Here is a 922,746-nt window from a genome sequence, read left to right on the forward strand (position 1 = left end):
GTCCTTGTGTTATTGTATCTATTCGGCATCAGGAACAAATATTGCTTGTGCAGAGCAAGCAAACAAAGCGCGAAAACAATAAAATGTATTCAGCTATAGCAGGGTTTATTGAACCTGGCGAGACGGCAGAGCAGGCAGTAGAAAGAGAAGTATTGGAAGAGGTTGGTTTAAAAATTAATAATATTCGCTATATTAAAAGCCAATCATGGCCCTTTCCACATAATTTAATGCTAGGCTTTACCGCAGACTTTGCAAGTGGTGATATTGTTTTAGACAATAATGAGCTAATAGATGCGGCTTGGTTTAGTTTAGATCAATTACCCGAGTTGCCAGGCGAGTATGCTATAGCAAGTCAATTGATTGCCGAGACGATAAAACAGTGTAAAGCGCCGCTTTAAAAACAAAAAAGCCTTACAAATGTAAGGCCGAATATTTAGTGCGATGGTCTCATGTTAATGAGCTTCTAGTTTTTATTTCTAGCGCAGGCACTTTATAACAAATTGTATGAATTTAAGTCAATTAAAATTTTAAATAAAAGTTAACAGCACGTTAATGTAGAGTGAAAGAGTAATAAACATGGCAGAATTAAAAAACAGACGTTATTTGGACGCGTTGTTAAGAAAACCAGTTGACCGTACCCCAGTATGGATGATGCGCCAAGCGGGACGCTATCTTCCTGAATATCGTGCCACACGCGCCCAAGCTGGTGATTTTATGGCGTTGTGTAAAAACACTGAGCTTGCCACAGAAGTTACTATGCAACCCTTGCGTCGTTACCCTTTAGATGCAGCTATTTTATTCTCAGATATTCTTACTATCCCAGATGCAATGGGACTCGGTTTGTACTTTGAAACGGGTGAAGGGCCTAAGTTCAAAAATCCGGTTCGCGATTTAATGGATGTGTCAGCACTTAAAGTGCCCGATCCGAATAAAGATTTAAAATATGTGATGGACGCAGTTTCTTCAATTCGCCGAGAATTGAAGGGAGAGGTGCCTTTAATCGGCTTTTCCGGTAGTCCTTGGACATTGGCTACTTATATGGTTGAGGGAGGCAGCAGTAAGACATTTAGTAAAATTAAGCGCATGGCTTACGAAGAGCCAGAAGCATTACATTTACTGCTAACTAAACTTGCTGAGTCTGTGACTGAATACTTAAATGCGCAAATTGATGCCGGAGCGCAAGCCGTACAAATTTTTGATACTTGGGGTGGGGTGTTAACTCATCATGATTACCGCGAGTACTCGTTAGATTATATGGCAAAAATTGTTGATGGATTAAACCGCAATAATAATGGTGAAAAAGTGCCTGTTGTATTATTTACCAAAAATGGCGGTCTTTGGTTGGAAGATATTGCGGCGACGGGCTGTGATGGTGTTGGCTTGGATTGGACGATTAATATCGGTGATGCGCGCAAACGTGTTGGTGATAAAGTCGCCTTGCAAGGTAATATGGATCCGGCTGTATTGTATGCTTCGCCTGATCGAATTCGCCAAGAGGTTTCTATGATTTTAGATAGCTATGGTGAAGGCACTGGTCATGTCTTTAATCTTGGCCATGGTATCACTCCAGAGGTTAACCCTGACAATGCCGGTGCGTTTATTAATGCGGTGGTTGAGTTGTCGAAAACCTATCACAAATAACTTACCTACGCACCTTGCCTGACACACCAGTAAAGGTGCGCTAGCCGTGCTTATTGTTTACACGGATGAAGATGTAAGCACTTTGGTTTCGTCAATAACAGGAAACCCGCCTTAAAGTCATAAAGATCGTTTGCGAGTATAGTCAAAGCGATCAGGTTTTAGGGGAAGCCGTCAGGCTTCGAGACCCCATGAGCATATGCTCTATTATGTGATTGGGGCTGCCTAAATGGATTTAGGTAGTAGGACGACGCAGGAGCCAAAGTCGAGAGTAAGCGCTGACAATGAACCATAAGACCTGAGCGAGAAGACTATATTTGCTTGCAAACTTTTCTGTCCAAAAGAGTATCAAAAGTAGGGTCTTGGAGTTTTGTCTCTAAGAATACTCTGACTGTATATCACTATCCTTTTTAGAGTATTTCACTCGAATTTAGCACTAGGCAAAAGTAGCCGAATATGGTTTTGTAATGCTGGCAGTAACTCTTGTGAAAACCATGGATTTTTTGAAAGCCATATATTATTTCGCGGTGATGGGTGAGGCAGCGGCCAAATGGCAGGCATCTGCTGTTGATGAGTTTGCCAGCCCTTAGCATTTTCAGTGACGTTGATAGAGCGCTGTAGATAGGCTGATTGGGCGTGTTGGCCCAGTAAAACCATGGCTTGAATATGAGGTAAGTAGGCAATGAGTTGTTGATGCCATGTGGCATAGCAGCGCTTATCTGGTGCTTTATCTCCGTTTTTGGTTTTGCCTGGATAACAAAACCCCATGGGTAAAATTGCAACTTGTTCACTGTAAAATTGTTGTTCTGTCAGCCCTAGCCAAGATCGTAATCGTTCGCCGCTTTTGTCTGCGAAGGGCTTATCCATATTGTGTGCCTGTCGTCCAGGTGCATGGCCAATGATTAGTAATTTTGCTTGAGTTGATAACTGTATTATAGGCTTGGGCGCTAAAGGTAAGCTTGATTGGCAAATTTGACATTGTGCAACTTGTTTGAGTAGTTGTTCAAAGCGTGAATTGTCTTGTACATCGCTTGGTTGCTCAATCGTGGTGGTCATTTTTTCAGGTTAATTGAATTTATAAAAAAGGGAAAGCTTAGCTTTCCCTTCGTTAAACTTAACTTACCAATTTAAGTATAGTCAAAGCGATCAGGTTTTAGGGGCGGCTTCTAGTTCCAGACGAAACCTAAGTACTTACATCCATGTAAGCAAAGCCGTCAAGCTTCGAGACCCCATGAGCATATGCTCTATTATGTGATTGGGGCGAGCGAGTAAGCGCTGACAATGAACCATAAGACCTGAGTGAGAATACTATACTAAATTAAACGGTTTAAACCATTTAAAGCGGCCACCCGATACGCTTCAGCCATGGTTGGGTAGTTAAACGTTGTATTCACAAAGTATTCGATATTATTGCCACCGTTCTTTTGCTGCATAATAGCTTGGCCGATATGGACAATTTCAGAAGCATTTTGCCCAAAGCAGTGAATACCTAAAATCTCTTTTGTTTCTGTATGGAATAATAATTTCAAGCCACCGACTTCAGATTGAGCAATTTGAGCTCGAGCTAGGTGTTTAAACTGGGCTTTACCGACTTCGTAAGGTACTTTAGCTGCGGTTAGTTGTTCTTCGGTTTTGCCGACTGAACTAATTTCAGGAATAGTGTAGATACCGGTAGGAATATCTTCAATTAACGCAGAGTCAGCATCACCATTTAAGATTGCATTAGCTGTGATGCGCCCTTGGTCAAATGCGGCACTGGCCAAGCTTGGATAACCAATGACATCACCAACCGCATAGACATTTTCAATTTTAGTTTGGTAGTTGGAATTAACACTTACTTGTCCGCGCCGATCCGCTTTTAAGCCAATAGACTCAAGGTTGAGTTTATCTGTATTACCTGTACGACCATTAGCCCATAAAATACAGTCAGCTTTTATCTTTTTACCTGATTGCGTGTGTAAGATCACGCAGTCATCTTGAGCTTCTACTGATTTAAATTCTTCACCGTGGCGAATAGTGGTTTTACCGCTATTGAGGTGGTAACTCAGAGCATCGGAAAATTCATTATCTAAGAATTCCAATAGGCGGCCACGGGTATTGATTAAATCAACTTTAACACCTAAACCTTTAAAGATAGAGGCATATTCACAACCAATAACCCCAGCGCCGTAAATAATAATAGAGCGAGGTGAGTGGTTAAGCGACAAAATCTTATCACTGTCATACACACGCGGGTGAGAAAAGTCGACTTCAGGTGGATGATAAGGACGAGAACCCGTTGCAATAACAATGGTTTGCGCAGTGATTGTTTCGACTGCCCCGTCTTCACCGGCAATCGCCACAGTATGTTGGTCAATAAATGAACCTTCACCATGGATCAACGTGACATTGTTACGGTTGTAAAATGTTGTGCGTAAATTGATTTGCTTGCGAATAACACCACTGGCATGTTTAAGAATGTCAGGAAATGTAGGTTGTAACGTTTGCGCCGCTTGGCTAAATAAAGGTGTATTTTTAAATTCGATAAAACGCAAAACCGAGTAACGCAGCGCTTTCGATGGAATAGTTCCCCAGTGAGTACAACCGCCGCCGACGGAGCTATGCCGTTCGATAATGGCGACTTTTTTGTCTTGTTTAGCTAAGTTCATTGCGGCACCTTCACCGCCAGGGCCGGTACCGATAATAATGGTATCGTAATCGTAGCTTTCTGTGGCCTTTTCTTGTTTAGGCTCTTTCTTTGCTTTGGGTTCTGTCACGTGTGTGTACCTATTCTTGGTAGTCAAATATTCAGTGAAATCGAAAGGGATCTCACGTTGAGCTGTGTGGCTGATCTATTTCCTCGATCAGTCTTATTACACTGCAATTTAATGGTTTTTAATGACTAATGCATGTTTTCAGATGAATATTAGTAGAATTCTGAGCATTCATTAAAAATATATAGTCAAAGCGTTCAGCTTTTTGGGGCGTGTAAGCACTGACAATGAACCATAAAGCCTGAGCGAGAAGACTATAGCAATCAAACAGTTAGAACAATTAATACACAATACTATAGGGCAACACGTGATAAATGCCAATGCTTAGATGATATTCGAGCTAGAAGAGGGGAAAATAAGGCGTATTGATGTAATACGCCTGAATAAAAAACTTAACTATAGGCCAAAGCTAGATTATTAAACGTTTTCTTTTGAATAAGAAAGCGTTGTTTCAAGTCGTGCATTTCAGCTTGTAAATCTTTGATCTGGTTAAACAATTCACTGTGTTCAACCGTTCGGGTTATTTTTTTGCGCTTTATATCTAAATAGCGTTTACGCGTTTTATAAAAGGCGTTCATGCGCTTAGTGAGAAGATCGTATTCGGCTTCTACTTTAGCTAACATCTCTGCTTTATGAGGCAGCTTAATTAATTTAGCGCGGATTTTTTCCATTTTGTATTTGGCTTTGGCGGCTTCTATACGTTCTTCGGGCGCTTCGCGTAGTCCCCAAGTTAATCCGCATAAACTCGCGGTTTTAATAAACCATTTACTCGGATCAAAGTCATACCAGCGAATACCATTGCGGTAATCATACTCAAACGTATGATGGAAATTGTGATAGCCCTCACCATAAGTCAAAAACGCCAATACAGGATTATCTCGCGCTGTATGTTCTTCAGAGAACGTTTGCTTGCCCCAAATATGGGCTAAGGAGTTAATAAAAAAGGTAAAGTGATGGCTAAGCACCAATCTTAAAACGCCAGCAGACAATAACATGCCGTAAATATCATCGTTCAACCATCCTAGTAGAATGGGAATACCAAAATTTAAACTTAAGGTTAACCATAAATAGTTTTTGTGTTGCCACATGACAATTTTGTCTTTTTGCAAGTCTTTGCAGTTAGCATAATTACGATAAGATTGGCCTTGATACTCTCGCAACATCCAACCGATATGGGAAAACCAAAATCCTCGTTTGGCTGAATAAGGGTCTTTGTCATTGTTGTCGACAAATCTGTGATGGTTTCTGTGATCCGATGCCCAATGCAAAATACTGTTTTGCAAGGCAAAAGCGCCACCCAAGGCTAATACAAATTTAATGATAGGATGAGCTTGATAGGTTTTATGGGCCCAAAGTCTGTGATAGCCGACAGTAATAGACATGCCGCAATAACCTAAACACAGAATGGTGGCGATAATTTCTACACTATCAAATCCTTGAGTCAGTGCATGGTATGGAACTAAAAATAAAGCAATTAAACCCGTAATTGAAAAAATTAAGACGTTTAACCACAAAATGGGGGCTTGTTGTTGAGACATGTGCGAGTGAAACTAGTTAACTAAGCTTACAAGTGTACGCTAAAAATGAAAAATCGTCGACTTAGCAACCCAGTTTAGTACAAAAAAATAATTCACGTTAATTGCTTGCGCTTATGTTAGACTTTTTTGCCTATCCACAAGAGGTTGTCTATGTCAGGAATTCGCGCTCAGCAAAAGGCTAAAACGCGTCAAGCTATTATTCAAGCCGCTTTTAGCCAATTGACGGCTGAAAGAAGTTTCTCGAACTTGAGTTTACGAGAAGTTGCGCGTGAAGCCGGCATTGCTCCGACGTCTTTTTATCGTCACTTTGAAGATTTAAATGATTTAGGTCTTACCTTGGTTGACGAAGCCGGTCTTTTATTGCGTCAACTGATGCGTCAAGCACGTAAACGCATTGAAGATGGTGGCTCTGTTATTCAAACCTCGATTGATACCTTTATGGAATTTCTTGATACTAACGAAAATGAGTTTCGTATTTTATTACAGGAAAAATCGGGTACCACTTCATCTTTTCGAACTGCTGTTGCGCGTGAGATCCAACATTTCATCGCCGAACTTAGTGAATATATTGAAGACAAAACTCTGTGTAATCATGAGTTTGCTTATTTACAAGCTGAGTCCATGGTTAAATTGGTTTTTGCTGGGGGCGCAGAGGCGATTGACATGAAAAATAAAAAGCGCGAGGAATTAGCCAAGCGCCTTGTTATTCAATTACGTGTTATTGCTAAAGGTGCTGCTGCGTATGCTAAGCAGGCACGCTCTGTCTTAACTGTTTAGGCTTTTCGCTGTAACCAAACGCCTGATTCAATGTGATGGGTGTAGGGAAATTGATCAAATAGCGCGAATTGCTTAACTGTATGGGTTTGGCTAATCGCTTGTAAGTTATCTTTCAATGTTTCCGGATTACATGAAATATAAATAATGTTGTCAAATTTTTGCACTAACTCGACAGTTTTGTTATCTAATCCAGCCCGAGGCGGATCCACTAAGATAGTGCTAAAATTATAGTTTGCCAGATCAATGTCTTTAAGTGACTTAACACTTTTATTTTCGAAATAAGCCGCTGAAAAATCTTCGGCTGACGCTTGACCAATAGTGACATTATTTATGCCGTTAGCTTGGATATTAACATTAGCGGCTTTTACCGATGTACGGGCTATTTCAGTCGCTACAACATGATCAAAACAATCCGCTAGCGCTAAACTAAAGTTTCCATTGCCACAATAAAGTTCTAATAAATCGCCACAAAGCTGCTGACTAATTTGTCGACTCCAATTAAGCATATCAGTGTTGATCGCACCATTAGGTTGCGTAAAGGTATTTTCTATTTGCTTGTAGCTTAGGGTTTTATCACCGATTGCGAGTTTTTCAGTGACATAGTCTTGGTCTACCAACACTTTTTGTTTGCGGGCTCGGCCAATTAAATTAATTTTGTAGTCTTGCGTAAGACGCTGCTTTAACGCTTTGGCTTCAACTAACCACGTATCATCCAACGGTTTGTGGTAAATCAAGCTGACTAAGGCTTCACCAGATAAGGTCGTTAAAAAATCGACTTGATATAAACGACGGCGTAACACTTCATTCGGTAAAATTTCTTCACGAATACGTGTCATTAACGATTGAATTAAGGCCGATCCTGGAATGTAATGATCGACACGAAATTTTTCTTTATTGGCCGGATCAAACATGATGTAGTAACTATCATCGTCTTGATGCCACATACGAAATTCAGCACGTAAGCGGTATTGTTCAATTGGCGATGGAAACACTTCGGCTTTGGGTAGGTGTAAACCATCGAATAATAGCTCTGTAGTTTTGACTTTTTCGGTTAATAAGGTTGCGTATTGATTGGTATCAATTTGGTCGACCCGCATGATTTCTACCCTAGGCTAGTGGAAAAGAGCCGCGTATTTTATATTGGTTAAGGCTGGTGTCTAGGTAATTCGCATGATAGCGCGGGTTTATATTGGTTTTGCGCGGCGATTTAAATAAGATAAAACGCCTTTTAGCCTAAATATTATGCAAAAATGGTCGATAATTAATATGAAGCATTAATTTAACCTTTGGGGTAGTTATGAATATCGGAACCGTAAACGATGTTGCAAAGCAGCAACAGGTTCCGCAGGGTGTCGAAAAGAACGCGGAACATAAGGACAATGCACCTACTAAACAAGTAGAAACTCAGGCTGTTGAAACTCATTTGAGCCAAGTGTCTATCAAGCAGCGCAGTATTAAAATTCTGTCGCAATCTATGTTTAGTCATATGCAAAAAATGGATGAGTTGCGTGCACAGTCCCTACCAAAAGCCCAAGACGAAATATCTCATTTGCGTGATCTTAAAGATATTGACATGCAAAAAGAGATTAAAGAAGCCAAACCTTTATTCGACTTTGAAGAGGTGGCTAAAAACGTACTGAACTTTGTTGGTGGTGCTTTAACAGGTGCCGCTCGTGGCGGAGCTCAATCTGAGCAACTTATGGAAATGTTAGGTCAAGCTCGAACTGGGGTAGCGCGAGGTATTGAAGATGCGCGTAAAATCCTTGGCGGTGCCATTATGCCCGGAGACGAGATAGACCAAGGTATTGATAAAGCGGATGGCTTGATTAACTTTGGTTTTGACCGATTTGAAGAGGAAATTTTAAATCCGCAACGCGAGTTACCGGTTTTTTCTTATGAATCAGCGGCGCTTGAACAACGAGTCGCCGTTGAAACTGAGCACAGTGGCGAGTTTGAAATTAAAACAAAAGATGGCGACACGGTTAGTATTAGTTTTGCCAGCTTAAAAGCATTTGAAGAGCAATATCGTCAGTCGCAAGAACAGGTAAGTGATGAAGACGGCAACTATTTTTATCGCCAAGGTGAAGAGCGTAATCGAGCTTCATTTGCACTAAATGAGTTTGCGTTTAACGTTGAAGGCGATTTGGACGAAGGCGAATTAAAAGCCATTGGTGATTTAATGCAAAATGTATCTAAATTAGCTGATGAGTTTTTTGACGGTGATGTTGAAGCCGCTTATCAACAGGCAATGGACTTAGGTTTTGATGATGGTGAAATTGCAAGCTATGCATTAGATTTAACCGCTCGCCAAACTATTGCAGTGCAGCAGGCTTATCAGCAGGTTGCTTCTTATGCCGAGCGAAAAGATGATGAAAAAATGGCGATGCCAGAGTCAGTTAAAAATCCATTGAAGGAATACGCGGCTAATCTATTAGATATGATCACCCGTGCGGATGAGGGTTTGGAGTCTGAAGAAGATTTACAGACCACCATTAAACAGGTTTTAGGGCAGCAATATCAGTACAGTAGTAGTGAATTATTTGCCGCGCTGGAACGGTTTAATCATTTTAATCAGATGCTGTTAGATGGGCGCAAAGTCGAAGAGGTTGTGCAAGAGGAAACACCGCAATCGAATAAGCCTTTGGTGAGCACATCAGATGATGCTTAGATGATTCACTTTTTGCCCAATAAAGCCGAGTTTACCGCTCGGCTTTTTGTTTTATACTGATTTTATTCTCGGCCTTATATAGAAAAGTTCATTAACGTTTTTAGGTCAATGAGTTGGTATTTTTCACCTAAGCTTAGGAATATACCCTCGTCATTCTCGCGCATGCGGAGAGCCAGTGACTTTTGTTGGATAAACATAGTCTGGTTTAAGCAAAAGTCACTCGGTTCTTGTCTATATTCGTGTATGCACCAAAAGTAGGGGCTTGTAAGCCAAGTCGCGAGTAAGTGCAGACAATGAACCTAAAAACTTGAGCGAGAAGACTATAAATGGAAAACAGCTTAGACTGGCAAATTAAAACCTATTCGCAATTAACTAAAGATGAGCTTTATCAAATTTTACACTTACGTCAGCGAGTGTTTATGTTGGAGCAGGCTAGCTTATACCTAGATTTGGATAATAAGGATCAACAATCCGTTCATCTGTTTGCTTGTGAGCATGCAAAGCATGGCGTTGTGGCTTACTTAAGGTTAGTGATCCCAACAATAGAGCATAAAGAACAACCAGTATATTTTGCTCGGTTTGCATTAGAAGAAAAGTATCGTAGCCAAGGGATAGGTAAAACACTGTTTGAAAAGGGGCTAAAATATGCTGCGGAGCAATGGCCAAATCAGTCACTTGCTTTAAGTGCCCAATTAGGATTACAAAACTATTATTCCAAGTATGGTTTTGTTGTGGTATCAACACCTTATGATGATGGCGGTGTTATGCATATTGATATGGTCAAACCAGCCAAGGTTGACGGTCATGCTTAATCCCTTGTCGCTCATATAACATGCGAATAAGCTTAAGGTTATGCAGGAAGCAGGCAAGTTACGTTATCCCAAATGTTTTTTTCGTTTTCTAATCAATTTGGGAATGCTATTTGGGAGCACTATTTAAACGAATTAGCAAATCGACGATTTCAGCTTTTGCGGCTGAAGTTAAGGTTTCGTCATTCATGGTCATTTCGAGCATACTTTGATACTCATCCAATTCGTTAGTCGCTAAATGATTTGAGCGTGAGTCGTCAATTAGCCCCATGCTTTTTAATTCATCTTGTAATGTCATGATATATCTCCTACCACTACCCTAGATAACTGCGATTGCCGACCTTGGCTTTTCAAAACTAAGTATACGTATAGTTTCAGGTTTGAGTTCACAGTTGCAATACTTATGTGATTAAAATGTGAACAAGTACTCATTTGTCGACCGGATGAGCATATGATTATTTTGGTTTGCACGGTGCAATATTCGAATACAAAAAAGCCCCTGAACGGGGCTTTTAAGAAAACGTGGTGGACTGTTGGCTTAAATTGCCCAGCTAATATTATTTGATAGTTGGTGGCTGAATGATTGTATATTTTCATTCTTTTCACCAATGACTATCATATCGGCTTCTTTAAAGCGGTGAGCAGTGCCACTAAACCTATCATCGGAAAAGTCATGCCAGCCACTTAGCTCATTGCTTTTGGGAAGAACAAAAACAGTTACTTGTCCGTGTTCACCTTGCATAACAAGATGTAGTGATTTCAAGCCATTTAAGTTGCAGTAATTGGCATACGAAACATGTGAAATTGCATTGTTTAGCTTGCCACCAAAGCTAGCGAGCTTAGCGTTGAGTTGCTCAAGAGAGACATTCTCGTCTACCGCAGATGAATAACTCAATTCGTGGTGCAAATGTTCTAATGCATATAATCCAACTTCGCTGGTATTAACAGGTTGATAAATCCAAGCGCTCACGCCAAGTGCCGCCGCAAAAGCGACAGAAGCCGCAATCGATAAAGACCAGCGCTGTTTGTGCCTTTCTTGTTGCTTATAAGACTCGATAGATTGCTTAAGAATTAAACGTTGCTCTAACCCGTCCGGTACTGATACATGCATAGCCTTGCTGATTTTGTCGTCCAAATTTAGCATGTCTTGCTGCAGTTGTTGCTTTGCCGGATCGGCATCTATCGATTGTTGTAAATCTTCATCAATCGCTTTGGGGTCGGCAATGACTTGACGACGAAACTCTAAATCATCCATTATCCTAACCTCACTTTTGCTGGTTGATTATCTAATGCTTCTTTCAATTTGTTTCTAGCTCTGAATAAGCGAGTCATCACGGTATTTTTGTTTAAGCCAAGGATCTCTGCTATTTCTTCACCACTGCAGCCTTGCACGACTTGCAATACTAGCGGTTCACGATATTCAGGCTCTAATGCAGCAATTTGGCGTTGTAACCAATAGCTTTCTGTATTGTCTTCATTGGACGCACTGGCATTGTCAACAATACTATGTTCTTCGTACTCACCCATATCAAATTGCTTGCGTTCAAAGCGCCGCGCATTTTCGCGCCGTAGTATGGTAATTAGCCATGACTTTGCTGCTTTTTCATCTTGCAAGCTATCTAACGATTTCCATGCGCGTAGAAATGTTTCTTGTACTACATCTTCGGCAACAGCGGCATCGTTAGTTAACCAATACGCATAGCGGTATAAGTCTTTATGGTAAGCACCAACTAAGGCTTCATATCGTGTTTGCTTTGAGCTCATAGGTTCAGAACTGGCCTTTAGGTTAATTACACCGAACTGACGTTTTAATGAAAACATGGCTAAGCCTTAAGTCTTTGTTAGTTGCACGTCAGCTCACTTAAATTAGAAGACCTGACATAAATTAGAAATATTTCAAAAAAATAATGCGATTAGTCGTGTTTGACTAAATCGTAAAATAATTACCTTGCTAGCGTTCATTTATTTTGATGATATATATTGATAAATTTAGGGCATTGTTATTGCAAATGGTTATTGAAATAAAACAATTTTGACGCCAGCATTGTATAGCTAGACGCCGATTAACGGTAAATAGAACGATATCTTAGTGAATGATTGTGACGAAATGAAATGACAAACAGGCAAGACAATCCCTACTATTCTTGGCTGTCTGGAGCTTTATTTTTGCAGTTGGCTTGTTTTTCTAACCAATAAACCGTGTTTCCTGCCATAACCACAGTGCCTGAGACGACCAGCTCTGCCGACGTTATGCCTGCCACGGCTAATAGTTTTATGGCACAAGCTTGGCCTACGCATTCGCCAAGTTGCTCTATTTTTTCAATATCTTTTTTGAGTTCATATTTTTTTGACGTGACGCCGCAATCTTCATCATAGTAGTGAACCTTTTCGGGGTAGATTACGCAAGCACTGAGCAGGCTTGTGAGTATGGCAATTAGCGTGGATTGCAGTATCTTCATTGATCTTATTCCATTATTTGTTATGTAGGCGCTGTTGTTGAACATACAGTGTGGCGCAATATAAGGTTTTTATCGAGTCCGAGTTGATTGAATTCGGACTCGCTTCTCATTTTTGCTTCATTCCTTCCACTTAAGCTTTGTTACAGAGCACCGACAAACACAGGGGTGATTAAAGATTGTTGATGCTGACTATTGCTTAACAAGCCTGTTGTTGGGTTTCTAATTAACACGCTAAGGCTATTACTGTTTTGATTGGCAACAACAATAAAATGACCATCTGGGCTGATCGTGAAATCACGCGGCTCTTCCCCTCCAGTTGAGATATTTTGAATGCGTCGCAAATAGCCATTTTTTCTAATGCTAAAAACCGCAAGGGTATTGGCTCCGCGATTGGAGGCATATAGATATTGTCCATCGCTAGATATTTTTATCGCCGCCGCTTTACTAAATTTAGTAAAATTCGCGTTTAATGTACTGCGTTTTTGTAAGTAACTTAGTTTTCCTGTTTCGGGCTGACGCTGTAAAACAGTGACCGAATTTGATAATTCGTTTAGTACATAAACCTGATGGGTTTGGGGATGAAAAGTCATGTGTCTAGGACCATCGCCCGGCGACGCTTTATACGCTATTCCTTTATCGATAAATTCTCCTTGCGCTAATTGGTAGTGGTAAATGGCATCGCCACCTAAGTCGGCGCTGTATATATCTTTGCCATCAGGTGACCAAGCTATCCAGTGTAAATGCGAGCTTTTTTGTCTTGCACTTGGGCCTTTGCCTTGATGTTTAATGGTTTTTAACAACTTGGGTTTATTGGTAGAAATGTCAAAAAATTGCACATCGCCAGATACGTAATTAGCTGTCGCTAGATATTTTTCGTTAGGACTTAAACTGATGTAGCAGGGTGCGAACGCAATTTTTTGCAAGCTGTATGTTTTGACAAAACTCAAGTCCTGCGGTTGTTTTTGATATTGGGTTATACCGCCATCTTTTGTTTCGACTACCGCGAATAGGCGGTTTTTGTTTTTATTCCAAGCTAGGTATGACGGGTTGATTGCGGCTGCCACGTTAGTCGGAGTCGATAATTCGCCTGTGGTGGCATTTAATTTAATTGACCATATGCCTTCATTCAGATTTTTATTATAAGTCCCCACTAAAAACTCGTGATAGACAGTAGGGGCAATCTTTACTGGTTGGCGGGTAGGCGACTGGCACGCGACAAGTAGCGAGCCGAGAACAACGAAAATAGAAACGCGAATAAAACAGTGTAAATAGGATTTAGCTTGATAGGTTAATCGGGCTAATTGTGTTCGTGCTGGAGTTTGTGTGTGTGCTTGTGTAATCATGGCTGGCACTTTTCCCTAATGTTATTTTTGTGTGTTATTGCAAGATAGCATAAAACCGAGACTTGTTGTTGAGAGTTCATTTGTCGTTAATAGCTCAAAATATTGAAACTTGAAATTCACTATTTTGGTATTAGGCATAAAAATTATTGCCAAAAAATATCATCTCACTATGCTTGAACCTCTTTTTTTCAAATCATTAATTTTTTATGTGTCGCTTTTTTACTTATTCAGGCCCCGCCATATTAATGCAAGACTTGTTGGTTGATGCCTGCAACTCATTGGTTCAACAAAGTAAAAGTGCTAAGAAAACCCATTTACCCGTCAATGGTGATGGATTTGGTTTAGGTTGGTATCCATTGCATAATGATCCTGAGCCCGGCACATTTGTTAGCGTTGAACCTGCATGGCGTAATAAAAATTTACGCCAATTAGCGAGTAAAATTAAAGCTAAACATTTTTTTGCTCATGTGCGAGATGCATCCGGCGGCTTAGCGGTTAATTTGCAAAATTGCCATCCATTTCAGTACAAGAATTTACTTTGGATGCACAATGGTTGGTTAGATGGTTTTGAATTGATAAAACGCAAGTTGATTGCCGAATTAGATGACCCCGCCTATCAGCTTATCGAAGGCTCGACGGATTCTGAGCACGCTTTTGCCTTGTTTATGCAGCAAGTTAAAATGGCAAGCAATATTAGCCGCTCCACAATGGTTGAAGCATTATTGGCTACAATGCAACGTATTATGCAATTGCGTAAACAAGCCAATATCAACAATAATGCTTTTATGAATTTTGCCGTGACTAATGGTGTGGACACCATTGCCACGCGCTTTTCGTCAGACGAGCAAGTTCAACCGTCGTCATTATTTTATGCGCAAGGAAAATTGGTTCGTTGCCGAGCAGGTGAGTTATGCTTAATTCAACCAGAATCGCCTGAAGAAAACAGCATTATCATCGCGTCTGAGCCTTTGACTAAAGATCGGCCAAGTTGGATTAAAGTCGAGCGCAACCATATGGTGATAGCTCGCGGCAATGAATCGGTAGAAATGTTGCCAATCCCTTTGCCTTTTCAAAAGAGTTTGTGACGATTAAGTGACAGGAGAGTCATCTTCATGAAAATTGCAGCAACAACAGTTGAAGAATACATTGCCCAAGTGCCGCCAGAACGCCAAGCAGCCTTTCAGCAATTAAGGCAAGTGATATTAAGCAATATACCGCATGGCTTTGTAGAACAAATAAATTATGGCATGCTGGGCTATGTTGTGCCTCATACACTGTATCCTGCCGGATATCATTGTGATCCCAAACTACCGTTGCCGTTTACCAATATAGCCAATCAAAAAAACTTTATTGGCTTTTATCACATGGGACTGTATGCCAAACCCGAGTTGCATGCTTGGTTTGTCGAGCAGTATGCAAAATATTCTGATGTAAAGTTGGATATGGGAAAAAGCTGCGTTCGTTTTAAAAAAGTTGAAAAAATTCCATTTACTCTGATTGCTGACTTAATGCAAAAAATGACAGTGGATGAATGGATCCAATTATACGAAAACCGCAATAAAGGTTAATGAAAACAAGGAACTATAATGGCTGGAACTAGCTTACTCACTTTACTGGATAAAATAGCTGTAGCATTGGACGATGTTGCAGTGATGACCAAAGTCGCGGCCAAGAAAACGGCAGGCGTTTTGGGGGACGATTTAGCACTCAATGCTCAGCAAGTGCAGGGAGTGAAAGCAGAGCGGGAGCTACCCGTTGTTTGGGCTGTTTTTAAAGGTTCGGCAATCAATAAAGTGATTTTAGTGCCAGCGGCCTTGCTAATTAGTGCGTTTATCCCTTGGCTAATTATGCCACTTTTGATGTTAGGTGGTTTGTATTTATGCTTTGAAGGCGTAGAAAAAGTGGCGCATTCATTATTCACCAGCAAAGCAGATAAAGAGGCTGAACATAGCAAAGATTTAGCCGCTCTTTGCGATCATTCAGTCGATATGGCGCAATACGAAAAAGATAAGATTAAAGGCGCCATTAAAACCGATTTTATTTTGTCTGCTGAAATTATTGTTATCGCTTTAGGAACAGTATCGGACAAAGGTATTGTCGACCAAGCTAGCGTGGTTACGGCAATTGCCACCTTAATGACAATTGGGGTTTATGGGTTAGTGGCGCTTATTGTTAAATTGGATGATATGGGCGTACATCTAGTTAATCAACAAACAGGCTTAGTCAATTTTAAACACCTTGTTGGTAAAGCTTTGTTGGCATTTGCCCCGAAATTGATGAAATTCTTAGCAGTAGTCGGCACCGCAGCAATGTTTTTAGTGGGTGGCGGCATTATTGTTCATGGTTTGGATTTTTTGCATCACATATTACACGATATGAGTCAGGCTCTTGCCGCAATACCTTACCTTATTTGGTTTGTTGAGCCGCTATTTAATGCGTTAGTGGGTATAGTTGGTGGGGCGATTGTCCTAGCTATTGTTAAGTTTGGCACAAGGTTTTTTACTAAGTAGAGACGCCTTTCATAATTAATATAGTCAAAGTGATCAGGTTTTAGGGGAAGCCGTCAAGCTTCGAATCCCCATGAGCATATGCTCTATTATGTGATTGGGGTGAGTAAGCGCTGACAATGAACCATAAAGCCTGAGCGAGAAGACTATAAAAGGAGCTTATATACTTAAGTTCCAAGCGCAGGTATAATCATAGGAAAATTGCCCCAAAGCTTTTACACAGGGCTTTTTACTCATGTATGAAGACGCTTTTGGCTTGAATAAATAATGTCGGGCGGCTAATTATTAATTTCTGTAATAAACGAATTAACGCTAGCATTAACCCCTTGAGTCACGTCGCGGGTCATCATATTTAGCCTATTCATTTCACTGGCAACCACTTTAAAGCCTGCGCCCATTTCACCTGCGCGTGCTGCTTCTACCGATGCATTAAACGATAATATTTTGATCGATAAATTAATTTTTTCGACTTCTTCTAGCTTCTCTTCAATGTCTGCCGCGAGTTCTTTAATTTTATGTAGTTTATGCGCGGCGATTTTGCTGAGTCTATCTTCAAAAAATGCCACTATTTGATTGAGTGCCAGTAATAAGGTTGAAGAGACAAATTTTAAAAAGTCGAGCAATTGATGCTTGTTGATAGCTTTTTTATAACGAACGGCTGTGCTTAGTTGATGAAGTTGGGTAACAAAGCTTTTGATAATATTGTCTATCGACTGATCTTGAATTTGCGTACTGTCTTTGAATTTCAAGTAGGCATTATTCATCGATTCGTCTTGGGCAACCGTGTCGGCCACTAATTTATAATCTTGTTCAAACTTTCTAACGGTAATGGTTAATTCATCTGCAAACCAATCGTCGGTTGGTAAGTCTTGATTGATAATAGTGATAAACATAGCGGCGCGGTGCGATAGCATTCTTAATCGTCCGCTATGATTAATGAGTAAGCTGATATCGCTTTCTTTTAACATTGGTATTTTGGCTCCGCTTTATTCCCCAATTTGGCTTAATCAAACTAAGCAATATTTACACCATGCTGTTAATGCTTGATAACTTACTATAGTCAAAGCGATCAGGTTTTAGGGGCAGGTTTCTGGTTCCAGACGAAACCTAAGTACCTACATCCATGTAGGCAAAGCCGTCAAGCTTCGAGTCCCCATGAGCATATGCTCTACTATGTGATTGGGGCGAGTAAGCGCTGACAATGAACCATAAGACCTGAGCGAGAAGACTATATTACGCAATTATCGTGGGCGAGCTACTTTCTACATCGACACCGCATTTTAAGATACATAGTTAACATATTCGCTTGCAGGTCATGCTTTTCTGTTTGTGATTCAAGCGAATAAAGAACAAGTCAAGCGGATGGTTTTTTGCTGTGTTTTGGTGCAGCTTGTCGTTTGCGGGTAAAATAGTGCAGCATTTTAAGATACATAGTTAACATATTCGCTTGCAGGTCATGCTTTTCTGTTTGTGATTCAAGCGAATAAAGAACAAGTCAAGCGGATGGTTTTTTGCTGTGTTTTGGTGCAGCTTGTCGTTTGCGGGTAAAATAGTGCAGCATGTTAAGATGCTGGGAATATTGTTTCGGCTTGTAAAACGCTATAGGCGCAGCATGATTTAATTCATACCGCGCATAATTGATATGTTAGGTTAAGGTGTCTGTGTTGAGTTTTATTTGAATAGCATAGGTTTCAGCTAACTGCAGGCCATTGTGGTAGGCATCTGGATAACGTACTTCCACTTGCTCCAGCTTTTTTGCGGCTGGTGTAAAGCCATGCTGCGATGCCAAATATAACCACGCGATAGCTGATTCAATATTTTGCTCTAAACCTTCACCAATAAAGTAGGCTCTACCTAACGCGCCCATAGCTTTTTCTTGCCCTTGCAGAGCCGCTTTTTCAAAGTATTGCGCCGCTTGAGTTAAGTCGCCTTGTTCACGTAAGTTGTAAGCTTGCTTAACCCATTGCTGGATATCTTGCTGAGTAGTTGGTTTTTTGCTGTTAGGCTCAAGGTCAACTTGATTTTCTTTTGCTGTGGGCTCGTTTGTTTGTGGGCTTGTGTGAGTACTGGTATGTTCGTTTGTCGTCTCGATTGTGTTGTCTGGTTGCGGCTCTGATGCAGTCTCACTAGAATTGATTGATGTCGAATCACTGACTTTATCTGATTGTGCTGATGGTTCGCTTGCCGACTGTTGTACTGTTTCTTGTCGCACTTTTTGTTGTTCTGCTGGAATAGACTGCTGTTGCTTGGGCAAGGTATCTGGCGTTTGTTGTGTTTCTTGAGTGTCTATTGGTCTAGTTGAGCGCGTATTTTCTTCAGTTGTTGTGCTTACTGTGTCAGGCGTTGATGATTGGGTTAGTGATTTTGTTTCCGGCGTAATATCTTTTTCTTCGCTAGGTGCTTCTTTGTCTCTTAGAGCTAGTACCACACTATCGTAACGATTATTCAATTGAGCAATGGTGGATTGCTGTGCGATAACTTGCTGTTGATAAAACTCAGTGTCACGTTCCAGTTTACTAATATGTTTATTTAACGCGTCAACTTGTTCACTTTGCGCTTGTTTTAAATCGGCAATATGACGGTTGTGATTGCGCTCTAAGTCGACAAGGCGTTGAGTATATTGGCTTTCAATATCTTGCTTGTGTTCGTCTTTTACTTGTTCAACTCGGTTGAACATGGTTTGCATACTTATTTCATATGCTCGACGTAGTTCATCGAACCAACGAAAAACGGCTCCTGGGATTTTTTCTTTTTCTACCGGATTTGATGAACTCGGAAATAAATTCACCAATTGTTTCTTATCAAGATAAAGAATGTCATCTTCGGAATGGGTGCGAATTGCTTCAGCATTATGCTTATATTTGTTGATGGTATCTAAAATAATGGCTTCTGAGGCGCCGGTGATCTCAGTCGCTTGTTCTAGGCTTATCCAATCTGGAGTTGGTGCTGCAATATCACTTTCCATTTTGCGTTGAGCTCTTTATTAAAATTAGCTGAGTGATGCGCGGAATATATAGTCTTCTCGCTCAGGTCTTATGGTTCATTGTCAGCGCTTACTCTCGACTTTGGCTCCTGCGTCGTCCTACTACCTAAATCCCTTTAGGCAGCTCCAATCACATAGTAGAGCATATGCTCATGGGGTCTCGAAGCTTGACGGCTTTGCCTACATGGATGTAGGTACTTAGGTTTCGTCTGGAACCAGAAACCTGCCCCTAAAACCTGATCGCTTTGACTATAGCAAATAAATTCAGTGAAAAGTAGCGCGTAAAGTTGGCTATAACTAGGATTGCTAACCAACTTATGCGATTTGGGTGATTAGGCTAACCTTTACATTACAAGAATGCTTCGGGTTCAAGTAGTAAACTATTCTTGCCACTCGTTGTAATTAACCCTGTGATCATTTTTTTCACTCGTGGATCAATCGCGCCTACATGCACTTCAAGGTCGTTTAGTACGCGTATTTCATCGTCTTCAACATGTAAAGAATCTTCAACATTATCAATGACAAAACCTAATGAAGGTTTACGGCCATCTATAGTAGTAAACACAGTAACAGGTTTGTAAGAACCATTAACTTGTTCACGTGCGGTTTCAAATAATCGACGCAGTGTTGCTAAAGTGGTAGTCCTTTCTGTGTGCAAAATCTTTAACGCTTGGTCTTTATCGCCGTCTTTATTTAACGACAGTAGATCGTTTGCCAGTGCATGTATACGTTTATGAGGCTCATCAAATTTTTTCAACACTTCTTGTAAGTCTTGATTGGTTGTTTTAAAGCTGTCGTACCATTTACCAAATTCACATTGATGAGGATCTGTCGCTTTGGTGAAGGGGCTATCATTTTTGATTGCGGCTTCTAAACTATTTAGCCATTCAATATGGTCATTTTCTCGAGCATGCAGCAAGTCGTTTAGCTCTTGGTTTAAATTTTGTGTCGACTTTTTATTCATCGCTATCCCTAAATCATAAATAGGAGTAGGGACGCCCATAAAGTCCTTGATTCCTAAAAACGAAGCATCTTCAGAAGGCACGCTCGTTTGGTCATTATCGAACTTTTCTGTAAGCAATATATTTAAAATGTTAAACGCGACAATACGATTGCCGACACGAAAATTGACAACTTCCATATGATTTCTTTAGCTTTTTATTAGAACCGATTATGCGTACTATAACTCTAGTAAAAGAATGGTAAAACACAATTTCTCATTTGTGTGAATAATAAAAAGGGATAGATTATGCGTTTGCTGTCTCCACTATGTTACGGCCCATTTGCGGCTATCTTGCTGTTTGTCGTTAGCTCGGCACTTGGCGTTAACTACCAAGTGAATATTACACTGGCTATTACTTTGCTTGTTGCGATTTGGTGGGTAACCGAGGCTTTGCCTATTCCTATAACGTCGCTAATCCCTTTTGCCTTATTCCCTTTATTTGGTGTGTTAAGCCATAAGCAAGCTGCAAGTGCCTTAGGTAGCCATGTTATTTTACTTTTGATGGGCGCTTTTATGTTATCCAAAGCGGTTGAAAAAAGTGGGGTTCATAAAAGGTTAGCTCTCACCTTAGTTAACAAACTCGGGGCTCAGAACCCTAAACGTATTGTGTTGGGTTTTATGCTTGCCGCCGCATTTTTGAGCATGTGGATCAGTAATACAGCAACAACCTTGATGCTACTACCGATAGCACTTGCAGTGGTGTCAAGTTCTGCCGATAAACGCTTTGCTGCAATTTTGTTACTGGCGATTGCCTATGCAGCGAATATTGGTGGAATGGGAACGCCGATTGGCACACCTCCTAATGTCATTTTTATGGGGGTGTACGAGCAACAAGTTGGGCAAACCATAAGTTTTTTAGATTGGATGATGATAGGTGTTCCTATTGTTGTATTGGCTATTCCGTGTGCGGCCTTGTGGTTAACCCGAGGGTTAACATTAAATGAGCCAATCCATTTACCAAAAGTTGGATTGTGGACCTTAGCGGAAAAGCGGGTGTTATTTGTTTTTGGATTAACGGCTTTCGCTTGGATATTTCGTCAAGCACCGTATGGCGGTTGGACAGGGTTACTTGATACTAAGCTGATTGGTGATAGTACGATTGCATTAGCCGCGGTTGTGGTTTTTATGTTGGTACCTAATGGCGAAACGCAAATTGATAAAAAAGGCAATCAGGTACAAGGGCGATTATTAGACTGGCAAACAGCCGCTAATATTCCTTGGGGCATGCTATTACTATTCGCTGGTGGTATTTGCATTGCAAAGGCATTTCAAGCTAGTGGTTTAAGTCAAATACTCGGTGATTATCTGTCTATGTTATCAACTTGGCCATTATTAGTCATGATAGGCTTAGTAGCATTGGCAGTGGTATTTTTAACTGAAGTCACCAGTAATACTGCAACTACCACTTTGTTAATGCCTGTGCTTGCTGTAGCTGGGGTGTCCGCGGGGATAGATCCGGTTTATCTTATGTTGCCGGCTGCGTTGGCGGCGAGTTGTGCTTTTATGTTGCCTGTGGCGACAGCGCCAAATGCTATCGTTTATAGTGCAGATAAATTCACAATTAAAACCATGGCTAGGGAAGGTTTCATTATTAATTTAATCATGACGTTAATTATTTCTTTTGTTTGTTTTACCTTGCTATAAATCGCAGATCGGCATAGACTTACTTTCGTTAATAAATTGTAACAAAATTGTTTTTGAATTATTGCGCAAATGCAGATAAAAACGGTGTGATTTTGAGATATATCTCACAAGCAAATTTTTTCTGCGTGTCTATACTTCAGAAACGTGCCACTTGGAAGGAAAAAATTATTATGCCTGGTTTGTTTAGTTTATTTGTATTATCGGTCGGTATTGTCGCAGCAACTGTTGTAATCAGTTATGTTTCTTCTGTGGTTCGACCAAGATTAAATCGTAACGCAAGTTTACAAGACGAATAAGCAGTAAAAATTTAGCACCACCACACCTCTACTTAGGATCCCTCTTTTGATAAGCAATACACCCACGGGTGTATTGCGTCTAAATTTTATATCTAAGGGGTTTTGAGTGCGACTGACAAAACATTAGTGAACTCAGAGCGTCGCTGGACTTGAGGTGAATTTGCAGAACCGAGTCTCTTAGGCAATGTCCCGTGTTTAGCTGCATCAATGATGCAGCTTTTTTTTGTCTTTGCTACACTTCAATCACCTCTATTTATCAAACTTATTTATGAAACAAACCTTAAGTTTTGAGCAAACTCGTGTACTGGGTGTCTTTTTAGAAAAAGAAGTGACCACGCCAGACCAATATCCACTATCAATTAATGGCATTACTACGGCTTGTAATCAAAAATCTAATCGTGAGCCTGTTGTTAGTTACTCAGAAGTTGAAGTACAAAACATTGTTGATGAATTAGTACAACTTCGTTTGTTGGCTGAAGCCTCAGATTCATCAGGGCGAGTGGCTAAGTATCGTCATCGTTTTGCTGGATCAGATTTTTCAGCTTATCCGTTTGATAAGGCTAAAGTGGCCATTATCTGTGTTTTATTTTTGCGGGGCCCGCAAACTCCTGGAGAATTAAGAACTCGAGCACAACGATTATACCCGTTTGCTGATGTCGGTCAGGTCGAAAGCATCTTAGAGCAGTTAGCTAATGAAGATGAACCCTTTATTGTCAAATTACCGCGAGAAGCGGGTAAACGGGAATCACGCTACGCGCATTTATTCAGCGGCGAGGTGAATTCGGCGGCTTCAGTCAGTGATGTTACTCCAGCGAGTAGCGGGTCTTCTAACGAGGAGCATGAGTTGAGGATCAGCCAATTAGAGCAAGAAGTAACTGAATTAAAAGCGCAATTAGCTGAGATAAAATCGGCTTTAGACTTGTAAAACCAGAACCGGATGTAGCGTATTGTTTAAGCTATAAATTTAGCTTGCTTCTGGTTGCCCTTGTGCCAAGTCATCAGTTGGTGGAGCAACAAAAACTTTTTTATAGGTATTAATGACGCCATCTTTCGTTAAAGGGGTCGTCATAATACCTTTTATCCCTTCTACTTTTGCACAACGCATAATGGCATCTTTGTTACGTGGTTTGGCCAGCATAATAAAGTTAAGTTCATGATCTTGCCCGCAGGTGCGATTAATTGATGACACTAAACTGACACCGTCGCTGTCCGGCAATTCCACGTTTATAATAACTAAATCAAAGTGTTCTTTTTCTATTCGTCCCATTGCCGAGCGGCCATTGGTGATAACAGTGACTTGCTGGGCCGATGCTTTAGCAATATTGCGGATTAACTGATGATTAGTGGGATCGTCATCAACCAACAATACTTTTTTATTTTTATATAAGGTTTGACTGGCAATCGCAGCGCGGCGTTTATCTTCAGGATCAGGCGGGATCTCAATCACATTATCGCCAAATTGATTTAATTCAGTAGAACCCCGTTGCCCTTGCTCATTGGCTAATCCTTGTTTTTGCTGTTGTGCTGTCTCTGTTGCCTGTGGTTTATTGTTTTCTGCCGCTTGCTGATTGGTTACTTGACTAGCGGGCGTTGGTTGGGCCGTTGTGGTTTTAGCACTTGTGGGAGGGTTATCAATTTCTGGCTGTGGGGCTGCATAGTCTTTATCGTTTAGGGCTTCTAAAGCCAATGACAGTAGGCGCAAAAGTTTGAGCTCTAAGGTTAATAATCGAGGTCTTAAATCGGCTGATTTAAAATGAGAAAACACTCTAATTAGTTTTTGAATATCTAGCGTTTGACTGATATTAGCCGTGTTACCTTGTTTAATATTGTTGATTGCAGTGACAACATCCTTATCTAATTTGTTTACCATATTCTCAAAGGTAGCCATGACCTCCTTTTTCTTACGCATGCCTGTATTAATACAGGATTGCAGTTGTTCATCAAAATTGCCTTCGTTTAATATGGGCTTTTCATCAAAGGTATGACCCAGCTCATTGAAAATATGCAAGATGATACTGAACAGTCGCTGAATATTGATTTTAGGTGTGACGACTAAATAGTTGTCGACTAAGCCTGCGGTATAGAGTTCAAATGCGTCATTTTCATCAGCCTTGTCGACTAGGAGAATAGCTTTTTGGTTAGTGATAAGTTTTTTTGGTGCTTGATTTAATAGCTCACCGTACGTAATGAGGGCGTCACTCATCGACGTGCAATGCAATAAAACAACCCGAGTTTTGCCTTGCATAAAGAGGTTTAAAAATGCTTTAACCGCATTAACACAAACGGCTTGTGGAAACTTTGTTTGTACATGTTGAAAAAAGCCGTCCTTTGCTTGCTCAACGTCTGTGTACAATATAATCTCGGGTATCGCAGACATAGCAAACCTTTAAAATAGGGATTCTTTAATTGTAGAAAAAAGCCTGAAATTTGCGAATCTTCAATCGTAAAACACCCAGTAATAGAGCTAAAGTCATGTGTTTTTAATTGGTGTTCGATATTTCTAAGCTTTACACTTTATTGAAATAAGCTAAGGCTATGTTTTAACAATTTTTTAATTTAATTTCAAAAATAATGTAATAGGTTTGTATATGCAGGTTCAGGTTGTTGACTATCAAGCAGCAGATGCGCCACAACAATTTACTCAATCTCTTCGTGAAACTGGGTTTGGTGTACTGATTAATCATCCCATTAGCCAAGCTCGAGTCGCTGCAATTTATGCTAATTGGCAAGCTTTTTTTAATTCCAACACTAAACAGCAATATAGCTATAACCCTAGTACCTATGACGGATTTTTTTCAACTGCGCATGCCGAAGCGGCAAAAGGCAGTAAAATTGCTGATTTAAAGGAGTACTATCATGTGTATCCTTGGGGGCGAATTCCGCCAGAATTAAAAGACGAAATTTTAGAATACTATCGTTCTACCTCGGCGCTGGCGGCCGAACTATTGGCTTGGGTTGAAGAATATAGTCCTGCAGAGGTTAAAGCGAATTACTCGGAACCATTACCAAATATGATTAAAGATACCCCTAATACACTGCTGCGTGTTTTGCATTATCCGCCGTTAACTAGCGAGCAGTTTGCTGGTATGAAAGATAACGCTATTCGTGCCGCCGCGCATGAGGATATTAATTTGCTGACCATTTTGCCTGCTGCCAATGAGCCTGGTCTGCAAGTTAAAGATAGACAAGGCAATTGGTTAGATGTACCAAACGACTTTGGCAGTTTAATCATTAATATTGGTGATATGTTGCAAGAAGCGTCTAATGGCTATTATCCGTCTACCAGTCATAGAGTGGTCAATCCGCAAGGGGCTGATATGAGTAAATCCCGCATATCTTTACCTTTATTTTTACACCCACGTAGTGAAGTGAAGTTGTCCGAGCGATATACGCAGGCGAGCTACTTGCAAGAGCGCCTTGCTGAATTAGAAGATAAAGAAGATTAAACGTGAAGCTGGTTAAACAAATTGTTATTTCTCTGCTCATTGTCGGTTTGATATTTGCTGGCGCATTATTAGTTAACTTTTTAATGGAAGATGGCGCGTTTTTATTTAAGGCAAGCCCAGGTAGTCAATCGCCATTAAGCAGTCCCTTTACTTGGATTTTTGTCATTGTTGGTGTGCTTTGGGGCGTGGTGGCTAAATGGCGCAAAAAACGTTACGAGAAGAATTTTGAAGCCTCATTAAAGCAATCCATTAAACAGGCTCAGCAGCATAAAAAAGACGCATTGAATAAATCCAACTCGCTTTAATTCAGAGTCATTGGGGAATTTGCAACGATGCAAGGGGCGTTAGCTAGATAAAAAACCTTTGCTCCTCTGCATCCCCGCTCTCTCTATATATATGAATATAATAGACGCCTACATCGCTATCGCTTGCACGATATAACGTTGTTCGGTATTGCGCTGGTTGGATTGAAATGGATAGCAAGTAATTAAAGTTAGTCGCATATCCTGTTCAATTTGAAACCAAGAAATATCACTCTGATGCACCACGTCAATATGGGTAATTTTATAATCAAACTCGACACCATTGGCACTTTGTAACGACAGCTGGTCGCCAATTTGACTGGTTTGTAGTTGACTAAAATGGCTGTCGTTGTGGGCGGCGATCACCGTATTGCCAAATTGATTCGGGGTTGCACTATCTTGTTTCCAGCCTGGGCCAAATGCCATGGTGCGGCCATTCATGCCAGATAATACTATCCAACTGTCTTGGGTCCTATGATTGATTAACTTGGCAACAGGGTATGTATCAGCCCACGACCAAGGCTTATGTTCGGCGCCGTCATCCAAGGTTTGCTGCCAAGATTGATGCAATAGCATTTGCGCCACTTGCGCTTTACCAAAAAGGTAAGCCGCTTCACCACCAATAAATAAGCCGACAATGAGTCCTAGGTAAATCAACCATTTTAGTATTTTAGTTAGCATGGTTTTGTCCTTGAGGTTGTTTATCGCAGGCTAATTTCGCTTTTAATTTGTGCCTTAGCCAAAGTAGTAATGAACAAAAAACTAATATTAAAAAAGCTAAATTGAGTGAGGCTTGCAAGCCTAAAGCGGTTTGCGGTAAGCGTTGGCCACTTGGCAAACTATTCGCAATACGTTTTTCGCTAGCGGGAATAGAATTGGGTCGGCTGACTTGCTGCTCGACAGCGACAAAACTGGTAAATGGCGTAACGAGTCGATAGTTAAGTCCTAAATTGGTGATCTGGTGCTTAAGTTGTTCTCGATCACCGCCTAGCATCATTTGTTGATTTAGGTTGGCGACCTGTTTTTTTGCCCATACGCTAGCCAGAGCAGGGATAGGCAGTTTTGTGGTTTGCGCGCTTGCCGTGGCTAAATGACCTGTCGATTGATTTATCAAATCGGGTAAATACTGTTGCCAATCCGTTTGTTGGTATCGCCCTGATAGTGTGGCGTCATGGGGTTGCACTCCATTTTTTTCAGAGGCTCTAATGTCAATGAAGCTGTTGTCCGCAACGCTGCTATCAATAACATAGTTAAGAACAACAGGCTGGCCGCGATAAACATCCGGTATCGGGTTAGGGGTAACGTCGATAGAAGCTTGGCTTTGTGCCAGAGTAAACTCCAGATCAGTTAATACAGGGCTGCGTAGTTTAGTAAATAATTTAGTCAATTCCGTTGGTAGATGTTTACTGCTAGCAATAAAGTGGTAACTGCCACGGCCTAGTTCTGCGGCTTGTTTCATGAAGTAACGATTGGGTGCGCTCCCTAAGCCCACGGTAAAAAGTCGTTTATTGCCAATTTTATGTTCTATGCTTTGAAACAGTTCAGCTTCGTTGCCGACAGAGCCGTCGGTTAAAAATACAATTTGCGCTAATAATTCTGAGTCTGCTTGCTCATGAACTAAAGGTAAACGAGAGCTGGGCGGGGTTAATGCTAAATCGAGCGCATCGGCAATATTGGTGCCGCCTTCGGCTTTTAAGCTCGCCACATGGCGCCAAGCTTGTTGTTTATTCTTACTGTTAGCCAGTACCGGCTGATGAAATAATTGAGCCGCCATAGAATTAAACATGATCACTTGGAATTTATCTTGTGCGGTTAATGAGGTTAGGGCTTGTTTAAATGCGAGTTTCGCTTGGTTTAGTGAGTCGCCCGCCATAGAGCCAGATGTATCGAGTACAAACGTCAGTTCTCTGGGTTGTAGGGTTTCATCTGACGGATCGCTAGTAACGTCTGGCATTATCATCAATAAGCCATACAGTTTATTGTCATAATGTTGATTGAAGTTAAGCACTGTGGGTAAATCTTGATTTTCGTAGCGCCAAACCAGCGTAAAGTCTTTATCGGGTTGGTGATCATCTAACCGTAACTGATATTCGCCGTGCGCGCGCTCTGTCATCATTACTGAATGATTTAAACTGCGAAAGCGACTTAAACGTGCACCGGCATTTAAATTAACTCGCAAGTCGATCTTTTGTTCGGCTGGCGCTTGTAGGGTAAACGCCATATGCGGTAGAGGTGAATTGTCAGTGTTAGATGCGGTTTCAGATTCTGTTTCAGGATCTATTATGTGCTGCTGAAAAGTGGGTTGTTGGTGCTCGTCATTTGGCATATAGCGCGGTGTAATTGTCATGGGAAAGGTTAATGAAAATTCACCGCTATCGAACTTTACTGACTCAAAATACACCAGCTCAACTTCAATTGTTTCGTGCGGGGCAATATTGGCGAGTTTAGTCGTAAACAAATTGGGGCGGTGTTGGCTCAATAAAGCGGCTTTTTTGCCATCGCGTTTGGCTTGTTCAAAGGTGCGTTTGGCTGCCGTTTTGGTTTTTATTTCCCCTACTATGACGCGTTCGCCAATCGTTATTTGTAAATGACTTACTGCAGCGTCCGTCGGCAGTGGAAATACGTACACAGCATGCTGCCAATCGTCACTGGCGTTAGTAAAACGCTGCTTTAATTGTGTCGTGGATACAACACCTTGGATAGTCATGTTGACTTGAGTTTGCACGGTTGGCGCTTGCCAATACAAAGGCGGTTGAGCAGGTTGTTGTGAGTTTGTGTTAGCCACTTTGGCTTCAAACAGTAATTGACTGCTTTTGACTTGGTCTAGTGAAAGCCATGCTTGGTTGGTTTTCGGGTTAACGCGTTGGCTATTTACGGTTTCGTCAGCCCAAGCCAGACCAATAATGGTTGCGCCGAGTAACCAAATACTAATGATGATAAGGGTTTTAAGTGCTCGCATATTTGTAATCCCTATTTTGTATCCCACTATAGTAGTGGTCGTTCACCCTGAGCCGACTATGTGAGTGGAGATCAGTTAGCGCAGTATGCTCAGTGTGAACGGTATTGCTCTAGCTACATCGCTTTGACATTTAGGTAGCGACGAGTGAGGCTGAAAATAGCCGAGGCCGATGCAACCCTGCATCTTGTAGCATCGTGCTATGAAAGGCGACATCCTTGTCTGCGCACTCACTAATCGTTTGCTGCTGTCACTAAGCTTTTCGGCTGCAATTTGATTTCGACACGGCGGTCAAAAAAGTCATTTTGGTACGTTTGTTTTTCAAATAAAGGTGACGATTCGCCATAAGCTTGGGTTGAGATATTGGCTTGATTAACGCCGAGTTCTACCAATAGCTGTTTGACCGCAGCAACTCGTTTTTTCGATAAATCTAAATTCACTGCAGCATCTCCCGTGCGGTCGGCATAGCCTGACAGCTTGACTTGTAAATCTGGATTTTGCTTAACTAAGCTGGCTATTTGGCCAATTGGTTTAGCATAGATAGCCTGTACATCGTTTGAACCGCTGGTAAATTGTAAATCTAGCTTTAAGTCTTCAATGACTTCGGCTGCGGCTAAGGTTTGTGATACTTGACGTAATTGATGATGCAAATCTTGGTTTTGATTGTTTAACGATTGTACATTGCGGTGTAGCTGCTGGTTTTTGGCGTGCGAACTTGACAGTGCTAATTTAGAATCGGATAGGTTTTGCTCTAAACCTTGTTTTTCTATGGCGTTACTTTCGAGTGTGCCGATTAACGTGCCAAATACACCACCGAGAATGCCACCCAGTGGGCCGCCAACAATAGCGCCAACCGTGGCACCGCCGCCAAAACCAATCAATTGATTCTTTTCCATTATCTGTTGATTGCTTTGGTTTTCATTGGCGCTGGCAGTGAAAACAGGGGCTGTGCTTAATGCTAAGATTAGGCTAGAAGTCATAAGTGCTTTTTTCATTGTTCGTTCCTCAAATCATCTTGGTTTAGTTAAACGAGGCAATTCGATTTAGTTGCTGTGCCTCGCTGACGGAATTAATTAAACAACGTCGACATGGCGATTTTCAGGATGAAAAAAGGCAATGCTGGGGGCAATTATGGCGAAAAAATGGCAATGTGCCTTGGGGGCTATTTTTGCGCAATTAATTCGGTATAGTGCAGGCAGTTGAAACAAAAAAATAAGGTTATCGCGACATGAGTCAAAGGATCGCCATAGTTGAAGATGAACAAGCCATCAGAGAAAACTATGCTGAAATGCTAACCAAGCAAGGTTACCAAGTGCAAACATATAGCAATCGTAAACAAGCGATGGCGGCATTTGCTGAGCGCCTACCTGATCTGGCTATTATTGATATAGGCTTAGAAGATGAAATCGATGGTGGCTTTATTTTATGCCAAGCCTTACGCCAAATGTCGGGGTCATTGCCTATTATTTTTTTAACCGCTCGCGACAATGATTTTGATACTGTTAGTGGCTTGCGCATGGGCGCAGATGATTATTTAACTAAAGACATTAGCATGCCACATATGATTGCCCGCATTGCCGCCTTATTCCGACGCATTGAAGCGGTAAGTGAACCCAAAGAGCAAGATGAAATAATACAGTGTGGGCCATTACAAATGGCCTTAGACCGTATGACAACCAGTTGGAACGGCCAACTCATCGATTTAACCGTAACCGAATTTTGGATGATTTATTCATTAGCCAAATCACCGGGTCATGTGAAAAATCGCCAGCAATTAATGCAAGACGCCAAAGTGTATGTCGATGACAGTACCATTACCTCGCACGTAAAGCGTATTCGTAAAAAATTCATGGCAGTGGATGGGGCGTTTGATTGTATTGATACTGTGTACGGTATGGGATATCGATGGAAAGCTTAATCTACTTCGTGGCAAGAAATTATGCTGCATTGTCTGCGCCTCGCGCCATCCTCACCCAGTGTAGGCGAGCCTTTAGGCTTGCAACCGGAAAAATTAATCAAGGTTTTAAGGCTAAAGCCTCTTCTACAAGAATAAACACATCAATGTGTCGCTCTTCAATGGTAAAACAACAATGAAACCCTCTCGCTTGCGCTTCGGCCTACGTTTTAAATTACTCTTGATGTCGGGATTTTTGTTTGCCATTCCTATGTTGGGTTACGAATATGTGTGGGAAATGGAAAAATACTTGCGCATTGGTCAAGAGAAAACCCTAATGGGTACAGTACGTGCCGTAGCAACCGCCTTGCATGAAAGGCCTACGTTATTTGATAGCCAAGCGAGTTATCTGCCTAGTGTGCAACAAGGCCGAGACCTGTATGCTTATCCGATTAATAATCCTATTCGGCTCGATGGGCAATTAAACGATTGGCAAGATAAGCAAAGGGCACTGGAATACAGCGACGACTATATTATTGAAGGAAAGGGACACTATAATCCCGATTCATTGCGCTTTAAGCATATGGTCGGCAAGTATAAAAACTATCTGTATAGCTATTTTGAAGTGATAGATGAAGAAGTTATCTATCGGCCCAAAAATACGTTGAAAGTTGATGTGAATGATTTGCTGCAATTGGCGTTTGTTACCCAAAGCGGAGAATTTAAACGCTACTTAATAGCGACATCCAAAGAAGGCTGGCTAACCCCGTTTGAACTTAAAACAGATGTTGATTCTAATGTGCCATTGCAGCCAGAGCCACGAATTCAAGGTGCTTGGCGGCAAACAGCACAGGGCTACAATATTGAGTTACGTATTCCGTTAGATTTTCTTGGCAGCCAATTGAGCTTTGCCATTACCGACTTTGATAAACATGCCGCGCATCAACAAAAAGTCACCTTGGGCACGGCTGATTTTAAAAATCCTGATAAATTGGGCACGATATTAGTGCCATCCCCAGAAATAGCTAAAATCGTCAAAGGCCTAGGTCATACACAATCGAGAATTTGGGTGGTTGATCAGCATAGCCGCGTATTGGCACAATCGGGCGATATTAAGTATTCGGCCGGTTTGTGGGGACAATTTTCCACTCAAGCAAAATCCGAATCATGGTTTTCACCTGTTCAAGATTGGTTAAGCTCTATTTATTATCAAATTCTCACTAAGCCACCGACAGATTTTACTGATGTACTCTACGATGAGGCGCAATTACAAGGATCGCATATCCACAAAGCATTGAAAGGAGAAGCTGCCACAACATGGCGATTAACTACTGATAGAAAGGCGTTAATTTTATCAGCTGCCCATCCGATCATTTCAGATGGCGCAGTGATGGGCGCCGTGATAGCCGAAGAAACGACTAATGGTATTCGTACTTTGCGAAATCAGGCATTAGAAAAGTTATTTAATGTTATTTTGGCTGTGATGGTATTAGGTACGCTTGCCTTGTTTTTATTCGCGTCGCGGATTTCATTTCGCATCCGCGCATTACGCAATCAAACCGAAACGGCGATTGACGAACAGGGTAAAATTTTACACCCCATTGCGCCAACCAAGGCCAGCGATGAAATTGGCGATCTGCAACGCTCATTTGCCGATATGGTCGAAAGGCTAGGGCAATACACTCAATATTTACAAGGTATGTCGAGTAGGTTGTCACACGAATTACGTACACCTGTTGCCGTGGTGCGATCTTCATTAGAATCATTAAGTATGGATTCTGAACAAGCAGCCAATAGTGTGTATATGCAGCGAGCACAGGAAGGCGTAAGTCGGTTATCTACTATTTTAACTATGATGAGCGAAGCGACACGCTTAGAACAGACCATTGCTAACAATGACAAAGTCAGTTATCCAATACTGGAGGTGGTTAATGGTTGTGTTCAGGGTTATCAATTAATGCACCCCAAGCAAAAGTTTGAAATGATAATTAATGTTGCAGAACAAACCTTGGTTAATGGCGTACCTGAACTTTTTGCTCAATTGTTAGATAAGCTCGTGGCTAATGCTATGGAGTTTGCACAAGTCGATTCTGCTATCGTGATAACCGCTCAACAAGAAAACGAAAACGTGCTTGTTATCGTGGCGAACCAAGGCCCCTTGTTGCCGGCGGCTATGCAACACAGGTTATTCGATTCCATGGTATCGGTCAGAAGCGATGAAAAGCAAGAGCAGCCTCATTTGGGCTTAGGCTTATATATTGCTCGATTAATTGCAGAATTTCATAATGGGTCTATTGTTATTAACAACAATGAGCTAGCGAATGGAGTCGATGCTATCGTGACTATTCCTCTCGCCAATTCAGCACAAAACTAGGTAAATATTCACCAAGCGTTGGCTGAATACGTATGCAGTTAACTATTTGTTAACATGGCCTTGTTGCGCTTATGCCTAGCCGTTATTATTTAAATTCACTCTGGTGAAAAATAGGCCATTCAACAAGTCGGTAAGGCTGTTGTTGTAAGTTACTAAAGAGGTAAATGGAATGAAGGTAATATCTAAGCTGTCCATAGCAATATTGACTGTGATGTTAAGCCTGTCTTGTAATGCTAAAACCCCTATCATTTATCTCAATGTTGACGAACCAAAAGATAAGTATCATACCGACTTACTTAAATTCTTATTTAAAGACTCTACTAAATATGAATTAGTACCTAATAGTGGCCCGTTAACGGAATCACGCCAACATGCCGAGTTGAATAGCGGTGAGCTGACAGTGGCTGCTTTTGCCGCTGGTGTGGATATTGAACAGCGCTTGTTGCCGATCCGTATTCCTATATTAAAGGGGCTATTAGGCCATCGAATTTTTATTATTCGAGATGGAGAACAGCATCGATTTTCAGGTATTGGTTCTTTCAGTGATTTAACCCGTTTTAAGGCCGGTCAGGGCAAATTTTGGTCAGATACTAAGATATTATTAAGTGCCGGCATTCCGACCGTCGCCACCAATAAATACAATAATTTATTTTATATGCTCGAAGGTGGGCGCTTTGATTATTTCCCGCGGGCTGTGCATGAGCCTTTTTCTGAAATATCGTCGCGCCGCGAATTAAATTTAGCGGTTGAGCCAGATATCATGTTGGTTTATCCGTTGCCATTGTATTTATTTGTGGGGCAGCAGAACACTGAATTGGCGCAAGACATACACACATTGCTTGAAACTGCGATTGCAGACGGTAGTTTTGATGAGTTCTTTTTTTCTTATCCTCTAATTGTGGAATTACTGAAAAAAGCTAACTTGAAAAATAGAAAAGTGTTTCGAGTTGACAATCCACACTTACCGGCGGAAACACCGTTGCAACGTAAAGAGTTTTGGCTTGATATTAATAAAATTACCATTTAATTCGCTCACCCTTTAGTCAAAGTGATCAGGTTTTAGGGGAAGCTGTCGAGCTTCGAGACCCCATGAGCATATGCTCGATTATGTGATTGGGGCGAGTAAGCAATGACAATGAACCATAAGACCTGAGCGAGAAGACTAAGAAGCTTTTAGGGCCTACGTTACCAATACAAACGCTTGGTTTTAGCAAACATAATGCTTATTTCAGGCGTTCTTTCTAACTGCAACAGTTCTAAAATTTTATCCTGCGCTTGACGATAGGCTTCATCAAACTTTTTGCCTTTTAACATGATCTCGGTGCGTTTTTGTCCTTGATCTGGCGTCGTTACTTGAATAGATAAACATTCATAACTGGCTCGATTAGGACGATTACGTGTTAAACGTTTTAACCCTCGGACACTGCCATCTTCTTTAAATATGCGATTAATAGGCAAAGACTGGCGCAGATGACGGAATTTACGTTTTTCACGTAATTCTTGTTCATAAGCCCGAGCGGCCGCTTCGTCTTCTAATTTGAAATAGGTTTGAATACCCAGCACTTTATCTTGCACTCGGATACGTTGTGGGTTTTGTTTATTAGGGTGATACATTAATGTCATGGATACGAAACCTAGGCTGCGATTTTATCGTTGATTCATCATTTACTTGTTATTCCCTAACAGCAGCATTTAAAACACTTATCTATTTTCATTACTCAGTATTGAAGCCGCGCTAACCATCTATATCAGTAAAGAATGATAAGCCTTTCTTCTGTATGGGAGGCTTGGCTTACAAACATGGCAAGCATTAAGATTTCGATGGAAAGTCACTGAATAAATACCAACTCTTTAAAAAATCCTAAAAGAGCTTGTTTAATATTATAACGCTAAATGAAATAGGCAAAATAAATTTTACTTATTTTGCCTATTTATTGGTTGGATTAGTTTAAAACTGCTCTCATTTGGCTGAAATAGCCCCTAGATTTAAGGATTTAAACTAGCTAATTTGTATTTCGGTTGGCTAACATGCCAGTTTTGTTGGCGCAGTTTATTTAATATTTTACTCAGTTGCTTGGCATCCCATGCAGTAGGCGTTTTCGCAAACTGGCAGGCGTGCATTTGTTCTAAAGCTATTCTCAGTTCCTTATTATCAAATGCCGTGATTGCTTGATGTAAGGTTTTGATACCGTCACGTTTGAGTGATGCTGCTGCCCAAACTGGCAATAAAACTTGTATTTGCTGGCGCTCTGACGCTTTTAACGCTTTGCTTAAACGCCCCCAAGCCAGTTTTTCTGAGTTGCCTTCCATATTACTCGCACTGGTTTTTTTCGGCCCACGTTGTTGCCATATCATGCCCAATATGACCAATGTTGTGAGTAGCCATAGGCCAGCAAATAAGCTAGTTAAGTAGCCCCATGCCCAAGGATTGTCTTGATATTCAATCTGCGTGGCTGGTTGGCTGCTATTAGTGTCTTGATTAATCACGCTAGGTAAGGTGGTGGGGGCCGCCGTGGTTTGCGTCACTTGCGCAGCTTTAACCGTAATAGTGCGAGCCGCTAATTTGGCTGTTTCTATTTTTTCGGTTTTGGTATTCCACCATTGCACGCTAACTTCAGGCAACGTCACTTGGCCTGGTTTATTAGGAATAACCGCCATGCTTTCAATGCGCTGGGCGATAATATCATTGCCTCGCACGCCAGTGTGAGTCTCAGCTTGGTCAGGGTACACTTTCACATCATTACCGTGATTCATTTGCAATTCTGGTAGTAATTCAGCGGTGACGCCAAGCGCGGTTAATGTAATTGTGCGAGTAATAGGTTCACCTACGACAAAGCCTGTTTGTGGTGTCACTTCGTCAAATAGTTGAACCATTTCTGATGGTAGCCAATGCCCTTGATAAGTGGTTGGGATAGGTTTCACCACTAAATCGATATCATCACCCAGTTGAGTTACACGTTGCGTTTGATTGCGGGCAAAAAATGAATTACGGCGGCTTTGTCCCACGACAATATCACCACTAAAAATAGGCGAGGTTAGCGTAAAGTCGCCACTGCGTTGCGGAGTTACCGCGTACTCGCGTTCAATAACTCGGTAGCGTCGGCCATTACGTAGTTGCTCGGTTTCTTTGTCTTGGCCTATTTGTTCGACAATTGCCCCTTCTAACTCAGGCTGGGTTAAGCTACCTCGCTCCAAATTGACGGCATAAAGTAAACGAACCTTGTAATGCACTTGTTGATGTAACCAAACCGTTTTATCTGAAACTGAAGTTTCTACTATGATGTCTTGGCTTTGGCCATCGGATTTTGTTTCGACGACTTGCAGTTGAATTGGCTTAGAAAATCCGCCTGCTACTTCAATCGCAGGTATGGTTAACGTACCTAAACGCTTTGCTAATAATTGAATGGTAAAGCGAGTAATGCGCGTTGTCGTGCCATTAATTGTGCGCGTTTCGGTACTGGTGTTGTTGCCAAGTATGCGAAAGTCTTGATTGAGTGGTGCTAAATTGAGTGCATTAGCACTGACATGTTCATTGACTGCGACCGTTAGCGTGACCGCCTCTTTTTGCATTATGGGGTTGCGATCGACTGATGCAATCACAGTTGGCGCAGCATAACTACTAGCGCTAATTAGGCTAAAAATACAGAGTAAGCTAGTGGTGAATTGCGAATAAAATCGGCTTACCATGATTGATTGGCTCCTGTCGGTGGTTGAAAGCGTTTACGCTGTCTGGCTTCAAGTTGCATTTTACGACGTAATAAAAACGCAGGGTCATCTTCAACCTTGTTTAATAACTTTTGAATAACTTGTTGTTGCTCTTGGTTGGCGCGTTCTTCTTCAGTTAATTCACGCGCTTGAGCTTGTTGCTCAGCATTTTGTTCTTCAGCACTTTCTTCTTGTGCTTGTTGAGCTTGCTGTTCTTCAGATTGTTCTTCTTCGCTTTCTTCGCCAGCGGACTGTTGAGCCTGTTGCTCTTGCTCGCTTTGCTCGGCGCTGTCTTCATTGGATTGGCTGTCTTGCTGTTCGCCTTGCTGTTGATCGTTTTGTGCCTGCTGGTTTTGGCTTTGCTGACCGTCTTGTTGTTCCGAGTTTTGTTGCTGATCCTGCTGGCCGTTTTGCTGACCTTCTTGTTGATCAGAATTTTGCTGATCTTGCTCGCCATTTTGCTCTTGGTTTTCGCCGTTTTGCTGTTGTTGCTTTTGCTGCTGTTTAAGCTGTTCGGCTAACGCTTTGTTATCTTTGGCTTGCTGAAAATCAGGACGTTGTTGCAAGGCTTCGTCATAAGCCTGAATGGCTTCGTCTAACTTACCTAAATTTGCTAGCGCATTGCCTTTGTTGTACAAGGAATCCGGATCCTTGTAATCGGCCAAGGTTTGAGCTGCGGCTTCGTAATTACCTTGTTTAAACTGGCTTGCGGCTTGCCATTTTGCATCTTCAAACAATTGTGCGGCACTTGAGTAGTCTTGGTTGGCAAACGCTTGCTGGCCTTGTTGGTCACGGGTTTGCCAAAGGTCATTCCACCAACTGGTTTCGACGGTGGCTGGAGGTTGATTGCCTTCACTGTCTTCATTCCTTTCTCCACCCGTTTCTTCATTGGGTATTGCCGCGGGTGCAGTGGTTGGTGTTTGATTAGCCATGACCTCGCTAGCAGGCTGCAAAATCAGTAGGACAGGGATAAGACTATAAATTACGCCACGCCGAAATGCATACGCAGCAAAAGGTAAAATAAATAATACTAACCAAGGTCCCATTTCTTGCCATTGATCGCCAACTTCTTGCTGGTCTTCATCTAATTTTACGTCTTCAACGCCACTGAGCAACTTGACTAAGGTTTGAATATCACTGTCGTCGGCTGTCATATCCATGTAGTAGCCACCCGACAAGCTACTGATTTTTTGTAGTAAGCGTGCGTCTAATTTAGGGATGACAATCGCCCCAGTATGATCTTTTAGTAAGTCGCCGTTGGCCATTTTTATGGGAGCGCCGTTGGCAGTGCCTATGCCTAAGGTTAATAAACGATAGGGGTTTTGTTGCACAAACTCGCCGAGCTCAGACATATCACTTGTGCGAATGCCGTCGGTAATCCAAACAATATCGCCTTTGGCGTAACCGGCATCTTGTAATAACTTAACCGCGTGCTCTAAGCCGACAATGGGCGTGCTACCTTGCACTGGCATGATCTCCGGACTTAAGCTTGGTATTAAAGTCAGTAGGTTATTGTTATCTGGTGTTAATGGACTGATGGTAAATGCATCTCCTGCATACACGACTAAACCTAAATCACCTTCTGTAATTTGGTCTATGAGTTCCATTACTTTAAAGCGAGCTCGGCTAAGGCGGTCGGGCTTAATGTCGGTTGAGCGCATTGACATTGACATGTCTAATAAAACAATTTTGCCTGCTTGAGCTTGAAATACGGGTTGCGGTAGGCGTTGCCATGTTGGACCTGCTAAGGCAATGGTCACAATTATCCAGACAAAAGCAATTAACCAACGTGGGATCGCCTGCTGACTGGCCTTTTTATCTAAGACGTGGCGCAGTAAGTGATTCGGAATAACCCCTTGCCAGCCTGAGCGTGCAATACTGACTCGTTTAAGTTGCCAAGCCAATACCATTAATGGGATCAAGGTTAGCAACCACCATGGACGAATAAAATGAAATTCAGCCATTATTGCACTCCTTTATCTATTACCGAACTAGCAGGATTGTTAGTTGATGCTTTAGCATTAGGCTTTTGCCAAGGCCAGCTAAGCGTTGTGCTGATGGCACTTAAAACCGGCAGTAAACTTAGTAGCAATGCTAGCCCTAACGGCCAATAGAATAACGCGGTGAGTGGGCGCATTTGTACTTCTTCGGCGGCAATAGGCTCCAACTCGTCTAGCACTTCGTATATTTTTTCTAGCTGGCCAGTACTTTTCGCTCGAAAATATTGGCCACCGGTTTCTTTAGCCAATTGTTGTAATAAACCTTCATCTAAATCGGCATCGGCGCGTTGCGTGCCAAAACCAAAAAAGCCGCGTGATAGCACCTGGTCAGATGCGACACCTATGGTGTAAATTTTGATCCCTTCTGCTTTGGCTAATTCTAACGCTTCTGCGGGTTCTAAATTACCCGCGGTATTTTGACCATCAGTAAGTAAAACCAGAATACGGTTAGATTCATCTTGCAACTTAAAGCGCTTGGCAGCCAAACCTATGGCATCGCCAATTGCTGTTTTTTCACCCACTAGGCCTAGAATCGATTCCTTGAGTAGTTGTTGAACCGTGTTTAAGTCACGCGTGAGTGGCGTTTGCAAATAAGCGGTATCGGCAAACAAAATAAGCCCTAGGCGATCTCCCGAGCGCCGCGTAATAAAGTCCTGCATGACATGCTTGGTCATGGTCAGGCGATCAACTTGACGACCTTTGATTGTCATATCTTCTGCTTGCATGGAGCCAGACAAGTCAACGGCCAACATAATGTCGCGCCCTTCAGTAGGTAAACTGACAGGTTCGCCCAAATATTGTGGCCGCGCCGCGGCTAATACTAATAATAACCAGATAAAACTGGGCAAAATCAAACGCGTCACTTTACCTTGATTTGGCTCTGCCGCCGCTTGTTTATGCATATGCCAAATAGGTGCTCTTAATACCGCAGCTTGGGCGCTTTGTTTACGGGGTAACAAGCGATATAACAGAGGTAACGGCAAAAGTAGTAAAGCCCAAAGCCAAGCAAATTCAAACATGAGCTGGCTCCTGTGCTAATTTTGGGGCTGGTTCAAGTTGCTGTAATTGCTTATTGGACGCCGGTAGTGCTTGGCTTAGCCAAAAGTTGGCTGCTTGTTTAAATTGATTTAGCTGAGCCGCAGAAACGTCTTTGGCGATTGGCGTATATAGCTGGTCAATCATAAGTTTAAGCTTAGGTTTTAGCTCGTTTCGGTGTTGTTGTTTAACTTGGTTCAACAAAAAATTTAGCCAAACGTCACCGTTTAACGGCGCAATATGCTGGCGTGGAAAATAGCTTAAGCAAGCTTGCTTAAGTAAGGTATTTATCTCGGCTATAGAGCTAGCTTTAGTTATGGCTTGTTTGGCTTGCCTGACCGCGGTCGCCTTTTTATAAGCTTGTACGGCAAAGTAAATTGCGACAACAACTAAAACTAAGCCTAAAATCCCTAGTATCCACCAGCCCACAGCCGGAAATTGGCTAATTTGTGTTGGCTCAATACTGTGTTTGAATGCCGCCATAACATCTGGAACGCTATTTGGCATTTGTCCTGCTTGTGGCATAGCTTGTGGCATAGCTTGTGGTATCGATTGAGGCAGAGCTTGCGGAATGGCTTGGGATGCGCCAGCCGATTGTGCATTCGCTAAATCTTGTGCTTGTTGTAAGTTTTCTGGCAAAGGCTCAGGAAAAGCGTGTAAAGGCAAACTGTCTTGAGCGGTATTGGCTGCTGAGTTAGCGACAAGTGTATTAGCGAGCATGTTTTAATTGCTCCTCTAATGTTTGGCCGGCACTGATATCGATAATTTGACAACGGCACTGTTTTAGTTTTTTGCTTTGTTCCGTTAAATAAAATGCCGCTTCTTGGCGATATTCTCGGCTTAAGCTGTCATCGCCTAAGGTTAATAATCCGGATTTGTCACCATCCTTCACTTGCAATGATTGGCGCAGTTGTACCTGTGGCAAAGCAACTTCCAATGGGTCAAGAATACGAAATGCGCGTAGCTCACAATGACGGGCTAATTGACTTAAATGTTGGAGAGCTTGATCATCAAGTAAAGCAAAATCACTGACTAGATTAACTAGTGAGCCAGGTTTAGCCAAGCGACGTAAACGAGCGCAGGCTTCGGCAAACGAGGTTGCAGAGTCACTAATTTGTCGGTTGTCAGTGTTTTGACTTAGCGATTCTAAGGCGTGTAAATATTGTAAAACACCTTGTTGGCGCGAGCGGGGCTTAAGCTCTTGGTGTTGCACACCGTTAAATACCACGCCACCCACGCGATCGCCTCGTTTTTTGCCATTCCAAGCGAGTAGAGCGGCAACATGGCTAGCTTGAACGGATTTGTATAATAGCTGACTACCAAACTGCATCGTTTGGCTTAAGTCGGTTAAAATAAAGATCGGCCGTTCTTTTTCTTCACGGAATAACTTGGTGTAAGTTTCGCCGGTGCGCGCGGTTACGCGCCAGTCGATCATTCGCGGATCGTCACCGGTTTGATAATGGCGAACCTCGTCAAACTCCATGCCACGGCCTTTAGACTTAGCTAAATAGTTACCGGCTAATTTTGCTTGATTGGCAATACGAGGTGTTAAATCGAGTAAACTGGTTTTGCCACGATAGTACAGCAGTTCATGAATACCACTTTGTACGCCATTGGACTTAATTTGCTCCAACCAATAGATTGGATCTAGGTGTTCAGCCGTTGACAACATAACTCTTTCTTTGCGACTCAATATCAAGATTAACCTAGGGTTAAGGCACTGCGACCTGAGATAAAATTTTATCTAGTACGGCATTGGCTGTGATCCCATCGGCTTCTGCTTCATAAGTCAGTAACAGTCGGTGGCGCAATACGTTGTGAAATACCGCTTGAATATCTTGCGGCGTCACAAAGTCACGTTCAGATAACCAAGCTTTTGCGCGGGCACAACGGTCTAAGCTGATCGTGGCGCGCGGACTGGCTCCAAAGCCGATCCACTTGGCTAGCTGTTCATCGTATAACTCAGGTTGGCGCGTCGCAATGATCAGGTTAACCAAATAATCTTCTAACTCAGGTGCCATATGAATAGACAGCACTTGTTCACGCGCTTGAAATATGGTGTCTTGGGTTAAGTCTGCCGGTGGCTCTACCACCTCGTGCAAGGCTTCATTGCGGGTTAATTGCAATATGGCTTTTTCTGTTTCTGCGCCAGGGTATACCACATCCAAATGCATTAAAAAGCGGTCGAGCTGTGCTTCAGGTAACGGATAGGTTCCTTCTTGCTCTAACGGGTTTTGTGTGGCCATGACTAAGAATAAATCCGGCAGTGGGTACGTTGTACGGCCAACGGTGATCTGCTTTTCTGCCATGGCTTCTAATAGTGCTGATTGCACTTTCGCCGGTGCGCGGTTGATTTCATCCGCTAAAATTAAATTATGAAATAACGGCCCTTGTTGAAAAACAAATGTACCGTCTTCTGGTCGATAAATATCCGTACCGGTTAAATCAGCAGGTAGTAAGTCTGGGGTAAATTGCACACGGTGAAAATCGCCTTCAATACCGTTAGCTAACGCATTAATGGCGCGTGTTTTGGCTAATCCCGGTGGGCCTTCTACCAATAAATGACCATTGGCGAGTAGGGCGATTAAGATATTTTCGGTTAACTCAGGTTGACCAATAACTTGCGAATCTAAGTACTGTTTTAATTGATGAAATTTTGCGACCGACATAATGCTTTCATTGCTTAGTTATTTTGCTGCCATGTTTTATAAGGACAAACTTGGTGTTTTCAAGGTTTGTTGATGCGATGTAACGCTAAATGCCCAAATAAGAGGCGGTTCAAGTTGAAAAGTTCCGTAAAGATTGGCTTTTTCTTAATAATTTACTTCGAAAGACTTTTATCTAACTATATGAACAAATTGACGAAAAATTCACTTTGTTCTGGTTTATTTCTGCTATTTTTAAACAAGCGTTTAAAAAAGCTTTGTTTTCCTTTCTAACGCACTTTAGAATAACAAAAACTTAACAGGTCAGACCACTTGGAGTTAGTATGAGCCAGAGCCCAGTCAAAACGACGGACGGCCAACGCATTGCGGTTGTCTCAGGGTTGCGTACCCCATTTGCTAAACAAGCTACGTATTTTCACGGCGTATCGGCCTTAGATATGGCTAAGCTTGTGGTAAACGAACTTTTGTTGAAAAACGAACTTGACCCGCAAGAAATAGAGCAAGTCGTCTATGGTCAAGTTGTGCAAATGCCAGCAGCACCTAATATCGCACGAGAGATAGTACTAGGGACAGGTATGGCGGTGACTACTGATGCCTATAGTGTAAGTCGAGCCTGTGCCACTAGCTTTCAAAGTACAGCCAATATTTGTGAATCGATTATGGCGGGTAATATTAGTACAGGTATTGCTGGTGGGGCTGATTCATCCTCTGTTTTACCGATTGGCGTGTCGAAAAAGTTAGCGCGGGCCTTAGTCGATTTATCTAAGGCTAGAACCTTGGGCCAGCGCTTATCTATTATCAAACGTTTGGGTTTAAAAGATTTACTGCCTGTTCCCCCTGCTGTGGCTGAATACTCAACCGGATTGAGTATGGGGCAAACCGCAGAGCAAATGGCTAAAACCCATCAAATATCGCGAGCCGATCAAGATGCGTTGGCGCATCGTTCTCATGATTTGGCGGCCAAAGCGTGGAGTGATGGCAAAATGGCTGATGAAGTGATGGTAGCCCATGCCGTGCCATACAAATCCTATTTGGATGTTGATAATAATATTCGCTTTAATTCGAGCTTGGATTCTTACGCTAAATTACGCCCAGTATTTGATCGTAAGCATGGTTCAGTGACCGCGGCTAATGCGACGCCATTAACTGATGGCGCTTCGGCTATTTTGTTAATGCGTGAAGACAAAGCCAAAGCCTTAGGCTATCAACCCATAGGTTATATTCGCGCTTTCGCGTTTACTGCCATTGATGTTTGGCAGGATATGCTAATGGGGCCGAGTTACGCGACGCCGAAAGTGCTAGCTAAAGCGGGTATGCAACTGAGGGATTTAGATTTAATTGAAATGCATGAAGCATTTGCGGCGCAAGCCTTAGCCAACATGAAAATGTTTGCGAGTAAAAAGTTTGCCCAAGAGCAATTGGGACTGAGTGCGGCAATTGGTGAAATCGATATGGAAAAGTTTAATGTTAATGGTGGTTCGATTGCCTATGGTCATCCCTTCGCCGCTACCGGTACGCGTTTGATCACGCAAACTTTAAATGAGCTTAATCGTCGCGGTGGTGGTGTAGGCTTAACAACAGCGTGTGCGGCCGGTGGTTTGGGTGCAGCCATGATAGTGGAAACAGAATAGGGCCTAGGGGAATGACAATGACGACTGCAGAATTCGAACATTTTTCGTTTGTGATCCGTGAGGACAATATTGCCTTGGTAACACTGGATGTGCCGGGCGAAAGTATGAATGTACTTAATCATCAAACCATAGAAGAGCTAGAGAAATTGTTGGATGTACTGGCGACAACTAGCAATTTACGTGGTGTGATTGTGCAAAGTGGCAAGCCAGATTCATTTATCGCAGGAGCGGATGTTAAGATGCTGGATGCTTGTGTTAATGCGGCGGAAGCAACAGCATTAGCTGAGCGTGGTCAGGCGGTATTTGATCGGGTTGAAGGTTTTGCTGTGCCATTTGTTGTGGCCATTCATGGTGTGTGTTTAGGAGGTGGATTGGAGTTTGCATTAGCCTGCCATTATCGGGTAATAACGGACAATGACAAAACACAGTTAGGTTTGCCAGAAGTGAAAATTGGTTTACTGCCAGGCAGTGGCGGCACCCAGCGCTTACCGCGTTTGGTCGGCATTCAAACTGGGTTGGATATGATGTTAACCGGTAAGCAACTGCGAGCCAAACAAGCGTTGAAGACAGGCTTAGTGGATGACATGGTGCCGCAAAGCATTTTGCTTGATGTTGCGAGCAAGCTAATTACGCAAGGCAAGCCGACTAAAGCGCGAAAACGCAGTTTGCTGAATAAATTATTAGAAGATAATTCCTTTGGCCGTGGCATTGTGTTTGACCAAGCGCTAAAACAAGTTGAGAAGAAAACTCATGGTCATTACCCAGCGCCAGGCAAAATTATTCAAGCGGTGCGCTCGGGTATTGAACAAAAGAGCATGGCATTGGGCTTACGTACTGAAGCGAAATTGTTTGGTGAGTTAAAAGAAACCCCACAAAGCTATCAATTACGTAACTTATTTTTTGCGACAGTTGAGCAGAAGAAAGATTCAGGTGTCAGTGTTGAGCCGAGCGCCATCAATAAAGCGGCGATCCTGGGTGGAGGGTTAATGGGTGGTGGTATTGCCTATGTCACTGTAGATAAAGCCAACATTCCAGCCAGAATTAAAGACATTAACCATCAAGGGATCAGCAACGCTTTTCGTTATAGTTATGATCTGTGGCAACAAAAAGTCAAACGGCGCTTTTTGCCGCAAGCTAAGCTTGAAAAAAACATGTTGATGCTTTCAGGCACCACAGAATATAAGTCGTTTTACGATACAGATATCGTCGTTGAAGCTGTGTTTGAAGATCTCGACTTAAAGCAAAACATGGTGGCAGAAATTGAAAAAGCTTGCCCTGAGCATACCATTTTTGCAACTAATACTTCGTCGCTACCCATAGGTCAAATTGCGGCTAAAGCCGAGCGGCCAGAAAATGTCATTGGTCTGCACTACTTTTCGCCAGTTGACAAAATGCCTTTAGTGGAAGTGATCACTCATGACAAAACCAGTGAACAAACAATCGCGACTACATTGGCTTTTGCGCGGCAGCAAGGTAAAACCCCAATTGTGGTTAAAGACGGTGCTGGTTTTTATGTAAACCGCATTTTAGCGCTATACATGAACGAAGCTGCGAATATATTGCTTGAAGGTGAGCCTATCGATGTTATCGACAATGCCTTAGTTAAATTTGGCTTTCCTGTTGGTCCGATCAAATTACTCGATGAAGTGGGGATTGATGTTGGCTCAAAAATAGGCCCTATTTTAACTAAAGAATTAGGACAACGATTTGATCCGCCGAAAGCCTTTGCTGCGGTACTAGCCGATGAGCGCAAAGGCAAAAAGAATCAGCGGGGTTTTTACCAATACCAGTTAAACCACTTTCAAAAATTAACCCGAGTTAAACCAGGTAAGTTTGTTGATCCTGAGGTTTATCATGTTTTGGGAGTGACTCCGGCGCAAAGTTTAAACAATGAAGAAGTGGTCGAGCGTTGTATGGTGCAAATGCTCAATGAAGCCGCACGTTGTTTAGAAGAAGGAATTATTCGCATTGCTCGCGATGGTGATATTGGCGCGATATTTGGTATTGGCTTTCCGCCTTATCTCGGCGGGCCATTCCGTTACATAGATAGCTTAGGCGCGGATCATCTTGTTTCGCGTTTAGCTCATTATCAAACGCGATTTGGCGAGCGCTTCGCGCCTTGTGATTTGCTGAATAAGATGGCAGAAGAAGGTAGTCAGTTTTATACCTAATATTTGAAGTTTGGTCGCTTTGGTCGCTATATAGGTAGTGATACTGCGCGTAATACTTTTTAGGTATTGCGCAGTATGCTGGTTTAGCGATCGAACAGGTTAAAAGTTATAACCGCGTGTTCTGTTTTGTTTTAAGTTGATGGGCTTGAGTCCAAAAGTCTCTTGATAGTTTATTGACGGCATTGGTTTCTGCATTAACTAGCATGGCAAAGCCGATACCTAACTCAGGTGAATAACCAATATCGGCGCGAAAGCCTTGTACCCAACCAGAGTGATACACGACTTTGTAATCGGCTAATTGGTAGATACGCCAGCCATAACCGTATGACGCATTTTTTAAATGTTTACGCCATAAGCGGCGACGCATATCCTTTTTAGTTTGAATTCTTGGTATGGCTGTTTCATTGATCACTGCTGGTGAAATGACCTCGGGATTGTGGCCTAAATTGGCCGCTAGCCATTTGGCTAAATCTAAAATACTGGCGTTAACGCCTGCCGCTGGGGCAACTTTGTAATAACTCGGTTTAACCTTTACCCCTTTCCATAAATAGTTGTACGTTTTTTGCCCTTTTTTATTTTTGTGGCCAGTGGCGATACGCTTGTGCAGAATATGGGGTTGTGCGGTATAGCGAGCTTGTTGAAAGGCCGTGTAACCTATGGATGCATCGCGCATTTTTAATGGTTCAAAAATCCGCTGAGTTAATAGATCGGCAAAACTTATCTCAATCTGTTGCTCAATTGCCGGTTCTATAAATGAATAGGCTATGTTTTGATAACCATAACATTGTGCTGGTGGGCACAAAGGTTTGAGTTTTTTAAATTGGCTAATAATTTTATCTAAATGCCAATTTTCATTGAGTAGATTATCGTAAGCATTGGGTAATAAGCCACTTGAGTGACTTAGCACATGCTTGAGTTGAATTTTATCGGCCGCCCCTTTGTTGGCGAGTGCAAACTGCGGTACAAAACGGGTGACAGGGGCATTTAAATCAATTTTGTTTTCTTGCGCCAACATAGTGGCTAAGGTTCCGGCAAAGGTTTTTGATACCGAAGCTAAGCGAAATACGGTAGACGCGGTAACACGTTGCGATTTAGCTAAATCGACATAGCCATAGGTTTCTAGGGCTGTGATTTTATTGTTATCTAAAATAACGTAAGTGCCACCGGGAATGTTATGTTTTTTAAGTTCTTGGTGAAAGGTTTGCTGAAAAGTCTGGTTAAAATCCGGCTGGTTTTGCGCGGTCGCTAACTGGGCAATCAAAGATAAAAAGATTAGCGTTAATCCGCGGATAGTCATACTTGCTGGATCTCAAAATAATAATGGTTGATTATGTTACCGAGTCCGCTTTGTAAATGGTAGGTGAGATACTCATCGCTTGGCAAAAAAGTTTATTGTTTGGCTTTCGAATCGTTTTTTAAATCATTTATTTAGCAAGCTTGAGCTAGCATAACCAGCCCTGTATATTGCTAGCGTTAATAAATCTAAATATTTTAAAATTTAAGTCGCTTATCATGCCTATATTTTTGCCTAAATGGCTTCTTCGTGTTGTTTGTGTTGTTGGATGTTACTTGCCGATAATGACACTTGCTGATGATTTATCCATTGCGACTATTTTACAAGAAATCGAAAAGCTTGAATCGAAAAGTGATCCTAAATGCTATGCTACCGCATCGCGCTTAGAAGATTTTATGTTTGGTACGCCTTTGTCCGATGAGGCGCGGTTTAGTAAGAATGATCTACAAAAACAATTAGCGAAATTAATTTGGCAAAAAGCGGCGCAAATTAATCAGCAAGGGTTAGTACAAACTCAGCATATTCAGCAAGCGATAGCATCGAGTTTACAATACCAAAAAAATCAAGCGGGGCATTGGCAACTAACTTTTGCTAGTCAGCAAGCGCTAACTTTACATGAAACGGATGTTCGACAGTACGACAGTATTGCTTATGCACTAAGAGCGATCCTTGCTGTACAACAGGAGCAGTTAATTAGCAGTGCCGCGCCATTACCTATGCTTGCGCCTGACGCGGTAAATTACCTTAAGCAGATCGTTAATTTATATACGTTGGCAGTACTTAAAGTTAGTGATAATCAAGCGCGGTTAAATAATCAATACCAAGTTAATGCCGCAAATTTAAAAGCAAATTGGTTTGGCTTAAATAAACCTATGTTTGCTCAATTGGCAACGGCGAGCTCTGCCGCAAAGGCCAGTGCTGATTTAAATACGAACGCAAATCCAACCCCCAACCCAATAGTGTCAACACAGCCAACAGATTTGCGATTGTTTAAGCAAATTATTCAGCAAAAAGTGAATGCCTACAAAGCTTACAACAACATTAGTAATCAGTTGTTTTTTCGTAATTTGCAAGTGTATTTTGCGCGGGTGAGTTGGCCTGCCGATGCCGAAGAGGGCAAGCAATTTCGCTCAACCTTTACAGAGATCCTCATTGCTTTTGCTGGCGATCTGTTTAAACAGTCGCAGGCAATAGCATTACAAGACAAGCATGTAGTAATAGAAGAAAGTGATGTTAATGCCGCAGCGCAAGCGTTTATGCCACATGAGGTTAACGAATACGAAGACGTCATCTTTTTTCCACGCTTAGCCGAGCAAAAAATCACCATAGAGTCTTACGACATGGATGCGTTTCGCGATAGTGGCATCCATTGGCGGTATTTTGAATTTGCCATTAATGAACCTAACTTTAAGCCATTACTTGAACCCAACCCATTTGCGGCTGAGTTATTGGCTGAGAATGTCGCGCAATTTGGCGTATTGTTATTGCGAGTGGCTGGCCTAAATGCCATAGCTAATGATCGTGACCGCCTGCGTTTGGCGGATTTAAAAGTGGCGGTGGCGCAGATAAATCAAAAAATTAATGCCCATCAGCAGGCGCTCCCGATCGATCAACAGCAATTAGCGATTCACTCGTCAGATCAAGCCAGTGAATATAAAGATGTCTTGTTTAGCGACGTTAGCCATGAGTTAGGTATAAAGATGGAACACCGCAGCTCAGACTGGCTTAATCGGTTGCTGCGCAGCTACTTACCGAAAGGAGATGGCGTTGGCACAATTACCGTGCCACCGGCTTTTGGTGGTGCCGGTGTCGCGGCGGGCGATATTAATAATGATGGTCTGCAAGATGTACTGGTATTAAGTGGTGCTGGCAATCGCTTGTATGTTAATAGTCAGCAAGGTTTTAAAGATATAAGCCAAAGCTCTGGGTTGGCCAATTGGCGCCGAGCGGATAATAACCCAGGTGAACCGAGACAACCTTTGATAGCCGATATCGATAACGACGGTTGGCAAGATATAGTGATCACCTATGTTAATGATACACATCGTGTGTACCGTAATTTGGGCAATAATCGTTTCGAAGATAAAACCGAGGTTAGTCAACTTGGTGGCCAAGCTTTAGTGGGTGGCCCAGCAACCGTATTTGATTATGACAACGATGGCTTACTGGATATATACATAACCTATTTTGGTAATTATTTACGTGGTGAATTGCCCACCCTAAAACGCCGTAATACCAATGGTTTGCCGAATAAATTATTTAAAAATATGGGTGGGTTTCGCTTTAAAGATGTCACAGCTAATTCTGGGTTAGACAACCGAGGCTGGGGACAAGCGGTAACGCATACTGATCTCAATCAGGACGGTTGGCAAGATCTTATCGTTGGTAATGATTTTGGAATTAACTCTTACTATATTAATCAAGGTAATGGGCAATTTATTGATGTTGCTAGTCAATTGGGCACAGATAAACCGTCTTATACCATGAACATAGGCTTAACCGATTTAAACGGCGATTTTCAGCCAGATATTTATATTTCTAATATCGTTACCATGAACAAAGACGAAAAATACGTGTTACCGAATGAAGATACGCGTATGAAGTTTAACCCAGAAAAACTGGCTAATATGCGTGTAGTCGAAGCGAATGATTTATTTATCTCGGCCAAAGGTAAGGATAATTTGCCGCGATACAGCTTAAGTGAGCTAGTTGGGCGTGGATATTCTTCTACGGGTTGGTCTTGGGATGCCGATTTTTTTGATTTTGATAACGACGCCGATGACGATTTATACGTGCTTAATGGCATGAATGAATTTAACCTTTATAGCAGTAAAAACCCGTATTACACAGATCCTTTAAGTAATAAACAAAAAGATATTGTTATGCCAGTTTCGTTTAAAGAGCGTAATGTATTTTTTATTAATCAAGGTGGTCGATTAGTTAATGCTTCTAAACAAAGTGGCACTGACTTGCTAAGTAATTCGCGCAGTGCTGTGTATTTTGATTATGACTTGGATGGCGATTTAGATATTTTAGTTAATAACTATCATGAGGCCAGCGTGTTACTGCGTAACAATAGCCAAAATCTAAATAACAATTGGTTAAAAGTGAAATTGCTGGGCTCGCCGCAAGATAAAGTCAATTTAGACGCTATAGGCGCGCGAATTGAATTGATCACCGACAATAACGACAAAATTTGGCGCGAGGTGCATGGCTCAATAGGCTATATGTCGGTTCACCCTAAAACTCAGCATTTTGGATTGGGCAAAGCCAAACAAGCGTCACTGCGGATCATCTGGCCAAATGGCCAAGTACAAACACAACAACATATCAAGGCCAACCAAATAGTGACAATTAAGTATGCGCCTAAAAATTAAGTACTACGTAGCCCATGCTGCTAGTACTGTTTCAATAAAGAAATGATCAGTTGAAAGCACCGAGGTCGTAAGAAAAACCTTCTTAATGTAGGTCGAAATTTATTTCGACAATAGCAGCAGAGCTGCTTCAGGCTTGGTTTCTAGGCGCGATATTGCCTAATATCAACAGCCATTGTTGAGGCACCAAAAGTAGGCGCTTTAAGCGAGCCTCAACCAATAAGTGAGATTGCAACTAATCAAAATTAAATTAAAAAGGTATTAGGTAAATTGTTACTGATTATGATTAGAGTGGGTTGTGCAACAAACACTGCGCTCAGAACAAGGGCGTTTCTTGTAAGGGCTGCAAGAGTAAAGACAGCAAAGCGCCTACTGTGTTTAATTGGCTTGGTTTTCAGTTTTGCGCCCTCTTTAATAGCAAATGAGTTTATAGCACCGCCTAATGTCGAAAATGAAATTACAGCAGATACGTTTCAAGCTTGGCAGTCGTTGGCCGAACAAAAACGCTCGGATTTAGTTTTAGCCGCTAATCAACAACCGACTTACTTAAATCGTCTTATTCAACAAAACGCAGCGTATTTACTGCGCCACGCCACTAACCCAATAAATTGGTATGCATGGGGCCCTGAGCCTCTGCAATATGCTAAACAAAGCAATAAGCTGATCTTTTTGTCTATTGGTTATTCAACTTGCCATTGGTGCCATGTCATGGAGCAAGAAAGTTTTAGCAATATAAAAATTGGTCGATTGCTGGCTCATGGTTATGTGGCAATAAAGGTTGATAGAGAACTATCGCCCGTGGTTGATAGTTATTATAAAGATTTGTTGGCGGCGTTAACTGGGCAAGCAGGGTGGCCAATCAATGCTATTTTAACGCCAGACGGCCAACCTCTATTTGTTAGCGCATATCTTGATTTTCAGCAATTGAGTCAACTGTTGCGTAATACGCGGCAAGCATGGCAACAAAACCGTCAAATCATGCAAACTCGCGCTGAGCAAATGTTGTTATTAGCCAACAAAAAACCAGTGGCGCAAGCAAGTGATTGGCAACCCAGCTTAATTAACTCGGCCATTGCTGAGTTAAAACCTCGATTGGATGATAAATACGGTGGTTTGCAAGGTCAGCAGAAATTTCCTACCGAGGCTGCATTATTATTTCAACTTAAGTATTTGCAGATTGAACCAGACCAAGAGCTAGCCGATAAGGTTCAGACGCAACTGGATAATATGTTAGGGTTTGGCTTGTACGATGCGATTGATGGTGGCTTTCATCGTTACAGTACGGATGCTAAATGGCATGTGCCGCACTATGAAAAAATGGCGTATAACCAAGGGTTGATGCTACAAGTTTACAGTTTAGCGTACCGTGTTTTTGGTAAACCAGAATATCTGGCACTTGTTGATGATTTAGTTGGCTTTATTGACAGTGACTTTTACCTAGAGGGGAGTGGGTTTGCCAGTGCAATTGACGCTGTGTACCAGTCAGTTGAAGGGGGCTATTATTTGTGGGAACGCTCAACTTTGGAAACACTTAAGCGGCAATCTCCAGAAACCGCAGAAGAGTTGTTTGATGTGATCCCGGTTGGGCAGAAATTTCAGTTGTACTTTAAATCGCCCTTTACAGCACAAAACCAAGTATTGCGCACAACGCTTAAACACAAGCGCAAAGCGCAGATCCAAGCCAATCAAAAAAAGCCTTTTATTGATACTAAAATCGTAGTCGCTTGGAACGGCTATATTATTCAAGGTTTAATTGATGCCTACCGGATAACGGGCAACCCGCGAGCGCTTGCCATGGCGACTAACGCAGCGCAATCAATAGCGCGTAATCAATTTTCTGCAGCACAGCAAATATTGAGTCGTAGTGAAATGCTAACGGCAAAAACTAGCTTACAAAACCTAGCAACGCCAGCCACATTAATTGATTATGCAGCACTAGCTAACGCCTACTTGAGTTTGTATGAATTAGCCCCACAACAGAACAAACACAGTATGCAGTTAGCTGAGCAATTAGCGCAAATTTTGGTTAGATTTTTTGCTGATCAAACAGGGCTTTATAACACTGCGGATCAACGTTTTAGCTCGGCAATTTTGGCGAGTTCTGTAAGCCATTTAACTGATGGTGAAACGTTTAATGGCAATGCCGAACTGCTAATATTATTACACCGCTTGGTGCAAATACAGGGCAGTGGTTCGCGTTGGTTGAATGGTTATGAGCAATTAAAAAATAGTTTACAAGGCCACTTCTCACAAGCTAAGGGGTATGCATTTGGTTTAGCTTACGCTTTGTTAGTCGACTTACATAAAGCAACGCCAATTAAGTATTTTGCCAATGGTCACGGCCAAGCCCAAACCCTAATAGATCATCAATTGGCGCACAGGCCTGAACATCAGCAAGCCAATTGTGCTGGAGCCACAGTAGGAGAAGTTCATTTACGTGTTAAGTTAGCACCAGGTTGGCATATCAACTCAAACCAACCACAACATGCACATTTAAAAGCAACGCAAGTTAGCTTGTTGCCCACCACAGTTCAAACAGTTAAGCAGGCAAAAACAAAGTTACAAGTGACTTACCCTAAGCCAGTTTTAGTCCAAACTGAATTTGAAGAGTTACCCTTATCTTTGTTTGAAGGTGAGTTTACCTTGGCTATCAAACGAGACTCGCTAATCCATACCCAGACTCAGACCCAGAAACTGAGTTTTGAAGTGCAAGCTTGTAATGATCAGGTTTGCTTATTTCCTGAACAGCTGGTTTTTCCAGTCAATCCTTTACCTGTTTGTAAGCAACACTAAGTCTAAGTTACAAAAAATGGCTGAGTATTTGTTAGTCAAATGCTATTAAGTTAACGATTTTTGGTTGGGCTGAAGAGGCAGCCCAACATAATCACTAGAGGTACTGTATAGATACATTTGGTATCTAAAAAGGTTTTGCGCAGAATGAAAATGTAAATCTTAGATAGAATTGACTCTGAAACAGGCATAATTGAAACAAAAAACCATGGACCACCACAAAAGCCGCCAAAAAGGAAAATAAGTAATGGAATCAACCGAGCGATTAAATCTCTTTCTTATTGAGTGTGGATTAGATAAATATGTCAAAAATGATTCAGATTTGGATATTAAGCTTTTTCATGATTTAGATTTCTATGGAGATGTTGCAGAAAGCTGTATTGAATTACTTAGAGATAAATATGGCGTTGACACGTCATATTTCATTTTTGAGGATTATTTTCCAGATGAGTTTCCTGGTAATACTCAGTTTCAAAAGGTTTTAGTTAGCTTAATTCCGTTTTTGCGAAAGAAACATGTAGATAAATCACGGTATAAACCTTTTACTTTCAATAAAATTAAATGTGCAATTGCTTCTGGCCGTTTAACTTAGCTGTAATGCAACACGGTAAGTTTAAAATAAGCCAATGTGGTTCTATCACATTGGCTATTTATTTAGCGATAAGGTTTGAAGTTTGTGCTGTAGTTAGTTGCCATGTTTATTACTGTTGCTTGATTAACATTAAACTTGAAAGGTACGTCAGTTGGCGTACAATTATATTGAAAGGATTCAAATGGGTTTTAAAGACGCAAGACAACAATTGCTTGAATGCTTGGCTGAGGGAAATATATCCCACCAAGCGAGAAACAATATTGATGTCAAAAATCTATTGGAAACAGGACAAATATCGGTAGATATGGTGACAGATATTGTAAAAAGGGCTCGCGGCCATAATTATGAATGTAGTCCTCACCACACAATTAAATCGATTGATGTACACATTATCAAAACTATAGTCAAAGCGATCAGGTTTTAGGGGAAGCCGTCAAGCTTCGAGTCCCCATGAGCATATGCTCTACTATGTGATTGGGGCGAGTAAGCGCTGACAATGAACCATAAGACCTGAGCGAGAAGACTATACATACCAAGGTGAAAATTGGTATGTCAAAAGTACTACATAGAGCCAAATAGTATTTTTATTAGTGTGCATAATTAGGGTGTAGCTATGAAAATTTTTAAAGTCGGCGATTCACAAAAAGCAATCTGTGAGTCTTGCCAATCGATTGAAAATACGACCTTTCAATTAAGGGATGTGCCTTTTAGTGATGAAAGCGGTACAGTTAAAAATGTATTAGTGGGTGTTTGCGATAAATGTGATGAAGTTGTAATAATTCCCCAACAATCAGCTCCAATGATTAATAAGCAGTTGTGCGCACTTAGAAAGCCGATTGAATCTAAGGTACCTGCACATTTTATTGATATGCTAAACAATGCATGTGCGGAGTTGGGCGCTAAACCTGATTTTTCAAATGCGCTCATTAAATATTACGTCCACATGCTGTCTAATGAAGCTATGCCGGCAGATAAATTAAAAACATATTTGAAAAGCAACCTTGCAGCTGGAAAAAGTGATAAACGAATTTCTTTAAAGAGTTCAATTCTACGAGATGAGATAACAACTTTAAGGAGTAAAGCTCATATTAAAAGTACGAGTGGCGTTATCAAAGCGGTTGTATTAAAAATTCATGATGATATTCAAGTGCATCCTCAACCTAACCTGATTAATCAACTAAAAGGTGTTGTTGCTGCAGTTTCTTAATTTTTAGCACAAAATAGGGCTTTTTCGCCCCCATTGTCTTTTCTACTTTAAATAACTTCCTCCATGTTCTGCGAAGGCTATGTTCCAGTGACTTTAGTTGAGTAAACAACAGGTTTAAACAAAAAGTCACTGGCCGCTTGTTGGTTTATTTGCTTATCGCTTGAGAAGTGGCGTAAAAGCGTAGAAACGCGCCACGGCGAAGGCACGCGAGTAACAATAGCCACATTCCCCAAGCCATCGTTCCCCCACCAGAACCCGTAGCGCTTTCTACTTGAGGCTCGGCAACCACGACGTGCAGAGTCGAACTAGCTTGTCCTCCTCGGCCATCGTTTATGGTATAAGTAATAACTGCATTACCTACAAACGATGTTGTCGGGGTAAAGGTGATTGTGTCTTGCCCTAAGCTAACCGAGCCTTGATCACTGGTGGCATCCACTAAGTTCAAACTGTCGTTGTCGCTATCTGAATCGTTTGCCAGAACATTGATCGTTACTGCAGTATCATGTGCCGTTAGTCCTGAATCAATATTGGCGATTGGTTGACTGTTAATGTCTAAACTGATGGCGGCGTTATTATTCGATTTATCTTCGTCGACTTGTTCCAACGACAGTGCAAAGCTGATGTCTTGACTGGACGGAGATTTTGCCGTTAGTGAGTAAGGTAACTGAATGTCATTACCAACTTCTAAACGCGCCAAACTACACTTAATTTGATTAGCCTCAAGTTGATTACAGGCTGGGTTAGCAAAATCGATTTCCACTGCTGTGGCGTCGTAATTAACCAGTATATTGATTTGGGTCGCAACTTGAGGTCCCGCATTACTAATAGTTAATATTTGCGCCTGCACTTGTTCATTTTGCTGCATGAGTAGCTCAGCATTAGTTAGTGCTAGGCTCATATTGGCGACCCGTATAAAGTTACCGTTAATCGATTTATACAGGTTTAACTTTTTACTGTCTGAGTTATAGGCCACAACGTCATTTATGTTGTCGCCGTCAATATCGGCAGGTACCACTAGGTTACTCGATTCGACAATCACTTCTTCCGATAGACTAAAGCTATTGCCACCACCAGCCGCGGTAGATTTGTATATTTGATAAACCCCGTTTTTATTGCCAACCAATAAGTCGACATTACCGTCGTTATCTAAGTCACTCACTTCAACAGAATGTGAGCTTGACGTGCCAAACGAATCGACAATGGCTAAGGCTTGCTGGTCTTTCTTGTAGGAAATGATATTGACCGCGGATGGCTGTTCAGAAGGCTTAGTTTTGTTTGACTCTGTATTGTTGACGACAACTAAATCTTGCGTGCCATCATTGTCGATATCGGCTATTTCGAGATCGGTTAGGTTCTGTACCGCGATTTCAGAAATTGTTAAGGCACTAATATCCAAAATAGACGTTTGAACATGTGAGGCTGCCTGCACAGCTGGGCGGGCGGCATTATTGTTATCAGCGCTATCCACACTATCCACAAGCAGGGCGCCTAAACCTTGTATAACTTGTAAACGTTCAGCCATGCCTATGGTGAGATCAGCTACGCCGTCGCCATTAATGTCGCCAAAGGCAATAGAGACGATAGAGGCCGCATTCCAGTTAAGCACATCTGGGATCTCGCTAAACAAGCCGTTACTGTTGGTAAAGAAATTAATTTGTCCTGAGGTGAAAGTAATCAAATCAATGAAGCTGTCACCATTGTAATCTAAGGCGAGCGCCCCTGCGGCATTACCTAACGGGGTGCCACTGGCTAGACTAAATGTATTGTCGCCGTTGTTAATATACAAAGCGGAATCTTGCCCCGAGCTATTAATCGCCACTACGTCATTTAACAAGTCACTATTAAAGTCTTTGGCAAACACTTTTATTGTATGACCTGTGTTATCTATTTCAGCCAAAATACTATTGTCGGCTTCACTTGAAGGGACAATTTTAATGGTTTCGCCGCTTATCGTACCCGCGACAATTTCATTGTTAGCGCTAGTGGATATGAGCTCAGCAACGGCGATGCTGGTGGCATCGGCAATCTCAAAGCTTGTATCTGCTGTCTCAACGACTAAAGCACTGACACTGATATCGGTTGTCACTCGGTTGAGTTCATCGTTACTGTCAGTGTCTGTGATAATGGCAACGGCATAAATATCGCCAACGGCTTGTGGTGTTAAACCAAGATTGAAGCTGCTAGTTTGTTGGTCATCTAGCGACAACGCACAAATTAGGCTAGAGCCGTTTTGAGAACAGTTATTAGGCACAGTGTCGATATTAATGTCACCCGTTAGTTGCACACTAAGTTCACCGTTGTTCAGTGGAGTAGAGGTTTGCAGTGCGGCATTAATACTTAGGCTTAAGGCTTGTTGCTCTGTTGCTGCGGTTTCACTCCAACTGGCACTTAATGCTACCGAGGCTAATGTGCGCTCAATAATGGTTAAATTGAGATCTTGAGTGACATTAAATTCACCATCTGAAACCGTGAGTGTGACATCAACATTACCTGCTTCATCAAAAGGTACGGTGCCGCTTAATACATTATTACTACTTAAGCTTAACCAGCTAGGAGCCGAGGTGAGTGATATAGCAACTTGGTTATCAGCATCAAATGCAGAAACTGCATAGCTTAGGCTTTCGCCTTGGGTATAAATTAAATTAGTAAGCTGGCTAGTAAAACTAGGTTGGTCGTTAACCGCAGTTAAATTCAAGGTGACAGTGACCGTTTGGCTATTGCTAGTGCCATCATTGGCAACATAAGTGAAACGGTCAGTTGTCACTTCTGAGCCATTATGGTTATAGCTAAAGCTGCCGTCGGCGTTCAGGGTAAAGCTGCTGGCAAAACTTGGTTGGCTAATTAGAACGGCAGTTAAGCTGTCACCATTATCTATATCGGCATCATTGATTAGCACACCAAAACCGGCACTAACATTTAAATTGCCGCCTTCGGCCAGTTGGAAGCTATCCGCTTGGGCTGTTGGCGCATCATTGGTATTGCTAACAATAACGTTCAGTGTTTGACTGGCGCTGGCACCGGCTAAATCGGTAACAAAAACCGTTAAGCTTAAACTACCGACATCATCGTTAGTGGGTGTACCACTAAAACTTAAGGTTGCACTATCAAAGCTTAACCAGCTTGGTAAAGTGCTTGTTGTGACAGCCAGAATATCATTGGCATCAATATCAGAATAGGCACTTGACGCAATTTGGTAGCTTATTTCACTGTCTTCATTCACCGTGGCATCAGCAAAACTGGCAGTAAATTGCGGGGCATCATTAACATTGACGACTTGTAAATTGAAAGCGGTTAAATCGCTAGATTGTTCACCGTCAGAAACGCTGATAGTGATGGCGTTATAAGTTGCAACATCGGCATTACTTGGCGTACCACTTAATGTACCTGTGCTTGAGTCAAAAGCTAGCCAACTGGGTTGATTGGTTATGGTAAAAGTTAACTGAGTGCTGTCGATATCCGTGGCGCTTGGGCTAAAGCTAAAAGCACTATCTTGGTTAACTTGGCTGTTACTTGGTGAGCCTGAAATAACTGGCGCATCATTAATGGCGTTAACATTTATCGACACAGTGGCGTTGCTACTCGCGACAAGCCCTTGCTCATCACTCACTGTGTATTGCAAGCTATCTGAACCATTAAAATCAGCTGATGGAGTATAGGTTATGGTACCGTCAGCGTTGACTGTGGCACTACCGTTTGCTGGGGCAGTAACGATACTGACAGAGGTAACATCTAATGTACTGTCAATATCACTGTCGTTATTTAGCACGTTGATGACGATGTTGCTATCTTCATCCAAGCTAATACCGCTGTCATCGTTAACCTGTGGTTGGTCGTTGACAGCGTTAATGATAATGCTAACGGTTGCGGCAGACTCTACTGCTAACCCTTGGTTATCAACCACAGAGTAGGTAAAGCTGTCGTTGCCTGTTACATCACTGTTGGCGGTGTATAGGATCGTACCATCGCTATTAACTGTGACCGTACCTAAACTAGGCTGACTGCTAATAGTCACTTGCGTTTCATCAAGGGTACCGTCGATATCCGTATCGTTGGCTAATACGTCTATGGTGACAAAGCTATCTTCATCAAGGCTGATAGGACCGTCATTGTTTGCTAGCGGCGCATCGTTAACGGCTAATACGGTTAAACTGACGTTTGCCGCGTTAGATACCAAGCCTTCAATATCCGCTACTGTGTAAGTGAACAGATCACTACCGTTATAGTTTGCACTTGGCGTGTATTCAATCTGACCTTGGCTGGTTACGTTGACACTACCTTGGGTTGGTTGTTCAACAATGGTCACGCTGTTGGTGTCTAGCGTACTATCTATATCAATGTCATTACCCAATACATTAATAATGTAAACCGTATCTTCTGTTACGTCGGCCACTTGGTTGTCAACGGCAATCGGTGCATCGTTAACCGCTGCTATTGTAATATCGACAGTGGCTTCGTTTGATGTAGCAGACTCGCTGTCGGTCACAGTATAAGTGAAACTGTCACTGCCGTTGACATTGTCGTTAGGCGTATAGGTGATTGTGCCTTCGGTATCAATAGTGGCCGAGCCTTGACTAGGCGGATTAACAATTGTGATTTGTGAGCTAGCAAAGCTTGTATCTTCAATGTCTGCATCATTGCTAAGTACATCAATAACAACGGCTGTATCTTCTAAGGTATTAGCGCTGTCGTTTGTCGCGACTGGTGTGTCGTTAGTGCTGGTCACCGAAATAGTTAAGGTAGCTGTGTTGGATTTGGCGTTAGCACTATCACTGACTTGGTAAACGATAGTATCGCTACCAGCAAAATGCTCGGCTGGGCTGTAAACCAGTTGACCATCAACGACTTCGGCAGAGCCATTTGTTGGCTGTACGACAATAGCTAAAGCACCACTTGGTTTGCCATCTTCTATATCAGTATCGTCGGCTACCACATCAACTGTGATCGGCGTATCTTCGGCTGTTGATGCCGTATCATTATTGGCTACAGGCGCGTCATTGATAGCTGCAATGGTGATACTGACAGTGGCAGCGTTTGACAGGCTACCTTGTTGATCAGCAAAGGTATAAGTGAAGCTATCTGCCCCATTTTCATTACTATTTGGCGTATAGGTGATCACACCAGTGGCTGTGTTAATACTGGTGCTGCCTTTAGTTGGCGCTTGGCTAATGGCGACACTCGACGCTTGAATAAAGCCTTCGCTATCCAGATCATTGGCTAATACATCAATTAGAATGGCATTGTCTTCGTCTGTATTAACACTGTCGTCGCTTGCGATGGGCGCACTGTTAGCTGTTGTAAAGTTAAGCTCATTGGTTGTGAGACCAGCGTAATGATTACCGGCATTATCGGTTAATACTCCGTCCGCGATGATCAAGCCATATTCAACATTAGGTAATAGTGTCGCGCTAAAGGTTAGGGCGACTTGGCTGTCTGTGATCTGGATGGCGCTAGAGCTTAATGTCTCAACTGTAGTGCTGTCGTTCACTTGTATTAGTGTAATATCCCCCGTACCCAGTAACATATTTTCTGAGAAGGTAAGGGTGGCGCTTAGGCCATTGATATTAACTTGGCTACTACCGTTTTGCGGTGAGCTAGAGGTTAAACTTGGTGCCAGTGTATCTAAGTTGAGTACTAATTCACTTGCCGTGTTATTGTTACCGGCAGTATCAGTAAACGTATTGGCTGCAATACTAATGGTGGCCGGTGTATGGCTATTAATATTGGGCGTTAAACTGGCGGTGTATTGGCTTTCACTACCAGTAAAGTCACTTAGGGTGGCACCTGTTACGACTATATCATCACTAGTAAAGCTGTCGCTGGCTTCACTTAAGCTAAAGGTCAACGTGGCCACGTCTCCCGTGGCTAATTCAGTATCGTTGCTTGTGATCGTGATGCTAGGCGCTTGAGTATCAACTGTGATACTGAGCTCATCAGACGCTTCATTTAAGTTACCAGCTGCATCGCTAAACAAACTAGCGGCAACTAACACTGTAGCTGCAGTTGTACTGTCGGCGTCTGGTGTTAGGGTAGCCGTGTAGTGAGTACCAGAGCCAGTAAAGTCAGATAAGCTCGCGGCAACCACACTAATATCGTCTACGGTAAAGTCTGTGCTGATTTCACTTAAAGTGAAAGTGATCGTTGCAGTGTCACCAGTGATCAATGTGCTTGCACTGCTGGCAATTGTTAAGGTCGGCGCACTCGTATCGACACCAAGGTTTAGTTGGCTAGCTGCGGTATTGTTGTTACCAGCGGCATCGGTAAAGGTGTTGGCTGCTACATCAATGGTTGCATCTGTGGTGGCAGAGGCGCTTGGAGTAAAGTTAGCTGTGTAACTCGTACCTGAGCCGCTAAAGTCACTTAATACGCCACCCGCTACACTTATGTCATCAACCGTAAAGTTAGTGCTTACTTCGCTTAACGTAAAGGTGACAATGCCGACTTCGCCTGCATTTAAGCTCGAGTCATTAATACTTAGAGTGATACTGGGAACCTGTGTATCGACATCAATACTGAGTGGCTCTGCGGCACTATTACTATTACCGAAACTATCCACAAATACACTGGCTGCAATATTGACAGTCGCTGAAGTGGTGCTGTCATTATTAGGTGTTAATTCAACAGTATAGCTACTGCCGGAGCCACTAAAGTTGGCTAACGTTCCACCGCTAACGGTTAAGTCATCTAGGGTAAAGTCACTACTGCTTTCACTAAGTGAAATACTTAAGCTGGCAATTTCACCTGCAATTAACGAGTTATTGTTGCTGCTAATATTAACCGTAGGGGCAAGGGTATCAATGGCTATGCTTAATGATTCAGCCGCCGTATTGCTATTACCTGCATTGTCAGTAAATACACTAGCCGCGATGTTAATTGAGGCTGTACTGGTACTTGCTTCACTTGGCGTTAAGGTGGCGGTGTAACTAACACCTGAACCACTAAAGTGACTTAGTGCAGCCCCAGTTACGCTGACATCATCCAGAGTAAAGTCACTACTAGTTTCACTAAGGGTGAAAGTAATGCTGGCTGTTTCGCCAATCGATAGCGATGTGTCGTTACTTGCCAAGCTAATGGTTGGCGCTTGGGTATCAATACTGATATTAAAAGTGGCTGATGCACTGTTGTTATTGCCTGCAGCGTCTGTAAATACGCTGGCTGCGACCGTTAAGGATAGATCGGTATTGCTATCGCTAGCCGGTGTATATGTTGCGGTATAGCTACTACCAGAGCCCGAGAAGTTAGCCAGTAAGCCGCTGTTAACAGTGATATCGTCAGCCGTAAAGTCACTACTATCTTCACTTAAGGTAAAGCTTAAGGTGGCTGTTTCATTGATCTTAAGCGCATTTTTGTCACTGCTAATGAAAATGCTAGGCGTAGTGGTATCTACGCTTAGGCTTAAGTCATTCGATGCCGTGTTGGCATTGCCGGCTGCATCGGTAAACAAGCTGGCGGCAACCGTAATTTGGCTATTGTCAGTACTATCGCTATTCGGCGTTAAATTAGCCGAGTAGCTTGTACCCGATCCCGTAAAGTCTGAGATAAGCGCATTAGTCACTGTTACGTCGTCAACGGTGAAATCAGTAGCTGATTCGCTTAAAGTAAAGGTTATGACAGCAACATCCCCTACTTTTAGCGCACTGTCATTACTGCTTATCGTTATGCTAGGTGCTTGGGTGTCAATGCCTAAGCTAAGTGCTGTAGCAGCTTCGTTGTCATTACCTGCAGTGTCGGTGAACACATTGGCCGCAATATTGATTGATGCTGAAACCGTTGAGTCGTCAGTGGGGGTAAATTCTGCTGAATAGTTAGTACCGCTGCCACTAAAGCCAGACAGCGTACCTCCGGTAACATTAATATCGTCTGCACTAAAGTCACTACTGTTTTCGCTTAAGGTAAAGCTGATTGTTGCCATTTCACCGGCTTTAAGCGCACTGTTGCTAGTCGAGATAGCGGCATTGGGTTTAACCGTATCGACATTTAAACTTAACGGATCAGCTGCGCTATTGTTGTTACCAGCGCTATCAGTATAGGTGCTGGCGGCAACGCTGATAGTGGCATTTGCTGTACTGGCATCATCAGGGGTAAAGTTGGCAGTGTATTCACTGCCAGAGCCACTAAAGTCACTTAAGCTACCACCACTAACAGTGACATCGATATTATTAAAGTCACTAGCAGCTTCGCTTAATGTAAAGGTAATTAATGCCACGTCGCCAACTTTTAAGTCGTTGTCATTAGAACTGATAACCAATGTTGGCGTGGTCGTGTCGACAGCTAGGGTTAACTCAGTTGCTGCCGTGTTGTTATTACCCGCACTATCAGTAAAGCGACTGGCGGCGACATTGATGGTCGCGTTAGTTGTGCTGGCATCGCTTGGTGTAAAGCTGGCTGAATAACTGACACCCGTACCGCTAAAGTCAGACAAGGTGCCTCCTGTCACGCTAATATCGCTGGCAGTAAAATCATTACTGGATTCGCTAAGGGTAAAGGTAAGGGTGGCTACGTCGCCAATTTTAAGCGCATTGTCATTACTGGCGATGGTAATTGAAGGCAAAGTCGTATCGATAGTGATACTAAGCGGATCGGCTGCGGTGTTGTTATTACCTGCGGCATCGGCAAAAACACTGGCCGCTACATTTATGCTTGCCGTCTCTATACTGTCACTAGTTGGAGTAAAACTTGCTGTATAGCTTACACCTGAACCACTAAAGTTGCTTAAACTACCGCCAGTAACAGTAATATCTGAACTTGAAAAACCAGACGTTGATTCACTGAGGGTAAAGGTAAGGGTTGCAATGTCACCTTGTTGTAATGCGGAATCATTGGTCGCTATGCTGACAGTCGGTGCAAGGGTGTCGACACTTAGTACGACTTGGTTTGCAGCACTGTTGTTGTTGCCCGCACTGTCGGTGAAAGTATTGGCAGCTACGTCAATTGTTGCATTCGCTGAGTAATCAGTATTCGGTGTAAAAGTCGCACTGTAGCTGGTGTTAGAGCCACTAAAATCACTAATGCTACCACCAACTACACTAATATCTTCAATGGCAAAGGTCGTACTGGCTTCACTAAGGGTGAAGGTTAAGCTGGCGGTTTCGGCCATTTTAAGACTCGATACTGAGCTGGCAATACTGATAGTTGGAATTGAAGTATTAACCGAAACGGTTAGTTGTGAGGTGCTAGTGTTGCTGTTGCCTGCTAAGTCAACATAGGTATTCGCTGCAATGTCTATTGATGCCGTCGCTATGGTTGTGGCTGCTGGGTTAAAGGTGGCTGAATAACTGGTGCCAGAACCACTAAAGTTACTTAGCGTGCCACCTGAAACTTGAATGTCGCTTTCGCTAAAACCAGTAACGGATTCACTGATGGTAAAGGTCAGTTGTGCAACTTCGCCAAGTTTTAACGCTGCGGCATCGGCGCTAATTGCAATGCTTGGGGCAACAGTGTCGACACTTAAACTTAATTGCGAAGCCGCGCTGTTATTATTGCCGGCACTGTCTGTAAAGCTGGATGCGGCTACGTTAATAGTGGCGTCGGTAGTACTTGCGCTATTAGGAGTTAAGCTAGCGGTATAGCTTGTTCCTGAGCCGCTGAAATCGCTTAATGACCCACCAACGACTGTAATGTCATCGCTAGAAAAATCGCTACTGGTTTCACTTAGAGTAAAAGTTAAAGTGGCGACATCGCCAATACTTAAGGCAGAGTCATTACTGCTGATTGCGATTGTGGGTAGCAAGGTATCGACAGTCAGGCTTAACTCATTAGCACCTGTATTACCGTTGCCAGCGCTATCAGTGAAAACGCTAGCGGCAACATTAACGGTTGCGCTGGTGTTACTTGAAGTATTAGGGGTAAAGCTCGCACTATAACTAGTACCAGAGCCGGCAAAGCCTGAAAGACTACCGCCTGTTACGACAATATCTGAACTGACAAAATTCGAGCTTGCTTCACTTAAGGTAAAGGTCAGTGTTGCGGTTTCGCCAGCGATCAGGGCAGAATCATTGCTGGTAATTGAGATTGATGGCGCGAGTGTATCAATGGTTAAATCTAACTGGCTTGCTGCGCTATTAGGGTTGCCCGCACTGTCGGTAAAGGTACTGGCCGCAATATTTACCGTCGCTGCATCTGTGCTTGATGTATTTGGGGTGAAAGTGGCTGTGTAATTTGAACCTGAACCACTAAAGCTGGATAGCACCCCGCCCGTTACCACAATATCGTCACTAGCAAAAGTCGCGCTAGATTCACTTAGCGTGAATGACAACGTGGCAACGTCTCCCGATTTTAAAGCAAGATCATCACTGGTAATGCTAATAGTCGGGGTTGTGGTATCGACACTGAGCTGCACTTGGCTGGCTGCGCTGTTACTGTTACCTGCACTGTCGGTAAAAACACTAGCCGCGACATCTATATTGGCAGTGGTCGTACTATCGGTATTAGGTGTAAAACTGGCGGTATAGCTAGTGCCGCTGCCACTAAAGTTAGTTAGTGAGCCCCCACTTACTGTAATATCACTCGCGGTAAAGTTTGTCGCACTTTCACTGAGGGTGAATGAGAGTGTCGCCACATCACCAATTTTCAGTGCAGAATCATCAGTGCTGATGGCAATTGTCGGTATTAAGGTATCGACAGTCAGGCTGAGTTGTGTTGCGGCAGTGTTGGCGTTACCGGCGTTATCAGTAAAGGTGCTAGCTGCCACATTGAACGTCGCGTTACTTGTGCTAGATGTGCTAGGGGTAAAGGTCGCTGTGTAAACGCTGCCAGAGCCTGTAAATCCGGATAAATTACCACCAGTCACGACAATATCATTCTCGGCAAAGTCTGAACTCGATTCACTTAGCGTAAAGGTAATAGTTGGTGTATCACCGGCTTGTAAAGCACTATCGTCACTCGTGATCGCTATGCTAGGTAACGCGGTATCAACGGTTAAGCTAAGTTCTGTGGCGGCCGTATTGGCGTTGCCGGCACTATCGGTAAAGCTACTGGCTGCGACATTGAATGTTGCGTTGCTGGTACTTGATGTATTGGGCGTAAAGGTTGCGGTATAGGTTGTGCCTGACCCCGCAAAGTTAGTTAATGCCCCGCCAACCACAGTAACGTCGCTTAACGTAAAGTCACTGCTACTTTCACTTAGGGTAAAGGTAATGGTAGGCGTATCACCAGATTGTAGAGCGGAATCAGAACTACTAATGGCAATACTTGGAATAACAGTATCAACTGTTAGGTTAAGCTCGGTGGCAGCGGTATTCGCGTTACCCGCACTATCGGTAAAGGTACTGGCAGCCACATTTATTGTTGCACTGTTAGTACTCGACGTTGTTGGGGTGAAACTAGCACTGTAACTTGTACCTGAGCCGCTAAAGTCACTTAACGAGCCACCTGTCACGTCTATATCATCAACCGTGAAATTAGAGGCTGATTCACTCAGGGTAAAGGTTAATGTAGCTACATCACCAGCGACTAAGGACGAGTCATTACTGATGATAGAAATAGTTGGTGTTGTAGTATCAACCGATAAGCTTAATTGGCTAGCTGCTGTATTATTGTTACCAGCACTATCGGTAAATGTACTTGCGGCTACGTCTATGGTGGCGTTGGTTGTACTTGATGAGCTTGGTGTAAAGCTGGCGGTATAAGTGGTGCCAGAACCACTGAAAGCCGACAAACTGCCACCCGTAACACTAATATCTGAGCTAGTAAAGTTGCTACTGGATTCGCTTAGGGTAAAGGTTAACGTGGCAACGTCACCTACTTTTAAAGCATTGTCATTTGAACTAATTGAAATTGATGGCACAAGGGTATCAACCGTTAAACTGAGCTCAGTTGCGGCAGTATTGGCATTGCCTGCGCTATCGGTAAAGGTGCTGGCGGCGACATTAAAGGTCGCACTCGATGTACTTGATTCACTTGGCGTAAAGGTAGCTGAGTAATTGGTACCCGAGCCAGTAAAGTCAGATAGTGCGCCACCACTGACGACAATATCACTGGCTGCAAAATTAGTGCTGGCTTCGCTTAATGTAAAGCTAATGGTTGGTGTATCACCGGCCTGTAGGGCATTGTCATTACTGGCGATGGTGATAGTGGGTAATACAGTATCTACAGTCAAACTTAATTCGGTGGCTACGCTATTACCATTGCCCGCGCTGTCGGTAAAATTATTAGCCGCAATATTGAAAGTCGCTGTTGTGGTGCTAGAGCTTGTTGGGGTAAAGGTAGCTGAATAGTTAGCGCCAGAGCCACTAAAGTTAGAGAGAACACCGCCGACGACAGTCACATCATTAACGGTAAAGTCCGCACTGCTTTCACTGAGAACAAAACTAATTGTTGGGGTATCACCAGCTTGTAGTGCATTGTCATTACTGCTAATAGTGACGCTCGGTAAAATAGTATCGACAGTTAAACTTAATTCAGTTGCCGCTGTGTTAGCGTTGCCAGCACTGTCATTAAATGTGTTGGCTGCGACATTAAAGGTAGCATTGTTGGCGCTGTTGGTTGTCGGAGTGAAAGTTGCTGTATAGGTGCTACCTGAGCCGCTAAACCCTGACAGCGCACCGCCGGTTACCACAATATCACTGGCTGCAAAGTCAGCACTGGTTTCACTTAAGGTAAAGGTAATAGTTGGCGTATCACCAGCTTGTAAGGCATTGTCATTGCTTGAGATTGTGATACTCGGTAATACGGTATCAACCGTTAAACTGAGTTCAGTTGCGGCAGTATTGGCATTACCTGCGCTATCAGTAAAGGTGCTGGCGGCAACATTAAAGGTCGCACTCGATGTACTTGATTCACTTGGCGTAAAGGTGGCTGAGTAACTGGTACCCGAGCCAGTAAAGTCAGATAGTGCGCCACCACTGACGACAATATCACTAGCCGCAAAATTAGTGCTGGCTTCGCTTAATGTAAAGCTAATGGTTGGCGTATCACCGGCCTGTAGGGCATTGTCATTACTGGCTATGGTGATAGTGGGTAATACAGTATCAACAGTCAAACTTAACTCAGTGGCTAAGCTATTACCATTGCCCGCACTGTCGGTAAAGTTATTAGCCGCAATATTGAAAGTCGCTGTTGTGGTGCTAGAGCTTGTTGGGGTAAAGGTAGCTGAATAGTTAGTACCCGAGCCGCTAAAGTTGGATAGTGCACCGCCGCCGACAGTCACATCATTAACGGTAAAGTCCGTACTGCTTTCACTGAGAACAAAACTAATTGTTGGGGTATCACCGGCTTGTAGTGCATTGTCATTACTGCTAATAGTGACGCTCGGTAAAATAGTATCGACAGTTAAACTTAACTCAGTCGCCGCTGTGTTAGCGTTACCGGCACTGTCAGCAAATGTGTTGGCTGCGACATTAAAGGTAGCATTGCTGGCGCTGTTGGTTGTCGGAGTGAAAGATGCAGTATAGGTGCTACCTGAACCGCTAAACCCTGACAGCGCACCGCCGGTTACTACAATATCACTGGCTGCAAAATCAGTACTGGTTTCACTTAAGGTAAAGGTAATAGTTGGCGTATCACCAGCTTGTAAGGCGTTGTCATTGCTTGAGATTGTGATACTCGGTAATACGGTATCAACCGTTAAACTGAGTTCAGTTGCGGCAGTATTGGCATTGCCTGCACTATCGGTAAAGGTGCTGGCGGCGACATTAAAGGTCGCACTCGCTGTACTTGATTCACTTGGCGTAAAGGTGGCTGAGTAACTGGTACCCGAGCCAGTAAAGCCAGATAGGACGCCACCACTGACGACAATATCACTAGCCGCAAAATTAGTGCTGGCTTCGCTTAATGTAAAGCTAATGGTTGGCGAATCACCGGCCTGTAGAGCGTTATCGTCGCTTGAGATCGTGATACTAGGCAAGGCGGTATCGACACTGAGTGACAATTGAGTGGAGGCGTTATTATTGTTGCCAACGCTATCTGTAAACGTGTCGGCGGCAATATCAACTGTCGCTGCTGTAGTTGAATTACTGGTAGGGATCAAAGTCGCTACATAGGTTGTACCTGAGCCAACAAAATTCTGTAAGCTACCGCCTGTTACTGTGACATCGTCAACGCTAAAAGTGGAGCTGGTTTCGTTTAGGCTAAATATTAAGGTGGCTGTTTCACCGAGTTTTAAAGACGATGTATCGGCTGATATTGTTGCGGTTGGTTTTAAGGTGTCTACGCTTAAAACCAGTTGTGTTGCGGCGCTATTGCCGTTACCTGCGGCGTCAGTAAACGTATCGGCGGCAATATCGAGCGTACCATTTGCCGTGCTAGAGGATGTGGGTGTAAAGGTTGCCGTATAGCTAGTACCAGAGCCAGTAAAGTTGCTTAAGCTACCTCCCGTGACAGAAATATCAGAGCTAGAAAAATCAGAGCTGCTTTCACTGAGGGTAAAGGTAATCGGCGCTGTTTCCCCTGCTTTTAAAGAAGATGCTGTGCTGCTGATAGTGACTGTTGGAATAACCGTTTCGACCGTTAACTGTAGCTGAACAGCTGCGGAGTTATTATTGCCTGATGCATCGACAAATTGGTTGGCTGCTACATCAATTGTTGCATTTGTCGTGCTGGCTGCTGTAGGGGTAAAGCTTGCTGTGTAGCTTGTACCAGAGCCAGAAAACCCTGATAACACCCCACCTGTTACTGTGACATCATCCGCGGTAAAATCGCTGGAAGATTCACTCAAAGTAAAAGTGATCGTGGCGACATCTTCTGCTTTAAGTGCGTTGTCGTTACTTGTGATAGTGATTGTTGGCGCACTTGTATCAACAGTCAACGACAGTTCCGTGGCAATAGTATTGTTATTGCCAGCAGCATCGGTGAAAGTATCAGCCGCGACATTTACAGTGGCGTTTGTGGTACTTGACGAAGTTGGGGTCAAGCTTGCGGTATAGGTTGTACCTGAACCACTAAAGTTACTCAGTGAGCCGCCTGTCACGACAACATCAGAACTGGCAAAGTCTGTGCTTGTTTCGCTTAATGTAAAGGTAAGGGTAGCAACATCACCTACTTTTAATGCATTGTCATTACTGGAAATACTGATAGTTGGCTTAATGGTATCAACAGCCAAGGTTAATTGATTTGCGGCGGTATTTGCATTGCCGACACTGTCATTAAAAACATTAGCTGCCACATTTATGGTAGCTGAGGTTGTACTATCTGTGGTTGGCGTAAAACTAGCAGTATAACTTGTATCTGATCCGCTAAAGTTGGATAGAGATCCGCCTGTTACGCTTACATCATCTTCGGTAAATTGGCTGGTTGTTTCTGATAAGGTAAAAGTTAGGGTAGCAACATCTGCCACTTTCAAGGCTGAATCGTTACTACTGATCGTGATAGTCGGTTGAACCGTATCGACAGTCACGGTTTGTGATGCACTTGACGCACTCGCAGCTTCAGTACTGGCATTACTTCTAGCTGAACCAGCACCGATAGTGATCCCTATAGTACCTTCTCCTGACAGATTGCTAAGCGTAACGGTACGCGATGTCGTACCACTACCTGAAACAGCAATATCTGCTGTTACTCCTGAACCATTAAGTGTGATATGGCTGCTCGCTAGCGTGATTTCATCAGCATCAGCGTAAGTGATAGTGTATTCAATACTGCCACTGGTCACAGGGCCAGTTGGATTTGGGGCAGAAATGGCGCTAATACTGGGAGGTGACGCTACGGTGGCATCGTAATCAATAGATAATTGCGTAGCGGCAGTATTTTTTAATGAATTATCAACCGCGTCATCAACTGCATTGGCGGCTAAATCGACAGTGACTGTGCCTGTTGCACTGGGCGTTATATCAGCGGTATAAACTTGGCCTGAGCCCGATAAATTACTGGCGCTACCATTCGAAACGGTTAAGTCGCTGACATCAAAGTTGGTGACATCGCGACTAAAACTAATGGTGATAGGAATAGGAGTGGTTTTGGTCGTGCCTTCCACTGAGGTTGATAAATTCACGGTTAACGACTCTACTGTTAAAAATGCAGCAGAAGCATCGTTACTAGTATTGGCACTATTAACTGTGGCTGATAGAGCTGAAGTGGTGCTCGTATAAACGCCATCTGCAGCACCAACTGGCACAGCTAAAACAACATCAAATGTACAATTGGCCCCAGGTTGTAATTCGCCACCTGAGAATGCCAAGTTAGTGGGGCCACTTATTACGGAGCTACTACCGCAAGGGGTTGAAGGCAACGAACTGGCACTTAAGCCGCTTAGTACGGAGTTAACGTCATGTGAAAATTGAATGGCGGTGGCGGCTGGTGAGTTTGCGTTGTTTGCTATTGTGTACCTCAGCGTTGTTGTGCCGCTGGCGATCCCAGTTGATAAATACTGATGCGAAAAGGTTAAGCCCGAAATAAGTAAGGTATCACTTGCGGTAGCTGAGCTGATCGAGGTACTGGATATGGTCGCGCTTAATGTTGATGTCGTGGCCGTAATTGTACCAGGCGTCGCAGTGCTAGGTACTTGCAGTGTAACGCTAAAACTACAAGAACCGCCGGCTGATAGTGTACCGCCAGTAAAGGTTAATGTAGATGTACCACTCAAGCTTGAGCCACTACCGCAGACATCACTTTGACTGGCAGACGTTGCAACCAATCCGCTAAGTGCACTATCTAAATCTAACGTAAAGCCTAATCCAGTCGCATCAGCACTGGCATTCTCATTGTAGTTGATAGTGAATTCGGCTGTTACATTGGCGTTGGGGTTGGCTGAACTTTCTGTGATACCGAAAGTGAGGTTAGGGGCGGCAATAACAGTTAGGGTGTCTGAAGCTGCGGAACCATACACAGTACTACCTGAATTTGTCGCTGAGATAGTACTCGTTGAGAAATCATAACTGCCTGGTTGAGCATCACTTGGGATCGTTAAAATAAAGTCAAAGGTACAGTTTGCGCCTGCTGCCAATGTTGCATTAGATACGTTTAGAAATAGCCCTTCGTTTGAATCGGTAGTATTGGTGAAAGTAGAACCGCTACCGCAGCTATTTGCTGAAGGTAGCGTTTTTGCCGTTATATTACTTATATCACTGTTGATTTGTTGCGTAGTGGTTATTGCTGTTATTGTATTTGCAGTATCAGTATTGGTGATCGTATAACGTAAAGTGACGTCTCCCCCGCCAAGAACTGGATCATCAACAAACTGGGCGGTAATCAATGGCGCTTTTTTGATGATTAAATTATTGCTAACGGACGTTTTAGTGGTGGCGCTGCCAAGAGTAAGGTTAATCGTACTTGTATTATTAGTGTAAGTGCCTGCGGCTGCGTTACTAGGCACAAGTAATGTGAGGCTAAATGTACAAGAGTCTCCACTTGCAAGACTCGCATTTGAAACGGTAACAGCCGATGAACCGCTTATGGTAGAGCTACCACCACAAAATCCAGAGCTCGGTAATGCAGTAGCAGTAAGGCCACTGAGTGTAGCATTTAAATCGGTTGTAAATGTAATATCGGTCGCATCATTATCCCGATCGCTATTGGTAATCGTATATTGAAGAGTAATGGACTCACCTGGCGATGCTAATTCAGGAAACTCCATTTGCATAAAGTCCGTTTCAACCGTTAGGCTGGCAGAAGCTGCACCGCTTGTTCCTGCGGAGGAGGATAATGAGCCTGTTTCTGTAGTGTACACTCCTTGTGCTGATGCAGTTACGTCATAGGATAATGTACAAGAGCTACCAGCATTGATTTCCGCATCGTTGACAGTTAATGAGGTACTACTTAGCGTGGCACTGCCTAATACAAAAGTTGAGATCATTCTTAATGGACAGTTATGGGTGAAATTGTTGACGGTCGCTATACTTAGGCCCGAGCCATTGTCTAGTGTGTGGCTTAAATCAACAAAGGTAACGTTTGAACCATTAAGGCTGTTATCGATTGTATAGGTAATTGTGCTAATTCCACCGACCGCAATTGTTGTTGGTGAAAATGCAATACTAATACTTGGTAAAGTACTACTTACCGTTAATGTCGCATTGGCGGTACCGGCACTGCCTTCACTTGTGCTTAATGCTCCTGTTGTATTGACATGAGAGCCAACTGTACTTGTAGTCACATCAAGCGTAAGGGTACAGCTTGAGCCAGTACCAATTCTATAATCGGAAAATGTAATTGAATTACTACCAGCGGCGGCGGTGAATTGGCCGTTTATACAGTCAGTTGAGCTATTAGCTGGGTTAGCTATGGTCATGCCTGTAGGAAGTGTATTGGTAAAGCCTACTTCACTCACGCCTACATTATTTGCAGAGTTATCTATTGTGTAGGTGACAGTACTTATACCACCTGGAGCAATGGTCGTTGGCGAAAATGAAGTCGAGAAAGTTGGCGTTCCAGCTAATGCTGAACCACAAAACAATATTGCAAAAACACTAACGAATAAGCGAAAGATCACGACGGCTAAGCGATTAGCCTTGCTAGTATTAACAAGGCGGCTAATTAATTTTTGTGTCATAACTGTAATATCCTAAATATTACAAATAAATTGTTGTTATTTTCGAGCGTGGTTTTGATTAGGTAAAAGTATAATAAATCTAAACATCATCAATAACAGAACCCATAACGATAAAGATCCACCACTGCTGCTCTTGCTGGGTTTGGCTGAAATATCGACTGTGGCTTGTGCATTTGCAGTTAAACCATGCGGATCTTCAATAGTGTAGTTGACGATGATTTTTCCTAAATAATCAGGCGCTAAAGAGAGGTTAATTTGATTATTACTACTAACAGTTACAGTACCAATATCACTGCTAGCGGTAGATATTTTTAAAGCGTCACTGTCCTGATCAGTATCATTACTTAATACATCAAGACTGACATTGTTTTTAGCGACAAAACTAAATGTATCATTTGCGGCAATGGGCGCATGATTAAGGGTTAATGTTGTCGAAAGCTGATTATTCTGCGGTGCAGTGTCTTGGCCGTTGGCAAAAATAGATGAGGTCAGTACAGTTTCGGAAACAAGCATATTGCTTAACGTTAAATTAACACTGGCACTTTGCCCAACCGCTATTTTACCCAGCGTACAACTCGCATTACCTGTCGTTGTTTTTTGGCAGTTAATGTTATTACTAATATCAACACCTTGCGGTAAAGAAAAGACCAACTTGGCGTTCATTGCTGGACTGTCACCATTATTTAGGGCGGTCAATACTAACTGTTGAGCTGCTCCCGTATTTGGCAATACGAGATTGTTTTGAGAGCTGCTCAAGGCAATATCTATTTGGCTTAGTGGCTGACTAAACAAACCTTGGCCTTGGGTGGTGTATAAATCCAGTTGGTTATTAACTACGTCATAACTGACTAAATCGGCCATGGCGTCGGCATTAGTATCGGCTAACGCATAGATTTTACTGGATTGTTGTAATAGCTCAGGGGTTTGGGTGAAGCTAAATTGACCGTTATTGGCAATTGCTTCATCGGCAACAAACGTTTGCACGGTTCCTGAAACGGTTAGTGCGGTAATATCAAGACCATATTGGTTGTCGATTTGTTCAGCAAACACCCCAGCTAGCTTATCTTTACCTATGCTAACGGCTCGTTCAAATTGGTTGCTATCCGATACATATTGATAAATATCTAATGCGTGTTCGGATGGCGCTAAATGGGGATATTTATTGGCAACAAGAATTTCATGAGTGCCGTTGTTGTCTAAATCGACAAGATTAACCAGTTCAGCATTGGCATTTAGCGTAAAGGTTAAAGCGGAACTTGCAGTTTTGACTTGGTTTTGAATAATTTGCGAAGGTAGATCCAACAATACTTCTACTTGGGTTGGCGTTGCGACAACCAAGTCAACAACCTGATCACCATTGACATCGGCAATATCAAAATAATGAATTTGCATGTCTTGATTCAATTGCCAAACATCAACATAACTTTGCTGTTGTTGAGCGTATACCTTGATACCATCTTGGTTAAGAAGCACGATATCTAACAGGTCATCTTGATTTGTATCAATGACTTTCGCTTGTATGGCATTGGGTAAATGGCTGTGGAACGCAAATGTGCCATCACCATTATTAAGGTACAGTGCAGACAATGCAAATTGCTTGTTGACCACTAAAATGTCGAGCAAAGCGTCTTGATTAACATCAATTGTTGCCGTTTGCACTGTATCTCCAGTATCGTTAATTGTCGCCAACAAGGATTGCTGCTCTAACGAAACTATTTTAATGTTCTCTCCAGCGGACGATGCCAAAATGGTTTCCAATCCTGGCGAATTGGGCAGCACATCGATATTTAATATATGCGAAAGATTAACTGAAGTGTTGAACTGGGTGGTGGCCGTTTCTATTAATTTTTCGGTAATGCTTACGCTTTTATAAATAGGGGAACTATCACTTACTGTGGAACCATCACCATGGTGATTAGCAGAAATAGCGACTTGGATCTGACCTGTTTTTGTTGGTAACAAGGTGACGCCACTGTCTATTTCTTGTCCAGAGGTTATTGCACAACTCACTTGATTGGCCGCAGTGTTTAAACAGTTTTTTCCACTGCTGATAAAATCAAATTCACCGTCAAACGTTAAGGTGAGTGTTTTAATTGGGTAATTTGTGTTTATTGATTGAATGGTTAAGGCAATAGGTTGGTTAACAAATCCAATATTTTCAAGCCAGTTTATTGATATAAATTCAGCTAACGGATCCGGGCTAGTTACATTTAACACCACAGATTCAACAATAGTCGCGTTGCCGTCAAACAAACTAATAGGAACTGTTATTTCCCCAACTGCAGTAGCTGGCACTTGTCCAGTTAGGGCATTATCCTTGATAGTTAGCCAAGCAAACTCACTGGCTAAGCTCATGCTAATTGCATCTTGCTCAGGATCTATCACAGTTATGGGTTGGTTAATGGTACTACCTGCAATTATGTCAATCCGTGTCACCATGTTTAGACGAGGCGGGTCATTAACGGCATCAACTTGTAAATCAACAGTGGCAATATTAGATACCTTGCCTTGCTGATCACTCACTGTATAGCTAAATGAATCATTGCCTGAAAATTGACTGCTGGGGGCATACCAAACATGTCCAGTTTTGCTATCAACTTGAACAACACCTTGGTTAGGCGAACCTACAATAGTGACTTGCTGCTGATCAAGATAATCCTCAGCATCAGAGTCGTTGGCTAATACATTTAATAATAGCGCCTGATCTTCTAGTAGCTGGAATTGGTCGTTGGCTGAAACCGGTGCGATATTCTCGGTTGTAAACGAGATATTATCGGGTAATTGACTGACCAAGTTACCCGCTAAATCAGTAATAGCTTGCTCGTTAAAGGTGATTTTATATTGACCACTAGGTATTAATTTATCGGCCAGTGTAGCTTGAATTTGTTGGTTATTGACTTCAATATTAGCAAGCGCTAAAACTTGCTGTTGATTGTCACTAACCACTAAAGCATCGGCTAATTCATTATTGAGTTTGACAGCTTCATCAAATTGTAACGTGATTAAAGAATCAAGTGCTGAAAATGTTTGTTCATTTTGCGCGGGTTGGCTGGTAGCAAATTTAGGGGCAGTACCGTCATATTGGCGGGTAATTTCAAATTGATTACTGTCACTACTTGCGCTACTAACATTAACTGCCGAAATCACAACTTGGCCATCTGTTAACGGGGTGACCATAGCTGAATATTGTGTGCCATCGCCGTTTAATTGACTTATTTCACCGTTGGTAATGATGAGCTGATCGGTTGAGAAGTTATCATCAGCGACAGCTAGGCTTATGTCTATGCTAAAACTGGAATTGATTAAATCAGGTGCATTACTGGCAAGCGTGACCAATTGAATGTTACCTGTTGTAGTGTTTAAATTATCAAGTGATAAATTAATACTGGTGCCAGACGTATTGGTCAATGAGCCGTCGTTTTCAAGCAAAGCTAAATATTTAATATCTTGCGTGGTGTTTAAAGCGGATTGTAATTCGTATTCAAATACTAAATCAGTTGTGCCAGTACCACTTACATAGCTTGCGTTAACAATTTGCCCATTAATTTCTATTTGCAAACTGGGTGAGTTAGTTACATTGACGTAACCAGAAAACCTTGCTGTGAATTGCACTTTGTCACCGGCTTGTAAGTTTTCTTTTTGCTCTGTGTTTATTCTGATAATTTCAGGGGCATCAGACACACCAACTTGAATAGGGCGGTTAGCAGCATATAAACCAGAATAGGTAAAGTTAGCATTAGTGATGGGTAATACGTAAGAGCCACCCTTATGATCCAAAGTTGAATTCAGTGTGCCAATAATAACGGCATCATTGACATGTAATTGTTTAACGACTAATTCGGCAAGGTTAGCGTCTTGGGATGTTACCGGATAGGTAAAAACCAGTTCGCCACTATTGTTTGCTAAACCGTTTAATGTTTTTTCACTGCCAGCAATATCAACAACCAGTTGAGGCGTTCCAGATTGTACGCTTATGCTTGTAACACCGCCCCAACGCAATTTAAAATCAAGCGTGTCGCCGGGTAAATAAACTTGGGGAGCCGGTAACTCAGCAACATTACTGTGTTGAATGACAACATCGTTAAACTGTAAGGGCTCGCTTAATATGGGCTTAACAGGTAATTCGTCATTATTGCTAAAGAGCAAGCCATCAAAGCCAATAATACTGATACCGTTGCTGTCGAAGTTAGTAAAACTTGGGGTATAGCGGAAATTAATGGTTCGACCGTCATGATTCACATATTGCGCATAGGCATTGCCAGAATCTAGCGCTAAGACCAACATAGGTACGCCATTATCAGGCAGCACAAGGTGACTAATATCAGATGAAAAGCTAACAGCTATGTCTAGCGTATCTTGGCTATTATAAACACCTGCATTTAAGCCGCTAACGTCGCTTACTGTCGGTGGAGTCGCGGCCAAACCAAAAGTTAATATTAATGATAGGCCTGCCAATAACTTAGGTAAACCTAGCGCCTTAGCGAGTTTAATTTGGCTTGTAACTAGATAACGGTTCATGACGCATCAATCCTTATCTAGCTATTTAGATTTAAGTTCGCTAATAAATTGCTTAATTTCTGCTAACTCTGCTCTTAACTCAGCAATTTCTTGGTCTTTTTGCTTAAGTTTTGAGTTGAGTGCTTGTATGGAAGCAAAGGCGACACCTGAAGCATCTACGACTGCTATTCTGTCTGACTTATCACCATTTAACCCAAAAGCGGCATGAAAATCTTCCGCGTAAGGCCCTATATGTTGAATATAGTCACTGTCTTTTTTGTATGTCCAACGTGATAGATACAGGTTACTTACTTTCTCTAGCACATCAAACACGTCCACCGATGCAATTTCATCTTTTAGCGCTTTACTTGAGAGTACATCGCCCAAACAGCCATACTGACCACAAACGTCATCGGCAGATGTTATTTTACCTGAGGCGTCGATAGTGCCGGTTACGTTTACGTTACCCCCCGTTGTTAAGCCACCGGTTACAGCAACGGTGGAAGCTGACAACGAAGTAAAACCAGTTAATGTTGCATTTAAACTACCGTTAACCGTTAAATCGTTGGTTACAGTTAACGCGCCAGAGGTGACAACACTACTGCTAGATAGAGTTGAGAAACCGTCAATGTTAACCGAAGCATTTAATGTCCCGCTTACGGTTAAATCATTGGCAATGGTGACATTACCGCTACTATTAACGAGAAGGTAACTATTTGTACCTGCGGCGTCTTTAATTTCAAATGGCCCTGCAGGAGAGCTAGTACTGATACCTACATTGCCAGAGTTATCGACGATGAATTCGCTATTTCCTGAGCCATCTTGTACTTCAAATATACCATCAGGCGTATCAGTTGTGCCCATATTGATCCCGACTTTACCGTCGGTCGTAGCTAATAACCGAGATACCCCCCCGGTAGTTTGGACATCGAATAAGCCGCGCGGAAGGTAACTGTTATCAATATTTACCCCTAAGTAACCTAATGGCGAAACCAAAATTGCATGATTATTAATATCCGATGGGTGAGCAATATCAAGTAAACCATCTGGGCTTGTTGTTTCAAAGCCAATATCACCATCAGCCGCAACATAAATTGAAGCATTAGGAGCACCAGCTCTAATTCTTAATGGCAGTAAACCATTATTGGTGACATCACGGATGAAGAAATTTGTTTCGTTACCTGATACATCCCAAGCTTGTGCGGTAAATCCATTACTTTGGTCTTGCTCTAAACGCACAGTTGGCGAGTTACCTGTAAGCATATGTAAATTGACTTGTGGCGTATCGGTATTAATTCCAACTCGTCCAAGTGTGCTTATAACTAATCCATTATTTAATGCACCGTCTTGAATAATAAATGGGCTGGTACCACCATCAATATTTTGAATATAAAATTGGTTTTTCCCACCATTGGCCGATTCGTTTGCTGTTATTTCCCAATCACGAGTAGGGAACCCCGAAGAAGCACTGGTGTCTGTAAATCTAATACGAAGATTGTTTTCCTTTAAACGTATCGTATCAAAATTAAAATTTTCGCCTAATGAACAATCAACCCCCACACATTGGCTACCTTTTACAACTAAATCATCATTAATCTGTTGATCGGCTAACACAATATTTGATGTAAGCAAGAAAGCGACGCCACTCGCTTTCAGTAATTTGTTTGATTTCAATTGCATCTTATCTCGCCTTCTCTGCAAGTTTAGCGTCAAGAACTAAACCGTCTTTTACGAGGAATGTTCCACTTTTCTCGACAACTAGCGCCGTCATTGCTTGTCGAGTATCAGCATCTCTGCCGTTATTTAATTGATCGGCAGATAGTTTTGAAAAGTCGATTGGCTTTTGCACCACAACTTGATAAGTGTAATAGCCATCTTTAAAAGGGGTGCTAGCAGAAAAACTGCCAGTTTTACTTTTTATAAGCGTATTATTGTTATCACCACGTAACAGCACATGGTCGACAAATTGCGGAAGATTACTTATTTGAATGTGATTGCTGCCTCCTGTTATCTCAATAGCGAAGACAGAACAGCTAAAGCAAAGCATGCAGATGAAAGCATACTTAGCAAATTTGATTATTGTGGTCATGGCGACGATTCCATTTTCCAGCGGAATATAGGTTTAGACTATTGAGTATAGTCGATAATTTAGGCGACATTTAGATTAAGGTTAAATGACGAGTAGTTCAATTTTTTTTTGCTTATTTTTCAATTTGTTATCCTGTTGTTGACTTTTAAAAAAGTGTTTATTTGAAAAATGTAATAAGAATTTATAGTCAAAGCGATCAGGTTTTAGGGGAAGCCGTCAAGCTTCGAATCCCCATGAGCATATGCTTTATTATGTGATTGGGGTTGCCTAAAGGGACTTAGGTAGTAGGACGACGCAGGAGCCAAAGTCGAGAGTAAGCGCTGACAATGAACCATAAGACCTGAGCGAGAAGACTATAAAAGTCGTTTTCCCCAATTTTTTCTTATTGATAGGCATTACATTGCGTAAATTATTTAATCACTTTTGCCTATTTTAATGTGCGCTAATTTAACACTTAAGCCTGAAGAGAAATCTCATCGTCGATTTTTGCGTGACCTGTATTGTACCTCCAGAGATTATGAGATGCTTCACGTCTCTATGAGTACCAAAGAAAAGCAGGTATTTTTACGTCAGCAATTTGCATTACAACAAAAGTATTTTAATAAAACTTACCCTGCTGCAAGCCGCAATATAATTTGTTTTGATGGTCGAGCAATTGGGCGGCTTTATACCGACTTTAACTCAGTAAGCAAGCAGTTACATTTGTTTGACATTACGCTGCAAAGAGAGTGGCGTAATAGAGGGATTGGCAGTTACTTTATTCAGCAATTAAAACAACAAGCCACCAAGTTGGAAGCAGACATAACACTTTATGTTCATATGACTAATCCTGCACATCATTATTATCTAAAACATGGGTTTGCGTGTGTAAGGAGTGAACAACAACACTATTTAATGCAATGGCAACAACCTCAATAAGTCTCCCCAGTAAATTAAGCGTTTTCACCGTGTTGCGTTTTTATACTTGGTTTAAATTACATTTCAATCACAAACGTAATTAATACATCAATACGCCAGTGTAGATGTAATCAGGAATACGGGATTGCTATGTCGCAAAATGCAGCTAATTTAGAACCAAAACCAGCAGTGGTTTTAGATAGAGATGAAGATTTATTAGCTGGTTCATTGCGTGCGGGCATGTTAAATCAATTGCTGAGAGAGCAGTTGACACCAACCAAACAAAAAAATGCTTCAGGCTCAATGGTCCAGTCTGATACATCGACTCAATTAGCGACGTTAAGCTCAACTGCCCTAGATGCCGTTGACGAAATTCTCAATTGTACCCAGCTTGACCGAACAGTATTACATGACAAACTTAGCCAGTTATTTCATCAGCAGAAAGCGATATACCACGAGATTGATTTAGCGCCAGCCTTGCGTAAACACCAGTATATTGCTGAAAGTGGTTTAATACTGTCGCCTGATAATTGCATCACTACCCAACTTGATGACCTCAGAGTCCGCGCTTACATTAGAGCTATTGATCAGGCCATTAAGTCTTTAGCTAAAAAACAACAGGAAGCTATTCATTTAGTTTACCCTGCCTGTGGTCCTTTTGCGCCACTAGTATTGCCTTTATTAAGTTATTACCTTCAACGGGAAATGTATACACCACAACAGTTAAGTGTCACCTTAATTGATGTGCAACCTGGGGCAGTACAAACGCTCGAAACAGTTGCCGTTAAGTTTGGCGTTAATAAATTTATCAAACAAATTTTATGTATTGACGCGTTAACGTATCAACCGAAAAACGAAAAAGTTGACATTGTTGTGCTTGAGGCGATGCAGCACGGCTTTAGTCGAGAAGGTCAATTTACTATTGCTAAGCACTTTGCAGGTTTACTGCAGCCTAGCGGCATATTATTGCCAGAAGAGGTTATTATTAACGCCGCGCTTAATGACCCCAACCGTGAATACATTGCGCAATGGCAAGATGCTGAACAAGTATCGAATGATAAGCGAGACTCGAAAATTATCGCCGAGCGTATAGCTTTGGGAGAGGTCGCTCGAATCAATCGCCATACATTATCTCATTGCGAGCTGGTAGATATTGACCAATTCAATACGCTAATAAAATTTGGCAAAGTGACGATTCCAGAACTGGCTGGCGATAGTTCAGAACGGGTACTGCTGATGTGTTCTGAGGTTAGAGTATTTGATCAGGAATGGATAAGAGAATATGACTCAGGGATCACCCATCCTCTTCCTGATCAACAAGTCTGTGTTAATTTTACTCCAAATGACTCAAGGCCAGGTGATTTACTAGTCAAAAGTGGTGAAACCTTGCAATTTTTTTATCGAATGAATGGTTTACCAGGGTTTATGGCTACACATGTGGTTAAGGAATAGCAGTGAGCCGTATACCGATTAAGGTCGCTTTATTTGTTGCTCAGCCAACAGTTGCATTGCCAAGTCTTAATTTATTAACACAAAAAGGCCAGTTGGCGGGTGTGGTATTGCCTAGTCAAAACGACCCTGTGTTAAACCAGTTTGCGCATAGCTTAATTCAACAACAGATCCCGTATGCAAAATTACAATTTGGCCAAGAACACTATGTAGTCGATCAGCTTAACCAGTGGCAGTGCGATGCCATTGTGGCTATGGGTTTTAGTGGCGATGTACCTGAGGTACTGCAACAGGCGACCGAATTTGGATATTTTAATTTATTGCTAACCGATCCTAGATATTACGCAGGAATGGTGCCGCTATATTGGCAACTGCGACAGGGAGAAACGAAAGGGCAGGCGACCATTCAACATGTTACCTGCAAAGATGAATTTTCCATTGTCGCCCAGCAAGATTACGACTTAGCACCATTGGATACCTATTCGCGAGTGGAGAACAAAGCATCAAATGCAGCGGCTAAGTGCCTTGATTATTTTCTTCAACAAAGCGTTAGCGCAGGGAAGCTAGCGACTAATTTTGTATCTTTGAGTACGGAGCAAAAATTCCCAGCCCCTGATGAGCAAATGCTAAGAGTTAATTTTGCCAAAATGAAGGGTAAACGAGTGGTTGACATGGCTAGAGCCGGAAATCCAGTTTTTAATGGCTGCGTCATACAGCTTGGACAAACACCATTGAGTTTGTTGCAGGCAACACTGGTTGATTTACCCACTTATGGTGTCCGCCCCGGTACGATTTGTTATAGCGGTGGGGCTAATGGGTTAATTGTCGCCGTGTTAGATGGCGCGTTGCGGCTCGATGTTATTGCTAATTCAGATGGCATATTTAGCGCAGCTGCTTTTGTCGAACGGTTTCAAATCCATGCAGGTATGACGTTTACGTAAATGCCTGTTAACAGCAACTACAGCGGCATGAGCCGTTATATCTAAGGGAGATACCTTTATGGCAGAACCTTTTATTGGTCAGGTTGAGCTTTATGGCTTTACCTTTGCGCCGGAAAATTGGGCGCCGTGTAAAGGACAGTTATTGCAAATATCCGCCAATCAAGCTTTGTTTTCGTTACTCGGTAATGCCTATGGCGGGGATGGTCGCACAACTTACGGCTTGCCTGATTTACGTGGAACGTTAAATGTTAGTCAAGGTTTAAATCCCGTGAGCACTTTTGATTGGAACATGGGAGACCGCCATGGCGCTGAAACTCACACCTTGTCAGATAGCGAAATGCCTGAGCATTCCCACCTTGCAACATATTCAGGCGGAATAGGTGATTGGCAAGGACATATAAAAGCGACGACGGAAGCGGGAAATTCAGCAATACCAACCACGGGTTGCACACTCGCAACAGCCAATCCGCCTGGCGGAGGGCCTGATAAAGCAGAACAAATTTACTACAGTGGCACTCCTGCAAGTAATACTTTAGTTGAGCTAGGGGGATCAGAAACCTTCTCAGCCATGGTAAATGGGAATGTAACAGTTGGGAATAATGGTTCAAACCAAGCTTTTTCGCTTTTACAAAGCGCTTTGGTAATGAACTTTAGCATTGCACAAAAAGGCTTATATCCTTCACGGAACTAACAGCTGATTTAGACGTTATCGTAAACAATAAAATTAAATAGAGGATTTTAACAATGGCAGATCCATTTATTGGACAAGTGACCCTAATGGGTTTTAATTTTAATCCCAGAGGTTGGTTTAAGTGTAATGGCGCGTTATTGTCAATTAGCCAACATTCTACGTTGTTTTCATTACTTGGTACTAATTATGGCGGAGATGGGCGAGTAACATTTGCGTTACCTGATTTACGTGGGCGTGTCCCTATGTCGTACGGGCGTCACCCTGGCAGCCTTTATGATTGGCGAATTGGACAAGTCGCTGGTGCAGAAAGACATACCATGACAGTGTTAGAAATGGCCACGCATAGCCATGATGCTACATTCTCAGGAGTGAGCACAGGAGTGAGTTTTGCCATGACAGCAACAACGGATGATGGAGACAATGCTAGTCCTAGTGACGGTGCTTATTTAGCGACTACTTTACCACCAGCAGGGGGGCCTGATAAGCCAGAGCAAATTTATAACTCCAATCCTTCATCCGGTTCACTCGTACAACTGGGTGGCGTGTCAGTCTCTGGTAAACCTAGTGGTTCAGTAACGATTAACGCAAATGGAGCGGGTCAGCCATTTAGTTTGATGCAGCCGACATTAGCACTTAATCATTGTATAGCCAATGTCGGAGTTTATCCGCCGCGGAGCTAATTCGACTGCGTTTTTTGGGGGGAGGGTTACAGATACAAATAGTTACAAGGGATAATGCTTAAACTTGGTTATTGCAGTTCCCTGTAACTATCCCGTGTTTTTTCCCCAATATATTATTTCAATCGCTTTAAAAATGTGACTACTGGGATGGAGCGGGTTGTTACAGCAGCTCAATTCCCTTTTGGAACAGATAATGGTTTTAAACAAAAAATTGAAATATGTGATGACTTAATATTTATTGTGTTTTGAAATATCAAGTTTCGCTTAATAAGTGATTTGACACATAATGATATAAATTGGGGGTTTCCTAAGGTCTTAATGATTAAAAATTATATAAAAAGAGGAGGTTCAGCATTTACTTAAGGTGATTGTACGCTAAGCTATTACACTGATATTAATAGAAAATATTTAGCATAAACCAATAGCTAAGGAACAAAGTTATTGGTTAAGGAATTACATGCTTAGTCGTCAATTTCATTTTATATCCGGATTACCTCGTTCCGGCTCTACTTTATTGGCTGCCATTTTACGCCAAAATCCTCGCATGCATGCCAGCATATCTAGTCCTGTTTTACCGATTATCCATTCTTGTTTAGAACAAGTCGGTGCTGGTGGGGAGTTTTATACTTTTTTTGACCAACCTAAGCGGCAGCATTTATGCCAATCTATTTTTAACTCTTATTACGTTGACCAAGAAGACAAATCAATTGTTTTTGATACTAATCGCCTTTGGACAGCTCGTTTGCATCAGCTAGTTGAATTGTTTGATGATTTCAAAGTGATTTGCTGTGTACGAAACCCTGCTTGGGTTGCCGATAGTTTTGAAGTTATTTATCGCAAAAACCCCTTTGATTACAGTCGAATGTACACACCACAGACTCGGCAAACGGTTTACAGTCGTTGTGAAGCCATTATGGCTGGCGCGGGTGCATTTGGCTCGGCTTGGTCTGCTTTAAAAGAAGCTTTTTACGGTGAATTCTCGGAAAAATTGTTGTTAGTCGACTATGATTTAATGACTCAGCATCCAGCTAAATCACTTGAGTTAATTTATCAGTTTTTAGGTGTCGATTTATACACCCATGACTTTAATAACGTTGAGTATGAAGAAGGTGAATTTGATTCACAACTTGGCGTTAAGGGCTTACATACGGTGGCAAGCAAAGTGGAATTTAAACCGCGACGCAGTGTGTTGCCTCCCGATTTATTTAAAAAATACAGTGATATGGCTTTTTGGTTAGATCCAGCTGGCAGCGCCGCTAGCATACTAGCACCAAAAAATAATTAGCCGATTAAGCCAAATATCAACCAGCAGAATAATAGATTTTTACCTAAGGGTAATAATAGGACGAGAAAATGAAAAAGTATGTTTTCAATAGTGTGGTTTCAGCCATGTTACCACTGGGGCTAGCACAGGGACATATTCACACTGAAAGTTATTTAAATGGAATAGACAACAATCGCTTACCTGATAACGGCGAAGATGTTGTTGAAACAGTTGATCTTTCTACATCGATTAGCTTGATGACGGATAATCATATTGCGGATAAGTACCCTTCCGACATTTCATTTTCTCCAACTATTACTCACCATGCAGATAATGTAATCAGTAATGCCGATATTAGTTCAGAAGCATCGCTGGCTAATACCGCTACTGACTACCAGTTAGTTGATCGAACTCTAGAGTTAAAACAAGCACAAATTGTTACAGAGCTGGTTGTTATTGATGAAGCAGTCCCTGATAAGCATTTATTTTATAAGCAATTAAAACCCAATGTTGATGTTATTGAAATTAGCAGCAATGAGAGTGGTTTAAGGCAGTTAGTTGCTAAACTTCAAGGCTATCAAAACATCAAAGCCCTGCATTTAGTGTCTCATGCTGAATCAGGTTTAATTAAGTTAGGTTCTGACAATATAACGGAAGAATTGCTTAAAAATGAGTTAGCCACTCTTTCTCGTTTAGACAAGGTTATGCTGGATGGTGCGGATGTATTAATTTATGGCTGTAACCTTGCTTCAAACTCAGATGGTATTGAGTTAATTAATTTGATATCGCAAAGGATGAATGTTGATGTCGCAGCATCTTCTAACTTTACAGGTAATAAAGATCGAGGTGGGGACTGGGATCTTGAGATAACAAAAGGTGATATTGAAGCTAAACCTTTGTTTGATTCAGTCGCCATGGCAGATTTTGATGATGTTTTGGCCTATAACGGCACGCTTGCATTAGGCAATATGCCAACTGGTTATGGTGCGACTAAAAGCTATACTATTCCCACAACGAGCTACACGATTAGCATTTCTACGGACACTTCAGGTAGCAAAGATTTATACAATTATGCTGCTGGATATGTTTATGTAGGAACTGCCGATAGCAGTAACACTAAGTCTTATATTCAATTTACGAATGGCGAAACATTCAATTTAACGTCTCTTTATGTTTATTTGGGCTTCGGTGCACCTTCTCAAACGATTAACTTTTCTTCAAATAAAAACGGGAGTGTTAGCTCTACCTCTCTTTCGGCACAAGGCGGTACTACAGTTAACTTTTCTGGTTCTAACTGGGAAGGTATTTCAACGCTAACAATAGAGAGTTCAACTGGGACGCTGCACTGGACTAAGTTAGATAATATTGTACTAGCTAGCCTTTCAGCTTCTAATTCAGCCCCCACGCTTTCTACTAACACCGGCGTTACACTTAGCGAAGGTACCTCTTTAACCATTGATTCTGCCAAATTAGACGCTTCTGATGACTCTGACTCCGGAACTGGCATTACCTATACTCTAACAACAGCACCAACTAATGGTGCCTTATGGATAGATGCGAATACTGATGGAAAAATAGCCACCAGCAATGAATTAAGAACAACAGCTGTCTTAACATCAACATGGACAGAAGATGATATCACCAATAATCGACTAAAATATTGGCATTATGGAACGGATACCACCAGCGATAGTTTTGTCGTTAATATCTCTGATAGTCAGAGTGAAGTATTATCTAACCAAACAGTGTCAATTTCTGTCACTGCGGTTAGCGACAGTACGGTTAATTTAGCGCAAGGTGACGTAGTTCCGACTAAATTAGATAAAGACAATAATTTATTTGAATTTGTGAATTTAGTGGATTTACCGGCGAACACAGTTTTAAAATTCACTGATAAAGGCTGGGCTACGAGTAATAAATTTGTAACCAACTATGTATCTGAAGGATTTGTCACTTGGACTGTACCGAGTAATATATCTGCTGGGCAGCTATTTAGGTTAACATTATCAGGCTTGGGGTCTGTTAGTTTAACCCATGTATCTAATAGTAACACAGACTTAAGTTCGCAAATTAGCTATACGCCATATAACGGAACAGCTGCAGCTATGATGTCCATAGCTGGTGAACAGATGTTTATTTTCCAAGGCAGTGAAGATAACCCGTTCTTTATTTTTGGTATTAATTCTTCAAATGAAGCATCAGCTTTATCCGGTGATGGTTGGACAACCAATAGTGTATCAGACACCATTATTACAACTTCGACCAAGCCAGGCGGTACGGGAAGTCAAAACAGCCTTGCAGCCGATGGTGAAGTGGCGTTTACTAGTAGTACCCCAAGCACAAGCTCGGGTGAAAAAGATATCCGAGCTTATACCGGCCCTACGACAGCTACCGATAAAGCAACGTGGTTAACTCGTATTAACGATGTTGAAAATAATTGGGGCGGTGACGATTCATCTTTAGCTAGCTCTATTACAGATAGCATCACTATTTCTTCTGGTCCAACAGTATCAACCAGCAACCTCAGTTTATCAGGCGCATCCGGTACTGGAGGGGCCTTTAAAATTGGCGATACTGTTACTGCAACTTGGGACAATACAGGCAGTGGCGATAATAACTCTAATATCACAGCAGTTGCGGTTGATTTTAGTGATTTTGGCGGTGGTTCTTCTGTCGCGGCATCCAACTCAAGTGAAACTTGGACAGCAACATATACCCTAGTATCAGGCAGTGTTGATTCAACTACGGCTAACGTAGTGGTTACCGCAAGTGATAGTAACGGCGATGGTTCAGTGACTAGCACCATTAATGCCACAGCAGATAACGTTGCGCCGACAGTAACAGATGGCAAGATCAGTATTGCTGGCGCTAGTGGTACAGGGGGCGCGTTTAAAACTGGTGATACCTTAACAGTAACTTGGGATGATACCTCAGGTAGCGGTGATAACAATACCGATACTATATCGTCTGTAACAGGTGATTTAAGTGCCTTTGGTGGTGGTGCTGCTGTCTCGTTTACTAATAGCGCAGATACTTGGACTGCGACTTTAGCCATATCGGCTGGCAGTATTGATTCAACTAATTTGAATCCTTCTATCACAGTAACAGATAATGCTGGCAATACGACAACCACATCTGACTCAACTAACGCCACTTTAGATAATATTGCGCCGACATTGACGGATGACAATATTTCGGTATCAGACACAACTCTGAAAAACGGTGATGTCGTTACTGTTACTTGGAACAATGCGTCTGGCGGTGATGCCAATAGCGATTCAATATCTAGCGTAGTTGCCAATATATCGGCACTCGGTGGTAGTGCATCATTGGCATTGTCTGAGTCGGGCGATGTTTGGGCAGGTGATTACACAGTTTCATCTGGTTCAACCGAGGGCTCAAATCTTAATGTTACGTTAACCGCTACTGATAATGCCGGAAATACCACAACTCAAGCAGATAGCAGTAATATTAAGTTGGATCGTACGGCGCCGTCTATTTCTGGGTTAACGGTTTCATCTGATGATACGGTTGATAATAGCGATACGATCACAGCGGTTGCTTATTCGGGTTCAACTTCAGGTGTTGAAGATGGCCAAGTGGTAACTGTTGTAGTTGGTGGGGTCACCGTGAGTCCTACTGTTTCTAGTGACTCGTTTAGCGGCACAATTAATTTATCTGGTGTGAGTAACGATAATTCTGTCGCTGTTACGGCAGATGTTACAGACCAAGTGGGTAACGCCGCGACTCAGTTGTCGAAAACCATAGTTAAAAATACAAATGCTGCGCCAACAGCTTCTTCTGTAACCTTCACAGGCATGTTAAAAGAAGGGGAAACGTTAACAGGTTCTTATACTTATAACGATACTGACAGTGACGCTGAAACGACATCTACGTTTAAATGGTATCGCTCTGATGATAGTAGCGGTACAAACAAAGCAGCAATCAGTGGAGCAACTAGCTCTACATATATTTTGGTTTCTGCTGATGTAGGCAAGTATATTAGTTTTGAAGTGACGCCAGTTAATGCTGTATCTTCCGGTTCAGCAACAGAAAGTAGTATTAACAGTACTGCTGTTGCGACAGCGGTGACCTTGGCGCAAAGTGATTTAATGATCACTAAGTTAAACACCACCACGGGTAATAAATCATTTGATTTTGTTAATTTAGTAGAAATACCTTCTGGTACAGTCATTAAGTTCACCGATAAAGGTTGGCAAACAGCAGATGCATTCACAACTAATGCCTCTGGTGATGGTGTTATTACTTGGACAACGACAAGTACTATTGCAGCGGGTCATTTATTTAGAATGACATTCAGTGGTTCTAGTGCAGTATCTTTTATTCAAGTCTCCAATAGTAATACAGATATTTCTAGTCAAGTTAGTGTTTCGGGTCTATCACTTGCAGCTACGGGAACTATGCTTTCAGGCCGCGAGCAAATTTTTATTTACCAAGGGGCTGATTCAGATCCTTTCTTTATTTTTGGTATTCATACTCAAGGCGTATCAGATATTGTAACGGCAACCGGCGACGAGCAAGGTTGGAGTTCGGCGTCAGTGGCAGCAACTTCAACGTTTGCATCTACACGGCCTGATGGAACAAACAGTCAAAATGGTTTAACTAATGGCAGTAGTGCGGTTACGTTTATTTCGGATCCTAGTGAAGTCAGGGCTTACACAGGGACTGTTGAAGGGGCGGTTAAAGCGGATTGGATTACTCGAATTGCCAACCGAGATAACTGGTCAAGCAATGCTTCTGCAGTCAGTGAGTCTGTAACCGCTAGTATTTCATTCGACCCAGATACCGCGCCAACCCTAACAGGTATGCCAACTAGCTTTAATGCCGATGAAGACACACTTACTACGCTAACCTTGTCCAATGTGGCGGTAACTGACTCTGAAAACGATACTATAACTCTAGTTTTAGCTGCTGATTCGGGAACATTAAGTGCAACCACGGACACAGTTGTTGTAGCGGGTAGTGGCAGTTCGACTATTTCATTTACCGGTTCAACAAGTGAAATAGCAACTTATTTTGACACAACAAGTCGTTTAACATTCCAAACAGCTAGCAATGCCGAGTCTGATGTCACTTTAGTGGCAACCCCCTATGGCAAAGCAGCAGGTACCGCGACTTCAGCAACAATTACAGTATCAGGGCAAAACGATGCGCCAACGGTATCTTCAGTTCCAACTACGTTAACTATTAATGAAGATACAACCGCCAATATTGATTTATCAGATGCGACGATTGCCGATGTGGACAGCGGCGACACGGTTACTTTGTTATTGAGCGCCAGTGCGGGAACGTTACTGACACCGGCATCAGACAGTAATATTGCAGCATCGCTTAGCTCAAATACGGTGACCTTATCGGGTACACCAGCTAACCTAAATACCTATTTAGATACAGCATCAAACTTAAAATATACGCCAGTTAGCAATGTTAATGGTGCAGCGCAAGCCACTTTAACCTTATCGGGCAATGATAGCTCATCGGCGAGTTTACTTTCGACCACTAGTATCACCATAGACATTACTGCGCAAAATGACGCGCCAGGCTTGGCTGTTAATAACGGTGTCACCTTAAATGAAGGGGCAACTGTTACCTTAAGCGCATCACACTTGTCGGCCACTGATATTGACGATAGTGAAGTGGTGTATACGCTTTCTTCTGTACCGTCCAATGGTACGTTATATTTGAATTCATCAGCGCTGGCCAATTCTGGCACCTTTACTCAAGCTAATATCAATGCCGGCTCGGTGAGTTATGTGCACAGTGGCAGTGAAACGACTTCTGATTCGTTTGTTTTTGTAAATGAAGATGGTAACGAAGACGCTTCAACTCCAAGCAGTGAATCTTTCTCGATTACCATTTCGGCAGTTAATGATGCGCCTGTCGTCGCAACCAATAGTGGTGCTACTGTTAGTGAAGCTGATACAGTGACAATAGCAGCGTCGGCGTTATCGGCCACGGATAATGACGATGCTGAAGTAACTTATACCGTCACCTCAATACCTAGCAATGGTACGTTATTTGTTAGTGGAAGCTCAGTCAGTGCAAATGGTACGTTTACTCAGTCCAATATAGGTAGTGGAGTCATTACTTATGTACACGATGGTAGTGAAACCACGTCAGATTCGTTTGTTTTTGTTAATGAAGATGGCAATGAAGATAGCTCAACTCCAGCTAATCAAACCTTTAGTCTAACAATTACGCCTGTTAATGACGCACCAGCCGTATCGGTGAATGATGGTTTAACTTTAAATGAAGGTGCTACGGCGACAATTTCAGCTACAGATTTATCTGTAACCGATGTTGATGATAGTGAGGTGACTTATACGCTTTCTAGTGTACCAACAAACGGTACTTTATTCCTTAGCTCATCCGCTTTAGCCAATGCCGGTACCTTTACTCAAGCTAATATAGCGGCTAACGCGCTAACTTATGTGCATGATGGTAGCGAGACAACAGCCGATACTTTTGTTTTTACCAATGAAGATGGTAATGAAGATAGTTCTACGCCTGTTGCGCAAACCTTTAGTATTACTGTTACGGCACAAAATGACGCACCTGTTATTGATCTTGCGGGTGCGGGTGGCGGTGCGGCGACTGATCGTACACTAACCTTTACCGAAGGCGATGATACGATCACCTTAGTATCATCTGCCAATGTAACAGATAACGATACCGGTGAGCAGATCACGGGTATTACGGTGGCGTTAACCAATGATCAGGATGGCACTGCTGAAGGCTTGAATGTCACCGGTGCGGCGCAAAATGCGTTAACGGGTATAACCGGTCAGTCAGATATTACAGGGCAAGATACTATTACTATCAATGGTGCTACCGCTAGTACCAGTGAAGTTGCCACTTTCTTACGTTCTATTTCTTATCAAAACTCATCGACTAGTCCAAATACGACCCAGCGTGTGATTAATGTTACGGTTAACGATGGTGATACGACAGCAACTAGCACAATCAGTTTATCGGTTGCTGGCTTAACGGCAGCGACAGCGACCAGTGCGGTATTTAATACCTCAAACGGTACAGGATTATCGCCGGCGATTACGTTTGGTAGTGAGAATGAAACGCTAACCGTTAGTAATGCAACCCATTTTGCTGGCTCTAGCCTACTAGGTGGCGGTGGTACCGATACTGTCGTCGTGACTGCTACTGGCGATGTTAATATTGGTGGCGCGACCACCATATCGTTAGATTCAGCATCGTTAATTATTAATAGCGGTGCCGATACTACAGTTACCTTAACGAATACCGATGGCTTAGATGATTTTAGTCAATATGTTGGCCAAGCGAGCCATCAAGATGTACTGAAATATTCATCAATTTCGGGTGCTGACTTTACCAACATTACATTTAGCAACTGGGATGCCATCCAAAATGATTTAGCAACAGCGTCAAGTGGCCAAACGGTAACTACCACGCTATCGGCAAGTAATTTATCCAGTGTTGCCAGTATTTTAGGTGATGCCTCTACTGATGTTATTAGTATTGATGCAGCAGATTTAGATCTGACCAATAACACCTTTAGTTCGATTGATGTTTTCAAAAATACCAGCTCGTCTGAAACCACGCTTACGGTCAATAGCAGCAACTTATCAGGAATAACGGAATTTGATTTAAGTGATGCGTCAACTGCTACATTGCAAAGTAGTTCTGCGCTTAATGTATCCAGTACAACCTTAACTGGGGTTGATGTTCTTAAAACGTCGAGCACAGCAGGCATTAGTTTGGTTGTCACGCCAGCGCAATTCAATAGTTTGTCGAGTGTAATCGGTGGTAGTGGTACAGATACCTTAGTTATTAGTGGAGCTGGCACGTTAACCGCAACGCCAACTTTATCTTCGATTGAAGTGCTGCGCTTTTCTGACAGTACTTCGGGTGCTCAAACACTGACATTGTCAGCGGTTACTGCTAATGGCTTGTCACTTGAAGCGACAACCTCAGATGTATTCTCAATAACGGCTGCTACTGGCAGTCAAACAATTAATGCTCATAGCAATGGTGGTTCGATTGATGTTGGAGCAGGTAACGATACGGTTACGCTTAGCTCAGGCACAGAAACAGTCACCTTAGGTGATGGCAGTGATATTTTGGTTGGTACATCAACTAACCTCAATGGTGCGACCATTGCTGATCTGGAAGTTGGCGATCAGATCATTCTAAAAGGCAGTGTGATCAGTAATTCAAATGTGAGCTTTAGTAGTGCTAACACCTTCTTAATCGACACTGATGCGACTGATTTTACCTCGTCAGAAGTGAGCCTAGCACTGGCTAATTCAGCGGGAAGTACGTTAACGGCAAGTGTTTCGAATGACGGTACAGATTCGACAATTTCTATTGCGTTGGCAAATCAAGCGCCGACGATCACAAGTGCCCCAACAACACTGACTGTAACTGAAGATATTGCTTCCAATATTGACTTTACGACGGTGACTTTTGCTGATGGCGATGCAAGTGACACTTTAACGTTGTCTTTGTCTACCTCGAGTAAAGGTACATTAAGTGCGTCCAACACAGTCTCTGGTATAGCCGTTACTAATAGCCCTAGCGCTAACGTAACCTTGGTTGGCACGCCAAGTAATCTAAATACCTATTTTGATACGGCCAGTCATGTTACTTATACCAGTAGTTTAAATGATAATGCGGGTACCAACTTAATTGTGACACCGCATGATGGTACGGAGGCTGGAACCGCGCAAACTATTAGCTTAGCGGTACAAGCTGTTAATGATACACCTACGATCACTTCAACGCCTTCTACTTCTGTTAATGAAGACGCAGCTTATAATTACACTATCAGTGCGACGGATGTTGAATCCAGTACGCTGGTATATGGGCAAGCTAGCATACCAAGTTGGTTAACCTTTAATAGCAGTACGCAAGTTTTAAGCGGCACGCCAAGCAATAGTGAAGTTGGTAACCATACGGTATCTCTGCAAGTGTCAGATGGTACAACCACTATTGGTGAGCAGTTCACGATTACCGTTGCAAATACTAATGATGCACCTGTTATAGGTTCAAGTGCTGTGACCTCGGCAACCGAAGATAGCGTTTATAACTATACATTGAGCGCTAGTGATGATGATAGCAATGATACCTTAACTTACAGCACGTCAGGGACAGTGCCGACTTGGTTAAGTTTCAATGGCTCATCAAAAGTCTTAAGTGGTACACCGAGTAATGACGATGTTGGTAACCATACCGTTTCGTTAGTGGTTAGCGACGGTACGACAACGACTGGTCAGCACTTTACTATAACGGTTGCTAATACCAATGATGCCCCAGAGATAAACTCGACAGCTATAACATCTGCAACTGAAGACAGTGCTTATTCTTATACTTTATCAGCCAGTGATGTTGATAGCGGTGATAGCCTAACTTATTCTGCAGTGACTAAGCCGGACTGGTTATCTATTAATGCTTCATCTGGAGTATTAAGCGGCACGCCAGATAATGATGATGTGGGTACGCATAGCGTGACCTTATCCGTGACTGACGGCACCACAACCGATACGCAAAGCTTTACCATTACGGTTGCCAATACCAATGATGCACCAGAAATAAACTCGACAGCTATAACATCTGCAACCGAAGACAGTGCTTATTCTTATACCTTATCAGCCAGTGATGTAGATAGTGGTGATAGCTTAACCTATTCAGCTGTGACTAAGCCGGATTGGTTATCAATTAATGCTTCCTCTGGGGTATTAAGTGGCACACCAGATAATGATGATGTCGGTACGCATGGCGTAACCTTATCAGTAAGTGACGGTACCACAACTGATACGCAAAGCTTTACCATTACAGTGGCTAATACCAACGATGCACCAGAAATAAACTCAACGGCGATTACCTCAGCGACCGAAGACAGTGCTTATGCGTATACCTTATCGGCCAGCGATGTTGATAGCGGCGATACCTTAACTTACGCTGTTGCGTCGAAACCGACTTGGTTAAGCTTTGATGCTGGCACTGGTGTATTAAGTGGCACACCAGAAAACGAACACGTGGGTAACCATACGGTATCACTACAAGTGACTGATGGTACAACCACGATAGGTGAGCAATTTACTATTGCTGTGGCTAATACCAACGACGCACCAGTGATTGGTTCCACGGCGAATAGCTCGGCGACCGAAGACAGCGCTTATTCTTATACCTTATCAGCCAGTGATGTTGATACAGGTGATAGCCTAACTTATTCGGCTGTAACTAAACCGGACTGGTTATCCATTAATGCTTCATCTGGAGTATTAAGCGGCACGCCAGATAACGATGATGTTGGTACGCATGGCGTAACCTTATCCGTGACTGACGGCACCACAACTGATACGCAAAGCTTTACCATTACAGTTGCTAATACCAACGACGCACCAGAAATAAACTCGACAGCTATAACATCTGCAACCGAAGACAGTGCTTATTCTTATACCTTATCAGCCAGTGATGTAGATAGTGGTGATAGCTTAACCTATTCAGCTGTGACTAAGCCGGATTGGTTATCAATTAATGCTTCCTCTGGGGTATTAAGTGGCACACCAGATAATGATGATGTGGGTACGCATGGCGTAACCTTATCAGTGAGTGACGGTACTACAACCGATACGCAAAGCTTTAGCATAACGGTAGCCAATACCAACGATGCACCAGTGATTGGCTCAATGGCTATTACCTCAGCGACCGAAGACAGTGCTTATGCCTATACCTTATCAGCCAGCGACGTTGATAGCGGCGATACCTTAACGTACGCCGTTGCGTCGAAACCAACTTGGTTAAGCTTTGATGCTGGAACGGGTGTACTCAGTGGTACACCAGAGAACGAACACGTGGGTAACCATACGGTATCACTACAAGTGACCGACGGCACAACCACGATAGGCGAGCAATTTACCATAGCTGTGGCTAATACCAACGATGCGCCAGTGATTGGCTCAACCGCCATTACCTCTGCGACCGAAGATAGCCCTTATGCGTATACGTTATCAGCTAGTGATGTTGATGTCGGTGATACCTTAACGTACGCTGTTGCGTCGAAACCAACTTGGTTAAGTTTTGATGCAGGAACCGGTGTACTCAGTGGCACACCAGAAAACGAACACGTGGGTAACCATACGGTATCACTACAAGTGACTGATGGCTCAACCACGATAGGCGAGCAATTTACCATTGCTGTAGCCAATACCAACGACGCGCCAGTGATTGGCTCAACCGCCATTACCTCAGCGACCGAAGACAGTGCTTATGCCTATACCTTATCAGCCAGTGATGTTGATACCGGTGATAGCCTAACCTTATCAGCGCCAACCAAACCAGACTGGTTAAGCTTTGATAGTGCCAACGGTGCGTTAACCGGTACACCAGATAATGATGATGTGGGTACGCATGCTGTTGTGTTACGCGCGACAGATGGCACCACGAATACAGAGCAAAGCTTCACCATTACGGTTAGCAATACTAACGACGCGCCGGTTATTCAAAGCACAAGTATCACATCAGCGACCGAAGACAGTGGCTATAGCTACACCTTATCGGCCACCGATGTTGATAGTGGCGATACCTTAACCTTATCCGCGCCGACTACACCTGATTGGTTAACTTTTGATGCCAATAGTGGTGTGTTAAGTGGTACACCAGCTAACGCTAACGTTGGTACGCATGCGGTAGTATTGCGTGCAGCAGACGGCACCACCAATACAGACCAAAGCTTCACCATCACGGTAAGCAATGTTAACGATGCGCCGGTTAATGCGACAGTCGCCCATGTCTCTATTTCAGAAGACACCACGCATACCTATGATAGCAATGCGGTCAGTGTTAATGACGTTGATGGCGAGAACTTAACGGTACAACTCGCAACTAGCGGCGGTACGTTAGCCCTAAGTCAAACAACAGACTTAACTGGTACGACAGAGGCAGGTGCGACCTTAAGCTTTAGCGGTACTCAAGCGAATATTAATGCTGCGCTTAACAATCTAACCTTCTATGCGGGCGATGATGCGAATGGTACTTACACCATCACGCAAACAGTCAATGATGCACTAACCAGTGATGTCGATACCTTTGAAGTTACGGTTAACAATGTCAACGACGCGCCAGTGAATACTGTGCCAAGCCAAGTGACGGTATCAGAAGACACGAACTACACCTTTACGGGTAGCGAAGTCTTTAGTGTTAGTGATGCGGATAGCAGCGACACCTTAACCGTGACCTTAGTCAGCTCAAGTGGTCAGTTAAGCCTAAGTGGCACAACCTCGTTAAGCTTTACCGAAGGCGACGGCAGCGCAGACAGCAGCATGACGTTCAGCGGTAGTCAGTCGGACATCAATACCGCGCTTACGAACTTGGTGTACAGCCCAGTCACGAATGACGATAGTTCAGCCACCATCACGATGAGTGTGACGGACGGTACCACAGAAGTTGATAGCGATACGGTCACCGCCGATATTAGTGCAGCGAATGATGCACCGGTTATTACGGTGGCAACAGCGGCAACTAATGAAGATGTTGCTGCTACTTTAAGTGTTAGCAATATTAGTGTTACCGATATTGATAGTGCCAGCTTAACCGTGAGCTTAACCAGTAGCAATGGTGCAATGAACCTTGCTGATAGCAGCTCAGTGACCTTAACCACAGGTGATGGTACAACTGATACGTCGGTTGTTATGCATGGCTCGATCGCGAGTATTAATAGTGCGCTAGCGGGTATGACATTTATACCTAGTGGCAACTTCAATGGCACTGGCCTAGTGACTGTTGTCGCGGTTGATGAAAGCTTAACGCAAACCGATACCGTAACCATCAATGTGGCAGCGGTGAACGACGCGCCAGTTATCGATTCCACGGCGAACCCTTCTGCGACAGAGGATAGTGCTTATGCCTATACCTTATCAGCCAGTGATGTTGATACCGATGATAGCCTAACTTATTCGGCTGTAACTAAACCGGACTGGTTATCAATTAATGCTTCCTCTGGGGTATTAAGTGGCACACCAGATAATGATGATGTGGGCACGCATGGCGTGACCTTATCCGTGACTGACGGTACCACAACCGATACGCAAAGCTTTACCATTACAGTGGCTAATACCAACGATGCACCTATCATTGGCTCAACGGCCATTACCTCAGCGACAGAGGATAGTGCTTATGCCTATACCTTATCAGCCAGTGATGTAGATAGTGGTGATAGCTTAACTTATTCAGCTGTAACTAAGCCGGATTGGTTATCAATTAATGCTTCCTCTGGGGTATTAAGCGGAACGCCAGATAATGATGATGTGGGTACGCATGGCGTAACCTTATCAGTGAGTGACGGTACTACAACCGATACGCAAAGCTTTAGCATAACGGTAGCCAATACCAACGATGCACCAGTGATTGGCTCAACGGCTATTACCTCAGCGACCGAAGACAGTGCTTATGCCTATACCTTATCAGCCAGCGACGTTGATAGCGGCGATACCTTAACGTACGCCGTTGCGTCGAAACCAACTTGGTTAAGCTTTGATGCTGGAACGGGTGTACTCAGTGGTACACCAGAAAACGAACACGTGGGTAACCATACGGTATCACTACAAGTGACTGATGGCACAACCACGATAGGCGAGCAATTTACTATTGCTGTGGCTAATACCAACGACGCGCCAGTGATTGGCTCAAGCGCCATTACCTCTGCGACCGAAGATAGCCCTTATGCGTATACGTTATCAGCAAGTGATGTTGATGTAGGTGATACCTTAACGTACGCTGTTGCGTCGAAACCAACGTGGTTAAACTTTGATGCCGGAACCGGTGTTTTAAGTGGTACACCAGAAAACGAACACGTGGGTAACCATACGGTATCACTGCAAGTGACTGATGGCTCAACCACGATAGGCGAGCAATTTACCATTGCAGTGGCCAATACCAACGACGCGCCAGTGATTGGTTCAACGGCGAATACCTCAGCGACCGAAGACAGTGCTTATGCGTATACCTTATCAGCCAGTGATGTTGATAGCGGTGATAGCTTAACCTTATCAGCGCCAACCAAACCAGACTGGTTAAGCTTTGATAGTGCCAGCGGTGCATTAACCGGTACACCAGATAATGATGATGTGGGTACGCATGCTGTTGTGTTACGCGCGACAGATGGCACCACGAATACAGAGCAAAGCTTCACCATTACGGTTAGCAATACCAACGATGCGCCGGTTATTCAAAGCACAAGTATCACGTCAGCGACCGAAGACAGTGGCTATAGCTACACCTTATCGGCCACAGATGTTGATAGTGGCGATACCTTAACCTTATCCGCACCAACCAAGCCAGACTGGTTAACCTTTGATGCCAATAGTGGCGTGCTAAGTGGTACACCAGCTAACGCTAACGTTGGTACGCATGCGGTTGTATTGCGCGCAGCAGACGGTACGACCAATACAGACCAAAGCTTCACCATCACGGTAAGCAATGTTAACGATGCGCCGGTTAATGCGACAGTCGCCCATGTTTCTATCTCAGAAGACACCACGCATACCTATGATAGCAATGCGGTCAGTGTTAATGACGTTGATGGCGAGAACTTAACGGTACAACTTGCAACTAGCGGCGGCACGTTAGCCCTAAGTCAAACAACAGACTTAACTGGTACGACAGAGGCAGGTGCGACCTTAAGCTTTAGCGGTACTCAAGCGAATATTAATGCTGCGCTTAACAATCTCACCTTCTATGCGGGCGATGATGCAAATGGTACTTACACCATCACGCAAACAGTCAATGATGCACTAACCAGTGATGTCGATACCTTCGAAGTCACGGTTAACAATGTCAATGATGCGCCAGTGAATAGCGTACCAAGCCAAGTAACGGTATCAGAAGATACGAACTACACCTTTACGGGTAGCGAAGCCTTTAGTGTTAGTGATGCGGATAGCAGCGACACCTTAACCGTGACCTTAGTCAGCTCAAGTGGTCAGTTAAGCTTAAGTGGCACAACCTCGTTAAGCTTCACCGAAGGCGATGGTAGTGCAGACAGCAGCATGACGTTTAGCGGTAGTCAGTCGGACATCAATACCGCGCTTACGAACTTGGTGTACAGCCCAGTCACGAATGACGATAGTTCAGCCACCATCACGATGAGTGTGACGGACGGTACCACAGAAGTTGATAGCGATACGGTCACCGCCGATATTAGTGCAACGAATGATGCACCGGTTATTACTGTAGCAACAGCGGCAACTAATGAAGATACTGCCGTGAGCTTGACCAGTGCGCAACTGAGCATTACAGATATCGACTCTTCGTCGTTGACCGTGAGTTTAAATGCTAGCAATGGTTTATTGGCCTTAGCGTCGACAACGGATGTGAATATCAGTTTAGGTAATGGCAGTACAGATCAGACGCTGGTGTTTAATGGCGCAATAGCAGATGTGCAAGCCGCACTGAATGGTGCTGTGTTTACGCCGAACGCTAACTTTAATGGCGATGCCAATATTGTTGTTCAAGTTTCCGATGGTGAACTGACTGACACCGAAACACTCACGGTGAGTGTCGCAGCAGTGAATGATGCGCCAACAGACATAGCGCTAAGTAGCTCAAGTATTAAGCATAGTGATGGCGCTAATGCGACCATAGGTACCTTGTCAACCACAGATATAGACGCGTTTGACACACATACTTACAGTATGTGTAACACGGTTGGCTTTAGTATTAGTGGTGATAAGCTGGTTATTGCCGACCCAACGTCGTTTGCCCAAGGCACGACGGAAGTTTGTGTACAAACCACAGATCAACTGGGTGGTAATATTCAAGAAACCTTAACCATAAGCGTGACTGATGATGTTGCGCCGGATCCAGTGAGTGCGGAATCGGCTATCCAATTTAGTTGGAATACACTCAACATTAATACCGATACCTTCTTGGTTGATTACCAAGTAACCGTATCTGAGGCGGCAATAGGCACGACTTATAATCATACTATAACGTCTTCTGGAACGGCTCAGGTGAGTGCGGCGGCAGAGGCTGGTTCGGTAAGTCAGATCACGGGCTCGGGTACCATCACGTCAACCAGTCAAACCATTTCTGGCATTGATGTTTCAGGTCTTGCCGATGGTACTTTAACCTTGGCCGTAACCTTAACGGATGCAGCGGGTAATGTGAGTGCGACAAGTACCGCGACACTACAAAAAGACACTGTCGCGCCAACAGTGACACTGTCGTCTAACCAATCACAACCAGTCGGCGGTGCATTTGATATCACCCTACAATTTAGTGAAGACGTTTCAGGCTTGAGTTTAGCCGATATTCAAGTCACTAATGGTAGTGCATCTAACTTGCAAGGCAGTGGTTCAACCTATACAGCGACAATCACGCCAAATAGCAATGCGACTGTCAATATTGATGTTGCGGCTGGTGCGGTTCAAGATAGTTTAGGTAATGACAGTATAGCGGCGACACAATTAACGGTTGTTGTCGATGGCACTGCGCCAACCATTAGCAGCTTAAGCCCATTAGATAATGCAACCGGCGTCGCGTTAGATACTCATTTAATCATGACGTTTGATGAAGATGTTCAAGCATTAACCAGTGGTAACAATACCATTACGGTCACGCGAACCGATACTAACGAGGTGTTTGCTAGCATTACAGCCGATAGCAGCTTAGTTAGTGTTAATGGCGCGCAGGTAACGATTGACCTTGGTAGTGCGACCCTACGTGCCGGTACTGCATATCATGTTGAAATTGGCGACAACGCATTTAGTGATCGCTTTAATAATGGATTTGCCGGTATTTCTGGTTCATCTACCTTTAACTTTACGACAGCAAACCAAGCACCAGTGAGTGCGGATGATACGGCAAGCTTAGATGAAGACGGTAGTGTGGCCATTGCTGTACTCGCGAATGACTCAGACACAGATAGTGAATTGAACCCAGCGAGCGTGATGGTGAAACAAGCGCCAGCTAACGGCTCTACCTCAATCAACACGGCGACTGGTGTTATTACTTACACGCCAAGTGCTAACTTCAACGGCGTTGATGTTTTCACTTATCAAGTGAATGACGTACAAGGTGATAGTTCAACTGAAGCGACGGTTTCTATTACGGTTAATGCGGTTAATGATGTGCCTGTGGCGGTTAATGATGTCGTTGCCACGGCCGAAGACACAGCAACAACCTTGACCTTAACCAGTAATGATACCGATATTGAAGATGGCGTACCTACTGGCGATGTAGTGATTGTGACCCAAGGCAGTCATGGCGGTACCGCGAAAGTCTTAGAAAACGGCAGTGTTGAATTTACACCTGCTAGTAACTTTAATGGCACAGATGCCTTTACTTACCAAGTTAAAGACAGTGAGGGTGCCAGCTCGAATATAGCGACCGTCAGCGTTGCCGTATCGAGTGTTAATGATCAACCTATCGCCACCGATGACCAAGCAACCACTAATGAAGATACCTCAGTCACTATTGATGTATTAGCCAATGACTCAGATACAGAAGACACTAGCTTCAACATGAGTCAAATCAATATTGTTAGTCAAGGTAGCTTAGGTACGGCCACGTTGGGTGAAAACAGCATTGTTTACACGCCTAATGCCAACGCCAATGGCGTTGACACCTTTACTTATGCAGTGAAAGACAGCGAAGACCTGACGTCAGGTACAGCTACCGTCACAGTAAGTATAACGGCAGTTAATGACGCACCGGTTGCCGTTGCTGATACTGCGGTATTATTGGAAGATGCATCGCTTGAGATCAATGTCTTAGGTAATGATACGGATGTTGATACAGGTGATAGTTTTGATACCCAATCGGTCAAGGTGGTGACAGCGCCTGAGTCAGGTACAACTAGCATCAATGCAACGACAGGCTTAGTCACCTATACACCAAATGCTAACTTTAATGGTGCGGATAGCTTTGTTTATACCGTAGCTGATGCTTCGGGTGCTGTGTCTAATCAACAAACGGTAAGTATTACTGTATCAGCGGTTAATGATATTCCGGTTGCTAACCCAGATCAGGTCAATACGTTAGAAGATACCGAGGTGACAATTTCACCGTTGACCAATGATACTGATGTTGATGGCTCATTGGATGAAACCTCAGTAGCGATCACCACAGTGGCGACGAAAGGCACGACAGTCATCAATAGTGACGGCACTATTATTTACACGCCAAATGCTAACGAAAATGGCCTAGATACCTTTGGTTATACCGTGATGGATAACGAAGGTGGTGTGAGTGAAGAAGCATTAATTACCGTGTCTATTGAAGCCGTTAATGATGCGCCAACCATTAATGCTAATTTGTCTAATCAAAATACAGATGAAGATGCTGTTTACACTTATACGCTAGATACCAGTGTCTTTACTGAGATTGACAGTGGTGACACCTTAACTTACAGCATTACAGGGCTACCAACTTGGTTAAGCTTTGATGCCAATACCTTGATATTGTCAGGCACGCCAACGAATGATGACGTGGGTGAGGTAAGCTTAACGGTAACCGCGACAGACAGCGAGTTAGCGAAAGTCAGTCAAGTGTTTGTATTAACGGTGAATAATGTCAATGATTCACCAGAGTTAGTTGGCGATATCCTTGATACCGCGACTAATGAAGATGCGGCATTTAACTTAGTACTCGACACCAGTGTGTTTAACGATATTGATACGGGTGATGCTTTAACTTATACCGTTAGCGGTTTACCAGGTTGGATGAGCTTTAATGCTGAAACCTTAACTTTATCTGGCACGCCAACTAACGATGATGTTGCCGTGGTTAACTTAACGGTTACTGCTACGGATAGCCAAGGCCAGTTTATCTCAGATAGCTTTGCACTCAATGTGACTAACACCAATGATGCGCCAGTGGTGAATAACGACGTATATAGCGTAAATGAAGGTGATTTATTGAGTTTAGGCGCTAGCCAAGGGGTGCTAAGTAACGACTTTGATGTCGACGCGGGCGACGTGCTACAAGTGAGCTTGGTATCTAATCCGAAATTCGCTAATAGCTTTACCTTGAATAGCGACGGCAGCTTTAGTTATACGCACAATAGTACGGAAAACTTTAAAGACAGCTTTAGTTACCGAGTGACGGATGGCATGGTAACCAGTGATGTGGTTACGGTGACGCTCAATATAGCGCCAGTTAACGATGCGCCTGAGTTCTTGACGACGCCGCAATTAACTACGGTTGCGCAAGGGGAAACCTTTAGTTACCAAGTGATCACCAATGACCCTGATGATTCGCAAACATTAGTGATTAGCCAAGCTCCTAGTTGGTTAAGCTTAAGCGAAAATAATGTGCTAAGCGGCACAGTGCCATTTGATCAAGAAGTGGGCGTACAAAACATCGTATTAACTACGGCTGATGACGAATTTGAAGTCAAACAGTCGTTCGATTTATCGATTAGTGAACGCGATGTAGCATTACTCAGTATAACTGGAGTATGGAGCAAGAAAGTTGTCACCGCGGGTGAAACCGTACAGCTTACCCTAACGGCTAAACATGTGTCAGGACCAGCTGTGGCTGGAGCCACATTAGTCAATGTGTTTGCTGGCAATGCGACATTTAGCAGTACTAATACCTTATGTAGCTTTACAAGCAATACCCGAGCTGAGTGTTTAGCTGATATTGCAGTGGGTGGCTCGGTCAATTACGTATTTGATGTCGTGACTAATGCAGCTGGTGATATTGCATCGGTCGCACAGGTTAATGATACGGCGGCTGATGGTAGTCGTTTAGCGCGTAAAGTATTTGATATTAGTGTGTCAGAGGTTATTGCTGAGCAACCTAACGACTTGTTTAATTTGTCAAACGCTACCGCTATTGCCGCAGCTGATGTCAACCTTGATACCGCCGGGGTTGAAATGGTTGCAGGTACTACCGCAGGTGATAACGTCAAGATTATTCGCATTCTTGAGACGGGTGTCGTTAACGGCGAAGTAGTTGACACGATTGACAACACTGGCCGCGCGAGCAAGATATTGATTAACGATATGGATCAGGATGGCTTTAAAGACGTCTTAGTTGTCAATAAAACAGGCCAAGCATCTACCTTGTACACCAATTTATCGGGTAGTGGTTTTGAAGCCTCACAAGGTAGCCAAACATTTGGTTTAGGTATTGGTGCACAAGTGATCGATTACAACCAAGATACATTCAAAGATATTGTTATCTTTAGTAGCTCGCAAATGCGCTTCTATGCGAGTAACGCTGGTACATTCTCGGATGAAGTCTTACTGATCCAGTCACGTTTATCTGAGATCCGCTCCGTTGTATTGGGTGATATTGATGGTGATGGTACTACTGATTTAACCGTTGGTTTACCAACTCGCTTAGCTATTGTGCGTAACTTCTTAACAACCCTAGCGACGAGTGCAAGACCGGCTGCTGGTCAAGTGTCTGCTGCCGCTGAGTTAAGTTTTGAAGATTTGATTACCGACGAGCTACCTATGGAGAACGTCACTCAACTGGCCGCCGCCGATTTAGATGGTGATGGTAAAGAAGAGATTGTCGTCACCAATAGCTTTGATGAAAGCAATACGGATGATACTGACAATGTTGATGGCGCGGCCATTAACGTTGTGAGTTTAGATTCGAGTACTAATCAAGTCAAAGTAGCAGCTAGTTTTGGTGCTGCATCTTCTCACTCAGTACAAGTGACGGACACAAACAATGATGGTTCGCCTGATTTACTAGTTGGTAACGACAATGGTGTTTATCAAATCTATCAAGGTACGGGTAAAGTTGAAGAGTTTAACTTAGCCAATACGGTTATTGTTGAAGCAACCACCTTAGTGGTACCAGTAGATGTCAATGAAGATGGACTTGCCGACGTGGTCGCTTATGAAGACACTGAAGAAGAAGTGCGCTTGTATCTATCGAAAGATGATGGGCAAATTGGCACCAGAGCAGAGCTTGCTGTCAATCTTGATCGCGTTGGTGATAGCACGTTATATCCGGGTAGTACGGTCGAGTTTAGTACAACAGTGAGTAACACTGGCCCTGATGTTGCGCGTCAATCACGATTAATTTTTGTAGGTATGACAGTCGATCAAATCGAAATTGATGGTGCGACTTGCGTACAGGTGAACAATGACGTGGTTTGTGATTTGAATAATATTGCCAGCCAAGACTCAGTTACCTTAACGGGTCGTTATCAGGTTAATCAAACCGGTAGCCGTCAAGTTAGTGTTGAAGTATCGACCATAGATACCGAAACCCAAGCTAGCAACAACCAAGCGAGTTTAAGTGTCACGATAGACGAAGTACCTAGCGTCACGGTGACAGCTAAGAGTGGCAGTGGTTCTATTGGCTTTGGTGCGTTTGGCCTATTTGGTCTAGTTGCATGGCGACGTGCGCGTAGCAAGGTACAAAGCTGGTTTAAAAAATAATTAATTGATAAGGATAACTTTGATGGGCAAATCCAAAATATTAGCCAAGCTTGCGGTTGCAAGTTTGGCTGTCTTTAGTATGTCTAGCCAAGCGAGTTTTTGGGTGGCGGGCGACTTTGCTAAAGTCAAAGGTAACAGCTTTGACAGCACGCAAGCGGCGTTAGCGCAAGTTAATAGTGGTTTAATGATAACTCAGTATGATGAAGATCGCCGTGCGTGGTCAATTGTCGCGGGTCATCAATTATCAGAAGCGTTCTCGGTAGATTTAGGTTACATGGATATGGGCGATGTAGAGTTAACGGCAGTTGGGGCAAGCATTACCCCTAATCAGAGCGCTGCCATTATTGCCGCGGAACACCCAATCACAGCACAAGGTTTGTTTGTTGCGGGTTCGTTTTATCATGAATACAGCGAGTTAACCCAATTGCAAATGCAGTTTGGCCTGTGGTTTTGGGATAGCGAATATGACGTTTATGTTAATAATCAACGCCTCGCAACATTAAAAAGTGATGGGCAAGATGTTTTTGTGAAACTCAGTATTGAGCACAAGATTGTCGACGACCTAGCCGTCACTGCCGGCGTAAGGATGTTACAAGACGATACCATTGCCAAACCCAGTTTAGTTTTTGGGGCTAAGTATCGTTTTTGATCGCAAGGGCTCTTTGCGCATTCTGATTAAAGGCTACAATTGTTTGTAGCCTTTTTTTGTTTGCCCAGCGAAGCTGGCAAACCCGCTAGGTTGAAAGAAACCTAGATCACCCCGACTGAGGGGAAGATAATCCGAATCGCAAGGGCGTTATTGGCCAACGATAAGGTCTGAAGGAAGCGATAGGAAGTTAACAGTACGCAATGAAAATGAACCTGTTTCGGCAGTTTAGGTGGGTAAGTTTGCAAAATAGCACGAAGCCCGATACTCAGTCAGACCTAAACTGTGTTTGAGGGTGGCATTGTTAACAGGGCGTCAGTGCAGTAACTGGGGAAGCCTGGCATCTACTCCACTTATGTGTGGAAACATCAGTTCAAGAAGTGATTCGAGAATGATGTTGGTGTGAGGTGGCAGATGAACCCGTAGTAGTGATAAAGCCTCGGCCGATGAAAGCCAGTAATGGTGTGGAGGACAAAACCAAGGCGACCATTAGCGAAGAGTCTAATGGCATTTGTCAGTATCAAAAGTACGACAAATGGCGAAGGGGGGAAGTATTCTTTAAAGGTATCGAAAGCACAATTTTTTTTTTTTGCAGAGGTTCATAAGCACCCTGACGAGGGTGGACACCGCAGACTGGAACACTAGGAATAGCGTATCTGGACTGACGGGTTGAATGTGGAGTAATGGTTAACCGCTCAGGCAGATTGCCGATAGGCTAGCACCCCTGAAGTTAACATGAAGCGTCAGCTCTGCAAGAAACAAAGTGACATTAGATACCGCAAGTCATAAGGCAATAGATGAAGGTATATTACAGTCTGTATAGTCGTATACTCAACGCAGATGCGTTATACAGCGCTTTCAAAAAAGTGAATAAAAGCAAAGGCGCGGCCGGAATAGATAGGCAGAGCCTGAGTGATTATGCATCTGATTTGGATAATAACCTGAATACGTTGCTAATCGAACTGCAAACGAAAACCTACCAGCCACTACCAGTCAAACGGGTAGAAATCCCGAAAGACGATGGAGGGATCAGGCTGTTAGGTATCCCCGCAGTGAGAGACCGTATAGTCCAGCAAGCATTAAAACACGTGCTTCAACCGATTTTCGACCCTGAATTTCATCCATCGAGTTATGGATACAGGCCGAAAAGAAGTTGCCATGATGCTATCAGCAAAGCGACGCTCTTTATCAGAGAGTACCGTCGTCAATGGGTAGTGGATATGGATTTGTCTAAATGCTTTGACCGACTCAATCATGAGTTGATATTAGCAGGCGTTAAACGCAGAGTGACAGATGGCAGTATTTTAAGGTTGATAAAGCAATTTCTAGACAGTGGCGTGATGATTGGTGACTTCTGGGAAGCGAGTGAAGAAGGCAGCCCGCAAGGCGGAGTGATAAGCCCGTTACTGGCGAACATCTACCTAGACGCATTTGACCAAGAAATGAAACGGCGAGGTCACAGGATAGTGAGATATGCCGATGATATTTTGATTTTATGCAATAGTCAGGCAGGGGCGAAGAACGCCTTACTCAAAGCGACCTTGATACTAGAAAAGGAACTGAAATTGACCGTTAATAGAACGAAAACGCACATTGCGCACAGTGGTGATGGTGTTAAGTTTTTAGGTGTTGAAATCGGTAGCCAATATACACGGATACAAGATAAGAAACTCAAACGGTTCAAAAGCAAAGTCAAAGAGATCACCAAACGTAATCAAGGACGGAATATTGAGAGTGTGATTAAGGAATTAAATCCAGTGGTGAGAGGCTTTGTAAACTATTTCAGAATTGCGAACTGCAAAAGGGAATTTGATAAGCTAGCAGGATGGATAAGAAGAAGGTTAAGAGCGATCCAATTGAAACAATGGAAACGGCCAGCGAAGTTACACAGGCGACTTAAGCAATTGAAGTATAAACCGCCATTTAAGTTCATCAAGATGAACTCGTGGCGCAATTCAGCGAGCCCATTGTCGAGCTTTGCGATGCCGAATAGTTGGTTCACAGAACTTGGCTTATTTAATCCTTCGGAAGTTAAAACGGGATGGCTTGTCTTAACCGACAAGATATGAAGAATACATGAGCCGTATACGAGGCCCGTACGTACGGTTCTGTGAGAGGGCTGAGGTGTAAACCTCACCCTACTCGATGTAGGTGAGCATTTATGCTTGCAGAGCCTGAATATGTTATTTTTGCCACTTATATAGTCAAAGCGATCAGGTTTTAGGGGCAGGTTTCTAGTTCCAGACGAAACCTAAGTACCTACATCCATGTAGGCAAAGCCGTCAAGCTTCGAGACCCCATGAGCATATGCTCTACTATGTGATTGGGGCGAGTAAGCGCTGACAATGAACCATAAGACCTGAGCGAGAAGACTATAGGTGGTTAGCCACCCGAGGTGTTAGATGTTTACGCGTTTGGCTAAATCTTGAGCCAATTGTTGCACAACTGATGTCCAATCTGCTATTTGCGGCTGACGATACAATCGCATTGATTGATACCAAAATGTCTTGTGACCTTGGGTTTGCCATCTTGGATCTGGCAGATAGCTTAATAATGTCCAGCATGGCTTGCCTAAAGCCCCCGTTAAATGGGCAACACTGGTATCCACAGCAATGACCAAGTCTAGTTGGTTGATCAACGCCGTCGTGGTGTGCATGTGTTTTAGCTCATTGGAAAAATCTTGCAGGTTACTGTTAAGATTGTCGTGGGTTTGTTGCAGGCTACAAAATGCAATATTGTCTAAATTTAAAATCGGGTCAAGCTGCTCTAAATCAATACTACGCTCGGCATCACGTTCATGGGCCGAGTTTCCTTGCCAAACTAATCCTACTTTTAATTGATTACCATGCTGAGTTAGCCAGTGGTTAATTGAGTCGGGCAATTTAGCTTTACTGGTTAAATAAGGCTTATCAAAGGCTTCATAGCGCCATAATTCGCCGAACTTGTAAGGCAGGCTATATAACGCACAGTGCAAGTCACTGTTACCGGGTACAAATGCAAATTCATTTTGTGCAATAAGTGTTAAGCGCTGGTTTAACTCATGGCTTAAGCTTGATCTAACTATTTCGTGTAAGGTTTGATCAATACAGAGGTTGATATGAGCAAAATGTGAAAATAACTGAGATAAGTAACGCAAGCACATGATTTGGTCGCCTAGGCCTTGCTCGCCATACACAAACAAGCAGGGAGCTTGTATGGCTGATTGTTGCCCTGTTATCTCTTGTCCTGTTCTATTTTGTCCAAAGAGCCCTTGCCACTCAGGCAATACTAAAGCCAACTTTAATTTAGCTATGTTTGGTGTGACTGGCCGTGATTCAAATAAGCGCCAACCACGTTCAAATTGACCTTGTTGTAAATAAAGTTGCGACAATGAAAACTGATACCATGTGTGGTTAGGATCTTGCGTTATCCCTTTTAACAGTTCGCTTTCTGCTTTGGCAAACTCATGTTGGCACATATAAATATAGGCTTTTTGTAAAACCATTTGTTGATGGTAGCCAATACTTTTTTCCGCCAATTTGATTAGCTCAAGCGCAAATTCACTTTTGCCTAATTTTAATGCACACGTGGTTAGGGTTAATAACCAAGCTAAATTGGTTGGCGCTAATGCAAAAGCTTGTGCCAACCAACTAAATGCCAAAGGTAAGTTTTTGGCTTTTTCTGCGAGTACACCTTGATAGTAGACATTATTGGCTTGCGGAATGGTATTTTGTGTTAAGGCTTTAGCTAAGGTTAAAGCTTGATTGATGTGTCCGGTGCCGACTAGCGCTTGTACCTGTTGATATTGCATTTCAGCACTGAGTGGTGGCGCAACTTCGGCGCGGGCATTTATACGGCGTAATGCAATGTCGTTATATTGGTTATCTAATAAACTTCGGATTTCTGTTTCACAAGCCAAGCTGTTAGGCAGTAATGAGGTGAGATCAAGGTGTAACTGCTCAATTGCGCCTTGCCATTGGTTGAGTTGTGGCTGCCTGTATAAGGTAACACTTGGGTACCATATGCTTTGTTTACGATCGAGTAACCAACGCCAATCAGGCACATAGCTGAGTAATATCCAAACCGGTTTGCCCATTGCAGCCGCTAAATGCGCTACGCCAGTGTCGACTGAAATCACTAAATCCATGTGTTCAATGATAGCGGCGGTATCGGTAAAGTCTTGTATTTGCTCTGAAAAGTCGATAATACGCGGGCTTAATTCCTTATGATTGACGGGATCGATTTGTAGCGAGTAAAACTGAATATCTTCAATGGCAACAATAGGTAACAAGTCGTTTAATGCAATGCTGCGGATCAAATCGCGCTTATTATCCGGGTTGCCAGACCAAGCAATCGCCACTTTAAATTTATGAGTGGCGCATCGTGGTTGCCACAACTTCACTTTTTCGCTTGGTGCTGTTAAGTAGGTAGAACATGATTGCGTGATGCTAGTTTCATCTAGCTGCCAAATACGGCCTAATTCCATCAAGCTAAGTAAATAATCTGCGCGCTCAATATTACGACTGATAACGGTTAAATTAGGTAAGTCTTGTGCATAATGCTGGATTAAGGATGCAATTAACGGGTTAACTTGGAAAATAACCTGCTTGGCTTGGGCACATAACTTAGGTAAAAAGCGTAAAAATTGAATGGTGTCGCCGTGACCTTGTTCGTAAATGATGGCTAAGGTTTTATCGGTTAACGCTTGGCCATTCCATTCAGGAATGCCTTTTTTCAGCGCACGCTGGTATTGCACTATGTTGCTTAAACGTAGACTGTATTTTTGCCAGCCTAGTTGAAATTCACCTAATGTGAGGTGAACTAAACTGGATGAAAAATCTGGGGTGATTTCATCGCCTTGAGATTGACTGGCTTGTAAATAAGCTTGCTTGGCTTGGTGGTATTGCCCTTGTTCTAAGTAAGCAAAACCTAAACTTCCGTAGCCGCGCAAACCTAAATCATGCCCTAAATGCCGCATGCGATCTAAACAATAATGCCCAGCGGCAAATTCAAATTGACTATTAAATGCAATAGCCGCGTTTATTAATAAATCTTTTTCTTTGTTGTTTAGCGCCAATGCATTGCGATAAAAGGGGAGGGCGTCTTTGGCCTTGCCTAATCTGTGTATACAAAGAGCTTGGGTTAACCACGCTTGCCACCAACTGGGTTGAATATCGGTAATTTGTTTAACATAGCGGGCTAAGTCTTCAATTTTATGCGCATTTTCTTGTTGCTTTGCTTGGCTATTTAACCCTGCAAAAGCGAGTTCCAATATCTTATTTAATTGGCGACTTTGCCACAGGTTTTCTAACACTGGGTCGTGACTGAGTTCGCGAGGTTGGTGCAGGTTTGGCTGTGGCACAACGCCCGATAAATCAGCTTGTAATTGCTTTAATGTTTCGTCTTCTGGGTTGAGCTTTAATCCGTCGAATATGACTTTTAGCGCGTCTTGATGTTGATTACATTCCTTCAGTACGGCGACAAGCTTGATTCTGGCTTCAACATAAGTTGGATCTTGATTTATCGCAGCACAAAACTTATCGACCGCTGGTTGGATTTGTTTGTTTTGATACAGCGCAGTACCGTAGCTGGATAATATATGCGGGTCGTTCGGTTGTAGTTTAATGGCAGCATCAAAGCTTTGCACAGCAAGGTGGTACTCTTTTAATGCAAAGTAACAAGTCGCTAATGCTTTATGATAATTCGGCTCGGCTTGCATCGCTTGAGACAAGGGTTTTAAGCCATCTAATGCTACATTAAACTGGCCTTGCATTAACGCTTGTTCTGCCTGTGCGAATTGAGAATTTGGGTTCACAGCGCTAATTCCTATTATTTTGTATTAATTGGGTTAATGCGAGTTTGATATCTTGGATCACATCAGACCATTGATAAATGGTGTGTTGGCGAAACAGCCTTGTATTGGGATACCAATAACTTTTATCTGTGTTTAACAGCCAGCGCCAATCTGGATCGGCGGATAACATTAACCAGCAAGGTACATTGAGTGCCCCTGCTAAATGGGCAACCGACGTGTCGACGGTTATTAATAAATCAAGTTGTTGTAATATTGCACTCGTATCGGCAAAATTTTCGATCTGATCATCTAAGCGCTTAATGGCAAATTGACAGTCATCAATTTGCTTAAGACCCTCTCCCATTTGCAAGCTGTACCAAGCTATTTTTTTACCTTCGCTATTTTCACCTTTGCCATTTTCTATTTCACAAAGTTCACTTAACGCTTGTAGCTCAATACTGCGGTATTGATCTTTTAAATGCTCAGGGTTGCCTGCCCAAACTAAGCCGACTTTTAATAAGTCGGATTGGGGAATGCGCTGCTGCCATTTTTGTTGATAGGTATTCGCTACATGTAGGTATGGTACTTGCTGATGCAATCCGTCACTTTGCATAGATAATGCAATTTGCAATGCCATTAACGGGCAGTGAGCGTCCATTGTGCCAGTGAATGTCATGCCGGCAATTAATTCAACGTTGGTTGGTAGTTGAGCTAGGTCGTGCTCAAGTAAACAATGGAGCTTGTCTTTGATCAGTAGCTTTAACTTGTTTACTCGTTGCGCGGCAGGCCATATATAGCGTAAAAATTGGATCGTATCGCCTAACCCTTGCTCGTCATACACGAGCAAGGTATCTACCTTTTGGCCTTGCCACACTGGGTATTGGCGATAAATATGGTCTTTTGAATACTTGTCCGTTTGCCATCGCACGTTAAAATTTTGCCAGCCTTGGGTAAATTGCCCCATCAATAGCTGTTGCATACCTAATCGCACGGTATTTTGTTGTTTGTTTGGCGCCAGTTTTTGTGCGTGCTGCCAAACCTGTAAAGCTTGCTGATGTTGGCCAATTTGTTTGTAACTGCTGCCTAGCTCGCTTAATGCATCTGCATTATTGGGATCACTCGCTAGCACTTTATTAAACATGGCAATGGCTTCATGCTGCCTATGTGTACGGTGAAAACATTGACCCGTTAAAATATACAAATTGTTGTTATTACTTTGTAAGGGTAGAGCCGTTAAGTAGTGCTCTAAGGCTTGGTCAAATTGTTGTTGGTTTTGGTATAGCTGACCAATGCGCATATGGGCGTCGAGATCAAAAGGGCTTATTGCTAGTAACTTTTGCAAGTTAGATAGGGCGTAATCTATCTGCTCTTGTTTGGTGGCAATAATGGCTAACGCGCGCAAGGCTTCTATGTCTTGGCCGTTGTTTTGTAAGCGATTAACGGCCGTAATGGAAACCTCAGACAGTTGATTTTGCTTTATACCGTCGAACAGATATTGATTGTCCAACCATTGTTTGTCTTGCAACCAATGGCTGAATTCGACATTTAATTGATTGAGGGTAGGTTGCCAGTTTTGTAATTGTTGTTCTCGAAACAAGCGCACACTTGGATACCAAATTGTTGAGCGGCTTGTCATGAGCCAGCGCCAATCGGGTACATAATTAACCAGTAGCCAAGTTGGTATATTCAGCGCACCGGCCATATGTGCGACAGAGGTATCAATGCTGATCACTAAATCTAGCTGACTGATCAAGGCTGCGGTGTCTGAAAAATCATTCAGGTGAGATGAATAGTCGAGTATTTCGCCATGCTGGAATTGAGAAATTTGTTTTAGCGGTTCACCCATTTGCAAACTAATAAATTGCACATTTTGCTGGGTAAATAGCGGGGCAAATTGCGCTAGCGATAAGCTGCGTTCTTTATCTCGGGCGTGGCTCGGGTTACCTCCCCAAACGAGGCCAACTTTTTTACCTTCAATGTTTGATAGTTGCTGCTGCCAGAACTCTACTTTGCTTGCTATTGGTGTTAAATAAGGCGTGTGCTGAGGGATATTGCTTAAGTTGGCATTAAATAACCCTGGCAAGTCCATTAAGGTGCAAAAATAATCGGCTGTACTAACAGGATCATCTGTGCTGATCACTTGGCTATTATTTGCTAGCCCTTTAAGTTGTTTTATTTGCTCAACCAGAGGCTGTTGGACTTTTAGTGTTAGTTTTTTCGCTTGTTGGGCTAAATACGGAATGTAGCGTACAAAGTTAATGGTATCGCCTAGGCCTTGTTCGTGGATCACGATCAAGTGTTTATCAGCCAAGTTTTGCCCTGTCCAACGGGTTGTATTGTCTGGTTTGTGCTTTAAATTAAGCGCGTTGGCTCTGTGCTGGTATTCTTGCCAGCCTAATTCAAACTGGCCATCGAGTAACAAAACAATGCCATATGAGAAGCGCACTTTAGCCTCGTTCGGCATTTGCTGTGCAGCGAGTTTGTAGTGGTGTAAGGCGTCTTTAAGACGGCCAGTACCTGTGTAAACTATGCCTAAGTTTTCGTGTAACTTGGCGCTTTTACAGCCTAAGCTTTGCGATTTTTCTAATGCTGTTATTGCTTGGTCGTGACGATTAAGTTGGCGCAGCACCATACCCATATTTAAATAAAGTTGGTCGTTTTGCGGGTTATGTGGCAAAGCCGCATAATACCACTCTGCACTTTGCTCATATTGTTTACTTAAATGTAACGCAAAAGCGTAGCCATAGGTGGACAAGTTTAAATGTGGGTAATGGCGTGCAAAAAAAGCAAACAGTTTGATTAATTCGGGTAAAGCTTGTTCACTACCACTAATTGCGCTTTGCAAGGTTTTAAAGGCGAGCAAAATGGCAGCAGACGGATTGGATTGGATCCACTCATTAGCCAATTTAATGAGCTGTAACAGAATGTTGTCATCCAGTGCGGATGGAAACTGCAAGGTATCAATAGCCGATTGGATCGCCAGTTCTTTCTTTAATAAAGCTTGGCTGGTAGGTATGGCCGCTTTTGCTAGCAATAAGTTAGATAAAGCTAAGCCAAATTGCTGCTTTTGATAATGTAGCTCAATTAATTTGTTCCAACTGAATTCATCGCCTTTACCAAAGCCTATGGCTTTATGCAGAGCGGCAAGTGCCGCATCTGGCTGCTTTTGGTTGATTTGCATTACTGCCAAGTTACGCCATGCTTCACCATCGTCAGGAACCAGTTGTATGTAGGTTTGTAAATCTTTGATGGCGGCGTTAGCTTTGCCCAAACCATATTTGGCAAAGCTTAACCCTTTGAGCATGAGCTTGGGTTGAGCACCTAGTTTCTCAGCTTGGTCATAGTGCTGTATGGCACTATCAAATTGCTTATTTTGAATGGCTTGTTCGGCTAACTGAATACTGTTTTGTGGCACTTTGGCTCCATGCTCTTGTTATTCGATTGAGCTATTTGCCAAAGTATATAAGAAGAGTTGCTTGTGAGTCTAATTCACCACGGGAAAGTTAAGGGATAGCTAAGGGGGAGTTAAGGAAATAGTTAGGATAGCAGAGGTTAAATTGGCTAATTAATATACCGACTTTTGTGGGCTAGCATTTATGCTTGCAGAGCCAGCGGGACGTTTGGTTTGAACTCCCGCCTGTGCGCTTAATCATTGGTTGGACATTGGTTATTATGAGTAATCAGGGATTATTTAGCCAGTTGTGCTGCTTGTATATAATCATGGTAGGCAGGAATAGCGACCGCGGCCAACATACCCAAAAATACTACGGGTAAGATTAAACCTAATATCCAGTTTATTGCCGTGTTAGGTGGTGCCGGTAACCCTCGATTATTTTGCCCTTTGCTACCTGGCCTAAATAACATGAATAATGTGAGGACTAAATTTACCAAGGGGATAAAGGTTAATAATATACACCAACCTGACCAATCAAAGTCGTGTAAACGTTTAACCCCTGCGGCTATCAAAATGTAAAATATGCATATAAAAGCAATAACCGACGCAAAACCCAGAAAGGTCTCGTTGATTTGTAAGCCAGCTAAGATACCAATGGGAATAAACGGCACAACATAGCCAAATAGCATGTGCGATAAGTAACGTAATCGGCCAATTCGCCCTGTAAAAGAAAAAGGATTGACTTTGCAATAGCCGATTTCTTCTTTAACTAAATCGACTTCAGTGGCTTGAAAAAGGTTTTCTGTGTTGTCGGTCGTGTTTTCCATACTTTGCTCCTATTAAATGTGGTTTATCTCCTTAATTCCTATGGTTGAAATTAGCATATGAATCATACGAGTGTAAATTATTAAAGCGGTTGTGTTTAACTAGATATATTCTAACTGGGTTAGCTTTTATCTTGTCGAATACAGTGTTTTAATGGCTCTCTCATTACTTAATTTGCATAACGTTATGGATATTCGGCAAATCAATTGGCAGCAAACTATCCCTAATCGTCACCAAGTATTATGGCCTAATGAAAAGCCAGAGTTTTGTTTTGTCGATGGCGATGAAACAGCATTGCATTTTGGGGCTTTTGATCAGCAAACCTTGGTGTGTGTCGCCTCAATCTATGTTAATCAAGAATACGTTAATCAAAAATATGTAAATGGAAATGCGGCTCGCTTAAGAAAGTTTGCAACGTTAGCGCAATACCAAGGAATGGGGGTAGGCAGTAGAATGCTTAAATTTTTAATTGAACAAGTGAAGGCGTTAAATACCGATTATTTTTGGTTTGATGCCAGAGAGTCTGCTTTAGGTTTTTACCAAAAGTTTGGTTTTGTTGCCGAAGGTGAACGCTTTTATAAAAAGGATGTCGCTTACTTTAAAATGCAAATGCGCTATTAGCCGCTTTTTGAATAGTTTGCAGACTTGCAAGCATAAATACACACCAACAATACAAAGTCTATTTACAGCCAAAATAGACGTTCGCAATTTTGAAAAATAAACCGTTAATGAAAGTTATTGTAAATATTGGTTTGGCTTTAATGGCCTTCGCGGGTAACTCTGTATTATGTCGTTTAGCGCTTGGTGAGCAAGCCATTGATGCTGCAGGGTTTACGGTTATACGTTTGTTATCTGGCATTGTTGTATTGATGGTGATTATTAAGTTAACTCAACCTGCTGCGTTTAACTTAAAGCGAAGTATAACTAAGGTAAACGCTTCGTTGACAGGTTTAAAAGCCGTAAAACAACATTGGTTAGCGCCGCTGGCATTGTTTATTTATGCAGTCACCTTTTCTTTTGCTTACATCACACTCGAAACTGCGACAGGTGCGCTTGTTTTGTTTGGTATGGTGCAATTAACCATGATTATTGCCAGTTTAATGACTGGTAAACGCTTGCAGAAGCTTGAGTGGCTCGGGGTCATGATTGCTTTTATTGGTCTTATTTACCTGATGTTACCCGAGCTGACAACACCATCACTACTTGGTTTTGTGCTAATGGCTATTTCAGGTGTCGCTTGGGGCGTGTATACGTTAGCAGGTAAGGGCAGTCAAAAGCCAATACAAGACACCTGTACTAACTTTATGCAAACCTTGCCTTTTGTTTTATTGCTAATCTTGTTTGCTTACCCCTTTTTCAATTTATCTGCTCAAGGCGTGTTATTAGCTGTGTTATCTGGCGGTATCGCTTCGGGAGTGGGTTACAGTATTTGGTATAGTGCAGTTCGTTATATTACCTCTTTGCAAGCTGCCGTTTTGCAATTGTTAGTGCCCATTATTGCTGCTTTAGGTGGTGTGGTGTTTGTCAGCGAGCCGATAACCTTACGTATGCTGGTAGCGGCCGGGCTAATTTTAGGTGGCATAATGTTGGTTAGCTATGCAAGCGCTAGCGATAGTTATAGAACACAATGATAGCCTTCCAATTGAAATCTCTATAAAATGCTCGCATTTAAACTGTTGTTTTTAAATGTGGAAATGATAAATGGAAGTCAACATGCGCAGAGCGATTCTTACTTTACTACTCTTTATATCTAATCAATTATTCGCAAGTGATAACTACACGCCAAACGAGGTGCTTTTACAAAGAGCAGCGATTGGCGACACCAAAGCACAATTATTAATTGGCGTGAATTACTACAAAGGAAATGGCGTAGAAAAAGACCCAATCGAAGCAAGTGCGTGGCTTTATCTAGCATTTTTGAACAGTGACAAAAATGAAGATTATCAAGCAATATTTGCGCAGCAAGCGTCAAGTCTAACCGATGAGCAATTAAACCAAGTCGAAGCACGATTAAAAAAACTAGTTAAAACCTACAGTAAACGCAATACATCTAAAATATTTAGCCCTGTTTTAATTTCTGACATTGATTGTAAAGATAGATTACCGCCTAAGCCAAAGAAACGCCAAGCACCCAAATATCCCATGCCGGCTTTAAAACAAGGTGTTATTGGCAGCACCCAATTGGAATTCTCTGTCTCTAAATACGGTAATGTACGTGATATCGAAGTCGTAAAATATACAGACAAAGCCTTTGTTAAACCTTCATTAATTGCGCTTGAACGTTGGCAATATATTTCCAACGAGGAACACTATACGGATGTATCAGTCCATCTAAACTACAACATTCAAGGCAAGTCGAGTATTAATCCAAAAGCGTTTAAAAAGCAGCTAGAAAAAGCGTTAAGCGACAACACAGATGCTAGAGCCCAGTATTTAGCTAAAGACTGGCTTAACATTGTGCAAAGCCATTTAAGTAATGAACAACGTAAAGACGTCGCGAAATGGTACAAGCAAGAACGTGAAATTAAACACTCTCCGTTTCAGTGGCAAGAACAAAATTTTTGGTTAATGAAAGCTGCTCAAAATGGTCTTGCACAAGCTCAGTTTGAGTTAGGCATAAATATGCAGCGTGGGCGTGGTTGCAAAGTCGATAAAACCGCAGCAGAGCAGTGGTTACAGGCGGCCGCCAACCAAAATTATTTACCAGCTAAGGCGTTAGCGGGTCTTAATTTGCTTAAAAAAGGTGATTTTGAAAGCCAAAAAGCGGCAATTGAATTATTAAAGTCTGCGAGTGAAAGTAAATCCATTTATCGACCAAGATTGGAGTTAGCTTGGGTTTTATCGACAACAGAACATCAGTTGTTGCGCGATCCTGAATTTGCACTCGATATATTGGACGACAATCCTAGATTGTATCGAGACACAGTAAGGATTTTAGAAACACAGGCCGCAGCTTATGCAGCGGAAGGAGACTTTGATGAAGCAGAGGATTTGCAAGAAGAGGCAATTGAAGAAGCTGAGGAGTTAGGCTGGCAAATTAACCCTGAAATGGCAGCTCGTTTAGCTAAATATAAAAATAAGCAGTTAATCACTGGTGACTATTACTTATAAGTGAGTGATTTCCACCTTGTCGTTGAGCTCGTTTTCATTCATAAGCTAAGTAGAAAAGCGTGCAAGATTAAATTTAAAGACCGGTTTCAAGGGCCGAATTTATTTCGGCTAACAGAAGGTTTGTCGATGTAAAATCGACCCTATAATTTAGTAAGGGGTTATAAATTATACCGATCAAAATTTTTGAGTTAAGGTACTAGTTGCTGAGCAAGGCTAAGCAGTTGTCCCCTAGTTTTTCTAATTATTCGGCAATGTTTTTAATAACATATGGTTCGAGAGGAGCTTTCGCCCCTCTGGCTTTTAGTTGATTAAGTGGTTAGCGCGCTGAAGCAGGTAAATCAGGGTTAGCGGCCTCAGCAAAGGTGTAGGTTTTGCCGCTGCTATTGTAAACGGCATCGCGATATAACATGACTCTGTCGATAGCGTGGCCTTGTGAGCGACCGGAAATCATAATTTGGTAAACCCCAGGGTTGGTGACTTCTAAGTATTTTGCATAGGTATCACCACCGTTAGACAGGGTTGCGTAGTTCCAGTCCCACGTTGGTTGGTTATTTCTGAATACTTTGAAGAAGTTAACCACATTACCTTCACGATGACCGGTTTGTACGCATTTATTTTCCGCAATGGCTGAAGCCGGGCAGATCACTTTAGTTTTGTTGTTGTCCTTAATGCCTTGACCGTAAAATTTGTGGTCTAAGCTTGATTGAATGGATAACCAAGAGTCGTTACCTTCGCTGCCAAGATAGCCGTGCGTGATTAAACTACGCCATAAAAAACGATAGACACCAGGGGTGGTTATATTAACGTCGACTGTGACTAGTCGATCCGCTTGGGTTGTGTTGGTATTCCAGCCGCCGTCGTGTTGTAAATAATGATCGCCTGTGGCAAAGCGGCCATGGTATATCTTCCATTTACTGTTACTCGGTAAGTTAGCTGCTTCCATTTCAACTATAACGAGCCCGTCAGTTTCTTGGAAAGGTTTGTTTAACGAAGCTTGTTGCGAGGTCGCACAACCAAGGTTATCTACACTATTTATGTCGGATGTTGAGGTATTAGCGCACAAGTCTTTACCGTCGTTTACGCCGTCGTTATCGCTGTCAATGTCGGATAATGCACAGCCTTTGCTATCAACATTTAACTCGCTTGCTGGGAATGTCGGCATCAAGTTTTTAGTGTTGGGACATGTGTCAATTGCGTTAAGCACACCGTCATAATCATCATCTTGTTCCTCTGGTGCACAGCCTGTGGTGGATGACACATTGGCAATCAAACTATTGTCAGTAAATACGCATTGGTCAACAGGATTTAATACACTATCGCCATCTTCGTCACCGTTAGTTGCTAGTAATTGCATGACTTGAATGGCAGATAGGGTTGGGCCGCCAACTGCGGATTCGACTGTAACATTAAGCACTCCATCGCTAACCGCAAACTCGTCAGTCATTGGCGTGTAGGCTGTACGCAGGCCATGATCACCAGCCAAATCAATATTTGACAATACTTTTTGATTTTCGACTAACACATCGAGTAAACGTTTACCTTGGCCATTGAGTTGCCAATTTAACTCGGCAAAATACAGTTTTACTACATAGTTGCCATTAGCTACGGGGATTGCGTAGCGTACCGCATTGGCTGTGCCGTCAGCTTTAGGGTAAAGAAAGCGATGATGGCGGAATAAATCATCATCTTCGGTATTTAAAATATCATGTTGGTCGGTTTCTTTGTTACCCGTTACGACTACACCAGATCGCTCAATTTTGGTCCAGCCTTGGGCATATTTGTCGCGTTGAAAGAAGGTGCCGTCTTTGGTGATAAATTCGCGATTGCCAACATTAATGGCAGCGACGGTATGGTAGTAGTTACCATTGTCACAACCATTGGCGTCGACACTTGGCACATTACTGGGGGTGGCAGGGCAGGTATCGAAAGCGTTCATGACCCCGTCTTGATCTGTGTCGGTAATTTCATCGCTATGACAACCTTGTGCGTTAACTGCATCTTTTAATGATGCCGGTGTTGAAGGGCATTGGTCTAGTGCATTTTTTATTGTGTCGTTGTCATCGTCTAATAATTCGTTAGCGTGACAGCCTTGGTTGTCAACAGCCCCTTTAAATTCGCTCGGAGTATTGGGGCAAACATCGCTGATGTTATAAACCTTGTCATCATCCGTGTCGGTAATTTCGTCCGTGTGGCAACCATGGGTATTAACATTATCTTTATGTGTGCTTGGCGTTGCTAGGCATTGATCAAGCGCGTTAACTATTTGATCGCTATCGTCGTCAGCTAACTCGTCTGCGTGACAGCCTTGGTTATTCACGACACCTTTTAAACTTTCTGGCGTGTTAGGGCATTGATCGGCAACATTAAATACGCTATCGCTGTCTGAATCGGTAATTTCATCAATGTGGCAACCTTGAGCATTGATTTGACTAATTAACTCTGTAGGTGTGTTTGGGCAACTATCACTGGCATCAAGGATAGTGTCATTATCTGCGTCAGGCTGTTTGGCTGCGGTATCTTCGCTGCCACTTCCTCCTCCACAGGCTGCTAGTGCTAACGTTATGCTGAGTAAAAGCGGGCGGATGGCAAGGTGTTTTAGGTAAACCGGACTGGGTGAGCAGGCTGGTTGGCTTTTAGTGGTTGTTTTATCCATGTTTTTCATTTCTTTATTGTTGGTTGTTAACAAAATTGAATTTAGTGCAATATAGCAATCAGTTGGTAACAAAAAAACAACATAAGATTTAACATTTTAGCTGGCGAGTGAATTGGCTTGTGTGTAATTGATGAGTGATAAACAGGGTTTTATAAAGATCAGCTTGTGATTTGGTTTAAACAATAAATTAATGTATACGTTAATTTATTCCTTGGTGGGAAAGGGCTGTCATCGTTTTTTTGTTTATTTGAATGAATTATCTCATCCTAAATTTCAACTATCGCTTGTTAACCGTCAAACGTTTATTTTTGCATTTTGTGATATTTATGATTGTAAGTGTTAATTGGTATTAAATAGTTTTTATAGTTATATAAAGGTTGACGTTGTTAGCTGAACTTGAGTGTGATCTGAATGAAAAATGTACTCAAAGTGATAAATATATGGACTTTAGGGCGGGCTGTTGCCTTACAAGCCAATCTGTTGGTGCCTACACGGGGCTGGGACTTAGAATTTGTCGGGAATAAAATTCTGTAGCCTTTTTCTTTTGGATAGAAAGGTTTGCAGGCTCTGCAAGCATAAATGCTCGCCTACAAAAACTCGATACTTTAAACGGCTTTTGTTGGATTTTTTCACTCAATTTATCGTTTGATTATTGCTTGTCAGCTGCCTTTCTATTGCTTGATTATTGAATGCTAAGGGGTTGTTTTGTAACCAATAACTTGTTGCACTTATCTTTAGGTTTGATAGATTTGTGTTACTAAAAGGAAACAAAGGATACGGAAATGTCAATGCAATATTCACTACAACAATACACTTTGCAACTCTCTCATACCGCTATCAATTATTATCAAAGCTCAGGTTCAGGGCAAACCATTGTATTTGTGCATGGTAATTCGAAATCCGCTTTACAGTTTTCTCAGCAATTACAGGGTGAATTTGCAGAGCAATATCGGGTTATAGCATTAGATTTACCCGGACATGGCTTGTCAGGCAGGCTCGACTCTAGCGCTTACACGATCCCCAGTTTATCTAACCTTTTGGTTGAATTTAGCCAAGCATTACAATTACAAGAGGCTATTTTTGTTGGTTGGAGTTTAGGCGGCAATGTGGTGATGCACAGCATTGAGCGGTTGCCGCAAGCCAAAGGGTTTGTGATAGTTGGGGCTGTGCCCTTTGATAAACCGATGAACATGGCTTGTTTGCTTGAAGCGCCATTTTTAAGTGCGTATTTTGAAGTTGATTTTCCAACTGAAGAAATAGAAAAACTACTCGCGGCTAATAAAGTTTCGGCGGAAAGCGATAAACAGGCGATCCATCAGGCGATAAAACAAAGCGATGCTCAAGTGCGAAGTACTCTGGCAGCGAGTATTTTTCATGAGCCTGACTACCGGCATGAGTTAGCTATTGTTAAACAAATGCAAGCGCCATTAACTTTTATATTTGGCATGGAAGATAACGTATTTTCAATTCCTTTTATGCGTGAACTCGTCAACGAAACCTTAACTCATACTCAGCTTAAGTTAATTCCGCAAGCGGTGCATTTTCCGCATATTTCGCATGCTAGTGCGTTTAATCAGTGCTTAGCTGAAATTGTCGAGCAGTATGTTGGCAGGTAGCGGTTAATAAGATACAGCCATTTATAGTCAAAGCGATCGGGTTTTAGGGGCAGGTTTCTAGTTCCAGACGAAACCTAAGTACCTACATCCATGTAGGCAAAGCTGTCAAGCTTCGAGACCCCATGAGCATATGCTCTACTATGTGATTGGGGCGAGAAGCGCAGACAATGAACCATAAAATCTGAGCGAGAAGACTATATCTATGTCAGAGCTTAAGGAATATTGTTGGTTATGGATAAACTATTAACCCATCAATCGGCATTAATTGAACTGATTTATCAATTTGTTAATGACGATAATGCACCACAACAGTTTTTAAATTATTTAGTCGATGAGCTTGGGTTTCATGGCGGTAATATCGCCATTCAAAATACCCGCTCTTTGGCTGTATCTGAAAAACTCACTGCTGGTATTAGTGCCGATCCTACGTATCAAAGTGAACACCTACGTCGCAATATTAATTCAGTTGATATCTGGGCTAAACAATTGTTGCAAAACCCTAACCAAGGGCAGTTTTTGGCGGACCATCAAATGGTCGACAGAGCTGTGTTTGATACCTCTGAAGTGAAAGCCTTTCTTGACCCGTTTGAGGTTGGAGCTGCTATTGGCGCTCATTGGCAAATGCATGGTGATGAGGTATTTCGCTTAAGCTTACTTAATCATGTTTCGTTAGGTTTGATCAGTCAGCAGCAACAGGCTTTGCTTAATAGTTTATCGCCACATTTAACGCGTGCCCTAAAGTTTAGAATGCAGTTTGAATTTAATGAGCTTAAATCTCACGTATTCCAACAGCTTGAATCGCATAACCAAAGTGTTGCGATTGTGTCGGTTGCAGGTCAGGTGTTGGCGTTTAATACTTGCTTTGATAGCCATGCAACTCAACAAAAAATCTTGGTGGTAAAAAATGATAAATTACAGTTTAAAAATCCGGCTGCACAACAGGTATTTAGTCGTTATTTGCAACAGTTGCATTTCGACACTATTGCTACCACGCCTGACTGTTCATTAACCCTTGCCAGTGGCGATAACGACGCCAATTATTTAGCCACTTTTACGCCTATTCTGTTACAAAATACCTTTAGCTTTTTAGGCTTACAGCAGGTGTTGGTGTTTAAAATGGCACCGGAGTACATACGGCTAACGGATAAAAGGCCACGTTTGATGTCGCAAACGGGGTTGTCGCCTGTGGAATTGGAAACTGGGCTTATGTTAGCTCAGGGTAATTGTATTAAACAAATAGCGCGTTCTTGTAATAAATCGGAGCATACGGTGCGCACCCAAGTTAAAAAAATACAAAGAAAATTAGGTGTGTCGAGTCAAGCTGAAATTGTCGCACACTTATTTAAATTGTAAGATCGCAATTCTTATTTCCTCCTCATTTTTTTTGTAAATTAGCCAACACGTTCGCTGCTAAAGTTAACTGGCTGAATAATTGTGTCTCACTTTACGTTCGCTAGGTTCTAATTTTACAGTTACATAAAGCATGGATACTAGATGAAGATTTTTAATAACAAGCATAAATCAGCGCCAGAAGTGCAGGACCCTCATCTACTCAGTGGTTTACAAATGAGAGAGATGGAAATGGAAGACCGCATTAACACAATACGCTTATCTATATTATCGTTTTTAGTCATTTTTGAATTGTTACTGGGTGTTTCTAGCTTAGGGTTAGAGCCAATCGTTTTTATTTATGACTTTGGTACCTTTGCCATTGCTTTAACTTGGTTTTATATAGTGCGTTATTGGGCAAACCTACCCACTTATCAACCTTGGTTAAAATATGCGACTGTACTGGGTGATTTTAGTTTAATTGTGTTGATTGCCTTGGAAATAGAATATTTAGCCGAAGTTGGCAATATTTTGCGCAGTATGGAAATAGATCAATTCGAATTAATGGTGGCGAGTTTATTGGTTTTGTTTAATGTACTTAGCGCGTTTCGCCAAGGGCGCACCGTTATTTATTTCTCGACCCTGTGTGCTGTTGCTGCGGCCACTATTATTCTTGAACACTCGCATACGGATAGAACAATTGAGTTACATGAACAAACGATTTTGTTGATGTCTGGTGCGCTAGCGTTGGCTATTTCTAATTATCAAGTTAATACCTATCAAAAGCTCAGTAAACGCGAGCGCTTGATGCGCTACCTATCAAATAATGTTGTCGATGCGGTTGACCAAGGTACAGTCGAAATGAAACCCGGTGGGCGCCGCCAATATGTTACTGTGTTAATGTCGGATATTCGCAGTTTTACCAAGTTATGCGAATCGCATCCTGTAGAGCAAGTGACAGAGGTGTTAAATCGCTATTTTTCCATGATGACGCAAGTGGTATTTCAACATGGTGGCATGGTTGATAAATACATTGGCGATGCAGTAATGGCGGTATTTGGTGCCCCTAATGCGGGTGAAAATGATGCACGCGCCGCCGTGCAAGCATCTCAGCAGATGTTACTTGAACTACAAAAGCTCAATCAGAGTTTAGCGGCTGATAATTTACCGCAAATTGAAATAGGTATAGGGATCCATTCTGGCGAAGTTATTGCGGGTAATGTTGGCAGTGAGCATAGGTTGGACTATACCGTGATCGGTGATACGGTGAATGTCGCAGCTCGAGTCGAGTCTTTGACTAAAGCCTATTCACAACCCGTTATTGTCAGTGAGTCGGTTGTGAATGACGCTAATTTACCGAATTGTTTTGTCTCGTTGGGTGATGCGCAGTTAAAAGGTCGGGAACAATCTATTGCTATTTATGGTCTTAGTTAGCAATTATTAAAATTGAATGTTTGCAAAATTAAGGAATCAGCATTTTATGAAGCCCCATATCGCAATTGTTTTATTTTCAACTTTATTTGTTTTTGCCCTGAACGCTCATGAATTGACTGTGCCGCATGTGAGTGTGACAGGCACTGCGACCACATATGAAGAGCCTGATTTAATTCACTGGTCTATTTCAGTTAAAAACGAAGGGCCAAGTTTACCTAATGTCAGTCAAACGCATAGCCAAGTTGTAGCCAATACCTTACGCTTGTTAAAAAGCCAACGGCTAAAGAAAAAGTCGTTACAAACTACGAATATGCGTTTTGATGAAAAGTATGAATATCGTGAACGCGAGCGTAAAAAAGTTGGCTACATTGCTCAAACCCGTATTCAGTTTACATTGAAAAATATCGACGCTTATCAACAAATTTGGACTGAGTTAGCCAAAATAGACGGTGTGAGTGTTGAGCAAGTGACTTACGATATTGAAAATAGAATTGCCTTGCGTGATAAAACCCGAGTATTGGCGATTAAAGCTGCTAAACGCAAAGCCAGTGCGTTAGCAAAAGCGTTAGACTCAGATATTGCGAAACCCATTTTAATTGAAGATATTAGCTATGATCCTAGACCTGCTAAGGCTTCTTCTGCCAACGCGGTGCGCATGCTTGAGTCTCATGGCGGCGGTGGTGATAGTGCTATTGCTTTGGGGCAAATTCAAGTCACAATGCAGGTTAATGTTAAATTTCAATTAGTTGATTAAGGCGTACGTACACAGCATATCAAATAGCAAAATATTGGCGAGCATATATGCCAATGCCATTAAGTTAACGACATTGGCATAAATGCCTGCAAAACCTGCTAGTCTTTCCACCTCAAGCCGGCTGATATTATTACTATAAAAACTGAAACAGGTTAAACAGACATGGTCTACACTGAATAATATCGCGCATAGGTCATTATGTATTGGGTAATGTATCTATGGGATATTTGAAGCAACGGGAGTAGACCATGGAACCGCTTGATATTAGCAAAGTTAGTTTATTACCATCCCACCAAAATGATAGTTCAGTCTCTAGCTTGCTTGATTTTTATGAAGTGATGGATCTAGATATTGTATTATCGACCCATCAAAATTGGCCGCAAATCAGGCAGTTACCGCCTTTGTTTATCCACGATCGCCCCGATTTTTTTGACGACAGTCAATTGCCGAATGAACTATGGTTGTCAGACGAGGTAGAAGCTGAACGATTAAAATATTCCAATAAATTTTCTATTTTACCCGCGTTACGCGAATATCGTTTATTGTTGTTTTCTATCGCCGATCCCAGTCAACCTTTAGCATTTGGTTCAATGGATATTAGCATTCAGCATACGTGGCAACTAGAGGGCCGCACAGAGCGCCCTTGGGAATTGGGGATACAGCTAGAGTTTTTACATAATTATGTGGTGCCAGCGTATCGTGATCTTGGACTCGATTTATTGCTTGGTTATGCCATGGGCGATATTTTTTGGCGGCAAATTAATCATGTTTTGGGTCAGTTGACGGATAGTGACTATATGTTAAGGCCAATTATCATTGACCATGAGCGCAAAGCGGGTGGTAGTATGATAGTGGACACAGTAGAACGCGAAATGCGCATGATGTCGAAACTACATAAAGAAAAAGAGTTGGATTTTCGCCTAGAAAATACCTTGGTTAGTTTTCCTGATATAGCTTGTTAACTTTGCTGACTGGCAATTTTGGCTTGTAAATCTGCTTGGACTATTTCAAGCGCTTTTAATGCTTCTTGCACGTCTACATCGTTTTGTTCTAATTGCATGATTAAATCAATGGCTAAGCGCACATGAAAAGGTGCGCTGGCTATTTGTTGTTCGATTGTTTCACTCACTAATAATCTTTGCCTTTGTTTTCGTTTAAAAAGCGCAATGCACTTTTTAAGGCTTGGTCTACATTCATTTCCATTTGTAAGCGCTCGGCTTGCGGTAAATAAAATGCCATATCCACTTCATAACGAATGTATTTAGGTGGTAATTGATTAAGGATCAAACAACAGAGATCAGCAATGAAATCGGTGTCTTTGTTGTCTGCTAACCCTTCTTTTGTCAATTTATCGACAACTAACTTTTCGTAGTAATTGTGAATATCGTCATGTAACTTCATAACAACCCTTTTCATGGTTAGTGCTTGTAGCAAATGTAGCGCGAAAATAGACTTTTTTCCAAGCTTTGATTTTATTAAATTTTATCGAGCGCTTGATTAAAGTCAGCTAATAAATCGTCCAAATCTTCGATGCCAATTGATAATCGGATCATATTTTCACTGATCCCCATTTCAGCGCGCCGAGCTGCACCCATCTCATAATAAATCGTCGGCGCAACAGGGATGGCTAACGTTCTATTATCACCTAAATGCGTTGAGCATAACACAAGGTTTAACTCATTGATAAAGGTGATAGGATCGGCATCTGCTAATAGATCAATACTCATTAAACCACCAAAGTACTTAAACTGTTCGGCGGCTAGTTGGTGTTGGGGATGTTGCGGGATCCCTGGGTAGTACACTTTTGCAACTTTAGGGTGACGTTGAAAATGGGCTGCAAGGTGCAGGGCATTGGCACAAATGCGATCTAAGCGTAAAGCTAAGGTTTCAGCTCCGACAGACAATAAATGACAAGCATCAGAGCTGATACTGGCTCCCATATCCCGTAGGCCTTTTTTCTTAATTTGGGTAATAGCCCATAGTTTAGGATCAGCCTTTTTGTAGCTATCGGCAATATTGGGATACGTTGTCCAATTAAAATGGCCAGTATCTGTTACCCAACCACCCAATGCATTGCCGTGGCCGCCAAAATATTTGGTTAGCGAACCTGTGATCAAATCAACACCGTAGCGGCTCGCATCCAGTAAGTAGCTTGGGGTCATGGTTGTATCTAACACAAATACAATATTATGCTGCTGGCAAAGTTGGCCAAGCCCTTGTAAATCAGCAACTTGAGTCACTGGGTTGGCGATGGTTTCGCTAAACAGTAATCGGCTGTTGGACTTTACTTGTTCGGCAACGGCTTGTTTATCAGTTACATCAACAAAGCTAACCTCAATGCCAAAATGGGTCAGTTGTTGGAAAAAGCTATTGGTGTTACCAAACAAATAATGGCTGACTAAAATATGGTCACCCGCTTTGAGTAAGGTTAACATGATGGCACTAATAGCCGCCATGCCAGTTGAGAAAGCGACACTTGCTTGACCGTTTTCTAGTTCGCAAATCATATTTTGTAAGGCGTTCATGCTGGGAGTCGAAGAACGAGCATAGGCATGACTAGGGTTACGTCCCTGAAAAACGTCAATTAAGTCTTGAGCATTGTCGTATTCAAATAATACAGACTTATGCAAAGGCTGATGCACGGCTCCCGCTTCTAAGTTGTTGTGGCGGTCGGCGTGTACGACTCGAGTGGTAAAGCCCTTGGCTTTGGTTTCTCCCTGCGCTTTCATTCAATTCTCTTCTGTGACAAACTCCAAACACTTTGAGTATAGTGTGATTTCCAAAAATTTATGTCAAATCAAATAGCTAAAGTCACGTGGAAAGGTGACAGACAATTTTCAGGTAAAACCGCAACGGGTTATGATGTTTTGATGGATGGCGGTTCGGCTGTCGACGGTCATCGTATTGCGCCAGGCCCAATGGAATTGATATTGCAAGGGTTAGCGGGTTGTTCGTCAGTTGATGTAGTGACAATTCTGCAAAAGAAAAAGCTGGATTTGAAAGCCTGTGAGGTTGAGATCCAAGCGACGCGTTCGCAACAGATCCCTGCTGTTTTTGCTCAGATCAATTTACATTTTATTATCTCAGGGCAGGGCATATCAGGCAAAGCAGTCAATCAAGCGGTCAGTTTGTCGGTTGATAAATATTGCTCGGTGGCCAAAATGTTATCGGACGGCGGAGTGGTTGTCAGCCATAGCTTTGAGATTAAGCCAACTTGCTAAGTTTGCCTGCCTATATGTTTGTATAGGGTAACTATTCAGCGTAATTAATCTACCGACTTTTATTGAAAATAGCTGTTTAGGAATATCAAGTTTTTTGTGAGCGAGCATTTATGCTTGCAGAGCCTGCAAACCTGACTGACTAAAAGAGCAAGGCTACAATATAACCTAATTCACCTACAACAAGGCTAATGGTGTTGCAAATATAAATGGTTAGAAGTCCGTAGTTTGAGATGCTGGATAGTAACTGTAAAGGTATATTTACATACACTGTCGGTCGTTAAATTTTCTATATATGCCAAATTGAACCACACTTAAATGATGGTTTATTAATTTAAACCTCAATGTAGCAATATTTAAGTGGCAAAGTTAGTGCGGCAAAAATAGCGTGGCAAAAGGCAAGTATACCGCCAAGCCAGTGGATAGACTTGGTAATATCGATTGGACCCATTCAGAGCAAGATCGCTGGCAACGATTAGTTACCCAGCAGTTAGCCGTGCTACCAGGGCGTGCTTGTAGGGAATATTTGCATGGGTTAGAAACCTTGGCGATCCATGCTGATGCGATCCCTTGTATACCTCAATTGAATCAAGTGTTAACCGAGGCTACGGGATGGGCGGTTAAGCCTGTACCGGCCCTTATTGATTTTGACCAATTTTTTTATTTACTCAGTCAACGACAATTTCCGGTTGCAACATTTATTCGTAGTGAGGCTGATTTTAATTTTTTGCAAGAGCCCGATATATTTCATGAGGTTTTTGGCCATTGCCCTTTATTAACCCATCCTGCTTTTGCAAATTTCACTCATGCTTATGGACAATTAGGTTATCAGGCTAATCATGCACAGCGGATCTATTTAGCTCGTTTATACTGGTTTACCGTTGAATTCGGTATTATTCATTCTTCTCTTGGGCGGCGAATTTATGGTGGGGGTATTCTTTCCTCAGTGCAAGAAACGCTCTACGCCCTCGATAGCCCATTACCAGAGCATGTGCCTTTTAACCTAGATTCAGTTCTACGCACACCGTACCGTATTGACCACTTACAACCTAAATACTTTGAAATTAATGAGTTAGATGAATTATTTTGCATTACTAAATTGGATTTACTGGCTAAAATTAAACAAGCGCAGCGAAAAGGTTTAATTAAACAACATTAGAGGTTGGGTTATGTCTGCAATCATCCAAGAATTATGTAAAAGCCAATGCGAGCCCTGTCGGGTTGGCGCTCCTGTTTTGCCTAAAGCAGAGCAATTGCAATTGCTTGAGGGGCTTGATGGCTGGCAAGTGATAGAGGTTGATGGTATTGAACAAGTGACCAAGTTTTTTGATTTTAAAAATTATATTCAAGCCATGGAGTTTACTAATCATATTGCCGAGTTAGCCGAAAAACACGGTCACCATCCTGCAATATTAACCGAGTGGGGTAAGGTTACTGTGACTTGGTGGACACATAAAATTAAAGGCTTACATAAGAATGATTTTATTATGGCCGCCCATACTCAAGAGATATATCACCAACGTATTGAAGAAGCGTTGGCTAATATTTAACTAGCACCTTTTCAATAAAGAAAAGATTTGTTGAATCTTTTGTAGGTCGAGGCTCGCCTCGCCAAAGGCTGCAAATATTAGGCAATATTGCGCTTAGAAACTAAGCCTTTAGCAGCTCTGCTGCTATCGTCGAAATAAATTTCGACCTACATGAATTTGATTTTATCGATACCTAGGAGCTTTATACGTGTTGCGACATCCGCTTAGTTTTAATCTGAGCAAATTAATTAATCTTATTGTGTTGTCTTGGTGTAGCTTTAATCTGTGTAGTCAAACAATAGCCAGCGACAACTCAGACAAAGTTGCTTTACCGCAATCTAGCCAATCGGCTCATTTATTGTTTCAACAGTTTGAAGAGCAAGTATTTCAAATACAATTAATCGAAAACAGTAGTAATAAAAAATCGTCAATCGGCTCTGGTTTTGCTATTGGTGCCGAACAAATAGTGACAAACTACCATGTTGTATCAAGCTTTATTCATCACCCTGAGTTGTATCGCATTCAGCTGTTAGACTCGCAACAACGGCTTATCGCGGCGACATTGTATGACTTTGATGTGGTTAATGATTTAGCGGTATTAACAATTAAAGATAATTTAGCGTTAACTGGCTTAGCCTTGGCGAAAAATGCACCGCAGCAAGGCGATGCCATTTATTCGATAGGTAATCCACATGATTACGGCATGATAGTTGTACCCGGTACTTATAATGGTATTACCGCTAATAGCTTTTATCAGCGCATCCATTTTACAGGCTCGATTAACCCTGGTATGAGCGGCGGACCCGTGCTGAATGAAGCGGGTGAGGTTATTGGGGTTAATGTCGCAACAGCGGGCAATCAATTAGGCTTTTTAGTGCCTTTAATGCGACTTAATAGCTTATTGAGTAAACCACAACCCGCTGCTTTAGCTAATGCAGAGCAGTATCAAAAGTATATTGAATTGCAACTGGTTGCCAATCAGCAAAAACTGGTAGACGCTTTAATTGAACATCAGTGGCCCAAAGCCAATTTAGGTGCTGCTTATGTTTTTTCTGAAGTCGCACCCTTTGTACCTTGTTGGGGAGGCTCTAACGCCGATAAAGAAAAAGATATGTATCGATATAGCGATATTAATTGTCGGAACAAAGAGCAAATCTACGTTAGCCGAGAGCTACGCACAGGTGCAGTTGAGGTGCAATTTAGTTGGATAGAACGGCATAAGTTAGACAGTTGGCAGTTTTCTACTTTATTGAGTAAGTCTTTCGATATGGCCGGTCCGGGTAATCGAGCTGGCGAGAAAGATGTAACGAATTACAGTTGCAGTCAGGACTTTGTTAACTTACCTATGCAAAAAACACCTGCACAAACCGCCTTGTGTGTACGTAATTATAAAAAGTATCCAAGCTTATTTGACGTGCTGTATATGGCGGTGTCTAGCCAAAACGACCAGCATGCGTTACTCAGTCATTTTACCTTGTCCGGCGTTAATAAAGATAATGCTAATCGCTTTACCCGTAAATTCATGGAGTTAATTGAATGGCAATAATCGTTCAACTGTTGGCTCGCAACGGTAAAGTCGCGTCGCAAATTAAGTTAGAAAAAAATGTAGTACAACTAGGGCGAGGTTTTGACAACGACGTCATTATTGATGATCCGCATGTTTGTGCTGAACATGCGCAAATACAAGTATCAGAAGATGGGATATTAAGTATATCGGACCTTGGCTCGATTAATCGGGTATATGATAAACAAAAGCAACCTGTTGGTTTGTATAAAACCTTTAATAGTGGCGCGATTTTTTATCTGGGTAAGCAAAAAATTCAAGTATTTGATTCTGCTCACCCTGTTGCAGAAACCGTTGCTATGACGTGGTACGAGAATGTCGCGGATTGGTTTTCAACCAAACGTACGGTTTTTCTATTGTACCTTGTCACCTTGTTGCTAACGGGGTTCAGCCAGTACTTTACAACTACAGTCGAGTTTGAAGCTAAGCAACTCGTCGAGCCATTAATTGTCACCAGTTTGGCCATGTTAGCTTGGCCTATATTTTGGAGTGTAATAGCCCTATTTTATCGGCATGAAGCGCGCTTTTGGGCTCATTTATCGACATTTTTATCCATTATGTTGATAGGCGAATTAGCCAGTATGTTGGCGCGAGTGGTCGGTTTTAATGCCGGTGGGGCCAGTGGCTATCAACTTGAATTATTGTTTGGCTTTATTTTAAGTGTTGTGGCTATTCGCTTTAGCTTGTATTTATTTAACCAAAAGTCAGGCTTTCGACCTATTTTTACTAGTGCCACATTAACTGTAGCTCTTTACGGGACCATGCTGGGTGCTTGGCATGCCAAGCAGCCGGATTTTAGTCAATACCCAGATTATGCGGCCAACGTTCTGCCATCCTTGTTTTTGTTTGATTCAGGTAAACCGATTGATGATTATTTAGCCGGCAGCCAAACTATTTTTGACATGGCCCAAACGGAAGCGAAAAAAGATCTCAAGTAGCTTTAACACTACTGACAATACGCTGTCAGTAGTGGGTTAATACACTTCTCCTTGTTGAGTGTCTTGATACTCAATTCAATGCAAATTAATACTCAAAACAATTTGAGTAATTGACAAAATAAGGAGAAGCAAAATGACAACCACAGTAATAGAATTAGTGACTTATAACCTCAAAGCGGGGATCAGCGCTGAGCAACTAAAAGCAGTTCACCCACAGGTAAATGATTTTTTAATGGCGCAAGACGGTTTTATGTATCGTTCATTGTCTAATGACAAAAGTGGTTTGTTATATGACATTGTTTATTGGCGAGACATGGCAAGTGCTAAAAAAGCTAGCGAAGCATTTATGGCTTCTACAGCAGGGCAGGCGTTATGTCAGTTGACGGATATGGATTCAGTGACGATGCGCCATATGCCAGTGAGCACTGAAGCTATGATATGTTCGTCTTCATCGGAATCATCAGAGCCTGCTCTCATTTAGTGAGACCTGCTCTCATTTAGTGAGAATTGTTAAAGTTATAGTCAAAGCGATCAGGTTTTAGGGGAAGCCGTCAAAGCTACCGCGTCCTGCTCTCGCCCCTTACCTGCATCCATGCAGGCAAGCTTCGAGACCCCATGAGCATATGCTCTATTATGTGATTGGGGCGAGTAAGCGCTGACAATGAACCATAAGTCCTGAGCGAGAAGACTATACAAAGAATAAAGCGAGGTGAAAGCCTCGCCTAGGTTTAATATAAATGCGAAAAGCGGAACGGTTATTTCAAATATTAACAATATTGCGAGGGCGGCGAACCGTTATTACTGCGCAGCAATTGGCAGATATATTGGAAGTGTCAGAGCGCACGATTTATCGTGATATTCAAGCGATGTCGTTATCTGGTATACCCATAGAATCTGAGGCGGGTATTGGTTATCGTCTTAAGCCTGATTTCACTGTTCCGCCCTTAATGTTCACAGAAGAAGAAATTGAAGCTTTGTTATTAGGCACGCGTATGGTTGAAAATTTAAGTCACAAAGCCATGGCGCAAGCAGCCAGTTCGGCCTTGTCTAAAATCCATGCGGTACTGCCGGACAAGTTACATCGCCAATCGGTGCAGCAACCCGAATGGCTGCTAGTGTTTAATACCCAAGCTGACGCTACCGCTAAAGCTAATCAAACCCTATCGAGTGCAATAAAATCGCAGCAAATATTGCATATGTCTTATACCGATGAACAAGGCCGTCAAACCGAGCGTGATATTTGGCCTTTGGGGTTAATATATTGGGGTAAAACGTGGACTGTTGTGGCTTGGTGCACTAAGCGTGACGATTATCGAATGTTTCGTTTAGACCGGATCCGCCAACTACAGCCATCCGGCAAAACTTTTCAATTGAATGCTGATATTAGTTTGCAGCAGTATATAGCCATAGAAACAGCCAAACATTGTTAACTTGAAAAATGTATTTTGCGTATGTTTCTTGCGATTCAGCAGGCATAGCATATGTAAGTTTCAGACGATAATGTCTAATTGAACGATATAATTGGGCACCAGCAAAACCGGAATAGGTTAATGGAAATAACTTTGATTCGTGAGTCATTTTATTACGTTAAACGCAAGCTACTTGCGTTTTTGTTGCCAGCAAGCTAGTTTGGTGGCAAACACTAAATCAGAGCCAGTGAGTGGCCGAACATGTCTGTATTTTCGTTATTTGTCCGCAAACTAGTCCATCATTTTTCCCGAGTCAGTTGGAAAAGCTTAACTTTAATTGCAGGGTTGCATTACGGTATAGGTTATTTGATCTGTGATTGGACAGCACAAGACCACATTGTTGATACTTGGTATCACTATTTTCATTTTTGGATAGTCACCATTAGTACCGTAGGTTATGGCGACTTTTATGCTCAAGGTGGCTGGAATACCATATTCGTTGATATTTGGTTTATTGGTTTTGGCTTGGGCTTATTTGGTTCACTATTGGGTAAAACCGCCGAATTTATTTTTCAATTAATTAATAGGCATGTACAAGGTATGAAAAATTTCAGTTCTTTGACTGACCACATTATTATTTTTTCTAATAGTCGGCTTGACGCGCAACGCATTATTGAGTTGTTGCTAGCAGATGCTAATCGGGTCAACCGCACGATTTTATTTTGTACTACCCAATCTGACATTCCGCATCCGATGCCTGAACATGAATCGGTTGAATTTGCCCGTTTAACGGATTTTAAAGCAGAAGATGAAATGGTACGCATTAATTTGTATGGCGCTAAGCGTGTGATCATTTCAACGGATTCAGATGATGAAAATTTAGCTTTAACTGTACACGTGACCGGATTAGTCAATGAATCTTGCCATATTGCGACGCACTTTGACGATGAGAATAACATTGAGTCGTTAGAGCGTTTAAAACTGCCGGTTGAGTGTTCTACCAGCAATCGAGTTGAGCAATTGGTACGCGCGTCTCAAGATCACGGAACAACAGCCATTATTAACCAACTGTTAAATACTAAAGTCGGTATGACATTATTTGTCGCGCGGGTTGATAATATTGATACCACTTTTGGTGAACTAAAGTCCCGCATCTATCAAACGTATGGTGCTGATGTTATTGGGATTGCGTTGGATGAATTAGGTAAGTCACTCGAAATTTTACCTACGGGTGATACTCAGCTAAGCGGCACTGTTTTTATCCATTATTTATACAATCAAAGATTGCAAGCAAGCTACTTTAGCTAGTGGAACTTTGGTCTTGGCTGGCTTTAGCTGGCGTGTGTTTATTAGGGGCTATATCACCTGGTCCCAGCTTGCTATTGGTTTGTCAGCAAACCTTAGATAACTCGCGCTATCATGGTATTGCCGCCGCTTGGGGCCACGCAACAGGGATAGCTATTTGGGCGTTAGCGAGTGTATTTGGCCTAAGTGCGTTATTGGCCAATTTCCCTTTTTTGTTTAAATTTATTCAACTGTTAGGGGCCATTTTTCTATTTTGGTTAGCTTATGCTTGTTTCTGCCAACGCCAATCACAGACAAGTTCTGTGCTGCAGAGTGACTCTGGCAAACAACAAACCTACATTCGGCCTAATTCGCAACTTAATACCCACCAAAGCCCGCAAACAAGTACCGTAATAAGTTCTCAAACCACCACACAAAGCTCGCTTTTTCAGGCATTGCGTAATGGGTTTTTCATGGCGTTCCTTAACCCTAAATCGGCGGTGTTTTTTACGGCATTATTTTCACAGTTTGTGGCAATAGATAGCTTGAATTGGCTAACAGCGTTTATACTTGTTGCCACCCCTTGGCTGATTGATGGTTTTTGGTTTACTCAGGTTGTATTTACCATAAATAAACTGCGGCAGTGGCTAACGAACAACACAATTAGCGCTAAGCTTAATTATTTAATGGCAAGCTTGTATTGTTTGATTGCTTTTTCCGTTTTACTCACTTGGTAAAAACGATAGGCTAATTATTACGGCTTTGTGATGACAAAATTGCTGCGAAATTATGCATTTTGCTGTATTCTACGCACCGAAAATTTTGAAGCTAATTTGTCGAAGGAATAATAGCATGTTTGAATCATTAGAGATTCTTCCTCCTGATCCACTTCTAGGTATCGCAGCAGCTTGTCGTCAAGATCCTAACCCAAACAAGGTTGACCTTGGCGTTGGTGTTTACAAAACTGAAGATGGTAAAACCCCGATCTTAAAAGCGGTACAGAAAGCGATTGATAATCTAACGGCGAGTGAAGACTCTAAAGTTTATATCGCACCTCAAGGTAATGCAGATTTTCTTTCAGGCATGACTAACTTACTTTTAGGTGAGCAAGGTAATACTGATCGTTTCGTTTCAATTCAAGCTCCAGGCGGTACTGGCTCATTGCGTATCGGTTCAGAGCTAATTGCAAAATCAAACCCTAACGCAACAGTTTGGGCAAGTGATCCGACTTGGGCTAACCATGTGCCATTAATGAAGTCTGCTGGCCTAAATTTAAAAAATTACCCATATTACGATACAGCAAACAGTAAACTTAAAGCCGACGAAATGCTTGAGACTTTCTCTAAGCTAGGTAAAGACGATATTGTCTTACTACATGGCTGTTGTCATAACCCAACAGGTGAAGATTTAACACCTGAGTTATGGACCCAAGTAGCTGATTTAGCGGTTGAACGTGGATTTACGCCTTTTGTTGATATTGCCTATCAAGGTTTTGGTAAAAACTTAGAAGAAGATGTTGCCGGTGTACGTGAAGTTTTCGCTAAAGTACCTGAGATGATTATTGCCTCTTCTTGTTCTAAAAACTTTGGTTTATATCGTGAACGTACAGGCATGATCAGCTTTTTATCTGAAAATGCAGAGAAAACAGAAGCTTGTCGAACTAATGCATTAAGTATTGCTCGCGGTATTTATTCAATGCCACCATCTTATGGTGCGGCGTTAGTTGGTCTAATTTTAAAAGATGCCGAATTAACTAAGTTATGGCACGAAGAGCTTGAAGAAATGTGTTCTCGCATGAATGGCCTACGTACATTGCTAGTTAATAAGTTGAATGAGCGTGGTGTTGAGAAAGACTTCAGCTTTATTGAACGTCAAAACGGTATGTTCTCTTTCTTAGGCATTAATAAAGAGCAAATTGATCGCCTACGTAACGAAGATGCAATCTACATGGCGGGTAGCAGCCGAATCAATATTGCAGGTATTTCGAATACTAATGTTGATTATATCGCGGATGCAGTAGCAAAAGTATTATAGTCTTCTCGCTCAAGTCTTATGGTTCATTGTCAGCGCTTACTCACCCCAATCACATAGTAGAGCATATGCTCATGGGGTTTCGAAGCTTGACAGCTTCCCCTAAAACTTGATCGCTTTGACTATATAAGCTTTCATTGTCTTATATTAACTCATAAAAAAAGCGCCAATAGGCGCTTTTTTTGTGTCTGTTTTAAACTCAAGCGGCTTGTACCACTTGAGTTTATTACTTTATCTTAGCTCTGGACTATTACTTAATTACAGCAACAACGCGACGGTTTTTAGCGCGACCTGCTGCAACCATGTTGTCAGCGATAGGTTGCTTTTCACCGTAGCCTTTGGCCACAATTTTAGCTGCATTCACTTTGAAGTTTTTCTCGATATAGTCAACAACCGCTTGTGCACGTTTTTCTGACAATTTTTGGTTGTAAGCAGCTGAACCAATTGAATCAGTGTGACCTTGAATTTCGACATCAGCGTCTGGGTAACGCTTCATGTATTTAGCAACACTAGCTAGTTCATCATGGTATTTGCTGTCAATTGCTAAGCTGTTGTTAGCAAACTGAATGTTTAAGTTAACGTTAATGACTTCTTCTAGTTGTACACGACAACCCATGCTGTCAACTTTGGCGCCGCGCGGTGTGTTTACACAGCGGTCTTTGCTGTTAACAACACCATCGTTATCGCTGTCTAATTCACAACCACGGCTATCAACGCTTATGTTAGCGGCAGTGTTAGGACACATATCTTTCGCATCGATAATGCCGTCGTTATCACCGTCTTTAACCATAGGCGCAACTTCAGTTTTTGCTTTTGGCGCAATTGCACGCTTAGGCTCTGGTGCTTTTTCAGCTTTCTTTTTAGCAACAGGTTTGCTTGATGCTTTTGATTGTCCGCCAAACGAATACTTTAAGCCAATGCCTGGAACAAAGTCCATTTCACCGTCGTCAAAGCTGTATAGCGCATCAACAAAAACGCGTACAGCTAGGTTGTTATCTAGGTATTTATCGTAACCAATACCTGCGCGTAGCGCTTCTTCACTACCTGCAGGCCAGCCACCAAAGTTGTATTTGGCTAAACCTACGCGGGCGTTAATACCGTCGTTTAACGCGCCTTTATAGCTGTGAATGGCCAACAATGAAGCAATATCAAATTCGGTTGAACCTTTAGCATGCGGTACGTCTGCTTCTGAATAAATGTAGTTTAGCTCGGCAGCCCATTTTTCAGTAAATTGAAAGCCGACTGCGCCCCAAGGTGTGATGGGATCTTCCATGTTACGGTCGCCATCAAAAATAACGCCAGCACCACCACCAGAGACATAAACTTTTTCGGTAATAGCATGACCATCTGCAAACGCGTAATTTGCTAAAATGGCTGAAGAAATAAGCGCAGTTGAAAGTAATTTTTTCATTAGATGTTCCTGTAATTTCGTTATTAAATCCGCTTTTAACACTCAGGGACAGGCGATTGGATTATTAGACGCCAAAATCCCTATTACAGCTTGGTTAATTTTTTATGTGGATCCGAGTTATCGGTAAGTATTTGCCGATCCAGCTGGCAAATACTTATGCTTATAAGTTTATCAGAGCTTATGTTAAACCCTTAATACATCAAGCTTTTTTGCTTAGAATGAATTAAACAATGCTTATTCACTTTGTTTAAGTTCTTGCGTATTTTGGATTAGTTTATTGAGCTCACTAATAATATGTCGGCCAATAGGCATGCTTGAGGTAGCCGCCGGTGATGGTGCGTTACAAACATGTAAAGTGCGCTGTGTATTTTTAAATAGAAAGTCGTGAATAAGTTGACCATCTTGGCTAACGGCTTGCGCGCGGATGCCAGTTGGATAAGGCAATAAGTCATCTTTGTTAATGGACGGGCAATATTTTTTCACTTGTTTTAGATATAACACTTTAAACCAAGTATTCATTAGCTCACTATAAGCGCTGCGATAGTAACGGCCTAGCACTTTCCAGAAGCCTTTAAAGCCAATAATTTGTTTGGTATCTTGCCAACTAAAGTTGAATTTTTTGTAACCTTCACGCTTCCAGCCTAATACTGCATTTGGCCCGACTGTCACGGTTCCGTCTATCATCCTTGTTAAGTGGATGCCAAGAAAAGGCAAATCTGGATCCGGCACTGGGTATATCAAGTGTTTTACAACTTGATTGTGTTTATTGTCGAGTCGATAGTATTCACCTCTAAAGGGAACGATTTGGAAATCTAATTCTAGTCCTGCCATTTGTGCTAATCGATCCGCCATTACACCAGCACAACAAATTAAATAGCGTGTTTTAAATCGTCCTTGACTGGTAAACACTTCTACGCAATCGCTAAGTTCATTGATGTTTTGTACTTTGCAATCTAGCCAATATTCGCCGCCCCATTCAACAAAATCTTCCATCATGGCTTGCGTGACTAATGTGTAATCCACAATAGCCGTGTCAGTGATTAGTAGAGCCGCTAAACCTGTAATATTGGGCTCTCGGACCGCTAATTCTTCTGACTCTAGCCATTGGTAGGCTAATTGATTTTTTTGACAACGCTCAGCCAAGGCTTTTAAACGGACTAGTTCTAATGAATTAGTGGCAACAATCAGCTTTCCGCATTGATTAAAAGGAATATCGTGCTGATGACAAAATTGCTTGATGTCTGCCGAGCCTTGTTTACAAAATTGCGCCTTCAAGCTGCCGGGCTGGTAATAAACACCAGCATGGATCACGCCGCTGTTGCGGCCCGTTTGATGTTTTGCTAAGGCGGGTTCTTTTTCTAGCAAAAGTATTTTTAGTTTTGGCTGCTGTTGTTTTAATTGTAATGCGGTGGCTGCGCCTACTATTCCGCCACCTACAATGATAACGTCAGCGTCAAATAAATGGTTGTCTGGCATACAGTTTAACTCGTTATCCCTACGGTGTTTTTCTCTTCTCGTTGAGGTTTTGACTACAGGTTTTACGTTCCAAATGAAACCGATGGTATTGTATCTTGAGCGTGCTAATCAGTTAACTCTACAAGTATGTCAAAATAGTGACAATGTAAATGGCTTAGCTTGTCGCAATAACTATTTTGAACAAAACCATTTTTATTAAAACAATACTGAACAAAATAGTGGAATCAAAAGGTTAAAATCTAAGCGAGAAGACCATTGTAATTAGTACTGGTTTTCAAACCATGATTCAAGGATTAATTTTGCTGATAAAGCATCCACTTTATCTTTTTGTAAATTACGGTAGCCTCCTTGATCAAAAAGTTGCGCTTTAGCGTCCACGGTTGTTAAGCGTTCATCCCAAGTGTCGACAGGAAAGCCAAAACGGCCATGTAAACGATTCGCAAATTTTTTCGCTCTATGAGTGAGCTCTTGCTCGGTGCCATCCATGTTTAATGGTAACCCCACTAATAATAGGTCTGGTCGCCACTCATTAATTATTTTGCCTAGCTCTTGCCAATCAGGAATGCCGTCGCGTGCTTTTATACTTTGTAATGGATTAGCCGTACCCGTAATTTCTTGGCCTGTGGCGATCCCGATACTTTTTACGCCAAAGTCGAACGCCATGATCAGACGTTGGCCTTGTTTGTCATTGGACATGTGAAAATGAAAAATAGTCTATTTAAGTGAATTATACGCTTAGGCGTGGCCTACGTCGCTAGATATTTGCCATGGATTGAAGCCTAACTTTTCGGTGGCGGCTTCCCAACGTTTGTGAATGGGTTGTTTAAAAATGATGTCGCTGTCAGCTTCTATCGTTAACCATGAGTTTTCTTGTAGTTCTTTTTCTAACTGGCCAGCTGACCAGCCAGCGTAACCGAGCGTAATGAGATAATCTTGTGGGCCTAAATCAGCGCCTATCGCTTGTAAAATATCTTTTGAGGTGGTTAGACTTAATTCTTTCGATATATTGATTGAGCTTGCCCATTCATTTTCAGCTTCGCTTCTATGCAAAACAAAGCCGCGCTCAGTACCTACTGGTCCACCGGCATAGACAGGGGTGTCGGTTAAATTATCAGCACTAACATCAATTTTTATTTGTTTGAGCAGTGAATCGAGTTTGATATCAACAGGTTGGTTAATGACTAATCCCATTGCGCCTTCATCATTATGCTCACAAATATAGGTAACCGTTTTAGAAAAATACGGATCTTTCATGGTGGGCATGGCGATAATAAAATGGTTCTCGAGGTTCTGCATAAGCAAAATTAGATATTAGTTGTGTAATGATTATAGGCTTGATTTTCTCAGAACAAAAACCTTTATTTGTTAATTAGCCGCTGTTATTCGCTACTTGTCGAGAGGGTAACCTGAGGTAAGTTTTCGACACTGGTTTGCCGGCTAATCTCAAAAAATGATTGAATATAGCCTTTTGACTTATCGCGGCGTTTTATCGCAGCAAACAACTCACTTTGCACACCGTCTTTACCTAACGACGCCGTTGCGATCAAATTTTGACTTTCGTATTCGTGCACAGCCCAATTGGGCAATACTGCCACGCCCATGTCAGCGGTGACCATTTGCAATATCATTAACGTTTGGTCGACTTTTTTAACTGATTTAGGTTGAGTGTTAACAGGATTAAGAAAGTGCTTAAACACATCTAATCTATTGTTGGCTACAGGGTAAACCAGCAAGTTTTCGCTTTGTAAATCTTTAGGCTCAATATAGTTGCGCTTCGCTAATTTATGGTTCGGAGACGTGACAAGTAGCATTTCAAAGTTAAACAAAGGTTCAAAATGCAGTAAGTCAGACGGATATTTATCAGCCGTAATGACCAGATCCAATTGCCCTTCTTCCAAACCTGGTAGTGCATCAAACATAAAGTCATTATTGAATTCAATATCGACTAACGGCCAGCGTTGTTTAAATTGGCTGATGGCTGGCATGAGCCATTGAAAACAACTGTGGCATTCAATAGCTAAACGCAAGCGGCCTTTATTGCCTTGTTTCAATTCATGTAGCTTTTGTTCAGTATTACTGAGGGCCGGTAGTACTTGGTCGGCTAATTCTAACAAAACTTGGCCTTCTGCAGTTAACTGAACAGGGTTGGTTTTGCGAATAAACAGTGGGTTACCTATGCGTCCTTCAATATCTTTGAGTTGATGTGACAAAGCAGAAGACGACGTATTAAGCCAGTCGGCAGCTTTTGCCAAGGTACCCAATTGGGCAATGGCTTTGATCGTTTTTAAATGGCGAATTTCCAGCATAACGATGACATTGTGATAGATAACAGCTAAACAAGTAGCGTGAATTATACGGTAAGCAGTAAAATTTGCTAGGATCGGTCGATAAAACGCTTAAGAGGAATTCGAATGTTAAAAGCTGGCATATATCGTCATTATAAAGGCAATCTTTATCAAGTTATTGATGTTGCACGTCATAGCGAAACTGAAGAATATTTAGTGGTTTATCGCCCAGAATATGGAGATCGTGATTTGTGGGTTAGACCGTTAGATATGTTCACCGAGTCTGTGACTAAAGATGGCGTCACTCAAGATCGGTTTACTTACGTTGCCGCCTCTATGGCAGATTTATAGTCTTCTCGCTCAGGTCTTATGGTTCATTGTCAGCGCTTACTCTCGACTTTGCTTGCATGGATGTAAGTACTTAGGTTTCGTCTGGAACGAGAAACCTGCCCCTAAAACCTGATCGCTTTTACTATTTATAACCAAGGTGTTAACTCATGGAATAATATTTGCTTAAGCTAATCAAAGACATTTTTTTGACAGCTATCTAAAAGTGAATTGTCCATGAGTTGTTTACGACTGTTTATTATTGATTTTCGCCGGTTGGCCATTGTTGGTTGGGTCGCCATACTCAGTGCCTGTGGTGGATCACTAAGTGGTGAAGGTACAACAGATGAAGAAAATACAGCGCTGCGTGTTATTGTTGGTAACGATTTAACGGTAGCTGAGCTATCTGAAATTACTATTACCAGCTTTGTAAACGGCGATAATGAACCTTACACCTATCTGTGGCAAGTTCAGCCCGCGCAATATGCAGATACCATTAGTCGCGATGATGCCGCTGAATTAACCTTTACCGCTCCTGATGTGACGGTGACAGAGTCGGTGACATTATTTTTGGCCGTTACTGATGCTGTGGGTAATGTAGCCACCGCGTCAAAAAAAATTACGGTTGAACCGATTAGCTCACCGCCTATTGTTGCTTTGACACAAGCGCAAACGGGGCAAAAAAAATTCAGTGTTGAATCCGGTATCGGCTTTAGTTTGTCGGCAAACTGGATAGATGCCGAGGACCAAACTGCGGTTAGCGTAGCACGTTTGCGTTTAGAGCAAATTTCAGGTTCACCGATTGATAATGTCCCAGCAGGTGGGATAAGACGCGACTTTATCGCCTCTAATTTAACGCCAACTGTCACTGAGCTTATCGCTAACAATGAATTTATTAATCTTAGTACGCAAACCGTAACCTTAAGGTTTACTTTGGAGGTTACCGACACCAGTACTATTACTGTGACTGATCAAGTCGAGGTCGATATATTACCTGCGGTTGTTTCTTTACCTAACGTGAGTGCGGGTAGCGATATTGTGACTTATGAAGGCCAAACCGTTACCTTAAATGGTACGGCTAACACCAGTAACTTACAGTGGCGTCAAGCGGCTGGCACGGTGCCAGTGGCTATAATTAATAATACCTCACCGGTGGCGCGTTTTACCGCCCCCGCCGTTTCTGAAGATACACAATTTCAATTTACGTTACGCGCAACAAACAGTAATGGTTTTCGCGATGATACTGTTGGTGTGTTAGTTAGACCCATTTCTACCTTCGACGGTTTCAACGATACTGGGATTAACACCTGTGCCAGTGCTACCAGTAATTTAACACCGTTACCATCACCGCCGGCAACGCCTTCTTGTGCCTCGCTTTCTTATCCTGGGCAAGATGCTGAAGTTGGGCGAGATCCAACGAGCCTGAGTCAGTCTATTGCCAAGCGTGGTAGTGGCGAACTCGGCTTTGATTTCACCAAGTTAGATGCAAATGGTGATGAGATTAATAACGGTACACATACCTGTATACGAGATAACGTGACTGAACTGATCTGGGAAGTGAAAACCACAACGGGTTATCGCAGTTACAATAGTACGTTTAGTTGGCGTAATACGGATACGGCAACCAGTGGTAACAGTGAGGGATTAGCCAATGGTGGCAGTTGTACCACTGAGGTTGGTGTATTAACCAGTTGTGATACGGAAGCTTATGTAACCGCGATTAATACCGTCGGCTTATGCGGTGCGAATGATTGGCGATTACCAACAATGCAAGAACTGACATCTATTTTTAACTTTGGTCGATTAGGCGATCGTTTCGCACGCGATGTTGATGGTAGTGAACTGTGGCCAGAACATGCATCGGATAGCGTATTGTATTGGACAAGTCAGCCTAGTGCATTTGGTATTGGTACGACAGACACAGCCCCTAATGCATGGATGATAGACAGTGTGACAGGTAACGATTTTGCGCGTCTTAAATCAACTCCAGGGCGTATTATTTTAGTTAGAGGAGCGCCAGAAAGTGCAGAGTAAATCTATATTGAGCTTAATGTTAGCGACATTAGTGTTTGGCCAAACTGTACAGGCGGCCCAAGTTTGTTTATCGGGTGCAACGCCTAGTACACCGACAGAGCAATTCAATGTCGACACAACAACTGGGATTGCCACTGATCAAAAAACCGGTTTAAGTTGGTTTGTTTGTTCTGCCGGTTTAACTTGGAACGCGACAACTGGAGCTTGCGAAGGCACGGCGAATACATATAGCTGGCAAGATGCCTTAACCTATGCAGATACATTTGAATACGCCAATTTCACGGATTGGCGTTTACCCAATATTAAAGAATTAATGTCGATAATTGAGCGCCAATGCTCGACACCCGCCATTAATATTACCGTGTTTACTGACAATTTAACGGAGCGCTATTGGAGTAGTTCACCTGTTATAGCAAGCGACGGTAATGGCGGTGTGGTTGGCGATACGGTTTGGGCCGTATCATTTGAAGAGGGTAGTAATAACACGCCTTTAAAAACCAGTAATTCGTTAGTGCGTTTAGTACGTAAAGTTCAATAGTGTGGCTGTAAAAGTCAATAAATTGATATTTCACTAAGCTCTTGAAATTATTGAGCTTAGTGATTTTTTCTTACCAACTTAGCTTTTATTAATGGAATAAAAGGCTTTATCACCATATTTTTCTTTTGTTTGACTTAATTTTTAAGCACAAATAAATGTCATTTTGTTCAGATTATTAACTAGTTTTGCCAGTCAAGCTCAATTAAGCTAGCCTTTTACCGTTCACCTTTTATTTGGCTCGTGTTTGTGAGAGATTTTCAACAAGCTCAGTGCGTCACTATGCAACCTGAGTTGGCAGAAGAGTATGCTGTTGCGTTCTGCATCAATGATATTAGCTACGCCGTTATGATGGCGTCGCCGCATGATTTGGAAGATTTTGCCTTTGGTTTTCTGTTTGCAGAAAAGCTAATTTCAAACCCTAATCAAGTTCATGATATCAAGGTAAGCTTAATGCCAAATGAGGCAATGGCTGAAATTAATGTGACGTTGGCTAATCGTTGTTTAGAGAATCTACGCGCTAAGAAACGTAACCTCGCCGGAGCCAGCGGCTGCGGTATTTGTGGTGTAGAAGCGTTGCAGCAAGCCTTACCTGCTGTTGACGTGGTTGCAAAGCAAGAGGTTATTTCATTGGCGGCCATTGCCAACTTACGCCAACAGTGCCAGCAATGGCAGGGATTGGCAAAAAATACGGGGGCGCTGCACGGCGCTTTTTTACTTGATTTGTCCGGTAAAATAATCGAGTCGCGCGAAGATATTGGTCGGCATAATGCCCTAGATAAACTGATTGGTGCCTGTTTACGTAACCTTAATTTTCAAGCAGATCATGTTGCCATTTTGCTTACCAGCCGCTGTGGTGTCGAACTGGTTTATAAAGTTGCCAATTTGGGCGTGGCTAATCTTGTCAGTTTGTCAGCCCCCAGCCAGCTTGCGTTGAATATTGCGCATCAAGCTAATCTCAATTTAATTCACTTAACTAAACTTGATGGCCCTCGCGTGCTGAATCAAGCCTATTCTGATACGAGGACATTGTCATGAGTAAGCAACCTGAAAAAGCTGGCGGTTTAGCGTCGTTACAATCGACGGTTAAGCATGTGTGGAAAAGTCAGCAAGCCAAAACCAATATTAAGAATTTGATGCGTGCCAATCAAGCACATGGCTTTGATTGCCCCGGTTGTGCTTGGGGTGATCAAAAGGAAGGGTTAATTCAATTTTGTGAAAATGGCGCAAAAGCGATTGCTTGGGAGTCGACCAATAAAAAAGTCGATGCTGCTTTTTTCCAACAACACACTGTCACGCAATTACTCAAGCAAAGTGATTATTGGTTAGAGTACCAAGGGCGGCTAACTCAACCTGTGCGTTACAACGCAGAGACAGATAAATATCAAGCCATTGAGTGGCAGCAAGCTTTTGATTTAATTGCTGATAAATTGCAATCTTTGGCTTCGCCAGATGAAGCTGAATTTTATACATCGGGTCGTGCGAGTAACGAAGTGTCTTTTGTGTATCAGTTATTGGGGCGTTTGTACGGTACCAATAATTTTCCCGATTGTTCTAACATGTGTCATGAAGCCAGTGGTGTTGCGTTAAATCAAGCAATAGGTGTGGGTAAAGGCACTGTCGTGTTGGATGATTTTGATCAAGCTGACGCCATTTTTGTATTTGGGCAAAACCCAGGTTCCAACCATCCGCGTATGATGAACGCCTTGCGTCGTGCTGCACGAAAGGGCTGTAAAATTGTATCCTTTAATAATTTAAAAGAAGTGGCGCTTAAGCGTTTTGCCAGCCCGCAAAGTCCAGTTGAGTTGTTAACGCCAGCGGCGACTGAAATTAGCCATTTGTATTTTAGCCCCAAACTGGGCGGAGACATGGCAGCGATAAGGGGCATGGTAAAAACCTTGTTGGCATGGCAAGCAGAAGCTGAAAAAACAGCGCAAGCTGATGTGATAGATAAAGCGTTTATTGAACAACACACAGTGGATTTTACCGCCTATTGCCAGCAAGTTGAATCAACCTCGTGGCAACAAATTGAGCAACAGTCCGGCTTAAGTCGAGCGGATATTGAAGCGGCTACCCAAGTTTTTAGCCGAGCAGATAAGGTTATTTGTACTTGGGCGATGGGGATCACTCAGCATAAACATTCAGTGGCAACGATACGCGAAATCGTAAACTTGCAGTTAATGACGGGTAATATTGGTAAGGCAGGTGCTGGTTTATGCCCAGTGCGCGGCCATAGTAATGTTCAGGGTAATCGCACCATGGGCATAAACGATAAACCAAAGCAGGCATTTTTGGATGCGATGCAGGCTTATTTTAATGTACCTATGCCGCAAGAACCTGGTCATAATGTTTATCACGCTTTAAATGCTTTCTTACAGAAAAAAAGCAAGGTGCTAATCTGCCTTGGTGGTAATTTAGCGGCGGCTGCGCCAGATACAGAACAAACCTATCAAGCGATGCGCAATACTGAGTTGAATGTGCAAATCAGCACAAAACTTAATCGCAGCCATTTAATGGTAGGTCAAGACGCCTTGATATTACCCTGTTTGGGCCGAACCGAGATTGATCGTCAAGCAAGTGGTGAACAAGCTATCACAGTCGAAGATACCTTTAGTATGGTTCATGCGTCACAGGGCAAAGTGGAACCGCTTGATCCACAATTAAAGTCAGAAGTGGCTATTATTTGTGGTATTGCACAAGCGACACTGGGTAATGAATTAATTAATTGGCCAAGTTTAGTTGACGACTATAGTTTGATCCGCGACATGGTTGCTCAGGTGATCCCAGGCTTTACAGGCTTCAATGATAAAATTTTGCAACCTGGTGGCTTTTATTTGGGGAACAGTGCGGCGGATTTGCATTGGCTAAATAGCGCGGGTAAAGCGGAATTTAGTCAAGATGTGCTGCCCACTTGCATTATTAATGATGCGGTACATAGCATGGTTGAAGGTAAAAAACAGCCGATATTAACCTTACAAACCTTACGATCGCATGACCAGTATAATACGACGATTTACGGTATGGATGATAGATACCGTGGTATTGCCGGTGAGCGTAAGATTTTGTTTATTAATGAACAAGACGCTAAACGGCAAAAACTACAGCAGGGTGATAAGGTGCAAATCACATCCATTTGGCCAGATAATCAAAGTCGTAAAGTCGATGGTTTCAAGATTGAAATTTATGACATCCCCGAAGGCAATTTAGCGGCTTACTACCCTGAAACAAACCCTTTGGTGCCTTTAGATAGCGTGGGTGATGGCTCTTACACGCCAACTTCAAAATCTGTACCTGTGATAATAGAAAAATCGATGCAAGCCGAGTCTATAATTTAAACCCTAGGTTAGTGGCTGTTCGTCACTAGCCAAATTCATCTCATTTATTCTGACGTTAATCTTGTCATATTGTTTTTTGTGGTCGATATCCATTAACCTGAGCTTAGTTAATGTTTTAGGCTAACAACGTGGCGTATGAAGGCTTGGTGTCATTTTATTGGTGTTTTATTTTTAGGTTTGCTATCGGGTTCGGCCAGTGCCATTGATGAATGCAAAATCGACGTTGAGCTGGGCTTGGTTATCAATCAGCGCCATATTCGGGTGCTAGATAATCATAGAACCCTTGTACAATATAATCATCCTAGTCAGATTATTGTGAAAGGGCAGGTCATTGAATTAACACCTGAACAGCAAAGTTTAGTTAAAGACTACATTACAACTGTGCAGTCTCAGGTGCCAGACTATATTGATCTCATTGTTGAAGGTTCTCATATCGCTGCGCGTTGGCTAAACGAACTGGCTGCCAGTTTACATGGTGAAAATAGTGAAAATCACAATCGAGTGCGTGGCCAAGTGGAGCACGTGGTTTTTCAAATTATGGAAAAATTTAACCATAAAGATGAAAATTTCTATTTAGGACCGCAGAGCCTTTACACGTTAGAACAAACGATTAATCAACAATTTTCAGAGCAAATGCGCATTACTTTGACAGATCACCTGAATATGTTGGTCAGTGCAGTTATCGATGATACTGATGATTTTAAAGCGAATATGCAGCGTTTTGGCGTAGAGTTAAGTAATTTGTCGCAAGATGTTGTCAAAGAATTAGAGCAAAAATCCGGTAATCTCGACAAAAAGTCCCAAGAGTTTTGCCAGCAAGTGGTTAATATCGACTTACTTGAGACTCAATTGCAGCATCAAATCCCAGAGTTGGCCGAAATTAATGTGTTTAACATCAGATAAGTATAGTCAAAGCGATCAGGTTTTAGGGGCAGCCATCAAAGCTACCGCGTCCTGCTCACGCCCCTTACCTGCATCCATGCAGGCAAGCTTCGAAACCCCATGAGCATATGCTCTATTATGTGATTGGGGTTGCCTAAAGGGATTTAGGTAGTAGGACGACGCAGGAGCCACAGGTTTCCTGTTCCCGACGAAACCTAAGTACTTACATCCATGTAAGCAAAGTCGAGAGTAAGCGCAGACAATAAACCATAAGGCCTGAGCGAGAAGACTATAGCTTGACTACTCTGACATAGCGACAGCTTGAGCTTGTTGTATTTTGTAAAGCCAAGCTTTTAAATCTAATGGTTTGCTTAATAAGTAGCCTTGATAAATATCGCAGCCACGCTCAGCTAAGTAAGACTGTTGCCATTTATTTTCGATTCCTTCTGCGACCGTTTGTACCCCTAATGATTTTGCCATTTGCAAGATAGTATTAACGATGGGCACTTGTGCTGAGTTGTCATTGATGGCTTCAACAAAAAAACGGTCAATTTTTAACTCGTGGATCGGCAATGCCTGTAAGTAACTCAAACTTGAGTAACCTGTGCCAAAATCGTCTATTGAAAAGCGAAATCCGTATTTAGAGAGCAACAACATGCGTTGCTTAACTAAATCAATGTCTGTAACTAGAGTCGTTTCGGTAATTTCTAGCATGAGTTCCTGTGGCGATATTTCCCAAAGTTGACTTTGGTGCAGTAACTCTTGGCAAAACTTGGGTTGAATAAGCTGTTTAGCGCTTAGGTTAACGGCAATAACCGTATGTATACCTTGATGATTCAATTCATTAAGCAGTTGGCAAACACTATTTAATACCCAGCGTCCTATTTGAATAATATCGCCATTATCTTCAGCGATTGGAATAAATTCTGCTGGGGAAACCGATCCAAAAGTGGTCGAGCGCCAGCGAATTAACGCCTCAGACGCAACTATGTTACCCGCAGTATTATATTGTGGCTGCAGCTGTAAATAGAACTCATTTTTATTAAGTGCCAATTGTAAGCTGCTAGCTATGAGCGAACGTCGTTCAAATTCGGCGTATTGCTTGTTATCGATTATTGAGTGGGTATTACCCCCTTTGCTTTTTGCTTGGCTTTTCGCAAACTCTAAAAGTTGGATAAAACGCTCACAATTTAAACTGTTGGCAAAAGTAAAAGCGGAACCTATGCTAATGGTTAGGTGATGTATGTGTTCAGCTATTGCCATTTCATCAGATACAGACTGCAAAATGGCTTGGCTTAATTTGGCTATAGTTAACAATTCGTTTTCAATGCCATCGGATAATGGTGTTTGATGCAGCAAGAAAAAACTATCAGCTGTATTGCGGTATAGTTTAAACGTTTTTGGCAGTAGGGCATTGATACGTTGCGCAATCATATTGAGCGCATAATTACCGGTTGTTTTGCCGTAAGTGAGATTAATTTGTCCGAATCTATCAATATCCAATAAACTAGCATAGATCTGGGATTGAGTTAGGCTGGCTTTATTGAGTAAATCTTGCAAGTCTCGTTCAAATGATATGCGGTTTGGTAAGTCGGTTAGTCCATCAAAGTAGGCGAGTTGGTAAATTTTATCTTGGGCTTCTTTTCGTTCAGAAATATCCTTGATGATCCCGATAAATACGCGTTGGTTGTTTTGGATCACTTCCGACAATGAGAGCTCCATTGGAAACTCATTACCATTTGCTCTAATGGCAGGCAATTCGCGACCCACACCGATAATTTTAGCTTTACCCGTATTTAAGTAGCTGGTGACATACTTTTGATGCATATTGGCATAGGGCTGTGGCATTAACACAGAAACATTTTTGCCGACCAACTCAACTTCCTTACTAAGAAATATTTTTTCTACTGAGCGATTCGCTGACAATATAGTACCGTGATCGTTTACGGTAATGACAGCATCGTTTAAGTTATTGATAATAGTGGCTAAATAAGCTGAAGTATCTTGTTCGTGACTAATTAATGCTTTTTCTCGAGTTATGTCTTCAAAAGCGCCATAAATATGTGTCACGACTCCTTGGTGTTTACGTACTTTACCTGTTGTTCTTATCCATTTTTTTCGACCTTGTGCATCAATAAACCTAAGTTCTTCGTCATAAGGAATATGCTGCTCAATTGCTTGCTGAAAGCACTGACCTATGATGAGACCCGCATCGTTAGGGTAATGTTGAATACCGATGTCAGCCGTGATAGGACTACCAATTTCTAAGCCATAAATTCGGTATGTTTCATCTGTCCATATCATGGATTGATCGGCTAAGTTGTATTCCCAACCACCAACTGAAGCGAGTTGCTCAATTTCATTTAGTAGCTCATTTTGATGGAGTAGATCCATCTGATTTTTTTGATTGTTATGGGTAATGTACGCGTTGGCAAGGGCGAAAATTTGATTGCATAGTAGGCTAAACTTAAATGACGACCAATCGTCGAATCGCGTATCAGCCCCTAAAATTAACAATCCTGTAATGCATTGGGCGTCGGACATGGGAAAGATAAGTAGGTCAGTCCATCGCCCATCGCTTGTCATCATTTGTTCAAAGGCTATACGCTTCTCTCTTGGTAAGTGTGAGAAAAATATAGGTTGACCCTTATTTAACATTGCCATGATATTTTCGTATATTAGCTGGTCATTTATTTTGCTGCCAAGACAATTTTCAACATCGGCAGCCGATACGCGGCAATGAAAAGTTTGTTCCTTATTATCGGTAGACCATAGGCTTGAACAAGGTAGCGCAAAGTCGCTGTTTAGCTTGTTTAAGGCCTGTTGGAAAGTTGATTCCAGTTGTTCTTGTTGATCACAAACGCGTTGTTGCAGACGGCATAAGTCCGTTAAATAGCCAATTTTGTTCATACGAGACGACTAAACTACGATGAAGTGGCAGAATTGTGAACAAAAGTGCTGAGCTAGGCTAGTCAAGTGCAAAGCAAAATTGAATTAGCTTGATCTAACTCAATTAAATTAGCATTTCGAGCAGTTCGTTTAGGTATCTGTGACCAAGGGGGGTGACTTGCCAGTGTTGATTGTGGCTGTCTATAAAGCCTTTGCTTGTGGCTTGGTTGATAAATTCACTAACATCGTCAATTACTAGACCCGTATACGCACTAAATTCATCATGTGGGATGGCTTCCATTAAACGACAGCGATTAATGAAGTAATTAAACGCGAGGTCGTCTTGACTAATTTCGTTGCTTTCGAATAAATAGTCTTTGGCAAGATCCATATATCCAGTCGGGTGCTTTACTTTCTCTGTTCTAATAATCCGCTTTTCATTGGCTAGGGTTATTTTGCCATGTGCACCACAGCCAATGCCTAAGTAATCGCCAAACCGCCAATAATTTAAATTGTGCTGACATTGATGACCTGGTTTGGCATAAGCACTGATCTCATATTGTTGGTAACCATTTGTGGTAAGTAATTGATGCCCCTGTTCTTGTATTGCCCACAACGCATCGTCTTCAGGCAATATCGGCGGTTTTGAGCCAAATAAAGTATTGGGTTCTATGGTTAATTGATACCAACTTAAATGAGGTGGAGATTGGTCAAGGGCGGTATTTAGATCGTATAGTGCGTCCTGTAACGACTGGTCGGGTAGGCCGTGCATTAAATCTAAATTAAAACTATTTATCGGTAATTGCTGGGCTAAGTTAGCGGCATTAATGGCTTCGTTGGCATTATGTATGCGGCCAAGCTTTTGCAGTTTTTCTGCTTGTAAGGATTGCACCCCGATTGAAAAACGATTGATCCCAGCTTGGATAAAGCTGGCTAATTTTTCGGTTTCAACCGTGCCAGGGTTGGCTTCTAAGGTTATTTCACAGTTATCTTTTAGTTCGACGAGTGATTGAACCCCAGACAAAATTTGCTGGATCCCTTTAGCTGAAAACAGGCTAGGCGTACCGCCACCAAAAAAGATCGAGTGGATTTTTCGACCTTGAACATAGTGTAAATCTTGTTTTAAGTCATCTAACAAACAAGCAATATAGGTTGACTCGGGAATAGTATTGCCAACGGTTTGTGATGAGTTTTTGTGAGTTGCATGTGAGTTAAAGTCACAATACGGACACTTCTGTACACACCAAGGTATATGAATATAAAGACTTAAGGGCGGTAGCGTTAACGCCATGGTTATACCTGAGATTGTAGTTTATCTAATAGTTGCGTGAGCGCTTGTCCGCGGTGACTGATCTTATTTTTTTCAGCTTTGCTCAAATCTGCCGAAGTACAATGATGGCTATCTAACCAAAATAAAGGATCGTAACCAAAACCATTGCTACCTGAACGTTGTTCGGTAATACGCCCCTGCCATGAACCTTGACAAATTATCGGGGTCGGATCGTCTTTATGACGCATGAATACTAACACGCACTGAAATCTTGCCGTGCGTTGCTCTGGCTGTACACCTTGTAATTCAGCGAGTAATTTTTGGTTATTTTTTTCATCAGTGGCATTGTCACCACTATAACGCGCTGAATAAATACCAGGCGCGCCTTTTAAATAATCAACTTCAATACCAGAATCGTCTGCAATTGCGGGTAAACCGGTAGCTGCTGCGGCGTGTCTTGCTTTAATAATGGCATTTTCGACAAATGTGGTACCCGTTTCGGCTACTGATGACACATTAAATTCACTTTGGGCGACGACATCAATCGATAAAGGTTCAAGCATGGCGCTTAACTCTTTTACTTTGCCTTGGTTACCGGTTGCGAGTACGATTTTTTGCATTGAAATATCCTAGTAAAGTTTTTGCCAGTTTTTGTGTTGATTGGCATCTTTAGTGAGTACGACGACTTCGCATTTCGCTACGTAATCTTGTAATGCTAATTTGTATTTAGGGGCGAAAAGTAACCATAAATTACCTAAACCAAAAACCGAGCTGGCTAAACGGATTAAGGCTTGTTTTTTACTAATGTCATGACCGGATTCATTTTGAATTCTTAGACGCCATGCTTTCATTCCTACGGTTTGTCCACCTTGGCTCCAAAACCAAATATAAAAATAACAAACACAGCTTAATACATATATTTGAAACAGAATGTGGATTACAGTATGAGCTTGTAGCCAAGCCGCTAAATCTTGATGGCCTGTGGTGGTGAATAGTCCTAGGGTTTGCGCTAGCCCTAAAAAAAACATGCCTATGGCTGCGGCGGCTAAAGCTAGGGCACAGACAACAAGAGAATCGTAAATAATAGCGGCGATGCGCCTTATAAGCCCTGCGCGGGCAAAGCCATTTTTAGAGATGATATCGGGCATAGAAAAGCGTCACAAAATAATGTCGCGCTATGCTAGCAAATATTAGCGTTGGATCAACTTGAAGCATCTATCAATTTTTGTTCTCTTATATCACTTAACATATAGTTGAATGATTAAATCAAACTGGACGGTCTAATTTTAGTCAAAGCGATCGAGTTTTAGGGGAAGCCGTCAAGCTTCGAGGCCCCATGAGCATATGCTCTATTATGTGATTGGGGTGAGTAAGCGCCGACAATGAACCATAAAACTTGAGCGAGAAGACTATAGACTGTTGGAAAGTTTAGGAAGTAATAATGGGAATATTTTCGTTTGGCATTGGTATGGCAAATCGGTTTTCGTTTTCGGTTAAGTTTCTTTTAATTGGTGCCGTATTTACCGGTTTGATGTTATACGCGGGTGGACAAATATATTTTTCTACGGCCAATGATATTGGCAAATTGAATAGAGAATTAATGGCTAATGACTTACTTAAACAGTTAAGGCCTATGTTGTATGCACCTGAGCGCTCGACCATTGCCAGCTGGCGACGTTTTGAGCAAAAAATGGCTGAGGCCGATGTCACTGTGTCGAATAAAACACGCACTAATTTAAATCAGGTGCTGGGTGACGACGATAGCAATATCTCAACACGCTTTAACGGTTTAAATACCTTGCATCGAGAAATTTTAGCCAGTTCAGGCTTAAAATCCGATGCTGATCATGCCGCGCACTTTTTTATTGAAATCGCCTATTTACAGCATCCCAAGCTGGCGTATTTAATGGAAGTTTTGCAAGAGAATACGAAACAAGTTGTTAGCCGCGGTTCGTTTACGCCAGATTCGTTTTTGGCTTTAACAGATTCACAAAATCAAGTTTTACAGCTGTTACATGAAGTCGAGCTTGATGTGCAAATTCTAACTCAAGAACGTCCTGAAACTGCCAAATTATTAAGTCGAGCAACCGAACTGGTTGAGCAATTTGCGACTATGGTTAAGGCGCGTATTCTTGACCCTGATACCATAGCTATCAATATTAGTCAGTTGCAATCGCATATAACGCAAGTTGATGATGCAATGCAGAAAATTTTAGCGATCAGTACTGAAAGCCTCGAAACATCTTTAACTGAGCGTTTAGCCGCAAAACAAAGTACGCAGGTGATTATACTGGCGCTATTTACTAGTTTTGGTGGATTTACTCTTTATATTTTGCTGTGCATTGGTAAATCTATTCGCGTCAATGCCGATTTAGTCAGCCGTTATACCAATGCCGTTGCGGGTGGTGATTTAAGTCAGTCATTGTCGATCCCTTCTAACGATTCATTAGGTGAGATTGGCAATTATTTAAATGCAACCGTAAATGAATTGCATAGCAAAATTCAGCAGATTGACCTAGCTAACCAACATATTCAAACCGCAACTAATACGGTTGGGCAGAGTGTGCGCCATTCGTTTATGCAAGTGGAAGAGCAGCAAACACAAACTGAGCTAGTCGCAGCAGCCACCGAACAGATGGCGTCTACTGTATCTGAAGTGGCCAATAATGCCGAAACGGCGGCTCTTGCAACTAAAAGTGCAAATGATGCGGCGCATAAAGGGCGTGACTTTGTTTTTGCGACGATAGACAAAATTGATACGTTAGCCAATGACATAAACCTTGCTAGTGAAGCGATTAATCATTTGCAGCAAGAAGTATTAAAGATTTCAAGTGTGTTAGAGGTCATTACCACTATTGCTGATCAAACGAATTTGTTGGCATTGAATGCAGCAATAGAAGCGGCTCGCGCTGGCGAACATGGTCGTGGTTTTGCGGTTGTCGCGGAAGAGGTGCGTTCACTGGCGCAAAAAACCCAAACGTCGACGGAGGAAATTAGCAAGATGATCAGTACTTTGCAGCAGGGAGCTAAAACCTCAGTTGATGTAATGGACAATAGCCAAATTAGTGCTAAACAATCTGTTGATATGATCACTCAGGCAGGCGAGATGTTAGATAACATTCAAAAGGCCATTGAAGAAATCAATGAACAAAATGCCCAAGTCGCCACCGCGACTGAAGAGCAAAGCATGGTCGCTAAAGAGATCAGTAATAATACTGAAAACTTAAAAGTTGCCACTAAGCAAATCACTGACTGTATTGAGCAAATTGTTGAATCCAATAGTGGATTAGAATCTGATGCCCATTCACTTAGTAATTTGGTGTCAGCGTTTAAATTAAGAAGCTAATAGCTGAGATAAAGCGAAATTGCACTGAACTTTTTGTTATCTATAGTCAAAGCGATCGGGTCTTAGGGGAAGCCGTCAAGCTTCGAGACCCCATGAGCATATGCTCTACTATGTGATTGGGGCGAGTAAGCGCTGACAATGAACCATAAGACCTGAGCGAGAAGACTATAATTATCTAAAACGTTAACTCTATCAATAAGGTAAGCAAATATTAGCGGAATTATTCGTGAAAGTTTGCTTACCTTGACTAATCAGCAAATACTAGATGGTAATCATTGCAACTATGGGTCGGCAGACTCTGAGTTTAAGGCTTAGGTTTTTCTGAAACGGTTAACCTAAACTTAAATTCCGCTGGCCATGATTACATAATTAAACAAGCGAGAGATTAATGAATATAGCGCAACTCACTCAACATACATTGGATAACATAGGCAAATTGGTATTGGGTAAAGAGTCGCAAATTCGCTTGGCTTTGTGTTGTTTATTTGCTCGCGGCCATTTGTTAATTGAAGATTTACCCGGAATGGGTAAAACCACTTTGTCCCATGCTTTAGCCCAAGTGATGGGGCTATCTTATCGTCGAGTGCAGTTTACATCAGATTTACTACCGGCTGATATTGTGGGGGTGTCAATTTTTAAACCAGAAACCCAGTTGTTCGAGTTTCATCAAGGGCCTATTTTTTCGCAAATTTTATTAGCGGATGAAATTAATCGCGCTAGCCCGAAAACGCAAAGTGCGCTGTTAGAGGCAATGGAAGAACGGCAGGTCACCGTTGACGGTAAAACCTCCAAGTTGCCTGAACCATTTTTTGTTATTGCTACGCAAAACCCTTTGCATCAGTCGGGCACCTTTCCCTTACCTGAAAGTCAGCTTGATCGCTTTTTGGTTAGGATCACCTTAGGTTATCCAGAGCAAGAAGCAGAGATGGCCATGCTGATGAATAATAAACCTGTCGCTTTGGAGTCGTTACCCGTTTGTATTTCACCCGAGCAGTTATTGGCTATTCAGCAACAAGTTCATCAAGTGACGGTGACTGAATCGTTAGTTGAGTATTTACTTAAATTAGTTAAAGAAAGTCGGGAAAATAGTGAATTTGCGATGGGGTTATCGCCACGGGCATCGAAAGCGTTATTACTAACTGCGAAAGCTTGGGCGTTAATGGCGGGGCGAGATTATGTAACAGCAGATGATTTACAAGCCATTTTACCCGCTGTGGCTGAACATAGATTAAATCAACAATCTATGGCTATGGAATCGGGGTTATCGCAGCGCCTTTTGAGTTTAGTTGAGCCACTTTAATATAGGTGGCGCAAAATGTTTAAAATCCAAGCTAAACCGCGTTTTTTAAGTCGATTCTTGAATAAGCGTTTACCTGCTAAACGTAGGCATGAGCTTAATTATAACACCCTTTTTATATTGCCAAGCCGAGCGGGCGTGGCTGTCATTTTAGTGGCTTTTGCTATTTATGTGATGGGCACCAATTATGCTAATAATCTGGTTTTATTATTGGCTTATATTGTTACTGCTCTATTGATATCCGCCATTTTTTATAGCTTTTTTAATTTGAGTCGCTTGCAAATTCAAATTGAAGCGAGTCAGCCAATTTATTTAGGACAAAAACTGCAGCAACACTTTCGCGTGACTAATCAAAGAGCCGCCTATGCGGTTGAGTTTCTCTACGCAAAGCAACAGCTTGAATTTGATTTACCTGAGCCCGGATCGCACACCGTGAGTTTTGATTATATGCCAGAGCAACGCGGTTGGTTTGAACCAGACCGATTGCGTATATCGAGTCAGGCACCATTTATGCTGTATACGGTTTGGAGTTTGCCACAATTTGCTATTCGGCAATTAGTCTATCCCAAACCACTGGCTTGTCCAGAATGGTTAGCGGGTACTGGCCAAGATGACAGTGACGAGGGTGAAGCAAATCAAAAAAGTCATGATGTGAATGATTTTTATGGCTTGCGAGAATATGTAGCAACCGACCCACTTAAGCATGTGGCGTGGAAGCATTTAGCAAAGGGGAAAGGTTGGTTAACTAAACAGTTTTCAGGACAGGAATCTGAGCTGAAATGGTTTAGCTATCGGTTAATCTATTCGCATTGTGCTAGCCAAAATACGCAATTAACGGGTAATGAATTGCATGAGATGACGTTATCTAAGCTAACTTGGTTAGTACAACAGGCTCATTTAGGCCAAGCCGTTTTTGGCTTGCAATTGCCTAATCAATCATTTCCTCCTGATCAAGGTGAGCAGCATTTAGAGCGTTGCTTAAAAGCCTTAGCATTATCTGAAGTAGGCTTGTGATGACAGTTGTTGTTCGTAATACGCAAACCAATTTAAGTCGGGCGCAATTATACAAAATGCTGGGCTTTATGTTTGTTTCACAAAGTATTTTGTTGACCTACCAAGCTGTACAGCATGTTAATTGGGTGATCTTTTTTTACATACTATGTGCTATTTGGCGCTTTACCGAAATTCAAAAACTCGTGCCGCCGATCACGAAAACCTTAAAAAGCAGTTGCTTTGTGGTGGGGATTATTTTGGTTGGCGCTACTGCTATTGAACATACTATTTTAACAGCCTTGTTTGTTATGTTATGTGTGGCAATTTCCTTAAAGTTATTAGAGTTTAATACCAGTCGCGATCTGTTTGGTATCTTGGTTATTCAGTTATTTTTAACTGCCAGTACAGTGCTGTTCTTTTTCGATTTGCATCATGTTTTGTTACTGACTTTATCTTTATTCCTCATTCTTGCTTGTTTAGTTCAATTTAAGTTACCTAATTTAGCATTAGCCGATAGTTTAAAACGCAGCGGTCAATTGGCTTTGTTTAGTTTACCTATGGCGTTATTTTTATTTTTTATGATGCCTCAGTTACCGCCATTGTGGAAAATGGCCAAACCTAAAGCGGCACCAACAGGTTTAAGTGAGGATGTTAAGCCGGGTGATATTGCTGATTTGGCTGGCAGTAATAAATTAGCATTTAGGGTTGAGTTTCAAAGTACAGCGCCTAAAAATGATCAGCTCTATTGGCGCACTATAGTGCATGAAGAATTTGATGGTGAATCGTGGAAAATGTCACCGGTTATGCGTCGCTGGTTAAAACAGCCGAAACACCGTCGATATCGAACGCCTGTTGATGTATATCAGTTTAATAATACGAACTGGCAATACAATGTTATTTTAGAGGCGTCATATCAACCTTGGATGCCCGCTCTGAGTTTAGCTAGTAGTCAAGACAGTCAGGTTGCGCTATCACCTAACTTAACTTTAGTGAATGAGCAAATATTCAGTAAAGCGACTCAATATAAGGTGGTGTCCTATCAGCAATTGTTGTCTGAGCCTCAGTTAAATTATGCACGTTGGCAAAACTTACAATTACCAGCTCAGGGCAATGAGCGTACCCGTGAATGGGCTCGTCAAGAAAGACAAAAATTTGCTAATGATCTTGATTTTATTAGCCATATTTTAAATCTATTTAACCAGCAAAACTTTAGATACACGTTAAAACCGCCACGTTATGGTGTCGATGGTATCGATAAATTTTTATTTGATGGTAGAGCAGGCTTTTGTGCGCACTATGCCAGTGCCTTTAGCTTTATTATGCGCTCAGTAGGCATACCTGCGCGTGTGGTGTCTGGCTATCAAGGTGGTGAATGGAATCCTAAAGGACAATATTATAGTTTGTACCAGTATGATGCTCATGCATGGAGTGAAGTGTATTTAGGCGACTTAGGCTGGAAGCGTTTTGACCCGACTGCATTTGTTGCGCCTGAGCGAGTTGAACTTAATTTACAGCAAGCCATGCGCGGCCAGGATAGTTTTTTGGCCGATAGTCAGTTTGCGTTGGTAAAATATAAAGACTTACCTTTGGTTAATGATATGCGCCATTGGTTGGCAAATGTTGATTATCAATGGACACGTTGGATAATCAACTACAATCGCAAGAAGCAAGAAAACTTGTTCAAATTATTATTTGGGCAACAGCAAAATTGGCATTTTTACTTAAAGCTGGTGTTGTTTTTATTGGCGGGCGTGGCTGTGTTTGTTTTTCTGATTGTATATATTCAGCGTATAAAACGTTCGCCGAGTCAATCGATAAAATATTATCAATTAGCCTTGAGTCGGTTGGCAAAGTATCAGATCCACAAGCAGCCCGGTGATACGCCTCAGCGTTTAACACCGCAAGTTGCATTAGTTGCTCCTCAATTGCTACCTCATTGGCAATTAATCTGTCAGTTATTGGACGACATTCAGTACAGAAGTTTGACTCCCAAACAATATAAACAGAAATTGAAGCAACTAAAGAAATGTATAGCTTTAATTAAATAATCTAGTCTTCTCGCTCAGGTTTTATGGTTCATTGTCGGCACTTACTCGCCCCAATCACATAATAGAGCATATGCTCATGGGGTCTCGAAGTTTGACGGCTTTGCTTACATGGATGTAAGTACTTAGCGTGAGCAGGATGCGGAAGCTGCCCCTAAACCCTGATCGCTTTGACTAAAGATGTAAGAATTATAGGAAAGTGCCTTAGTTGTGACGGATATAAACTTTAACTGGCTTAAGCTAACATAGCTTATCCCGCGAGATAGTAACTTAATCTTGCGTGTTAAGAGTGTTTGCTTTATGTTAATGGTTTTTTAACGTTAATCGTAAAATCCTCAAAGCTAACAAATTAAAATTAATTTTATGACTATACCTGTACTTATTTGTGATGACTCAGCGTTGGCGCGTAAGCAAGTCAAAAAAAGTTTACCTGACGGCTGGGACATCGACGTTAATATGGTTTCTAATGGCAGGGAAGCAATTGATTATTTACGCCAAAACCAAGTCGGCGTTTTGTTTCTTGATTTGACTATGCCAGAGATCGATGGTGTAGGTGTATTGGAAACCAACAAGGCTGAAAAATTAGTCGACTTCGTTATTGTCGTGTCGGCCGATATTCAACCCGATATGAAAAAGCGTGTTGAAGAGTTGGGCGCTTTAGCGTTTATTAATAAACCAGTTAATACTGCTAAGCTTAATGATATTCTGAAAACTTACGGGTTGTTGTAAATGGATATAGCTTTAACTGAAGACCAGCGCGATTGTTTACAAGAGCTTATTAATGTTGCAATGGGGCAGGCTAGTGATAAGTTGGCGCGCTATTTGGAAACCTTTGTTCATTTAGACGTGCCCTATATTGAGCTTGTCAGTTCGCAAGGGCTACCAATTGTGTTTGCTGAAAAGTATGCTGGCGGTAACGTTTCTGTCGTTAGCCAAGGGTTTTATGGCAACGAAGGGATCCGCGGTGAATCTTTGCTTATATACAGCTTGGACAACGCCAAAGAAGTCGCTAGTTTGTTAGGTTACGAACCAGAAGAAGCCAGCGAAAACGAGCAATTAGCCGATATTAGTTCAATATTAACTACGACATTCTTAAATGGTCTCGCTGAGCAAATTGAAAATCAAATGTCCTATAGTGCGCCACGTTTGGTTTCTTCCATTAATAAATCCCTTGATACGCATTTAGAACAGTTATCGTTTAATTGGGAATTAGCATTAAAGGTAGATATTAGTTACCAAGTGACCGACTTTTCATTTAATTGTGACATGGTGCTGCTGATCCCTGGTGAGGCCATTCAAAATATACAAGCTGTGCTTGACCGTATACTAGAAGATTACTAATTGGGTAGGTTAAATCATTGAATATCACTGATCTTAAGTCATTTGTATTTGAGCATATTAATTCTGGGGTCATTGTGGTTGATCCCGAGTATAAAGTGATATTGATTAATAACTTTTTCAAAATTCACGCCTCATTATCCCGTCGCGAAGCTTGCGGAACTAATTTATTCGATTTGTTTAACGAACTACCGGTCAATTGGTTGAAACGCAAGTTACAGAGTGTTTTTTTGCTTAACACGCCTGCGTTTAGTTCGTGGGAGCAGCGCCAATATCTTTTCAAGATGTCTCATACTCGGCCTATTACGACCGAAAATGAATTTATGGCACAAGATGTGACCATGCTGCCTATCGTTAATGACCAAGGGCAAGTATGTAAAGTTTGTATTATTATTGAAGATGTAACGGACGTTTGTTACTACCAACAGCAACTTAGTAATGCCATGGCTAAGTTAGAAAAATCAAATCAAACAGACGGCTTGACTCAAGTCGCTAATCGGCGCTTTTGGGAAGAGCGCTGTGTGGTGGAGTTCGATACCGCTCGTCGCCATCAACAACCCTTGTCTATGATCTTGTTTGACCTCGATAAATTTAAAACGATTAATGATACTTATGGTCATCGTGGTGGGGATTTGGTTTTAGTTGAAGTGGCGCAAAAAGTGAAAAGCCTGTTACGTAGCGCTGATGTATTAGGGCGCTATGGTGGTGAAGAGTTTGGTATTATTTGCCCGCATACCGATGGCGAAGGGGCTTATGATTTAGCTGAACGGATCCGCAAGGAAATTCAAATGCACAAAATAGTATTTGAAAAGCAAACCATCTTTGCCAGTATAAGTATTGGGGTGATTGAGATCCAAGATCACTATAAATCTTATGAAGATATGATAGGCCGAGCTGATATGGCTTTATATCAATCTAAGCGCGAAGGACGTAACCGAGTTACTTTATATAAAGCATAGGTATAAGTTTCTGTAAAAAATCAGTTGACACTGATCGCCCTATCCGGAAAATGTGCCCCCTATGAAAATCATGACCAGTGTTATTACAACCATTATTATTACGATCACCACGCGATAGGGGTGGTCACGGTTGCGCTTGTCTGAATAAACTAAATTACAAGAGCCCGTGACTTGCAAAGGTCACGGGCTTTTTTTTGTCTCAGAAGATAGGAAAGGAATTGATGCAAGTATTAAAATTCGGCGGCTCATCGTTAGCCAATGCTGATAAATATCAGGCCGTAAAAAACATTGTATTGGCTCAACACGCTTCCCAACCGGCTGCTGTTGTTTTATCAGCGCCTCAAGGTGTAACAAATAATTTAGTCGCTATTGTTAAAGCTGCGATTGCGGGTGACAACACGAGTGCGCTTTACACCCAACTTGAGACAACCTTCACCTCGATTGCTCAGGATTTAGCTGCGCAGTATGCTAATTACAACAAAGCTCATTTAGAGTCGGTTATCGCCGAAAAGCTCGCTTTTTTGAAAGCGCGTATTGAAGGTATTAGCCTGCTTGGCCAATGTCCAGATGCCATCAATGCGCAAATTATATGCTTGGGTGAATTTGTTAGTGTTGAACTATTCGCTGAGCTTTGTAAAGCCAATGGCACGAACGCTATTGTCATTAATCCAGTTGAGCTTATTTTAGCTCACGGAGCGCCATTAAATTCATTAGCGGATATTGAGGTAAGCAGGGCAACATTTGCTAAGCAATCTTTTCCAGAAAATACCGTATTAGTTATGCCGGGCTTTTGTGCGGGTAACGAAAACGGTGAACTAGTGACATTAGGCCGCAATGGTTCTGATTATTCTGCGGCTATTTTAGCGGCATGCTTGAATGCTTCTGTTTGTGAAATTTGGACCGATGTGGATGGTGTATACAATGCAGACCCACGTCGAGTATACGAAGCGCAATTATTAGAACAGTTGTCTTATCAAGAAGCGATGGAGCTCTCATACTTTGGTGCAAGTGTCTTGCATCCGAAAACGATTGGCCCAATTGCTCAATATTCGATCCCTTGTCGTATTAAAAATACGCTTAACCCAAGTGCTCCAGGTACACTAATTACGGATGAAAGCATAGATACAGAGCATGTTGTTAAAGGTATTTCCACTTTAGATAACATCACTATGATAAATGTCGCTGGCCCTGGAATGAAAGGGATGGTGGGCATGGCAAGTCGTATTTTTGATGCTATTTCACGAGCGCATGTTTCTGTTTTAATGATTACCCAATCTAGCAGTGAGTACAGCATTAGCTTTTGTATTTATACGGAAGATGAGGACAAAGCTCGTTCCATACTAAATGATGAATTTGAGCTTGAATTAACCAACAAATTGTTAGAACCCATTGAGTTTAGAAGCGATTTGTCTGTTATTTCTATTGTTGGTGATGGCATGCGCCAAACCAAAGGTATAGCAGCGCGATTCTTTAGTTCATTAAGTCAAACCAATGTTAATATCGTCGCGATAGCTCAGGGTTCGTCAGAACGCTCTATTTCTGCGGTTATTGAAGGCTCTAAGAGTCAGGACGCGATAAAAGTGATACATCAAAACTTCTTTAGTAATTTACATGTGGTCGATGCGTTTATTATCGGTTGCGGTACTGTGGGTAAAGCGCTCATCAGTCAAATAGAAAAGCAACAAAGCTTTTTACAAGAACGAAATATTAGCTTGCAAGTATATGGCTTGGCTAATAGCCGCCAGTTAGCGTTGGCAGAAAATGGTATTAAATTAAATGAATGGCAAGCTGCACTTGAAGACGCTAAGCAAGCTTTTTCATTGGAACGTTTAAAAACGTTTGTCGAAGAAAATCATTTAATTAACCCTGTCATTATTGACTGTACCAGCAACGAAACAATTGCCGATATGTATGTTGATTTTCTGCAAGCTGGTTTTCATGTTGTTACCCCAAATAAAAAAGCCAATACCAGTACAATGGCTTACTATCATGAGTTACGAGAAGCGGCTAAAGAAAATAAACGTCGCTTTTTATACGAGACCAATGTAGGGGCTGGCTTACCTGTTATTGATACATTGCAAAACTTATTGCATGCGGGTGATGAATTAACGGGTTTCCAAGGTATTCTTTCCGGCTCTTTATCTTATATCTTTGGTAAATTGGACGAAGGTATGAGCTTGGCTGATGCAACAACGATTGCTCGTGACAACGGTTTTACCGAACCTGATCCTCGTGATGATTTAAGTGGTATGGATGTCGCGCGTAAATTGTTAATTATGGCGCGTGAAGCCGGTATGGACATGGAGTTGGATGATATTGACGTTGAGTCAGTATTACCAGCCTCATTTAACGCCGAAGGTTCAATTGATGAGTTCATGGCAAACTTACCGAATGCCAATGCGTATTATGAAAAATTAGCCAGTGATGCTAAAGCCGAAGGTAAAGTGCTGCGCTATGTTGGCTTAATTGAAAATGGTAAGTGTAAGTGTAGCATCGAAGCCGTTGGTGCTGACCACCCGTTATTTGCTATTAAAGATGGTGAAAATGCCTTAGCGTTACAAAGTGTATATTATAACCCTATCCCATTGGTGATCCGTGGTTATGGTGCAGGTGCAGATGTGACAGCAGCAGGTTGTTTTACCGACTTAATGCGTACAGTCAGTTGGAAGCGTGAGGTTTAACATGGCGGTAACAGCTTATGCGCCAGCGTCAACTGGTAATGTGAGTTTAGGTTTTGATATTTTAGGCCTAGCTTTGAAACCAACAAATGGCGCTTTGTTGGGTGATCGTGTCACAATTTTTGCCACAGCAGATGAGTTTGAATTAAGTTTAGCGGGTCGCTTTGCTAATAAGTTACCATCTGATGCCAAGCAAAATATCGTTTATGACTGCTTTGTTGGCTTTCAAGCTGAGTTGGCTGCTCAGGGTAAAGCGATCCCTGCGGTTAACATGCAACTTGAAAAAAACTTGCCTATAGGCAGTGGTTTAGGTTCTAGCGCGTCATCGATTGTTGCCGCACTTGCCGCATTAAACGCCTTTTTTGAGTATCCATTAGACAAAGAAACCTTGTTACGTTTAATGGGGAAATTAGAAGGGCAAATCTCAGGCAGTATTCATTATGATAATGTCGCTCCTTGTTATTTAGGCGGCTTACAACTAATGGTAGAAAGCGAAGACAAGGTCAGTATTACATTACCTTGTTTTGATGACTGGTATTGGACTATTTGTTATTCGGGAGCCAGTGTTTCTACGGCCGCCGCGCGCGATATTTTACCAAAAGAATACTCAACTAAAACGACAATTGATTTTGGCCGCCAGCTTGCGGTATTTACTCATGCTTTGTACGCTGGCGACAAACCTCTCGCAGCGTCTATGATTAAAGATGTATTGGCTGAACCTTATCGTAAGTCTTTATTAGCGGGATTTGATGATGCTCGGGCTTATGCCGAGTCGCAAGGTGCCTTAGCTTTTGGTATTTCGGGCTCTGGCCCAACAGTATTCGCTGTTTCAGAAAGTGCAGAAGCAGCAGAGAACATTCGTGCATGGCTGCAAGACAATTATTGTCAAAATGAATTCGGTTTTAGCCATGTTTGTAAAATTGATAATGATGGTACAGCCATCACAGAGGACAAATAAGTGGAATTGTTTAACTTAAAAGATCCTTCAGAAGTTGTAAGTTTTAGCCAAGCGGTTCAGCAAGGTTTAGGTAAAAATCAAGGCTTATTCTTTCCGAAAAATATTCCAACCATTGACGATATTGATAGCTTTCTTGCAAAGCCATTTAATCAACGTAGTGCAGAGTTATTGGGTCAGTTTATCGGTGATGAAGTTGATGCAGCGACTTTACAAAAAATGGTGGATAACGCCTTTCAATTTCCTGCTCCGGTAAGCCAAGTTTCAGACAATGTTTATTCATTAGAGCTTTATCATGGTCCAACTTTAGCGTTTAAAGACTTTGGCGCGCGTTTTATGGCACAGTGTTTAGCGCAATTTAGTGATAAAGAAAAAATTACTATTTTAACAGCGACATCGGGCGATACTGGTGCAGCTGTTGCTCATGCGTTTTATGGTTTAAAAGGTATTGATGTTGTTATTCTTTATCCTAAAGGCATGATCAGTTCGCTACAGGAAAAGCTTTTCTGTACTTTAGGTGAAAACATCCACACTGTTGAAGTCGACGGTGATTTTGATAGCTGCCAGCAGCTTGTTAAAGACTCATTCGATTCCACTGAGATCCGTGATGGTTTGCACTTAAACTCAGCTAACTCTATCAATATTAGTCGTTTATTAGCGCAGGTTTGCTATTACTTTGAAGCGATAGCGCAGTTACCAAAAGAAGAACGCGCTAAAGCAGTTATTTCTGTACCGAGCGGAAACTTTGGTAATTTAACGGCTGCAGTGATTGCTAAAGCCATGGGACTACCTATTAAGCGTTTTATTGCCGCGACTAATGTTAATGATACCGTGCCGCGTTACCTTAAAACAGGTGAATGGTCGCCTAACAAAACTATTGCCACTTTATCGAATGCAATGGATGTTAGCGCGCCAAATAACTGGCCGCGTATTGAAGCTATGGTTGAGTATGGTTATACAGATAAAGCGCTTATCACTGGCGACAGTGTTGACGAAGAATACACGCAAATAGCCGTTAAACAGCTAAACGAACTAGGTTACGTTAGCGAACCTCACGCTGGTGTTGCCTACAAAGCACTTAAGCGTTCATTAGCTGATGATGAAGTGGGGATATTCTTAGGAACTGCTCATCCAGCTAAGTTTAAAGAATCAGTTGAAAATATTTTAGGTACGCCTGTGGCTTTACCTAAAGAATTAGCAGAAGTGGCGAATAAAACCATTTTATCTGATGAGTTACCGGCTGACTTTGAAGCGCTTAAAGCTTACATGATCAAAAAGCTTGGTTAATTGTCTAACTACGAAGTTTAGTTAACCATAACGCTTATATGAGTAACAAAGCCCTGCCTTGCAGGGCTTTGTTGTATATGCGGTAATACTTTTAACGGAAACATTGAAATCGGACAGCCTTTAAATCGGAAAATGATGATGACAACTTGGACTGAATTGATTAACAAAGAAGAACAAAAGGATTATTTCAAACAAGTAATGGCATTTGTTCAAGCGGAGCGTGAGGCTGACAAAACCATTTATCCACCACAAGATCAGGTTTTTTCCGCTTTTAACTCAACCGAATTTGATGATGTACAGGTCGTTATTTTGGGACAGGATCCGTATCATGGTCCAGGACAAGCGCATGGATTATGTTTTTCTGTGTTGCCTGACATTAAGGTTCCGCCGAGCTTGGTCAATATTTACAAAGAGCTGGCGAGTGACATAGACGGCTTTACTATTCCACAGCAGGGTTATTTACAATCATGGGCTGAGCAGGGAGTGTTGTTGTTAAATACGGTATTAACAGTCGAGCAAGGTAAAGCCCACTCTCATGCCAAGTGTGGTTGGGAAACGTTTACCGATGCAATGATTGCAGCGTTGAATGAGTCCAAGCAAGGCTTAGTGTTTTTACTTTGGGGGGCTCACGCTCAAAAGAAAGGGCGTTTTATTGATCGCACTAAACATCATGTGTTGGAGTCAGTTCATCCATCTCCTTTGTCGGCTCACAGAGGTTTTTTCGGGTGTCGTCATTTTTCGAAAACCAATCAGTTATTACAAAAAATGGCTAAAACACCGATTAATTGGCAAGTCTAGCACAAGTCACTCGAGTGAAATTAGCAAGTATTGCGTATAGTCAATACTTGCTAATTACCTTGTTCAACATGCATTGTACAAGCAAAAACGGCTCCCAAAAGGAGCCGTTTTTAATTAAATTGCAATGCTGTCAAAGTCGACTTCATCTAAGAAATCCAATTCTTTTAACTCGCGACGTAGACGATGTTTATCTTTAAGCATCTCTATTTCACGCCATTTTCGCTTTTGGGCTGGGCGGCCTCGTGAAGCTTTTTCTATGTTAGCCATTTCAGTATTGTTGCTTTCCATGATTGCTCCTTATTTTATGGGCATTGCTTTAGTATCTTTAGTTCGCAGTAAATCAAAATCATGTTAATAAATTGTGACGTTTATATAACAGTCAAATGAAATGCGAGTATTTATTATCTGCGCCATTGCTTGCCTGAAAGCAGGCTTATCTTTCGTCATTGAAAGAAAATAAAACCTCATTACTGTTAAATGTTAAAGGATATGTAATGAGTTAATCAGTAAGCTTTGTATTATGTCATTTCTCAGAGCGCATTTTTATCAAGCTTGATATTGCCGTTCTTGTATAAATTTAAGGTCGACACGTCAAGGCTCTGAATCGTTAACACTTGTTACTAAACCCAAACTTAGTTTATTTAGGGTTCCAATTTCAAGTGTTTTTTACCCAAAAGTTGTTAGTTTTTTGCTCGTCGATGTGACAGCAGAGGATAACTTCACGAAATATTGCATTCGTAATAGTAAATATTAATACATAAACTGCAAACAATTGCTGGTATAAGGGTGCTTACACGATTGTTTTTAAAGAGTTTAATCATGAATACTTTGTTTAGTCAGTGGTACGCAAATACTCGAATCATTACTGCTGTTGTAATGAGTGTTGTGGTTTTGTCTGCTTGTATGTCGACTTCAGAGCCGATAATGGCCTCAAAAGTCGCGAGTTGGCAGACAGTAAAAACACAAGGTAAGTTGCAAAACCGTCATGAAGCTGGGCTAGTTGCCTTGGGCGATAAGCTGTATTTACTCGGTGGCCGCGGCAAGAAAAACGTTAATGTATATGACGTTAACAGTAATACTTGGTCGATAAAATCAAAAATGCCAATGCAAATGCATCATTTTCAGCCAGTGGTTTTTAATGAGAAAATATACATTTTAGGGGCGATGACAGGTGGCTATCCACGAGAAGACGCAGTGCCTAATGTATGGATATATGATCCGAGTTTAGATTCGTGGCAAAAGAGTCACGCCATTCCAGAAAATCGTCGTCGTGGCGGGGCTGGAGTGAGTGTTTACAAAAATAAAATTTATCTGACATCAGGCATTACGGATGGTCACTACACAGGATCAGTCACTTGGTTTGATGAATATGATCCGGTTACAGGTCAATGGCGAGTGCTAAAGGATGCATTAAAACCACGCGATCATTTTCAAACCGCAGTGATTGGCAATAAACTTTATGCAGCAGGTGGTCGTACGACATCGGCTAAAACCAAACAAGTTTTTAATTTGGTTGTTAAGCAAGTTGACGTATATGATTTTGAAACTGAAACTTGGTCAGCATTGAATTTAGATTTACCCACAGGACGGGCAGGGCATTCAGTCTTTGCGCTTGACCATAGGTTAATTGTTGTTGGCGGCGAATCTAACCAGCGAATAGCCCACGCTGATGTGGAGGTATACAATACGTTAGTCGGTCAATGGTACACAGGGGCCTCACTAGAACGAGGACGACATGGCACCGGTATTGGCCAAATCGCTGATCAGCTTTGGACAGTGAGCGGTTCAGGTAATCGCGGAGGTCGTCCAGAATTACCCAGTACAGAATCAATTAAAGTATCAGATATATAACTAATTGATTTTAATCTAACTTTGAAAAATGGGTGCTGAGGCACCCATTTTTATTTGGTTAAATAGTGAACTCTTTACTAAACTGATCTTGATGTCAGCACGATAGGTAAGTGAGGTAAGCTATGGATATGACGTCTTGTGTCAATATGGACCCTAATATTTTACTTGGGATCGTTAACGATAAATTACGCCACGAATGTGGAAATTTGCAAAGCTTAGCGGCTTTGATGGATGTAGATGAAGATCGCTTAGAGGATAAATTAGCAGGGATTGGTTTTCATTATGATGTAGGGCAAAATCAATTTAGTCCAGATTTAGAGTAAATATAGTCTTCTCGCTCAGGTCTTATGGTTCATTGTCAGCGCTTACTCGCCCCAATCACATAGTAGAGCATATGCTCATGGGGTTTCGAAGCTTGCCTACATGGATGTAGGTAAGGAGCGAGAGCACGGATGCGGTAGCTTTGACGGCTTCCCCTAAAACCTGATCGCTTTGAGTAAATAAAATATTTACGCTAGCTTTTTAGTACACAGGCCGACATCCGTCGGTCTGTTTTTTTGTTTATATGCTTAATGGCACGGCAATCAAATAAATCTCATAATTCAAAATCATCAGTGTGAAGTTGCAAATTAACTAAAGTTAATAGAATCGCTGGAAGAAGATGATAAGATCTGGGCAATGAATTTAAATTCTCAGATTCTATGTTTGATAAAAATGATTTAGTCCGCTTGGCTCAGGTACAAATGCCATTTGGTAAATACAGTGGTCGCGTACTAATTGATTTACCCGAGGAATACTTATTGTGGTTTCAGAATAAAGGCTTTCCGCAAGGCCAGTTAGGTCAATTGATGGCGCTAGCACTGGCAATTAAAATGGAAGGGCTACAAGGACTGGTTAAGCCGCTAAAGTCAAACTAACTCGCTATTTCAACTATTTTCCCGTCAGTGATATAGGCTCGGCTTACGCGGGTTGTTAACGTACAGGTCAATTCATAAGGAATGGTATCAGCATAGGCTGCAACCTTTTCTATGGCCACATGCTGCCCCCATAATTCAACCATATCGCCATTTTGGTCTTGCGCATTATTGCCTAAGTCTACTGTGATCATATCCATTGATACTCGACCGACCAAGGGCACTATTCTGCCGTTGACCCACACAGGTGTACCTGATTTTGCATGACGAGGATAACCGTCACCATAGCCTATCGCGACAACACCTATGGTTGTGTCTTGCTTGGCTTGCCATGTTGCGCCATAACCTATGGTCGTGCCCTGTTTAATGGGTTTTACTGCGATTAAATGAGATTTTAATGTCATTGCTACTTGAAAGCCATTTTGGCTAATACGGCATCCTTCTATTGGACTCATACCGTACAAAATCAAGCCTGGTCTAACCCAGTCTAAATGACTCGTAGGGCGGCTAAGGATCGCTGCAGAGTTAGCGAGTGAGGCTTGCAAGGAATAGGTATTTATTAATGACTGCAAGCCATTTTGCTGTAGAGTATTCATTGTTGCCTGTTTTTCATCAGCACAGGCAAAATGTGACATCAGTCTTATTTCTTTTACATTAGGGTTGCTGGATAACGCAGTCATATAACGCGAACAGGCTTCAGGGCTGATCCCCAACCGAGTCATACCGGTATCAATTTTTAGCCAAACTGTAATGGCTTTTGGCAATTTTACTTGGCTTAACGCGTTGAGTTGTTCCTCACAATGGATAACGGTTTCAATATTATGCTTGGCTATATATGGTAATTCATTGGCTTTAAAAAAGCCTTCTAGCAGTAGAATGGTCTGCTCGACACCTGCGTCGCGTAATGCGACAGCTTCACTAAAACGGGCTACGCCTAAAGAGTCGGCATGAGTTAATGCACTAGCCACAGCTAACGCACCATGGCCATAACCATTGGCTTTAATGACGGCGATAACCTTGGATTGTGGGGCTAATTTTTTGACCAGTGCAAGGTTGTGGCTAATGGCATCTAGGTTAATTTCGGCGGTTACGCCAGTTAAGGTCATCAATATACTAAACCAGCCTAATAATCGTCGCTGTAATCGCCAGGATTGGCTAAGTTATCAAAACGTGAATATTGCCCTTGGAAGGCTAAACGAGCTGTGCCCAGCGGACCATTACGTTGCTTACCTATAATAATTTCACCTATACCTTTGAACTCTGAGTTTTCGTTGTAAACCTCATCACGGTAGATAAACATAATAAGGTCAGCATCTTGCTCGATTGAACCTGATTCACGCAAATCTGAGTTAACAGGGCGTTTGTCAGCCCTTTGTTCCAAGCCACGGTTAAGCTGTGATAGGGCAATCACGGGTACGTTAAGTTCTTTGGCTAAGGCTTTTAACGAGCGGGATATTTCGGCGATCTCTAGGGTACGGTTATCGGCTAATGCGGGCACTGTCATTAGCTGTAGGTAATCGACCATGATCATGCTGATCCCGCCATGATCCCGCGCCACTCGGCGAGCCCGCGAGCGAACTTCTGTTGGGGTTAAGCCTGAAGAATCGTCAATGAAAATGTTTTGTCTTTGATTTAACAAGCTAACGGTCGAAGAGATGCGCGCCCAATCTTCATCTTCCAATGTTCCGGTTCGAACACTGGTCTGGTTTACTCGGCTTAAAGACGCTAAGGTTCGCATCATGATTTGTTCTGACGGCATTTCGAGACTAAAGACTAAAACCGGTTTGTCTTGGGCGAGCGCGGCGTTTTCAACCAAGTTCATGGCAAATGTGGTTTTACCCATTGAAGGGCGAGCAGCAACAATAATTAAATCGGAAGGTTGGAAACCTGCGGTTAATTTGTCGAGTTCGGTAAATCCACTGGTGACACCAGTAACCCCATCTTTACCTAGGGTCATGGCTTCTTCAATCCGTTTAATGGTTTTTTCTAATACTGTGCCCATATTTTGTGGGCCTTCAGTACTATTAGTCCGTTGCTCGGCTATTTTAAAAACTTTAGATTCAGCAAAGTCTAATAATTCGTTGCTGTCGCGGCCTTGCGGATCGTAACCGGCTTCAGCAATTTCGTTAGCAACACCAATGAGCTCACGCACCACGGCACGTTCACGCACAATATCGGCATAAGCGGTAATGTTGGCTGCACTTGGCGTGTTGTCAGCGATTTCAGCTAAATAAGCAAAACCGCCTATATCTTCTAATACTTTTTCTTGCTCAAGTGATTCGGATAATGTGATTAAATCTATGGGTTTGCCAGCTTCAACCAGTGCTGCCATACGTTCAAAGACTAAGCGGTTTGAACGATTGAAAAAATCTTGAGCAACAACCCGCTCAGCGACTTGATCCCATGTATCGTTATCTAACAGTAAGCCACCGATGACCGATTGCTCAGCTTCAAGTGAATGAGGTGCTGCTTTTATATCTTCAATTGAAGTTGGCTTTTTCTTTTTGTTGTTTGTCCAGTTATCAGCCATGAGATCCGGTAAAATTATATCTAGTGGGAATGGTAGCTATTATGACGTTTTTGCTTAAATGAGGAAATGACTAAATGTAAAAAGGTCAGCAATAGCTGACCTTTTCCTGTTGTTTGCTTGATTTTTAATCTAATCACTATTGCGCATTTGGGTTAATGTTTTAGCGACTAAAGTAAAATTCTTTTTACTTTTTTCAGATTTTAAAATCTGCTTAAGTTCCGTTTTAACTTGTTGTTTGGCGTGTTGCTGAGTAGCCAATGCTTTAATGGCATTGCCACGTGTGCGTTCACTTTTACTTACTTTTGCCATTTCTGCTACACGGCTAATATCTCGCTCATTTAGTTCAAAGCGCTGTAATGCCCCCAGTACGGCTTGTTGCGGGCGGTTATCGCCCTCGCTATGAAGCATATTCGATAGGGTATCGTAAGCTTGCTTGTTGCCCATTTGTCCAAGAGCAAATGCTGCATTGGCTCGTACACGCTCTGAGTCGTCGTTTGCATATTTGGCAATGGTAGGGGTTAAATCCTGATTAGTTGTATTACCCAAGCTAGCAATTAATGAAGCTCGCTCGTTAATATTACTATTACCCGCCAAGCGGTTGGTTAATGCGGTAGTCACTTGTTGTGCTGCTGCGTTGTTTGGTCTACGTTGTAAAACCGCACCCAATGACATGATAGCCGAACCGCGTAATGATTCACTGCCTTGGAAGTGATCACTTTCCAGCATTTCTATCAAATTATCAGCGACACTGGCTGTAAGTGCTTTGGTGCCTGCTGCGATAGCGCGCATGGCTCTAAATCGCTGAGTTTCCGATAGTTCAGGCTCTTGCATTAAATTAATTAATAGCTTGTGACTGTTTTCACTATCTAATAAACCTATGGCATTAAACAAGCGCATTGCGTCTTTATCGTTAAACTCGTTTGCCAGCAACATAACGCCGAGCTCGTCAATTACCGCGTCATATTTTTCTAACCACTGACCCAGATCAGAAGCGCGTAAGTCGGTTATTTTGATATTTTTTATATCTTGTCTTAACGCTTTACGTAAGGCTGCTAGTTCTTCTTTGGTTAGCGGCTTTTCAGCTTTTGTTGGTGCTTGCCACAAACTAATGTCAGTCGGTAATAGCCAAAGCGGGCTATCAACTTTTTGTGCGGTTTGGATAACACTGTAAGTTTGCAAGGTTTCCATAGTGAAACCCTGACCTTCACTCGCCGTGGTGAGTTTTTGATTGCCTCGCGTTGAATCTAACCAGCAGTCAGATAACGTAAAACGTTGCTCTGCACGCTCAATATCAATTGAATTAAGCGTGCCTATGGTCATTTCAACTTGGTCTAAGTTGTTGTATTGGGTTTTATGCTTAATTAATTGCTTATCTTTAAAGCTATAGATAGCTTGATATTCGCCTATAGTATCAATTTCTTTCTGTTTAGGTTTTTCTTGCCATTCGGTTGAATATTGTAGGTAGTAGGCCAGTCCTTTTAGTTTATCCTGCTGGCTTTTTTCTAATTTAACAGGAAAACGAAAATCAATGAGTTGCCCGTTAAAGTTACGCAAAACCGCAAACGGGATTTGGTAACTGGGATCATCAGCGATTACTTCTCCATTAGCGGTTTGCTGAATATTATTGAAATGTATTCCCCACCATAAGCCTTGCAAGTCATTATTTAATGGTTTTAATGATAAATTACCGTTTAATTTGTGACGAGTAATTTGTTGGCCATTAAAATCAAACGTTGTTTGGGTGTTTATTTTTACCACATAGCTTTGTTGACATTGAGCGTTGACTGAACTTTGTTCAGCCAATGCCTTTGTGGGTAAGATTAATGCAGTTGTGCAAAGGAGAATGGCGTTTGCCATTCTCATATTAGTCAAAGTAATCATCTTACTGACAAGGTGCCTTCTTTAGAGTAGATAGTCCACGACTTTTTAAACACACTTGGCGTTTGGTAGAACCATAAATAATAGGTGTTTTTGTTTGTGCCGCATGGATACGGAATAAACCATTTCTTACACCATTTTACGCTACGAACTTCAGCATATAAACCGAACTTGCCGCTAATAACATCTAAGTCGTCGGTTAACTCAAATGCATAGACAATATGTGGATTGAGTTGGCCATCGGCCAGCAAGCCGAGCTCAGCAGATGAATCAAAAGCTAATACATTATCAATAATGGTTAACTCTATGGTAACGCCTGCTGCCACTAATAGTAAGTCGACCCCGCCTTTGGCAAAACCACCGAATTGAGTCGATAAAATATCACCGTTGGCGTAAATTTGACTTTGTTTATAACCAATGGTTAAAGATGCACCTACACTGCCATCAACACCGGCTGATATTGAGATTGGCACAGGACCAACATTAAAGCTGGCTCTAACTAAGATACGCTCTTCCTCCCAAGATTTTTCGAAGGTTTTTTCAAACTGAGAAACCCATTTTGAATCCTCAAATACGACTGTATTGAAGATAATCATTTCTGAGTCATAGCCTGTGTTAACACCGGCTAAATAGGCTTGTGCGTCGTAGCTGATACCAAAAATAGTGTTGTGAGCATTAAAGATCCACATGTCGATAGAACCGCCAGCTTCTAATGCTGCCGACTTATCTAGTAAATCTGCGGTTAACTCACCACCCAGCTCAACGCCGACTTTAAATTTGCTAGCGTCACCGTAAGATTTATCGTAAGAGCCATCAACTGACAATTTGTTACCGGTATTGGTAAAACCAGCCGCTTGTACTTCCCCTGAGGCTGCGACTTCTGCAGCTTGGCGTTCAAAGAAGTATAACGGAACGGTAATTTCTACTTGGTTATTGCTATCGTCGTGTTCAGCACCAATTAACGTGGTATCGGTTAAGGTTAAACGAACTGATAATTCATTGATTTCAGCTTCTGGATCATAGTTATCATATAAGGTTTGAAGCTGGGCGTCGGTCAGGGCAATATCAAAGCCGAAAAAGTGTTCATCGCCATTGTGTTCAAAGTTGATGTGCATCTCGTTTTGATAACTCGGAGCGGCATGAGAATCATTATGATCGGAATCCCAAAGCTGGACACTTTGATAACCGCCATTAATTAAAACTTCGGCTGTTAATGCTGCGGTTGCTGCTTCAGAACCATGATAAATGGCATCAATATGACCAATGATATCAGCATGGTGCTCGCCAGTACCTTCATGATATTCAGGGCTATCTAACACCACCAAGCCACCGTCAATATAACTTTTGGCAAAAATAAATTCATGCTCAGGCGACGCTTCAACTGTAATTTTAACCGCTGGGAATTCACCGTCTCTGTGATGTTCTAAGTCAGTATTAGGGTGGTTGTCGTCTTCATTGGCTTCCGCGACTTCGTCGTCTGGGTCGACTACGGCCACAACCCAATATTCGCCATAATGCTCAACAGCTGGAATTTCCATGCGTAATGACTCGACAAAATCACCATTTTCAACCGCTTCATGAGTCGTTGAGGCTAAAAAGTGCGTTTCATCAATTTCTGAATCGTTGGCACTGTCGGCATGTACTAAATAGAAATCTATTGTCACATTGGGTTGATTTAGCTCTTGAACATGCAGTTGGTAATCTAAATGCAGCACATCGTCCATTTGATAGGCGTTAAGTGTGTTGGCATCAATTGCTGAAATTGTTAAGTTGGGGCCCACAACTTCGTGCGAGGGTGAATCTTCAATAAGATCACAAGCACTAAGCGATAAGGCCATCGTGGCTGCTAACAGCGACTTTTTGAGTAGATTGGAATATAACATTTTGCCTTCCTGAAGCGTGTTGTTTTTTAATTCGGCACATTATGTATATTGCAAATATGGAAACAATAAGGAGGCATTGAGTTATTTTTAAGATTGTGACGGAGTTCCGCGCCATAGAAGTAAAATGCGAGTTTGTCCACATGCCATACGTATGCAGTCTAATAAATTATGTTAGGAAATTTGGTCATTTAGCTATAATGCATATAAACTTATTTACAAAAGTTTAACCCTAAATTTATTAGCATGGCTTGACTGATTCTCTGCTAATAAGGCAATTATAATTACAAAGGCTCTATAACTTTACATGAATAAATTGAAAGCAACCTCGTTTGATATTGCATACCGAGCTGGCGTGTCGCAGTCGACGGTGTCACGTGCCTTACGTAATTCCCCTCAGGTTAACGAAGAAACCCGCAAACGCATCCAAGCCATTGCCAAAGAACTCAACTATAAAGTGGATAAAAACGCCAGTAATTTACGTACACGCCATAGCGGTACAATTGCATTGCTGTTGTTTGAAGAGCTAGATGATACTGAATCTCACATTAATCCATTTTACTTGTCTATGCTGGGCAGTATTACGCGCACTTGCTCAAAAGAAGGCTACGACTTATTGGTTTCTTTTCAGCAATTTAGTGATGATTGGAGTGCAGATTATGCTGACACCAATAAAGCGGATGGGTTGATTTTATTGGGTTATGGCGATTACCTTGATTATGAAGGTAAATTAAATGAGCTAGTTGAACAAGGCACAAAATTTGTACGTTGGGGGGCTGTCGTTGAAGGCGAGCCTTGGTTATCAATTGGGTGTGATAATAAAAATGGCGGATATTTGATTACACGTCATTTATTGTCATTAGGGCGTCGCACGATTGCTTTTATTGGTGGTGCTGATAATCATAGTCCTGAGTTATATGAACGTTATAAAGGCTACTGTAAAGCGATTGAAGAAGCCGGTTATTATGTTGATTTGGGACTGCAATTTGATGCGGTCACAACTGAAATCGATGGCGCAAAAGCCTTGGAAAGGTTGTTAGCTTCTGAGAAAAAATTTGATGCTATTGTTTGTGCAAGCGATTTAATCGCGATCGGGGTGATCGGTGCCCTGCAAGAAAAAGGATTTCAGGTTCCTGAAGATATTGCTGTTGTTGGCTTCGATGATTTAACGGTTGCCCGTTATTCAAAGCCAGCATTAACCACTGTCCAGCAAAATACCAATCTTGCCGGACAGATGTTAGTTTATAATTTATTAAAACAGATTGATGAAGCGGAAGTTGAGACCCGTCATATACCTGCCAAATTGATAGTTCGAGAGTCTTGTGGCTCTAAATTGTAATGTGCTGTCGTTTTTGCCCAGCTTTTGTTTGGCCTAGAAAGCCAACCCTAAATCTCAAATAGTAGCCGATCTGTAATTTTAGTTCGGCCCTTATCTTTATTTCATATAACTAGTCTATCGAACTAGTATTAATTAGTTATATAGTTTTGCTAGTCTTAAATGCATTCTATTGACATATTATGTCTAGGAAATCAATGTATTAGGAAAAGGCATGAGTGACGATATTACTAAGTTCTTAAAAAGTGAAAGTGCTGGTGGCATACTTTTAATGGCAGCAGCGGTATTAGCAATGGTGGCTGCCAATTCACCCTTGTCAACGTTATATGCATCATTTATTGAATTACCTGTAGTTATTCAATTTGGCAACTTCATTATTGATAAACCTCTTTTATTATGGATAAACGATGGTCTTATGGCTGTCTTCTTCTTTTTGGTTGGACTTGAATTAAAAAGAGAAGTGCTAGAGGGCGAATTATCAGAAATTAGCCATGTTGTGTTGCCTGCTGTCGGTGCGATTGGCGGTATGGCTATACCGAGTTTAATTTATTTTTATTTTAATCACGATGATCCAACCGCGGTAAATGGTTGGGCTATTCCAGCAGCAACGGATATTGCGTTCGCTTTAGGTATATTAATGCTGTTAGGTAAACGTGTACCGTTGGCATTAAAAGTGTTTCTTGTTTCTTTGGCTATTTTTGATGATATAGGTGCAATTGTCATTATTGCCTTGTTTTATACATCGAAAATATCAGTGACGGCATTAATTATTGCCGCAGTTTGTATCGGGGTATTGTTTGTTATTAACCGGGGTAAAACCGGCAATTTAACCCCGTTTATTCTGGTTGGTGTGGTTATGTGGGTAGCTGTGTTAAAGAGTGGGGTTCATGCAACGTTAGCCGGAGTTATTTTAGCTATGTTCATTCCGATGCGCGACCCAAGGAATCCAAACCGCTCACCGTTACATGAATTAGAGCATGACCTTCATTCAGTTGTCGCGGTTGTTGTTTTACCTTTATTTGCGTTTGTTAATTCAGGTATTCCGTTAGGCGGTGTGGGGATCGCCCAGTTGTTGCATGATGTGCCCGTGGGTATTGCACTAGGTCTTATTGTCGGTAAGCAAGTTGGTATATTTGGCTTTTGTTGGGCAATGATAAAATTGGGATGGGCTGAATTACCGAAAAACGTCAATCTACCTATGTTGTATGGCGCGTCTTTACTCTGTGGTGTTGGCTTCACTATGAGTATGTTTATTGGCTCGTTAGCTTTTGAAGATACTGGCGAAAACCTAATTTTTGATGAGCGCTTAGGAATTATTGCTGGCTCTCTAGTTTCGGGTGTTTTAGGATACTTGGTATTGAATGCAGTACTGCCAAAGCTTAAAACTAACCCAACACATGCAACTAATCCTAGCCAATCGTAATTACTCTTCTTGGTCCATGCGTGCCTGGCTTGCTGTTCGCAAGTCGGGCCTTACATTTACCGAAACCTTGCTTGACCTTTCTGACTATCCACAGTTTAAACAAGATATTCAATCTTATTCGCCAACAGGCCTTGTACCTTGCTTGATACTTAAGGGTATACCTATTCATGATTCACTCGCTATTGTTGAAACAATAGCTGAAATGCAGCCAAATTTATGGCCGAGTGATCCCTTGATACGGGCTAAAGCACGGGCGGTGAGTGCCGAAATGCACTCTGGTTTTGTCAATATTCGCCGTGAAATGCCAATGAATATTCGCGCCAACAAGACAATTTTGCTTTCTAATCAGTGCTTAAAGGAAATAGAACGCATTTTTACTTTATGGCAGCAATGCTTGCTGCAAAAAAGTAGTGATCAGCCTTGGTTATTTGGTCGGTTCAGCATAGCTGACGCTATGTATGCTCCTATTGTGACCCGCTTTTTAACCTATGGTATCAGTGCGCAAAATAGTCAACGTCAGGTTATTGATGAATATATGCGTATTGTGATGAATGACGTCGATGTAAAATACTGGTGCGAGCAAGCGAGATTAGAGGTTGCGACTATGGCAATTGCCGATGATATTGGCCAACAGCAGGTAGGTGAATAATAATGGGTTTAGATTTATTAGATGTTATTAGCTTAGCCGTATTTATGTTTGTTTGGTATGGCTACACTATTTTTGCCCGTGGCCGAGCTAAACGAACGACTTGTTTATCGAGTGTCCTTATTATTTATCGAATAGATTGGATGCGCCATTTATTAGAGCGTGACAATCGTATTTTAGATGCGGCGTTAATGGGTAATATTGAAAAGAACATTAACTTTTTTGCTTCAACTACATTACTGATTATTGCCGGTGCATTAACGGCGATGGCATCTGCCGATACATTGCAACAAATGACCCAAACTGTCGATTGGGTGGATAGACAAACGGAAGCCGAGATCCAATTCAAATTATTATTTATTTGTGCAATTTTGGTTTTTACCTTTTTTAAATTTACTTGGGCCTTACGCCAATATGGCTTTGCCGGCGTGATGATAGGAGCTGCGCCAAACCACAATGATCCTAATGCAACTATCCAAATGAAGCGAGCCTTTGCGAGAAATGCGGGTAAAATTATTGATCAGGCAATGCACAATTTTAATAACGGGCTGCGCGCCTATTATTTTGCTCTGGCTGCTTTAGGTTGGTTTATTAATCCTTTTGTTTTTATCGGTTTAGGCTTAGCTGTTGTGTATGTGTTGTATCGGCGTGAGTTTTATTCGCGAACATTAAAAATGCTTGAAGAAGGCTTAGTGATGAGCTCTTATTATTTAAGTATTCAACAAGAAAAACAAAAAGAAGAAGAAAAGCGTCAACATCCTACGGCGTAACCAATAGGTAAGTAGTCATTATGCGGGTGAATACGCATTGTCGATAAATTAATAATGAGAAACTAAAAATAAAGAACGGAATGATCAGGTTTTGCTGTTCGTTGTGTTTATCGGGGCAATTTCAAGCGTGCTGTGCTTAGTGTCAAGAATATGACCTAGATAGGTGTAAGAATACGTTAAGCCGTATTCTTACGATAAACTTATTGTGTCACTTTGCCTTGGGCGAGCTCAAAGTATTTTCTGACACTCACGGTTTGGTCGTTAATTAAACGCTGGTAACAAATACCGGCAAACGCAAATGTTTTACCATTAAAACTTAAGTAGGTAGAAGGGGCATCGGGGTTTGAATCGTCGTAAATCCATTGTCCACCAATATATTTAATAAACACTTCACCTAAATAGGCACCAAACATATTACAGACGGTAAAAATAATTTTGTCTTTTTCTGATTCGTTATTGAGTAGCGGTAAACAGTTAAGAATAAGCTCATCAATTATTGCGATACTTTCAATGGTTTCGTCTAATTTTACTTGGAATTCATCATTAGCAAATTTAATAGCATCTTGCGCGCTATCGGCCATTAATTGTGCAATTTCGACTTGTTTCATATTGCGCCTTTGTTAATCGTTATAATTGTTACCCTAATATCGGCAGTTTAGGCAATTTAATCAAGCGATTAGCCTAATTTATTTTGTAGCAATAATAACAGCCCGTTGTGGAGCCGGATAACCTTCAATAGTCTTAGTGGGATCGGCTGGGTCTAAAAAGTCAACTAGCGACTCATTTTCCATCCACTCAGTTTTACGTTGTTCATCTAAACTGGTAACACATTTATCAACGACTTTGACATTGCTAAAACCGACTCGATGCAACCAATGAACGAGTGCGTCACAGCTTGGAATAAACCAAACGTTGCGCATTTTGGCGTATCTTTCACCCGGCACTAATACTTGATTTTGATCGCCGTCAATGACGATGGTTTCTAGTACTAATTCACCACCGTTGCGTAATTGGTCTTTTAGTTGTGCTAAAAAGTCCAGTGGTGATCGTCGGTGGTATAAAACCCCCATTGAAAATACCGTATCAAAAGCTTCTGATTTGGGTAGTTGCTCAATGCCTAATGGCAGTAAATGAATATCGGGACTTGGGTTATATTTATGAATGGCTTGAAATTGCGCCAAAAATAGTTGAGAGGGGTCGGCACCGACGACTATATCAGCTCCTTCACCTAACATGCGCCACATATGGTAACCATTGCCGCAACCCACGTCTAAAATAGTGCGGTCTTTTAGCTCACTAATATGAGGTAGCAAACGATCCCATTTCCAATCGCTGCGCCACTCTGTGTTTAAGTCGACACCTAATAATTCGTATGGCCCTTTACGCCAAGGCATAAAGTTTTTTAACAGGGCGATTAAGCGTTTTTGTTGTCCTTGGTTTATATCATCTGCACTACCAAAAGCGACTTTATCTTTTAGTTCGAGCACGCTTGGCTGGGCATCAGGTAAATTTTTTAAAGTTTTTTGCCATTGATGAAATTCACCATGCAAGGCATCTTTGTACCAAGCATCTAATAGAGCAGGTAAGGAGTGAATAAGCCCCTGTAACTTTGAGTTCAATATACGTTGGTAAAAGGCGTTAAACATAAAAAACCTAGTGAAATTATTTTATAGCAACCATGGAGGCAAAATTAAAGCATTGGTACCACTGTTGGTAGTGGTTGAATCCGGCATTTTTAAAACGTTGATAGTGTGCCGATAAATCATCGATCCGCATGACATTTTCTATGGCGGCGCGTTTTTGGCTAATTTCTAACTCGCTATAGCCGTGGGCGCGTTTAAAATCCAAATGTAATTCGTCAATGAGATCGTGACAGGGTTGGTCAACAAATTTGAGCTTCTCAGACAAAACCAAAAGACCACCAGGCTTTAAGCCTTGATAAATACGGTTGATTAGTTGTTGCCTGTCTGCTGGTTGCAGAAACTGCAAGGTAAAGTTAAGAATAACAATACTGGCGTTGTTAATGTCGATATTTAATATATCGTCACATAAGACTTGGGTAGGGAACGGGCTTTTGTAACCTTGTAAGTGTAAGCGGCATTTTTCAACCATATCGGCTGATTTATCAACCGCGATTATCTCAACATTGTTGGCTTTTATGGTGCGCCGCATCGCTAGAGTTGCCGTGCCTAAAGAACAACCTAAATCATATACATTGGAGTTATCTTGACAATGCACCTGAGCTAAATGGCCAATGGTTGAAATAATGGTTTGATAACCGGGAACGGAGCGTAAAATCATGTCTGAAAATACGTCGACCACGGCTTTATCAAAAACAAAATCTCTAACTTGTTCAAGCGGTTGCGAGTAAATATTGTCAGGTTGGCTCATGTTGATGAATACTCGTGACTAAAGGGGGCTAATTAGAGTGTTTCATTAAACGTTCTTTTTGACGCGACCAGTCTTTATCTTTTATGTCCGAACGTTTGTCATGGCTTTGTTTACCTTTTGCTAGGTAAATTTCTACTTTAACCCAGCATTTTTTCCAATACATGGCTGTTGCCACAATTGAATAGCCTTGACGATCACGAGCACCGATTAAACGGTCTATTTCTCGACGGTTTAACAGGAGTTTTCGGGTACGATCAGGATCCGCCACCACATGGGTTGAAGCGCTGTTCAGAGGCTGAATTTTCGCACCCAATAAATAGGCTTCATTGTTTTGAATAATGACATAAGCATCCGATAAATTAACCCTACCATCACGAATGCTCTTTACTTCCCAACCTTGCAGCTCGATACCGGCTTCGGTTTTGTCTTCTAAAAAGTACTCATGCTTAGCCTTGCGGTTTAAAGCAATCGTATTGGAATTGTTGGTTTTTTTAGCGTTCTTTTTAGCCATTTATCTACTTGTATTATTTAATAATTTATCTTGAGTTGCACTGGTTGTCAGTAGGTCAGCTATTATACGCATTGCGTACATTGGCGCTATCATAAAAACGAAATATAGCGTTAAATTCTGCATTATAGCTGCCGAATCCTTAACATCAGACACTATTGTGGTAGCATTTGCCGGTTTTCACTATCCGGAGCTTAAATTTTCATGGCCACTCTTCATCGCAGCGCATTAGTTATGCACAGTGCCAAAACTATGTATGATCTTGTCAATGACGTTGCCGCCTATCCGCAATTTTTACCCAACTGTGCAGATGCTAAGGTAGAAGAGCAATCAGAACGATATATGACAGGCGCTATTAAAATTGCTAAAGGTGGAATGAGTAAGTGGTTTACCACGCGTAATCATTTATGCGCGGCAAATAAAATTGAAATGAGTTTAGTTGACGGCCCATTTAAAAAATTGTCTGGGGTATGGCATTTTGAAGCGCTGGATGAGCACGCGTGTAAAGTGAGCTTAGATTTAGATTTTGAATTTTCTAATCAGTTGGTTGCATTAGCTTTTGGCAAGGTGTTTAGTCATGTGGCCAACAATATGGTTAAAGCTTTTGTCGATCGCGCCAATAGTTTACAAGCGAGCTAATGAATATGTCACAAATCACCATAGAAGTTACGTTTGCACTACCTCACAAACAAACATTATTGGCTATTTCCGTTAACGATGGCGAGACTATTGAAAATTGTATTTTGCAATCTGGGATTTTACGTGAATACCCCGAAATAGATTTAAGCGTTAACAAAGTGGGTATTTGGAGTCGCAATAAAAAGTTAAGTGATACTGTGCGCGAAGGCGATAGAATTGAAATTTATCGCCCCCTGATTGCTGATCCTAAAGAAGTTAGACGTCGCCGCGCTGAAAAAGCAAAACAAGAAGGCCGAGCTGATAAAGTGACAGGTGGGCGAGTTAACCCTTTGCGTGCTAAAGAAACGGATTGATTCTAGCTAAGCAGTATTATTAGTTCGCTTGATAGATTGTGAAACGATGAGTTTCGCTTCACAATCCTAATGTCATTGTACAAGTAAAGTTTAATTTCCCTATATCGTATCAATACACTTTAGTCACTTCGTTAAGTCAGCAACGAGCTAATTTTGCTACTGCATTGATATTCAAATGAGCTAAGTCTTGTTTAATCGCATTCTCATAATGTTTATGGATAAGTGATGTGATTGGTAAGTTTTTATCATTTGCCTGTAAAAAATACGCTAAGTCCTTTTCGACTAATTCAATCGGAAAAGCGGGGGCATAGTTGTCTGCTTGTATCGCTTTAGTTGCCCCAGCTAAGGCCGCACTACAGACCGGTAATTCCGTTAATGTATTAAGCATTTTATCTATATCGGTGTTCTGAATTTTCAGCCAGTGGATGAGTTCGGCCATCAGAGCAATTTGGCTACTAAATAGGGTATTAACTAGTAGCTTTACCGTCGCTCCGGCCGAAATATTACCCATTTGGAAAATTTTGCTAGCCATTAAAGACAATATAGGACTTATTCTTTCAAACGTGGCTGAATTAGATCCAACAAAATAAATCAGCTGTCCCGCCTCTGCTTGCGGCCTTGAGCCTGCTACGGGCGCATCTGCAAAAGCAACCCCATGCGCTTGGCAGTGTTGTGCAAGGGTATTAGTCCATTCTATGGATAATGTTGAGCTTTCAATGGCGACAGTTTGCTGATTAATGGTTGATAATGCGCCATTATTTTCATCAAGCCAGACTTGCCGAGAAGCTTGGTCGTCGCGAACCATACTAATAACGTAATCCTGTCCAATTGCTGCCTGAGCAGGCGTTTTTGCAATGATAGCTCCTTTATCCTTTAAGCGATCAGCCATACTTAAATCTCGGTTCCAAACGGTTACCTGATGTCCTGCGTTAATTAAATGCAACACCATGCGACTGCCCATTGCGCCCATTCCTAAAAATGCGATATTTGCCATGATACTTACCTTTTATTGATAGTGAATAATGTCGCAAAACAGTATGACTGTGGATTAATTTGCATTAAACTCGCTATTAGTCATGTTTGTGATGTAAAAAGTGCATTAATGGATGTTCAACAATTACACATCTTTGTCGAAGTGGTAAATGCTGGTAGCTTTGCAAAAGCCGCGCGGATATTAGATCGCGATCCATCATTGATTTCGCGTTCAATTGCCAGTTTAGAAGCACATTTGGGTGTAAGGCTGTTTCAGCGTTCGACACGCGTCTTGTCGCTTACTGATAGTGGTGCCCGTTATTTGGCAAGAATCAAACCGATACTTGACGCATTGTCGGAAGCTGAAGATGAACTGAGAGTGGAATCTGGCAAGGTATCAGGGCGGGTAACGTTAACGGCTTCTGTAGCATTTGGCCAAATGTGTCTTTTGCCATTAATGGCAGAGTTGATGGCGACTTTTCCTTTAATTGATTTGGATCTTAAACTGACGGACAGCAATTTAGATTTATTGGAAGAAAATATCGACTTGGCGATCCGTTTAACACCTGCTTTTGAATCGGATTTGATCGGTTACAAGTTATTTAACACGCATTACAAGGTGGTGGCTAGTCCTGAGTATTTGAACAATCACTCAAGTATTCAATCCCCAGACGATTTAGAGCACCATAAGTGCTTAGTATTTAGCATGGCTCAGTATCGAACCGCTTGGATGTTTATAAATAACGACGGGCAGCAAACGAAAATTAATATTAACAGTCAACTGGCGCTTTCGAGTGCTTTGGCTTTAAAAGAATGTACTAAACAAGGTTTAGGTGTTTGTTTGTTGGCCGATTGGCTGATTAAGGACGAAATTAAGCAAGGTAATTTAGTTGATGTATTACCTGAGTACAAAGTAACCGCAACAGATTTTCACACGGCGGCATGGCTGCTTTATCCATCACGGCACTACGTTCCGAATAGAGTTAGGGCGGTCATTGAATTTTTAAAAAATAAGTTAGCCGATAATAATTTTATCTAGCATTTGAACAGTAGAATCAAAGCTAGTTGGGCTAACAAAGTTTTGCTTGGTGCTAATCTCAATCGGCAAAATTTCTAACCAACGTTTGCAAACCCAGTTGGGGTTATCAAAATGGGTTTCACTATACAGTCGCTGTAGTTGAGGATGGCTAATAAACACGGCCTGCAGTTTGTCGGCAAGCGCTAAGGTTTGTGCATTGTGTGCTTGCCTGCGCCAGTGGTTAAGTGAAGCTATTGCTGCCATGCGTAAACCGTCATCCTCCATATAAACATTGTCTATTTTTACTAGTTTTTCCGCGAAAATAGTGATGTATAGCAGACCATCTTTTTTTTGTTCAAAATCAGTGATCGTGACTTTTGCACCCCACTTGGGTACGTTGAAAGGGCGGTCTTTTTTATGTAAACACAAAACAAACCCTTCACCTGAAACCGCTTGTTTGACCATGCGTATGTAGCGTTGTTCAAATATACGCAATTGGCTAATACCGCCTGGTAACAAGAATATATTCAGCGGAAAAAGCGCCAGCACAGGTTGACTAGTATTGGTTGAAGCTGTATCGGTTGCACCTGTGTTAGTTGTGCTAAGTGGTGAAGTTGCGTTAGTTGCGTTCAATTTATTGTTACATTGGGTTGTTTGTCTTAGTTTGTTTTACGTGTTTTTAATTGGCGATGATCACTTTTTAAGTGATAAATTCTTTGATGCTTTGGGTTAAACCTATATGCAAATTAGCTTGAAAATTAGGCTGGATAATTACCAAATAGAACATATGAAAGGAGTAGTCGTTGGTAAACATTAAAGGCCAATTTAGCTAGGCGCTAAGCTGGCTCTTGTGTGTTTTGTTAATAGCGCTAGATTATTTCAGCTTCTTGGTCAACGCCGTGTCTAATATTGACTTCGGCTAATACCATTTCTTTTAATTCGAGTAGATCGTCGTCATCTAAATCAGCAATATGGATATTGCCAAATATGCGCCTTTTCGCTAAGTCGTCTTCCGCGCAGTAGGTATGTGCAATGCCGCGCCCTGGCAGGGTTATCGGGAGTCCTTTTGAGCGGTCATTTAAAATAACGTCGCCGTCACAGAACATACATTTCATTTAATTACTCCAAATTTTTGTGTGCTACCGCTTAAACTTAAGCTCAACTTTATAAAATTCGCTAGTTTTTCGTGTAAAAGCCCAGCAATTTTTATGACTATATTTATGGTGTTACGCCTATTTTAAGCGGCAATCAGCTGACGTTTGCGTGGTTTTTGGTTTTTTTAGTTTGGCTATGTGTAAAGTGACTTCGCCAACTGGGAACGACCAAAAAAACATTTTTGTGCGGTTGATCAGGTTGTATTCATCCACTAAATACAACCAGTCATCTAACTTAAGTTTGACTTGGCCATTATCTGTTTGTGCCTTTAATGTGTATTGCCAATTCAAGGTATTACCTTGAACTTGCCCTTTAGCCGTGCCGATGACATCTCCTGCGGTGCCTGTTAATTTGTCACCTTGTTTAGTTAAGCGCCAGCAGCGCTTTTCAACCTTACCATCAGCAAAGTAAAATGTTTCGTCTAATACACCTTGGTTATCTTGCCAATCGCCAATAATCGTCGCAGTAAAGCGTCTAGTAACCTTGTTTCGGTGATCTTGCACTATGCCTGATGCAAATATAGTCTTCTCGCTCAGGTCTTATGGTTCATTGTCAGCGCTTACTCGCCCCAATCACATAGTAAAGCATATGCTCATGGGGCTCGAAGCTTGACGGCTTCCCCTAAAACCTGATCGCTTTGACTATCGTTCACCTTGGAAAAAACGTTCTAATTGTAATTGAGGCTTGTGGTTGACGTATTCTTCTAAATTAGCAGTACAAGATGTTAAACAAGTCATGGCGCCGAGAGTAAACAAGGCTTTAGTTTTAGATTTAATCATGATCCAATCCTAACAATTGATCTCGTTGTTGTGGGTATTGGCTGTTGGCACCAAGCCAAATGTTGATAAAAGCTTGGCAACCTTGACTATCACTAAACAAGGCATAGTAAGCCTTGTTAAAATAGAAATGACCAAGACCATTTTGGTCGATAAAAAAGCTAATTTGATCACCTTGTTTTACATTTGGCCAACTGTTGTCTAGCTCTACAATCCATTTACTTATCTTGTTTTTATCAAAACTTTGTTTTTGCCATTGATTAGCAGTTTCATCCAGTAGATCTTGTTTTTCAATGTCGCGTTGATATTGCAGGGTTAGGTATAAATTTCTATGTAAACCATTGGGTTCATTATTAGGCTGAGCGTCGGCATATAAATAGGCCTTGTATACTTTAAACCACAGCACTTTTAATTGAGCTTCGCCGACCAATCTATAATTTTGCGGTAATTCTGGTTTAGTTGAATTTGCCAGCGTATTTGTCGCTAAACCTAAGCAAAATATAGCTAGTAGTATTGGGTGAATATAAGCCTTTAACATTTTCTATCTTCCAGAGTTGTCATCGTCGTTTGAGTTTGATTGTCGTTGAGCCAGACAAATGCGGGCATTATTAGTGCCCAAAGTAATGCGATTATTAGGCTTGCTAGGCTAGTAGGTATACCAAAAGTAACAGCCTCTAGTTTTACCGCAGAATAGTAAGATAATGTGCCTCCCAGTGCGCCAAGCGCGACACAGAGTTTGTATTGGCCTGATAAAAATTTGAGTCCAGAACTTAGTGTTGTAACAAATCCGAACCACAGCACGAATAGCCAAATTGGTGGCATGGTTGATGTGTTAGCGGGAAAGTGTTTAGCCTCGGTTGGAAAAACAAATACACCTAAAACACTTAAAAGCCAGTCTAAGCAAAAGCCAAATGCGGCAAACAGTAAATACAAGCGCAATGAAGACATTGTTAAATTAAGCCAGTAACAATGTAGCGCAATTAACCCAATAACAACCCCCAGTAGTGTGTTAGCAAAAAGAACGCATAGCCCCCAAACGAGTTTAAATCCCAGTAAGCTCAGTAAAACCATCTGCCAAGTTACATCATTTCTGATCATGTCTTTCGCCTATATCCTTCGCTATATTTTAGCGCTAATGGATTTTTAACTGTTGTACGGCTGGGCTAATTTATTTGATCACAATGCATTTAGCCTGCATTTGGTTTTACTAGGTTATAGTCAAAGCGATCAGGTTTTAGGGGCAGGTTTCTAGTTCCAGACGAAACCTAAGTACTTACATCCATGTAAGCAAAGCCGTCAAAGCTACCGCATCCGTGCTCGCGCTCCTTACCTACATCCCTGTCTCTTGATCACAAGTTTCAGAAGCGCTTTTTTCGGTCAATGGAGGTGAAGTTTTACCACCTAGGCTTAGGAAAATACCCTCGTCATCCTCGCGCATGCGGGGATCCAGCGACTTTTGTTGGATAAACATAGTAAGGTTAAAGCAAAAGACACTGGGTTCCTGCCTTCGCAGGAAAGACGATACTTTTTTAAGTACTGAGTACTACCGCCTAGTAAAGTTTTTCTATCTACTTTTGGTCAATTTGTACTAATTAATATTTGTGTAGAAGAGACAGACCTACATCCATGTAGGCAAGCTTCGAGACCCCATGAGCATATGCTCTACTATGTGATTGGGGCTGCCGCTCTTAATGGAAGAAAGTGGATTTAGGTATTAGGACGACGCAGGAACCACAGTTTTCCTGTTCCAGACGAAACCTAAGTACCTACATCCGTGTAGCCAAAGTCGAGAGTAAGCGCTGACAATGAACCATAAAACCTGAGCGAGAAGACTATACATAGCAATACTTAGTGCATTAGGGTTAAGTACGAGTTTAGTCATAGTGGCTAATACAGCCGCGTGATATTGAGAATCCAAGTGTTGAAAGTGACTGGATGAGGTGTGTAGATAACGATCTTTTTGTTATTCCGGTGAAGATTACGTAGGCAATAAATCCGCTAAAATTAGTGGTTATACAGAAAAACAGCGAAAACCGTTTCTGTTGAAGTTAACGCTAATTAGGTGTTAAGCGCGCATATTTAAGGCATGGGTAAAATTGCTGCCATTGGTTAATGGAACAACGGAATCCGCAATAGGTGGTTTAAGTCGTAGGCAATAAGTGACAGTAAGAAAGAGGTTTAAACTTAAAGTGATTTGTGTGCCCATCTATGAGTATTTTCGACGGTTAAGTTGGATAACCTAGCATACATTGCTTAGATAAATTATTGATTTTCAATCACGTAGGGCTAGCCCTTTTACTTTTTGTTTATTTTTTATGTTGATTTTTTAGGTCAATTAACAACCAATTTATGATCTAAATCGTAATTTTTTTGACTATTACGATTTTTTTACAGATTAAACCTTGTGTTTTTAGCCAGATGACCCAAGCTCTATTATGTGCTTAGATTAATTTTATTATTTTTAGGCGCATAGTAAGTATTTCTAAACAAATAAGCTAAAACAACTGAAAAGGAATAGCTATGAGAATAGAACTTTCTGGCCATCACGTCGATGTTACCGACAATATTAAACAGCATGTTGATGAAAAATTTTCCAAGTTAGCCAGCCATTTTCCTTCTTTGTTATCAATTGATGTCATCATTACTCAAGAGCACGGTGAATATGTGGTTGAAGCCGTTACCAACTACGAAAGTGTACGTATTGCGGCGTCAGGTCATGATGCAGTCATGTATCCTGCAATCAATAAAGCTTGTAAAAAATTAGATGCTGCACTTAAGCATCGTAAAGGCCATTTGAAAGGGGACTTACATAAAAAACCAGAAGTGACTACACCTGAAATTGCCCATGAAATTATTCAAGGCATGGAGCTAAGGTAGTAAGCTAGACTTAAATTTATCTCTCTTCGGTTAGGCATTAAGTGCCTAACCTAATCGCTAATAGAGTAGTCGGCGCTTAAGCGTTGACTACATCAAAACCCCAGCACATCATTTCTACAGTTAAATACAAAGTATAGCCAAAGCGATCGGGTTTTAGTGCAGGAAAGGCGGTACTTTTTTAACCATTAATTACTACCTATTAATCCGTAATTTTATTCGACTTTTGGTTAGCTTGTGATAATTAATATTTGTGTAGAAGAGACAGACCTACATCCGTGTAGCCAAAGTTGAGAGTAAGCGCAGACAATGAACCATAAAATCCGAGCGAAAAGACTATATAGTCAAAGCGATCAGGTTTTAGGGGAAGCCGTCAAGCTTCGAGACCCCATGAGCATATGCCCTACTATGTGATTGGGGTGAGTAAGCGCTGACAATGAACCATAAGGCCTGAGCGAGAAGACTATACTAACTCGTTAATAATCGTTCCGACAACATTACCTACGTTATCAGGTAAGGCATCAGTGGCTTGTTGATTTTTAGCAAAGGTTTGTAAGCCGACCAACTCATTGGTGAGTGAATCCCCACCGTCTAACGAATTTAAGAATTTACTGGTTAATCCGATCTGTTGACTGGCAGTATTGGCTAATAAGTCTTGCGTGGTTAAGGCTTTATTTTCTTGCTCTTTGTTTAACGCAGTACTGAGTAAGTCACGATTTTGACCGCCACTATTACCAAAAGTGGAGCTAATAATCGCACTGTTTATACTGTTTTGTACACTACCGATAGCCATGGGGCGTTACTCAAAGTTTACCTACTACACAACTAGTTTAGCTAAAAAAATGTTTAAATTCTAATCAAAAATGGTGATTAACTCTCAAGTTTAAACAATTATACAGTACAGCTTGATATCCCTCTTTACAGGATAGGCGATAGATCGGCTTAGAAGTTGGTAGGATAGTTAAGTTAGGAGAGTTAAGTTAGGCTAGTTAGGGCTGAGAAGTCGGTCAACTATAGTCAAAGCGATCAGGTTTTAGGGGAAGCCGTCAAGCTTCGAGACCCCATGAGCATATGCTCTATTATGTGATTGGGGCGAGTAAGCGCTGACAATGAACCATAAGACCTGAGCGAGAAGACTATATTGGCTGTCTTGTTATTTGTTCTTTAAATATGCAACTGCTTGAATAAACCCACAAGCTAGGCATTTGTTACCTAGCTTGTGTTGATTCTAAAATTTGCGTTAGTAACGCTTATTTAGCAATAGATGCTAAGTACTCCTGCACTTGTGATTGTAATACTTCGGTTGATTCTTGCAGTAAACAGTCGAGGTTACGATCACCTGATTTCACTTTGCCTTTTGATTGCACAAAGTTTACCGCCGCTTTTTCTAACAACTCACCTAGAACAATAGGCTGTTCAAATCTAACGCTTGGGTTAGCTTTACAATATTGGCTATAGGCATAAAGTGTTTCAATAATGGCGGCTTTAAAGTAAATCGGGTGGAAGTGTTGGATCAACTTATCGAGTAAAGAGGCAAAACTTTCTTCACGCGATGTCATGGAGCTACGAATTAATTCGCAATCTAATACTTCTTCTGCATCTACATGCTCTGCAAAAATGAGTTTATTGGTGTTGTCTAAGCTTTGGTAAATATCGCTAAGAAACTCATCATCAAAGCGCGTAATAAGGCCACGTGCTGAGCGCCACTCTAACCAGTCAGTATCTAACGCATGTAATCCTTTTTGCGTGCTATGTTGGGCAATACTGGCCGCTACATCTAAATTGTACTCTTGGTATTGAATTTCAAGTGTCGCTTGTACTTTACTCATTAACTCAAATGGCGCAAGTGAACCTAATACTTGATAGGTCATGTCGCTGCATTCTGCATGATTGGCGCATACGGCTAATAAATTGTGTAAATCAATAGAACGTAAACCATTAAACAGGCTGGTATTGGTTCGAATGGTATAGCCTAAAATGACCAACAATTCTTGCACTAAGCTTCGCTCTAGTGGTGATTGCGTAACCTTATCAATAGCCGTAATTAATTCGTCAAGGTCGATGTTGGCATGGTCAAAAGTGATATGCTGATTAGCACCAATTGTGATCGCAATGTGTCGTGCACACAACAAGGATAGATCTTCTGATATATCACGATGAGCATAGTTCAATACAGAGAAACACTGCCGAGCCGTTAACCAGTTTTGTTGATATTCAGCCTCACTATAAATACCTTCAACCAACTGTTGGAACGTAATACCCGTACCCATTTGTTGTTCCATGGTAAATTCGCTTAGCCAAGCATCCAGCTGTTGTGCACTGGCTTGATCTGTATCTAGTTTATTTAATGCCGTGGCGATATCCTTGTTTAATAGACTTAAATCAAAGCTGTAATGCTGAGTTTGTTCACAAGGTTCAGAGCTGGCTATTGGAGTGACTTGACGGTTGTTAACCCATAAATGATTAACACGTGACGCACGGAAAGCCAGTGCAGCCGAAGCGTAACCAACGTTGCTGGCGGTACTGCGTAATTGTAAGTCTTTTAATGTACTGAATAATACATTAGCGTCTTTGGCGTCACACATGGCTTGGTCAACCATATAAGTGAATACAGCCGCTTCTTCATTTATCCAATGGCGAGCAATATGGTTTAGCTCGCTGGTTAAATTAGCACTGGCCAATTGAGCATCAAATAACTGGTAGTCTTTAGCTTCGTGTTGCAAGCTAGACAAGCATAAATACTCTTGTTTATTTATGTTGTAGGTTTGCGCGGTTGCTAGCCCTTGGAAGCGGCGCTTGGGGCGACCTGTCAGGTTTAACGAACTATTTTTACCCACAATTTGATAAGTGTCGACCAAGCTAGCGGCAGACATGACTTTTAACGGATGGATATCGTCAATTGATTCTGCGACAACACCATTAGCCGCCAGCTCTTTTTTCACTTTATCGTTTTCAGCCAGAACCACTAAGGCAATTTGTGTTTTATTTTTAGCGGTTGAGCGGTTACGCAATTGCAATGGGTCTAAATCGTCTTTTTCGATTAAACCTGTATCAAGCATTAAGCCGGTATAATATAGGCTTTGTGCCCAAACAAGAGGTAGATTTTCGTTCGGAATACGTTGTTGCGAACCCGGTTTTTTGCGTTCAGCTTCAATTTTATCTTCAGGCACAATATAAAGCTCGGGTAACAATCCTTTACCGTCGATATGTACCATAACGGATTCCAACTTATCACGATAAGCTTGAGCTTGTTGTTTATCATCTTCAAATAAAGATTGAATGTATAAATAGGTATAAAATAGTGGCCATTCACATTCAATACTTTCAAAGTTAGCTAACTCTGAATGCTCATAATGAATACGGCTGTGATCTTCATTTGCCGCTTGGTGGCCATCCCATAAAAAGCGTTTACAACCGTATTCGCCGCCCAGTTCAGTTAAAATTTTATTGCGGGTTTTTTGTACTAAGGCTTCATCACCCACTGCAAATGCCGGATAACCAATAATACTTAAAATTGCACTATCGACTTCTTTAGAAAGTGATTCACGAGGCAATAAACGCGCTAGCGTATTTCGTGCACGCGAGACAGCATCTGGGATTGTGTGTACCACTGCACGCGGAGAGCCATTAGGGCCAAATAGGTTAAAACCATCTAATGCTTGCAGTGCCGCTTTCGCCATACCGACTGAGCTGGCATTTATTTCAGTTTTACCATTATTGATTTTGTTGCCGCGCTCCCAAATGCCATAATCTGGAATACGATAGGCAAAGGCGATGTAGTAGATAAGGTTTTGCACAAAATCGACTTCATCTAAGGTGTTGATAATGCGTAATCCTGACGCCGTCATTTGCGCTATCATTAATAAAAAGATAGACGTCGCATCAATTTGTAAATGTCCCCATTCTGCGTCACCTACGACAGGTAAACCCGTATGTGTGTCGTATTTGGCATGCAAGCAGTCCATTGAGTCCAAGGTATGTTTGAATGTTTCTACCTTGTCGGCTTGACGCATCATTGACTGTAACAGGCCTCGCATGAGTTTAATGGTGGCTTGTTCTAGCTGGTCTTTGCGCTCGGTTTCGCCATGGCGTTTATATGCCATGCTTAAACCCCAAACACTCAATATCGAATAAACATTGTCGCGCACCCATGCATCGGTATAATCGCCGTGTGTGGTGATGGCGGTACTGGCCGGCAGTAACCCGGTAACAGGGTTTTGGCGGTTCAAGATGATTTGTTTAATATCTTTGTATAAGGTATTGAGTAATTCAGTATTTTTCATATGTTTTGTCTTGGGTTGCTGCGGGGGGTAGAAGCAATAGTCACTGATACTGCTGGCACTAGCGTCTTTTTTTGCCAATTTATTCATTGAGTATACCCAACAATAAATAGCTTGTTTGTTAAATCTTTGTTTTTATTACAATTTGATTAGTTGGTGCTTTTAGCTATAACTATTTTTCATGATTAATTTTAGTATTTTACGCCATGTCTGACAATTCACATTCGTTTGCAGCGCTTAAATCAAGGCGTTTATTAACGGCGACAAAGCCGTTTAATGCTAGAGGTAAATTACAAACTCGTTGCGAAAGTTGTTCATTAGCAACTTATTTATGCGCGTGTCAGTGGCGACTGCGTTTACCACTAGACTTTGATTTTGTCGTGTTATTGCATCGTAACGAAATTTTAAAGCCGACTAATACTGGGCGCCTGATTTCCGATCTTTTTTATGACAATACAGTTTGTTTTGAATGGTCGCGCACTGAACCTGATCCGCAGTTACTACAGCTGTTGCAGGATCCAACTCGACATGTGATGATTTTATATCCAGAAGAGCAAAACAATGACCGTACTGTTTTTACTGATTTAACTTTGGTCAGGCAGCAATATAGCGATAAGCGTTTAACCATTGTTGTATTAGATGGCACATGGAAACAAGCACGAAGAATGATGACATTAAGCCATTGGTTAAAATGTGTACCTGTGCTTAGTTTGCAATTAAATCAGTTAGGGCAATATGGTTTACGTAAACCGTTAATTGAAGGGCAACTGGCAACGGCTGAAGCTGCGGCTTGTGTAGCTTGTGAAGCGGGTCAAGTCGAGCAGGGACAAGCTTTGAGTGATATGTTTGCGGTATTTACGCAACATTATTTAGCGGCACGCGCCTGTAAACAGCCTGAAATTGGAGAACCACACCACAGATTAGGGGTGATGAAACAGCTTATTGCGCAAACTAAGCGTTAAGCGGCTATCATTTTATTTGTTTCGAAGATAGGCTAAATCAGGTTCTACGATTCAGTACTTTATTAAGTAATTTTGAATCGTTTTAGGTATGCAATAAATATAAATAAATAGATAACGATAAGAGCTAGCATATTAGATGAGTTTACCCCGAGTCGTTGGCGAACTGCTTGAACAGTTAACCCCCAAATTAGGTCACCCCAAGTTTAATCTACTGCTAAAGCAAGTGTCGCAAGAGCTCAGTGATTCAGACCGTTTCTTGTTGAAAATGGAGCTGAGTCGCCTTGCTAAACCTTGCTTGCGGCCCATCGATTTACGGGACAAAAGCCCTGAACCTTGTCAATTGGTATCCATCGCTAAGGTAAATCACTACTTACCATCTAGCGCAGCAGAACAGCTCAAAGCATTAATTCAATCTTATCAAGGCGTTTATAATTTTGCTGCGTACGAAAGCATCATGCGCCAATTCAAACTAAAACCCCAAACCGTATTTGAAAGCAAAGCGCAACAAACAGAAGTAGAACAAACGCTAGCTTTACCTATTATATTTGGTCGGCGTATTACTCGACGTGACGAGCGTATGCATTATGTTACTGACTTAGGGTTTCATACTCGAGCAGGGGCATTTAAAGCCAAAACGCGAGATATTTCTGCAAGTGGTTTGCAAATAAAATTACCCAAAACGGCCATTTTAGAAACTAATGGTTTAATAGAAGTGAACTTTTTGGAGTTTGCTAAACAATATCAGCGTGATTTCGCGTTTAAGTTAACTTATAAAGTTTGTTGGCAACGCCAAGAAAAAGGCGAAAACTTTGCAGGACTAGCGGTTGATAACGAAAAACAAAATCCAGCGCTAATTGAATTTTTAACTAAGTTTGTCAAAGGTTATCGCCGTAAATATCGATTGGATGCATGTAATACGTTAGATGCTGCTCGCAATAAATTGTTTGAGCAGTTTTATTTTTATGGCAGTCAAGCTTTACCCATGTTGCTTAATGTGCAAGGCATGCAAGTGGAGGTTAACTATTTATGTGCGCAAAAAGCTAATCAAGCTATAAGGCAATATTGGTTGAATGAGCAAAGGCACTCGCAACTGAGTGAAGTATTAACGGCTGAGCGCTTATTACAAGCTACGGATAACGTTGGCCAAGTTAAGACTTTGTATTTATATAGCTTTACTCATGACCAAAACCAGCAACACCACTTTTTTACCTCTACACCTGAAGAGTTAGCTGAAGCCAAGATGACCGATCTGTTTTATCACTTCGGCGCAACAAAACCCAGTTGGCGAGTCTTCAAATTACAATTCGCTGAATTGGAACATGCTAAAGCTTGGAACCCCGTAGCTATTCCAGAAGAAGCTGGGCGAGAAATACAAAAGCGCAATCGGCCATTAAGCACAACATTACAGAATAAGTTATTTGAGTCGAATTACTATGCGTTGTTGATTGACGTAACTAACGAGCTGGCTAAACCCAGCTATCATGCACGACCTTTTGATAAAAGTTTACTCAATCAACTTAATCAATTTCATGTAAAGCGTGAAATAGACAACCCAGCGCAAGAAGTTGAATTTTCTTTGTTAGGGCAGCGTAAGGAGCCAAGGTACAACTACAGAACTGTGGTTGAAGTAGATACAGGACAGCAGTTTATTAGTGGTTTAACTAAAAATATCTCGGCCAATGGATTACAAATTGAGTTTGAAGAAAGCGCCAAGCTAGATGCGGGTCAAGTCATTTATCTGGATTTTCCTGAGCTGCAATTAACCACCTGTGACTATAAATTAACTCATCTTCCTTATATTGTGGTGGCTACCAATAAAGCGAAAACCGTGTTTAATTTTAAAGCGAAACCGGGTAAGCATCAGGGCCGTAAATTTTTCACTAAGCTTAGTCAGCGTAAAGAAGCTCTCAATCAAGGTAATGATAAACGCATTATCGGTTTGGAAGATGCTCTGCATAATTTATTTATCTATAGTACTTCGCAGTGTTGTGCTTACATTAGTCAAGTCGACGACGATAGCCAATGCTTTTTAGCTTGTGCGCCGGTAGCGACTCGATTGAACGCATTAATTGACCGTTGCCGAGAACTTAATTCGCAATTAATTGAGTTAGCATTACTCGATAAGTTCGCCAGTTTTTATCCTGCGGATGAGCAAACTGATTTTGCAGAGATGGTCATTGCTGTTAATGCTAATAAAATTGAGTTTTTAGGTTGGTTGTCTGAAATGACAAGTGAAAGTGATCGTAAAAATGCGCTAACTGATTGGTTGAAAGACAAGGTCATTTGGGTGCTGAGAGTTGACGTGGCTATAGCGTGCCCAGCCGATTTTCGACATATTGAATTAGAAAACAGTTACCTCAGTACTTATCAGCCTGCAGCGCAAAAAATGCTTGAGAAATTAGCAAAAGGGGTACGTTTAACATTACAAGTTACTGACATTTCTCAAGAGGTGTGTTTGCGATACAACAAGCCGTTAGAGCAATTTAAAAGTTTAATTGAAAAGCAAAATAATATTGTGTTTGATGTATTAAATTAGTAATTGGAGGGCTATTTGGTGCTTGGCTAAATAGCTCACCATTCAAGGGTTTATTTGCCAAAGTGGAGGTTAGTTAGTTTGACGTTTTTGCATTTGTTGGTTGATTAACTTAACGGGAAAGCCAAAGCGGCTCATGACTTCTTGGCTAATATCAATTAAGTCGACAACACCTGCGACACTCCACAATTCTTCCTCTAAAACTTTAGCTTTATGAATGGCATATTGGCTAACATAAGCCAGTTCTTTTGCTATAAAGTCTGTGTCAGGCCGACCCGTGCGAGACGTGTAAATCCTCAGCGCGAAAAACAGTACATTGGGTTGTAATGATTTTTGCACAAATATTTTTTGCGCGGCTTCGTTTCTAAAATCATCAACCAACTGAACTTCAAATTTATCACTTAAGCTAGGTGCATCTTTACGGTATTTAATATAAACATCTTGCTGAATAGGACGTGAATGGCGTTGCATTTTACGCAAGGTGGCAACAAACAAAGTGTTAAGGTAATTATTACACAGCAGTGGATACAGGTTGTAGGTATCGCCACTGTCTTCATCATTAAGAATATCTAACAAAGGATTGGGTACATTGGCAAAGCCTAAAGTATCAACCGTGTGTTTAATACCATTTTTATGAATATAAATGGCCGTATTTAATGTGCGCTGCGCAATAATATTACGTAATGCTTCAGCTAATCCTGGAAGCCCAGCTCCCGCTTGTGCTGCGGCTTTTAGCTTGGCTCGGTTTTTTTCAATTAGTTCGTTCATAAAGGATTTACCTTGATGAACAATACCGCGTTCTTCATAAACGCGTAAGTTAACAATGGTTTTTTCTTTATTAAAGCTAACGACTTCGTAAGGTAGGCCTTTGAGCTTATAGCGACTGGTGATTTTTTGTAAGTCAGGCATTGTTAGCTCAAGAATTTCTTCCTTACTGACTTCTATCGGATTTTCAAACTCTAACTGCATTCCTTTCGTTGAGAAGTCACGGGTGACCGCGGCTTGCGAGAATTGATTACCGGTTGCTTCAATTGTCGTGCGATAAATAAACCGAGTTTCTGATCTAAGATTGACGAATTTAATCATCAGTTCTTCAATATGCGGTGGTGGCGAATTTTTATGATGGGCAAATACTTTTAGTTGCGCCACCTTTGCCATGTCAAACTCTATTTTATTGTATGTTTCGCGCGCAATTTCACTACTAATGTCGGTGATAAATGCGACGTGTTGAATGGGTTCTAAGTACTGCATAACACGCGCTGAAGGAGGCTTATTTAGTTTTTGGGCCTCGCGGCTTGCTGAGTCAGGTAAGGTTAGTGGTAAATTGGCTAATTCTTTATGGCAGTCGATTAAGGCTATTTTATATATGAACCAAACACTTTTGGCAGACCCAAAACCAAGAAAAACATTACGTAACTCGGGTTTTAAATTGAGCTCTTCATCAGTTGCTGAATAAAAGTAAACGCGACCTTTAGCTACATGGGTAAAGCCGTAAATAATGGTTTCTTTGACGCGGCCTGGTTTACGCATGAGTGCCGCCATACGTTTAGGTCCAAATAAATAACCTAACCGTGGTTTGTTGTTTTCGTCTATCCATTGGCGGATTATACCGCGGTTGTTGTCATTAGTGAGTGTCGCGACGGGCTCTAATGCGCCATCTTCACGTGGTTTTAAAAATACTGGTAATGAAGTGACTCGCGGTAAATAAAATTGCTCGTATCCTTTAGTGACTACGGCTTCAATGGTGTTATCTAAGTTGAGTTTGTAGCGCCGTTTATTACCATTTATAAAGCGATTCAAAAATGCGTCAAAGGTTGGGGTGTCAATATTGTTAGTGCGTTTACAGCGTGCATATAGATTCCCGCCTTTGTTATCCAAACCAACGACTTCATATTCAACTGGTTTTTTTAACCCGAGTTCGTATTCTTCTTCTAGGCCTTTATATTCAATGCCAATGGTCTGACCGGGCATGACTTTGTAACTACTGGGTAGTTTAATTTTACAGCCACTAACGGATAAATCAGTGGTGGATGCGGCAATTTTTCCCGCCAGTGGGATCTCGACATTGATTGGCATGGCGTAAATCATACGCTCTTCTAGTCTGAATCCGCGCTCGCCAAACATAACAGGTTTAGCTTGATACTTAGTGAGTTCAGACGAATCAATATTTGATTCAGGAGCTGAAGATTTTAGGCGTTCTTTATTTTGCCTGTGGTGCATCACACGATAATTGTTATCGGCATTCATGATGTCTTCGTAAGTACCTTGTGCATAACTGCCGTAGGTTTTTAAACCTCGATTAAATATGCGAATGGCGACATCATCTAAGTAGTGTGTTGTACCACCATGCGTGAAATCACGCACGTTACCATCAACATGGCCTCTTAAATCGATGCGGCGACTACAAGGTGCGGCTAATCGATTAAGCTCCATTTTGATCAAGAATTTCTTGGGTTTAGGAATATTACCTGCAATGGTATCCATCATCTGGTCAAAGTCGGGCTGACCATAAATAGGCTTAAGTTTATCAATTACATCTTTGTATTCAGCAATTGCAGGATCTGGCTTCATAAAGTGTTCAGATAATTATACTACAGTTAGTTAAGGCTAAAATTTACGCAAGTCTTTGTTGGAAAACACAATTAATCAACAAAGTGACGATAACAATTAATTAAATCTAAAGACTAAATTATAATCCTCTATCAAAGAGTTATCGTGTTTTTTGGCAAAAAATTTAGCTAAATTTATGTTTTAGCTGTGACAAAACCACAAGTCAGTCAAAAAATTGACTAAAAACACTGTTTTTGGTTAAAAAACAAGCTGGTTTGCGGTTGTACAACCTGCTATCACGTTAAATGCGATAACATTTTAGTTAATATCAAGTATTAGTATCAAATATTAGGCCAACATGGCTAAGACGGATTAATTTAATATGGCAAAAGCGAAAACAGCTTGGGTTTGCTCTGAGTGTGGCGCGGAGTTTGCGAAGTGGCAAGGTCAGTGTTCAGATTGTAAAGCGTGGAACTCGGTTACTGAGTTTAAAATTGCAGCCAGTAGTAAAGCCTCTTCTGCGCGATTAGGTGGCTATGCCGGCGCTACAGAGGCAAAAATTGAAACCTTAGAGTCGATTGAATTAACCGAGCTGCCTCGATTTAGTACAGGGCTAGTTGAGTTTGACCGTGTACTAGGCGGCGGAATAGTACCGGGGTCGGCAGTATTAATAGGCGGTTCGCCAGGTGCGGGTAAAAGTACCTTGTTATTGCAGACCATGGTTCGCCTTGCTGAAACCATGAGCACACTTTACGTTACTGGGGAAGAGTCACTACAGCAAGTTGCCATGCGAGCGGATCGTTTGGGTTTAGCCAAGGATAAGTTAAAACTGCTGTCTGAAACCAATGTCGAAACCATTTGCCATATGGCGCAGCAAGTTACACCACAAATTATGGTTATCGACTCGATTCAGGTTATGCACATGCCTGAGATATCATCGGCACCCGGCAGTGTGTCGCAGGTGAGGGAGTCTGCTGCGTTTTTAACCCGTTACGCTAAGCAAAATAATGTCGCTATTTTTATGGTTGGCCATGTCACTAAAGATGGCACCTTAGCCGGACCCAAAGTACTAGAGCATTGTATTGATTGTTCTATTATGTTGGATGGCTCAGCCGATAGTCGTTATCGCACTTTGCGCGGCAACAAAAACCGTTTTGGCGCAGTGAATGAGCTTGGTGTGTTTGCGATGACGGAAAAAGGTTTACGCGAGGTAAAAAATCCAAGCGCTATCTTTTTATCGCAAGCGGATAACCCTTCACCTGGTAGTATTGTTATGGTGATTTGGGAAGGGACTCGACCATTAATGGTGGAGGTGCAAGCGTTAGCTGACACTTCACAACTGGCTAATCCTCGTCGTGTGACCGTGGGTCTTGAACAAAACCGCTTAGCCATGTTACTGGCTGTAGTACACAGACATTGTGGCGTACAAATGGGGGATCAAGACGTGTTTATTAATGTGGTTGGCGGGGTGAAAATTACCGAAACTTCGGCTGATTTAGCGTTATTGCTCGCTTTGTACTCAAGCTTTCGTAACAACACTTTGCCACAAGATCTTGTCTCTTTTGGCGAAGTTGGCTTATCTGGCGAAATTCGTCCTGTCCCCAATGGTATTGAACGTTTAAAAGAAGCAGCTAAGCATGGGTTTAAAAAGGCGATAGTCCCTAAAAATAATATTCCCAAAGGCGGCATTGAGGGTATGGAGTTAATTGCTGTTTCAACTTTAAATGAAGCGTTAGAAGCTATTTAAGTCGTTAAAATTTTAGCTTTGCTACTAAGCTTGGAGCAGCCGGAACTGCTGTTTTATCTTTCACTGAACGGTATTCTGACACAGCACTTATGTTTATTAAGTGCGTGCATTTTAAGCGATTTCCACCATTTTGGTGCGTTGCATTATTTTGGTTGTCTATGTGGATCCACCTTGGTGCAATTGTTCTGTTTATAGTTGATAACCACAGAGATACCTTGAGCTAGACACTTTCTGGTTTGTTGGTTGTTAATTAAGCAAAAATAACGAGTTGACTAGAATTGGTAAACACATGACTTTAAATGTTTGTGGTTTTTACCGACCATTTCACTGAAGTTAGCGTATTTTGTACATTGTTCGCTAAAATATAAAATCGGCAAGAATGTTGCAGTGACTAAAGTTCAATAAATTTATTTGCATGTTTTTGGGGAGGAACTATGCATTTAAAAAGTCACTCTATGCAGTTGTCTGCAAAGGAGCGCCGTTGGCTACCTTGGTTTGGCAAAAACGGTAAGCTTGCACTGGGTTGGTCATGTTTTGTTAACCGCTCTATGTATCCGGCAGTTGAACAAACGTTTGAAGGTATAGCCGCTACGCGGGTAAAGCTTTTACAGAATTGGACCGACAATCAATGGCAACATTTAATTTCTGCGGTTAATAATATTAACTTGCAAGATCTCAATGCTTGTACAGGGTTATTGCAAGAAAAGCTCAAAACCGCAGCAGATTTTTCTGAATTATTCATTCTTGATCCGCAAGGTAAAGTGCTGACATCGACTTATACAAAACGCATTAATCGACGTCATCACGAACAAAAAGCGATAGACCAAGCATTAAACGGTCAGTTTTTACATGGCCCTTATATTGATCCTGATACCTTAACTATTGGCCGCTCAAGTTCTAAGTTTCACGACGAAGTCACATTGATGTTTTATCAACCTATCGTGATTGGTAACGAGACTTTGGGGTTACTGTGCGGCAGGGTACCTAATGATGTATTGGGTGATTTAATCCAACGAGAAGCTGGCCATGTTTATCGCGAATCAGGTGATAATTATTTGTTTATGGTCAATTCGCAGTTTGACCCGAGTATCAAACCGGGAATTGCTTTGTCGCGTTCGCGCTTTGAAGATAATACCTTTAGCCACGGGGAAAATTTAAAAGAAGGTATTCATACCGATTACGGCGTGGTTAAAGTCGCGAAACATACTGAGTTTGAGGTGCGTTTTACTGATCCCGCGACAGGTGAGTTACACCCAGGGGTACGAGAAACTATTCAAAACGGTCAAAATGTATTTGTTACCTATCCCGCATATTCTGATTATCGGCATATACCGGTTATAGGTAAAGGCGTGACTTTTAAGTTGCATGGCTCTTTAGATACTTGGGGCATGATGTGCGAAGGTGATTTGGAAGAAGTTTACCGTCGTCGTTCGATTAACTTTGGCTTACTCAAAACCTATTTTGCCATGACAGCGTGTGTAGTTGGCTTGAATATTGGTTTAAATCAGTTTACTGATTTGTCTATGCTGACCAGCAATGTTTTAACTGGGCTAGGTGTACTTGCCAGTGGGCTTTGCTTTTCGATTTTTAGTACTAATAAACTGTCAAACCGTTTAAATGATATGACTTCGGTGATACGCACCATTGCCGAAGGTGAAGGGAATCTTACTCAAAGGTTAGAGCAGTCACGCATCAAGCAAGATGAAACGGGTGACATGAGTCGTTGGATCAACAGTTTTATCGATAATTTAGACAGTGTCGTCGGGCAAGTCATTAATGCATCGGATGATGTGCGTAAAACCAATGACACCATGCTGCATAAAAACGCAGAGGCATTTTCTAGCTCGAATCAAGTGCATGAATCTATGCTACATATGCAGAGCCTGATCCAGAAGCAACGGGAAGTCATATTAGAGGCATCACATACCGCACAAAACATGAAGCAATCTATGGCTAATGTGGTAGAAAAAGCCAAATCTGATTATGAAGACGCCAGAGCAGGAACCCAAGCTATTCGTGATATCGTTGATAATACGGCTTCAAGTGTACAGTCTATTGATTCCAGAATGGGAGAGATTGGCAATATAATTGACGTCATCACTGAAATTACCAATCAAACTAATTTACTTGCGTTAAATGCAGCGATAGAAGCGGCACGTGCCGGTGAACATGGTCGTGGTTTTTCTGTGGTGGCTGATGAGGTGCGAGGTTTAGCGGGTAGAACAGCAGATGCCGCAAAAGATATTCAAACTATGATCCAAGGCTTGCAACAAGAAACCTTGCAAGCGGTAAGTTTTATGGAGTCGGGCGTTAAAGACGTTGATCAAAGTTTAAAATTGACTGAAGCCGCTTCAGGAGAAAATAGTGAGTTACACGCAATAGTTGAAAAAATGTTTGAGACTATTAGCGTAATAGAGCAAAATAGCGCACGTAATGGCGAAACAGCTCAGAGGGTAACACAAGTGACAGAAGCCATGGCGACGTCAATTCAACAATTAACCTCTAGCTCAGAACAAGTTAACACGACAGCTAACCGTCTACAGCAGTTGATGGGGACCTTTCAAGTCAGTGCTCGCTAACAATTACGCTAATTATTTTTTTACTATATGGTTAACAAAATAATTAGCACAAAGAATTCAGTATTCAGTCAAGAACGCTTACCAACGGCGGCCTAGCAAGTACCGAATGAATATTGATGTTGCGGCATGTATTCCTACGCATGCGGCCGACAAGTAGCTCCAGACTCTGGGGGGAGAAACGGGCTACTTGTCATTTACCATCCTTCATTTCATTACGCATTATTTCATCTCGCAATTTATCCATTACTCGCAATTATAGCGATTGGTTTGCCATTAGAGCGATTCAACCTGAAAAACAACAAGCGATAAACCCCTAATAATATTATAATTGTAATATTAAGTGGTTTACTGGTTGTGAGGGATGTATGCGCCGAGATGAAAATATCCTAACTATTTATGAATTAATCCATACCATCCGTCAGAAAGTGTGTCATGTCACGACGGAACAATCGGTCGAGTTAGTGCAGAAAAAAATAGCTTATTTTGTGCAGTCAAACTTTGCTATTGCAGTGCATGGTTGTGGTGCTAAGCGCCCGCAATACCAAGCAGCTATGAATGTTTGGATACCTGATGCAGCTCAATTAAAAGCCTTTGCCCAAAGTGGTGATATTAGTTTTCAGCACCTGAACAGCTTAGCAAATTATTTTGAGGTGCAGTTTGACCTAACTGATTTTAACCCTGCGCGGTTATTTCGACCTGATTTACCCGCCACTGTGGCCAATGTCGTGGTTGCCAAACAGCATGTTGATAATTTACACATGCTACCCAACCATTATATTTTGCGTTTAGATAATACGCTGCGCTTGTTTGTTAACCAGTATATTGCAAAGCATGGCATGGATGAATTGGTAAAAGAACTTGAGTTGTTTATTCGTTGCCATTATCAATGTGTTGTCGCCAATGTTGAAAGTATCGAGGAGCTGGATGATACGTTGGCTGAAATGACCTTGCAGTCGCTAACTGAGCAGCAATTGAATGATTTTTTAACAGGCAAAGTATTAAGTTATTTTCATGTAAACAACTTGGCTCGTTTTTTTGAGCAGCCTTTTGTTTTTCGTAATATTGAACCCGGTGCTTTGTTCGCACAACAGTATATACCGAGTACGGATCAATTTGAGGCTGAGTCAAATATTGTGCAAATTGAGACTCGTATGCAAAATTGTTCTGATCTCATTTAAATGAGAGTCTTATTTAAATTTCATCGTGCTCAATAGTAAAACTAACCTGAATAGCCGTTGCGCTGGGCAGTGTTTGATTGATATTGAGTATACCTCCGACATAGATATTAATGATCCCATCACTGCCGGTAATTATCTCTTCCGCTATGTCGGCTTGACCAGTAATACTGGTTCCGTAATCATTTTGTAGAATAAACTTCTGTTCAAAGCTCACAGTGTAGACATCATCATCAGCCCGATGTAATCGAATTCTCACTCGGGTATTGGCAGCGGCACTGACTTGATAATGACCACGCTGGGTTGCGCCCAAACATAAGCTAGTGCCAATAACAATATTGCCATTTGTTGGATCCATTTCACAACTGCCAGTCCGAGTCACCACTTGGCCAAATGATAAACTATTGACTTGGGTAACCGTTGCTGCATAACTTTTATAGGGTATTGCAGTAATGACTGCGATTAGACAATAGACAAGGTATTTAGCCTGCCGTTTAATTATCCCCAGTTTAACGAAGGCGTTTAACATAAGCACCTCGTTGTTTGAGTGATGGCTGGGCGTTTAGCAGGGTATTTAAATAAGCTCGCGCTTGCGGTTGTGTAGCAAATTGACCCACGAATATTCGACACCAGCTATTTTGTTGGAGCGTAAATAGTGCAACCTTGGGCTTAAACAAACCGCTATTTTTGAAGCGTGTTAGTGTTTGTTGGCAAATAGTGTTGTCAGTGTAGGCAGCCAGTTGAATACTGTAGTTGGCTTTTTGGGGCTTGTGCTGGGTTGGTTTTTGCTCGCTGCTATTTGGATCTGATGTAGAAGCCGTTAATTGAATAATGTATTGATTGGGTGCGGCCTGTTTAGCGGCTGTTAGCGATGGATATTCACCGCTTACCAGCCGACAGTACCCTTGATGTTGCACACGTTTTAGGCCGTTGACGGTTTGCTTTAGTGTGGCAAATTTTTCATCACACAACGAGTTACTTTTATAAGCGGCATGTTGAATGGCGTATACCGATTTTACTTTGTTGGGTTCTTGGTTAGGATGGCTGTTGGGTTCAGTTAAAGGTGTAACACTAGCTAAAGCGCTTGGTTGTATATTTGTCGCCTTGGTTTTAGATGCCTGCTTAAGGGTATTATCGGCTATAGCGCGACTTGCACTTTTAGGTAAAGCTGCTGGCTGGGTGCTAGTTAGCGATGGTGTTTGAATTGTTTCACTTTTACTTGGACTTGGGCCAGGACTAATACTAGGATTTTGTTGATTGATTCGTTTGCGAATAATAAAACTATTGGGTTCAATTAAATCCTGTTTGCCGTTAATGGTTAGGGCGAAATATTCCGGAAAGGCAAACAAATTACGCTTATTTAAAAATTCAGGGTTAATGCGAATGGTGTATTGTCCCGGCCAAATTTTTTCAAACAGGTAACTATTGTCAAACTCACTATTCACCGTTTGTATAACTTGTTGATCGCGGCGTAGTTCCACAGGGATAAATTGTGGCTGAAAATCTTCATCAGGCAAATCAAATTGAATATCGCCTAATATTTCAATTGCGTAATTAAAGGGTAAATCTAACGCTATGATACCACCTGGGTGGCCATATACTTTAAAGTCAGTAAATATTGGTCGTAAGTGCTGTGCGGCTGTGTCTAGCGTATCAACGTAAACACTGGCTGGCTGATAGGCGCTAATACCCGATAAATAACTGGCGCCATTTTGTTGTGATACTGTTTCTTGCCAGTGTTTTTTGGGACCAAAACGCACACCTTGTAATGGTTGATCAAAACCGTCATAAATTGCATTTTGGTTGTGATCAATAAAATTAAATACATCTAACGTAGTTGAGGCGGGCGAATAGCCGTAACTCATGTTTAGGTTATTTTGGTGGTAGTCCCAGTCTAAATTAAAGGTTAAACCTAAGCCAATTTGCCAGTTATGGTTATTGTCGGCTGCTGCGCTAAAAGTTAGGGCATAAGCATTTTGGCGCCAGCTTAAAAAGTTATTAATGCTGTAAACATCATTGGGTAAAAAACGCAGGTTGGTTTGGTTATTTAATCCCGCGGTTGGCCGCCAATTAATGTTTAAATTGGCCGATTGTAATTTGTCTTGCTCTTCATTTTCTAAATCAAATAATGCTGATGCGCGTAGGTTCAGAGATTTGTTAATACGACTGGATATAGCGAATTCATCGGTTAATGTGGTTTGCTCATCAATTCGGCTGTAATTGAGGGTGTTGGTAAAGTTAAATTTATGCAAGCGCCATGAAAGACGATTACCAAGCCGGTCTTGATGGCTTTTATTTGTTATTTGTGTAGTGGGATCGGTCACCTTAGTCGTCGTGCGGCCGCCATTGAACTGATAGCTTAATTTATCAACGCGACCACTTAAACTAGCAAAGTAACGCGTATCGTTACTGGTATCATTGCTGGCATGTAAGTTTTGGTATTGTTTATTTTGGCTAGCCGTCAATTGATAGCGTAAGCTACTTGAACCTATCCGGCCATATAAATCAACTTCGGTTTTCGTTCCTGAGTTATCTTGCTGCCAATAGTTAATGTCGAGCAAAGCATTGGGTAATTGCTGAGTGACAGATAATATATATTCAGCGTTGGCCGCATCTACTGCTGAGTTATCTTGTTGATAAGCTGAAAAGCCTAATGTGGTATCAGCACTGATGCCAACCTCAGTTTGAATATAAGCGCCAAGCTGGCTGTCTTTATCACTTGAGAAAATACTCGTATCGTTAAATAAACTGTGTTGGGTATCGATTAGCCCGCCTGAATAGTTAAATTCGCCGGGTTTGAGTTGGTTATTGCCAATATTGATCTCGCGGGTGATGGTTTGTTCTTCGCCAAACTCGCCATATAAAACAATTTCAAAGCGGTTAATACCGTAAGTCGTTTCGACATTATTAAAGATAATACGCCCATCAACATTGGCGGTTCCTGTTTGAATAAGGTAACCGTTATTATAAAGTTCAGCTTGCCAATTGGCTGGCGCGTATTCCTCAATGGTAATTTTACCGTAGTAGTTGTTGTATTTATTGTCCTTACTGGTAAAGCTCAAGCCAACACCACTATAACCTGTACCTGCTCGCGTATTGGCTACCGACACATCGCCAAACTGGTATTGGCTTAGGCCAGCAAAAAGTGGGGTGGTTGGGCTAGATTTGTGGCGAGAAAAGGTAGCGCGGGTTTTTAACTCACCGCCTTTTTCATGATTTAGATTGATATTGGCTGAATGAAATAAAATATCGTTAAAGGTTTGTATATTTAAGCCGTAATCTGTTGTGCTGTTATTGTCACGATTAATATCTAATCGTACTGCGCCTTTTGGCGGTGTAAATAAACGATAGGTATCGTGAATAATTAAACTGGTTTGCGCGGTTTTGTTGTCTAGGTCAAGTTCAGTCAGTTTTTTATTGCCACGGGCAATGCGCTTTTGCAGCGGGAAAGGCTGTTCCCGTGCTAAGGTTATTTTCAACTGGCTAAAGTTAACTTTAGCTTGCGCACCATAAATGCTTGCCAGTTGTTGGCTGTCTAACCATAAATCGTCTTCATCTATATAATAATAGCCACTGAGTTGTTGTAAGGTTAACTGGACCTGACGATCTTGTACTTTACCTGCAATACTTTGGCTTGTGGCATCGAAATGCAAGTTAATTTCTAATGCTTGGCTTAAGCGATTAACCGGCAGTAAAAAAGCTGATTGATACGAGTAAACATCCGTACTTTCAAACAGTTGTAATCCGTCCTGCAGGATAATATCAAACAGTTCAAATTCCGGCTCTTTAGCGAGTGTTGCCCTTGTTGTTGCTGTCGTCGCTGTTTTTGTCGAGAAGGGCTGCGAAAGAGTATTAGCGTTGGCTGTAAACGTCGTTAATGACGTGAATATTAATGTAAGCGTTAGCGGCAAACCGAGGTTAGGCTTGAGTAAACGAAACAGTTGATAGCACAGCGCAAAACTAAGGTTGCTGCCATGTGGTTTGAATATCACCAAACTTTTCATGCTCATTAAATATCAATTTCAGCTTACCTTGTGGCGTGTTGTTTAATGCGATTTTTAACGGCCTGGCTTTGGTTTGTTGATAAACCGAAAAACCTTTAACAAACCCTAATAAATTGTCCGCTTGGTCTTTAACATCAATTCTGCCGTAGAGTGAACGCTGGCCGTGGCGGGCTAATTCAAATTGCACTGAGTAGTGTTGGTCCAAGTGGCTAATTTTGACATTTTCAAAGGTAGCATTAGCGGCTAATTGGCCTTTGCGCACCACAATTGGAATGTTAAATACAAAATTAGGCGATAAGTTCATGCCTTTTTTGACTTTTTGCTGTTGCTTACAGTTTAAGCTTAAGTAAGACACCCATTCACCATCGCGTTGGCTGCGCAATTTGCGAGCAATCACTTTGATCCTTTGCGTTTGTTCAGCGCCAATGAGCACACTGCGAGGTGAGGCTCTTAAAAATGATTTAGCAGAGCTTTTTGGTTGTTGACTTGGGGTTTTAACTAACGACAGTTGGCCGACTTCATTGACATTAAAATCAATGATGGATGTAGTGCATTGTGCCGCGGATTTTCCTTGATTATAAAACTGATAGTCATATTTCGGTTGGCGATCAGTTAGCAAGATCCTATGTTCGGTTAAATGCATTTTAGGTTGCGCCAGCGACATTGTTGGATTAGTCAATACACCGACTAATCCAAACAATATCAAACTGAATAGAGAGCGAACGATAGCCATACTAATAGGTTGCAGTAATGGTAAATTGCTCTGTATATGACGTATTTGGGGTCAAGGTCGTTGAACCTATGGTAATAGTTCCGCCAATGACTAAGTTTAAATTACCCGACGTTGAATCTAATGTGATCGCGGTTGGTGAATCCTGTGGAATCGACGATGCAGTTGAATAAGTCGCAGTATCATCGACTGCGATAACGGTAGGTGAAAAGTCGAAATCTGTACCATCAACCGAGGCAATGGTTAGGTTAATACTTTGCCCAGGCTCACCTGTAACCACATAGATACCAGAAAAATTATTAGATGTTCCTGTCGATACGGATAAGCAACCGGCACCTGAAATACCATCTGTAACATCAGCATCGGCAACCGCACCAGTGTCTGTGCCTGTGGCTAATGTTGGGGTTACGGTACAGGTAGAGTCGGCGGTACCAAATACATTTTGCCCAAAAGACAGTGAACTGACTTGGCTAATACTAATATCTTGCAGGGTGACAAAACCCACATCAAAGTCGATTGCGGCAGCAAAAGCCATGCTGCCATGAGCAAGTGCAGCTGTAATAGCAGCTGAACTTAAGACGGAACGCATTTTCATAGGAACTCCCTATAACAGTTTGTTTTTATAGCTCGTTTTAGCAACTTGGCTAAAACAGGAGCGGGTAAATATATAAATAGGTTTGTACCGTCAAAAAAACGGCAAAACGGTCTATCAAGATGGCAATAATCAATAAACATGCCAAAACGTCGGTGTGGCTTTAATGTGTTGATTTTTATGGGTTTTATTCTTAAGTGTTCTATTGTGGTTGGTTAATCAGCCGCAAAAGTTGACCTCAAGCGGCAAAAGCCGGATAAGGTTTGCCACATTATTTAATGTCAGTTCTGTTTAGTTGATATGTTATTGATTTATATTAATTTTGTTGTTTACTTTTATTGCTAGAGTTTTATAACGGGTTAAGTTGATAAAGGTAATTCAGTGTTTTCTAATTAACCTTTCATTTTTATACTAAACTGTAGTTATTTAGCCTATGTCTGTAACGATTTGGGTAGTCGAAAGGTCGTCCTATTTCCAAAATACTGTGCTGAGTTTATGAATATAAACACGCGCTTGCGATGCCGGAATTGGGTGATGTAGTAAGACTCAGAATTGTTCCATTAAAATAAAATTTGTCCAGCTGTACCGGATACTAATGCTTTAGTCTAATTGCTCGCTCCAGTCTAACAGGCTAAGCACAATAACCATAAAGGGTGACTTCAATGTCGGTATGCAAAGTTTTAGCCGTCTGCGTGGTATGCAGTTTTAGTTTTATAAGTCTAGCATCTAATCAACCATCGCTATATTTCTTGTATGAAAAAGCACTGGATAGCTCGCCAAAATTTCAAGTTTCAAAAATGGAAGAAGCGATAGCCAAATCGGCTCAAGCAGTAACAGACGCTGGTTATTATCCCACAGTGAGTGTTCAAGCGAAAATAGGGCGACAGTATCAGAATGTTATCCGCTCCGAAACGACAGTGTATCCCATTGAAGAAAATGATTATCGGGCGAATAATACGTCACTTAACGTCAATCAAGTGATATACGACGGCGCATTATTTGCTGAATCAAAAGTGGCTGAACTTGACGTAACCAGTGCGCAGTTACAATTGAAGGCGGAACAGCAAGCGCTCGCATACGAAATCGCTGAGGCATATGTTGAATTGCTCAAGTCTTACGATAATTTAGCGTATGTTGGCGCGTTGCAATTGGCGTCAGAAGCTGAACTTAAAAAAGCGGCAAAGCAGCGTGAACGAGGAATAAATAATAGAGTTGAGTTTACTGAAGTTAAAGCGCGCTATGCTGAAACTCAAGCGCAAGTCGCAGACGCAGAGCAGCAAAAAAGAGACGCTGAAGATACCATAGTCATGCTTACTGGCGTAGTAGCTAACGGTATTCAGCCAATTAGCGGGCAATTTAACTATGCCTCCGTTTTACAGGCCGACTTGACCACTTACATTCAAAGCGCATTACAAAGTAACCCTGCAATTCGTAAAGCAATTGTTGATAGGCAAAGTGCAGAGCAAAGTATCGATACTGAATCCGGTCGATACGAACCCAATGTTACCTTTCAAATACAAGCTAATCGTGATGATTCAGGTGGTTCATTGTTTGGCGGAGCCACAAAAATAGACACGGTTTCTGCGTCAGTATTACTTAATGTTCCCATATACTCAGGTGGGGCGGGTAGCGCAAGTATTATGCGAGCAAGCCAAGAATTACAACGCAGTAGCTTTGAATTAGAACAAAAAAAACGCGAAGTGATGCGCGATGTGCGCCGCGCTTATTCGCGGATCCAAACTCAACAGTCGCGCATAGAATCGATGAGTTTATCTGTTGAAGCCTATGCGACAGCATTACAAGCTAAACAAACCGGTAGCCGCTCTGGTGTATTTACCCAAGTCGATGTACTCAATGCCAAGAAAGACCTAAGTTTTGCACAAAAGGATCTTGCTGAAGCTAAATATGACTTAATTCTTAGTTTTTTTGAATTGAAAAAAGCATTGGGAGAATTAAGTGCGGAAGATCTAATACGTATTAATACCTAACCCAGATGTAGCGCTAAGTATAAAAGTGAGAAGGGTAAGTTATAGGTATATCGTCATATAATTGGTAGGTAGATCATGGGCAGTGTAAAGTCGAAACAAAAGTTAGCCAAGCGTCGCAATAGTTTAGTATTTGAACAGGTTGAACCTAGAATATTATTGTCGGGTTATATTGGTGGTGCAGCTGAGCTCGGCAAAGCCGCTATAGATGAAACAGTTATTGTCCAAGAATGGATCGACAACGAGGTGAGTCCCCCATCGACCTCGGCAGACGATGATTTTAACAGTGGTGAGCCTGAACACCCTACAGAGGCTGAAACAAACCAATCAAATAGCTCAAATAGCGAACAAACTCCAACATCAGATCTCACTCACTCGCAAACCCAGCAACTTACGGCCGAATTAAGCTCAGAACAATTACTCGCTTTACAAAATGCCCACGCTCAAGCGCAAGCCAGCTTGCAAGTAGTCGTGGTTGACGCCAGTGTGAATGATAAGCACCAATTAATAGCTGATATTCACTCAGAACAGACCTATATCAGTATTAAGCAAGATGCGCATAACAACTTAAACATTCAGCGCATAAGCCTAGTATCAGACAAAGAGCAGCATCAAACTGAAACACAAGAGTCGTTAAACGTTAGCGAGTTGCATAGCTACTTAGACAGTTTAGGTCATCACACGCCTTCAATTGTTGTTGAACTGCATGAGCATGATGACGGGATCATGCAACTCAATACTGTACTTGAACAAATTGAACAACCGATAGCAGCACTACATGTGTTATCTCATGCGAGCCAAGGCCAACTGCGTTTGGGTAATACAACCTATTCCAGCACTAATTTAGTTAATAACGCGGCGAACAAAAAGCAACTGGCAAAACTGGGTGAGCAGCTAAGTGCAAATGGCGATATCTTATTTTATGGCTGTGATTTAGCTCAAGGACCAAATGGAAAACAACTGTTAAACCTTATCGCGTCTCTTACCGCCGCAGATGTTGCTGCTTCCAATGACACCACGGGGGGCAATGGATTGGGGAATTGGAAGTTAGAAGTGAGTCAGGGCGACATAGATGTCGCTAGCTTACAGGCTAAGCAATACGCCTATTCATTGGCTGATCAAACTTTCAGTGTACTAGAAGCTAGCGTTGAAGAGGCATCAAGTAGCCAAATTGTGGGTACAGTTACGACAACGCTAACTGGCGAGGGATTAAGCTTTGAGGTGGTATCGAACCAAGATAATGATTCGGCTATGTTTATCATGGATGCTAGCAGTGGCGAGTTAAGCTTTAGTTTTGGTGCAGATTTTGAGTCGCCATTAGATACCGATCAAAACAACGTATATAGCTTGCAGGTTAAGGCAAGCAACATGGCTGGTGGAGAGGAGCTTATCAATGTAGACGTGACTGTAACCAATGATGCTAGTGAGGATAGTAGCGGAGACTCTAGTGAGGTTGACGATACGGTTGCGGATAATTCAGTCACGATTGAGGTGCAAGAAAACCAAACGACAGTGACGACTATTGAGCCGCCACAAAACTCTAATTTAACCGGAAATTTAACTTATTCTTTGCCTAATGCTGATACGGATATAGATGATTCAGTATTGTTTGATATTGATGCCACTACAGGGGTATTAGTGTTTAAACAGGCGGCAGATTTTGAAACGCCAAATTCGAAAAGTAACACTAATACCTACACTTTTGATTTAGACATTACGGATGAAAATAACAACTTAGAAATTATTCAAGTTACGGTCAACGTGACCAATGTTGGCGAACTAGATTTAGATAAAATTCTCAATGCACTATTAAGTGGTATTGATCAAGTAAGTGGCTCGGATGGACAAGCTCAGGCCACTTATAGCGCTTTGTCTGAAACAGTACCTTTGCTAACCGAAGGTTTGGATGCGTTATTCGATAATAAGCTTTCTGAGTTATATGATTCAGTAAAACAAGCCGTCGATGATGTAAAAGCCGATATTGAAGGGTTAGGCAATGATATAGCCCAGTTAGAAGATGAACTCAATAAAGCGCTGCGCAATGAATTTGCCAAAGTGCTTATCGATGGCGAGCAACTGATTGCGACGGTAGATGAAGATAATAATCCAATAAACTTTATCGATTTTACCTCTATTACCGATGGTTACGATGTTGCGATTGATTTTGGTGCAGCGATAGTTCGAGATAATCTAGGGGCGGATCTGCAAGATTTAGTTACTGAGCTAGGCGATGCCGCTAACTGGGGATTAAATCAACTCACTAGTGTTTTAGAAAATTTAAGTTTACAAGCGTTGCTTAGTTTCGATTTGGATTTAGATTTTAACATAGACACAACTGATCTTACCGCGCCTAGCGCAACGTTGAAAGCAGGCTCTGGTGCAAAATTAGAAGCCGAATTAAAGAATACTAAGGATGTTGATTTACTCAGCATAGATCTTTTCTCCGACCTTCTCGATATTGATGTTGATATCGTCAAAGATGATATTTTGCTAACGGCCTCGGCGTTTGTCGGTTTAGCTGAAGACGGCGACGATGTGCTGGTAAATGAGCTGGATAGTGATGATATCAATTTTGATAAATCGTTATCTGGAACCGCTGGCATTACTCTGAGCGATCCGCATGATTTGACCAACACTATCGATATAGATTTCACAGCAAACCTTAACGAAGACAATGCTATAGAATGGGCTATTGGCGTAACAAATGCTGACAGCTTTGTTTATAACAAAGTATTTAATGCCATTCTCAGTGGCTTAGAAGGTATGTTTGATGGCATGAATGATCTGATTGTTGACGAGATCGGGTCACTAGACATTCCATTTATTGACGATGTTATTGAAGAACACGCAGCTAATGTTATTGAATCGCTTAAAGAAACCTTTATCGGGGTTAAAGGAGTCGATGGCATATATACCAGCGGCTTAGGTAAAGACATTCAAAATGCTGTGGCCAATAACATCACCCCAGAAGATTTGATGAAAGAGGGCGTTTTTGCCATCTTGGGTGACAAACTGCAGATCAAAAAAACCAATGACAGCGGCGAAGTAGAGTACAGTGACAGTGGGTTAGTGGAAACGATTAAAGCCACTTCTGCCGATGATGTGCCACTCACTTTTGGATTTATCGAGCAAGATAATGGCTTAGAAGACGACAAAGATAACGCTTCTAAAGTATTTGGTTTTAGCTTTGATTTTGTCTTTCGTGAAAGCATATTAGATGCAGAAACCTTTGAGATTGATTTTGGTGCTGGTTTAGGTGACGTACTGGCGTTAGACGCCACTTTACCGTTTGAAGTTAATTTAGACTTTGTTGCCGGATTGGGCTTTGGTTTTAATACTAAAGACGGTATTTATTTGGACGTGTCAGGCGTAACTCAAGCGCAGGATGACGGTATTCTTCAAGGTGGTGAAGACATTGTCTTGCTATTAGACGCCCATGTACAAAATGAAGCTGAGATAAACGTTACATTGGGACCGTTACACGGTTCGATCGATGACATAGACGATGATGAAAAACATCCGGCTCAACTTGATGTATTGCTAGCCTTTGATTTAGAAGATGAAGGGCAGGACGGAACATGGATCGCAACGGGTAAAGATAAAGAAACCTTAACCCCAGCCGGCAAATTAATATTAGCATTAGCCGCTGATTTTATGGCTGAAGTCGATGCCGGTGGTTATTTAGGCGTTCAGACAGAAGTTCACGCGAGTATGCAAGCGGGAGTGAGTTGGAAGCAAGGCGAAGGAGCCCAAAACGAATACGAATCGCCTGTTATTGAACTCAAAAATGTAGGCTTAGACCTTGGTAAATTAGGCACTGATGTACTTAAACCATTAGCAGATATTCTCGATACCATCCTTGGCCCTATTGAGCCTATTGTGGACGTATTAGGTGAAGAAATTGATTTTTTACCTGAGCAAATGAACAATCTAGCCAAGTTCTTAGATTTAATGATTTTCTTAAGAACAGGCAAGCAAACTCATGCTATTCAGAATTTCGTTGAAGCCTACAACGAAATGACAGACATCATCGAAAAAATCGAGCAAATAGATGGCGACGGTATTATTCCTTTAGGGGATTACACTATAGGTGGTGACGACGATGACAGCGAAGCCCGACCAGCCACAGGCAGTACCGTTGCATTAGCCGAAAAGAGTAAACCTAAACTATCGACTAAAAGTAAGTTATTTGAATTTAACTTGCCTATTTTAGACGGTATTGAGCCTGTCATCGCATTACTGCAAGGTAAAGTTGTCGATATTGTCACCTTTGGTATACCCGATCTCGATCCCGAAGGTGAAGAGCCTTTGACATTTGAAGCGGGTACTAAGATCCCAGTTATTCAGCCTATATTGTTTGCTGAACTGAAAGCATTAGGTGAGTTTCAAGCAAGGTTAATGTTCGGCTTAGATACGCGTGGTTTACATAATCTAACCGAAGCTGATGGCTTTCCAGCCCCTGAAGACTTCCTAAATGCGTTGAAAGATGGCTTTTACATGAGCGACAACGTTTATTTAAACGATGAATTGTTGGCAAATGGTGCGACTTACCGGATTGGTGACCCAGGTATAGATGACAGAGATGAATTAGATGTCGGAATCAAAATAAGTGCTGGCGCTGCGCTTGATATAGGAGGATTAGTTAGAGTTGGGGTTTCAGGCGGAATTAAAACGGAATTTTCCGCTAATTTGAATGATCCTGCTGAGCCTGGAAATGAACTGAGCGACTTACAGTACGACGGTAAACTACATGTCGATGAAATTATAAACATTGTGTCAGATCATGGGCCGCTATGTTTAATGGATTTAGATTTAATCGTATCAGTCGCGCTTGATGCTTACATTTGGGTGGGTATTGATTTGGGCTTTTTTGAGGCTACCTTATTTGAAAAGTCGATCAATTTTTTAACGGCTGAATTACTGCACGTCAGCCATCATTGTGAAGTTAATAATCAACCCGAGCAAGTGGCTAACCTCAGTGGTAATACGCTGCAACTAAAATACATTGATGCAGGACAAGTGCTTAACTACGGAGCTCCGGGTAAGGTAGTTAAAGATAAAGATGGTAACCCAGTTAAAGATGATGATGGCAATGTTGTGTTGTCTGGGATCGACTATTCAGTGCGCACCGAAACAGGTACGACTCATGACGGTATCACAGGGGATTGGATATCAGTTTCTGGCAAAGGGTTTATTCAACATTTTAAAGCAGAAGATGTGCATAAAATTGAATGGGTTGGTACAACCGGAGCGGAAAAAGTTTTAGTTGATATCGACCCTGAGGTGGCCACCAATCTAACCGAAATTCATATTGACGGTAAGGGTGGTGGTGACCGGCTTGATGTAAACACCAGCCAAATTAACGGAACCTTAAACAAAATAAATATAACTTCAGGAGACGGGGCGGACACTATTTATGTGCGCACTGATCAACGTCATGCCGATTCCAGCAACTTAGATGTGACTATTGTTTCTGGGCAAAATGTCGTGTCGACACTGAATGACGATGACAGAATTGTTGTGTCAGCTTTAACTCAATCTCTTTCAATTAGCAGCGGTTATGGCAATGACTCTATTTACTTCCCGCAAGGTGCCACAGTAAACGCGGGTTTAGGTAATGATATTGTTTATTTAAATGCCGGCGTTAGTAGTATTGATATGGGGGACGGTCATGACGTTGTTCATATTAATCACGGTGCCGAAACCTCTAAGTTATATACTGGTGCGGGCGACGACAGAATATTTATCGATGATTTGTTAGGTACTCATAGTGATATAGATACCGGTGCGGGTGACGACAATATTAATCTACGCACTGAGCAACTCAAAACAGACTCTTCATATATTCATCAGTTAGTCATGGGTGAGGGTGATGGTGATCACCTTTATTTTGATGGGCGTAACGATGTTGAACCAACTTCTCATCATATTTCGTTAGGTATGGAGGGAGGTGTATTAAAGCTTGGGACAGAAGCCCAAGATGGCGTACCTAAGCACTTTTTAGACCTAGCCGCTGGTAGCGGCGTGGATATCTTGGATATTCAAACAGGGCAAGGAGAAGATTCGGTTTTTATTGGCAATTTAGTTAATTCTAAATCTGTACTAGGGGCTATTTCGATTGATTTAAGTAGCTTCGTTCAATTTGATGGTCACGAAGTTAAAGTTGGTAATGACAAAGATTTGGATGGCGACGGCGATAAAATCACCATTCATAGCGCAGATAATAATGACAATTTAACCCTATCGACCAAAGATCAAATTATTAAAACGTCTTACCTTAACAATACGGTTGGCCATGAAAATGTCATTAAAGTGACAGGTGGAATATCAAAAGCGCTTAATCTTGAAAAAGGTGAAAAGCTAGAAGTGACCGCGAGTATTACCTATGCGGGTGTCATATATCAAAAGCATTACAAAAGTGATAAAGACGGGACAGACGTTGAATTGACAATTAATGATGATCTGACTTGGCAAGTAGATTTAGATGCAGATGATAGCTTGTTTGATGCGACAGCTAAAATTGATGGCGAAGAGGTTAGCCTAGCTTCTGTTTTGGTTAAGAAACGTCAAGAAGCTAGCGATAAAAAGCAAACTTTCACGGAGCCGCATAGTTGGACAGTTGATATTCTTGCTAAGCATTCATTAATAGATGATACCGGTACCATTGATGGTTTAAATGAAATTGCCATGCAAGGAAGTGCCAATTTTTCAAGCAGCTACAACGGCCAGTTGTTTAGAGGGGTAGCTCCAACTTTAGCCAATACCGATAGGCTGCATGTGACGATAGGTGATCATGTATACAAAGAATATGAATCACAATTAAGTGAAACATTTGGTTATTGGAGTTTAACATTAGATCAACCGTTAGCCGCCGGTATCTATGATATGCGCGTGAGTAAAGTCGATTCGAATGGTAACAATGAAGAAGTACTCGAAAAGCGTATTTTAGAGGTTGATGACCAAGGCCATATCCTAATTACTACGTCGAAAAAATTAGAAATAACCGTTCAAACTTTAGATATCGACAATCATGCCAATGCGAATATTGCGCATTTGGAAATACATCACTTCGAGCAAGATAAACTACATATTAATACCGCTGGTGGTGACGATACACTTGATCTTTCTGGTATTACTCATGAATTGTTTACCGAGATTGTTGCACATACCGGTGAGGGTAATGATACGGTCAAAGGATCGATATTTGATGAGACGTTTGACCTTGGTAACGGCAACAATATTTTACACGGTGGATTAGGCAACGAGATCGTCACAGCTGGAGTGGGTGACAATACCATTTACGGTGAACAAGGCAACGACATTATAACCGTCGTTGGTGGTAATAACACAATTTTTGGTGGTTTAGGTGATGATATCATCACAACTGGTGCAGGTGCCGATACGATAGAAGGTAACGAAGGAGACGATACCTTAAATGCGGGTAATGGTAATAATACGGTATATGGTAATGACGGCCATGACACCATTACTTCTAGTGACGGTGATGATAAATTGTATGGTGGCGCAGGTAACGACACTATCACTACTGGCGCAGGAACTGATGTTATAAAAGGACAAGACGGTAACGATACGATAACTTCAGGAGCCGGAAACGATGACATTGAAGGGGGGATCGGCAATGATACGATACGTGCAGGAGCGGGTAATGATACGATAAAAGGTGGCTCTGGTGCTGATAGCTTATATGGCGAAGCTGGGGACGATACTTTGATTTCAGGCTTAGGACTTGATCACGTAGACGGTGGCGCTGACTTTGATCAAATTATAGTCCCTCGTGAATTATTAGCGGTTGCTTATCAGTTGTCGGATAGCCATTTTAAAATGACCTACGATACCGATGCAGACGATAATAATGTCGTTGATGGTAACGATCCATTTGAGGAAGACACCCTAGCTAACCTTGAATATGTTGAGTTATTTGGTAGTGAAAAAGCCGATCGCTTTACGTTAGCGGGCTGGTCATGGAGTGCTTTGCTTGATGGCTTTAATGGTGATGATACATACTCTATTCAAACTCATCCAACGCTAGAAGCCAATACCCTAGTTAATGTGCGTGATACAGGCACAGGCGGTGATGACCAGGATGAGCTGATCATTTTGGGTAACAAACGGGCTGATAACTTTGTGTTTGATATCCAAACGAAAGCTCAACTACAAACTATTACCGATGCGCGGGTTGGCAGCGAATTATTTGCGGATATGCCAGCAACAGACAACAGTGGTAATACTATTCAATATGGTGTGGTTGAATCCTTCGCTCAGCATGATTTTCAAATTAACAAACCAGATATCGACAATGCTGATAATCATTCATTAGATGCTGCACAGCAAGATGGCCAGTTTTCAGGGCATAGACAAACCGTGGTATATGGCCGCGAAGCCAATAATAGTTATGGGGCAGAGACCATTTCTGTACATGGTTTAGCGGGTTCAGATTTCTTCGTCGCTAATGACAATACCAAAAAATTAGAAGTGCACGGCGATATAGGTGACGACATATTTATTCTGGGTGTTATTACAAAGACCAAAGATATTAAAGATGATCCTATTTATGGTGACACCACAATTGTTGAAAGTATCAGCAATGGCTTATCGGTCGAATCTGAGTTCTTTGGCGGGTTTGGCGATGACTACTTTGAAGTAAACCATACGTTAACTACCACACACTTATTTGGTGAAGGCGGCAATGATTTATTTTATGTGCCTACCTTACTGCATGAAGTAAATGGCAAAGTAGCCGTAAAACATGAAGGTGATGATGCACCTAATATCAATATTGACCTATCTGAGTCGACTCAATCCGATAAATCTCAGGAAGAAAACACAGGCTCTGAGGGGGGGGCTGATACGGTTATCGCGCCGATCAAAAATGGCCGAGTCAACATTGACGGTGGGTCAGGGTTAGATGCCCTAGCTATTGGTGGCACACCAGGTGATGATGAATTCAATATAGTGTCTGAGACAATTACCCATGCGAGTGGTAAAACAGAACAAGTGCTACGTGTATATGGTGGAAGTACACCATTAGACAATGTCGTTAATGTCGAACGCTTGGTATTAGTGACAGGAGATGGCGATGATATTATTAATGTGCATGGTACGCCAGAGGGCACATGGTTTGAAATATATACGGGTACAGGCAACGATGTCGTTAATATTGGTGGTGAAGCGCGCGATATTGATATTAGTGTATTACAAGGCACGGAACATAAATCAGCTATTGCTCATGCATTGGGTTTATCAATTGAACTCAACTTACAAACCTTCAACGAAATTAACCGAGTTAAAAAACGCTTACCTAAGTCTACTATTGCCGATGTCAAAGGGTTGTTAATTCTACGCGATGGTGGTGGTGATGACACGATTAATGTCGCTGGAACAGAACATGCGGGTGAAATCGCCCATAAAGAGCTAACCACAGTTCCTTACGTTGAACATGCCTTTTTTGATTTACCCGATCTGGAAACCCCTAATGCACCGGATAAGTTTATTCATGCATTTATGCTCAATGTAAATGATGAATTGGCCAAAGGTGCGGCATTTTCTGCTGATACAATTTATTTTGCCATGCTGCATTATTGGTATTCATCGGCAGAGTTTCGTGAGTATGTTGATAAAGCAGAGCTTTCCGACGAACAAAAGCAAACTTTATTGCGTGATCATTATATTAGTAAAAATGGTCAATTTCGTCATGGCTATCTACCTAAGCAAAGTTTGGACAGCTTGCAAACCCTGAGAAAAAACTACGAGCCACATTTTAGTCAAGCCGAGCTTGAAAGCTACATAGCACAGGCGAGTGATCCGGGTGATGCGTATCTTGCTATCTACGGCAATGATATTGATAGAGCCAAAGAAGCGCTACTGATTGAGGCATTATCGTTTAATCTGCCAGATGAGGTTATGCGAAATTGGACTTTTCCTGTCGATGATTTTCAACAACATGTACAGCAGCAATATAGTTTAGCTTTGCTATCAGAAAATACTTCGCCTCAACAGGTATTATCTCGTTATTCAGCAATCGATGGTTATTACATTAGCGATTTTGATCCAAGAGTAGATATTCGTAGTGGTAAGTCCTTTTCTATTGATTCAGAAAATGGCTTACATGGTTTGTCTAAGCCTGAACAGCAAATGCTGTACCTCATGTTAAAACAAGTATCGCCTAAGCAAAGTTTTGAATGGCTACAACAATTTGAAAGTGTTTTCACCAACGAAGAGCAGAACACTTATTACCAAGAGATCCTTGCAAACTACAGTATTTGGGCTGAGGAAGGCTCGGCAGCAGCTGAATATCGTAACGAAGTGATACAGTCTTTATTATTAAAAGAAGTTTTAATTCCTGGCTCTATAGCATCTATCCCAGCGGGTGAAAAAATTGAATTAACCTTAAATGATAGCCATCGCATATTAGGGGTGGTGAGTGACAATAATACGGTTTTACAAAACATGATAGACACTATGTATGTCAAAACCACGATGCCGACAGATTCAAGCGCAGGCTATCATGTTTATGTTAATCAAAGTGCCACTGCAGATACCTTGGGTGATCATTATTATTACTTACATGAAATTTATGATTTGGTTGATGGGCGCTCGCAATTAACTCAATACGTGTTGTACGAATTTAATAATGGTACAACCAATAAGGTTTCGACCTTAGATAAAGACCAAATCAATATTAGTCAATATCGACCGGCTGAAGGATTCAGCAAAGCGTCTTTATCTGGCGTGAGTTTATTCCCAGCAGATGCTGAATTTTACATCAAGAAACAAAACCTGCGCAGTGATCCAACGGGCATCACCACGTTAACGACTCTGCATGGTCAAACGGTACAGCTAGAGAATCAATCGTTCGCTGATCATTTAGTTGTTTATGATAAGCCCGCGCCAATTGATCCCAATAGTAATAGCACCTTGTCTAACGCACAGAAAGTGCGGGTTGCCGAAATGATAGGTGAAGTGACGATTAAAATAGACCCAACTCATTTTGTTCAAGTGAATGGTTATCAGTCTTTCATTAAGCATGAAATTAATTCTTCAACTTACATTGGCGAATGGTTATACACACTTGATCATGCACCTATTAATGCAGAGGGTGCCGCGACTACCAGAGGTTTTGATGTTTTCTCTGGCTTTGGTAATGAGCTAGAAAATAATATTCGCTTTAGTGGATTTGACGATGTGGTGATTAACCTCACTGACAAAGCCGATAATATTTCAGTTGTTGGTGAGCTTGAATTGGCAAATATTCACATTAATGCGTTTGGTGGTGATAATACGATAGATGCTTCCAAGCTAACCAATACTGATACTCAATTAACGATTAAAGCGTTAAATGGCAATGACACAATAACCGGTAGTAATGCCGATGATGTTATTGAGGTGTCAGGCGGTGTTAATAATATTAATACGTTGCAAGGTGCAGACCAAATTTCTTTGGGTGACAGTCATAATACGCTGACTGCGAAGGATGGTAATGACATTATTACCGGAGCCAACGGCAACAACAATATTACGCTTGGAGATGGTCAACACACAATTACCTTAGGTAATGGTAATAATACGATTGTTGTTGGTAACGGAAATAACACAATAACAACAGGCAACGGAGCCGATACTATTACGCTTGGTCAAGGCAATAACACGCTTAACCTTGGACACGGTAATAATACCTTGACCGCGCAGGACGGTAGCTTAACGGTTGAATCGGGTAATGGTAATGACACCTTCAATTTGGCTAATGGCGATAAAAACATAACCATTAGCGGTGGTGACAATACCATTCAATCGGGTAATGGGATTCATGTAATTAACACTGGGGCAGGCAAAGACTCTATATCGACTGGCAATGGTGTTGATACTATAAGATCGGGTGCTGGTGACGATACTATTAATACTGGTGATGGCAATGATGTTATTTATGGTGAAGCGGGTAACGATATTATTTTAGCTGGATCGGGCAATGATACTGTTGATGGTGGTGATGGCTTTGATTCGATTTCTGGTGGTTTAGGGAATGACAATTTATATGGCGGTGCCGATAGCGAATATCCAAACTTTAATGAGCCAGTTTATCAAAATATATTCTCTGTTATTGATGTTTTAAACGCCGGCAAGGTTGGTTTAAATGTGATTGATGGCGGTGCTGGTTATGACATTATTATGGGTGGTGAAGGGGTAGATGTATTATTGGGTGGTTCTGGCGATGATGAAATATATAGTCAGTGGCAAAGTGCTAAGCAAGGCGTATTTTTAAGTAAAACAGACCCTCAAGGTTTCAATCCAAATCAAACTGGTTTCATACGAAAAGCTAATGATTTACGCCACGGTTTGGGGTTAATCCGTACACACTTTACTGATTTTGTCGCTGGTGAAGAAGGTGATGATTCCATAATATTAAATCGCCAGGCCATCGTCTTTGGTGACGATTATCAATATAGCTTTGGCGCTTCGTCGCAAGGTAATAATTTTACCGATGTTAAATGGCAAACAGGCAGTCATGCCGGTAGTGACACCATAGATTTAACCAGTGTTCAGTCGATATCACCAGGCGGCGCACAAGGTCAAAGTATTGCGGCTACATTAAATACGTCAAGCATTATATTTGGTGGCGAAGGTAACGACCTGATTAAATCTAGCCAATTTAATAATGCGATCAATAGTGATTCTGGCGTGCTTAATATCGCCGTGCAAGAAGGTTATTTTAGAAATATAAGTGGTAGTGAAAGGGGGGAAAACTCATTCCATGGTTCAAACTTTTCAGCTAATCGTTTATATGTGCACGAGTTTCATTCACTTCAAACCGATGGCGGTAAAGATACCATTGAGTTATATGGCGATAAAACCAACCTGATTATCGCAGGTGGTCAAGATGACAGCATTTTGTTTGAGAAGGAATCAATGGACGCTTTGACTGTTTACGGTGACGAGTATTCTGTCAGGTCATTCGATGAAACGCATAACTATCCTTTCAAGATAGAATTTTCTTTTACCTCTGATTCTGGTGTGCCGTTGGATCAATCAAACAACAATACCGTGAGGTTGATGGCTGATAGAGTACAACAATATAACTTTACCGGATTTAAAAATGCAGGTTTTAATACTGAAGTTCAAGTTGAGCAACAACGCTTACTGGAATTAGAGCAGCAAAAACAGCAACAGGAACAGCAGCAAAAAGAACAGCAACAGCGCCTTGAAAAGCTTAAAAAGGAACAAGAGCAAGCTAAGAAAAGCCAATTTGCCAATACAACTGCCGAAGAACGCTTGAAAACCTTAGAGCAATCAGGCTATCGCGATAATTCAGGTTTTGAACGTGACGAAAGTGGTCATTTTTCAAATGCTGAAAAGTTAAAACAAAGCGCGTATTCCGGTGATTTTTCAGATAGTGTCAGTCAGTTTACCGCTTCAGATTATGAAAATACAGATGGCTCAGTTAAAGACGGTTTAACCGAGCAGGAGAGTCAGGATTATTTTGATTCTTCCGTTGGAGTAACCAATGAACTGACGTTACTTGAAGCAAAAGCATTATACGATCCGGCTAATACTTCGGGGTTAACGCAAAAAGACGCAATAAAAGTATTGACGGGGGAACTGTCTGAAGCTGAAGTACAAACTAAAAAAGCTCAGCAAACCAAACGTTTATCTTATGTAAGTTCATTAAATGAGGTGTTTAATGTTTTAGATGATGGTTCTGGCATGAATGGTAAAGGTTTCTTGATCAACACAGGTGACATGAATGATAAAGTGTCGTTACCTGATGGTACTACTCGCAGTGGGGTGTTGCCGATAACAACGGCAGGCTCATTTATAGAGATGCTCTCAGGTAGTTTTGAAGAAAGCCTAAAATATCCTCAACTTGATTTGCAGGCGGTTTTTAAAGAGTTTGCGAGCCAAATAAAAGGTAAAAGTACGCTGAATTTACAGGATATTCAAAACCTTGAAGCTAAAATAAAAGCCGCTACTTTACCTTATGAACTTGGTGTTGACCCTAATACATCCCCAGAAAAATTGCAGCAGCTAAAACAGCAAAAAGAACAGCGAGAAATGGATGAAGGTACGCGTATGATGGAGCGGGAAGCAGCAAAAGCACGAGGTAATAGTTCGCTAATGGTTGATGAAATTATACTTGATAAATCAGCCTTGGCTTTCGCCGCATTAGGTTTAATACCCTTACAGCAGCAAAAACGCAAAGTGCAAACCGATGAAACGTCTGCGTTAATTGAGCCTGAACTAAAATGGAGTAAGGGTCGTTTGATCCATTAGCATAGGCCGGTTTGAGAAGGAAATGACAATTTAAAGTTATTGTATAGTCAAAGCGATCGGGTTTTAGGGGCAGCTTCCGCATCCTTGCTCACGCTCCTTACCTACATCCGTGTAGGCAAGCTTTGAGACCCCATGAGCATATGCTCTATTATGTGATTGGGGCCGCCTAAATGGATTTAGGTGTTAGGACGACGCAGGAGCCAAAGTCGAGAGTAAGCGCTGACAATGAACCATAAAACCTGAGCGAGAAGACTATATCATCAGTTTAGAATTAACTTAATTAGTTATGCTGGCGTATCGCGCTAGCATCAGCTATAGCTTTTATATACTCATAATAAGAATGCAACATAAATGAATAACACCACTACAGATGGTGCAGAGCTTTGGCAACATTTCCCCGCTTCTGGCACAGCTAATTTCTATATAGATTTTCTTAAAACACAAGTGATGTTAATTGGTCGCCAGAAAGTAATAAAAGCCGCTTTGCTGAGTTATACAGATGATAACCAGAAGCAACTGCTTGCCCGTTATCCGTCGCTAAATACAGAACTAGATTGCTTTTCAAATATACTTCAGCGAATTGAGCAAGAGAAATGCGGCTTGGTTATCCCTATTAAAGCCGAGTTAGCAACTGAAGCTGAGCAACCGGTTAGCAAAATCAATGTTATTGCTGGTTTTCCATTGATTATAGATAACCAAATTCAGACTATTGTTTGTTTGGCGCTCTATATTCAGCATCAAACTGAATTGAATGCCATTATGGGGCACTTAGAATGGGGGAGCGGCTTTTTAGCTTTTTACTTGCAGCAGGAAAAAAACAAGCGAGTTTGCCAGCAAAACTTACAAATCACTTCGGCTCACAATATTCTTGCTAACGTAATCGCTAAATTGGATTTTGAATCGGCAGGGCAAGCTTTTTGTAGTGATCTCGCAACGCAGTTTCATTGTGATCGTGTGTCTTTAGGATTAGCCAAAAATCAAAAAGTTGAATTGGTTTGTTTGTCCAATAGCATTGATTTTAGCAAAAAGCTGGCGTTAACCACGCAAATACAAGATGCCATGTTAGAGTCTGTTGAACAAAACTGCTTACTGGCGGTGCCCGACGAAAGTCTTGATAACCAGGGTAAACCTTCTGACGACAAACAGCATACCAAAGCACATTATTTGATAAATCATGCAACACGCAAACTGTCGCAGATGCAAGGTAATAGTGCGGTGCTGTCGATTCCTTTGTATAACCAAGGGCAAGATGAGTTTGCTTTTGCTGCGGTTATTTTAGAACGCGCGGGTAATATGCCATTTTCCGCGCAGGAACAAAGTTGGATACAAGCCATATGTGTTCTATTGTCACAAGTGTTGTTTGATAAGCATAATGCAGAACAGCCCATCATTAAACAATTACAAAACAGGGGATTGACGCACTGGCAAAAACTAGTTGGCAGGGGCTATCCAAATAGAAAGTTGGCCGTGGCTGCACTCGCCAGTGTCTCTTTGCTATTCAGTCTTTGGCACAGTGAATATTGGTTAGCTGCTGACGCTCAAACTTATAGTTTGCAACAATTTACAATAAGCGCGCCTTACGATGGTTATATCGAAAATAGCCAGGCTAAGGCGGGAGATAGGGTTAAACAACATCAAATTTTAGCGAGCTTGGATAAAAAAGATTTAGGCTTAGAAAAAATTAAATGGCAATCCCAATTAAGTAAATTACGTGGAGAGCTAAATCAAGCTCAAGGTGAATTTGATCGCGCTAAAATAAATATACTGCAAGCGCAATTGGCACAAGCGCAGGCTGAGTTGGACTTGGTAAACAGTCAATTACAACGTGCGGATTTAGCGGCGCCATTTGCTGGCACATTAATCCAAGGTGATTTGTCTCAAAGGTTGGGCGATGCAGTACGCAGGGGCGAATCGTTATTTACATTGGCGGCTACCGGTGAATACCGGCTGCATATTCAGGTACCGGAAAGTCGTGTTTTAGATACGCAAGTGGGCCAAAACGGTCGGTTAATTCTTAAGTCACTTCCCAATACGCAATTACAGTTTACGGTTAGCCGTATTACGCCAGTAGCACAAGCAGGGGAAGGTAAAAGTACTTATTTGCTTGAAGGTCAGTTTAATAACGTAGATCAAGAGTTCATGCAACGTTTACGCCCAGGGATGCAAGGCGTAGCTAAAATTTACATTGATGAACGGTTGCAATTAAGTATTTGGTCTCGTGATGTTATCGAGTGGTTTCAACTGCAATTATGGCGTTTTTGGGGCTAGATATTCATTGTCATGATGACTGCAATTTTTAGTGAAAATTGGTATCGCGTACGGGACTTAAAACCTAAACTTCGTCAGCATGCTCAAATTTATCGCCATGAATATCGCCAGCAAGTTTGGTATTTATTACAAGATGAAACAACTGGCCAATTTCATCGATTTACGCCTCAAGCGTGGCGTGTTATTGGTTTATTAAATGGTAAACTGAGTGTAGAGCAAATTTGGCTACAGGTTAGTGAACAATTAGGCGATGATATGCCGTCGCAAGATGAAGTGATAGAATTGTTAGCTAAATTGCACCGTGCCAATGTTTTACATGCGGGCGATTGCCCAGATTTAGCATTACTCACCCAACAGCAAACAAAAAAACAGCTGCAAAAACGCTTCAAGCAATGGAACTCACCATTCAGTATTAAAGTCCCCTTGTTAAACCCTCATTCTTTTATATCGCGAACAGCTTGGCTGGCTCGGGGGGTGTTTAATCCGATTTGCGGGCTAACTATATTGTTGCTGTGGTTATTCTCTGCCTTGGGTTTGGCGGAGCAAAGCCAAGTTTTAACTGAAAATTTGGCCGACAAATTGTTGCAACCCAGTGGCATTTTAATGATGCTTTTAGTTTATCCTTTCATAAAGCTAATCCATGAGTTTGCTCATGGTTATGCGGTAAAACGCTTTGGTGGAAGTGTTAATGAAATGGGGATCCTGTTTTTAGTGTTGTTTCCTGTACCTTATATTGACGCCAGTAGTTCTATTAGTTTTTCCAATAAGTATCATCGCATGTTGGTTGCCGCATCCGGCATCATTGCTGAACTCACATTAGCCGCATTGGCTGGGATTGTTTGGTTGACTGTTGAACCGAGCCATACCCGCTCTGTTGCCTATTTTGTCATGATGACAGCAGGCTTATCTTCATTGCTATTTAATGGTAATCCATTACTCAAATTTGATGCTTATTATGTGTTGTCTGATTGGTTAGAACTACCTAATTTGGCGCAGCGGGCAAATAAGTATGTCGGATATATATTTAAGCGCTATGGCTTGTGGTTAAAACACGAGCAAGATCCTGAAGCCCTGCAGTCCGGTAAGCTTTGGTTATTTTGTTATGGAATAGCGGCTTTTGTTTATCGAATGCTGATATTTGTCGCTATTGCCTTATTTGTTGCGCAAGAATACCTTTTTGCGGGTGTTGTTTTGCTAGTATGGTCCACCACAACGACAATGTTTATTCCTTTATTTCGTACGTTAATTAATATGGCAAAAACACATTCAGCACCTCATTTACGTGGTAAAGCGTTGCGAGCCAGTGCACTTTTTTTAAGTAGCTTGATTTTGTTATTGTTTGTGGTGCCTATGCCTATGACCACAACGATCCAAGGCGTTACATGGGTACCTGAAAAAAATCGAATCGTGAGCCACAGTGCGGGGTTAGTAACGGACATAATTGAACCAAGTCAGAAAAACGTAACCCAGCATCAAGCACTAATGTTTTTGCAGTCAGAGCAATTAAGTAAAGATATTCAAGTGACATCGGCACAAATAGCCGAGTTAGAAGCTAGATTAGTCGATGTTGCTAGAGATTCAGTGCAATTGCAAATTGTGCAGTCTGAATTAGCAGGCTTACAAAAAGTATTAGCAAGGCAATTGCAGCGGCAACAAGACTTGGTTGTAAAAGCTTCGCAATCTGGCCAACTTGTCTGGCTGCCAGAGCAAAGTTTGCTGGGAGCTTATGTACAGCGTGGTCAACTATTAGGTTATATACTGCCTAGTCATTTTGATACGCTTAAGGCGAGTGTCAGTGAGGATGATATTGATTTAATTAAACTTAATGAATACCTCGATGTGCGATTTAGTTCAAATATGGCTAATAACCACAGGGCTAAAATCACAGTGGTAACCCCCCAAGCGCATCAAACGTTACTAAGTCCGGTATTGGCTGGACAAAGTGGTGGAGAAATTGAACTTTTACCTGATAAAAAATCCTCATCAGAACATGACACATCGGGCTTACCTCAGACGCAAAAAATGCAAAGCCTCGACCATTTTTTTACTATCTCACTTACATTAGAGCAACCTGTACCAGCGACGATAGATGAGCGTGTTTATGTAAAAATAACTCATCCTGCTGAGCCCATCATTTATCGCTGGTATCGAGATATTCGTCGCTTATTACTTCGGCGGTTTGATCTGTAATGGGCTTTGTATTTCCTAGACGGCATGCCCAAGGTCGGGTATATCGTTCTGAAAATAAATCAGTCGAACCGTCATGGCTGGATTCACTCTATCTAAAGATAAAATATAAACGTAATTATCAAGCAGAGAACTCAGCTTTCCATCAGTTTGCGAATGAAGTATTGCAGCAGGATGAGCGATTATCAAAGTTAACTAATGACGCTTTGCAGCAACGGATTGTCGATATTAAAAAACGAGTCGCTCATGGGTTGTCGATGCCGGTAGTAATAGATGTTTTTGCTCTCATTCGCGAATCGGCTCGTCGTACTTTAGGTATGGCTCACTACCCCGCTCAGTTACAGGGTGGGTTCGCCATTTTGACTGGGCATGTAGCAGAAATGGCGACCGGTGAAGGGAAAACACTTGTCGCGACATTACCCGCAATAACGGCGGCACTAGCCGGAATAAAAGTTCATGTAATTAGTGTAAATGATTATTTAACCGAACGAGACGCGAGCGAAATGATGTCTTTGTATCACTCTTTTGGTTTGACTGTGGGTATTGTTATTGCGGGGCAGAATAAAGCCAAACGCCAATTGGCTTATCAAACGGATATTGTTTATTGCACTAATACTGAGTTAACGTTTGATTATCTTAAAGACCGTATTTTATTAGCCCAACAAACCCACGCGATAAAACGCGCTGCGGCAGTTTTAAACTTACAAGATGTGTCGCAGCAGCTTTTGTTAGATGGTTTACATTTTGCCATTGTTGATGAAGCAGACAGTGTTCTGGTTGATGAAGCTCGAACACCGTTAATCATTTCAGGCAAAAGCGAAGTGAATCAAGCCGAGTTAGCGGCTTGGCAATTAGCTTTGCAAGTGGCGAAAACAATGCAGATAAGTGAACATTTTGTTGTGCATACGGCTGCAAAACAAGTTGAGTTAACCGCGGCTGGTTCAATGTTTCTCAATGAGTATGTGGATCAATTTCAAGGCATATGGGCGGGACGATTACGCAGAGAAGCTTTAGTGCAACAAGCCTTGGTTGCATTGCATTTGTTTACTTGTAACAAAGATTACATTGTCATTAAGGGTAAGGTGCAAATTGTCGATGAACATACTGGGCGGGTCATGCCGGACCGCAGTTGGAGTCAAGGTATTCAGCAACTGATTGAATTGAAAGAACAATGCGAAGTAACACCTCCTAACGTTACTTTAGCTAAAATTAATTATCCGGCATTTTTTACGCGGTTTCATTATTGGGGGGGCATGTCAGGTACGGTTAAAGAAGTAGCCAGTGAATTTGGTAATACTTATCAAAAAACAGTTGTTGGCATCCCGAAAAACAAACCCGATTTACGTCAGTATCATGGGCAGCATTTATTTTGTGATTTAACCAGTAAATACTTGGCGATTGCGGCGTTAAGTAAACGCTTAAGCCAAGCGGGGCAGCCCGTTTTAATTGGCACTTCTTCGGTTGAAAATTCGGAAAAAATAGCCGATTACTTATCAAGTCAAGGCGTCGAATATCAGCTTTTGAATGCAAAACAAGATGCACAAGAGGCTTATATTATTAGTCAAGCTGGACAGGCTGGTAAGGTGACTATAGCCACGAGCATGGCTGGGCGAGGAACGGATATTAAGTTAAACAACCTGAGTCGCCAAGCGGGTGGTTTATTTGTCATTGTGACAGAGTTACAAGAAGCCTCGCGTATTGATAGGCAATTAATTGGTCGATGTGCTCGCCAAGGTGATCCGGGAGCGTACAGTTATTTTATCTCTTTAGAAGATGATTTGTTAACTCAATATATGCCAAGTTGGAAGCGTTGGTTATTAACTAAATGGTTAAAACTTGAAAAGTGGCAAACTAGCCGATTTTTATTTTGGTTAATCAGACAAACACAAGTTGAAATTGAACAACAACATTTTAATACACGGCGTAAATTACAAAAAAATAGTCGTCAACAACAAGAATTATTAACTTTTGCAGGTGAAGAATAATGACAATACGCCGAGCTAAATCCTATATTTTGTTTTTTCTATTTATGACTTGGCAAGTGAATGCCAATGTCAGTTGTGTACTTAACCCAAGTAAAGACATAAAAGTGGCAAGTGCGGTGCCAGGTGTTATCGCTGAGCATCATGTTGAACGTGGTGATAAAGTACAAAAAGGTCAAAAGTTGAGTAGCTTACTGGCAAAAATACAACAGGCGCAACTTGATTTAGCAACAGCAAAAGTCGATTTTTTACAACGTAAAGTTCAGCGTAATCAAGAGCTATTGGACGCAGAATTAATTTCGCAAGAAGAAGCGGATGAATTATTAACTGATTTGCGTATTGCTCAGTTAGAAGCAAAAGCCGCAGAAGTTGATTTAAACATGACTGACATAGTTAGCCCAATATCAGGCTATATAGTAGAGCGTCTTATTGAAAAGGGGGAATTGGTCGATAACAAACCCGTTTTTAGATTGGTGGCCACGGATCCTTTGTATGCAGAGGTGATATTAAAACAAAGTTTGTTTGGCGAGTTCAAGCTGGCACAACAAGTAGACTTGCAGCTTGGGATCCCATTGGCAAGCAAAGTTAGCGCGAGTATTGTGGCAATTGACCCTATTATTGATCCTCGTAGCGAAACGTTTGGTTTACGCTTGCAAGTTGCTAATCCCAATAGTCTTATTCCTGCAGGACAAAAATGCCAAATGATTTATTAGGGTGTGTACACCAAAGATTAATCAACCTACACATACGGAACTGAAAGTACATATTCGGCAATGGCTTTATCCGAGGTGGTGTCAGTTATTTTTACCACGACTTCGAGTTGTAAATTCACCAACTCTATGTGGCCGCTGAGCTGAAAACGGTTATTGTTTGCCGAGTCTCTTGCTGTCATCTGCAAAAACTCGCCGCTTTTACGCACTTGCTCTACTAATAAGCCGTGTAATTTATCACGTATACCTTGGATTTCTCGGCTTGGGCCTTGATAGCTCAAGTTTAAAATACGCAGGTGCCGCATGACTTGTGGTGAGCTGCGTGATTGTAATTCGTAGTATATACGTTCGGCGAAAAACGGCAGTTGAAATTGAATTTTACTGGCCACTAGCGAAGGCGTTTGTGGATTATATTGTGATGGAAGCGGGTTGATAATAGAGGGTGATTCTACGACGACGACCTGCCTTTCATCGACGGGAACAGCCACATTAGCGGGGGTGTTTAGCGGGATAGATTGATTAGTTGAGTTGGCTTTAGGATAGCCGTAGCCGCGATAGGCAAACTCGCTGGCAACGTGTTGGTGATAATCCATAGATGAACACGCGCTAATAATTAGCACGACAACAGAGGTGAGATATCTGTATTTCATCAAGGGTTATAACTCAGTAAAAAGTTTGATCAAACAACAAGGCTGTTCCGCATTATAGCCTTGCCAATAGGCTTGCAACGGGACGCTGTGCAATTAATTAATAGCAATTAGCATAAGCAATTAGTAAGCCAAGTAATAACCCTATAAAGATTCAGGTTTAAAAACTTGATATTGATAAGGTTACCCCCATTTTGAGTAGATTGCGCTAATCCATTACTTTCTATAACTTGAGCCATTTTATGACTAAAGCGTTGGCAATCAGCAATTTAACAAAAACCTATAAAGGCGGCACCGAAGCGCTTAAAGGCATTAATCTTACGGTAGAGCAGGGCGACTTTTTTGCTTTACTAGGACCAAATGGCGCCGGAAAATCTACGACTATTGGCATTATTAGTTCTTTAGTGAATAAGTCTTCAGGTAAGGTTGATGTGTTCGGCTATTGTTTGGACGATGAGTTAAATAAAGCTAAACAGCAAATTGGCCTAGTACCACAAGAATTTAACTTTAATCAGTTTGAAACAGTACAGCAAATTGTGGTTAATCAAGCTGGCTATTATGGTGTGCCGCGCGGTGAAGCGATAAAGCGCTCTGAAAAATACCTTAAGCAAATTGGTTTGTGGGAAAAGAAAGACGAACGTGCTCGTGCTTTGTCTGGCGGTATGAAGCGGCGCTTAATGATAGCGCGAGCATTAATGCATGAACCTAAGCTATTGATCCTTGATGAGCCAACAGCCGGCGTCGACATCGAGATACGTCGTTCTATGTGGGAGTTTTTAAAGGAAATTAATCAGCAAGGTATTACGATCATTTTGACTACGCATTATTTAGAAGAAGCTGAAATGTTATGCCGCAATATCGCTATTATTAATGGCGGGCGTATTGTTGAAAATACCTCAATGAAAGCGTTGTTGAGTCAATTAAATACGGAAACTTTTATTCTCGACTTAGATCAGGATTTATCAACTATCGATTTAGCAGGTTATCAAACACGCTTAACTGATAGTCATACGTTAGAAGTGGATGTAGAAAAAAGTGCTGGTCTCAATGCGGTATTTCAATTGCTGACTGAACAAGGTGTTCAAGTGTTAAGTATGCGTAATAAGGCCAATCGTTTAGAAGAGTTATTTGTTTCTATGGTTGAGAAACCACTAGTTAAAACACAGTCGAATGATACAAAGAATAGTAAGGACAAAACATAATGCTGGGTAATTACGGCGTTGCATTTAACGCGTTAGTGGTAAAAGAATGCACACGATTTTTAAGAATATGGGTACAAACTTTAGTGCCGCCAGCTATCACCATGACATTATATTTTGTCATTTTCGGCCAGCTTATTGGTTCGCGAGTTGGTGAATTAGAAGGATTCGCTTACGTTGAATTTATTATGCCTGGTTTAGTCATGCTAGCTATCATTAATAATTCATATTCAAACGTCGCTTCATCCTTTTTTAGCGCTAAGTTTCAGCGCAATGTAGAAGAGCTACTCGTCGCGCCTGTCCCTAATGTTGTCATTATTCTTGGTTTTATAGCAGGCGGTATGCTACGCGCCATGCTGGTTGGCCTTATTGTGTCAATTGTGGCTTTGAGCTTTGTTGATCTGCAAATACATAATTACTTTATCGTGGTAGTGACCGCTATTTTAACCGCAATGTTATTCGCCCTTGGCGGCTTATTAAACGCGATTTTTGCTAAAACGTTTGACGATATTAGTATTATTCCTACGTTTATCCTCGCGCCGTTAACCTATTTAGGCGGTGTATTTTATTCACTGAGTATGTTGCCTGAAATAGGTCAGCAAGTGAGTCAATTTAATCCTATCTTATATATGGTTAATGCGTTTCGTTATGGCTTTATTGGCTACTCTGATGTGTCGTTAACCATTGCGTTTAGTGTGTTAGTGGGAAGTGTCATTGTATTATTTAGCCTTGCTTATTACCTGTTAGGTAAAGGCTTTGGTATTCGTTCCTAATTTTAAGATGAGAGAGTTCTATGCAAGCTAACTCGCGCAGTATTGAGTCTAATCAAGCGGGAATACACGATAGTTTAGAAAAGGTGGTTAACAAACACCTCACGCATGAATTTAAAAAGCCCATTGCAGACCATACACGGCAAGTATTTGAGTTGATTGATCAGCAAATTAAAGCGGATCCCAAGCCTTTAATTTTTGATGCTTGCTGTGGTGTGGGTGATAGCTCGCGTTATTTAGCCAAGCAATATCCAGACCACTGGGTAGTGGGGATAGACAAATCGGCCGACCGTTTGAACCGTGAGCGCACAGAGCCGGATGCCAGTAATTTAATTTTAGCGCGAGCAGATTTAAATGACTTTTATCGTTTAGCTGTGGCGGCTAACTGGCAACCTGAGTTGCATAAAATTTTGTATCCAAACCCTTGGCCTAAATCAGCTCATTTGCAGCGTCGTTGGCATGGCTCGGCGGCATTCCCGAGTATTGTGGCGTTGGGTGGACAATTAGAAATGCGTAGCAACTGGCCTATTTATCTCGAGGAGTTTGCCAAAGCTTTGGAAATAGCAGGGCATAAAGCGATCGTAAAACAAATTCAACCTGAGCCTTTTATCACGCCATTCGAGAAAAAATATGTGCTAAGTGGTCAAGCTATTTACCAGTTACAAGCCCAGCTTTAAGCCGCTTGAATAAAACGGTTCGTTTTCACTGTTTTCTTCAATATTTGCTAACTTAAAAACGCATTTTGTTTGACCACTTTTAGGGTGGATTTTATTCCCGACAAATCCTAAGTACCTGCTATCCTGCAGGTACAATATGTAAGCGCTGACAACGAACCATAAAAACTTGAGCGAGAAGATTATATTAGTCTTGGGTCGTCTCGCTATATGCATAGCCAGCATGACTATTCTTTATTTGGTAAAATGTTGCTTGTACATAGTCGTCACTGTCACTCGAGTTGTTTTGATTATAAACTCCAGCTTTAAAATACATATATTGACCACCTAAATCATAGCCACTGTTTGACATGTCGTAATAGCTAATGATGTCATCTTTATTTGGGCGAGAAATTGTCACCTTTAATTCATTACCTATCACTTTTATTTGATAGCTGAACTTTTCGTTTAACGCAATCCCGTCGCTAGGGTTAGACGTACTATTAGCACGACTGCCTATCATTTCAACGTATACATCGTCTTTACCAATTGGCTCATGTGCATAGTAAATTGCGCCTTTATCGTTATTGGGTAATTTGCGATAGTAAAGGCGAATGGGCTCGTCGTCGTTAGCATGAATTTGACCAATAATCACTCGACCTATTTGATAGGTTTCACCCGTTGTGGTGACATGATTAACCGCCAGTGTTGCGTTTAATTCACCATCAACACCACCCGCACTGGCTTGTTCACCACTTGATGCCGATGAAAACACCCAATTGTTTAAATTGACACCTTGAGTTTTAATTGAGCGATTACCGCGACGTAACATTTCTCTTAATTCAACTCGAACATATTTGGTATTGGTTGATGTTTTATAACCTTGACTTGGGCTTTTAAAAACTAGGCCGCCGTCAACAGACGCATAAAAATAGGCTGAATTGCTATAGCCATTAACAAGCTCAGTTTCACTAATGGAATCTGATTTGCCATTGCCGTCTTCGTCTGTAGGAATACTTAAATACCAATCATTTAACTCGATCCCTAATTCGTTGGGCTTTTTAGATAAATCAGGGCTGGGGTCGGATAAATTGGCCGAATCAGGCTCAGTTGGGGTTACTGGCTCTGTTGGCGTTTGCTCTTTGTCTTGTTCTGTGTCTTGCTCCGTACCTTGGTTAAGTAATGGATTATTACCATTTTTATTGCTTGAGCTGCCACAGGCGCTAAGGGTAAAAACGAAGATAAGTGTTAATAACCTAATGGTTACAAATGTGATATTTTTTAATTTCATGGTCTTTACCCTTAGAAAAAAGAACGGAGAAAGAAGAAAAGCTTGTGTTTAGTGTTGCCACTCTTGCGTAAGTAATTGTGCTGTCCCGTTGGCTAATTTAACCTCGTATTTAGCTTCTTTCCCTTGAGTGTCGACCGTATAAAATTCGTAAATAATCACCCCATCACCTTGGTCACTTTCAATAATACGCTTGGGCGCAATAGTTGGATGGGCCGCTTTTAAGCGAGTTAATACTTGAGCTGGACATTGTTCGATAGACAAATCACGTTGAATTTCAACGATCTGCCATTGCTCACCAACTTGCAGTAAGTCAAATTCGATTTCGTTGCCTTTTGCATCAAGGCCTTCGATATCGATATAGGTTTTGCCATGTTTAAATTCTTTTTCAGCTTGCTTGGCAGTAAAGCCAGGATGAGATTTTGCAATGCTGCTGAGTATGCTGGCGGGAATTTCAGCTAAGGTCAGATCAACTTTTTTATTCAGGGTTGAGCCAATGGTATTGTCGCCAGCGATAGATGAACTCATATAAAGTAAAGACAGAGTGCAAACTAATGTTTTTGATAACAGTTTAACTTTTAACATGATTGGTTATACCAGATTGGTGTGTAAATAATAATTTATAGATTATGTTTTTACCAAAGTGTTATGTCAATAATAAGTTTTATAGGGTGTATTAAAATATTGGTATGACAATAATGCTCGATATTGTTGTTTAATACACTTTATTTAATAAATTAGACGCAAAGTTTATGACCTGTCGAGCTTGTGACCATTAACACTATATTTAGAAAGGCACGCAAGATTAAAGGCGTGAATTATTCCAAGGGACGAGTTTATTTCGGCTAGCATAAGGCTTGTCGGTGTATAATAGACCTTATCAATCTAGCAAATGGTTATAAATTCAACTGTGCAAAACTGTTAAGTTAAGGTGCTAGATTGCAATAACAACCTTTTTCTTGACTGGCTATTGTGGTCAATTGGTGCGGTTGTTTTGTCGTGATAAAAGGTTCAGCGAGGCCATTATCAGGTGAGCAATTATAGCCAGAAGAGTAGGGGCCAAAATAGATTAATTGCTTTTCGTCATTAATAACTGCAATAGCTGGAACAGAAGGAATGAGTTGCCACAATTTAGCGTTAACTTTGTTTTTTGTTAAATTGATTTCAATATTGGTATAACCATGAAGCTCGGAAAGTTGCCTGACCGATTGGATATGGGGTTGGCTTAAAGTATAGCAAAAACAATTGTCTGTACTGAAGTGTAATACGGTGCCGGCTGTACCAATAACGTCAGTTTTATACTCTGCAACTATCTTTGCTAATATTTTGTTAAGCTCGTTACCTTGTGTCGATGCTTGAGTCAGTTTAAGTAATTTATTCTCTGGATCAAACTCAGACAACTGGTTTTTCGCTTGAAATTGAAGTGCTAGCAACATGGCAACTAGCCAAACAGCAAGTAGTAATTGCAATTTATATTTGGCTAGTTTGGCAAGCATGACTTTAAGAGTGTTTTATAAAGTAAACTTTGCAAGCTCAGCATTTAACGCTTGAATATTGGCTCGAAGAGATTCAATTTCACGCTGCGCTGAACCGACTTCAGATACTTGATCATTTGATGATTGCTGTAGTTCTTGCGTAGATGTAGCAATACTGTTTGCAACCGACGTTTGTTGTTCGGCAGCTGTCGCAACCGACGCAATATTATCGCTAACTATAGTGATCCCGCTAACTACTGTATCCATTACGTCACAAGCTTGATTAGATGAAGTAACAGCATCGTTAACAACACTTAAGCAATTATGCATTTTGCTCACCGAGGAACCGGCTTCGTTAATTAACTCGTTAGTGACAACTGTAATTTCTTCTGCGCTTTCTCTGGTTTTAGTTGCCAACTGACGAACTTCATCAGCCACTACCGCAAACCCTCTTCCGTGTTCACCCGCTCGAGCAGATTCTATAGCCGCGTTGAGTGCTAACAAATTTGTTTGTTCAGACACTGACTTAATAGCCATCATCACTTCACCAATGTAATTACACTTATCTGATAAAGTATCGATAGAGCTTGCTGCACCAGATATTTCATCCTTCAAATACGCCACATGTTTGCTAGATTGCTCGATAATCTCTTTAGCATCGTTGGTTGCTTTGTGAGATTCAGTCGCATGTTGACTTGCTTCACTAGCGCGATGAGCAACATCATTAATAGTCACAGTCATTTGCTCTGTAGCGGTTGCGATCAGATGGGTTTGCTGATCACTATTGCGTGTCGTATCTTGAATATTGTTAGAAATAGTTGAAACGTGGTTGGCTAATTGCGATACGTTATGACTAACGGTTTTCGCTTCTTTGAGCAAATGTTTAAATGAAGTAATAAGACGATTGAACTGCTCTAGTTTAGGATTTGTTGTGTCTAAATTTATAGTTAAATTAAACTGGTCAGGTTTATCGAGTATTTGATGAATGGCATTAGTTAATTTAAATGAAGCTTGGGCTTCATTAAAACTGTTTTTGGCGACAAACATTAAAACACCCGCTTCAGCCACTGCAAATAAAGCATGAATAACCAATGTTGAAAAAGACAAGTGACTTGCCTCAAATACATACACACCGGCATCGTTACTTTGCAAAATAAAAAACAGTACATGATGCACCGCAACAACTAAAACACTGCCTAATATGACTTGCCAGTCACGGTAAAAACTTAAAAAGGCGATGACGACAAATATTTCGAAATGGATCTCCGTTAAACCAAAAGTTTGTTGAATATGCAAGGCTGTTAACAGCTGCACACCAATACCAACAGTAAAATGGGTTAAGCGACTATTGGGCGCTTGTAATATTAGGATAATGGGGAAAATAAACATAGGTATACCGATAGTCAGCGCTGCGCTCCACGTATCGGTAAAAAAGGCGATCACAAAAGTAAGAATGAGCTGTGTTGTTAAAACACCAATAAAAACACGGTTGGCGGTTTGCACCCAAGGATATTGCATAAGTCACTCGATAATACAAAGTTGTTTAAATTATACCATATCGGGTCAATTTCCTTTTGGATTATTCAGTATAATTTTAGTGGATAAATGAAATTTAGCGTTATTGTTTTACGAGTTTCTGATAGGAAAAGTTCAACGAAATAGTCATTTAGTTTTAGCCTGATCGTTTAATTGCGCGAGTCGGACTTTAACTTGCTGTTGTTCAGTCTCCGTTAAAAGACCGTAAAATCTAGGGTAAGGCCAGCCATAGCCCCAGCGAAAGGTTGTGGGTAAAAAAGGTGTTCCGCCAACTCGTACACCCGCCAGCATAATGAATGCCACGCCTTGCTCACCTATATTTTCGACGCAAGATTGTAGCGCGTAGTCGGCGTCTTTACGTTGCTGATAGCTACCACCTTGCCAGTAGGCCATGTCATGTGCTGTACAGCATGTTAACCAAAGTTGATTTTGCTTGAGCGTACCATCGGGAAAAGCACTACAGCCGTCAGTGGTAAAGGGCTTGAGTTCCAATTCAGATTCATTCGCAACACTTAATGGACTGATAAAAACCAGAAAAAGCAAGCTGGCGAGGATCGCACGATAGTGATAAACGGTGTTTTTATTCATAACAGAATTGTAACGGTTAATATCATGATCTGATAGTCGAAGCCGATATTTACCTTGAAAGGTGACTAGATTTCATTAATATGCATGTCGTTAAGTTTTTGAAATTTATACCTTTACTTGCGTCCCCTTAGTTCAGCTGGATAGAACAAGGACCTCCTAAGTCTTAGACACAGGTTCGAATCCTGTAGGGGACGCCATTTCCATTCTTGCTCTCGGATGTTTTGATTAAACTAGTTTATTGTGGCCAAGGTGTATTCAGTATTGATTGATAGGAGTTATCGGTGCTATTTAAAATAAATAACGAAAACGGATTAAAAAAGTTAAAAGCAGTTAAATCGGAAAATATACCAGAGCTAGATCTGGAAAAATTATTACTTTCCAATCAAGAGCAAGGTAATGAAATTAATGGATATATTTCTCCTTTGTTAAACGAAGGTATTTTTGGTGAAGAGTTAATTTTATTAAAAAACCAAATTAAAGTTGCCAATGCGAAAAGGGCAGATTTACTCGCGCTAGATAGAAATGGCAATGGCGTGATCATTGAGTTAAAAAAAGAGTTAAGTGGTTTAGGGGTTGATACACAAGCTTTGCAATACCTAGCATCTATTGCCCGCTTTAAAGGCGATAAATTTATAAATAATAAAAAATTGATCAACCCGCAATTTTCAGATGATATTCAGTCATATATTGATTCTGCTGAAATTTCCGTCGACCAAATAAATACAAAAAGCCGAGTCATATTGGTTGCTCATAAGTTTGATCGTACATTGTTTTCTATGGGGGAATGGTTGTCCGAAAAAGGTGTCGCCTTTAAGTGCATTCAATATGCTGTATTTCAAGATAGTAATAATCAACCTTACATTGATTTTTCAGTTGTGTTTGACCGCTCAAGTGAATCAACTTTCCCGCTAGAATTTAGTGCACTTAATCGAGAACCAAAATATCATTGGTACAATATAGGCACTACAGTTCCTACAAAGTGGCGCTTTTTAAAAGAAAATTCGTTTGTGTCTGCGGGTTTTGATGGGCAAGAGGGTGATAAAGGGACTCAACTATTAGAAAGTTTTGTTAAAGACGATATCTTAATTGCTTACGTTAATGGTTTTGGCGCAGTTGGTGTGGCTAAAGTCGCTAAAGCTGATGCAGGTGGTTATCAACTATTGAAAGGCCCAAAAGAGGGAGATCCCATTTCAGAAGACCATTGGCATCGGCTAGAGGTAAAGTGGCTTTATGTCGCTGATGATAATTTTAGTAATTCTGTAAAGCCTGCTGAATTTAAGCAAGAGTTTGACTTACATCATCCCTATACAACGAGTTGTTCCATAGCGGACGATAAAGCAAAAAAGTTAATTCAATTGTTACAATTAAGATTAGAGCGCGTTTAACTTTTTGGTTTAAAGATGAATAAACAAGCGATAATTAAGCAACTGAACTTACTACTTAATCAAGAGCTTGAAGCGGCGCAATTGGCTGCTGACAATGCGCATAAAGCAGCAATTGATGATGAGTCGGTAGCCGAAACTCAATATGATACGTTGGCGATTGAAGCGGCATATTTAGCTGAAGGGCAAAGTCGTCGCGTTGATGAATTAAAAGCAAATTTACAAAGCTTGCAAACCCTATCTATTAGTGACTTTGATGATGATACCGCGATTGGCTTGTCGGCTTTGTTTAAGTTAGAGGGGCAGGAGTCTTGGTATTATTTATTGCCAGTAGGCGGGGGTAACAAGCTGAGTTACCAACAGCAGTCAATATTGGTTGTCACGCCTCACTCGCCAATAGGTCAAGCTGTGATGGGGCAATATGTTTATGATGAAGTCAGTATATTGGTCGCGGGTAAGTCACAAACTTTAGAAATTGCTCAGGTTTGTTAGTTTGTATTTTATGCCTGTGAGCTTGCAAAACCTAACCCTGTAGACGAGCATTTATGCTTGTGAACCTGCAAGCCAAGCCTACAAACCCAAAAGAGCAAGACTAAAGTCTCGCCTACAAAAAAACACCCTTGTAGATGAGCATTTATGCTTGTGAGCTTGCAAGCAAAACATCAAAAGCAAGACTACAGAATTTTGTTCCCGACAAATTCTAAGTTCCAGCATCCTTGCAGGCACCAAAAGTAGGGGCTTGGAAGCCAAGTCTCGCCTACAAAAAACAACCCTTGTAGACGAGCATTTATGCTTGTAAAGCCTGTAAGCCAAGCCCCGTATACAGATTCCTTATATCTCTATAAAAGGCTTTTTTGTAAGTAGTATTCGCATGCCAGTATAGCGCAATAACATCGCCACTTAATTGTTTTGAGTTTAAGCCGCAGCTAGTGCTTTACCACTGAGTTTGGCTTTAATTGATTCCATCACTGTGTAGTTGACGGGCACTAATACCAAGGTAATAAAGGTGGCGAATAAAATGCCAAAACCTAAGGATACCGCCATGGGTATTAAAAACTGCGCTTGAGTTTGCTTTTCAAATAGCAAAGGCATTAGACCAATAAAGGTTGTTAAGCTGGTTAGCATAACGGGTCTAAAACGGGCTGCGCCTGCGGTGAGTACTGCGTCTAACAAAGCAATACCTTTTTCACGTTGCTTGTTAATAAAATCAACCAATACTAATGAGTCGTTCACGACAACGCCAACTAAGGCCATCATGCCCAAAACACTCATTATGGTTAAATCCATCGCCATGATCCAGTGACCGACAACCGCGCCTAAAATGCCAAACGGAATAATACTCATCACGACAAGAGGTTGCAGGTAAGATTTAAATGGAATAGCGAGTAAACAGTAAATCACAAAAAACACGATCAACAATCCCCAGCCAATAGAAGCAAATGACTCTCGTTGTTCTTTGGCTTCACCTTCTAACGAATGCGAAATCCCAGGGTATTGGGCAACGAGATCGTCCAAGTAGGCTTTTAAGTCGGCTTGTAAAACCGTCATATTGGTTTCGTCTTTGACTATATCGGCCGTAACGCGAACGGTTCGGTATCTGTCGATACGTTGAATGGTCGACGGACTCTGACCCGGTGTAAAAGTAACAAGGTGCGCGAGTGGAATAGCACCATTACTGGTGTTGATTAATAATGATTGCAGATCAGCTAAAGATTGCCGCTCTTCCAAGGGTAATCTAACCATAACTCTAACATCGTCTCTGCCTCGTTGAATACGTTGCACTTGCGAGCCAAAATAAGCACTGCGAATTTGCCGAGACACTTCGTTGCGGGTTAAGCCTAAGGTTTTGGCCAACTCAGTTAGCTCTATTTGCAACTCTTGCTTACCATTGGACAATGTATCGGCAATATCGTAAACCGTTGGGTAGGTGGCTAATCGCACCTTTACCTTGTCTGCCACAGATTGTAGGGTTTCAAGTGAATTGCCCACTAATTGCACATCGATAGGATCTGACGAGCGACCTATTTCTGCGCGGAACGAGACAGATTCAGCACCAGGAATATCGCCTATCATGCGTCGCCATTCGCTTAATAACCGGCGTGAGTCAATGTCAAAACTTCTTGATTCAGGCGGTTGGATCTCAAAATACACAGCACCTGTATTGGATGCTCGTCCGGTGCGCGCCAAAATATTCAAAACTAAACTGTCACCTTCGTCGTTGGTGTACTTTTCTTTTAATTGATAGGCTGCCTTAGCAATTTTTTCGATCTGTTTGTCAGTGACTTCAAACGGTGTGCCAGCTGGCATGGTTAAATTCATGCGTACGGTTTCACTGGGCACTCGTGGGAAAAACACAAACTTTGTCCAACCACTGGAGATCATTGCGAATATGATAATAAACGCGGCAATAAACAGAGACAAAGTAGTCGTTCTATTGTTGATGGCTTTACGTAGAATAGGTTGATAGTACTTTAAAATGGCGCGTTCAAAGCCATCAGCAAAGCGTTGCTGAAAGCGAGTAAAGCCGCTGACGGGTTTACTTTCATCGCGTAATTTGATGTATTTTAAATGCGCAGGCAACACAAATTTGGACTCAATCAGTGAAAACAACAATACCGGAATGACAATAACAGGGAGCTGGGCAAATAAAGCACCACGCATACCTTCAATAAAAGCTAAAGGCATAAATGCGGCAACGGTAGTGAGAATACCAAAGGTAACAGGCACCGCTACTTCTTGAGTTCCGATTATAGCGGCATGTTCGCTCGATTCGGCTTTGCGCATATGGGTATAAACATTTTCTCCGGTGACGATAGCATCGTCTACGACTATGCCGAGTACTAAAATAAAGCCAAACAAACTAATAATATTCAAGCTAATACCAAAAATCGGCATGGCAATAAAGGCGCCCATAAACGAAACCGGAATACCAATAAATACCCAAAAGGCGATCGATGGGCGTAAGAATAGCGTGAGCAGCGCCATAACCAATATGCCACCTTGAATGGCGTTATTAGTTAATGTGGCTAAGCGGTTTTTGACGATTTGTGAATCGTCGTCCCAATACGATAATTCAAAGCCATGGGGTAGGGAGGCTTGGCGTTGTTCAATATAGCCTTTTACCTGATCAGCTACGTCAATTGCGCTTTGATCACCAATACGGTAAACGTCAATAAATGCCGCACGTTTGCCATTAAAACGGGTACGAATTGGCGTTTCTTCAAAGCCATCGTTTATATTGGCAATATCACCTAAGGTAATAATTGAACCATCGGGATTGGTTTTTACAACGATTTTGGCAAACTCATCTTTGCGATAGGCTTGTCCTGTTGAGCGCAGTAAAATATCTCCGCCGTTTGTTCGTAAGTTACCGGCAGAAATATCTAACGAGCTGTTGCTAATAATGTTTGATATGCGGCTGAGGCTTAAATCAAATTGGCGTAGTTTGTCTTTTGATATTTCAATCGCGATTTCATAGTTGCGTACGCCAGCTAATTCTAATTGCGTTACACCGGGTAAACGCAGTAAATCATCGCGCACGGTTTCAGCAAATTCACGAATTTCTTTTTCACTATAGGGCGCGGCTATGGTTACGTTAATCACTTCACGCTTGCGTTGGGCTAACGCTACGACGGGCTTTTCAGCGTCTGCCGGAAAAGTATTAATAGCGTCGACTCGTGATTTTATATCGGCTAATAACTCACGAGCGTCATAACCTGAATCAGCCTCAATGGTCACATTGGCAGAACCTTCTGATGAACGACTTGATATTTTTTCGATCCCTTCAAGATCCTGCACTGCTTCTTCAATGCGAATTGCCACGCCTTTTTCTACATCTTCAGGTGTTGCGCCGCGTAAGCTGACATTCACCGTAATACGATCGGTTTCGAAAGACGGAAAAATTTCGAGCGGTATTTTCATGTTGAGAGAATAAAAACCTGCAATCAGTAAGCTGATCATCAACAAGTTTGCTGCAACATGATTGCGTGTAAACCAAGCTATCATTCGCCATTACCTCGTGCTTGCATTTTTGCTCTACGCTCTGCCATGACAGCTTCTACTGTTTTGCCTTGCTCGTCGGCTTTGGCTTGTATTCTAGCTTGAATATGTGGTGGCAAATCAGCAAAGCTTCTATTGGCTTGAGGTTTGCTGGGCTCTGCTCCCTTGTTTGTTTTGACTGGCGAGGTTTGTTTAGGTGTTTCTGTTTTTTTACGCTCGCCGGCGATGGCAACACGCGTGCCTGAGCTAACTTGGCCTAAACTGGTGGTAACTAATTGCTCGCCCACCGCTAGACCTTTACTGATCACAGCGTCCTGTTGGTTTTGCCAACGTATTTGAACATCTTTTCGTTTGAGTAAACCATTCTCAACAACAAACACGTAACTGCCTTGGTATATGGCTTGATTAGGAATAACAATAACATCATTTAGCGTTTTGGCTTGAATAGCCGCGTTAACATATTGGCCAATTTTGATAGCAGGCAAGTCACTCGGTGCCGCATAAGGATTATTAATTTGCCCAACCACATAAAGTTGTTGTGATTGACTATCAATGGCACCTTCGGTTCGCACTAATTGACCAGACCATTGTACGTTTTGGTTTGTGTCGTAACTGGCTGAGGTAAATGTAACAGGCACACTCGAATGAGTAGTGGCCTGATCGGTAGGCGACTGCTGGCCGCGATATTGCTCAGGTAAGTCGATTAAACTGAGTTCTTGATTTTTAAGCGGCAAGCGAACTTCAACATAGTCGGTCGCAAATATAGTGGCTAACTGTGCGTTGTTGTTGACTACTTGACCTAAGTCGACCTTTTTATCGAGTATGCGTCCTGCGTAAGGGGCAATAATTTGGGTTCTCTCTAAAGCTAGTTCAGCTTTTTCGAGTTGCGCTTGCGCGGATAAAACCTTAGATTCGGCGGCAGCCAATTGGGGTTTGCGTAATACTAAATCACTTGGCGTGTCACCATTACCCAAGCGTTGCCAGTCTAGCGCGGCTTGTTCTGCTTTTGCTTGCTCTTCTAATAACTTTTGTTGCGCGTCAAGCAAACTGGCTTGTGCAATTTTAACTCCCGCGACATAGTCTCTTGCATCAACTTTAACGAGTACTTCACCTTTATCAAAAAATGCGCCAGGGTGGAAATTGCGACTAATATAGGTAATTTGACCTGAAACTTGGGCAACCAAAGCACTTTGCGTACGCGGGGCCACTCGGCCATAACTTTGCAGCGTAACGGTATAATTTTGTGCTTGTATCGTTTTTGTTTCGACCTTAATTTGTGGCGCGCTTGATGCGGGTCGGCGCTTTGTTTCCGGTGGATTCTTGACCAAGCTGACGGCCAATAATACGGCAACAATTAATACAATAATTGGTAGCAAGTATTTATTTAATGACGACGACATAGTTAACTCTCGGTTCCTGTAGCTGATAAAGTATCAGGGTTAATCATTTGCGGTTTGACTGTAATATTAAGTGCTTGGCGATAATCGCCACCTAAACTGAGAAAAACCTGATTCATATTTTCAATTAATTGATATTGCAGTTGAATAGCCGAGCTTTGCGCATCAAACTCCCGACGCTGCGAGTCTAATACTGTGGTAAAACTAACTAAGCCTTTTTGGTACTGTTCAAACGACAATGTAGCTGCTCGCTCGGCATTATCACGAGCCGCCAAGGTATTTTTGAGTCGAGTTTGCAAGGTTTCTGCTTGGGTTAAGCTGTTTTCAATTTGATTAAAAGTTGCGAGCAAATCACTTAAATATTGTTGCTCAGCTTGCTGTACCGCTAACCTTGCTTTTACCGCTTGAGATTTTAATCTACCGGCGTCAAACAAAGGTTGGGTGATCCTTGCCAGAAAACTCCAGCCGGTATTGGCACTGATAAAAGAATGATCTAAATTGGCGCGTAACGACAAAGATGGAAATCGATTTTTATGAGTGACAGCCAAATTCGCGTCAGCGGCTAATAAATTATGCCAACTGGCTTTTAAATTGGGGTTAGATTTAACCATATCACTAGGCAAGGGTAGAGTTGGTAAACCAGAAACCTTAGGCAGGGGGGCAATAGGTGCATTCCATTCACCGCTTGGGTATAGGCCCTGTAAAAGTTGTAACTGACGCACGTTAGATTGCTTGGTTTGCTGTTGGCTAGCCAAACGTGAACGTTCGGAGTGTAACTCGTTGCGCGCTAAGTATACGTCTAGCGCACTATTAATGCCGCGTTGATAGCCAAACTCAATCGTTTGTAAATTTTGCTCAGCATTGGCCACACGTTTTTTATACAGTGCAAGTAATGCATCCGCTTCGCTGACTTTGAACCAAGCATTGATCACCTGACTAGCCAGACTATCTATTGCCTGTTGTAAGTTGTTTTGCTTAGCGAGTAAACTCAAATTAGCTTGACGCTCGGCATCGCTCAATCTTTGCCAAATATCAATTTCGTAATTTGCCGTTATCCCCAAACTAGAGCTTTTTTGCTGGTTTGTTTTACCGCGTTGCTCCGAGAATGTAGCGTCCAAAGATGGCCAAATGGCGGCGTTGGCTACAACTAAATCTTGTTTGGCACTTTCAACGGTTAACGCTTGCTTATTAATAGCTGGGTTATGCTGCAACGCGCGTTGTATCTGTTGCAAAAGTGGTTCGTCAACTATATCGGCCAACAATAACGATTTTTGTTGAGGTTGTGAGGTATTAACTAAGCTCTGCCAGTTTGCTTGCGCTAACCTGACTTGCGAATCTGGTGCAATTAATGGCGTTTGGCTGCAGGCCGTTAACGCGCTTGCGGTTAATACCGCAACCAAAGAAGATGTTCTTAAATTCATAAGTCAAAAGTAAAGTAAGGTTGTTAATCTTGTCTCTGTTACTAAAGTTGCATTACCGAAATTGAAAAATATAGCGACAACTAAATTATTGATTTATAACTGATATAAAAGCTAAGTGTTACTTTGGATCAGTATTAAAGCAAATTTAGATAGTTCAAACCTGATTCCGTTGCCCTTTTTACGTAATCTTTACATTGACTATGTGCAAGGTTCGTTATTTTGTTAAGCTAGGGTAAAACACCAACAATATAAAAACATGTATATCACACTCGATTTCGATAAATTAGTTGAGACGATACAACAGTTACATCAACGCATAGATGAACGGTTTCCGTGTTCAAGGTTAAAGACGATAGCCAAAGAACTGAATGAAATGGCCGACAAAAGCAGCGCCGATATTGAATGGATCAATCGCCCTAATATTTGGTTAAGGTTAGGGGCTGCGCTGGTTGTTTTAATGGGTGTCTCGTTTATGGTGTATAGTTGGATGCAATTAGATGCCGCTAAAACGAATACATTAAACCAAGTTACGTTTGTACAAATAAGCGAATCTGTATTCAATAACGTGATTTTAGGCGGTGCGGCTATTTTCTTTTTATTTTCGATAGAAAATCGAATTAAACGCTCACGATTAATTAGCTCACTGCATCACTTGCGAGAGATCGCCCATGTAATCGACATGCTTCAACTCACTAAAGACCCATACTATGCATCAGGACAAGGTACATCTACTGAGTCTTCACCTGAGCGCACCATGACCGTTTTTGAATTGCAACGCTATCTTGATTACTGCTCCGAAATGCTTTCATTAGTGGGTAAATTAGCCGCTTTGTATGTTAAGCATTTCCCAGATCCTTCAGTGACCCAAGCGGTAAATGAAGTTGAAGTATTGTGTACCAATTTAAGTCGCAAAATTTGGCAAAAAATTATCATAGCCAACAGCCTTGAACAAAAAGCCCTCGCAGCCGCCGAAGTCGATAATTGCGACACCCCATAAAACATCAAGTGCGGGAGTGTTCATACTCTCCCGTACTGCCCGCAAACCAATCCTACAAATGTAACTCCAAAGAGCAAGACAACAAACCAATCCCCTTGTAGGCGAGCTTTTAAGCTTGCAGAGCCTGCAAACCAATCCCTTGTAGATGAGCATAAATGCTTGTAGAACCTGCAAACCAAGCCTGCAAACCTAACCCAAAAGAGCAAGACTGCAAGATTTTGTTCCCGACAAATCTTAAGTACCTGCATCCATGCAGGCAAAGTCTCGCCTACCAGACGAGCATTTATGCTTGTCGAGCTTGTTTAAAAGCAGGGAAACACTACCCATAGGTCATTTACTTACATGGCCAGCATTCAACAAAACACGCAAAACTTATTGCCACTTACAATCAAACGTTGCAGATATAGCGCTGGAAACGGTATAAATAACCATTAACCAGCAAGGAATAAGGCAAAAACATGGATGATTTATCACCCTCTGATCTCAAAACTATTTTGCACTCAAAACGCGCTAATATCTTTTACCTAGAATACTGTCGCGTAATGCAAAAAGACGGTCGAGTATTGTACTTAACCGAAGCCTTCTCTAATAAAAGGCAAGAGAACCTGTATTACAATATTCCCATTGCCAACACCACAGTGATCTTATTGGGTAATGGCACCTCAATTACCCAAGCTGCCATGCGCATGTTAAGCCAAGCCGGTGTGTTGGTAGGGTTTTGTGGTGGCGGTGGTACCCCCTTATACATGGCGAACAATGTAGAACACGCTATTGAATGGATGACACCCCAAAGTGAATACCGGCCAACAGAATACTTACAAGGCTGGTTAAGTTTTTGGTTTGATGAAGATAAAAGGCTTAACGCAGGTAAACAAATACAAACCGCCCGTATCGAATTTTTACAACGCGTATGGCAAAAAGACAAAGACTTAAAGCAAAATGGCTTTAATGTTAACGACAATACCATACAAAACGCCTTAGCCACCTTTACCCAACGCAACAGTCAAGCCAGCAAAAAAAGTGAATTATTACTGACCGAAGCACAATTGACCAAAGCGCTTTATAAATTTGCAGCCAACAATACTAAGCACGACAATTTTACCCGTCAGCATCAAGGTTCCACTAAAAAACATACCGATAAAGCCAACGACTTTTTAAACCACGGCAACTATTTAGCCTATGGTTTAGCTGCTTGTACCTTGTGGGTACTGGGTATACCACACGGTTTTGCCGTTATGCATGGTAAAACCAGAAGAGGCGCCTTAGTGTTTGATATTGCCGATTTAATAAAAGACGCCCTCGTGCTGCCTTGGGCATTTATCTGTGCGATGGAAAACGCGACAGAACAAGAGTTCAGACAACAAATACTACAAGCCTTTACCGACCACAAAGCGCTCGACTACATGTTTGATACCGTTAAACAAATTGCGTTGGAACAGCATGATGACTAATTACCGCAACATTGTAAGTCGTGGCTTTAGCCAGATGATTAAACAAAAGGAGCCCCAATCATGATGGTGACTTTTGTTTCGCAATGCCAAAAAAACGCACTAAAGAAAACCCGTCGAGTATTAGACGCCTTCGCTAACCGCATTGGCGACAATACATGGCAAACTGTGATCACCGAAGACGGCCTAATTACAGTGAAAAAAATGCTGCGCCAAACCGCCACCAAAAGCACCGCAGTAAGCTGCCACTGGATACGATCGCGCAGTCGCAGTCAGTTATTGTGGGTGGTGGGTAATAGAAGAAAATTTAATAGTGAGGGACATGTGGCGGTGAATTATACCGAAAGTGATATTGAGCCGTTTATGGATAATGAAAAATGGCAGAATTTAACGTTAATGAAAAATGCGGTTGCCATTGCTGCGCTTTTTCATGATTTTGGTAAGGCGAGTATTTTATTTCAGCAAAAATTAAAAGGAGAAGGGAAAAATAAGTATGAACCTGTCAGGCATGAATGGGTGTCGTTAAGAGTTTTTCAGGCATTCGTCGGTGACAAATCTGATGAGCAGTGGTTAATGGCTTTAACGGAAATAGATAAAAATCACCATGATAATATTTATCAAGATGGAATTAGAGGTGGCAGGAATAATCCACTAGTTAACCTGCCTCCGTTTGCTCAGCTAGTTGGCTGGTTAGTACTTAGTCATCATAAACTACCGTTTGTACCTAGCTGGAAGCAAACCTTAACTCAAGAAACTTCACCAGCCGTTCTGCATAAAAATGGTGTCAGTCCACTAAACAGTTGGTTTGCCGAAGAGCTGCAAGTTTTCTGGAATTCTTATAATTTTAAAGACGAAGATAGTAGTAACTTTTTACAAGATAACTGGACATTTCACAGTGAAGGCTTGCCGTATAAAAGCACCAAGTGGCGACTAATAGCAATTAAAGCCGCTGATCTAACACTAAAAACAATTAAGCAAAACACAGCTAAAAATCTTCTGCATGATGAATTGTTTACCAGCCACCTTACACGAATGGCATTAATGCTTGCAGATCATCATTACTCAGCACAAAAAGAGCCTACTCTAGAATGGCAAAGCCCTAATTATCAAGTTTATGCAAATACTGATAGCGATACTGGAGAGCGTAAACAACAGCTTGACGAGCATTTAATTGGTGTGGCCAAACACGCGGTAGATATTGTAAGTGCTTTGCCACAACTGAAAAGTAGTTTGCAAACATTAGAAGACAATGCTTTTTTAAAAAGCACCAAAGTAGATGGCAAATACGCTTGGCAGGTAGCAGCGCAAAAGGTGGCGTTAGACCTAGGTGAATCTACTAAAAAGCAAGGCTTCTTTGGTATCAATATGGCATCGACAGGCAAAGGCAAAACTCTCGCCAATGCCAAAATAATGTATGCGTTGGCCAATAAAGAACAAGATTGTCGATTCACTGTTGCATTAGGATTAAGAACGCTAACGCTGCAAACTGGTAGAGAGTATAGAACTCAGTTAGATTTATCAGCAGAGCAATTAGCCATTGCCGTAGGTGGTTCGGCATCAAAAGCCTTGTTTGAAAACGAACAAAGTAAAAGGGCACCAGAAGATAGTTTTGGAACAGGTAGCGAATCCGCTGAAGAGCATTTAGATCCAGATTTATTTGTGGATTATGATTTGTCAGGCATAGAGCACAGTTTACACGCTTGGACAAAAACCAATCCGCGAATTGAGAAACTACTACAAGCGCCAGTATTGGTTTGCACAATTGATCATTTAATCCCCGCGACAGATGGTACCAAGGGCGGTAAGCAAATCGGTCCAATGTTAAGGTTGCTCACTTCCGATCTTGTCATTGATGAACCTGATGATTTTGGCTTGGAAGATTTACCTGCGTTATGTCGGTTGGTATATTGGGCTGGCATGTTAGGTAGCAGAGTTTTGCTTTCTACAGCAACGATGCCGCCAGATTTAGCTTTTGCAGCGTTTCAAGCATACCAAGCTGGTTGGACAGAATATGCCAAAGTGAATATTACGAATTGGAACCAAACAATTAACTGTGCTTGGTTTGATGAGCGTGAAAAAGGCGGTGCTTATCAAACGCTGATTAAAGACTTTGCTAATTTTAAAGTGCAACATGAGAAATTTGTAGAAACGCGCGTTAAGTATTTAATTTCTGCTACACCGAAACATAAAGCTGACATTCTTGATAACCTCACATCCACAAGCGATATTTATGTCAATTTTGCTCAAACAATTATGCAGGGTGCTCTTGCCTTACATCATAACAACACGGTTGTGGTAGGCAATAATCAGGTTTCTATTGGCTTAGTACGTATGGCCAATATCAATCCAATGGTTGCCGTAGCTAAAGCGTTGTTAACTTTACCAGTACCTGAAAATACGCACATACATTTATGCGTGTACCATAGTCGTTACCCATTAGCTATGCGCTCTTACTTGGAAAACAAGCTAGATAAAATACTTAATCGTAAAAACGACTGGCCACCTAGAGAGCTAGAAAGTCTAATCGAAAAAACGGCTGCTAAAAATCAGATTTTTATTGTTTTGGCCTCACCAGTCGCGGAAGTTGGCCGTGATCACGACTACGATTGGGCAATCATTGAACCTAGTTCTATGCGTTCAATTATTCAGATTGCTGGTCGGGTATTACGACACCGAGACCATGTTCCAGAACATGAGAATATCTTACTGATTAACCAAAATATTAAGCAGCTAAAAGGTAATGAGCGGTGCTTTAATCAGCCGGGTTTTGAGGTAGAAAACTTAAAGCTAAAACTAAATGAACACACGTTACGGAAAGTGCTCGTTGAGCCCCAGTATCAGCCTATTAATGCGTCTGAAAGAGTGATTAAAAGTAAACTGTCGTCATCAGGTAACTTAGTCGCTCTAGAGCACGAAGCGCTAAGTAGAAAAGTTAACGAAAAAAGCCTTACAGCTTTCTGGTGGAAAGAGCAGGCTCACTGGTGTGGAGTGTTGCAAAATTTACAGCCGTTTAGAAAATCGGAAAAAGACGAAGCTGTATATATGCTATACAAAAATAGTGAGTTGGTTTGGCAATGGAAGAATGAATCGGCTTATCCAGCGAAAATGGGGGCGCTATCAGGAGCTGGCATTTCTCTAAAAGAAGAGCAGGGCTTTACCCCAACTGAAGGGATCAGTTTTTGGTTTGATTTAAACCCATTAAATATATACGCAGAGCTAGCCGCTGATTTTGATATTAGCGAAGAAGACGCATCGCTGCGGTTTGGTGAGTTGCGGTTGGTTAGCTACAAAAAAAATGACATAAACGAATACAAATATTTTTCAAATTTAGGAATTTACCAAGAGGTGAAGTGATGGATGATGTAATGAATGAAGACAGGTGGGAAGATATTGTTTCAAGTTTTCTTAGAAGTAAGCACAGTAACGAATTAAAAAGCTACTTGGATAAATTATTTAAAGATCTTAAAAAGTCCTATGAGAAATTAGGTTTTTTCAAAAATGACCAAATAAAATATATTTTTGATGCTAGAAAAAATAAGCCTTTAGATGATCAAAGCCAGTATGATTTTATAGTTGCTCAGCTTCGAGCCCTTAATGAATTTAACGATAAACCTCAGCACGTTGATATTTTAAGCTTGCTGGAGGATGTTTTTATCAATTTTAAAGAGTTAAATGAAAAATATGACGTAAACAGATGGTTGTCTAAATCCTCTGGTGATGCAAAAAATATTTCATTCGGAACGCACGTTCCTAAACTGACTCACTCAGCTATTAAGACAAAACCCATCGTAAGCAAAAACAATAAAAATAAGGCTGGGTTAATCACAACCTCTCGCGTACCTTTTATTAAATATGACTCCGTTGCAAGTAATGCATATAGTCAAATCAGGGAATTTTTCAGTTTAGAACTAAGTGGTGTAAGTCTTTATGAGATTTTTTCAAACGAAGAAAATTCTGTGCTGAGGAGTTTTGCATGTGATGAATGTCAGTTAAAGGAGTGGAACTCTGGATTCTTACAAGCCTTGGAGGTTAAGGATTTGGTGATTGATCCATTGCTGAAGCAAGTGTATTTTCCAATCTCTAAAGCAGAAAATAGTTACCACTTACTTTCACAGGTGGAATCTTCGTCATTATCTATCGAAATATTTTGTTTTATCGAAAAGAAGCGCGAGGAATTGGCAAGCTTGACACTAGGAACAAGGAGTGGCTTTCCTAAGGTTGCACAATTATTTGTTACTTCAGGTAAAAATATTTTGAGTCATGGTAACGTGTCGCAGTTAAATGCGATTAGGAAAGGAGCTAAGTATCTTTTTTCTTGTCAGCCACCGGTTTGGCACTCTCAGCTAAAACCACCGATTTACACTGGTAGTTTTTTCTATGAATTATCAAGAAATTATGAAGTAAAAGAAAATATTCAATATTTGTCAGATTTTTTAACTCGCTTTGAAAATTTGCAGCTTAGCATTAAAGACCCTAAGCGCATGCGCTGGTTAGTTCAATGGGTTGAAAATCTAGTGGATGAAGTGTTGGTATACGTAAAAACTATACAAGCTTTACCTTCTGGTTGGTCTGCTATTGAAGGCGTTAAGTTAAAAACGGCTCACCAAGTGTTGTTAGATTGTTATCGCCAAGACGAACAATTTTTAGAGATGAAAAATAGTAGTGATTGGCAGGCGGTTGTTATTCAAGACTTCGCAAATTGGTTAAATAACAGGTTAACAAAAGTTAATGAGCAATTTACACCACAAGATTCACACACCAAGCTTTGGAGGACGATTTTCAAAGATAACTTTAGCGAAGGTTTTGATATAGAAGGATTAACTCAGGAGGAGATCACAGTATGAGCCAATACATCTTAATTGAAAGAATAAAGGTTCAAAACGCTAATGCAGCTTCGGGTTTCACTTGGGGCTTTCCAGCAATCACCCATTTTTTAGGTTTTAGCCATAACTTAAATAGAAATCTTAAGTCCAATGGCGAATTTAGCTATTTAGCTTTGGAGGGTTGTGTTGTGGTAGCGCATGAACAGCATGTTCATGCATATAAAGACTTTGGTGTTACTCGGTTTACTCAGTATAAAACTTCTCACCAGCGAGAGGTTAAATTTGAAAAAGATGGGACTTTAAAGGGCGCTTCAATTATAGAAGAAGCCAAAATGAATATGACCGTTTCTCTATTGATACCTGTTAGTGGTTATTTAGGTGGCGCGCAAGACGAGCTAATCCAATTTATTAAAAATTCTTGCCAAATACAGCGTTTAGCTGGTGGAACTATTTTGTCTGTAGCAAATGTTGATATTGTTGATTTGGCAAAAGAGGACCACCTTAGAAGTGTTAGAAGAAAGTTATTGCCTGGCTTTGTATTGCAAGATAGAGCTAACTATTTGGAAGAACACTTTTTAAAGCTAAAAGAGCAAAACCCAAAAGTAGGATTGCTGGATGCTTGGTTTGATTTTATTGCATTAAAGCAGGTAGCTAGACCTGAATGTGATTTATTAGATAAGCATTTGGCTAAGCAAGCAGATAAATCAGATTCATTTTATACAATAAACGACATCTGGCTTGAGCATAAAAGCCAACCGTATGATCAAAAAAACATACCCTGTGAACTAGTTAATTACTTTGCTGATCAGCAAGAGAACATTGACCCCAAAGTGTTAACTCAATGGCAAAGTTACTTATTACCAAATGAAAAAACACCAGCTAATTGGGAATACGTTAAAAAGCCACAAACGGGTTATTTGGTGCCCATAATGACAGGTTATAAAGCTATTACCAAAGTTTATCCAGCGGGTGAAATTGATGGTGCTAGAGATGCTGAAACAGACTTATGTTTTGTCGAATCCGTTCATTCTGTTGGTGAATGGCAGAGTGTCCACCGTTTAAAAAGTCACGATCACTGGCAAGCCAGTGTTTGGAATTATGCACCGTATGAACAAGATTGGTATTTGTGCCAGCAAGAACGAGGCACTGATAAACAAATAGCACAAACCGAATCAACAACTGATGAAATTTATTATTAATCTATAAGGGAAATATTTATGGCTATTCAATTACCAAGCATGTTAGCTTTCGAACGTAAACTTGAAACTTCTGACGCACTAATGTTTTCAGGTGTATGGGAAAATATTGCAACTGCTGAAAAATGGCAGGAAATCCCTATTACCAAAAGACAAAATCGCTCTACCCAAAGTGCCGAAGGCACAAGTGATGCTGACAAAATTAAACCCAACCCTGTTTCATCGGATAGTGACGATGCCAACCTTCCGTTAAAACACGACACGCTAAAAGTAAGCTTTAGTATGCGAGTTATTGGCAGTCTTGGAAATCCATTTGGCTGTAACTCTCCCGATTTTAGTAAAGCAATTAAAACCAAAACCGCAGATTTTAAACAGGGCGAGGGTGTTAATGATTTAGCTTATCGCTATGCTTATAACATCGCCAATGGACGTTTTCTATGGCGTAACCGTGTTGGTGCTGAGGAAATAAGCATTGTTGTTAAGGCAGGAGACCATACCTTAAATTTTAGTGCTTATGACTTTTCGTTAACTGAATTTGAAAAAGGCAACGACAATTCGTTTTTGCAGCAGTTAACAGCAATAATTGCAGAGGGTTTAAAAGGCGACGAGAAAAGCTTTGTACTAATTGAAGTTGACGCGTTTGTAAAACTTGGCTATCAGCAACACGTGTTCCCATCACAAGAAATGAATATGGGTGAAAAGGGCAAAGTTTTATTTAAACTTGATGGCTGTGCGGCTATCCATAACGTAAAAATAGGCAACGCTATCCGCACTATTGATACTTGGTATAACCGTTATGCCGAACAAAAACAGCCTATAGCAATTGAACCTTTCGGTGCGGTTACTCAAATTGGTGACGCTTTCCGTAAAAATAAAAAAGAAGGCGATTTGTATTCATTGATGGTTGATTGGGTAAATGATATTGACTTAACTCCTGAACAGCAGATGTTTGTTACTGCAAATTTAATTCGCGGTGGCGTGTTTAGTAAGTCTTCTAAGTAAAAAATCTGGAGTGTCTATGAACTACTATCTCGACATTCAGCTAGCGCTACCAGATGCTGAAGCTAACTTCGGCTTTATCTGGCAAAAACTTTTTCAACAGGTGCATTTTGCACTTGTTGAACATGGTTACGAGTCTGAGCGCAAACTAAAACATGGTGATACTAAAGTTTTACGAAATTCTAAAATAGCGGTGTCATTTCCTGAATATCAAAACCACCCATATCCATTAGGTTCAAAATTACGTTTGTTTGCACAAACCGAGGCTGAATTGCAAAAGTTGGCGATTGATAAATGGCTGAATCGTTTATTGGATTATGTGTCTATAGGGAAAATCCAAACTGTAACTGACGAAACGCAATTTGTTGCTTTTAAACAAAAGCGAATTAAGGGAGTTAAACGTCTAGAATATTCATTAAATAAAAAAGCTAAACATATAGCTGAAAAATTTAATGTGGATTTTGATCAATGCTTAAAGGAGCTGAAAGAAAAATATGTTTTTGAACAGACTAAATTGCCATTTATTCAACTGGAAAGCCAAACCAGCAAACAACGAGGCGACCGTGGACTTTTTCAAATATTTATAGAGAAGGCAGATCAAACAGCAGCTACGAATTTGATGTATGACTGTTATGGTTTGGTTCTTAATTAAATCAATTTTACGTATGTTTTGATCATAGTGATAACTTGAAGAACCAAATTAAAACTTAATTTGGTTCTTTTTTTGGTTGAGCCATAATAGCGAATACCTTGATGTAGGAGCTAATAACATGTCTTTATCTGCACACATAAAACCCATAAGTTATTTAAAAGCTAATGCTGCAAAAATTGCAGAAGAATTAAAGCAAGAGGGCGAGGCTTACATTATTACCCAAAATGGCGAAGCGGCTATGGTTGTTCAGTCTGTTGCCGAGTATGAAAAAACACAAGAAACGTTAGCCTTGCTAAAAATGGTGGCACAAAGTGAGCGTAGCGTTGAGCAAGAAAAAACGCATGACGCAAAAACAGCGCTTAAAAGTATTCGTGCTCGATTAAATTGCCATGAGTAAGTAAAGGCGGTTTGATGAAAACCTATTCTGTACATTTTTCAGACGATGCCTTTAAAGATCTTGAAACTATATACCAACATTATTTATTAACTGCGGATAACACCATTGCTAACCAGTTATTGGATCAACTTGAACAAGCGATTAATTCGTTAAACCTTGACCCCAAGCGAACAAAATTTAATGCCGATTTGTTGCGGGCTGGAATTCAGTTACATGAACTTTTAAGCCAGCATTTTCGAATAATCTACCGAGTTAATGAAACGCAATACAAAGTGTTTATTCTTGTCATTTTGCATCCAAAACAAAGTATCAGTAAAGCATTGTTTCAACGCACGTTACATTAATAGAAAGACCAAAAAAATAGCTCTTTAAAAATTACTTATAAATTCAATAGCTTATTACATAGTTAAAAATTTGGGTAAAAATAGCCAAAATTGATTAACCCTATGTTGTAACTTATTTTTTTGCTAAATTTGCATTGTTCACTGCCGCACAGGCAGCTTAGAAATGTCGCAGCAAAATCCCCAATTTTGTCTTGAAGTTCACTGCCGCACAGGCAGCTTAGAAAATGATTTAACGAGTGATTGCTTTTTAACACCTGTTCACTGCCGCACAGGCAGCTTAGAAATTAACTCGCTAACGCGACAACATTGTCGCCGTGTTCACTGCCGCACAGGCAGCTTAGAAAAAGGCGAGCGTTATGCTGTGACGGGCTTTTTAGTTCACTGCCGCACAGGCAGCTTAGAAAACTGGCGCGGCCTTTGAGCGCCATGCTTTTGCGTTCACTGCCGCACAGGCAGCTTAGAAAATAATGGCGATGTAATGACAAATATTCTAAAAGTTCACTGCCGCACAGGCAGCTTAGAAATGAATGCAATTGTAAATTGCTAGAGGGGCTATGTTCACTGCCGCACAGGCAGCTTAGAAAATTGCTAATGCGACTCCCGTCGTGATTAAGGCGTTCACTGCCGCACAGGCAGCTTAGAAACGCCAACTCTGGCAGTACAGCCGATACCTCTGGTTCACTGCCGCACAGGCAGCTTAGATACCCATTTGAAAAAGCAGATACTGTTTCTTCTAATAATTTGGAATTTGACTGTTATGGCTTGATTATTTGTTCGATACTATTTAGTAAATAGTTGTATGACGTAGGTCATACAACTATAATTTGTTTAAAAGTTAAACATAGTGGTTTTTAACATGGCAAGAATTAATGCAAGGTTAGATGACGAATACATGGCTAAGTTGGAAAGGTTAAAAAGCCAAATGCACACATCGACTACAGAAGTTTTAAAATTGGCAATTGACGATTTATATGAAACGCAACTCAATCAGAAACAAGCAAAATTACAAGCATTGCTTAATAGTGACTTTGTTGGGTGTGGTGAAGCCGAGGCTGACTTGTCGAGTCATTATAAATCTTACTTAAATTCAGACCTTTCCAAAAAACATGATAATCGCTGATAGCAGTTATTGGCTGGCTTTGGCCAACACCAGAGATCAGTACCATCAAATCGTGCTAGCCAAAACCGTATCGTTGAACGATACCTTAATTACCACTTGGCCAGTGTTAACTGAAACATGCCATTTATTACTTTCACGAATGGGTGTTCATGCGCAAGTTAAATTTATTCAGCAAGTAGAGCAATTTGCCGATTTATTTGTGCTAGAGCCGAAACATTTAATACGATGCTCTCAGTTGATGGAACAATATCAAAACTTACCTATGGATTTAACCGATGCCTCTTTGGTGGTATTAGCGGAAAATTTAGGGGAGGGGAAAATATTGTCGACAGACAGACGAGACTTCAACGCATATAGGTGGAATAACCAGCATCCATTTCAAAATGTGTTGTTTGACTAACAGGTTAAAAAGCACTCAAACTCCGCACGATAAAAAATGAAAGTAAAACAGGAATTATGAGAACAGTGTAAGTACTAATGATCACAATCGTTTTAAGTCTAATTGTATAACCGATACAGCAAAGTTTAAAAATAGGTAATTACTCAGTGTAATGAAATTTATAAGTGATCGATCGTTAAATATCTTTGAATAAGGTACTTACACTACTGACTTTTGTGGAAAATAACCGTTTTAAAGTATCAAGTTCTTGTGGGTGAGCATTTACGCTTGCAGAGCCTGCAAACTTTCTGTCAAAACGAGTAATACTACAAGATTGCGTTTCAGACAAATTTTAAGTAGCAGCTATCTATGCAGGCACCAAAAGTAGGGGATCAGAAGCCAAGTCTCTCCTACAAAAGGCGTATTATATTGTTTCTTATATGGTTGGAAACTCGCTGTTTGCAATGCTATATAGTTACAAAAATAGTAACTACTCGGCGTGTTTATAAATAGAATTGAATTTCTTCCGCTGGTATAAAAAATTACTGTCATACCTGAGTATTCAGGTATCCAGCGCCTTTATTAAAGTAAACGGAGCTCACGTTTACTAAACAAAGTCACTAGAGTACCGCATTCGCGGCAAAGACGAGGTAATTAGCAATACTAAGGCGCGTAAAACAAATTACGCTGAGTAGATACCAAAAATAGTAGCTAAACCATTAAATACTAAAATAACCCAAGTTTTTTGCTCTTTAATAAATTGATTAAAATCAAATGGTTATGTTCTAGCTGAAAATTTAGGTAAAAAAGCCTAAATGTGACTAATGCGTTGACGCTATTCGTTTTTTTGTTAAATTCGCCCTGTTCACTGCCGTACAGGCAGCTTAGAAAGTCTGTTTGGGTATGAGTGTTTATCAGTCCATGTTCACTGCCGTACAGGCAGCTTAGAAATATGCTGAATTCAGCACACTTGAACCCAATAAGTTCACTGCCGTACAGGCAGCTTAGAAATGCAAAGTGCTTTTGATGCCGGTAGCGAAACCGTTCACTGCCGTACAGGCAGCTTAGAAACAATGTTAAATCACTGGGTGACGAATGGATTCGTTCACTGCCGTACAGGCAGCTTAGAAAGCCCTAGCGGCAACAACCCTAGCCATACTCACGTTCACTGCCGTACAGGCAGCTTAGAAAGTTTATCGTCAAAACGCATTCGCTTGAGGAATGTTCACTGCCGTACAGGCAGCTTAGAAATCATGGATAGATTAGCGCGGGTTTTGTTGAAAGTTCACTGCCGTACAGGCAGCTTAGAAACAAATGGCACCACTGGCGTGGTCGGTACATACGTTCACTGCCGTACAGGCAGCTTAGGTGACGAGGAACCGAAACGAAGTTTCGCAGTCCGAGGAAGTGAGGTCATGGATGACCGATGTAATATAGCTTCATGGATGAATCCCATAAAAGAACAGTGTTGAGTAAAATAGGGCATGTTTACCGTAAATGGATTGTCGAGATAAATCTCGACCTGTAAGTAAGTTCACTGCCGCACAGGCAGCTTAGAAACTCAGCCGTTGTTATAATCAATTTATTGTTGAGTTCACTGCCGCACAGGCAGCTTAGAAAAGTAAGTGTGTGCGAGTCATCGAAAAGCGAGAGTTCACTGCCGCACAGGTAGCTTAGAAACTATACTTAAGGCTAAGCGCGGATTTTGGAGAGTTCACTGCCGCACAGGCAGCTTAGAAAAGGAGTATCCCCAAGAAATACGGTAGTTTCTAGTTCACTGCCGTACAGGCAGCTTAGAAATTAATATCACCCGCCAACGCACTACCTAAAAAGTTCACTGCCGCACAGGCAGCTTAGAAAATCTCAACAATCGCTCCCGCTGTATCACCCACGTTCACTGCCGCACAGGCAGCTTAGAAATTTTTGGCGTTTTGCTCTGATTTGGCTGGTTGGTTCACTGCCGCACAGGCAGAAAATTGTTCCCGACATTTTCTGCATTCTCTAACATCCATGTTGATCGCAGCTTAGGTAACGAGGAACCGAAACGAAGTTTAGGTCGTTCTATGTCATCCTTGTCATCACGACATTGGTATGTCCATATACTGCACTGTCCGAGGAAGTGAGGTCATGGCAAGTTGCGTGTTCCCGACGCAACTTAAGTACTGGCATCCATGCCAGCAAAGACCGATGTAATATAGCTTCATGGATGAATCCCATAAAAGAACAGTATTGAGAAAAATAGGGCATGTTTACCTTAGATGGATTGTCGAGATAAATCTCGACCTACACTGTAAGTAAGTTCACTGCCGCACAGGCAGAACATTGTTGCCGATATTTACGATAGTTAATGCAAGCATGGAATAGGGCTGTCAAACTTACAAGGTTTCTGGCATTTTTTGTGTTGCGGCTTGTTGTTTTTGCGTTTCTTTTATCAACTTTTTAGTGGCTAAATGGCGCCATAGTTTTTCTAAAGGTCCAGCGCTATAGTGTTGTAAATACCAGTTAGCAACCAAGATTTGTACAGCTGTGTATAGGCTGCAAACCAGCATAAATTCAACCTGGCCAAAGGTTTTATTCCACTCTGGCATTAGCCACCTAAACAATATCACCATGGTGATGGATTGCAGTATGTATAAACTAAACGCGAGTCGGCCAACGGATTTTAGTGGTGATAAAAAGGCGAGTAATTTTGAGTGCGGTGATTGTATAGCTAGCCAATGCCAAATGAGTAATGCCATGCAAAGCCCAGAAACACTGCCTAATACGTAGGCAGAAATTTGTTGGCTGCTGGGTACAAGCAGTAAAATGAGTATGTCTATGCTCGACATACCAAGGGTAATAACCAGCAATTGTTTTACTCTTATCTTGTCAAAGCCTTTGCTTAGTAACCCTTGCTTATATAAACCGGCGGCAATCAGCATAATACCGGCAATGTAGCACAAGCTGAGTAGGGGAAAGGTTATAAAATAGATCAGTGCTAGTGTGACTTGTTCAATGAATTGGTTGAGATAGCCACTGGTCCACAATGCGTAGTTGTCTAAAAATTGAGGTGATTGGCGGCTGTAGCTTTGTGTGAATTCGGCGTTTAATAGTACGTCGGCAGCCATTATGAATAAGCTAATCGCGAATAATTGAATGCCCAATTTTATTACTTGCTCGGCGGGACGATTTAAGCGTTTGATAACAAACCAGCCGCCTAGAGCGTAAAACATAAGAATGTCGCCTGGCCAAATGAATGTGCAATGGATAAAGCCGAATAGTAGTAACCAGTTTAGGCGTGATTTTAAAATCGCTTGCACTTGTTTTTCTGTTAAGCCTTGTTTAATTAGTCGGCTGTATTGCAGGTACAAGCCCACGCCAAATAGCAAACAAAAAAGACTTCTGAATCGGCCATCCATTAGCAACGCTTTAAATGCAATGATGATCTGGTCGCTAGTTAAAACAGGATCAAAGTGAACATATCCTAATTCAAATATCCCCATTGCCGTGATATTCATAAATAAAATACCTAAGACTGCAATGCCTCGCAGTATATCGAGATGGGCTATGCGAGCTGGGTGAGTAACGTCCATGTGATTGTCCTTGTGCAATGATAAAAACCGCATATTAACCATTAAATAAGATTGATTAAACGTAAATGTGCTAAAGCGACGGATTGGGTCGATTGTTAAGTGTATTGAATGAAGTTCATTATGAGCCTGTACTTGCACTATTTTTTAGCAATATATTTAACTAATAGTCACTCATCTGATCACGCATTATATTGGTGAATAAGTGATTTTTCCCTGTCTTGTTGCATTTAACCCCTTGTTTTATCGCAATATGTGTCAAAAATGAATATTTTATAAATATGTTAATAAAATGTTTGTTTTTGTTGGTTTTTTTTATCTATACTCGAACCACAACAAATGAAATGGCGTTTGTTGGTTCGAGATAACTTTCAATAAAATTGTACTGCCAATACAAAAAGAAGGAATGTTAGATGGATAGAAAAATGACTGTAGAACAAGTGTTAGATATTATTGTTGTTAATCGCCCTTGCGTGGAAATTCAGCAAGATATGATCGATGAAATTAAACGCCTGTTAGATCAAGGAATAACAGAGGAACAAGCCTGTAACATTGTATTGGGTAAAGATTTTCAAAATTTATATTTGCATTAATTGTGTAATTATTTAACCCGTTAAGTAGCGGGTGGCTGGGTTTGTTTTGCAGGTTCGCAAGCATAAATGCTTGCCTACGGGGGCTGGGTTTGCAGGCTTTGCAAGCATAAATGCTCGCCTACGAGAGGGCTTGTAAGCGTAAAATGGCTGAGCAAGGTCGACAGGTTAGTCGACCTTGGCAAAATAGTAATTTAACCCGCTTGTTGATAAGGGAAGTTGTTCGCCCATTCTAGTGCCGCGGTGTAGTGCTCGTGCACATCGTCCATTTCAATATCTAATTCATCTTCGACTAGATCTAGCATATCGTCCCATTGCCCTTGCTCATAATATTCAACTAAACGAACGTACTCGGCTAGGCGGCCTTCACGTTTGACTAAGGCTATTTTTATCTCATGCAAAATGGGTAATTTTCGCATAATGTCGATCAATTGCTGGTCGAGGATGGCGTCTACCAACGAAAATAAGCCTGTTAAAAATGCTTTAGGTGGGTTGACTTGGTCGCCCATTAATTCACTTATACCTTGACAAAAACGGGCTCTAACAATGCTTAATGCCAGTAATTGCTGGGGTTTATCTTGGCTTAAATTTGCCATCGCCACTAGGGCAATAAATTTTTTAACCTCATTTTGCCCGAGATAATTTAATGCATGGCGAATAGAGCCAACCGGTTGAGTGTTGCTAAACACTGGGCTGTTAACAAAGCGCAGTAGCTTGTACGACAAAGAAACATCGTGTTGCATTATTTCATTTATGCGCGCTAGATTTAATTCGGCTTTGGAGGACTCTGCAATTAGGTCAACTAAATTGGCTTTAGAAGACGGTAGTGATTTGGTTTGAATGACTTCGGGTTTGGCGAAGTAATACCCCTGAAAAAACTTAAAGCCTAAAGATTTTAACGCCTCAAATTGTTCGTAAGATTCGACCCGAGTAGCAATGTAGCTAAATAATCTATTTTGCAGTTGTGGCATCAGTGCCGGTAGTTGCTTAATCGGGGTTTCAGCAATATTAATTTTGACTAAACGTACTACGTCTAATAAAGGTTCGGCGGCTTCTTGAAAACTGTAGTCATCTAACGCAATGATAAACCCTTGTTCTTGCAGTGAACGTAAAGACTCTCTGAGCTCGTAAGTGACCGGTAAATTGGCTGACACTTCGATCACCACCTGATGGGAAGGCAGCCAAGATGGGAAATTGTCGCCTAGCGAGTCTTGGTTAAAATTAATATGGGCAATTTTACCGTTAGTGAAGGCTTCGAAATCCTGTTCTAAACCACTTTGTTCAACTAATCGGTGCGTGGCCTGCTGCGCATTGGCAACAGGAAAAGTATTGTTGTAACCACTGCGAAATAAAAGCTCGTAAGCTCTTACTTGATGGTCGCCGTCTAGTATGGGTTGTCGCGCAATATATCCGTACATAGTTAAAATGTGATACTTTTTGTTATTTCTTTAAAGTGATTGTCGTTTTGCAACACAACGACTGAGTTGTCGTTATTGCTATGTGCCATAGGGCTTGAACTGAGTACCAGTCTAGCGCAGTTTGCTTGGCAAATCAGGCTGTGGGTCACAAATTCGACCAGTTGTTGTAATTCTATTTTTTCAACTTGTTCTGCTATGGCTTGTTTACGATTAAATTCGTGATCTTTAAGGCCTATTGCCAACCAAAATCGCTGGGCTGTAATGCGCAGGCTAGAATCTTTTTCTAGCAATTGCTGCGATAAATTGGTTTTTAAACTAGCAAAATGTTGCGTTTCCATACTATTTAATTGTTCGGGCAATGTCGCAAAAAAATCGTCTATTGCCTGACAAATTGCTTGTGGTTCGGTTGTGTTCGATTGCACATAGGCAATAAATCCAGGTTGTTGGTTGATGGGCATATAGCCTGTTCCTAACATGTAACCCAGTTGCTTTTCTGTGCGTAGTTGATGAAAAAACGCCGGAGAAATAATGTGATTAGCCAGTGTCAGCAATGCCGCTGAAAAATTGCTGGCATCGGCTGCTTGGTAATAAAGTATTAGGCTATGGTCTGGATGATCATCCTCACATGTGAGTTCACATTGTTGTTGTGGCAATAAGTGGACATTGCGCGGCACTTCAGCTATTGCGTGCTTGTTAGCTAAAATGAAGTCATTCAGCAAAGCATGTATTTTATGAGCGCTGCTCATTTGCACATCACCGTATATAAAGGCTTCACAGTGAACAGAGTCAAACAGGGTTTGAGCAAAGTGACTAAAGTCTTGTTGTGTTATTGGGTCAATGGCTTGCGCCATGTCGACCGACATATATTGGTTGTTTTGCAGTAGGGCATTTAATCGGCTGAACAGTTTAGATACGGGTTTTCCTTTATTGCTATTACGCCAGCTTTGTTGCAACTGCCGTTTGACCTCGTTAAAGCGTTTAACTGAAAATGAGTTGATTTGTAGGGCCGATAATATATCGCCCAGCAATGCTTGTTGTTTGTCGGCAAAACCCGATATGTGTAGCGTAAGCCCAGCTTGATGTGGATAGATGTGATAGCTCATGCCAGCCGCCGCAGCGTGATATAAATCGGTATCGATTTTATCTAACAATACTTCAATGTATAAGCGGGTCATCGCGACATTGTAAATACTGCCTTGGGCTTGTTGCATATCTAGCGATACGTAAATATGGCTTTTCGGGGTAGCAAAGCGCTCATCCTGTTTGTACCATAGCTTTAAGCCGGTTTCGTCAACTAGCTTTATTGGGTTGATGCTGGCAAAGTCGTGTTCAACCTCTAGCGGCTCTGTGCGTTCAGGAACGTAGGGGTTAGGTGAGGGCATTTGGAAGTTACAATCTGGCAATTGTTGGTAATCGGCTTGTTGCCAAACTTCGACTAGTTCACTGTCAAAGGCCCTGTGTTGATAGGGGGCGTTGTACCATTGACTAATTTGGGCCTGCTCAAGGGTTTGATCAGACAATTGAATCAGTCGCATATTGGTTGGCGTGAGCTTTTGCCAATGCTCGGTAAGCCAATCGGTATCTAGCCCTTGCATTAAATAATCGCTAACCAATAAGTCTTCAATAGCGACGTAATGCATTTTTTGCGCTATTGCGCTTACAGCATCTAATAGCTTAGTTTGTTCTTGATAATTAAAAGCAAGTGCCGCCAATTGCTGTTTTTCATGGTAAATATAGTTAGCTACGGGTTGGCTTTGAGCAAACTTAATATAAGCAAACACAACATAGCAGATCTGTTCAATATTATGTTTACCCAATTGGGTTAACTGAATGCTGATATTAAAATCTTTAAAGTTAGAAGCATCGACACCACTACCTGCCGATAACCCATTGACAAGACCTTGTTCTCGTAAATAGGCAAATAAACTGCCTTTGTCCTCTCGACCTAAAATGTATCCAAGATAGGAGATACTTTTGTCTCGGTATCTATGTTGGATGGGTTCGAAGGCAAAGGATAAAATAATTTGGTTTGCTTCGCGTAACGTTTGTACCTGAATACCACATTGCTGATGTTCAGCTTGGTAGATAGGTGAACTTATAGGTGGTTTGGTTTCGCCACTGGTTTTGATCTTGTCAAAATAGCGTTGCGCTAATTCGGCTAACTCATCCAGCGATTGCTTACCCGCGAGCACGAGTTTCATGCGGTTAGCGAGGTAATTTTTATCGAAAAATTGTTGTAGCTGTTGGCGTAAGCTGATTTCTGGCCGGTCAACTAAAGTTTGTAAATTACCCACTGAAAACCGGCTGAATGGATGCTCGGGGTTACTGGTTTCTTTATGAACTTCGTATAATCGCCGTAAATCGTCTTTTCGTTTTAGTTCAAATTCTGATTCGATCGCGTTGCGTTCTTTATTGATATATTCGGGGTTGAATAACGGACAGATAAAAAATTGACTAAAGCGTTCAAGCGCACCGGCAAAAGCATCGCTGTTAATGTCTAGGTAAAAGTTTGTGTGTTCACTGCCTGTCCACGCATTGTGATGGCCACCGTGTTGGCTAATATAGTTTTGGTAAGCATCTGCTTCTGGAAAGGACTCTGTGCCTAAAAATAGCATGTGCTCAATAAAGTGAGCTAAACCCAAACAGTTTTTGGGGTCATCAAAATGGCCGGCATTTACCACCATGGAAGCAGCTGATTTATGACTTTGCTTGTCATGGATCAGAACCACATCCAGGTGGTTTTGCAGTCGAATATGACGGTATTGACGCGTGTCATTTGGACTTTTTGTGATCAAGGTGGTTGTTCCTTTTTGGTTTATTAATTGTAAAGATAACACAGCTTTAAATTAATGCTTACATCCTTAATGCCTACCTCGTTAAGCTTGTCTCGTTTTTAAGTTGAATATGGGTCATATTGTAAACTAATTTATTTTATTGGCTTTGTATCTGAGGGGATATGAAAATAACCTGTAGCCCTTGTGTATACTGTGTGTTGCTTTTCGCGATATCTGTTTATTATTTGCGATTTTAACTAGGAATTTTGTTCAACCTGCTTTATGTTTAATCAACATTGATTTGGGTTAAACAACAATAGTATGCAGTTAGTTATTGTTCGACATGGTGAAGCCGAACCATTTTGCCAAGATGATTCTAGTCGCCAGCTTACCGTTCGTGGCATTCACGAAGCCAGTTGCACTGGCAAGTGGTTAAACACCTTTGGCGCTAATTTTGATGTTGCCTTGGTCAGCCCATTTATCCGTGCGCAGCAAACTTGGCAGCAAATGCAATCCTCTAATATTACGGCGAAACAGGTGCATACCTTAGCAGATATCACCCCAGAGTCTGATCCAGAGCTGGCCGAATCGGTTATTCGCGCTTATGCTGATGGTGCTGAAAAAGTGCTGGTGGTTTCTCACTTACCCTTGGTGAGTTATTTAGTTGAGCGTTTTACTCAATCATTTGGCCCCATTTTCGCGACGGGTGCTGGAGCCGTTATTATCCTGCAAGATTGGCAAGGTGTTGGTGAAATGTCTGATTTTAAAGCGCCATTTGAAATGGCATGTTAACCACCAGCTATTAAACCAATAGCGGTGGTTGGTCTGTTTTAGTCTTCACCTTCTTCAAACGCTAAAATATCCCCTGGTTGGCAATCTAATACCTGACAAATTTTGTTTAGTGTTTCAAAGCGGATCGCTTTAGCACGGCCACTTTTTAAAACGGACAAGTTTTGCGGTGTAATATCAATTAATTTTGCTAACTCGTTGGAACGCATTTTTCGTTTGGCCAACATGACATCTAAATTGACTATGATTGGCATAGTTAACCTCTAACTCTTATACCGTAAGTTTGTTGTCTTCATGTAACGTGGTACCTATTTCTAGTATCCAAACAAACATCCAAAGCAACCCGAGTATGACTAAATGCGTTGGTAAGCTAATTCTTATATTTAGGTCATTAAGTAATACGGTACTGGCAAGCAAACTGGTGATATAGCTCACTACTAAAAAGCTTAAATAAAGCTGAGCTATTTTTCTGGCAAGTTTCACAGCGGCTTGGCAAAACACTTGTTGTTGGTTAAACAGCCTTAACAAACTGATACAACTCCATGCTCCTGGCAAAATAAACGCAGCTACAAAGCACAATACTGAGAATATCGCTATTTTATCAGCCCATGTGGCTAAGCCGGCTTGCAAGTCGTCATGACTAAAATTGATATTAAGCTCACCTAGGTGTTTGTCGGTCAGTAAACTAAATTCACTGCTATTGACTGTGGGGCTAGTGAATAAGCTGATACTTAAACCGACTAAGATAACCACCACACTCACTAGTACCATGTACATAATAGGGATCAATAACCGACTGACTTTTTCAATCTTTGCGTATTCTACTTTACCTATAGGTTCCATTAAGTGATCTCTAGTTTTGATTTATGTTGTGTTTACTATAATTATCTTTTTATTTTAGTCAATAATAATTTATCGTTTTTCGATAATTAATTGTCGTTAAAGATTTTTAAAGCGCTGAAACGATATGTTTAATTTGTTGTAATTATTCAGCGTAATGAAACTGATAAGCCATAGGCCATTTCATATCTTCACAGATGGTCCTTTTGTGGGCGAGCATTTATGCTTGCAGAGCCTGCAAACCTTTCAGTCCGAAAGAGTAATACTACAGATTTTACTAAATAATCATCGAAGGTGGTTAAAGCGGACAAGCACATATAGGACAAAACAATTGTATTTTTGCGCTATATTTTTTAGTAAATGACAATCAAACGATATTTTCTGACAAGCATTCATCACAGCTTTGGCTAAACTTAACTATAATGCTACTTGTTGTTGAAATATAAAAAACATTAACTATAGGTGAATCTTATGCGCTTGGGTGTTATAACAAAGTTGCGTAGTTATTTATGCGTGTTGCTGATTTCCAGCTTCTCTATTGTCTGTGGTCAGGCTATTGCAAAAGACATATCTGACTTTAATTTTGATTGGCGTTTTCAGTTGTATGAGAATATTTATGACACCAAGCAGCAAGCTGCGTATCAGCATAATTATGACGATTCAAATTGGTCTGTTGTGCAAGTACCACATGATTGGGCAGTACCATTACCTTATACCGATGAAAAAGGCGCGGCGAGTTCTGGTTTTAAAGCTGGCGGTGTAGGCTGGTATCGTAAGTCGTTTGTATTGGGTAAAGAAAACCAAAATAAGGTTGTGTGGTTAGAGTTTGACGGTATTTACAATAATTCAGATGTTTGGATTAACGGTCATCATGTGGCTGAAAGACCTTACGGTTATTCGAGTTTTTCGGCAGAGTTAACTCCATATTTGTTATTTGACGGCCAACCTAATGTAGTGTCTGTTCGCGTTAATCGTACGAGTTATGCCGATTCTCGTTGGTATACAGGCTCGGGTATTTATCGAAATGTGCGCTTAGTTAAAGCAGATAAAATTTATATTCCGCAGTGGGGTATTCAAGTTTCAACACCCAATATTTACGATGACTTGGCTAAGGTTAAAGTTCAAACAACAATTAACGCACAAGCGCATCAAGGACAGGAAGCTAAGTTACACATTGAAATTTTTGATGAACAAAATCAACGAGTCGCACAACAAACAGCTTATGTTGATTTAGCGCATCAAACCAATGTTGTTACTGAAGTTGAAGTGCGTGATCCGCAGTTATGGGCGCTTGAATCACCGACTTTGTACCACGCTAAAGTGTCGATTTACAAAAATGATGGATTCTTTTCGTCGTATAAATTAATCGGTGACGACAAAACAAGATTCGGTATTCGCACAATTAAGTTCGATGCGAACAAAGGCTTTTTGCTAAATGGTAAGCAAACTAAAATTAAAGGTGTTAACTTACATCATGATGCGGGCGCTGTTGGTGTGGCAGTGACTAAAGAGATGTGGCGCTATCGTTTAAATAAATTAAAAAGCGTGGGGGTTAATGCCATTCGTATGTCGCACAATCCACATTCTCCTGAACTAATGGAGCTGTGTGACGAAATGGGCTTTTTAGTGAATGCTGAAATTTTTGACGACTGGGACAGAACCAAGAAAAAGAGCAAAATTCGTTTAGGAGATAATGCGGTTTCTGGCGATGCGGGTCGCTCATACGATGAGTATTTTAAGCAATGGGCCGAGCGTGACGCTAAAGATGCTGTACGTCGTGATTTTAACCATCCGTCAGTGATTATGTGGAGTATAGGTAATGAAATTGAGTGGACTTATCCATACTATCCTAAGTCAGCTACGCATGCCGAAGATGGTACTGATTATTATACTGAAGCACCAGATTACACGCCTGAGCGAATTCGCAAAAACTTAAAGAAACACAACCCAGATAGCATAGATAACTTACCTATCGTTTCTAATATGCTGCGTGGCTTTGTTAAAGAAATTGATACAACCCGCCCAGTCACTGCAGGTTTAGTGCAACCCTCGGTTGGATTCACCTCGGGTTACACTGATACATTAGATGTTGTTGGCTTTAATTATCGCGCGCCTGAATATGAAGTAGCCCATAAGACTAACCCAGATGCCATTATTTACGGCTCTGAAAACTGGGGTGCATGGCGCGAATGGCGCGATGTAAAAGACAAAGACTATGTGGCAGGTATCTTTATTTGGACAGGTTTTGCTTATAAAGGTGAATCGGGTCCGTTACCTAAGATGGGGTTAGAGATTTCGTTGTTTGACTTCTTAGGCAATAAAACCCCACGAGGTCATTTCTTTGAAACCATCTGGCGTAGCGAGCCTAAAATTTATTTAGGTACGACGGCCGCAAGCCAATCAGAGTTTAGTTATTCAGAAACTGACGGTTGGACATTTACAGCGCGTAAGTATCCTAAAGGTGTGTGGGCGCCGATCCGTAATTGGGAATGGTACGATATTGAAGAAAAATGGAAGTACGCTGATGGCGAGTCAATTGTTGTTCAAAGCTATACCAATACTGAAGAAGCCGAACTGTTTTTAAATGGCCAATCGCTAGGTCGAAAGTCATTAAAGGCGTTTGATGAAGATCGTGTGATCAAGTGGCTAGTGCCTTATCAAGCCGGTGAGCTTAAGGTGGTAGGTTACAATCAAGGTAAAGCGGTAACTGAAGATATGATTAATACGCATGGTCAATTGGCGTCAATCGATTTAGTCGCAGACAAACCTGAAATGCAGGCTGATAGCTACGATGCAATTCAATTACATGTAACTTTGTTGGATGCAAAAGGCAATCGACTATTTGATGATGAGCAAAAGGTTGAGTTTGAGGTAACAGGTTCTTTTGGTCAGACATTTGTTGATAATGGTTCTGAGTTCAATGTGGGTGATGTACTTGCCGATTCAGTGACAAGCCATAAAGGTCGTGCGGGAATATTGATCCAAAGTAGCACGCAAGCGGGTGATATTCGTGTTGTGGCTAAGGTTGGAACGGTGAAATCTCAACCTTTAATTCTTAAAGTTAAATAGTTTGTTAATTACAGAGATATAGTCTTCTCGCTTAGGTCTTATGGTTCATTGTCAGCGCTAACTCTCGACTTTGGCTCCTGCGTCGTTCTAACACCTAAATCCATTTAGGCGGCCCCAATCACATAGTAGAGCATATGCTCATGGGGTCTCGAAGCTTGACGGCTTTGCCTATATGGATGTAGGTACTTAGGTTTCGTCTGGAACTAGAAACCTGCCCCTAAAACCCGATCGCTTTGACTATAGCATCAGTTGTTACCAGTAGTATTCAAGCATAAAAAAGCCCGCTTCAAGCGGGCTTTTTAGTTAATTTTTATCAACCATACGAATTAGCGTAATGGCTTTATCTGCCTTGAAGCTTTTCTTCAATGCAGTCAAATAGTTTTCCTGTAATATCAACATCATATGCCTTGCTGATCTCTTGAACACAGGTGGGGCTGGTGACATTAATTTCAGTTAATTTATCGCCTATCACATCTAAACCAACAAAGATTAAGCCTTTTTCCTTCAATGTTGGGCCCACTTGCTCCGCGATCCAGCGGTCTGAATCAGACAATGGGCGAGCTTCACCTCTGCCGCCAGCCGCTAAATTACCTCGGGTTTCACCTTTCGCTGGAATACGCGCTAGGCAATAATCTATGGGCTCGCCGTTGATCATTAATATTCGTTTATCGCCATCTTTGATTTCAGGGATGAAAGTTTGCGCCATTGCGTAGCGTGTACCATGCTCGGTTAACGTTTCTAAAATGACACCGACGTTTGCATCGTCTGGTTTTAACCTAAAAATAGAAGCGCCGCCCATGCCATCCAGCGGTTTTAAAATGACATCTTGATGTTGATTGTAAAATTCACGAATACGTTTAGCATCACGGGATACCAAGGTGGTTGGACAACACTCAGGAAACCATGCGGTATAAAGCTTTTCGTTAGCATCACGTAAGCTTTGCGGTTTGTTGACGATCAATGTTCCTTCGCGCTCTGCCTGCTCAAGCATGTAGGTGGCGTAAATATATTCGGTATCAAAAGGCGGATCTTTACGCATCAAAATTACGTCTAGCTCGGCTAGCGGCCAGTCATATTGCTCACCAAATGTGTACCAATTATCTGGATTGTTGTTAACGGTTAAAGCGGTGACGTTACCGTATGCGCGGCCTGTTTCTATGTAGAGATCCTGCATTTCTAGGTAATAAATCTCATAGCCGCGTTGTTGGGCTTCAAGCAACATGGCGAAGCTGGTGTCTTTTTTGATATTGATGTCGGATATGGGATCCATTACGATGCCAAGCTTAATTGCCATGATAGCTCCTGTAATTTTCAACCTGAATGGGTTGCGAAAGATAGTCTTCCCGCTCTGATTTTATGGTTCATTGTCAGCGCTTACTCTCGACTTTGGCTCCTGCGTCGTTCTAACACCTAAATCCATTTAGGCGGCCCCAATCACATAATAAAGCATATGCTCATGGGGTCTCGAAGCTTGACGGCTTCCCCTAAAACCCGATCGCTTTGACTAAAAATGGGTTGTTTAGGCAAATGGGGCTGAAATTTGAAACCTCAACCCCGAATATTTAATAAGTGTTTATAATCACGAAAAAAAGAAATTAAAACCTGCATCCAGTTGCATGAGTTTCTCTTGCTCTAAGTCGGCTTCAAGAAGCTTTTCTTGGGCCAAAAAGCCCTCAGGAAATTGAATGGTGATGGATTCATCTTCCACGGTTACACTAAAATCAGGCACTAAATTATCGCGACGGCGTAAATTAATGACTAGGGCGATACGCAATATTCGTATTGCACGAACCACTTTAGATACTTTATACAAGGTAAAGCTAGGTAGCTCTTCTAATCGCAGCTTTTTACGCTGAAATCGTAATAAACTGGCAATCAATAGCTGTTCTTCTTGAACGAATCCAGGTAATGACGAATGGCTAGCAATATAAGCCGAATGCTTGTGAAAGCCAGTTGAGTTGATATGCAGGCCAATTTCGTGAATTTGACACGCCCAAACTAATATTTGTCGGAATTTACGCGATAAGTTCCATTCAGAGTTTGATTGCTGAACGATTTCAAGTGCAGTGCGCTGCACTCGGTTAGCTTGATTCGCGTCTATGTAGTAGCGTGTCATCAAACTTTCGATGGTGCGTTCACGAATATCATGGTGTTTTAATCGTTCTTCCATTTCGTATAACACTCCTTCTCGTAGCGCTGCGTCAGAATAGGTCAGCGATTTGATGTTGAGTACTTCGAATGCGGCAATTAACACAGCCAGCCCACCAGGTAATACGGGGCTACGATGTTCTGAAACACCCGCTATATTGATGTCGTTAACATGTCCAAAGCTAAGCAGCATTTGCTTGAGCTTTTCGAGGTGTGTGGCTTTAATTTCACTTTGACTCCAACCGGCTCGTACAATAACTTCTCGGATGGCTTTAATCGTTCCTGATGTGCCAAAACAAGCTTGCCAGCCCATATTTTTGTATTGTTCGATAATTTCTTCTAGTTCTTGCTCGGCTTGAATGATGGCTTTTTGGAAGGCTAACTCTGTAATTTTACCATTTTTGAAAAACGTCTGGGTGTAGCTAACACAACCCATTGAGCGAGAGCTTAACGCGATAGGCGCAAATTGTTGGCCAATAATAAATTCAGTACTACCACCACCAATATCAATAACTAATCTATTACCTTGTTCACTGACGGTATGCGCCACACCTTGGTAGATAAGACGGGCTTCTTCTTGGCCGCTTATCACTTCTATAGGGTAAGGAAATACTTGCTTAGCTCGTTGTAAAAATAATTTCGCGTTTATGGCCGAACGTAAAGTGTAGGTAGCGACAACTCTCACGTTTTCTTGTGGGATCCCCTCAAGTGCTTGTGCCATTTGCGTGAGGGTTTCTAGCCCACGCACCATAGCATCTTCAGAAAGGGACTTATCTCGGGCTAAGCCATCAGCTAATCTGACACGTTGTTTGACTTTATGTAAGGTTTGCAACGTGCCGTCAACTATTCGAGCGACAATTAGGTGGAAACTATTTGAACCAATATCTAACGCAGCGTACACAGTGCCGGGTTCGGGAATCGTTTGATTTTGTTTTTGTTCCACCTCTACCTCCGTAATTTGTTCAATTGGGTAAGGTAGGAAACCTAACCACTATCACTTAACTAACTCACTTTCTTCTGTTGCTTTTAAGTAGTTGTATATGGCAACTTGTGAGCGTATTTTTTTGCGATTACCACGCTTAACATACTGATTTTTTTGCTCAGCGTCTATGACACGTGCTTTGGTTGTATCATTAAATTGTAATGCAATGATGTCTTTTATGCGTTTTTTTAATTCTTCATCATAAATAGGGCACGCGACTTCGACTCTATGGTCAATATTGCGGGTCATCCAGTCAGCTGACGAGATATATACTTTCTCGTTGCCACCATTATGGAAAATCATCACACGCGGATGTTCTAAAAAGCGATCGACAATACTGATGATTTCGATATTTTCACTCAAGCCTTTCGCACCAGGAACTAGTTCACACATACCACGAATGATCATGCGAATTTTCACCCCAGCTTGACTCGCTTCGTATAGTTTGAGAATTAATGGCTTATCAACTAGGTTATTAACCTTCACCGTAATGGCCGCTTGTTTTCCCGCACGCGCATTAACGATTTCATTGTCGATTAAATTGGTTAGCGGAATACGGGAATAGATGGGTGATACCATTAAATGCTGATAGTCATGATGCTTGTACATATTTTCGATAAAATCGAAAACATTCGCTGCTTCATCGCATATCTCTTTATGGCAAGTGAATAAACTAAAGTCGGTATAAATACGCGCCGTTTTTTCATGGAAGTTACCTGTGCCTAAGTGGGCATAACGTATTAAGCCGGTCTCTTCCATACGGTTTATCAAGCAAAGCTTGGAATGCACTTTTAGTGTTGGGTTGGTAAACACAACGCGTATTCCGGCTTCTGTCATGATTTTAGCCCATTCAATGTTGTTAGATTCATCAAATCGGGCTTTAAGTTCAACGATAACTGTGACTTTTTTGCCGTTTTTCACTGCATCCATAAGTGAGCTAATTATGTTGGAATTTTTTGCTACACGATAAATATTTAGCTTGATACTTTGCACCAGTGGATCAAACGCCGCTTGCCTTACCAGTTCAGTAAAGTGATCGAATGTATGAAAAGGGTAATAGAGCAAAATATCTTTGGCTTTCATGGCATCAAACACGGTTTTGTGATTGACAAACGAACTGCTCTTAAACGGTGGCAATGGCTTGTTTTCTAAATATTCACGCCCAACATTGGGAAAACCGATAAAGTCTTTAAAATTACGGCAGCGGCCGCCAGGTAATAGGTTGTCATCGCTTTCGGAAATATTCATTTTGGCTTTAAGCATTTGCAAAATGTCGTCATCCATTTCACGGTTATAAACAACACGGGTGGGTTTTGCGTCGACGCGTTGCTTTAAACCTTCAGACATTTGCTCAACGACACTTAAATCTATTTCGTCACTTAAACCAAACTCAGCATCGCGGGTAATTTTAAATGAATAAACATCCAGTGATTTAAACTTAAAGAAACCATCGAAAATAGAATCTAAGCAGTCGATGATGATGTCATCCAATAATATTATTTTTTTCTCTTTCTTGGTTTTTTCCGGCGGCAATAATATGAAGCGAGGTAGTGCATCGGTTGGCACATCTAGCAACGCATACTGGGTACCGTGTTTTTGCCTTATTGCCACGGCTAAGTAAGTTGTATAGTCACTTAAATGCGCCATTAAGTCGGTTGTTTCATTAATAATAATCGGCGTAATATGGCGTAAAACATTATTTTTAAAATATTGTTTTAACCATTGGCGGTGAAAGTGACTTAGCTCTTTGGGTTCGACTAGATATATTTTGTGGCGAGCTAATTCTTTGCTGACCTCTTTAAATATTTTTTCAAAGTCAGCTTGTAACTTGAGAACTTTTTTATGAATGCGTTTTAATAAGCTATCGCTATGATCGGCTTCATTTTGTGCTTTGTTGATCAATATTTGGCGTTTTACATCGGCTACGCGAACGCGGAAAAACTCGTCCTGATTGTTAGAGAATATACCTAAGAATCTTACTCGCTCAATGACTGGAACGTTTTTGTCGGCGGCTTCTTGTAATACGCGCTCGTTGAAGGATAGCCAGCTTAGTTCTTTTTCGTTAAATAATTGGTCTGATTTAACCATTGTCATATTTTTAAGGGAGTTAGTCAGTTATTTTAGCGCCTTTAATACAGTATGCTTGTTGCAAACGTATTACGTTAACTAATTTATGGTTCAAAATGGAACATTTATGTTGTTCCTTTTTCATTAGACTTAAAGTGAGTTTATATCCACGATCAAGTCATCCGCCAGTTGTTCCAATGATTCTTTGACTTGATCTAGGTCGTCGCTGGACAGTTTAACTTCCACTTCAGCGTGAAATAGTTCACCACCCCAGTTAGGTGCTGGGCTGGTTTTGGAGTTAAGGCGTACAACATTAGCCCCTAGTTTAGCGATCGCACTGGAGACTTCTTTTACTATTCCAGGTCTGTCATTGCCTGTAATCGCGATAACGTGACAAGCTTGTTGGGCCTCGTTATTTGGGCTTGATTCAACTATGTCTAGGGTGTAACCCGATTGGCGTAATGCGAGCAACGCTTTGCTGAGTGCTTCTGTCGCTTCTGGGCTGATTTTGATCTCGACTATACCGGCAAATTGCCCTGCTAACTGACAAAAATTACTTGCCTGCCAACTACCTTTGTATTCGCTAACTAAATTGGAAATATTTTCTATAATGCCGGGTTTGTCTTGAGTAATTAAAGACATCACTAACGTATTCATGAAGATTCCTTGAAACAAAAATTTAATATAGCAACAAGCATAATTAGAATTAATACTATACTGAGTGTAACAGGGTTGAACACTCTGAAAATTAAAAGCGCTTGGCAACTTTAAATTTAGAAAAATATGAGTAAAAACACAAACATAGTTTGAAGATAAATAATATACGTTAATTTTTACTGGGTGATAACCGAGTTAACAAATGTATTTATGAGAACTGGCCTGAAATTACGCGCTTGTCATAATAATGAAATAAAAATTTATGTTAAAATTCATGTGTTTGTCATTTTTAAAAAGTGAATCTGGTGGTTTTAAGCATGTTGGCTTTATCAAATATTTCTATACGTCATCGTTTACTCGGTAATGTCGTTATTATTATCGCGGCGTTGGCCATTTTACTTTTTCTATCGTTAAGTGAGTTGGTTGAATTCAAAGCGTTGTCGAATGTAAAAGCACAAGTGGAAGCGTTAAATTCAGGTGTACTACAATTACGCCGTAATGAAAAAGACTTCCTGGCTCGCAAAGATTTAAAATATGTTGAAACCTTTGCCGCTAATGTCAAAAGCCTTAAACAACAGATTGATGAGATTGTACAGGTTTTTAGTAGCCTAGATATCAATACCGATCAATTGAGTGAATTTCAAAAAACTATTGATAGCTATCAACTAAAGTTTACTGAAATCAGTCGACTGCAACAATCGATTGGTTTGCATCCCAAAGATGGTTTGTATGGGTCTTTACGTCAAGCCGTACATGGCGTCGAGGATGTTTTAAAAGCGCATGAAAATTACCAATTATTGGCGTTTATGTTGCAATTGCGCCGCGCAGAAAAAGACTTTATGTTGCGCTATGATAAAAAATATTTAGGGAAATTTGATAGCGGAATCGACAATTTTTATAACGCTTTAGATGCTAATTTTGTTGGTCAAGATTATGTGCCTGAATTAAAACGTTTATTAAATAAATACAAATCAGAGTTTAAGTTATTAGTCGAAAAGCAAGAGCAGATTGGGCTTGATCCTAAATCAGGTGCGTTGGGGGATTTGCGCGCAACCATTCACAAAACTGATGAAACGCTCGCATCTTTGATGAAGCAGTCAGAACAAGCCATTAATGATGTGCAAGACACGTTAATCTTACAAAATATTATGGTGTTTATTGTCATTGCTATTTTTTCGATAACCGCAACCTTATTTATTGCTAACTCGATTGTTAAACCGTTAATGCGATTTTCGCAATTATTTTCAGAGATCCGTCGCGACAATGATTTGACCCGAAGTGTTGAATATAAGGCTAATGACGAATTATCTCAGGTAGCTAGAGATTTCAATTCGTTAATGGGGGATTTTAGAGATGCGGTTAGCAACATTCATGAAACCACTGGCGTTTTAGATATTGCAATGAACGAGTTGTGGAAAAACACCGAAAGTACCACCGTAGGTATGCAAACCCAACAACAAGAGAGTGAAATGGTGGCTACTGCGGCTACTGAAATGCAAGCAACGGTAGAGCAAATTGCCCGTAATACTGAATCTGCTGCGAGTAAAGCAGACCGAACCAGCCAGAGTGCTAATGAAGGACACGAACAAGTTAAATTAACGGTTGAAGCCATTCAAAATTTATCTAGCCAACTCGATAAAGCGTCGCATGTAGTGGGTGATCTAGAACAAGATAGTTCGACCATAGGTCAGGTTTTAGAAGTTATTCGTAGTATTGCCGAGCAAACGAATTTGCTAGCACTTAATGCTGCAATCGAGGCTGCAAGGGCTGGTGAGCAAGGTCGAGGATTTGCGGTCGTTGCAGATGAGGTTCGTAACTTGGCTATGCGCACCCAAGAATCAACACGTGAAATTGAAACCATAATAACGACATTACAATCCCGCACGTCGGATATCGTACAAATTATGTCTATTTGTCAAAGCGATGGACAAAAGAGCGCAGAGCAAGCCGAGCATGCTGGTCAGTTATTAATTGAGATTAATGACAATGTGATGGCTATTGTAGAAATGAATACGTCAATAGCGGCAGCTATAGAAGAGCAAAGTAAAGTAGCTTCAGAAGTGAATAAAAATGTAGTGAATATTCGAGACATCGCTATCGATGTTAAAGGTAAAGCTGAACAAAACTCACAGACAAGTGTCGAAATATCTCAACAGGTAACGTCCTTACATAAAACAGTTGAGATATTTAAAATTTAACTAGTTGCAACTCGGGAAGTCGTTTGTCGAAATGATGAGGCTGAAATACCAGTCAGCCTCAATAAAAATCACTTAATTAAGAATATTTCTTTGGTAGTTAGGGTAGTTTAGCTTAAGCACTTTTTGTGCATTCTGTTTTAATGGCTCTAACCCCAGCTCTTCGTAACTTATCACCATAATATCTAGCGCTTTTGCGACTTGATTAGTCTCACCAAACGTTTCTACTACACGTTTCGCGCGATTAGCCGCCGCCGCGTATGCTTGACGAGCAATATAATATTCAGCAGCAGCAATTTCTGTTTTAGCCATAAAGTCTTTTAAATAAACCATACGTTGGCGGGCATCAGCCGCATACTTACTGTCAGGATGATCGTTGACTATAGTTGAAAAGTCACTAAAAGCTTCGCCGATGGTTTTTACGTCGCGGTCGTAGCGCTCAATACCAAAGGCTTCTTGGAATGCATTTTTTGCCAATTGAATATTGACCAGTCCACGTAAGTAATGCACGTAATCAATATTTTGATGATTAGGGTTCATTCGTAAAAAACGATCGATTGATGCCAGTGCTTGCGCCGATTTTGACATCTTGTAGTTAACGTAAATCAGATCCAGTTGAACTTGATGCGAATGAGGGCCAAATGGGAATTGCGAGTCTAACGCATTTAAAATTTCTGATGCAGGAAAATAAGCGCCACCTTCTAAAAAGGTCTTGGCTTTTTCATATTCAGCTTGTAAAGACGATTTTTCTTCAATAATTATTTCATCTGGAGAGCTAGAGCAAGCAACAAGGCTAGCACTACAAGCTAACGCTAATAGGGCTTTGGAAGCGGATAATTTTAAATTTTTAGAGAAAAGCAACATAAACCTATATCTAGCATAATTAATATATTGATAAAACTGCGCGGCATTCTAGCACGCCAATTTGCTCCGGTATAGCAGACAGAATAAGCTAATCTGCTAGACTTATTTCAGCAGAGTAGACTGTTTAATCAGAAAAAAGTTTGCAACTCGCTCACAATTATTGTGCTAAATGTCGCATATCGGCTTGCAAGCCGTTACAATGCGCGGCTTTTTGTACCTCGCGTGTTTATTTTAAGGTTAATTAATGAACGAATTTGAAAAAGTCTCGCTCTCTGAGCAATTATCCCCAACAGCCGTTGGCAAGCGCTTAGATCAAGCTATTGCCGAGCTTTTTCCTGAGTATTCTCGTTCTCGATTGAAAGAATGGATCTTAGCCGGTGCTGTGCAAGTCGATGGCCATGTTGTCACTAAAGCACGTGAAAAAGTGCTTGGCACCGAATTAATTGAAATAAACGCCGAGTTGCCGATAGAGGTCGAAGACCAAGCGGAAGCTATTGATTTAGATATTGTATATGAAGACGACGATATCCTTGTTATTAATAAGCCTGCAGGTTTGGTTGTGCATCCAGGTGCGGGCAATCGTCAAGGAACATTACTTAATGCGTTATTGCATCATTGTTCTGAGTTAGAGCATGTACCGCGCGCAGGTATAGTTCACCGTTTAGATAAAGACACAACTGGGTTGATGGTTGTTGCTAAAAATTTACCTGCACAAACTTCCTTAGTCGCTCAGTTGCAGGACAAAACTGTGACTCGCGAATATGAAGCAGTGATTAACGGTACGCTTGCTGCCGGTGGTAAAGTCGATGCCCCAATTGGTCGCCATGCGACTAAACGAACATTAATGGCAGTTGTCCAAATGGGGGGCAAAGATGCCGTTACACACTACCGCGTTGCTGAGCGTTTTCGAGCGCATACACGAGTTAGAGTGCGTTTAGAAACAGGCCGAACTCACCAAATTAGAGTACATATGGCAAGCTTGAAATACCCTTTAGTTGGTGATTTTGCCTATGGTGGTAAGGTAAGGCCACCAAAAGGAGCCAGTGAGTTGTTAATTGATACTTTACGTGGTTTTACCCGCCAAGCCTTACATGCCGCTGTATTGGAATTAGAACATCCACGGACCTATGAGTGGATGCAGTTTAAAGCGGATGTACCAGAGGATATGATTAATTTATCGGCTGTATTACGAGCGGATGTAAAAGAGCATGGTTTAGATGAATACTAATGGTATTAACGGATAAACCTTGGTTTAAACCAAACTTTCCCGAATTTGACGGTTTGCATTGTTTATCAACAATGCGAGCGTCTATTACGAATTCAGATCCCATCGGCCATAGTCTCCCGCCATACAATCAATTTAATTTAGGCTTACATGTTCATGATGATCCTGTGGCTGTTATTCAAAATCGATCAGAATTACCTTGTCCAACAAGGATTGCTTGGTTAAAGCAAACTCACAGTGACAGGGTTGTCAATAGTCAGCAAGTATTTGATGTTGGCTTGCCAATTGATGCTGATGCCTGTTGGACACAGCAAATTGGCCATGTATGTGCGGTAATGACCGCAGACTGTTTACCCGTTTTATTATTTGATACAAACCAGCGTAAAGTTGCTGCTGTTCATTGTGGTTGGCGTGGCCTTCAACAACGTATTATTAGTCGTACAATTAAAGTGATGAATGCGGATCCATTAGATATTTTTGTTTGGCTCGGCCCAGCAATTGGAGCTCAAGTATTCGAAGTGGGTGAAGATGTTTTAGCTGCATTTGCGCAAGTCGATAAAAATTATCAACAATGTTTTACCGCTGCCAATAACAAATTCCTATTAAACATCTATTCATTGGCTAAAGTGGAACTTGAGCAGTTAGGGATCTCAAATATCTATTTTGATGACGTTTGTACCTATTCTAACCCTGAAGCTTTTTACTCTTATCGACGCGATGGTGCGACCGGAAGAATGGCAAGTTTAATCTGGTTGGAACGATAATCTTATTTTATTCATACAGCTAAAGGTTTGATAAACCTTTATAAAAATGAAATTCCTACTTTATTCCTCCTTGAAAACCCAGTGACCGCACCCAATTATATTTGCATAGAGAGATGGGAGTGGTTCCCGTTATCGGTGTTTATCAGGTGGCTTTATGCGATTAGACAAACTTACCAGTAATTTCCAGTTGGCTATTTCAGATGCTCAGTCATTAGCTCTTGGGCGTGATCACCAATTCATTGAGCCTACACATTTAATGCATGCCTTGCTTAATCAAGACGGCGGCAGTATTCGCTCTTTATTACAAGCGGCTGATGTTAATGTCAATGGCTTGCGCTCTCAACTAGCTGAAGCGCTTGACCGTATTCCTAAAGTTGAAGGGATTGGTGGTGACGTTACTTTATCTAATAGCTTGATTAGTTTACTTAACCTTTGCGATAAAATTTCTCAGAAAAGAGATGATAAATACATTTCGAGCGAGATTTTTATTCTAGCTGCAGTTGAGGATAAATCACCACTAGGTGACATTTTGCGTCGTTCAGGTGGCACTAAAACAAATATTGAAAAAGCCATAGAAAAAGTTCGTGGTGGTCAAAATGTGGATGATCCTAATGCAGAAGAAAAACGTCAAGCACTCGAAAAGTACACAATTGACTTAACCGAGAGAGCTGAGCAGGGCAAACTTGATCCGGTTATCGGCCGTGATGATGAAATCCGCCGCACCATTCAAGTCTTGCAACGCCGAACTAAAAACAATCCGGTATTAATTGGTGAACCAGGTGTCGGTAAAACCGCTATTGTTGAAGGTTTAGCGCAACGTATTATTAATGGCGAAGTGCCTGAAGGATTAAAAAATAAGCGTGTGCTTTCTCTTGATTTAGGCGCCTTAGTTGCAGGTGCTAAGTATCGTGGTGAATTTGAGGAACGCCTAAAAGCGGTATTAAATGAGCTTTCTAAAGAAGAAGGCCAAGTCGTTTTATTTATCGACGAACTGCATACCATGGTTGGCGCAGGTAAAACCGACGGTGCAATGGACGCAGGCAATATGCTAAAACCAGCACTAGCTCGAGGTGAACTTCACTGCGTTGGTGCTACTACTTTAGACGAATATCGGCAGTATATTGAAAAAGACGCTGCCTTAGAGCGGCGTTTCCAAAAAGTATTGGTTGATCAACCCAATGTTGAAGATACGATTGCTATTTTACGTGGTTTAAAAGAACGATATGAGCTGCATCATTCTGTTGAGATCACGGATCCTGCTATCGTAGCAGCGGCTTCGCTTTCTCATCGCTATATATCAGACCGTCAATTACCCGATAAAGCCATAGATCTGATTGATGAAGCTGCGTCTAGTATTCGGATCCAAATTGATTCAAAACCAGAAGATTTGGAAAAATTGGAAAGGCGTATCATTCAGCTCAAGTTGGAGCAGCAAGCCCTAGAGAAAGAGCGAGACGATGCCAGTAAAAAACGTTTAGAGGCACTGCGTACCGAATTAAATAAATGTGATGCGAAATTCAATGTACTGGAAGAAATTTGGCATTCAGAAAAAGCGGCGCTAGCAGGTACACAAAATATTAAAGCCGAATTAGAACAAGCAAGAATGGACTTGGAAATAGCCAGACGAGCGGGTGATTTAAGCCGTATGTCAGAGTTGCAGTATGGTCGTATTCCGGCATTAGAGCGTCAATTAGATTTGGCGGTGCAAGCTGAAATGCAAGATATGAGTTTGTTAAAGCACCGTGTAACTGACAATGAAATAGCGGAAGTTTTGTCTCGTTGGACTGGGATACCTGTAACCAAGATGCTAGAAGGTGAAAAGGAAAAACTACTCAAGCTTGAACAAATGCTGCACAAAAAAGTAGTGGGTCAAGATGAAGCGGTTAGCGCCGTCGCCAATGCTATTCGACGTTCTCGTGCGGGACTAGGCGACCCCAATCGACCCATTGGATCATTTTTATTTCTTGGTCCTACGGGAGTCGGTAAGACAGAATTGTGTAAAGCATTGGCCAATTTCATGTTTGACTCTGACAGCGCAATGGTGCGTATCGATATGTCGGAATTTATGGAAAAACATGCAGTTGCTCGACTTGTTGGCGCACCTCCTGGATATGTCGGTTACGAAGAGGGGGGTTATTTAACAGAGGCTGTCAGGCGCAAACCTTATTCAGTTATTTTACTGGATGAAGTTGAAAAGGCCCATCCAGATGTATTCAATATCTTATTACAGTTGCTAGATGATGGTCGTCTAACCGATGGGCAAGGCAGAACGGTTGATTTTAAAAATACGGTTATCATTATGACCTCTAACTTAGGTTCTGATGTCATACAGGAAAAATTTACTAGTGGACATCAAGAAGATATACAAACTGCAGTTATGCAAGTCGTTAGTCAATATTTTCGCCCTGAGTTTTTAAATAGAATTGATGATACTGTTGTATTTCATCCATTAGGTGGCGATCATATTAAGTCGATTGCTAAAATCCAGTTATTGAGCTTGCAAAAGCGCTTAGCGGAAAAAGAATTTAAACTTAATGTGACAGATCAGGCTTTAACTTACATAGCGAATGCCGGATTTGATCCCGTATTTGGTGCTCGACCACTTAAGCGAGCGATACAGCAGGAGTTAGAAAATAAACTTGCCCAAGCTTTATTGAGTGGTAAGTTAAAACCAGCATCAACCATTGTTGTGGACATTGAAAACCAACAATTGGTGTTTAAAACTAAATAAAGGAGCTTTAATGCTCCTTTAATTTTTTGAATACAAAAGTTTATCATTAGTTAATATTCGAGTAGACTTTTGCTTAATAATATAGGGCAACGCCCATTTCCTTTCTTTTATCTCGGAATATCAATATCTATGTCAAATAAGCGCCGTGGGGTTTATTTACTCCCCAATGTATTAACGACAGGTGGACTATTTTCAGGTTTCTATGCCGTTATTGCGTCCATGAATCATCAATTTGAAAGTGCGGCAGTAGCAATATTTATTGCTATGATTTTTGATGCGCTTGATGGTCGAGTTGCGCGTATTACCAATACCCAAAGTGCTTTTGGAGCTGAATACGATAGTATGGCAGATATGATTTCATTCGGCATTGCTCCTGCTATCGTTGCATACAATTGGGCTTTGGTTGATCTTGGAAAAGCAGGATGGTTAGCTGCGTTTGTATATACAGCTGGTGCCGCATTAAGGCTTGCTCGATTTAATACTACTGTGGGTACAGCAGACACTCGATTTTTCCAAGGGTTAGCTAGTCCGGCTGCAGCGGCGATTGTCGCGGGAATGGTTTGGGTTGGTAGTGAATATGAAATTAAGGGTAGTGATTACTCAATTATCGCAGCAATCATTACAGTTGCTTCAGGGTTACTCATGGTGAGTAACTTTAAATATTCCTCTTTTAAAGAAGTTGACTGGAAAGCGAAAGTTCCATTTATCGTTATATTAGTCATGGTTTTAGCTTTTATTGTTGTTGCAACAGAACCGGCGTTAGTCTTATTTATTATCTTTTCACTTTATGCCCTGTCGGGACCTATCCTAACTTATCGTTCGGAGAAAAGTATTAACTTGCATCACTTAGTAGGTGAGGCGCATGAAAATGATCATCCTGAAGATACCAAAGATTGTGAAGCGCCACACGATAAGTCAGGCGATAAGCATAAAAAGGTTGACGAGGATTGCGTTTAAATTGACAAAATCATCAATCTGGTTGTTTTTAAGACAATAATCACTCAATAAATAAGCCCTGCAATGTCAGGGCTTATTTTTATCATAAAAACTTCATTTTTTAGTTGACCGAATCTAATTCCTCCCTATAATGCGCCACCACAAACGAGGCGGCCTCAACAAGAGTTGAAACCAAATCGACAAGGTTAAAATTAATTTTAAATGTTTTAAAAATTAAGGTTGACTTTGAAAAATAAGGGCGTATTATTCGCGTCCCGCTTTGAGAGGAATGCTTCACAAAGCAGTCGAAACAAATCGGTTTATTCCCAAAAGTTTCGGCAAGTTCTTTAACAATTTGGTAGCTTACTTATCTGTGTGGGCACTCGTAAATATTCAGGTATAAAAAATTACTTGATGAAGAATGAGTGACTTATACAGTCTTAAAACTTGCTTCAACGACTTTGGTTGTTGAGTAAAAAATCAGAATTCATTGAGACCCAGATTTACTTTTTTGAAGAGTTTGATCATGGCTCAGATTGAACGCTGGCGGCAGGCCTAACACATGCAAGTCGAGCGGTAACATTTCTAGCTTGCTAGAAGATGACGAGCGGCGGACGGGTGAGTAATGCTTGGGGATGTGCCTTAAGGTGGAGGATAACCATTGGAAACGATGGCTAATACTGCATAGTATCTTCGGATTAAAGGGGGCTTTTAGCTCTCGCCTTAAGATCAACCCAAGTGGGATTAGCTTGTTGGTGAGGTAATGGCTCACCAAGGCGACGATCCCTAGCTGGTCTGAGAGGATGATCAGCCACACTGGAACTGAGACACGGTCCAGACTCCTACGGGAGGCAGCAGTGGGGAATATTGCACAATGGGGGAAACCCTGATGCAGCCATGCCGCGTGTGTGAAGAAGGCCTTAGGGTTGTAAAGCACTTTCAGTTGTGAGGAAAGTTGTACGGTTAATACCCGTATGATGTGACGTTAGCAACAGAAGAAGCACCGGCTAACTCCGTGCCAGCAGCCGCGGTAATACGGAGGGTGCGAGCGTTAATCGGAATTACTGGGCGTAAAGCGAGCGTAGGCGGCTAGATAAGTTGGATGTGAAAAACCGGGGCTTAACCTCGGCCGTGCATTCAAAACTGTCTGGCTAGAGTCCTGTAGAGGGGGGTAGAATTTCAGGTGTAGCGGTGAAATGCGTAGAGATCTGAAGGAATACCAGTGGCGAAGGCGGCCCCCTGGACAGTGACTGACGCTGAGGTTCGAAAGCGTGGGTAGCGAACAGGATTAGATACCCTGGTAGTCCACGCCGTAAACGATGTCTACTAGCTGTTTGTGTTCTTGAAACGTGAGTGGCGCAGCTAACGCACTAAGTAGACCGCCTGGGGAGTACGGTCGCAAGATTAAAACTCAAATGAATTGACGGGGGCCCGCACAAGCGGTGGAGCATGTGGTTTAATTCGATGCAACGCGAAGAACCTTACCATCCCTTGACATCCACAGAATTATTCAGAGATGAATTTGTGCCTTCGGGAACTGTGAGACAGGTGCTGCATGGCTGTCGTCAGCTCGTGTTGTGAAATGTTGGGTTAAGTCCCGCAACGAGCGCAACCCTTATCCTTAGTTGCCAGCGATTCGGTCGGGAACTCTAAGGAGACTGCCGGTGACAAACCGGAGGAAGGTGGGGACGACGTCAAGTCATCATGGCCCTTACGGGATGGGCTACACACGTGCTACAATGGACGGTACAGAGGGCGGCGAGCCAGCGATGGTTAGCGAATCCCTTAAAGCCGTTCGTAGTCCGGATTGGGGTCTGCAACTCGACCCCATGAAGTCGGAATCGCTAGTAATCGCAGATCAGAATGCTGCGGTGAATACGTTCCCGGGCCTTGTACACACCGCCCGTCACACCATGGGAGTGGGCTGCACCAGAAGTGGATAGCTTAATAATGGGCGTTCACCACGGTGTGGTTCATGACTGGGGTGAAGTCGTAACAAGGTAGCCCTAGGGGAACCTGGGGCTGGATCACCTCCTTACCTAAGACTTGAAATTTACTGAGTGTTCACACAGATAAGCAGTTACCAGAGTGGTTAGAGACCAAATCATTGACTCATCTAAATTGAGTTAATCAGTTTGGTTTCTCATCGAATTTCGTTCCTGACGAATTCGATATACCTACATCCTTGTAGGCAACCAAATGTTCTTTAACAATTAGGCAAAAGTAATAAGTTCATCCATATAGTGAATTTAGTATTCAAAATTTAATAGGCGCGTGAAAGTGTCATTTTGATTGATACGCCCAAAACACTGTACTTGAGAACACAGCAATCGCCATTTAGGCAAAGCCGTCGAGGAATGAAGAGACGATTTTATGCTTTTATAAATGAGTCCTATGAATGACGAAGACAATGCAGCATAAATGGTGAGTGCGAAGTTCAAAGGCTACTTTGGGTTGTATGGTTAAGTGACTAAGCGTACACGGTGGATGCCTTGGCAGTTAGAGGCGATGAAGGACGTGTTAATCTGCGATAAGCCTGGACGAGTTGATAAAACGCGTTGAGTCCAGGATTTCCGAATGGGGCAACCCACTCTTAGGAGTATCTTGCACTGAATACATAGGTGTAAGAGGCGAACCCGGAGAACTGAAACATCTAAGTACCCGGAGGAAAAGAAATCAATTGAGATACCCTTAGTAGCGGCGAGCGAACGGGGTTCAGCCGAGATATTACACTTCAGCAGAACATTCTGGAAAGTTTGACCATAGTAGGTGATAGTCCTGTATGCGAAAAAGTGTAATGTCCATATTAAGTAGGTCGGGACACGTGATATCTTGACTGAAGATGGGGGGACCATCCTCCAAGGCTAAATACTCCTAACTGACCGATAGTGAACCAGTACCGTGAGGGAAAGGCGAAAAGAACCCCTGTGAGGGGAGTGAAATAGAACCTGAAACCGTGTACGTACAAGCAGTGGGAGCAACTTCGTGTTGTGACTGCGTACCTTTTGTATAATGGGTCAGCGACTTATATTCAGTAGCAAGGTTAACCGTTTAGGGGAGCCGTAGCGAAAGCGAGTGTTAACTGCGCGTTGAGTTGCTGGGTATAGACCCGAAACCCGGCGATCTACCCATGGGCAGGTTGAAGGTTGAGTAACATCAACTGGAGGACCGAACCCACTAACGTTGAAAAGTTAGGGGATGACCTGTGGGTCGGAGTGAAAGGCTAATCAAGCCGGGAGATAGCTGGTTCTCCCCGAAATCTATTTAGGTAGAGCCTCGGACGAATACCATTGGGGGTAGAGCACTGTTAAGGCTAGGGGGTCATCCCGACTTACCAACCCTTTGCAAACTCCGAATACCAATGAGTACTATCCGGGAGACACACGACGGGTGCTAACGTCCGCCGTGAAGAGGGCAACAACCCAGACCGCCAGCTAAGGTCCCAAAGTCATAGTTAAGTGGGAAACGATGTGGAAAGGCATAGACAGCCAGGAGGTTGGCTTAGAAGCAGCCACCCTTTAAAGAAAGCGTAATAGCTCACTGGTCGAGTCGGTCTGCGCGGAAGATGTAACGGGGCTAAACTATGCACCGAAGCTGCGGCTACATGCTTTGCATGTGGGGTAGGGGAGCGTTCTGTAAGCTGTTGAAGGTGAGTTGTAAAGCTTGCTGGAGGTATCAGAAGTGCGAATGCTGACATGAGTAACGATAATGGGGGTGAAAAACCTCCACGCCGAAAGACCAAGGTTTCCTATCCCATGCTAATCAGGGTAGGGTAAGCCGGCCCCTAAGGCGAGGCCGAATGGCGTAGTCGATGGGAAACGGGTTAATATTCCCGTGCTTGAATATATTGCGATGTGGGGACGGAGAAGGCTAATTCATCGTGGCGTTGGTAGTCCACGTGAAAGTATGTAGGCTGGAAAACTAGGCAAATCCGGTTTTCTAAGGCTGAGATACGAGACGAGACTCTACGGAGTTGAAGTGAATGATGCCATGCTTCCAGGAAAATCCGCTAAGCTTCAGATATATTCGAACCGTACTCCAAACCGACACAGGTGGTCAGGTAGAGAATACTAAGGCGCTTGAGAGAACTCGGGTGAAGGAACTAGGCAAAATAGTACCGTAACTTCGGGAGAAGGTACGCTGTTGTTTGTTAAGCCTTTACGGTGTAAGCGAACGACAGTCGCAGTGACCAGGTGGCTGGAACTGTTTATTAAAAACACAGCACTGTGCAAAATCGCAAGATGACGTATACGGTGTGACACCTGCCCGGTGCCGGAAGGTTAATTGATGGGGTTATCTTCGGAGAAGCTCTTGATCGAAGCCCCGGTAAACGGCGGCCGTAACTATAACGGTCCTAAGGTAGCGAAATTCCTTGTCGGGTAAGTTCCGACCTGCACGAATGGTGTAATCATGGCCACGCTGTCTCCACCCGAGACTCAGTGAAATTGAAATCGCAGTGAAGATGCTGTGTACCCGCGGCTAGACGGAAAGACCCCGTGAACCTTTACTACAGCTTGGCAGTGAACATTGAGCCTACATGTGTAGGATAGGTGGGAGGCTTTGAAGCAGTGTCGCCAGATATTGTGGAGCCATCCTTGAAATACCACCCTTGTATGTTTGATGTTCTAACCTCGTTCCCTGAATCGGGAATAGGGACACTGCCTGGTGGGTAGTTTGACTGGGGCGGTCTCCTCCCAAATAGTAACGGAGGAGCACGAAGGTTGACTAAGTACGGTCGGACATCGTACGGTTAGTGCAATGGCAGAAGTCAGCTTAACTGCGAGACAGACACGTCGAGCAGGTGCGAAAGCAGGTCATAGTGATCCGGTGGTTCTGAATGGAAGGGCCATCGCTCAACGGATAAAAGGTACTCCGGGGATAACAGGCTGATACCGCCCAAGAGTTCATATCGACGGCGGTGTTTGGCACCTCGATGTCGGCTCATCACATCCTGGGGCTGAAGTCGGTCCCAAGGGTATGGCTGTTCGCCATTTAAAGTGGTACGCGAGCTGGGTTTAGAACGTCGTGAGACAGTTCGGTCCCTATCTGCCGTGGGCGTTTGAGAATTGAGAGGGGCTGCTCCTAGTACGAGAGGACCGGAGTGGACGAACCTCTGGTGTTCCGGTTGTATTGCCAAGTGCACTGCCGGGTAGCTATGTTCGGAATCGATAACCGCTGAAAGCATCTAAGCGGGAAGCGAGCCTCGAGATGAGTTCTCACTGGACTTTAAGTCCCTAAAGGGTTGTTGGAGACTACAACGTTGATAGGCAGGGTGTGTAAGAGTTGTGAGGCTTTGAGCTAACCTGTACTAATTGCCCGTGAGGCTTAACCATACAACGCCGAAGTGGCTTTGGCAGTAATTGTTCCAGACAATTACATTGCACTTCCTCCATCCATGGAGGTCGTGTGAGAAATGACACTAAAGACCCTATTAAGAAATACTAAACAAACTATAAAGAACGAACTTATTACAAGCCTAATTGATTATCTAATCAAACAAGATTAGATAAGTAACAGTTTATGCCTGACGGCGATAGCATTGCGGAACCACCTGATTCCATCTCGAACTCAGAAGTGAAACGCAATTGCGGCGATGGTAGTGTGGGAGGTCCCATGTGAGAGTAGCACACTGTCAGGCTCTTATTCCAAAAGAAGCCCTTAGCGAAAGCTAAGGGCTTTTTGCGTTTTAGCCAATCAAAACTAGTAGGCGAGCATTTATGCTTGCAAGCGTTGGTAAAAACGCTTAGTTTCTAAAGCAAATCCTCGTTAAAGTGTTTCACAAGCGTCTCTAACACCTCGAACATAGCCAAGTCTTCCACAAATTCCTTTTTGATTTCCAAGGTTTGGATGGTCATTGATAGCGCCATATTTAGATGGATAAGTTGCCGACCAGAAGCACGGATAAAATATCTTTTGATGCGGTTCGTCGTTTTAAAGATACATCACTATTGATTTTAAGGAAGGTATTAAACCGCTAGATATAAAAAAGCCCAGCGGTAGCTGGGCTTTGAATGCTGTCAAAATGCAGCAAATTGACTTGGGCTAGTTTATTTGTTTAAGACTAACGCCCAGTCAGATTGTTCTGATTTAGGAGGTTGTTGTAAGTTTATAAGCTTACCGCCTGCGATAGAAACTAATGCACTGGACTCGTGGATTTGACCTGATTTGGGGTTAAACCATCTTGCTTTGTATTCACCGCTTATAGACAGGTTGCCCAAACTTTCATTTTCGATATTATCTGTATAAATGATAGCCGAAGATTTATCTCGGTTGGTTAAACAGTAAATTCCTTCTTGATTAACACAGCGGGTAGTTAAATCGAAAATATTGTTATCGGTAAAAAACTGTTTCGCGATGAAAGTTTGATCCCATAAAAGGTCACGAGAGCGCCAGTCTTCAGCATTTAAATCATTGTGAGCATATTTATAGCCAAAATACCATTCGACACCTGCAGAATTAAGCATAAAGCTAGGCCACATCACTTGTTGGCGCATAATATCGTGATTTGGATCTTCACTGTCAGGTAAAGCACCTGTGTGCCACAAGCCTATTTCATCCATCGTAATGGCTAATGGGTGGCCAGCTTCTTTTGCTTTCTCTTGCCAACGAGTTATGTGTTTAGTCACTGTTTTAGGTTGGTCGACTTGTAAAGATAAGCCGTCAAAGTCTTTAAAACCCATAAACTTAGGTAAGGTTTCTTCTTTATGTTTCCAACTGGCATGTGTATGAATAAACACAGGCTGCTGATAGGGATCGATGTTTTTAATGTAGCTAGCCATTGCCATGGCTTGCTCAGGTGTTTGTCCTTCTGGTGAAAAGTGTACGGGGCCATTTTCTTCCCCGACATTCCAGATAATACCGGCATGATGAGCAAAGCGCGCTATCATTTCATTGAGGTATAGCTTGCGTTTTGGACCGGTATCTCCTTTATCTAATAACAGCTCGTTTTCGGTTTCTTGCAGTATAAAATGCATGATCATGTTTTTATCTTCCATGTGCTGAAAGACTTGTTCCCACTGAGCCAGTTTACTGACATCAAATCTATCAAGTGTATTATGGTCTACGTATGGCCATACATCTTTTCCATCACCACCTATATTCATGGTGACAAAATAAATAGCGTTCATACCTTTATTTGCTAGGTAATTGACGGCACCAATTAAATTTTTGCCTTTACCTTGTTGCCAGCTAGGATCGCCTTGCTGCCAATCTTGGGCATGTTCATTGTATTTGTGTAAATTTTTGGTGGAAGCCTTACCAATATCTTTAGTGTCGGCTGCTACGCGGTAAGTACCATCGAAGTCGACATAACCAAGAAGATTTTCAGGGCTATTGGCACCCACTTTAAGAATGCCTTTATTTAGGTTTTTATAATAAAAATAACCGTTCTTTACGGTTAGGATATCGTGTTCAATGTCATTGTTTGCTGCAACATGAATTTTCCCCTGCTGCCCGTCAAATTCAGTTGGCTGTCCTTCATTTAAGTTTTGGCTAAGCGCAATGTTGCTGCCAGTATCAAAGTGAACTTTATATTGCCATTCTCCAGCGAATTGCGGTCTGAATTTAATGTGCCATTGGTTACCTTGCGTCGCTGAGGATTCTTGCGCTGTGCCGTCAGCTGCGTAATAACCGCGAATTTGGTAGGTGTTGTTACCTTGAGTGATTTCCGCGACAACACGGTAATCAGTGAAGGGATTTAGTTTGGCTTGCTCGCTTGTTTCAGGGCCGTCAACTTTAATCGTAATAGCTTGGTGCTGAGTAGCATTAATGGTGTGAGTTTTTTCGCTGCAGCCCAACAGAGCTAACACTGACAGGCATGAAACGATAGTCGCCCGCTGAATGTTATTGTTAAACATAGAATAACCTTATTTATTTTAAGTATTTATGAGTGTTGTTTTGGTGTTTTAAATATATTCATTGGTTTTATTGCAGCTTTACTAAGCAGGCAATTGTTTTATTTGTTTTGCGGTTGATTAAAACTAAAAACCCCGTGGCAAGCCGACGGGGTTTTCTATTACGTTAAACTGTATTTAATCTTAAATTTTGTATTTATTGTGTGCGCGGAAACCAAACAGGCAGATCACAACAAAACAGATAAGCGGTAATATAAAAGATGTCTGAACCGCTGGAATGCCGCTTAATATTTCTCCACCATCAATCATAGACCCCTGCAGCGGTGGCATAAGCGCACCACCGACAATGGCCATAACTAAGCCAGCAGAGGCTAAACTAGCATCGTCTCCCATGCCTTTTAGTGCAATGCCGTAAATAGTGGGGAACATTAAAGACATACAGGCAGACGTTGCAATTAAGCAATATAATCCAGTGTAGCCACCGATGAAGATAGTACCTAATGAAAGTAATATGCCACCAGCCGCTAAAACCATGAGTAAATGGCCTGGACGGATATAACTCAACAAGAAAGTACAAATAAAGCGGGAAGCTAAAAAGATAGACATAGCTACCATATTATAGCTTTGCGCTTCAGCTGCGGTTAAACCGACTGATGTCATGCCGTAATGAATGATGAAAGTCCAACACATTATTTGTGCACCAACATAAAATGCTTGGGCGACAACACCTTCAAGATAACAACGATTTTGTAATAATCGTGCGAAAGTTTCTTTAAGCTCTTTTGCTGTTAAAGGATGATCATGGCTGATAGTTTTAGGTAATTTACTAAATAAAAACACAAAAAAGAGTAACGCGACAATCACAGCTATAGCGACATATGGTCCGCGAACGGTAATTAAGTCAGCCGCTTGCATGGCTTGATGCTCTACTGGATTTGAAACCGCATAATCAGCTAATGCTTGAGTTAATTTACCATCAACTTCAGAAGGTAACATGGTGGCATATTCTGGGTTTGCGGCTTTTTCTTGCGCTCTAAATTCTTCTACCTGTAATTGACTTAAAATAAATGTCGAAGCGATCATCATACCCGTTAATGATCCAATAGGGTTGAAAGCTTGTGCTAAGTTTAGGCGTTGAGTCGAGGTATCAGGGTGGCCCATGGATAAAACATATGGATTTGCAGTGGTCTCTAATAAAGCCAGCCCACAGGTTAATATCCACAATGCAGCTAAGAAGAAGGTAAATTCCATATAAATACTGGCAGGGATAAATAGTGACGCCCCTAACGCATATAAGAATAAGCCAAGTAAAATTCCTGATTTATACGAAAATCGGCGTATAAAAATAGCGGCTGGGATCGCCATCACACCATAGCCTAAATAAAAAGCAAACTGCACTAAACTACTTTGGGCATTTGAGATCAGGAATATATCTTTAAACGCTTTAACTAGTGGGTTTGTTACGTCATTGGCAAAACCCCATAGAGGAAATAAAGAAGCAACCAATAAGAATGGCACTATGTATTGTGCTTCTAAAATTTTAGGCTTTTGGGTTGTTGTTGATTGCTCATTCACAACGGTATCTGTGTCATTGACTGCGGTACTCATACTAACTCGCTCCGAATATTGTTCGCGCACATTGTGAACCAAAATTAGTATAAACGAAAAAATCTATATAATTTGGTTGTTAATTTGTTAACAAAATAAGCAGGTACTATATTTTAAAAGAGGTTGATATGCAATTAACTATTTTGATATTTGAATCTAAAAATTTAAACTTGCTATTATTATCCAGCCTGAGACTTGAATGCTAGCACGTAATAAATACACTATTTGTATGGATGTCAGTCTAACGTTAGCTAAAGCTTGATTGGCCTCTGCTCAAGTATCACGCTGTACATTTCGGCATTTAAAGTGCCCCCTGTAAACTAATTAATACATTTTCTTCTACGGTTTCTTTGCTATTAGCCTAACGCTAAATGGCTTCTAATCGTGCTAGGCTCATTTTTGTCAATTATTCCTGCCAATCCGATTCGAATTTTTTATTTGGATGTGTAATGGAACCGTGCGGTGCTTTACGTGATTTCTTCTATGGTATTAATATAGTCAAAGCGATCAGGTTTTAGGGGCAGGTTTCTAGTTCCAGACGAAACCTAAGTACCTACATCCATGTAGGCAAAGCCGTCAAGCTTAGAATCCCCATGAGCATATGCTCTATTATGTGATTGGGGTGAGTAAGCGCTGACAATGAACCATAAGGCCTGAGCGAGAAGACTATAAGTGAGGAATCATTATGAAACACTTGCCTACTCAAGTATTGCTAAGCGCTAAACAGCTGTTCGATGCTCTGTGGTGTGATTATATTCAAGTTTACCCTATGGCAAAGTGCATTCGTTATGGGATCGCAAAGGCAGCTGGCCTCAAGCCTAGTCAGTTAATTAATGACCATATTGCGCTGCGAACTTTCAACGTAGATCCTATAGGAATTGATCATTTAGAACAGCATTTTTTAAATTTGGGCTATGAGCAAGCCGGAGAGTATCATTTTGCACAGAAACAACTGTATGCAAGACATTATGTACCGTGCAAAGACGTTTTAGGTGATAACAATAATAGTCATGATGTTTTACCTAAGGTGTTTCTTTCAGAGTTAAAGGTAGGCGCTTTTTCGAGTGATTTTCAGCGTATCGTTAATCATTTGGTAGATTGTATTGATAAGGTTAACGTCACCGATCCTTCATTTTTATATTCAGGCCGCCCTTGGCCGATTTCGATTAAGCAATATAAAACATTGTTGAACGAAAGTGATTATGCGGCTTGGTTAGCTATTTGGGGATATAGAGCGAATCATTTCACTATTCGCGTTAATGAATTGCCTAATTTACAAAATTTAAACCAGGTTAATCAAGTTGTAGAATCATTGGGGTATGCATTAAACCTTGTCGGCGGCGCAATAAAAGGTGATCCTAGTGTAGGTCTTGAACAGTCTTCGACCCTAGCTGGAGAAGTTGTAATAGAACTGGCAGATGGCTCAATTAAAGTACCAAGCTGTTTTTATGAATTTGCGTTACGCCACAAAATAAATGGCAAGTTGTATGAAGGGTTTGTCACTCAATCAGCCGATCGTATTTTTCAAAGTACTGATTTGCAAAAATAACAAGCGTCAGTACGAATCTAACGCTTGTTAACTTGTTATTTGCGAAAGGTTATTTAACTCGCATGCCGGGTTGAGCGCCATCTTCTGGGTTCAAGATCCATAAATCTTCACCGCCTGGCCCCGCAGCTAAAACCATGCCTTCTGACATGCCAAAACGCATTTTACGAGGCTTTAAGTTAGCTACCATTACCGTTAATTTACCTTCTAACTGCTCTGGAGAATAAGCTGACTTAATACCGGCAAATACTTGGCGAGTTTCGCCACCAATATCTAATTGAAGCTTAAGGAGTTTATCTGCGCCTTCAACATGCTCAGCTTTAGCAATTTTAGCGATGCGTAAATCGACTTTAGCAAAGTCAGGGTATTCAATTTCTTCGCTAATTGGATCTTTACTTAATTCGGTTTCTGGTGCCGCAGCGGCTTGTTGAGCTGCTAAGTCTTCTTTGGAGGCTTCTACCATGGCTTCAATTTTCTTAGGTTCAATGCGTTGCATAAGAGGTTTGAATTTTTCAATAGCGTGACCTTGAAGTAATACCGCGTGGTCGCTCCATTGCAATTCAATGTTTAAAAATGATTCTACTTTTGCGGTTAGGGCTGGTAATACAGGCTTTAAGTAAACCGCTAATATTTTAAATAGGTTGATACCGAGAGAACATACTTGATGTGCGCGTTCTTTGGTTTCTTCCGCTTTTGCTAGCACCCAAGGTTCTTCATCCGCGATAAATACATTGGCTTTATCTGCAAGAGCCATAATTTCGCGGATCGCTTTACCGTACTCTCGTGTTTCATACAGTTCTGCAATTTTATCACCAGCAGCGACAAATTCATCAGCTAGCGCTTGATCAATAATGCTATCAGACAATTTACCGTCGAACTGTTTGCTAATAAAACCAGCGCATCGGCTGGCGATGTTGACAAATTTACCGACTAAATCAGAGTTAACTCGTTGGCTAAAGTCTTCTAAGTTTAAGTCTAAATCATCAACGCGACTTGTTAGTTTGGCAGCAAAATAATAGCGCAAATATTCAGGTTGCAAATGGTCTAAATAAGTACGAGCTTTAACGAATGTCCCTTTCGATTTAGACATTTTAGTGCCGTTGACCGTCAAGAAGCCGTGGGCGTTAATAGCCGTTGGCTTGCGGAATCCAGCACCTTCTAACATTGCAGGCCAGAATAAGCTATGGAAATAGATAATATCTTTACCGATAAAGTGGTAAACCTCGGCATCAGAATCTTTTGCCCAATAGGTATCAAAGTCCAAGCCTTTTTTGTCGCACATATTTTTAAAGCTACCCATATAGCCAATCGGTGCGTCTAACCATACGTAAAAATATTTATTTTCTGTGCCAGGAATTTGAAAGCCGAAATAGGGCGCATCACGACTAATATCCCAAGCTTGCAAACCCTCTTCAAACCATTCTTGTAGCTTATTAGCCATTTGCTCTTGTAATGCACCTGAGCGTAACCAAGTTTGCAGCATGTCGGAAAAATGAGGTAGCTGAAAGAAAAAATGCTCACTTTCTTTTAGAATAGGTGTCGCACCAGAAACACTGGATTGTGGGGTGATTAATTCAGTCGGGCTATAGGTTGCGCCGCAAGCATCACAGCTATCACCATATTGGTCGACTGCTTTACATTTAGGGCAGGTGCCTTTAACAAAACGATCCGGTAAAAACATCTCTTTTTCGGGATCAAATAATTGTTCAATGACTTTGCTCTTAATATGGCCAGCGTCATTTAAGCGGTTGTATATTAATTCCGCTAATGTTTTGTTTTCGTCAGAATGAGTTGAATGGTAATTGTCGAACTCAATTAAAAAGTCAGCAAAATCGGCCATGTGCTCTTTTTGCACTTGGTCGACCATTTCTTCTGGGGTAATCCCCATTTGCTGTGCTTTAAGCATAATTGGTGTGCCATGAGCGTCATCGGCACAGACATAGTAGGCCTCATGACCTCGCAGACGTTGAAAACGAACCCAGATATCAGTCTGGATATGCTCTAGCAAGTGGCCTAAATGAAGGGAACCGTTTGCATAGGGCAGAGCACTGGTTGCAAGAATTTTACGCTTGTTCGACATAGTAGATTTTTCTGATTCGGATTTAACTTTAATTGGCTGCGCATACTACTGAAATTAACGCGTAATTTCATTATTTGTCGGCTTAATTTCAACAAATCAGCAAAAACCACCGAATTTAAGTATAATGCCGCGGATTTCTTGAATGGAGTGCTGAAAAAATAGCCAGCCTAATGTTTCTATGACAAAAGTAATGACTGATAAATTAGCCGAGTACTTTAACACCTTAGATGTGCCTTTTTCGCCAAGTGAATTTGACTTTTCGCAGCCGGTTGTAGCGTCTCGCATTCCACTTCGCCAATGTTTAGGTGATGACTGGCAATGGTTGCCAGGTTCTAGTTTAAACTCTCCAGTCAAAACTGAGCTGGCATCGATCAAGCATATTATTGCTATTGCGTCAGGTAAGGGTGGTGTAGGTAAGTCGACCACTACTGTGAATGTGGCGCGAGCGTTAGCCGCTATGGGCGCTAAAGTTGGGGTTCTGGATGCTGATATTTATGGACCTTCCGTACCTTTGATGCTTAATCGTTCGGGGCAACAGCCCGCTACTCATGACGGTAAAATTATGCAACCTATTGAATCAGTTGAAGGTATAAAAGCCAATTCAATTGGTTTTTTAGTGGCTGATACGGATGCCGCTGTTTGGCGTGGTCCTATGGCAAGTAAAGCTTTCATGCAGCTGTTTAATGAAACGCAGTGGGGCGAGCTTGATTATTTGTTGATCGATTTACCGCCAGGCACTGGCGATATTCAATTAACGTTGGCGCAAAATATTCCGTTAAGCGGTGCGGTGATTGTTTCCACTCCCCAAGACATTGCGTTAATTGATGCACAAAAAGCCCATAAAATGTTCGACAAAGTCAATATTGACAGTTTGGGTTTGATTGAAAATATGAGTATTTTTGTATGTGGGGAGTGCGGGCATGAATCAGCACTATTTGGCCATGAGGGCGCTAAACAGTATGCTCAAGCATCGTCAATACCCTACCTAGGGGCATTGCCTCTATCTGTTGATATTCGTCAGTATATGGATGATAGCGAAGAACAGTCGCTTACTCAGAAAAATTTTAGTCATTTTTATGAAGCTGTCGCGCTGAGACTAGCGATACAATTGTCTGGCAAAGCCAAGCAGAATTATGATAAACAGCAACTGCAAATACCTATTCAGCAGTTACAGTAGAATGAACCCAATTTGGTTCACGTTTTAGAGGATCCGTTATGCGCTTATGTGATAGCGACATAGTTAAGTATATACAAGAAGGTAAAATCGCAGTATCACCAGCTCCGACTGAAGAAATGATTAGCGGTTTAACGGTTGATTTACGCTTAGGTAATAAGTTTAGAGTATTTCAAGATCACGCTGCACCCTATATAGATTTAAGCGGGCCTAAAGAAAATGTGACTAAAGCGTTAGAATCAGTCATGTCTGATGAAATTGTTATCCAAGATCAAGAGGCGTTTTTCTTACACCCTGGAGAACTGGCTTTGGGTGTGACGTTTGAATCAGTCACCTTGCCCGACAATATTGTTGGTTGGTTAGACGGCCGCTCATCACTCGCTCGCTTAGGCTTGATGGTACATGTTACAGCCCACCGCATTGATCCGGGTTGGTCAGGTAATATAGTGTTAGAGTTTTATAATTCAGGCAAGTTACCGTTAGCATTGCGTCCTGAAATGAAAATAGGCGCATTAAGTTTTGAGTTATTGTCTGGCTCAGCTGCAAAACCTTACAACAAGCGGCAAGACGCTAAATATAAAGGACAGCAGGGAGCGGTTGCCAGTCGTATCAACCAAGATGAACAATCCAAATAGCCGTCTGACATAAAGCAAAGCCTAGCTGTTATATAGTAAAATTGTATGGCAAGCTAGGCGTTAACTGACGGCTAAACTAGCAAATACACGTTCCATGGTTTGTCTGAGCTTTAACTCATCATGACGATAGAAAATATCTTGTTGCCGTAATTCCCCCTTTATTACCATATCATCACTTAAGTTATCGACAGGCGAATGGTTGTCAACTAACACTTTGCTAATACGGACTTTGGGGAATTGTCGCTGTAACCATTCAAGTTTGGCTGCTAAGTTCATTTTACCCGCAGGGCCAATTTCCTTGCCCAAATTGTCAATATAGATAATTTTTGCGTTGGTCGCGGCTAATGCTTGATAAAGGTCGTTAACTAGTAATGGTGGGATAACGCTAGTAAAAAAGCTACCCGGGCCGAGTAAAATGTAATCTGCATTGTAAATCGCACGAATAGCGCGTGGCGGCGCTGTGATATTTTGCGTTAAGTTTAAGCAATCGGGAACTGGAATATCTTCGGCATCAATGCTGGTCTCCCCAACCACAACACGGCCTTCGCAGGTGGTTGCGCTTAAATGCGCAGGTTGTTCCGACATTGGATAAAGCCGACTTTCTACCTTTAGCATACGTCTAGCCAGTTCAATCACTTCAACCGGCGAGTACCTGAGTTGTTGTAACGCGAAAAACAACAGATTACCTAGGCTGTGCCCAGACAGTTCATCATCTTCGAAACGATATTCAAGTAATTGTGCGCCAAAATGATTTTTACCTGCTAAATGACTTAAGCAGTTTCTCAGATCACCCCAAGCAATGGTGTCTTTGGCTTTTCTTAAACGTCCCGTTGAGCCGCCATTGTCTGTTGTTGTTACTATGCCTGTTAAACGATGACCGTAGTCAGAAAAAGTATTAAGTACTTTTCCTAAACCGTGTCCACCGCCTATAGCCACTATATTGAACTCTCTCGTTAGCATTAAGGGCTCGATTTCAATTGGTTGTCTAAATTTCACTACTACACCTTACTTAGTCAGTATAAGGCGAGAAAACAAAACTGTCTCGCGCTTAACCGTAACTAAATGTAATTTGTTATCGGTCATAAACCAAAACCCTGAATATTTAGCTGTGATAATGAGTACTTGTTAACGGAACGTAAAATTATGATGGCAAAACTGGCCTATTGTTTTAATATAAGTTAGGCTTTACTGGTCTGATGTGTTAATTAAAACACGTAAAATCAATGTGTTGTTCGGTTAAAACTAAAGACTACTGCTAACCTTACAGCTTGGAACCCAATTTTAGATTTCCATTTGTGCTAACTAAAATCAAAACCATTACACGCAATGGGGAGAAGTCATGAAAAAACTGCTGCTGAGTACCTCAATATTATCTGTATTGGCGCTCACTGGGTGTGGAGACGACACAAGTTTGTCTTCTATCGTTGACGATCACAAAGACAACAAGGTGATTGCTGCAACGCGGGTCTCTTTTGACCCATCAAATGGGGTTTTATCAGTACCCAACGACTTACTTTTTTCAACGCCGCCTAACGATTTAACTAAGAAAGACGGAACGTTAAATATCCCCGTGGCGGATGAGGCTGACCTTTCCGATCCTACGGTGGCGCTTAACACCTTAGATGGCTGGTCTGTTCAACAACCTTTTACAATTGATTTTGTATTACCTGCTGGCGTTGACTCTTTGGATGCTAATTCGGTTGCACAACCTGGCGCCATTCGCATTTTTGAAGTTGTCATGGGGGCGAGCTTAGTTGACAGTGATTGCGCCAGTGTCCAAGCTGGACTTGCCTGTAAGATGGTTGGTGAATTAAGTGCGCCAGTTAATTTTGTGACTACCCTAGCCGACAAAGATACAGTGGCTATTGTACCGGTAACACCGTTCAAGCCAGGCTCAAGTTATTTAGTCGTCGTGACAAATGCGTTAATGGATTCATTGGGACGAGATGTCGAGCCATCTTCAACCTATATTACGGTTAGACAAAATATTCAAACACATCCATTGGGTTCAGCTTCGCAGCTGGCATTACAAGGGTTAGTTAATTCGTTTGAAAGTGTGTTGGCCGGCGCAGGTATTGATTTAGATACAGTGATCCATACATCAGCGATGACCATTCAATCAGCCGGTAGCAGTATATCCGCGTTAAAAGCGGGATATGCAAAGTTATTAAGTGAGAATTCAGCAAATTTACCTATGCTAACCCATGTTGCGAATTCAACCTTGACTATTCGTGATATGTTTGTTGCAGCAGGTGCTATTGATGCGGCAACGCCACAATGCGCAACTATTGCACCAACTTTGGCTGCGGTAGCGGGTACAGAACAATTTGCGACTGTATTAGCGCAAATGCAATCTTTGATTGGCATTTGTGCAGGGGAAGTGCATTTTGGTTCTATTTCTTTACCTTACTATTTGTCTGCGCCAAGTAGCGAAGAGCCTACTGCTCCATTGAATAAGCCTTGGAAAGCCATGTGCGATAGCGGCGCCATTTTAGCGAGTGCTACGCAAGAGCAGTTAGCTTCCGCTACCCCTGGGCCTAATCACGATGCATGTCAGGCGCTCAATTTGGCTGATTTAGGTTTAGATGTGGAACGCAACTTAACCAAATACAATCCTGTGCCGATGGCGACGGGCCTACAAAATATTAAAGTACAAATGACTTTGCCTAATCTTTCGTTAATGCAGGCGATTGATCCGACATTTGCTCAACCTGATTCAGGTTGGCCGGTGGTTATTTTAACTCACGGATTATCGCGGCAAAAAGAAGACATGCTAGCCTTGGCTTCTACTTTATCAACGCAAGGTTTTGCCACTATTGCTATTGATCAGCCACTGCATGGCGAGCGCGGCTTTGATATTAACGGCAGTCCAGATAGCAAAGAAATTGTTGCATCGGGTGATAACCCACTTGCTTTTGCTAACTTGCAAAATCTACAAGTAATGCGTGACAACATTCGTCAAAGTGTTATTGACTTATTAGGATTACGCGTAGGGTTAACCAGAGCTGCAAGTAGCGACTTTGATGGTCATCAACTCGATCCAACTAAAGTGTATTTTGCTGGGATCTCTCTAGGTGCGATGTGGGGGCTAGATTTTGTTACGCTTGCCAATACGCCGCTTAACCCAGCTTTAGATCCTGCCTTTAAAGTTAATGCAAGTGTGTTGGCGAGTCCAGGAGGCGGTACGGCTAACTTTATGTTGGAATCAATATTTTTTGGCCCTTATATAAAAAGTAATTTAATTCTTAGTTTTATTGAGCCGTTTTTACCGACATTAGCCACCACAATCGGTGACGATGTTGCCTATGCACAAGCAAAAGCCAGCTTTGTCACTCAAGCGGGTTTAACGGGGGACGATTTATTAACGTTTGAAGCAGCAGAGCAGTTTGTGTTGTATTTATTAGCGCAGGGTGTCGATTTAACTAAGCTAAACGGTGAGGTTTATCGTACGCATTATGCCAATTTTAAAAGTAACCTAATGCAGAATAAACCAACGCTGTCGGCGGTGTTGGACGCAACATTTAATAGTTTTGCTTTTGCTGTACAAACCATGATAGATGCCGGTGATCCAAACAGTTATGCTAGTCAGTTAGCCGCGACAGGAACGCCGATCCTTATTACCGAAATATTCGGAGATGGTACGGCAAGTACGTGGGATGATGTTATTCCACCTACGACTTCAACGCCTTTATCTGGCACAGAGCAGTTTATACGCTTGTTAAACTTGCCTGTTCTCGACAGCAATGCTGGTGATGGTACGGCAAATGTTTCAGGTTTTGTGCGTTTTAATAAAGGTACTCATGGCTCATTATTATCAGCCGGTGATACACCAGAAGTCACCGCAGAAATGCATAGCCAAGTGGTATCTTTCTTTAAATCAGACGGTAAATTAATTAAGGTTAATTCAGGTGGTGGTGCTATTGTGCCAGCAAACTAACTACCTATTATCTAGTTAGGCTTAATGGAGTGCCTTAATGAATAGGTAGCTAAAAAATTTCATTATTGAAAGCCGCAATTTTCTATAAAATTGCGGCTTTTTTGTTTAAAAAAAGGCGAGATTAATTTTTTTAGATTTGTGTGAAATTTAATTGGACGAAATCAAAATCTAAGAGCAAAATACGCGAAATTTTGCTAGTGGCGGAAATGCTGCTTTTTACATTTTTAGTTGATGGTAATTGTCATGCCAAATAACAATAACGAACCTTGGACAACCCAACAAGCCGACAAAATATACGGCGTTAAAGCTTGGGGTAATGGTTACTTTGATATTGATCTCCAAGGAGATGTTGTCGTTAATAATCCATTAAATGAAACATCGAATCCTGTTTCGTTAATGAAAATTATCGAAGGTTTGAAAGATCGTGAATTACATATGCCAGTATTGTTGCGTATTGAAAATATTCTCGATCAGAGTATTAGCGAGCTAAATGAAACCTTTAATGCCGCAATAAATAAAATTGGTTATGGCAATGAGTATCGAGGGGTATACCCGATAAAAGTCAATCAACAAGCACAAATTGTTGAAGAAATTGCTCATTTTGGCGCGCGTTATAATCATGGCTTTGAGGTAGGTAGTAAAGCAGAGATGATTGCTGCGCTATCGACCATCGAGGGAACCGATAGCTTAATTATTTGTAACGGTTATAAAGACCAAGAATTTATTGAACTCGGTTTAGAGGCAGTTAAGTTAGGCCATAAATGTTTCTTTGTTATAGAAACCCTAACTGAGCTGCCTATTATTGTTGAGCGCAGTAAAGTATTGAATATACGGCCTCATATTGGTGTGCGGGTAAAAATGACCTCACAGGTTGGTGGTCATTGGAGTGCAACCAGTGGTGATCGCAGTGTGTTTGGTTTATCGGCTCGACAATTGATCCAAGCGGTTGATTATCTTAAAGAGCATGACATGCTCGACTGTTTGGAACTTCTGCATTGTCATCTAGGGTCACAGATCCCAAATATTCGCGATATTCGCGGTGGTGTGGTGGAAGCTTGCCAATATTATTCAGACTTGTGTCAAGAAGGCGCGGCTTTGTCTTATATTGACTTGGGGGGCGGTCTTGCTGTTGATTATACAGGTGGTCAATCAAGTACTGGGCAAAGTCGTAACTATTCACTCGCAGAGTATTGTGAAGATATTGTCGATACGATTAAGCATACGCTGGATGCCAAAGGACTAGCGCACCCAACCATTGTTACTGAGTCTGGCCGGGCAACAGTCGCTTACACATCCGTGTTGTTATTTAATATTTTAGATGTTGTTCATTTTGAATCTGAGCAGATACCTGAGTCGCAGGAAGATGAACATCAATTACTGAAAAGCATGCGGGAGATATTGACTTATCTTAAGCCGCAAAGAGTACAAGAGTGTTTTAACGACGCCTTGTTTTATCGTGATGAAGCGCGTGAATTGTTTAAACGTGGGCAAATTGATTTACGTGTAAGATCCGTGGTTGAAACTTTCTATTATGGGATCCTTCATCAAATTAAAGATACGTTAAATAAAATGGATCGTATCCCTGATGAGTTGGAAGGTTTAGCTGATTCATTAGCGGATATTTACTATGGCAACTTTAGTTTGTTTCAATCGTTACCGGATAGTTGGGCAATTGATCAATTATTTCCGATTATGCCGATCCATCGTTTAAATGAAGAGCCAACTAGGCGCGGCATGCTGGCTGATATTACTTGTGATTGTGACGGAAAAATAGAGCGCTTTGTGGTTGATCAACATGTAGAAAAAACTCTACCGTTACATGAAATGTTACCAGAGCAAGAATATTATTTAGGGGTATTTTTAGTTGGCGCTTACCAAGAAACGTTAGGTGATCTGCATAACTTGTTTGGTGACACCAATGTGGTAAGTGTACGATTGAATCAAGATTCAAGTTTTGATTTTGTCAAAGAGGTTCACGGCGACACGATAGAAGATGTATTAAGTTATGTTGAATATCACCCGCGTGAAATGAAAGTTAAATTCCGTAATAAAGTGGAAGCCGCTGTGAAAGAAGGGCGCATTAGTGCTAAAGAGCGCCAGCATATGATTAAAACGTTTAATGCGAGTATGCAAGGCTACACCTATTACGAAAAAGAAGAACATCAAGGCCAAGATGACTTGGCAGTTTAACAATAGTAGAGAAAAATAATGAGTAAAGTATTAATCATTGGTGCTGGTGGCGTTGGTCAGGTTGTTGCCCACAAGTGCGCTCAAGTGGCAGAGATTTTTTCTGATATTACTTTGGCCAGTCGTACTGAATCTAAATGTAAAGCGATTGCTGAGCAAGTTAAGCAAGCCACGGGTCGAGATATAGCGACAGCCCAAGTTGATGCGGATAACGTACCTGAGTTAGTTGCGTTGCTGAAACAGTTAAAACCTGAATTAGTTATTAATGTCGCCTTGCCTTATCAAGATTTGACAATTATGGATGCTTGTTTAGAAGCGGGTGTCCATTATATGGATACGGCCAACTATGAACCACTTGATACGGCTAAATTTGAATATAAATGGCAATGGGCTTATCAAGAAAAGTTTGAGAAAGCCGGTTTAACAGCATTATTGGGTTCGGGTTTTGATCCGGGCGCGACCAATATGTTTACCGCTTATATTGCTAAACACTATTTTGATGAGATCCATACATTAGATATTATTGACGTCAATGGCGGTGATCACGGCTATCCATTTGCAACCAACTTTAACCCAGAAATCAACATTCGCGAGGTAACAGCTGAGTGTCGTCACTGGGAAAATGGTGAGTTTGTCACGACTCCGGCTATGTCAACTAAGCAAAGTTTCACTTGCCCAGATGAGGTTGGTACTTACAACATATACCGTATGTATCACGAAGAATTGGAATCATTAACCAAACATTATCCAACGCTAAAACGCGCGCAATTTTGGATGAGCTTTGGTGACAGTTACCTTAAGCATTTGGAAGTGTTAGGTAATGTTGGCATGACAGGTATTGAACCTGTGGAATTTCAAGGTCAACAAATTGTGCCTATCCAATTTTTAAAAGCCTTACTGCCAGACCCTTCGACCTTAGGGCCGCGTACGGTTGGTAAAACCTGCATTGGCTGTGTCGTGACAGGTATTAAGGATGGCAAGGAGAAAACGGTTTACGTATATAACGTTAAAGACCATCAAGATTGTTATCAAGAAGTGCAATCTCAGGCGATTTCTTATACGACAGGTGTTCCTTGTATGATTGGCGCTAAAATGATTTTAGAAGGCCAATGGCAAAAGCCAGGTGTATGGAATATGGAACAATTAGATCCTGATACCTTTATGGAAAACATGAACCAACATGGTTTACCTTGGCAAGTGATTGAAGAGCCTAACTTCGATTTGATTTAACACTGAACCAATCTTAATTGGTATGCAATGTAAAAAGCCATTGTTATGAACAATGGCTTTATTTTTAAGTAGTATAGTCAAAGCGATCAGGTTTTAGGGGAAGCTGTCAAGCGGCGAGGCCCCATGAGCATATGCTTTATTATGTGATTGGGGCGAGTAAGCGCTGACAATGAACCATAAGACCTGAGCGAGAAGACTATAAAATAATTAAGCGTTTTGCCAACCACCTAATGCCTTCCATTTATTAACCATGTAACAAAATAACTCGGCAGTTTTATTGGTGTCGTAAATAGCGGCGTGAGCTTCACTTTGATCAAAGTGAATCCCCGCTTTTTGACAAGCCTTAACCAGTACCGTTTGACCTAAGGTTAATCCCGCCATACTGGTCGTATCAAAAGAAACAAATGGGTGAAAAGGTGTGCGTTTTATTTTAGTGCGCTCAATGGCCGCATTGAGAAAAGACATATCAAACGCGGCGTTGTGTGCCACCATAATCGAGCGTTGGCAATGATAATCTTTCTGTTTTTTTCTTACCGCTTTAAATATTTCTTTTAATGCTTCGTCTTCACTGACAGCCCCTCGTAACGGGTTAAAAGGGTCAATACCATTAAACTCTAGTGCCGATTTTTCTAGGTTAGCGCCTTCAAAGGGATCGATATGAAAGTGCAAAGTTTCACCTAAGTACATTTCACCGTTTTCGTCCATTTCTGTTAAACAGGCGGCAATTTCTAATAAGGCGTCGGTCTTTGCATTAAAGCCTGCTGTTTCAACGTCGATAACAACGGGATAATAGCCGCGAAATCGTTGCTTTAGTAATTCGTGAGTCATACTTTATTTGGACGACAAGCGCCCTTAAATCGAGTTTAGGAACTATCTTTTTATTATGTCAGAAAAATGGCTGATTTTCGGCGCGTATTTTGCAATATTTTTGAAAAAGGTGATTTGATGTCAGTGCTAAGCAGAGATTGGTCAGGCTTTTGGCAATAAATTTGCTTAATTCAGACTCTGTTGTACCTTGAGAAATTGATAATAGACGCAGTTAAGTTAAACAAACTTGCGTCTTTGCCTAATTGGTGATGAATGGCGATGAAAAATTTTATAAGCAATTTACTGTTATGTTTTGGCATAACAACCTTGTTTATTGGGCAAGTGGCAGCCGAAGTTAGGCAATATCATGCCAAGCTCGAAAAGTCGGCGTGGCAATTAAGTCAAAAGTCTAAATTGCAATGTACGCTGGCACATAAAATACCGCGTTATGGTGATGCTTTGTTTACGACTTACGCTAATCGTGAACTTAATTTAGCGTTTGAACTCGATATGTTGCGTTTACCCCATCACTATGGTGTGGCTTCGGTACAATCGGTTGCGCCCGAATGGCGCCCAGGTGTGGCGACTAAGTCGATAGCCGATATGAAAATTTTAAAGCAATTTAATGGTGAAGTGCCGCAACAAGCCGCTTGGACTATGCTCACGGAATTAGAGAAAGGTATGTTACCAACGGTATATTATGCAGATTGGGCAAACCCATACGATAAAGTGGCGGTTAGCCTTAATTCAATTAATTTTCATAGCGCATATGATCAGTTTTTAAATTGTGTGGATAATTTATTACCTTATAGTTTTGATGATATTTCATTCACCATCTTAAATTATAAAAAGAATTCGTCAGATTTAACAACGCGTTCCAAACAGCGATTAGGCATGATAGGTGAATACTTAAAAGCCGATGCTGAAATGGAACTGGTGCTTGTTACCGGATTTACGGATAGCTTTGGTGGTCGTTATTTAAACGAAAAGCTATCTAAAAAACGGGCTGAAAAAGTGAAAAGCTTTTTTGTAGAAAATGGCGTCGAGGCCGAGCGTGTAACCACCACAGGTATGGGCGAAAAACGCCATATCGATTCGAATAAAACAATTCTCGGGCGTGAGCGTAACCGACGAGTGGTGATCCAATTAAATAAAGAAGCGACCTAGTGCTGGAATGGTTGTGAAATTAAAGCAAAGATGGCTTAACAAAATACATACTCAATAAAAAATAAGCTATACACAGATTTATTGGAGAGACGAGTGAGAAGCTCTAAACGCAAGTTTAGAGCTTCTTTTTTATGGTTTGCTGTTGTTTTGTTCTTATTCAAAAGCTGCTAGAATATGCGCCCTCAATTTTCCCAGTTCGATACGGTTTTAAATGTCTGAAAACAGTTCAAAAAAAGTCATTGTTGGAATGTCTGGCGGTGTAGATTCGTCAGTGTCAGCTTACTTATTACTGCAACAAGGCTATCAAGTTGAAGGCTTGTTTATGAAAAACTGGGAAGAAGACGATACCGATGAATACTGCGCGGCAGCTGAAGATTTAAAAGATGCACAAGCTGTTGCTGATAAATTAGGTATAGAACTGCATACCATCAACTTTGCTGCAGAATACTGGGATAATGTATTCGAATATTTCTTAGCGGAATACAAAGCTGGACGTACACCTAACCCTGACATTATGTGTAATAAGGAAATCAAGTTTAAGGCTTTCCTTGAATTTGCCGCAGAAGCGTTAGGTGCTGATTATATTGCGACAGGGCACTATGTGCGCCGTGGTCAAAATGGTGACGAATTTCAATTATTGCGTGGCTTAGATAGCAATAAAGATCAAAGTTACTTCCTCTATGCTGTTGGCTCTGAACAGATCGGTCAAACTTTGTTTCCTGTAGGCGAATTAGAAAAGCCTGAAGTTCGTCGTATCGCCGAAGAGCAAGACTTAATTACCGCCAATAAAAAAGACTCTACGGGTATTTGTTTTATTGGAGAGCGTAAATTTACCGACTTTTTACAAAAGTACCTGCCTGCACAACCTGGCAATATTGAAACAGATGAAGGTGAAGTTATTGGTAAACATCAAGGTTTGATGTACCACACCTTGGGACAGCGTAAAGGGCTAGGCATAGGTGGACTAGCCGATAAAGGCGAAGATCCTTGGTATACAGTCGATAAAGATTTAGAGCGCAATGTGTTAGTTGTCGCACAAGGTAGCAAGCACCCAAGATTGTTTTCAAAAGGCTTAACTGCATCTCAATTAAATTGGGTTGACGGTAAAGGCCCACAGCAAGAATTAAAATGTGCGGTTAAAACTCGATATCGCCAACCAGACATTGCTTGTACCTTGACAAGAATGAGTGACGACGAGATCAAAGTTATGTTTGATGAGCCAGTTTCGGCAGTAACTCCTGGCCAGTCGGCAGTCTTTTACATTGATGATGTTTGCCTTGGCGGTGGCATTATTGATGAGCTGATCCGTTAAGCGAGGCTTATCATGTCAGATGTGACTTACGAACAAACACTCGCTTTAGCCGGCATTTGCCAAGCAGGCAGTTTAATTCAACAGTTGGCTCGCACAGGTCGAGTCGATATGGATAAAGTAGCGGAAACTTTTACTTGGGTACTGAATACTAATCCGGCTTCGACAGAAGATGTATTCGGTAGTGAAAAAGCAGTAGAGCAAGGCTTTACTATCATTCACGATCAGCTGGGTCATAAAAGCCATAAAAAAGACGCAGAGCTAACACGTTACGTATTAAGTTTATTGTCGTTAGAACGCAAATTAGCGAAGAATAAATTAGCATTACAACGCTTGGCCAAAGGTATTGATAACGCCGAGCGCCAGCTTACACATTACGAAATAACCGACGAGCAAATTATTACCAGTTTGGCTGGTTTGTATAGTGATGTGATCAGCCCATTAGGGCCTAAAATCCAAATTATTGGTAACCCCCATTTACTGCAACAAAAGTCTGTACAAAATAAAATCCGCGCTATTTTATTAGCCGGAATGCGTGCAGCTGTGTTGTGGCGTCAGTTGGGGGGTAAGCGACGTAATATTGTGTTTCGTCGTAATAAATGGGTGAGCTTTTCAGCGCAAGCCCTGCACAAATTTAATCAAATTAATTAACCCGTTAGGAGTTCCGAATGGAATTATCAGCATTAACTGCGATTTCACCGGTCGATGGTCGTTACGGAAGTAAGGCCGCCGAGTTACGATCTATTTTTAGTGAGTTTGGCTTAATCAAATACCGCGTCACTGTTGAAGTTCGCTGGTTACAGAAATTAGCACAGGCTGAAGGTATTGCTGAAGTTCCTGCTTTTTCTGCTGAAGCCAATGCTATTTTAGATGGTATTGTTGCTAACTTTTCAGAAGCGGACGCACAGCGTGTTAAAGACATTGAGCGCACCACTAACCACGATGTAAAAGCGGTTGAGTATTTCTTAAAAGAGAAAGTCGCTGACAATGCTGAGTTAAACGCGGTTAACGAGTTTATTCACTTTGCTTGTACGTCAGAAGATATCAACAACACTTCACACGGTTTAATGCTAACAGAAGCGCGTGACCAAGTGATTTTACCCTACATTGATAAGCTTTTAGCTGAGCTTAAGCGTATGGCTAAAGATTATCGAGATGTAGCCATGATGGCGCGTACCCACGGTCAGCCGGCTTCTCCTACCACTATGGGTAAAGAGATGGCTAACGTTTATATGCGTCTCAAGCGTCAACGTGAGCAAATCGCCAACGTTGAAATTTTAGCTAAGATCAACGGTGCTGTGGGTAACTACAATGCCCATTTATCAGCCTACCCAGAGTTTGATTGGCATAAGTTTAGCGAAGAATTCGTCACTGAGAGCTTAGGTTTAACTTGGAACGCCTATACAACTCAGATTGAACCACATGATTATATTGCTGAGTTATTCGACGCTATTGCGCGTGCCAATACGATCTTGATTGATTTTGATCGTGATATTTGGGGCTATATTGCGATGGGTCACTTTAAGCAAAAAACGGTGGCTGGCGAAATTGGTTCTTCAACTATGCCACATAAAGTTAACCCGATTGATTTCGAAAACTCGGAAGGTAACTTAGGTATTGCTAACGCTATCTTTGGTCACTTAGCACAAAAATTACCAATCTCTCGTTGGCAACGTGATTTAACAGACTCAACAGTTTTACGTAACTTAGGTGTTGGTGCGGGTTACTCAATTATTGCTTATCAAGCCAGCCTGAAAGGTATCAGCAAGTTGCAAGTTAACGAGCAAAGCTTGTTAGATGAGTTAGATGCAAACTGGGAATTATTAGCTGAACCAATTCAAACAGTTATGCGTCGTTACGGTATTGAAAAGCCATACGAAAAGCTAAAAGAATTAACACGTGGTAAGCGTGTTAATAAAGAAATTATGGCTGACTTTATCGACGGTCTTGAATTACCAGAAGCTGAAAAAGTTCGCTTAAAAGAGTTGTCTCCAGCGACTTATATTGGTCAAGCCCAACAGTTTGTTGATTTACTAGACTAGTTTTGTAGGCGAGCCTTGCCTACAGGACGTAGGTACTTAGGACATGTCTGGAACAAAGTCCTGTGGCTTGCGTTGCATTTACCTGCAATCAAATTCTAAAAAAGGCGCTTTAGGCGCCTTTTTTGTTTCTGGTCTGAAATAGCCGAACAATATTTTTCCAAGCATCAACAAAAGGCACCCAGTATAAATGAACAAAACTGGTGTTGAGGTTAGGGTGGTTAATGCCAAATCGCAGTCGCCGCTGTTTTTGCTTTGTGGCATAAATGGCGGTGCCAAATAGCCTATCCCAGATGGTTAAAGCTGTGCCTAAATTGCAATCATAATGTTCTCGCGCTCGGCTGTGATGTAGCTGATGCTGTGCTGGGCTAATAAACCACTTTTCCATTTTGCCCCAGCTCCACCAAATGTGCGAGTGGCGTAAATTAGAGCCCATAATATTAAAAGCAAATATAAATAAATTAGCACCGAGAATATCGATCATTTGTAGTTTTGGGCCAAATAAATAAAAACAGATCCCGACGGCTATACCCTGTGCCAGCGCCATACGCATGGCGTACAACATATTTTCAATAGGGTGACTGCGATAAACCGTAAACGGTGTCATGCGTGTCGCGCTATGATGTACTTGATGAAACGCCCATAAAACAGGCACTTTATGCAGTAGCCAATGTAAGAAAAAGCGTGAAAAATCATCTAACAAAAATAGTAGAGTTGTAAATATAAAAAAGACTTGTTCTTGCGGAACCGTGAGTGAAAATACGGGAAGTATACCACTCAGCGCTTTAGATACACATAATGCTATGGGGACCATGGAAAACAAAAGTGGAACAATGAGTAAGCTACGGATCAGTTTGTTGAGCAGCCAGAGCAAGTAATCTTGACGAGAGGTTTTATTTAACCACACTCGAAAATTAAAAATATGGGCTAATAGGCTTTTATTGGCTGTTGGAGTGTGTTCTAGCGTCGACTTTGCTGTTAAAGCTAAAATACTGACTGCAAGCAGAGTAGCGGAAACTAAATAACCCCAAAATAAGCGTTTATTCGGATCATTAACATAATCAAGCAAGTCGTTTAGATTGCTTTGTAGAAAATCTAAAACGACTTGCATGCGCTAAACCTTCTCGCCTCTTTCTCGCTTAGTTAAAAACGAAATTTGTAGCCAATTAGCGCTTGGCGAGGTTTAGTTGGTCGAGCGCCATCTGGGCGGCGGCTGGTGACATGACTTTCGTCAGTAATGTTGTCGACTTTGGTGTAAACACTGTGACGATCGTTTAAGTTATACGTGGCTGAAAAATCAGCAACGGTATTGGCTTTAATAACAGAGCCTGCCAGTGGCACACTGTTATTTTCGACATTGCCATTTTCGTCTAAGCCATCACTTGCCGTTTCGCGCATTTCACCCGTATGCTTAACCAGCAGGTTTACTTGCCAGTTATCACCGGTTAAACCTAATGATGCCGTTAATTGGTTTTCAGGCATATACGGTACGGGATCGCCAGCTTCTATGTTACCCCATTGTGGAAAATCTGAATCAAATGACTCTTTAAATTCAGATTGAGAATAGGTGTATGAAATTGACCAAGGCATTTCTAAATTACCAAGATCAACTGAATGTTTAATATTGGCTTCTAAACCATATACATCAACATTACCACCGTTAAAGTCAGTATCAAGTGGACATTTGCTGGAAGCATTGGCAAATGAGCAGCTTTCTTTTAAGTTTTCGTAGTCGTTGAAAAACGCGACTAGCTCTGCATTGATAGCGGGTGTTGCTGCGCGAAAACCAAACTCATAACTGACACTGGTTTCAGCATCGACATCAGCATCGTTTTGTTTTGGGCTGCTTGGCACAAAACCACGATGGACACCGGCAAACACACCGTAATTGTCATCCAGTTTATAAAACGCGCTGATGCTTGGAATAAAAATAGAAAAGTCTTTTTCTTGCCAGTTTTCTTCTTGCCCTACGCGACGGTCTTGATAACGACTACTGAGGTTTTCACTACGTAAACCGGCTGTAATGGTTAGGTTATCAATTGTGATGCTGTCTTGAATGTATAATGAAATGGCATCAGTTTCTTCTTTATCGACAGTCGTAAAGCTTGGGTCAGTTGGGTTGACCAGTTGTCCACTTTGCATGGCGTAATTTTGCGTAAAGTGGTCGCGTTCAATGTAATCATTATGAAAGCGAACACCAGCATCAAAATGATGATTTAAGCCGAATAACTCACTTGTCCAACCAATATCAGTCTGAATACCTTGTGATATGTAACTACGATCATTGGTACCAACAACTAAGGTACCGTCTTGAGCTCCGGTTAAAAGCGCATAATGGTCTTGAAAGTTAGGATCGTCAGGACGTTGCAGAACATCTAATATACTTTTGCCATCGGTAAAGCCTGAAAACTTGCGCCACGCGCGATGAAATTTATGGCGGTAGGCACGTGTTGTGACATCGACTTCATCTAATTGAATAAAATGAGTGAGTTGTAGTGTATCGTGTTCCCAATCCATTTTTCCTGCTTGACTCGCTGCATAACGTCGATAGGGGTTGGCTGCAAAGTCAGTATCGGTTAAACCTAAATAGGTTTCGTCAGACGTTTCGTCGGCTGTCGAGAATTTAAACTCAATAAAGTGATTCCCCTTGCCGTCACTCAGGTCGTATTTAACCTTGGCCATCAAGTCGGATTTATCGAAACCGGTATCGGCATTGGAGTTATCTATTTGTTTAAAACCGTCGGCTTGCGTCCATAAACCTTCGACAACATAGCCCCATTTACCCGCAGTTTCGCCATGAAAAACATGGCCTTTTTTGTAACCGTCTGAAGCTAGAGCCAAATCAATGCCCATGTCAAATTCTTCAGGGATTTGCCGAGTCACCAAGTTGATGGCGCCACCTACAGTATTCGGACCATAAGCAATAACAGAAGGGCCTTTAAATACTTCAACTGCCGTCATGCGATTAACCATAGGGAAGTAATAAGCAGCAGGCGCAGAATAGGGAGCCGGACCAATTAAGACCCCGTCTTCCATAATATTAATCTTTTTACTACGATCAGACGTTGAGCCACGAAAGCCAATATTAGGGCGTAAACCATAGCCATCTTCTTCACGAATATTCACGCCAGGCACAGTTGCTAGTACTCGATTAATGTCGTCAAATTCAAATTTTTCGAGCTCTAGCTCATCTAATAAACTGGTTGCACCGCCTTGAGTGCGTAACTTATCGCCGTTACCTAATATTTTAATTCTTTCTAAGTAGGCGTTATTAGTCTTGTCATCTTCGGCTATCGTAACAAATGAACTACCGGCTAATGCTAGTAAAATGGCAGATGAAATAAGGTTTAACTTAGTCATTAATCGTTATCTCCGGCAGATGTGCTAGGTAACTCAAGAGCAAGTGTGGTAATAAACAAAGTTTTTAAGTCGTCTGTGACTTTCTTTATGTCGGCATGTAAGGCTTCAAGATCACTTTGGTCGGCATTTAATTGCGCTTTTAAACTACTTTGCATATTGGCCACTCTGTTTTGTGCCGCCTGAATATTGGTAAGTATGTTTTGTGCCGTTTCAGTTTCGCCTTCTTCAATCAGAAAATGATGGAAGCCTAATGGACTAGCGCTGCCAAAGTGATCACCCATATATAACTGATAAAAAGCTTGTAAGTTAGCAGAGATATTTTGTAATGAGGTTTCTGAATAGGGTGATTCAACATTTGTTGGGGTACCAAAATAGCCTAACGGTTCGCCAAGCTTTTTATCTTTAACAAATGAGTCTAAATAGAAAAGCGCGTCGCTTATTACATTGACTGCTTGATGTACCGAGGTAAAGTCACTTCCTGGTTGCCCAGCATTTTTTAATTGGCTTGCATAGCCGTTATCGCCTTGCCAAATATTGGCGAACGTTTGCTGGCTAACTTTTATATCGTCAACAAGAGTTTGGGCATATTTACAGCGAGCTAGTGTGCGGGAAGCGTCTGTTCTACTATTCCAGTTGGCGACTGCGCCAGAATTTGATGAACAGGAATGGTCTAAATCGCTGTTAAACAAAGTGTATTCTAAAGCAGGAATACCGCGGCGTGATACAGATCGCTTAGAAATATCATAGGGAGTCGTATTTATCATACCTGCGTCATTAAATACAGTGTCTTGATCGACACCACAAGTACTCACTGAAGGCCAAGAATAGAATAAATTACGTAATGCTTGGGTATCTTGGCTTAGTGGCGTTAACTGATACATTTCAATTTTTTGCCACTCTGTCGCCGTGCTGCGCCACGCTGCTTGCGCCAAATTAAGCTCGTTTGTAACAGTGTCTGCTTGTAATGCTTGGCAATATTGGTCTACTGCGCTTTCCAACGGTGCTAATGAGGCTGCAAAAGCATTGTGTTGAGGGACTATAATTCTGTCGACTAAATGACTGACTAATGCTTTTTCATCAAACTGAGTTGTATTGTCGGTTTTATTACAGTTCGGAAATCCGTCACCACATTGGCTGGAGCTTGACTCGCCGCAACCTGAGAGGGTACCAATTAAAAGTGCACAGGCAAGGGCAGTATATTGAAGACGCATGAGAAATTATCCAAGATTGATAATAATTTTTATTTAAATTTGCTGATGAATTATATATGTTCCCGTTATAAGAATCGAGAATCTAGCACCTTAATTCACCTATTTATTTCAGTCCTTTATCTTATTCGACCCAAAACAAAAAGGGCTAAGTAAATACTTAACCCTTTGTCGTTTGTGACTTTATTTTTTAAAGTGGATTACCACTCAGCAACGTTAGTTGCATTAAAGCTATATGCGTTTCCTAAAATAGTACGAGCACTTTCAAGGTCAGCAATATAATCGTCGATTTTGGTTGTATCCAATACTGGCGCATCTTGCATTTTGCTTAATACATCTTCAAAGTCTGCGTCACTGACTGGTGATAAGCGGTTAAATTGTAACCCTAGTGCAAAACCTTTCATTTCTGACCAGTGCTTGGCTAAATCGGCAAACTCATCAGCAGTGTAACCACCGGCTTTAATGGTTTTTAAGTCAGCAATAGTATAGTTAATGTAGTGAATAACAGATGCTGAAATTGATTTTTCCCAAGCAAGCAAAGCGGCTTCGGCTTGTATTTTCATGGCTGCAACGGTTTCAGCATCAGCTTGCGGAGCGTCATCAGATGATGGATTTTTTGCCGCTTCATTAGCCAATGCGCGTAATGTTAAGAAGGCATCAAAAGCATCTTTAGTTAAGTCAGTCGCCACAGTTGCGCCATTATCACGCTTACCAGCATTCACTGAGTTACCCCAGTTGTATTCGCTATTTAAGTCGATTTTTCCGTCAGTATTCGTGTCAAAGTAGTGTGAACGAGCGTTAGCACTTTCATCTTTGCCGGCTAACTCTAAATCTGAATATTCCGCGTAGTCACGAGCAGCACCAAAGTAGCCAAAACCTTCATCAATTTGGTGTTCTAGTGCGGTGTAAGATTTACCGTCTACTTGTTGGTTAGCACTAAGTAAACCTTTACCAGCAGTATCACTGTCTAAGTAATCATCAGCACCTTGCGAGAAGGCTACAGCGCCAAGTAAGAACTTTTGAATTAATTGTTTAAGATCTAAGCCTGTACTTGTTACATACGTGTATTTAAGAGCGTTGCCTTCAGGATCTTGACGATTTAACGAGTTACCATTGATATCAACAACTTCTGCCGCTAATAAGTCAAAGAAGTGATCGACTAAGTCTGTTGGCGTATTGATACCCATCCAACCTTTAAAGTTGCCCGCTGTTTCCCAGTCTTTATGTTGACCCGTTGCATCTTTACCGGCGATTTTACCAATTAAGTTTTTACCGTCAGAAATATCACGAACTGTAGTTTGCTCAGTACCTGGCGTTGTAGTTAAAGTAAGTGCTTTATCACTTGCTGTATCATCACCATCGCGAAAGTATTCGTTAAGGGCTGCAACCACTTCGTCATTGCTTGTATAGTTACCTGCATCTAAGCTGCCAACAAAGTTGGTTAATTCTTGAATTAATGCATGGCGAGCAATTTGTCCTGTATAAGACACTGATGAACCAGTCGTTAATTGGCTTTCAAATGTATAAGTTGCAGGAACTTGTAGTTTTGGCTCTTGATTTGCGCCGTTGTCATCTGAATCTGAACCACCACAGGCGCTCAAACTTACTGCTAAAATTGATGAAACAAGTACCGTTAGTGAATTTTTCTTAAATGATTTCGCGATTGCCATTTGTATTCCTAATTAAAGTGATAATGGTTATCAATTGTGTTTTAAGTGGCAAGTATAGTATCAAATGACATTTAATCAATTTTTGGCGAAACAAAAATTGAACTGATTTATTATAGAAAATACAAAATGGTTATAAAAAGATAGTAGATTGTAATAACCATACAAAATAATGGTTTATAACTTTTTTGTTACATTTGTGACTTAAGTTAGGCTAGTGTTTTCGTTTGTGTATCACTTAATATCAGGCATTTATTTAGTGTAATTGGAGTCGCGCTTCTTGGGGTAATTTTCCCGTTCAGTACTCGCTCTTTAGCTGAGTTCGAAACGTCATGAGCATATGCTTAATATACTTAGTGCGCTCATACCTAGGTTAAAGTAATGGAGTGCAACGAGAATTATAATTATGAAAAGTCGATCAAAAAGTGGTATCTAACATTTTTAAACCGATCGAAAGCCTATAAACTGTGCAGACCTAAGTTATTATCATTACCAGCTATAGTGAAAACTCAGTTACATCCTAATAGTCGTTTTAATTCTGATTATCATTTTGCCACGCTTACGCAGATCGAGCCTGAATTGGCGAATTTTATTTTTGAAAAACATAATAAACAAACATTGGATTTTGCCGATCCGCTTGCGGTAAAGCTACTTAATAAAGCGTTGTTAAAAGCCCACTATCAAATTGAATTTTGGGATATTCCTGAGCATTATCTTTGTCCAGCTATTCCTGGGCGAGCGGATTATATTCACTATATTGCTGATCTGCTAAATGGAGCTAGCCAAGATCGTCAGATTAAGGGCTTGGATATAGGAACCGGAGCGAGCTGCGTTTATCCAATTATTGGGGTTGGCGAATATAATTGGCAATTTGTCGGGACGGATATTGATCCGATTTCAGTAAAAACCGCGCAAATGATAGTTAAGTCTAATCCGCCAATAGGTAAAAAAATCGAGGTTAGACAGCAAAAGCAAGCAGATCATATCTTTACTGGCGTGATTAAAAAAGGTGAGCAATTTGCTTTTAGTATGTGTAACCCGCCATTTCATAAATCCTTGGCTGAGGCATTTAAAGGCAATCAACGTAAAATTAAAAATTTGACAGGTAAAACGCCGGCCAAATCTCAGTTTAACTTCGGTGGTCAGCAAGCTGAATTATGGTGTAAAGGTGGCGAAATTGCGTTTGTCAGTCAAATGATTACTGAAAGCCAAGCTTACGCAGAGAATATTCAATGGTTTACCTGTTTAATTTCTAAAAAAGAAAATATCAAACCCTTACAAAAGCGCTTGCAGCAGGTTAAGGCAAAACAGGTACGCGTTATTGATATGGCGCAGGGCAATAAAGTGAGTCGCATCCTTGCATGGTGTTATACCTGACAATTAATGCAATCAAGTTAAGTATTGAGTTTAATTGGACAAACATAGCCTTCCGGCTTTAATGCCAGTACGTCACAGTTGATGGCATCTAACATATGTTCTGCGGTATTACCTATAATCGCAGCTGATAGTCCTGTACGGCCAATTGTCCCCAGAACAACAAGTTCGGCATCCATCTCGGTCGATAACTTGGGCACCACTTCTTCAGCTAATCCTTCTTCTACTACACAATGCTCTGGTTTAACTTGATATTGGTCAGCGTAGGTTTGCATAGCATCAAGATGGTGTTGTCGTATCGATTCGATATAACTCGATGGATCAAACTCAGGGATTTCAACCGCTAAGCTGACAGGCGTACCAGGGTAGCAATTGACGAGTATGGCATCTGAATGCAAAACGCGAGCGGCCGATTTGGCTTGTTCTATAATTTTTTTATTGAGTGACCTGTGTTCAGCTTCATCGCTACTAACATTGACCGCCGCTATTATTTTACTGTTTTCAGGCCAAGCATGTTCTTTAACTAACAACAGTGGGACTGGACATTTACGTAACAAGTGCCAGTCAGTAGGAGTGAAAATGACTGATTTTAGTACATCATGTTCGTGAGTCGCTTTAATAACCAGATCATAATTATCTTTTAAAACCGTCTCTAATATGGCTTGATAAGGTCGGTTATGCCACAACACTCTTGCATGTAGTTGGCTTGCTTGATCCGCTTTTTTATCTAAAATACCTTCTAGCCAATTACTGCGGTCATCGATAACAGCGCTTTGCATTAATTGGCGCTCTTCGCTAGACAACATAGTCGTCATTTCATATGAAAAGTCGAATATGGTCATTATGGCCGTGACACTTGCCCCTGTTTTGGAGGCCAACTCTATCGCTCGATTTAATGCTTTCTGTTCTGTTTGAGTTGGGTCAATGACGGCTAAAATTCGATTAAATTTTTCCATGGTAGGGATCCCGCTTTGTGAGTGCTTAACAATAATTTTAGTTCAATATTGGCAAAACAGCGGGAATTTAGTTGATACAGAGCAAACAGGCGTTTTGGTTAATCAACGTTAAGATATTGGTGGTCAGCGAAGGCTAAAAACAAAAAGCCAGGTCAAACCTGGCTTTTTATCAATTCAATTTGTTTTGCAAAATTAGCAGAGTATGTTGTTACGGCTGCCTGATAATTCATCTAAGCCTTTATGGTCGACAATACTGATAAATTTTCCGTTAACGCTAATTAAATTTTCTTTTTGATAGCGGCTGAGTAAGCGGCTGATAGTTTCGACAGTTAAACCTAAGAAGTTACCAATATCAGCGCGGGTCATGGTTAACCGGAATTCGTTTGGTGAAAATCCGCGTTGCTCAAATCGATAGGATAAGCTACTGATAAACGCTGCCAATTTTTGCTCGGCGGTTTTGCGGTTTAATAATAACACCAGCTCTTGATCTGAGGTGATTTCATTACTCATTAATTTCATCACTTGCTGGCGCAGTTGCGGCATATTAGCTGATAAGTTATCAAGTGTGTCAAACGGGATCTCACACACTAATGAGGTTTCTAATGAGACAGCAAAACTAGGGTGAATTTTATTATGGATGGCATCAAAGCCAATAATATCACCGGGTAAATGAAAGGCGGTTATTTGTTCATCACCTTGGCTCGAAATAGTATAAGATTTAAACGAGCCAGAACGCACGGCATACAAAGATTTGAATGGTTTACCGGCTTCAAATAGTTTTTCCGCTTTTTGGAATGGGCGCTTGCGATGAATGATTTCATCAAGCTTATCCATATCTGTTTTATTTAAAGACACGGGTAAACAAAGAGAGCTGATACTGCAGTTATTACAACTAACTGCACATGAAAATCCTGAATTTTCCATTGAGATAACCTTAGCGACCTTATTAATCGTACAGTCTACGACAATATCCTAAAGTTGCAATACCCCTACGAATATTGTGTATATTCCATAAGCGCATAAAGATAGTCCAGCCACTAACTTTACCTGATTATGTTTTAATAATTGCACAACCTGCTGAGACATAAAGGAGGTTGTTAGCATTGAAGGTAATGTACCAATTCCAAAGCAAAGCATGATTAATGCGCCTTGGTAAAGGCTAGTGCTGCTCATGGCCCATGCGACAGTTGAGTAGACTAATCCACAAGGCAGCCAACCCCAAAGCGCACCGGCCACAAAGCGTTGGCTAATGGATTTTTGCTTTAAGGTTTTAGCTGCATGGGGTTGAATTAGTTGCCAAAGCGGCGTGAATAGTTTTTCAAAGTAGTTAATGAGTAAACTAAGGCGAGCAACGTATAAGCCCATTAATATAATTAAGCTACCTGCTAGCACTTTGACCACAATTAGAGCGGGCTTAATCTCACTTAGCAAGGTTTGGCTAGCCAAACCTACCAATGCGCCAATTAACGTATAGGTGGTTATTCTGCCTAAATGATAAGCGGCGATGGCAACACAATTTTTATCATGGCCAATAGCTGCGCTGATCCCGCCACACATGGCAAGGCAATGTGATGATGCCAAAAAACCAATGGTAAATGCGCTGATGAGTTCAGTTAGCATACTGCTTATGACAAATCACTTTCTTGCTTGGACGATTTTTGGTGATCCGTTGGTGTTTGTTCTTTAACCGAGCCATCGACTACATCATTGGCGGTTGCGGGCTTATTTGGCTTATTTTCATCATCAAAAAGAATGTTATAGGCTTGTCTGTCTAGGTCATCAAATTGTTCGGATTTAACCGCCCAAAAAAACACACCTATAGCAATTAATACAATAACAATAGCAAGGGGGATGAGTACGTAAACTACGTTCATAATTTTAAAAGCCGAGTCGAGTTGATAACAACCAGTAGTGAACTTAATGACATACCAAATACTGCAACGTAAGGTGATAGTATGTTCATACAAGCTAATGGCAATACTAGCGAATTATAGCCTAATGCCCAGCATAAGTTTTGCTTGATAATAGTGTTAAGCTTGTTTGATACCGTAAATATCCAGTTAATTTTGTTAAGCTGGTGACTCATTAAAATAATATCTGATTTTTGTTTACTTAGATCGGTGGCGTTGGCCACTGCAATGCTGATGTCGGCAGCAGATAGCACCAAAGCGTCATTTATACCGTCGCCAACCATACCCACTAATTTGTTTTGTTGCTGAATTTGATGTAATTGACTCACTTTGTCTATTGGTTTTAATTCAGCAAAATAGTCACATTGTAGGTGATTGGCCGCAGATGCCACTGACGTTTTTGTATCACCACTTAAAATTAACTTTTGGCAAGGTAGATCTTTGGCCATGGATAATGCGTCTTCTCGCAGTGGATCAGCCAAATAGATAGCCGCAATGAGTTGCTCGTTAACACTGACCAATAATCTTGCATCACACCAAGGGTGATTGTTATCGAGTGAGAAGTAATCTTTAGATCCCACTTTAATTAAGTTACCCGAAACAATACCTGATAAGCCAAGTCCATTGTCGACATTGATTTCGGTCGCAATCTGCTGAAATTCGATATGTTTAAATGCGCTAGCGATAGGGTGAGACGAATGGCTTTCAATTGCGGCTACCCATTGTAATATTTGTTGCTCACTAAATTGTTCAGCGAGTTGTGTATTAGTGATGACTTTTTCAATTGAAAGTTTACCTTGAGTTAACGTACCGGTTTTATCAAAGGCTAACACGTCGAGTTTTTTTATGGCTTCAAGCGCCTCCGTTCGGTTAATAAGAACGCCTTTACGTTTTAATGCAGTTGCAGCCGCTGTCATGGCGGTTGGCATGGCAAGGGACAAGGCACAAGGGCAGGTTGCCACTAGCACTGCAATCATGGGCCAAAAGCCATTTTCACCTAATACGTAGTGCCAAACGACAAAAGTTGCAGCGGAGATAATCAGTACGCCGCTAACAAAGTAGCGCGATAACTTGTCGGCCATATTGACAAAGCTAGAGCCAGAACTGAGTTCACTATCTGCATTGGCCATTTGTGCTATTGTCGTCGCATTGCCGGATGCCTGCACTTGTATTTCGATGGTTTGAGCGGTAACGATACTGCCAGCTAATAACAAATCACCTTGTTTTTTAGCGACGGGTTCGCTTTCACCGGTTAATATTGACTCGTCACAATGACATTGCGAGCTAACTAGTTGTCCATCAGCTGGGACAGTTAATCCTTCTTTGACGCGAATAATTTGTCCTGCTGATAATTGACGTGCTGAGGTTTCAACAAATGAGCCGTCTTGTTGTTTTAATTCTGCCGCTAATGGCATGAGCTTTAACATATTTGCGGTGACCGTTGCCGCTTTTGATTTGACGTTATGCTCAAGGTAGCGTCCGAGTAACAGCAATAGAGTAAACATAGATACAGATTCAAAATAGACTTCGCCTGTTTCTTGAACCGTTGCCCAAGTGGAAGCTAAAAACGTTCCCATAATTGCCAAGGTGACTGGCACATCCATGTTAACTGTTTTGTTTAGCAGGGCTCTTATAGCAGAGTGCATAATAGGGTAGGCGCTATAAGTCACAATAGGAATGGTAAGCAATAAACTTATCCAGCGAAAAAACCTTTCGTACTCAATTTCTATGACACCTGAATACAAGGCAAACGCCAACATCATGGTTTGCATGGTAAATAAACCTGCCACCGCGACGCGTTTTAAAAAGCCGCTGTTTACCTTTTTAAAGCGTTGCTCTTGCTCACTCAATTTAAATGGGTAAGGGGAGTAGCCAATTTGGTTAATAGCGAAAAATATTTCACTGAGTTTGATTGCTGTGGCTTGCCAACTAATTCTGGCGCGTTGCGATGAGGCATTCACTTTAATTTGTTTAATGCCTTCAAGGTTAGATAATCGAGTTTCGATTAACCAAGCACAAGCTGCGCAATGCATACCTTCAATTGCAAGGTCAGCCGATAGGTATTCACTGTCTTGAATGACAAATTCATTTTGAATACTGATTTCATCATAAACTTGATATGAGGTGACATCTTGCTGTTCTATTTTAGGATTTCGATCGTCACGGAATTGATAATACTGTTGCATGCCGCCATGCAAAATCGTTTCTGCCACCGCTTTACAGCCATAACAACAGACAGGTTGTGGCTGCTCATCAACCATGACGGTTAGATCAACATTATTTGGGATGTCTTCAGAACAGTGAAAGCAAGATTGTTTCATCGAGGGATTAAAATTTGTTCGCCTTTAAGTGGTACTGTGATCCTGTGTTGGATTTTCCAGCTCTTATCATGAGGTTCTACAGTGACTTGCCAGTTTCCATCACTCAACTGACTGGCGTCGGCTTGGAATAACCCGTTGGCGCGCTGTGTTGCCATTACCTGAAAATCACGTTTAGATAAGGTCGAATGATAAAAACTAATACTCAGCGCAGCTAACTCTGGTGCCTGCGCATTTTTATTAACATCCAGCAAAATTTTCCCTTGCTCGACTCGCATAATGGCACTTAAACCATATGACTTCGCTAGCTTGATACGACCTAATTCTTGGTTTATGGCTTTACCTTTTTTGTAGTAATCATCTACCACCATTTCGACATTGTGCGTATTAAAGGTCGAGATCATATAGACGGCGGCAGTCACACTTGTGAAGGGCAGAATAATTAAAAACCAAGTCCAAGGTTCTTTATACCAAGGGCGTTTTGGTTCCTGTTGATTAGAAGGTATTGCGCTCATAAGTTGTGTAAATTCGAAATTTTGTTGATTATAGTCTTCTCACTCAGGTCTTATGGTTCATTGTCTGCGCTTACTCTCGACTTTGGCTCCTGCGTCGTCCTACTACCTAAATCCCTTGAGGTAACCCCAATCACATAATAGAGCATATGCTCATGGGGATTCGAAGCTTGACAGCTTCCCCTAAAACCAGATCGCTTTGACTATATATCAGTGTTCTGCTAAAAAAAAGCCCCGCTCAATGCAGGGCTCTTAACAATTAAAATTCGCTATTAGTTAGTTTCAGATAGGCTGTAAACATAAGCAGAAATGATGTGAACTTTGTCTTCACCTAAAATGTCTTTCCACGCAGGCATGACACCATTACGACCGTGGCGTAATGTTTCTTGAATAGCGCGTTCTGAACCACCGTATAACCAAACATTATCGGTTAAGTTAGGTGCACCCATAGGTAAGCCCAATGCTAAGCTACCAATACCATTTGCACCATGACAAGCGCCACAAACAGCAAATTTAGCTTTACCTGAAGCAACATTACCTTCTTTTGCTTCGCGGCCACTTAAACTAAGTACATAAGCGGTAACATCTTTTATACCTTGGTCGCCAAGAGACGCTTCCCAACCTGGCATTGCCGCTTTACGGCCGTGCAAAATTGTTTCTTTAATTTTTGCAAAAGAACCGCCGTATAACCAGTCTTGGTCTGTTAAGTCAGGGAAACCTTCACCACCACGCGCGTTAGAACCATGGCACTGTGAACAGTTTTGTAAATATAGACGCTGGCCAATCTCTAATGCTTTTTTGTCTTTCACCAGTTGAGCCACTGACATATCAGCATACGCTTGGAAAATTGGACCAAATCTCGCATCGGCTTTTTCCACTTCAATGTCGTATTGAACACGAATACCAGCCGCTTTAGCTTGTTCCGTTGCCGCTTTTGATTCGGCAATTGAACGTATATCTTGGTTTGAACTTCTCCAGCCACCAAAGAAACCTTCAAAATTTCCCCAGCCTGGATATAAGGCTAAATAGATGATTGCCCAAATACCAGTTGCCCAGTACATGTTTCGCCACCATTTAGGAAGAGGGTTGTTCAACTCTTTAATACCGTCGAACTCGTGTCCCATCTCTTCGCCTTCTTCAACGCCCGTATAGTTCTTTTGATTAAGGTATAGGGTGTAGAAAACGAATACTAAACAAATTAGGGTTATGATGATAACCCAAGCACTCCAAAACGTACTCATGTCATTTCCTCAATTCTTTATCACTGTTTTGTTCGTCGTGCGCTGAAGGTTTTTTGTCATCTTCGTCAAAAATAGAATTCGCAGCGTCGTCGAACTTAGACTTACTTGATTTACTGTATGCCCACCAAATGATGCCAGCGAAAACCAGCATCATAATTATGGTATACACACCTCTGTAGGTTCCGTAGTCCATGTTATTTAAGTGCAGTACCTAGAGTTTGTAAGTAAGCGATTAAGGCTTCCATTTCGGTTTTACCTTTTACCGCATCTTTAGCTCCAGCGATGTCTTCGTCGGTATAAGGAACGCCATAGCTTTTGAATACTTCTAGCTTTTTCGCGGTCCACTTACCGTCTAATTTGTTCTCCATTAACCAAGGAAAGCCCGGCATGTTTGACTCAGGTACAACCGCGCGAGGGTTGATTAAGTGTACGCGATGCCAATCATCTGAGTAGCGACCACCAACACGAGCTAAGTCAGGCCCTGTACGTTTTGAACCCCATAAGAAAGGATGTTCCCATACAGATTCACCAGCAACAGAGTAGTGACCATAACGTTCAGTTTCAGCACGGAATGGACGGATCATTTGGCTATGACAGTTGTTACAACCTTCACGGATGTAGATGTCGCGACCTTCCATTTGTAATGCTGTGTAAGGCTTTAAGCCATCAACTGGTTCTGTTGTTTGTTTTTGGAAAATTAGAGGGGTAATTTCTACAAGTGCCCCAAAGCTAATAACGATGATGGTAAATATCGCCATTAAGCCAATGTTTTTTTCTAAAATTTCGTGTTTATTCACGCCTTTGCTCATTATCAAATCCTCCTTATGCTGGCTGTGCGGCTAAATTATTAGTCGCATCCGCTCGTTTGTCAGACTTGATGGTTTTGACTACGTTATAAAGCATGGTCAACATACCTGTTACAACGAAACAACCACCGATCCAGCGAAGAATGTTGTATGGCATTTTCTTCTCTACAATTTCAACAAAGCTATACATTAACGTACCGTCTTCGTTAACCATGCGCCACATCATGCCTTCCATAACGCCTGATATCCACATAGCAACAATGTAAAGTACTACACCAATAGTGGCTAACCAGAAATGAGTATTGATTAACTTGGTGCTATACATTTGTTCTTTACCGAACACTTTAGGAATTAAGTGATAAAGCGAACCGATAGATACCATAGCAACCCAGCCTAGTGCACCCGAGTGAACGTGACCCACAGTCCAATCAGTATAGTGTGATAATGCGTTAACAGACTTGATAGCCATCATTGGGCCTTCAAAAGTCGACATGCCGTAGAATGAAAGCGATACAATTAAGAAACGTAAAATAGGATCAGTACGAAGTTTGTGCCATGCACCTGATAAGGTCATGATGCCGTTGATCATACCGCCCCAAGAAGGAACAAATAAGATAACTGACATTACCATACCTAAAGACTGAGTCCAGTCAGGTAACGCAGTATAATGTAAGTGGTGAGGACCAGCCCAAATGTATAATGAAACCAGTGCCCAGAAGTGAACAACTGATAAACGATATGAATAAACTGGACGCTCAGCTTGCTTAGGTACGAAGTAATACATCATGCCTAAGAAACCCGCAGTTAAGAAGAAGCCAACGGCATTATGCCCATACCACCATTGCATCATTGCATCGACAGCACCAGAATAAATTGAATATGACTTCATCATGTTAACTGGAATGGCCATACTGTTACCTATGTGCAATACGGCAACAGTTAGAATGAAACCACCATAAAACCAGTTAGCAACGTAAATGTGAGATGTTTTACGTTTGACTATAGTACCGAAAAACACGATTGCATAAGCAATCCATACCACAGCAATTAAAATATCGATCGGCCATTCAAGCTCTGCATACTCTTTTGACGTTGTATAGCCTAATGGCAACGTAATAGCCGCTGCTAAAATAATGACCTGCCAACCCCAAAAAGTGAACCATGCCAATCGGTCGCTGAATAAACCAGTTTGACAGGTACGCTGTACGACATAATATGACGTAGCAAATAGGGCACAACCACCAAATGCAAAAATAACCGCATTTGTGTGTAATGGACGGATCCGCGAGAAAGTAAGATACGGCGAATCAAAATTGAGTTCAGGCCATACTAATTGCGCAGCAATAAGTACGCCTACTGACATGCCAACTATGCCCCATACAACGGCCATAACAGCAAAATATTTTACAACATCAAAGTTGTATTTAGGTGATGTAGAACTTGTTGAGCTCATTATTGTCTCTTCCAATCGATAAACTTATGCAGTCTATTTGTGTAATCTCGAACTAGGCTATCGACTCACATTCATTGTGGCTATTATTGACAGCTATTCATGATTTCATGTGAAGGGCGACTTGGCTAAATAATCGGCAGTTTGACGGATTATTAAGCAAAACAACCTGCACAGGTGTAAAACCGGCGCAATGATACGGTTTTTAGGGCTAAAAATACAGCCGGGTTTAAAAAAAACATGATTTAAGTCAAACTAGTTAGGCTCAAATTTAAAGGGAATCAACTTGTTAAAAATTCATTACAAAATTGGCGCGTTATTTATCCTTGTGCTGTTGTTTTGTGCACTGTATTGGTCACTGTCAATTCAAGAGCAAGACATAAAACCGATTGCAGAGTGCGATTTATCTAAACAAGCATGCCACATAACTTTGCACGAAAAGTCATTAAATATTCATTTTTCTGCATTACCAATCGTATTGGAGGAGCTTAACGAGCTTGTTATAAGCAGTGATGAGGAACATTTGCAGATCCTTGATGGGCGAATTGAAGGTATATCGATGAATATGGGGCATATACCTTTGCAATTTAAGCCTACTCGATTTAACCAAACTACCAATCAATGGCGGGCTAATGTTGTGCTGGGCGCATGTACTGATCCTTTAATGACTTGGTTATTAACCGTTAATGTCCAGCTCAATGGCTTACCCTATACAATACCTCTGATATTTAATACTGAGTTGTCAAATTTATAGTCTTCTCGCTCAGGCCTTATGGTTCATTGTCAGCGCTTACTCTCGACTGTTTCGTCTGGTACTAGAAACCTGCCCCTAAAACCTGATCGCTTTGACGATATAGTCTTTAGTTGATGTTGGGCTTAGCTAAGTTGGGAGGTGAAAGGTTCGTGCTGCCTTAAATTTTTTATCAATATAAAGATGGCAACAATAAGTACTCGAATTTACACTGTCACGAGCGCTTTGGCACTATGATCGTGTTTATTTAAATGTAAGATATCAGGCGTCAGGTTAAGTGACGGTATGTGGCTTTTCAGTATGTACAAGCCAGCTTTAAACCTTGAACGCCATATTTATCATTTACGACATTTGATCATCACTGACCTGTAATTCCAATTGATTATTGATTTCATCTAAATGGAAGTTAACATGAATGGCGTTACAGCAGGCTGGACAATCTTCGTAATATTCTTGGTCACCATTACTGGCGTCGACTAATAGATGGATATGATGGCCACAATGTGGACATGATATTGAACGGTCTGCAATTCCCATTTTTCCTCCTAAGCTAGAGCGTGCCGTCCTAAGCTTCTGCCTCCATCTACTGCCAGTATTTGCCCCGTTACATATGGCGCTTGTTGCGCTAAAAAATATATAGTTGAAGCGATATCTTCTGGCGACCCCATTCGCTCAAGCGCAATTTCGTTGATAACTTGATCTTTAGCGTCTTGGGTAAGGGTTTGCTCGGGCCATAGAATCGCCCCTGGTGAAACCGCATTTACCCGTATGTCTGGCGCAAGTTCTTTAGCGAGTGATTTAGTCATCATCACCAAAGCTGCTTTTGCCATACAATATATAGTATGGTGCCTTAATGGGTTTTCTGCATGTATATCGGTTAAATTTATTATACAACCTTGGCTTTTTTTTAATGCTGGCGCTAAAGCATTGGATAAAAACAACGGTGCTTGGGCGTTACTACTAAATAAATCCTGCCAATGATGGGGTGATATTGCATCTCCTACTGGTGTCGGATAGAAGCTGGATGCATTATTCACCAAAACATCCAGTCGGCCAAATCGCTGATTAGCTTGCTCAGCTAATTGATGAATATCTTCAAATTGATTGAGGTCGGCTTGAATAACGTCAACTGAATTATCGCGTTGCTTGTTAAGTGATTGCTTTAAAACTTCGGCTTCGTCAATGGAATGGCGGCAATGGATTAGGCAGTTAAACCCTTGTTGATGAAAAGTCTTAATAATTTGCGCGCCAACCCGCTTAGCGCTTCCGGTCACTAGTACTACTTTTTCTGTCATTATTAAATATTAATTAATAAGCAATTATTTGTTGAGTTAGGTGTTTGGCTTGAGCTAGGTAACTGTCACCAAATAAATTGCAATGATTGAGAATATGATAAAGATTATATAGTTGTTTACGTTCCGTATAACCATTTTCTTTTGGCGTTATCGCGTAATAGGCCTGATAGAACTCTGGAGGTAAACAGCCAAACAGCTCAGTCATCGCTAGTTCGGCTTCGTAGTCTGCATAATAGCAAGCTGGATCAAATATAACGGGGACGCCATTCGAGAATGCGTGGTTGCCACGCCATAAATCGCCATGAATAAGAGATGCCATTGGCGTACGCGTTGCCAACAATCGCTTGGTAATATCGACAAATTCATTGATATCTAACCATTGAATGCCTTTTTCTTGTAATAATTCCAACTGAAAACCTATGCGTTGTTCTGCAAAAAAATGATGCCACTTTTTATGCCATGCGTTAGGTTGGCTAGTTAAACCAATATAGTTATCTTCATCCCAACCGAACATTTCCTGGCTGGGATATAGGTGCAAGCCCGCTAAACGCTCCCCCATGTGTTGCCAACCGCCATCAAGATCATCTTGCAAAGGCAGGTATTCAAGTAACAAGAAAGCACAGTTTTTGCTGTGATCACAGGCAATAAACTCGGGGACTTTAATGGTTTGGCTTTTACTGATGCGTTGCAATGAGTTTGCTTCGGTTAAAAATAATTCAATTTTGTCCGCATCGTTAATTTTGACAAATAGGGTTTTATCGGAGGTTTCGATTTTATAGGCTTGATGAATATCGCCACCTGTTAAAGGAGTCTTAGATAAAATTTTCACCCCTGAGCCTAGGGCACTTGCTATGCTGTTTTCTATTGCGTTCCACATGATCCCATGCCTTATATAACGGGACAGTTCCGTAACATTAATTATGGCGTCTATTGCCAAGTGCGCAAGCTTGCATCCCTTGCTTTTTAGCGTATAGTTAGCGCCGCTTTGCTTAAGCATATACCTCGGCAGAGCCTATAATTGGCGCAAAACAGCCAAATGTATTAACGAAACCTCAATTAATTATGTCATTTCGGTTTAATCAGTGAGCGTTTCATCAAATTTTCATAAAAATACAAGTGACACATTGGTAGGTGTCACCACTGTTAATAGGATAAAAAAATGCCTGTAATTACACTTCCTGACGGTAGTCAACGTACTTTCGACAACCCTGTTTCTCCTTATGATGTTGCGGCTGATATTGGCCCAGGTTTAGCCAAAGCGACCATTGCTGGTCGTGTTAATGGTGAACGAGTCGACGCATGTGATCTTATTACTGAAGATGCTTCTCTTGAGTTGATTACCGCTAAAGATGAAGATGGACTCGAAATTATTCGTCACTCTTGTGCCCACTTAATTGGTCATGCTGTTAAGCAATTATGGCCTGATGCGAAAATGGCTATTGGTCCTACGATCGACAATGGCTTTTATTACGACATTGATATGGAGCACACCTTAAGTCAGGAAGATCTGGAAAAACTTGAAAAGCGTATGCTTGAGCTAGCTAAAACTAGCTACCAAGTTGTCAAGAAAAAAGTGTCTTGGCAAGAAGCGCGTGATGTATTTGAATCACGCGGTGAAAGCTACAAAATAGAAATTCTTGATGAAAATATCGCTCGTGATGACAAACCCGGTTTATATCATCACGAAGAATATATTGATATGTGTCGTGGTCCACACGTACCAAACATGAAATTTTGTCAGCACTTTAAAATTATGAAAGTGGCAGGCGCTTATTGGCGTGGTAATGCTGATAACAAAATGTTGCAGCGTATTTACGGCACAGCTTGGGCTGATAAAAAACAATTAAAAGCTTATTTAAAACGCTTAGAAGAAGCAGAAAAGCGTGATCACCGTAAATTGGGTAAAGCGCTTGATTTATTCCACTGGCAAGAAGAGGCGCCAGGTATGGTGTTCTGGCACAACGACGGCTGGACAATTTACACTGAACTTGAAAAGTACGTACGCCAAAAGCTCGCTGAGTATGATTACGACGAAGTCCGTGGTCCATTAATGATGGATCGCACCTTGTGGGAAAAATCAGGTCACTGGGATAAATACGCAGAAAATATGTTTACGACGCAATCAGAGAATCGTGAATATGCGGTTAAACCAATGAACTGCCCAGGACATGTGCAAATATTTAACCAAGGCTTAAAATCCTATCGTGACTTACCTTTACGTATGGCAGAATTTGGCTGTTGTCACCGTAACGAGCCCTCTGGTGCGTTACATGGTTTGATGCGTGTTAGGGGCTTTACTCAAGATGATGCTCATATTTTCTGTACGGAAGAGCAAATCCAAGAGGAAGTGACCCAATGTATTCAAATGGTATTCGATTGTTACAAAACGTTTGGCTTTGAAGACATTAGTATCAAGCTATCAACGCGTCCTGAAAAGCGAGTAGGCTCTGATGAAATTTGGGATAAAGCGGAAAAAGCCTTAGAAGATGCATTAAAAGTTAATGAGTTGGCTTTTGATTTTCAACCAGGAGAAGGTGCGTTTTACGGGCCTAAAATTGAATTCACCTTACACGACTGTTTAGGCCGTGCATGGCAGTGTGGCACAATCCAAGTTGATTTTTCAATGCCTGGTCGGTTAGGGGCAACTTACGTTGCTGAAGACAATGATCGCAAAACGCCAGTTATGATCCATCGAGCTATTTTAGGCTCGCTAGAGCGCTTTATTGGTATTTTGATTGAAGAATACGCGGGTATCTTACCAACTTGGTTATCACCAAAACAGGCTGTTGTACTCAATATTACCGATAAACAAGCCGATTTTGCGCAAGAAGTTGTAAATAAATTGAAAAATAATGGAATTAGAGCCTTCGCTGACTTGCGAAATGAAAAGATCGGCTTTAAAATCCGCGAGCATACTTTAAAGCGTGTTCCGTATATGCTAGTTATCGGTGATAAAGAGGTCGAATCAGGCCAAGTCGCGGTAAGAACACGCAAAGGTGACGATTTAGGTACACTTCCTGTTGATGACATTATCAACAAATTAAGCGAAGAAGTAGCTAAGCGTAGTATTTAAAACTCTGGAGGAATCGACCATAAAAGGCGGCAGAAATAAAGCGAGTCAAGATAAGTCTCGTATCAATGAAGAAATTACAGGCACTGAAGTTCGTTTAACTGATCAGAATGGTGAGCAGTGCGGTATTGTTAGTCTACGTGACGCATTAGCGAAAGCTGAAGCTGCAAAATTGGATCTAGTTGAAATTAGTCCGAATGCTGCGCCTCCTGTATGCCGAATTATGGACTATGGAAAGTTCCTCTACGAGAAAAGTAAAGCTGCTAAAGAGCAGAAGAAAAAGCAAAAGCAGATCCAGGTTAAAGAAGTTAAATTCCGACCTGGAACTGATATAGGCGACTATCAGGTAAAACTGCGCAACCTGATTCGCTTTTTAGAAGGTGGCGATAAAGCTAAAGTCACAATCCGCTTCCGCGGTCGTGAAATGGCTCACCAAGATATTGCTATTGACTTACTAAATCGTATTAAAACCGATTTAGAAGAATATGGCTCGGTTGAATCTTTCCCTAGGAGAGTTGAAGGCCGTCAAATGATCATGGTTATTGCCCCACTTAAGAAGTAGTACAGGTCCTAAAGTAATAATAACGCAGAGTCATGTAAATGGCTCTGCGTTTTTGTTCACCTTGCTGCTAAATGTAAACTTGACAATGCGGAGTCATGCAAATGTCTAAAATGAAAACTCACAGAGGTGCTGCAAAGCGCTTCAAAAAAACCGGTAACGGCGGTTTTAAGTGCAAACAGTCTCACTTACGTCATATCTTGACGAAGAAGAGCTCTAAGCGTAAGCGTCATTTACGTGCTAAAACACAAGTTCACCAGAACGATGTTCCATTAATCGTTCGCATGATGCCATACGCGTAATAAAGGAGACTGAGAATGCCTAGAGTAAAACGTGGTGTAGTTGCTCGCGCAGCACACAAAAAAGTATTAAAGCAAGCTAAAGGTTATTACGGTGCGCGTAGTCGTGTTTATCGTGTTGCTTTTCAAGCAGTAACTAAAGCTGGTCAATATGCTTACCGTGACCGTCGTCAGCGTAAACGTCAATTCCGTCAATTATGGATTGCTCGTATCAACGCTGCAGCTCGTCAAAACGGTTTATCTTACAGCCGTTTCATCAATGGCTTGAAAAAAGCTTCTGTTGAAATCGATCGTAAGATCCTTGCAGATATTGCTGTTTTCGATAAAGCGACTTTCACTGCATTAGTAGAGAAAGCTAAATCAGCACTATAAGCTGAATTAGAATTTATCGAAACAAAAACCGCCAAGCGTAAGCAAGGCGGTTTTTTTATGCCTGAAATAAATTAAGTTAATAAGTTAAGAGATAATTAGGCAAAAAAAAGCCCAAGCACAGTATGGGAAGGAAGAGTTTGCTTGGGCTTGCAAGATTTTTTGAATGAAACCACCTGACTTGGGGAGAGTGATCTCAACTGCTTGCCTAATCTTAGACAAAATTATGACTTGTTAGTCAGAGCTAGGTTCAAGTTTGTACAAAATTAATTCAAATTGACTTCATTTTCGGTAATTTTAATAAAACCTCTTTTTAATCAATAATCTATATTAGCAATCAATTCATAGCCTATTTAATTTAGCCATTTTGTTGTCGAAAATAGCCTTGTTTGTAAATTTTAATTTACATTTTATTGATTTTTCATCGGGAGTTTTTCAAAAAATCGCCTAAATTCAGATAAAAATGAGTTAAGTTTAAATAAAAATAGGTGAATATTAAATTCAAACGCTTGTTTGACTTTTACATGTTTTAAACATAAATTTAAAACATGTGTTTGAATTTGAGGTTGGGCCGTGAGTCGTCATGCTACTAAAGAACGAATTTTAGCAGCTGCTGAGCAGTTATTTGCAGAGCAAGGGTTCGACAATACATCATTACGAGAAATCACCAATAAAGCTGAAGTGAACTTAGCTGCTGTTAATTATCACTTTGGATCTAAAAAAACCTTGATCCAAGCGGTATTGGATCAATATTTCAGTCAGTTTGTACCCAAAGTCTGCCAAAGTTTAACCGCATTAATGCAGGCATCGCGTCAGGTGTCTGTTGATTGTTTATTTCACGCTTTCATTGAACCCTTATTAAGCCTGAATAATCTGAAAAAAAATGGTACTGAACGATTTATGTCGCTGGTTGGTCACGGTTATAGCGAGTCTCAAGGTCATTTAAGACGTTTTTTTCATGAAAACTACGGTCAGTTATTACCTATTTTAATTGAGTCAGTGCAAACCGCTTTGCCGTCTGTAAGCAAGCCAACCATATTTTGGCGTTTGCATTACACGCTGGGGTCAGTGGTTTTTACTATGACGTCTAAGTCTGCTTTGGCTGAAATTGCCGAGGTCGATTTTCAACAGCAAGTTTCAACTGAACAATTGATAAAACAACTCATCCCTTTTTTAGCGGCGGGTATGTCCGCTCCTGACAGCCAATCTAACTTACAGGTGAATGTATGATAATTTTGCTATTAACTTTTGCTGTCATCGCGACAGTGCTTTTGGTTGCTGATGTACGTCGCCAACTGATTACTCGACCTATTTTTTCGGTTTTTAAAAAAATATTACCTCCTTTATCGACAACAGAGCGTGAAGCGATGGAAGCAGGGGATATATGGTGGGACGGCGAATTATTTCGCGGTAAGCCAGATTGGCAAAAATTGCATGCTTATCAAGATGCCACTCTAAGTGCTGACGAGCAACAATTCATGGACACCCAACTCGAAACCTTAATGGCGATGTTGGATGATTACAAAATTTGCCATGAAACAAAAAATTTACCTGAGCCAGTTTGGGATTATTTAAAATCTAACGGCTTTTTTGCCATGATCATCCCCAAACAATATGGTGGACTTGAGTTTTCTTCAGCGGCTAACTCACACGTAGTTACCCGCATTGCTACCCGCAGTTTAAGTGCAGCAGTTACGGTAATGGTACCTAACTCGCTTGGTCCTGGCGAGTTACTTATGCATTATGGTACACAGGAGCAAAAAGATTTTTGGCTACCTAATTTATCAAATGGTAAAGACATTCCTTGCTTTGCATTAACAGGACCTGAAGCTGGATCAGATGCAGGTGCTATTCCCGATAAAGGGATAGTATGTAAAGGCGAATATGAAGGCAAGGAAGTGCTAGGTATAAGCCTGACTTGGAACAAGCGTTATATCACCTTGGCTCCTGTCGCGACTGTTTTGGGATTAGCATTTAAATTACAAGATCCTGATGGTTTACTGGGTGATAAAGAAGATATAGGCATTACTTGTGCCTTGATCCCAACTAGTCACCCCGGTGTGAATATTGGTGATCGCCATAACCCAATGGGTTTGGCATTTATGAATGGCACAACCAGTGGTGAGAATGTATTTATTCCCTTAGAGTGGATTATTGGCGGGGCTGACTACGCAGGTAAAGGTTGGCGCATGTTGGTTGAATGTTTGTCGGCGGGGCGTGGTATCTCGTTGCCGGCTTTAGCAACTGCCATTGGCCATGTCAGTGTACGCATGACCAGCGCATACAGTTATGTGCGTAAACAATTCGGTTTATCAATTGGCCGATTTGAAGGGGTACAAGAGTCGTTAGCAAGAATAGGGGGACTGGCGTATACGTTAGAAGCGGCACGTAAATTTACGATTAGCTCACTTGATATGGGGTATAGCCCGTCTGTAGTTACCGCTATTTCTAAATACCATATGACAGAAATGGGTCGTCAAGTGATCAATGACGCCATGGATATTCACTCAGGTAAAGCGATCCAAATGGGGCCAAATAATTATTTGGCTAACTTATATGCAGGCGTACCGATTGCCATTACGGTTGAAGGCGCCAATATTTTAACCCGTAATTTGATGATATTTGGTCAAGGTGCAACGCGTTGTCATCCGTATGTTTTTAAAGAAATGGAAGCAGCTGCTAACCCAGATCAAGCTGCTGGACTACTTGATTTTGATAGCTTGCTAGTTAAGCACGTTAAGTTTGCGGTGGGCAATTTTGCGGGCTGTTTAGGTTATGGCCTCACTGGCGGACGCTTTATTGATTCGCCAGTTGCCGGCGAAACCGCTAATTATTACAAACAGCTGACGCGTTTAAGCCGAGCATTGGCCTTGTGTACCGATATATCTTTGTTGGTACTGGGGGGCGCTTTAAAACGCAAAGAAATGATTTCCGCACGTTTGGGTGATGTTTTAAGTCAGTTATATTTGGCCTCTGCCGTACTAAAACGCTATGAAACCGATGGGCGTCAATTGACAGACTTACCTTACGTGCATTATTCGGTGCAGTTAGCTTTGCATAAAGCGGGTGTTGCATTTGAAGGTTATTTCCAAAACTTTAGACCGCGTTGGTTAACTAATATACTGCATCGAGTGATATTCCCACTAGGTAATCCATATAAAATGCCTAACGACAGACTTGCGCGTAGCTTGTGCAAAAATATGCTTAAACCAGGCGAGAGTCGGGATAGAGTGTCGTATCTTTGCTATTTAGGTACATCAGAAGACGATGCTACTGGTGTTGTGGAAGCAGCATTTCATGCCATGGTGGAGTGCCGAGAAATAGAAGTTAAGTTAACTTCTGCACAAAAATCAGGTGTCATACCGCGTCGTATTCCGTTAGATGAAGCTATAATGATAGCGTTAGACAAAGGTGTGTTATCTGAGCATGAAGCTAAGCAAATTACTCACGCAGATGAACTGCGCAAAAAAGCGATTGCGGTGGATAGTTTTAAGTTTGAAGAATTAGGCCATGGTGCACAGCACAATGAAGAAAAGGCGAGTGCAGCTTAGGTTGCCCTAGGTGCGTGTTTTTTGTCAAACCTGCTTGTTGCCAAATCTTATAGTATAGTCAAAGCGATCGGGTTTTAGGGGAAGCCGTCAAGCTTCGAGACCCCATGAGCATATGCTCTATTATGTGATTGGGGCGAGTAAGCGCAGACAATGAACCATAAAATCTGAGCGAGAAGACTATAAGAAGCCAATCGTATTCGATTGGCTTTTTATTTGTACAAATTAACTCGTAAAGGGAGCTTAATTTTTCGGGCAAGCCAAGCAGACGGCATATAAACCACGAGGATCATTGAGTTGCGCAATTGCGTTATATTCACCGACTAATTTTTCTGCCATTGCCAGTAACTTATTGTCGTTATGCAAATTAATCTTGGCATCACCTAGGAATGCTTGAGCATTGCCTAATAATTGTTTAATGAACACCTCTTGTGGGCTTAGCTCTTTTTCTACCAACCAGGTTTCATAGTTATCTAATTTGGCGAGCTCGGCTGCCGCCTCAATAGCTTGTTCAAAATCTCCCAGCTTATCAACTAAGCCGAGTTCTTTTGCTTGTAAACCCGTCCAAACGCGACCTTGAGCGACTTGGTCTACTTGCTCTAAGGACATTTCACGACTATTTGCTACTAAGCTTATAAATTGCTGATAAGACTTTTCAACACTCATCTGAATTACGTTAGCTAAACGTTTATCAAGAGGTTTAGCTACACTCATACCAGCCATTTCGGTACTACCTACGCCATCAGCGTGAATACCTAAGTAATCTAAGGTATTTTCGAAGGTCATAAATAAGCCAAAAACGCCGATTGAGCCTGTTATGGTTGTGGGAGCAGCCCAAATTTGATCAGCATTACTGGCTATCCAATAACCACCAGAGGCCGCCATAGAACTCATCGATGCTACAACTGGTTTGCCAGCTTGTTTTAGTAGTTCAATTTCTTTGCGGATCACTTCGCTGGCAAACGCACTGCCGCCAGGGCTGTCTATACGCAATACGACCGCTTTAACTTTATCATTTAAGCGGGCTTTTTGTAGCAACATAGCTGTGCTATCGCCACCAATCTCACCGGCTTTTTGATGACCATTCAGAATCGTACCTTTGGCTACCACGATAGCCACTTGGTTTTCTGAGTATACAGGCAGAGGAATGGGCGGCTTAACGACCTTAAGATAGTCTTTAAAATGAATTTGTTTAAAGCTCTTTTTATCTTTTGACCAACCCACGGTTTCTGCGATCACGCTGCGGTATTCTTGACGCCCAGCTAACTGATCAACCCAGCCATTTTGTAGTGCATATTGAGCAAAGTCACCGCCAGCGGCTGCAAATTTATTGGTGAAAGCGTCTAAGGTTTCATCAAAGTTTTCGATGGCTATTTCACGTTGTTGCGCTACATCCTGCTTATATAAACGCCATAGCGTATCAACCCAAGCTTTGTTAGCTTCTTTTGCGGCTGGACTCATATCATCACGTAAAAATGGTTCAACTGCTGATTTGTAAGTCCCGACGCGAAACACATGGGCTGTAATTTTTAATTTATCAATTGCTGATTTGTAATAAGTAGGGTAAGTACCAAAACCGTCAAGTAAAACCATACCCATAGGGTCAAGCATAATGTGATCCGCGTAGCTTGCTAGGTAGTATTGGTTTTGGGTATAAACATCGCCAATGGCATAGATTTTTTTATCAGCCGCTGAAAATTTATTCAGAGCTTTACCAATCAGCTTGAGTTTGTTGATGCTGGCACTGCGCATATCTTGTAAGCGTAATACAATTGCCTTAATCCGCTTGTCATGAGTCGCGTTGTCTATCACCTCAATGACATCTGTCAATAATGTCTCCGTGTCTTTACGGTTTGAATCGGATGCTTCGGCCATAAATTCTTCAACCGGATCAACTGCTCGTAATTGTTCTACAATATCGCCGCGAATATCCAATACGAGTGCAGATCCGACAGGGATTGTAATCTCATCTTCATCTGACAAGATGGCGGCGACAATAACCAGTAATACGGTAAAGAAAATAAGGTTAATAATTACTCTTCGCGTTACATTGATTAAATCCCAAATTGAAGAGAAAACTCGGGCAATTCCTGATTTGCGTTGCGTCATACAAATAAACTAACGTTTTATACTCATTGATACGCCACAGTTTACACTGAAATAAAGGCAGCGTAACCCCGCTTTATCGCCATTATTAGTAAGCACAGCCGAGTTTTTTAATATTGTATTTTACAAAATATTTACATATCTCTTGTGTTCTACAATAATGAGGTCAGACCAGACTGGAGCGCATTATGTCAACAAACTCTTTTTACCCCAATTTATTTCAGCCGCTAGATTTAGGTTTTACCCAGTTGAAAAATCGCGTGATTATGGGGTCAATGCATACAGGACTTGAAGAAGAAAAAGGTGGGTTTGATAAGCTAACAGAATTTTACCGACAGCGAGCTAAAGGGGGAGTGGGTCTAATTATAACTGGGGGAATTAGCCCCAATTTCAGAGGTCGCTTATCGCCTTTTGCAAGTCAACTTAGTTTTAGTTGGCAGCGGAAAAAGTACAATAAACTTGTGACAGCGGTTGAAGATTACGATTGTAAAATTTGTCTTCAGCTATTACACGCGGGACGCTATGCTTATCATCCATTCAGTGTTTCAGCGAATGCAATCCAATCTCCCATTACCCCATTTAAACCCAAAGCTTTGTCCGAAAGACAAATTGTGAAAACGATTTCTCAGTTTGCTAAGTCTGCGTTATTGGCAAAGCAAGCTGGTTTTCATGGCGTTGAAATAATGGGCTCCGAAGGATACTTAATCAATCAATTTTTGTCTGAGTTGACCAACAAACGGACAGATAAATGGGGAGGTTCAAGGGAAGGGCGTTGCCGCTTTGCGGTTGAACTAGTCCGTGCTGTGCGCAAACAAGTGGGACAAGATTTTATTATTATCTTTCGAATTTCATTGCTTGATTTAGTAACACAAGGACAAACTTGGCAGGATATTGAGTATTTAGCGGGGCAATTACAAAAAGCCGGCGTCACTATTTTTAATTCAGGAATAGGCTGGCACGAGGCTCGAGTACCTACCATAGTTACCTCGGTACCCAAAGCCGCTTTTGTATTTGCTACTGAAAAACTTAAACAAGTCAGTTCGGTGCCCGTAGTTGCAACTAACCGAATCAATATGCCTGATGTTGCCGAGTCTATATTACAAAAACAACAGGCGGACCTTATTTGTATGGCTAGACCCTTTCTTGCTGATCCGGCGTGGGTAAACAAAGCCGAACAGGGCAAAGCTCAACAAATTAATACTTGTATAGCGTGCAATCAAGCTTGCCTAGACCATGTATTTCAAGGCAAGCGTGCGAGTTGTTTGGTTAATCCCTTTGCTTGTTATGAAACTGAATTGACGATACAAGCGACTAACAAACCAAAAAAATTGGCCGTTATTGGTGGTGGGCCAGCGGGGATGGCGTTTAGTTTATATGCAGCGCAAAAAGGTCATCGTGTCACTTTATATGAAGCGAGTCATGAATTAGGTGGGCAATTTAACTACGCTAAGCAAATTCCAGGTAAAGGTGAATTTAATCATACCCTTAGGTACTTTAAAGAAATGCTAAAAGCGCACTCGGTAGAAATTAAATTAAACGAGACTTTTACATTAGGCACAGAGATTGCAAATTCTTTCAAAGAAGAAGGTTCTATTGAAAAAAATGTTTCCGGTAAAAATGAGATAAATGAACAAACTTTGTATGATGAGTACATAGTTGCCACAGGGATTAAACCTAGAGTGCCTAACATTGAAGGAATTAATCACCCTTGTGTTGTCAGTTACGTTGATGTTTTACGTGACCATGTCAAGGTTGGTAGTCATGTTGCAATAATTGGCGCTGGTGGTATTGGATTCGATGTTGCGGAATATTTGCTTGAAGAACCTGTCGATAAAACTAGCGATGGTACTTTACAACACCATTGGTACAAGCAATGGGGAGTTGATACCGAGCTAATGGCTCCAGGCGGTTTAATTGCAGCAGAGAAACCCTTGGTAAAAAGGAAAATAACCCTACTACAACGTAAACCAGGTAAGCTAGGTAAAAATTTGGGTAAAACTAGCGGTTGGGTTCATAGAAAAACGTTACAACAATATGATGTAACCATGCTCTCGGGCGTTGAGTATAAAAAAATTGACGATCAAGGGTTACATTATGTTGTTGATCAACAAGTATGCCGATTAGAAGTTGATACAATTGTTGTATGTGCAGGACAAGAATCTGAACGTGGTTTGTATGAAAAAATGTTAAAAAAAGGTTGTGTTGTGCATTTGCTTGGTGGTGCATTTGAAGCGGGTGAATTAGATGCAAAAAAAGCTATTAGACAAGCCGCGGATCTCGCAACAAAGATATAGTTATTACAGTATAAAAGTAAAATTTACTTGCACTAGAGACAATACTTTTATTTAATTAACAGTGGTTTGCACGGTAGATGTGCTTTAAAAAATAATAAAAAAATAGTCTTTTGTTTTAGCGTTATTTAAATTTAGGGTTAAACTTAAAAGCGAGTAATAAGTGAAAACGAAAACTTATAACAAAATTAGTACACTATAAAGTAAATGGCTTGTTGGAATAATGTTTTATTTCACAGGTTACATATAGAGCAACGCAGTTAATTTATAATCAGCATTTTTGTATAACTCATTAGTTTTTTGTATTGGTTTAAACGATATTAAAAATCAGGGTAGTTATAAACAACACACATGATTTAGGGCTGTATAAACGGTCCTCAGGACAATTGAGTTTTACACTCGCTTCTTAAGGACAAGAACCAAAGTAGTGGATTGCTTTGGTTAACCCTAACCTACATAACACGTAAAGGTAATTTGTAACATGATAAAGACGAATTCAATTGCTAACAAAGTGATGGTCTCGCTGGTTATAACCATAACCGCGGTCTTAGGTATCATTTCAATTGTTTCGTTTTTTGCGAGCCAGTCTTCTGAAAATGAAGCCTATGAGCAAAAGCAGAAATCGTTAGACAAGCAGCTACTGGTTATTTTACAAGATCCAGTTTTTTCATATGACTTTAAGCTTATTCAAAGCATTATTGATGCTTATACGCCTTTATCTGAGATCACATCGATAGATGTCAAAGATCACCGAGGTAAGGAATTAGCAAAGGCGACTGATAAAGGGGAAACTGACTTTACTGCAGTGTTAGAGCTAAAAGGTGAAGATGGCGCGAAAATTGGCTCAATAACAGTCGGGTATTCACGCCAAGCAATATCGGCTCGTTTAGGGGCATTAGCTTGGGAAAAAGTCATTACGTTAATCGCTTCGCTGATAATACTGAGTGCGATATTGGTTTTCGTCATCAAAAAGATTGTTGTTGGGCCTGTTGAAGATGTATCGCGAATTTTATCTGATATTGCAGCGGGTGGCGGTGATTTAACGCAGCGCGTACCGGTAGCTTCGAACGATGAGGTTGGTGTTTTAGCGAAAAGCTTTAACTCCTTCATTCAAACCGTGCAAGAGATTGTGTCTGACGTGGCCAGTGGTGCAAGTAACTTGGCTGAGCTTTCTGGTCGAGTGAGTCATGTTTGTCATTCAACATCAACCAGTACTCAGCATCAAAAAGAGCAAACCGAGCAATCTCTTATTTATTTGAAGCAGTTAGGTGAAGCCACTTCTGAAATTGCACAAAATGCCGAATTAACCGCTGCGACTAGCCAATCTGCCTATGATACAGCTGGTGAAAGTAAGGCCGGTGTTGAAGCTAGCTTAGAATTAGTTCGCTCGTTAGTAACAGAGTTAGACAATACTGCAGAGGTTGCGACTCAATTACGTAGTGAAAGTGATAACATTGGTAGCGTATTAGATGTAATTAAAGGTATTGCAGAGCAAACTAACTTACTTGCATTAAACGCGGCCATTGAAGCTGCACGAGCGGGTGAGTCAGGTCGCGGTTTCGCTGTGGTTGCCGATGAAGTTAGAGCATTAGCACATAAAACGCGTCAGTCTACTGAAGAAATCGAATCGATTATTTCTTCGCTACAAGGTCGAGCTGAAGCGTCATTTGAAGCCACGCATAAATCTAAAGGTTTAGTTAACGAAACTATTCACTCTGTAGAGAAGACTTCAGGTTCGTTTATTGAAATATCTGAACAAATGAGCCAAATTAACGACATGATTATTCAGGTGGCTAGCGCCTCAGAAGAGCAGGCTAACCTAACTCGTGAAGTTACTTCAACTATGGAAAGCTTATGTGACGATGCACAACAACTGGCTGTTGAGTCGCAAGAAATGGAACAAAGCAGTGATGCCATGGTTAAAGTTGAGAAACAATTGTCAGAGAAAATATCTCAGTTTAAGTTCTAATGATTTAACCGACAGAATAACGAAAAAAACCGCGTTTACCGCGGTTTTTTTATGTTCTAATTTTGTGTGCTCGACGCATTTGGTTTTACTAATTTACTTTAATTGACTGTTTTTTAGACGATTATTTATACTTGAAGAGCCTGCGAACCAAGCCAAACTATCGCATACGTCATTAAATTTCTACTTTCATTTTAGATGATTGGCAGTCGGTAGTACTCGCTTGAAATACTGAATAGCGACCTTTTACTTATCTTAAAAATCGCTATTAAATTGTAGATTTAGTGCAATTGGATAATATTTCAACACTGTCAAATACTTTAGCTTGAATGTCACTTAGTTTTTTATCTACCGGTTTTTTATTATTAACACAATCACTAATCGCGGTTAGCGTAAGCTCGTTGCTTATTTCACCTACCATCATTAACGAATGGCCATTTTTTATCGCTTCTACCGCGAATACACCTAGCTTTGTTGCTAATATTCGGTCAAAGCCATTTGGACATCCTCCACGTTGAATATGGCCTAAAATCACGGGGCGGCATTCAATCCCTATTTGTTCTGTTAGTACTTGAGATAAATCATACGCGCCGCCCGGCCAGAGATTTTCTGAAATCACTATGATATAGCTAGAACGGCCATGTAGTTTTCGAGCGGATTCAACATGCTGAATAATGCAATCGAGTTCTTGATGAATGTCCTTTAAACCTTCGGGATAAATAATTTGTTCAGCACCTGAGGCTATGCCTGAGGATAAGGCGATAAAGCCCGCATCACGCCCCATCACTTCTACCATAAATATACGTTCAAATGCGTCAGCGGTGTCGCGTAGCTTATCTATTGCATCTATTACGGTTTCGGTCGCGGTTTGAAAGCCAATCGTGTTGTCAGAACCAGATAAATCATTGTCAATCGTCCCAGGTATGCCAATGAGCTGTCCTTGCCAATATTTAGATAAGTGCATCATGCCGCGTAGTGAGCCATCACCACCGATCACGATAAGCGCATCAATCTCAGCTGCATCTAAATGCTTGGCGGCCAATTTGATACCAGACTCTGTTTTAAACTTGCTGCACCTTGCACTTTTTAATAGGGTGCCACCTTTTTGAATAATATGTCGCACCTGTTGCATTGTCAGTAACTCAATTTCGTTATCCACTAAGCCGTTGTAGCCGTGGCGAAAACCATAAACTTGATAGCCAAAGTGTAGCGCTGTCAAAACGACAGATCGTATACAGGCATTCATACCAGGCGCATCGCCACCACTTGTCAGAACTGCAATTCGTTTCATATCGTTCTCAAATTTTTAAACGTGTTTATGGGCAAAGTTTAGCTAAGATATCAACTTCCTGTATGAAAATTGTTGATCTATATTCAGTTTTTTTTCGCGGCTTGCTTAATGTATAGTGGCCGTCTATACGTTGTCGCGATTGTCTATTGTCACCCAATGAAATTAATTAATAGTGCCATACTCATCATTCCTTTGCTGCTGAGTTTTTCAAGCCAAGCGAGTTGGATTAATCACGAATTCAAAGTCATGGGAACCCAAGCTAAAGTCAAGTTTTGGTCAGAACTTTCTGAGCGTCAGGCGGAGCAGGTGGTTGAATCAATAGTCGCAGAAATGCAGCGAATTGATAATGAAATGAGCCCGTACAAGCCTACTAGCTTGTTGAGTCAAATAAATCGCAACGCAAGTAAGGGTTGGGTTGTTGTTACGCCTGAGTTGTACCACTTGTTTACCACGGCCACAAAAATTTCTAGCTTAAGTCACGGCGCGTTTGATATTACCTATGCATCCGTTGGTTATCAGTATAATTACCGTGAAAAAGTAAAACCGAATAAGCAGTTTATTGCACAACATATACAAGCGATTGATTATCAAGCGGTCGAATTGGCGAAGAATAAATATCAGGTTAGGTTTACCCAGCCTAATGTTAAGGTTGATTTAGGCGGGATAGCTAAAGGCTTAGCGGTTAAAAATTGTTTGCAAATATTACGCGACAGCAATGTTAAACATGCATTAGTCAGTGCTGGCGGCGACACGGGGCTGTTGGGAGATAAGCGAGGACGCGACTGGATAGTTGGGGTTAAACACCCAAGGGCAAGCAGCCAGCAAGCCGTGGTATTGCCATTAAATAATGAAGCTATTTCTACCAGTGGCGATTATGAGCGTTATTTTATTGAAGATGGTATGCGTTATCACCATATCATCAATCCCAACACTGGGGATTCGGCACGAGAGGTACTGAGTGTGTCTGTAATAGGGGCTGATCCTGTTTATACCGATGCCTTATCAACCACTGTATTTGTTAAAGGCTTGCAAAAAGGCTTAGCACTTATTGAATCAATTGCAGGTTATGAAGCGATAGTGATAGATAAAAAACTAACGCTTCATTTTTCCTCTGGGTTAAAGAATTAACCCGTTGTTGCCATTGAGCTGGTGATGATAGGTTCAAATGCCGTAAGTGAATCTAACATGATTGCGTTACCTAAACCTTGCCCAGGTACAACATTAGTGAACAGGTTTTGTTCGCCATGTAATGCCATATAATTGAGTAATACAGTTTGCACTAATAAGTTCACATTGTTGGCTGCGGGTGAAGAGGCTGTTTCAACCGATGCATCGGAGCGCATAAAGCCTATTTGCTGACTCATGGCTTTGGCTGTCTCATTGGCTCCCATTAATACAGGTCGTCCGCTTGGATTATAAACTAAGAAGAAAGATGCGCCTGTTGATGAATTATCACCTGTCCATTCACCTTTACCACGCCCTTCAATTGAGTCATCAATTCGCCCGTTACTGGCTACAGAACCATCGCTAAAGACATACATCATTAATGGCATATTACGACGTGCGGCATATTCTAAACACGCGCCCATACAGCGACCGGCACGTAAGTCTCTGAGTTCTCCGGTGCCACGTTCACCCGTATGGTAGTCAAAGCCACCCATAGTGATTGTGCCAGCGCCAGCATAGCCATTGATCACCAGCTTCATGACAGAGGCTGTTTTTTGAAATTCAGATTCGTTGTTAAATTCTTCGCTGGTAAAAATACCGGCTGGTCCAACAATATCAGGGTCGAGTATTGGATCTAAGGTTGAAGGATCGCCAAATCGGTCGGCTAAATCAGCACTTTTAACATAACCACAGCGCAGCATTTCTTTTATTACGTCGTCGCGACTGACACCTGTACTAATGCGTGATAGTTTTTTATCACTAATGCGCACTATGTTTTCCATAACAGTTACCGCGTCAGATTGTGACAATAAACTAAATAAGTCGCCAAGATCGACCAACCCTGTGACATCGCTAGGGCGATCAATTTTTGTTGGTCGTTTACTGAGATCAATAAAATTAGCCGGTGCCATTGAGTTACCGCCAGAGTCGGTATTGCGAGATCCTATTAACGGCATGAGTGATCCATTGGCGCCAGCCGCCGCGATAGCATACATGGGATTATGTGGGTTGTTTCCAGTGTCGTTGTCGGAGCGAGCAGGGATCACTGCCCCATTTATTGCCGCGGCTGTCTCAGGCGAGACACGCTCTAAAATACCCTGTAAAAACTGCGAGTCAGAATGAAATGCAAGGCCCAAATCCGTATTAATAAAATCGTTGGTATCGGTTTGGCTATTAACGACAGCTGGCGTCATGTCACCAGGTAAACCTAACTTGCTATAACCCGCGGTTGAGAGAAAATCGAGCTGACCGCCAACCCCGCCTGTTAGTACATTAGAACCGGCTATATTAGCGCCACCGGCTAAATCAAAAGCAATGAAGGGAATTTTACCAGCGCCTTGTACATTAATACCGCAAGCTTGGCGTAATGTTTGAATATCATCTTTAAGTGCCGCATGCGCTTGGTGCGGGTTACCAAATAGACTGAATAAAGATAGCCCGCCAACCACTGACGCGCCTTTACGTAAACCGGTCGAAATAAAGTCTCGGCGTGTATAAGGGCGGGCATGATCGCTAAACAACAACGGAGCATCTGGATGTAAGGCTTTACGTTTACTCATCTTTTTTATCGGTTCCTGTTGTTATTGTATTAGCAACGTTGCGCTGGCCATAACCGCGGCACAGGTTGATTTAGCAACTGTTTTTGTTCGTTCTGCATCGCAGCCACCGGGACAAATTGTCGACAGTGGTCTCACCAATTGCTCTTCTAAAGTGGGTAATAGCTCAGATTTTAATGGTTGGCTTTGTAAATTACTTGGCAGCATTTTATTGAGAATACCATTAACCAGTTCTTGACGTTGTGCTATTGACAATAACGCCACATTGGAAGCCTGGGTAAAATCTATTGTTGGTAACCAAGAGGTACGTATACTGGTATCTTCAATGGCTTGGTCACAGTAGGCGATTGCGAGCTGGGTGATAGCCATTTGCTGAGCTGATACAAAGGTTTCAATATTTTCGCCTGACGGTAATTGGCGCTGCACTAATTGATAAGTACTGCGGACTTTGGCGTTGCTAGCCGGAATACCGGTTAATTGACTCATTGAGGCATTAATTTCAGCAAAATTACGCATGCCAATACTCGGTTGCGCAGTGTCGTCAGGCGTTTCAACTGGTGTGCTGACAGCAGGCTCACTTCTCACGTAAGTTTTATCTGCGAGCTGCTCAAAAGTTAAGAAAAACTCGTCTTGCTCACTACCATTTTCGATAGGGATAATGGTGCCTAAGCGAGAAATTGGGTAGGGCTCGGCGGTGGAGATATTGATATTTTTACTCACTACTCTATTCATACTCGCGAAAGATTGCCCGACTTCACTTTCTTTACCATTGATACCAAGTCGCATACCTTTAATAGGTAGGTCTTCAGGCAAGGAGTTACCATCGAGATTCACTAATTTAGGTGTAGAAAATAAATAGCTGTAATTATCAAATTGGCTGACTTCAAACAGGACATAAGTGTTAGGTAAATTGATGATGTCACTAATTGAAAACAATAAGAAAAACTTCTGACCTACACCCACATCAAAGTTTTGCTTAATTTGTTCAGGCGTTAATGCCCTGTTAAATATGGCTAAATAGCGCATACTGCCTTGCCATTGGTAATTATTTGATGCTTCGTTACCTATCATTAACGCAAAGCTGTCGTTCCAATTAGCGATGGGGGACATCTCTTCGTCACTAACATCAATTAGCTCACCATTTACATAGAGCTTACGGCCTTCGTTAGGTTTATAAGTTATCACCACATGTTGCAGTGTTGCTTGCAGCACTTCATCAGCATCTGGTGTACTGAGTGCGGGCTCACCATTGGGGCTATTGGCGCTAGTTCGCAGCATGAAGTCGTAATTATATAGTGTTTGTCCTAGTGTAAAGTTGCGCTCGGTATCACCAGATGAGTAGCTGATAATACGTGCAGGACCTTCTTGAAATACATTGCCAGGAGTAACCCAAGTTTCAATAGCAAACTCGCCTGTTGACACAATCAAGTCATGAATTTTTTTACTGTCGGCTGTCGATGCTTGCGCCTTGCCCGAGTTTATTTTCACGCCCCAGCTTCCTAACCATTCTATATTACCGCTTAATCTGAGATTGGCGGCAGGCGATACAGGGGAGGTGTCATAAGCAATCGCACCGGAGCCGGTTTTAAATTGATAGAGCGCGATCACGTCAGATTCGTAGCGCCCTCCGGTAGCGGCAACAACTCCGTCTGTCATACGAAGTGCTTTTGAAATAATAAAGTTACTGTCTACCTTATTGGGGGTGATGCTGTCGCTTAATGCCTTGACTGCGGTTAGCATTTCTTGGCCATTTAACTGGCAGTTGCTCCAACAATTGTGAAATTCATTGGTCAAGCGCACAACCAAGCGTGACATTTCTGGTTGGTCAAGGTTAATCACACGTTTGGCAGCTTCATACGACAGTGCCGCGTCATTGCTTGCAAAGAAGGGCGATTGAGCAAACTGAGCTGACTCTTGGTGACAATGACCACAATATTGGGTGAGGATAGGATGCACTTGTGTGTTAAATACCGAGCTACTATCAGGAAAGCTTTTACTTTCACCAGGGTCTTTTTCCTCCGGTGCGGTAAAGTCGATTTCATTTACTTTACTTTCTCTATCTCCAGCCCATAAGCGGATCCATTGCGTCATAGTATCAGCACAAGCTTGGTCACTGGCAAGCCAGCAATTGTGCCCGTTGGCAACTTTGGTTACGAGTCTTGAGTTGTCGGCATCGGTTAAATCAACCAGTGAAAATGCTGCACTATAGGCTAAATTCACATTAGCAAAATCAGCAAAATAGGGAGCTTGACCTTCCTCTTCATTATGACAATCACCGCATTTATTGGGGGTGATATTCTGCCAAACTGACTGTTGGAATTTGCGAATATCTTCGGTTTGTGCTGCTGGGCCTTTATAAACGTTTGATTTTTCTTCAATTTGCTCAGGTGGAATACTTTCAACTTCGCCTCCACCACATGCGCAAAGTGTTATTAGTATAAAGGCGAAAATACAGTGACGGTTGAAATAATGCTTCACTACTATTCTCCCATACAATAAACACCCAACTCAGAAAATACGTTTTTGAGTCGGTAGGAGTGAGATTTAAAAGACGCGACACTCGTTGCCACTTGAGCCAAATCATTAGTCGACTTGGGCTCGCGTAGACAAACGGTTTTAAATACTTTTTTGACTTGGCATTGGGCAAACGCTTCGCTATTGGCTAATTCTTGGCCGAGCGATTTAGCGCCCGCACCTTTGCCAGGTAGGGTTTCATCCCAATTCAGCTTTTTACTGTTTATGCCTTGGCGCCAATAGTTAATCCAATCATCATTTCGGGTAACAAAACCATAGGGGAAATTAGTGGCATTAATATGATATTTAGCTTGTACGCGTGAGCCTGTGTCAGGATCTGTGCTGCCGTCCGCGTTATACACGATCCGTCCAGATTCTCGGTCATTGGTAAAGTCAAAATTATAATAGGCGTAAGCTTGAGCAAGTGGATCCATGCCGCTGTGACAGGCTAAACAGTTATTGACGAAAATACGTGAATCGCCGCCCGGACTTCTCGATACATCTTGGCGGATGCGGTCAGATGGCCGAGTGTTGTCTTTTAACGGCTCTAAATCCGTACATAAATGATTCATTAATGTAAAACGCAGCATAGCGCGGTTAGTGCCTAAGTAAAAAAACGACCGAGCGGCTTGCCGCGTTGTCATAATACCGGCCGTCGCTTCTGGTGGAAATCCGTTTAAACTGGATTGAGTCACTTGCTCTAAATGTTGCTTTAAATCAATAGATTGCTCGTCTAACGCAGCGTAATGATTGTTGTTATTTGTACTGTAAGCCGGAATATCTAAAGAACTGGCGCCAACATAGGCAATATCGCCTTGTAGCACTTGTCTAAAATCAATGTCATCGCGCACCATGCCAATGACTGTTGCGCTGTAATCATTTAATGGTCTAAAAATATCTTGTTCTTCGTTTGTCCAAGGCGTGGCGAATAGTTTTAAGGTGACAGAGTAAAAACTGGGGGTGTCAATTGCAATGTCTGCTGCAGCCGACGCTTGATTGGCATCAATTAACGCCGCCATCTCATTTAACCTAGCTTCATCAGCTGGTACACCAGCTAATCGGTCGTGTAATTGTTTAGCTTGTTCTAATGAACCAGCGTACGACAAGGGAATTGTCGTGACTAATAAAAGCCCGAGCGCAAGCTTAAAGTAACTAAAACAGGACTTTACATACTGGATTAACATCCTCATACTGCCTCCTTGAAGATGTTGCGTAAGCCTAAAGCGTGACACAGTCGGAATAAATTATCTATATAGTGGTCAGTTGTAATGAGAACTGACCTACAAGAATTATAATTTTTATTCATTGTTATTTAATCTAGCACCAGCCATGGGCTAGTCTTTTTTGAGAGTGAAGAAACTCTGATGCGACATGGGTTCAATGTCAACATTAGCGTACCAAAAACTATACTAGACACAGTGACTAACTCATTAGTGACTGCTCGGAAAAAGATTAGCATGATCTCGAAACTAAAACGGTTCGGATCTGCGCTCGTTGTACTTGTTCTATCTAGCTGTGACACCGGTACTTCTGTCAGTGAAGAAAATGCCGACCCCATATTGGTTGAGTTTCCGGTTGCGTACATTGAGCGTGATCTTATCACCAATCCTGACAGGGCAGAAGACGAAGACGCACAGCCATATACGGTTTCTGCGCGTAATCCATTTATTTTTAATCCCGGCGCACGCTTGGTACTTAAAGCCAATGCTTTTGCCGGTTCCAAGCAGACTGATTTAACTAGCAATTTATTTGCAGAAGGGGCGCGTATTGATTTACGTGACCTCATTGTTTCGCCCGATGGTTCTGAGTTTTTAGTTTCCCTGCGTGCCCCGCAAATCGCTGATGTTGATGAAGACCAACAACCAACTTGGAATATTTGGCGATACAAACACCAAGATAAAAGCTTCAAACCTGTCATTCAAGATGCCAGTATCGCTGAGCAGGGACACGATATGATGCCGGCTTATTTACCTGATGGCCGTATTGTTTTTTCTTCTACGCGGCAAAAATTGGCACGAGCGATTTTACTTGATGAAGGGCGCCCACAATATTCAGCTTTAGATGAGCGCATGTCGGTTACAACTTTAAATTTGCATGTGATGAGTGCGCAAGGTGATGCAATCGAGCAAATTACCTTTAACATGAGTCACGACTTTTATCCGCTGGTGCTGCAAGATGGCACTATCTTGTATAGTCGCTGGGATACCATGGGCGGTCACAATAAGATTAACTTGTATAAGATGTTGCCAGATGGCACTGAAAATCATTTATTGTATGGTTGGCACTCACATGAAGCCAGTTTTGATGAACAAGACGTAACATTAGAGTTTATTCGCCCCCAGCAACTGCCTGACGGTAAAATTTTTATGATGTTAGGCAGTGAAGATGGCACCTTGCTGCAAAAACGTCCTGTACTCATTAATAGCCAAGACTATATAGACCGAAATCAAACCATTGCTTCTTTAACGACCACAGAAGAATCAGACGCTATCGAAGATTACTTTTCAACACTTAATGCTGAGGCTAGCCAACTAAGCTTTAGCTTTGATACACGCGTTAATCCATCTGGCCGTATTCATTCTTTATTTGCATTGCAAGATGGCAGTGAGCGCTTATTGATCAGTCGAGATTTGTGCCGCGTGGTGATTAATGAGCAAACAAAAGTGTGCGGGCAATTGTCTGATGACGCATTGGCCGACCCTGAATTAACCCTTGCCGAACCTTTATTTGATTTATGGTTATTGGATAAAAATACTGCGACTCAGCAAAAAGTGGCGTCAACAACCAGTGGACGGTCAATAACGGAAGCAGTCGTTTTACAACCCAGTTTAACCCCGCCTGTTTTTATAGCCGATAAAGTTGTTGGCAATGAGTTAGATGAAAGTTTGGCTAGCCAGCAAGCAGGCGCTGTGCATATTCGTAGCGTTTACGATGTTGATGGCACCAATAGCCAAAACCAAACCATTGAACAGTTACGAGACCCATTACAAAATCAAGCGTCAAGCCTACCGGCGCGTTTTATGCGCGTGGTCCGTGGTGTGCCTATGCCACCAAGAGATGTCCGGCGGGTACGGGGTACAGACTTCGGGCGTAGCAGTGGACAACGCATGCGTGAAATTATTGGCTATACCCCGATCCAGCCTGACGGTTCAGTTAAATTTAAAGTCCCTGCAAATACGCCATTTGCGATCAGTGTCGTTGATGCTGCGGGGCAGCGTGTCGGCGGTCGACATCGACAATGGTTAAGTGTACGTCCAGGAGAAACGTTAACCTGTAACGGTTGTCATTCTGCTAATAGCACAGCACCTCATGGGCGTCCAGATGCAGAGGCCGCATCTATCAACCCTGGGGCACCAAGCGATGGTGTCGCATTTGCTAATACTAGAGCGGATATTCAACCTGACTTTGGCCACACTATGGCACAAGCACTGGAAAAATTTTCCGGATTAGCTGAACTCACACCCGATATTCAATATTCAGATGTCTGGACCGATAGTAATGTCTCGCCAGTGAGTGCCGACATCAATTTGAGTTATCAAGATTTAGCAACGCCAACACCGACAGGCGCTGATTGCTTTAAACAGTGGAGCGCTTATTGTCGAGTGCAAATTAATTATCAAGAGCATATTCAACCTCTATGGCAATTGCCTCGTCAACAAGTGGATGTAGTGACTTCGGAAGTCTTGCAGGATGATACTTGTATCACTTGTCATTCTGTTTCTGACGCTGATGGCTTAGTACAAGTGCCAGCTGGTCAATTAGAACTGACAGGTGGTGCCTCGGTTGATCAGCAGCGTCATCTAACCAGCTATAGAGAATTATTCTTTAATGATAATGAACAAGAAATTGTCGATGGCTTATTAGTTGATCGTCTGATTGAACGAACTGATAATCAGGGTAATACGGTTTTTGAAACCAATGAAGAAGGTGAATTAATACTTGATGCGGAAGGTAACCCGATCCCAGTTCTTATCAATGTGCGTGTAACCAATATTTTGCGGACTGGAGGCGCTCGTTCGAGTTCTGCTTTTTTCGATTTATTCAACGAAGGTGGAAGTCACTTTGGTCGATTACAACCAGCAGAATTACGCCTATTAAGAGAATGGTTAGATATAGGAGGGCAGTATTACAATACGCCTTTTTATCCAGAGCCTTAATGTTTGCACCCTGTTGGAATTAATTAACAATAATAAGTACATAACCCTTAAATGAAGCAATTAACTACGTGCCAATGCCGCCTTATAAAGCTGTTTGTCAGTGCTATTTTGAGCATTTGCTTGCTGGCAAACCAAGCTAATGCTCAAGAGCATAAGCCAGAGTCATCATGGTGGAATTTATTTGCTAACGAACAGCTTGTGTCTATTGTTGTTGAGGTTCCCTATATTGAATTACGTTCGGGGCCGGGTATCGGTTATCCGGTACTCAATATTGTCGAGAAAGGTGAAACCCTTAATATTATTTTAAAACGCACAACTTGGCTTAAAGTAGAAGATAAACGCGGCAACCAAGGTTGGCTGTATCAGGGCGATTTAAACGGCGTTACCCAAGAAGGCAGTCGTGTGCGTTTATCAACCGAATACCAGTTCGAAGATTATTTACTGCGTGATTGGGAAGGCGGCTTTATGTACGGTGACTTAGAAGGCGCTAATTATTTCAACGTTTACCTTGGTTACGCTTTTAGCCCTGTATTTAGTAGCGAAATTTCTTATGGACGTGCCATTGGCGATGTTTCTGACAGTACTATTATTGAAGCTAATTTAGTCGCCTCGCCTTATCCAGAATGGTTTATTACACCTTATGTGTTAGTTGGCGGTGGTACTATCGAAACCACGCCACACAGTGTGTTAGCAAAAGCTGAAGACAGAAACCACACGTTGTTAAGTGCGGCATTAGGTTTAAAATATCATTTGGCACGCAATGTATTAATTCGTAGCGAAATCAAACAATCCATCGTACTCACAGACAGAGACGAAAACGAAGAGATCCAAACATGGAAAATAGGCTTCAGCGTATTCTTTTAACGGCAATTTGTAGCGTGTTGCCTTTGTTTTCATTGGCAACTCAAGCTAATGAAAGGGCAGGGCTTGATGATGATGTACCCGTTAAGCCCAATGTCGAACGCCGCCAAATATTAGAAGATAAGCTTGATAATGAAAATTTTGAATTTGGCTTACAAGCGGGCGCATTGAGTATCGAAGACTTTGGTACAAGTGGTATGTTAGGTGCGCATTTTTCCTACCATATGACAGAGTTTTTTTACTTAAAAGCCAAAGCCTTGTCGGCCAGTGCAGGAAAAACTAGCTTTGAGCGTTTAGTGCCATCGTCTCCTTTATTAACTGACTCACAGCGCGAGCTAACCCATATTGGTTTAAATGTTGGTTATAACTTGATGCCGGGTGAAACCTTTATTGGTAAAAATTTAGCGTTTAATAACGTATTTTCCATTGAGTTGGGTGCAGGTACGACTGAGTTTGCCGGTGACGATAAATTTACCATGAATTTTGCCGCCAATTACCGCGTATTTTTTACCGATTGGATCACTTGGGACTTAACCATGGCAGACATGATATTCGATACTCAGGTTACCGGTGAGAGCAAAACAACCCATAACTTGAGCTTCGCGACAGGCGTTGCTTTTTACTTTTAGCTATAGTCAAAGCGATCAGGTTTTAGGGGAAGCCGTCAAAGCTACCGCATCCGTGCTCACGCTCCTTACCTACATCCATGTAGGCAAGCTTCGAGACCCCATGAGCATATGCTCTATTATGTGATTGGGGCTGCCTAAAGGGATTTAGGTAGTAGGACGACGCAGGAGCCAAAGTCGAGAGTAAGCGCCGACAATGAACCATAAGAGCTGAGCGAGAAGACTATATCAGCCTTAAGAATAACCAGGAAGTGCTATGAATAAAATTTACAAACTACTATTTGGGGCGATAATCGCTTTACCTCTTTTTGCTTCACACGCCGTGACAGTAGGGCAGATGGCGCCCGATTTTACCCTAAAAAGTTTTCAAGGAAGTAATCAACGATTAGCAGAACAAAAAGGTAACATCATCGTATTAAACTTTTGGGCTTCATGGTGTGGACCGTGTCGCAAAGAAATGCCAGCGCTAGAGCAGTTACAAAACAAATATAAAGATCTTGGTGTAGCGGTTTGGGGCGTTAATGTGGAACAAGAAAGCCAAGCGGGTCGTGAATTTATTACCGACATTAAGGTGAGCTTTCCCATCTTTTTTGATGAAACGAATACTATCTCTAAAAATTACGCGGTGGCTGCGATGCCGACAACAGTGATCATCGATCGCGATGGCAAAGTTCGTCATATTTTTAAAGGTTATAAAACAGGCTATGAGAAAAAATATGCGAAAGCGATTAAAAAACTGCTTCGTGAATAAGCCATATATTGCGATAGGGCAAACGTTGTGTTTTTGCTTTTGTTTAATGGCGGTGACAGGTTGTGTGTCTATTGAACCTTGGGTTAAGCCTTATGAAAGGCAAAACTTATCTGATCCTATCATGAAGTCTTCGCGTCACCCGGTGGCATCAGCCCATGTCGCTCATGTGTACGAAGCTAGAGAATCATCACGAGGTGCTGAAGGCGTAGGAGGCGGTGGTTGTGGTTGTAACTAAAAGCCAATCGTGGCGCATTTGTATTTTTAGCTTGTTCTTTACCGCACTTAATTTGTTAAGTTTTCAGACGTTATCAGCGGTACTTGACGACGATAGAGCAGATGTGTTGTATCACAGTTATGAAGGCGGCGGCATGAAAATAGATGGCCCTGCTGTGTTACTGCGTAAAAAAATTGGCGAATCCGCGGCAGTTTCTGGTTATTACTATGTTGATACCATTTCATCTGCGTCGGTCGATGTATTAAGTACGGCCAGCCCTTATATAGAAGAACGCAAAGAGGCGCAACTGGGCTTAGAATTCCTGAATGATAAAACCATAACCGCTGTTAATCTTAGGCAAAGTGAGGAAAGCGACTTTATTGCGCAGTCGGTGAGTTTAGATATTAGTCACGATACCTTTGGTGATTTAACCAATTTAGCTTTAGGTGTTTCTTACGGTAGTAACGAAATATATCGCAATGGCGATACTAACTTTGCTGAACAAAGTGAACAAGTTCGCGTGCGAGCCAGCATTAGTCAAATTCTTACTCGAAATTTAATAACCGCTGTCAATATAGAAGCGGTTGCCGATTCAGGTTACTTAAATAATCCGTATCGAACGGTAAGATTTAGAGACGAAACCGTGCCGGCCAGAGTGGGCTATCAAGCCGAACGCTATCCCAATACCCGTAACTCGTTCGCTTCTAAATTTTCTTGGAGTTACTTTTTACCTTATCGAGCAGCGATATTGGGGCACTATCGGTATTTTAATGACAGTTGGCAAATTAAAGCGGAAGACATCGAACTTGTTTATCGACAACCTTTGTTTAGCAGTTGGGAGCTGGAATTAAAGGGACGTTATTACAAACAATTGCAAGCCGAGTTTTATAGTGATTTATTTGCTTATCGTAATGCACAAAATTATTTAGCGCGTGATAAAGAGCTGAGTGATTTTGACGATGTTACTTATGGTATTGGTTTAACGTATATTTTACCGGATAAATATTCTATTACTGGTTGGCATTCCGAGTTTGGCGTGCAATGGGATAGAATCGAATTTAATTACAATAACTTCAGAGATGCGACTCAAGAGCAATTAGCTGGGTTTGAATCTCTCTATTCATTTAAAGCAGACGTACTGCGTGTGTTTGCAAGCATTAATTTTTAGGCGCGGGAACCATGATTAAAGCAAACGCGAGTTTAACGTTTATTACCCTATTATTGCTTGGTATTTTATCTATGGGCAATATGAGCATTGCTAATGATAATGAGCCACAACAAAGTCAAGAGACAGCCCAAGAGGTTGAAAACAACAAGCTGAAAACGGCAGACGAGCCTGAGTTGGCGACCGAACTAGAGAAAATTAAACAACAAGTGATCCAGCTAAATCGCGATTTGTTTGTATTGGAAGAAGATTTACTGTTTCCGGCCAGTACCCAAGTTTCGGTTTTTGTTTCTGTTGATGTGGGGCGTTTTTTCAAACTCGATAGTGTCGAAGTTAAAATTAATGGTAAAAATGTGGCTGGATTTTTGTATACCGACAGGCAACGTTTTGCATTAGAGCAGGGCGGTATTCAACGTTTATATCAAGGTAATTTAAAAGAAGGTGAGCATGAGCTAACCGCAATTTTTACTGGAGTTGATGCCGATAATCGAGATGCAAAACGTGCAGCAGTATACACCTTTGAAAAAGATGACGAAGCCATCATGATCGAGTTAAAGCTACAAGATAATTCACAAGATTATCGTGCTGAAGTTGTTGTCGACGAATGGGTTTTATAACTGACAAGTTAATATATATGGGATCAACTTTGCGTCAGCTTATGCATGCCTCTCACACCTTTAAAGTGCTCAGTTTCGCTATGTTTTATTACAGCGGAAAAAGCGCAATGCTGTTGCTCGCGACTATTTTGGTCTTGGGAGTCTGCGGTGCTGTTCAAGCAAATGACATATCTTCGACAGCAAAAACTGAGTCGGGCAGCTTATCTAATAGCTCCAACAATACAGTATTTGGTGGCGATGGTGAGCGGAAAATTATCATTAATACCCAACCTGCGCCGGCTCCTAAACCAAGAAAACCAGCGTCCGCAAAGCAAGCTGCTGAGCAAGAAGCCGCCCTTGGCTTAACCAATAATTACCGACGGTCACGAGATAACTCAACCGCGAATGGACAAGCGAAAAATACCGCTGGCATTAATACCCGATTTCGCGCTAAAGATGTGGCTCAAGCCCCAACGCTAACCGATCTTATTGAAAATTCACAGCAACAAACGAAAACTGATCTGCACGACAAAGCGTACCGCAGTGCCCTGTTTCATTATTTTCAGGGTGATAATAGCGTGGCGCTCAGTCAGTTAAATCATGACAAAATTCGTTTAGGTTATTTAAATGAAAAGGCCAGCTTGTTTGAAGCTGGTTTACAAGTGTCTCTTGGCTTACAGTATGAAGCGCAGCGCGCCTTGATTCGATTTGTTATGCAAACAGAATTGGATGATAAATATGATTATCGTAAAACGGCAAAAATAGCCAGCCAGCAAGAAGTGCATGCAGCACAAAAAAAACTATTGCTGATCGCCTTATTACAGCTTGCCGAACAGAAACTGAATCAAGCGCAATACCAACATGCCCAGCAAGCCTTACAAAAAATCAGTCAAGTCCCTGTTGAGTATTACAATCAGTATCATGTATTGAGCCAGTTGGCTTATTGGCCACATCAACCGCCATTAGTGAATTTGTCTGCCGAAGATCGTCAGCGCTATCAGCCGACGCCATACATTGCATTGAACCGAGCGTTACGGTTAATGAATAATCAAGAATACACTGATGCTATTAGTCAACTGAATAAGGTTTTACAATTTCAATTTGCTAACTCAAAAGTGGACTCATCTTTTTGGCAAGCTTTATTTGCGACAGACAGCGTTGAAGGTAGTGCAAACTCCAAGCTAGGCAATAATCGGGTGAGTAATGCACGAGGTGCGGTTTATCATGTGACCTCAAATCAAGATTTACAAGCACTGAAAGACTACGCTAACTTGTTGTTGGCTAATGTTTATCTTATGCAAGGTAATACCAGCCAAGCTTACCAAGTATTAGGCGCATTTCCGCAGCACAGCCCTTTTACTGAATCTGCCTTGTATTTATTTTCAGTGACTGCGCAAAAAAACGGTCAAACCTACACAGCTCACCAAGTGTGGCAAACCCTAGTTGAGCTGTATCCCTATCATTTACTGGCTTGGCAAGCTGCCCTGCAACACGCAGAGCTACTAGTCAAAGAAGAAAAGTTACCTGAGTCATTAGCCTACTATCAATTCTCTGAACAGCTTTTTATTCAACGGTTAGAGGAGTTACGCCAGTTTGAAGCTGAATATTTAGCCAGTCAGGATTTATTGGCGTTTTACGCTAAGCCTCAAGCCGAAATTGATGAACATAGTTTAAATTTAGAATTAACGACGCAACAAACTTATGAGACAAATTCTATTTGGCTAGGGCAAATGCTGGCTGATCAAGAGTTAGACCGTTGGTATCAAGATTTAATCGATTTGGACTTAATCACTCGTCAATTGTTAAAACAAAAACAAAAAATTAATTGGATAGGTAACACCTTAGCCTTAAATCAATCCAGAATAGAAAATATTAACCAAGCTCACGCTAGCTATCCGCCACCACAGCAACTGGCAGATTTAATTGTACAACGCGATCAGTTGGCAAATAGATTAGCAAACGATGTAGAGCAACAGCATTTATTAAGCTTTGCTACTAAGCAAGAAAAGGCTTGGCTACAACGTATTGAAAAAAGTGAAAAACGGATTGCTTTTCTTGGTGCACATAGAGATATGGCAGACTATCAAGCCCGCTTAAAACGTCTACGTTCCGTTATTCAGTGGCGCATAAAACAGGATTTACCCGCAAGGCTTTGGCAATTGAAAAAACAACTCAATACCATAGACCAAGGGTTGTCGATTGCGACTGGGCAAGTACGCCAGTTAGATGAGGTCACTCGACAAAATGAACGCTTGGCAGATTTATCTCAACGTCATGTCGAAGCCGAGCAAAAAGTCAGTGATTTATTGGCTCAACTAGCCAAGGTGCGAGTGACCACAACTGACAATATACGCCAACGTGTAGCGCAAAAAGTGGCGGCAACTCGAACCGATTTACAGCGCATGCAATTGATAGCCCGCCGAGCCATGGCCAAAATACTAGAAACCATGCAAATGAGTAATAACGACAACGCTATTAGCCAACCTGATGTTTCAACGGTTAAATCGCAATATCGAAGCCATGCTATATTGCCGGCACAACCTCAGGTTGTTGGAGCTAGCAATGGTTAGATTACAAGCGGCGTTTAAATATTTTGTTGTACTTGGCGCTAGTTTTGTTTTGCTTGCCTGCCAGTTGTCACCTTTTTCAAGAGAGACTGATAAAACGGCAAACAAGGCAGATAGTGCTGCACATCATTCGCGAAATGAACAGGGCAGAGCAACTTTGGCTCAATTAGCCGCTGCTGAAAAATACACCAAGATCAAGTTGCTAAAATTAAGCCGAAAAACACGAGCACAAAAACTACAAGATATTTACCAATCTATTCTCACACTTGAGCCTGATCCGGATGTCAGAGCAAAAGTGGAATATCGTCTTGTGCAATTACATATTGAATCTTATGAGCAAGATGAAACAGAAGCCGCATTACGTGACGATGCCAACGGCCAATTAGATGATGTTCAAACCAGCAGTTTAGACCCACTAAATGACGCTAAACTCAATCGCCTTATTGATGGTTATCAAGATTTGCTTGAACGTTTTCCGGAGCGCCCCGAAAACGAATTTATTCAATATCAACTGGCCAAAGCGCTCGATCTGCAAGGTCGTACCGATGAAAGCTTAAAAGAAATCGAAACCCTGTTAAGTGAGTTTCCAAATACTGAATATCGCTCTGAGTTACATTTTCGACGTGGTGATATTTATTACAACTTGCAAGATTACCCCGCTGCTCTTGAATCTTACCACGCGGTTATCGACAGCCAATTAGATGATAAATACCGCCTTAATAGCTGGTACATGGCAGGTTGGTCTTATTTTAAGATGAATGATTTACCCAAGGCAGACCAACATTTTATTCAAGTATTGGATACCTTGGCTAAGCAAGCGGTGCATGACAAACATGAAGAGTTCAGTTTTAGTCATTTACCGAGCGTTTATTCCAGTTTAGCGGATGACGCCCAGCGGGTGTTGAGTATATCGTTGAGTCAGCAACAACAGTCAGCTTCGTTAGCCGCGTTAATTGATGGACTAGATGAGCAGGATAGCCAAGTGGCGCGTTATCAACATATTTTGTATGACAACCTAGCGCAATTTTTAGTTGAGAAAGAGTTAAAACTGGATGCTGAGCAAACTTATAGCCTGTATATCGCCAAACAGCCCAATACTATCTGGGCACCACGTTTTACCTTAAAGTTGCTGCAACTACATCAGCAACAAGGAAATCACCCAGCAGTTAGACAGCTCAAGCGAGATTACGTAGCGTTATACGGCATTGATAGCCAATACTGGCAGTTGTTAGAAGAAGGTCAACAGGTCGAGTTTGTACCGCATTTGTTATCTTTTAGTTTGCAACATGCGCGTAGCTTATTTGCTAAAGCGCAATCAGCAAAATTAACCCCCACTGTTGTTGAACCGGAGCAAACCCAACAAGAGCAACAATTTGATCACCAAGCGCTTTATAAAGAATCCGCCGTGTGGTTCGATAAATATTTGCGTTTGGCGCAACAACCATTGGCAGATGGCTACGTAGAAGGGCAAATTGTTGAACAAGCATTTTTGTATGCGGATGCGAGTTTTGAAGCTCAAGCCTATTTCCAAGCCTTAGCTATGTATCAAGATATTGGCTTTACCGATAAATACCAACCGAGTGGTTTAACTTCATCCTCAACCGATACCACTGACTCGCAAACTCAAGCTCAAACTCTAGCTCAAGTTGAAGCAATAGAAAGCTACGAGTTGTTAGCTCAGGATGCGGCATTTGCCTCTACATTAACTACGCGTCAAATTTTGGCCACTACTGAGCCAACGAGCGCGGTATATAAGCAGATGATCCAACTGCGCAATAACTTAGATCGTCAGTTTGTTGAAAAGTATCCGGATACGGATGATGCCTTAGATATTGCAACGCAAGCGGCACAATATTCCTTTGCCGCACACGAGCAGCAAACGGCACTTTGGTATAGCGACTTTGTTTTGGATTCGTTAGATGCTCAGCAGCTGGTGTGGCCAAAAACGATTGAGACAACTCAGGTTGTAAATAACAATGCTGAGCTTTTAGAAAAAGGATCCGCCACTCAAGTTACGCCAAGTATCAACAATACCGTTCGTTTACAACCTGTGCCAAACCAGAAACTTAGCCAAAGTGAGTTGAAAAAAGTACGCATAACGAGCCAGTTAAAAGCTAATAGCTTTTATACCAACGAGGATTATTTGGCAGCGGAAATGGCTTATCAATTAGCGATTGCCTATGTTGAGCCGCAGTCGGCAAAATGGCGGGAAATGCGAGAGTTAGTCGCTTCGAGTATTTATTTTCAAGCTGAAGCGATTTTGCAGGCTAAAGCGCCAAACGAAGAATTAGATACTATGGCGAAAAATATCGCGGTAGAGCACTTTTTGCGTTTAGGGCAAATCATTCCAGAATCAAGTTATAGAGTCACAGCAGATTTTGACGCAGCAAATATATTGTTAGCCCAAGAAAACTGGCCACGAGCAATAACAGTAATGCAGGATTTTCAAACTCGCTATCCTAAGCATGAATTCAGCGCTACCATACCAGCTAAACTGGCTATGGTTTATGAAAAAATGCAGAAATGGGACTTGGCTGCCGCTCAATTACTGGTCATGATAGAAGGCGAGTCATCACCTGAGGTTAAGCGCGAAGCGCAATATACCGCAGCCGAGTTTTATTTAAAGGCCGGCGATCTGCAAAACGCTATTTTGGCTTTTCGCACTTATGCCCATACTTATCCTGAACCGTTTGATATTGCCCAAGAAGTCCGTTTTAAAATGGCCGATTTTTACCAACAGACCAAAGAGCCAAACAAGCGTTACTTTTGGTTACGCAAAATTTTGACTTTTCATAAGCGAGATGGCAAAAGGCAATCGACCCGTGTTAAAGCTCGCTCGAATTATTTGGCATCCATGGCTGGATATGAGTTAGGGCAAGCCCACCAGCGCACGTTTAAATGGATAAAATTGAAAGCTCCGCTTAAACAAACCTTGCAACGTAAACAAACGGCGATGAAACAAGCCATTACTTATTATCAGGACGTGTTAGATTTAGCTTTAGCTGACTTTGTTCCTAAATCCACATTTCACCTTGCAGAAATGTATCGTCAACTGGCGGCAGATATTATGAAATCTGAACGACCAGCTAGGTTAGACGAACTGGCTTTAGAGGAATATGAAATATTGCTAGAAGAGTTGGCATTCCCATTTGAAGAAAAAGCAATAGCCATCCATGCCAGCAATGCAGAGCGAGCTTGGCAAGATATATATGATGAATGGGTCAAAGCGAGCTTTGCTAAATTGGCCAGTTTAGTACCGGCAAGTTATCAAAAACCTGAGAGGGCACACCATGCTATTCGTACCCTTCACTAATTTTTGCGACATAATCAGTAAGCGCAGGGTTAGCTACTCAAGCTTACTGGTATTGATTGGCTTTGTATTAGTCGGTTGTGCATCGGCACCCAAACCAGAAGAGAGTCAAAACCAAGTTAATGAACTTAAACGTATGGGTAAAGATGTATTGGATATGGTGCCTGCACCAGACAGCCAAGCTACACAATCCACTAAGCCGGTTTTAACAGCTGAAGAACAGCAAAAACAAGCGAAAAACCAAAAGTTAGCTAAGTTATTTGCTGAAGTGTTTGCAGACAAGCAACCTTCGAAAAAATCATCAGAACAACAGTCTGATCCCGTTAAAGGTGTTGGAAACAACACTGAAGGTCTAAGTCAATCTCAAATTGAGGCAGACCAAGCTACAGTTGATACAACAGATAATGAAACCAATAGTGCCGTTATCGAGTCTGCGCCTATTTTAGTTAACCGCTATCAAGCACAACAAAATGACAAAATGGCGGCGATCCCCGCGGAGGTCTTGGCGCAGTTCGACAATGGTGTTACCGAGATGGAACAAGGTAACTGGCAACAGGCTGACAGTATTTTTGATGAAATACTTAGCGCGTATCCCACTTTATCTGGTGTGTTGGTGAATAAAGCCTTAGTGGCAGAGCATGGCCATAAGGATCTTATGTTAACCCAACAACTGGCTGAACAAGCTTTGGCGGTTAATCAAGATAATCCCTATGCTCATAATATTCTTGGCCGCTTGGCACGCCAACAAGGGCAATTTAAGCAAGCGGAAGTCCATTATTTATCTGCGCTTGATATTTGGCCACAATACCCTGAAGCTAATCTTAATATGGCTATTTTATTAGAGCTTTATCGTGGTCGCTTGTTTGAAGCTTTCTCTTATTATGAGAGTTATTTAGCCAGCAACCCAGAAGATAAATTAGTAAAACGCTGGTTTGCGGGCTTGCAAATTAAGCTAAAACGATTGGAGCAAAACTAATGCGCACTTTCGAAAGCTTTGTCTTGCCTCAATCATGCAGCTTAGTATGCTCTGTGAAAAAAAAGCTAGCTCGATCGACTCGTTTTAATTTAATGAGTTTGGTTATTATTATTGCTGTTTGGTTTATGGTTTATAGTGACTCTGTTTTAGCGCAAGATGCAGCCAAACAAACATCTGTATCAGAAACTAGCAAAATACAAGAGGGTAGTACCGAAGCACAAAGCCCTGTTACTCGTCCTAACAAGGGTAAGCAACCGGTACTGATCCAAAGTCGAGTTCAAGGTAGCCAAGAGCAGCCCAAAGTCATTTACATAATGCCGTGGCAGGACACGAGTACGCCAATATTAATTGATGAAAAAACATTAGATATCACAATGCCGACGTTTAAACCGCTAAACCCTAAGCAGTTTAAACAGCAAGTTAACCAGTTTTACCAATTACAAAGCAAGACCCAAGCACAAGACAAGAATTAAGCGCTAGCGGGCACAAAAATTTTATAAGAGGATATTTTCATGAGCTTCACTGATACTTTAGTCGCGTTTTTACAGGATGGTGGTCCATTTATTTACCCAATTGCTTTAGTGTTAGTCATTGGTTTGGCTATCGCATTAGAGCGCTGGTTGTTTTTAAGCAATGCATACAGCACCAACAAAAAGGCTTTGTTAAGTATTCAGTCTGCGTTGCAATCTGGCGATGTTGAAACGATCCGCCAAGCGAGTCAAACCAGTAGTGCGCCTATTTTAGGGGTATTGAGTTCAGGTATTGCTCGCTTACAAACGGTTAAGCGCCGCGAAGATGTAGAATACGCCATGGAAGAAACCATTATGGAGTACATGCTGCGTTTAGAAAAGCGTACGCCTTACTTAGCAACGTTAGCTAATATTGCGACTTTACTGGGGCTTTTAGGGACAATTATGGGGCTTATCGCCGCTTTCTCTGCGGTAGCAAATGCTGATCCAGCTGAAAAAGCTAACTTACTTTCGTCTTCTATTTCAGTTGCCATGAACACCACAGCATTTGGTTTGATTACGGCCATCCCTCTTATTTTATTTCATACTAGTTTGCAAACTAAAACGGCTGCTATCGTTGATTCGTTAGAGATGGCGGGCATTAAATTACTTAATTCACTTTCATACGGTTCACAAACTGAAGAAAAACGAGGCTAAGCATTATGAGACGCTTACGTCGTCCTAATCAGCAAGAGGCCGAGCTGGATATCACATCATTTATGAACTTGATGATAGTGCTAGTGCCTGTGCTTTTGCTTAGTCTTGTCTTTTCACAAGTGCGCATTCTTAATTTGCAGCTACCGGTAGCTGCAAGTGGTGATAGCCAACAAGAAGAGCAAGACGAGCCAAAATTGCTTGAGCTGATTATTGATAAATCAGGGTTTGAGCTGCATTACCCAAGTGGTGTATTGCTTAAGCAAATAGACAAAACAGAACAAGGCTATGATTTTGTTGCGTTAAAGACATTTTTAAAAGATCTAAAAATGACTTTTCAACAAAACAACATTGAGAAAAACGATATTGTATTGTTATTGGCGCCCAATACTGACTATCAAACCATAGTCACGGCAATGGATACAGTACGCTCGTTTGAAGCGGTTGTTGCAGCGAATTTAGTGGATGCTGAGCTTTTCCCCAATATCTCTTTGGGTGATGCGCCGGTAGCTGAAGTGGCCACCACAACTGAGCAAGGAGGGCAATAATGCGTCAATCAAAACGCGCACAGCGCCTTGCTAAGCACCATAAACGTTACGGCTCTGCTGGTAAGTTAAACCTCGTTTCTTTGATGGATATATTTACTATTCTGGTTTTTTTCTTGATTGTTAACCAATCAGAAGTGCGAGTATTACAAAACGTTAAGGAAATTAATCTACCTGTGTCGGTAGCAGAAGAGCTACCCAAAGAGAACCTATTGATTTCGGTATTTAATGATGTTGTGTTGGTACAAGATCGCTCTATTTGGCAAAACACATCAAATGGTGAAGGCTTAACCGAAGAAAATACGGGTCAATTGGTGGCTGCGCTCAAACAAGAGTTGGCTTACCAAACTCAGCGCCGTCCGGAATTAACCGACAGTGAAAAACAAAAAGGCCGAGCGGTGACGATTATAGGTGACTCATCAATCCCTTATGAGATCCTTAAGCAAATCATGGCAGCCTGTGCAGAAGCAGACTATCGAGATATGTCGTTAGCGGTTGAGCAATTGGCTAAAAATGGACAGGAGGCAAGCTAATGAGTAGCGCCTTTTATCCGCATGAAAATGTCATGTTCACAACCACAAAACAAGATTGGATTTTTCGCAGTATTTTAATTGGTTTATTTGCCCTGTATTTGGTGGTGGGTATTTTGGTACCTTTTCTGGAAAGAGTCGAAGTACCACGGGCTGTTAAGGAGCAAGTTCCTGCTCAACTCGCTAAAATCATGCTAGAAGAGAAGGAAGTTAAAAAGGAAGAACCAAAACCTGAAGTCAAGGAACCAGAGCCAGAAAAAGAGCCACCCAAAACCAAACGTGAAAAAGCCCGTGAACAAGCGCAATCCAGCGGCTTGGCCGCGATGAAGGATGAGCTGTTCGCACTGCGCGATGCGTTCGATGTAAAACCCGCAGCACAAACGCAATTGCAGCAAACGGAACAAGCCGCTGCAGTGGAAGCCAAGGTTAAGCGGAAAATGTTAGCGGCAACAGCCAATGCGCAAAGTGGCGGGATTAATGGAGGTGCCGCTGTTACCAATACTGTGGCTAGCGATGACTTAAGTACAAGGGCGACTAAGCAAGTGAGCTTGTCTGATGAAGAAGTGATTGCCGACGGAGATGCTGCTTTTAGCGATGCTGAATTAGCTGAAGGTGGCGATAGCCGTCAACGTTCTGAAAATGCGTTACGCCGTACGTTGGAGTCTAATAAAGCCAGCCTATATGCTTTATATAACCGAGCATTACGCAAAGATCCGACATTGCAGGGTAAAGTCTTGTTTGAAATTGAAATTCAACCTGATGGTTCGATTAGTCGCGCCGATATTACCAGCAGTGAATTGGGTGATGCTAAGCTAGAGCGTCGTTTATTGCTGCGCTTAAAAGCCATCAACTTTGGTGCCTTGGATGTGGATGTCATGACGACTATTTGGGCAATTGAGTTTTTACCGAGTTAGGGGAAAATTCGTTTAACAATGGCTGAACTGTATTTTGCCGAGGTTAATTTTTTGACGCAGTATAAAAAAAACGTCAAAAAAGTTAACTTCGTCAAAATATACGCTATTATGGAACCTTAACAACAATAATTTGACGCTTTAGTTATGAGCTTATCCAGCAAGCGTATCCTTGTCGTTGATGAGGCCGCTGGTCAATTTGATACGTTAAAATCTATTCTGCAGTTTATTAATGAAGACTATGATGTCGTCACTTTGTCAGACTCAGCCCAAGTTTTAAAAAATGATGAAGCTTGGAAGTGTGTGCTGTTAGGTGGTGAGCCAAATCATTTTGATTCATTTAAAGCGTTAGTGACTTCTCATCCAGGTTTACCCTTTGTTGTTACCCAATCGAATGCTGATTTAGATGCAATTGCTAATGTGATTGGCATCTTAAACCCTGATATCACTTATCCGGCATTTACTCAGTTATTGGCTCATTGCGAAGCCTATTTACGTAAAAAACCGAATCAAAGTGTAAAATCCGTTAAGGATCTGATCCAAACATTAGTTGGTACTTCGTCTGAAATGCAAGTTGTGCGTAGGATGATAGAACAAGTTGCTCCGACCGATGCTAACGTTTTGGTTTTAGGTGAATCTGGGACAGGTAAAGAGGTTGTCGCGCAAAGCATTCATCGTTTATCTAACCGTAATTCAGGCCCTTTTGTGCCAGTAAACTGTGGGGCTATTCCTCCAGAGTTATTAGAAAGCGAATTGTTTGGGCATGAGAAAGGCGCATTTACCGGGGCGATCAACTCGCGTAAAGGGCGATTTGAAATGGCTCAGGGCGGCACGCTGTTCTTGGATGAAATTGGTGATATGCCGCTGCAAATGCAAGTAAAGTTGTTACGTGTATTGCAAGAGCGATTATTTGAGCGAGTAGGTTCGGGCAAAGCCATTAAAGCGGATGTCCGTGTTATTGCGGCAACACACCGAAATTTGGAAGGCATGGTGACGGATGGTAAATTTAGGGAAGATTTATTTTATCGATTAAATGTATTTCCTATTGAAACGCCGAGCTTACGCGAGCGACGTGAAGATATTCCACAATTGCTGAATGAATTGACTAAACGCATTGCTGAGCAAGGCGCTGAATCGGTTAAATTTACTGATAGAGCCGTGCAGTCGTTAATGGAACATAAATGGGCTGGAAATGTCCGTGAATTGTCTAACCTCGTCGAGAGAATGACAATTCTGTACCCCAATCAAATGGTTGACGTTGCTGAGTTACCGAAAAAGTATCAGCATATTGAAATTCAGTCTTTTGAGCCAGAATACCCAGAAGAGTTACTTGAGCGGCAAGCGCTAAATGATTTGTTCGGCAGTGATGATGATGGTTCAGATGAGGAAAATACCGCGCAATTAATTGCCTATTTACCAGAAGAGGGAATTAATTTAAAAGAATACCTTGCAGAGCTAGAGATTGATTTAATTAATCAAGCGCTTGCTATGCATGCTGGTGTTGTTGCTCGAGCTGCTGAGGTATTGGGGATCCGTCGTACAACTTTAGTTGAAAAAATGAAGAAATACGGAATTAACTGACGTTTAGTGTAACTATCTAGTGTAACGAAAAGCCATAGCTCGTTTAATAACTTTGAATGAGCTAATTAATCTACCGACTTTGACGAAAATAACCGTTTTAAAATATCAATTTTTTGTGGGCGAGCATTTATGCTTGCAGAGCTTGCAAACCTTTCTGACTTTTATAGTTGGCCTTCCTTTACGTTTTACAACTAATGACGAACATTTGACTGGCTATTTTTTAACTTAATCTGTTGAAATTAAAGGGTTTTTAATTTTGGCATATTTCCTGCTTTATACAAATCACTAGATAAAAGTTAGTAATTTGACACAAGGGGAAGTAGCGTGAGTCGTGCCGCTCTCAGTTGTAAATCACAATCCGTTAATTTGAAAACCGAAGCTTATATTGGTGAGCTTGATGGCCTTCGAGCCAAAGCCACTAGTTTAGCTAATTTGGTTAAAGTTATGCCTGTTGGCGTGGTAATTATTGACGGATTAGGCTTTGTCAAAGAAGCAAACCAGATCGCGGTTAATTTATTAGGCTCACCGTTGGAAGGCCAACGTTGGTTAGCGATTATTGACCGCTCGTTTAGTCCACAAGCTGATGATGGTCATGAAGTCTCGTTGCGAGATGGACGCCGTGTCAAATTACAAACTACCGACTTATCACCTGAATCAGGCCAATTGGTTGTGTTAACCGATATGACTGAAACTCGGTTATTACAATCAAGAGTGGCAAAGCTTAACCATTTATCTGCACTGGGTAAAATGATGGCTTCGTTAGCTCATCAAATTAGAACACCTTTATCGGCAGCCATGTTATACGCGGCTAACTTAGCCAATAACTCGTTAAACAATAGTTCACGACAATCGTTTCAACAAAAGCTGGTTTCTCGATTGCAAGACTTGGAAAAGCAGATCAGTGACTTACTCTTGTTTGCTAAAGGTGAGCAGCAGCAAGTCGCGCAACCAATTTCATTGCAACAATTGTTGGCTGAAATTCAAGCTGGCAGTGAGGCTATGCTAAGCCAAAGTCAGGGTACTATGCAGGTCCAATTACCCGAACCGGATATTGTTATTTTGGGTAACAAGAACGCCTTAGCTAGCGCAGTGCAAAACTTAATTCACAATAGTATCCAAGCTAAAAATCAAAATTTAGTGATTAAGCTCAGTGCTGAGCGCCATGCCAATGATCCTGATAAAGTGTGTATCAAGCTGAGTGACAATGGCCCTGGTATGAATAAAGAACAACAGCGTCAAGCTTTTGAACCTTTCTATACCACACGCCCACAAGGCACGGGGTTAGGTTTAGCCGTCGTGCGCTCAGTGATAGAACAACATAAAGGTCAGGTTGAATTGCAATCTGAGTTAGGGCAAGGGGTTTGTTTTTCACTTAACTTACCGATTGCTCATGAAGTGATACCGGCATTAGCCCAAGTATCTGGTCAAAATTAGGAGACAATAATGGAAAATCAAAATGCAAAAGTACTGGTTGTTGAAGACGACCAAGCACTAAGAGAAGCTGTTGTTGACACACTCGCATTGGCTGGGTACGAAGCGGTTGAAGCTGACAGTGGTGAGCAAGCGTTAGTTAGGCTTAAAGAACACAGCATTAATATTGTGGTTAGTGACGTGCAAATGCCGGGGATAAATGGTTTATCTCTTCTGCGCTCCATTAAAGCAAATAACCCGAATTTACCCGTACTGTTAATGACAGCATTTGCCAATATTAATGATGCGGTTCAAGCTATGCGTGATGGCGCTACTGATTATTTAAGCAAACCCTTTTCGCCTGAAGTTTTGCTTAATTTAGTTAGCCGTTATATTCCTCAACAAAATGAGCCGAGTTTTGAGCCCGTTGTGGCACAAGAGTCTAGTAAAAATCTATTGCGACTGGCGGCGAAAGTAGCTCGTTCAGAAGCCAATGTGATGATCAATGGGCCAAGCGGATCAGGTAAAGAGGTGTTAGCCCGTTACGTACACGAACAGTCATCACGCAAGCAAGAAAATTTTGTGGCGATTAATTGTGCGGCCATTCCAGAGAATATGCTGGAATCAACATTATTTGGTTATGAAAAAGGCGCGTTTACCGGTGCGTTACAAGCTTGCCCTGGAAAATTTGAGCAAGCGCAAGGTGGAACCATTTTATTAGATGAAATCACCGAAATGGATTTGGGCTTACAGGCTAAATTATTGCGAGTGTTACAAGAGCGCGAAGTGGAGCGATTAGGCTCAAATAAAACCATTAATTTAGATGTTCGAGTGATAGCGACTAGTAATCGTGATTTGAAACAAGCTGTTAACGATGGCACCTTTCGTGAAGATTTATATTACCGCTTAAATGTATTTCCTTTAACTTGGTCAGCATTGAAAGACAGAAAGCTGGATATTTTGCCGTTAGCAGAAACTTTGATTGAGCGTCATTGTGCGCGCAGCGGTCAAGTTGTTCCACTGTTAACACCAGAAGCTCGCAATAAACTTATGCAACATTCTTGGCCGGGCAATGTTCGAGAACTTGATAACGTTATTCAACGTGCATTGATTTTAGCCACGGGAACGCAAATTAGCGAAATGGATATTTTGTTAGAAGCGGATACCGCAATGACAGAGCCTGTTGTGATTGAAACACCCGAAGAAGAAAAACCAGAGCGTCTCGGTGATGAAATTCAAAAACAAGAGCAACAAATTATTTTAGATACCTTAGTGGCATTTCACGGCAAACGAAATTTAGTCGCAGACAAGCTAGGCATAAGTCCACGCACATTAAGATATAAAATTGCCAAAATGCGTGATCAAGGTATTACTATCCCAGTTTAATGCGTTTTTCAGCGCCCGAATTTTCAGTGTCGAAAAACCGACACTGACATCCCTTACTACTACCCAGCAAAGGGGACCTAAAAATTTAACTATTCTAATTACCCTAAGTGATTGATATTTAAATTATTTTGTTCCCCTTTTATCCTTTCCTGAAAAAGTCATTCATTTTGGCACACCTCGTGCATTTACCCTTGTAAGAGCTTAACCATGTCAATTATTCGGCTAATTGAAATTAAGCTGAATTCAAGACAAGTTAAATACGAGGGGATTAAGATGAAAATTGGATCTTACGACTTAGCAGCGAATAATTTGTATGCAGATATGCAATCGATGTCAAATCAAGCGCAAAATCGCATCATGTCAGACAGTAAAGTCGATCGAAATGTTATTAACCCAACGTCAAGTAATTTTGCTGATATGCTGGAAAAAGCCATAGATAATGTCAACGAATTAGGGCAAACCTCGAAGGAAAAAGTGACAGCATTTGAAATGGGAGATCGCAATGTTACCCTCGCAGATGCTATGATCGCCAAAGAAAAATCAGGCGTCGCATTTGAAGCGACTGTTCAAGTACGTAATAAAGTGCTTGAAGCTTACCAAAAAATTATGCAAATGCCGGTATAGTCAATAAATAGACTGGGGATAGTAGAGTGGCAGAACAAGCAGAAACAACAGATATCGCATTAGCAGATGGCGGCGCCTTAGCTTCAACGGCTGGCTCAGATTCAGCATTAGGTGAAGAACAAAAATCGGGCTTTATGGGCGCGCTAAAAGATGTTGATATCTTACGTCAAGTCACGCTTATCTTAGCTCTGACAATATGTTTAGCTATTGCCTTGTTTATTATTTTGTGGGCAAACGAGCCCGAGCTTAGACCGTTAGGCAAATACGAAACGCAAGAATTGATCGAGACATTAGACTTTCTTGATCAAAACCAAATTGAATATGTACTCGAAGGCAACATAGTTAAGGTTGCAGAAGATGAGTATCAAAACATCAAACTCTCGCTGGCTAGAGCCGGAATGGAAGGCTCAACCACAGAAGGTGAAGATATCTTACTAAAAGATATGGGTTTTGGGGTGAGTCAGCGTGTTGAGCGTGAGCGTCTTAAATACGCTCGCGAGCAGAGTATTAAACAAACCATTGAAGAATTACAAAGCATTAAACGCGCCCGTGTTTTACTTGCTATTCCTAAAGAAAACGTATTTGCCCGTCATGAGAAAAAACCCAGTGCGACCGTTGTTTTAAGTGTTGCTAAAAACCGTCAACTATCAGCTGAAGAGGTGGACTCTGTGGTTGATATTGTCGCCTCAGCGGTTCAGGGGTTAGAACCGGCTCGAGTGACAGTGACCGATCACAATGGCCGCTTACTCAACTCAGGTTCACAAGACGCTTTATCATCACGATCTCGTCAAGAATATGAAATAGAACAAAAGCGTGAAGCGGAATACATGGAGAAAATCGACTCAATTATGATCCCAATTGTCGGGGTAGGTAATTATACCGCACAAGCCGATGTGACTATGGATTTCACCGCTGTTGAACAAACACAAAAACGCTTTAATCCAGACTTGCCCGCTGTTCGAAGTGAAATGACAGTAGAAACTAACGCGTTAGGATCAGGTGCGATAGGTATTCCTGGCGCACTAACCAATCAACCCCCACTTGAATCCAATATTCCAGAGCAAGCGACTGGAGGCAATGGCGCTAACGGTGGTAATAGCAAGAGCCATAGAGAATCGACTCGAAACTATGAGTTAGATACAACCATTAGCCATACCCGTCAACAAAGTGGCGTTGTACGTCGTTTAACAGTATCAGTTGCGGTTGATTACTTAACGCAAGAGAATGTTGATTCCGGTGAAATGGAAAGTGTGCCACGTAGTCAAGAAGCGTTAGCTAATATCCGTCGTTTACTACAAGGTAGCATTGGTTTTGATATGCAACGTGGCGATACGTTAGATGTAGTAACTATTCCATTTACGCGTGACGACATAGGTAAAGATTTACAAGTTCCGTTTTATAAAGAGCCATGGTTTGACAAAATATCTAAGCTAGTTGCAGGTATGCTGATTATTATCGTGCTAATACTTGCGGTTGTTAGACCTATGCTGCGTAAGCTTATTTACCCAGAAGATACGCCTGAAGAATACGATGATGGTTTACTGGATTCTGGTGTAGACTTAGGTGACGAAACCATAGATATGTTGTCTAGCGAGTTTGATTCAAGTGCGGTTGGTTTTGCTTCTGATGGCTCGCTAATGTTACCAGATTTACATAAAGATGAAGATGTACTGAAAGCAGTACGCGCCTTAGTGGCTAACGAGCCTGAATTATCATCTCAAGTAGTGAAAGCGTGGTTGAACGAAGATGCCTGATGAACAAAATGATGCCCCCCTGTTTGATGTAGAACGACTAGAGGGAGTTGAAAAAGCGGCCATATTGCTGCTGAGCTTATCCGAAGAAGATGCTGCGCAAATACTCAAACATTTGGAACCTAAACAGGTACAAAAGGTGGGTATGGCCATGGCGTCGTTAGAGGATTTTACCCAAGATAAGATCACCGCGGTCCATAAGCTATTTATAGACGAAATCCAAAGCTTCTCAACCATAGGTTTCCAATCAGAAGAGTTTGTGCGTAAAGCCTTAACCGCGGCGTTAGGTGAAGAAAAAGCGGGTAACTTGATTGAGCAAATTATTATGGGATCGGGGGCGAAGGGTCTCGACTCATTAAAATGGATGGACTCTAAGCAAGTTGCCAATATTATTCGTAATGAGCATCCACAGATCCAAACAATTGTAATGTCCTATTTGGATCCAGAGCAATCGGCGGAAATTATGTCGCAATTCTCTGAGAAGGTTCGTCTTGATCTCATGATGCGAATTGCTAATTTAGAAGAAGTACAACCTGCGGCCCTACAAGAATTAAACGAGATCATGGAGAAACAATTCGCGGGTCAAGCCGGTGCGCAAGCCGCGAAAATGGGTGGCCTGAAGGCTGCTGCGGATATTATGAACTACTTGGATACGAATATTGAAGGCCAGTTAATGGACGCTATTCGTGAGCATGACGAAGAAATGAGTCAACAAATTCAAGATCTTATGTTTGTATTTGATAACCTTGCTGATGTCGACGACAAAGGTATTCAAGCTATTTTACGTGAAGTACAGCAAGAATCATTGATGCGCGCGATTAAAGGTGCGGATGAAGGCTTACAAGATAAAATTATGGCTAATATGTCTAAACGTGCAGCTGAATTACTTAAAGACGATTTAGAAGCTATGGGGCCTATCCGTGTCAGTGAAGTGGAAACGGCGCAAAAAGAAATCCTGTCAATTGCACGTCGCTTAGCGGATGCAGGCGAGATCATGCTTGGTGGCGGTGGTGGAGAAGAATTCTTGTAATTCTTTTCCTTATGTTAGATTGGTAGTGGTATGTCTGAACAGCACAAAAGTAAACATTTTATCAAGGCGGGAGAAGCACTCGCCGCTGAATCAAAAACTTGGAATTTGCCACCTGTTACGGGAGATGAAAAACCGCCTGAATATACCAATGCAATGCGCAAGCCTGAAGGTTGGGTGTATGAACCACCAGAGCCTGAAGAAGAACCGCCACAGCCCCCAACCCTAGAAGAAATTGAAGCTATCCGTCAAGCCGCGTATGACGAAGGCTTTGCAGAAGGAAAAGAAGCTGGCTTTAATCAAGGTTTAGCTGAAGGTCAAGAAAAAGGCCACGCTGAAGGGTTAGAGCAAGGAACACAAACCGGTATTGAGCAAGGATTAGAGCAAGGAAAAGGTTTAATCGAGGAAAAAGCCGATGCATGGAATCAGATCCTTGATGCTATTAACACGCCATTGCGGCATATTGATGAGCATGTAGAGCAGGAAATTGTCAACCTAGCGAGCCATTTAGCAAAAGCAGTGGTTAAAACGGAACTCAAAACGAACAAAGACATTTTAATTAAAACGGTAAAGGACGCTGTTGATGCTTTACCGATTAACAACAGTCAATTCGAGATCCACCTCCATCCAAACGATATTCAAACAATCACTGATGTTTATACTGAAGAAGGTATAGAAAAAAAAGGTTGGCGTTTAATGGCTGAACCCGCGATGCAAACGGGCAGCTGTGAAATCAAAACGCAAAGTTCTAGTGTGACTTACACCATAGAACAACGTATCGAAGAAATATTGGATAGATTTTTGCAGGATAGCCAATCAAGTCATTAATTTAGTCACTAAGTGTCAAAAATCTATCTATGTCTAGCGAAACCATCTGTGCGCGATTAAAAAACAGCCAGCAATTAATAGCGGGTAGTGTCCCCAAAGTCGCCGGACGTTTAACTCGAGTTATCGGATTAACCCTTGAAGCTGTTGGTTGCCAAGCGTCGGTTGGCAGCTTGTGCGCGGTTGATAGTGTGAATGGTACGATTGATGCTGAAGTGGTTGGATTTGAAGGCGAAAAAATTTACCTAATGCCGAGCGAAGAAATTCGTGGCATTTTGCCCGGTGCGCGCGTAACCCCTTTATCTAGCGAGCAAGGCATACCCGTTGGAATGCATTTACTTGGCCGAGTTATCGATGGTGCTGGGAGACCACTGGATGGTAAAGGTTCAATTGCTAGTCAACAACGTACAGCTGCAGTGAATAAAGCGATTAACCCACTTTCGCGTCGACAAATATCAGAGCCGCTTGATGTTGGTATACAGGCTATCAATGGCATGCTTACTGTGGGGAAAGGTCAGCGAATGGGACTTTTTGCCGGCTCAGGTGTCGGTAAGTCAGTGCTACTGGGCATGATGACCCGCGGCACGGCCGCTGATGTTATTGTTGTTGGATTAATTGGCGAGCGGGGACGAGAAGTAAAAGAGTTTATCGAAGAGATACTTGGCGAAGAAGGGCGAGCTCGCTCTGTGGTAGTCGCTGCACCTGCTGATAACTCGCCGTTGATGCGCTTAAAAGGCTGCGAAACAGCAGTGTCAGTGGCTGAGTATTTCCGCGATCAGGGAATGGATGTATTACTGCTAATGGATTCAATTACGCGATATGCACAAGCACAACGTGAAATTGCCTTAGCCATTGGTGAGCCGCCGGCAACCAAAGGTTATCCGCCATCTGTTTTTGCAAAGTTACCTGCTTTGGTCGAGCGCGCTGGCAATGGCGGTGAAGGTCAAGGTTCGATAACCGCTTTTTACACCGTGTTGTCAGAAGGCGATGATTTGCAAGATCCTATTGCAGATGCGTCTCGGGCAATATTAGATGGTCATATTGTTTTATCTCGTGAATTGGCCGATGCTGGACATTACCCAGCAATTGATGTGGCTAAATCTATTTCTCGTGTCATGCCTGCGGTGACGAGTGAACTGCATCAAGATCAAGCCAGAGTGATTAAAACCCTCTATTCGTCTTATCAAAAAAACCAAGATTTAATTACCATAGGCGCATATAACAAAGGCAGCGATCCTATTGTTGATACCGCTATTCAACTTAAGCCAAAAATCGATGAGTTTTTACAGCAAAAAATGCAACAGATTATTCCATACGATGAATGCTTGTCGGCGCTGGATGATTTAACTCAGCAATTTAGAGCCAATTAAGGAATGAGTTGTGGTTAATAAACAGTTGTACTTAGTTGTTGAAATGGAACAACGCAAAGAAGATAAAATGGCGTCTGATTTTGCTAAAGCCCAGCAAGATCTGCAAGAGCACGAAATGCGCCAGCAAGCCTTAAACGAGCATAAAGCGCAATATATGCAAGATGTGATGGACCGCGGTCGAGCAGGGGTTGATATTCAACAAATGAATCGTTTTCAGGCGTTTATTGGAAAGTTAGATCAAGCGTGCTCATTACAAGCGAATAAAGTCACCACAGCGCGTAAAGTGGTCGATCAGCGACGAGCATTGTGGCTTAACCAACAACGGAAGCGCAAAGCGATTGAAGCTTTGATTGATAAACAGAAGCAGGCTATGCAGCTAGCAGAGCAGCGAGCTGAACAAAAAATGTTTGATGAATTTGCTATGCAGCAGTTTGTGCGTAAACAGCTGACTTAAAAACATGACTTTAGGGTAGCGAGAGTGTTTTGGAACAAAGCTTGCTAACCATTTAAATAGTTAAAGATTAAATCGCTGTTATCGGCCATTTTTATCAAATCTCGACATTATTTGCCGCTTAAGTCGCAATTATTGAGGAACATATATGCAATTCGTTGCCGCACCACAATTAGAGATAAATCAATCTACACCAACTAATACAGATGTGCTGTTAGCTAATAACGAAAAACAATCTGGTTATGGTCGAGATTTTGCTGACGTGCTAAACGACTCGCAAAAAATTGAAGCGCAGTTCGCCGAGGTTAGAAAAAATAGGGCAGATCAACAGCGAGCAGCCGAAGCTGCATTGGCAAACGAAACTCGGCAACCATCAAATCGGCAAGCGTCGAATCAGCAACCACCTGCTGCAGAGCACATCAATCCGCGCTCAAAAGAAGATCAAACAGTAAAAAGTCCGCATGACGATGGAAAGCCTGTAGCAGATAGCAAACAAGAGCAAGCTGCATCATCTGGGATGGAGAATAAAGGTCAACCACCAGCAAACAATGACTTGCCTAAAAAGCCAATAAACGAGGACGTTAACTCGATTGATGCCAAACAAGATAAAACGATTAATAAAAGCGAGCTAAATTTAGCCGATGATAACTCGGATACCGCAGCGTTGCTGTCATTAATTGAATCCAGTAAGAAAGCTAACATTAGCGCAAATAAAGTGGCTAAAGATGACAATGGCGACCAACAAGCAAAGCAGGTATTAGCTGATAAATCAGTGAATTCGCCGGCGGATACTACAAACTTAAAAACGACTGAAAAAGGTGAAGCACAATCGTCAGCGGCTGAATCACCTGAAGTCAGTAATAAAGCCAGTAATAAAGTAAAAGAAATTAATACACTAGATAAAAATGCCACAGAGCCAGCGAGTGCTAATAATCAGCTTAAGCAGGCTGATGATAATTTAACTGGTAAGTTTGGTAAGGCAGAGGGTAAGACTGAGGGTAAGACTGAGATAGAAACCGCCAATAAAATAAGGTCTTCAGAAAGTTCTGATGTTAAAAAAAGTACTAACCCAGATAGCATAAACAGCAATGATGTTAGTACTAAAGCAATTAAATTGGTTACGCAAAATGATAGTTCGTCAACAGCTGAGCAAAAAGATAAGTCAAAACAACATTCACTGACAAAACTGCAAGACGGGTCGTTAATTGATAAAGCCTCAAAAAAAGCTGATGAGTTAAATAAGCAAACCTCAGGTAAAGTTGTATCAGGTGTACAAAAAGGTGATGTCGAACAGTCATTGGTAAATGGTCAGGTCAAGCATGATGAGCGAGTTAATCACGACAAAAGCCAGGGTAATAAGGCCAATGCTGAGGTCAAGCTTGATCAGTCTTCACAGCCGATAGTGAGTCATCAAGCAGAAAAACCATTTGCTAAGGCGACTAAATCTGATAACACTGGAAATGATCTGCAAACTAAGCCTATAAAATTACAGCAACCAGCTCAGCAAGAGACCAACAGTGCCAACGAACAACCAGTTAAAACAACTGCAATTGACGAAAGTAATCAAGCCGCAGATTTAAACATAGATGCTGATTTGCAAAAAAGTGGTCAACTATCGCAAGCTGGCAGTCAGCTTACGTCTGTCGAGCATAAAAATGGCAATGTTGAAAGCAATGTTAATACTGAATCACTTACTAAGTCTACAACTGAAAAATCTACCTTGTCTGCTAGCTCTTTGGCTGATAGCGGTAAAGTGAAAAATACTCAGGTCGATGACAAAGCAACTGTTGCTGAAAACAATAAAGACAAATCACAAATTTTAGTTAACGCTGAGGCGATACAAGCCAGTCAAGCGGCTGCCAATGTGAGTAAAGTCGAGAATAAGAATGCAGAAAAAAGTAAATCAACCAAGGCTAAATTAACGGTTGATAATGTTGAAAGTAAAAAAGCAGAAGTTAACTCAAGCGTTAATCTTGTTGAGCAGAAACTGGATAATGAAAGTGCTTTTTCGCAAAAGGGCGAGGGCGCTGATGCTAGAGCAATAAACCAGACGACAACTGAAAAAGACGTTAGTGAACAATCTGCTAGTAAAAAGCAAAGTAAAAAATCAAATGGTTCTAGTGCTGCAACATTGAACCAAAATTTGCAGAGCAAAGAATCGGTTGCTGAGCCTAAAGCAGAGATGGCCAGCTTAGCTAAAAATGAGCCGATTCAAGAAACAGCTGGTTTGGATTTCCAAATACAAAATGCAGCGTTAGATAGAGTAGCTCAGGATAAAGCTACTAGCAATGCTGCGGCGAGCAACAGTGCGGTGCAAATGCAGAGAGCGGTAGAGGCTGCAGTACAAACGGAGCGCACGCAGCAAAAAATTACCAATCAATTAAAAGATATACCGCTGAATGATAAACAAGCGGGAGCAGACACCATAAACGATAACGTTAAATTTATGGTGTCTGGTCGCTTACAGTCGGCTGAAATCCGCCTAGATCCGCCAGAGTTAGGCAGTATGCAAATTAAAATCACCATGAATGGTGAGCAAGCGTCTGTTAGCATGGTGGTGCAAAACCCGCAGGCTAAAGAAATGCTTGACCAAGCCATACCAAGGTTGCGAGAAATGTTAGAAAATGCCGGTATTCAGCTAGGTGAAAGCAACATTGAACAGCAAAAACAACAAACCGCAGGTCAGCAAGGAGAAGGAAGAAAGGGACAAGGAAATCGAAATAATGGCGATGATGGTCAAGTAGATGATGAATTATTAGCCAATGAGCAGAAAATTGTTAATGGACATGTTGGTGAAGTCGATTATTACGCCTAAAATCAGTTACAATCAGGCGTAAAGTTTAATTGTGTTTGTTTGGGACGATAACCAACTGAATAATTAGGAAAAAAAATGGCTGCTGAAGAAGAATTACAAGTAGAAGAAGAAGGTGGTGGAAAAAGCAAACTGCTCATAATCATTGTCGCAGCAGTTTTGCTGATTGGCGGTGGCGCCGCGGCATTTTTATTGATGGGAGGCGAGGATGAGGCTGCCCCTGAAAGTGAGGAGTTAACACTCGACGAAGCGCCTGCTGCACCCGCAGCATCAAGCGGTGGCGATAAAGCCGAAATGGGCACTGCGTTATATGTCGCTATGCCTAGACCGTTTGTATTTAATGTACCCGGTGCAAATCGCGACCGCCTTGTACAAATAAAAGTACAACTATTAGTTCGTGGAAATCAAAATGAAGAAACGGCTAAAAAACACATTCCATTGATTGAAGGCGCTTTATTGCGTGTATTTAGTGGGGCTAACGCGGATGACTTAGCTACCATACAAGGTAAAGAAGCATTAAAAACTCAGTCATTGGCAACAGTTCAGGATGAGCTGACTAATATTGTAGGAACGAAAGTAATTGAAAATGTCCTGTTTACAGGCTTTGTGATGCAGTAACTAACTCATGCCGGCAACCGATTTATTATCACAAGACGAGATTGATGCGCTACTTCATGGCGTAGACGATATCGAAGAAGAGTCTCCTGACGATTCAGGTTTTGGTGGTGAAGATAACCAGAACCGTAGCTTGTCTGATTATGACTTTTCTTCACAAGATCGAATTGTTCGTGGTCGAATGCCGACCTTGGAGATGGTTAACGAACGTTTCGCTCGCCATATGCGTATCAGCTTATTTAATATGATGCGCCGCACCGCCGAAGTATCGATAAATGGTGTGCAAATGATCAAGTTTGGCGAGTATGTGCATACCTTATTTGTTCCAACCAGTTTAAACATGGTGCGCTTTCGTCCGCTGAAAGGGACAGGCTTGATCACCATGGAAGCGCGGTTAGTTTTCATTTTAGTGGATAACTTTTTTGGTGGTGATGGCCGTTATCACGCTAAAATTGAAGGTCGAGAATTTACCCCTACTGAGCGCCGTATCATTCAAATGCTGCTTAAGATAGTATTTGAAGATTACAAAGAAGCTTGGGGGCCAGTAATGGATACATCTTTTGAGTATCTTGACTCTGAAGTGAACCCTGCAATGGCAAATATAGTCAGTCCGACTGAGGTTGTCGTTATTAGTTCATTTCATATTGAACTCGATGGTGGTGGTGGCGATTTTCACATTTGTTTACCCTATTCAATGCTTGAACCGATCCGTGAATTACTTGATGCGGGTGTACAAAGTGATCAAGAAGATACCGATTTACGCTGGTCTAAGGCATTACGTGATGAAATGATGGATGTAAAAGTCGATTTAATGGCAAAATTATTAGATGTGGAAATGCCATTAGAAGACATCATGGAGTTACAGGCCGGAGATATCATACCTATTGAAATGCCTGAGCATTTGACCGTATATATAGAAGAATTACCGACATATCGCGCGAAAATGGGACGCTCACGAGATAATATCGCGATCCAAGTATCGGAAAAAATTAAGCGACCAGCTTCAGTTAAATCTGAATTGCAAATGGTAACCCGCGCAGGGCGTCGAATTGATGCTGAAGCGGAGTTACGTGAACTTGAAGACTGGGATTAACTATTAAAAATGTATATAGTCGTGTAAATGGCTATAAGCGCATCAAAGAGAGAGTATTATGAGTGATGATGCAATGGATGATTGGGCAGCAGCCATGGCTGAACAAGCTGAGGCTGAAGCAGCTGATGAGCAAGCAGAAGCTCAGCCCGCTGAACTGGAAGAACTAACAGAATCTGCGGCTATATCAGGTGATGAAAAACGTCGTTTAGATACTATTCTTGATATTCCTGTCACCATATCGATGGAAGTTGGGCGTACCAAAATAAATATTCGTAATCTGTTGCAGCTAAACCAAGGCTCTGTTGTTGAATTAGACCGAGTGGCGGGTGAGGCATTGGATGTACTGGTTAATGGTACTTTGATTGCGCACGGTGAAGTGGTTGTGGTTAATGACAAATTTGGTATTCGATTGACTGACGTAATAAGTCAGGTTGAACGAATCAAAAAACTTAAATAGGGTGTGCAGTGAAGCGTCTACTCTTCGCTTTTTGTTTATTTGCCATTTTCCCCCAAGCGAGGGCGCAAGCAGCGCCCACAATTGAAACCGCTATTCCAACCCTTCTTTTGTCTCTACTGTTTGTTGTTTTTATTATTTTTGTATTAGCAGCAGTGATTAAACGTAGTAACTTAAGTACTCTTGGCGTTAAAGGTTTAAAAGTGGTAACTATGTTACCTCTGAGTACTCGTGAAAAATTAGTCGTTGTGGATGTTAATGGTAAGCAAGTATTACTTGGTGTCACCCAGCATAATATCAACTTAATAAAAGAATTAGATGAACCCTTACCGCAAAATGTGGGTAATGCGGTTTTAAATCAAAGCTTTAAAAAGATATTTGAACAGGTCAAGCAACGTGATTAAGTACTTATTGGCTGTGTTTGCCATTTTATTGGCTCCCGATGTTTTGGCTGAACCGGGTATTCCAGCCCTGACGTTAAATGAAAATCCGGATGGCAGCAAAGATTATACAATTTCTTTGCAAGTGCTGGGCATAATGACCATGCTTAGCTTTATTCCTGCCTTACTTGTCATGATGACGTCATTTACTCGAATTGTGATAGTGCTTGGTATTTTGCGCCAAGCTATAGGTTTACAACAAGCGCCTTCAAACCAAGTGCTCATCGGTATTTCGCTGTTTTTAACGTTTTTTATTATGGCGCCAGTATTCGATAAAATAAATGAAACCGCATTGCAGCCGTATATGGAAGAGCAGTTAACTGCAAAAGAAGCGTTTAGTGCAGCTCAGGTGCCACTTAAAGATTTTATGTTGTCGCAAACCCGTGTTAAGGATATAGCGACATTTGCTGAAATTGCTGGCTACGAGCAGTTAGACGGCCCTGAAGCTGTACCCATGAGCGTGTTGATCCCCGCATTTATCACTAGCGAATTAAAAACCGCATTTCAAATGGGTTTTATGATCTTCATTCCATTCTTGATTCTTGATTTGGTGGTGGCTTCTGTACTCATGGCAATGGGTATGATGATGTTATCGCCTATGATGGTTTCTTTGCCATTTAAGCTGATGCTTTTTGTGTTAGTTGATGGTTGGAATTTAACTATGGGCACACTTGCTACTAGTTTTGGAGTGGGTACCTGATGACGGCTGAAACTTTTGTCGATATGCTACGCGACGCCATGTTTATGGTGATCTTGCTAGTATCTCTGATAATTGTTCCTAGCCTAGTTGTTGGTTTGATTGTGTCTATTTTCCAAGCCGCTACGTCGATTAACGAACAAACTTTGAGCTTTTTACCGCGTCTTATTGTTACGCTTTTAGCTATTATCTATGGCGGCAATTGGGGGATTAATAAGTTAATGGATTATACAGTAGAGATTTTCTTGCGGATCCCAGAGGTTGTCGGCTAGTGAACTTTGCTGTTGAGAGCGTACTGACGTGGATGTCGGGTATTCTTTTACCCTTTGTGCGTATTTCAGCCTTGTTAGTCGTTATGGTTGGTTTCGACGCTAAACGGATCCCTACACAATTAAAAGTACTGTTTGCCTTTGCTGTAGCCTTGTTAATTGCCCCTGTTATTCCAGATGTTCCCTATACCGATATGTTGTCAATGCAAGGCTTTTTGTTGGTGGTGCAGCAAATTTTATGGGGCGTAGCTATTGGGTTCGTTTCGCAAATATTTTTGAATACATTTGTTGTAGCTGGGCAGGTTGTTGCTACACAAACCGGTTTGGGTTTTGCCTCACTAGTTGATCCAGTTAATGGTATTAATGTTGCGGCTGTAGCTCAGTTTTATTTGATACTAGCGACTTTAGTATTTTGGGCGGTAGACGGTCATTTGATGATGATCAAAATGATCGCTTTAAGTTTTGAGGCTTTTCCTGTCGGATCCGGTTGGATCTCGCTGGGTAGTATCGAAAAAATTATCGAGTGGGGACAGTGGCTGTTTTTAGCCACTATCACGATGACGATAACACCGATTACAGCAATGTTAATTGTGAGTTTTACCTTTGGTGTCATGACGCGTGCTGCACCACAATTGAATATATTTTCAATTGGTTTTCCAATCACACAAATATCAGGATTAATCGTGATCTGGCTTGGCATGTCGGCATTTATGTTGCATTTTAATATTATGTGGGAATCGGCATCACATCTTATGTGTGAAATTGCCGGTTGTGGTTAGTTAACTTCAGTATTCTTTAACAGCTCTGTCATTCGCGACAAGTTGTTTGAGCGGCTATTTAGGATCTAATGGCTGCAATTTTGATACTAAGGTTTGTAGGTTATAGGTGTAAATCAATAGACACCTAGCTTTGTTGGAGAACGGCGTTGGCCGCGGAAAACGAAGGCAAAACCGAAGACCCCACGGAAAAAAAGAAATCCAAGTCCAGAGAAAAGGGGCAAGTTGCTCGGTCTAAAGAGCTTGCTACCTTCCTTCAATTGCTGGGTGCGGCTATCTTTTTTTTACTGTGGGGTGGGTTTATTGCCGAAGCAATGTATAAAGTAATGAAACACGGCCTTGTTTTTGAGCAAGAAGATGCCTTCGATCCATCACGCATGTTTATTCGCTTACAAGGGTTACTCGATCCTGTTATCGCCCCTTTGGCCGCCTTTACCATTGTTATGATGATTATTGGTGTGTTGAGTTCAATTGTTGTCGGCGGCTATAACTTTTCAATGCAAGCTGCAGCGCCAAAATTTAATAAACTCAACCCGATTACCGGTCTACAACGGATGTTTGGCCCACAAGGGTTAGTTCAATTGGTGCAGTCATTAGCCAAGTTTTTGGTTGTTGTGATTGCTGCTTATGTTTTGGTTGGCTTTTATTTTGATAAATTACTGCATATCAATATTGAAAAAACGCCAAATAATATTAAAACCGCATTAGAAATCTTAGTTTGGATCTTTATTTGGTTAGCTTTCTCGTTAATTGTTGTGGCAATTATTGATGTGCCTTATCAATTGTATAAGCATAATGATTCATTAAAAATGACCAAACAAGAAGTCAAAGACGAGCATAAAAATGCGGAAGGGGATCAACAAGTCAAATCTAAGATCCGCCAAAAAATGTTCCAAGCGTCGCAGCGACGTATGATGGCCGAAGTGCCCAAAGCGGATGTTGTGGTAACAAACCCGACTCATTACGCCGTCGCGATTAAATACGATACAGAAACAGCCTCCGCACCTATTCTTTTAGCCAAAGGTGTTGATGAAGTGGCTGGCCATATTCGCGATATAGCTAGCGCTCATGATATTCCAATTTTATGTTCACCTATGTTGGCTCGATCTATTTACCATACCACTGAGTTAGACGCCGAAATACCTGAAAAGTTATTTACCGCTGTGGCCCAAATATTGGCTTATGTTTATCAATTAAAACAATACAAAAAAGGCAAGGGCAAGCGTCCTAAAGAGCCAACGTCTAATTTACCTATCCCGCCTGAAGTTCGTTATTAATACCGTGTATAGTCAAAGCGATCAAGTTTTAGGGGAAGCCGTCAAGCTTCGAATCCCCATGAGCATATGCTCTATTATGTGATTGGGGTGAGTAAGCGCTGACAATGAACCATAAAGCTTGAGCGAGAAGACTATAATAAAGTTGGCTTGATATTTGCCTGTTACGTCAGTAGGTGTAGTAGGATTCAAAAATTTGACGTATGCAAGCGACTGATATAGTTAATAACTTTAAATCGTTCGATTATAAAAAAATCCAAGGGCTGGGAGTCGCTGGGGTTGTATTAGCCATTTTAGCTATGGTTATCTTACCTTTACCCGCATTTCTACTAGATATTTTATTTTCTTTTAATATTGCCTTATCCATTGTGGTTATGCTGGTGGTGGTATACACCTTAAAACCTATGGATTTCGGTTCATTTCCAACCGTTATTCTTATTGCAACAGTATTGCGCTTAGCGCTGAATATAGCTTCAACACGGGTTGTGTTGCTTGAAGGTCATCAGGGTGGTGATGCCGCGGGTCAAGTTATTGCAGCTTTCGGCGAGGTTGTTATCGGTGGAAATTACGCAGTTGGTTTAGTCGTTTTTGCCATATTAATGATTATCAACTTTAAGGTTGTGACGGCAGGTGCTGGTCGTATATCCGAGGTGAGTGCGCGTTTTACCCTTGACTCTATGCCGGGTAAACAAATGGCAATTGATGCGGATCTCAACGCCGGTTTTATTAGCCAAGAAGAAGCAGTTGATCGACGTAAAGAAATTACAGACGAAGCGGACTTTTATGGTTCGATGGATGGTGCGAGCAAATTCGTAAAGGGTGATGCCATTGCTGGTTTATTGATAATGTTGATCAATATTGCTGGTGGGTTGTTGATAGGTATGATCCAATACGGTTTAGATTTTAGCAGTGCAATTGAAATATATACCTTGTTAACAATTGGTGATGGCTTGGTTGCGCAGATCCCTTCATTGTTGCTTTCAGTTGCAACGGCAATCATTGTTACTCGTCAAAATGATTCAATAGAGCTAGGTGATCAACTTTCTGGTCAATTGGCTAAACCCAAAGTGATGTATGTAGCGGCAGCTATCCTATTTATTATGGGGATAGTACCAGGCATGCCGCATGTCGCATTTTTAAGTTTAGCGGCTTGTTTAGCGGGTTGTGGTTACTATATGCAAAATTATGTAGGTGTGGATAGTCCTAAAAAAGGCGCTCTAGTTAAAAGTGGATCTAAACCTGGTAGTAGTGGTGCGGTGAGTGACACACCGGCCCCAACAGCGAATCCTGAGCCACAAGAGATCAGCTGGAACGATGTGCAACCTATGGACGTGATAGGCTTAGAAGTTGGCTATCGTTTAATTCCATTAGTTGATAAAACGCAAGGAGGCGAATTGCTTAGCCGTATCAAGGGCGTTCGTAAAAAGTTATCACAAGAGTTAGGCTTTTTGGTGCCGCCGGTACATATACGCGATAATTTAGATTTATCTCCTAATATCTATCGTATTTCATTAATGGGAGTGGTAGTTGGCGAAGCCGAAATTTACCATGACCGTGAAATGGCCATTAACCCAGGGCAAGTGTTTGGCAATATTCAAGGTGTTAAAACGACAGATCCGGCTTTTGGTTTGGAAGCTGTATGGATTAACGTTGAACAACGTGAACAAGCGCAATCTCTCGGATATACCGTTGTTGATGCAGCTACCGTTGTTGCTACGCATTTAAGTCATTTACTCACGAATAACTCTTCTCAGTTATTGGGGCATGAAGAAGCGCAAAACTTACTTGATATGTTGGCTAAAACCTATGAGAAATTGGTTGATGGTTTAGTTCCTGACATGTTGTCCTTATCAGTTTTGGTTAAGGTGTTACAAAACTTATTACATGAAGGTGTTGCCATTCGTGACATGCGAACCATAGTGCAAACATTGGTTGAATACGCACCTAAGAGCCAAGATCCTGATGTGTTAACCGCTGCGGTGAGGATCGCTCTTAGAAAGCTAATCATTCAAGATATATGTCAAGAGTTGCCAGATTTACCTGTCATCACGTTCGCACCTGAGCTGGAACAAATGTTGCATAATTCTATGCAAACAGCAGGTGCTGAAGGTGCGGGTATTGAACCTGGCTTAGCAGAACGTATTCAAACCGCGTTAATAGATGCTAGTCAGCAGCAAGAAATGAATGGCGAACCCGCGGTATTATTGACCTCTGGCGTATTACGCTCGGTACTTGCGCGATTTACGAAAAATACGGTTCCTGGATTACACGTACTGTCATATCAAGAGATCCCTGACGACAAGCAGATCCGCATCGTTAACTCGGTAGGCCAGTAGTCAAATACTTGACGAAAGGGGTAGGTAGTGAAAATTAAACGATTTGTCGCAAAGGACATGCGCACAGCTTTGTTGGAAGTCAAGAATGAACTAGGCGCCGACGCTGTGATCATGTCAAACACTAAGACCGCAGATGGCATAGAAATTGTCGCTGCAGTTGATGAAGAAACTGATGCGAAAGTGCCACCGCGCAAGGTAGAATCGACACCCAGCGTCAATAATCCGACATCTAGTGCGCCACAGTATTCTGGCGCCAATTTTATGACGTCAAATATTCGTCAAACCCCGTCTTTTGAAAATCAAGTTGAGAGTCGTATTAATAGTCACTTTGCTCAAGAGCAAGATCTCAACGACAATCAAGTAGCAGATTCACTGAAGTCCTTGTTACAACGTCAACATGAGAAGTTACACAAAGGTTTACAAAATCCATCTCCAAGCCCATCGCCCGCTCCCAGCTCTATGCAGCAAGCGCAACAAGCAGAGCATTTAGCACAGTTTGCCAAGAAGCAAATTGTCAATAGTGCGCCGAATGAGCCATCTTCGTCAGTAGAAAACACCGAACTGCAGGCGATGAAACAAGAAATGGCTGAAATTCGAAAATTGATGGAACATCAGGTATCAGGTCTTATGTGGCAAGAAATGGCTCGTCGCGAACCTGTGCGAGCTTACTTGGTTGACCGATTAAATAAAATGGGCGTGTCTAACGATGTGTCCGACCAAGTGGCCAGTTTTATTCCAGAAGAGCTAAGTCAAGCAGAAGCATGGGATAACGCTTTAGAGCTGCTGTCCGGCCAAATTAATGTGACTAATAATGACATTCTGCGTCGTGGCGGATTTGTTGCGTTATTAGGCCCAACAGGCGTTGGTAAAACAACCACTATTGCTAAGTTAGCCGCTCATTTTGCTCAATTGCATGGTAGCGACCAAGTCGCCATGGTAACAACAGATACCTTTAGAATCGGCGCGCATGAACAGTTACAAACCTATGCTAAAATTTTAGGGTGTCCATGCAAAGTCGTGCAAAGCCAGGCCGAATTAAGTGAAACTTTGCATCAATTACGCAATAAAAAATTAGTTTTGATTGATACCGCTGGTGTAGGTCAGCGAGACATGAGACTGGCTGAACATTTAGAAACGTTGATGAATGCCAATCAAATAAAAATTCGCAGTTATTTGGTTCTGCAATCTACGGCACAAAGAAGAGTGATGCAGGACGCAATAGAAAGATTCAAACAAATTCCGATTACTGGGTGTATTTTCACAAAAGTGGATGAATGTACCAGCCTAGGTGAAATTATCAGTGTTGCTATTCAAAATGCATTACCCGTTGCATATTTAAGCGAAGGACAGCGAGTTCCAGAGGACATTAGAGTAGCAGAATCTGCTTATTTAGTAGAAAAAGCAGCTCAATTAATGAGCGAACGAAATATTTCTCAATCAAATTGGTTTACAGACGACAGCTTACAGCCTATATATAAATAGAATTTATGAATAATATTAACCAGTTAGGCGATCAGGCAAATGGCCTACGAAAAATGAAAAGTGAAGATAAAGTGAAAGTAATCGCCGTTACCGGTGGTAAGGGAGGCGTAGGTAAGAGTAATGTATCTCTTAACTTAGCGATTTCTCTAGCGCAAAAAGGTAAGCGAGTATTAGTATTTGATGCGGATTTAGGACTTGCAAATCTTGACGTTATGTTGGGATTGCGAGTACATAAAAACTTGTCTCACTTATTAGCCGGTGAATGTGAACTACAAGATATTTTAGTAAAAGGGCCACATGGCATCACAATAGTGCCAGCAACGTCCGGTACAAAAAATATGGTTGAGTTGACCCCTAATGAGCATGCCGGTCTTATCCGCGCGTTTAGCGAATTAGAGCAACAGTTTGACGTGTTGATTGTTGATACAGCAGCCGGTATTTCAGATATGGTTTTGAGTTTTTCTCGCGCTGCTCAGGATGTTTTGGTTGTGGTGTGTGATGAACCAACTTCAATAACGGATGCTTATGCGTTGATTAAAGTGTTAAATCGAGAATATGGTTTGTTTCGTTTTAAAGTTGTGGCAAACATGGTACGCTCGCTGCGTGAGGGGCAAGAATTGTTTGCTAAGCTCTCCAAAGTGACTGATCGCTTTCTTGATGTAGCTATCGAATTGGTGGCTATCATTCCTTTTGATGAAAATGTAAGAAAATCAGTACGTAAGCAAAAAACAATTGTAGAAGCATTTCCTAAGTCACCAGCCGCTATTGCTTTTAAAACGTTGGCGACAAGAGCATCTACTTGGCCTGTTCCAGATACAGCTGGTGGGCATTTAGAATTTTTTATTGAACAGCTGATATTACCAGAAGCATAGGGTATTTACGTGAACAAGGCTGCGGCATATCAAACGGTTGATCAAAAGCAAGTTTTAGTTGAGCAACATGCAGGTTTAGTTAAGAGAATTGCTCATCATATGATGGCAAGGTTACCTGCAAGCGTGATTGTTGACGATCTAATCCAATCAGGAATGATTGGCTTGTTAGAAGCAGCAAGGAACTTTGACGCCACTAAAGGTGCAAGTTTTGAAACATTTGCTGGTATTCGTATCCGTGGAGCAATGTTAGACGAAATTCGTCGTGGTGATTGGGCGCCTCGCTCAGTACATAAAAACAGCAGAATGATAGCAGATGCTATTGCTCAGGTTGAAAAAGAAACAGGTCGAGATGCTCGTGACTCAGATGTTGCAGAGAAGTTACAAGTTGGACTTGACGAATATCACCAAATGCTTAACGATGTGAGTAGTGGGAAAATTATTGGTATCGAAGACCTTGGCGTCACAGAAGATGTTTTAGGTGGTTCCGAAGACGCTGATGATGAGCCATACGGTGAGATTGAGCATGGGGCGTTTCAAGATTCTCTGGCTGCAGCGATTAAAACTTTGCCTGAGAGAGAGGCATTAACTTTATCGTTATACTATGATGAAGAATTAAACCTAAAAGAAATTGGTGCTGTATTAAACGTGAGTGAATCGCGAGTTAGTCAAATACATAGCCAAGCCATGCATAGACTGAAAGGTCGTATGTCATCATGGCAATCATAAGAACAAAATTTTTACGTAGCAAATTACCTTAATTGGAGAATGCTTTGAATACAAATATGAAAGTGCTTGTTGTAGACGACTTCTCTACAATGAGACGCATTATAAAAAACTTGCTTCGCGATCTTGGCTTCACAAATGTTCAGGAAGCTGATGATGGTGCAACGGCATTACCTATGTTGCAAAACGGAGACTTTGAGTTTGTTGTAACCGATTGGAACATGCCTGGTATGCAAGGTATTGATTTGCTTAGAGCGATTCGAGCCGATGAGCGCTTAAAGCATATTCCGGTATTGATGGTGACAGCTGAAGCCAAAAAGGAACAAATTATAGCGGCGGCGCAAGCAGGGGTTAACGGTTATATTGTTAAGCCATTCACTGCAGCTACGCTTAAGGAAAAGCTAGAAAAAGTATTCGAACGCTTAGGTTAGTTTTCACTACTATTGGAGATTAAACTTTGAGTTCAGTTACGCCTTATGTGGACTTAGACACCGCAAAACAGCTTGTTGCTCTATTGGAAAGTGGTGATATTGAGCAAGCTAATGCAATTGTTGAAGAAAGTTCGAAAGCAGCTTCTGAAGAGCTGTTTGCTGAAGTGGGTAAACTCACGCGCCAGCTACACAACTCCCTACAGGATTTTCAACTTGATTCTCGTATCGCTAATTTAGCCAACGAGGACATTCCTGATGCGCAAAATCGTTTGGCATACGTCATTGAAATGACTGAGTCGGCTGCAAACCGGACGATGGATGCAGTTGAAGCCAGTATCCCAGTTGCCGATCAATTAAACGAGCATATTAAAGCGGTTATTCCTACGTGGTCTAAACTCATGAACCGCCAAATCAGCTTGGAAGAATTTAAAGAGTTATGTTATTCGGTCGATGACATACTCAAAAAAGCGGATAGTGACTCTGATTTACTTCGCAGCCAATTAAATGATGTCTTGATGGCTCAAGATTTCCAAGATCTAACGGGTCAAGTTATACGACGCGTTATTGATTTGGTGCGCGAAGTAGAAGAAAACTTAGTTCATTTACTAACTGTATTCGGGACGCCTGTTGAATCACAAGAAGAACAAGCCGAGACGATATCAGGTCTGGATGAATCCGCAGAAGGGCCAATTGTCAACGCTGAAGAGCGCACTGATGTAGTATCTGGCCAAGATGATGTTGATGACTTGCTGTCAAGTTTAGGTTTCTAATAAGAAGGAAGGTTTCATGGCCTTTGATGCAGACGAAGATATATTGCAAGATTTTCTTGTCGAGGCAGGGGAGATACTCGAATTACTTTCTGAACAACTCGTTGAGTTGGAAAACAACCCTGAAGACGCAGATTTATTAAATGCAATATTTCGTGGCTTTCACACTGTAAAAGGTGGAGCAGGCTTTTTAGCATTAACAACTTTGGTTGATGCCTGCCACGGTGCAGAAAATGTGTTCGACATTTTAAGAAATGGTCAACGTTCAGTAACTCCTGAGTTGATGGATGTTATTTTACAAGCGTTAGATACTATTAATGAAATGTTTGCATTAGTTAAGGCTCGTGAAGAACCTGACCCTGCCGATCCTGAGCTACTTGAGGCATTGCATCGATTGTCTGAACCTGAAGGCGCTGAAAGCGTCGCCGCACCTGAGCCTGTCGCCGCTCCAGTAGAACCAGAACCTTCTCCCATTGTTAGTAATGAACCTGAGATTTTCGACCTGCCAGGTAGCAGTGTTGAAGATGGCGGTAGTATAGATGAAATCACAGATGATGAATTTGAAGCCTTGCTTGATGAACTGCATGGTTCAGGGCGTGGTCCCTCAGTTACATCGTCAGTAGAGACAACCTCGACTTCAGCGCCAACGCCAAGCGCACCACCTTCCGCAATATCGATGGACGTTGGTGGTAGTGACGAAGATATTACCGACGATGAGTTTGAAGCCTTACTTGATGAATTGCATGGTAAAGGCCAATTCGGAGTCGCAGAAGCTAATGTTGCAGCCACACCGGTTGAAACAAGTCCTAAACCAGTACAAGCGCCATCGTCTGTTTCAAGTGACGAAATTACGGATGATGAATTTGAAAGCTTACTTGATGAATTACACGGTAAAGGTAAAGGTCCTTCAGTCACTGACGTCGTTTCTGATAGTAAACCAAAAGACAAAAGTAGCCAACCAGCTAAACCTGTAGAACCACCTAAACAGGCTCCAGTAGCTCCTGAGCCTACGCCTGCTGCACCTAAGCCTGTTACAAGTGCACCAGCGCCAGTTAAGAAACCTGAGCCAGATAAGCCTAAAATGGCTGATAAGAAAAAGCCGGCTCCAGCTGCACCAGCGCAAGAAACTACAGTCCGAGTCGATACTTCTCGTTTAGACCAAATCATGAATATGGTGGGTGAGCTAGTTTTGGTTAGGAATCGTTTAGTCAGTTTAGCGAATGAAGCTGATGAACGTATGTCTAAGGCCATAGCGAATTTAGATGTGGTAACCGGTGACTTGCAAGGCGCCGTGATGAAGACCCGAATGCAGCCAATTAAGAAAGTGTTTGGGCGTTTTCCTCGTGTTGTTCGTGATCTTGCACGTTCATTAAATAAAGAAATATCGCTTGAGCTCGAGGGTGAAGAAACCGATTTAGATAAAAACTTAGTTGAAGCATTAGCGGACCCTCTTGTTCACTTGGTTCGTAACTCAGTGGACCATGGCATTGAAATGCCAGATGATCGTGAAGCTAAAGGCAAACCACGCTGCGGTATTGTAAAACTAAGTGCTTCGCAAGAAGGTGATCATATTTTACTGACCATCACAGATGATGGTGCAGGTATGGATGCAGAAAAGCTTAAAAATATCGCCATTAATAAAGGTATTCTAGATAGCGATGCTGCCGCTAGGTTGTCTGACAACGAAGCCTATAATCTAATTTTTGCGCCTGGCTTTTCTACTAAACAAGAAATATCTGACATCTCAGGACGAGGTGTTGGTATGGACGTTGTTAAAACTAAAATCACCCAGCTAAATGGTTCTGTCAATATTCATTCTGAATTGGGTACAGGAACAAGGCTAGAGATTAAAGTCCCTCTAACGTTGGCGATTTTGCCAACCTTAATGGTCGTTGTAGCCCAACAAACTTTCGCTTTACCTTTAGCAGCGGTGAGTGAAATCATCAATATGGATTTATCTAAGACCAATACGGTTGATGGGCAATTAACGATGATCGTTCGCGAAAAGGCGATCCCCTTGTTTTATCTAGAAAAATGGTTAAATCGACTCGGTTTACCTTCTGGTGACACGGATGGGCATGTTGTTGTAGTGCAACTAGGGACAGATAAACAAGTTGGTTTTGTTGTTGATTCATTAATTGGTCAAGAGGAAGTTGTTATTAAGCCTCTTGATGCGTTATTGCAGGGCACAGCCGGTATGGCCGGTGCAACAATTACCAGTGATGGTGGAATTGCTTTAATTATTGATATTCCTAGCTTATTAAAACATTACGCTAAACGTACTTAGTGTGGTTTGAGAACTGATATAAATATGTCAATTAAGGTTTTAGTCGTAGACGATTCCAGCTTTTTCCGTAGAAGGGTGTCTGAAATAATTGAACAGGCGCCAGAGCTCAGTGTTATAGGTACGGCGAAAGATGGAAAAGAGGCTATTGCTCAGGCGTTAGCGCTTAAGCCTGATGTTATCACTATGGATGTCGAAATGCCTGTGTTAGATGGGATTTCAGCTGTACGTGAAATTATGGCTCAACAGCCAACTGCAATCTTAATGTTTAGTTCCTTAACTCATGATGGTGCCAAAGCAACATTAGATGCATTAGATGCTGGCGCTTTAGACTTTTTACCAAAAAAATTCGAAGATATTGCTCGTAATCGTAATGATGCGGTAGAGTTATTGCAAAATCGAATTAAGCAGCTTGGTGCACATCGCGCTTACTTTAGACGTTCAACACCTACTCGTACTCCATTAAAAAAACAGGCTAGTACCGCTCGAGTGACTCCTTCGACTCGTGGTGGTGTCTCACAGACTACGCGTCCATCTATTGGTGGGTTGAGTTCAAGCGCGAGCCGGCCTGTTGTGGCACAACGTAAGCCCGTGGTTAAAAAAGATAAAAAGTACAAAATAGTTATTATTGGTACTTCCACAGGCGGGCCTGTTGCATTGCAAAAAATTCTAACTGAATTGCCTAGTCATTTCCCAGTACCGATTTTGTTGATTCAACATATGCCAGCTGCTTTTACCCCAGCGTTTGCTAATCGTCTTAATAGCTTATGTAAAATATCGGTCAAAGAAGCTGAAAATGGCGATGTCTTACGACCAGGAACCGCCTATTTAGCTCCTGGTGGGACTCAGATGATGATTGAGGGGCGTTCCTCATCAGCCAAGCTTAAAGTGATGGTAGATGAAAGTGATAGGCTTACTTACAAACCAAGTGTTGATTTAACGTTTGGTTCAGTAGCTAAATCTTTCGGCGGTGATGTTTTAAGTATGGTACTGACCGGTATGGGTGCAGATGGTAGAGAAGGCGCTCGATTGTTAAAAGATGCAGGTGCAACAATTTGGGCGCAAGATGAAGCGTCGTGTGTAGTATATGGTATGCCGCAAGCAGTGACAGCAGCTGGTTTATCGGAAGACAGCATTGCGTTGAAGGATTTCGCCAGTAGAATTATTGCTGAGCTAGGCCTGTAAACGAATTTAGGAACTAATAGTGGTAGTTTGGACTGTTGCCAATCAAAAAGGAGGCGTGGGTAAAACAACATCGACAGTGACTATAGGTGGTCTTTTAGCACAGAGAGGCCATAAGGTGTTACTTGTTGACACGGATCCGCACGCTTCATTGACTTACTACTTTGGGATAGATTCGGAAGAGCTTGATAATAGTGTTTTCGATATATTTATCCAAGGTAAAGAATTGAGACAGGAGCAGATATTTCAGGCATTGTGTCCGTCTACAATTGATAATTTAGATATACTACCCGCTACTATGGCTTTGGCAACTTTAGATCGACGTTTAGGAAGCCAAGGCGGTATGGGGTTAATACTCAAAAATGCATTAAATTTAATAGCGGATGAGTATGATTATGTGTTAATTGACTGCCCACCAGTACTGGGGGTTTTGATGGTTAATGCATTGGCTGCATGTGATAGAATTTTGATGCCGGTTCAAACAGAAGCGCTAGCATTAAAAGGATTGGACAGAATGATTAGAACGTTGCAGTTAATGAAACGTTCGCAGCAAAAGGATTATCGCTATACCATTATACCAACGATGTTTGATAAGCGGACGAAAGCTTCATTGGAAGCTTATAAAGAACTAAAACGGCTTTATTCAGAATTGGTATGGTCGAGTGTGATACCAGTCGACACTAAATTTAGAGATGCAAGCTTACAACAGTTACCGCCATCGGTATATGCACCTAAATCACGAGGAGTATTTTCGTATAATACTTTGCTGACCTATTTGATACAGCTTGATGGCTAAATAATGAGTAAAAGTTTGTTTGCAAGTGAAAAGGTGATGGAAGATTACTTATCTGCATTGCTTAATGAAGATAATGTTTCGCCGATTGCACAGAAACAAGAGGTTGCGTATAGACAAGCTCCGGTTGCATTGAAAGAAGCTGAGGTGAAGCCACCTGAAGCTAAAATTAATCCGGTTGCTAAACTATTAGAAGAAGCTAAACAGCGCCAAATAGATGCTGAACCGATAATAGAGGTTCAGAAACCTAAAGCGAAAGTGGTGGCTGAGCCTGTTATTGAAACTGCTGTTGATACTCAAGTACAAAGTGTTGTAGAGCAGCCACCTAAAAAAATTGAACCACCAAAAGCTTATCGAGAAGGTGACTTTCAAGCTTTATATTTTGAGGTGGCGGGTTTGATTCTGGCAGTACCTTTAACTGAATTAGGCGGGATCCATAACCTGCAAAAACCTAATTCATTGTTTGGTAAGCCAGATTGGTTTATGGGCGTAATGGTTCATAGAGAAGAAAAAATAAATGTTGTAGATTCTGCGCAGTGGGTTATGCCAGAAAAATACGACAAGGTATTAGCTGAGTCACTAAACTATAAATATTTAATTATGTTGGGTGACAGTCAGTGGGGATTAGCGTGTGAATCGCTAGTCAATACTATTACTTTGCAACAAGAAGATGTAAAGTGGCGGGAAAGCTCTGGTAAACGCCCTTGGCTTGCCGGTATGGTAAAAGAAAAAATGTGTGCCTTACTAAACGTTGAGCAATTAATAAATTTGCTAGATCAAGGTTTAGGTAGTTAACTAATAAATAGAATTTTGACTAAATAACGGAGCTGCGGCATGAGCGATGAAAGAAATCTAACATCGGATCCAGCAACAGGCGATGACCAAGTCCTGCAATGGGTAACTTTTAAGCTAGACGAAGAAACTTACGGTATTAATGTAATGCAAGTACAAGAGGTACTGCGTTACTCAGAAATTGCCCCCGTCCCTGGTGCACCTGTGTACGTGCTTGGTATTATTAATTTACGAGGCAATGTCGTTACTGTAATCGATACGCGTTCTCGATTTGGTTTAGCGTCTGCTGAGGTTACTGATAATACTCGGATTGTCATCATCGAAGCGGAAAAGCAAGTCATCGGCATACTTGTCGACAGTGTTGCTGAAGTGGTTTATTTACGTGCGTCTGAAATCGACACAGCACCTAATGTTGGTACAGATGAGAGTGCCCGTTTTATTCAGGGTGTGAGTAACCGTGATGGTGAATTATTAATTTTAGTTGATTTAAACAAGTTGCTTAGCGATGAGGAATGGGAAGAGCTAAGTGTTATTTAATGTTTGATAAACTTTTATTTGTATCTTTAGGTTTAAACGCTATTAGCATTGGTTTAATAGCGTTTTGCTTTGTTTGGTTAAAACAAAGTAGGGATAAATACGCTAGCCTGCAAAAAAATCTTGATAAAGTATTTCATTCCTGTGAAAAAAATTCCCTCGCTATTGACGAAGTCCGAACAGGTGCTATCGGCATGGGCAAAACGATCCAACAAATTAAGGCGAGTGTCCAAGTCGAATTACAAAACATGAGTGATAAGCAAGCTGAATTAGCCATGCATGATCCTGATTCGAAGCTGTATAACCGAGCGGCTAAAATGGTTGCTAAGGGCGCTAGCGTCGAAGAAATAATGATGGAATGTGAAATTCCAAGAGCCGAGGCTGAGTTAGTTATCGCTATGCGTGGAAAAGTGCAAAGTTAAACTTTATCATCCACTTTGTTGTGTATATTGTTCCAATTTTCTGGTTTCTTACCTTGAATTATATATGACCAAGCAATTAACTCAGCGACAATAATATAAACTTCTCTCGGTATCGCATCACCGACATCTAATCGAGCTAAATAATCAGCTAATTCAGTGTCTTGATGGACGAGCACGCCATTTTCTTCTGCTAATGATACTATTTCGTCAGCTAGTTCACCAAAACCTTTAGCAACGACTTCCGGTGCATTGGGCGCATTGTATTTTAATCCTACCGCTTTATTTTCTTTGTTGGTCATAATATTAGACTCTATATTGCACGCCTATTGATGTTTCAGCCCATAGGTTTTTAGGAATTTTTCCTTGTTTGAATTGTGTTTCACTCAGTTGAATTTCTTGCTTAGCTAACTCTGTTCTCAGTTTTGTTATTTCTTGCTCGCATTTTGTTAACGTTGATGCTTTTTCAGTATATACGCTCAGTTTTAAATCATTTTCAATGAGTGCAGCTTTAATGAGCATTTTACCTAGTTTATCCATGTCAAATTTTAATGAGAATCGCATTAACTGTGTTTTGCTTATTTCTCCTTTATGTTGCTCTTCTGGCGCTTGCGCTATGTCGTAATTAAATGCGAGCTCGACATTTTGAAATTGACCGTTAACCACAATAGGAATATTGGTATATATTTCTTTCTGGTCTTTTAACTGAGCTTGTGCTGATTTCAATTGCGTGGCTTGCTGGTTTGAAATGACTTTTGCTAATGGTTTTAACCAATTATCCATTGCCGTATCGTTATTGCCCAATTTATTGGGCGTTGACGTTGTGTTTTGGCGGTTGGTTGCTTTTCCAGTAAATAAAATTTGTAAGGCTAATGCGATTTGGTTAATCGGTGTATTGCTATTGTTTATTCTGGCAATCAAGTTTTGATTGGCTTGTTGTGCGCTAAATAATTGTTGGATCTCTTGTGCAGATTTTTGTACGCCATATTGCTGCAAGGCGTTAGCCACCACATTCTTTAATGGGGCGTTATTTGAAGTCGGTGATTTATTGAGAGCCGTGAGCTCATTTAAAACTTCTGCCAAAGACGGTATTTGTCCTACTTGTTTTAGCAGGCTTGACACTAAATTACTGACATGAGCTGAAGCGGGGGGGGGATTTAGACTTTGGTTAGTTGGAATACCTAACGCTCTTAACAAAGAGTGGCTATTGATGTCTGATTGTGCATTTAATGTTCTCTCTAGGTTAGGTTGCTGTGGCAACGCCATTATATTGTCGTTAATTAATTTACTGAGCGTATTTTTTGCTAGTTCGACATTAATGCTATGAGTCGGATTTTTAGGGTAGGTTAATTTCATTAAACTAGCATCTAAAACAGGAATTTGCTCTAAAGAAGGCTTTATATTGAGATTTAATGATTTATAGAGTTGTTGAACCAAGCTTTCTATATTGGGGCCAGCTTTATTGATAGGTGAGTGGCTTAAGGTGTTAGCCGATAACGGTGCATTCGCAATTTTGTCTTTTGAATTTAATGGCGTGCTATTTACGGTATTTTCTGTATTGATAGGGTTGCCGGAAGATAAGCTGTGATTTGTCTCTTTTAGCCCTATTTTTGTTAATTCGTTAATAAAAGTGTTGGCTAATTGAGATAGATTAGAAATTTTAACGAGTTGTGAAATAGGTATTTGAAAATTTACTACGCCTCGATTGGTTGGCAGAGATAATTTAATTTCTTTGCTATTTAACGTAAATGCCGCAAGTGGATTATTTTGATCAGCGAGAGATAAGCTGCTGTTTAATGAGAGTGAATTAGGTTGTTTTACTAACGAAGATTGTTCAAGCACCTGATGGTTATTGACTACAGTTGTCGCGTTACTGTTAGGTTGTGTGGTTTGGTATGCATTTAATGCTTGCAAATTCAGAAACAGATTTTGACCACCTAAATTTATTTTTAAATGCTCAGTCGTAAGACTTGTAGAGACAAATACACTCGTTTTTGATACAGAATTTTTGTCTGTAACTTGCACAATTTGGCCGGTTGCTGGGATGGATGTGGCTGTAGATTTGCCCGTTGGAACTAACGGAATGATATGTTTACTGCCACCGCGAGATATTTCTATCGTGCCTGCCTGTAAGTCCTCAATTTTAAATACGCCAGTTAAAAACTGCAGTTGTTTTGGTAATTGGTACTGTTGGCCATTGAGTTCAAACTGACCATTTTGGATCAGTAAGGTTTTAGCGATTGAAATGCGTGTCTCGGGTTTTGTCGCCAGTGTGATATTAAAATGACTCGGTGTTTCTGCAAGGTGTGCTTTTTGTGGGGATATTGAATTTAAGCTAGCAATATCAGATGGCTTGGCTAATTCAACATTAAACGTTCCAGAAATTTGATTTAAGGGTTTGGGTAGTTGTAATTGTTGTCCTGCAACATTTAATTTTCCCGCTTCAATGGTAACCGTTTTATTGAGCTGCCATTGTTGATTTTGTCCGCCAATCTGAGTGATTAGCACTTTATTTCCATGTTCGGTTATAGCTAAACTTAGCGCTTTATTCGTTTGTTCTATTGCAGTGGTAACGGTATATCGTTGTCCGCTATGGATAAATTCGACTTGTCCTTGGCGATTTAAATTTCCCTGAACTATCGCACCCATTGGCTGTTTATTCAGCCCATTACTTAATGTAGAAATAGCAATTTGTTGGCTTTGTGAGGGAGAAAGTGGGTGATTCACTTGCGATACAGGAACGGGCTTTATTTCAACCTGATTGCCAGTTTGTTTAATTTGAATGTTTTGTTTATTCGTAAATTGAGCTAACTGATCTTTGGGCATAGGTAATTCAAATGCTTTTTGATTACCTATTTTTATATTCGCTAACGTGTCTTGAACTCGAGTTAACACCGCATTTTTATATTGGTCTTGCGCTAATTGAACACTATCGAGTATTTGCTGAGTTTTGGATAACGCAGCATCGTGCTGTACTTTTCTTAGCTGTGAGAGGTGAGCTTCGTACATAATCGTTTTCAGAGTTGTTCTACGTCAAATCGTAGGGTTATTACCCTAGTCTGATAATCAAAATCTATGCTAACATGCGCCTCAAATTATAGCGCAAGAGCCACTTTTTTTGTTATCGGTCAATCAATTAACCTGCATTAGAAATAATCGCGTCTTGTTTGAAGAACTGTCTTTTTCGTTGTTACCTGGCCAACTTATGTACGTAACTGGGCCAAATGGAGCAGGAAAAACAACATTACTTCGCAGTATATGTGGCTTACATCAATACCATCATGGCAGTATTTCGCTTGGTGATTTACCACTAAGTCAATCGTTGCAAGACGTATTGTATATAGGTCATAAAGCCGGCATTAACGACTGTTTAACGGCAGTTGAAAATATGCGCCATTGGTCTTCTTTAACAGCAGAAAATGATGATATTGATCAATTGGTTAGTAAAGTGGGTTTGGCTGGTTTAGAAAATGTACCTGTTAAGTATTTGTCGGCCGGACAAAAGCGGCGAGTGGCGTTATCAAGGTTGTGGGTTTCTAAAGCTAAGCTTTGGATCCTTGATGAGCCTTATACCTCAATTGACGCTGCAGGTATTGATATATTGAATCAACTATTTAACCGACATCGCCAGGCAGGCAATATGGTTGTAGTTACCAGTCATCAGCCTCTGCCTGTTGATATTGTCGATATTAACTTTGCATTGGAGTATCGGTTTTAGTATGTCTTACTTTCAATACTTCAGTCATTCACTTAAGCGCGATTTTCAAGTTGCAGCTACGCAAAAGCATGAGTTTGGTTTACCGCTTATTTTCTTTGTTTTAGTTGTGGTGTTAGTGCCTTTGTCGATTGGCCCCGAAGCTAATTTGCTATCTCGAATCGCTCCTGCAATTGGCTGGATAGCGGTCATTTTATCTATTTTAATTGCTTTGCCACGGATGTTTTCGGAAGAGTTTGATAATGGTTGGTTAGAGCAAGTGTTTATTTCTGGTCACCCAAGCATTTTATCTGTTCTTTCACGAGTATTGAGCTTTTGGCTGTTGTATGGCTTGCCTTTGGTTTTGGCTAGTATTTTGCTAGTTCCTTTTTTGCAGTTGGCGTTATCTACTTGGTGGGTGCTAGCACAAACATTAGTTTTAGGTAGTTTGTTAATGACTGCCTTGGGGTCAATTGCAAGTGCCATGTTACTTGGTTCACGTAAAGGTAGTGGTATTTTAGCCTTGTTAGTGATCCCTTTACTAATACCCGCTTTAATTTTTGCTTCGGCAGCGGTTGATGCTGCGGCTCAGGGTATTCCTGCACAAGGCCCTATGCTGATGCTAACAGGGCTAGCTGTATTAGGTATTACTCTGGCGCCAATAGCGACAGAACATTCTTTAAAATTAGTCATGAGTTAAACGTATGTTTAAATGGTTACATCCTTACGCTAAACCGGAAAAAGCGTATGAACTTTCGAATCGCATTTACTTTTGGGTCATGCCTTTTGCTGCACTATGTTTGATCATAGGTTCAATTTGGGGCTTAGTTTTTGCGCCAACAGATTATCAGCAAGGTGAATCTTATCGTTTAATTTTCTTCCATGTTCCTGCCGCTATTTGGTCGATGGGCGCCTATACATCAATGGGAATTGCGGGTTTTTGCGCATTAGTTTGGCAAATTCGCACCTTAGAATTAGCCGTTATCGCAATAGCACCTATTGGTGCCGTTTTTACAGCGTTAGCCCTTGCGACGGGGGCTATTTGGGGAAAACCCATGTGGGGAACTTGGTGGGTGTGGGATGCTCGCTTAACATCTGAACTAATTTTATTGTTTTTATATATCGGTGTTTTTGCCCTGTATTTTAGTTTTGATGATAGACGCACAGGAGGCAAAGCCGCTTGTATTTTAGCTGTCGTTGGGATTGTCAATGTACCTATTATTCATTATTCAGTTGAATGGTGGAATACTTTGCATCAAGGAGCCACTATCTCCAAATTTGAAAAACCATCAATGCCTGCAGAAATGTTGTGGCCATTGCTGATTAATATTTTAGGGTTCTTTTTACTCTTTACAGCATTAACGAGTTATCGATTTGCTACTGAATTGGTTAAATCTGAAGCTCATCGCAAGTGGGTATTAAAACTCGTTCGACAAATGGCAAAATAACGGAGCGAATATGCAATTTAGTAGTCTTAATGATTTTTTCGCTATGGGTGGCTATGCCGGCTATGTTTGGTCGGGTGTAGGGCTCGTTTTTACTCTGTTGGCTTTACTATATTGGTTATCGATCAAAGAGCGTAAAGCCACTTTTAATCAAATAGAAGAAAAGCTACGTATTGAAAAATTACGTCGTCAACAACAAAACTCTGAAATGACATTATGAATTCAAGACGCAAACAACGTTTATTAATTGCAAGTATATTAGTCTTAGGTATTGGGGCCGCAACGGCGCTTATTCTTACCGCACTCAGTGAGAATATTGATTACTTTTATACACCGGGTGAAATCATAAACGGCAAAGTGATTGAACAGGGGGGCGAAGAAAAAACCATAATGCCGACTGTCGGTCAACGATTGCGTATTGGTGGTATGGTGGTTGAAGGCTCAGTGAAGCGTTCTGATACCGATCTTAATGTCAGCTTTGATTTGGTCGGTTCTGGTGGGGTTGTAACCGTAACTTATAACGGTATTTTACCGGATCTATTTAGAGAAGGTCAGGGGATCGTAGCGCAAGGTCATTTACGCAGTGCGACTGTTATTGAGGCGTTTGAAGTTTTAGCCAAGCATGATGAAGAATACATGCCACCAGAAGTGGCAGAGGCTATGAAAGGGGTTAAGCACCAAAAGCCGACTTACACAGATGAGCAATTAGGAAAATAATATGCTGCCAGAAATTGGACACTTTGCGCTGATTTTAGCGCTTTTTTTCTCGATCGCTCAAGCTATCCTACCAATGTGGGGAGCACAAAAACGTAATGCGGCATTAATATCATTAGCTAGGCCATTAGTCTCGGGTACATTTTTGCTGGTGACATTGGCTTTTATTTGTTTGTCGTGGGCTTTCTACGTCAATGACTTTTCCGTGGCTTACGTTGCTAATAACTCCAATAGTTTACTTCCTTGGTATTATCGTTTGTCCGCTGTTTGGGGCGCGCATGAGGGTTCACTTCTATTATGGATTTGGATTTTAGTACTTTGGTCATTGGGCGTTTCTGTTTTTAGTCGCCAGTTAGCCGATGAAGATGTTGCTCGGGTTATCTCTGTACTTGGATTTATTGCAGTTGGATTTTTAGCTTTTATCTTAATCACATCAAATCCATTTGATCGTACTTTTCCTGCTTATCCTGTCGATGGCCGAGATCTAAATCCGTTGCTACAAGACTTTGGTTTGATCATTCATCCTCCTATGCTTTATATGGGCTATGTTGGATTTTCTGTTGCTTTTGCTTTTGCTATTTCAGCGTTAATTAGTGGCAAGCTTGACGCAACTTGGGCTCGTTGGACTCGTCCATGGACATTGGCTGCATGGGGCTTTTTAACCTGTGGTATCGCGTTAGGTAGTTGGTGGGCATATTATGAATTAGGCTGGGGTGGCTGGTGGTTTTGGGACCCTGTAGAAAATGCCTCTTTTATGCCTTGGCTAGCTGGTACTGCATTAATCCATAGTTTAGCAGTAACGGAAAAACGCAATGCCTTTAAAAGTTGGACTTTGTTGCTTGCTATTACCGCGTTTTCTTTAAGCTTATTAGGCACTTTCTTGGTTCGGTCTGGCATTTTGGTCTCTGTGCACGCTTTTGCGAGCGATCCCGAACGAGGCTTATTTATTTTAGCTTATTTGATAGTTGTTATTGGCGGCGCTTTAACTTTGTATGCTGTACGAGGATCGCAGGTGACCAGTACACATCGTTACCGTTTGTTTTCGCGTGAAGTCTTGTTGTTTATCAATAATATTTTATTAGTGGTTGCTTTAGTGGTGGTGTTATTGGGTACCTTGTTACCACTGGTTCATAAAGAAATTGGCTTAGGTTCGATCTCAATTGGTGAACCATTCTTTAATAATGTTTTTGCCTATTTATTTGTTCCTTTCTCATTGGTTTTAGGTATTGCGCCATTAATCCGCTGGAAACAAGATAAACTCACACGTAACAATAAAGCCATTTTATCGGCAATCGCTGTGACTTTAGTTTTTGCGCTAACCTGTTATTTCGCATACGCCATCGACAATATCTGGACTTTATTAGGTGTAACTTTAGCACTTTGGATAACAGTCTTAACCATTTGGGAAATTATTCAGAATACCAAAGGTGAACCAAACCGTTTAAGCAAATTGCCTTTGTCTCATTGGGGGATGGTGATGGGACATGTTGGTTTTGCATTTTTAATTGCGGGCATTGCGTTGACAACATTCGGCACGGTTGAAAAAGACGTGAGAATGGCACAGAGTGACAAAGTTAATTTAGGTCAGTACCAATTTACCTTAGATCGCATTCGCGAAGTTAAAGGGCCTAATTATTCTTCTTTTGTCGCTGATGTTAGTGTGCAAAAACAAAGCAGCTTGTTTACGTTACACGCGGAAAAGCGTTACTACCAAGTTAAGTCTTCTGTTATGACTGAAGCGGGGATTGATGCCGGATTTACTCGAGATTTATATGTAGCGTTAGGTGAACAATTTGACGATGGCTCATGGGCTGTGCGCGTTTATGTTAAGCCTTTTGTTCGTTGGATTTGGTTAGGCTCAATATTTATGTGTATTGGCGCAATTTTGTGTATTGCAGATAGACGCTACAGAACAGTGTTATCTCTTCGTTCAAAAACGGTTGCTGTCTCATGAAGAAAACCTATTTAATCATTCCAATAATTGCGTTTTTAGCAATATCTGTATTCTTTTATAAAGGCTTATTTTCTGATCCAACCAATATAGAAAATGTCAGTTTACATCGAGATTTTCCGGCATTTCACTTAGGCGATTTGATGGATAGTAAGGTGCAGCGCGATGAATCTGAGTTTATAGGAAAAGTAACACTGGTTAATGTTTGGGGGACTTGGTGCGTAACTTGTCGTATTGAGTTGCCATTCCTAACTCAATTGCGCGAACAGCACAATATGCGGATTGTGGGCGTTTACTATGATAATGCTGCCGATGCGGCATTTGGTGAAGTTGATATACGTAGTACGCGTTTAGAAGTAAAGCAAATGTTAGGGCAGTTAGGCGATCCATTTATCTACAACGTATATGATAAAACCCGCGATCTATCGCTTGATTTAGGCATTACAGGTGCACCTGAAAGTTTTTTAGTCAACAAGGCAGGAAAAATTATTTGGCATCGCCGAGGTGATATAAACTCGCGTATTTGGCAATCAGAACTTAAGCCCTTGTTTGAGCAAGCTTTGGCTGAATAAGGAAGGTTACAAGATGTATACAACTCTAATTAGAAGCTTATCTTCTTTAATATTGAGCTGTTGTATTTTTATGGTTAACGCTGAAGTTCATGAAAATTATCAGTTCGAAACAGATAAACAACAAACCCTTTTTTTACAGTTAACGAAAGAGTTACGTTGTCCGAAATGTCAAAATCAAAACATTGCCGATTCTAATGCGGGAGTCGCTTTAGATTTAAAAAACAAAACGTATCAGCTTGTTAAAGAAGGCAAAAGTAAAGACGATGTTATTGATTACATGGTTCAACGTTATGGTAATTTCGTTACTTACAAACCACCAGTAAATACTATCACTATTTGGTTGTGGTTAGGCCCAGCTTTGGTTGCGGGGCTATTGTTTACCACAGTCGTTGTGCGCAGTCGTAGAAAACACCCCAGTTTAACTGACGACTCAGAAAGTAAACCAGTAGTTGAGCAAAGTAGCCAACCTAGTTCTGCCGCGTTACAGCAGGCTAGAGAACTATTAAGCAAGAATAAACAACAAGGAGCTAAAGATGACTGATGCATTGCTTGCAATAGCTCTATTATCGCTTATTAGTATAGGGTACTTGGCTTTACCCATTAGTCGTATGCGTAAAGCGCAGCTAAACAACGACGAATTACTAAAAAACAATGAACAAAAAATTCTGCTACAAAAACAACAAGAGTTTGATGAAGATTTAGTTGCTGACCGTATGGCTCAGGATGAATATGAGCAATCAACTCAAGATTTAACGCTTGAGCTTGCCAGTTTAATAGAGCGGCAAAATCAACAAACTAAACAAGTTGGTGTTAAATTAAACGCCGTGATTGCGGTGCCTTTTATCATTGTGGTTTTATCGATGGGTTTTTATTTGTTTCAAGGCAAAATGCAGCAATTGGAACAATGGCAATCAGCGGTTGCACAGCGCGCTGACTTAGGGCAAAAAATCGTTATGGGTCAAGGTGGCGATGTTACTTTTGAAGATTTACGAACCTTTTACTTAGGCTTGCGCACCAAACTTGCTGAACAACCGGATGATGCAATCGGGTGGTTATTACTCGGCCGAGTTGCTGCTTCAATTAATGATGTCGAAGCGGCAATTAAAGCGCTTGAACAATCACTTAAATTGGAGCCGAATAAACGCTCTACGCGTTTAAGTTATGCGCAAACGTTAATTGCAACTCAACAAGATAATTATTTGCATAAAGCGAAGCAAGTCCTGCAAGGGTTGTTACGTGATGATGGTAGTGACGTTGAATCTGCAATGTTACTTGGTTATGTAGAGAATCAGTTAGGCAACCATAAAATAGCAAAAGTGATTATGGCTGAGGTACTCGAGCGTCTACCGGCCAATGATGAACGTCGCGGCCTAATTTTACAGGCCATTCCTTCTTTAGCCAATGGTGAGCAAGTCGCTGATAATTCTATGGAGTCGGTTTCTTCTATTGCTAGCAAAACGGTGACAGTTAAATTGGCTGGACTTAAAGATAAAGTGGGTCAGTATCAATGGCTGTTTGTCTTTGCTAGACCTGCTAAAAAAGGACCGCCTTTTGCAGTGAAAAAGATACCTTTAGCCTCTGGTTTACCAAACGAAGTGGTATTGTCAGATAAAGATGCCATGATAGCCAGCATGAATTTAAGCAGTCTATCAACCGCTTATATCAGTGTTCGTTTTTCAAAAGATGAAGAAGTTAAACTAGATGATGATGAAATTGAATTTCACTCGTCATTAACTACGTTAAATTCAGATAGCAATACAGATATCGTTTTTTAAAATAGTTCGGTATAAGAAAATACTTAGGTAAAGCAATGCAGCTTAAAACGAGTTTAGTGGCCTTTATTGCCATTTTAGCCTCAGGGTGTAGTTCGCTCCCCGAACAAGAGTCTAATAAACAGACCAGTCAGGTTTCTAATTCACAGGTTGAAAGTGGTGACACTGTTGATAAACGTGATCCATTGGAATCAATTAACCGTGAAGTTTGGGATTTTAATTACCAAGTATTAGATAAACACGTGTTAAGACCCGTAGCTGTCGGGTACCGAGATTATATGCCGTTGCCAGCGCGTAAAGGTTTGGTTAATGCGACAGATAACTTAGATGAAACCGCAGCTATTTTAAATAACTCATTGCAGGGGAAATTTAGCGATGCGTTGACTAGTCTAGGTCGCTTTACCATTAATTCGACTCTTGGTGTTTTTGGTCTTTTTGATATTGCGAGTAAGCTTGGCTTAGAGCAAAAACATGAAAGTTTTGAAGAAACTCTAGGCGTTTATGGTGTCGATACGGGCCCTTATCTTATGATGCCAGCCTATGGCCCTACAGATGTACGCACTACCGCTGGTGGAGTCGTTGACGGAATGTATTTACCTTTATCTGATTTGAATATTTGGGCAAGCGTGGGGCGTGTATCAGTTAAAGCACTAGAAGCCCGTATTCAGTTGATGGATCAAGAAGCCTTACTTGAGGACAGTTTTGACTCATATACTTTTGTTAAAGAAGCTTATTTTCAACGCTTAGAATACAAAGTCAAAGATGGCAAAGTTGCAAAACCGCAAGAGAGCAAGCAAGACTTAGAGGATTTTGAAGCCTTTGAAGAGGAGCTTGAGGGATTAGAAGGACTTTAAACTTAATTCATAATATATCGGGCTATTAATCAATTAGCCCGATATCGTGCTTATATAGTCTTATCGTGCAGATTTTAGGATCTATTGCCTGCGCTAGCTCTATAATTTACCTAAATAGAGGTTAGTAATGAGGCTTCTTCTGCAACTAGAACCAACCCCTAAGCACGAACGCTTTGACTCACTATTATTTGCTAATATTTATTTTTCTGTGTTTTGCTCGCTTTCATCTTCTGCTTGTTTTGCCGCTTCGTGTTCATATTTTTCAATGGCTCGCTTTAAGTTTTTCTGTGCCATAAACAGCATCATAGGGTTTATTACCAAAGGGTAGGTGACGACGATAGCGACCATAGGCAGTAACATGGTCCAACCTTGTAATTTTGCCACAATAAAGAAAAGCGCAGTTAAGATGATCAATTTAGCAATGTTGAGCAATAGCTTTTGCGGTACAGACAATAAAGAGATGGCAATGGCCAATATTTGTATACGGTTTGAAAATGAATACTTTTGTAATGCAGGTACTTGAGAAGATGAAAAATATAAAGCCATAAAATAGTGCTGTCTCGATTTATTGAACGTTTATTTTACCGTCCGATGTAAAAAGCACATAGAAACATTTGTTATGTATTGATAGGTTTATTTCTATTGGTATTAATGCTGATAAGTATGTTGCTAATGATAATGCTTACTATTAGTAAACCATTGAAAAATAAAGAAAAAAGTTGATTTAGGTCAAATTGGGTTTATACTTTTGACATCTTCCAGAAATAACTGGACATATGCCTAACAAGGGGGCGTTGACTAAAGATGAAAACAGATAACCAACTTATTGTTTTACTTAACGAAGTTCTAACTGCCGAGTTAACTTCTATAAACCAGTTTTTTTTACATGCGCGTATGTATAAAAATTGGGGACTGTCTGCTTTAAATGAAAAATGCTACAAAAAATCGATTAAGGATATGAAACAAGCCGATGATTTGATTGAGCGTATTTTGTTTTTAGAAGGATTACCTAATTTGCAACGTTTAGGCACGTTAAAAATTGGTGAAAAAACGGATGAAATGCTTAAGTGTGATCTAACGTTTCAATTAGAGCAGGTTCCATTATTAAAACGAGCTATTGCTGAATGTGAGAAAGCGCAAGATTACGTTTCACGTGATTTACTGGAAGAGATACTCGAATATGAAGAAGGTCATATTGATTGGTTAGAAACCCAAGAGTATCAAATTTCTAGTATGGGTATTGAAAATTACCTGCAAGCTCAACTTTAGGAGATAACCATGAAAGGTAATAAACAAGTTATAGACGCGTTAAATACATTACTGGCTAATGAGTTGTCGGCAATGGATCAATATTTTATTCATTCACGCATGTACGAAGATTGGGGATTGAATAAATTGTATGAGCGCATTGCTCATGAATCTGATGATGAAAGAGATCATGCGTCAAAACTCATTGAGCGTATTCTATTTTTAGAGGGTACGCCAGACATGACAACTCGCGATGGTTTGTTGATTGGTAACGACGTTCCCAGCATGCTAGAAAACGACTTAAAGGTTGAATATGCAGTTGGTAAGTTATTGAAAGACACCATTGCGCTTTGTGAAAAAGAGCAAGACTATGTGAGCCGTGATCTATTAGAAACGCTACTCGAAGAAACTGAAAATGACCATGCATATTGGTTAGAGCAGCAGTTGCGTTTAATTAAAATGTTGGGCTTACCAAACTACTTACAGTCTCAAATGTAGTCTTTTGGGCTTATGATTAGGCGTGCGTTGCGCCTAATCATCTCTTATAACCTTTCTTTTATCTATTTGGCTTTAATTTTACTAGCAAATTTTTTCTCTATTCTTATAATTGAGAACAATTCTCATTAATAAAAATAAAACTCATGAAAAAACTTCTACCACTACTCACTTTAGGGTTAGGACTAATTGCGTGCTCTGAACAAAAATCTGCACAAGTTGAATCGCAACAGGCTGAAAAACCACCTGTCGCTCAAACTCAGACTGTTAATATTTATTCGTACCGTCAACCGTTTTTGATTGAACCTATCTTGGAAGCCTTTACCGCAGAAACTGGCATTAAAACTAACGTGGTTTTTGCTAAAAAAGGTTTAATTGAACGATTGAAGCGCGAAGGTGAGCATACAGAAGCTGATATTGTTTTAACGTCTAACCTTAGTGCGTTATTGCAATTACAAGAAGAAGCATTAACACAAAAAATTGTTTCTGCAGAAGTTGAACAAAACGTACCCAATCAATTTCGTGATGAGCATGGCCAATGGATTGCATTAACTAAACGTACGCGCAGTATTTATTCGGCAAAAACCTTAGGTGATCTGTCTAATATTAATTACGAAGATTTAGCTGACCCGAAATATAAAGGGCAAATCTGTACTCGCAGTGGTAAGCACCCGTACAATTTAGGTTTAGTGGCGTCTATGATTGCTCACAATGGCGTAGAGCAAACGCAAGCATGGCTAGAAGGTGTTAAGGCGAATTTAGCTCGTAAGCCACAAGGGAATGATCGTGCGCAAGTTAAAGCGATTAAAGAAGGGCTTTGTACGCTATCTTTGGGTAATAGTTATTACCTAGGGAAAATGGTAATGGATACCGAGCAAAAAGCCTGGGCTGATGCGGTTAATATTAATTTCCCTAACCAGTCTTCACGTGGTACGCATATTAACGTGAGTGGCGTTGTGTTAACTAAACATGCTAAAAATCAAGATGCAGCCATTAAGTTGATCGAGTTTTTAACTCAAAACAAAGCACAGCAAATCTATGCTTCGGTTAATATGGAATATCCAGTCAAACAAGGTGTTGCACTATCTGAATTAGTGGCATCTTGGGGTACATTTAAAGAAGATAAAATTGCTATTGATAAAATCAGTCAATACCGTAGCGATGCATTAAAATTATTAGATCAAGTTCAATTTGATCTTTAATTTATCATCTAAAGGCTAACGGGCGTCGTTAGCCTTCATTCAATATGTGCCTCAACGCAAAGCACGTCTCTATCTAATTATGATTATTCGCTATAAGTAACTAATTATTCAGTCTTGAATTGATTTATCTGTTTGCCTACTATGCAAATAGTTACATTATGTTAACCCAATATTTACACCGTCTATAAAAATATTATTGATGTGGCACTAACATAAGCAGTTGTAATTCCTAATTTAAGTCATAACAAAAACAGAGAAAACAAAATGCTTATTCGTAACGTAGTCTTCAATCGATACGTGTTTCTTTTGATTATATGCGAGCTATTATTGTGCTTAGCCGTGCAATTGTAGTGCTCATCTTACTCTTACCTATCCTATACTGATATAGCGCTGTCTAGTCTTCTTTCTGTTTTCGCACAGAGTAAGACGAGCCCCTAATTAGGTTGTGTTAGTTACATGATAAAGTTGCTATGTTTAAGTTTTTAATTTTTTTACTTTATTTTATGAGCGCTTGCTGTTTTTCGGCTGAGCCGCAATGGCTAAAAAATACCCAATCTGTATTAGTTGTACTAGCTCATCCAGACGACGAAACATGGTTAAGTGGCTCTTTAGCTTTGTTTAGCCAGCAAAAAAAACACATACAAGTGATATATGCGACTTCGGGGGGTGCTGGTAAAGACAGATCGGGCAGGGGACTTTCCGGTGCAAATTTGGCTAAAGTTAGAGAGCAAGAAAGTATTGCCGCATTAAAAAAGCTAGGGGTTAAATTGCCACCTATTTTTTGGCGTTTGGATGACAAACAACTTGAAGCTGTTGATTACGCTAAGCAAATTGAACAGCAATTAAAATCGCTATCGGATAAACGCCACTACGAACTTTTTATTAGTTTTGGTAAAACCGGAATAACAGGCCACTTAGATCATATCTTTATTGGCGAGCAAACATTAAATTATTGGCGAGACCATCAAAATAGCCCTTACTTTTTACAAGTGCAGGTGTCTGACGCACGCGCGAACCATGCGCAAAAAGTGGCTGAAAAATTTAAGCATCCTTATCGTATTTACCAGCCTGTTGCGAATGAATTGGTGCAATTACGAATTGATGTGAAAGCATTTCAGCCACAACGTGTAGCGGCATTTAATCAATACGCCACGCAATTTCCTTTAAGCTTACAATCTTTGTGGAAAGTTTTTACTCAAGAGTCTAGCGTCGAAGAGTTTAGTGTAGTTAAGCGCTAGTTAACTACAATCGAGTACGCTAGCTTTGATGCTCCAGCATAAAGAGGTTTTTGTACCTGGTTCAAGCCAGATAGCAAGGGTCAGTAGAGTAGATTCGAATAGTGATAACGCAAAGCGCACTGTATCAATATAGATACAGTGCGAAAATTAGTTATTCCACAATTATTGGCGTGTTTTTAATATTTTTAACGCTTGTAATCGTTTGTCTAACTTAGCCACAAGATCAGGGTGCTGGCTAGCAACATTTGTGGTTTCTGATGGATCTTTCTTAATGTTGTATAGCTGGGCGATTTTGCTTACACCGTGTTCAATTTTCTTTTCATTTTCTACCCAAGCTAGCGTTTTATTAGCGGGTTCAATGTACTTCCACTCTCCCGAACGCAGAGCAAGGGTGTAAGCTTCTTCAATTAACTCATCTCGGCCTTTCGCTTTGCTGTCTAACCACGCATCAGCTTGGTTGTGGCTATCTATCGCTTCGTCGTTAGCTAATTCAATGCCTAATAAGCTAGCCATTGAGGCGTAAACATCGATTTGACTCATCAGTTCATCGCTTACACCAGGTTTAACTTTTGCAGGGTAGTGCAAAATAGTTGGAACGCGTGTACCGGCTTCAAATGCGCTGTATTTACCACCTCGATAGATCCCCGCGGGCTTGTGATCACCTAATAATTCGACAGCTTGGTCGGCGTAACCATCATCTAATACAGGGCCATTATCGCTGGTAAAAATAATAATAGTATTATCAAGTACACCTTGCTTTTCTAGCTGATCAACCACTTGACCCGTGATCCAATCCATTTGCACTATAGCGTCACCACGTGGGCCCATCTCTGTTTTTCCTTGAAACATAGGATGCGGTAAACGAGGTACGTGAATGTCATGGAACGGGAAAAATAAGAAGAAAGGCTTATCTTTATTTTGGGCAATAAAATTATTCGCTTTGTCGGTAAATACTTTGTAAAAGTCTTCATCTACCCATTCAGCGCTTTTTCCGCCTGCCATCCAGCCAATACGGCCGATACCATTAATTAGGGTTTTATTGTGTTGATGATCAGCCGCTTGGCGCTCTAGCTCAGGGTTTTCATAACCAGTTGGACGATCGCCAATTTTTTTCTCATAACTGACACTCAGAGGATCAGCTTTATCTAAATTAATCACGTGGTGATTTTCAAGGTATACGGTGGGTACACGATCGCCAGTAGCGGGTAATAAGAAACTATAATCAAAACCAATTTCTAATGGCCCCGGCTTCACGGCTTCATTCCAATTGATTGCTTGCTTTCCGTCACCTAAACCTAGGTGCCATTTACCCACCACGGCACTTGTGTAACCTTGTTTGGCGAGCATTTTAGGCAATGTCGGCTGCTCAGGTGAAATAATCATTGCTGCGTCACCTTTAAGTACAGCGGCTTTTTTTCTAAACGCATATTCACCAGTGAGCAGAGAATAACGCGAAGGGGTACAGGTGGCAGCTGAGCTGTGGGCATCAGTAAATTTAATACCGTTGTTAGCTAATCTATCAACGTTTGGTGTACTGACTGCCGTTGCACCGTATGAGCTAAGATCGCCATAGCCTAAATCGTCAACATAAAATATAACCAAATTAGGTTTAGTGGGTTCAGTGGCTTTTTCAGCCACGCTTGGCGTTGGAGCTTTGTTAGTATCTTGTCCACATGCGGTTAGTCCAATAGCTAACGCCAGGGCAGAGAATAAGGGTAATTTGGAAAATTGTTTAATGTTCACTATGTTTTCCTTGCTACAATTTATTATGAATTTGACCTGCTAGCACAGGTCAAATAATCGAATATTTTAAATTTTGTCTAAGTATAAATAAAACGCGGCTTTTTCTGATGTTAAGTTTTGTTTATTGTCTGTAAACCAAGCCGTGATTTTTTGTTTGCCAGGTTTTAGCATGATATCGACTACGCAATGGGATGCACGTCCCCAAACTTTTTGTACATGCTTTTCACCATTCGCGTCAATGACACAAAACTGCTTTTGTACTGGCGTGGCTGCTGGAATATCATGAAAATAGGCTTTCACTTGATAATGTCCCGCTTTTTCTACATCGATATACCAAGGCAACGCGAAGTACTTATCTTCTTCTGTTAACCAATGGATGTAATCATATTCTTCTGATGGCGATTGGTGCCCTATAAACCAAGGTACAGGCTGCTTATCGGGTACCTCCATCCAATCCATGGCATTTAAACGAACAGGGTTTTCCGCAGGGTTGCCGACATGAATGTAACGATCTTTAAAACCCAGTTCGACATTTTCTTGCCACCAGTTTTGATGTTTTTGCTTTAATAATGTTACAACGCTAGGGTGTTGTTTGGCGACGTTGACCTGTTGTGATGGATCGTTACGTAAATCAAACAGTTCACCTTTATTGTTAAATGTTACATAGCGCCAGTGTTTGTATGCAATGGCTGTTGGGCGTAATTGACTTGGGTGATATACACGCTGGTTGGTAATGATAACGCTACGACTATCAAGCTTATTATCTTTTCCTTCCTTTAACAGCTTAACTAAGCTTGTACCATCAAGGTTTGGCAATGATTGTTCACTACCCACTAAGTCCAATAGGGTAGGCATAATGTCGTAGTGAGCGGTTAATGCGTCAATAGCCCCAGTTGTTAATTTGCCTTTAGGGTAAGAAATATAAAACGGAACGCGATGCCCGCCTTCGTGTACCGATCCCTTATAGCCACGCATATTGCCATTGTGTATCCAATTAGGGTGTTTTTGGCTTAATTTCTCAATGTCAGGAAACTTTTTGCTATTTAACTTGGTATTGTCCCACGTTGGTTTGAGTGAGCTACCATTGTCTGTCATATAGATAAAAATGGTGTTGTCTTCTTTACCGGACTGACGAATGAATTCACGTACTCTGCCCACTTCATCATCGATATAGGTGATCATGCCGTAAAAGCTAGCGGCAGTGCGAGCTAACCCTTTTTCGATATAGGGTTGAATATACTCTTCAGGCGCACGATATGGGCCATGCGGTGCATTGAGTGGGATAAAGGTAAATAATGGTTTAGTGCGTGGTTTGCGCATATGCTCAAGAGCAGCATCAAACCAAACCTTGGTTGCATAACCTTGAGTTTTTTCTAGTTCACCATTTCTAAAATAAGTATCGTCGAACTGAGTATTGCCCCAATAGTCAGGTGTTTGACCTACGCCACCACCACCATGGATAAAGACTTCATCAAAGCCTTGATCTTGAGGGCGATATGGGTAGTTGTCGCCTAAGTGCCATTTACCAAAAATAGCCGTGTCGTAACCTTGGTCTTTCAATGCTTCAGCCAAAGTGACATGTTCAGGGCCTAGCATATAGCGGCCAAGGATTGTATGCCAAACACCGGCTTTAAGTGAATGCTTACCGGTAAGTAAGGCCGAGCGAGTTGGTGAGCAGGTCGGGTCAACATGAAAGTTGGTTAAACGAGTACTTGTTTGAGCCAGCTTATCGATATTGGGTGTTTCTAGTATTGGATTGTTATTAAATCCAATATCGCCCCAGCCTTGGTCATCGGTAACAATAAATACGATATCAGGTTTGTCATTAGGTTGGGTAGATGTTGTATTGTGAGTTTTTTGTTTTAGATTGCTGGACTGCGTGTCTGGGGAAGAGCAAGCTGATAGTAGACAAAGCCCTAATGCTAATCCAAGTGCTGTTTTAATAGATGATAACTTAGTCATGTTTTTAAAGTATCTCGCTATTTATAAGCAAATTTTAGATAAAAAAAGCCAGCAAACTCTATTTGCTGGCTTTAATTAAAAACGATTACTCTGCTTTTAATGTAAAGCTGTAGCTGTAATTACCAGAGAAAATCTTATATTTGTCGATAGGCGCAGCTTTCGGGCTCCATGAATCAATACCGCCAATTCCCGCTTGCATTAGGTCAATATTAACGGTTAAACCATCAAACGTTTTAAGTTTGTAGGGGTGGGTAGCTTGATCCAAGTTTTCTGCTGTCCAAGGCCATACCGAAATACTTAAATTTTGCTTACCATCAACAACTAAAGTTGTTCTGCTGTTTGCTAATTTTAGCCAATCAACATCAGTACGGTTGCCGTTTTCTTGCGGGCGAACATACTCATAAGTGAAATCAATAACCTTACCAGAGTAGATACCTATATCAGCACCTTGGTTACGGTCACTGTAATTTTCAAAAGGACCGCGGCCATAGAAGCTCATATCATTTAACGAAGCGTCAACAACAGTTGTCATGCCTAAACGAGGCATGCTAGGTAATGATTTACTGGCTTTTAGCTCAAGGCTAACATCAATTTGACTAGAACCATTCACAACATACTTAGTGATGACCTTGATATCATTAGTGTGGCTGTGAATCGTTTTAACGGTAACTTTGTTAGATGAATCAGATACGTCAAACTCTTCTAATTTTAGTGATTCAGTTGCGGCTTTCCATATAGCAAGTGTGTTGTGAGTACGCCAACCTAATCTATCGTTATCCGTTTGTGGACGGAAGAAGTTAGGTTTCAATGCGTCTTTAATCAAGGTTTGACCGCCTACTTTATAAGAGGTTAAGAAACCTGATTGGCGGTCAAAACGGGCACTAAAGTCAGCATTTTTCACGATAACTTGTTTACCATTATCACTGAGTTTGACAGATTTACTTTCTGGTTCACTATTGGCTTTTTGGAAGTAAGGCAATTCAAATTGCTGCTTAGCCACTTCGTGACCTGCTTTCGCCCAAACTTTGTTATCCGCGGTACGTAAACTTAGTTGTAACCAATAACGCTTACCTGCTTCAATTTCAGGTTGAGTAAAAGGTAAGGTAATTTGCTTGGTGTCATTGGCAGCAATATCTAAACCATGCATTGAACCCGTTTGTAGCACTTTATCGTCTGCTGATAATGTCCATACAAGAACGTATTTTTGTAAGTTATCGAAGAAGAAACGGTTCTTAAGATCGATAACTCCGGCCGTTAAATCAACAGCAGTAAATTTAGCGGGTTGGAAAACGTATTTAGCTTCCCATAATTGTGGCTTAGGCTGACGATAGGAATCGATAATACCGTTGATGCAGAAGTTAGAGTCGTTTGGCTTATCACCAAAATCACCACCATAAGCTAAAAACGTTTCGCCATTGGCATTTTGGGTTTCTAAGCCTTGGTCGATCCAATCCCAAATATAACCACCGATAAGATTAGGGCGGTTACGTACTTCTTCCCAGTATTCGGCCAAATTACCTAGTGAGTTACCCATCGCATGCGCATATTCACACATTAGAATTGGGCGATTAATATATGGACTTTCAGCAAGGCCAATTAGGTCTTCAATATTAGGATACATACGACTGATCATATCCACCCAGAAAGGATCGGTTGGGTTCGCTAAAGGCGTATGTAATTTCTCTTTTTGATCTTTAGTGATGTAGCGCTCAGTAAGACCAATATAGTCAGGGTGAGTTGGATCGCCTTGCGCACCTTCATAATGGATCAAACGTTCTGGATCTAAGTCTTTCGCCCAGCTCGACATTGCTGCAAAGTTAGGGCCTGTGCCAGATTCATTACCAAATGACCAAGAGATGATAGATGGATGGTTCTTATCACGCTCAACCATACGTACGAAACGTTGCATCATGGCGTGATTCCATTCAGGTAAGTTTGCTAACAATCCGCCTACACCATGGCTTTCTATGTTAGCTTCGTCCATTACGTATATGCCGTACTCGTCACATAAGTCATAGAAGTAGGCATCGTTCGGGTAGTGCGAGGTACGAACCGAGTTGATATTAAATTTCTTCATTAATATCACATCGTCGATTAGATCTTGGCGAGTGAGCATTTTTCCATCTTTTGCATCATGATCATGACGGTTAACCCCAATAATTTCAACGTTTTGGCCGTTAATTAACAATTCTTGGTTTTTACCGATTTTAATATCACGGAAGCCAACGCGATCGCTACGAGTTTCAATTACCTTGCCTTTTGGATCTTTAAGGGTAAGCACTAGAGTATAAAGATTCGGTTGTTCAGAGTTCCACAGTTTAGGTGCATTGACTTCGGCATTGAGTAAGCCAAAGGCAAATTGGTCACGCTGCGGGTAGACGATACGGGTCACAGTTGGCGCGTCAACAGACATTGGCTTGCTTAATACTTCGCGACCGTCAGCTTCATATAACTGGCCTTCAATTGTCCAACCTTTTAAGTTGATGTCTTCTATATTGCTTAGTTCAGGTCTAACTTCTAACTTAGCTTTTGTGTAGTTGTCGTAAAGCTTAGTTTTGATATGGAAATCGTTAATCGAAACTTTAGGCTGAGCCATTAGCATGACTTCACGGTGAATACCGCTTAAGCGCCAATGATCTTGGTCTTCCAAGTAACTACCGTCACTCCAGCGGAATACTTGCACCGCTAGCTTGTTTTTACCGGTTTTGACGTAATCAGTAATATCAAATTCTGAAGGTAATCGGCTGCCTTGTGCGTAGCCAACTTTTTCACCATTTACCCACACGTAATAAGCAGAAGTAACCCCGCCAAAGTGCAGAATAATTTGCTGATCTTGCCAGTCTTTATCAATATTGAAGTCTTTTAAATAAGAACCAACTGGGTTTTCGCGCGTAATATACGGAATTTTTATATCTTGGGGGCCATATTTACCGTCTTTAAACATGGGGTATTTTGAGTTGGTATAAATAGGCTGGCCATAACCATGTACTTCCCAGTTAGACGGGACAGGAATGGTTTTCCAATTCTTACTGTTGTAGTTATTTTTATAAAAATCTAATGGACGGTCTTTAGAATCGTCGACAAATTTAAATTTCCAATCACCATCTAAAATTTGGATAGATGAGGCAGAACGGTCGCGTTCTAACGCTTGATCAAGGGTATCGAAAGAATAAGATTGAACTCTAGCCGGCAATCGATTGATTTGCACGACTTCTGGGTTCTCCCAATCGTTTTGGACTTTGGCAACGCTTGGAAAGGTACTGACTAGACCAATGGCTACACCTAATACACTTAACGTCTTTTTAACCTTACGGCTGTGATAATTCATTTTTCCCACTCAATTTCCAAAAAATAGAATAAATTATTGTAAAATTTAAATACTAAAACGAAACTTTATATATAATCATTGTATCTCATTTACAAAATGACAACAATTATTTTTAAGCAAGAAAGTGATACTTTGTGTAACTTAACATTGAAGTCACACCATTAGGTTAGTCGTTGATAAATAATTTATCTGAAATTGATTTAGTTGATATATAGTCAAAGCGATCAGGTTTTAGGGGCAGGTTTCTAGTTCCAGACGAAACCTAAGTACCTACATCCATGTAGGCAAAGCCGTCAAGCTTCGAATCCCCATGAGCATATGCTCTATTATGTGATTGGGGTTGCCTAAAGGGATTTAGGTAGTAGGACGACGCAGGAGCCAAAGTCGAGAGTAAGCGCAGACAATGAACCATAAGACCTGAGCGAGAAGACTATAAATAAGAGGAACAAACATGTCAGAGCGTAATCGCTATTGTTTAGCTGTAGATTTAAATGATGATGAGCAGCTTATCGCTGAATATATTGAATACCATAAGCCTGAAAATGCGTGGCCGCAAATAACGCAAAATATGCGTGAGTTGGGCATTTTAGATATGGAAATTTATTTACTAGGTGATCGGCTATTTATGATCATGGAAACCACTCCAGAGTTTGATCCAAACCAAGCGCCATTAACCGAAGAAGGGCGTTTGAAATCAGAAGAATGGGAACAGTTAATGTGGAAATATCAAAAACCACTCAAGTGGGCAAAACCGGGAGAAAAATGGGTCAAAATGGAAAAAATATACGATTTGAAAAACGCGCTTTAATATTTAACCATTCGATTTAGCATAAACCTACAACGAATTAAAACCTAAAATAAGATAAATGGTTTACGCCATGAGGAAAGCGTGCATTTAACAATATAAGTGAACGCTTTCGCCGTGGCATTGAGATGATTTTGCATGCAATTGGTTCGTATATATTTCGTCTCTAGGCTTTAATTATTAGTTGTAGGTTTCATGTAAACTCAACTGTATTCTATTGTGGGATACCTTTTTGTTTTCGCATGAAAAAATAAAAAATAATACATACGTATGAGATTTTATTTTAGCAGTAGAAATACTTATATTGGGCTGTCCAGCTCTTGTTAAAAAAATGTATTCTTATACAAATAATAATAAAAATTGTGATTTCGCATACGCAACGCTAACGACACAAATAAAGAAGAGACAATGAACAACAAATTATTTTACTCAGCATTATTAACTACGTTTGTCGCGTTCAATGCGGCCGCTAAAGATAAAAAAATTGATCCCAAATGGACTGAGCAATGGGACCCAGAGCCAAGAGTTGTTGAACCAGGCCCTGTTCCGTCTGATGCGATAGTGTTATTTGATGGCACCAATATGGATGCTTGGCAACATGGTAATGGTGATCCAGTTAAATGGACCATAGAAGATGGGGCAGTGACCGTACTACCTAAATCTAAAGGCATTAAAACCAAACAAAAATTTTGTGATATGCAATTGCATATTGAGTGGCGATCACCTGAAAAAGTGAAAAATAAATCAGGTCAAGGCCTAGGTAATAGTGGCATATTTTTACAAAGCAGATACGAAGTTCAAATTTTAAATTCATACCAAAATCGTACCTATGCCAATGGTCAAGCCGGCGCTATTTATAAACAAACCCCACCGTTAGTTAACGCGATGAAGCCGACAGGTGAATGGCAGACTTATGATATTTTATATCAAGCGCCGCGCTTTGATGATGATGGTGATTTGATTAAAAAAGCACATGTTACTGTGCTCCACAATGGCATAGTTATTCAAAACCATACCGAGATCCAAGGACCCACTCTGTACCGAGGCATACCCCAGTATAAAGCCCATGGCTGTGAATCATTTTACTTGCAAGACCATAGCGATAAAGTGAGCTTCCGTAATATTTGGGTGCGCGAGCTTTAATTAATGTTTAAGTTTAAAGCTTATCAATTTTTTACATTTAATATATGGTGTGCACTTTATAAATATGTTACAAAGTAACAATTCATATATGAATGTGACGATTAACTCAATTTTTCGCTAGGATAGCGGCTGTTTTTAATCAGTCTGATAGGAGAGCGCGTTTGAGGCGCTCTTGTTTTTTTATACCTTAGATATACGTGACCATTTTTAGTCGAGATCTTTAGTCGAGGTTACTATGACAAAAGCCAATGTTTATTCTCATGCGGCATTCGATCCCCACACCGCTTTTCACATTCAGCAAAAGTTTACAGTTAGTTTTGACTATCCAGTTATTTTTACGCGAGACGCTTTTAGTCCAGACAATCAAGGGCTAGCTAAGTTAATCGACAACCTTGATGAACAGCCGAAAATTTTACCTGTTATTGATTCCGAGGTAGATAAATGTCATCCACTGTTGACCGAGCAAATTGAAAGTTACTTTGACTCAATTGACATCGAGGTATTGCCATACATAGTCATTGACGGTGGCGAAGCTTGTAAAAATGATCCGCAATTAACGGATACCATTTATGCTGCAGTTGAGGAGCACGCAATTGACAGGCATTCGTATATTTTAGTGATAGGTGGTGGGGCGGTTGTTGATGCTGTTGGTTATGCGGCTGCAACTGCGCATCGTGGCATTCGATTAATTCGCATGCCTTCAACCGTATTAGGGCAAAATGACGCTGGAGTCGGTGTTAAAAATGCGATTAATTATCACAAACGTAAAAACTATTTAGGAACTTTTGTCCCGCCACATGCTGTCGTTAACGACTTTTCGTTGCTCCAAACCTTGTCAGTTCGTGATAAGCGCGCAGGTATTGCCGAGGCAATTAAAGTTGCGTTGATTAAAGATAGCCACTTTTTTGATGAACTGTATCAACAGCGAAATGCATTAGCTCTCTTTGAAAATAGCGCGATGGAAAATATGATTATTAAAGGCGCTAAGTGGCATCTAAATCATATAGCGACTAATGGTGATCCGTTTGAGTACGGGTCAGCTCGGCCACTCGATTTTGGCCATTGGTCGGCGCACAAATTAGAAGAGCTATCAAACAGTGATTTACGTCACGGTGAAGCGGTGGCTATCGGTATTGCGATGGACAGCATTTATTCACACAAAGCCGGACATTTAGCCGAACAGGATATGCGAAAAATACTCGATCTATTGATTGAGTTAGGCTTTGATCTTCAGCATCCTGCATTAGCTAAACTTAATGTTGAGCAAGCCCTTAATGAGTTTAAAGAGCATTTAGGTGGGCGCCTATGTATTACTTTATTAAGTGAGTTAGGCACAGGCTTTGAAGTGAATACAATCGATAGCCAAATGATGTGTGAATCAATTGCTTATTTAACCGATTACATCACTTAAACTTGCTGACATAATGAATGTGAAAATCCAATCCTATATTCAGCTGTTACGCCTACCTAATGGCATTACAGCTGTCTCTAATATTTTAGCCGCGGGCGTCATTGTAAGCGCAGGCCAACTTCCTACTTCAATTGTCTTTTTATGTCTGGCCAGTTTATTTATCTATTACGCGGGAATGATCTTTAATGATTGTTTTGATGTTAAAGAAGATGCGCAAGATAGACCAGACAGACCTATTCCTAGTGGCAACATCAAACTATCAAGCGCTTGGTTATTGGCCAGTGGATTGATGGTGTTGGGTGTGATTATTTCTAGTTTTGTTAGCCTTATTGCACTTTATGCCGCTATCGGATTGAGCATTTTGGTTTTGTTGTACGATGGTGTTGTTAAACAAGGCTTATTCGGCGCGTTGACAATGGGAGCCTGCCGATATGCCAACTGGCTGTTAGGCGCGGCAATTGTCGCAAGTAGCATTAGTTCAGGTTTGGGGTGGATTATTGCATTACCCATTGGCTTTTATATTGCGGGTTTAACCTTTTTGAGTAAGCAAGAAGTGGATGCGGCAAATGTGAAAGCAATAAATATTACGGCTTTACTGCTATTTTTTAGCTTACTGTCTGTACTTTTTATTATTTGGACTCAGCTAGAAAGTCCCAATTGGCAGTGCTTAGTATTGAGCTTGGCGACGTTGGGGCTAGCCTCTCCTTTAGTCCAGCGGACAATAGCCGTTAAACGAGACTTTACCCCGCAAAATATTCAACGCATGATAGGTTGGATGATTATTGCCATTATTCCGTTTGACGCGTTTATGGTGGCGCTATTTGGCCATTACGGTTGGGCAGTCGCAATTTTATTACTTTTACCTTTATGTCGCTGGCTTAGTCGCTATGCTTATATGACTTAACTTAAATCGTTTATCCTAATTGTCATTATGTTAAAAATCCGTTTAGAGCAGATCTACAAACATTGTACTGAACAACAAAAAAGCTGGCTTAATAAAGCGCTACAGACTTTAGATAGCACGGAAGATGTTGAAAACGACATATTAAATTTGTCGGTTGTGGTCAAACGAAAATTTGGCGAGGGAGTTTGCCCATTAGAGGGTTTTAGCCACTTTAATCTAGCTGAATTTATTCGTTTGCTATTATTAAATCAGTGTCAAAATATGCCTATTGCACTGTTGGCTAAACATTATTATCAGTTTGGTGATGAAACAGAAAAATGCGCATTACTTAAAGGTTTACCCTATATTGATGAGTGCGGCAGTGCCGTACAAACGGCCATTAAAGCTTGCCGTTGTAATAGCTTGGTTGAATTTTCAGCAATCGCGTTAAGTAATCCTTATCCTGCTCAGTTTTTTCCGGAACTTAACTTTAATCAATTAGTCTTAAAGTCCTTGTTTATGGGGCTGGAAATTAGCCAAATACACTCAATAGAACAAAGACTTAACGCAAAACTCAGTAATATGTGCTTTGCGTATGCGGTAGAACAAGCCTTGGCAGAGCGGAATTTACCCGCTTCCGTTTGGTTAGCGGTAACCCTTGATGAATTAGATGAAGACAATCGCAAACAATTTGAACAGTATGCAAAACATTACTATCAATTAGATGAGGCACATCGCCAGCAATTAGATAATTTAATCAGTCAGCAATCATTATCATTACAATTAAGCTAGCTGATATATGACTTAAGGAATAAAAATGAAATACGTTGATCCGCATATCCACATGTTTTCTCGCACGACCGATGATTATCAAAATATGGCGGCAGCAGGCATTGTCGCAGTCGTTGAACCAGCCTTTTGGTTAGGTCAACCACGTACCCAAATAGGTTCGTTCATTGATTATTTTGATACTTTGATCGGTTGGGAGCACTTTCGTGCGTCACAGTTCGGGATCCAACATTATTGTACTATGGGCTTAAACCCCAAAGAATCGAATGACATTGAATTGGCTGAAGCGGTAATGAAGATGCTGCCGCGTTATTGTCAAAAAGATAACGTAGTCGCTGTCGGTGAGATTGGTTACGACGATATGACACCTGCCGAGGACAGGTTTTTTGCTGAGCATTTAGAACTCGCAAAAGATCAAGAGTTGCCTGTGCTAGTGCACACACCACACCGTGACAAAGTTAATGGCACCAAGCGTACTATTGACGTTATCCGTGAAAGTGGTATCGCAGAAGAAATGGTTATTATTGACCATTTAAATGAACAAACTTTGCCTTTGGTATTAGAGACTGATTGTTGGCGCGGTCACAGTATTTATCCCAATACTAAAATGTCTGAACCAAGAATGGTTGCGCTGTTAAAAGAATACGGCTTGGAAAAAATGATTATTAATAGCGCCGCCGATTGGGGCATTAGTGATCCATTAAAAGTACCTAAAACGGCCCAAGCTATGTTAGAAGCCGGCTTTACAGAAAAAGAAGTTGAATTGGTAACATTTGAAAACCCAATCAACTTTTTTGCACAAAGTGGTCGTATTTCTCTCGACTCAGTTAAGAAAACGACCATTGACCAAACTAAAACGTACAAGGATAATCGGGTTACCCGAGGTCAAACGCCCATCGTCGAACAAGGTGACGATAGTTAATCAATGGTAAATACCCAAAATACACGCGGCTCTAGTTGGTCGCGTGAACAACTTACCTATTGTGCAAATGTGCATCCATGTATGCACCTAGCGCAGCAAAAACAAAACTTAGAGCTATGGTTTAAACAGGTTAGAGAACAACGGGATTTGCCTTTTATGGCAAGTGGTTTGTGGCTCTCTAATCCGTTAGCCAATGAAATCTTGTTGAATCGAGATAATTTAGCTTTCTTTAAAACCGCTTTAGCCAATAATGGTGTCAGTTTAACGACGTTAAACGGCTTTCCTTATGGCGATTTTCATGCAGATATAGTCAAAGACAAAGTGTACCTACCTGATTGGTCAGATCCGAAAAGGTTAAGGTATACAAAAAAACTGGCTGCTATTTTGGCAGAGTGTATGCCTAAAAATAGTAAGAACGGTACTATTTCTACTTTGCCATTAGGTTATAAACCGCATTGGGACCTTGCTAAGGGCATAGGCTCTTGTATACAACTGATAGAGTTAGCTCAATACCTGCAAGAATTAGAACAAAAAACAGGTAAACATATTGTCGTTTGTTTGGAAATGGAACCTGACTGCGTTTTAGAATCGACTAGTGAATTAATCGATTTCTTTGAACAGGACTTAATACCTCAAGCTGAGTTGTTAGGTGTTAGTAGTCAAGTGATTAAGCGTTATATTGGCTGTTGTGTTGATACTTGTCATCAAGCGGTTATGTATGAATCCTTGGCTGATAGTTTACAACAAATTACGACAGCCGGTATTACACTCGGCAAAATTCAAATTTCTAACGCGGTATTTGGTAAAATTAACAAAGCGAGTGATATTGCGGCGTTGTGCTCGACATTTAAAGATCCTAAGTTTATGCACCAATGTAAGCTAAGGTTGCCAGATGGCAATATAATCAGTGTAGCGGATTTAAATAAAACCGTGTTAACCACAACCTTTGTGCGCAATGTACAAGGATTTGATTGTACACTGCATTATCACGTGCCAATTCATTGTACTCATCTTAACTGCCGTGGTACCAACCATCAATTAGAAACGACCCAACATGCTATCTTAGATACGCTTGACTTTTTAGCGAATAATCCGGCTATTCGTCCTCATTTAGAAATAGAAACCTACACTTGGTTAAATTTATTAGCCGATGGTCAAAGCAAAGTGGCACAAACGGATCTCATTCAAGGGTTACTTGCCGAGTTTACTTGGCTAGAAAGCGCCATGTCTGATCGCAACCTGCTTAAACTTTAACGCTTTTTTAGTAATAGGAAGCTCTTTATGTCTAATCCTTTAGTCGTCATTAATGTCGTCGGGTTAAGTCCAAATATGTTGGGTGACAATACGCCCAACATCAATACACTTTTGGCTAAAGGTTACCAGCCAAATGCGATGAAAGAAGCGTTTCCAGCGGTCACGACCACAGCTCAAAGTGCCATGTTAACGGGAAAATATGCTGACGAACATGGTATTGTGGGTAATGGTTGGTATTTCAGCGATTTAGCAGAAGTAGGCTTTTGGAAGCAGGCTAATCAGTTAGTCCAAAGTGATAAAATTTGGGATAAATTAAAAGCGCAAAATGCCAACTTTAAAGTGTCTAAATTATTTTGGTGGTACAACATGTATGCCAATGTAGACGCTAGTATCACACCTCGACCTCATTACCTTGCTGATGGTGGTAAGATCTTTGATTTGTATTCTTCACCAGAAGGGTTGCATCAAGAAATTGAACAACAAATTGGGACGTTTCCGTTCTTTACATTTTGGGGCCCCAACGCAGGCATAGAATCGAGTCAATGGATAGCGCAAGCTGCGGTTAAAGAATTTGAGAAAAACAGTCCTGATTTACAGTTAATTTACCTGCCGCATTTAGATTATAACTTACAGCGCTTAGGGCCAAATGATCCTCAAATAGCCAATGATATTAAGGCGGTCGACAATGCGGTTGGTTTGATACTTGATGGACTAGCCTCATTCAATGTCGATTACTTAATTGTTTCAGAATACGGTATTACGGAAGTCAATCAAGCGGTCAATATTAATCAAATATTGCGTCAAGCCGGTTATATAAAAGTCAGAAAAACAGGCCCCTATGAAAACCTAGATTGCGGAGCGTCAGACGCGTTCGCCGTGGCGGATCATCAGGTTGCTCATGTATATATTAATGATAAATCTAAACAGGATGCGCTAAAGCAATTACTTATAAATACCACAGGTATCGAACAAGTATTAGATAAAAATGAGCAACAGGCGTTAAATATTTGTCATGAACGCAGTGGTGATTTGGTTGCTATATGTCAAGCAGATGCATGGTTTACCTATTATTTTTGGTTGGATGACAATGTCGCACCGGATTACGCCCGTACGGTAGATATTCACCGTAAGCCAGGGTATGACCCGCTTGAAATGTTTATTGATCCGAACATTGTCATGCCTAAACTTAAAGTGATAAGTAACGTAATTAAGAAAAAATTGGGTTTTCGTATGTTAATGGACGTGATCCCGCTTGAACCGTCTTTAATTAAAGGCAGCCACGGTAGACCGGTTGACGACCCTCAACATGGCCCTGTGTTAATATTGCCACCACGATTACAAAATGCTGAAAAAAATACGTCATATCAAATGACCGATGTATTTGATTTGATTTTTCAACATTTTCAATCATAAGCTTATGTTTGTTTAAGTTTTTATCACTAAAAAATTTAATATATAAAGCGACAAGACGATATAGAATGACAATAAGAGTAATGAATTTGATGCGTACGGCTAGATTTGAGCTGAATGCAGGATAAAAACAATCATGAGCCAATTCAAAGTTATATATTCGGGGCAATTTGAAGACACCGCAGATCGCAATAAACAGATCGCGGTGTTAGCTAAATTAACGGGTACAGACACCAAGAAAGCACAACTCATCTTAACGGCGGGTAAAAAGCTGCCAGTTAAAACCTTTACCAACTCCAACGATGCCAACAAATTAGTTAAGTTGTTAGCCAGCGTAGGGATCTTGGCCAGTGTTAGCTCCACAACCCATAAATCCGCTAGTTCTGAAAAATCATCAGATCCAGAGATCCAAAGCCTGCGTCAGCAAGTTAAATCGCTACAAAATGAAGTTGCAGATTTACGAGCGCAAATGGATAGTCTAAGTGAGTTTGTTGACGAATATGTACACAAAAAAGATTTTGATTTAGCCGAAGATAACGAGTTAGAAGATTTACTCGACTTTGACGATGACGAGTTGCCACATGCAACAACAAAAATGGCAGATTTGGACATGGATGCTGAACCGACGTTACTTTCTAAAGCATTACCTTGGATTATTATCGCAGGGGTTGTGATTTCAGTGGCGGCGGCGGCATGGCAATATCAAGACTTACTCGGATTTTAATGAAGGTATTTACCGTCAACGATAGATTTGCACTTTTAACAAAATTGTATAATAAATATATTTAACTGGTTAGTTTTCAGTTAATTAGCATGTATTTTTTATGACAATTAAATTTTTAGTTGAACTTTGCCCCCATAGCCTTTTAAACTGACCCCTAAGTTAGGCCTCACTATTTAAGCTACTGCATTGAATATATTAATAATTCTAAACTCGCTGAACCAAGTTCATGACTTAGAAAACAGCTTAAATTCTGTATCTCATTCGGTAACTCATGTTACTGATAGTACAGAGGCCATCAATTATTTAAAAAAACACCAAGTCGACTTAATTATTACTGAGATAGAAATTGGTAAAGTTGATGGTTGGCGTTTAAGCCGCCTTGTTCGCTCCGGTGTATTCCCGAGTCATGCGGAACTTCCCATTGTTGTTGTGGTTGATGATTACTGCGAGCGCTTAGCAGAGGCGACCGCGCGTTTATTCGATATTAACTATGTCACCTCTTATGCTGAATTAGGGCAAATCACTGACACGATAGAAGCGGTTCGTCGTGGCGAAGGTCAGCTCAATAAATTACAAAAAGTTCTTGTTATTGAAGACACACAAGACACTGCTGAGTTAGTAAAAAGGATGTTACGGCAAAATTTCGAGGTTGAAATTGCTGTAGATGGTGAAGCTGGGATAGCTCGTTTTCATCAAGAAGAATACGACATCGTATTACTTGATATCATGATGCCTGGTATGACAGGCGAGCAAGTGATTGAAGTTTTATTAGAGATTAATCCAAATCAGGTTGTCATTATCATGACAGCGCATGGCACGGTTGATTTGGCGGAAATGATGTTAGAGAAGGGCGCTACAGACTTTATTCAAAAACCGTTCAAAGCCGAACAGTTGCGCAAAGTCTGCGATATTGCGTCTAAGCGCGAAGATTTTGTTGTGAGTAATGCGCAGTTTGCCGCGCGCTCGGTAGAGTTACACGACCAACAGGAAAAATATCAATCTTTATCGAAAACTCATTATCGCATACTAGATAGTTTAAATACGGTTGTATTGGAATTGGATACAGAAGGGCGATTAAGCTTTTTAAACGCGGCTTGGCAACAGTGTATGTCCTATCCGGTATCGCAAAGTATTGGCCAATATTTATTATCCTATGTTGCTGTGTCTGAAGCCAACATGCGCCGCAATTTGGAACTCGATATACAAATGCTGATTTCAGAAAATCGTCGTAGTTTGTGTACCGAAGTGAAAATGACCCGCCGTAACAATCAATCTATTTGGTGTGAGCTCAATTTAAGTCCTTATTTTAATCAAGATGGTATTCTAGTCGGTTTAGCCGGTACGCTAGACGATATTTCTGAGCGCAAGAAAGTTGAACAGAATTTACAGTATGTCGCGGTGCACGACGCATTGACTGGGCTACATAATCGCTATTATTTTGAAAAAGAGTTAGAAAATACCGCTAAGGTTGCCCAAGAAAGCGATAAAACATTTCAGTTGCTTTACCTTGATTTGGACCATTTTAAAGTTATTAATGATTCACAAGGTCATCATCAGGGCGATTTGGTATTGCAAGAAATTGCCCGTATTTTGTCTAGTAAATTACGAAAAGAAGACATCTTGTGTCGCATTGGCGGTGACGAGTTCGTCTATATGCTTAGTTCAATGAACCAAGCACAAGCCACTGTATTTGCTCAAGAAATTTGTAATGCGATTGCCCAATCGCGTTTTCAGTACGGCGACAACGTATATAAAGTGAGTTGCAGTATTGGATTATCTGAGATTAACGGGCTACTGCACTCTGCCGATTTATATTTGCAGCGGGCAGACATCGCCATGTTTGCAGCTAAAAACAAAGGCCGTAACTGTGTCCATACCTATCGTGACGAAGATAAGTTAACCGATCAACTTAAGCAAGGATTTGAATGGGCACACAAGCTGCAGTTAGCTTTATTGGAAGACAATATTGAAATTCATTTCCAGCCAATTATTGATGTGAAAACGCGGGAAATTGAATATTACGAAGCACTTGTGCGGTTAATTGTTGAAGGTAAATTAGTTTATCCTGGGGAATTTATTCCATCGTTAGAAAAAGCAGAAGACATGAACCTGCTTGATCGCCACGTTATTGGCAAAACCTTTAGCATAATGCATAAATACCCTGCGGTTCGTAAAGTGGCAATTAACTTATCTGCTCAAGCCTTTGCCAACGAGTCCTTGCTGTCTTATATCGAAGAGAAATTAAACGAATACCAATTAAACCCAAGTCGCGTTATTTTTGAATTAACTGAAACCGATAGTTTAACCAATATTACAGCGACCCAGCGTACCGTTGCCAGTTTAAATCAATTAGGTTGTGCATTCTCCATTGATGACTTTGGTACCGGTTTTAGTACATTCTCCTACCTCAAACAGATACCTGCTACTAGTGTTAAAATTGACGGCTCGTTTGTAAAAGACATGCTGAATGATCCGATTGATGCGGCACTGGTTAAAGCCATACATGAAACCGCCAAAGCACTTAGTAAAAAAACCGTTGCAGAGTTTGTTGAAGACGAGGCAACCTTATTAGAGCTAGAGCAAGTCGGTGTTCATTACGCTCAAGGTTATCATATCAGCAAGCCCAAGCCAGTTGAGCAATTAGGCATAGTGGCAGAATCTAAATTATCTGCTTCTTGCGAGAGTGTTGATACATCAATGTAAACTATTTATCTGCGTGGTTTTGGGTTGTTAGTTTATCATTCTGTTTTTACTTAAAATATCAAAGCTTATCTGTTGTATTGCGTTGCGATTTTTGACATATTGCCCTTTAAATTGTCATGTTGAACAATATAAATAATGTCTTATTCCGACTCAGAGCGCGCCGCTTTTGCATCCGCAGTTATTGAAGATTACGCAGATCTCATTTTAGAATACTTACGCCAATTAGGTGTTGAGTATGTATTTGGCGTGCCCGGTGGTGCAATCGAGCCGTTATACAACGCATTGGCTCGTTCAGAAAGGCGAGGTGGGCCAAAAGCTATTATTGCTCGACATGAATGTGCCGCTGCCTTTATGGCTGATGGCTATTTTCGGGAAACCGGTAAGTTAGGCGTCGTTTGTTCTACAACCGGCCCAGGGGCAACTAATTTAATTACAGGTGTGGCTTCTGCCTCGGTAGATAAAACCTCAATGCTGGTGTTAACTGCGCAAACCGCGTTACCTAAATTTGGTAAAAGGGCGTTACAAGATTCAAGTGAAACTGCAATCGATACCGTGGGTATTTTCCGTAACTGTACGAAATTCAATGCGTTAATTTCACACCCCGAACAATTCGAGAGTAAATTAATATCTGCTTTAATGGAAGCTATGCAGTCGCCACGTGGGCCAGCTCATTTAAGCATTCCATCTGATATATTACGCCTTCCGTACGAAAATAAAGACCCAAATATACACGTTAATTATTTAATGATGCATACCTCGTTAGAGGACAAAATAGCGGTCGAGCAATTACTCGAAGAGTTAATGAATGTTAATCGGGTTGTTATTTTTGTCGGCCATGGCTGTGGTCGTGCCTATGGTCAAATTGAAGAATTAGCTGAGGCAATTAACGCGCCATTTGTGTCTGGGCCTATGGGTAAACGTTGGGTTAACGAAAGACATCCCTTATACAAAGGGGTTTATGGCTATGCGGGTCATGCATCGGCGCGGGAATTGTTTGAAAACCCTGATATTGAACTAATACTGGCAATGGGAACATCCATTACCGAAATGGGAATTGGTGGTTTATCTAGCAAAGTGCTTAATGAAAAATTAGTGCACATTGATTCGTCGGTTGAAAGTTTTAGTCGCTCTCCTATGGCCAAGCTACATGTGTGTGGCCACTTAGATGCCATTGTTACGCGTATGGTCAATAAAGTCACTCAGCAAAGTTGGCGTAGAACATGGAAAGGGATCAAATTAAAACCTAATCGAAATATCTTGCATGGTCACGCGGAACTAATTGAGCCAGAAAAATGTTTGTCAGACGAGGTACCGATTAAGCCACAAAGGCTAATGTACTACTTCAATCACAATATGCCTGCTAATACTCGCGTTTTTATTGATACAGGTAATATATGGGCGTGGGCCACTCATTATTTAGCAACAGAGTCGAACGAAGGTATATATCGTGTATCTATGGGATACGGCAGTATGGCTTGGGCGATTGGTGCAGTCATAGGCTCTCAATTTGGTAGCCTAAAAACGCCACACGTTTGTTTTGCAGGTGATGGTGCTTGGTTGATGAGTTCTCATGAAATTGGAGTGGCAGTTCAACATTCGTTACCCATCGTTTACGTCGTATTAAACGATTCGGCGTTTGGTATGATCCGTTATGGGCAGCAATTGAGCAATGCAGAATCAATTGGTTGGAAACTTAATGAAGTGAATTTTGCCGCTTTAGCTGAAGCGCAGGGGGCAAGAGGCATTATAGTCAAATCACCAGAGGATTTAGATAAGCTGAATTTAAACGAAATGTTTGAATCGAATATCCCGACCTTGTTAGATGTACGTATCGATCCTGAAGAAGTACCGCCTATGATGGCTAGGGTTAAAAGTTTAAACGATGGCAATCCTTCTGCGGCACCGGGTTATAAATAAAATGATACTAGTATTTGGTGTCTGTAATAATTTTTATACAATTGAAATGGAGAGGTTATTACTTGATAAGTTAAAACTATAAGTCGTTTTTTCAATGATAAATAGAAAATTAACATCATGGTGATGTTGCGAATTTGTAGTTTTTGATATTTAATCAAGTTATGCGTTTCTTTGTCGAAATTCATAATTGGAAAATTATAATAATATCAAATGGGTAGACTTATGAAGTTTAACGCTTTGTCTCTTGCAATTTTTATCTCTTTTTTTCAAACACCAGCTTTTTCTGCTAACACACTTGACCCCGCAGAAGATTATTTTGATGATTTTTACGGTGGTGACGATTTCGTCGAAATAGCAACAGGAATTGATACTCAAATTCATAAGGCACCCGCAGTCGCCAGTGTATTTACCTCTCGAGAAATTTCGGCTATGGGGGCGATGGACATTGATGACGTATTAGAGACTGTTCCAGGTTTGCACATAAACCGTTCTTACAACGCTTATCTCCCCGTGTATACTTTTAGGGGTATTCATAGTGCATATAACCCTCAGGTTTTGATGTTGGTAAATGGGGTACCTATTACAAATAACTTTTTGGGAAATCGTAATCAAGTTTGGGGCGGGATGCCATTGGAAGCAGTGGAACGAATAGAAGTTATTCGAGGTCCTGGCTCGGCAGTATATGGTGCTGATGCATTTGCTGGCGTAATAAACATAATTACCAAGTCGGCTTCAGATATTAAACGCAATAGTTTAGGTATTCGCGGTGGGCAATACTCTACCAATGATGCGTGGTTTCAAATCGCAAGTGAAGAACATGAAGTTAACTATGCTCTAACCGTTGAATACCATAAAACAGATGGCAATGACAAAATTATAGAAAGCGATGCGCAGTCTGTTTTTGACAATTTATTTTCTACTAACGCTTCCAACGCCCCCGGCGCTTTGAATCTAAGCACTACAAATTTAGATATTAGAGCGGAACTAGGGTATAAAAATTTAGGCCTTAGAATTGGTTTGCAAGAAAGAAAAAATAATGGAATAGGTGCTGGGTTAGCTGAGGCGTTAGATCCTGAAGCTAAACAGGCTAGTACACGTATCAATGCCGATTTAACCTATAGTTCAAAGTTAACCGAATATTTATCGCATGATGTTGTGCTAGCCTATTTCGATACTACACAAGAAGTAGAAAACCAATATCGTATTTATCCTCGAGGCTACAAAGATAGTTTTTTCGATGGAGTTTTTGAAAATGGTTTTATTGGCAACCCTGAAGTATATGAGCGTCACTATCGGGCTAATTGGACGGGGTTGTATTCAGGGTTAGAAGGCCATACTTTTCGCTTTGGTTTCGGGTTTCATCGAAGTGATTTATATAAAACAACAGAAACTAAAAACTTTGCAATAGGTCCTGGGCTGAATTTTGAACCGATTATTGAAAATGGAAATTTTGTTGGTGTAAGTAAAAATGAGCAATTAGGCGTTATTGATGTATCTGATACGCCATTTGAATTTTTACAAGAGACAAAACGAGATAACCGATATGTTTTTGTTCAAGATGTTTGGGCTTTAGCAAATGACTGGGAATTGACAGCAGGCGTCAGGCATGATGATTATTCAGATTTTGGAAGCACTACAAACCCTCGAATTGCTTTAGTTTGGTCAAGTTCATTAAACTTAAGTACTAAACTGCTTTACGGTAAAGCATTTAGGGCACCTTCATTTGCTGATAGAGGCAATCAAAATAATCCTGTTGCTGTGGGTAACCCCAATATTAAACCTGAAGAAATTGAATCGATTGAGTTATCTTTTGATTACCACCCAGATGATGGTGTAGGTGCAGTAGCAAGTTTTTATCATTATACATGGACAGATATAATTCAGTACGTACCCAATGGTAGTGCTAACGTAGCTCAAAATGAAGGTAAGCAAAAAGGTTATGGTGCCGAGTTAGAGCTGTATAGCAAGTTAAGTGAAAATGTTAAATTTTCAGGTAATTATGCTTATATCAATGCTGAAAATAAGCAGACAGGCCGAGAAGTCGCATTTACACCAAGTAACCAAGTGTATTTACAGTTAGATTGGAAGGCATCCGATTCTGTGGGCTTTCATGTTCGTAATAACTATGTGTCAGGTAGAAAAAGGCAGGTCGGTGATATTCGCAATGAGATAGATGACTATTGGATTACAGATTTAACGTTACAATGGCAACCAGATATGACGCCAGTAACGCTTAAAGTTATAGGGAAAAATATTTTCGATTCAGATGCGAGAGAGCCTTCAGCTACGACTCAATTTACAAATGGAGATGTTGCAGTTTATCTACAGAACGATTTACCGTTACCGGGCAGAGGCTTCTACGCTGAATTGAGGTACGAATTTTAAAAATTATGCCGCCTGCAGGCGGCATTTTTATATTCGCTATACAACTCAAGCTTAATGATTAAATTTAGTTTTATTGAGCTAACTGTAAGACACCATGTAATGACAAGTGAAAAAACAAAAAGAGATTTTGTCTATGCAGGCAAAGCTCAAACCTCTATTTTTCTTGAAAAGCCCTCCGATACTAATCCGTACATTAGTCAAACAAATTATCTTCAGGGATATAATTTAAAGGATTTGGTTGCTAAAAAATCCTTCAGTGAAACTTTGTTACTCATGTTTACCGGAGAGTTGCCAAATCAATCGCAAGCTAAATTATTGGAACGATTAATGATAGCGTTAATTGACTTAGGGCCAAGACATCCTGCAGTTAAAGCGAGTATGGTGGCAGGCGTTAGTAAAACCAACGCAGAGCATTTATTACCCATTGGCTTGTCGGTACTTGGCGGTGAAGCTAATGGTGCAAATGAAGTGGCAGCCTGTGTCGATTTTTTAACCCAATCTTATCAGTTACCACCCAAAGAGGTAGCTGCAAAGTTATTAGAAGAATTGGAACCCAAAGATATACAAGGTGAAGTTCATATATGCCCTGGTTTTGGTAATCAATATGGATCTATAGACGAGATGGCGGTCAGTTTGGTGAATGCTGTTTTTTGTGACCAGCAGTTAAACCAATCATTTAAATTTTATTCATGGGTTAAAACATTTTGTTTAGCGTTAGCGCCAGCAAATTTTAGTTGGCTTAAAACCGGATTAGCGGCAACCGTTTTTTGTGAGCTTGGTATTCCTGCACGTGAGTCCATAGGTTTATTTCAATTGCTATGCGCGCCTGGTATTTTCGCTCATGGTGTTGAGCAAACTCATAAACCTATTACTGCAATGCCTATTTTGAAAGATGAACAACACATTTATTCACCTGAGTAAAAGTAATTAATTATGGCCGATACAAAATACTGGGACGAAAGAAACCAAACAATTGTTAGTTCAGTTGGGCATTGGAGTGGTGGAAATGATGTCAATGTTCGTGGTTATTCTTTAATGAATGAGCTTATGGGCAATGTCTCATATCTACAATTGGTTATATTAAATGCTACAGGGAAATTTGTTGCTAGAAATATTGCCGATTGGTTGGAAGTCTGCTTTATGGGATTAAGTTATCCAGATAGTCGAATTTGGTGTAATCAGATTGCGGCGTATGCAGCAGATACTAATACATCAGTAGTTGCTTCTGCAACGAGTGCTATCTTGGCGGCAGATTCGAGAGCCTATGGTGGCAGTCAGGCAAGAAAGCTTAGCATGCAAGCTCAACTTGAAATGTATAAAAATTACAAAGAAGGTATCTCTCTAGGGCAAATAATAAAGAGTGTTAAATTTAAAAACGGTAAACCGATTATCGTTGGTTTTGCTAGGCCAATTGATAGAGATGATGAGCGTTTAAAACCGTTTTCTGATGTACAAAAGAAACTAGGTATAGAACAAGGTGAATATTTAAAATTTGCACTAAAACTTAGTCAGTACTTAAATGAACATTATCAATTGTCAATCAATTGTGGCGGTTATGCTTCTGCGTTTCTTTTAGATCATGGCTTTACACCAGAAGAGGGCTACAAAATTAACGCGTTTGCTGTAGTTAGTGGAGCTGTGGCTTGTTTTAACAATTTTGAAAAGCAATCTGCTAATTCATTTATTCCCATGAAATGCCAAGATATTGAGTATATTGGACGTGCTCCTAGAGCTATAGAGGAGTAATTGAAGTGTGTGGGATATTTGCAATATATTCACCGAATAAACCTGTAAATTATGCTCAGTTAAAGCCTGCTGTAGAAAGCTTAAATCACAGAGGCCCAGATAACTACAATGTATGGGTTTCCGCCCAAGCTAATGTTGGTTTAGCCCATGCCAGATTGAGTATTATTGATTTACATACAGGCCAACAACCCATATCGAACGTAGCAGAGAATTGTCATATAGTGGCCAATGGCGAGTTCTATGATTTTGAGCAAATAAGAGAAAGCCTACAAAAACGTGGAGCAGTTTTTAAAACTAAATCTGATTCTGAAATAGCACTACATGCCTATCAAATATTTGGTACTAAATGCTTACAGCAACTTAGAGGTGAGTTTGCATTTTGCATTTGGGATGAAAATAATCACACCTTGTTTGCTGCAAGAGATCGGTATGGTGTTAATCCCCTTTATTATACTTGGCATAATGGTCAGCTGTTTATCGGCTCTGAAGTAAAGTCACTGTTTGCTGCTGGTGTCCCTGCAATTTGGGATGAAGATAGCTATTACTCACGAGCATATTACTATCGCGACCGAAGCCTTTTTAAGAATATTCATCAAGTTCCACCGGGACACTTTCTTATGGCAACGCCAGGAGGGTTTAGAATTCAGAAATATTGGGATATTGACTTTCCTGTTAGTGGGGATGAATTGAATATTTCTGATGAGGATGCGATTGAGCAATTACGGTCTTTACTTTTTGATTCAGTAAATACGCGTTTAAGATCTGATGTGCCCGTTGGTGTCTATCTTAGTGGAGGTGTTGATTCTTGTGCTGTTCTTGGATTAGCAAGTCAGTTAACAAATCAGCCTATTGACTCATTCACTCTTTCATTTGACCAGCGAGATTATGATGAAGGCGCAATAGCCAGAAGAATGGCGGATAAGGCTGAATCAAACCATCATGAAATTAAAATTAGTCAGGATGATATTGCAGATCATTTTATAGATTCAATTCGTTTTAGTGAAAATGTTTGTATGAATCCGCATGGTGTTGCTAAGTATTTACTTAGTAAATATGTTTCAAACTTAGGCTTTAAAGTTGTCTTAACAGGTGAAGGGGCAGATGAGGTTTTCGCTGGTTACTCAACTTTTCGTAATGACGTACTTAAAAATCAAACTTCTGCTCAAAACAGGAGTAGAGAGCTATCGCAATCAAATAGAGTTACATCTGGCTTGGAATTCAGTAGAGAAGAAGGTGATACTTCCTATATTGAGAATATATTAGGAAATGTTCCTAGCTGGCTTCCGCCTTTAGTTGGTATGTATCGTCAAGCAGAGTCGTTGTTTCGTCACTCGAATAAGTACTCTGCTGAGTCAAGTGTTGTTCAATTCTTAAATCATTTAGATCTGACAAAAGTTACAAATCGCCATCCTGTACATCAGGCTATGTATTCAATCTCGAAAGCTTTGTTACCTAACTACGTTTTAATGACACTTGGTGATCGCATGGAAATGGCACACTCTTTGGAAGGTCGGGTACCATTTTTAGATCACAAAGTGGCTGAGTTTGTAAATCAGCTACCAGTCAATTTGAAAATACGAAATGGACAAGAAAAGTATATATTACGAGAGGCTGTTAAACCTTATATCACTGCGGAAGTTTATAAACGCCAAAAGCACCCATTTTTTGCGCCACCCAGTGTTTTGGTACCTGAAGCAAAATTTCATCAGCTTGTTCAAGATACATTACGTTCCACTGAATTTACGGCTGTACCTTTTTTTGAACAAGGTAAAGTAATTAACTATTTAGATACAGTTTCAAAACTTGATCCTGAAAGCTGGCCATTGGCAGAAGCGACATTGATGGAGTTAATGAGTTTGTATGCGTTACAACATCATTTTAAGCTATCTGTTGCTTAACTTTACTTTATCGATAGGAAAACTAACTGTAAATATAAAACCTTTACTATGCTCACGTTTAACTTTGAGTGTCCTTTGTTAGGTTGAGAAGTTTATGTTGATAATTAATGGCAGCGATGCTTAGGGTAATCATAAGAGATAACTGCATATGAAATCGAGAGCATTAACATTAGCAATACTGCTGTCTAATTCTAACTACGTCTTAGCTGATAACGATGACTTGGATGAATTTGGTGAGTTCTACGGTGGTGATCAGTTCATTGAGATTGCGACTGGTTTAAAAACCCAAATCCATAAAGCTCCCGCAGTGGCTAGTGTTTTTACTGCTGAGCAAATCAAAGCCATGGGGGCAATTGATATTGATGATGTGCTTGAGACTGTCCCAGGGTTGCATATCAGTCGTTTATCTGATGCTTATCAACCCATATATACTTTTCGTGGTGTGCATAGCTCTTATAACTCTCAAGTTTTGATGCTTATCAATGGTGTACCCATTACCAATATATTTACAGGAAATAGAAATAATATTTGGGGCGGAATGCCTGTTGAATCTATTGCTCGTATTGAAATTATGCGCGGCCCTGGTTCTGCGGTTTATGGTGCCGATGCTTTTGCAGGCGTGATAAATATCATGACTAAAAGCTCACAAGATATAAAAAGCAATGAATTTTCCGCTAGAGCAGGGAGCTTTAATAGTACTCATGGTTGGATGACGGTTAGTGATTCAATCGACGATCTTTCTTATTCTGCAACATTTGAATCTCATAAAACGAACGGCCCAGACAATATTATTGAGTCTGATGCTCAAAGCTTGCTTGATGCATTAACATCAACACTGGATGTACCGACAACAAATGCATCTTTAGCCCCTGGAAAAATAAATTTGGGTGCTGAAAATACTGATATTAGATTAGAAGTCCTATACAAAGACTTAAAAGTCCGCGCTGGCATGCAAAGGCGTGATAATGTGGGTTCTGGAGCTGGACTCGCTGAGGCGCTAGACCCTGAAGCAAAATTAAAAAGCACCAGAATAAATTTTGACATCAATTATCATGGCAAGGTAGATGACGAGCTATCTTTTGATACTCAATTGGCCTTTTTTAAAACAAGTTCTGAAATAAAAAATCAATATACTTTGTATCCAGCAGGATCTGATTCTGGTTTTGATAGTTTAGGGTTGGCTAATGCTTTAGGTTTACCTTCTGGTATTCGTTATCCTGAAGCTGTACGTGCAACACCAGAGGTATTTGAAAAGCACACAAGATTAAATATTACAGGCTTGTATTCAGGGCTAACTGAACACGCTATTAGATTTGGAGCGGGTTATCACCTTGCCGATTTGTACAAAGTAAAGGAGAGCAAAAACTTTGGTATTGACGGCAATGGTAATCCTATTTCCGCAGTTGGTCCATTGACCGATGTGTCTGATACTGATGCTGTTTTTATTAGAGAAACAGAACGGTCTAATTTTTACTTGTTTGCACAAGATGTTTGGGCATTTGCGGCCGATTGGGAACTAACCGCTGGCGTACGTTATGATGATTATGATGACTTTGGATCAACGGTTAATCCAAGGCTAGCAATGGTTTGGGCTACAAGTCTAAATTTATCAACCAAGTTATTGTACGGTAAAGCGTTTAGAGCACCTTCGTTTACAGATTTGGGTGCAAAAGGTAATCCTGTTGCTTTGGGTAATGCTAATTTATCGCCAGAAGAAATGGAGACGATTGAATTAGTCGTAGATTACCATGCCGATAATGGCCTAGGGGTTGTATGGAATATTTATAGTTATGAATGGCGTGATATTATTATTTATCGGCCGGTAGCTGATGCTATTATTCCTACCAAAGTTGCTCAAAACTATGGCCGTCAAACCGCATTTGGAACAGAGGTCGAAGTTAATTGGAAGGCATCAGACAATATAGCTTTGCGGGCTAATATTGCATATACCCAACCTGAGAACGATCTAACGGGGCAAAATGTACCATTTATACCTGAGCAGCAATTTTATGCTCAGTTAGATTGGAAAATTTCAAATAACTTATCTTTTAATTTAAAAAATAACTATGTTTCACAACGTAAAAGGGACAAGTTGGATCCAAGAGCGAATATTGATGATTATTGGATCACTGATTTTAAATTAAGTTGGAGTCCTGCTGAATTACCCATTGAATTAGCTATGATTGGAAGAAATATTTTCGATGTTGATGCTAGAGAACCATCAATCAATAATAATGGAAGTGTCAACTTACCTAACGATTTACCTTTAGCGGGGCGCAATTTATTTGGTGAAATTCGCTTTAAATTCTAACTAAGTCTATTTTTACGAAAATGCTGAGTTTGTATAAATTTGTAGTAGTACTTGGGGTTTTATGAAGATTAGGCGAGCAAATAAAACTCAGGCCCCAAACCTAGAGCTCTAACAAAAGGCACTTGATTGCTTTATTTAAGCTAAGTCGCAAATAATTAGATGGACCTAAGTTGTTTTCACTATTGGAACACTAATCGTAAACCTAGAACCCTGATTTTGCTCACTATTAACTCGGATTGTACCCTGCATCAATTCGACAAATTTTTTGGTTATCGCTAAGCCGAGGCCTGTGCCGCCAAATTTACGAGATTGGCTGCCATCAACTTGTTTAAAAGCATCAAATATATAATCTTGCTGTTCTTTTGTTAGGCCAATGCCGGTATCTTGCACTTGGAAGTAAAGGTTATTTGCATCATTACTTATTAGCAATTTTACATTGCCATCATTGGTGAATTTGCAGGCATTACTAAGAAGATTTAGCAGGGCTTGTTCTAGTTTTTCTTTATCTTGCGTGACAGTCGTTAACTGACTTTGGTCATCAATGGAAAAGGTGTTGTTATTCTGCTTAGACAAGGGCGCTATGGTATCCATCATGTTCTGTTTTAGCTCAGCTAGTGAAAAACTGATGAGATTAACATCGAGATGACCGGCTTCGATTTTGGCTAAGTCTAATAATCCGTTGATTAGCATTAGTAGACGTTGGGCGTTTTTCTCTACTTTTTCAATATCGTCTATGAGTTCAAAGTTTCCTTCGAGCTCTAATTCTTCAATGACAATTTCACTGTAGCCTATGATGGATTGAATTGGCGTACGCAATTCGTGGCTTATATTAGCCATGAATTCAGATTTATGACGGCTCGCTGTTAACGCCGCGTCCCGCGCGACTATGATCTCACGTGTGCGAATTTGTACTTCTTTTTCTAGTGTGTCACGGTGTAAGCGTAGCTCATCGTCCTGTTTATCCAATACTTCCATCATATTGTTATATGAGTTAGCCATCATGCGAATTTCTTTCGCACCTTGCACTTCTGCAAATAGATGTTCGCCAGACTGTTTGGCTTCATCCATGGTGTCGGCTAATTTATAAAGCGGATTAAACAGTCGTTTTAACCCAAAGTTGAGAATATAACCAAGCAAAATAACCGAAACGACACCGGATATAGTGATAAATAGTGTTACTCGGGCTTGCGTGGCTAATAATATTTCTTTGCTGACCAGAACTTCAGCATAACCAATTATGTCGCTGGTTTGCGCTTGTTCTTCTTCAAATGCAAAACCTTCATCTTCGCTAGTGTCTAAGTCTATTATTTTTATGGGCGATGCAATCAACCAATGTTGTTCTTGCTCGTTAATAATTTTTGTTTCAGTTAACCCGCTTAGTTTTAACGTTGTCGGTAATTGCCCCTGACTGGCGAATGTGTCGCCTTGTACCGACGTTAGGCGTACTGCTTTTACGGATGGAAAGCCCAGTACTTGCTTGATTGCATCGAGCGCATTTTCTTTGGCACCAGATAATACAGGGTAGACAGATTGGTTGGCTAAACCTTGGCTAATTTGAAACGCATTGTTTAGCATTAACTGGCGAGATTGTTGGTTGACACCGGCGGCCGTAATGGCACTAATTATGAACGTCATTACAACAACGCCAAATACTAAAAAAGAAATGACTTGGCGTTTAATACTGGTATTTGATGAAAACGTTAGGTTTTTAAGAAGCATGATTAGTTGGGAAACGTCATCGCAAACTCTGATTTTTCAGCTGCGCTGTATTTGTAACCTAAGTGAGCGGCAGTTCGCAGATTAACGGCAAGTTTGATTTTTGCCAGTGGTTCCAACATAGGGTTGTTTTTTTGCTGAGTTTGAATTTTGTTGAGTAAGCGAACTAATTGCTTACCCATTTCATAATTGTCCGGTACGGCGGAGAAAAGAGCACCCCGACGGGCATGATTGGGTTTGCTACTAAATACAATTATTTTTTGGTTCCAAGCTTGTTCCAGTATTTTAGGAACTATGACTTTTTCGTTGGCTGTAATGTTATCAAGTGGCAACCAAATAGCTTGGTTGCGCTTGTTTTTGATAGTGAAATAATTGTTATATGCTTGCGCTGCTTCTTGTAAGTTTTTGACGAGAATGGCATTCAAGGTTAAATCGAGCTTTCGGGCTTCGATATGCGCTTCATCAATAATCCAGCTAGATGTTTCAGAATAAATCACCGTGATCGTATTCACGTTGGGCGCTAAATTGCGCAGAGAGATAAATAAACTAGCAGGACTGCTTAAAAGACTTACGCCAGACAGGGTGTTGGGGCGAACAGGCAAGGCACCAATAGCCACTGGAATTGGCGAATTAAGCTCATTGGCAACCATTAAACCGCGTTTACCCAAGGCAATAACGCGGTCACTTTCAATATTGTCAGCTACGGCGGCGGCACTAAAGGAGCTAGGTAGTTTTATATGGTTAATTTCGTGTGGGTATTCTGAAGAGATCCCTTCATTGATTTGGTCAAAAATTTCTGCGTAGGGGGCTCGCACGTGCGGGAAAATTACCGTTAACTTTTCTGCTAGCGCGGAGCTAGCCAGAGTTAACAGTGCAGTTAACAAAATTGTCCTGCTGTAAATCCTTTGCACTTAAACACTCGATTTTGATGTGTTTACTTATTTGAGTATTGTACTGCTTTTGCCATCGGCACTGTACAAAAAGTAACACAATTATTTTTATTGTCAGTAAATGGAATGAACCGAAAACTCGTCTTACTATCTTTATTTATCGGTACATTTTATATTTTATTTAATTTCGCTAAACCACTTATTAATGATGGTCAATCACAATACGACTTTGTTTGCCGATTTTATAATGGTTAACTTGGTTTAACTTTATATATTTCAATGTACTAAACGTTATTTTTGCCACTGGAAGTGACTTATCATTCAATATCAATTGCAACTAAGGTTTGATGGCACACTGAGGGGGCATTATGCGGATTGGTTGATAACTTGACAAGCAAAAAATAAACAAAAACCACTAATTTTGGGCGTCTTGTCGCAAATAGGGTTGTAACCCCTTGTTTTATTAGTTCTTTACCTTTTGAGTTCAAGAGATATTGCGAATTCTGTATGCCTATTTAACGCTTTATTAGTAGCTCACTTTATTTCTTAGCGATTTAGTTTGGCCATGTTTGGTTTTTTTGTCTAGCCTTTTGGTTTGCGAGCTTTTAGTGGGTTTGGTTGCTTTTCTTGTTTTATATGTTTTAGTGGCATCAATGATTAATTGTTGTAGCCGAAGCAGCCCTTCTTGCTTGTTTTGTAACTGAGTGCGATGTGTTTGGGCTTTTATATGGATAAAGCCGTCTTTGCTGATGCGATGATCACTAAAAGCCAATAACTTAGCTTTTTCCATGTCATTTAGCATAGATTTGTTGATATCAAATTTTATGTAAACAGCACTGGCTACTTTATTGACGTTTTGTCCGCCAGCCCCTTGAGCGCGTATTGGATTATACTCAACCGCCAGTTCTAAATTGGTTAACGTAATCTTTGGATGATTTTTATTCAGCACGTTAATTCACCTATTTTTTGAATAAAACTGGGGTTGAGTAGGGCATAGCCAATAATGTTTATTGTTGTTTCAAGCTTTGTAAACGTTGCCATGCTTTAACAAAAATTGCGTCTGCCATTTTTGCTGCACCTATCGGCAGTTTATCAGACAAGCTTTTCTTTTGAACATATTTGACCTGAAATACATCTTTGGTTTCATATTGCTCTAGCAGGTAGTCATCTGATGTTTGTACATCATCAATTAAACCTAAATCTTTAGCTTGAGAACCATACCAATGCTCACCCGTTGCCACCTTATCTATGTCGAGTGCTGGGCGAAAATCATTGATGTGTTGTTTAAATAAGGTGTGGGTTTCTTCCAACTCTTGCTTGAATTTATCGCGACCGGCATCGGTATTTTCACCAAATAAAGTTAGAGTGCGTTTAAATTCACCGGCTGTCAGTTGTTCAAAATCAATATTATTTTTTTTCAATAAGCGATGAAAATTTGGGATCTGAGCCAAAACGCCTATTGAGCCAATAATGGCAAATGGCGCTGACAAAATCTTGTTAGCAACACAGGCCATCATGTAGCCACCGCTAGCCGCTACTTTATCTACTGCAACCGTTAATGGGATCTCTTTTTGGCGGAATCTAGCTAATTGTGAAGAAGCTAGACCATACCCGTGCACTACACCGCCTGGACTTTCTAAGCGAACAACAACTTCATCTTGCTTATTAGCTACGGCTAATATTGCACTGACTTCTTCACGCAGGCTTTCTGCTTCATGTGCGTCCATACTGCCTTTAAAGTCGACCACATAAATTTTACCCTTCTGATCTGACTCTTTTGGCGAATCATCTTGAGAGTCTTTTGCTTTTTTAGCGGCTTGCTTTGCTGCTTTCGCTCTTTTCTTCTCGGCTTCTTTTTCAGCTTTTTCTAATGCTTTGAATTCTTCTTTTGACAGTAATTCAGCTTTAATATTGCGTTTAACTTCAGCAAAGTGCTCTGATAGGTTGGTTAATTCCAATTCGCCTTTTTTCCCGCCTTTGCCTTTCATTGCATTAGCTGCGATTGCTCCTAACACGATAACGATTGCTGCGACCCATGTAACTGCTTTTGCTAAAAACAGGCCGTATTCATATAGAAAGTCCATCATTTAACCTCTTTGTTATTGGTGTAACCCATTTTTGTATTTGCTTTATATGGGTTGAATAATAACAAATTCAAGAGGGTAATGGTTGTTTAAGTCGACATTAGGCATAAACTGATGATTTTTTGATAGTGTTTAAAAAACTCTTTTAAAACATGAGTTTAACGACTTATTTGTAACTAACCAACAAACTTATCCACAATTATTGTTAGTAAATGAGGATAAAATTGGCTATATGTTAATTTGACACCTGTTTTTTTGTCCAGTTACTCTGGTTTAAGTATTATTTACGTTAATTGATCGCGAATTAGTCTCAAATAAACGTTGTAAACTGGCTGGATTATTGACTTAGATAATTATTAACCAGTTTTATAAACTATTATAAATCAATGGTTTATGGTGTTTTGAGTAGGAAATTAACATAGTTATACACAGAAAGTGTTAATAAGTGTGGATTAATTAAGGTGGATCCTCTTAGTTATTTAATTTCATTGCAGTGAGTCTGTTTTATTTTCTTAAATGTTGTTCATTCTTGTTAAAATGTTATTCGATTAACATTTTGATTTTATAGAGTGAACATCAATAAAGTTTAATCAAAGCAAGTGATTAAATCGTAGGGAGTTGCTAAATTTTTTCGCTTTCCAATGCTGATTTTATTGGGGTGCTTAATTTTTATGCGTTTTTAAACGACTTTATGTTGAAAAAATGTATTATTCGGGCAAAATAACATAAAAATGTTATACGAATATAATTTGTTACTCGCATTTCATTAAATATTAATTTAGGTTAAATCGTATTTGTATAAACTAGGGTGATTTACGGTTGAGGTTAGCGCCTTAGTCGTTCCCTTAGTTGAATTGATTATTAACATTACAAGAGAGAAGGCACATGCAAGATCAAGCAATTACCGAGTTTGATGCAACTGAACATCCTCATCGTCGTTATAACCCGCTATCTGGCCGTTGGGTGTTAGTTTCCCCGCATCGCGCAAAGCGACCTTGGCAGGGTGCTGACGAAGCATTATCAAATGACGAATTACCAAGTTATGTTGAAAATTGTTATTTATGCCCAAGCAATACGCGTATTTCAGGTGATGTAAACCCTGATTATACGGGCACTTATGTTTTTCAAAATGATTTTGCTGCGCTGACTGAAAATACCCCTGATTCACCAGAAAGCGATAACCCTGTGTTTGTGTCGCAAAGTGCGCGAGGTTTGAGCCGTGTAATTTGTTATTCACCGGATCACAGTAAAACCTTACCAGAATTATCAACTCAAGCGATCCGCGGAGTGGTTGATACTTGGGTAGAGCAAATTGATGATTTAAAAGAAACTTACCCTTGGGTTCAGGTATTTGAAAATAAAGGCGAAATAATGGGGTGTTCGCAACCCCATCCACATGGTCAAATTTGGGCTAATAGCTTTTTGCCAAACGAAATTGCAGATAAAGACAAAAACATGCTGGCCTACTACCAGAAACAAGGTAGTAATGTATTGACTGATATGGTTAAAGCAGAATTGGCAGATGGCAGTCGCACGGTTGTCGAAACAGAGCATTGGATTGCTGTTGTACCGTATTGGGCTGCATGGCCATTCGAAACTTTATTGACGCCAAAAGCCCATATCAAGCGTATGGAAGATTTAAGCGAAGCGCAAAAGGATGATTTATCAATCGCACTTAAAAAGCTAACTAGCCGTTATGACAACCTGTTCAAATGTTCATTTCCTTATTCAATGGGCTGGCATTATGCACCTTACTTTAAAGATGATCGTGATATAGAACATTGGCAACTGCATGCTTTGTTTTATCCACCTTTATTGCGTTCAGCGACTGTGCGTAAATTTATGGTTGGTTATGAAATGATGGCAGAGTCGCAACGTGATCTTACTGCTGAGCAAGCTGCTGAAAAATTAAATGCGGTTAGCGATGTTCATTACAAAGAAGCCTAACGCTTGTTAATTTATTATTAATAAATTTAATTTGTTACTTACAAAATGTAGTGTTTTTGGTTAATGTTGTCGCCCCATGGAGACATCGCCGAAAACGCTATTTGAAAAATATGTTGTGTCTATGATTGTTAACCGTACTTCATTTTGAATGGTGGGTTCTTAGTCACATAAAGCGAATTAAGCAACGATTTGGCAGGTAAGCTAAAGCTAAGCCAAATCGTTGTGAAAAATAGTGATTTTGCTGAAAGTTTGTTCAGCTAAGAGGTAGAAATGTCAGATTTAATAAATAAGGTCGCATCAGCGTTTGAAGCTGAGCTAGGTTTTGCACATAGCCATATTATTCAAGCGCCAGGTCGGGTAAACCTAATTGGTGAGCACACAGATTATAACGATGGTTTTGTATTACCAAGCGCAATCAACTTTCAGTGTATTGTTGCGGCTAAGCCACGTGAAGATAAAACGATCCGCGTAGTATCTGTCGATTATGCATGCGAGCAAGATAGTTTTGAGATCAGTGCCGATATCGAGCCATGTGACAAAGGATGGGCGAACTATATTCGTGGCGTAGTTAAGCATTTAGTTTTACGCGGCTACGAATTCAATGGTGCCGATATTGCGGTTGGTGGTAATGTGCCTCAAGGTGCAGGCTTGAGTTCTTCTGCGGCGCTAGAAGTGGTAATTGGTCAAACATTTAAAGAGTTATACAACTTAGCTATTTCACAGCCAGAGATTGCACTGAATGGGCAAGAAGCTGAAAATAAATTTGTTGGTTGTAACTGCGGTATTATGGACCAACTTATTTCGGCTGAGGCCAAAAAAGATCATGCATTATTGATTGATTGTCGCAGCTTGGAAACTAAGCCTGTATCGTTACCAGAGGGCATGAGCATTGTGATTGTCAACTCAAATAAAAAACGTGGTTTAGTGGATAGTGAATACAATACGCGTCGTGAACAGTGTGAAGCCGCAGCAGATTTCTTTGGTGTTAAAGCGTTACGTGATGTCACTATTGAACAGTTTGAAGCGCGTAAAGCTGAGTTAGATCCTGTGACCGCTCAACGTGCCAAGCATGTGATTACGGAAAATGATCGTACAGTCGCCGCGGCTGAAGCTATGCAAAATAATGATATAACAACATTGCAAGCGTTAATGGCTGCGTCTCATGCATCAATGCGTGATGATTTTGAGATCACGGTTAGCGAAATTGATACCTTGGTTGACATTATCAAGGCGCAAATTGGCGAGCAGGGCGGTGTACGTATGACAGGTGGCGGCTTCGGCGGATGCGTTGTTTCTATTGTGCCTGATGCGTTAGTTGACAAAGTGATTGCTGAAGTCAAAGTGCAATACCCTGAAAAAACAGGTTTAGAACCGTCAATTTTCGTTTGTTCAGCTGAAGAAGGCGCAAGCTTAGTTTCAGCCTAGTTCTAGTAATGTTTCTAGAAAGAAATGATCAGTTGAAAGCACAGTGGTAGTAAGAAAAATCAAATTAATGTAGGTCGAAATTTATTTCGACAATAGCAGCAGAGCTGCTTCAGGCTTGGTTTTTAGGCGCGATATTGCCTAATATCTACAGCCATTGTTGAGGCACCAAAAGTAGGCGCTTTAAGCGCGCTTCAACCTACCAGTGAGATTTCAACTAATCAAAATTTAATAGAAAAGATACTAGTAAAGTTTTGAGTAAACAAAGTTTGCTTATGTTTAAGTTGTAGGCCACACACGCATTACCATAGTAATGGGTTAGCAACTTAACACACATTAAAGAGAGCCAATCTTGGGGAACGTTTGTTTCCCTGTGTTGTTGGCAAATAACAATATAAAAAGGTAAAAACTAATGACACTCGATACGATCGACTTTACCGTCTTTATCGCGTACGTTGCAGGTCTATTGTGCATTGCATTGTGGATTTCACGTAATGATCATCAAGGTGAACGAAACACGGAAGACTACTTTTTAGCCAGTAAATCTTTACCGTGGTGGGCGATAGGTGCTTCCTTAATCGCATCAAATATTTCAGCCGAACAAATCATTGGTATGTCTGGCTCAGGCTATGCTATTGGTTTAGCTATTGCTTCATACGAGTGGATGGCAGCCATTACCCTTATCTTAGTGGGTAAGTATTTATTACCTATTTTCCTTGAAAATAAAATTTTCACCATGCCACAGTATTTAGAGCAACGTTTTGACGGTCGTGTTAAAACCACTTTAGCTCTATTCTGGTTGGCAGTTTACATCTTTGTTAACTTAACGTCGGTTCTTTGGTTAGGTGGCTTAGCAATTCAAACCGTTGCGGGTGTCGACTGGATGTTTGGTATGATCTTCCTTGCGGTGTTCTCAGTTGCTTATTCGTTATATGGCGGCCTAAAAGCAGTTGCGTATACGGACATTATCCAAGTCGTATTATTAGTGTTTGGTGGTTTACTACTGAGCTATCTAGCATTGGTAGCCGTGTCTGATGGTGAAGGCTTTATTGCCGGCTTTGGTGTTCTAACTGACAAAGCACCAGGTCATTTCGATATGATTTTAAGTAGCGATAACCCTAATTACATGAGCTTACCCGGTATCTCGGTATTAGTTGGTGGCTTGTGGATTATGAATATAGGTTATTGGGGCTTTAACCAATACATTATTCAACGTGCACTTGCGGCTAAGAATATTCAAGAAGCGCAAAAAGGTATCGCATTTGCGGCTTATCTAAAACTATTAATGCCATTAATCGTCGTATTACCAGGGATTGCAGCCGTTATCCTTTATCCTGAGTTATCTAAACCCGACCAAGCTTATCCTTCAATGATGGGTTTAATGCCTGTTGGTATTAAAGGTTTAGTGTTTGCCGCGTTAGTTGCCGCTATTGTTTCGTCGCTTGCTTCGATGACAAACAGTATCTCAACTATCTTTACTATGGATATCTATAAGAACTTACAACCTAACAAGAGTCAGCGTCACTACGTACATATTGGTCGTATTGCTACATTAGTCGCATTAAGCTTAGCGTTAATTACAGCTGAGCCATTATTAGGTAAGTTTGAGCAAGCATTCCAATATATTCAGGAGTTTACTGGTTTATTCTCACCGGGTATTACTGCAATCTTCATTATGGGTATGTTCTGGAAGCGCACTACATCGCTAGGTGCGTTAGCTTCGGCAATTGGCTCTGCGGTATTCTCTGTTGCCCTTAAGTTTGCATGGCCTGAGTTACCGTTTATGGATCGAATTGGTATTGTGTTTGTAATGTGTATTCTGCTTTCTATTGTTGTTTCTAAAATGGATAAGCCAAGTACAACAGACAGCAGTGTTAGCTTAGAAAAAGTGAGCTTTGCGACTGAAAAAGGCTTCAATATCGCTGCTATTGGTGTGGTTGTTATCCTTTGTATCCTATACGGTACTTGGTGGTAATACAGTCAAATAGTATAAAGTGTGAAAGGCCGCAATAAGCGGCCTTTTTGTTTTTCTTCAATTAACCCTCCATTATCTCTTGCTGTTTATATTCAACTTTCCGTTCTTTTTCCCTTGTCATGGTTCTTTCATCTATTATTTTTACAAATGAGTCTGTACGGCATTATTTTGCGGCTATAATATTGTGAATATGGATATATATTAGTTGGTTAGATGGCAGATCATATTTGGATTTTCCTTTGCGCTTTGTTGGTTCTTATCCAGCAGGTCGGCTTTTTGTGTTTAGAAGCGGGCTCGTGTCGCGCTAAAAATAGTATTAATGTCGCAGTTAAAAACTTTGCGGATATCACCGTCGTTTTTCTTATTTTCTTGCTGTTTGGTTGGAATCTCGCTTTTGGTGACAGCGCATATGGTTTACTCGGTTTACCCTTAACCATTAATCTAACTTCGTTTGATGACAACCTTGGCTACTATCTACTCATTAGCTTTTATTGTTGTACCTGTCTCACTATTATTTCTGGCGCTGTGGCTGAGCGTGTAAAGTTTAACGCTTATTTATTTGCTACTGCTTTTGGCGCTTGCTTTATCTTTCCTATCGTTTCTCATTGGTTGTGGCATCAAGATGGCTGGCTTAATCAAGTAGGCGCTGTTGACTTTGCTGGCGCGACAATAGTGCACAGTGTAGGCGGGTGGATGGCGTTAGCTATGATGCTTGTGTCTGGCCCTCGGCACGGTCGTTTTAATTCCGATGGTACAATTAATGAAATCCCTAAATCTAATCAAGTTCAATTATTGCTAGGTTGCTTCTTTTTGTGGTGGGGCTGGTTTGGTTTTAATGCAGGGTCGTTTGGTGTTTGGCATCAAGATACCTTAAAAGTTTTATTGTTGACCTTTGTCTCGGGCGCATTTGGTGGCGCAATCACCTTGTTGTATTTAGTGCTTAGCAAAAAAATGGTCACGGTTAGTGAGTTAGTTAACGGTGTATTAGCTGGGTTAGTTGTGACAACGGCGACGATTGATCAATTAAATTTAGTGACAACCTTGCTGTTAGTTTTACTGGGTGTATTGGGGTGCCAAATTTGTGGTTGGGCACTAGTACGTTTAAAAATCGATGATGTGGTGAGTGCGGTACCTGTGCATTTAGTACCTGGGATTATCGGCACCTTAGTTGTTCCGGTTGTCGTAGAAAACGCTAATTTAGGCAGCCAGCTACTATTGATTGGCTCAGTCGGGGTATATGTATTTAGCTTTTCCTATTTAGTATTTTGGCTGGCTAATCGTTTTTGGTTTGGTTTTCGCGTTGAACAGCAGGAAGAAATTGATGGGTTAAATATAAGTGAACATGGTGCCCGCTCGGACTTAAACGATTTGATCAATAACATGCATTATCATCAATCTACGGGCGATTTATCGAAAACGCTAACCGCTGATGAATATACGGAAGTCGGTTTTATTGTTAAGCAATATAATAAAACGGTTCATGAATTGAATCATAAGCAAGTTGAATTACAAGAAACCGCAGTGGCGGCGCAACAGGCAAATGTCGCTAAAAGTCAGTTTTTGGCCAATATGAGTCATGAATTGCGCACCCCAATGAATGGCATTAGTGGTATTGCCGATGTGTTATTACATGAACCGGGTTTAGACGATAAATATCGTAAAAAAGTCGAGTTAATCGATAAAAGTGCCAAGTCGTTAACGGCTATTGTTAACGATATATTGGACTTAGCCAAAATAGACGCCAACAAAATGGAGATAAAGCCAAGCGTTGTGGTAGTACGAGATTTATTAAACGATGTATTGTCATTGTTTAAAGACCGAGCAGAGCAAAATAAAACCAAGCTTGAGTTAATTATTGATGATGGATTGCCAACACTGATCTTGACTGACGATTTACGTTTAAAGCAAATTTTATCTAATTTTATTTCGAATGCGGTTAAGTTTACTGAATCGGGCCAAGTTAAACTTCATTGTCGTGTCGAAGAATTGAATAACGAGCTTGAGCAAGTGAGTTTAGTCTTTTCGGTTTCAGATACCGGAATAGGTATCGCAGAACAAGACATTGCAAAACTGTTTCAGAGCTTTAATCAAGGTGACGATAGTATTAGTCGTCGTTTTGGTGGTACTGGGTTAGGGTTGGCTATTAGTAAAAAAATAGCTGAGTTGATGGGTGGTGATGTGTGGTGTGAGTCAACAATTGGTCAAGGCAGTTGTTTTTATTTTAAGGCTGAATTTCAAGTACCAGAAGAAAGACGAAAATCAACCAGAGACTTGCCGTCTGGTCAATTACAATTGAGTAAGCCATTATCTATTTTGTTAGCTGAAGACAACGATATTAACCAAGTGGTAGCAACCAGTATTTTGGCGCAAATGGGCTTAGATAATGTAGATATTGCTGAAAATGGTCAGCAAGCAATTGATAAAGTGCAAGAAAAGCAATATGACTGTGTATTGATGGATTTACAAATGCCCCTGGTTGACGGTATTAGTGCGGCTAAAACTATCTCGCAATTAAATTTAGCTGAGCCGCCGATTATTATTGCTATGACAGCCAATGCCTACAATGAAGATAAGCAAGCGTGCTTTGATGCAGGAATGCGTGGGTTTATCGCCAAACCGGTTAATCAAAAAGATATCGCTAGCGAACTTTGCCGTTTATTTTGTTAAGCGGAGCCAAGTATCCTTTTCAGCTTGTAGATTAATAAAAAGCCCGTATTATGGCCGCCATTAATCTATTATTGGTAGGAATTTTCACATGTCACAAGTTGAAATTATTGAAAACGAGTTTTGCTTGCAGGTTGCAGCAAATCAAAAGCTATGGACTATCCAAGATGAAAAGGGTATCCCAGCACCTGAGAATTCTGAAAAAATCCGCTCGATGCCATTCTGGTCTTCACATGAATTAGCCCAAGCTTATATTAGCAATGCCAGTGGTTATCAAGCTTTCCAACCTTTAGAAATAGACTGGGCTGTCTTCGCTGAAAAATGGGCGCAAGGGATTCACCATGATGGTCTATGTGTTGGCTTAAACTGGCTAGCAGAACAAGAAACCAATGTTGATATTGAGGTTGCCGAGTTAGTGGAAAAAATAAAAGCGGCAATCAAAGCGAAAGATGCCTCTTAGTTTAAACATAAACAGAAAATAATATGGCTTTAGATCTTGATAAACAGTTAGGCGCTAATCCTAAGCTGGTACATTCAGTTAACCAAAAAGTTGAGTCTCATGTACAACGAGAGAAAGGCGACTGGTTTTTGAATACCTTGATGTTAGAAGGGTGTAATGCACCTTTTAAATACAAGCGTAAAAAGCTTTATCAAAGTTTAAAAGGTGCCAGAGTCAATTTAACGTATTATCCTGATGTTGAAAGCATTGCAGGCTTTGATATTGAAGTTATGCGCGTGGTTAGGTTAAAACGCGCATAACTGATCACCGAATTCTACACAGTTTTATTATTCTGCTAAATACTGTTTAAGATGACCTATTGCCCGCGCTAAAACACTATTAGAATGCGGAGTCATATCGGCTTGACCGCCTTGTAAACTAAAAGCGCTGAGCTTGGCTTTACTGTCTATGGTCGTCACTTGTTTACTATCCCATACTGAAATAGTCTGGCTGTTAGCTGAAATAAACCAATCACGTTGTTCAACGTTATTGGCAAATAAATCTCGTCCAAATGGATTAGAGCTGTTATTCCAATCACATTTTAACCAGCCATTAACCACACTTGGCACAATATCGTAATTACTCACCAATGGCGGTAGGGTTTTAGCTCCGGCAATAAATAACTTGCCTAAGCTCAATTCGTCACTTTGTTTAACAATAACTATTTGCGGCAAGCTACCAAACGCTTTGATTGCGTCTAAAGCATAGCTTAAAGCGGGTTGGCTTTTGACCTCAAATAAATTAACAAATAAATTGTTATCGTGTTGGCTAGGTTCAGGATCATTAATATTTAAGCCGAGTTCAGACGAGATATTCGCAGCCGCAGGGTTTTGTTGTAAACCAATAAACTCGCTACGTAATGCTGTGTGTAAAATACTCGGTTGATTTAACAAACTGCTGTACAAATTTGGCATGCCATACAAAAGTTCAAACGCGGTTTGCTTGGCATCCCCCGGCGCCCAATAATCGGTATTTAATCTAAACTGACGCTTAAGTGCATGTTCCAATTGTGGGTATAATTCACTGTCCACCTTAATAAAAGCAATGCCCATATCCTCGGATGGCTGCTGGCAATTAAGCGGAGCAGGTGGCACAGCTAAGTGATAATTTGACACATCAAACAGTAATTCACGTTTTTCTCGGTATTCATTTAAATCGATTAAACCTGTGTTTGATAAAAAGCTTTTTGCTGTTAGCGGGTAAGACAGGGGCAGTAAGTTGTCTTTTGAGATAATCGGTTGATAAACCTTCGCATCAGCCCAGATGTGAACCAAGTGGCTGATAAAGAAACAAGACAATAGCGCATGAACTATCTTAAAGCGGACAAAGCGCTCTCGGATGGAGTCTAAATCACGCCAAAGCTTGTTACACAGAGCGATTTCAATGCTCAGTATAGCCGCAAAAAGGACGAATATAGCCGCAATAAAACCAGCAGGAATGGTCTCAACTAAAAAGCTAACATCCGATTGAATGTTACTGGGTGACATTAAATCGAGGTGGTAGTGATTCGCAGAGTAAAACACACTATCAATAAATAGTAAGCTGAGCCCAGCTGTACTAACAGATGCTGCCCATATGCGATTAAACCCTTGGTTTTTACTTATTGAAATGACAGGGAAAATTGCCAATATATGGATAAGAAAAAAGATAAAGGCAACATGACCTACCCAGTAAACCAAGATGTAAAGCGTGGCGAGAATGCCACTGGGTAAAGGTTCCGAGAATAAGTAAATACTGGATACAAACAAGCCAATAAAAATGTTGCAAATGCTAAACCAATGTCCCCAGGAATATATTTGCGATTGGCGTTGTGCTGAGTTTAACCACATAGGCGAACTTTATCCTTATTTAAGTGCACTTTTTAATGCTAGCGTAAATTGTTCAATGACTTTTTCTTGACTGGGTTTATCGTAGGCTTTTTTAACTTGTAAGATCACCGCTTCACCTAACGCCATTAAGGCTAAGTCGGTTGGGGTATCTTGTGCTTCTAAAGCAATGTTGATTGCATTAACTGCTTTACTAAAATCGTCTTCTGTATACTTGCTGGATTGAGCCATGGTAGGAATTACTTTACTATTACATTAATTCTCTAATTTTAGTTCTCCTTTGATATAAAACTCAATCACTTATGTCTATTACTAGTGCCCAAATATTCTTTAACCGATTAATTATTAGCGATGCGCAAGTTAAATTACAACTTGAAGACGCATCAATTGTCGATGGTCAAACCGCTGAATACCTAGCTGAAGCCGTACATCAATCTTTTACAAAAAAAGGGCAAAAAGATTATTGCCAATTTTCTGAACAAAGCGCTGCGGCTGAATTGTTAACTCAACAGCCGAGTAACAGTGAGTTAGCAAAAGCCATTTTTGCTGCTATTTGCCAAAGCGTTGATCTCGACGCGCCTCCGGCTGAATCTATATTGGTAGTGGCTTGCTATCAGTATTTAGCCTCTAATTATGTCTTGGCTGCAGTATTGGGAGTGAAAGACTCGGTGCAACTATCAGAAAATATCAGTGCTGAGCGCTCACAATATTTAGATATTGCTAATATTCAACTGGCGGTGCAGATCGATTTATCTGAGTATAATGTTAATCCAGATTCTGAACGTGCTATTGCTTACATTAAAGGTCGAGTCGGGCGCAGCGTTAACGATTTTATGTCCGATGCATTAGGTATAGAGCCTAAAATGAACGCAAAGGATGCAACGCAAAAACTGATCCAATCGGTAGAAGCCTTTATTGCCGATGGCGAATCCAATTCTGAGCAGGCGGCTAGCGTGCGTGAAGTGACTTTGGATGTCATGAAACAAGCTTCTGAAGTTGGAGACTTTGTTCAAGTGCAAGCGCTGTCGGAAGAAATAGAAGAAAAAACAGGATTGGCAGGCTTTTACGAAAAAGCGGCTGAAGATGAAGAATTTAACGAAACTTGCCCTGTCTATTTAACAGCATCTAAATCGTTGCAAAAATTCTTTGGGCAAGGTGGCGGTATGAGTTTGTCATTTAACCGCGATATGTTAGGTGAGTATGTTCATTTTGACCCGATAGCCAAAACGCTTAAATTTACAAAGCTGCCACCGAATTTGTTAGATGCTTTGGAAAAGGCCAGTAAATAAACTTGTCGCTTTAAAATTGTTGCTTTAAATAGGCTCTGGTTAAAGAGCCTATTTAGTTTTTAATCTCGATAGATTTTAGTTAAATCTTGGTAGTTATCTACGCGTCTATCTCTTAAATATGGCCAAATGCGTCGTACGTTTTCACTACGCTGCATGTCTATATCGGCTAGTAAAATCTCATCTTCATTAGCGTTTGCATGGGCTAAAACCTCACCCTGTGGACCCGTAATAAAGCTATTGCCCCAAAAGCGTATACCTTCTGAAACATCACTGGGATCGGCTTCGTGGCCAACACGATTACAACTAAGCACAGGCACGCCATTCGCAACTGCGTGGGCGCGTTGGACTATTACCCAAGCGTCGAGTTGTCGTTGCTGCTCGTCATCCGCATCACGTGGATCCCAGCCAATTGCTGTTGGGTAGATCAGTAATTCAGCTCCAGCCATTGCCATTAAACGTGCCGCTTCAGGGAACCATTGATCCCAACAAACTAAAACACCTAGTTTGCCAATACTGGTTTGAATCGGTTGAAAACCGAGATCGCCAGGAGTGAAATAGAATTTCTCATAAAAACCGGGATCGTCGGGAATATGCATTTTGCGGTAGGTGCCAGCAATCTGGCCATCTGTGTCTAATACCACGGCTGTATTGTGGTAAAGGCCAACGGCGCGTTTTTCAAATAAAGATGCGACAATGACCACATTTAATTCTTTAGCTAATTTACCCAAAGCTTCAGTGCTAGGGCCTGGGATAGGTTCAGCTAAATCAAAGCAATTGACGTCTTCAGTTTGACAAAAATATAAACTACGGTGTAGCTCTTGTAGGACAACGAGTTTTGCCCCTTGTTGAGCTGCATCTTTAATGCCTTGTATGGTTTTATCAAGGTTATGATTTATATCAGCACTATTGCCGTGCTGTAATAATGCCGCTTTAATCGTTCTCGACATAGGTTTAACCTCTCGGTATATTAGCAAGAAACCCTTTAGGTAATTGCATTGTTAAACAGTGTAGACTGCCGAATTGTTCGATAATAGGGCGGCAGTCAATTGGAATAATTTCATGATCTGGAAAAGCCATTTGTATCACAATTAATGCTTTTTTGTCTTGGGCAACACCGTAAATGGGGACTAAGACAGCTTGATTGATCACTAAAAAGTTAGCATAAGTGGCCGGTAATCGTTCACCTTGTTTGTTAAATTGGGCGTCTGGCCAAGGTAATTCAAACAAAATAAAAGGTAGTCCGTCGACTGTGGTAAAGGCTTCTAGTTGTTGTTTCATCGCATTGAGTTCAGTGAAATGCGAGTCTGTTTCATCTTGGCAGCCTTGATAAACGATGATTTGTCCCGGTGCGAAACGAGCTAAAGTGTCTATATGTGAATCGGTATCGTCGCCTTCTAACGCGCCCGATTGCAACCATAATATTTTTCTAGCGCCTAACTCTTTGCCTAACTTATCTTCAATTTGTGATTGGTTTAAATTCGGATTGCGATTTTGGTTGAGTAGGCAAGCTTCAGTTGTGAGTAAATGACCTTGCTCGTCTATATCAATCGCCCCACCTTCCAATACCCACTCGGTGGTTTTGTGATGTTCAACCTGACAAGTGGCAAATAAACCATCATTGATAAGGTTATCGTACTGGCTTGGGTACTTATTACCCCAACCATTAAATGTGTAGTTTAGTGCCTCTATGTTATTTCCTTGGCATGTGGTTATTGGGCCATGATCTCGCGCCCATGTATCATTGCTGGCTTGAATCACCCAAATAATTGCCTGCAAGTTTATATTGGCTTGCTCTAGTTTAGCTTTTACATCTTGCTGTAATTTGGCGTCATGGCAAACGATAACCACTTTTTGCTTGTTTGATATAGCATGCACTATGTTGATAAACACAGGCTCAACTTCGACTAATCTAATGGCCCAATCTGTATCTTGGTGAGGCCAAGTTAGCATAACGGCATCTTGTGCATGCCATTCCGGTGGTAGATAAAAGCGTTTGCTCATAGGGGATTCTTTTATTTTGCTCTATTTGAATTGTTAAATGGCTGACTAAGCTTTGTGTACTTTTTAGTGTTTTGCTCACACTCAGGGCGCAGATAAATCGTTTATATTCAACAAGAAAGAACGGCGCTTATCAACATAAATGAGTACTTTACAGGTAGAAGTTCGGTAAATTATTAAAACACTGGATTGATTACCGTTTACTTTAATGGGGTTAATACTAAATCAATTGGCAAGCTTAGGACTCTTTTGTTTGCTGCTCTTGTCTTTGCTCAGACAGTTTGCGTAAATGCTTACTTTGTAAATGCAACGCACTTCTAATTAGGATTTCTCTATCGCTTTCACGTATTTGATTGTAAACCAATTTATAGCTGTCTGTCTCATCGTCAATACGAGTGACTTCTATGACTTCACCATAGCAGTAAACCGCAGTTGACTCTTCGGTTAAAAATAATTTTAAGCGAGCAACTTGACCTACTACTAGAGTATGACAGGGTAAATTAAGCACAATGCCGCCAGCACCAAATTGACTACTGAAATAGCGGTACTCTTCTTCGTCTTCCATCTGCATGATATAAGACATGATTAAATCAATCTTTTTGGATTGTAGATTTAAAAAGTTGGCAATTTCACTGGCTTGGTGACTTAAACTACGTAATTGCCTAACTGCTGATGCATCAATTGAGCTAATTTCTGACGCGAGGCGGAAAGGGGCTGGCATTTCTTCGATGAATTCGTTTAAATCGGGAATGCGGTCGCCGATTGAAAAAGGGTGAATGTTGAGTTTAACCGCATGATTTAGTGAGAAATAATCGTTAAATAGTGCCTGCTTTTCTTCTAATGTCATTGTTATGTCGATCTTTTGTTGAATTATCTACAAATAACCAATAGGCTGCGTACACGAACTATAGCCTCAGAATTTTGTTTCACAATCATTTTATGTTCAATTCGCTCAGTTTATTTATAGCGAGTCGGTATAGCCGTTCTAAACAGCGCAACTCATTTATCTCGTTTATCACTTTTTTTTCCATCGCTGGTATCACTTTAGGCGTAATGGCACTCATTATTGTTGTGTCGGTAATGAATGGCTTTGAGAGTGAATTAAAAAAACGCGTATTAGGCGTAGTGCCACATATTGTCTTAACTAATAATGCTGAGCAGACCGATACGGATCAAGATTTTTCAGCCATTGAGTCTGCATTATTAAACCTATCGCCTGTTGTTGGCGTTACACCATTTATTCAAACCCAAGGCATGGTGCAATCACCGACAGATATGCGGGCTATTATGGTTCAAGGGATCAACCCTATCATAGAAAAGCGCTACTCTGTTATAAACGATGCGATGCAAACGGGTCAGTTAGAAAAGCTAACACCTAAATCTTATCAGGTAATTATTGGTCGTCAGTTAGCGAGTCAATTGTCAGTTGGCGTAGGCGAGCAAGTTCGTTTAATGCTGGTTGAGCGAACCCGATATACGCCTATGGGGCGATTGCCCGTACAGCGCAAATTTACGGTTGCCGGTATATTTGACGTGGGGTCCGATGTTGATGCTCATATCGCCTTAGTTAACTATACCGATGTTGCTCGCATGTTGGGCCATCATAAACAAGACGTACAAAGTGGCAGAGTGTACTTGTCTGATGCTTTTCAGTATAAATCGGTTGTTGATTATTTAGCGCAGCGTTTTCCAAATTGGCAGAGTTTAGATTGGCGCCAATCTCAAGGTAAGTTATTTGACGCAGTGAGAATGGAAAAAAATATGATGTGGCTAATGTTATGTCTGATTATTGCGGTTGCTGCTTTTAATATTGTATCTGCGCTGGTGATGGTGGTCAGTGAAAAGCAGGGCGAAATAGCTATGCTAAAAACCATGGGGCTGGCGTCAAATAAAATTCAACTCATCTTTATATTGCAAGGCTTATATAAAGGTTGCTTTGGTGGTGTGCTAGGGACAATTTTAGGTGTATTGGCCGCGGCTAACTTAAACAGTATATTAACTTTATTTGGCGGTGGTTTACTCGCCGCTCCTGGTTATTCGGCGAGCGGTTTACCCGTCGACATACAGGTTTCTCAAGTTATTATCATAGCCATCGCATCAGTGCTGATGAGCTTTTTAGCGACAATTTATCCTTCTTATCGCGCGGCGCATACTCAGCCTGCCGACATTTTGCGTTACGAATAACGGAATTATCATGACAGAGTTACACCAAACCAATAATCATCAAGCTATTTTGTCTTGCCGTCATATTTGCAAGACTTATCACGATGGCAGCAATCAAGTTAATGTCATTGACGATTTAGAATTGGATGTTTATGCCGCAGAGCATTTAGCCATTGTCGGTAGTTCAGGCTCGGGCAAAAGCACCTTGTTACATATTATGGGGGCGTTGGACAAACCCAGTTCAGGTGATGTGATTTACATGGGACAAAATATCCATCAGCTTTCTGACAACAAACAAGCGGACTTTCGAAATCAGAATTTGGGGTTTATTTATCAGTTTCATCATTTGTTAGCTGAGTTTAGTGCAATTGAGAATGTGGCTATGCCTCGTTTAATTTCGGGGCAAAGTAAAGAAGCGGCTTTTGAACAAGCTTCTGAGTTATTAAAGCGAGTTGGCTTAGGCCATCGTATCGACCATCGACCTTCAGCATTATCGGGAGGTGAGCGCCAGCGTGTTGCGATTGCGCGAGCATTGATTAATCAACCAAAGTTAGTATTGGCAGATGAGCCGACTGGTAATTTAGATCATGCCAATGCACAAAGCATTTTTGCTTTGATCCAAGAGATCCGCGAACAGTTTGATACTGCTTTTGTTTTTGTTACCCATGATCTAGAACTTGCGGCTCGAATGGATAGACAACTTAAATTGAGCGACGGCAAATTACACACCATTTTGGAGTCGGTAAATGGCTAATTTCTTTAGCTTATTTGTTGGATGGCGATATGCACGAGCCACGACGCAAAATCGATTTATTCGTTTTATTTCTGCTTCTTCTATTATCGGTATCATGCTGGGGTGTGCTGTTCTGATCATAGTGTTGTCAGCTATGAACGGTTTTGAACGAGAGCTAAAAAATAGATTGTTGTCGGTTGTTTCGCATATTGAATTTACAGCTGTAGAGTTAGAGGGAATAAAAGACTGGCAATCATTAGCGGCAGATATAAAAAATAATGAGCAGGTGATAGCGGTAGCGCCTTTCATAAAAATTAATGGCTTATTGCAAAAAGGTAAGCATTTAAAGCCTTTGCAAGTCAGAGGGATTGACTGGCAACTAGAACAGCAAGTCAGTGATTTATCGAGTTATGTGGATGCACAAACACAATCTCGATTTAATCAAGGCGAAGGTATCATATTAGGTGCGGGGCTCGTTGAAGAATTAGGCTTAACGGTCGGAGATAAGGTTGAGTTTTTAATTCCTAAACAAAATGAGTCGTTAAAACTAACAGCGCCTAACTTGGTTAGGCTAGAGCTGCTCGGTTCGTTCAAGTTAGGTGGGCAATTAGATTACTCGATGGGATATGTGTCTTTGCCTGTTGCCGCCAAAGAATCAGGTTGGCAACAAGGTGTGCAAGGACTTCGCCTTAAAATAAATGAGGTATTTGATGCCCCATCCATTGCTAGGCAAATCGGCTTTCAATTACCGGTTTATGTTTACATTGGCAATTGGACACATGAGTACGGTCATTTATACAACGATATTCTGTTAGTTAGACAAGTCATGTATATCATACTGATTTTGGTTATTGCGGTCGCTTGCTTCAATATTGTATCAACCTTGGTGATGGCGGTGAATGAAAAAGCCGGTGATATTGCCATATTGAAAACGATGGGTACCCACAACTCAACTATCATTCGTATTTTTATGCTGCAAGGGGCCTATAACGGTATTCTTGGGGTTGTCTTTGGTACTATTTTAGGCTGTCTTGGCGCACTTTATTTAACACCTTTACTCCGATCTATTGAGAGTTTATTAGGCGTTCAATTTTTGGCCGCCGATGTGTACTTTGTTGATTTTTTACCTTCGCAGCTAGTGGTTGCGGATGTTGCTGTTACTGCAGGTGCAGCATTACTCTTGTCTTTATTCTCGACTATCTATCCGGCTTATCGTGCCACTAAAGTCGATCCTGCGGGGGTGCTAGGTGGCCAGTAAATAGAATATTTGGCCATTTTTGCTGCTTATTTGTTCATATTTAGCGAATTAATGTATCGCGAGATGCTATAGCGACTATGATACGGGGAATATTGCGAAAAATGTACGGGGACATTTGCTAACATCCTGAGCGTAAGCTAACCGTAGAGCAGGAAGTCGTTTGCAAATAGAGCTGTTTGACAAGTCATTTGAAACAATTGAAGAGTACATCGAAACTCATCGAGTTTTTGACTTAGTCGCATATCAAATTACCTCTGGCCGTTTTTTTAACCAGCATAAAGGTCTCAACCTTCCCCGAATGAGTTTGGGTCAGCGTACTGTGGTTGCTGAAACTATTCATTTTGCGACGTTAAAACCGGATGACCTGTATATGGTTTTTCCTGATAGCCATGTGCAAATAGTGGTTAATGGTGCCCAAATGACCCATGATCGCTTAATCGCTTTCACCAAAGGTGAAGATCTTATTGTGCGCTATCCACAAGATTACAAAGGTCGATTTTTATCAGTGCAAGCGTCAGTGTTAGCCGATTATTTAGATGACATCAGCTTTCAAAGATTAATGGCTGATACAGCCGTATTAAGAGAAGCCGATGTCACATCTGAACAGTTTAAACTCGGTCGGGTTAGTTTAATCGAGCAAATCGATTCAATTGTCAAGCATGCCCAGCAGCTACAAAATAATCCTATTGCGATTAAGGACGCCGAAGAAAGCATCTTGCTAACCTTAGCTGCTAGCTTAAATGCGTGGGCTTGGCGTAAGCAAGTTATTAAGCAAAACTCTCGCCATACTATAGTGCAAAGAGCAATAGATTATGTTGATAGCACGGGGGACTTTTTTATTGCTATCCCGCGATTAGCAGAAGTGTGTTTTTGTAGTTTGAGAACGTTAGAGTATGCATTTAAGAGCATATTACACATATCGCCGAAACGTTATCTTACTATTCGACGTATGCATTTAATTCGTCAGGCATTATTAACTAACCCAGTGAGTCAAGCTCAAAGAGTCATTAGAGGCTATGGGGTAGTCAATACGGGGCGATTTGCTAAAGATTACTACCAACTATTTGGTGAGTTACCTAAGCAAACCGCAGAAAAGACTATTTAAATGATTTATGCGGCTTTTGGCTTTTGATGTCGAGTTTGCCAATGTTTTCTGACGCTGTGACGCCACAAGACGTTAATGGTGATATAGCCAACACAAGATGCAACGACAGAGCAGACTAAACAGCCGACTAAAAATGTCGGGCCAATAGTTGAAACACTTTGCGCTAGCCAATCCCAGCTCATTTCAAAGGCAAACTTGTGTCCCGATGGACCCATAACCCATTCACCAACAAGATAGCAAAAATAGAAGATGGGTGGCATGGTAAAAGGATTGGTTATCCATACTAGCGCGACTGACAGGGGTAAATTCACTCTAAATATAATGGCCCCGAGCGCTGATAACCACATTTGAAAAGGTACTGGGATAAAGGCGTTAAATAAACCTAAAGCAAATGCACCGGCAATAGAACGACGATTTAAGCACCACAAATTTGGACTATTTAATAATGGCCCAAATATTTTTAATGATTTATTGTTTCTGATCGTGTCATGATCAGGCATAAATTTTTTTATTGTCTTTTTTGGCATTCTTTAAATTAACCTGAGTAAAGGAACTACTAAGCGACTATGGATAGGTGCTTAATCTTTTTTGCATTAGGGTGCATGCTGGCAAATATCGCACCTGTTATACAGTTCCCGTATTACATTCTTGTTATTTGCGTAACGGTTAGCCTGTTATCTTTGATAATCTACGGCTCAAAAACGATCAAAAGTTTTGCTTGTTGCGCACTGGGTTTTATATGGTGCGCTATTTTTGCAAATTCTTACCTAAGCTGGCAAGTTAACTCGCACATGATCCCTAAGGATCAGCATATTGTAGCTAAAATAACCGCCGTTAGCACCAAAGGTGCTGACCGTTATTCACTCAATGTGGTCACTTCATCTATCAATGGACAAGCGGTATCAGCTAAAGTTCGCTTGTCTTGGTATCAAGGATATAGTCAAAATTTATCGCCACCTCGTGTATTGGCTGTTGGCGACAAACTTGAGTTCATCGCTCGATTAAAACCTGTTAATGGCTTGCACAATAAAGCAGGGTTTGATTATCAACGCTGGTTAGTCGCTAATCGCATTCAAGCGACAGGCTATATTAAAAAGGTTATACAGCATATTTCTCAGCCCAGTTGGCGCTATACGCGTCAGCAAATATCCAAAAACAACGTGGAGCCTTATGCCTTTGGCGGCGTGTTGTTTGCCTTAGCTACCGGCGATCGACAATTAGTAAAACCGGGTGATTGGCAAGTGATGCAAAGCACGGGTACTGCCCATCTTATGGCTATATCCGGCTTACATTTAGGATTAATTTTTTCATGGTTGTGGTTGGTGTTTAAACTGCTGTTTAAATTAGGTGTAGCGATAGGTGTTTTAGCCCAAAGTACTATTCAGCGGCGTCCATTATGGTTTAGGCAGCATAACATTAACCAACTGGCTATTTATGTTGCTTGGCTTGGGACGGCTTTTTTTACTTGGTATTCAGGCAGTAATATTGCCACGGTACGCGCGATGATTATGTTGTCTGTTTTTATTGCGTGTTATTTAATGGCAAAACGCATGGCTAATTTAACTCGATTTTTATTAGCATTGAATTGTGTATTACTCGTTGATCCGCTAGCGCCACTGTCTTTAGGTTTCTGGTTATCTTTCAGTGCGGTGGCGATTATTTTATTTGCGGTTCACGTATTTAACTTGTCCGCAAAAGATCTCTCACCTACCTCCAGTTTATGGCAAAAAGCTCGGTGTTATTTTTGGGACTTTGTAAAGTTACAAATTGTACTTTCTTTGGCTTTGTTGCCCATTCAATGGCTAACCCTAGAAATCAGCTCACCGGTTAGTGTGTTAGCCAATTTTATTGCGATACCTTGGATGTCATTAACGGTTATTCCGTTAACTTTGGCGGCAGAAGTTTGTATGACGCTATTTACGCCATTAGCGACTTTTTTATTAACTTTAGCTAATGCGTGTATGCAACCTTTGTGGTGGGTATTAGTTAGTTTTAGTGATTTGCAGTGGCAACCGGCGCTGTCAGATAACTTAGGTGTTTGGTTAATTTTTGCTTTAACACTTATTGTTTGCTTGTTGCCGTTACAAATAAAAGTAAAACAACTTTCGTTGTTATTGTCAGGTCTTGTGATCTTAGTACCTGTGCCAGCACCGCGTTGGCAAGTGGATATTATGGATGTCGGTCAGGGGCTTAGCCTTGTTTTTAGCCAAGGAAATCAAGCTGTTTTGTATGATACGGGGGCAAACTATCCAGGATTTAATTTGTTTGAGGTTGCAGTAAAACCTTATTTAATAACGCAAGGCTTTAATCTGCAATCCATTGTTATTAGTCATGACGATAATGATCATGCCGGTGGGTTAAAACATGTGCAAAAAAATTATCCTAAAGCCAGCGTTTTTACCCCCGAAAGCACGACTTGTGTAGAAGGGCAAACTTTTAACTGGTTAAATTTAACGTGGCAGGTGTTACATCCGCCATTGGATTGGGTGGCTAACACTTATCATGGTAAAGAGAAAATAAAAGATAATAATTTATCTTGTGTGATTTTAATGTCGACACCTCATCACAAGATATTGCTAACAGGCGATATTGAGTCTCATGTTGAACAAAGGTTGATTAATAAATACGCCAATGAGTTACGCAGCATTGACCTTAGCATAGTCGCGCATCATGGTAGCGCAACGTCGTCGACGCCACTCTTTGTTGAACATGTACAAGCTCAGCATTGGTTTGTGAGTCGAGGTGCTTATAATAGATTTAACCATCCCAATGAAGGGGTTGTTGAACGTTTACTGAGAAGTGGTCAATTATGGGATACGGCACGCCATGGTCAGATAACCATCTCGATAGAACAAGAAAAACTGGCCATCAATAAACACATTGATAATTGGTATACCCCGTGGTGGGCTCGTTCAATACATAAGGATTTAAATTTATCGGCTGATTAACTTGTGTGATTTTTCACCATTAACAGGCTTTTTCTCTTATATTTTCATTAATTGGCAATTTATCTGTGCAACTCGAAACTTTTGGTTTTAGAATACGGGCAGAATTAAATAGTGATCTGATAATTATTGCATGACGCTCCCCGCAACTGATAGAACTCGCAGTGACTTCCTTCGCCTTCTCGGATACCTAAATTCCTATCGATTGGTTTTTGCTATCGCCGTTATAGGTATGTTGGCCTATGCGGCAATTGATGTATTTTTTTTATCGAATATAGAAACCTTTATTGATGAAGGTTTAACCCAAAAAAATCACCAACTTTTATTTCAAATGGGGTTAGCCATCCCCGTCATATTTTTGCTCCGAGGCATCGCAAACTTTATAAGTACCTACGCCCTCGCTTGGGTGGGGGCTCAAACCGTTGCTAAAATGCGCCAACAAACGTTTGAACATTTAATTAGCTTGCCTGTGTCTTTTCATGACAAACATTCAACCGGTGAGCTTATATCCAAGATCACCTACGATACCGAGCAAGTTAATCAGGCTTCAAGTCGTGCATTATCAATATTAGTACGAGAAGGCGCGTTTGTTTTAGGTCTGTTGGGTTATATATTTTACTTGAGTTGGCAACTCTCTTTAGTCTTTTTAATTTTAGGACCTATTGTTGGCGTTATTGTTAGCTTTGTTAGTAAACGCTTTAGAGAAGTTAGTAAACGGATCCAAACTGCGATAGGCGGTGTGACGACCACGACAGAGCAAATGCTAAATAGTCACAAAATAGTCATTACTCATGGCGGACAAGAAATCGAAGCAAAGAAATTTGCCAAAGTGAATACCCAAAGTCGTCAGCAACAAATTAAGTTGGTATCCACGCGTGTCGCCAGCGTAGCAGTTATTCAAATTATCGCCTCTTTTGCGTTGGCTACCGTTTTGTTAATTGCCAGCGATCCTGAATTTCTTGAGTCATTTAGCACAGGTACTTTTACTACCGTGCTGACTTTCATGATGATGATGCTAAGGCCACTTAAGCAGTTGACCACAGTAAACAGTGAGTTTCAACGAGGGTTAGCGGCTTGTGCCAGTATATTTGCGGTGTTAGATACACACTCAGAAGAAGATACCGGCACGCAAGTGATTGAAAGAGCTAAAGGTAAAATTAAATTTGATAATGTAACCTTTACTTATCAAGGCAAAGAAAAACCGGCGTTAAATCAAGTTAGCCTTGAGATTAAACCCGGGCAAACCGTTGCCTTAGTGGGTAAATCAGGTAGTGGTAAATCGACTATCTCTAATCTGGTTACACGCTTTTATAACAAGCAATCGGGTGAAATAACGATAGATGATATTCCGGTTGAAGCTTTAACACTTGAATCTTTGCGTAAACAGTTTGCATTTGTTTCGCAAAGTGTCACTTTGTTTAATGACTCAATCGCCAACAATATTGCCTATGGTAGTGGCAGTGCAGTTACCCGAGAGCAAATTGTTGCAGCGGCTAAAGCTGCGCATGTTATTGAATTTACTGAGCGTATGCCGAACGGTTTAGATACTGAAATCGGTGAAAACGGTGTCATGTTATCCGGAGGTCAAAGGCAACGTATCGCGATTGCTCGGGCAATTTTGCGTAATGCGCCAATATTGATTTTAGATGAAGCGACATCAGCTTTAGATACCGAATCAGAGCGACATATTCAAGAAGAGTTGGATAAGTTGCGTATAGATAGAACAGCCATCGTGATTGCCCATCGCCTGTCGACAATAGAAAACGCGGATATCATTGCGGTTATCGATGAAGGTCGTGTGGTTGAGCAGGGCTCTCATCAAGAGTTATTGGCTATGAATGGCCAATACCGACTTTTATACGATATGCAATTTAGCGGCGATAACTAGTTTACGAAACGCGATCATGACGCTGATTGAAAAAGCATGGTATCAAGGACATAAAATAGCTTGGTTGTTATTACCACTGAGTGGCTTGTTTTACTTGCTATCAAGTATAAGACGCTTGCTATTTAAATTAGGCGTCAAGCAATCTTATCATCCTCAAATTCCTGTGATTGTCGTGGGTAATATCAGCGTTGGCGGCACAGGCAAAACGCCATTCACTATTTGGCTAGTTGAACAGCTAAAACAAGCGGGTTATAAGCCCGCTATTGTCACCCGAGGATATGGTAATACTTTGTCTGCCTATCCGCATGTTGTTAAAAATAATGACGCGGCTCAGTTAGTGGGTGATGAACCTAAACTGTTGGCTGAAAATTGCCAAGTGCCTGTTGTCATTGCACCCAAGCGGATTGACGCTGCTAAAACAGCAAAAGCCTTAGGCTGTAATGTTGTGATCAGTGATGATGGATTGCAACATTATGCATTACAACGCGACATTGAAATTATTCTACTCGACGCTAAACGAGGTTTAGGAAATGGTTGGTTATTACCGGCTGGGCCTTTACGCGAGGGGAAATGGCGCTTGAGCAGTACAAAGTTTGTATTGTATAACTGTGGTGCTAATTTGCCAGAAGATTGCTTACTTGAAGAGCAACGTAGCCAAGCGCTAATGATTTCTGCTGATGAACCTCGTAATATGTTGGAACCTGAATTATCTTATGATAAATCAGCGTCGTGTAATGCGGTTTGCGCTATCGGTAACCCTCAACGGTTCTACAATAGCCTGGCACAGTGCGACATTCAAATTGGCGATAGCAAGGAATTTATCGATCATCACCAGTTTACAGAAGCTGATTTTCATTTTACGCATCAACGCCCTGTTATTATGACCGAAAAAGATGCAGTAAAATGTCGTCATTTTGCCAAACAACACTTTTGGTTTCTGCCGATTGAAGCTAAGGTTAACCCCATATTTAAGAACAATTTAATTAACCAATTAACTGAATTAAAAACCAAATATGACATTTGATAAAAAATTATTAGAAATATTAGCTTGTCCAGTTTGCAAAGGTAAATTGGAATACGATGCTGATAAAAATGAGTTAGTCAGTAAAGCTGTTAATTTGGCTTATCCGGTTTTAGATGGCATTCCCGTGTTAATTGAAAGTGAAGCCCGCCAACTTTCGCTAGAAGAAAAGGAAAAATAGTATGGGTTATAGCATTGTTATTCCAGCTCGCTATGGCTCGACTCGTTTTCCAGGAAAACCATTAGCCGACATTAACGGTAAACCTATGATCCAGCGGGTTTATGAAAAGTGTCAAACAACGAATGCTGAACAAATAGTGGTTGCAACTGATGATGCACGTATCGCAGATGTAGTTAAGCAGTTTGGTGGACAAGTGTGTATGACAGCAGCCACTCACGAGTCAGGCACCGAGCGTATTGCAGAAGTCATTGACAAAATGGCAATTGCGCAAGATCAGGTTATCGTTAATGTACAAGGGGATGAACCTTTTATTCCCGCGGCAATCGTGGCTCAAGTTGCTGAAAATTTAGTGGCACGCCCACAAATTAATATGGCAACCTTAGCTGTAAAAATAGATGACGTAGAAGAAGCTTTTAATCCGAATGCAGTTAAAGTGTTAACTAATAAGGATGGGCTGGCTCTATATTTTAGCCGAGCAACGATCCCATACGATCGTAGTCGATTTTTAAATAATGATGCGCCTCAAGAAATCGGTGACTATTATTTACGTCATTTAGGTATTTATGCCTATCGCGCTGGCTTTGTTAAGCAATATGTTAGTTGGCAGCCTAGTGCATTGGAACAAATAGAGAGTTTAGAGCAATTACGCGTATTGTGGTACGGTGAAGCCATTCATGTCGATATTGCCCATGAGACACCGCCGCCGGGTATAGATACACCGCAAGATTTAGTTAATGCAATCAATAAAGGTTACATTTAAAGGGTCTTTGACTATCAGCGTTGAAAAAACTACCATTTTTGACGATAAGTTCGGTCCTGCTTGATTTATAGCATCTTTATATAAATTGGGTATAGTACGAGCTGGAACGGTGTTTGCTTAACCATCGAAAAGAGCAATAATTAGGTGATTGAAGGCGTATTTTATTCATTTAGGTAAATAAAGACCGCTTTCATGACAAACATTTGACGAAGTTAGGATAATAACGCGTCAGTTTCAGGATTCAAAACATGCGCTTGATAAGACGAATTTTGGTTTTCTGTACATTAGTGACAGTGATCAATTCGCCATTCATTTCTACTGGTAATTTCTTTGTTGCGGATGCTCATGCAGAAGGTATGCGTATTCGTGGCGACAAAGCAACCGATAATGGTTTAAGTGGAAAAACCTATGGCCCTGTATTAGCTACCGATACCTTATGGCGGATAGCAGAAAAAGTGCGGCCAGATACCAGTGTATCCACTTATCAAGTGATGGTAGCTATTTATCAAGCTAACCCAAATGCCTTTTTAGAGAACAACCTAAATCATATTCGTACGGGTTCTATTCTCGATATTCCCACCACGTCGGCAATGCGTAAGGTTAATCGCACTGCGGCGCGCAATAAATCCGATTTAGACGATGAAATATGGGCGGAGAAAAACCGCCGTATTCAGGCAGCAAAAGCGTCACCTGCGGAAAGAAAACGCCAAACGAATGCTAAACAAGCAGATGTCGAAGCCGCGAAGAAAAAACTGGAAAATGAAATTCAGTCTTTGCGTGAAGAGCAATTAAAAACCTATCAAATGATGCGCGAGCAATATGCGGCATCGATTGAGAACACCCAATTATTGATGCAAGAAAACGAAAGGTTGCGTAACCGTTTAGCATCAGTTGATGAAGAAGTGAGAAGCCTTAAACAGGAGCTCAGCCCTGATAGTGAAATGCGTCAACAAATTTCCGAGCTTGTCGAACGCAAAGATGAAGAAGTTGCCAAGGAACGTATAGAGCAAGAAGAAGCCGCAAACAATCCGCTTAATTCACTAATGGCAACTATTAGCTCGAATCCTCTCTATATCGCTTTAGCAGCGACTATTCCAGGTGGGTTAGTATTAGGTTTGATTGCTTGGTTTGTTTTCCGTAAGAAAAAACCAAAAGAAGAAGAGCCTATATTTGATAACAAACCGGCTACAGAAGCACCAGTGATGGAAGAGCCGGATTTAGACTTGTCGGATATGCAAACCAGTGACGATGATTTGCTGTTAGGGGATGAGCTTGATGATCAATTAGTACCAGATGAAGACACAATTCAGTTAGACGATGACGATGATGATTTACTGACCGATTCACTCGATGACGATTTAGACGACATTCTGGTTTATGAAGAAGATGACGACGATCTGCTGAGTGTACCTGATGAAGCACTGGATGAAGACGATGATAGCTTGATCGATCAATCCGATATTGATGACTTACTCGACTCAGGCTCAGAAGATGTAGCCGATGATGATATTGATGCGTTATTAGATAGTGCTGGAGAAGACGAAAGCTCTCCACAAGAATTGTCGCAAGATGAGCTAGATGAACTGCTTAGTGGAAACGATTTAAGTGACGACGATGATGATGATCTTGATTCTATCGTTGGACAAGATGATATTGATGCATTGTTATCGGGTGATGACGATTCAGTCGAAGATTTACTGGAAGGTGCAGACGATGACGGTGCAGGCAGTGGCGATTTAGATCAAGATGATCTTGATGCTTTACTTGATGAAGAGCTTTCTGGTGATAACCAACTTATTGACGAAGACGGTGTTGATGATGACATTGATCTTGGTGATTTCTTAGAAGAAGAACAAGACCTACCAAAAGCTGCTGTTGCTGAGGGCTCAGATACTGACAGCGAAGTGGCAGACGATGATTTTGATATCGACGCATTACTTGATGAAGGGGCTGGGTTAACTGAAGAAGAGCCTGCTAGTCAAGACAGTGCAGAACAAGATGACTTTGATATTAATGACATTGATGCATTACTTGACGAGCAAGCAAGTTCAGAACTGGCTGATACGCCAGATGATCTTGAACCTGACGATATCGACGCTTTACTGGATGAGCAAGCGGCGTTAACTGAAGATGCAGACGATTTTGATGTTGACGATATAGATGCTTTGCTTGAACAAGAAGCGCAACAAAAACCAGATGCTGAACCTGAACTCGGTGCGGATGTTGATATTGATGCTGATCTTGACGACATTGACGCAATAATTGCCAGCACCGATGAGCAAGCCGATTCTGAACAAAACGATTTGGGTAATGTCGCAGATGACTTTGATATCAACGATATTGACGCGTTATTAGATGAGCAATCTAGCAGTACTGATGATGCACAAGATGATAATTTTGATATTGATGATCTGCTTGCCAAAGAGCAAGCTCCAGTTGATGAATCACAAACCGTTGCCGCTGAAACCGACACCGATGGTAGCGAAGATTCTGACTTTGATATTGATGATATCGACGCCTTATTAGCTGAGAATACCCAAGAAGCAACAGATGAAGAAGATTTGTTGGCAACTGAGCTTGATGGCAATTTAGATGATGAAAACGAGCTAGATACAGATATCGATCTTGATGTTTTACTAGACGAAAACTCAACGGATAGTGAAGATGAGTTGTCTTCTTTACTTGATCTTGACGATGATGAAAGTGAAGCGATTGATGATTTAGACGATTTATCTGCTTTATTAGAAGAAGATGCTAAAGAAGAGGAAATGGGCTCTAGCCCAAAGCCTGAAGGTCAAGTTGAGTTAGATGATATCGCTAATGACCAGTCATTAGTTGATAATCTTGACTTGCCCGAAAAGCCAGAAATTGAAGATACTAGCCTAGAAGCAGAAGCAGAAGCAGAAGCAGAAGCAGAAGCAGAAGCAGAAGCAGAAGCAGAAGCAGAAGCAGAAGCAGAAGCAGAAGCAGAAGCAGAAGCAGAAGCAGAAGCAGAAGCAGAAGCAGAAGCAGAAGCAGAAGCAGAAGCAGAAGCAGAAGCAGAAGCAATAGATGAAGATGCTTTGCTTGCCGATTTAGGGATTGAATTAGAACCTGCCGAGCCAGAGCCAGAGCCAGAGCCAGAGCCAGAGCCAGAGCCAGAGCCAGAGCCAGAACGACCAGAATTAGATGAGGCTTATTTAGGTGAGCTGCTAGAAAGCTTTTTTGCAGAAAGTAATACAACGCCTTCTGCAAGTACAAATACAGATATCGATGATAAGCCAATTGTCGATGAAAGTATCGAAGACGTTAATGAAAAATACAGCGAAGAATACAGCAAAGAAAGCATCGATGATTTAACGCTAGCTAACGCTGATGATGAGACAATTACAGCACAATTAGATGATCTTGAGTCGCTACTAGATGAAGGCGAAATTGAGTTATCAGATGCTGACGACTTACCCGAAAATGTTGATATTGGCAGTATTCCAGATGCTGACGACTTACCCGAAAATGTTGATATTGGCAGTATTCCAGATACTGAAGACGTACCAGAAAATGGCGATATTGGTAATATTTCAGATGCAGAAGACCTACTCGATAGTGATGATATAGGCAGTATTTCTGATGCTGAGCTGAGTAATTTTGATAGTTTTGAGGATCAGTTAAGCGAGAACTTAGAATCAGCAGAAACGTTATCAACAGACGTCGATCTTATCGACGAACTAATAGAATTATCAGATATACCTGAAGATGATTCCAGCGCTGATACATTAATTTCTGACGTTGATATTGTGTCTGGACTAGATGTTGAACTGGAAGGCGACATTGATCTAGAAACATTATCAGAACCTGATGATGAGTTAGATTCGGCATTATCAGAATTGTCATCCGATACTGAGTCACTAGAGCCTACAGAGGTATTAGAATCAGAACAAGCACCAGTAATGGGCGAAGCGGATGATGCGGATGACGAGAATGTCGAGTTACTGGATGATGGTTTTGAGAGTGATACAGATTTACCTGAGCTTGATGTTGATGCTGTTGAACAACTAGCTGTTTCAGAGCTAGATGATATAGAGCTGGAAGATTTAGAAGACCTCGACTCAGAAGCCCTAGATTTAGAAGATCCAGATTTAGAAAATGGACTTACTGACGATTCAAGCAGTGATAATGATCTAAGCAGTCTTGAAACATTTGATCTAGAAACATTATCAGAACCTGATGACGAGTTAGATTCAGCATTATCAGAATTGTCATCAGCGACTGAATCACTAAAGCCTACAGAGGTATTAGAATCAGAAGAAACACAGGTAACAGGCCGTGCGGATGACGAGAATGTCGAGCTACTGGATGATAGCTTTGAGAGCGATACAGATTTACCTGAGATTGATGTTGTTGAACAACAAGACGTTTCAGAATTAGATGATTTAGCGCTAGAAGACTTAGATTTAGAAGATCTCGATATAGAAGATCTAGATTTAGAAAACGAACTAACTGACGATTCAAATAGTGATGATGATCTAAGCAGTCTTAAAACAATTGATCTAGAAACATTATCAGAACCTGATGATGAGTTGGATTCGGCATTATCATCAGCGACTGAATCACTAGAGCCAATTGAAGCATTAGAAACATCCGCAACAACAGTGCAAGAGGCTGAACCATCACTTGCAGTTGACGATGCGAATGTTGAGTTGCTGGAAGATAGCTTCGAAAGTGATACGGATATACCCGAACTCGATGTTGATGTAGTTGAACAACAAGACGATGAACTTGACGATATTGATTTTGATGATATCGAACTAGACGACGATATGACTATCGAGCTGTCTGATATCGATGAGGAAGACGCTCTTGCCGATAGTTTAGATTTTGATGACATTGAGCTTGATGTTGAACCGACGATTGATTTAGCTGATTTGCCAGAGCCAGAGCCAGAGCCAGAGCCAGAGCCAGAGCCAGAGCCCAGAGCCAGAGCCAGAGCCAGAGCCAGAGCCAGAGCCAGAGCCAGAGCCAGAGCCAGAGCCAGAGCCAGAGCCAGAGCCAGAGCCAGAGCCAGAGCCAGAGCCAGAGCCAGAGCCAGAGCCAGAGCCAGAGCCAGAGCCAGAGCCAGAGCCAGAGCCAGAGCCAGAGCCAGAGCCAGAGCCAGAGCCAGAGCCAGAGCCAGAGCTAGAGCCAGAGCCAGAGTTTGATGATGCAATACTAGAAGAATTTAATGAGCTAGACGCATTGTTAGCTGATGCTGAAAGTGAAGTTGAAGCACAAGCATTTGATCTCGATGCTGATGTACATGACAGTGCCAGCGATGCGGATCTTGATACCATAGATACACTACTCGGCGGAGTAGATGCGACTATTACACAAGATAATGCAGTTGCAGACGAAGATTTAACTTCTGATGAGTTGCAGGAGCTTGAAGAGCTAGAAAACATTAATTTTGATGAACTATTAGGTTCATTAGAAGCGCCGGACAATACAGAATTAGCACCAGAGGATGAATTACCGACAACCAGCCTTGATTTAGATTCGTTATTAGCCGCTGAGAATATTGCTGAAGACGACTTAATTGTTGAAGAAGATGAATTAAGTTCTGAGTTAGCATTGGAAGACGGTGAAGAGCTGATTGATATCGAGGAATTATTGGCTGAAAGTGAAGATGCGGAGCTTGACGCCGAACCTTATCAGCCTGCTGATATGGATGTCGGGTTAGAGGAATTTATTCAAAAAGAAAATATTGAATTAATTGATGTTGATCTTGGTAATGAGTCAGGCATGACATCACAACTTGATTTAGCGCGAGCTTACATTGAAATAAATGATGTTGATGGGGCTATTACCGCGCTTGAAAAAGTGATAGCAAAAGGTGACGCCAATCAGCGAGACGAAGCAACAAAGTTACTTGATCAGTTAGAAATCGACGAATAAGTTGCACTTCAGGCGGCGAGTCTTATACTAGCCGCCAATTTTCATCCCTTAAAGGTTTTCTATGCGCTACGCAGTTGGTATTGAATACAATGGTGCAAATTATTCTGGTTGGCAAAAGCAATATACGCCAGGGGTTATAGGCGTTGAGCATAAAGTCGAGCAGGCTTTATCACTCGTTGCAAATAGTCAATTGGAATTAACTTGTGCAGGGCGTACCGATGCTGGTGTTCATGCTACAGGGCAGGTTGTTCATTTTGATTCTCCCGTAGAGCGTTTAGAGAAATCTTGGGTATTGGGTGCCAATTCCAATTTGCCGGATGACATCGCGATAAAGTGGGCAAAACCCGTTTCGCCTGACTTTGATGCTAGATACAGTGCCACAGCACGACGTTATCGATACATAATTTACAATCGCCGCGAACGACCTGCGATACTGCGTAGTGGTTTGACTCAGTTTTATGAACCGCTGGATCATCATTTAATGCATCAAGCGGCTCAATTATTTTTAGGTGAGCAAGATTTTTCAGCCTTTCGTTCTTCTAGTTGTGAATCTAAAACACCATTTCGTCATGTTAGCCATTGTTGGGTAAATCGCTATGGTGATTACCTTGTAGTTGATATACAGGCTAATGCATTTTTACACCATATGGTTCGTAATATTGTAGGGGCATTATTGGTGATTGGCTGTGCGGAAAAACCAGTCTCTTGGATTAGTGAATTATTAGCGGGTAAAGATCGTACACTGGCGGCGGCTACCGCTAAACCCAATGGGTTATATTTAGTCCGTGTATTTTATCCGGATGAATTAAATATTCCTCAAGTGCCAATGGGTCCTTTATTTTTTGCTGATAATTAGTGCTTGAAACCAAGTGAGGTTAAAAAGTAAACAGATAAGATAGAATTTTTACAGTTTAGACCAGTTGAGGTTAATATTTGCTGAGCTTTATGCTTTAATTAGCGACAATTTTGCGTGGGGCATCTTAATTATTATATAGACAGATTAGAACCCCGTTATTTCCTTGTATTTGTGTTAGAGATCACCCATGAGTTGGATTGAAAAAATTCTGCCTAAAACCAATGTCAGCGCTCAGAAAAAAGCGAATGTGCCTGAAGGTGTTTGGGCTAAGTGTTCTGATTGTAATGCCATTATTTATAACGCTGAATTAGAGCAAAACTTAAATGTTTGTCCTAAATGTGGTCACCACATGCGTATTGGTGCTCGTAAGCGTTTAGAAAGCTTTTTGGACACTGAAAACAGAACCGAAATAGCGGCTGAGCTTGAACCGCAAGATGCACTTAAATTTAAAGATTCAAAAAAATATAAAGACCGTATCACCGCAGCTCAAAAATCAACTGACGAGAAAGACGCGTTAGTTGTTATGCGTGGTCAAGTTAAAGGTGTACCTGTTGTGGCCTGTTCATTTGAATTCTCCTTTATGGGTGGTTCAATGGCGTCAGTGGTTGGTGCTAAGTTTGTAAAAGCAGCAGAGGTGTGTTTAAAAGAAAATCTACCTTTGATTTGTTTTTCAGCAAGTGGCGGTGCGCGTATGCAAGAAGCCTTGTTCTCTCTTATGCAAATGGCTAAAACCAGTGCGGCGTTAGCTAAAATGAGTGAAAAAGGTTTACCTTACATTTCAGTATTAACCGATCCGACAATGGGCGGTGTATCAGCAAGTTTAGCTATGTTAGGCGACGTGAATGTTGCCGAACCTAAAGCATTAATTGGTTTTGCTGGCCCTCGTGTTATTGAGCAGACGGTACGTGAAAAATTACCAGAAGGTTTTCAACGCAGTGAGTTCTTATTGCAAAAAGGTGCAATAGATATGATTGTTGACCGTCGCGAAATGCGTCATAAGTTAGCAAGCGTATTAAGCAAACTGATGAACTTACCTTCGGTAGAACAATATTAATTATTTATGGGCTTATCCCTAATTTTTAGTGACTTTGCTAGCTGCTATGCGTTTTAATTCCATAGCAGCTTGGCTGTCCCATCTCGAATCCATCCATCCAGCCAATATCGAACTTGGCCTTGAGCGTATTAAGCGTGTTTACCAAAGCTTAAACCTGAATTTATCAAATAGTCAGGTAATTTTAGTTGGTGGTACCAACGGTAAAGGTACAACTTGTGGCTTATTACAGCATGTCTTGACTCATCACGGTTATCAAGTTGGTTGTTATAACTCTCCTCACATGAACGATTATCGTGAGCGAGTGACCCTGAATAATCAATGGTTTAGCGAGCTGGAACATTGTCAAGCATTTGAATGTGTTGAACAAGCCCGTGGTGACATCAGTTTAACTTACTTTGAAATGGGTACGTTAGCGGCTTTAGTTTTGTTGGCACAAGCACAACCCGATTTTGTTATCCTAGAAGTCGGTTTAGGCGGCCGTTTAGATGCAACCAATATTGTTGATAATGACCTCGCTATTGTGACTACGGTGGCATTAGATCATATGGATTGGTTAGGTAATACCCGAGAGAAAATTGGTTTTGAAAAAGCTGGGATTATGCGTCATTCAGGTTTAGCTATATGTGGCGATCTAGAACCTCCGCAGTCTTTACTTGATCATGCTAATGAACAAAAAGTTGATTTAACCTGCGCGTTAACCGATTATCAGTGGCAGAAAAGTAATGATGTTTGGCAATTTACCATGGCGGACAAATCGTTTTCTGATTTACCTGTGCCTCACATGCCACTACAAAATGCCGCGACTGTCTTAGCTGCATTAAATAAATTAAATATTGTTCTTGATAAAAAGCTATTGCAGCAAGCTTTATCAAGTTTCAGTTTAGCAGGGCGTTGGCAGGTTATTGCTCGTTCACCTGATGTTATTCTTGATGTAGGCCATAACGTACAGGCGGCAGAATATATTAAACAACAGCTTAATGCGTACTTGGTTAACAAACCTCAAGCTAAGGTTTATGCTGTTGTCGGTATATTAAAGGATAAAGCAGTAGAAGAAACCGTGCAGGTTTTTGCAGATTGTTTTGCTCACTGGTATCTGTGTTCGACATCGGGGCCAAGAGGCTCCAAAGCGGCAGATTTACAGCAATTTTTACCACAGGGTATATCTTCGTCTGCTCATGATAGCGTGGTTCAAGCGTATCAGGCCGCGCGGGACAAAGCGTCACCCCAGGATATAATTTTAGTCTTTGGCTCTTTTTTAGTCGTTTCTGATATTTTAGCGTTGGAAAATCAAAATAGCAGGGTTATTGAACCGTGAGTCGTTCCTTTCAAAATCGTTTAGTTGGCACCATAGTGTTTGTCGCGTTAATGGTTATATTTTTACCTGAGCTGTTGGATGGCAAGAAGCAGACATATAAAGACACTTTTCAACAGATCCCGCCAGCTCCTTCATATGATTTACCAGATAGTACGGTTATTTTCCCGCAACAAGAATTTGATGAAATGATGCCTAAATCATCGTTAAGTGATGAGCAGGCCATTGATGATCAATTGACTAGCAACACGCCAAATGACAGCAACCTTGAACAAGAGCCTGTATTAAAAGACGCTAAGACCGGTTTGTCGCCAGAAAGTCATTCTGAGCCTTTAGGTGATGTGGTTGCTAGTAACCGTAACAAAGAAGCCGATACATTAGTCATTAATGTCGCAGACGAGCAGGCCAAACTGCCTGAAAAATCACCAGAAACAACCCAATATAATAAGCCTGCATGGGTAGTGCAATTGGGTAGTTTTAAACATAAAAAGAATGTTGAAAGTTTAGTCAGTAATTTAAAGCGCGAAGGATATTTGGTGTTTACTAAGCCAATAGAGACTCAGTCTGGTACCTTAACTAAGGTATTTGTTGGGCCAGATTTAGATAAAACTAAATTAGAGTCTGCCATTCCTGCATTGAAAAAGCTGACGAATCTTAGTGGTAAGTTAGCTGTCTATACGCCGGCTAATTAGCGCTGGCAAGTCCGTTATTTATAACTTGTTTGTATGACTTGGAATCATCTGATTTTCCAAGTTTTTTTATTTTTGTTAGGCAATACATTGGGCATCTGTTAGAATTCGCCCGCATTTTCGACACGACAACGTTCGTTAAAACTCTGATTGACTGAGCAATGGTTTGGATTGATTACGCCATTATTGGTGTTATAGCGCTATCGACTTTAGTTAGCTTGATAAGAGGCTTTGTAAAAGAAGCACTTTCATTGGCTATTTGGGCGTCTGCGTTTTTTGTTGCTAGTCAATTTCATCAAGACCTCGCCGTTTTCATTACTCAGGTTCAGGAACCTACACTTCGTAACGCAATTGCTATTGCAGCTTTGTTTGTTGCCACGATAGTGGTGGGTTCATTAATCAATTATCTTGTTGGATTACTTGTACAAAAATCAGGCTTGTCAGGAACCGACCGGATGCTTGGCCTAGTTTTTGGTGGTTTGCGAGGTGTGTTAATTGTATCGGCTGTACTATTCTTTTTAGACGCGTTCACTCCGGCAGGGCAGTCTGAGTGGTGGCAACAGTCGATATTGATCCCAGAGTTTAAAGTCGTGATTGAATGGTTTTTTGAGTACCTTAAAAACTCATCCAGTTTTTTAAATGACGTCAAGCCTGTATAAGAGGTAATTTACTCATGTGTGGTGTGGTTGGAATTGTTTCTCATTCTCCCGTAAACCAATATTTGTACGATGCATTAACTGTGTTACAGCATCGTGGTCAAGATGCAGCAGGCATAATGACAATCAACAATGGTATGTTCAAACTGCGTAAGGCTAATGGCTTAGTACGCGATGTTTTTGAACAAAAACATATGTTCCGCTTGGCGGGCAACTGGGGGATAGGGCATGTTCGCTATCCTACAGCAGGTTCTAGTACTTCAGCTGAAGCTCAACCGTTTTATACCAATTCTCCTTTTGGTATTTCTTTAGCGCATAATGGTAACTTAACCAATGCTGAAGATTTACGGGCAGAGCTGAAAAGTGAAGCACGTCGTCATGTTAATACGTCTTCTGACTCTGAGTTGTTAATGAACTTATTTGCTCACCAAATATGTGAATCAGCAGATATGGATCTTCAACCTGAAAACGTATTTACCGCAGTTAAAGCTGTACACAAAAAAGCCCGTGGTGCTTATGCGGTAGTTGCAGCGATTGTTGGCTATGGCTTGGTAGCGTTTCGTGATATTAACGGTGTACGTCCTTTGGTATTAGGGCAGCGTGAAGCAGAACAAGGCATGGAGTACATGGTTGCTTCTGAAAGTGTTGCGTTGGATGCCGTGGGCTTTAGTTTTGTGCGCGATGTAGCACCAGGTGAAGCTGTTTATATTACCGAAGATGGTCAGTTATATAGTGAACAGTGTTCAGATGAAGCTAAATTAGTGCCTTGTATCTTCGAATATGTTTATTTTGCGCGACCTGATTCTGCAATTGATGGCATTTCTGTTTACGATGCTCGCGTACAAATGGGCAAAAAATTAGGGCAAAAAATTAAGCGTGTATGGGATCATCTTGATATTGATGTTGTTATTCCTATTCCTGAAACGTCGTGTGATATCGCCCTTGAAATTGCCAGTACACTAAATATTCCATATCGCCAAGGCTATGTTAAAAACCGCTATATCGGTCGTACCTTTATTATGCCGGGTCAACAACAGCGTCGTAAATCAGTACGTCGTAAGTTAAATGCGATTGCTAGCGAGTTTAAAGGCAAGAATGTTTTATTGGTTGATGACTCAATTGTGCGTGGTACAACATCTGAGCAAATTATCGAAATGGCTCGTGAAGCCGGCGCGAAAAAAGTCTATTTTGCATCTGCCGCACCAGAAATTCGCTTCCCTAACGTATATGGCATTGATATGCCAACGCCAAATGAGTTGATTGCTTACGGGCGTGATGTTGAAGAAGTATGCGAGATGATCAAAGCGGATGGTCTTATTTTCCAAGATATTGAAGATTTAGTTGTGGCGGTTAAAACCGGCAACGAAACTATCAGTAAATTTGAAACGTCTGTTTTTGATGGTAATTATATTACGGGTGATGTTACGCAAGAGTATCTTGATCGTCTTGATAATATCCGTAATGATTCAGCAAAAGCGCAAGAGAATCAAAATCAAACGGCCAGTTTAGATATTCATAACATCAACTAATTGGCAGTAAAATGAATATAAGGCCACACGGTAATACCCTGTGGCCTTTTTTATTCTTGCTTATAGAAAGCCGCTATAAATACCCAAGTTGTAATTGGTTACAATAGTAGCGGATCTGCTACAGGCTTGGTTTGTAGGTCGAAGCTGCTGCTTCGTCAAGGGCTTTAAATCCGACGCACAGGATTTTGTTCCCGACAAATCCTAGGTACCTGCTATCTTGCAGGCACCAAAAGTAGGCGTTTTAAGCGAGCGATATTAAAGACCCGTTCCATTGTTGGACTGAATTTGTAGGGCCGAATTTATTTCGGCTAACACAAGGTTTGTCGATGTAAAATCGACCCTACAATTTAGCAAATGGTTATAAATTCAACTGTTCAAAGCTTTTAAGTTAAGGTATTAGCCCTGTTCAATGTTAAGAAAAAAGCGTTAAGGAACAAGTAGAACATATAAACAGCTACGACCCTATTTGATCAAAATTGTAGCGCATTATTGTAGCGAATTAGCAATGCGCGGCGTTGTTATAACGCCCACTTTATTCATAACAGCTAACTAAGCAGTTAATTAAAAGAAACGGTATGTCATTTAAACGGATTGAAAGCCAATCACAACTCGATGCGCTCTGCGCTGAACTCGCTCAACGTCAAGTTATTGCCATAGACACTGAATTTGTCCGCCAACGAACTTATTTTCCTAAGTTGGGGTTAATTCAAATTAATTGTGGTCAACAACTGTATCTAATTGACCCGTTACCCATGACAGATTGGCAAGCGTTCAATGCTATTTTAAGTAATGCGAATATTATTAAAGTTATTCATTCGTGTAGTGAAGATATTGAAGTGTTTAAATCGGCACTTAACAGCCAATTAGCAGGCTTTTTTGATACACAAATAGCCGAAGCGTTTTGTTCAGGTACTACCGCATTAGGCCTAGCGGTATTGGTTGAGCGTTATTGCCAAGTTAAATTAGATAAAGGTCATGCTAGAACAGATTGGTTACAACGACCATTAGCTGAAGCGCAATTAAGCTATGCAGCTGATGATGTGCGTTGGTTACTAGATGTTTATCAGCAGCAACAGCAAAGCTTATCAGATAAATCTGAATTAGTGATTAATGACGTGGATGCCATCATTAATAAAAAGTATGAGCCTCTAAATGCAGAATTGGCTTGGCGCGACATTAAATCAAATTGGCAATTAACTTCTCGTCAGTTAGCGGTACTAAAAGAGCTCGTTGAATGGCGACTGAATCAGGCATTAACCCGTGATTTAGCGGTTAATTTTGTAGTGAATGAACGCAGTTTAGTTTTATTGGCTCAAAGACAACCGACGAGTCTCAATAGCATGAAGAATATTCCGGGTATCCATCCTATGGAGATCCGCAAACATGGAAAAGCCATGTTGGAATGCATTAAACGGGCTAAGTCGTTAGACATTAGTCAATGTCCAGAAAAGGTTAAGCGTCTATCAGAACAACCCAGATATAAGACGATTTACGCTCAGGCGAAAGCCAAACTGCAATCTATAGCTGATGCAAATGATGTGAGTATTGAGCTACTTGCTTCTAAGCGGCAAATTAATCAGTTTATTGCGTATCATTGGCAGTTGTTACCTTGGAGCCAAGAAAAACAACCTGAGCTGGCTGTTGGCTGGCGCGGTCAATTAGTTAATCAAGCTTTGTTAGATATTGTGCTCTGCGAGCAATAACTCTTTTATTATTGCCGCTACTCGGTAATTTAAGCTACACTGCAAATAGAACAAAGTTAATGGCTTAGCTTTGTTCTCCACGCTTCACTCACTAAATCCTAGTTGCTTACGTTGTCTTATCTTTAATGGTGAGCCTTCATGGGCTATTCATTCTTAAAATCCTTTGCTTGGCATATGCCTTTTTTTTCAGTCATAATCCGCCAACTTTAAGGAAAATTTATAACAATAGGAAAATTACAATGCGAATGTCTATTCGTTTGTTTGTGAGTCTTTTGGCTTTAATACTAAGTCACTTAGTGAGTGCTGAATCGCTGCAAAATGACCAAGGAACATCAGCCTCTCTACGGCAGTTTGATCATATAGAACAATTTTTTATTGTTGGTTCAGGTTATAAAGAATACCAAGGCAGTCCTGCGATATGGGTGGGGTTTTCTAAGCCAATAGACGGTCAACAAGATTTAGCAGATTATTTTGAATTAAGCAATATTCTCGGTTTAGTCGCCGGAGGTTGGATAATTGATGCGTTAGGTACTAATGCTTATTTTCCTAACGTACAAGCCAGTACTCAGTATGAATTAACGGTATCACAACATATCAAGTCGGCAGATGGCATTAGCCTAGATACAGCACTTCACAAAACAATCAAAACACCAAAAATTGAACCAGGAGCCAGTTTTATTCACAGTGGCGCTATTTTAAATCCGGCAATGAGTGAAGGGTTACCTATTCTCGCAGTGAATGTTGATTACGTGGATGTCGATTTTTATCGTATTGCTCCACAGCAGTATCTGAATAGCGTCATTCGTAAAGCAACCGCTAATACGTCGAGTTATCGAATAGACAATTTAATTAAACATGCAAAACTTGCGTTTTCTCGTAAATATCAAACTAAAGGTAAACGCAATCAAAAACAAAGGTTTGTATTGTCAACCCAAAGTGCTGAAGCATTGCATGAACCGGGTATTTACTTGGCCGTTATGCGCGTACCAGGTCAGTACCAACGTTATGACACAGCCTACTTTAATGTTAGCCAAATAGGCATTGAAGCCCGAAAATATAAAAACGAACACCTAGTCACTTTATTTAACCAAAACACGGGCCAGCCTAAAGTCGGTGTAGCGGTTGAAGTGCTTGATGGCAAAGGCGAAAAAATTGGCAATAGCTTAACAACCAACCAGTTTGGTCAGGTCAGTATTGCACACCATAAAGATGTGCGCCTAGTCGCAGTTGCACAGGGTAATGAATTTAATGTTTTAGCTTTGACTAGCAGCCAACAACTTGATTTACGCGATTTTTCCGTCCAAGGCAGACAATCGCAGCCCTATGATTTATTTGTTTGGGGGGCGCGTGATCTCTATCGTCGTGCAGAGCAAATTGATTATTATGCTTTATTACGCAATCAAGACGGTATGCCTGTTGGGGATGTGCCAATTGAATTAAATATTATCGCTCCCAATGGTAAAACCCTATCCACGCGAACGTTGAACCCTAGCGACTCTCATTACCACTTTACTTATAAAATTGCCGAAGATGCAATAACTGGCCCCTATCGTTTGCAATTTAAGTTTGGTAAGCAGGTTTTTAAACATGTGTTTCAAGTTGAAGACTTTATGCCTGAGCGCTTAGAGATGGAGTTTGTTCAACCGCTTGAATGGTTACCTCAGTTTGGCGAAGGGCAGCAAGCTATGTTTGGTAAATACCTATATGGTGCCCCAGCTAGTGGCAATAAAGTGGATGGCCATGTCATTTTACAAACGACAAATCAAGCGCTTGCCAATCAATCTGGTTATTATTTTGGCCAAGTTGAAAAATTAGGTGTGTTGAAAAAGGCATCACTAGCTAAAGCGCTGTTAGACGGAGATGGCGCACATACTTTCTATTTAAAAAACATATGGCGTAAATACCAGAGTGCGTTGCAACTTACCGGTTATGTTAATGTTTATGAATCGGCAGGGCGCAAGGTAACAGATAAGTTCCAGCAAATTTGGTGGCCTCACAACACCATGCTGGGTATAAAACCTGCGTTTGAAAAACTGACTGCTGAACAAAATAGCCAAGCAAACTTTTCATTGATCCGCGCGGATAATCAAGGTGAATTAGTTGACGATGAAATTAATGTTGAAGTGATCCGTCACCACATTGAATACTCATGGCAACGCGGTCGCCACGGCGCTTGGGAACGAACCGAAACCAAACAGACTTACCCCGTTTGGCAAAAATCCTTAGTGTTAAATAAAACTGCCCCGCTAGATATTTCCGTACCTGTAGAATGGGGTAAATATCAATTACTGGTAACGTCCAAAACCGATGGGCGTAAATCAAGCTTATTTTTTACCGCAGGCCAAGGTTGGTATCGACGATGGGCCGCTGATAATGGCAATGATATTCGTCCTGATCAAATCAAGATCGCTTTTGATAAAGCTATGTATAAACAAGGCGAACGAGCACAAGTCAAAGTGTTTTCGCCCTATGCAGGTCACGCTCAGGTTAAAATTGAGTCCGATCAATTGCTGTGGCAAAACAGTGTTGCTTTAGTAAAAGGAGAGAATCAACTTGAGGTCCCGATTGGAGATTGGCAACAACATAATGTTTATTTGAGTGTTTATCAAATAGCGCCAGCTCAAGATGGGCAAGGTTTACGCCGAGCAATCGGTGTACAGCATCTTGTACTAGATAGAAGCGCCCGTCAGTTAGAGGTGCAATTAACCGCTCCAGCTAAGATTGAACCTGAACAAAATGTTGTGGTTAATGTGACTGTTCCCAACGCTACACAAAATACCAAAGTGGTGGTGGCAGCAGTAGACGTGGGAATTTTAAATTTACACGATTTTAAAACGCCAAGTCCGGACTCTTTCTATTTTGGTCAACGCGCCTATGAGGTTGAAATACGAGATAATTTTAGCCGTATTATTCAACCTAATCGTTATGCAAATGCAGATATTTTATGGGGTGGGGGAGCAGAGTTAGCACACGGTGGTAAGCAAGCTCGGGCACAAGTGCAAATTGTTTCTTATATTTCACCACCTGTCGCGTTAGATCAAACCCAGCAAGCTGCAATTTCATTACCTATTCCTTATTTTAATGGTCGCCTAAGGTTAATGGCTGTTGCGTTTAATGATGAGCAATATGGCGCTGCAGACAGTCAAATAACAGTGGCAGATAAGTTGGTAACGCAAATAGGCATGCCAAGATTTTTAGCCGTTGGTGATAGTGCGCAAATCAGTTTAGATATGACTAATATGACCGACAAGAAAATGGATTTACGGGTTAACTTAACCGCAACCGATCTACAAGCTGAACCTGTGAAACAAACTGTTTCGCTTGGTGCAAACGAAAAGCGAGTTTTGCAGTTAAACGTCAGAGCAAATCAATTTACGGATAACGCACATATCGGTTTACTTGTCACCAGCTTGAGTAACAATGAACGAGCAAATATCAGTGAGCCGTTACGGATTGATCGTAATTGGCCAATCAGCATTCGCTATGCTTATCCAGCAGAACGCTATAGCGAGAGTTTCACGCTAGCAGCCAAGCAACAGCACCAATTTGAGTTAAGGCCTAAAGACTGGCAACCCGATATTGAATCTAGTATTAGTTTGGCGCAACGCCCAGAATTCAATTTAAGTGAACAGGTTTCTCGTTTATATCGTTTTCCTTTAGGCTGTCTCGAACAAACCAGTAGTCGTTTGTACCCTTGGCTTGCTTTACCGCCAAATCAGCGTCATCAATTACAAAGTTTTATTAAAGACCTTAATGTCGACGAGGTGGTGACTAGTGGTGTGGATAGAATACTCAGCATGGGGACAGGAACAGGGGCGTTAAGTTTATGGCGTAATGGTGCTGAACACGCATGGTTAACGGTTTACGCAACAGACATTTTGATTACAGCTCAACAAGCGGGTTACTTCGTAGCGGAAGATAGGTTAACTGTTTTGTATAAAAAGTTAGCGCAATATTTACGCGGTGGTTCTATATTTGATGGCTATGGTGATATACCGCATTATCGTTTTGCGACACGCAGTTACGCAGCCTATGTGTTGGCTAAGTTAAATAAAGCGAACTTAGGTCATATGCGTAAACTGACAAAACTCAAAGATAATGCCAATTCACCTTACGCCATGATCCAACTAGCTGCGGCATTTAAATTAATGGGGGATAGTCGGCAAAGCCGAGATATGTTGCGTGCTGCAAAAAACAAGCGCTTTAACAATCGCTACGCCAGTGATTACTCAAGTGTTACTCGTGATAAAGCAGCGACCATCAATTTGTTACTGCAACATGATTTGGATAAAGGTTGGGCGCAACGCTTGGCATTTAATTTATGGAATGGAGTGCAAGGTCGAACTTGGTTCAGCACACAAGAACGCTTGGCTTTGGTACTCGCGGATATTGCACTAGCCGAGCATTTTTCCGGACAATTTAATTACCAATTATCGGTAGCAGGTCAACAGTTCACAGGGCCTGACGAAAGTAGCGCCTTTTATCGGTTAGATGGGATGTCGATCGCCGGTAGTCAATTACTCAATCAATCGAATCAAGATTTGTATGTCACGCGTATTACTCAAGGTTACCCTTTGAATCCTCCCAAACCTATTAGTCAAGGCGTTGATGTAACACGTGTTTTTTATTCTATTGATGGCAAGCCCATGAATATAGCGACTGACAAAATAACCAGTGGTGATCGTTTTATTGTTCGCTTATCAGTTTCTGCAGATCAAGTGCTGCGAGATTTAATGCTAGTGGACTTGCTACCCGCGGGCTTTGAAATTGAAAACGCCGAGCTTAATCAACTGGTTGATTTACAATCGTTAAAATTAGCTGGAAAATCAATTCAGGCTTTAATGAGTAAAGGGGCGATTGATTATCAAAGCAGTTTAGATGATAGATTTGTTGCGGCTATTAACGTTTCCAAGTATCGCGCGACTGAAATTTTTTACGTGGTGCAAGCGGTTACGGTGGGTCAATATATTCTGCCGCCGTCTATAGTTGAATCTATGTATCAGCCTGATATTAAGGCGATAGGCTCAAGCGAACAACAAATTGAAATTGTCGCGGATTAACAGCCTTGCAAAGTAGATACTTAAAAAAATGGGCCATCGTATTATTAGCGGTGAGTTTATTGCTCGCCGCTTTAGATAGGCTATTCCCACTTGATTTAAGTTATCAAACTGATAATGCCAGCGTGGTGTTGGATAAAGACGGGCGCTTGTTGCGCGCGTTTGCCAATAAACAAGGTGTTTGGCGGTTTCCTATTACACCTCAGCAGGTTCATCCTGATTATCTTCAAGCCTTATTTACTTACGAAGACCGTTATTTTTACTATCACCCTGGGGTTAACCCCATCTCGATGATAAGAGCGCTAGCCCAAGCTGCTTATTATGGAGAAGTCGTATCGGGTGGCTCAACGATTACCATGCAGGTCGCTAGATTATTGCACCCTAATAAACGCAGTGTCAGTGGTAAGCTTTATCAAATATTACGCGCGCTGCAATTAGAGTGGCATTTTAGCAAGCAACAAATTCTCACCATTTATTTGAATATAGCGCCGTTTGGCGGCACTTTGCAGGGCGTTCAAGCGGCCAGTTTAACTTATTTTGACAAACCTGCCAGCGATTTAACTCAAGCCGAAGCGGCATTATTGGCGGTACTACCGCAATCACCCACACGTTATCGCCCTGATCTCCATCCTGAAGTCGCAAAGTTAGCCAGAAATAAACTATTGCAACGTATGGCAGATTTTAAGGTATGGCCGCAAATAGACGTTGACCAGCTTAAACAAATTCCTGTTTATGGAGAGTATTACCCCTTACCGCAAATAGCACCTATTTTGAGTCGGCGATTGCATCAGGCAAGTCATAAGGGCCTATATCAAACCTTTATTGATCGTGAATTACAGCAGCGTTTGGCCTATCAAGCTAAAGCGTATGTACAATCAATTTCGGATGAAATGTCATTGTCGACCATAGTTATGCATGCTCCCACTGGTGAAGTTAAAGCTTATATCGGTTCGGCTGATTTTCATTCTGCACGTCGTCAAGGGCAGGTCGATATGGTTACGGCTACACGCTCACCGGGTTCGACCTTAAAACCTTTTGTCTACGCTCATGCGATGGAGCAAGGGTTAATCCATGAAATGAGCCTATTGCAAGATGTGCCTATCGTAAAAGGGCTGTATCGACCGACTAATTTTAATCAAGGTTTTAAAGGGCCGGTGAGTGTTAAGCAAGCTGTACTGGAAAGTTTGAATATTCCCGTTTTACAAGTTATCAATCACTCATCTGTGTATGCATTAACCGCCCGTTTACACAATGCCGGCGCTGACCTTATTTGGCCTGAGTTGGCGACAGCTAATCATTCTTTAGTATTAGGCGGTGTCGGTACTCAGTTAGAAAGCTTAGTCTTATTGTATTCTGCTTTTATTAATCAAGGCGTTGCGGTAAAGCCTAGATTTAGTACCGAACAACCGATGCAAAGGCGTTTTTTACTTAACCCTGGTTCGGCTTGGATAATGCAAAATATTTTGCGTCAACAATATCAAGGATGGCAGCATGTAACAGAACGAGACGGCTATGCAACATCCAGTATTGGCTGGAAAACAGGAACCAGTTACGGCTATCGAGATGCTTGGGTAATCGGCTTTAAAGGGGATTACATCATTGGGGTTTGGTTAGGACGCCCCGATGCCAAGCCTGTTTTTAATAATACCGGCAGTCAGAATGCTTTACCTTTCTTTTTGCAAATTGCAGAACAATTAGATAGCCAAACTATCCCTAACAAACCTAATAATGTTAATCGCCAAACCATATGTTGGCCATTAGGTACTCGCTTAACTGATCCTAGTCAATGCCATCAAGCGTACCCAACTTGGCTACTGGATGATGTTGCGCCACCCACTTTAAGTTCTCATTTAGTGGAAAACGCCCAAAGCTTAAGTCAGGCCATCTGGTTAGAACCCGATGGCTCACGCTCTTTGCAATCTTGTGCCAGTAAAGATGCTCGCAAAATAGAAATGAGTTTCTATCCTATAGCGCTTGAGGCTTGGGTCGATGAACGTTGGCAAAGGCAATTTCGCTTACCGGCATTGTCACCGAGCTGTGTTAGCCATCATGTAACAAACTCGCGTTTACAAATTTTGTCCATAAAACCAGACAGTATTTTGGTTAGACGAGACAAAAGTTTACCTATGGCGATAACTTTACAAGCCAATCAGCACAATACGGATTTGTTTTGGTTTTTAAACGGAGAATACTTGCCACAAGCCGATGAAATACAACTGACAGCTGCAGGCCAGTATCAGTTGGTTGTTAGAGACAGGTTAGGCCGCAGTGATAAAGTGGTTTTTACACTTGATTAATTAAGAGATTAACTAAGTTGGATATGCCTTTCGTTATTGCGAGTTCGAGCAAAGGTTTCCTGAATTATAATAGCGTCGTTTGATGCTCGGTGACGTTTTAGATTGAGTTCGCTTGTCACTAGTTGCTTGGTTTTGTGCCAACTATTCATCTGTTTTTCAGATAAAATGGTTTCGATAGGACTCAGTCTAAAGCTGGGCGTAATACCAGCAGCGTAGTAAAGTTGTTTTAACCAAGTGCTATCAACAACCCAGCCATCGCTATACAGGGTTAAATTATCGAGTAAGCTATTGAGCTCTAACGCTATGTCTCTTGGATGGCGTCCTTGTTTGGTCAGTAGTTCGCGACTAATGCCATGCGTTCGCTCTGCCTGTTGGTCCCAGTGGTGCCAGTCTTGGCATGGGTGGATTAAACTGCAATATTTATCGTTATTGGGTAAAACTAAACCAATTTCTATTGGGTAGCTGCTCGATCCTAAACCCGATGCTTCGATATCCATAATTGCGGGTCTGTTGATAAATTGATCCCGAGTCGTTGGCTCTGAGACAAGAATGCGGTTTGTTGGTTCTTGGTTGGGTTCTGAGACAACAGGGGAACTGGCTTGGCTGTACATATTAATCCTTCAACAACTTGTCCGTATTGGGCGACGTGTAAATTTGACTATAGACTAAGATCCTCAAACCGCCAGAAAATTTCATAAATTGCGATAGATTGAGTATTCATGCGGTTCAAACCGCTAAAATTACGTTAAAAGCTAAATATTTAGCTTAGATTAGCTTGTGACTTATTGTACAATCGCCGCCCACTATCCGAATCATTTTGTTTGGCTGACTTTTTGTTAAAAAAGTTGGCGAGGCAACCAAAAATAAAATTTTCTGTTTAGGTATTTTTCGAATGAATTTAGACGCTATTGTGGCTAGCGCCAAACAAGCAGTTGAGTCAGCCGATGATCTCGCTGTGTTGGACGACATTCGCGTTCAGTATTTAGGTAAAAAGGGTGAGCTAACCCTACAAATGCGCGAGTTAGGTAAACTTCCACCGGAAGAAAAGCCAAAAGCGGGACAAGCAATAAACCAAGCTAAACAAGCAGTTCAAGGTTTGATTAACGATAAAAAATCAGCAATGCAACAAGCTGAGTTAAATGCGAAACTAGCTGAAGAAACCATTGATGTGACCTTGCCGGGACGAGGAGCTGACGTAGGTGGCTTGCATCCTGTAACTCGCACAATCGAGCGTATTCAAACCTTTTTTGGTGAACTAGGTTTTCAGGTGCGTACCGGCCCTGAAATTGAAGATGACTGGCATAACTTTGATGCATTAAACATCCCTGATAATCATCCTGCACGAGCTGATCACGATACGTTTTATTTTAACCCTAAATTGGTTTTACGTACTCAAACCTCTGGGGTACAAATCCGTACTATGGAAGCGGAACAACCGCCACTGCGTATCATTTCACCAGGTCGTGTTTACCGTAATGATTATGATCAAACCCATACGCCGATGTTTCATCAGGTTGAAGGTTTGATGGTAGATAAAAATGTTAGTTTTACTGAGTTAAAGGGTATTTTACACGATTTCCTGCATAACTTTTTTGAAGAAGATTTACAGATCCGTTTTCGACCTTCTTTTTTCCCGTTTACGGAACCGTCAGCCGAAGTGGATGTGATGGGCAAAAATGGCAAATGGTTAGAAGTTCTAGGCTGTGGCATGGTGCATCCTAATGTATTACGTGGTGTCGGCATTGACCCAGAAGAATATACAGGCTTTGCATTTGGTATGGGTGTCGAGCGTTTAACTATGTTGCGTTATGGTGTAAACGATTTGCGCGCCTTCTTCGAAAATGATCTTAGATTCATCAAGCAGTTCAAGTAAGCAGGGGATATAAAAATGAAATTTAGCGAAGCTTGGTTACGCGAGTGGGTAAACCCTGCCATTACCAGTGAAGAATTAGTTGAACAAATCACCATGTCTGGTTTAGAGGTTGATGACGTAGCTGACGTAGCCAAGCCTTTTAGTGGCGTGGTTGTTGGTGAAGTCGTTGAATGTGGTCCACACCCTGATGCCGACAAATTGCAAGTGACAAAAATCAATGTTGGTGAAGATGAGTTACTCGACATTGTTTGTGGTGCTAAAAACTGTCGCTTAGGCTTAAAAGTTGCTGTAGCTAAAGTCGGCGCGGTTTTACCGGGCGACTTCAAAATCAAAAAAGCCAAACTACGTGGCGTGCCTTCATTTGGCATGTTGTGCTCAGAAGCTGAGTTGGGCATGGCCGACGAAGCACCAGGTATTATGGAATTGCCACTGGATGCTGAACTAGGTTCAGATATTCGCCAATTCTTAAAACTGGATGACAAAGCCATTGAAGTCGACTTAACGCCAAACCGCTCAGATTGCCTTGGTATTCGAGGTTTAGCTCGCGAAGTGGGCGTGTTAAACCGCCTAGATGTGACCGAGCCACAAATTAATGCGGTTGCTCCGAGTATTGATGCAAAAGTTGCAGTTTCTTTGCTTGATGCAGACTCCTGTCCTCGATACCTAGGCCGTGTTATTAAAAATGTTAATGTTAAAGCCGCTACACCATTGTGGATGGTTGAGAAACTACGCCGCAGTGGTATTCGTTCAATCGATCCTGTGGTTGATGTTACTAATTATGTTTTACTTGAATTAGGTCAACCGATGCACGCTTTCGATTTGAGTAAAATTGACGGCGGTATTCAGGTTCGCAAAGCGCAAGCTGGTGAAAAACTGACTTTGCTTGATGGCAATGAAGTGACACTGAAAGACAATACGCTAGTGATTGCCGATGACAGTAAACCACTTGCTATGGCAGGGATATTCGGTGGTCAAGATTCTGGCGTGACCAGTGAAACGACCGATATCTTATTAGAAAGTGCGTTTTTTGCTCCTGATGCAATTAAAGGGATCGCTCGTCAGTATGGTTTGCACACTGACTCATCTCATCGTTTTGAACGTGGTGTTGATTATACATTGCAGGCTAAAGCGATTGAGCGTGCCACTCAATTGTTATTGGATATTGTTGGTGGGGAAGCGGCTGATGTCGTTGAAGCTGTATCAGAGCAAAACTTACCTGTAGCGCCTGTCGTTACATTACGCCAAGCAAGGCTAAATCGCGTGTTAGGTGTCGAGCTTGCAGTTGATGAAGTTACCGAGATTTTAGAACGTCTTGGTTTAGCGGTTGAAGCTAAAGATGATGCGTGGCAAGTCACCGTACCGAGCTATCGTTTCGATATATCAATTGAAGTCGACTTAATTGAAGAAGTTGCGCGCGTTTATGGTTACAACAATATTCCTAATGTGGCACCGCAAGCTAAGTTGACCATGGCTAAACATAAAGAAGCTAAAATTTCTTTAGATAAGTTACGTCGCGTACTTGTGACACGTGGTTATCAGGAAGCCATAACCTACAGCTTTGTTGATCCTAAAATCCAAACAGCGTTATACCCAAACCAAGAATTTTTAACCTTGCCTAACCCAATTTCGGCTGACATGTCAGCTATGCGTTTAGGCACTTGGCCTGGTTTGTTAAGTTCGGTTGTTTATAACCAAAATCGTCAACAGCCTCGTGTTCGCTTGTTTGAATCAGGCTTGAAGTTTGTGCCTAATAAGGAAGCTGAAAACGGTGTTGAACAAGTACCTGTAATTGGCGGTGTAATAACGGGGACACGCTCTGGTGAACATTGGACGTTAGAGACGACGGGTGTGGATTTTTACGATGTTAAAGCCGATGTTGAGGCGTTACTAGCATTAACATCAGACTTGGCTAGCTTCGAGTTTAAAGCTGAAACACATAGTGCGTTGCACCCAGGACAATCAGCGGCAATTTATCGTCATGGTAAACGTATTGGTTTTGTTGGTGCTATTCATCCTCAAGCTAATAAACCGATTGGTTTAAAGGGTAAAGCTTTCTTGTTTGAAATTGAGCTAGCAACACTGTTGGACAGCCGAATTCCTCAAGCGACTGCTGTGTCAAAATTCCCTGCAAATCGCCGTGATCTAGCTTTTATTGTCAAAAATGAAGTAAAATCTGGCGAAGTGCTTGAATTAATTAAAAAAGTTGGCGGAACTGACTTAGTTGACCTAAACTTGTTCGATGTATACCAAGGACAAGGCGTTGATGATGGTGATAAGAGCTTAGCGGTTGCTTTAACTATTCAAAACGTTGAACGTACCTTGGAAGATAAAGACATTACTGCGTTGGTAGACGCGGTGGTCGACAGTGTCCAACAACAATTTGATGCAAAGTTGAGAGATTAGCCATGGCTTTAACCAAAGCTGAAATTGCTGAACATTTATTTCTAAAAGTGGGATTAAATAAAAAGGATTCTAAAGATTTAGTGGAAGCCTTTTTTGAAGAAATACGCCTAGCATTGGAAGAGGGCGAACAAGTAAAGCTTTCGGGTTTTGGAAATTTTGATTTACGAGAGAAATCAGAAAGGCCGGGACGAAACCCTAAAACGGGCGAAGATATTCCTATCTCAGCGCGCAGAGTGGTGACATTTCGACCTGGGCAAAAGCTAAAAAGTCGAGTTGAAAATGCCGGTGAAGAACATTAACCGCCTTTAAGTAAACTTGTAGAATCGACTATATAAAAGCCAATACTGAATATTTTAGTATTGGCTTTTTTGATCTTATTATCTTTATTGTATGCGAGCATTTATGCTTGCAGAACCTGCAAACCGTTTTGCCCATTAAAGCAAAAATATCAAAAGTAGAGCCTTGTATGCCCAGTCTCGTCACAAGGCTATTTTTTAGAAGATTAGATGCCGCAATAAGCTAGGCATAAAAAAAACCGCCTAGCAGGCGGTTTTTGGGTGATGATAATTCACTTAATGATTAACGCTCAATTTTAAGTACTTGCGCGTATTTAGAAGGTGATTGACTTGGTAAGGTTACTTTTAAGCCATTTTTAGTTTGTTTGAAATTTAATTCACCCTCGTGACCAATCATAGAAATTTTCGCTATCTTATGTGGGTAGCGCTTATCCGTGAATGAGCGGATAGTAATTTCTTTGTTGTTACCAGGCCAAGCTAAAATAGTTGCGTAAACGGTGTCACCATTACGGGTGAAACGAATATCGCTGCTGTTAAAGTCTTTACGATTCTTTTCAGCATCGTTTGAGTGCTTACCATCTGGTACGTAGGTTTCACCTTCACCGTAAGCTTCCCAAGGACGAGTATTGTAAATGGCTTCACCATTTAGCTTTAACCAACTACCGATTTCAGCAAGTAATTCAACTTCTTTTTGAGGAATAGTACCGTCTGGTTTAGGACCAATGTTAAGCAACAAGGAACCATTTTTACTAACGATATCAATTAAGTCATCAACAAGAGAGTTTGCATCACGATATCTGTGGTTAGTGACATAACCCCATGACGATTTAGATACAGACGTATCCGTTTGCCAAAAGTAAGGATGGATGTCAGTCATACCACCACGTTCAATATCTAATACGGCTGAACCAGGTAAGAAAGAACGCATATGCTCATGCTCTTTGTAGTTAAGCGCAGGCATATTTTCCCAGTTTAAGCCTTTGTTGTAATAGTAGCTGGCAAATTGCTTAACGTGATCATGAAATGGTTTCGATGCGATCCACCAGTCAAACCAAATTAGCTCTGGCTCGTATTTGTCAACGATCTCAACAGTACGTAATAACCAGTCATCCATAAATGCTTTGCTTGGCGGTGTTAAACCGTTTTCAGACGATTTACGATTGACGGCCGGGCCATATAAGTCACGGAAAGCTTCGTCTTGTACATCTGATGGCACTTCACGGCCACCATCAAAGAACCACCAGTTTTCTGCACGATGGCTTGATAAGCCAAAATGAATATCAGGTTTTTTCGCCGTTGCCGCTTTTAACTCAGCAATAACATCACGCTTTGGTCCCATTTCTACTGAGTCCCAACGTGAATAAGAGTTATCATACATTGAGAAGCCATCATGGTGTTCAGCTACGGGGACAATGTAACGAGCACCAGAATCTTCAATGATATTCAACCATTCGTCAGCGTTAAATTTTTCCGCTTTAAACATAGGGATGAAATCTTTGTAACCAAACTCTTCAATAGACCCCCATTTTTCTTGATGGTATTTCATTTCAGCTCGGTCTTTTTGATACATATGACGTGGATACCATTCGCCATTATGGGCAGGAACAGAGTACGCACCCCAGTGAATGAAAATACCGAATTTGGCATCTTGGTACCAATCTGGAATTTTATACTGAGTCAATGATTGCCAATCAGCTTTAAAAGGACCTTGATTAGCAAATTCTTCAATTTGCTTTAGTTTTTCAGCGTGTGAGGTTGATTGCGCAGTGTTAGATTCACTGGCATTCATGCTACAGCCAACTAAGCCCGCGGCTACAGCTGCTGCGAGTGCCGTTTTTGCAAAAGAAATAATAGTTGTTTTCATATTGTATTGTGGTCGTTAGTTTAATTAACAAATCTCTAACCATAATATAGTCTGGAACAGACATTTATTGCAAGATAAAATTCACATATAAAACCAATGTTTTGCATAATCCTATTTAACTCTCTGTTATCAAAGGGAATAGATCGATGTAATATATTGGCGGATATTTAAGTTAACCTATTGATAATAAGCCTATAATTAAAAAGGGTATTGTTATCATTACTATTGGTTTGTCAGATTCTTGCAATTAAATGCCAGAATCAAGTGATGATCATATTTGTTTTGATGTGTATTAAATATGAAATATTTTTATCTGAACAGTGTATTTAATTTTACGTGCTTTCGCTTTTTTAATTCCCTTTGCCTTTTGCCGTGCACCGTGAAAAAACGGTTTTAAAGTATTAAGTTTTTGTGGGTATTAACTGTGGGTGAGCATTCATGCTTGCAGAGCCTGCAAACCTTTCTATCCAACAAGCTAAGTCTCGCCTTGTATCTACAGCAAGCCTACAAAGTTATAACTTATCAATGAAGACACTTGCTACTTGAAATGCTGAATAGTTACGTTTAGATGCGCTAGCTTTGTATTCTTAGGTTTGACTCGAAATCTTGCGCCACTTTTTTCACCAGAGGTATCAATTGGCAGGTTTTTATAAATACATTGAGTAGTTAAAGTATAATTTATTAGATCAATATTCACTGCATATAAATAATAGCTAGCTATTGTTTACTGTGCCAATTTTAAATTCACTTCATAATCTTTAAGTTAGCAATCCTGATTTTTTAAATTAGAGCTTAACTTATTGAATATTAGTATTTTAATTGAAATTTTTGTTAGGTTTCTCGTTCTACCGCTGCGCTTCATATTAAATAAAGTGATAAAAATTGCAGATTAAATATTAATTTTGTATTTAAATTATGCTGTTTGTTTGTGAAATTTTTGTTTAGTATTTAAATTAGTTTAATGAGCGATAACCGTGAATATTACATTTTAAAGAGGTAAGGGTATGAAGTTTTTAGCTTTATTAATTACGTTATCATTATTAGTTGCTAATGCCCCTATGATTGCTTAGGAGTTACGAGATGTCGACAAAATTATCGTACCGTCAGCGCATGCATCGAGCTCGGGTCGCTTTAATTGGTCAAGTCGTTACAGGCTTGGTTTGTTTAGTTTTTTGGTTTGTGGTGTGGGGGCTGTTAATTAAGTAATCTACCGACTTTCGCGGAAAATAACGGCTTTAAACTAGCAATTTTTTGTGGGCGACATTTTATGTTTACAGAGCCTGCAAACCTTTTTATCCAACAGAGCAAGACTCGTTAATTTTTGGCTCTGTCTGGATCTTAAAATTCCCCATGCAATGACTTAGCTTTAACTAAATAATAAATCTTTCTTTTATAGTTAATTTTCCGTCAAACCATTTTGTAAATTGAATACAAAATAAAAATAAAAATTGTTATTTGAAATTATAAAATTCTATTTAATTGTTTAACTTTGTTTTTCAAGAAAGGTGAGCGAAGGTTGATAGGTAACAGATATAAAAAAGCCACGACAAATAAAATACCGTCGTGGCCAAAGTAGCACACACATAACACGATTAAACCGCAATCAAGGGACTTACTTCAATGCAGAAACAATCGTAGTATTTAATTTAGCTTATTTTTTTATTTTGTCAATATATAAAGTGCAAAAATTAAATATGATTAGTTTTGTGTGTTTGGTTGTGATCGTTTTTTATCATTTCACTTAACTTTTTATCTTAGATTCATGTTTACTAATTAGTGTATTTGTCGCAAAGTATGCCGCATAAAAGTAGGAAGGCTCAAAGAGAGCGAAAAAAGAGCGAAGAGAGAGCAAAAAATGACATCTATTTTGATTATTGGCGAATGCATGCTGGAACTAAAAGCACAGGACGAACACTCATTAAGTAAATCATTTGCCGGTGATACATACAATTCAGCTGTTTATGCCAAACGTTGGTTTGCAGATGCGAAAGTAAGCTACTTTTCAGCTGTTGGTACTGACGAATTCAGTCAACAAATGGTACAGCGTTGGCAACAAGAAAACATTGATACCGAATGGGTATTAGAAAGTCAGACCGCTCAAGTAGGGATTTACTCTATTCATACCGATGAAGCAGGTGAGCGCAGTTTTGCTTATTGGCGAAAAGGTTCTGCGGCAACGCAAATGATGCAATTGTTAGGTGATAAACGCCAAGGCTTAATCGATGCTGGCTTTGACTGTTTATACTTCAGTGGTTTGAGTTTGGCCATTTTATCCGATGAAGACAAACAAGCATTGATTGATCTAGTTGCAGACATTCGTGCTAAAGGATGTAAAGTCGCATTTGATCCGAATTACCGTGCAAGAATGTGGCGTGATAAAGAGCATGCGATTGAGTGGCTGGAAAAGGCTTATGCTGTGAGTGACATTTTATTCCCAGGTTTAGAAGACCATGAAGATATGCTGGGTCAATCGACTAAAGATGCTGTTGTTGATTATGTAAGCCAATACAAGGTTTCAGAGTCAGTCGTTAAATGTGGTAAAGATGGCGTTTACGTTGTTGAAAATGGTGCTGATGAAGTTCATTTACCATTTACCCCTGCGCCAGTTCAAGTCGATGCTACCGCAGCTGGTGACTCGTTTGCCGGTACTTACTTAGCTTCTCGCCTGTCAGGAAACAGCACAGAACAAGCCGTGAAAGACGCAGCTAATGTAGCTGGTTTTGTCGTGCAGCATCGTGGTGCTATTGTGGATATTGATGTATTCAGACAAGCATTTCCTGCGTAAATAGATGCTTTTAGGGGCGTTTTATATAACGCTCCTAATTTTTTCATTTTTACTATCTCCCTATGGAGTATATAGTCTTCTCGCTCAGGCCTTATGGTTCATTGTCAGCGCTTACTCTCCCCAATCACATAATAGAGCATATGCTCATGTGGATTCGAAGCTTGACGGCTTTGCCTATATGGATGTAGGTACTTAGGTTTCGTCTGGAACTAGAAACCTGCCCCTAAAACCTGATCGCTTTGACTATAGTTAAATTATCTGTGTAATTTTAAGCCTTCCAAAAATCAATATTTAGTCTTGTTAGCTCTAAATATTCTACTAATCTTCGCCGAACGATCTGTTTGATCTAGCATATGTCAATATAATCAATTGTTAATTGCAAACGTATGGCTTGTCCGCATTGATTGGATTTGCCTGATAAGTTATTCTGATCGAACGCTTTGAATTCAGGCGCTTATAAAGTGTTTTTGAGTTCTCACAAACAAATTGCAGAAATGTAGCTGAATAACAGTCATTTCTTAGCTTAATATTATGACTTTCGTTTAGCGTTAATTACGCCTAAACGGTATTATCTCGAGGCAGAAAATGAAGTCAAAATCCGATATCGGAGTGATTGGTCTTGCTGTAATGGGCGAGAACTTAATCTTAAATATGGCCAGCAAAGGCTTTACCGTAACCGCTTATAACCGCTCTACAGACAAAGTAGAAAAGTTTGTTACAGGTCGTGCAGAAGGCAAAACTATTCGTGGTGCATACTCAGTTGAAGAGTTAGTTGAATCATTAGCGGCACCACGCAAAATTATGATTATGGTAAAAGCCGGTGCGCCGGTTGATGCCACGATTGAATCACTTATTCCGCATTTAGATGAAGGCGACATCATTATTGATGGCGGTAACACACATTACCCAGACACTATCCGTCGTGAAGCTTACCTTAAAGAAAAAGGTATTCATTTTGTAGGGGCTGGTGTATCTGGTGGTGAAGAGGGTGCATTAACGGGTCCTTCAATTATGCCTGGTGGTTCGTTAGAAGCATGGCAGCATGTTAAGCCTATTTTCCAAGGTATTTCTGCCAAGGTTGAAGGTGGTGAGCCTTGTTGTGACTATGTAGGCGAAAATGGCGCTGGCCACTTCGTTAAAATGGTTCACAACGGTATTGAATACGGCGACATGCAATTATTGTGTGAAGCGTATCAAATCATGAAAGAAGTGGTTGGTTTGTCAGCCGATGAAATTCATCAAGTATTCAAACAATGGAATACCACTGAATTAGATTCTTACCTAGTTGAAATCTCACGCGATATCATGGCGTTTAAAGATGAAGACGGTGAGCCACTAGTTGAGAAAATTCTTGATACCGCTGGCCAAAAAGGTACAGGTAAATGGACAGGTGTGGTTGCACTAGATTTAGGTGTTCCACTTACTCTTATCGCGGAATCAGTCTTTGCTCGTTGTATTTCTGCATTGAAAGAAGAACGTGTTGAAGCATCTAAGATTTTAGCAGGCCCAGAAAAGTCATTCACTGGCGACAAAGCAGCGTTTATCGAAGACTTACGTCAAGCGGTATTAGCGTCGAAAATTGTTAGTTACGCACAAGGTTATACCTTAATGCGCGAAGCGGCTAAAGAGTTCAACTGGAACCTTAACTACGGCGGTATCGCGCTAATGTGGCGTGGCGGTTGTATTATTCGCTCTGCTTTCTTAGGTGACATCAAAAAAGCCTTTGAGAAGAACCCAGAGCTTAATAACTTATTGCTTGATGACTACTTCAAAGAGACAGTTGTTAACGCCCAATCAAGCTGGCGTAATGTTGCAGCGACTGCAATTGCTAATGGTGTGCCAGCGCCTTGCTTAACTGCGGCACTTAACTACTTTGATGGTTACCGTACAGCACGTTTACCGGCTAACTTGTTACAAGCGCAACGTGATTATTTTGGTGCTCACACTTATGAGCGTACAGATAAGCCACGCGGTGAATTCTTCCATACTAATTGGACTGGTCGTGGTGGCGATACCGCTTCTACCACTTATGACGTTTAAGCCTATTAACGGCTAAATTGCTCAAATAAAGGTCGCTAAACGCGGCCTTTTTTATGCCTTAAATCCACAAGTTATTTGTCAAACTCAACTTTTCACAATACCTTAGCGCTATTGAAAACTACTTTTAAAGATTATGAGCCAATCAACAAGCAAAATTAGACCCTTTCAGCAATTGGTTATGGATATGCAACAAGGCGAGGGTGACCAAGCTGCATTTTTTAAAACCTTCCTTAATACTGAGTTTTATACGGCGTTTGCTAAACGCGATGTGATAGGCAAAGAAGGCGTTGAAGAAAACCAAACGGAGTTTGATTTCGTATTGTTTGCATCACAACAAAACTCAGACAAACAAACCGTCGTGATCTCAGAGCAAGCCAGTTATATTCAAAAACTTGGTGCTGAGCAAATTATGTCAATCAAGGGTGGTGAGCTACTGCAAAGTATATATCCTGATGTTGAGATCTCGATCGCCTATGATAATTGTGGCATTGGTATGCCCGTTGATATGATCGAATGGCTAAAAGGCGCCATAAAAAAAGACGCTTAGGCTGCTCAAAACTCCCCCTACCTCTCTCTATACTAATCAGTCATGACCCAGTAAAACAGAGTGTGAAAACTCTGTTTTGGTTTCTTATTGCACTCCGTTATTGCCATTTTTTCAAATTCCATTTCATTTTGAGCGATTCATCGCCCTGATGTATAGCGAGTGAATCATAAAATACCCGTCCGTTTTTACTGCATAACGCTATTGCATGATATTTCGCATACGTATGCATATAAGCTGTAAAACTTGCAAAATATGTTTACATTTTTGTAATCAAATGAATTTTATCAATCCGGTAAGTGGTTGATAAACAATATTATTTTTTCAATTTGGTAGTAATTGATAGAAGTTGAATTTGAAGTGAAAAGTGTAAATAACTTGTAAATGCACAATTGTGAATACGTATGCAAATTGTTGTTGGCTAGGCGTTTCTACGACTAATATTCAAGCAACTGCACACACAGTGTGTTTATTTTTTCATCGGGCTTAAAGCCCTAAACGAAAATTAAAAACTACAATTTTGCGTACACGCAAGGGGATATACACATGAAACAATTCAAGCCTAATTTACTGACTTTGGCGCTAATGTCGAGCGGTATTACATTTGGTGGACAAGTCGTTGCTCAAGACGAAGTAGCTGCAGATGACGATGTTGAAGTTATCGAAGTTTCTGGTTTCCGTCGCAGCCTTATTGAATCGATAAATCAAAAACGCTATTCAGACACCGTTGTCGAGTCAATCTCTGCAGATGATTTAGGTGCATTACCCGATGTTTCTATCGGTGAAGCGTTGGCTCGTTTACCAGGTGTAACAGCTGTTCGTACTGGTGGTCAAGCAGGTGCGCTTAATATTCGTGGTATGTCTGGTGACATGGTTTACACCACATTAAATGGCCGTGAACAGGTATCGACTAGTGGTTCTCGTTCAGTTGAATTCGAACAATATCCATCAGAGTTAATTACTTCGGCAGCTGTCTACAAATCTCCAAAAGCATCTTTAATTGAAGGTGGTGTTGCTGGTACTGTTGAAATGACAACCGTTAGCCCCCTATCAATTTCAGATGAATCTCGTTTAAATGTAAACGTTCGTGGTAGTTATAACGACAGAGCTGGCGAAGTGAGTGACGCAAACGAATTTGGTCATCGCTTAAGTGTTTCTTACCAACGCAAGTTTATGGACGATACCTTAGGTGTCGCTCTTGGCTTTTCCCGTTTATTCCAACCCGATGTTCAAACTCAGTTCATTGGTTTGCAATACTATGCAACAGATACAGATTTAACCAATGATGGTCAACCAAATGAACACGCCATTTCAGAAGGTATGGAACTCCAACATAAAGGTGGTGAAGAAACTCGTGATGGTTTCTTAGCGACAGTTGAGTGGGCTCCTAGCGATACATTTAAACTAAAAGCTGATGCATTCCATTCTACTTTTGAATCTAAAGCCTTTGCCCGTGGTTTCCGTATTAAGGATTTCACTGGTAACGAAGGTGGTATTCGTATTAGCGCTGGTGATTTAGAAAATCCAATTTTTATTAATGATTCGTTGATTGGCGGCACGATTAAGGCGACAGATACTAACCGTTGGAATGTTCAAACCGTAAACGATAACAATACCGAAGACGAGTCTTTGACAAGTATCGGCATTAACGCAGAGTGGATTTTAGATGACTTAACGATTACAGCTGATTTTGCTCATTCATCTGCGACCAGTGATTTTGTTAATGGCGTGAACTGGACTCTAATGGCAAAAGATGCAAATGCAGCTAGCCCTGAGTTAGTTGACGACCATACAATTACGTACAGATTAAATGCGTTAAACCTTCCTACAATATCGTTAAATAAAGATTATACGAATATTTCTGGCGCTAATGCACTTATGATGAGTAAGTATGGTACTTATCCATACGACTATGAAGATGAAAGTACGGCATTCAAGTTAGACGCAAAATATCAGTTGGATGGAGAGTTTATCTCATCAGTTGAAGCGGGTGTTAGAATGTCAGAGCGTCATTATCGCGCTGATCGCTCTGTATTTGAATATGGAAGCGACTGGGGATTTCGAGATGATGAAAAACCTTTAAAATTAACTGATGATATGGTCAAGGTTGTTGACTGGGAAGGTGATTTTAGTCATTTCCCAAGTTATATAGCAATTGATTTAGATAAAGCACTGCCTGCATGGTTTGACGCTCAAAATATTGATGCTACGCCTAAGAAGCGTTGGGCAAATGATTGGACTATGATCCAAAGTGGTGATGTATATGAAGATGTACTAGCTGCCTACGCTCAAGCTAATTTGGATTTTGACGTAGGTATTCCTGTAACGGGTAATATTGGCGTTCGTGTTGTTCAAACAGATCAGTATTCTGATGGTTTACAAAATGTGCAAGGTGATACTGCTGCTGGCGCGACTTGTATTAAAGATGAAACTGGCGCTGAAAATTGTAGCTTTGCTCATAAACGCGTAGGTAAAGATTTCACTGATGTATTGCCATCAATAAACTTAAATTTCCAAATTTCTGAGCAAGAGCAATTACGTGTAGCTGCTGCAAAAGTCATGGCTAGAGCACCAATTGATCAGCTAAAAGCGGGTATAGGTTCTTGGTACGACGGTGCGCCAAATGCTGATGGTAAAGCTGTGTTTAATGCATGGGGTGATACCAGCCCATTACTAGACCCTTTCTATGCTACGCAATTAGATATTTCTTATGAGCGTTATTTTGAAGAAACTGAAGGTGCTTTTGTTGCAGCGGTCTTCTATAAAAATATTGAGTCGTTCGTTGAGAAACAATCACTTAGTAATTATGACTTTGAAGGTAATGGTTGGGATATTCCAGATTCTTACACATTAGATGGTGAAACGACACCTCGAGAAGTAGCAGGTGGTACTTTTAATACTGCAGTTAACAATGACAACGGTGGATACATTCGCGGTCTTGAATTAGCATATACGCAAACTTTTAGTTTTTTACCTGAGCCATTCTCTGGATTAGGTGTCAATATGAGCTATGCATATACAGAGAGTGAAATTGAGCAAGAAGGGATTTCAGGCTCTGGTAAAGAAAGTGCAAAAGCTAATTTGGAAGGTTTATCACCACACGTATTCAGCGGTACTTTGTATTACAACAACGGCGGTTTTGATACACGGGTTAACTTACGCTATGTAGACGACTTTGTTGGTGACCAAGTTGCTGAAGACGCGCAGTTAGTTTTCTATGCAAGTGAAACTGTTATTGATTACCAAGCGTCGTACCAATTTAATGATAATCTTAAAGGTTTGTTCCAAATTACTAACATTACTGATGAACCAACGCGTACCTATTTTGGTAGCAAAAACCTAACCGGTACTATTCAACACTTTGGTAGAACCGTGTTCATGGGTATTAACTACTCAATGTAATAAATTGTAAATATTACTTTAAAAACAGCCACCTATAGGGTGGCTGTTTTTTTGATGTTTATTTGCAACATCTCTATTCATGATCCACGCTTAAGTTAAATCTCTAGGAGCGAACATGAACCCCAATACAAATACTCAAAGACATATTTTAATACTGGGTGGCGGTACCGCAGGCTGGATGGCTGCTAATTTAATGGCGGTTAAGTGGCGAGATTACCCCAATATTAAGATATCGTTAATGGAATCTCCTCAGATTGGTATTATTGGAGTAGGCGAAGGTTCAACGCCACAGTTACGTGCTTTTTTTAATTCTATTGATGTAGAAGAGTCGCAATGGATGAAACGCTGTAACGCGACTTATAAAGTGGGTATTACTTTCGCTAATTGGTCTACCAAACCGGGTTTTACCAGCTATTTTCATCCCTTTTACTCTCAAGTTGATAGCTATGTTGCATCGACCTTTAAGCAGAATACTTATTTTCGTCGAAAAGGTGCCAATGTTGAAGCTTTACCGGATCACTATTTTTTAGGCACTTATATTGCACAGCAAGCGTTGTCTCCAAAAGCTGATCACAATTTTCCGTTTGATGTTCATTATGGCTATCATTTTGATTCGCATCTTTTAGGTGAGTTTCTAAAAGAACTGGCTATATCGCGCGGCGTTAATTATATCGAAGGTAAAGTAAATCATGTAGAGCTGGCCAATAATGGCGATATTCATAGCTTGCTGACGGAAGAAGGCCAGCAAATACAAGCTGATTTCTTTGTTGATAGTAGTGGTTTTCGCAGCGTCTTATTACAGCAAGCGCTTAAAGTGCCTTTTAAGAAGTTTAATGAAAATTTATTTAATGATTCAGCCGTCGTACTGCCAACCGAGAAACATAAACAGTTACAAACCCAAACAGTATCAACCGCGCTTAAATATGGCTGGACATGGGATATTCCTCTAACTAATCGAACCGGTAACGGCTACGTCTATGATTCTAATTTTTGTAGTGCTCAGCAAGCAGAACAAGAGCTGAGGGAAAAACTGAATCTTGTCGAATCTGATGTAGAGGCGCGGCATTTAAAAATGAAAGTTGGCCGTGTTGAAAAGCATTGGAGCCGGAATTGTGTGGCGATTGGTCTAGCACAAGGCTTTATTGAGCCTCTTGAGGCAACCGCACTTGATATCGTACAAGACACGGTTTTGAATTTTATGGCAGCTTATCAATCAGGTAATTTTACTGACAAAAATCGCGATATGTTCAATGAAAGGGTAAATAAACGCTTTGAAGGCGTTAGAGATTATATTGTCGCGCACTATGCAATGAACTCTAGAGACGATACCGAATATTGGATAGCTAACCGAGAACATAAAAACTGGTCTAATGCCTTGTCTACAGCTGTGCAATGCTGGAATAGCTGTGGAGATATGCAAAAAGCGCTAGAAGATCAGGCCATCAGTGATTATTTTCCGGAAATTTCATGGTACTGCTTAATGGCTGGCTATGGCTGCTTCCCCGATAAAGTGATAACACGCCATGATTTACCTGCGCAAAAATATTCCTTTTCTCAGGTTAAAGAATTTATGAATAGTTGTGCAATTAACCATAAAAGCCACTTAGATGAACTTGCGAATATTTAAAAGGGAAAGGACAACATTATGAAGAAAGTAATCACAATAGTCGGCGGAGGGACGGCAGGATGGATGGCTGCCACACTGATTAATAAAGTATTGAATGAAGAAAATATTCAAGTTCAGGTTAATTTAGTTGAGTCTCCCGAAATAAGTACAATAGGTGTGGGAGAAGGTTCAACACCGCAGTTGAAAAATTTTTTCCAACAATTGGGCATTGCCGAATATGAATGGATGAAGTGTTGCCAAGCAACCTATAAGTTAGGCATTAAGTTTTCGGGTTGGTCTAGTAGAGCCGAAAGCGACAGTTATTTTCATCCTTTTATTAGTCAAGTTGATGATCAAACGGCACCAGCATTTTTTTTTAATTCACAAATGCGGCGTAAGGGGGCAGATGTAATAGGACACCCTGATACTTTTTTCTTAAATAGTTATCTTGCCAAGCAAGGATTATCCCCCATAGCTAGGAATAATTTTCCTTTTGAAACTGCATATGGTTACCATTTTGATGCTGGCTTGCTAGGACAATTTTTAAGAGATTACGCGGTTAAAAACGCTATAAAACATATTCAAACAAAAGTAGAAAACGTTCATTTAGCTCATGATGGCAGTATAGCTTACCTTGAAACGACAAAAGGAGAACTGCAATCTGATATATTTATTGATTGTACTGGTTTTAATGGTTTGCTTATTCAAAAAGCATTAAAAGTTCCGTTTATAGATTTTTCAGATAATTTATTTAATGATTCGGCAGTCGTTTTACCTACCGAATCATTAGAAAAAAAGCCAACTTATACAGGCGCAAGTACCCTTAAGAATGGCTGGTTATGGTCTATACCGTTGCGAAACAGAACGGGCTCTGGTTACGTTTACAGCAGTCAATTTACTGATTCAGATTTAGCGGAAACTGAATTAAGAAATAGCCTGGGATTAATCGACTCAGAAATAGAAGCTCGTCACATTAAAATGAAAGTAGGGCGCATTCAATCTCATTGGTATAAAAATTGTTTGGCAGTTGGGCTTTCTCAAGGCTTTATAGAGCCACTAGAAGCGACTGCGTTGCACTTAGTACAAGAAACGATTCAAAATTTTTGTGCAGCCTATAAAGCTGGTAATTACACTAATCAACACCAATCTCGTTTTAATCAAGTGATAAACAATAGGTTTGAAGGCATTAGAGATTATATTGTTGCGCATTATCGTGTTAACTCACGAAATGATAGTGAGTATTGGCGAGCCAATGCTAACAACAACCATCTTTCCAATAATTTGGTGCAAATATTACAAACTTGGATGGCCGGCGACAATATAACGCAGGTATTGGAACAGCTGAAATTAAGTCAATATTACGCATCTTATTCTTGGCATTGCCTTCTTGCTGGCTACGGAATTTATCCGGATAGTTCTCAATTATTAGCGCCAAACGAAGAAGCAAGTCAACACAATATAGATGAAATTAAAGACTTTATTACTCGATGTTCAATGAACTTCTTGGAGCATCAAGAAGCGTTGGATTTGTCCTAAACGTTAACCTATTCTTAACTGGCCTAACTTTAGTCTACTGTAACTATTTATTAGGCCAGCCCACAAATTAAAATGAATAAACTAAGCTTTTATCTTCGTATCACGCTTGCAATAAGTACTCTAGTAGTCATGCTTGGGTGTGACTCTACAAAAATCAAAGAAAAAACTAACTTAGATAACAAATTAGTTCAAACTGAGAAAATGTTGTACTTAAGAGGCGCTTTTAACGGCTGGGGAACGGCTAATCCTTTTCAAGCATTAAGTGCTAATCAATATCGTACGGAAATCGAAGTGACGCCGGGTAATTTTGGTTTTAAGGTGGCAACGGCTGACTGGTCGCAAGAGTGGGTAGTGAATCCTGACGCGATTGAAATAATTATGCTCGGTAAGGCGTATACGCTGCAACAACACAAAGCGCCGGAAGATGCACTGTTTACCGCGCAAGCAGGGCGTTTTGAATTTATATTGGATTTCAACCATGCTGATAAACCCAGCTTGGTGGTGAATAAAGTTGTGCGTGATAGTGGTAAACAAAAAGATCCCCATCAAGGCCGAACAGAGACCTTATCTGTCGATTACCGCACGTTCGATAATAAAATACACAGTGTGGTTTATTCCGTTGCCGACAAACAGGCGCCATTACGACAGTTTGCCCAATCTACAACTGCGGTATTACGAGACATTGGCCCTCCATATGCTGAATATAGTGAATTAGCCGATTTCCCTCGTGTGTCTACTGGTAATCTTGAGTTTGATGCATTGTTCGCATTAGCGATCAATGAAATGACTTATTTAAGCGTGGCGCAAATTAACGACGGTAATTACAACGCTGGAAAAAGTATCGACTGTGACTGTTTTAAAACCGGTGAAAAATGGGCTTATGTTTGGACGCGTGACTTGGCATATGCTGCAGACTTAAACTTAGCTTTACTCGATCCGCAACGTGTTGTTAATTCGTTAAAATTTAAAACGTCTGAATTTCGTAAAGATAACAAGGTTGCATCAAGCGTTTATGGCAAAGATGGCTTACAGATTATCCAAGATACTGGCAGTGGTGGCAGTTGGCCTATTAGTACCGACAGAGTCACTTGGGCTTTTGGCGCAGAGCGCGTATTAAATTCGTTAGCGGGTGACGCACGTCAGGCGTTTGTTTTACATGCGTTTGATGCTTTGCGCAATACGATTGAAAACGACAGAGTCGCTGCTTTTGATCCTATTGATGGCTTATACACTGGCGAACAATCTTTCTTAGATTGGCGTGAGCAAACCTATGCTACGTGGATAGTGGATGACTTAACGTACATGGCTAGTAGTAAAGCGCTTTCGACCAATGTTGCACATTATCAAGCAATCAAATTAACCGCAGCATTGGCTGAGGAATTAAACCAGCCACATTTAGCCAACAAATATACAACTTGGGCTAAAGCATTAAAGGTGGCGATTAACCAAAAGCTATGGATCAAAGAACAAGGATTATATAGCAGTTTAACGGCAGGGCATTTTGCTGGTTTACCGTTAAACAAGTTTGACTGGCTAGGGCAGTCACTTGCAATCATGACAGGTATTGCCGAACCGCAACAGGCAACAAAAATTTTGTCGTCTTATCCTCATGGTCCTATGGGTGCGCCTGTGATTTTTCCTCAGCAGCCTAATATCCCAGTTTACCATAACCGTGCTTTATGGCCGTTTGTTACTGCCTATGGCTTAAGTGCTGCAACCAAAGCCAAGCATGTTGCGGCAGCGGATGAAGCGTATAAAACCCTAATCAGAGGTGCTGCGTTAAACCTATCAAATATGGAAAACTTGGAATGGCTGTCTGGCCAAGCCATGTGGTTGCAAATGGATATACCAGCTGAATCGGGTCCTGTCATTAATTCAAAATACCAATTGTGGTCGGTTGCCGCGTATTTAAATTTAGTGATAGATAATGTATTTGGATTGAAACAAGAAAAAAACAAACTCAAGTTTGAACCTTTTATCACTCAGTACCTCGCTAATCGATTTTTCCAGCAAGCTAAGCAAATTCAGTTAACCAACCTTTCATACAAAGGCAAGACACTCGATATTACGATTAAGCTGCCGACTCAAAAATTAGACGATAAAGAGGCTGGTTATTATTCGATTCAACAGGTGACATTAAACGGGGTTAAGCGTGATGGTTATATTGAAGAGGGGTCACTGCTTGCCAGTAATGAAATTGTTATCACGTTAGGGCAACTCATTGCGAGCAGTGATAGCGTGACTTTAGTAAATGCTTTGCCCGGTGAGCATACGCCTAAGGTTTATGCCCCATTAGAGCCGAGCTTAAAATTGCTATCTGATACATCAAAGGATGGAACAAAAACATTAGAAGTGATTGTTAGAGATGATTATGCGGATAATTCGAATCGTCTTCATTCCAGTGATCTTAAATTAACCTTATATAGAAACGGTCGCAAAACTATTGAAGATCAGTCGATAGCGATAACAACACAAGCTAAGCGCAATCTAGTTGATGTCAAATATATTGTCGGAGAAGCGAATTGTTATAGCGCAACAATAGTGAATCAATTTGGCAATCATTCACACCAAAGCTATCCCATTTGTGTTGATGTTTATCAAGAAATAAATGTGGATGATCGCCGTTTTACATCGAATAAATCAGTTCAGCAGCCAAATAGTAATCAACCTTATCATTATGTGGCGAGCTGGGGCGCTGTTGATGATTCAGCGGCATTTAATGACATAACAATCGACAATCAAAGCCATGTTGCTTTTCAGTTAGCTTATCACAATGATAAACATGTAATAGGTCAGGGCATAACCAGTGGTGTCAAACGCTTAGTTATGCGTGATGCTAAAGGAACAATTGTCAGTGAAGGGGTTGTGCAATTACCACACGGCAAAGCAAAACAGGGATTAAAACCTAAGCTTTATTCAACACCGATACAGGCATTTTTACCGGCTGGGGTCTATAGTATTGAAGTGCAAGACTTTTTTAATATGAGTTATCTAACAAAAAATCAAACTTTTACATCGGCTGGTGGTTTAACCGGTGCTGAAAACCAGTTTGATTTGATTGGTTTAAAGATAAGCCCAAGCTTTTAGTAGGTGCTGTTTCCAGAAAGAAATGATCAGTTGAAAACACAATGTAAGCTAGAAAAACCGAACCAGTGTAGGTCGCCGTGCGCTGTTCCAGACGCTTATCGGCATTCCCTACATCCATGTAGGTCGCCGTGCGCTGTTCCAGACGCTTATCGGCATTCCCTACATCCATGTAGGTCGAAATTTATTTCGAAAATAGCAGCGGTGCTGCTACAAACTTAGTATACAGGTTCGACCTTGGCTTAGTTTTGTAACCTTTGTCGAGGCACCAAAAGTAGGCGCTTTAAGCGAGCCTCGATCCAATGCCGTTAACTTAGGCTGACGTAGGTTGGCGCTGAGCTTGCGAAGCCCAACACAAGCCGCTTAATGGCATTGAGCCTCGACCTACACCAAACCGAATTAAAAATTATAAATAAATGAAAACGAGTATGTTCAACACCTTTGTAGCCAATTATCAGCGAGTATTAGTATTTATAATTAGCATATTGATGGCGTTCGCTATTAGCGTACAGGCGGCTGATTATCAAAGTCATCAATTACAAAATAACCAACTCACCATTGTCACTAGCCAAGGTAAGGTGTCCATCTCTGCGGTAGTTGAAGGCGCGCTAGAAGTGCATTATCAGCACGATAATGTAAAACAATTACCTTCCTATTCATTATTGCCAGCTAAAACCCATTTTAAAACTAGAGTGGTGGAAAGAAGCGAAACCTTGCAATTTATCGCCCCCAATATACGCGCGGTAATCGAGAAATCACCTTTGCGAATGGCTTTTTATCAAAACGAAAAATTGTTAGTTGAAGAGGAGATTGGCTACTTCAATTTTCCCAGCTTAATGGGATTTCGCTTTAAGTTACAAGCGCAAGAAAAGCTACTAGGTACAGGCGAGCGGGTACTGGGTATGGATCGTCGTGGTCATCGCTTACCGCTATACAATAAAGCCCACTATGGTTATCAGACGCATTCTGAGCAAATGAATATCAGTTTGCCAGCAGTCATGTCGAGCAATAAATACATGCTGTTGTTTGATAATCCGGCTAAGGGCTGGATTGATCTGGGCAAAACCGAAAAGGATATTCTGCAATTTGAAGCGATTGGCGGGCGCAGTAGTTATGTTGTATTTGCCGGTAATAGCTATCCGCAATTAATCGATACCTATACGCAAGCCACGGGACGTCAGCCTTTACCACCGCGTTGGGTGTTTGGCAATTTTGCCTCACGATTTGGTTATCACACCGAGAGTGAAGCGCGAGGCGTAATCACTCGTTTTCGTGAGTTAAGTATTCCGGTTGATAGCATCATTTTCGACTTATTTTGGTTTGGTAAAGATATTCAAGGTCATATGGGAAATTTGGATTGGGATAGACAAGCATTTGCTAATCCAGAACAGATGATCCAAGACTTTAAACAGCAAGGGGTGAAAACCGTGCTAATTACCGAACCTTTTATATTAACCTCTTCGAAGAATTGGCTGAGTAGTGTGCGTGCCAATGCGTTAGCGAAAAACTTGGCGGGTAAGCCTAAAATTTTCAATTTTTATTTTGGTGAAACTGGTTTAGTCGATGTTTTTTCACAAAGCGGTCAAGATTGGTTCTGGTCAAAATACCAGCCTTTGCTTGATCAAGGAATAGCAGGTTGGTGGGGTGATTTAGGTGAACCAGAAGTGCATCCGCACGATACTATTCACCAAGCCGGCACCGCCGATGAAATCCATAACGCGTATGGCCACCAGTGGGCAAAAATGGTTTACGAGCGAACGTTAGCGGCTAAACCTAATCAAAGACCTTTTATTTTAATGCGCTCTGGTTTTAATGGCTCACAACGTTACGGCATGATGCCATGGACAGGTGATGTCAGCCGCTCATGGGGGGGCTTAAAGCCGCAACCTGAGCTAACCATGCAAATGGGACTATTAGGCTTAGCCTATACTCACTCTGATTTAGGTGGGTTTGCTGGCGGTGAAACTTTTGACAAAGAAATGTACATTCGCTGGTTGCAGTATGGTGTATTTCAACCTTTATATCGACCCCACGCACAGGAAGCAATAGCCCCCGAACCGGTTTTTCATGATCCACAAACACAAGATATTATCCGCGGTTATATTAACTTGCGCTACAAACTATTACCCTATAACTATAGTTTGGCTTATCAAAATTCGATGAGCGGTATGCCATTGATGCGGCCACTATTTTTTCAGAATGAAGCGAATTCGTCACTCATTGCCATAAAAGATAGTTTTATGTGGGGCGATGCCTTTTTAGTCAGCCCTGTCACTGAACCTGGAGTCACAACTCAAGCTTTATATTTACCTGGCGGTGTCTGGTTTGATTTTTGGACAGATAAAAAATTCACTGAATCAGGTGTACATTCTGTTCCTGTTTCTTTGCGTACTATACCGGTCATGGTTAAAGCGGGGTCGTTTGTGCCCATGTTAGGTCAAAAAGCCATTCAAACCACAGATGATTACAATCCGAAACAACTAACGGTTCATTATTATGCCGATCCTTCTGTGGCAGAATCTTCTTATCAAATGTTTGATGATGATGGCCAAACACCTAATACCATTGAAAATAAACAATATGAGCTAATTGATTTTACGGCTAAACAAGACGGTGAGGGATTGATTTTAGGTATTGATCCTAAAGGCTATCAATATACGGGAAAACCAGAGGCGCGCAGTATTAGGTTAGCGATCCATAATCCGATCCCAGCGAAACGTATCTTAATTGATGGAACGAAAACACGAGTTTACCAAGCAGGTCGAGACTTCGAGCAGGCGCTTGAAGGTGCTTATTACGATGCCAAGGCTAATATTTTAAACGTTAAAGTGGCTTGGCGATATCAACCATTAAGAGTGTTTGTATCGCGATACTAATCATGGTATTAGCCTTAGTATCAATGGCAGTCATCGCTTAGGGTTAATGACTTAGGCGTAGTGGTTTATAAATAGCGGCTTAGAAATAGCGCTTTAGCGCCAAGTCGAAACGACTAACCTTAAGCACTATTTCTTGTTCGCTTGTATAAATACCAACTGACTAACGCGAGGGCGGCGAGTCCAAGCTCGTTACCATAGGGCACAACAGAAGGTAAATCAGCGATAAAAGCGGCATAAATCGCGATTACAACACCCATTAAGGCTTCGCCAGTAATTAAGCCCGAGGCTAATAGTATGCCTCCTTCACGGTTTTGTTGTAGTACTTTACCGCTGTTAGACGGACTTCGTTTAGCAACCCTATAAGCAATGACACCACCAATTAAAATAGGTAACGATAAGCCCATTGGTAGATAAATGCCAACGGCAACAGCAAGCACAGGCATACGGGAAGTCGCGTTAGTGCGTTTTAAAACCTCATCGACAAGGATTAATACGATAGCTAGCCCCATACCTAAATAGATAAATTGCCAATTGATCCCAGCACCAAAAATACCCGTCGCGAGGTCTTTCATTAAACTGGCTTGCGGAGCTGCTAAAAAGGTTTGGCTATTGGCGTCGAGGGCAGGGCGGCCAATGCCATAGCCGGCGTCTAAAATATTTAAAATGACAGGAATAATAAATGCCGCAGCAATGACGCCAATCACTTGATACAGCTGTTGTTTCCATGGCGTAGCGCCTAATAGGTGACCACATTTTAAATCTTGCATATTGTCACCGGCGATAGCCGCCGAGGAACATATCAGCCCAGCTAGGAAAATCACAGCGACAGGCCCTAATTTTGCTGCTACCCCCTCGTTGCCCATTAACTGTAATAATAACAAGGCGGAAATAATAACAGTGGCAATGGTGACGCCAGATACAGGGTTATTCGAACTGCCGACTAAACCTGCCATGTAACCTGCTACGGATGAAAATAAAAAACCTAAAACAAACATGACGAGTGTCATAACCCCAGCGATAAAGTTAGCATTGGAGTAATCATCTAGTGCGCTCTTGAATATAAAAAATAACGGAACAAGCGCCAATGTACTGGCAATAATCACATAGTTTATTGGGGTATCGAATTCAGTTCTGAGCGGCGATTTGGCGTGTTCATTAAAGCTCGCTTTGTATGCTGAAAATGAAGCCTTGATCCCTTCAGTTAACGGTTTTGCAAGGCAAATGAGTGACCATAGACCACCAATAATCATAGCGCCGACACCTATGCGGCGATTTTGCTCCCACGCTTCATAGGCAATAGCTTGAATTTGCTTTGCATCTAGGTTTGCAAGTTCGACGGAACTATCAACCCCAATTCCAGTCGCGATAAGAATAGCTTCACTGTTTAAATACCAGTTAAGCGGCACCCCAACTAGCGTACCAATCACCCCACCAAGAAAGACTAAAATAGCTATATTTAAGCCAATGATATAGCCAACGCCAATTAATGCGGGACTGATTGCTAAGCTACCCGATAGCACAATTGAATTACTCGCAAAGGCTTTTACACCTGATATCCAGCCAGATAACATGCCAAAGCCAGATTCGGCCAATTTGAATAATGCACCAATCCCAGCGGCTTGTAATAACGTGCGTAATCCTCGGCTGCTATCACTATTTTCTTGGTCAATTGGTATGTGGTTTTGGGTATTACCTGTTTTTAGAACTTCTGATGTAGCAACACCTTCTGGAAAGGTGAGTTTGGTTTTAACAATAAGTGCGTGACGTAACGGAATAGTAAATATTACCCCTAATATACCGCCAACAAGCGCAATGCTGACTAATGGCCAGTATTCATAACCGTGCCAATGGTGCATTAGCACAAGCGCAGGTAACGTAAAGATAATACCCGCCACCAACGATTCACCAGCCGAAGCCGATGTTTGCACCATATTGTTTTCAAGAATGTTAGAGCGTTTGAATAAGCGCAGCACACCCATAGATACCGCCGCAGCGGGGATAGAGGCTGAAACGGTTAAGCCAACCAGCAGGCCAATATAGGCATTAGCCGCTGCGAGCAACATACTTAGTGCAATACCGAGTACAACGCTTTTAATTGTTAATTCAGCTAAATTCTGATCAGCCGGTATAAGAGGTGGTGCTACCTGTTTGTTAATATCCATTCGTAAACAAGCACATAAGCCTAATGTAACGATGTGATTAGGTTAAAGTGAACTGAATATATTGCAATCAATTATGTCTAAATTGATTGCAATAATTGTTTAAACATTTTGTTTAAGGAAGATGCTAGAGTGAAAATGCAAGGGAATATGACTAGGGCAGTAAGGCATAAAAGCTGAAGACAATGAAAAGTTGGTCTATTAACGGTGTCGTTTAAAAGGAGTAGGCCATTGCCAGCCAATTAGCGCTTATTCAGCACGAGTGGCAATCAATGACCTAAACCATGTAGTGCTATTTTTTCAAGCTTGCTGGCAAGTGAGGTTGGATGACTTTTAAAGTTGCACCTGTCACTTTAGGGTTACCTGCAACAATATGACCAGTTGCCAAATAATTGTGACCACCTGCAATATCAGTGACTACGCCACCTGCTTCACGCACAATAAGTTCACCAGCGGCGATATCCCATGGGCTTAAACCAAGTTCCCAAAAACCGTCATAACGACCTGCGGCAACATAGGCTAAATCGAGTGCTGCTGAGCCACAGCGACGGAAATCTGCTGCTGTTTCAAATAGCGAAGATAAAATATTGAAGTGAACTTCAGTATATTGACGGGCTTTAAATGGAAAGCCTGTTGCGTAGATAGCGCCTTTAGTATCTTTGTTGTCTTTAACTCGAATACGATATTCGTCTAAACGCGCGCCTTTACCTTTTACTGCGGTAAATAGTTCGTCTTTGATTGGATCGTAAACAACAGCAACTTCGGCTTTACCTTTAACATGAAGTGCAATTGATACTGCAAAATGAGGAATGCCACGAATAAAGTTAGTCGTGCCATCTAAAGGATCAATAACCCATTGGTAATCGGATTGCTTACCCGTTTGCAATCCACCTTCTTCACCAACAAATGAGTGATCAGGATAAGATTGACGAATTGTCTCAATAATGGCCTTTTCAGCCTCTTGGTCGATATTAGTTACAAAATCGTTTTCTGATTTAGTTGCAGTTTTAACTAGATCAAGCTCTGAAAACCCACGAGCGATTATATTACCCGCTTTACGAGCCGCACGCACGGCGATCGTCAACATTGGATGCATGGTGTTATTAACCCTAATTGTAAAAAGAACTAGTGATAAATTTTTCGGACAAATTAGCCTAAAATCTTTACCACAAAATGAATCGGCGCGAATTATACAGTGAAAGGTGTTAACTCGCTAGATCATATTAATTTATTATGACAAACATAACTTGTGGTTACGCTAGGTTATTGTAGAATATGCGCCTTTTTTGAAGCGGTGCTGATTTACACTTTGAGTGTAATTATTTTGGATTTATCCATTTATAACAATAAGCACCTCTCTCAATGATAGACAGGCAAATAGACAGGACAGGTTTTAGCATGTTAGATAATGTTCGCGTTATTTTAGTTAATACTTCACACACAGGTAACATAGGTTCAACTGCTCGTGCTATGAAAACCATGGGACTCAGTGAGCTGTACTTAGTTGATCCTGTTTCAGAGCCTGACAGTAAAGCTTCAGCTTTGGCAGCTGGTGCGACTGATGTATTGGGCAATGCCAAAATTGTTAGCAGCTTAGATGAAGCGATTAATGATTGTAACTTGGTAATAGCAACCAGTGCACGTTCAAGAACATTAAGCTGGCCAGTTGTTTCACCGCGTGAAGCCGGTGAAAAACTGATTAATGAGGCGCAAACTGGCAAAGTTGCACTTATTTTTGGTCGAGAAAATAATGGCCTTTCTAATGATGAATTACAAAAGGCGCATTTTCATGCGGTTATTCCCGCTAATCCGGATTACTCGTCATTAAACTTAGCTGCTGCAGTACAAACATTATGTTACGAAGTGCGTGTTGCTCATTTAGCCTCGGTTGAACAAGGTCATCAACATACTGAAGAAGCGTATCCATTGGTTGAAGATTTAGAACGCTTTTATGGACATTTAGAGAATACCTTAGCTAAAACACATTTTATTGTCGCTAATCATCCTGGACAGGTGATGGCTAAACTTCGTCGCATGTTCAATCGGATCCGTCCTGATTCACAAGAATTAAATATCCTGCGTGGCATATTATCTTCAATCGATAAAGTAGCCAAAAAAGACTAATGGCAATAAATTTCGCCATGTGCGCACTAAAGTGTAAGGAATAAGCCATGTTTGAACGCTTAAAAGAAGATATTAATGCGGTATTTCATCGTGATCCAGCAGCACGTAATTTTTTCGAAGTACTGACCAATTATCCCGGTATGCATGCCATTTGGTGGCATAGACTTAGTCATTATTTGTATAAAAAAGACTTTAAATGGTTGGCGAGAACAGTTTCTAATTTAGCGCGATTATTGACCGGTGTTGAGATCCACCCTGGTGCACAAATTGGCCGCCGTTTTTTCATTGACCATGGCATGGGCATTGTAATTGGTGAAACAGCTGTCATTGGTGATGATGTCACCATTTACCACGGTGTTACGCTTGGTGGAACCAGTTGGAATGAAGGTAAGCGTCATCCGACTTTAGGTAATGGCGTGGTAATTGGTGCAGGCGCAAAAGTTTTAGGCCCGTTTAAAGTGGGTGATAATGCCAAAATAGGCTCAAATTCAGTTGTTGTAAAAGAAGTACCTGAAGGCGCGACTGTGGTCGGCATTCCAGCACGTATTGTCGCCAAAGATAAAGATGAAAAGCGCGAAGCAATAGCCAAAAAGTTAGGCTTTGATGCCTACGGTGTTAGCGCTAATAGCCAAGACCCTGTTGCAAAAGTTATTGGTAATTTGTTGGACCATGTTCACTCGATGGATAGCAAATTAGCAGAACTGTGTTCAGAGGTTAATCGCATGGGTGGTGACGTGTGCGATGAAAAATTACCAGATATTAAAGTAGAAAGCCCTGAGTTTATTAAAGCTGAGCAAGATGCAGCAGAAGAACGTAAGACAGAGCATGAAAGATTTGATCCGCAAATTTAAAACAGGCGTATAAGAGGATAATACCTGAGTAATTTACTAGGTTTTATACTTGACTGTTTTACTGGGTTATGTGAAAATTTATTACAGTTAAACCCTCGGAGAATCTGCATGAGACTTACTTCAAAAGGCCGTTACGCCGTAACAGCAATGCTTGATGTGGCATTGCATTCAAAGCAAGGCCCAGTTCCTTTAGCTGATATCTCAGAGCGTCAGGGAATTTCTCTTTCTTATCTTGAACAATTGTTTTCTCGGTTGCGTAAGCAAGGCCTAGTAACAAGCGTGCGCGGGCCCGGTGGTGGTTATCGCCTAGGTTACGAGCTTGATGATATATCAATTGGCAAAATTATTGTTGCAGTAGACGAATCAGTTGACGCAACCCGCTGTAGTGGCAATTCTGATTGTCAGGGTGGGGCTCGCTGTTTAACTCACAGTTTATGGACTGAGTTGAGTGATCGTATTGCAGCGTTTTTAAACGAAATTACACTTGACGAATTAGTCGCAAAGCAAGAAGTCAAAGAAGTTGCTGAGCGACAAAATCGTAAGAAAACTACACATTCGGCCTTTGCGTTAGGCAAAGCCTCGATTGACGAAATCGACTTAGACTTTCGAGTTTAGGCTCATACGGAGACATTAATGAAATTACCAATTTACTTCGACTATTCGGCAACGACGCCAGTGGACCCAAGAGTTGCAGAAAAAATGATGCAGTTCCTGACGATGGATGGTCAGTTTGGTAATCCTGCTTCACGTTCACACCGTTTTGGTTGGCAAGCAGAAGAAGCGGTAGATATTGCTCGTTCAAATGTAGCAGCATTAGTCAATGCTGATCCGCGTGAGATTGTTTGGACATCAGGTGCAACTGAATCTAACAACCTAGCCATCAAAGGTGCAGCTAATTTCTACAAGAAGAAAGGCAAGCACATCATTACCGTTAAAACTGAACACAAAGCCGTTTTAGATACTTGTCGTGAATTAGAGCGCGTTGGTTTTGAAGTGACTTACTTGGATGTTCAGCAAAACGGCTTAGTTGATTTAAACGCGTTAGAAAATGCTATCCGTGAAGACACTGTATTAATTAGTGTAATGCACGTTAATAACGAAATTGGTGTTATTCAAGATATCGCAGCGATTGGTGAGTTATGTCGTTCGCGTAAAATTGTATTCCATGTCGATGCAGCTCAATCAGCAGGTAAAGTTGAAATTGACTTACAAACATTGAAAGTTGATTTAATGTCGTTCTCAGCCCATAAAATTTATGGTCCTAAAGGTATTGGTGCTTTATACGTGCGTCGTAAACCACGTATTCGTCTTGAAGCACAAACCCATGGTGGTGGTCATGAGCGTGGTATGCGTTCAGGCACGTTACCAACTCACCAAATTGTCGGTATGGGTGAAGCTTTCCGTATTGCTAAAGAAGAAATGGCTGAAGAAAACGCACGTTTATTAGCTTTGCGTAACCGTTTATGGAACGGTGTTAAAGACATGGAAGAAGTCTACGTTAATGGCGATTTAGAGCAACGCGTTGCGGGTAACCTAAACATTAGTTTCAACTTTGTTGAAGGCGAGTCGTTAATTATGGCGTTGAAAGACATGGCGGTTTCTAGTGGCTCTGCTTGTACATCAGCCAGTTTAGAACCTTCATATGTTTTACGTGCTTTAGGTTTAGATGACGAACTTGCACATAGCTCAATTCGTTTTAGCTTTGGTCGTTTTTCAACTGAAGAAGAAGTCGATTACGCTGTTAAAGTGATTAATGAGTCAATTGGTAAACTACGTGAAATGTCGCCACTTTGGGACATGTTTAAAGATGGCGTAGATTTAAAAAGTGTTGAATGGGTTCACCACTAAGCCTTAATTAAGGCAATGGCAACGGATTGTTTTTAAAAGTTAATTTTCAATCAATTAATAATAGTTGATTGCGAGCTGATTCTTCAGCTCTTCCCAGCGAGGTATGTATCATGGCTTATAGCGACAAAGTTATTGACCATTACGAGAACCCAAGAAATGTAGGTTCTTTTGACAAAAACGATCCGAATGTAGCAACGGGTATGGTAGGCGCACCAGCTTGTGGTGACGTAATGAAATTACAACTTAAAGTGACTGACGAAGGTGTTATTGAAGACGCTAAGTTTAAAACTTACGGTTGTGGTTCAGCTATTGCTTCTAGCTCTTTAGTGACAGAATGGGTTAAGGGTAAAACCTTAGAACAAGCATCTGAAATTAAAAACACTGATATTGCAGAAGAGCTTGCGTTACCACCCGTTAAAATTCACTGCTCTATTTTAGCGGAAGACGCAATTAAAGCCGCTATTGAAGATTATAAAGCAAAGAATTAATTCATTAGCGGGCAATTTAATTGTCCGCTAAAATATCCATCCGAAATTTTCAGGAGAAGTTAAGTTAATGGCTGTCACCATCACTGAAGTCGCTGCCTCGCGAGTTAAAAGTTTTTTAGATAACCGTGGTTCAGGAATTGGCCTTCGTTTAGGTGTTAAAACCTCAGGCTGTTCAGGTATGGCGTACGTGTTGGAGTTTGTTGACGATCTGAATCCTGATGATGAAGTGTTTGAGCAATATAATGTTAAAATCATTGTTGATGCTAAATCACTATCATTTATTGATGGTACTGAACTTGACTTTGCTAAAGAGGGATTAAACGAAGGATTTAAGTTTAATAACCCTAATGTTAAAGATGAGTGTGGCTGCGGAGAAAGTTTTCACGTTTAGCCAACCACTGCATATTAATTATACTGCTACGCCTTCTATAGTCAAAGCGATCAGGTTTTAGGCGAAGCTGTCAAACTTCGAATCCCCTTGAGCATATGCTCTATTATGTGATTGGGGTGAGTAAGTGCAGACAATGAAGCATAAGGCCTGAGCGAGAAGACTAAATCGCTGTTTTATAAGGAAACTAAGTAATGAATTACTTCGAGCTGTTTAACATAGCTGAATCCTTTGCAGTTGATGTCGACGCTATTACACAAACCTATCGCGAATTACAAAAGCAATATCATCCTGACAAGTTTGCTACGGCAAACGATCAAGACAAGTTAGCCGTAGTTCAAAAATCTGCTGAAATAAACGACGCGTATACAACACTTAAGCATCCTGTATCACGAGCTGAGTATTTGTTAAAATTGCGCGGTTTAGATATTCAACACGAAACTCAAACATTACAAGACCCTAGTTTTCTCATGCAACAGATGGAATATCGTGAGCGTTTAGAAGACATAGCGGCTCTCGCGGAGCCTTTCGATGCAGTAGTGGAATTTGAGCAAGAGTTAGAATCTGAGATAGCTGGCTTTCAGCAAAAGCTTACAGGTTATATTGAAAGCAACGAAAATGAAGCTGCTGCCAATACCATACGCAAGCTAAAATTTATGTTCAAGCTTGTGGCTGAACTGGAACGTCTTGAAGACGAACAGTTAGCATTCTAATTTGCATTTTGTAACGCCAAATTGGCCTTAACTTCTATTATTTTTTATGGCATTACTACAAATATCTGAGCCAGGGCAAAGTACGGCACCACATCAACATAAGTGGGCCGTCGGTATTGATCTTGGTACGACTAATTCACTGGTTTCTTCGGTTAGAAGTGGCGAATGTTCGACACTGCCCGATGCTAATGGCCAAGATATCCTACCTTCAGTTGTGCGTTATATTAGTAACGACGAAAAACAGATCGGCGCAATTGCCTTGGCAAATGCCGAGTCTGATCCTGAGAATACGTTAATTTCCATTAAACGGTTTATGGGCCGTGCAGCTGCAGATGTTAAAGCTAAATACGCGGATTTGCCTTATCAGTTTAGTGGTGAAGATGACGGTCTCGTTAGTATTAATACAGCGGCTGGTGTTAAGTCACCGATTGAAGTTTCAGCCGATATTTTAGCTGCATTAAAAACGCGAGCTGAAAATACCTTAGGCGATGAATTGCAAGGTGCGGTTATTACTGTACCGGCTTATTTTGATGATGCACAGCGCCAGTGTACTAAAGATGCCGCTGCGCTTGCCGGATTAAAAGTACTGCGTTTATTAAACGAGCCCACTGCGGCTGCGATTGCTTATGGTCTTGATTCAGGTCAAGAGGGGACAATTGCGGTTTATGACTTAGGTGGCGGCACATTCGACATTTCAATTCTTAAGTTGACTCGAGGTGTGTTTGAAGTATTGGCCACGGGTGGCGATTCAGCTTTAGGTGGCGACGACTTTGACGAAGCCATTGTCGCTTGGTTAAAACAACAATGGCAGCTTACAGGTCAATTATCACCGCGTTTATCTCGAGTATTAAAAGAGCATGCTAAAGCTGCCAAGCAGCAGTTATCATCGGCAGATGTCACTCAAATTAACATTACATTAGATGGTGGCGAGAAAAAGTCGCTTGAACTTAGCTTTAGCCAGTTTAATGAATTGATTACGCCTTTAGTTAATAAAACCTTGGTTGCTTGTCGTCGCTCGTTAAAAGATGCTGGCATTAAACAAGATGATATTGCTGAAGTAGTTATGGTTGGCGGATCTACCCGTGTTCCCTTGGTTCGTGAAAAAGTAGAAAGCTTTTTTAAACAACAACCTTTAACCAGTATTGACCCTGATAAAGTCGTAGCTATAGGCGCTGGTATTCAAGCCGACATTCTTGTTGGTAATAAGCCCGATTCAGATTTGGTTTTATTAGATGTTATACCGTTATCGCTTGGCATAGAGACCATGGGCGGTTTAACTGAAAAAATTATTAGTCGCAATACCACTATCCCAGTCGCTAAAGCTCAAGAGTTCACTACGTTTAAAGACGGCCAAACCGCGATGGCTATTCATGTTGTGCAAGGTGAGCGTGAACTTGTCGCTGATTGTCGCTCATTGGCTCGCTTTGAATTACGGGGTATTCCTGCAATGGCTGCGGGTGCTGCTCATATTCGGGTTACTTTCCAAGTGGATGCGGATGGCTTGTTATCCGTGACGGCGATGGAAAAATCAACCGGTATTCAGTCCAGTATTCAAGTTAAGCCGTCTTATGGCTTATCAGATAATCAAATTGCTCAGATGCTTAAGTCATCTATGGAATACGCAAAAGATGATATCCGTCAGCGCATGTTGGTTGAACAACAAGTTGAAGCGGATCGATTACATGAATCTTTATCTAATGCCTTAGACAAAGATGGCGAAGCCATTTTAAGCCCAGAAAGCCTAAATGAGTTGCGAGATGCGTTAGCTAAATTAATGGATCTACGTCATCACAATGGTACTGAAGAGCAGATCAAACAACAAATTAAGCACGTAGATGCATTAAGCCAAGACTTTGCTGCATTACGTATGGATAAATCAGTTAGTGCTGCCTTGTCAGGGCAGAAAGTAGACGAGGTTTAAAATGCCACAGGTTATCTTTTTACCACATAAAGACCTATGCCCAGACGGCGCTGTGCTGGAAGGCGAATCAGGACAGTCCGTTTTAGATGTAGCGCTTAAAAATGATATTGATATCGAACATGCTTGTGAAAAAGTGTGTGCTTGTACCACTTGTCATGTCATTATTCGCGAAGGGTTTGACTCGTTAGAAGAAAGCGATGAACTTGAAGACGATATGTTAGACAAGGCTTGGGGGTTAGAACCTGAATCGCGTTTAGGTTGTCAGGCAATCATAGCCGATGAAGACTTAGTGGTCGAAATTCCTATGTATACTATCAATATGGTGTCAGAAAACCATTAGTCTTCTCGCTCAGCTTTTATGGTTCATTGTCAGCGCTTACTCTCGACTTTGCTTACATGGATGTAAGTACTTAGGTTTCGTCTGGAACAGGAAACCTGTGGCTCCTGCGTCGTCCTAACACCTAAATCCATTTAGGCGGCCCCAATCACATAATAGAGCATTTGCTCATGGGGTCTCGAAGCTTGCCTGCATGGATGCAGGTAAGGGGCGTTAGCAGGACGCGGTAGCTGCCCCTAAAACCTGATCGCTTTGACTATATATGCTGTGTATTAAGCGTGGTCATCAAATTAATGTGCCACGCTTTTTTCTATACTAGTTGCCATCCACATACATTTTGTTTTGGAATTTTAATTCCTGCTTAGAAACCCCATCATCGACATAGATAGTAAACCTGAGTGTTTCTTCATTACTGTGTTTAACCTGCGCCATATAATAAATTGCATTTCCTTCATCAACTTCGATAAACGTTAGCTCTTTATGATGGCCGATTAAGTTTTTGGCAAAGCCAGTTACAGTGACTTTTTGGCCTTTTTTAGATTGGCTGTCTAAAACACTAATATTGACTAATGCCATATTGTTGCGGCGTTTTAAACCGAGTGCTTTCGCTGTTTGTGGCTGAACAAAAGTGGAAGGAAAAGCAATGTAATGCACATCGTATTTGCCCAATTTTTTCATTTGCTCAGCAAAACTAAAGCCAGAAAAAAACAAACTAAAACAGAGACAGCATTTAATAAAAAATTTCATTTGCGGCATGATAAAACAAGTGTCCGTATGTTGATGATGTTATCTATTGGTTGAAACCACTGAGGTGGTAAGAAAAGCCAAACTAATCGCATTATTCCAGGCGCTTAACAGCATTTCCTGCATCTTTGTCGACAAAGGTTGCAGGTATTAGGCAATGTCGCAGCTGGAAATCAAGTCTGTAGCAGCCCAGCTGCTATTGTTAAAATAAATTTCGACCTACACTGAACAACGTCAACTAATCAAAATTAAAGAGGTATTCGTTCTCTTTTTAATGGTTAAAAACGGCCAAACATATCGATTAATAGCAAACTCACAAATTGTAATCCCAGCAGTACTACCAATACGGAGAGGTCAAAACCACCCATAGGCGGGATTATCTTACGTACAGGGCGCAGTAAAGGTTCAGTTAATTGATATAACACTTGATCAATAGGTGAGTGCCCCTGACTGACCCAACTCATGAGTGCGCGGATCACGATAATCCAAAATACAATATTCAAGCCTTCTTTAATAATCGCCACTAATGTCACTATTAATAGTTCCATTGGGTTAACCATTCCACCACCATTTAAGGTGAAAAGGATAAATATTTTAGCGGCGGCTATTAATACCATTAACACAATTGAGGCTAAATCTAATCCCCATAGCCCTGGAATGATACGGCGTAACGGAATTAGCGGTGGATTGGTGACTTTGACGATGAATTGTGAAAACGGATTATAAAAATCGGCGCGTACCGTTTGCATCCAAAAGCGTAAAATAACGGCCATTAAATACAGACCAAATAGAGATTCGACTAAAAAGTTTGTCGCTTGCATTGGACGAGTCCTAAATTTAATTATTTTTTCTAGTTCAATATTAACTAGTCAAGATTTATAGATTAAAACAATTTTGCCATTTCTTCAGCGCGTTTTATTGCAGCATGCATAGCTTGCTTGGAAATGTCACGCAAGCCTTGATCTTCAAATACCTTAATGGCTTCTGCCGTTGTGCCACCTTTTGAGGTTACTTGCGCACGTAAGTCAGCTAAGCTTACCTCTTGATTATGACAAACCATTTGCGCAGAGCCTAGAGCTACCTGTTGCACAATATTGCGCGCGTCAGTATCAGAAAACCCTAAAGCTTTGGCTTCTTGTTCTAGTGATTCCATAAACAAGAAAAAATAAGCCGGCGCGCTACCGGCAACAGCGATAATTTTATCAATACCGGCTTCATCTTCAACCCAAGCGGTTTGACCAACAGCAGCCATTAAATCGTTAGCAAAGGTTTTATCTTCAACACTGATATTTTGTGGTGCATATAAGCCTGTCATACCTAAACCTAATAACGAAGGGGTATTAGGCATAGTGCGGATAATTTGATGCTCGGCGCCTAACATTTCATTTAAGCGTGCAACCGGCAGTCCAGCCGCAATAGAGATAAAGAGTTTTTTGCTTAAATCAAGCTTGGCTTGGTTGGCGTCTTGCGTGAGTCGCTGAAGCATCTCATTCATGAGTTGCGGTTTCACTGCAAGTACCACAACATCGGCATTAGTCACCGCATTAAGATTATCTTGGGTAATATTAATGTTAAATGCAGTTTGTAAAGCATCCAGTTTGCCTTGGCTCGGATTGGCCGCGGTAATGTTGTTGGCTGGGTAACCTTTTTCAACTAACCCACCAATGATACTTTTGCTCATGTTACCCGCGCCGATAAAGGCAATGTTTTTTATATTCATAATTTATTGGTTCTTTTCACTAATTTTGTTGGGTTGGCTTACTTTCTCTAACACCGAAAATGGCCGTACCAATACGCACCATAGTCGAGCCGTTTGCAATTGCGGTTTTACTGTCTTGGCTCATGCCCATTGACAAGGTATCTATGGTCGAATACTGATTTTTCAATTGTTCAAACAAGCTTTTCATCGCGGCAAAATGTTGATTTTGTTCATTTTCATCTTGTGTATTAACCGGGATCGCCATCAAACCACGTAAACACAGATTGGGTAATTGACTGATGTAGTTAGCGAGTGCTGCAACTTGCTCAGGTAGCACCCCTGATTTACTGTTTTCTGCGGCAACATTCACTTGGATCAAAACATTAAGTTTAGGTTTGTTGCTTGGTCGTTGCTCATTTAAACGTTTGGCGATTTTTTCGCGATCCAAACTTTGCACCCAGTTGAAATGTTCAGCCACAGGCTTAGTTTTATTGGATTGCAATGGCCCTATAAAATGCCAATCTAAGTCAGTTAACTGACTTAATGCCTGAATTTTTTCGATACCTTCTTGTACATAATTTTCGCCAAATAAACGCTGGCCTGCAGCATATGCTTGCTCAATATCAGCGATGGGTTTGGTTTTACTCACAGCAAGCAATTGAATTTCATCTGCTTTTCTTTGCGCATTGCTTGCGTATTTTGTGAGGTTAGTACGTGCGATTTCTAGTCTTTCTGCTATTGTATTCATAAATTTGTTTTAATTATTAGCAACTTGGCGAGAGTTTAAGCAAAAAAGCAAATTTTCGTTTAGAAGCTAAACTTAAATCTGAAATTATACTCATTGTGGAGTGAATTAGCATGGATATTACAGAATTACTGGCCTTTAGCGTAGAACATAAAGCATCTGATTTACATTTATCAGCGGGTGTATCACCCATGATCCGTGTTGATGGTGAAGTACGCAAAATTAACATACCTGCCTTAGATCATAAACAAGTGAATCAGCTTATTTATGACATTATGAATGATAAGCAGCGCAAAGATTACGAAGAAAACTTAGAATCCGATTTCTCGTTTGAAGTTCCTAATCTTGCTCGATTCAGGGTTAATGCTTTTGTACAAAACCGCGGCGCTGGCGCTGTGTTTCGTACCATCCCAAGTGAAGTTTTATCTTTAGAAACCCTTAACGCGCCCGACATTTTCCGTGATTTGGCCGACAAACCTCGCGGTTTGGTATTAGTTACAGGGCCAACGGGTTCGGGTAAGTCAACCACTTTGGCGGCCATGATTAACTATATCAATGAGTCTAAGCATCACCATATTTTAACCATTGAGGACCCAATTGAATTTGTTCATCAAAATAAATTGAGTTTGATTAACCAAAGGGAAGTGCATCGCGATACTAAGTCGTTTAATAACGCATTACGTTCTGCTTTACGTGAAGATCCTGATGTTATCCTAGTGGGTGAGATGCGTGACCTTGAAACTATCCGCTTAGCTATGACAGCTGCCGAAACCGGTCACTTAGTTTTTGGAACCCTGCATACTACGTCAGCGCCGAAAACGGTTGACCGTATCGTTGACGTGTTCCCTGCAGCAGAAAAACCTATGGTCCGTTCAATGCTATCGGAATCCTTGCAAGCGGTTATTTCCCAAACCTTATTGAAAAAGTCGGGTGGTGGCCGAGTTGCCGCTCACGAAATCATGGTGGGTACTCCGGCTATTCGTAACTTGATCCGTGAAGATAAAGTCGCTCAAATGTATTCTGCTATTCAAACGGGTATACAGCAAGGTATGCAGACCATGGATCAATGTTTAATGAACTTGGTTAACTCTGGTCAAGTATCACGCCAGGCCGCGATGCAAAAAGCGGTTAATAAACAAATGTTTGGAGGCATGTAAGCATGTTACTCGCTCCTTATTTAAAAGACATGTGCGATAAAAATGGCTCTGACTTGTTTATCGCTGTTGGCCGTCCAGTTTGCGCCAAAATTAATGGCGAAATGACCCCGTTAGATGAAGAAGTTGTCGTAGAAGAGCATGCTCGAGAGCTAGCACTAGACTCGATGACGGATAAACAAAAGGATGAGTTTTTAACCACTAGTGAGTGTAACTACGCGGTGGCTATTGACGGTGTTGGACGTTTTCGTTGTAGTGCGTTTGTCCAGCGCGAAAAAGTGGGTATGGTTATTCGCCGTATTAATACCGAGATCCCAGATGCGGACAAATTAGGTTTACCTAACGTATTAAAAGAAGTGATCATGTCTAAGCGTGGTTTATTTTTGTACGTGGGTGCGACAGGTACTGGTAAATCAACCGCACTCGCGGCATTAATGGGCTATCGTAATCGTAATTCAAAAGGCCATATTTTAACCATTGAAGACCCGATTGAATTTGTGCACAAGCATGAAAAATGCATTGTTAACCAACGTGAAGTGGGGACAGACACAGAATCATTCGATGCCGCGCTGAAAAGCTCGTTACGTCAGGCGCCAGACGTCATTATGATTGGTGAAATTCGCTCTAAAGAAATTATGGAGTATGCGTTAAGCTTTGCGGAAACAGGGCATTTGTGTGTTGCGACACTGCATGCTAATAACGCCAACCAAGCTATCGATCGTATCATGCACTTAGTACCAAAAGATATGAAAGAAAAGCTGTTGTTTGATTTGTCACTGAATTTACGCGCCATCTGTGCTCAGCAATTAGTGCCAACAAAAGACGGTAACGGTCGGGTTGCGGCAATCGAAATTATGCTCAATTCTCCACTTATCTCAGATATGATCGCCCGTGGTGATATTGGCGCAATTAAAGAGGTGATGGACAAATCAAAAGAGCAGGGGATGCAAACGTTTGATGGCGCCTTATTTGAACTTTACAATCAAGGTAAAATTAACTTTTCAGATGCATTACATCACGCCGATTCGCCGAATGATTTACGCCTTAAAATTAAATTGCGCACTAACGAAACTCGAAGTTCAGGTTTCTTAGATGGTGTTACGGTTGATTTTGATGACGGCCCTAAATAGCAAAGACTTGACGATGTTAACTCGTTAAGAAAATAAGAAAAATGGCGCTTTGGCGCCATTTTTTATGCCACTGCGTTGATTATTTTAGTGTGATTTTAATGTCAGCCATTTTAACATCAGTCTTTTCATGTGATAAAAAGGGAGGAACTATGTCACTTGAAGCCTTACCCATTGCTCAAGTTGGGCAAGCGATTCTAAAACAACCTGCACAGCCGGTGAAAATGTTTGACGATGGGTTAAATCAATTTGTCGAACAATTGCTTACTACCATGCTAAAAGCGAATGGAATAGGTATTGCCGCACCTCAAGTATTTGATCCGCGCGCGATTATGATTATTGCATCTAAAGCCAACCCGCGTTATCCAGATGCGCCTGATATGCAGCCTATCGTTATGATTAACCCTAAGTTGTTAAGTCACAACAATATCACTGACAAACAATACGAAGGCTGTTTGAGTGTACCGGGTGTTCGAGGTTTAGTGCCTCGATACACGGAAATAGAATTTGAATATCAGGACTTAAAAGGGCAGATTCATCGTCAATCATGGCAAGGTTTTTTAGCCAGAATATTTCAGCATGAGCTTGATCATCTTTTAGGTAAAACTTGGTTAGACCGAGTTGAGTCTAATCAGGATATTATTGCAGAGTCTGTGCTTGTCCAGCAGATGGCGAATTCTCACCCTAAAACATCAGAAAATTAGCTAGGATGACAGTTTTCGTTAGGTTGATAGCGGCATCAGTGTTATATTTGCTGCCGATTTTTAAACAAGCATTTAATTGAGGAAAAACACAAATGAAAAAAGTGGGTTTAGTCGGTTGGCGTGGCATGGTAGGTTCAGTATTGATGAACCGCATGGTCGAAGAGAAAGACTTTGATTTAATCGAGCCAGTCTTTTTTACTACGTCACAAACAGGCAAACCAGCACCTAACTTTGGTAAAGATGCTGGCGTTTTACAAGACGCTAAAAATATTGATGAACTAAAGCAAATGGACATCATTATTTCCTGCCAAGGTGGTGACTACACTAAGAGTGTTTTCCCTGCTTTACGCCAATCGGGTTGGAATGGTTACTGGATCGATGCTGCAAGTACCTTGCGTATGGATGATGAAGCGTTAATTATTTTAGATCCAGTAAATAAAAACGTTATTCAAGACGGTTTAACCAAAGGTGTGAAAAACTTTGTTGGTGGTAACTGTACTGTTAGTTTGATGATGATGGCTCTAGGTGGCTTATTTGACAAAGGTCTAATCGACTGGATGACATCTATGACCTATCAAGCAGCATCAGGTGGCGGCGCAAAACACATGCGTGAATTAATTTCAGGCATGGGGTATTTACGTGATTCAGTGGCTGGTGAATTAGCCGATCCTGCCAGTGCTATTTTAGATATTGATCGTAAGATCACCACATCAATGAACAGCGAAGGTTTCCCAACGGATAATTTCCAAGTGCCTTTAGCGGGTAGCTTAATTCCATGGATCGATAGTGATCTGGGTAACGGCCAAAGCCGTGAAGAATGGAAAGGCGGCGCTGAAACCAACAAGATTTTAGGTAACGACGGCATTGTTATCCCAGTTGAAGGTTTATGTGTACGTATTGGTACTATGCGTTGTCACTCACAAGCGTTCACCATTAAGCTTAAGCAAGACGTGCCGATGGACGAAATCAACGATATGTTAGCTAAGCATAATGACTGGGTAAAAGTTGTACCAAATGAAAAAGAAGCAACAATGCAGCAGTTAACGCCAGCAGTGGTTACCGGTACATTAGACGTGCCAGTAGGCCGTTTGCGTAAGCTGGCGATGGGTGGTGAATACCTATCAGCATTCTCAGTTGGCGACCAATTATTATGGGGTGCCGCAGAGCCGCTACGTCGTATGCTACGTATCTTGTTAGAAGACTAAGTCTCGACATAATTTTAAATTGAAAAAGGCCAGCTAAATGCTGGCCTTTTTTTTAGCAAGTAAGCCAGCAAACTTATCTAGCTAAAAAACGTCGTGTAGGCGAGCATTTATGCTTGCAGAGACTGCAAACCTAACTAACCAAAAAGAGCAAGACTACCAAAATCAAGGGCTTGTAAGCCAACTCTCGCCGACCAACCAACTGTATATCTTCACTCATGGTGACCATGCTAAATATGCCATTCCCTGATTACCTACCACAGCAAAATGACATTTAAGCAATTATTCAGAAAAACAACTGGCCAATGTTCATTAACTGGCCGATACAGGCTTGTATCTAATTACGTCGAAAATAAGGGAAAAATCATTTAAAACCCCTTATCTAGCAGTTTAATCCAGATTTATCATGGTTTTGACCAATTTTGACAAGCGGTGGATACATTAAATTTGTTCTCGAATTACAACAATAATGAGTGGGTTTAGTCTGTCGCCACTGATCCTCCCACTCAAATCAAAACAATAATTGGAGTTTAAAAATGGAGTACAGTATTCCGCATGAAATAGGCCAAACGTCGCAGGTAAGAAAACTTAAAGACTGTTTAGCATTAACCTTGGACAATGCGAATTTAAAGGATGCTTCAGTGCAGCTCTTTATTCAGGAAAACCCTTTGGCAGCGGATGCTGAAATTACCGAGTTTCGTGGAGGCGGTATAAAACCCCCACAATCTATTTGTTCTTATCCTATTTTGTATCATCGCAAGCAAATAGGGTTATTAAATCTTACTGAGCCTGCCAATGATAGTAATGCTCAAGTGCCAGTTGAAGTGAGTCGAAAAATTGCTTTATTGATTAAACGTTTTCAAGCCACCTCGTTAACTAAGCAGCATTTAGGGTTGAATATTGGTTTGCTGGGTCAAAGTGATCAAGTGTTAACTATTGAAAGCTTTATTGAAAAAGCGTCTAACACTAGTTGCCCAGTTATTGTCGAAGGCGAGTTCGGTTGCGAAAAATTGGCCGTAGCTAGCGCTATTCATTACAACAGCAATATTAAACACAAACCGTTTTTGGAAATTAATTGTTCAGTTGCCACTTTTTCTGAATTTAGGGATACCTTGCTGAGCGGAATACAAGCCGCATCGAATGGCACTATCTATCTAAGTGATGTTGATCAGCTTAGTTTTTCTCAACAAAACCTACTCGTAGAATTGTTATCTGCTAATTCCAATACCCCTGAATCACATTATGGTATGAAAAACATGCTGCAAAATACACGCTTGATTGCTTCAAGCGCAGAAGAGTTGCATGTCCAAGTGAGCAAAAATCGTTTTTCCAAGCGCTTGTATTCAATACTTAATTTTTTAACCGTATCAATACCACCGTTAAGAGAACGCCGTGCTGACATTCCTGAGATAGTGCGCGATCTAGTCGAAAAATACAAAGTGTATGACGAACAGTGTTTATCTGATGAAGTTGTCAATCGTTTGGTTGAGTTTAATTGGCCGGAAAATATCGTGCAGTTAGAACGAGTCATGGCGCGATTATTGAGTTTAAGTAACACCAACCCTGTGCGTATAGATGAACTAGAAAAATATGCGCCAGAAGTGTTTGAGGCACAATCGTCGGCAAAAAATCAAGCTAGCGTCATGCAGCTTAACTTGGTTAATAATTTACTTGCTGGTGATTTATCATCGTTTAAGTCAGTGCATGTGAAGTTACAAAAAGCGTTAGAGTTTTTAGCTTTGCATTTTAAGGAGTCGATAACATTGGGTTGTTTAGCGAATCATGCTTATGTGAGCGAATCACATTTATCTTATTTATTTAAGCAGTTTTTGAGTCGCAGCTTTAAGCAGATCCTAGCTGAAATGCGTATTGAGCAAGCCAAACGCATATTTAAACAAACACCTCACGCGCGTATTACTGATGTGTCTCTTGAGGTTGGATTTGGTGATTTGAGCCATTTTGAAAAAACCTTTAAACGTTTTACTCAGCTTACCCCTAGGGAATATAAGAAAAAACAAAAGTCGTGATCCTGTGTTTGATTAAATATAGTCAAAGCGATCAGGTTTTAGGGGAAGCCGTCAAGCTTCGAATCCCCATGAGCATATGCTCTATTATGTGATTGGGGTGAGTAAGCGCTGACAATGAACCATAAAGCCTGAGCGAGAAGACTATAGCCAAACTTAATACGGACACTGTTTACCTATTTATATTTTAATAATTATTGAGTTTGAGCGATTTTCTGAACTTAGCATAATGACAGAAGTGCGAGGAATGGCGGCAAGGCCTTATGCCGCTTTACTTCAGTTTTCACCTTTATATAGTCAAAGCGATCAGGTTTTAGGGGAAGCCGTCAAGCTTCGAGACCCCATGAGCATATGCTCTACTATGTGATTGGGGCGAGTAAGCGCTGACAATGAACCATAAGACCTGAGCGAGAAGACTATATTTAACACTAACCTTTAACTCTCATTATTTACTTTCCTTTCTACTTTTATTGGTTAATACGTCATTTACAAAAACGGTTTAATTAACCCCCCAGATTAGAAGCATTTGTTCGTGTTTTAAACCGATAATTTAAACCCACCACTCGTTACTATGAACTCACTGAAAAATGATGAGTAAGCGCTATGAGCAGCTCAAGTCCGGCAGAAACCTGTAATAAGTTAGTTGAGCAATATGCACCAACTATTGCGCGTTCCATGCTGGTTCAAACTGCAGCACAGGCACTAGCCAATGCGTCATTAAATGCGACAGCGGTACAACAGCAGCAAAATTTACTCATTAACACCAATACGGCGATTAGTTCTGCATTGCTCCAAGCGGTCGGTGCGGCTTATGCCAAATAAATTCTGGCCAGCAATTTAGACGACTTTGCAGCCCGAATGTCAGAGCCAAATGTTTTGGCTCTTTTTAACTTAGTTAAAGGAATTGTTATGCCAGTCAATGAGCAAGTGACCGATTCAGTCACTCAGGTTAATACCAGTGTTGTAGGGGAGACACCCGCAATCGGTTTGGGAAACCTACAGGTTTCTACTAGCCAAGCGTTAGGTATTTCAGCACTAAATGCGAGTGAAACAGCCCAGCAAGCGGGCATTGTTTTACAAACAGCAACGGTTCAGGGCGTTAACTCTTTAATGTCGACTTGTACTGCGGTTCTTGGCCGTAGTTCTGAGTCGGTTATTGAGTAGTTAGCGTTCGGAAAATTATACGGCGGAGCCTGATTTTTGGGTGAGTCGTGTTTTTAAACTTAGAAATTAAAAGGAAATCATTATGCCAGTAAATGAACAAGTGACTGATTCAGTTACACAAGTAAACACTAAAGTAGTTGGCGAAACGCCTGCAATGGCTATGGGCAACCTATTGATGTCAACTAGCCAAGCATTAGGTACCTCTGCGCACAACGCAACATCTGCTCAACAGCAAGCGCAAATCACCTTACAAGCGTCTACGGTTCAGGGTGTAAATTCACTTATGGCTATTGGTAGCTCGGTAATCGGTCGCGGTGCAGAAGAAATCATCGAAAAAGGCTAATTGTTAGCTGATCCATGCTTGCGTTTTATAACAGCAAGCATGGCTAACCCCAATTAAAGTGATGACAGATCACTTGGATCTAATAAGTTAAAGAGGAAATTAAAATGCCAGTTAATGAGCAAATCACAGATTCAGTAACTCAAGTTAATACCAAAGTTGTAGGCGAAACACCAGCAATGGCAATGGGTAACCTATTAATGTCTACCAGCCAAGCGTTAGGTAACGCTGCACACAATGCCACAGCAGCTCAACAGCAAGCGCAAATTACTATGCAAGCGGCAACAGTGCAGGGTGTTAATTCACTTATGTCAATTGGTAGTTCAGTTATCGGTCGTAGTGCTGAAGGTATTATTGAAAAAGGCTAAGCCAATCTTCAATAGTTGGCGTTTTTCAATGTAGGTCGGGCTTTAGGCTGATAAAACCGCGTGTTTTATTGGCTTGAAGAACGAGCCTACAGGGATTTGTTTCCAAGTACCTAAAAATAGCTAACGTTGTAGTTGTAAGAGGATAAGTTATGCCAGTCAATGAACAAATTACGGACTCTGTTACGCAAACCAATACAAAAGTGATAGCAGAAACACCGGCAATGGCCATGGGCAATTTACTCATGGCTACCAGTCATGCGTTGAGCATAGCTGCTCACAACGCAACGGCGGCACAACAGCAAGGGCAAATAGCCATGCAAGCGGCAACAGTGCAAGGTGTTAACTCACTTATGGCTGTTGGTGCAGCAGTATGTGGGCGAAGTGCTTCAAGTATTATTAAGTAACAAGATGATTAGGAAAATGTTATGCCAGTAAATGAACAAGTAACGGATTCAGTTACGCAAGTTAATACAAAAGTAGTAGGTGAAACGCCAGCCATGGCAATGGGCAACCTATTAATGTCAACAAGCCAAGCTTTGGGTAATGCGGCTCACAATGCGACGGCGGCTCAACAGCAAGCGCAAATCACCATGCAAGCTGCTACGGTACAAGGTGTTAATTCACTCATGTCAATTGGTAGCTCTGTTATTGGTCGTAGTGCTGAAGGCATTATTGAGAAAGACGCCTAAGTTTTTCAACCTTCGGTGAGGGTAGTGGTTGGCTAGGCCAGTGACTACCCCAACTGTTAGCTATTTTTGAGAGATTTATCATGAGTAATGCAGATCATTCTTCAGATTCAGCGGTTAATAGTGCTCAACAGTCCATTGCCCAATCGACGGCGTTAGCACTGGCTGATGCAACTGATAACTTACGCAATTTAAACACGCTAAGTACAACGGCGATAGGTGTTGCGTTGTCACAGTTTATTGAAACAGGTGACACTAAATTTTGTGATGTTATTCAAGAAGCACAAATGGTGGTTACCCGAGGTGCCGAAAACTTCAGTGTGGTTGGTGAGAAGGCGACCTCAGTATTACATGAGACAACTGAATAGGTACTAATTGATGGGTATTTAGGGTGAAAATGTCTGTATTTATAGTGGTTTTCACCGATTTTTAAAACGGTTGAAAATTTAGACTAATTAGCCAATCCCCGTGTAACTAAAGGTATCAAACGGAGCAGCACGATGAGTAATGACGAAAGTAACTCAACAAGTCAAGAGCGCACAATAACAACGGCTGGTAATGTCCCTTTTTCTCCTCAATCAACAGGGTTAGTCGAAACCACATTTGCTGAAACATTAGGCTTATCTATGCATAACGCGATAGTTAATCAACAAAGTTCACAAATGACGACGGCTGCTTCTGTCACGAATGCTTGCGCTCGGTTACTGCAAGCCCAGGTGCCGATCCAAGAGGTTAAAAAAGACCAAGGTAAAGTGATTGATGCCGAGCCTGTCGTGGCTGATCCTGCCGACAAGCCAGAAGAAAAACCAAAACGTAAATTTAACCCATTTGCGTTTATGAAAAAGAAAAAACAGCCGGATGACGCTGAGGCTGAAGTGTCTGCTGCGCAAGATAACTAAGTGGGGGCTGCTGTGTCTATTGAACAAACATTGCTGGAAAACCATGACCGCTATATGCAGTCGATTGAAGAGTTTACTAAGCAACAACAAGCCCAAGTTGAAAGTATCATTAGTGAAAATCAACAAAACTTGAAAGATGTAAAACCGTTTGAGCAAGCACAAGAAACGGATGAAAAAACGGCAGAACTTATGAAAAAAGTCAATCAAGAACTCGATAAGGCTGTTGAAAAAATTAACCAACAAATGAGTGAACTCACTCAACAGTCATGATCTTTGAATTAATATAGGACGTTACCATGTCAAAAACTGTAAATGAAAAAATTACTGATTCAGTTACCCAAGTTAACACTAAAGTCATTGGCGACGCACCGGCTATGGCTATGGGCAATTTATACTCCATGATGGGCTTAGCGATCTCTAACGCTGCATTAAATGCCACCAGTGGCCAGCAGCAGGCAGGTATCACCATGCAATCGGCAACGGTGCAAGGGGTTAATGCGTTAGGTGCCATAGGCAGTGCTGTATTAGGCCGAGCGGCTGAAGGCGTTGTTGAAAAAGACAGCTAATCAGATAACTGCACGCCATGAGCAACGAGCAAGACAATCAAAGTGTCTCGGAAGTGATTAATCAGCTTGCCGAGGCTAGTTTGGCCGATACTGTGGGTTTGATGATGCAAAATGCCGTGACTATTCAACAAGGTATGCAAGCTATCGCCAATACTGCAGCCTCTTCATCTTGTGCGCTTATACTAAAACAGGGTGGCGGTTAGTTCATCAGAGCTGATCGGCTAACGGGTTGATTTTTATCTCATGGCTGATAATTCTGCACCGATTAAAGCGCAGCAGGCGGTTGCTCAATCAACCGCAATTGCGGTACAGGATGCCACCGATAACCTCCGAAATATTAATACCATTGCGACAACGGCAATTGGTGTTGCGCTATCTCAGCTATTGGCCACTGGCGATCAAAAGTACGTAAAAGTATTGGAAGAAGCGCAAAAAGTCATGGTCAATGGCGCAGAAAACTATGCATCGGTAGGCGAAAAAGCTGCCAAAATTCTTAAAGACTTTAAGCCTTAAACATTTTTAAAAGCCCGAAAAAAAACCTTAAAAAAACGTAACTTAATCCGCGTTTCCTTGGCTATCCACCTGCATTATGTCTGGGCTAACTCATTAAAACTATATTTTAATATGACGAAGGAAGCTCTATGTCTATCGAATTAACTTCAGAACAATTGGCTGAAATTATGCCAAAAGCAAAATCAGAAAATATTGATTTTTACCTGCCGGCTATTAATAGCCAACTTAGCAACTTTGCAATTGATACCCCATTACGTGTTGCCCATTACATAGCACAAATTGCTCATGAGAGTGGCTCGTTTCGCTACAAAGTTGAAAACTTAAATTACAGCGCTAATGCTTTACGCGCCGTGTTTAGCAAATACTTCCCAGACGATGATTCGGCTGACGCGCATGCTCGGCAACCTGAAAAAATTGCCAACGTCGTTTACGCCAATCGCATGGGCAATGGTGATACAGCAAGCGGCGAAGGCTGGCAATATCGTGGTCGAGGATTAATTCAATTAACCGGTAAAGAAAACTATGAAAAGTGCGGTTTAAGCTTAGGACTGGATTTAATAGCCCAGCCAGAGTTGCTAGAAGATGACCCTGATGCCGCCGTTGGTGCTGCATGTTGGTATTGGGACTCCCGGCAATTAAACGAGTACGCCGATGAGGATGATATTAAAGCGATTACTCGTCGTATTAATGGTGGTTATAACGGCTTAGACGATCGTCAAGCCTACCTAGAACGTGCCAAGCAAGTATTGAATATTAATTAATTACGAATGACCTAAGGAACAAACCCCATGTCTAATATTGATTTTGATAAAAAAGCCTTTGTCGAAAAACTACCAGTTAATGCCTACGCGATTGATGTGCAATCGTCATGGAACTTTATCAACGAATACCAAAATAAACTAACGCAAGCTAACCATCAAAAGCGCATTGATCAAAGCATAAAAGGCTCGGCGTTAAGTGACTGGTGGCATGCTGCATACGAGCTAATGGCTGGGCGGCATGTGGTGATTAGTGACGTGAATTACTCAGGTGACACTGAGCGTGAAGAGTTTATTGAGATCACTAACAAAGGGCCTGAAATAGTCGACTTGACTGGCTGGCGTATTAACGCGGGCGACAAAGGTCAAGACATGCAATTTCCATCCGATACTTGGTTAAAACCTAATCATAGCTTAAGGGTATATACATTTGCCAATGATGATGAAATGAGCTTTGAACGCAAACAGCCTATTTGGAATAACAAAGGGGATAAAGCTTGGCTATTTAATCAATTAGGTGAAGTGATTTGTAGCTATGTGTATGGTGAAGCCGCCCTAAGCCACGTTGCTATCACTCAAATTTGTTTCGACGGTAAAGTGAAGCATACCGAAGCTGACGAATATATAGAAATAGCAAATTTGGACTTTAGCTTTGTTGATTTGTCCGGCTGGAATGTCAATGCCGGTATTGGTCAAGATTTTATCTTCCCACAAGGTAGTCAATTAGCACCTAATGCAAAAATTCGTGTTTATACCAATCTTGTTGATGAAGCGACAGGAGGTTATTCGTTCGCAAGCCCTCGTGCTATATGGAACAACAAAGGTGACACTGGAACGTTGACAAATTACGACGGCAAAGTGGCTTCTACCTTTACGTATGGCTAATGCCAATAGCACGATTCTTTTCTTCAACTGCCGAAGCCAGAACTAAACTGGCTTCGCTTTTTCGTGAAAATCTCTACCTACACGTTCGCATTAAAGGGCAACTCAACCACATGAGAAATCGAAACGAAATCAAGACAATCCAAGCGTCACCAGAAATCTGTCAGGTGGTTGCCGATGGTCAGCGTTTAATTACTTATATTGCTCGTAATGGTAATAAACAGCTCGATCCAATCGTTACGCAAAACGTCATTGATGCCAAATATAAAATTGTTAATGACGAATGGACGATGGAAGATGAACAAGCCTTTTTGATTAACTACGACAAGCTAGCTAAAGCGGTTTATCCGGTAACGGTGGAAAGTATTTACGCCGTTATCCCAGCTGACAATCGTAAAAATAGGCCTTTAACTAAAGCTGAACGTGCCGTGGCCTGGTATCGGCGCTATACCATGGTGGCTTTGTTTTTTTTGCTATTAATTCAGGTATTCTTTTTATTTGGCGAAGGGCTTAATACTAACCTGACTCGTTTTTTCTCTGAACGACAAACGCTATTGGAACAATCCAGAACCCAACCGGAAAACGATAAGCTACTAGAAGAAATTAAGCTTCTTGATCAAAAAATTGATGCCAACTACAACCTTTTACTTATGTGGAATCGAGTGTGGTCGTTTGGTGGCACACTAAGTGTCGATGTGCCCAAATACAGTCAAAAGAAGTTTGAAATAGAAGAAAAAGCCTTGCAACGAAAACTTGAGCAAAGCCATTTGGCGCTTGATCCGCGAGAGTTCGATCATTTTGAGTTAGCCCATAGCTTGTACGAAGCGCGATTGATTTTTTTTGGTAACTTGTTATCAGCGGAAGCCGTGTTGAAAGTGCTACAGGTTTATATTTTGCCGTTATTGTACGGGTTATTAGGCGCGTTTATTTTTGTGTTACGTAGTTTGTTAAAAGAAGTGCGCGACATTACCTATACTTACGACTGCGAAATCCGTTATCGCTTGCGGCTCACCTTAGGCGCGTTAGGTGGGATGATTATAGGTTGGTTTTTAAAGCCTGAAGAAATTCATATGGCGGATTCAGTTTCTTCAATGGCGTTGGCATTTTTAATGGGCTACAACGTCGATATTTTGTTCTCAATTATGGACAAGCTAGTCAACAATATTAAGCAAGCCGTCGAAAAGCCTGAAGCAAATTCTGATAAAACTAAGCCAGAGCCTGCGCCGTCAACAGCTTCAGCTAAAACTTAAATAATTAACCAGCATTTAACAGAGTTTATGCGGCGTTTTCGTTAATCACATTGCTTAAACTGAGTTCATTGAATAACGCAAAAAGCGTGCATGGTTTGTTATACACCATACACGTCTTATCGAAAAAATGAGATAACGATGCTTTTAACACGACGCCTAGCAAAATATAAAAACCGGTTATTGGTAGCCTGTTTTGTCTTGATCTTGTCAAGCTGCGCAATCCATTTAGTTTCCGATTTTGATAAACAGTCTTTACAACAAATGCAAGCCGTTGCCAGCCAGGTGGAACAGCACTTTATAAGCCTGCAATACGTAGAAAAATCGCAGCGGCTATTTGAGCAATCAAAAGACAATTACATCGCGATTGAAGTGGCGCTACAAGCGTTAAAGGTACGCCAAGCCATGCGGCCGTTAAATGAGCAAACCTTAAAGCAGGTCGATATTGCGTTAGATTTATGGAGCAAAGATATTGCCAGCCATAAAAAGCAAAACACAGTGTCAGATTTTATTTTGCAGCGGCACCGCCAGCAATATCAGCGTTTATTTTTGGCGATGATCAAAGGCGAAGAAGCCAAAAAGGTAAATTAGTATTTTTACTGGAAACAGAATTAGTACCTTAATTCACAAGTTTTGAACGGTTTGATTGATAAACATTAGCTAAATTGTAGGGTCGATTTTACATCGACAAACCTTGTTTTAGCAGCCGCTTCGACCAACAAAAGATCCACTTGAAAAATCAATTAAGGAAATAAACATGGCGTTAGATGTAGATGAAGTATTGAATGGTTTTGTTAAGGGTTTGGCAATGTCGCTACCAACAGAAGGTGCAAGTATTAGCCAAGACCTTTTGGCTGTGATCAATAATAAAAGTGATATGGCTGATTTAGTCAGAGCAGTGAAAGAGGGCGATATTAGCCAACAAGAGTTTGCTGATGAGATTGAACGTGAAAAAGCGGTACTCGAAGCGGAGATCATTCAGTTAGAAATTGCAGCTAAGGCAACCATTCAGCATGCGGTTAACCAAGCGATAAGTTCCCTAACAAGCTCAATAAAAGTCGCACTGTAAATGGCTAAGGTTGTTAAAAAGCGTCGTTATCGGCGCGTATTATTACGACCTATTTTTGTTCGTTATCGACTAAAGTGTAGTGGAGAACAAAAACAGGCGACACCAAGTGATAGTGATATCAAGGTTAAACCTGCACAAGTAGACACTACTCAAGCAGAAATCGCTCAGGCAAAAATCACTCAGGCAGAAAAGCGCCAGGTTAAAAACGCAATGACTGAGCGCAACTTGCCTAGTCAAATATCAACGGTCACCGACTCACTTGAACAGTCTCAATTAGGTCAAGCGCCGTTAGCTCATTTTGAGCAAGGACAAAATCCTTATGCGTACATGCTACAGCAGTTACCAGGGATTTTAACTGCGATCCCAAATCTAGTTAAAACGATAAACGCCGAGCCAAAAACAAAAGTTGATAGTGAAACAAATGTCGATAATGGAACAAATATTGAACGTGAAACAAATGTCGAGAGTGAAACTCAGACTGCAGCAAAGCTAACCGATAGCAATCAATATCCAGTGGCTGATATAGCATCAAATAGCAGTCAAGAAAAAGACCAACAGCGTTTAGCTGACCAAGCACAAGCTGCGCAAAATGCGTTTAGTGATAGCATGCTAGCTCTATTACAACGTGAGCAATCGCAGGTTGGTAATCCATCTAAACGAGCGAAACCTAGCAGGGACGAAGCTCAAGCTGACTCTCATGCAGTTGAAGCAACGCCAACGCGTAAACCAAGTGTAGTGCGTGACAGGTGGCAAAACTTATCAATTAAACAAAACTATTTTCAATCAGAATCTCATTATTGGCGTTTGCTGTTTGCACAGCATAGAGAACAATCCCAGCACAGATACGAACAGGGCCGAGTGAGCAAGCATCAGGCATTATTAACTCGGCGTGATTTACATGTCCGCTTTGGCGGTGACTGCCCCTCGTTGTTGACTGAATCTGATCTATTAACTGATAACCTAACGCAAGAACGGGCGGAAAGTTGCGTAGATGGCATTAGCTGCTCGGCAGTGGAGGGCGCAAAAAAACAATTAGCACTTTGTCGCCTGACATGCGAGCAAGCTATCTCGTTATTACCTGAAGGCAAACCCATTATTGAACTTTGCCAAACGAAAGACATTGGTTTAGTTCATTTAGCGGTTATGTTTGCTAAACCATGCCAATTAAAACAGGCGTTATATAAAATGCCTGTATCTGTGCTGGTTAAGTTAGCTAATAACGAATCAATGCCATGTGGCAATATTGAGTTTAATCAAGTGATTCAGTACTTAGTGGCTAACGCATTTTTAATTGTTCCTAACTGGCCTGAATTATTATTAAACAGTGGGTTAGATGCAGTTAGCCCCAACTATCAACAAAGGTTTAATACACCCCGTTTAGCATTAAGGCTATTGCATAAATATATTACCCAAGCGACGCCAGGTAACAAAACGGTTCTTTATCAATTGTGTTATGGACGGATTAAATATTGCTTTATACAGCACAATGATCATGTGCAAATTTGCTGGCCGGATGGCTTAATTCTACGGGTAAACTGCCAAGGGTTTGTGCAGTGTTTACAGCTATTAATTCAATATTCAATTCGGTTAAGTAAACCTATTCGCTGTCAATTAAACCGCTATGCATTACCGAGTGTCAGCCAAGATAGCCAAAAGTATACACTTGAACAACTAGCCGCAACATTAGCTGCAATCCAGCAAAAAACGCCGAACTCGTTTATGCAATTCATAAGTTCAACTGCAATCAGCGTTGAGTCAACCGAGTTATAAATAGTACGACTCATTACACTGTAAACACATTGTGAAATCTCATTCCACTACGAATAATTTAATGAAATGGAGTCTAAAATGAGAAAGTTATTGTTTCGATCTTGCGTAGCGAGCGATGGTCGTCGCTTTGCATTTCTAACCGATCAACCTGAAGTCGAAGAAGCGTTTGATAATGGCTATAAGGTGGCTTACAAAGATCGTGATAGCAGCTCTACCCCAGAGTTGTTAGCCCATTGGAAGTCGGGCTTTACTGTTATGTCAGACGAATTTGTTTTGTTGCCAGAATCGGAACAAGTGCCAGAAGGCGTTAGCAAGGCGTTTGATATAATGATGTCGAGTTTAATAAAAGGCATAGACGTTATGTTTTGTGATTACAACTTAGGGATTGAAGGCGATTTACCTATGTGTAATCAAATGATGGAACAGCATAAGTCGACGGATTTTGTCTTATTCTCTTGCGCCGATATAGTGGGCAAAGACCCAGCCGTTCAGCCTTATATGGTGTCGTATGCGGCTCCGCGGTATGCACAAGGCAGTAAAATTTCACAACAGCATCGCATTTACTGTAAGACGGATCCGTTTGCTTTTACTCAAGCCATTAATGCCATTGTAGTGCAGCGCCAAAAGGACAATTTAATGGGCGGGCATATTAGAACGGATCTTGAGCCTTATGTGTTAGAGGCACCGGTGACAGAAAATGTTGCCAAGCTTGCTATTAGTCAGTTCGTTGAATCGATTAAAAACTTGGCTGCCACTAAAGCGCTAGCAGCACCGGCGACTTAGTACATCGACACAAAAATTCTGACAGGTAGGGCCGAATTTATTTCGGCTAGCACAAGGTTTGTCGCTGTAAAATTGCCCCTACAATTTAGCAAATGGTTATCAATTCAACCATTTAAAACATTTGATTTTAGATTCTGGTAACAATAAGTAGCAATCAAATTGCGAATGACACTGGTGATAGAGGCTGGCACATGGGGCGAGTAAGTAGTGGATAATTTATTTTATTATTATGCAACATACCTAGCGGCGCGATTTGCGGGTATGCCGTCAGCTTCTGCGCAACTATTAGCGTATAACTGTCGTTCTATGGCTGATTTTATCGAGGGAAATGCGTGTCGAACCCCTTGGCTTACGCAAAAAGGGCCATTCCAGCCAATATTAGTCAGTGATAAACCATTAACGCAATGTAATCGAGAAAAGGTAAACCTAGGCCGTTTAAACAGTCAGTTAGCTTTTGTTAATTTACCGGCGTTAATTGACAAGTCAGTTACACGGCAACAGTTTGATTGTAATGATCAGGTGTTTGTTGAGCCGCGCGTAAAGTCACAGTACCAGTCTCAGAGCCAATCTTTTAAGCATCATAAGAATTTTGATCTTAACTCTAGTATTAGCTCTAATCAGAATCCGAGTAAGAATAAGAGCCGTCAACATACAGTAAACCCACTTCAATCAAGCGCTAATTTAAATCGCTACTTTCAGTCTCCAAACAAGCAGTCGCCAAACACACAGCAATCAAACAAACAGCAATCAAACTCGCAGCAGCTAAGCGCGCAAGTTCGCAAGACGACCAGTTGCCACTATAACCCTTTAACCGATGTTGATTGGCGGATAGGAGGAGGGCAATTTACTTCAGCCTTTAGTCAGAGGTTGGCGGCACGGCATAGTTATCACACTAATGAAGAAAGCAATATTGAAACTCAATTGGATGCTAATTCTGCGAATACTCATTCTGAAATAGATTCAGATTTAGGCTCAGAAATAGTTCCAGATCCTATTGCCGAAATAAATTGCGTAGCGAATAGTACTTTTGCCGTTGAGATGGTTAATTCCAAATTACGTCAACTGGTTGGTGGTTTGTCAAATGATAAGCAAGGTTTGGCAACCTTGGGTTGTACGTTATTTGTTTATCAAAATACGTGGCGTTTTTCGACACAAAGTACTAACGGAGCCATTAACGAGCATGATAGTCAGAACACTGGCGGCAGTTTTGCTCATTGGCTTGATTGTTTTTACTGGACTTATCGGACAATCAAATGCCATCTGAATCAACGAACGTTGAATTATCAACTGATCCATTGTTATCCCGCCGCAGGAACAGCCAAACAGACCATAGATAATTTGTTATTTCGGCTTTATTCAATGCAAGGAAGTTTGTTAATTAAAGAAGCTGAATGGCTTAATGCGATCCCCGTTTTATTAAAATTAGCATCTAGCCCAATCGACGAAGTTTTCACGCAATGGCAGATCGGTTTACGCTATCGGCCAAATTATTTGCTAGAGCAAGCTTTAATCCAGTGCAAGGTACACACTTCAAGTGATTGCGTGGATGATCAACTTTTTAAAGATAGTTTATTTTACAAGCTTAACTTTGCCGCCCAGCAGCACAGTGTTTGGTTACAACAAAGGTTAAATCTGTATGGTTACCCCAGCATTTGTACAGAGCAAGCACTTAACCTTGGTTACTGATATTTCTTTCCAACAATTTTAAATATCCCTATTTGTTTTTGAAGCCTTGCAAGCATTAATGCTCGCCAACAATAGCTAGGATGACAGGCGTAGGCGAAACTTGGGCTTATAAGCCCTTGCTTTAGCTATAGTCAAAGCGATCAGGTTTTTAGGGGCAGGTTTCTAGTTCCAGACGAAACCAAAGTACCTACATCCATGTAGGCAAAGCTGTCAAAGCTACCGCGTCCTGCTCTCGCCCCTTACCTGCATCCATGCAGGCAAGCTTCGAGACCTCATGAGCATATGCTCTACTATGTGATTGGGGCCGCCTAAATGGATTTAGGTGTTAGAACGACGCAGGAGCCAAAGTCGAGAGTAAGCGCTGACAATGAACCATTAGACCTGAGCGAGAAGACTATATACATGGTTTGTCTGGATTCATAATTCAAGCTTGCAAGCAGAGTGACTTCATCATAACCACCAAGTTTTATCGTTATTTTGTCCGTAAACTGTTAATCAGTTTAAATAGTGAAGGTGATAATTAACATGGCAGAACAAGAATTTAGAAATGAATGGGCTAGACCTATCTGGGTGGATATAGAAGGTAAAGTTGAGAGTGAAATGCGTCATGATACAGAATGGCTTAGTGCTAAGTTTCGTGACAGTAAAAAAACCTTTCGGGAAGCTGGCGGTAAAAAAATAGGGCGTTCGGTTGCCTCATTTGCCGCTTCACATATACCGGTAATCGGGCCGTTAATGGGTAAAGCCATTAGCTTTATTCCCGCAGATGAAATCAATGACGGTCGACAATTGCAAATGGCCTCGTATTACTCTGTACGAGCACAACAACACGTTGAGCAATATCTTGCTAATAGCAACCCAGAACCGAATGTCGGCAAGTCGTTTCGAGCCATGACAGACAAGGATAAATTGGAAGAATACAAAAATATTCTTGTTAACGTTATGCGTTGTACCGTGGAGTTGGCTGGCGCTAAAGCCAAAATTGAGGCGTTAGAGCAAGCTTCGCAAGACAGTTTTAAAAACCTTATCCATATGATGGAGCAAGATTGTAGTGAGGACATGCGTAAATTAGTGCCTGTGATCGAAATTGAAATGCAAGATCTTAGTAAACGTTAATCAAGCACTAGGTAAATTCTGTTTATGCCAGAGGTTGAAAGTGTATATGCACGAATGCCTATCGTTGACGTAGTTACGCAGCAATCCATTGGTTTTGAGGTTTTACTGCGTCAGTTTCGTGGTATTGGTTTGGCTGTGTTTAATCAACATCCAACTTTATTTAAAGAGCTCGCGCAACCTTTGTTTGAGCACATATTAGCGCTAGATAAGGCCGGTAAATTTAGGCAAAGTCAGCAAAAGCTATTTGTTAATTTAACGTTGGAACAACTGTTATCAGATGGTTTGCTAAGTTGTTTTGAAGATTTGTTTTTTGCTGTTGATAAACCCAATAATATTATTTTTGAGCTAACCGAACATGAGCTTAATTATGATAGGCAGCGAATGAAAGAACGCATGCTAATTTGCCGGCAATTGGGCTTTAGTTTTGCCATAGACGATTTTGGTGCCAAAGCGTCGAATTTTCGCCGTGTGTTTGAGCTAAACCCAGATATCGTTAAACTGGATCGTTCAGTATTTAATGCTACAAACTCAGATAAAAACGATTTAAGTGCGCTTAGTCATTTAATCGACTTATGCCATAAAGAAGGCAAAAAAGTGGTCTTGGAAGGGGTTGAAACACATACGCAGTTGCAGCAAGCTAAGCAATGTAAAGTCGACTTTGTGCAAGGGTTTTATTTTGGTCTACCTGAGAATATCCTGTAATGGTTTTGGGCTTGAGTTTAGTTAAAACAAAATAAAAATTAGCCGCTTGGTTCCTATAAACAGGCAATTAAACCCTAGTAGTGTTTCCGAAAGAAATGATCAGTTGAATCACTTACATAATTTACTATCACTCGTGATGTTTTTAATCATATTTAGATAAAATAAACAACTTCAGGCTGAGCTTGTCGAAGTCTTATTACTTTCTAATTTACCGACACTTCGACTGCTTCGCGCTCAGTGTGAAATTGATCACCAATGTTTTCAACTAATCAAAATTAAATTGAAACTGTACTAGGTTTCCCCAAGTTGTCACTCGCCTTGCTAATTAGATTAGTCATTTATCTAAATTGGACATTTTTGGACATTTGATTATGAACGCTCATCAATTTTTAGCTCGATTACAACAAGGTTACGACTTCAACACAACCCATCGAATTTTTTCACAAAGTGGTTTTAGTAGCTGTTGGAAACAATGGTTAACTTTGGAACTCGCTAGTGTATTAGCCAGTGATAGCAATATAGAGCAGTTGGAAACCGATGTGTTTTACCCTGCACCTAACGAGCGGCAACAAGCCTTGGAACAAGCGCAGGAAAAATCACAGACAAAAACGCAAAAAAAGCCACAAATAAGTGACAAAAAAAGCCCTGAAGCTAACGAAAAAAACAACGAAAAAGCTATCGATAAAACCTTTGTCGAAACGGGTTTTCTAAGAGTACAAAATGGCGGTGATGTGAGTGTGACAACGCGCAAAACATCAGCTTCGCGCTGTGACTTTGCATTTAAACAAAAAGAGCAATCCTATTTTTTTGAGTTGCGCTGTAGTCATACCGATACATACACAAAACAAAAAGACTTGAATAAATGCTTAGCTGATATTGAACGCATTAATGCGCTAAAAGCCGCAAATCCAGAGTTGGAAATCGCCTGTCTATTTGCCATTTACGGGGTATTAACACCACAAGATACCAAAGCGTTATCCTTATTAGATAACAATCAGTTTTGCAGTTACGCATTAGATCCAAACTTGACCGGCAGTAGCAGTATTTCAAGGCTTGCTCATGTTAAGCACAGTGGCAAGCCGAGGTTAATTTTAGGTATGTATTCAGCTTGATCAAAAACGCAATGTTTATAAATTGACAATGTGTACCATGCTGGCTTGTTTTTCTTGCTGGTCGTCTTCGTCAATATATTTTGGCGTATTCGGCACGTCAGGCTTATCAAACGCAGTATCGCCATCGGCAAACGGCATGCTTTGAGAACGTAAGTTTTTAAAGTCATAAAGATTTGTGTCTGCCATGTGTGATGGCACTATGTCTTGCATGGCCTTGTACATGGTTTCGATACGCCCAGGGAATTGTTTATCCCAACCTTGTAACATTTGCTTGATGGCTTGACGTTGCAAGTTTTCTTGCGAGCCACACAGGTTGCAAGGAATAATAGGGTATTCACGCGCGACTGCGTATTTGGCTATATCTTTTTCACGGCAATAAGCCAGAGGTCTTATTACAATGTGCTCGCCATTGTCCGTGACTAATTTAGGCGGCATGCTTTTCATTTTGCCGCCATAAAACATGTTTAAAAACAAGGTTTCAATTATGTCGTCTCTATGATGGCCTAATGCTATTTTGGTTGCACCTAACTCTTTGGCAGTGCGGTATAAAATACCACGGCGCAGGCGAGAGCAGAGCGAGCAAGTAGTTTTACCCTCTGGGATCTTCTCTTTAACTATGCTGTAGGTATCTTCATTAACAATTTGGTAATTAACACCAATAGAGGTGAGATACTCAGGCAAAACATGTTCCGGAAACCCAGGTTGCTTTTGATCAAGGTTTACCGCGATTATCTCAAAGTTGATAGGCGCACGTTTTTGCAGGAAAGTCAGTATATCAAGCAAGGTGTAACTATCTTTACCACCTGATAAGCAAACCATAATTTTGTCGCCATCTTCAATCATATTAAAGTCGGCAATTGCCTTTCCGGTTTCACGTCTTAAACGTTTTTCTAGCTTATTTAGGTTGTATTGCTGTTTGCCTGAATTGTCTTGCATGTTTTACCCCACAAAATTGAGGCGCGGATTATACCTAAACACGAATCCTGTGCCTAGTTACTCATATTAGGTAATGTCATTAAACCGACTTGATACCGTCATTTTGGAAAAGGAGACTAGCGGTTTGTATCGCAGAAATACTATCTTTTTAGCCATTTGACTAAAAAATAAGCTTTTAAATCATTTTGTTAGGGTTTTTAGTTGCCAAATCAGCAACACCGACTAAAGTGGAAAGTATGGAAACCAAAAATCCTTGTTGGCAATAACTAACTAATTACGGTGAACGGAAATTTATGTCTACAGAAAACGCCTTACTGACTATACTAGCCGAAAAAATCAAAAACGATTCTTTGGTGCTACCCACCCTTCCTGAAATTGCTGTACGAGTTCGTGAAGCGGCAGATGATCCAGATGTTAATCTAGCTAAAATGGCAGATGTTATTGCCCAAGACCCAGCATTGTCGGCGCGTATGCTGAAAATTGCTAATAGTGCTTATATTGGCCGCTCAATTAAAGTTGAAACCCTTAATCAAGCTGTTACTCGCATTGGCTTGCGCCAAATTAAAAATATTGCGACAGCGTTGGCCATGGAACAATTGTTTGTTTCGAAAAATGACTTAGTAAAAGCCATGCTAGATAAAGTGTGGAAATTGTCGATTGAAGTGGCCGCGGTTGCCATGGCAACCATGTCGAACTACTTAAAAACCAATAAGCACACGTCGTTGAATATCGATACAATAACGCTAGCAACTTTAGTTCATAACATTGGGGTTTTACCGATTTTAACCGAGGCTGAACGCCACGAAGAAGTATTTGCTAAACCGGACTTTTTAGAAGGAGCCATCGCCCGTCTTGCAGGTCGTATTGGTGGCAATATTATGCGGGCATGGGAATTTAGTGATGACTTTGTCATGATAGCTGAGCGTTGGAACGATTTTCGTGTCGATCCTGAAAACGTGGCTTACTTGGACTTTGTACGAGTTGCCGCCGTTTATTGTGATGTGCTACCAATTGATGAAGACAAAGAAGACTTCTACGACAAGTATATCGAAAAAGGCGTATTACCTGACGAAGATTACCTTGAAAGTGAAGAGTTTTTAGAGGCCTATAACCAAGCCAAGTCTGTGTTTATGTAAAACCACATATTTTAATAACTTTGAAAAAGGCGCTTACAGCGCCTTTTTTGTGCCTTTTTTATATTAAATAAACGCGAGCAAAGATTAATACATATCAAATTGAGTTTATTTTCATATCTATCTTTAAAAATTCACAATTGAGCCCATATCAGTTTTCAGGCAATATCCTCGTTAATAATATGTAACGTTTTCTTGACAGCAAAACGGCTGTTTAACATTCCAAAGGAAAATAAATGAAACCGAGTATCAAACCGGCTAACCCTAATTTTTCATCTGGTCCTTGTACAAAACGTCCAGGATACGATTTAGCTGCGTTAAGCACTGAAAGTTTAGGTCGTTCGCACCGCAGTGCTATAGGTAAAGACAAGCTTAAGTTAGCTATTGACGAAACGGCTCGTCTGTTAAAACTACCTGAAGGTTATAAAGTAGGTATTGTGCCGGGTTCTGATACTGGCGCTATGGAAATGGCAATGTGGTCGCTGATAGGTCCGCGCGGGGTTGATATTTTTGCGTGGGAATCATTTGGTTCTGGTTGGGCAACAGATGTTGTTAAGCAACTAAAACTAGATAACACCAATGTGTATACCGGCGAATATGGTGAGCTACCTGATTTTAGTCAAGCTAAGTCAGACAACGATATTATTTTCACTTGGAACGGTACAACGTCAGGCGTTAAAGTTGATAACGCAGATTGGATTGCTGACGATCGTCAAGGTCTCACTATTTGTGATGCCACCAGTGCGGTTTTTGCTATGCAAATGCCTTGGGATAAAATTGACGTGGCCACTTTTAGTTGGCAAAAAGTGTTAGGTGGAGAAGGTGCGCATGGTGTATTGATCCTGAGCCCTCGTGCAGTTGAACGCCTAGAGTCTTATACACCAGCATGGCCAATGCCTAAAATTTTCCGTTTAACCAAAGGCGGTAAGTTGATTGACGGTATTTTTAAAGGTGCCACTATCAATACACCATCTATGCTATGTGTAGAAGACTACTTAGATGCACTTAATTGGGTCGAATCAATTGGTGGGTTAGACGCAGCCATTGCTAAAAGTGAAGAAAACTTAAGTGTGTTCACTCAGTTTGTTGAACAGAATGATTGGATTGATTTCTTGGCAGCTCGTCCAGAAATTAATTCCAATACCAGTGTTTGTTTTCAATTAAAAGCGGATGCTGATCAAGTGAAACAAATGGTTAAATTACTTGATAGCGAAGGCGTTGCTTACGACATTGGTGCTTATCGAGATGCGCCAGCCGGCTTGCGCGTTTGGTGTGGTGCCACCGTTGAAAAATCGGATGTTGAAGCGTTATTACCTTGGATTACTTGGGCTTATGAGCAAGTAACAGCCTAAAATAAACAACTAAAAGGTCGGCTTGAGTCGGCCTTTTTTATAACATCAAACCCATAAAATATAACCCAGAGTTAATAAAAAGAGCCGACACGGCCATTAAACTCAGTATCTTTTAATAACGATAAATAATCACAGAGCGCTAAATATGAAATCAATTCGTACTTATAACAATATTTCAGATAAAGGCTTAAGCCGATTCCCACAAGATAAATACACAGTCAGTGCCGACGCTAATACGCCAGACGCAATATTACTTCGTAGTCATAAATTACATTCAGAAGCATTACCCGATTCCGTTTTGGCTGTCGCGCGTGCTGGAGCTGGCGTTAACAACATTCCTGTAAGTGATTATACTCATCAAGGTATTGTGGTATTTAACACACCAGGCGCCAATGCCAATGCGGTAAAAGAGTTAGTATTAGCTAGTTTGTTACTGAGCTCGCGTGGTATTACGCAAAGCATGAATTATGTTGATTCATTAGCGAATGAAACCGACAGTGCTGCGTTACATAAAAAAGTTGAAGCAGGCAAAAAAGCCTATGGCGGCTGTGAGCTTGAAGGCAAAACCCTTGGCGTCGTTGGCTTAGGTGCTATCGGCGCTAAAGTTGCCAACTTAGCTTTAAGTTTAGGCATGAAAGTAATTGGCTATGATCCTAAATTGAGCGTAGAAGCCGCATGGCGTTTATCGAGTAAAGTCAGCCGAGCTGAAAACCTTAATTCATTATTAGCACGTTCCGATTACGTGACTTTACATGTGCCTGTGGTTCCTGCGACCAAAGGCTTTATGAATGAAGAAGCCTTTAATACCATTAAAGAGGGCGCTAAGTTAATTAACTTAGCGCGCGGTGAACTGGTTGATGAGCAAGCCGCTATTGATGCATTAGATTCAGGCAAGCTTGGAATGTATGTCGCTGATTTTCCGAGTGAGGCTTTAATTAAACACGATAAAGTGATTTTATTCCCACATTTGGGTGCCAGTACCCGCGAAGCCGAAGAAAATTGTGCAGTGATGGCCGCAGACCAACTGATGGATTTTCTTGAAAACGGCAATATAGTTAACTCAGTTAATTTTCCGGCGATAGCCATGGAGCGCACGACAGGTTACCGAATTACTTTTGCCAATGATAATGTGCCTAAAGTACTAGGAACGGTATTAAATCAGTTAGCGGATTTAAACATTAACGTACTGGATATGGTTAATAAAAGCCGTGACGATATTGCCTATACGATATTAGATATTGAGCAAGAGCCAACAGACGAACTACTTAATGCTATATCGGATGTTGAGCATGTGTTTCATGTTAGGCATGTATAGTCTTCTCGCTCAGGTCTTATGGTTCATTGTCAGCGCTTACTCGCCCCAATCACATAATAGAGCATATGCTCATGGGGTCTCGAAGCTTGACGGCTTCCCCTAAAACCTGATCGCTTTGACTATATAATTAATCGCCTGATTTTAATCATTTCTTCTTAATTATAATGGCGCTTTTTAGCGCCATTTTTGATTGTAATTAGCCAATAAAATAAAATGACAAGGGTAGCACTCACGTAGTAAAGCGAATTACAATTCTTCTCGCTTTTCACTTATCAATATATTAATTGTCATTATTCACTTCTATATTTACACAATATTTTTAAAGCCTGTTCCTGAATTGCTAAATAAAGCTAGCTAGCGCTGTTTCAATTTAAGTTGAAATGTTCTGGAAATGACCTGTCTGTATATTAAACGCATAGACTGTACATTGTTTTGAGTTCTTCAAAACATCAATAACTAAGGGTAAGTTTTGCTTATTTTTTCTGTTTTACGATGTAAAGTGCTTTAATTTTACTTTAAGTCCCCTTGTTTATATTGTTTGTGTATTTTCAATCTTGTATTATCAAAATGGTAGGATAAATAGATGCTTTTATATTTAAGGCATATTTACCTGCAAGTTATTTGGCGCCTGCGATTAGTATAAATATCAATAATCTAATCATTGGATAATGATTTTCATTTTAACGCCGCCTGAAGGGTGAAGGTTTGAGAGCTATTCTTAACTTAAAACTCTATTTTCAAATACCAGTCTGATTTTTTTGAAATAATAATTAGGAAAATACAATGATAAATAAATTGAAAGGGTGTGTTTTAGCCTTTGGATTGGCATGTCTAGGAATGTCACCATTGTCGGTAACTGCTGCAACATCTTACTCAGCAAGCCAAGTATCAGAGATTAGAGAGCAGTTGGTTAACTACTTCGCTGATATTGTTGATGCGGCAGCTCAGATGAAAAACAGTGAGATGATTTTAGCTCAGTTAGAAGAAGCTCAATTACAAATAGAGACAATGTCAGAGCTTGAACTGCAAGAAACTTATAAGCAAATGCAAGCCAATTCTGAACTTTGGTCTTTACCTGATTACCTTTTAAAGGTAGCCGAAATTCAAAATAAAATAGAAAACTATAATAGCGATATTAATGCACCAAAATCATTTCGTGCGGCCACTTTAATGACTAGTTCGGTTCCTAATTTTGATAGCGCAGAAATCTATGAGAAATATGATGAATCGATTCACTGTGTTGATTTTTTAAATTTTATTGACGGTGTCCCTTTTGCTGTTTTTACTTTAGCACAGGAAGTCAGTGCGGGGCTTGCTAGTTTTGCAGCCGACGGGATCGCAAATATTATTAGCCCAAGTATAGTTACTGTCGCAGCTGGTAATGGTGGCGGTGTGCCAAATCCAATAAAAGCTACAGCTGTAGCCGGAGCTCAAGCGGTAAAAGTGTATTGGCAGGCTATTAAATGGTATCGTCAAACAGTTGCAGAATGTAAAGGTAAATTACATAGAAAGTATCTTTATGAAGTTGTAGGGTTACAACAGGCTGATCATACGCCTAAAAAAGAAATTCAAGTCAGCACAGAGTATGTTGGTCGAGATATTAAAGGAAAATTCCAAGATTACTACTTTATTGTGCATGCCAAACTAGATGGTCAACCAATTGATGTTCGTTTTGTATCAGCGAAATTAAGCGATGAAACTGTACCGGTTAGTTTTATCGAAAATGCAGATAGAAGAACCGTTAGCCTACGCAATTTAGGTGCTGGCCTATATGAGCTGAAGTTGTCTTATAACGATCCAGATATTACCCATCCTCGTAAAATGCAGTTAGTTGTTGAACATACGCGCAACTCAGCTAAATACGGTCAAACCGTAACACACACTGGGGTTTCTTTTACTGACGTTATGAACTAGCGCATAAAAGAATTTAAGGCTTTTAAACTGTTCTATAAAAACGCACTGCGACATTTATAGATAAAACAGTAAGCAATAAATATAGCCGCCATTAGTTTTACACTTTTGGCGGTTATTAATTGGAAAAGGGATCATAATATTTAGCTATGGTGCCCAAGCGACCAGCTTTTGATAACACATATAAATGCTGATGAGTTCGCATTACGCCCCTCAAAAGTAACATGCGCAAAACTTGCTCGATAATTCTAAATACCAGCCATTTTCTTATTTCAATTCCGTTAGTCAAAAATATTGCTGTAGCTATACCGGTGCAATAAAACCTTATTATTGGCAAGGAGCCAAAAGTTTGCGTTTAAAACCCGTGAATGTTTTCGTTGTAACATTTAGAATTGTGTTTAACCAATGGCTAAGGAAAAATGTAAATGAAGTATGTGCCGCTAGGAACAAGTGGATTATCGGTTTCAAATATTTGTTTAGGCAGTATGACTTGGGGATTTCAAAATAACCAACAAGATGCTGATCAACAAATTAATTATGCGTTAGAGCAAGGTATTAACTTTATTGATACCGCTGAAATGTATGCGATACCACCGACACCAGAAACTTTTGGCACAACAGAAACCATAATTGGTGATTGGCTACGACGTAACCCAACACGACGCAAAGACTTTGTGCTAGCGAGCAAAATTGTTGGCAGCGGTTTACCTTGGATCCGTGAAGGCAGTGAGATCACTGGCCAATCTGTGATATTAGCTGTTGATGATTCTTTAAAACGCTTACAAACCGATCATATCGATTTATATCAACTTCATTGGCCGAATAGGGCACATCCGCATTTTGGCAAACATTGGGTAGGTGACATCCGCTTTAGTCACGTCAACGCAGCAGCGCACAAAGCGCAGATGTTGGATATTTTAACGGCAATAGATACTTGCGTTAAAGCGGGAAAAATCGGCCATTTTGGTTTATCAGACGATACCACTTGGGGTATAAAAACGTATTTAGAGTTAGCTAAAACTCACGATTTAGCGCCTGTTGTGTCCATTCAAAATGAATTTAACCTATTGCAAACCAAAGATTGGCCCTATCTTATCGAGCAATGCGTACATGACAATATCGCTTATTTACCTTGGTCGCCTTTGGCGCGTGGCATTTTAACTGGTAAATATATTGATGGTGCAAGGCCAAAAGGTAGCCGCTTAACTTATCCGCAACGTAATGGTGAATTTAGAGACACCCCCAGTGTTAATGAGGCGACCAAAGCCTATTGTCAGTTGGCGAAAGATTTGGCAATACCACCAGCGCATTTAGCGTTAGCTTGGTGTAAACAAGTGGATGGTGTCACTTCAACCATCATTGGTGCGACTAATATGGAACAGTTGAAAGAAGACATTGCTGCGTTTTCTATCGAATTAAGCCAAGAGGCGATTAACGAAATTATAGGCATAATGAAACGCTACCCGTCACCATTCTAAGTCGTTGTTTTTTTGCGAACATTTATGTTTGCAGAGCCTGCAAAATCAACCCTTGTTGGCGAACATTCATGTTTGCAGAGCCTGCAAAACCAACCCTTGTAGGCGAAAATTCATGTTTGCAGAGCCTGCAAAACCAACCCGTTGTAGGCGAACATTTATGTTTGCATAGCCTGCAACCTTCGAATAGCAATTTTGCTTGGGTTTCTAGGTATGTAACTCAGTAAATCTAATCGTCTTTGAAAAGCAGACATAGCAGTCACTGCGGGTGAGGTGGGTAATTGAGTGTAGCAAGATATAACTAAGGTGCGTCCAAAAAGTGACGCACTCTGTTAGCAAGGGGTAGCTGGCAATTGTTTGATAACAACGTTCGTCATTATCAAATGGGTTATTTTAAGACTTTTCTTCGGCTTTCAACTTAATTATTAATTCAATATGCGGAATAAGCTCTTCAATTTCACGAATGTGATCACGTAATGAAATCCAACGTTCTAGTGATAATTTTCCTGAATCTAAAATAGCTGCCTTTAGTTCACTCACTAAGGAGTTATCTTTCGTTTGTTCAATAAACTCATTGATATGCAATAAATCATCAATCTCTGATTGTGAAATGATTTCATCATTTTTCGTCATAGGATCCCCGTAGCTATGTTCTATGTTCATCATTTATTATTCCCGCTATTGTTTTTAACTGTAGCAGGTAAATGAACTAACGACCAAACATGTCATTGGATGGCTGTAGGGTAAGCTACTTTTTAAAGGCGCTATTGCAATCCATTGTAATGATTACCATTCTGTATTTTCAGTGATCAACACTTAGCAGTAACAAGTAAACGGACTTTCAAGGTGTTTTCCATTGAGGAAGATCTAATCTAACCTATAATTCAGCAGGGTAGTTTGCGCTCGGATGCGAAGCAAATTTCACGCAGCTTAATTAGTGAAAATATTGGGTGTAGTCATATTAAGACTGGGCATGGAAAATTATTGGGAAGATATATGAGTGAATTAATCATCTATCAAAATGACGACGGCAGCATTGCGCTGCCGATAAAAGTTGAAGCAGAGAGTATTTGGCTAACACAAGTTCAACTTGCGGAATTATTCGATAAAGATGTGCGAACGATTAATGAACACATTAAAAACATATATAAAACCGCTGAGTTAGATGAAGATTCAACTTTCCGGAAATTCCGGATAGTTCGCCAAGAAGGTAAACGATGAACTGCTAATTAACGATAACACGCTAGTTGCTTTGGCTTTATTAGTTGCCGAGAGTAAACCAGAACAAAAAGAATTAATCATACGGCTGGTTGAGCACTTTATCGTACTTAAGGAAGACTCATGATAATTAAAGCAACGTAGGGCCGAATTTATTTCGGCTAACACATGGTTTGTCGATGTAAAATCAACCCTAAAATTTAGCGCATGGTGATAAATTCAACCGTTAAAATCTTTAGAGTTAAGGTATTAGTACTGTTTCCAGAAATAAATGAACAGTTGAAAGCACTGAGGTAGTAAGAAAAACTAAATTAATGTAGGTCGCCGTGCTCTGTTCCCGACGCTTAACGGTATTTACTACATTCATGTAGGTCGAAATTTATTTCGACAATAGCGGCAAGGCTGCTACAAGCTTGGTTTCTAGACGCCTCTTAGCGTACTACTACAAAAATTCTGTCGAAAAGGAATTAAACCCTGCCCGTAATGGTTTTAAAAACTAAGGCTAAATTTCGTCTAAATTGACCTGATATCGGGTACTTCTTCCACCTTTTTCGAGTTTTATTAAGCAACCTTTTTCTACCAGTTCTGATAAATCCCTTGTCGCAGTCGCTTTACTCACTTTAGCAAGAGATTGGTATTTTGAGGCGTTAATTCCATCGTTAAATTCTTCGCCCAGACAATCGAGAAAAAGGTTATCAAGTAAACGGTTTAATACTTTGGTTTGTCTTTCACTTAATGTTGTTTGGCTATGCTTGTACCAGAACTTAGATTTGTTTAATACGCGATCAATTCTAAAGCGGCCAAGTTCTATTGTTTCGGCTAACACATCTAAGAACCAAGTAAGCCAAGTTGTAATGTCTAAATCATTGCCAGAGTCGATTTGTGACTCTGACTTTATATTTTGAGTCAATTTAAAGTGATCATAGTAGTCATTGCGGTGGCTTTCTATTGTCGCGCTCAATGAATAAAAGCGAACTGATGTATTATCCGCTTGGGCTAATGCTCTATCGGTTAATGCTCGGGCGACACGACCATTACCGTCATCAAACGGGTGTATAGTTAAAAACCATAAGTGAGCGATACCCGCTTTAAGCAAGGGGTGTATTTCATTACTGCTTGAGTTAAACCAATCAACAAACTTTGCTAGTTCTTGGTTTAGAATAGATTTGGGTGGAGCTTCAAAATGAACGGTTTGTTGTCTGCCACGGTAAGAAATAACCTGCATAGGTTCGTCACCGTGTATTCCATCATTTCTAAGATCGCCTATCGTAAGCTCACTAAGTTGCGGTAGCTCTGGAAATAGTAGAGTTTGCCATTCGCATAGTGTTTCAACTGTTAAAGGTGTGTCCAAACTTTCAGTTGCTAGAACCAGCATAGAAACCAAGCAATCAGTTTGCTTGGTGCCAGGTGTTAATTTGCACCCATATGGATCCATTTCATTTGCGGCATAATAGATCCACCCAATTAGCACCGTAATAGATCCACCACATTTGCGGCTTATTGGATCCACTTTTGACCTAATTTCCCCCTCAGACTTTCGTTAATCTAGCGTATCTTTGATTGTTTTTTCAGTCAGGAGATAGGCATGGCAAACCGGAGGTTTGAAATGTACCAATACAGACAGATCCTCGTTCGCATGCGAATGGGAGATTCCAATCGAGCTATTGCCGATAGCGGCTTAGCTGGACGCAATAAAGTTAAGGCCATCAAGAAATTAGCGCAGGAACAAGGCTGGCTTAACCTTGACAATGACTTGCCTGATAACAACCAACTGGCTGAACTGTTGGGCGAGAAAGCACCAACCCCAACCACCACGTCTTATGTAGAGCCTTATGCTGAACAAGTTACTCGGTGGTATGAGCAAGGGATCCAAGGCACAACAATCCATCAAGCTTTAGTGGATAAATATGGCTTCAAGGGAAGTTACTGGTCAGTCAGTCGTTACCTTAAAGCCTTGTCACAGAAAGCACCAAAAGCGACAACCGTTATCGATTTTTTGCCTGGTGATACGGCGCAAGTGGATTTCGGTGCTGGCCCGCTAATCGTTGATACTCGTACCGGAGAGTTGCGTAAAAGCTGGATCTTTGTAATGACGCTCTCATGGAGCCGACATATTTACGCAGAGTTTATCCGCGACCAAAGCACAGCAACTTGGCTGGCCTGTCATCGACGGGCGTTTGAATGGTTTAAAGGTGTTCCCAAGCGCGTCATTATCGATAATCCCAAATGTGCCATCACTAAGGCTTGCTACCATGATCCACAAGTGCAACGCGCATACGGTGAATGTGCTGAAGGATATGGCTTTTTAATCGCACCTTGTCCTGTACGCGATCCTCAGAAAAAAGGCCGCGTAGAATCTAATGTGAAGTACATTAAGAATAGCTTTGTGCCCTTGAAAGACTTCCGAGGCTTAAGTGATGCGAACGCTCAGCTTAAGGATTGGTTATTGTCAGTCGCCGGTAATCGCAAACACGGCACCACTAAATGTCAGCCTCTTGAACGTTTTAGTGAGATCGAGCAAGCACTATTAAAACCACTCCCCGAGATCCCTCCTGAGCAAGCGGTCTGGGCTAAAGCTAAAGTTCACGGTGATGGCCACGTGCAATTTGAACATTGTCGTTACTCAGTTCCCTACACGCTAGTTCGTGAAACCGTATGGCTCAAAGCGACGGATAATATGATACGGATCTATCAAGAGCATGAACTCAAAGCGACACACCCTCGCTTATTTCATCAAGGCGGCCGTTCAACCGTACCAGAACATCAACCACCTGAGGCACAAGCTTACAATATGCGCGATCCTCAATATTGTTTAACTCAATCAAAACGTATTGGTGAGTCTTGCTACCTCTTTATTCAAAGGCTGTTTGCCAGTCGAGTATTAGATAACTTGCGGGCAGCCCAAGGTGTCGTGGGGTTAACCAAACGTTATGGAGATAAACGGGTTGAAGCGGCGTGTTTACGGGCTTTAACCTTCGATAACGTGCGCTATAGCGCGGTTAAACAGATCCTTGAAAAAGGGTTAGACCAACAACCCAATGAAACTAACGCATTCGATACCTTAAGTGACGTATACACAGGTGGTGGCCGTTTCCACCGCGATCCCAACAAACTTCTCCCTCATTAAATAACAAGGAAAAAACAATGATAAACCCAATTCCGGAACTCACCCCCTTACTAAAACAACTACGTTTATCAGGTATGACGGACTCGTTGGCCATGCGCAATCGAGAAGCCATTGAGCACCAGCTTAGTTACCCAGATTTCCTTGCTTTATTGATCCAAGATGAAGTGGCACGGCGCGATCAGAAGAAATACGCGACTCGGCTGCGCAGAGCAGGCTTTAGGGGGAACAAAACACTGGAAAGCTTCGATCTAAATGCCAACCCCAACTTGAATCGAGCTTATATCAATGAACTGGCCGACTGCCGGTTTATCGAAGAGCATGTTGCCGTCTTAATCGCAGGGCCTTGTGGTACAGGGAAGAGCCATTTAGCCCAAGCGATAGGCCATTGCGCGGTGAAAAAAGGCATTGATACACTGTTCTTCACGCAAGCTAAATTGCTTTCAAACTTACACGCAGCCAGAGCAACCAATGCTTACGAGAAACGATTTCAAGCACTAGCAAAAGTTGATTTACTTATCATTGATGACTTCGGTTTAAAGCCGCTGAAGTCACCTCAAGATGAAGATCTTCATGATCTGATAGACGAACGATATGAACAAAAATCAACGATCATTACCAGTAATTTAGACTTCAGTGAATGGGGACAAGCTTTCCCCAATAAATTACTTGGAGCAGCCACCCTTGATCGACTTAGACACAACGCCTATCGCCTGGTTTTAGAAGGAGAAAGTTACCGCAAATTACGAGAAAATAATGATCACACTGGACTAGGAGAAAAAAGCGAGAAATAATCACCTTGTCTGAGGGCAAAAATGACCGTTTTAAGTGGATCCATTACGCCGCTAATCACTGGATCTGTTAGGGTGCAAATCGACACCAGGCTTTAAGCCAACTGTATTCAACCCCAGTTGCTTTGCTACGGACGATCTCACTGATCCTACATCTAACTTTTCTCCCTCGATCTCTGATGTGCGAATAGCATTTTGCAGCAACGCATCCATTTGCGCTTCTTTATCAATTGGCTGGGTTAGGGTAGCAGACGAATCAAGCAATTTTTGTTTAGCTTGCTCAATATTGACCAGCTTTTCGTTTATAGCGTTTTCATCAAACTTAAATTGTGGCCACAAACCAGATTGCCAAATATACATAGTAAGCACCATTACGAATTTATGAGCCGATTAAATTGGTCTATTCGGCTCAAATCATGAGCCGAATAATAGGGTGTATTCGGCTCATGGGCAATAGTTATAGTTTAGGCAATTAACGTCATTTCCTAGTTGGTTTATTGAGTATAAAAGTAAGCCAGCGATCTCAGTGTTTACACTAAACCAATTTGAATTTTTTAAGCGCAATCCGATGGTATAAGGGATAGTCAAATCAAGGTTTAAAGAGTACAGATTTGTTATTACTCTGTACTCTCTGTGGGTATACTCGTTTGGGTATACTTAAAAGGGCAATTTATTGATTTGTCATTTATTGGGTTTTCTTTAGCGAAAGCGTTACAGCAATTAACTATTAATACTATGAGCAGAGGTATCCATAAAATGGATTTACAAGCCCATAAATAGAGACCGACTTTGTTTGCTCGTTTATCTAAGAAATCTTCAGATATTTTGATTTCTGCTTTAATTTTTTCTTTAGCGTTCTTGTTCTCATCAGCTCTTAATAATTTTTCTTTTAACAAGCCAAATTGTTTGGTTATGCTGCCTTTAACGTGCTGTAATTTTGCTGAGTGGCCGTCTAGTGCAAAATGCATTATTAAGGTCAACATAGCTAATGCTGCAAAAAAGCCCCACATTTGAATTGTTGAATGATCTTTCCGGAAAATATAAACCCAGACACCAAATGAGGCAGGGACAGTCGTTAGTTTTAAACTAATATCAACCAGAGAAGAATTTACGTTATCTAAGTATTTGAGGGTACTTTCTTCAACTTCCTGTTTTAGTTTGCTAAATGAGAGGCCTGTTATGAATAATTCTAGATTAACGTGATACGTTAGATCTATGTCTTTCCAATGATTTATTAAAAAGTGTAAATCATTTTCTGATTTTTTCTTTTTACTAAACTCTTCACATATTGCAGCCTTTAGAAGCATTGATTTTTCATTCTCAAAAGCGCTGTCGGATTCGCCACTGCCTATTGCAGCATCTAAAATGGCATAATTGTTTAAGGGTAAAGTAATGGTTTCTGCGTCGATCGTTAACTTTATATCGACTAATTTTGAATCGCCTTTGTCTTCTTTGTCATTTGAATAAAAAGTAACAACCGGAGTATCGTTCCGTTCGTCAAACTTAAAAGCTATTTTTTTAAGCTTTTCTACAAAATCGAGTAGCTCTTCTATTTTTCTTATTTTGTCTGGTTTCTTACTAAAATCATCTTTACCACTGCAATAGTTTTCTTCATGTAAATAGTAAAACTCGGGCCAGTTTTTTTTCGGCAGGTTTTTGAAAACGTCTAACATCTCGTTGACGTTGGTGTAAATTCTATTGTTACAGTTTGCCCGAGAATTGATTTTTAAATTGGCTTTTTTCCCTAGGAATTTGGGCTTTAGTCTGGTTAGTCGAGCTTTTCCATCTGTTTTGTATATTTGAGCATCGTCATTGAAAACTTCTAGTTCGCTAGAGTTTTGATCTACACATAAAAGACCAAATACATCTTCAATTAGCGCCCAAATATTTTCATTAATTAAGACGTCTTTTGCTAAATACTTGTTACTGTCAGTGGAATCAAAATTATTAACTAGGCGGATTAACTCGACCAGTTTAAATAACTCGTTGTTCGTTTTGTCAGACATAGATTTAAATCAGGGTTAGCTTAAATCTGACTTTAAGTCTTTAATCAAGCTTTCGGAAAGTTTAGTAATTATAAGTCTTTTATTTTTTTCGTCGAATTGAATATCAGATGATTCAGAAGTCCCAATCAAATGTCTTTTTGCGTTAAGTGTCCAGTCACCGCCTTTATCCGAAATTTTAATTTTGAGGCATTTTAATGCCGCTGTACTATTGCACTTAAAGCGAGATGAAACGTTATAGGGATCGTTGTTAGCGAATTCCGTAAATCCAATGTCGAGTTCATCTTTAACTTCTTCTGGAATTAACGTAGTAACTAAATCGTCAACTTTGTCTAAGGAATATTCTCGCTCTGATGTCTTACTCATTTCCAATATTTTGGAAGCTACGATTTCTACTGCTTCGCTCCTAAACGGTGAGATCTTTTCGTTATTATCAAAATAGTCGCTAACAGCATCTAAAACATCTTCAGTTGCTTTTTTATCATGAGTAATATTTGTACAGCCTAAAGCATCTATGAAGTAACCAACTTTATCCGTTTTACTGCCTGGTGGCTTGATAAAAGATAAGTATGAGTTAATTTCAGAAAAATCTTCATTCTTATCCTTTTTCCATTCAGCGTAGTTAGTAAGGTTGATTCGCGCAGCTGAGTGTAGTTTCGATAAATCAACTGTCTGAATAGTATGAGGTTCAAGGTCTTTTAACTCAATACCATTTTTTTTCTTAACGATTGCTATAAGCAACATATCGTTATCATGAGTATTGGGTGACGTACTTTTATATGAAGAAAATACAAAATAGCCACCTGTAGCAAAATTTAAGCCTTTTACTTCTTTTACAATTTTATCCATTGTTAATTTGCTGAACTTTTCAAACGTTATTTCACCTTTCATGAATCGAGTAACAAATGTATGAAAAAGTTGTGCCTCTCCGTGATCAAAAGTTCCTTGGGCGGAAATATTACCTTTGGAACCATACACTTTGATTATGCTATTGATAAGGGCTTCTACTGGTTCTTTAGTTACGTCAAGAAGCGAACCTAAGGTATAGGTAGTTGGCTTTTTAACTTCGCCTTTTTTTACTTTTTCTTTAAAAAGTTCGTGAATAATAACTTGTTGCAGCGACATTAGATTTATTTCCTTATTAACTTCATGGTTAAGTTAAAGTAAGGGGAGATAAATATCAAATTTTATTCAGTATAGAGTTTCATTCCTGATAGCTTATAGATACTAGGCATCGATTTACCTGTGCCTGGCAATCTTTCCTTAGTCTTAAGCCTATTTTCTTTACGTTCACAATCTCGCAGTATTAAAGCGCCCATATCACGTAAGATTCTGGCTATACGTTTGTGGTCGTAGCCTTTGCAGATAACCTTTTCAAAAGAAGTTGGGTAGATGTAACAAATCACTTAGGTACTTAAGTTTCGTCTGGAACAAGAAACCTGCGAATACGTTTATTTAATAACTTTGTTTCGTAAATATGAACTCAGTTTACTTTAATAATGGCGCTGGATACCTGAATACTCAGGTATGACGGTAATTTTTATACCTGTGGTAGCACTTTTCCCTAAATTTACGAACACACTGAGAAGTTACTGTTTTGGTTGTTTGAATTTCAGGTATAAAAAAAGACGCTAAAAAGCGTCTTTTTCTAATTGGTGGAGCCGGCGGGATTTGAACCCGCGTCCGGAAAACCGCCATCGTCGGTCCTACATGCTTAGTTCTTCTTTACATTCACCTAAGAGCTGCGGAAGAACACGCCACTTTTAGACTATCCTGAATTAAATTTCGTGGTTCAGCTCTCAGGCGGGAGCATCCGCACTAGACAGTTTGGGTTTGAACTTCTGTGATTCCCCGTCTTACTGACGGAAGCTAGGGCAGAAGTGCTACAAGCAGGTTATTAAGCTGCTAGAGCGTAAGTTTCGTCGTTTGCGACTATTTTTTTGCGGCTTTTTACGTGGCCAACCGCCCCACGACATGCACCTAAGACTTTGTGAATCCCGTCGAATCCTAATCGGCCCCGAGGTTTAGTTAATTAAACAATCAACTAGACCATTAAAACGTTATTCGTCTTGGTAGGAATATTGTATTACAGCGTTACGGCTTAAGTAAACGTTTGTTTTACGTAAGCCGCTGTTTTGTGGTTTAAGTGCTGTTTTTTTAAGCTTTACACACGGCTGATACAGAAGATGATTTAACCGTTGAGTATAAATGAACTTCGAGTTGGGTGGTGTCGAGTGATTGCCAGAGTGTTTTATAGCCGCGGCTAGGGCACAAGGCAACTTGGATATAAGTTGATGTTTGCGTTTCGTTCATTTCCATACGCTCTGGGATCTGAATATAAGCTTTAACTAATCCAGGCTCTGATTCGGTTCCCATGTAATACCAGTTGCCACCAACAAATTTACGACGAAAGTATTGGCCTAAGCTCGCAATGGTTTCTGCATTGGCTAGGGTTAACACTTCTTTGGCGCGTGATTGCGACATGGCTGTTTGTTGTGGCTCTGAATATTGAATGCTTGGTTGTTGCGGTTGCTCAATAGTTTGAGTTTGTATTGCGTTGTTTTCGTGTGTTGCTGGCTTTTTTGCAGCTAGGTGTTTTTCTGGTTCGCTTTCAAACAACCAGACAAGTGATGAAATTGATGAGCCAACACCAGCAGCGTAGATGACGGTTAATACAACCAGTGTCCATACCAAACGCATTTTAAAGTTTGATTGTTGTTTCCATTGCAAGATTTTTTCTTGCACGGTAATCGGTTTTACTTTGCGTTTTGTTGATGTTGCCATGCGTTTTTTGGTTTCTTGACGGATTTTATTAAAGTCGTTCTGCTGGTTAAATGTCATTGCAGAGTTTGCTGGTCTGGTCATAGTTCTCATTTTTACTTCCTTGTTTTACTGCTCATTAGCGGGTTTGTTTTTTCAATGAGTGTATTGTAGTAAATCTGTAAACTTTGTATTTGAACTTGGTCACAAAACCTTATGTGGCGGGCGTGGTAGGAGGTTTAACCATTTCATAATTCCTCCACATTTGGACAAATTGTGCAGAAAATATGGAAGCAATGTGAACTAATTAACGCTTTTGTGTCTGAAGTGCTTATCTTTCTACTATGTCATAAAACTCGTTCTATACTCAATGGGATTGGACGATTTTCGTTCAACTATTTTTTTGTTTTAAGATGATGAGTGAGGAATTGCTCGTCGTAGTATCTTGAGGACAACCTTATGATTTTGCTCGTTGGCGGCGAGAAGGGCGGCAGTGGTAAAAGCTGTCTTGCTCAAAACCTTGCCGTGTATTTTGCTCACGAACAGAACGCTAGCGTAATGCTAGTAGACTGTGACCCCCAGCGCACCACTTCTGATTGGATCCAAGCTCGACACAATATGCCTGAGTTAGCATGGATTAATTGTGTTCAACTTTATGGAAAAATTCGTTACGAACTCATGAGTTTTGAGAGTCACTACGATGTGGTAGTGATTGACTGTGGTGGTCAAGACAGTACTACACTGCGAGCAGCCATGTCAGTGGCGACGCATATTTTGTTGCCACTTCGGCCAAAACGCCGAGATTTAAAAACCCTACCTCATATGGAGGAGCTAGTGTCGGCTTGTTCTATGATCAACCCGAATATGAAAGCCACTGTGGTGATGACACAATGCCCATCTTTACCGACACAAGCTAACCGGATTTTAGATGCTAAGGAATGTTGTCGGTCTTACGGCTTGAATGTGTTAAATGCTGTTACCTATGCGCGCAATATTTATGATGACAGTGAAGAGCAAGGCGCTTCAGTACTTGAGCTTGACTCTTCAGGTAAAGCGGCTGATGAGATCCGTCATATTATTGATGAGCTTATTTTAGTTGAGGCAGAGGAGGTAGCTCATGGGGTTTGCGGATCTGAAACGACATTACCGACCGCCGTCTAATTTAAAAGTGGTGAGCGTTGATAGTTTTATTGACGATGCCACTTTGTACGCACAAGGCTTAGTAAATCAAGTTGAACATGCAGATAACAACCGTGCGCTTGTCGAGGGTAAGCCTAAATCGCCGGCACGAAGAATTAGGCGATTTAGTGCTTGCACTTTTACTTTGGATAAAGCAGCGCGCGAGGGTATTGCTAAATTGGCTGATGAATTGGGTTTTAATAAGTCTCAGTTAATTAGAGAAATGACACGTTATTTGCAGGCTAATCACACTCGACAATTGGAGCTGTTATTAACTACGTCAAATGCGAGTAAAAACCTAAATTCAGGTTGATTCTGACAGCCTAGGCAAGGGTTGGGAATTTAAGGTATGTTGGCGCGTGAAGCCAGTTTGTCGCCGTTTTACGGCTATTGTATAAATAAAACTCGATAGTAACTATTCAACTTGTTTGTACACAAAAGGGTTTTCTACCAACAGGTATTAAAATCGCCGTCATACCTGAGTATTCAGGTATCCAGTGCCTTTATTAAAGTAAACTAAGCTCGCGTTTACTAAACAAAGTCACTAGATTACCGCATTCGCAGGTTTCTTGTTCCAGACGAAACCTAAGTACCTACGTCCTGTAGGCACGGCAAAGACGAGGTAATTAGCAATACTAAGGCGCGTAAAACATATTACGCTGAATAGTTAATTTTATCTAAAGGTTAATTTGCCTTACAAAATCGCCAACTTGGACATTACCGAGTAGTTGTTCAGTGGGTGAGCGTCCTACTGCTGTTTGGTGAAATACATCAGTGATCACAATGTCGTAAGGACTGATCACAAAATGCGGACGCACTATGCCTTGTTTGTCGGTAAAGCTGGCATGATGCATAACTTTGAATTTGTCGCCGACTTGCAGGCCGTTGTCTTTTCCTAAGTTTATACGAATGGAATCGGGCGCGGCCTGCAATATTTTTGCGTTGGCGGCTTGGCATTTCAGTACAGAGTCTAACTCGCCTGTCATTTTTACTATCTGTTCTTGTACGGCTTGGCCATAATCTGAATCCCAAAAACGTCGACTGGTTGGGTCAACTGTACGGCGGTTATCAAAGGGCCATTGGGCTTGCATAACGTATTCTAGGCTTTGTATTTTTTCACCTGTGTAACCGTTGTAAAGGCGCAATTCCAGATCAAAATAGCGCTCAGCAGTCGATTTGAATAAACCATTCCAACTACTGGTGGTTGGCTCTTCTGTCATTGTCATATCACGTATGATACCCGCAACAATATATTGGCTATCGGTTTGATTAGCGACTTCTGCTAGTTCGTGTCGAGCTGAATAAACCCGATTTGTTGATTTGTTTTCAACAACATTCAAGCGGTTGTTAGCCAGCACTCTTATATCAACTTGAGTTGTGGCTGAACTTAAGCGTTTGAACAGTTTTTCAGTAAGCACTTTAGGAAACTCATAAACCGCACCGACTTTAGCATGGCTAGCATGTTGCAACTGTACCGGTAACAACGCGACGGATTTGCGATACTGAGAGGTAAAACATTGCCGCTCATCGGCAAAAATATCGGCCCGTAGGTTAACGAAAATTTTGCCGTCTTCCACGTATTCATTAAGAATTTGTATGTCGTTTACCGAGCCGCTGGCGCGCACTTCAAAGCTATCTTGGGTGAGTAAACCATTTGTCACTTGCTGCGCACTTTGCACAGTGGCACCGGCAAATAGTAATGCGTCTTTGACAGCGGAGCGCACTGCGTCTTGTCGGGCTAATTGTGTGTTGCCGCGTTTGATATGAGCCGAGCCGGTAGACTCGTACCAAGTGGCGTAAACCTTGCTGGGTAAAGTTATGGCCAGCAGACAAGTCACTAGGCAAGCTATGTGGCTAATTGCGGTATTAATAAGCCGAAGATCAAACCTTAAATTTTGCATAAATGAGCGAGCTCTTTTAGTCACTGTCAAAAAGTTGAACATAATGGTGTTCATTACTGATATTTGTCCTGTTAATGGAAATAGTGCCAAATTCATGCCAAATATCTAGGTTAGCTGCTTAATTTAATAGTAAATGGCATTATTGGAACAAAATATGCTTATCTGAGTTAAGAAAGCGACTTTTGCCGATACAGGACAAATTTATGACGCGGTTAATTAAGTGTTGGTTTGTAACAGGCGTAGCAGCGATTTTGTCTGCCTGTACTTTTACCAATACACACAGTTATCAGATGCCTAAGCCACCCGAGCATTCGGCAGAAAATTATTATGCGGCGCCTATAAGCGAATTGTCAGTTAAAGCTTATACCTATATGTTGGCTGATGAGTTATTACTCAATTTAAGTGCTAATAAATTGGCAGGTAAAATTTTAGTCACCAATTTTGTTGATCAAAAAACACGTTTAAATAATCCAGAATCAGGCCATCCGCTAGCCAGTTTAGGTGGACAATTGGAAGAAGGCTTTGTGTATGAATTAACCAAGCGAGGGTTTGCTGTGGTCGATCACAAACTAATGGAACAGGTTAAAGTGAATGAGCAAGGCGATAAAATATGGAGCCGCAATAAAAGCGAGTTAAAAAGTCGTGTTGATGCCCGTTATATTTTATCTGGCACATTAACTGAGCATGAACGCGGTGCGGTAGTTAACGTTAAATTAATTAAATTCAGTGAGCAGCAAGTGGTATCTGCTGCTCAAGGTTTTGTGCCTAGCAATGTGTTTTGGACAGAAGACAATATCGGGCTGCGTGATGGATTTTTACATCACAAAGGCGAGCGACGTAGGACATATTAATGAGGGTTTTATCGATGGTTAAAAATGCCTTTATTTTGCTGGTGCTTGCAGTGCTTTTAACCGCCTGTGAATCGTCAAGAATTAATGTCAATAAACACAGCGAATGGCAGTATATTTTGCCTGAAGAAGATTACGTTGTAACAGCAACTGGTTATGCGCCAATTCAAACCCAGTTGGGGCAAGATAAATCCACTAAAATGATCAAAGCGATTAAGGCTTCTAAACTGGATGCCTATCGAGAATTAACAGAAAAAGTATATGGCCATAAGTTAACCGGTGATACGCGCATTGCTGATTTAGTATTAGGCAATGAAAGTATTAAAACGTCAGTACGTGGGGTAATTAAAGGCGCGCGTATTGTTAAAACTTATCAGTTAGATGGTATATACGTGACAGAATTAGAGCTCAATTTACGAGATATTTACCGTATAGGAGCTTTCACTAATGGACAATCAAAAGCCATTAAAGCGAGGTATTTATAATGAAAAACTTAGCTAAAACTGCGGTTGCAATGGCGGTTGCTTCCATTGTTTCAGGCTGTCAATTAACGGATCAGGTGTTTCCGATAAATAAAAATGTACAGCCTAAAAGCTTGCAGCAGATCCAAGCTGAAAACCGATTAATTCGCTCTGAAGCGTTTGCAGGCCATAAAGATGCACAGCTAATGGGGCATTGGGCGCGTGATCCTCATCAGTATTTAACTCAGTATCACAGTAATATTTCTAGTGAAGCTAATTTACGGATTAGTGATTACGTAGAAGCGCTAGCGATTAAACTGATTAAAAACATGCGTTACGTGACAGAGCAAACACCAATTGCTGTTGCGAGTTTTGTGCCTGTGGATTCAAATTTAGAAGAGACTGATTTAATCGGTCTGCATTTAGCTGAGAATTTTTTACATGAAGCACAACAGCTGGGTTTATCGGTAATTGATTACAAATCAACCGGTACCATCCGTGTAACTGAAACGGGTGATTTTGGCTTAAGTCGTGACATTGATGAATTACGACAATGGCACCCAATTGAATATGTTTTAATGGGAACTTACACATTAAAATCACAAGGTATTGAAGTGCATGCACGCGTGGTGGGTATTGAATCTCGCGCTGTAGTGGCGAGTGCTCAAGGCTTTATTCCTCATTCTGCAACAGAACAAATACGCCACTTTAGTAAAAAAGATGGCATTACTATTTCACAAGGTTAAATAACCTAAGCAAAGGGTGGGGTGATTACCCCGCCAAAATCCTCACCACAAGCTACAATCTTAAGTTTCATTTTTAATCTAAATCAGTTCAAGCAAAGCGTATTTTCCGGCTGTAAGTGTATAGATAGACCATTTGTATGGTTGAATATTACCAAGGTAAAAGTTGCGAATATAAAGCAATATTGCAGCTAGAACCTAAGCTTAGTAGCAGCTTTGCTGCTATTGTCGAAATAAATTTCGACCTACAAGGTGCAGGTTTTGTTGAAGTTTATTTCAACGGATCTGTGATTTGGCGTGAGCGGTTTACCCCCATACTTCCAGAAATAACTACTTTTTGTAGTACTTTTTCCTTAACGCCTCAAGCTTGGTCATAAGTACTTGTTTATCACCGGTTCGCATAAAAGCGATAAACAGTGGGCGACTTGCCACTTCAAACTCGGGCAGGGCTTCGCGGTCAAAAAAGCCTGAATGGCCTGCTGCCGTTTTTATATTTTTAACGATCTTTTGTGTAATGGGGTCGTAGTTCACATCCATATTTTGATAGGCCGTAAGACGAGACATGCCCTTTGCTATGGCTTTTAAGCTTTGTTTTTTTGATAAATAGGCCAACAACTTTAACGCTTTATTAGGATTTTCGGTATTACTGTTAATAATAAATACGTTAAGTGGCACACTCTCATAGCGCGGAATATCGGCAATTTTAGGAAAGGTAAATAAGTCGAGATCTTGCCTAATTTGACTATTACTGTGGTTAGATAACAAGGCGTTACTGATAAACATCATGCCAATTTTATTGCGTAAAAAGAAAGGAATGGATTGTTGCCAAGACATGGTTCCGTACCTTTCGTCGAAACAATTAGCTTCGATAAGTCGTTGCCAATGAGTTAAGACAGTATCGACTTTGCTGTCTAAATAACTGATGTCTCCAGCCATTAGTTTATTAAAGGTATCTAAGCCATAGGTGCGCAGGGTTAAATATTCAAACCAAGCCATGGCTGTCCATGGTGCTTTTGCCATGATATGAAATGGCGTGATCCCATCTTTTTGCATGGCTTGGCAAATAGGCAGTAGATCCTGTATGTGCTTAGGCTCATTAGCATATTGCTTGAAAAATTGCCGACGATAAAATATTTGCCAACTCGATAACGTATAAGGAATGCCAATAATACCTTGTTGATGTTGTACGTTTTGTTTTAGGTTACCAAATTGTTTGTCTAATTCATGGTGTTGCCAAAATTTGCTTAAGTCATAAATGTGGCCGGAATCGTAATAGTGTTTTAAGCGTCTTGAGGCGTGGGCTATGATAACGTCTAAAGGTTTGTTGTGTTCGTTAAACCAATTTTGTGGATTATCTAGGGTTTTCATATCGGTAAGTGAACGTCTAGCGACTCTTAGGCCGCTTTCTCGCTCAAACTCACGAATGAGTGGGTAATACGTTGTTTGAGATTGCGGCCCCGCATTAATAGCAAAAATCACATAGTTGTCTATGTTGGGGGAAGAAAAGCAAGGAGTCGAAAAGGCCAGCCAGAGTAGGATATTAATCGAAACAGCCAACCTTATGCGTGTCATTCTGATCCAAACTTTTATTTGTTTGTATTAAAAATTTAGCTCAGCTTGAGGTTAATACAAGTCGTAGACTTTGGAAAAACCGTTGAAAAAGAAGTTGGAAAAAGTAGAAACTAAATAGTCAATATGCAGGGCGATTAGGCGCGCCCTGCGTTATGGGGGCATTAATAGGTTTTCGCTTTGCCTTTACTGCGTTTTTCTAGTTGAGAGTCAACTGTGTAGCGCACAACATGAGGAAACCCAGAACCGCGAGCTTGCTGAATAACCGGTAGCCAAGCGTTACGCATTTCAGCTAGTTTATCTTGATGTTGGCTAGAGTTGACGAGGTTGTTTAATTCGTCAGGATCTTGAGCGATATGATAGAGCTCTTCATAAACCGCAGATTCACCTTGCAGCGGCCCTTCTACAAACTGGCGATATTGCGTAATTGCCGCATCATGATAACCGTATAAAACTTTGCTCGGTTTCATGCCCATTTGCTTAGCAATTTTCACTTTGTCATTAGCCGATAAATTGTGATTGGCATAGTAGCGAATGTACTTCCATTGATTATCTTGAATAGCATCACAGCGCGGGTTACCAAAATGGGTAGACCATAAATTTTCGGTAAATACATATTCACGTTGAGTTTTGGTTTGATGAGTATAAAAACCGCTTAAGTCTTCACCTTGATACGATTTAGGTGCTGTTACCCCCGCATAGGACAAAATAGTCGGCGCTACGTCAATTGATTGGACAAGCGCATCGCTAGTTTGTTGTTTTGCTGTTTGTCTTGGGTCATAAATAATTAACGGTACATGGGTGGTTTTTTCATAGCAAAGTGCTTTGCCGCCTAAGCCAAATTCACCCATAAACAAACCGTGATCAGAGGTTAAAATAATAATTGTGTTATCGTCTACCTTGTGTCTTTTAAGCTCGTCTTGCAAACGACCAACTAGTCGATCAATGCCGGTCATGGCTTGATTTTGCCGGATCAGCATTTCGGTTACATCTTCTTCTGTATCCACGTAGTTATAACCGACTTGTCTGTCTTTTGCTCTTAGCAGATCGGCAGGCAGCTTAGGCTGTTTAATGTCTTTTTTAGCGACATAGTGTTTAGGCAGCGGGATATTTTTATCTCGGTATAAGGATTTATAAATATCATCGTCTTTGTCTCTTTGTGCCATTTCTCTGGCGCCAGCGCCATGTGGTAAGTTTAAATTAATGGATAACATAAAAGGCTGGTTTTTAGGCCGTGCATCTAAAAAGGTTTGCGCGCGTTTGAATCTGTATTCGTTGGTATCCATAAAATCGGCAATACCTTCTGACACTATTTCTAGTTGAGTGTCGTTTTCTGCTTCTTTAAAAATAGGGTGGGTGTCTTTTGAATAAAAGCGCATATGACCATGACTGGCGTACCAATAGTCAAAGCTTTTTTCCATGATACCTGTTGCATAGCCATCTTCGCCGACAGGGACATGATTTTTACCCACCCAACCCGTGTGATAGCCCGACTGTCTTAGTAAAACTGGGTAGGATTGCAACCAAGCTTTTTCAGCCACAGCTGTACCTGAATTAAAGTTAACTCCGTGTTTACGCTCGTATTGACTCAGCAATATCGACACGCGACTCGGTGTACAGATTGCACTGGTAACGTGAGCATTGGTAAACAATAAGCCCTGATTGGCTAAATTATCTATGTTGGGTGTTTTGGCTATTTTATTACCGGTAACGCCCAAGTAACCATAGGGTTGATCATCGGTTAGTACCAAAACAATATTAGGCTGTGGTTGCGCAATAGCACTGTTTGCCATTAGGTAGTAAGCCGCTATCAATAGGCTGATTGACCCTATTCGAGTGAGTTGATTTGCCGTTTTAATTAATCTATTCATGCTTAATTATTTACTGATGTACTTTTCGATAGTTCAAATTTATTAGCTACAAAATATAAACTTTACATTTACACCGTTGCTAATTGATAACTGGAATTATACAATTGATTGGATATAAAAACATGATTGCAAATGTAAACTTAAGTTTAGATTTGGTGTCATTTCGACTCGGACTGTTTATCAAATGACTAAAAAACTGCTCACTACATTAATAACGGCGTTAGGCTTAGCCGCTTGTTCATCACAAGATCTACCGGTTAATAAAAGTGTCGATCTCACTAGCGATGCGCAAACTAAAAGTGTGACTAAACCCACTAACGTTGTACTGATTTTAATTGACGATTTAAGCCATTACGGCGTTACTGCTTACGGTGCCAATAAGTTACATTCGTATGATGGCTTATTTACTAATAAAGAGTTCAGCACGCCTAACATTGACGCTTTAGCGCAAGGCGGGTTACGTGTTGATCATGCCTTTGCTTATCCAATATGCGAAAATACCCGTATTGCGTTGATGAGCGGTAAAAATAATGATCGTAATTATTTAAAACCTAAGTCTCAGCACGCTTCGGATATTACTTTTGGTGATGCCTTTAAAAAAGCAGGCTATGCCACTGGCTTATATGGCAAGTGGAAGCAAACGCGGGGTACTAAGGAGATCCCAGGTATGGACTATATTAGTCAATTTGGTTGGGACGATTATGCCGCATTTGATGTAGTCACCGAAGGGCAGCGTTTTATAAATCCGAATTTAGTTATTAATGGTAAAACGGTTAACTACAATAAGCGTACGGATGTCGATCCTGAAACGGGTCGTAGATGGTATGGCCCTGATATTGTTAACCGCGCGGCGTTAAAGTTTATTGAAACCAATAAAGACAAGCCTTTCTTTTTATATTACCCGATGATCTTGGTTCACGATGACCACAAACCGACACCGGACACTAAGCCCAATTCTATTTTTGACAACTTCCCAGAAAATGCGGACTACAACAATAAGCGCGGTGACGATCGAACCTATTTTCCGGACATGATCGAATACATGGATAAATTAATCGGTAAAGTGGTTAGCAAGCTTGAAGAGCAGGGCTTACGTGACAACACCCTTATTGTCGTAATGGGCGATAATGCCACTAAAGAAACCTTTGGTCATATTTTACCCGATGGCACGATATATCCGGGTCGTAAAGGCGGTAATGCTGATAATGGTTTACATGTTCCTTTAGTATTAAATTACCCTGGTGTGATCCCAGCAAGTCAAGACAACACTTATCGTACTTACGATGGCTTAGTTAATTTAACCGATATTTACCCAACAATTGCTGAGGCGTCGGGTATTGAAATGCCACAGGCTGATCAGGTAGATGGCATTAGTTTTTGGCCACAAGCCAAAGGTGCCGCAGGCGAGCCACGTAAACATATATACACTTGGTTTATTGGTAATAACACTTACGACAAAGTGGATGATGTTGGCATTATTTACGCGTTCAATAAAGACTTTAAGCGTTATGCGCCGAGCAAAGAATTTCCGACAGGCCGATTTTTTGATCTGCGTACCGATAGATTAGAGCGAGTCGGTGATAAAGTTGTTAACGGCAAATGGGGTATTAAACGTTTCAGCGGGCTGAATATTGATACGCTTACAGCTGAGCAGCGAGCGGCTTACGACGAGCTTGGTAAGGTGTTACAAGCCAATGTTTTAGCGCGTGTGACTGGTTTGACAATTAATGATCTTGACCCGCATTTAAAAGTTGGTCAAACCGTCGATTTAACGTATCAAGTCAAGCCTTATAACGCTAAACGTCAAGGCGTGATATGGCAGTCGAGTCATCCTGAAGTAGCCAGTGTTGATAAATTTGGTCGTGTGACCGCGCATAAAGCTGGAAGCACCGAAATCACTATCTATTCGTGGGACGACGCTTATCCACTGGCCGCTAACCGTAAAAAAACTTTTTACAAAAATGGGGTTAAGGCGGTGAAACGTTTATATGTAAACTAATTTAAAACATGTAAAGATGTGTTTATAAAATTGATTTATCAAATATAAAAATAATAATTCAAGTTGAGATAGATATAGGAGGCTAATGCCTCCTTTATTTTATGTTTAGTCTTCTCGCTCAGGTCTTATGGTTCATTGTCAGCGCTTACTCACCCCAATCACATAATAGAGCATATGCTCATGGGGATTCGAAGCTTGACGGCTTCCCCTAAAACCTGATCGCTTTGACTATATTAATTGTTCGTTTACACAAAACACAATTGACACACCAAGACAACAACGGAATTAACTATGGTAAATAACAAAAATATCAGCAGACAAAATGTTAGCTTAAAACGCTTAATGCTGCTGACTTGCTTGAGTTTGATCGGCCTATTTAGTGGGCAAGTATTGGCAAGTTCAGTGGGTGTTAAACAAAGCTTTAATGACAATTGGCTTTTCAGTAAAGGGAAATTACCTGGCGCAGAACAAGTTAACTACAATGACGAAAATTGGCAGCCTGTCACTTTGCCACATGATTGGTCAATTGAAGGCCCTTTTGACAATAAATACAATGCGCGCAATGGCGGCTTACCGGTTTTTGGCCATGGCTGGTATCGTAAATCTTTTACTATGCCACACTCGGCAAAAGGCAAACACGTTTCGGTAACGTTTGATGCAGCCATGTATGATTCCAATGTCTACATTAACGGCCATTTACTCGGCAATCGTCCTTTTGGTTATATTGCATTTGAATATGACTTAACACCTTATTTAAATTACGGTGATAAGCCAAATGTTATTGCTGTTAGCCTTGCCCCGCAAAATTTTTCGGCGCGTTGGTATGCTGGAGCCGGTATTTACCGTAACACATGGTTAGAGATAAATGATGCCGTACACGTAGCCAAGTGGGGCACCTTTGTGTCAACACCGACCGTGACCCGTGAACTAGCTAAAGTTAAGTTAGAAACAAAACTGAATAACTTGGGTAAAACGACAAGTGCGCATATTCGCCATGTTATTCGTGATCGCCAAGGTAACGTAGTTGCTCAAGCAGAATCACAGCTAGCGAACTTAGCTGGCAAATCTCAACAAACGTTAAATCACGAGTTTACTATATCTGAGCCTATTTTATGGGACATCAACAATCCTTATCTATACAAAATAGAAACTCAAGTGAGTCGCAATGGCAAGGTAGTGGATGACTACACGACTACCTTAGGTGTTCGCCATATTGAATATAAGAAAGACGATGGCTTTTGGTTAAACTGGCGAAAAGTGCCTATTCAAGGTGTTTGTTTACACCACGATAACGGCCCATTAGGTGCCGTTGCCAACCGCCGAGCAATTGAACGTAAACTGCAAATTATGCAAGCTATGGGGGCTAACTCGGTGCGTACGTCACACAACCCGCCGTCACCTGAAATGGTCGAATTAGCCGATGAAATGGGCATATTGTTGCAGGTGGAATCGTTTGATGTGTGGAAAATTGAAAAACGGACCGTGGTAAACGGTTACCAAATTTATTTTGATGAATGGGCAGAACGTGATCTGCGCGACATGATCCGCCAACATCGTAATAGTCCTTCGGTGATCATGTGGAGCACCGGCAACGAAATTATGGAGCAAGCCAATAAACATGGCGCGCAAGTCGCAAAAATGCTAACCGAGATTGCCCATGATGAAGATCCAAATCGCTTAGTCGCTGTGGGCTTTAATAACCCATTTGGCGCGATAAAAAATAAACTACCGGCCGAAGTCGATATTGTCGGTTTAAATTATAAACCCACGCTATATGACGATTTTAAACAAGATCATCCTGATTGGATCGTGCTTGCTAGTGAAACCTCATCTGTAACCAGTACGCGCGGCAAGTATCATTTGCCAATGGAAAAATATAAAACGCATGATTCACGTTATGTAACCAGCTATGACATCATTGGTCCATCATGGGCTTATCCACCGGATATTGAGTTTGAATACTTAGCTCGCAACCCGCATGTAATGGGCGAATATATTTGGACGGGCTTTGACTATTTAGGTGAACCTACGCCGTACGGCGGCAAAGATCACAGTAAAAATGGTTATTGGAATGGCGATTGGCCAGTGCGTAGTTCGTCGTTTGGTGCGGTCGATTTAGTGGGTTTTCCTAAAGACCGTTTCTATTTGTATCAAAGCCAATGGACGCAAACGCCAATGGTGCATGTGTTACCTCATTGGAATTGGACGAATATGGAAGGTAAAACGATTCCAGTTTACGCCTATACCAATGCTGAAGAAGTTGAGTTGTTTGTTAACGGCAAATCGTTTGGTCGTCAGGTTAAAGGGGTAGACAAAGCCGAATTACCGATTGATTTTAGATGGTGGAAGGCAGAAAACCGCCCCGACTACAAAACGCCTTATCGTTTACGGTGGGATGTCGCTTATCACCCAGGTGAGTTAAAAGTGGTTGCCTATAACCAAGGCCGCAAAGTCGCTGAAAAAATCATCAAAACGGCAGGGCAAGCGGTACAAGCCGAGTTGTTACCTGACAGAACTCACATAAAAGCAGATGGTGCTGACCTATCGTATGTTACTGTGGATGTTTTAGATAAAGAAGGCAACTTAGTGCCAACAGCCGAAAACAAGATCCGCTTTTTTGTTGAAGGTGCAGGGGAAATAGCAGCGGTAGGCAACGGAGATTCAGCCACTATTGAACCGTTCAAAGCAGATTATCGCCGTGCATTTAGTGGCAAAGCCATGCTAATTGTTAAAAGCAAAAAAGGGGTAACAGGCAAAATTAATATTCGTGCTTATGCTGAAGGATTAACCATAGCTCCCATTACCTTATACGCACAATAGCGCTTACAAAACATAAATAAAGCACTGAAAAATATCGGTTAGCCCTCGCCATTCCCAACATTCCCGCTATTTCAGTGCTTTCACCCTGCAGCAATCTAGTACTTTTTCCAGAAAGAAATGATCAGTTGAATTCTTTGTAGATCGAAGCTGCTGCTTCGTCAATGCCTAAAATACGACGCGAGCGTCGAACCTACAAAAATAGCTAGCCTTGTTTCAATTAATCAAAATTAAATTGAAAAGGTACTAGTATTACCACCAGTAAATCGACGCAAAAGCTTCAAATAGTTAAATTGAAAAATAAATGTGAAACACATGTTGTAGTGACGACAAGTATTAATTGAGGGTTTTTATATAAACTTTTATTTTTAAATATAATTAATAGAAAGATGTTTTTATGTATCAATTACACAAGGTGAGCTTTTTAGCTCAAAGCAAAGCGATTGGCTTGTCAGTAATATTAGCGGGGCAAGTATTCTTGACTGGCTGTCAACCTGACTCGCAGCAAGCTAAAGTAGAAGCAGAAGCAGAAGCAGAAGCAATTAGCACTCCCAATATTTTATTTATTTACACAGATGATCAAGCGCCATGGGCAATGGGGGCGGCGGGTAACAATCAAGCTTTTACACCTAACATGGATAAGTTAGCCAAACAGGGCATGCGTTTACCCAATGCCTATACTACCACGCCGGTTTGTAGCCCATCTCGTGCAGGGTTAATGACCTCTCGTTATGGTTACGAGCTAGGCATAGATGATTGGATCAATACGCATTATGGTAAGTTTGGCTTAAATCCGCTAGAGCCAGAGTTGGGGTTAGATCCTAATTTAGAAACTTGGCCTGAAGTATTACAACGCGCAGGTTACTACACTGGCTTAATTGGTAAATGGCACTTAGGCATTACCGACCAACATCATCCTACTCAACAAGGTTATTCAGAGTTTAACGGCTTTCGTTCCGGAGGCACAACACCGCAAAACCCTAAACTGGAAATTGCCGGTCAAGAAGTTAAAGAGCAAGGGTTAACCGCTGATGTGCTGACTCAATATGCCATTAAATTTTTAAATGAAAATAAAGACCGCAAATTTGCTTTATCTTTACATTATCGCGCTCCTCACACGCGGTGGTTGCCAGTTGCACCAGAGGACGAAGCGCCATATAAAAATTTAGATCTGACTATTCCTAACCCAGATTACCCGAACCTAGATGTAAAACGCGTTAAAAGATACATGGCGGAATACTTATCAAGTGTTCGCAGTGTTGATCGCAATTTAGGGCTTATTTTACAGCAATTAGATACGTTAGGTTTGTCAGATAATACTTTGGTTATTTTCACATCTGATCATGGTTACAACATGGGCCACAATGGTATTTGGCACAAGGGAAATGGCCATTGGATTTTGAAAGATAAAGTGGCCGCTAAGTCGCATAATCTTCCGGCTGATCAACGGCCAAATATGTACGACAATTCTATTAAAGTGCCAACAATTGTGCGCTGGCCAAATAAAATAGCCGCAAATAGCGTTAATTTATCTAGCGTATCTAACCTTGATTGGTTTCCTACTTTAGTTGCTGCTGCTAATACACAGGCCAGTCAACAAACTATCATTCGCGGTAACAATGTATTGCCAGTGTTAACCGGCAAAAAGGCATTATCTTCTTCAGATTATTACGCAGCATATACAACAAAACACCAATCGATTAGTGGCATGCGTATGTACAGTGACGGCCAATACAAGTTGGTTAAAGACTATATAAACAAAGGACGCGATGAGTTTTATGATCTAGGTAATGATCCGCAAGAATCGACGAACTTGATCAACACCAATAATCCAAAATTGCAGGTCATTATTAATCGTTTTGATGATGTGATTTTCGAAAAAATGTTAGCAACCCAAGATCCTCTACTTGACCAATTTTTTGCGGAGAAGAAAAAATGATTAATAAATTAAAAACCTTGTTCGCAATTTTTTGTGTAACCGGAATCGTTGCCACTGCAAATGCAGGGCTAAAAGGTAAGCATGCTTTACCCGACAATTTAGCTGAGCATGGCATAGTTGAGTCGGATTTTAGTAAAGCGCTTAAAAATGGCCAGCGTATTTTAGAAGAGAAAAATTGGAATGTGTGGGGTATTTCACCAATTGTCGGTGATGATGGCAAAATTCACGTTTTTTATTCGCGCTGGCGTGGCACACACAGCCGCTGGTTAAGCCATAGTGAAATTGCCCATGCCGTTGCAGATAAACCTGAAGGGCCTTATACGGTATTAGGGACAGTGTTGACCGGACGTGGCGGTGAACATTGGGATGCGGATACTATTCATAATCCTACTATCCAAAAAGTGGGTGATAAATATGCCTTATTTTTTATTGGCAATAATCTGAAAAGAGCGGCTGATTTTGACGGCCATCATGCCTCGACGCAACGCATAGGATTAGCATTGTCTGACAGTTTGTATGGGCCTTTTGAACGAGTCAGTGATGAGCCTATTTTAGACGTGAGCCCAAATAAAAAGGATTGGGATAGCTATTTAACCACTAACCCAGCTTTGTTACAGCATCCTAATGGCGAATACTGGTTGTATTATAAAGCGTGGGATAAATACAACGACAATATGCGTAAAATGGGCGTGGCAATCGCTAAGGATATTAAAGGTCCTTATACAAAACATCCTAAAAATCCGTTAGTGAGTTTTGCGTCTATGAAGCGTCAGGTCGAAGATGCTTACGTTTATTTTTCTGATAATAAATACTATATGATTATGCGCGATATGGGGGTGATCCATCCACATGTTGGCTTAATGCTTGATTCAGATGATGGTATCACTTGGTCTAAACCGCAACTGGGTTATCGCACCAATACTCATTATGTTAATGAGCAAAAAGTACAACGCATGGAAAGACCACAAGTCTTAATGGAAAACGGCAAGCCTAAATATCTATTTTTGGCATTAATGGGTGGTAAATACGATACCTCTACCGGCTTTTTATTGGCTGTAGATTAAGCTTAGTTGTTAGGTTTAGTAAACGGATAAAACCTTAAACGCACTTGTTCTAAGTCGTGTAAGGTTTTATCTATATCACCATTTTTTAAAAATTCGACCAATAAAGGCTGCACATACTTTTCAAATTTAGGCTCGGCGAGTCTATCGAAAAATGGCGTAACAGCAACTGAAGTCTTAAAGGCGTCAATATCTTGCTTTAATATAGGGTTTTCACCCAATTGTGCATGCTTATGGGCAGGTATCGCATGTAGTTTTTGGGCAATACTCGTTTGTACGTCTTTGTTTGCAAGGTACTTGATAAATTGCTTAGCTAGCTTTTGCTTTTTGGAACGGGCGTTGATAAAAAATGCTTCAACCGGTGCCGACTCATAGCGAGGAATATCAGCGATTTTAGGAAAAGAGACGCGTTTTATTTTGTGGCCGTTTTCAAATTTTTGAGCGTTATTAACCATATAAGAAGAGCCTGAAAAGATGAATGCCAATTTTTTTCGTAACAGTAAAGGCAAGGTTTTTTCCCAGCGCTCTTCATACCAACCATAAGAAAATAAATCGTGGTCAATTAGTTCTTTCCACTTAACAAAGGCTTGTCTTACATCTGAGTCGTAAAAGGATTTTTCGCCGCTCGCGATTTGATATAGTAAATCAGCTCCTTGGGTTCGGAGGATAATATGTTCAAACCAAGATGTGGCTACCCAAGGTTGTTTACTATTTGATGGGAATACATGCCAGCCATGATTTTTAAGCTTAATGCAATATTCGACAAATTCTGGCCATGTTTGTGGTACAGGTCCAAATTGAGTCGTTAGGTTTTGATGGTAAAACAGTCCCCATGTTGTAAATTTATAGGGCAGTGCAAAGTAGCGATTGTTTAAGCTGACGTGGGGGAGTAATTGAGAATGAATAGCTTGTTGTAAGTTGAGTTCATCCCATAGCGAGGTAATGTCGGTAACTAAACCTTTGTTTACTTTAGCCATCAGACGACCTGCACTATGAGTAAATATAATGTCAGCACCGTTATTGCGGATGAGTGAGTAGCCTATTCGTTCATTCCTAAAATCATCTAATGCGGCATAAGCCGATACTTTAATTTTTATGCCTGATGCGGCTTGGAAATCGTAAAAAACATTTTGTAATGCTGGACGATTATTGGCACCGTCGTCGACTAATACTTCAAGTACTTCGGTTGCTGAATGAATATGTGTTTTGGGCGACAGCGAGGAAGCTAAACAGAGGTCGCACCGGAACATAACCAAACTACAAATTATCAACGGAAAACAAGCTTTGATGACACTTTTATCAAGCAATTTCATTTAACTTTTTTACTGCTGTTTGGTGGTTTAACTCGCTATCCTTTACAGGAAATTTAACCACAACATTGTTTTTCTCTTGTTGGCCTGTCTCCCATTTTTGCCAATCGTGCGACACTTTCTGTTAAAAAATCACTATTTTGTTGTGCTGTGATCTTAATGGTTTCATGTATCCAACTATTCAGTGCGGGATCAATTTTATAGTAAACCCACTGGCTTTGTTTTCGATCAATTAATAACCCTGCTTTTTTCAACTGAGCTAGATGGCGCGAAACCTTTGGTTGGCTAGCTTCATTTAAGGCAACCATTAATTCACACACGCAAAGCTCTTGTTCGAGATGCAGCAATAATATACTTTTGAGCCGTAATTCATCCGCAAGGCATTTAAAAAAAATAGTCGGTTTCACAAAATCCAATAATTAGAAAATTAAAACCTGTTCAATTTACCTTATTTTGCGGTTAAGCAAAACGGTTTGCATATTAAAGTACACGATAAAAATCGAAGTTTAAATATAAAAATTGTTTTGGGGTAGGCTTAACTAGGAGAGGGTTATGCAGCAGCCGGGAGTGAGAGAGCGGTTGCTGCACAAGCTATTTAACTATAAATTAATGAGTTACTAAGCGGTTCGTAAACAGTTTCTACCTGCGTTCTTGGCTTGATAAAGTGCTTTGTCCGCTTGACTAAATAACGCTTTATGATCCATTTCGGCTTTTAATTGGCAAACACCAATAGAGGTCGATACGCCCATTTTGGTCATAATTGACGATAAACCGGCTTCTGCTTTTATTAAACGAGAGATCCGTGTGGCAACCGATTGATTTGCACCGTCTAGGATAATGGCAAACTCGTCTCCGCCAAACCGAAAGACTAAATCTGTTTTACGCACTGAATTTTCTAAAATACGTGCAAATTCAATTAATACCTTGTCGCCTTCAGCGTGGCCCCAAGTGTCATTGGCTTGTTTAAAGTTGTCTAAATCAAGTAGCACTAGGGTGTAATTTTCTTGGTTGGCTAATGCTCGCTCTACGGAAGACGAAAACTTTTCTTCGAAAAATCCTCGATTACCTAATCCAGTTAAGCTGTCATTGAGCGCTTGTTTTTGTAAATCGGCTACAGCTAATGCATTACGAATAGGGTATGCTAGCTTAGCTTGTAGTAAGCTAAGTACGTTAACCGTTTCAATATCTAATTCGCTGCTACAGGCATAGTTTAAAATGCCAAGGCGTTTGTCGAATAGCATAAGTTCGGAGATATGATTAAAAACCCCCTTGCTAAATTCGCGAGTTTCAAAGCAATCAGACTCGGTCTGCAAACGCATGCCGGTTAGATCGACATACTTTGCCGCTTCTTCAGTATACATTTGTAGTATGTCGGTTACTTTTAAACTCGTGTGCAACCTTTCTACTAAATGGTTGAAATTGGGTTCAAATTCATCTCTAACTACTGCTACACTTGAATTGGGCAAGTGCATAACGTTATTTGAATCACGAGTATTGAAATGATTTAAGTTGTCCACAAAGTTCACCTTAGATTTTAAAGACAATTAAATCTAAGCTAAAACTGTACCAATAATTATTTTTTTAATAAAAACATAAATTTAGACTGGAATTTACGGAAAATTGACGCGGGTTAGTCTATCCTGTTTTTAGCGCGTCAAAAAAGCTTTCCCACAACTATAAGAACCTATGCAAGATACAATATTTAAAGAAATGCTATTATTATTAGCGGCCTCTGTGTTTATGATTTCTCTTTTCCGCCGCTTTAATTTAACCCCTATATTAGCCTATTTAGCAGCAGGGATTGTGGCTGGCCCTACCGCGCTAGGTTGGATCTCATCTCCCGATAAAATGAATTTGATTGCCGAGTTAGGTATCGTTTTACTATTGTTTTCGCTCGGCTTGGAGTTTTCATTTCCCAAGTTAATCGCCATGCGCAAAATGGTATTGGGCACAGGTTCAGTACAGGTTTGTGCCACGTTAATTGTGATTATGCTCTTTTGCTTTGCCTTAGGGTTGCCGATAGAGGCTTCTTTTGCGGTTGGTGCCATCCTCGCGTTATCGTCGACGGCCATTGTAATAAAACAATTATCTGAAAAATCGAACGGCCTTAAAGACAGAAAAGGTCAGATCGCTGTATCCGTGCTGCTTTTCCAAGACATTGCTGTCGTACCATTTTTAATTACGTTTCCAATTTTATCTCAAGGCGGAGATGTTGCCATCGGTCACGCGCTTTTTATGGCATTGCTCAAAGGTATCGCGGTATTTGTGCTGCTAATTGCAATTGGCAAATGGTTATTGCCGCGTGTATTTGCTGAAATAGGCCAAGCACGTAGCGACGAATTATTTGTATTAACTACCTTGTTAGTTGCCTTGTTAGCCGGAGGCGTGACGCACTTATTTGGTTTGTCGATGGCATTAGGAGCTTTTTTAGCCGGTATGATGTTGGGTGAAAGTCAATATAAACACCAGCTTGAAGCCGATATACGCCCATTCAGAGATATTTTAATGGGGCTGTTTTTTACCACAGTTGGTATGCGTTTAGATATTTACGCAATATGGGTGCAATTTCATTGGTTAATTTTATCCGTTGTTGGTTTGTTATTGGTTAAAGCCATGGTGGTTTATGCCATTTGCCAAGTTGTTAAGGAGAAACGAACCGACTCAGTAGCAGCAGCTATAATGCTGTGCCAAATGGGCGAGTTTGGTTTTGTGCTCACGGCTTTAGCGTTGGAAAATGAATTAATTAGTTCAGATATCGCTTCTTTGTTGATTGGGGTTGGTGTGGTAAGTATGGCGATAACGCCATTCTTGGTTAGCAATGCAGAGCGCTTAACTAATTTTATTTTGTTTGGTGATTTACAGTCGCAACATCAGGATAAAATACCAGGCTTTACTTACAATCAATCTGATCATGTCATTATTTGTGGTTTTGGTCGAGTTGGCCAAACCGTTGCTCGTTTTTTAAAAGCAGAGGCAATACCTTATGTTGCTTTAGACTTTGATCCTATTCGAGTTCAAGAAGCCCAAGTCGCAGGGGAAAGAGTGCATTTTGGTGACGTGCGCAACGCCATGATTTTAAATGCGGTTAGTATTAAGACAGCGCGTTTGGTCATTATTACCTTAGACGATGCAATAAAATCACAAACTGTAGTTTCTTTGATTAAAGATTTAAATCCAGATGCAAAAGTTGTTGTAAGAACGTCGGACGACGAGCACTTGAATCAATTGAAAGAGGTTGGAGCGACTGAGGTTGTGCCCGAGAAACTAGAGGGCAGTCTGATGTTAGTCTTGCATGTGCTATACCGCTCAGGAGTGCCGATTAAACGTATATTCAGTAGACTTCGTCGTGAACGGCGCAATCAATACAATTTTATGCATGGTTTCTTTCCCGGTGAAAATGTTGATTTAGGCGGCGAGCGCCGTGAGCAGTTGGAATTTTTACACGCTATTTCGTTGCAAGAAACGGCGTATGCCATTGGTAAAACGTTAAAAGAACTTAACTTGTCGAGCTTACGGGCTGAAGTGATTGGTTTAAGGCGTAACAACCAAGAAATTGAACAACCTCCTGAGGATATTCGCATCGAAATAGACGATGTGCTAATTATTCGAGCTCGACCTTCACGGGTTGAAAAAGCCGAGCGCTTCCTGCTCGAAGGATAGGTTATACGGAAGCTAGTTTTATTCTGATTTATGATTGAGCAGAGGCATGAGTTGAGAATGAAGACCGTTTGCAATGATTGGCTGAGCCTGTGCGTTAGGATGCAGCTGGTCTGCCAGCATTAAGTCTTTATTTAGAACCACAGGCTCAATAAAAAACGGTACGACAGGGATCTTAAACTCAGCTCCCAACGTATAAAATAGTTGGTTAAACCTATCACTGTATCGTTTGCCATAATTGGGTGGGACTTTCATCGCGAATAAAATAGGTTGGCTGCCAGTGTTTTTAACTGTGTTGATTAGCTTAGTTAGGTTTTGTTTGATGAGTTTTAATGAAAAACCACGTAAACCATCATTGGCTCCTAGCTCTATTAACACATACTTTGGACTATGTTGCTTGAGTAACTGCGGTAACCGAGCCAAGCCAGCGTCTGTTGTTTCACCACTGATTGAAGCATTGATTAATTGAAAGGGAACGGCTTCATTTAACCATTTCGTATTGAGTATATTGACCCAAGTGTCGTTGGTGTTTAAGCCATAGCCTGCACTCAGGCTGTCGCCGAGCACTAAAATTTGCGACTTAGTCGAATTCGCCTGTACAGAACCGTTAGCCAAGGTTATTAACAAGGCTAGCACGAGAAAAACAGACTTTTTAAGGTTTTGCATGTTATCTAATCAACCTATCTTACAAGTAAATGCGTTAACTAAGACAGTAAAAACAAATGGCGAAGAACTCAAGCTACTTCGTCCAACTAGTTTTACTATTCAACCCAAACAAACGGTTGCAATAGTTGGAGCGTCGGGCTCAGGAAAGTCGACTCTACTTGGTTTATTAGCTGGGTTAGATACCGCATCCACTGGTGAAATAAAACTCGCTGGCAATGATTTACATCATATGGACGAGGAGCAACGAGCAAGAGTGCGTGCTGAACACGTCGGCTTTGTCTATCAGTCTTTTATGTTAATTAGTAGTTTAACGGCATTAGAAAACATTATGTTGCCCTTGGAATTGGCTGGCGATGCAACACCAACTGAGTCGGCTAAAAAATGGTTAGAGCAGGTTGGCCTAGCGCATCGAGCCGAACATTTTCCTAATCAATTATCTGGTGGTGAGCAACAACGCGTTGCTATTGCTCGAGCCTTCGCTTGTCGCCCTAAAATATTGTTTGCTGATGAACCTACCGGAAATTTAGATGCCGAGAATGGCAAGAATATTCAAAATTTATTGTTTGAATTAAATCAGCAACAAGATACAACCTTGGTTTTAGTGACGCATGATCTGCATTTAGCTCACAAGTGTCAGCGTATTTTTCATATGCAGGCGGGTGTGATAGCTGAAGAGTTAGAAGGCGATAATATTAAATCAGGTGGAAAAACGGGCTAATAGGGAAGTGACTTATGCTAATTAATTTATCGGTGCGTTTGTTATCTCATGAGCTTAAACGCAATGAGTTAACTATTATGCTGCTTGCTATTGTGTTGGCGGTTGCGTCTGTTTTTTCGTTATCGGCTTTTAGCGAGAAATTGCAAAAAGGTGTGCATGAAAAAAGCGCACAATTTTTGGCGGCAGATGCTGTTTTATTTTCTTCTCGTCCATTGAATAAAGAATGGCAAAGCTATGCCAGCCAAACTTTGCATACATCAGATCAGATCCGTTTTCGAACTATGTTGTTTTTTGAAGACGAGATGTTGTTAGGCGACGTTAAAGCGGTTGATGATGCCTATCCGCTTAAAGGCAGTATTAAGTTAAAGTCGAGTCCTTACGGTAAAGACACTGTAACTCAACTAAAAATAAAGCCAGGTGAAGTTTGGTTGGCTCCTAAATTTTTTAATAGTTTGGGAATCAAAATAGGCGACACCATTGATATAGGAGAGGCTCAGTTTCTCGTTACGCAAATTATTGGCGCTACGCCTGATCAAAGCTTTAGCCCGTTTACCAGTGGGGCAGAGATTTTATTACACATTGATGATGTGCCAAAAACTCAAGTTATCCAACCGGGTTCGCGTATTGCTTATAGATTGTCTTTAGCGGTAAAGGCGTTAACGCAGGAAGAGGCTGATACTAAAAAGGTGATAAGTCAGTTTGAAGATTGGCTATTTCCTAAAATGAATGATGACTTACATGGTTGGCGCACGGTTTACGACGATTCATCACCCGTCGGCAATTCGGTAGCAAGAGCGACACGCTTTTTTCAACTCGCTAGCCTAATTAGCATTATTTTGGCTGCCACTGCTGTCGGTGTAGCGGCGACACAATATGCGAAACGGCATTATGATGCGGTTGCTATTTTAAAAACGCTAGGCGCCAGTAAAAAGCAAATTATTCAAATATTTAGTATTCATCTTTTCTTATTAATTGTCGCTGGATTGCTTATCGGTTTATTGGCCGGTTGGGCTGCACAACAAGGTGTGTTGTGGCTGGTCGCAGAGCAACTACCCGCTGATATAGCCAACGTTGCAGTTAGTCTTAGACCTTTTGTATTAGCGGCGTTAACTGGGTTTATTTGCGCAGGACTGTTTTCTTTGGTGCCTTTGTTGGAATTGTTTGGCACGCCCCCTTTGCGTGTTATTCGTCGGCAACTGACGGGTAAATCAATGAGCCGTTGGCTTGGTTATGGTATTTCAGCCGTGACAATTTTTGTATTAATGTGGCTATATAGTTCTGATTTACGATTAAGTGCAATTTTATTTGTATCTAGCCTTGCGGTTGTCGCTTTGTTAGCAGGGTTATCACAATTGAGTTTTTGGAGCTCGCGAAAGGTAGGCAGTCAGGCTAATTCAGCTTTTAAATTAGCGGTAGCTCGTATATACCGTAATGCAAAAAACAATAGTTTGCAGTTGATTAGTTTTGCTATTGCTGTTCAGTTGTTTTTACTAGTGTTAGTACTACGCAGTGATTTGATTGCCCAATGGCAAAATAGTTTAAAAGACGGTACACCTAACTATTTTGCTGTGAATATCCCTCATCACAAAGCAGATAATTTTCAAGCTGATTTTAAGCAACATGACCTGTCAATTACGGATATTTATCCGATAACACGAGGCAGGTTAGTGGCTATAAACGATGAGCGGTTAGCAGATGAAGTCACCAAAGAAAAAAAATCTAAAGCAGAAGAAGGTCAACAGCGTAGCATAGGGCGAGAGCTTAGCTTAACTAGTCATAGCGTATTACCAACGGAAAATGTGGTGACACAGGGCGTTTGGTGGCCAGAAAATCCAGAAAAAAACCAAGTATCTGTTGAAGCTAAGCTAGCTGAACGCATGAAGATAAACTTACATGATAAGTTAACCTTTAATGTAACAGGGACTGAATTTACCGTCACAGTAACCAGTATTCGCACTGTTAAATGGGAAACCATGACGCCTAACTTTTTTATGATTTTCAGCGATGATGTTTTACAGACATTTGCTGCAACCTACATTGCCAGTTTTTATATACAAGACGAGCAGAGTCAGGCTTTAGCGAATATTATGTCTAACTACTCGACGACGAGTCTGATTGATATTCAAGCCATTTTGTCACGAGTTAGAGATATTGCTAACCAAGCTTCAATGGCGGTAGAGTTTATATTTATTTTAGTACTGGGAGCCGGATTACTTGTGTTATTTGCCCAAGTACAGGCGAGTATGGCTGACAGAAATCAAGAAGTGCAGGTTCTTAAGTTGCTAGGCGCAAAAGGGCGTTTGATCCGCAGCAGTATTGTTTATGAGTTTGTCCTATTAGGGGCGTTAGCAGGGCTTTTTGCGGCATTAAGTATGGAAGGGGCTCTTTGGGCTGTGCAGACTTTTGTATTTAAAATGCCTTGGCAGCCTCATTGGCAATATTGGTTAATTGCGCCGATTTTATCAGGTGTGGTGCTCGCCGTATTTGGCGCGATGACCTGTTTACGTTTGCTTAAACAAACAGTAAGACAAGGGGCGGAGAGTTTTTCCTAACGTACTGAATATTAGTGTAAATATTTAGTACGAAAAATAACAACAAAAAAAGCAGGCTAATAGCCTGCTTTTTTTGAAATCTTTTAAGGGTTGTTTTTGCGCTTATACGTCAAATGTTGCAATGACAGTTTGCTCTTGTTCAATTTCTTGTTTAATAATTTGCTTAGCGATTTTTGAGCAACGACCGCAATCACTGCCAACTGAAGTTTTGCAGCGTAAATCACACAAGTTACCACAACCGCCTTTTACTGCTTGGCGTATTTGTTTATCGGTAATGCCATGACATAAACAAACGTACATATTAACAACCTAGAAAATAAAACTTAACAAGAATGATTCTCGATAACGCGGTTATTATAAATGAAATTAATTCGCATTTGCAAACTCTTTTAAACTGAATTTTGATTTTAAGGTTTACAACAGGTTAATTTGAGCGTTGCTTATTAAGGGAATAATTAGTCAGTGAAAACTTTACATGTATTGCTTTTGCGCCAATCAATAATTATTAATTAGCCCTTTTTATAAGATGTTAATAGGAATAAAATAAATTTAAGAAAAAATAAGCATATACGACAGTAACTGCTTTTCATTAAGGCCAGACCCTATAATAATAGGGGTAACGTTAGTGCAAATAGGGAGCACTTTATGTTTAAAATTTTAGTCGCCGACGATTCAAGCCAAGTTCATCGAATTGTAAAAAGTATCTTACATGAATACTTTGAGGTTCGACCTACCATTTATTGTGCGCTGGATGGTGCCCAAGCTAAAAAAATATTTGCTGAAAATAAACCTGATATTGTTATTACTGATTTGTACATGCCGTTGTTGGATGGATTTAACTTAACTATTTATTTTAAAACCAGTGAAGATGCACCTTATGTCATCGCTATTTCAGCTAACCCTGAATATTCAGAGAATGATCAGGTTAGTTCATTAGAGAAGGTAAAACAGTTAGGTGCTGATGCAATAGTCGATAAAAGTGTGATGTTTGACGGGTTACCGCAGGCGTTAGATAAGTATTGCGCTGCTACGTCCGGAGAATAGCCTTATACGTTTGCTAATAAAAAAGCTCTGCTTAAGAGCGAGAGCTTTTTTATATTACGTATGCAAACTGCATTAAGGCAGTAGTTATTTAGCGTGACGCTCTTTTAATTTATCAATGACATCTGTTAGTGATAAATCCATGCTTTGCAGCAATACGGTTAAGTGATAAATCAAATCAGCTGATTCACAAATGAGCTCGTCTTTATCACCAGAAGTTGCAGCTAGTGCCACTTCAACGCCTTCTTCGCCAACTTTCTGTGAAATTCGCTTAACGCCTTTAGCATATAGGCTAGCGGTATAACTGGAATTAGCATCCGCCCCTTTACGTGAAGCGATAACATCTTGTAAATCACTTAAAAAAGCAAGGTGAGGTTGAGCATCGTTATCCCAACAGGTTTCTGTACCTAAATGGCAAGTTGGGCCTACAGGTTCTGCTAATGCAATAAGGCTATCTTTATCACAATCGGTAGATAATTCGACTAACTTTAAGTGATTGCCGGATTCCTCTCCTTTAGTCCAAAGTCTGTCTTTAGTTCGGCTGTAAAAAGTCACTAAACCTGTATTGAAGGTTTTTTCTAAAGCAGCGGTATTGGCGAAGCCCTGCATTAGAATTTTACCTGAGAATGCATTTTGGACGATAACAGGGATCATACCGTCACATTTTTCCCAGTTTAATTGCTTGATGTTATCAGCTGTGATTAGCACGGGCGGATCTCCACCTTTTCATTAATTAGAGTTTGTTTTAGTTCAGCCATTTCGATGATGTTTTTATGGAAAACGCTGGCTGCTAAGCCTCCGTCAACATCAGCATCTTTAAATACACGAGTGAAATGTTCGATGGCTCCAGCACCACCAGAAGCGATAAGCGGTACGTGACACACTTCGCGGGCTAGCTTTAATTGTTCAATATCATAACCTTCACGCACACCATCTTGGTTCATGCAGTTCAGCACGATTTCACCAGCGCCAAGTTCTTGAACTTTTTTGATCCATTCAAACGTTGTCCAGCTGGTTTTTTGGGTGCGGCTTTCATCGCCCGTAAATTGGTATACTTCGTATTGGCCAGTCTCTTTGTTATAGAAAGAGTCAATGCCAATGACAACGCATTGTTGGCCAAAACGTTTATTAAGTTCAGTCACTAATTCTGGGTTAGCTAGAGCAGGGGAATTAATAGAAATTTTATCGGCTCCCATTTCTAAAATAATACGGGCTTGTTCAACGGTTTTAATACCGCCAGCCACACAGAAAGGAATATCGATTTTTTCGGCGATACGAGAAACCCAGCTTTTGTCCACTACACGTTGATCACTTGACGCTGTAATATCGTAAAATACTAATTCGTCAGCGCCCATTTCAGCATACTTTTCAGCTAGTGGCACAATATCACCAATGATTTCGTGGTTACGGAACTTAACGCCTTTAACCACTTTGCCATCACGAACATCTAAACAAGGAATTATGCGTCTTGCCAACATGCAATCGCCTCCTCGATCGTGAATTTACCTTCTAATAATGCGCGACCTAAAATCACCCCACCGACGTTAGTGGGTTTAAGGGCTTCAATATCTTCAATACCGCCGATACCGCCTGATGATTGCCAGATAATTTGCGGGTATTGAGCAACAACTTCTTTATATAGGTCAACATTGGAACCAGATAGTGTACCGTCACGGCTAATATCAGTGCAAAGTACATGGCGTAAACCAACCTTTAAGAAATCTTCAACAGTATCTTCTAATTTCACGCCTGAATTTTCTTGCCAGCCGTGGGTTGCGATAAACTTATTGCCGTTTTCGTCAATATTAATATCTAAGGCTAGAACGATGGCTTCAGGACCAAACACTTCGATCCAGTTTTTAACGATTTCAGGCTGCTTTACTGCCAGTGAACCAATAACAACACGGTTAACACCAGCGCTTAATAGGCCTTCAACATCTGATTTACTGCGAATACCGCCGCCAGCTTGGAACTTCATTAAACCGGTATCGGTTAGCTTTTTGATTAATTCTAATTGGCGTTTATTTGGATCTTTTGCGCCAGTTAAATCAACTATGTGTAACCACTTGGCTCCACCATCTGCGTAGGTTTTAGCTACGTCTAATGGGTCGAGTTTGTATTCTGTTTTTTGCTCGTAATCGCCTTGATATAAGCGAACGACTTTACCTTCAATCAGGTCTATAGCAGGGATGATCATGCATTCATCTCCAAGAAATTCTTTATAATTTTAGCGCCAGATTTACCAGAACGTTCTGGATGGAACTGAACACCCATAAAATTGTCACGACCAATTGACGCTGCGAATGTTTGGCCATAATCACAGGTAGCTAATGTTGTGCCAGACGGGTTTACACAAAAACTATGCACAAAGTAAAAGTAATCGTCTTGGTTAACGCCAGCGAATAGTGGGTGATCGGCAATTTCAGTTAACGTATTCCAACCCATGTGAGGTAGACGTAAACCATTGGCTTGTAGAGGTGCCACTTTATCGTCGGTTAGTTGCAGACAGTCTACTTGACCTTCTTCTGAGAAAGCCGTCATAAGCTGCATACCTAAGCAAATACCTAAAACCGGTTGAGTCAAACTTTGTACAACTTCAACTAAACCGCGCTCGTTGATAATTTCCATTGCTGCACCAGCTGCCCCTACACCAGGTAGAAATACTTTATCAGCCGCTTTGATAGTATCTGCATCGTACGTCACTGTTACGTTGTAACCTAAACGTTCAACAGCGAATTTGACTGACGACAGGTTGGCGCAACCCGTATCAATAATAACAACTTTTTGTTGCTTGCTTTGTTCTGGGGAATTAACAGCCATTTTACAAAACACCCTTACTACTTGGTAATTCTGTACCTTCAATTCGCACTGCTTGACGTAGTGCACGGCCAAAACATTTAAACAAACTTTCAACTCTATGATGATCGTTGTCACCCGTTGTTGATAGATGCAAGGTAATTGCCATACCGTCAGCTAATGAACGGAAGAAATGCGGAACCATTTCGGTTGCCATTTCACCGACTTTAGGGTGGTCAAACTCAGCATCAAATTTAGTAAATGCACGGCCTGAAATATCCAATACACATTGTGCTAAGCACTCGTCCATCGGTAGGCTGAAGCCAAAACGACCTATTCCTTTTTTGTTGCCTAGAGCTTTTTTCAACGCTTGACCTAATGCTAAAGCTGTATCTTCAACACTGTGGTGATCATCAATATGTAAATCGCCATCGACTTTAATATTCATATAGAAGCCGCCGTGGGTCGAGATTTGATCCAACATATGATCAAAGAAACCAACGCCAGTTGAAATATCCGCTTTAGCCACTTTATCTAAGTTAACTTCAACTAAAATATCGGTTTCACTGGTTTTTCGATGGATTGTTGCTGTGCGAGGTTGCTTAGTTAATGCTTCAACAATGTGATCCCAATTGAGAGATTTAGGGTTATATTGAAAGCTTTTAATGCCCATGTTTTCGGCTAGCTGCACATCGGTAATACGATCACCAATTACATAACTATCTTCAAAATCGACGCGACCTTGTTGTAAGTAATCTTTGACTAAGCCTAATTTAGGCTTGCGACAGCTACAGTTGTCTTCATCAAAATGCGGGCAAATTAATACATCGTCAAATTTGATACCTTGCGAGGCGAAGATATCTAGCATTTTGTTATGTGGCTTTTCGAAATCTTCCGTTGGAAAACTGTCGGTACCTAAACCATCTTGATTAGACACCATCACTAGTTTGTAGCCTTCGGCTTTTAACGTGGTCAAAGCGGCAAAAACGTTAGGTTCAAATACTAACTTTTCAAGCGTATCTAGCTGATAGTCAATTGGTGGCTCTTCAACTAAAGTGCCATCACGGTCGATAAAAAGAATTCTTTCTCTGCTCATATCTGTCTCAAATAATCATTCGCCAACCTTTTGTATAGTTGGCGTTAAAATTCTATAAAGTGTCGCCAAAAGCGCGCATAGCTTCGAGTAAGGCGTCGGTTTCTTGTTCGCTGCCAATTGATATGCGTAGACTATCATCAAGCATAATTTGTTGAGAGTAATCGCGTATTAAAATACCTTGCTCAACTAAAGCTGCAAATAAGGCTTTTTTATGCTTGGTGCGAAATAGCACGAAATTAGACGCGCTAGGCAATTGCTCGTAAACGTATTCTAACTGGTCTAAAGCATTAACTATACGCTCTTTTTGTTCGAGCACTTGTGCTAATTGTGATTGCATTCGCTCAAGACCATTTACGCTTAATGCTTGACTGGCAATTTGTGCCACAGGCCAGCTAATTGGGTAAGGTGCGATAACTTTACTCATTGCCGCAATGATATTTTCATTAGCTAACGTGTAGCCACAGCGAATGCCAGCTAAACCAAAGGCTTTTGACATAGTACGAAGTACGGCTAGATTAGCGTAGTCGTTGATCCATGGTGCTACTGTTTTTTCTGCTGAAAATTCAATATAGGCTTCATCTACCGCTACAATTGCGCTGTCAGCAAACAGATTTAGAACGGTCTTAATTTGATCGGCCGCCATTAAGTGCCCAGTCGGGTTATTAGGCGAACAAATAAACACGACTTTAATTTTGTGTTCTTTTTTTGCTTTTTCAATAGCGGGTAAATCTAAGGTAAAGTCAGACTTTAATGGGACTTTAACTGTACCTATGTTGCAAGTTTCGGCACTGATGGCATACATGCCGTATGTCGGTGGACAAATTAATATTTTTTCGTCATTTTCGCAAAAGGTACGAATTAATAATTCGATTGCCTCATCTGCACCACGACTAGCTAACACTTGAGTTTTTTCAACTTGAGCATACGCGGCGTAGGCCTCAATTAACTCTTTAGGTTGAAAATCAGGGTAACGATTAAAAACCGAGTCATCTAATTCATAACGGTTAGCAAAAGGAGATTCATTGGCATTTAACCAAATATTACCACCTGACATGGAACGACGAGCAGATGCGTAAGGCACTAAGCCTTGAATATTTTTACGGGTTAAACTATCAGCTAAGCTCATGTATTTTCTCTAATTAACTTGATCGTTTTTAGTCGGATCTAATACTTGTTGTTTGTTTAAACGAATGCCAACTGCATTTTTATGTGCATCTAAGCTTTCTGCTTTTGCTAATGCCATTATGGCTGGGCCAATTGTGTTTAAGCCCGCTTGCGTCAATTCTTGAACAGTAAACTGTTTCATAAAGCTAGATAAATTTAAGCTCGAATAAGCCTTGGTGTAACCATAAGTGGGTAATACATGGTTAGTACCGCTAGCATAGTCGCCGGCTGATTCTGGGGTATACGCACCTAAAAATATTGAGCCGGCATTTTCTAAAAATGGTAATAACTGGCGTGCGTTATCTGTTTGCACAATTAAGTGCTCAGGTGCATACATATTTGAAACTTCGCAGGCCTGGGCAATATCATTGACGATAATGATCCGGCTATGCGATAGGGCAGCTGCCGCAATTTCTTGACGCGGCAATAAGGCCAGCTGCTGCTGCGTGGCAGCTTCAACAGCTTGGGCTTGCTCAACTGAGTCGGTTAACAAAATAACTTGTGAGTCTTTACCGTGCTCGGCTTGTGATAATAAGTCGGCTGCCACATAGTCTGGATCGGCATTTTTGTCAGCTATTACCAAAACTTCACTTGGTCCTGCGGGCATGTCAATTGCTGCCCCTTTGGCATCTTGACTGACTTGCTGCTTAGCTTCGGTTACAAAGCTATTGCCGGGACCAAATATCTTATCCACTGGCGCAATGGATTCGGTGCCATAGGCTAGTGCGGCGATAGCTTGCGCGCCACCTGAGATATAAAGCGCATCGACACCGCAAACTTTGGCTGCGTAGCGGATCTCTGGTGTGACACCACCATTTTCATCGGGTGGCGTTATCATAATGACGCGTTTACAGCCGGCAATTTTAGCCGGTGTAGCTGTCATAATAACCGTTGACGGTAAAGGTGCTGTACCACCTGGGATATATAAGCCAACTTCGTTGATAGGTTGCGAACGTAACTCACAAACGACACCAGGTGTCGTTTCTACGCGGATATCTTTGGGCTTTTGAGCTAAATGGAAAGCATGTACTTGGCGATGAGCGAGTTCGATTGCGTCTTTGACTTCAGGTGAAATTTCATTAACTGCATTATCGATGGCTGCTTGACTCACTTGTAGGTTTTCAAGTGTGACTTTGTCAAACTTGGCAGCTAGCTCTTTTAATACCACGTCACCTTGGCTACGAACTTGAGCAATGATAGTGGCAACGGTATCACTTAACTTGGAGCTGTCTGCCAGTGCAGGGCGTTCCAATAAAGCAATTTGTTGGTCTTTGCTGAGTTCATTCCAGTTTGTGGTTTGACCAAATACACTAGTCAATTTTAGCATCTCCGCTTTGGAATAAGTAAAAATACGGGGTGAAAAATGTCGCCCCAACATTGATATATAATTGCTGACAAATATTAAAAACCGTTATTCCCAGCTGACCTTTTGACTCACTTGCTGAGTAACTGCTGGGCGGGCTATTGTCGAGGCAAGCAAGCCTCGACTTAAAATAGTCAACAGAACATTGCTTACTAGTTAAGCATTTTCTCAATTGGCATAACTAAGATTGAGCTAGCGCCAAGTGTTTTCAGCTCTTCCATCGTTTCCCAGAATAAGGTTTCTGGGCTAACTACATGTAAGGCAACTGTGTCATCGTTACCTGCTAATGGTAATACAGTTGGTGTTCCGCTACCCGGCAATAACTCAACCACTTGGTCAAGTTTAGCTTTTGGAGCGTGTAGCATAATGTACTTGCTTTCTTTAGCTTGAAGAGCACCTTCAATACGTGTCATAAAGGTATCGATTAATGCTTGCTTTTCGGCTGATAATTCAGATGCAGTTTGGATTAATACTGCTTTGGAACGATAGATAACTTCAGCTTCTTTTAAACCGTTTGCTTCAAGTGTTGCGCCGGTTGATACAAGGTCACAGATACCGTCGGCTAAACCAGCACGAGTAGCAACTTCAACTGAACCTTTTAATAAACAGAAAGACAAGTTTACGCCTTTCTCTGCCATGTATTTTTCAGTTAAGCGTGGGTAGGTGGTAGCAATACGTGCGTTTTGTAGATCTTGTGGGCCGTTGTAATCCATTTCTTCAGCAACAGCGATAGATAAACGACAACCACCGAAATCAAGGACCTTTAGTTCTTTATAGTCAAACGCATTGCCTTTTGCTTCGCGCTCTAACGATTCTTCTTCTAAAACGTTTTGACCGATAATACCTAAGTCACATACGCCATCCATAACTAAGCCAGGAATGTCGTCATCACGAACCAATAATAAGTCAACAGCTTCATTCGTTGAGTGAGCGATTAACTTACGATCACGCGTGCTGAACTTAATGCCAATTGCTTTAAGTAGTTTTTTCGATTCGTCACTAAGGCGGCCGCCTTTTTGTATAGCGATACGTAGTCTTGAGCTATCGATTGTCATTGTTTATTTTCCTTTGCCGTTTTGTATGGCGATAAAAACTAAAAAACCCTCGGAGGATGCACCTTCCGAGGGTTTGAAAACTGTAAGTGTTTTAAACATCCGGAAGGCAACGTTTAACCCTCCAGCCGACCTGAAAGGTTAATCCAAAATATGATGATGGTGATGGATAGTCGCTTTCAGGAAAGTCATAATGTTTAAAATCTCAATTAAAATTTGTTTAAATTTCAGGCAATGATGATGTCTAACTTAGGTACCTGAAAAATGATGGCGACACGGTAACTGATTATGGCGCTAAACGCAAGTAAAACACCTGTATACCACTAAAACCAAACGCAATTTTATATAACGCTAAGTAAGAGTAAAATGAAAGTTTTAAGTCAATGCGAAAGACATGACAATATCACTTAAAATCGATATATTTAAATGACATTGTCAATGTCAAAGATAAAACCTCATTAATAGAGGTATATACCCAGATGAAAGCTATTCTTCGTAAAATTTGTTCGCCTATTCTTAATTTATTTGAGAAAGGTCCTCAACCTGAAATATATAAACCGTTAAATCGTAAAATTCTGTTTGTGATGGCTGTTTTATTAATTGGTTTAGCCACTGGGGTGACTTTCGCGGCTGTTAGCGCGGGACAAGTCGCTTTTTTCTTACCTGTTATTGTTTTTGGTGGTGGCGGTCTGGTTTGTCTTATTGTTGGTGCGCTGGGTGACGAGCGCGCTGTTATGAATATTTGGGGTGGGCGTTAATCACCTCGTAAATATTCCAAGTTGCTATAGTGCGCTTAGTAATTACCATTGCCGCTTAGCGCAATAACAGCAATGGAAATTGAAACTGCCTACCTTAATTTGCAGCCTGACACAGAAAACTAACACAGATTATCTGTATATGTATTCACCTAATGTTTATCAAAAAATAATCATCTGTTTTTTAACAACTTATTCTTTGTTGCCAGCTATTTCCTAAGCCTAAACCATTAATAAACATAACTATTTTCCAGATTGTCAACGTTTATGCGTTTTAAACTTAAAATTGCTTAACCCTTTTAACAATACTGTAACACATTGTTTTTATTAAACTTATTGACCCACTCAAAATAACTGGTTAAATTTAAATCAATTAGTAAGGATTTCTTCGTTGACTCGGGACCGCTCGGCGTTCTCGGACATTTACCAGCGTTTTGTATGGATGTTTAGATTGCTGCTTATCGTTTTAAATATATCGGCATTTCCTACATCCATGTAGGTCGCCGATTATTGTTCCAGACATATACGGCATTTCCTACATCCATGTAGGTCGAAATTTATTTCGATACAGATTTTGTCGAGTTAAAACTCGACCTACAAATACAACAAACGCTCAACAGTAACGCTATATAAGGAGTCGTTATGCGATTAGTTACTGCGTTTACCTATTTTTTCAAGATCCTCTTTCAAGGCGAACAAAAGGCCTTACAACTATTAACTTGTAGCGACAAACAATCCAAACCTATTGACGCTGAACAGCAGCGTCCAGAATTTCAATATTCTCATTCTCCAGCCGTTCAAGTACTTAATTTATTCCAATCTAACGGTCGATTAATTGATTTTCTCAAAGAGGATATTAGTCAATACGAAGACGCTGATATTGGTGCTGCCGTTCGAGATATTCATGCTGGATGTCAGCAAGTGCTCGATAAAAATTTTGAGTTAACGTCTGTGTTTAACAAAAACCAAGAAGGTCAGGCAATCAGTGTAAACAGTGAGTTTGACCCATCAAAAATTGAGTTGGTGGGTAATTTATCAGCCAATACTGTTGCTGGTAGTGGTGTGCAAGGTACATTGGTACATGCTGGATGGATAGTGGAGGCTATTAAATTACCGACTATCGCAAAGGGGCAAAATGATAGGGTCGTTGCACCCGCTCAAGTGGAGGTTTAGTCATGGAAAATAATAATGAAACTAAATTGACTGCAAAATATGTAGTGGGAATTGATCTAGGTACTAGCAACACCGCTTTATCCTATGTTGACGTTAGTGCTAATAGTGATGGTGAAATTAACGTTATTAGTATGCCAATCCCGCAAGTGGTGTCCTCTGGACATGTTGAAGACAAACCATCTTTGCCATCAACCTTATACATTAGCGCAGGTGATGAATTACCACAGGGGGCAATTAACTTACCGTGGCGAGCAGAGGATAAATATGTTGTGGGTTATTTCGCTCGCGAGCAAGGAGCAAAAGTGCCAACACGTTATATTCATTCTGCAAAAAGTTGGTTTTGCCACTCAGGGATCGATCCTGAGAAAAAATTACTGCCACCTAACACCCCTGAAAAAGCTATCAAACAGTCACCGGCAGATGTTGCCAAAAAAGTGTTGCAGCATTTGATAGAAGCTTGGAATGAAAAAATTGCGCAAGATGATCCCGAGCAAACATTAGATAAACAAGCCATTACTTTGTGCGTTCCCGCTAGCTTTGACGCTCGCGCTCGTAATTTAACTGTACAAGTTGCAGAAGAGTTAGGCTTAAAAAATCTGCATTTATTGGAAGAGCCACAAGCCGCTATTTATAGTTGGATTGCGTCAATGGGTAGAGATTGGCGAAAACAGGTAACTAAAGGTGATCTTATTCTTGTGGTTGATGTCGGTGGTGGTACGACTGACTTTTCTTTAATAGCCGTGACCGAAGAAGAAGGCGAATTGCAATTACGCCGGATAGCTGTTGGTGAGCATATCCTATTGGGTGGTGACAATATGGATTTAGCATTGGCCCATGCGGTGGCTCAACAGCTTAAAAAGGAAGGCAAAAAGAAGCTCGATGACTGGCAAATGGCGGGTTTAGTACAGCAATGCCGTATAGCAAAAGAAGCTATGCTTAGCGATAGTGAATTACAAACTTATCCTTTGGCTATTTTAGGTCGAGGTTCGGCGGTTATTGGTGGCACGGTTAAAACAGAATTAAACCGTGAATTAATGAATCAATTGCTGCTGGATGGCTTTTTTCCATTAGTCAATTTTGATGCTATGCCTAAAGAAAAAAGGCGTTGGGGGTTTAAATCTAGTGGTTTACCGTATTCAACAGAGCCCGCTATTACTAAACATTTAGCCAAGTTTTTAACTCAGCATGCCGATCTACTCGCAGAGCAGTTACCAGAGTTTCAAGAACGGTTTAATGCGCAATTAGCATTACCGACGTCGGTAATTTTTAACGGTGGTGTTTTTAAAGCCGATGTTTTACGCAACCGTATCATGCAGCAACTGAGCTCGTGGGCAAACGATCTAAACGTTAATTCGCCACAAGTTTTAGGTACGAGTAGTTTAGATTTGGCGGTTGCGAATGGAGCTGCTTATTTGGGCATGGCTCGTCAAGGAAAAGGCGTTCGCATAAAAGGAGGTAGTGCGCGTAGTTACTATATTGCGATAGAAAGTGCTGAGCCTGCCATTCCTGGTATGGAGCCGCCTATGCATGCAATGTGTATTGTGCCTTATGGTATGGAAGAGGGCACAATCCATGAAATTTCAGGTGAAGAAATCGATTTATGTTTATGGACTGGGCAAGTCGGAGAGTTCGACTTTTTATCAAGCACGAGTCGTAATCAAGACCAAGCCGGTGAGCTGTGTGAAATTGATGAAGAAGAACTCGAATTTCATAAACCAATAGAAGCGGAAATCAGTGGCGACAGTCGAGTTGCGCCAATTGATTTACGCGCTCATTATACTGACATTGGAGTATTAGAGTTATTTTGTGTTGATCGTGAAACGCAAGACGCTTATAAAATAGAGTTTAATGTTAGAGAAGTGGAAGACGGTAAGGTTGAAAATCAATCGTTGATTGAGTCAGAATCAGAACCAGAAATAGCTTGATTTAGTATATGTAAAAGCTCGCCTTGTAAGACGAGCTTTATCATTACTTTTTTATAGCCAAAGACTATAGTCAAAGCGATCAGGTTTTAGGGGAAGCCGTCAAAGCTACCGCATCCGTGCTCACGCTCCTTACCTACATCCATGTAGGCAAGCTTCGAGACCCCATGAGCATATGCTCTATTATGTGATTGGGGCGAGTAAGCGCTGACAATGAACCATAAGACCTGAGCGAGAAGGCTATATATTAGAACGTTGCTGATTTAGGAGTCCGTGGGAATGGGATAACATCACGAACATTACCCATACCAGTTACGTAAGCCACTAAGCGCTCAAAACCTAAACCAAAACCACCGTGTGGCACACTGCCATAGCGACGTAAATCACGATACCAACCGTAGTCGACTGGATCTAAGCCCATCTCTTTCATGCGTGTATCTAAAACGTCAATACGTTCTTCACGTTGGCTACCACCGATGATTTCACCAATACCCGGTGCGAGTACGTCCATTGCAGCTACGGTTTTACCGTCTTCATTCATGCGCATGTAGAAAGCTTTGATGTCTTTCGGGTAATTTTGCAAGATGATAGGGGCGCCCACATGTTCTTCGGCTAGGTAGCGCTCATGCTCTGATGATAAATCGACTCCCCATTCAACTGGGAATTCAAATTTCTTGCCGGATTTTTGTAAAATATCGATAGCGTCAGTGTAATCCATACGCACGAATTCAGCATTAGCTAATTTTTGTAAACGCTCAACGACACCTTTTTGCACACGTAAATCAAAGAATTGTAAGTCATCCATGCGCTCTTCAAGTACCGCTTTAAATACGTATTTAAGCATATCTTCAGCAACTTGAGCGACGTCGGCTAGATCAGCAAATGCAATTTCTGGTTCAACCATCCAAAATTCCGCTAAATGGCGTGAAGTATTTGAATTCTCGGCACGGAAAGTGGGACCAAAGGTATAAATTTTTGATAACGCACTACAGTATGTTTCGCCGTTTAATTGCCCTGATACGGTTAAAAACGCTTCTTTACCAAAAAAGTCTTCGTTGTAATCTACCTCGCCATTTTCTAAACGCGGTAGGTTATTCATATCTAAGGTTGATACGCGGAACATTTCGCCTGCGCCTTCAGTATCAGATGCAGTAATAATAGGGGTTGCGACCCAAACATAACCACTTTCATGAAAGAAACGATGGATAGCTTGAGATAAACAGTTACGAACACGAGCTACAGCGCCAAACATATTGGTACGTGGGCGTAAATGCGCGTATTCGCGCATGTGTTCAACCGTATGGCGTTTCGCTGCCATTGGGTAAGTATCTGGATCTTCAACTAAGCCGACAATGTTAACGGTTTGAGCTTGGATCTCGAATTTTTGGCCTTTACCTTGTGACTCTACTAATTCACCGGTTACTTCAACTGAACAAGCCACTGTGAGTTTGGTTATCTCTTCGTAGTTTGCAAGGGTGTTGTCGATAACCGCTTGAATAGGATCAAAGCATGAGCCGTCATTAACATTAAGGAAAGCAAAATTAGGATTTGAACGAACGGTACGCACCCAACCTTTTAACGTAACGGTTTCTCCGACAGCATATTTGCCTGCTAATAAATCGCTAATCGCGCAATGAGTCATGAAGTTTTGCTCCCAACTGACGATATATAGTCATAAGGCCAAGTTTCCATTGCTTATAGTCTTCTCGCTCAGATTTTATGGTTCATTGTCAGCGCTTGCTCGCCCCAATCACATAATAGAGCATATGCTCATGGGGTCTCGAAGCTTGACGGCTTCCCCTAAAACCCGATCGCTTTGACTATATTTTTGTTTTTCGCTCTGGCTGTTACGACCTGTTTTTCTTATTAATTAAACAGTCGAACTTGGTTTTAAAGACTAAAATTAATGTTGTTAATATAAGTGAACCGCGTATGTTACAGGCTAATCCAGCAGACTCAAGTGTTATCCGCTATTACGAGACAAAATCGAATATGAAAAAAGCGAATTTTGTTGAAAGAAGACATGGTCCAGACTTTCGCATTAAATTTATGCGGGTGTTAACCATCTTTGCTTGGTCTATTTTATTACTTTCGTTACTCACATTTGAATACGCTCGGCCGGAGTTAGTGCCAGGTTATGCTAAATATAAAGGTTTAGAAGAATTATTTCGCGCGGAGTGGGATATTACGCTGTCAAATTTACTGTTTAGTGAATTATTGCTTTGTTGTTTGATTAGTGTTGTTACGATTGTGCTAAGCCAAACTCGTTTAAAAAGAGCAACTGACAGACAAAAATTCAATCAAATTTTTGTCTTTATTGTCAGCATAACGGCTTGTGTTTATGTTTGGCTGGAAATTTTAGGCTAGTGATATATGACTAGTCACATAAATTAGCAATTAAGTTACATAACTGGCTTATCAGCACGCTTATGTAAAATTAAAACTTCCTTGTGCAATTGCCAAAAATTACGATAACTGTTCAATATAACTTTTTATTGCGTTACACAATTTCGCCACTTGATCTTGCTGAATAACATAAGGTGGCATTACGTAAACGAGTTTACCAAAAGGGCGGATCCAAACGCCTTGTTTTACGAAAAAGCGTTGTATTGTTGCCTGATCAACAGCTTGTTTCATTTCCACCACGCCTATTGCTCCTAAACAACGAACATCAGCAACGTGTGGATTGTCACTCAATGGCGCTAAGCCTTGTTTGAGCCATTGATTGACTTGGTTGACTTGCTGTTGCCAATCATTTTTGATTAATAAATCAATGGATGCGATTGCCGCTGCACAGGCTAAAGGGTTGGCCATATAGGTAGGGCCATGCATAAATACGCCAGCCTCGCCATTACATATGCCGGTTGCAATTTTGTTTGTGGTTAGCGTTGCCGCTAACGTTAAATTACCCCCAGTTAATGTTTTACCTAAGCAAATAATATCAGGCGAAATATCGGCCCACTCGCAAGCGAATAACTTACCGGTTCGACCAAACCCTGTGGCTATTTCATCTGCTATTAGCAGAATTTGATATTCGTCACATAATTGTCTTGCTTGGCGTAAATACTCAGGGTGATAAAAATTCATACCACCGGTACCTTGAACAATCGGTTCTAGGATTAGGGCAGCGATACTTGCGTGGTTGTCGCTTAACGTTTTTCTTAGTGAATTGATGGCATCAGAATGCCATTGCGCTTCAATTCGAGGCGTGGGACGCTCAACAAATAATTGTTGTTGCATTGCGCCGCTAAATAAAGAATGCATACCTGTAACGGGATCACATACCGACATTGCGGCGAATGTGTCGCCATGATAACCGTTACGCGGAGTGACTATCTTGGTTTTTTCTGGTTTACCTTGGCTATGCCAATATTGCACCGCCATTTTCAAAGCCACTTCGACAGATACAGAGCCAGAGTCTGATAAAAATACTTTATCTAATCCTTTGGGAGTTAACTCGACTAAACGTTTACAAAGTTCAATAGCAGGTTCGTGCGTAAGACCACCAAACATAATATGGCTCATATTATCGATTTGGTTTTTCATCGCTTGATTAATAACGGGGTGGTTATAGCCATGCATGGCTGCCCACCAAGATGACATGCCGTCAACGAGTACCTGACCATTATCTAAATGAATTTCGCATCCTTGCGTTTTTGTTACACCATAAACAGGAAGAGGTTTTGTTAACGATGTATAAGGGTGCCAAATATGGTCTCGGTCAAATTGATAATCTATCATTGTTTAAAAATCATCCGTTAGTAAACTTTGAGGGAGCTTTTAGTTGACAGTTTAAAGCGCTAGCATAAACTGTCCATCAAATTATGAGTTAACCAAGATAATATTTATGTCGACTGAACTACGCCACGATTGGACTTTAGAGCAAGTTAATGCGCTATTTGCATTACCTTTCAATGATTTACTGTTTAAAGCACATAGTGTGCACCGTGAAAACTTTAATCCAAATGAAGTTCAAGTATCGACTTTGCTTTCGATTAAAACGGGAGCTTGTCCTGAAGATTGTAAATATTGTCCGCAAAGTGCGCGCTACGATACTGACTTAGAAAAAGAAAAGTTAATGGAAGTTGAAGCCGTACTTGAAAAAGCTCGTATTGCTAAAAAGAACGGTTCTAGCCGTTTCTGTATGGGGGCTGCTTGGCGTAATCCTAAAGATCGCGATATGCCTTATATCTTAAAAATGGTTGAAGGGGTTAAAGAGCTAGGTTTGGAGTCGTGTATGACGCTTGGAATGCTGACTCGTGAACAAGCATATGTATTAAAAGAAGCCGGTTTAGATTACTACAATCATAATTTAGATACCTCTCCAGAGTTTTATGGGGAAATTATTACCACTCGTACTTATCAAGATCGTATGGACACGTTACAAAATGTACGCGATGCCGGTATGAAAGTGTGTAGTGGTGGTATTTTGGGTATGGGCGAAACTGCCAATGACCGTTCAGGTTTGCTTATTCAATTAGCCAATCTTGAGCAGCACCCAGACAGTGTACCAATTAATATGTTGGTAAAAGTAGACGGTACGCCTTTAGAAGATTTAGAGGATTTTGATCATTTTGAATTTATTCGTACCATAGCGGTAGCTCGTATTATGATGCCTAAATCGCATGTTCGTTTATCCGCTGGTCGTACCGAAATGAATGAACAAATGCAATCTATGTGTTTCTTTGCTGGAGCAAATTCGATTTTCTATGGTGAAAAGCTACTGACGACAGAAAACCCAGAAGAAAATAAAGATATGGAATTATTTGCTAAGTTAGGCATTAATACCGAAAATCAACAAGGGTATTCTGATGAGGTCACTGAAGCAGCCTTAATGGAGGCCGTTGTTGAAGCGCAACAACCTGAAATGTTCTACGAAGCAAGCTAACTTTCGTTGAATGAGATACTTGGCAATATTATAGTCTTCTCGCTCAGGTCTTATGGTTCATTGTCGGCGCTTACTCGCCCCAATCACATAATAGAGCATATGCTCATGGGGTCTCGAAGCTTGACGGCTTCCCCTAAAACCTGATCGCTTTGACTATATTAGCCAGTAAATTTAAATTTCAGATTTATATTTTAGGGTTACAATAAAAGCCAAGGTTGGATTTATACCAGTCTTGGCTTTTCAGTTTATATGTCGTTTTTAACATTCCAATCTCAGCTTCAAACTTCACTAGACGCTCGGCACAAGCAAGCTTTATATCGTCAACGTTACGCCAGTGTACCGCGTGGCCGCACGGTTGTTATTCAAGGTCAGTCTTATCTTAATTTTTCAGGCAATGATTATTTAGGCTTGAGTTTACATCCCGATATTCAAGACGCTTACGCCAAAGGTGCTGATATTTATGGTTGCGGCTCTACAGGTAGTGCCTTAATAAATGGTTATCACGCAATTCATCAAGACCTAGAGCATAAATTGGCTGACTGGTTAGGGTATGAGTCAGTTTTACTATTTTCAACAGGCTTTTCTGCTAATTCAACATTACTAAAAACGCTATTTGATAAGCATGATTTAATTATTCAAGACAAGCTCAATCACGCATCTTTGATTGATGGTGGTTTAGCGAGTGAGGCAAAAACAATACGTTATAAGCACAATGATATGACGCATTTAGCCAATCGCCTTGAAGCGCATGCGCAAAACAAAGTTATAGTGTCAGAAGGCGTGTTTAGTATGGATGGCGATAGTGCCCCCATTAAAGATATTCAATTATTGGCGAAAAAGCATGATGCATTAACCATGATTGACGATGCGCATGGCATAGGTGTTAATGGCCAGCAAGGTCAAGGAACTTGGCATTGTCAAAATGCACAGCGACCGGATATTTTAATGGCGACATTTGGTAAAGCGTTCGGTTTAGCTGGTGCTATGATCGCCAGTACTCAACCGGTTACTGATTATTTAGTCCAATTTTCTCGCAGTTATATATACAGCACGGCGATGTCTCCTGCGCAGGCTACTGCTATAAGCAAAGCCGTTGATGTGTTAAAGAGTGAAGCTTGGCGCAGAGAAAAGTTAGCCAGTATTATTGCAAGGTTCAGAGCAAACTTGGCGCATGAAAAAGTATCATTATTGGATTCTACTTCTGCTATTCAACCTGTCATTATCGGTGATGCAGCGCAGGCGATTTCGGTAGCTAACCGATTGCGAGAAAAAGGGATCTGGTTAACGGCGATCCGTCCGCCAACCGTTCCTGAAAATAGCAGTCGATTGCGTATTACGCTCACCACTGAGCACACAATTGAAGATATTGATTACTTAACTAAAACTATTAGTCAGGTGTGCAATGAGTCCTAGTTTACAACCTGAACAAAAGGTACGTATAGCTAACGCGTTTAGTAAAGCGGCTAAAGCCTATGATCAAATAGCCCGCTTACAAAAAAGCGTTGTTAAACACGTTTGTAAACTTGCAAAACAATCGTTGTCTGATAATTCATCGCAACCGCTACGTATTTTAGATTTAGGCTGCGGCACGGCTGATTTAGCAACTCAATTAGAGCAAGAAATTTCATGCTTTGATTATGTTGGAGTGGATATTGCGCCTGGTATGCTTGAGGTCGCAAAAAGCAAAATGACGACAAAAGGCTATCAACGCGATTTCGTTTTAGCAGACATCGAAAATTTACCTGAACTTGGCCAGTTTGATTTGATTATTTCAAGTTTAGCCATTCAATGGTGTGACATTAAATTAGTATTTTCCCAATTTGAAAAACACCTCAAGAAAAATGGCTGCTTTGTATTATCGACCTTATTAGACGGCACGTTAGCCGAGCTCAATCAAACTTGGTTAAAACTGGATGAAACCCGCCATATTAATCAATTTTTGGCTGAAGATACGTTACGCCACAAATTACAGGCGATCTCCTCACTTACAAGCAATGTGTTAAGTTGTGTAGAAGAGCTAAGCTATCCTAATGTTTTATCAATTATGCATGAGCTTAAAGGGATAGGTGCCAATGAAGTGGTTAATAGTGACAAGCAGCGCAAGTTGACTAAAGCGGTTTTACGTCAGTTAGAGGAACTGTACCCAACATGCAACAATGAGAAAGTGGTCAGTTGGCACATCGCGTATATCAAAGGTCAATTAAAAAACATTTAAACTAAGTGAATACCGCAATTTATCATGAGAAGAATATTTGTTACCGGAACAGACACAGATGTAGGTAAAACCGTCGTTAGCGCTGCAATATTAGCAAAAATGTCTGAGGCTAATATCGATTGTGCTGGCTTTAAGCCTATATCGGCAGGTTGCGAACAAACCAGCCAAGGCTTGCGAAATGAAGATGCACTAATGTTGCAACACAATAGTAAACGTCATCATCCCTATCATTTAGTCAACCCCATTGCTTATTTACCACCAATAGCGCCACATATTGCAGCACAACAAACCCAAACAGCAATTACAACAAATGACTTAAATGAATATTTAAATCACTGGCAAGCCGCAGCGCCTGAACTATTATTAGTTGAGGGTGCGGGTGGTTGGTTATTACCACTTGGTGAAGGGCGAGCAACCTTAGCTGATTGGGTTGTTGAAAATAGAATGGATGTTGTCTTGGTTGTCGGCTGTAAACTCGGCTGTTTAAACCATGCTTTATTGACTGTAAAGCAAATCGAATCCTCTGGCTTAACTTTGTCGGGTTGGGTGGCTAATGTTGGCTTAAACCCAATGTCAGAGCTTGATGCGAATATTGCCTATTTAAAAGAGGTGATTGACGCGCCATTGTTAGGTGTTGTTCCTCAATTAGAGGATATAAAAAGCGCCAAAGAATATATAGATATTAATCCACTGATAGTGTAAAAATGACTGTAAATAGAACAATTATAGTCAAAGCGATCGGGTTTTAGGGGAAGCCGTCAAGCTTCGAGACCCCATGAGCATATACTCTATTATGTGATTGGGGCGAGTAAGCGCTGACAATGAACCATAAAATCTGAGCGAGAAGACTATATTCACTGATTGTTTTATTTTTTAATGTAAAACTCCTGCAAAAGTCAGCTGGCAACATTCTTGCTTACTGATTAAAGGAATGCGTCAAATTCATGGAGGAACTAATCAAATAAATAAATGGATTTGTTAATTCTACCATGAAATAGAATGAAAAATGACCAATGCATTCGTATGTTGTTGGTTTGCCTGTTGAGAATTCTTTGAGCTTTAATCAATAATTGCGCCACATAAACGCTAATTCATATTGTGTTGCAATTATTTTGTAGCTTAAACGAGATGTTTTGCAGGTAAGTTAATAAGAATATGAAGCATGTACATACAGCATCGAACACACAGTTTAAACACAATTTGCACTCCCCAAAAAAGTGCGCCTGCAATTAAAAAGATATAATTAAGGAAACACAATATGGCATTGCACGAAAGAGCGGGTCAGCCGACTCAGGCACAAGACCTTACTAACATCCCTCGTTTAGTTAGTGAATATTATTTAAATAAACCTAACCCAGAAGATGTGACACAGCTTGTTAGCTTTGGTACATCCGGTCATCGAGGCTGTTCTTTCAAATATACATTTAATGATGCTCATATAGCGGCCACTAGCCAAGCTATAGCAGAATACCGACAAGCTCAAGGCTACACGGGCCCTTTGTACATTGGTATGGATACACACGCTTTGTCTGAGTGTGCATTTGCAACGGCAATTGAAGTCTTAGTTGCCAATGGTGTTGAGGTAGTCATACAAGCGGGTCGTGGCTATACGCCGACGCCTGTTATTAGCCACGCCATTTTAAAATACAACGCGGGTAAAGATTCAGGTTTGGCAGATGGCATAGTTATCACGCCTTCTCATAATCCTCCTACAGACGGTGGTTTTAAATACAACCCTCCAAATGGTGGGCCTGCGGATACTGATGTTACTAATGGTGTGCAAGATAGAGCAAACGAGTTAATCGCTGCTGGTTTATCCGGAGTAAAACGTATTGCTTTTGATGATGCTATCAAACAAGTCACAGAGTATGACTATGTTAAGCCATACGTTGACGATTTAGATCAAGTTCTCAATTTAAAAGCCATTGCTGATTCAGGCCTAACTATTGGTGTTGATCCATTAGGTGGTTCAGGTATTGCTTATTGGGATGTTATTGCCGAAACCTATGGCATCAATATTAAGAAAGTGAATGATGCTGTTGATCCCACTTTTTCATTTATGCGTTTGGATAAAGACGGAAAAATTCGTATGGATTGCTCGTCGCCATATGCTATGTCAGGTTTGATTGCGTTAAAAGATCAATTTGATATTGCTGTCGGTAACGATCCAGATTACGACCGTCACGGTATTGTGACGCGTAGCTCAGGCTTGATGAATCCTAATCATTATTTAGCTGTAGCCATTAATTACTTATTCCAAAACCGTGATGGTTGGGACAAATCATTGGCTGTGGGTAAAACTTTGGTTTCAAGCTCTATGATTGACCGAGTCGCTAAATCTTTAGACCGTGAATTAAAAGAAGTGCCAGTCGGCTTTAAATGGTTTGTTGATGGCCTTTTTGATGGAACCTGTGGATTTGGTGGTGAAGAAAGCGCGGGTGCGTCATTTTTACGTAAAGACGGTACGGCATGGTCTACCGACAAAGACGGCATAATTTTAGCGTTATTAGCGGCAGAAATCACAGCAGTGACAGGGAAAGATCCAGGTCAGCATTATCAAGAGCTAACTGAAAAATTTGGTGCACCTGTTTATAAACGTTCGGACGCACCAGCAACACGTGAGCAAAAAGCAGTTTTGAAAAATTTATCGGCAGATGATGTTGAAGCGAGTACGTTAGCCGGTGAACCCATTATCGCTAAGTTAACTCATGCACCTGGTAACGGGGCTGCTATTGGTGGTTTAAAAGTACAAACCGAAAATGGCTGGTTTGCTGCTCGCCCATCAGGTACGGAAGATATTTATAAAATTTATTGTGAAAGTTTCTTGGGTGATGAGCATCTTGCTGTCATTGCCTCAGAAGCACAAGAGATTGTGAATCAGACTTTCAAGAAGGCTGGTTTATAAGAAGAAAGAGACCCAGACCTAAATTCCTTTCATCAGAGAAATTAGGTCTGGTATTGCAAAGCATTTGTTTTGTATAACCCTTAACCCAGTCGCTAGCACGTAGTTATGTAGCGACATTCAAAAGAAGTGAAGGTTAATTATGACGACGACCACTAAACCTCGCCGTACAGCAAAAACCACAGCAACTAAAGAAGTAGCTACAAGCAAAACGGCCACGGCAAAGGCGACATCAACAACGACAGCTAAAAAAGCGCCTGCAAAGCGTACGACTAAAGCCGCTGCGAAAACCACAACTGCGTCAAAAACAACGGCCAGCACAACCACTAAAAAAGCACCGGCAAAAACGTCAACTAAAAAGCCAGCAGTTAAAAAGACAACATCACGCAAGTCGCCAGCTAAAAAGACGGATAACGTGTTTGTTGATCCAAAAGAAAAGTTCAATGTGACCACAGCCGAATTAAAAGACATGATTGTGAAACATTTGCATGTCACACAAGGCACAGATGAAAATAAAGCTAATGAAAAGGCTTGGTTCAATGCAACCGCTGCGGCGATTAATGAAGTGATTTTTGAGCGTGTGACTAAAACTCAAAAAACGCACTTTGGTCAAGATACCCGCGCAGTACATTATTTATCGTTAGAATTTCTAATGGGACGCTTACTAAAAAATAACCTGTGTAATATAGGTTTAATGGAAAAAGCGTCAGAAGCTTTATCTGAACTCAATCAAGACTTTAATGCGATAGCGGAAGAAGAACCCGACTTAGCATTAGGTAACGGTGGTTTAGGGCGGTTAGCGGCCTGTTTTATTGACTCATTAGCTACCTTACAATTGCCGGCAATCGGTTATGGTATTCATTACGAGCATGGTTTATTTCATCAAACATTCCAAAACGGCCGTCAAGTAGAGCGCCCTGACAGTTGGCGTGAATACGGTAACCCTTGGGAAATTTGCCGCCCTGAATCTGTTCAAGAAATCCCTGTATATGGTTATGTTGAAACTAAATACGACGATGAAGGTAAAATGGTAAAAGAATGGCATCCAGGACGTATCATTAAAGGTGTGCCTTGGGATGTGCCAATTGTTGGTTATGGTGCCAATACGGTAAATGTTTTACGTTTGTGGGAAAGTCGCGCTTCTGATTTCTTTAACTGGGACGTATTTAACGCAGGCGGTTACTTAGATTCACAAGTCGAAAATGTTCAAGCTGAAACCATTTCTAAAGTTCTTTACCCTAATGATGAAACAGCTCAAGGTAAAGAATTAAGACTCATTCAACAATATTTCTTCTGTGCTTGTTCAATCAAAGACATTATTCGTCGTTATAAGCGTGCTCATGGTAACGATTGGAGCAAGTTTGTTGACCAAGTTGTCGTGCAATTGAATGATACACACCCTGTTGTCGCGATCCCTGAATTGATGCGTATATTAATGGATCGTGTCGGTATGGAGTGGGATCAAGCTTGGGATATTTGCCAAGGTGTATTTGCCTATACTAACCACACGCTTTTACCGGAAGCGTTGGAAAAATGGTCTGTCGCATTATTTGAAAAAGTGTTACCGCGTCACTTAGAGATCATTTATGAAATTAATAGTCGTTTCTTAAATGGCATTTGTGAACAAGCTTTCCCTGGTGATGATGCCGTTAAAGCCAAATTGTCTATTATCGAAGAAGGTAGGCAAAAAATGGTGCGCATGGGTAACTTAGCGGTTATCGGTAGCTTTAAAGTTAACGGAGTTGCACAAATTCACTCAGCTTTAGTTAAGTCAGATTTATTCCCTGAATTTAACCAAATTTGGCAAGACAAATTTACTAACGTGACTAATGGTGTTACGCCTCGTCGTTGGTTGAAATCTTGTAACCCTAGCTTATCTGCTTTAATCGATGAATATGCTGATGTCGACTGGCCGGTAAACCAAGATAAGATCCGCGCTATTGAAGATTTAGCGGAAGACGCTAAGTTCCAAAAACGCTATATGGATATTAAACATCAAAACAAAGTTGAATTAGCAAAAGTAATCAAAGAGTTAACGGATATTGATGTTGATCCGACTGCGTTATTTGATATTCAAATTAAACGTTTACATGAATATAAGCGTCAACAACTTAACTTAATTCACATCATGGCGCTTTATCGTCGCTTATTGCAAAACCCTGACTATGACATGCCTAAACGTGTATTTATATTTGGAGCTAAAGCCGCACCAGGTTATTACCTAGCTAAAGAAATCATTTACGCGATTAATAAAGTTGCGGACCGTGTTAATAATGATTCACGCATTAAAGACAAGTTAAAAGTGGTTTTCTTACCTAACTATCGAGTATCACTAGCAGAGAAAATGATCCCAGCTGCTGATGTATCTGAGCAAATTTCGACAGCAGGTAAAGAAGCTTCGGGTACAGGTAACATGAAGCTAGCGCTTAATGGCGCTGTGACAGTCGGTACATTGGATGGCGCAAATATTGAAATTGCAGAAGAAGCTGGCGAAGACAATGTGGTTATCTTTGGTTTAACCGTTGATGGCGTTAAGCAACTTCGCGCAGAAGGGTATAATCCGTGGGATTATTATTACAGCAATGAAGAATTAAAGGCGGTTCTTGATTGGTTTGATACAGATTACTTTACTCCTGGTAAACCTGGTGAGTTATCTGAAGTTAAGCGCAGTTTGTTAGATAACGGTGATCACTATTTATGTTTAGCTGATTTTGCATCTTATTCAGATGCTCAGAAGAAGATCGATCAACTTTATAAAGACAAGAAAACTTGGGCTAAAATGGCTATCTTAAACACAGCTCGAATGGCCAAGTTTAACTCAGACCGCTCTATTCAAGATTATGTTGATAATATTTGGAAGTTAGAACCAGCCAAGGTTTCATAGACTTTATATCTACATTTCATGTTGATACTTTAAAAAGCTCCGCAAGGGGCTTTTTTTATGCGTTCAATTAATTGCTCTGTCGTTTTACTATCTTGCTCGTTAGATCAACTATTTCATCAATAAAGTAGATAATTTGTTATGTTTTTGTAGGTTTTGCGCTATAACTATAATTAGTTCTTTTTTGCTAAAAAATTAATAAATATAAATACTTAGCATTAAGGCTTGTATTGCACCTTGTATTTTTAAGTGAAAGCAAGCCATTGTTCTATGAAAAGGTTATTGTCATGTCACAAAGCAGTGTCGCGCCATCTATTGTTCTGGATAACGTAGAAAAGTTAATTTCAGATAAAATCTCGAAACCCCAGTCTGTTCTCGTCAAGTCATTTGTTCAAACGCTCTATCGCAGTTTATCGCATGACGACTTAATTGGTCGCAGTGATAGTGATCTTTATGGAGCGGCGTTAAGTTTATGGTATTCACTCAACGCACATCAATCGGGTAGTTCTACCATTCGGGTTTTTAATCCAGAATTAAGCAAGCATGGTTGGGAATCTAGCCATACTATCGTAGAAATTATTACGCATGATGTGCCATTTTTAGTCGACTCAGTACGTATGGCGTTATCGCGAGCCGGCGTAACAACCCATTGGTTATTACACAACCCTTTAAAACTGCAACGCGAGAACAATGGTAAGGTTATTGGCATAGGCGACAACTTAGATACCGCGACCGACAAAGATACTGTTTTCCTGATTGAAATAGACAGATTGTCAGATCAAACCATCATCGACAGTATCACCAGTGACCTAAAGCTTGTGTTGGAAGAAGTGTTACTTGCTGTTAGTGATTGGCAAGCCATGACAACAAAACTAGCTGAAATCATCAATGAGTTAAAAAACTCACCGCCTGATATTAATAAGCAAGAAATTAAAGAATCAATCGCCTTTTTGGACTGGTTAGCCGATCACAAGTTTACCTTAATGGGCTATCGCCAATATGAATTAACGCCGATTAGTGGTGATTTTTCATTAAAACAAAAAACCGGTTCTAGCTTAGGGTTAATGAAAACGTCAGTGAGTCGTAAAACGCGTAAATTAAGCACTTTACCTGCGACAGCGCGTAATGTTGCGATGAATAAAAGCTTGTTGGTTTTAACTAAAACTAATCGTATATCTCGAGTTCATCGCCCTGCTTATCAAGATTATATAGGGATCAAAACCTTTGATGAAAATGGCAAAGTGACCGGTGAACATCGCTTTATCGGCTTATTTTCTTCAGATTTTTATAATAGTAGCGCCGAAGTCATACCGCTTATCAATGCTAAGTTACAGCGTGTTATGAAAGCAACTGCGTTAACCGAAGGTTCTCATTCATATAAGGCAGTACTCAATATTTTAGAAACATACCCCCGAGACGAGTTATTGCAAGCGACTGAAGCTGAATTAAAAGCTATTTCTTTGGGGATATTTCAAATGCAGGAGCGGGGGCTTTCACGCTTGTTTGTGCGAAAAGACACCTATGGCCGCTTTTTTTCTTGTATGGCTTATGTACCAAGGGAGCGATATAACACTCAATTACGTAGAGCGACCCAAAAGCTCTTGCAGCAAAGTTTTAATAGTGAACGAGAAGTCGAGTTTACCACTTTCTTTTCAGAGTCAGCATTAGCGCGAACACATTATTTAGTGAGAGTGAAAGACAATAACTTTGAAATTAATGTTAAGCAGATAGAAGATAATATGAAAGAGCTGGCCAAAACTTGGGAAGATAAGCTTGAACAAAGCTTACTCAGTAATTTTAGTGAAGAAAAAGGCAAAGCGTTAGCTCGTAAATATGATTCGGCATTTTCCAGAAGCTACAAAGAAAATATTTTACCATCGGCCGCGGTAGTGGATATTTCAACGCTTGAAGCTTTGTCTGATGATAATCGTTTGGGCATGATTTTTTATCGGCCACAAGAAGAACAAGTGGATTCCAAACGGGTTAAACTTAAATTATTTCATCGAGATGAGCCCCTACATTTGTCTGATGTATTGCCAATGTTGGAAAACTTTGGCCTTAGGGTTGTTGATGAGAGTCCTTATCAAATTACGAGTCAGGATGGACATGTTTTTTGGATCTTAGATTTTTCGATGTTATTAACGTCGGAAAAAGAACTCAATTTGGCTGCGTCTCGCGACGCATTTCAAGAAGCATTTCAACAGGTTTGGAATGGTGAGTTAGAAGATGATGGCTTCAATAAGTTGGTTTTGGGTGCGGATTTAACCGGGCGTCAAGTTGCCATTATTCGTTCATATGCCAAATATAATAGGCAAATAGGCACAAGCTTTTCACAATCCTATGTTGAACACACTTTTTCACATTATCCGCATATCGCGACGCGTTTAATTAATTTGTTTGAGGCAAAATTTGATCCGCAAATCTATCAAGGGCTAGAGCCACTGGTAGCGATTAGTACTGAGATTGAACATTTGTTAGACCAAGTGGCGAACCTTGATGATGATAGGATTATTCGCCGATTTGTGGAGATGATTGGCGCGACATTTCGCACTAATTATTATCAAGTTGACTCTCAAGGCAAATCTAAATCTTATATTAGTTTTAAAATACAGCCAGAAAAAATCGCTGACGTTCCGAGACCTTTGCCCAAATTTGAAGTTTTTGTTTACTCACCTGAGGTTGAAGGTGTTCATTTACGTGGCGGAAAAGTTGCTCGAGGAGGCTTACGTTGGTCAGATCGTCGCGAAGACTTTAGAACAGAAGTATTAGGTTTAGTTAAAGCTCAGCAAGTTAAAAACACAGTAATAGTCCCTGTTGGTGCCAAAGGTGGATTTGTTTGTAAAAAATTACCGACAACAGGTGGGCGTGATGAGCTTTTTGAGCTAGGCAAACAATGCTATCGCACCTTTATCCGCGGTTTATTAGATATAACTGACAATATTGACCATGGAGCGATCGTTCCTCCGCAAAATGTGGTGCGTCATGATGATGATGACCCATATTTAGTGGTAGCAGCCGACAAAGGGACTGCAACGTTCTCTGATATTGCGAATAGTATTTCGCAAGAATATGGCTTTTGGTTAGGTGATGCATTTGCCTCTGGTGGTAGCGTTGGTTACGATCATAAGAAAATGGGCATAACAGCTCGCGGTGCATGGGAATCGGTTAAACGTCACTTTAGGGAAATCGGCATAGATTGCCAGACCACAGATTTTACCTGTGTTGGTGTTGGCGACATGTCTGGAGACGTGTTTGGCAATGGCATGTTGCTTTCCAAGCATACTCGACTACTTGCTGCATTTAATCACATGCATATATTTATTGATCCTGATCCGGATGCTGCAACTTCTTATGAAGAGAGAAAACGCTTGTTTGCTTTACCGCGCTCTGGTTGGAATGACTACGATACCCAATTAATATCTCAAGGCGGCGGTATTTTCGAACGCTCCGCTAAGTCAATTAAATTAACACCGCAAATCAAGCAGCTTATTGGCACGGAAGTTAACGCCATGCCCCCAGCTGATCTAATTAAAGCGTTAATAAAAATGCCAGTCGATTTATTCTGGAACGGTGGTATCGGTACTTACATTAAAGGTAAAGGGGAAAGTCATTTAGAAGTTGGTGACCGCGCCAATGACTCAGTGCGTATCAACGGCGCTGAATGTCGAGCTAAAATTATTGGCGAGGGTGGTAATTTAGGATGCACACAACTGGGACGAATTGAATACGCCCACCAAGGTGGTAGAGTCGACACAGACTTTATCGACAATGTGGGTGGAGTTGATTGTTCTGATAATGAAGTCAATATCAAAATTCTACTTAACACCTTAGTTGCCGATGGAGAACTTACTGTTAAACAACGCAATAAACTACTTTATGACATGACAGATGAAGTGGCAGATATTGTGTTAACGGATTGCTATCGTCAAACCCAGTCTATTTCAATAACCCAGTTAAAAGCCGCAGGCCAATTAAAAGAGCATGTGCGATTTATACATGGTTTAGAAAAACAAGGTTATCTTGATCGTGCATTGGAATTTTTGCCTAGCGATGAGGAGTTAAGTGAACGCCAAGCCGCTAATGTTGGTTTAACCCGACCGGAATTATCAGTATTAATATCCTATGGCAAAATGGTATTAAAAGAGCAACTTTTAACTGATGAAGTAACCCAAGATAGCTTCATTTGTCGTGAGTTAATTGAGTATTTCCCTAAACCACTGCAAGAACGATTTAGCCAAGCTATGCAATCTCACCCGTTGAAATCTGAGATTATAGCGACACAAGCGGCTAATCAAATTGTTAATGATATGGGCTTAAACTTTGTCCATCGAATGGAAGAAGAAACTGGAACAACACCAGCTGAAATTTTAATTAGCTATACCATTGCACGTGAAATTTTTGATATGCCGGCTATATGGCAGGCTCTCGAAGATTTAGATAATAAAATCCCAGCCATTGTTCAAACAGAGGTACTTTTCCAAGTACGCCGGACCATAAGACATGCGACACGCTGGTTTTTAAGACATCGAGCTATGCAGTTGTCGATTGAACAAACAATTACCTTCTTTAAACCTGTATTTAATACGGTAGCTGAGCAATTACCCAATTTGTTAGTCAAAAAAGAAGCAAAAGCGTTGCACGATTCTGAGTCGATTTTAATTAATGAAGGTATCGATAAAGCGTTAGCGGTTAAATTAGCTCGTTTACCTCATTTAACCGCCATAATGGATATCGCGCAGGTTGCGGCAGAAACTGAGCGTAATGTTGAGTTAGTCGCCGATGTTTATTTTAAATTAGGTGACCATATGGATTTACATTGGTTCCTTGAGCAAATTACAGCTCAACCGGTAGCGAATCATTGGCAAGCACTGGCAAGAGCAGCGTTTAGAGAGGAATTAGATTGGCAGCAACGCTCTTTATCAGGCGTCGTTTTACGCTATTGTGCGGAACAATGTGATAGTCAGGCGATGTTAGACACCTGGAGTCAAGAAAACAAACAGGTTTTAGATCGTTGGCGCCATATGTTGGCCGATTTTAGAACGACTAATAGCCATGAATTTGCTAAATTTTCGGTAGCTTTACGTGAACTTATGTTGTTAAGTCATCATTGTGATGCAAAAAGCAGCAATTGAGTAAATCCTTACTCGAATTCTTGACGAATAATCGTTAGAATTTGCAACCATCTTATTTTTTCAATAAGCCCCTTTACATTTAGGGGCTTTCTTGTTCGAAAACACGCCAATGTATAATATTTTACGCTCACTGCTTTTTACTCAAGATGCAGAATGGTCACATGAATTTACCATTAATACTTTAAAGAAATTGGGTGGAACTGGTTTTGACTTTTTATATCAACAAACACTGCGCGATAAGCCAGTTGAATGTTTTGGTTTGCAATTTAAAAATCCAGTTGGGTTAGCCGCAGGGTTAGATAAGAATGGTGAGTGTATTGATGCGTTTGCCGCAATGGGCTTTGGCTTTATCGAAGTGGGTACAGTGACACCTAGACCACAACCTGGTAACGACAAGCCGAGAATATTTCGTTTGCCGGAGGCGCACGCAATAATTAATCGGATGGGATTCAACAACCATGGGGTTGATTACTTAGTCGAAAATGTTAAAGCGGCTAAATATGACGGCATTCTAGGTATTAATATCGGTAAAAATAAAGATACGCCAGAAGAGAATGCCAAAGATGATTACCTACATTGCTTAGATAAAGTTTATGAACATGCGAGTTATGTAACGGTTAATATTTCATCACCTAACACGCCAGGGTTACGCAATTTACAGTATGGTGATGCATTAAATGAACTGTTGGGTTCAATTAAAGAGCGCCAAGGTGAGCTAGCGCAGCAGTATCATAAGCAAGTGCCGATATTGGTGAAAATAGCACCAGACATGTCAGATGAAGAAACGCAGCAAGTTGCTGAAACGCTAATCGCTAACCAAATTGAAGGTGTGATTGCGACAAACACGACATTAGCACGAGATAAAGTTGCTCACTTACAACATGGTAATGAAATGGGTGGCTTAAGTGGTGTTCCCGTACGCCAACAAAGCACACATGTGGTTAGAACTTTAAAACAAGCGCTTGAAGGTAAGATCCCCGTCGTTGGCGTTGGTGGGATCAATAGTGCTGAATCAGCCCGAGAAAAATTGGATGCGGGCGCTAAGCTAGTCCAAGTTTACACAGGTTTTATTTATCGAGGCCCTAAATTGGTTAAAGAAATAGTCAATAGCTTATAAAACGTTAAGTTATTACTAAAGTCCTTGATTTACCTTTTAAAAATGCCCGAGCATTCTATAATGGTCGGGTATTTTTTTATTTAAAGTAGGGTTATGTTGCAACCGAATGCTGAGTGGTTTTGGTTTATAGACCAAAATCAAGGGAAATTAAGTTTAGATATGGGTGAGATGACATTTACTACGCCGTTTAAGCGTCGTAAATTAATGTCTAGTGCCGATACAAAACGCACATTCTCGGTTGACGACTCTAGTTTGTATACTCACTTTTATCATGCAGTGGAAGATAGCTTAGGTTTGCCAGAACCTTTATGTGTGCAGGCTGCTTTGAATGGTGTGGCGGCTCTGATGTTTTTAAAACCAACGGGCGCAAAAAGTTGGTTATTTGACCTAGAACCAGATATTGGCCCTGGATTGCTTGATTACATCACTTGTATTCGTTCGCAATTTCAACAAGGTGTATTTCTAATATTACAACGTGATGCTAATGCGAGTTTAGTGATGTTGCTAAGTCAGCAAATGCGTTTAAATAATGACTGCTTATTAAAGCAATTTGAAGTGGTCAAAACGTTAAATGATAGATTAGGCTTATACTTGTTACCAGAGACCAATCAAAAAGCCTCGCGCTAGGCATTTGTTTATCTGCACCTCATTTTCACCTTAGTCCCTTTGTTATGGATACGCGGTTTATTATGAATAACTTTGAATTAGAAACCTACTTAAATCAGCTCTTAAAATCATCGGCTATTCGAGATTATTGCCCAAATGGCATGCAAGTCGAAGGGAAATCTCAAGTAGCTAAAGTGGTGACGGGTGTCACAGCAAGCCAAGCCTTAATCGACGCCGCGATAGAAGAGGGAGCAGATGCTATTTTAGTTCACCATGGTTATTTTTGGAAAGGTGAGGCGCAGCAAGTTGTTGGTATGAAGCGCAATCGATTAAAAGCATTGTTAGCCAATGACATTAACTTGTATGGCTATCATTTACCGTTAGATATTCATCCAGAGCTTGGCAATAACGCCCAACTTGCGAAATTGTTTGGGTTAACTATTACCGATGGGTTAGAGGCTGGCAACCCTAACAGTGTAGGTAATTTAGCATCACTTGATTGCGAAACAGATATTCAGGTATTTGCTCAGCTAGTCGAAGATAAACTACAACGGAAGATCTTGTTAGAAGCTGCGGGCAAATCCAATATTAAAACGATAGGTTTATGTACAGGTGGAGCACAAGATTTTATCGATCAAGCGGCTGCGCGAGGCGCGGATCTGTATATTACGGGTGAAGTCAGTGAAAGAACGATCCATTCAGCCCGAGAATTGGGTATTAATTTTATAAGTGCTGGGCATCATGCAACAGAAAGATATGGGGTTAAAGCACTTGGTGAATACTTAAATGACAATACCAATCTAAAATGTACGTTTATTGATATAGATAATCCGGCTTAAATTTTTTCGTTAATGGTGTCAAACTCAGAACCTTCGTTGTTTGCTTTGCTACGCAATATCTCAAATCGACGTTGTTGTTTGTCATCCATTTTTTCAGTACTGAGTAAAATCATACATTTATCAAACATAGGTTGATGGTGTGCTTTAAGGCCTTGCCGTTTTTTTTGGTCCACCAATACCTGCAAAAAGTTTAACGCAATTCGCACGTTTTTTGGCATTAAACGTAATGCATCACTAAAGGTTTGAATAGCGGGCTCCAATTGGTTTTTACTATAAAAACCGACAGCCATGTTGTTGAGTTCGCGTGGTGAGAATGGAATGTCGCGTCGCTCTTGCGCTTCTTGTTTTAAATATTGCTCCATGACTTTTTGGCTTACTTCATTACCAAAGTTAGTTTCACCAATGTTTTCCAATAATTCTAAGGCTGCATCTTTGTGGCCTAGCTCATGAAATGCTTTTGCTTTGTCTATATCGTCTTCAATATTTTGCGATTGTGAATTGCCATATAGTGCACTTTGAATTAATTGCTGAGCTTGAGCTTGCTCATTTTTTAAATAGTGTATACGCGCTTTTGTGACGTTAATTTTTTCTTTAGCTAACTTTGCATTAGGAAATTCTTTTTTTATTTCTTCAATGTACTTTTCAGATTGCCTAAGGATAGGCGCGGATTCTTCTTCTGATAGCGTTAACGCGTAGTCTACACCGGCACGAGCCACAGTTAGGTAGAGATCAGGCGAATCGTGGATTGAGCGTTTACCGTATTTAGCTATGTTTTTCGCAGTTTCAAATTGGGCGTTATGGTCGTGGATTAAACGAGCAAGGTTTAAAACGTTTTTATGTCTGTCAATATTACGCGGCGATAATTCAGCTGCTTGATTAAAGTCAGCATACGCTTTCTCAAAGTCATCATTATGTAGGTGAAATTGGCCAAGTAAATCTAGCGCAGCTAAGCGACTCTCTGGTCGTTCAACCAAGCGGGTAAGGATGGCTTCAGCTGTTTCATTTTTATCTAAGGCTAACAGCGCTTTGACTAGCCCAACTTGTGCCCAGGCAAAACGATACTTTTCTAAAATAGAGTGATAATAACGCTCAGCTTCTTCGTAGGCTTCCATTGCTAATAAGGTGTCGCCTTTAATTCGCACTAAAAACGGCGCAAGCTTTGCTAATTTTGGATTCTCAAGGTGATTATCTATGAGCTGGATCGCTTTATTGTACTTTTTGCTTTCGATAGCCCGATACACAGACTTTAGTTTATCTTTACGGCTTAAAACGCGTTCTAAACGAATTTTAAGCTCTTTTGCGGTAAACGGCTTAACTAAAAAGTCATCGGGTTGAAGTTCTACCACACTATTAACCAGTGCTGGGCTAGTTTCGGCACTGACGAAAATAAACGTTGTAGTAGGGCGTATATACCCTTTGACTTTCATTTCTTCGAATAGGTGAAAACCATCGCGATCGCGACTTAAATTAAACGAGCATAAAATAATGCTGAAGTTTTGTTCTTGGCAAAGCTGTAAAGCATGTTTGGCACTTTCTGCAATTTTTATGTGCTTATAGCCTAAGCTTTCTAACGATTTTTTGAGAAAGTTTTGCGCAAGGGCCTGATCATCAATAATTAGAATTTCAGCACTATTGATTAAATCCATTCTCATCGTTGTCTATATACCCAAAAGCCAGTGTTAACCATGTAATAAGTTTAACGAAATATCGTTGTTACGCCAAAAAATTGCTGTGGTAAGCCAAAGATATAATAAAGCAGGTTTTACGCCAAGTTTTTTAATTTAGCCATAATTAAAGTCGACGTGTTTTTAGCAATCGATAACTAAAAACGCCAATGAAAGCTAAACCGTAAATAAAGTATATAACTCGCATCCATTCGGGCATAGAAAGGCTAAATAGCTGCCAATTAACATCGCCGCACATACCGCGCACTTCAAACACACTAGGCAACCATTCATGCAATGGCATCCAATTAGGAAAATTAGGAATCGATTCGCACACTGCAAACAATGGGTTTACATCCCGTTGCATGTAAATGTGGTCATTGGCAATAATTAGAGCCCATACTAAGCACACCCAAAAGCATACATAACTGATTAACCTAAGCGGTAAAGCTTTGGGGTTAATTAACGCGGGTATGGCTGATAATGCAATACCTAGTACTGCTACTCGGGTATATACGCATTTGACACAAGGTTCATAGCCAAGTCCGTATTGAAATATTAACGCAACTATTTCAAGCCCTAAAGCAGACGCAAATACTAGGAACCAAATAAATCGATTTTCTACATTAATTAAATTTTGCATAATTCGTATACAAAAACGCCGAGCGTTACCTCGGCGTTTATTCACTTTATGATTGACTAATGATGCCCAACATCACTGGTATTTTCAAGACCAGGAACATGATGTTGAATTAGCCCAGATTGGTATAGTGCATCTGTCGCTTCAGGCAACCATAACCAAGTTGCCAATAAGCCCACTACGGTTAAGACAATAGTATATGGTAGAGCCATGACAACCATACGGCCATAGGATAAGCGGACTAATGGGGCTAGCGTACTCGTTAACAAAAATAAGAATGCAGCTTGACCATTTGGCGTAGCAACACTGGGTAAATTAGTCCCTGTATTAATAGATACAGCAAGTAAGTCGAATTGGTCGCGCGTAATTTGCCCTTGAGCAAGTGCATTTTTAACTTCTGTAATATACACAGATCCAACAAACACATTGTCACTCACCATAGACAATAAACCATTAGCAATATAAAACATGGTTAATTGAGTTTTACCTTCGAAACTTAATACCCAATCGATGACAGGTAAAAATAACTGTTGCTGAATGATGACGGCAACGATGGCAAAAAAGACACAAAGTAGCGCGGTAAAGGGTAATGCTTCTTCAAAAGCATGGCCAATTTGGTGTTCTTCGGTAATACCGCAAAAACTAGTAGCGAATATAATGATAGTTAAACCAATCAAGCCAACTTCAGCTAAATGTAATGCTAAGCCAACGACTAACCAAACCGCAATTATTCCTTGTATCGCTAGCTTTGCTTTTTCGCGAGTTGTGCGCTTTGCATCTTCTTGACGATCAAAGTCGCTTAGAATTCGGTGTACAGATTCTGGCAATTTAGACCCGTAGCCAAAGATTTTAATTTTTTCGACAAGAATACAGGTTAACAATCCTGCTATTAACACAGGAACGGTAACAGGTGCCATGCGGATCGCAAATTCAATAAAGTCCCATCCAGCTTTATCTGCAATGATTAAGTTTTGTGGTTCGCCGACACGAGTCATTACACCGCCAAGTGCTGAGCCTACACCAGCATGCATTAATAAACTACGTAAGAATGCACGGAATTCATTTAGTTCATTACGTGTAATCGGTTCAAAATGTCCGTCGTCATTGTGGTTATGACTATCATCGTTAGAAGGTTTGCCTGACGCAACTTTGTGGTAAATAGAGTAAAAGCCAACGGCTACGCTGATGATAACGGCAATAACCGTTAGTGCATCAAGAAACGCGGATAATATTGCAGATGCAAAACAAAAGGACAGAGACAATATCGTTTTAGAACGAATTTTTGTAACTAGCTTGGTAAATACAAATAGCAAAAGTTTTTTCATAAAGAAAATACCCGCAACCATAAATACCAATAAAAGAAGAACAGGTAAGTTTTCTTTTATTTCATGAAAAACCAAATCAGGAGATGCCATACCTATTGCAATTGCTTCTATTGCTAGTAAGCCGCCTGGTTGTAAAGGGTAACACTTTAACGCCATTGCCAAAGTGAATATAAACTCTAAGATTAACATCCAACCCGCTAAATAAGGGTTAAAGTAAAAAATGATAGGGTTTATGACGAGGAAGGCAATAATTGCCAGTTTATACCATTCAGGCGATGGCCCAAGGAAGTTCTTGAACAATGCCGTAGTTACAGATTGGTGCATGATGGTTTACTTGTTTCCTAAAATATTACTGCTTCTACTAAGGTGGGGGATAATTCGCGCGTATTGTTGACTAAATTGTGAAAATCATCAATCTTTTTGTGGGTTTTATAAAGAAAAAACTTGATTTTAATCAAAACCTATGTTTAAAAAATGTTAAAATTGCAAATTACTTGTCTAAGTGGCTTTGTCTGTTAGAATTTAATAATGGTACGACCTGTGCTAATTCTAAATACAAGGAACTCTCGCTCGCATGTTTATTAAAGCTCAAAGTCCAGCTGGCTTTGCAGAAGAATACTTAGTCGAATCTATTTGGAATGGCAAATTCCCCCCTGGTTCAATATTACCTGCAGAACGTGAATTGTCAGAGTTAATCGGTGTTACACGAACTACACTGCGCGAAGTGTTACAACGACTTGCGCGTGATGGCTGGTTAACCATTCAACACGGTAAGCCAACTAAGGTGAATAATTTTTGGGAAACGTCTGGACTTAATATTTTAGAAACACTGGTTCGACTCGACCAAGATGGCGCAGCGACTATGATTGACAATTTACTGGCTGCGCGAACCGATGTTTGCAGTATTGTTATACGCCAAGCAATCAAACACGATGCAGCAAAATGTATTGAAGCGTTTGCCGATTTCCAAAACGTTGAAGATAATGGTACCGCTTATGCTGAGTTTGATTATCGATTACTGCATACTTTAGCTGAAATAGCAGGTAATAAAATTTATCTTCTTATTTTAAATGGCTTCAAAGGCTTGTATTCCAAGATTGGGTCTTTTTACTTTTCTCACCCTGAGGCTAGAGCGCTTTGTCGTTGTTATTACAAAGATATTGTTCAACTGGCTGAAGCTGGCGATCATGAATTGGTCAGTGCATTAGTCAGAAAACATGGAAGAGAAAGCGGTGATATATTCAATAATCACCGCGAGCAAATGCAACCTATAAATTAAATATTAATCGATTCATATTTTTCAGGTGGACATGTCTCAATGAGCTTTGTTTCACCTGATTCATCTACTTGCTCTAGTTTTACCTGAAAACCCCATAAGCGATATAAATGTTTCATGACTTCTTGCTTAGTTTCCGCAAGAGGTTGGCGCTTTTGCGGGATATACCTGAGAGTTAATGATCGATCACCCGTCACATCTACACTGTATACTTGTATGTTAGGTTCGAGCATACTCAAATTGTATTGATTGGACAATTGCCGGCGTATTTCTCGGTAGCCTTCATCGTTATGAATAGCGTTAACTTCTAAGAAGTTAATTTTATCATCGTCGTGAATTTGAAAAAATTTAAAGTCGCGGATAATTTTGGGTGACATGTATTGGCCAATAAAGCTTTCATCCTTATAGTTGCGCATTGCGAAGTGCAATGTTTCAAGCCAATCTGACCCAGCCATTTCCGGAAACCAAAGCTCATCTTCTTTTGTCGGTTTTTGACAGATGCGTTTAATATCCATCATCATATTAAACCCGAGCGCATAAGGGTTGATACCTGAATAGTAAGGGCTGTTATATTCAGGTTGTAAAACCACGTTGGTATGACTATGAAGAAACTCTAAGATAAATCTATCTGTTACTAATCCTTCATCATATAAATGATTAAGAATGGTGTAATGCCAGAATGTAGCCCAGCCTTCATTCATGACTTGAGTTTGTTTTTGGGGATAGAAGTACTGAGATATTTTTCTTACTATTCGTACTAATTCTCGTTGCCAAGATTCAAGTAAGGGGGCATTTTTCTCAATAAAGTACAGAATGTTCTCTTGTGGTTCTTCAGGAAAATTAAATTTGCTTTTAGACTTTTCGGCTTTTTTCTTGGGTATTGTTGTGTGCCACAAATCGTTTACTTGCGATTGCAAATAAGCTTCTCTGTCTTTTTGCCGTTTGGTTTCTTCATGTAATGATATTTTTTGTGGTCGCTTATAACGGTCGACACCATAATTCATTAAGGCATGGCATGAATCTAATATCTGTTCTACTTCATCTATACCGTATTTTTCTTCACATTCAGCGACATAATTTTTAGCAAACAGCAAGTAGTCAATAATTGAACTGGCATCAGTCCATGTTTGAAACAGGTAGTTACCTTTAAAAAACGAATTATGACCATAACACGCATGGGCCATGACTAGCGCTTGCATAGTAATGGTGTTTTCTTCCATTAAATAAGAAATACAGGGCTCTGAATTAATAACTATTTCATAAGCTAAGCCCATATGGCCACGTTTATAATTTTGTTCAGTTTGAATAAATTTTTTACCATACGTCCAATGACTGTAGCCTATGGGCATACCGACACTGGAGTACGCATCCATCATCTGTTCAGCCGTGATAACCTCAATTTGGTTAGGGTAGGTATCTAGCTTGTAATGGGCGGCTACACGTTTAATTTCTTGATGGTATTGGTCCAGTAGTTCGAATGTCCAATCCGGCCCATCACTTAAGGGTTTTCTTTTTGTCATGCTGCCCCCTTGGTCGTTTGTTTTTTAAAAAACTCTCTAAATACTGGGTAAATATCATCAACCGATTTGATATTTTGGATAGCAAGGTTATCGAAACTCTCAGCTAATGATTGATACTCTCGCCAGAGTGTTTGATGCGCCCGAGTCGTAATTTCGATATAGGTGTAATAACGAATAAAAGGCAACACGTTATTGCTTAGCAACTCGGTGCATAGTGGTGAATCATCAGCCCAGTTATCTCCGTCAGAGGCTTGAGCTGCGTAAATATTCCATTGATTGGGAGGGTAACGATCTCGTACTATCTCATCCATTAGTTTTATAGCGCTCGATACGATAGTTCCACCGGTTTCTTTGGAGTAAAAAAATTCTTGTTCATCCACCTCTTTGGCTTGAGTGTGATGACGTATGTAAACCACTTCAACATCTTTGTATGTTTGCGTTAAGAATAAATACAACAGTATGTAAAAGCGTTTGGCGATATCTTTTGTTGCTTGATCCATTGAGCCAGACACATCCATTAAACAAAACATGACGGCATTTGATGTTGGAACTGGCTTTTGCTCAAAGTTGCGAAACCGCAGGTCAAATTCATCAATAAATGGAATTTTACTAAGCTTGCGTTTTAAACTTTCTATCTCAGCAATTAATATGTCTATTTCGCTTTGGTTACCTTTCGCGTCTTGTTGTAAATTTTCTAATTCATTTTCTGCTGCTCGTAAACGTTTTTTATGTTTACCAGCCATAGCAGTGCGCCGCGCAAGCGAATTTTTTAATGAGCGCACAATATCAAGATTTGCTGGGTTACCCTGAGATTTAAAGCCAGCTCGATGCGTTTGAAACTCAATCATTTTATCTAGTTGAGTTTTTTGCAGGTTTGGTAACTCTAAGTCTTCAAAAAGTAAATCGAGATATTCACTTTGCGAAATTTGAAAAACGAAATCGTCTTCACCTTCCCCCGAATCTGAAGCTTCCCCTTGGCCACCACCACCTTGCCCTCCTTGAGGGCGAGGTATTTTGTCACCCGGAATAAACTGATCGTTGCCCGGGTGTACCATATCGTTAACACCGCCTTTACCTCGGTGAAAAGTAGGTTCCGATATATCGCGTTGCGGTATCGTAATACTTTCACCAGAGACAAGGTCAGTGACACTGCGGTTATTGATAGAGTCAGAGACAGCTTTCTTAATCTGTTTTTTATAACGTCTTAAAAATCGTTGTCGATTGACAGTACTCTTTTTCTTGGCATTAAGCCGACGATCAATAAAATGCGCCATTGCATCTCCTTAATATAACTAAGATGATTTGCGGACACGTAAGTACCATTCAGACAATAAACGCACTTGTTTTTGGGTATAGCCTTTTTCCATCATTCGAGCGACAAAGTCGTCGTGTTTTTTCTGATCATCACCAGATGTTTTGGCATTGAACGAGATAACAGGCAATAAATCTTCCGTATTAGAGAACATTTTATGCTCTATCACTGTTTTTAGCTTTTCGTAGCAAGTCCAATTCGGGTTTTTACCTTCATTGTTTGCTCTGGCGCGTAGCACAAAATTAACAATCTCATTTCTAAAATCTTTCGGGTTGCTAATTCCAGCTGGTTTTTCAATTTTTTCTAATTCATTGTTGAGAGCGGCTCTGTCAAATAACTGACCAGTCTCTGGATCGCGGTATTCTTGATCTTGGATCCAAAAATCAGCATAAGTGACATAGCGATCAAAAATATTTTGTCCATATTCAGAGTACGATTCTAAATAGGCTGTTTGAATTTCTTTACCAATAAACTCTACATATTTAGGTATTAAGTATCCTTTTAGGAACTCCATATACCTGTCTGCAGTTTCTTGCACAAATTGCTCGCGCTCAACCTGTTGTTCTAAAACATAAAATAGGTGTACTGGGTTCGCTGCGATCTCGGTATGATCAAAGTTGAAGACCCGAGAAATGATCTTAAATGCAAATCGTGTCGATAGGCCGTTCATACCCTCGTCGACACCTGCAAAATCGCGGTATTCCTGATGTGATTTCGCTTTTGGATCGGTATCTTTTAAACTTTCACCATCATAGACTCTCATTTTAGAGTATATACTTGAATTCTCTGGTACAGCTAAGCGAGACAAGACTGAAAACTGAGCCATTAACTCTAATGTACTTGGAGCACAAGGCGCTTGGTTTAATTGACTGCTTTCAAGTAACTTTTGATAGATTTTTATTTCTTCTGAAACCCTTAAACAGTAGGGGACTTTAACAATAAATACGCGGTCTAAAAATGCTTCGTTGTTTTTATTGTTTCTAAAGCTTTGCCATTCGGATTCATTAGAGTGGGCTAGAATAATGCCATCATAAGGTAATGCCGACATACCTTCAGTCGGATTGTAATTACCTTCTTGTGTGGCAGTCAGTAACGGATGCAGCACTTTAATCGGTGCTTTGAACATCTCGACAAATTCCATCACACCTTGATTGGCACGACACAAGGCGCCAGAATAACTATAAGCGTCAGGATCGTGCTGCGCGTACTCGTCAAGGTAACGAATGTCTACTTTGCCGACTAAGGCTGAAATGTCTTGGTTGTTATCATCACCAGGTTCTGTCTTAGCAACGGCTAGCTGATCGAGTACTGATGGATATACTTTCTCAACACGGAATTTAGAAATATCGCCATTAAACTCATGTAATCGTTTTCTGGCCCAAGGAGACATAATGGTTTTTAAGTAACGGTTTGGTATACCGTATTCAGATTGCAAAATGTCGCCATCTTCATTAACGTCAAATAAGCATAGCGGGTGGTCATTAACAGGCGAACCTTTAATGACGTAAATAGGACATTTCTCGACTAAGGATTTTATTTTTTCAGCTAAAGATGATTTACCACCACCAACAGGACCTAATAAATAGAGAATTTGTTTTTTCTCTTCTAGGCCTTGGGCTGCGTGACGCAAATAACTAACAATTTGCTCAATCGCTTCTTCCATACCGTAGAATTCAGAAAATGCTGGGTAACGAGAAATGATGCGGTTTGAAAATATCCGACTTAAACGTGGATCTTGAGACGTATCAACCATTTCTGGTTGGCCGATTGCTTGCAATAGGCGCTCTGCCGAATTGGCGTAGGCCATCTTGTCTTTTTTACATAGCTCTAAAAACTCTTCAATCGAATACTCTTCGTTTTTCGTTGAATCGTAGCGCTCCTGAAAATGCTCGAAAATACCCATAAAGTTCCCCCGAGAAACCGTTTATCATTAGCAGAAAATGGATTTAAATTAATCGCTTACTTTAAATTTAGATGCAAAAAGCCAAGAAAACCAAAAAAATATGTTAATTAAATTACTGGATTTTTTATGCAAATCAGACTTATAGGGATTAGCTGCCAAAAAACGGCGATAAAATGCGAATATACAAACGGTAGAGGGGACAAATGGTGAGGCTAACGGTGCAAGAAATCTCCGTACTTAATTCAGTAGTAAATTAAGCACGGAGTTAGGGAAGATTACTTAGCTAGGTTAGCAGCTACGAATTCCCAATTAACTAATTTCCAGAACGCTGTTAAATAAGCTGGGCGAGCATTACGGAAATCGATGTAATACGCATGTTCCCATAAATCAACAGTTAATAGCGGAGTTACACCTTCTTCTGTGATTGGCGTTCCAGCATTTGATGTATTAACCAATGCTAAAGAACCATCAGCATTTTTAACTAACCAAGTCCAGCTTGAACCAAAGTTATTAACTGCTTTGTCATCAAATTGTTTTTGGAACTCTTCGAAAGAACCAAATGCAGCGTTGATTGCATCAGCTACAGCACCTGTTGGCTCGCCACCACCATTTGGTGATAAACAGTTCCAGTAAAAAGTGTGGTTCCAAATTTGAGCAGCGTTGTTGAATAAACCACCTTCAGACGACTTAATGATTTCTTCTAAACTTTTTTCTGCGTTATCAGTACCTTCAACTAAACCGTTTAGCTTAGTTACGTAAGTTTGATGATGCTTACCATAGTGAAATTCTAAAGTTTCTTTAGAAAAGTGTGGCTCTAATGCATCTAATTCGTAGGGTAAAGCTGGTAATTCAAAGGCCATTGTTCGATTCTCCGTTGGCTTGTTTTAATAAGTAATACTGAATAAAAGTAGTGGCTTTTGGCAAAGCTGCCAAACTCTTTTTAAACGTATAATAGTTTAACTAATTTAAAAAAATTGAATACCCAAAACATGTATGGATTAAGCGATTATTTTAATTGTTTGTTTATAGTCTTCTCGCTCAGGTCTTATGGTTCATTGTCAGCGCTTACTCTCGACTTTGGCTCCTGCGTCGTCCTACTACCTAAATCCCTTTAGGCAGCCCCAATCACATAATAGAGCATATGCTCATGAGGTCTCGAAGCTTGACGGCTTCCCCTAAAACCAGATCGCTTTGACTATAACTGAGGGTTATTTACTAAAAATCAAGGTTTCAGTGAGTTAGTTTATAAAAATACGCTTAACAGGTTTCAGTTATAGAACCGAACCGCATAATAACTTACAATAATACTCAAGTATTATTGTAACGTCTCGAATATAGAGGTTTCTATGGAAACATTAGATAAAATCAAACAACAAATTGCTGAAAATCCAATTTTAATTTACATGAAAGGTAGCCCAAAGTTACCAAGTTGTGGCTTCTCTTCGCAGTCAGCTCAAGTTTTAATGAACTGTGGTGAACCGTTCGCTTACGTTGATATTTTACAAAATCCTGATATTCGTGCAGAGCTGCCTAAATATGCTAATTGGCCTACCTTTCCTCAGTTATGGGTTGAAGGTGAATTAATTGGTGGTTGTGACATTATGTTAGAAATGTTTCAACAAGGTGAGTTACAAACTCTAATTAAAGAAACTGCGGCCAAACATAAAGAAGATGAGTCTTCTGCAGAGTAAAAATATATTTTCTTTACTTATAAAAAAAGCCAGCGCTATTGCTGGCTTTTTATTGTTGTTTTTGAATTATTTTCTTTTTACATGGTTGCCCGGTGAATAACCATAATGATTTTTAAAGGCTCGTTCAAAAGCGCTCCGATAACTATAGCCGAGTAACTCACTAACTTCTTCAATACTCATGTCCTGATCGAGAAACTCAGCGGCAGACTCTAAACGCTTGTCTTTAATATACTGACCGATAGACTCATTGTATGCGAGTTTGAATTGTCGTTGTAAGGTCGAGACGCTGGTATTAAGCATTTCAGCTAATTGTTGAGCATTCGTAACCATATTGGTGTAGTCATCAATAAAGTTTTTGGCATTTTGCGCTAGGTTATGTTGGCGCGATAGTGCGTTATTACCCTCATTAATGCCTTGATTATCAATGATTTCTATTATGTCTGATACAAGGCTAAAAATGTTGGCACTTACGGCAAGAACGTTTGATGATTCTTTACTGGCAACGAGCTTCATCAGATCTTCGAATTTGGTTCTGAATGTCAAAGGCGTTTCGAGCTGATGAAAGGCATACTTTTCTTGATCTATTTCACGTTGTAATTCAAATAATTTTTTACTGTCGAAATTAGATAGCTGACACAGGTTTTCTAAACCTTGGCGGCTCATAATAATAAAAAAGGTTTTAACTGTACCCTTATCATAACTAATGAGTTCAGTCGCACCTTTACCAATGGCACTTACAGATAATTTAGAGCGTAAATTTCGATTTTTGTGGCTTAAATTGTAAGCATTACATTGGTGTACATATTGAATAGAGTAAAAATCTTCGTTGCCATACTTTTCATTAATAAATGCAGGGAGTTCTTCATGACAGAGAAATACAGCGGCTCCAGGTACTAACTTCAAGGAGCGGTCTTGACTATGCAGGTAACGGTCAATTTTATCGGCTGAAAACGGAGATTCAAATTTGGGTTGGCGTTCAACACATTGAATTAAATCGGGTGCTTGTTCTATAAATTGCTCGAGTCGGTAGCTGACTATTTGTTTGCCACGGATCTTTTGAGCGATTAACTCTCTATTTTTCATATCTCTTGCGTATCACATGTTGTGCAAGTACTGCTGTTTAATAGCCTTTTGCTATAATAAGCCTGCAATTCTAACAATATATTGATTAAAACCAACAGTTAATATGTCATTCATCTAACATTTAAGCTCAAAATATCAGAATTGGTAGAAAAAAGCGCTAATTAAATTAATAATCATCTACTTTTTTCGTCTTAAAATTGAGTTTTTATATCAATTGAAACTGTTTTAACTTCATCTAAGGCTTGCAGTAATTGTTTTATAAGCTCGACAAGTGGCTCTATTGTATTATCTTGTTTTAATCGGGTTTCAATGTCATAGGCGAGATTTTGTAGCTTGGGGGTCCCGGTGTAACACGTAGTGCCATGTAATTTGTGAATTGCTGTTAACAACTGTTGAGCATCTTGATTGAATAACGCGGTTTGGATCTCTTCGCTGGCATTAGCAATGGAATTAAGCAACATATCTAGCATTTCTATAGCGAGATCGTGGCGGTTATTGGCTCTACTTAAGGCAAGCTGCCAGTCTATTATGTCAGAAGAGTTTGATGTTGCTTTAATGTCTGTTGAATAATTTGTTAGTTTTCGAAGCAAGTTTTTTAATTCGTCTTCATCTATCGGTTTAGTAACATAAGCACTAAACCCTTGCTGCATAATTTTATGTTTTTCACTGGTCGAAGCGTGAGCTGTTACAGCCGCTATTGGTGTTTGCTGATTTAAACTGTCTTTTTGAATATTAATACATGCTGATACGCCATCCATGATCGGCATTTGTATATCCATTAATATAGCTTTATAAACGCGGGCTCTTGTCAGTTCTAATGCTTGCTGACCATTTTCTGCGGTATCAACTAGGTAGCCTTGCTCTTGTAATAAAATGAATAACAATTTCAGGTTGAGAGGATTGTCATCAACAATCAGAATTCGATTGGCGTCATTATTTTCACTATTTTTATCATACGTGACTTGGTCTAAATTGACTGCAGATATTGTTTGTTTCGGTAATGTTGGTAAGTCGTTTTGGCTTCGATGTTCATTATTAAGTATTTCAGCAAATTTTCGAGTTTGTATCGGTAAGCACAAAGGCTTGCAGCCGGTACTGGTACTTAATCTTTGTACCATCTTTAATTCACTACAATAAGTAGAGATAAAAATGGTTTTTATTTGCGATTTTACGTTGTTAACCATTCGGCAATATTCGTCAAATGATAATTCGCTCAAATCATAACGAATGATAGCAAAGTCGAAATTTTGATTACTGGCCTCATTATCATTGATAAAGTGAATCAGCGATTTATAACGCCTAACTGTTATTTGCCATTGAATAAGTAAATCATGTATTGCGTTATAAGCGTGATCGACTGGCTCAATCAGGGCGAATGTTTTATTTAGCATGCCATTAGCAGTGATAGGTACTGATATAGGCATGGCATTTATGTCATTTTTAAATACAAACTCAATTTTTGTCCCTTGATTAGCTTTACTGGTTATTGAAATATTGCCATCCATTTCTTTAGCTAGTCGTTGGGAAATGACTAGCCCCAAACCCGTTCCACCATATTTGCGAGTGATACTTGAATCAGCTTGGCCAAACGGTTCAAAAATATGTTTTATTTTATCTTGCGTAATGCCAATACCAGTGTCATTAACTACGACTTTAATTATGACGCTTGGGTTGTCACTTTTAATTAATTCTACGTCAATGGTTACCGCGCCTTTTTCAGTGAATTTGATAGCGTTACCGACCAAGTTAGTAATAACTTGGCGAATTCGCATGGCGTCTCCCACTAAGTTTTCAGGTACGTCAGACAACACATTGAGTGAAATGTCTAAGTGTTTTTCAGCAGCATTTGGGGCAAGTAGAGTGACAACTTCTTCAATATTGTCACGTAAATTGTATGGGACTTTTTCCAAAGTCATTCGACCTGCTTCTAGCTTTGAAAAATCTAAAATGTCATTAATAATACTGAGTAAATTATTGGCGGAACTTTCAATAGTTTTCAAAAAGTCTTGTTGGTGCGCAGTTAAATCCGTTTTTAGTAATTGCCGAGTAAAACCCAGTACGCCATTTAGCGGTGTTCTTAGCTCATGGCTCATATTGGCTAAAAATTCTGATTTAATCCGGTTTGCTTCTAGCGCTTTACGCTTAGCAATGTCTAATTCAACATTTTGAATTTCTATTTGTTCAATGCTTTGTCTTAAATCGCTTGTTGCTTGTTCTATATTTTGATCAAGCTCTTCTTGGCTTTTAATTAATAGACTAGACAAGTTTCCTATGCCTAATCTTATTCTCTCTAATTCATTGAGATGTAAAGGTTGGGTGAAGGCAGGGGGCTGTTTTTGTTCTATACAATTAATATTATTAAGTAAGGCTTTGATTGGTTGAGATAAGCGACGTAGTACAAAGTTGGCTAAACCTAAACTAATGACAACAGCCAAAATTAATATCAGTATCGTAGTAACATAAACCTTATATTTTTGATGGGTTATATTATCTGTGGTTAATTGGATTGAAATATAGGGTATTTTTACTGCGCGTTTATCTTCATCAAAATTTGCTTCATTTAACAAAGGTGTTCTAAAAACAATAAATCCGTTATCTATCTCGTAATTTGTTACTTCAAAATTATTTTGCCCAGGCTCAGAACGTAGCATGGCAAATTCATTATGATAATTACTCGTTGTGATGAGTCGATTGTCGGCAGAGAAAATGGCGATACTGACCACTTCAGCGCTAAATTTTCGTTGGGCATGATCGATTAGCGCTTTTAATTCATTCTTTTTACTTTGTTTCAATAAGCTATTAGCGGCAATGGCTAATGGTTCAATAATATTTTTGCCAGTGTTAATTTGACGCAATTGAATTTCTGATATGGCGCCTACAGTAAAATATCCAGCTATTAAGCTTGAAATAAATAGGGTAGGAATAACCGTAATGAAAAAGACCCATTCTTTTAAGTTTTTGTTGTACATGCTCTTTAACTAATAAAGTATCTTTATCAAATTGAGTGATTGTTTCATGCCATATGTATAATGGTACATATCTGACGATTGGTCTGCTTAATTAGGGCAGAATAACAGTCAAAACACAAAGTTGTAACCCCCAATAATTGGTCAATTTAAAACATGGTACAGATTTATACTAGCAATGCTAAAAAAAGCAAAAAGAGACAAGATATTAATAAAACGTTTAACGTAGAGATAGCTACATTAAACCAGCATGGCGAAGGGGTTGCTAAATTAGAGGGTAAGGTTGTATTTGTTAAAGGCGCTTTACCGACTGAAAAGGTCAAAATTAAAATAATTGATAGCAAAAAACGAGTAGCATCTGCCCAGCTAATTAGCATTAGCAATAAAAGTGAAGAAAGACGAGAGCCATTTTGTGCTCACTATCAAGCTTGTGGTGGTTGTCAGTTGCAACACCTAACACATGCCGGCCAGTTGTTATACAAGCAAGACGTCGTTGCGGGTTTATTAAAAAAACATGGTTGGCTGGATAAGCAAACGAGTTTACCTTGGCAAGCGACGATAAAAAGTAAAGAATCCGCTTATAGAACACGCGTTCGCTTAGCTGCCTATTATGATAATAAGAGTCGTTCTGTCTCTATTGGATATCGTCAAGCGTCAAATAAAAAAATAGTGCAAATTACCCAATGCGATATCATGTTACCGCAATTGTCATGTTTAATTGAGCCTTTGCGAGTATTAGTTAACCGATTTACTAACAAACAAGCAATTGGTCATATTGACTTAAATGCTTTTCATTGTGAGCCAGAAAAGCAAGACGGAAAACCTATTGTAAACTTTCGATTTTTAAAGCCTTTTTCACAACAAGACTTAGCTTTATTATCCACATTTCAATTACAGCATAACGTCATCATTACCCAACAAATTGCGCAAAATATTGCGGTTGATTTGAATAATCAAGCGGTTACGCTTGAATATTATCTTTTGGGCAAAAGTATTAGTTTTTCTTCAAGTGACTTTACGCAAATCAATAAAGATATAAACCAAGCTATGGTAGCACAAGCCATTGATTGGTTAGACCTTAATAAAAATGATGAAGTTCTCGATTTATATTGTGGTCTTGGCAATTTTAGTTTACCGATAGCAGATAAAGTTAAACGAGTTGCGGGTATCGAAGGTGTTTTAGATATGGTTGACAAAGCCCAGCATAATGCCAATTTAAATCAATTGACCCATTGTCATTTTTACCACGGTAATTTAGAAGAGGGAGTAAGCATTGACGATACAAAATTTAATAAACTGCTATTAGACCCAGCTCGTGCCGGTGCTGAAAATATATGCAAAACAATACAAGCTAACAATTTTGATTTGATACTCTATGTTTCATGTAATCCAAGCTCGCTGGCTCGTGATGGTCGGCTACTTATCGAAAAGGGATACACAGTGGCTAAAATAGGTTTGCTCGATATGTTTCCAAACACATCACATATTGAAACCATGGTTTTATTTAAAAAGAACACAAAATAGTCACAAATTGACATAAATTAAGGGAATAACCGTCTATTTCGGCTTTATGCATTGACTCTGTGAGCCAGAGACGTTTAAATTACTTTTGTTATATATTTATATCGCTTCTCTCATTTAAGCTCGCTTTATGGTTACAGTAAGACATTCCCATAGCAAAAAAAATAAAACGAAAACTTTTTCCGATTGGTTGGAAGAACTATACGCTGACGATCCCGATCGGCGCTTTGCTATATTATCCACTTATCAATTTTGTGAAAATATTGTCGCAGAACCTAACTTACTTGAGCAATCTCGTGAGATGGTTGAAATTTTGTCTGAACTGAATATGGACGCCGAAACCATTAGTGCAGCGATGATTTTCCCGTTTTGGCGAGAAAAGCGTATTTCACCGAAAGCGGTTGAAGATGAGTTTGGCATTGGTGCCGTCAAGCTCATTATTGGTGTTGATAAAATGGCGGCGATCCGCTATTTGCAAAATAATTTGTCTACCCATATAAGTGCTGATCATTTAGATAACGTGCGTCGCATGTTATTAGCTATGGTTGAAGATGTACGCGCGATAGTGATTAAACTCGCGGCTTGTATTATCGATTTACGTTTGGTTAAAAATGCCGACGAAGAAACCAAAGTTATTACAGCTAAAGAGGCTAGTACAATATATGCACCACTAGCTAATCGTTTAGGGATTGGCCAACTTAAATGGGAAATTGAAGATTACGCTTTTCGTTATCAGCACCCGCAAACGTATAAACAAATAGCGTCTATGCTGCATGAAAAACGCACAGATCGCGCAGATTATATTGATAATTTTGTTAGTACACTGCAAAGCCGTTTAAATGATATGCACATAAAAGGCGAGGTGGTTGGCAGACCAAAGCATATTTATAGCATTTGGAAAAAAATGCAGAAAAAGGATCTGCCATTTGAACGCGTTTACGATGTGAGAGCAGTACGTGTTTTAGTTGATACATTGCATGAATGTTATGCTGCGTTGGGCGTGGTTCACACCACTTGGAGTGCTATTAATAAAGAGTTTGATGATTATATAGCCACACCGAAATCCAATGGCTATCAATCGATACATACGGTTGTACTGGGCCCACAAGGTAAAGCAGTCGAGATCCAAATCCGCACCCAACAAATGCATCAAGATGCAGAATTGGGTGTCGCTGCCCATTGGCGGTATAAGGAAGGTTCGGCAAATGGTAAACAGGACAGCTATCAAGAAAAAATCAATTGGTTACGTAAACTATTGCAATGGCAAGAGGATATGTCAGCAGATGATAATCTAGTTGACGAGTTACGTAGCCAAGTCTTTGAAGATCGCGTGTATGTATTTACACCAAAGGGGCAAGTCATTGATTTACCCAACGGCTCAACCCCACTTGATTTTGCATACTACATTCACAGCAATGTCGGACATTGCTGCATCGGTGCAAAAGTATTTGGCAAAATAGTGCCATTTACTTATACGCTGCAAAGTGGTGATCAAGTCGAGATCCTAACTAGTAAAACGGCTAACCCAAGTCGAGATTGGTTAAACCCCAATTTAGGCTATGTCAAATCAAGCCGAGCTCGCAGTAAAATTCATCACTGGTTCAAACTGCAAGATAAAGACAAAAATCGAGAAGCAGGTCTTGAGTTATTAGAGCAAGAAGTCAATCGATATGAAATGGATATTGATGAACTTGAACCAGCAATTGCTCGCTTTAATGTCAATACCTTTGATGACTTATGTGCCGCCGTCGGCGGTGGTGATCTGCGTGCTAGTCAAATAATTAATTATATTCAAAGCCGTAATAAACGCGCGAAAGAAGAAATTGATCCGCGCACCTTTAACCGCCAAACAACATCTGACAACGAAGAAAAGTCAGACAGTGCCATCGTTGTTCAAGGGGTAGGTAACTTAATGAGTTACTTGGCTAAATGTTGTCAACCGCTACCCGGTGATGAAATTACTGGCTACATAACCCAAGGCAATGGTATTTCAGTCCATCGTGAAGATTGCGAGCAGTTAGATAAAATGTTGTCTCAGCATCCTGAGCGGCAAGTTGAAGTTACATGGGGTAATGCAATACAACGCGGCTATCGTGTTTCAGTAAGGGTAATGGCTAATGACCGTAGTGGTTTATTAAGAGATGTGACTACAGTATTGGTGAATGAAAAAATTTCAGTTCATGGTATTAATAGCCACACAGATGACAAAACCGCCGTAGCTGGAATCGATGTTGATATTGATGTAAACGATTTAAATCGCTTAGGTCGAGTATTAACCCGATTGTCGCAAGTGGACGGTGTCTATAGTGCTAAACGTTTAAAATAAACAAGATGTCTAATAATTCATTACAACCATTAATTGATATTATGGCAGCGTTACGTGACCCGAATAACGGCTGCCCTTGGGATTTAAAACAAACCTATAAAACGATAGTTCCTTATACAATCGAAGAAGCCTATGAAGTCGCAGACGCGATAGAAACCGAAGACTTTGACGAACTACAAGGTGAACTTGGCGATTTACTTTTTCAGGTAGTGTTTTATTGCCAACTGGCAAAAGAAGAAGGGCGTTTTGAGTTTAATGATGTACTTGAAACGGTTTGTGAAAAACTCACTCGTCGTCATCCCCATGTATTTTCTGATGTCGCGTTAGATGATGAAGCGGCTGTTAAAGCAAATTGGGAAGCAGAGAAAAAGAAAGAAAGAGATAAAAAAGCCACGGAGCAGGTTAGTTATACCTTAAGTCATGTACCCAAAACACTTCCAGCCTTAACTCGGGCCAATAAACTGCAAAAACGCTGCGCCAACGTCGGATTTGACTGGCCAACCTACCATGGTGCATTAGATAAAGTAGAAGAAGAAATTATTGAAATTAAACAGGAATTAGCCTGTTCTGCTATCGATCCTGTTAAAGTCGGTGAAGAAGTAGGAGACTTAATGTTTGCTGTGGTTAATTTAGCTCGTAAACTTAAATTGGATCCTGAAGCAACCTTACGTGCAGCCAATAAAAAATTTGAAACACGCTTTAATCGAGTTGAATCCAAAGCCTTAGATAATGGTCACGAATTAAACGACTTAACTTTAGCTGAAATGGAAAGCTTGTGGTTACAAGTTAAACAAGAAAAATAATACACCAAATAAGAAGAATATAACCTAGCTCATAACGACTTTTGATTTGTTAGGTTAATTGCCTTCTGTTAGACTACGCCCCCGTCTTAAAGCTTATTACCCACGTTTATACTTTTTCGCAATATCCTGATTGCACGGGTAATGATTACTAAATTTAGGTTTTTCAATGACGACTAGATATATCTTCGTTACGGGTGGTGTTGTTTCTTCTTTAGGAAAGGGCATTGCCGCCGCTTCTCTAGCTGCAATTTTAGAAGCACGTGGTTTAAACGTAACCATCATGAAGCTCGACCCCTACATCAATGTTGATCCGGGTACAATGAGCCCAATCCAGCACGGTGAAGTATTTGTTACTGAAGATGGCGCCGAAACAGACCTTGATTTAGGTCACTATGAACGTTTCATCAAAACTAAAATGACCAAAGGTAATAACTTTACTCAAGGTCGTGTGTTTGAAGATGTATTACGCCGTGAACGCCGAGGTGATTATTTAGGGGCAACCATCCAAGTTATCCCACATATTACCAACGACATAAAACGTCGTGTTGTTGAATGTGGTGAAGGCCATGACATTGCAATCGTTGAAATTGGCGGCACGGTTGGTGATATTGAGTCACAACCCTTCTTAGAATCAATTCGTCAGTTAGGTACAGAATTAGGGCGTGAGCATGCTATGTTTATGCACCTAACCTTAGTTCCTTATTTAGCGGCAGCAGGTGAAGTTAAAACTAAGCCGACTCAGCACTCTGTTAAAGATTTACGATCTATCGGTATTCAGCCAGATATTTTGGTTTGTCGTTCTGATCGGACAATTCCGGCTAATGAGCGTTCAAAAATTGCATTGTTTACCAATGTAGAAGAAAAAGCCGTTATCTCAATGCCAGATGTCAATAGCATCTATCGCATTCCAGCCTTGTTAAAATCACAAGGATTAGATGCACTTATCTGTCGTCGCTTCCATATTGAATGCCAAGAAGCTAATTTGTCTGATTGGGAACAAGTGCTGTATGAAGATTCAAATCCGACAGGTGAAGTGACTATAGGTATGGTGGGTAAATACGTAGAGTTACCAGATGCTTATAAATCGGTTAATGAAGCATTAAAACACGCTGGCCTTAAAAATCGTGTAACAGTCAACATTCAATATATTGATTCTCAAGACTTAGAAGCTAAGGGTGTCGATAAATTAGCTGATGTAGATGCGATTTTGGTACCTGGCGGTTTTGGTGAACGAGGCACAGCAGGTAAAATGCTAGCTGCACAATATGCTCGTGAAAATAACGTTCCTTATTTAGGTATATGCTTAGGCATGCAAATGGCGTTAATCGAATTTGCGCGTAATGTGGCTAAATTAGAAAATGCTAACAGCACGGAATTTGATGCAGAGACTCAACACCCTGTCGTTGGTTTAATTACCGAATGGCAAAATAACGAGGGTGAAATGGAAGAGCGTTCAGAGCAATCTGACTTGGGTGGCACTATGCGTTTAGGTTCGCAATTGTGTCATTTAGAAGCGGGTTCCAAAGCCGCTCAAGCTTATGGTTCAGAACAGATCCATGAGCGTCATCGTCACCGCTATGAAGTTAATAATAACTATCGTCAACAACTTGAGGAAGCTGGCTTAGTTTTCTCTGGTTTGTCGGCAGATAAGAAACTGGTTGAAGTTATTGAGTTGCCTAATCATCCATGGTTTATTGCAGCTCAATTTCATCCAGAGTTCACGTCAACGCCGCGTGATGGCCATCCTTTATTCCAAGGGTTTGTCGCCGCAGCGTATGCAGCACAGAAACAATAAAAACACACGCGCGCTAGAAAGCGCGCTTTTCGTTATACATATCGAGGAAGGACTATGTCATCTATCGTAAACATCATTGGTCGTGAAATTATTGATTCACGCGGAAACCCAACTGTAGAAGCAGACGTATATTTAGAAAGCGGTGCTATGGGTCGTGCAGCAGCTCCTTCTGGTGCTTCTACTGGTTCACGTGAAGCACTTGAATTACGCGACGGTGATAAAAGCCGCTTTTTAGGTAAAGGCGTAATTAAAGCTGTTGAAAATGTAAATGGTGTTATTAAAGAAGCACTAGTTGGTAAAGACGCACTTGACCAAAAAGCTGTAGACCAAGTGATGTTAGACCTAGACGGTACTGACTTTAAGAGCAACTTGGGCGCAAATGCTATTTTAGCTGTTTCTTTAGCCACAGCTAAAGCGGCTGCAGCTGAAAAAGGCGTAGCTTTATACGAGCACATTGCTGACTTAAACGGTACTTCAGGTCAGTACAGCCTTCCATTACCAATGATGAACATCATCAACGGTGGTGAGCACGCTGACAACAATGTTGATATTCAAGAATTCATGATCCAACCTGTTGGTGCTAAAACTTTCAAACAAGCTATCCAAATGGGTGCTGAAGTTTTCCATAACTTAAAGAAAGTTTTAAACGCTCGTGGTTACAACACTGCTGTTGGTGACGAAGGTGGTTTTGCACCAGACCTTAAGTCTAACGCTGAAGCGTTAGAAGTTATCGCAGAAGCGATTAAAGCAGCTGGATACGAAATCGATAAAGATATTACTTTAGCATTAGACTGTGCTGCGTCTGAGTTCTACGAAAAAGACAATGGTATCTACAACTTGAAAGGTGAAGGCAAAACGTTCACTTCTAACGAGTTCTCTGATTTCTTATCTACTTTATGTGACGAATACCCAATCGTTTCAATCGAAGATGGTTTAGATGAGTCTGATTGGGATGGTTTCGCATACCAAACTAAGATCCTTGGCGACAAGATCCAAATCGTTGGAGACGACTTATTCGTAACTAACACTAAGATCTTAAAAGAAGGTATCGAGAAAGGTATCGCTAACTCAATCTTAATCAAGTTTAACCAAATTGGTTCTTTAACTGAAACGTTAGAAGCTATCCAAATGGCTAAAGACGCTGGTTACACTGCTGTTATCTCTCACCGTTCAGGTGAAACTGAAGATGCAACTATTGCTGATTTAGCAGTAGGTACTGCAGCTGGTCAAATCAAGACAGGTTCAATGAGCCGTTCTGATCGTGTTGCTAAGTACAATCAGTTATTACGTATTGAAGAAGCGCTAGGCGACAAAGCTGTATATGCCGGTCGTTCAGCCGTTAAAGGTCAATAATATCTGATCTTTTGTCATGCTGGCCTTTTCAATAGGCCAGCATATTCGTTACACTTCACTAATCTTCTGTTAAATCAATTCTGACTTTGAATAAATCGGCCGCTCAACAACGAGATTTTGCCCAAGATAGCGAAAGGCTGCTTACTTATTCTCAACTGTGTAACGTTTTTTATGAACGTGAATTAAAAATGTTGATGGATAGCGATATGCCTCCCGCGCTGTTACAAAAGCGTTTATCTAGTTTATCGTTTTACGTTAAACGTGCTGCTGAATCGATTATTAGTTTAAGTTCGCCCATCAGTTTAGATAGTCAAAATGGTGCTTGGTCGGCCAGCCAAAAACGTAAAATACCCACAGAAAAAGTTGATCCTGAAGCTAACTTTAAATGGTTTAGTCGATATTCAGATATTGGCTTAATTGTTCCTATTCAAATTACTCAACAAGGTTTAACGCATATTAAGTTAGATTGTATTGATGAAATAGATACCGTAAATCAATGCTTTCATGTTAATGAGTTAGGTTGGTTTAATTTTTACGGCCAGACTTTACAAGATGATCTAATCAAACACAAAACAGCGTTTAAATCTGCAAAAGATATTATGATTGCAGCGTGTTGTGGCCACCAATGGATAGGGAGCGATAGAACTTATCATAGAACGTTATCGTTACGTGAATTGTTATTAACATCAGTTATTAATTGGCAACAGTTAAATAAGCCTTTACCTATAACTAAAACTAGCTAATTGCGTCTGGCTATTCATGATCCTGCAAGGTAATATTAGCTTAACTTTAATATTATCAGTTCACCATGTCTCTTTTTAGGTTAGTGCTAATAGTGTTGCTTTGTATGCTGCAATATCGTTTGTGGTTTGGAGGTAACTCAATCTCTGAATATAGTCGCCTGCAACAAAAAGTAGAAACCATCAAATTAGAGAATGACAAACTTTCTCAGCGTAACAAACTTATGGTCGCTGACATCAAAGATTTAAAAATGGGTGTCGAGGCTATTGAAGAACGAGCGAGAAATGAACTTGGCTTAATCCGTCAAGGTGAGTTGTTTTATCGGGTGATCCCTAAGTAATTTAACTAATAATGCTCCAACCCATGCCACATATTGTCGCTATTATTCCTGCCGCAGGTGTTGGTAGTCGAATGAAAGCTGATATCCCTAAACAGTATTTGACTATTGGCAATCAAACCATATTAGAGCATACCTTATCAGTGCTTGATAAGGTTCAATACATTAACGAAATTGTTCTTGTTGTCGCAAGTCATGATAGCTATTTAGATGATATAAAAGAAAATTTTTGTCGATTGACTAAACCAATTAAAACTGTAGTCGGTGGTCAGGAAAGAGTGGATTCTGTTTTAGCTGGTTTAAATGCATTACCTAAAGACGCTTGGGCTTTAGTCCACGATGCCGCTCGACCTTGTGTACTAGTGAAGGATATTGAACAACTTATCGAAACTTGTCTATCTCAAAATATGGGTGGCATTTTAGCTTCAAGAGTTAAAGATACGATGAAGCGCAGTATAAAAGGCAGTAATCAAATCACTGAGACGGTATCAAGGGACAATTTATGGCATGCGTTAACGCCTCAGTTATTCCCAACTCATCAATTAGTTGCATCTATTGAACTCAGTCAAAAACACAATGCTACTGTTACCGATGAAGCATCAGCCATCGAGTTTGCTGGTGGACAAGTTCTTATGTGCGAGAGTAGTGCAACTAACTTGAAAATTACCACTCCAGATGACTTGCAATTGGCAACGTTAATACTTAATGCTAAGCAAATGTAACGCATCTTCTGTTATGCGGTTTAATGAATTAACAGGTTTTAAAAAATGACAATTCGAATTGGACATGGTTTTGATGTTCATAAATTTGGTGGCAATGGCCCTTTAACAATATGTGGTGTCAAAATTGATTACCCACAAGGGTTTATTGCCCATTCTGATGGTGATGTCGCCATTCACGCTTTGTGTGATGCTATTCTAGGTGCCCTCGCTTTGGGGGATATAGGCAACCACTTTCCTGATACTGACGATGATTATGCGAATATAGATTCGCGAATATTGCTGAGACATGTGTGGTCTCTTGCACGAGACAAAGGTTACAAGCTAGGTAATTGTGATATCACTATTATTGCTCAAGCACCGAAAATAGCTCCACATTTAAAGGCTATGCGAACTCTATTAGCTGATGATTTAGAAGCAGAATTGAGCCAAGTTAATGTCAAAGCAACAACAACAGAAAAACTAGGATTTACAGGTCGTAAAGAAGGTGTAGCGGTTGAGTCAGTTGTTTTGTTGGAGACAATGTAAGTATGTTTGAACAGCAGTATCCATTTTTACACGGTAAGCCTGAATTAAACGGAACTATACGGAGTCGCAATAGCGACTTTTACGTTGAGGAATATTTGGGTTTTCAACCCAGCGGGCAAGGTGAGCACCTTTGGTTGTTAGTTGAAAAAGAAAATGAAAATACCCAGTATGTTGCTAATCAACTCGCTAAATTATTAGGCGTACAACCTAAACTTGCTAGCTATTCTGGTAAAAAAGATAAATACGCTGTGACAAGACAATGGTTTTCTTTTCCCTTTCCGATTAAAAAAAGTTTGCCGCCAGCGATAGAAGGTCCAAATTTTAAAGCGCTAATTATCACAAGGCATGATAAGAAATTAAAAACCGGTACACATAAAGCGAATCGTTTTGAAATTAATGTACAGTGTGAAGCCTTAGATGAAGAAAGTGAATTGCATCTTCAGCACCGAGTAAACGCCATTACACAGCAAGGTGTCCCTAACTATTTTGGTGAACAGCGCTTTGGCCATCGCTTTGGAAACATTGAAAAAGCATTAGCAATGTTTGCCAATCAAATAAAGGTTAAAGATCGTAATAAACGCGGTATGTACTTATCCGCTGCGCGATCCTTCCTTTTTAATCATATTATTGCTCAACGTATTAACCAAGATATGTTTAAACCACTTTGTGGCGATGTATTTATGTTAAATGGTAGCCACTCAGTTTTTTGCGCAGACAATATAGATGATGATCTAATAACAAGGCATCAAGCGCATGATATACAAATAACAGGGCCTATGTGGGGTGAAGGAGAGCTAAAAACTCAAGGCATACCGTTAGAATTAGAAAAACAGTTACTGAAAGATGAAGTAATGTCTGATTTAATTAAAGGGCTTGAAAACGCGCGATTAAAACAAGAGCGTAGGTCTTTGAATTTATTTATTCCTAACCTGAGTTTCTCACGTTATGATCACGGCTTTACATTAAAATTTGAGTTACCGACAGGCTGCTTTGCTACTTCGGTATTGAGAGAAATCGTCAACTATACGGATGCTTCTAAAAATGCGGATTTTACTCAGCAATGATGACGGTGTTCATGCATTAGGACTATCTCAGCTTTATCAGCACCTAAAAAATTTAGGTGAAGTGTCTGTTATCGCGCCTGATAGAAATTGCAGTGGAGCGAGTAACAGTTTAACGCTAGTTAATCCACTTCGTGTGCAACAACTGGATAACGGCTTTTATTCTGTCAATGGTACGCCAACGGATTGTGTTCATATTGGTATTAACCAATTAATAAAACCGGAACCTGATTTAGTCATATCAGGTATTAATCATGGCCCTAATTTGGGTGACGATGTTATTTATTCAGGAACTGTCGCGGCTGCATTAGAAGGCCGCCATATGGGGCATTCAGCTATCGCGGTTTCTTTAGCGGGTGATCAACATTTTGATAGCGCAGCTCGAGTGGTCAAAAATATAGTAGAGCATTTAGAACAACTAAACTTAACTGAACAACAAATTTTAAATGTTAATGTGCCAGACTTGCCTTATGAAGCAATTAAGGGGTACCGAATTACTCGGTGTGGCTCGCGCCATCGGGCACAAAGTATGTCAAAAACTCAGGATCCTTACGGTAGAACTATTTATTGGTATGGGCCACAAGGGGCTGAGTTAAAAGAAGGACAAGATACGGATTTTGAAGCAGTGCGTAATGGTTTTGTATCAATAACACCTTTAACCGTGGACATGACAGCACATCAAAGCATTAATAATCTAAAATCTTGGCTAACAAATCTAAATTAGAACGGTATCAATGAGTACACGCAATGGTCAGCAGCTGAGTATATTGCTGCAACAAGAAGGCATCAAAAACCCCAGTGTTTTACAAGCGGTCGCTTCAACGCCTAGGCAGTTTTTTGTAGAGGCTGCATTAGGCCATAAAGCCTATGAAAATACCGCATTACCCATAGGTAAAGGGCAAACAATTTCACAGCCAGTTATTGTGGCAAGAATGACAGAGTTGTTACTTGAAAAGGTAGATGCGTCATCTGTACTAGAAATAGGTACAGGATCCGGTTATCAAACGGCTATATTGGCGCAGTTGTTTGACCACGTATATTCAGTTGAACGTATTAAGTCATTACAGTTTCAAGCACGCCGTAAATTGCAACAATTAGACTTGCACAATGTATCAATGAAACATGGTGATGGTTGGAAAGGCTGGAATTCTAAAGCACCATTTTCCGCTATTATTGTAACCGCTGCCGCTGCATCCGTTCCGCAAAAATTGTTAGATCAACTTGTTGATGGTGGAATATTAGTTATCCCCGTTGGTGTAGAGTCTCAAGTGCTAAAGCTCATTCGTCGCCAAGGTGATGAATTTATTTCTGAAGATATTGCCGCCGTTAAATTTGTTCCTTTGGTACCTGGTGATGTCGAATAACAAACGGAATACTAAAGTGGAACCAAGAACAACAAAAGATTATCTACTTTTAACCGCTAAAGGTATGGCCATGGGGGCTGCCGATGTGGTGCCAGGTGTGTCTGGCGGTACAATTGCCTTTATAAGCGGTATCTATGACGAGTTACTTAAGTCGTTAAAACAACTTGGCCCTAACGCGTTAACCATCTTATTTAAACAAGGCTTTGCTGAATTTTGGCGTCATATTAATGGTGGTTTTTTGCTTGCCGTGTTTGCTGGTATTTTAATTAGTGTTAAAACGTTTGCTTCATTAATTAGTTTTGCATTAGATAACCATCCTATTTTAATTTGGTCTTTTTTCTCTGGTTTAATCGCAGCTTCTGTTTATTTGTTGGCAAAACAACAAACGAATTGGCGTCCTGTTAATTATATAAGCTTGTTAATTGGTATTGGTATCGTATATATCATTTCAATATCAACACCAAGCCAATTGCCTAGTGATTGGTGGTTTTTATTTTTAGGCGGTTTTATCGCTATTTGCGCCATGATTTTACCTGGTGTGTCGGGAAGCTTCATTTTATTGTTATTAGGTTTGTATTCGGTTGCATTAAATGCAGTTAAAAATATGGATTTAATTGCACTTGCTGCATTTGGTTTTGGTTGTATTGCAGGGTTAATGGTGTTTTCTCGATTCTTATCTTGGCTGCTTGATCGATATTATCAAACCACAATTGCATTATTAATTGGATTTTTAATTGGATCGTTAAATGTGACTTGGCCTTGGAAACAAGTGGTTTCTACTTATGTAAATCGTCATGGTGAAACCGTACCGTTAATTCGAGAAAATGTTCTTCCAAGTACGTTTTCAAATGTTTATTCGACCGATAGTCAGTTAATTTTTGCATTATTAGCAAGCTTATTTGGTATTTTACTTGTCATTAGCATTGAATTGATAGCTAGTAAATTAAAAAGGTAGAGATGCTAAATTCAGGGACAGTTTATTATAGATCATTACTAGCAATATCCATTGGGATATTGCTGTCTGCTTGTTCCTCAAACCCTCATATTCCGGCGCCTGTAGAGTCAGTATACCGCGGCAAAACGATACATAACTTTAAACCGAACACGCTTAAACAAAATACCTATACTGTCGAAAAAGGAGAGACATTATATTCAATTGCTTTTAGAGCCGGTAAAGACTTTCGCGAACTGGCAAAAGTTAACAAAATATTACCACCCTACACAGTGTACCCAGGCCAATTGATTAAACTGTCCAGCAGTCAAAAAACAACCACTGTGGTAACAAAAAAACCTTTCAAAACAAAAACTTCTAAAAAAACAAAAACAATTCCTAAAAAGTCTAATATCAAACCTACAAAAAAAGTTGCCAACAAGAAGTCAGAGGAGTATGTTGGAAATGTCGCTTCCGTTAACAAAGAGTTAACAAGTGATCTTGGATATAAGAAGACAATAAAATGGCAATGGCCAACCAAAGGAAAAATCTTAAAAAAATTCTCTAAAAAAGAATTAGGTAACAAAGGTTTAGATATTGGTGGAAAAAATGGAAGTCCAATTTTTGCAGCAGCAGATGGTAAAGTTGTATATGCAGGCAACGCCCTACGAGGGTACGGAAATCTAATTATCGTTAAACATAGTGAAGATTTCCTTAGTGCTTATGCTCACAACAGCAAACTTCTGGTAAGCGAACAAAGTTGGGTAAAAGCAGGGCAGCAAATTGCTGAGATGGGACGAACTGATAGTGACAACGTAAAGTTGCATTTTGAAGTGCGATATAAGGGTACAACCGTAGATCCACTTCGATATTTACCAAAAAAGTAAACCAATAGGTAAGTATTTTAGAAATAATGGCCGGTTAAACTTTTTAACGACATTTGTTTCTATGTAACGAGTTTGAAGTGTTAGAGCGCAAATCTTATTGCTTGTTCTGGCGTCTATCTGAAGTAGGAGATCAAAAAATGGGTCGTACACAAAGCACAAACACAGATACCACAACAGTTGAATTAGAAATTGATGAAATTGTTGAATTAGAAGCTGAGCAAGCTGAAGAGTCGGCAAAAGATGCCGCTAGTGATACAGCTCCTCAAGAAGAATTTACTAAAACCTTAGACGCCACTCAGTTATATTTAGGCGAAATTGGTTTTTCACCGTTATTATCCGCCGAAGAAGAAGTTTTCTTTGCTCGTAAAGCACTTAAGGGCTGCGAAGCAAGCAGAAAACGGATGATCGAAAGTAACTTACGTTTAGTGGTTAAAATTGCCCGTCGATACAATAACCGCGGACTGGCTTTACTTGATTTGATTGAAGAAGGTAACTTAGGTTTAATCCGTGCGGTTGAAAAGTTTGATCCTGAACGAGGATTCCGCTTTTCTACTTATGCAACATGGTGGATCCGCCAAACAATCGAACGTGCAATTATGAATCAAACACGCACCATTCGTTTGCCTATTCATGTTGTTAAAGAATTAAACGTTTATTTACGCGCTTCACGCGAGTTAGCTCAACAACTCGATCATGAACCGACTGCTGAAGAAATTGCAGAAAAATTAGATAAAACGCCATCTGAAGTTAGCAAGATGTTGCGGCTTAATGAAAAAATTAGCTCGGTCGATACGCCGATTGGTGGAGACTCTGAAAAAGCGTTGTTAGACATCATTGCTGATGAAAACGGTTCTGGCCCTGAAAATCACTTACAAGATGATGATATTAAGCATAGTATTGTTCATTGGTTGGAAGAGCTTAACCCGAAACAACGTGAAGTTTTAGCTCGCCGTTTTGGTTTATTAGGTTATGAAGCCTCTACTTTAGAGGACGTAGGTAAGGAGATTGGCTTAACTCGCGAGCGAGTTCGTCAAATTCAAGTTGAAGCCTTAAAACGCTTAAGAGATGTATTGACTCACGAAGGTCTATCAATTGAGTCGTTGTTTGAAATTGAACAATAAAACAAACTATAGTCTTCTCGATCAGGCTTTATGGTTCATTGTCTGCGCTTACTCGCCCCAATCACATAATAGAGCATATGCTCATGGGGTCTCGAAGCTGGACGGCTTCCCCTAAAACCAGCTCGCTTTGACTATAATTTTTTCTCTTACTTCAAAAAAAGGCTAACTTTTCGGTTAGCCTTTTTTGATCTTGATCCTCTGTTTTGTCAATTCACGATAAACCGATTTATATCGCTTAAATTGCTTTTCCTCTATTAGCTACCTTGAGTTATAATCCACGGCTATTTAAATATTTAGAGATTGATAGTCCCGTCCATGGTTAAGTTTGTCATCAAATTTCACGCTGAAATTGCGATCAAAAGTAAGTCAGTTCGTAAACGTTTTATAAAAATGTTAGAGAGTAACGTGAAAAACGTTTTACGCCGTATTGACGAGAAACCTTGGGTACAAAGAAACTGGGACTATATAGATGTAAAGGTATCTGAAGAACACAAAGACGCTTGTCTGGAAGCTTTATGTCATATACCTGGCATTGCGCAAGTTCATGAAGTCACACAATCGAGTTACACAAACTTTGATGATATTTGTCGTCAAGTTTTGCCTGTTTACCAATCACAAATTGTCAATAAAACCTTTCGAGTCAAAGTTAAGCGTCGTGGTAATCACGACTTTACGTCTATCGATTTAGAAAGATATGTCGGTGGGGCATTAAATCAATCGGTTGAATCGGCCAGTGTTAAGCTTAAAGATGCGGATTTTATTGTTGATTTAGAAGTTGATGGTGATCAACTTTTAATGATTGCTAAAAAACATAAGGGCCTAGGTGGTTTCCCAATCGCTACGCAAGAAGATACCTTATCGTTAATTTCAGGCGGCTTTGATTCAGGTGTATCAAGCTATTTAATGATCCGCAAAGGCTCTCGTACTCACTATTTATTTTTTAATTTGGGCGGCAGCCAACACGAAATTGGCGTTAAACAAGTTGCCTATTATTTGTGGGACAAGTTTGGGGCTTCGCATCGCGTAAAATTTATCTCAGTTGACTTTCAACCTGTTGTGGCGGAAATACTTGAAAACATTGATTCAGGGCTTATGGGCGTCGTGCTTAAACGTATGATGGTTAGAGCGGGTGCTATGGTTGCAGAGCGTTTTGGGATAAAAGCTTTAGTGACAGGTGAAAGCCTAGGCCAAGTATCGAGTCAGACCGTGACTAACCTTAATGTGATTGATCGCGCGACTGACATGTTGATTATTCGCCCACTGATCCATTTAGACAAGCAAGATATTATTGATACAGCGCGTTTAATTGGCACAGAAGATTTTGCTAAAACCATGCCTGAATACTGTGGTGTTATCTCACAACGGCCTAATGTTGCAGCGCCTTTAGCTAAAGTTGAAGCGACAGAACAAAACTTTAATATGCATTTGATTGAGCAGGTAGTTAATGATGCCAGTCTTTATGATATTAAAGAATTAAAAGAACAAGCTGACGCTGAAGTGAGTGAAGTCGAAGCGGTAAGCGATTTAAGCGACAAACATATCGTGGTTGATATACGTTCACCCGAAGAAGAAGATGAAGAGCCACTAGAATTAGATGATACTCAGGTTGTTCATATTCCTTTTTTCAAGCTTGCGAATAATTTTGCAGAGTTAATGGCCGAGCAAGGAAAAGAAAAAGAATACCTTTTGTATTGTAAAAAAGGCGTAATGAGCAAACTGCAAGCCTTACTTTTACATGAGTCCGGTTATAAAAACGTTCGTGTATTTCATTTAAAAAAATAATAAAAAGCATATTATGGCAATACGACCAGAACTAAAAACCATTAACTGGCTTAACCCGATTCATTTTTGTTCTTTAGGCTTCGGCAGTGGTTTAGCACCAAAAGCACCAGGTACGTTTGGCACATTGGCTGCATTGCCTCTCGTGTATTTAATGGGTACGTTTTTACCCTTTTATGCTTATTTAGCTATTACGCTGGTTGCAGCGATTCTGGGCTGTTATTTGTGTGGGCAAACAGCCAAAGCATTAAATGCCCATGATCATCCAGCTATTGTGTGGGATGAATTTGTTGGGTTAATGATCACCTTTATTTTCATTCCTGTATCTACTGTTAATTTATTAGTCGGCTTTTGTTTGTTTCGTTTTTTCGACATTATTAAGCCTTGGCCCATTAGTTTTGTGGATAAAAAAATCCACGGTGGAACCGGCATTATGTTAGACGATATTATTGCGGGTTTAATGGCGCTAGGGTGCTTGCACCTATATTTGCATTATTTTTAAGTGAAGGCCGTCTATACATTTCGGACGACTTAGCAAAATAACGACATAAATTCTCAATAAAACTTTCGTCAAACTTTCTTAAATCATTTCTATATTTGCCAGTGAAATGATTTAAGGAAAATTAGATGAAAATTGCAGTTGCTGGCACTGGATATGTAGGCTTATCGAATGCCATTTTATTAGCTCAACATAATCAAGTTGTCGCTGTTGATATCATTCCCGAAAAAGTTGAGCTACTTAATAACAAAATATCACCCATAGAAGATCAGGAAATACAGCATTATCTTGATCACGAAGCGTTGGATTTCACAGCGACGCTAGATAAAGCTCAAGCCTATGATAATGCAGATTTTGTTATTATCGCGACGCCCACCGATTATGATCCCGTAAGCAATAAATTTAATACCCAATCTGTCGAAGCTGTGATTAAAGACGTCATGGCTATTAACCCTAATGCGGTGATGGTGATCAAATCTACCGTGCCAGTGGGTTATACAAAATCAATAAAACAACAATTATGCTGCAATAATATTTTATTCTCTCCCGAGTTTTTACGCGAAGGTAAGGCGCTACACGATAACTTATACCCGTCACGGATCATCGTGGGTGAACAATCGGAAAGGGCTCAAAAGTTTGCTCAGTTATTGCAACAAGGGGCAAAAAAGCAAGACATAGATGTTTTGTTTACCCATGCAACAGAAGCCGAGGCGGTTAAATTGTTTTCTAACACTTACCTTGCCATGCGGGTTGCGTATTTTAACGAGCTAGATTCTTACGCTGAAGCTCATGGTCTTGATCCTCGACAAATTATTCAAGGCGTTTGTTTAGACCCTAGAATTGGTGATCATTATAACAACCCGTCTTTCGGTTACGGTGGGTATTGTTTACCTAAAGATACCAGACAATTATTGGCCAATTACGAGTCTGTCCCCAATAATATGATCCGGGCTATCGTCGATGCTAATACCACGCGCAAAGACTTTATCGCCTTTTCTATTTTAGAACGAAATCCCAAGGTTGTAGGTATTCATCGCCTAATAATGAAAGCGGGATCGGATAATTTTAGAGCTTCGGCGATCCAAGGCATAATGAAGCGCCTAAAAGCAAAAGGCATTGAAGTAGTCGTATACGAACCTGTATTAAAAGAAAGTCACTTTTTTAATTCTCGTGTGATCAGCAGCCTAGAGGAGTTTAAACAGCTATCCGATGTAATCGTCGCTAATCGTGTTACCGACGAAATTAAAGATGTGTTAGATAAAGTATATACCCGAGATTTATTTGGTAATGATTAGTTGTATAGTCTTCTCGCTCAGGTCTTATGGTTCATTGTCAGCGCTTACTCTCGACTTTGGCTCCTGCGTCGTCCTACTACCTAAATCCCTTTAGGCGGCCCCAATCACATAGTAGAGCATATGCTCATGGGGTCTCGAAGCTTGCCTGCATGGATGCAGGTAAGGGGCGTGAGCAGGACGCGGTAGCTTTGACGGCTTCCCCTAAAATCTGATCGCTTTGACTATAACTAATCAAAACTCAGGTATTTATCCTATTTTTTGCTTCGATCCACTGTGCCATATATTTAGTGCTTTGCATGGTATGGTGGTTTAGCATTTGACCAATAAAGTTTTCTTGCCTATGGGCATTGAGTTGGTGACGAACCAGCTCTACCTTTTCGATTAAGCTTTTCGAGATTGTTTCTGGTTGATAATGTTGTTGAATTAGAGATAGGCATTTTTCACTTTTAGTGAGCCAAGTCGATTTATCTGCAAATAACTCAATTGCACGGGCTACAAATGCATTTGTATCGTTTTCGATGAAACCTGGAGCATTGTTAGAGTCAAACATGCCTTCTGCGCCGATACTGGTTGTGACAACAGGTGTTTGATTTAGCATAGCGTCGGCTATTTTACCTTTTAAACCGGCACCAAATTTAAGCGGTGCTAAACACACTTTGGCCTTTTTCATCACTTGGTGCACATCATTTGCCCAGCCTTTAATTAAAAAACCGGTCTTAATACAATTGAGTTGCGTGGCTTTAGGTGGTGTATATGAGCCATAAATGTGTAATTCGGCTTTAGGTAATTGTTGGCGAATAGCCGGCCAAATGGCCTGTTTCAACCAGAGAACAGCATCCCAATTGGGTGCATGCCTAAAATTACCAACAGTGATAAAATGTTGGCGTTGGTCATACTCAAAAGCTTGGCTGGTATTAGCTGTTAATTGAAACGGCATTAAATGCAGTAAACTCGGCGCTATTTTAAAATGCTCTTTTAACAAGTTAAATTCAAATAATGAAATAATCAGGCTTAAATCACAGCGATAAATTGAGGCTATTTCGCGTTTGGCTAAATCCGTGTTTAAGTCTAAGTCTTCGAGGTTGTTCGCAACTTGCCCGTGCTGTTTGACCCAAGTATGGCGCGCTTGTCTTAAAAACTGTAAATCTTCGGTGTTTAAAATACGTAGAGCTTGAGGGCATTGTTGTAGTACTCGCCAACCGTATTGTTCCTCAATCATAAATCGATCGAAAATCACGATTTGTGGATCGAGCTCTTGCACAAAATCGTCAAAGCTACTTGAATTTAACTCAATAGACTGGCAACAATAACCGAGCTTTTGCAGATCAGCCATAAGCGGCGTGGTTTGCGCACTTGAAGCAAAGGTTATTTGCCAATCTTGTTGGTTAAACGTCTTAAGTAAGCTAAGGATGTTGTAACCAGCGGCACTTGAATTTGGCTCTGGCCATACCCAACCTATGCAAAGTAACTTTTTCAATCTTGTCTCAGTCTGCTTTTAGTCAATTAACGTCGCGTATTCTACTGGTTGTTGCGGCAAAAATCAGTATAATGCGCGACCTGCCATCTTTGCAGCAGCATTTTTGTATTGGAATTACGCTCCAACCAACAAGAGGTCAACATGAGCTATATTGTCGCGGCGATGTACAAATTCACTCGCCTTGAAAACTTTGAACAAATTCGTCAACCCCTATTAGATGTCATGCTAGAAAACGAAGTCAAAGGGACTTTGTTACTGGCCAATGAAGGCATTAATGGTACCGTTTCAGGTCCACGCCAAGGTATTGATAATCTTCTTAACTGGTTAAAACAAGACCCACGTTTAGCTGATATTGAGCACAAAGAATCGCTCCACGAAGAACAGCCATTTTATCGCACCAAAGTTAAGCTAAAACGTGAAATTGTAACCATGGGTGTTGAAGGTATCGATCCTAACCATGTTGTTGGCACATATGTTGAACCCAAAGACTGGAATGCATTGATTTCTGATCCGGATGTTGTGTTAGTGGATACGCGTAACGATTACGAAGTGGAAATTGGCACATTTAAAAATGCGGTTGATCCGAATACCAAAACGTTTAGAGAGTTTCCTGATTACGTAAAGAACAATATGGATCCAACCAAGCAGAAAAAAGTTGCTATGTTTTGTACGGGCGGAATTCGTTGCGAAAAATCGACTGCTTATATGAAAGAGCAGGGGTTTGAAGAGGTTTATCACCTTAAAGGCGGCATTTTAAAATATTTAGAAGAAGTACCAAAAGAAGAAACCCTTTGGCAAGGCGACTGTTTTGTATTTGATCAACGTGTAGCGGTTAATCATGATTTAGAAAAAAGCATTTACGACCAATGTTATGCCTGCCGTATGCCGATTACAGAAGAAGATAAGTTAAAGGCTGAATACGAAAAAGGAGTAAGTTGCCATCATTGTATCGACAGCACGTCTGAGCAAGATAAAGCCAGATTTGCCGAGCGAGAAAAGCAATTACAACTTGCGCAGCAGCGTGGCAAACAGCACATTGGTGACAAAAAAGACGTTGGTTTAGATTAACTCGCGCTAAAAAATTAGTGAGTGCTCATAAAGTAGGCAAACAGCATATAAAATAAGGTTTTAATGCTTTTAAGACTTGCTTTCACTCACTAATTTATTAATATTGCAGCCCTCAGTCGGATTGTAGCGCAGCTTGGTAGCGCACTGTCATGGGGTGTCAGGGGTCGCCGGTTCGAATCCGGCCAATCCGACCAATTTATTACCCTAAATCAATGACTTATAGAAGTCACTCTAAAAGTCATTGATTTTACTTCCCTTTCTTTTCCCTTTTCCTTATACAGTAGGTTGAATTAGTAATCTCCTCTGAATCAATGAGTTACATTCGGTTGGATTTTAGATTACTAATTATAAAGGGATTGTTATAAAATCCGGTTAAATTGGATGTTTTCTATATTTGTATGATCACTAAATTCAATAAATTTGTAATGACTCTTAATGATAACTACGAAATTCCTTTTGCTACCACAATGGTGTTTGGTGTTGGTTTTTCTGTTGGTTTGATTTGGTGGGGTGATGCTGGCGACGTTATATCAGCAATTACTATGTGGTTTACTGGGGTAATTTCTTTTTGCACAGTGCTAGCTGTGAATACTTGGAGAAAGCAAAGTAACTACACCTACAAGCAAAAATTATTTGGTGAAGCTGTTGAGCATTTAGTTGGTATTGAACATTTAGTTTCAGACTTGCTAAATAAAAGAATGAATAATGAAAATATAAATAGCCTTCATACAATGCAATTGATTCAGAAATACCATGAATTTGATATTCGTTTTTACTCAGAGTTTTCCCAAGAAGCCAAATCTATCTTAGACAAAGAGTTCCAAGGCAATATCATGAGACATGCTACCAAACATATACCAGCATTTATTACAGGTTTAAATGCTAAGACTGCTGGACAGTCGGCAAATGACGATTTTAAAAATAAGTATACACACCTTTCTAAAATTAACTCTTACTTGCTCTCGGGTACGGAAACTATCAAACCTTAAGATGTATGTTGTTAATTGATCAATCTAAACCCTCCAAATAGTTTGTTGTTCCACCGAAGTATATTGCTGTAGCCTTGGTTAATCTAGAAGAGCCTTTATTACGATCCCTCGCTTGTTATCGTATCAAGTTTCTTTTTCATGTAGTGTTGAAATAACTTTTGTCCCCCTTCAAAGATAACTTTGAAGGGCGCATCTTTAAATTCAGATTTTAGCTTGTCGATAACTTCTTTATTATTCAATGTAGCAGCGAAATCATGTCCTTTTTGAGTTAAACGTATAGGCATAATGCAAATTGATATTGCACCGTCTAAGGTTTGTGTAATACCAATATCTTCTAGAACAAATGCTTGTCCTGAACTATTTCCGATCAACTGATTATCAAGTGCTAATTGCATGTGAAATATAAATTTTTCTGAAAGCTCCTTACTTTCTGTTATTACTTCAAGGCCAGCTTCTTTAATATCATTAAAATCTATATGAGCTTTTGTTGAATCCAAAAAAATTGTTAGAAGTTCCCCAAAGTAATCTAAGTCAATTCTCATAATGTTATCCTCTAAGCTTATAGTTCTTTTCAGAAATGGAAGAAAAGCCAAGTTAACATACGCTTAGTACTTAGTGAATATATTTGAAGGGATAAATGTAGTTCGAAGTTATCTATCGGAGAACACCCTAAATACCAAAGTAACATAGCGACTTTGCTTTAGAACATACAAAAAACCCGCTTTTAAGCGGGTTTTTAATCAACTCAAAGTGATTAAATTATCTTAATTGCGCTTTGACAATCTGTGACCATTGACTGGTTTTACCTTGATATTGACGTTTTATTTGAAAAAATAGTGTTTTTTCATTGTTTAACGCTATCGTCATCATGCCTCTAACATTGGATTTGAAACGCTTATCTAAATTATGTTTATCGCTACCGTAGCGAACGCTGTAAATACCATCTTCAAAATCACTGGAATAACCGATCACCAGTTTATTATCAGCGATAAAGGCATCCCATATAATGGGTGGTAACCACGATTGCGCGGTAGTGATCTCGAAGGTTTTAGAGGGTTGGCTTGGGCCTTTATCGTTAATGGCGTAAAGTTGCAGCTCATATTGGCTATTGTCTTTTAATCCTTCAATATCAATGTAATGACTAATTGTTTTTTCAGTCTTGCTAGGTGTAACCTTGGTTGCGCCTTTTTCTCGATACTGTACGAAATACTCTGTCGCGTTAGGCACGGGGTCAAACAACACTCGAATGGCGTTTTTACCTGCAATAGCCGACTTAATACTTGGGCTAATAGCTGGGTTGAATGATAGTGTTTTATCTAAGCGCGAATGTTGAGTTGGCGTAACTAAACTTAAGCTAATATCCAAAATATTGGTCGGTAACGGTTGCCATGTGATCACACCTTGCCACTCTTTATCGGTTGGCTTGAGAGTAGGTAAGGGCAGTTTATTTTGATAAACAACCTGTCCCTGTAAATCATGGAATTGATAATTAAGGTGGTAGCCAGTCATTGAATGGCTTGGGTAGTCACGCTCGCTTCGTATTGGCAAGCGTACATTCGCACTATTATTGGTAAAATCGATATTTGTTAGTTCAATATCTTTAACTGGCGCATATTCACGTTTAATGCGTGGGTACAGGCGACGTTTTTCTCGCCATGATGTAATAACTCCCCAAACGCGATTCTCTTCCGCTGTCGTGCCGGCATACGCACTGCGATAATCATTAAAGGTCCACATGGCGGTACCAATGACGAATTCATTTTTGTATCTGAAGTGATTAGTCCATTCAGAGAATATGGCTTTGTCTGAATCGAGCGCTGTCGATGGGAAAGGATCAAAACCAAATTCAGAGATAAACACAGGTTTGTTTGGCCACTTTTTACGCAATGTGTCTAAAATATCTTGTGGTTTACCCTGCCAGCGATACATATTGTGCATGATCATGTCGACAAAGGTATTGGGATCCGTCTCTGGGGTGTATTCAGGTTTTTGTCCCGAGTTGCTAACTAAAGTTAGTAGGCGATAGGGATCTAATTCTATTTTAACATACTCTATTGCAGCTTTTCCGTATTCATAATGATTGTTGAGCTCGTTGCCTACGCTCCAACCAATAATACTCGGGTGATTAATATCACGCTCTATCATGCCTTTTAGCCAATACTTAGCTAAAAAGTAATTTTTATCTGTAATAGTTAGGCCGTGCTCGGGGCGTACTTTTACGTAGGGCTCGTCTAGCGTTAATATTTCTTCTTCAGCTAAATTTAGTTTTATGCCTTTTTCTTTCTCTAGTTTGGCAACGGGATAGTAGTTAGCTCTAAACTCGTCATTATCTAGGTCTCGAACATTGATCTCTTCAAATAGTAAAAGGCCCTTTTTATCAGCTAAATCAAATAGCGTTTTATGCTGAGTACCGTGCATGATACGCATAAAATTAGCTCCCGCTTCTTTCATTAAATCAATATCTTGCGCTAATAACGCTTCTGGCTCGCTAGACCCCCAATACCTATGTTCACTGACACGGTTAAAACCAGCTAATCTAACTGGCTCGCCATTGAGTAACATTTTTGAGTCGGTTAGCTCTATTTTTCTAATACCAAAATTATCCTGTTTAGAATGCAGAGTGTGGCCAGAGTCGACAATATGCGTTGTCATTTGATAAAGTTTAGGGTTGTCAAAGTGCCACAGTTCAACATTCTCAGGCTTTAAGTGTGCGGTTAAATGAATATCCTGTTTACTATTAGCCGCAACGGTAATAGAGCCTGTCAATTGGGCAATAGTGCCTTGTTTGTTGATATTTAACCCAGCTATGCTTGATTCGACTTTGATTTGACGAGCGTGGCTTGCATTGTTTTCTATTCGAACTCTAAGTTTTATGTCAGCTTCGCCTGTAGCTAGGTTTGGCTCTGCATGAACATACTGATGGTCTATGCGTACGTCTTTGTTTTTAGACAAGGTAACGTCACGTATGATCCCTCCCCAGTTCCACGTTGCACCGACTATCGCACTATTATCTGCCTCAACGGCAAGCACGTTTTTACCTGAGTAATTTAAAAATTCTGTGACATCAAATTCGAATGGTGTAAAACCACCGCGATTTTTACCAAGTAATTCGCCATTTAAATACACCTTTGATAAGTGATATACACCGTCAAATTTAAGATAATAACGCTCATCACTGGCTTTTTGCCAATGTGACGGTAGGTTAATATGTTTACGATACCAAGCTTTTCCTGTGTAGTTAGAAAAAGCATTTAACATACCAAAGTGTCCTGGCACTTTTAGGTTATGCCAATTTTCGTCATTAAAATGTGTTAAATAAACCTGACTGGGTTCTTGTTTAGCGGTTAAATATTTTTCAGGTGATACTTCTCTAAACATAACCGCATCTGCCGCAACATTGCCGCTAACAATGGCTGTTAATTCAACATAGTTTTTGTCATTGTGGTCAAATTTGAAAATACCCAAGCTATTCCACTCATTACAAAAAACACGTTGGCTAACATATTTTGTTGATATGCCATCAGCGTGTTTAATATTGTATTGAGCCGTTAAATGTGAAGCAAAAGGGTAGCGAGTAAAGGCTTCGTAATAACCTGACTTTTTAAATTTCGGCAAAAAGCGAAAATAGGAATCATCACTTTTATTGCCACCTTTTAAATTCGTTAATGTAAAGTAGTGCTGAACATAGTTGCTACCGTAAAAGTGTGAGTTCCTTGCAGCTTTGGTAGAAGGCTTCCACTTACCTTTTGATTCTATATCAGCATCAGTGTTATCTATTACTAAATCACTGTCCCGCTCACTAATATCCATATAGTTAGCGCCTTCACCATAGATGGCGTGGAATTTCCAATCACCATTTAAAGATAGGGTATTTGATTGGGTAGTATTTGGTTTTTTAGTATTTGGTTCTTCACGCTTTACATTAGTTTCGACTTGATTGCATCCAAGTAATAAAGACATAGAAACGAGAAGCGCTGTGCTTATTAGTGACTTCATATAAAACAAACTCTTTATTATTTCTATAATACCAATGGCAAAATATAGAAATGTATTATTTATACTCACGATAAATATAACACATAAATGTGTCTATATAAGCAACAAAAATCATATTTAAAATTTATTTACAAAAAAATTTATCAATACAGAGGAAATTCTCAATCTAATGAGTTCATTTAGTTTTCATAGTTTTAGTGCTGGGAGTGTTCAGTTGATTTAACTGGAGAAGTAGTGGGTATTCAATATCATCAAACGAACAACCCAAAGAGTGCCTAGAATCTCAAAGCCAACAAACTTACCGATTGACCGAGTTGGTCAACTATAGTCTTCTCGCTCAGGTCTTATGGTTCATTGCCTGCGCTTACTCGCCCCAATCACATAATAGAGCATATGCTCATGGGGTCTCGAAGCTTGACGGCTTCCCCTAAAACCTGATCGCTTTGACTATAAATACTGATACTGGAAAGCCAAGTAGCTCTGAAAAAGCGTTTTAACTTGTCATATTGCTTATAATTGATGGGGTGAAGTTTCCATTCATACTAAGTAAAAATTTAGTAAATTCGTCACCCGGTATGGGTTTACTAAAGAAGAATCCTTGTGCAATATGGCAGTCCTTATGGGCCAAAAATTCCAGTTGCTTTATATCTTCTATGCCTTCTGCAACAAGCTTAAGGCCCATATTATGTGCAAGGTTAATGATTGTATTCACTAAATGTACATCATCCTGATCATGGGGAAGATTGCGTACAAATGACCGGTCAATTTTTATCGTATCGACAGGAAAGTGTTTAAGGTAAGACAAACTCGAATAGCCGACACCAAAATCGTCAATACTCAGTGAGAAGCCTTTTTCACGCACGCCATGCATAAACGCTTTGGAACTATCAATATTTTCGATAAATACCTGCTCGGTTAATTCCAGTTCGATGAATTTCGGATCCAACTGATTACGTGTTTGCGCATCGGTTACGTGATCAATGAGCTCAGGGTGCTGTAGTTGCCGACCCGAAATATTAATAGCGATAGTTAAATCATCAAAACCTAACTTGTGCCATCTCACTAACTGACTACAAGCTTCTTCCAATACCCATTCGCCAATTTGTACGATTAACCCTGTATCTTCGGCAAGCGGAATAAACTGGTCGGGGCCAATCATATTGCCATCCGCATCTATCCAACGTATTAACGCCTCAGCACCTACACATTTTCCGGTTTTGGTATCGACTTTGGGTTGGTAATAAAGACTAAATTCCTGATTCTCGATGGACTTTCTCAATTTTTTCAGCATATCGAGACGATTTCGAATGTCTTCTTTTAAACTCTCGTCATAAAACTTAATGCAATTTTTACCATCTAGTTTTGCTTGGTTTAAGGCAGAGTCTGCATTGCGATATAAATCGGTATAGGTTTGGTATTCTGGAGTCGATATCGCAATACCAATCGAGCCCGATAAATAAAGCTCATAACCATCAAGCACAAATCTTGAATCGACGCCTTTAAGCATTCTTCGAGCATAAACACTAGCGGTTTCTAAGTTTTTAACACCAGTAAAATAGGCGGCAAACTCGTCACCACCTACACGTGCTAAAAAGCCGTTGTGTTTTGGCATTAAATGACCAAGGCGCTGTGCCACCTTTTGTATTATTTTGTCCCCAGAAATATGGCCAACGACATTGTTAACTTCGCGAAAGCCATCTAAGTCAAGCAACATAAGGACGTTAAACGTATCTTGTGAATTATCTCGATGTAAATTATCGACTATATGCCGTTCGATGGCGCTACGATTATAAAGTCGAGTTAATTTGTCGTATTCAACAAGAAACGCCAGACTTTCTTCGACCTTGCTTCGTTCATTAATTTCAGTTTGTAAATCCTTATTGGTTTTTACCAATTGGACTTTTTGTTGATAACTGCGGCTTAACAAAAACACAATTGAAGAAATTAAAATGGAGATAAGTAAACCACCCCACAGCAAAGCAGTTGATATACCCTGACTGATAGCATCTAATCGAAAAGCGGTAGGCCATACTTCAATTAGCCATTGTTTTTGAAAAACATCGACTTCGGCGACAATTAACCATTGATTAGTTAAATGCCGATCGCCATAAAAGCCTAACAACTCTTGCTTTGTTTCTTTGTCAGTAATTGCAATTTGATAACCATCATCAATACTGTTTCTTACTACGTCGAGTAAAAATTTTTCAACATTGATCACACTATCAATAAAACCTTGATTTTGCTTATGGGCTCCAATGGGTGTGTAGTAATGCAATAACTTGTTATCGGGTGCTAACGGCGAATAGGACGCAAACGCTTTGCCATACGTTTTTGCCTGTTTCAACTTGCTATAAATAGTAGGATGCGCAGCAAAATCTAGCCCTAAGTACTCTTCATTGTTACGAAATGGTTCTACCCAAGTTGCTTTGAAATTGGTATCGACCCATAAAATGCTTTTAACAAATTTATGGCTATCTGTTATCTGATTAACCTGCTTTGTCCAATTGCTTGCGGTTGGTTGGCCAAAGCTTAGCCATTGCGCGACAAGCCAATCGTATGTAAAAGCCTGCTCTTGACTCGATTGACGAATTGCACGTTCAATTTTATAAGCTTGAATAGACAATTGTTGATTAACGAGACTGCGCTCTTCGTCTTTAATCGGCTGCTGAATAACAAATGTGACAATAATACCCAGCAACAAACTGGCTATCGCATATTGGAACTTATGTAAAAATGCGCTTATCGGTGTCAATGCAATTAACTTGTTAAATATAAGAATAGGGTACGTACCAGTAGTAAGTTACTGTGTACACACTTGTACATGCACAGTTAAACTTAAAGCTAGTCTAGTTCAAATCTTGAGATTATGCCTGCTAATATAGTCTTCTCGCTCAGGCCTTATGGTTAAACCTGATCGCTTTGACTATAGTATTTTACTTAATTAGCACTCGCTAATGCACTATCATTTTACGCCAGTATAAAACAATTTTTGTTTTTGTATCTGTTGTTGCTATTATAATTAAAATATAACAGATATTTGTGAAATATCTGTCTGTTAGTTTAGTGCGTTGTGAGTTATATAACGTAAGTAAACATTTTCTGCCACTTATGGTATTTATCAGTTAAGCTGTTACCAACAGCAAAAAACATTATTAAAACCCAGTCTGTATGTTTGAACAAAACTCGTTCCAGTCTTGCCTTTTTGTCTGCCTTGGCAATATATGCCGTTCTCCAACGGCGCACGCTATTTTTCGCCAAAAAATTAAAGACTTAAAATTACCTATACAAATTGATAGCGCGGGCACCGCGGGTTATCACGAAGGAGCAACACCAGATAAACGCTCTCGAAAACACGGAGAAGCACGTGGCTATGATTTTAGCCAAATATACTCCCGTCCAGTTAATGATGATGACTTTGAGCAGTATGATTTAATTTTGGCAATGGATATTAATAATTACAATGACTTGTTAGCTGAGTGTCCACTTCACTATCAACACAAAATTAAATTATTTCTCGAATTTGCAGAAAATTTTCAATCGACTAAAGAAGTCCCTGATCCTTACTATGGTGGTAGTGAAGGTTTCGAGCATGTACTAGACTTAGTAGAAGATGCCTGTGAAGGGCTAATTAAAGCTTATCATAACCAATAACTAAGGAATTCAGCGTGAAACCATGGTCACCTACAAGTTGGCGAACTTACCCTATTTTACAGCAACCTAGTTACCCAGATGCCAAAGCAGTGGAGTTGGTTGAACAGCAATTAAATAAATTTCCTCCTTTAGTATTTGCTGCAGAAATAAGAGATTTACGTTGTCAATTAAGTAAAGTCGTGTCTGGCGATGCGTTTTTGTTGCAAGGTGGGGATTGTGCTGAATCGTTTAGTCAATTTAATGCTCCCAAGATCAGAGATACATTTAAAACGCTTTTGCAAATGGCGGTTGTACTGACGTTTTCAGGACAAAAACCAATTGTGAAAGTGGCTCGTATGGCCGGCCAATACGCTAAACCGAGATCCAATGATATGGAAACTCGCGATGAAGTAAGTTTACCTAGCTATCGAGGTGATATTATTAATGGGTTTGATTTTACACCTGAAGCTAGGATCCCTGATCCACAAAGGATGATTACCGCATACAATCAGTCAGCCGCAACGCTTAATTTATTACGTGCATTCGCTCAGGGAGGGTTAGCTGATTTGCATGAAGTGAATCGATGGAATATGAGTTTTGTGGAAGCCAATCCACTCAAAGAAAAATATAAAATTATAGCGCAACAAATTCAGCAAGCTTTAACCTTTATGGAAACATGTGGGATCTCAGCAAAGAATACCCCAGCAATTCAAGAGACTTCTTTGTTTACATCCCATGAAGCATTATTGCTAAACTACGAACAAGCGTTAACACGATGCGATACGTTGACAGGCCTTTGGTATGATTGTTCGGCACATATGGTTTGGATAGGTGAACGCACTAGACAATTAGACCATGCGCATATTGAATATTTCAGAGGGATTAATAACCCAGTAGGCGTTAAAATAGGGCCTTCAATGCAGGCCGATGATTTAATCCGTTTAATCGATGCGGTAAACCCTGAAAATGATCCAGGACGTTTAACCTTGATCACTCGAATGGGTGCTAATACCTTGGGTAACAAACTACCTGAACTTGTTAGAAAAGTGAAACAAGAAGGACGTAATGTCATATGGAGCAGTGATCCTATGCATGGCAATACAGTTAGTTCTTCATCAGGTTATAAAACGCGTAATTTTGATGCCATTTTATCTGAACTTAAGCACTTTTTTGCGGTACACAAAGCTGAAGGGACAGTTGCAGGTGGTATTCATTTAGAAATGACGGGCCAGCATGTTACCGAATGTACTGGTGGTGCATATCAAATATCCGATGAGGATTTAAGCCAAGCATACGAAACACAATGTGATCCTCGATTAAATGCCGATCAAGTGCTAGAAATGGCGTTTATTATTTCTGAATCATTAAAAGAGGCCACTCAATAGTTAAACTGCCAACTCGATATATTTTATAACAAAGGTACATCCCAGTACCTTTGTTTTTCCGTATAATAGCGCCTTTATATTTTCATCCACTTGTACTTAAAAAGCTTATGACCACTTTGCCTCGCTTAACCGAAGTCGACGCGATCGAGAAACAATACCTAGCGTTTATTGATACTTTAAAAAATAGTCACTTCACTGGGGATATCGAAACCAGCTACGCGAGCCGTTTTTCTGTCGCTACAGATAACAGTATCTATCAATCTTTGCCGCAGGCGGTAATTTTACCTAAGTCTACTGACGATTTATTAATTTTAACTAAGTTAGCTAATAAGCCTGATTTTCTGGATATTCGCTTTTCGGCTAGAGGCGGCGGAACAGGGACGAATGGTCAATCACTTACATCGGGAATTATTGTCGATTTAAGTCGCCACATGAATCAAATTTTAGAATTTAACGCTGAAGAAAATTGGGTACGAGTTCAGGCTGGTGTGGTTAAAGACCAACTGAATGCATTTTTGAAACCTTTTGGCTTTTTCTTTGCTCCCGATTTAAGTACCAGTAATCGTGCAACCATAGGCGGCATGATAAATACCGATGCATCAGGTCAAGGTTCATTGGTTTATGGCAAAACATCTGACCATGTATTAGCACTTAAAACAGTATTGGTTGATGGTAGTCAGTTAGATACGCAAGCATTACCAGTTGCAGAAGCACATAAAAAGGCTCAAAGCGCTAATTCTATAGGTAAAATATACCAACAGGCGCTTGATACTGCGCAAAATAAACGGCAACAAATTCTGGAAAAATTTCCGCGTCTTAATCGTTTTTTGACCGGTTACGATCTTGAAAATGTGTTTAATCAGGATTTAAGTCAATTTGATCTTGGACGTTTAATTACAGGTTCAGAAGGCTCGCTCGCTTTTGTTGCCGAAGCAAAATTAAATGTTACACCTATTCAAAAATATAAAGCTTTAGTTAACGTAAAATACGATAGTTTTGATTCAGCATTACGTAACGCACCGTTTCTTGTGCAAGCTAACGCAACCTCAGTAGAAACCATTGATAGTCGAGTATTAAACCTAGCTAAAGAAGACATCATTTGGCATTCAGTCAGTCACTTGATTGAAGATGTGCCAGGCAAAGTGATGGACGGGATCAACATAGTTGAGTTCAACTCTAATGATCAATCAGAAATTGAAAGCAAAGTTGCACAGTTAGAAACAAAACTCGAACAACTCATTAGCGGTGACAAAGGCGTAATAGGGTATCAAGTTACCTACGATTTAGGATCTATTCAAACCATTTATGCCATGCGTAAAAAAGCCGTGGGTTTACTCGGCAACACTAAAGGAAATAAAAAACCGTTAGCGTTTGCTGAAGATACCGCGGTTCCGCCTGAAAATTTAGCCGATTTTATCGCTGAATTTAGAGTGTTGCTCGATGGCTACGGTTTAAATTATGGCATGTTTGGCCATGTCGATGCAGGTGTATTACATGTTCGACCTGCTTTAGATATGACACAAGAGCAAGATGAAACCTTGCTTAGAGAAATATCTGACAAAGTGGTGGCGTTAACCGCTAAATATGGCGGTTTAATGTGGGGCGAACACGGTAAAGGTTACAGAAGTGAATATGGCCCAGAATTTTTTGGCGAAGCTCTTTTCACTGAACTGAGAAAAATTAAAGCCGCCTTTGATCCGCATAACCGTATGAACCCAGGCAAAATATGTACGCCGCTCGACTCTAGCGAAGCATTGGTTTCGGTCGATGATAAAAAACGGGGTTATTACGATCGACAAATCCCAATTGAAGTGAGAGATAGTGTCGAAACGGCAATGAATTGTAATGGTAATGGCTTATGCTTTAATTGGGACACCCAATCACCAATGTGTCCATCATACAAAATCACCCGTGATCGTCGGCATTCCCCTAAAGGCCGCGCTGGTTTAATGCGAGAATGGTTAAGGCAGTTATCTCAACAAGGTATAGATTTTAATAAACTAGAGCAAAGTTTAAGTCAGTCGCAAAGCTTTATTCAATCGATTGCTAAGCGATTTAGAAACCAATCAGATTATGACTTTTCACACGAAGTCATGGAAAGTATGAATGAATGTTTAGCTTGTAAAGCCTGTTCTAGTGCTTGTCCGATCAAAGTTGATGTACCAACGTTTAGAGCTCGCTTTTTACAAGCTTACTATTCGCGTTACGCTCGGCCATTGAAAGACTATTTAGTTGCAACGGTAGAAAGAAGTGCGCCATTAATGGCAAAAGCGCCGCGCTTATCCAACTTTATTGCTGGTAATCCTGTTAGTGCTTGGTTTTTTAAAACCGTTTTTGGTTACGTCGATACACCTATGCTGAGTTATCCGACATTAACTGAACAAGTCGGACAACTCAATGTGCTTGACTGGGATTTAGCGCGTATTAAACAAATGCCACAAGAGCAAAGAGCAAAACTAGTCGCGATTGTCCAAGACCCATTTACATCATTTTATGATGCCGATGTGGTTAAAGATTGGATCCAACTCATTATTAAACTAGGTTACACACCGATATTATTGCCGTTTAAACCTAACGGTAAACCACAGCATGTAAAAGGGTTTCTAAATGAATTTGCAGCGGCAGCTAAAGATAGTGCGAGCTTTTTAAGCCAAGTGGCCGAATTAGGTATCAATCTAGTGGGCACTGATCCTTCACTTGTGTTGTGTTATCGCGATGAATATAAAAAGATATTAGGTGAGGAAGCAAGCTGTTTTGATGTGCAACTTCCGCATGAATGGCTAACAAGCATAGATTTACCAAATATTGAGGCTAAAGGTAATAGCTATAAGTTACTAGGACATTGTTCTGAAAAAACCTCATTACCAACCAGCCCAGCCCAATGGCAAACAATTTTTTCTAAATTCGGTTTGCAATTAAACAATGTAGCGGTTGGCTGTTGTGGTATGGCAGGTACTTATGGCCATGAAAAGGATCATCTAGCTAATTCTAAAGGTATTTATGAACAAAGCTGGCAACAGGCAATTGCGGGTAGTGAACAAGAATATATTCTAGCTACGGGGTATTCTTGCCGCTCACAAGTAAAACGTTTCGAGCAATTTAAGCCTAAGCATCCTGTGCAGGTGTTGAACGCATTACTCTAGTGATAGTCTTGTTGTCGCTCAGGTTTTATGATTATTGCCTGAGCGTACTTTGTGCATTCAGAGCTTAAAATTTTAAGCAAAAAAAAAGCAGCGTTAAACGCTGCTTTTTTATATTTCGTTAACTTAAAGGCTTATTTTACTTGGCCTGGAAGTTTAATATTTGTTGCGTGTAACCCTTTTGGCCCTTCAGTCAGATCAAACTCTACTTCTTGACCTGCCTTAAGCGTTCTGTAGCCGTCCATTGTGATAGTTGAATAGTGCGCAAATACATCTTGCTCTTCTTTCATATCATCAGGAACAATAAAGCCAAAGCCTTTAGCGTTGTTGAACCACTTAACTTTACCAGTCGCCATACATCTTTTCCTTTTGGGTGCTTAATTACCTGTTTGCGGTTGAAAAATTCCGCATAACCTACATATGATACTTTAGATAATTTATTCTAATCGTCAAGCACTTTGGAAGAAATTGTTTGATAAAGAATAAAAAAGATATTTTTATGAAAAATTTTGTTTCGCAAACCTAACGAGTAAGTCTATATTTAAACTATGAGCAGTTTTAAAGAATCTGGTGCTCTTATCGAAGAGCAACTGAGTGCTGAGAAGCAAAAACTCAAGCCACCCCCAATGTACAAAGTGTTATTGAATAATGACGATTACACGCCAATGGACTTTGTCGTAGACGTGCTAATTAAATTCTTCAGGTTAGACGAGGAGAAAGCAACGCAAATTATGTTAGCTGTACACTATGATGGAAAGGGCGTATGTGGTGTATTTACAGCTGAAATAGCGGAGACTAAAGTTGCTCAAGTAACTCAATACGCCCGTGAAAATCAGCACCCCTTGTTATGTACAATGGAAGAAGCATAACTCTATTAGAATTTTTATCGCAGTTGGAGCTTAAGTATGCTTAATAAAGATCTTGAACAAACGTTGAATGATGCTTTTCGCACCGCTAGAAACGATCGTCACGAATTTATGACAGTCGAGCATTTATTACTAGCTCTGCTTGAAAACCCTGAAGCATTGTCAGCGCTGGACGCATGCAGTGCACCAAAGGATAAACTTAAAACTGAGTTAATGGAGTTTATAGGCGAAACAACGCCTATTATTCCAGAAGATGATTTAGAACGTGAAACTCAACCAACATTGGGCTTTCAGCGAGTGCTACAGCGCGCAGTGTTTCACGTACAATCATCAGGAAAACAAGAAGTCACCGGCGCAAACGTGCTGGTAGCTATTTTTAGTGAGCAAGAATCTCACGCCGTTTTTCTATTGAAAAAATCGGATATTTCGCGTTTAGATATCGTCAACTATATTTCTCATGGTATTTCTCGTACTGACGAATCGGCATTTAACAGCGACGAGAGTAGCGAGACAACTAGCGAAACTGAATCAGAGAGTACGTTAACTAACTACGCAACTAATCTTAATGAACAAGCCAAACTAGGTAAGATAGATCCTTTAATTGGTCGTGATGCCGAACTTGAAAGAACCATTCAAGTGCTTTGCCGCCGACGTAAAAATAATCCGTTATTAGTCGGTGAAGCTGGCGTAGGTAAAACCGCAATTGCAGAAGGGTTAGCTTACAGAATAGTTTGTGAAGAGGTACCAGAAGTTATTGAAAACGCCACTATTTATTCTTTGGATATGGGCTCACTTCTAGCGGGTACAAAGTATAGAGGTGATTTTGAGAAGCGTTTTAAAGCGATTTTAAAAGAGCTTGAACAAGACGAAGCGGCTATCTTATTTATAGATGAAATTCATACCATAATTGGCGCTGGTGCAGCATCTGGTGGGGTAATGGACGCGTCTAATTTACTTAAGCCGCTATTATCTGGTGGTAAAGTGAAATGTATTGGCTCGACTACTTATTCAGAGTTTCAAGGCATTTTTGAAAAGGACAGGGCACTTGTACGTCGTTTTCAGAAAATCGATATTCTTGAACCTTCAGTTGATGATACAACCAAGATATTACATGGTTTAAAATCGCGATATGAAGAGCACCATGGCATTCGCTACACGAACAAAGCGATCCGCGCCGCAGCTGAATTGTCTGAAAAATATATTAACGAGCGTCATTTACCCGATAAAGCCATTGATGTTATTGATGAAGCCGGTGCTGAGCAACGTTTGCTACCCGTTAGCAAACGTAAGAAAACCGTTGGTGTTGCAGATATTGAACATATCATCGCTAAAATGGCACGTATACCTGAAAAATCAGTGTCATCATCTGATAGAGATGTACTGAAAAATTTAGAACGCAATCTTAAAATGATGGTGTTTGGTCAAGATCCAGCAATTGAAACCTTAACATCGGCCATTCGATTGTCTCGTTCAGGTTTAGCTAACGAAAATAAACCTATAGGTAGTTTTTTGTTTGCCGGACCTACAGGGGTTGGTAAAACCGAGGTTACTCAACAGCTAGCGAAAATACTTAATTTAGAGCTAGTGCGTATTGATATGTCTGAATACATGGAGCGTCATGCCGTATCTCGCTTAATTGGTGCGCCTCCAGGATACGTAGGTTACGAACAGGGTGGTTTGTTGACCGATCAGGTTATCAAACATCCTCATTGTGTTGTCTTGCTCGATGAAATAGAGAAAGCGCATCCTGATGTGTTTAACATTCTATTACAGGTTATGGATCATGGTACGTTAACCGATAACAATGGCCGTAAAGCTGACTTTAGAAATGTTGTATTTGTGATGACCACTAATGCCGGTGTTCATGAAACCACGCGTAAATCTATCGGTTTTAATCAGCAAGATCATAGCTCTGATGCAATGGAAGAAATAAATCGTACATTTTCACCAGAGTTTAGAAATCGCTTAGACAATATTATTTGGTTTAATCATTTATCTCCTGACATTATTGTACAAGTTGTTGACAAGTTTATTGCTGAACTTGAAGCTCAGCTTGACAATAAAGGCGTTACCTTAGAGTTACGCAGCGACGCGAGGGAGTGGTTAGCCCATAAAGGCTACGACAAAGCGATGGGTGCTCGCCCAATGGGACGAGTCATTCAAGAGCACCTTAAAAAGGCTTTAGCGCATGAGTTGTTGTTTGGTGAACTGGTTAAAGGCGGTAATGTTGTAGTGAGTGTTAATGGTGACGAACTTGCATTTGAGTTTGAAACTGAAAAAAGTGCAGCTACGACCCATTAAACAGTTTTCACCTGTGGAAACAAAAAAGCCCGCAATTAGCGGGCTTTTTATTTGAATTCGAACTTGATTAACGCTGACGAAATACGATGCGACCTTTAGACAGATCGTAAGGAGTCATTTCAACTGTTACTTTGTCACCGGTTAAGATTCGAATGTAGTTTTTGCGCATTTTTCCAGAAATGTGCGCTGTCACAACGTGACCGTTTTCTAACTCAACGCGGAACATAGTGTTAGGTAATGTATCCAGTACAGTACCTTGCATTTCAATACAGTCTTCTTTTGCCATCCAGCAGTTAACCTCAGTAATAAATAGGCTCAAAAAATTTGCGCGGAATAATGCACTAACCGCCTTAGTATGTAAAGAGGAATGGCCAAAAAACCTACTATTTAACAGATAAATTTAATATTTTCTAAGAAATGAGCGTAAAACAGCGTATTAATCTTGCTCTACCCAAATAGAATCAATCAGTCTTTCGTGCGGGGTAAACTTAGATTTGTAGTTCATTTTATTGCATTGGTCTATTTGATATCCCAAATAGACGTGTTGCAGTTTGAGGGATTTAGCAAATTCAACGGCTTTTAATATTGCAAAAGTACCTAATGAATCTTGGTGGTATTCGGGTTCGAAAAAAGTATATACGGCTGATAGTGCAGTAGGCAGTATATCAAGTACACTGACACCAATAAGCCTATCTTGTTCGTATATTTCTAAAAATCCGACTTGTAACCATTCGGCTTTAACAAAGTTATTGTATTGCTCATAATCCGGTGGATACATAGATCCATCTCTGTGGCGTGCGGCAATGTACCTAGCATACATAGGAAAATAGCTTTTAACATTAGTATCATTAGGCACAAGTAAGGCTTCAAATTTTTGATTACGTTTTAAAACCCGTTTTTGACTTCGACTTGGCTTAAATTTATTAACGATAATTCTTAGCGATTCACAAGACTGACAGCCAACACAATACGGCCGATATACTTGTTCTCCACTGCGTCTAAAACCAACTTTTAATAATTGCTCGTAATTAGCACCGTTAAACACGATGTCATCCATTGCTACGAGTAAACGCTCTTGTTGATCGTCTAGGTAGCTGCAAGGAAAAGTTTGACTGACGCCGAATTTTAACGGTATTGGTTTTGTCATAAGGGCTTACTCACTCCATAAGATAATCGATAGACCTTGGTTGCCAGCAAGCGCTATCGGTTGACATTTGTTTATAACAATTGAGTTGAGATAAGAAGTGTTCACGCTTAATTTCTTTTACCCCTAACGACTTAAGGTGATCGTTTTGCAATTGGCAATCGATAAACTGGTAGTCATGCTCACGTAAAATTTGTACTAATATCGCCATAGCGCATTTTGAAGCGTCGGTTTGGGTATGGAACATAGACTCGCCACAAAATATTTTACCTACGTTAATGCCATATAACCCCCCAACCAATATATTGTTTTGCCAGACTTCAACAGAATGAGCAATACCTTGCGCATGCAATTGGTTATAACTTTGATATATGTCTTCCGTGATCCATGTTCTTTCATGTTTAGCACGGATATTGGCACATTGAGCAATGACTTCACTGAATGCTAAATTAACACTATAGGTGAAGCCTTTGGTTCTAAGCGATTTTTTTAAACTCCTGCTTAAATGAAATTCGTCTAATTCAAGAATGGCGCGCGGATCAGGGCTCCACCATAAAATAGGTTCACCTGGGTTATACCAAGGGAATATTCCATTGTTATAAGCTTGAATAAGCCGAGGAATGGATAAATCCCCACCAATAGCCAATAAACCATTTGGGTGGGATAGGGCATGAGTAGCCGGCGGAAATTCTATACGTTCAGGATCGAGCTGGTAAACAGCAGTAGTCATGTTGGTATGCTAAATTAATCGCACTTATTTAGCAGTATAGTACACTCAAAGTGCATAGGGTAAAAAATGAAAACGAGTTATCACGTATTGATTGATAACTCGTTGTGCAATTTTATTGGGCGTCTAAATAGCGCTCAGCGTCTAATGCAGCCATACAACCCGTGCCGGCAGAGGTAATGGCTTGACGATAGTTGTGATCCATCACGTCACCAGCAGCGAAGATACCTTCAATGCTAGTTTGTGTTGCATTGCCGTCTAGGCCAGATTTAACCACAATGTACCCATCTTTCATTTCCAACTGTCCTTGGAAAATATCTGTGTTGGGTTTGTGACCAATAGCGATAAAGGTACCTAATACTTCAATTTCAGATAACTCATCAGTTTGGGTATCTTTAATTCGCACACCCGTCACACCCATGTCATCACCTAACACTTCATCTAATGTTTTATTTAAATGAAGGGTAATATTACCGTTTTCTGCTTTATCCATTAAACGATCGACTAAGATCTTCTCAGCGCGGAAAGTTTCACGACGATGAATAACATGGACTTCAGAACAGATATTCGCTAGATACAAAGCCTCTTCCACAGCGGTATTACCACCACCAACAACAGCAACCTTTTTGTTACGGTAGAAGAAACCGTCACAAGTCGCACACGCTGAAACACCACGACCGGCAAACGCTTCTTCAGAAGGTAAGCCTAAATATTTTGCTGACGCGCCGGTCGAAATGATTAGTGCATCACACGTATATTCATTTGAACCTTTTAATCGATATGGTTTTTGTGAAAAGTCCACGCTTTCGATATGGTCGAAAATAATTTCAGTTTCAAACTTTTCGGCATGTTCCTTCATTCGATCCATTAAAGCCGGACCTGTTAAGTCATTGGCATCACCGGGCCAGTTTTCTACTTCAGTAGTGGTGGTTAATTGGCCACCTTGCTGCATACCTGTAACTAATACAGGGTTTAAATTAGCGCGTGCTGCGTAAACAGCTGCAGTATAACCAGCTGGACCAGAGCCTAAAATCATTAGGCGAGCATGTTTTACTTCGCTCATTATGAATCTCCGAATATTTATCTTTATATTTAGATAGGGGATGCCAAAAAAGTTTCAAGGCGTGCGGAAAAATAAAACCGGATTATAACCAAATAAATTACGCTGAATGATGGATTTATTTTTATTTTATGTACAACATTAAACTAATTTAGATAGCTTTATTCTTAAAATAACCTAAATAGAGTGTTATGGCCCAAAATAATGAACAGATAGTCGTGCTTCTGCATGGTTTAGCTCGCAGTGCAATGTCGTTATTACCAATGGAACTTGCTCTACGTCATGCCGGTTTTACAGTCATTAATATTAATTATCCGTCTACTGATCATTCAATTGATGAACTTACTCAACGCTTTGTTTGGCCTAAACTGAATGCATTGATACAACAAAAGTGTGCTTTAAACTTTGTTTGTCATTCAATGGGCGGAATACTGGTTCGAAACTTAGCGCACCTCCATAGTGAATGTCTTATAAATAAGGTTGTCATGCTTTCGCCGCCAAATAAAGGCAGTGAACTAGTGGATTTATTTGCAGATTGGCGGTTATTTCAAATGATAAATGGGCCGGCAGGCAGCGAATTAGGCACCACATTAGCCAGTAAGCCAAATTCGTTAGGTCCAGTAAATTTTAACTTAGGCGTGATTACAGGTGATTTATCCCTTAACCCTATTTTAGAAAAACTGTTTAACGGACCTAATGATGGCAAGGTATCTGTTGAGCGAGCCAAAATTGAAGGTATGAAAGACTTTCTGGTCGTTAATGCTAGCCATACATTTATTATGAACAATTTAAAAGTGATCGAAAATACGATCCATTTTTTGCAAAACGGCGAATTTATCGATCACACGGTAGATTAAGGATTATGCTTTAGCGGCTAATAATTCGATTTTTTCATGGATTAGTGACTTTAAATTGGTTTGTTTTGCCAAAGACAAAAACCAAGAACCCGAATTAGGAAATTGACTAAAAGTATAATCCTCACCAAATAAACTGAACTTGAGTTGATAAGCATGCAGGTATACGCGGTCAACTTCGGTTCCTTTGTAAAGTTGATCGCCGCATATTGGGCTACCTAGCGATTTCATCATAACTCTAAGTTGGTGGGTTTTACCCGTTGCAGGTTTTAATACAAATAATCTTTTGCCTTCAGTCAGCGCAATGCTATTAAAATGGGTAATTGCAGGATTCATTTGGCTGCGAGATAATCGCCAAGCGCTATTTCGTGATTTTTCCATATCGCCAGCGACCTTGCCTTGTTTTTTGCTGGGTTTTCGATCACTAATTGCCAAATAGATTTTTTGGATATTTTTGTTTTTAAACAATTCATTAAAAGCATGCTCGGCGTTTAATGTTTTTGCGAAAATGATTAAACCAGATGTGACTTTGTCTAGGCGGTGGCAAGGATAGAGCTCAGTTAATTGTAACTCATGCTTAGTCTGGTTAAAAAAACCTTGATTGCCGTTTTGACTATCATCATGGAAATCAACATTTTCGGGTTTGTAAGCAATAACAAAATGCTCATTTTGATAAACTAACGACATAGGCATACACTTAAATTGACCAGCCGCCATCATAACCTGCAAGGCGGCAAAAGTTAATTGGAGTCCTTGTGTTTTACCGTGGCTTAATTATTTGTACTTTAATTGTTAATCTGCTTGCTTGTGGACAGCAGGTTGAAGAGTATGCTGAACGACCCACTTTGAAAAAAGTAGACCAATTGTTTGCGCCTAAATTTGTTCGAGGCGAGTGGCGATATAGAGGAGCAAAAGCGATTGATAAAGGAATAGCGGCTTATATTCAAATACCTGAACGAATAGGCCTTTCTGACAAGCAACATAAAAACTATGTACTCGTGACAATTTGCCCTAAAGCGCAAGACAAAGAATTTTGGCAAGGCGTTTACCCCTATAAATTATTTATTCGAACTTATAATTATGTCGATCGAAACTATATAGAAACCCCCTGTCCATCTCCAATTGGGGGATGAAACCTAAAAAAGTGACTCATGGCATAGACAACAGCGCCCAGCAATGATTATTATTGCAGTGTCGTCTAAATTTACACAAATTTAACAAGTTGAATCTTGTTATAGGTTTTAATCATCAAATTAATGAAGCTTTCTAGTCAAAAAAACATTTTCAAGCTATTCACAATATGTTTCGTTTCTCTTTATTCGCATTGGGGAATGGCTAGTATTGATAGTGCTAAAAAAGCATTCGAAGAGCGAAATTATCAAATTGCGTATGAAGAGTTTATGAAGTACGCGCGCATTGGTAACGCCCAAGCACAATATTATATTGGTTTAATGTATTACCAAGGAAAAGGTACCAAAGCAGATATTTATGAAGCTAACGCTTGGTTTGGTTTAGCCAGAGAAGGTGGCTATCGTAACGCTATCGATATGATGCAGCGCTTACGAAGAGAATTACCGTCTAAAAGAGAAGCTAAATCCGTATTGCAAGACATTGAATCGCTTTATGGTGAACAGGCTTTATCGGAAACACTTTTTCCTATTTTAACTAACGATAATTTGTTAGAGCAACAACTTACACCACTTAAAGTCAAAACACCTCAAGTGCCAGACACCAGCGGTTGGGTGTTAATTAATGTCAATATTGATGAAAACGGTTTTGTTCATTCCCCTAAAGTTTTAGCGTCTTACCCTGAGGGAGTATTTGATACAGCATCTTTATCCGCAGCGAGGGAATGGCGCTTTAAGTCTCAGCAAGTGGGTGAGCAGATGGAACAAATTAATGACTATGTTATTAAATTTGAGTTTAAAAGTTCAAACGTTCGCTCACATCAAAAGTATCTGCGCAGTTTAAATAAATACACTGACACGCTAAAAATCACAGCGCGAAGTGGTAATGCTGATGCACAATATTTGTTGTCACGCTTATATGGTCAAGGAATTATGCGGCCGAAAATGAGTGATAAAATTCGAACGGCTACTGCATGGTTATTAGAGGCGGCGAAGTCAGGTCATGCTAAAGCACGATTTGAGTTAGCCAATCGTCTGCTAGATGGTCGTGGTGTGCAAACCGATCCAGTTAAAGCTTATCTTTGGTTAGAGATGGCCGCCAACGATAACTACGGACCAGCATTAACCATGTTAGCCCGTGAAATATTACTCAATTATTCGAGTGAGGCTGAGTACTCAAAAGCGGTTGATATGTTAGAAAAAGCGGTAATCAAAGGCGATGAAAATGCTAATCAAGAATTAGGTATTATTTATGCGACTACCGTTTATGATCGACATTTTGATCCGTACAAATCAACTCAAATTGCTAAATCCGGTTTAGTACTTGACGACCAACACCCCGACTACTTAACCGTAATGGCTGCTGCCTACAGTGCGCAAGGCTCAAATCAAAAGGCGTCTGAAGTACTATATCAAGCTTACGCTTCCGCATTAAATAGAGGTTGGCCAACATCTCGTTTAGTTTCTCTTGCGCAACAGTTAGCCATTGATCTTGATGCTCAGCAAGTTGTTGCTACAACCGCTAACAATAATAATGTCAATGTTAGTCAAAAGTCACGAGTCGATTCTGGTGAGTCTAAACCTAAGCTAGTACCCATCGATAGAATAGGCCCCACTTATCCTGATACTGCTAAAGATAAACATATAGAAGGTTGGGTAAAGCTGAGTTATTCCGTAAATCGCAATGGTTTAGTGGAAGATATAGAAATATTGGGCGCTCAACCTGAAGAAGTATTTGATGAAGCGGCAATCAGTGCGCTTAAACAGTGGCGGTATGAACCTATTGTTGAAAATGGCAAAACGGTAAAGGTCGGTGGTTATAAAGTTAAACTGGCATTTACTCTACAAAATTAGGAAGTGAGTGGCGGTTAATTTTTATTAAAAATTAAATTCTTATAGACGAGCACTTATGCTGTGAGCCTGCAAACCCAACCCTTGTCTTATCTTTTGTAACTTATAGATAGTTAGAAGCTCGCTGCTTGATAGGCTGAATAGTTACTTTTTATGATTCTATAGGTGTTCGTTGGTATAATTGCTGCTATTGCTGAAATAAATATCGACCCACAGCAAATTCAGCTGTTTATTTCGATATGGAAACGATGCAGTAGAAAAAGGATTATTAAAAGGAAATAAAAGATTGGTTGCGGGGGCCGGATTTGAACCGACGACCTTCGGGTTATGAGCCCGACGAGCTACCAGGCTGCTCCACCCCGCGTCGAAGAGATTATTTGGTTGCGGGAGCCGGATTTGAACCAACGACCTTCGGGTTATGAGCCCGACGAGCTACCAGACTGCTCCATCCCGCGACAAATAATACTAAAAAGTTGGTTGCGGGGGCCGGATTTGAACCGACGACCTTCGGGTTATGAGCCCGACGAGCTACCAGGCTGCTCCACCCCGCGTCAACGAGGCGGCATATTACGGATTTAATTTATTAATGCAAGTTAAAAACACCAAAAGATTGAAATTTTATGACATTGGTGAAGATCAGCGATTAAATCCCCATTTATTGATGTTTTTCTGTTCTATCTTGTCTGTTTTACTAAATTTAATTTTGAAAACTCAAAACAACCAAGTCTTACGTTTACCGTTACAACAATAATTCGTTATAATCCGCAGCCAATTTAGTTAGCGGAGCATTTTATGGCCAAATTCTTAGTGACCACGTCCAAGGGGCTCGAAAACCTTTTATTTACTGAGCTTGAAAACTTGGGTGCAACCGATTTAAAAATGTCTGTTTCATCGGTTTGGTGTCAAGGAGATTTAGCTTTTGGTTATAAAGTTGCCTATTTATCTAGGTTAGCCAATCGCGTATTACTTGAATTAGCTGTGGGTGATTGCCAAAACAAAGACGACTTGTATCGCATAACCTCAAGTGTCGACTGGACTATGCAGTTTTCTAATAAAAAACGGTTCAGTGTTGATTTTGTTGGTACTAATAAAGCCTTGCGTAATACCCAGTTTAGCGCGCAAGTTATGAAAGATGCGATAGTTGACGCATTTGTCGAAGAAGGGAGTAAGCGCCCAGATGTTGATAAACAAATGTACGACATTCGTTTTCATGGTCGGATCATTAAACAACAAGTCCATGTTTTCTTAGACTTTTCAGGAAGTAGTCTTCACGAGCGTGGTTATCGCGAAAAAGCGGGTAAAGCACCTTTAAAAGAAAATCTAGCTGCGGGCCTAGTGTTACGTAGTGGCTGGTTAAATGATACAACAAAACCTTTGTGTGATTTCTTTTGCGGTTCAGGCACGATAGTGATTGAAGCGGCGCAAATGGCTCGCAATATACCTGCACAACACGATCGAGTACGATGGGGCTTTGACTCTTGGCTCAGTCACAATCAAAACCAATTTGAGCAAATTAAACAACAAGCTGAAGCGCAAATAGATAATGAAATAACCTTACAAATTTTTGCTTCTGATATTAGCAAACACGAGCTAGGCACAGCTCAACGTAACGCCGATTTAGCTCATGTTTCACAAGATATTCAATTTACTCAGGCCGATGCATTAAGTCCCAAGGTAAAAAATTTCTTTCGCGAAACTGGCACCATAATCATAAATCCGCCTTATGGTGAGCGATTAGATGAAACTGCACAGGTAGCTAATTTATATTTGGATTTAGGCCAAAAGTTTAAAAAAGAATTTACTGACTGGCAGTTAACCGCCATTACTTCAGCCGAAAACCTGTTGCGTTTGTTTAAATTATCAGCGTCAAAAAAATATAAAGTCAAAAATGGTCCTTTAGATTGCGTGGTGGCTAATTACCAAATAGAAGCCGCTAAAGGCGAGCAAGTTAGAGGTGTTATCGCTGAAGAGTTTCAAAATAGATTAAAAAAGAATGCTAAAAAACTCGCACCGTTAGCTAAAAAAGCGGAAACCAATTGTTACCGCGTGTATGACGCCGATTTACCAAACTATAATGTTGCAGTTGATTTATATAGTGATCACCTGGTTATTCAAGAATATGCTGCACCTAAATCAGTGCCTGAGCATGTCGCTGCGCAACGCCTAAACGATGTGTTAATAACCGCGCCGGCTGTACTGGAAATCGACCCTAAAAATATTCACGTTAAAACTCGCAGCAAGCAAAAAGGAAAAGAGCAATATCAACGCTCAACCCATATGCGAGATATCCGCATCGTCGTTGAAGAAGGTAAAGCGAAATTCTTAGTCAATTTAGATGATTATTTAGATACTGGACTTTTTCTTGACCATCGTAATATTCGCTATCAAATCGGTGAATTAGCTAAAGACAAGCGCGTACTTAACTTATTTAGTTACACTTGTTCGGTATCTGTGCATGCTGCATTAGGTGGCGCAAAACAGATCACCTCGGTAGATTTATCGAAAACCTATTTAAATTGGGGTAAAGACAACTTTGATTTAAATAAATTATCTACCCGATATCATAAATTTGAACAAGCTGATTGTATGCAATGGTTTATGCAACAGAGCGGACAATATGATTTGATATTTATTGACCCACCTTCATTTTCAAACTCAAAACGCATGAAAGATGTATTTGATGTGCAGCGTGATCATATAGCGTTACTAACTCAAGCTTATAAGTGTTTAGCAACAAACGGAACACTGATATTTTCTAATAATTTACGTAGTTTTAAGTTAGACGAAGATGCCGTATTGGAACTGGGTTTTGATATAAAAAATATATCGGAGTCCAGTTTGCCGTTTGACTTTAGTCGTAACGCAAAAATTCGCCAATGCTGGTTATTAACTAAGACACATTAGGCCATGACTAAAGTATATACTTTATATGGTACAGATTGTTGCCATTTGTGCGAGTTAGCTGAACAAGTCTGTATATCTGCAGGAATTATGGCTTGTGTAGAAAAAATCGACATTGCAAATGATGAGCAACTAGTTGATTTGTATGGGGTAAAAATCCCCGTTCTAAAAAACAATTCAACACAACAAGAACTTAACTGGCCATTTGACGCACAAATGATAAGCCAAATAAAACCTAAATTATGAATTTATATAGAATAACCAATGCGCAACTTGCATTTGGTGATCACCCTTTACTTAACGGTGCTGATTTTCACATAAATAAAGGTGAGCGAGTTAGTATTGTTGGTCGCAATGGTGCGGGTAAATCGACTTTACTTAAAATCATTGATGGACAGATAAACCTAGATGGCGGCGAAATTAATTTACGCAGTGGTACTGTTATCCGCCGCCTAGAACAAGATCCGCCAAGAATGGCACAAGGCTCAGTCTATCAATATGTCGCGAACGGCTTAGGGGATGCTGGTATTGCTTTAGCTAACTTCGCTGAAGAGTCACTAAAACCCAATCCGGATACTCAATTATTAGCGAGATACCAAACCGAAATAGAGAAATATGATGCGTGGTCATTTGAACCAGACATTCAACAAATTATTTCACGTTTATCGCTTGATGCGAACGCTCAACTAGACAGTTTATCCGGCGGTTGGTTACGCAAAGTGGCATTAGCGCGCGCCCTCGTTGCTAAACCCGATATGCTTTTACTCGATGAGCCAACTAACCACCTTGATTATCAGTCAATTGATTGGCTCGAAAACTTTTTACTCGATTATCAAGGGGCGATCGTATTCATTAGTCATGATAGGGCGTTTATACGTCAATTGGCGACACGAATAGTCGATTTGGATCGCGGAAAATTGGTTAATTACGAACATGGCTACGATAAATACTTAACCGAGAAAGCGGAAAACCTTCGAGTAGAAGAAGAACACAATAAGAAATTTGATAAAGTACTAGCCCAAGAAGAGGCATGGATCCGCCAAGGTATTAAGGCACGCCGAACCCGTAATGAAGGTCGAGTGCGCGCACTTAAAGCCATGCGTAATGAACGCAAAGAGCGACGTAATGTACAAGGTAATGTTAACTTTAACTTTGATGATATTCGTCGTTCAGGCAAGCTAGTCGCTGAATTGGCCAATGTGAGTTATCAGTTTGAATCGCAACTGATATTAAGCGACTTTTCAAGCTTGATTATGCGTGGTGATAAAATTGCATTGATTGGACCCAATGGTTGCGGTAAATCGACGTTAATCAAACTTATCCTTGGTCAGCTAGCAACGCAGCAAGGCCAAATTAGAACGGGAACGAATCTTGATATTGCCTATTTTGATCAATATCGAGATCAGTTAGATGAAGAAAAAACCGTTATGGATAATGTTGGCGATGGTAAAGAAGATATTTGTGTTAACGGCCAAAATCGCCACGTATTAGGTTATCTACAAGACTTTTTATTTTCACCACAACGCGCACGTTCTCCAGTTAAATCGTTATCCGGTGGTGAAAAAAACCGACTCTTACTAGCTAAGCTATTTTTAAAGCCGTCCAACTTATTGGTATTGGATGAACCAACCAATGATTTAGATATTGAAACCCTCGAGTTACTCGAAGAATTGATCGCCCAATACACTGGTACTTTGATTTTGGTTTCGCACGATAGAGAGTTTGTTAATAATACCGTTACAACAAGTTACTTTTTCCAAGGCCAAGGTATAGTCAAGGAGTTTGTAGGCGGGTATGATGCGTTACCGGAAACAGCGCCCGTTGACGAAAAACCAACAGAAACTAAGGAACCTAAGCTGAAACCTGCGGTCAAACAGCCAGCTAAACCTAAAGTTAAGTTGTCTTATAAGCAAAAATTACGTTTAGACACATTACCTGAGTTAATCGAGTCGCTTGAAGCGAAAATAGAAACACTGCAAAGCACAGTCAATTCAGCAGAATTCTTTAAACAGGATAGCAGTAGCACCCAAGCTACTTTGCAAGAATTAGCTGATGCGGAACAAGAATTTGAGCAAGTGTTTATTGAGTGGGAAGAATTAGAAGCTATTGCCAATGAAGCTAAATAACAATTTTATTAAATCATCAGTTTTTTGTTTATCTTTTATTGCTGCCGGTGTAAGTGCCGCACTATATGAAGTGACTGAATACACGCCCCCCAGTAAGTTTAAGCAAGCATTCGGGGAAAGCATTAATAACAATGGCGACGTCGTTTTTCGATTGCAAGGTGGTAGCTTAGCGGCTGATTCAGATGTGCAAGATTATACGATCTACTCGACAGGCTCTAATTCGTACTCGACTTTATATAATCATCCAATTGACCTAGACAGTTTAAACAATTTTCTTAGTGAGCCGATTACTGATTTAACTAAATCAACGCGATTTGTCGCCATACAATATTTACAAACATCAACGTTTACGGATTATTTGTATGTTCCAGAGCATACCGAGGAAGTTACCACTGACAATGTAACTACGACTAATACCATTGCCGAAACCGTGGTTACTGCAGCGCGTAGCCGACAAAGTGATGGGCGCTATCAACGCTTTGGTCAATATTGGAGTGCTATTTTAAATGGTAATGTGTTGGAACACACACCCATTTTGGATCAGGTGAACCCAGTTACTAACGACTATGGTTTCGAATTTAGTGAGCAAGTGCTAGACATTAATAGTGACGGAACTATTGTTGGTTTTACCGATTCAGATTTCGACGAAATAACCTTTACTAAAACCGTACCTGAAATATTTTTTAACTCAGCTAATCAAGCTGTCGTCTCGCGTGATGTGAACGAAAATATTATCAAGTCGGATAAAACATTTACCTACAAAAGTCGAAAATATGCCCGTCGTGGTTTTGTAAAAGCTAATGGGAATGTCACACTTTTACCGCCAGTTGATACCAGTTATGAAGGTGGATTTTCAACCGCATCTGATATTAGTGACACTGGTTTTATTGTCGGTTACGGAACCATAGGTTATGAAAAACCCGACGATTACGATACGTTTATTGAGCAATGTCAAGAAAGTCATGACTACAAACAATATCCATTTGAGCTTTGTAAATTTTCTGTCGATACCTTAACTAATAGTCAAAACGTTCGCTATATTCCACGTATTACTCGAGCCCACATGTGGCAAGTTGATGGCCAAGGTACTTTAGTTCAGCAGGCGAAATCTTTAGGCTCGGCATTTGATCATATCGACTTCGAAGATGACAGTATTCTACCTGTTGTTCGCTCAGTTGGTGTTCGAGAAGATTTAGTTGCGGGTATATCCGTTTTAAACCTGTCTAGCCAAGCAGTTGCTGTGAATAATGCTGGGATTGCAGTCGGGCGAAGTTATGCGCATGTTGATACAAGAGAAGCAACCCGCACTGTTGATGACGTTGAACAAACTTATAATCAGTATTTAATGCGCGACTATGCTGCTGTATTTAAAGATTCAACAGTAACCACTATCGCTAATGACATAAGCACAATGGAACGCAGTTGGGCGGTAGACATTAATGATAACAATACCGTCATTGGTAATGCCGTTATTAATCACTTTTCGGGTGATGTAGCTCAGCCGTTTTATTATCACTTAGATACTGGCGAATTCTTCACCTTTAACAATAATGATGATTTTCAACATGTAGAAGCGAAAGCTATTAACAATAATGGCCAAATAGTCGGTTCAATTGAAATAGACACTATTTCAGGTACGCAGCCAATCAATCATGCGTTCTTATATGATATTAAGTCTAAAACGTTTACTGATTTAAATGACGCAATTAGCTGTGACGCTGATTTTACCTTAATCGATGCCGTCGACATTAATGACCATGGTGAAATTATTGCGCTAGCCTCTGGTGCTGAACCTTTACGCGACGTAGAAGGCGAGGTCACAACAGATATTACTACTGGTGAAATTAAAAACACTTTTGTCATCAAAACGATTAAGTTAAACAAAGTGGACGGCGGACAACAAGAAAGTTGTTTTTCCCAAGAAAATACCTTTAAACGTCAAGGCGCATCTTTGCCTTATTGGTTTGCTGGTTTAATTATGATTTTCGGACTGTTTAGACGCAGATTTAGCTAATCATAAGTTTAATCATATAAACTAGATAAAAAGCCGCTTAGTCTTTGATTTGCGGCTTTTTTTATTTGTGCAATATGATTTTTGTATAAGTAAATTTCAAAATATTTTATTAATTAAATAATCAAAAAATACAATACCTTAGCTTAATATTACGCCAATATTGCAAAATCATGAATAAAGTCTACTTGCAGCAAAATTGTTGTTCTTCTAAATTTAATAGTGTCGATTAAAAATGATCGATATGTTCAACAAAAAATAGACTGAGGGGTAGTCAATGAAAAGACAGAAGCGAGATCGATTAGAAAGAGCTCATTCTAAAGGTTATCAGGCAGGCGTTTTTGGGAAAGCAAAAGAAAGTTGTCCCTATCAAAGTGTAGAATCTAAGTCGCAGTGGTTAGGAGGCTGGCGAGCGGCAATGGAGGATAGGGCAGACGGACTCGTCAAATTCACTTAAATAAGCACTATATCGAATTACAAAGCTGTTAAATTTATTCCGCTATACAAAATAGAAAAAAGCCCCGATTAAGGGGCTTTCTCATTATAGTCTTTTCTTTAGTTTATCAATACTTAGACGTAAATATTCAGCATTTTAAGCAACAAGCGTGTCAAACCATCTAACAGTTATAAGCTTGCTGTAGATACCATCTCTCTATACCGGTCTCAAGTACTAATTTATGTTACTTGAGGCTGATAATTTGTTTGTGTTTTGACCACGCCAAAACATATTTGTGCAAGCTTTCGCATCGCAGCGCCCAAGGCTTCCATTTTCGTTTTTCCTTTGGCTAATAAGCGCGCTTTCTGTGCCTTTATATCTGGATTATGCTGGCTAGCAACAACTGCTGCCATATACAATTTTTCTCTTATGTAACCCGGCCCTTCTTTGCTCAAGGTCGTTTTTCCAGCTCGCTTTCCGGACTCTTTCATCTTAGGAATTAACCCCAAATAAGCCGATAATTGCTTAGCATCCTTAAAATCTTTACTGGCAAATAAGCTCACCATAATCCTAGAAATAACTGGGCCCACACCTTTGATAGTTAATAATAAATCTCTGTTTTTTCCTAAGTCTGGATGACGGTCAATATGGTCATCAATCTCTTCTGTGAGCTTATCAATTTCTTCTTTTAACGCTGAAATCATGTTTTCTAATGATTCAATTACACGTTTTGATGCACCTGAAAAATCAGCCGCTTCAAATCGATTGTTTTCTCGTTGTAAATCTTTCTCTAATGCTTCCAATCGGCGCAGCATAGCTCTTAACTCCCTGAATTCCTTGGCCTCTGGCTGCCAATGAGATAAAGAATACTGTCTGTCGTGGCCATACCTCGCTAGCATTATCGAGTCTGATTTATCTGTCTTGTGAACCAAATCTAAGGCTTGGGCATACTTGTATGCTTTACCAGGATTAGCTTGTTGTAAAATAAAGCCTTTTGCATGTAAAAAATACATCAAGGGTTCACTATAAACACCGGTTGGTTCAACGGTGATAACAATCTCTTGAGGTGTTAAACCTGTATTTTTAAGTAACCATTCGGCTAATGCTTCATGGCCTTGAGAGGTGTTTTTTAACACCTTTGTTTTCTTTTTATTTGTGGTGACATCACGAAGCCAACACACGTCTAATTTATCTTTACTAACATCAATGCTTGTAAAAGCCTTCATCTCTATTTACTCCCCTTGTACATGCAGCGTCAAGCGCTTGGATACCATTCAGTTTTATGGAGGTTAGGAAGCCAGAGTATAATCTACAAAACATCATTTTCTGATTAGGCGAGTTACACATACTTCACTGGCTTCCCGATGTGATAAGTGCTAGCTAAACACCTATCACAGAGAGATACAAGGCGAGACTTTAGTCTTGCTCTTTTGGACAGAAAAATTTGCAGGCTCTGCAAGCATAAATGCTCGCCCAGTGTGTTACGAGTTACCAACAGTACAAGGAAGGCTGGAAGGTAACGCAACTATATAAAACATGATGGTTTGGCCCATCCCATCGGCATTCAGGTGCAGGTGGAAACCACCTTATGCGGCATTGGTTAAGAGTCACTGTCGTGAGCGATAAGGGAAAGGCAAACACAATGATTTGTCAGGTGTGAGTTAAAGAGACGAACAGCGTAGGTGTCGAAATATTTAACCGTTGCATCCCGAAACCAAGCTACTGGGTGGAGTTTGGGAAGAGCTTAGAGGCAACCTGATTACCAACTAAGCGGGAGCCGGCAAAGAGCTGACGTGAATTTAACTCGGGGTTTTATATGGAACGTAAGAACCAGTCGTTTTGATGTTAACAGATATCCTCGAATGGAAACCCCATGAGAGCCAAGTCTGAATGCAAAGCACTGGGGCGGAGCAATTCGTAGTAGTGATGATGATAGCTGTAATGGTTATCTAGCGAAGGGATTGCCTCGTTTTAAATGAAACTTTCATCAACTGCTGCAGCAGGAGGAATGATTGAATTCAGCAAAACCATTTAGTATTTCGAAATGGACAGTTTATGAAGCCTGGTTACGTGTAAGAGCCAACGGTGGAGCGGCAGGAATTGATGAGCAATCGATGAGTGATTTTGAACAGGACTTGAAGAAGAACCTGTACAAGATATGGAATCGAATGTCATCGGGCAGCTATTTTCCACCGACGGTGAAGCGTGTCGAAATCCCTAAGGATAAGGGCGTTCGAGTACTAGGCATACCCACGGTATCAGACCGAGTTGCACAGATGGTCGTCAAGATGGAGTTGGAGCCTGAATTAGAATCGGTATTCGATAATGATTCTTATGGTTACAGACCTAATCGCAGTGCACATGATGCATTAGCGATAACGCGCCAGCGGTGTTGGCGATACGACTGGGTGATTGATTTAGATATCAAAGGCTTCTTTGATAACTTGGACTGGGTGTTATTGGGCAAAGCGTTACGCAAACATACCAATAACCCATGGGTATTACTCTATATCGAACGTTGGCTTAAAGCGCCAATGGAAACCTCGGATGGTCAGATAATAGAGCGAACGAAAGGAACACCACAAGGAGGCGTGATAAGCCCATTGCTAGCCAATTTGTTTTTACACTACGCATTCGACAAATGGTTGCGAAGAGAACATCCACATGTTCAATTTGCACGCTATGCGGATGATGCAGTGGTTCACTGTCGTAGTGAGCAAGAAGCAAAGGCGTTAAAGCAAGCTATTGAGCAACGCATGTTAGATTGTTGTCTAGAATGTCATCCAGAGAAAACTAAACTGGTTTACTGCTTTGATGAAGGTAGACAAGAAGCACATGAAGTCATTAGCTTTGATTTTCTTAGTTACTGTTTCAGGCCAAGGTTAGTAAGGAATCGGTGGGGTCGCATGTTTGTTGGCTTTACACCTGCTATTAGCCCTAAAGCGAAACAGAAAATTAGAGAGAAAGTTAAAGCGCTCAAGCTACATAAGCAAACGGGGTTAACGATACAAGAGTTGGCGTATAAGCTTAATCCGATGATAAGCGGGTGGATAAATTACTTCAGTCGGTTTTGGAAAACAGCATTAAGGCCACTTATGTCTTGGATAAACCTTAAATTGTTGAAATGGGCGAAGAAGAAATACAAACGGCTGAAATTCAGTTACCAAAGAGCAAGAAAATGGATGCAAAGGGTGTGTAATACACAACCGTATCTATTTTCTCATTGGCAATTTGGTTGCAGGCCGTAAATGGTGAAACGAGAGGAGCCGTATGAATTGAGAGGTTCACGTACGGATCTGTGAGAGGCTGAGGGGGAAGCTCCCTCGGCCTACTCGACCAAAAACTTAATACTTTAAAACTGCCTTTTTCGCAAAAGCCTCTAGATTAATTACCTTCTTCGAAGGACCTATGGCTTGTCAATTTGATTACACTGAATACTTACACTTAGACAAACCAATTTAAAAATTAGACGTATCTTGGAACAAGCCTACTTTTAAATCTTTTGCTTGGTAAATAACTTTACCGTCTACAGCCACTTCACCATCGGCTAAACCCATGAACAATTTGCGCTTAATTACACGCTTCATGTTGATTGTATAAGTGACTTTTTTAGCTGTAGGTAATATTTGACCGGTGAATTTTACTTCGCCTACACCTAATGCACGACCTTTACCTGGTCCACCAGACCAACCTAAGAAAAATCCAACTAATTGCCACATTGCATCTAAACCTAGGCAACCCGGCATAACAGGATCGCCAGGGAAGTGACAATCAAAAAACCAAAGATCAGGCGTAATATCTAATTCAGCTTTAATGATCCCTTTATCGTATTCACCGCCTTCTTCTGAAATTAAAGCAATGCGATCCATCATTAACATATTTGGTGCTGGTAATTGACTGTTGCCTGGTCCAAACAACTCGCCTTGGCTACATGCAAGTAGCTCTTCTCTGGTAAAACTGTTCTGATTCATATTCTGTTGGGTTATCTTAACTAAAAACGCGCATACTTTAGCGAACAAGTGTTCGCTAAACAACTCTGACTAGCAATTAATTACGTGAAAGTTTTAATAATTGCCAAATTTTTTGTCTTAACGGCGGATGTGTCTCCACATCGCTTTCAAATCTATCTAATGAATCGCGCACTTTATCAAATAAATTGTCTTGTTCGTCTGCTTCCGCGGGTAAATTAAGTAAGTAATCGGATGCCTGTTTAACATGACTTATCGCGACAATTTTAAATGTTCCTTGCTTAATTGCATCAACAACTCGTTGCGATAAATTAATATGAGCTAAATTACCTTTAGGAATTAATACCGTATGCGTCTCGTTAGGTGATAAAGCTTTGGCAATGTCATAGAAACTTTCAATTTTTAAATCTAATCCGCCTACAACCAATACATTCCCTAACTGATCCATAGCCCCTGTAACAGCGACATTTTGATTCACTTTCACTTTTGCTAAGGCTGATAATAGTGCATACAACTCAGCTAACGATGCGCTGTCACCATCCACTTCGTGGTAAGACTGCTCAAAAACAATATTAGCAGAAACCGGCATTGGCGCGTTTTGCGCAAAGGTTCTTGACACGTAAGAGGATAAAATCATCATGGCTTTAGCATGAATATTTCCGCCTAAATCGGATTTACGCTCGATATCGCCAATATCACCATCACCCAAATAGACATTAGCCGTAATTCGTGATGGTTCACCAAATTCTGCTGTGTCGGTTTCAACCACAGTAAGGCCGTTAATTTGTCCAACAACTTGACCACTAGTATCGACTTTAATGGCTCCGCGTAAAAGTTGATCATAATTAAATTGCTTAGCATGGGAATAGAAGCCAGTGATATGTTTTACTGCTTCTTCAACATCGGATAATTCAAATTCAGCGTTTAAATGATTAAACAAAGCTTTTAAATAATGATGATCGAGCGATAACCAATTTTGATCTTCAACTTGACGCGACAAAGCCCAACAAACATAAGGTAATTGTTTAACTGTGATAGCAGGACAATAATGCAAGCGTATATGAGATAACAATTGGCCAAGCACTTGCTCAGAGGTTTCTACCGCTAAATCGGTTTCATGTATTTTATGGTCGACTATTTGATTTAGTAGCGGATAAAAATGCAATAATTCATTTAACTCATGATTTGAGCCATAAATGGTTAGTTGTGTTGCAAATGGCGCTTGCAAATGTTCAGCAACCACTAATTCAGCAGACGCATGATCATCAATTAAGTTAGAGGAATTAAAAATACCATTGAATAAACTGGTAAATAAACAATCGGCCAGTTTGCTGTCGCTGAGTAATTTAGCCGAAGAAATACAAAGTCGTTTATGTTGATTAAAGTTGGCAGGTGTAAACTTCAAACCATCTGCGGTTTTTGTAAATTTGCCAAAAAGTTGGTTTACGGATTGGCTTGATATATCACACCAAGTATTATCAAAAAGTGTTGGACTTAAATCTGCACTAATTAAAAAAGCCTTTTCATGACTTGTTTTGCTGTAATTCAAAAATGTCGTAAATTTAGGAAAGAGTAAATCATACTGGGCGTTAATCCCGTGATCTTGAATATTCCAATTATGGGCTTTGTCTAAAATACTAAAACAAGACGTTAGTTGCTGTTCGGCCACAGTTAATCATTCTTCATTTAAAACTGTGCGATAGTTTAGCGACTTTCTAAGTAAAGACTACTAATAAACCAATAAAACACAATAATGTGATGGTTCATTAAACCTTTCTATTATAATTACACTTAATATAATATCCCTTAATGTATGTTATGTTAAATAATAAAGATTGAACTAATTAGGATACTTTTGTGATATTTAGATAATCAAATTAGGATTTTTGTTTTTCATACTGTACTCAACTTAATAAGGAGTCAGTAATGAAACTAACTAAAACAACCATCACTTTACTTTCTGCCCTAGGTGGATTTTCTTTTCTTTCGTCAACTCACGCAGCCAATATTGAATTTGAACTTCATAACTTAACCCATGGCATAACGTTTACTCCGGTATTAGTGGCTGCCCATGATAATCAGTCTTCGCTTTTTACATTGGGTCAAACCGCGTCTACTGCTTTACAAAAAATGGCTGAAGGTGGTTCGATAGACGATTTAGAAACTCAGGTTAAAAACGCCAGTGGTAAAGTCGTTAAAAACCCTGCTGGTGGTCTACTGCATGCGGGTGAAAAAACCATGGGCATGCTTGATACAGAAAATAATATGTATCTATCGTTAACGGCCATGTTATTACCAACCAATGATGGTTTTGTAGGCTTAGATAGTTGGAAAATTCCTACTGAGGCAGGTACTTACACTATTATGCTAAACGGTTACGATGCTGGAACAGAAGTAAACGATGAGATCATTGTCGATGGCAGTGGCGCTGTGGGTACGCCAGGTATTCCAGTAGCACCTAATGGCAATGGTGGTAAAAACGCCACGGGGGCAAGTAACAATGAAGCAAATGACAAAGTACATATTCACCCAGGCAATATTGGTGACACTGATACGAATGGTGGCATCTCCGATGTTGATAGTCGTATTCATCGCTGGTTAAATCCGGTTGCCAAGTTAATTGTTACTGTTAAGTAATAAGGTGGCTTAAATGAAAACTCAACTATTTAAAACCGCCCTACTTTGTAGCGCAATTTTGCTAGCTGCCTGCTCTGATGATGATGACAACACAACATCAGATACTGCTGATAAACCGACAATGGAATTTGAAGTTACGCTTAGTAACATCACCCAAGGCCAAATATTTTCACCGCCTATATTAGTGACTCATGACAACTCCGCATCTTTGTGGCAAGTAGGCTCCCCTTCAAGTGTGGCGCTTGAATATCTAGCCGAAGGTGGCAGTACTTCACAAACCGCAAACTTAAGTATTGTTGAACAAAGCTATGCTAAAGAAGCGCCAGTAAAGCCTGGTATGAGTACAAGTTGGACAATCATGCTTGACGCTGAACAGAAAAAATCATTCTCTTTAGCAACCATGTTAATTCATACCAATGACGGTTTTACAGGGTTAACCGGATATGATTTGTCCAACATGACCGTCAACTCTGTGATGTCTAAAATGCTCGGTGTTTACGATGCCGGTACAGAAGCTAACGACGAAATGCAGATGCCGGGAGCTGGCAACGAAGGGTTTAATGTTTCACGTGAAAATGACGTTGATCGGGTTTATATGCATGCTGGTGTCTTAACCGAAGCTGATTTATCGACCTCTGTTTTACAAGCAGAACATAAATTTGATAACCCTGTCGCAAAATTAGTCATCAAGCGCCTGCAATAAAATAACGCTAAAACCGCTCTACTCTTTCAAATAATGAAAAAAGTAGAGCGGTATGAGTGCAAAAATTTTGTTGGTGGAAGATAGTCAAGATATTGCCAATATCATTTCTATTAACCTAAGTATGCTTGATTTACAGGTTCAGGTATTTCATGACGGCAGTGAAGCTTATCGTCAACTTAATCAAGATATTGATCTGGCCATTTTTGATATTACCTTACCCGGCACTGATGGATTAAAGCTGTGTAAAAGATTACGCCAGCTGCAACCAGAAATCCCTATTATCATGCTCACGGCTAAATCCGGTGAGCTAGATATAGTAAAAGGCTTAGAAAATGGTGCTGACGATTATTTAACTAAACCATTTTCAGTATTAGAGCTACAAGCACGGGTTAAAGCGCATTTACGAAGACGGCAGCCAAAACAAACCAGTCGAGTCACAGTGGTTGATACGCTTGCCTTTAACGACTTATCCATCGATCCGAATCAATATCAAGTAAGCCGCAGCGGTAAAACTATTGAAACGACAAGTAAAGAATTTGAATTATTGTTTTACTTAGCCAAACACGCCAATCGAGTCTTTAGTCGCGAACAGCTTCTTGATGAAATTTGGGGCTACCGACACGATGGCTCAGCACATACTGTCAACTCAACAGTTAATCGATTGCGCAATAAATTGGAAATGGATCCGGGCAATCCACAATGGTTAAAAACGGTATGGGGCGTTGGTTACAAATTTACCCCATGTTTATCTTATTAAATTTGATTATTACAACATGCATAAAACGCTTACGGGCCAATTGATTATAGTATTCAGCTTATTATTTACCGTTATGGCTGTTGGCTTATATCATTGGTATTTATACACAAGCCAACACTATAGTGCGGAAGTTCGCCAACAATTGCATAGTGAATTAGCCAAACATATTGTTGACGACGACTCAAACTTATCACAAGGCATTATCGACAAAAAAAGCTTAAAGTCGGCCTTTCATACACAAATGTTATTAGGGCCAGAATGGGAATTTTATGCATTAAGCCCGAATGGAACAGTATTGGCTTATTCAGCGCCTGACAATAGCGTCAAACTTGATCAGGTTAGCTTAAATCCTATCCATGATTATTTATCAGGCGATAATTTCCCCATATACGGTCAAGACCCACGTAATCCTGAACGGAACAATGTTTTTTCCGTTTCCGAGGTATATACTAAAAAAGGCCAATTAAAGGGCTACTTATACGTAATTATTGGTGGGCAAAAACGCGCTAACGCAGAACAAAACTTAGTGATTAATAGCCATTTTAAAAACAGTTTAGCCATTATTTTAGGCGTGTTGCTGTTTGCGGTTTTTACCGGATTTATTGTTATCAGAGCGATTGTAAAGCCACTCAGTGAATTGGCAAAAAACAGTAAAAACTATATTAATAATGACTTCAATAATTCGGAATTTACCAAAAGTCACAACCATACTGCTTCTGAAATACGTGATCTGGAAAACAGTTTTAAATCCGCAGCACAACATATTAATTTGCAGTTAAGGCAAATAAAAACGACTGAGCAACAGCGGCGAGAATTACTTTCTCATGTATCTCATGATTTACGCACCCCGCTAACGGCATTAAATGGCTATTTAGAAACTTGGCTAATAAGCCCTGAAACAAACAAGTCAGATGTGCTTATCGAAAATGCCCTACGCAACGCTCAACAGCTCAATACGCTAGTAGAACAGTTATTTGAGCTCGCATTGCTCGAAACAGGCCAAATTAGTTTCACTCCAGAAACCTTCAACATTTGTGAACTGGCGCATGACATTACCCAGCGTTTGAAAAACCAAGCAAACCAGAAAAATATAGATTTAAAGTTTGTACCAGAAAGTGAAAGTTTGCCTTTAGTGGTCGCCGATATAGCCAAGTTGGAGCGCATATTAGTCAATTTAATTGATAACGCCTTGCGGCACACACCTGCTAATGGTCAGGTAGTGTTAGCGCTCTACAAACATTCAAATTCGGTGGGAGTTAGCGTTGAAGATACGGGCAAAGGGATCCCTAATCATGAACTAGCCAGTATTTTTGACCGATCTTTTCAAGCGAGTAATTCCAGTAAAACACAACTCAATGTTGGCTTGGGATTAACTATCGTTAAGCACTTGTTGAACCTTCATCACACCGAAATAAACGTGAGCAGCCAACAAGGTACAGGAAGTCAATTTAGTTTTGTTTTACCAAGTGCAACATGAAATCGCTATTAAACAATTTCTTCTGCTTAAAAAGCGTCGATTGCTGAAGTTAACCTTGTAATCGTTTGAAACAAAAGCACTTTATGTGGCAAGGTTTTGCTAATTACAACAATTACCAACAAGCTTTCAATAGTTGCTAGCATGGTATACAGTGTCGTCGTAATTAGCTAAAGGAACGTTATTTTAACTCCCTACTGTAAAGAATATTTGAAATGTTAATGTCAAACAAAACGGTCATTATTACCGGAGCCAATTCAGGTATAGGTAAAGAGTCAACAATTGCACTGTCTAAAATGGGAGCTCATGTTGTTTTAGCCTGTCGAGATACCGCTTTTGGAAAAGAGCAACACGCCAATGAGGTTATCGCAGACATAAAAAAACAGCTACCTAATGCGAGTTTGTCATTTATTCCGTTAGATCTCGCTTGCTTTGATTCTATCCGTAATTTTGTTATCCGTTTTAATCAACAACATTCACAACTTGACGTTTTACTAAACAATGCCGGCGTTGTTAGCCTAGAAAAAAGACAAACTCGCGATGGTTTTGAACTCACTATGGCTACTAATCACTTGGGGCCGTTTTTATTAACTAATTTATTGCTTCCTGTACTAATCAATACGCCAAAATCTCGTATTGTTAATGTGTCATCTAAAGCTCACGCCAAAGGTAAAATTACTTTTTCAGAAAATAGGATTAAAACGCGACGCCCTTATATGGGGTTAGCCACCTATGCTGATTCAAAGTTAGCTAATATTTATTTTACCCAAGAGTTAGCCGAACGACTAAAAGGCACAGATACAACTGTTAATGCATTACACCCAGGTGGTGTTGCCAGTAATATTTGGCCTGACTCAAATGGCATAATCGGTATCATTCGACGACATATTGTTAAAAAGCTTAAAACACCCGCACAAGGTGCACAAACTTCTATTTACTTGTGTTCATCGCCAGATGTGGAACAGGTGTCAGGTAAGTATTTTTATAAAAAGAAATTAAAACAAACTTGTGCACGAGCAAAAGATAAAGCCACTCAGCATAAACTTTGGCAAGTTTCTGCTGAATGTACCCAGCTCAATAATGAAGAATTAAAACAACCAAGCTAAGAAAGTGATTAAGTAATAAATCGGAACTAACAATAGCCCTATCAGTAATGCATTAAACAGCCACTTTACTGGATAATATAATTTAGGATTATCTTCTTTCAGACGCTTTGAACGGGCTAAGAAAGGCGTGACTTTTCTGAACAATAAATTAAATAAGCCCGCTTGATCACCCGGTAAATTTGGCACTAATAATAAGCTAGCGATTTTCTTGTAACACCAGTTTACACCTTTACCAATTGGCCCCATAGGACGTTCAATGTCGCACATTAAAATCAAACGCTTATCATCGGTATTGTTTTCTACATAATGAAGAAAGGTTTCATCAAACATAAAGTGCTTACCGTCTCGCCATGATTGCTTTTCACCATCGACACTAATAAAACACTCATCACTATTCGGGGTGTTTAACCCTAAGTGATATCGCAATGAACAAGCTAATGGATCTGAATGACGAGTCAGTTGGGATTTAGCCGGTAACAAGGTAAACATAGCGCCGTTGACTGACGGAATTTGTTCTAGCAAAGCCACCGTTTGTGGGCAGTATTCGCGGGCTGAATTTAACGTGGTGCCATACCAGCTACAATAGAATTTACTCCAACCATATTTGTAAAATGTTCTAAAGCCAACGTCGTAAAAACTGTTATTGTTTTTATCTGTTGTTTTTGAAAAATAACCTGCGTCCATTAGTGCATTAGCTTCTTGCGCAATTACCTGCCAGTTTTGTTGTAAAAGCGCTAAATTTTCAAATGAATCAGTGCTGACGTAGTTTTTCTTGGCCCACTTTTTAGTTGATAAATACAACATAACATTAAGAGGAGCAAAAATCGGCCAGCCTTTTCGTAAATATTCGGTTAAGCTGCCAAACCTCGCCTCGCCTCGAAATTTATAAACGTACATAACGGATAACAAAGAAAATCCCAACACCAATAAAACAACATATGTACTTAACAACTTATAAACTCCGAAAATAATATTATTTAAACAATATCAAAAAAAACAGGTCGTTAATAGATTACATAATAAGCAAAATGTTTATTTATCGTTATTTTTATAACAAACATCTTAAAAAAGTAGACAAAGTTGGGGGTTGTATGTGTGCTATATCTATTGATGATCTGAAATGGCGGAAATTGAGCTAGAGTTCAGTTAAGAAAGTTAGTGATATTTTTGCGGGATATAAAAACAAGAAAGCCTTGATTAACAAGGCCTTCGTATGATGGAGATAAGATAAGTCACTATTGATTGATTAATAAAATCAATAACTTAACTAAGTCCGACTATTCCCATTCTATGGTGGCAGGTGGTTTACCAGAAATATCGTATACCACTCGTGATATACCATCAATTTCATTAATAATGCGGTTAGAAACTAAACCTAAGAAATCATAAGGTAAATGCGCCCAATGCGCTGTCATAAAGTCGATGGTTTCAACTGCTCGTAAACTAACGACCCAATCATATTTACGGCCATCGCCCATCACTCCAACAGAGCGAACAGGTAAAAATACAGTGAATGCTTGGCTAACTTTATTGTATAAATCATGGTTATATAATTCTTCAATAAAGATGGCATCAGCGCGGCGTAATAAGTCTGCGTACTCTTTTTTCACTTCGCCTAAAATACGTACACCTAAGCCAGGGCCAGGGAATGGATGACGATAAAGCATGTCGTAAGGTAAGCCTAGCTCTAAGCCAATTTTACGAACTTCATCTTTAAACAATTCACGTAAAGGCTCAACTAAGCCTAATTCCATATCTTCTGGTAAACCGCCAACATTATGGTGCGATTTAATCACGTGAGCCTTACCAGTTTTTGACGCAGCAGATTCGATGACATCTGGATAAATAGTGCCTTGTGCTAACCATTTAGCGTTAGATAATTTACCGGCTTCTTCATCAAAAACTTCAACAAACACGTTACCGATAATTTTGCGTTTTTTCTCTGGATCCGCTTCACCTTGTAAGCGGTCTAAAAAGCGCTTTTCTGCGTTGACATGAACAATGTTAAGGCCAAAGTGATCGCCAAACATATCCATGACTTGTTGGCCTTCGTTTAAACGCAATAAACCGTTATCTACAAAAACACAAGTTAACTTATCACCGATAGCTCTGTGTAGCAGCATAGCGACAACACTTGAGTCAACGCCACCTGATAAACCTAAAACTACCTCATCATCACCTACCTGTGCTTTCATTTTTGCGATGGCATCTTCAATGATTGAAGCTGATGTCCAAAGTTTTTCACAAGCACAAATACCACATACAAAGTTTTCTAAAATACGTAAACCTTGTTTAGTGTGTGTCACTTCTGGGTGAAATTGCACACCATAAAAACGCTTGTCTTCATTTGCCATCACAGCAAATGGGCAGCTATCAGTTTTGGCAACGGTATTAAAGTCACTTGGGATAGCCGTCACTTTATCACCATGACTCATCCAAACATCAAGTAAGGCGTTGCCATCTTCGGCAATAGAGTCTTCAATGTTTTTCAGTAGTGCTGATTGCGCTATCACTTCAACTTGTGCATAACCAAACTCGCGCTCTGAAGATACTTCAACCGCGCCACCCAGTTGATGTGACATGGTTTGCATACCATAGCAAATACCTAATACGGGTACGCCAGCATTAAAAACATACTCAGGCGCTCTAGGCGAGTTGTCTTCGGTGACGCTTTCTGGGCCACCGGCTAAGATGATACCTTGCGGAGCAAATTCTTTGATTTGCTCTTCTGTTACATCCCATGCCCATAATTCACAATAAACACCGATTTCACGTACGCGACGTGCAATTAATTGAGTGTATTGTGATCCAAAATCTAAAATTAAGATTTTTTGTGAATGAATATCTTGGCTCATTAATTTTTCCATCTATAAAAATAGAAAAGGCTGATAACAAAGTATCAGCCTGCATAAATTGATTTAATAACGCTTAACCTAAGCGATAATTAGGCGCTTCTTTAGTGATTTGCACATCATGTACATGTGACTCACCCATACCTGCAGACGTTATTTTAACAAACTGGGCTTTGGTATTAAGGTCTTTGATCGTGCCACAACCGGTTAATCCCATTGCAGAACGAATACCACCTAATTGTTGATGAATAATCGCTGAGATAGGACCTTTATAAGCGATACGCCCTTCGATGCCTTCTGGTACAAGCTTGTCGGCTTCATTCGATTTTTGGAAGTAACGATCACTTGAACCTTCTTTTTGATTCATCGCGCCTAATGAACCCATACCACGGTATGATTTATAATAACGACCTTGATATAGCTCGACTTCACCTGGTGCTTCTTCGGTTCCTGCAAACATAGAGCCTGCCATGATACAACTTGCGCCAGCTACTAATGCTTTAGCAATATCACCTGAGAAACGAATACCGCCATCGGCAATAACAGGAATACCACGTTCAGCCATTGCTTCTGCTGCGTCGGCAACCGCAGTAATTTGTGGTACACCACAACCGGTAACGATACGCGTTGTACATATAGAGCCAGGGCCTATACCCACTTTAACCGCATCTACGCCTGCATCTGCTAATGCAATAGCACCTTCGGCCGTAGCTACGTTACCACCAATTAATTGTACTTGTGGAAAGTTATCTTTAACCCACTTAACGCGATCCAAAACACCTTGTGAGTGACCATGAGAAGTATCAACTAAGATAACATCGGCACCAGCTTCGACTAAAGCCGCAACTCGCTCTTCTGTGCCGGCACCCACACCAACAGCTGCGCCAACACGTAAACGCCCAAACTCATCTTTACAAGCGTTAGGTTTACTTTCGGCTTTTTGAAAATCTTTTACTGTGATCATACCTGCTAATTTATAAGCATCATCTACTACTAAAATCTTTTCGATACGGTTGTCGTGCATTAACTCTTGAATTTGTTCACGCTTTGCACCTTCTTTTACGGTAACAAGACGTTCTTTCGGAGTCATGATGGCAGATACGGGTTGATCTAAATTAATTTCAAATCGGATATCACGCGCAGTTACAATACCTTCTAATGCATTGTCATCGCCAACGACAGGGAATCCAGAAAATCCGACTTTTTCACTTAACGCAATCACTTCACGAATGGTTTTGTCTGCAGTAACTGAAATGGGATCGTTAACCATACCGGCTTCGTACTTTTTAACTTTACGAACTTGAGCAGCTTGCTCTTTAATGGTCATATTTTTGTGAATAAAGCCGATACCGCCTTCTTGCGCCATTGCAATAGCAAGGCCCGCTTCCGTTACTGTGTCCATTGCGGAAGACACCATTGGAATATTCAAAGTAATTTTGTTAGTTAGACGAGTAGAAAGATCGGCCGTATGAGGCAGTACTGTCGAGTGACCTGGTACTAATAAAACGTCATCAAACGTTAAAGCTTCTTTAGCAATTCTTAGCATGTTTGCAACTTCTCACCAAGTTAAAGGAGGGTTATTTGAGCCAAATAAAACGCACTTAGGGTGCGGTAAACCTCAGTAAATGTTGCGGCCGCATTTTATCTGTTTTGTAATTTAAGGTAAACTGAAATTTGCTGCTAATTTCTTAATAAATTCAATGAATTTCACGACTGCTCAAAACATATACAGCGTTTCACGCTTAAATCATACCGTAAAAGATTTACTGCAAACTCACTTTTTACAAATTTGGGTACAAGGTGAAGTATCAAATCTAATAAAAGCCAGTTCTGGACATTGGTACTTTAAATTAAAGGATGACCGAGCACAGGTGCAAACGGCCATGTTTAAAGGCAACAATCGCCATGTGCGCTTTAATGTTGAAAATGGTCAACAAGTGCTGGTTAAAGCGCGAGTCAGTTTGTATGAACCCAGAGGTGACTATCAATTAATTGTTGAACAAATGGAAGCTGATGGTGAAGGTTTATTAAAGCAACAGTTTGAAAAACTAAAGTTTAAGTTAGCCTCTGAAGGTTTATTCGCTCAAGAAAGCAAAAAACTATTACCCAAATTAATCAATAAAGTCGGTGTCATCACCTCACCAACCGGTGCTGCTATTCATGATATTTTATCTGTTTTGCATAAGCGTGCACCTTCGATTGAAGTTATTGTTTACCCTAGTTTAGTTCAAGGTAACGAAGCAGCAGCAACAATTAGTCACATGATAGAGATAGCCAATCAACGTAACGAAGTTGACCTGCTCATTGTGGGACGCGGCGGTGGTTCAACAGAGGATTTGTGGAGTTTTAATGAAGAGCCAGTTGCGCGGGCTATTTTTCATTCATCATTACCCATAATAAGCGCGGTTGGGCATGAAGTGGATGTAACAATTAGTGATTTAGTCGCTGATCACCGAGCGCCAACGCCATCGGCGGCTGCTGAAGTGATTTCAACAACGGTTGTAGAATATAAAAATCGTATTCAACTCAAACAGCAACGGTTGGCGGCCAATATAAAGCAATTAATCTATGGCTATCATTCGAAACTAAACCATATTCAGCAAAAATTGGTCAAAGTAGACCCTAAGTATAGATTGTATGAGCAACAGCAAAAGTTAGACGAATACCAATACCGTTTAAACAATGCAATGACTAAACTGTTGAATGATAAAAAAACAAGACACAGCAAATTGCAACAAGCGTTAAGTGTTAACTCACCAGAAAAAAAACTAGCAAACCTGAAATTAAAAACCCAAGCGTTACAACAGCGATTTTATGCAAGTGCGCAAACTCTTACTCAGCCAAAGCTTTATCGTTTAGCTGTTTTAGGTGAAAAACTTAACGCATTTAGTCCGTTAGCGACACTTAACCGCGGCTATAGCATTATGTTAAACGATGATAAAAAAGTCATTAAAAGCACAAAGCAAGTTAACGTAAATCAAAGCGTCACAGTTAAATTACAAGACGGCCACGTTAATTGCCAAGTATTAGGTGTGAATAAGGATTAACTGAAAACTCAGTTGAATATTGATTTCAAATGCCTTTAAAATAGCGGCAATTTTGCCTTATGTAGCAGTTTTTATGGTTCAAGCGCCGACGTTTTCCTGGTCATTTTTACTTCCTAAGTATTGGATAAATTGGCTGGGTATTTTTATTCTTTACGCCCTTTCATGGCTTCCTTACCGCGTTATTATTGTATTAGGCAAACTGGCTGGTTTAATAATGTACAAATTGGTCAAGAAGCGCGTGCATATTACCCGTCGTAATTTAGAAATTTGCTTTCCGGAAAAAACCGAACAAGAACGAGAAAAACTGGTTGTCGAAAATTTCAAATCGACTGGGATCGCCCTTTTTGAAACGGCCATAGGTTGGTGGTGGCCAACTTGGCGTGTTAAGCGTTTAGGTCAAGTTACTGGTATTGAGCATATTGCTGAAGCTAAGCAAGCAGGGAAAGGCGTTATAATTGTCACCCATCATATGCTTTGCTTAGAGGTTTGTAATCGTTTATTAGGCCTGAGTAATCCCAATATTGGTTTTTACCGACCCAATAACAATAAAGTTTGGGATTATTTTCAATATCTAGGCCGTTCACGTGACAATAACTATCAAATAAACAAACGTGATATTCGTGGCTTGTTTAAAGCGTTGAAAAACAATGAATCAATTTGCTATTTCCCTGATCAAGATTATGGAATAAAACAATCTGTATTTGTTCCTTTCTTTGCAGAGCAACATACCTGTACCACCACAGCCACCAGTTCAATTGCAAGTAAGTCAGGTTGTAAATTAGTACAAGTTAGTTTGCATCGTCATCAAGATAACTCTGGTTACACGGTTAATTTAAGCCCTGTTATTGATAATTACCCAAGCGGCGACCCTACTACCGACGCAATTAAGTTAAATCAATTAATAGAAAAAGCGGTACTAATAGCACCAGAACAATATATGTGGATGCATCGACGATTTAAAACTCGTCCGCAAGATGCTGAAATAAATGACTTATATTCATAGATAATATAAAACTAATACTTTATAGGGTTACGCTTGGTTTGACTTAATTTTTAACCAACCTTATCATCGGTAGTCCAAATTGATATTTAAGTAAAGCAAAATCATGTTGTTTTGGCTCAAACATATATTCATTATTGTTGTGGTTATTGCTGCAGGCGTGACAATTATTTCGTTACAGCAATATTCAAGTGAACAAACGGAAGCTAGCAGTAAGTCACCAGCTAAGGGTCTTTCAGACTTTTATGGTGAAATGAAAGCCAACTTTGAACGCAACCCTGTTCAACGTGAAATATTTGTTGTGGAACTAAACAACGCTAAAACTATAGATATAGATAAACAATTAGCCGCACTTTCAAAAGTCACTCGCCCTGTAGAAGGAAAATGGAGCGGACGAGTTAAACAATATGAATTCACACGTGGAACCACATTAAAAACGGAATTGTCAAAAATTGCAGAGAAAGAGCTAGTGAATCTAGTTTGGTGGTTAGACAGAGATTATGTTGTTAAGCATCCATTCAAAGTTACCTCTAACGCGATTGGCACTTTATACCAAGTGACAAAAGCAATCGATGCCGATTTTGTATCACAAGTTCATGGTTACTTTTGTCCACAACAAAGAGCCTTGGTTATTTCCGATAAAATGACAGATTATCTGCGATCAGATTGTATTAAAGCCAGTCGTAACGGTTAAGCCTATTTAATCTGAACTAATTCAGTTCATTTAACAGGACTTAACCAACTTTTAGCAGTTTACCTTCTGAATATTTAACCGTTAAAGCGTCATAGTCACGCTCAGTGTGGCAGTTCATCTTACCCAATTTAACCTTAGTATTAGCATACATCTTTTGGGTTGTGACGACCTTAGCAGCCGCTAATCCTTCTTCTATTTGCTTATTTAACTTAGTTTGCGCATGCAACAGTCTTTTTAAAAGTTTGTTGTGTTCGTTATAGTTCGCTTTGGTTTTGGCTAACAGTTCGGCTTTTGAGCCATCGTCTGGTAATTTTTGTAAGTGTTTCCAAGCAAGTTTAATATCTGCCACCACCAATTGCTTTTCATCAACCAGTTTATTGACACTAATTAATTTAGTTTGTAATGAGCGATAATGCGGAAAAAGTGATATATGAGTATGGGTTGAAGCGGCTGCACCAATGGTTGCACATTCCACACTTTGTTCGACTTCAAACCAGCCACCGACAATTTTACCACCAATATTTTTGTCGTGACCGCCTCGTACTTTTTTCGCCTGTACTTTACTATGCATTAACTGCGCTGAAACGTGCACTTCACTTTGCGTTTCAACGTTAACATATTGAATATACTTCGCTGCAACTATCCCTTTAGCTTTAACATTACAGTGAAACTCGGGAAGTGCGTCGCCTTCAATTTCATCAGTTCGACGCCCGACAATGCCGCTCGCAACCGTTAAATCACCTTCAACATCAATATCAGCGTTTTCAACAAAACCTGTAATCGTCACATCGCCACTAGCTTTTAGGCGCATGCCTTCAGCAACGTCACCATTAACAACGACTCCGCCTTCAAAATCGATATGCCCTGTTGTGATATTAACCCCTGTAAGCATTAAAACATTATCGACACGCATACCTTGTTCTAGCACATAAGGTAAACCTGCCATCTCAGAAATAAGTAGATTGGGATCAGAGTCGGATATTTTGACACCCTCGCCTACCTCAAACGCAATTTCTTTGCCTGGCTCTGGTTGCAAGGTATCACCTTGTACGGTAAAACCGGGTTTGCCTAATGTTGGTGGGTGGCGACGCATTAGCTCAGCGCCCTGCTTAACCGATATGAGTTCACCTAAGTCTCGCATATCGACTTTGCCTGCGGCGCCGGTTTCTTGTGGAACTAAAATGCGATCACGTGCGTTTTTAGTTAATGATTCAAAAGTGCTGTCTTCACCCTTGACGGGATATTTCCCTTTAGCCAATTCTTTAACAACGGTTTGCCCTGGCTCACCTTCTTCTATCGCTGTAGCCAGTTCTTTTACGGCTGTTTGATCGATGCCCATTGTTACGCCGACTTGGCTTAAACAACGAATAATTTGCTTAGCTGTCAAAGCGTTGCCGCCAAACGGACAAATCACTTCCGCACTGGCCGTCATTTTATCTGCACTTAATTTTATTTTTATTTTAGCGCCGCGCTTTTCAGCAATGACATGACGAAATTCTTTATCCGCTGACGTTTTGGTGACTTTCTCATTAATAAGAGCAACCGCATCTTTGGCTTTTTCTTCATCATAGTAAAAGTTTGCAAATTCAGACTCTTTAAATAAATTAGTAATGGTATCGAGGACAATTGGTGTTGCTTGCGCCTCAAAAGACGCGACTAACCATAGTTTACTGCCAGCATCATCGATTTGGTAAGTGAGTTGCGTCATTTGATTCGTTAACTAATTTTTATTATTTATGGTCTGTTTACATCATCTACTTAACCTTAACAAACCTGACTCATTCAACCTAGGATTTTTTGCGGGTTTTACAAGGTAAGTGAACTAAATCAAACAAATCACAGGTAAACTGCTTTTGTTTAACCCTAAAAATAAAGCAGGGTTTGTGCCAATTATTAATCGACAATGGGATGACTATTTTTATATTGTTTAAGCAACTGTATAAATTCACTTGGCTTTCTATCTAACAACCCTTCTGCAAGAATAATATGATAACCCGCATATTTATTTAATAAACAGAGCTGGTTAGCAAACATAGCTTGTACACCTTTGTACTCTTTTGTTTCAGTTTTATAAGGGTCGGTGTTTAAAATTTCTTCACCAATACATTCACCCATTTGACATTGGCGACTCATTATTTGGGTAAGTAACGCACGTTGCTCAACAATAAGTGACGACATAACGCGTAATGAAGTTTCTTCTAGTAAATTATCAATTGCGATTAATTTAATACCGATAAATGGCAGAGCTCTGTTTTCAAGACCTTCTGCTATTGATACTTCGCCAACTCTTCTAATATCAGCCCACCTAACCTTTAGTAATCCTTTACGGTGGCAATAGATAAACCCAGTATCGTCTAGTTCACAACTGACCACAGGTTCAAATATTTTTAACACACCAATTAACGCACAAATTCCAATCGATAAAGTCCAAAATATATGAACAACTTTATGCTCGATAACATCCAGATGACTTAATATTAAATAGACGAACAGACCCGCTACGCTAAATAACACAAGGTTAAAGCCATTTGCTCTAGTTAATGGTTTTACTAAGTGAAGGTGCTTACGCATTATCAAAAATAATAAAAACTTATGATTAACATCAATATAGCCCAATACACCATGGCACGATAGTGCCGACATCGTGAGCAGTCAGGCCAAAACACTTTTTTAATAATTTTTTTAAACATAAAAAAGGGGGCTAATGCCCCCTACTTAAAAAACTAGAATAGCTCTATTTTAACGCTTGCAACTCAGACTCGAGTTGCTGAGTAAGCACAGTTGTTCGATCTGCACTTTCAATTGCATGTTGCGTATCTTCTACCAACTCTTCCATCGTATGGCGAATATTATCTACACTGCCCATTTGACCTTGTACACTTTCCATTATTTGCCCAACATTTTGTGAGTTAGTGTTAGCAAGTTCTGCCAACGAGCCTAACTGTCCTGTTGTTTCGTCAGTAATAGCGACACTGGCTTCGATTAAATTTTCAACATCTTTTTGTTTATCGATAATCTCTGTAGAGATATCCATAATTTTGTGCATTTCTGTTTGGATTTGGTCGGCCGATTCATTTGCGGTATTAGCAAGAGAGCGAACTTCATCTGCAACCACAGCAAATCCTCGTCCATGTTCACCTGCTCGGGCTGCCTCAATAGCTGCGTTTAATGCAAGTAAGTTTGTTTGAGCAGCAATGCCTTTAATCGATTCAACCAATTGGTCAATATTTTTACTGTTTTCATCAAGGTTGGCTAGCAACGCAGTAAACTCTCCAATAAATTGAGCTGAACTTTTGATATTTTCAGCAAGCTTACTTAACTGTTCAATACAGTCTTGACTAGTACTTGCTGTTTCAGACGAGGATTCAAACGCACTTTGTGATATCCGCTCAACTTCAGTAGTTTGCTCTATAAAGCTGCGGACAAGCTCAGAACTGGATTCTATTTTAGATAATCGACGACTGGCATTGTCATTTAATTGGTTGGCATTATCAGCCAACTCGCGAGCAATTGCCGCTGCATCACATTCAATTACTTTATCTAACGCCGCGGCTTTATCTCTTAATTCACTTAATTCACGTTTGTCTATCAGGGTTTTGTCTTCGGGGATCTGCGGGCTTAAAAAACTGAACATTTAGAAGCGTTCCTCATTGTTGTAATTATCAAATTTGCTCGACAACGTTTTATCTGACTTTATAGCATAATTGAGCAATTACACCACAAATCTAAGCAATTTATTTTGCATTGCCTTTAATAATAGTAGGCATTTCAGGTTTTTACCTAAGTTATATTATTATCGACACTGAAATTTATTTCTAAATGAATTACTTACTGTTTTCATTTGAATAAGGCTTATACATTAATTGAGCACTGATATCACCAATAGACAGTGGTTTTATTGCTTGATAACCACAATCGGCAAAAAAAGCTTGGAGTTTTTCAACTGTCACTAATACACCAATCCCTTGGGTATTTTCATGTTCGCTGACTAAACTATCTATAGCGCCAAGCATAAAATGTCCCACACCAGCATGTTGGTAATTGGGCTGAACCGCGATAAATGCGATTAAATGATATACAGTATCAGGAATAGATTGCCGAACTATTTTTTCTTTTTCTATCATGCTTTTGGTTGAAATATATCCTGTCGTTAACATCATTTTTAAGCGCCAATGCCAAAAACGACCGGCACCAAAATCCGTTAATGGTTCTATCACACAGGTAACGGCAATTAAGTGCTCGTTGGCGTCATATACACCAATGATCGGTTGTTGCTTATCAAAGAAAAACGTCAACTCCTCTCGGATCGCCGCTCGCAATCTTTGTTCATAACCTTGATTATTGCCATTAAAGCAATCCATAAAAAAAGGATCGTCGTGGTAAGCTTGAAACAAAATAGAGCTAGCAACGTTTAAATCTTCCCCAGAAAGAAAAGCCGCTTTTAACTGCTTTGTACCAACATCCTGAATAGTCATTATTATTCCTCGGTATATACCTTAACAATAATATATTTGAAGGCTATTATGCGCAAAGTTCACGGTTAGATTGCCAAAATCACTACGTGTTTTATACGTTACTTTTCAACTTATGCCGTTACAGACATAGCCTTAGATTTTATAATTTTCTATAAAACTGATTAACTCTTTTTCTGCTAACGGTCGGCTAAATAAATATCCCTGACCAATTTCACAATGATTGTCTCGTAAAAAGTCAACTTGCTCTTGGGTTTCGACACCTTCAGCGATGACATGCATTTTTAGTTTATGAGCCATGGCTATAATGGCTGCTGAAATCGCCATATCGTCGGTATCGTGTGGAATATCTTTAACAAAGGCTCTATCAACCTTTAAAGTATTAACCGGAAAACGCTTTAAATAACTTAGGCTAGAATAACCGGTACCAAAGTCATCTATCGATAATTGCACGCCTAGCGCTTTAATATCTTGCATGTGGGCAATGGCTTCTTCAATGTTACCCATTAGCATAGTTTCAGTCACTTCAATATCTAAGCACTCAGGCTTTATTCTAGCGTTTACCATAGCTTTTTTGATGGCATGAGTAATATTGCTATCTTTGAATTGTCTGGCTGATAAGTTAACCGCTATCATATATTGGCTATCGAATTTACGATTAATACGACTTATAAATCGACAAGCTTCATCTAGTACCCATTCACCAATTTCAACAATAAGGCCTGATTGTTCGGCAATAGGGATAAACACATTAGGAGGAATTTGCCCTTCTTCTGGCTTGTTCCACCGAACTAGCGCTTCAAAACCAAAGATAGTTTTGGATGCTAAATCAATTTGTGGCTGAAAATGCAGTTCAAATTGTTTGTGCTTAATGGCTTCACGTAATTGGCTTTCAATGACGATAGATTTTTGCGCTGCACTACCCAAAACAGGATCAAAGAAATGAAATGTACTTCGTCCAAGATCTTTCGCTTTATACATAGCAAGATCAGCATTACGTAACAAAGACTCCATGTCATCGGTATCTTGTGGAACTAGAGTGATACCAATACTTGCGGAAACAATCACTTCAGCACCGGGTAATTTAACCGGTTGTTTAATTTCATTTTGTAAATTATTGGCTACGGCCGCGGCTTTTTCGGGAGTACCAACACCGCTTACGATCACGGCGAATTCGTCACCACCTAACCTAGCAATTGTATCTTCATTACGAAGTCGATTGGTTAATCGATTAGAAATACTGATTAGTAATTCGTCACCCGCATCATGGCCTAATGTATCGTTAATTCTTTTGAATTGGTCAAGATCAAAATAAAACAACGCAAAAGCATAATGGCCGCGGCGCGTCATTTCTAATGCTTTACTCAGTTGGTTTTTAAAGTAAGCGCGATTGTATAAGCCGGTTAACGGGTCATGATAAGCCAATTTTTCCATTTGCTGCTGACTACGCTTGATAAACGAAATATCGTGCGAAGCAGACACATAATAGGTTTTTCCTTGGATATCGTCATCCATCGGCGAAAAAGTTTGTGAAACCCAAGTCGCATTTTCATCTTTACTTTTAAGTAGTAAATCACCTTTCCATGATTCACCAGCTATTAATTGCTCATAAGCGGTATCTAATACCCATACCATCTGTTCATCAAAAATTTGTTGAATTTGTTGGCCTATGGGAGACCCGTCACAATACACTAAACGATTAAATTTAGGGTTGGTATAAACAATTGAAAATGTTTCATCAATAATCGCAATTGCCGTTTCACTGTGTTCAACGGCACTAGTTAATAAGCGAGCATTATATTGAGCTTCACTTTTTTGAGTGATTTCTTCTTCCAGACCCAAAATGAGTTTTTGATTTTCCGCAGTCATGTTGCGCAATGCTCGCGCTACTGTTGCCACTTCATCTTTACGTTGTTTCTCATTGCCTATATCAAACTCACCAGATTTATGACGAGAAACGTTTTTAGCGAGTTTTTGCAATCGAATTAAAAATGTGTGGCGTAGCGCCATATACAGTACAAAAGAAAGTGCGATACCAAATACAATGACACCTAGAATAATAACAGCTTGGAATTCCTTAACATATTTGTCGGTTACTTTGGTTGATTCAGCGACTGCCACATACCAATCTCGATCCGCAATGGGCTTAATAGCTATCCAAAAACCTTGCTCTTTTCCACTTTGATAATACGCTAAACTAGCTTGCGTTCCTCGATTGATTTGACTTGAAATGGCATTCGACAGTTCTTCGGAAATCAGTGATTTACTTTCTAATGGATTATTCATTTTAGCAGCAAGTTGAGCTAATGCTGCATCATAATCTGGGTGTGAAATAATGTTACCATTACCATCAAAAATAAAGGCAAACTGACTACCTTGTTCATCAAACCATTGCCCTAATACACTTGGTAAACTTGAAATAACCACATCACTACCTGTCACGCCAACAAATTGTTTATCGACATATACGGGTAGGATTAAACTTGTCATCCAGCTTTGCCAAATATCATCGTAATAGATAGGCGTCCAAATAGGCTTTTTATCTGGGTTATTTTTGGGGGTAGCGACAGAATAAAATAAATCATTGGCAAATTTGTGGTCACTTTCAATTTCAAGAGCCCACTGACCAGGGGTAATGCGAATAAAGTCTTGGTTGCTGATAAAATAAAAGTTTAAAAACTTTGTTCGCATTACATCAGCTATTTCTTTAAAGCCAACAAGAGACGATGCAAATAAATGTTCATTCGAAGTGGTTAATGCATTGTGATTTGCCAAAAATGCAGCACTGCCACCATCATCACTTCTAAAGCTACCATCAGAGTGTTCGGTTATATTTACTGCTGGTAAAAAAGGCGTTGTGTAATCTAACTGAATATTTTGCGTTAATTGCGAATTAGCCACTATTGCCAATTTTTCCATGGCCTCAAAGTTTTGTTTCAAGTAACTGCTGGCAGTTAAAGCGACTTTATTTAGTTTGTCTTCCATGCGCTCGTGACTAAAATCACGTTCTACATTAGAGAATATGATGGCACCCACTAAACCCGATAAAAGGCAGCAGGCTATGATTAGGCTGGTTAGTTTAGACGATAGAGAATTAAAATATCTCGCTGGATTACGAGCAAGCATAGTTTCCGTCAATATTTATTGTTTCACCATTAAGCAATCTGTATTTGATTCATGAAATTGGCCATGACGATCACTTAGTTATGCATAGAATATACATTCAAAACCGAAAAATTGCACTGTGAACAATAACAAAGCTTTAACGATTGGTTAATTCTCAATAGAATATCCAATATTAGTTTCAATCCGTAGGAAATTTTTAACATGGCTCAGTTTGTTTATAGTATGTCTCGCGTTGGCAAAATAGTGCCGCCAAAACGTGAAATTTTAAAAGACATTTCTCTTAGTTTTTTCCCAGGCGCAAAAATTGGGGTTCTTGGTTTAAATGGCGCCGGTAAATCTACCCTGTTACGCATTATGGCAGGTATAGATAAAGAAATTGAAGGCGAAGCTCGACCTATGCCGGGCATCAAAATTGGTTACCTTCCGCAAGAACCGCAACTTGATCCTGAAAAAGATGTTCGCGGTAATGTAGAAGAAGCCGTAGCAGAAGTTAAAAACGCTATTGCCCGTCTTGACCAAGTCTATGCTGAATATGCTGAACCCGATGCTGATTTTGACGCGCTCGCTAAAGAGCAAGGTAAGTTAGAAGCCATCATCGAATCACAAGATGGCCACAATATAGATAATGTTTTAGACAGAGCCGCCGATGCATTACGCCTTCCCCCTTGGGATGCTGACGTAACTAAACTTTCTGGGGGTGAAAGACGCCGCGTCGCCTTATGCCGACTGTTATTAGACAAGCCAGATATGTTGCTACTAGACGAACCAACCAACCATTTGGATGCTGAATCTGTTGCTTGGCTAGAACGCTTTTTACATGAGTACCCAGGCACAGTAGTGGCTATTACCCACGACCGTTATTTCTTGGATAACGTTGCAGGTTGGATATTAGAATTAGACCGTGGCCACGGTATTCCTTGGGAAGGTAACTATTCTTCTTGGTTAGAGCAAAAAGATGCGCGTTTACAACAAGAACAGAAAGCTGAAAAAGCTCGTCAAAAATCAATTGCGCAAGAATTAGAATGGGTTAGACAAAACCCTAAAGGTCGTCAAGCAAAAAGCAAAGCCCGTATGGCACGCTTTGAAGAACTAAATAATCCTGAAACTCAAAAGCGTAATGAAACCAATGAGTTATATATACCGCCAGGAGAGCGATTAGGCGACAAGGTATTAGAGGTTAACAATTTAACTAAATCTTACGATGGTCGGGTATTAATTGATGATTTAAGTTTTACTGTTCCTAAGGGTGCAATTGTCGGCATCATAGGGCCAAACGGTACAGGTAAATCGACACTATTTAGAATGCTTAGCGGTATAGAGCAACCAGATAGCGGTTCAATTGAGTTTGGTGACACGGTTAAAGTTGCCAGCGTTGATCAGTTCCGTGATCACATGGATGACACCATCTCTGTTTATCAAGAAATATCAGAAGGTTCTGATTTAATCCAAATCAATAACTATGAAATAAACGCCCGCGCTTATTGTAGTCGCTTTAATTTTAAAGGTACGGATCAACAAAAAATTATTGGTGAACTATCAGGTGGTGAGCGAAATCGCGTGCATTTAGCTAAGCTACTTAAGGTCGGTGGTAACTTCCTATTGCTGGATGAGCCAACCAACGATCTTGATGTGGAAACGTTACGCGCGCTTGAAAATGCGTTGTTAGATTTTCCTGGTTGTGCCATGGTTATCTCGCATGACCGCTGGTTTTTAGACCGTATTGCTACTCATATTCTTGATTACCGTGATGAAGGTAAAGTGAATTTCTATGAAGGTAACTATACTGATTACGAAGCATGGCTTAAACAAACATTAGGTGAAGATGCTGTACTTAATCCGCATCGCATTAAGTACAAAAAAATTGGCTAATGTCTGACAGTCGCCAATGTGGTGAATTTGCACTATCTTTTAAAAAAGGTAGTGCTTTAACTTTAAGGTAAAAATAATGGATGATAGACGCAGGTTCACGCGAATTGTATTTTCAGCCAAGGCTAAATTACATTTAGCCGACAAAACATGGAATGTTGAATTGCTTGATTTATCTTTAAAAGGAGCGTTGGTTAAAACAACAACACCACAAGAGTTTGATCCTCACCACATATATCATATGGAGTTTAGTCTAGGCGATGCAGAGCATGTTATCTTAATGTCGGTTAATATTACCCATCAAGAAGATAACCAACTAGGTTTGCGCTGCCATCATATTGATATAGACAGTGCGACAGTATTACGCCGAATGATTGAACTTAATATTGGCAATGACGAGTTACTAAACCGTGATATAGAGCATCTTTCTCATTTTAATGAAGGCTAATTTTTAACTAAGGCTAATTAAGTAAAAGCCAAGGCTGATAAACAGTCTTGGCTTTCTGTTTAACCACTTTAAAGACCGTAAGCTTTAATTTAATCAATATTAACAGCTAAATCTTTTACCCAACCTTGAGCGTAGTCAACCGGGTCCATCGTTTCACAGGCGTCTATCTCTAATCTATCTTGCAGTGGTTTAGCCGTTAATTGTTTTAGCAGCTCATCAAATTTCTTACCTGCGCCACAATAACTGTCAACATAGGTTGAATCGCCCATCGCAACAACGGCGTATTTGGCGTGGCTTAAATCAGGAAATTCAGTTTTCATTTCCTCAAACAGTCCAAGTAAATTGTCTGGTATATCACCCAAGCCGGTTGTCGATGTGACAACAACCCAAACCGTTGGTGCATAGCTTAATACATCTGCTAATGCAGCATCTGTAAACACTTGGGTGATCGTATTATCGGCTAATTCGCCTGCGATATATTCGCCTAGCTCCTCTGCCGCTCCGTATACGGAACCCACTAAAATCGCGACTTTATTCATAGGGTAACTTCCTCACTAAAATTAATGTGCGCTGTTTTTAACATTTGTTGGTAGCTGATGTCTAATTTACAACGAATATCGAGATTTGCGTTTGTGACTGGGTGCGGAATGATCATACGCTCGGCGTGTAATGCTAACCTTGCCTCACTATTTTGATTTTTAAAATAGCGGTTGTACTTATTGTCTCCATAATTGACATCATAAATAATTGGATGGCGTAAATGGGCAAGATGTCGACGAATTTGATGTTTACGCCCTTCTCTAGGATATAAGCGAACTAAGCTAAAACGCGAACTGGGGTAGCGATTAATTTCGACCGGTATTTCACTACTTGCCACTCTCTCATAGGCAGTGAATGCCGATTTTGCTTCCGGTGTTTTGGATGCATCCTTATCTGCTAATTTATCCAATTGTTCAACTAATGGATAGTCTATCTCACCTTTTTCAGGTATATACCCTCGGCATAATGCAAGATACTGTTTTTTAACTAATCGCTGCTCAATCGATAAGCATATTTTACGCGCAATATCTGACGATAATGCCATTATTAAAACACCACTGGTTGGCCTATCAAGTCTATGCACGGGATAAACATATTGACCGATCTGATCCCGCACCGTTTGCAAGGCAAATTCAGTTTCATGCTTATCAATTAATGATCTATGCACTAGCAACCCCGATGGTTTATTAACAGCAATGAGGTAATCATCTTGGTATAAAACGTCAAGCTCGCGCATAACTACGACTCGTTGAAATAGTTATCTAAGGTTTGAATAACCTGCATGACTTTGCTTAAGTCTTGTTTGTATTCTTTAAACGCTTCTTCGGCAATTGGCATTAACTTCATATTCGGCGGCAGTGGCGCGCCCGAATCTATCATGGCATGAAACCGACTAATTAAAACAAATTGCAACCACTGTTCAAACGCTAAGGTGTCTAAACAAAAAGGTTGAGTGCTAGCCAATGCCTCTTTTGAAGGTTTAGTAATTGACCACAAACCGCAATTTAGCATGGCTTGTTCTAACTCATTTAATATTATTTTAACTTGAAGTGGGTTTGGCATGGCAGATGGTTAAACCGGAAAACTTGAAAGTGGTTGATTATACGTTTGAAAAAGATAATCTCAATTTTCACTGGTTATAGTCTTCTCGCTCAGATTTTATGGTTCATTGTCTGCGCTTCTCGCCCCAATCACATAGTAGAGCATATGCTCATGGGGTCTCGAAGCTTGACAGCTTCCCCTAAAACCCGATCGCTTTGACTATATTTAAAAAATGCAGCTTGTTGAACCATACATTAAATTTAAGCTTTGGCGAAAAGTGGCTTCCGTTGTGCGGTAGCATCTTGTGTTGAGAAGAGTATAATGCGCACAGAATTAATCCTTCCCTTAATGCTGTGCAACAAAATATACAAACTCTCTATCAATTATTAGATGTCGCGGGCTGTGATTACGCTGTTTACGATACCGGACGCCTTGTAACTAAAATTTCGAATAACGACTTTATTGCATTTGAGGATGGCCTGAAGCCCTACCCTACGCCAATTCAACAAATGGCCAAGTTTGCCCTTGTGTATTGGCCTAAACAAAGTAAACATAACCCTTATATTTGGTTTTTAAATCTACCGATAGATGAAGAAAGCTTGATTAACTCGGGGGCTAGAAACCATTTTGTCAGTATTATTACTGAAGCATTGGGTTCAACGTTTGCAGCAGAAGATAGTGCTCAACAAAAAATCCCCGACAACCCATATATAAAACCACCAGAAGAGAAGAAACTGGCCATTTTAAACGCCAAAGTTAAGCAAGACTTAGGGCAACCAGCGTCACCCGAATACTTAAAATGTGCCGCATATTTTGAAAACTACCAAGCTGGAACTCAACAAGCATCGTCATGGCAACAGTTGTCAACCCAAGGTATGGCCGACTTCGTAACTGATTTAACCCTGCCTAATAATCAAAATAGCTTTGATAACGTTTATTTTGATTTACCGTTAGCTTTGCAAACGGAATTAGCAAGTTTACTAGAACATGCGGTTATCTCTCGCGCTTTAGCAAACCGCCTAATACGTTCCGTTAGGCAACAACAATTTACACTTGACCAATCATTAACCAATAGCCTGCGTATATTAGCCAGTCACGCCAATTCTCAAAACTTCAGAGAATTATTGATTGACTTATTAGCAACAGAAAGTGGTAAATCGACTGATGTGTTAACGGTTTTAGTCGCTAGAAATTGGTCTGCTTTGCAACAAGATATCTGTCTAGTCGCATTTTTAGAGCATATCGCAGTAAATACCTCGCCCAGCGTATTTAATGCTTTATTTGCGGATTTAGTGGCAATCCCTTCTTTGCGCAAGCCAATTTTCCAATTGCTAGCAGAAGAGCTGATGTTACCCGAAACGCGAAAAGCATTACGTAATATGGTTAGCAGCCAACAGCGAGTTTAGTATGCAAGTTTTAGATATATTAATACTCGCGTTAATTTTGGCTGTGTGTATGCAGTTTTGGCAACTGCGCAAGCAAGCCGAACAAGCACTGCTGATTGCCCAGAATTATTGCGAAAAAAATAACTTACAATTTATCTCTTGCGCTCGCAGCACCACTAAATTATGTTTCTTTAAACAACAATTTGCGGTATGGCAAAGCCAATATATTTTTGAATTTAGTGGCAATGGTGAAGATAAAGCCCAAGGCCATTTAACGATAGAAAACCAAAGATTAATCGACATCAGTTGCGATGCCTATCGCATTTAATATTCAATTCCAGCGCCAGATTTGAGCACTACATTAAAAAGAGAATGACACATGTGGTTTAAAAACGCCCTTTTCTACCAATTTACCAAGCCTTTTGAATTAAACCAAAATGAACTGGAAGAACAACTCGGTAACTTTACATTTAAGCCCTGTGGCAATACAGAAATTCAATCGTATGGTTGGGCACCTTCATTAGCACCAAATGCTCAAAATTTAGTACACCAAGCCGGTGATTTCTTGTTAATTAATCTTAAAAAGCAAGAAAAAGTACTGCCTGCTTCGGTTGTTAAAGAATTATTAGAAGAAAAATGTAAAACGATTGAGCAAGCTGAAGGCAGAAAAGTAAAAGGTAAAGAAAAACAAAATATTAAAGAAGAATTAATACATAGTTTACTACCACAAGCTTTTGTCAAATCTTCTTTCACTCAAGCTTTTATCGCTAAAAAGTCTGGCTTTATTATTGTTGATAGTGCGAGTTCTAGTAAAGCAGAAGAAATACTTGCTTACTTGCGCAAAACATTAGGTACTCTACCCGTTGTTCCGTTAGATATTGAATCACCCGTGATGGCGGAGTTAAATGAATGGGTCAGAGGTAAAACACCAGCCAATATTGAATTAGGTGCTGAAGTCGAATTTAAAGACTTTGCCGAAGATGAAGGGACAATTAAAGCCAAAAATATTGCCCTAGATTCTGATGATATTCAAAACCACTTAGATACAGGTAAATTTGTTACGAAGCTGGCGATCGACTGGGATGAAACACTGTCGTGCATTATTCAGGATGATTTAGCCATAAAACGCATTAAATTTTCTGACGAATTGAAAGGCCAAAATGACGACATTACAGAGGATGACCATTTAGCCAAACTCGATGCTGATTTCATCTTAATGTCGGCTGAACTCACTCGCTTTATTGAATATTTAGCCGAATTATTTGCCAGTCAAGATCAAGAAAACTAGTCTGCTAGTCGATTAAAAAATTGCATAAAAAAGCCCGAGTGAATTGTTCACTCGGGCTTTTTATTGTTGAATTTTTAGCTCAATAGAACTTTAAAATATTAAGCCTTTAACAGCTGTCTGCGTTCATATTCACGAATACGTTCAACATAATGCTGAACCGTTTGCCGAGTTAATACACTACGCTGACCATCTAAAACTTGACCGTTAAACTCGGCCGCTAATTTTTTAGCCGCATTATGCATCATATTAAACACTTGAGTGGCTTCGCCTTTTACTGGCAAGGTCATAAACAAAGAGATACCTTGCGACGAAAATGTCTCCATGTTGTCTATGTCGAAGGTGCCAGGGTTAAACATATTCGCCAAACTAAATAACACGTCACCATCTCCCGAACTTTCTTCATGACGGTGAAAAATCGCCATTTCACCAAATTTAAAGCCTAAGGTCAGTAAAAATGGTAGTAACGCAGCCCCCGAGATAACCTGCCCTTCAGGTACGACAACATTTAGTATTAATACTTGATCAGGTTCAGAAGTGGCTTCAGGTTCTGCACTGGCGTTAGTAGCATTAGTCACTTTAGTGCTGTCTTCAACCGTTTGAGGTTCAGGTTCAATATCTACCGAGCTTAAGGCTGCATCATCGATTGAACGGGTCTCGGCTGGCAACTCCATCTCAAGTTGTCCCTCATCAAAATTAGGTTCAACTCGTTGTTTAGTTGGTTCTGGTTCTATTTTGGCTTTACGAGAAAAAAGGCTCGATTTCTCTTTTACGACTTTTTCTTTAACTATTGTTTCATTGGCGGGTTTTACTTTGACATCCTCAGCCGCTGACGAGTTATCTTCTATCGTTTCTGAAGACGACATGTTTAATTTAGCTGATCGAGGCGCATCAGCAATTTCATCTTGATTATTTTTACGGACTGTCCACATACCATGAACAATTAGCGCGACAACGGCTAACACACCTAAAACCATTAATACAATGCGAAGATCATCCATTGTTTACTATTCTCTCTATGAGGCTTCTGCGAGCTCTATTGCTTTATCTACATCAACGGCAACCATACGCGAGCAACCAGGCTCTTGCATAGTAACACCGACTAAATTGGTCGCCATTTCCATAGCGATCTTATTATGGGAAATAAATATAAATTGTACGCTGGCCGACATTTCATTAACTAATCGGCAAAAACGCCCTACGTTAGCATCATCTAACGGTGCATCGACTTCATCCAACATACAAAATGGGGCTGGATTAAGTCTAAATATGGCAAACACCAATGATAATGCGGTCAACGCTTTTTCTCCACCGGAAAGTAGATGGATTGTACTATTTCTTTTACCCGGTGGCCTAGCCATAATTGTAACACCGGTGTCGAGTAAATCTTCACCTGTAAGTTCTAACCATGCAGCGCCACCACCAAACACTTTAGGGAATAACCGTTGTAAGTCGTCATTTACCACATCAAATGTTTGTTTAAATTTAGTGCGCGTTTCACGATCAATTTTACGTATCGCCTCTTCAAGCGTTTCTAACGCAGAAACCAAATCGTCATGTTGGGCATCCAAATATTGTTTTCGTTCACTTTGATGTTCATATTCTTCAATGGCCGCGAGATTAATCGCGCCAAGACGGTTTATCGCTTGAGTAGTTTTTTCAAGTTCTTGCGACCAAATTTGCTCATCTGCTTCTTCAGGTAGGCTTTGTAATACATCCTTTAAATGTTGGCCGGTATCATTTAATGCCTCTAAAACAGAATTAGCCCGTACATGATACCCTTCTCGTTCAACTTGTAGCGCTGATATTTCATCACGTAATTTTTGAGCTCGAGCAAATACACCATGTTGGCCTTTTTCTAACTCGTTAATTTCATCATCAACTTGGCTTAGCGCGTTGGCTACTTCGACCCGCTGAACATCTATTTCTGCTTTTTGTTCCAAGCTTTCTTGCAGTTGGATAGCCGCTTCTTCTAATGGAAGATCAATATCGTCAAGCTCCATTTGCATTTCAACACCACGCTCATCTATGGTTTGCACACGTTGCTTTGCACTAGTAATGGCTTGAGTCGCTGTAGCTATTTGACCTTGAGTACTTTGTATTTTTAAGACAGCTTGGTGTAATGTATTTTTTTGTTGATCTAAGGTTTGCCTAGCCAAACTAACCGATTGACTCAATTGCGTTTTTTGTTGATTGGCGTTTTGTTGGTTTGATTCTAGGTCGATAAGCTGCTCTTGGATAGTTTCCAAGTTCATTTGCAACTCTTCTTTTTCCATTAGTTCTTCTTCAAGTGCTAATTTTTGCTCGTCTAACTCTTCCATTAATCGAGCTTTACGCTGCTTGCCATCAGCTTGCTGGCTTTTGACTTGTTGTAGTTCTAATGAAAGCTTATTAATAAGTTGTCCAGTTTGATTTGATTGTTGAACCAAACTTTTGTAATCGTTGGATGCTTGCTCCAATTTGATTTCAACATCTTCCTTTTGTTGTGTTGCCAGTTGAACTTGGTCTGTCAGTTGATTCAATAGCGCTTGCTTATCTAGCAAATCATTTTTCAGGGCCAAAACGCTATCTTGATGATTACCTGGTATATAGCACCAATCATTGCCGTACCAATATCCCGTTTGTGATATGACACTGGTAAACGCACCAAGCGAATGGCAAGCAAGCTCGGTATCAATCAGCACATTATTGAGCAATCGAATAACAAAATCAGGAGCCTGAACTTTAGTCGCCAATGTATTAGCTATAATTTGTGGTTTCTGTTCAGACTTTTCAGATGAACTTAATGAAATTAAATAGTTGGCCGCACTCGCGTTTTGTAACTGGCTAACCTCGTTATTATTTACTTGTGTATGAGTGATTAAAGCTGAACTGTATTGATTCAGCACGGTTTCTACCGCAAGCTCCCACCCAGGTTCTACACTTATTAAATCAAATAACCCACCTTGAATATGAATACCTAGATCATCTAAGCATTTTTCAAGTGAAGCATCGTCTTGATTGTGACTGCGTTCAATTAAGGTTTCTAACGACGCAATTTGGCCGTGGCATTTCTGCAAAGCAGTTTGCGCGATTTGTACAGATTGTGAATGCGTTTTTAATTGTTCATTGAGTTGTTCAATATTAACTTCGCTTTCGACTATTTGCTCTGCAAGAAATTCTTGTTCTAATTTTTGCTCGCTTAGTGCTTCTTCTAATTCAGCAGTATCAATGTCGATGGATTTGTTATCAACGTCATTTAAGTCAGTTTGTAAGCGACTAATACGTTGTTGTGACTTTGCCATCAATTGATCAATAGATACAATCCGAGCGCGTGCCGATTTTAATTCGTTGTCGATTTGATAGTATTTTTCAGATTGAGTTTGCCAGCCTTGTAACGCAGTTTCGTAATCTTGTTCTTGCTCTTCCAGATAAATTGCGGCTTCTTCAACTTGCTCTTGCAATTCTTCATGTTCAGGTTCGAGTAGAGACAAGGTTTCTTCAAGCTCAGCTAATCGTTCTTCAGCTTCTGTTAACTGGCTAGTTAGGCTCTGTTTTTCACCTTGTTGATTTTGGCTGTCACGAACTAATGAATTTTTCTTTTCGCGCAAATGCAATTGCTGCTGTTCAGCTTTAGTAATTTGCTGAGCTATCGCAAACAATTGTTGATTAACTAACTCTAGGCTGTGCTTGTATTCTGATTGCTTGGTTTTTAACGTATCTAAATGGGTTGCACCACCAGACTGTTCCGTTAAAATTTTCTCAAGTTCAATTTGTCTTGATTTAATATCTGAATCTAGGGTTTCAGTTTGGCTGTTTAAGCGGATCCAGCGCAAAACGCAATGCTCAGATTTATATTTGCGTTCTTTTGCTTTTAATTCTTTAAAGCGACGAGCTGCGGCTGCTTGACGTTGCAACTTTTCTAACTGTTGTTGTAGCTCGATTCGCACATCGTCTAACCGCGCCAAATTATCACGCGAATGGCGGATCCTGTTTTCTGTTTCGCGCCGACGTTCTTTGTATTTAGAGATCCCTGCTGCTTCTTCAATAAATATTCTGAGTTCTTGCGGTTTGGATTCAATTAAACGAGAGATCATGCCTTGTTCAATAATCGCGTACGAACGAGGCCCTAAACCGGTACCAAGAAAAAGCTCAGTAATGTCTTTTTTTCGACATTTATTACCATTGAGGAAATAATTAGAAACGGCTTCTCGTGTCACTAAACGTTTAATTGAGATTTCATTGTAAGCCGCATATTCGCCTTGTAGGCGTCCTTCACTATTATCAAAAACCAATTCAATACTGGCTTGCGAAACAGGTTTTCGTGAACTAGAACCGTTAAAAATGACATCTGTCATCGCATCGCCGCGTAAGTTTTTAGCTGAGCTTTCACCCAACACCCAACGTACAGCGTCGATAATGTTAGATTTTCCACAGCCATTAGGGCCAACGATTGCTGTCATTTGCGCTGGGAAAGGCACTGTTGTCGGATCGACAAACGATTTAAAACCGGCCAATTTAATTTGTTTTAAGCGCATCAGGTTAGTTAACGACTTTATAGAGAAAATTCAACATAAACGCCAAACATAACAGAAGCTTAAGCTTGTCACAATCGACTTTTAACTAATCGGGTTTTTATTAAGCTTTTTCGCTAAACCAAAATAAATAATCCTGAGTTTACCGTAAATATATTGGTATTTAGCGGATAGGATCTTGTCACATACCCCACTTTTGATTAGTGTTGCCAAAGCTTCAAAATGGAATCAAATTTACATGAATTATCTTTTAGATGGCTTTGGCCTAATTCAACAAAAAGGATTAAAGCGTTTTGTTTTTATCCCTCTTCTACTGAATCTCATACTGTTTTCTGCTGCCCTTTGGTGGATGAGCTTGCAATTGGATGCCATAACAAACTGGGTATACAATTTATTACCTGAATGGCTGTCTTGGTTATCCGTTCTGGTATCGCCTCTTATTATTATCGCGACATTTGTCCTGTTTATGTTTGTTTTCACTACCGTTGCTAATTTTATCGCAGCTCCCTTTAACGGAATATTAGCGGAAAAGACAGAGGCATTATTAACCGGTCAAAGCTTAAATGATGAAACCAGTATTTCCGCCGAAGTGTCGCGCACATTAAAGCGCGAATGGCAAAAACTCATTTATTTCATTCCTAAATCGATTGGTTTCTTATTACTGTTTTGGTTTGTGCCCGTAATTGGTCAGGTTTTATGGCTTTTATTTTCGGCTTGGTCTATGGCGATCCAATATTGTGACTACCCGTTCGATAATCACAAAATCGAGTTTGATACAATGAAGGATTCACTATGGCAGAATAAAGCGCAAAATTTATCATTCGGCGCTGGTGTGATGATCTGTACCATGGTCCCAATAATAAACTTTTTAATCATGCCGGTTGCCGTATGTGGTGCGACTAAGATGTTTGTTGAGCGCTATCGATAAAAATTGATATCGGCAAACACAAAAAGCGAGCAACTCTGCTCGCTTTATTTTATATTTATCAAGCGTTTAATCGTTCAATACTAACTGCTTTTTTCAATCTGCGCGAAAAACGTCAGAGTTTTTCTGACATGTTCATTCCAGTATGGCCATTCATGGCCACCACTAAACGCTTCAAAACTGTGTTCTATTCCCTGCTCTAACATAAATTTTTCAAGTGATAAATTACTCTCGAACAGGCTATCATCTTTACCACAATCAAAACGGATTGGTGGCAAGATGGCTTTATGTTTTTCAAGCCAATAACGAATATTCGCTTCATTGCTAGATTGGCATTGGTAATCACTAATGGGGTTGTCAATAAATTGCTGTAAGTCATCCAAACTGGTAACTGATGAATGGGCTGATATACCTTTAAATATTTCTGGATATTTAGCGCCTAACCTCAATGCACCATAGCCACCCATAGATAAACCAGAAATATATACATTGCTATTTTCAGTAACGCAATCAACCGTTTGCTTGACGGCTGCCAATACATCTTCAACTATCCAACCGTCATAGTTGCCTTGTTCAATTAAAGGTAAGTAACCTGAACCATCCATGAGTCCGCCATCAGACGGCATAACGACTACAAAGTCAGTTAAGCCCTGCTGTTGCATATCGTCATATACTTTGTGTAACCCACCCAAATGCATCCAAACCCAGTGGTTGCCATAAACGCCGTGCATTAAAATCACCACGGGGACATCTTGCCCCGGCGCATTGACATTATATAGCGAGATATCATGCCGGCGATTAAGGTTGCTTGAGTGAATGGTAACCACTTGAGTGTTATCAGGTGTGTATTCTGGGTTGGAAATTTCTAATCGATTAATAGCCATCGATATGCCCTTAATTTCAATTATGATGATACGGATAAATCTAAACTAGATTTATCCGTAGATGATGACCAAGTAGGGTTTTATGCAAACACTGAATGTTACGAAAAAACAACCACGCCTTTGGCAATACGACCATTAAGCATGTCATCAAATGCTTGTTCCATATCTTCTAGCTGATACTTTTTCGTGACTAGCTCGTCCAATTTTAATTTACCGCTGTCATATAATTCCATCAAACGAGGGAAATCACGATCAGGATTACACATACCATACAATGGGTTAATATATTTTTTATCCCACTCAAATAGCTCACAGTCAAAGTCAATACGTTGCTCAATACCACTTACCTGTACTGCGGTACCTGCACTACGAATTAACGCTAGTGGCGCCGAACCTAAAGCTGGAATGGCTGTACACTCAAATGCGTAGTCAGCTCCACGACCATCGGTTAATTTTTTAACGTCTTCACGCACTTTAATAAAATCAATGTCATCCCGATCGGCAATAACGCCATGGGTTGCGCCAAATTCTTTGGCTTGTTCAATGCGTTCTTGGCTAATATCAATAGCGATAATTTTACCCGCGCCTGACATTGCTGCGCCTTGGATGGCATTTAAGCCAACACCACCACAACCAATAACGCAAACGTTCGAACCCGCAGTAATGTCGGTAGCATTAACCACTGAACCCCATCCTGTCATTACGCCGCAGCCAACAATACAAGCGGAGGTAAAGGGAATATCTTGCTCCACTTTAACCACAGCGGCTTGTTTAACCACTGAATACTCACACATAGTACCCAAATGGAAAGAACGCTCAATTGGCTCGTCATCGCATTTGGATGTTTCAATATGCGCGTGACCGTCTAAACCACAGCCGCATACAGGTGAGTTTTTCTCACAAATGTGCAAGTTACCTTCTCTACACTGAAAACATTCGCCACAAGGCACTGCCCAATTAAGAATAACCTTGTCACCCACTGCGACTTTTGTGACCCCTTCACCAACGGCTGCAACAATGCCAGCCCCTTCGTGCCCAACAATAAATTTTTTATTCCAGTTTTGGATCGAATCCCAATCAGTATGACAAATACCGGAAGCTTCAATCTTAACTAATACTTCACCCGCTTGTGGATCACCAACCTGAACCGTTTCAACTTGGTAATGACCTTGACCATCAGAAATTAGGGCTTTTGCTGTTCTCATAACAAATTCTCAACAATTGAAATCCTAGATAAGCCCATTTGAGCATGAAAAAGGGCAAAAATCTGATAAAAATTAACTCGCATATATCATGAATTTGCGCTTAAATAACTTAATATGACGTTAGTCATTTGATTTATGTCAATATCTTGTATTTATCAATAATTATTGGAGTGTTTTATGCAAGCGAGTCAGGTTTATTGTGAACCATTTGTTATAGAACATGGGTATCAGTTTGAAATACACCATGTTAAATATAAGACAGACGACGCCTATTCTTGTTTTATGCACTTCCATGAAGTTCACGAATTTATCATTTTTGACGAAATTGAAGGGTCTTATTACTACAGCCAAGGCGAATCTCAGCTAAAACAAAATGACATCGTTTTTACGCCGGCTTTAGAAACCCACGATTTTGAATTGAGTAATAAACAAAAGTCTTGGTATATCATTCAATTTTTACCAAGTGTTATTGATACACCAGAAATGGAAGCGATAGGTTCGTTTTTTCAACAAGGTATGCATTTACGCCTACCTGAAGAACAAATGGCCAACATTAAGCAACAAGTTAAATGGTTGTATGAAAGCTATCAAGAAAACCCGATGAGCGAAAAAAGCTTAACCTTGTTAAAGCTATTGGTGATTTGGATCGCAGAATACGCTAAACCTGTCACGCCGCCAAATATTCAACCCATAACTAAAAGCCTAGGTTTTGAAAAATTAACGCCAGTTATTAATATGTTCCGCCAGCAAACCAGTGTTGAATTAACTTTGGTCGAAGCCGCTGAGCTTTGTCATTTATCACCTTCGTATTTTTCAAGAATGTTCAAAAAAGTGTTTCGATGTAATTTTTCTGAATATAGTTTGCGACACAAATTGTATAGTGCTGCTCGAATGTTAAGTCAGTCGCATTATTCAATCACTGATATTAGCTATGAGCTGCACTTTTCTAGCCCTTCGCATTTTATATCGCAATTTAAAAAACAATTTGCCACTACGCCGCATAAATATCGTGCGGATTTAAAAGAGCGGGCTATCAACGAACGCTTGTAAATTATAAATTGACCTCGAACTAAAGTCCGAGGTCATTAACTTTTGCCATCGTATTCATACTAAAAAGCCTATAAGTTTGTGCCATATTTTGCTCAATTATTTAAACTTGATAAATAAGTGAGCGATTCAATGACAGATCATTATAACTTGAGAAACAAAGTGGCCGTGGTCACGGGTGGTGGGAAAGGCTTAGGTAAAACAATTACCAAGGCACTATTGCAAAAAGGGATGAAGGTCGCTATTTGTGGCCGAAATCCAGACACGTTAAATGCCACTTTTGATGAATTTTCAACACAATATAAAGATGCTATTTTCGCGGCACCTTGTGATGTCAGTGATGCAAATCAGGTTAAGCAGTTTATTCTCTCGGTAAAACAACAATGGTCTACCATCCATGTGCTCATTAATAACAGTGGTTTTGGAAAAGATAGTATAGTTTGGCAAACCAGTGAAAGTGATTGGGATGAGGTAATGAATACCAATGTTAAAGGTAGTTACCTTATGTGTAAAAACACGCTGCCTATGATGATTAATAATAAAGAAGGATACATCATTAATATTGCTTCGCAAGCCGCACTAAATGGCTATGCTAATGCCGGCGTTTATTGTGCATCTAAATTTGCCATGGTCGGACTAGGAAAAGCCCTACAGGAAGAAGTGCGTGAGTATGGTATACATGTCCACTCACTCAACCCTGCCCTGATCCAATCTCAAAAATCGGCAAGCGATCCCATTGATTGCGGTTTGATACAAAATGAAGATTTAGCATCGATGATCACCTATTTACTAGAGCAGCCACGACGCTTAAAAATAGACAATATTGGGATGTGGGGTTTTTAATTAACTCTAAGAGTTAGTAGCTATTTTGTTTATAATAGTTTGCTAACTCAAAAGCTTCATTGAGTGTGTAATCGCAGTAACACAATCTTAACTTTTTCTTTTTATGGGTGCTGTCTAATGCTTTATACTCGATCACTAAATATTCTGTAATCAAGTTTCCCCAATCAATCGTTGAAATTGAGACAACATCGCGCCAATTCACAAAGTTATTTTCAAGGTTTTTAGAAGTTATCCCTTTTTGACTAAAGTTGAAATCAGTATAAAACAACAAACTTTTTATTAAACAAACGACTAACATAAAAGCCGCAATATACATCAGATACAGAGCCCAATTTTTTATAGGCCCGTAACCATCTTCAACATAAACATATAGAAAAAGGATAGTGAAGAATATTACTTGTCCGAGAATAAGCCACGAACTATCTATTAACTTGTTTTTCCACGTAGATTTAAAGTAAACCGTATCTAGTTCTGGAAGGTGCTCTTTCCATCTACAGCAATTTTTATATTTTTTCCCTGAGCCACAAAAACAAATTTGGTTTCGCTTAAATTTTCCCATCGTCGAATACGTTAACCAATAACCACATAATCGATTTCCATAAAATCAACCACTTCTTTTAACCAACGCTGTTCGACAAAAGCTACGTGGTCTGGGTGGTTATTATAAAAATCGTAAGCACTTTGATCGGCAAATTCCATGGATAAACCATAGGCAAAGTCGTTTTTACTACTAACCTGTTTTAAGCACTCAAATTTTTCTACTGTTTCAATCGCAGCCAGCGCTTTTGCAGCGGTTAAAAAATCTTGCTCCGCTTCAGAGCCAATCTCATGTTTTAATTTAAAAGCAACAGTATGTCTAATCATGGTTTCACCTTATTAAGTTAAGATTTTTTTATTATGTTCAACTATTGTTTGGCTTACAGCAAAGCAATATAAATTGTTAATCGTTATCCCAGTCGTCTTTATCCCACTTATCCTGTTTTTGTTGATTCGCTTGGTGCTTTTCTTGCCAATTATCTGGTAATTTAAAATCCGTATTATTTTTCAATAGTAAAAAGCCACCGGCGACTAAGGCAATAATTAAAATTAGGATTAAGATAGACATTTAGATAACCTTCTACACTTTATGCTTGATGCCAACAATCCTTCGCCTTTGTATCACACTTATTGTTGAAACAATACAAAATCAGAAAATAGCGATTCTATATTATTTTTGATACAGGCATAGCCCAGCATACTACCACTTGGCACTTGATGTAACCAAAGGTCGGGGCAAATAGATTGGCTAAAATATTCGGCAACAGGATTGTATGATAAGTGCCATGGTTCGTTGGCTACTTTAAGTTGATTTTGTGCTGTATAAGGTAAGAAAAAACCTAACGCTTGTGCATGAACCTGCAACCAATTAGCTAATGGCTGGCAAGGTCCATCATCAATATATTCAGTTTCAATTAATTGTAAGTCTGCTCGGCCAATTTTATTGGCGTCGTAAACATCAATATCCGTGCCCCAATGATGGCGGCTGGTGCCGGGTATGGCTGTATACAAGCAAATCGCTTTTATGCGCTCAAGCTCAGTTAAGACACTTAAATCGATTGGGTTATTTTTATTATCAACAACAAGTCGCTGGCCAGAGTATTTTTCATTCCAAATTTGGCATTGACGTTGAAAACCGCGATAGCTACTCGCCAGTCTTAAATCAAATCCCTGATCTTTTGCCTGTTGTTGTAAATGTTTTACACCAGCAACAGCGTCTTGATGGATCATGTGATTAGGATAAAGCTCGCATAAGTGGTGCGTGCTTTGCCCAGTTAAAATTAAATTATCCATAAGACGCTTCTTAAACCTAGTTATCAACTAGTAGTGTTTCCAGAAAGAAATGATCAGTTAAATTCTTTGTAGGTCGAAGCTGCTGCTTCGTCAAAACCTTAAAATACGACGCGAGCGTCGAACCTACAAAAATAGCTAGCCTTGTTTCAATTAATCAAAATTAAATTGAAAAGGTATTAGTACCTTAACGCAAAAGCTTTGAACGGTTGAATTTATTACCTTTTTCTAATTTGTAGGGTAGATTTTACATCGACAAACCTTGTGTTAGCCGAAATAAATTCGGCCCTACAATGAAACGTGTCTTTAATCTCGCACACTTAAAAACGAGTTCAACGTACTAGATCATTTTGCTAGTAAGTTTTCTAATATCTTCTCATACATATCAGTTAAGTGCTCTAAATCACTAATACTGACGCATTCGTTGATTTTGTGAATAGTCGCATTACAAGGACCAAGTTCTAATACCTGCGCACCGGTTGGTGCTAAAAAGCGACCATCTGATGTTCCGCCTGTTGTTAATAATTGCGGCGTATAGTGAACTGTGTCTTCTATCGCTTTAACCGCCGCTTCCACTAAATCACCCGCTGCAGTTAAAAACGGTAATCCGTTGTATGTCCAGTCTAAATCATATTCAAGCCCGTGAGCGTCTAATATCCCTTCAACACGTTTAATCAATTCTTCTGCGGTGACTTCAGTTGAATAACGAAAGTTAAATTGAATATGAACATCACCTGGCACAACATTAGTCGCGCCTGTGCCACCATTAATATTGGATACTTGAAAACTAGTTGGTGGAAAGAAATCATTACCTTGATCCCATTGGATCTGAGACAATTCCGCAATTGCAGGTGATGCAAGGTGAATAGGGTTTTTCGCCAAATGTGGGTAAGCAACATGGCCTTGCACCCCTTTGACAAAAAGATCGCCGGATAAGGATCCTCGGCGGCCATTTTTAATTACATCACCCACTTTATGAGTACTGGAAGGTTCACCAACAAGTGCCCATGTCATTTTCTCGTTGCGTGCTTCTAGTGTATCAACAACACGAGTTGTACCATTAATAAAAGGACCTTCTTCATCACTGGTAATTAAAAAAGCGATCGAGCCTTTATGATCAGGATGTTTAGCAATAAAACGCTCCGTAGCAACTACCATGGCCGCTAAGCTGCCTTTCATGTCCGCTGCGCCACGGCCATGTAAATAACCATCTATTTCAGTAGGCTCAAAAGGTGGCGTATGCCAAGCATCAACTGGACCAGACGGTACAACATCTGTATGACCGGCGAAACAAAAAACAGGATCAGCATCGCCTTTTCTTACCCACATATTGGTTGTGTCTTCAAAGACCATGGTCTCAGTAACAAAGCCCAATGCTTCTAAACGCTCAGACATTAAAGGTTGGCAACCCGCATCTTCAGGGGTGACAGACTCTCGGCTAATTAAATCTTTGGTTAGCGCTAGTACCGCGCTTTGTTGATCAGACATTTATATAGATTACCTTGCTTTAAACAATATGAAGGAATTAGGTGAATTGATATATTGTAACATTAAAGCCATTCAGAACGAATGACCTATTATAGTCTTCTCACTCAGATTTTATGGTTCATTGTCTGCGCTTACTCGCCCCAATCACATAATAGAGCATATGCTCATGGGGTCTCGAAGCTTGACGGCTTCCCCTAAAACCTGATTGCTTTGACTATACAATAGGATTAGTCAGTCTTGCACGATTGGCATTATTTGCTAAATAAAGCTTGATAGTTATCGGCTTTAAAGCCGACGATGACTTGCTCATCCAGTTCTAATACAGGTCGTTTAATTAACGTTGGTAAATCAACAAAATATTTTGCGGCATTATCTTTTGTTAAATTTTGCTTTACATCGTCTTCTAGCTGACGGTATGAAGTACCACGTTTATTCAACAGAACATCAAACTCTACATTATTTAACCAAGTTTCTATTTTATCTTCATCAAGCCCATCCACTCTGAAGTCGTGAAAGGTATAACTGATACCATTCGCATCGAGCCACTTTTTGGCTTTTTTTACCGTGTCACAATTTTTGATGCCGTAAAGTGTTGTCATGTTTTTCTCCGCGGTTTAATACTCATAATAGGGTCTTCTTGTGCCCTTACCTCATGATAATAAGGCATTATGCTCTCTAATAGATGACTGTTTGTAATAGTTAGATAAGAAGCTAAGCTTGCTAATTCTCTTTTCATTCTGGCAAGGTCAAACTCAAACAATAAGTCCCCCTGCTGCACAACATCACCAGTTTTGACAAAACATTTAAAGCCTGTCGCCATCAATGATTCGGTTTCAAGGCCAAAGCGAATGTCAATTTTAAGGCCTTGCTTACTAGTTAACTTTATTCGATGGCAAGTGGCTGGCATATGGTCAAGAACCCCCGTCAGGGGGCTAACGAATTTGTAACCAAACGGTTCAAACATGATCCCTTGGCCAAAATAACCGTCAGCCACTAATGGCCTTGGGTATTCAGATAGCGGTTTAATCGACGCATTACAGGGTGCTGGAATTGCATAACTTCCTTGCAACTGCTTTTTACCAAATGGATGTATAATGTCTGCTTTAGCCAACCGCTTATTTCCTAATTTATACTAGTATGCCCGTTAATCGTTTTACCATACTTGAGTAAAGTCTTTAGCGCTGGGGCGTTGTTTGGTTGGTGCTTGTTGTTTTGCGGTTCCTAAATACAAATAGCCAACTATTTCATCTTCATCTTTTAGTTTAAGTTGTTGTTTAACATACGGGTGATAAGCAAACTCACCTGTGCGCCATATTCCATCAAACCCTTGAGCAAACGCAGCCATTTGCATGGCTTGAACCGCACAACCAGCCGATATGACTTGTTCTAAACGAGGAATTTTGTCACTGGGTTTGACATCGGCAATAATCGCTATGACTAACGGAGCGCGTAAAGGCATATTTTTGGCTTTTTCAACTTTGTCATCCGATGCACCGCTTTGCTCTGCCGCTTCTGCATAGATCTCGCCTAAATCATTACGCGCAGCTTCACTAAAAACAATAAAGCGCCAAGGCGTTAACGCGCCATGATCGGGAGCTCGAACTCCCGCATCTAATATGGCTTGCAAAGCATCACCTTCCGGTGCGGGTTCAGTTAACTGATTAAACGATTGGCGGGTAAGTAAAAGATCTAATGCTTGCATGTGATAAATCACTCCTTAAGCTGATATTACGTCATTTGACTGGTCTGAATTTGGTGGTTGTTGCTCGTCTTCATCATCGAATTCAGGGACGACACAAAATATATCTTTATGAGCAACATATAATGCACACAATCCAATCGGAATAACGAAAATAAGGCCAAGTCCCATAGGGATCATAGCGAGTAAAAATAAGCCAATAAAAACTAAACCAAATGCGGTAGCTGGTACGGTGTTAATTAGGCAAGCTTTAAAGCTAAATTCGATAGATTGCCACAAAGTAATATTGGGATGTAAAGAGACAAGAATAGGAGAAAAAATAAAGGCCATCGCGGGTATTAAATACATACAAAAACCTAAACAGAAGTCGATAAGTAACTGCGACATTTGTTCTGGTGTCATACTGGTAATGGACTCTGGCGTTAACCCCTTTTGGTCAACAAACAAACTCACGCAAAGAAAAAACACCAAACTATTCAAGATAGATAAGATCAATATTTTAACGGGTGCTCGCTTAAATATCTCAAACATATCACTAATTTTGAACTTTTCACCACTATCAATATTTTGCGCAATAATAAACAGCCCAGCCGATAAAATCGCCGTTAAAACTTGACCTACAACTGGAATTAGTAATGTGAGTACAATGAGTGTTAAATAACTCACAGTCCATAATAAACTGTGTTTGGCAAAAATTTCAAAACCTTGAGAGACCCAATCAAAGCCTCTTTTGAATTCGAAGCTTTTGATTGAATGATTAAAATAAGTTGCTATCGGTTTGTTTGATTGTTCATGTGCTGACATCAATTGCACTCAATTTGACTATTATTGTTTACTCCACAAAAACTTCGCAATAGCAGGTAGAATAAAGATAGCGCCTAACATATTGACTAAGAACATAAACGTTAACAATATGCCCATGTCGACTTGGAATTTCAGATCAGAAAATAGCCAAGTACTAACACCAACCGCTAAAGTAATACCGGTAAAAATAACGGCGCTACCGCGCTCTTTTAATGCATAAATATACGAGTCTTTGACACTGTACCCTTGGTTTAATTGCTGAGTCATTGTAGATAATATGTATATACCATAATCTACACCTATTCCCACACCAAGGGCAATAACCGGCAAAGTATAGACAGTTAGACCTATTTGTAAATAGGTCATAAGCGCCTGAGCTAAGGTTGATACTAGATACAGCGGGATCACAACAGCTAAAGTTGCCTTTACAGAGCGAAAGCTGATCAAACATAAAATGATGACGGCACCATACACGTAAATCATCATTGGCGTTTGTGCTTCGCTTACCGCCTCGTTGGTTGCCGCCATCACCCCAACAGGACCTGATGCTAACCTAAAGGTCAAATCATCTTGGCTAAACTCATGCCTGTTTTGTTTAACCGCATCAATAACCCGCTCAATTGTCTCGGCTTTATGATCAGCCAAAAATAGAATAATCGGCATTGCACTGCAATCGCCATTTAATAAACCACTGGTTGTTGGCACTCTGGCCACAGACTGGGCAAGCGTATCTTGGTTTTGCGACAAGACTCGCCATTTAGGATTGGCTTCGTTATAACCCGCATTAACGATTTTAGCGACACTGGTTAAACTAATGCTAGATTGCACCCCTTGCACATTCGTTAAGCGCCATTGGAAGTCATCTATCGCCCGCATTTTATTGTAATCGGTACACGCATCAGGAACCGATTCTGCGATAACAGATAATATATCGACACTAACTGAATATTTGTCGGTAATAAGAAATGTGTCTTGGTTGTAACGCGCATCTTCATGCAAAGCTGGAGCTCCCGCATGTAAATCACCAATTTTCATGCCTTGGGCATACCAAAAACCCGTTGCAAATAAAATTAATGCTAAAGCAACTAATTGCTTGGCTTTATTTAATTCAGTGACTTGGCCAAGCAACAGCCATATTTTTGCTGTGGTTTGCTGGTTTATGTCAGTATTTTTTACATTTAGGGTTAAGTAGGATGCCAGTACAGGTAACAAAATAAGGTTGGTGATAATAATAACACCCACGCCAATAGACGCAGAAATTGCTAACTCTTTTATAATGCCAATATCAATACTTAAAATGGTAAGAAAACCAACCGAGTCTGATACTAAAGCTACCAGCCCAGGAACGATTAAACTACGAAATGCGTCGGCGCACGCTTGTTTGGTGGAAACACTTTTCTGACAATTCTTTTTGATTGCATTAATCATTTGTACGCCGTGGCTAACACCAATAGCAAAGATTAAAAACGGCAATAAAATAGACATGGGATCAATACCAAAGCCGAATAAAGCTAAAATACCAACCTTCCAAACAATGGCGATAAGTGAGCAAATTATGGGAAATAAAGTGAGCTTGAGCGAACCACAGAAAAAATAAACAAAAATCGTGGTAATGATAATAGCAATAACAAAAAATATAATAACGCCTTTAGCACCTTTCGCTACGTCTCCCACCATTTTTGCAAAGCCAATGATATGAATGCTTAATCTATCGGATTGATATTGTTCGCGTATTTGGCTTTCAATTTGTTTAGCAAGAGAAATAGTGTCTATTGCACTGCCTGTCTGCGGGTCAAAATCTAATAATTGCGCACTCACCATGGCGCACGAATAATCATTAGAAACTAAACGCCCAACCTTGCCTGATTTTTCAACATTTTGTTTAACCGTAGCTAGGCCTATTTTATCGGCTTTAAAATCAGCAGGAATCACAGGTCCGCCTGCAAAACCGTTTTCGACAACCTCAGTAAAACGCACCGCCGGTGAATACAAAGAATTGACGGTAACTCGGTTTACACCTGGAATAAAAAATAATTGATCGTGTACTTGTTTAAGTGAAGTAAAAAACTCTGGATTATAGATATTACCACTTTCGCCTTGTTCGACAGGAATGTCACACAAGGAAATTAAAATATTATTAGCGCCTCCAAACTCTGATTGATAATCCAGGTAGGTTTTCATGTAGCTATGCTGCAGCGGAATATTTTTGGTAAATGCAGCATCTAATTTAATAGTGGAAGCATGGTAAGCAAAAAAACTAGTCAGCAATACAAAAGCCAATAAAACTAGCGAGCGCTGACGAAAAAGAAGTTGTTCCAGAAAATTAACTATGGGGTTTAACGACATAACTCTTCCTAAAAACTCGAGCGCTTATCTGTTTGGATAGGTAAAACTTGTATGCCTAGTTCCCCTACCGTGACTAATGTATCGTTTAAAATAATACCGGCGACCTGGCTTTTTGAGGTTAATTTACCTAAAACTGAATAACCTTTACCCTCTGCATACAAGCTAATTTCATCACTATTCGCCAACGCAATAAATCCATTAGTTACATTAATGGTTTGATTAACCGATACCTGATTTGCGGTGTGTTGAGCGCGCCAATCACCGTCTGCTAACGTAAAAACTCGTCCTCTTAACCCAGCAACACGCACACCTGATTTAGTTGATTGCACATCAAAGAAAGAACCTGCATATAGCGATTGTTGGCGTTGCCAGTTTTGTCCCCAATCAACGCTTTTAGCAATTAGACCCGTTTCACCAACAACCCACACTTGCTGGCTTGTCAACGTCAATTTGTTAAGGTGAGGCAGGCTTGCTGCTAGTTCTGCTTGATAAACCTCTTCACCTTCTTGTTTAATATCCTGCAGATATTCAATATCGTCTTTGGATAATAAACTAGCATGTAACTCCTTTTGCCATGTTTTACCACCATCTTGTGTGCGTAAAAATAATCCGTAAGCACCAACAGCAATTCCACGTAATTGATCAATAAACACTATGTCCATTAATGGTGTTGCATCTGCCACATTATAGTTTTGTACTACCCAAGTTTTTCCAGCATCAGCACTATGTAAAATAGCAGCACTATGGCCTGTTACCCATAAATGATTTTGATCCAAAGAAAAGATAGATGTCAGTGTTGTATTTATGGGCACAGTTAGTTGTTGCCACTGGTTTAGATTAGTACTTTGAGCCTTGATGATATGACCGCGCTCTCCTACGGCATAAATTGTTTGATCAACGCGGGTAATGTCGAGCAGCAAAGATTGACTCGCTAATGGTTGGATTTCAGCCGATTTGGCAAAAACCCAAGGCGTCGCTAACCAAATCGTGATCAACAATACGAATTTGATCACTTCATTTCTCTTTAATTTATTTTTTTTCAAATCAGGAACCACAACAAACAACATTTAAAAAAAAGCCAAGCGACAATGCTTGGCTTCCCTACCCCACATAGTTCAATATACAGCGACGCGCTAGCGGATCCCCGCTCGGCGTAATGCTGACGTGGTAAAATCTCTCTCGTTTAAATCGGCATCAAAATTATACATTTTTTCATTATTGTCTAAACCTAATGCTAAATAACGTCGAGAATTTAAATCATGATAAACATCGAGCGTCGACCAATGCGTAGGCACTTCGTAATAATTTAAACCATAGGAAAAATTCACACGATACAACTCATTTCTACTATCGAAAGCATCAGCTACGTGAATTTGCCAACTGTCTTCGTCAATAAAAAAGACTCGCTTGTGATAAATATGGCTTGTACCGTCTTTTAAATTAGCTTCAACCACCCACACTCGATGCTTCTCATAACGAGTTAATTCAGGATTAATATGCCCCTTATGCAGAATATCGTCATAATTGATCCCTTTAGCGTGCAACTTATAACTGTTGTATGGGATATACAGCTCTTGTTTGCCTTTTAAAGTCCAATTGTAGCGATCAGGTGAACCATTAAATAGATCAAAATCATCTGTCGTTCGTAAGCCATCCGACGCTGTGCCTGGGGCATCAAATGCCACATTAGGCGCTTTGCGCACTCGGCGTTGTCCTGTGTTATATGTCCATGCATTGCGCGGCGTTTTTATCTGGTCCATGGTTTCATGAACTAATAAAGCGGTACCTTTCAGTCTAGCCGGTGCAGTAACACTCTGACTGAACTTAAACAATATATTTGATTGCTCTAACTCAGCTGGAGTGGCATCACGCATCGAATAAAGAAATAGCATTTTTTCATCAAAGCCGATAAAGGTGTAATCACCACCAGCGGTAGGCATAGCTTGACCACCGTTACGCTCGGCAACTTCACCTCTAAAACGTAATGTATGGTTCCAAATGACTTCTAATCCGTTTTTAGGTATTGGAAAAGGAATGCCCACTGCGGTGCCCTTAATACCGTTGCCGCCTTGGACTAATTCTGCTTGAGTGGCATTGGCTTTAGTCGCATCATACACAAACTGCGGGTACGCGGCGGTTCTACGCGTTTGATAGACAGGCATTTTAAAAGTATCAGGGTAGGCTTTAAATAAAGCTTTTTGCCCTTCACTTAGATTAGCCGCATAGGTTTGATAATTGCTTGCGTCAATCACAAACAATGGCTTGTCCGAACTAAAAGGATCTGGGTGATGATCACCTTTGTTATAGCCAACAACAGGTTTATTTAAACCGCCATTCCAAGCTGGAATACTGCCATCTGCGTTGCCCGCTTTTTCAGCCCCGATTGGCGTTAAATCTTGACCTAATCGTTTAACCTGTTCAGCCGTGATTTTTGCGTAACTCGCTCCAGCAAAACCAATTAAAAATAGGCTGGTAGCAATAATAGATAATTTATTTTTCATAAAATTTTGCGCCTATTAAATTGAATATTTAATACTGAAAGAAACATAGTCGCGATCAGCAAAGTTATTAGTTGTACCTACGCCACCCCAGAATGCGTTGTATGATAAATCGGCGGTAATTTTGTTTTGATATTCAGCACTTACACCAAAGCTGGCGGACTTTCTATCTTCAACAAATAAGAACATGGGATCTGGCGTTATTCCTTTAACATCGTGTGAAAAAATAACCCGAGGTGAAACATTAAACATACCAGCTACGTTATTGTAGGTTAATTTACCAACCATTCGATAACCCCAAGCCGATTCGGTTGGGAATGGATTCGTTTCCTCACCACCGGCTAAATCAGCCCGTAAACCTTGTTTAAAATCATCAACCCCTATTCGGCTGGTACCCGGACCATTCAAATGAATATCGAGCGTATCAGGAAAATCATCTATCATGACGTAACCCGCTTCGCCTAACAACGCTAAAGAATCAGCACCTAAGGTCGGGCCAAATAAATGCGTTACTGTGGCTTGTATCTGGGTTGTATCAAATAACAAATAGCCACGCGCTATATCACCAGGCTGTGTACCTTCTATTTGCGAAATGCCAGCCAAAGATTCAGCCCCAGGTAATCCAGCATTAGCTAACTGTTCTGGCATACCCGCATACAATAACTCGACATCATCTATTTGTAAGGGTTCGTCTTGGCGATAAGCAATTTCACCTGCTAACGCAGTTTCACCAATACTGGTATTAAAACTAAAACCATAAAGCTTTATATCTTCTGGGTATTCTAAAATCGCTTGGGTAAATACATCGAGTTCATGCAACGCATCCGCTTTAACGCCTTTTGTTAAAACAGTTTGCACATCTTCAGTAATACTTTGTGAACCAAAATTAGACGCTCGGCCAGAAATAAGTGGTCGACGGCTATGGTAATTCATATGATAAAAACTAAATTCCGTATCATTTAGATCTTCAGAATAAATAGACAGTTTTAAACCATATTGACCACCATCATCTGGCTCAACATCTGTATTATTTCCGACAACTGCAACACTGCGTGCTAGGCCTATTAACGCACTTGGTAAACTTTGTGGAGCCACCTGCGCCAAACCATTAATGACAGAAGCCACATAAGCCGCATTCATATCAGGGTTTTGGGTAAAGCCTAACTGCACATTATTTTGATAACCGCCATCCCCTGCAAAATCATTAGTTGAAAAATAGCTCCCAGGTGCCGGTAAAATAGTTTTTTTCCATTCATATTGATAAAAGAAATCAAGCGAAACTGAATCTGTTAAGCCAAGTGATGCCCATAGCATACCAACCGGAATAAAGGCTTCTTTAAGTTCAGCGCCTGGCGCTTTTAAGCGAGCAATATCAACTGGGTTAATTGAGTTGATGCCATGAGAAATGAGTGTGCTTTCCCCCCAACTGACTACCTGATCACCTAAGCGAACAGAAACAGGAATATCATCACCTATCGTAAAGTCCGCATAGACAAATGCATCTAACAAACGAAAATCTTGACATACTTGCTCTTTCGCTTCGGGATCTGCACAAATATCATAAGTTGTACCGGTTAATGGATTAGACCAAGCTTTTTTACCTTGAGCCGCATCGTCATAAAAATACATGAAACGCGTGAAAAAACCGAAATCGCCAGCGTTAATGTCTAACTCATGGGTGCCTTTAAATAAGGTAGAAAAAGCGTCTCCGGGATCGTGATTTAGATTACCTAAATCACCATTGGCTGAAAAAGCCCCCGCTTGCGGCCAAATATCACGATTAGTATAAATGGGGTTACTTAGGCTATACCCTTGCCAATTAAAACGAGGATGATTGTTTTTACCGATTAAATCAAAGTCTCTATCTTCCACACGATAACTGGTGCCAAAACTGAAAGTAGAGTCAAAATTAACCGTAACATCACCTAGCTCAAATTCGACAGCGTGAACTTGGCTACTTAACGCTAAAGTTACGGCACTTGCTAATAAACTGACTTTGCAAGCATTTAAGGCTTGAGTCGCTTTACGCTTCATAAAAAGTATCCCCCATTTGTTATCTGTCGGGCACAGTAACAAGGTGTTATTGGTATTAATCTTTGATAGGACTCATCACAACATCTTAACATTTTCATCAGGTCTTACCAGTGGTAAATTACCTATAATTCAATAGTCTGGCTGCTTTTTACAGAATTTCCAGCCATTTTTGTAATGTATTTGTTACGAGATTAAATAAAGTGCCAATCTAACCACTTATTTTGATAAGTATTTCACAACTTTTATTTTTTAATTCGTTTCGGGCGAAAGTAATCGATATTTTGATAAAAGCCCAGTGACTCATTGTCCTGATACCAGCTAGGTATGCCTAAAAACGGCATTGGCGATAAGTTTTGATTATCTTCCAATTGTTTTCTCGATAAGATTTGTTCAACTAAAAGTTGATCAATAATCGGGATTTGAACCTTTAATTCCTGTTGGAAAAAGTCATTCTCGACTTGAATAAAAAAAGCTTTACCCGTAAGGCCTAAATATGGCTCTAAAGCCATTTCGTAATTAGCATGGCCAAACATAAACGGGCGGATGCTTGTATCCCAATCAGCACGTTGTTGCCAAAAACAGGTTGTCCATTGGTGCTCACGCAATTTAAGCGCCCAATCAAGATCTGAAATGGCAAACACAATGCCACATTCATCAAATAGCGTTAAGGCATCTCGCCGTTTGGTTCTTTTTTTTAAGCCTTGTGCTTGTATATCGGCGTAATGGAGCTGATTTAACAAACGTTTAGTTTGCGGAAACAACAACCAAATACACGCATTAAACAGATCATGCCAATTGTTCAGGCGGGTAGGAATAATTTTACGTTGATTAATCACTTCCTCATAGTATTGCCCCTGCCAGTCAAAATTTTCCGTTTGCGGCACAAAGGTTAACCCTAATTGTTTAAATTGCGAGAAGTTAGCCGCGAGTGAATTTAATGTATCAGCGCTGGGAATAGCCGAATACTGGTGTATACCAATAAGGTTACGGATATCAGCATATAAACCATGCTCAACCAGTGCTGAATGTAATATATTGATTTGATTCAACTTGTTTTATAACTTACAACTTATTTACCTGCATTGTCGGCCAATTCAGGCGAAATTTCATCGTTTAAATTAAGATTTTCTATTGTATTGAAACGGCCGGATATTTTCTGAGCTGAGGTATGAATTTGTTTAACATCGTTAGCCGCTTGATCAATATGTCGAGCTAATTGGTCGAATCGTTTACCAAAGCGATTAAAATCATCACTAAGCAAGGTTAAATGTTGCTGAATAATATGAACTTGCTCGCGAGTCGCTTCATCCTTTAACACCGCTTTGGCTGTAGTCAAAACGGCCATTAATGTAGTTGGTGATGTTAACCATATTTTTTGTTGCCAGGCTAATTCAACCAGATCATTATGGTGGGCATGTATTTCGGCAAATATTGCTTCTGCAGGTAAAAATAAAATAGCGCTATCTGCGGTTTCATGGCGGATAATGTATTTAGTTGCAATGTCTGTGATATGTTTTTTCACATCTTGTTTAAATTGTTTAATTGCAGCATTGCGATCAGCGTTTGCTAGCTGTAAATCAGTCATCCTTTGATATGATTCCAACGGAAATTTTGAATCGATAACAATACGCCCTGTCGGTTGAGGCAGTTCAAGAATGGCATCAGCAATTTTATCATTACTCAATTTAGCTTGTTTGCTGAATTGATTAGGTGCTAGGGTATTTTCTAACAAAGCGTATAGCTGCACTTCGCCAAAGGCACCACGAGAACGTTTGTCAGCCAAAATTGTCTGCAAACTCGTTACATTGGTCGATAGCTCACTGATTTGCTTTTGTGCTTCATCAATTAATGCTAAACGTTGCATAATCCGATTAAAGGTTTCGATACTTTTCGCAAAACCTTCATTTAATTTTTCATTCACTCTGTCGCTGATCTTATCTAACCTTTGTTCTGTATTTTGAGTGAGGTTATCAATACGCTTACCGACAACGTCAGCATGCCACTTTAACGCTTGAGTTTGCTCTTGACGCTGTTGCGCTGCAACGCTCTGACTATTTTCAGCTATGTTTTTAAAGCCGTTTAATATTGAATTATTTAGCTGGTGAGATAAATTATTAAAATGACTTTGTTGGCTTTGCGAAGATTCGTATTGCTGGTTCAGCAAAGATTGCCTTAGATCAGCATTTTCTTTGATGATGATATTCTGCATTTGTGTAACAACGTCTTCACGTTTTGCAAAGTATATTTTTACCAAGCCGATGCAAGTTAATACATTTAGTAAAAGACTAGAAAACAATAAATAATGCGTTAATTCAAAAGCTTGAAGCTGTGCGTACATAAGGCTAGATACAAAAAAGACGTCAACAGACGCCTTTATAACAAATAACTGTAATTATTAACAGTACTCTTTACTTATCTAAAGCACCATCAAGCTCAGCAATTTTGGCTTGCCAAATCGCAGGGCCCGTTTCATGTACATTATTGCCGGTCGAATCAACCGCAACCGTTACTGGCATATCTTCTACTTCAAACTCATATATCGCTTCCATACCTAAGTCTTCAAAAGCCACGACTTTTGATTTCTTAATGGCTTTAGCAACCAAATACGCCGCGCCGCCAACTGCCATTAGATATACCGCTTTATGTTTACTGATACTTTCAACCGTTGCTGGTCCACGCTCGGCTTTACCTATCATGCCCATTAAGCCAGCATCACCTAGCATCATTTCTGAAAACTTATCCATACGTGTTGACGTAGTTGGACCTGCTGGTCCCACGACCTCGTCACCTACAGCATCCACAGGCCCTACGTAATATATAAAGCGATTATTAAAATCTACGCCATTTGGTAACGCTTCACCGCGTTCTAAATATTCTTTAATACGTTTATGAGCAGCGTCTCGACCTGTTAATATTTTTCCAGATAATAAAATAGTGTCGCCCGCTTTCCATTGCTGGGTTTCTTCTTTAGTAATGTCATCAACATTAACACGACGCGTATTTTCACCCACTTCAAAAGTCACTTCTGGCCACTCTTCTAACTTAGGTGGCTTAAGCTCTGCTGGGCCTGAACCGTCTAAATGAAAATGGACATGGCGAGTCGCTGCACAGTTAGGGATCATCACAACTGGCTTTGATGCCGCATGAGTTGGTGCTGTATTAATTTTAATATCAACAACAGTGGTTAGACCACCTAAACCTTGGGCACCAATACCTAGTTTATTAACACGTTCAAAAATTTCTAAACGTAATTCTTCTTCAGCATTTTGCGGACCACGATCTATCAACTCTTGAATATCAACAGGGTCCATTAAGCTTTCTTTGGCAAGTACCGCGGCTTTTTCTGCCGTTCCACCAATACCTATACCTAGCATACCAGGAGGACACCAACCTGCCCCCATTGACGGCAATGTTTTTACCACCCAATCAGCAATTGAATCACTCGGGTTTAACATAGCCATTTTGGTTTTATTTTCAGAGCCGCCACCTTTGGCCGCTATCATAACTTCAATTTCATTACCTTCTACCATGTCGATATGAACAACAGAAGGTGTATTGTCTTTAGTATTTTTTCGCGTACCTGCAGGATCAGCGACAATCGACGCTCGCAAAGGGTTATCTGGGTTTGTGTAAGCTTGTCGAGTCCCTTCATCAACCATTTGCTGAATGGTCATGTCGGTTTTATCCCATTGAACACCCATACCGACTTTAACAAAGCAAGTTACAATGCCAGTATCCTGACATAAAGGACGACGTCCCTCTGCCGACATACGCGAATTAATTAAAATTTGCGCCATGGCGTCTTTAGCCGCTTTGTTTTGTTCTTTTTGATAAGCTTTATCAATAGCTTGAACAAAGTCTAAGGGATGGTAATAAGAGATAAATTGTAATGCATCGGCGATGCTTTCAATAAAATCTTGTTGGCGGATCACTGACATGATGTAAAGGCCTCGTTATATTGTCTCAATAGAGCTGGCGCAACTCATTATTCATAATTCAAGAATCATATAGCTACGCGTTGTAAAGCTCCCTTTTGGTTGTGGTGTATGATAACCTTGAACTGTCTTTCCTGCCAGTCACCTAGCAGTGCACATTAAATATCAACGAGTCAATTAATTAGCTAAATGAGTGATTTTTCCGATTCACGTTTTATAACAAAACTAGATTTACCGCATAGACCAAAATCCGTTTTTGCAGCAATTAGCCAAGAACATGGAGCCATTTTTCTCGATTCTGGTAACTCAAGTCATCAAAACAGCCATTACGATATTATTTTATGCTCGCCGACATTTGAGTTAGTGTATGAAAATGCTTGTACAAAAATAACCGATAATCACAGCGGAAATAGCGAATATAAATCTGGCGATCCCATTAAAATCGCTGAAACTATTTGGCAAAACAATAAACCGCAACAATTAGCCCCTAAAACCTTTCCATTTTGCGGTGGTCTTGTTGGCTGGTTTAGCTATGATTTAGGCCGTACAATCGAAAAGCTACCCGAAATAGCCGATGTAGGTTTTGACTGTCCCGAACTATGCGTAGGTATATATGACTGGGCACTGGTATTTGATAATAAAACTCAACTTTGGTACTTACTCGATTACCAGCCAAAACTAGATCGCTTAAATAAGCTTTTAACGAAAATAGACAACTCGGCTGTACAACCTACATTTTCATTAACGTCAGCATGGGCTGCTAATATGACGTTCGATGAATATAGAACAAAATTCAACCGCGTGAAGCATTACCTACAAAGTGGTGACTGCTATCAAATTAACCTTGCGCAACGGTTTGAAGCGCATTATCAAGGGTCTTTGTGGCAAGCTTACACTCAGTTAACAGCAGTCAATCAAGCCCCTTTTTCGGCCTTTATTCAAAGTAAAAACAATACCATTTTATGCTTATCGCCAGAGCGCTTTATTCAATTGCAGCAAAATAAAATAGAAACAAAACCGATTAAAGGCACGATAGCTCGTGGGAAAACGCAATTGGAAGACGAAAAACAAGCTGAGATACTGGCAAGTTCATCGAAGGACCGAGCTGAAAACTTAATGATTGTCGATCTATTGCGCAACGATATAAGCAAAGTCGCGAAGCCCAAAAGTGTTGATGTGCCTAGCCTATTTGCAATTGAAAGTTTTCCAGCTGTCCATCACCTAGTTAGCACGGTTGTTGGTGAGCTAGCAGAAGATAAATCGCCATTTGATTTACTCAGAGGCGCTTTTCCAGGTGGTTCAATAACCGGAGCGCCTAAAATTAGAGCCATGGAGATTATTGAAGAACTAGAACCCCATCGACGCCATATTTATTGTGGCAGTATCGGTTATATTGACTGGCAAAATAAAATGGATACCAATATTTGTATCCGCACTTTAGTCGCCTCTAAAGACAAACTATATTGTTGGGCTGGGGGGGGGCTCGTCATGGATTCGGAGCTAGAAAGTGAATATCAAGAAACCTTTCATAAGGTCGCCAAAATCTTACCTGTATTGCAACCCGACACTGTCTAAAATAGCGAACAGATTAAAATCCAATATTGTGCTTAGCCAAACTACAGGCCAGCGTTTTGATTTTGCAAAACATCAACTCAAGCAATCGGCAGTATCGGTTTTGATTGAACTTGCTCACAATAAGCAAGCCAATGTTATTTTAACCCAAAGACAACATTCACTGCGCAGTCATCCTGGTCAATTTAGTTTCCCTGGTGGTAAATTCGATGAATTAGTTGACCAGTCTCTGGCGCAAACTGCATCAAGAGAAACAAAAGAAGAAATAGGCTTAGAGGTAACCCCAGAAACCGCAATAAAAATAAATACGTTTTATACGTTGAGCGGCTATAAAATAGAACCTTACGTCAATTTTATTACCCCACCTTATCAAACAAAAATTAATACTGACGAAGTTCATCAAATTATCAAAGTGCCGTTAGCATACCTTTGCCAACCATGGCAGTTCACCAAGATAAGAATCAAAAAGAATAATGCACGCTTAACCGTATATGCTTTTAGTTATCAAGGTGCGTTAGTGTGGGGAGCAACAGCGGGAATTTTGGTTGATTTAGCCAGTCGGTTATCAAATAACCCAACTGGCTTTATTCAAGCTATACCTGAATTTTAACTACCTAACAGGCAATTTTAAATCGGCAAACATAGCATCAATATCGTCGGCATTTTTCAACATGATGGCTTTTTCAACGACATCTTTCGTTAGATGTGGTGCAAAGCGCTCAATGAAGTCATACATGTACTGACGTAAGAAGGTTCCTTTACGGAAACCAATTTTTGTTGTGCTCGGCTTAAATAAGTGACTAGCATCAATCGCAACTAAGTCCTTATCAGACATTTCATCAATAGCCATGGTCGCGATAACCCCGACCCCAACACCTAATCTAACGTATGTTTTAATAACATCAGCGTCAGTTGCGGTAAATACGATTTTCGGATCTAACCCAGCATCACTAAACGCCTGATCTAATTCCGAGCGTCCAGTAAAGCCAAAGACATATGTCACCATTGGATATTTTGCAACATCACTTAGCGAAACGTCACGTAATTTAGCTAACGGGTGATCTTTACTTACAACGATAGAACGATTCCAATGGTAACATGGCAACATAACTAAATCGTTGTACAAGTGCAGAGCTTCGGTTGCGATGGCAAAATCGGCCTCACCTTTTGCTGCAGCATCACTGATTTGCGCTGGCGTACCTTGATGCATATGTAAAGAAACTTTCGGGTATTTCCCCATAAAACCTTTAATAACGTCTGGCAACGCATAACGGGCTTGAGTATGGGTTGTCGCGATATTCAGTTTACCTTGATCAGGCAATGTATGCTCGCGTGCAACTGATTTTATACTTTCAACCTTAGATAAGATTTCTTGTGCAATATTAATAATATCGCCGCCTGCTGGCGTTACATGAGTTAAGTGTTTACCACTACGGCCAAATATTTGTACACCTAGCTCGTCTTCTAACATACGTACTTGCTTACTGATACCTGGCTGAGATGTATATAGGCTTTCAGCTGTTGCAGACACGTTTAAATTGTGATTTAACACCTCGACAATATAACGTAATTGTTGAAGTTTCATATCCTCACCTTTCCGTTTAGGCTAATGTTCATGTGACCCATTTCAATTAAATAGGCCTATCTGAACACATATTCTAAATATCTATAGTTGTATTCGCTTTTATTACTATAAAATAAACTAACGCTATAGTCATGGAATAATTGATAAATTTTTGTTATTAACAACAAATTAGTCAATTTAAATCATTTTTTACGGCTTTTATTCTGTCCTAACTGAAAAATACAGAATAAAAAGCCTAATTTGGAGAATAACAATATGGGAACTGGCTCTATCGATTTTTCAACTGTATTAGCGTCAGCCGTTCACGATATGAAAAATTCATTGTGTATGCTGATCCAGTCAATCGACAAATTAAGTCACAAAATGTCTAATCAATCGAATGAAGATGCAGAAGAATTAGCCCGTTTACATTATGAAGCCTCGCGCCTAAATACCAACTTATTACAACTACTCACTCTGTATCGAGCTGAAAAAAATCAGATGCCTCTTAATGTTGAAGAGCATTATTTAGACGATGTGTTTGATGAAATATTAGCTAAAAACGAACTGTATATCGAAAAAAATAAATTAGAAGTCAGTATCAATGTAGATAATGAACTGTGTTGGCATTTTGATATAGATATGATCAGCAGTTTGCTTAATGATATATTTATCAATGCCTTACGATATAGCGCAGGATTTATCTGTATGTCTGCCGATATCATTGATAATGAACTTATCATTACGGTCGAAGATAACGGTGAAGGCTACCCAGAGCGCATGCTAGCCATACAAAATAGTGAGATGCATGATTTAGATTTAAACGCAGGCAGAACAGGCTTAGGACTTTATTTTGCCCGTTTAATAGCCGCAGCACATACCAATATCGATAAACAAGGCAGTATAGAATTGACAAATGGCGGCAAGCTAGGTGGCAGTGTATTTAAATTGAGACTACCCTAAGAATATATTTTTAGGTAATATCAACAAGATAACGCTTTAAAAAGCAAACGCCTGAGTCAAAAAGCAGGGATTGGCAAAATTGTCAGTTAATAATAAAGAGTATCAAGTATGATTTTCCAAATAGTGATTGGATTAGTAGTCGCATTAGTTGTACTAGCTGTGATTATGAATGCAATCCAACAGCACAAGACAAAAGTCGAAGCTGATAAAAGGGTTGAACTGGCAAAATATAAAGCAGTTATTGAAGACACAGAAGAACTTTTAATGAGCGCAGGAACTATCCCTGTCAGCCCCCAACTGATTTTAATCATGCATCAACGCGTTTTAGATGCATTAAAAGCCATGGCTGAAGTTAACCCTGAATCTAAGGAAATCAATCAACGCCTGCGTGACGCCCAAGAAAGAGTCAAAAACTTCAACCCTACTGAAGCTCAAAAAGAAGAAGACTTTGTGATCCCCGATGAAGATAGAGTCATCATCACTATGATCAAGGCGGTTAAAAAACTAAGAGCATTATTAAGAACCGAGCATACTAAAGGCAAAGTCGACACACATTTATTTATGGTCGAAGATAAAAAATTAGAAGGCTTTCAATTACGAGTTAACGTGGAAAGCTTACTAAAACGTGGTAAAGCGGCTCAGAGCTCACATATGCTTGGTTCAGCCCGCCAATATTTTGAAAAAGCATTAAACACACTTGCTGGACAAGCTAACCGCACAGAATACGTTAATAGACGCCAAGCTGAACTTGAAACTATTTTAAGTGAGATTGCAGCTGAGCTGAAAAGTACAAACTTGGCGGATGCGAGACGTAAAGGTGAAAAGGATAAAGACGACTTGGACGTATTATTCCAACCCAAAAAGAAATGGTAATTATCTTAATCTGAGTTCAAGCCGTTTCAGATTTACCATTTATTTTTTGTTGCCACCTGGTTTTACCCAAAACGCGGGGTCTAAACGCTCAGAAAACCAGTTGATGCGCCAATCTAAATGTGCACCTGTTACCCTACCCGTGGCCCCTATCTCAGCAATTTTGTCGCCTTGTTTTACAACCTGCCCCTCTTTAACATCTAGCTTAGAAAGATGAATGAAAGTTGAAGTCAAGCCATAACCATGATCCAAAATAATGGTTCCACCTGAATAATACATGTCATTGTGCGCCAAACGAATAATACCAGCAGCAGGAGCGACAACTTCAGTACCTGTAGGAGCGGCGACATCTAATCCAAAATGCGGTCGTTTAGGGACATTATTGAATATACGCCGGCTACCGTACACGCCTGAAATACGCCCTTTACTAGGCCAAATAAAAGTTTGCTGATAGCCATTTAGATCGCTGTCTACTTTGCGCGCAGCACCAATTTGTTTATTGTCGCTGGCAATGCGTTTTATAACACTATCAGGTGGAGCGACATATTTACTGGCGACACCAGTAATTTTATCTTCTTTATAAGTGCGAGCTGCTAATGGAAAGTTATATAGCAATGCTTGACCATTTTTTAGTTTAAACTCGACTTGTTGCTGCAATTTAGCATCGCGCCCAAAGCCAAAAATGAACTGCCCTTTATCATCACATCTGCCTGTTTTGCTATTAAGTGTATATGATTCACAATCAGTCAAAGTACCTAAAACAAATCCTCCAGGCTGCAACGCTTGGCGAACAATAGTTAACTCACTAGCATACACAAATGAATTAAGCGAAACTAATGCAGCGATAGCAACTGACAATGGCTTGACTTTGTTAACTGAAAGCAATGGCACCTTTTGATACTCCCTCATAGGCGTGAACTTCGAATGTTTCTGTGGGGTATTTATTTTGCATTGTCTCCAACATAAACTCAGCAATACACTCAACTGTTGTATCTCTATCCATTATGTCGGTTATACGTTTACTGACCACAAGCTCAAAGTCACCTTGGCTGGCTGTATATGAAAAGCCGTAGTAGTCATCGCTCGACAAACCATGCTGTGCACAATAACGATGAGCTAATTCAAGATCGAGATCACTTTCACTGCCAATATAAATATCTTGCCAGCGCTTAGCCCAATATGTTTGATAATCTGTATTTTCGTTACCAGCCGATTTTACGATAATTTTTGAGCGGTGACCGTGAACAATTCGCTGGCAGTTACCTTCATGCTTTTTTAAACCATGGCTGTAATGATAAAAAGGCGAATCTATTTTTTCTGGCCTTAACGTGATAATCAAATCTTTCACATTACTGGGCATATCCAACATCAGTCGGCTTTTTATCACAGGTAACAAAGACTCGATAGTTATTTTATCAGTAGGAGCAAAACAATATGACGAAGCAGGAGCCGACACATATATATGCTCGCCATTATCTAATCTAAAACTAATCGCTTGACTGTCTAAATCATGATGATTGGCAATAAGCCCCGTCGATTCTTCAGGTATATGTAATTTATGATCAAATTCGTCATCGATTATGGTTTTGATTTGGCTTTTAACAAGACCAAAATCTAAAACCATGTTTTGTTCATTTAAATTACCGACCAAGATGACATCGACAATCCAACTCTCGCCAACTATCCCTCGTTGGCTATCTAAGTAAGAAAAGTCAATAACGGAAAGATCGTTAACAAATAAGTGCATTAAATTTTTCCAGCTATTTTACTTGCCAGCTAATGTCTTCATTAGCCTTGATAGGTACAACAACATCTTCGCCTAAAGCGTAAGATTGTGGAACCGTCCAAGGCTCCTTAACCAAAGTCACTGTATCGGTATTACGTGGTAAGTTATAAAAATCAGGACCATTGAAACTTGCAAATGCCTCTAGCTTATCTAATGCATTTTCTTGCTCAAACACTTCAGCATACAACTCCAACGCTGCGTGGGCTGTATATGACCCAGCACAACCACAAGCTGCTTCTTTTTTATGCTTCATGTGAGGTGCGGAATCCGTACCTAAAAAGAATTTAGCATTACCACTAGTTGCGGCTTCAACTAAAGCTTGCTGGTGCGTATTACGTTTTAAAATAGGTAAGCAATAAAAATGCGGTTTAATACCACCAACCAACATGTGATTGCGGTTATATAACAAATGATGAGCTGTAATTGTAGCCGCTACATTTTTGTTTTGCGCCAGAACAAAATCGACTGAATCCTTGGTTGTTATGTGCTCCAATACAATTTTCAATTCAGGAAAATCTGCAACTACAGGCGTAAGAACCGTCTCAAGAAACACTTTTTCACGGTCGAATATATCAATATCAGCACAAGTCACTTCACCATGAACTAACAACAACATGCCAGCTTCTTGCATGGCTTCTAGGACTGGGTAGATATTTTTTATATCCGTCACGCCTGAATCAGAGTTAGTTGTCGCACCAGCCGGATATAGTTTTGCAGCAACAATGTGTCCACTGGCTTTTGCTTGTTTAATATCGTCAACCGTCGTGTTATCTGTTAAATATAGAACCATTAACGGTTTAAACTGACTATCTTGTGGAATGTGACTGGTTATACGTTCACGGTAGGCTAATGCCAATTGCGTATTGGTTGCGGGTGGAACCAAATTTGGCATGATGATAGCTCGGCCTAAATAGCGAGCTGCGTGGCCAACGGTATCTTTTAGTTGCTCACCATCACGCAAATGAATATGCCAATCGTCAGGGCGAGTAATAGTTAATGAAGTCATGAGAATACAGGGTATGCAGCTAATAAATAATCGCACGATCCTAATTGCATGACTTCATTAAGTAAAGTAACAATTGGTGATTATAAATGTTAATTCGCTTGTTTAAGTGGTTGTTCAAGTAATACTAAATCTTGAGGAATTTCAAAACTAAAAGAACTACCTTTATTTTCGACACTGTCTATCATCAATTCACTGTGGTGGTGTTGAAGTACATGTTTGACAATAGACAAGCCTAAACCTGTCCCGCCAGAGGAACGGGCTCGCGCCTTGTCGACGCGATAAAAACGCTCAGTTAATCGAGCCAGATGATGCTCAGCAATACCTAATCCATTATCTTCTACTTTAAACAATGCATTACCTTGTTCAGTCAAAGACCAAGATACCGTAATTTCCCCTTCAGGCTGCGTATAATGAATTGCATTTTTAACAAGGTTAGTCATTGCACTGCGCATTTCATCTTCAATACCATAAATCATCAAGTCAGGCTGAATAACAAACTGGATACTATGATTTTTATGCGTATTAAGTTGAGTGGCTTCCGATTCAATAACAGCTAACATTTTTCTGACATCAATTACCTGATCAAACAGAGATTCAGAGTTTGCTTCTATGCGAGACAAGACAAGTAATTGACTAATCAAGCTCATCATACGCTCACTCTGCTCTAACATGGAATTAATTGACTTGGGATTAATTGGGATCTGCATATCGTAATCACGATACATTTCCAAATAGCCTTGGATCACTGTCAAAGGCGTTTTTAATTCATGTGATACATTAGCAATAAAGTCTTTGCGCATTTGATTTAAACGCGAAACCTGTGTGACATCACGAGCTAACAATAAATACTCATCATAAGTATAAGGAACAATACGAATCTCAATGACTAAATCGTGAGCGATAGGAGAAGGAATAATAATAGGTTCATCGAACTGTTTACTGGTATAGGCTTCAATAAAGTCAGGATGGCGCACTAAATTATCAATTCGAATATTGTTATCATCCGGCCAACGAATACCCAAAAGATGTGATGCCAATTGGTTGCACCAAGCAATTTGACCATTATTCCGCATTAAAACAATGCCATCGGGCAAAGCTTCAGCACCTTCGCGGAAACGTTTTAGAAAACGTCCTAACTCTTTACGGCGAGAACGGTTTTTTAATTGTAATTTATATATACCATCAAATATTTCGCCCCAACTGCCTTTACTTTGCGGCGGGTACAATGTTTTACGATGCCAAAGCCAGTTAAATAATCGAACAAAGTTATAATGGTGTGCCAGTAATAGACCAAGCACACCAAGAAACATAAAAAAGATAAAATTGTCGAAATAAAGGCTCAGCACAAATGATAAGCCAGTAACAAGACCTAAACTAAATACCAGCTTAAAATGTTGTGCGTTTTGATTCATATACTTAAAGTTTTGCTGATAAGCGGTAACCAGCGCCACGAACCGTTTGAATAAGTCGGTCGTGACCTTTTGGCGAAATGGCTTTACGTAAACGGCGAATATGCACATCAACCGTTCTATCTTCTACGTAAACATTTCGGCCCCAAACATTATCTAAAAGTTGTTCGCGGCTATATACTCGCTCTGGATGAGACATAAAAAAGTGCAGCAGTTTAAACTCTGTTGGCCCAATTTGGAACTCTGTTTCTTCTGCTGTCACTCGATGTGTTGACGGATCTAGCTTTAATCCTTGAATTTCTAAAGGCTCATCCGTACTCGTTGGTAATGAACGACGTAAAACTGCCTTAATACGCGCAACTAACTCTTTGGGGGAAAATGGCTTTGTTATATAGTCATCTGCCCCAACCTCTAAACCACGCACTTTGTCTTCTTCTTCACCTCGCGCTGTTAACATAATGATAGGAATATTGCGGGTGAATTCATCAGACTTGATATACTTTGCAACTTGAATACCACTACCACCTGGGATCATCCAATCAAGTAAGATTAAATCTGGGTAGGGTTCAGCAACTTTACTGATTGCTTCATGATAATCTTCAGCTTCGTCAATTTGGAAACCCTTATGCTCTAAAACAAAGGTAAGCATTTCTCTAATTGGCGCTTCATCTTCTACTATTAATATTCTTCTAGACATAACAATTTCATCACTAATTCAAAACGCCGACATTATCAGAAGATTTTGTGACAGTTATATTAAATTATTACACAGGATTGTCAGAGTTGAAATAATCGCTGTAACTCTTTCATTCCGTAGCCTCAATGCCTGTTTAATGTATTTTTAAAACATGACAATTATATGACAGGCGTAACATTAACTACATTTTTGCGACTAAAACTCTTAACGGGTAAAAATAAAAATCCACAAATTAGTCAGCTATTTTTGCTAATATAATGAAAAATTGTCATTTATTGTTTATAACTTTGTATAGACAGTAGCATTTAAACAGCTTAACTAGCCTATAGTCAAAGCGATCGAGTTTTAGGGAAAGCCGTCAAGCTTCAATACTCCATGAGCATACGTTCTACTATGTGATTGGGGCAAATAAGCGCTGACAAAGAACCTTAAAGCCCGAGCGAGAAGACTATATTTTTCATAAGACCCATACATGAAAAAAACCAGCGTATCTCGCAAACTTCTTTCACAAGTACTATCAGTATATTTCATTCTGACGTTCATCGTGACCGTTGGCCAAATTGCCGTCGAGTATTTTAATGCTAAAGAACACATTGAAGGTGAATTAAAAACCTTACAAAAAACCTTTAGTGGCAGTTTAACTCGCGCTATATGGGAGCTCAACTCGCAACAAGCGGTCACCATTGCTGAGGGGCTGTTGGCGATCCCTATGGTTGAAGGCATTATAGTGAGAGATGAAAACGGTCAAACTATTACTGAGCTCGGCAAGCAAATAAAATCGAGTGAAATTGAAATTCACTATGGTACTGAAGGCGCTAGCTTAGAAGAAAATAACTCTGGTTTGTTTGGCTATACCTTTCCATTGATATTTGAGTTTTCCGGCCGAGCAACCCAAGTGGGTGATGTCACTTTAATTTCTTCTAGTGATGTTATTATTAGCCGTATTGAAGTGGGTTTATATGTTTTAATCTTAAACGCGTTTATTAAAACAACATTTCTTCTGATGCTATTTTTGCGTTCATTCAGGCTCATGCTGAGTGAGCCATTAAGAACAATATCAGAACAAATTGAATCATTTGATATTGAACGTTTACAAAATTCAAAAATAGATTATGAGTACGAAGATGAAAATGAAATTAAAGTACTTACTGATGCCTATAATGATCTCATTGATAGGTTAGACATCTATAACAATAAACTTGATGCGGCTCAAAAAGAGTTGTTAGAAGCTAACCATAAATTAGACGAACAAAACCTACTACTTGAGCAAGAGGTCGCTAAAAAAACTGCAAACTTAAGTCACGCTTTACTCGATTTAGAAAATCAAAAGCAAGAGCTTGAGCAAAGTCGCAACGAATTACGTGATGAAATTGATATTCGCCGTCGAGCAGAAGAGCTGTTGATAAACAAACAGCGAGAACTTGAGCGCTCTTTACGAGAATTGAAACAGGCTCAGGGCCAACTAGTGGAGTCAGAAAAAATGGCTTCGCTCGGCGGCTTGGTAGCCGGTATAGCTCACGATGTTAATACACCGGTTGGTATTGCAGTGACAGCGAGTTCATTTTTAAATGAGCAAGTTGAAACGTTAAAACGACAGTTCAATGAAAAAACATTAAGCCCTAAACATTTGGACAAGTTTTTACTAGAAGCTCATGAAAGTAATCATTTAATTTCTAGTAACCTTAAACGCGCTTCTGATCTTATCAACAGCTTTAAACAAGTTGCAGTTGACCAAACGAGTAACGCCATTAGAACAATAGAGCTGAAAAGTTATATCTCGGACATTATTAAATCTTTGCAACCCAATTTAAAACAATCAAATCATACTTTTCATATTGAATGTCCTGAACATATTCATATGCGCTGCCCTGCTGGTGCTATTTCGCAAATATTTACCAACCTCATTATGAACTCTGTTATTCATGGCTTTGAGAATAAAGAGCAAGGTAAAGTCATGATTAAAATTGAAGAGCGAAGTGGTGGCATGTTGAAAATGGTATATGAAGACAATGGTAAAGGCGTGAGCAATGAAGTGCTTGCCCAATTATTTGATCCGTTTTTTACAACCCGCCGAGAATCCGGCGGCAGTGGTTTAGGTACGCATATTACTTACAACCTTGTTAAACAGACGCTAGGTGGCACGATAAAAGCCTATAGTGAATTGGGACAAGGCCTAAAGTTTGAAATTGAAATCCCCGTTAATACAAAAATAGATTAGCCCGATAATTAATATTTATTTAGAGGTCAATCTCAAAACAGATAGATGGTATTCGTTGCTTTAATTTGGTATAAAAATCATTGCTAAATTTATTTTTTAACAGGGAACGTCACGTATTACTGGTATTGAACTGACTTTCTGCCATAATTTTAATCACCTAGAGTAGGTAAGTACAAACCTTTACAGTGTCCTTACCTAGACTGTCGCCTAACTTAATTAATACGATAAAACATGAAAAAGGTACTCGTTGTAGAAGACTCCCGCGCGTTTTCACAAATTATTAGCGCGCTTTTACAACAAAGGCTCAATATTGAATCTGATATTGCTGAAACTACTGATGACGCATTAGACTTACTTAATGCCAATCCGCATCAGTACATGGCAATAACGACTGATCTGCATTTACCTGGTTCGGAAAATGGTGAAATTATTTTTCATTTAGAGCCTTATCAAATCCCTATTATTGTTTTAACAGGTAACTTAACGGATTCAATGCGTGAAACCGTATTACGTAATGAAAGCGTTTGTGATTACCTAATAAAATCAACTCCAGGTGCATTTGAGAATGTAGTATCCCTTATTCATCGTTTACAAAAAAATCCAAAGCTAACCGCATTAATTGTTGACGACTCAAAGCCAATCGCTCAGCTTTTAACAAAGGTACTAAAAGCTCAAAAACTGCATGTTTTAACTGCCGACAATGCTGAACAAGCGTTAAAAATGGCTAAAGAATATCGTATACACTTAGTGTTGACCGACGGTGAACTAGGTGGCATGGATGGCATTACCCTCACCCATGAGCTAAGAAGGCAATTTAACCAAAGGCAAATGGTTATAATTGGAATTTCAGGTGTCTATAGCCGTGATAAATCCATTCGTTTTCTGAAAGCAGGGGCTAATGACTTTCTAACTAAGCCTATTGTTATTGAGGAACTCGTGGCGCGTATTAATCAAAATTTAGACGCCATGGATTACTCCTCTGAACTTCAAGAAATAACCGAGCATCAACAGTATATATTGCGAATGGCGGCGCATGATATTAGAAACCCATTAGCAAACATTTACTCATTAAGCCAAATGTTAATGCTAAGCACGCCAGAAAACGACGCTCGTCACTGTCATATAAAATTAATTAACCAAAGTACAGATAACTTAATCAAGTTATTAACCAAGTTAACTGAATTTTCTCATATAAACGGAACTGATCTAGCGCAAAGCGCAACTTTACAACCGAGCCATTTATTATTAAAAGCGCGTTTAGAAGAGTTTAATTCTATTAGTCAAGCGAAAGGAATTCACTTTGAATTGCAAGCCGGAGAAGAGGTTCAGGTCAAGTGTGATGCCGAATTTATAATTCAAGTGGTCAGTAATTTTGTAACAAATGCCTTTAAATTTTCATTACCGGGTACATTAGTTAAGCTCACAGCAAAAGTAAAAGGCAATCAGTGGTTGGTTAGCGTAGAAGATCAAGGCCCAGGTATCAGCATTGCGCAACAAAAATTATTATTTAAGCCCTTTGCTAAACTGGAAAATAAACCCACCGGTGGTGAACAATCTACAGGGTTAGGGTTAGCGATTTGCAAAAAGTTAATTGAAGCTCACGATGGTGAAATAGGTTATCAAAAACTGGATAAAGGCAGTCAATTTTACTTTAGTTTACCTCTAGCCTCTCAAGCTCAGATTGATGCCGAATACAGTTAACGTTACCGACCACAATAATATAGTCTTCTCGCTCAGGTCTTATGGTTCATTGTCATCGCTTACTCTCGACTTTGGCTCCTACGTCGTTCTAACACCTAAATCCATTTAGGCGACCCCAATCACATAATAGAGCATATGCTCATGGGGGTTCGAAGCTTGCCTGCATGGATGCAGGTAAGGGGCGTGAGCAGGATGCGGAAGCTGCCCCTAAAACCTGATCGCTTTGACTATAGATTGCAGGATTAACCAATTAAACCAACATGGGCTCAGCCACACGATTTGCTTTTTCTTTTCCTAGTATTTTTTCGATAATGGCTAACGTAAATTCTATCGCTGTGCCTGGTGCTCGGCTCGTAATGACATTACCGTCAATAACAACTCGCTGAGTCATTTTTTCCTTACATACTAACTGCGCCATAAACGCGGGATGACACGTTGCCTGTTTATTCGTTAGGATTGACGTTTTTCCTAATACGACAGCAGGAGCCGCACAAATAGCTGCGATAATTTTTTGCTCTAAGGCGTGTCGTTCTAACATTTTTAAAACTTTACTATTGCTTGCGATAATTTCAGCTCCAGGCATGCCTCCCGGTACGACAATAACGTCAAACAAACAATCTTGAGGTAACTCATTAATATGAGCATCAGGAACAATTTTAACCCCACGGCTACATTCTATAGCCTTTGTCACATGAGTTTGTTCCACACTGGCTAAAGTAACTTGAACAGAAGCTCTAACCAAGGTATCAACAATGGCAACAGTTTCTATTTCTTCACTACCCGTAGCAATCAAAACTAATGCAGTTTTAGTTGTCATTTAATTTCCAGAATTTAACCGTCAAAGTAATGCTTTTCTAACAAACCATAAAGCGCGTCATCAATCCACTCGCCATTAAACTTAAATTGCTCTTTTAATAAGCCTTCTTGATCGAACCCCAATTTATTTAGAATTGTCTTTGAGGCTTGATTACGGTTGTCACAAACGGCAATCAACTTATGGGTGCCCAAAATATTAAATGCGTAATCAACTACAGCTTTTGCCGCTTCATAAGCAATACCAAGCTTGAAAAACTCGGGAAGTAACATATAACCTAATTCTCGCCGGTTATCTGATTTACTCACAAGTTTAAGACCAACAACCCCGACCGTTTGACTGTTATAATTAATCGCATAGCTTAACCATTGCCCTTCTTCATCAAACCATGGTGCTATATACAAGCTAAACTCTTGTTCAACCCGCGCTCGACTCCATACAGGGCCAATATACTGCATAACGGTATCGTTACTATATAACGCATTGTAAAGCTCAAAATCGCTTTGTTTAAGAGGCCTTAAGATCAAGCGTTTGGTGAATAACTGTTCCATTTAAAACCCGCACATACGGAGTAAAAGCGGTTATAGACTTTTTACCTGATTATATTAATCGATTTGATAATTGATAAGCGGATTTGTAACGTTCACTTTGATAAAGTGCTTTTGCATCAACATCAGACTTTAATGTCGCAATAAGCTGGTTATTAACTTCTCGTACAGGTAAGCTAGCTACCGCGTCAATAATGCTGACTGCTCCATTTCTATTATTGCATGCCAATAAAAAATCACATCCTGCTTTTAAGGCGACAGTCGCTTTACTAACATAATCTCCAGCAATATTAGCCGCTTGCATTGATAGATCGTCACTAAAAATAACACCGTTAAATCCTAATTTTTTCCTTAGAACGGATTGCAGCCAATATTCAGAAAACCCTGCGGGTTGACTATCAACTTGTGAGTAAATGACATGAGCCGGCATGATTGCATCTAACATATTGCTTTTAATCAATTCTGCAAATGGCAACATGTCGACTTGTTCAATTGTTTTTAGATCACGACCGTCTACAGGTTCAGCAACGTGGGAATCTGCTTCGACACTGCCGTGGCCCGGAAAGTGTTTACCACAAGCCTTCATTCCCGCGTCATTCATCCCACGAATAAAAGCAGATGCAAATTTAACGACTTGCTCAGGTTGTGCTGAAAATGCGCGTTCACCAATAACACTGGATAATCGGTTTAAATCTAAAACTGGGGCAAAGCTAAGGTCGACGCCGGTAGCTAATAACTCAATAGCCATTAACCAACCGAGTTCTCTAGCAATTTTAATATTGTCTGCACTTAATTTTTCATAAATAGCAGCAGGCGGTATAGTTGCAAAGTGATCTCGAAATCGTTGTACACGACCGCCTTCGTGATCAACCGCAATTAAAATAGGTGTACGACTAGCGAGGCGAATTTGCCTGTTCAGCTCGGTTAACTGTGCTTTATCATGATAATTACGGCTAAATAGTATGACACCACCAACATATGGATGCTCAATAATTTCTTTGTCTTCAGTAGTGAGCTCGAACCCTTCTACATCCAAGATTAAATTAGCTTTTGTCAGCATGTGAAGTTGATAACCTAATGAAAACGCAGTTTAGTGCGCTAATTGTTCGCACAGAAGTAAACAAGCCCTACTAACATTACATAGAGCTTATGACGTGATTTAAGCCAGCCAAATGACCTAACAGCTAGTTTATAGGATTGCGGCCTCTAATCTATCAACTAATGTTTTATCTGCTGGAGGGCCTAATTGCAGCCATTGTCCAATCAATACATCTTTTTGTGATATATCGCCTGCATTTAATTTACTGGACAACATATCTATCTGTAATTCCATACGACGTGATTTATCTCGCTCTGGCGTTTCGACTCCGGCTAATATTTCCAACTTAATTGTAATATCTAATTGGGTTGTGTCTTGCTGTTCTTTAGGTGGAACTTGCTGATAAGTTTCAAGCTCACTCGCCCACTTCACCCGACTATTAAGTTCTTCGCTAGGTGCTTGTTTAATCGCAGCTAGCAAATTTAAATAATTTGCCTTTTGTTTGTCTTTGTTTATTTTAGCAATCAGTGTATCCAAATCTGACTTTACTGTTTCCTTTAACTGCTCAAGCTTCGTCACTTGGCCACTTGTCAGTAAATCTGCATTAATTACAATATCAGCGACAGCAGTTTGGATATTTTTGATTGCCTCAAAATTATCTGCTTGTGACAGTGTTGACTGTACAGCGTTAATTTTTTCTAACACCTTGTCAAAAACCGTGTTTCTTGCTTGTTTTTCTTTTTGAGCATGCTCTGTTCGTAAAGCAAAAACTTTATCGTTAATACTGCGAAACGATTGCCATAACTTGCGGTCTTTACCGGCACCAGCAAAACCAATGGTTTTCCAACTAGCTTGTAATGCTTTTAATTGTTCAATTGCATCGCTGTATGCATCATTGGATGATTCGTTCTCTGTCACGCTCGCCAAACATTCTTCAGCTTTGCTGATCAGCTTGTTTTTTGCTTTTTCATTAGCACGATAGTATTCATTAGCTTGTTCTTTTAACGGCTTTAATAAATCATAAAATTGGTTATTGACCGTTTTAAATGCATCGCGATTGACATGGCCTATTTTAGACCAACGACTTTGAATAGAACTTAAACTTTTACTGATTTCAGAAATAGATTTTTCTTGAGCTGCTAACGCTTGTGTTAGCACACTTAGCTCATCAATGATTGCTGTTTTCAGTTTCAGGTTTTCTTCACGAAGCTGCTCTTGTTGCGCGTAGTATTCTCGACATGGTGCAAAAGCTAACTCAGTGGCTTCGTCAAATGCTTTATTAAGTGCTTGGTCATCTGCAGATTCAATTGTCCCCAACATTAACCAAGTATGACGAAGTTGACGTATTTTTTCTGCTTGCTTAATAGGATCGTCATTAGGTGACTCAACTAATGTTTGCACCTCAGTTAACAATTCTTGTTTACGAGGGATTGCAATATATTCTTTCCAATCTGCAAGGTCGTTTATTTTATCAGTCAGCTTATCAAACTCTCGCTGTACCTTCGCTTGGTTAGCTAAAGTCAGCTCATCATGCCAAGTTGAAACTTTCCTAAATAAACCAAACGCAGCATTGTATTTACCTGATTGAATTAGACGATTCAGTTCTTTTAATTTGCCATGAATACGCCCAACTATTTTACTTTGTTCGCTTTGTAGGCCATCAATGGCTTGTTGCCATTGGCGATTAACTTGCTTTTGGCTGTCAAGCAAAGACACTGGCAATGGCAGAAGTAATTGTTTTTTCAAAGCTCGCCAATCATTTTGCCACTGAGCAAACCATTGCGCTTTTTCATCCAACTCATCTAAACTTTCAGGTACATGGTGTTGGGCTAATTGACTAATCAATCGCGTCACCTGTGACATTTGCTCGGCAAATTCAGGTAATTTATTGGCGTTAGTTTCGAGTGTATTTAGCTCTTTGTGCAAGGCTTCTATTTGCGCATTCACAAAGTGTGATACCGTTAATTTGTGACGACAATCATGAATTTTGTCTAGCAATTGATTGGAATCAACCGCTGATTCGCCGGTAATGACCTGCTCTACTGTATCACCTATGTGAGCTATATCTTGTTTTACATCTCGTACTAATTGTTCAAGTTCTGCTTGTTGTTGTTTTTCTTGTTGTTGTTGATACCAAGCTTCTTTTAAAATTTGCGTAGAGCTTTCTAGCTTATTACAGATATCTACGTATTTCTGTTGGAACTGAGCTTTCGTTGTTTCATCTAAGCAATCTAGCCATTCACTTGATTGATTCCATTGTTCAACAAGTTGTTCTCCCTGCTCTTTAATCACTCCATAGTCAGTCTTATCTTTTAAAGACAATAATTTGCTTAAGATAAGATTTAAATGTTTACCTGCAAGTATCGGCTTTTCTTCTTTCTCTATACGCTCTGCTAAATCTGCTTGTGCCTGCGTTCGAACCCATTCATGCTTAGCTTTAGTTGCCAAACGCTCTAACTCTTTATGAGTAATGGTTTCGTCATATTGGTTAAGACGAGGATAAACAAGTTGGCATTCACTAAGCTCTACACTTTTTAAACTCAGCTCTAAATCCAGTTTCCGTTTTACAACGCGCTGCAATAACGCTATACGTATCTCGGTGTTCTGTGTATGCGCTAATAAAGACTCTAAAAACGGGTTATTGGCATATTGTTGAATCAATGCCAATTTAGCTTGTTCTGAACACAGTTCATTGTTGTCATCTAGCAAAAATGACTTTAACTTATTACTGGCGTATTTTCGGACCTGCGCATCTTGGTCATCAAGACTTACAGCTTGCCATAAGTCGAGCGCATTAATTTTTTCTAGCGCGGCTTTACGTATAGATATATCTGGATCATTGTGAGCCAAATCAAGAATAGCGTCTTTATCAGTGTCTATTGATAGATTAGTTAAGGCTGCTCGGCGAATAGCCGCATTTTTATGGCGCCATTTAGGCGCAAATAAGGATTTAAAGATCATCGTGAGTGATTCGCACAATATCGTTATTTGAGTTCGCAAATTGGTTTCGAAGTTCAGACTTTCGTTTTTCGATAAGCTGGCCGTCCGAACCTATGGTGTAGTGTTCATTTGATTGCAAGTGTTTTGCTTGCCAAGCCAAAACGGCTTGTAAGGCTTGGGATTTTTGTTCCGGTGTTAAAGAATTGCCATCTTCCCATTTACCCAATTCCACCGCTTGGCGTAACGATAAGTATACTGACTCAGGCATTGAGTCAACCATAGATAAAAAGTTCACTTATTTCACTCTTACACTTTTTGTTTCTTAAACATCATAATACGGATGCGCAAACCAATGTACCAGACAAATCCAATAGCAGTGGCAATTTGAGCCAGCCATTTATCCCAAGTCGCACCAGTTTCCGCATAAAAAGCACTGTAGGCAATACCAGCAATAAATACAATCAAAGCAATAAATGAGTATGTCATTAACCGAGCCGATTGCTCAATGCGAGCAATACGCGCAGCGCTACGTACTTTATCCGGATCGCCGGTTAACGCAGTATGGCAATGTTGACAAACCTCAGCTTTATCAGAAATTCTTTTACCGCAATTTGGGCAAGCTATTAACGCCATCGACTAACCTTTGTTTATTTCTTTTGTTGCCAATATTGTTTGACACTTTGTTTCATATCTTTGTGGAGCAGCACTATACCAACTAAGTTAGGTAACGTCATTAAAACGATAGCCACCGCAGCAATGTTCCAAATCACGCTGGTATCGGCAACGGCTGCCCACATAAAACCAGCCACATAAATGACACGATACGGCATAACCGAACGAGCACCAAACAGGTAAGTCATCGCCCTATCACCATAGTAACTCCAAGATATAGCTGTCGAGAACGCAAATAAAAGTATACCTATGGTTACAACATATTCACCATATTGCCCCATAAAACCTCGCGTAAAGGCTTTTGCGGTTAATTGGGTCGAGTGAATCAATGATTTGCCAATAACCTTAATCGACTTATCTACAATTTTACCGTTTTGGACTTGCAATAACCCAGAAAAGCTATGCTTACCTTCATGTTCAAATTTAACCGACTCCGCTACTGAGCGTGCATTGATAATTGTCACTCGATTGTCGACTAATCGCCCTTCCTTAACGATTAATTCACCAGTAAAGGGCTGGACGACATCTTGTTTTCCCTCGACCAAATATTGATACAGTTGCTGTCGGTCTTGTTCATTTTGATCTGAAAATTGACCTTGTAGTATTACCATTTCTGAACGAGGAAAAGTATTTTCAAACTTCTCAGTCCAAACACCGCTCGACAGAATAACCAATCCAGTCAGGGTACAAAGAATAATGGTATCAATAAAAGGCTCTAAAATTGAAACCATTCCCTCCGACACAGGTTCATCGGCCTTAGCTGAAGCATGAGCAATAGCCGCTGACCCTTGCCCTGCTTCATTAGAAAATAAACCGCGATTAACACCTCGGCTAAACGCGTACGCAAAACTTGCACCTAAAAACCCACCGGCAGCGGCTGAACCTGTAAACGCATCAGAGAAAATCGAAACAAAAGCAGGTCCAATATTGTCAATATTAAAACCAATTACCGTTAGCGCACCGAAAATATAAATGGCCGCCATAAAGGGGACGATTTTAGAGGTTACCGCCGCAATCCGTGAAATACCGCCAATAATCACTAAACCAAGTAAGATGGATAAAACCGCACCACTAAGCCAAGGTTCTATGCCAAAACTACTTTGCATGCCAGACGCTATGTTGTTAATTTGCGGCATATTACCCGCACCAAATGAGCTCAAAACGGTTGCCAATGCAAATATAATGGCTAACCATTTAGCATTGAGTTTTCGTTCCATGAAATACATAGGGCCACCAGCCATGGTTCCATCTTCTGTTTTTACTCGGTATTTATGAGATAAAGTAACCTCAACAAATTTAGTTGTCATTCCCAGAAACGCGGTGACCCACATCCAGAATAACGCGGCCGGCCCACCTAAAAAAATAGCAAAAGCGACGCCACCAATGTTACCTGTACCAACGGTTCCAGATAATGCGGTAGACAATGCTTGAAAATGCGATGTATCCCCTTCGCAGCGACTATGATCGTGCTTGCCTAATAATATTTGCCAAGCCCGCTTAAAATAACGAAGCTGCGGGAAGCCGAGATAGAGAGTAAAAAACAGACCAACGCCAAGTAATAGGTAGGGGAACCAAATTGCACTGCCCAAAAAACTATCGAGCAATAATAAAAAATCATTGAGTACAGTCAAAACCGTCACCTTAGTTTTATTTATATTTATTGTTTGGACGTTGGTATATACTTCAATTTAGTGGCGGTTTGTATTGTTCATCAATCAACTAAATATCACTAAACATTGTCGTTATATATAATCCAACTTTCGTGGAATATCCCATAGATGAGTGAGTAATATTACCATTTGCATCAACAACATAATACGTTGGATAGCCACTGATTTTAAATTTTTGTTTAACTTGCTCCGTACCCAATAACACATCCATACTTAATTCGTTACGGCTCGCAAATTCGCTGACTTGTTCTATTGCGGAATAATCCAATGCAATGGGAACTAAATTAAAATCACCACCTTTGGTTTCATGTAATGCTTGTAAATTATCAATGGAAACATCACAAACTCGACACCAAGGGGCAAAAAAATAAATAACGCTAACTTTTTGTTGAAAATTTACCTGAGCTAATTCGCCAGTTAAGGTCGGTAATTCAATTGCTTTCAGCGCTCCAGCATCATCAGCATTCAATAAATTCCGACCTTGCCACCACGAGACTAAAATAAATAGGATCACAAAAACCAATGAATTTTTAATAATACTTTTAACTAAATGCATAACACCGTATTAAATTTATAAGCTAACCAAGGTAAGATGACCGAATATAATGATAAAAATACTCAATCAACCGTAAGTTAAGAATGATGACTTCACCTGTTCCAATATTAAAACAAACCTTAACGAGTGTAGCTATAGCCTTAATACTTACTGGCTGTGATTCTGGCGTATCTGTTAGAAAAGTGTGTAAAGAGACTCCTCAATTTTGCCAAGATCTCAATAAAGACTCATGGTGCAAAGATAAACGAGCCAATGTCATTATTGGTCGTTATTTAGAATCTCAACAAGCAAGCGACGATATACGCTACCAACTAATACTTGATTTAGAGTCTTATAGTGAATGCGTTGAAATAGCGTCTCATATTGAGCATATTAAACTAAAAGAAAAAACAACAACGCGTGTACAAGGGTATGTGACTAGTTTAAAAGAGTTAGAACGCTTAAAAAATGTTACTAAAAGTAGTAATGATCCGCGTTTGTTATATTGGCACTGGTCTCGAAATGGTGATGAGAATGCACTAACTCAATTTTTAAAATTGCGCGAGACTGGTGATTTAGAAACACCCGATCTGCAATTTAAGCTAGCAACATACTGGGTTAAAATTGACCGAGATGCCACTATTGATATTCTTTATCATGCCTTAGCGCTCTATAAAGACGGTGATAAAATTGACCCTGAAATTTTAAAAACCTTAAGTACGCTTTATTTAAAGGAAGACAAACTGAAGCATGCTTACGTTTGGGGAAGAATAGCCAAAGATTATGGGATGAAGGAAATTGATCTCGCGCCAATGAAAGCTATTTTAGGTAATCAAGGCGTCGATGTAGACAAGCTAGACGACTTTGCTGACGAATACCAATCACAAATAGAGTCTGGTAGCTTTGTTCCACCTAAACGCTAACTGATAGGCAACTCAGGTCAGTAACACTGCGAGCAACCAACCGTGTAAAAGTGGCGAATTAATTAACCTTTTTCTCCACTTTATTATAAGTTAAGGTTTAGCTTCAGGATGAAACTGCATTGACAATGAATTAACGCAAAAGCGTTTACCTGTTGGTGCAGGCCCGTCATCGAAAATATGGCCTAAATGCGCATCACAATTTTTACAACGAATTTCAATACGCACCATGCCATGACTCAAATCATCGATAAAGTCTATTCTTTGCCAATCGATAGCATCATAAAATGATGGCCAACCACAGCCAGAGTCAAATTTATGCTCGTGAGTAAACAATGGTGTATCACAGCAAGCACAACTGAATTGACCTGGTGACTTCTGATGAAGTAAAGCACCGCTAAACGGGTACTCAGTACCCGCCTCGCGTGTAATACGAAAGGTATCAGTGTCTAGCTTATCTCGCCAATAGTCATGATCTTTGATTGAAGCCACACTTCCCCCTTACGGAATGTTACTGAATACGAACTAAAGGTCGATCAGCTTGACTCCATTCCAAATGATACGTTTCTTCTGTTGGTTTATCGACACGCTGGAAAGTGTGCGCACCAAAGAAATCACGCTGACCTTGTAAAAGATTAGCAGGTAACGTTGCATTGCGATAGGCATCAAAATAAGAAAGCGAAGACGTGATAGTCGGCATCGTGATCCCAGCTTTAATCGAATTAATAACAGCCTCGCGCCAAGCGGGTTCAAATTGTTTAATTTGCTCGGCAAAAAACTCATCTAATAACAGATTTTCTAACTGCGCATCTCGTTGATAAGCTTTTGTAATTGATTGTAAAAATACGGCGCGGATTATACACCCAGCTCGCCAAATTTTTGCGATTTCAGCAAAATCCAGATCCCAACCTTGCTCTTTGGCTGCCCGTTTCATCAGATCGAAACCTTGCGCATAAGCACACATTTTGGCGCAATATAAAGCGTCATGTAGTTGTTTAATTTGCGCTTTTTTCTCGTCTTCTGACAAATTAAGCGCTGGCGCCTTACTAAAGATTTTACTCGCTGCAACACGCTCATCTTTAATAGATGATAATGCGCGACAAAATACGGACTGCGCAATTGTAGTTGCAGCAGAGCCAACTTGTAAGCTACTAACGGCTGTCCATAAGCCTGTGCCTTTTTGTCCAGCTCGATCAAGAATAATATCAACGATTGGCTTGCCCGTTTCAGGGTCATCTTGATCTAAAACTTCAGCTGAAATTTCAATCAAATAACTGTTAAGTTCGCCTTTATTCCATTCACGCAAAACTGCAGCGATCTCTTTTGGCTGTAACCCTAGAGCTTCGCGCATATATTGGTAAGCTTCGCAAATTAGCTGCATATCGGCATATTCAATACCGTTATGCACCATTTTAACATAATGGCCAGCACCTGCTGGACCAATATAAGTTACACACGGCTCACCTGTTGGCAATGCTTCAGTGTAAGAATTTCGAGCATTTGGCAAACCTGTTTCTGGATCGACTTTAGCAGATATAGCTTCGAGAACGGGTTCAAGGCGTGACCAAGCATTTTTATCACCACTTGGCATTAATGAAGGCCCAAATCGCGCTCCCACTTCACCACCTGATACAGCACAACTAAAGAATACAAATTTACCATTGTACCCAGCTTCACGCTCTACAGTGTCTGTCCATAAACTGTTACCTGTATCAACAACAATATCATCTTGCTGAAGCCCTAATTCCAATAGCTGTGAACAAATAATATCGACAGGTTTTCCCGCCGGCACAGATAAAATTATGATAGATGGCTTTTTGATTTTCTCTAGCATTTCACCTAGAGATTTAACCGGAAGGATTCTAGCGTCTTGTTGCGCGCCACGCTCTGTTTCATCTTGATGGGCAATAGCTTGCACGCTCTTTTCATTAAGATCGAATGCCGCTACTTTGTAACCATTGTCAGCGAGGTTAAGACCGATGTTTTTTCCCATAACACCAAGGCCTATTAACCCAATATCGCATAGTGTTGTCGCGTCGGACATGTGTGTGTTCCTATTCGTTTTAGTGTGGTAATAGCGAAGGCATTATACTGTTTGGTTATAAAGGGAGGAATATTTACCGCGTTTATTTAAAAAATATTAAGTATTTTTTAAATGAATGCAGAATTAAACAAAATCAAGGCTCTAGCGAGCCCTGATAATTTACGTGGAGACAATCACCACTTTTTTTGTAATAACACCATTGAGCGATCTTCACAAAGATATTTTTTGCTTACAGGTGTTTTGCGTTTCGCTTGGCCATTGTCAAAACGAGTATCAAAAAGAATTTGCCATTTAGATTTACTAGGTAGCGTAAATTCAACCTCTAATTCACTGGCATTAATCATCAATCTTAACGTTTCATCGCCTTCTTGAAGACCAGCAATTAATTCAACCATAAAACTCTGGTTATCAATATCATGCCAATCCTCATAATTCATTTCCTGATTTTCAGGCGTATACCAATGGACTTCGTGGCTGTTGTTATAACCAAAATAGCCGTCATCTTTCAGTGATAATGAATGCAACAGTTCACTACCATGACGCAGTTTTATGAGGTTTTGTACAAATTCTAACTGCTGCTTATGCGGATTTTTTAATTGCCAATTTATCCAACTAATACTGTTGTCTTGACAATATGCATTATTATTCCCTAACTGCGTACGACCAATTTCATCACCGGCTAACAAGTGAGGTGTCCCTTGAGAAACAAATAATGTTGCAAGTAAATTACGTTTTTGCTTTTGCCTTAATGCATTAATTTTCTTATTTTTAGTTGGTCCTTCGATACCATAATTGTAGGAAAGATTATGGCCGTGGCCATCGCGGTTATGTTCGCAGTTAGCCTCATTATGCTTATGGTTGTAGCACACCAAATCCTCTAACGTAAAACCATCGTGATACGCAATATAATTCACACTGGTATTAATGGTTCGTAAATCCTTATGAAATACATCTCTGCTACCCATTAAACGTGTAGCGAAATCACCTAATAAGTGTCTATCTCCTTTCCAAAATCCACGAACGGTATCACGAAATTTATCGTTACATTCATGCCAATTTTCAGGAAATTGCCCTAATCGATATCCTCCATAGCCAATATCCCATGGTTCGGCGATAAGTTTAACCTGACTCAAAACGGGGTCTTGAAAAAGGACCTTAAAAAAGGCTGAATAATTATCGAATTCGTTACCTTCTCGCGCCAGACTAACTGCTAAATCAAAACGGAATCCATCAACTTGCATTTCTTCAACCCAGTAACGCAAAGATTGAGTAACGAGTTGTAACACATAAGGGTTATCTAGGTTAATACTGTTGCCACAACCGGTATTGTTAACATAACTGCGATATTGTTTATGTCCATGCTCGTTTTTGTCGAATAAATAAAAATTCCTATTATCTAGTCCTCTAAACGATAGTATAGGTCCATCACCACCGCCCTCGGCGCTGTGATTGAACACAACATCTAAAATAACCTCAATGCCAGCGCGATGCATTTCACGGATCATGGTTTTAAATTCAGCAACTGAGTCGCCATTGCTAGCGTAACGAGGTTCAGGACTAAAGAAGTTTATTGGGTTATATCCCCAATAGTTTGTTAACCCCAAATCTGTTAATCGCGGCTCAGACATAAATGCAGCCACTGGCATTAACTGCAATGTTGTTACCCCTAAGTCTTTTAAGTACTTGATTACTTTAGGATGAGCTAACCCAGCATAAGTGCCTTGCATTGACTCTGGCACATCTGGGTGAATTTGAGTAAAACCTTTTACATGCATTTCATACACAACAGTGTCTGAGTCAGGCACATAAGGTCGAGTAATGCCTTGCCAATCAAATTCAGGATCAACGACCACACACTTTGCCATCATGGCCGCTGAGTCGCCAGCATAAAGTCTTTCATTCCAAACCAAAGGTCGATTTAGCGCCTTAGCATAAGGATCAATTAGCAATTTTTCGTGATCAAAAACTAAGCCCATGTCAAGGTTGTAATCACCGTAAACACGATAACCATATAATTGCCCAGCTTCAATGTTAGTTATTAATCCGTGCCAAACGCGGCCTTTTTTTGCCGGTAATTCTATGGCACAAATTTGTTGCTCAGTGTCTTTATCAAATAAACATAATTCAACTTTATGCGCTTTGGGGCAATATACAGCAAAGTTAACCCCTACCCCTTTAACAAAACTAGGGCCTAATTTTTTAGCAGAGCCCGCATAGACGTCATGTTTGCCGACAGTGTTTAGAATGGATTGCTTGGGCAAGTTAATCATGGTCATCCTTAGAAAAACAGTAAGAAAAGGTCGTTAATGTCACTAACTAGTTTCCAAGTAAAAAGAAACTGTATAGCTTTTTAAATATTGTTAAATTTACATTTCAAAACGCGATAAGGAGCAATTATTGCTCCTTATCAGCTATTACTTATACGTTTTCAAAAAGGAGTGTTGCCAATGGTGGTAAGTTGATAACAACTGAGTACTCTTGACCCTGCCAAGGTTGTGCTTCAGCTTCAAATTCAACTACCACTTGATACCCACTACCCCAGTATTTTTCATCATCTGAGTTAAGGACTATTCGATATTTTCCAGCATCTTTAACCCCTAAGCGATACCCTTCTCTTGGTACAGGTGTAAAGTTAGTGACGGAATAAACTTTATCGTTTGTTGTTTCCGCTTTACGTACAAAAGCGAGAATACTATTTTCACCATCTTGATGATCTAACCACTCGAAACCTCTATGGTCATGATCCAACTCATAAAGCGCTGGATACTCACGATATAGATGATTCAGGTCTCGATATAAAGATTGGATCCCTTTATGTTTGTCATATTGAGTTAAATGCCAATCAAGCGAATTATTGTAATTCCATTCCTGCGATTGACCAAAGTCATTGCCCATAAAGTTTAGCTTCTTACCCGGATGCGAATACATAAATGCAGCATAACAACGCAAGTTAGAGGCTGCTTGCCATTCATCACCTGGCATTTTACGTAGCATTGAGCCTTTACCATGCACCACTTCATCATGGGATATTGGCAATACAAAATTTTCATTGTAGGCATAAACTAATGAAAACGTAATTTCGTTATGATGGAATTTACGATAAGCCGGATCTTTAGAGATATAATGTAAGCTATCGTGCATCCAACCCATGTTCCATTTAAAGCCAAAACCTAAACCACCTTCAAAGGTTGGTTTTGATACTTTCGGGAAAGCGGTAGATTCTTCAGCGATAGTGAAAGCATGCGGGTAGTTTTTATAAACTTCTTCGTTGAACCAGCGTAATAAGCTGATAGCTTCGTAATTTTCGTTACCGCCATCAACATTAGGCACCCACTCACCGTCTTTACGCGAATAATCCCAGTAAAGCATGCTCGCTACAGCGTCAACCCGTAACGCATCAACATGAAAATGCTCTAACCACACTAATGCACTAGCAACTAAAAACTGGCGAACATGTCCTCGGCCAAAGTCATAAATACAAGAATTCCAATCAGGATGCCAACCACGACGCGGATCTTCATATTCATATAAATGAGTACCATCAAAACGGGCTAAGCCATGAGAGTCTTCTGGGAAATGCGCTGGTACCCAATCAATGATTACACCAATTCCGGCTTGGTGAGCTGCATCAACAAAAGCTTTAAACTCATTTGGATTACCAAAGCGACTCGTTGGTGCAAAAAGACCTACCGGTTGATAACCCCACGAGCCATCATAAGGATGTTCAGAAACGGGTAATACTTCAATGTGGGTATAGCCCATATCTTTAACATACGGAATGAGTTGTTCTATAAACTCTTGATAAGTTAAAGACCGTAATCCTTCTTCTTCTGACACTTTTCGCCAACTGGCTAAGTGTAATTCATAAACACTCATCGGTGTTTTGTAGCGATCCACTTTAGCTTGCTCTTCAAGCCACTTAGCGTCATTCCATTGATAAGTTGTTTGATCAAAAACAATGGATGTATGAGAAGGATATTGCTCGTGATGAAAACCAACAGGATCCGATTTATGCGGTAAGCGATTACCCATAGGGTCTTTTAATTCAAACTTATATTTGCATCCCTCAGTTAAACCAGGAACAAATAAAACCCAATGGCCACAATTGGTTTTTTGCATTGGGTGAAAACGACCATCCCAATGGTTCATATCACCGATTAAACTTACCGCCGATGCACTTGGAGCATAAACTGCAAATCGCACACCACTAACGATAGCACCATCTTCACTGTTTACTGTAACCAGTTGCGCACCTAATTGTTTGTAGACATTCTCTGGTGCATGGTCAACGAAATGAACAGCATGAAAAGCCGCTTCAACAAATTGGTAGGGGTCAATGATCTCGTACGTATGATCTTCGTTAGTAATACGAAATTTATAATCAAATTTTTTCTTTCGTCCCTTGATAGCTGACTCAAATAAGCCCTGTTCATCAACTAGCGCTAAATCTTGAATATATTTGCCGGATTGCAATTCAAGCACTTCAACTCGGGTTGCATTCGGAACCCATGCTCGTAATTTTAATGTTCCTTCATCAGTTGTAACAAATCCTAATACTTCATGCGGGTTATAAACTCTAGCTTGTGACAAATTTGTTGCGAGCATTTAGTCTCTCCATACGTTTTCACTCGAAAAAAACACCCTAATGTGTGCGTTAAGACCTAGGTTAATACAATAAGGTGAGCGTTTTCAATTGTTTAATCCAATCTTATGAGTAAGATTATCAATTAAGCATATGTCACTTAAATGAATTAGGTTCAATATACTAAGCTTGTCCAACCAGTCACCTAAGTTAGCACTACTCAAACTAAGCAATAATCTTACCAATGACAAACGGAATAGAAAAAGCCGCAACAAACGCTGCGGCTTTAAAGTTTATTTAGTGGCTTGTTCGCGGGCTTGCGTTAATCGCTGCGTTAAATCATTGACTTCATGTTTAGCAAATAAATCACTTAAATTCATCGACAACTTACGACGCCAATTAGGATATTCAGTACTTGTCCCAGGAATATTGACCGGCTTATCCATTTGCATCCAATCTTCTAATTGCAGGCTTAAGAGCGCGCTTGAGCCTTTTGCCATGTGAATTTGCATGCCAAAATTCAATTCCTGAGTCATTTCGGTGTATTCAACATTGCGTGGCACACTGTGTGGAATAGAGCCGTGACCATGTAAAGTATCTAAAATTGCTTGCTTGTCACGATGGCGACTCGCAAACAGGCTTTGGCGAACATCTTCATCAGGATAAACCCCAACTTCCTTACCTAGGTTTAAATCATCACAATGCCAATATCCGCGTAATGTCGGCATATCATGAGTGGTTAATGTCGCCATAGCTTGAACAGGATAATGTGACGGAGAGAAAAACCCACCATCCGGTGCAACTTCAAAAAAGAATACACGATAAGAATGTACACCATTTTCAGCTAATAACTCAGGAATACCATCAGGCACGGTTCCTAAATCTTCACCAATCACTAAACACTGATTTCGATGACTTTCTAATGCTAACAACGCTAATAAGTCATCAACCGGATAATAAACATAAGCACCTTCTTTGGCAGAATCACCCTTAGGAACCCACCATAAACGCAACAATGCCATGGCGTGGTCAATACGCAATGCACCACAAGCACGCATATTTGAACGGAATAATTCAATGATTGGTGCATAACTTTGTGCAAATAGCTTTTCGGGGTCCATCGGCGGTAATCCCCAATTTTGTCCTTGTGGGCCTAAAACATCAGGCGGCGCACCAACGCTAGCTTCTGTACAATATAAATCGCTATTTGCCCAAATTTCAGCACTACCTTCACTCACGCCGACGGCTAAATCGCGGTATATACCTATTGTCATACCTGCATCTAATGCATGTTGTTGACATTGATTAATTTGCACATCAGAGATCCATTGTAAATAACAATAGTACTCAACTAAATCGGCATTATTTTGGGCAAACTCAGCAACTGCTGGTTTATGGTATTCATTTAAATCTTCAGGCCAAGCTGGCCATCCCCAGGCTATTGTACCTTTAGCAGCAATGGTTTCTTGAACAGCGTCAAAAATTGCAATTTGCTGCAATGACTCTCCACCGGATTCAACAAATTGTTTAAATGCCGACTTGTCACCATTGGCCTTAAACCATTCAAACGTTAATTTTAATGCAGCATGCTTCATCTCTGTAACAGCTTGATAATCAACCCATTCCGCTTGGCGGGCACTATGCAATTTAGCTTGAAATTCACTTGAATTAACTAAAGCTTGAACCGCTTCTGACTGATAACCTTCAACTTGAGTAACATCAACATATAAACTATTAAGCCAACGACGAGAAGACGGGCTATAAGGGCTACAGCTGTCAGCATTAGCTGGATACAAAGCATGGATCGGGTTTAAACCAACAAATTCAGCGCCGCGACTCGCGACTTCTTTGATTAAGGTAGATAAGTCGCCAAAATCTCCGATACCCCAATTTGATTCAGTACGGATGCAATATAATTGCACACTTGGGCCCCACACTTTTTTACCATCAGCTATAGGTTGTTGCTTATAGCAAGCTTTAGGCGCAATAATTAAATTTTGCTGAGCCTGAATATCTGCTTCTGCATTAATAATACTTAGAGTGTGATAGCCTAGTGGCAAAGATATATCTAATGTAATTAAATATTCTTGAAACTCTAAACCATCTATTTGGGCAACGTTAATAAGGTTGCCATTAATGGGTAAGATTGTGCCTGATTGTGAAATACCATCTTCTTGGGTAATTTCCCAAGAAAATTCATTATTAACAACATGGATGGGGAGACGAAGTTCAATACTCACATCTTCGGTATTTCGAATAATATTGACAGGGTTTAACGGCGTTGACCAAGTGTCTTGCGTTTCACCCTCAATTGCTTCCTGTAAGGCTATGTCATCTTCAACCGGATACCCCATACCAGATAACAACTTCACTTTTACCGACGGGTCGACATTCGCGTCGTTGCCCCAAGCATCTACATATTTGCTTTCAACACCGCGCGCTTGCGCCAATTGCTCGATCAACTCATTATTCATTAATTGTTAACCCTTATCACCTTGATTTTAACTTTTTTAAGCATACCCTACTTTTTGAATAAATCACGTGCTAAACACGGCAATTAGGTCTATTGCATACGTATTTATTCTTTGAGAATCAGGTAATTGATAGTTTATACTTTGCGCCAAATATAAAAGCCGTTAAAGAGAACTTTTTGTTAAATCTCTATTAAACGCACATTTACTAACTAACAGTGGAACCAAAAATGACTATTAAAGTTGCAATCAATGGTTTTGGCCGCATTGGTCGATTTGTCTTTAGAGCTGCTCAAGAACGTGATGATATTGAAGTTGTTGGCATTAACGATTTAATTGACGTTGATTACATGGCGTACATGCTTAAATACGACTCTACACACGGTCGTTTTAACGGTACAGTTGAAGTAGAAGGTGGAAACCTTATCGTCAACGGTAAAACAGTTCGTGTTACTGCGGAACGTAATCCAGAAGAGTTAAAGTGGGATGAGTTAGATGTCGACGTAGTTGCTGAAGCAACAGGTTTATTCTTAACTGACGAAACAGCTCGCAAACATATTACTGCGGGCGCTAAAAAAGTTGTCATGACGGGTCCTTCAAAAGACGCAACCCCAATGTTCGTAATGGGTGTAAACCACAACGCTTACGAAGGTCAAGACATCGTATCTAACGCTTCATGTACAACTAACTGTTTAGCCCCTCTTGCTAAAGTATTAAATGATAACTTTGGTATTGAAAGTGGCCTTATGACGACTGTTCATGCTACAACCGCAACTCAAAAAACAGTTGATGGTCCTTCAGTTAAAGACTGGCGCGGTGGTCGTGGTGCTTCTCAAAACATCATTCCTTCATCAACTGGTGCTGCTAAAGCGGTAGGTAAAGTATTACCTGAATTAAACGGCAAGTTAACGGGTATGGCTTTCCGTGTACCAACTGCTGACGTTTCAGTTGTTGACTTAACCGTTAACCTTGCAAAGCCTGCAACTTACGAGCAAATTTGTGAAGTGATGAAAGCGGCATCTGAAGGCGAATTAAAAGGCATTTTAGGTTATACCGAAGACGCTGTTGTATCTCAAGACTTTATCGGTGAAACTCAAACTTCTGTTTTTGACGCTGACGCTGGTATTTCATTGAATGACAACTTCGTTAAAGTTGTATCTTGGTACGATAACGAAATCGGTTACTCAAACAAAGTTCTAGATTTAGCAGCTCACATTTCAAAATAATGCTAAGTTAGCACTATCGCTAACTGAGTAGCTGCATAGTAAAATCCCTGCACTCGCGGGGATTTTTATTTTAGGGACTCTCTTTCATAGTAATCTTTGAAAAAGTTAAACCATTAACTCAAAACGTGTTGAATATTAATTAACACCTTTTAATTTAAAAATAGATAAAAACTGGCGCAATCATGAAAAATCCATTTTTAAAGTTTGATATTTTAGATCAATTAAGTGACCAAGTAAGCTATCGTGTTATCCCCGAAGGAATGCACTACTGGTGGGTAGAAACAAATGAATACACAGCTGCTATTACATTATGTGGTGGACAACTTGTTTGGTTTGAACATAAAAATCATAAAGCGCCGGCGATATTTTTAAGTGATAAGTCGCATTTAAACGACAAAAAATCTTTGCGCGGTGGCACCCCTATTTGTTGGCCATGGTTTAATAAACACCCGTCAAGAGACGATGTACCCAACCACGGCTTAGTTCGCAGCATACATTGGCAACTATTAAGCCATCAGTGTGACAATGGTGTCGTAGAATTAACGCTTTCACCCGTTATCGACCAAGCATACAAAAACTATGTGCCTGAAGGCGTTACCGTTACGCAAACATTAACTTTTAGTGACTCTGTTGAAATAGAGTTAGTTTCTGAAAACAAAAGTAAGCAAAACTTTGAATTTAGTGCCGCTCTGCATACTTACTTTAATGTCGGAGATATAAGAGAAACAGAAGTACGCGGATTAGCTCAATCACAATATATTGCGTTGAAAAACGATTGGCAGCCCGAAGATACCCCTAAAGTTTATAAGTTTCGTGAAGAAACCGACCGTATCCATTTAGATAAACCAGAGCTTGTCAGAATTTATAGCCCAGTACAAAATTACGAGCTTTATCAATCTGGTCATAACAGTGTTGTCGTATGGAATCCTTGGCAAGCACTCGCACAAAACACCCCAGGATTAGAAGGCGACTGTTGGCAAGAAATGCTTTGTATCGAACCTGGCGCTATTAAACCAACATTGGTTCTTAAACCCAATCAATCACACGCTTTAGTACAGAAAATAGTTGTATCTAATTAAATACAAAAACGGCAGTCCATTGACTGCCGTTTCCCATTACTCGTACTGCTTCGTTTTAACTTTTTATTTGAACCCAACTAGTGAACACTATGCACACTAGGTAAATGCTCTTCAATTTGCGCTTTTAACATTTTAGCGATCGGATCTTCTGGGCACTGCTCAACAAAATATTCATAATCAGCAATAGCTTGATTTCGACAATCTAATTGCTCTAACAAATACCCCCTATCTCGACGCAAATATGGGTTGTCAGGCTCTTGTTCGAGTAATACTTCACATATACTTAAAGCATGAGCAAATCTGCCTTCTGCAATCAACATGGCTTTAAACAGCGATATGGCTTTTAGAACAATCTCTTTGTCGCCGACCAAGGCTTTATTAATAATTGTTTCATCTGGCGATCCAACCTCTGTTGCAGTTTGGGTGGGATCATTAAACTCAACATCGATTTGCTCTTGTTCAAGCTCTAGCGCGTCTTCATGAATAGCGTCCAAACCAAATTCTTGCTCAAGCACTGAAATCAATGGGTTGTTGGCAAACGTTGCCTCAACATCTTGCCAATCCAACGAAATACCATTAGCGGGTTCCAAAAAGACATAACTCGCATCTGCCAATTCAATTCTCACTAAGTAAGGTCCCGGTGTGACAATGATCTCTGACTGCAAATTAATTGCTCGTGCAAAATCACAAAACAAAATACTTAGTGCGCTTTGCTGCCCTGTGCGAAACGCTAATACATCACATAAATCAAAATGTTTTGCTTTTAGTGACGGCTCGTTTTTACTAGGTTGACTAAATAATGCATCAATAAAAAAGAAATCTAAAAGTTGGCGTATTTTATCAAGTTCATCTGCGGTATCAGGTATTTTTTGACGTAGTTCGGCAACCACATCAACAAAAACTTGAGTGCTGGTTTCAACTTTTTCGGTTTTTAAAATTGGCTTCAATTTCTCTAAATAGGCGAGAAATAAAGATTTAACTGACGAAGGACTGGTAGCGATTTCTGGGTAAATAATAGGATGACTCAACAAAACAGACAAACGTTCTTTTTCAATACCTTAATTTATATGGGTTAAAAAACGAATTTCAACCCATTTTCTATTACTAACATGCAAACGAGATAGCTACAACACAAAACTCTGTTTAGCCATAGCCAAATGAATAACAGAAGCGATACAAAACAAACCGGCAGCTAAACCTGCAAGCCGATGAGTATTAGATTTAGCAATTTTAATCGTATATACCCCCAAGGCAATATAAGCGAATACTAGCAATAGCTTTTCAGTTAACCATGGAGCTTGAATTGGATATTGATGAATAATAGTCATCAATATTACTGCGGATACTAACAAAAATGTATCAACGACATGTGGCGTTATTTTAACCCACTTAGCGTTAATTAAATCACTGTCACGAACAAGTAAAATAGTTCGAAAAACTAAAAGGCCAATACTAATGATGGCCAATAACATATGAGCATGCTTAACTGCAAAATAGGACATGGTTACTCTTGATCTGGATATTTATTTAATATGGCTTCAAATTCGTCGATACTATCGAGAAAATGACCGACTATAGTTGGGTCAAAATGTTTGCCGGCCTGACCCGCAATATAATCAATGACCTTTTGTTTAGGCCAAGCATCTTTATAACAGCGTTCATTACGTAATGCATCATAAACATCGGCTAATGCGACAATACGCCCATAAACATGAATATCTTCGCCTTTTTTGCCTTCTGGATAACCGGAGCCATCCCATTTTTCATGATGATCTTTGGCAATAATAGCACCGGCTTTAATCAACGGGCGATCGCTACCCTGCAGTAAATTAAAACCTAGTAATGCATGCTCTTTCATATCGGTACGCTCTTCATCACTTAATTTAGCTGGCTTGTGTAAAATATCATCCGATATGCCAATCTTACCTAAATCATGTAATGGTGAAGCGCGCATTATTTTATCAGCCTCATCTTCACTCATACCTAGCTTGAGCGCCAAACTACGACAATACAGTGAAACTCGCTTAACATGATTACCGGTTTCTTTTGAACGACACTCTACAGCTTCACTTAAGCGCATGACTATTTCGCGTTGCGTATCTTCTAAGTCACGGGTCAACAATACATTGTCGTAGGCTAATTGCACACTATTGGTAAACAACTCGATTAAGTGTTTATCTGTTGGGCTTAACTCATCATTTAAGCCAGCTATATATAACAAAGAACCTTTACAAGATTTGCTTTGGCAGTAAGCAATAACATAATCATCACCATAAACAATTTCCTTATTATTTAAAGCGGTAATAAACGCCCCCATCATGTCTTCATTTAATACCGACTTAACGGCTTTGCCTTCTGCATCGGCAAAATCGCCTTGACCAGCTACAACGATTAAATCACCATTGCCCTCTTCTATGCCATTAGCCACCAAGGTGGTTGCGTACATGGCTTCACGCCCAGAGCTAATCACTGACGTAAGTTGCTGGACAATACCAGAAATGAAAGATTCCATTGAGTGAATTGAAAACAAGTTAGTCGAGGCTGAAATGATTTTTTCTAAGCCTTTGCGATTTTCCTCTATCGCTATAATGTCTCGGTAAGAGCGTAAACTCGCCATGATAACGGTAAAGAGCTTTTGCGCAGTTAACTCGGTTTTAGATTTATAATCATTAATATCGTAGTTAACAATAACTTGGCGTTCTGGAGCTTGACCGGGCTGGCCTGTTCGTAAAATAATTCGCACAAAATTATTTTGCGCTTGTTGACGAATATATTCCGCTACCCGCAATCCAGCATCGTCGGTTTCCATTACAACGTCTAACAAAATAATTGCCGCATCAGGGTGTTCATGAATGAGCTTTTTAGCTTCTTCTCCAGAATAAGCGCTGTAAAACTCTAAGCCTTTATGTTGAAAGCTAAAATCACTTAATGCCAGTTTAGTAACGGCATGCACTTCTGGCTCGTCATCGACAATAAGAATTTTCCAATTAGATTCTAGTGTTTCAACAACTTCGCTGTCGTCATCGGCAAATAAAAAGTCACTTACCATCTTGCGGTTCCCTTACCTTTACAGGATGTGTTTCAAATATAGGCTTAGCGTATTGAGTTAACATTACGTTAAGATAAATTATTATTTTGTAATTAAAGACTTATGCGACAAATTGTGCAAGTGTAATTCGCTCTTGTTGCCCCAAATCGCGTAATGTTTTTATTTGTTTGTATTGGTATTTTTCAAATAAATGACGAACCTGTTCACCTTGTTCATAACCATGCTCTAAAATCAACCAGCCCTGTTGACGTAAAAATCGCCTCGAGTTATCAATCAAAAAGTCCAAGTCTTTCAGGCCATCATTGTCAGCAACAAGCGCTGACAGCGGTTCAAACCGGACATCGCCTTGCGTTAAATGTGAGTCATTTTTGGCGATATAAGGTGGATTACTAACAATCAAGCTAAAAGCACTAGCAAACTCACTCGATGACTCGAATGGACTAAACCAGTCACCCATTGCGACTTGAATATCTAGGTCGAGCTTTTTGGCGTTATCTTTTGCTAACTTGACAGCCTGTTCTATTTTATCACTCGCCCATATTTGCCAATTAGGCAGCTCACTCGCTAAAGCTAGGGCAATAGCCCCTGTGCCTGTTCCTAAATCTAATAATCGGCAGGGTTCCATTTGCTCTTGGTCAATCAGATTAAGCGCGGCTTCCACCAAGGTTTCTGTATCTGGGCGTGGAATTAAAGTTTTGTCGTTAACATTAAGTTCCAGCCCCCAAAACTCTCTAACACCGAGAATATGAGCAACAGGCACTCCATTTTTTCTTAACTCAACTAAATGATCATATTTTTCTTTTTGCGCTTGGCTTAAATATCTATCAGGCCAAGTATAAAGATAGGTTCGATTATCTTTACCCAAAGCATTAAGTAACAATAATTCGGCATCCAGTTTTGCTGAATCAGAACCAATAAACAAAGAAGCGGCCCAATTGACCGCTTCATTAATCGTTAAACTCATAAAAATGCTAACTCGAGGTTACTCATTGGATAAAGAGGCAAGCAAATCAGCTTGATACTCTTGCATAATCGGGTCGAGCAAGGAGTTTAATTCACCTTCAACTACATCATTTAACTTATATAATGTTAAGTTAATACGGTGATCTGTCACTCGACCTTGAGGATAGTTATAGGTGCGGATACGCTCGGAACGATCACCACTTGCCACTAAGTTACGACGTGTTGAATCTTCTTCTTGTCTGCGCTTTTCATCTTCAGCCTGTTGCAAGCGAGCTTGTAATACTGACATGGCTTTAGCACGGTTTTTATGCTGAGAGCGCTCATCTTGACACTCGACAACTACACCTGTTGGTATATGAGTAATACGAATAGCTGAATCGGTTTTGTTAACGTGCTGACCACCGGCACCCGAGGCACGGAAAGTATCAATACGTAAGTCTGCCGTGTTGATCTCTATTTGCTCAGCTTCAGGAATTTCCGGCATAACCACGACTGTACAAGCCGATGTATGGATCCGCCCCTGAGATTCAGTTTCTGGTACTCGTTGTACCCGATGTCCACCTGACTCAAACTTAAATCGACCATAAACAGAGTCACCTGTCACATAAGCGATAATTTCTTTAAACCCGCCATGTTCACCTTCGTTTTGACTCATAATTTCGATACGCCACCCCATAGATTCTGCATAGCGAGAATACATACGGAATAAATCACCAGCAAAGATAGACGCTTCGTCGCCACCAGCACCGGCTCGTATTTCGACATAACAGTTGTTATCGTCTTTCGGATCACGTGGCAATAGCAATATTTGAATATCTTGCTTTAGCACTTCAATACGAGACTGCGCATCTTGAATTTCATCAGCGGCCATTTCCCGCATTTCTTCATCGTCTTCTTGCAGCATTTCCTCTGCAGACGCTAAATCATCTTGTGCTTGCAAATAACTTTCATAAGCCTTAACAATTTCTTCAAGCTGAGAGTACTCTTTTGATAGAGCCTTAAATTTTTCTTGGTCAGATATTGTGTCTGGATCACCTAATAAAGCTTGCACTTCTTCATAACGCTCTTGCAAGCCTTCTAACTTTCTTAAAATTGACTCTTTCATTTTATTACTTTGCTCGTGAGCTTGATTGCTCAGTCATTAACTCTATAAATTCGTTTTTATCCGATTTAACGGCTTCGCGGATAGCCAGTGTTGGTGCATGCATTAACTTACTCGTTAATTGATTAGCAAACGCTTTTAACACCTGCTCAGCATCCGCGCCTTGTGATAATTGCTTTAATGCTTTGTCTAAACTTGTTTGTTTTAATGCTTCGCATTGCTGGCGGTATTCGCGTACATAATCAACCGACTTTAAGCTATCAAGCCATTCATAAAACTCTTTCACCTGAGTGTTTATGATAGTTTTAGCTTGTTGTGCAGCCTTTTGACGTTGCTGTTGATTCTTTTCAACAATACCTTGTAAATCATCAACTGTGTATAAATATACATTATCAATTGTATTAACTTCTTCTTCTATATCTCTTGGCACGGCAATATCTATCATCAACATAGGCTGGTATAACCGTTTTTTCAACGCCTTTTCAACCATGCCTTTACCAATAATAGGTAAAGGCGATGCGGTAGAAGCAACAACCACATCAGATTTTACCAATAATTCAGGGATTTCATTAAGCGTGGCGCATTGTGCCGAAAACTCATCAGCAAGACTTTTTGCGCGCTCTAGCGTGCGATTCGCTACGACAATATTCGTACATCCTGCTTCTTTTAAATGCCGAGCGACTAATTCAATCGTTTCACCTGCACCGACCAACAAAACCTGCGACTTCGCTAAATCAGAAAAAATATGTTTTGCTAAATTGACAGCGGCAAAGGCGACTGAAACCGCAGAAGCACCAATTTCGGTATTAGTTCGAATATCCTTAGCAACAGAAAATGTCTTTTGAAACAGCTTTTGCAGAAGTTGTCCCAAATAATCACGATTTTTTGCTTCTGAATAAGCTTGTTTCAATTGCCCTAAAATTTGTGGTTCGCCAAGTACTAGTGAATCCAAGCCCGCAGCGACTTCCATTAAGTGAGAAACTGCCTGCTGATGCGCATGAAAATAAATCGAATCGGCCAACTGTTTGCTTTCGACGTTGCTATGATAAGCAAACCAATTGACGACTTGTTGATGTGCTAATTCTTTAGCCACAACATAAACTTCAGTGCGGTTACAGGTATTAACTGAAACAACCTCATCAACTTGATAGGTATTTTTCAAATCCGCTATGGCTTTATCAAGTTCTTCTGTGGAAAAAGCCACTTTCTCCCGTATACTAACCGGAGCTGTCTTGTGACTGACACCAAAAGAATAAAAAGCCATAAAGCTGCCTGAAAAATCAATAAGCACTGAATTTGGGAATCCGCCGATTTTACGAGAAGGTAAACCAGAATAAAAGCGCTAACACTAATAGTTACTAAGAGTTTTGGCTAAATGTCTAAAGTTTATACAATATTTGCTCTATGCGTATTAATTTGCGCTTGTACAACTTCACCCAAAATAACAGAACCAACCCAATATACGCGAGTAAACCAAATACATAGTTTTACTTTAAAAGGAAAAGTGGCCGTCATTAATCAAGGAAAACGAGAATCACTTAATTTTTACTGGCAACAAAATAATGCGGATTATGATATAAAATTTACAACCTTTCTCGGCATTGAAGTGGCAAGAATTAAAGGAAATAACCAATCAATTGACATAATAGCCGACGGCGAAAACTATCAGTCAAACGAACCTGAAGTACTGTTACAAGAAGTCACTGGGTGGCCAATCCCAATTCGTAAATTAGCCCGCTGGATCACGGGTAATTACAGCGGCGTCGTCATGTCAAGGCATGATAACAACAAACCTAAGAAAGTATTAGCCCGTATTAATGAAAGTAAGGAATGGGTTATAGAGTACGCCAGCTATCAAGCACATATGCAACTACTCTTACCTAAAAAAATTACACTTAAGCAACATAATAACCGTATTGTACTAGCCTTACATCGTTGGCAATTACTATAACTAAAAACTCGACTTCCTAACTCTATGAAAACATACACTTGCCCTGCGCCAGCCAAAATCAATTTATTTTTACACATTTGCAATCAGCGAGACGATGGTTATCACGAGCTACAAACCTTATTTCAGTTTGTTGAATTAGCAGACCAATTAACTTTTACCCTCAATGCGACAGGTAACATCACGCTTTCAGGTGATTTGTCAGGTACTCAAGTACAAGACAACCTAATTTTCCGAGCAGCAATGGCTTTAAAACCTTATGCTGTCGACGAAGCCGGTATAGAAATATTTATTGAAAAAAATATACCCAGTGGTGCCGGTTTAGGTGGTGGCTCATCAGATGCAGCAACGACGCTATTAATGCTAAACCAATTGTGGCAATTAAATTTAAGTTTAAACGAACTAGCAAAAATAGGATTAGGTTTAGGTGCTGATGTACCAATATTTATTCATGGCCACGCCGCGTTTGCTGAGGGTGTAGGTGAAACCCTGCTTAATGTTTCAACGGATACCAACGCAATATTGTTAGCCATGCCAAAAAATTGTGCTATATCGACAGCAAAAATTTTTAGCCACCCAAACCTACCGCGTAACACAGCAAAAATAGATTTTAAGGATTACCAATTTAGCCAAACTCACAATGATTGCCAAGCAATTGTAAAAGACCTGTATCCTCAGGTTGCAAACACATTGCGCTGGTTGGTAGAATACGCGCCGTCGAGAATGACAGGTACAGGTGCATGTTGTTTTGCTTTATTGCCTGATATTAACAGCGCAAAAGCACTTGCAAGTCAATCACCCAATTTTGTTGATTGCTATGTAACCAAAACAAGTAATGTATCCAGTGCACATACTTTTATTGCAGAAACATTTACTGCGTAAACTTTTCCTTTAATGACTTGATTTAACACACCTGAGGTTTTCTACTGTGCCTGATATGAAAATTTTTTGCGGTAATGCAACTCCTGAACTCGCTTCAAAGATTGCCGCTCGCTTATATACTAAAGTTGGTTCTGCGGACGTAGGACGCTTCAGTGATGGTGAAATCAGCGTTCAAATTAATGAAAACGTGCGTGGATCAGATGTATTTATCATCCAATCAACATGCGCGCCAACCAATGATAATTTAATGGAATTGATCGTGATGATCGATGCCCTACGCCGCGCTTCAGCTGGCCGAATTACTGCGGTTATTCCTTATTTTGGTTACGCTCGTCAAGACCGTCGAGTTCGCTCTGCTCGTGTACCCATTACCGCTAAAGTAGTTGCAGACTTTTTATCGAGTGTTGGCGTTGACCGCGTTCTTACTGTTGACTTACATGCGGAACAAATTCAAGGCTTTTTTGACGTGCCTGTCGACAACGTATTCGGTAGTCCAATTTTGCTTGACCACATGTATACACAAAATTTTGAAAATCCAGTTGTCGTTTCACCCGATATTGGCGGTGTTGTCCGTGCCCGTGCAATTGCCAAACAATATGATGATTGTGATTTGGCTATTATTGATAAACGTCGCCCGCGTGCGAATGTTGCACAAGTCATGCATATTATTGGTGACGTAGAAGGCCGCGACTGTATTATCGTCGATGATATGATTGACACTGGTGGTACATTATCAAAAGCTGCCGCGGCATTAAAAGAACGTGGTGCCAAACGTGTATTTGCCTATGCCACCCACGCTGTATTTTCAGGCAAAGCTTACGATATTATTAAAGAATCGCAGCTAGATCGCCTAGTGATCACAGACTCTATTCCATTATCAAGTAAAATGCGTTCACTAGACAAAGTAGAACCACTAACACTAAGCGGCATGTTAGCTGAGTGTTTGCGTCGCGTTAATAATGAAGAATCAATATCAGCGATGTTTGAACATTAAACCGCAGTTATTTTCAGCAATAAAAAAGCGCCTCTAATGGCGCTTTTTTATTGCATGTTTTTTATTGAAAGCAGCGAGTTTAGCTAGCTGATGTCGTCTCGTGAGCCACTTCATTTATTAGGCGTCTTAGCCATATGTGACTGGCATCGTGATGTAATAAGGGACTCCATATCATTTTTAGTTCCATTTCTGGAATACTAATAGGCGCTTTACTGATCAACACATTGTCAAATTGTTGATAATTTGACGTAGCTCGTTTAGGCACAGTCACTATCATATGCTTTTTAAGCGCAAGCTGCATAGCCACATGGTAATTTCGAGTAAATACCGCAATTTTACGCTTTTTACCAATATCTGTTAGAGCATCATCAACCCAGCCTAACTTACTCACATCGGTAGTATCCATACCTACACCAACACCAAAACCGGTTTTACTTACCCAAATATGCTGAGCCTCTAAATACTCATCTAAGGTCACTACATCACCAGCAATGGCATCTTTGTGGGTTAAGCAGACAAACTCATCCATCCAAATTCTTTTTTGATGAAAAGAAATCGGCAAGTCTTCAAATCGATTGATGGCCATATCAATTTTACCCGCTTCAACGTCGTGAAATGTTACATCACTCGGGGTCATGATATCTAAGGCGACATTAGGCGCTTCATCACTCAAACGCGACAACAAAGGCGGCAATAAAGTGGATGCAGCATAATCGCTAGCCATTATCCGATACACTCTATCACTGGTTTCTGGAATAAATTCAGTTGACGGTTGTAATGCTTCTTCTAGTTCAAGCAATATGCGCCTAACCACCGGCTGTAATGTACGCGCCTTTTCCGTAGGTGACATGCCATCACTTGTTCTCACCAGTAACGGATCATTTAATAAAGTTCTGAGTCTTTTTAGACCATTACTCATGGCTGGTTGAGTAATTTTAAGTTGATTAGCTGCACGAGTTACATTTTGTTCACGTAACAGTACATCTAAATAAATAAGCAGATTCAGGTCAACGTTTGCTATATTCATTTAATTAATGGTTTTACCAATTATTTATTCACTAAATAAATATACGCTTTTTCTACAAAGGTTTAAACTTTATTTATGCATCTTATGTTTATAATTTAGATTAATGCTCTGAATTACCACTAACTGCGAGAGCATTACAAATTAATTAAAGTGGAGAATTTACATGGCACAAGCCTTAGATATGGCGATAATTGATAGTGCGCTTGAAAATTTTCAAATTCCCCCTCGCCCTGACCTACTTATCGAGCTGCAAAAGGAAATTGAAAAGCCGGAACCTAGTGTAGTGAACATTGCTAACCTAGTTAACCAAGATCTCGCTATTACCAATTTTACGCTAAAAGTCGTTAACTCACCTATGTTTGGTTTTCCGAAAAAGGTGACCTCAATCAATCATGCCTGCTCATTTTTAGGCCTGACTAAATTAGTCAAGCTTGTTACCAGTATCTTATTAAGGTATGAATTTTTAAAAGATGAAGGTAATAACTTTGAAACAGCCTTGTGGGGTAGCTCAGCTTTACTAGCGGATGCTTGTTTTGCCATCGCGCAATATTTAGATTTAGCGCAGCCAGACGATGCTTATAGCGTGGGTATGTTTCATAACGCCGGAATGGCCCTCATTTTACAACAACAACCAGAATATTCTGAATTACTCAAAGAAGCCTATGAACAAGAACACCTCACATTGGGTTTATATGAAGAAGAAAATATAGCGACCTCGCATGAAGTCCTTGGTTTTTTAATTGCGCAACAATGGGGAATAGATAGCGCAATAAGTAATGTCATTGCCTATCATCACTCGCACAACATAATTATGACCACAGGCTCCTACGAAGAAAAACAATTATTCAGTGTGCTTAAGTTAGCCGAGCATATGATCAATCTGCCCAGTTTGCTAACCAAGACGGATATCGACATTGAATGGCAAAAACACGGTGGACAAATATTAGACTACTTAGAACTGGAAGACTATCAATTACAAGATTTAGGTGAAATGTTGTACGGTTTTGGCGTTGCAAATATTTTTCATGATTAGTGAAAAATAGTCATATCTGCTAACATAGCCGACTGATTTAAGTCGGCTTTTTTTATCACTATGTCACAGCAACAATCACCCTCTATCCTTTGGTATGACTTTGAAACGTGGGGCACCTCTCCAAAATATGATCGCCCATGTCAATTTGCAGGCATACGTACCAACTACGATTTAGAAATTATTGGCGAACCGCTTAATTTTTATTGCTATCCTGCTAGTGACTATTTACCTCAACCTCAAGCCTGTTTAATCACTGGGATAACGCCGCAACTTACATTTAAAAAAGGCACAAATGAACATCAATTTATGAAGAAAATTCATCATGAATTGATGCAGCCGAATACGGTTAGCTGTGGGTACAACACAATCCGCTTCGACGATGAAGTCACACGCTACAGCTTATACCGTAATTTATTTGAACCTTTCAGTCGAGAATGGAAAAACGGCAATAGCCGATGGGACATAATAGACATGGTCAGAACCTGTTATGCATTGCGCCCAGAAGATATTGAATGGCCAGAACGTGAGCCAGGTATACCTAGCTTTAAATTAGAACATTTAACAAAAGCTAATGGTTTAGAGCACTACGCTGCGCATGATGCATTGAGTGACGTATATGCGACAATTGATATTGCTAAACTGATCAAATCCAAACAACCGAAACTTTTTTCGTATCTATTTTCGTTACGCAATAAGCACAAAGTAAAAGAATTACTTGATTTAGAAGGCCTAACTCCACTGGTTCATATTTCATCAAAAATCCCTAGTTCACAAGGTTGCTGTACTTGGATAGTGCCAATTGCATGGCATCCGACTAACGCCAATGCCGTTATCGTTTTAGATTTAACCAAATCAGCACAACCACTAACCGAGTTAGATACACAAGCCCTTAAACAGAAACTATTTACGTCTTCACAAGACTTACAACCTGATGAAGAGCGTCTCCCAATAAAACTGGTGCATATAAATAAATCACCTGTATTAGCAACCGCTAAAAGCTTATCTCCAGACAATGCAGAAAGATTAGGCATAGACAGGCAACAGTGTTTAACTAATTTACAGTGGATTAAACAAAATCATTCAGCTGTAAAACAAAAAGTTATCGACCTTTATCAAGCCATGGAGTTTGAAACAGAATCTGACGCAGACTTTGCTTTGTATGATGGTTTTATTCAAGACAATGACAAACAATGGCTAGAAAAAATACAATGTAGCCAGCCTGAGCACTATGCAGCCATGACACCCGCTTTTAATGATCCTCGCTTACAAACCTTATGGTTTAGATTTAAAGCACGTAATTATCCAGACACGCTAAACGAAGCTGAACAATTAAAGTGGCAAGTATTTTGTCGGGAAAGACTGACTCAAAACATACATAAAACGCAATTAACATTAGAAGAGTTTGCCCAAGAGTTAGAAAATTTGGCCGAAACAGTCCAAAATGATGAAAGTAAAATAAAAATCCTTAAAGCGCTATACCAATACATTCAAAACTTATAACAATAATTGTCAGTTTGGTTACAGTTTATGTCATTAAACTATTTTGTTTTTTAGGGGTATTACACCTATATTAACTATAGTCTTCTCGCTCAGGTTTTATGGTTCATTGTCTGCGCTTACTCGCCCCAATCACATAATAGAGAATATGCTCATGGGGCCTCGAAGCTTGCCTACATGGATGTAGGTAAGGAGCGTGAGCACGGATGCGGTAGCTTTGACGGCTTTGCTTACATGGATGTAAGTACTTAGGTTTCGTCTGGAACTAGAAACCTGCCCCTAAAACCCGATCGCTTTGACTATGTAAATGTAATTAAAAGCATTAAACTGCGGGGATAACACTGTTTTACGGCGTAAATCATTAAAATTAGCATAAGTTAATATAGTTTAATTGTATATGTAGTCGACTATTAGTATTATTCCTGAATAAAGCCGTAATATTCCACAAACGGTTTGTCTCGATTTGTTTTTCAAGAGGTTTTGTTCTTGTGGCTATACCAGATTATGTCCCAGAAGATATCGCAGCGATTTTAGAAAAAGATGCACACGGTATCAGTTTTCCTTGTCGCTCTGGCTGTCAAATGCGATTCATTCGTAAAAAAAAGGATTTGGGCGGTTTTTATTCGTATAACCAATGGGGCGGCATAGAAAAAGCCCTACGTGCTGCTATGAGTCGTAATAAACAACTCAAAGCTTTGCATCCGACTAGCAAGATACGTAGAGTACGACGCCCTACTCCCGACACAAGTTGTGGCTTTAATGGCGTAGGCTTTCGTGAAAAAATTGATAAGCGACGTAATGAAGTCGAACGATTTTTTTGGGTAAGCTATCGAAAAAATGACAAACCAGCGGTCAAAACATTTTCTTTAGGTTACACCGCCTTTGATGCTGATCTTCATTTACATGCTTATCGTACTGCTATCCAATTCCGTCAAGAATGGGATGCAATGGGTGACGATACTAATTTTGACAAGTATAAATCTTGGCGAAAAGTCCGATTATACGATCCGGGTTATCCTAAGTTTGAACTTAAACGCCGCCGTCGTCGCAAAGGGGAAAAACTTCCTGAAGGTGAACGCTTACCCGATCAAGTACAAACCAATGAAGAGCTTAGCGAATAGAGTGAAAGCTTAATACTATCCACATAAAAAATGGATAAATCACTCACTACTTCGTTTTATGCTCTCGAATGCGTTCAAGCATCGGGTGATCTGTTTCAATTCAAACAACTTGAAGATAAAGTCGTACTCATTGTCAACACAGCTAGTGAGTGTGGCTTTACGCGCCAATATAAACAGCTTCAAGCCTTATACACTAAATATCAGCACTTAGGCTTTACTATTTTAGCCTTCCCATGTAATCAGTTTGGCAAACAAGAACCGAGTTCCAATGAGCAAGTGATTGAATTTTGCCAAACTCGTTTTCAAGTCAATTTCCCCATCATGAGTAAATCAGATGTTAATGGAAAACAAGCCAACCCTGTTTTCAAGTTTTTGAAAAAACAGCAACCTGGATTACTAGGCAGTGAGTTTATTAAATGGAATTTCACTAAGTTTCTTGTCGATCTCCACGGCAATGTTGTTAAGCGTTTCTCTCCCAAAATACCTCCTATTGATATAGCTCAAACAATCGAAACATTGTTATAAAAAGACAATATAAAAAGCATTACAATATCAGACAAACTGCCAAACAAGGATTGAGGATATGTTCAAGGTCGCGGTATTTAGCAGTAAATCTTATGACAAAAAATTTCTTAGTCGCTATGAAAAACAATACGGTATTTGCCTAGATTTTTTCGAACATAGGCTCACTACCGGTTCAGTACAACTAGCCCAAGGATATGATGCAATTTGTGTATTTGTTAACGATGAATTAAATAGTCAGGTATTAACTCAACTCGCTAGCTACAATATACGTACCATTGCCTTGCGCTGTGCAGGCTATAACAATGTCGATATCACAACAGCAGCTAAATTAAAGTTTAGTATAGCGCGTGTGCCTGAATACTCGCCGCAAGCGGTAGCTGAGCATGCTGTAGGCCTTATGTTGACGCTCAGCCGTAAATTCCATAAAGCCTATAATAGAGTAAAAGAAGACAATTTTGCACTCGATGGTTTATTAGGATTCAACTTATATCAAAAAACAGTAGGCGTGATTGGTACTGGCCACATTGGCAAAGCCTTGTGCCAAATATTACAAGGGTTTAGTTGCCAAATAATCGCTTACGATCCTACACCTAACACAGATCTAATAACGACTGGTGTTCAATATAAACCTCTCGATACGGTATTAAACCAAGCTGATATTATTTCTTTACATTGCCCCTTGACCCCAACAACCCAACATCTGATAAATGAAGATACCATAGCGAAAATGAAAAACGATGTGATGTTGATTAATACCAGTCGAGGTGGGCTAATTGATACGCATGCGATAATTAGCGCTTTAAAAAATCAACGTATAGGCTATTTGGGTTTAGATGTTTATGAACTAGAAAGTGAACTGTTTTTCGAAGATAAATCAGATGAAATCATTCAAGATGATGATTTTCAACGACTACTCACCTTTCCAAATGTGATGATCACCGGACACCAAGGTTTTTTTACACAAGAAGCATTAGATACCATAGCATCGACAACCTTAGACAATTTAAGCTTATTACTAAACAAGCAACCCTGTCATAATTTATGTCAGTTATTGAAATAAGGTTAGTGTTTTACGTCCCAGCGGCTCGAATATGAACATCACCTAGCGCTTGGCTTTGTTCTACTTGCACTAGTTTTTCTTTGACTAGCTCAAGAATAGCCAGAAAAGTCACCACCACACCGGCTTTTCCTTCACTAAAGTCAAAAAAGGTACGAAAAGGTAAGTAATCCGAACCCTTTAGCTTTTCTAACACTCTAGTCATGCGCTCACGCGTTGATAACACCTCAGGTGTAATATGATGATGCTTAAAATTTTCAACCCGCTTTAAAATATGGCCAAACGCTAAAACCAAGTCTTGTATATCAACCTTAGGTTGAATAACGACTGGTTTACAGTTTTCAGCAACACTGACTTGCTCAGTAAAGATATCGCGATTAGCACGCGGGATCTCATCAATATTTTCCGCCGCCGATTTAAATTGTTCATACTCTTGTAACCGACGGACCAACTGTGCACGAGGATCGTCTTCATCATCGTCTTCAGTTTGCGTTCGTGGTAACAACAAACGAGATTTAATTTCCGCTAAAATAGCAGCCATAACTAAGTATTCAGCTGCCAGTTCTAAGTTCATTTCCTTCATCACTTCCACGTACTCCATGTACTGCTCAGTGATGTGGCGAATAGGTAAATCAACAATATCAAACTTTTGCTTACGAATTAAATAGAGTAGTAAATCGAGCGGCCCTTCAAAAGCTTCAAGTATCACCTCAAGTGCATCAGGTGGAATAAACAAGTCATCAGGCTGAGCTATTACCGCTTCACCACGCACATAAGCAAAAGCTTGTGCACTGGCTTCATGGTCGTCTTGATTTACTGAACTCAGGGTATCCATATATTAATTACTCAAAAAAGCTGGTATCACCATTGCCAGTTCGTATTATCTCAGGTGAATCTTCACTGTAATCAACAACCGTTGTTGGTGTTTCACCTAAGTAGCCACCGTGTATAATCAAATCGACATGGTGCTCCAATACATCACGAATATGATCAGGATCACTCTCTGCCTGCTCCTGCCCTGGCAATATCAAAGTAGAAGACATTATAGGCTCGCCCAGCTCAGCAAGTAAATCGAGGGCGATTTGATTATTAGGTATACGCAAGCCTATGGTTTTCTTTTTAGGATTTTGTAAACGCTTAGGCACATCTTTAGTGGCTTTAAAAATAAAGGTATAGGGACCCGGCGTTGCACTTTTAAGTGCCCTAAACGCTTGATTACCTACCTTTGCATAATTGGAAAGTTCAGACACATCGCTACAAACCAAAGTGAAATTATGGCTTTTCTCTAAGTCTCGAATTCGACAAATACGATCTAAAGCCGACTTGTCGCCTATAGAGCATCCAATCGCATAACCAGAGTCGGTAGGATAAACAACAACACCACCCGACTTAATAATTTCAACCGCTTGTTTAATTAAGCGCGCTTGCGGGTTTTCTGGATGAACGTAAAAAAATTGGCTCATGCCAAGTTCCTTATAAATAAATTAATTACTGGCTTAATTGCGCTTCCGGCCAATCATGCCATACAGGTGTCGCACTATCAGGTAACTTTAGATCTCTACCGAGTTCGCTGTAGCGACTAATAAAATGAAAATCAGAGCCAACCGAGGCAGTTAAATTAAGTTCATTAGCATATTGTTGGATCTGGATCCGTTCATTAGGAGATTGACGTGCCATCCCAACTTCAATTGCCTGCCCTTGGTGTTCAGCAAAATAACGAACTAATTTACGTACCCATTTATTAGTTAAATCATATCGTGTGGGATGTGCAAGCACACTTATTCCGCCTGCGTCACGGATCCAACTTATGGCTTGTTCAATACTTATCCAACCTGGTGCTACATAGGCTTTACCATTTTTACCCAAATATTTGCTAAACGCTTGATCAAAACTCGCTACATAACCTCGCTCGACTAAATATTTAGCAAAATGAACACGACTAATAGATCCACCTTTTGCATACCGAGATGCGCCAGCTAATGGATTTTCCACACCGCAGTTTTCTAATTTTTTCGCGTAACGTTCGGCTCGCGCTCGACGCGTATCCGCTTGCTCGGCTAACCTTTGCTTAAATTGAGGACAAGACTCATCAACTTTAAGACCCACAATATGGATCTCTTGGCCATGCCAACTAGTTGATATTTCAACGCCACTGATCAATCGCAAGCGTAACTTGTATTTTTCAATAGCTTTATGCGCTCTTGCAATAGCATCAATCGTATCATGATCAGTAATTGCTAAAACATTGACTTGTAAATTATCCGCGCGAAGTACTAGCTCTTCAGGTGTTAAGCTACCGTCAGAGCATGTCGTATGGCTATGTAGATCTATTTTTAACTGGGTCACGTAAAATTCAAACACTCACAAAAAGTAATTTTTAGTTGACTTTATATCACTAAATCGGTTTTATTAGTGCATCGGTTGAACAATTCAACCACCACTGTATTTAGTTTAGCTTATTCGGTAAACAGATATTTATCGATTGATAGGAAAATCAATGAACTATTTAATGAATCATAACACAGTTCGTCCTTGGTGGTGGCACTCGACATAGTCGCGGGTGTGAATTGTTATTGTCAGAATTAATGATAAGCCCGCTTTCAGCGGGCTTTTTTTATCAATGCCCGCTGGTTTATTAATTATTATAAAATAGTAAAATTTCTGTATTAATCAGAAATACCAAGGCAGGAAAGAGCGTCAAATGCAACCAAAAATCTATACTACAGAGTTGGCCATTCCCTACAAGTCTGAGCCACTATCCTTGTTTTCAAACTTGGCAAAAACTACCTCCTATTCTGTGTTACTTGAATCTGCAGAAATAGACAGCAAAGACCATTTGAAAAGCTTAATGTTAATTGACGCTGGTTTGCGCATGGAATGCAACGGCTATCACGTAGAAATTAAGTGCTTAAAACCCAGCCTCACCTGTGTTTTTGAATACCTTAAAAATGAACTCCATGACTTCATTGAATCAAGTCAAGATCAAGTTTTTGTGGTTAAGTTTGATAAACCATTAGCTGGCTTATCTGAAACAGAACGTTTGACCTGTGCTAATCCTTTCAGTGTATTAAGACTGCTACATGAATTAGGCAAAAACCAAGGCAATCACAGTTTCTCTACCTTTATAGCAGGTGTGTTTGGCTATGACTTAATTGGTATGGTTGAAGATTTACCTCAAGTTCCTCAAGGTAAAAATGCGTGTCCTGATTATGTATTTTATTTAGCTGAGTCTCTTTTACTCACTGACCATCAGCAACAAAGTTCAGAGATTATTTATAATCAATTCGGTGAAAAAGACCCTCACGCTCGACCGCATATAGAAAACATTGCCGCAAAACTACTGGAATGCGAAGAACTAGGTAAAACGAAAAAACCGAATCTCAGCCAAGACGACGTTGTAGTAGACAAATCAGATGAAGAATTTAAACAAGACGTCATCAACCTAAAAGAACATATACGGATCGGCAATATCTTCCAAGTCGTTCCATCGCGGACATTTAGCTTACCTTGCCCACAACCGATAGACGCCTATCGAAAGTTAAAACAACAGAATCCAAGCCCTTACATGTTTTATGTAAAGGATAAAAACTTTGAATTATTTGGCGCATCTCCTGAATCTGCGGTCAAATACACTGCAGAACCTAATTTAATCGAAGTCTACCCAATTGCTGGTACGCGACGCCGTGGTTTTAACGAAGATGGCTCAATCAACCTAGATTTAGATAGCCGTATAGAACAAGAGCTGCGCAGTGACAAAAAAGAGCTATCAGAACACATGATGCTAGTAGATTTAGCGCGCAATGACATTGCTCGTGTCGCCAAACCCGGAACACGTTATGTCAGTGACTTGCAAAAAGTCGATCGCTACTCCTTTGTTATGCATTTAGTCTCTCGTGTCGTGGGCGACTTGAAAGAGGAATTAGACCCTCTACATGCCTACCAAGCCTGCTTAAATATGGGTACGTTAGTCGGCGCCCCAAAAATAATGGCCGCAGGATTAATACGTGAAACAGAAAAACACACGCGCGGAAGTTACGGCGGAGCCGTCGGTTATTTAGCAGCAAATGGTGATATGGACACTTGTATCGTCATTCGTTCGGCTTTTGTCGCAAAAGGCGTGGCTCATGTTCAAGCTGGCGCCGGTGTAGTATTCGACTCTGACCCTCAGTCTGAAGCCGATGAAACACGCAGTAAAGCACAAGCCGTCATCAACGCTATCATTGCGTCACAGGAGGTTAATCGTGGCTAATCCAGCAAACACAACCATATTTATGCTCGATAACTTTGACTCATTTACCTATAACTTAGTTGATGAGCTTGAATCCATTGGTTATGAACTGATTGTCTATCGCAATAATATTGCAGCGCAAACGTTAATGGATAAAATGCAAGCCTGTCAAAAAGATGTTGTCTTGTTGCTTTCTCCAGGCCCCGGTAATCCAACTCAAGCAGGCTGCATGATCGAACTTATTGGCTTAGCTCGCGGTAAGTTCCCTATATTGGGCATTTGTTTAGGTCATCAAGCCATTGTTGAACAAAGTGGTGGCGTTATTGGTACCGCAGGTGAAATAGTTCATGGTAAAACATCCCTCATTGATCATAATCAACACCCTGTTTTTGCCGGCTTAGATAATCCTTTATATGTGGCACGTTACCATTCTTTAATGGCTACCTCTGTTCCAGACTCTCTCGCAGTTATTGCAAAATTAGAGACCGACGAATGCACAATTCCTATGGCAGTTTTCAATGAACAAGATAGAATACTCGGCTATCAATTTCATCCAGAAAGTATTTTAACCACCTACGGTTCGCAATTGTTGCGCCAAAGTCTGGATTATTTAACCCAATAATAATAAAGCAAAAGGACGAGAACATGGCATTTATCGACAACGCATTAGCGGGTATTGACTCTAGCAAGGAGCAAAGCTTTGAGTTTTTTAATCAAGTTATTCTTGGCAACATTGACCCGATAGTCCTGTCAGCCGTTTTAGGTGCATTAAAAGTAAAAAGTGAACAACCAGACGAAATAGCGGGTGCTGCACAAGCTATGCGTCAAAATGCACTCGTATTCGATGCACCGACAGATAAGATAATTGCGGACAGTTGTGGAACAGGTGGCGACGGCGCTAACACGATTAATATATCAACAACAACCGCCATCGTTGCTGCTGCTTGCGGTTTAACCATGACCAAACATGGTAATCGTAGTGTTTCCAGTCAATCAGGTTCCGCCGATTTACTTGAGTCATTTGGTGTTAATTTAACCCCGAGTCCAGACCAAGCGCGAATTTGCTTAGATAAAGCCAATATTTGTTTTTTCTTTGCTCCACAATATCATGCAGGTATCAAACATGCGATGCCTGTCAGAAAAACGCTAAAGACCCGAACAATTTTTAATATTCTCGGTCCATTAACCAACCCAGCAGCGCCTCAAGTTCAATTAATGGGTGTCTATAGTCCAGAATTGCTAAAACCCATTTGCGAAACGCTTAAATTGTTGGGATTACAAAGTGCCATGGTTGTCCACGGTTCTGGGTTAGATGAAATTGCTTTGCATGGTAATACCCAAGTAGCTGAGCTTAAAAACGGTCAAATAAAAGAATATACTTTAACACCATCTGATTTTGGTGTTGAGCAGTCAACTCTTGAAGCCATCAAGGGTGGAACACCTGAAGAAAATGCTGAAATAACTAAAGCTATACTCGCCGGTGAAGGACAACAAGCGCATGTCAACGCCGTCGCGATCAATGTTGCTGCATTACTTGTATTAGCAGGGCTAGCACAAACTTTGCCAGAAGGTGTGCAACAAGCCAAAGCAGTAATGAAAAACGGTAAAGCTTTAGAAACTTTAGCCCTATTTGTGGAGTATTCGAATGGCTAATGTCTTAACTCAAATTTGCGATGATAAACGAGTCGAAATTGAGGAATTAAAACAATCCTTACCTTTGTCTTCGTTTATTGACGAGTTACGACCTTCAAGTCGAAGCATGTACGATGCACTTAATAAACCTCATGCTGGTTTTATTTTAGAGTGCAAAAAAGCCAGCCCTTCAAAAGGTCTGATCCGCGAAAAGTTTGATCTGGATGAAATAATTGCCGCATATGGCCCGTACGCTAGCGCAATATCGGTTTTAACTGAAAAGAAATATTTCCAAGGTGATTATAGTTACGTTAAATATGTCAGAGAACGCGTATCTCAACCCGTATTAAATAAAGATTTTTTTGTCGATCCCTATCAAGTTTATCTAGCTAGATACCACAAAGCTGACGCCATATTGCTTATGCTTTCCGTATTGGACGACGATCAATATCGAGAGTTAGCAGAAATTGCAGCTCAATATAAACTCGATATTTTGACTGAAGTATCAAACAAGGAAGAACTCGATAGAGCGATTGGCTTAGGTGCGAAAATTATTGGTATTAATAACCGTAACCTGCGCGACCTATCTACAGATTTGCAAACAACTCGAGATTTAGCACCTTTGATCCCAGAAGGTCGCCTAATTGTTTCTGAGTCTGGCATTTACACTCATGATCAAGTCAAAGAGCTTAATCAATACGCCAATGCCTACTTAGTCGGCAGCTCATTAATGGCTAAGGCTAATTTAACTAAAGCCGTCAAAAAACTCATTTTAGGTGAACACAAAGTGTGTGGCTTAACCCGTCCAGAAGATGCAGCTGCTGCTTATAAAGCCGGTGCTATCTATGGCGGTTTAATTTTTGCTGAAAAATCACCGCGATATGTCAACTTAGAACAAGCCGCTAAAGTAAAGTCAGGCGCGCCTTTAGATTATGTAGGGGTCTTTGTTAATGAATCGGCAGAGCAAGTTATCCGCACGGCGAGAGTATTAAACTTAAAAGTCGTGCAACTACATGGTGATGAAGACCAAGCTTACATTAGTGGTATTAAAGCTGAGTTAGGTGATTCGGTTAAAATTTGGAAAGCTCATAATCCAAGTTTAAAACCCATTCCGGCCCTCACTGATATAGACCGCTGGCTATTCGACTCTGGCAATCAAAATCAACCCGGTGGCACAGGTACAACTTTTAATTGGCAATTGATCAATGAAAGCGATATTAACGTACCTTATATGATTGCGGGTGGATTAACTTCAGATAATGCTCGTGACGCAAATCAAATTGGAGCCATCGGATTAGATTTCAACTCAGGACTCGAATCCGAACCCGGTTTAAAAGACAAAGATAAAATTGACGCCGCGTTTTTTGCGCTGCGTCAACGCTAATCAACTAAGAGATAAGAATGACAGATAAACTCGACCCCTACTTTGGCGATTTTGGCGGGCAATATGTACCTGAAATATTGGTACCAGCGTTAGACCAACTTGAACAGGAATTTATCGCAGCTCAAAAAGATCCTGAGTTTGAAAAAGAATTTAAGCACTTGCTTAACGAGTACGCAGGACGCCCTACGCCATTAACGCTCGTGCGCAATTTATGCCGTGATACAAAAACCAAAATTTATCTTAAAAGAGAAGATTTATTACATGGCGGTGCGCATAAAACCAACCAAGTGCTAGGTCAGGCGTTGCTTGCTAAGCGCATGGGTAAAAAAGAAATCATTGCGGAAACCGGAGCTGGGCAACATGGTGTTGCTACAGCCCTAGCCTGTGCATTATTAGGCTTAAAATGTAAAGTATACATGGGTGCCGTCGACTGTGAGCGCCAAAAGCCAAATGTATTTCGCATGCGTTTGATGGGAGCTGAAGTTATTCCTGTTCATAGTGGCTCTTCAACTTTAAAAGACGCTTGTAATGAAGCATTACGTGATTGGGCTGCCAGCTATGCAACCACACACTATTTGTTAGGGACCGCCGCCGGTCCTCATCCCTTCCCGACTATTGTGCGAGAATATCAACGCATGATAGGTGAAGAAGCTAAACAGCAAATTATTGCAGCAGAAGGCCGACTACCAGATTCAGTTATTGCTTGTGTCGGTGGCGGTTCGAATGCCATCGGTATTTTTGCCGATTTTATCGATGAAGAATCAGTGCAATTAATTGGTGTAGAACCTGCGGGCAAAGGGATTGATACAGACCAACATGGTGCGCCATTAAAACATGGCCGCAAAGGTATGTTTTTTGGTATGCACTCATTATTAATGCAAGATGAACATGGACAAATAGAAGAGTCATATTCAATTTCTGCTGGTTTAGACTTTCCATCAGTTGGCCCACAACATGCGCATTTAAACGCCATTGGACGCGCTGACTATGAATCAGCAACAGATGAAGAAGCACTTGAGGCTTTTCAAGCCTTAGCTAAAGATGAAGGAATTATTCCCGCGCTAGAATCATCACATGCTTTGGCTTATGCCATTAAGTTAGCTAAGCAAAATCCAGATAAAGAACAAATATTAGTGGTTAACCTCTCTGGACGTGGCGACAAAGATATTTTCACCGTTGCAGAGATTTTTGAACAGAGAGGGACTTTGTAATGGCTAAATCAATCCGATACACCCAACTTTTTGAAAATTTACAAACAAAAAATCAAGGCGCTTTTGTTCCTTTTGTCACCATTGGTGATCCTAGTTTTGAAGAATCATTAGTTATTATTGATGCCTTAGTTGAAGGTGGTGCTGACGCATTAGAACTCGGTATTCCATTTTCTGATCCAGTGGCAGATGGCCCAACAATCCAAGGGGCAAATATTCGCGCTCTCAATAGCGGTATGACACCACCTAAGTGTTTAGACGCCATTAAAATCATACGCAACAAGTACCCTGATTTGCCTATTGGTTTGTTGCTTTATGCTAATTTAGTTTACTCTACCGGCATCGAAAACTTCTATACTAAGCTCGTAGAAGCAGGGGTTGATTCAGTATTAGTGGCTGACGTTCCATTAAAAGAATCTAAACAGTTTCGAAGTATTGCTGATAAAGTTGGCTTGCAAAGTATTTATATTGCACCACCTAATGGCTCAGATGAAACGTTGAAACAAGTAGCTCAATATGGCGAAGGTTATACCTACTTGTTAAGTCGAGCTGGAGTAACAGGTACTGAAACTAAAGCCGGACAACCCGTAGATAGTTTGCTTGCTACTTTAAAACAATATAATGCAGCGCCTACATTATTAGGTTTTGGTATTTCTGAACCGCTACAGGTTAAGCAAGCGTTAGAAGCAGGTGCAGCAGGCGCAATATCAGGATCTGCAGTTGTTAAAATTATTGAAAATAACCTTGGTGATATTCAAGCTACCAAGCAAGCTTTAGTTGACTTTGTTAGCAACATGAAGGCTGCAACCCAGCGCTAGTTTTTCAAGGCTAATATTAAGATTGAAAAGTTTATAGTAAAAGCTCCATATTAGTGGAGCTTTTTGTTTAAGTACCCTTAACTAAAGCTAGGTGTTAAGGTTAAACAAAGACAATGAAAACATTTTTAGAATACCTACCCTTAATCGCTTTTTTCGCAGTCTATAAAACCGTCGATATATATTGGGCAACTGCCAGTTTAATCGCTACGTCCGCACTGCAGATCGCTTACGATTACTACCTACACAAAAGCGTGCAAAAACGCCATCTCATTTTCTTTGGCATTGCATTACTCATGGGCACCCTAACCATCGCTTTTCAAGATGATACGTTCATAAAATGGAAAGTCACCGTTGTCAATTTCGCGTTTGCCTTAGGTATTTTAATTAGTAGTAAAGTATTTAATAAAAATCCATTAAAAGCCATGCTAGGTAACGAACTCAAGTTACCTTCAACACTATGGGATAAACTAGCCTATGCTTGGACTGGTTTTTTCTTATTTTGTGGAGCGCTAAATTTATATATCGCTTACAACTTTAGTCAGGCATTTTGGGTTAACTTTAAAGTATTTGGTCTGACTGGGTTAACGCTTATATTCACTGTTATCACAATCGCCCTGTTGTACCCTCATTTACCTAAAGACCCCAAAAACTCAGACGACGAGATAAAAAAATAACTTCAATTAAGGAAACCCTATGCTCTATGTAATTTTCAGCCAAGATGTCGAAAACAGCTTACCTTTAAGAAAAACCGCTCGTGAAGCACATTTAGCCAGACTTAATCTGTTAAAAGATGAAGGTCGATTATTAGTTGCCGGCCCTAATCCGGCGATTGACACAGACAACCCAGGCGAAGCCGGCTTTACAGGCTCTACCGTTATTGCGGAATTTGAATCACTAGACGCAGCTAAAGCTTGGGCGGATGCTGATCCCTACATCGCTGCGGGTGTTTATGAAAGTGTTATTGTAAAACCATTCAAAAAAGTACTGCCATAATTCATAACGAATAAAGCAAATACCGTACTTTAAAAAACCGTTCATAACATTCGTTATGAACTGGTTTTTACAGCTTTACTATAGCTAGGCAGCCGCATTAAATAAACAGACAACACAACACCAAACACAACTAAGCCAAGCGTTACCATTACATTTGCTGCGACAAACGCCGAAATGGCAAAGCTGAGCCAAATAACCGCTATCGCCTTCTTTTTGGCTGTCTCGGGTATGCCTTTTCCTGCTAGATATTGTCGTAACAACTCGCCAAACATAGGGTTATTTAATAACCACTCATGAAAGCGTTCTGATGAGCGTGAAAAACAAAACGACGCTAATAAGATAAAAACAAATCCAGGCATCAGCGGTACAACAAAGCCGACAATCCCTAAAAAGGTAAAAATAAAACCCAAACCAATCAAGCAAATTTTAGGCACTGCTTTTATTTTTTTCATATGGCTTCCTAGCGAATTTAAAAACTATAGTCTTCTCGCTCAGATTTTATGGTTCATTGTCTGCGCTTACTCTCGACTTTGGCTCCTGCGTCGTCCTACTACCTAAATCCATTTAGGCAGCCCCAATCACATAATAGAGCATATGCTCATGGGGTCTCGAAGCTTGACGGCTTCCCCTAAAACCCGATCGCTTTGACTAAATACATAGACTCAATATTTAGAATAGTTCAATTTCACCAATTTCAAGTGATTGATTAAAGGGTTTATCCGTTTCTTCATCATTAAAACTACTGTAAGCAACGATCTGATCTTTGCCTTCGGCTTTACCTTTTTGTAATGACAACCGAGCGCGGTCAATTAACTCGCTGGCTAATAAACCATCTAATGCAATCGTATACCCCATTGTCACTGTTAAATTATCAACTTTCGGGTAGTGAGCGGTGCGTATTTGTTCCATTAACCGTTCTAAAATAAGCTGAACGGTGTGCTCGTAGGGAGATTGTACTAATACCGCAAATTCCTCGCCGGTATAACGGCACAATAAATCACTGCTACGAAATGATGTTTGTAAAATATGAGCTAACTTAATTAAAATTTCATCGCCAATCGTATGACCAAACCTTTCATTTACCTCAGCAAAATTATCAATATTAATCAATGCTACGGCGTAACAGTCTTTTGCCGCCATTCCCCTGCGCTCTAACGCGATTCTAGGGCCTGTATGACTCGTATCACTCACTTGCTCGAAACTGGTATGGTTTATCGCTTCTACGAAAACATTTGGGTTAAACAAACCGGTAAGGACATCTCGTTGAAAATAAAACAACAACTCTAGTTGATTGCACCACACCTCGATTAGTGTATTGATAATAGGCAGAATGCTAGTTTGCTTGTCAGACGCTAACGTTTGATTATCGATTACGATTAAACAAATACAATACTGATTATTGGTAATAAAAAAGTAATGCTGGCTGTCATCATCCAGATACTGTCCATAATGACACTTACCATCGGTTAACTCATCGATTAACTTCACTTCTTTATCACAAGGTTTCGCATCACTATTTTGGGCGATTAATTGAAACTGGTTACTACGGCCATGATAGTTGTAATATAGCCGATAGTTTAAACTATCAAGTAACGGACTAATCACTTTAAAAGCAGCTTCATTTAAGCCGATAACGGAGGTTTGTTTGGTTAAGCTAGAAATAGCTTTGTGAATAGATTGCCAATTCATTTAATAAACCACTTTACTAACCACACTAGAAATATGCTTGATGTTATACCAAAACTAAGCGCAGTTTTCTTGCCTTTTCTTTCCTGACCTTAATAACCTTGCTTAGTAATCCATCAAATCTGATTTCTATAGCGTAAATCACTGGAAATTCCGCTATAATTTCGCGCCTTAAATTGACCAAACTCTGATTGGAGTCGCACTTCCTATGATGCCAACTGCCAAAGATATATTCTCTTACCCTAAGTACTGGGCAGAATGCTACGAAACCGCACCATTTTTGCCTATGTCTCGAGAGGAAATGGATCAACTTGGCTGGGATAGCTGCGATATTATCATTGTGAGCGGCGATGCTTACGTTGACCACCCAAGCTTTGGTATGGCAGTCATAGGTAGAACATTAGAAGCACAAGGCTATCGTGTCGGCATTATCGCTCAGCCAGATTGGAACAACCTCGACGATTTCCAAAAATTGGGGCGACCCAATCTCTATTTTGGTGTGACGGCTGGCAATATGGATTCCATGATCAATGCTTATACTGCCGACAGAAAAATTCGTAAAGACGATGCGTACACACCTGGCAATGTATCAGGCAAACGCCCTGACAGAGCAACTCTAATTTACACACAAAAATGTAAACAAGCTTTTAAAGACATTCCAGTTATTATCGGCGGTATTGAGGCTAGCTTACGTCGTATCGCTCACTATGATTACTGGTCTGATAAAGTGCGTCGGTCAATATTGCCTGATTCAAAAGCTGATTTACTTATTTTTGGTAACGCAGAACGCCCACTTATCGAAGTGACGCACAGAATAGCCAATGGCGAACCAATCAGTAATATAACAGATGTCCGTGGCACGGCGACTATGGTTAAACAACCCCTGCCAGAATGGCAAGGTGTCGATTCAAGTACGCTAGACAAACCTGGGAAAATTGAAGCATTACCTAATCCTTACTTAAATGAAGAGCCGCCTTGTGGTAGTAAGGACGAGATAGATACAGGTGAGGATTCTGCTAAACCTGTCGTTGTGCAGATGGCCAACCCCAACAAGAAAAAGAAAAAACCTTGGGAAAATGTCTATGTGCAATTACCGGCATACGAACAAGTTAGAGGCGATAGAACACTATATGCCCATACGTCGCGGATCTTACACCAAGAAACCAACCCTGGTTGTGCTCGTGCATTAATGCAACGCCACGGTGAGCGCTTTGTTTGGATCAATCCGCCCGCCATTCCACTAGAAACATCCGAAATGGATGGCGTATTTGATTTAACCTATGCACGCGTTCCCCACCCTAGCTATGGTAAACAAAAAATACCGGCTTACGACATGATTAAAACATCGGTTAATATCATGCGTGGCTGTTTTGGTGGTTGTACGTTCTGCTCAATTACAGAGCATGAAGGCCGCATTATTCAAAGTCGCAGTGAAGACTCTATAATCAAAGAAATTGAAGAGATCCGCGATAAAGTTCCAGGTTTTACGGGGGTTATCTCAGATTTAGGCGGTCCTACTGCCAACATGTATAAATTAAAATGTAAAAGCCCTAAAGCTGAAGCGACTTGTCGCCGTTTATCCTGTGTTTGGCCTGATATATGTGGTCACATGCAAACTAACCATGAACCGACAATCAACCTATATCGTAGAGCTCGTGATGTTAAAGGCATTAAAAAAGTATTGATAGCCTCTGGCGTTCGCTACGATATTGCCGTTGAAGATCCAAGATACGTAAAAGAGTTAGCTAAATATCATGTCGGCGGTTATCTAAAAATAGCACCTGAACATACCGAAGAAGGCCCACTCAATAAAATGATGAAGCCGGGAATGGGCACCTACTATAAATTTAAAGAACTGTTTGATAAATATTCCCAAGAAGCGGGTAAAGAACAGTACTTAATCCCCTATTTTATCAGTTCTCACCCAGGGACAACACCAGAAGACATGGTTAACTTAGCCATGTGGTTAAAGCGCAATAAGTTTAAATTGGATCAAGTACAAAACTTTTATCCAAGTCCTATGGCAACGGCAACGACCATGTACCACACGGAACACAACCCTTTAAGTAAAATTAGTCGTAAGTCTAAAACCATTAACGTTGCCAAAGGTGATAAAGCAAGACGTTTACAACGCGCATTATTACGCTACCATGCGCCAGAAAATTTCGCATTAATTCGTGAAGGATTAAAAGCGATGGGATTAGCCAAGTATATCGGTAAAGGCCCTGAACATTTAGTGCCACCACCTAGCCGCAATGAATTGAAACAAGCAACACGCCCCGCACGAAAAGGCCAACAGGCGGCAACTAAACATACACAATCACAGTTCAAAACTGATCCAAGAGCAAAAGCGGCGAGTCAATCCGGTAAAGCAATTAACAATAAAAACCGCAGCAAAGACTTAAATAAAAAACCAAGCAACAAACATAAAAAGGCCAAGTAAATGCGTTTAGATAAATATATATGCGACGCTAGTGAGCTCACACGCAAACAGGCGAAACAAATATTAAAGTCAGGTGAAATCACCCTAAATGGCCAAGTAGTCAAAAACGCAGCGACCCAAGTAAAGGAAGGCGACCAAGTAAAATGGTTGGATGATGAAATAACCCTAATTGGCCCTCGCTACATTATGTTGCATAAACCTATGGATATGATCTGCTCAAATATAGACGAGGTTTACCCATCAGTTTTAAATTTGCTCGACATTGAGAAAAAGGCTGAGCTACACATAGCTGGGCGATTAGACGCAGACACCACGGGGTTAGTGCTTATTACTAACGACGGCCAATGGTCACACCGTATCACTTCACCTAAACATACTTGTCAAAAAACGTACCGTGTCTGGCTAGAAACTGCCATCGACCAAACTGCGGTAAACCAACTCGAACAAGGTGTATTGCTCCATGGTGAAAAACAAGTTACCAAGCCGGCAACCGTTAGGGTAATCGAAGATAAAGTTATCTTACTCACCATTAGTGAAGGCAAATATCATCAAGTAAAACGCATGTTAGCGGCTACCGGTAATAAAGTGACTTATTTACATAGAGAGCAGATAGGCTCCGTAGTACTTGATGCTGAATTAGAAGAAGGTGAATGGCGCTATTTAACCCAAGATGAAATAGCCAGTTTTTAACTGACATTACAACAGAAATTTGACTCTAAATATAAGTCAACTAAGTTTAACAATAAGCCTTGGAATTAGTATTTGCTAACTCATCATAAGATTAACAATTTGCCTGACTGCCATGTTATTCAAAAATATCGGTTTACGAATTTTTATACGGCTAACACTGTCATGCACCTACTTGCTTGTTTTTTATGTACTTGCCTTACCTCTAGTTGTATACGCCAAACCACAACCTGAACAAGTCAAATCAGCGTTTGTTTATCAAGTAACAAAGTTTACCACTTGGCCACAAGATACTTTTGAATCCAACACATCGAATATTCGACTGTGTCACGCAGGCTATGAACCCAATTTACAACAGCAACTGCAAATATTACAAACTAAGAAAACCAAACAACGTAGTTTTATTTTTATTACGATCCAACACCCCAGTGTCGCATTAATAGAAAAACAACAATGCCACATAGTCTATTTTTCCAACGAAAGCTGGCGAAACTTATCAAAAAAGGACATGAGCAAGCTAACAAAATCGACTTTGTTAGTCGGTGACTCATTAAGCTTTCTGGCCCATCAGGGTATTCTTGCTTTTATACTTATTAACGACAAAGTAAGAATTTATAAAAATTTACAAAGTTTGCGGCACAGTCAATTGCGATTAGAAGCACGTCTTCTCGCTTTGGCTAAAAATTATAAAGGTAGTTAAATGAAACCTAGGCTACCTAAACTCAATTTTGCTAACAAACTGTCGATACTCATATTACTGACAACCTTGTCGTCACTATCATTAGTTGCAGGGGTTTTAACTTATATAGGCATTAAAAATTATCAGCAAGATCTACAATTAGCTTTGATAGAAAAAGCTGAAATCATGGCTTACAACTTAGTTCCAATTTTATCATTTAACGATGCTGAAGGTGCCAACATTGCACTCAAAGCTTTTCGAGCAGACAGCAGCGTGAACTATGCTAGCGTATACTCCAATACCCTGTTTGGCCTATCAGAAACGCCTTTAGCTGAATACCAAGCCAAACCAAACCTTGGCAGTCATCAATCACTACCAACCGACGCTAATGATATTTTACTGTATGAACAAGCCCCGAATATTAAAAATAATAATGTCTACTACACCAAATCAATAGAATTTGACGGCGAAGTGCTAGGCTATTTATTTGTATTTTCCCACCTTAGCCAAGTAGATGATTTCTTCCAACGCTCCATTCTCACCTCAATTATTGTCTTGTTAATATCCTTAATCATCGCCATGCTAGTGGCCCATAAGTTTCAAAAAGCCTTAGTAAAACCAATGGAAGGCCTGATTAACACCACGCAAAAGGTAAGACTTAACAGAGACTTTGGCATAAGAGCGAGTGAAGACAGTCAAGATGAGTTTGCCGATTTAGCCAAAAATTTTAATCATATGTTGTCAGAAATTCAGCAACAGATAAATCGCCAACATCAAGTAGAACTTGAGATCCGCCAACTCAATTTTAATTTAGAAGATAAAGTCAATAAGCGAACCGCCGCTTTAAAAGAGTCTAATAGCCGATTGCAAGAGGCATTAACTGAATTACAGGCATCACAAGGTCAACTGGTTGAACAAGAAACGATGGCTTCTCTAGGTAAACTTGTGGCTGGAGTCGCCCATGAAATTAACACCCCTGTGGGAATTGGTGTCACTGCAATTAGCCATTTAAATGAAATTACGCTTCATTTATTTCGCTCGTTTGAAAATAAAAGTCTAACTGCATTTGAATTAAGTCAATACCTTGATAAAGCAATTGAAGCGATAGATGTGACTGAGAAAAGTTTAAATAAAGCAGCAGAGCTAGTTAAAAGCTTTAAGCAAATTGCGGTTGATCAGTCGACTGACAACATCAGAAAAATAATATTGTCTCAGCATGTTCACGATATTCTAGCGGCGTTACGCCCCAAATATAAGCACACTCAACACCAAATTATTGTCAATGCGGATAACAGTGAGGTTACCGTTAATGCAGGAGCTTTATATCAAATCATTACTAATTTATTAATAAACTCTTTGTTACACGGCTTTGAAGGGTTAGAGCAAGGCAAAATCACTATCAGTTTGAGCTTAAATGAAGATACAGTAGAGTTAAATTACAGTGACAATGGTAATGGCATTAGTGAGGACAACTTAGGCAAGCTGTTCGAACCCTTCTATACCACTAAACGTAACGAAGGGGGGACAGGTTTAGGCGCTCACATTATATACAATCTAGTCACCCAAGCATTGCATGGCGAAATAAAAGTCAGTAGCCAAGTCAATCAAGGGCTTAGCTACTGCATTCGATTTCCAGCAAATAACTAGGCTTTAGCTGGTGCTTTTAGGCGATAATGCCAGTCCTTCAAATTTAATACCAGCCCAACCCTGTTTAATAAAATTACGAATATTTTGATGATCATCACCCTGTGGATTTCCTAATACATCATTGCGGTAATATTCACCAAACAAAGCCAAAGTATCACTTTCAGTCAGTTGTAAAATTTTTGCCAGCGCAAATACTTTACATGAACCATTATTTTGCCCACTGGCATTTTGCGTGTCACCATTTGTAAATGCTGTTGGTGTAAAGTCATATGCACTGTCGATTGCAGACATAACCTCTGAGAATTCAATAGCTTCGGGATGATTTTTCACTTTGTGCACTAAGGCTTCAATAGATGACATAAATACTCTTTTTAGAAAATAGAAATGAAAAAGCCATCAGTATAGGCATTTTGATGGCTTTCAAGGGGTAACAGCAATGAAAATATAAATTAGCTCATTTCAAGTATTTCAATACCAATTGACCAAGTTTCACCCTCTTGCGCGGATCGCAAAACTTTACCTTTTGCACTTAACGAGGGAATTTGAGCATTAGTGGATGCAATTTTAACTTGTACTACAGCCCCTTTTTCAACATTTGAATCCAGTTCGACCGCCATACCTGTCGCACTTAAATCACGACAAATTGCATTATACGTTTGCGGTGCTTCGTTATCTAATACGATAACCGTGCATTCTGCATTTACCATCATGCGGTAAAATGCTCTTTGATCATTTTGTCCAATCATCTACTACCTCCAGAATTTTCCCACAAAAATTCGCTTTAAGCAGTCTACTAAATGAAACTTTATTATCAAGCCGAATTTTAGTTATAAGAGTAAACTGCTTTGTAGAGTCTAGTTTAGTCTATAATTTACTAAGACGCTGTTTTTATTAAGGTTAAATTAACCCAACGACCACGCGCATAAGCGGTTTCGTCATTTTCAGGAATTTTTCCATTGGTAACAGCATTAGAATATACATGAACAACATCCCCCGCTTTTACCGTTACTTTATCCAACACAAACGTATTAGGTTTATAATCCACGTTCGTTTCAGGGTTAGTTAAGATAGCCACGACTTTGTCATTTACCGCCACTTTGTATTGCGATTCACCATCTAACTCAGTTAACGTCGTCAATTTAATTTGATTAAATTCCCCCTGTTTAACCGTATAACTGGCTGAATAAAATTTATTACGCATGGATTTTTTGCCCGCATTAATTGCTAATGCGTTACGCCCTTCATGCACGTAATAGCTGTTACCTTCAATGCTATTAATCGCAAAGTCTTTAATTGCTGATAATTTTAGTGTTTCAGCAGCAAATACAGTATTAGTTAACAAGCCAAATAATAGAGTTGCAGTGAGTGTGGTTTTCATTATGAGAGTTCCTTTATATAGTTCGTTATTCTTTTTGCCGATATAGGATAATTTGTGCCTAGGTTTTGTGCAAATAAAGAAACTCTTAACTCTTGTAGCATGTAGTAAAGTTGTCGATAGCCGTCAGGTGACGGTGCTGGGCTGAATAATTGTTCAAGATAAACTCGACTTTGATCTTCACTGTTTTGAATAACATCACGATTAAGCCTATCTCGTACCGGATCGGATTTAAGTTTGTCTAAACGCTTAACAATGGCATCCATATAACGTTGTAAATCTTTGAGCTTGTCAACGCCGTGAAAACGCACAAATCCACGAAAGATTAACCCATCAACTTGAGCTTTTATATCTGATTGAGCTTGGATAAGTTCAAAGCTTGACTTGCCTTTAAGTTGTTTCGCAACTTGATGGCTCAAGGTAAGCACTTTCTCTACTTGCTGCGCCACGACTAATACTTGATCACAAATATCAGCTTTAAGCTGATCGACAATAGCATTAAAACTTTTTTCATCACGTATTTGGCTAGCTTGCTGATGAACATGCGACTCAACTGCGGCTTCAACACAATCTTGAATTAAATCATTTACCTGGCCAAACGGATTAAAATACAAACCTAATTTAGCTTTGTTAGGCAGTTTTTCTTTTAAATAAGATAATGGTGACGGTATATTTAAACAGATTAAACGCACCAAACCTTTTAGGTGTTGGTCTTGAGCTAGCTCTTGGCTATCGAATAATTTAACCGATACACTCGATTTATCATCATGCAAGCCTGGATAAGCTTTAACTTGGTAATTACCGCGTTTATTACTATATTCCAGTGGCAGACTAATATCTGGCCAAGCCGTTAACCCCTGCTGTTCTATGCCTTTTTCTGCGACTTGGCTTAAGGTTTTTTTCACTTTGCCTTGCAGTTGCACTTTTAATTTAGCAATGCTTGAACCAGAAGCAATCGGCTTATCAAACTCATCGACAACGATAAATTTAGGGATCAAATGATTGGGTACTTGGCTTAAATCCCATGCTTCTTCGGGTATACGAATACCAGACATGCGGGTTAACTCTTTGCTCACAGCTTGAATAAAACTGAGATCTTTATGTTTACTTATGGTTTGTAAACAGGCGTCTGCATAATTAGGCGCAGGAACAAAATTGCGACGAATTGTTTTAGGCAATGATTTTATCAAGCAAGTTATTAATTCATGTTGATAAGCCGGAATACTCCAATCAAAACCGTTATCCTCGACTTGGTTTAGTAAAGGCAATGGAATTTTAATATTAAGACCGTCTTTTTCTTGGCCTGGTTCAAACACATAGTCTAAGGCTAAAGTGATATTACCTTGTTGCCAGCTATCAGGATGGGTAGCTGATGATATATGCTCGGCATCATGTTTCATCAACGCGTCTTTGGTTAGCGTTAAAAATTCAGGCTGGGTTTGCTTTATTTTTTTCCACCAAGCTTTAAAACTAACCGTATCACAAATATCTTGTGGCAACTTTTCCGCATAAAAAACAAATAAGTCTTCTTCATCAACCAAAATATCGCGCCGACGGGCTTTTTCTTCCAGTAACACCACCTCGTCAATTAATTGATTATTTTTATCAATAAACTCAGCTTGAAAGGTCATTTGCCGATTTATTAATGCCTCGCGTATAAATATATCTCGCGAAATGACAGGGTCGATTTTGCCGTATTGTACTCGCCGTTTATTGACAATTGGCAAACCATATAATTTTTGAGTTTCCAAGGCGACAACTGATTGCCGCTTTTTCTCCCAATGTGGCTCATCGTAATGTTTTTTCACTAAGTGCTGAGCAAAAGGTTCTACCCAACTGACATCTATTGCGGCATTTGTGCGGGCATATAAACGGCTAGTTTCAACTAATTCACTAGCCATCACCCATTTAGGCTGTTTTTTAAATAAGCTTGAACCAGGAAAAATATGAAACTGACTATTACGAGCGCCTAAATAGCCTTTTTCATTATTTTTGTTACCTATATGGCTAAGTAAGCCAGGTAACAAAGATTTATGCACGGTTTCACCGCTCGCAGGGTTATCATTCAGCTTAAAATTCAGCTCTTTTAAACTTTGATTAACCTGATGAAATAGGTCTTGCCATTCACGTACGCGCAAATAATTTAGGTATTCATGGCGACACATTTTGCGAAATTGATTGCCTGATAAGTTGGCTTGTTGCTCTTTAAGGTGATCCCATAATTTTAAGAAGCTTAAAAAATCAGAGCCCACTTCATTAAAGCGAGAGTGACACTCATCTGCTTTATTTTGATAATCAACAGGCCGCTCTCGCGGATCTTGAATACTTAACGCGGTACAGATTACCGTTGTTTCATATAAACAACTCAAATCATTCGCCGCGACCAGCATACGCGCTAACCTAGGATCGATTGGCAATTTGGCAATTTGTTTACCAATCGTGGTTAATTCATATTGACTCGAACGGCCTCGTTTAGCTTGTTTACTTTGTCGTTTATCATGGGCTTTTTTAACAGCACCCAACTCAAGCAACAAATTAACCCCATCATTAATACTACGACTATCGGGTGGCTGCACAAAAGGAAATGCTTCAATATCACCTAGTCCTAATGCCAGCATTTGTAAAATAACCGACGCCAAGTTGGTTCTTAGTATTTCCGGATCAGTAAACTCAGGACGTCCGTTAAAATCGTCTTCGTCATAAAGACGGATACAAATACCATCAGCAACACGACCACAGCGCCCTTTTCTTTGGTTAGCACTGGCTTGAGAAATCGCTTCTATGGGTAAACGTTGCACCTTAGTTCGATAACTATAACGAGATATACGCGCTGTTCCAGGGTCAATAACATAACGAATACCAGGAACGGTTAATGAGGTTTCAGCGACATTGGTAGCGAGTACAATTCGGCGTCCGGTATGGCTTTGAAAAACACGATTTTGTTCACTGGCCGACAATCGAGCGTATAGCGGTAATATTTCCGTGTGTTTTAACTTGCGTTTTTCTAGGGCTTCAGCGGTATCGCGGATCTCTCGCTCACCGTTCATAAATATCAAAATATCACCCGATGGCTCAAGCATGAGTTCATCAACGGCGTCAAAGATAGCTTGTAACTGATCGCGCTCGGCGTCGTTACCTTCGTTCACCGCTTGATAACGCACTTCTACTGGATACGTTCGGCCAGAAACTTCAATAATTGGCGCATTTGCAAAGTGATTAGAAAACCGTTCAGGATCAATCGTGGCTGACGTGATAATCACTTTGAGATCGCGCCGTTTTTCCAGTAATTGCTTAAGGTAACCTAGAATAAAATCAATATTAAGGCTACGCTCGTGTGCTTCATCAATAATAATGGTGTCGTATTGATTGAGAAACCTATCATGCTGCATCTCAGTCAATAAAATACCGTCTGTCATTAATTTGATGTAAGTATCATCTGAAACATAATCACTAAAGCGAACTTTAAAGCCAACCTTGTCACCGACTTCGGTATTTAATTCTTCGGCTATTCTGCTACAAACACTGCGGGCGGCTAAACGGCGAGGTTGCGTATGACCAATAAATCCATTAACACCGCAACCAGCTTCAATACACATTTTCGGCAATTGAGTGGTTTTACCAGAACCGGTTTCCCCAGCAATAATAACCACTTGGTTATTTTTAATGGCCTCAACAATTGTTTCTCGTTTCTGACTAACCGGTAATTGCTGCGGATATTCAAGTGTCGGTAAGTTATCAGCTCTTTGCTTTTTACGCGCAATGGAAAGCGCGAGCTTTTTCTGCCATTCGACTAAAGCCTGATTTTTTTTCTCTTCTTGTAATTTTTGAAGATTATTAAACTGTCGTTTTAAACGGTGAAAATCTGCTTGATAACAATCAAAAAGTTCCTGAGGAAGCGAACGTCGCTGCAAAACCAACCTCTAATATCGAGCCAAATAAAAGGGCCGATATAATAGCAGAAGATAAGCAAACATTGGGGAGTAAAAAGTTAAAACGACGAAGCTTTTATCGCTTCGTCGCAAAGATTAGAGGAACAATGCTATTGGCTCTAACTAAGAGGCAATAGCGTGATAGGCGTCGTGTAAATGATGGTCAATCGCCACCATGCAATCATGGCGGGTAATGATGCCCATTAAGAAACCGTCATCATCTACTACTGGGTAGATACGAGGCCTAGACCGAGCCATAGATTGCGCTAGCTCTATAACCGAGTCATAAGGTTTGACCGCTTTGACCTCGGTCACCATAAAATCCCCTACCGATGCAACAGCTTCGCGATACATAGTCGACTCAAGCATTCGTGTGATACAGTCCTGTTCTGAAACAAAGCCAATCACTTTATTAGCCCCATCAACAACAGGTCCACCAGATTGGTTACTGTCGATTAAACGTTCCACAGCGACCGCAACAGACATATCCTTCGTAAACGTTACCGCACGTTTCATATAGTCTTGAACTTGAATTGATTCCATAACACACCTCAATAATAGTCACTGCGTGTAAAGTATTATTTGCAAGCAAAGTTAAATACTTATTTTCACACACTTTTTTTATACTCAATTTAAGCTTAGTTGTAGTTTTCAAATATGCGCAAAAATTTAATAAGTTAATTAGCTATTACGGTAGATTTTTTAGATGTAAGCCACAATTGAGCAATAAAATATTGTTATTGGACGCGTTCAAAGGATTGGATTTTATTGTTGTCGTCAGTGATCAATCTAAATACTCCCTTAATCCCCATTTGCGTAACAAAGCGACGTAAATTCGCTATGGGTATTTGTACACGTAATCCATTGTGTGCAGTTGCCGTTACTGTTCGATGAACGCCAGTATATAGTTCCTCACATTGCTGCGGTGGCACATCTAAAGAAAAAAAATAAACTTGTGACATTATTATGCTTAAGTGTTTTAACAGGCTCTATATAGTCTTCTCGCTAAGGCTTTATGGTTCATTGTCAGCGCTTACTCTCGACTTTGGCTCCTGCGTCGTCCTACTACCTAATTCCCTTTAGGCAGCCCCAATCACATAATAGAGCATATGCTCATGGGGTCTCGAAGCTTGACGACTTTGCCTACATGGATGTAGGTACTTAGGTTTCGTCTGGAATTGGAAACCTGCCCCTAAAACCTGATCGCTTTGACTATTAAAAGTTAAATTACCATTTAATAAAAAACCTGAAACACCTTTAACTGTATTTCAGGTTTACTCATTTTAAAAACAAAAACTAAGCTAAAGCTTTGGTTATTTTTTCGTATAAATCCTTTGATAAATCCGGCGTTTGTGCAATTCGCTCTAACTCGCCTTTTATCAGAACTTGGCGGCTATCGTCTAAATTTTTAAACTGGATAAGTGGTGTAATTAAACGAGCAGCAACCTGCGGATTAATCGCATTCAGTTCAATTAATTTATTAGCTAAATATTGATAACCCGCCCCATCTTTACTATGAAATGCCTTAGGATTATTCATAGCAAAAGCCCCTATTAGTGCACGAACACGATTAGGGTTTTGCATAGTGAAGTCTTGATGTTTTTCTAATTGAGCAAGGTGGGCCAATGTGCAATCACTCTCATGAGTTGCATTTAGGCTAAGCCACTTATCCATCACTAAGCTATCACCGGTCCATTTAGTTTCAAATTCCTTCATCAATCTATTAAACACGGTATTATCGGCAATAGTCGATTGTGCGATAGAGGCTGCACCTAACGCACCCAAGACATCAGTCATGTTATCGGCATTGGCGAATTGCGCCTCTATTTGGGCTACCTCACAGTCAGTATTGTAGGCTAGTAGCATCAAGGCAGCATTACGAATTGCCCGACTGGCAATTTGTTCAGCCGAAAACTCGTAAGCTTTAGGTGCTGTACGCTCAATAATACCCCGCAGTTCAGATTTTAGTTGAGCGGCTAAAAATTGCGTAAAGGCATCTCGCGCGCTAATGATTTCATCAATATCAATTTGCTCAAAATCAGCCAATATCGTTGCGACACTCGGTAACTTTAATATTTCAGCGACTAATAATAAATCGGCTTCTTGATCAGTGATAACTTTGGCTAAACTGCTCACTAGCAGCGATGAAAAGGCAAATTCCTTATCGGTGATTTTGGCTTTAATTTGTTGAATAAACCAAGTTTGAGCTAATTCCCATTTAGCAAAACCACTGGATTCAGCAGCCAATAAAGTGGCTAGCGCTTGATCAGAATATTGATAATTCAGTTGCACTGGCGCTGAAAAATCCCGTAAATAGGAAACGTAAGGCTGTTCATCAATATTTTCAAACTCAAATGTTTGACTGTCTTGAGTGAGGTTAAGCACATGTTGCTCAGCATGTGATACGACCTGCCCTTGTTGACTAAACAAAGCAATATTTACCGGAATGTGTAATGGCAGTTTATTAGGTTGATCAGCCGTTGGTTTGGTCAACTGACTTAACGTAATGCTAAAGCGTTTTTGTTGCGCATCATATTTTTCCACCACGCTAATACTAGGCGTACCACTTTGGCTATACCAACGCTTAAACAGGCTTAAATCGACTGCTTCTTTGTTTGCATCCTGCATTGCTGCAACAAAGTCATCACAAGTGACAGCTTGACCATCGTGTCGTTCAAAGTACAAACGCATGCCATTTTGGAATCCTTGCTCACCCAATATACTGTGCATCATACGAATAACTTCTGCACCTTTATCGTATACGGTTACGGTATAAAAGTTATTTTGCTCAATGACAGACTCTGGTCGAATAGGATGCGACATAGGTCCGGCGTCTTCAGCGAATTGATGGCTACGCATCACTTTAACTTGTTGAATACGATTGACGGCACGAGAGCCTAAATCCATACTAAATTCCTGATCACGAAATACCGTTAACCCTTCTTTTAACGATAGCTGAAACCAATCTCGGCATGTTACGCGGTTGCCAGTCCAATTATGGAAATATTCATGGCCGACAATTGACTCGATCATTAAGTAATCGTTGTCGGTGGCGCTATTCGGATCAGCTAAAACACATTTAGAGTTAAATACGTTTAAGCCTTTATTTTCCATCGCCCCCATGTTGAAAAAATCAACGGCTACTATCATATAAATATCTAAGTCATACTCCAGCCCAAAACGCTCTTCATCCCACAACATGGAACGTTGTAATGACTGCATAGCAAAAGGCGCACGGTGCAAATTGCCTTTATCAACAAATAATTCTAACTTAACTTCTCTTCCTGATTTAGTAGTATAGTTATCGCGTAAAACATCTAAGTCACCCGCCACTAGCGCAAATAAATACGCCGGTTTAGGGTGAGGATCTTGCCACGTTACTTTAAGTGTTTCGTTATCCCAGCTTTGTTCATTAACCTTGTTGCCATTTGATAACATAAACGGGTATTGTTTGGGGTCACCAATAATGTGAGTAGTAAAGGTGGCTAGAACGTCTGGCCGATCTTGATAGTAGGTAATTTTTCTAAAGCCTTCGGCTTCACATTGAGTACAAAACACACCGCCTGACTTATACAAACCTTCTAAAGATGTGTTGTTAGCAGGGTCAATTTCAGATTCAATTATTAACTGAAAAGACGCTAAACCTGGTTCCAGGCAAAGGTTCGTGTCTGACAGTTGGTATTGCTCAGGTGTTAACACTTGGCCATTCAACGAAACTTGCAACAGATTTTGTTGTTCACCATCAAGTACTAATACATTAGGTTCTAAACTCGTCGTTGCTTCATTTTTAACATAATCAACGACAGAAATAACTTTGGTTTTATGATCATCTAACTCAATCGTTAATTCGACTGATTTAACCAAAAACGCAGGAGAACGGTAATCTTTTAAATATTTAGCTTGTGGGTTGGCATTTTCAGTTTTCATAATTAGTTCCACGATACATAATTGAAAAAGAGCCTTAATTCAAGGCTCTAAAAATACAAGATAAGAAATTAGGAAGTTGAAAAAACGTCTTGAGAACCAGCTTGCACGGAAATTTCTCCATACTCAACTTTGCCATTGACTAATTTATAGGGCATATACACCACAACGGAATAGCCCGACTCATGATCAAGATAAACGGCAATCGCGTCAGTTAACGTTGAATCCGGCAATTGCAGTGCGACATCGACAGCAACCGCCGTAGCTTTATACATTTTTTTATTAGCAGCCGAGCGTAATTGTTCACTCAACTTTTGCTGCAATACGTCACTGTCCGGATGTTGCTCATCAACAACATTATTTTCAATTGCGGATATACTGACTATTTCCCCATCGGGTTTCATCGCGCCAGCAAAAGGGTAAAATTCCCCTAAAGATATAATTAAGTCTTCTGCAACGGGTATTACAGAGTCTAATAATTGCTGGGTGTCGTCTCCACCATCGATCATGCTATATACTCCTAAAACAGGTTAAAACACGCCAACTAGGTTTAAAAACACAAAAATAATAATGCAAGGTGCAATAAATTTAAGTGTCGCATACCAAAGTTCAAACGCTTTACCTTTTAAATTTAGTTCAGTTTGCAAAAATTCTCTGTTTAAAACCCATGCGACAAATAATGAAATCAACAGTCCGCCAATCGGCAATAGTAGCTTGGAGGTAAAATAATCTAACGCGTCAAAAATTGAGGTTTGCCAACCTGCAATATTTATATGTGCCCAAGAATCTGAAACAAAACTATAGATAGTTCCGACACCCAATAACCAAAGTACGCTAGAAGCTGTCACAGCCGCTTGCCAGCGTTTCATGGCGAATCGTTCAACTAACCAAGCAACAGAAGATTCTATGAGTGCGATTGCTGATGTAAAAGCAGCAAATACCAACATAATAAAAAAGACAGTGCCAAATGCGGTTCCCATTGGCATTTGTTCAAACGCTATGGGCAATGTTTGGAAAATAAGGCCAGGTCCTGCACCAGGCTCCATGTTGTTAGCAAAAACAATGGGGAATATGGCTAAACCCGCGATTAAAGCAACTAAGGTGTCAGCAATGCTAATCCAAATAGAGCTTTTAATGATTGAAACATCTTTAGGTAAATAAGCACCGTACATAATCATGATGCCAGAAGCCAAACTGAGTGAGAAAAAAGCATGCCCTAATGCTTCTAATGCACCGTCTATCGTGAGTTTGGAAAAATCTGGAGTAAACATAAAGCTAAACGCTGAAGCAAACTCCCCCACTTTAGCCGCATAAATGGCAATAACAATTAATAAAGCAAACATAATTGGCATGGCGTAACTAACCGCTTTTTCTAAGCCTTTTTCAACACCACGTCCAACCACAAAAGCCGTTAAAGCCAAAATCACCCCCGACCAAATCATGAGTTCGTTGGGGTTACTGATAAAAGAACCAAATATTTCACCGACTTGCTCTGGTGTCTTATCAATAAATTCACCTGAGGCCGATTTAAAGATATAGGCAAATGCCCAGCCCGCGATGACCGCATAAAAAGATAAGATTAAAAAGCCTGCCAATACTCCTATCCAGCCACTAATAACCCAAAAACGAGACGCTTTAACTTTTCCAACTAAAAATTGTAGCGACGCCCCAGGGCTTTGCCGGCCTGATTTACCAATCAATACCTCAGCCATCATGACGGGTATACCAATCAATAAAATACAAAGTAAGTACACTAGTACAAATGCACCACCACCGTTCTCTCCCATAATGTATGGGAATTTCCATATATTACCTAAACCAACTGCGGCGCCTGTAGCAGCGAGAATATAAGTAAAACGGCTTGACCATTGACCATGAATAGAAGTTTTGGTATTGCTCATAATTTTATAATTGTTATTGAGTAAGGTGAGAAAAGAAAACCTCCATGAACGGAGGTTTTTAATAAAAATTTATCTAGCAGCTAGCTTTTGTGGTTTACCTAAATCAATGTAATCAAAAGTTATATTAGCAGCTTCATCAAGCAGAGGATCTAACTCGTTTAAATCATCAGGTAAGTCTTCTAACTTTTTGACAGGTTCTTTACCTAACCGTGCTAACCGCTCATTTGCTCGTTGTAGTCGCTTGGCTTCAACTTCGTTGCGACGTTTTATTTTTTCTTCATGCACTAAAGTTTCAAACTTTCTGTCTTTGGTTTTATTGTACTCTTCTATATCCTCGTACAAATACGCAAATTCAGGATTACTTTTAATACGATTTTTATAAGCCACATCTAGCTTAGCTATTGTCGAATTTAAACTACCCAGAATCTCATAACTAGCGGGTTTAATTTTATCCCACGGTAATGCGTTTTCCGCTTTTGCTTCGCCCCACTCTGCAGGATCAATAGGAGATGGAAATTCAATATCTGGTTTTACGCCTTTATGCTGAGTAGAGCCACCGTTAATTCGATAAAATTTGGCAAACGTATATTGAATATAGCCAAGTTTATTAGCAAAAATATCGTAACGTTTATTCAGTGATTTATGTTGCTGAACGGTTCCCTTGCCAAATGAGTTTTCACCGATAACAATTGCACGGCCATAGTCTTGCATAGCCGCAGCAAAAATTTCTGAAGCCGACGCACTATAACGATCAATCATCACCATTAAAGGCCCACCATATACCAGCGATTTGTCATGGTCTTTATGTACATCAATACGATTAGCCATATCTCGTACTTGAACAACAGGGCCAGATTTAATAAATAAACCGCTAAGCATAATAGACTCAGGTAACGAGCCACCACCGTTTCCGCGTAAATCAACAATAACGGCTTCAACTTTATCTTCTTTAAGCTTATCTAGCTCTACCCGTACGTCAGCCGTTAAGTTGTTGTAGAAGCTAGGAATTTCAATAACACCTAACTTGCGACCTTTGTTAGGCCCCTCTTCCGGTGTATATACTTTAGAAATTGCCTTGCGATCTTCTAACTTGATCTTATCGCGAATTAATACAACTTCAGTTGGGTGATTGTCAGCTGAGTCTCCTTTGAGGATCTGCAACCTAACTTCAGTACCTTTTGGCCCTTTAATCAATTCAACAACATCATCTAGTCGCCAGCCAATAACATCAACAATGTCTTCATTTTTTTGACCAACGCCGACAATTTTATCTTCAGGTTTTAATTTTTCAGAGCGATCCGCTGGACCACCAGGAACCAATGAACGAATAGTCGTAAAATCATCTTCAAGAGACAATACAGCACCAATACCTTCCAATGAAAGGTTCATTTCCATTTGGAAACGATCCGCATTTCGTGGCGATAAATAGCTTGTGTGCGCTTCAATGCTTCTGGCAAACGCATTCATGATTAATTGAAACGTATCTTCACTTTGCCCTTGAGTAATACGTTTAATGGCTGCGTTGTAGCGCTTTGACAGTAATTCTTGAATTTCCTGCCATTCTTTTCCGGCTAGTTTAAGGTTAAGAGCGTCGTACTTGACTCGTTGGCGCCAAAACTCATTAAGCTCTTGTTCAGTTTGAGCCCAAGTTGCATCTTCTCGATCGTAATAATAGGCATCGCCTTGTTTAGCAAAGTCCATTTTTTGATCAAGTAACTGTAACGCATAAACATAGCGCTCATAGCGTCGTGTTTGATTCAGTAAAAAAATTTCGTAAGCAAATTTTAAATTGCCATTTTCAAGGCCTTCATCAAATTGCTTTTCGTATTTTCTTAATTTATCAATGTCACTAGCTAAGAAAAATTGCTTGTTAAAATCAAGCTGCCGGATATAGCGGTTAAAAACCTTAGTTGAAAACTCATCATTAGGATAGATGCGTTTATAATGAGAGCGAGTGAAGTAGCTATATATACGCTTACTGGCTAGTGCATGTTGACTTTCTTGTTCAAGAGCAGGCAGGTCTTCAATGCTCAACTTGGCATCGAGTGCCGCAACTTGGTATGTTAAACAACTCGCAAATAATCCTATCAGTATGCGTTTAACTCTAATCATTCAGCTCGCTACTCCTAATTGCCTTTTTACTTAACGATTTTGCTTTTTTCGGTTTTAACCGTAAAGCCTGTATTGGTCACAACAACCACATCATCGCCATTAATTTCTTTAATAGTGCCTTCAATTGGGGCACGCCCCATCGAAACTAACACTTGCTTACCTTCAAAGATACCGGTATCGATAGTACGACGTTTTTTCACTTTTACGTCTACCGCTTTACCTTTTGGTGAGCGTTTAATATTCAGTTTAGCCCCTTTAGGCTTATTTGCGCCATCATTTGGACGTTTATCACGACGAGGCGCACGCTGCTTGCGTTTTTCAGCGGCTTTTTGTTTGCTTTCAGCTAATGTAGCCTTAGCATGCTCAACATGCTCTTGCTCAATATCTTCAACTTCGTTACCGTCAATATCAACACGTTTTGCTCCTGGTTGAATAGACTCCAAATAACGCCAGCTCGAAGTATATTTACGTAAAGCTGTACGTAAAACAGTACGCGATACGCGGCCTTCTTGATCAACTCTTTCAGCTAAATCTTTAAAAATACCAATTTTGATTGGCTTCGCCTCTCCTTTAATAGAGAAACATTTAGGAAATTGCTCAGCTAAATAAGCAATAACTTCATTAACATCTTTTATTTTGTTAGTTACTTCAACATTGTCCTCAGTTGTTTCAACTTGAGTTGTAGTTTGCTCTTCTACAGTTTGTTGTTCTGTAACGTTTTCGTTTTGTTGCATATATTTTTTCACCAATAGCGTGACTAAAGGCGGTCAGCTAAAAACTGCGCCACCCAATCTGAAATTTCGTCTTCGTTTTCGAATTCTGTGAGATACTCATTCTGTGCTAAAAGTTGACTAGCGTTAACCAACAGCTCAGCGAGTTTGTCAGGACTAATATCTTGGTCAGCTTGATCAAAGATCATATGCAAAACCAGATTTAGATTGTCTGAGGCTAGCTCGGCATTATCGTGCCAATTTGCTAGCTCTTGTGGTTCGATTAAATAATCTTGAATGATTACAAATTCTTTCAACGTCGATAACCTAGAATGTCATTATTTAGGCAGTTAACGACTCGGGAAATCCCGTTCATCAATTGCATAGAAACACTTAATTATTCAGCAAAAATGTTTATTTTTGCTTTCAATATCAAGTAGATTCCAATTAAGCGCCTAAATTAACCGGAACGCCCGGAAAATAAAACCGTTTTTTACGTTTTTTTAACTAATTTTAATCTTCGATATAGTTTAACGACATATCTGCCGTACCTACAGCGATTTTCCTGTGGAATTTTACCAATCCATCACAGTTTTAATAAATGGGATAGTCAACTTTCTCTGCTCTGCCAACGACTGCGCATCTAAACTATCTAAGCATTCGATAATACTCGCAATATCTCGACTTAATCTATGATGGATATATTGCGCTACATCGTTAGAAATACTCATCCCTTTACAGTTTGCCCGAAACTGTAGTAATCGAATTTGCTGTTCATCGTCGAGCTCTTTTATCTTCCATGTTTCGCCCCATTCCAAACGTGACTCCAAATCGGCCAAACTAAGCTGGCTTTCTCTGGCTGAAAATTGACTACTAAAAATTATTTTATGCCCTTGCTCAATTACGCGGTTTACCAAATCAAACAATGCTTCTTGCCATACCTGACTTTTTTCAACTAACCCGATGTCATCAATACACAGTATATCTGCCGCTTCCATACCAAACGTAATTTCAGGTTGCATATTAATAAATGAAGCAACAGGTACATATTGACAACGTAAACCCAGTTCGGTGCCCATTTGGCACACGGCTTCCAAAAGGTGGCTTTTACCTAATCCTGCGGAGCCATGTAGATAAAACAAGCTGTCAGAGGGGGCGCATAATTCTTTAGCGACGAACCGCTTTAAAGCATCAACTAACGCCTCGTTCTCTTCTACAAAAAAGTTATCAAACGAGCGAAGTTTATCAACGGCAAAATCTATTGTTAACTGACTAGTCATTAATTTTCAGTATTTGTCCAAACAAAATAATGTTCTGTTGGCATTTCCTCACCAAATTCAGGTTTAAACGGCCTAACTCTTTCATCTAAATCTAACGCGGTAAATACATCAAGTGCTTCACCAAGTAATTCAACTTGGTATTGAACACCCAGACCATTAATTTGATGCACGCGCGCTTGTGACACAGACGACAATGAATTCAAAAAAGATTCCACGGTTAATGTCGCTTTCATACCCGCTACATTACTAAATGTAAGATATAAATAATTTTGATCGCCCCGAGCCGCTTGCGCCGCAACAGCATATTGTTCACCTATCGCATCGGCAATAGCATGGATCGCTTCTTGGGTAACCTGTTGCGCTGACGTCCCACTAACTTCAAGTGTCATAGGCGATGCTAAATTATATAAGGTAATTTGAGCCAACCAACTGGCGTCAACCAAGGTGTTAATATTATCATCTTGCTGGAACACCTTAATAGCAGAGATAACATCTGGGTCATAACGAGCACTGGCTAGCTTAATCGGCTCTTCAAATTTACCCCAAACATCCGACGCACTGATCATGGTTGCATCATCAAAATCCATTAACGGTGCAATCATTGGCAAACCCCGCTCTTTAGCAATCGGCCGCAGTACATCAACGTAAAACGGATTATCTTCATTCATTATATCACGTTCAAAACCTTTGCCTTGAGTTGCTATCCAAACCATAGTTAATGGACGTAGACTCCCCCAAATCGCAGTTTCATTATTACGCAATAAGGCATTGACTGCTTTAGGATTAAAATCAATCAACAGATAAAGCTTTTCATCCAAGGTTTCATATTGATAACGAGCTAAATATTTGGTTGGATTACGCACAGCCAATTTAAATGCATCATCTTGATTGATATTTTGCTTACCAGACACACGGATCAGCACATTTGCCAATCCTTTTCTGTAAGCTGCAACTCGTTCAGCTTGAGATTGTTGCTCGACTTCAATTTTTGATTGGTATAACCCAGCAACTTCAACCGCGAAGCTAAAACTTGAAAAAAGGGCTATTAGCACTAAAGCTAATAAAATCGTTTGTTTTTTAATCATTTTAAGTAAAAACAGATATCTAATGCAGACCTTTGCAATAAGTTGCTAGTTTAACAGGCATAAAAACAGAATAAAGTAATAGATATTATGCAAAAGCATTTTTATTACTTTTGTAGCGTTGTTACAATACGCGCCGTTTTGAAATAACCAGATTATATATTTAGAAGGAGCCAACGTGGCTGAACAAAAAACTTCGCTTAGTTACAAAGATGCGGGTGTTGATATCGATGCAGGTAACGCTTTAGTTGATCGTATTAAAAATGTTACCAAGTCGACTCGTCGTCCAGAGGTAATGGGTGGTATTGGTGGCTTTGGCGCACTTTGTAAACTCCCGACTAAATATAAAAATCCACTTCTAGTGTCAGGTACTGACGGTGTCGGGACTAAATTACGTTTAGCAATGGATTTGAAAAAGCACGACACTGTTGGTATCGACTTAGTCGCCATGTGTGTTAATGACCTAATTGTTCAAGGTGCTGAACCTTTATTCTTCTTAGATTATTACGCAACCGGCAAACTTGACGTTGACACTGCAGCCGCTGTCGTGACTGGAATTGGCGAAGGCTGTAAGCAATCTAACTGCTCACTTATTGGTGGTGAAACCGCAGAAATGCCTGGCATGTACGAAGGTGAAGATTACGATATTGCCGGTTTCTGCGTCGGTGTTGTCGAAGAAGAAAAAGTGATTGATGGCAGCAAAGTTAAAGCGGGCGATGCCATTATTGCATTAGGTTCTTCGGGTCCTCATTCAAATGGTTACTCATTAATTCGTAAAGTATTAGAAGTATCTGGTGCTGATGTTGAGGCAGATCTCGAAGGCAAACCATTAAAAGAACACTTACTTGAGCCAACCCGCATCTACGTCAAATCAGTACTTGAATTATTAGAAACGGTAGAAGCGCACGCCATCTCGCATATTACTGGTGGTGGTTTCTGGGAAAATATCCCCCGTGTATTACCAAAAGGCAGTAAAGCCGTTATTCAAAAAGACAGCTGGCAGTGGCCTGTTGTGTTCAACTGGCTACAAGAGCAAGGTAATATTGAAGAACACGAAATGCTGCGCACCTTTAACTGCGGTGTTGGTTTAATTATCGTGGTTGAGCAAAGCCAAGCACAACAAGCTATCGATATTTTAAACGCGGCGGGTGAGCAAGCTTGGTTAGTTGGTGAGATTGCCGACGCTGAAGAAAATGAAGAACAAGTAGAAATGGTTTAGTATCCCATGAGTAAACCTTCTATTGTTGTTCTTATTTCTGGTAGCGGGACAAACTTACAAGCTATCATAGATGCATGTCAGAGCGGCGATATAGACGGCAACATTGTTGCCGTCGTTTCAAACAAGGCTGATGCCTATGGCTTGACGCGTGCTGATAATGCCAATATTCCTTCTGCCTGCCTGAGCCATAAAAATTTCGAAACTCGTGAACTTTATGACCAAGCACTAATCAAAGTAATAGATGAGTATCAACCTGACTTGGTCGTGTTAGCTGGCTTTATGCGTATATTAACAGCAGAGTTTGTCCAGCATTACACTGGCAAGATGATTAACATTCATCCATCACTTTTGCCAAAATATCAAGGCCTCAATACACATCAACGTGCGATAGATGCAAAAGATACCGAACATGGTGTGAGTGTGCATTTTGTGACAGAAGAGTTGGACGGTGGCCCAGTTATTTTGCAAGCTAAAGTGTCGATTGACGCACAAGACGATGCAGATAGCTTAGCGCAAAAGGTTCACAAGCAGGAATACATCATATATCCTAAAGTTATTAATTGGTTTTGTCAGGGACGCCTGTTAATGGCCAATGGAGCGGCATTACTTGACGGTAAGTCATTACCCGAACAAGGTTTTATTGATGCATAAACGCGTTGTCTTTCCTCGCTTTTTGAATTGTTTATTGCTCAGCACTCTATTAAGTTGGAGTGCTTTTGCTGAAAAATCTGCACAGACAGTCATTAATTTAACAAATCATGCGCCGTCTGCCCTCACCCCATTTAACGCCAAATACTCGGTACACAGAGGCAACCTCACTCTAGGTAAAGTCAAACGCCAACTCACGCAATTAAGTGATGACAAATTTGTTTTTTCTTATATGTCCGATCTGTCTTTTCTCATATTGTCGGATAAGCGCAAAGAGTCTGCAGAAATTCAACTTATCGACGGACAAATTCGCCCCATTAAATATCTCTACAAACGTGAAGGTACAGGAAGCAACAAACGCACGACTTTAAAATTTAATCATCAAACCCGCCATGTCTTTGATGGTATAAAAGGTAAGCAAATCGAGTGCGATGAAACAATAGACTGGTACGATCAAATTAGTTACCAGCTCCAAATGAAACTCGATATTGAACAAGGTAAAAGCGATCTAACCTACTATTTAATCGATAGTAAAAAACGTGAAAAGCTTTACCAATTTGAAAAAGTCGCTGCTGAGCAGCTCGTCACGCCAGCTGGTACATTTGATACCATTAAATTCGAACGGGTTTTAAGTAATAAATCTCGTTCAACTCAAGTATGGATAGCCCCTAAATTAGGTAATTTACTTGTGCGAGTTCGCCAAGAAAAAGAAGGCTCAGAGCAAGCGGATGCCATTCTTGAATCTGTGACCTTTAACGCAATCAATTAAAATACAAGCTAGCATTAAAGAAACACACTAACAGACACTTGCAGCATTGCACATTTTGACATAAAGTAACTGGTACGACCACTGTTTAGGTGATGCCATGTTCTACTTTATTTGGTTAATGTGTTTAGTATGCTTGTTTTGTTTACTGGCGTACCATCGTTCATCGCTAACTTCTTTCACTCTAGCCATCGCGATTTGGTTAACCGCGGGATCGCTGTTTGATATTGTTGGCCAGTTCAGTTGGTTTATCTTCTTAGTCATTGCCATCCCACTCAATATTAGCTCAGTTCGTCAGCATTTATTTAGCAAACCTGCATTTAAAATTTTCCGCAAAATCATGCCGGAAATGTCAAAAACCGAAAAAGAAGCGATTGATGCTGGTACTACATGGTGGGAAGCCGATTTGTTTCGCGGCGAACCTGATTGGCACAAATTACACAACATACCTCAACCGCGCTTATCACCAGAAGAACAAGCTTTTTTAAATGGTCCGGTGGAAACCGTATGCAGCATGGTGTCGGATTGGGATACGACCCATAAATATGCCGACCTAAGCCCTGAAGTTTGGCAATACCTTAAAGACAACAAATTTTTTGCATTGATCATTGAAAAAGAATACGGCGGGCTGGAGTTCTCAGCCTATGCACAAAGTTGTGTTCTACAAAAGCTAATGGGAACATCAACTGTTCTTGCTTCTACCGTTGGCGTGCCTAACTCATTAGGTCCAGCAGAATTATTGCAACAATACGGTACCGAACAACAAAAAGAGCATTACTTACCTAAACTCGCATTAGGCTTGGAGATCCCTTGTTTCGCTTTAACTAGCCCAGAGGCTGGATCGGATGCTGGCGCCATTCCAGATTTTGGTATCGTTTGTCAGAAAGAAATTAACGGCGAACAGGTTTTAGGTATTAGCCTGACCTTCAATAAACGTTATATCACACTAGCTCCCGTTGCCACTGTGATTGGCTTAGCATTTAAGTTAAAAGATCCTTACCACCTCATTGGCGATAAAGAAGATATAGGTATTACTTGCGCATTGATCCCGCGAGACACAGAAGGATTAGAAATTGGTCGACGGCATTTTCCATTAAACGTCCCTTTTCAAAATGGGCCAATAAAAGGAGAAAATATATTTGTGCCAATTGATACCATTATTGGTGGAGTCAATATGGCGGGCCAAGGTTGGCGAATGCTGGTTGAGTGTTTATCAGTTGGTCGCGCCATAACCTTACCTTCTAACGCAACAGGCGGCGCAAAAGCCTTGTCTTTGGCTACTGGAGCCTATTCACGTATTCGTCGTCAATTTAAGTTACCAATAGGGAAAATGGAAGGCATAGAAGAGGCCCTAGCCCTTATAGGCGGTAATACTTATATGATGGATGCTACCGTAGAACTATCAACTGCTGGCATCGACTTAGGAGAAAAGCCCTCCGTTATTTCCGCAATTGCAAAATACCATTTAACCGAAAAAATGCGTGATGTGGTTAATGCTGCCATGGATGTTCATGGCGGCAAAGGCATTATGCTAGGCCCAAACAACTACTTAGGCCGTGGTTATCAAGGGGCGCCAGTTGCCATTACGGTAGAAGGTGCCAATATTCTAACCCGTAATATGATTATTTATGGCCAAGGAGCAATACGCTGCCACCCTTATGTCATCGCCGAAATGGAGTCACTTGCACTTAAAGATGAAACCGAAGCAATCAATGCCTTTGATGCAGCTATATGCGGCCATGTTGGTTACGTAATTAGTAACAATATTCGTAGTGTTTGGTTAAGTATCACCAATGCCATTTTTGCTGGCTCTCCGTATAACGATCCCACTAAAACCTACTATCAGCAACTGACACGCTTTAGTGCTATTCTTGCGTTTCTATCTGACACCGCCATGATAACCTTGGGGGGTGCGCTTAAACGTCACGAACGAATTTCAGCTCGATTAGGCGATTTACTGAGTTATCAATACTTAGCAACTGCGACATTAAAACGCTATCAAGATGATGGCCGCCCAGAAGCCGACTTACCTCTAGTACAATGGGCAGTTGAAGACAGCTTGTTTAAAATGGAAAGTGCATTGCACGATCTTCTCAATAACTTCCCTGCCACTTGGTTACGCCGCCCTCTTAAAATAATGTTAATGCCGTGGGGAAAAACCAATTCAAAACCAAGCGATGCCATTGAACATCAAATTGCCAAGCTTTTACAAGAGCCAAATGAATCACGAGACAGATTAGGCAAAGGGCAATATGTAACGGCCAGTCCAAACAACTTATTTGGTGAGCTTGAAGCGGCCCTCAGATTGATTTTAAAAGCAGAGCCCATTTACGATCGAATATGTAAAGTGCTAGATCAAAAGTTCAGCTTTAGCCAATTACATGAAATGGCTGAAACAGGTTTGGAGCAAAATATTATTAATGAACACGAAGCTGAAATATTAAAACAAGCCGAGCAAGCTCGGTTAAAAGCGATAAATGTTGATGATTTTGATCCGTTAGAACTGGTGTCTGCCTGTGCAGCAGCCGAAATGAAACAACAGAATACAGTAGCCGCCTAGCGCGGCTATCTCAATTGAAAATAAGTTAGTTTAAAGTGAATTATTTTAAATAATTACCACATCAAATCATCAGGAATTTGGAAATCTGCGTATGGATCATCCTCTTCCGCAATTTCAGCTTCTTTTACATTTATTAATGCAATAACTTCTGGCATGCGCTGCTTAATTTTTTCTGCAGCTCCTGCCGGTATTAATTTATAAACACCATCAAGCTCTGCAATTGCCAAAACACCGTTAGCAAGTTGTTTTTGTTGCTTGCTATCAACAACAATAACTTTAACTTTATTATCGACAGTAAAGCGATATTCCACTTCACCTTGAGCTAGCGCTACCTCGTTCATTAATATCAGTTGCTTAACTTGCGCAGCGAGCTCTTTAACGGCTTGCTCTTGTTGGATGACTTTATTAGCCTGAGCCGACTTTTCCATTTGGGCACTACGACTATCATCTACAGCTGCTTTAACTTCTTTTTTTAATGTTCGAGACTTTTTGCTCGATTTTTTCGCTTTCTTTAGTTTTTTCTCATTAACCAAGCCAGCTTTTAATAATTGATCTTGTAAAGACATAATTGTGATATTTAACTAAATTACATGCGATGATTTTGCGTAATATCAACTAACAATTCAATCAAAAAATACTGCAAATATGAATACCACTAGGCGCAAAAACGCCACAATGTTAGACTGACCGCAATTTTAGTAACTCGACAGACAACATGAAAATAATTTCATTCAATATCAATGGCCTGCGCGCGCGTATTCACCAATTAAAAGCAATATTAGACAAACATCAACCTGATGTTATTGGCTTACAAGAAATAAAAGTTCATGACGAAGCTTTTCCTTTAGAAGATGTTCAAGCATTGGGTTATCACGTTGAGTATTTTGGTCAAAAAGCTCATTACGGTGTCGCTATGCTTAGCAAAAAAGCACCATTAAGCATTCAAAAAGGCTTTAAAACCGATGGTGAAGACATGCAACGCCGTATGATCATTGGCACCTACGACGATGGAAATGGCGGTCAAGTTACTGTATTTAATGGATATTTCCCACAAGGGGAAAACATTAACCACGAAACCAAATTTCCGTATAAACGCCAATTTTATCAAGACTTAATGACAGAGTTGAATGAACACTACACCCCAGAGCAACAAATTGTTGTAATGGGTGACTTCAATATTTCACCGACGGATCTTGATATAGGTATTGGCGACAATAATGCTAAGCGTTGGCTAAAAACCGGCAAATGCAGCTTTCAACCTGAAGAGCGTGAATGGTTTGGCAAATTACTCGATTGGGGATTCATTGATACGTTTCGTGTGATTAACCCAGAAGAAAAACAGCGCTACAGCTGGTTTGATTATCGTTCAAAAGGGTTCGATGACAACCGTGGTTTAAGAATAGACACCCTACTCGCCACAAAATCATTAGCCGATAAAACAGTTGAAAGCGACGTTGATTATGAATTGCGCGGCATAGAAAAACCTTCTGATCATGCGCCAGTATGGTCTACATTTAATATAGGTTAATTAAAAAACGACGCTCCTATGTGGTTGATCCTATCGGTTTGTGCCTTTGTACTGTTGTGCTTTATTAGTTACGACAAAAAAGACTATACAGTTTTGCTAACCGATAGGAGCAAACAACACCTCATCTTTGGCTTAATGGCGGCCTTAACATTTTTATGGTCAATTCAAACCGGTATTTATGAAGGGTTGTCTGTTTACTTTCTCGGTATAACCCTAACATCTCTGCTACTGGGTAGTCATCTCGCCCTGATTTGTACATTTTGCGCTTATCTGCTCTCTAGCCTATACGTGGGTGACTCGTTATACAATATCGCCTTGGGCTTATTTCCTAAAGTGGGTTTGCCGGTTTTCGCTAGCTATCTTGTCTACGCTTGGGCATATCACCACCTTCCTCGGCATTTTATTATTTATACTTTTGTATGCGGCTTTTTTACCGGAGCCTTAAGCATTGCCAGTATGATGCTAGGTAATGCCCTGTTTCTTTGGCTTGATAATCAATTTTCATGGCCAATTTTACTAGATAACTACATTATCTTAACGCCTCTAATGCTGTTTCCAGAAGCTATGCTAAATGGCATGTGCATCACAATTGCCGTTGTCTATCTGCCCAACTGGGTACGCACATTTTATGACAGCGAGTACCTTGATAAGTAAGTCGCCAACGACTCTTTACTTGCCATAACCAACCTTCCTGTAGGCAAGCATTTATGCTTGCAATCCGTGAAAATTAAACCCTTGTAGGCGAGCATTTATGCTTCCAATCCGTGAAAATTAAACCCTTGGTCGAGTAGGCCGAGGGAGCTTCCCCCTCAGCCTCTCACAGATCCGTACGTGAACCTCTCAATTCATACGGCTCCTCTCGTTTCACCATTTACGGCCTGCAACCAAATTGCCAATGAGAAAATAGATACGGTTGTGTATTACACACCCTTTGCATCCATTTTCTTGCTCTTTGGTAACTGAATTTCAGCCGTTTGTATTTCTTCTTCGCCCATTTCAACAATTTAAGGTTTATCCAAGACATAAGTGGCCTTAATGCTGTTTTCCAAAACCGACTGAAGTAATTTATCCACCCGCTTATCATCGGATTAAGCTTATACGCCAACTCTTGTATCGTTAACCCCGTTTGCTTATGTAGCTTGAGCGCTTTAACTTTCTCTCTAATTTTCTGTTTCGCTTTAGGGCTAATAGCAGGTGTAAAGCCAACAAACATGCGACCCCACCGATTCCTTACTAACCTTGGCCTGAAACAGTAACTAAGAAAATCAAAGCTAATGACTTCATGTGCTTCTTGTCTACCTTCATCAAAGCAGTAAACCAGTTTAGTTTTCTCTGGATGACATTCTAGACAACAATCTAACATGCGTTGCTCAATAGCTTGCTTTAACGCCTTTGCTTCTTGCTCACTACGACAGTGAACCACTGCATCATCCGCATAGCGTGCAAATTGAACATGTGGATGTTCTCTTCGCAACCATTTGTCGAATGCGTAGTGTAAAAACAAATTGGCTAGCAATGGGCTTATCACGCCTCCTTGTGGTGTTCCTTTCGTTCGCTCTATTATCTGACCATCCGAGGTTTCCATTGGCGCTTTAAGCCAACGTTCGATATAGAGTAATACCCATGGGTTATTGGTATGTTTGCGTAACGCTTTGCCCAATAACACCCAGTCCAAGTTATCAAAGAAGCCTTTGATATCTAAATCAATCACCCAGTCGTATCGCCAACACCGCTGGCGCGTTATCGCTAATGCATCATGTGCACTGCGATTAGGTCTGTAACCATAAGAATCATTATCGAATACCGATTCTAATTCAGGCTCCAACTCCATCTTGACGACCATCTGTGCAACTCGGTCTGATACCGTGGGTATGCCTAGTACTCGAACGCCCTTATCCTTAGGGATTTCGACACGCTTCACCGTCGGTGGAAAATAGCTGCCCGATGACATTCGATTCCATATCTTGTACAGGTTCTTCTTCAAGTCCTGTTCAAAATCACTCATCGATTGCTCATCAATTCCTGCCGCTCCACCGTTGGCTCTTACACGTAACCAGGCTTCATAAACTGTCCATTTCGAAATACTAAATGGTTTTGCTGAATTCAATCATTCCTCCTGCTGCAGCAGTTGATGAAAGTTTCATTTAAAACGAGGCAATCCCTTCGCTAGATAACCATTACAGCTATCATCATCACTACTACGAATTGCTCCGCCCCAGTGCTTTGCATTCAGACTTGGCTCTCATGGGGTTTCCATTCGAGGATATCTGTTAACATCAAAACGACTGGTTCTTACGTTCCATATAAAACCCCGAGTTAAATTCACGTCAGCTCTTTGCCGGCTCCCGCTTAGTTGGTAATCAGGTTGCCTCTAAGCTCTTCCCAAACTCCACCCAGTAGCTTGGTTTCGGGATGCAACGGTTAAATATTTCGACACCTACGCTGTTCGTCTCTTTAACTCACACCTGACAAATCATTGTGTTTGCCTTTCCCTTATCGCTCACGACAGTGACTCTTAACCAATGCCGCATAAGGTGGTTTCCACCTGCACCTGAATGCCGATGGGATGGGCCAAACCATCATGTTTTATATAGTTGCGTTACCTTCCAGCCTTCCTTGTACTGTTGGTAACTCGTAACACACTAGGTGAACATTTATGTTTGCAATCCATGAAAATTAAACCCTCGATAGCAAGACCGAAGTATCACCAATAAGACAAATTATTTATCAGATTTAACTGGATATACACCCGCAGCATGCGACGCTAAATAATGGCTTTATTTTTAGTTAATACGCTTGGTTAGCTTAGCACACCACCGCCACACAAAATGCATGTTGGGTACTTAATTTTAGACTAACAGTCCCATATTAAAGTAAAGCTAACGTATGAATTAAGAAATAAAGTAAGTATTCAGTATCTCAAGCTGTGGACTTTTTATAACACAATGAGTCTTATTAAAGGCGAGATTGACTTACAAGCCTCTACTTTGGGTGCTTGCATGGATATTAGTATTTAGAATTTGTCGGGTGAAAATTCTATAGTCTTGCACTCTTAGCAAGAGAAGTTTGCAGGCTCTACAAGCATAAATGCTCGCCCACATAAACTTGATATTCCACAACGGTTATTTGCAACAAAAGCCGGTGTATTAATGAGCTTATTCAAAGTTATTAAACGATTTATGGCTTATCAATTTCATTACGCTGAATAGTTACGAAATAAAAATGAAGAATAAACAGAAACGTTTAAAAAGTGGATATTAGGTTCATATCTATAGTCAAAGCGATCAGGTTTTAGGGGAAGCCGTCAAGCTTCGAGACCCCATGAGCATATGCTCTATTATGTGATTGGGGCGAGTAAGCGCTGACAATGAACCATAAAGCCTGAGCGAGAAGACTATAAACAAGGTGGAAACAACAAGCACCAAAAATGAAGAAGTTTTATAAAAAATCGCGACTAAAGGCGCTATCAAGTTTTTTGTAGGCTTGATTCAATAATCTAGCCAGCTCAAAATAACGAGGCTTAGCTTGATTGTATCTAACTTCTACACCTTCAATCGCTAACTTGGTTTCTAGCTCTTTAAACCAATTGAGTAAGTTAAGCGGTAAGGTTTGATTAGCACGGTTACCCAACCAAATATAACCTTGAATTGGCATGCTAATAATTAATAAAGATGTCGCCAGTGCTTGTGGGATATATTCACTACCCAAATAACTGTATTGCAAAACAAAACTCAATAATGCAACCACAGGCAAGACTAATAACGCAAATTGGGTCGCTTTAATCACGCGACATTCAGGAAATAAACTATAAAGCTCACGCTTTACAGGCCATTCATTAATGTATTCGCGTCCATTTTGAATAGTATCTATCAATGATTTTTTCATTACAAACTCCAAAAATCTGACAGTGACTCTATCTGGCTTTGAGACAAGATTCAAACACTAGTTTGTCTTAACCTCGATATACGAATAGCAAAACAATGGAACTAACCATTTTGTGGTATGACGGTGTCACTTATATCAGGGAGAACAAAATTAGTTTAATAGCTTTGCACTACAATTTTATTGTCGGCCATAAACCACGAAAACAAAAGGGACAGAATGAAAAAATACGACGAAATAAGTCAATAAAACAGACATATTGCGCAAATTTCAAATTATGACTAAAAATGATAGATATTCTTCAATAAATAATCGCTTATCCCCTAAAAGCAAAAAGCCCCGCTATAGGCGAGGCTTTATCAAAAATGTTAGAAAGCTAACTGGGTATTATAGGCTTTCTGCATTTTCAGATAAGTAAGAAGCAACGCCTTCAGCGCTTGGCTTCATACCTTTGTCACCGTCTTGCCAACCAGCAGGACAAACTTCACCGTGCTCTTGAGTAAATGCAAGCGCGTCGATCATGCGAAGCATTTCGTCAATGTTACGACCTAAAGGTAAGTCGTTAACAACTTGGTGACGTACTAAACCGTCTTCATCAATTAAGAAAGAACCACGGAAAGCAACGCCTGCTTCTGGGTGCTCAACATCGTACGCTTGACAAATTTCATGTTTAACGTCAGCAACTAATGGGTATTTAACCGCACCGATACCGCCTTCGTTAACAGCAGTGTTACGCCATGCTGCGTGAGTGAATTGAGAATCGATAGAAACACCGATAACTTCTACGCCACGCTTTTGGAATTCTTCAAAACGCTTGTCGAAAGCGATTAATTCTGAAGGACATACGAAAGTGAAATCTAAAGGATAGAAGAAAAGAACAGCTTTTTTACCTTTAGTAACTTCAGATAAAGTGAAGTTATCAACGATTTCGCCACTTCCTAATACAGCAGCTGCAGTGAAATCTGGTGCCTGGCGGCCTACTAATACAGACATGGGACTCTCCATTTAAGTTGTAATTATTCAAGATAGGCGAACGTATCGCGACTTTGGTAATTAGCGATAAATTCGTTAACTGACAGCAAGTATATAGGCAGTTTATGAAAAACCAAGTGCGCAACTCAACTATTTTTGTATAGATTAAATAACGAGAGCATATAGTACAAAATATCGCTTAAACCCTTATTTTTATTAGGGTTTAAGCAAATTGGAAAATGACAAGAATATAAAAGGTAATTAATAAACTTTAATTAAGTCTATAACAAAAATTAACGTTTCATGCTGACCAATAGCCGGTGGCGCGCCTTTAGCACCATAAGCTAAATCTGACGGAATATATAACTCAATACGCCCGCCTTCACTGACTTTTGTTAATCCCTCGGTCCAGCCTTTAATAACTTGGTTTAAACCAAAGGTAATCGGTTTTTGGTTAATATTGCTATCAAAGACTTTATTATCTAATGTCTTACCTTGATAAAACACTTTTACCTGATTATAGCTTTTAGGGTACTGCCCTTTTCCCTTGCGCAAAATTTTATATTGTAAACCCGAACGTGTAGTTACCACACCTTGCTTCTTAGCGTTAGCCATTAAAAAAGCTTGGCCTTTACGATAATTTTCCGAAGGATGGTTAGCCCCGTTACTGTATAAATTGGCATTTGGCTGTTGAATTTCAAATTGAAACTGTTCGGCCAAGGCAATATTAAAACTACACATTACAACCATAAACAAATGGCTTACTAATAACCGATTTCGAGTCATTAAAAAATCCTATAAAACGTTAAGCTTCGACTAGGCGCGCATTATACGCAGCTCCACGTAAAATGGCTTCTGTTAACTCATGCACATCAAATTTAGTTAACGCCTCATCTGCGCCAACTTGCTTAGCTTGACCAACGCTAATTTCACTTGAAATTGAGGTATGTAAAATAATATAAGCGTTAGCTAGCTCTGGGCGGTTTTTCACTTCAAATGTCAATTCGTAACCATCGAGCCCTGGCATTTCAATATCACTCACCAAGATATGGATCGGCTGACCTTCAGCGTAACCGCGTTGCATTATGTCTAACGCCTCTTGACCATTTGAGGTTAAATAATAAGGAATATTTAACCCATCGAGCGCATCCGACAATTGCTTACGCGCAACAAAAGAATCATCAACCAGTAAAATATTGCAGGGTTTAACCATCTCTCGCTGTACGTCAGTTAAAATAGCACGAGATACAGCTTTATCCTCTGGGTAAATCATAGACAAAAGTAGCTCTACATCTAACAATTGCACCAGCTTTTTATCTACCTCAGCGACTCCAGTCACAAATGATTTAGAGCCTAAGTTCTCAGGGGGAGATTTAATATCGCGCCAATTACACTCAATAATCCGTTGAATATCGTAAACTAAAAAGCCGATTTTCATACGTTGGCAATCAGTCACAATGATATAGCAGTCAGAATGTTTTGATTTTGGGATAGCGCGGCAGCCTATGGCTCGGGCCATATCAATAACAGGAATGGTGTTACCTCTTATCGATGCAGCTCCTAATACACTCGGATGTGACTGAGGCACACTCGTCAACGCTGTGTACGGAACTAACTCAAGTATTTTTAATGTCCCTATTGCAAAAACTTGATCCATGTTAATATTAAATAACAACATCCCTTGTGCATAATTGGCTTTATTATTAGCGCTCAAGGTACTACTCCGGTCTCACTGATATTTTACAAACACCTTTAACCGTTAACACTTGGTTAACTTATAAACACATAGTACCTTTTCTATATTAAAAGCGAAACCAATCAGTCACATCATTCTTTAAATCAAACTCATTAAACTGTTAATAACAAAGCTAATACTTAAACCAAGCAATGATATAAAAGTTAAAATCATTCCTGATCTACGTAAATTGTAGTTTTCTTTCACTTGCGCAACACCGACCGCATGCAATAATCGGCCAATAAGCAAACAGCCTCCAGCACCATGTAATAACCATGTTGGTAACTGGTTGTACTCTGCTAAAAACAGCAAAATAAGCGCAATTGGCACATACTCGGCAAAATTACCTTGCACACGTATTGCCCTAGCCAATTGTTTATCGCCACCATCACCAATCGCGACCAATAAGCGCTTGCGATGACCAATCACAATAAAACATAAACGAATATATAAAAGTGTAAGTAAAGCAGCGTATGTGGCAGTCAGCATTTATCATTCCCTAACATAAAATGGTTTTTAAGAGTATATACCCAAGCGTAGTCTATTTTTGACCAAGATAAATCCTAATACGATCAATAAATTAATGTTTTGTAATGATTCAGCGGGGGAGTTTTACGAGCTTTGGTTATTGCTACAGTTGAAGCTTTTGTCGAAATTTAATTCGACAAAAGCTGTATAGCTGCTACAGGCTTGGTTTCTAGGCTAGATATTACCGAATACCTACAGCCATTGTCGAGGCACAGGATTTTATTACTGACAAATCCTAAATACCTTCTGTCTTGCAGGCACCAAAAGTAGGCGATTTAAGCGAGTCTCAGCCTAAAAGTGGGGTGTCAACTGAGCATAACTAAATTGAAATTGTACTACTTCTCTTGTCTTCCTCGTGGATGACAAGGGTTTAAATACCTAGGTTTCGTCTGGAACTTGCAACAAGCCCCTAAAACTCAGTTGCTTTGACTATAGCTATTATCACGCCAACAATACTTGTTATCTAAATTAAGCTTTATTTAAACAACATTTTTTATATTTTTTGCCACTGCCACACGGGCAAGGATCGTTGCGACCTAAATTCTTATTCGGGTTTGTGACCGGTACGCTATTAGCAATAATGTCTTGTTCATTGTATAGCAGATCCGCCAACAAGCCCTTGTCCGAAAACACATCGTCAAACTCGTCATCTGATTCATCTTTGAATCTCAGTTTGCCATCTTCACCGATATCAAAATCATCAAATTCAACACCATCATTGTAGTGCTGGAAAATATCTAAAATATCGAAGTTGCTAACAACAGAGCCATCTTCGATCAATGTTTTCAACTCTTTTTTATTCCAATTTTTGATGTCTTCGCTTGCAACGATTTCCAAATCAAATACATCTTTATCCACCAATTCAATCAACCTTGGATGAATAGACTCAAGCTGATAACGCTCACTATGAAGCGCTATCATAGTCAGTAAATAAGAATTTTGTTCGCTTTCAACCGCTAGTAAAACGTCAATCCACCGATTTATCTGTTCAAGTAATTGATCTTGGCTTATTTGCTTACTCTCGTATTGGACAAACACTGCCGCTATAGCAGCAGATTTACTGTACAGTGCGGGATTATTGGCCACAATAAAGTCTGATAAAATCAGCTGATCACCATCAGCTAAAGTGTAAAATAAACTAGAAAAAAGCTCTGTTACTGTGTCGCTATAAACCTCATCGACAACTGATCCAAAGTCATCATTTTGGGCAAACATTTTCAAACAAAGCGGTAACGCCGAAGTATGCTTTTGCTCAATTAACAACCAAGTCCCCCAAAATAATAAAGCGTGTTGATCGTAATCCAAAGACTGACTATCTTCAGCAAACTGAACCATTAACTTTTCAAGCTCAGGGTAAAAATCAGACCAGTTTTGCTTAGCCGCTGCTAGTGCTTTTTCTGGAATGCCGGCATATATATCCAGCGATAGCTCTTCTATAATTTGCTCTAGGTTCATTTATTATTCTCAATAATTTTGTCTATATTAGTTTTTTAAATTCGCCATAATTAAACTAAAAACTCAGTCGCATTCCACCCTAAATTGAACGCAGTTTCATTTTTACTATTTTCTCGCACATTTAAACAAAGCCTCTGAGTACCTGCATTCGTAGTTATGGCAAGGGTAAACCGCTAAGCATAAAGTAAATAAGGCGTCTTAATTACACAAAAAACTGACGCTGTAATTAAGTATTATTTGCCACAACATTTTTTATACTTTTTGCCACTACCACATGGACAAGGGTCGTTTCGCCCGACTTTGTCGTGTTCACGAACAAAAGTTTCAACCTCAACTGCCGGAGCAAAAGGCGCTGGATTGAATTCAGCCAATTCAAGCTTAAGCTCTTCCAGCATCATACCCAAGGTGTGCAACGTATAGACACCCTCCGCGACGGCACCATATGCTTGATATAACCCTAATTTTAGCTTTTGTGGATCTTCATGCTCACTTAACGCTTTTTCAAAATCGGCTAACAAGTCAGCTAGCATAAATAAAGACTGACACTCTCCAATCATGTCATCAGCTTTGTCAAAGTCGGGGATTTCGGCCAATAGGTCAAAATCATCATACCAATGAGATTCTGTCAGTTGCTGCATCTTGGTAAAACCAATACACCAATCAGTAAAATTTTGGCTTGGTGATTCTGAGTTTTCAGCATGCGGATAGCTTTTTACAAAATTTATTTGCTTGTCATATAAAAGGTCACCTAAGTCATTGCTAATGCTGACATTAGCTAATCGAAAAGGCGTGGGATTATCATAGTCAGTTAATTCTTGATAAGCTTGGCCTTTATTCCCGACAATAATCTCGCCGTATTCAAATTCGTCACAATGCGACGAGCAACACAAATTTGAGGTTAATGCACCAATATACATGTCGAAATTAAAGCCACTGGTGCAATTATCTGATTGAAAGAAATCTTCCATAATTTCTACTGAATTGGGATCAAAATAGGTACGTATATCTTTCATAAAAATTCCTTAGCAATTCTGCCCAGCAACAAAGCCGCTGCTCCAAGCCCATTGAAAATTGTAGCCGCCAAGCCAGCCTGTTACATCCAACACTTCGCCCACAAAAAATAGTCCAGGGGACAATTTCGACTCCATGGTTTTAGACGAAACATGGTTAGTATCGACCCCGCCCATAGTTACCTCGGCTGTTCTATAGCCTTCAGTGCCGTTAGGGGTAAATTGCCAAGATTGAAAATGTTGAGCTAATTGCTGGCTTTCTGTTTTGGTTAATTGGCCAATAGCCTTGTCAAAAAAGTTAAGTCGTTTGGCTTCTATCTCGATAAAGCGCTTAGGGTATATACGCGTGAGTAAATTAACCAATTTTAGCTTGGGCTGTTCTTGCCGCGCTTTTTCGACGTTTTCAATAAGACTATTATCCACATCAAAATTGTAGCTAACGGCTTGGTTTTCTTGCCAGTAGCTGGATATTTGCAGTGTAGCTGGACCACTGACACCACGATGGGTAAATAGCATATCTTCTTTAAAACTGGTGCCATCATCACTGGTTGCAATACATGGCATGGAAACACCACTAATGGCTTCGTATTGCTGCTTTTGCGCTTCTTTATAGGTAAACGGCACTAAACCTGCGCGAGTGGGCAATACGGTATGGCCAAACTGCTCGGCAATTTTAAATCCAAATGGTGTTGCGCCCAGTTTAGGCATTGATAAGCCCCCAGTAGCAATCACCAATGACTGGCAAACGAAGTCACCTTGCGATGACAAAATATGGTAAGCATTATCTTGCTGAGAAATATCAGTTACCGTGGCTTGAGTTATAAGCTCGGCTCCACTGTTTTTTAGCTCTGCCAGTAGCATATTCAAAATGTCGTGCGCACTGTCCTCACAAAATAACTGGCCTAAGGTTTTCTCGAAATAAGCAATGTTATGATCACAAACTAAGCCAATAAAATCCCACTGCGTATATTGAGCGAGCGCAGATTTAACAAAGTGTTTATTACCACACAAGTAGTTAGATGCTTCAACATCCATATTAGTAAAATTACAACGACCGCCCCCTGCGATTAAAATTTTACGCCCTGGCCGTTTGCCATGTTCTAACAACAGGGTTTTACGTCCGCGCTTAGCGGACTCTATCGCACACATCAGTCCGGCTGCTCCGGCACCAATGACGACAACATCAACTTGATTCAATTTCGATCTGCAACTTTACTAAAAGAACGCGCATTATATAGGGAATAGATGAAAAGTGGCAGAGACACCTGTATTGAAACACATACATCTTTCGAATATTGACAAAAACACATTGTTGTTACGGCTAACAGCCGAGCAACGACAACGATTTAACCAAGCCTTATTAGCATTAGACAAGGTGTTGGAAAATAACCCGTCAACAACTCATAACAGTGATGGTTCACCATCATCTGTTTGTTTTGGTATTAATCAGTTACAACAATCCAATTTATTTAAGCGCTTATTAACGGGACAGCCAGCACTACCTTTCCCACCACCAACCAATTTTGGAAAACCTTGGTATGCGTTAATTGAATCTGAACAGCCTCAAGTCGCACAAATCACATTAAGCCAAGCTGTTTTGTATAATAAAATTCAACCTAATGATGGACTCAGTATTGGGGTGGATCATGCGCAAAACACCGAAAAACAAGCCCAACAGTCTATAAATTTAAATCAGCATTGCTGGCAAATTAAACAAATGAATGAGTCTGCCCTATCTGTCATGCAAGCATTACGTAAGCTATTTAAAGAAGATACACCGCAAAGTGAAATCGACATTGAGGCACTTCTCAGTAGCCAACCTGAATTTATTTTAACTGACTTAAAGTATGGGGAATTTAAACTATACATAGGCGCTGTTAAACAAACTCTGTCTAGTCAGCAAACTGATTGCTTTTATTCTTTAGCTGGACGTTTATTAAATGGCATTAAACAATTTACTAAAATAGAACATGAACAGGCTACCCACAACACAAACCTCAACAATAAGGATGATTTGTACAAAGTTGATAGGTGGTTATTAAAAAAAAATTAAAAAAATTCTCTTGTTAGGGTTGAAGCTCAAAAATACTGCCTTATATACAGTTATGAAGGCGCTGCAACGGCAGGTTTTCAACTTAAACCTCAACACAATATACGTTGGGTTTAAATTTAACCGGTTGTCCGAAAGGAAACCACATTACTTAAAATTAGTTTTGGCCGAATACGGCAAAACGCTAGTCGAAACAATCGAGCTTAAAGCGCAGATTAACTGGCTCAAATGAAATGTGCAGTTGATCGTGTAAGCGATAAGGCAAACAAGCTCGAAAGATAAGACTAATACATATATTGCTTACGAGGATATTATTATGCGTAACTTAGACTTCACTCCACTATACCGTTCATTCATTGGTTTCGATCACTTAGCTTCAATGCTTGATAACGCTTCGCGTCAAGATAAATCAGCGGGCTATCCTCCATACAACATTGAGTTGATCGATGAAAACCATTACAAAGTTTCCATGGCTGTTGCAGGTTTCACTGAAGAGCAACTAGAGATCCGAGTTGAAAACAATCATCTAATTGTTGCTGGCAAAAAACCTGAACAACAAGAAGACAAACAATATTTATATAAAGGTATTTCAGAGCGTAATTTTGAACGTAAGTTCCAACTTGGCGACCACGTTAAAGTAATAGGTGCCGATCTTGAAAACGGTCTATTGCATATTGATTTAGAGCGCGAAATACCCGAGGCATTAAAGCCAAAAACGATAGCGATAAACGCAAAAAATCGCACGCTCGATGTAAAAGAGTAAAGGTCATTAACCTATAAACATAAAAAAGGCGCTAATTAAGCGCCTTTTTATTATTTGTGTTTAATTGACTCACCAAAAAAGTAGGTTTAGTCAATATAAGAACAACAATAGTCAACTACGCCTAACGCGTTAATTTTAAATGAAGAGTTTGCTGGCACTTCAAAAGATTGACCACCTTCATAACGTGTAAAACCTTCAGCGCCTTTCACTTGCACGTCTACTTCGCCTTGTAAAATTTCCATTAGTTCTTTTTTCTCAGTACCGAATTCATAGTCACCAGGCATCATAATACCTAATGTTTTTGCTTCGCCTGATTCAAACTTAACGGTACGGCTAGTGACTTTACCATCAAAATATACGTTAGCAGCTTTAACGACAGTTACGTTATTAAATTCACTCATGATGTTTCTCTTAGTTTCTAAAATTTGGCGGCAATACTAGACGCCATTTGAGATAAACCCAAGTATTTTTTGTTGCTTAAGCTATTTTAGTTAAGAAATATTAGTAGACTGATGAACATTAAACTCATGCTGCAAAAGAGTTATACAATGTTGAAATAAATTTCAATCTACAATAACCGGCTTTGCAAACATAAATGTTCGCTCACAAGGGTTGGGTTTGCTGGCTTGCAAACATAAATATTCGCCCACAAGGGTTGGGTTTGCAGGCTGGCAAACATAAATGTTCGCCCACAAGGGTTAGGCTTGCAGGCTTTTGCAAACATAAATGCTCACTCACAAGGTTGGGTTTGCAGGCTTTGCAAACATAAATGTTCGCTCACAAGGGTTGGGTTTGCTGGCTTTGCAAACATGAATGTTTTCCTAAAAGGCTAGGTTTGTTGAGCTTGCCAATCATCAAAGCTGGCATATTCGTATGATGCGCCTGCTTGCATGACTTGTGCTAAAACAGTGTAAGCAGCGACCCACGCGTCTTTAACCTGCGTTGTAAAGGCGGTACCTAACCCCTGCTCTAACGTCCACAACAAGGCTGCAGCAACGGTTGTATAGTGTTGCTGGCTAACACCATACACATTATGTCTGCGACCTAGTAACCAAACTGTTTCAGTAAGTTTATCTAACTGCTTAAGACCACGCACAACCGTTGTCAGCACTGTCATGAGCTTTTTGCCTTGTTCTTCAATATCCTCACTAAATAGTGAACGTAAACTAGGATCTAACTCAAACAGTTTGTTATAAAACAAATTTGCAGCATCTTTTGCTATAGGAACAACTTGTTCCCAACTTTGTTGAACAAGATTAATTTGTTGTGGTGTCATGGGTATCAACTCTTTTATCGCAATAGAGTTAATTTAGACCTAAACGATTGAATTATCGAGAAATGTATTAAAGGAAAAAATAAATAAAAAGGATTGTAATGAAGAGATGTGGCGTCCCATAGGGGATTCGAACCCCTGTTACCGCCGTGAAAGGGCGGTGTCCTAGGCCTCTAGACGAATGGGACGTCGCAAAAAAATTAAAACTTATATGCAAGGAGGCTAATGCATAAATAAGAGTGTTGGCGTCCCATAGGGGATTCGAACCCCTGTTACCGCCGTGAAAGGGCGGTGTCCTAGGCCTCTAGACGAATGGGACATCCAATTGCAAATTAAACATCACTTTTTCAATAGTTTAAAACTAACCGAAGAAGTGGCGTCCCATAGGGGATTCGAACCCCTGTTACCGCCGTGAAAGGGCGGTGTCCTAGGCCTCTAGACGAATGGGACGCTGTATAAAATGCGAAAATTAAAACCTAAATACACAGGAGGCTATTGTGTATAAAAGAGTGTGGCGTCCCATAGGGGATTCGAACCCCTGTTACCGCCGTGAAAGGGCGGTGTCCTAGGCCTCTAGACGAATGGGACGTCCGGTAAAACAACATTAGTAAAAATGGCCTAGATACTAATGCTTAAAGAAATTTGGTGGAGCTAAACGGGATCGAACCGTTGACCTCTTCGCTGCCAGCGAAGCGCTCTCCCAGCTGAGCTATAGCCCCAAATTTCTTCTACTATGAAAGTTTGGTTACCCTCCCCTTCAACGCGGGGCGCATAATATGCACCTCGCCCTTACAAGTCAATAGGTTTTTTGTAAGTTTTTTTAAGAATTTGCTCTTTGCGCAATAAATGCTAAAGCTTGGTCTATTCTTTGTACAGAGCGAGCCTTACCAATCAGGTTAAGCGTAATATCAAGCGATGGTGAATTCCCTGCTCCCGTTACCGCAACACGCAATGGCATACCGACTTTACCCATACCGACTTCCAATTCTTCTGCTGTCGCATTAATCGCGGCGTGGATCGCCTCTGGCGTCCAATCGTCTAATGCTTCTAATTTCGCTTTTACGACTTCAAGTGGCTGCTGGGCAACTGGACGTAAATGCTTTTTAGCGGCTTTTTCATCAAAGCTTGAAAAGTCTTCATAGTAATAGCGAGAGATCTCGACTAGCTCTTTTAATGTTTTTACCCGTTCAGCCTGAGCGCTAATCACATCTTCAATTGCAGGACCATTACTGGTATCCAATTTTTGATCATCTAAATGCCAAGCTAAATGCTCAGCCACTTCAGTTGCAGGCGTAGTTTTAATATAGTGTTGGTTTAACCAAACTAGCTTTTCGGTATTAAATGCCGACGCAGCCTTGTTAATGGCATCTAAGCTGAATAGGTTTTGCATTTCTTCCATAGAGAAGATTTCTTGATCGCCATGCGACCAACCAAGACGTACTAAATAATTAAGTAACGCTTGAGGCAAATACCCTTCGTCACGATATTGCATAACACTAACCGCACCATGACGCTTAGACAACTTAGCGCCGTCATCTCCTAAAATCATAGAAACATGCGCGTATTCTGGTACTGGAGCGTTTAATGCTTGTAAAATATTAATTTGGCGCGGTGTGTTGTTAATATGGTCTTCACCACGTACAACATGTGTAATGCCCATATCCCAGTCATCAACAACAACACAAAAGTTATATGTTGGGCTACCATCTGAACGTTGAATAATTAAATCATCTAATTCACTGTTAGCCACTTCAATTTCGCCACGAACATGATCGGCAAACTTAACGCTACCTTCTTGCGGATTGCGAAAACGAATAACAAAAGGTTTGTCTTCTGGGTAATCCGTGCGATCACGCCACACACCGGTATAACGTGGCTTTTCACCCGCAGCCATTTGCTTTTCACGCATGGCGTCTAATTCTTGTGGCGTACAATAACAACGATAAGCTTTACCTTCGGCTATTAATTGCGCGATAAGTTGCTTATAACGATCAAAACGTTGAGTTTGATAATAAGGGCCTTCATTCCACTCTAAACCTAACCATTTCATGCCTTCTAATATGGCATCAATAGCTTCCTGAGTTGAACGTTCAAGATCAGTATCTTCAATACGTAAAACAAACTCGCCTTGGTTTGCTTGCGCATACAACCAAGAATACAACGCAGTACGTGCACCACCTACGTGAAGGAAACCAGTTGGGCTAGGTGCGAAACGGGTTTTAATCGTCATTTTTTACCTTAATAAAAATTTTAATAGCTAATAGCGGGGTCGATATTGAACATCGCCCGAAATGTGGCGGTTATTGTACCAATACCGCCTTGATTTGCGAATCGCATATTCATGTAATTTTTCCAACCATTTTTTAAACAAGTTTGTTACATACGTATGCATGTTGCGATTTCGGCAAGGGAATCGATACTGTAATCAGACAATAAGATTTTAAGGTTTTAACTATGCTCGATATGCAACGCAAGCTAACCAAACCGTTTTACATGATGTTGAGTTTGCCTTCGACTGCAATGGGATTTGCACTATCTATTCAAATTGCCGCGCTAAGTTGGCTTTTGAGCACCCAACATAACTTAGATATTCATCAAATTGGTATTGTATGGGCAGCAGGTCCGGTGGCCGGTATTTTAGGCCAAGTTATCATCGGCTTTATTAGCGATAAAGTGTGGTTTTGGAATGGGCGCAGACGCCCCTTCATACTCATTGGGGGTTTCTTTGCGGCAATGTCACTGCTTGCCCTACCCAATATTGGCGTTATTTCGGACTCACTAGGGTTGGAAGGCGTTATGGGAATAGCCATTCTCGTGGCCTTGTCATTAGATTTATCCGTTAATATCAGTTTTAACCCGACACGTTCCATCATTGCTGATGTAACCGAAGAAGGAAAACCGCGCACTCTTGGCTACACCTGGATGCAAACGGTATCTGGCACTTTTGGTATGTTAGCTTATTTAATTGGCGCACAGGTGGGCAATATTACGCTCATCTATGTTGGCGTTTTTATTGTGCTGGCTTTTTCATTAATCCCACCCTTTTTTATTGAAGAGCCTCGCGAACTTGAATTAAAAGATGAAACCGATGAGCCTGAATCACGTAAGTTTGATTTTATGCAACTGATGAAAGACATCAAACCCTTGTGGGGCTTTTTAGGCTATTCAATTTACGCCTCCTATTTGCATTTATCTGGCGTCACCGTTGAATCAAACATTGGCGAGCTTATCGCTTTTGTGATCACCCTATTTTTTGTGTTTGAAACATTAGCCACTCGCGAAGAAGGAAAACCTAAAGAAGAAGCTGACCACATTGGCTTTAAAAAGATCCTAGCTGCACATTCTTTTAGTTGGATTGGCGTGCAAACCATGTTTGTTTTTACTTACGCATTTTTACAAGAAAAAATGCCACTGATGGAGTTGATCCCTGAATCCATTGCTAATTCAGGTAATGCCGAGGCAATTAAAACTGAAACGGATATGGTATTGGGGCAAATTATTTCTTATAGCTTTGCAGTGCTAAATTTTGTTGGGGCTTTATTACCTGCTTTTGTTTTAGGACCATTGGCTAACAAAATAGGTCGGATTAAAACTCATAGCTATGCACTGATTATAATGGCTGTCGCTTATGGCATTATCGGCTTTATGGGGACAACGCCAACCATGATGTATTTATTAATGGCAGTCGCTGGGATAGGTTGGGCCTCAATTATCAGTTTGCCGTTTGCAATCATGTCTGAACGCGTAGAGCAAGGTAAAATGGGCTTATATATGGGACTATTCAATTTATCTGTGGTGCTACCGCAATTAGTTGTCAGCTTAGGAATCAGCTTGTTCTTGAATCGAGTAGAAGATAAAAGCATGATTTTTATGGTTTGTGCCGTGTCCCTTGCTATTTCGGCTATTGCTTGGCTAGTCATCAAAGAAAACCCACACGGTCAGCCAGATCCGGCTGGTTTATCTGTCGGTGATAATCATTAGTATAGATTGATTGCTTGTAACTATTCAGCGTGTTTATAAATAGAATTGAATTTATCCCGCTGGTATAAAAAATTACCGTCATACCTGAGTATTCAGGTATCCAGCGCCTTTATTAAAGTAAACGGAGCTCACGTTTACTAAACAAAGTCACTAGATTACCGCATTCGCAGGTTTCTTGTTCCAGACGAAACCTAAGTACCTACGTCCTGTAGGCACGGCAAAGACGAGGTACTTAGCAATACTAAGGCGCGTAAAACAAATTACGCTGAGTAGATACGATTGCTTTAACTATCAGCTTTGACTTTAGACTGTGCCTGCATGAATGCAGGCACTAGGATGACGAGGTTAACGATTTCGTTTTTTAAAGTTCTTTTTACGTTCCGCTTTCTTGGCCGCCTTTTTTTCTCGCTCTATTTCTAATGCAGCTTCTTCTTGTTCCATCATGCTAGGCGTTTCCATTGAAATATAGCCAATTGTCGACTCTCGCAGCTCATTTATTACTATATCACCAGCTTGGTTCATCTCTACCCTACCGCCTGCTCGTAAACAGCCACGCTTTCGGCCAATAAGCTCAAGTGTGTCATAACCGGTATAGCCAAACTCATCTAAGCCGTAACGCGCTTTGAGCTTTTCTGGATAAGCTTCCATTAAATATTCGACGATATAGGTGCCAACGTCGTCAGATTCCATTGCGGTATCTTTAACCGCCCCTGTTGCGGCTAAACGATATCCTGAATTTTCATTCTCTACTTTAGGCCATAACATGCCAGGAGTATCGGATAACACTATGTCGTTTTCTAAACGAATGCGTTGTTGGGCTTTAGTCACGGCGGGCTCATTACCAGTTTTAGCAATGATACGATCCGCCAAGACATTGATTGTGGTTGATTTACCGACATTAGGTATGCCACATATAAGCGCTCTAAGTTGCTTACCGGCTTGTACTCGATGCGGTGCAAGCTGCTGACATAAATTTAATATTTGCTTGGTTTCAGCCGTGTTTTTAGCGCTAATTGCAATCGCTTTAGTCTCGGGCTGGCCATTAAAGTAATCTAACCACAATTGAGTTACCGCAGGATCCGCTAGGTCTTTTTTATTTAAAACCTTAATGAAGGGTTTATCACCGCGCAGTTTGGCAATCATTGGATTATTACTGCTATAAGGAATACGCGCATCCAACACTTCTATAATTACGTCGATAGTCGGCATAATTTCAGCGATTTCTTTTTGGGCTTTATGCATATGCCCCGGATACCAATTAACAGCCATTATTAATCCTAAAAACTCATCTGTATTTGCGCGGCATCATACCTAGCTAACCTAGTATTTGCCAAACTCAAAATTAATTTATCATCTTGATAGGGAATAAAGGAGAAAAACACCTCAATTAAAGTCGTTTTTTTGAGCGTTTCGTATGTGTTTTAGCCAAACAGTAAAAAAACGGTAAAAAACTCAATTTTTGTTGTTGACAGGTTTAGCTTCATCCCTATAATACCGCCCCACAAAGACGCAGAGTCTTCAAGTTGGGTGGTTAGCTCAGTTGGGAGAGCATCGCCCTTACAAGGCGAGGGTCACTGGTTCGAGCCCAGTACCACCCACCAATTTTACTCTGAACTTTGTCTGCTTATAGTGGGTGGTTAGCTCAGTTGGGAGAGCATCGCCCTTACAAGGCGAGGGTCACTGGTTCGAGCCCAGTACCACCCACCACTTTAAGCATCCCATTATTTACCACTTTGGCGGGTGGTTAGCTCAGTTGGGAGAGCATCGCCCTTACAAGGCGAGGGTCACTGGTTCGAGCCCAGTACCACCCACCACTTTTCTATTTATACCTTTTCTTATTATATTTATTTCCAATAAACAGACTTTTTTGTCTATTAGCTTTGTTGCACCAAATTATAAATAAGTAACTATTAATTCAGCATTTCAAGCAGCGAGTTTCTTACCTAACTAACTATCGATCGGGTTGTTGTAAAGCGAGACTAGGCTTCCGCCCCCCTGCTTTGTAGTATTGCTCTTTTAGACAGAAAGGTTTGCAGGCTCTGCAAGCATAAATGCTCACCCACAAAAACTTTCAATATCGGCTTACTCATCTTGTTGAATAGTCAAAGCGATCAGCTTTAGTTTTGTTATAACTTTGGCAAAGGCAAGCTGTATAAGTTAAAACCGTCATCGTTTAACTCTAAAATACTGCCCTGCGTATACCAATCACCTAATACGATTCGGGTGCCCCGCCCTTCACTTCTAGCATGGTTATGAATTTTTGGTCTGTGTGTGTGACCATGGATCATTAAATCGACTTGCCAATCGTCCATACACTGTGCAACCGCAGCTGTATTAACATCTAATTCATCCAACGCCATTTGGCTTTGTTTGTCTTGACTCGAACGACGTAGTTTTTGCGCTATTTTTAGTCGAGTTGCAAGCGGCAAATTACGTAATATAAAAAGCACAACGGGGTTACGAATAAAGGCCCGATACCTTTGATAGCCGACGTCGTCGGTGCACAAAGAATCACCGTGTAACAACAAGGTGCGTTGGCCATTTAAGTGGGTTATAGTTGGATCTTTAAGAAAGGTGATCCCTGTTTCATGGCAAAAAGCTTTACCCACTGCAAAATCACGATTACCTACCATAAAGTAAGTTTTGGTGCCCTGCCCAGTCAATCTTTGTAAACCTTTCTTAATCGGCACAAGCCATGATGAAGGATCGTCATCGCCTAACCAAAAGCAAAAAAAGTCGCCTAGAATATAAAGCTCGTCTGCCGGCTTAATGGTTTTTAGAAACTGTAAAAATAATTCGGTAATATCGGGACGATCTTGTTCAAGATGTAGATCAGAGATGAAATAGGTTGGCATGTATACTTAACGGTATTTGAGGTTCTTATCAATAATGACTACTGACAACAGGATAAGCCGGACGCGAACGTCCGACTCCAAAAATGATCTATTCAGCAACAGTCACTTTTTCAATGATAATTTCTTCAACCGGAACATCTTGGTGAAATCCAAAACTACCCGTTTTTACGCCTTCAATTTTTTGCACTATATCCATGCCTGCAGTCACTTTTCCAAATACCGCATAACCCCAACCGTCTTGTGTTTCAGAGCGGAAGTTAAGGAATGCATTGTCAGCAACATTAATAAAAAACTGAGCACTGGCTGAGTGTGGATCCATAGTACGCGCCATGGCTAACGTGCCAATCTCGTTTTTAAGACCGTTATTAGCTTCGTTCTTAATAGGATCACGCGTTTCTTTTTCACCCATGCCTGCTTCCATACCACCACCTTGGATCATAAAACCTTTAATCACGCGGTGAAAAATAGTGCCTTCGTAAAAGCCTTCTTTACAGTATTGTAAAAAGTTGTTTGCCGTAACCGGTGCGTTGTCAAAATCTAACTCGATTTGAATATCGCCCATATTGGTAGAAAAGGTGATCATAATAAAACATCCAATCATTAAAAGAGGCGCTATTCTAACCCTATGACATCTATATTCAAACCCATAAAACAGGTATACTCGCGGCAATTTTTTCAGTGATGATTAAGAGATCCGGTTGCATGTTGCAAATCTACAATACCCTAACACGCGAAAAGCAAAAATTTGAACCCATTAAAGCAGGCAAAGTAGGCCTATATGTATGTGGAGTTACCGTATATGACCTATGTCATATTGGTCATGCACGTACGTATATTGCATTTGATAATATGGTTCGCTTTTTACGTTTTAGTGGCTACGACGTCACTTACGTGCGCAATATTACCGATGTAGACGATAAAATCATCAAGCGTGCCATTGAAAATAATGAATCGTGCGAAACACTAACCGAACGCACTATCGGCGATATGCACCAAGACTTTGATTCGTTGAACTTGCTACGCCCTGACATTGAGCCTCGTGTTACCACACACATGCAAGAAATTATCGACATGGTGGCAACCCTCATTGAGAAAAATCATGCCTATATTGCCGGCAGTGGTGATGTATTGTTTGATGTATCGAGTTTTGCTGATTACGGTAAACTTAGTGGCCAAGATTTAGAACAACTACAAGCGGGTGCGCGTGTCGACGTTGACGACACCAAACGTAACCCATTGGATTTTGTTTTATGGAAAATGGCTAAAGTTGGCGAACCAAGCTGGCAATCACCTTGGGGCGATGGCCGCCCCGGTTGGCATATTGAATGTTCTGCCATGAATGCTAAAGAGCTAGGCGCTCATTTTGATATTCATGGTGGTGGCTCTGATCTCGCTTTTCCACACCACGAAAATGAAGTTGCACAAAGCTGCTGCTCACTAGATACGCCTTATGTTAATTACTGGATGCACTCAGGCATGGTACAAGTTGACTCAGAAAAGATGTCTAAATCACTGGGTAACTTCTTTACTATTCGCGAAGTACTCAATAAATATGATGCTGAAACCACACGCTTTTTCTTAACAACGGGCCAATATCGTAGCCAGTTAAACTACTCGACTGATAATTTAGATCAAGCTCGCGCCTCAATGGAGCGAATTTATACAGCATTACGTGATATAGATATTGCCGATGTTAAGTTAGATACCGCTAACCCATATGTAGAAAAGTTTGTAGCGGCTATGAATGATGACTTTAATACACCAGAAGCTTTAGCTGTGTTATTCGAGTTAGCCAAAGACCTGAACGTAGCTAAACAAGAAAACAACGACAATACAGCCGAATTAGCATCAATATTGAAAGGGTTAGGCGGATTGTTAGGTTTATTACAACAAGATCCTAATCAATTCTTACAAGGCGGTGGAAACGACGACGAAGTCGCGTTGATAGAATCGTTGATCCAACAACGTAAAGATGCCCGAGCCGCAAAAGACTGGGCAAAAGCTGACGAAGCGCGCGACAAATTAAATGAACTCGGCGTAATAGTAGAAGATAAAGGTGGTGTAACTAGCTGGCGCAAAAAATAACCTAGTTTTCACGCTTTAACCGGTTTATCGCTACTGCGGTTAAACCGGTTTCGCTTCTGCCGACCTCACAGGCGACGTTTCAATCTTGTTCTTTACTTGACCTTTGCGATTAATTTAGCAAGGCTATCGTTTTCTAAACACTCGCAATACACCCACAAACAAGCCGACGAGCTACCTAAATAATACAGCTTCTTTTCTAAACCATATCGCGGTAAATGCCACTAACACGCCGGAAACGAGTAGCTGCCCTAGCCAAATAAAGCTAATTAGCGCCCAATCAAAGCCACCTTTTAAAATTTCTTTTATTGCTAACGCAATATTAGTAATAGGTACCATCGCCCATTGCCAATCCAAATTAATCCCTGGCAACATAGCAATAATCAAAGGCGCAAAGACCAAAAATGACAAGGGCGCCATGTAATTTTGCGCCTCTTTATAACTACGAGCATAAATGGATATACTCAAAACCAAAGCTGAAAAAAACAAAATTAACGGAATAAGCATAATTAGCGCTAAACCTAAATCGACCAAGCCTAACGTTCCAACCACTTTCGACACGGCTTCTACCGCCATGGCCTGCGCAAAAATAAAACCCCATAATCCAAGACTAACCAAAGCCATTACGCCAGATAAAAAAGACGTGGTCATAATAGTTAGCATTTTACCTAGCACTAACTCCAAGCTGGTTACCGGAGCAATCAACAGCGACTCTAATGTGCCTTTTTCTTTTTCACCCGCACCTAAATCTATCGCAGGATACATAGCCCCCATTAAACAAAGCGGCAGTAAAATATAAGAGATCATCCCCCCTAATTTTGTGCCTAAACTTTCTTTGGCTTTTGCAATATCAACCTTGACCAAGTGAATTGGCTGGATCAACCCTTGATGCTGCTCCTGAGCCAAACCGAGTGCATTTAATTTTTCACTGGTTAGCTGTTGATTGTATTGTTTGATCACCCTATTAACACGTCGCCAAACTGAGCTGGTCAATTCAGCATTATTAAAATGCAAATGCCACTCACTCTGTTGATGTTCAGATAAACGTTTTGCAAAAACATTACCGACTTCCAGAACAAAATCGACCTTGCCAGAACGAACCAAGGTTTCCCAATCCGCCTTAGATGTCATGCCTTGCTCGGGTTGATAAGCTTTAAAACCACTTTCGTCATTAAATAACTTAACAAAAGCTGGAGCTTGCTCGGCATTAGCAATGTAGTAACTCAATACACGAGTTTGCTCTTGTTTCACCGTTTTAGCGGCAAAAAAAGTAATGGTGCCAAATAGTGCAGGAAAGATAAACAAAGGCAACGCAATGATAAAAACTAAGGTTTTTTTATCACGAATGAGTTCTTTTAACTCTTTAAAGTATATCGCCTTGATCATAATTACTCCTCCCCGCTAGCAATTGGCTGATTGTCATCTGCCATTATTGATAATATGGCTTGTTGCAATATCGTTTGCTGCGTGTACTGCGTTAACTCTTGAATAGTACCTTCAAAACAAGTTTGTCCTTGATGGATAACACATATTCTGTCACACAAACGCTCAACCTCCGCTAAATGATGAGTCGAGAATATAACCGGCACGCCCTGCTGCTTTAACTTTTCAATAAAACTTAGCACGACTTCACTGGCCGCAATATCCAAGCCGGTTGTCGGCTCATCCAGTATCACAAGTTTAGGTTCGTGGATCACCGCGCGAGCAATCGCAATTTTTTGTTTCATGCCGGTTGAGTAATCAACAAAACGCCGGTCAATAAACTTGGCAAGATCCAGTTGCTCAATTAGCTGTTCTAAGCGCCCATTAAACTGCTGTTTTTCAACACCAAACAATTGAGCAAAGTAAGCCAAATTTTCACGTCCTGTTAATCGCTCATAAAGCCCTGTTGAACCAGAAAGGAAACCGATTTGTTTGCGTATAGCAAGCTTGTTCTTATGAGCATCTAAGCCGTCATACAACACTTGTCCACTATTGGGCTGTAAAGCCGTCGACAAGGTTCGCAACATGCTGGTTTTACCCGCACCATTGGCGCCGAGTAAACCTAACACTTCACCTTGTTTACAATGAAAACTGACATTATTAAGGGCATGAAAATGACGACCTTTAACACGGGGATCAGACTTAGCAACTTGGTTAACAAGCTTGGCATCTTTCAGCGGAAAGTGCTTACTGACATTGTTGACTTCTATCATTGACGTTTTAGTATTCCGTTATTATTGCGCCATACTCGCAAACGTAACTAAAAACTACAATACAAAAATTAGATGCAACTGATGAATAACTTCTTTTCTACGTTTAAATATATAGCCACACGCCCAAAGTTTGCGTTTCAGCAATTGGATAACAATAGTGCCAAAGGTTGGCAGCCCCTATTGTTAATCTTACTTACCATTAACTTATTTTGGTTTGGTTATTTTAATTATATTGACCTTGACTGGCTTCACCAACAGCAACTCAATCTTTATGCGAGTAATGTCAGCCCAGCGGAAGTCGAGCAATTAAAAGTGGCCTTGCCAAATGGCGAAGCGGTTAAAAACAGTATTATGCTCACCAGTACCCTATTTTTGCTGTTTCACGGTTTATTGCTAGCCACCATACTCAATGTATTAACCAAACTCGATGAAGAAAACGTAGACGGCTTTACCGATTGGTTATCTCGTTCTTGGTGGACAATGTTGCCTCTAGTGCCACAACTGCTGTTAGCTCTTTTAGTTTTATATGGTATGGGCAGTGATAAAGTAATGTATCAAGACTTGTTTATTACATCGTTAAATAAACTACTGGAGCTGGAACAAGGCCATATGTTTTATGTATTTGCCGAAGGGTTCGATGTATTTTCCATTTGGTCCTATATTTTATTATTTTATTTAGTCGCTACTAAAACTAAATTAGCGACAAGCACTTGCTTAACCATTAGCTTAGTGCCGCTAGTCGTCGAAATAGCCATTAGCTATTTAATGAGCTAAGCAATTAATGGCTAAAATACCCCTGCCATGCTTGCTATTTAAACGAATTGGCTGATTTTTCAGCAAGCAGTGAAATAATTTAAATTTACTGCTTGCAACGAAAACATCATATCGTTAATATGCGCTCCGTCTTCAGAGATAGTCCTATCTCTTGTGTACGACCGTAGCTCAGTTGGTTAGAGCACCACCTTGACATGGTGGGGGTCGGTGGTTCGAGTCCACTCGGTCGTACCAATTTTACTTCTAGTAAATAATCCTTCGTTTTTTAATACCCAACTCTTATCTTTTGTTGACTTGTAACTATTACTTATCTCACGCAGTGATTTACTAGCCATCTTTAAGTTACCAATGTAGACGAGCATTTATGCTTGTTGAGCCTGCAAGCATTTTTCACCTAATAAATCTTATTAATTTTGTAACTACTCAGCGTGTTTATAAATAGAATTGAATTTCTTCCGCTGGTATAAAAAATTACCGTCATACCTGAGTATTCAGGTATCCAGCGCCTTTATTAAAGTAAACGGAGCTCACGTTTACTAAACAAAGTCACTAGATTACCGCATTCGCAGGTTTCTTGTTCCAGACGAAACCCAAGTACCTACATCCTGTAGGCACGGCAAAGACGAGGTAATTAGCAATATTAAGGCGCGTAAAACAAATTACGCTGAATAGATACTTAATTTTTCACTTATAGGGGATTAACCAGCCTACAAAATAGAAACGAAATAACAAAGAAGATAAATATGTTGAAAGATAAGCAGCCTTTTCTCCCCCCAGAGTCGAGGCCGCTCATCAGTCAGGTCAACAAGTAGTTAACCTCATGGTGTACGGTGTAAGTAGTGTCAGCCTTACTTCAACTACTTATAAAAAACTCCTCCCAAAAAGTTTCAACGCACACCTCAATACCACCCTAATTCACTTGGGAAACACGACATTGCGTTAAAGTTGTATCAGGGACGATACTGATTCTGTATACGGAGCGATCAGCGTTGCCGATCAAATCCGTTAAAAAGTGAGTATGTATGATGCGGGAACTAAAAATGTAATCACAAGCTCAGACGCCATTGTCTGTTAACATTCTCACCAAAGTAGTGAGAAAAGACCACAATCCCCGTAAAGGTGCACCATTCTCATACATTACTGACCAACACTCAACATTTTCTATGGATATTTTAGTTATTTCTTAAAACTATAATGGTGGTCGTTGCGTATAAAGTATGAAAGAGATAATTCGTTTAAATTTTTACAACAAAATTTAAACCATTGACGAGTATCAATCCTTGATGAACCTGCAAACCAAATCTTTGTAGATGAGCATTTATGCTTGTAGAACCTGTAAACCAATTCCCTTGTAGGCGAGCTTTTAAGCTTGCAGAGCCTGCAAACACAACCTTCGTAGACAAACATTTAAACTTGCAGAGCCTGCAAACATAACCTTTGTAGATGTCCATTTATGCTTGTAGAACCTGCAAACCAATTCCCTTGTAGACAAACATTTAAACTTGCAGAGCCTGCAAACCAAATCCTTGTGACGAATATTTATAATTATTGAAGCTGCAACAAGATTGCATGAAATTAACCTAATCTAGCTAGGTAACTTGGCTATCACAGCAAAGGACTGTATATATCTAAACTGCAATGACAACTGAGCTAATAATATTCTATAGTTATTAAATAAGCTGAACATACAACTTACAGTCATACAAAAACAACCACCAACAACAACCCAATAAATGGTAAACAATGAACAACAGTTTTAAACATATTTGTCTCGCGTCTTTCACGATTATAGGATTACTGGCTTGCAACGACCATTCAACAACAGAAAAAAACACGTTACCTCAACCTAAAACACCTGTGCAAACAACAAATGCGATTGATACTACGCATAAGGCCGATACCCAAGCAATACAGCTTTTTGACGAAATTTTTGAAGCTCAGTTAGCAAGAAGTCCGATGTATTTAACTTACCTTGGTAGAAAGACTGACCAAGATAAATGGGATGACTTAAGTGATGCTTATCAATTAGACACTCACAAACTCAATCAGTCGTTACTTGCAAAGCTGCAACGCATTGAAAAACAGGCACTAAGCCCTTCAGTACAGTTAAGTTATACCCTGCTGGAAAATCAATTACAGAATGACATTGATGACTACCAATGGCGATTGCATAGTTACCCGGTTAATCAAATGTGGGGCACTCATACACAAGTGCCTTCCATGTTAATTAATCAGCATAAAATAGATACCATTGACGATGCCAAGGCGTATATAAGCCGAATAAACAAGGTGAGTCATTTATTTGATCAATTAATTATCGGCTTAGATAAACGAGCAGAAGCCGGCATTATTGTGCCTAAATTTGTATTTAAGCATGTTATTGCTACTAATGAAAATATCGCGAGCGGTAGCCCTATATCTGAGGGAAAACCCAACCCAGTTTGGCTAGATTTTACAACCAAGTTAGACAAACTGTTTGCAGGGCAAGACGCTTCAAGCCACGTACAGAAACAAACGTTACTGGCACAAGCTGAAATTGCGTTAAAAGAATCGTTTGCGCCAGCTTATAAAAAGTTAAACACCTATTTAAGCAAATTAGAAAACCAAGCCGACGACAAAGATGGTGTATGGAAATTGCCGAATGGCGACGCTTTTTACCGCAATGCATTAGCGCGTACAACCACAACTAACTTAACCGCAGAACAAATCCACAACATCGGCCTTGCAGAAGTAAAACGCATACATGAAGAAATGCGCCAAATTCAACATCAAGTTGAGTTTAACGGTACGCTGGCTGAATTTATGCAATTTGTTAAAACCAACAAGTCATTCTTTTATGCCAATACACCGGCAGGAAAAAGCCAATATTTAGCCGAAGCGACTCAACTAATTGATGACATGAAACTTAAATTACCTGAACTGTTTTCAACTTTGCCCAAAGCCGACATCATTGTGAAAGCGGTTGAAGAATATAGAGAACAATCAGCAGGTAAAGCGTTTTATCAACGCCCTTCAGAAGACGGGAAACGTCCTGGTACTTACTATGCCAACTTATACGATATGCAAGCCATGCCAACCTACCAAATGGCCGCACTTGCTTACCATGAAGGCTTACCAGGTCACCACATGCAGATTGCGATAGCACAAGAACTTAAAGACGTACCCAAATTCAGACGCTTTGGCTTTTATACCGCCTACACAGAAGGCTGGGGACTTTACTCAGAATATATTCCAAAAGAGATCGGTTTTTATCAAGACCCCTACTCTGATTTTGGCCGTTTAGCGATGGAACTGTGGCGAGCATGTCGCTTAGTAGTCGACACAGGAATACACGCTAAAAAGTGGACACGCCAACAAGGGATTGACTACTATCTTGCCAACACGCCAAATGCCGAATCGGATGCTATAAAAATGGTTGAGCGCCACATTGTTATGCCATCGCAAGCAACCGCTTATAAAATAGGCATGATGAAAATATTAGAGTTAAGAGAAAGCGCAAAAGCCAAGTTAGGTCAAAAGTTTGATATTAGAGCTTTTCACGATGTGGTATTGAAAAACGGCGCCATCCCTTTGGATGAACTTGAAAAACAAGTTGATAACTGGGTGTTAAAAACGCTTTGACCGTAAGCCATATAAAAATGCCGAGCATTGCTCGGCATTAAATAGTTAAGAGATTAAGAAAAGTATCTTAGTTTATGTAACTTGGTCAATTAGCCCAATAAACCTAAAACAGCGCCAGCATTTTGATTAGATTGCTGCGCGACAATAGAAGCGGCTTGGCTAGCCACGTTATTGGCGACATTTTCAGACGCGGCGGCGGCATAATCAGTATCTTGAATACGCGAGCGTGAAGCTTGAATGTTTTCATTCGCTTGCGACAAATTATTAATATTCGACTCAAACGCATTTTGCGCGGCTCCTAATTCACCGCGCTGTAAACTAACAAACTCACTTAAACCATCTAACGCCACAATAGCTGACGCCACACCGCCAGGAGCTGTTACATCAATATCACCTAAACCAAGCGAAGCCGTTTGCGCAGCTAAATTAGATGTGCCAATGGTACGGGTATCACCCGCATTCGATCCTGTTTGAAACGTAAATTCATTGTCGCCAGTGAATAACGATTGACCATTAAATTGCGTTTGTTCAATGGTTGCTTGAATATTACCTTGCAACGCGGAAATTTCTGATTGAATAGCTTGGCGATCAGCATCGGTTAATATGCCACTACCCGCTTGAATAGTAAGCTCGCGAATACGCTGAGTATCTTCACCTATACCGGCTAATGCGCCATCAGCCGTTTGTGCCAACGAAACACCATCGTAAGAGTTACGAATAGACTGTTGATAAGCGTTAGACTCAGCCGTTAAACGCTCAATGATCTGCTGTGCAGCCGCACCATCTGCCGCACTATTGATCTTTTTACCTGAAGATAACTTTTCAAGATTCTTTTCTTGCTTCTCGCGGATCTGATCCAAAAAGCTAGTGTTAGTTCCAGTAGAAATATTATTTATTGCCATCACCTACTACCCCTAGTAAGTCAATACCTATTAAGTATAGTAAAGCTCAGCCATTGATCAATCAATGGTTAAAGATTAATTATTGAGCAATACGTCAATAATTTTAGTTTGTTCCTGTTTATCCAAATAAGGATGCATGGGTAAACTAATGACAGTGGCAGCCAATTTTTCTGCATTCTGGAGGCTTGTATAAAGCTTATTACCTTGAAATACAGACTGTTGGTGCATACACGTTTGATAATAAACAGCCGACGGTATGTCGTACCGTTTCAGAAGCTGTTGTAACTCAGGTTGGTGTTCTACTTGTAAAGTATATTGTGCCCAGCTACTGCCAAAAGTTTGCGGTATGGTAGGCACAAAAAATTTATCCGATAGCGCTGAATGATAGTTATTAGCGACTCTATTTCTCGCAGCTAATTCATCATCAAACACAGCCAATTTTTCTAGCAATATTGCGGCTTGGATAGTATCGAGACGGCTGTTTAAGCCTATTCGAACGTTATCGTATTTATCACGTCCTTTACCGTGTACTCTCAATGATTTGAGCTTTTCACTATATTCGTCGTTGTCAGTGAAAATAGCGCCACCATCACCGTAGCAACCTAATGGTTTGGCCGGAAAAAAGCTGGTAGTGGCGATATCACCAAAGCTCCCAGCTTTTTTGCTATTAATCGCACCGCCAAAACCTTGTGCTGCATCTTCTATCACTAATAAATCATATTGTTTAGCAATCCGGTCGATGGCTTCGTAATTGGCGGGCAATCCGAACAAATCAACTGAAATCACCGCTTTTAGATTTAACTGACTTTCCTGTTTTACCGCGTTGATAGCAGCTTCTAAACTCTGTGGTGATAAATTAAAAGTATCTAGCTCAACATCAACAAAAATAGGGGTTGCACCCGCTAAAGCAATCACCTCAGCACTGGCAAAAAACGTAAATGTTGGAACAAAAACCGCATCACCCGCTTTCACATCAAATGTCATTAACGCCAGTTGCAATGCATCGGTTCCGTTGGCACAAGTAATTGTGTGTTTAACCCCAACATACCGACTAAGCTGCGCTTCAAGCTCAGTTACTTCAGGGCCAAGTATATATTTACCATGTTCTAATACGGTTTGAATACGGTTATCAATTCGAGCCTTAAGTGATTGATATTGCGCTTGTAGATCAATAAATTGCATAAAATAGCCAAGGTAGAATTAAGACTCTGTCAGTTTAACGAGTTTATTGTGTTTTAGCTGATAAATACTGCCAGTATGTGAACAGCGCGCTTCAGCCTCCCCCACTAAGGGCAACTCTAATTGCTCGCCAAATTCACTCATCCAACCGATTTGTTTGGCGGGAACACCTACTACGAGCGCATAATCAGGAACTGATTTATTAATCACCGCCCCGGCACCAACAAACGCATATTTACCAATGGTAACACCACACACCACAGTACAATTAGCCCCTAGCGTTGCGCCTTGCTTAACCAGTGTATCTCTGTATTCCGATTTACGCTCAATCGCAGAGCGAGGGTTATAGACATTAGTAAAAACCATACTGGGACCACAAAATACATCGTCTTCTAGATAGACGTTATCGTATACAGAAACATTGTTCTGAATTTTGCAGTTATTGCCAATTTCAACTTTATTGCCAACAAACACATTTTGCCCCAACGAGCATTTTTCACCAATTTTTGCACCGCCACAAACATGCACAAAATGCCAGATCCGGCTACCGGCTCCGATTTTCGCACCTTCATCGACAATGGCTGATTCGTGAATAGAGATGGTCATTTAGTTTACTCGTGATAAAAATGGATGGGACAACCCAGTTGGCGTAACTGTTGAAGCAGCTCGAATGTTTTCAACAGTGGTAACACAATGCCGAGCATCTTCAATGCCATAGCCGTTACCCGCCAGAATCTCTTGATAACTAACCGTGTGTAAATCAGTAAAGCCGCCGGAAAACTCAATTTCATCACCGTCAACTGTTATGGAACGAAAAGTCGTTTGTTTACCTATGACAGAATCGGGTAAATCAGTTGCATCAATTGATAAAAACCAAGGTACTTGCGCCTTTTCATATTCAAGATAACCGCAGGCTTTATATTCATCGACATAGTGAACTTCACTTTTTACCAAATCACCAAATATAAAATGCAACATATCAAAAAAATGCACCCCTATATTTGTTGCAACACCGAAAGACTTTCGCGGATCGCCCTTCCAGCTCTCCATATACCATTTACCGCGAGACGTAATATAGGTTAATTCAACTTGGTGCTTACCCTCGATAGGTTGCTTCGCTACTTTTTCTTTTAATTTTAAGATAGCTTGGTGATGTCTTAATTGTAATATGTTGTAAACGCGTTTCCCCGTTTCTTGCTCAACGATAGCTAAATCGTCAAGTAGTTCGGAGGTAGGCACTAAAGGCTTTTCACAAATAACATCACAACCCAATCGTAAAGCGGCAGTAATATGTGAGTGATGTAAGTAATTTGGCGAGCATACCGCTACGTAATCCAATTTTGTTTCACTATTACGGGCCAAATGATGTGCAAAGTCATAAAAACGTTCAAACTCGGTAAAAAATTCACTCTGAGGTGAAATACTATCGATAATACCGACAGAATCATTTTTATCGTAACACACCGACAAATGGTTGTTTGTTTCTTTAATCGCTTTCATATGGCGCGGTGCGATGTAACCAGAAGCGCCGATTAACGCAAAATTTTTACTCATACTTTATTAGGCTTTTATTAAATTAGGAGAGGCTTTTTTGTAGTAACCACGCGTATCGATAAGTAATTGACTGTGCTTCAAAATAAGGTCGAAATCAAATGCGTCATGCGCGGTTGCCAAAACAACAGCATCAAAAGATGCAATAACATCAGGAATTAAATCAACACTACATAACTCAAAGTTATACTTTCTTAGTTTTGGAATACATTCAACATGCGGATCAGAATATTCAACAAACGCCCCTTTCTTTAACAGTGCATCTAACAACTGTAGCGAAGGCGACTCACGCATATCATCAACATTCTTTTTATAAGCCATGCCGAGAATCAAAACTCGGCTGCCGTTAATCGCTTTTTTATGGGTATTTAACGCATCCGCGACCTTATCAATAACCCAGTTTGGCATGGCTGAATTCACTTCGCCCGCTAACTCAATAAACTTAGTGTTTACACCGTACTCACGCGCCTTCCAAGTAAGATAGAAAGGATCAATTGGAATACAATGCCCACCAATACCTGGGCCGGGATAATAAGCAGTAAAACCAAATGGTTTAGTTGCTGCGGCATTAATGACCTCGTGAATATCAATCCCCATTTTATCCGCAACTATTTTCATTTCATTGACTAAGCCAATGTTGACCGCGCGGTGAATATTTTCAAGTAACTTAGTCATTTCTGCCGCTTTAGTACTTGATACTGGCACAACTTTGTCTATTGCATGTTGATAAAGGGCAATCCCCACGTCTAAACAAGCTTTAGTGTGGCCACCAACCACTTTTGGTATACTTTGGGTGTCAAAATGCTGATTTCCAGGGTCCTCACGTTCTGGTGAATATACAAGGTAAACGTCTTCACCTACTTTCAAACCCTGACGCTCAATAATTGGCAGCAACTCTTCATCCGTTGTACCGGGGTACGTTGTGCTTTCTAGCGATACAACCTGCCCTTTACGCAAATAAGGAGCAATAGTGCGCATAGTATCTAATACGAAACTAAGATCAGGCTCTCGATATTTATTAAGTGGCGTAGGTACACACAAAATGATGGCATCACAATCTGTAATATTTGTAAAATCACTAGTCGCCACAAAACCACTTTTAACCGCAGCACTTATAGTTTCATTTGAAATATGTTCAATATGAGTTTGCCCAGCATTTAAGCTATCAATAACGCTATGTGCGACATCAAAACCAATAACCTTAAAACCAATATCTGCATAACGAATAGACAATGGCAAACCAACGTAACCTAAACCTACAATGCCAATTTTGGCATCTTTGGCTAAAAACAAATCTAAAATTTTATTAATCATAAATAGCAAAAAAAGCGCTGAGTTATATATTTATCGGAGCTTATCGACCAAACTTGAAACGATTAACTCAGCACTTTTGCCATCGCCGTACAATTTGTCGTGATATTGAGTAAAAGGAAGATTGATATTTTTCATTGTGCGATAGCTTGTAAGCAGTTCAGATGGTGATGTCAGCTTATTAAAGCCTAAATCGCATAGCTCTTTCCATTCGGTTTCATCTCTAACTGTAATACAAGGTTTACGATGGAAAAAAGCTTCTTTTTGAACACCACCAGAGTCAGTAATAATAAGTTCACTGTGTTTTTCTAGCCACACCATTTCTAAGTAACTAACAGGCTCAACAATTTTAATATTATTAGCAAGGTTAATTCCGAGCTTGTTAATTTTATTGGCTGTTCGCGGGTGTAACGGCATTACAATTAATTCATTAACTTGCCCTAACCCATCAAAGATAGCTCGTAATACAGAGTCATTATCCGTGTTTTCGGCTCTATGAATGGTAGCTAGACAAAAATGCTGATGTCCAACTGTATTGTCAAACCAGGTGGGAGCATAACATTTCTCACCAAAATAAAGTGCAGCATCAAACATAACATCGCCGACTTGTATGACTTGATTTGACGGTATGCCCTCTATTGAAAGCTGGTTAGTTGCTGCTTCCGTTGGAGTAAATAACCAATTTGATGCATGGTCCGTTAAAATACGATTTAACTCTTCTGGCATTTTACGATTAAACGAACGTAAACCGGCCTCAACATGGGCTACAGGTATATGCAACTTCGCAGCGGCTAATGCGCCAGCTAAAGTTGAGTTAGTGTCGCCGTAAACCAATAAGGCATCTGGCTTTTCATCTATCAACACCTTTTCAATTCCAGCTAACATTTTCCCTGTCATGTCACCATGTAATCCACCACCGACACCTAAATTATACTTAGGCTCTGGAATACCCAGTTCATCAAAAAACACTTGGCTCATGTTTTTATCATAGTGTTGGCCTGTATGGAGAATAACCTCAGATACCTGCTGAGAATGAGTTGCATTTAATAATTTTATAGCCCTACTAACTGTAGATGCTTTAATGAATTGCGGTCTTGCTCCAACAACAGTCAAAATCTTAATCAAAATAACTTCCTAATCGGGAAAACTTTGTTCTTGTTAACTCTCTTATCGTAACAATTTCCCTTCACTTTAAAAATAACTAAGTAAATCAAGTAATTTAAACACTTTCAAATCAACTAGCATCAGTTTACTATTTTCTCACTGAGATGATTTATACATACTGAATTAAAAACATACACCTATTGCTTAATAACTTAGCAACTAACACCTGATTTTAAATTTATACCAAAAATCTTAAATACCAAAAAACAAACCTTCAACTTTTAGAGAACTACATGGAGCTAAAAAACAAAAGATTACTAGTTATTGGTGGTGCAGGTTTCATCGGAAGCCATATAGTAAAAGAATTGCTAAAAACTAGCGTGCAAGAAATAATCATCTATGACAATTTTACGCGAGGAAAAAAAGAGTTTATTGAAGAATCGTTAAAAGACCCTAGGTGTAACATATATCCTAACGGCGGTGATATTAGAGATATTGATATTCTCAATGACGCGATGCAAGGCATTGATGGCGTATTTCATTTAGCTGCGATGTGGTTGTTACATTGCAATGATTTTCCTAGAACAGCTTTTGAAGTAAATGTTCAGGGTACATTTAATGTTTTGGAAGCATGCGTAAAAAATAACATTCAAAAATTAGTATTCTCTTCATCAGCTTCTGTTTATGGAGATGCCGTTGAAGTTCCTATGACTGAAAACCATCCTTTTAATAATAAGAATTTTTACGGTGCGTCAAAAATCTCTGGAGAAGCCTTATGCAGAGCTACCAGTGATAGGTTTGGACTTGATTACGTTGGACTTCGCTACATGAATGTTTATGGTCCAAATCAAGCTCAAACAGGAGCTTATACCGGTGTTATCCCTATTATGCTAAACAAAATTGAAGCTAATGAACAAATAATAATAAACGGAGATGGCACTCAAGCTTATGACTTTATACACGTTTCAGATGTAGCAAAGTGCAATATCTTGGCAATGCAAGCAAAAACTAAAGACGAGTTTTACAATGTGGGTACAGGAAAGCAAACAAAAATAAAAGATTTATGCCAGTTAATTTTAAAATTAAAAGAATCTAATTCAGATGTCTGCTATCAACCATATTCAGATAACGATTCTAGAAGACTAGTTCAAAACAGGATAGGTTGTGGGGAAAAAGCCCTGCACGATCTTGGTTTTAAATATCAAATTCAATTAGAAGAAGGCCTTCAACAATTAATTGAGTGGCGAGATAAAGATTAAAACTTTTCAGATAATAACCGATAGATAATTAATAGCCATTTTAGTAAAAAATAATGTCCCAGAAATTTTTATTGTTGTACAACATATTCAGTACGCCAAATGCGCAAACCATCAGCGACCACATTAGATCATTTGCTAAATATTCAAAGTTTGAAATATGTTCTGAGAATATGTTTGATAGCAATGGGGAAAGAATAGCGAATCTTTCAAATTACACGGGAATAATTTTTCATTACTCTTTGTTTGGTTCATATCCTTTTAAGCTGCCTCCTTCAATCATAAAAGCTCTGAGTCAATATAGCTGCAAGCTAAAAATTGCGTTTTTTCAAGATGAATATCAATATTGTCAGCAAAGATTTCAAATAATCAAAGACCTTGGAATCAATTGCATTTTTAGTTGTTTTGAACCAAACAACTTTGGAAAAATTTACGGTAATAACACAAATGTAGAGCACATCTATCCGACCTTAACTGGGTATGTAGACGAGAAGCTAATAAGTGTTGCAAAATCTCACTATAGCCATATTGAAAAAGACATTGATGTGAGTTATCGCGCAAGAGAGCTAAAATATTTTATGGGTAAAGGAGCGCGAGAGAAGTTTCTAATAGGTGAACAGTTTAAATCTTCACCATACACAGACGGCCTTATAATGGATATTTCTTCGCGAGAAAAAGACAGATTGTATGGAGAGGATTGGCTCAAGCTACTTGCTCGATCGAAGGCAACACTGGGAGTTGAGTCTGGTGTGTCTATTGTAGATTTATTTGGTGAAGTAAAGCCGCTCATTGATGAAGTATTGGCAATGACCCCAAATGCGAGCTTCGACCTCGTGCATGATAAAGTACTACACAAGTTTGAAAACAATATTTATTACCGTGCAATTAGTCCTAGGTTATTTGAGTGTACTGTATTCAAAACACTCCTTATTTTATTTGAAGGGCATTATCAAGGAATTATCGAACCCGACAAGCACTACATACCTCTTAAAAAAGACTTTTCTAATATAAAAGAAGTAGTAGATAAACTTTCAGATCAACACTTTACGAAACAAATTGTCGAGAATGCATACAACGAACTAATTAATTCTCAGAAATATAGCTATAAAAATTTCATTAAACAATTTGACGATATTGTTAAAGAGTTACTAAACGGTAAATAGATACTATGTGTGGAATAGCAGGCGCAATTAGCTTAATACAACAACCCATCCCAAAATTGGACAAAAAGCTAAACGTAATGAGCGATTTAATCGCTCATAGGGGACCAGATGCAAAAGGGGAATGGTTTACAGATTCAGGTACAGTAGGGTTAGCACATCGCAGGCTATCAATTATTGATCTTTCATCACACGCAAACCAACCATTACAAGGACCTGGAACGAACACTGTTGTATGCTTTAATGGAGAAATATATAACTATCAGCAACTCAGATCTAAACTAAATTCAAATTGGAATTTTAACAGTTATTCAGATACTGAAACAATACTAGCAAACTACCATTCCAAAGGTATTAAGTGTCTCGATGATCTTCGTGGTATGTTTGCATTTGCGTTATATGATGGAAGAGATAACAGTTTATTCTGTGCGCGAGATAGGTTCGGTATAAAACCCTTTTATTACACTCAAGTTGATAATGTTTTGTATTTCGCTTCAGAGGCAAAAGCTCTACTGCCTGTAATGCCCAATATTGCGACTAACAAGCATGCATTAGCTGAGTATTTGACTTTCCAATATACATTAAATGGAGAAACCTTATTTGAAGGGATTCATCAACTTCCAGCAGGATACGCTTTAAAAGTAAAAAATGGAAAAATAGATATATGGCGCTATTGGGATGTTAAATTTGATATTGACTATGATCACAGTGAGACTTATTTCAAAAAACACTTAAAAGACTTAATGTATGATTCAATGTCACTGCATACCAAAGCTGACGTTGAGATAGGCAGTTATGTATCCGGTGGCGTTGATTCAAGTTTAGTGCATCTCCTTGCTAATAAACATACTAATGCCCCATTGGCTTTCAACGGAAAATTCACTGAATTTTCTGGATATGACGAAAGCGCATTTGCCGCTGAAGCAGTGGCTAAATCAGGAGGGCATCTGATTAGTTCTGAGATAACAAGTCGTGATTTTGAGAAAACATTTCGAGACATTATATACCACTTAGACTTTCCAGTTGCTGGTCCAGGATCTTTTGCACAATTTATGATATCCAAAGTTGCGGCAGAAAAAGTCAAAGTTGTATTAGGCGGTCAAGGAGGTGATGAAATTTTTGGTGGATATGCTCGATATACGATAGCTTACCTAGAGCAATGCTTGAAAGCTGCGATTGACGGTACATACCAAGACGGGAACTACGTAGTCACTATTGAGTCAATAATACCCAACCTTACAATGTTAAAAGAATATAAACCAATGCTTAAACAATTTTGGCAACAAGGTCTGTTTGAGCCTATGGAAAATCGTTATTTTAGGTTAATTGATAGATCTAATGATCTTAAAGATGAAATTCAGTGGAATGAATTAAATAAAGAGTCTGTTTTCAACCGTTTTAGCGACATCTTCAATAATCCCAATAATGTCAAAAAAAATGCTTACTTTGACAAAATGACACACTATGACTTTAAGTGTTTTTTACCATCTCTTTTACAAGTTGAAGACAGGATGAGTATGGCACATGGCTTAGAAAGCAGAGTTCCTTTCTTGGATCATCCCCTGATTGAGTTTGCAGCTACTATACCAGCTGATATTAAATTCAAAAATGGAAACATGAAATATATGCTCAAGCATGCATTCAAAGATCAACTTCCAAAATCAATTACAAACCGTAGAGACAAAATGGGCTTTCCAGTACCGTTAAAAGAATGGTATCAAGGGTCTCTTAAATTATTCATCAACCAAATTCTTGAAAGCATGATTGAAAATAACAGACCCTTTATTAATGGCAACGCTGTAAAGGAGGTACTAATGAATCAACATTTTACTAGAAAAACTTGGGGACTACTTTGTTTAGAGCTTTGGTATCAAACTTTTCACGATAAAGCAAAGTGTTATCGAGATAAAATCATCTAACACAAGAATACAGAGTGTGAGAAAAAGCGCTCTGTATAAAATTTAAGAAGGTTTACGTAACTAACGAGGTAATGGACCAGTTAAAATAAATATAAGCTAAAAATAAAAGACCAATCTTAACCCGCCTTTCAAGTGGAGAAAAACATCTGAACTAATAACTAATGAAGAATTAAATATGATTGCTCATCTAAACTCTAAACGATGCAATATCCAAATCTAGTTTATACACCTATTAATCGGTAGTGTTTAGAAATCTGTGTCATTTCAGTAATATTAGGAAAACAGGAATGACACATGACTCAATCTTTCGATTTCAACAAAGCATTAGCTGAACTTCAATCTGGTAAAGGCTTAACAGGTGAAGATGGTGTATTAACACCATTAATTAAACAGCTAACAGAAGCAGCGCTTAAGGCAGAGCTAGAGCAGCATCTAGAATCAGAATCACAGCCCAATCGTAAAAATGGCTCGAGTAAGAAAACAGTAAAATCATCCGTAGGTCAATTTGAGCTTGAAACGCCAAGAGACCGCTCTGGCTCATTTGAGCCTCAACTGGTTAAAAAGAATCAAACCAAACTCACACCAGAAATAGACCAGAAAATCCTGTCTATGTTTGCGCTTGGTATGAGTTATCGCGACATCCGCAGTCATGTTCAAGAAATGTATGGTATTGATGTATCAGAGGCCACTATCACAGGTGTCACTGACCAGTTAATACCAGAGCTAAAAGCGTGGCAATCACGAAGCTTGGATACGCTGTATCCGTTTATTTGGCTTGATGCTATCCACTACAAAATCAAAGAAAGTGGTCGCTTTGTCAGTAAAGCTGTCTACACAGTGCTTGGCATTAATATCGAAGGTCGCAAGGCAATGCCATTAAGTTAAGCATCAGAAAGCAGGTTTGTAGCCCATAGGATGTTGCCATTTACAGTTTTTCTTTGGCCGTCTTTCCATACATCTCTCTGGTCTAAAAGCATGAGTTGATGATGATAGTTGTTCGACCAATTTCATCATTGCATTCATATTTAACCCACCTAAAATTGACTTAACAAAGTTGTCTTTAAACTTACCTAATAGGTAACTAAAGTTCACTTTATAGTCGCGGCGGCAATTCTTGTTACGTTCACTGACGTGCACCTGTGCTGCTAGCTTCCATAGGGTAGCCATATTTTTTGAAACAACTTGAGCTTGAATATCTTGCTTAATGGCTAAGGGTGTCAACCCTGTGAAATTTTCGATAAAAATCCGGCATTTTTGCCTTTTGTAATCTTCTTCAATATCCCATCGCAAATGGTACAAGGCTTTGAAAAGTGCATTAGGATAAGCTTTATCATCTATGAGTGAAGTCGCTAATATTTCTACCTCTCCACTAGATAGTTCCACTTTAATTAAACGAACGCGAATACTGTCACAAGAGAGGCTTTTTAAGCGATAGAACTCATTATTCTTATCTTTTGAACGAGCTAAATTAACGATACTTGAGACTTTGTCTGAGCCGACAAAAGCTTTCACTTGGTTATTAAAATCATGCGTGACGCGAGCACAAAAGTGAGCTTGTTTTTGAAGAATAGCTGAGAATAGCCAATGGCATTGATAACCACGGTCAAACAAGAGTAAATCGTTATTTTCTACACGAGCTAGATGTCGAAATGCGAGTTCTCTTTCACCTGTTGAATAAGGTGACTCCTGTACATCAAGCGTTAATTGATTCAGTGGGTCATAAAGTTGCGAAAGTCTTGCACCTGGTAATCTGGCTTGTGGGTTTAGCTTTCCATAGGCTTTATATAGTGCTGATTCTGGAGGTAATTCAAGTAAAGAGCCATCAACACTCAATAGTCGAAATCCGTTCCATTTTTTATAGTCTGATTGTGAGTAAAAAGGCGCTAGGATGCAGTTGTTAATTTGCACCCATATGGATCCATTTCATTTGCGGCATAATAGATCCACCCAATTAGCACCGTAATAGATCCACCACATTTGCGGCTTATTGGATCCACTTTTGACCTAATTTCCCCCTCAGACTTTCGTTAATCTAGCGTATCTTTGATTGTTTTTTCAGTCAGGAGATAGGCATGGCAAACCGGAGGTTTGAAATGTACCAATACAGACAGATCCTCGTTCGCATGCGAATGGGAGATTCCAATCGAGCTATTGCCGATAGCGGCTTAGCTGGACGCAATAAAGTTAAGGCCATCAAGAAATTAGCGCAGGAACAAGGCTGGCTTAACCTTGACAATGACTTGCCTGATAACAACCAACTGGCTGAACTGTTGGGCGAGAAAGCACCAACCCCAACCACCACGTCTTATGTAGAGCCTTATGCTGAACAAGTTACTCGGTGGTATGAGCAAGGGATCCAAGGCACAACAATCCATCAAGCTTTAGTGGATAAATATGGCTTCAAGGGAAGTTACTGGTCAGTCAGTCGTTACCTTAAAGCCTTGTCACAGAAAGCACCAAAAGCGACAACCGTTATCGATTTTTTGCCTGGTGATACGGCGCAAGTGGATTTCGGTGCTGGCCCGCTAATCGTTGATACTCGTACCGGAGAGTTGCGTAAAAGCTGGATCTTTGTAATGACGCTCTCATGGAGCCGACATATTTACGCAGAGTTTATCCGCGACCAAAGCACAGCAACTTGGCTGGCCTGTCATCGACGGGCGTTTGAATGGTTTAAAGGTGTTCCCAAGCGCGTCATTATCGATAATCCCAAATGTGCCATCACTAAGGCTTGCTACCATGATCCACAAGTGCAACGCGCATACGGTGAATGTGCTGAAGGATATGGCTTTTTAATCGCACCTTGTCCTGTACGCGATCCTCAGAAAAAAGGCCGCGTAGAATCTAATGTGAAGTACATTAAGAATAGCTTTGTGCCCTTGAAAGACTTCCGAGGCTTAAGTGATGCGAACGCTCAGCTTAAGGATTGGTTATTGTCAGTCGCCGGTAATCGCAAACACGGCACCACTAAATGTCAGCCTCTTGAACGTTTTAGTGAGATCGAGCAAGCACTATTAAAACCACTCCCCGAGATCCCTCCTGAGCAAGCGGTCTGGGCTAAAGCTAAAGTTCACGGTGATGGCCACGTGCAATTTGAACATTGTCGTTACTCAGTTCCCTACACGCTAGTTCGTGAAACCGTATGGCTCAAAGCGACGGATAATATGATACGGATCTATCAAGAGCATGAACTCAAAGCGACACACCCTCGCTTATTTCATCAAGGCGGCCGTTCAACCGTACCAGAACATCAACCACCTGAGGCACAAGCTTACAATATGCGCGATCCTCAATATTGTTTAACTCAATCAAAACGTATTGGTGAGTCTTGCTACCTCTTTATTCAAAGGCTGTTTGCCAGTCGAGTATTAGATAACTTGCGGGCAGCCCAAGGTGTCGTGGGGTTAACCAAACGTTATGGAGATAAACGGGTTGAAGCGGCGTGTTTACGGGCTTTAACCTTCGATAACGTGCGCTATAGCGCGGTTAAACAGATCCTTGAAAAAGGGTTAGACCAACAACCCAATGAAACTAACGCATTCGATACCTTAAGTGACGTATACACAGGTGGTGGCCGTTTCCACCGCGATCCCAACAAACTTCTCCCTCATTAAATAACAAGGAAAAAACAATGATAAACCCAATTCCGGAACTCACCCCCTTACTAAAACAACTACGTTTATCAGGTATGACGGACTCGTTGGCCATGCGCAATCGAGAAGCCATTGAGCACCAGCTTAGTTACCCAGATTTCCTTGCTTTATTGATCCAAGATGAAGTGGCACGGCGCGATCAGAAGAAATACGCGACTCGGCTGCGCAGAGCAGGCTTTAGGGGGAACAAAACACTGGAAAGCTTCGATCTAAATGCCAACCCCAACTTGAATCGAGCTTATATCAATGAACTGGCCGACTGCCGGTTTATCGAAGAGCATGTTGCCGTCTTAATCGCAGGGCCTTGTGGTACAGGGAAGAGCCATTTAGCCCAAGCGATAGGCCATTGCGCGGTGAAAAAAGGCATTGATACACTGTTCTTCACGCAAGCTAAATTGCTTTCAAACTTACACGCAGCCAGAGCAACCAATGCTTACGAGAAACGATTTCAAGCACTAGCAAAAGTTGATTTACTTATCATTGATGACTTCGGTTTAAAGCCGCTGAAGTCACCTCAAGATGAAGATCTTCATGATCTGATAGACGAACGATATGAACAAAAATCAACGATCATTACCAGTAATTTAGACTTCAGTGAATGGGGACAAGCTTTCCCCAATAAATTACTTGGAGCAGCCACCCTTGATCGACTTAGACACAACGCCTATCGCCTGGTTTTAGAAGGAGAAAGTTACCGCAAATTACGAGAAAATAATGATCACACTGGACTAGGAGAAAAAAGCGAGAAATAATCACCTTGTCTGAGGGCAAAAATGACCGTTTTAAGTGGATCCATTACGCCGCTAATCACTGGATCTGTTAGGGTGCAAATCGACAGCAGTCTTGGTTTAATTCGACAAAGGCCTGCTCAGAAAACTTGGCTCGCGCTTGGGTAAAGGCGGAAGTAGTGATTGATTCAAAACTGATTTCGTCAGACGAAAGAGTTTGAAAAAGTCTTTCTAGTTCAGTTCGTGCTGAGCACTGCATCATATTCAGAAAGGACAAAATGAGAGTTGGAAACGGAAGCTTTCGTTTGCGTTTAAAGTAAGTTGGTTTTAACCGATGACGTGATAGAAACTCAGAAGACTCAATAGTTGTATAAATTTTGTTCGAAATTTGGGGTGATTAGTGCGCAAGTTTGCTCTAGCTTTTTATTTTTTATTGTCATTAACGTATCCAGTCTATAATCAATGCCATTAAGTATATGATAATTATACACTATTTCTTAACTTAATGGCATTGGGTCGCAAGGAACTGCTTGGCTTATATGTTTCAGAAAGCGAAGGCGCAAATTACTGGCTATCCGTTTTAACAGACCTACATAATCGTGGCGTATCAGATATTCTGATTGCTTGTGTTGATGGACTTAAAGGTTTTCCTGAAGCAATTGCCACGATTTACCCTGAAACGGAAGTGCAACAGTGCGTCATTCATCAAATTCGTAACTCAATGAAATACGTAGCTTCAAAACACCAGAAAGCATTTATGGCTGATTTAAAGCCCGTTTACCGCGCGGCTACTAAAGAATCCGCAGAGGCCGCTTTAGATGAATTAGACGCTAAATGGGGAAGCCAATATCCAATTGTTATTGAATCATGGCGGCGTAAATGGGCTAACTTGTCGGTTTACTTTAAGTACCCAGATTATGTTCGAAAGGCGATTTATACCACCAATGCCATTGAGGCGGTGCATCGCCAATTTAGGAAGTTAACCAAAACCAAAGGGGCTTTCCCAAATGAAAATAGCTTGCTGAAACTGTTGTATGCAGGCATATTGAAAGCGTCTGAGAAATGGACAATGCCAATTCATAGTTGGAATCTGACATTGTCACAGTTAGCCATCCACTTCGAAGGTCGATTAGATGGCGTGCTAGATATTTAGCAATTTAGGCTGACACAGAATTCTGAACGCCCTCTATTAATCACATCAATCATACCATCAATCCCCCTTCCTAATAAACTAAAGTGATACTTATTTGAACAAACAATATCATTTCGGGCTGCATCTGCAATGCCCTGTAAAAAATCTAGATCTTTTAATTTTTCAAGAATGTCTGGAAAATTTGAAAAATCTTTTTTTAACTCTAAGTAGTGTACGTTAGGGATAAGTATATTATCATACTCTCCTTCAAACAATATCTGGACAGTGCCTAAAGCAATTGCTTCAAAAATTCTAGGAGAAATTCTTTTACAAACTATATTCCCCTCATACTTATATAAAATATTTTTACTTACTTCCTCAAAGCTAGCATCAGGGCGGTTATCAATATATTCTCTAACTTCTTGTTCAATACTACCATCAAAATCAAATATACTAGCGCCACCTTCAACGCCTAAAGTGCATTTAGACTGTTGGATAAAATCAAACCAATCATTACCATAAATCCTTTTTGTTTCGTCACTTTCAATATCATAAATATAACCTTTATTTGACATATACTTCCTAGCTTTAGCTGCTATCTGGTGCTTTTCTTGGGCTAGCTCCCCAAGCCAATATTGCAACTTTCGTCCTCGATAAACAACATCAACTTTTCGCTCATTTATTGGCTTGGGAGTGATACTAAGTAATTCACTAGAAACATAGCCAGGTAAAGAATCAACTTTTATAACCCCATTAAGTAAGTTACAACCGTAGACCTTTTCAATAAGTTCGGCAGACATTGCTGATACAATACCATTTATACCCAATTCGACCATTGAGTGTTTAATTTGATTAATCCAACGATATTCATCTTGAATATTTACAATTTTTATACCTTGGAAATTTATTAACTTTTCTCTTAACTTTTGATGAATATAAGTATCTAATAATATACAAATTGAATAATGTATAAATACGCAATCAAAATTTGCTAACTCAATAGAATAAGCCAATTTTTCATTAAAAATAGGATTTTCAATATGATACTGATGCTTTGAAAATTCGGTTATGCCTTTAATATGATCATTGACAACGACCGCGCTATGCTTAGTGTCAGCCAACATTAAAATTTTAAGCGGTATTGAATGGGAAGAGCTATTTTTCGCTAGCTCTTCTAATGTAAATATTTGTTTAACGTTTTTCATGACTTAACCTAAAACTTACCGCGGCGAGAAAAATAAATAAAAAAATTTAAAAAAACAAACGTATATACCTTTCAAATTATTCCCCCCACTTCCATATACTAGATTTAAAATTTATATAATTGAGGAAAAGATTTACTAGGTTTAAATCCCAACTTCGTTAACTCTTGCCAATATAAACTTCTAACTTTCCTAAAATAGTCGTCATTTCTCACACGAGCTGTTTGAGTTGATTCTTTTATAATATTCATTAAAGTTAGACAGTGGTTTTCTACTCTTAATTGTGGACAATCTAGAATAGCCTCTTTACAACTTACGGCAATTTTTTCAACAAGCCCTGCATCCTCAATAATCTCAAGGATCTCATCAATATTATTAAAATTACCAATAATTGGAATATAATGTTCATAGCTATTTAAAAGACCGCTATAACACGAAGAGCTTCCAATTGACGCTATTTGTACAGTTTTAGACAGCGCAGCCTCCAAATTGCGTGGTGATATAGCTGTAAAATTAAACAGGCCATCTCGAAATTTGAAACAGTTATTTTCTAATTCATTAAATTTCCAATTAGGGTTGTCCTTAACAAAATTTACAATGTTTGACCTATAAACTCCCTCAGGATCAAAAAGACTACTCCCTGATTTCCCCACTAAACAAAACTTTGAATTCTCTATAAATTGATGCCATTCATGCCCTGGAATTCTTTTATTGTACTCAGATGATATATCTAACTTAAGGGTATGATTGTTCGGTAACTTTGAAACAAATCTATCGCCTAAACGATATTTGTCATAACTTAATTTCCCAGCACATGGGATAGCTTTTAAGGTCCGGTACGATACATCTATTTTTCTATGGCACCTAGCTTTTGGTATTTCCCATTGTTCAATCCATTTATTGGAAACATAACCAGTGTATGCTGCTCTAATATGTATATTACTTTGCTTAAGGTTGGGGTAAAGTGTATCTATATGATCAGGTAACACAGTAAATAAATAATCGACATCCCAATCATTCAACCAATATTCTAATCTTCTTGTACTGTAATAATCATCTTGTGGAAAAGCAATTTTAACTGCTTCTAAATGCTTCACAAAACTAAATTTTTCAATTGTTTTTGCATAAACACCATCAAACAGGCGTGCGCACAAAAACGTTGGATTGATGATAATTGCATCAAACTCCAGCTCCTTAACATAATCAGGAACTGGATAGTCAAGATCTAAATATAAGTAATTATGCTCTGGTTCGTACAATGGCAACATAAACTCTAGTTCTTCAACCGCTTTGAGTCGCCTACTTGGATTACCTAAACCGTGTAAAGTTAAAATATTGAGCCGCTTGTGCATACTATAGATATTTGGTGACTTCGGGTAAAAAATGTACGTGTTTTTCCATTGTAGAAGCAATTTTTTCTTGGTTATTCCGAGTCCACTCAACAGTAGCTTTTATTCCATCCTGGATACTGACCTGAGCCCTAAAACCCAATTGAGCTTCAGATTTTTCAGTGGTTCCAAAACGTTTTCCAGAATTATCCCAATCCCTTGGTTTTTCGACACTAATGCCAGCTTCATTTCCAGTGTAACTATTTATAGTATTTGCTAAATCCCAAATAGACGTCTCCACCCCAGTCGCCAAATTATAAGTTTCTCCTGGGTCGCCTTTTAAAGCGCATGCTATTAGCCCTCTTGCCATATCTTCAACATAAATAAAGTCACGAGTTGCTATACCACCATTATCTAGTGGTAATGCTTCATTATGCAAAGACTTCCAAATGAAAGTAGGAGTCACATTTCGCCAAACAGTATGACGAGTGCCTCTCCATAATCCAGCTCCTAAAATCTCTCCAGGACCATATACGTTCTGAAAACGAGCTTTGACAAAAGGTAATTTGTGAAGTTTGAAAAAATAATTGCCATACATCTCTCCAATTAACTTTGAGATCGAATATGGACTATCATGAAAAAGCGAGACTGGTGCATCTTCAGCAGTAGCACTGGCCGTATCATAAGTTTTTTCAGCTACGGCGCAACCAGCAGCTGCGTACACAACTTTTTTAATACCACTATAGCGGTACAACCTATTAAATAATTTTAGTGAAGTAAGTGTATTGTTTTCATGATCAGCAAGTGGGTCTTCTATAGAAGATTGATTACCGTGATAGCAAGCTAAATGAAAAACGTAATTGATGTCATCAGGTATTTTATCAAGCACTTTATCGTCTGAAATAGAGCCACATATAAAATTCACTCTATCATCTATCGGCACGTTACAGCTCTCAGCTGAAAGTAAATTATCTATAACTAAAACTTCTGCAGGTTCATAGTCTTTTAATAATAATTTACATAGATTGCTACCTACGAAACCCGCACCGCCAACAACAAGAACTTTTTGGTTAACAAAACTCAAATCAATGCTCTCTTCTACTTATTTTTCAAATGACTAAAGATATCCGTTATTCCGTACTTATCATACCAAGCCAATTGCTTTTCAATCATATCCTGGAAAGATACTTTAGCTTGCCAGCTAAACACCTCCATCGTTTTACTAGGGTCTAAAACAACTACAGGAATGTCGTCATCACCAGGAGGTAATATAGGTACGTCAATGTTGCTCAAGTTTAAATAATTGGATACACAGTCAAATACATCCTTAATAGTTTTCCCCTCTCCAGTCGATACATTGTAAACACCGTTCTCACCCTCCTTAGCTATTAACATATCCATCAACTGAAGAAAATCACTAATATCGATAAAATCACGAATAGTCTCGCTGCAAAAACAACTTTGACCAGCTTTTAGACGCTTATAAAAAGTAGGAATAGGGCCAATTGACAACCTGGGACTACAAATATTAGCAAGTCTTAAAGATAGAACAGGGGCGTTAGAATTTAATAGAAAGGCTTCTCCCGCTGTTTTAGATATGCCATAACTAGTAAATGCGTTCGTTGGGTGTTCTACAGGTATCGGCAGTTTCTGTGGAATACCGTAACATAACGCAGTCTGAAAATTGATGACTTGCTTAACATCATATTGTTCACTTGCTTTCGCTATGTTAATCGCCCCTAATACATTTGTAAGCGCGTCTTCTTGCCAGTCATCAGGATCTTTGTAGGCAGCAGCACTATGAACAACAATATCAGGCTTATGTTCTGTAAATACTTTATCTACAAATTCAGAGTCAACTACGCTACCTTCAATTACAGTTAAGCCAGCAATTCCGTCTGGAACGACTTCTCTCTTTCCTGTTGCAAAATTATCAATGACAATAATTTCATAGTTTTTGGGAAGCCAATGCTCAACCAAATTCGAACCAAGGCAGCCAGCGCCTCCAGTAATTAAAATACGCATAATTTACTGTGCTTTTTCCATTTTGAGGTGAGTATATTCACCTAAAGTACCGTGCTGCTTATAATATTCAATCCCTTCTTTTACCGTATCTGACAAAGGGGTAAATTCAATTTGGCCGAAATCTTTGAAAGTCCGAGATGGGTCTAACAAAATAGAGAACACATCATCATCTGCCAAAGCTTTTACGTCAGGCTCTGGATATTCCTCAAACCCCATTGCATCGACAACATAATCATATAGCTCCTTAATTGCAACATCACTGCCACTAGAGAAATGATAAGTACCACTACCCATTCCATCACAAGCTTTTACAGTAATCTCAGCAAGATCTTTAACAAATACAAAATCTCTTCTAGCCTCAGTCACAAAACACTGCTTACCCGACTTTAGTCGTTGATAAAAAATAGGAAGGGGGCCTGCTACATTCCTAGGACCAATTACATTTGCCAACCTAAAAGTAACATAGTCAATTCCAGACAATTCTAGAAAATCTTCGTTAGCCGTCTTTGTGATTGCGTAGCTACTTCCAGCTGGGTTTTTGGGATGATTTAATGTAATTGGTTGTTCATTAGGTTTTAAGCCATAGCATAGTGCAGTTTGGAAATATATGAATCGTGCCCCCTGCTTTTTAGCAGCAGCAATGACATTTGAGCCCCCAACACAGTTTGTTAAAGTATCATTATACCAGTCATTTGGATCTTTATATGAAGCAGCAGTATGAACAACAACGTCGGGTTTAAAGCGAGAGAATAATTCTTCAACTATTTCCTTATTCGCAATTGATTCAATAACAATTTCCAAATTTTCAATACTTGCGTCTAAATGTTCTTTTCTGCCAGTCGCTAAATTATCGATAACTAATACTTTATCTCCTCTTTTAAGAAGAAGTTCAGCAATATGGGAACCAATCTGCCCTAAGCCACCTGTAATAAGAATATTCATTTTATTTAATTACCTTTTTTAATTTGAAACAGCTATCTATGCCTGCAGCATGGCTGTTGTAATAAGGAATGTTTCTTTCATCGAATGTTAAGCCCAATAAAAACTGACGATGCTCTCTGTCAAGGTTTTTATCTTCAATTGCAGCAAAGCGGTATTTCAATAGTTTCAATTCATAAATCGACATAGCGCAACCAACGAATTCGCATTCAAAACCTTTGCTTTCGCATATTGCTTTAAAGTCGCTTGGCTTATAGCACTTAGAGATTGGAGCTCCGCCATCAGAGTTTAATCGAAACTGCTCTTCAATAGGGAGGCCCACAAATTTATTATTTAAAACCGGCTGCATCCAAGCTGTATGTAGATGTAAGTACAAACTATCATAGTTATAAACCATAATAGCGATTTCACCATCGTCTTTTAAAACTCGATGAAACTCTTCTAAAATAGTATCTAGATCATAGCAATGATGGAGAACTCCTGAACTATGAATATAATCAACTGAAGAGTCAGATAATGGTAACTGATTGTTTTTTTCGTCAATTAAATAGAACTCCGGGCGCTGGCCAAAACAGTTATCCAAATTATATTTAGCTAAATCCATTGCGGGTTGAGAAACGTCCATTCCGATTAACTGTTTACAATCTGAAAATTCTGAAAAACCAAACAAATCGTACCCTGGCCCACATCCATAATCCAATACGACTTTATTATTGCAATCATTTACCGGCATAAACTTTAGCAAGTCGATATATTGATCACTGCGCCAATAAAAACTATTTAACGCGTCTTTTTTACTTTCAAACTTGTCATTGTGAACCATATGTTCTGACCAATATTCAGAAGAATAAGCCGCATTTGAGCCTGACATATATATTAACCCCCTCAAAAAAGAGCTTGTAAATACTCTTATTTACTACTTTAATCGATTAAAAATAAACCACTGATGTTGCCAATGCTCAGACGCAAAAGGTTCCAAATCAATATTAGGGTTATCTCTTAACCACTGCTTAACAGCTCCCCTCTCTCCAATATGCGGACTAGCTCTACACAGTCGCCAATCATCAAAATACAGCAATGCTCCATCTTCAAGTAAAGGCTCAACAAACTCTAATACGTCTAACGTGGGTTCTAATAAATCGCAATCGATTCTGCATACTGAAATGCTTTTTTCTTTTAACTCTAATTTAAGCTTTGCACTTTCTGTTAATGATTTATCGTAAAAGCCTTTATGTACTTTGACTCGTTCTTTAGGTATATCAAGAATCTCTCCAACTAACTCAAATGATTGTTGGTTATAACCATATGCACCCACTGTGAAATCACCATTAGAAAAGCTTTGCTCTCTAGCATCTGGCTCGGACAGCCCTTCAAAACTATCAAACGCGTAAAATTTTCCGTCTAACCAATGATGAAGCTCAAAATAAGATCTAAAAAAAGCACTACCATAAAATGTGCCAAATTCTGAGAAGTGGCCTTTCAAACCTGAAACTTTTAGGTAGTTTAAAATTAATGAGCGCCATCCCCATTCATAATGACTGGCAAATTGAATCGGTGACGGGACAATTGCTTCCCTAGAGGCTGGAATTACATAGACATTAGCAGGGATGAGCTTTTCAATTGCTCTTAATATGCTACTAAATTTACTCGTGCCAAATATAAATATTGCATCGCCTTGGCGTAAATTAACTAAGTCATGTAGCTCCATTCCCCCTTTTTCTAAGGAGTGAATTTGTGCATGGCCTAAAACTTCTATGTTATTTTGACTAAACAATGTTTCAATACCAGCAGGGATTGAATCCCAGCCCACAATAGCACATCTTGATATTTGATTACCTTTGATTCTTTCAAAAACAAAATCCAATTCATAACTCCAATCAACATATTGTTCGTCTATTGGATATATGTGTGCACTTCCAGTGAGAGCAGTAAAGTAATAAGGCTTATAGTCTCCCGCGATATTATATAAATCTTTTGGCTTTTTGATATATTCCATGCTTTACCTGATATCTAACTTACTGATGAGTCCAAGGTTCAAATAATTCAGTTTCCCACTCCCCATTAACCAATGTCGGTTCTTTAATACTGTCTTGATAATATGCCCCATCAGATGCGGGTTGATATATCACTTGCAATAAAAGCCTATCAGTTTTTTTTATGTTAGTTAAAGACGCATGAATGGTATGGATATCAGAAATCAACATATCTCCAGCTCGTAACGTTGGGATAAATACGTCTTGTTCAGAAAATTTATTGATATCGAGTGTTTCTTTACCAAGGTGCCCTAATTTGTGGGACCCTTTCACAAAAAACATACCACCATTATTAAAATTAACGTCAGTTAAAGCTAAAAACGAAGTTAATTTTTTATCCGTACCGTGGAAATAAGGAATATCTTGATGCAAATGAATTGGGGAATCAAAGCTAAAATCTTTTATATTTAAACGATTCATATAAAGGGCTAAATTTTGTCCTAAATAATTAGTCATGAAACTTACAATGCTATTATGTTTGTATATATCACCTACTGGCCAAGGTAAAACACCATGTATGTAGAAATGATTGTATCGCTTCAAACCTTGTATACACTCACCGTTTCTTAAAGGTCTTCGAATGCTATCCCACCACTGGCTAATTTGGTCAATTTTTTCTTGATCAAGAACATTGCGAACTATAACAATCCCGTCATTATCTAACTTCTTCGTAATTTCATCAAATTTTTCAATTAAATCTGAAACTTGAAAACTATTTTTCATAAATACCAAAATAACAGCCTATGTAAGTATATAACGGCATATTGAACGCATTCTTTATAGACATGGTTTAGTTTTTTAGAAGATATTTACTAACCTTTAAAATTTTAAAGTAGAACAAAAATCGTTTACTGCATCTCTGGTTAAATTATTAATGTAGAGCTGCTCTAATTTAACAGCGGCATTAAATACTTTTCCTCTATTCCCAAGAGCATCAACAAAAGAAACGTCTGATATAGGGGACCTAGGTATCGCAATATATGAACTAAACTCAACAAAATGTCGAACACCCTCCATCTCCTTAAACAAGGTTGTTATTACTTCATCATTTTTATCTAAACTACTTTCGAGATAATTAAGTTTGCTTATTACATGAGAAAAAGAATTACTAACCAACAAAGCTTTCATCATATTAAAACCAACAACCGTACGGTTATGCATTGGATATTTACCCAACTTTAAAGATTCCAATTTACTTAAATCATCAATTTCTCCAGGAGACCAGTAAAAACAGATATGTGAGTCTATATCCTTATAAAACTCTAATCGATTAGTACCAATCACAATAGAAGCTTTATGCTCAAACTCCATGTATTTTTTGAGCAAATTATCTTCTGTAATCCAAGCTAGATAAGCATCAACTGTGTAATCAGCCCTTAACTCTTCCTTTGAGAGTTGTTCCGAGGTTAGTTTAGGGTAAAACTTCATGCTTTCTTTTAGTTGAGCATATTTTGGATAGTCAGGAACATCATAAGTATTCCCTATTGTAGGTAGCCAATTATCAGGAGTAATAACCCCCGAACTTCTCCAAAAATTATCTATAGCCTTATGTGTCTCACAAATATTAATAACTTTTTCTGATTTATCACTGAACGCAACCGAAATCTCTCGATGATGAACAAATGAGTCACTCAAATCAAATAAGTCACTATAGTATTTAACGTTATCAAATAATTTATCTAAAGTATTTACCCAATGTTTTCTAGCACTGTTGAGTAATTGACAGTTTTCATTTTCCTTAGAAGTTAGTAATTTGGACAACAAAGCATTTGTATAATTTACAGTTCCGTACATTAAATAAAACAGTAAAGAAGCGCCTCTTTTATATGACTTAAACAACAATTCTTTTTGTTTATTTATATAATCTTCCACTTGTTTAATCGAGTTAAATTCTTGTTTAGCTAGTTGAAGAAGCTCTATCAATTCAGATTCCAGTACTTGATAGTCATACTTATTACTAAACATTTCTGAGTATTTGGAGTAATTTGTTGCTGTTCTAAAAACCTTATCTTTAATTGCACCTATCGCGTGTTTTTTGTTTACTGAGGAGCTAGTAACTAAAAGAAGCTCTAATTTTAAAGGCTTAGCACCTTCAATTCTCGCTCCGTCACTACAGTTAAAACAATCAATACGCCTTTTTCTCAATAATTGCTCCATTAAAGTTTTTGATAGCTTAAATTCATGTTTCGTTAATACTGTATTTCGAAAATTTCCAGGAACAACAATTGACGTATTATTGTCTTTTTTATAATCACTTATTTCCTTACCATCCGTGTAATAATAACCTGAAAGCTTAGAGTGGTGATTATCGACATCAACAAAACCTAAATCGACACCGAATAGGTAAATTTGATTAAATCCTATAGTAGAAAAAATATTCAAAACCATATTCGATACGGTTGGAAACGCAAATTTGAGTTCGGTATAGTTCTCTTTACCCAATATTTCCAATGCCGACGCCGTTGATGACTCGCCATCTTTAAATGCAACGAAGGTGTCTTTAAATAAATCGCAGGTATCAGGATGAATTCCATTACAAGATATTAGACTGATTTTTTTTAAATATTCAAAATCGCCTACACGGCAGCACCAGTCAAATGTAGCTCTATTCTGTTCAATTTCAGCATGAAAATCTGGCACTATGCCATGCTTATATAGTGGCATTAGCGCAGTACCGCAGGAGATGATAATAGCCTGATCTTTCCACTCTTTAATTGTTTCAATCGCAGTATCTAAAGATGGACCATTTCCAACAAGAAAAATAGGTACTTCGGTATCTTCAAAGCTTAAATAGCGACTAGGGTTATTAACTAATAGTGCTGTGCCTCTCTCAATTATATTTGTGGTATGAGCAATCCCGTATCTCGCATGATCAAAATATTCGCCCATTGAAACAACAATTTGTAATTGTTCACGTAGCTGAGCAATTGCGCTCGTTAATTCAGAATTGTAATAACTTTGATAAAAATACGTGCTGGCTAAAACATAAGGGCCAATCGAATAAAACTGCTTTAATAAATCTTGAAATAAATTAGAGCCATCATCACCAATATTGATGTAAAGGCGGCTTTGTGTTTCATCGACTTTTTTTAAGATATGAGCCCAATCAATGGCAAATAAGGATGCGAAAAAGAAGTCTCTATTCGGCTCACATAAAAACAGCTTATCAACTTGATGGTTATCAAATAAGCTTTCCATTTGGTAACCCACGCCCATTCCAAAAAAGATAAGACTTTTTAACTGCCCAGGTAGTTTTCCTGATTGTTCTTCTGCTTCATTCAATAACTTCGTTGTTTTACTAACAAACTGATAATGTAAGTAATGCTTTAATTTTTGACCTTCATACCCTAGTACTAAGCCATCCTTAGTAGGCTGTTTAGTGTAGTTATCAAAATTAATCAAACTCTCTTCTACGGGGTGTTCTCCATACCATGGTGTTAAGCAATCTTTTTTTATAACGTTAATTTCATTTTTTGGCGATTTAACAGGTAACCAAACTTGAGGCTCGTAGTTATTAAATTCTTGATAAATATTGGGAAAATAAGTTTTAAACGCCTCTAAATTCTTAATAAATTTTTCATTATTTTTATCTAACGAGGAATAGTGTTGTAAATCTAAGCCCACGGTCCATTTAGGTAGGTACTCAACAGCTTTTTGATGTAGATGAAAATTAATGCCTGTTTCTTTTATTTTTCGCCACGATTTTTGTTGGCAATTTAACTCAATAGCATTAAAGACTGGGTGATTATAATGCTTAAATAGGTAAAACCCTTGAATACCACAATGCTCTACCAGTTCGTTCATGTCTGCAATAATATCACGGCCATCTTTACCTATTTGAAAAAACAGTTGAGTCTTTTTTTGTTGCGCTCTATCCAAAATATAACGCCAATTTTCTGACATAACAGAACATTGGAAATATTGAAGTTCAGGCTCATAAATAACTAAGTAATCAATGTCATAACTGTCAATTAGTTTAGAGATGTGCTGCCCTAGCCCAAGTCCTAACACTACTAATGTCGTTATATTTTTAGGTGCTTTATTTAATTGATAGCGATGCTGAAATGAAGGTAGATCTGATAATGATAAACTGTTTCTAGGAATATTTGTTATGTTTTCAAGCTCAGGGTTTAATGCAAAATCTATATACTGCATATGCTGAGTGTTTAATAAAAACTGCTGTTCTATTTCCTGCTTTGGCGACAAACCATAAAAGGTTCTACCAGCACCAAAATCAACAATATTGTGATCGCCATTTTTATTGCAAAAAATGGCAATATTACTGGCCTTTAAGTTCTTAACGTATGGCTCCATTGAGGGAGCATGTTGCTGAAAAGCGACTAAATTGTTTTTATATATTCGCTCTATTTCATGGGATAATTCAGACTCAATTTTATTTTGTTTTTCTTCGTCCGTTTCTACATGCAGTCGAATATTTTTAAGCATTAATTAGCCTTTTACATTTATCGTTACTTGGTCACAATTCTATTTTAAGCGCGATTTAGCTAGGTAATGCCCCAAACGTCAAAAAAATCACTTAAAATCAATAAAGTGAACAAAACATAATCACGTTATGTGCTCTATTTTACTTATTAAGCAAATCTTGAACCAAATCTTTAGCAAATTTATGCCAACTTAAATTTCGCTCAGCAAATTGTCTTATTTCATTTCTAATTAGCTTGTTTTTATCAAGCTCACATACAAAGTTTACTAGGCCATTAATATCCAATGGTGCATTATTTTCTTCGACTCGATACTTGTATTGAAATGAAAGCAGATCGTCATCTTGGCAACAGTAAACTAGAGGCAACCCATTAGCGAGATAAAGCCTAACTTTTAAAACACTACTATTAAATAAATCTATTCGATGAAGGCCTAATGATGCTATAGCTATTGATGCACCAGAAAATAGTTGTGTAAGCTCATCTCCTGATTTAAATCCATGGAACTTAACATATTTATCAAGTTTTTTATCAGATACCATTTTAGCTAAATTATTTAATTCAGGACCTTCTCCGACTAGTTGATATTCAACCGTTATCACCTGCTCACTAGCATAGTAATTCGCAAGTCCTTCAATTATTCGGTCAAACCCATGCCAGTGGCAATTATTAGCGACAGTGATAATTTTAATTGTATTATTCACAATTAAAGGCGAAATATTCTTTGCCGCCTGAGCAAACACTTCTGTATTCAGCTTGTTAGTAAAAAAATAATTTTTAGTATTGGGTAATACTGGTGAGTGGGAGGTGCTGTAGGTAAAATCGATTTTGCCATCTAAAGCCAATCTATTTTTACAATCTTGCTCGATTTCGTCTGTTGAATTATTTATTAACTCTTTTTCATAAGGGAAAGTGGGAAACTCTACGACTTTCTTGCAATCGACTTCTTTTATTTCTGTAAAAAAGCTTACCAAATCTGGGGTGTTAAACATAAAATCATATCTTGCATAAACACAATCAAAGCGATTAGCAAGGACTATACTTGCAGCATTTTTCCAAAACAGTTTAAATTGCTCAAGCTTGGGTATATTTGACTTAATTTCTAATGGCTTAAGTTGCCCAAGTTCAAATTTAGAAAAGATTTGATCACTTTTAGACATGTAAATTGCGTAAGTCTGAATACCTAATGCTGATATAGCTTCTAACTGGCCGAGCATCTTGTTAAATACTCCAGCTAGACCAACTGAGTATTCATTGACTTGATAAATAAAAATAACTTTCATATATGGAATAAATACTGCTGCCCTAAATGCTTATTAAATCAATATTATTAATATTCATGTCTTTTGCTGTTTTAGTAATACTTAACGCGATCTCGTTTTTAAACGCAAAAGATGTAATAACAAATTGTCTACTCCCCTGCTTAAGTGCATTCTCAATATTAGTCACACAATACCCATTTAATTGATAATCGCCTGATACACTTGCTCGCCTATCAACTATACGTTCAATAATGGGTTTTACGTTTTGAGCTTCTAGTGCTTTTATAAACTGCTCACCAATATCTCCAGCGCCATAAATGGCAAAAAACTGCCAGTTTGATTGCTCAACTTTTGCAACGAGTTCTTCAATTAAGTTTTGGTTACTGCTCGATTTTAATAACGAATGGGAATGTAAAAAAGACTTTGATATAAACATCATTAGCGCTTGTGGCCAAAAGAGCTGACTTTTATAC

At 40.5% G+C, this 922,746-nt stretch carries 713 protein-coding genes, 14 tRNA genes, 3 rRNA genes, 1 other RNA gene, 3 pseudogenes and 3 CRISPR repeat arrays (2 of these 737 running past the window's edge); of the genes and pseudogenes, 429 read left to right on the forward strand and 305 right to left on the reverse strand.

Annotated elements, in window-relative coordinates:
• Both nudC and hemE read left to right on the forward strand, forming a co-directional pair.
• On the forward strand, nucleotides 1–398 hold the end of the coding sequence (gene nudC, locus C2869_RS12040; protein ID WP_108603167.1) for an NAD(+) diphosphatase. 418 nt of this gene lie to the left of the window's left edge; 398 of the gene's 816 nt are visible here — the last part of the coding sequence; its start codon lies off the left edge, out of view; it ends in the stop codon at nucleotides 396–398.
• A gap of 178 nt (nucleotides 399–576) precedes the next feature.
• Entirely contained in the window at nucleotides 577–1,641 is a 1,065-nt protein-coding gene (hemE, locus tag C2869_RS12045; protein ID WP_108603168.1) for a uroporphyrinogen decarboxylase, read from the forward strand.
• 417 nt (nucleotides 1,642–2,058) lie between these two features.
• On the opposite strand, the gene C2869_RS12050 is transcribed toward hemE, so the two are convergent.
• From C2869_RS12050 to C2869_RS12060, 3 genes are all read right to left on the reverse strand, one after another.
• Complete coding sequence (locus C2869_RS12050; protein ID WP_108603169.1) at nucleotides 2,059–2,694, reverse strand: uracil-DNA glycosylase family protein; 636 nt, start codon at nucleotides 2,692–2,694, stop codon at nucleotides 2,059–2,061.
• A gap of 257 nt (nucleotides 2,695–2,951) precedes the next feature.
• Nucleotides 2,952–4,394 carry a Si-specific NAD(P)(+) transhydrogenase gene (gene sthA, locus C2869_RS12055; RefSeq protein WP_108603170.1) on the reverse strand — a complete coding sequence of 481 codons (1,443 nt, stop codon included), beginning with the start codon at nucleotides 4,392–4,394 and terminating at the stop codon, nucleotides 2,952–2,954.
• Nucleotides 4,395–4,783: 389 nt separating this feature from the next.
• Nucleotides 4,784–5,929: an acyl-CoA desaturase gene (locus C2869_RS12060; protein ID WP_108603171.1), complete on the reverse strand. Its 1,146-nt coding sequence runs from the start codon at nucleotides 5,927–5,929 to the stop codon at nucleotides 4,784–4,786.
• A gap of 150 nt (nucleotides 5,930–6,079) precedes the next feature.
• Between C2869_RS12060 and fabR the strand changes: the two genes are divergently transcribed.
• Entirely contained in the window at nucleotides 6,080–6,706 is a 627-nt protein-coding gene (gene fabR, locus C2869_RS12065; RefSeq protein ID WP_108603172.1) for an HTH-type transcriptional repressor FabR, read from the forward strand.
• Here the strand turns inward: fabR and trmA are convergent.
• On the reverse strand, nucleotides 6,703–7,803 hold the full coding sequence (gene trmA / locus C2869_RS12070) for a tRNA (uridine(54)-C5)-methyltransferase TrmA (RefSeq protein WP_108603173.1): 1,101 nt from the start codon (nucleotides 7,801–7,803) through the stop codon (nucleotides 6,703–6,705). The genes fabR and trmA overlap by 4 nt on opposite strands.
• Before the next feature lie 200 nt (nucleotides 7,804–8,003).
• Between trmA and C2869_RS12075 the strand changes: the two genes are divergently transcribed.
• Both C2869_RS12075 and C2869_RS12080 read left to right on the forward strand, forming a co-directional pair.
• Nucleotides 8,004–9,374 carry a DUF5610 domain-containing protein gene (locus C2869_RS12075; RefSeq protein ID WP_108603174.1) on the forward strand — a complete coding sequence of 457 codons (1,371 nt, stop codon included), beginning with the start codon at nucleotides 8,004–8,006 and terminating at the stop codon, nucleotides 9,372–9,374.
• A gap of 326 nt (nucleotides 9,375–9,700) precedes the next feature.
• A complete protein-coding gene (locus tag C2869_RS12080; protein ID WP_108603175.1) occupies nucleotides 9,701–10,186 on the forward strand; it encodes a GNAT family N-acetyltransferase in 486 nt (161 codons plus the stop codon).
• A 106-nt stretch (nucleotides 10,187–10,292) separates the two neighbouring features.
• Here C2869_RS12080 and C2869_RS12085 read toward each other — a convergent pair whose 3' ends face one another.
• From C2869_RS12085 to C2869_RS12105, 5 genes are all read right to left on the reverse strand, one after another.
• Complete coding sequence (locus C2869_RS12085) at nucleotides 10,293–10,481, reverse strand: hypothetical protein (protein ID WP_108603176.1); 189 nt, start codon at nucleotides 10,479–10,481, stop codon at nucleotides 10,293–10,295.
• A 240-nt stretch (nucleotides 10,482–10,721) separates the two neighbouring features.
• On the reverse strand, nucleotides 10,722–11,438 hold the full coding sequence (locus tag C2869_RS12090; RefSeq protein ID WP_108603177.1) for a DUF3379 family protein: 717 nt from the start codon (nucleotides 11,436–11,438) through the stop codon (nucleotides 10,722–10,724).
• Nucleotides 11,438–11,947 (reverse strand): sigma-70 family RNA polymerase sigma factor, encoded by a 510-nt coding sequence (locus tag C2869_RS12095; RefSeq protein WP_108605046.1) that lies wholly within the window; start codon nucleotides 11,945–11,947, stop codon nucleotides 11,438–11,440. The genes C2869_RS12090 and C2869_RS12095 overlap by 1 nt, the downstream gene beginning before the upstream one ends.
• Nucleotides 11,948–12,321: 374 nt before the next feature.
• Nucleotides 12,322–12,642: a hypothetical protein gene (locus C2869_RS12100; protein ID WP_108603178.1), complete on the reverse strand. Its 321-nt coding sequence runs from the start codon at nucleotides 12,640–12,642 to the stop codon at nucleotides 12,322–12,324.
• A gap of 140 nt (nucleotides 12,643–12,782) precedes the next feature.
• Nucleotides 12,783–13,985 (reverse strand): lactonase family protein, encoded by a 1,203-nt coding sequence (locus C2869_RS12105; protein ID WP_108603179.1) that lies wholly within the window; start codon nucleotides 13,983–13,985, stop codon nucleotides 12,783–12,785.
• A 206-nt stretch (nucleotides 13,986–14,191) separates the two neighbouring features.
• Between C2869_RS12105 and C2869_RS12110 the strand changes: the two genes are divergently transcribed.
• Genes C2869_RS12110 through C2869_RS12120 form a run of 3 tightly spaced genes read left to right on the forward strand, consistent with a single transcriptional unit; the run spans nucleotide 14,192 to nucleotide 16,495 of the window.
• Nucleotides 14,192–15,070, forward strand: a complete 879-nt coding sequence (locus C2869_RS12110) for a class II glutamine amidotransferase (RefSeq protein ID WP_108603180.1) — start codon at nucleotides 14,192–14,194, stop codon at nucleotides 15,068–15,070.
• 27 nt (nucleotides 15,071–15,097) lie between these two features.
• Entirely contained in the window at nucleotides 15,098–15,553 is a 456-nt protein-coding gene (locus C2869_RS12115) for a DUF1801 domain-containing protein (RefSeq protein ID WP_108603181.1), read from the forward strand.
• Nucleotides 15,554–15,571: 18 nt separating this feature from the next.
• A complete protein-coding gene (locus tag C2869_RS12120; RefSeq protein ID WP_108603182.1) occupies nucleotides 15,572–16,495 on the forward strand; it encodes a DUF808 domain-containing protein in 924 nt (307 codons plus the stop codon).
• 275 nt (nucleotides 16,496–16,770) lie between these two features.
• On the opposite strand, the gene C2869_RS12125 is transcribed toward C2869_RS12120, so the two are convergent.
• From C2869_RS12125 to C2869_RS12135, 3 genes are all read right to left on the reverse strand, one after another.
• Entirely contained in the window at nucleotides 16,771–17,460 is a 690-nt protein-coding gene (locus C2869_RS12125; protein ID WP_108603183.1) for a methyl-accepting chemotaxis protein, read from the reverse strand.
• A 677-nt stretch (nucleotides 17,461–18,137) separates the two neighbouring features.
• Nucleotides 18,138–19,457 (reverse strand): tetratricopeptide repeat protein, encoded by a 1,320-nt coding sequence (locus C2869_RS12130; protein ID WP_108603184.1) that lies wholly within the window; start codon nucleotides 19,455–19,457, stop codon nucleotides 18,138–18,140.
• 367 nt (nucleotides 19,458–19,824) lie between these two features.
• Nucleotides 19,825–20,616 carry a CZB domain-containing protein gene (locus C2869_RS12135; protein WP_108603185.1) on the reverse strand — a complete coding sequence of 264 codons (792 nt, stop codon included), beginning with the start codon at nucleotides 20,614–20,616 and terminating at the stop codon, nucleotides 19,825–19,827.
• A gap of 108 nt (nucleotides 20,617–20,724) precedes the next feature.
• On the opposite strand from C2869_RS12135, the gene C2869_RS12140 reads away from it, so the two are divergent.
• The 3 genes from C2869_RS12140 to C2869_RS12145 all read left to right on the forward strand — a co-directional run bounded on the left by C2869_RS12140 (nucleotide 20,725) and on the right by C2869_RS12145 (nucleotide 23,343).
• The gene (locus C2869_RS12140; protein ID WP_108603186.1) at nucleotides 20,725–22,122 is read left to right on the forward strand and encodes an SLC13 family permease; all 1,398 of its coding nucleotides are present in this window, start codon (nucleotides 20,725–20,727) and stop codon (nucleotides 22,120–22,122) included.
• Between the two features lie 170 nt (nucleotides 22,123–22,292).
• The gene (locus C2869_RS22990) at nucleotides 22,293–22,418 is read left to right on the forward strand and encodes a hypothetical protein (protein WP_268958749.1); all 126 of its coding nucleotides are present in this window, start codon (nucleotides 22,293–22,295) and stop codon (nucleotides 22,416–22,418) included.
• Nucleotides 22,419–22,686: 268 nt separating this feature from the next.
• Nucleotides 22,687–23,343 (forward strand): YceH family protein, encoded by a 657-nt coding sequence (locus tag C2869_RS12145; protein ID WP_108603187.1) that lies wholly within the window; start codon nucleotides 22,687–22,689, stop codon nucleotides 23,341–23,343.
• Between the two features lie 39 nt (nucleotides 23,344–23,382).
• Here the strand turns inward: C2869_RS12145 and C2869_RS12150 are convergent, their stop codons facing one another.
• Nucleotides 23,383–24,795 (reverse strand): response regulator, encoded by a 1,413-nt coding sequence (locus C2869_RS12150; RefSeq protein WP_108603188.1) that lies wholly within the window; start codon nucleotides 24,793–24,795, stop codon nucleotides 23,383–23,385.
• 211 nt (nucleotides 24,796–25,006) lie between these two features.
• On the opposite strand from C2869_RS12150, the gene C2869_RS12155 reads away from it, so the two are divergent.
• Both C2869_RS12155 and C2869_RS12160 read left to right on the forward strand, forming a co-directional pair.
• On the forward strand, nucleotides 25,007–25,864 hold the full coding sequence (locus tag C2869_RS12155) for an isopenicillin N synthase family dioxygenase (RefSeq protein ID WP_108603189.1): 858 nt from the start codon (nucleotides 25,007–25,009) through the stop codon (nucleotides 25,862–25,864).
• 2 nt (nucleotides 25,865–25,866) lie between these two features.
• Nucleotides 25,867–26,169, forward strand: a complete 303-nt coding sequence (locus C2869_RS12160) for a hypothetical protein (RefSeq protein WP_108603190.1) — start codon at nucleotides 25,867–25,869, stop codon at nucleotides 26,167–26,169.
• A 108-nt stretch (nucleotides 26,170–26,277) separates the two neighbouring features.
• Here C2869_RS12160 and C2869_RS12165 read toward each other — a convergent pair whose 3' ends face one another.
• The 3 genes from C2869_RS12165 to pdsO all read right to left on the reverse strand — a co-directional run bounded on the left by C2869_RS12165 (nucleotide 26,278) and on the right by pdsO (nucleotide 30,117).
• On the reverse strand, nucleotides 26,278–26,847 hold the full coding sequence (locus C2869_RS12165) for a class GN sortase (protein WP_108603191.1): 570 nt from the start codon (nucleotides 26,845–26,847) through the stop codon (nucleotides 26,278–26,280).
• Nucleotides 26,837–29,125 (reverse strand): marine proteobacterial sortase target protein, encoded by a 2,289-nt coding sequence (locus C2869_RS12170; RefSeq protein ID WP_108603192.1) that lies wholly within the window; start codon nucleotides 29,123–29,125, stop codon nucleotides 26,837–26,839. Before C2869_RS12170 ends, C2869_RS12165 begins: the two co-directional genes overlap by 11 nt.
• 230 nt (nucleotides 29,126–29,355) lie before the next feature.
• Nucleotides 29,356–30,117, reverse strand: a complete 762-nt coding sequence (gene pdsO / locus C2869_RS12175; RefSeq protein WP_108603193.1) for a sortase-associated OmpA-like protein PdsO — start codon at nucleotides 30,115–30,117, stop codon at nucleotides 29,356–29,358.
• Between the two features lie 233 nt (nucleotides 30,118–30,350).
• On the opposite strand from pdsO, the gene pdsR reads away from it, so the two are divergent.
• The 3 genes from pdsR to C2869_RS12190 all read left to right on the forward strand — a co-directional run bounded on the left by pdsR (nucleotide 30,351) and on the right by C2869_RS12190 (nucleotide 34,417).
• Nucleotides 30,351–31,040, forward strand: a complete 690-nt coding sequence (pdsR, locus tag C2869_RS12180) for a proteobacterial dedicated sortase system response regulator (RefSeq protein WP_108603194.1) — start codon at nucleotides 30,351–30,353, stop codon at nucleotides 31,038–31,040.
• Between the two features lie 172 nt (nucleotides 31,041–31,212).
• A complete protein-coding gene (gene pdsS, locus C2869_RS12185) occupies nucleotides 31,213–33,390 on the forward strand; it encodes a proteobacterial dedicated sortase system histidine kinase (RefSeq protein ID WP_108603195.1) in 2,178 nt (725 codons plus the stop codon).
• 169 nt (nucleotides 33,391–33,559) lie between these two features.
• The gene (locus C2869_RS12190) at nucleotides 33,560–34,417 is read left to right on the forward strand and encodes a diguanylate cyclase (RefSeq protein ID WP_108603196.1); all 858 of its coding nucleotides are present in this window, start codon (nucleotides 33,560–33,562) and stop codon (nucleotides 34,415–34,417) included.
• A 158-nt stretch (nucleotides 34,418–34,575) separates the two neighbouring features.
• On the opposite strand, the gene C2869_RS12195 is transcribed toward C2869_RS12190, so the two are convergent.
• From C2869_RS12195 to C2869_RS12225, 7 genes are all read right to left on the reverse strand, one after another.
• On the reverse strand, nucleotides 34,576–35,013 hold the full coding sequence (locus tag C2869_RS12195) for a hypothetical protein (RefSeq protein WP_108603197.1): 438 nt from the start codon (nucleotides 35,011–35,013) through the stop codon (nucleotides 34,576–34,578).
• 363 nt (nucleotides 35,014–35,376) lie between these two features.
• The gene (locus C2869_RS12200) at nucleotides 35,377–37,077 is read right to left on the reverse strand and encodes a BatD family protein (RefSeq protein WP_108603198.1); all 1,701 of its coding nucleotides are present in this window, start codon (nucleotides 37,075–37,077) and stop codon (nucleotides 35,377–35,379) included.
• Nucleotides 37,071–39,059, reverse strand: coding sequence for a VWA domain-containing protein (locus tag C2869_RS12205; RefSeq protein ID WP_108603199.1), 1,989 nt, complete (start codon nucleotides 39,057–39,059; stop codon nucleotides 37,071–37,073). The genes C2869_RS12200 and C2869_RS12205 overlap by 7 nt, the downstream gene beginning before the upstream one ends.
• On the reverse strand, nucleotides 39,059–40,114 hold the full coding sequence (locus C2869_RS12210) for a vWA domain-containing protein (RefSeq protein ID WP_108603200.1): 1,056 nt from the start codon (nucleotides 40,112–40,114) through the stop codon (nucleotides 39,059–39,061). The genes C2869_RS12205 and C2869_RS12210 overlap by 1 nt, the downstream gene beginning before the upstream one ends.
• The gene (locus C2869_RS12215; RefSeq protein WP_108603201.1) at nucleotides 40,107–40,850 is read right to left on the reverse strand and encodes a DUF4381 domain-containing protein; all 744 of its coding nucleotides are present in this window, start codon (nucleotides 40,848–40,850) and stop codon (nucleotides 40,107–40,109) included. The genes C2869_RS12210 and C2869_RS12215 overlap by 8 nt, the downstream gene beginning before the upstream one ends.
• Nucleotides 40,840–41,802: a DUF58 domain-containing protein gene (locus C2869_RS12220; RefSeq protein WP_108603202.1), complete on the reverse strand. Its 963-nt coding sequence runs from the start codon at nucleotides 41,800–41,802 to the stop codon at nucleotides 40,840–40,842. The genes C2869_RS12215 and C2869_RS12220 overlap by 11 nt, the downstream gene beginning before the upstream one ends.
• Before the next feature lie 40 nt (nucleotides 41,803–41,842).
• Complete coding sequence (locus tag C2869_RS12225) at nucleotides 41,843–42,799, reverse strand: AAA family ATPase (protein ID WP_108603203.1); 957 nt, start codon at nucleotides 42,797–42,799, stop codon at nucleotides 41,843–41,845.
• Nucleotides 42,800–43,119: 320 nt separating this feature from the next.
• On the opposite strand from C2869_RS12225, the gene fadI reads away from it, so the two are divergent.
• Both fadI and fadJ read left to right on the forward strand, forming a co-directional pair.
• A complete protein-coding gene (gene fadI, locus C2869_RS12230) occupies nucleotides 43,120–44,427 on the forward strand; it encodes an acetyl-CoA C-acyltransferase FadI (protein WP_108603204.1) in 1,308 nt (435 codons plus the stop codon).
• Between the two features lie 17 nt (nucleotides 44,428–44,444).
• On the forward strand, nucleotides 44,445–46,598 hold the full coding sequence (gene fadJ / locus C2869_RS12235) for a fatty acid oxidation complex subunit alpha FadJ (protein ID WP_408011855.1): 2,154 nt from the start codon (nucleotides 44,445–44,447) through the stop codon (nucleotides 46,596–46,598).
• A 106-nt stretch (nucleotides 46,599–46,704) separates the two neighbouring features.
• Here the strand turns inward: fadJ and C2869_RS12240 are convergent, their stop codons facing one another.
• A complete protein-coding gene (locus tag C2869_RS12240; RefSeq protein WP_108603206.1) occupies nucleotides 46,705–47,895 on the reverse strand; it encodes a serine hydrolase domain-containing protein in 1,191 nt (396 codons plus the stop codon).
• 281 nt (nucleotides 47,896–48,176) lie between these two features.
• Between C2869_RS12240 and C2869_RS12245 the strand changes: the two genes are divergently transcribed.
• The 4 genes from C2869_RS12245 (at nucleotide 48,177) to C2869_RS12265 (ending at nucleotide 55,855) form a co-directional block, all read left to right on the forward strand.
• Complete coding sequence (locus tag C2869_RS12245; protein ID WP_228710826.1) at nucleotides 48,177–51,269, forward strand: CRTAC1 family protein; 3,093 nt, start codon at nucleotides 48,177–48,179, stop codon at nucleotides 51,267–51,269.
• Nucleotides 51,270–51,653: 384 nt separating this feature from the next.
• Nucleotides 51,654–54,059 (forward strand): thioredoxin domain-containing protein, encoded by a 2,406-nt coding sequence (locus C2869_RS12250; protein ID WP_159084147.1) that lies wholly within the window; start codon nucleotides 51,654–51,656, stop codon nucleotides 54,057–54,059.
• A 244-nt stretch (nucleotides 54,060–54,303) separates the two neighbouring features.
• Nucleotides 54,304–54,648, forward strand: coding sequence for a DUF1493 family protein (locus C2869_RS12255; protein WP_108603209.1), 345 nt, complete (start codon nucleotides 54,304–54,306; stop codon nucleotides 54,646–54,648).
• 613 nt (nucleotides 54,649–55,261) lie between these two features.
• Entirely contained in the window at nucleotides 55,262–55,855 is a 594-nt protein-coding gene (locus C2869_RS12265) for a hypothetical protein (protein WP_108603211.1), read from the forward strand.
• 145 nt (nucleotides 55,856–56,000) lie between these two features.
• Here C2869_RS12265 and C2869_RS12270 read toward each other — a convergent pair whose 3' ends face one another.
• From C2869_RS12270 to C2869_RS12285, 4 genes are read right to left on the reverse strand one after another with little or no spacing between them, the layout of a single operon-like run.
• On the reverse strand, nucleotides 56,001–74,270 hold the full coding sequence (locus tag C2869_RS12270) for an Ig-like domain-containing protein (protein ID WP_108603212.1): 18,270 nt from the start codon (nucleotides 74,268–74,270) through the stop codon (nucleotides 56,001–56,003).
• A 36-nt stretch (nucleotides 74,271–74,306) separates the two neighbouring features.
• Entirely contained in the window at nucleotides 74,307–78,788 is a 4,482-nt protein-coding gene (locus C2869_RS12275; protein ID WP_108603213.1) for an Ig-like domain-containing protein, read from the reverse strand.
• Nucleotides 78,789–78,809: 21 nt separating this feature from the next.
• A complete protein-coding gene (locus C2869_RS22675) occupies nucleotides 78,810–80,447 on the reverse strand; it encodes a tail fiber domain-containing protein (protein ID WP_199915561.1) in 1,638 nt (545 codons plus the stop codon).
• Nucleotide 80,448: 1 nt separating this feature from the next.
• Nucleotides 80,449–80,856, reverse strand: a complete 408-nt coding sequence (locus C2869_RS12285) for a hypothetical protein (RefSeq protein ID WP_108603214.1) — start codon at nucleotides 80,854–80,856, stop codon at nucleotides 80,449–80,451.
• Between the two features lie 537 nt (nucleotides 80,857–81,393).
• On the opposite strand from C2869_RS12285, the gene C2869_RS12290 reads away from it, so the two are divergent.
• The 9 genes from C2869_RS12290 to ltrA (C2869_RS12340) all read left to right on the forward strand — a co-directional run bounded on the left by C2869_RS12290 (nucleotide 81,394) and on the right by ltrA (C2869_RS12340) (nucleotide 110,897).
• On the forward strand, nucleotides 81,394–81,774 hold the full coding sequence (locus tag C2869_RS12290) for a GNAT family N-acetyltransferase (RefSeq protein WP_159084148.1): 381 nt from the start codon (nucleotides 81,394–81,396) through the stop codon (nucleotides 81,772–81,774).
• 129 nt (nucleotides 81,775–81,903) lie between these two features.
• Nucleotides 81,904–83,205, forward strand: coding sequence for an SAM-dependent methyltransferase (locus C2869_RS12295; protein ID WP_108603216.1), 1,302 nt, complete (start codon nucleotides 81,904–81,906; stop codon nucleotides 83,203–83,205).
• A 2-nt stretch (nucleotides 83,206–83,207) separates the two neighbouring features.
• The gene (locus C2869_RS12300; RefSeq protein WP_159084149.1) at nucleotides 83,208–84,143 is read left to right on the forward strand and encodes a hypothetical protein; all 936 of its coding nucleotides are present in this window, start codon (nucleotides 83,208–83,210) and stop codon (nucleotides 84,141–84,143) included.
• A gap of 58 nt (nucleotides 84,144–84,201) precedes the next feature.
• On the forward strand, nucleotides 84,202–84,834 hold the full coding sequence (locus C2869_RS12305; RefSeq protein ID WP_108603218.1) for a phage tail protein: 633 nt from the start codon (nucleotides 84,202–84,204) through the stop codon (nucleotides 84,832–84,834).
• Between the two features lie 53 nt (nucleotides 84,835–84,887).
• Nucleotides 84,888–85,514, forward strand: a complete 627-nt coding sequence (locus C2869_RS12310) for a phage tail protein (protein ID WP_108603219.1) — start codon at nucleotides 84,888–84,890, stop codon at nucleotides 85,512–85,514.
• A 457-nt stretch (nucleotides 85,515–85,971) separates the two neighbouring features.
• Complete coding sequence (locus C2869_RS12315; protein ID WP_108603220.1) at nucleotides 85,972–86,799, forward strand: sulfotransferase family protein; 828 nt, start codon at nucleotides 85,972–85,974, stop codon at nucleotides 86,797–86,799.
• Nucleotides 86,800–86,867: 68 nt separating this feature from the next.
• Nucleotides 86,868–108,182 (forward strand): putative Ig domain-containing protein, encoded by a 21,315-nt coding sequence (locus tag C2869_RS12320; protein ID WP_108603221.1) that lies wholly within the window; start codon nucleotides 86,868–86,870, stop codon nucleotides 108,180–108,182.
• Nucleotides 108,183–108,204: 22 nt separating this feature from the next.
• Entirely contained in the window at nucleotides 108,205–108,831 is a 627-nt protein-coding gene (locus tag C2869_RS12325; RefSeq protein WP_108603222.1) for a hypothetical protein, read from the forward strand.
• A 794-nt stretch (nucleotides 108,832–109,625) separates the two neighbouring features.
• Complete coding sequence (gene ltrA / locus C2869_RS12340; RefSeq protein WP_108602111.1) at nucleotides 109,626–110,897, forward strand: group II intron reverse transcriptase/maturase; 1,272 nt, start codon at nucleotides 109,626–109,628, stop codon at nucleotides 110,895–110,897.
• A 329-nt stretch (nucleotides 110,898–111,226) separates the two neighbouring features.
• Here ltrA (C2869_RS12340) and C2869_RS12345 read toward each other — a convergent pair whose 3' ends face one another.
• From C2869_RS12345 to C2869_RS12355, 3 genes are all read right to left on the reverse strand, one after another.
• Nucleotides 111,227–114,622, reverse strand: coding sequence for a glycosyltransferase family 9 protein (locus C2869_RS12345; protein WP_108603223.1), 3,396 nt, complete (start codon nucleotides 114,620–114,622; stop codon nucleotides 111,227–111,229).
• 4 nt (nucleotides 114,623–114,626) lie between these two features.
• Entirely contained in the window at nucleotides 114,627–118,016 is a 3,390-nt protein-coding gene (locus tag C2869_RS12350; RefSeq protein WP_108603224.1) for a tetratricopeptide repeat protein, read from the reverse strand.
• 272 nt (nucleotides 118,017–118,288) lie between these two features.
• Entirely contained in the window at nucleotides 118,289–118,822 is a 534-nt protein-coding gene (locus tag C2869_RS12355; protein WP_108603225.1) for a DUF805 domain-containing protein, read from the reverse strand.
• A 184-nt stretch (nucleotides 118,823–119,006) separates the two neighbouring features.
• On the opposite strand from C2869_RS12355, the gene C2869_RS12360 reads away from it, so the two are divergent.
• The 3 genes from C2869_RS12360 (at nucleotide 119,007) to C2869_RS12370 (ending at nucleotide 121,931) form a co-directional block, all read left to right on the forward strand.
• Nucleotides 119,007–119,441: a GNAT family N-acetyltransferase gene (locus tag C2869_RS12360; protein WP_108603226.1), complete on the forward strand. Its 435-nt coding sequence runs from the start codon at nucleotides 119,007–119,009 to the stop codon at nucleotides 119,439–119,441.
• 107 nt (nucleotides 119,442–119,548) lie between these two features.
• Entirely contained in the window at nucleotides 119,549–120,451 is a 903-nt protein-coding gene (locus C2869_RS12365; RefSeq protein WP_199915562.1) for a DMT family transporter, read from the forward strand.
• Nucleotides 120,452–120,521: 70 nt separating this feature from the next.
• Nucleotides 120,522–121,931, forward strand: coding sequence for an energy transducer TonB (locus C2869_RS12370; protein ID WP_108603227.1), 1,410 nt, complete (start codon nucleotides 120,522–120,524; stop codon nucleotides 121,929–121,931).
• A 316-nt stretch (nucleotides 121,932–122,247) separates the two neighbouring features.
• On the opposite strand, the gene C2869_RS12375 is transcribed toward C2869_RS12370, so the two are convergent.
• Nucleotides 122,248–124,584, reverse strand: coding sequence for a malectin domain-containing carbohydrate-binding protein (locus C2869_RS12375; protein ID WP_159084150.1), 2,337 nt, complete (start codon nucleotides 124,582–124,584; stop codon nucleotides 122,248–122,250).
• 782 nt (nucleotides 124,585–125,366) lie between these two features.
• Here C2869_RS12375 and C2869_RS12380 point away from each other — a divergent pair.
• The 5 genes from C2869_RS12380 (at nucleotide 125,367) to C2869_RS12400 (ending at nucleotide 130,679) form a co-directional block, all read left to right on the forward strand.
• Nucleotides 125,367–126,200, forward strand: coding sequence for an alpha/beta fold hydrolase (locus C2869_RS12380; RefSeq protein WP_108603229.1), 834 nt, complete (start codon nucleotides 125,367–125,369; stop codon nucleotides 126,198–126,200).
• A 231-nt stretch (nucleotides 126,201–126,431) separates the two neighbouring features.
• A complete protein-coding gene (locus C2869_RS12385) occupies nucleotides 126,432–127,553 on the forward strand; it encodes a helix-turn-helix transcriptional regulator (protein ID WP_108603230.1) in 1,122 nt (373 codons plus the stop codon).
• Between the two features lie 141 nt (nucleotides 127,554–127,694).
• On the forward strand, nucleotides 127,695–128,963 hold the full coding sequence (locus tag C2869_RS12390; protein WP_108603231.1) for an adenylate/guanylate cyclase domain-containing protein: 1,269 nt from the start codon (nucleotides 127,695–127,697) through the stop codon (nucleotides 128,961–128,963).
• Between the two features lie 46 nt (nucleotides 128,964–129,009).
• Nucleotides 129,010–129,717, forward strand: coding sequence for an SIMPL domain-containing protein (locus C2869_RS12395; protein ID WP_159084151.1), 708 nt, complete (start codon nucleotides 129,010–129,012; stop codon nucleotides 129,715–129,717).
• 248 nt (nucleotides 129,718–129,965) lie between these two features.
• Nucleotides 129,966–130,679 carry a hypothetical protein gene (locus tag C2869_RS12400; protein ID WP_108603233.1) on the forward strand — a complete coding sequence of 238 codons (714 nt, stop codon included), beginning with the start codon at nucleotides 129,966–129,968 and terminating at the stop codon, nucleotides 130,677–130,679.
• On the opposite strand, the gene C2869_RS12405 is transcribed toward C2869_RS12400, so the two are convergent.
• From C2869_RS12405 to C2869_RS12415, 3 genes are all read right to left on the reverse strand, one after another.
• Nucleotides 130,676–130,846 carry a DUF2496 domain-containing protein gene (locus tag C2869_RS12405; RefSeq protein ID WP_108603234.1) on the reverse strand — a complete coding sequence of 57 codons (171 nt, stop codon included), beginning with the start codon at nucleotides 130,844–130,846 and terminating at the stop codon, nucleotides 130,676–130,678. The genes C2869_RS12400 and C2869_RS12405 overlap by 4 nt on opposite strands.
• On the reverse strand, nucleotides 130,846–131,118 hold the full coding sequence (locus C2869_RS12410; RefSeq protein WP_108603235.1) for a late competence development ComFB family protein: 273 nt from the start codon (nucleotides 131,116–131,118) through the stop codon (nucleotides 130,846–130,848). Before C2869_RS12410 ends, C2869_RS12405 begins: the two co-directional genes overlap by 1 nt.
• Before the next feature lie 74 nt (nucleotides 131,119–131,192).
• Complete coding sequence (locus C2869_RS12415) at nucleotides 131,193–132,446, reverse strand: cystathionine gamma-synthase family protein (protein ID WP_108603236.1); 1,254 nt, start codon at nucleotides 132,444–132,446, stop codon at nucleotides 131,193–131,195.
• Between the two features lie 60 nt (nucleotides 132,447–132,506).
• Here C2869_RS12415 and C2869_RS12420 point away from each other — a divergent pair, with 60 nt between their 5' ends.
• From C2869_RS12420 to C2869_RS12465, 10 genes are all read left to right on the forward strand, one after another.
• Nucleotides 132,507–132,938, forward strand: a complete 432-nt coding sequence (locus C2869_RS12420; RefSeq protein ID WP_108603237.1) for an OsmC family protein — start codon at nucleotides 132,507–132,509, stop codon at nucleotides 132,936–132,938.
• A 385-nt stretch (nucleotides 132,939–133,323) separates the two neighbouring features.
• Nucleotides 133,324–134,094, forward strand: coding sequence for a phenylalanine 4-monooxygenase (gene phhA, locus C2869_RS12425; protein ID WP_108603238.1), 771 nt, complete (start codon nucleotides 133,324–133,326; stop codon nucleotides 134,092–134,094).
• A 10-nt stretch (nucleotides 134,095–134,104) separates the two neighbouring features.
• Complete coding sequence (locus C2869_RS12430; protein WP_199915563.1) at nucleotides 134,105–134,485, forward strand: 4a-hydroxytetrahydrobiopterin dehydratase; 381 nt, start codon at nucleotides 134,105–134,107, stop codon at nucleotides 134,483–134,485.
• A 187-nt stretch (nucleotides 134,486–134,672) separates the two neighbouring features.
• Complete coding sequence (locus C2869_RS12435) at nucleotides 134,673–136,010, forward strand: S1 family peptidase (protein WP_108603239.1); 1,338 nt, start codon at nucleotides 134,673–134,675, stop codon at nucleotides 136,008–136,010.
• Nucleotides 136,001–136,966 (forward strand): FHA domain-containing protein, encoded by a 966-nt coding sequence (locus C2869_RS12440; RefSeq protein WP_108603240.1) that lies wholly within the window; start codon nucleotides 136,001–136,003, stop codon nucleotides 136,964–136,966. Before C2869_RS12435 ends, C2869_RS12440 begins: the two co-directional genes overlap by 10 nt.
• Nucleotides 136,967–137,099: 133 nt before the next feature.
• On the forward strand, nucleotides 137,100–137,447 hold the full coding sequence (locus tag C2869_RS12445) for a hypothetical protein (protein ID WP_108603241.1): 348 nt from the start codon (nucleotides 137,100–137,102) through the stop codon (nucleotides 137,445–137,447).
• Between the two features lie 256 nt (nucleotides 137,448–137,703).
• Entirely contained in the window at nucleotides 137,704–138,396 is a 693-nt protein-coding gene (locus tag C2869_RS12450; RefSeq protein WP_108603242.1) for a helix-turn-helix transcriptional regulator, read from the forward strand.
• A 240-nt stretch (nucleotides 138,397–138,636) separates the two neighbouring features.
• Nucleotides 138,637–139,683: an ion channel gene (locus C2869_RS12455; protein ID WP_108603243.1), complete on the forward strand. Its 1,047-nt coding sequence runs from the start codon at nucleotides 138,637–138,639 to the stop codon at nucleotides 139,681–139,683.
• Entirely contained in the window at nucleotides 139,683–140,396 is a 714-nt protein-coding gene (locus C2869_RS12460) for a LysE family translocator (protein ID WP_108603244.1), read from the forward strand. Before C2869_RS12455 ends, C2869_RS12460 begins: the two co-directional genes overlap by 1 nt.
• Nucleotides 140,397–140,511: 115 nt before the next feature.
• Nucleotides 140,512–141,693, forward strand: coding sequence for an amino acid aminotransferase (locus C2869_RS12465; RefSeq protein WP_108603245.1), 1,182 nt, complete (start codon nucleotides 140,512–140,514; stop codon nucleotides 141,691–141,693).
• A 247-nt stretch (nucleotides 141,694–141,940) separates the two neighbouring features.
• Here C2869_RS12465 and C2869_RS12470 read toward each other — a convergent pair whose 3' ends face one another.
• Both C2869_RS12470 and lhgO read right to left on the reverse strand, forming a co-directional pair.
• Nucleotides 141,941–143,101, reverse strand: coding sequence for an OmpA family protein (locus tag C2869_RS12470; protein ID WP_108603246.1), 1,161 nt, complete (start codon nucleotides 143,099–143,101; stop codon nucleotides 141,941–141,943).
• A 234-nt stretch (nucleotides 143,102–143,335) separates the two neighbouring features.
• On the reverse strand, nucleotides 143,336–144,577 hold the full coding sequence (gene lhgO, locus C2869_RS12475; protein ID WP_108603247.1) for an L-2-hydroxyglutarate oxidase: 1,242 nt from the start codon (nucleotides 144,575–144,577) through the stop codon (nucleotides 143,336–143,338).
• A 73-nt stretch (nucleotides 144,578–144,650) separates the two neighbouring features.
• On the opposite strand from lhgO, the gene C2869_RS22995 reads away from it, so the two are divergent.
• On the forward strand, nucleotides 144,651–144,776 hold the full coding sequence (locus C2869_RS22995) for a hypothetical protein (protein ID WP_268958751.1): 126 nt from the start codon (nucleotides 144,651–144,653) through the stop codon (nucleotides 144,774–144,776).
• Nucleotides 144,777–144,838: 62 nt separating this feature from the next.
• Here C2869_RS22995 and ruvX read toward each other — a convergent pair whose 3' ends face one another.
• From ruvX to C2869_RS12490, 3 genes are all read right to left on the reverse strand, one after another.
• Nucleotides 144,839–145,273: a Holliday junction resolvase RuvX gene (gene ruvX, locus C2869_RS12480; RefSeq protein WP_108603248.1), complete on the reverse strand. Its 435-nt coding sequence runs from the start codon at nucleotides 145,271–145,273 to the stop codon at nucleotides 144,839–144,841.
• Nucleotides 145,274–145,312: 39 nt separating this feature from the next.
• Nucleotides 145,313–145,873 (reverse strand): YqgE/AlgH family protein, encoded by a 561-nt coding sequence (locus C2869_RS12485; RefSeq protein WP_108603249.1) that lies wholly within the window; start codon nucleotides 145,871–145,873, stop codon nucleotides 145,313–145,315.
• Between the two features lie 83 nt (nucleotides 145,874–145,956).
• Nucleotides 145,957–146,883, reverse strand: coding sequence for a LysR substrate-binding domain-containing protein (locus C2869_RS12490; protein WP_108603250.1), 927 nt, complete (start codon nucleotides 146,881–146,883; stop codon nucleotides 145,957–145,959).
• A gap of 105 nt (nucleotides 146,884–146,988) precedes the next feature.
• On the opposite strand from C2869_RS12490, the gene C2869_RS12495 reads away from it, so the two are divergent.
• From C2869_RS12495 to C2869_RS12520, 6 genes are all read left to right on the forward strand, one after another.
• Nucleotides 146,989–147,213, forward strand: a complete 225-nt coding sequence (locus C2869_RS12495; protein WP_108603251.1) for a DUF1653 domain-containing protein — start codon at nucleotides 146,989–146,991, stop codon at nucleotides 147,211–147,213.
• Nucleotides 147,214–147,426: 213 nt separating this feature from the next.
• Nucleotides 147,427–149,223, forward strand: a complete 1,797-nt coding sequence (locus C2869_RS12500; protein WP_108603252.1) for an Lcl C-terminal domain-containing protein — start codon at nucleotides 147,427–147,429, stop codon at nucleotides 149,221–149,223.
• Nucleotides 149,213–149,761, forward strand: coding sequence for an Lcl C-terminal domain-containing protein (locus C2869_RS12505; RefSeq protein ID WP_159084152.1), 549 nt, complete (start codon nucleotides 149,213–149,215; stop codon nucleotides 149,759–149,761). Before C2869_RS12500 ends, C2869_RS12505 begins: the two co-directional genes overlap by 11 nt.
• A 246-nt stretch (nucleotides 149,762–150,007) precedes the next feature.
• Nucleotides 150,008–150,796: a formate dehydrogenase accessory sulfurtransferase FdhD gene (gene fdhD, locus C2869_RS12510; RefSeq protein WP_199915564.1), complete on the forward strand. Its 789-nt coding sequence runs from the start codon at nucleotides 150,008–150,010 to the stop codon at nucleotides 150,794–150,796.
• The gene (locus tag C2869_RS12515; RefSeq protein WP_108603255.1) at nucleotides 150,793–153,093 is read left to right on the forward strand and encodes an FdhF/YdeP family oxidoreductase; all 2,301 of its coding nucleotides are present in this window, start codon (nucleotides 150,793–150,795) and stop codon (nucleotides 153,091–153,093) included. Before fdhD ends, C2869_RS12515 begins: the two co-directional genes overlap by 4 nt.
• A 135-nt stretch (nucleotides 153,094–153,228) precedes the next feature.
• The gene (locus C2869_RS12520; RefSeq protein WP_108603256.1) at nucleotides 153,229–153,996 is read left to right on the forward strand and encodes a DUF2884 family protein; all 768 of its coding nucleotides are present in this window, start codon (nucleotides 153,229–153,231) and stop codon (nucleotides 153,994–153,996) included.
• Nucleotides 153,997–154,275: 279 nt separating this feature from the next.
• On the opposite strand, the gene C2869_RS12525 is transcribed toward C2869_RS12520, so the two are convergent.
• The 4 genes from C2869_RS12525 to C2869_RS12540 form a co-directional block, all read right to left on the reverse strand.
• Nucleotides 154,276–156,885: a putative bifunctional diguanylate cyclase/phosphodiesterase gene (locus C2869_RS12525; RefSeq protein WP_108603257.1), complete on the reverse strand. Its 2,610-nt coding sequence runs from the start codon at nucleotides 156,883–156,885 to the stop codon at nucleotides 154,276–154,278.
• Nucleotides 156,886–156,988: 103 nt separating this feature from the next.
• Nucleotides 156,989–158,155: a radical SAM family heme chaperone HemW gene (gene hemW / locus C2869_RS12530; RefSeq protein ID WP_108603258.1), complete on the reverse strand. Its 1,167-nt coding sequence runs from the start codon at nucleotides 158,153–158,155 to the stop codon at nucleotides 156,989–156,991.
• A gap of 2 nt (nucleotides 158,156–158,157) precedes the next feature.
• The gene (locus C2869_RS12535; protein ID WP_108603259.1) at nucleotides 158,158–158,754 is read right to left on the reverse strand and encodes an XTP/dITP diphosphatase; all 597 of its coding nucleotides are present in this window, start codon (nucleotides 158,752–158,754) and stop codon (nucleotides 158,158–158,160) included.
• 9 nt (nucleotides 158,755–158,763) lie between these two features.
• Complete coding sequence (locus C2869_RS12540) at nucleotides 158,764–159,282, reverse strand: RDD family protein (protein ID WP_108603260.1); 519 nt, start codon at nucleotides 159,280–159,282, stop codon at nucleotides 158,764–158,766.
• Between the two features lie 293 nt (nucleotides 159,283–159,575).
• Between C2869_RS12540 and C2869_RS12545 the strand changes: the two genes are divergently transcribed.
• The 11 genes from C2869_RS12545 (at nucleotide 159,576) to ung (ending at nucleotide 173,830) form a co-directional block, all read left to right on the forward strand.
• Entirely contained in the window at nucleotides 159,576–161,480 is a 1,905-nt protein-coding gene (locus tag C2869_RS12545) for a methyl-accepting chemotaxis protein (RefSeq protein WP_108603261.1), read from the forward strand.
• A gap of 388 nt (nucleotides 161,481–161,868) precedes the next feature.
• Nucleotides 161,869–162,780: an AAA family ATPase gene (locus tag C2869_RS12550; RefSeq protein ID WP_108603262.1), complete on the forward strand. Its 912-nt coding sequence runs from the start codon at nucleotides 161,869–161,871 to the stop codon at nucleotides 162,778–162,780.
• Nucleotides 162,781–162,795: 15 nt separating this feature from the next.
• Complete coding sequence (locus C2869_RS12555; protein WP_108603263.1) at nucleotides 162,796–163,791, forward strand: DUF58 domain-containing protein; 996 nt, start codon at nucleotides 162,796–162,798, stop codon at nucleotides 163,789–163,791.
• Nucleotides 163,791–165,818, forward strand: a complete 2,028-nt coding sequence (locus C2869_RS12560) for a transglutaminase family protein (protein ID WP_108603264.1) — start codon at nucleotides 163,791–163,793, stop codon at nucleotides 165,816–165,818. The genes C2869_RS12555 and C2869_RS12560 overlap by 1 nt, the downstream gene beginning before the upstream one ends.
• A gap of 360 nt (nucleotides 165,819–166,178) precedes the next feature.
• The gene (locus tag C2869_RS12565) at nucleotides 166,179–166,544 is read left to right on the forward strand and encodes a response regulator (protein WP_108603265.1); all 366 of its coding nucleotides are present in this window, start codon (nucleotides 166,179–166,181) and stop codon (nucleotides 166,542–166,544) included.
• Complete coding sequence (locus C2869_RS12570) at nucleotides 166,545–167,156, forward strand: chemotaxis protein (RefSeq protein WP_108603266.1); 612 nt, start codon at nucleotides 166,545–166,547, stop codon at nucleotides 167,154–167,156.
• 17 nt (nucleotides 167,157–167,173) lie between these two features.
• On the forward strand, nucleotides 167,174–168,112 hold the full coding sequence (locus tag C2869_RS12575) for a sensor domain-containing diguanylate cyclase (RefSeq protein WP_108603267.1): 939 nt from the start codon (nucleotides 167,174–167,176) through the stop codon (nucleotides 168,110–168,112).
• A 221-nt stretch (nucleotides 168,113–168,333) separates the two neighbouring features.
• A complete protein-coding gene (thrA, locus tag C2869_RS12580; protein WP_108603268.1) occupies nucleotides 168,334–170,793 on the forward strand; it encodes a bifunctional aspartate kinase/homoserine dehydrogenase I in 2,460 nt (819 codons plus the stop codon).
• Nucleotide 170,794: 1 nt separating this feature from the next.
• Complete coding sequence (gene thrB / locus C2869_RS12585) at nucleotides 170,795–171,748, forward strand: homoserine kinase (protein ID WP_108603269.1); 954 nt, start codon at nucleotides 170,795–170,797, stop codon at nucleotides 171,746–171,748.
• Entirely contained in the window at nucleotides 171,749–173,032 is a 1,284-nt protein-coding gene (thrC, locus tag C2869_RS12590) for a threonine synthase (RefSeq protein ID WP_108603270.1), read from the forward strand.
• A gap of 138 nt (nucleotides 173,033–173,170) precedes the next feature.
• Nucleotides 173,171–173,830 carry a uracil-DNA glycosylase gene (gene ung, locus C2869_RS12595; protein WP_199915565.1) on the forward strand — a complete coding sequence of 220 codons (660 nt, stop codon included), beginning with the start codon at nucleotides 173,171–173,173 and terminating at the stop codon, nucleotides 173,828–173,830.
• Between the two features lie 114 nt (nucleotides 173,831–173,944).
• Here the strand turns inward: ung and C2869_RS12600 are convergent, their stop codons facing one another.
• Nucleotides 173,945–174,118, reverse strand: coding sequence for a DUF3545 family protein (locus C2869_RS12600; protein ID WP_108603272.1), 174 nt, complete (start codon nucleotides 174,116–174,118; stop codon nucleotides 173,945–173,947).
• Between the two features lie 531 nt (nucleotides 174,119–174,649).
• Here C2869_RS12600 and C2869_RS12605 point away from each other — a divergent pair.
• From C2869_RS12605 to C2869_RS12615, 3 genes are all read left to right on the forward strand, one after another.
• Nucleotides 174,650–175,681 (forward strand): Kelch repeat-containing protein, encoded by a 1,032-nt coding sequence (locus C2869_RS12605; RefSeq protein ID WP_108603273.1) that lies wholly within the window; start codon nucleotides 174,650–174,652, stop codon nucleotides 175,679–175,681.
• Between the two features lie 122 nt (nucleotides 175,682–175,803).
• Nucleotides 175,804–176,004 (forward strand): DUF4250 domain-containing protein, encoded by a 201-nt coding sequence (locus C2869_RS12610; protein WP_108603274.1) that lies wholly within the window; start codon nucleotides 175,804–175,806, stop codon nucleotides 176,002–176,004.
• A 378-nt stretch (nucleotides 176,005–176,382) separates the two neighbouring features.
• Entirely contained in the window at nucleotides 176,383–176,598 is a 216-nt protein-coding gene (locus C2869_RS12615; RefSeq protein ID WP_108603275.1) for a DUF3820 family protein, read from the forward strand.
• On the opposite strand, the gene alr is transcribed toward C2869_RS12615, so the two are convergent.
• From alr to C2869_RS12635, 4 genes are all read right to left on the reverse strand, one after another.
• A complete protein-coding gene (alr, locus tag C2869_RS12620; RefSeq protein ID WP_108603276.1) occupies nucleotides 176,595–177,701 on the reverse strand; it encodes an alanine racemase in 1,107 nt (368 codons plus the stop codon). The two genes, C2869_RS12615 and alr, sit on opposite strands and share 4 nt — an antisense overlap.
• A gap of 17 nt (nucleotides 177,702–177,718) precedes the next feature.
• Nucleotides 177,719–179,125, reverse strand: a complete 1,407-nt coding sequence (dnaB, locus tag C2869_RS12625; RefSeq protein ID WP_108603277.1) for a replicative DNA helicase — start codon at nucleotides 179,123–179,125, stop codon at nucleotides 177,719–177,721.
• A 129-nt stretch (nucleotides 179,126–179,254) separates the two neighbouring features.
• Complete coding sequence (locus C2869_RS12630; RefSeq protein WP_228710828.1) at nucleotides 179,255–180,988, reverse strand: HEAT repeat domain-containing protein; 1,734 nt, start codon at nucleotides 180,986–180,988, stop codon at nucleotides 179,255–179,257.
• Nucleotides 180,989–181,002: 14 nt separating this feature from the next.
• Nucleotides 181,003–182,886 (reverse strand): hypothetical protein, encoded by a 1,884-nt coding sequence (locus tag C2869_RS12635; RefSeq protein WP_108603279.1) that lies wholly within the window; start codon nucleotides 182,884–182,886, stop codon nucleotides 181,003–181,005.
• Between the two features lie 304 nt (nucleotides 182,887–183,190).
• On the opposite strand from C2869_RS12635, the gene C2869_RS12640 reads away from it, so the two are divergent.
• The 4 genes from C2869_RS12640 to C2869_RS12655 all read left to right on the forward strand — a co-directional run bounded on the left by C2869_RS12640 (nucleotide 183,191) and on the right by C2869_RS12655 (nucleotide 187,058).
• On the forward strand, nucleotides 183,191–184,222 hold the full coding sequence (locus C2869_RS12640; protein ID WP_108603280.1) for a LacI family DNA-binding transcriptional regulator: 1,032 nt from the start codon (nucleotides 183,191–183,193) through the stop codon (nucleotides 184,220–184,222).
• A 211-nt stretch (nucleotides 184,223–184,433) separates the two neighbouring features.
• On the forward strand, nucleotides 184,434–185,642 hold the full coding sequence (gene nhaA, locus C2869_RS12645; RefSeq protein WP_108603281.1) for a Na+/H+ antiporter NhaA: 1,209 nt from the start codon (nucleotides 184,434–184,436) through the stop codon (nucleotides 185,640–185,642).
• Nucleotides 185,617–186,291, forward strand: coding sequence for a glutathione S-transferase family protein (locus tag C2869_RS12650; protein ID WP_159084155.1), 675 nt, complete (start codon nucleotides 185,617–185,619; stop codon nucleotides 186,289–186,291). Before nhaA ends, C2869_RS12650 begins: the two co-directional genes overlap by 26 nt.
• A gap of 2 nt (nucleotides 186,292–186,293) precedes the next feature.
• On the forward strand, nucleotides 186,294–187,058 hold the full coding sequence (locus tag C2869_RS12655) for a DUF599 domain-containing protein (protein ID WP_108603283.1): 765 nt from the start codon (nucleotides 186,294–186,296) through the stop codon (nucleotides 187,056–187,058).
• Between the two features lie 200 nt (nucleotides 187,059–187,258).
• On the opposite strand, the gene C2869_RS12660 is transcribed toward C2869_RS12655, so the two are convergent.
• The 4 genes from C2869_RS12660 to smpB all read right to left on the reverse strand — a co-directional run bounded on the left by C2869_RS12660 (nucleotide 187,259) and on the right by smpB (nucleotide 189,960).
• Nucleotides 187,259–187,666, reverse strand: coding sequence for a hypothetical protein (locus tag C2869_RS12660; protein ID WP_108603284.1), 408 nt, complete (start codon nucleotides 187,664–187,666; stop codon nucleotides 187,259–187,261).
• Nucleotides 187,667–187,744: 78 nt separating this feature from the next.
• The gene (cmoB, locus tag C2869_RS12665; protein ID WP_108603285.1) at nucleotides 187,745–188,704 is read right to left on the reverse strand and encodes a tRNA 5-methoxyuridine(34)/uridine 5-oxyacetic acid(34) synthase CmoB; all 960 of its coding nucleotides are present in this window, start codon (nucleotides 188,702–188,704) and stop codon (nucleotides 187,745–187,747) included.
• A 16-nt stretch (nucleotides 188,705–188,720) separates the two neighbouring features.
• The gene (cmoA, locus tag C2869_RS12670) at nucleotides 188,721–189,449 is read right to left on the reverse strand and encodes a carboxy-S-adenosyl-L-methionine synthase CmoA (protein WP_108603286.1); all 729 of its coding nucleotides are present in this window, start codon (nucleotides 189,447–189,449) and stop codon (nucleotides 188,721–188,723) included.
• 28 nt (nucleotides 189,450–189,477) lie between these two features.
• Nucleotides 189,478–189,960: an SsrA-binding protein SmpB gene (gene smpB, locus C2869_RS12675; RefSeq protein ID WP_108603287.1), complete on the reverse strand. Its 483-nt coding sequence runs from the start codon at nucleotides 189,958–189,960 to the stop codon at nucleotides 189,478–189,480.
• A gap of 201 nt (nucleotides 189,961–190,161) precedes the next feature.
• Here smpB and C2869_RS12680 point away from each other — a divergent pair, with 201 nt between their 5' ends.
• Nucleotides 190,162–190,596, forward strand: a complete 435-nt coding sequence (locus C2869_RS12680; protein ID WP_108603288.1) for a type II toxin-antitoxin system RatA family toxin — start codon at nucleotides 190,162–190,164, stop codon at nucleotides 190,594–190,596.
• Complete coding sequence (locus C2869_RS12685) at nucleotides 190,596–190,949, forward strand: RnfH family protein (protein WP_108603289.1); 354 nt, start codon at nucleotides 190,596–190,598, stop codon at nucleotides 190,947–190,949. The genes C2869_RS12680 and C2869_RS12685 overlap by 1 nt, the downstream gene beginning before the upstream one ends.
• A 136-nt stretch (nucleotides 190,950–191,085) precedes the next feature.
• On the opposite strand, the gene C2869_RS12690 is transcribed toward C2869_RS12685, so the two are convergent.
• The gene (locus tag C2869_RS12690) at nucleotides 191,086–191,943 is read right to left on the reverse strand and encodes an NAD(P)-dependent oxidoreductase (RefSeq protein ID WP_108603290.1); all 858 of its coding nucleotides are present in this window, start codon (nucleotides 191,941–191,943) and stop codon (nucleotides 191,086–191,088) included.
• Nucleotides 191,944–191,964: 21 nt separating this feature from the next.
• Between C2869_RS12690 and C2869_RS12695 the strand changes: the two genes are divergently transcribed.
• On the forward strand, nucleotides 191,965–192,960 hold the full coding sequence (locus C2869_RS12695) for a LysR family transcriptional regulator (RefSeq protein WP_199915566.1): 996 nt from the start codon (nucleotides 191,965–191,967) through the stop codon (nucleotides 192,958–192,960).
• Here the strand turns inward: C2869_RS12695 and C2869_RS12700 are convergent.
• The 6 genes from C2869_RS12700 to C2869_RS23150 form a co-directional block, all read right to left on the reverse strand.
• Nucleotides 192,937–193,572: an LON peptidase substrate-binding domain-containing protein gene (locus tag C2869_RS12700; RefSeq protein ID WP_108603292.1), complete on the reverse strand. Its 636-nt coding sequence runs from the start codon at nucleotides 193,570–193,572 to the stop codon at nucleotides 192,937–192,939. The genes C2869_RS12695 and C2869_RS12700 overlap by 24 nt on opposite strands.
• Nucleotides 193,573–193,808: 236 nt before the next feature.
• A complete protein-coding gene (locus tag C2869_RS12705) occupies nucleotides 193,809–194,054 on the reverse strand; it encodes a hypothetical protein (RefSeq protein ID WP_159084156.1) in 246 nt (81 codons plus the stop codon).
• A 117-nt stretch (nucleotides 194,055–194,171) separates the two neighbouring features.
• On the reverse strand, nucleotides 194,172–194,630 hold the full coding sequence (locus tag C2869_RS12710) for a DUF3833 family protein (protein ID WP_108603294.1): 459 nt from the start codon (nucleotides 194,628–194,630) through the stop codon (nucleotides 194,172–194,174).
• Between the two features lie 105 nt (nucleotides 194,631–194,735).
• Nucleotides 194,736–194,873, reverse strand: coding sequence for a hypothetical protein (locus tag C2869_RS22495; protein ID WP_159084158.1), 138 nt, complete (start codon nucleotides 194,871–194,873; stop codon nucleotides 194,736–194,738).
• Entirely contained in the window at nucleotides 194,866–195,408 is a 543-nt protein-coding gene (locus C2869_RS12715; protein WP_108603295.1) for a chalcone isomerase family protein, read from the reverse strand. Before C2869_RS12715 ends, C2869_RS22495 begins: the two co-directional genes overlap by 8 nt.
• The gene (locus C2869_RS23150) at nucleotides 195,402–195,968 is read right to left on the reverse strand and encodes a DUF2878 domain-containing protein (RefSeq protein ID WP_108603296.1); all 567 of its coding nucleotides are present in this window, start codon (nucleotides 195,966–195,968) and stop codon (nucleotides 195,402–195,404) included. The genes C2869_RS12715 and C2869_RS23150 overlap by 7 nt, the downstream gene beginning before the upstream one ends.
• A 1,422-nt stretch (nucleotides 195,969–197,390) precedes the next feature.
• On the opposite strand from C2869_RS23150, the gene hpf reads away from it, so the two are divergent.
• Nucleotides 197,391–197,747, forward strand: a complete 357-nt coding sequence (hpf, locus tag C2869_RS12725; RefSeq protein ID WP_108603297.1) for a ribosome hibernation-promoting factor, HPF/YfiA family — start codon at nucleotides 197,391–197,393, stop codon at nucleotides 197,745–197,747.
• Nucleotides 197,748–198,207: 460 nt separating this feature from the next.
• On the opposite strand, the gene C2869_RS12730 is transcribed toward hpf, so the two are convergent.
• Together C2869_RS12730 and C2869_RS12735 are read right to left on the reverse strand one after the other, a co-directional pair.
• Nucleotides 198,208–198,537, reverse strand: a complete 330-nt coding sequence (locus tag C2869_RS12730) for a hypothetical protein (RefSeq protein ID WP_108603298.1) — start codon at nucleotides 198,535–198,537, stop codon at nucleotides 198,208–198,210.
• A gap of 457 nt (nucleotides 198,538–198,994) precedes the next feature.
• Entirely contained in the window at nucleotides 198,995–202,114 is a 3,120-nt protein-coding gene (locus tag C2869_RS12735; RefSeq protein ID WP_228710660.1) for a glycoside hydrolase family 15 protein, read from the reverse strand.
• A 116-nt stretch (nucleotides 202,115–202,230) separates the two neighbouring features.
• On the opposite strand from C2869_RS12735, the gene C2869_RS12740 reads away from it, so the two are divergent.
• Both C2869_RS12740 and C2869_RS12745 read left to right on the forward strand, forming a co-directional pair.
• The gene (locus tag C2869_RS12740; protein ID WP_108603299.1) at nucleotides 202,231–202,986 is read left to right on the forward strand and encodes a tRNA-uridine aminocarboxypropyltransferase; all 756 of its coding nucleotides are present in this window, start codon (nucleotides 202,231–202,233) and stop codon (nucleotides 202,984–202,986) included.
• 136 nt (nucleotides 202,987–203,122) lie between these two features.
• A complete protein-coding gene (locus C2869_RS12745) occupies nucleotides 203,123–205,522 on the forward strand; it encodes a PilZ domain-containing protein (protein WP_108603300.1) in 2,400 nt (799 codons plus the stop codon).
• Nucleotides 205,523–205,591: 69 nt separating this feature from the next.
• Here C2869_RS12745 and C2869_RS12750 read toward each other — a convergent pair whose 3' ends face one another.
• Nucleotides 205,592–208,090, reverse strand: coding sequence for a PilZ domain-containing protein (locus C2869_RS12750; RefSeq protein WP_108603301.1), 2,499 nt, complete (start codon nucleotides 208,088–208,090; stop codon nucleotides 205,592–205,594).
• 361 nt (nucleotides 208,091–208,451) lie between these two features.
• Between C2869_RS12750 and radA the strand changes: the two genes are divergently transcribed.
• The 3 genes from radA (at nucleotide 208,452) to C2869_RS12765 (ending at nucleotide 213,573) form a co-directional block, all read left to right on the forward strand.
• Nucleotides 208,452–209,816, forward strand: a complete 1,365-nt coding sequence (radA, locus tag C2869_RS12755; RefSeq protein WP_108603302.1) for a DNA repair protein RadA — start codon at nucleotides 208,452–208,454, stop codon at nucleotides 209,814–209,816.
• 434 nt (nucleotides 209,817–210,250) lie between these two features.
• Nucleotides 210,251–212,395, forward strand: coding sequence for a methyl-accepting chemotaxis protein (locus C2869_RS12760; RefSeq protein ID WP_108603303.1), 2,145 nt, complete (start codon nucleotides 210,251–210,253; stop codon nucleotides 212,393–212,395).
• Between the two features lie 365 nt (nucleotides 212,396–212,760).
• Nucleotides 212,761–213,573: a hypothetical protein gene (locus C2869_RS12765; RefSeq protein ID WP_108603304.1), complete on the forward strand. Its 813-nt coding sequence runs from the start codon at nucleotides 212,761–212,763 to the stop codon at nucleotides 213,571–213,573.
• 13 nt (nucleotides 213,574–213,586) lie between these two features.
• On the opposite strand, the gene C2869_RS12770 is transcribed toward C2869_RS12765, so the two are convergent.
• Genes C2869_RS12770 through C2869_RS12785 form a run of 4 tightly spaced genes read right to left on the reverse strand, consistent with a single transcriptional unit; the run spans nucleotide 213,587 to nucleotide 218,899 of the window.
• On the reverse strand, nucleotides 213,587–214,099 hold the full coding sequence (locus C2869_RS12770; protein ID WP_108603305.1) for a DUF4402 domain-containing protein: 513 nt from the start codon (nucleotides 214,097–214,099) through the stop codon (nucleotides 213,587–213,589).
• Nucleotides 214,080–217,580 (reverse strand): hypothetical protein, encoded by a 3,501-nt coding sequence (locus C2869_RS12775; protein WP_159084159.1) that lies wholly within the window; start codon nucleotides 217,578–217,580, stop codon nucleotides 214,080–214,082. Before C2869_RS12775 ends, C2869_RS12770 begins: the two co-directional genes overlap by 20 nt.
• A complete protein-coding gene (locus C2869_RS12780) occupies nucleotides 217,531–218,307 on the reverse strand; it encodes a hypothetical protein (RefSeq protein WP_108603307.1) in 777 nt (258 codons plus the stop codon). The genes C2869_RS12775 and C2869_RS12780 overlap by 50 nt, the downstream gene beginning before the upstream one ends.
• Nucleotide 218,308: 1 nt before the next feature.
• Entirely contained in the window at nucleotides 218,309–218,899 is a 591-nt protein-coding gene (locus C2869_RS12785) for a hypothetical protein (protein WP_108603308.1), read from the reverse strand.
• A gap of 659 nt (nucleotides 218,900–219,558) precedes the next feature.
• On the opposite strand from C2869_RS12785, the gene C2869_RS12790 reads away from it, so the two are divergent.
• From C2869_RS12790 to C2869_RS12815, 6 genes are all read left to right on the forward strand, one after another.
• Nucleotides 219,559–220,884, forward strand: coding sequence for a TolC family outer membrane protein (locus C2869_RS12790; RefSeq protein ID WP_108603309.1), 1,326 nt, complete (start codon nucleotides 219,559–219,561; stop codon nucleotides 220,882–220,884).
• A 75-nt stretch (nucleotides 220,885–220,959) separates the two neighbouring features.
• Nucleotides 220,960–235,164 (forward strand): DUF4347 domain-containing protein, encoded by a 14,205-nt coding sequence (locus C2869_RS12795; RefSeq protein WP_108603310.1) that lies wholly within the window; start codon nucleotides 220,960–220,962, stop codon nucleotides 235,162–235,164.
• Between the two features lie 351 nt (nucleotides 235,165–235,515).
• Nucleotides 235,516–237,432, forward strand: coding sequence for an efflux RND transporter periplasmic adaptor subunit (locus C2869_RS12800; RefSeq protein ID WP_108603311.1), 1,917 nt, complete (start codon nucleotides 235,516–235,518; stop codon nucleotides 237,430–237,432).
• A 12-nt stretch (nucleotides 237,433–237,444) separates the two neighbouring features.
• Nucleotides 237,445–239,622 carry a peptidase M50 gene (locus tag C2869_RS12805; protein ID WP_159084160.1) on the forward strand — a complete coding sequence of 726 codons (2,178 nt, stop codon included), beginning with the start codon at nucleotides 237,445–237,447 and terminating at the stop codon, nucleotides 239,620–239,622.
• Nucleotides 239,622–241,604 (forward strand): preprotein translocase subunit SecA, encoded by a 1,983-nt coding sequence (locus tag C2869_RS12810; protein ID WP_108603313.1) that lies wholly within the window; start codon nucleotides 239,622–239,624, stop codon nucleotides 241,602–241,604. Before C2869_RS12805 ends, C2869_RS12810 begins: the two co-directional genes overlap by 1 nt.
• Nucleotides 241,604–242,314 carry an efflux RND transporter periplasmic adaptor subunit gene (locus C2869_RS12815; RefSeq protein WP_108603314.1) on the forward strand — a complete coding sequence of 237 codons (711 nt, stop codon included), beginning with the start codon at nucleotides 241,604–241,606 and terminating at the stop codon, nucleotides 242,312–242,314. Before C2869_RS12810 ends, C2869_RS12815 begins: the two co-directional genes overlap by 1 nt.
• A 26-nt stretch (nucleotides 242,315–242,340) precedes the next feature.
• On the opposite strand, the gene C2869_RS12820 is transcribed toward C2869_RS12815, so the two are convergent.
• On the reverse strand, nucleotides 242,341–242,961 hold the full coding sequence (locus C2869_RS12820) for a hypothetical protein (protein WP_159084161.1): 621 nt from the start codon (nucleotides 242,959–242,961) through the stop codon (nucleotides 242,341–242,343).
• Between the two features lie 239 nt (nucleotides 242,962–243,200).
• Between C2869_RS12820 and C2869_RS12825 the strand changes: the two genes are divergently transcribed.
• From C2869_RS12825 to trmB, 3 genes are read left to right on the forward strand one after another with little or no spacing between them, the layout of a single operon-like run.
• A complete protein-coding gene (locus C2869_RS12825; RefSeq protein ID WP_108603316.1) occupies nucleotides 243,201–244,160 on the forward strand; it encodes an ABC transporter ATP-binding protein in 960 nt (319 codons plus the stop codon).
• Complete coding sequence (locus C2869_RS12830; protein ID WP_108603317.1) at nucleotides 244,160–244,930, forward strand: ABC transporter permease; 771 nt, start codon at nucleotides 244,160–244,162, stop codon at nucleotides 244,928–244,930. Before C2869_RS12825 ends, C2869_RS12830 begins: the two co-directional genes overlap by 1 nt.
• 20 nt (nucleotides 244,931–244,950) lie before the next feature.
• The gene (trmB, locus tag C2869_RS12835; protein ID WP_108603318.1) at nucleotides 244,951–245,604 is read left to right on the forward strand and encodes a tRNA (guanine(46)-N(7))-methyltransferase TrmB; all 654 of its coding nucleotides are present in this window, start codon (nucleotides 244,951–244,953) and stop codon (nucleotides 245,602–245,604) included.
• A 184-nt stretch (nucleotides 245,605–245,788) separates the two neighbouring features.
• On the opposite strand, the gene C2869_RS12840 is transcribed toward trmB, so the two are convergent.
• From C2869_RS12840 to C2869_RS12860, 5 genes are all read right to left on the reverse strand, one after another.
• Nucleotides 245,789–246,871 (reverse strand): polysaccharide lyase family 7 protein, encoded by a 1,083-nt coding sequence (locus C2869_RS12840; protein WP_108603319.1) that lies wholly within the window; start codon nucleotides 246,869–246,871, stop codon nucleotides 245,789–245,791.
• A gap of 48 nt (nucleotides 246,872–246,919) precedes the next feature.
• The gene (locus tag C2869_RS12845) at nucleotides 246,920–247,453 is read right to left on the reverse strand and encodes a hypothetical protein (RefSeq protein WP_108603320.1); all 534 of its coding nucleotides are present in this window, start codon (nucleotides 247,451–247,453) and stop codon (nucleotides 246,920–246,922) included.
• Between the two features lie 341 nt (nucleotides 247,454–247,794).
• On the reverse strand, nucleotides 247,795–248,364 hold the full coding sequence (locus C2869_RS12850) for a DUF6436 domain-containing protein (RefSeq protein WP_108603321.1): 570 nt from the start codon (nucleotides 248,362–248,364) through the stop codon (nucleotides 247,795–247,797).
• Between the two features lie 15 nt (nucleotides 248,365–248,379).
• Nucleotides 248,380–249,861 (reverse strand): methyl-accepting chemotaxis protein, encoded by a 1,482-nt coding sequence (locus C2869_RS12855; RefSeq protein WP_108603322.1) that lies wholly within the window; start codon nucleotides 249,859–249,861, stop codon nucleotides 248,380–248,382.
• A 144-nt stretch (nucleotides 249,862–250,005) separates the two neighbouring features.
• On the reverse strand, nucleotides 250,006–250,467 hold the full coding sequence (locus C2869_RS12860) for a hypothetical protein (RefSeq protein WP_108603323.1): 462 nt from the start codon (nucleotides 250,465–250,467) through the stop codon (nucleotides 250,006–250,008).
• A gap of 121 nt (nucleotides 250,468–250,588) precedes the next feature.
• Here C2869_RS12860 and C2869_RS12865 point away from each other — a divergent pair.
• The 3 genes from C2869_RS12865 to C2869_RS12875 all read left to right on the forward strand — a co-directional run bounded on the left by C2869_RS12865 (nucleotide 250,589) and on the right by C2869_RS12875 (nucleotide 252,341).
• Nucleotides 250,589–250,664: transfer RNA gene (locus tag C2869_RS12865), tRNA-Arg, on the forward strand.
• 84 nt (nucleotides 250,665–250,748) lie between these two features.
• Nucleotides 250,749–251,852, forward strand: coding sequence for a PDDEXK family nuclease (locus C2869_RS12870; protein ID WP_108603324.1), 1,104 nt, complete (start codon nucleotides 250,749–250,751; stop codon nucleotides 251,850–251,852).
• 15 nt (nucleotides 251,853–251,867) lie between these two features.
• On the forward strand, nucleotides 251,868–252,341 hold the full coding sequence (locus C2869_RS12875) for a transcription elongation factor GreAB (protein WP_108603325.1): 474 nt from the start codon (nucleotides 251,868–251,870) through the stop codon (nucleotides 252,339–252,341).
• 423 nt (nucleotides 252,342–252,764) lie between these two features.
• Here the strand turns inward: C2869_RS12875 and C2869_RS12880 are convergent, their stop codons facing one another.
• The 3 genes from C2869_RS12880 to C2869_RS12890 are packed head-to-tail and all read right to left on the reverse strand — an operon-like array spanning nucleotide 252,765 to nucleotide 258,666.
• Nucleotides 252,765–255,854 (reverse strand): efflux RND transporter permease subunit, encoded by a 3,090-nt coding sequence (locus C2869_RS12880; RefSeq protein WP_108603326.1) that lies wholly within the window; start codon nucleotides 255,852–255,854, stop codon nucleotides 252,765–252,767.
• On the reverse strand, nucleotides 255,851–257,248 hold the full coding sequence (locus C2869_RS12885) for an efflux RND transporter periplasmic adaptor subunit (protein WP_108603327.1): 1,398 nt from the start codon (nucleotides 257,246–257,248) through the stop codon (nucleotides 255,851–255,853). The genes C2869_RS12880 and C2869_RS12885 overlap by 4 nt, the downstream gene beginning before the upstream one ends.
• A 2-nt stretch (nucleotides 257,249–257,250) precedes the next feature.
• Nucleotides 257,251–258,666 (reverse strand): TolC family protein, encoded by a 1,416-nt coding sequence (locus tag C2869_RS12890; RefSeq protein ID WP_108603328.1) that lies wholly within the window; start codon nucleotides 258,664–258,666, stop codon nucleotides 257,251–257,253.
• Between the two features lie 256 nt (nucleotides 258,667–258,922).
• Between C2869_RS12890 and C2869_RS12895 the strand changes: the two genes are divergently transcribed.
• The 11 genes from C2869_RS12895 (at nucleotide 258,923) to C2869_RS12945 (ending at nucleotide 271,042) form a co-directional block, all read left to right on the forward strand.
• On the forward strand, nucleotides 258,923–259,663 hold the full coding sequence (locus C2869_RS12895; protein WP_108603329.1) for a hypothetical protein: 741 nt from the start codon (nucleotides 258,923–258,925) through the stop codon (nucleotides 259,661–259,663).
• A 458-nt stretch (nucleotides 259,664–260,121) separates the two neighbouring features.
• On the forward strand, nucleotides 260,122–261,114 hold the full coding sequence (gene cas1f, locus C2869_RS12900) for a type I-F CRISPR-associated endonuclease Cas1f (RefSeq protein WP_108603330.1): 993 nt from the start codon (nucleotides 260,122–260,124) through the stop codon (nucleotides 261,112–261,114).
• 60 nt (nucleotides 261,115–261,174) lie between these two features.
• Nucleotides 261,175–264,465 (forward strand): type I-F CRISPR-associated helicase Cas3f, encoded by a 3,291-nt coding sequence (gene cas3f / locus C2869_RS12905; protein WP_108603331.1) that lies wholly within the window; start codon nucleotides 261,175–261,177, stop codon nucleotides 264,463–264,465.
• Nucleotides 264,465–265,955: a type I-F CRISPR-associated protein Csy1 gene (gene csy1 / locus C2869_RS12910; RefSeq protein WP_108603332.1), complete on the forward strand. Its 1,491-nt coding sequence runs from the start codon at nucleotides 264,465–264,467 to the stop codon at nucleotides 265,953–265,955. The genes cas3f and csy1 overlap by 1 nt, the downstream gene beginning before the upstream one ends.
• On the forward strand, nucleotides 265,952–267,133 hold the full coding sequence (gene csy2 / locus C2869_RS12915; protein ID WP_108603333.1) for a type I-F CRISPR-associated protein Csy2: 1,182 nt from the start codon (nucleotides 265,952–265,954) through the stop codon (nucleotides 267,131–267,133). The genes csy1 and csy2 overlap by 4 nt, the downstream gene beginning before the upstream one ends.
• A gap of 18 nt (nucleotides 267,134–267,151) precedes the next feature.
• Nucleotides 267,152–268,132, forward strand: coding sequence for a type I-F CRISPR-associated protein Csy3 (csy3, locus tag C2869_RS12920; RefSeq protein WP_108603334.1), 981 nt, complete (start codon nucleotides 267,152–267,154; stop codon nucleotides 268,130–268,132).
• Between the two features lie 16 nt (nucleotides 268,133–268,148).
• Nucleotides 268,149–268,781 carry a type I-F CRISPR-associated endoribonuclease Cas6/Csy4 gene (cas6f, locus tag C2869_RS12925; protein WP_108603335.1) on the forward strand — a complete coding sequence of 211 codons (633 nt, stop codon included), beginning with the start codon at nucleotides 268,149–268,151 and terminating at the stop codon, nucleotides 268,779–268,781.
• A gap of 118 nt (nucleotides 268,782–268,899) precedes the next feature.
• Nucleotides 268,900–269,178 (forward strand): type II toxin-antitoxin system Phd/YefM family antitoxin, encoded by a 279-nt coding sequence (locus C2869_RS12930; protein ID WP_108603336.1) that lies wholly within the window; start codon nucleotides 268,900–268,902, stop codon nucleotides 269,176–269,178.
• Between the two features lie 14 nt (nucleotides 269,179–269,192).
• Nucleotides 269,193–269,522 carry a type II toxin-antitoxin system RelE/ParE family toxin gene (locus C2869_RS12935; protein ID WP_108603337.1) on the forward strand — a complete coding sequence of 110 codons (330 nt, stop codon included), beginning with the start codon at nucleotides 269,193–269,195 and terminating at the stop codon, nucleotides 269,520–269,522.
• A 136-nt stretch (nucleotides 269,523–269,658) separates the two neighbouring features.
• A CRISPR array of direct repeats spans nucleotides 269,659–270,226; the repeat unit is 28 nt; unit sequence GTTCACTGCCGCACAGGCAGCTTAGAAA.
• A gap of 152 nt (nucleotides 270,227–270,378) precedes the next feature.
• Nucleotides 270,379–270,642: a ribbon-helix-helix domain-containing protein gene (locus C2869_RS12940; protein ID WP_108603338.1), complete on the forward strand. Its 264-nt coding sequence runs from the start codon at nucleotides 270,379–270,381 to the stop codon at nucleotides 270,640–270,642.
• A complete protein-coding gene (locus tag C2869_RS12945) occupies nucleotides 270,629–271,042 on the forward strand; it encodes a type II toxin-antitoxin system VapC family toxin (protein ID WP_108603339.1) in 414 nt (137 codons plus the stop codon). The genes C2869_RS12940 and C2869_RS12945 overlap by 14 nt, the downstream gene beginning before the upstream one ends.
• 842 nt (nucleotides 271,043–271,884) lie before the next feature.
• A CRISPR array of direct repeats spans nucleotides 271,885–272,393; the repeat unit is 28 nt.
• Nucleotides 272,394–272,553: 160 nt separating this feature from the next.
• A CRISPR array of direct repeats spans nucleotides 272,554–272,941; the repeat unit is 28 nt; unit sequence GTTCACTGCCGCACAGGCAGCTTAGAAA.
• Nucleotides 272,942–273,396: 455 nt separating this feature from the next.
• Here C2869_RS12945 and C2869_RS12950 read toward each other — a convergent pair.
• Entirely contained in the window at nucleotides 273,397–274,593 is a 1,197-nt protein-coding gene (locus C2869_RS12950; protein WP_159084162.1) for a DUF418 domain-containing protein, read from the reverse strand.
• Between the two features lie 410 nt (nucleotides 274,594–275,003).
• On the opposite strand from C2869_RS12950, the gene C2869_RS12955 reads away from it, so the two are divergent.
• Nucleotides 275,004–275,183: a hypothetical protein gene (locus C2869_RS12955; protein ID WP_108603341.1), complete on the forward strand. Its 180-nt coding sequence runs from the start codon at nucleotides 275,004–275,006 to the stop codon at nucleotides 275,181–275,183.
• A gap of 191 nt (nucleotides 275,184–275,374) precedes the next feature.
• Here C2869_RS12955 and C2869_RS12960 read toward each other — a convergent pair whose 3' ends face one another.
• Both C2869_RS12960 and C2869_RS12965 read right to left on the reverse strand, forming a co-directional pair.
• Nucleotides 275,375–276,598, reverse strand: a complete 1,224-nt coding sequence (locus tag C2869_RS12960) for an EAL and HDOD domain-containing protein (protein ID WP_108603342.1) — start codon at nucleotides 276,596–276,598, stop codon at nucleotides 275,375–275,377.
• Between the two features lie 2 nt (nucleotides 276,599–276,600).
• Complete coding sequence (locus C2869_RS12965; protein ID WP_159084163.1) at nucleotides 276,601–279,393, reverse strand: insulinase family protein; 2,793 nt, start codon at nucleotides 279,391–279,393, stop codon at nucleotides 276,601–276,603.
• Between the two features lie 300 nt (nucleotides 279,394–279,693).
• On the opposite strand from C2869_RS12965, the gene sixA reads away from it, so the two are divergent.
• Nucleotides 279,694–280,164 carry a phosphohistidine phosphatase SixA gene (gene sixA, locus C2869_RS12970; RefSeq protein ID WP_108603344.1) on the forward strand — a complete coding sequence of 157 codons (471 nt, stop codon included), beginning with the start codon at nucleotides 279,694–279,696 and terminating at the stop codon, nucleotides 280,162–280,164.
• Nucleotides 280,165–280,202: 38 nt separating this feature from the next.
• On the opposite strand, the gene C2869_RS12975 is transcribed toward sixA, so the two are convergent.
• Both C2869_RS12975 and C2869_RS12980 read right to left on the reverse strand, forming a co-directional pair.
• On the reverse strand, nucleotides 280,203–280,415 hold the full coding sequence (locus C2869_RS12975; protein WP_108603345.1) for a helix-turn-helix domain-containing protein: 213 nt from the start codon (nucleotides 280,413–280,415) through the stop codon (nucleotides 280,203–280,205).
• Between the two features lie 16 nt (nucleotides 280,416–280,431).
• Nucleotides 280,432–281,004: a DUF2975 domain-containing protein gene (locus tag C2869_RS12980; RefSeq protein ID WP_108603346.1), complete on the reverse strand. Its 573-nt coding sequence runs from the start codon at nucleotides 281,002–281,004 to the stop codon at nucleotides 280,432–280,434.
• 468 nt (nucleotides 281,005–281,472) lie between these two features.
• Here C2869_RS12980 and C2869_RS12985 point away from each other — a divergent pair, with 468 nt between their 5' ends.
• Nucleotides 281,473–284,070 (forward strand): glycoside hydrolase family 2 TIM barrel-domain containing protein, encoded by a 2,598-nt coding sequence (locus C2869_RS12985; protein ID WP_108603347.1) that lies wholly within the window; start codon nucleotides 281,473–281,475, stop codon nucleotides 284,068–284,070.
• A 340-nt stretch (nucleotides 284,071–284,410) separates the two neighbouring features.
• Here the strand turns inward: C2869_RS12985 and gshB are convergent, their stop codons facing one another.
• From gshB to C2869_RS13005, 4 genes are all read right to left on the reverse strand, one after another.
• Nucleotides 284,411–285,364, reverse strand: coding sequence for a glutathione synthase (gshB, locus tag C2869_RS12990; protein ID WP_108603348.1), 954 nt, complete (start codon nucleotides 285,362–285,364; stop codon nucleotides 284,411–284,413).
• A gap of 285 nt (nucleotides 285,365–285,649) precedes the next feature.
• On the reverse strand, nucleotides 285,650–287,161 hold the full coding sequence (gene ppx / locus C2869_RS12995) for an exopolyphosphatase (protein WP_108603349.1): 1,512 nt from the start codon (nucleotides 287,159–287,161) through the stop codon (nucleotides 285,650–285,652).
• A 51-nt stretch (nucleotides 287,162–287,212) separates the two neighbouring features.
• Entirely contained in the window at nucleotides 287,213–289,288 is a 2,076-nt protein-coding gene (ppk1, locus tag C2869_RS13000; protein WP_108603350.1) for a polyphosphate kinase 1, read from the reverse strand.
• 129 nt (nucleotides 289,289–289,417) lie between these two features.
• Nucleotides 289,418–289,924, reverse strand: coding sequence for a glycine cleavage system protein R (locus C2869_RS13005; RefSeq protein WP_108603351.1), 507 nt, complete (start codon nucleotides 289,922–289,924; stop codon nucleotides 289,418–289,420).
• A 317-nt stretch (nucleotides 289,925–290,241) separates the two neighbouring features.
• On the opposite strand from C2869_RS13005, the gene C2869_RS13010 reads away from it, so the two are divergent.
• Nucleotides 290,242–292,122 (forward strand): methyl-accepting chemotaxis protein, encoded by a 1,881-nt coding sequence (locus C2869_RS13010; RefSeq protein ID WP_108603352.1) that lies wholly within the window; start codon nucleotides 290,242–290,244, stop codon nucleotides 292,120–292,122.
• A 72-nt stretch (nucleotides 292,123–292,194) separates the two neighbouring features.
• On the opposite strand, the gene C2869_RS13015 is transcribed toward C2869_RS13010, so the two are convergent.
• Complete coding sequence (locus C2869_RS13015; RefSeq protein ID WP_108603353.1) at nucleotides 292,195–292,983, reverse strand: outer membrane protein assembly factor BamD; 789 nt, start codon at nucleotides 292,981–292,983, stop codon at nucleotides 292,195–292,197.
• Between the two features lie 244 nt (nucleotides 292,984–293,227).
• On the opposite strand from C2869_RS13015, the gene rluD reads away from it, so the two are divergent.
• The 7 genes from rluD (at nucleotide 293,228) to rrf (ending at nucleotide 304,277) form a co-directional block, all read left to right on the forward strand.
• Nucleotides 293,228–294,211 (forward strand): 23S rRNA pseudouridine(1911/1915/1917) synthase RluD, encoded by a 984-nt coding sequence (gene rluD / locus C2869_RS13020; RefSeq protein WP_108603354.1) that lies wholly within the window; start codon nucleotides 293,228–293,230, stop codon nucleotides 294,209–294,211.
• Complete coding sequence (gene pgeF, locus C2869_RS13025) at nucleotides 294,211–294,972, forward strand: peptidoglycan editing factor PgeF (protein WP_108603355.1); 762 nt, start codon at nucleotides 294,211–294,213, stop codon at nucleotides 294,970–294,972. The genes rluD and pgeF overlap by 1 nt, the downstream gene beginning before the upstream one ends.
• 154 nt (nucleotides 294,973–295,126) lie before the next feature.
• On the forward strand, nucleotides 295,127–297,703 hold the full coding sequence (clpB, locus tag C2869_RS13030; RefSeq protein WP_108603356.1) for an ATP-dependent chaperone ClpB: 2,577 nt from the start codon (nucleotides 295,127–295,129) through the stop codon (nucleotides 297,701–297,703).
• A 129-nt stretch (nucleotides 297,704–297,832) separates the two neighbouring features.
• Entirely contained in the window at nucleotides 297,833–298,660 is an 828-nt protein-coding gene (pssA, locus tag C2869_RS13035; protein ID WP_108603357.1) for a CDP-diacylglycerol--serine O-phosphatidyltransferase, read from the forward strand.
• A gap of 487 nt (nucleotides 298,661–299,147) precedes the next feature.
• Nucleotides 299,148–300,677: ribosomal RNA gene (locus tag C2869_RS13040) — 16S ribosomal RNA — on the forward strand.
• A gap of 422 nt (nucleotides 300,678–301,099) precedes the next feature.
• Nucleotides 301,100–303,972: ribosomal RNA gene (locus C2869_RS13045) — 23S ribosomal RNA — on the forward strand.
• 190 nt (nucleotides 303,973–304,162) lie between these two features.
• Nucleotides 304,163–304,277: ribosomal RNA gene (gene rrf, locus C2869_RS13050) — 5S ribosomal RNA — on the forward strand.
• Together the 16S, 23S and 5S rRNA genes form the textbook arrangement of a ribosomal RNA operon.
• Before the next feature lie 409 nt (nucleotides 304,278–304,686).
• On the opposite strand, the gene C2869_RS13055 is transcribed toward rrf, so the two are convergent.
• Entirely contained in the window at nucleotides 304,687–306,495 is a 1,809-nt protein-coding gene (locus tag C2869_RS13055) for a DUF5060 domain-containing protein (RefSeq protein WP_108603358.1), read from the reverse strand.
• 180 nt (nucleotides 306,496–306,675) lie between these two features.
• On the reverse strand, nucleotides 306,676–308,100 hold the full coding sequence (gene fucP, locus C2869_RS13060; RefSeq protein WP_108603359.1) for an L-fucose:H+ symporter permease: 1,425 nt from the start codon (nucleotides 308,098–308,100) through the stop codon (nucleotides 306,676–306,678).
• 685 nt (nucleotides 308,101–308,785) lie between these two features.
• Between fucP and C2869_RS13065 the strand changes: the two genes are divergently transcribed.
• Nucleotides 308,786–309,649 carry a DUF1338 domain-containing protein gene (locus tag C2869_RS13065; protein ID WP_108603360.1) on the forward strand — a complete coding sequence of 288 codons (864 nt, stop codon included), beginning with the start codon at nucleotides 308,786–308,788 and terminating at the stop codon, nucleotides 309,647–309,649.
• A gap of 49 nt (nucleotides 309,650–309,698) precedes the next feature.
• Here C2869_RS13065 and metG read toward each other — a convergent pair whose 3' ends face one another.
• Nucleotides 309,699–311,726 carry a methionine--tRNA ligase gene (gene metG / locus C2869_RS13070; protein ID WP_108603361.1) on the reverse strand — a complete coding sequence of 676 codons (2,028 nt, stop codon included), beginning with the start codon at nucleotides 311,724–311,726 and terminating at the stop codon, nucleotides 309,699–309,701.
• Between the two features lie 190 nt (nucleotides 311,727–311,916).
• Here metG and C2869_RS13075 point away from each other — a divergent pair, with 190 nt between their 5' ends.
• Together C2869_RS13075 and dcd are read left to right on the forward strand one after the other, a co-directional pair.
• Nucleotides 311,917–312,903 carry an Mrp/NBP35 family ATP-binding protein gene (locus C2869_RS13075; RefSeq protein WP_228710661.1) on the forward strand — a complete coding sequence of 329 codons (987 nt, stop codon included), beginning with the start codon at nucleotides 311,917–311,919 and terminating at the stop codon, nucleotides 312,901–312,903.
• A 38-nt stretch (nucleotides 312,904–312,941) separates the two neighbouring features.
• Complete coding sequence (gene dcd / locus C2869_RS13080) at nucleotides 312,942–313,535, forward strand: dCTP deaminase (RefSeq protein ID WP_108603363.1); 594 nt, start codon at nucleotides 312,942–312,944, stop codon at nucleotides 313,533–313,535.
• Between the two features lie 60 nt (nucleotides 313,536–313,595).
• On the opposite strand, the gene C2869_RS13085 is transcribed toward dcd, so the two are convergent.
• Nucleotides 313,596–314,531, reverse strand: a complete 936-nt coding sequence (locus C2869_RS13085) for a gluconeogenesis factor YvcK family protein (protein ID WP_108603364.1) — start codon at nucleotides 314,529–314,531, stop codon at nucleotides 313,596–313,598.
• A gap of 343 nt (nucleotides 314,532–314,874) precedes the next feature.
• On the opposite strand from C2869_RS13085, the gene C2869_RS13090 reads away from it, so the two are divergent.
• From C2869_RS13090 to C2869_RS13100, 3 genes are all read left to right on the forward strand, one after another.
• Nucleotides 314,875–317,472: a VolA/Pla-1 family phospholipase gene (locus tag C2869_RS13090; RefSeq protein ID WP_108603365.1), complete on the forward strand. Its 2,598-nt coding sequence runs from the start codon at nucleotides 314,875–314,877 to the stop codon at nucleotides 317,470–317,472.
• Between the two features lie 243 nt (nucleotides 317,473–317,715).
• Nucleotides 317,716–319,662 (forward strand): biosynthetic arginine decarboxylase, encoded by a 1,947-nt coding sequence (gene speA, locus C2869_RS13095; RefSeq protein ID WP_108605050.1) that lies wholly within the window; start codon nucleotides 317,716–317,718, stop codon nucleotides 319,660–319,662.
• 18 nt (nucleotides 319,663–319,680) lie between these two features.
• Nucleotides 319,681–320,889, forward strand: a complete 1,209-nt coding sequence (locus C2869_RS13100) for a saccharopine dehydrogenase family protein (RefSeq protein WP_108603366.1) — start codon at nucleotides 319,681–319,683, stop codon at nucleotides 320,887–320,889.
• 207 nt (nucleotides 320,890–321,096) lie between these two features.
• Here the strand turns inward: C2869_RS13100 and rnt are convergent, their stop codons facing one another.
• Nucleotides 321,097–321,717: a ribonuclease T gene (gene rnt / locus C2869_RS13105; protein ID WP_108603367.1), complete on the reverse strand. Its 621-nt coding sequence runs from the start codon at nucleotides 321,715–321,717 to the stop codon at nucleotides 321,097–321,099.
• 258 nt (nucleotides 321,718–321,975) lie between these two features.
• On the opposite strand from rnt, the gene C2869_RS13110 reads away from it, so the two are divergent.
• The 4 genes from C2869_RS13110 (at nucleotide 321,976) to purB (ending at nucleotide 326,214) form a co-directional block, all read left to right on the forward strand.
• Nucleotides 321,976–322,863, forward strand: a complete 888-nt coding sequence (locus C2869_RS13110) for a flagellar protein MotY (RefSeq protein WP_108605051.1) — start codon at nucleotides 321,976–321,978, stop codon at nucleotides 322,861–322,863.
• A 211-nt stretch (nucleotides 322,864–323,074) separates the two neighbouring features.
• Entirely contained in the window at nucleotides 323,075–324,175 is a 1,101-nt protein-coding gene (gene mnmA / locus C2869_RS13115) for a tRNA 2-thiouridine(34) synthase MnmA (RefSeq protein WP_108603368.1), read from the forward strand.
• Nucleotides 324,176–324,187: 12 nt separating this feature from the next.
• Nucleotides 324,188–324,823: a high frequency lysogenization protein HflD gene (hflD, locus tag C2869_RS13120; RefSeq protein WP_108603369.1), complete on the forward strand. Its 636-nt coding sequence runs from the start codon at nucleotides 324,188–324,190 to the stop codon at nucleotides 324,821–324,823.
• Nucleotides 324,824–324,840: 17 nt separating this feature from the next.
• Entirely contained in the window at nucleotides 324,841–326,214 is a 1,374-nt protein-coding gene (gene purB / locus C2869_RS13125; RefSeq protein WP_108603370.1) for an adenylosuccinate lyase, read from the forward strand.
• Between the two features lie 109 nt (nucleotides 326,215–326,323).
• Here purB and C2869_RS13130 read toward each other — a convergent pair whose 3' ends face one another.
• The 4 genes from C2869_RS13130 to C2869_RS13145 form a co-directional block, all read right to left on the reverse strand.
• Nucleotides 326,324–327,322, reverse strand: a complete 999-nt coding sequence (locus C2869_RS13130; protein ID WP_108603371.1) for a sterol desaturase family protein — start codon at nucleotides 327,320–327,322, stop codon at nucleotides 326,324–326,326.
• Between the two features lie 32 nt (nucleotides 327,323–327,354).
• A complete protein-coding gene (locus C2869_RS13135) occupies nucleotides 327,355–329,571 on the reverse strand; it encodes a TonB-dependent receptor family protein (RefSeq protein ID WP_108603372.1) in 2,217 nt (738 codons plus the stop codon).
• A complete protein-coding gene (locus tag C2869_RS13140) occupies nucleotides 329,571–330,782 on the reverse strand; it encodes an imelysin family protein (protein ID WP_108603373.1) in 1,212 nt (403 codons plus the stop codon). The genes C2869_RS13135 and C2869_RS13140 overlap by 1 nt, the downstream gene beginning before the upstream one ends.
• 197 nt (nucleotides 330,783–330,979) lie before the next feature.
• Complete coding sequence (locus C2869_RS13145) at nucleotides 330,980–332,449, reverse strand: DUF4856 domain-containing protein (RefSeq protein WP_108603374.1); 1,470 nt, start codon at nucleotides 332,447–332,449, stop codon at nucleotides 330,980–330,982.
• Nucleotides 332,450–332,947: 498 nt separating this feature from the next.
• Here C2869_RS13145 and rlmF point away from each other — a divergent pair, with 498 nt between their 5' ends.
• Nucleotides 332,948–333,823, forward strand: coding sequence for a 23S rRNA (adenine(1618)-N(6))-methyltransferase RlmF (gene rlmF / locus C2869_RS13150; protein ID WP_228710662.1), 876 nt, complete (start codon nucleotides 332,948–332,950; stop codon nucleotides 333,821–333,823).
• 17 nt (nucleotides 333,824–333,840) lie between these two features.
• Here rlmF and uspE read toward each other — a convergent pair whose 3' ends face one another.
• The 10 genes from uspE to ccoN all read right to left on the reverse strand — a co-directional run bounded on the left by uspE (nucleotide 333,841) and on the right by ccoN (nucleotide 343,016).
• The gene (uspE, locus tag C2869_RS13155) at nucleotides 333,841–334,776 is read right to left on the reverse strand and encodes a universal stress protein UspE (RefSeq protein WP_108603376.1); all 936 of its coding nucleotides are present in this window, start codon (nucleotides 334,774–334,776) and stop codon (nucleotides 333,841–333,843) included.
• Between the two features lie 192 nt (nucleotides 334,777–334,968).
• Nucleotides 334,969–335,700: a fumarate/nitrate reduction transcriptional regulator Fnr gene (gene fnr / locus C2869_RS13160; protein ID WP_108603377.1), complete on the reverse strand. Its 732-nt coding sequence runs from the start codon at nucleotides 335,698–335,700 to the stop codon at nucleotides 334,969–334,971.
• A 48-nt stretch (nucleotides 335,701–335,748) separates the two neighbouring features.
• The gene (locus C2869_RS13165; RefSeq protein WP_108603378.1) at nucleotides 335,749–336,396 is read right to left on the reverse strand and encodes a sulfite exporter TauE/SafE family protein; all 648 of its coding nucleotides are present in this window, start codon (nucleotides 336,394–336,396) and stop codon (nucleotides 335,749–335,751) included.
• Between the two features lie 5 nt (nucleotides 336,397–336,401).
• On the reverse strand, nucleotides 336,402–336,650 hold the full coding sequence (ccoS, locus tag C2869_RS13170) for a cbb3-type cytochrome oxidase assembly protein CcoS (protein WP_108603379.1): 249 nt from the start codon (nucleotides 336,648–336,650) through the stop codon (nucleotides 336,402–336,404).
• Nucleotides 336,647–339,007: a heavy metal translocating P-type ATPase gene (locus C2869_RS13175; protein ID WP_108603380.1), complete on the reverse strand. Its 2,361-nt coding sequence runs from the start codon at nucleotides 339,005–339,007 to the stop codon at nucleotides 336,647–336,649. Before C2869_RS13175 ends, ccoS begins: the two co-directional genes overlap by 4 nt.
• On the reverse strand, nucleotides 339,004–339,519 hold the full coding sequence (locus tag C2869_RS13180) for a FixH family protein (protein ID WP_108603381.1): 516 nt from the start codon (nucleotides 339,517–339,519) through the stop codon (nucleotides 339,004–339,006). Before C2869_RS13180 ends, C2869_RS13175 begins: the two co-directional genes overlap by 4 nt.
• 269 nt (nucleotides 339,520–339,788) lie before the next feature.
• The gene (ccoP, locus tag C2869_RS13185) at nucleotides 339,789–340,757 is read right to left on the reverse strand and encodes a cytochrome-c oxidase, cbb3-type subunit III (protein WP_108603382.1); all 969 of its coding nucleotides are present in this window, start codon (nucleotides 340,755–340,757) and stop codon (nucleotides 339,789–339,791) included.
• Nucleotide 340,758: 1 nt separating this feature from the next.
• Nucleotides 340,759–340,950, reverse strand: a complete 192-nt coding sequence (locus C2869_RS13190; protein WP_108603383.1) for a cbb3-type cytochrome oxidase subunit 3 — start codon at nucleotides 340,948–340,950, stop codon at nucleotides 340,759–340,761.
• 1 nt (nucleotide 340,951) lies between these two features.
• Nucleotides 340,952–341,566 (reverse strand): cytochrome-c oxidase, cbb3-type subunit II, encoded by a 615-nt coding sequence (gene ccoO, locus C2869_RS13195; protein WP_108603384.1) that lies wholly within the window; start codon nucleotides 341,564–341,566, stop codon nucleotides 340,952–340,954.
• Nucleotides 341,567–341,579: 13 nt separating this feature from the next.
• A complete protein-coding gene (gene ccoN, locus C2869_RS13200) occupies nucleotides 341,580–343,016 on the reverse strand; it encodes a cytochrome-c oxidase, cbb3-type subunit I (RefSeq protein WP_108603385.1) in 1,437 nt (478 codons plus the stop codon).
• A 283-nt stretch (nucleotides 343,017–343,299) separates the two neighbouring features.
• On the opposite strand from ccoN, the gene C2869_RS13205 reads away from it, so the two are divergent.
• A complete protein-coding gene (locus tag C2869_RS13205) occupies nucleotides 343,300–343,767 on the forward strand; it encodes a hypothetical protein (RefSeq protein ID WP_108603386.1) in 468 nt (155 codons plus the stop codon).
• 339 nt (nucleotides 343,768–344,106) lie between these two features.
• On the opposite strand, the gene C2869_RS13210 is transcribed toward C2869_RS13205, so the two are convergent.
• Genes C2869_RS13210 through C2869_RS13220 form a run of 3 tightly spaced genes read right to left on the reverse strand, consistent with a single transcriptional unit; the run spans nucleotide 344,107 to nucleotide 345,936 of the window.
• Nucleotides 344,107–344,301, reverse strand: a complete 195-nt coding sequence (locus C2869_RS13210; RefSeq protein WP_108603387.1) for a CPXCG motif-containing cysteine-rich protein — start codon at nucleotides 344,299–344,301, stop codon at nucleotides 344,107–344,109.
• A gap of 8 nt (nucleotides 344,302–344,309) precedes the next feature.
• The gene (locus C2869_RS13215) at nucleotides 344,310–345,059 is read right to left on the reverse strand and encodes a pteridine reductase (RefSeq protein WP_108603388.1); all 750 of its coding nucleotides are present in this window, start codon (nucleotides 345,057–345,059) and stop codon (nucleotides 344,310–344,312) included.
• A 13-nt stretch (nucleotides 345,060–345,072) separates the two neighbouring features.
• Entirely contained in the window at nucleotides 345,073–345,936 is an 864-nt protein-coding gene (locus tag C2869_RS13220; protein ID WP_108603389.1) for a fructosamine kinase family protein, read from the reverse strand.
• 282 nt (nucleotides 345,937–346,218) lie between these two features.
• Here C2869_RS13220 and thrS point away from each other — a divergent pair, with 282 nt between their 5' ends.
• The 6 genes from thrS to C2869_RS13250 all read left to right on the forward strand — a co-directional run bounded on the left by thrS (nucleotide 346,219) and on the right by C2869_RS13250 (nucleotide 352,907).
• Entirely contained in the window at nucleotides 346,219–348,132 is a 1,914-nt protein-coding gene (gene thrS, locus C2869_RS13225; protein WP_108603390.1) for a threonine--tRNA ligase, read from the forward strand.
• Between the two features lie 4 nt (nucleotides 348,133–348,136).
• A complete protein-coding gene (gene infC / locus C2869_RS13230; protein ID WP_108603391.1) occupies nucleotides 348,137–348,691 on the forward strand; it encodes a translation initiation factor IF-3 in 555 nt (184 codons plus the stop codon).
• Between the two features lie 101 nt (nucleotides 348,692–348,792).
• Nucleotides 348,793–348,990 carry a 50S ribosomal protein L35 gene (gene rpmI, locus C2869_RS13235; RefSeq protein ID WP_108605052.1) on the forward strand — a complete coding sequence of 66 codons (198 nt, stop codon included), beginning with the start codon at nucleotides 348,793–348,795 and terminating at the stop codon, nucleotides 348,988–348,990.
• A 15-nt stretch (nucleotides 348,991–349,005) separates the two neighbouring features.
• Nucleotides 349,006–349,359 (forward strand): 50S ribosomal protein L20, encoded by a 354-nt coding sequence (rplT, locus tag C2869_RS13240; RefSeq protein ID WP_108603392.1) that lies wholly within the window; start codon nucleotides 349,006–349,008, stop codon nucleotides 349,357–349,359.
• 570 nt (nucleotides 349,360–349,929) lie between these two features.
• The gene (locus tag C2869_RS13245; RefSeq protein ID WP_108603393.1) at nucleotides 349,930–350,586 is read left to right on the forward strand and encodes a TetR/AcrR family transcriptional regulator; all 657 of its coding nucleotides are present in this window, start codon (nucleotides 349,930–349,932) and stop codon (nucleotides 350,584–350,586) included.
• Entirely contained in the window at nucleotides 350,583–352,907 is a 2,325-nt protein-coding gene (locus C2869_RS13250; protein WP_108603394.1) for an acyl-CoA dehydrogenase, read from the forward strand. Before C2869_RS13245 ends, C2869_RS13250 begins: the two co-directional genes overlap by 4 nt.
• A 240-nt stretch (nucleotides 352,908–353,147) precedes the next feature.
• Here C2869_RS13250 and sppA read toward each other — a convergent pair whose 3' ends face one another.
• Nucleotides 353,148–355,013 (reverse strand): signal peptide peptidase SppA, encoded by a 1,866-nt coding sequence (gene sppA / locus C2869_RS13255; RefSeq protein WP_108603395.1) that lies wholly within the window; start codon nucleotides 355,011–355,013, stop codon nucleotides 353,148–353,150.
• A gap of 185 nt (nucleotides 355,014–355,198) precedes the next feature.
• On the opposite strand from sppA, the gene C2869_RS13260 reads away from it, so the two are divergent.
• The gene (locus C2869_RS13260; RefSeq protein WP_108603396.1) at nucleotides 355,199–357,304 is read left to right on the forward strand and encodes an NADPH-dependent 2,4-dienoyl-CoA reductase; all 2,106 of its coding nucleotides are present in this window, start codon (nucleotides 355,199–355,201) and stop codon (nucleotides 357,302–357,304) included.
• 478 nt (nucleotides 357,305–357,782) lie between these two features.
• Entirely contained in the window at nucleotides 357,783–359,270 is a 1,488-nt protein-coding gene (locus C2869_RS13265) for a methyl-accepting chemotaxis protein (RefSeq protein ID WP_108603397.1), read from the forward strand.
• A gap of 265 nt (nucleotides 359,271–359,535) precedes the next feature.
• Here C2869_RS13265 and C2869_RS13270 read toward each other — a convergent pair whose 3' ends face one another.
• A complete protein-coding gene (locus C2869_RS13270; protein WP_108603398.1) occupies nucleotides 359,536–360,558 on the reverse strand; it encodes an ATP-dependent 6-phosphofructokinase in 1,023 nt (340 codons plus the stop codon).
• Between the two features lie 156 nt (nucleotides 360,559–360,714).
• Between C2869_RS13270 and C2869_RS13275 the strand changes: the two genes are divergently transcribed.
• A complete protein-coding gene (locus C2869_RS13275; protein WP_108605053.1) occupies nucleotides 360,715–361,686 on the forward strand; it encodes an FAD:protein FMN transferase in 972 nt (323 codons plus the stop codon).
• Here C2869_RS13275 and C2869_RS13280 read toward each other — a convergent pair.
• The 3 genes from C2869_RS13280 to C2869_RS13290 are packed head-to-tail and all read right to left on the reverse strand — an operon-like array spanning nucleotide 361,683 to nucleotide 366,985.
• Nucleotides 361,683–363,284 carry a general secretion pathway protein GspF gene (locus C2869_RS13280; RefSeq protein ID WP_108603399.1) on the reverse strand — a complete coding sequence of 534 codons (1,602 nt, stop codon included), beginning with the start codon at nucleotides 363,282–363,284 and terminating at the stop codon, nucleotides 361,683–361,685. The genes C2869_RS13275 and C2869_RS13280 overlap by 4 nt on opposite strands.
• 21 nt (nucleotides 363,285–363,305) lie before the next feature.
• Nucleotides 363,306–365,759: a LamG domain-containing protein gene (locus C2869_RS13285; RefSeq protein ID WP_228710663.1), complete on the reverse strand. Its 2,454-nt coding sequence runs from the start codon at nucleotides 365,757–365,759 to the stop codon at nucleotides 363,306–363,308.
• 2 nt (nucleotides 365,760–365,761) lie between these two features.
• Nucleotides 365,762–366,985, reverse strand: a complete 1,224-nt coding sequence (locus C2869_RS13290) for a hypothetical protein (protein WP_108603400.1) — start codon at nucleotides 366,983–366,985, stop codon at nucleotides 365,762–365,764.
• A gap of 267 nt (nucleotides 366,986–367,252) precedes the next feature.
• Here C2869_RS13290 and C2869_RS13295 point away from each other — a divergent pair, with 267 nt between their 5' ends.
• The 45 genes from C2869_RS13295 to C2869_RS13515 all read left to right on the forward strand — a co-directional run bounded on the left by C2869_RS13295 (nucleotide 367,253) and on the right by C2869_RS13515 (nucleotide 415,640).
• A complete protein-coding gene (locus C2869_RS13295) occupies nucleotides 367,253–369,952 on the forward strand; it encodes an HzsA-related protein (RefSeq protein WP_159084164.1) in 2,700 nt (899 codons plus the stop codon).
• 51 nt (nucleotides 369,953–370,003) lie between these two features.
• On the forward strand, nucleotides 370,004–370,816 hold the full coding sequence (locus C2869_RS13300; RefSeq protein WP_108603402.1) for an SH3 domain-containing protein: 813 nt from the start codon (nucleotides 370,004–370,006) through the stop codon (nucleotides 370,814–370,816).
• Nucleotides 370,786–371,442 carry an outer membrane beta-barrel domain-containing protein gene (locus C2869_RS13305; protein ID WP_108603403.1) on the forward strand — a complete coding sequence of 219 codons (657 nt, stop codon included), beginning with the start codon at nucleotides 370,786–370,788 and terminating at the stop codon, nucleotides 371,440–371,442. Before C2869_RS13300 ends, C2869_RS13305 begins: the two co-directional genes overlap by 31 nt.
• 253 nt (nucleotides 371,443–371,695) lie before the next feature.
• Complete coding sequence (locus C2869_RS13310; RefSeq protein ID WP_108603404.1) at nucleotides 371,696–372,190, forward strand: TlpA family protein disulfide reductase; 495 nt, start codon at nucleotides 371,696–371,698, stop codon at nucleotides 372,188–372,190.
• A gap of 64 nt (nucleotides 372,191–372,254) precedes the next feature.
• The gene (locus C2869_RS13315) at nucleotides 372,255–372,425 is read left to right on the forward strand and encodes a DUF4266 domain-containing protein (protein ID WP_329604267.1); all 171 of its coding nucleotides are present in this window, start codon (nucleotides 372,255–372,257) and stop codon (nucleotides 372,423–372,425) included.
• A complete protein-coding gene (locus C2869_RS13320; RefSeq protein ID WP_228710664.1) occupies nucleotides 372,412–373,572 on the forward strand; it encodes a DUF3570 domain-containing protein in 1,161 nt (386 codons plus the stop codon). The genes C2869_RS13315 and C2869_RS13320 overlap by 14 nt, the downstream gene beginning before the upstream one ends.
• Nucleotides 373,573–373,583: 11 nt before the next feature.
• The gene (locus tag C2869_RS13325) at nucleotides 373,584–374,186 is read left to right on the forward strand and encodes an AraC family transcriptional regulator (protein ID WP_199915568.1); all 603 of its coding nucleotides are present in this window, start codon (nucleotides 373,584–373,586) and stop codon (nucleotides 374,184–374,186) included.
• A 17-nt stretch (nucleotides 374,187–374,203) separates the two neighbouring features.
• Nucleotides 374,204–376,735: a tetratricopeptide repeat protein gene (locus tag C2869_RS13330; RefSeq protein ID WP_159084165.1), complete on the forward strand. Its 2,532-nt coding sequence runs from the start codon at nucleotides 374,204–374,206 to the stop codon at nucleotides 376,733–376,735.
• Nucleotides 376,728–380,045, forward strand: a complete 3,318-nt coding sequence (locus C2869_RS13335) for a tetratricopeptide repeat protein (protein ID WP_159084166.1) — start codon at nucleotides 376,728–376,730, stop codon at nucleotides 380,043–380,045. Before C2869_RS13330 ends, C2869_RS13335 begins: the two co-directional genes overlap by 8 nt.
• Entirely contained in the window at nucleotides 380,023–381,018 is a 996-nt protein-coding gene (locus C2869_RS13340) for a tetratricopeptide repeat protein (RefSeq protein ID WP_108603408.1), read from the forward strand. The genes C2869_RS13335 and C2869_RS13340 overlap by 23 nt, the downstream gene beginning before the upstream one ends.
• 53 nt (nucleotides 381,019–381,071) lie before the next feature.
• Nucleotides 381,072–381,491 (forward strand): hypothetical protein, encoded by a 420-nt coding sequence (locus C2869_RS13345; RefSeq protein WP_159084167.1) that lies wholly within the window; start codon nucleotides 381,072–381,074, stop codon nucleotides 381,489–381,491.
• A 39-nt stretch (nucleotides 381,492–381,530) separates the two neighbouring features.
• On the forward strand, nucleotides 381,531–382,184 hold the full coding sequence (locus C2869_RS13350) for a MotA/TolQ/ExbB proton channel family protein (protein ID WP_108603410.1): 654 nt from the start codon (nucleotides 381,531–381,533) through the stop codon (nucleotides 382,182–382,184).
• Between the two features lie 5 nt (nucleotides 382,185–382,189).
• Nucleotides 382,190–382,729: a biopolymer transporter ExbD gene (locus tag C2869_RS13355; protein WP_108603411.1), complete on the forward strand. Its 540-nt coding sequence runs from the start codon at nucleotides 382,190–382,192 to the stop codon at nucleotides 382,727–382,729.
• Nucleotides 382,729–383,259, forward strand: a complete 531-nt coding sequence (locus C2869_RS13360) for an ExbD/TolR family protein (protein WP_108603412.1) — start codon at nucleotides 382,729–382,731, stop codon at nucleotides 383,257–383,259. Before C2869_RS13355 ends, C2869_RS13360 begins: the two co-directional genes overlap by 1 nt.
• The gene (locus C2869_RS13365) at nucleotides 383,259–384,170 is read left to right on the forward strand and encodes an AgmX/PglI C-terminal domain-containing protein (RefSeq protein ID WP_108603413.1); all 912 of its coding nucleotides are present in this window, start codon (nucleotides 383,259–383,261) and stop codon (nucleotides 384,168–384,170) included. The genes C2869_RS13360 and C2869_RS13365 overlap by 1 nt, the downstream gene beginning before the upstream one ends.
• Nucleotides 384,171–384,314: 144 nt before the next feature.
• Nucleotides 384,315–385,748, forward strand: a complete 1,434-nt coding sequence (locus C2869_RS13370; protein ID WP_108603414.1) for a sigma-54 dependent transcriptional regulator — start codon at nucleotides 384,315–384,317, stop codon at nucleotides 385,746–385,748.
• Nucleotides 385,749–386,072: 324 nt separating this feature from the next.
• Nucleotides 386,073–387,182 carry a sensor histidine kinase gene (locus C2869_RS13375; RefSeq protein ID WP_228710665.1) on the forward strand — a complete coding sequence of 370 codons (1,110 nt, stop codon included), beginning with the start codon at nucleotides 386,073–386,075 and terminating at the stop codon, nucleotides 387,180–387,182.
• A gap of 9 nt (nucleotides 387,183–387,191) precedes the next feature.
• Entirely contained in the window at nucleotides 387,192–388,544 is a 1,353-nt protein-coding gene (locus tag C2869_RS13380) for a sigma-54-dependent transcriptional regulator (RefSeq protein WP_108603415.1), read from the forward strand.
• Nucleotides 388,545–388,817: 273 nt separating this feature from the next.
• A complete protein-coding gene (gene fliE / locus C2869_RS13385; protein WP_108603416.1) occupies nucleotides 388,818–389,168 on the forward strand; it encodes a flagellar hook-basal body complex protein FliE in 351 nt (116 codons plus the stop codon).
• A 26-nt stretch (nucleotides 389,169–389,194) separates the two neighbouring features.
• On the forward strand, nucleotides 389,195–390,922 hold the full coding sequence (gene fliF, locus C2869_RS13390; protein ID WP_108603417.1) for a flagellar basal-body MS-ring/collar protein FliF: 1,728 nt from the start codon (nucleotides 389,195–389,197) through the stop codon (nucleotides 390,920–390,922).
• A complete protein-coding gene (gene fliG / locus C2869_RS13395; protein ID WP_108603418.1) occupies nucleotides 390,915–391,949 on the forward strand; it encodes a flagellar motor switch protein FliG in 1,035 nt (344 codons plus the stop codon). The genes fliF and fliG overlap by 8 nt, the downstream gene beginning before the upstream one ends.
• A 30-nt stretch (nucleotides 391,950–391,979) precedes the next feature.
• On the forward strand, nucleotides 391,980–392,774 hold the full coding sequence (gene fliH / locus C2869_RS13400; protein WP_108603419.1) for a flagellar assembly protein FliH: 795 nt from the start codon (nucleotides 391,980–391,982) through the stop codon (nucleotides 392,772–392,774).
• 29 nt (nucleotides 392,775–392,803) lie between these two features.
• Nucleotides 392,804–394,141, forward strand: a complete 1,338-nt coding sequence (fliI, locus tag C2869_RS13405) for a flagellar protein export ATPase FliI (protein WP_108603420.1) — start codon at nucleotides 392,804–392,806, stop codon at nucleotides 394,139–394,141.
• A gap of 10 nt (nucleotides 394,142–394,151) precedes the next feature.
• Nucleotides 394,152–394,595, forward strand: coding sequence for a flagellar export protein FliJ (fliJ, locus tag C2869_RS13410; protein WP_228710666.1), 444 nt, complete (start codon nucleotides 394,152–394,154; stop codon nucleotides 394,593–394,595).
• Nucleotides 394,596–394,740: 145 nt separating this feature from the next.
• Nucleotides 394,741–397,407, forward strand: coding sequence for a flagellar hook-length control protein FliK (locus C2869_RS13415; RefSeq protein ID WP_108603421.1), 2,667 nt, complete (start codon nucleotides 394,741–394,743; stop codon nucleotides 397,405–397,407).
• A gap of 75 nt (nucleotides 397,408–397,482) precedes the next feature.
• Complete coding sequence (fliL, locus tag C2869_RS13420; protein ID WP_108603422.1) at nucleotides 397,483–398,022, forward strand: flagellar basal body-associated protein FliL; 540 nt, start codon at nucleotides 397,483–397,485, stop codon at nucleotides 398,020–398,022.
• Between the two features lie 7 nt (nucleotides 398,023–398,029).
• Complete coding sequence (fliM, locus tag C2869_RS13425; protein WP_108603423.1) at nucleotides 398,030–399,112, forward strand: flagellar motor switch protein FliM; 1,083 nt, start codon at nucleotides 398,030–398,032, stop codon at nucleotides 399,110–399,112.
• Nucleotides 399,113–399,170: 58 nt separating this feature from the next.
• On the forward strand, nucleotides 399,171–399,569 hold the full coding sequence (fliN, locus tag C2869_RS13430; RefSeq protein WP_108603424.1) for a flagellar motor switch protein FliN: 399 nt from the start codon (nucleotides 399,171–399,173) through the stop codon (nucleotides 399,567–399,569).
• An 8-nt stretch (nucleotides 399,570–399,577) separates the two neighbouring features.
• Nucleotides 399,578–399,970, forward strand: a complete 393-nt coding sequence (gene fliO, locus C2869_RS13435) for a flagellar biosynthetic protein FliO (protein ID WP_159084168.1) — start codon at nucleotides 399,578–399,580, stop codon at nucleotides 399,968–399,970.
• A complete protein-coding gene (gene fliP / locus C2869_RS13440; protein WP_108603426.1) occupies nucleotides 399,963–400,706 on the forward strand; it encodes a flagellar type III secretion system pore protein FliP in 744 nt (247 codons plus the stop codon). Before fliO ends, fliP begins: the two co-directional genes overlap by 8 nt.
• Nucleotides 400,706–400,975, forward strand: a complete 270-nt coding sequence (gene fliQ / locus C2869_RS13445; RefSeq protein WP_108603427.1) for a flagellar biosynthesis protein FliQ — start codon at nucleotides 400,706–400,708, stop codon at nucleotides 400,973–400,975. The genes fliP and fliQ overlap by 1 nt, the downstream gene beginning before the upstream one ends.
• Nucleotides 400,975–401,751, forward strand: a complete 777-nt coding sequence (gene fliR / locus C2869_RS13450; protein WP_108603428.1) for a flagellar biosynthetic protein FliR — start codon at nucleotides 400,975–400,977, stop codon at nucleotides 401,749–401,751. Before fliQ ends, fliR begins: the two co-directional genes overlap by 1 nt.
• Nucleotides 401,752–401,897: 146 nt before the next feature.
• A complete protein-coding gene (flhB, locus tag C2869_RS13455) occupies nucleotides 401,898–403,025 on the forward strand; it encodes a flagellar biosynthesis protein FlhB (RefSeq protein ID WP_108603429.1) in 1,128 nt (375 codons plus the stop codon).
• A gap of 200 nt (nucleotides 403,026–403,225) precedes the next feature.
• Nucleotides 403,226–405,358 (forward strand): flagellar biosynthesis protein FlhA, encoded by a 2,133-nt coding sequence (gene flhA, locus C2869_RS13460; RefSeq protein ID WP_108603430.1) that lies wholly within the window; start codon nucleotides 403,226–403,228, stop codon nucleotides 405,356–405,358.
• Between the two features lie 27 nt (nucleotides 405,359–405,385).
• A complete protein-coding gene (gene flhF / locus C2869_RS13465; protein WP_108603431.1) occupies nucleotides 405,386–406,840 on the forward strand; it encodes a flagellar biosynthesis protein FlhF in 1,455 nt (484 codons plus the stop codon).
• A gap of 5 nt (nucleotides 406,841–406,845) precedes the next feature.
• Nucleotides 406,846–407,712 (forward strand): MinD/ParA family protein, encoded by an 867-nt coding sequence (locus tag C2869_RS13470; RefSeq protein WP_108603432.1) that lies wholly within the window; start codon nucleotides 406,846–406,848, stop codon nucleotides 407,710–407,712.
• Between the two features lie 9 nt (nucleotides 407,713–407,721).
• Nucleotides 407,722–408,438, forward strand: coding sequence for an RNA polymerase sigma factor FliA (locus C2869_RS13475; protein WP_108603433.1), 717 nt, complete (start codon nucleotides 407,722–407,724; stop codon nucleotides 408,436–408,438).
• A gap of 44 nt (nucleotides 408,439–408,482) precedes the next feature.
• Nucleotides 408,483–408,866 (forward strand): chemotaxis response regulator CheY, encoded by a 384-nt coding sequence (gene cheY, locus C2869_RS13480; protein ID WP_108605059.1) that lies wholly within the window; start codon nucleotides 408,483–408,485, stop codon nucleotides 408,864–408,866.
• A gap of 26 nt (nucleotides 408,867–408,892) precedes the next feature.
• Nucleotides 408,893–409,636, forward strand: a complete 744-nt coding sequence (locus C2869_RS13485) for a protein phosphatase CheZ (protein WP_108603434.1) — start codon at nucleotides 408,893–408,895, stop codon at nucleotides 409,634–409,636.
• A gap of 16 nt (nucleotides 409,637–409,652) precedes the next feature.
• A complete protein-coding gene (locus tag C2869_RS13490; protein WP_108603435.1) occupies nucleotides 409,653–411,920 on the forward strand; it encodes a chemotaxis protein CheA in 2,268 nt (755 codons plus the stop codon).
• 24 nt (nucleotides 411,921–411,944) lie between these two features.
• Nucleotides 411,945–413,102, forward strand: a complete 1,158-nt coding sequence (locus C2869_RS13495) for a protein-glutamate methylesterase/protein-glutamine glutaminase (protein WP_108603436.1) — start codon at nucleotides 411,945–411,947, stop codon at nucleotides 413,100–413,102.
• A gap of 19 nt (nucleotides 413,103–413,121) precedes the next feature.
• Entirely contained in the window at nucleotides 413,122–413,895 is a 774-nt protein-coding gene (locus C2869_RS13500) for a ParA family protein (RefSeq protein ID WP_108603437.1), read from the forward strand.
• A gap of 3 nt (nucleotides 413,896–413,898) precedes the next feature.
• Entirely contained in the window at nucleotides 413,899–414,687 is a 789-nt protein-coding gene (locus tag C2869_RS13505; protein WP_108603438.1) for a chemotaxis protein CheW, read from the forward strand.
• A 39-nt stretch (nucleotides 414,688–414,726) separates the two neighbouring features.
• Nucleotides 414,727–415,221, forward strand: coding sequence for a chemotaxis protein CheW (locus C2869_RS13510; RefSeq protein WP_108603439.1), 495 nt, complete (start codon nucleotides 414,727–414,729; stop codon nucleotides 415,219–415,221).
• The gene (locus C2869_RS13515) at nucleotides 415,221–415,640 is read left to right on the forward strand and encodes a DUF2802 domain-containing protein (RefSeq protein WP_159084169.1); all 420 of its coding nucleotides are present in this window, start codon (nucleotides 415,221–415,223) and stop codon (nucleotides 415,638–415,640) included. The genes C2869_RS13510 and C2869_RS13515 overlap by 1 nt, the downstream gene beginning before the upstream one ends.
• Here the strand turns inward: C2869_RS13515 and C2869_RS13520 are convergent.
• Together C2869_RS13520 and fliK are read right to left on the reverse strand one after the other, a co-directional pair.
• Nucleotides 415,637–415,939, reverse strand: a complete 303-nt coding sequence (locus C2869_RS13520; RefSeq protein WP_108603441.1) for an EscU/YscU/HrcU family type III secretion system export apparatus switch protein — start codon at nucleotides 415,937–415,939, stop codon at nucleotides 415,637–415,639. The genes C2869_RS13515 and C2869_RS13520 overlap by 4 nt on opposite strands.
• A 4-nt stretch (nucleotides 415,940–415,943) precedes the next feature.
• Nucleotides 415,944–418,646, reverse strand: a complete 2,703-nt coding sequence (fliK, locus tag C2869_RS13525) for a flagellar hook-length control protein FliK (protein ID WP_108603442.1) — start codon at nucleotides 418,644–418,646, stop codon at nucleotides 415,944–415,946.
• 109 nt (nucleotides 418,647–418,755) lie between these two features.
• On the opposite strand from fliK, the gene ccmA reads away from it, so the two are divergent.
• The 10 genes from ccmA to C2869_RS13575 are packed head-to-tail and all read left to right on the forward strand — an operon-like array spanning nucleotide 418,756 to nucleotide 426,639.
• Nucleotides 418,756–419,355: a cytochrome c biogenesis heme-transporting ATPase CcmA gene (ccmA, locus tag C2869_RS13530; protein ID WP_108603443.1), complete on the forward strand. Its 600-nt coding sequence runs from the start codon at nucleotides 418,756–418,758 to the stop codon at nucleotides 419,353–419,355.
• 1 nt (nucleotide 419,356) lies between these two features.
• A complete protein-coding gene (gene ccmB / locus C2869_RS13535) occupies nucleotides 419,357–420,031 on the forward strand; it encodes a heme exporter protein CcmB (RefSeq protein ID WP_108603444.1) in 675 nt (224 codons plus the stop codon).
• Nucleotides 420,032–420,035: 4 nt separating this feature from the next.
• Nucleotides 420,036–420,779, forward strand: a complete 744-nt coding sequence (locus C2869_RS13540) for a heme ABC transporter permease (protein ID WP_108603445.1) — start codon at nucleotides 420,036–420,038, stop codon at nucleotides 420,777–420,779.
• Nucleotides 420,780–420,789: 10 nt separating this feature from the next.
• Nucleotides 420,790–420,996 carry a heme exporter protein CcmD gene (ccmD, locus tag C2869_RS13545; protein WP_108603446.1) on the forward strand — a complete coding sequence of 69 codons (207 nt, stop codon included), beginning with the start codon at nucleotides 420,790–420,792 and terminating at the stop codon, nucleotides 420,994–420,996.
• A complete protein-coding gene (gene ccmE, locus C2869_RS13550; RefSeq protein WP_108603447.1) occupies nucleotides 420,993–421,493 on the forward strand; it encodes a cytochrome c maturation protein CcmE in 501 nt (166 codons plus the stop codon). The genes ccmD and ccmE overlap by 4 nt, the downstream gene beginning before the upstream one ends.
• Before the next feature lies 1 nt (nucleotide 421,494).
• Nucleotides 421,495–423,444 carry a heme lyase CcmF/NrfE family subunit gene (locus tag C2869_RS13555; RefSeq protein WP_108603448.1) on the forward strand — a complete coding sequence of 650 codons (1,950 nt, stop codon included), beginning with the start codon at nucleotides 421,495–421,497 and terminating at the stop codon, nucleotides 423,442–423,444.
• Nucleotides 423,441–424,013 (forward strand): redoxin family protein, encoded by a 573-nt coding sequence (locus C2869_RS13560; protein WP_108603449.1) that lies wholly within the window; start codon nucleotides 423,441–423,443, stop codon nucleotides 424,011–424,013. Before C2869_RS13555 ends, C2869_RS13560 begins: the two co-directional genes overlap by 4 nt.
• A gap of 13 nt (nucleotides 424,014–424,026) precedes the next feature.
• A complete protein-coding gene (locus C2869_RS13565) occupies nucleotides 424,027–424,554 on the forward strand; it encodes a cytochrome c-type biogenesis protein (protein WP_108603450.1) in 528 nt (175 codons plus the stop codon).
• Nucleotides 424,547–425,788, forward strand: coding sequence for a c-type cytochrome biogenesis protein CcmI (gene ccmI, locus C2869_RS13570; RefSeq protein WP_108603451.1), 1,242 nt, complete (start codon nucleotides 424,547–424,549; stop codon nucleotides 425,786–425,788). Before C2869_RS13565 ends, ccmI begins: the two co-directional genes overlap by 8 nt.
• Nucleotides 425,789–425,823: 35 nt before the next feature.
• Entirely contained in the window at nucleotides 425,824–426,639 is an 816-nt protein-coding gene (locus C2869_RS13575) for an MlaA family lipoprotein (RefSeq protein WP_108603452.1), read from the forward strand.
• 198 nt (nucleotides 426,640–426,837) lie between these two features.
• Here the strand turns inward: C2869_RS13575 and C2869_RS13580 are convergent, their stop codons facing one another.
• Nucleotides 426,838–427,185, reverse strand: a complete 348-nt coding sequence (locus C2869_RS13580) for a DUF6170 family protein (RefSeq protein ID WP_108603453.1) — start codon at nucleotides 427,183–427,185, stop codon at nucleotides 426,838–426,840.
• A gap of 258 nt (nucleotides 427,186–427,443) precedes the next feature.
• Here C2869_RS13580 and bfr (C2869_RS13585) point away from each other — a divergent pair, with 258 nt between their 5' ends.
• The 4 genes from bfr (C2869_RS13585) (at nucleotide 427,444) to C2869_RS13600 (ending at nucleotide 430,822) form a co-directional block, all read left to right on the forward strand.
• Nucleotides 427,444–427,908, forward strand: coding sequence for a bacterioferritin (bfr, locus tag C2869_RS13585; protein ID WP_108603454.1), 465 nt, complete (start codon nucleotides 427,444–427,446; stop codon nucleotides 427,906–427,908).
• A 9-nt stretch (nucleotides 427,909–427,917) separates the two neighbouring features.
• Entirely contained in the window at nucleotides 427,918–428,385 is a 468-nt protein-coding gene (gene bfr, locus C2869_RS13590; protein ID WP_108603455.1) for a bacterioferritin, read from the forward strand.
• Nucleotides 428,386–428,528: 143 nt separating this feature from the next.
• Nucleotides 428,529–429,584 (forward strand): extracellular solute-binding protein, encoded by a 1,056-nt coding sequence (locus C2869_RS13595; RefSeq protein WP_108603456.1) that lies wholly within the window; start codon nucleotides 428,529–428,531, stop codon nucleotides 429,582–429,584.
• Nucleotides 429,585–430,054: 470 nt separating this feature from the next.
• Nucleotides 430,055–430,822 (forward strand): PIG-L deacetylase family protein, encoded by a 768-nt coding sequence (locus tag C2869_RS13600; protein ID WP_108603457.1) that lies wholly within the window; start codon nucleotides 430,055–430,057, stop codon nucleotides 430,820–430,822.
• 162 nt (nucleotides 430,823–430,984) lie between these two features.
• Here the strand turns inward: C2869_RS13600 and C2869_RS13605 are convergent, their stop codons facing one another.
• The 3 genes from C2869_RS13605 to C2869_RS13615 all read right to left on the reverse strand — a co-directional run bounded on the left by C2869_RS13605 (nucleotide 430,985) and on the right by C2869_RS13615 (nucleotide 437,855).
• Nucleotides 430,985–432,565, reverse strand: coding sequence for a sulfatase family protein (locus C2869_RS13605; RefSeq protein WP_408011859.1), 1,581 nt, complete (start codon nucleotides 432,563–432,565; stop codon nucleotides 430,985–430,987).
• A 66-nt stretch (nucleotides 432,566–432,631) separates the two neighbouring features.
• On the reverse strand, nucleotides 432,632–434,527 hold the full coding sequence (locus C2869_RS13610) for an arylsulfatase (RefSeq protein ID WP_108603458.1): 1,896 nt from the start codon (nucleotides 434,525–434,527) through the stop codon (nucleotides 432,632–432,634).
• Nucleotides 434,528–434,612: 85 nt separating this feature from the next.
• Nucleotides 434,613–437,855 (reverse strand): glycoside hydrolase family 2 TIM barrel-domain containing protein, encoded by a 3,243-nt coding sequence (locus tag C2869_RS13615; protein WP_108603459.1) that lies wholly within the window; start codon nucleotides 437,853–437,855, stop codon nucleotides 434,613–434,615.
• Between the two features lie 451 nt (nucleotides 437,856–438,306).
• Here C2869_RS13615 and C2869_RS13620 point away from each other — a divergent pair, with 451 nt between their 5' ends.
• The 16 genes from C2869_RS13620 (at nucleotide 438,307) to C2869_RS13695 (ending at nucleotide 460,156) form a co-directional block, all read left to right on the forward strand.
• Nucleotides 438,307–438,663 (forward strand): L-rhamnose mutarotase, encoded by a 357-nt coding sequence (locus C2869_RS13620; protein ID WP_108603460.1) that lies wholly within the window; start codon nucleotides 438,307–438,309, stop codon nucleotides 438,661–438,663.
• Between the two features lie 405 nt (nucleotides 438,664–439,068).
• Nucleotides 439,069–439,803: a 3-keto-disaccharide hydrolase gene (locus C2869_RS13625; protein WP_108603461.1), complete on the forward strand. Its 735-nt coding sequence runs from the start codon at nucleotides 439,069–439,071 to the stop codon at nucleotides 439,801–439,803.
• Between the two features lie 235 nt (nucleotides 439,804–440,038).
• Nucleotides 440,039–441,214 carry a 3-dehydroquinate synthase gene (locus C2869_RS13630; RefSeq protein ID WP_108603462.1) on the forward strand — a complete coding sequence of 392 codons (1,176 nt, stop codon included), beginning with the start codon at nucleotides 440,039–440,041 and terminating at the stop codon, nucleotides 441,212–441,214.
• Between the two features lie 13 nt (nucleotides 441,215–441,227).
• Complete coding sequence (locus tag C2869_RS13635) at nucleotides 441,228–442,118, forward strand: UbiA family prenyltransferase (RefSeq protein WP_108603463.1); 891 nt, start codon at nucleotides 441,228–441,230, stop codon at nucleotides 442,116–442,118.
• Nucleotides 442,119–442,145: 27 nt separating this feature from the next.
• Nucleotides 442,146–442,889, forward strand: a complete 744-nt coding sequence (locus C2869_RS13640) for an EboA domain-containing protein (protein WP_108603464.1) — start codon at nucleotides 442,146–442,148, stop codon at nucleotides 442,887–442,889.
• A 25-nt stretch (nucleotides 442,890–442,914) separates the two neighbouring features.
• The gene (locus tag C2869_RS13645; protein WP_108603465.1) at nucleotides 442,915–443,808 is read left to right on the forward strand and encodes a TatD family hydrolase; all 894 of its coding nucleotides are present in this window, start codon (nucleotides 442,915–442,917) and stop codon (nucleotides 443,806–443,808) included.
• A gap of 3 nt (nucleotides 443,809–443,811) precedes the next feature.
• Nucleotides 443,812–445,062 carry a metabolite traffic protein EboE gene (gene eboE / locus C2869_RS13650; protein ID WP_108603466.1) on the forward strand — a complete coding sequence of 417 codons (1,251 nt, stop codon included), beginning with the start codon at nucleotides 443,812–443,814 and terminating at the stop codon, nucleotides 445,060–445,062.
• Between the two features lie 27 nt (nucleotides 445,063–445,089).
• Complete coding sequence (locus C2869_RS13655; RefSeq protein ID WP_108603467.1) at nucleotides 445,090–446,475, forward strand: alkaline phosphatase family protein; 1,386 nt, start codon at nucleotides 445,090–445,092, stop codon at nucleotides 446,473–446,475.
• Between the two features lie 133 nt (nucleotides 446,476–446,608).
• Nucleotides 446,609–447,196 (forward strand): hypothetical protein, encoded by a 588-nt coding sequence (locus C2869_RS13660; protein WP_108603468.1) that lies wholly within the window; start codon nucleotides 446,609–446,611, stop codon nucleotides 447,194–447,196.
• Between the two features lie 186 nt (nucleotides 447,197–447,382).
• On the forward strand, nucleotides 447,383–449,899 hold the full coding sequence (locus tag C2869_RS13665) for an EAL domain-containing protein (protein WP_108603469.1): 2,517 nt from the start codon (nucleotides 447,383–447,385) through the stop codon (nucleotides 449,897–449,899).
• Between the two features lie 135 nt (nucleotides 449,900–450,034).
• The gene (locus tag C2869_RS13670; RefSeq protein ID WP_108603470.1) at nucleotides 450,035–451,816 is read left to right on the forward strand and encodes a thiamine pyrophosphate-binding protein; all 1,782 of its coding nucleotides are present in this window, start codon (nucleotides 450,035–450,037) and stop codon (nucleotides 451,814–451,816) included.
• 222 nt (nucleotides 451,817–452,038) lie between these two features.
• A complete protein-coding gene (locus tag C2869_RS13675; RefSeq protein ID WP_159084170.1) occupies nucleotides 452,039–454,201 on the forward strand; it encodes a TonB-dependent receptor plug domain-containing protein in 2,163 nt (720 codons plus the stop codon).
• A gap of 99 nt (nucleotides 454,202–454,300) precedes the next feature.
• On the forward strand, nucleotides 454,301–455,122 hold the full coding sequence (locus C2869_RS13680) for a citrate synthase family protein (RefSeq protein WP_159084171.1): 822 nt from the start codon (nucleotides 454,301–454,303) through the stop codon (nucleotides 455,120–455,122).
• A 12-nt stretch (nucleotides 455,123–455,134) separates the two neighbouring features.
• The gene (locus C2869_RS13685; protein ID WP_108603473.1) at nucleotides 455,135–455,947 is read left to right on the forward strand and encodes a hypothetical protein; all 813 of its coding nucleotides are present in this window, start codon (nucleotides 455,135–455,137) and stop codon (nucleotides 455,945–455,947) included.
• Between the two features lie 5 nt (nucleotides 455,948–455,952).
• A complete protein-coding gene (gene asnB, locus C2869_RS13690; protein ID WP_108603474.1) occupies nucleotides 455,953–457,845 on the forward strand; it encodes an asparagine synthase (glutamine-hydrolyzing) in 1,893 nt (630 codons plus the stop codon).
• Between the two features lie 148 nt (nucleotides 457,846–457,993).
• On the forward strand, nucleotides 457,994–460,156 hold the full coding sequence (locus C2869_RS13695) for a TonB-dependent receptor plug domain-containing protein (RefSeq protein ID WP_108603475.1): 2,163 nt from the start codon (nucleotides 457,994–457,996) through the stop codon (nucleotides 460,154–460,156).
• Nucleotides 460,157–460,321: 165 nt separating this feature from the next.
• Here the strand turns inward: C2869_RS13695 and C2869_RS13700 are convergent, their stop codons facing one another.
• The 4 genes from C2869_RS13700 to sohB all read right to left on the reverse strand — a co-directional run bounded on the left by C2869_RS13700 (nucleotide 460,322) and on the right by sohB (nucleotide 464,846).
• Nucleotides 460,322–461,791 (reverse strand): sensor histidine kinase, encoded by a 1,470-nt coding sequence (locus tag C2869_RS13700; RefSeq protein WP_159084172.1) that lies wholly within the window; start codon nucleotides 461,789–461,791, stop codon nucleotides 460,322–460,324.
• Between the two features lie 86 nt (nucleotides 461,792–461,877).
• On the reverse strand, nucleotides 461,878–462,756 hold the full coding sequence (locus tag C2869_RS13705; protein ID WP_108603477.1) for an ABC transporter substrate binding protein: 879 nt from the start codon (nucleotides 462,754–462,756) through the stop codon (nucleotides 461,878–461,880).
• A 532-nt stretch (nucleotides 462,757–463,288) separates the two neighbouring features.
• The gene (arfB, locus tag C2869_RS13710) at nucleotides 463,289–463,711 is read right to left on the reverse strand and encodes an alternative ribosome rescue aminoacyl-tRNA hydrolase ArfB (RefSeq protein ID WP_408011860.1); all 423 of its coding nucleotides are present in this window, start codon (nucleotides 463,709–463,711) and stop codon (nucleotides 463,289–463,291) included.
• A 58-nt stretch (nucleotides 463,712–463,769) separates the two neighbouring features.
• Complete coding sequence (sohB, locus tag C2869_RS13715) at nucleotides 463,770–464,846, reverse strand: protease SohB (protein WP_108603478.1); 1,077 nt, start codon at nucleotides 464,844–464,846, stop codon at nucleotides 463,770–463,772.
• Nucleotides 464,847–465,746: 900 nt separating this feature from the next.
• Between sohB and C2869_RS13720 the strand changes: the two genes are divergently transcribed.
• The 6 genes from C2869_RS13720 (at nucleotide 465,747) to C2869_RS13745 (ending at nucleotide 473,613) form a co-directional block, all read left to right on the forward strand.
• Nucleotides 465,747–466,793: a UDP-glucose--hexose-1-phosphate uridylyltransferase gene (locus C2869_RS13720; protein WP_199915689.1), complete on the forward strand. Its 1,047-nt coding sequence runs from the start codon at nucleotides 465,747–465,749 to the stop codon at nucleotides 466,791–466,793.
• Between the two features lie 270 nt (nucleotides 466,794–467,063).
• Entirely contained in the window at nucleotides 467,064–468,218 is a 1,155-nt protein-coding gene (gene galK / locus C2869_RS13725) for a galactokinase (RefSeq protein ID WP_108603480.1), read from the forward strand.
• A gap of 409 nt (nucleotides 468,219–468,627) precedes the next feature.
• Nucleotides 468,628–470,190, forward strand: a complete 1,563-nt coding sequence (locus C2869_RS13730; protein ID WP_108603481.1) for a sodium/sugar symporter — start codon at nucleotides 468,628–468,630, stop codon at nucleotides 470,188–470,190.
• 213 nt (nucleotides 470,191–470,403) lie between these two features.
• Nucleotides 470,404–472,857, forward strand: coding sequence for an ATP-binding protein (locus C2869_RS13735; RefSeq protein WP_108603482.1), 2,454 nt, complete (start codon nucleotides 470,404–470,406; stop codon nucleotides 472,855–472,857).
• A gap of 88 nt (nucleotides 472,858–472,945) precedes the next feature.
• A complete protein-coding gene (locus C2869_RS13740) occupies nucleotides 472,946–473,314 on the forward strand; it encodes a DUF2750 domain-containing protein (RefSeq protein ID WP_108603483.1) in 369 nt (122 codons plus the stop codon).
• A gap of 23 nt (nucleotides 473,315–473,337) precedes the next feature.
• Nucleotides 473,338–473,613, forward strand: coding sequence for a hypothetical protein (locus C2869_RS13745; protein WP_108603484.1), 276 nt, complete (start codon nucleotides 473,338–473,340; stop codon nucleotides 473,611–473,613).
• Between the two features lie 27 nt (nucleotides 473,614–473,640).
• Here C2869_RS13745 and C2869_RS13750 read toward each other — a convergent pair whose 3' ends face one another.
• Both C2869_RS13750 and C2869_RS13755 read right to left on the reverse strand, forming a co-directional pair.
• A complete protein-coding gene (locus C2869_RS13750; RefSeq protein WP_108603485.1) occupies nucleotides 473,641–475,182 on the reverse strand; it encodes a DUF3413 domain-containing protein in 1,542 nt (513 codons plus the stop codon).
• A 15-nt stretch (nucleotides 475,183–475,197) separates the two neighbouring features.
• Nucleotides 475,198–475,410, reverse strand: a complete 213-nt coding sequence (locus C2869_RS13755; RefSeq protein WP_108603486.1) for a YejL family protein — start codon at nucleotides 475,408–475,410, stop codon at nucleotides 475,198–475,200.
• A 71-nt stretch (nucleotides 475,411–475,481) separates the two neighbouring features.
• Here C2869_RS13755 and C2869_RS13760 point away from each other — a divergent pair, with 71 nt between their 5' ends.
• Entirely contained in the window at nucleotides 475,482–476,468 is a 987-nt protein-coding gene (locus C2869_RS13760) for a nucleoid-associated protein (RefSeq protein ID WP_108603487.1), read from the forward strand.
• Between the two features lie 59 nt (nucleotides 476,469–476,527).
• Here the strand turns inward: C2869_RS13760 and C2869_RS13765 are convergent, their stop codons facing one another.
• The 3 genes from C2869_RS13765 to C2869_RS13775 all read right to left on the reverse strand — a co-directional run bounded on the left by C2869_RS13765 (nucleotide 476,528) and on the right by C2869_RS13775 (nucleotide 479,313).
• Nucleotides 476,528–477,415, reverse strand: a complete 888-nt coding sequence (locus C2869_RS13765) for a carbon-nitrogen hydrolase (protein ID WP_108603488.1) — start codon at nucleotides 477,413–477,415, stop codon at nucleotides 476,528–476,530.
• Between the two features lie 4 nt (nucleotides 477,416–477,419).
• Nucleotides 477,420–478,469, reverse strand: coding sequence for an agmatine deiminase family protein (locus C2869_RS13770; RefSeq protein WP_108603489.1), 1,050 nt, complete (start codon nucleotides 478,467–478,469; stop codon nucleotides 477,420–477,422).
• A 235-nt stretch (nucleotides 478,470–478,704) separates the two neighbouring features.
• Nucleotides 478,705–479,313 (reverse strand): PilZ domain-containing protein, encoded by a 609-nt coding sequence (locus tag C2869_RS13775; RefSeq protein WP_108603490.1) that lies wholly within the window; start codon nucleotides 479,311–479,313, stop codon nucleotides 478,705–478,707.
• Between the two features lie 92 nt (nucleotides 479,314–479,405).
• On the opposite strand from C2869_RS13775, the gene C2869_RS13780 reads away from it, so the two are divergent.
• The 4 genes from C2869_RS13780 (at nucleotide 479,406) to C2869_RS13795 (ending at nucleotide 483,725) form a co-directional block, all read left to right on the forward strand.
• On the forward strand, nucleotides 479,406–480,650 hold the full coding sequence (locus tag C2869_RS13780) for a lipoprotein-releasing ABC transporter permease subunit (RefSeq protein WP_108603491.1): 1,245 nt from the start codon (nucleotides 479,406–479,408) through the stop codon (nucleotides 480,648–480,650).
• A gap of 10 nt (nucleotides 480,651–480,660) precedes the next feature.
• A complete protein-coding gene (lolD, locus tag C2869_RS13785; protein WP_108603492.1) occupies nucleotides 480,661–481,383 on the forward strand; it encodes a lipoprotein-releasing ABC transporter ATP-binding protein LolD in 723 nt (240 codons plus the stop codon).
• Entirely contained in the window at nucleotides 481,376–482,620 is a 1,245-nt protein-coding gene (lolE, locus tag C2869_RS13790; RefSeq protein ID WP_108603493.1) for a lipoprotein-releasing ABC transporter permease subunit LolE, read from the forward strand. The genes lolD and lolE overlap by 8 nt, the downstream gene beginning before the upstream one ends.
• A 160-nt stretch (nucleotides 482,621–482,780) precedes the next feature.
• Entirely contained in the window at nucleotides 482,781–483,725 is a 945-nt protein-coding gene (locus tag C2869_RS13795) for an AraC family transcriptional regulator (protein WP_108603494.1), read from the forward strand.
• A gap of 5 nt (nucleotides 483,726–483,730) precedes the next feature.
• On the opposite strand, the gene C2869_RS13800 is transcribed toward C2869_RS13795, so the two are convergent.
• On the reverse strand, nucleotides 483,731–484,252 hold the full coding sequence (locus C2869_RS13800; protein WP_108603495.1) for a DUF2062 domain-containing protein: 522 nt from the start codon (nucleotides 484,250–484,252) through the stop codon (nucleotides 483,731–483,733).
• 75 nt (nucleotides 484,253–484,327) lie between these two features.
• Between C2869_RS13800 and C2869_RS13805 the strand changes: the two genes are divergently transcribed.
• The 16 genes from C2869_RS13805 to pbpC all read left to right on the forward strand — a co-directional run bounded on the left by C2869_RS13805 (nucleotide 484,328) and on the right by pbpC (nucleotide 511,580).
• Nucleotides 484,328–486,673: a DNA internalization-related competence protein ComEC/Rec2 gene (locus C2869_RS13805; protein ID WP_228710667.1), complete on the forward strand. Its 2,346-nt coding sequence runs from the start codon at nucleotides 484,328–484,330 to the stop codon at nucleotides 486,671–486,673.
• A 130-nt stretch (nucleotides 486,674–486,803) separates the two neighbouring features.
• A complete protein-coding gene (gene msbA / locus C2869_RS13810) occupies nucleotides 486,804–488,558 on the forward strand; it encodes a lipid A export permease/ATP-binding protein MsbA (RefSeq protein ID WP_108603497.1) in 1,755 nt (584 codons plus the stop codon).
• Nucleotides 488,559–488,574: 16 nt separating this feature from the next.
• Nucleotides 488,575–489,582 (forward strand): tetraacyldisaccharide 4'-kinase, encoded by a 1,008-nt coding sequence (gene lpxK, locus C2869_RS13815; RefSeq protein ID WP_159084174.1) that lies wholly within the window; start codon nucleotides 488,575–488,577, stop codon nucleotides 489,580–489,582.
• Nucleotides 489,572–489,760, forward strand: a complete 189-nt coding sequence (locus C2869_RS13820) for a Trm112 family protein (protein WP_108603499.1) — start codon at nucleotides 489,572–489,574, stop codon at nucleotides 489,758–489,760. Before lpxK ends, C2869_RS13820 begins: the two co-directional genes overlap by 11 nt.
• Nucleotide 489,761: 1 nt before the next feature.
• Nucleotides 489,762–490,520: a 3-deoxy-manno-octulosonate cytidylyltransferase gene (kdsB, locus tag C2869_RS13825; protein WP_108603500.1), complete on the forward strand. Its 759-nt coding sequence runs from the start codon at nucleotides 489,762–489,764 to the stop codon at nucleotides 490,518–490,520.
• A 248-nt stretch (nucleotides 490,521–490,768) separates the two neighbouring features.
• Nucleotides 490,769–495,694 (forward strand): FimV/HubP family polar landmark protein, encoded by a 4,926-nt coding sequence (locus C2869_RS22680; RefSeq protein WP_199915569.1) that lies wholly within the window; start codon nucleotides 490,769–490,771, stop codon nucleotides 495,692–495,694.
• 37 nt (nucleotides 495,695–495,731) lie between these two features.
• Nucleotides 495,732–496,427 (forward strand): FimV/HubP family polar landmark protein, encoded by a 696-nt coding sequence (locus C2869_RS22685; protein WP_199915570.1) that lies wholly within the window; start codon nucleotides 495,732–495,734, stop codon nucleotides 496,425–496,427.
• A gap of 61 nt (nucleotides 496,428–496,488) precedes the next feature.
• Nucleotides 496,489–497,283, forward strand: a complete 795-nt coding sequence (gene truA, locus C2869_RS13845) for a tRNA pseudouridine(38-40) synthase TruA (RefSeq protein ID WP_108603501.1) — start codon at nucleotides 496,489–496,491, stop codon at nucleotides 497,281–497,283.
• Nucleotides 497,284–497,470: 187 nt separating this feature from the next.
• A complete protein-coding gene (gene accD, locus C2869_RS13850) occupies nucleotides 497,471–498,337 on the forward strand; it encodes an acetyl-CoA carboxylase, carboxyltransferase subunit beta (RefSeq protein ID WP_108603502.1) in 867 nt (288 codons plus the stop codon).
• 46 nt (nucleotides 498,338–498,383) lie between these two features.
• On the forward strand, nucleotides 498,384–499,652 hold the full coding sequence (folC, locus tag C2869_RS13855; protein WP_108603503.1) for a bifunctional tetrahydrofolate synthase/dihydrofolate synthase: 1,269 nt from the start codon (nucleotides 498,384–498,386) through the stop codon (nucleotides 499,650–499,652).
• On the forward strand, nucleotides 499,649–500,341 hold the full coding sequence (locus C2869_RS13860; protein ID WP_108603504.1) for an SPOR domain-containing protein: 693 nt from the start codon (nucleotides 499,649–499,651) through the stop codon (nucleotides 500,339–500,341). The genes folC and C2869_RS13860 overlap by 4 nt, the downstream gene beginning before the upstream one ends.
• A 158-nt stretch (nucleotides 500,342–500,499) precedes the next feature.
• The gene (locus C2869_RS13865; RefSeq protein ID WP_108603505.1) at nucleotides 500,500–500,997 is read left to right on the forward strand and encodes a CvpA family protein; all 498 of its coding nucleotides are present in this window, start codon (nucleotides 500,500–500,502) and stop codon (nucleotides 500,995–500,997) included.
• 14 nt (nucleotides 500,998–501,011) lie between these two features.
• On the forward strand, nucleotides 501,012–502,523 hold the full coding sequence (gene purF / locus C2869_RS13870) for an amidophosphoribosyltransferase (RefSeq protein WP_108603506.1): 1,512 nt from the start codon (nucleotides 501,012–501,014) through the stop codon (nucleotides 502,521–502,523).
• 575 nt (nucleotides 502,524–503,098) lie between these two features.
• Entirely contained in the window at nucleotides 503,099–504,226 is a 1,128-nt protein-coding gene (rnd, locus tag C2869_RS13875; protein ID WP_108603507.1) for a ribonuclease D, read from the forward strand.
• Between the two features lie 239 nt (nucleotides 504,227–504,465).
• The gene (locus C2869_RS13880) at nucleotides 504,466–509,286 is read left to right on the forward strand and encodes an alpha-2-macroglobulin family protein (protein ID WP_159084175.1); all 4,821 of its coding nucleotides are present in this window, start codon (nucleotides 504,466–504,468) and stop codon (nucleotides 509,284–509,286) included.
• A 5-nt stretch (nucleotides 509,287–509,291) separates the two neighbouring features.
• On the forward strand, nucleotides 509,292–511,580 hold the full coding sequence (gene pbpC, locus C2869_RS13885) for a penicillin-binding protein 1C (protein WP_108603509.1): 2,289 nt from the start codon (nucleotides 509,292–509,294) through the stop codon (nucleotides 511,578–511,580).
• Nucleotides 511,581–511,588: 8 nt separating this feature from the next.
• On the opposite strand, the gene C2869_RS13890 is transcribed toward pbpC, so the two are convergent.
• Nucleotides 511,589–512,191, reverse strand: a complete 603-nt coding sequence (locus tag C2869_RS13890; protein ID WP_228710668.1) for a 3'-5' exonuclease — start codon at nucleotides 512,189–512,191, stop codon at nucleotides 511,589–511,591.
• A gap of 281 nt (nucleotides 512,192–512,472) precedes the next feature.
• Here C2869_RS13890 and pheS point away from each other — a divergent pair, with 281 nt between their 5' ends.
• The 3 genes from pheS to C2869_RS13905 are packed head-to-tail and all read left to right on the forward strand — an operon-like array spanning nucleotide 512,473 to nucleotide 516,155.
• A complete protein-coding gene (pheS, locus tag C2869_RS13895) occupies nucleotides 512,473–513,453 on the forward strand; it encodes a phenylalanine--tRNA ligase subunit alpha (RefSeq protein ID WP_108603510.1) in 981 nt (326 codons plus the stop codon).
• A 15-nt stretch (nucleotides 513,454–513,468) separates the two neighbouring features.
• Nucleotides 513,469–515,856, forward strand: coding sequence for a phenylalanine--tRNA ligase subunit beta (gene pheT / locus C2869_RS13900; protein ID WP_108603511.1), 2,388 nt, complete (start codon nucleotides 513,469–513,471; stop codon nucleotides 515,854–515,856).
• 2 nt (nucleotides 515,857–515,858) lie between these two features.
• The gene (locus C2869_RS13905; RefSeq protein WP_108603512.1) at nucleotides 515,859–516,155 is read left to right on the forward strand and encodes an integration host factor subunit alpha; all 297 of its coding nucleotides are present in this window, start codon (nucleotides 515,859–515,861) and stop codon (nucleotides 516,153–516,155) included.
• Between the two features lie 280 nt (nucleotides 516,156–516,435).
• On the opposite strand, the gene C2869_RS13910 is transcribed toward C2869_RS13905, so the two are convergent.
• A complete protein-coding gene (locus C2869_RS13910) occupies nucleotides 516,436–518,016 on the reverse strand; it encodes an alpha-L-fucosidase (protein ID WP_199915571.1) in 1,581 nt (526 codons plus the stop codon).
• 1,855 nt (nucleotides 518,017–519,871) lie between these two features.
• Here C2869_RS13910 and C2869_RS13915 point away from each other — a divergent pair.
• The 8 genes from C2869_RS13915 (at nucleotide 519,872) to C2869_RS13950 (ending at nucleotide 535,889) form a co-directional block, all read left to right on the forward strand.
• On the forward strand, nucleotides 519,872–520,801 hold the full coding sequence (locus C2869_RS13915; protein WP_108603513.1) for a sugar kinase: 930 nt from the start codon (nucleotides 519,872–519,874) through the stop codon (nucleotides 520,799–520,801).
• A gap of 585 nt (nucleotides 520,802–521,386) precedes the next feature.
• Nucleotides 521,387–522,841 carry a decarboxylating NADP(+)-dependent phosphogluconate dehydrogenase gene (gnd, locus tag C2869_RS13920; protein WP_108603514.1) on the forward strand — a complete coding sequence of 485 codons (1,455 nt, stop codon included), beginning with the start codon at nucleotides 521,387–521,389 and terminating at the stop codon, nucleotides 522,839–522,841.
• A gap of 178 nt (nucleotides 522,842–523,019) precedes the next feature.
• Nucleotides 523,020–523,388 (forward strand): hypothetical protein, encoded by a 369-nt coding sequence (locus C2869_RS13925; RefSeq protein WP_159084176.1) that lies wholly within the window; start codon nucleotides 523,020–523,022, stop codon nucleotides 523,386–523,388.
• Between the two features lie 543 nt (nucleotides 523,389–523,931).
• Nucleotides 523,932–526,787: a TonB-dependent receptor gene (locus C2869_RS13930; protein ID WP_108603516.1), complete on the forward strand. Its 2,856-nt coding sequence runs from the start codon at nucleotides 523,932–523,934 to the stop codon at nucleotides 526,785–526,787.
• A gap of 115 nt (nucleotides 526,788–526,902) precedes the next feature.
• The gene (locus C2869_RS13935) at nucleotides 526,903–528,414 is read left to right on the forward strand and encodes a tryptophan halogenase family protein (RefSeq protein ID WP_108603517.1); all 1,512 of its coding nucleotides are present in this window, start codon (nucleotides 526,903–526,905) and stop codon (nucleotides 528,412–528,414) included.
• An 18-nt stretch (nucleotides 528,415–528,432) separates the two neighbouring features.
• Nucleotides 528,433–529,929, forward strand: coding sequence for a tryptophan halogenase family protein (locus tag C2869_RS13940; protein WP_228710669.1), 1,497 nt, complete (start codon nucleotides 528,433–528,435; stop codon nucleotides 529,927–529,929).
• A 201-nt stretch (nucleotides 529,930–530,130) separates the two neighbouring features.
• Nucleotides 530,131–533,016: an alpha-L-rhamnosidase-related protein gene (locus tag C2869_RS13945; protein ID WP_159084177.1), complete on the forward strand. Its 2,886-nt coding sequence runs from the start codon at nucleotides 530,131–530,133 to the stop codon at nucleotides 533,014–533,016.
• 425 nt (nucleotides 533,017–533,441) lie between these two features.
• Nucleotides 533,442–535,889 carry a glycoside hydrolase family 31 protein gene (locus C2869_RS13950; RefSeq protein WP_108603520.1) on the forward strand — a complete coding sequence of 816 codons (2,448 nt, stop codon included), beginning with the start codon at nucleotides 533,442–533,444 and terminating at the stop codon, nucleotides 535,887–535,889.
• A gap of 119 nt (nucleotides 535,890–536,008) precedes the next feature.
• On the opposite strand, the gene C2869_RS13955 is transcribed toward C2869_RS13950, so the two are convergent.
• Both C2869_RS13955 and suhB read right to left on the reverse strand, forming a co-directional pair.
• On the reverse strand, nucleotides 536,009–538,051 hold the full coding sequence (locus C2869_RS13955) for an OPT family oligopeptide transporter (protein WP_108603521.1): 2,043 nt from the start codon (nucleotides 538,049–538,051) through the stop codon (nucleotides 536,009–536,011).
• Nucleotides 538,052–538,340: 289 nt separating this feature from the next.
• Nucleotides 538,341–539,144 (reverse strand): inositol-1-monophosphatase, encoded by an 804-nt coding sequence (gene suhB, locus C2869_RS13960; RefSeq protein WP_108603522.1) that lies wholly within the window; start codon nucleotides 539,142–539,144, stop codon nucleotides 538,341–538,343.
• A gap of 302 nt (nucleotides 539,145–539,446) precedes the next feature.
• On the opposite strand from suhB, the gene trmJ reads away from it, so the two are divergent.
• From trmJ to fdx, 9 genes are all read left to right on the forward strand, one after another.
• Entirely contained in the window at nucleotides 539,447–540,172 is a 726-nt protein-coding gene (trmJ, locus tag C2869_RS13965) for a tRNA (cytosine(32)/uridine(32)-2'-O)-methyltransferase TrmJ (RefSeq protein ID WP_108603523.1), read from the forward strand.
• A 47-nt stretch (nucleotides 540,173–540,219) separates the two neighbouring features.
• Nucleotides 540,220–541,023, forward strand: coding sequence for a serine O-acetyltransferase (gene cysE, locus C2869_RS13970; protein ID WP_108603524.1), 804 nt, complete (start codon nucleotides 540,220–540,222; stop codon nucleotides 541,021–541,023).
• Between the two features lie 108 nt (nucleotides 541,024–541,131).
• Complete coding sequence (gene iscR, locus C2869_RS13975) at nucleotides 541,132–541,638, forward strand: Fe-S cluster assembly transcriptional regulator IscR (RefSeq protein ID WP_108603525.1); 507 nt, start codon at nucleotides 541,132–541,134, stop codon at nucleotides 541,636–541,638.
• Nucleotides 541,639–541,656: 18 nt separating this feature from the next.
• Nucleotides 541,657–542,871, forward strand: coding sequence for an IscS subfamily cysteine desulfurase (locus tag C2869_RS13980; RefSeq protein WP_108603526.1), 1,215 nt, complete (start codon nucleotides 541,657–541,659; stop codon nucleotides 542,869–542,871).
• 110 nt (nucleotides 542,872–542,981) lie between these two features.
• Nucleotides 542,982–543,359 (forward strand): Fe-S cluster assembly scaffold IscU, encoded by a 378-nt coding sequence (gene iscU, locus C2869_RS13985; protein ID WP_108603527.1) that lies wholly within the window; start codon nucleotides 542,982–542,984, stop codon nucleotides 543,357–543,359.
• 67 nt (nucleotides 543,360–543,426) lie between these two features.
• Entirely contained in the window at nucleotides 543,427–543,750 is a 324-nt protein-coding gene (iscA, locus tag C2869_RS13990; RefSeq protein ID WP_108603528.1) for an iron-sulfur cluster assembly protein IscA, read from the forward strand.
• A 191-nt stretch (nucleotides 543,751–543,941) separates the two neighbouring features.
• Complete coding sequence (gene hscB / locus C2869_RS13995; RefSeq protein WP_108603529.1) at nucleotides 543,942–544,460, forward strand: co-chaperone HscB; 519 nt, start codon at nucleotides 543,942–543,944, stop codon at nucleotides 544,458–544,460.
• Nucleotides 544,461–544,506: 46 nt separating this feature from the next.
• Nucleotides 544,507–546,381, forward strand: coding sequence for a Fe-S protein assembly chaperone HscA (gene hscA, locus C2869_RS14000; protein WP_108603530.1), 1,875 nt, complete (start codon nucleotides 544,507–544,509; stop codon nucleotides 546,379–546,381).
• Between the two features lies 1 nt (nucleotide 546,382).
• Nucleotides 546,383–546,721, forward strand: a complete 339-nt coding sequence (fdx, locus tag C2869_RS14005) for an ISC system 2Fe-2S type ferredoxin (protein ID WP_108603531.1) — start codon at nucleotides 546,383–546,385, stop codon at nucleotides 546,719–546,721.
• Nucleotides 546,722–547,033: 312 nt separating this feature from the next.
• On the opposite strand, the gene C2869_RS14010 is transcribed toward fdx, so the two are convergent.
• The 4 genes from C2869_RS14010 to C2869_RS14025 all read right to left on the reverse strand — a co-directional run bounded on the left by C2869_RS14010 (nucleotide 547,034) and on the right by C2869_RS14025 (nucleotide 549,909).
• Complete coding sequence (locus C2869_RS14010) at nucleotides 547,034–547,396, reverse strand: DUF4426 domain-containing protein (protein ID WP_228710670.1); 363 nt, start codon at nucleotides 547,394–547,396, stop codon at nucleotides 547,034–547,036.
• A gap of 344 nt (nucleotides 547,397–547,740) precedes the next feature.
• Complete coding sequence (locus tag C2869_RS14015; RefSeq protein WP_108603532.1) at nucleotides 547,741–548,283, reverse strand: YggT family protein; 543 nt, start codon at nucleotides 548,281–548,283, stop codon at nucleotides 547,741–547,743.
• 62 nt (nucleotides 548,284–548,345) lie between these two features.
• Nucleotides 548,346–549,182: a pyrroline-5-carboxylate reductase gene (gene proC / locus C2869_RS14020; RefSeq protein ID WP_108603533.1), complete on the reverse strand. Its 837-nt coding sequence runs from the start codon at nucleotides 549,180–549,182 to the stop codon at nucleotides 548,346–548,348.
• A 19-nt stretch (nucleotides 549,183–549,201) separates the two neighbouring features.
• Nucleotides 549,202–549,909 (reverse strand): YggS family pyridoxal phosphate-dependent enzyme, encoded by a 708-nt coding sequence (locus C2869_RS14025; protein ID WP_108603534.1) that lies wholly within the window; start codon nucleotides 549,907–549,909, stop codon nucleotides 549,202–549,204.
• A 110-nt stretch (nucleotides 549,910–550,019) separates the two neighbouring features.
• On the opposite strand from C2869_RS14025, the gene C2869_RS14030 reads away from it, so the two are divergent.
• The 29 genes from C2869_RS14030 to C2869_RS14165 all read left to right on the forward strand — a co-directional run bounded on the left by C2869_RS14030 (nucleotide 550,020) and on the right by C2869_RS14165 (nucleotide 571,778).
• The gene (locus C2869_RS14030) at nucleotides 550,020–551,063 is read left to right on the forward strand and encodes a type IV pilus twitching motility protein PilT (RefSeq protein ID WP_108603535.1); all 1,044 of its coding nucleotides are present in this window, start codon (nucleotides 550,020–550,022) and stop codon (nucleotides 551,061–551,063) included.
• Between the two features lie 2 nt (nucleotides 551,064–551,065).
• The gene (locus C2869_RS14035; protein WP_108603536.1) at nucleotides 551,066–552,190 is read left to right on the forward strand and encodes a PilT/PilU family type 4a pilus ATPase; all 1,125 of its coding nucleotides are present in this window, start codon (nucleotides 551,066–551,068) and stop codon (nucleotides 552,188–552,190) included.
• Nucleotides 552,191–552,339: 149 nt separating this feature from the next.
• Nucleotides 552,340–552,891 carry a peptide deformylase gene (def, locus tag C2869_RS14040; RefSeq protein WP_108603537.1) on the forward strand — a complete coding sequence of 184 codons (552 nt, stop codon included), beginning with the start codon at nucleotides 552,340–552,342 and terminating at the stop codon, nucleotides 552,889–552,891.
• Between the two features lie 92 nt (nucleotides 552,892–552,983).
• Nucleotides 552,984–554,096: an aspartate-semialdehyde dehydrogenase gene (gene asd / locus C2869_RS14045; protein WP_108603538.1), complete on the forward strand. Its 1,113-nt coding sequence runs from the start codon at nucleotides 552,984–552,986 to the stop codon at nucleotides 554,094–554,096.
• 109 nt (nucleotides 554,097–554,205) lie between these two features.
• On the forward strand, nucleotides 554,206–554,343 hold the full coding sequence (locus tag C2869_RS22500) for a hypothetical protein (protein WP_159084178.1): 138 nt from the start codon (nucleotides 554,206–554,208) through the stop codon (nucleotides 554,341–554,343).
• Nucleotides 554,344–554,629: 286 nt separating this feature from the next.
• Nucleotides 554,630–556,120, forward strand: coding sequence for a helix-turn-helix domain-containing protein (locus C2869_RS14050; RefSeq protein ID WP_108603539.1), 1,491 nt, complete (start codon nucleotides 554,630–554,632; stop codon nucleotides 556,118–556,120).
• Nucleotides 556,121–556,720: 600 nt separating this feature from the next.
• The gene (locus C2869_RS14055; protein ID WP_108603540.1) at nucleotides 556,721–556,939 is read left to right on the forward strand and encodes a RebB family R body protein; all 219 of its coding nucleotides are present in this window, start codon (nucleotides 556,721–556,723) and stop codon (nucleotides 556,937–556,939) included.
• Nucleotides 556,940–556,975: 36 nt separating this feature from the next.
• Nucleotides 556,976–557,281 (forward strand): RebB family R body protein, encoded by a 306-nt coding sequence (locus C2869_RS14060; RefSeq protein ID WP_228710671.1) that lies wholly within the window; start codon nucleotides 556,976–556,978, stop codon nucleotides 557,279–557,281.
• 82 nt (nucleotides 557,282–557,363) lie between these two features.
• On the forward strand, nucleotides 557,364–557,624 hold the full coding sequence (locus C2869_RS14065; RefSeq protein WP_108603541.1) for a RebB family R body protein: 261 nt from the start codon (nucleotides 557,364–557,366) through the stop codon (nucleotides 557,622–557,624).
• 104 nt (nucleotides 557,625–557,728) lie between these two features.
• A complete protein-coding gene (locus tag C2869_RS14070; protein WP_108603542.1) occupies nucleotides 557,729–557,989 on the forward strand; it encodes a RebB family R body protein in 261 nt (86 codons plus the stop codon).
• Nucleotides 557,990–558,138: 149 nt separating this feature from the next.
• Nucleotides 558,139–558,393: a RebB family R body protein gene (locus C2869_RS14075; RefSeq protein WP_108603543.1), complete on the forward strand. Its 255-nt coding sequence runs from the start codon at nucleotides 558,139–558,141 to the stop codon at nucleotides 558,391–558,393.
• Between the two features lie 21 nt (nucleotides 558,394–558,414).
• Nucleotides 558,415–558,678, forward strand: coding sequence for a RebB family R body protein (locus tag C2869_RS14080; protein ID WP_108603544.1), 264 nt, complete (start codon nucleotides 558,415–558,417; stop codon nucleotides 558,676–558,678).
• A gap of 80 nt (nucleotides 558,679–558,758) precedes the next feature.
• Entirely contained in the window at nucleotides 558,759–559,043 is a 285-nt protein-coding gene (locus tag C2869_RS14085; RefSeq protein ID WP_108603545.1) for a hypothetical protein, read from the forward strand.
• A 132-nt stretch (nucleotides 559,044–559,175) separates the two neighbouring features.
• Entirely contained in the window at nucleotides 559,176–559,574 is a 399-nt protein-coding gene (locus tag C2869_RS14090; RefSeq protein WP_108603546.1) for a RebB family R body protein, read from the forward strand.
• Nucleotides 559,575–559,586: 12 nt separating this feature from the next.
• The gene (locus tag C2869_RS14095; RefSeq protein ID WP_159084179.1) at nucleotides 559,587–559,844 is read left to right on the forward strand and encodes a hypothetical protein; all 258 of its coding nucleotides are present in this window, start codon (nucleotides 559,587–559,589) and stop codon (nucleotides 559,842–559,844) included.
• A gap of 26 nt (nucleotides 559,845–559,870) precedes the next feature.
• Entirely contained in the window at nucleotides 559,871–560,140 is a 270-nt protein-coding gene (locus C2869_RS14100) for a RebB family R body protein (RefSeq protein ID WP_108603548.1), read from the forward strand.
• Nucleotides 560,141–560,157: 17 nt separating this feature from the next.
• On the forward strand, nucleotides 560,158–560,343 hold the full coding sequence (locus C2869_RS14105) for a RebB family R body protein (RefSeq protein ID WP_108603549.1): 186 nt from the start codon (nucleotides 560,158–560,160) through the stop codon (nucleotides 560,341–560,343).
• Between the two features lie 40 nt (nucleotides 560,344–560,383).
• Entirely contained in the window at nucleotides 560,384–560,653 is a 270-nt protein-coding gene (locus C2869_RS14110) for a hypothetical protein (RefSeq protein ID WP_108603550.1), read from the forward strand.
• 128 nt (nucleotides 560,654–560,781) lie between these two features.
• Nucleotides 560,782–561,414, forward strand: a complete 633-nt coding sequence (locus tag C2869_RS14115; protein ID WP_108603551.1) for a glycoside hydrolase family 19 protein — start codon at nucleotides 560,782–560,784, stop codon at nucleotides 561,412–561,414.
• A 27-nt stretch (nucleotides 561,415–561,441) separates the two neighbouring features.
• Nucleotides 561,442–562,296, forward strand: a complete 855-nt coding sequence (locus tag C2869_RS14120; RefSeq protein ID WP_108603552.1) for a lamin tail domain-containing protein — start codon at nucleotides 561,442–561,444, stop codon at nucleotides 562,294–562,296.
• A 110-nt stretch (nucleotides 562,297–562,406) separates the two neighbouring features.
• Nucleotides 562,407–563,543 carry a hypothetical protein gene (locus C2869_RS14125; RefSeq protein ID WP_159084180.1) on the forward strand — a complete coding sequence of 379 codons (1,137 nt, stop codon included), beginning with the start codon at nucleotides 562,407–562,409 and terminating at the stop codon, nucleotides 563,541–563,543.
• A gap of 138 nt (nucleotides 563,544–563,681) precedes the next feature.
• Nucleotides 563,682–564,131: a hypothetical protein gene (locus C2869_RS14130; RefSeq protein WP_159084181.1), complete on the forward strand. Its 450-nt coding sequence runs from the start codon at nucleotides 563,682–563,684 to the stop codon at nucleotides 564,129–564,131.
• Nucleotides 564,132–564,297: 166 nt separating this feature from the next.
• Complete coding sequence (locus C2869_RS14135) at nucleotides 564,298–564,609, forward strand: hypothetical protein (RefSeq protein ID WP_108603555.1); 312 nt, start codon at nucleotides 564,298–564,300, stop codon at nucleotides 564,607–564,609.
• Nucleotides 564,610–566,379: a hypothetical protein gene (locus C2869_RS14140; protein WP_108603556.1), complete on the forward strand. Its 1,770-nt coding sequence runs from the start codon at nucleotides 564,610–564,612 to the stop codon at nucleotides 566,377–566,379.
• A 78-nt stretch (nucleotides 566,380–566,457) separates the two neighbouring features.
• On the forward strand, nucleotides 566,458–567,162 hold the full coding sequence (locus C2869_RS14145; RefSeq protein ID WP_108603557.1) for a hypothetical protein: 705 nt from the start codon (nucleotides 566,458–566,460) through the stop codon (nucleotides 567,160–567,162).
• Between the two features lie 207 nt (nucleotides 567,163–567,369).
• Nucleotides 567,370–568,848 (forward strand): hypothetical protein, encoded by a 1,479-nt coding sequence (locus C2869_RS14150; protein WP_108603558.1) that lies wholly within the window; start codon nucleotides 567,370–567,372, stop codon nucleotides 568,846–568,848.
• A 525-nt stretch (nucleotides 568,849–569,373) separates the two neighbouring features.
• Nucleotides 569,374–569,964: a hypothetical protein gene (locus C2869_RS14155; RefSeq protein ID WP_108603559.1), complete on the forward strand. Its 591-nt coding sequence runs from the start codon at nucleotides 569,374–569,376 to the stop codon at nucleotides 569,962–569,964.
• A gap of 24 nt (nucleotides 569,965–569,988) precedes the next feature.
• Nucleotides 569,989–570,666 carry an EAL domain-containing protein gene (locus tag C2869_RS14160; RefSeq protein WP_108603560.1) on the forward strand — a complete coding sequence of 226 codons (678 nt, stop codon included), beginning with the start codon at nucleotides 569,989–569,991 and terminating at the stop codon, nucleotides 570,664–570,666.
• 371 nt (nucleotides 570,667–571,037) lie between these two features.
• Nucleotides 571,038–571,778: a hypothetical protein gene (locus C2869_RS14165; RefSeq protein ID WP_108603561.1), complete on the forward strand. Its 741-nt coding sequence runs from the start codon at nucleotides 571,038–571,040 to the stop codon at nucleotides 571,776–571,778.
• 15 nt (nucleotides 571,779–571,793) lie between these two features.
• On the opposite strand, the gene ttcA is transcribed toward C2869_RS14165, so the two are convergent.
• The gene (gene ttcA, locus C2869_RS14170) at nucleotides 571,794–572,714 is read right to left on the reverse strand and encodes a tRNA 2-thiocytidine(32) synthetase TtcA (RefSeq protein WP_108603562.1); all 921 of its coding nucleotides are present in this window, start codon (nucleotides 572,712–572,714) and stop codon (nucleotides 571,794–571,796) included.
• Between the two features lie 293 nt (nucleotides 572,715–573,007).
• On the opposite strand from ttcA, the gene C2869_RS14175 reads away from it, so the two are divergent.
• The 5 genes from C2869_RS14175 (at nucleotide 573,008) to C2869_RS14195 (ending at nucleotide 579,903) form a co-directional block, all read left to right on the forward strand.
• On the forward strand, nucleotides 573,008–573,850 hold the full coding sequence (locus C2869_RS14175; protein ID WP_108603563.1) for an HDOD domain-containing protein: 843 nt from the start codon (nucleotides 573,008–573,010) through the stop codon (nucleotides 573,848–573,850).
• A gap of 233 nt (nucleotides 573,851–574,083) precedes the next feature.
• Nucleotides 574,084–575,199, forward strand: coding sequence for a phosphoserine transaminase (locus C2869_RS14180; protein ID WP_108603564.1), 1,116 nt, complete (start codon nucleotides 574,084–574,086; stop codon nucleotides 575,197–575,199).
• Between the two features lie 145 nt (nucleotides 575,200–575,344).
• Nucleotides 575,345–576,514 (forward strand): phosphoglycerate dehydrogenase, encoded by a 1,170-nt coding sequence (locus tag C2869_RS14185; protein ID WP_108603565.1) that lies wholly within the window; start codon nucleotides 575,345–575,347, stop codon nucleotides 576,512–576,514.
• Nucleotides 576,515–577,297: 783 nt separating this feature from the next.
• Nucleotides 577,298–578,428 (forward strand): hypothetical protein, encoded by a 1,131-nt coding sequence (locus tag C2869_RS14190; RefSeq protein ID WP_159084182.1) that lies wholly within the window; start codon nucleotides 577,298–577,300, stop codon nucleotides 578,426–578,428.
• A gap of 422 nt (nucleotides 578,429–578,850) precedes the next feature.
• Nucleotides 578,851–579,903, forward strand: a complete 1,053-nt coding sequence (locus C2869_RS14195) for an aldo/keto reductase (protein ID WP_108603567.1) — start codon at nucleotides 578,851–578,853, stop codon at nucleotides 579,901–579,903.
• A 390-nt stretch (nucleotides 579,904–580,293) separates the two neighbouring features.
• Here C2869_RS14195 and C2869_RS14200 read toward each other — a convergent pair whose 3' ends face one another.
• Nucleotides 580,294–580,566, reverse strand: coding sequence for a hypothetical protein (locus C2869_RS14200; RefSeq protein WP_159084183.1), 273 nt, complete (start codon nucleotides 580,564–580,566; stop codon nucleotides 580,294–580,296).
• Nucleotides 580,567–580,896: 330 nt separating this feature from the next.
• Between C2869_RS14200 and C2869_RS14205 the strand changes: the two genes are divergently transcribed.
• Nucleotides 580,897–581,121: a hypothetical protein gene (locus C2869_RS14205; RefSeq protein WP_108603569.1), complete on the forward strand. Its 225-nt coding sequence runs from the start codon at nucleotides 580,897–580,899 to the stop codon at nucleotides 581,119–581,121.
• A 499-nt stretch (nucleotides 581,122–581,620) separates the two neighbouring features.
• Here the strand turns inward: C2869_RS14205 and C2869_RS14210 are convergent, their stop codons facing one another.
• Nucleotides 581,621–582,628, reverse strand: coding sequence for a Fic family protein (locus tag C2869_RS14210; protein WP_199915572.1), 1,008 nt, complete (start codon nucleotides 582,626–582,628; stop codon nucleotides 581,621–581,623).
• Nucleotides 582,629–582,724: 96 nt separating this feature from the next.
• On the opposite strand from C2869_RS14210, the gene istA (C2869_RS14215) reads away from it, so the two are divergent.
• Nucleotides 582,725–584,245 carry an IS21 family transposase gene (gene istA, locus C2869_RS14215; protein WP_108601201.1) on the forward strand — a complete coding sequence of 507 codons (1,521 nt, stop codon included), beginning with the start codon at nucleotides 582,725–582,727 and terminating at the stop codon, nucleotides 584,243–584,245.
• Nucleotides 584,246–584,262: 17 nt separating this feature from the next.
• A complete protein-coding gene (gene istB / locus C2869_RS14220; protein WP_329604269.1) occupies nucleotides 584,263–585,036 on the forward strand; it encodes an IS21-like element helper ATPase IstB in 774 nt (257 codons plus the stop codon).
• Nucleotides 585,037–585,087: 51 nt separating this feature from the next.
• Here istB (C2869_RS14220) and C2869_RS14225 read toward each other — a convergent pair whose 3' ends face one another.
• The 5 genes from C2869_RS14225 to C2869_RS14245 all read right to left on the reverse strand — a co-directional run bounded on the left by C2869_RS14225 (nucleotide 585,088) and on the right by C2869_RS14245 (nucleotide 589,910).
• Entirely contained in the window at nucleotides 585,088–585,393 is a 306-nt protein-coding gene (locus C2869_RS14225) for a DUF4172 domain-containing protein (RefSeq protein ID WP_159084184.1), read from the reverse strand.
• A 257-nt stretch (nucleotides 585,394–585,650) separates the two neighbouring features.
• A complete protein-coding gene (locus C2869_RS14230) occupies nucleotides 585,651–587,039 on the reverse strand; it encodes a hypothetical protein (RefSeq protein ID WP_108603572.1) in 1,389 nt (462 codons plus the stop codon).
• Between the two features lie 15 nt (nucleotides 587,040–587,054).
• Nucleotides 587,055–588,161, reverse strand: a complete 1,107-nt coding sequence (locus tag C2869_RS14235) for a nucleoid-associated protein (RefSeq protein ID WP_108603573.1) — start codon at nucleotides 588,159–588,161, stop codon at nucleotides 587,055–587,057.
• 528 nt (nucleotides 588,162–588,689) lie between these two features.
• Nucleotides 588,690–589,055: a transfer-messenger RNA gene (ssrA, locus tag C2869_RS14240) on the reverse strand.
• Nucleotides 589,056–589,193: 138 nt separating this feature from the next.
• Complete coding sequence (locus tag C2869_RS14245; RefSeq protein WP_159084185.1) at nucleotides 589,194–589,910, reverse strand: hypothetical protein; 717 nt, start codon at nucleotides 589,908–589,910, stop codon at nucleotides 589,194–589,196.
• A gap of 345 nt (nucleotides 589,911–590,255) precedes the next feature.
• Here C2869_RS14245 and C2869_RS14250 point away from each other — a divergent pair, with 345 nt between their 5' ends.
• Together C2869_RS14250 and C2869_RS14255 are read left to right on the forward strand one after the other, a co-directional pair.
• Entirely contained in the window at nucleotides 590,256–590,957 is a 702-nt protein-coding gene (locus C2869_RS14250; protein ID WP_108603575.1) for an AAA family ATPase, read from the forward strand.
• Nucleotides 590,914–591,288 (forward strand): hypothetical protein, encoded by a 375-nt coding sequence (locus C2869_RS14255; protein WP_159084186.1) that lies wholly within the window; start codon nucleotides 590,914–590,916, stop codon nucleotides 591,286–591,288. The genes C2869_RS14250 and C2869_RS14255 overlap by 44 nt, the downstream gene beginning before the upstream one ends.
• 364 nt (nucleotides 591,289–591,652) lie before the next feature.
• Here C2869_RS14255 and C2869_RS14260 read toward each other — a convergent pair whose 3' ends face one another.
• Nucleotides 591,653–592,972 (reverse strand): flagella assembly protein FlgT, encoded by a 1,320-nt coding sequence (locus C2869_RS14260; RefSeq protein ID WP_108603577.1) that lies wholly within the window; start codon nucleotides 592,970–592,972, stop codon nucleotides 591,653–591,655.
• 107 nt (nucleotides 592,973–593,079) lie between these two features.
• On the opposite strand from C2869_RS14260, the gene C2869_RS14265 reads away from it, so the two are divergent.
• From C2869_RS14265 to C2869_RS14275, 3 genes are read left to right on the forward strand one after another with little or no spacing between them, the layout of a single operon-like run.
• A complete protein-coding gene (locus C2869_RS14265) occupies nucleotides 593,080–593,727 on the forward strand; it encodes a FlgO family outer membrane protein (protein WP_108603578.1) in 648 nt (215 codons plus the stop codon).
• The gene (locus tag C2869_RS14270; protein WP_228710672.1) at nucleotides 593,727–594,209 is read left to right on the forward strand and encodes an LPP20 family lipoprotein; all 483 of its coding nucleotides are present in this window, start codon (nucleotides 593,727–593,729) and stop codon (nucleotides 594,207–594,209) included. The genes C2869_RS14265 and C2869_RS14270 overlap by 1 nt, the downstream gene beginning before the upstream one ends.
• Nucleotides 594,209–594,931, forward strand: a complete 723-nt coding sequence (locus C2869_RS14275) for a FlgO family outer membrane protein (protein ID WP_108603579.1) — start codon at nucleotides 594,209–594,211, stop codon at nucleotides 594,929–594,931. The genes C2869_RS14270 and C2869_RS14275 overlap by 1 nt, the downstream gene beginning before the upstream one ends.
• Before the next feature lie 327 nt (nucleotides 594,932–595,258).
• Here C2869_RS14275 and C2869_RS14285 read toward each other — a convergent pair whose 3' ends face one another.
• Both C2869_RS14285 and C2869_RS14290 read right to left on the reverse strand, forming a co-directional pair.
• Nucleotides 595,259–596,500 (reverse strand): ABC transporter substrate-binding protein, encoded by a 1,242-nt coding sequence (locus C2869_RS14285; protein WP_108603581.1) that lies wholly within the window; start codon nucleotides 596,498–596,500, stop codon nucleotides 595,259–595,261.
• A gap of 161 nt (nucleotides 596,501–596,661) precedes the next feature.
• A complete protein-coding gene (locus C2869_RS14290; protein WP_228710673.1) occupies nucleotides 596,662–598,368 on the reverse strand; it encodes a sulfatase-like hydrolase/transferase in 1,707 nt (568 codons plus the stop codon).
• Nucleotides 598,369–598,552: 184 nt separating this feature from the next.
• Between C2869_RS14290 and C2869_RS14295 the strand changes: the two genes are divergently transcribed.
• The 4 genes from C2869_RS14295 to C2869_RS14310 all read left to right on the forward strand — a co-directional run bounded on the left by C2869_RS14295 (nucleotide 598,553) and on the right by C2869_RS14310 (nucleotide 606,187).
• On the forward strand, nucleotides 598,553–600,367 hold the full coding sequence (locus tag C2869_RS14295; RefSeq protein ID WP_108603583.1) for a sulfatase-like hydrolase/transferase: 1,815 nt from the start codon (nucleotides 598,553–598,555) through the stop codon (nucleotides 600,365–600,367).
• Between the two features lie 291 nt (nucleotides 600,368–600,658).
• The gene (locus tag C2869_RS14300; RefSeq protein ID WP_228710674.1) at nucleotides 600,659–603,187 is read left to right on the forward strand and encodes a glycoside hydrolase family 2 TIM barrel-domain containing protein; all 2,529 of its coding nucleotides are present in this window, start codon (nucleotides 600,659–600,661) and stop codon (nucleotides 603,185–603,187) included.
• Between the two features lie 394 nt (nucleotides 603,188–603,581).
• Nucleotides 603,582–605,123: a sulfatase-like hydrolase/transferase gene (locus C2869_RS14305; protein WP_108603584.1), complete on the forward strand. Its 1,542-nt coding sequence runs from the start codon at nucleotides 603,582–603,584 to the stop codon at nucleotides 605,121–605,123.
• Entirely contained in the window at nucleotides 605,120–606,187 is a 1,068-nt protein-coding gene (locus C2869_RS14310; RefSeq protein WP_108603585.1) for a glycoside hydrolase family protein, read from the forward strand. Before C2869_RS14305 ends, C2869_RS14310 begins: the two co-directional genes overlap by 4 nt.
• 2 nt (nucleotides 606,188–606,189) lie before the next feature.
• Here the strand turns inward: C2869_RS14310 and C2869_RS14315 are convergent, their stop codons facing one another.
• The 3 genes from C2869_RS14315 to C2869_RS14325 all read right to left on the reverse strand — a co-directional run bounded on the left by C2869_RS14315 (nucleotide 606,190) and on the right by C2869_RS14325 (nucleotide 609,011).
• Complete coding sequence (locus C2869_RS14315; RefSeq protein ID WP_159084187.1) at nucleotides 606,190–607,434, reverse strand: ABC transporter substrate-binding protein; 1,245 nt, start codon at nucleotides 607,432–607,434, stop codon at nucleotides 606,190–606,192.
• Nucleotides 607,435–607,550: 116 nt separating this feature from the next.
• On the reverse strand, nucleotides 607,551–607,901 hold the full coding sequence (locus tag C2869_RS14320) for a metalloregulator ArsR/SmtB family transcription factor (RefSeq protein ID WP_108605069.1): 351 nt from the start codon (nucleotides 607,899–607,901) through the stop codon (nucleotides 607,551–607,553).
• A gap of 210 nt (nucleotides 607,902–608,111) precedes the next feature.
• Nucleotides 608,112–609,011, reverse strand: a complete 900-nt coding sequence (locus tag C2869_RS14325; RefSeq protein ID WP_108603587.1) for a GGDEF domain-containing protein — start codon at nucleotides 609,009–609,011, stop codon at nucleotides 608,112–608,114.
• Nucleotides 609,012–609,180: 169 nt separating this feature from the next.
• Here C2869_RS14325 and C2869_RS14330 point away from each other — a divergent pair, with 169 nt between their 5' ends.
• Complete coding sequence (locus C2869_RS14330) at nucleotides 609,181–611,154, forward strand: monovalent cation:proton antiporter family protein (protein WP_108603588.1); 1,974 nt, start codon at nucleotides 609,181–609,183, stop codon at nucleotides 611,152–611,154.
• Between the two features lie 18 nt (nucleotides 611,155–611,172).
• On the opposite strand, the gene C2869_RS14335 is transcribed toward C2869_RS14330, so the two are convergent.
• Nucleotides 611,173–611,817: an arylesterase gene (locus C2869_RS14335; protein WP_108603589.1), complete on the reverse strand. Its 645-nt coding sequence runs from the start codon at nucleotides 611,815–611,817 to the stop codon at nucleotides 611,173–611,175.
• On the opposite strand from C2869_RS14335, the gene C2869_RS14340 reads away from it, so the two are divergent.
• Entirely contained in the window at nucleotides 611,816–612,535 is a 720-nt protein-coding gene (locus C2869_RS14340) for an ABC transporter ATP-binding protein (protein WP_108603590.1), read from the forward strand. The genes C2869_RS14335 and C2869_RS14340 overlap by 2 nt on opposite strands.
• Before the next feature lie 14 nt (nucleotides 612,536–612,549).
• Nucleotides 612,550–615,087, forward strand: coding sequence for an ABC transporter permease (locus C2869_RS14345; RefSeq protein ID WP_108603591.1), 2,538 nt, complete (start codon nucleotides 612,550–612,552; stop codon nucleotides 615,085–615,087).
• Nucleotides 615,088–615,189: 102 nt separating this feature from the next.
• Here the strand turns inward: C2869_RS14345 and C2869_RS14350 are convergent, their stop codons facing one another.
• Complete coding sequence (locus C2869_RS14350) at nucleotides 615,190–615,387, reverse strand: (2Fe-2S)-binding protein (protein WP_108603592.1); 198 nt, start codon at nucleotides 615,385–615,387, stop codon at nucleotides 615,190–615,192.
• A gap of 345 nt (nucleotides 615,388–615,732) precedes the next feature.
• On the opposite strand from C2869_RS14350, the gene C2869_RS14355 reads away from it, so the two are divergent.
• Nucleotides 615,733–616,131, forward strand: coding sequence for a response regulator (locus C2869_RS14355; RefSeq protein WP_108603593.1), 399 nt, complete (start codon nucleotides 615,733–615,735; stop codon nucleotides 616,129–616,131).
• 84 nt (nucleotides 616,132–616,215) lie between these two features.
• On the opposite strand, the gene hisIE is transcribed toward C2869_RS14355, so the two are convergent.
• The 8 genes from hisIE to hisG form a co-directional block, all read right to left on the reverse strand.
• Nucleotides 616,216–616,836: a bifunctional phosphoribosyl-AMP cyclohydrolase/phosphoribosyl-ATP diphosphatase HisIE gene (hisIE, locus tag C2869_RS14360; RefSeq protein WP_108603594.1), complete on the reverse strand. Its 621-nt coding sequence runs from the start codon at nucleotides 616,834–616,836 to the stop codon at nucleotides 616,216–616,218.
• Complete coding sequence (gene hisF / locus C2869_RS14365; protein ID WP_108603595.1) at nucleotides 616,830–617,606, reverse strand: imidazole glycerol phosphate synthase subunit HisF; 777 nt, start codon at nucleotides 617,604–617,606, stop codon at nucleotides 616,830–616,832. The genes hisIE and hisF overlap by 7 nt, the downstream gene beginning before the upstream one ends.
• Nucleotides 617,588–618,325, reverse strand: a complete 738-nt coding sequence (hisA, locus tag C2869_RS14370; protein ID WP_108603596.1) for a 1-(5-phosphoribosyl)-5-[(5-phosphoribosylamino)methylideneamino]imidazole-4-carboxamide isomerase — start codon at nucleotides 618,323–618,325, stop codon at nucleotides 617,588–617,590. The genes hisF and hisA overlap by 19 nt, the downstream gene beginning before the upstream one ends.
• The gene (hisH, locus tag C2869_RS14375; RefSeq protein WP_108603597.1) at nucleotides 618,322–618,948 is read right to left on the reverse strand and encodes an imidazole glycerol phosphate synthase subunit HisH; all 627 of its coding nucleotides are present in this window, start codon (nucleotides 618,946–618,948) and stop codon (nucleotides 618,322–618,324) included. Before hisH ends, hisA begins: the two co-directional genes overlap by 4 nt.
• 1 nt (nucleotide 618,949) lies before the next feature.
• Nucleotides 618,950–620,020 carry a bifunctional histidinol-phosphatase/imidazoleglycerol-phosphate dehydratase HisB gene (hisB, locus tag C2869_RS14380; protein ID WP_108603598.1) on the reverse strand — a complete coding sequence of 357 codons (1,071 nt, stop codon included), beginning with the start codon at nucleotides 620,018–620,020 and terminating at the stop codon, nucleotides 618,950–618,952.
• Nucleotides 620,021–620,072: 52 nt separating this feature from the next.
• Nucleotides 620,073–621,146 (reverse strand): histidinol-phosphate transaminase, encoded by a 1,074-nt coding sequence (gene hisC, locus C2869_RS14385; protein WP_108603599.1) that lies wholly within the window; start codon nucleotides 621,144–621,146, stop codon nucleotides 620,073–620,075.
• 9 nt (nucleotides 621,147–621,155) lie between these two features.
• Nucleotides 621,156–622,502 (reverse strand): histidinol dehydrogenase, encoded by a 1,347-nt coding sequence (gene hisD / locus C2869_RS14390; RefSeq protein ID WP_228710675.1) that lies wholly within the window; start codon nucleotides 622,500–622,502, stop codon nucleotides 621,156–621,158.
• Nucleotides 622,503–622,699: 197 nt separating this feature from the next.
• Nucleotides 622,700–623,602, reverse strand: a complete 903-nt coding sequence (gene hisG / locus C2869_RS14395) for an ATP phosphoribosyltransferase (RefSeq protein WP_108603601.1) — start codon at nucleotides 623,600–623,602, stop codon at nucleotides 622,700–622,702.
• Nucleotides 623,603–624,078: 476 nt separating this feature from the next.
• Here hisG and C2869_RS14400 point away from each other — a divergent pair, with 476 nt between their 5' ends.
• The 3 genes from C2869_RS14400 to C2869_RS14410 all read left to right on the forward strand — a co-directional run bounded on the left by C2869_RS14400 (nucleotide 624,079) and on the right by C2869_RS14410 (nucleotide 627,452).
• A complete protein-coding gene (locus C2869_RS14400) occupies nucleotides 624,079–624,357 on the forward strand; it encodes a hypothetical protein (protein ID WP_108603602.1) in 279 nt (92 codons plus the stop codon).
• Nucleotides 624,358–624,996: 639 nt separating this feature from the next.
• The gene (locus C2869_RS14405; protein WP_108603603.1) at nucleotides 624,997–625,527 is read left to right on the forward strand and encodes a DUF2760 domain-containing protein; all 531 of its coding nucleotides are present in this window, start codon (nucleotides 624,997–624,999) and stop codon (nucleotides 625,525–625,527) included.
• A 2-nt stretch (nucleotides 625,528–625,529) separates the two neighbouring features.
• Nucleotides 625,530–627,452 carry an Hsp70 family protein gene (locus C2869_RS14410; protein ID WP_108603604.1) on the forward strand — a complete coding sequence of 641 codons (1,923 nt, stop codon included), beginning with the start codon at nucleotides 625,530–625,532 and terminating at the stop codon, nucleotides 627,450–627,452.
• 244 nt (nucleotides 627,453–627,696) lie between these two features.
• On the opposite strand, the gene asnS is transcribed toward C2869_RS14410, so the two are convergent.
• Nucleotides 627,697–629,091 (reverse strand): asparagine--tRNA ligase, encoded by a 1,395-nt coding sequence (gene asnS / locus C2869_RS14415; RefSeq protein WP_108603605.1) that lies wholly within the window; start codon nucleotides 629,089–629,091, stop codon nucleotides 627,697–627,699.
• Nucleotides 629,092–629,333: 242 nt separating this feature from the next.
• Here asnS and C2869_RS14420 point away from each other — a divergent pair, with 242 nt between their 5' ends.
• Nucleotides 629,334–629,816, forward strand: a complete 483-nt coding sequence (locus C2869_RS14420) for a hypothetical protein (protein WP_108603606.1) — start codon at nucleotides 629,334–629,336, stop codon at nucleotides 629,814–629,816.
• A gap of 99 nt (nucleotides 629,817–629,915) precedes the next feature.
• Here the strand turns inward: C2869_RS14420 and bioA are convergent, their stop codons facing one another.
• A complete protein-coding gene (gene bioA / locus C2869_RS14425; RefSeq protein WP_108603607.1) occupies nucleotides 629,916–631,190 on the reverse strand; it encodes an adenosylmethionine--8-amino-7-oxononanoate transaminase in 1,275 nt (424 codons plus the stop codon).
• Between the two features lie 106 nt (nucleotides 631,191–631,296).
• Between bioA and bioB the strand changes: the two genes are divergently transcribed.
• The 10 genes from bioB to C2869_RS14475 all read left to right on the forward strand — a co-directional run bounded on the left by bioB (nucleotide 631,297) and on the right by C2869_RS14475 (nucleotide 648,029).
• The gene (gene bioB / locus C2869_RS14430) at nucleotides 631,297–632,337 is read left to right on the forward strand and encodes a biotin synthase BioB (protein ID WP_108603608.1); all 1,041 of its coding nucleotides are present in this window, start codon (nucleotides 631,297–631,299) and stop codon (nucleotides 632,335–632,337) included.
• A 249-nt stretch (nucleotides 632,338–632,586) separates the two neighbouring features.
• On the forward strand, nucleotides 632,587–633,750 hold the full coding sequence (gene bioF / locus C2869_RS14435) for an 8-amino-7-oxononanoate synthase (RefSeq protein ID WP_108603609.1): 1,164 nt from the start codon (nucleotides 632,587–632,589) through the stop codon (nucleotides 633,748–633,750).
• Nucleotides 633,740–634,552 carry a methyltransferase domain-containing protein gene (locus tag C2869_RS14440; protein ID WP_108603610.1) on the forward strand — a complete coding sequence of 271 codons (813 nt, stop codon included), beginning with the start codon at nucleotides 633,740–633,742 and terminating at the stop codon, nucleotides 634,550–634,552. The genes bioF and C2869_RS14440 overlap by 11 nt, the downstream gene beginning before the upstream one ends.
• A gap of 24 nt (nucleotides 634,553–634,576) precedes the next feature.
• The gene (gene bioD, locus C2869_RS14445) at nucleotides 634,577–635,254 is read left to right on the forward strand and encodes a dethiobiotin synthase (RefSeq protein WP_108603611.1); all 678 of its coding nucleotides are present in this window, start codon (nucleotides 634,577–634,579) and stop codon (nucleotides 635,252–635,254) included.
• Nucleotides 635,255–635,810: 556 nt separating this feature from the next.
• Nucleotides 635,811–637,457 carry a phosphoglucomutase (alpha-D-glucose-1,6-bisphosphate-dependent) gene (gene pgm / locus C2869_RS14450; RefSeq protein WP_108603612.1) on the forward strand — a complete coding sequence of 549 codons (1,647 nt, stop codon included), beginning with the start codon at nucleotides 635,811–635,813 and terminating at the stop codon, nucleotides 637,455–637,457.
• A gap of 139 nt (nucleotides 637,458–637,596) precedes the next feature.
• Nucleotides 637,597–640,338 carry a glycogen/starch/alpha-glucan phosphorylase gene (locus C2869_RS14455; RefSeq protein ID WP_108603613.1) on the forward strand — a complete coding sequence of 914 codons (2,742 nt, stop codon included), beginning with the start codon at nucleotides 637,597–637,599 and terminating at the stop codon, nucleotides 640,336–640,338.
• 284 nt (nucleotides 640,339–640,622) lie between these two features.
• Complete coding sequence (locus tag C2869_RS14460) at nucleotides 640,623–645,467, forward strand: NAD-glutamate dehydrogenase (RefSeq protein WP_108603614.1); 4,845 nt, start codon at nucleotides 640,623–640,625, stop codon at nucleotides 645,465–645,467.
• 109 nt (nucleotides 645,468–645,576) lie between these two features.
• Complete coding sequence (gene pyrD / locus C2869_RS14465) at nucleotides 645,577–646,584, forward strand: quinone-dependent dihydroorotate dehydrogenase (RefSeq protein ID WP_108603615.1); 1,008 nt, start codon at nucleotides 645,577–645,579, stop codon at nucleotides 646,582–646,584.
• A gap of 93 nt (nucleotides 646,585–646,677) precedes the next feature.
• Nucleotides 646,678–647,211: a cell division protein ZapC domain-containing protein gene (locus C2869_RS14470; RefSeq protein WP_108603616.1), complete on the forward strand. Its 534-nt coding sequence runs from the start codon at nucleotides 646,678–646,680 to the stop codon at nucleotides 647,209–647,211.
• Nucleotides 647,212–647,273: 62 nt separating this feature from the next.
• A complete protein-coding gene (locus C2869_RS14475; protein ID WP_108603617.1) occupies nucleotides 647,274–648,029 on the forward strand; it encodes a Nif3-like dinuclear metal center hexameric protein in 756 nt (251 codons plus the stop codon).
• Here the strand turns inward: C2869_RS14475 and C2869_RS14480 are convergent.
• The 3 genes from C2869_RS14480 to nhaB all read right to left on the reverse strand — a co-directional run bounded on the left by C2869_RS14480 (nucleotide 648,026) and on the right by nhaB (nucleotide 651,982).
• On the reverse strand, nucleotides 648,026–649,675 hold the full coding sequence (locus tag C2869_RS14480) for a response regulator (RefSeq protein ID WP_228710676.1): 1,650 nt from the start codon (nucleotides 649,673–649,675) through the stop codon (nucleotides 648,026–648,028). The two genes, C2869_RS14475 and C2869_RS14480, sit on opposite strands and share 4 nt — an antisense overlap.
• A 145-nt stretch (nucleotides 649,676–649,820) precedes the next feature.
• A complete protein-coding gene (locus C2869_RS14485; RefSeq protein WP_108603619.1) occupies nucleotides 649,821–650,336 on the reverse strand; it encodes a disulfide bond formation protein B in 516 nt (171 codons plus the stop codon).
• 56 nt (nucleotides 650,337–650,392) lie between these two features.
• Nucleotides 650,393–651,982, reverse strand: coding sequence for a sodium/proton antiporter NhaB (nhaB, locus tag C2869_RS14490; protein WP_108603620.1), 1,590 nt, complete (start codon nucleotides 651,980–651,982; stop codon nucleotides 650,393–650,395).
• Nucleotides 651,983–652,232: 250 nt separating this feature from the next.
• Between nhaB and fadR the strand changes: the two genes are divergently transcribed.
• Entirely contained in the window at nucleotides 652,233–652,937 is a 705-nt protein-coding gene (gene fadR, locus C2869_RS14495; RefSeq protein WP_108603621.1) for a fatty acid metabolism transcriptional regulator FadR, read from the forward strand.
• Here fadR and C2869_RS14500 read toward each other — a convergent pair.
• From C2869_RS14500 to sodB, 4 genes are all read right to left on the reverse strand, one after another.
• A complete protein-coding gene (locus C2869_RS14500; protein ID WP_108603622.1) occupies nucleotides 652,934–654,454 on the reverse strand; it encodes a SpoVR family protein in 1,521 nt (506 codons plus the stop codon). The two genes, fadR and C2869_RS14500, sit on opposite strands and share 4 nt — an antisense overlap.
• On the reverse strand, nucleotides 654,451–655,728 hold the full coding sequence (locus C2869_RS14505; protein ID WP_108603623.1) for a YeaH/YhbH family protein: 1,278 nt from the start codon (nucleotides 655,726–655,728) through the stop codon (nucleotides 654,451–654,453). Before C2869_RS14505 ends, C2869_RS14500 begins: the two co-directional genes overlap by 4 nt.
• Nucleotides 655,729–655,746: 18 nt before the next feature.
• Nucleotides 655,747–657,669 carry a PrkA family serine protein kinase gene (locus C2869_RS14510; protein ID WP_108603624.1) on the reverse strand — a complete coding sequence of 641 codons (1,923 nt, stop codon included), beginning with the start codon at nucleotides 657,667–657,669 and terminating at the stop codon, nucleotides 655,747–655,749.
• Nucleotides 657,670–657,944: 275 nt separating this feature from the next.
• Nucleotides 657,945–658,529, reverse strand: a complete 585-nt coding sequence (gene sodB, locus C2869_RS14515; protein WP_108603625.1) for a superoxide dismutase [Fe] — start codon at nucleotides 658,527–658,529, stop codon at nucleotides 657,945–657,947.
• 486 nt (nucleotides 658,530–659,015) lie between these two features.
• Between sodB and C2869_RS14520 the strand changes: the two genes are divergently transcribed.
• Nucleotides 659,016–659,360, forward strand: coding sequence for a Grx4 family monothiol glutaredoxin (locus C2869_RS14520; RefSeq protein ID WP_108603626.1), 345 nt, complete (start codon nucleotides 659,016–659,018; stop codon nucleotides 659,358–659,360).
• A gap of 66 nt (nucleotides 659,361–659,426) precedes the next feature.
• Here the strand turns inward: C2869_RS14520 and C2869_RS14525 are convergent, their stop codons facing one another.
• Nucleotides 659,427–660,443 (reverse strand): helix-turn-helix domain-containing protein, encoded by a 1,017-nt coding sequence (locus C2869_RS14525; protein ID WP_108603627.1) that lies wholly within the window; start codon nucleotides 660,441–660,443, stop codon nucleotides 659,427–659,429.
• Between the two features lie 191 nt (nucleotides 660,444–660,634).
• A complete protein-coding gene (barA, locus tag C2869_RS14530; RefSeq protein ID WP_108603628.1) occupies nucleotides 660,635–663,412 on the reverse strand; it encodes a two-component sensor histidine kinase BarA in 2,778 nt (925 codons plus the stop codon).
• A 153-nt stretch (nucleotides 663,413–663,565) separates the two neighbouring features.
• Between barA and rlmD the strand changes: the two genes are divergently transcribed.
• The 18 genes from rlmD (at nucleotide 663,566) to C2869_RS14620 (ending at nucleotide 682,469) form a co-directional block, all read left to right on the forward strand.
• A complete protein-coding gene (rlmD, locus tag C2869_RS14535) occupies nucleotides 663,566–664,933 on the forward strand; it encodes a 23S rRNA (uracil(1939)-C(5))-methyltransferase RlmD (protein WP_108603629.1) in 1,368 nt (455 codons plus the stop codon).
• Between the two features lie 127 nt (nucleotides 664,934–665,060).
• Entirely contained in the window at nucleotides 665,061–667,256 is a 2,196-nt protein-coding gene (gene relA, locus C2869_RS14540) for a GTP diphosphokinase (protein WP_108603630.1), read from the forward strand.
• 5 nt (nucleotides 667,257–667,261) lie between these two features.
• The gene (mazG, locus tag C2869_RS14545) at nucleotides 667,262–668,059 is read left to right on the forward strand and encodes a nucleoside triphosphate pyrophosphohydrolase (RefSeq protein ID WP_108603631.1); all 798 of its coding nucleotides are present in this window, start codon (nucleotides 667,262–667,264) and stop codon (nucleotides 668,057–668,059) included.
• Between the two features lie 166 nt (nucleotides 668,060–668,225).
• Nucleotides 668,226–669,854 (forward strand): CTP synthase, encoded by a 1,629-nt coding sequence (locus C2869_RS14550; protein ID WP_108603632.1) that lies wholly within the window; start codon nucleotides 668,226–668,228, stop codon nucleotides 669,852–669,854.
• A gap of 54 nt (nucleotides 669,855–669,908) precedes the next feature.
• A complete protein-coding gene (gene eno, locus C2869_RS14555; RefSeq protein ID WP_108603633.1) occupies nucleotides 669,909–671,207 on the forward strand; it encodes a phosphopyruvate hydratase in 1,299 nt (432 codons plus the stop codon).
• Between the two features lie 206 nt (nucleotides 671,208–671,413).
• Nucleotides 671,414–671,950, forward strand: coding sequence for a hypothetical protein (locus C2869_RS14560; protein ID WP_228710677.1), 537 nt, complete (start codon nucleotides 671,414–671,416; stop codon nucleotides 671,948–671,950).
• 65 nt (nucleotides 671,951–672,015) lie between these two features.
• Nucleotides 672,016–672,288, forward strand: a complete 273-nt coding sequence (ftsB, locus tag C2869_RS14565; protein ID WP_108603635.1) for a cell division protein FtsB — start codon at nucleotides 672,016–672,018, stop codon at nucleotides 672,286–672,288.
• 11 nt (nucleotides 672,289–672,299) lie between these two features.
• Nucleotides 672,300–673,007 carry a 2-C-methyl-D-erythritol 4-phosphate cytidylyltransferase gene (ispD, locus tag C2869_RS14570; protein ID WP_108603636.1) on the forward strand — a complete coding sequence of 236 codons (708 nt, stop codon included), beginning with the start codon at nucleotides 672,300–672,302 and terminating at the stop codon, nucleotides 673,005–673,007.
• A 51-nt stretch (nucleotides 673,008–673,058) separates the two neighbouring features.
• Nucleotides 673,059–673,532, forward strand: a complete 474-nt coding sequence (gene ispF, locus C2869_RS14575; RefSeq protein WP_108605070.1) for a 2-C-methyl-D-erythritol 2,4-cyclodiphosphate synthase — start codon at nucleotides 673,059–673,061, stop codon at nucleotides 673,530–673,532.
• A 2-nt stretch (nucleotides 673,533–673,534) separates the two neighbouring features.
• Nucleotides 673,535–674,596: a tRNA pseudouridine(13) synthase TruD gene (gene truD / locus C2869_RS14580; RefSeq protein WP_108603637.1), complete on the forward strand. Its 1,062-nt coding sequence runs from the start codon at nucleotides 673,535–673,537 to the stop codon at nucleotides 674,594–674,596.
• Nucleotides 674,574–675,317, forward strand: coding sequence for a 5'/3'-nucleotidase SurE (gene surE, locus C2869_RS14585; RefSeq protein ID WP_108603638.1), 744 nt, complete (start codon nucleotides 674,574–674,576; stop codon nucleotides 675,315–675,317). Before truD ends, surE begins: the two co-directional genes overlap by 23 nt.
• Nucleotides 675,318–675,327: 10 nt before the next feature.
• Nucleotides 675,328–675,957 (forward strand): protein-L-isoaspartate(D-aspartate) O-methyltransferase, encoded by a 630-nt coding sequence (locus C2869_RS14590; RefSeq protein ID WP_108603639.1) that lies wholly within the window; start codon nucleotides 675,328–675,330, stop codon nucleotides 675,955–675,957.
• A 16-nt stretch (nucleotides 675,958–675,973) separates the two neighbouring features.
• Nucleotides 675,974–676,912, forward strand: a complete 939-nt coding sequence (locus C2869_RS14595; RefSeq protein WP_228710678.1) for a DUF368 domain-containing protein — start codon at nucleotides 675,974–675,976, stop codon at nucleotides 676,910–676,912.
• A gap of 2 nt (nucleotides 676,913–676,914) precedes the next feature.
• Nucleotides 676,915–677,775 carry a peptidoglycan DD-metalloendopeptidase family protein gene (locus C2869_RS14600; RefSeq protein WP_108603640.1) on the forward strand — a complete coding sequence of 287 codons (861 nt, stop codon included), beginning with the start codon at nucleotides 676,915–676,917 and terminating at the stop codon, nucleotides 677,773–677,775.
• 137 nt (nucleotides 677,776–677,912) lie between these two features.
• Complete coding sequence (gene rpoS / locus C2869_RS14605) at nucleotides 677,913–678,896, forward strand: RNA polymerase sigma factor RpoS (protein ID WP_108603641.1); 984 nt, start codon at nucleotides 677,913–677,915, stop codon at nucleotides 678,894–678,896.
• 315 nt (nucleotides 678,897–679,211) lie between these two features.
• The gene (gene thiI, locus C2869_RS14610) at nucleotides 679,212–680,678 is read left to right on the forward strand and encodes a tRNA uracil 4-sulfurtransferase ThiI (protein WP_108603642.1); all 1,467 of its coding nucleotides are present in this window, start codon (nucleotides 679,212–679,214) and stop codon (nucleotides 680,676–680,678) included.
• Between the two features lie 13 nt (nucleotides 680,679–680,691).
• Nucleotides 680,692–681,177: a phosphatidylglycerophosphatase A family protein gene (locus tag C2869_RS14615; protein WP_108603643.1), complete on the forward strand. Its 486-nt coding sequence runs from the start codon at nucleotides 680,692–680,694 to the stop codon at nucleotides 681,175–681,177.
• A 125-nt stretch (nucleotides 681,178–681,302) separates the two neighbouring features.
• Complete coding sequence (locus C2869_RS14620) at nucleotides 681,303–682,469, forward strand: nucleotide sugar dehydrogenase (protein ID WP_108603644.1); 1,167 nt, start codon at nucleotides 681,303–681,305, stop codon at nucleotides 682,467–682,469.
• A 238-nt stretch (nucleotides 682,470–682,707) separates the two neighbouring features.
• Here the strand turns inward: C2869_RS14620 and C2869_RS14625 are convergent, their stop codons facing one another.
• Nucleotides 682,708–683,946, reverse strand: a complete 1,239-nt coding sequence (locus tag C2869_RS14625; RefSeq protein WP_108603645.1) for a glycosyltransferase family 4 protein — start codon at nucleotides 683,944–683,946, stop codon at nucleotides 682,708–682,710.
• Nucleotides 683,947–684,087: 141 nt separating this feature from the next.
• On the opposite strand from C2869_RS14625, the gene trhO reads away from it, so the two are divergent.
• The 3 genes from trhO to C2869_RS14640 all read left to right on the forward strand — a co-directional run bounded on the left by trhO (nucleotide 684,088) and on the right by C2869_RS14640 (nucleotide 686,003).
• Entirely contained in the window at nucleotides 684,088–685,014 is a 927-nt protein-coding gene (gene trhO / locus C2869_RS14630) for an oxygen-dependent tRNA uridine(34) hydroxylase TrhO (protein ID WP_108605072.1), read from the forward strand.
• Between the two features lie 117 nt (nucleotides 685,015–685,131).
• A tRNA-Pro gene (locus C2869_RS14635) sits at nucleotides 685,132–685,208 on the forward strand.
• Between the two features lie 204 nt (nucleotides 685,209–685,412).
• The gene (locus C2869_RS14640; protein WP_108603646.1) at nucleotides 685,413–686,003 is read left to right on the forward strand and encodes a hypothetical protein; all 591 of its coding nucleotides are present in this window, start codon (nucleotides 685,413–685,415) and stop codon (nucleotides 686,001–686,003) included.
• A gap of 98 nt (nucleotides 686,004–686,101) precedes the next feature.
• On the opposite strand, the gene C2869_RS14645 is transcribed toward C2869_RS14640, so the two are convergent.
• The 3 genes from C2869_RS14645 to C2869_RS14655 form a co-directional block, all read right to left on the reverse strand.
• Entirely contained in the window at nucleotides 686,102–686,545 is a 444-nt protein-coding gene (locus tag C2869_RS14645; RefSeq protein WP_108603647.1) for a DUF2513 domain-containing protein, read from the reverse strand.
• Between the two features lie 217 nt (nucleotides 686,546–686,762).
• The gene (locus tag C2869_RS14650; RefSeq protein ID WP_108603648.1) at nucleotides 686,763–689,999 is read right to left on the reverse strand and encodes a glycoside hydrolase family 2 TIM barrel-domain containing protein; all 3,237 of its coding nucleotides are present in this window, start codon (nucleotides 689,997–689,999) and stop codon (nucleotides 686,763–686,765) included.
• A 493-nt stretch (nucleotides 690,000–690,492) separates the two neighbouring features.
• The gene (locus C2869_RS14655) at nucleotides 690,493–692,751 is read right to left on the reverse strand and encodes a bifunctional diguanylate cyclase/phosphodiesterase (RefSeq protein WP_108603649.1); all 2,259 of its coding nucleotides are present in this window, start codon (nucleotides 692,749–692,751) and stop codon (nucleotides 690,493–690,495) included.
• Nucleotides 692,752–693,167: 416 nt separating this feature from the next.
• Here C2869_RS14655 and C2869_RS14660 point away from each other — a divergent pair, with 416 nt between their 5' ends.
• The 3 genes from C2869_RS14660 (at nucleotide 693,168) to ydiJ (ending at nucleotide 698,157) form a co-directional block, all read left to right on the forward strand.
• A complete protein-coding gene (locus C2869_RS14660; RefSeq protein WP_108603650.1) occupies nucleotides 693,168–693,650 on the forward strand; it encodes a low molecular weight protein-tyrosine-phosphatase in 483 nt (160 codons plus the stop codon).
• Between the two features lie 14 nt (nucleotides 693,651–693,664).
• On the forward strand, nucleotides 693,665–695,014 hold the full coding sequence (locus tag C2869_RS14665; RefSeq protein ID WP_108603651.1) for a class II 3-deoxy-7-phosphoheptulonate synthase: 1,350 nt from the start codon (nucleotides 693,665–693,667) through the stop codon (nucleotides 695,012–695,014).
• 107 nt (nucleotides 695,015–695,121) lie between these two features.
• Nucleotides 695,122–698,157, forward strand: coding sequence for a D-2-hydroxyglutarate dehydrogenase YdiJ (gene ydiJ, locus C2869_RS14670; RefSeq protein ID WP_108603652.1), 3,036 nt, complete (start codon nucleotides 695,122–695,124; stop codon nucleotides 698,155–698,157).
• A 131-nt stretch (nucleotides 698,158–698,288) separates the two neighbouring features.
• Here the strand turns inward: ydiJ and cspD are convergent, their stop codons facing one another.
• Nucleotides 698,289–698,510, reverse strand: a complete 222-nt coding sequence (cspD, locus tag C2869_RS14675; RefSeq protein WP_108603653.1) for a cold shock domain-containing protein CspD — start codon at nucleotides 698,508–698,510, stop codon at nucleotides 698,289–698,291.
• Nucleotides 698,511–698,702: 192 nt separating this feature from the next.
• Here cspD and clpS point away from each other — a divergent pair, with 192 nt between their 5' ends.
• The gene (gene clpS, locus C2869_RS14680; protein WP_108603654.1) at nucleotides 698,703–699,023 is read left to right on the forward strand and encodes an ATP-dependent Clp protease adapter ClpS; all 321 of its coding nucleotides are present in this window, start codon (nucleotides 698,703–698,705) and stop codon (nucleotides 699,021–699,023) included.
• A 36-nt stretch (nucleotides 699,024–699,059) separates the two neighbouring features.
• A complete protein-coding gene (clpA, locus tag C2869_RS14685; protein WP_108603655.1) occupies nucleotides 699,060–701,321 on the forward strand; it encodes an ATP-dependent Clp protease ATP-binding subunit ClpA in 2,262 nt (753 codons plus the stop codon).
• A gap of 67 nt (nucleotides 701,322–701,388) precedes the next feature.
• Here the strand turns inward: clpA and infA are convergent, their stop codons facing one another.
• The 4 genes from infA to trxB form a co-directional block, all read right to left on the reverse strand.
• A complete protein-coding gene (gene infA, locus C2869_RS14690) occupies nucleotides 701,389–701,607 on the reverse strand; it encodes a translation initiation factor IF-1 (protein WP_016955625.1) in 219 nt (72 codons plus the stop codon).
• Between the two features lie 150 nt (nucleotides 701,608–701,757).
• A complete protein-coding gene (locus C2869_RS14695) occupies nucleotides 701,758–702,468 on the reverse strand; it encodes an arginyltransferase (RefSeq protein ID WP_108603656.1) in 711 nt (236 codons plus the stop codon).
• A gap of 10 nt (nucleotides 702,469–702,478) precedes the next feature.
• Nucleotides 702,479–703,195 carry a leucyl/phenylalanyl-tRNA--protein transferase gene (aat, locus tag C2869_RS14700; protein WP_108603657.1) on the reverse strand — a complete coding sequence of 239 codons (717 nt, stop codon included), beginning with the start codon at nucleotides 703,193–703,195 and terminating at the stop codon, nucleotides 702,479–702,481.
• A gap of 112 nt (nucleotides 703,196–703,307) precedes the next feature.
• Nucleotides 703,308–704,255, reverse strand: coding sequence for a thioredoxin-disulfide reductase (gene trxB / locus C2869_RS14705; RefSeq protein ID WP_108603658.1), 948 nt, complete (start codon nucleotides 704,253–704,255; stop codon nucleotides 703,308–703,310).
• Between the two features lie 188 nt (nucleotides 704,256–704,443).
• Here trxB and C2869_RS14710 point away from each other — a divergent pair, with 188 nt between their 5' ends.
• Entirely contained in the window at nucleotides 704,444–705,109 is a 666-nt protein-coding gene (locus C2869_RS14710) for an alpha/beta fold hydrolase (RefSeq protein ID WP_108603659.1), read from the forward strand.
• A 3-nt stretch (nucleotides 705,110–705,112) separates the two neighbouring features.
• On the opposite strand, the gene C2869_RS14715 is transcribed toward C2869_RS14710, so the two are convergent.
• Nucleotides 705,113–705,793, reverse strand: coding sequence for a TIGR01621 family pseudouridine synthase (locus tag C2869_RS14715; RefSeq protein WP_108605073.1), 681 nt, complete (start codon nucleotides 705,791–705,793; stop codon nucleotides 705,113–705,115).
• Nucleotides 705,794–705,861: 68 nt separating this feature from the next.
• On the opposite strand from C2869_RS14715, the gene C2869_RS14720 reads away from it, so the two are divergent.
• Together C2869_RS14720 and C2869_RS14725 are read left to right on the forward strand one after the other, a co-directional pair.
• Nucleotides 705,862–706,239, forward strand: coding sequence for a hypothetical protein (locus C2869_RS14720; RefSeq protein WP_108603660.1), 378 nt, complete (start codon nucleotides 705,862–705,864; stop codon nucleotides 706,237–706,239).
• Between the two features lie 198 nt (nucleotides 706,240–706,437).
• Nucleotides 706,438–708,087, forward strand: coding sequence for a TonB family protein (locus C2869_RS14725; RefSeq protein WP_159084188.1), 1,650 nt, complete (start codon nucleotides 706,438–706,440; stop codon nucleotides 708,085–708,087).
• Nucleotides 708,088–708,371: 284 nt separating this feature from the next.
• Here C2869_RS14725 and C2869_RS14730 read toward each other — a convergent pair.
• The 3 genes from C2869_RS14730 to C2869_RS14740 form a co-directional block, all read right to left on the reverse strand.
• Nucleotides 708,372–708,448: transfer RNA gene (locus tag C2869_RS14730), tRNA-Met, on the reverse strand.
• Nucleotides 708,449–708,462: 14 nt separating this feature from the next.
• Nucleotides 708,463–708,539 (reverse strand) — tRNA-Met (locus C2869_RS14735).
• A 19-nt stretch (nucleotides 708,540–708,558) separates the two neighbouring features.
• Nucleotides 708,559–708,635: transfer RNA gene (locus C2869_RS14740), tRNA-Met, on the reverse strand.
• 241 nt (nucleotides 708,636–708,876) lie between these two features.
• Between C2869_RS14740 and rlmKL the strand changes: the two genes are divergently transcribed.
• The 5 genes from rlmKL to rmf all read left to right on the forward strand — a co-directional run bounded on the left by rlmKL (nucleotide 708,877) and on the right by rmf (nucleotide 715,579).
• The gene (gene rlmKL, locus C2869_RS14750) at nucleotides 708,877–710,988 is read left to right on the forward strand and encodes a bifunctional 23S rRNA (guanine(2069)-N(7))-methyltransferase RlmK/23S rRNA (guanine(2445)-N(2))-methyltransferase RlmL (protein ID WP_108603663.1); all 2,112 of its coding nucleotides are present in this window, start codon (nucleotides 708,877–708,879) and stop codon (nucleotides 710,986–710,988) included.
• A gap of 3 nt (nucleotides 710,989–710,991) precedes the next feature.
• A complete protein-coding gene (locus tag C2869_RS14755; protein ID WP_108603664.1) occupies nucleotides 710,992–711,231 on the forward strand; it encodes a glutaredoxin family protein in 240 nt (79 codons plus the stop codon).
• Nucleotides 711,228–713,111, forward strand: coding sequence for an ATP-binding cassette ATPase Uup (gene uup / locus C2869_RS14760; protein WP_108603665.1), 1,884 nt, complete (start codon nucleotides 711,228–711,230; stop codon nucleotides 713,109–713,111). Before C2869_RS14755 ends, uup begins: the two co-directional genes overlap by 4 nt.
• A complete protein-coding gene (locus C2869_RS14765; RefSeq protein WP_108603666.1) occupies nucleotides 713,098–715,125 on the forward strand; it encodes a DUF3466 family protein in 2,028 nt (675 codons plus the stop codon). Before uup ends, C2869_RS14765 begins: the two co-directional genes overlap by 14 nt.
• Before the next feature lie 274 nt (nucleotides 715,126–715,399).
• On the forward strand, nucleotides 715,400–715,579 hold the full coding sequence (rmf, locus tag C2869_RS14770) for a ribosome modulation factor (RefSeq protein WP_108603668.1): 180 nt from the start codon (nucleotides 715,400–715,402) through the stop codon (nucleotides 715,577–715,579).
• A 218-nt stretch (nucleotides 715,580–715,797) separates the two neighbouring features.
• Here the strand turns inward: rmf and C2869_RS14775 are convergent, their stop codons facing one another.
• Entirely contained in the window at nucleotides 715,798–716,784 is a 987-nt protein-coding gene (locus C2869_RS14775; RefSeq protein ID WP_108603669.1) for an IS110 family RNA-guided transposase, read from the reverse strand.
• Nucleotides 716,785–717,570: 786 nt separating this feature from the next.
• Between C2869_RS14775 and ltrA (C2869_RS14780) the strand changes: the two genes are divergently transcribed.
• The gene (gene ltrA / locus C2869_RS14780; protein ID WP_108601131.1) at nucleotides 717,571–718,806 is read left to right on the forward strand and encodes a group II intron reverse transcriptase/maturase; all 1,236 of its coding nucleotides are present in this window, start codon (nucleotides 717,571–717,573) and stop codon (nucleotides 718,804–718,806) included.
• 210 nt (nucleotides 718,807–719,016) lie between these two features.
• Here ltrA (C2869_RS14780) and fabA read toward each other — a convergent pair whose 3' ends face one another.
• Both fabA and C2869_RS14790 read right to left on the reverse strand, forming a co-directional pair.
• Nucleotides 719,017–719,529: a 3-hydroxyacyl-[acyl-carrier-protein] dehydratase FabA gene (fabA, locus tag C2869_RS14785; protein WP_108603670.1), complete on the reverse strand. Its 513-nt coding sequence runs from the start codon at nucleotides 719,527–719,529 to the stop codon at nucleotides 719,017–719,019.
• 76 nt (nucleotides 719,530–719,605) lie between these two features.
• Nucleotides 719,606–721,195, reverse strand: a complete 1,590-nt coding sequence (locus C2869_RS14790) for a S16 family serine protease (protein WP_108603672.1) — start codon at nucleotides 721,193–721,195, stop codon at nucleotides 719,606–719,608.
• 257 nt (nucleotides 721,196–721,452) lie between these two features.
• On the opposite strand from C2869_RS14790, the gene C2869_RS14795 reads away from it, so the two are divergent.
• From C2869_RS14795 to C2869_RS14815, 5 genes are all read left to right on the forward strand, one after another.
• Nucleotides 721,453–722,163 carry a spondin domain-containing protein gene (locus tag C2869_RS14795; RefSeq protein WP_108603674.1) on the forward strand — a complete coding sequence of 237 codons (711 nt, stop codon included), beginning with the start codon at nucleotides 721,453–721,455 and terminating at the stop codon, nucleotides 722,161–722,163.
• 13 nt (nucleotides 722,164–722,176) lie between these two features.
• On the forward strand, nucleotides 722,177–722,866 hold the full coding sequence (locus C2869_RS14800) for a spondin domain-containing protein (RefSeq protein ID WP_108603676.1): 690 nt from the start codon (nucleotides 722,177–722,179) through the stop codon (nucleotides 722,864–722,866).
• A 52-nt stretch (nucleotides 722,867–722,918) separates the two neighbouring features.
• On the forward strand, nucleotides 722,919–723,623 hold the full coding sequence (locus C2869_RS14805; protein ID WP_108603677.1) for a response regulator transcription factor: 705 nt from the start codon (nucleotides 722,919–722,921) through the stop codon (nucleotides 723,621–723,623).
• Between the two features lie 16 nt (nucleotides 723,624–723,639).
• On the forward strand, nucleotides 723,640–725,100 hold the full coding sequence (locus tag C2869_RS14810) for a sensor histidine kinase (protein WP_108605074.1): 1,461 nt from the start codon (nucleotides 723,640–723,642) through the stop codon (nucleotides 725,098–725,100).
• Nucleotides 725,101–725,318: 218 nt separating this feature from the next.
• Nucleotides 725,319–726,203 (forward strand): SDR family oxidoreductase, encoded by an 885-nt coding sequence (locus tag C2869_RS14815; RefSeq protein WP_159084189.1) that lies wholly within the window; start codon nucleotides 725,319–725,321, stop codon nucleotides 726,201–726,203.
• Here the strand turns inward: C2869_RS14815 and C2869_RS14820 are convergent.
• The 3 genes from C2869_RS14820 to guaB all read right to left on the reverse strand — a co-directional run bounded on the left by C2869_RS14820 (nucleotide 726,186) and on the right by guaB (nucleotide 730,601).
• Nucleotides 726,186–727,100, reverse strand: a complete 915-nt coding sequence (locus C2869_RS14820) for an aspartyl/asparaginyl beta-hydroxylase domain-containing protein (protein WP_108603680.1) — start codon at nucleotides 727,098–727,100, stop codon at nucleotides 726,186–726,188. The two genes, C2869_RS14815 and C2869_RS14820, sit on opposite strands and share 18 nt — an antisense overlap.
• Nucleotides 727,101–727,480: 380 nt before the next feature.
• A complete protein-coding gene (guaA, locus tag C2869_RS14825) occupies nucleotides 727,481–729,058 on the reverse strand; it encodes a glutamine-hydrolyzing GMP synthase (RefSeq protein WP_108605075.1) in 1,578 nt (525 codons plus the stop codon).
• Nucleotides 729,059–729,131: 73 nt separating this feature from the next.
• Nucleotides 729,132–730,601, reverse strand: a complete 1,470-nt coding sequence (guaB, locus tag C2869_RS14830; protein WP_108603682.1) for an IMP dehydrogenase — start codon at nucleotides 730,599–730,601, stop codon at nucleotides 729,132–729,134.
• Between the two features lie 154 nt (nucleotides 730,602–730,755).
• Here guaB and xseA point away from each other — a divergent pair, with 154 nt between their 5' ends.
• The 3 genes from xseA (at nucleotide 730,756) to C2869_RS14845 (ending at nucleotide 733,796) form a co-directional block, all read left to right on the forward strand.
• Nucleotides 730,756–732,102: an exodeoxyribonuclease VII large subunit gene (gene xseA, locus C2869_RS14835; protein ID WP_108603683.1), complete on the forward strand. Its 1,347-nt coding sequence runs from the start codon at nucleotides 730,756–730,758 to the stop codon at nucleotides 732,100–732,102.
• 73 nt (nucleotides 732,103–732,175) lie between these two features.
• Entirely contained in the window at nucleotides 732,176–733,105 is a 930-nt protein-coding gene (lpxL, locus tag C2869_RS14840; RefSeq protein WP_108605076.1) for an LpxL/LpxP family Kdo(2)-lipid IV(A) lauroyl/palmitoleoyl acyltransferase, read from the forward strand.
• Between the two features lie 103 nt (nucleotides 733,106–733,208).
• Nucleotides 733,209–733,796 carry a TcpQ domain-containing protein gene (locus C2869_RS14845; protein ID WP_108603684.1) on the forward strand — a complete coding sequence of 196 codons (588 nt, stop codon included), beginning with the start codon at nucleotides 733,209–733,211 and terminating at the stop codon, nucleotides 733,794–733,796.
• 40 nt (nucleotides 733,797–733,836) lie between these two features.
• Here the strand turns inward: C2869_RS14845 and C2869_RS14850 are convergent, their stop codons facing one another.
• The 5 genes from C2869_RS14850 to C2869_RS14870 all read right to left on the reverse strand — a co-directional run bounded on the left by C2869_RS14850 (nucleotide 733,837) and on the right by C2869_RS14870 (nucleotide 741,394).
• Nucleotides 733,837–735,504 carry a DUF342 domain-containing protein gene (locus C2869_RS14850; RefSeq protein WP_108603686.1) on the reverse strand — a complete coding sequence of 556 codons (1,668 nt, stop codon included), beginning with the start codon at nucleotides 735,502–735,504 and terminating at the stop codon, nucleotides 733,837–733,839.
• A 185-nt stretch (nucleotides 735,505–735,689) separates the two neighbouring features.
• On the reverse strand, nucleotides 735,690–736,412 hold the full coding sequence (locus C2869_RS14855) for a DUF2982 domain-containing protein (RefSeq protein WP_159084190.1): 723 nt from the start codon (nucleotides 736,410–736,412) through the stop codon (nucleotides 735,690–735,692).
• Between the two features lie 118 nt (nucleotides 736,413–736,530).
• Entirely contained in the window at nucleotides 736,531–737,430 is a 900-nt protein-coding gene (locus C2869_RS14860; protein WP_108603688.1) for a methyl-accepting chemotaxis protein, read from the reverse strand.
• A 190-nt stretch (nucleotides 737,431–737,620) separates the two neighbouring features.
• Nucleotides 737,621–738,271 (reverse strand): GNAT family N-acetyltransferase, encoded by a 651-nt coding sequence (locus C2869_RS14865; protein ID WP_108603690.1) that lies wholly within the window; start codon nucleotides 738,269–738,271, stop codon nucleotides 737,621–737,623.
• A 132-nt stretch (nucleotides 738,272–738,403) separates the two neighbouring features.
• Complete coding sequence (locus C2869_RS14870) at nucleotides 738,404–741,394, reverse strand: EAL domain-containing protein (RefSeq protein ID WP_108603691.1); 2,991 nt, start codon at nucleotides 741,392–741,394, stop codon at nucleotides 738,404–738,406.
• Between the two features lie 201 nt (nucleotides 741,395–741,595).
• Between C2869_RS14870 and ettA the strand changes: the two genes are divergently transcribed.
• Together ettA and C2869_RS14880 are read left to right on the forward strand one after the other, a co-directional pair.
• Nucleotides 741,596–743,263 (forward strand): energy-dependent translational throttle protein EttA, encoded by a 1,668-nt coding sequence (gene ettA / locus C2869_RS14875; protein WP_108603693.1) that lies wholly within the window; start codon nucleotides 741,596–741,598, stop codon nucleotides 743,261–743,263.
• A gap of 76 nt (nucleotides 743,264–743,339) precedes the next feature.
• Complete coding sequence (locus C2869_RS14880) at nucleotides 743,340–743,708, forward strand: PilZ domain-containing protein (protein ID WP_108603694.1); 369 nt, start codon at nucleotides 743,340–743,342, stop codon at nucleotides 743,706–743,708.
• An 89-nt stretch (nucleotides 743,709–743,797) separates the two neighbouring features.
• Here the strand turns inward: C2869_RS14880 and C2869_RS14885 are convergent, their stop codons facing one another.
• The 3 genes from C2869_RS14885 to C2869_RS14895 are packed head-to-tail and all read right to left on the reverse strand — an operon-like array spanning nucleotide 743,798 to nucleotide 745,310.
• Nucleotides 743,798–744,247 carry a flavodoxin domain-containing protein gene (locus C2869_RS14885; protein WP_108603695.1) on the reverse strand — a complete coding sequence of 150 codons (450 nt, stop codon included), beginning with the start codon at nucleotides 744,245–744,247 and terminating at the stop codon, nucleotides 743,798–743,800.
• Entirely contained in the window at nucleotides 744,244–744,984 is a 741-nt protein-coding gene (gene truC, locus C2869_RS14890; RefSeq protein ID WP_108603696.1) for a tRNA pseudouridine(65) synthase TruC, read from the reverse strand. Before truC ends, C2869_RS14885 begins: the two co-directional genes overlap by 4 nt.
• A 2-nt stretch (nucleotides 744,985–744,986) precedes the next feature.
• A complete protein-coding gene (locus C2869_RS14895) occupies nucleotides 744,987–745,310 on the reverse strand; it encodes a YqcC family protein (RefSeq protein ID WP_108603698.1) in 324 nt (107 codons plus the stop codon).
• Nucleotides 745,311–745,642: 332 nt separating this feature from the next.
• Here C2869_RS14895 and C2869_RS14900 point away from each other — a divergent pair, with 332 nt between their 5' ends.
• Genes C2869_RS14900 through rdgC form a run of 3 tightly spaced genes read left to right on the forward strand, consistent with a single transcriptional unit; the run spans nucleotide 745,643 to nucleotide 747,962 of the window.
• Nucleotides 745,643–746,695 (forward strand): DUF3549 family protein, encoded by a 1,053-nt coding sequence (locus tag C2869_RS14900; RefSeq protein ID WP_159084191.1) that lies wholly within the window; start codon nucleotides 745,643–745,645, stop codon nucleotides 746,693–746,695.
• A gap of 1 nt (nucleotide 746,696) precedes the next feature.
• Nucleotides 746,697–747,002, forward strand: a complete 306-nt coding sequence (locus tag C2869_RS14905; RefSeq protein ID WP_108603701.1) for a DUF3301 domain-containing protein — start codon at nucleotides 746,697–746,699, stop codon at nucleotides 747,000–747,002.
• Between the two features lie 51 nt (nucleotides 747,003–747,053).
• On the forward strand, nucleotides 747,054–747,962 hold the full coding sequence (rdgC, locus tag C2869_RS14910; protein ID WP_108603702.1) for a recombination-associated protein RdgC: 909 nt from the start codon (nucleotides 747,054–747,056) through the stop codon (nucleotides 747,960–747,962).
• 98 nt (nucleotides 747,963–748,060) lie between these two features.
• Here rdgC and zipA read toward each other — a convergent pair whose 3' ends face one another.
• Nucleotides 748,061–748,960 (reverse strand): cell division protein ZipA, encoded by a 900-nt coding sequence (gene zipA, locus C2869_RS14915; protein ID WP_108603703.1) that lies wholly within the window; start codon nucleotides 748,958–748,960, stop codon nucleotides 748,061–748,063.
• A gap of 15 nt (nucleotides 748,961–748,975) precedes the next feature.
• Complete coding sequence (smc, locus tag C2869_RS14920; RefSeq protein ID WP_108603704.1) at nucleotides 748,976–752,476, reverse strand: chromosome segregation protein SMC; 3,501 nt, start codon at nucleotides 752,474–752,476, stop codon at nucleotides 748,976–748,978.
• A gap of 235 nt (nucleotides 752,477–752,711) precedes the next feature.
• On the opposite strand from smc, the gene cysZ reads away from it, so the two are divergent.
• Nucleotides 752,712–753,401: a sulfate transporter CysZ gene (gene cysZ, locus C2869_RS14925; RefSeq protein WP_108605077.1), complete on the forward strand. Its 690-nt coding sequence runs from the start codon at nucleotides 752,712–752,714 to the stop codon at nucleotides 753,399–753,401.
• An 80-nt stretch (nucleotides 753,402–753,481) separates the two neighbouring features.
• Here cysZ and C2869_RS14930 read toward each other — a convergent pair whose 3' ends face one another.
• Together C2869_RS14930 and C2869_RS14935 are read right to left on the reverse strand one after the other, a co-directional pair.
• Nucleotides 753,482–754,282: an alpha/beta hydrolase gene (locus C2869_RS14930; RefSeq protein WP_108603705.1), complete on the reverse strand. Its 801-nt coding sequence runs from the start codon at nucleotides 754,280–754,282 to the stop codon at nucleotides 753,482–753,484.
• A 98-nt stretch (nucleotides 754,283–754,380) separates the two neighbouring features.
• Nucleotides 754,381–755,487 (reverse strand): Zn-dependent alcohol dehydrogenase, encoded by a 1,107-nt coding sequence (locus C2869_RS14935; RefSeq protein WP_108603706.1) that lies wholly within the window; start codon nucleotides 755,485–755,487, stop codon nucleotides 754,381–754,383.
• Between the two features lie 177 nt (nucleotides 755,488–755,664).
• Here C2869_RS14935 and C2869_RS14940 point away from each other — a divergent pair, with 177 nt between their 5' ends.
• Nucleotides 755,665–756,537, forward strand: a complete 873-nt coding sequence (locus tag C2869_RS14940; protein ID WP_108603708.1) for an AraC family transcriptional regulator — start codon at nucleotides 755,665–755,667, stop codon at nucleotides 756,535–756,537.
• 129 nt (nucleotides 756,538–756,666) lie between these two features.
• Entirely contained in the window at nucleotides 756,667–757,377 is a 711-nt protein-coding gene (locus C2869_RS14945; RefSeq protein ID WP_108603710.1) for an SDR family oxidoreductase, read from the forward strand.
• A 13-nt stretch (nucleotides 757,378–757,390) separates the two neighbouring features.
• On the opposite strand, the gene C2869_RS14950 is transcribed toward C2869_RS14945, so the two are convergent.
• From C2869_RS14950 to C2869_RS15025, 16 genes are all read right to left on the reverse strand, one after another.
• Nucleotides 757,391–757,936, reverse strand: a complete 546-nt coding sequence (locus tag C2869_RS14950; protein ID WP_108603712.1) for a YecA family protein — start codon at nucleotides 757,934–757,936, stop codon at nucleotides 757,391–757,393.
• 11 nt (nucleotides 757,937–757,947) lie between these two features.
• Nucleotides 757,948–758,241: a Dabb family protein gene (locus tag C2869_RS14955; RefSeq protein ID WP_108603713.1), complete on the reverse strand. Its 294-nt coding sequence runs from the start codon at nucleotides 758,239–758,241 to the stop codon at nucleotides 757,948–757,950.
• Between the two features lie 76 nt (nucleotides 758,242–758,317).
• A complete protein-coding gene (locus C2869_RS14960; RefSeq protein WP_108603715.1) occupies nucleotides 758,318–758,482 on the reverse strand; it encodes a DUF2897 family protein in 165 nt (54 codons plus the stop codon).
• 59 nt (nucleotides 758,483–758,541) lie between these two features.
• A complete protein-coding gene (locus tag C2869_RS14965) occupies nucleotides 758,542–759,207 on the reverse strand; it encodes a M15 family metallopeptidase (RefSeq protein ID WP_108603717.1) in 666 nt (221 codons plus the stop codon).
• Between the two features lie 342 nt (nucleotides 759,208–759,549).
• On the reverse strand, nucleotides 759,550–760,692 hold the full coding sequence (gene dapE, locus C2869_RS14970) for a succinyl-diaminopimelate desuccinylase (protein ID WP_108603719.1): 1,143 nt from the start codon (nucleotides 760,690–760,692) through the stop codon (nucleotides 759,550–759,552).
• Between the two features lie 251 nt (nucleotides 760,693–760,943).
• Nucleotides 760,944–761,291, reverse strand: coding sequence for an ArsC family reductase (locus tag C2869_RS14975; RefSeq protein WP_108603721.1), 348 nt, complete (start codon nucleotides 761,289–761,291; stop codon nucleotides 760,944–760,946).
• Nucleotides 761,288–761,803, reverse strand: coding sequence for a PTS sugar transporter subunit IIA (locus C2869_RS14980; RefSeq protein WP_108603723.1), 516 nt, complete (start codon nucleotides 761,801–761,803; stop codon nucleotides 761,288–761,290). Before C2869_RS14980 ends, C2869_RS14975 begins: the two co-directional genes overlap by 4 nt.
• Nucleotides 761,804–761,845: 42 nt before the next feature.
• Complete coding sequence (locus tag C2869_RS14985; RefSeq protein ID WP_108603725.1) at nucleotides 761,846–762,394, reverse strand: NAD(P)H nitroreductase; 549 nt, start codon at nucleotides 762,392–762,394, stop codon at nucleotides 761,846–761,848.
• A gap of 15 nt (nucleotides 762,395–762,409) precedes the next feature.
• Nucleotides 762,410–763,195 carry a BPSS1780 family membrane protein gene (locus tag C2869_RS14990; RefSeq protein ID WP_108603727.1) on the reverse strand — a complete coding sequence of 262 codons (786 nt, stop codon included), beginning with the start codon at nucleotides 763,193–763,195 and terminating at the stop codon, nucleotides 762,410–762,412.
• A gap of 21 nt (nucleotides 763,196–763,216) precedes the next feature.
• Nucleotides 763,217–765,541: an efflux RND transporter permease subunit gene (locus C2869_RS14995; protein WP_108603729.1), complete on the reverse strand. Its 2,325-nt coding sequence runs from the start codon at nucleotides 765,539–765,541 to the stop codon at nucleotides 763,217–763,219.
• Between the two features lie 8 nt (nucleotides 765,542–765,549).
• Nucleotides 765,550–766,584: a WD40/YVTN/BNR-like repeat-containing protein gene (locus C2869_RS15000; protein ID WP_159084192.1), complete on the reverse strand. Its 1,035-nt coding sequence runs from the start codon at nucleotides 766,582–766,584 to the stop codon at nucleotides 765,550–765,552.
• A 90-nt stretch (nucleotides 766,585–766,674) separates the two neighbouring features.
• A complete protein-coding gene (locus tag C2869_RS15005; RefSeq protein ID WP_108603733.1) occupies nucleotides 766,675–768,042 on the reverse strand; it encodes a DUF1329 domain-containing protein in 1,368 nt (455 codons plus the stop codon).
• Nucleotides 768,043–768,057: 15 nt separating this feature from the next.
• Complete coding sequence (locus tag C2869_RS15010; RefSeq protein WP_108603735.1) at nucleotides 768,058–770,073, reverse strand: DUF1302 domain-containing protein; 2,016 nt, start codon at nucleotides 770,071–770,073, stop codon at nucleotides 768,058–768,060.
• Between the two features lie 242 nt (nucleotides 770,074–770,315).
• Nucleotides 770,316–771,122, reverse strand: a complete 807-nt coding sequence (locus C2869_RS15015) for a DUF3025 domain-containing protein (RefSeq protein ID WP_108603736.1) — start codon at nucleotides 771,120–771,122, stop codon at nucleotides 770,316–770,318.
• A 20-nt stretch (nucleotides 771,123–771,142) separates the two neighbouring features.
• Entirely contained in the window at nucleotides 771,143–772,411 is a 1,269-nt protein-coding gene (locus C2869_RS15020; protein WP_108603738.1) for a DNA recombination protein RmuC, read from the reverse strand.
• 70 nt (nucleotides 772,412–772,481) lie between these two features.
• Nucleotides 772,482–774,011, reverse strand: coding sequence for a fumarate hydratase (locus C2869_RS15025; protein WP_108603739.1), 1,530 nt, complete (start codon nucleotides 774,009–774,011; stop codon nucleotides 772,482–772,484).
• Between the two features lie 186 nt (nucleotides 774,012–774,197).
• On the opposite strand from C2869_RS15025, the gene pabB reads away from it, so the two are divergent.
• Nucleotides 774,198–775,583, forward strand: coding sequence for an aminodeoxychorismate synthase component I (pabB, locus tag C2869_RS15030; protein WP_108603740.1), 1,386 nt, complete (start codon nucleotides 774,198–774,200; stop codon nucleotides 775,581–775,583).
• Between the two features lie 28 nt (nucleotides 775,584–775,611).
• The gene (locus tag C2869_RS15035) at nucleotides 775,612–776,190 is read left to right on the forward strand and encodes an NUDIX hydrolase (RefSeq protein ID WP_159084193.1); all 579 of its coding nucleotides are present in this window, start codon (nucleotides 775,612–775,614) and stop codon (nucleotides 776,188–776,190) included.
• Here C2869_RS15035 and cysB read toward each other — a convergent pair whose 3' ends face one another.
• On the reverse strand, nucleotides 776,191–777,165 hold the full coding sequence (gene cysB, locus C2869_RS15040) for an HTH-type transcriptional regulator CysB (RefSeq protein ID WP_108603742.1): 975 nt from the start codon (nucleotides 777,163–777,165) through the stop codon (nucleotides 776,191–776,193). It abuts the gene before it with no gap.
• A 255-nt stretch (nucleotides 777,166–777,420) separates the two neighbouring features.
• Between cysB and C2869_RS15045 the strand changes: the two genes are divergently transcribed.
• Both C2869_RS15045 and C2869_RS15050 read left to right on the forward strand, forming a co-directional pair.
• Nucleotides 777,421–778,107 (forward strand): sensor histidine kinase, encoded by a 687-nt coding sequence (locus C2869_RS15045; protein ID WP_199915573.1) that lies wholly within the window; start codon nucleotides 777,421–777,423, stop codon nucleotides 778,105–778,107.
• A gap of 108 nt (nucleotides 778,108–778,215) precedes the next feature.
• Nucleotides 778,216–778,980, forward strand: coding sequence for a hypothetical protein (locus C2869_RS15050; protein WP_108603744.1), 765 nt, complete (start codon nucleotides 778,216–778,218; stop codon nucleotides 778,978–778,980).
• A 39-nt stretch (nucleotides 778,981–779,019) separates the two neighbouring features.
• Here the strand turns inward: C2869_RS15050 and C2869_RS15055 are convergent, their stop codons facing one another.
• The 5 genes from C2869_RS15055 to phoB all read right to left on the reverse strand — a co-directional run bounded on the left by C2869_RS15055 (nucleotide 779,020) and on the right by phoB (nucleotide 783,875).
• Nucleotides 779,020–779,868 carry a M23 family metallopeptidase gene (locus C2869_RS15055; protein ID WP_228710679.1) on the reverse strand — a complete coding sequence of 283 codons (849 nt, stop codon included), beginning with the start codon at nucleotides 779,866–779,868 and terminating at the stop codon, nucleotides 779,020–779,022.
• Entirely contained in the window at nucleotides 779,849–780,724 is an 876-nt protein-coding gene (locus C2869_RS15060; protein WP_108603746.1) for a 6-carboxytetrahydropterin synthase, read from the reverse strand. Before C2869_RS15060 ends, C2869_RS15055 begins: the two co-directional genes overlap by 20 nt.
• A gap of 13 nt (nucleotides 780,725–780,737) precedes the next feature.
• Entirely contained in the window at nucleotides 780,738–781,769 is a 1,032-nt protein-coding gene (pyrC, locus tag C2869_RS15065) for a dihydroorotase (protein WP_108603747.1), read from the reverse strand.
• Between the two features lie 89 nt (nucleotides 781,770–781,858).
• Nucleotides 781,859–783,181, reverse strand: coding sequence for a phosphate regulon sensor histidine kinase PhoR (gene phoR / locus C2869_RS15070; protein ID WP_108603748.1), 1,323 nt, complete (start codon nucleotides 783,179–783,181; stop codon nucleotides 781,859–781,861).
• A gap of 4 nt (nucleotides 783,182–783,185) precedes the next feature.
• The gene (phoB, locus tag C2869_RS15075; protein ID WP_108603749.1) at nucleotides 783,186–783,875 is read right to left on the reverse strand and encodes a phosphate regulon transcriptional regulator PhoB; all 690 of its coding nucleotides are present in this window, start codon (nucleotides 783,873–783,875) and stop codon (nucleotides 783,186–783,188) included.
• Between the two features lie 472 nt (nucleotides 783,876–784,347).
• Between phoB and C2869_RS15080 the strand changes: the two genes are divergently transcribed.
• Complete coding sequence (locus tag C2869_RS15080; protein ID WP_108603750.1) at nucleotides 784,348–786,093, forward strand: sensor histidine kinase; 1,746 nt, start codon at nucleotides 784,348–784,350, stop codon at nucleotides 786,091–786,093.
• A 231-nt stretch (nucleotides 786,094–786,324) separates the two neighbouring features.
• On the forward strand, nucleotides 786,325–787,794 hold the full coding sequence (locus C2869_RS15085) for a hybrid sensor histidine kinase/response regulator (RefSeq protein ID WP_108603751.1): 1,470 nt from the start codon (nucleotides 786,325–786,327) through the stop codon (nucleotides 787,792–787,794).
• A 250-nt stretch (nucleotides 787,795–788,044) separates the two neighbouring features.
• Here C2869_RS15085 and C2869_RS15090 read toward each other — a convergent pair whose 3' ends face one another.
• The 8 genes from C2869_RS15090 to C2869_RS15125 all read right to left on the reverse strand — a co-directional run bounded on the left by C2869_RS15090 (nucleotide 788,045) and on the right by C2869_RS15125 (nucleotide 796,033).
• Nucleotides 788,045–788,611: a DJ-1 family glyoxalase III gene (locus C2869_RS15090; protein ID WP_108603752.1), complete on the reverse strand. Its 567-nt coding sequence runs from the start codon at nucleotides 788,609–788,611 to the stop codon at nucleotides 788,045–788,047.
• A 14-nt stretch (nucleotides 788,612–788,625) separates the two neighbouring features.
• Complete coding sequence (locus tag C2869_RS15095; RefSeq protein WP_108603753.1) at nucleotides 788,626–789,159, reverse strand: GNAT family N-acetyltransferase; 534 nt, start codon at nucleotides 789,157–789,159, stop codon at nucleotides 788,626–788,628.
• A 49-nt stretch (nucleotides 789,160–789,208) separates the two neighbouring features.
• Nucleotides 789,209–790,216 carry a beta-N-acetylhexosaminidase gene (gene nagZ / locus C2869_RS15100; RefSeq protein ID WP_199915574.1) on the reverse strand — a complete coding sequence of 336 codons (1,008 nt, stop codon included), beginning with the start codon at nucleotides 790,214–790,216 and terminating at the stop codon, nucleotides 789,209–789,211.
• A gap of 129 nt (nucleotides 790,217–790,345) precedes the next feature.
• The gene (locus tag C2869_RS15105; protein WP_108603754.1) at nucleotides 790,346–793,156 is read right to left on the reverse strand and encodes a DUF349 domain-containing protein; all 2,811 of its coding nucleotides are present in this window, start codon (nucleotides 793,154–793,156) and stop codon (nucleotides 790,346–790,348) included.
• On the reverse strand, nucleotides 793,146–793,403 hold the full coding sequence (locus tag C2869_RS15110; RefSeq protein ID WP_230425567.1) for a YeaC family protein: 258 nt from the start codon (nucleotides 793,401–793,403) through the stop codon (nucleotides 793,146–793,148). The genes C2869_RS15105 and C2869_RS15110 overlap by 11 nt, the downstream gene beginning before the upstream one ends.
• Nucleotides 793,404–793,441: 38 nt before the next feature.
• On the reverse strand, nucleotides 793,442–793,768 hold the full coding sequence (locus tag C2869_RS15115) for a zinc-ribbon domain-containing protein (RefSeq protein WP_108603756.1): 327 nt from the start codon (nucleotides 793,766–793,768) through the stop codon (nucleotides 793,442–793,444).
• A gap of 14 nt (nucleotides 793,769–793,782) precedes the next feature.
• Nucleotides 793,783–795,438, reverse strand: a complete 1,656-nt coding sequence (locus C2869_RS15120) for an alanine/glycine:cation symporter family protein (protein ID WP_108603757.1) — start codon at nucleotides 795,436–795,438, stop codon at nucleotides 793,783–793,785.
• Between the two features lie 88 nt (nucleotides 795,439–795,526).
• On the reverse strand, nucleotides 795,527–796,033 hold the full coding sequence (locus C2869_RS15125) for a TlpA family protein disulfide reductase (RefSeq protein WP_108603758.1): 507 nt from the start codon (nucleotides 796,031–796,033) through the stop codon (nucleotides 795,527–795,529).
• Between the two features lie 83 nt (nucleotides 796,034–796,116).
• On the opposite strand from C2869_RS15125, the gene C2869_RS15130 reads away from it, so the two are divergent.
• The gene (locus C2869_RS15130; protein ID WP_108603759.1) at nucleotides 796,117–796,935 is read left to right on the forward strand and encodes a DUF2989 domain-containing protein; all 819 of its coding nucleotides are present in this window, start codon (nucleotides 796,117–796,119) and stop codon (nucleotides 796,933–796,935) included.
• 90 nt (nucleotides 796,936–797,025) lie between these two features.
• Here the strand turns inward: C2869_RS15130 and msrB are convergent, their stop codons facing one another.
• From msrB to malQ, 5 genes are all read right to left on the reverse strand, one after another.
• Nucleotides 797,026–797,424, reverse strand: a complete 399-nt coding sequence (gene msrB, locus C2869_RS15135) for a peptide-methionine (R)-S-oxide reductase MsrB (RefSeq protein ID WP_408011863.1) — start codon at nucleotides 797,422–797,424, stop codon at nucleotides 797,026–797,028.
• A gap of 19 nt (nucleotides 797,425–797,443) precedes the next feature.
• The gene (gndA, locus tag C2869_RS15140) at nucleotides 797,444–798,976 is read right to left on the reverse strand and encodes an NADP-dependent phosphogluconate dehydrogenase (RefSeq protein ID WP_108603760.1); all 1,533 of its coding nucleotides are present in this window, start codon (nucleotides 798,974–798,976) and stop codon (nucleotides 797,444–797,446) included.
• Nucleotides 798,977–799,149: 173 nt separating this feature from the next.
• The gene (glgX, locus tag C2869_RS15145; protein ID WP_108603761.1) at nucleotides 799,150–801,246 is read right to left on the reverse strand and encodes a glycogen debranching protein GlgX; all 2,097 of its coding nucleotides are present in this window, start codon (nucleotides 801,244–801,246) and stop codon (nucleotides 799,150–799,152) included.
• Nucleotides 801,247–801,394: 148 nt separating this feature from the next.
• Nucleotides 801,395–803,581, reverse strand: coding sequence for a 1,4-alpha-glucan branching protein GlgB (gene glgB, locus C2869_RS15150; protein WP_108603762.1), 2,187 nt, complete (start codon nucleotides 803,579–803,581; stop codon nucleotides 801,395–801,397).
• A 270-nt stretch (nucleotides 803,582–803,851) separates the two neighbouring features.
• Nucleotides 803,852–806,032, reverse strand: coding sequence for a 4-alpha-glucanotransferase (malQ, locus tag C2869_RS15155; RefSeq protein WP_108603763.1), 2,181 nt, complete (start codon nucleotides 806,030–806,032; stop codon nucleotides 803,852–803,854).
• A gap of 227 nt (nucleotides 806,033–806,259) precedes the next feature.
• Between malQ and gap the strand changes: the two genes are divergently transcribed.
• Nucleotides 806,260–807,255 carry a type I glyceraldehyde-3-phosphate dehydrogenase gene (gene gap, locus C2869_RS15160; protein ID WP_108603764.1) on the forward strand — a complete coding sequence of 332 codons (996 nt, stop codon included), beginning with the start codon at nucleotides 806,260–806,262 and terminating at the stop codon, nucleotides 807,253–807,255.
• 182 nt (nucleotides 807,256–807,437) lie between these two features.
• Nucleotides 807,438–808,334, forward strand: a complete 897-nt coding sequence (locus tag C2869_RS15165) for a D-hexose-6-phosphate mutarotase (RefSeq protein ID WP_108603765.1) — start codon at nucleotides 807,438–807,440, stop codon at nucleotides 808,332–808,334.
• Between the two features lie 77 nt (nucleotides 808,335–808,411).
• Here the strand turns inward: C2869_RS15165 and C2869_RS15170 are convergent, their stop codons facing one another.
• The 6 genes from C2869_RS15170 to hemA form a co-directional block, all read right to left on the reverse strand.
• Nucleotides 808,412–809,374 carry a tetratricopeptide repeat protein gene (locus C2869_RS15170; protein ID WP_108603766.1) on the reverse strand — a complete coding sequence of 321 codons (963 nt, stop codon included), beginning with the start codon at nucleotides 809,372–809,374 and terminating at the stop codon, nucleotides 808,412–808,414.
• Between the two features lie 84 nt (nucleotides 809,375–809,458).
• Nucleotides 809,459–809,836: a SirB2 family protein gene (locus C2869_RS15175; RefSeq protein WP_108603767.1), complete on the reverse strand. Its 378-nt coding sequence runs from the start codon at nucleotides 809,834–809,836 to the stop codon at nucleotides 809,459–809,461.
• Between the two features lie 2 nt (nucleotides 809,837–809,838).
• Nucleotides 809,839–811,383: a DUF3369 domain-containing protein gene (locus C2869_RS15180; RefSeq protein ID WP_108603768.1), complete on the reverse strand. Its 1,545-nt coding sequence runs from the start codon at nucleotides 811,381–811,383 to the stop codon at nucleotides 809,839–809,841.
• A 100-nt stretch (nucleotides 811,384–811,483) separates the two neighbouring features.
• Nucleotides 811,484–812,347, reverse strand: coding sequence for a peptide chain release factor N(5)-glutamine methyltransferase (gene prmC / locus C2869_RS15185; RefSeq protein ID WP_108603769.1), 864 nt, complete (start codon nucleotides 812,345–812,347; stop codon nucleotides 811,484–811,486).
• 18 nt (nucleotides 812,348–812,365) lie between these two features.
• Nucleotides 812,366–813,451 carry a peptide chain release factor 1 gene (gene prfA / locus C2869_RS15190; protein ID WP_108603770.1) on the reverse strand — a complete coding sequence of 362 codons (1,086 nt, stop codon included), beginning with the start codon at nucleotides 813,449–813,451 and terminating at the stop codon, nucleotides 812,366–812,368.
• 4 nt (nucleotides 813,452–813,455) lie between these two features.
• Nucleotides 813,456–814,712 carry a glutamyl-tRNA reductase gene (gene hemA / locus C2869_RS15195; protein ID WP_108603771.1) on the reverse strand — a complete coding sequence of 419 codons (1,257 nt, stop codon included), beginning with the start codon at nucleotides 814,710–814,712 and terminating at the stop codon, nucleotides 813,456–813,458.
• A 111-nt stretch (nucleotides 814,713–814,823) separates the two neighbouring features.
• On the opposite strand from hemA, the gene lolB reads away from it, so the two are divergent.
• Genes lolB through C2869_RS15210 form a run of 3 tightly spaced genes read left to right on the forward strand, consistent with a single transcriptional unit; the run spans nucleotide 814,824 to nucleotide 817,272 of the window.
• Nucleotides 814,824–815,399, forward strand: a complete 576-nt coding sequence (lolB, locus tag C2869_RS15200) for a lipoprotein insertase outer membrane protein LolB (RefSeq protein ID WP_108603772.1) — start codon at nucleotides 814,824–814,826, stop codon at nucleotides 815,397–815,399.
• Between the two features lie 24 nt (nucleotides 815,400–815,423).
• Nucleotides 815,424–816,278 carry a 4-(cytidine 5'-diphospho)-2-C-methyl-D-erythritol kinase gene (ispE, locus tag C2869_RS15205; RefSeq protein WP_108603773.1) on the forward strand — a complete coding sequence of 285 codons (855 nt, stop codon included), beginning with the start codon at nucleotides 815,424–815,426 and terminating at the stop codon, nucleotides 816,276–816,278.
• A gap of 46 nt (nucleotides 816,279–816,324) precedes the next feature.
• A complete protein-coding gene (locus C2869_RS15210) occupies nucleotides 816,325–817,272 on the forward strand; it encodes a ribose-phosphate pyrophosphokinase (protein ID WP_108603774.1) in 948 nt (315 codons plus the stop codon).
• A gap of 79 nt (nucleotides 817,273–817,351) precedes the next feature.
• On the opposite strand, the gene C2869_RS15215 is transcribed toward C2869_RS15210, so the two are convergent.
• A complete protein-coding gene (locus tag C2869_RS15215) occupies nucleotides 817,352–818,299 on the reverse strand; it encodes a LysR family transcriptional regulator (protein ID WP_108603775.1) in 948 nt (315 codons plus the stop codon).
• Between the two features lie 163 nt (nucleotides 818,300–818,462).
• Here C2869_RS15215 and C2869_RS15220 point away from each other — a divergent pair, with 163 nt between their 5' ends.
• The 5 genes from C2869_RS15220 (at nucleotide 818,463) to C2869_RS15240 (ending at nucleotide 823,535) form a co-directional block, all read left to right on the forward strand.
• A complete protein-coding gene (locus tag C2869_RS15220; protein WP_108603776.1) occupies nucleotides 818,463–819,332 on the forward strand; it encodes an HDOD domain-containing protein in 870 nt (289 codons plus the stop codon).
• A gap of 60 nt (nucleotides 819,333–819,392) precedes the next feature.
• Nucleotides 819,393–820,832 (forward strand): exodeoxyribonuclease I, encoded by a 1,440-nt coding sequence (sbcB, locus tag C2869_RS15225; protein WP_108603777.1) that lies wholly within the window; start codon nucleotides 819,393–819,395, stop codon nucleotides 820,830–820,832.
• 485 nt (nucleotides 820,833–821,317) lie between these two features.
• Nucleotides 821,318–821,950, forward strand: coding sequence for a hypothetical protein (locus C2869_RS15230; protein ID WP_228710680.1), 633 nt, complete (start codon nucleotides 821,318–821,320; stop codon nucleotides 821,948–821,950).
• A 30-nt stretch (nucleotides 821,951–821,980) separates the two neighbouring features.
• Nucleotides 821,981–822,475 carry a glutathione peroxidase gene (locus C2869_RS15235; RefSeq protein WP_108603778.1) on the forward strand — a complete coding sequence of 165 codons (495 nt, stop codon included), beginning with the start codon at nucleotides 821,981–821,983 and terminating at the stop codon, nucleotides 822,473–822,475.
• A gap of 58 nt (nucleotides 822,476–822,533) precedes the next feature.
• Nucleotides 822,534–823,535: a 2-hydroxyacid dehydrogenase gene (locus C2869_RS15240; RefSeq protein WP_108603779.1), complete on the forward strand. Its 1,002-nt coding sequence runs from the start codon at nucleotides 822,534–822,536 to the stop codon at nucleotides 823,533–823,535.
• Nucleotides 823,536–823,545: 10 nt separating this feature from the next.
• Here C2869_RS15240 and C2869_RS15245 read toward each other — a convergent pair whose 3' ends face one another.
• Genes C2869_RS15245 through C2869_RS15255 form a run of 3 tightly spaced genes read right to left on the reverse strand, consistent with a single transcriptional unit; the run spans nucleotide 823,546 to nucleotide 825,878 of the window.
• The gene (locus C2869_RS15245; RefSeq protein ID WP_108603780.1) at nucleotides 823,546–824,367 is read right to left on the reverse strand and encodes a segregation and condensation protein A; all 822 of its coding nucleotides are present in this window, start codon (nucleotides 824,365–824,367) and stop codon (nucleotides 823,546–823,548) included.
• 7 nt (nucleotides 824,368–824,374) lie between these two features.
• Nucleotides 824,375–824,995: an L-threonylcarbamoyladenylate synthase gene (locus C2869_RS15250; RefSeq protein WP_108603781.1), complete on the reverse strand. Its 621-nt coding sequence runs from the start codon at nucleotides 824,993–824,995 to the stop codon at nucleotides 824,375–824,377.
• A 25-nt stretch (nucleotides 824,996–825,020) separates the two neighbouring features.
• On the reverse strand, nucleotides 825,021–825,878 hold the full coding sequence (locus C2869_RS15255; RefSeq protein WP_108605081.1) for a PHP domain-containing protein: 858 nt from the start codon (nucleotides 825,876–825,878) through the stop codon (nucleotides 825,021–825,023).
• Between the two features lie 355 nt (nucleotides 825,879–826,233).
• On the opposite strand from C2869_RS15255, the gene C2869_RS15260 reads away from it, so the two are divergent.
• The 8 genes from C2869_RS15260 to C2869_RS15295 all read left to right on the forward strand — a co-directional run bounded on the left by C2869_RS15260 (nucleotide 826,234) and on the right by C2869_RS15295 (nucleotide 833,795).
• Nucleotides 826,234–827,781: an anthranilate synthase component 1 gene (locus C2869_RS15260; RefSeq protein ID WP_108603782.1), complete on the forward strand. Its 1,548-nt coding sequence runs from the start codon at nucleotides 826,234–826,236 to the stop codon at nucleotides 827,779–827,781.
• Between the two features lie 22 nt (nucleotides 827,782–827,803).
• Nucleotides 827,804–828,382: an aminodeoxychorismate/anthranilate synthase component II gene (locus tag C2869_RS15265; RefSeq protein WP_228710835.1), complete on the forward strand. Its 579-nt coding sequence runs from the start codon at nucleotides 827,804–827,806 to the stop codon at nucleotides 828,380–828,382.
• Nucleotides 828,383–828,405: 23 nt separating this feature from the next.
• Nucleotides 828,406–829,413 (forward strand): anthranilate phosphoribosyltransferase, encoded by a 1,008-nt coding sequence (gene trpD / locus C2869_RS15270; protein ID WP_108603784.1) that lies wholly within the window; start codon nucleotides 828,406–828,408, stop codon nucleotides 829,411–829,413.
• Nucleotides 829,406–830,776 (forward strand): bifunctional indole-3-glycerol-phosphate synthase TrpC/phosphoribosylanthranilate isomerase TrpF, encoded by a 1,371-nt coding sequence (gene trpCF / locus C2869_RS15275; protein ID WP_108603785.1) that lies wholly within the window; start codon nucleotides 829,406–829,408, stop codon nucleotides 830,774–830,776. Before trpD ends, trpCF begins: the two co-directional genes overlap by 8 nt.
• Before the next feature lie 17 nt (nucleotides 830,777–830,793).
• On the forward strand, nucleotides 830,794–831,987 hold the full coding sequence (gene trpB / locus C2869_RS15280) for a tryptophan synthase subunit beta (protein WP_108603786.1): 1,194 nt from the start codon (nucleotides 830,794–830,796) through the stop codon (nucleotides 831,985–831,987).
• Nucleotides 831,987–832,802 (forward strand): tryptophan synthase subunit alpha, encoded by an 816-nt coding sequence (gene trpA, locus C2869_RS15285; RefSeq protein WP_108603787.1) that lies wholly within the window; start codon nucleotides 831,987–831,989, stop codon nucleotides 832,800–832,802. Before trpB ends, trpA begins: the two co-directional genes overlap by 1 nt.
• Nucleotides 832,803–832,915: 113 nt before the next feature.
• Nucleotides 832,916–833,476: a septation protein A gene (locus C2869_RS15290; protein ID WP_108603788.1), complete on the forward strand. Its 561-nt coding sequence runs from the start codon at nucleotides 832,916–832,918 to the stop codon at nucleotides 833,474–833,476.
• 19 nt (nucleotides 833,477–833,495) lie between these two features.
• Complete coding sequence (locus C2869_RS15295) at nucleotides 833,496–833,795, forward strand: YciI family protein (RefSeq protein WP_108603789.1); 300 nt, start codon at nucleotides 833,496–833,498, stop codon at nucleotides 833,793–833,795.
• Nucleotides 833,796–833,848: 53 nt separating this feature from the next.
• On the opposite strand, the gene C2869_RS15300 is transcribed toward C2869_RS15295, so the two are convergent.
• Both C2869_RS15300 and C2869_RS15305 read right to left on the reverse strand, forming a co-directional pair.
• Entirely contained in the window at nucleotides 833,849–834,247 is a 399-nt protein-coding gene (locus tag C2869_RS15300; RefSeq protein WP_108603790.1) for a YbaN family protein, read from the reverse strand.
• Nucleotides 834,248–834,464: 217 nt separating this feature from the next.
• Entirely contained in the window at nucleotides 834,465–835,484 is a 1,020-nt protein-coding gene (locus C2869_RS15305) for a GGDEF domain-containing protein (RefSeq protein WP_108603791.1), read from the reverse strand.
• 205 nt (nucleotides 835,485–835,689) lie between these two features.
• On the opposite strand from C2869_RS15305, the gene C2869_RS15310 reads away from it, so the two are divergent.
• From C2869_RS15310 to C2869_RS15325, 4 genes are all read left to right on the forward strand, one after another.
• Nucleotides 835,690–837,924, forward strand: coding sequence for a YgiQ family radical SAM protein (locus C2869_RS15310; protein ID WP_199915576.1), 2,235 nt, complete (start codon nucleotides 835,690–835,692; stop codon nucleotides 837,922–837,924).
• The gene (gene rsuA, locus C2869_RS15315; RefSeq protein WP_108603792.1) at nucleotides 837,925–838,614 is read left to right on the forward strand and encodes a 16S rRNA pseudouridine(516) synthase RsuA; all 690 of its coding nucleotides are present in this window, start codon (nucleotides 837,925–837,927) and stop codon (nucleotides 838,612–838,614) included. It abuts the gene before it with no gap.
• Between the two features lie 172 nt (nucleotides 838,615–838,786).
• Nucleotides 838,787–839,311, forward strand: coding sequence for a YfiR family protein (locus C2869_RS15320; protein WP_159084194.1), 525 nt, complete (start codon nucleotides 838,787–838,789; stop codon nucleotides 839,309–839,311).
• On the forward strand, nucleotides 839,312–840,937 hold the full coding sequence (locus C2869_RS15325; RefSeq protein ID WP_108603794.1) for an ATP-binding protein: 1,626 nt from the start codon (nucleotides 839,312–839,314) through the stop codon (nucleotides 840,935–840,937).
• A 3-nt stretch (nucleotides 840,938–840,940) separates the two neighbouring features.
• Here the strand turns inward: C2869_RS15325 and C2869_RS15330 are convergent, their stop codons facing one another.
• The 14 genes from C2869_RS15330 to C2869_RS15395 all read right to left on the reverse strand — a co-directional run bounded on the left by C2869_RS15330 (nucleotide 840,941) and on the right by C2869_RS15395 (nucleotide 857,253).
• Nucleotides 840,941–841,297 carry a HopJ type III effector protein gene (locus C2869_RS15330; RefSeq protein ID WP_108603795.1) on the reverse strand — a complete coding sequence of 119 codons (357 nt, stop codon included), beginning with the start codon at nucleotides 841,295–841,297 and terminating at the stop codon, nucleotides 840,941–840,943.
• 89 nt (nucleotides 841,298–841,386) lie between these two features.
• Entirely contained in the window at nucleotides 841,387–841,683 is a 297-nt protein-coding gene (locus C2869_RS15335) for a PilZ domain-containing protein (RefSeq protein ID WP_108603796.1), read from the reverse strand.
• Nucleotides 841,684–841,811: 128 nt separating this feature from the next.
• Nucleotides 841,812–842,315: a hypothetical protein gene (locus tag C2869_RS15340; RefSeq protein WP_108603797.1), complete on the reverse strand. Its 504-nt coding sequence runs from the start codon at nucleotides 842,313–842,315 to the stop codon at nucleotides 841,812–841,814.
• A complete protein-coding gene (gene hrpA / locus C2869_RS15345; protein ID WP_108603798.1) occupies nucleotides 842,315–846,223 on the reverse strand; it encodes an ATP-dependent RNA helicase HrpA in 3,909 nt (1,302 codons plus the stop codon). Before hrpA ends, C2869_RS15340 begins: the two co-directional genes overlap by 1 nt.
• Before the next feature lie 141 nt (nucleotides 846,224–846,364).
• Nucleotides 846,365–846,784, reverse strand: coding sequence for a CBS domain-containing protein (locus C2869_RS15350; protein WP_108603799.1), 420 nt, complete (start codon nucleotides 846,782–846,784; stop codon nucleotides 846,365–846,367).
• 194 nt (nucleotides 846,785–846,978) lie between these two features.
• Nucleotides 846,979–847,203: a DUF2835 family protein gene (locus C2869_RS15355; RefSeq protein ID WP_108603800.1), complete on the reverse strand. Its 225-nt coding sequence runs from the start codon at nucleotides 847,201–847,203 to the stop codon at nucleotides 846,979–846,981.
• A gap of 334 nt (nucleotides 847,204–847,537) precedes the next feature.
• The gene (gene pepN / locus C2869_RS15360) at nucleotides 847,538–850,168 is read right to left on the reverse strand and encodes an aminopeptidase N (protein WP_108603801.1); all 2,631 of its coding nucleotides are present in this window, start codon (nucleotides 850,166–850,168) and stop codon (nucleotides 847,538–847,540) included.
• 68 nt (nucleotides 850,169–850,236) lie between these two features.
• On the reverse strand, nucleotides 850,237–850,674 hold the full coding sequence (locus tag C2869_RS15365; RefSeq protein ID WP_108603802.1) for a hypothetical protein: 438 nt from the start codon (nucleotides 850,672–850,674) through the stop codon (nucleotides 850,237–850,239).
• Nucleotides 850,675–850,695: 21 nt separating this feature from the next.
• Complete coding sequence (locus tag C2869_RS15370) at nucleotides 850,696–852,066, reverse strand: sodium-dependent transporter (protein WP_108603803.1); 1,371 nt, start codon at nucleotides 852,064–852,066, stop codon at nucleotides 850,696–850,698.
• A gap of 69 nt (nucleotides 852,067–852,135) precedes the next feature.
• Nucleotides 852,136–854,178 (reverse strand): carboxy terminal-processing peptidase, encoded by a 2,043-nt coding sequence (prc, locus tag C2869_RS15375; protein WP_108603804.1) that lies wholly within the window; start codon nucleotides 854,176–854,178, stop codon nucleotides 852,136–852,138.
• Between the two features lie 26 nt (nucleotides 854,179–854,204).
• Nucleotides 854,205–854,912: an RNA chaperone ProQ gene (gene proQ, locus C2869_RS15380; RefSeq protein ID WP_108603805.1), complete on the reverse strand. Its 708-nt coding sequence runs from the start codon at nucleotides 854,910–854,912 to the stop codon at nucleotides 854,205–854,207.
• Between the two features lie 23 nt (nucleotides 854,913–854,935).
• The gene (locus C2869_RS15385) at nucleotides 854,936–855,205 is read right to left on the reverse strand and encodes a hypothetical protein (RefSeq protein ID WP_108603806.1); all 270 of its coding nucleotides are present in this window, start codon (nucleotides 855,203–855,205) and stop codon (nucleotides 854,936–854,938) included.
• 258 nt (nucleotides 855,206–855,463) lie between these two features.
• The gene (hda, locus tag C2869_RS15390; RefSeq protein ID WP_108603807.1) at nucleotides 855,464–856,168 is read right to left on the reverse strand and encodes a DnaA regulatory inactivator Hda; all 705 of its coding nucleotides are present in this window, start codon (nucleotides 856,166–856,168) and stop codon (nucleotides 855,464–855,466) included.
• A complete protein-coding gene (locus tag C2869_RS15395; protein ID WP_108603808.1) occupies nucleotides 856,168–857,253 on the reverse strand; it encodes a DUF2066 domain-containing protein in 1,086 nt (361 codons plus the stop codon). Before C2869_RS15395 ends, hda begins: the two co-directional genes overlap by 1 nt.
• 175 nt (nucleotides 857,254–857,428) lie before the next feature.
• Between C2869_RS15395 and purM the strand changes: the two genes are divergently transcribed.
• From purM to fadE, 4 genes are all read left to right on the forward strand, one after another.
• Nucleotides 857,429–858,469 (forward strand): phosphoribosylformylglycinamidine cyclo-ligase, encoded by a 1,041-nt coding sequence (purM, locus tag C2869_RS15400; RefSeq protein ID WP_108603809.1) that lies wholly within the window; start codon nucleotides 857,429–857,431, stop codon nucleotides 858,467–858,469.
• Between the two features lie 6 nt (nucleotides 858,470–858,475).
• On the forward strand, nucleotides 858,476–859,120 hold the full coding sequence (gene purN, locus C2869_RS15405; RefSeq protein ID WP_108603810.1) for a phosphoribosylglycinamide formyltransferase: 645 nt from the start codon (nucleotides 858,476–858,478) through the stop codon (nucleotides 859,118–859,120).
• Nucleotides 859,113–859,886, forward strand: coding sequence for a DUF3108 domain-containing protein (locus C2869_RS15410; protein ID WP_228710681.1), 774 nt, complete (start codon nucleotides 859,113–859,115; stop codon nucleotides 859,884–859,886). The genes purN and C2869_RS15410 overlap by 8 nt, the downstream gene beginning before the upstream one ends.
• A gap of 97 nt (nucleotides 859,887–859,983) precedes the next feature.
• The gene (fadE, locus tag C2869_RS15415) at nucleotides 859,984–862,443 is read left to right on the forward strand and encodes an acyl-CoA dehydrogenase FadE (RefSeq protein ID WP_108603812.1); all 2,460 of its coding nucleotides are present in this window, start codon (nucleotides 859,984–859,986) and stop codon (nucleotides 862,441–862,443) included.
• Between the two features lie 53 nt (nucleotides 862,444–862,496).
• On the opposite strand, the gene C2869_RS15420 is transcribed toward fadE, so the two are convergent.
• Nucleotides 862,497–863,009, reverse strand: coding sequence for a DUF2058 domain-containing protein (locus tag C2869_RS15420; RefSeq protein ID WP_228710682.1), 513 nt, complete (start codon nucleotides 863,007–863,009; stop codon nucleotides 862,497–862,499).
• 149 nt (nucleotides 863,010–863,158) lie between these two features.
• Between C2869_RS15420 and xthA the strand changes: the two genes are divergently transcribed.
• Both xthA and C2869_RS15430 read left to right on the forward strand, forming a co-directional pair.
• Entirely contained in the window at nucleotides 863,159–863,971 is an 813-nt protein-coding gene (xthA, locus tag C2869_RS15425) for an exodeoxyribonuclease III (protein ID WP_108603814.1), read from the forward strand.
• Between the two features lie 18 nt (nucleotides 863,972–863,989).
• Nucleotides 863,990–864,625, forward strand: coding sequence for an energy-coupling factor ABC transporter permease (locus tag C2869_RS15430; RefSeq protein ID WP_108603815.1), 636 nt, complete (start codon nucleotides 863,990–863,992; stop codon nucleotides 864,623–864,625).
• Nucleotides 864,626–864,842: 217 nt separating this feature from the next.
• On the opposite strand, the gene ltrA (C2869_RS15435) is transcribed toward C2869_RS15430, so the two are convergent.
• The 9 genes and pseudogenes from ltrA (C2869_RS15435) to C2869_RS15480 form a co-directional block, all read right to left on the reverse strand.
• Nucleotides 864,843–866,078, reverse strand: a complete 1,236-nt coding sequence (gene ltrA / locus C2869_RS15435; protein WP_108601131.1) for a group II intron reverse transcriptase/maturase — start codon at nucleotides 866,076–866,078, stop codon at nucleotides 864,843–864,845.
• Between the two features lie 1,331 nt (nucleotides 866,079–867,409).
• Nucleotides 867,410–867,856 (reverse strand): terminus macrodomain insulation protein YfbV, encoded by a 447-nt coding sequence (yfbV, locus tag C2869_RS15440; protein WP_108603816.1) that lies wholly within the window; start codon nucleotides 867,854–867,856, stop codon nucleotides 867,410–867,412.
• A 384-nt stretch (nucleotides 867,857–868,240) separates the two neighbouring features.
• On the reverse strand, nucleotides 868,241–868,846 hold the full coding sequence (locus C2869_RS15450) for a peroxiredoxin (protein ID WP_108603818.1): 606 nt from the start codon (nucleotides 868,844–868,846) through the stop codon (nucleotides 868,241–868,243).
• A 240-nt stretch (nucleotides 868,847–869,086) separates the two neighbouring features.
• Nucleotides 869,087–869,611, reverse strand: a complete 525-nt coding sequence (locus tag C2869_RS15455) for an FKBP-type peptidyl-prolyl cis-trans isomerase (protein WP_199915577.1) — start codon at nucleotides 869,609–869,611, stop codon at nucleotides 869,087–869,089.
• A 19-nt stretch (nucleotides 869,612–869,630) separates the two neighbouring features.
• Nucleotides 869,631–870,503, reverse strand: a complete 873-nt coding sequence (locus C2869_RS15460; protein ID WP_108605084.1) for a chemotaxis protein — start codon at nucleotides 870,501–870,503, stop codon at nucleotides 869,631–869,633.
• Between the two features lie 156 nt (nucleotides 870,504–870,659).
• A complete protein-coding gene (locus C2869_RS15465; protein ID WP_108603819.1) occupies nucleotides 870,660–871,049 on the reverse strand; it encodes an MAPEG family protein in 390 nt (129 codons plus the stop codon).
• A gap of 507 nt (nucleotides 871,050–871,556) precedes the next feature.
• Nucleotides 871,557–872,543, reverse strand: a complete 987-nt coding sequence (locus C2869_RS22690; protein ID WP_199915578.1) for a DUF1186 domain-containing protein — start codon at nucleotides 872,541–872,543, stop codon at nucleotides 871,557–871,559.
• A gap of 233 nt (nucleotides 872,544–872,776) precedes the next feature.
• Nucleotides 872,777–872,869 (reverse strand): annotated as a pseudogene (locus C2869_RS23155) (SEC-C metal-binding domain-containing protein); the annotation flags it as partial.
• Between the two features lie 696 nt (nucleotides 872,870–873,565).
• Nucleotides 873,566–874,750, reverse strand: a complete 1,185-nt coding sequence (locus C2869_RS15480) for a BaiN/RdsA family NAD(P)/FAD-dependent oxidoreductase (RefSeq protein ID WP_199915580.1) — start codon at nucleotides 874,748–874,750, stop codon at nucleotides 873,566–873,568.
• 55 nt (nucleotides 874,751–874,805) lie between these two features.
• On the opposite strand from C2869_RS15480, the gene C2869_RS15485 reads away from it, so the two are divergent.
• Both C2869_RS15485 and C2869_RS15490 read left to right on the forward strand, forming a co-directional pair.
• Nucleotides 874,806–875,606, forward strand: coding sequence for a hypothetical protein (locus tag C2869_RS15485; RefSeq protein ID WP_108603820.1), 801 nt, complete (start codon nucleotides 874,806–874,808; stop codon nucleotides 875,604–875,606).
• 313 nt (nucleotides 875,607–875,919) lie between these two features.
• Nucleotides 875,920–876,366 (forward strand): Hsp20 family protein, encoded by a 447-nt coding sequence (locus C2869_RS15490; protein WP_108603821.1) that lies wholly within the window; start codon nucleotides 875,920–875,922, stop codon nucleotides 876,364–876,366.
• A gap of 86 nt (nucleotides 876,367–876,452) precedes the next feature.
• Here C2869_RS15490 and ppnP read toward each other — a convergent pair whose 3' ends face one another.
• The 8 genes from ppnP to gltX form a co-directional block, all read right to left on the reverse strand.
• Nucleotides 876,453–876,767, reverse strand: a complete 315-nt coding sequence (ppnP, locus tag C2869_RS15495) for a pyrimidine/purine nucleoside phosphorylase (RefSeq protein ID WP_108603822.1) — start codon at nucleotides 876,765–876,767, stop codon at nucleotides 876,453–876,455.
• Between the two features lie 428 nt (nucleotides 876,768–877,195).
• On the reverse strand, nucleotides 877,196–877,642 hold the full coding sequence (locus C2869_RS15500; protein WP_108603823.1) for a globin family protein: 447 nt from the start codon (nucleotides 877,640–877,642) through the stop codon (nucleotides 877,196–877,198).
• A gap of 109 nt (nucleotides 877,643–877,751) precedes the next feature.
• A tRNA-Glu gene (locus C2869_RS15505) sits at nucleotides 877,752–877,827 on the reverse strand.
• A gap of 55 nt (nucleotides 877,828–877,882) precedes the next feature.
• A tRNA-Glu gene (locus C2869_RS15510) sits at nucleotides 877,883–877,958 on the reverse strand.
• Between the two features lie 55 nt (nucleotides 877,959–878,013).
• Nucleotides 878,014–878,089: transfer RNA gene (locus C2869_RS15515), tRNA-Glu, on the reverse strand.
• Between the two features lie 62 nt (nucleotides 878,090–878,151).
• Nucleotides 878,152–878,227: transfer RNA gene (locus C2869_RS15520), tRNA-Glu, on the reverse strand.
• A 55-nt stretch (nucleotides 878,228–878,282) separates the two neighbouring features.
• A tRNA-Ala gene (locus C2869_RS15525) sits at nucleotides 878,283–878,358 on the reverse strand.
• Nucleotides 878,359–878,459: 101 nt separating this feature from the next.
• Nucleotides 878,460–879,869 (reverse strand): glutamate--tRNA ligase, encoded by a 1,410-nt coding sequence (gltX, locus tag C2869_RS15530; RefSeq protein WP_108603824.1) that lies wholly within the window; start codon nucleotides 879,867–879,869, stop codon nucleotides 878,460–878,462.
• 224 nt (nucleotides 879,870–880,093) lie between these two features.
• Here gltX and C2869_RS15535 point away from each other — a divergent pair, with 224 nt between their 5' ends.
• Nucleotides 880,094–881,620 carry an MFS transporter gene (locus C2869_RS15535; protein ID WP_108603825.1) on the forward strand — a complete coding sequence of 509 codons (1,527 nt, stop codon included), beginning with the start codon at nucleotides 880,094–880,096 and terminating at the stop codon, nucleotides 881,618–881,620.
• A gap of 345 nt (nucleotides 881,621–881,965) precedes the next feature.
• Here the strand turns inward: C2869_RS15535 and ylqF are convergent, their stop codons facing one another.
• Complete coding sequence (gene ylqF, locus C2869_RS15540; protein ID WP_108603826.1) at nucleotides 881,966–882,889, reverse strand: ribosome biogenesis GTPase YlqF; 924 nt, start codon at nucleotides 882,887–882,889, stop codon at nucleotides 881,966–881,968.
• A gap of 256 nt (nucleotides 882,890–883,145) precedes the next feature.
• Here ylqF and C2869_RS15545 point away from each other — a divergent pair.
• The 3 genes from C2869_RS15545 (at nucleotide 883,146) to C2869_RS15555 (ending at nucleotide 883,434) form a co-directional block, all read left to right on the forward strand.
• Nucleotides 883,146–883,221: transfer RNA gene (locus tag C2869_RS15545), tRNA-Val, on the forward strand.
• A 30-nt stretch (nucleotides 883,222–883,251) separates the two neighbouring features.
• Nucleotides 883,252–883,327: transfer RNA gene (locus tag C2869_RS15550), tRNA-Val, on the forward strand.
• 31 nt (nucleotides 883,328–883,358) lie between these two features.
• Nucleotides 883,359–883,434, forward strand: a tRNA-Val gene (locus C2869_RS15555).
• Between the two features lie 312 nt (nucleotides 883,435–883,746).
• Here C2869_RS15555 and C2869_RS15560 read toward each other — a convergent pair.
• Nucleotides 883,747–884,475 (reverse strand): UDP-2,3-diacylglucosamine diphosphatase, encoded by a 729-nt coding sequence (locus tag C2869_RS15560; protein ID WP_108603827.1) that lies wholly within the window; start codon nucleotides 884,473–884,475, stop codon nucleotides 883,747–883,749.
• Between the two features lie 88 nt (nucleotides 884,476–884,563).
• On the reverse strand, nucleotides 884,564–885,058 hold the full coding sequence (locus tag C2869_RS15565) for a peptidylprolyl isomerase (protein ID WP_108605086.1): 495 nt from the start codon (nucleotides 885,056–885,058) through the stop codon (nucleotides 884,564–884,566).
• 119 nt (nucleotides 885,059–885,177) lie between these two features.
• Here C2869_RS15565 and cysS point away from each other — a divergent pair, with 119 nt between their 5' ends.
• A complete protein-coding gene (cysS, locus tag C2869_RS15570) occupies nucleotides 885,178–886,560 on the forward strand; it encodes a cysteine--tRNA ligase (RefSeq protein ID WP_108603828.1) in 1,383 nt (460 codons plus the stop codon).
• 171 nt (nucleotides 886,561–886,731) lie between these two features.
• Here the strand turns inward: cysS and C2869_RS15575 are convergent, their stop codons facing one another.
• Together C2869_RS15575 and C2869_RS15580 are read right to left on the reverse strand one after the other, a co-directional pair.
• Nucleotides 886,732–887,943, reverse strand: a complete 1,212-nt coding sequence (locus C2869_RS15575; RefSeq protein ID WP_108603829.1) for an ABC transporter permease — start codon at nucleotides 887,941–887,943, stop codon at nucleotides 886,732–886,734.
• 2 nt (nucleotides 887,944–887,945) lie between these two features.
• Nucleotides 887,946–888,752, reverse strand: coding sequence for an ABC transporter ATP-binding protein (locus C2869_RS15580; protein WP_108603830.1), 807 nt, complete (start codon nucleotides 888,750–888,752; stop codon nucleotides 887,946–887,948).
• 81 nt (nucleotides 888,753–888,833) lie between these two features.
• Between C2869_RS15580 and C2869_RS15585 the strand changes: the two genes are divergently transcribed.
• The 3 genes from C2869_RS15585 to C2869_RS15600 all read left to right on the forward strand — a co-directional run bounded on the left by C2869_RS15585 (nucleotide 888,834) and on the right by C2869_RS15600 (nucleotide 893,147).
• On the forward strand, nucleotides 888,834–889,526 hold the full coding sequence (locus C2869_RS15585) for a YIP1 family protein (protein WP_159084195.1): 693 nt from the start codon (nucleotides 888,834–888,836) through the stop codon (nucleotides 889,524–889,526).
• Between the two features lie 157 nt (nucleotides 889,527–889,683).
• Nucleotides 889,684–889,760, forward strand: a tRNA-Val gene (locus tag C2869_RS15590).
• A 1,509-nt stretch (nucleotides 889,761–891,269) separates the two neighbouring features.
• On the forward strand, nucleotides 891,270–893,147 hold the full coding sequence (locus C2869_RS15600) for a DUF885 domain-containing protein (RefSeq protein ID WP_108603833.1): 1,878 nt from the start codon (nucleotides 891,270–891,272) through the stop codon (nucleotides 893,145–893,147).
• A gap of 89 nt (nucleotides 893,148–893,236) precedes the next feature.
• Here C2869_RS15600 and C2869_RS15605 read toward each other — a convergent pair whose 3' ends face one another.
• The 6 genes from C2869_RS15605 to wecB form a co-directional block, all read right to left on the reverse strand.
• Entirely contained in the window at nucleotides 893,237–894,049 is an 813-nt protein-coding gene (locus C2869_RS15605; protein WP_228710836.1) for a flagellin N-terminal helical domain-containing protein, read from the reverse strand.
• 75 nt (nucleotides 894,050–894,124) lie between these two features.
• Entirely contained in the window at nucleotides 894,125–895,231 is a 1,107-nt protein-coding gene (locus tag C2869_RS15610) for a DegT/DnrJ/EryC1/StrS family aminotransferase (RefSeq protein ID WP_108603834.1), read from the reverse strand.
• A gap of 18 nt (nucleotides 895,232–895,249) precedes the next feature.
• Nucleotides 895,250–895,834, reverse strand: a complete 585-nt coding sequence (locus C2869_RS15615) for an acyltransferase (RefSeq protein WP_108603835.1) — start codon at nucleotides 895,832–895,834, stop codon at nucleotides 895,250–895,252.
• Nucleotides 895,835–896,782, reverse strand: coding sequence for a Gfo/Idh/MocA family oxidoreductase (locus tag C2869_RS15620; RefSeq protein WP_108603836.1), 948 nt, complete (start codon nucleotides 896,780–896,782; stop codon nucleotides 895,835–895,837). It lies immediately after the preceding gene.
• A 6-nt stretch (nucleotides 896,783–896,788) separates the two neighbouring features.
• The gene (locus C2869_RS15625; RefSeq protein ID WP_108603837.1) at nucleotides 896,789–898,093 is read right to left on the reverse strand and encodes a nucleotide sugar dehydrogenase; all 1,305 of its coding nucleotides are present in this window, start codon (nucleotides 898,091–898,093) and stop codon (nucleotides 896,789–896,791) included.
• A 30-nt stretch (nucleotides 898,094–898,123) separates the two neighbouring features.
• A complete protein-coding gene (gene wecB / locus C2869_RS15630) occupies nucleotides 898,124–899,215 on the reverse strand; it encodes a non-hydrolyzing UDP-N-acetylglucosamine 2-epimerase (RefSeq protein ID WP_228710683.1) in 1,092 nt (363 codons plus the stop codon).
• A 272-nt stretch (nucleotides 899,216–899,487) separates the two neighbouring features.
• Between wecB and C2869_RS15635 the strand changes: the two genes are divergently transcribed.
• From C2869_RS15635 to C2869_RS15650, 4 genes and pseudogenes are all read left to right on the forward strand, one after another.
• Nucleotides 899,488–900,453 carry an NAD-dependent epimerase/dehydratase family protein gene (locus C2869_RS15635; protein ID WP_108603838.1) on the forward strand — a complete coding sequence of 322 codons (966 nt, stop codon included), beginning with the start codon at nucleotides 899,488–899,490 and terminating at the stop codon, nucleotides 900,451–900,453.
• A 53-nt stretch (nucleotides 900,454–900,506) separates the two neighbouring features.
• On the forward strand, nucleotides 900,507–901,613 hold the full coding sequence (locus C2869_RS15640; protein ID WP_108603839.1) for a hypothetical protein: 1,107 nt from the start codon (nucleotides 900,507–900,509) through the stop codon (nucleotides 901,611–901,613).
• A 5-nt stretch (nucleotides 901,614–901,618) separates the two neighbouring features.
• Nucleotides 901,619–903,529, forward strand: coding sequence for an asparagine synthase (glutamine-hydrolyzing) (gene asnB, locus C2869_RS15645; RefSeq protein WP_108603840.1), 1,911 nt, complete (start codon nucleotides 901,619–901,621; stop codon nucleotides 903,527–903,529).
• Between the two features lie 294 nt (nucleotides 903,530–903,823).
• A pseudogene (locus tag C2869_RS15650) lies at nucleotides 903,824–904,402 on the forward strand (IS256 family transposase); the annotation flags it as partial.
• A 15-nt stretch (nucleotides 904,403–904,417) separates the two neighbouring features.
• Here C2869_RS15650 and C2869_RS15655 read toward each other — a convergent pair.
• Nucleotides 904,418–905,437: an IS4 family transposase gene (locus tag C2869_RS15655; RefSeq protein WP_159084196.1), complete on the reverse strand. Its 1,020-nt coding sequence runs from the start codon at nucleotides 905,435–905,437 to the stop codon at nucleotides 904,418–904,420.
• A 185-nt stretch (nucleotides 905,438–905,622) separates the two neighbouring features.
• On the opposite strand from C2869_RS15655, the gene istA (C2869_RS15660) reads away from it, so the two are divergent.
• The 3 genes and pseudogenes from istA (C2869_RS15660) to C2869_RS15670 all read left to right on the forward strand — a co-directional run.
• Entirely contained in the window at nucleotides 905,623–907,143 is a 1,521-nt protein-coding gene (gene istA, locus C2869_RS15660; protein ID WP_108601201.1) for an IS21 family transposase, read from the forward strand.
• Nucleotides 907,144–907,160: 17 nt separating this feature from the next.
• On the forward strand, nucleotides 907,161–907,934 hold the full coding sequence (gene istB / locus C2869_RS15665) for an IS21-like element helper ATPase IstB (protein WP_329604269.1): 774 nt from the start codon (nucleotides 907,161–907,163) through the stop codon (nucleotides 907,932–907,934).
• Nucleotides 907,935–908,394: 460 nt separating this feature from the next.
• Nucleotides 908,395–909,063 (forward strand): annotated as a pseudogene (locus tag C2869_RS15670) (IS256 family transposase); the annotation flags it as partial.
• Here the strand turns inward: C2869_RS15670 and C2869_RS15675 are convergent.
• The 11 genes from C2869_RS15675 to C2869_RS15725 all read right to left on the reverse strand — a co-directional run.
• Nucleotides 909,060–910,247 (reverse strand): hypothetical protein, encoded by a 1,188-nt coding sequence (locus C2869_RS15675; RefSeq protein ID WP_108603842.1) that lies wholly within the window; start codon nucleotides 910,245–910,247, stop codon nucleotides 909,060–909,062. The pseudogene C2869_RS15670 and the gene C2869_RS15675 sit on opposite strands and share 4 nt — an antisense overlap.
• Before the next feature lie 104 nt (nucleotides 910,248–910,351).
• Nucleotides 910,352–911,596, reverse strand: coding sequence for a hypothetical protein (locus C2869_RS15680; protein ID WP_108603843.1), 1,245 nt, complete (start codon nucleotides 911,594–911,596; stop codon nucleotides 910,352–910,354).
• Nucleotide 911,597: 1 nt separating this feature from the next.
• The gene (locus C2869_RS15685; protein ID WP_199915581.1) at nucleotides 911,598–912,656 is read right to left on the reverse strand and encodes an NAD-dependent epimerase/dehydratase family protein; all 1,059 of its coding nucleotides are present in this window, start codon (nucleotides 912,654–912,656) and stop codon (nucleotides 911,598–911,600) included.
• A gap of 14 nt (nucleotides 912,657–912,670) precedes the next feature.
• Complete coding sequence (locus tag C2869_RS15690) at nucleotides 912,671–913,597, reverse strand: NAD-dependent epimerase/dehydratase family protein (RefSeq protein WP_108603845.1); 927 nt, start codon at nucleotides 913,595–913,597, stop codon at nucleotides 912,671–912,673.
• 3 nt (nucleotides 913,598–913,600) lie between these two features.
• Nucleotides 913,601–914,539 carry an NAD-dependent epimerase/dehydratase family protein gene (locus tag C2869_RS15695; RefSeq protein ID WP_108603846.1) on the reverse strand — a complete coding sequence of 313 codons (939 nt, stop codon included), beginning with the start codon at nucleotides 914,537–914,539 and terminating at the stop codon, nucleotides 913,601–913,603.
• A 1-nt stretch (nucleotide 914,540) separates the two neighbouring features.
• Nucleotides 914,541–915,407 carry a class I SAM-dependent methyltransferase gene (locus tag C2869_RS15700; protein WP_108603847.1) on the reverse strand — a complete coding sequence of 289 codons (867 nt, stop codon included), beginning with the start codon at nucleotides 915,405–915,407 and terminating at the stop codon, nucleotides 914,541–914,543.
• A 45-nt stretch (nucleotides 915,408–915,452) separates the two neighbouring features.
• On the reverse strand, nucleotides 915,453–916,532 hold the full coding sequence (locus C2869_RS15705) for a TylF/MycF/NovP-related O-methyltransferase (protein WP_108603848.1): 1,080 nt from the start codon (nucleotides 916,530–916,532) through the stop codon (nucleotides 915,453–915,455).
• A gap of 19 nt (nucleotides 916,533–916,551) precedes the next feature.
• Nucleotides 916,552–917,292 (reverse strand): phytanoyl-CoA dioxygenase family protein, encoded by a 741-nt coding sequence (locus C2869_RS15710; RefSeq protein ID WP_108603849.1) that lies wholly within the window; start codon nucleotides 917,290–917,292, stop codon nucleotides 916,552–916,554.
• A 96-nt stretch (nucleotides 917,293–917,388) separates the two neighbouring features.
• Nucleotides 917,389–921,015: a 6-hydroxymethylpterin diphosphokinase MptE-like protein gene (locus C2869_RS15715; RefSeq protein WP_108603850.1), complete on the reverse strand. Its 3,627-nt coding sequence runs from the start codon at nucleotides 921,013–921,015 to the stop codon at nucleotides 917,389–917,391.
• 139 nt (nucleotides 921,016–921,154) lie between these two features.
• On the reverse strand, nucleotides 921,155–922,294 hold the full coding sequence (locus tag C2869_RS15720) for a glycosyltransferase family protein (RefSeq protein ID WP_108603851.1): 1,140 nt from the start codon (nucleotides 922,292–922,294) through the stop codon (nucleotides 921,155–921,157).
• Nucleotides 922,295–922,316: 22 nt separating this feature from the next.
• Nucleotides 922,317–922,746 carry the 3' end of an HAD family hydrolase gene (locus C2869_RS15725; RefSeq protein WP_108603852.1) on the reverse strand. Its footprint extends 1,835 nt past the window's final position, so only the last 430 of its 2,265 coding nucleotides appear in the window; the start codon falls outside the window, past its right edge — the gene reads right to left on this strand; it ends in the stop codon at nucleotides 922,317–922,319.

This window comes from Saccharobesus litoralis (assembly GCF_003063625.1).
In the GTDB taxonomy this organism is placed as follows: domain Bacteria; phylum Pseudomonadota; class Gammaproteobacteria; order Enterobacterales; family Alteromonadaceae; genus Saccharobesus; species Saccharobesus litoralis.

What these genes read in the sequence shown, in the direction of transcription:
- C2869_RS12985 (WP_108603347.1), top strand. Translation starts at nt 281,473, where the DNA reads ATGCGCTTGGGTGTTATAACAAAGTTGCGTAGTTATTTATGCGTGTTG.
- C2869_RS13330 (WP_159084165.1), top strand. Translation starts at nt 374,204, where the DNA reads ATGGGATCAACTTTGCGTCAGCTTATGCATGCCTCTCACACCTTTAAA.
- trxB (WP_108603658.1), bottom strand. Translation starts at nt 704,255, where the DNA reads ATGAGCGAAGTAAAACATGCTCGCCTAATGATTTTAGGCTCTGGTCCA.
- C2869_RS15260 (WP_108603782.1), top strand. Translation starts at nt 826,234, where the DNA reads ATGCAACCAAAAATCTATACTACAGAGTTGGCCATTCCCTACAAGTCT.
- C2869_RS13945 (WP_159084177.1), top strand. Translation starts at nt 530,131, where the DNA reads ATGTTGTACTTAAGAGGCGCTTTTAACGGCTGGGGAACGGCTAATCCT.
- C2869_RS14185 (WP_108603565.1), top strand. Translation starts at nt 575,345, where the DNA reads ATGAAATCAATTCGTACTTATAACAATATTTCAGATAAAGGCTTAAGC.
- C2869_RS13565 (WP_108603450.1), top strand. Translation starts at nt 424,027, where the DNA reads ATGTATACAACTCTAATTAGAAGCTTATCTTCTTTAATATTGAGCTGT.
- C2869_RS12570 (WP_108603266.1), top strand. Translation starts at nt 166,545, where the DNA reads ATGGATATAGCTTTAACTGAAGACCAGCGCGATTGTTTACAAGAGCTT.
- aat (WP_108603657.1), bottom strand. Translation starts at nt 703,195, where the DNA reads ATGACTACTGCTGTTTACCAGCTCGATCCTGAACGTATAGAATTTCCG.
- C2869_RS13620 (WP_108603460.1), top strand. Translation starts at nt 438,307, where the DNA reads ATGTCAGAGCGTAATCGCTATTGTTTAGCTGTAGATTTAAATGATGAT.
- C2869_RS12705 (WP_159084156.1), bottom strand. Translation starts at nt 194,054, where the DNA reads ATGAAATGTATGTTCTGTGACGGCGACGTTATTTTAAATGACCGCTCA.
- pepN (WP_108603801.1), bottom strand. Translation starts at nt 850,168, where the DNA reads ATGAAAACTGAAAATGCCAACCCACAAGCTAAATATTTAAAAGATTAC.
- C2869_RS13765 (WP_108603488.1), bottom strand. Translation starts at nt 477,415, where the DNA reads ATGTCGAGAACGATTAAAGCGGCATTATTACAGCACGGCAATAGTGCT.
- C2869_RS12655 (WP_108603283.1), top strand. Translation starts at nt 186,294, where the DNA reads ATGGGTTTAGATTTATTAGATGTTATTAGCTTAGCCGTATTTATGTTT.
- C2869_RS12950 (WP_159084162.1), bottom strand. Translation starts at nt 274,593, where the DNA reads ATGGACGTTACTCACCCAGCTCGCATAGCCCATCTCGATATACTGCGA.
- C2869_RS12715 (WP_108603295.1), bottom strand. Translation starts at nt 195,408, where the DNA reads ATGTTAAAGGCTTATATTCACCCAATACTACTAGCTATATTTTGCTTA.
- C2869_RS15130 (WP_108603759.1), top strand. Translation starts at nt 796,117, where the DNA reads ATGATGACTTCACCTGTTCCAATATTAAAACAAACCTTAACGAGTGTA.
- C2869_RS14285 (WP_108603581.1), bottom strand. Translation starts at nt 596,500, where the DNA reads ATGACACGCATAAGGTTGGCTGTTTCGATTAATATCCTACTCTGGCTG.
- C2869_RS12445 (WP_108603241.1), top strand. Translation starts at nt 137,100, where the DNA reads ATGACAACCACAGTAATAGAATTAGTGACTTATAACCTCAAAGCGGGG.
- C2869_RS13270 (WP_108603398.1), bottom strand. Translation starts at nt 360,558, where the DNA reads ATGAAACGAATTGCAGTTCTGACAAGTGGTGGCGATGCGCCTGGTATG.
- C2869_RS14330 (WP_108603588.1), top strand. Translation starts at nt 609,181, where the DNA reads ATGCAAGATACAATATTTAAAGAAATGCTATTATTATTAGCGGCCTCT.
- C2869_RS14650 (WP_108603648.1), bottom strand. Translation starts at nt 689,999, where the DNA reads ATGAAGTCACTAATAAGCACAGCGCTTCTCGTTTCTATGTCTTTATTA.
- C2869_RS14930 (WP_108603705.1), bottom strand. Translation starts at nt 754,282, where the DNA reads ATGGCTATTAATCGATTAGAAATTTCCAACCCAGAATACACACCTGAT.
- C2869_RS12980 (WP_108603346.1), bottom strand. Translation starts at nt 281,004, where the DNA reads ATGGAACCTATAGGTAAAGTAGAATACGCAAAGATTGAAAAAGTCAGT.
- metG (WP_108603361.1), bottom strand. Translation starts at nt 311,726, where the DNA reads ATGTCGAACAAGCGTAAAATTCTTGCAACCAGTGCTCTGCCCTATGCA.
- C2869_RS12745 (WP_108603300.1), top strand. Translation starts at nt 203,123, where the DNA reads ATGAGTTTACCCCGAGTCGTTGGCGAACTGCTTGAACAGTTAACCCCC.
- hpf (WP_108603297.1), top strand. Translation starts at nt 197,391, where the DNA reads ATGAGAATAGAACTTTCTGGCCATCACGTCGATGTTACCGACAATATT.
- C2869_RS13250 (WP_108603394.1), top strand. Translation starts at nt 350,583, where the DNA reads ATGATAATTTTGCTATTAACTTTTGCTGTCATCGCGACAGTGCTTTTG.
- C2869_RS12855 (WP_108603322.1), bottom strand. Translation starts at nt 249,861, where the DNA reads ATGCAATATCCTTGGGTGCAAACCGCCAACCGTGTTTTTATTGGTGTT.
- accD (WP_108603502.1), top strand. Translation starts at nt 497,471, where the DNA reads ATGAGTTGGATTGAAAAAATTCTGCCTAAAACCAATGTCAGCGCTCAG.
- istB (WP_329604269.1), top strand. Translation starts at nt 584,263, where the DNA reads ATGATAAACCCAATTCCGGAACTCACCCCCTTACTAAAACAACTACGT.
- C2869_RS12385 (WP_108603230.1), top strand. Translation starts at nt 126,432, where the DNA reads ATGGATAAACTATTAACCCATCAATCGGCATTAATTGAACTGATTTAT.
- clpB (WP_108603356.1), top strand. Translation starts at nt 295,127, where the DNA reads ATGCGATTAGACAAACTTACCAGTAATTTCCAGTTGGCTATTTCAGAT.
- C2869_RS13110 (WP_108605051.1), top strand. Translation starts at nt 321,976, where the DNA reads ATGAAAAATTTTATAAGCAATTTACTGTTATGTTTTGGCATAACAACC.
- C2869_RS15325 (WP_108603794.1), top strand. Translation starts at nt 839,312, where the DNA reads ATGAAACCTAGGCTACCTAAACTCAATTTTGCTAACAAACTGTCGATA.
- fnr (WP_108603377.1), bottom strand. Translation starts at nt 335,700, where the DNA reads ATGGAAAATTCAGGATTTTCATGTGCAGTTAGTTGTAATAACTGCAGT.
- gnd (WP_108603514.1), top strand. Translation starts at nt 521,387, where the DNA reads ATGAAGTCAAAATCCGATATCGGAGTGATTGGTCTTGCTGTAATGGGC.
- truA (WP_108603501.1), top strand. Translation starts at nt 496,489, where the DNA reads ATGCGCTACGCAGTTGGTATTGAATACAATGGTGCAAATTATTCTGGT.
- lpxK (WP_159084174.1), top strand. Translation starts at nt 488,575, where the DNA reads ATGACGCTGATTGAAAAAGCATGGTATCAAGGACATAAAATAGCTTGG.
- C2869_RS15395 (WP_108603808.1), bottom strand. Translation starts at nt 857,253, where the DNA reads ATGATTAAAAAACAAACGATTTTATTAGCTTTAGTGCTAATAGCCCTT.
- C2869_RS13880 (WP_159084175.1), top strand. Translation starts at nt 504,466, where the DNA reads ATGCGAATGTCTATTCGTTTGTTTGTGAGTCTTTTGGCTTTAATACTA.
- C2869_RS13695 (WP_108603475.1), top strand. Translation starts at nt 457,994, where the DNA reads ATGAAATCGAGAGCATTAACATTAGCAATACTGCTGTCTAATTCTAAC.
- C2869_RS14050 (WP_108603539.1), top strand. Translation starts at nt 554,630, where the DNA reads ATGGAGTACAGTATTCCGCATGAAATAGGCCAAACGTCGCAGGTAAGA.
- C2869_RS12520 (WP_108603256.1), top strand. Translation starts at nt 153,229, where the DNA reads ATGAAGGCTTGGTGTCATTTTATTGGTGTTTTATTTTTAGGTTTGCTA.
- xseA (WP_108603683.1), top strand. Translation starts at nt 730,756, where the DNA reads ATGAATTTCACGACTGCTCAAAACATATACAGCGTTTCACGCTTAAAT.
- C2869_RS12090 (WP_108603177.1), bottom strand. Translation starts at nt 11,438, where the DNA reads ATGGATGATTTAGAGTTTCGTCGTCAAGTCATTGCCGACCCCAAAGCG.
- relA (WP_108603630.1), top strand. Translation starts at nt 665,061, where the DNA reads ATGGTTACAGTAAGACATTCCCATAGCAAAAAAAATAAAACGAAAACT.
- C2869_RS13190 (WP_108603383.1), bottom strand. Translation starts at nt 340,950, where the DNA reads ATGGACTACGGAACCTACAGAGGTGTGTATACCATAATTATGATGCTG.
- C2869_RS12150 (WP_108603188.1), bottom strand. Translation starts at nt 24,795, where the DNA reads ATGTCTGCGATACCCGAGATTATATTGTACACAGACGTTGAGCAAGCA.
- suhB (WP_108603522.1), bottom strand. Translation starts at nt 539,144, where the DNA reads ATGCATCCAATGTTGACGATCGCCGTGCGTGCGGCTCGTAAAGCGGGT.
- istA (WP_108601201.1), top strand. Translation starts at nt 905,623, where the DNA reads ATGTACCAATACAGACAGATCCTCGTTCGCATGCGAATGGGAGATTCC.
- C2869_RS14850 (WP_108603686.1), bottom strand. Translation starts at nt 735,504, where the DNA reads ATGACGCAACTCACTTACCAAATCGATGATGCTGGCAGTAAACTATGG.
- C2869_RS13930 (WP_108603516.1), top strand. Translation starts at nt 523,932, where the DNA reads ATGAAACAATTCAAGCCTAATTTACTGACTTTGGCGCTAATGTCGAGC.
- C2869_RS13415 (WP_108603421.1), top strand. Translation starts at nt 394,741, where the DNA reads ATGCAATTCGTTGCCGCACCACAATTAGAGATAAATCAATCTACACCA.
- C2869_RS22675 (WP_199915561.1), bottom strand. Translation starts at nt 80,447, where the DNA reads ATGCAATTGAAATCAAACAAATTACTGAAAGCGAGTGGCGTCGCTTTC.
- C2869_RS12780 (WP_108603307.1), bottom strand. Translation starts at nt 218,307, where the DNA reads ATGGCTATCGTTCGCTCTCTATTCAGTTTGATATTGTTTGGATTAGTC.
- xthA (WP_108603814.1), top strand. Translation starts at nt 863,159, where the DNA reads ATGAAAATAATTTCATTCAATATCAATGGCCTGCGCGCGCGTATTCAC.
- C2869_RS15410 (WP_228710681.1), top strand. Translation starts at nt 859,113, where the DNA reads ATGCATAAACGCGTTGTCTTTCCTCGCTTTTTGAATTGTTTATTGCTC.
- C2869_RS14270 (WP_228710672.1), top strand. Translation starts at nt 593,727, where the DNA reads ATGAGGGTTTTATCGATGGTTAAAAATGCCTTTATTTTGCTGGTGCTT.
- C2869_RS13610 (WP_108603458.1), bottom strand. Translation starts at nt 434,527, where the DNA reads ATGACTAAGTTATCATCTATTAAAACAGCACTTGGATTAGCATTAGGG.
- C2869_RS15580 (WP_108603830.1), bottom strand. Translation starts at nt 888,752, where the DNA reads ATGATAGAAGTCAACAATGTCAGTAAGCACTTTCCGCTGAAAGATGCC.
- lhgO (WP_108603247.1), bottom strand. Translation starts at nt 144,577, where the DNA reads ATGCCAGACAACCATTTATTTGACGCTGACGTTATCATTGTAGGTGGC.
- sodB (WP_108603625.1), bottom strand. Translation starts at nt 658,529, where the DNA reads ATGGCCTTTGAATTACCAGCTTTACCCTACGAATTAGATGCATTAGAG.
- uup (WP_108603665.1), top strand. Translation starts at nt 711,228, where the DNA reads ATGAATTTATATAGAATAACCAATGCGCAACTTGCATTTGGTGATCAC.
- C2869_RS14550 (WP_108603632.1), top strand. Translation starts at nt 668,226, where the DNA reads ATGACGACTAGATATATCTTCGTTACGGGTGGTGTTGTTTCTTCTTTA.
- C2869_RS14055 (WP_108603540.1), top strand. Translation starts at nt 556,721, where the DNA reads ATGAGCAGCTCAAGTCCGGCAGAAACCTGTAATAAGTTAGTTGAGCAA.
- C2869_RS13300 (WP_108603402.1), top strand. Translation starts at nt 370,004, where the DNA reads ATGAAGCAATTAACTACGTGCCAATGCCGCCTTATAAAGCTGTTTGTC.
- C2869_RS14010 (WP_228710670.1), bottom strand. Translation starts at nt 547,396, where the DNA reads ATGAAAAAATTGGGCAAATACGATGTGCATTACATTGCTTTTCCTTCC.
- C2869_RS14985 (WP_108603725.1), bottom strand. Translation starts at nt 762,394, where the DNA reads ATGCAAGCATTAGATCTTTTACTTACCCGCCAATCGTTTAATCAGTTA.
- C2869_RS12295 (WP_108603216.1), top strand. Translation starts at nt 81,904, where the DNA reads ATGTCGCAAAATGCAGCTAATTTAGAACCAAAACCAGCAGTGGTTTTA.
- C2869_RS14645 (WP_108603647.1), bottom strand. Translation starts at nt 686,545, where the DNA reads ATGAGAATTGACTTAGATTACTTTGGGGAACTTCTAACAATTTTTTTG.
- hscA (WP_108603530.1), top strand. Translation starts at nt 544,507, where the DNA reads ATGGCATTACTACAAATATCTGAGCCAGGGCAAAGTACGGCACCACAT.
- C2869_RS12320 (WP_108603221.1), top strand. Translation starts at nt 86,868, where the DNA reads ATGAAAAAGTATGTTTTCAATAGTGTGGTTTCAGCCATGTTACCACTG.
- C2869_RS14525 (WP_108603627.1), bottom strand. Translation starts at nt 660,443, where the DNA reads ATGAAAAATAGAGAGTTAATCGCTCAAAAGATCCGTGGCAAACAAATA.
- C2869_RS14060 (WP_228710671.1), top strand. Translation starts at nt 556,976, where the DNA reads ATGTCAGAGCCAAATGTTTTGGCTCTTTTTAACTTAGTTAAAGGAATT.
- fadE (WP_108603812.1), top strand. Translation starts at nt 859,984, where the DNA reads ATGTTCTACTTTATTTGGTTAATGTGTTTAGTATGCTTGTTTTGTTTA.
- C2869_RS14115 (WP_108603551.1), top strand. Translation starts at nt 560,782, where the DNA reads ATGTCTATCGAATTAACTTCAGAACAATTGGCTGAAATTATGCCAAAA.
- yfbV (WP_108603816.1), bottom strand. Translation starts at nt 867,856, where the DNA reads ATGAAAAAATCATTGATAGATACTATTCAAAATGGACGCGAATACATT.
- C2869_RS12440 (WP_108603240.1), top strand. Translation starts at nt 136,001, where the DNA reads ATGGCAATAATCGTTCAACTGTTGGCTCGCAACGGTAAAGTCGCGTCG.
- C2869_RS14085 (WP_108603545.1), top strand. Translation starts at nt 558,759, where the DNA reads ATGAGTAATGCAGATCATTCTTCAGATTCAGCGGTTAATAGTGCTCAA.
- rnd (WP_108603507.1), top strand. Translation starts at nt 503,099, where the DNA reads ATGTCATTTAAACGGATTGAAAGCCAATCACAACTCGATGCGCTCTGC.
- C2869_RS14615 (WP_108603643.1), top strand. Translation starts at nt 680,692, where the DNA reads ATGGCAATACGACCAGAACTAAAAACCATTAACTGGCTTAACCCGATT.
- C2869_RS12540 (WP_108603260.1), bottom strand. Translation starts at nt 159,282, where the DNA reads ATGCCCGATATCATCTCTAAAAATGGCTTTGCCCGCGCAGGGCTTATA.
- C2869_RS12610 (WP_108603274.1), top strand. Translation starts at nt 175,804, where the DNA reads ATGGATATGACGTCTTGTGTCAATATGGACCCTAATATTTTACTTGGG.
- hemE (WP_108603168.1), top strand. Translation starts at nt 577, where the DNA reads ATGGCAGAATTAAAAAACAGACGTTATTTGGACGCGTTGTTAAGAAAA.
- C2869_RS14895 (WP_108603698.1), bottom strand. Translation starts at nt 745,310, where the DNA reads ATGCCAAACCCACTTCAAGTTAAAATAATATTAAATGAGTTAGAACAA.
- sbcB (WP_108603777.1), top strand. Translation starts at nt 819,393, where the DNA reads ATGTCACAGCAACAATCACCCTCTATCCTTTGGTATGACTTTGAAACG.
- bioA (WP_108603607.1), bottom strand. Translation starts at nt 631,190, where the DNA reads ATGATAGATTATCAATTTGACCGAGACCATATTTGGCACCCTTATACA.
- fliN (WP_108603424.1), top strand. Translation starts at nt 399,171, where the DNA reads ATGAGTGATGATGCAATGGATGATTGGGCAGCAGCCATGGCTGAACAA.
- C2869_RS15715 (WP_108603850.1), bottom strand. Translation starts at nt 921,015, where the DNA reads ATGCTTAAAAATATTCGACTGCATGTAGAAACGGACGAAGAAAAACAA.
- C2869_RS12685 (WP_108603289.1), top strand. Translation starts at nt 190,596, where the DNA reads ATGAATATGTCACAAATCACCATAGAAGTTACGTTTGCACTACCTCAC.
- C2869_RS12050 (WP_108603169.1), bottom strand. Translation starts at nt 2,694, where the DNA reads ATGACCACCACGATTGAGCAACCAAGCGATGTACAAGACAATTCACGC.
- hflD (WP_108603369.1), top strand. Translation starts at nt 324,188, where the DNA reads ATGTCAGATGTGACTTACGAACAAACACTCGCTTTAGCCGGCATTTGC.
- C2869_RS22680 (WP_199915569.1), top strand. Translation starts at nt 490,769, where the DNA reads ATGCGCTTGATAAGACGAATTTTGGTTTTCTGTACATTAGTGACAGTG.
- C2869_RS12325 (WP_108603222.1), top strand. Translation starts at nt 108,205, where the DNA reads ATGGGCAAATCCAAAATATTAGCCAAGCTTGCGGTTGCAAGTTTGGCT.
- C2869_RS12495 (WP_108603251.1), top strand. Translation starts at nt 146,989, where the DNA reads ATGTTAAAAGCTGGCATATATCGTCATTATAAAGGCAATCTTTATCAA.
- C2869_RS12895 (WP_108603329.1), top strand. Translation starts at nt 258,923, where the DNA reads ATGTATATCACACTCGATTTCGATAAATTAGTTGAGACGATACAACAG.
- istB (WP_329604269.1), top strand. Translation starts at nt 907,161, where the DNA reads ATGATAAACCCAATTCCGGAACTCACCCCCTTACTAAAACAACTACGT.
- C2869_RS13640 (WP_108603464.1), top strand. Translation starts at nt 442,146, where the DNA reads ATGTTAAAAATCCGTTTAGAGCAGATCTACAAACATTGTACTGAACAA.
- prmC (WP_108603769.1), bottom strand. Translation starts at nt 812,347, where the DNA reads ATGAGTTTAACGATTAATGAAGCGGTCAATTGGGCCGCTTCTTTGTTT.
- C2869_RS12200 (WP_108603198.1), bottom strand. Translation starts at nt 37,077, where the DNA reads ATGGTAAGCCGATTTTATTCGCAATTCACCACTAGCTTACTCTGTATT.
- C2869_RS14950 (WP_108603712.1), bottom strand. Translation starts at nt 757,936, where the DNA reads ATGGGAAAATTTAAGCGAAACCAAATTTGTTTTTGTGGCTCAGGGAAA.
- C2869_RS14315 (WP_159084187.1), bottom strand. Translation starts at nt 607,434, where the DNA reads ATGTTCCGGTGCGACCTCTGTTTAGCTTCCTCGCTGTCGCCCAAAACA.
- C2869_RS14660 (WP_108603650.1), top strand. Translation starts at nt 693,168, where the DNA reads ATGTTTGAACAAAACTCGTTCCAGTCTTGCCTTTTTGTCTGCCTTGGC.
- cysE (WP_108603524.1), top strand. Translation starts at nt 540,220, where the DNA reads ATGTTTGAACGCTTAAAAGAAGATATTAATGCGGTATTTCATCGTGAT.
- C2869_RS14765 (WP_108603666.1), top strand. Translation starts at nt 713,098, where the DNA reads ATGAAGCTAAATAACAATTTTATTAAATCATCAGTTTTTTGTTTATCT.
- C2869_RS14795 (WP_108603674.1), top strand. Translation starts at nt 721,453, where the DNA reads ATGAAACTAACTAAAACAACCATCACTTTACTTTCTGCCCTAGGTGGA.
- C2869_RS14815 (WP_159084189.1), top strand. Translation starts at nt 725,319, where the DNA reads ATGTCAAACAAAACGGTCATTATTACCGGAGCCAATTCAGGTATAGGT.
- rplT (WP_108603392.1), top strand. Translation starts at nt 349,006, where the DNA reads ATGCCTAGAGTAAAACGTGGTGTAGTTGCTCGCGCAGCACACAAAAAA.
- pheS (WP_108603510.1), top strand. Translation starts at nt 512,473, where the DNA reads ATGAATTTAGACGCTATTGTGGCTAGCGCCAAACAAGCAGTTGAGTCA.
- C2869_RS12225 (WP_108603203.1), bottom strand. Translation starts at nt 42,799, where the DNA reads ATGTCGGTCGCAAAATTTCATCAATTAAAACAGTACTTAGATTCGCAA.
- C2869_RS13925 (WP_159084176.1), top strand. Translation starts at nt 523,020, where the DNA reads ATGGATATGCAACAAGGCGAGGGTGACCAAGCTGCATTTTTTAAAACC.
- truC (WP_108603696.1), bottom strand. Translation starts at nt 744,984, where the DNA reads ATGCGCGAGCTTGACGTTTTATACCAAGATGATTACCTCATTGCTGTT.
- C2869_RS15165 (WP_108603765.1), top strand. Translation starts at nt 807,438, where the DNA reads ATGAAAAATCCATTTTTAAAGTTTGATATTTTAGATCAATTAAGTGAC.
- C2869_RS12085 (WP_108603176.1), bottom strand. Translation starts at nt 10,481, where the DNA reads ATGACATTACAAGATGAATTAAAAAGCATGGGGCTAATTGACGACTCA.
- C2869_RS13275 (WP_108605053.1), top strand. Translation starts at nt 360,715, where the DNA reads ATGAAATTAATTAATAGTGCCATACTCATCATTCCTTTGCTGCTGAGT.
- C2869_RS15010 (WP_108603735.1), bottom strand. Translation starts at nt 770,073, where the DNA reads ATGAAGCGTAAAGCGACTCAAGCCTTAAATGCTTGCAAAGTCAGTTTA.
- C2869_RS14485 (WP_108603619.1), bottom strand. Translation starts at nt 650,336, where the DNA reads ATGCAAAATTTAATTAATGTAGAAAATCGATTTATTTGGTTCCTAGTA.
- C2869_RS13910 (WP_199915571.1), bottom strand. Translation starts at nt 518,016, where the DNA reads ATGAAAACAACTATTATTTCTTTTGCAAAAACGGCACTCGCAGCAGCT.
- pdsS (WP_108603195.1), top strand. Translation starts at nt 31,213, where the DNA reads ATGAAACCCTCTCGCTTGCGCTTCGGCCTACGTTTTAAATTACTCTTG.
- C2869_RS13615 (WP_108603459.1), bottom strand. Translation starts at nt 437,855, where the DNA reads ATGAATTATCACAGCCGTAAGGTTAAAAAGACGTTAAGTGTATTAGGT.
- trpB (WP_108603786.1), top strand. Translation starts at nt 830,794, where the DNA reads ATGACAGATAAACTCGACCCCTACTTTGGCGATTTTGGCGGGCAATAT.
- fliE (WP_108603416.1), top strand. Translation starts at nt 388,818, where the DNA reads ATGAAAATTGGATCTTACGACTTAGCAGCGAATAATTTGTATGCAGAT.
- C2869_RS15615 (WP_108603835.1), bottom strand. Translation starts at nt 895,834, where the DNA reads ATGACCATCTCTATTCACGAATCAGCCATTGTCGATGAAGGTGCGAAA.
- C2869_RS14480 (WP_228710676.1), bottom strand. Translation starts at nt 649,675, where the DNA reads ATGGATTTAATCAATAGTGCTGAAATTCTAATTATTGATGATCAGGCC.
- C2869_RS13800 (WP_108603495.1), bottom strand. Translation starts at nt 484,252, where the DNA reads ATGCCAAAAAAGACAATAAAAAAATTTATGCCTGATCATGACACGATC.
- proC (WP_108603533.1), bottom strand. Translation starts at nt 549,182, where the DNA reads ATGAATATAAAAAACATTGCCTTTATCGGCGCGGGTAACATGAGCAAA.
- bfr (WP_108603454.1), top strand. Translation starts at nt 427,444, where the DNA reads ATGAAAACAGATAACCAACTTATTGTTTTACTTAACGAAGTTCTAACT.
- csy3 (WP_108603334.1), top strand. Translation starts at nt 267,152, where the DNA reads ATGGCTATTCAATTACCAAGCATGTTAGCTTTCGAACGTAAACTTGAA.
- C2869_RS14110 (WP_108603550.1), top strand. Translation starts at nt 560,384, where the DNA reads ATGGCTGATAATTCTGCACCGATTAAAGCGCAGCAGGCGGTTGCTCAA.
- C2869_RS12765 (WP_108603304.1), top strand. Translation starts at nt 212,761, where the DNA reads ATGCGCCGAGATGAAAATATCCTAACTATTTATGAATTAATCCATACC.
- C2869_RS14175 (WP_108603563.1), top strand. Translation starts at nt 573,008, where the DNA reads ATGTCTACAGAAAACGCCTTACTGACTATACTAGCCGAAAAAATCAAA.
- C2869_RS15710 (WP_108603849.1), bottom strand. Translation starts at nt 917,292, where the DNA reads ATGAAAAATAGTTTTCAAGTTTCAGATTTAATTGAAAAATTTGATGAA.
- uspE (WP_108603376.1), bottom strand. Translation starts at nt 334,776, where the DNA reads ATGGAAAAATTTAATCGAATTTTAGCCGTCATTGACCCAACTCAAACA.
- purN (WP_108603810.1), top strand. Translation starts at nt 858,476, where the DNA reads ATGAGTAAACCTTCTATTGTTGTTCTTATTTCTGGTAGCGGGACAAAC.
- C2869_RS13735 (WP_108603482.1), top strand. Translation starts at nt 470,404, where the DNA reads ATGGCAGATCATATTTGGATTTTCCTTTGCGCTTTGTTGGTTCTTATC.
- glgX (WP_108603761.1), bottom strand. Translation starts at nt 801,246, where the DNA reads ATGATTAACTTGCCCAAGCAATCCATTCTAAACACTGTCGGCAAACAT.
- C2869_RS14235 (WP_108603573.1), bottom strand. Translation starts at nt 588,161, where the DNA reads ATGTCGCTGCAACAAGTTATTATTCACGAACTTTTTAAAGAAAAAGTA.
- C2869_RS14035 (WP_108603536.1), top strand. Translation starts at nt 551,066, where the DNA reads ATGTTACTCGCTCCTTATTTAAAAGACATGTGCGATAAAAATGGCTCT.
- fadI (WP_108603204.1), top strand. Translation starts at nt 43,120, where the DNA reads ATGAGCCAGAGCCCAGTCAAAACGACGGACGGCCAACGCATTGCGGTT.
- C2869_RS12100 (WP_108603178.1), bottom strand. Translation starts at nt 12,642, where the DNA reads ATGAAGATACTGCAATCCACGCTAATTGCCATACTCACAAGCCTGCTC.
- C2869_RS13635 (WP_108603463.1), top strand. Translation starts at nt 441,228, where the DNA reads ATGAATGTGAAAATCCAATCCTATATTCAGCTGTTACGCCTACCTAAT.
- C2869_RS14265 (WP_108603578.1), top strand. Translation starts at nt 593,080, where the DNA reads ATGACGCGGTTAATTAAGTGTTGGTTTGTAACAGGCGTAGCAGCGATT.
- iscA (WP_108603528.1), top strand. Translation starts at nt 543,427, where the DNA reads ATGGCTGTCACCATCACTGAAGTCGCTGCCTCGCGAGTTAAAAGTTTT.
- C2869_RS12630 (WP_228710828.1), bottom strand. Translation starts at nt 180,988, where the DNA reads ATGAGAATGGCAAACGCCATTCTCCTTTGCACAACTGCATTAATCTTA.
- C2869_RS13490 (WP_108603435.1), top strand. Translation starts at nt 409,653, where the DNA reads ATGGCCTTTGATGCAGACGAAGATATATTGCAAGATTTTCTTGTCGAG.
- C2869_RS12515 (WP_108603255.1), top strand. Translation starts at nt 150,793, where the DNA reads ATGAGTAAGCAACCTGAAAAAGCTGGCGGTTTAGCGTCGTTACAATCG.
- C2869_RS13360 (WP_108603412.1), top strand. Translation starts at nt 382,729, where the DNA reads ATGCGTCAATCAAAACGCGCACAGCGCCTTGCTAAGCACCATAAACGT.
- asnB (WP_108603840.1), top strand. Translation starts at nt 901,619, where the DNA reads ATGTGTGGAATAGCAGGCGCAATTAGCTTAATACAACAACCCATCCCA.
- fabR (WP_108603172.1), top strand. Translation starts at nt 6,080, where the DNA reads ATGTCAGGAATTCGCGCTCAGCAAAAGGCTAAAACGCGTCAAGCTATT.
- C2869_RS13905 (WP_108603512.1), top strand. Translation starts at nt 515,859, where the DNA reads ATGGCTTTAACCAAAGCTGAAATTGCTGAACATTTATTTCTAAAAGTG.
- C2869_RS14520 (WP_108603626.1), top strand. Translation starts at nt 659,016, where the DNA reads ATGGAAACATTAGATAAAATCAAACAACAAATTGCTGAAAATCCAATT.
- C2869_RS15625 (WP_108603837.1), bottom strand. Translation starts at nt 898,093, where the DNA reads ATGATTAATAAAATTTTAGATTTGTTTTTAGCCAAAGATGCCAAAATT.
- C2869_RS13780 (WP_108603491.1), top strand. Translation starts at nt 479,406, where the DNA reads ATGTTCAATTCGCTCAGTTTATTTATAGCGAGTCGGTATAGCCGTTCT.
- C2869_RS13280 (WP_108603399.1), bottom strand. Translation starts at nt 363,284, where the DNA reads ATGAGTAAACGTAAAGCCTTACATCCAGATGCTCCGTTGTTGTTTAGC.
- C2869_RS15635 (WP_108603838.1), top strand. Translation starts at nt 899,488, where the DNA reads ATGGAGCTAAAAAACAAAAGATTACTAGTTATTGGTGGTGCAGGTTTC.
- C2869_RS15310 (WP_199915576.1), top strand. Translation starts at nt 835,690, where the DNA reads ATGATGCCAACTGCCAAAGATATATTCTCTTACCCTAAGTACTGGGCA.
- C2869_RS12860 (WP_108603323.1), bottom strand. Translation starts at nt 250,467, where the DNA reads ATGAATAAAAACACCGTTTATCACTATCGTGCGATCCTCGCCAGCTTG.
- C2869_RS14355 (WP_108603593.1), top strand. Translation starts at nt 615,733, where the DNA reads ATGTTTAAAATTTTAGTCGCCGACGATTCAAGCCAAGTTCATCGAATT.
- C2869_RS15560 (WP_108603827.1), bottom strand. Translation starts at nt 884,475, where the DNA reads ATGCCAACCTATTTCATCTCTGATCTACATCTTGAACAAGATCGTCCC.
- speA (WP_108605050.1), top strand. Translation starts at nt 317,716, where the DNA reads ATGCCAAATAACAATAACGAACCTTGGACAACCCAACAAGCCGACAAA.
- C2869_RS13505 (WP_108603438.1), top strand. Translation starts at nt 413,899, where the DNA reads ATGAGTAAAAGTTTGTTTGCAAGTGAAAAGGTGATGGAAGATTACTTA.
- iscU (WP_108603527.1), top strand. Translation starts at nt 542,982, where the DNA reads ATGGCTTATAGCGACAAAGTTATTGACCATTACGAGAACCCAAGAAAT.
- C2869_RS14475 (WP_108603617.1), top strand. Translation starts at nt 647,274, where the DNA reads ATGAATAACTTTGAATTAGAAACCTACTTAAATCAGCTCTTAAAATCA.
- C2869_RS13175 (WP_108603380.1), bottom strand. Translation starts at nt 339,007, where the DNA reads ATGAAACAATCTTGCTTTCACTGTTCTGAAGACATCCCAAATAATGTT.
- lolD (WP_108603492.1), top strand. Translation starts at nt 480,661, where the DNA reads ATGACAGAGTTACACCAAACCAATAATCATCAAGCTATTTTGTCTTGC.
- C2869_RS15215 (WP_108603775.1), bottom strand. Translation starts at nt 818,299, where the DNA reads ATGAATATAGCAAACGTTGACCTGAATCTGCTTATTTATTTAGATGTA.
- clpS (WP_108603654.1), top strand. Translation starts at nt 698,703, where the DNA reads ATGAGCAGTTTTAAAGAATCTGGTGCTCTTATCGAAGAGCAACTGAGT.
- sppA (WP_108603395.1), bottom strand. Translation starts at nt 355,013, where the DNA reads ATGACGCAACGCAAATCAGGAATTGCCCGAGTTTTCTCTTCAATTTGG.
- C2869_RS13760 (WP_108603487.1), top strand. Translation starts at nt 475,482, where the DNA reads ATGTCTATTACTAGTGCCCAAATATTCTTTAACCGATTAATTATTAGC.
- C2869_RS15350 (WP_108603799.1), bottom strand. Translation starts at nt 846,784, where the DNA reads ATGGAATCAATTCAAGTTCAAGACTATATGAAACGTGCGGTAACGTTT.
- surE (WP_108603638.1), top strand. Translation starts at nt 674,574, where the DNA reads ATGCGGATTTTACTCAGCAATGATGACGGTGTTCATGCATTAGGACTA.
- C2869_RS14275 (WP_108603579.1), top strand. Translation starts at nt 594,209, where the DNA reads ATGAAAAACTTAGCTAAAACTGCGGTTGCAATGGCGGTTGCTTCCATT.
- C2869_RS15605 (WP_228710836.1), bottom strand. Translation starts at nt 894,049, where the DNA reads ATGGCAATAAATAATATTTCTACTGGAACTAACACTAGCTTTTTGGAT.
- C2869_RS12105 (WP_108603179.1), bottom strand. Translation starts at nt 13,985, where the DNA reads ATGATTACACAAGCACACACACAAACTCCAGCACGAACACAATTAGCC.
- C2869_RS12305 (WP_108603218.1), top strand. Translation starts at nt 84,202, where the DNA reads ATGGCAGAACCTTTTATTGGTCAGGTTGAGCTTTATGGCTTTACCTTT.
- hisH (WP_108603597.1), bottom strand. Translation starts at nt 618,948, where the DNA reads ATGGCTGTTAATTCCCCAGAACAAAGCAAGCAACAAAAAGTTGTTATT.
- C2869_RS14300 (WP_228710674.1), top strand. Translation starts at nt 600,659, where the DNA reads ATGGTAAATAACAAAAATATCAGCAGACAAAATGTTAGCTTAAAACGC.
- C2869_RS14295 (WP_108603583.1), top strand. Translation starts at nt 598,553, where the DNA reads ATGACTAAAAAACTGCTCACTACATTAATAACGGCGTTAGGCTTAGCC.
- C2869_RS14440 (WP_108603610.1), top strand. Translation starts at nt 633,740, where the DNA reads ATGAGTCCTAGTTTACAACCTGAACAAAAGGTACGTATAGCTAACGCG.
- C2869_RS15045 (WP_199915573.1), top strand. Translation starts at nt 777,421, where the DNA reads ATGGGAACTGGCTCTATCGATTTTTCAACTGTATTAGCGTCAGCCGTT.
- C2869_RS15460 (WP_108605084.1), bottom strand. Translation starts at nt 870,503, where the DNA reads ATGTTGTTATTTAATATTAACATGGATCAAGTTTTTGCAATAGGGACA.
- C2869_RS15250 (WP_108603781.1), bottom strand. Translation starts at nt 824,995, where the DNA reads ATGAGCCAATTTTTTTACGTTCATCCAGAAAACCCGCAAGCGCGCTTA.
- gap (WP_108603764.1), top strand. Translation starts at nt 806,260, where the DNA reads ATGACTATTAAAGTTGCAATCAATGGTTTTGGCCGCATTGGTCGATTT.
- C2869_RS12825 (WP_108603316.1), top strand. Translation starts at nt 243,201, where the DNA reads ATGACTAAAGCGTTGGCAATCAGCAATTTAACAAAAACCTATAAAGGC.
- phoB (WP_108603749.1), bottom strand. Translation starts at nt 783,875, where the DNA reads ATGTCTAGAAGAATATTAATAGTAGAAGATGAAGCGCCAATTAGAGAA.
- C2869_RS14205 (WP_108603569.1), top strand. Translation starts at nt 580,897, where the DNA reads ATGAGTGAATTAATCATCTATCAAAATGACGACGGCAGCATTGCGCTG.
- mnmA (WP_108603368.1), top strand. Translation starts at nt 323,075, where the DNA reads ATGTCTGAAAACAGTTCAAAAAAAGTCATTGTTGGAATGTCTGGCGGT.
- C2869_RS12285 (WP_108603214.1), bottom strand. Translation starts at nt 80,856, where the DNA reads ATGACCACAATAATCAAATTTGCTAAGTATGCTTTCATCTGCATGCTT.
- C2869_RS13335 (WP_159084166.1), top strand. Translation starts at nt 376,728, where the DNA reads ATGGTTAGATTACAAGCGGCGTTTAAATATTTTGTTGTACTTGGCGCT.
- C2869_RS14940 (WP_108603708.1), top strand. Translation starts at nt 755,665, where the DNA reads ATGCAAGCGAGTCAGGTTTATTGTGAACCATTTGTTATAGAACATGGG.
- infA (WP_016955625.1), bottom strand. Translation starts at nt 701,607, where the DNA reads ATGGCAAAAGAAGACTGTATTGAAATGCAAGGTACTGTACTGGATACA.
- C2869_RS13305 (WP_108603403.1), top strand. Translation starts at nt 370,786, where the DNA reads ATGGAAAATAGGCTTCAGCGTATTCTTTTAACGGCAATTTGTAGCGTG.
- pgm (WP_108603612.1), top strand. Translation starts at nt 635,811, where the DNA reads ATGGCATTGCACGAAAGAGCGGGTCAGCCGACTCAGGCACAAGACCTT.
- C2869_RS15020 (WP_108603738.1), bottom strand. Translation starts at nt 772,411, where the DNA reads ATGTACGCACAGCTTCAAGCTTTTGAATTAACGCATTATTTATTGTTT.
- C2869_RS15500 (WP_108603823.1), bottom strand. Translation starts at nt 877,642, where the DNA reads ATGACACCACAACAAATTAATCTTGTTCAACAAAGTTGGGAACAAGTT.
- pssA (WP_108603357.1), top strand. Translation starts at nt 297,833, where the DNA reads ATGTCAAATAAGCGCCGTGGGGTTTATTTACTCCCCAATGTATTAACG.
- C2869_RS14130 (WP_159084181.1), top strand. Translation starts at nt 563,682, where the DNA reads ATGCTTTTAACACGACGCCTAGCAAAATATAAAAACCGGTTATTGGTA.
- C2869_RS22990 (WP_268958749.1), top strand. Translation starts at nt 22,293, where the DNA reads ATGCCTGGTTTGTTTAGTTTATTTGTATTATCGGTCGGTATTGTCGCA.
- C2869_RS14845 (WP_108603684.1), top strand. Translation starts at nt 733,209, where the DNA reads ATGTTGTTTTGGCTCAAACATATATTCATTATTGTTGTGGTTATTGCT.
- C2869_RS12830 (WP_108603317.1), top strand. Translation starts at nt 244,160, where the DNA reads ATGCTGGGTAATTACGGCGTTGCATTTAACGCGTTAGTGGTAAAAGAA.
- C2869_RS12975 (WP_108603345.1), bottom strand. Translation starts at nt 280,415, where the DNA reads ATGCCAATCATAGTCAATTTAGATGTCATGTTGGCCAAACGAAAAATG.
- C2869_RS12075 (WP_108603174.1), top strand. Translation starts at nt 8,004, where the DNA reads ATGAATATCGGAACCGTAAACGATGTTGCAAAGCAGCAACAGGTTCCG.
- C2869_RS14775 (WP_108603669.1), bottom strand. Translation starts at nt 716,784, where the DNA reads ATGAAGGCTTTTACAAGCATTGATGTTAGTAAAGATAAATTAGACGTG.
- C2869_RS15085 (WP_108603751.1), top strand. Translation starts at nt 786,325, where the DNA reads ATGAAAAAGGTACTCGTTGTAGAAGACTCCCGCGCGTTTTCACAAATT.
- cysZ (WP_108605077.1), top strand. Translation starts at nt 752,712, where the DNA reads ATGAATTATCTTTTAGATGGCTTTGGCCTAATTCAACAAAAAGGATTA.
- C2869_RS12220 (WP_108603202.1), bottom strand. Translation starts at nt 41,802, where the DNA reads ATGTTGTCAACGGCTGAACACCTAGATCCAATCTATTGGTTGGAGCAA.
- C2869_RS15265 (WP_228710835.1), top strand. Translation starts at nt 827,804, where the DNA reads ATGCTCGATAACTTTGACTCATTTACCTATAACTTAGTTGATGAGCTT.
- C2869_RS15025 (WP_108603739.1), bottom strand. Translation starts at nt 774,011, where the DNA reads ATGTCAGTGATCCGCCAACAAGATTTTATTGAAAGCATCGCCGATGCA.
- C2869_RS13660 (WP_108603468.1), top strand. Translation starts at nt 446,609, where the DNA reads ATGAGCCAATTCAAAGTTATATATTCGGGGCAATTTGAAGACACCGCA.
- C2869_RS14075 (WP_108603543.1), top strand. Translation starts at nt 558,139, where the DNA reads ATGCCAGTCAATGAACAAATTACGGACTCTGTTACGCAAACCAATACA.
- C2869_RS13750 (WP_108603485.1), bottom strand. Translation starts at nt 475,182, where the DNA reads ATGTGGTTAAACTCAGCACAACGCCAATCGCAAATATATTCCTGGGGA.
- C2869_RS13350 (WP_108603410.1), top strand. Translation starts at nt 381,531, where the DNA reads ATGAGCTTCACTGATACTTTAGTCGCGTTTTTACAGGATGGTGGTCCA.
- C2869_RS14880 (WP_108603694.1), top strand. Translation starts at nt 743,340, where the DNA reads ATGGATGATAGACGCAGGTTCACGCGAATTGTATTTTCAGCCAAGGCT.
- C2869_RS13180 (WP_108603381.1), bottom strand. Translation starts at nt 339,519, where the DNA reads ATGAGCGCAATACCTTCTAATCAACAGGAACCAAAACGCCCTTGGTAT.
- C2869_RS15235 (WP_108603778.1), top strand. Translation starts at nt 821,981, where the DNA reads ATGGATAAATCACTCACTACTTCGTTTTATGCTCTCGAATGCGTTCAA.
- C2869_RS12500 (WP_108603252.1), top strand. Translation starts at nt 147,427, where the DNA reads ATGAGTTGTTTACGACTGTTTATTATTGATTTTCGCCGGTTGGCCATT.
- C2869_RS13935 (WP_108603517.1), top strand. Translation starts at nt 526,903, where the DNA reads ATGAACCCCAATACAAATACTCAAAGACATATTTTAATACTGGGTGGC.
- C2869_RS12290 (WP_159084148.1), top strand. Translation starts at nt 81,394, where the DNA reads ATGAGTACCAAAGAAAAGCAGGTATTTTTACGTCAGCAATTTGCATTA.
- C2869_RS13515 (WP_159084169.1), top strand. Translation starts at nt 415,221, where the DNA reads ATGTTTGATAAACTTTTATTTGTATCTTTAGGTTTAAACGCTATTAGC.
- C2869_RS12770 (WP_108603305.1), bottom strand. Translation starts at nt 214,099, where the DNA reads ATGTTAAACGCCTTCGTTAAACTGGGGATAATTAAACGGCAGGCTAAA.
- C2869_RS14755 (WP_108603664.1), top strand. Translation starts at nt 710,992, where the DNA reads ATGACTAAAGTATATACTTTATATGGTACAGATTGTTGCCATTTGTGC.
- C2869_RS13555 (WP_108603448.1), top strand. Translation starts at nt 421,495, where the DNA reads ATGCTGCCAGAAATTGGACACTTTGCGCTGATTTTAGCGCTTTTTTTC.
- C2869_RS12785 (WP_108603308.1), bottom strand. Translation starts at nt 218,899, where the DNA reads ATGAAAATGCGTTCCGTCTTAAGTTCAGCTGCTATTACAGCTGCACTT.
- C2869_RS14165 (WP_108603561.1), top strand. Translation starts at nt 571,038, where the DNA reads ATGAACGCTCATCAATTTTTAGCTCGATTACAACAAGGTTACGACTTC.
- ung (WP_199915565.1), top strand. Translation starts at nt 173,171, where the DNA reads ATGACAACTTGGACTGAATTGATTAACAAAGAAGAACAAAAGGATTAT.
- bioF (WP_108603609.1), top strand. Translation starts at nt 632,587, where the DNA reads ATGTCGTTTTTAACATTCCAATCTCAGCTTCAAACTTCACTAGACGCT.
- smpB (WP_108603287.1), bottom strand. Translation starts at nt 189,960, where the DNA reads ATGGCTAAAAAGAACGCTAAAAAAACCAACAATTCCAATACGATTGCT.
- cmoA (WP_108603286.1), bottom strand. Translation starts at nt 189,449, where the DNA reads ATGAGCCAACCTGACAATATTTACTCGCAACCGCTTGAACAAGTTAGA.
- C2869_RS14080 (WP_108603544.1), top strand. Translation starts at nt 558,415, where the DNA reads ATGCCAGTAAATGAACAAGTAACGGATTCAGTTACGCAAGTTAATACA.
- C2869_RS14135 (WP_108603555.1), top strand. Translation starts at nt 564,298, where the DNA reads ATGGCGTTAGATGTAGATGAAGTATTGAATGGTTTTGTTAAGGGTTTG.
- C2869_RS12120 (WP_108603182.1), top strand. Translation starts at nt 15,572, where the DNA reads ATGGCTGGAACTAGCTTACTCACTTTACTGGATAAAATAGCTGTAGCA.
- C2869_RS15455 (WP_199915577.1), bottom strand. Translation starts at nt 869,611, where the DNA reads ATGACTCGAAATCGGTTATTAGTAAGCCATTTGTTTATGGTTGTAATG.
- C2869_RS12390 (WP_108603231.1), top strand. Translation starts at nt 127,695, where the DNA reads ATGAAGATTTTTAATAACAAGCATAAATCAGCGCCAGAAGTGCAGGAC.
- C2869_RS15090 (WP_108603752.1), bottom strand. Translation starts at nt 788,611, where the DNA reads ATGACAACTAAAACTGCATTAGTTTTGATTGCTACGGGTAGTGAAGAA.
- C2869_RS14015 (WP_108603532.1), bottom strand. Translation starts at nt 548,283, where the DNA reads ATGCAAGCGACAAACTTTTTAGTCGAATCTCTATTTGGTCTGTATTTA.
- C2869_RS12815 (WP_108603314.1), top strand. Translation starts at nt 241,604, where the DNA reads ATGACAATACGCCGAGCTAAATCCTATATTTTGTTTTTTCTATTTATG.
- C2869_RS12885 (WP_108603327.1), bottom strand. Translation starts at nt 257,248, where the DNA reads ATGTCGTCGTCATTAAATAAATACTTGCTACCAATTATTGTATTAATT.
- C2869_RS13940 (WP_228710669.1), top strand. Translation starts at nt 528,433, where the DNA reads ATGAAGAAAGTAATCACAATAGTCGGCGGAGGGACGGCAGGATGGATG.
- C2869_RS13890 (WP_228710668.1), bottom strand. Translation starts at nt 512,191, where the DNA reads ATGTACAGCCAAGCCAGTTCCCCTGTTGTCTCAGAACCCAACCAAGAA.
- C2869_RS13630 (WP_108603462.1), top strand. Translation starts at nt 440,039, where the DNA reads ATGACAAAAGCCAATGTTTATTCTCATGCGGCATTCGATCCCCACACC.
- trpA (WP_108603787.1), top strand. Translation starts at nt 831,987, where the DNA reads ATGGCTAAATCAATCCGATACACCCAACTTTTTGAAAATTTACAAACA.
- C2869_RS14885 (WP_108603695.1), bottom strand. Translation starts at nt 744,247, where the DNA reads ATGAATAAAGTCGCGATTTTAGTGGGTTCCGTATACGGAGCGGCAGAG.
- flhA (WP_108603430.1), top strand. Translation starts at nt 403,226, where the DNA reads ATGCAAGCGACTGATATAGTTAATAACTTTAAATCGTTCGATTATAAA.
- pyrC (WP_108603747.1), bottom strand. Translation starts at nt 781,769, where the DNA reads ATGACTTCATTAACTATTACTCGCCCTGACGATTGGCATATTCATTTG.
- C2869_RS15175 (WP_108603767.1), bottom strand. Translation starts at nt 809,836, where the DNA reads ATGTCCTATTTTGCAGTTAAGCATGCTCATATGTTATTGGCCATCATT.
- C2869_RS15305 (WP_108603791.1), bottom strand. Translation starts at nt 835,484, where the DNA reads ATGAATTGGCAATCTATTCACAAAGCTATTTCTAGCTTAACCAAACAA.
- C2869_RS14510 (WP_108603624.1), bottom strand. Translation starts at nt 657,669, where the DNA reads ATGGGTATTTTCGAGCATTTTCAGGAGCGCTACGATTCAACGAAAAAC.
- asnS (WP_108603605.1), bottom strand. Translation starts at nt 629,091, where the DNA reads ATGACTCATTGCGCGATTAGCGATTTATTAGCAGGCAAATATGCTGTC.
- C2869_RS12430 (WP_199915563.1), top strand. Translation starts at nt 134,105, where the DNA reads ATGTCTGCAATCATCCAAGAATTATGTAAAAGCCAATGCGAGCCCTGT.
- csy2 (WP_108603333.1), top strand. Translation starts at nt 265,952, where the DNA reads ATGAGCCAATACATCTTAATTGAAAGAATAAAGGTTCAAAACGCTAAT.
- ccoP (WP_108603382.1), bottom strand. Translation starts at nt 340,757, where the DNA reads ATGAGTACGTTTTGGAGTGCTTGGGTTATCATCATAACCCTAATTTGT.
- C2869_RS15690 (WP_108603845.1), bottom strand. Translation starts at nt 913,597, where the DNA reads ATGCGTATTTTAATTACTGGAGGCGCTGGCTGCCTTGGTTCGAATTTG.
- C2869_RS13670 (WP_108603470.1), top strand. Translation starts at nt 450,035, where the DNA reads ATGTCTTATTCCGACTCAGAGCGCGCCGCTTTTGCATCCGCAGTTATT.
- sixA (WP_108603344.1), top strand. Translation starts at nt 279,694, where the DNA reads ATGCAGTTAGTTATTGTTCGACATGGTGAAGCCGAACCATTTTGCCAA.
- C2869_RS14025 (WP_108603534.1), bottom strand. Translation starts at nt 549,909, where the DNA reads ATGAATACAATAGCAGAAAGACTAGAAATCGCACGTACTAACCTCACA.
- dnaB (WP_108603277.1), bottom strand. Translation starts at nt 179,125, where the DNA reads ATGGCTGATAACTGGACAAACAACAAAAAGAAAAAGCCAACTTCAATT.
- C2869_RS12790 (WP_108603309.1), top strand. Translation starts at nt 219,559, where the DNA reads ATGTCGGTATGCAAAGTTTTAGCCGTCTGCGTGGTATGCAGTTTTAGT.
- C2869_RS12875 (WP_108603325.1), top strand. Translation starts at nt 251,868, where the DNA reads ATGAATAAACAAGCGATAATTAAGCAACTGAACTTACTACTTAATCAA.
- C2869_RS15575 (WP_108603829.1), bottom strand. Translation starts at nt 887,943, where the DNA reads ATGATCAAGGCGATATACTTTAAAGAGTTAAAAGAACTCATTCGTGAT.
- cas3f (WP_108603331.1), top strand. Translation starts at nt 261,175, where the DNA reads ATGATGGTGACTTTTGTTTCGCAATGCCAAAAAAACGCACTAAAGAAA.
- C2869_RS13140 (WP_108603373.1), bottom strand. Translation starts at nt 330,782, where the DNA reads ATGCGTCTTCAATATACTGCCCTTGCCTGTGCACTTTTAATTGGTACC.
- C2869_RS12955 (WP_108603341.1), top strand. Translation starts at nt 275,004, where the DNA reads ATGGATAGAAAAATGACTGTAGAACAAGTGTTAGATATTATTGTTGTT.
- C2869_RS13700 (WP_159084172.1), bottom strand. Translation starts at nt 461,791, where the DNA reads ATGACGTTCATAATTAGTGCCATTACGGCCGCCGGTGTCAACCAACAA.
- C2869_RS12170 (WP_108603192.1), bottom strand. Translation starts at nt 29,125, where the DNA reads ATGCGAGCACTTAAAACCCTTATCATCATTAGTATTTGGTTACTCGGC.
- C2869_RS12450 (WP_108603242.1), top strand. Translation starts at nt 137,704, where the DNA reads ATGCGAAAAGCGGAACGGTTATTTCAAATATTAACAATATTGCGAGGG.
- C2869_RS12410 (WP_108603235.1), bottom strand. Translation starts at nt 131,118, where the DNA reads ATGAAGTTACATGACGATATTCACAATTACTACGAAAAGTTAGTTGTC.
- C2869_RS13740 (WP_108603483.1), top strand. Translation starts at nt 472,946, where the DNA reads ATGTCACAAGTTGAAATTATTGAAAACGAGTTTTGCTTGCAGGTTGCA.
- C2869_RS15240 (WP_108603779.1), top strand. Translation starts at nt 822,534, where the DNA reads ATGTTCAAGGTCGCGGTATTTAGCAGTAAATCTTATGACAAAAAATTT.
- thrB (WP_108603269.1), top strand. Translation starts at nt 170,795, where the DNA reads ATGGCGGTAACAGCTTATGCGCCAGCGTCAACTGGTAATGTGAGTTTA.
- C2869_RS12365 (WP_199915562.1), top strand. Translation starts at nt 119,549, where the DNA reads ATGAAAGTTATTGTAAATATTGGTTTGGCTTTAATGGCCTTCGCGGGT.
- C2869_RS14100 (WP_108603548.1), top strand. Translation starts at nt 559,871, where the DNA reads ATGTCAAAAACTGTAAATGAAAAAATTACTGATTCAGTTACCCAAGTT.
- C2869_RS14715 (WP_108605073.1), bottom strand. Translation starts at nt 705,793, where the DNA reads ATGTCGTTAGTTTATCAAAATGAGCATTTTGTTATTGCTTACAAACCC.
- C2869_RS12600 (WP_108603272.1), bottom strand. Translation starts at nt 174,118, where the DNA reads ATGGAAAGCAACAATACTGAAATGGCTAACATAGAAAAAGCTTCACGA.
- ccmI (WP_108603451.1), top strand. Translation starts at nt 424,547, where the DNA reads ATGACTGATGCATTGCTTGCAATAGCTCTATTATCGCTTATTAGTATA.
- truD (WP_108603637.1), top strand. Translation starts at nt 673,535, where the DNA reads ATGTTTGAACAGCAGTATCCATTTTTACACGGTAAGCCTGAATTAAAC.
- C2869_RS13645 (WP_108603465.1), top strand. Translation starts at nt 442,915, where the DNA reads ATGAAATACGTTGATCCGCATATCCACATGTTTTCTCGCACGACCGAT.
- C2869_RS14470 (WP_108603616.1), top strand. Translation starts at nt 646,678, where the DNA reads ATGTTGCAACCGAATGCTGAGTGGTTTTGGTTTATAGACCAAAATCAA.
- pyrD (WP_108603615.1), top strand. Translation starts at nt 645,577, where the DNA reads ATGTATAATATTTTACGCTCACTGCTTTTTACTCAAGATGCAGAATGG.
- msbA (WP_108603497.1), top strand. Translation starts at nt 486,804, where the DNA reads ATGACGCTCCCCGCAACTGATAGAACTCGCAGTGACTTCCTTCGCCTT.
- C2869_RS14335 (WP_108603589.1), bottom strand. Translation starts at nt 611,817, where the DNA reads ATGCAAAACCTTAAAAAGTCTGTTTTTCTCGTGCTAGCCTTGTTAATA.
- C2869_RS12355 (WP_108603225.1), bottom strand. Translation starts at nt 118,822, where the DNA reads ATGGAAAACACGACCGACAACACAGAAAACCTTTTTCAAGCCACTGAA.
- C2869_RS15365 (WP_108603802.1), bottom strand. Translation starts at nt 850,674, where the DNA reads ATGATCGATGGTGGAGACGACACCCAGCAATTATTAGACTCTGTAATA.
- malQ (WP_108603763.1), bottom strand. Translation starts at nt 806,032, where the DNA reads ATGAATAATGAGTTGATCGAGCAATTGGCGCAAGCGCGCGGTGTTGAA.
- C2869_RS12660 (WP_108603284.1), bottom strand. Translation starts at nt 187,666, where the DNA reads ATGAAACAAGTCGAAATTGCACAATTAATGGCCGATAGCGCGCAAGAT.
- C2869_RS13685 (WP_108603473.1), top strand. Translation starts at nt 455,135, where the DNA reads ATGGCCGATACAAAATACTGGGACGAAAGAAACCAAACAATTGTTAGT.
- C2869_RS12820 (WP_159084161.1), bottom strand. Translation starts at nt 242,961, where the DNA reads ATGAAATACAGATATCTCACCTCTGTTGTCGTGCTAATTATTAGCGCG.
- C2869_RS14125 (WP_159084180.1), top strand. Translation starts at nt 562,407, where the DNA reads ATGAGAAATCGAAACGAAATCAAGACAATCCAAGCGTCACCAGAAATC.
- C2869_RS22495 (WP_159084158.1), bottom strand. Translation starts at nt 194,873, where the DNA reads ATGATTAAATCTAAAACTAAAGCCTTGTTTACTCTCGGCGCCATGACT.
- fliM (WP_108603423.1), top strand. Translation starts at nt 398,030, where the DNA reads ATGCCGGCAACCGATTTATTATCACAAGACGAGATTGATGCGCTACTT.
- ettA (WP_108603693.1), top strand. Translation starts at nt 741,596, where the DNA reads ATGGCTCAGTTTGTTTATAGTATGTCTCGCGTTGGCAAAATAGTGCCG.
- ftsB (WP_108603635.1), top strand. Translation starts at nt 672,016, where the DNA reads ATGTCTCTTTTTAGGTTAGTGCTAATAGTGTTGCTTTGTATGCTGCAA.
- cysS (WP_108603828.1), top strand. Translation starts at nt 885,178, where the DNA reads ATGTTGCAAATCTACAATACCCTAACACGCGAAAAGCAAAAATTTGAA.
- hisA (WP_108603596.1), bottom strand. Translation starts at nt 618,325, where the DNA reads ATGATCATCCCTGCTATAGACCTGATTGAAGGTAAAGTCGTTCGCTTA.
- C2869_RS15680 (WP_108603843.1), bottom strand. Translation starts at nt 911,596, where the DNA reads ATGCACAAGCGGCTCAATATTTTAACTTTACACGGTTTAGGTAATCCA.
- C2869_RS12415 (WP_108603236.1), bottom strand. Translation starts at nt 132,446, where the DNA reads ATGAAAGCGCAGGGAGAAACCAAAGCCAAGGGCTTTACCACTCGAGTC.
- rnt (WP_108603367.1), bottom strand. Translation starts at nt 321,717, where the DNA reads ATGACTCACGAATTACTAAAGCAACGATTTCGCGGCTATTATCCCGTT.
- C2869_RS14120 (WP_108603552.1), top strand. Translation starts at nt 561,442, where the DNA reads ATGTCTAATATTGATTTTGATAAAAAAGCCTTTGTCGAAAAACTACCA.
- trmJ (WP_108603523.1), top strand. Translation starts at nt 539,447, where the DNA reads ATGTTAGATAATGTTCGCGTTATTTTAGTTAATACTTCACACACAGGT.
- C2869_RS13220 (WP_108603389.1), bottom strand. Translation starts at nt 345,936, where the DNA reads ATGTGGAACGCAATAGAAAACAGCATAGCAAGTGCCCTAGGCTCAGGG.
- bioB (WP_108603608.1), top strand. Translation starts at nt 631,297, where the DNA reads ATGTCGACTGAACTACGCCACGATTGGACTTTAGAGCAAGTTAATGCG.
- C2869_RS12265 (WP_108603211.1), top strand. Translation starts at nt 55,262, where the DNA reads ATGAAAATTTTTAAAGTCGGCGATTCACAAAAAGCAATCTGTGAGTCT.
- C2869_RS14255 (WP_159084186.1), top strand. Translation starts at nt 590,914, where the DNA reads ATGGGGTTTGCGGATCTGAAACGACATTACCGACCGCCGTCTAATTTA.
- lolE (WP_108603493.1), top strand. Translation starts at nt 481,376, where the DNA reads ATGGCTAATTTCTTTAGCTTATTTGTTGGATGGCGATATGCACGAGCC.
- asd (WP_108603538.1), top strand. Translation starts at nt 552,984, where the DNA reads ATGAAAAAAGTGGGTTTAGTCGGTTGGCGTGGCATGGTAGGTTCAGTA.
- C2869_RS12550 (WP_108603262.1), top strand. Translation starts at nt 161,869, where the DNA reads ATGAATATAGCGCAACTCACTCAACATACATTGGATAACATAGGCAAA.
- C2869_RS12165 (WP_108603191.1), bottom strand. Translation starts at nt 26,847, where the DNA reads ATGCTAACTAAAATACTAAAATGGTTGATTTACCTAGGACTCATTGTC.
- trmA (WP_108603173.1), bottom strand. Translation starts at nt 7,803, where the DNA reads ATGCGGGTCGACCAAATTGATACCAATCAATACGCAACCTTATTAACC.
- C2869_RS12945 (WP_108603339.1), top strand. Translation starts at nt 270,629, where the DNA reads ATGATAATCGCTGATAGCAGTTATTGGCTGGCTTTGGCCAACACCAGA.
- C2869_RS15675 (WP_108603842.1), bottom strand. Translation starts at nt 910,247, where the DNA reads ATGAAAAACGTTAAACAAATATTTACATTAGAAGAGCTAGCGAAAAAT.
- C2869_RS13575 (WP_108603452.1), top strand. Translation starts at nt 425,824, where the DNA reads ATGCAGCTTAAAACGAGTTTAGTGGCCTTTATTGCCATTTTAGCCTCA.
- C2869_RS12555 (WP_108603263.1), top strand. Translation starts at nt 162,796, where the DNA reads ATGTTTAAAATCCAAGCTAAACCGCGTTTTTTAAGTCGATTCTTGAAT.
- C2869_RS12130 (WP_108603184.1), bottom strand. Translation starts at nt 19,457, where the DNA reads ATGGAAAGTGATATTGCAGCACCAACTCCAGATTGGATAAGCCTAGAA.
- C2869_RS15370 (WP_108603803.1), bottom strand. Translation starts at nt 852,066, where the DNA reads ATGAGCAATACCAAAACTTCTATTCATGGTCAATGGTCAAGCCGTTTT.
- hscB (WP_108603529.1), top strand. Translation starts at nt 543,942, where the DNA reads ATGAATTACTTCGAGCTGTTTAACATAGCTGAATCCTTTGCAGTTGAT.
- C2869_RS13265 (WP_108603397.1), top strand. Translation starts at nt 357,783, where the DNA reads ATGATAAAGACGAATTCAATTGCTAACAAAGTGATGGTCTCGCTGGTT.
- C2869_RS12935 (WP_108603337.1), top strand. Translation starts at nt 269,193, where the DNA reads ATGAAAACCTATTCTGTACATTTTTCAGACGATGCCTTTAAAGATCTT.
- C2869_RS15125 (WP_108603758.1), bottom strand. Translation starts at nt 796,033, where the DNA reads ATGCATTTAGTTAAAAGTATTATTAAAAATTCATTGGTTTTTGTGATC.
- fucP (WP_108603359.1), bottom strand. Translation starts at nt 308,100, where the DNA reads ATGAGTACCGCAGTCAATGACACAGATACCGTTGTGAATGAGCAATCA.
- cspD (WP_108603653.1), bottom strand. Translation starts at nt 698,510, where the DNA reads ATGGCGACTGGTAAAGTTAAGTGGTTCAACAACGCTAAAGGCTTTGGC.
- C2869_RS14710 (WP_108603659.1), top strand. Translation starts at nt 704,444, where the DNA reads ATGGCCCAAAATAATGAACAGATAGTCGTGCTTCTGCATGGTTTAGCT.
- C2869_RS15110 (WP_230425567.1), bottom strand. Translation starts at nt 793,403, where the DNA reads ATGCCTGAGTCAGTATACTTATCGTTACGCCAAGCGGTGGAATTGGGT.
- C2869_RS13680 (WP_159084171.1), top strand. Translation starts at nt 454,301, where the DNA reads ATGACAAGTGAAAAAACAAAAAGAGATTTTGTCTATGCAGGCAAAGCT.
- hisG (WP_108603601.1), bottom strand. Translation starts at nt 623,602, where the DNA reads ATGACAATCGATAGCTCAAGACTACGTATCGCTATACAAAAAGGCGGC.
- C2869_RS12470 (WP_108603246.1), bottom strand. Translation starts at nt 143,101, where the DNA reads ATGAAAAAATTACTTTCAACTGCGCTTATTTCTTCAGCCATTTTAGCA.
- C2869_RS13310 (WP_108603404.1), top strand. Translation starts at nt 371,696, where the DNA reads ATGAATAAAATTTACAAACTACTATTTGGGGCGATAATCGCTTTACCT.
- fdx (WP_108603531.1), top strand. Translation starts at nt 546,383, where the DNA reads ATGCCACAGGTTATCTTTTTACCACATAAAGACCTATGCCCAGACGGC.
- C2869_RS12880 (WP_108603326.1), bottom strand. Translation starts at nt 255,854, where the DNA reads ATGATAGCTTGGTTTACACGCAATCATGTTGCAGCAAACTTGTTGATG.
- C2869_RS13865 (WP_108603505.1), top strand. Translation starts at nt 500,500, where the DNA reads ATGGTTTGGATTGATTACGCCATTATTGGTGTTATAGCGCTATCGACT.
- C2869_RS22995 (WP_268958751.1), top strand. Translation starts at nt 144,651, where the DNA reads ATGAAACCGATGGTATTGTATCTTGAGCGTGCTAATCAGTTAACTCTA.
- rlmD (WP_108603629.1), top strand. Translation starts at nt 663,566, where the DNA reads ATGGTACAGATTTATACTAGCAATGCTAAAAAAAGCAAAAAGAGACAA.
- C2869_RS13005 (WP_108603351.1), bottom strand. Translation starts at nt 289,924, where the DNA reads ATGAATACGTTAGTGATGTCTTTAATTACTCAAGACAAACCCGGCATT.
- clpA (WP_108603655.1), top strand. Translation starts at nt 699,060, where the DNA reads ATGCTTAATAAAGATCTTGAACAAACGTTGAATGATGCTTTTCGCACC.
- ispE (WP_108603773.1), top strand. Translation starts at nt 815,424, where the DNA reads ATGAAAACATACACTTGCCCTGCGCCAGCCAAAATCAATTTATTTTTA.
- C2869_RS12490 (WP_108603250.1), bottom strand. Translation starts at nt 146,883, where the DNA reads ATGCTGGAAATTCGCCATTTAAAAACGATCAAAGCCATTGCCCAATTG.
- pheT (WP_108603511.1), top strand. Translation starts at nt 513,469, where the DNA reads ATGAAATTTAGCGAAGCTTGGTTACGCGAGTGGGTAAACCCTGCCATT.
- C2869_RS12850 (WP_108603321.1), bottom strand. Translation starts at nt 248,364, where the DNA reads ATGCTTGCCAAACTAGCCAAATATAAATTGCAATTACTACTTGCTGTT.
- C2869_RS15535 (WP_108603825.1), top strand. Translation starts at nt 880,094, where the DNA reads ATGCTCGATATGCAACGCAAGCTAACCAAACCGTTTTACATGATGTTG.
- dapE (WP_108603719.1), bottom strand. Translation starts at nt 760,692, where the DNA reads ATGTCTGATCAACAAAGCGCGGTACTAGCGCTAACCAAAGATTTAATT.
- C2869_RS12690 (WP_108603290.1), bottom strand. Translation starts at nt 191,943, where the DNA reads ATGGCAAATATCGCATTTTTAGGAATGGGCGCAATGGGCAGTCGCATG.
- C2869_RS15180 (WP_108603768.1), bottom strand. Translation starts at nt 811,383, where the DNA reads ATGGTAAGTGACTTTTTATTTGCCGATGACGACAGCGAAGTTGTTGAA.
- C2869_RS14400 (WP_108603602.1), top strand. Translation starts at nt 624,079, where the DNA reads ATGAAAGCTATTCTTCGTAAAATTTGTTCGCCTATTCTTAATTTATTT.
- C2869_RS12760 (WP_108603303.1), top strand. Translation starts at nt 210,251, where the DNA reads ATGCATTTAAAAAGTCACTCTATGCAGTTGTCTGCAAAGGAGCGCCGT.
- C2869_RS12810 (WP_108603313.1), top strand. Translation starts at nt 239,622, where the DNA reads ATGGGCTTTGTATTTCCTAGACGGCATGCCCAAGGTCGGGTATATCGT.
- C2869_RS13295 (WP_159084164.1), top strand. Translation starts at nt 367,253, where the DNA reads ATGATCTCGAAACTAAAACGGTTCGGATCTGCGCTCGTTGTACTTGTT.
- C2869_RS12545 (WP_108603261.1), top strand. Translation starts at nt 159,576, where the DNA reads ATGGGAATATTTTCGTTTGGCATTGGTATGGCAAATCGGTTTTCGTTT.
- C2869_RS12115 (WP_108603181.1), top strand. Translation starts at nt 15,098, where the DNA reads ATGAAAATTGCAGCAACAACAGTTGAAGAATACATTGCCCAAGTGCCG.
- C2869_RS12375 (WP_159084150.1), bottom strand. Translation starts at nt 124,584, where the DNA reads ATGGATAAAACAACCACTAAAAGCCAACCAGCCTGCTCACCCAGTCCG.
- C2869_RS13075 (WP_228710661.1), top strand. Translation starts at nt 311,917, where the DNA reads ATGACTGATAAATTAGCCGAGTACTTTAACACCTTAGATGTGCCTTTT.
- C2869_RS12380 (WP_108603229.1), top strand. Translation starts at nt 125,367, where the DNA reads ATGTCAATGCAATATTCACTACAACAATACACTTTGCAACTCTCTCAT.
- mazG (WP_108603631.1), top strand. Translation starts at nt 667,262, where the DNA reads ATGTCTAATAATTCATTACAACCATTAATTGATATTATGGCAGCGTTA.
- C2869_RS14230 (WP_108603572.1), bottom strand. Translation starts at nt 587,039, where the DNA reads ATGTCTGACAAAACGAACAACGAGTTATTTAAACTGGTCGAGTTAATC.
- C2869_RS12190 (WP_108603196.1), top strand. Translation starts at nt 33,560, where the DNA reads ATGAAGGTAATATCTAAGCTGTCCATAGCAATATTGACTGTGATGTTA.
- C2869_RS13165 (WP_108603378.1), bottom strand. Translation starts at nt 336,396, where the DNA reads ATGCTAACTGAACTCATCAGCGCATTTACCATTGGTTTTTTGGCATCA.
- prc (WP_108603804.1), bottom strand. Translation starts at nt 854,178, where the DNA reads ATGATTAGAGTTAAACGCATACTGATAGGATTATTTGCGAGTTGTTTA.
- C2869_RS15355 (WP_108603800.1), bottom strand. Translation starts at nt 847,203, where the DNA reads ATGTCACAAGTTTATTTTTTTTCTTTAGATGTGCCACCGCAGCAATGT.
- C2869_RS13980 (WP_108603526.1), top strand. Translation starts at nt 541,657, where the DNA reads ATGAAATTACCAATTTACTTCGACTATTCGGCAACGACGCCAGTGGAC.
- C2869_RS13745 (WP_108603484.1), top strand. Translation starts at nt 473,338, where the DNA reads ATGGCTTTAGATCTTGATAAACAGTTAGGCGCTAATCCTAAGCTGGTA.
- C2869_RS14725 (WP_159084188.1), top strand. Translation starts at nt 706,438, where the DNA reads ATGGCTAGTATTGATAGTGCTAAAAAAGCATTCGAAGAGCGAAATTAT.
- C2869_RS12240 (WP_108603206.1), bottom strand. Translation starts at nt 47,895, where the DNA reads ATGACTATCCGCGGATTAACGCTAATCTTTTTATCTTTGATTGCCCAG.
- C2869_RS13520 (WP_108603441.1), bottom strand. Translation starts at nt 415,939, where the DNA reads ATGACCAACAAAGAAAATAAAGCGGTAGGATTAAAATACAATGCGCCC.
- glgB (WP_108603762.1), bottom strand. Translation starts at nt 803,581, where the DNA reads ATGCTCGCAACAAATTTGTCACAAGCTAGAGTTTATAACCCGCATGAA.
- C2869_RS14180 (WP_108603564.1), top strand. Translation starts at nt 574,084, where the DNA reads ATGAAACCGAGTATCAAACCGGCTAACCCTAATTTTTCATCTGGTCCT.
- fliQ (WP_108603427.1), top strand. Translation starts at nt 400,706, where the DNA reads ATGACGGCTGAAACTTTTGTCGATATGCTACGCGACGCCATGTTTATG.
- C2869_RS12735 (WP_228710660.1), bottom strand. Translation starts at nt 202,114, where the DNA reads ATGAATAAATTGGCAAAAAAAGACGCTAGTGCCAGCAGTATCAGTGAC.
- C2869_RS22690 (WP_199915578.1), bottom strand. Translation starts at nt 872,543, where the DNA reads ATGAACCTAGAGCAAATTATAGAAGAGCTATCGCTGGATATATATGCC.
- ccoO (WP_108603384.1), bottom strand. Translation starts at nt 341,566, where the DNA reads ATGAGCAAAGGCGTGAATAAACACGAAATTTTAGAAAAAAACATTGGC.
- C2869_RS14155 (WP_108603559.1), top strand. Translation starts at nt 569,374, where the DNA reads ATGGCAGAACAAGAATTTAGAAATGAATGGGCTAGACCTATCTGGGTG.
- rpoS (WP_108603641.1), top strand. Translation starts at nt 677,913, where the DNA reads ATGGGTCGTACACAAAGCACAAACACAGATACCACAACAGTTGAATTA.
- C2869_RS14250 (WP_108603575.1), top strand. Translation starts at nt 590,256, where the DNA reads ATGATTTTGCTCGTTGGCGGCGAGAAGGGCGGCAGTGGTAAAAGCTGT.
- gshB (WP_108603348.1), bottom strand. Translation starts at nt 285,364, where the DNA reads ATGGCAATTAAGCTTGGCATCGTAATGGATCCCATATCCGACATCAAT.
- C2869_RS12960 (WP_108603342.1), bottom strand. Translation starts at nt 276,598, where the DNA reads ATGTACGGATATATTGCGCGACAACCCATACTAGACGGCGACCATCAA.
- C2869_RS13055 (WP_108603358.1), bottom strand. Translation starts at nt 306,495, where the DNA reads ATGTTTAACAATAACATTCAGCGGGCGACTATCGTTTCATGCCTGTCA.
- C2869_RS12095 (WP_108605046.1), bottom strand. Translation starts at nt 11,947, where the DNA reads ATGAGCTCAAAGCAAACACGATATGAAGCCTTAGTTGGTGCTTACCAT.
- pdsO (WP_108603193.1), bottom strand. Translation starts at nt 30,117, where the DNA reads ATGAAAAAAGCACTTATGACTTCTAGCCTAATCTTAGCATTAAGCACA.
- C2869_RS14600 (WP_108603640.1), top strand. Translation starts at nt 676,915, where the DNA reads ATGCTAAATTCAGGGACAGTTTATTATAGATCATTACTAGCAATATCC.
- hda (WP_108603807.1), bottom strand. Translation starts at nt 856,168, where the DNA reads ATGACTAGTCAGTTAACAATAGATTTTGCCGTTGATAAACTTCGCTCG.
- fabA (WP_108603670.1), bottom strand. Translation starts at nt 719,529, where the DNA reads ATGAATCAGAACAGTTTTACCAGAGAAGAGCTACTTGCATGTAGCCAA.
- C2869_RS14640 (WP_108603646.1), top strand. Translation starts at nt 685,413, where the DNA reads ATGATCACTAAATTCAATAAATTTGTAATGACTCTTAATGATAACTAC.
- guaA (WP_108605075.1), bottom strand. Translation starts at nt 729,058, where the DNA reads ATGAGCCAAGATATTCATTCACAAAAAATCTTAATTTTAGATTTTGGA.
- C2869_RS15705 (WP_108603848.1), bottom strand. Translation starts at nt 916,532, where the DNA reads ATGGAATATATCAAAAAGCCAAAAGATTTATATAATATCGCGGGAGAC.
- rluD (WP_108603354.1), top strand. Translation starts at nt 293,228, where the DNA reads ATGAACGAATTTGAAAAAGTCTCGCTCTCTGAGCAATTATCCCCAACA.
- C2869_RS14245 (WP_159084185.1), bottom strand. Translation starts at nt 589,910, where the DNA reads ATGAGAACTATGACCAGACCAGCAAACTCTGCAATGACATTTAACCAG.
- fliH (WP_108603419.1), top strand. Translation starts at nt 391,980, where the DNA reads ATGTCTGAACAGCACAAAAGTAAACATTTTATCAAGGCGGGAGAAGCA.
- thrA (WP_108603268.1), top strand. Translation starts at nt 168,334, where the DNA reads ATGCAAGTATTAAAATTCGGCGGCTCATCGTTAGCCAATGCTGATAAA.
- C2869_RS15005 (WP_108603733.1), bottom strand. Translation starts at nt 768,042, where the DNA reads ATGAAAAATAAATTATCTATTATTGCTACCAGCCTATTTTTAATTGGT.
- C2869_RS12060 (WP_108603171.1), bottom strand. Translation starts at nt 5,929, where the DNA reads ATGTCTCAACAACAAGCCCCCATTTTGTGGTTAAACGTCTTAATTTTT.
- C2869_RS14030 (WP_108603535.1), top strand. Translation starts at nt 550,020, where the DNA reads ATGGATATTACAGAATTACTGGCCTTTAGCGTAGAACATAAAGCATCT.
- cas6f (WP_108603335.1), top strand. Translation starts at nt 268,149, where the DNA reads ATGAACTACTATCTCGACATTCAGCTAGCGCTACCAGATGCTGAAGCT.
- C2869_RS15080 (WP_108603750.1), top strand. Translation starts at nt 784,348, where the DNA reads ATGAAAAAAACCAGCGTATCTCGCAAACTTCTTTCACAAGTACTATCA.
- gndA (WP_108603760.1), bottom strand. Translation starts at nt 798,976, where the DNA reads ATGTCCGACGCGACAACACTATGCGATATTGGGTTAATAGGCCTTGGT.
- hisB (WP_108603598.1), bottom strand. Translation starts at nt 620,020, where the DNA reads ATGAGCAGAGAAAGAATTCTTTTTATCGACCGTGATGGCACTTTAGTT.
- C2869_RS15585 (WP_159084195.1), top strand. Translation starts at nt 888,834, where the DNA reads ATGAATAACTTCTTTTCTACGTTTAAATATATAGCCACACGCCCAAAG.
- iscR (WP_108603525.1), top strand. Translation starts at nt 541,132, where the DNA reads ATGAGACTTACTTCAAAAGGCCGTTACGCCGTAACAGCAATGCTTGAT.
- C2869_RS14345 (WP_108603591.1), top strand. Translation starts at nt 612,550, where the DNA reads ATGCTAATTAATTTATCGGTGCGTTTGTTATCTCATGAGCTTAAACGC.
- C2869_RS13065 (WP_108603360.1), top strand. Translation starts at nt 308,786, where the DNA reads ATGAAACACTTGCCTACTCAAGTATTGCTAAGCGCTAAACAGCTGTTC.
- C2869_RS14805 (WP_108603677.1), top strand. Translation starts at nt 722,919, where the DNA reads ATGAGTGCAAAAATTTTGTTGGTGGAAGATAGTCAAGATATTGCCAAT.
- nhaA (WP_108603281.1), top strand. Translation starts at nt 184,434, where the DNA reads ATGAGTGACGATATTACTAAGTTCTTAAAAAGTGAAAGTGCTGGTGGC.
- C2869_RS13580 (WP_108603453.1), bottom strand. Translation starts at nt 427,185, where the DNA reads ATGGCTTTATATTTTTCATCTTCTCAAGTACCTGCATTACAAAAGTAT.
- C2869_RS15465 (WP_108603819.1), bottom strand. Translation starts at nt 871,049, where the DNA reads ATGCTGACTGCCACATACGCTGCTTTACTTACACTTTTATATATTCGT.
- phoR (WP_108603748.1), bottom strand. Translation starts at nt 783,181, where the DNA reads ATGAATCAAAACGCACAACATTTTAAGCTGGTATTTAGTTTAGGTCTT.
- nagZ (WP_199915574.1), bottom strand. Translation starts at nt 790,216, where the DNA reads ATGCTGACAAAAGCTAATTTAATCTTGGATGTAGAAGGGTTCGAGCTC.
- C2869_RS14500 (WP_108603622.1), bottom strand. Translation starts at nt 654,454, where the DNA reads ATGACAAAAAGAAAACCCTTAAGTGATGGGCCGGATTGGACATTCGAA.
- C2869_RS12680 (WP_108603288.1), top strand. Translation starts at nt 190,162, where the DNA reads ATGGCCACTCTTCATCGCAGCGCATTAGTTATGCACAGTGCCAAAACT.
- eno (WP_108603633.1), top strand. Translation starts at nt 669,909, where the DNA reads ATGTCATCTATCGTAAACATCATTGGTCGTGAAATTATTGATTCACGC.
- C2869_RS14160 (WP_108603560.1), top strand. Translation starts at nt 569,989, where the DNA reads ATGCCAGAGGTTGAAAGTGTATATGCACGAATGCCTATCGTTGACGTA.
- C2869_RS15105 (WP_108603754.1), bottom strand. Translation starts at nt 793,156, where the DNA reads ATGATCTTTAAATCCTTATTTGCGCCTAAATGGCGCCATAAAAATGCG.
- C2869_RS12635 (WP_108603279.1), bottom strand. Translation starts at nt 182,886, where the DNA reads ATGTTATATTCCAATCTACTCAAAAAGTCGCTGTTAGCAGCCACGATG.
- radA (WP_108603302.1), top strand. Translation starts at nt 208,452, where the DNA reads ATGGCAAAAGCGAAAACAGCTTGGGTTTGCTCTGAGTGTGGCGCGGAG.
- C2869_RS12800 (WP_108603311.1), top strand. Translation starts at nt 235,516, where the DNA reads ATGAATAACACCACTACAGATGGTGCAGAGCTTTGGCAACATTTCCCC.
- dcd (WP_108603363.1), top strand. Translation starts at nt 312,942, where the DNA reads ATGCGCTTATGTGATAGCGACATAGTTAAGTATATACAAGAAGGTAAA.
- ppk1 (WP_108603350.1), bottom strand. Translation starts at nt 289,288, where the DNA reads ATGGTTAAATCAGACCAATTATTTAACGAAAAAGAACTAAGCTGGCTA.
- trpCF (WP_108603785.1), top strand. Translation starts at nt 829,406, where the DNA reads ATGGCTAATGTCTTAACTCAAATTTGCGATGATAAACGAGTCGAAATT.
- C2869_RS12135 (WP_108603185.1), bottom strand. Translation starts at nt 20,616, where the DNA reads ATGGAAGTTGTCAATTTTCGTGTCGGCAATCGTATTGTCGCGTTTAAC.
- cmoB (WP_108603285.1), bottom strand. Translation starts at nt 188,704, where the DNA reads ATGTTTAACGCCTTTTACCAACGTATATTGAACTCAAAGTTACAGGGG.
- fliL (WP_108603422.1), top strand. Translation starts at nt 397,483, where the DNA reads ATGGCTGCTGAAGAAGAATTACAAGTAGAAGAAGAAGGTGGTGGAAAA.
- C2869_RS14810 (WP_108605074.1), top strand. Translation starts at nt 723,640, where the DNA reads ATGCATAAAACGCTTACGGGCCAATTGATTATAGTATTCAGCTTATTA.
- sohB (WP_108603478.1), bottom strand. Translation starts at nt 464,846, where the DNA reads ATGGACTTTCTATATGAATACGGCCTGTTTTTAGCAAAAGCAGTTACA.
- C2869_RS14990 (WP_108603727.1), bottom strand. Translation starts at nt 763,195, where the DNA reads ATGTCAGCACATGAACAATCAAACAAACCGATAGCAACTTATTTTAAT.
- C2869_RS13370 (WP_108603414.1), top strand. Translation starts at nt 384,315, where the DNA reads ATGAGCTTATCCAGCAAGCGTATCCTTGTCGTTGATGAGGCCGCTGGT.
- C2869_RS14310 (WP_108603585.1), top strand. Translation starts at nt 605,120, where the DNA reads ATGATTAATAAATTAAAAACCTTGTTCGCAATTTTTTGTGTAACCGGA.
- C2869_RS15295 (WP_108603789.1), top strand. Translation starts at nt 833,496, where the DNA reads ATGCTCTATGTAATTTTCAGCCAAGATGTCGAAAACAGCTTACCTTTA.
- C2869_RS15700 (WP_108603847.1), bottom strand. Translation starts at nt 915,407, where the DNA reads ATGTCAGGCTCAAATGCGGCTTATTCTTCTGAATATTGGTCAGAACAT.
- C2869_RS14140 (WP_108603556.1), top strand. Translation starts at nt 564,610, where the DNA reads ATGGCTAAGGTTGTTAAAAAGCGTCGTTATCGGCGCGTATTATTACGA.
- C2869_RS14405 (WP_108603603.1), top strand. Translation starts at nt 624,997, where the DNA reads ATGCGATTAGTTACTGCGTTTACCTATTTTTTCAAGATCCTCTTTCAA.
- C2869_RS12845 (WP_108603320.1), bottom strand. Translation starts at nt 247,453, where the DNA reads ATGTTAAAAGTTAAACTGTTATCAAAAACATTAGTTTGCACTCTGTCT.
- C2869_RS14960 (WP_108603715.1), bottom strand. Translation starts at nt 758,482, where the DNA reads ATGTCTATCTTAATCCTAATTTTAATTATTGCCTTAGTCGCCGGTGGC.
- C2869_RS14260 (WP_108603577.1), bottom strand. Translation starts at nt 592,972, where the DNA reads ATGAATTTGGCACTATTTCCATTAACAGGACAAATATCAGTAATGAAC.
- C2869_RS15245 (WP_108603780.1), bottom strand. Translation starts at nt 824,367, where the DNA reads ATGGATACCCTGAGTTCAGTAAATCAAGACGACCATGAAGCCAGTGCA.
- C2869_RS12270 (WP_108603212.1), bottom strand. Translation starts at nt 74,270, where the DNA reads ATGACACAAAAATTAATTAGCCGCCTTGTTAATACTAGCAAGGCTAAT.
- C2869_RS12605 (WP_108603273.1), top strand. Translation starts at nt 174,650, where the DNA reads ATGAATACTTTGTTTAGTCAGTGGTACGCAAATACTCGAATCATTACT.
- bioD (WP_108603611.1), top strand. Translation starts at nt 634,577, where the DNA reads ATGAGAAGAATATTTGTTACCGGAACAGACACAGATGTAGGTAAAACC.
- C2869_RS12215 (WP_108603201.1), bottom strand. Translation starts at nt 40,850, where the DNA reads ATGCTCGCTAATACACTTGTCGCTAACTCAGCAGCCAATACCGCTCAA.
- C2869_RS15490 (WP_108603821.1), top strand. Translation starts at nt 875,920, where the DNA reads ATGCGTAACTTAGACTTCACTCCACTATACCGTTCATTCATTGGTTTC.
- C2869_RS14620 (WP_108603644.1), top strand. Translation starts at nt 681,303, where the DNA reads ATGAAAATTGCAGTTGCTGGCACTGGATATGTAGGCTTATCGAATGCC.
- C2869_RS15430 (WP_108603815.1), top strand. Translation starts at nt 863,990, where the DNA reads ATGTGGTTGATCCTATCGGTTTGTGCCTTTGTACTGTTGTGCTTTATT.
- C2869_RS13215 (WP_108603388.1), bottom strand. Translation starts at nt 345,059, where the DNA reads ATGACAGAAAAAGTAGTACTAGTGACCGGAAGCGCTAAGCGGGTTGGC.
- zipA (WP_108603703.1), bottom strand. Translation starts at nt 748,960, where the DNA reads ATGGATGATCTTCGCATTGTATTAATGGTTTTAGGTGTGTTAGCCGTT.
- rpmI (WP_108605052.1), top strand. Translation starts at nt 348,793, where the DNA reads ATGTCTAAAATGAAAACTCACAGAGGTGCTGCAAAGCGCTTCAAAAAA.
- C2869_RS14065 (WP_108603541.1), top strand. Translation starts at nt 557,364, where the DNA reads ATGCCAGTAAATGAACAAGTGACTGATTCAGTTACACAAGTAAACACT.
- C2869_RS13325 (WP_199915568.1), top strand. Translation starts at nt 373,584, where the DNA reads ATGATTAAAGCAAACGCGAGTTTAACGTTTATTACCCTATTATTGCTT.
- C2869_RS13775 (WP_108603490.1), bottom strand. Translation starts at nt 479,313, where the DNA reads ATGACATTAGAAGAAAAGCAGGCACTATTTAACGATTATTTCTCACTA.
- C2869_RS23150 (WP_108603296.1), bottom strand. Translation starts at nt 195,968, where the DNA reads ATGATCAGAAATGATGTAACTTGGCAGATGGTTTTACTGAGCTTACTG.
- fliG (WP_108603418.1), top strand. Translation starts at nt 390,915, where the DNA reads ATGCCTGATGAACAAAATGATGCCCCCCTGTTTGATGTAGAACGACTA.
- C2869_RS14290 (WP_228710673.1), bottom strand. Translation starts at nt 598,368, where the DNA reads ATGAATAGATTAATTAAAACGGCAAATCAACTCACTCGAATAGGGTCA.
- C2869_RS13340 (WP_108603408.1), top strand. Translation starts at nt 380,023, where the DNA reads ATGCTATTCGTACCCTTCACTAATTTTTGCGACATAATCAGTAAGCGC.
- fliK (WP_108603442.1), bottom strand. Translation starts at nt 418,646, where the DNA reads ATGTACGAAGCTCACCTCTCACAGCTAAGAAAAGTACAGCACGATGCT.
- C2869_RS13770 (WP_108603489.1), bottom strand. Translation starts at nt 478,469, where the DNA reads ATGAGCAAACGCTTTTATCTACCACCGGAATGGCATGCACAAGATGCC.
- C2869_RS14190 (WP_159084182.1), top strand. Translation starts at nt 577,298, where the DNA reads ATGATAAATAAATTGAAAGGGTGTGTTTTAGCCTTTGGATTGGCATGT.
- C2869_RS15640 (WP_108603839.1), top strand. Translation starts at nt 900,507, where the DNA reads ATGTCCCAGAAATTTTTATTGTTGTACAACATATTCAGTACGCCAAAT.
- thiI (WP_108603642.1), top strand. Translation starts at nt 679,212, where the DNA reads ATGGTTAAGTTTGTCATCAAATTTCACGCTGAAATTGCGATCAAAAGT.
- C2869_RS12145 (WP_108603187.1), top strand. Translation starts at nt 22,687, where the DNA reads ATGAAACAAACCTTAAGTTTTGAGCAAACTCGTGTACTGGGTGTCTTT.
- ruvX (WP_108603248.1), bottom strand. Translation starts at nt 145,273, where the DNA reads ATGTCCAATGACAAACAAGGCCAACGTCTGATCATGGCGTTCGACTTT.
- C2869_RS12740 (WP_108603299.1), top strand. Translation starts at nt 202,231, where the DNA reads ATGTCTGACAATTCACATTCGTTTGCAGCGCTTAAATCAAGGCGTTTA.
- C2869_RS14145 (WP_108603557.1), top strand. Translation starts at nt 566,458, where the DNA reads ATGAGAAAGTTATTGTTTCGATCTTGCGTAGCGAGCGATGGTCGTCGC.
- C2869_RS15450 (WP_108603818.1), bottom strand. Translation starts at nt 868,846, where the DNA reads ATGTCTGTATTAGTAGGCCGCCAGGCACCAGATTTCACTGCAGCTGCT.
- C2869_RS13470 (WP_108603432.1), top strand. Translation starts at nt 406,846, where the DNA reads ATGAATAATATTAACCAGTTAGGCGATCAGGCAAATGGCCTACGAAAA.
- C2869_RS14870 (WP_108603691.1), bottom strand. Translation starts at nt 741,394, where the DNA reads ATGCTTGCTCGTAATCCAGCGAGATATTTTAATTCTCTATCGTCTAAA.
- C2869_RS14305 (WP_108603584.1), top strand. Translation starts at nt 603,582, where the DNA reads ATGTATCAATTACACAAGGTGAGCTTTTTAGCTCAAAGCAAAGCGATT.
- C2869_RS13595 (WP_108603456.1), top strand. Translation starts at nt 428,529, where the DNA reads ATGAAAAAACTTCTACCACTACTCACTTTAGGGTTAGGACTAATTGCG.
- C2869_RS13755 (WP_108603486.1), bottom strand. Translation starts at nt 475,410, where the DNA reads ATGGCTCAATCCAGCAAGTATACAGAAGACGATTTTAGTAAAGCAGTT.
- C2869_RS13010 (WP_108603352.1), top strand. Translation starts at nt 290,242, where the DNA reads ATGTTGGCTTTATCAAATATTTCTATACGTCATCGTTTACTCGGTAAT.
- barA (WP_108603628.1), bottom strand. Translation starts at nt 663,412, where the DNA reads ATGTACAACAAAAACTTAAAAGAATGGGTCTTTTTCATTACGGTTATT.
- C2869_RS12400 (WP_108603233.1), top strand. Translation starts at nt 129,966, where the DNA reads ATGGAACCGCTTGATATTAGCAAAGTTAGTTTATTACCATCCCACCAA.
- rsuA (WP_108603792.1), top strand. Translation starts at nt 837,925, where the DNA reads ATGCGTTTAGATAAATATATATGCGACGCTAGTGAGCTCACACGCAAA.
- C2869_RS12640 (WP_108603280.1), top strand. Translation starts at nt 183,191, where the DNA reads ATGAATAAATTGAAAGCAACCTCGTTTGATATTGCATACCGAGCTGGC.
- C2869_RS12210 (WP_108603200.1), bottom strand. Translation starts at nt 40,114, where the DNA reads ATGTTTGAATTTGCTTGGCTTTGGGCTTTACTACTTTTGCCGTTACCT.
- ydiJ (WP_108603652.1), top strand. Translation starts at nt 695,122, where the DNA reads ATGACCACTTTGCCTCGCTTAACCGAAGTCGACGCGATCGAGAAACAA.
- alr (WP_108603276.1), bottom strand. Translation starts at nt 177,701, where the DNA reads ATGACCTTAACTGGCGTAACCGCCGAAATTAACCTAGATGCCATTAGC.
- C2869_RS15335 (WP_108603796.1), bottom strand. Translation starts at nt 841,683, where the DNA reads ATGATTGGACAAAATGATCAAAGAGCATTTTACCGCATGATGGTAAAT.
- C2869_RS12245 (WP_228710826.1), top strand. Translation starts at nt 48,177, where the DNA reads ATGACACTTGCTGATGATTTATCCATTGCGACTATTTTACAAGAAATC.
- C2869_RS12940 (WP_108603338.1), top strand. Translation starts at nt 270,379, where the DNA reads ATGGCAAGAATTAATGCAAGGTTAGATGACGAATACATGGCTAAGTTG.
- C2869_RS12310 (WP_108603219.1), top strand. Translation starts at nt 84,888, where the DNA reads ATGGCAGATCCATTTATTGGACAAGTGACCCTAATGGGTTTTAATTTT.
- C2869_RS14340 (WP_108603590.1), top strand. Translation starts at nt 611,816, where the DNA reads ATGTTATCTAATCAACCTATCTTACAAGTAAATGCGTTAACTAAGACA.
- C2869_RS13145 (WP_108603374.1), bottom strand. Translation starts at nt 332,449, where the DNA reads ATGGCAATCGCGAAATCATTTAAGAAAAATTCACTAACGGTACTTGTT.
- C2869_RS15330 (WP_108603795.1), bottom strand. Translation starts at nt 841,297, where the DNA reads ATGTCATCTATTGAAGCCTTAGTGCACAAAGTGAAAAATCATCCCGAA.
- C2869_RS12650 (WP_159084155.1), top strand. Translation starts at nt 185,617, where the DNA reads ATGCAACTAATCCTAGCCAATCGTAATTACTCTTCTTGGTCCATGCGT.
- C2869_RS14200 (WP_159084183.1), bottom strand. Translation starts at nt 580,566, where the DNA reads ATGATGAACATAGAACATAGCTACGGGGATCCTATGACGAAAAATGAT.
- C2869_RS12805 (WP_159084160.1), top strand. Translation starts at nt 237,445, where the DNA reads ATGATGACTGCAATTTTTAGTGAAAATTGGTATCGCGTACGGGACTTA.
- C2869_RS14225 (WP_159084184.1), bottom strand. Translation starts at nt 585,393, where the DNA reads ATGTATATTTGGCAATCTGGTTTGTGGCCACAATTTAAGTTTGATGAA.
- C2869_RS12560 (WP_108603264.1), top strand. Translation starts at nt 163,791, where the DNA reads ATGACAGTTGTTGTTCGTAATACGCAAACCAATTTAAGTCGGGCGCAA.
- C2869_RS14935 (WP_108603706.1), bottom strand. Translation starts at nt 755,487, where the DNA reads ATGAGAACAGCAAAAGCCCTAATTTCTGATGGTCAAGGTCATTACCAA.
- cas1f (WP_108603330.1), top strand. Translation starts at nt 260,122, where the DNA reads ATGGATGATTTATCACCCTCTGATCTCAAAACTATTTTGCACTCAAAA.
- C2869_RS13820 (WP_108603499.1), top strand. Translation starts at nt 489,572, where the DNA reads ATGACATTTGATAAAAAATTATTAGAAATATTAGCTTGTCCAGTTTGC.
- C2869_RS13730 (WP_108603481.1), top strand. Translation starts at nt 468,628, where the DNA reads ATGACACTCGATACGATCGACTTTACCGTCTTTATCGCGTACGTTGCA.
- bfr (WP_108603455.1), top strand. Translation starts at nt 427,918, where the DNA reads ATGAAAGGTAATAAACAAGTTATAGACGCGTTAAATACATTACTGGCT.
- C2869_RS14090 (WP_108603546.1), top strand. Translation starts at nt 559,176, where the DNA reads ATGAGTAATGACGAAAGTAACTCAACAAGTCAAGAGCGCACAATAACA.
- C2869_RS14865 (WP_108603690.1), bottom strand. Translation starts at nt 738,271, where the DNA reads ATGACTATTCAGGATGTTGGTACAAAGCAGTTAAAAGCGGCTTTTCTT.
- hisF (WP_108603595.1), bottom strand. Translation starts at nt 617,606, where the DNA reads ATGTTGGCAAGACGCATAATTCCTTGTTTAGATGTTCGTGATGGCAAA.
- istA (WP_108601201.1), top strand. Translation starts at nt 582,725, where the DNA reads ATGTACCAATACAGACAGATCCTCGTTCGCATGCGAATGGGAGATTCC.
- C2869_RS14195 (WP_108603567.1), top strand. Translation starts at nt 578,851, where the DNA reads ATGAAGTATGTGCCGCTAGGAACAAGTGGATTATCGGTTTCAAATATT.
- C2869_RS15095 (WP_108603753.1), bottom strand. Translation starts at nt 789,159, where the DNA reads ATGGAACAGTTATTCACCAAACGCTTGATCTTAAGGCCTCTTAAACAA.
- fliI (WP_108603420.1), top strand. Translation starts at nt 392,804, where the DNA reads ATGTCTAGCGAAACCATCTGTGCGCGATTAAAAAACAGCCAGCAATTA.
- C2869_RS14965 (WP_108603717.1), bottom strand. Translation starts at nt 759,207, where the DNA reads ATGGATAATTTAATTTTAACTGGGCAAAGCACGCACCACTTATGCGAG.
- C2869_RS12840 (WP_108603319.1), bottom strand. Translation starts at nt 246,871, where the DNA reads ATGAAATTAAAAAATATCACATTTGTAACCATTAGGTTATTAACACTT.
- C2869_RS12110 (WP_108603180.1), top strand. Translation starts at nt 14,192, where the DNA reads ATGTGTCGCTTTTTTACTTATTCAGGCCCCGCCATATTAATGCAAGAC.
- C2869_RS14105 (WP_108603549.1), top strand. Translation starts at nt 560,158, where the DNA reads ATGAGCAACGAGCAAGACAATCAAAGTGTCTCGGAAGTGATTAATCAG.
- C2869_RS12795 (WP_108603310.1), top strand. Translation starts at nt 220,960, where the DNA reads ATGGGCAGTGTAAAGTCGAAACAAAAGTTAGCCAAGCGTCGCAATAGT.
- C2869_RS15620 (WP_108603836.1), bottom strand. Translation starts at nt 896,782, where the DNA reads ATGAGTAAAAATTTTGCGTTAATCGGCGCTTCTGGTTACATCGCACCG.
- C2869_RS12315 (WP_108603220.1), top strand. Translation starts at nt 85,972, where the DNA reads ATGCTTAGTCGTCAATTTCATTTTATATCCGGATTACCTCGTTCCGGC.
- C2869_RS12525 (WP_108603257.1), bottom strand. Translation starts at nt 156,885, where the DNA reads ATGAACAAAATTGGCTATTTAACGGACTTATGCCGTCTGCAACAACGC.
- C2869_RS13355 (WP_108603411.1), top strand. Translation starts at nt 382,190, where the DNA reads ATGAGACGCTTACGTCGTCCTAATCAGCAAGAGGCCGAGCTGGATATC.
- C2869_RS15565 (WP_108605086.1), bottom strand. Translation starts at nt 885,058, where the DNA reads ATGATCACCTTTTCTACCAATATGGGCGATATTCAAATCGAGTTAGAT.
- purF (WP_108603506.1), top strand. Translation starts at nt 501,012, where the DNA reads ATGTGTGGTGTGGTTGGAATTGTTTCTCATTCTCCCGTAAACCAATAT.
- C2869_RS14695 (WP_108603656.1), bottom strand. Translation starts at nt 702,468, where the DNA reads ATGACAAAACCAATACCGTTAAAATTCGGCGTCAGTCAAACTTTTCCT.
- C2869_RS14905 (WP_108603701.1), top strand. Translation starts at nt 746,697, where the DNA reads ATGCAAGTTTTAGATATATTAATACTCGCGTTAATTTTGGCTGTGTGT.
- prfA (WP_108603770.1), bottom strand. Translation starts at nt 813,451, where the DNA reads ATGAAAGAGTCAATTTTAAGAAAGTTAGAAGGCTTGCAAGAGCGTTAT.
- C2869_RS14860 (WP_108603688.1), bottom strand. Translation starts at nt 737,430, where the DNA reads ATGTTCAGTTTTTTAAGCCCGCAGATCCCCGAAGACAAAACCCTGATA.
- C2869_RS12360 (WP_108603226.1), top strand. Translation starts at nt 119,007, where the DNA reads ATGGATATTCGGCAAATCAATTGGCAGCAAACTATCCCTAATCGTCAC.
- C2869_RS13130 (WP_108603371.1), bottom strand. Translation starts at nt 327,322, where the DNA reads ATGCAAGTCGTTTTAGATTTTCTACAAAGCAATCTAAACGACTTGCTT.
- C2869_RS12890 (WP_108603328.1), bottom strand. Translation starts at nt 258,666, where the DNA reads ATGAATTTAAGAACATCTTCTTTGGTTGCGGTATTAACCGCAAGCGCG.
- C2869_RS12155 (WP_108603189.1), top strand. Translation starts at nt 25,007, where the DNA reads ATGCAGGTTCAGGTTGTTGACTATCAAGCAGCAGATGCGCCACAACAA.
- C2869_RS12750 (WP_108603301.1), bottom strand. Translation starts at nt 208,090, where the DNA reads ATGAAGCCAGATCCTGCAATTGCTGAATACAAAGATGTAATTGATAAA.
- hemA (WP_108603771.1), bottom strand. Translation starts at nt 814,712, where the DNA reads ATGGCTTTTTATTCTTTTGGTGTCAGTCACAAGACAGCTCCGGTTAGT.
- C2869_RS12275 (WP_108603213.1), bottom strand. Translation starts at nt 78,788, where the DNA reads ATGAACCGTTATCTAGTTACAAGCCAAATTAAACTCGCTAAGGCGCTA.
- C2869_RS14460 (WP_108603614.1), top strand. Translation starts at nt 640,623, where the DNA reads ATGTCACAAAGCAGTGTCGCGCCATCTATTGTTCTGGATAACGTAGAA.
- gltX (WP_108603824.1), bottom strand. Translation starts at nt 879,869, where the DNA reads ATGACGATTAAAACCCGTTTCGCACCTAGCCCAACTGGTTTCCTTCAC.
- C2869_RS12140 (WP_108603186.1), top strand. Translation starts at nt 20,725, where the DNA reads ATGCGTTTGCTGTCTCCACTATGTTACGGCCCATTTGCGGCTATCTTG.
- C2869_RS14995 (WP_108603729.1), bottom strand. Translation starts at nt 765,541, where the DNA reads ATGTCGTTAAACCCCATAGTTAATTTTCTGGAACAACTTCTTTTTCGT.
- lpxL (WP_108605076.1), top strand. Translation starts at nt 732,176, where the DNA reads ATGGTTCAAGCGCCGACGTTTTCCTGGTCATTTTTACTTCCTAAGTAT.
- fadJ (WP_408011855.1), top strand. Translation starts at nt 44,445, where the DNA reads ATGACGACTGCAGAATTCGAACATTTTTCGTTTGTGATCCGTGAGGAC.
- C2869_RS13955 (WP_108603521.1), bottom strand. Translation starts at nt 538,051, where the DNA reads ATGGATATTAACAAACAGGTAGCACCACCTCTTATACCGGCTGATCAG.
- C2869_RS13365 (WP_108603413.1), top strand. Translation starts at nt 383,259, where the DNA reads ATGAGTAGCGCCTTTTATCCGCATGAAAATGTCATGTTCACAACCACA.
- C2869_RS14820 (WP_108603680.1), bottom strand. Translation starts at nt 727,100, where the DNA reads ATGTACGTTTATAAATTTCGAGGCGAGGCGAGGTTTGGCAGCTTAACC.
- guaB (WP_108603682.1), bottom strand. Translation starts at nt 730,601, where the DNA reads ATGCTAAGAATTGCTAAAGAAGCTTTAACGTTTGATGACGTTTTATTA.
- C2869_RS15695 (WP_108603846.1), bottom strand. Translation starts at nt 914,539, where the DNA reads ATGAATATTCTTATTACAGGTGGCTTAGGGCAGATTGGTTCCCATATT.
- C2869_RS13290 (WP_108603400.1), bottom strand. Translation starts at nt 366,985, where the DNA reads ATGAGGATGTTAATCCAGTATGTAAAGTCCTGTTTTAGTTACTTTAAG.
- C2869_RS13100 (WP_108603366.1), top strand. Translation starts at nt 319,681, where the DNA reads ATGAGTAAAGTATTAATCATTGGTGCTGGTGGCGTTGGTCAGGTTGTT.
- ylqF (WP_108603826.1), bottom strand. Translation starts at nt 882,889, where the DNA reads ATGGCTGTTAATTGGTATCCGGGGCATATGCATAAAGCCCAAAAAGAA.
- trpD (WP_108603784.1), top strand. Translation starts at nt 828,406, where the DNA reads ATGGCATTTATCGACAACGCATTAGCGGGTATTGACTCTAGCAAGGAG.
- ltrA (WP_108602111.1), top strand. Translation starts at nt 109,626, where the DNA reads ATGAAGGTATATTACAGTCTGTATAGTCGTATACTCAACGCAGATGCG.
- def (WP_108603537.1), top strand. Translation starts at nt 552,340, where the DNA reads ATGTCACTTGAAGCCTTACCCATTGCTCAAGTTGGGCAAGCGATTCTA.
- C2869_RS14410 (WP_108603604.1), top strand. Translation starts at nt 625,530, where the DNA reads ATGGAAAATAATAATGAAACTAAATTGACTGCAAAATATGTAGTGGGA.
- C2869_RS12775 (WP_159084159.1), bottom strand. Translation starts at nt 217,580, where the DNA reads ATGAGCATGAAAAGTTTGGTGATATTCAAACCACATGGCAGCAACCTT.
- C2869_RS13015 (WP_108603353.1), bottom strand. Translation starts at nt 292,983, where the DNA reads ATGTTGCTTTTCTCTAAAAATTTAAAATTATCCGCTTCCAAAGCCCTA.
- C2869_RS12205 (WP_108603199.1), bottom strand. Translation starts at nt 39,059, where the DNA reads ATGGCTGAATTTCATTTTATTCGTCCATGGTGGTTGCTAACCTTGATC.
- C2869_RS15610 (WP_108603834.1), bottom strand. Translation starts at nt 895,231, where the DNA reads ATGCAATTTATTGATCTACAAGCGCAATATCAATCACTTAAGGCTCGA.
- C2869_RS15115 (WP_108603756.1), bottom strand. Translation starts at nt 793,768, where the DNA reads ATGGCGTTAATAGCTTGCCCAAATTGCGGTAAAAGAATTTCTGATAAA.
- C2869_RS13655 (WP_108603467.1), top strand. Translation starts at nt 445,090, where the DNA reads ATGTCTAATCCTTTAGTCGTCATTAATGTCGTCGGGTTAAGTCCAAAT.
- C2869_RS14350 (WP_108603592.1), bottom strand. Translation starts at nt 615,387, where the DNA reads ATGTACGTTTGTTTATGTCATGGCATTACCGATAAACAAATACGCCAA.
- C2869_RS14945 (WP_108603710.1), top strand. Translation starts at nt 756,667, where the DNA reads ATGACAGATCATTATAACTTGAGAAACAAAGTGGCCGTGGTCACGGGT.
- folC (WP_108603503.1), top strand. Translation starts at nt 498,384, where the DNA reads ATGCGTTTTAATTCCATAGCAGCTTGGCTGTCCCATCTCGAATCCATC.
- C2869_RS15050 (WP_108603744.1), top strand. Translation starts at nt 778,216, where the DNA reads ATGATTTTCCAAATAGTGATTGGATTAGTAGTCGCATTAGTTGTACTA.
- proQ (WP_108603805.1), bottom strand. Translation starts at nt 854,912, where the DNA reads ATGCAACAAAACGAAAACGTTACAGAACAACAAACTGTAGAAGAGCAA.
- C2869_RS15720 (WP_108603851.1), bottom strand. Translation starts at nt 922,294, where the DNA reads ATGAAAGTTATTTTTATTTATCAAGTCAATGAATACTCAGTTGGTCTA.
- pabB (WP_108603740.1), top strand. Translation starts at nt 774,198, where the DNA reads ATGAGTGATTTTTCCGATTCACGTTTTATAACAAAACTAGATTTACCG.
- C2869_RS13675 (WP_159084170.1), top strand. Translation starts at nt 452,039, where the DNA reads ATGAAGTTTAACGCTTTGTCTCTTGCAATTTTTATCTCTTTTTTTCAA.
- rdgC (WP_108603702.1), top strand. Translation starts at nt 747,054, where the DNA reads ATGTGGTTTAAAAACGCCCTTTTCTACCAATTTACCAAGCCTTTTGAA.
- ccoS (WP_108603379.1), bottom strand. Translation starts at nt 336,650, where the DNA reads ATGAACGTAGTTTACGTACTCATCCCCCTTGCTATTGTTATTGTATTA.
- C2869_RS12125 (WP_108603183.1), bottom strand. Translation starts at nt 17,460, where the DNA reads ATGTTAAAAGAAAGCGATATCAGCTTACTCATTAATCATAGCGGACGA.
- C2869_RS12080 (WP_108603175.1), top strand. Translation starts at nt 9,701, where the DNA reads ATGGAAAACAGCTTAGACTGGCAAATTAAAACCTATTCGCAATTAACT.
- C2869_RS13495 (WP_108603436.1), top strand. Translation starts at nt 411,945, where the DNA reads ATGTCAATTAAGGTTTTAGTCGTAGACGATTCCAGCTTTTTCCGTAGA.
- C2869_RS15220 (WP_108603776.1), top strand. Translation starts at nt 818,463, where the DNA reads ATGGCACAAGCCTTAGATATGGCGATAATTGATAGTGCGCTTGAAAAT.
- rmf (WP_108603668.1), top strand. Translation starts at nt 715,400, where the DNA reads ATGAAAAGACAGAAGCGAGATCGATTAGAAAGAGCTCATTCTAAAGGT.
- C2869_RS13600 (WP_108603457.1), top strand. Translation starts at nt 430,055, where the DNA reads ATGTTTAAGTTTTTAATTTTTTTACTTTATTTTATGAGCGCTTGCTGT.
- C2869_RS15600 (WP_108603833.1), top strand. Translation starts at nt 891,270, where the DNA reads ATGAACAACAGTTTTAAACATATTTGTCTCGCGTCTTTCACGATTATA.
- C2869_RS14590 (WP_108603639.1), top strand. Translation starts at nt 675,328, where the DNA reads ATGAGTACACGCAATGGTCAGCAGCTGAGTATATTGCTGCAACAAGAA.
- C2869_RS12255 (WP_108603209.1), top strand. Translation starts at nt 54,304, where the DNA reads ATGGAATCAACCGAGCGATTAAATCTCTTTCTTATTGAGTGTGGATTA.
- C2869_RS13210 (WP_108603387.1), bottom strand. Translation starts at nt 344,301, where the DNA reads ATGGGAATTGCAGACCGTTCAATATCATGTCCACATTGTGGCCATCAT.
- csy1 (WP_108603332.1), top strand. Translation starts at nt 264,465, where the DNA reads ATGGATGATGTAATGAATGAAGACAGGTGGGAAGATATTGTTTCAAGT.
- ccmD (WP_108603446.1), top strand. Translation starts at nt 420,790, where the DNA reads ATGCAATTTAGTAGTCTTAATGATTTTTTCGCTATGGGTGGCTATGCC.
- ttcA (WP_108603562.1), bottom strand. Translation starts at nt 572,714, where the DNA reads ATGCAAGACAATTCAGGCAAACAGCAATACAACCTAAATAAGCTAGAA.
- C2869_RS14455 (WP_108603613.1), top strand. Translation starts at nt 637,597, where the DNA reads ATGACGACGACCACTAAACCTCGCCGTACAGCAAAAACCACAGCAACT.
- cysB (WP_108603742.1), bottom strand. Translation starts at nt 777,165, where the DNA reads ATGAAACTTCAACAATTACGTTATATTGTCGAGGTGTTAAATCACAAT.
- hemW (WP_108603258.1), bottom strand. Translation starts at nt 158,155, where the DNA reads ATGGCGTTAACGCTACCGCCCTTAAGTCTTTATATTCATATACCTTGG.
- thrS (WP_108603390.1), top strand. Translation starts at nt 346,219, where the DNA reads ATGCCTGTAATTACACTTCCTGACGGTAGTCAACGTACTTTCGACAAC.
- trhO (WP_108605072.1), top strand. Translation starts at nt 684,088, where the DNA reads ATGAGCTATATTGTCGCGGCGATGTACAAATTCACTCGCCTTGAAAAC.
- C2869_RS12535 (WP_108603259.1), bottom strand. Translation starts at nt 158,754, where the DNA reads ATGCAAAAAATCGTACTCGCAACCGGTAACCAAGGCAAAGTAAAAGAG.
- C2869_RS13380 (WP_108603415.1), top strand. Translation starts at nt 387,192, where the DNA reads ATGGAAAATCAAAATGCAAAAGTACTGGTTGTTGAAGACGACCAAGCA.
- C2869_RS14505 (WP_108603623.1), bottom strand. Translation starts at nt 655,728, where the DNA reads ATGGCGCATTTTATTGATCGTCGGCTTAATGCCAAGAAAAAGAGTACT.
- C2869_RS12455 (WP_108603243.1), top strand. Translation starts at nt 138,637, where the DNA reads ATGTCTGTATTTTCGTTATTTGTCCGCAAACTAGTCCATCATTTTTCC.
- C2869_RS15420 (WP_228710682.1), bottom strand. Translation starts at nt 863,009, where the DNA reads ATGTCTTTACAAGATCAATTATTAAAAGCTGGCTTGGTTAATGAGAAA.
- eboE (WP_108603466.1), top strand. Translation starts at nt 443,812, where the DNA reads ATGGTAAATACCCAAAATACACGCGGCTCTAGTTGGTCGCGTGAACAA.
- ppnP (WP_108603822.1), bottom strand. Translation starts at nt 876,767, where the DNA reads ATGAGTGAATTTAATAACGTAACTGTCGTTAAAGCTGCTAACGTATAT.
- C2869_RS13560 (WP_108603449.1), top strand. Translation starts at nt 423,441, where the DNA reads ATGAAGAAAACCTATTTAATCATTCCAATAATTGCGTTTTTAGCAATA.
- rlmKL (WP_108603663.1), top strand. Translation starts at nt 708,877, where the DNA reads ATGGCCAAATTCTTAGTGACCACGTCCAAGGGGCTCGAAAACCTTTTA.
- C2869_RS22500 (WP_159084178.1), top strand. Translation starts at nt 554,206, where the DNA reads ATGCTTGCAGAGACTGCAAACCTAACTAACCAAAAAGAGCAAGACTAC.
- C2869_RS12395 (WP_159084151.1), top strand. Translation starts at nt 129,010, where the DNA reads ATGAAGCCCCATATCGCAATTGTTTTATTTTCAACTTTATTTGTTTTT.
- C2869_RS12370 (WP_108603227.1), top strand. Translation starts at nt 120,522, where the DNA reads ATGGAAGTCAACATGCGCAGAGCGATTCTTACTTTACTACTCTTTATA.
- C2869_RS12465 (WP_108603245.1), top strand. Translation starts at nt 140,512, where the DNA reads ATGTTTGAATCATTAGAGATTCTTCCTCCTGATCCACTTCTAGGTATC.
- C2869_RS13805 (WP_228710667.1), top strand. Translation starts at nt 484,328, where the DNA reads ATGCTGGCAAATATCGCACCTGTTATACAGTTCCCGTATTACATTCTT.
- nhaB (WP_108603620.1), bottom strand. Translation starts at nt 651,982, where the DNA reads ATGCACCAATCTGTAACTACGGCATTGTTCAAGAACTTCCTTGGGCCA.
- kdsB (WP_108603500.1), top strand. Translation starts at nt 489,762, where the DNA reads ATGGGTTATAGCATTGTTATTCCAGCTCGCTATGGCTCGACTCGTTTT.
- C2869_RS15300 (WP_108603790.1), bottom strand. Translation starts at nt 834,247, where the DNA reads ATGAAAAAAATAAAAGCAGTGCCTAAAATTTGCTTGATTGGTTTGGGT.
- C2869_RS14070 (WP_108603542.1), top strand. Translation starts at nt 557,729, where the DNA reads ATGCCAGTTAATGAGCAAATCACAGATTCAGTAACTCAAGTTAATACC.
- C2869_RS15290 (WP_108603788.1), top strand. Translation starts at nt 832,916, where the DNA reads ATGAAAACATTTTTAGAATACCTACCCTTAATCGCTTTTTTCGCAGTC.
- ccoN (WP_108603385.1), bottom strand. Translation starts at nt 343,016, where the DNA reads ATGAGCTCAACAAGTTCTACATCACCTAAATACAACTTTGATGTTGTA.
- C2869_RS12615 (WP_108603275.1), top strand. Translation starts at nt 176,383, where the DNA reads ATGTTTGATAAAAATGATTTAGTCCGCTTGGCTCAGGTACAAATGCCA.
- C2869_RS13260 (WP_108603396.1), top strand. Translation starts at nt 355,199, where the DNA reads ATGTCAACAAACTCTTTTTACCCCAATTTATTTCAGCCGCTAGATTTA.
- purB (WP_108603370.1), top strand. Translation starts at nt 324,841, where the DNA reads ATGGAATTATCAGCATTAACTGCGATTTCACCGGTCGATGGTCGTTAC.
- C2869_RS14560 (WP_228710677.1), top strand. Translation starts at nt 671,414, where the DNA reads ATGCCTCCCGCGCTGTTACAAAAGCGTTTATCTAGTTTATCGTTTTAC.
- ispD (WP_108603636.1), top strand. Translation starts at nt 672,300, where the DNA reads ATGCTCCAACCCATGCCACATATTGTCGCTATTATTCCTGCCGCAGGT.
- ccmB (WP_108603444.1), top strand. Translation starts at nt 419,357, where the DNA reads ATGTCTTACTTTCAATACTTCAGTCATTCACTTAAGCGCGATTTTCAA.
- C2869_RS15340 (WP_108603797.1), bottom strand. Translation starts at nt 842,315, where the DNA reads ATGAAAACCACACTCACTGCAACTCTATTATTTGGCTTGTTAACTAAT.
- C2869_RS13510 (WP_108603439.1), top strand. Translation starts at nt 414,727, where the DNA reads ATGAGCGATGAAAGAAATCTAACATCGGATCCAGCAACAGGCGATGAC.
- C2869_RS15060 (WP_108603746.1), bottom strand. Translation starts at nt 780,724, where the DNA reads ATGCACTTATTTGTTAACGATCTTTCCGTTATTGACTTTTCTTACTTA.
- C2869_RS12930 (WP_108603336.1), top strand. Translation starts at nt 268,900, where the DNA reads ATGTCTTTATCTGCACACATAAAACCCATAAGTTATTTAAAAGCTAAT.
- C2869_RS14800 (WP_108603676.1), top strand. Translation starts at nt 722,177, where the DNA reads ATGAAAACTCAACTATTTAAAACCGCCCTACTTTGTAGCGCAATTTTG.
- C2869_RS13540 (WP_108603445.1), top strand. Translation starts at nt 420,036, where the DNA reads ATGTTTAAATGGTTACATCCTTACGCTAAACCGGAAAAAGCGTATGAA.
- ccmE (WP_108603447.1), top strand. Translation starts at nt 420,993, where the DNA reads ATGAATTCAAGACGCAAACAACGTTTATTAATTGCAAGTATATTAGTC.
- C2869_RS12730 (WP_108603298.1), bottom strand. Translation starts at nt 198,537, where the DNA reads ATGGCTATCGGTAGTGTACAAAACAGTATAAACAGTGCGATTATTAGC.
- C2869_RS12195 (WP_108603197.1), bottom strand. Translation starts at nt 35,013, where the DNA reads ATGACATTAATGTATCACCCTAATAAACAAAACCCACAACGTATCCGA.
- fadR (WP_108603621.1), top strand. Translation starts at nt 652,233, where the DNA reads ATGTTTATTAAAGCTCAAAGTCCAGCTGGCTTTGCAGAAGAATACTTA.
- C2869_RS13135 (WP_108603372.1), bottom strand. Translation starts at nt 329,571, where the DNA reads ATGACTAAGTTAAACCTTATTTCATCTGCCATTTTACTAGCATTAGCC.
- smc (WP_108603704.1), bottom strand. Translation starts at nt 752,476, where the DNA reads ATGCGCTTAAAACAAATTAAATTGGCCGGTTTTAAATCGTTTGTCGAT.
- trmB (WP_108603318.1), top strand. Translation starts at nt 244,951, where the DNA reads ATGCAAGCTAACTCGCGCAGTATTGAGTCTAATCAAGCGGGAATACAC.
- C2869_RS14955 (WP_108603713.1), bottom strand. Translation starts at nt 758,241, where the DNA reads ATGATTAGACATACTGTTGCTTTTAAATTAAAACATGAGATTGGCTCT.
- C2869_RS12420 (WP_108603237.1), top strand. Translation starts at nt 132,507, where the DNA reads ATGTCAAATCAAATAGCTAAAGTCACGTGGAAAGGTGACAGACAATTT.
- C2869_RS13625 (WP_108603461.1), top strand. Translation starts at nt 439,069, where the DNA reads ATGAACAACAAATTATTTTACTCAGCATTATTAACTACGTTTGTCGCG.
- pdsR (WP_108603194.1), top strand. Translation starts at nt 30,351, where the DNA reads ATGAGTCAAAGGATCGCCATAGTTGAAGATGAACAAGCCATCAGAGAA.
- C2869_RS13090 (WP_108603365.1), top strand. Translation starts at nt 314,875, where the DNA reads ATGAAAAAACTGCTGCTGAGTACCTCAATATTATCTGTATTGGCGCTC.
- lolB (WP_108603772.1), top strand. Translation starts at nt 814,824, where the DNA reads ATGTCTAAAGTTTATACAATATTTGCTCTATGCGTATTAATTTGCGCT.
- hisC (WP_108603599.1), bottom strand. Translation starts at nt 621,146, where the DNA reads ATGAGCTTAGCTGATAGTTTAACCCGTAAAAATATTCAAGGCTTAGTG.
- C2869_RS12565 (WP_108603265.1), top strand. Translation starts at nt 166,179, where the DNA reads ATGACTATACCTGTACTTATTTGTGATGACTCAGCGTTGGCGCGTAAG.
- C2869_RS13915 (WP_108603513.1), top strand. Translation starts at nt 519,872, where the DNA reads ATGACATCTATTTTGATTATTGGCGAATGCATGCTGGAACTAAAAGCA.
- C2869_RS14975 (WP_108603721.1), bottom strand. Translation starts at nt 761,291, where the DNA reads ATGACAACACTTTACGGCATCAAAAATTGTGACACGGTAAAAAAAGCC.
- C2869_RS13950 (WP_108603520.1), top strand. Translation starts at nt 533,442, where the DNA reads ATGTTCAACACCTTTGTAGCCAATTATCAGCGAGTATTAGTATTTATA.
- C2869_RS12485 (WP_108603249.1), bottom strand. Translation starts at nt 145,873, where the DNA reads ATGCAGAACCTCGAGAACCATTTTATTATCGCCATGCCCACCATGAAA.
- galK (WP_108603480.1), top strand. Translation starts at nt 467,064, where the DNA reads ATGTCAGATTTAATAAATAAGGTCGCATCAGCGTTTGAAGCTGAGCTA.
- pgeF (WP_108603355.1), top strand. Translation starts at nt 294,211, where the DNA reads ATGGTATTAACGGATAAACCTTGGTTTAAACCAAACTTTCCCGAATTT.